Annotated in this window: 647 protein-coding genes, 9 tRNA genes, 1 other RNA gene and 11 pseudogenes (1 of these 668 running past the window's edge); 286 read left to right on the top strand and 382 right to left on the bottom strand. The window is 70.7% G+C overall.

Annotated features, from left to right (window positions below; genetic code table 11):
- Both ACWD3E_RS04755 and ACWD3E_RS04750 read right to left on the bottom strand, forming a co-directional pair.
- Positions 1-2211, bottom strand: a 2211-nt coding sequence (locus ACWD3E_RS04755) for a tetratricopeptide repeat protein (RefSeq protein WP_451386082.1), incomplete at its 3' end; no start/stop codon positions are given.
- 473 nt (positions 2212-2684) lie between these two features.
- Complete coding sequence (locus ACWD3E_RS04750) at positions 2685-2975, bottom strand: hypothetical protein (protein ID WP_451386081.1); 291 nt, start codon at positions 2973-2975, stop codon at positions 2685-2687.
- Between the two features lie 242 nt (positions 2976-3217).
- On the opposite strand from ACWD3E_RS04750, the gene ACWD3E_RS04745 reads away from it, so the two are divergent.
- The 6 genes from ACWD3E_RS04745 to ACWD3E_RS04720 all read left to right on the top strand — a co-directional run bounded on the left by ACWD3E_RS04745 (position 3218) and on the right by ACWD3E_RS04720 (position 8497).
- The gene (locus ACWD3E_RS04745) at positions 3218-3472 is read left to right on the top strand and encodes an SCO2583/SCO2584 N-terminal domain-containing protein (protein WP_451386080.1); all 255 of its coding nucleotides are present in this window, start codon (positions 3218-3220) and stop codon (positions 3470-3472) included.
- Positions 3473-3489: 17 nt separating this feature from the next.
- Positions 3490-4818: a hypothetical protein gene (locus ACWD3E_RS04740; protein WP_451386079.1), complete on the top strand. Its 1329-nt coding sequence runs from the start codon at positions 3490-3492 to the stop codon at positions 4816-4818.
- Between the two features lie 126 nt (positions 4819-4944).
- Positions 4945-5862, top strand: a complete 918-nt coding sequence (htpX, locus tag ACWD3E_RS04735) for a zinc metalloprotease HtpX (RefSeq protein WP_451386078.1) — start codon at positions 4945-4947, stop codon at positions 5860-5862.
- A gap of 2 nt (positions 5863-5864) precedes the next feature.
- Complete coding sequence (pspAB, locus tag ACWD3E_RS04730) at positions 5865-6452, top strand: PspA-associated protein PspAB (RefSeq protein ID WP_451386077.1); 588 nt, start codon at positions 5865-5867, stop codon at positions 6450-6452.
- A 25-nt stretch (positions 6453-6477) separates the two neighbouring features.
- Positions 6478-7230, top strand: coding sequence for an alpha/beta hydrolase (locus ACWD3E_RS04725; protein ID WP_451386076.1), 753 nt, complete (start codon positions 6478-6480; stop codon positions 7228-7230).
- A gap of 82 nt (positions 7231-7312) precedes the next feature.
- A complete protein-coding gene (locus ACWD3E_RS04720) occupies positions 7313-8497 on the top strand; it encodes a winged helix DNA-binding domain-containing protein (protein WP_451386075.1) in 1185 nt (394 codons plus the stop codon).
- A gap of 117 nt (positions 8498-8614) precedes the next feature.
- Here the strand turns inward: ACWD3E_RS04720 and ACWD3E_RS04715 are convergent, their stop codons facing one another.
- Entirely contained in the window at positions 8615-8929 is a 315-nt protein-coding gene (locus tag ACWD3E_RS04715) for a hypothetical protein (RefSeq protein WP_451386074.1), read from the bottom strand.
- Between the two features lie 231 nt (positions 8930-9160).
- Between ACWD3E_RS04715 and ACWD3E_RS04710 the strand changes: the two genes are divergently transcribed.
- The 3 genes from ACWD3E_RS04710 (at position 9161) to glnII (ending at position 11693) form a co-directional block, all read left to right on the top strand.
- Positions 9161-9529 (top strand): arsenate reductase family protein, encoded by a 369-nt coding sequence (locus tag ACWD3E_RS04710; protein WP_451386073.1) that lies wholly within the window; start codon positions 9161-9163, stop codon positions 9527-9529.
- A 97-nt stretch (positions 9530-9626) separates the two neighbouring features.
- Positions 9627-10346 carry a hypothetical protein gene (locus ACWD3E_RS04705; RefSeq protein ID WP_451386072.1) on the top strand — a complete coding sequence of 240 codons (720 nt, stop codon included), beginning with the start codon at positions 9627-9629 and terminating at the stop codon, positions 10344-10346.
- 315 nt (positions 10347-10661) lie between these two features.
- Positions 10662-11693 (top strand): glutamine synthetase, encoded by a 1032-nt coding sequence (gene glnII / locus ACWD3E_RS04700; protein WP_451386071.1) that lies wholly within the window; start codon positions 10662-10664, stop codon positions 11691-11693.
- Between the two features lie 79 nt (positions 11694-11772).
- Here the strand turns inward: glnII and ACWD3E_RS04695 are convergent, their stop codons facing one another.
- Positions 11773-12474 carry a hypothetical protein gene (locus ACWD3E_RS04695; protein ID WP_451386070.1) on the bottom strand — a complete coding sequence of 234 codons (702 nt, stop codon included), beginning with the start codon at positions 12472-12474 and terminating at the stop codon, positions 11773-11775.
- 20 nt (positions 12475-12494) lie between these two features.
- Here ACWD3E_RS04695 and ACWD3E_RS04690 point away from each other — a divergent pair, with 20 nt between their 5' ends.
- The 8 genes and pseudogenes from ACWD3E_RS04690 (at position 12495) to ACWD3E_RS04655 (ending at position 19129) form a co-directional block, all read left to right on the top strand.
- The gene (locus tag ACWD3E_RS04690; RefSeq protein ID WP_451386069.1) at positions 12495-12662 is read left to right on the top strand and encodes a hypothetical protein; all 168 of its coding nucleotides are present in this window, start codon (positions 12495-12497) and stop codon (positions 12660-12662) included.
- Positions 12663-12687: 25 nt separating this feature from the next.
- Positions 12688-13029 (top strand): hypothetical protein, encoded by a 342-nt coding sequence (locus tag ACWD3E_RS04685; RefSeq protein ID WP_451386068.1) that lies wholly within the window; start codon positions 12688-12690, stop codon positions 13027-13029.
- 10 nt (positions 13030-13039) lie between these two features.
- Positions 13040-13431: pseudogene (locus ACWD3E_RS04680) on the top strand (hypothetical protein).
- Between the two features lie 329 nt (positions 13432-13760).
- A complete protein-coding gene (locus ACWD3E_RS04675) occupies positions 13761-14342 on the top strand; it encodes a winged helix-turn-helix domain-containing protein (protein ID WP_451386067.1) in 582 nt (193 codons plus the stop codon).
- Between the two features lie 92 nt (positions 14343-14434).
- Positions 14435-15472, top strand: coding sequence for an NAD-dependent epimerase/dehydratase family protein (locus tag ACWD3E_RS04670; protein WP_451386066.1), 1038 nt, complete (start codon positions 14435-14437; stop codon positions 15470-15472).
- A gap of 51 nt (positions 15473-15523) precedes the next feature.
- Positions 15524-16795: a sensor histidine kinase gene (locus ACWD3E_RS04665; protein WP_451386065.1), complete on the top strand. Its 1272-nt coding sequence runs from the start codon at positions 15524-15526 to the stop codon at positions 16793-16795.
- Positions 16780-17433: a LuxR C-terminal-related transcriptional regulator gene (locus tag ACWD3E_RS04660; protein ID WP_451386064.1), complete on the top strand. Its 654-nt coding sequence runs from the start codon at positions 16780-16782 to the stop codon at positions 17431-17433. The genes ACWD3E_RS04665 and ACWD3E_RS04660 overlap by 16 nt, the downstream gene beginning before the upstream one ends.
- Positions 17434-17569: 136 nt before the next feature.
- Positions 17570-19129 carry a DUF1996 domain-containing protein gene (locus ACWD3E_RS04655; protein ID WP_451386063.1) on the top strand — a complete coding sequence of 520 codons (1560 nt, stop codon included), beginning with the start codon at positions 17570-17572 and terminating at the stop codon, positions 19127-19129.
- A gap of 63 nt (positions 19130-19192) precedes the next feature.
- On the opposite strand, the gene ACWD3E_RS04650 is transcribed toward ACWD3E_RS04655, so the two are convergent.
- Positions 19193-19585, bottom strand: coding sequence for a hypothetical protein (locus ACWD3E_RS04650; protein WP_451386062.1), 393 nt, complete (start codon positions 19583-19585; stop codon positions 19193-19195).
- Positions 19586-19682: 97 nt separating this feature from the next.
- On the opposite strand from ACWD3E_RS04650, the gene ACWD3E_RS04645 reads away from it, so the two are divergent.
- Positions 19683-20210: a tetratricopeptide repeat protein gene (locus ACWD3E_RS04645; protein WP_451386061.1), complete on the top strand. Its 528-nt coding sequence runs from the start codon at positions 19683-19685 to the stop codon at positions 20208-20210.
- A gap of 50 nt (positions 20211-20260) precedes the next feature.
- Positions 20261-22177: a hypothetical protein gene (locus ACWD3E_RS04640; protein ID WP_451386060.1), complete on the top strand. Its 1917-nt coding sequence runs from the start codon at positions 20261-20263 to the stop codon at positions 22175-22177.
- A gap of 25 nt (positions 22178-22202) precedes the next feature.
- On the opposite strand, the gene ACWD3E_RS04635 is transcribed toward ACWD3E_RS04640, so the two are convergent.
- Complete coding sequence (locus tag ACWD3E_RS04635) at positions 22203-23732, bottom strand: FG-GAP and VCBS repeat-containing protein (RefSeq protein ID WP_451386059.1); 1530 nt, start codon at positions 23730-23732, stop codon at positions 22203-22205.
- A 145-nt stretch (positions 23733-23877) separates the two neighbouring features.
- Here ACWD3E_RS04635 and ACWD3E_RS04630 point away from each other — a divergent pair, with 145 nt between their 5' ends.
- The 3 genes from ACWD3E_RS04630 (at position 23878) to ACWD3E_RS04620 (ending at position 26582) form a co-directional block, all read left to right on the top strand.
- Entirely contained in the window at positions 23878-24774 is an 897-nt protein-coding gene (locus ACWD3E_RS04630; RefSeq protein WP_451386058.1) for a metal-dependent hydrolase, read from the top strand.
- Positions 24774-25823, top strand: coding sequence for a PDR/VanB family oxidoreductase (locus tag ACWD3E_RS04625; RefSeq protein WP_451386057.1), 1050 nt, complete (start codon positions 24774-24776; stop codon positions 25821-25823). The genes ACWD3E_RS04630 and ACWD3E_RS04625 overlap by 1 nt, the downstream gene beginning before the upstream one ends.
- A gap of 69 nt (positions 25824-25892) precedes the next feature.
- Positions 25893-26582, top strand: a complete 690-nt coding sequence (locus ACWD3E_RS04620; protein WP_451386056.1) for a TetR/AcrR family transcriptional regulator — start codon at positions 25893-25895, stop codon at positions 26580-26582.
- A 7-nt stretch (positions 26583-26589) separates the two neighbouring features.
- Here the strand turns inward: ACWD3E_RS04620 and ACWD3E_RS04615 are convergent, their stop codons facing one another.
- The 4 genes from ACWD3E_RS04615 to ACWD3E_RS04600 all read right to left on the bottom strand — a co-directional run bounded on the left by ACWD3E_RS04615 (position 26590) and on the right by ACWD3E_RS04600 (position 34386).
- Positions 26590-26955, bottom strand: coding sequence for a 5-carboxymethyl-2-hydroxymuconate Delta-isomerase (locus ACWD3E_RS04615; RefSeq protein ID WP_451386055.1), 366 nt, complete (start codon positions 26953-26955; stop codon positions 26590-26592).
- A gap of 32 nt (positions 26956-26987) precedes the next feature.
- The gene (pulA, locus tag ACWD3E_RS04610) at positions 26988-32393 is read right to left on the bottom strand and encodes a pullulanase-type alpha-1,6-glucosidase (RefSeq protein ID WP_451386054.1); all 5406 of its coding nucleotides are present in this window, start codon (positions 32391-32393) and stop codon (positions 26988-26990) included.
- Between the two features lie 195 nt (positions 32394-32588).
- Positions 32589-33971 (bottom strand): alpha-amylase, encoded by a 1383-nt coding sequence (locus ACWD3E_RS04605; protein ID WP_451386053.1) that lies wholly within the window; start codon positions 33969-33971, stop codon positions 32589-32591.
- A gap of 163 nt (positions 33972-34134) precedes the next feature.
- On the bottom strand, positions 34135-34386 hold the full coding sequence (locus tag ACWD3E_RS04600; protein WP_451386492.1) for a HEAT repeat domain-containing protein: 252 nt from the start codon (positions 34384-34386) through the stop codon (positions 34135-34137).
- A gap of 603 nt (positions 34387-34989) precedes the next feature.
- On the opposite strand from ACWD3E_RS04600, the gene ACWD3E_RS04595 reads away from it, so the two are divergent.
- The 6 genes from ACWD3E_RS04595 to ACWD3E_RS04570 all read left to right on the top strand — a co-directional run bounded on the left by ACWD3E_RS04595 (position 34990) and on the right by ACWD3E_RS04570 (position 42071).
- The gene (locus ACWD3E_RS04595; RefSeq protein WP_451386052.1) at positions 34990-36279 is read left to right on the top strand and encodes an extracellular solute-binding protein; all 1290 of its coding nucleotides are present in this window, start codon (positions 34990-34992) and stop codon (positions 36277-36279) included.
- A gap of 147 nt (positions 36280-36426) precedes the next feature.
- On the top strand, positions 36427-37425 hold the full coding sequence (locus ACWD3E_RS04590; RefSeq protein ID WP_451386051.1) for a carbohydrate ABC transporter permease: 999 nt from the start codon (positions 36427-36429) through the stop codon (positions 37423-37425).
- 12 nt (positions 37426-37437) lie between these two features.
- Positions 37438-38349 (top strand): sugar ABC transporter permease, encoded by a 912-nt coding sequence (locus tag ACWD3E_RS04585; protein ID WP_451386050.1) that lies wholly within the window; start codon positions 37438-37440, stop codon positions 38347-38349.
- A gap of 65 nt (positions 38350-38414) precedes the next feature.
- A complete protein-coding gene (locus ACWD3E_RS04580) occupies positions 38415-40064 on the top strand; it encodes a glycoside hydrolase family 13 protein (RefSeq protein WP_451386049.1) in 1650 nt (549 codons plus the stop codon).
- 25 nt (positions 40065-40089) lie between these two features.
- A complete protein-coding gene (locus ACWD3E_RS04575; protein WP_451386048.1) occupies positions 40090-41124 on the top strand; it encodes a LacI family DNA-binding transcriptional regulator in 1035 nt (344 codons plus the stop codon).
- 68 nt (positions 41125-41192) lie between these two features.
- The gene (locus ACWD3E_RS04570; RefSeq protein ID WP_451386047.1) at positions 41193-42071 is read left to right on the top strand and encodes a phosphatase PAP2 family protein; all 879 of its coding nucleotides are present in this window, start codon (positions 41193-41195) and stop codon (positions 42069-42071) included.
- Here the strand turns inward: ACWD3E_RS04570 and ACWD3E_RS04565 are convergent.
- On the bottom strand, positions 42053-45067 hold the full coding sequence (locus tag ACWD3E_RS04565; RefSeq protein WP_451386046.1) for a bifunctional [glutamine synthetase] adenylyltransferase/[glutamine synthetase]-adenylyl-L-tyrosine phosphorylase: 3015 nt from the start codon (positions 45065-45067) through the stop codon (positions 42053-42055). The two genes, ACWD3E_RS04570 and ACWD3E_RS04565, sit on opposite strands and share 19 nt — an antisense overlap.
- Positions 45068-45331: 264 nt before the next feature.
- On the opposite strand from ACWD3E_RS04565, the gene ACWD3E_RS04560 reads away from it, so the two are divergent.
- The 3 genes from ACWD3E_RS04560 to ACWD3E_RS04550 are packed head-to-tail and all read left to right on the top strand — an operon-like array spanning position 45332 to position 48532.
- Positions 45332-46219 (top strand): alkaline phosphatase family protein, encoded by an 888-nt coding sequence (locus ACWD3E_RS04560; protein WP_451386045.1) that lies wholly within the window; start codon positions 45332-45334, stop codon positions 46217-46219.
- Position 46220: 1 nt separating this feature from the next.
- A complete protein-coding gene (locus ACWD3E_RS04555) occupies positions 46221-47498 on the top strand; it encodes an MFS transporter (protein ID WP_451386044.1) in 1278 nt (425 codons plus the stop codon).
- Positions 47495-48532 (top strand): TolB family protein, encoded by a 1038-nt coding sequence (locus tag ACWD3E_RS04550; RefSeq protein ID WP_451386043.1) that lies wholly within the window; start codon positions 47495-47497, stop codon positions 48530-48532. The genes ACWD3E_RS04555 and ACWD3E_RS04550 overlap by 4 nt, the downstream gene beginning before the upstream one ends.
- A 3-nt stretch (positions 48533-48535) precedes the next feature.
- Here ACWD3E_RS04550 and ACWD3E_RS04545 read toward each other — a convergent pair whose 3' ends face one another.
- Complete coding sequence (locus ACWD3E_RS04545; protein WP_451386042.1) at positions 48536-49219, bottom strand: DUF899 family protein; 684 nt, start codon at positions 49217-49219, stop codon at positions 48536-48538.
- 165 nt (positions 49220-49384) lie between these two features.
- On the opposite strand from ACWD3E_RS04545, the gene ACWD3E_RS04540 reads away from it, so the two are divergent.
- Positions 49385-50044, top strand: coding sequence for an NADPH-dependent FMN reductase (locus tag ACWD3E_RS04540; protein ID WP_451386041.1), 660 nt, complete (start codon positions 49385-49387; stop codon positions 50042-50044).
- Between the two features lie 10 nt (positions 50045-50054).
- Here the strand turns inward: ACWD3E_RS04540 and ACWD3E_RS04535 are convergent, their stop codons facing one another.
- Positions 50055-51164 (bottom strand): PP2C family protein-serine/threonine phosphatase, encoded by a 1110-nt coding sequence (locus ACWD3E_RS04535; RefSeq protein ID WP_451386040.1) that lies wholly within the window; start codon positions 51162-51164, stop codon positions 50055-50057.
- Positions 51165-51341: 177 nt separating this feature from the next.
- On the bottom strand, positions 51342-52703 hold the full coding sequence (glnA, locus tag ACWD3E_RS04530) for a type I glutamate--ammonia ligase (protein ID WP_451386039.1): 1362 nt from the start codon (positions 52701-52703) through the stop codon (positions 51342-51344).
- A gap of 380 nt (positions 52704-53083) precedes the next feature.
- On the opposite strand from glnA, the gene ACWD3E_RS04525 reads away from it, so the two are divergent.
- On the top strand, positions 53084-54268 hold the full coding sequence (locus ACWD3E_RS04525; RefSeq protein WP_451386038.1) for a globin domain-containing protein: 1185 nt from the start codon (positions 53084-53086) through the stop codon (positions 54266-54268).
- On the opposite strand, the gene ACWD3E_RS04520 is transcribed toward ACWD3E_RS04525, so the two are convergent.
- Positions 54265-54711 carry an RrF2 family transcriptional regulator gene (locus ACWD3E_RS04520; protein ID WP_451386037.1) on the bottom strand — a complete coding sequence of 149 codons (447 nt, stop codon included), beginning with the start codon at positions 54709-54711 and terminating at the stop codon, positions 54265-54267. The genes ACWD3E_RS04525 and ACWD3E_RS04520 overlap by 4 nt on opposite strands.
- 141 nt (positions 54712-54852) lie before the next feature.
- On the opposite strand from ACWD3E_RS04520, the gene ACWD3E_RS04515 reads away from it, so the two are divergent.
- From ACWD3E_RS04515 to ACWD3E_RS04505, 3 genes are all read left to right on the top strand, one after another.
- A complete protein-coding gene (locus ACWD3E_RS04515; protein WP_451386036.1) occupies positions 54853-55503 on the top strand; it encodes a DUF3105 domain-containing protein in 651 nt (216 codons plus the stop codon).
- Positions 55503-56126 (top strand): DUF305 domain-containing protein, encoded by a 624-nt coding sequence (locus ACWD3E_RS04510; protein ID WP_451386035.1) that lies wholly within the window; start codon positions 55503-55505, stop codon positions 56124-56126. Before ACWD3E_RS04515 ends, ACWD3E_RS04510 begins: the two co-directional genes overlap by 1 nt.
- A gap of 210 nt (positions 56127-56336) precedes the next feature.
- Positions 56337-58280 (top strand): S53 family peptidase, encoded by a 1944-nt coding sequence (locus ACWD3E_RS04505; protein ID WP_451386034.1) that lies wholly within the window; start codon positions 56337-56339, stop codon positions 58278-58280.
- Between the two features lie 264 nt (positions 58281-58544).
- Here the strand turns inward: ACWD3E_RS04505 and ACWD3E_RS04500 are convergent, their stop codons facing one another.
- On the bottom strand, positions 58545-58949 hold the full coding sequence (locus ACWD3E_RS04500) for a cupin domain-containing protein (RefSeq protein ID WP_451386033.1): 405 nt from the start codon (positions 58947-58949) through the stop codon (positions 58545-58547).
- Positions 58946-60394: an MFS transporter gene (locus tag ACWD3E_RS04495; protein WP_451386032.1), complete on the bottom strand. Its 1449-nt coding sequence runs from the start codon at positions 60392-60394 to the stop codon at positions 58946-58948. The genes ACWD3E_RS04500 and ACWD3E_RS04495 overlap by 4 nt, the downstream gene beginning before the upstream one ends.
- Positions 60395-60450: 56 nt before the next feature.
- On the opposite strand from ACWD3E_RS04495, the gene ACWD3E_RS04490 reads away from it, so the two are divergent.
- On the top strand, positions 60451-61116 hold the full coding sequence (locus ACWD3E_RS04490; protein WP_451386031.1) for a TetR/AcrR family transcriptional regulator: 666 nt from the start codon (positions 60451-60453) through the stop codon (positions 61114-61116).
- A 557-nt stretch (positions 61117-61673) separates the two neighbouring features.
- Here ACWD3E_RS04490 and ACWD3E_RS04485 read toward each other — a convergent pair.
- The 4 genes from ACWD3E_RS04485 to ACWD3E_RS04470 all read right to left on the bottom strand — a co-directional run bounded on the left by ACWD3E_RS04485 (position 61674) and on the right by ACWD3E_RS04470 (position 66549).
- A complete protein-coding gene (locus ACWD3E_RS04485; protein ID WP_451386030.1) occupies positions 61674-62894 on the bottom strand; it encodes an MFS transporter in 1221 nt (406 codons plus the stop codon).
- Positions 62895-62996: 102 nt separating this feature from the next.
- Complete coding sequence (locus ACWD3E_RS04480; protein WP_451386029.1) at positions 62997-64046, bottom strand: endonuclease/exonuclease/phosphatase family protein; 1050 nt, start codon at positions 64044-64046, stop codon at positions 62997-62999.
- A 211-nt stretch (positions 64047-64257) separates the two neighbouring features.
- Entirely contained in the window at positions 64258-64887 is a 630-nt protein-coding gene (locus ACWD3E_RS04475; protein ID WP_451386028.1) for a TetR/AcrR family transcriptional regulator, read from the bottom strand.
- Between the two features lie 75 nt (positions 64888-64962).
- Positions 64963-66549 carry an MFS transporter gene (locus ACWD3E_RS04470; protein WP_451386027.1) on the bottom strand — a complete coding sequence of 529 codons (1587 nt, stop codon included), beginning with the start codon at positions 66547-66549 and terminating at the stop codon, positions 64963-64965.
- A 209-nt stretch (positions 66550-66758) separates the two neighbouring features.
- On the opposite strand from ACWD3E_RS04470, the gene panB reads away from it, so the two are divergent.
- From panB to ACWD3E_RS04455, 3 genes are all read left to right on the top strand, one after another.
- The gene (gene panB, locus ACWD3E_RS04465; RefSeq protein ID WP_451351172.1) at positions 66759-67625 is read left to right on the top strand and encodes a 3-methyl-2-oxobutanoate hydroxymethyltransferase; all 867 of its coding nucleotides are present in this window, start codon (positions 66759-66761) and stop codon (positions 67623-67625) included.
- Between the two features lie 205 nt (positions 67626-67830).
- Positions 67831-68856, top strand: a complete 1026-nt coding sequence (locus ACWD3E_RS04460; RefSeq protein ID WP_451386026.1) for an ATP-binding cassette domain-containing protein — start codon at positions 67831-67833, stop codon at positions 68854-68856.
- Positions 68853-69698: an ABC transporter permease gene (locus ACWD3E_RS04455; protein ID WP_451386025.1), complete on the top strand. Its 846-nt coding sequence runs from the start codon at positions 68853-68855 to the stop codon at positions 69696-69698. Before ACWD3E_RS04460 ends, ACWD3E_RS04455 begins: the two co-directional genes overlap by 4 nt.
- 11 nt (positions 69699-69709) lie before the next feature.
- Here ACWD3E_RS04455 and ACWD3E_RS04450 read toward each other — a convergent pair whose 3' ends face one another.
- Entirely contained in the window at positions 69710-72982 is a 3273-nt protein-coding gene (locus ACWD3E_RS04450; protein WP_451386024.1) for a BTAD domain-containing putative transcriptional regulator, read from the bottom strand.
- A gap of 14 nt (positions 72983-72996) precedes the next feature.
- Entirely contained in the window at positions 72997-73485 is a 489-nt protein-coding gene (locus ACWD3E_RS04445; protein ID WP_451386023.1) for a DUF6578 domain-containing protein, read from the bottom strand.
- Between the two features lie 118 nt (positions 73486-73603).
- On the opposite strand from ACWD3E_RS04445, the gene ACWD3E_RS04440 reads away from it, so the two are divergent.
- Positions 73604-74404, top strand: coding sequence for a site-2 protease family protein (locus ACWD3E_RS04440; RefSeq protein ID WP_451386022.1), 801 nt, complete (start codon positions 73604-73606; stop codon positions 74402-74404).
- Here ACWD3E_RS04440 and ACWD3E_RS04435 read toward each other — a convergent pair.
- From ACWD3E_RS04435 to ACWD3E_RS04425, 3 genes are all read right to left on the bottom strand, one after another.
- Positions 74394-74585, bottom strand: coding sequence for a hypothetical protein (locus ACWD3E_RS04435; protein ID WP_451386021.1), 192 nt, complete (start codon positions 74583-74585; stop codon positions 74394-74396). The two genes, ACWD3E_RS04440 and ACWD3E_RS04435, sit on opposite strands and share 11 nt — an antisense overlap.
- A gap of 62 nt (positions 74586-74647) precedes the next feature.
- Complete coding sequence (npdG, locus tag ACWD3E_RS04430; RefSeq protein WP_451386020.1) at positions 74648-75361, bottom strand: NADPH-dependent F420 reductase; 714 nt, start codon at positions 75359-75361, stop codon at positions 74648-74650.
- Positions 75362-75398: 37 nt separating this feature from the next.
- Positions 75399-76478, bottom strand: coding sequence for a sialidase family protein (locus tag ACWD3E_RS04425; protein ID WP_451386019.1), 1080 nt, complete (start codon positions 76476-76478; stop codon positions 75399-75401).
- 155 nt (positions 76479-76633) lie between these two features.
- Between ACWD3E_RS04425 and ACWD3E_RS04420 the strand changes: the two genes are divergently transcribed.
- A complete protein-coding gene (locus ACWD3E_RS04420) occupies positions 76634-77230 on the top strand; it encodes a hypothetical protein (RefSeq protein WP_451386018.1) in 597 nt (198 codons plus the stop codon).
- Positions 77231-77385: 155 nt separating this feature from the next.
- Positions 77386-78654 (top strand): MFS transporter, encoded by a 1269-nt coding sequence (locus tag ACWD3E_RS04415; protein WP_451386017.1) that lies wholly within the window; start codon positions 77386-77388, stop codon positions 78652-78654.
- On the opposite strand, the gene ACWD3E_RS04410 is transcribed toward ACWD3E_RS04415, so the two are convergent.
- Complete coding sequence (locus ACWD3E_RS04410; RefSeq protein ID WP_451386016.1) at positions 78655-78888, bottom strand: hypothetical protein; 234 nt, start codon at positions 78886-78888, stop codon at positions 78655-78657.
- Positions 78889-78946: 58 nt separating this feature from the next.
- Here ACWD3E_RS04410 and map point away from each other — a divergent pair, with 58 nt between their 5' ends.
- Positions 78947-79804, top strand: coding sequence for a type I methionyl aminopeptidase (gene map / locus ACWD3E_RS04405; RefSeq protein ID WP_451386015.1), 858 nt, complete (start codon positions 78947-78949; stop codon positions 79802-79804).
- 128 nt (positions 79805-79932) lie between these two features.
- Positions 79933-80580, top strand: a complete 648-nt coding sequence (locus tag ACWD3E_RS04400; RefSeq protein ID WP_451386014.1) for a biliverdin-producing heme oxygenase — start codon at positions 79933-79935, stop codon at positions 80578-80580.
- Positions 80581-80597: 17 nt separating this feature from the next.
- On the opposite strand, the gene ACWD3E_RS04395 is transcribed toward ACWD3E_RS04400, so the two are convergent.
- The gene (locus ACWD3E_RS04395) at positions 80598-81242 is read right to left on the bottom strand and encodes a PhzF family phenazine biosynthesis protein (protein WP_451386013.1); all 645 of its coding nucleotides are present in this window, start codon (positions 81240-81242) and stop codon (positions 80598-80600) included.
- A gap of 198 nt (positions 81243-81440) precedes the next feature.
- On the opposite strand from ACWD3E_RS04395, the gene efeO reads away from it, so the two are divergent.
- From efeO to ACWD3E_RS04375, 4 genes are read left to right on the top strand one after another with little or no spacing between them, the layout of a single operon-like run.
- Entirely contained in the window at positions 81441-82577 is a 1137-nt protein-coding gene (gene efeO, locus ACWD3E_RS04390) for an iron uptake system protein EfeO (protein WP_451386012.1), read from the top strand.
- A 27-nt stretch (positions 82578-82604) separates the two neighbouring features.
- Positions 82605-83882: an iron uptake transporter deferrochelatase/peroxidase subunit gene (efeB, locus tag ACWD3E_RS04385; RefSeq protein ID WP_451386011.1), complete on the top strand. Its 1278-nt coding sequence runs from the start codon at positions 82605-82607 to the stop codon at positions 83880-83882.
- Between the two features lie 3 nt (positions 83883-83885).
- Positions 83886-84758 (top strand): iron uptake transporter permease EfeU, encoded by an 873-nt coding sequence (gene efeU, locus ACWD3E_RS04380; RefSeq protein WP_451386010.1) that lies wholly within the window; start codon positions 83886-83888, stop codon positions 84756-84758.
- Positions 84718-85722 (top strand): hypothetical protein, encoded by a 1005-nt coding sequence (locus tag ACWD3E_RS04375; RefSeq protein ID WP_451386009.1) that lies wholly within the window; start codon positions 84718-84720, stop codon positions 85720-85722. The genes efeU and ACWD3E_RS04375 overlap by 41 nt, the downstream gene beginning before the upstream one ends.
- Positions 85723-85737: 15 nt before the next feature.
- On the opposite strand, the gene ACWD3E_RS04370 is transcribed toward ACWD3E_RS04375, so the two are convergent.
- The 4 genes from ACWD3E_RS04370 to ACWD3E_RS04355 form a co-directional block, all read right to left on the bottom strand.
- Positions 85738-86481 (bottom strand): bifunctional DNA primase/polymerase, encoded by a 744-nt coding sequence (locus tag ACWD3E_RS04370; protein ID WP_451386491.1) that lies wholly within the window; start codon positions 86479-86481, stop codon positions 85738-85740.
- Positions 86482-86687: 206 nt separating this feature from the next.
- Positions 86688-87671: a small ribosomal subunit Rsm22 family protein gene (locus ACWD3E_RS04365; protein ID WP_451386008.1), complete on the bottom strand. Its 984-nt coding sequence runs from the start codon at positions 87669-87671 to the stop codon at positions 86688-86690.
- Between the two features lie 70 nt (positions 87672-87741).
- The gene (locus tag ACWD3E_RS04360) at positions 87742-88911 is read right to left on the bottom strand and encodes a serine hydrolase domain-containing protein (RefSeq protein WP_451386007.1); all 1170 of its coding nucleotides are present in this window, start codon (positions 88909-88911) and stop codon (positions 87742-87744) included.
- Positions 88863-90161, bottom strand: coding sequence for a multidrug effflux MFS transporter (locus tag ACWD3E_RS04355; protein WP_451386006.1), 1299 nt, complete (start codon positions 90159-90161; stop codon positions 88863-88865). Before ACWD3E_RS04355 ends, ACWD3E_RS04360 begins: the two co-directional genes overlap by 49 nt.
- 192 nt (positions 90162-90353) lie before the next feature.
- Here ACWD3E_RS04355 and ACWD3E_RS04350 point away from each other — a divergent pair, with 192 nt between their 5' ends.
- A complete protein-coding gene (locus ACWD3E_RS04350; RefSeq protein ID WP_451386005.1) occupies positions 90354-91112 on the top strand; it encodes an SDR family oxidoreductase in 759 nt (252 codons plus the stop codon).
- Positions 91113-91444: 332 nt separating this feature from the next.
- On the opposite strand, the gene ACWD3E_RS04345 is transcribed toward ACWD3E_RS04350, so the two are convergent.
- Together ACWD3E_RS04345 and ACWD3E_RS04340 are read right to left on the bottom strand one after the other, a co-directional pair.
- Positions 91445-92629, bottom strand: coding sequence for a D-alanyl-D-alanine carboxypeptidase family protein (locus tag ACWD3E_RS04345; protein ID WP_451386004.1), 1185 nt, complete (start codon positions 92627-92629; stop codon positions 91445-91447).
- 144 nt (positions 92630-92773) lie between these two features.
- On the bottom strand, positions 92774-93100 hold the full coding sequence (locus ACWD3E_RS04340) for a nuclear transport factor 2 family protein (protein ID WP_451351195.1): 327 nt from the start codon (positions 93098-93100) through the stop codon (positions 92774-92776).
- Between the two features lie 144 nt (positions 93101-93244).
- Between ACWD3E_RS04340 and ACWD3E_RS04335 the strand changes: the two genes are divergently transcribed.
- Positions 93245-93790: a DoxX family protein gene (locus ACWD3E_RS04335; protein ID WP_451386003.1), complete on the top strand. Its 546-nt coding sequence runs from the start codon at positions 93245-93247 to the stop codon at positions 93788-93790.
- Positions 93791-93832: 42 nt separating this feature from the next.
- Entirely contained in the window at positions 93833-94183 is a 351-nt protein-coding gene (locus ACWD3E_RS04330) for a MazG-like family protein (protein ID WP_451386002.1), read from the top strand.
- 47 nt (positions 94184-94230) lie between these two features.
- On the opposite strand, the gene ACWD3E_RS04325 is transcribed toward ACWD3E_RS04330, so the two are convergent.
- Positions 94231-95130 (bottom strand): S1 family peptidase, encoded by a 900-nt coding sequence (locus ACWD3E_RS04325; protein ID WP_451386001.1) that lies wholly within the window; start codon positions 95128-95130, stop codon positions 94231-94233.
- A 343-nt stretch (positions 95131-95473) separates the two neighbouring features.
- On the opposite strand from ACWD3E_RS04325, the gene ACWD3E_RS04320 reads away from it, so the two are divergent.
- A complete protein-coding gene (locus ACWD3E_RS04320; RefSeq protein WP_451386000.1) occupies positions 95474-96364 on the top strand; it encodes a lamin tail domain-containing protein in 891 nt (296 codons plus the stop codon).
- Positions 96365-96455: 91 nt separating this feature from the next.
- Here ACWD3E_RS04320 and ACWD3E_RS04315 read toward each other — a convergent pair whose 3' ends face one another.
- The 4 genes and pseudogenes from ACWD3E_RS04315 to ACWD3E_RS04300 all read right to left on the bottom strand — a co-directional run.
- Positions 96456-96809: a hypothetical protein gene (locus ACWD3E_RS04315; protein WP_451351199.1), complete on the bottom strand. Its 354-nt coding sequence runs from the start codon at positions 96807-96809 to the stop codon at positions 96456-96458.
- A 16-nt stretch (positions 96810-96825) separates the two neighbouring features.
- Positions 96826-97413: a hypothetical protein gene (locus ACWD3E_RS04310; protein ID WP_451385999.1), complete on the bottom strand. Its 588-nt coding sequence runs from the start codon at positions 97411-97413 to the stop codon at positions 96826-96828.
- Positions 97414-97470: 57 nt separating this feature from the next.
- Positions 97471-97809 (bottom strand): hypothetical protein, encoded by a 339-nt coding sequence (locus tag ACWD3E_RS04305; RefSeq protein WP_451386515.1) that lies wholly within the window; start codon positions 97807-97809, stop codon positions 97471-97473.
- Positions 97810-97950: 141 nt separating this feature from the next.
- Positions 97951-98079: pseudogene (locus ACWD3E_RS04300) on the bottom strand (helix-turn-helix transcriptional regulator); the annotation flags it as partial.
- A 230-nt stretch (positions 98080-98309) separates the two neighbouring features.
- On the opposite strand from ACWD3E_RS04300, the gene ACWD3E_RS04295 reads away from it, so the two are divergent.
- The 6 genes from ACWD3E_RS04295 (at position 98310) to ACWD3E_RS04270 (ending at position 101537) form a co-directional block, all read left to right on the top strand.
- The gene (locus ACWD3E_RS04295) at positions 98310-98477 is read left to right on the top strand and encodes a hypothetical protein (RefSeq protein ID WP_451385998.1); all 168 of its coding nucleotides are present in this window, start codon (positions 98310-98312) and stop codon (positions 98475-98477) included.
- Complete coding sequence (locus tag ACWD3E_RS04290) at positions 98474-98680, top strand: hypothetical protein (protein ID WP_451385997.1); 207 nt, start codon at positions 98474-98476, stop codon at positions 98678-98680. Before ACWD3E_RS04295 ends, ACWD3E_RS04290 begins: the two co-directional genes overlap by 4 nt.
- Positions 98681-98836: 156 nt before the next feature.
- Positions 98837-99097, top strand: a complete 261-nt coding sequence (gene tgmA / locus ACWD3E_RS04285) for a putative ATP-grasp-modified RiPP (protein WP_451385996.1) — start codon at positions 98837-98839, stop codon at positions 99095-99097.
- Positions 99097-100062: an ATP-grasp ribosomal peptide maturase gene (gene tgmB / locus ACWD3E_RS04280; protein WP_451385995.1), complete on the top strand. Its 966-nt coding sequence runs from the start codon at positions 99097-99099 to the stop codon at positions 100060-100062. Before tgmA ends, tgmB begins: the two co-directional genes overlap by 1 nt.
- Positions 100059-101222: an ATP-grasp peptide maturase system methyltransferase gene (gene tgmC / locus ACWD3E_RS04275; RefSeq protein WP_451385994.1), complete on the top strand. Its 1164-nt coding sequence runs from the start codon at positions 100059-100061 to the stop codon at positions 101220-101222. Before tgmB ends, tgmC begins: the two co-directional genes overlap by 4 nt.
- A gap of 18 nt (positions 101223-101240) precedes the next feature.
- Positions 101241-101537, top strand: coding sequence for a DUF6087 family protein (locus tag ACWD3E_RS04270; RefSeq protein ID WP_451385993.1), 297 nt, complete (start codon positions 101241-101243; stop codon positions 101535-101537).
- A gap of 107 nt (positions 101538-101644) precedes the next feature.
- Here the strand turns inward: ACWD3E_RS04270 and rnpB are convergent.
- From rnpB to ACWD3E_RS04250, 4 genes and pseudogenes are all read right to left on the bottom strand, one after another.
- Positions 101645-102049: RNase P RNA component class A (rnpB, locus tag ACWD3E_RS04265), an RNA gene on the bottom strand.
- A 118-nt stretch (positions 102050-102167) separates the two neighbouring features.
- Positions 102168-102914, bottom strand: a pseudogene (locus ACWD3E_RS04260) (DMT family transporter); the annotation flags it as partial.
- Positions 102915-102966: 52 nt separating this feature from the next.
- Entirely contained in the window at positions 102967-103791 is an 825-nt protein-coding gene (locus tag ACWD3E_RS04255; RefSeq protein WP_451385992.1) for an AraC family transcriptional regulator, read from the bottom strand.
- 81 nt (positions 103792-103872) lie between these two features.
- Entirely contained in the window at positions 103873-105306 is a 1434-nt protein-coding gene (locus ACWD3E_RS04250; RefSeq protein WP_451385991.1) for an RNB domain-containing ribonuclease, read from the bottom strand.
- A 164-nt stretch (positions 105307-105470) separates the two neighbouring features.
- Here ACWD3E_RS04250 and yaaA point away from each other — a divergent pair, with 164 nt between their 5' ends.
- Complete coding sequence (yaaA, locus tag ACWD3E_RS04245; RefSeq protein ID WP_451386490.1) at positions 105471-106253, top strand: peroxide stress protein YaaA; 783 nt, start codon at positions 105471-105473, stop codon at positions 106251-106253.
- Positions 106254-106320: 67 nt separating this feature from the next.
- Here yaaA and ACWD3E_RS04240 read toward each other — a convergent pair whose 3' ends face one another.
- From ACWD3E_RS04240 to ACWD3E_RS04230, 3 genes are read right to left on the bottom strand one after another with little or no spacing between them, the layout of a single operon-like run.
- Positions 106321-107559 carry a bifunctional RNase H/acid phosphatase gene (locus ACWD3E_RS04240; protein ID WP_451385990.1) on the bottom strand — a complete coding sequence of 413 codons (1239 nt, stop codon included), beginning with the start codon at positions 107557-107559 and terminating at the stop codon, positions 106321-106323.
- Positions 107560-107596: 37 nt separating this feature from the next.
- Positions 107597-108340 (bottom strand): zinc ribbon domain-containing protein, encoded by a 744-nt coding sequence (locus ACWD3E_RS04235; protein WP_451386489.1) that lies wholly within the window; start codon positions 108338-108340, stop codon positions 107597-107599.
- Complete coding sequence (locus tag ACWD3E_RS04230) at positions 108337-109200, bottom strand: Nif3-like dinuclear metal center hexameric protein (protein WP_451385989.1); 864 nt, start codon at positions 109198-109200, stop codon at positions 108337-108339. The genes ACWD3E_RS04235 and ACWD3E_RS04230 overlap by 4 nt, the downstream gene beginning before the upstream one ends.
- 187 nt (positions 109201-109387) lie before the next feature.
- On the opposite strand from ACWD3E_RS04230, the gene ACWD3E_RS04225 reads away from it, so the two are divergent.
- On the top strand, positions 109388-110701 hold the full coding sequence (locus tag ACWD3E_RS04225; protein WP_451385988.1) for a hypothetical protein: 1314 nt from the start codon (positions 109388-109390) through the stop codon (positions 110699-110701).
- 96 nt (positions 110702-110797) lie between these two features.
- The gene (locus ACWD3E_RS04220) at positions 110798-110956 is read left to right on the top strand and encodes a hypothetical protein (RefSeq protein WP_451385987.1); all 159 of its coding nucleotides are present in this window, start codon (positions 110798-110800) and stop codon (positions 110954-110956) included.
- Between the two features lie 88 nt (positions 110957-111044).
- Here ACWD3E_RS04220 and ACWD3E_RS04215 read toward each other — a convergent pair whose 3' ends face one another.
- From ACWD3E_RS04215 to ACWD3E_RS04205, 3 genes are all read right to left on the bottom strand, one after another.
- On the bottom strand, positions 111045-111983 hold the full coding sequence (locus tag ACWD3E_RS04215; protein ID WP_451385986.1) for a 3-oxoacyl-ACP reductase: 939 nt from the start codon (positions 111981-111983) through the stop codon (positions 111045-111047).
- A 63-nt stretch (positions 111984-112046) separates the two neighbouring features.
- Positions 112047-113123 (bottom strand): Zn-dependent alcohol dehydrogenase, encoded by a 1077-nt coding sequence (locus ACWD3E_RS04210; protein ID WP_451385985.1) that lies wholly within the window; start codon positions 113121-113123, stop codon positions 112047-112049.
- A gap of 24 nt (positions 113124-113147) precedes the next feature.
- Positions 113148-114005 carry a MaoC/PaaZ C-terminal domain-containing protein gene (locus tag ACWD3E_RS04205; RefSeq protein WP_451385984.1) on the bottom strand — a complete coding sequence of 286 codons (858 nt, stop codon included), beginning with the start codon at positions 114003-114005 and terminating at the stop codon, positions 113148-113150.
- A 242-nt stretch (positions 114006-114247) separates the two neighbouring features.
- Between ACWD3E_RS04205 and ACWD3E_RS04200 the strand changes: the two genes are divergently transcribed.
- Genes ACWD3E_RS04200 through ACWD3E_RS04185 form a run of 4 tightly spaced genes read left to right on the top strand, consistent with a single transcriptional unit; the run spans position 114248 to position 117894 of the window.
- Positions 114248-115153, top strand: coding sequence for an ABC transporter ATP-binding protein (locus ACWD3E_RS04200; protein WP_451385983.1), 906 nt, complete (start codon positions 114248-114250; stop codon positions 115151-115153).
- Positions 115153-115869 (top strand): ABC transporter permease, encoded by a 717-nt coding sequence (locus ACWD3E_RS04195; RefSeq protein WP_451385982.1) that lies wholly within the window; start codon positions 115153-115155, stop codon positions 115867-115869. The genes ACWD3E_RS04200 and ACWD3E_RS04195 overlap by 1 nt, the downstream gene beginning before the upstream one ends.
- Positions 115870-115886: 17 nt before the next feature.
- On the top strand, positions 115887-117194 hold the full coding sequence (locus tag ACWD3E_RS04190; RefSeq protein ID WP_451385981.1) for a sensor histidine kinase: 1308 nt from the start codon (positions 115887-115889) through the stop codon (positions 117192-117194).
- Positions 117195-117252: 58 nt separating this feature from the next.
- The gene (locus ACWD3E_RS04185; RefSeq protein WP_451385980.1) at positions 117253-117894 is read left to right on the top strand and encodes a response regulator; all 642 of its coding nucleotides are present in this window, start codon (positions 117253-117255) and stop codon (positions 117892-117894) included.
- A gap of 24 nt (positions 117895-117918) precedes the next feature.
- Here the strand turns inward: ACWD3E_RS04185 and ACWD3E_RS04180 are convergent, their stop codons facing one another.
- The 3 genes from ACWD3E_RS04180 to ACWD3E_RS04170 all read right to left on the bottom strand — a co-directional run bounded on the left by ACWD3E_RS04180 (position 117919) and on the right by ACWD3E_RS04170 (position 120615).
- On the bottom strand, positions 117919-118713 hold the full coding sequence (locus tag ACWD3E_RS04180) for a hypothetical protein (RefSeq protein WP_451385979.1): 795 nt from the start codon (positions 118711-118713) through the stop codon (positions 117919-117921).
- A 26-nt stretch (positions 118714-118739) separates the two neighbouring features.
- Positions 118740-119279 carry a SigE family RNA polymerase sigma factor gene (locus tag ACWD3E_RS04175; protein WP_451385978.1) on the bottom strand — a complete coding sequence of 180 codons (540 nt, stop codon included), beginning with the start codon at positions 119277-119279 and terminating at the stop codon, positions 118740-118742.
- Between the two features lie 115 nt (positions 119280-119394).
- Complete coding sequence (locus tag ACWD3E_RS04170; RefSeq protein ID WP_451385977.1) at positions 119395-120615, bottom strand: lipid-transfer protein; 1221 nt, start codon at positions 120613-120615, stop codon at positions 119395-119397.
- A gap of 161 nt (positions 120616-120776) precedes the next feature.
- Between ACWD3E_RS04170 and ACWD3E_RS04165 the strand changes: the two genes are divergently transcribed.
- On the top strand, positions 120777-122525 hold the full coding sequence (locus ACWD3E_RS04165; RefSeq protein ID WP_451385976.1) for an MFS transporter: 1749 nt from the start codon (positions 120777-120779) through the stop codon (positions 122523-122525).
- A gap of 178 nt (positions 122526-122703) precedes the next feature.
- The gene (locus ACWD3E_RS04160) at positions 122704-123357 is read left to right on the top strand and encodes a class I SAM-dependent methyltransferase (RefSeq protein ID WP_451385975.1); all 654 of its coding nucleotides are present in this window, start codon (positions 122704-122706) and stop codon (positions 123355-123357) included.
- Between the two features lie 100 nt (positions 123358-123457).
- On the opposite strand, the gene ACWD3E_RS04155 is transcribed toward ACWD3E_RS04160, so the two are convergent.
- Both ACWD3E_RS04155 and ACWD3E_RS04150 read right to left on the bottom strand, forming a co-directional pair.
- The gene (locus ACWD3E_RS04155) at positions 123458-124660 is read right to left on the bottom strand and encodes a site-specific integrase (protein WP_451385974.1); all 1203 of its coding nucleotides are present in this window, start codon (positions 124658-124660) and stop codon (positions 123458-123460) included.
- Positions 124653-125195 (bottom strand): helix-turn-helix domain-containing protein, encoded by a 543-nt coding sequence (locus ACWD3E_RS04150; RefSeq protein ID WP_451385973.1) that lies wholly within the window; start codon positions 125193-125195, stop codon positions 124653-124655. The genes ACWD3E_RS04155 and ACWD3E_RS04150 overlap by 8 nt, the downstream gene beginning before the upstream one ends.
- A 143-nt stretch (positions 125196-125338) precedes the next feature.
- Here ACWD3E_RS04150 and ACWD3E_RS04145 point away from each other — a divergent pair, with 143 nt between their 5' ends.
- From ACWD3E_RS04145 to ACWD3E_RS04080, 14 genes are all read left to right on the top strand, one after another.
- Positions 125339-125536: a helix-turn-helix domain-containing protein gene (locus ACWD3E_RS04145; protein ID WP_451385972.1), complete on the top strand. Its 198-nt coding sequence runs from the start codon at positions 125339-125341 to the stop codon at positions 125534-125536.
- Positions 125533-125787: a DNA-binding protein gene (locus ACWD3E_RS04140; protein ID WP_451385971.1), complete on the top strand. Its 255-nt coding sequence runs from the start codon at positions 125533-125535 to the stop codon at positions 125785-125787. The genes ACWD3E_RS04145 and ACWD3E_RS04140 overlap by 4 nt, the downstream gene beginning before the upstream one ends.
- Positions 125788-125864: 77 nt before the next feature.
- On the top strand, positions 125865-126380 hold the full coding sequence (locus ACWD3E_RS04135; RefSeq protein ID WP_451385970.1) for a hypothetical protein: 516 nt from the start codon (positions 125865-125867) through the stop codon (positions 126378-126380).
- The gene (locus tag ACWD3E_RS04130) at positions 126377-127423 is read left to right on the top strand and encodes an AAA family ATPase (protein ID WP_451385969.1); all 1047 of its coding nucleotides are present in this window, start codon (positions 126377-126379) and stop codon (positions 127421-127423) included. Before ACWD3E_RS04135 ends, ACWD3E_RS04130 begins: the two co-directional genes overlap by 4 nt.
- A gap of 270 nt (positions 127424-127693) precedes the next feature.
- On the top strand, positions 127694-128002 hold the full coding sequence (locus tag ACWD3E_RS04125) for a hypothetical protein (RefSeq protein ID WP_451385968.1): 309 nt from the start codon (positions 127694-127696) through the stop codon (positions 128000-128002).
- A gap of 12 nt (positions 128003-128014) precedes the next feature.
- Entirely contained in the window at positions 128015-128317 is a 303-nt protein-coding gene (locus tag ACWD3E_RS04120; RefSeq protein ID WP_451385967.1) for a hypothetical protein, read from the top strand.
- Complete coding sequence (locus tag ACWD3E_RS04115; RefSeq protein WP_451385966.1) at positions 128314-128481, top strand: hypothetical protein; 168 nt, start codon at positions 128314-128316, stop codon at positions 128479-128481. Before ACWD3E_RS04120 ends, ACWD3E_RS04115 begins: the two co-directional genes overlap by 4 nt.
- Before the next feature lie 330 nt (positions 128482-128811).
- Positions 128812-129285: a hypothetical protein gene (locus ACWD3E_RS04110; RefSeq protein ID WP_451385965.1), complete on the top strand. Its 474-nt coding sequence runs from the start codon at positions 128812-128814 to the stop codon at positions 129283-129285.
- 289 nt (positions 129286-129574) lie between these two features.
- On the top strand, positions 129575-130999 hold the full coding sequence (locus ACWD3E_RS04105) for a phage major capsid protein (protein ID WP_451385964.1): 1425 nt from the start codon (positions 129575-129577) through the stop codon (positions 130997-130999).
- 607 nt (positions 131000-131606) lie between these two features.
- The gene (locus ACWD3E_RS04100) at positions 131607-131819 is read left to right on the top strand and encodes a hypothetical protein (RefSeq protein WP_451385963.1); all 213 of its coding nucleotides are present in this window, start codon (positions 131607-131609) and stop codon (positions 131817-131819) included.
- Positions 131816-132100 carry a hypothetical protein gene (locus ACWD3E_RS04095; RefSeq protein WP_451385962.1) on the top strand — a complete coding sequence of 95 codons (285 nt, stop codon included), beginning with the start codon at positions 131816-131818 and terminating at the stop codon, positions 132098-132100. The genes ACWD3E_RS04100 and ACWD3E_RS04095 overlap by 4 nt, the downstream gene beginning before the upstream one ends.
- The gene (locus ACWD3E_RS04090; RefSeq protein WP_451385961.1) at positions 132097-132396 is read left to right on the top strand and encodes a hypothetical protein; all 300 of its coding nucleotides are present in this window, start codon (positions 132097-132099) and stop codon (positions 132394-132396) included. Before ACWD3E_RS04095 ends, ACWD3E_RS04090 begins: the two co-directional genes overlap by 4 nt.
- A 113-nt stretch (positions 132397-132509) precedes the next feature.
- Positions 132510-132992, top strand: coding sequence for a hypothetical protein (locus ACWD3E_RS04085; RefSeq protein ID WP_451385960.1), 483 nt, complete (start codon positions 132510-132512; stop codon positions 132990-132992).
- Positions 132993-132995: 3 nt separating this feature from the next.
- The gene (locus tag ACWD3E_RS04080; RefSeq protein WP_451385959.1) at positions 132996-137195 is read left to right on the top strand and encodes a phage tail tape measure protein; all 4200 of its coding nucleotides are present in this window, start codon (positions 132996-132998) and stop codon (positions 137193-137195) included.
- Positions 137196-137230: 35 nt separating this feature from the next.
- On the opposite strand, the gene ACWD3E_RS04075 is transcribed toward ACWD3E_RS04080, so the two are convergent.
- Positions 137231-137611, bottom strand: a complete 381-nt coding sequence (locus ACWD3E_RS04075) for a DUF6415 family natural product biosynthesis protein (RefSeq protein ID WP_451385958.1) — start codon at positions 137609-137611, stop codon at positions 137231-137233.
- Between the two features lie 103 nt (positions 137612-137714).
- On the bottom strand, positions 137715-138926 hold the full coding sequence (locus tag ACWD3E_RS04070) for a helix-turn-helix domain-containing protein (protein WP_451386488.1): 1212 nt from the start codon (positions 138924-138926) through the stop codon (positions 137715-137717).
- Positions 138927-139182: 256 nt separating this feature from the next.
- On the opposite strand from ACWD3E_RS04070, the gene ACWD3E_RS04065 reads away from it, so the two are divergent.
- Positions 139183-139626: a hypothetical protein gene (locus tag ACWD3E_RS04065; RefSeq protein ID WP_451385957.1), complete on the top strand. Its 444-nt coding sequence runs from the start codon at positions 139183-139185 to the stop codon at positions 139624-139626.
- 156 nt (positions 139627-139782) lie between these two features.
- Here the strand turns inward: ACWD3E_RS04065 and ACWD3E_RS04060 are convergent, their stop codons facing one another.
- The 10 genes from ACWD3E_RS04060 to ACWD3E_RS04015 form a co-directional block, all read right to left on the bottom strand.
- A complete protein-coding gene (locus ACWD3E_RS04060) occupies positions 139783-141933 on the bottom strand; it encodes a zonular occludens toxin domain-containing protein (protein ID WP_451385956.1) in 2151 nt (716 codons plus the stop codon).
- Positions 141934-142018: 85 nt separating this feature from the next.
- Entirely contained in the window at positions 142019-142195 is a 177-nt protein-coding gene (locus tag ACWD3E_RS04055; protein WP_451385955.1) for a hypothetical protein, read from the bottom strand.
- A gap of 2 nt (positions 142196-142197) precedes the next feature.
- On the bottom strand, positions 142198-142344 hold the full coding sequence (locus ACWD3E_RS04050; protein WP_451385954.1) for a hypothetical protein: 147 nt from the start codon (positions 142342-142344) through the stop codon (positions 142198-142200).
- A 2-nt stretch (positions 142345-142346) separates the two neighbouring features.
- The gene (locus ACWD3E_RS04045) at positions 142347-142655 is read right to left on the bottom strand and encodes a hypothetical protein (RefSeq protein WP_451385953.1); all 309 of its coding nucleotides are present in this window, start codon (positions 142653-142655) and stop codon (positions 142347-142349) included.
- Positions 142652-142825 carry a hypothetical protein gene (locus ACWD3E_RS04040; protein ID WP_451385952.1) on the bottom strand — a complete coding sequence of 58 codons (174 nt, stop codon included), beginning with the start codon at positions 142823-142825 and terminating at the stop codon, positions 142652-142654. The genes ACWD3E_RS04045 and ACWD3E_RS04040 overlap by 4 nt, the downstream gene beginning before the upstream one ends.
- Positions 142822-143778 carry a DUF2637 domain-containing protein gene (locus tag ACWD3E_RS04035; protein WP_451385951.1) on the bottom strand — a complete coding sequence of 319 codons (957 nt, stop codon included), beginning with the start codon at positions 143776-143778 and terminating at the stop codon, positions 142822-142824. The genes ACWD3E_RS04040 and ACWD3E_RS04035 overlap by 4 nt, the downstream gene beginning before the upstream one ends.
- Complete coding sequence (locus tag ACWD3E_RS04030) at positions 143775-143972, bottom strand: hypothetical protein (RefSeq protein ID WP_451385950.1); 198 nt, start codon at positions 143970-143972, stop codon at positions 143775-143777. Before ACWD3E_RS04030 ends, ACWD3E_RS04035 begins: the two co-directional genes overlap by 4 nt.
- Complete coding sequence (locus ACWD3E_RS04025; protein ID WP_451385949.1) at positions 143969-144403, bottom strand: DUF6907 domain-containing protein; 435 nt, start codon at positions 144401-144403, stop codon at positions 143969-143971. Before ACWD3E_RS04025 ends, ACWD3E_RS04030 begins: the two co-directional genes overlap by 4 nt.
- Positions 144404-144405: 2 nt before the next feature.
- On the bottom strand, positions 144406-144552 hold the full coding sequence (locus tag ACWD3E_RS04020) for a hypothetical protein (RefSeq protein ID WP_451385948.1): 147 nt from the start codon (positions 144550-144552) through the stop codon (positions 144406-144408).
- Positions 144552-145061, bottom strand: coding sequence for a DUF6907 domain-containing protein (locus ACWD3E_RS04015; RefSeq protein WP_451385947.1), 510 nt, complete (start codon positions 145059-145061; stop codon positions 144552-144554). Before ACWD3E_RS04015 ends, ACWD3E_RS04020 begins: the two co-directional genes overlap by 1 nt.
- Before the next feature lie 186 nt (positions 145062-145247).
- Between ACWD3E_RS04015 and ACWD3E_RS04010 the strand changes: the two genes are divergently transcribed.
- From ACWD3E_RS04010 to ACWD3E_RS04000, 3 genes are all read left to right on the top strand, one after another.
- Positions 145248-146198, top strand: coding sequence for an N-acetylmuramoyl-L-alanine amidase (locus ACWD3E_RS04010; RefSeq protein ID WP_451385946.1), 951 nt, complete (start codon positions 145248-145250; stop codon positions 146196-146198).
- Between the two features lie 84 nt (positions 146199-146282).
- Positions 146283-147131: a DUF5336 domain-containing protein gene (locus tag ACWD3E_RS04005; RefSeq protein ID WP_451385945.1), complete on the top strand. Its 849-nt coding sequence runs from the start codon at positions 146283-146285 to the stop codon at positions 147129-147131.
- Positions 147132-147234: 103 nt separating this feature from the next.
- On the top strand, positions 147235-148245 hold the full coding sequence (locus tag ACWD3E_RS04000; protein ID WP_451385944.1) for an LLM class F420-dependent oxidoreductase: 1011 nt from the start codon (positions 147235-147237) through the stop codon (positions 148243-148245).
- Positions 148246-148247: 2 nt separating this feature from the next.
- Here the strand turns inward: ACWD3E_RS04000 and ACWD3E_RS03995 are convergent, their stop codons facing one another.
- Positions 148248-148817: a hypothetical protein gene (locus ACWD3E_RS03995; protein WP_451385943.1), complete on the bottom strand. Its 570-nt coding sequence runs from the start codon at positions 148815-148817 to the stop codon at positions 148248-148250.
- 152 nt (positions 148818-148969) lie between these two features.
- Between ACWD3E_RS03995 and ACWD3E_RS03990 the strand changes: the two genes are divergently transcribed.
- Positions 148970-149260, top strand: a complete 291-nt coding sequence (locus ACWD3E_RS03990) for a hypothetical protein (RefSeq protein ID WP_451385942.1) — start codon at positions 148970-148972, stop codon at positions 149258-149260.
- A 1-nt stretch (position 149261) separates the two neighbouring features.
- Here the strand turns inward: ACWD3E_RS03990 and ACWD3E_RS03985 are convergent, their stop codons facing one another.
- From ACWD3E_RS03985 to ACWD3E_RS03975, 3 genes are read right to left on the bottom strand one after another with little or no spacing between them, the layout of a single operon-like run.
- Complete coding sequence (locus tag ACWD3E_RS03985) at positions 149262-150332, bottom strand: prenyltransferase/squalene oxidase repeat-containing protein (protein ID WP_451385941.1); 1071 nt, start codon at positions 150330-150332, stop codon at positions 149262-149264.
- Positions 150329-151099, bottom strand: coding sequence for a class I SAM-dependent methyltransferase (locus ACWD3E_RS03980; RefSeq protein WP_451385940.1), 771 nt, complete (start codon positions 151097-151099; stop codon positions 150329-150331). The genes ACWD3E_RS03985 and ACWD3E_RS03980 overlap by 4 nt, the downstream gene beginning before the upstream one ends.
- On the bottom strand, positions 151093-152484 hold the full coding sequence (locus ACWD3E_RS03975) for a glycosyltransferase family 4 protein (RefSeq protein ID WP_451385939.1): 1392 nt from the start codon (positions 152482-152484) through the stop codon (positions 151093-151095). Before ACWD3E_RS03975 ends, ACWD3E_RS03980 begins: the two co-directional genes overlap by 7 nt.
- 220 nt (positions 152485-152704) lie before the next feature.
- Between ACWD3E_RS03975 and ACWD3E_RS03970 the strand changes: the two genes are divergently transcribed.
- On the top strand, positions 152705-153337 hold the full coding sequence (locus ACWD3E_RS03970; protein WP_451351240.1) for a TetR family transcriptional regulator: 633 nt from the start codon (positions 152705-152707) through the stop codon (positions 153335-153337).
- Between the two features lie 13 nt (positions 153338-153350).
- Here the strand turns inward: ACWD3E_RS03970 and ACWD3E_RS03965 are convergent, their stop codons facing one another.
- The 3 genes from ACWD3E_RS03965 to ACWD3E_RS03955 all read right to left on the bottom strand — a co-directional run bounded on the left by ACWD3E_RS03965 (position 153351) and on the right by ACWD3E_RS03955 (position 155890).
- On the bottom strand, positions 153351-153584 hold the full coding sequence (locus ACWD3E_RS03965; RefSeq protein ID WP_451385938.1) for a ferredoxin: 234 nt from the start codon (positions 153582-153584) through the stop codon (positions 153351-153353).
- Between the two features lie 3 nt (positions 153585-153587).
- Positions 153588-155039, bottom strand: coding sequence for an aldehyde dehydrogenase (locus ACWD3E_RS03960; RefSeq protein ID WP_451385937.1), 1452 nt, complete (start codon positions 155037-155039; stop codon positions 153588-153590).
- A 137-nt stretch (positions 155040-155176) separates the two neighbouring features.
- Entirely contained in the window at positions 155177-155890 is a 714-nt protein-coding gene (locus ACWD3E_RS03955) for a hypothetical protein (RefSeq protein ID WP_451385936.1), read from the bottom strand.
- Between the two features lie 289 nt (positions 155891-156179).
- On the opposite strand from ACWD3E_RS03955, the gene ACWD3E_RS03950 reads away from it, so the two are divergent.
- A complete protein-coding gene (locus ACWD3E_RS03950) occupies positions 156180-157199 on the top strand; it encodes an MBL fold metallo-hydrolase (protein WP_451385935.1) in 1020 nt (339 codons plus the stop codon).
- On the opposite strand, the gene ACWD3E_RS03945 is transcribed toward ACWD3E_RS03950, so the two are convergent.
- On the bottom strand, positions 157184-157822 hold the full coding sequence (locus ACWD3E_RS03945; RefSeq protein ID WP_451385934.1) for an XRE family transcriptional regulator: 639 nt from the start codon (positions 157820-157822) through the stop codon (positions 157184-157186). The two genes, ACWD3E_RS03950 and ACWD3E_RS03945, sit on opposite strands and share 16 nt — an antisense overlap.
- A 263-nt stretch (positions 157823-158085) precedes the next feature.
- Between ACWD3E_RS03945 and ACWD3E_RS03940 the strand changes: the two genes are divergently transcribed.
- Positions 158086-159132 carry a hypothetical protein gene (locus ACWD3E_RS03940; protein WP_451385933.1) on the top strand — a complete coding sequence of 349 codons (1047 nt, stop codon included), beginning with the start codon at positions 158086-158088 and terminating at the stop codon, positions 159130-159132.
- Here ACWD3E_RS03940 and ACWD3E_RS03935 read toward each other — a convergent pair.
- On the bottom strand, positions 159129-159803 hold the full coding sequence (locus ACWD3E_RS03935) for a phosphotransferase (RefSeq protein ID WP_451385932.1): 675 nt from the start codon (positions 159801-159803) through the stop codon (positions 159129-159131). The genes ACWD3E_RS03940 and ACWD3E_RS03935 overlap by 4 nt on opposite strands.
- Positions 159804-160106: 303 nt before the next feature.
- Here ACWD3E_RS03935 and ACWD3E_RS03930 point away from each other — a divergent pair, with 303 nt between their 5' ends.
- The 6 genes from ACWD3E_RS03930 (at position 160107) to ACWD3E_RS03905 (ending at position 166442) form a co-directional block, all read left to right on the top strand.
- Entirely contained in the window at positions 160107-161336 is a 1230-nt protein-coding gene (locus ACWD3E_RS03930) for a prenyltransferase/squalene oxidase repeat-containing protein (protein ID WP_451385931.1), read from the top strand.
- On the top strand, positions 161333-161998 hold the full coding sequence (locus tag ACWD3E_RS03925) for an SCO2322 family protein (protein ID WP_451385930.1): 666 nt from the start codon (positions 161333-161335) through the stop codon (positions 161996-161998). Before ACWD3E_RS03930 ends, ACWD3E_RS03925 begins: the two co-directional genes overlap by 4 nt.
- On the top strand, positions 161991-163079 hold the full coding sequence (locus ACWD3E_RS03920) for an energy-coupling factor transporter transmembrane component T (protein WP_451385929.1): 1089 nt from the start codon (positions 161991-161993) through the stop codon (positions 163077-163079). The genes ACWD3E_RS03925 and ACWD3E_RS03920 overlap by 8 nt, the downstream gene beginning before the upstream one ends.
- Entirely contained in the window at positions 163076-164845 is a 1770-nt protein-coding gene (locus tag ACWD3E_RS03915) for an ABC transporter ATP-binding protein (protein WP_451385928.1), read from the top strand. Before ACWD3E_RS03920 ends, ACWD3E_RS03915 begins: the two co-directional genes overlap by 4 nt.
- Positions 164842-165690: an ECF transporter S component gene (locus tag ACWD3E_RS03910; protein WP_451385927.1), complete on the top strand. Its 849-nt coding sequence runs from the start codon at positions 164842-164844 to the stop codon at positions 165688-165690. Before ACWD3E_RS03915 ends, ACWD3E_RS03910 begins: the two co-directional genes overlap by 4 nt.
- Before the next feature lie 338 nt (positions 165691-166028).
- Positions 166029-166442 carry an aggregation-promoting factor C-terminal-like domain-containing protein gene (locus ACWD3E_RS03905; protein ID WP_451385926.1) on the top strand — a complete coding sequence of 138 codons (414 nt, stop codon included), beginning with the start codon at positions 166029-166031 and terminating at the stop codon, positions 166440-166442.
- Here the strand turns inward: ACWD3E_RS03905 and ACWD3E_RS03900 are convergent.
- Positions 166439-167695: an alpha/beta hydrolase gene (locus ACWD3E_RS03900; protein WP_451385925.1), complete on the bottom strand. Its 1257-nt coding sequence runs from the start codon at positions 167693-167695 to the stop codon at positions 166439-166441. The genes ACWD3E_RS03905 and ACWD3E_RS03900 overlap by 4 nt on opposite strands.
- Positions 167696-167798: 103 nt before the next feature.
- Between ACWD3E_RS03900 and ACWD3E_RS03895 the strand changes: the two genes are divergently transcribed.
- Positions 167799-168488 carry a YoaK family protein gene (locus tag ACWD3E_RS03895; protein ID WP_451385924.1) on the top strand — a complete coding sequence of 230 codons (690 nt, stop codon included), beginning with the start codon at positions 167799-167801 and terminating at the stop codon, positions 168486-168488.
- A gap of 49 nt (positions 168489-168537) precedes the next feature.
- Here the strand turns inward: ACWD3E_RS03895 and ACWD3E_RS03890 are convergent, their stop codons facing one another.
- Entirely contained in the window at positions 168538-169707 is a 1170-nt protein-coding gene (locus ACWD3E_RS03890; protein ID WP_451385923.1) for a steroid 3-ketoacyl-CoA thiolase, read from the bottom strand.
- A gap of 243 nt (positions 169708-169950) precedes the next feature.
- Here ACWD3E_RS03890 and ACWD3E_RS03885 point away from each other — a divergent pair, with 243 nt between their 5' ends.
- Positions 169951-171189 (top strand): cytochrome P450, encoded by a 1239-nt coding sequence (locus ACWD3E_RS03885; RefSeq protein ID WP_451385922.1) that lies wholly within the window; start codon positions 169951-169953, stop codon positions 171187-171189.
- On the opposite strand, the gene ACWD3E_RS03880 is transcribed toward ACWD3E_RS03885, so the two are convergent.
- Together ACWD3E_RS03880 and ACWD3E_RS03875 are read right to left on the bottom strand one after the other, a co-directional pair.
- Positions 171173-172750: a glycosyltransferase family 39 protein gene (locus ACWD3E_RS03880; RefSeq protein WP_451385921.1), complete on the bottom strand. Its 1578-nt coding sequence runs from the start codon at positions 172748-172750 to the stop codon at positions 171173-171175. The genes ACWD3E_RS03885 and ACWD3E_RS03880 overlap by 17 nt on opposite strands.
- 320 nt (positions 172751-173070) lie before the next feature.
- On the bottom strand, positions 173071-175113 hold the full coding sequence (locus tag ACWD3E_RS03875) for a bifunctional glycosyltransferase 87/phosphatase PAP2 family protein (protein ID WP_451385920.1): 2043 nt from the start codon (positions 175111-175113) through the stop codon (positions 173071-173073).
- A 391-nt stretch (positions 175114-175504) separates the two neighbouring features.
- Here ACWD3E_RS03875 and ACWD3E_RS03870 point away from each other — a divergent pair, with 391 nt between their 5' ends.
- On the top strand, positions 175505-176176 hold the full coding sequence (locus tag ACWD3E_RS03870) for an O-methyltransferase (protein ID WP_451385919.1): 672 nt from the start codon (positions 175505-175507) through the stop codon (positions 176174-176176).
- 78 nt (positions 176177-176254) lie between these two features.
- Here the strand turns inward: ACWD3E_RS03870 and ACWD3E_RS03865 are convergent, their stop codons facing one another.
- Entirely contained in the window at positions 176255-176647 is a 393-nt protein-coding gene (locus ACWD3E_RS03865) for a hypothetical protein (RefSeq protein WP_451385918.1), read from the bottom strand.
- A 134-nt stretch (positions 176648-176781) separates the two neighbouring features.
- Between ACWD3E_RS03865 and ACWD3E_RS03860 the strand changes: the two genes are divergently transcribed.
- A complete protein-coding gene (locus tag ACWD3E_RS03860; RefSeq protein WP_451385917.1) occupies positions 176782-177270 on the top strand; it encodes a DnaJ family domain-containing protein in 489 nt (162 codons plus the stop codon).
- Complete coding sequence (locus tag ACWD3E_RS03855; RefSeq protein WP_451385916.1) at positions 177239-177757, top strand: GNAT family N-acetyltransferase; 519 nt, start codon at positions 177239-177241, stop codon at positions 177755-177757. Before ACWD3E_RS03860 ends, ACWD3E_RS03855 begins: the two co-directional genes overlap by 32 nt.
- On the opposite strand, the gene ACWD3E_RS03850 is transcribed toward ACWD3E_RS03855, so the two are convergent.
- Complete coding sequence (locus tag ACWD3E_RS03850) at positions 177750-179789, bottom strand: MDR family MFS transporter (RefSeq protein ID WP_451385915.1); 2040 nt, start codon at positions 179787-179789, stop codon at positions 177750-177752. The genes ACWD3E_RS03855 and ACWD3E_RS03850 overlap by 8 nt on opposite strands.
- A 185-nt stretch (positions 179790-179974) precedes the next feature.
- Between ACWD3E_RS03850 and ACWD3E_RS03845 the strand changes: the two genes are divergently transcribed.
- On the top strand, positions 179975-180874 hold the full coding sequence (locus tag ACWD3E_RS03845) for a peptidoglycan-binding domain-containing protein (protein ID WP_451385914.1): 900 nt from the start codon (positions 179975-179977) through the stop codon (positions 180872-180874).
- A gap of 113 nt (positions 180875-180987) precedes the next feature.
- Here the strand turns inward: ACWD3E_RS03845 and ACWD3E_RS03840 are convergent, their stop codons facing one another.
- Both ACWD3E_RS03840 and ACWD3E_RS03835 read right to left on the bottom strand, forming a co-directional pair.
- On the bottom strand, positions 180988-181644 hold the full coding sequence (locus ACWD3E_RS03840; protein WP_451385913.1) for an HAD-IA family hydrolase: 657 nt from the start codon (positions 181642-181644) through the stop codon (positions 180988-180990).
- Positions 181645-181792: 148 nt separating this feature from the next.
- Positions 181793-182374, bottom strand: coding sequence for a TMEM165/GDT1 family protein (locus ACWD3E_RS03835; protein ID WP_451385912.1), 582 nt, complete (start codon positions 182372-182374; stop codon positions 181793-181795).
- Positions 182375-182751: 377 nt separating this feature from the next.
- Here ACWD3E_RS03835 and ACWD3E_RS03830 point away from each other — a divergent pair, with 377 nt between their 5' ends.
- Positions 182752-183396, top strand: coding sequence for an HNH endonuclease family protein (locus ACWD3E_RS03830; RefSeq protein WP_451351268.1), 645 nt, complete (start codon positions 182752-182754; stop codon positions 183394-183396).
- 73 nt (positions 183397-183469) lie between these two features.
- On the opposite strand, the gene ACWD3E_RS03825 is transcribed toward ACWD3E_RS03830, so the two are convergent.
- Positions 183470-184096, bottom strand: coding sequence for a DedA family protein (locus tag ACWD3E_RS03825; RefSeq protein WP_451385911.1), 627 nt, complete (start codon positions 184094-184096; stop codon positions 183470-183472).
- Between the two features lie 113 nt (positions 184097-184209).
- Positions 184210-184647: a nuclear transport factor 2 family protein gene (locus ACWD3E_RS03820; protein ID WP_451385910.1), complete on the bottom strand. Its 438-nt coding sequence runs from the start codon at positions 184645-184647 to the stop codon at positions 184210-184212.
- A 119-nt stretch (positions 184648-184766) separates the two neighbouring features.
- Between ACWD3E_RS03820 and ACWD3E_RS03815 the strand changes: the two genes are divergently transcribed.
- Positions 184767-185366, top strand: coding sequence for a TetR/AcrR family transcriptional regulator (locus ACWD3E_RS03815; RefSeq protein ID WP_451385909.1), 600 nt, complete (start codon positions 184767-184769; stop codon positions 185364-185366).
- Positions 185367-185383: 17 nt separating this feature from the next.
- Here the strand turns inward: ACWD3E_RS03815 and ACWD3E_RS03810 are convergent, their stop codons facing one another.
- Positions 185384-187288, bottom strand: a complete 1905-nt coding sequence (locus tag ACWD3E_RS03810) for an FAD/NAD(P)-binding protein (RefSeq protein WP_451385908.1) — start codon at positions 187286-187288, stop codon at positions 185384-185386.
- Positions 187289-187449: 161 nt separating this feature from the next.
- A complete protein-coding gene (locus ACWD3E_RS03805) occupies positions 187450-187680 on the bottom strand; it encodes a DUF2277 domain-containing protein (protein ID WP_451385907.1) in 231 nt (76 codons plus the stop codon).
- Between the two features lie 93 nt (positions 187681-187773).
- Between ACWD3E_RS03805 and ACWD3E_RS03800 the strand changes: the two genes are divergently transcribed.
- A complete protein-coding gene (locus tag ACWD3E_RS03800; RefSeq protein ID WP_451385906.1) occupies positions 187774-188673 on the top strand; it encodes a ketopantoate reductase family protein in 900 nt (299 codons plus the stop codon).
- Between the two features lie 387 nt (positions 188674-189060).
- Complete coding sequence (locus ACWD3E_RS03795; RefSeq protein ID WP_451385905.1) at positions 189061-189399, top strand: hypothetical protein; 339 nt, start codon at positions 189061-189063, stop codon at positions 189397-189399.
- 50 nt (positions 189400-189449) lie between these two features.
- Here the strand turns inward: ACWD3E_RS03795 and ACWD3E_RS03790 are convergent.
- Positions 189450-189521 (bottom strand) — tRNA-Val (locus ACWD3E_RS03790).
- A 224-nt stretch (positions 189522-189745) separates the two neighbouring features.
- Here ACWD3E_RS03790 and ACWD3E_RS03785 point away from each other — a divergent pair.
- The 4 genes from ACWD3E_RS03785 (at position 189746) to ACWD3E_RS03770 (ending at position 192874) form a co-directional block, all read left to right on the top strand.
- Positions 189746-190513 carry a DUF4097 family beta strand repeat-containing protein gene (locus ACWD3E_RS03785; RefSeq protein ID WP_451385904.1) on the top strand — a complete coding sequence of 256 codons (768 nt, stop codon included), beginning with the start codon at positions 189746-189748 and terminating at the stop codon, positions 190511-190513.
- A 74-nt stretch (positions 190514-190587) separates the two neighbouring features.
- Positions 190588-191988 carry a hypothetical protein gene (locus tag ACWD3E_RS03780; protein ID WP_451385903.1) on the top strand — a complete coding sequence of 467 codons (1401 nt, stop codon included), beginning with the start codon at positions 190588-190590 and terminating at the stop codon, positions 191986-191988.
- A gap of 109 nt (positions 191989-192097) precedes the next feature.
- Entirely contained in the window at positions 192098-192646 is a 549-nt protein-coding gene (locus ACWD3E_RS03775; protein ID WP_451385902.1) for a DUF4383 domain-containing protein, read from the top strand.
- Positions 192647-192655: 9 nt separating this feature from the next.
- A complete protein-coding gene (locus tag ACWD3E_RS03770; RefSeq protein WP_451385901.1) occupies positions 192656-192874 on the top strand; it encodes an FmdB family zinc ribbon protein in 219 nt (72 codons plus the stop codon).
- A 47-nt stretch (positions 192875-192921) separates the two neighbouring features.
- Here ACWD3E_RS03770 and ACWD3E_RS03765 read toward each other — a convergent pair whose 3' ends face one another.
- The 3 genes from ACWD3E_RS03765 to ACWD3E_RS03755 are packed head-to-tail and all read right to left on the bottom strand — an operon-like array spanning position 192922 to position 197379.
- Entirely contained in the window at positions 192922-193737 is an 816-nt protein-coding gene (locus tag ACWD3E_RS03765; protein WP_451385900.1) for an HAD family hydrolase, read from the bottom strand.
- A complete protein-coding gene (locus ACWD3E_RS03760; RefSeq protein WP_451385899.1) occupies positions 193737-196181 on the bottom strand; it encodes a phosphoribosyltransferase in 2445 nt (814 codons plus the stop codon). Before ACWD3E_RS03760 ends, ACWD3E_RS03765 begins: the two co-directional genes overlap by 1 nt.
- A 13-nt stretch (positions 196182-196194) precedes the next feature.
- On the bottom strand, positions 196195-197379 hold the full coding sequence (locus ACWD3E_RS03755) for an HpcH/HpaI aldolase/citrate lyase family protein (protein WP_451385898.1): 1185 nt from the start codon (positions 197377-197379) through the stop codon (positions 196195-196197).
- Positions 197380-197556: 177 nt separating this feature from the next.
- Between ACWD3E_RS03755 and ACWD3E_RS03750 the strand changes: the two genes are divergently transcribed.
- Positions 197557-198363, top strand: coding sequence for a TerD family protein (locus ACWD3E_RS03750; RefSeq protein ID WP_451385897.1), 807 nt, complete (start codon positions 197557-197559; stop codon positions 198361-198363).
- Here ACWD3E_RS03750 and ACWD3E_RS03745 read toward each other — a convergent pair whose 3' ends face one another.
- The 6 genes from ACWD3E_RS03745 to ACWD3E_RS03720 all read right to left on the bottom strand — a co-directional run bounded on the left by ACWD3E_RS03745 (position 198364) and on the right by ACWD3E_RS03720 (position 202840).
- Positions 198364-199098 (bottom strand): TerD family protein, encoded by a 735-nt coding sequence (locus tag ACWD3E_RS03745; RefSeq protein WP_451385896.1) that lies wholly within the window; start codon positions 199096-199098, stop codon positions 198364-198366.
- A 102-nt stretch (positions 199099-199200) separates the two neighbouring features.
- The gene (locus ACWD3E_RS03740; protein WP_451385895.1) at positions 199201-200340 is read right to left on the bottom strand and encodes a DUF475 domain-containing protein; all 1140 of its coding nucleotides are present in this window, start codon (positions 200338-200340) and stop codon (positions 199201-199203) included.
- 49 nt (positions 200341-200389) lie between these two features.
- On the bottom strand, positions 200390-200968 hold the full coding sequence (locus tag ACWD3E_RS03735; protein ID WP_451351286.1) for a TerD family protein: 579 nt from the start codon (positions 200966-200968) through the stop codon (positions 200390-200392).
- 114 nt (positions 200969-201082) lie between these two features.
- Positions 201083-201658 (bottom strand): calcium homeostasis/redox stress adaptation protein, encoded by a 576-nt coding sequence (locus ACWD3E_RS03730; protein WP_451351287.1) that lies wholly within the window; start codon positions 201656-201658, stop codon positions 201083-201085.
- A gap of 141 nt (positions 201659-201799) precedes the next feature.
- Complete coding sequence (locus ACWD3E_RS03725; RefSeq protein WP_451385894.1) at positions 201800-202258, bottom strand: peroxiredoxin; 459 nt, start codon at positions 202256-202258, stop codon at positions 201800-201802.
- A gap of 144 nt (positions 202259-202402) precedes the next feature.
- Positions 202403-202840, bottom strand: a complete 438-nt coding sequence (locus ACWD3E_RS03720) for a DUF3052 domain-containing protein (protein ID WP_451385893.1) — start codon at positions 202838-202840, stop codon at positions 202403-202405.
- Between the two features lie 431 nt (positions 202841-203271).
- Between ACWD3E_RS03720 and aceE the strand changes: the two genes are divergently transcribed.
- From aceE to ACWD3E_RS03700, 4 genes are all read left to right on the top strand, one after another.
- Positions 203272-206019 (top strand): pyruvate dehydrogenase (acetyl-transferring), homodimeric type, encoded by a 2748-nt coding sequence (gene aceE, locus ACWD3E_RS03715; protein ID WP_451385892.1) that lies wholly within the window; start codon positions 203272-203274, stop codon positions 206017-206019.
- A 213-nt stretch (positions 206020-206232) separates the two neighbouring features.
- A complete protein-coding gene (locus ACWD3E_RS03710) occupies positions 206233-206412 on the top strand; it encodes a hypothetical protein (protein WP_451385891.1) in 180 nt (59 codons plus the stop codon).
- 116 nt (positions 206413-206528) lie between these two features.
- Positions 206529-207746 carry an alpha/beta hydrolase gene (locus ACWD3E_RS03705; RefSeq protein ID WP_451385890.1) on the top strand — a complete coding sequence of 406 codons (1218 nt, stop codon included), beginning with the start codon at positions 206529-206531 and terminating at the stop codon, positions 207744-207746.
- A 66-nt stretch (positions 207747-207812) separates the two neighbouring features.
- Positions 207813-208658 (top strand): DUF4429 domain-containing protein, encoded by an 846-nt coding sequence (locus ACWD3E_RS03700; RefSeq protein ID WP_451385889.1) that lies wholly within the window; start codon positions 207813-207815, stop codon positions 208656-208658.
- A gap of 6 nt (positions 208659-208664) precedes the next feature.
- On the opposite strand, the gene ACWD3E_RS03695 is transcribed toward ACWD3E_RS03700, so the two are convergent.
- Entirely contained in the window at positions 208665-209117 is a 453-nt protein-coding gene (locus tag ACWD3E_RS03695; protein WP_451385888.1) for a MerR family transcriptional regulator, read from the bottom strand.
- A 96-nt stretch (positions 209118-209213) separates the two neighbouring features.
- Between ACWD3E_RS03695 and ACWD3E_RS03690 the strand changes: the two genes are divergently transcribed.
- The 4 genes from ACWD3E_RS03690 (at position 209214) to ACWD3E_RS03675 (ending at position 212679) form a co-directional block, all read left to right on the top strand.
- Positions 209214-209690 (top strand): GNAT family N-acetyltransferase, encoded by a 477-nt coding sequence (locus ACWD3E_RS03690; protein WP_451385887.1) that lies wholly within the window; start codon positions 209214-209216, stop codon positions 209688-209690.
- A gap of 19 nt (positions 209691-209709) precedes the next feature.
- Entirely contained in the window at positions 209710-210531 is an 822-nt protein-coding gene (locus ACWD3E_RS03685; RefSeq protein WP_451385886.1) for a serine hydrolase domain-containing protein, read from the top strand.
- Positions 210532-210721: 190 nt separating this feature from the next.
- Entirely contained in the window at positions 210722-211948 is a 1227-nt protein-coding gene (locus ACWD3E_RS03680; protein ID WP_451385885.1) for a hypothetical protein, read from the top strand.
- Positions 211949-212076: 128 nt separating this feature from the next.
- Positions 212077-212679 carry a hypothetical protein gene (locus ACWD3E_RS03675; RefSeq protein ID WP_451385884.1) on the top strand — a complete coding sequence of 201 codons (603 nt, stop codon included), beginning with the start codon at positions 212077-212079 and terminating at the stop codon, positions 212677-212679.
- Between the two features lie 99 nt (positions 212680-212778).
- On the opposite strand, the gene ACWD3E_RS03670 is transcribed toward ACWD3E_RS03675, so the two are convergent.
- The gene (locus ACWD3E_RS03670; RefSeq protein ID WP_451385883.1) at positions 212779-213753 is read right to left on the bottom strand and encodes an LLM class flavin-dependent oxidoreductase; all 975 of its coding nucleotides are present in this window, start codon (positions 213751-213753) and stop codon (positions 212779-212781) included.
- Between the two features lie 87 nt (positions 213754-213840).
- Here ACWD3E_RS03670 and ACWD3E_RS03665 point away from each other — a divergent pair, with 87 nt between their 5' ends.
- On the top strand, positions 213841-214620 hold the full coding sequence (locus tag ACWD3E_RS03665) for a helix-turn-helix domain-containing protein (RefSeq protein WP_451385882.1): 780 nt from the start codon (positions 213841-213843) through the stop codon (positions 214618-214620).
- A 37-nt stretch (positions 214621-214657) separates the two neighbouring features.
- Here ACWD3E_RS03665 and ACWD3E_RS03660 read toward each other — a convergent pair whose 3' ends face one another.
- Positions 214658-215317: a pirin family protein gene (locus ACWD3E_RS03660; protein WP_451386487.1), complete on the bottom strand. Its 660-nt coding sequence runs from the start codon at positions 215315-215317 to the stop codon at positions 214658-214660.
- A gap of 106 nt (positions 215318-215423) precedes the next feature.
- On the opposite strand from ACWD3E_RS03660, the gene fasR reads away from it, so the two are divergent.
- From fasR to fabF, 5 genes are all read left to right on the top strand, one after another.
- The gene (gene fasR, locus ACWD3E_RS03655) at positions 215424-216632 is read left to right on the top strand and encodes a fatty acid biosynthesis transcriptional regulator FasR (protein ID WP_451385881.1); all 1209 of its coding nucleotides are present in this window, start codon (positions 215424-215426) and stop codon (positions 216630-216632) included.
- An 89-nt stretch (positions 216633-216721) separates the two neighbouring features.
- The gene (locus ACWD3E_RS03650) at positions 216722-217648 is read left to right on the top strand and encodes an ACP S-malonyltransferase (protein ID WP_451385880.1); all 927 of its coding nucleotides are present in this window, start codon (positions 216722-216724) and stop codon (positions 217646-217648) included.
- 10 nt (positions 217649-217658) lie between these two features.
- Positions 217659-218690: a beta-ketoacyl-ACP synthase 3 gene (locus ACWD3E_RS03645; protein WP_451385879.1), complete on the top strand. Its 1032-nt coding sequence runs from the start codon at positions 217659-217661 to the stop codon at positions 218688-218690.
- A gap of 79 nt (positions 218691-218769) precedes the next feature.
- Positions 218770-219018, top strand: coding sequence for an acyl carrier protein (locus ACWD3E_RS03640; RefSeq protein ID WP_393880950.1), 249 nt, complete (start codon positions 218770-218772; stop codon positions 219016-219018).
- 82 nt (positions 219019-219100) lie between these two features.
- The gene (gene fabF, locus ACWD3E_RS03635) at positions 219101-220363 is read left to right on the top strand and encodes a beta-ketoacyl-ACP synthase II (RefSeq protein WP_451385878.1); all 1263 of its coding nucleotides are present in this window, start codon (positions 219101-219103) and stop codon (positions 220361-220363) included.
- Positions 220364-220441: 78 nt separating this feature from the next.
- Here fabF and ACWD3E_RS03630 read toward each other — a convergent pair whose 3' ends face one another.
- Entirely contained in the window at positions 220442-220936 is a 495-nt protein-coding gene (locus ACWD3E_RS03630; RefSeq protein ID WP_451385877.1) for a DUF3145 domain-containing protein, read from the bottom strand.
- A gap of 256 nt (positions 220937-221192) precedes the next feature.
- On the opposite strand from ACWD3E_RS03630, the gene ACWD3E_RS03625 reads away from it, so the two are divergent.
- Positions 221193-222071 carry an SGNH/GDSL hydrolase family protein gene (locus ACWD3E_RS03625; RefSeq protein ID WP_451385876.1) on the top strand — a complete coding sequence of 293 codons (879 nt, stop codon included), beginning with the start codon at positions 221193-221195 and terminating at the stop codon, positions 222069-222071.
- Between the two features lie 22 nt (positions 222072-222093).
- Here the strand turns inward: ACWD3E_RS03625 and ACWD3E_RS03620 are convergent, their stop codons facing one another.
- On the bottom strand, positions 222094-223044 hold the full coding sequence (locus ACWD3E_RS03620) for a hypothetical protein (protein ID WP_451385875.1): 951 nt from the start codon (positions 223042-223044) through the stop codon (positions 222094-222096).
- 207 nt (positions 223045-223251) lie between these two features.
- Positions 223252-223641 carry a RidA family protein gene (locus ACWD3E_RS03615; RefSeq protein WP_451385874.1) on the bottom strand — a complete coding sequence of 130 codons (390 nt, stop codon included), beginning with the start codon at positions 223639-223641 and terminating at the stop codon, positions 223252-223254.
- Between the two features lie 58 nt (positions 223642-223699).
- Here ACWD3E_RS03615 and ACWD3E_RS03610 point away from each other — a divergent pair, with 58 nt between their 5' ends.
- Entirely contained in the window at positions 223700-224665 is a 966-nt protein-coding gene (locus ACWD3E_RS03610; protein ID WP_451385873.1) for a LysR family transcriptional regulator, read from the top strand.
- Here ACWD3E_RS03610 and ACWD3E_RS03605 read toward each other — a convergent pair.
- Entirely contained in the window at positions 224655-225458 is an 804-nt protein-coding gene (locus ACWD3E_RS03605) for an EI24 domain-containing protein (protein ID WP_451385872.1), read from the bottom strand. The two genes, ACWD3E_RS03610 and ACWD3E_RS03605, sit on opposite strands and share 11 nt — an antisense overlap.
- Positions 225459-225478: 20 nt before the next feature.
- Positions 225479-225913, bottom strand: a complete 435-nt coding sequence (locus ACWD3E_RS03600; RefSeq protein ID WP_451351319.1) for a MarR family winged helix-turn-helix transcriptional regulator — start codon at positions 225911-225913, stop codon at positions 225479-225481.
- A gap of 96 nt (positions 225914-226009) precedes the next feature.
- On the opposite strand from ACWD3E_RS03600, the gene ACWD3E_RS03595 reads away from it, so the two are divergent.
- Positions 226010-227008 carry an NADP-dependent oxidoreductase gene (locus ACWD3E_RS03595; RefSeq protein ID WP_451385871.1) on the top strand — a complete coding sequence of 333 codons (999 nt, stop codon included), beginning with the start codon at positions 226010-226012 and terminating at the stop codon, positions 227006-227008.
- A gap of 96 nt (positions 227009-227104) precedes the next feature.
- The gene (locus tag ACWD3E_RS03590; RefSeq protein ID WP_451385870.1) at positions 227105-227524 is read left to right on the top strand and encodes an organic hydroperoxide resistance protein; all 420 of its coding nucleotides are present in this window, start codon (positions 227105-227107) and stop codon (positions 227522-227524) included.
- A gap of 72 nt (positions 227525-227596) precedes the next feature.
- Here ACWD3E_RS03590 and ACWD3E_RS03585 read toward each other — a convergent pair whose 3' ends face one another.
- Together ACWD3E_RS03585 and ACWD3E_RS03580 are read right to left on the bottom strand one after the other, a co-directional pair.
- Entirely contained in the window at positions 227597-228754 is a 1158-nt protein-coding gene (locus tag ACWD3E_RS03585) for a serine hydrolase domain-containing protein (protein WP_451385869.1), read from the bottom strand.
- 185 nt (positions 228755-228939) lie between these two features.
- A complete protein-coding gene (locus ACWD3E_RS03580) occupies positions 228940-229842 on the bottom strand; it encodes an SCO2400 family protein (protein WP_451385868.1) in 903 nt (300 codons plus the stop codon).
- A gap of 202 nt (positions 229843-230044) precedes the next feature.
- On the opposite strand from ACWD3E_RS03580, the gene ACWD3E_RS03575 reads away from it, so the two are divergent.
- The 9 genes from ACWD3E_RS03575 (at position 230045) to ACWD3E_RS03535 (ending at position 242136) form a co-directional block, all read left to right on the top strand.
- Complete coding sequence (locus tag ACWD3E_RS03575; RefSeq protein ID WP_451385867.1) at positions 230045-231202, top strand: mandelate racemase/muconate lactonizing enzyme family protein; 1158 nt, start codon at positions 230045-230047, stop codon at positions 231200-231202.
- Complete coding sequence (locus ACWD3E_RS03570) at positions 231199-232203, top strand: zinc-dependent alcohol dehydrogenase (protein ID WP_451385866.1); 1005 nt, start codon at positions 231199-231201, stop codon at positions 232201-232203. The genes ACWD3E_RS03575 and ACWD3E_RS03570 overlap by 4 nt, the downstream gene beginning before the upstream one ends.
- 126 nt (positions 232204-232329) lie before the next feature.
- The gene (locus ACWD3E_RS03565; RefSeq protein ID WP_451385865.1) at positions 232330-233301 is read left to right on the top strand and encodes a hypothetical protein; all 972 of its coding nucleotides are present in this window, start codon (positions 232330-232332) and stop codon (positions 233299-233301) included.
- Between the two features lie 35 nt (positions 233302-233336).
- On the top strand, positions 233337-234446 hold the full coding sequence (chvE, locus tag ACWD3E_RS03560; protein WP_451385864.1) for a multiple monosaccharide ABC transporter substrate-binding protein: 1110 nt from the start codon (positions 233337-233339) through the stop codon (positions 234444-234446).
- A 48-nt stretch (positions 234447-234494) separates the two neighbouring features.
- The gene (gene mmsA, locus ACWD3E_RS03555) at positions 234495-236054 is read left to right on the top strand and encodes a multiple monosaccharide ABC transporter ATP-binding protein (protein ID WP_451385863.1); all 1560 of its coding nucleotides are present in this window, start codon (positions 234495-234497) and stop codon (positions 236052-236054) included.
- Entirely contained in the window at positions 236051-237295 is a 1245-nt protein-coding gene (mmsB, locus tag ACWD3E_RS03550) for a multiple monosaccharide ABC transporter permease (RefSeq protein WP_451385862.1), read from the top strand. Before mmsA (ACWD3E_RS03555) ends, mmsB begins: the two co-directional genes overlap by 4 nt.
- Before the next feature lie 22 nt (positions 237296-237317).
- Positions 237318-238490 (top strand): aldose epimerase family protein, encoded by a 1173-nt coding sequence (locus tag ACWD3E_RS03545; RefSeq protein WP_451385861.1) that lies wholly within the window; start codon positions 237318-237320, stop codon positions 238488-238490.
- 104 nt (positions 238491-238594) lie between these two features.
- Entirely contained in the window at positions 238595-240157 is a 1563-nt protein-coding gene (locus tag ACWD3E_RS03540) for a pyridoxal phosphate-dependent aminotransferase (RefSeq protein ID WP_451385860.1), read from the top strand.
- A gap of 149 nt (positions 240158-240306) precedes the next feature.
- Entirely contained in the window at positions 240307-242136 is a 1830-nt protein-coding gene (locus ACWD3E_RS03535; RefSeq protein WP_451385859.1) for a pyridoxal-dependent decarboxylase, read from the top strand.
- A gap of 298 nt (positions 242137-242434) precedes the next feature.
- Here the strand turns inward: ACWD3E_RS03535 and ACWD3E_RS03530 are convergent, their stop codons facing one another.
- The 4 genes from ACWD3E_RS03530 to ACWD3E_RS03515 all read right to left on the bottom strand — a co-directional run bounded on the left by ACWD3E_RS03530 (position 242435) and on the right by ACWD3E_RS03515 (position 246641).
- Positions 242435-243085 (bottom strand): DUF4360 domain-containing protein, encoded by a 651-nt coding sequence (locus ACWD3E_RS03530; protein WP_451385858.1) that lies wholly within the window; start codon positions 243083-243085, stop codon positions 242435-242437.
- A gap of 147 nt (positions 243086-243232) precedes the next feature.
- Positions 243233-244018, bottom strand: coding sequence for a 2-keto-4-pentenoate hydratase (locus ACWD3E_RS03525; RefSeq protein WP_451385857.1), 786 nt, complete (start codon positions 244016-244018; stop codon positions 243233-243235).
- Positions 244015-245019, bottom strand: coding sequence for a class I SAM-dependent methyltransferase (locus ACWD3E_RS03520; RefSeq protein WP_451385856.1), 1005 nt, complete (start codon positions 245017-245019; stop codon positions 244015-244017). Before ACWD3E_RS03520 ends, ACWD3E_RS03525 begins: the two co-directional genes overlap by 4 nt.
- Positions 245020-245120: 101 nt before the next feature.
- Positions 245121-246641, bottom strand: coding sequence for a peptide ligase PGM1-related protein (locus ACWD3E_RS03515; protein ID WP_451385855.1), 1521 nt, complete (start codon positions 246639-246641; stop codon positions 245121-245123).
- Positions 246642-247013: 372 nt separating this feature from the next.
- On the opposite strand from ACWD3E_RS03515, the gene ACWD3E_RS03510 reads away from it, so the two are divergent.
- The 5 genes from ACWD3E_RS03510 to ACWD3E_RS03490 are packed head-to-tail and all read left to right on the top strand — an operon-like array spanning position 247014 to position 250603.
- Positions 247014-247907 carry an acetaldehyde dehydrogenase (acetylating) gene (locus ACWD3E_RS03510; RefSeq protein WP_451385854.1) on the top strand — a complete coding sequence of 298 codons (894 nt, stop codon included), beginning with the start codon at positions 247014-247016 and terminating at the stop codon, positions 247905-247907.
- On the top strand, positions 247904-248974 hold the full coding sequence (dmpG, locus tag ACWD3E_RS03505) for a 4-hydroxy-2-oxovalerate aldolase (protein WP_451385853.1): 1071 nt from the start codon (positions 247904-247906) through the stop codon (positions 248972-248974). The genes ACWD3E_RS03510 and dmpG overlap by 4 nt, the downstream gene beginning before the upstream one ends.
- Entirely contained in the window at positions 248967-249209 is a 243-nt protein-coding gene (locus ACWD3E_RS03500; RefSeq protein ID WP_451385852.1) for an acyl carrier protein, read from the top strand. Before dmpG ends, ACWD3E_RS03500 begins: the two co-directional genes overlap by 8 nt.
- A gap of 31 nt (positions 249210-249240) precedes the next feature.
- The gene (locus tag ACWD3E_RS03495) at positions 249241-250206 is read left to right on the top strand and encodes an LnmK family bifunctional acyltransferase/decarboxylase (RefSeq protein WP_451386486.1); all 966 of its coding nucleotides are present in this window, start codon (positions 249241-249243) and stop codon (positions 250204-250206) included.
- Between the two features lie 19 nt (positions 250207-250225).
- Positions 250226-250603, top strand: a complete 378-nt coding sequence (locus ACWD3E_RS03490) for a nuclear transport factor 2 family protein (protein WP_451385851.1) — start codon at positions 250226-250228, stop codon at positions 250601-250603.
- A 64-nt stretch (positions 250604-250667) separates the two neighbouring features.
- Here the strand turns inward: ACWD3E_RS03490 and ACWD3E_RS03485 are convergent.
- Positions 250668-250821: pseudogene (locus tag ACWD3E_RS03485) on the bottom strand (transcriptional regulator); the annotation flags it as partial.
- Between the two features lie 75 nt (positions 250822-250896).
- Here ACWD3E_RS03485 and ACWD3E_RS03480 point away from each other — a divergent pair.
- The 3 genes from ACWD3E_RS03480 to ACWD3E_RS03470 all read left to right on the top strand — a co-directional run bounded on the left by ACWD3E_RS03480 (position 250897) and on the right by ACWD3E_RS03470 (position 255804).
- On the top strand, positions 250897-253851 hold the full coding sequence (locus ACWD3E_RS03480; RefSeq protein ID WP_451385850.1) for a beta-galactosidase: 2955 nt from the start codon (positions 250897-250899) through the stop codon (positions 253849-253851).
- Positions 253852-253978: 127 nt separating this feature from the next.
- Positions 253979-254578 carry a toxin-antitoxin system, toxin component family protein gene (locus ACWD3E_RS03475; protein WP_451385849.1) on the top strand — a complete coding sequence of 200 codons (600 nt, stop codon included), beginning with the start codon at positions 253979-253981 and terminating at the stop codon, positions 254576-254578.
- Positions 254575-255804 (top strand): MAB_1171c family putative transporter, encoded by a 1230-nt coding sequence (locus tag ACWD3E_RS03470; protein ID WP_451385848.1) that lies wholly within the window; start codon positions 254575-254577, stop codon positions 255802-255804. The genes ACWD3E_RS03475 and ACWD3E_RS03470 overlap by 4 nt, the downstream gene beginning before the upstream one ends.
- Here ACWD3E_RS03470 and ACWD3E_RS03465 read toward each other — a convergent pair whose 3' ends face one another.
- Both ACWD3E_RS03465 and ACWD3E_RS03460 read right to left on the bottom strand, forming a co-directional pair.
- The gene (locus tag ACWD3E_RS03465) at positions 255805-256662 is read right to left on the bottom strand and encodes an SMP-30/gluconolactonase/LRE family protein (RefSeq protein ID WP_451385847.1); all 858 of its coding nucleotides are present in this window, start codon (positions 256660-256662) and stop codon (positions 255805-255807) included.
- Complete coding sequence (locus ACWD3E_RS03460) at positions 256659-257432, bottom strand: IclR family transcriptional regulator (RefSeq protein ID WP_451385846.1); 774 nt, start codon at positions 257430-257432, stop codon at positions 256659-256661. Before ACWD3E_RS03460 ends, ACWD3E_RS03465 begins: the two co-directional genes overlap by 4 nt.
- Before the next feature lie 162 nt (positions 257433-257594).
- Between ACWD3E_RS03460 and ACWD3E_RS03455 the strand changes: the two genes are divergently transcribed.
- Positions 257595-258161 carry a hypothetical protein gene (locus ACWD3E_RS03455; RefSeq protein WP_451385845.1) on the top strand — a complete coding sequence of 189 codons (567 nt, stop codon included), beginning with the start codon at positions 257595-257597 and terminating at the stop codon, positions 258159-258161.
- Here the strand turns inward: ACWD3E_RS03455 and ACWD3E_RS03450 are convergent.
- Positions 258158-258997 (bottom strand): oxidoreductase, encoded by an 840-nt coding sequence (locus tag ACWD3E_RS03450; protein ID WP_451385844.1) that lies wholly within the window; start codon positions 258995-258997, stop codon positions 258158-258160. The genes ACWD3E_RS03455 and ACWD3E_RS03450 overlap by 4 nt on opposite strands.
- Positions 258998-259105: 108 nt before the next feature.
- On the opposite strand from ACWD3E_RS03450, the gene ACWD3E_RS03445 reads away from it, so the two are divergent.
- Positions 259106-260008 (top strand): LysR family transcriptional regulator, encoded by a 903-nt coding sequence (locus ACWD3E_RS03445; RefSeq protein ID WP_451385843.1) that lies wholly within the window; start codon positions 259106-259108, stop codon positions 260006-260008.
- Here the strand turns inward: ACWD3E_RS03445 and ACWD3E_RS03440 are convergent.
- Positions 259998-260879, bottom strand: coding sequence for an ATP-grasp domain-containing protein (locus ACWD3E_RS03440; RefSeq protein ID WP_451385842.1), 882 nt, complete (start codon positions 260877-260879; stop codon positions 259998-260000). The two genes, ACWD3E_RS03445 and ACWD3E_RS03440, sit on opposite strands and share 11 nt — an antisense overlap.
- Positions 260880-261110: 231 nt before the next feature.
- Between ACWD3E_RS03440 and ACWD3E_RS03435 the strand changes: the two genes are divergently transcribed.
- Both ACWD3E_RS03435 and ACWD3E_RS03430 read left to right on the top strand, forming a co-directional pair.
- The gene (locus ACWD3E_RS03435) at positions 261111-262559 is read left to right on the top strand and encodes an acyl-CoA synthetase (protein ID WP_451385841.1); all 1449 of its coding nucleotides are present in this window, start codon (positions 261111-261113) and stop codon (positions 262557-262559) included.
- A complete protein-coding gene (locus tag ACWD3E_RS03430) occupies positions 262552-263907 on the top strand; it encodes a carboxyl transferase domain-containing protein (protein ID WP_451385840.1) in 1356 nt (451 codons plus the stop codon). Before ACWD3E_RS03435 ends, ACWD3E_RS03430 begins: the two co-directional genes overlap by 8 nt.
- Position 263908: 1 nt before the next feature.
- Here the strand turns inward: ACWD3E_RS03430 and ACWD3E_RS03425 are convergent, their stop codons facing one another.
- Positions 263909-267547 (bottom strand): S8 family serine peptidase, encoded by a 3639-nt coding sequence (locus tag ACWD3E_RS03425; protein WP_451385839.1) that lies wholly within the window; start codon positions 267545-267547, stop codon positions 263909-263911.
- A 213-nt stretch (positions 267548-267760) separates the two neighbouring features.
- Here ACWD3E_RS03425 and ACWD3E_RS03420 point away from each other — a divergent pair, with 213 nt between their 5' ends.
- Positions 267761-268189 (top strand): CU044_2847 family protein, encoded by a 429-nt coding sequence (locus tag ACWD3E_RS03420; RefSeq protein ID WP_451385838.1) that lies wholly within the window; start codon positions 267761-267763, stop codon positions 268187-268189.
- A 141-nt stretch (positions 268190-268330) separates the two neighbouring features.
- Positions 268331-269368, top strand: coding sequence for a rod shape-determining protein (locus ACWD3E_RS03415; RefSeq protein WP_451385837.1), 1038 nt, complete (start codon positions 268331-268333; stop codon positions 269366-269368).
- 78 nt (positions 269369-269446) lie between these two features.
- Here ACWD3E_RS03415 and ACWD3E_RS03410 read toward each other — a convergent pair whose 3' ends face one another.
- The 50 genes and pseudogenes from ACWD3E_RS03410 to ACWD3E_RS03165 all read right to left on the bottom strand — a co-directional run bounded on the left by ACWD3E_RS03410 (position 269447) and on the right by ACWD3E_RS03165 (position 308517).
- Entirely contained in the window at positions 269447-270682 is a 1236-nt protein-coding gene (locus ACWD3E_RS03410; RefSeq protein WP_451385836.1) for a cytochrome P450 family protein, read from the bottom strand.
- Between the two features lie 121 nt (positions 270683-270803).
- A complete protein-coding gene (locus ACWD3E_RS03405; RefSeq protein ID WP_451385835.1) occupies positions 270804-272021 on the bottom strand; it encodes a cytochrome P450 in 1218 nt (405 codons plus the stop codon).
- A complete protein-coding gene (locus tag ACWD3E_RS03400) occupies positions 272018-272656 on the bottom strand; it encodes a GTP-binding protein (protein WP_451385834.1) in 639 nt (212 codons plus the stop codon). Before ACWD3E_RS03400 ends, ACWD3E_RS03405 begins: the two co-directional genes overlap by 4 nt.
- On the bottom strand, positions 272634-272984 hold the full coding sequence (locus tag ACWD3E_RS03395; RefSeq protein ID WP_451385833.1) for a DUF742 domain-containing protein: 351 nt from the start codon (positions 272982-272984) through the stop codon (positions 272634-272636). The genes ACWD3E_RS03400 and ACWD3E_RS03395 overlap by 23 nt, the downstream gene beginning before the upstream one ends.
- The gene (locus ACWD3E_RS03390) at positions 272981-273403 is read right to left on the bottom strand and encodes a roadblock/LC7 domain-containing protein (RefSeq protein WP_451351353.1); all 423 of its coding nucleotides are present in this window, start codon (positions 273401-273403) and stop codon (positions 272981-272983) included. The genes ACWD3E_RS03395 and ACWD3E_RS03390 overlap by 4 nt, the downstream gene beginning before the upstream one ends.
- Positions 273404-273405: 2 nt before the next feature.
- Positions 273406-274815 carry an ATP-binding protein gene (locus tag ACWD3E_RS03385; protein WP_451385832.1) on the bottom strand — a complete coding sequence of 470 codons (1410 nt, stop codon included), beginning with the start codon at positions 274813-274815 and terminating at the stop codon, positions 273406-273408.
- Positions 274816-275644: 829 nt separating this feature from the next.
- Positions 275645-276178 (bottom strand): DUF6349 family protein, encoded by a 534-nt coding sequence (locus ACWD3E_RS03380; RefSeq protein ID WP_451385831.1) that lies wholly within the window; start codon positions 276176-276178, stop codon positions 275645-275647.
- 52 nt (positions 276179-276230) lie between these two features.
- Positions 276231-277046 (bottom strand): hypothetical protein, encoded by an 816-nt coding sequence (locus tag ACWD3E_RS03375; protein ID WP_451385830.1) that lies wholly within the window; start codon positions 277044-277046, stop codon positions 276231-276233.
- 70 nt (positions 277047-277116) lie between these two features.
- A complete protein-coding gene (locus ACWD3E_RS03370; protein ID WP_128803103.1) occupies positions 277117-277305 on the bottom strand; it encodes a DUF4314 domain-containing protein in 189 nt (62 codons plus the stop codon).
- A gap of 91 nt (positions 277306-277396) precedes the next feature.
- Positions 277397-278452, bottom strand: coding sequence for an N-6 DNA methylase (locus ACWD3E_RS03365; RefSeq protein WP_451385829.1), 1056 nt, complete (start codon positions 278450-278452; stop codon positions 277397-277399).
- Between the two features lie 79 nt (positions 278453-278531).
- A complete protein-coding gene (locus tag ACWD3E_RS03360) occupies positions 278532-279131 on the bottom strand; it encodes a hypothetical protein (protein ID WP_451385828.1) in 600 nt (199 codons plus the stop codon).
- Between the two features lie 17 nt (positions 279132-279148).
- Complete coding sequence (locus ACWD3E_RS03355) at positions 279149-279427, bottom strand: hypothetical protein (RefSeq protein ID WP_451385827.1); 279 nt, start codon at positions 279425-279427, stop codon at positions 279149-279151.
- A gap of 35 nt (positions 279428-279462) precedes the next feature.
- Positions 279463-279810, bottom strand: coding sequence for a hypothetical protein (locus tag ACWD3E_RS03350; protein ID WP_451385826.1), 348 nt, complete (start codon positions 279808-279810; stop codon positions 279463-279465).
- A gap of 97 nt (positions 279811-279907) precedes the next feature.
- Positions 279908-280222: a hypothetical protein gene (locus tag ACWD3E_RS03345; protein WP_451385825.1), complete on the bottom strand. Its 315-nt coding sequence runs from the start codon at positions 280220-280222 to the stop codon at positions 279908-279910.
- Positions 280219-280626, bottom strand: a complete 408-nt coding sequence (locus tag ACWD3E_RS03340; protein WP_451385824.1) for a hypothetical protein — start codon at positions 280624-280626, stop codon at positions 280219-280221. The genes ACWD3E_RS03345 and ACWD3E_RS03340 overlap by 4 nt, the downstream gene beginning before the upstream one ends.
- 159 nt (positions 280627-280785) lie before the next feature.
- Complete coding sequence (locus ACWD3E_RS03335; protein WP_451385823.1) at positions 280786-281472, bottom strand: hypothetical protein; 687 nt, start codon at positions 281470-281472, stop codon at positions 280786-280788.
- Positions 281469-281693, bottom strand: coding sequence for a hypothetical protein (locus ACWD3E_RS03330; protein WP_451385822.1), 225 nt, complete (start codon positions 281691-281693; stop codon positions 281469-281471). Before ACWD3E_RS03330 ends, ACWD3E_RS03335 begins: the two co-directional genes overlap by 4 nt.
- Positions 281690-282034 (bottom strand): hypothetical protein, encoded by a 345-nt coding sequence (locus ACWD3E_RS03325; protein ID WP_451385821.1) that lies wholly within the window; start codon positions 282032-282034, stop codon positions 281690-281692. The genes ACWD3E_RS03330 and ACWD3E_RS03325 overlap by 4 nt, the downstream gene beginning before the upstream one ends.
- The gene (locus ACWD3E_RS03320; RefSeq protein WP_451385820.1) at positions 282031-282465 is read right to left on the bottom strand and encodes a hypothetical protein; all 435 of its coding nucleotides are present in this window, start codon (positions 282463-282465) and stop codon (positions 282031-282033) included. The genes ACWD3E_RS03325 and ACWD3E_RS03320 overlap by 4 nt, the downstream gene beginning before the upstream one ends.
- The gene (locus ACWD3E_RS03315; protein ID WP_451385819.1) at positions 282465-283265 is read right to left on the bottom strand and encodes a hypothetical protein; all 801 of its coding nucleotides are present in this window, start codon (positions 283263-283265) and stop codon (positions 282465-282467) included. The genes ACWD3E_RS03320 and ACWD3E_RS03315 overlap by 1 nt, the downstream gene beginning before the upstream one ends.
- 72 nt (positions 283266-283337) lie before the next feature.
- Positions 283338-283655, bottom strand: a pseudogene (locus tag ACWD3E_RS03310) (HU family DNA-binding protein); the annotation flags it as partial.
- A gap of 39 nt (positions 283656-283694) precedes the next feature.
- Positions 283695-284069, bottom strand: a complete 375-nt coding sequence (locus ACWD3E_RS03305) for a hypothetical protein (RefSeq protein WP_138055410.1) — start codon at positions 284067-284069, stop codon at positions 283695-283697.
- Positions 284070-284090: 21 nt separating this feature from the next.
- Complete coding sequence (locus ACWD3E_RS03300) at positions 284091-284549, bottom strand: hypothetical protein (RefSeq protein ID WP_351867290.1); 459 nt, start codon at positions 284547-284549, stop codon at positions 284091-284093.
- Entirely contained in the window at positions 284546-286042 is a 1497-nt protein-coding gene (locus ACWD3E_RS03295) for a DNA cytosine methyltransferase (RefSeq protein ID WP_451385818.1), read from the bottom strand. The genes ACWD3E_RS03300 and ACWD3E_RS03295 overlap by 4 nt, the downstream gene beginning before the upstream one ends.
- A gap of 70 nt (positions 286043-286112) precedes the next feature.
- Positions 286113-286595: a hypothetical protein gene (locus ACWD3E_RS03290; protein WP_451385817.1), complete on the bottom strand. Its 483-nt coding sequence runs from the start codon at positions 286593-286595 to the stop codon at positions 286113-286115.
- Positions 286596-286655: 60 nt separating this feature from the next.
- Positions 286656-286811, bottom strand: coding sequence for a hypothetical protein (locus tag ACWD3E_RS03285; protein WP_164932258.1), 156 nt, complete (start codon positions 286809-286811; stop codon positions 286656-286658).
- The gene (locus ACWD3E_RS03280; protein ID WP_128803091.1) at positions 286808-287026 is read right to left on the bottom strand and encodes a hypothetical protein; all 219 of its coding nucleotides are present in this window, start codon (positions 287024-287026) and stop codon (positions 286808-286810) included. The genes ACWD3E_RS03285 and ACWD3E_RS03280 overlap by 4 nt, the downstream gene beginning before the upstream one ends.
- The gene (locus ACWD3E_RS03275; RefSeq protein WP_451385816.1) at positions 287026-287679 is read right to left on the bottom strand and encodes a hypothetical protein; all 654 of its coding nucleotides are present in this window, start codon (positions 287677-287679) and stop codon (positions 287026-287028) included. Before ACWD3E_RS03275 ends, ACWD3E_RS03280 begins: the two co-directional genes overlap by 1 nt.
- A gap of 79 nt (positions 287680-287758) precedes the next feature.
- A complete protein-coding gene (locus tag ACWD3E_RS03270; protein WP_356859078.1) occupies positions 287759-288187 on the bottom strand; it encodes a hypothetical protein in 429 nt (142 codons plus the stop codon).
- A gap of 104 nt (positions 288188-288291) precedes the next feature.
- The gene (locus ACWD3E_RS03265; protein WP_451385815.1) at positions 288292-289257 is read right to left on the bottom strand and encodes a helix-turn-helix domain-containing protein; all 966 of its coding nucleotides are present in this window, start codon (positions 289255-289257) and stop codon (positions 288292-288294) included.
- Positions 289258-289360: 103 nt separating this feature from the next.
- Complete coding sequence (locus ACWD3E_RS03260) at positions 289361-290491, bottom strand: PD-(D/E)XK nuclease family protein (protein WP_451385814.1); 1131 nt, start codon at positions 290489-290491, stop codon at positions 289361-289363.
- Between the two features lie 31 nt (positions 290492-290522).
- Positions 290523-291614 (bottom strand): AAA family ATPase, encoded by a 1092-nt coding sequence (locus tag ACWD3E_RS03255; protein WP_171053097.1) that lies wholly within the window; start codon positions 291612-291614, stop codon positions 290523-290525.
- Positions 291615-291637: 23 nt separating this feature from the next.
- Positions 291638-291982, bottom strand: coding sequence for a hypothetical protein (locus ACWD3E_RS03250; RefSeq protein WP_164932256.1), 345 nt, complete (start codon positions 291980-291982; stop codon positions 291638-291640).
- Positions 291983-292200: 218 nt separating this feature from the next.
- Positions 292201-292788: a hypothetical protein gene (locus tag ACWD3E_RS03245; protein ID WP_451385813.1), complete on the bottom strand. Its 588-nt coding sequence runs from the start codon at positions 292786-292788 to the stop codon at positions 292201-292203.
- 180 nt (positions 292789-292968) lie between these two features.
- On the bottom strand, positions 292969-293223 hold the full coding sequence (locus tag ACWD3E_RS03240; RefSeq protein WP_397788274.1) for a hypothetical protein: 255 nt from the start codon (positions 293221-293223) through the stop codon (positions 292969-292971).
- Between the two features lie 28 nt (positions 293224-293251).
- Positions 293252-294100, bottom strand: coding sequence for a peptidoglycan-binding protein (locus ACWD3E_RS03235; protein ID WP_451385812.1), 849 nt, complete (start codon positions 294098-294100; stop codon positions 293252-293254).
- A gap of 60 nt (positions 294101-294160) precedes the next feature.
- Positions 294161-294520, bottom strand: coding sequence for a hypothetical protein (locus tag ACWD3E_RS03230; protein ID WP_451385811.1), 360 nt, complete (start codon positions 294518-294520; stop codon positions 294161-294163).
- Between the two features lie 88 nt (positions 294521-294608).
- Positions 294609-297557 (bottom strand): hypothetical protein, encoded by a 2949-nt coding sequence (locus tag ACWD3E_RS03225; protein WP_451385810.1) that lies wholly within the window; start codon positions 297555-297557, stop codon positions 294609-294611.
- A gap of 2 nt (positions 297558-297559) precedes the next feature.
- Positions 297560-298645 carry a hypothetical protein gene (locus ACWD3E_RS03220; RefSeq protein WP_451385809.1) on the bottom strand — a complete coding sequence of 362 codons (1086 nt, stop codon included), beginning with the start codon at positions 298643-298645 and terminating at the stop codon, positions 297560-297562.
- A gap of 2 nt (positions 298646-298647) precedes the next feature.
- Positions 298648-299577, bottom strand: a complete 930-nt coding sequence (locus ACWD3E_RS03215) for a hypothetical protein (protein WP_128803079.1) — start codon at positions 299575-299577, stop codon at positions 298648-298650.
- 16 nt (positions 299578-299593) lie between these two features.
- On the bottom strand, positions 299594-300490 hold the full coding sequence (locus ACWD3E_RS03210) for a phage distal tail protein (protein WP_205382935.1): 897 nt from the start codon (positions 300488-300490) through the stop codon (positions 299594-299596).
- Positions 300490-304761, bottom strand: coding sequence for a phage tail tape measure protein (locus ACWD3E_RS03205; RefSeq protein WP_451385808.1), 4272 nt, complete (start codon positions 304759-304761; stop codon positions 300490-300492). Before ACWD3E_RS03205 ends, ACWD3E_RS03210 begins: the two co-directional genes overlap by 1 nt.
- Positions 304762-304764: 3 nt before the next feature.
- Positions 304765-305070 (bottom strand): hypothetical protein, encoded by a 306-nt coding sequence (locus ACWD3E_RS03200; protein ID WP_451385807.1) that lies wholly within the window; start codon positions 305068-305070, stop codon positions 304765-304767.
- A 26-nt stretch (positions 305071-305096) separates the two neighbouring features.
- On the bottom strand, positions 305097-305708 hold the full coding sequence (locus ACWD3E_RS03195; protein ID WP_451385806.1) for a hypothetical protein: 612 nt from the start codon (positions 305706-305708) through the stop codon (positions 305097-305099).
- Between the two features lie 13 nt (positions 305709-305721).
- Positions 305722-306216 carry a phage tail tube protein gene (locus ACWD3E_RS03190; protein ID WP_451385805.1) on the bottom strand — a complete coding sequence of 165 codons (495 nt, stop codon included), beginning with the start codon at positions 306214-306216 and terminating at the stop codon, positions 305722-305724.
- A 132-nt stretch (positions 306217-306348) separates the two neighbouring features.
- Positions 306349-306783: a hypothetical protein gene (locus ACWD3E_RS03185; RefSeq protein WP_451385804.1), complete on the bottom strand. Its 435-nt coding sequence runs from the start codon at positions 306781-306783 to the stop codon at positions 306349-306351.
- Positions 306783-307214: an HK97 gp10 family phage protein gene (locus ACWD3E_RS03180; protein WP_451385803.1), complete on the bottom strand. Its 432-nt coding sequence runs from the start codon at positions 307212-307214 to the stop codon at positions 306783-306785. The genes ACWD3E_RS03185 and ACWD3E_RS03180 overlap by 1 nt, the downstream gene beginning before the upstream one ends.
- Entirely contained in the window at positions 307214-307618 is a 405-nt protein-coding gene (locus ACWD3E_RS03175; RefSeq protein ID WP_451385802.1) for a hypothetical protein, read from the bottom strand. Before ACWD3E_RS03175 ends, ACWD3E_RS03180 begins: the two co-directional genes overlap by 1 nt.
- Before the next feature lie 40 nt (positions 307619-307658).
- Positions 307659-308084 (bottom strand): DUF6093 family protein, encoded by a 426-nt coding sequence (locus ACWD3E_RS03170; RefSeq protein ID WP_451385801.1) that lies wholly within the window; start codon positions 308082-308084, stop codon positions 307659-307661.
- Between the two features lies 1 nt (position 308085).
- The gene (locus ACWD3E_RS03165; RefSeq protein ID WP_451385800.1) at positions 308086-308517 is read right to left on the bottom strand and encodes a DUF6093 family protein; all 432 of its coding nucleotides are present in this window, start codon (positions 308515-308517) and stop codon (positions 308086-308088) included.
- Positions 308518-308671: 154 nt separating this feature from the next.
- On the opposite strand from ACWD3E_RS03165, the gene ACWD3E_RS03160 reads away from it, so the two are divergent.
- A complete protein-coding gene (locus ACWD3E_RS03160; RefSeq protein ID WP_451385799.1) occupies positions 308672-309658 on the top strand; it encodes an AlbA family DNA-binding domain-containing protein in 987 nt (328 codons plus the stop codon).
- Positions 309659-309888: 230 nt separating this feature from the next.
- Here the strand turns inward: ACWD3E_RS03160 and ACWD3E_RS03155 are convergent, their stop codons facing one another.
- The 9 genes from ACWD3E_RS03155 to ACWD3E_RS03115 all read right to left on the bottom strand — a co-directional run bounded on the left by ACWD3E_RS03155 (position 309889) and on the right by ACWD3E_RS03115 (position 318540).
- Positions 309889-310737, bottom strand: a complete 849-nt coding sequence (locus ACWD3E_RS03155) for an SDR family oxidoreductase (RefSeq protein ID WP_451385798.1) — start codon at positions 310735-310737, stop codon at positions 309889-309891.
- 159 nt (positions 310738-310896) lie between these two features.
- Complete coding sequence (locus ACWD3E_RS03150) at positions 310897-311829, bottom strand: GNAT family N-acetyltransferase (RefSeq protein ID WP_451385797.1); 933 nt, start codon at positions 311827-311829, stop codon at positions 310897-310899.
- Positions 311830-311898: 69 nt separating this feature from the next.
- Positions 311899-313221, bottom strand: a complete 1323-nt coding sequence (locus ACWD3E_RS03145) for a UDP-glucose dehydrogenase family protein (protein WP_451385796.1) — start codon at positions 313219-313221, stop codon at positions 311899-311901.
- An 82-nt stretch (positions 313222-313303) separates the two neighbouring features.
- On the bottom strand, positions 313304-314548 hold the full coding sequence (locus ACWD3E_RS03140; RefSeq protein ID WP_451385795.1) for a hypothetical protein: 1245 nt from the start codon (positions 314546-314548) through the stop codon (positions 313304-313306).
- A gap of 62 nt (positions 314549-314610) precedes the next feature.
- On the bottom strand, positions 314611-315858 hold the full coding sequence (locus ACWD3E_RS03135) for an aminotransferase class III-fold pyridoxal phosphate-dependent enzyme (RefSeq protein WP_451385794.1): 1248 nt from the start codon (positions 315856-315858) through the stop codon (positions 314611-314613).
- A 245-nt stretch (positions 315859-316103) separates the two neighbouring features.
- The gene (locus ACWD3E_RS03130) at positions 316104-316946 is read right to left on the bottom strand and encodes a phosphotransferase (protein ID WP_451385793.1); all 843 of its coding nucleotides are present in this window, start codon (positions 316944-316946) and stop codon (positions 316104-316106) included.
- Positions 316947-317165: 219 nt separating this feature from the next.
- Positions 317166-317768, bottom strand: coding sequence for a class I SAM-dependent methyltransferase (locus ACWD3E_RS03125; RefSeq protein WP_451385792.1), 603 nt, complete (start codon positions 317766-317768; stop codon positions 317166-317168).
- Entirely contained in the window at positions 317765-317953 is a 189-nt protein-coding gene (locus ACWD3E_RS03120) for a hypothetical protein (protein ID WP_451385791.1), read from the bottom strand. The genes ACWD3E_RS03125 and ACWD3E_RS03120 overlap by 4 nt, the downstream gene beginning before the upstream one ends.
- Before the next feature lie 134 nt (positions 317954-318087).
- On the bottom strand, positions 318088-318540 hold the full coding sequence (locus tag ACWD3E_RS03115) for a hypothetical protein (protein ID WP_451385790.1): 453 nt from the start codon (positions 318538-318540) through the stop codon (positions 318088-318090).
- A 403-nt stretch (positions 318541-318943) separates the two neighbouring features.
- Here ACWD3E_RS03115 and ACWD3E_RS03110 point away from each other — a divergent pair, with 403 nt between their 5' ends.
- The 3 genes from ACWD3E_RS03110 (at position 318944) to ACWD3E_RS03100 (ending at position 321604) form a co-directional block, all read left to right on the top strand.
- Positions 318944-319813: a helix-turn-helix domain-containing protein gene (locus ACWD3E_RS03110; RefSeq protein ID WP_451385789.1), complete on the top strand. Its 870-nt coding sequence runs from the start codon at positions 318944-318946 to the stop codon at positions 319811-319813.
- Entirely contained in the window at positions 319804-320052 is a 249-nt protein-coding gene (locus ACWD3E_RS03105; protein ID WP_451385788.1) for a DUF397 domain-containing protein, read from the top strand. Before ACWD3E_RS03110 ends, ACWD3E_RS03105 begins: the two co-directional genes overlap by 10 nt.
- Positions 320053-320305: 253 nt before the next feature.
- Positions 320306-321604: a helix-turn-helix domain-containing protein gene (locus tag ACWD3E_RS03100; protein ID WP_451385787.1), complete on the top strand. Its 1299-nt coding sequence runs from the start codon at positions 320306-320308 to the stop codon at positions 321602-321604.
- 14 nt (positions 321605-321618) lie between these two features.
- On the opposite strand, the gene ACWD3E_RS03095 is transcribed toward ACWD3E_RS03100, so the two are convergent.
- The 6 genes from ACWD3E_RS03095 to ACWD3E_RS03070 form a co-directional block, all read right to left on the bottom strand.
- Entirely contained in the window at positions 321619-322437 is an 819-nt protein-coding gene (locus ACWD3E_RS03095; protein WP_451385786.1) for a hypothetical protein, read from the bottom strand.
- A 7-nt stretch (positions 322438-322444) separates the two neighbouring features.
- Complete coding sequence (locus tag ACWD3E_RS03090; protein WP_451385785.1) at positions 322445-322771, bottom strand: hypothetical protein; 327 nt, start codon at positions 322769-322771, stop codon at positions 322445-322447.
- A 71-nt stretch (positions 322772-322842) separates the two neighbouring features.
- Positions 322843-323130, bottom strand: a complete 288-nt coding sequence (locus ACWD3E_RS03085) for a hypothetical protein (RefSeq protein WP_451385784.1) — start codon at positions 323128-323130, stop codon at positions 322843-322845.
- On the bottom strand, positions 323130-324185 hold the full coding sequence (locus ACWD3E_RS03080; RefSeq protein ID WP_451385783.1) for a major capsid protein: 1056 nt from the start codon (positions 324183-324185) through the stop codon (positions 323130-323132). The genes ACWD3E_RS03085 and ACWD3E_RS03080 overlap by 1 nt, the downstream gene beginning before the upstream one ends.
- A 13-nt stretch (positions 324186-324198) precedes the next feature.
- A complete protein-coding gene (locus ACWD3E_RS03075) occupies positions 324199-324618 on the bottom strand; it encodes a head decoration protein (protein WP_451385782.1) in 420 nt (139 codons plus the stop codon).
- Between the two features lie 149 nt (positions 324619-324767).
- Entirely contained in the window at positions 324768-325451 is a 684-nt protein-coding gene (locus ACWD3E_RS03070) for a hypothetical protein (protein ID WP_451385781.1), read from the bottom strand.
- 140 nt (positions 325452-325591) lie between these two features.
- Between ACWD3E_RS03070 and ACWD3E_RS03065 the strand changes: the two genes are divergently transcribed.
- Positions 325592-326371, top strand: a complete 780-nt coding sequence (locus ACWD3E_RS03065; protein ID WP_451385780.1) for a hypothetical protein — start codon at positions 325592-325594, stop codon at positions 326369-326371.
- Positions 326372-326472: 101 nt separating this feature from the next.
- Here the strand turns inward: ACWD3E_RS03065 and ACWD3E_RS03060 are convergent, their stop codons facing one another.
- From ACWD3E_RS03060 to ACWD3E_RS02990, 15 genes are all read right to left on the bottom strand, one after another.
- A complete protein-coding gene (locus ACWD3E_RS03060; RefSeq protein WP_451385779.1) occupies positions 326473-328299 on the bottom strand; it encodes a hypothetical protein in 1827 nt (608 codons plus the stop codon).
- A 41-nt stretch (positions 328300-328340) separates the two neighbouring features.
- Positions 328341-328727, bottom strand: coding sequence for a hypothetical protein (locus ACWD3E_RS03055; protein WP_451385778.1), 387 nt, complete (start codon positions 328725-328727; stop codon positions 328341-328343).
- A gap of 88 nt (positions 328728-328815) precedes the next feature.
- A complete protein-coding gene (locus ACWD3E_RS03050) occupies positions 328816-330354 on the bottom strand; it encodes a terminase large subunit domain-containing protein (protein WP_451385777.1) in 1539 nt (512 codons plus the stop codon).
- Complete coding sequence (locus ACWD3E_RS03045; protein WP_143053682.1) at positions 330351-330887, bottom strand: hypothetical protein; 537 nt, start codon at positions 330885-330887, stop codon at positions 330351-330353. The genes ACWD3E_RS03050 and ACWD3E_RS03045 overlap by 4 nt, the downstream gene beginning before the upstream one ends.
- Before the next feature lie 186 nt (positions 330888-331073).
- Positions 331074-331520: a hypothetical protein gene (locus ACWD3E_RS03040; protein ID WP_392212662.1), complete on the bottom strand. Its 447-nt coding sequence runs from the start codon at positions 331518-331520 to the stop codon at positions 331074-331076.
- Between the two features lie 86 nt (positions 331521-331606).
- The gene (locus ACWD3E_RS03035) at positions 331607-333052 is read right to left on the bottom strand and encodes a methyltransferase domain-containing protein (RefSeq protein WP_386306554.1); all 1446 of its coding nucleotides are present in this window, start codon (positions 333050-333052) and stop codon (positions 331607-331609) included.
- Entirely contained in the window at positions 333049-333708 is a 660-nt protein-coding gene (locus ACWD3E_RS03030) for a ParB/RepB/Spo0J family partition protein (RefSeq protein ID WP_451385776.1), read from the bottom strand. The genes ACWD3E_RS03035 and ACWD3E_RS03030 overlap by 4 nt, the downstream gene beginning before the upstream one ends.
- A 55-nt stretch (positions 333709-333763) precedes the next feature.
- Positions 333764-333988, bottom strand: coding sequence for a hypothetical protein (locus ACWD3E_RS03025; RefSeq protein WP_451385775.1), 225 nt, complete (start codon positions 333986-333988; stop codon positions 333764-333766).
- Entirely contained in the window at positions 333985-334680 is a 696-nt protein-coding gene (locus ACWD3E_RS03020; protein WP_451385774.1) for a poly-gamma-glutamate hydrolase family protein, read from the bottom strand. The genes ACWD3E_RS03025 and ACWD3E_RS03020 overlap by 4 nt, the downstream gene beginning before the upstream one ends.
- 183 nt (positions 334681-334863) lie before the next feature.
- The gene (locus ACWD3E_RS03015) at positions 334864-335076 is read right to left on the bottom strand and encodes a hypothetical protein (protein WP_451385773.1); all 213 of its coding nucleotides are present in this window, start codon (positions 335074-335076) and stop codon (positions 334864-334866) included.
- A 228-nt stretch (positions 335077-335304) separates the two neighbouring features.
- On the bottom strand, positions 335305-336240 hold the full coding sequence (locus tag ACWD3E_RS03010) for a hypothetical protein (protein ID WP_451385772.1): 936 nt from the start codon (positions 336238-336240) through the stop codon (positions 335305-335307).
- A 14-nt stretch (positions 336241-336254) separates the two neighbouring features.
- On the bottom strand, positions 336255-336506 hold the full coding sequence (locus ACWD3E_RS03005; RefSeq protein ID WP_451385771.1) for a hypothetical protein: 252 nt from the start codon (positions 336504-336506) through the stop codon (positions 336255-336257).
- Entirely contained in the window at positions 336503-336841 is a 339-nt protein-coding gene (locus ACWD3E_RS03000) for a hypothetical protein (RefSeq protein ID WP_451385770.1), read from the bottom strand. The genes ACWD3E_RS03005 and ACWD3E_RS03000 overlap by 4 nt, the downstream gene beginning before the upstream one ends.
- 121 nt (positions 336842-336962) lie before the next feature.
- A complete protein-coding gene (locus ACWD3E_RS02995) occupies positions 336963-338090 on the bottom strand; it encodes a ParB/RepB/Spo0J family partition protein (RefSeq protein WP_451385769.1) in 1128 nt (375 codons plus the stop codon).
- A 166-nt stretch (positions 338091-338256) separates the two neighbouring features.
- Positions 338257-338427 (bottom strand): hypothetical protein, encoded by a 171-nt coding sequence (locus tag ACWD3E_RS02990; RefSeq protein WP_451385768.1) that lies wholly within the window; start codon positions 338425-338427, stop codon positions 338257-338259.
- A 321-nt stretch (positions 338428-338748) separates the two neighbouring features.
- Here ACWD3E_RS02990 and ACWD3E_RS02985 point away from each other — a divergent pair, with 321 nt between their 5' ends.
- Positions 338749-339276: a hypothetical protein gene (locus ACWD3E_RS02985; RefSeq protein ID WP_451385767.1), complete on the top strand. Its 528-nt coding sequence runs from the start codon at positions 338749-338751 to the stop codon at positions 339274-339276.
- Positions 339277-340053: a hypothetical protein gene (locus tag ACWD3E_RS02980; protein ID WP_451385766.1), complete on the top strand. Its 777-nt coding sequence runs from the start codon at positions 339277-339279 to the stop codon at positions 340051-340053. It abuts the gene before it with no gap.
- On the opposite strand, the gene ACWD3E_RS02975 is transcribed toward ACWD3E_RS02980, so the two are convergent.
- Positions 340039-341004 carry a recombinase family protein gene (locus ACWD3E_RS02975; protein ID WP_451385765.1) on the bottom strand — a complete coding sequence of 322 codons (966 nt, stop codon included), beginning with the start codon at positions 341002-341004 and terminating at the stop codon, positions 340039-340041. The genes ACWD3E_RS02980 and ACWD3E_RS02975 overlap by 15 nt on opposite strands.
- Before the next feature lie 497 nt (positions 341005-341501).
- Here ACWD3E_RS02975 and ACWD3E_RS02970 point away from each other — a divergent pair, with 497 nt between their 5' ends.
- Positions 341502-343091 carry a tyrosine-type recombinase/integrase gene (locus tag ACWD3E_RS02970; RefSeq protein WP_451385764.1) on the top strand — a complete coding sequence of 530 codons (1590 nt, stop codon included), beginning with the start codon at positions 341502-341504 and terminating at the stop codon, positions 343089-343091.
- Positions 343092-343214: 123 nt separating this feature from the next.
- Here ACWD3E_RS02970 and ACWD3E_RS02965 read toward each other — a convergent pair.
- From ACWD3E_RS02965 to ACWD3E_RS02955, 3 genes are all read right to left on the bottom strand, one after another.
- Positions 343215-343291: transfer RNA gene (locus tag ACWD3E_RS02965), tRNA-Ile, on the bottom strand.
- Between the two features lie 188 nt (positions 343292-343479).
- A tRNA-Asn gene (locus ACWD3E_RS02960) sits at positions 343480-343552 on the bottom strand.
- A 6-nt stretch (positions 343553-343558) separates the two neighbouring features.
- Positions 343559-343631: transfer RNA gene (locus ACWD3E_RS02955), tRNA-Asn, on the bottom strand.
- A 158-nt stretch (positions 343632-343789) separates the two neighbouring features.
- Here ACWD3E_RS02955 and ACWD3E_RS02950 point away from each other — a divergent pair.
- The 4 genes from ACWD3E_RS02950 (at position 343790) to ACWD3E_RS02935 (ending at position 349402) form a co-directional block, all read left to right on the top strand.
- Entirely contained in the window at positions 343790-344095 is a 306-nt protein-coding gene (locus ACWD3E_RS02950) for a YtxH domain-containing protein (RefSeq protein ID WP_451385763.1), read from the top strand.
- 61 nt (positions 344096-344156) lie between these two features.
- Positions 344157-345611: an FGGY family carbohydrate kinase gene (locus ACWD3E_RS02945; protein WP_451385762.1), complete on the top strand. Its 1455-nt coding sequence runs from the start codon at positions 344157-344159 to the stop codon at positions 345609-345611.
- 129 nt (positions 345612-345740) lie between these two features.
- Positions 345741-347474 carry an ABC transporter ATP-binding protein gene (locus ACWD3E_RS02940; protein ID WP_451385761.1) on the top strand — a complete coding sequence of 578 codons (1734 nt, stop codon included), beginning with the start codon at positions 345741-345743 and terminating at the stop codon, positions 347472-347474.
- Positions 347474-349402, top strand: a complete 1929-nt coding sequence (locus tag ACWD3E_RS02935; RefSeq protein ID WP_451385760.1) for an ABC transporter ATP-binding protein — start codon at positions 347474-347476, stop codon at positions 349400-349402. The genes ACWD3E_RS02940 and ACWD3E_RS02935 overlap by 1 nt, the downstream gene beginning before the upstream one ends.
- Positions 349403-349465: 63 nt before the next feature.
- Here ACWD3E_RS02935 and ACWD3E_RS02930 read toward each other — a convergent pair.
- From ACWD3E_RS02930 to ACWD3E_RS02910, 5 genes and pseudogenes are all read right to left on the bottom strand, one after another.
- Positions 349466-350684: pseudogene (locus tag ACWD3E_RS02930) on the bottom strand (RNA polymerase sigma factor).
- 142 nt (positions 350685-350826) lie between these two features.
- The gene (gene dnaG / locus ACWD3E_RS02925) at positions 350827-352731 is read right to left on the bottom strand and encodes a DNA primase (RefSeq protein ID WP_451385759.1); all 1905 of its coding nucleotides are present in this window, start codon (positions 352729-352731) and stop codon (positions 350827-350829) included.
- A gap of 119 nt (positions 352732-352850) precedes the next feature.
- On the bottom strand, positions 352851-354113 hold the full coding sequence (locus ACWD3E_RS02920) for an NAD(P)/FAD-dependent oxidoreductase (protein ID WP_451385758.1): 1263 nt from the start codon (positions 354111-354113) through the stop codon (positions 352851-352853).
- 104 nt (positions 354114-354217) lie between these two features.
- Positions 354218-355492 carry a deoxyguanosinetriphosphate triphosphohydrolase gene (locus ACWD3E_RS02915; RefSeq protein WP_451385757.1) on the bottom strand — a complete coding sequence of 425 codons (1275 nt, stop codon included), beginning with the start codon at positions 355490-355492 and terminating at the stop codon, positions 354218-354220.
- Between the two features lie 93 nt (positions 355493-355585).
- A complete protein-coding gene (locus tag ACWD3E_RS02910; RefSeq protein ID WP_451385756.1) occupies positions 355586-356440 on the bottom strand; it encodes a sirohydrochlorin chelatase in 855 nt (284 codons plus the stop codon).
- 176 nt (positions 356441-356616) lie between these two features.
- Here ACWD3E_RS02910 and ACWD3E_RS02905 point away from each other — a divergent pair, with 176 nt between their 5' ends.
- The 7 genes from ACWD3E_RS02905 to ACWD3E_RS02875 all read left to right on the top strand — a co-directional run bounded on the left by ACWD3E_RS02905 (position 356617) and on the right by ACWD3E_RS02875 (position 365599).
- The gene (locus ACWD3E_RS02905) at positions 356617-357297 is read left to right on the top strand and encodes a SanA/YdcF family protein (protein ID WP_451385755.1); all 681 of its coding nucleotides are present in this window, start codon (positions 356617-356619) and stop codon (positions 357295-357297) included.
- A gap of 2 nt (positions 357298-357299) precedes the next feature.
- The gene (locus ACWD3E_RS02900) at positions 357300-358769 is read left to right on the top strand and encodes a membrane-associated oxidoreductase (RefSeq protein WP_451385754.1); all 1470 of its coding nucleotides are present in this window, start codon (positions 357300-357302) and stop codon (positions 358767-358769) included.
- Positions 358770-358879: 110 nt separating this feature from the next.
- A complete protein-coding gene (locus tag ACWD3E_RS02895; protein ID WP_451385753.1) occupies positions 358880-361000 on the top strand; it encodes a molybdopterin oxidoreductase family protein in 2121 nt (706 codons plus the stop codon).
- Positions 361001-361109: 109 nt separating this feature from the next.
- Positions 361110-361562 (top strand): hypothetical protein, encoded by a 453-nt coding sequence (locus ACWD3E_RS02890; protein ID WP_451385752.1) that lies wholly within the window; start codon positions 361110-361112, stop codon positions 361560-361562.
- The gene (locus ACWD3E_RS02885) at positions 361562-363778 is read left to right on the top strand and encodes a DUF6571 family protein (protein WP_451385751.1); all 2217 of its coding nucleotides are present in this window, start codon (positions 361562-361564) and stop codon (positions 363776-363778) included. The genes ACWD3E_RS02890 and ACWD3E_RS02885 overlap by 1 nt, the downstream gene beginning before the upstream one ends.
- Complete coding sequence (locus tag ACWD3E_RS02880) at positions 363778-364740, top strand: hypothetical protein (RefSeq protein ID WP_451385750.1); 963 nt, start codon at positions 363778-363780, stop codon at positions 364738-364740. Before ACWD3E_RS02885 ends, ACWD3E_RS02880 begins: the two co-directional genes overlap by 1 nt.
- 28 nt (positions 364741-364768) lie before the next feature.
- Entirely contained in the window at positions 364769-365599 is an 831-nt protein-coding gene (locus ACWD3E_RS02875; RefSeq protein ID WP_451385749.1) for an arylamine N-acetyltransferase family protein, read from the top strand.
- A 3-nt stretch (positions 365600-365602) separates the two neighbouring features.
- Here ACWD3E_RS02875 and ACWD3E_RS02870 read toward each other — a convergent pair whose 3' ends face one another.
- The gene (locus tag ACWD3E_RS02870) at positions 365603-366037 is read right to left on the bottom strand and encodes a gamma-glutamylcyclotransferase family protein (protein WP_451385748.1); all 435 of its coding nucleotides are present in this window, start codon (positions 366035-366037) and stop codon (positions 365603-365605) included.
- Positions 366038-366177: 140 nt separating this feature from the next.
- On the opposite strand from ACWD3E_RS02870, the gene ACWD3E_RS02865 reads away from it, so the two are divergent.
- Positions 366178-367827 (top strand): M4 family metallopeptidase, encoded by a 1650-nt coding sequence (locus tag ACWD3E_RS02865; protein WP_451385747.1) that lies wholly within the window; start codon positions 366178-366180, stop codon positions 367825-367827.
- A 65-nt stretch (positions 367828-367892) separates the two neighbouring features.
- Here the strand turns inward: ACWD3E_RS02865 and ACWD3E_RS02860 are convergent, their stop codons facing one another.
- Positions 367893-369404 (bottom strand): MFS transporter, encoded by a 1512-nt coding sequence (locus ACWD3E_RS02860; protein WP_451385746.1) that lies wholly within the window; start codon positions 369402-369404, stop codon positions 367893-367895.
- Between the two features lie 151 nt (positions 369405-369555).
- Here ACWD3E_RS02860 and ACWD3E_RS02855 point away from each other — a divergent pair, with 151 nt between their 5' ends.
- The 3 genes from ACWD3E_RS02855 to ACWD3E_RS02845 all read left to right on the top strand — a co-directional run bounded on the left by ACWD3E_RS02855 (position 369556) and on the right by ACWD3E_RS02845 (position 371809).
- Positions 369556-370284: a TetR/AcrR family transcriptional regulator C-terminal domain-containing protein gene (locus ACWD3E_RS02855; protein WP_451385745.1), complete on the top strand. Its 729-nt coding sequence runs from the start codon at positions 369556-369558 to the stop codon at positions 370282-370284.
- 265 nt (positions 370285-370549) lie between these two features.
- Entirely contained in the window at positions 370550-371077 is a 528-nt protein-coding gene (locus tag ACWD3E_RS02850) for a hypothetical protein (RefSeq protein ID WP_451385744.1), read from the top strand.
- A gap of 111 nt (positions 371078-371188) precedes the next feature.
- Positions 371189-371809 carry a class F sortase gene (locus ACWD3E_RS02845; RefSeq protein ID WP_451385743.1) on the top strand — a complete coding sequence of 207 codons (621 nt, stop codon included), beginning with the start codon at positions 371189-371191 and terminating at the stop codon, positions 371807-371809.
- Positions 371810-371812: 3 nt separating this feature from the next.
- Here ACWD3E_RS02845 and ACWD3E_RS02840 read toward each other — a convergent pair whose 3' ends face one another.
- Positions 371813-372157, bottom strand: coding sequence for a winged helix-turn-helix transcriptional regulator (locus ACWD3E_RS02840; protein ID WP_451385742.1), 345 nt, complete (start codon positions 372155-372157; stop codon positions 371813-371815).
- A 98-nt stretch (positions 372158-372255) separates the two neighbouring features.
- Here ACWD3E_RS02840 and ACWD3E_RS02835 point away from each other — a divergent pair, with 98 nt between their 5' ends.
- The 6 genes from ACWD3E_RS02835 (at position 372256) to ACWD3E_RS02810 (ending at position 378937) form a co-directional block, all read left to right on the top strand.
- Positions 372256-373143, top strand: coding sequence for an NAD(P)-dependent oxidoreductase (locus ACWD3E_RS02835; RefSeq protein ID WP_451385741.1), 888 nt, complete (start codon positions 372256-372258; stop codon positions 373141-373143).
- 137 nt (positions 373144-373280) lie between these two features.
- Entirely contained in the window at positions 373281-374495 is a 1215-nt protein-coding gene (locus ACWD3E_RS02830) for an NAD(P)/FAD-dependent oxidoreductase (protein ID WP_451385740.1), read from the top strand.
- On the top strand, positions 374495-377116 hold the full coding sequence (gene nirB, locus ACWD3E_RS02825) for a nitrite reductase large subunit NirB (protein ID WP_451385739.1): 2622 nt from the start codon (positions 374495-374497) through the stop codon (positions 377114-377116). The genes ACWD3E_RS02830 and nirB overlap by 1 nt, the downstream gene beginning before the upstream one ends.
- Positions 377113-377481 (top strand): nitrite reductase small subunit NirD, encoded by a 369-nt coding sequence (nirD, locus tag ACWD3E_RS02820; RefSeq protein ID WP_451385738.1) that lies wholly within the window; start codon positions 377113-377115, stop codon positions 377479-377481. Before nirB ends, nirD begins: the two co-directional genes overlap by 4 nt.
- A 29-nt stretch (positions 377482-377510) precedes the next feature.
- Entirely contained in the window at positions 377511-378095 is a 585-nt protein-coding gene (locus tag ACWD3E_RS02815; protein WP_451385737.1) for a TetR/AcrR family transcriptional regulator, read from the top strand.
- 74 nt (positions 378096-378169) lie between these two features.
- Positions 378170-378937 (top strand): SDR family NAD(P)-dependent oxidoreductase, encoded by a 768-nt coding sequence (locus ACWD3E_RS02810; RefSeq protein ID WP_451385736.1) that lies wholly within the window; start codon positions 378170-378172, stop codon positions 378935-378937.
- 10 nt (positions 378938-378947) lie between these two features.
- Here ACWD3E_RS02810 and ACWD3E_RS02805 read toward each other — a convergent pair whose 3' ends face one another.
- The 5 genes from ACWD3E_RS02805 to ACWD3E_RS02785 form a co-directional block, all read right to left on the bottom strand.
- Positions 378948-379235 (bottom strand): hypothetical protein, encoded by a 288-nt coding sequence (locus ACWD3E_RS02805; protein WP_451385735.1) that lies wholly within the window; start codon positions 379233-379235, stop codon positions 378948-378950.
- Between the two features lie 19 nt (positions 379236-379254).
- On the bottom strand, positions 379255-380088 hold the full coding sequence (locus tag ACWD3E_RS02800) for a carbohydrate ABC transporter permease (RefSeq protein ID WP_451385734.1): 834 nt from the start codon (positions 380086-380088) through the stop codon (positions 379255-379257).
- Complete coding sequence (locus ACWD3E_RS02795; RefSeq protein ID WP_451385733.1) at positions 380081-380986, bottom strand: carbohydrate ABC transporter permease; 906 nt, start codon at positions 380984-380986, stop codon at positions 380081-380083. Before ACWD3E_RS02795 ends, ACWD3E_RS02800 begins: the two co-directional genes overlap by 8 nt.
- Complete coding sequence (locus ACWD3E_RS02790; protein ID WP_451385732.1) at positions 380983-382251, bottom strand: ABC transporter substrate-binding protein; 1269 nt, start codon at positions 382249-382251, stop codon at positions 380983-380985. The genes ACWD3E_RS02795 and ACWD3E_RS02790 overlap by 4 nt, the downstream gene beginning before the upstream one ends.
- 87 nt (positions 382252-382338) lie before the next feature.
- Positions 382339-383265: an oxidoreductase gene (locus ACWD3E_RS02785; protein WP_451385731.1), complete on the bottom strand. Its 927-nt coding sequence runs from the start codon at positions 383263-383265 to the stop codon at positions 382339-382341.
- 118 nt (positions 383266-383383) lie between these two features.
- On the opposite strand from ACWD3E_RS02785, the gene ACWD3E_RS02780 reads away from it, so the two are divergent.
- Positions 383384-383950, top strand: a complete 567-nt coding sequence (locus ACWD3E_RS02780; RefSeq protein WP_451385730.1) for a DUF4232 domain-containing protein — start codon at positions 383384-383386, stop codon at positions 383948-383950.
- A 93-nt stretch (positions 383951-384043) separates the two neighbouring features.
- Here the strand turns inward: ACWD3E_RS02780 and ACWD3E_RS02775 are convergent, their stop codons facing one another.
- The 5 genes from ACWD3E_RS02775 to ACWD3E_RS02755 all read right to left on the bottom strand — a co-directional run bounded on the left by ACWD3E_RS02775 (position 384044) and on the right by ACWD3E_RS02755 (position 390810).
- Positions 384044-384814, bottom strand: coding sequence for a hypothetical protein (locus tag ACWD3E_RS02775; RefSeq protein ID WP_451385729.1), 771 nt, complete (start codon positions 384812-384814; stop codon positions 384044-384046).
- Positions 384811-385368: a SigE family RNA polymerase sigma factor gene (locus ACWD3E_RS02770; RefSeq protein ID WP_451385728.1), complete on the bottom strand. Its 558-nt coding sequence runs from the start codon at positions 385366-385368 to the stop codon at positions 384811-384813. Before ACWD3E_RS02770 ends, ACWD3E_RS02775 begins: the two co-directional genes overlap by 4 nt.
- 31 nt (positions 385369-385399) lie before the next feature.
- Positions 385400-386077, bottom strand: coding sequence for a hypothetical protein (locus tag ACWD3E_RS02765; protein WP_451385727.1), 678 nt, complete (start codon positions 386075-386077; stop codon positions 385400-385402).
- A 350-nt stretch (positions 386078-386427) separates the two neighbouring features.
- On the bottom strand, positions 386428-389148 hold the full coding sequence (gene ppdK, locus ACWD3E_RS02760; RefSeq protein WP_451385726.1) for a pyruvate, phosphate dikinase: 2721 nt from the start codon (positions 389146-389148) through the stop codon (positions 386428-386430).
- A 441-nt stretch (positions 389149-389589) separates the two neighbouring features.
- The gene (locus ACWD3E_RS02755) at positions 389590-390810 is read right to left on the bottom strand and encodes an ROK family protein (protein ID WP_451385725.1); all 1221 of its coding nucleotides are present in this window, start codon (positions 390808-390810) and stop codon (positions 389590-389592) included.
- A 120-nt stretch (positions 390811-390930) separates the two neighbouring features.
- Between ACWD3E_RS02755 and ACWD3E_RS02750 the strand changes: the two genes are divergently transcribed.
- From ACWD3E_RS02750 to ACWD3E_RS02740, 3 genes are all read left to right on the top strand, one after another.
- Positions 390931-392499, top strand: coding sequence for an MGH1-like glycoside hydrolase domain-containing protein (locus ACWD3E_RS02750; RefSeq protein ID WP_451386485.1), 1569 nt, complete (start codon positions 390931-390933; stop codon positions 392497-392499).
- On the top strand, positions 392496-394433 hold the full coding sequence (locus tag ACWD3E_RS02745) for an amylo-alpha-1,6-glucosidase (RefSeq protein WP_451385724.1): 1938 nt from the start codon (positions 392496-392498) through the stop codon (positions 394431-394433). Before ACWD3E_RS02750 ends, ACWD3E_RS02745 begins: the two co-directional genes overlap by 4 nt.
- A 654-nt stretch (positions 394434-395087) precedes the next feature.
- Complete coding sequence (locus tag ACWD3E_RS02740) at positions 395088-396662, top strand: sulfatase-like hydrolase/transferase (RefSeq protein ID WP_451386484.1); 1575 nt, start codon at positions 395088-395090, stop codon at positions 396660-396662.
- A gap of 12 nt (positions 396663-396674) precedes the next feature.
- On the opposite strand, the gene dusB is transcribed toward ACWD3E_RS02740, so the two are convergent.
- Positions 396675-397817 carry a tRNA dihydrouridine synthase DusB gene (gene dusB / locus ACWD3E_RS02735; RefSeq protein ID WP_451385723.1) on the bottom strand — a complete coding sequence of 381 codons (1143 nt, stop codon included), beginning with the start codon at positions 397815-397817 and terminating at the stop codon, positions 396675-396677.
- A 98-nt stretch (positions 397818-397915) separates the two neighbouring features.
- Between dusB and ACWD3E_RS02730 the strand changes: the two genes are divergently transcribed.
- Positions 397916-399364, top strand: a complete 1449-nt coding sequence (locus ACWD3E_RS02730) for an MFS transporter (protein WP_451385722.1) — start codon at positions 397916-397918, stop codon at positions 399362-399364.
- A 22-nt stretch (positions 399365-399386) separates the two neighbouring features.
- Here the strand turns inward: ACWD3E_RS02730 and ACWD3E_RS02725 are convergent, their stop codons facing one another.
- A complete protein-coding gene (locus tag ACWD3E_RS02725; RefSeq protein WP_451385721.1) occupies positions 399387-400283 on the bottom strand; it encodes a helix-turn-helix transcriptional regulator in 897 nt (298 codons plus the stop codon).
- A 101-nt stretch (positions 400284-400384) separates the two neighbouring features.
- Between ACWD3E_RS02725 and ACWD3E_RS02720 the strand changes: the two genes are divergently transcribed.
- The 3 genes from ACWD3E_RS02720 to ACWD3E_RS02710 all read left to right on the top strand — a co-directional run bounded on the left by ACWD3E_RS02720 (position 400385) and on the right by ACWD3E_RS02710 (position 402711).
- Complete coding sequence (locus tag ACWD3E_RS02720; protein WP_451385720.1) at positions 400385-401821, top strand: MFS transporter; 1437 nt, start codon at positions 400385-400387, stop codon at positions 401819-401821.
- Between the two features lie 110 nt (positions 401822-401931).
- Positions 401932-402153, top strand: a complete 222-nt coding sequence (locus tag ACWD3E_RS02715; RefSeq protein ID WP_451385719.1) for a hypothetical protein — start codon at positions 401932-401934, stop codon at positions 402151-402153.
- Between the two features lie 162 nt (positions 402154-402315).
- Positions 402316-402711 carry a hypothetical protein gene (locus tag ACWD3E_RS02710; protein ID WP_451385718.1) on the top strand — a complete coding sequence of 132 codons (396 nt, stop codon included), beginning with the start codon at positions 402316-402318 and terminating at the stop codon, positions 402709-402711.
- On the opposite strand, the gene ACWD3E_RS02705 is transcribed toward ACWD3E_RS02710, so the two are convergent.
- Genes ACWD3E_RS02705 through ACWD3E_RS02695 form a run of 3 tightly spaced genes read right to left on the bottom strand, consistent with a single transcriptional unit; the run spans position 402692 to position 405002 of the window.
- The gene (locus ACWD3E_RS02705; RefSeq protein WP_451385717.1) at positions 402692-403288 is read right to left on the bottom strand and encodes a TetR family transcriptional regulator; all 597 of its coding nucleotides are present in this window, start codon (positions 403286-403288) and stop codon (positions 402692-402694) included. The genes ACWD3E_RS02710 and ACWD3E_RS02705 overlap by 20 nt on opposite strands.
- 26 nt (positions 403289-403314) lie before the next feature.
- Positions 403315-404331, bottom strand: a complete 1017-nt coding sequence (locus ACWD3E_RS02700) for an aldo/keto reductase (RefSeq protein ID WP_451385716.1) — start codon at positions 404329-404331, stop codon at positions 403315-403317.
- A 41-nt stretch (positions 404332-404372) separates the two neighbouring features.
- On the bottom strand, positions 404373-405002 hold the full coding sequence (locus ACWD3E_RS02695) for a TetR/AcrR family transcriptional regulator (RefSeq protein WP_451385715.1): 630 nt from the start codon (positions 405000-405002) through the stop codon (positions 404373-404375).
- A gap of 302 nt (positions 405003-405304) precedes the next feature.
- Between ACWD3E_RS02695 and ACWD3E_RS02690 the strand changes: the two genes are divergently transcribed.
- Both ACWD3E_RS02690 and ACWD3E_RS02685 read left to right on the top strand, forming a co-directional pair.
- A complete protein-coding gene (locus ACWD3E_RS02690) occupies positions 405305-407386 on the top strand; it encodes an MMPL family transporter (RefSeq protein WP_451385714.1) in 2082 nt (693 codons plus the stop codon).
- A gap of 68 nt (positions 407387-407454) precedes the next feature.
- Positions 407455-408186 (top strand): LmeA family phospholipid-binding protein, encoded by a 732-nt coding sequence (locus tag ACWD3E_RS02685; protein WP_451385713.1) that lies wholly within the window; start codon positions 407455-407457, stop codon positions 408184-408186.
- A 133-nt stretch (positions 408187-408319) separates the two neighbouring features.
- Here ACWD3E_RS02685 and ACWD3E_RS02680 read toward each other — a convergent pair whose 3' ends face one another.
- The gene (locus ACWD3E_RS02680; protein WP_451385712.1) at positions 408320-409702 is read right to left on the bottom strand and encodes a glycine--tRNA ligase; all 1383 of its coding nucleotides are present in this window, start codon (positions 409700-409702) and stop codon (positions 408320-408322) included.
- A gap of 172 nt (positions 409703-409874) precedes the next feature.
- Here ACWD3E_RS02680 and ACWD3E_RS02675 point away from each other — a divergent pair, with 172 nt between their 5' ends.
- The 4 genes from ACWD3E_RS02675 to ACWD3E_RS02660 all read left to right on the top strand — a co-directional run bounded on the left by ACWD3E_RS02675 (position 409875) and on the right by ACWD3E_RS02660 (position 413041).
- Positions 409875-410855, top strand: coding sequence for a metal ABC transporter substrate-binding protein (locus ACWD3E_RS02675; RefSeq protein ID WP_451385711.1), 981 nt, complete (start codon positions 409875-409877; stop codon positions 410853-410855).
- 17 nt (positions 410856-410872) lie between these two features.
- Entirely contained in the window at positions 410873-411643 is a 771-nt protein-coding gene (locus ACWD3E_RS02670; RefSeq protein WP_451385710.1) for a metal ABC transporter ATP-binding protein, read from the top strand.
- A 16-nt stretch (positions 411644-411659) separates the two neighbouring features.
- A complete protein-coding gene (locus ACWD3E_RS02665; RefSeq protein WP_451385709.1) occupies positions 411660-412562 on the top strand; it encodes a metal ABC transporter permease in 903 nt (300 codons plus the stop codon).
- A 62-nt stretch (positions 412563-412624) separates the two neighbouring features.
- Positions 412625-413041, top strand: a complete 417-nt coding sequence (locus ACWD3E_RS02660; protein WP_451385708.1) for a Fur family transcriptional regulator — start codon at positions 412625-412627, stop codon at positions 413039-413041.
- A 19-nt stretch (positions 413042-413060) separates the two neighbouring features.
- Here ACWD3E_RS02660 and ACWD3E_RS02655 read toward each other — a convergent pair whose 3' ends face one another.
- The 5 genes from ACWD3E_RS02655 to ACWD3E_RS02635 form a co-directional block, all read right to left on the bottom strand.
- Positions 413061-413564 (bottom strand): YcxB family protein, encoded by a 504-nt coding sequence (locus ACWD3E_RS02655; RefSeq protein WP_451385707.1) that lies wholly within the window; start codon positions 413562-413564, stop codon positions 413061-413063.
- Positions 413565-413630: 66 nt separating this feature from the next.
- A complete protein-coding gene (locus ACWD3E_RS02650) occupies positions 413631-414482 on the bottom strand; it encodes an isoprenyl transferase (protein ID WP_451385706.1) in 852 nt (283 codons plus the stop codon).
- 27 nt (positions 414483-414509) lie between these two features.
- Positions 414510-415256 (bottom strand): DNA repair protein RecO, encoded by a 747-nt coding sequence (gene recO / locus ACWD3E_RS02645; protein ID WP_451351414.1) that lies wholly within the window; start codon positions 415254-415256, stop codon positions 414510-414512.
- A gap of 176 nt (positions 415257-415432) precedes the next feature.
- The gene (locus tag ACWD3E_RS02640) at positions 415433-415648 is read right to left on the bottom strand and encodes a hypothetical protein (protein WP_451385705.1); all 216 of its coding nucleotides are present in this window, start codon (positions 415646-415648) and stop codon (positions 415433-415435) included.
- Entirely contained in the window at positions 415645-415863 is a 219-nt protein-coding gene (locus ACWD3E_RS02635; RefSeq protein WP_451385704.1) for a hypothetical protein, read from the bottom strand. Before ACWD3E_RS02635 ends, ACWD3E_RS02640 begins: the two co-directional genes overlap by 4 nt.
- Before the next feature lie 115 nt (positions 415864-415978).
- On the opposite strand from ACWD3E_RS02635, the gene ACWD3E_RS02630 reads away from it, so the two are divergent.
- Positions 415979-416812, top strand: coding sequence for a helix-turn-helix domain-containing protein (locus ACWD3E_RS02630; RefSeq protein ID WP_451385703.1), 834 nt, complete (start codon positions 415979-415981; stop codon positions 416810-416812).
- Entirely contained in the window at positions 416794-417030 is a 237-nt protein-coding gene (locus ACWD3E_RS02625) for a DUF397 domain-containing protein (RefSeq protein WP_451385702.1), read from the top strand. Before ACWD3E_RS02630 ends, ACWD3E_RS02625 begins: the two co-directional genes overlap by 19 nt.
- A gap of 1850 nt (positions 417031-418880) precedes the next feature.
- Here the strand turns inward: ACWD3E_RS02625 and ACWD3E_RS02620 are convergent.
- Complete coding sequence (locus ACWD3E_RS02620; protein ID WP_451385701.1) at positions 418881-419156, bottom strand: hypothetical protein; 276 nt, start codon at positions 419154-419156, stop codon at positions 418881-418883.
- Positions 419157-419436: 280 nt separating this feature from the next.
- Between ACWD3E_RS02620 and ACWD3E_RS02615 the strand changes: the two genes are divergently transcribed.
- The 5 genes from ACWD3E_RS02615 to ACWD3E_RS02595 are packed head-to-tail and all read left to right on the top strand — an operon-like array spanning position 419437 to position 425935.
- Positions 419437-421068, top strand: a complete 1632-nt coding sequence (locus ACWD3E_RS02615; protein WP_451386483.1) for an ABC transporter substrate-binding protein — start codon at positions 419437-419439, stop codon at positions 421066-421068.
- Positions 421069-421072: 4 nt separating this feature from the next.
- On the top strand, positions 421073-422029 hold the full coding sequence (locus ACWD3E_RS02610) for an ABC transporter permease (RefSeq protein WP_451385700.1): 957 nt from the start codon (positions 421073-421075) through the stop codon (positions 422027-422029).
- Positions 422029-424008: a dipeptide/oligopeptide/nickel ABC transporter permease/ATP-binding protein gene (locus ACWD3E_RS02605; protein WP_451385699.1), complete on the top strand. Its 1980-nt coding sequence runs from the start codon at positions 422029-422031 to the stop codon at positions 424006-424008. Before ACWD3E_RS02610 ends, ACWD3E_RS02605 begins: the two co-directional genes overlap by 1 nt.
- Positions 424005-425012 carry an oligopeptide/dipeptide ABC transporter ATP-binding protein gene (locus ACWD3E_RS02600; RefSeq protein ID WP_451385698.1) on the top strand — a complete coding sequence of 336 codons (1008 nt, stop codon included), beginning with the start codon at positions 424005-424007 and terminating at the stop codon, positions 425010-425012. The genes ACWD3E_RS02605 and ACWD3E_RS02600 overlap by 4 nt, the downstream gene beginning before the upstream one ends.
- Entirely contained in the window at positions 425009-425935 is a 927-nt protein-coding gene (locus ACWD3E_RS02595) for a dihydrodipicolinate synthase family protein (protein WP_451385697.1), read from the top strand. Before ACWD3E_RS02600 ends, ACWD3E_RS02595 begins: the two co-directional genes overlap by 4 nt.
- Before the next feature lie 99 nt (positions 425936-426034).
- Here ACWD3E_RS02595 and ACWD3E_RS02590 read toward each other — a convergent pair whose 3' ends face one another.
- Genes ACWD3E_RS02590 through ACWD3E_RS02565 form a run of 6 tightly spaced genes read right to left on the bottom strand, consistent with a single transcriptional unit; the run spans position 426035 to position 432619 of the window.
- Positions 426035-427024: a hypothetical protein gene (locus tag ACWD3E_RS02590; RefSeq protein ID WP_451385696.1), complete on the bottom strand. Its 990-nt coding sequence runs from the start codon at positions 427022-427024 to the stop codon at positions 426035-426037.
- Positions 427025-427070: 46 nt separating this feature from the next.
- Positions 427071-428051 (bottom strand): SCO2521 family protein, encoded by a 981-nt coding sequence (locus tag ACWD3E_RS02585; protein ID WP_451385695.1) that lies wholly within the window; start codon positions 428049-428051, stop codon positions 427071-427073.
- Position 428052: 1 nt separating this feature from the next.
- Entirely contained in the window at positions 428053-429033 is a 981-nt protein-coding gene (locus ACWD3E_RS02580; RefSeq protein WP_451385694.1) for an SCO2522 family protein, read from the bottom strand.
- Complete coding sequence (locus ACWD3E_RS02575; RefSeq protein ID WP_451385693.1) at positions 429030-429947, bottom strand: SCO2523 family variant P-loop protein; 918 nt, start codon at positions 429945-429947, stop codon at positions 429030-429032. The genes ACWD3E_RS02580 and ACWD3E_RS02575 overlap by 4 nt, the downstream gene beginning before the upstream one ends.
- Positions 429948-429950: 3 nt before the next feature.
- A complete protein-coding gene (locus ACWD3E_RS02570; RefSeq protein ID WP_451354535.1) occupies positions 429951-431792 on the bottom strand; it encodes an SCO2524 family protein in 1842 nt (613 codons plus the stop codon).
- Positions 431793-431848: 56 nt separating this feature from the next.
- Positions 431849-432619: an SCO2525 family SAM-dependent methyltransferase gene (locus ACWD3E_RS02565; protein ID WP_451385692.1), complete on the bottom strand. Its 771-nt coding sequence runs from the start codon at positions 432617-432619 to the stop codon at positions 431849-431851.
- 239 nt (positions 432620-432858) lie between these two features.
- On the opposite strand from ACWD3E_RS02565, the gene ACWD3E_RS02560 reads away from it, so the two are divergent.
- On the top strand, positions 432859-433320 hold the full coding sequence (locus ACWD3E_RS02560) for an N-acetyltransferase family protein (protein ID WP_451354533.1): 462 nt from the start codon (positions 432859-432861) through the stop codon (positions 433318-433320).
- Here ACWD3E_RS02560 and ACWD3E_RS02555 read toward each other — a convergent pair whose 3' ends face one another.
- The 3 genes from ACWD3E_RS02555 to ACWD3E_RS02545 form a co-directional block, all read right to left on the bottom strand.
- On the bottom strand, positions 433321-434532 hold the full coding sequence (locus ACWD3E_RS02555; RefSeq protein WP_451385691.1) for a sialidase family protein: 1212 nt from the start codon (positions 434530-434532) through the stop codon (positions 433321-433323).
- 94 nt (positions 434533-434626) lie between these two features.
- Positions 434627-435310, bottom strand: a complete 684-nt coding sequence (locus ACWD3E_RS02550; RefSeq protein WP_451385690.1) for an ABC transporter ATP-binding protein — start codon at positions 435308-435310, stop codon at positions 434627-434629.
- Positions 435307-436395 (bottom strand): ABC transporter permease, encoded by a 1089-nt coding sequence (locus ACWD3E_RS02545; RefSeq protein ID WP_451385689.1) that lies wholly within the window; start codon positions 436393-436395, stop codon positions 435307-435309. Before ACWD3E_RS02545 ends, ACWD3E_RS02550 begins: the two co-directional genes overlap by 4 nt.
- A 171-nt stretch (positions 436396-436566) precedes the next feature.
- Here ACWD3E_RS02545 and ACWD3E_RS02540 point away from each other — a divergent pair, with 171 nt between their 5' ends.
- Positions 436567-437895, top strand: coding sequence for a sensor histidine kinase (locus ACWD3E_RS02540; RefSeq protein ID WP_451385688.1), 1329 nt, complete (start codon positions 436567-436569; stop codon positions 437893-437895).
- Positions 437892-438527: a response regulator gene (locus tag ACWD3E_RS02535; RefSeq protein ID WP_451385687.1), complete on the top strand. Its 636-nt coding sequence runs from the start codon at positions 437892-437894 to the stop codon at positions 438525-438527. The genes ACWD3E_RS02540 and ACWD3E_RS02535 overlap by 4 nt, the downstream gene beginning before the upstream one ends.
- 27 nt (positions 438528-438554) lie before the next feature.
- On the opposite strand, the gene ACWD3E_RS02530 is transcribed toward ACWD3E_RS02535, so the two are convergent.
- Positions 438555-439250: a TerB family tellurite resistance protein gene (locus ACWD3E_RS02530; protein ID WP_451385686.1), complete on the bottom strand. Its 696-nt coding sequence runs from the start codon at positions 439248-439250 to the stop codon at positions 438555-438557.
- 205 nt (positions 439251-439455) lie between these two features.
- On the bottom strand, positions 439456-441177 hold the full coding sequence (gene leuA, locus ACWD3E_RS02525; RefSeq protein ID WP_451385685.1) for a 2-isopropylmalate synthase: 1722 nt from the start codon (positions 441175-441177) through the stop codon (positions 439456-439458).
- Positions 441178-441538: 361 nt separating this feature from the next.
- Between leuA and ACWD3E_RS02520 the strand changes: the two genes are divergently transcribed.
- The 4 genes from ACWD3E_RS02520 to ACWD3E_RS02505 are packed head-to-tail and all read left to right on the top strand — an operon-like array spanning position 441539 to position 445525.
- Positions 441539-442606, top strand: coding sequence for a M4 family metallopeptidase (locus ACWD3E_RS02520; protein WP_451385684.1), 1068 nt, complete (start codon positions 441539-441541; stop codon positions 442604-442606).
- A gap of 21 nt (positions 442607-442627) precedes the next feature.
- Positions 442628-442894 carry a protealysin inhibitor emfourin gene (locus ACWD3E_RS02515; protein ID WP_451385683.1) on the top strand — a complete coding sequence of 89 codons (267 nt, stop codon included), beginning with the start codon at positions 442628-442630 and terminating at the stop codon, positions 442892-442894.
- Between the two features lie 58 nt (positions 442895-442952).
- Positions 442953-444266, top strand: a complete 1314-nt coding sequence (locus tag ACWD3E_RS02510; RefSeq protein ID WP_451385682.1) for a GH1 family beta-glucosidase — start codon at positions 442953-442955, stop codon at positions 444264-444266.
- Positions 444263-445525 (top strand): MFS transporter, encoded by a 1263-nt coding sequence (locus ACWD3E_RS02505; protein ID WP_451385681.1) that lies wholly within the window; start codon positions 444263-444265, stop codon positions 445523-445525. The genes ACWD3E_RS02510 and ACWD3E_RS02505 overlap by 4 nt, the downstream gene beginning before the upstream one ends.
- 19 nt (positions 445526-445544) lie before the next feature.
- Here the strand turns inward: ACWD3E_RS02505 and ACWD3E_RS02500 are convergent, their stop codons facing one another.
- Positions 445545-446399 carry an NAD-dependent epimerase/dehydratase family protein gene (locus ACWD3E_RS02500; RefSeq protein ID WP_451385680.1) on the bottom strand — a complete coding sequence of 285 codons (855 nt, stop codon included), beginning with the start codon at positions 446397-446399 and terminating at the stop codon, positions 445545-445547.
- A 139-nt stretch (positions 446400-446538) separates the two neighbouring features.
- Here ACWD3E_RS02500 and ACWD3E_RS02495 point away from each other — a divergent pair, with 139 nt between their 5' ends.
- Positions 446539-447387, top strand: a complete 849-nt coding sequence (locus ACWD3E_RS02495; RefSeq protein WP_451385679.1) for a helix-turn-helix transcriptional regulator — start codon at positions 446539-446541, stop codon at positions 447385-447387.
- A 432-nt stretch (positions 447388-447819) separates the two neighbouring features.
- Here ACWD3E_RS02495 and era read toward each other — a convergent pair whose 3' ends face one another.
- Positions 447820-448773, bottom strand: a complete 954-nt coding sequence (gene era, locus ACWD3E_RS02490) for a GTPase Era (RefSeq protein ID WP_451385678.1) — start codon at positions 448771-448773, stop codon at positions 447820-447822.
- Positions 448774-448962: 189 nt separating this feature from the next.
- Here era and ACWD3E_RS02485 point away from each other — a divergent pair.
- Positions 448963-449250: pseudogene (locus ACWD3E_RS02485) on the top strand (ammonium transporter); the annotation flags it as partial.
- Between the two features lie 59 nt (positions 449251-449309).
- On the opposite strand, the gene ACWD3E_RS02480 reads toward ACWD3E_RS02485, so the two are convergent.
- Positions 449310-450503 carry an RNA-guided endonuclease InsQ/TnpB family protein gene (locus ACWD3E_RS02480; protein ID WP_451385677.1) on the bottom strand — a complete coding sequence of 398 codons (1194 nt, stop codon included), beginning with the start codon at positions 450501-450503 and terminating at the stop codon, positions 449310-449312.
- Positions 450504-450655: 152 nt separating this feature from the next.
- Between ACWD3E_RS02480 and ACWD3E_RS02475 the strand changes: the two genes are divergently transcribed.
- Positions 450656-450994, top strand: coding sequence for a P-II family nitrogen regulator (locus ACWD3E_RS02475; RefSeq protein ID WP_225836951.1), 339 nt, complete (start codon positions 450656-450658; stop codon positions 450992-450994).
- On the opposite strand, the gene ACWD3E_RS02470 is transcribed toward ACWD3E_RS02475, so the two are convergent.
- The 5 genes from ACWD3E_RS02470 to ACWD3E_RS02450 all read right to left on the bottom strand — a co-directional run bounded on the left by ACWD3E_RS02470 (position 450888) and on the right by ACWD3E_RS02450 (position 455369).
- Positions 450888-451898, bottom strand: coding sequence for a WxL protein peptidoglycan domain-containing protein (locus ACWD3E_RS02470; RefSeq protein WP_451385676.1), 1011 nt, complete (start codon positions 451896-451898; stop codon positions 450888-450890). The genes ACWD3E_RS02475 and ACWD3E_RS02470 overlap by 107 nt on opposite strands.
- Positions 451899-451957: 59 nt before the next feature.
- Positions 451958-453286, bottom strand: coding sequence for a beta-xylosidase (locus ACWD3E_RS02465; RefSeq protein WP_451385675.1), 1329 nt, complete (start codon positions 453284-453286; stop codon positions 451958-451960).
- Between the two features lie 166 nt (positions 453287-453452).
- On the bottom strand, positions 453453-453929 hold the full coding sequence (locus ACWD3E_RS02460) for a hypothetical protein (protein WP_451385674.1): 477 nt from the start codon (positions 453927-453929) through the stop codon (positions 453453-453455).
- Between the two features lie 188 nt (positions 453930-454117).
- Positions 454118-454480 (bottom strand): cytidine deaminase, encoded by a 363-nt coding sequence (locus tag ACWD3E_RS02455; RefSeq protein ID WP_451385673.1) that lies wholly within the window; start codon positions 454478-454480, stop codon positions 454118-454120.
- 28 nt (positions 454481-454508) lie between these two features.
- Positions 454509-455369 (bottom strand): helix-turn-helix transcriptional regulator, encoded by an 861-nt coding sequence (locus tag ACWD3E_RS02450; RefSeq protein ID WP_451386482.1) that lies wholly within the window; start codon positions 455367-455369, stop codon positions 454509-454511.
- 110 nt (positions 455370-455479) lie between these two features.
- Here ACWD3E_RS02450 and ACWD3E_RS02445 point away from each other — a divergent pair, with 110 nt between their 5' ends.
- On the top strand, positions 455480-456901 hold the full coding sequence (locus ACWD3E_RS02445; RefSeq protein ID WP_451385672.1) for an MFS transporter: 1422 nt from the start codon (positions 455480-455482) through the stop codon (positions 456899-456901).
- Between the two features lie 62 nt (positions 456902-456963).
- Here the strand turns inward: ACWD3E_RS02445 and ACWD3E_RS02440 are convergent, their stop codons facing one another.
- The 10 genes from ACWD3E_RS02440 to ACWD3E_RS02395 form a co-directional block, all read right to left on the bottom strand.
- A complete protein-coding gene (locus ACWD3E_RS02440; protein ID WP_451385671.1) occupies positions 456964-457323 on the bottom strand; it encodes an MmcQ/YjbR family DNA-binding protein in 360 nt (119 codons plus the stop codon).
- Complete coding sequence (locus ACWD3E_RS02435; RefSeq protein WP_451385670.1) at positions 457320-458621, bottom strand: hemolysin family protein; 1302 nt, start codon at positions 458619-458621, stop codon at positions 457320-457322. The genes ACWD3E_RS02440 and ACWD3E_RS02435 overlap by 4 nt, the downstream gene beginning before the upstream one ends.
- A gap of 16 nt (positions 458622-458637) precedes the next feature.
- Positions 458638-459135, bottom strand: coding sequence for an rRNA maturation RNase YbeY (gene ybeY, locus ACWD3E_RS02430; protein WP_451385669.1), 498 nt, complete (start codon positions 459133-459135; stop codon positions 458638-458640).
- A 12-nt stretch (positions 459136-459147) separates the two neighbouring features.
- Positions 459148-460227, bottom strand: coding sequence for a PhoH family protein (locus ACWD3E_RS02425; protein ID WP_451385668.1), 1080 nt, complete (start codon positions 460225-460227; stop codon positions 459148-459150).
- Between the two features lie 235 nt (positions 460228-460462).
- The gene (locus ACWD3E_RS02420; protein ID WP_451385667.1) at positions 460463-461620 is read right to left on the bottom strand and encodes a PfkB family carbohydrate kinase; all 1158 of its coding nucleotides are present in this window, start codon (positions 461618-461620) and stop codon (positions 460463-460465) included.
- Between the two features lie 142 nt (positions 461621-461762).
- Positions 461763-462755, bottom strand: a complete 993-nt coding sequence (locus tag ACWD3E_RS02415; RefSeq protein ID WP_451385666.1) for an adenosine deaminase — start codon at positions 462753-462755, stop codon at positions 461763-461765.
- Positions 462756-462775: 20 nt separating this feature from the next.
- Positions 462776-463681, bottom strand: a complete 906-nt coding sequence (locus ACWD3E_RS02410) for a ribonuclease Z (RefSeq protein ID WP_451385665.1) — start codon at positions 463679-463681, stop codon at positions 462776-462778.
- Positions 463682-463687: 6 nt separating this feature from the next.
- On the bottom strand, positions 463688-464041 hold the full coding sequence (locus ACWD3E_RS02405; RefSeq protein WP_451354554.1) for a histidine triad nucleotide-binding protein: 354 nt from the start codon (positions 464039-464041) through the stop codon (positions 463688-463690).
- A 121-nt stretch (positions 464042-464162) separates the two neighbouring features.
- Positions 464163-467309, bottom strand: coding sequence for a S41 family peptidase (locus ACWD3E_RS02400; protein ID WP_451386481.1), 3147 nt, complete (start codon positions 467307-467309; stop codon positions 464163-464165).
- Between the two features lie 127 nt (positions 467310-467436).
- A complete protein-coding gene (locus tag ACWD3E_RS02395; protein ID WP_451385664.1) occupies positions 467437-468009 on the bottom strand; it encodes a hypothetical protein in 573 nt (190 codons plus the stop codon).
- 113 nt (positions 468010-468122) lie between these two features.
- Between ACWD3E_RS02395 and ACWD3E_RS02390 the strand changes: the two genes are divergently transcribed.
- Positions 468123-468500, top strand: coding sequence for a hypothetical protein (locus ACWD3E_RS02390; protein ID WP_451385663.1), 378 nt, complete (start codon positions 468123-468125; stop codon positions 468498-468500).
- Here the strand turns inward: ACWD3E_RS02390 and ACWD3E_RS02385 are convergent.
- The 5 genes from ACWD3E_RS02385 to hrcA form a co-directional block, all read right to left on the bottom strand.
- Positions 468442-468834, bottom strand: a complete 393-nt coding sequence (locus ACWD3E_RS02385; RefSeq protein WP_451385662.1) for a VOC family protein — start codon at positions 468832-468834, stop codon at positions 468442-468444. The genes ACWD3E_RS02390 and ACWD3E_RS02385 overlap by 59 nt on opposite strands.
- A 19-nt stretch (positions 468835-468853) precedes the next feature.
- Positions 468854-469603, bottom strand: a complete 750-nt coding sequence (locus ACWD3E_RS02380; protein ID WP_451385661.1) for a 16S rRNA (uracil(1498)-N(3))-methyltransferase — start codon at positions 469601-469603, stop codon at positions 468854-468856.
- On the bottom strand, positions 469600-470673 hold the full coding sequence (locus ACWD3E_RS02375; RefSeq protein ID WP_451385660.1) for a nitronate monooxygenase: 1074 nt from the start codon (positions 470671-470673) through the stop codon (positions 469600-469602). The genes ACWD3E_RS02380 and ACWD3E_RS02375 overlap by 4 nt, the downstream gene beginning before the upstream one ends.
- A gap of 144 nt (positions 470674-470817) precedes the next feature.
- The gene (gene dnaJ, locus ACWD3E_RS02370) at positions 470818-471954 is read right to left on the bottom strand and encodes a molecular chaperone DnaJ (RefSeq protein WP_451385659.1); all 1137 of its coding nucleotides are present in this window, start codon (positions 471952-471954) and stop codon (positions 470818-470820) included.
- Complete coding sequence (gene hrcA, locus ACWD3E_RS02365; RefSeq protein WP_451385658.1) at positions 471955-472971, bottom strand: heat-inducible transcriptional repressor HrcA; 1017 nt, start codon at positions 472969-472971, stop codon at positions 471955-471957. It abuts the gene before it with no gap.
- Between the two features lie 184 nt (positions 472972-473155).
- Here hrcA and ACWD3E_RS02360 point away from each other — a divergent pair, with 184 nt between their 5' ends.
- Both ACWD3E_RS02360 and ACWD3E_RS02355 read left to right on the top strand, forming a co-directional pair.
- Positions 473156-473890 (top strand): MBL fold metallo-hydrolase, encoded by a 735-nt coding sequence (locus tag ACWD3E_RS02360; protein ID WP_451385657.1) that lies wholly within the window; start codon positions 473156-473158, stop codon positions 473888-473890.
- A 34-nt stretch (positions 473891-473924) separates the two neighbouring features.
- Positions 473925-474737 carry a DUF3097 domain-containing protein gene (locus tag ACWD3E_RS02355; RefSeq protein ID WP_451385656.1) on the top strand — a complete coding sequence of 271 codons (813 nt, stop codon included), beginning with the start codon at positions 473925-473927 and terminating at the stop codon, positions 474735-474737.
- Here the strand turns inward: ACWD3E_RS02355 and ACWD3E_RS02350 are convergent.
- The 5 genes from ACWD3E_RS02350 to lepA form a co-directional block, all read right to left on the bottom strand.
- Positions 474715-475266 (bottom strand): Uma2 family endonuclease, encoded by a 552-nt coding sequence (locus tag ACWD3E_RS02350; protein WP_451385655.1) that lies wholly within the window; start codon positions 475264-475266, stop codon positions 474715-474717. The two genes, ACWD3E_RS02355 and ACWD3E_RS02350, sit on opposite strands and share 23 nt — an antisense overlap.
- An 82-nt stretch (positions 475267-475348) precedes the next feature.
- Positions 475349-476581 carry a radical SAM family heme chaperone HemW gene (gene hemW / locus ACWD3E_RS02345; RefSeq protein ID WP_451385654.1) on the bottom strand — a complete coding sequence of 411 codons (1233 nt, stop codon included), beginning with the start codon at positions 476579-476581 and terminating at the stop codon, positions 475349-475351.
- Between the two features lie 49 nt (positions 476582-476630).
- The gene (locus tag ACWD3E_RS02340; RefSeq protein ID WP_451386480.1) at positions 476631-478478 is read right to left on the bottom strand and encodes a SpoIIE family protein phosphatase; all 1848 of its coding nucleotides are present in this window, start codon (positions 478476-478478) and stop codon (positions 476631-476633) included.
- A 255-nt stretch (positions 478479-478733) separates the two neighbouring features.
- On the bottom strand, positions 478734-480608 hold the full coding sequence (locus ACWD3E_RS02335; RefSeq protein WP_451385653.1) for an AMP-dependent synthetase/ligase: 1875 nt from the start codon (positions 480606-480608) through the stop codon (positions 478734-478736).
- A 265-nt stretch (positions 480609-480873) separates the two neighbouring features.
- On the bottom strand, positions 480874-482748 hold the full coding sequence (gene lepA / locus ACWD3E_RS02330; protein WP_451385652.1) for a translation elongation factor 4: 1875 nt from the start codon (positions 482746-482748) through the stop codon (positions 480874-480876).
- Between the two features lie 226 nt (positions 482749-482974).
- On the opposite strand from lepA, the gene rpsT reads away from it, so the two are divergent.
- Complete coding sequence (rpsT, locus tag ACWD3E_RS02325) at positions 482975-483241, top strand: 30S ribosomal protein S20 (protein ID WP_360144457.1); 267 nt, start codon at positions 482975-482977, stop codon at positions 483239-483241.
- 462 nt (positions 483242-483703) lie between these two features.
- On the opposite strand, the gene holA is transcribed toward rpsT, so the two are convergent.
- From holA to leuS, 7 genes are all read right to left on the bottom strand, one after another.
- A complete protein-coding gene (holA, locus tag ACWD3E_RS02320) occupies positions 483704-484693 on the bottom strand; it encodes a DNA polymerase III subunit delta (protein ID WP_451385651.1) in 990 nt (329 codons plus the stop codon).
- Positions 484694-484779: 86 nt separating this feature from the next.
- Positions 484780-485025, bottom strand: coding sequence for a hypothetical protein (locus ACWD3E_RS02315; RefSeq protein WP_451385650.1), 246 nt, complete (start codon positions 485023-485025; stop codon positions 484780-484782).
- A 132-nt stretch (positions 485026-485157) separates the two neighbouring features.
- Positions 485158-487860, bottom strand: a complete 2703-nt coding sequence (locus tag ACWD3E_RS02310) for a ComEC/Rec2 family competence protein (RefSeq protein WP_451385649.1) — start codon at positions 487858-487860, stop codon at positions 485158-485160.
- On the bottom strand, positions 487857-488957 hold the full coding sequence (locus ACWD3E_RS02305) for a helix-hairpin-helix domain-containing protein (protein ID WP_451385648.1): 1101 nt from the start codon (positions 488955-488957) through the stop codon (positions 487857-487859). Before ACWD3E_RS02305 ends, ACWD3E_RS02310 begins: the two co-directional genes overlap by 4 nt.
- A 108-nt stretch (positions 488958-489065) precedes the next feature.
- Positions 489066-489911 carry a DegV family protein gene (locus tag ACWD3E_RS02300; protein WP_451385647.1) on the bottom strand — a complete coding sequence of 282 codons (846 nt, stop codon included), beginning with the start codon at positions 489909-489911 and terminating at the stop codon, positions 489066-489068.
- 72 nt (positions 489912-489983) lie between these two features.
- Positions 489984-490673 carry a hypothetical protein gene (locus ACWD3E_RS02295; RefSeq protein ID WP_451385646.1) on the bottom strand — a complete coding sequence of 230 codons (690 nt, stop codon included), beginning with the start codon at positions 490671-490673 and terminating at the stop codon, positions 489984-489986.
- A 146-nt stretch (positions 490674-490819) separates the two neighbouring features.
- Positions 490820-493696: a leucine--tRNA ligase gene (leuS, locus tag ACWD3E_RS02290; RefSeq protein WP_451385645.1), complete on the bottom strand. Its 2877-nt coding sequence runs from the start codon at positions 493694-493696 to the stop codon at positions 490820-490822.
- 401 nt (positions 493697-494097) lie between these two features.
- Here leuS and ACWD3E_RS02285 point away from each other — a divergent pair, with 401 nt between their 5' ends.
- Positions 494098-495336 (top strand): cytochrome b/b6 domain-containing protein, encoded by a 1239-nt coding sequence (locus ACWD3E_RS02285; RefSeq protein ID WP_451385644.1) that lies wholly within the window; start codon positions 494098-494100, stop codon positions 495334-495336.
- Entirely contained in the window at positions 495333-496943 is a 1611-nt protein-coding gene (locus tag ACWD3E_RS02280; RefSeq protein WP_451385643.1) for an NADH-ubiquinone oxidoreductase-F iron-sulfur binding region domain-containing protein, read from the top strand. The genes ACWD3E_RS02285 and ACWD3E_RS02280 overlap by 4 nt, the downstream gene beginning before the upstream one ends.
- A 134-nt stretch (positions 496944-497077) precedes the next feature.
- Here the strand turns inward: ACWD3E_RS02280 and ACWD3E_RS02275 are convergent.
- Positions 497078-497150 (bottom strand) — tRNA-Ala (locus tag ACWD3E_RS02275).
- A gap of 115 nt (positions 497151-497265) precedes the next feature.
- Here ACWD3E_RS02275 and ACWD3E_RS02270 point away from each other — a divergent pair.
- Positions 497266-498477: a glycosyltransferase 87 family protein gene (locus ACWD3E_RS02270; RefSeq protein ID WP_451385642.1), complete on the top strand. Its 1212-nt coding sequence runs from the start codon at positions 497266-497268 to the stop codon at positions 498475-498477.
- Here the strand turns inward: ACWD3E_RS02270 and ACWD3E_RS02265 are convergent.
- Positions 498467-498700, bottom strand: coding sequence for a hypothetical protein (locus ACWD3E_RS02265; RefSeq protein WP_067006897.1), 234 nt, complete (start codon positions 498698-498700; stop codon positions 498467-498469). The genes ACWD3E_RS02270 and ACWD3E_RS02265 overlap by 11 nt on opposite strands.
- A gap of 246 nt (positions 498701-498946) precedes the next feature.
- Positions 498947-500437, bottom strand: coding sequence for an MFS transporter (locus tag ACWD3E_RS02260; RefSeq protein WP_451385641.1), 1491 nt, complete (start codon positions 500435-500437; stop codon positions 498947-498949).
- 129 nt (positions 500438-500566) lie between these two features.
- Between ACWD3E_RS02260 and ACWD3E_RS02255 the strand changes: the two genes are divergently transcribed.
- Positions 500567-501523 (top strand): helix-turn-helix transcriptional regulator, encoded by a 957-nt coding sequence (locus ACWD3E_RS02255; RefSeq protein WP_451385640.1) that lies wholly within the window; start codon positions 500567-500569, stop codon positions 501521-501523.
- 53 nt (positions 501524-501576) lie between these two features.
- On the opposite strand, the gene ACWD3E_RS02250 is transcribed toward ACWD3E_RS02255, so the two are convergent.
- The 7 genes from ACWD3E_RS02250 to ACWD3E_RS02220 all read right to left on the bottom strand — a co-directional run bounded on the left by ACWD3E_RS02250 (position 501577) and on the right by ACWD3E_RS02220 (position 505955).
- Positions 501577-501649 (bottom strand) — tRNA-Ala (locus tag ACWD3E_RS02250).
- Positions 501650-501722: 73 nt separating this feature from the next.
- Positions 501723-502391, bottom strand: a complete 669-nt coding sequence (locus ACWD3E_RS02245) for a histidine phosphatase family protein (RefSeq protein WP_451385639.1) — start codon at positions 502389-502391, stop codon at positions 501723-501725.
- Complete coding sequence (rsfS, locus tag ACWD3E_RS02240; protein WP_451385638.1) at positions 502391-502825, bottom strand: ribosome silencing factor; 435 nt, start codon at positions 502823-502825, stop codon at positions 502391-502393. Before rsfS ends, ACWD3E_RS02245 begins: the two co-directional genes overlap by 1 nt.
- A 152-nt stretch (positions 502826-502977) precedes the next feature.
- The gene (locus tag ACWD3E_RS02235) at positions 502978-504711 is read right to left on the bottom strand and encodes a LytR C-terminal domain-containing protein (protein ID WP_451385637.1); all 1734 of its coding nucleotides are present in this window, start codon (positions 504709-504711) and stop codon (positions 502978-502980) included.
- Between the two features lie 16 nt (positions 504712-504727).
- Complete coding sequence (nadD, locus tag ACWD3E_RS02230) at positions 504728-505414, bottom strand: nicotinate-nucleotide adenylyltransferase (RefSeq protein ID WP_451354478.1); 687 nt, start codon at positions 505412-505414, stop codon at positions 504728-504730.
- Positions 505415-505470: 56 nt separating this feature from the next.
- On the bottom strand, positions 505471-505635 hold the full coding sequence (locus ACWD3E_RS02225) for a hypothetical protein (RefSeq protein ID WP_451385636.1): 165 nt from the start codon (positions 505633-505635) through the stop codon (positions 505471-505473).
- A 152-nt stretch (positions 505636-505787) separates the two neighbouring features.
- Positions 505788-505955 (bottom strand): hypothetical protein, encoded by a 168-nt coding sequence (locus ACWD3E_RS02220; protein WP_451385635.1) that lies wholly within the window; start codon positions 505953-505955, stop codon positions 505788-505790.
- 100 nt (positions 505956-506055) lie between these two features.
- On the opposite strand from ACWD3E_RS02220, the gene ACWD3E_RS02215 reads away from it, so the two are divergent.
- Positions 506056-507162: a M48 family metallopeptidase gene (locus ACWD3E_RS02215; protein WP_451385634.1), complete on the top strand. Its 1107-nt coding sequence runs from the start codon at positions 506056-506058 to the stop codon at positions 507160-507162.
- 114 nt (positions 507163-507276) lie between these two features.
- Here ACWD3E_RS02215 and ACWD3E_RS02210 read toward each other — a convergent pair whose 3' ends face one another.
- The 7 genes from ACWD3E_RS02210 to ACWD3E_RS02180 all read right to left on the bottom strand — a co-directional run bounded on the left by ACWD3E_RS02210 (position 507277) and on the right by ACWD3E_RS02180 (position 519418).
- Entirely contained in the window at positions 507277-508344 is a 1068-nt protein-coding gene (locus ACWD3E_RS02210; protein WP_451385633.1) for an SCO2583 family membrane protein, read from the bottom strand.
- A 134-nt stretch (positions 508345-508478) separates the two neighbouring features.
- Complete coding sequence (locus ACWD3E_RS02205) at positions 508479-509051, bottom strand: SCO2584 family spore wall biosynthesis protein (RefSeq protein WP_451385632.1); 573 nt, start codon at positions 509049-509051, stop codon at positions 508479-508481.
- Between the two features lie 119 nt (positions 509052-509170).
- A complete protein-coding gene (locus ACWD3E_RS02200) occupies positions 509171-510457 on the bottom strand; it encodes a glutamate-5-semialdehyde dehydrogenase (RefSeq protein ID WP_451385631.1) in 1287 nt (428 codons plus the stop codon).
- Between the two features lie 85 nt (positions 510458-510542).
- Positions 510543-510968: a hypothetical protein gene (locus ACWD3E_RS02195; RefSeq protein WP_451385630.1), complete on the bottom strand. Its 426-nt coding sequence runs from the start codon at positions 510966-510968 to the stop codon at positions 510543-510545.
- 121 nt (positions 510969-511089) lie between these two features.
- Positions 511090-512196 (bottom strand): glutamate 5-kinase, encoded by a 1107-nt coding sequence (proB, locus tag ACWD3E_RS02190; protein ID WP_451386479.1) that lies wholly within the window; start codon positions 512194-512196, stop codon positions 511090-511092.
- Positions 512197-512348: 152 nt separating this feature from the next.
- Entirely contained in the window at positions 512349-512675 is a 327-nt protein-coding gene (locus tag ACWD3E_RS02185; protein ID WP_451385629.1) for a hypothetical protein, read from the bottom strand.
- A 278-nt stretch (positions 512676-512953) separates the two neighbouring features.
- Positions 512954-519418, bottom strand: a complete 6465-nt coding sequence (locus ACWD3E_RS02180) for an RHS repeat-associated core domain-containing protein (RefSeq protein ID WP_451385628.1) — start codon at positions 519416-519418, stop codon at positions 512954-512956.
- Between the two features lie 410 nt (positions 519419-519828).
- Between ACWD3E_RS02180 and ACWD3E_RS02175 the strand changes: the two genes are divergently transcribed.
- Complete coding sequence (locus ACWD3E_RS02175; RefSeq protein ID WP_451385627.1) at positions 519829-520929, top strand: phage baseplate protein; 1101 nt, start codon at positions 519829-519831, stop codon at positions 520927-520929.
- A 52-nt stretch (positions 520930-520981) separates the two neighbouring features.
- Positions 520982-521710 (top strand): L,D-transpeptidase family protein, encoded by a 729-nt coding sequence (locus ACWD3E_RS02170; protein WP_451385626.1) that lies wholly within the window; start codon positions 520982-520984, stop codon positions 521708-521710.
- 48 nt (positions 521711-521758) lie between these two features.
- On the opposite strand, the gene galE is transcribed toward ACWD3E_RS02170, so the two are convergent.
- Positions 521759-522730, bottom strand: a complete 972-nt coding sequence (gene galE / locus ACWD3E_RS02165; RefSeq protein ID WP_451386478.1) for a UDP-glucose 4-epimerase GalE — start codon at positions 522728-522730, stop codon at positions 521759-521761.
- Positions 522731-523025: 295 nt separating this feature from the next.
- Here galE and ACWD3E_RS02160 point away from each other — a divergent pair, with 295 nt between their 5' ends.
- A complete protein-coding gene (locus tag ACWD3E_RS02160) occupies positions 523026-525257 on the top strand; it encodes a bifunctional glycosyltransferase/CDP-glycerol:glycerophosphate glycerophosphotransferase (protein WP_451385625.1) in 2232 nt (743 codons plus the stop codon).
- A gap of 34 nt (positions 525258-525291) precedes the next feature.
- Complete coding sequence (locus ACWD3E_RS02155; RefSeq protein WP_451385624.1) at positions 525292-528849, top strand: bifunctional glycosyltransferase/CDP-glycerol:glycerophosphate glycerophosphotransferase; 3558 nt, start codon at positions 525292-525294, stop codon at positions 528847-528849.
- Positions 528850-528947: 98 nt separating this feature from the next.
- On the opposite strand, the gene obgE is transcribed toward ACWD3E_RS02155, so the two are convergent.
- The 9 genes from obgE to ACWD3E_RS02110 all read right to left on the bottom strand — a co-directional run bounded on the left by obgE (position 528948) and on the right by ACWD3E_RS02110 (position 540586).
- Complete coding sequence (gene obgE / locus ACWD3E_RS02150) at positions 528948-530393, bottom strand: GTPase ObgE (protein WP_451385623.1); 1446 nt, start codon at positions 530391-530393, stop codon at positions 528948-528950.
- Positions 530394-530513: 120 nt separating this feature from the next.
- Positions 530514-530768 carry a 50S ribosomal protein L27 gene (gene rpmA / locus ACWD3E_RS02145; RefSeq protein WP_061922958.1) on the bottom strand — a complete coding sequence of 85 codons (255 nt, stop codon included), beginning with the start codon at positions 530766-530768 and terminating at the stop codon, positions 530514-530516.
- A 13-nt stretch (positions 530769-530781) separates the two neighbouring features.
- A complete protein-coding gene (rplU, locus tag ACWD3E_RS02140) occupies positions 530782-531102 on the bottom strand; it encodes a 50S ribosomal protein L21 (protein WP_100826193.1) in 321 nt (106 codons plus the stop codon).
- Positions 531103-531288: 186 nt separating this feature from the next.
- Entirely contained in the window at positions 531289-532359 is a 1071-nt protein-coding gene (locus ACWD3E_RS02135; RefSeq protein ID WP_451385622.1) for an iron-containing alcohol dehydrogenase family protein, read from the bottom strand.
- Positions 532347-533099: a phosphocholine cytidylyltransferase family protein gene (locus ACWD3E_RS02130; protein WP_451385621.1), complete on the bottom strand. Its 753-nt coding sequence runs from the start codon at positions 533097-533099 to the stop codon at positions 532347-532349. Before ACWD3E_RS02130 ends, ACWD3E_RS02135 begins: the two co-directional genes overlap by 13 nt.
- A 108-nt stretch (positions 533100-533207) precedes the next feature.
- Entirely contained in the window at positions 533208-537374 is a 4167-nt protein-coding gene (locus tag ACWD3E_RS02125) for an Rne/Rng family ribonuclease (protein WP_451385620.1), read from the bottom strand.
- Between the two features lie 263 nt (positions 537375-537637).
- Positions 537638-538429, bottom strand: coding sequence for a TIGR03936 family radical SAM-associated protein (locus ACWD3E_RS02120; protein ID WP_451385619.1), 792 nt, complete (start codon positions 538427-538429; stop codon positions 537638-537640).
- A 46-nt stretch (positions 538430-538475) separates the two neighbouring features.
- Positions 538476-539300, bottom strand: coding sequence for a hypothetical protein (locus ACWD3E_RS02115; protein WP_451385618.1), 825 nt, complete (start codon positions 539298-539300; stop codon positions 538476-538478).
- Between the two features lie 74 nt (positions 539301-539374).
- A complete protein-coding gene (locus ACWD3E_RS02110; protein WP_451385617.1) occupies positions 539375-540586 on the bottom strand; it encodes a glycosyltransferase in 1212 nt (403 codons plus the stop codon).
- A gap of 205 nt (positions 540587-540791) precedes the next feature.
- Between ACWD3E_RS02110 and ACWD3E_RS02105 the strand changes: the two genes are divergently transcribed.
- Positions 540792-541541, top strand: a complete 750-nt coding sequence (locus ACWD3E_RS02105; protein ID WP_451385616.1) for a hypothetical protein — start codon at positions 540792-540794, stop codon at positions 541539-541541.
- A 74-nt stretch (positions 541542-541615) separates the two neighbouring features.
- On the opposite strand, the gene ACWD3E_RS02100 is transcribed toward ACWD3E_RS02105, so the two are convergent.
- Positions 541616-542149 (bottom strand): MarR family winged helix-turn-helix transcriptional regulator, encoded by a 534-nt coding sequence (locus tag ACWD3E_RS02100; RefSeq protein ID WP_451385615.1) that lies wholly within the window; start codon positions 542147-542149, stop codon positions 541616-541618.
- A gap of 201 nt (positions 542150-542350) precedes the next feature.
- Between ACWD3E_RS02100 and ACWD3E_RS02095 the strand changes: the two genes are divergently transcribed.
- Together ACWD3E_RS02095 and ACWD3E_RS02090 are read left to right on the top strand one after the other, a co-directional pair.
- Positions 542351-543421, top strand: a complete 1071-nt coding sequence (locus ACWD3E_RS02095; protein WP_451385614.1) for an alkene reductase — start codon at positions 542351-542353, stop codon at positions 543419-543421.
- Between the two features lie 83 nt (positions 543422-543504).
- Complete coding sequence (locus tag ACWD3E_RS02090; RefSeq protein ID WP_451385613.1) at positions 543505-544410, top strand: NADP-dependent oxidoreductase; 906 nt, start codon at positions 543505-543507, stop codon at positions 544408-544410.
- 99 nt (positions 544411-544509) lie between these two features.
- Here the strand turns inward: ACWD3E_RS02090 and ACWD3E_RS02085 are convergent, their stop codons facing one another.
- Positions 544510-545850: a DUF3533 domain-containing protein gene (locus ACWD3E_RS02085; RefSeq protein ID WP_451385612.1), complete on the bottom strand. Its 1341-nt coding sequence runs from the start codon at positions 545848-545850 to the stop codon at positions 544510-544512.
- A 160-nt stretch (positions 545851-546010) separates the two neighbouring features.
- Here ACWD3E_RS02085 and ACWD3E_RS02080 point away from each other — a divergent pair, with 160 nt between their 5' ends.
- Positions 546011-546646 (top strand): MerR family transcriptional regulator, encoded by a 636-nt coding sequence (locus ACWD3E_RS02080; RefSeq protein ID WP_451385611.1) that lies wholly within the window; start codon positions 546011-546013, stop codon positions 546644-546646.
- A gap of 39 nt (positions 546647-546685) precedes the next feature.
- Here the strand turns inward: ACWD3E_RS02080 and ACWD3E_RS02075 are convergent, their stop codons facing one another.
- Together ACWD3E_RS02075 and ACWD3E_RS02070 are read right to left on the bottom strand one after the other, a co-directional pair.
- Positions 546686-547237 (bottom strand): hypothetical protein, encoded by a 552-nt coding sequence (locus ACWD3E_RS02075; RefSeq protein ID WP_451385610.1) that lies wholly within the window; start codon positions 547235-547237, stop codon positions 546686-546688.
- A gap of 87 nt (positions 547238-547324) precedes the next feature.
- Positions 547325-547726: a hypothetical protein gene (locus tag ACWD3E_RS02070; protein ID WP_451385609.1), complete on the bottom strand. Its 402-nt coding sequence runs from the start codon at positions 547724-547726 to the stop codon at positions 547325-547327.
- Positions 547727-547870: 144 nt separating this feature from the next.
- Here ACWD3E_RS02070 and ACWD3E_RS02065 point away from each other — a divergent pair, with 144 nt between their 5' ends.
- The gene (locus ACWD3E_RS02065; RefSeq protein ID WP_451386477.1) at positions 547871-548944 is read left to right on the top strand and encodes a PP2C family protein-serine/threonine phosphatase; all 1074 of its coding nucleotides are present in this window, start codon (positions 547871-547873) and stop codon (positions 548942-548944) included.
- 28 nt (positions 548945-548972) lie between these two features.
- Here ACWD3E_RS02065 and ACWD3E_RS02060 read toward each other — a convergent pair whose 3' ends face one another.
- A complete protein-coding gene (locus ACWD3E_RS02060; RefSeq protein ID WP_451385608.1) occupies positions 548973-549308 on the bottom strand; it encodes a hypothetical protein in 336 nt (111 codons plus the stop codon).
- A 97-nt stretch (positions 549309-549405) separates the two neighbouring features.
- Positions 549406-549528 (bottom strand): annotated as a pseudogene (locus tag ACWD3E_RS02055) (ATP-binding protein); the annotation flags it as partial.
- A gap of 188 nt (positions 549529-549716) precedes the next feature.
- Here ACWD3E_RS02055 and ACWD3E_RS02050 point away from each other — a divergent pair.
- The 3 genes from ACWD3E_RS02050 (at position 549717) to ACWD3E_RS02040 (ending at position 554210) form a co-directional block, all read left to right on the top strand.
- Complete coding sequence (locus tag ACWD3E_RS02050; protein WP_451385607.1) at positions 549717-550943, top strand: PP2C family protein-serine/threonine phosphatase; 1227 nt, start codon at positions 549717-549719, stop codon at positions 550941-550943.
- 422 nt (positions 550944-551365) lie between these two features.
- A complete protein-coding gene (locus tag ACWD3E_RS02045; RefSeq protein WP_451385606.1) occupies positions 551366-553042 on the top strand; it encodes a SpoIIE family protein phosphatase in 1677 nt (558 codons plus the stop codon).
- Positions 553043-553214: 172 nt separating this feature from the next.
- Complete coding sequence (locus tag ACWD3E_RS02040; RefSeq protein WP_451385605.1) at positions 553215-554210, top strand: terpene synthase family protein; 996 nt, start codon at positions 553215-553217, stop codon at positions 554208-554210.
- A 334-nt stretch (positions 554211-554544) separates the two neighbouring features.
- Here ACWD3E_RS02040 and ACWD3E_RS02035 read toward each other — a convergent pair whose 3' ends face one another.
- The 3 genes from ACWD3E_RS02035 to ACWD3E_RS02025 all read right to left on the bottom strand — a co-directional run bounded on the left by ACWD3E_RS02035 (position 554545) and on the right by ACWD3E_RS02025 (position 556373).
- Positions 554545-555381 carry a protein kinase gene (locus tag ACWD3E_RS02035; protein ID WP_451385604.1) on the bottom strand — a complete coding sequence of 279 codons (837 nt, stop codon included), beginning with the start codon at positions 555379-555381 and terminating at the stop codon, positions 554545-554547.
- 69 nt (positions 555382-555450) lie between these two features.
- On the bottom strand, positions 555451-555894 hold the full coding sequence (locus tag ACWD3E_RS02030) for a glycine-rich domain-containing protein (protein ID WP_451385603.1): 444 nt from the start codon (positions 555892-555894) through the stop codon (positions 555451-555453).
- A gap of 248 nt (positions 555895-556142) precedes the next feature.
- Positions 556143-556373, bottom strand: coding sequence for a hypothetical protein (locus tag ACWD3E_RS02025; protein ID WP_451385602.1), 231 nt, complete (start codon positions 556371-556373; stop codon positions 556143-556145).
- A 119-nt stretch (positions 556374-556492) separates the two neighbouring features.
- Here ACWD3E_RS02025 and ACWD3E_RS02020 point away from each other — a divergent pair, with 119 nt between their 5' ends.
- Positions 556493-557236 (top strand): XRE family transcriptional regulator, encoded by a 744-nt coding sequence (locus ACWD3E_RS02020; protein ID WP_451385601.1) that lies wholly within the window; start codon positions 556493-556495, stop codon positions 557234-557236.
- A 2-nt stretch (positions 557237-557238) separates the two neighbouring features.
- Positions 557239-557709, top strand: coding sequence for an NUDIX domain-containing protein (locus ACWD3E_RS02015; protein ID WP_451385600.1), 471 nt, complete (start codon positions 557239-557241; stop codon positions 557707-557709).
- 183 nt (positions 557710-557892) lie between these two features.
- Here ACWD3E_RS02015 and ACWD3E_RS02010 read toward each other — a convergent pair whose 3' ends face one another.
- The 13 genes from ACWD3E_RS02010 to ACWD3E_RS01950 form a co-directional block, all read right to left on the bottom strand.
- On the bottom strand, positions 557893-560529 hold the full coding sequence (locus tag ACWD3E_RS02010; RefSeq protein ID WP_451385599.1) for an NACHT domain-containing protein: 2637 nt from the start codon (positions 560527-560529) through the stop codon (positions 557893-557895).
- 2090 nt (positions 560530-562619) lie between these two features.
- Complete coding sequence (locus ACWD3E_RS02005) at positions 562620-564581, bottom strand: TIGR03960 family B12-binding radical SAM protein (RefSeq protein WP_451385598.1); 1962 nt, start codon at positions 564579-564581, stop codon at positions 562620-562622.
- A gap of 103 nt (positions 564582-564684) precedes the next feature.
- The gene (locus tag ACWD3E_RS02000) at positions 564685-566199 is read right to left on the bottom strand and encodes a CYTH and CHAD domain-containing protein (protein WP_451385597.1); all 1515 of its coding nucleotides are present in this window, start codon (positions 566197-566199) and stop codon (positions 564685-564687) included.
- 103 nt (positions 566200-566302) lie between these two features.
- On the bottom strand, positions 566303-567496 hold the full coding sequence (rodA, locus tag ACWD3E_RS01995; RefSeq protein WP_451385596.1) for a rod shape-determining protein RodA: 1194 nt from the start codon (positions 567494-567496) through the stop codon (positions 566303-566305).
- A complete protein-coding gene (gene mrdA, locus ACWD3E_RS01990) occupies positions 567493-569766 on the bottom strand; it encodes a penicillin-binding protein 2 (RefSeq protein WP_451385595.1) in 2274 nt (757 codons plus the stop codon). The genes rodA and mrdA overlap by 4 nt, the downstream gene beginning before the upstream one ends.
- Before the next feature lie 131 nt (positions 569767-569897).
- A complete protein-coding gene (gene mreD / locus ACWD3E_RS01985) occupies positions 569898-570575 on the bottom strand; it encodes a rod shape-determining protein MreD (protein WP_451385594.1) in 678 nt (225 codons plus the stop codon).
- A gap of 14 nt (positions 570576-570589) precedes the next feature.
- A complete protein-coding gene (gene mreC / locus ACWD3E_RS01980; RefSeq protein ID WP_451385593.1) occupies positions 570590-571528 on the bottom strand; it encodes a rod shape-determining protein MreC in 939 nt (312 codons plus the stop codon).
- Between the two features lie 175 nt (positions 571529-571703).
- Positions 571704-572723 (bottom strand): rod shape-determining protein, encoded by a 1020-nt coding sequence (locus tag ACWD3E_RS01975; protein ID WP_451354548.1) that lies wholly within the window; start codon positions 572721-572723, stop codon positions 571704-571706.
- Positions 572724-573051: 328 nt separating this feature from the next.
- Positions 573052-573465: a nucleoside-diphosphate kinase gene (ndk, locus tag ACWD3E_RS01970; protein WP_451385592.1), complete on the bottom strand. Its 414-nt coding sequence runs from the start codon at positions 573463-573465 to the stop codon at positions 573052-573054.
- A gap of 65 nt (positions 573466-573530) precedes the next feature.
- Positions 573531-573902 (bottom strand): DUF4233 domain-containing protein, encoded by a 372-nt coding sequence (locus tag ACWD3E_RS01965; protein ID WP_451385591.1) that lies wholly within the window; start codon positions 573900-573902, stop codon positions 573531-573533.
- An 11-nt stretch (positions 573903-573913) separates the two neighbouring features.
- Positions 573914-575371 (bottom strand): bifunctional tetrahydrofolate synthase/dihydrofolate synthase, encoded by a 1458-nt coding sequence (gene folC / locus ACWD3E_RS01960; protein WP_451386476.1) that lies wholly within the window; start codon positions 575369-575371, stop codon positions 573914-573916.
- Positions 575372-575546: 175 nt separating this feature from the next.
- Positions 575547-578171, bottom strand: a complete 2625-nt coding sequence (locus ACWD3E_RS01955; RefSeq protein ID WP_451385590.1) for a valine--tRNA ligase — start codon at positions 578169-578171, stop codon at positions 575547-575549.
- On the bottom strand, positions 578168-579598 hold the full coding sequence (locus ACWD3E_RS01950) for an RNA-guided endonuclease InsQ/TnpB family protein (RefSeq protein WP_451385589.1): 1431 nt from the start codon (positions 579596-579598) through the stop codon (positions 578168-578170). Before ACWD3E_RS01950 ends, ACWD3E_RS01955 begins: the two co-directional genes overlap by 4 nt.
- Positions 579599-579713: 115 nt before the next feature.
- On the opposite strand from ACWD3E_RS01950, the gene tnpA reads away from it, so the two are divergent.
- Both tnpA and ACWD3E_RS01940 read left to right on the top strand, forming a co-directional pair.
- Positions 579714-580325 carry an IS200/IS605 family transposase gene (tnpA, locus tag ACWD3E_RS01945; protein ID WP_451385588.1) on the top strand — a complete coding sequence of 204 codons (612 nt, stop codon included), beginning with the start codon at positions 579714-579716 and terminating at the stop codon, positions 580323-580325.
- 88 nt (positions 580326-580413) lie between these two features.
- Positions 580414-581388 carry a hypothetical protein gene (locus tag ACWD3E_RS01940; RefSeq protein WP_451385587.1) on the top strand — a complete coding sequence of 325 codons (975 nt, stop codon included), beginning with the start codon at positions 580414-580416 and terminating at the stop codon, positions 581386-581388.
- A gap of 89 nt (positions 581389-581477) precedes the next feature.
- Here ACWD3E_RS01940 and ACWD3E_RS01935 read toward each other — a convergent pair whose 3' ends face one another.
- The 6 genes from ACWD3E_RS01935 to ACWD3E_RS01910 all read right to left on the bottom strand — a co-directional run bounded on the left by ACWD3E_RS01935 (position 581478) and on the right by ACWD3E_RS01910 (position 586674).
- Positions 581478-581762 (bottom strand): hypothetical protein, encoded by a 285-nt coding sequence (locus tag ACWD3E_RS01935; protein WP_451385586.1) that lies wholly within the window; start codon positions 581760-581762, stop codon positions 581478-581480.
- A gap of 186 nt (positions 581763-581948) precedes the next feature.
- Positions 581949-583235 (bottom strand): ATP-dependent Clp protease ATP-binding subunit ClpX, encoded by a 1287-nt coding sequence (gene clpX / locus ACWD3E_RS01930; RefSeq protein WP_451385585.1) that lies wholly within the window; start codon positions 583233-583235, stop codon positions 581949-581951.
- A 171-nt stretch (positions 583236-583406) separates the two neighbouring features.
- Entirely contained in the window at positions 583407-584072 is a 666-nt protein-coding gene (locus ACWD3E_RS01925; RefSeq protein ID WP_451354431.1) for an ATP-dependent Clp protease proteolytic subunit, read from the bottom strand.
- 69 nt (positions 584073-584141) lie between these two features.
- Positions 584142-584747: an ATP-dependent Clp protease proteolytic subunit gene (locus tag ACWD3E_RS01920; protein ID WP_030648616.1), complete on the bottom strand. Its 606-nt coding sequence runs from the start codon at positions 584745-584747 to the stop codon at positions 584142-584144.
- Between the two features lie 283 nt (positions 584748-585030).
- On the bottom strand, positions 585031-586419 hold the full coding sequence (gene tig / locus ACWD3E_RS01915; protein WP_451385584.1) for a trigger factor: 1389 nt from the start codon (positions 586417-586419) through the stop codon (positions 585031-585033).
- Between the two features lie 178 nt (positions 586420-586597).
- Positions 586598-586674 (bottom strand) — tRNA-Pro (locus tag ACWD3E_RS01910).
- Positions 586675-586837: 163 nt separating this feature from the next.
- On the opposite strand from ACWD3E_RS01910, the gene ACWD3E_RS01905 reads away from it, so the two are divergent.
- A tRNA-Gly gene (locus tag ACWD3E_RS01905) sits at positions 586838-586908 on the top strand.
- A 134-nt stretch (positions 586909-587042) separates the two neighbouring features.
- Here the strand turns inward: ACWD3E_RS01905 and ACWD3E_RS01900 are convergent.
- Entirely contained in the window at positions 587043-587237 is a 195-nt protein-coding gene (locus ACWD3E_RS01900; protein WP_451356628.1) for a hypothetical protein, read from the bottom strand.
- A gap of 440 nt (positions 587238-587677) precedes the next feature.
- On the opposite strand from ACWD3E_RS01900, the gene ACWD3E_RS01895 reads away from it, so the two are divergent.
- Complete coding sequence (locus ACWD3E_RS01895; RefSeq protein WP_451385583.1) at positions 587678-588853, top strand: acyltransferase family protein; 1176 nt, start codon at positions 587678-587680, stop codon at positions 588851-588853.
- Between the two features lies 1 nt (position 588854).
- Here ACWD3E_RS01895 and ACWD3E_RS01890 read toward each other — a convergent pair whose 3' ends face one another.
- Together ACWD3E_RS01890 and ACWD3E_RS01885 are read right to left on the bottom strand one after the other, a co-directional pair.
- Entirely contained in the window at positions 588855-589301 is a 447-nt protein-coding gene (locus ACWD3E_RS01890; protein ID WP_451385582.1) for an HD domain-containing protein, read from the bottom strand.
- The gene (locus tag ACWD3E_RS01885) at positions 589298-590464 is read right to left on the bottom strand and encodes a PP2C family protein-serine/threonine phosphatase (protein ID WP_451385581.1); all 1167 of its coding nucleotides are present in this window, start codon (positions 590462-590464) and stop codon (positions 589298-589300) included. Before ACWD3E_RS01885 ends, ACWD3E_RS01890 begins: the two co-directional genes overlap by 4 nt.
- A 186-nt stretch (positions 590465-590650) precedes the next feature.
- Here ACWD3E_RS01885 and ACWD3E_RS01880 point away from each other — a divergent pair, with 186 nt between their 5' ends.
- Positions 590651-591892: a GNAT family N-acetyltransferase gene (locus ACWD3E_RS01880; protein ID WP_451385580.1), complete on the top strand. Its 1242-nt coding sequence runs from the start codon at positions 590651-590653 to the stop codon at positions 591890-591892.
- 85 nt (positions 591893-591977) lie between these two features.
- Here the strand turns inward: ACWD3E_RS01880 and ACWD3E_RS01875 are convergent, their stop codons facing one another.
- Both ACWD3E_RS01875 and ACWD3E_RS01870 read right to left on the bottom strand, forming a co-directional pair.
- Positions 591978-592787: an Fpg/Nei family DNA glycosylase gene (locus tag ACWD3E_RS01875; RefSeq protein ID WP_451385579.1), complete on the bottom strand. Its 810-nt coding sequence runs from the start codon at positions 592785-592787 to the stop codon at positions 591978-591980.
- Between the two features lie 34 nt (positions 592788-592821).
- Positions 592822-593310 carry a ribose-5-phosphate isomerase gene (locus ACWD3E_RS01870; protein WP_451385578.1) on the bottom strand — a complete coding sequence of 163 codons (489 nt, stop codon included), beginning with the start codon at positions 593308-593310 and terminating at the stop codon, positions 592822-592824.
- Between the two features lie 247 nt (positions 593311-593557).
- Here ACWD3E_RS01870 and ACWD3E_RS01865 point away from each other — a divergent pair, with 247 nt between their 5' ends.
- Together ACWD3E_RS01865 and ACWD3E_RS01860 are read left to right on the top strand one after the other, a co-directional pair.
- On the top strand, positions 593558-594988 hold the full coding sequence (locus ACWD3E_RS01865) for an amino acid permease (RefSeq protein ID WP_451385577.1): 1431 nt from the start codon (positions 593558-593560) through the stop codon (positions 594986-594988).
- A gap of 78 nt (positions 594989-595066) precedes the next feature.
- Positions 595067-596386 (top strand): FAD-binding oxidoreductase, encoded by a 1320-nt coding sequence (locus ACWD3E_RS01860; protein ID WP_451386475.1) that lies wholly within the window; start codon positions 595067-595069, stop codon positions 596384-596386.
- Between the two features lie 9 nt (positions 596387-596395).
- On the opposite strand, the gene ACWD3E_RS01855 is transcribed toward ACWD3E_RS01860, so the two are convergent.
- Positions 596396-596977 (bottom strand): biotin transporter BioY, encoded by a 582-nt coding sequence (locus ACWD3E_RS01855; RefSeq protein ID WP_451385576.1) that lies wholly within the window; start codon positions 596975-596977, stop codon positions 596396-596398.
- A 374-nt stretch (positions 596978-597351) separates the two neighbouring features.
- Between ACWD3E_RS01855 and ACWD3E_RS01850 the strand changes: the two genes are divergently transcribed.
- Positions 597352-598734 (top strand): amino acid permease, encoded by a 1383-nt coding sequence (locus ACWD3E_RS01850; RefSeq protein WP_451385575.1) that lies wholly within the window; start codon positions 597352-597354, stop codon positions 598732-598734.
- 87 nt (positions 598735-598821) lie between these two features.
- On the opposite strand, the gene ACWD3E_RS01845 is transcribed toward ACWD3E_RS01850, so the two are convergent.
- Positions 598822-599484, bottom strand: coding sequence for a mycothiol-dependent nitroreductase Rv2466c family protein (locus tag ACWD3E_RS01845; RefSeq protein WP_451385574.1), 663 nt, complete (start codon positions 599482-599484; stop codon positions 598822-598824).
- Between the two features lie 150 nt (positions 599485-599634).
- Between ACWD3E_RS01845 and pepN (ACWD3E_RS01840) the strand changes: the two genes are divergently transcribed.
- The gene (gene pepN / locus ACWD3E_RS01840) at positions 599635-602226 is read left to right on the top strand and encodes an aminopeptidase N (RefSeq protein WP_451385573.1); all 2592 of its coding nucleotides are present in this window, start codon (positions 599635-599637) and stop codon (positions 602224-602226) included.
- Between the two features lie 219 nt (positions 602227-602445).
- Positions 602446-603501 carry a hypothetical protein gene (locus tag ACWD3E_RS01835; protein WP_451385572.1) on the top strand — a complete coding sequence of 352 codons (1056 nt, stop codon included), beginning with the start codon at positions 602446-602448 and terminating at the stop codon, positions 603499-603501.
- Between the two features lie 75 nt (positions 603502-603576).
- Here the strand turns inward: ACWD3E_RS01835 and ACWD3E_RS01830 are convergent, their stop codons facing one another.
- Complete coding sequence (locus tag ACWD3E_RS01830; RefSeq protein WP_451385571.1) at positions 603577-604389, bottom strand: hypothetical protein; 813 nt, start codon at positions 604387-604389, stop codon at positions 603577-603579.
- Between the two features lie 203 nt (positions 604390-604592).
- On the opposite strand from ACWD3E_RS01830, the pseudogene ACWD3E_RS01825 reads away from it, so the two are divergent.
- Positions 604593-604961, top strand: a pseudogene (locus ACWD3E_RS01825) (GNAT family N-acetyltransferase); the annotation flags it as partial.
- Here the strand turns inward: ACWD3E_RS01825 and ACWD3E_RS01820 are convergent.
- Together ACWD3E_RS01820 and ACWD3E_RS01815 are read right to left on the bottom strand one after the other, a co-directional pair.
- On the bottom strand, positions 604911-606302 hold the full coding sequence (locus ACWD3E_RS01820) for a glycosyltransferase (RefSeq protein ID WP_451385570.1): 1392 nt from the start codon (positions 606300-606302) through the stop codon (positions 604911-604913). The pseudogene ACWD3E_RS01825 and the gene ACWD3E_RS01820 overlap by 51 nt on opposite strands.
- Before the next feature lie 149 nt (positions 606303-606451).
- Complete coding sequence (locus ACWD3E_RS01815) at positions 606452-608200, bottom strand: TIGR03767 family metallophosphoesterase (RefSeq protein WP_451385569.1); 1749 nt, start codon at positions 608198-608200, stop codon at positions 606452-606454.
- A 324-nt stretch (positions 608201-608524) separates the two neighbouring features.
- Here ACWD3E_RS01815 and ACWD3E_RS01810 point away from each other — a divergent pair, with 324 nt between their 5' ends.
- Positions 608525-611836 (top strand): S8 family serine peptidase, encoded by a 3312-nt coding sequence (locus tag ACWD3E_RS01810; RefSeq protein ID WP_451385568.1) that lies wholly within the window; start codon positions 608525-608527, stop codon positions 611834-611836.
- A 50-nt stretch (positions 611837-611886) separates the two neighbouring features.
- On the opposite strand, the gene ACWD3E_RS01805 is transcribed toward ACWD3E_RS01810, so the two are convergent.
- Positions 611887-612669 (bottom strand): hypothetical protein, encoded by a 783-nt coding sequence (locus ACWD3E_RS01805; RefSeq protein ID WP_451385567.1) that lies wholly within the window; start codon positions 612667-612669, stop codon positions 611887-611889.
- Between the two features lies 1 nt (position 612670).
- Complete coding sequence (locus tag ACWD3E_RS01800; RefSeq protein ID WP_451386474.1) at positions 612671-613222, bottom strand: RNA polymerase sigma factor; 552 nt, start codon at positions 613220-613222, stop codon at positions 612671-612673.
- 329 nt (positions 613223-613551) lie between these two features.
- On the opposite strand from ACWD3E_RS01800, the gene ACWD3E_RS01795 reads away from it, so the two are divergent.
- Both ACWD3E_RS01795 and pepN (ACWD3E_RS01790) read left to right on the top strand, forming a co-directional pair.
- Positions 613552-614571 (top strand): aspartate-semialdehyde dehydrogenase, encoded by a 1020-nt coding sequence (locus tag ACWD3E_RS01795; protein ID WP_451385566.1) that lies wholly within the window; start codon positions 613552-613554, stop codon positions 614569-614571.
- Positions 614572-614696: 125 nt separating this feature from the next.
- The gene (gene pepN / locus ACWD3E_RS01790) at positions 614697-617270 is read left to right on the top strand and encodes an aminopeptidase N (protein WP_451385565.1); all 2574 of its coding nucleotides are present in this window, start codon (positions 614697-614699) and stop codon (positions 617268-617270) included.
- 74 nt (positions 617271-617344) lie between these two features.
- On the opposite strand, the gene ACWD3E_RS01785 is transcribed toward pepN (ACWD3E_RS01790), so the two are convergent.
- Positions 617345-618106: an SDR family NAD(P)-dependent oxidoreductase gene (locus tag ACWD3E_RS01785; protein WP_451385564.1), complete on the bottom strand. Its 762-nt coding sequence runs from the start codon at positions 618104-618106 to the stop codon at positions 617345-617347.
- A gap of 92 nt (positions 618107-618198) precedes the next feature.
- On the bottom strand, positions 618199-619521 hold the full coding sequence (locus ACWD3E_RS01780) for an RNA polymerase subunit sigma-70 (RefSeq protein WP_451385563.1): 1323 nt from the start codon (positions 619519-619521) through the stop codon (positions 618199-618201).
- Between the two features lie 144 nt (positions 619522-619665).
- Here ACWD3E_RS01780 and ACWD3E_RS01775 point away from each other — a divergent pair, with 144 nt between their 5' ends.
- Positions 619666-620142, top strand: coding sequence for a DUF1203 domain-containing protein (locus tag ACWD3E_RS01775; protein ID WP_451385562.1), 477 nt, complete (start codon positions 619666-619668; stop codon positions 620140-620142).
- A 165-nt stretch (positions 620143-620307) separates the two neighbouring features.
- On the opposite strand, the gene ACWD3E_RS01770 is transcribed toward ACWD3E_RS01775, so the two are convergent.
- On the bottom strand, positions 620308-621279 hold the full coding sequence (locus ACWD3E_RS01770; RefSeq protein ID WP_451385561.1) for an EamA family transporter: 972 nt from the start codon (positions 621277-621279) through the stop codon (positions 620308-620310).
- A 131-nt stretch (positions 621280-621410) separates the two neighbouring features.
- Here ACWD3E_RS01770 and ACWD3E_RS01765 point away from each other — a divergent pair, with 131 nt between their 5' ends.
- Positions 621411-621908, top strand: a complete 498-nt coding sequence (locus ACWD3E_RS01765) for a MarR family winged helix-turn-helix transcriptional regulator (RefSeq protein WP_451385560.1) — start codon at positions 621411-621413, stop codon at positions 621906-621908.
- 24 nt (positions 621909-621932) lie between these two features.
- On the opposite strand, the gene ACWD3E_RS01760 is transcribed toward ACWD3E_RS01765, so the two are convergent.
- Entirely contained in the window at positions 621933-623387 is a 1455-nt protein-coding gene (locus ACWD3E_RS01760; RefSeq protein ID WP_451385559.1) for an FAD-dependent monooxygenase, read from the bottom strand.
- A 129-nt stretch (positions 623388-623516) separates the two neighbouring features.
- Between ACWD3E_RS01760 and ACWD3E_RS01755 the strand changes: the two genes are divergently transcribed.
- Positions 623517-624101, top strand: a complete 585-nt coding sequence (locus tag ACWD3E_RS01755) for a TetR/AcrR family transcriptional regulator (RefSeq protein ID WP_451385558.1) — start codon at positions 623517-623519, stop codon at positions 624099-624101.
- A 123-nt stretch (positions 624102-624224) separates the two neighbouring features.
- Here the strand turns inward: ACWD3E_RS01755 and ACWD3E_RS01750 are convergent, their stop codons facing one another.
- The 3 genes from ACWD3E_RS01750 to ACWD3E_RS01740 are packed head-to-tail and all read right to left on the bottom strand — an operon-like array spanning position 624225 to position 626904.
- The gene (locus ACWD3E_RS01750) at positions 624225-624485 is read right to left on the bottom strand and encodes a hypothetical protein (RefSeq protein ID WP_451350106.1); all 261 of its coding nucleotides are present in this window, start codon (positions 624483-624485) and stop codon (positions 624225-624227) included.
- 4 nt (positions 624486-624489) lie between these two features.
- A complete protein-coding gene (gene malQ / locus ACWD3E_RS01745; protein ID WP_451385557.1) occupies positions 624490-626649 on the bottom strand; it encodes a 4-alpha-glucanotransferase in 2160 nt (719 codons plus the stop codon).
- Entirely contained in the window at positions 626650-626904 is a 255-nt protein-coding gene (locus ACWD3E_RS01740) for a hypothetical protein (RefSeq protein WP_451385556.1), read from the bottom strand. It lies immediately after the preceding gene.
- A 207-nt stretch (positions 626905-627111) separates the two neighbouring features.
- On the opposite strand from ACWD3E_RS01740, the gene ACWD3E_RS01735 reads away from it, so the two are divergent.
- From ACWD3E_RS01735 to ACWD3E_RS01725, 3 genes are read left to right on the top strand one after another with little or no spacing between them, the layout of a single operon-like run.
- A complete protein-coding gene (locus ACWD3E_RS01735) occupies positions 627112-627645 on the top strand; it encodes a PadR family transcriptional regulator (RefSeq protein WP_451385555.1) in 534 nt (177 codons plus the stop codon).
- Between the two features lie 16 nt (positions 627646-627661).
- On the top strand, positions 627662-628360 hold the full coding sequence (locus tag ACWD3E_RS01730) for an ABC transporter ATP-binding protein (protein ID WP_451385554.1): 699 nt from the start codon (positions 627662-627664) through the stop codon (positions 628358-628360).
- Entirely contained in the window at positions 628357-629769 is a 1413-nt protein-coding gene (locus tag ACWD3E_RS01725; RefSeq protein WP_451385553.1) for an FtsX-like permease family protein, read from the top strand. Before ACWD3E_RS01730 ends, ACWD3E_RS01725 begins: the two co-directional genes overlap by 4 nt.
- Before the next feature lie 76 nt (positions 629770-629845).
- Here the strand turns inward: ACWD3E_RS01725 and ACWD3E_RS01720 are convergent, their stop codons facing one another.
- Complete coding sequence (locus tag ACWD3E_RS01720) at positions 629846-630382, bottom strand: HNH endonuclease (RefSeq protein WP_451350112.1); 537 nt, start codon at positions 630380-630382, stop codon at positions 629846-629848.
- A 251-nt stretch (positions 630383-630633) separates the two neighbouring features.
- Between ACWD3E_RS01720 and ACWD3E_RS01715 the strand changes: the two genes are divergently transcribed.
- The 15 genes from ACWD3E_RS01715 (at position 630634) to ACWD3E_RS01645 (ending at position 650204) form a co-directional block, all read left to right on the top strand.
- Complete coding sequence (locus tag ACWD3E_RS01715) at positions 630634-631791, top strand: mechanosensitive ion channel family protein (RefSeq protein WP_451385552.1); 1158 nt, start codon at positions 630634-630636, stop codon at positions 631789-631791.
- Positions 631792-631931: 140 nt separating this feature from the next.
- Positions 631932-632552 (top strand): Uma2 family endonuclease, encoded by a 621-nt coding sequence (locus tag ACWD3E_RS01710; protein ID WP_451385551.1) that lies wholly within the window; start codon positions 631932-631934, stop codon positions 632550-632552.
- 214 nt (positions 632553-632766) lie between these two features.
- A complete protein-coding gene (locus tag ACWD3E_RS01705) occupies positions 632767-633978 on the top strand; it encodes an ROK family transcriptional regulator (RefSeq protein ID WP_451385550.1) in 1212 nt (403 codons plus the stop codon).
- 55 nt (positions 633979-634033) lie between these two features.
- Positions 634034-635389 (top strand): ABC transporter substrate-binding protein, encoded by a 1356-nt coding sequence (locus tag ACWD3E_RS01700; RefSeq protein WP_451385549.1) that lies wholly within the window; start codon positions 634034-634036, stop codon positions 635387-635389.
- Between the two features lie 3 nt (positions 635390-635392).
- The gene (locus ACWD3E_RS01695) at positions 635393-636334 is read left to right on the top strand and encodes a carbohydrate ABC transporter permease (protein ID WP_451385548.1); all 942 of its coding nucleotides are present in this window, start codon (positions 635393-635395) and stop codon (positions 636332-636334) included.
- Between the two features lie 2 nt (positions 636335-636336).
- Complete coding sequence (locus tag ACWD3E_RS01690) at positions 636337-637230, top strand: carbohydrate ABC transporter permease (RefSeq protein ID WP_451385547.1); 894 nt, start codon at positions 636337-636339, stop codon at positions 637228-637230.
- Positions 637231-637236: 6 nt separating this feature from the next.
- Entirely contained in the window at positions 637237-638502 is a 1266-nt protein-coding gene (locus ACWD3E_RS01685; protein WP_451385546.1) for a 6-phospho-beta-glucosidase, read from the top strand.
- Positions 638493-639464 (top strand): N-acetylglucosamine kinase, encoded by a 972-nt coding sequence (locus ACWD3E_RS01680; RefSeq protein ID WP_451385545.1) that lies wholly within the window; start codon positions 638493-638495, stop codon positions 639462-639464. The genes ACWD3E_RS01685 and ACWD3E_RS01680 overlap by 10 nt, the downstream gene beginning before the upstream one ends.
- A 235-nt stretch (positions 639465-639699) precedes the next feature.
- Complete coding sequence (locus tag ACWD3E_RS01675) at positions 639700-641088, top strand: hypothetical protein (protein ID WP_451385544.1); 1389 nt, start codon at positions 639700-639702, stop codon at positions 641086-641088.
- Positions 641089-641102: 14 nt separating this feature from the next.
- Positions 641103-642137 carry a glutamate ABC transporter substrate-binding protein gene (locus tag ACWD3E_RS01670; protein WP_451385543.1) on the top strand — a complete coding sequence of 345 codons (1035 nt, stop codon included), beginning with the start codon at positions 641103-641105 and terminating at the stop codon, positions 642135-642137.
- A 55-nt stretch (positions 642138-642192) separates the two neighbouring features.
- Positions 642193-643482 carry a hypothetical protein gene (locus tag ACWD3E_RS01665; RefSeq protein ID WP_451385542.1) on the top strand — a complete coding sequence of 430 codons (1290 nt, stop codon included), beginning with the start codon at positions 642193-642195 and terminating at the stop codon, positions 643480-643482.
- Complete coding sequence (locus ACWD3E_RS01660) at positions 643479-645965, top strand: tetratricopeptide repeat protein (protein ID WP_451385541.1); 2487 nt, start codon at positions 643479-643481, stop codon at positions 645963-645965. Before ACWD3E_RS01665 ends, ACWD3E_RS01660 begins: the two co-directional genes overlap by 4 nt.
- Before the next feature lie 3 nt (positions 645966-645968).
- The gene (locus ACWD3E_RS01655) at positions 645969-647276 is read left to right on the top strand and encodes a PP2C family serine/threonine-protein phosphatase (RefSeq protein WP_451385540.1); all 1308 of its coding nucleotides are present in this window, start codon (positions 645969-645971) and stop codon (positions 647274-647276) included.
- A gap of 99 nt (positions 647277-647375) precedes the next feature.
- A complete protein-coding gene (locus ACWD3E_RS01650; protein ID WP_451385539.1) occupies positions 647376-648719 on the top strand; it encodes a vWA domain-containing protein in 1344 nt (447 codons plus the stop codon).
- A gap of 72 nt (positions 648720-648791) precedes the next feature.
- A complete protein-coding gene (locus tag ACWD3E_RS01645; protein WP_451385538.1) occupies positions 648792-650204 on the top strand; it encodes an FHA domain-containing protein in 1413 nt (470 codons plus the stop codon).
- A 22-nt stretch (positions 650205-650226) separates the two neighbouring features.
- Here ACWD3E_RS01645 and ACWD3E_RS01640 read toward each other — a convergent pair whose 3' ends face one another.
- On the bottom strand, positions 650227-651207 hold the full coding sequence (locus ACWD3E_RS01640; RefSeq protein WP_451385537.1) for a methyltransferase domain-containing protein: 981 nt from the start codon (positions 651205-651207) through the stop codon (positions 650227-650229).
- Positions 651208-651286: 79 nt separating this feature from the next.
- Here ACWD3E_RS01640 and ACWD3E_RS01635 point away from each other — a divergent pair, with 79 nt between their 5' ends.
- The 4 genes from ACWD3E_RS01635 to ACWD3E_RS01620 all read left to right on the top strand — a co-directional run bounded on the left by ACWD3E_RS01635 (position 651287) and on the right by ACWD3E_RS01620 (position 658933).
- Positions 651287-651691 carry a globin gene (locus ACWD3E_RS01635; protein WP_451385536.1) on the top strand — a complete coding sequence of 135 codons (405 nt, stop codon included), beginning with the start codon at positions 651287-651289 and terminating at the stop codon, positions 651689-651691.
- Positions 651692-651855: 164 nt separating this feature from the next.
- Positions 651856-655188 (top strand): FtsX-like permease family protein, encoded by a 3333-nt coding sequence (locus ACWD3E_RS01630; protein ID WP_451385535.1) that lies wholly within the window; start codon positions 651856-651858, stop codon positions 655186-655188.
- A 1-nt stretch (position 655189) separates the two neighbouring features.
- Positions 655190-657922: an ABC transporter permease gene (locus ACWD3E_RS01625; RefSeq protein WP_451385534.1), complete on the top strand. Its 2733-nt coding sequence runs from the start codon at positions 655190-655192 to the stop codon at positions 657920-657922.
- Between the two features lie 54 nt (positions 657923-657976).
- On the top strand, positions 657977-658933 hold the full coding sequence (locus ACWD3E_RS01620; RefSeq protein WP_451386473.1) for an ABC transporter ATP-binding protein: 957 nt from the start codon (positions 657977-657979) through the stop codon (positions 658931-658933).
- A gap of 35 nt (positions 658934-658968) precedes the next feature.
- On the opposite strand, the gene ACWD3E_RS01615 is transcribed toward ACWD3E_RS01620, so the two are convergent.
- The 5 genes and pseudogenes from ACWD3E_RS01615 to ACWD3E_RS01595 all read right to left on the bottom strand — a co-directional run bounded on the left by ACWD3E_RS01615 (position 658969) and on the right by ACWD3E_RS01595 (position 663841).
- Positions 658969-659661 carry a hypothetical protein gene (locus ACWD3E_RS01615; RefSeq protein WP_451385533.1) on the bottom strand — a complete coding sequence of 231 codons (693 nt, stop codon included), beginning with the start codon at positions 659659-659661 and terminating at the stop codon, positions 658969-658971.
- Positions 659658-660092: an acyl-CoA thioesterase gene (locus tag ACWD3E_RS01610; protein WP_451385532.1), complete on the bottom strand. Its 435-nt coding sequence runs from the start codon at positions 660090-660092 to the stop codon at positions 659658-659660. Before ACWD3E_RS01610 ends, ACWD3E_RS01615 begins: the two co-directional genes overlap by 4 nt.
- Positions 660093-660098: 6 nt before the next feature.
- A complete protein-coding gene (gene ettA, locus ACWD3E_RS01605) occupies positions 660099-661763 on the bottom strand; it encodes an energy-dependent translational throttle protein EttA (protein WP_451385531.1) in 1665 nt (554 codons plus the stop codon).
- 548 nt (positions 661764-662311) lie between these two features.
- Positions 662312-662458 (bottom strand): annotated as a pseudogene (locus ACWD3E_RS01600) (GntR family transcriptional regulator); the annotation flags it as partial.
- A gap of 78 nt (positions 662459-662536) precedes the next feature.
- On the bottom strand, positions 662537-663841 hold the full coding sequence (locus tag ACWD3E_RS01595; protein ID WP_451385530.1) for an alpha/beta hydrolase family protein: 1305 nt from the start codon (positions 663839-663841) through the stop codon (positions 662537-662539).
- Between the two features lie 286 nt (positions 663842-664127).
- Here ACWD3E_RS01595 and ACWD3E_RS01590 point away from each other — a divergent pair.
- Together ACWD3E_RS01590 and ACWD3E_RS01585 are read left to right on the top strand one after the other, a co-directional pair.
- Positions 664128-664366, top strand: a pseudogene (locus ACWD3E_RS01590) (tyrosine-type recombinase/integrase); the annotation flags it as partial.
- A 220-nt stretch (positions 664367-664586) separates the two neighbouring features.
- Positions 664587-665579, top strand: a complete 993-nt coding sequence (locus ACWD3E_RS01585; protein ID WP_451385529.1) for a DNA-methyltransferase — start codon at positions 664587-664589, stop codon at positions 665577-665579.
- Between the two features lie 25 nt (positions 665580-665604).
- Here ACWD3E_RS01585 and ACWD3E_RS01580 read toward each other — a convergent pair whose 3' ends face one another.
- From ACWD3E_RS01580 to ACWD3E_RS01560, 5 genes are all read right to left on the bottom strand, one after another.
- Positions 665605-666534: a hypothetical protein gene (locus tag ACWD3E_RS01580; protein WP_451385528.1), complete on the bottom strand. Its 930-nt coding sequence runs from the start codon at positions 666532-666534 to the stop codon at positions 665605-665607.
- Between the two features lie 26 nt (positions 666535-666560).
- Positions 666561-668000, bottom strand: coding sequence for a Cys-Gln thioester bond-forming surface protein (locus ACWD3E_RS01575; RefSeq protein WP_451385527.1), 1440 nt, complete (start codon positions 667998-668000; stop codon positions 666561-666563).
- 265 nt (positions 668001-668265) lie between these two features.
- Positions 668266-668751 (bottom strand): single-stranded DNA-binding protein, encoded by a 486-nt coding sequence (locus tag ACWD3E_RS01570; protein ID WP_451385526.1) that lies wholly within the window; start codon positions 668749-668751, stop codon positions 668266-668268.
- A 243-nt stretch (positions 668752-668994) separates the two neighbouring features.
- Complete coding sequence (locus tag ACWD3E_RS01565) at positions 668995-671244, bottom strand: YfjP family GTPase (protein ID WP_451385525.1); 2250 nt, start codon at positions 671242-671244, stop codon at positions 668995-668997.
- A gap of 3 nt (positions 671245-671247) precedes the next feature.
- The gene (locus ACWD3E_RS01560; protein WP_451385524.1) at positions 671248-672855 is read right to left on the bottom strand and encodes a dynamin family protein; all 1608 of its coding nucleotides are present in this window, start codon (positions 672853-672855) and stop codon (positions 671248-671250) included.
- Between the two features lie 273 nt (positions 672856-673128).
- Here ACWD3E_RS01560 and ACWD3E_RS01555 point away from each other — a divergent pair.
- A tRNA-Arg gene (locus ACWD3E_RS01555) sits at positions 673129-673201 on the top strand.
- A gap of 277 nt (positions 673202-673478) precedes the next feature.
- Here the strand turns inward: ACWD3E_RS01555 and ACWD3E_RS01550 are convergent.
- Entirely contained in the window at positions 673479-674276 is a 798-nt protein-coding gene (locus ACWD3E_RS01550; protein WP_451385523.1) for a bestrophin-like domain, read from the bottom strand.
- Between the two features lie 498 nt (positions 674277-674774).
- Entirely contained in the window at positions 674775-675248 is a 474-nt protein-coding gene (locus tag ACWD3E_RS01545; RefSeq protein WP_451385522.1) for a hypothetical protein, read from the bottom strand.
- Between the two features lie 202 nt (positions 675249-675450).
- Here ACWD3E_RS01545 and ACWD3E_RS01540 point away from each other — a divergent pair, with 202 nt between their 5' ends.
- Positions 675451-675804 carry a hypothetical protein gene (locus tag ACWD3E_RS01540; RefSeq protein WP_451385521.1) on the top strand — a complete coding sequence of 118 codons (354 nt, stop codon included), beginning with the start codon at positions 675451-675453 and terminating at the stop codon, positions 675802-675804.
- Between the two features lie 1140 nt (positions 675805-676944).
- Here the strand turns inward: ACWD3E_RS01540 and ACWD3E_RS01535 are convergent.
- From ACWD3E_RS01535 to ACWD3E_RS01510, 6 genes are all read right to left on the bottom strand, one after another.
- A complete protein-coding gene (locus ACWD3E_RS01535) occupies positions 676945-677529 on the bottom strand; it encodes a vitamin K epoxide reductase family protein (protein WP_451385520.1) in 585 nt (194 codons plus the stop codon).
- Entirely contained in the window at positions 677529-678029 is a 501-nt protein-coding gene (locus ACWD3E_RS01530) for a DUF5949 family protein (protein ID WP_451385519.1), read from the bottom strand. Before ACWD3E_RS01530 ends, ACWD3E_RS01535 begins: the two co-directional genes overlap by 1 nt.
- A gap of 164 nt (positions 678030-678193) precedes the next feature.
- Positions 678194-678484, bottom strand: a complete 291-nt coding sequence (locus ACWD3E_RS01525; protein ID WP_451385518.1) for a hypothetical protein — start codon at positions 678482-678484, stop codon at positions 678194-678196.
- A gap of 209 nt (positions 678485-678693) precedes the next feature.
- Positions 678694-678933 (bottom strand): chaplin, encoded by a 240-nt coding sequence (locus ACWD3E_RS01520; RefSeq protein ID WP_451385517.1) that lies wholly within the window; start codon positions 678931-678933, stop codon positions 678694-678696.
- A 421-nt stretch (positions 678934-679354) separates the two neighbouring features.
- Positions 679355-680047, bottom strand: coding sequence for a chaplin (locus ACWD3E_RS01515; protein WP_451385516.1), 693 nt, complete (start codon positions 680045-680047; stop codon positions 679355-679357).
- Positions 680048-680161: 114 nt separating this feature from the next.
- A complete protein-coding gene (locus tag ACWD3E_RS01510) occupies positions 680162-680389 on the bottom strand; it encodes a chaplin (protein WP_451386472.1) in 228 nt (75 codons plus the stop codon).
- 486 nt (positions 680390-680875) lie between these two features.
- Between ACWD3E_RS01510 and ACWD3E_RS01505 the strand changes: the two genes are divergently transcribed.
- Positions 680876-681286 carry a rodlin gene (locus ACWD3E_RS01505; protein WP_451385515.1) on the top strand — a complete coding sequence of 137 codons (411 nt, stop codon included), beginning with the start codon at positions 680876-680878 and terminating at the stop codon, positions 681284-681286.
- 224 nt (positions 681287-681510) lie between these two features.
- Positions 681511-681918, top strand: coding sequence for a rodlin (locus ACWD3E_RS01500; protein ID WP_451385514.1), 408 nt, complete (start codon positions 681511-681513; stop codon positions 681916-681918).
- A 74-nt stretch (positions 681919-681992) separates the two neighbouring features.
- On the opposite strand, the gene ACWD3E_RS01495 is transcribed toward ACWD3E_RS01500, so the two are convergent.
- From ACWD3E_RS01495 to ACWD3E_RS01475, 5 genes are all read right to left on the bottom strand, one after another.
- Entirely contained in the window at positions 681993-683915 is a 1923-nt protein-coding gene (locus ACWD3E_RS01495; protein WP_451385513.1) for an AMP-dependent synthetase/ligase, read from the bottom strand.
- 70 nt (positions 683916-683985) lie between these two features.
- Entirely contained in the window at positions 683986-684507 is a 522-nt protein-coding gene (locus tag ACWD3E_RS01490) for a hypothetical protein (RefSeq protein ID WP_451385512.1), read from the bottom strand.
- Between the two features lie 11 nt (positions 684508-684518).
- Positions 684519-685382, bottom strand: a complete 864-nt coding sequence (locus tag ACWD3E_RS01485; protein ID WP_451385511.1) for an ABC transporter permease — start codon at positions 685380-685382, stop codon at positions 684519-684521.
- The gene (locus tag ACWD3E_RS01480; RefSeq protein WP_451385510.1) at positions 685379-688048 is read right to left on the bottom strand and encodes a CocE/NonD family hydrolase; all 2670 of its coding nucleotides are present in this window, start codon (positions 688046-688048) and stop codon (positions 685379-685381) included. The genes ACWD3E_RS01485 and ACWD3E_RS01480 overlap by 4 nt, the downstream gene beginning before the upstream one ends.
- Before the next feature lie 150 nt (positions 688049-688198).
- Positions 688199-689605, bottom strand: coding sequence for an APC family permease (locus ACWD3E_RS01475; RefSeq protein ID WP_451385509.1), 1407 nt, complete (start codon positions 689603-689605; stop codon positions 688199-688201).
- A gap of 401 nt (positions 689606-690006) precedes the next feature.
- Between ACWD3E_RS01475 and ACWD3E_RS01470 the strand changes: the two genes are divergently transcribed.
- Complete coding sequence (locus ACWD3E_RS01470) at positions 690007-690831, top strand: hypothetical protein (RefSeq protein WP_451385508.1); 825 nt, start codon at positions 690007-690009, stop codon at positions 690829-690831.
- A gap of 66 nt (positions 690832-690897) precedes the next feature.
- On the opposite strand, the gene mmsA (ACWD3E_RS01465) is transcribed toward ACWD3E_RS01470, so the two are convergent.
- Genes mmsA (ACWD3E_RS01465) through iolC form a run of 5 tightly spaced genes read right to left on the bottom strand, consistent with a single transcriptional unit; the run spans position 690898 to position 697058 of the window.
- Positions 690898-692400 carry a CoA-acylating methylmalonate-semialdehyde dehydrogenase gene (mmsA, locus tag ACWD3E_RS01465; protein ID WP_451385507.1) on the bottom strand — a complete coding sequence of 501 codons (1503 nt, stop codon included), beginning with the start codon at positions 692398-692400 and terminating at the stop codon, positions 690898-690900.
- Between the two features lie 16 nt (positions 692401-692416).
- Entirely contained in the window at positions 692417-694294 is a 1878-nt protein-coding gene (iolD, locus tag ACWD3E_RS01460) for a 3D-(3,5/4)-trihydroxycyclohexane-1,2-dione acylhydrolase (decyclizing) (protein WP_451385506.1), read from the bottom strand.
- Positions 694291-695139 carry a 5-deoxy-glucuronate isomerase gene (iolB, locus tag ACWD3E_RS01455; RefSeq protein WP_451385505.1) on the bottom strand — a complete coding sequence of 283 codons (849 nt, stop codon included), beginning with the start codon at positions 695137-695139 and terminating at the stop codon, positions 694291-694293. Before iolB ends, iolD begins: the two co-directional genes overlap by 4 nt.
- 9 nt (positions 695140-695148) lie before the next feature.
- Complete coding sequence (locus ACWD3E_RS01450; RefSeq protein WP_451386471.1) at positions 695149-696033, bottom strand: Cgl0159 family (beta/alpha)8-fold protein; 885 nt, start codon at positions 696031-696033, stop codon at positions 695149-695151.
- 59 nt (positions 696034-696092) lie between these two features.
- Positions 696093-697058: a 5-dehydro-2-deoxygluconokinase gene (gene iolC, locus ACWD3E_RS01445; protein WP_451385504.1), complete on the bottom strand. Its 966-nt coding sequence runs from the start codon at positions 697056-697058 to the stop codon at positions 696093-696095.
- Between the two features lie 349 nt (positions 697059-697407).
- Between iolC and ACWD3E_RS01440 the strand changes: the two genes are divergently transcribed.
- A complete protein-coding gene (locus ACWD3E_RS01440; protein ID WP_451385503.1) occupies positions 697408-697608 on the top strand; it encodes a helix-turn-helix transcriptional regulator in 201 nt (66 codons plus the stop codon).
- A gap of 30 nt (positions 697609-697638) precedes the next feature.
- Here the strand turns inward: ACWD3E_RS01440 and ACWD3E_RS01435 are convergent, their stop codons facing one another.
- Positions 697639-698682, bottom strand: a complete 1044-nt coding sequence (locus ACWD3E_RS01435; RefSeq protein WP_451385502.1) for a zinc-dependent alcohol dehydrogenase family protein — start codon at positions 698680-698682, stop codon at positions 697639-697641.
- A gap of 119 nt (positions 698683-698801) precedes the next feature.
- On the opposite strand from ACWD3E_RS01435, the gene ACWD3E_RS01430 reads away from it, so the two are divergent.
- The 3 genes from ACWD3E_RS01430 to ACWD3E_RS01420 form a co-directional block, all read left to right on the top strand.
- Positions 698802-699758 (top strand): PrsW family intramembrane metalloprotease, encoded by a 957-nt coding sequence (locus tag ACWD3E_RS01430; protein ID WP_451385501.1) that lies wholly within the window; start codon positions 698802-698804, stop codon positions 699756-699758.
- A gap of 87 nt (positions 699759-699845) precedes the next feature.
- Positions 699846-700085 (top strand): heavy-metal-associated domain-containing protein, encoded by a 240-nt coding sequence (locus ACWD3E_RS01425; RefSeq protein ID WP_451385500.1) that lies wholly within the window; start codon positions 699846-699848, stop codon positions 700083-700085.
- A 98-nt stretch (positions 700086-700183) separates the two neighbouring features.
- A protein-coding gene (locus ACWD3E_RS01420) for a heavy metal translocating P-type ATPase (RefSeq protein WP_451385499.1) crosses the window boundary here: on the top strand, positions 700184-700244 show its beginning. It continues 2183 nt past the right edge of the window; 61 of the gene's 2244 nt are visible here — the first part of the coding sequence; it begins with the start codon at positions 700184-700186; the stop codon falls past the right edge of the window.

Raw genomic sequence — 700244 nt, 5'->3', positions numbered from 1 at the left:
GGCGGTCAGGGTGTGGGGGTGGTCCTCACCCTGCACCCGCAGCCGGTCTGCCAGCAGCTGCTCGAACGCGGCTGCGGCACCAGCCGCGTCTCCCGTCTCCCCCCGCCACAGGGCGAGGTTGCTGCGGGCGGTCAGGGTGTGGGGGTGGTCCTCACCCTGCACCCGCAGCCGGTCTGCCAGCAGCTGCTCGAACGCGGCTGCGGCACCAGCCGCGTCTCCCGCCTCCCCCCGCCACAGGGCGAGGTTGTGGCGGGTGCCGAGCGTGTCGGGGTGGTCCTCACCCTGCACCCGAACTCGGTCGGTCAGCAGCTGCTCGTACGCGGCTGCGGCGCCAGCCGCGTCTCCCGCCATCCCCCGCCAGTAGGCGAGGTGGCTGCGGGTGGTCAGGGTGTGGGGGTGGTCCTCACCCAGCACCCGCAGCCGGTCTGCCAGCAACTGCTCGAACGCGGCTGCGGCGCCAGCCGCGTCTCCCGCCATCCCCCGCCACAGGGCGAGGTTGCTGCGGGCGGTCAGGGTGTGGGGGTGGTCCTCACCCTGCACCCGCAGCCGGTCTGCCAGGACCTGCTCGAACGCGGCTGCGGCACCAGCCGCGTCTCCCGCCTCTCCTCGCCACCGGGCGAGGTTGTGGCGGGCGGTCAGGGTGTCGGGGTGGTCGGAGCCGAGGCGGCGGCTGGTCGTCTCGGTAAGGCGATGGAAGTGGGCTCTGGCGGCGGCGACCTGGCCGGCTTCGCCGAGGCTTCGTCCAGCCCGGTACAGCACCGTATGCGCGGTGGGCTGGTACAGGGCATTTTCGGCGGTGCGGGTGAGGGTGGTGGCATTGGCGCGCAGGGCCTGGGCGAGTTCGGTGTCGCGTTCGATGGCAGGCCAGGCGGTGGTGAGGGCGTCGGCGGTGGTGCGGGCGAGTTGGTCGTGCTGGTCGGGGGTGAGCGTGTCACGGGTTGCGCGCTGGATGAGCTGGTGGACGCGAATGGCTTGGTGGGGGGTGGCGGGGGTGTGGTCGATGAGGCTGAGCCGAGCCAGCGCCCGCAGAGCACCGACCGCCTCGTCCTCAGTTACGGACACGGGAGTCCTGTCCTGCTCTTCCGGCCAGGGTGCGCCCTGGGGCGTTGCCGGCGAGCCGTCTTCGGCGCGATGCCGGGTCAGGTGGGCGAGGGCGGGAGCGCTGGTCAGAACGGTTTCGGGGATGCCGTTGGGGCTGAGGAACCCGGCGAGTTGGAGCATCGGACGGGCCAGGCCCACCGGGCGCAGGGTGTCGGCGCGGTCGACGGACAGCGACCAGGCTGCCGCTGCGGTCTGGGTCTGGCCGTCGGGCAGGACCTCGGGCGCGGCATCAGTGAGAGAGGCGCTACGGTCGGCCAGCAGCCCCCGGTAGGCGGCGGCGCTGATGCCGGCGTCGATGAGGTAGGCAGCGGCTTGCGATATCGCGAGCGGCAGGTGATCTAAGTCCTGGGCAAGCGCTGTGAGCTGTTCTTCGGGCTCGTGGCGCTCACGGGCGCCAAGTGCGGCGGTGAGGTAGGCGAGGGACTCGGCCTCGGTGAACAGCCCGACCTTGATCAGACGGCCGACCAGGGCGGCATCCTGGCGGCGTGTGGTGACCAGGGTCCGGCCCTGCGGGCCAGCTGGCGGCCACAGACCGTTCAGGTCGGCCGGGTCGGTGACGTCGTCGAGTACGACCAGCCACCGGCATGGCGCGGCGTTCGCCTTGGGTTCCAGCCAGGCCAAGAACGCGCGGGCGGCCGTTTCCCGGTCCGCGGGGTCGGCGCCCAGGATCTCCACGGCGGCCTGCGCATACCCGGAGGCGGCTGCGGTGGCGTTGCTCGCGGTGATCCACACCAGCACGTCCAGCTCACCGGCCTGCAAGGCTGTGCGGGCGTAGTCGGCGGCCAACTGGGTCTTGCCCACCCCGCCCATCCCGGCCAGAACCTGACCGTGAACCGTGTCCTGCCCCACCAGGACCGCGGCCTGTCCACCCGTGAGCGCTTCACGCAGCCGCCCCACCTCGGCGCGGGTCTGGAAACAGCCCGCCCGCGGCGGGATCACCCCCACCTGATGCGGCCACTCGGCCATGGGCCGCCGGGCCCCGTAGTAGTGATGGTGGTCGCTCTTGCCCGTGACCGGGCCAGTGAACAAACCATCACGGAAGTCGACGTGGTCCCCGCCGTCAGCGCCGTACTGCGCATCCCCGCCCGCCACCAAAGCCCCTTCGAACACTGTCGGATCCTGGATCCCGACCGTACCCGTGCACACACCCAGATCTCCCGCGATTCGCGACGAAGAACAGACTTGTGTGGACGACACGCCTCGGGCAGGGACTCAAGTCTGTGACCGCACTCGTGCAGGTCAGGACGCCAGTAACTGGGGCGGCAAAGGGAGACTGTAGATCCGCTGGCTCCGCCCTGCCAGCTTGAAGGTCTCGCCCAGAGGCCAGGCCCTCGGCTGTTGGAGCGGGGCCGTCTGTGGGCCGTCCCGGGGAGGCCAACAACGACCAACGACGACAGACAACGACGACGTCCGTGCTGGTCAGACCAACGGTGCCTTTGATCCGCCGAGGTGACCGAGCCAGGTCATCACTTCTTCGACGTGTGACAGGTCCGCCCCGCGCGGTCCGACGCCACTGAGGGCCGCCACCCGGAATTCGCTCCGGGTGGCGGCCCTCGGCCGTGCTCCGGCACGTGGCCGTCAGGTCACCTCACCACGACCACGACGACGGCACCGTTGTTGTAGCCGTAGTTGAAGCCGGTGTTGTAGCCGTTGTTGAAACCGCCGCGGCCGAAGCCGTTGTCGAAGCAGCCGTTCCGGCCGAAACCGTTGCCGAAGCCGTTGCCGAAGCGGTTGAAGCCACAGCCGTAGTTGGTGGTGACGTGGCTCGGGGTGGCTGCCGATGCGGTACCTGCGGCGCCGATCGCGGCTCCGCCGGCCATCAGCACGCCGACGGCGGACATTGCGGCGAGACGCCTCGCGCGATGTGCGTTCATGGATCCACCTTCCTTCCCCCCGGGCGGCTTTCCAGGCACGAAACGCGGTCGTAGGGGGTGCCGCACGTGGACCAGAAAGCAGGGCGGACGAGGTCGGACACCCCGCGGTGCGGCTCTTCAGATCGATGCTAGCCGCACTGCAACCAGGCAGCATCCTGGGCAACCTTTCTCGCTTCCCAGGCTTCCTACTGTCGAGGAATCATCGTTCCGGACTCTGCCGAACGTGGAAGGTTTGCACGGGGATGACTGAACAGGACGACTGGGAGCGGGAGTTCGACCACAAGTGGGCGAACTCGGCCGAGCACAAGGAGCCCTCGGCGCGCGCCCGGATGCTCGCCGCCCGCTGGAAGGAGAACCCGCCGGACGCGGCACCGTTCCGCCCCGATCCGGAACCGGTCAGGCGGCACCGGTCCCCGTGGTGGTCCACGGCCCTCGTGTTCGGCTGTGTCGCCGCGGTGATCGTCCTGCTCGGGTACGCACAACTGCGCTCCGCCTAAGAGGAGTTGTCAGGAGAGTGGGAGTACCGGAGAGGATCAGCGCGCAGCGGTGGCTCGCGGAGGGCGGCGCGCTGGAGGACGTCGTCGGCACCGGTCATCCGGACGCCTGGCTGAGGCTCGACGAGGAGGCGCGGGAGGACCAGTGGTACCTCCCGCCGGACGTCGTCCCGGTCTGGGAGGCGACCGACGGTGGCCGCGCGCTGCTCGCCGCCGTGCGCGACGGCGGCCCGCTCACCGACGCCCGGCTCGCCCTCGCCCTGTGCCACCGCGACGGCCGGATCCGGCACCGGGCGCTGGGACGGGCCGCCGGGCGCCCGGAGCTGCTGCCGCTGGTCGTGATCCGCTGCGCGGACTGGGCCCCGCCCGTGCGGGAGCGGGCTCGCGAGCTGCTGGCGAAGGAGCTGGACGAGGAGAGGGCCGTACGGCTGGCCCCGCTGGTGCTGCGGATCGGGTGGCGGGGACGCGGGGACCACGCGGCCGGGCTGGTGGGGGAACTGCTGGCACGGGCCGACAAGGAACGGTTCGCACCGCTGCTGAGCTGTGCCGACCGGGCCGTACGACGGTTCGCGTACGGGCTCGCCGTCGAGCGGGGGCTCCTCTCCCCCGCCGAGCTGGCCCGTGCCGCCGCCCGGGACGAGGACACCGTCGTCAAGAGCCTGTGTGCGCAGGCCGCGCTCGCCGGTGTCGGTGAGGAGGACGCCGAGGAGGTGCTCGGCACGCTGCTCGCTGCCCGCAGTCCCCAGGCCCGCTCCGCCGGGGTCACCGCGTTGCGGCGGCTGGGCCGGCATGAGCGCGCGACGGGGTTCCTGGCGGACCGCTCGGCGCTGGTGCGGGCCTGCGCGCGGTATGTCGTACGGCAGCAGGGGACCGACCCGCTGCCCTGGTACCGGGAGCGGTGCTCCGGCCCGGCCGGCCCGGAGCTGCCGCCCGGTGCCGTCATCGGGCTCGCGGAGTGCGGGCAGCGCGCGGACGCCGGGCTGCTGTGGCCGCTCCTGGACCATCCCGCGCCGGGCGTGCGGGCCAGGGCGCTGGCCGGGCTGCGCACGCTCGACGTGACGGACGTACCGCGGCTGCGGCGCATGCTGGACGATCCCGCGCCCGCGGTGGTCCGTGAGGCGACCCTCGCGCTGCTGCCCTCGGCCGGGCTGCTGCCGGAGGAGTGGCTGACCGAGCGGCTCGCCCCCGGGCGGCCGAGATGGGTGCGGATGTCGGCGTACCGGCTGCTGGACGCCCACGGCGGAGACGTGCGGCTGCGGGCGGCCGTCGCGCTGCTCGGCGATCCGCAGGAGCGGCTGCGGGCACGGGCGGAGCAGACCGTGCGGCGCCTGCGGGGGCACCTCGGCTGACCCACCGCGAAGCCGAAAAGCCTTTGCTGGCCCTAGAGGCGAATGCGACCACGCCATGGGCCCCGTAAGGGGCGAGCAGGTGCACACTGGACAGCGGGACGAGTGCCTGACTGCGGGGTGATGCAGATGCAGAGCCGCTTCCGGAGCGATCGGCGGTTGACCGCGCGCATGGGAGTCACACTGTTCCTGCTCGGGTTGCTGTACGTGGGATTCGTCGCCGCACTGATCGTGCTGCTGAAGTCCTGGGTGCTGGTCGTCGTGGTCGCGGCGGCGCTGCTCGGTGCCCAGTACTGGTTCTCCGACCGGGTCGCGCTGTACGCCATGCACGGCCGGGTCGTGGAGCGGGAGGAGTATCCCGAGCTGCACGGGGTGATCGACCGGCTGTGCGCCCAGGCGGACATGCCGAAGCCGGTCGTCGCCGTCTCCGACATGGATATGCCGAACGCGTTCGCCACCGGCCGCAACCCCGATCACGCGGTGGTCTGCGTGACCACCGGGCTGCTGCGCCGGCTGGAGCCCGCCGAGCTGGAGGGCGTGCTCGCGCACGAACTGTCGCACGTGGCGCACAAGGACGTCGCCGTCATCACGGTCGCGTCCTTCCTCGGGGTGATCGCGGGCCTGATGGTGCGGTTCGCCTTCTACTCGCAGCTCTTCCGGGGCCGTAAAGACCAGAACACGCTGGCGGTGTTCGCCGCCGTGATGGGTGTCTCGGCCGCCGTGTACGCGATCAGCTTCCTGCTCATCCGGGCACTGTCCCGGTACCGGGAGCTGGCCGCTGACCGGGCCGCCGCCCATCTGACCGGCCGGCCCTCGGCGCTCGCATCGGCGCTCACCAAGGTCTCCGGGGACATCGCGCGGATCCCGATGAAGGACCTGCGCACGGCACAGGCGTTCAACGCCTTCTACTTCACCCCGGCCCTGGGCTCCGGGGCCGACTTCTCCCGGCTGTTCTCCACCCACCCGAGCCTGGAGCAACGGCTCGACCAGCTGGGCCGCATCTCCGCCGAGCTGGGCGAGGCGGCGGCTCCGGGGAAGGCGGGCTGAGCATGGGGCTGCTGGACATCCTGCTGGGCCGTACGAAACCCGTCGCCCCCGACCTCGACCAGCTGTTCGCGCTGCCGTCCGCGGCCTTGACCCTTGAGGCGGCGGCCGGGTTCACCCCGACCGGCGGCGGGGCGGTGTGCTTCGCGACGGTCGAGGGGGCGGCCTTCGAGCAGACCCACCGGGAGGTCGAGGCCCTCCTCGACGCGGACGCCGAGCGCACGGGACCCCCGGTGGAGCTCCGGCAGGACGAGTACGGGTACTCCTGGCTGGTCTCCCAGCGCGGCCCCGACCAGCTGCCCCAGCTGGTCAACGATCTGCACGCGGTGAACAGTTCCCTGGAGGCCAACGGCTTCGGCCCGCAGCTGCTGTGCTCGCTGGCGGTGTTCACGGACGACGCCGGCCGCCGGAAGCTGGCCCTGGTCTATCTCTACAAGCGGGGTACGTTCTACCCCTTCGCCCCGCTGCCCGGCGGCGGAGAACGCCGGGACAACGCACTGGAACTCCAGATCAAGGCGACACTCGCGAACGACCTGCGCATCGAGCCGGACCTGAGCCGCTGGTTCCCGGTGTGGGGCGCCCCCGGTCTGTGAGCCCCGCTGTGAGTGAATGGCCCTCATGGGCGAACTCACTGGTCTCTCAAGCGAACTCACCGACCCCTCGAGCGAACTCACCGGTTTCTCGTATGCGTACGACGGCGAATGCCTCAGCGGAGTGGCCGCCGGGCCGCACGGCAGGGCCACGGCGATCCTCCTGCACGGCGCCGGCAACGGCAGCAAGGAGCGGCTCCTGCCGCTGCTCGCGGAGTTCGCCGCGCAGGGCTGCCACGCGCTGGCGTTCGACTTCTCGGGGCACGGCGAAAGCACCGGCGCCCTCGCGGAGCTGAGCCTGCGGAGCAGGTTCGAGCAGGCGGTGGCGGTGCTCGACGCGCACGCCCCGGCGGACCACCCGCTGATCCTGGTCGGCTTCAGCATGAGCGGCCAGACGGTCGCGGACCTCATGCGGCACTACGGCCGCCGGGTCGCGGCGGTGGGCCTGTGCGCACCCGCCGTCTACGCGCCCGAGGCCTGGGAGGTCCCGTTCGGGAACGGCGAGGGCCGGTTCAGCGAGATCATCCGCACCCCGGACGCCTGGCGCACCTCCGCCGCCCTGGAGACGCTGCGGGCCTACGAGGGCCGGGCGGTGCTGGCGGTGCCCGGCACCGACACGATCATCCCGCCGGCCGTGACGGAGGCCGTCCAGGACGCGCTGTCGACACGGGCGCGCTTCACGCGGCTCGAACTGCCCGACGCCGAGCACATGTTGGGGCTGTGGTACCGCGACCACGCCGAGGACCGGACGGAGCTGGTGAGCCTTCTGCTGGGCACCTGATCGCGGCGGAGGGGTGATTGTCAGTGGCATCGGCGACCATGCGGGCAGGAGGTTGTCACCCATGGTCCACGGGGAGGCCGGTATGACTGATGCACGGCGGCGGCACATCGGCACGGCCGAGCGGCGGGCCAGACTCGCCCTGCGGCACCGGCTGGCGGGTGCGGCGCGGGCGGCGAGCCCCGAGGAGGTCGCCGCCTCCCTGGTGGCCCTGCACGGCACGGACCCGGCGACGGTGTACCTGGCGGTGGCCGCACGCCTCGCCGACCCGGTGAAGGCGGTGCCGGAGACCGAACGCGCGCTGTACGAGGACCGCACGCTGGTCCGCATGCACGGCATGCGACACACGGTGTTCGTGTTCCCGACCGACCTGACGGCCGTCGTCCACGCCTCGACGGGCCTGACGGTGGCCACCCGCGAACGCGCGAGCCTCCTCAAGGACATGGCGAAGGCGGGCGCCCCGGACGCGGCCTGGCTGGCGGAGGTGGAGGCGTCCGCGCTGGCCGCGCTGGCCCGGCGCGGCCAGGCCACGGCGGCGGAGCTGAACGCGGACGAGCCGCGCCTGCGCGAGCAGTTCGCGTACGCCGCCGGGAAGAGCTACGAGGGCGTCCACACCGTCTCCTCCCGCCTGCTGCGGGTGCTCGGCGTCGAGGGCAAGGTGGTCCGCGGCCGGCCGCTCGGCTCCTGGACGTCCGGCCAGTTCCGGTGGGCGGTCGCACCGGAGCACCCGGAACTGGATCCGGCGCAGGCGCAGGCGGTCCTGATGGAGCGCTGGCTGCGGGCCTGCGGCCCGGCCACGGAGGCCGACCTGAAGTGGTGGACGGGCTGGCGGGTCACGGAGGTCCGCCGCGCCCTGTCCGCGATCGGCGCGCAGGAGGTGTCCCTGGACGAGGGCAGGGGTTACGTCGCGGCCGACGACACGGACCCGGTTGAGGCCCCCGGGGAACCCTGGGCGGCGCTCCTCCCGGGTCTCGACCCGACGGCCATGGCCTGGCAGCAGCGCGACTGGTACCTGGAGCCGGCGCTGCGCCCCCTGCTCTTCGACGGCAGCGGCAACGTGGGCCCGACGGTGTGGTGGAACGGCCGGGTGGTGGGCGGCTGGGCGCAGCGCCCGGACGGCCGGATCGCCTGGCGGATCCCCGACGAGGGCGTCCGCCGGGAGGCCGAGGCGGCGGTGGAGGCCGAGGCGGAGAGACTGCGGGGGTGGATCGGCACGACAAAGGTCACCCCACGCTTCCGGACGCCGCTGGAGCGGGAGTTGTCGGAGTGACGGACCCGGGGGAAACGGATCGAACCGGGTCGGACCGAGACGGACCGAGACGGACCGGGTCGGAGCAGGTTACGGACCGGGTGCCCCGCACAGCGGCAGGGCACCCGGCGACGCGGCTCAGCGCGAGTAACGCATGAACGCCCGCACCATGTGGCACGTCGTGTCGGACGGCGGGTGGATGCCGATCCGCTCCGCCGTGCTGCGTATCGTCTCGTTGCGGGCCTGGTTCGGCAGGTGGACCCCGGAGTCGAGCAGCGCGATGGCCAGGCGCATGGCCTTGAGCCGGCGGTTGTGGGTGACGTACCACTCGCGCGGTCGCCCGGCCGGCAGGGGCGGCTTCGTCACGGGCTGGTAGGGCGAGTCGAACAGCACCGGATGCTTGGCGGTGGACTGGGTCGGCAACGGCTTCGGCTTCAGTGCGGCAGCGGGCACGGGCATCCTCCTGTCGCGGTCAGGGCACTCCCCCGGGGTTCCGGCGGCTCCCTCGAACACTGCTTCCAGTTTACTGGCCACCACTGACAATCGGAGGTCCGCGAGGGAGGGCAAATGCCCAGGTGAACAAGGAACTTGTCATCCTGTCACGGCAGGTTGAGGAGTTGCGGCTGAGGCGGCAGAAATTCGAACAGAGCCGGGGCGGCAGTGGACGGGCGTACCGTTCTCCCCATGGAAATCTGGATCAACCCGGCCTGCTCCAAGTGCCGTAACGCCCTCAGCCTGCTCGACGCCGAGGGGGCCGAGTACACCGTCCGCCGGTACCTGGAGGACGTGCCCAGCGAGGACGAGATCAGGGCCGTACTGGAGCGGCTGGGGCTCGAACCGTGGGACATCACCCGCACCCAGGAGGCGGACGCCAAGGAGCTGGGGCTGAAGGAGTGGGCGCGGGACGCGGCGTCCCGGGACCGGTGGATCCGTGCTCTCGCCGAGCACCCCAAGCTGATCCAGCGCCCGATCATCACCGCCGAGGACGGAACCGCCCTGGTCGCCCGCAGCGAGGAGGCCGTGCAGGAGGCGCTGTCCCGCGGCAAGTTGTGACGCAGGTTACTTCGACGGCTCCTGTGACCGCTGAGTAACCCCGTTCGGCATCTCGTACATAGCGGCGTACGCTCCCCTACCTCTTCAGGAGGCGCGCATGTCGCGCAGGAGAACTGCCAGTACGAAGAAGAAGCTCGCGCTGCTCGTCAGCGCCGCGGCGGTGGCGGGCGGCGGGGCCTTCGCGCTCGCATCCACGTCGAATGCGGCACAGAGCCCGCACAACGCAAAGACGCTGTCCGCCTCGGACTCGACCGTCTGTCAGGGGCTGGCCACGGCCCACGGCAACAACGACAAGTTCATCGCGGACCAGAAGGCCAACCCGGACGCCCAGTCGGCGGCCCGGATCGCCAACCGGCAGGCGGTCATCGCGCAGATCGAGGTCCAGCAGAAGGCTGCCGGATGCACCGTTGGGGAGTCGGCTCAGGGCTCCCAGGCGGCGCAGGGCGGCAACGCGCAGCAGACCGGCAACGGCAGCAACGCCCAGCAGGGCGGCAGCGGACAGCAAGGCAACAACGGACAGCAGGGCAGCAACGCCCAACAGGGCAACTCCGGACAAAACGCCGCCAGTGGGCAGCAGGTCTGCCAGGGCTCCACCGTCACGCTCTCCGGCGAGGGCGGCGCCCCGGCCGCGTCCAGCAACCAGTTCCCGGCCGGCACGACCCTGAAGGTCACCAACCTGGACAACAAGAAGTCCACGACGGTGAAGGTCACATCCACCTCCGGCAGCTGCGTGCTGCTCAACAACGCGGCCTTCGAACAGGTCCGGGAGCCCGGCAAGTTCCTGATCCGCCACGCGGTGATCGAGAAGGTGGGGTGACGGCGGCGGGGTGAGACGTGAAGGCCGGCGACCGTTACGGGGGTGGCGGTCGCCGGCCGTCACATCCGCTTCCACCGGCGTCCTGTCGTACGCAACCCGGGGCACATGCGTACCCGTCGTCGTCCCTTGCCTCCTGGCGCCTCGCCTCACCGTGTGAGTCGCGGCACAGAACCACCACGTAACACGGGGTTCACATTCGAGCAATGGACGGGAAATCGCCTGTTGACAGGCTGCCGAGCAGTTCGAGCGGCGCCTGAGTGCCGCAGCGCCGCGGCGACCGAGTGCGCCCGACCCACCCCCGAAGGATGTGGCCCCGTGACCTTCAAGGCTGAGTACATCTGGATCGACGGCACCCAGCCGACGGCCAAGCTTCGTTCCAAGACGAAGATCATCACGGGTACTCCGGCCGGTCTCGACGCGCTGCCGATCTGGGGCTTCGACGGCTCCTCCACCAACCAGGCCGAGGGCCACTCCTCGGACCGTGTGCTCAAGCCGGTCTTCACCTGCCCGGACCCGATCCGCGGCGGCGACGACATCCTGGTGCTGTGCGAGGTCCTCGACATCGACATGACCCCGCACTCGTCGAACACGCGTGCCGCGCTGGCCGAGGTCGCCGAGCGGTTCGCCGCGCAGGAGCCGATCTTCGGCATCGAGCAGGAGTACACCTTCTTCGACGGCGCCCGCCCGCTCGGCTTCCCCGAGGGCGGCTTCCCGGCCCCGCAGGGCGGCTACTACTGCGGTGTCGGCGCCGACGAGATCTTCGGCCGTGACATCGTCGAGGCCCACCTGGACAACTGCCTGAAGGCGGGTCTCGCGATCTCCGGCATCAACGCCGAGGTCATGCCCGGCCAGTGGGAGTTCCAGGTCGGCCCGGTCTCCCCGCTGGAGGTCTCCGACCACCTGTGGGTGGCCCGCTGGCTGCTCTACCGCACCGCCGAGGACTTCGGCGTCTCCGCGACCCTCGACCCCAAGCCGGTCAAGGGCGACTGGAACGGCGCGGGCGCGCACACCAACTTCTCCACCAAGGCGATGCGCGAGGGCTACGACGCCATCATCACCGCCTGCGAATCCCTCGGTGAGGGCTCCAAGCCGCTGGACCACGTCAAGAACTACGGCGCCGGCATCGACGACCGCCTGACCGGTCTGCACGAGACCGCCCCGTGGGACCAGTACTCCTACGGCGTCTCCAACCGCGGCGCCTCGGTCCGTATCCCGTGGCAGGTCGAGAAGGACGGCAAGGGCTACATCGAGGACCGCCGCCCCAACGCCAACGTCGACCCGTACGTGGTGACCCGCCTGCTGGTGGACACCTGCTGCTCCGCCCTGGAGAAGGCCGGCCAGGTCTGATCCGTCCCGCTTCCGACAGGGGCGCCCGCCGTCATGGTGGGCGCCCCTGCGTCGTATCGTGCGTCGGCGTGGTGGATGGTCAGCCGACAAGGGGCGCCAGGTGGTCAGGCCCATCGAGCCATACCCGCTGGCCGTTGCGGTCGACGGTCAGTCCGAACCGCTCCCGGCCGGGCCTGCCTCGGTCCTCCCACCAGCGGTAGGCGGCCTCCGTCTCGTCCCACAGCCGTCGCGGCCCGTACTGCTCGACCTCGAACTCCTTCCGGCCGGGTACGTACTCCACCGTCGCCCATGACTTCCGGTCGTCGGCGAGAACCCAGTAGGTGGCCTCGTCGGAACCGTCGTCGGCATGGTGAAGCTGCGGGTAGGCGTCAGTGAGCTGGGCGCCGACGGCGAACATGGCGTCGGCGTCGCGGTCGATGTCGCGGGGGTCGACGGCGGTGCTGGACCTCTCGCCTTTCTCCTGGTGGTAGACCTCAGAGATGCCCCATCGGCGGCCCCGCTGGTCGCGGGCCCACATGAAGGCCGGGTTCCCTGAGAACCGGCCCTGTGCCACGCCGTCGGCCACATCCAGCGTGGCGAACGAGTAGGAATGGAACGAGCCGCCCCACGGCGTGACAATCCTGCCGCCCGGCGTCTGCTCGATCCACGCGTACGGAATGGTGCGCACCGTGCACGTACAGATGAGCCGGTCCAGCGGAGCGTACGCCGGAATGCCGGTCATGCCGTCCCCGGTGAGGACGGTCACCGGCAGCCCGGAGGCGGTCAGGTTCCTGCGGGCCACTGCTCGGCAATCCTCGGGTCATGAACCTCGCCCGGCGCGCCCGCCGGGTTCTCGGCGACCAGCGACCGACCGTCGCCGACGCGTGGCTGTCCAGCGTCGAAGCGCTCGGGCACGCGGCAGCCGGAGACCGGAGCGGAGCCGACCGGGCGCTGCGCATCGCGGGCGGCGGCGGAGGCCCTGACGGCTGACCACGAGCCGCCGCCGTGGCCGTGGGTGTTCTCCTTCACCCTGGACAAGGTGGCCGCCTGTCGCGTCACCTGCGGCGCGCGCCTCGGGCTGCCGGAATGGGTGCTCGCTGAGGACGTAGAGGCCTTGGCAACCGGCCACGCGAAACAGCGAGCGCTGATCGTGCTGGACATCGCCGCCGGTCATCTCGCCGGCGGCCGGGTGGAAGCGGCATTCGCTCTCGCATCGCGCGCCCTCGATACAGGCCTGACGTACTGGTCGGGGCGGATCGTGGAGCGGGCCCGTGCGGTGCGCCGTACCCTCACCACCACCACGCCGCCCAAGGTGGTGCGGGACTTCGACGAACGCCTGCACGGCGTCTACCTGTAGGAGGACAGGCATGCGAGTGGGGATCACCGGTCACCGGGGGCTCAGCGCGAAGGTCGAGGAGCGCGTACGGGCCATGCTGGACGAGGTCGTGAGCGGCTACGCAGCGGCCGAACTGGTCGGCGTCTCTTGCATCGCGGACGGCCCCGACTCCTGGTTCGCCGAAGCCGTGTTGACGCGTTGCTGCCCCGCGCGGCCGACGTTCACGAGACCGGCATGACCGAGTCGACCTCTGAGGCCCACCAGGCAGGCAGTGAAATCCTCGTCGGCCTGGTGGATGAGCTGATCGCGGTGTGGGACGGGAAGCCGGCGCGGGGGTTCGGCGGCACGGCGGACGTCGTGGCGTACGCGGAACGGACGGGCGTTCCGGTGCGGGTGCTGTGGCCGGAGGGCGCCTCCCGATGACACATGCCAACTCAACTTCAGTCCACGGAAGCGTCCAAGCAGTGAGAGGAGACTCCTGCCCGGCGACCTCGTCTGGTTCAATGGGCCCATGGCCAGCTTCCAGAAGTGCACCGCGACGGGTCGTCATGACCTCGAGCCCTTCTGGCCGTCCCGTCAGCACCACGACTTCGACCGGGTGTGTTGCCGCGCGATGAACGCGCGGGCCCTCTAAAGCCGTACACCCCGGCCTTCGGCCAGCGCGAACGACGTACGTCCTGCGGCGCGCCCGACCACGAATCGTGGCCGTCGCCCTTCCCGACGAACCCCTCGCGCGAAAGAGCTGACCTCTCATGGCGACTACTCGTTCTCTCTCCACCGCCACCCGCACCGCCGCCCCCTCCCAGAACGGCCCCCGGCACCGACTGCGCGCCGTCGACCCCGACGAGGTGGTGCGCGTCGCGGACTTCCTGCCGCCGGGCGCAACTTGGCTGCCCGCGCCGCAGCACGCCCTGCCCGCCCTCCCCGGCCGACCGCCGATGGTCGGCTACCTGGTGCTGGTCCCCGCGGACCAGGAACCGCCGTTCCTGCCGGTCGCGGTGCCCGACCAGGCGGACGAGCAGGAGGCCACGGCCGGTGCCGAGCCGCTGGTGCGCATCGACTCCGTACAGCGCACCGCCAGCGTCGACGGCCGCGAACTCGACCTCACCTACCTGGAGTTCGAGCTGCTCGCGCATCTGGTGGCGCATCCGCACCGGGTGCACACCCGCGACCAGCTGGTCACCACGGTGTGGGGGTACGGCCACGTCGGCGACGGCCGCACCGTGGACGTGCACATCGCGCGGCTGCGCCGCAAGCTGGGCGCACCGCACCGCGGCACGATCCAGACGGTGCGCCGGGTCGGCTACAAGTACGCACCGCCGACCGGACGTTGACCCAATCAGCCCGGTCAGCCCCGTTGGTTCATCCGCTCTGCCCTCGGCAGACGCCTGTTCCTCCCGCCTCCCCCGGCGGGCATGATCCCGGCATGAGACTTCTTGTGCTGGGTGGTACGGAGTTCGTGGGACGGGCCGTGACGACGGCGGCGCTCGGGCGCGGCTGGGAGGTCACCGTCTTCCACCGCGGTCGCAGCGAAACTCCGGCCGGGGTACGGGCGTTGCACGGCGACCGTACCGCCCCGGACGGGCTCGCCGCCCTCGCCGCGGACGGCGGCGGCTGGGACGCCGTGGTCGACACCTGGTCGGCCGCGCCGCGCGCGGTGCTGAGCGCGGCCCGGCTGCTGCGGGGCCGGGTCGGCCAGTACGTGTACGTCTCCAGTCGGTCCGTGTACGCCTGGCCCTGGCCCTCGGTGGGAAGGGACACCGAGAACGGGCCGCTGGTCGAGGGCGCCGCCGCCGACGCGGAGCAGACCGAGTACGCGCAGGACAAGCGGGGCGGCGAGCTGGCTGCGGTCGAGACCTTCGGCGCGGACGGCTCGCTGCTGGTGCGGGCCGGGCTGATCCTCGGCCCGCACGAGAACGTCGGCCGGCTGCCGTGGTGGCTGACCCGGATCGCCCGCGGCGGACCGGTCCTGGCCCCCGGGCCGCGTGACCTGCCCTTGCAGTACATCGACGCGCGCGACCTCGCCGAGTGGATCCTCGGTGCCGTGGAGCAGCGGCTGAGCGGGCCGTACGACCTGGTCAGCCCGTCCGGGCACACCACCATGGGCGAGTTGCTCGATGAATGCGTCCGGGCCACCGGCGCTGACGCCGAACTGCGCTGGACCGACCCGCAGGTGATCCTGGACGCCGGGATCGAACCCTGGACCCAGCTGCCGGTGTGGACACCGCCGGGCACCGACCTGCACGAGGGGGCACACCGCTCGGACGTGTCCCGGGCGCTGGCGGCCGGCCTGAGGTGCCGCCCGGTCCGGGAGACCGTCGCGGACACCTGGCGCTGGCTGACCGACATCGGGGGCATCGCGCCCCAGCGGCCGGACCGGCCCCCGGTGGGGCTCGACCCGGAGGTGGAGGCGAAGGTACTGGGGGTCCCCGGACCCGATGGTGTACCTGGCAACACCCCCTGACGTGGGTCTTCGCCCAGTGACCGGGGCCGCCGGGTCGGAGAGACTTGCGGCATGAACACGATCACGAAGAGCGGCCGGGCCCGTACGCGGGCCCGGGAGGTACTGCTGGCCGCCGTACAGGGACTCGCACTGGCGGTGGCCGTACTGCCCCTCTCGGTGCTGTTCCTCGTCCTGACCCTCGTCTCCGTCGCGCTCATCCCGATCGGCGTCGGCCTTGTCACGACCCCGGCGATCCTGACCGGGGTGCGGGCCCTCGCGGACAAGCGCCGGGAACTCGCGGCGGAGTGGTGCGAGGTGCGGATCCCGACGGCCTACCAGCCCATCCCCGCGGGCGCCAACCCCTGGACGCGCACCTTCACCCTGCTGCGCGACCCGCAGGTCCGGCGGGACGTGCGGTGGCTGCCGGTGGACATGACGGCGGGGTTTCTCACGGCTCTGCTGCCTGCCGCACTGGTGTTCAAAGCCTTCGAGGGCTTCGCGGTGGCGGCCGGACTGTGGCGGGTACTCGCGGACGACGGGACCTACTGGTACGTCTTCGTGCCGGTCTCCGGCTGGGCGACGGCCTTCGGCGCGGCGGTACTGGCCGCCGCGCTGCTCGTCGTGGCCTGGAGGTCCGCCCCGCGCCTGTTCAAGGCCCACTTCCAGCTAACCCGGGCCGTCCTCGGCGCGGACCACGGAGAACTCGCCGAGCGTGTGCGCGTGTTGACCGAGACCCGGCGGGACGCCGTCGACACCTCCGCCGCCGAGCTGCGTCGCATCGAGCGCGATCTGCACGACGGCGCGCAGGCCCGGCTCGTCGCCATGGGCATGGACCTCGGCACCATCGAGATGCTGCTCGACAAGGACCCGGAACAGGCGAAGCGGCTGCTCGCACAGGCCCGGCAGCACTCCGCCGAGGCCCTGGAGGAACTCCGCGACCTGGTCCGCGGCATCCACCCGCCGGTCCTGGCCGAGCGCGGACTGGGCGATGCCGTACGGGCGTTGGCGCTGCGGCTGCCGCTGCCCGTCGAGGTGGGCGTGGAGCTGTCCGGCCGGGCGGACGCGCCGGTGGAGTCGGCGGCGTACTTCGCGGTCAGCGAGGTGCTCACCAACGCCGTCAAGCACTCCGGCGCCGACCGGGTCTGGGTGGATCTGCACCACAGTGACAGCAGGCTGCGGATCACCGTCACCGACGACGGTCGCGGCGGCGCCGTGATCGGCGCCGGCTCGGGGCTCACCGGGGTCGAGCGGCGACTGGGTACATTCGACGGCGTCCTGGCCGTCAGCAGCCCCGCGGGCGGCCCCACCATGGTCATCATGGAGATTCCGTGCGCGTTGTCCTAGCCGAAGACCTCTTCCTGCTGCGCGACGGGCTGGTCCGGCTGTTGGAGGCCTACGGCTTCGAGATCGCCGCCGCCGTCGAGTCCGGGCCCGAACTCACCCGTGCGTTCGCCGAGTCCGCGCCCGACGTGGCCGTGGTCGACGTACGGCTGCCGCCCACGCACACCGACGAGGGCCTGCAGTGCGCGCTCCAGGCCCGGCGGGAGCGGCCCGGCCTGCCGGTGCTGGTCCTGTCCCAGCACGTGGAGCAGCTGTACGCGCGCGAGTTGCTCGCCGACGGCAACGGCGGGGTCGGCTATCTCCTCAAGGACCGGGTGTTCGACGCGGAACAGTTCGTGGACGCCGTACGCCGGGTCGCCGCGGGCGGTACGGCGATGGACCCGCAGGTGATCCAGCAGCTGCTGTCCCGGCGGTCCGCCGACGACCGCCCGCTCGGCAAGCTCACCCCGCGCGAGCGGGAGGTGCTGGAGCTGATGGCGCAGGGTCGCTCGAACGCCGGCATCGCCGCGCAGCTCGTCGTCACGGAACGGGCCGTCGCCAAGCACACCTCCAACATCTTCGGCAAGCTCGGACTCGAGGTCTCGGACGACGACAACCGGCGTGTGCTGGCGGTCCTCGCCTATCTGGACCAGGACCGCTGACCTGCCAACTCCCCTGTTTCGGTAAGGAATTTGTGGGATCCGTGAACACCTCTGGGGCGGCGCCCGTATGGAAGGGCGCCGCTTCACTCCTGTCGGGCGCCTCGATGCTGCCCCGCAAGGAAGTCAGAGGAGTTCCATGGGACGCAATACACGAAAACGCCGTACGCCACTGGCCACCAAGGCCATAGCCGCAGCGGCGGCCCTTGCGCTCGGCGGGGGCGGACTGATCTGGGCGAACTTCTACGCCTCCGCCCACGAGTCCAACAACCAGGCGTGGGGAGGGGATCAGACGAAGGCCGCGAGCGCGCAGGTCGCGACCATCTCCTGTCCGGACGTCGGGCAGAAGCTCACCAACGTGCCGTGGCGGGCCCGGACCGAGGTCAACGGTGAACTGGCCAACCTGGACCAGCAGATCACCGACGCCTACCAGCGTCTGGCGACCACGCGGGACGCGCAGGCCCAGGATGCGAGCTTCGTGCAGAACTCGATCCTCCAGCCGCTCCAGGACCGGCGGAAGGCGATCATCGACCGGATCAAGCTGGAGATCAGCCGCGTCGGCGGCACCGCGCCCGACAGCCTCGACGCCCTCGCCACCTGCACCGGCACGCCGGCCAACCAGACGACGGCCGGCGGGTGGGGGAACACCTCCGGCCAGAACACCGGCGGGCAGCAGAACGGCAACGGTGGCACCGCCAGTCCGAGCGCCGACCCCGGCGGGCAGCAGCAGGGTGGCCAGCCGGGCGGGAACGGGCAGCAGCAGGGCACCGGCGGGCAGGCCGGGAACGGCCCGGCCGCGGCCGACTTCGTCGACATCACCACGGTCCAGCCGAACGTCCAGGCCAAGCCGAGCCGGACCGGCAACGCCTCCACCGGCATGTTCATCACCCGCTGCGGGGTGAACGCCAACAAGAACCACAACACCGACAACGTGATCGTCGCGCCCGGCGTGACCAACGGCGCGCACCACCTGCACGACTACGTCGGCAACCAGAAGGTCAACGCCTTCTCCAGCAACCAGACGTTCCTGCAGGGCGGCACCAGCTGCCAGAACCGCAACGACCTGTCGGCGTACTACTGGCCGGTGGTCCGGGTCCAGGACGGCACCCAGGACTTCGACCAGAACGCCGACGGCGGTGGCAAGGAAGGCAACGTCGGCAAGATCCTGACGCCGGTCTCGGCGCAGATCAGGTACGTGGGCAGCCCGACCAGCAAGGTCGTCGCGATGCCGCAGTTCCTGCGGATCATCACCGGTGACGCCAAGACCACCACCAACGGCCTGGCCAACGCCAACGCGCACTGGAGCTGCACCGGCTTCGAGAACAAGGTCCAGCTGACCACGCAGTACCCGATCTGTCCGCAGGGCAGCAACGTGGTCCGCACCTTCGCCTTCCAGAGCTGCTGGGACGGGCAGAACATCGACAGTGCCAACCACCGCACCCATGTGGCCTTCGCCGACGCCAATGGCAACTGCCAGAACGGCTTCAAGGCCATCCCGCAGCTGAAGATGCGGCTGGTGTACCAGATCACGCCGCCGACCATCGAGAACGGCGTGGTGAAGAACGCCTACGCGGTGGACGGCTTCCCGGAGCAGCTGCACAAACCGGCCACCGACCACGACGACTTCATCAGCGTCACGACGAACGGCCTGGCCAACAGGATCGCCAACTGCATCAACAACGGTCAGCGCTGCGCGTAACCCCCTGCCGGAAACGGGCGGCGGCTCCCCTCCCGCCGCCCGTTTTCCTGTCCGCGGCTGCTGTCAGCCGCCGTGCGCGTGATGGTCGGCGCCCCTCTCCACGTCCCCGCCGAGCGTGCCGCGCAGCGCCCTGACCACCCCGTCGTCGCCGACGGCGACCCACTTGCGGCCGACGAGGTAGTAACCGCCGTAGTCCTTGGCGTCGTTTATCCACTCGCGCTGCCCGCGGTCGGTGGCGAAGGTGGCGAGGACGAACCTGCCGTCGGAGTTGCGGCAGATGGCCTGGCGGAGCTCGTCGGCGTCGGTCTGGATGTCCGGCGTGCACTTCACTTCGGCGGCCAGGCTCTCCAGACTGCCGGTGGCGGTGGCCGGTACGGCCTTCGTGTCCCCGCCCGGAGCGCAGCCCGCCAGCGCCAGCACCGCCGCGGTGCCGATCATCAGTCGCGTCAACCTCATCCGAACCTCCGGTCCCGGTGGGCCAGGCAGGCCCCAGTCCTCTCGGATACGGCTCCGGCGGGCGCCTCGCTCAAATCCGGTGTCGCGATGGGCACGGATGTGCGAGGGTGCCCCGGTGAACCAAGACTGGGAAGACCGTGTGGCCGCCGCCTGGGCCACCTTCGACGACTATCCGGAAGAGCGGGCGGACGAGTTCCGCGCGGTGATCGACAAGCTCGTCGCCGAGCTGCCCGGCGACAGCCCGCTCGGCCCCTTCGAGCAGGCCTGTGCCTGGGACTCGACGGGGCACTCGGACAAGGCGGCGCCGCTGTACCGGGAGGCGCTGGCGCGCGGGCTCACGGGCTACAAGGGGCGGCGGGCCAAGATCCAGCTGTCCAGCTCGCTGCGCAACCTCGGGCGGGCGGAGGAGGGCGTCCAGCTGCTCACGCCCGAACTGGACGGGCCCTCCGACGAGTTGGACGACGCGGTGCGGGCCTGCCTGGCCCTGTGCCTGTCCAGCCTCGGCCGCGACCGCGAGGGTCTGTCCCTCGTACTCGGCGCCCTCGCCCCTCATCTGCCGCGCTACCAGCGGTCGATGGCCAACTACGCACGCCTGCTGGTCGAACCGGAAGAACCGCAAGACTGAAGTCACCCGTCCGGCGGTGACCAACCAACGGCTCGCTCGTTCTTCATGACGTGCAGTCACAGGATGTAGCCCAGCGTCACGCAGCCGCCTCCGCCGCCGGCCCGGTCGGCGTCGAGCAGGCCGAGGCCGCGCTCGTCGAGCACTATCCACGGCTGGTCCGGCTCGCCTACCTGGTACTGCCACCGACCCTCGGCCGGGGCCGCCGGGTGCTGACCGCGCACGCGCTGGCCCAGCGGGCCCTGCCCCGGGGCCGTAAGCAGACGTCCCTGATCCCGGCCCAGCTCTCCGGCCGGGACGGCGACCCCCGGTACGCGTACCTGCGCGGCCGGGTGCTGCGGGCGGCTCTGGACGCCTCGCGCCCGCGCAAGGGCCTGTCCCGGCTGTCCCGACTTCCGCCGCTGCTGCTGCCCCAGGTGTGGGGCCTGCGCCTGTTCCCGCGCTCCGGCGGCGCCGACGAACTCGCCCTGGACCAGCGGCTGTCCGCGCTGTCGGCCACGGCCCGGGCCGCATACGCGCTGCGCGGCCTGGACAACCTGCCCGACCCGGAGGTCCGCAACGCCCTGAAGGCCGCCGGGATCAGGTACCCCGAACAGGCGCTCGCGGAGGCGAACGGCGTACCCGCGGAGTACCACCTGCTCTCCTCCCCCGAGTTCGACGCCTGCACCCTCCAGGCCCGGCCCACCGACCTGATGCGGCGCCGCCAGCACACCAAGGCCGCGCTCGCCGCGGCGGCGGCGCTCGCGGTGTGCGGCGCGCTGGTCGCGATGCCGGGCGGCGGCTGGGGCCCCGACGGCGCCGCGGCACCCGCCTACGCGGCGAACCCGGCCGCCGAGGCAGCCCTCGACCCCGGCAAGCTGACCCTCGTCTCCCCCACCAGGTGGGAGTCCGCGAGCCGCACCGGCTTCTCGGTGTGGCCGGCCCGCGGCCCGCTCACCGGCGACACCGGCCTGCTGCGCCGCGCCCTCGCCGTCTGGGCCCGCCCCGGGGCCACGGTCCGCGTCTCGGCGACCCCCGGCACCCAGACCGGCGGCCCTGCCGGCCCGCCCCAGCTGCTGTACGCGGGCCTGGTGGACAACGCGCGCGTGGTCCTCCTCTACGACGGCCTGCGCATCGCCCGCTACGCCGAGCCGAAGGACAGCACCGCGGGTGCCGCGCTCGACCTCGCCCGCGCCGACGGCGCCTCCGGGGTCGAGGCGAGCGCGCTCGTGCTGGGCCGCTCCGACGGCAACGTGCGCTATCTGACGGCCCCTTGGGTGCGCAAGGCGGCCGTACGGGACCTGATGAAACCGGATACGGCGCCCACGGACCTCTCCGTCACCGACGGCGTCACCGCGCCGGTCGCCAGCCCCGCCCTGCGGCCCGGCAGCTGCACCTCCTGGGAGGTCCTCCAGCTCGCCGACGCCTCCGGCACCCACCTTTCGACCGACCTCGGCGAGCTGGTCCCGACCCACCTGACCGCCGGGCACCCCGGCGAGACCGGCGAAGCGGCCGATGCCGAGGGGCTGCGTACCTGGGCGCCGTTCGCCTGCTCGCTGGCCGCGGAGCGCTCCGCGGGGCTCCGCAGTGTCAACGCGTGGGGCTTCGCCGACCAGCCGCTGCCCGACGGGAGCGGGGCGGGTCAGTGGGTGTGCACCCGGACCGAGACCTGGCGCGGCGACGGGACGACGACGCTGGCCCAGTTCCGCACACCGGGCAGCGCGGTCGGAGCGGCGGTGGCCAAGGGCACCGACGTGCCGGCCTGCGGGCCGCGCGATCCCCATGTGCTGGCCGGGGTGCTGTGGAAGTCCAGGGCGGGGAACTGGTTCCTGCTGGCCGCGGGCAGCAAGGACACGGAGTCGATCCAGACCAGCGGCGGGATCACCGCGGCGGGACAGGGGCCGCTGCTGACCGTACGGGTCAAGCAGGGAACACAGGCGGGCCTGAAGGGGACGCTCGAGGACGGCACGTCGATCGACGGGCTGCACTGAGGTCCCCTCCGGGCTCCGCCCGCGGTCAGCGGTTGAAGGACTGGCCTATGTTGAGGAAGCCGTCAGCCGGGAGATTGAGGCTGGTCGGGGTGAACTCCTTGGAGCCGGTGGCCGTGATGCCCGAGGCGCTGCCCGGGAGCATGTACAGACCGCCGGTGTGATGGCCCACCCCCATCGCATCGACGGCGAAGACGCCGATCATCGCGTCGGAGCGGCCGTCGCCGTTGACGTCGGTCGTCTTGACGCCCGCGCCGAACTGGCCCTCGGCGATCGGGGCGCCCGGCACGCCCGCCGTGTTCTGGGTGAACGCGACGGAGCCCTGTCCCGTCACCCCATTCGGGCCGCCCGGCAGGACGGTGACCTTGCCCGGGTTGTTCAGGGAGCTGTGGTTCTCGTCGGGGCTGGTGGCGATCACGTCGAGGTAGCCGTCGCCGTTGACGTCACCGACGGCGACCTGCTTGCCGAAGTGGTCGGAGCCGGCGTCGGAGTTCGAGTCGGGCACGCCGGGCGTGTCCTGGTTGAAGTGCACCGGCTTGCGGGTGGCGTCCTGGCCGTTGGCGCCGCCGTAGACGACAAGGAACTCGCCCTTGTGGTTCAGCGCGAACGGCTGCGGGACGATCACGTCGTCGTGCCCGTCGTGGTCGAGGTCGCCGGTGACCAGGCGCTCGCCCTCCCGGTGGTACAGGTTGTTGCCGACCTCGTTCTTCAGGTAGCCGACGTCCGTGAACCCGTCGGTGCCCCCGCGCAGGACGTGGATCTTCTCCGTCTGGCCCAGGGCCATGGTGTCCCAGGACACCAGCAGGTCGGTCTTGCCGTCGCCGGTCAGGTCGCCGGTGGCGAGCATGACGTCGGCGTAGGCGGGGTGGCCGGTGTCGACGCCGAGCGGCTTCATGGACGCGGCCCAACCGGTGTGGGAGATGGGACCGAAGAGCACCGTCCCGGCTTCGCCGCCACGGCCGTTGGCGACCACCAGGTCCCGCTTGCCGTCGCCGTTGAAGTCGCCGGACGCGAGGTCGGTGCCGGTCAGGAGGCCCTGGCCGGAGGGGGTGCCCATCTTGAGGTTCATACTGCCGTAGTTCGTCAGCCCGTTCGGGCCACCCCAGATGATCTTCACCTGGCCGACGTCCTTCCAGGACCCGGCGCGGGTGGTGTAGTCCTCTCCGGGACCGGAGACCGCCAGGTCGGCGTAGCCGTCGCCGTCGAAGTCGCCGGTGGTGGTGGCATGGCCGTACCAGTCGCCGGACTCGGCGACGCCCTCCGAGCCGTAGGTGCCCTCGGTGATCAGCTTGCGGTGGCTGCTGCTCAGGCCGCTCGCCGAGCCGTACATCACCATCACCGCGCCGCTCTTGTCGAGCGTCGGGGTGGAGCGGAACGGCAGGTTGAGGACGACGTCGCTGTAGCCGTCGCCGTTGAAGTCGTCCGCGATCTGCTTGGCCGGGGCCGGGGCCGGGGCCGGGGCCGCGGTGGCGGCGGGCGCCGAGGCCAGGGTGAGGCCACCGGCGGCCAGCGCGGCCGTGGCGGCGCAGGCGAGGACGCGTTTGAGGGGCAGGTGCACTGCGGGTCTCCTGTGAGCAATATGCGGTTGGCGCGTAAGTGACTTCCACACATGGCGCTTGGTTGCACGGAATCGACGGATCCGTCTACGAAGACGTCGCCGCACGAGGGTTCCCCTCGGACTTACTCCTCAGTACATTGACGGCATGTCTAACAAGCAGGCCCGGCCGGTGGAGTCCGAGCACATCGCACTCAAGGCCCGCAACGTGTCCTTCTCGTGGAAGGACACGCCGCTGCACTGGGTCCCCGGCGACCCCATCACCACGCACACCATCAACGTGCTGCATCTGCTGCTGCCCGCGGGCGAGCGGTGGTTCGTGCACGTGTACAAGCAGGTGCTGCCGCTCATCCGGGACGAGCAGCTCCGCGAGGACGTCGTCGGGTTCATCGGGCAGGAGGCCATGCACTCCCAGGCCCATGACGAGGTGCTGCCGCACCTGCGGGAGCAGGGGCTCGACCCGACGCCGTACACCGCGCAGGTCGACTGGTTCTTCGAGAAGCTGCTCGGCGACCGCACGCTGCCGCCCGGCCGGGCGCGCCGCTGGTGGCTGCTGGAGCGGGTCGCGCTGATCGCCGCGATCGAGCACTACACGGCCTTCCTCGGCGACTGGGTGCTCAACGCGGCCGAGCTGGACCGGCGCGGCGCCGACCCGACCATGCTGGACCTGCTGCGCTGGCACGGCGCCGAGGAGGTCGAGCACCGCTCGGTCGCCTTCGACCTGTTCATGCACGTCGACGGCAGCTACCGGCGCCGGGCGCGCACCTGGGCGACGGCGTTCAGCGCGCTGGTGTTCATGTGGCAGCGCGGGACCCGTTTCTTCATGGAGAACGACCCGACCCTGGTGAACGGCAAGGCCGGCTTCAAGGAGTTCTACCTGAGCGGCCGGGCCGGGACCCTGCCCAGCACCGGCGCCATGCTGAAGTCGATCCCGCGCTACCTGAGCCGGACCTACCACCCCTCCCAGGAGGGCTCCACCGCACAGGCCGTCGCCTACCTGGCCTCCTCCCCCGCCGCGCTCGCCGCCGAAAAGGCGGTCTCGTGATGCCGAAGCTGCGTACCGTCGCGCTCGTCGCGGGCGCCGCCGTACTGACCCGGCGGGCCCTGCGCCGCCGCGTCCAGGCCTCGCCGCTGTGGCCGCTGCCCGCCCTGGACCCGCCGATCTCCGGCCGGCCGCGCTCGCGCGCCATGCGGCTGCTGCTCACCGCGCACGAGTCGATCGCCGACGGGGTCGTACAACTGCGCCTGGAGGGCACTCAGTTGCCGCGCTGGGAGCCCGGCGCGCACCTCGACGTGGTGCTGCCGTCGGGGCTGGTACGGCAGTACTCGCTGTGCGGCGACCCGGAGGACCCCTCGTCGTACACGGTCGCCACCCGGCTCGTCGAGGACGGGCGCGGCGGCTCCCGCGAGGTGCACGAGCAGCTCGCCGAGGGCATGGAGCTTGAGGTGCGCGGCCCCCGGAACCGCTTCCCGCTGGTGGAGGTGGAGTCGTACGTCTTCGTCGCCGGCGGTATCGGCATCACCCCGATCCTGGCGATGCTGCGTTCCCTGCCGGACGGAACCGACTGGCGGCTGCTGTACTGCGGGCGGACGCGGGCCTCGATGCCCTTCCTGGAAGAGGTGGGCAAGCTCGCCGGGGACCGGCTGACGGTCGCTGCCGAGGACGAGGTCGGGCGGCCCGACCTGGACGCGCTGCTCGCGGAGGTGTCCCCCGGGACGGCCGTGTACTGCTGCGGCCCGGAGGGCCTGATGGAGGCGGTCGAGGCCAGGCTGCCCGAGGGCGCCACGCTGCACCTGGAGCGGTTCGTGCCGCGCCTGTCCACCGAGGGCAACCAGGCCTTCGAGGTCGAACTCCGGCGCAGCGGGCGGACGTTGACCGTCGAGGCCGACACCACCGTGCTGGCCGCCGTACGCCGGGAACTGCCCGACACCGCCTACTCCTGCCGGCAGGGCTTCTGCGGCACCTGCCGGCAGCGGGTCCTGGCGGGCGAGGTGGAGCACCGGGACGAGCTGCTCACGGATGCGGAGCGTGCCGACTCGATGCTGATCTGTGTATCGAGAGCCAGAAGTGAACGTCTTGTGCTCGACATGTGACGCTTCTCTGTGAACGCCGAGGTCGGTCCGGCCCATTGGGGGGCCGGCTCCGATCGGTAAGGTGTTCGCATGAGTACCGGGGTTCGCCGCAGGATGGGCGTCGAGGAGCGGCGACAGCAGCTGATCGGTGTCGCCCTCGACCTGTTCAGCCGACGCTCGCCCGACGAGGTCTCCATCGACGAGATCGCGACCGCGGCGGGTATCTCGCGGCCCCTCGTGTACCACTACTTCCCCGGCAAGCACAGCCTGTACGAGGCCGCGTTGAGGCGTGCAGCGGACGATCTGGCGGCCCGGTTCGAGGAGCCGCGCGAGGGCTCGCTCGGGGCCCGGCTGCTGCGTGTGATGCGCCGCTTCTTCGACTTCGTGGACGAGCACGGCCCCGGCTTCTCCGCGCTGATGCGCGGCGGCCCGGCTGTCGGCTCGACGGCGACCAACGCGCTCATCGACTCCGTACGGCAGGCCGCGTACGTCCAGATCCTTGCGCACCTGGACGTGACGGACGCCTCCCCGCGCCTCGAAATGGTCGTCCGCTCGTGGATCTCGCTCGCCGAGTCGACGGCGCTGCTCTGGCTGGACGGCCGGCGCATCCCCCGCGCCGAGCTGGAGCTCCAGCTCGTGCACGACTTCGCCGCGCTGGCGGCGGTGAGCGCGGCCTACGACGAGGACATGGCCACGCTGCTGAAGCGGATGGTGGAGAACGAGCCGGCCGACGGCCCCTTCGCGGAGCTCGCCGGCCGGCTGCTGTCCCTGGCGCCCTGAGGGCCCGCTACCGGTCGAACTTCCGGTACGAGGGATCCAGGTCGCGGACCTCGGCGGAGGCGTGCAGGGTGACGCCGTCCGCCGGTGTGATGTGCTTGCGGAGCAGTCCCAGCGTGGCCTCCGTCAGCCTCGCCTTGGTCTCCTCGCTGCGGCCGGCGAGGAGACCGATGGTCACGTGGACGATGGCGGGCTGCCGGTCCATGGGTTCGTATCCGTAGGCGGAGAGCCCGTCCCGGAACAGCGTCTTGCAGGACTCCGGCTTGGCCGCCGCGATCTCGACGGCCGTTTCGTGCAGGGCCCGTGCGAAGCCGTCCATGTCGAAGGCGTCCGAGTCCTCCAGCACGGCGGTGTAGTCGACGGTGATCTGCGGCATGGGCACTCCTGTTCTACGGCGACGAGCCGACCCTACTGCCCGGCCCGCGTGAACACCGCCACCGTCCGCGCCGGGACGGTGAACGTGCCCGAGTCGGCCGCGTAGGAGGAGGTCTTCACCACCTCGTCCGCACCGTCCGCCTGCACCGGGTGCAGCTTGTACGGCGTCCCGGCCAGGGCACCGATCCGCTGCTCCTGCGCCTGCGGGGTGGCGTTGAAGACGACGACCAGGTCACCGAGCTGCATGGTGATGACGCCCGGCATCTCCTCCTTGCCCGACAGCGGGAAGGACAGCTGGTCCTGCACCTGCCCGGCCGTGCCGAGGGAGAAGGCCTGCTCCGTGGTACGGATCTTCAGCAGGTCCCGGTAGGCGGCCGAGGCGCCGTCGATCTGCGGGCAGCCCACCTTGACCGTGCCGAGCAGCGGCCTGGCGTAGTCCCACTTGGACTGGTTGCCGGCCGCCATCGGCAGCCCCCGCCCGAAGCCGTTGCCGTCGGCGCAGTTCCAGTGGATGGCGTTGAACCAGTCCCCGCTGTCGAAGGAGTTGCGGTCCAGGGACTTCGAGCGCAGCAGGTCGCTGCCCGCCTGGGAGAGGGCCGGGCCCTGCGAGAGGGCGGCGGTGGCCATCGCCAGGACCTGCATGCGGGCCCGGTCGGACGCGGAGGTGTCCTTCGGGAGCTTGTAGGTCAGCGCGTCGAACAGGGACTCGTTGTCGTGCGCGTCCACGTAGGCGAGGGCGTCGCCGGGCGCGTCCGCGTAACCGGCGGGAGCGCCGTTGTAGTCGACCTCGGCGCCGGTGACCTCCTTGCCGTCGTCGTCGGTGAAGTGGTACTTCGCGAGGTTGCCGGTGAGCCCGATCTTGATCAGGTCCTGGTAGTGCAGCAGCCGGGCCTTCTGCTCGGCCGGAGTGCCGTTCGCCGTCGAGGAGTTGGGGTCGGTGTACAGCCCGGACGCGAAGCCCTGGATGCCGGGGTCCGAGTCGAAGGGGCCGCCGCCGCGCACCGCGTCACGGGCGCGGTCGGAGAAGGTGGCGATGCCGGTGCCGGCCATGTTCTGCTGCGTGGCCTGCACGAACCGGGCGTCGTTCGCGACCTCCCCGAAGTTCCAGCCCTCGCCGTACAGGATGATCTTCTTCCCGTCGACGCCGTCCTTGTCCAGGGTCAGCGCGTCCAGGGCCTTCCTGACCGCCAGGATGTTGGCCTTCGGGTGGTGGCCCATGAGGTCGAAGCGGAACCCGTCGACCTTGTACTGCTTGGCCCAGGTCACGATCGAGTCCACGACCAGCTTGCCCATCATCGCGTTCTCGGGCGCGGTGTTGGCACAGCAGGTGCTGTTGGCCACGCTGCCGTCGGCGAGGAGCCGCTGGTAGTAGCCGGGCACGATCTTGTCGAGGACGGAGGTGTCGGCCTGGCCGGCCGCCGCCGTGTGGTTGTAGACGACGTCCATGACGACCCTGAGGCCGTCCTGGTTGAGCGACTGCACCATCTGCCGGAACTGCACCGTACGGGCAGTGCCGTCGGGGTCGGTGGCGTACGAGCCCTCGGGGACCGTGTAGTGGTACGGGTCGTAGCCCCAGTTGTAGGCGTCCTTGGCGGCGGTCTTCGCCACGCACTCCTGCTGCTTCTCGGAGTCGGCGGCGTAGGAGGCGAGGTCGCAGTCGGGGGTGGCCTGGTCGGCCTTCTTCTCCGGGATGGTGGCGATGTCGAAGGCGGGCAGGAGGTGGACGTACGACGTACCGGCCTCGGCGAGCTGCCGCAGGTGTCTGGAGCCGTCGCTGTCCTTGTCCGTGAAGGCCAGGTAGGTGCCCTGGTCCTTCGCCGGGACGGAGTTGTCCGCGACCGAGAAGTCCCGGATGTGCAGCTCCTGGATCTGCGCGTCCTTCAGCGGTACGGCCTTGGGCTTGCGCAGGGCCGACCAGCCGTGCGGCGCAAGGGACTTGTCGTTCAGGTCCACGACGAGGCTGCGCTCGGAGTCGGCGGTCAGCGCGACCGAGTAGGGGTCGGTGACCGTGTTGGTGACGAGCTTTTGGACGCTGGGCGCCCAGACCTTCACGACGTACCGGTACGGCTTGCCCTTCCAGTCCGCCGGACCGGTCACGGACCAGACGCCGGTGGCCGCGTCCCGGTGCATCGGCACCGTACGGCCGTCCAGCTCCAGCTGCACGGACTGCGCCGTCGGCGCCCACACGGACAGGGTCGGCTTCCCGTCGTGGAACACCGGACCGAGCCGGGCCTTGGTCGCGCCCGGGTAGAGGTCGTCCAGCACCCCGGCGATCTGCACGCCGGTCGCGGCCGGCACGGCACCGTTGGCGGACAGCTGGGAGGCCACGAGCTGGCCCTTGACCGCCTCGCGCACCCGGTCCCGGTCGCGCGGGTCCACCGACCAGGCGGTGTAGTCCTTCAGGTGCGGGAACTTCGCCTTCTGGGCGTCGGTGAGCGTGGTCTTCGTCAGCCGCAGCCAGCGCTCGTCGTCGCTGGTCAGCGCCCCGTCCTTGACGGCGATCGACCCGTCGTGGGAGTAACGCAGCTGGGTGGAGGCGGCGCCGTCGACGCCGTTCCAGGCGAGGGTGTTCCGGTCGATCCAGATCGCCTTGGAGGTGGTCAGGTCGAGCGCGGCCGAGCTGCCCGAGGGCTGCGGCAGCAGGTACTTCTCCTGCCCGTTCAAGAGCCACACCTCGTGGCCGTTGCTCTTGAGGTCGAGCGACTGGTCGGAGGCGAGGTCCTTCTCGTCGCCCTTGTGGATGATGTAGCTGAGGCTGGTGGCACCCTCGGTGAGCGGTACCTCGAAGACCGCGCCATAGGCATCAGTCTTCACCGGCTGCAGCGGGTTCGACCAGTCGGTGGGGTGCGCGGCACCCGTCCAGACGTGCAGGCCCCAGCCGTCGTAGTCGCCGTCGGCGCGGTGGTAGTGGAGGACGGCCTTGGACGTGTCCTGCGCGGGATGGTCCGGCCGCTGGGTGAGCACGTCGGCCTTGCCCTGCTCGATCCACACTTCACCGGTCTTGGTGACGTCGATGCTGCGGTCGGCGGAGACGTCCTTGGTGCCGTTCTTGTCGATGACGAGGAAGCCGACGTTGGAGGCGCCGGGCTTCAGCTTGACGTAGGCGAAGGCGCCGTACGCGTCGCGGCCGGTGAAGGGGTGGCTGGCGGGCCAGTTCGTGGCCTCGCCGTCGGCGATGTCGCCCCAGGCGTACAGGCCCCAGTCGGCGTAGTCGCCGTCGGTGCGCTTGTAGTGGACGATCGCGTAGTCCCGCGAGGAGGCCGTGGGGACCTGGGGCGCGGGCGGGGTGCCGGTGGTGCTCTCCGCCATCGCACCGGCGGTGTGCCCGGCGGAGTCGATCACGACCGCCTTGTAGCGCAGGGCGGTGCCGGCCGGTACGTCCTTGCCGATGACCTGGGTGACCTTGTAGGGGGCGTGGTCGGCGGAGCCGAGCGTCCGCCACTGGCCGCCTCCGACCTGGGCGGCGAAGACGACCCGGTTGAGCTGACCGCCGTCGACATCGGCGCTGACGTCCACGGTCCCGGTGGCTCCGGCGGCCGGGGCCTTCAGGGTGAGGGTCGGCTTGGCGGCGGGCTGGTCGAGGGTGCCGGTGGCCTTGTAGACGACGGCGGAACCGGCCGGGACGGTGACGGTGACCTTGCGGTCGGAGTCGGACTTCAGCGCATCGGAGGTCCCGTAGATGCCCTGGTACGACATGCCCGCCGAGCCGGTCGTGAAGGTGGCGGACCTCTCGTCGTCGGCATTGTTGAGGGCGACGACGTACTCGGCGCCGGTCGTGGCGTCCGTACGGGTGAAGGCGTAGATCCCGGCGCCGTCGGCCGCGTACCGCTCGGTCTGGACGCCGTCCGTCAGGGCCGGGTTGTCCTTGCGGAGCGTGGCGAGGTCGGCGATCTCCTTGTACAGCGGTGCGCTCGTGTCGTAGGAGTCGCTCGCGTGGGTGCGGTCGGTGCCGATCTCGTCGTCGTCGAGGTAGTCGGCGACCTTGGAGGCGAACATCGTCTGGCGGGCGTCCTTGTCGCCGCCGGAGCCGGTGAAGCCCTGCTCGTCGCCGTAGTAGACGACGGGGTTGCCGCGGCTGAGGAACATCAGCTCGTTGGCGAGCTTGTCCTTGCGCAGGATCTCGGCGTCCGTGGCCTTCGGGTTGTCCTGCTTGAGGAAGTACCCGATGCGGCCCATGTCGTGGTTGCCGAGGAAGGTGACCTGCTCGTACGCGTTGGCCTTGTCGGTCGTGTACTTGTAGTCGTCACCGAAGACGGAGGCGAGCCTGCGCGCGCTGCCGCCCTGGGAGGCGTAGCCGCGGGCCGCGTCCTGGAAGGGGAAGTCGAGGGTGGCGTCGAGGCGGCCCTGGGTGACGTACGGGGAGGTGATGGACGCGTCTGCCGAGTACACCTCGCCGAACATGAAGAAGTTCTTCCGTCCGTGCGCGGCGGCGTACTTGTCCAGCGCCGTGGCCCACTGGGTCCAGAAGTCCGTGTTCACGTGCTTGACGGTGTCGATCCGGAACCCGTCGACGCCGAAGTCGCGGACCCACCGCTCGTAGATCTTCTCCATGCCCTGGACGACCTCGGGACGCTCGGTCCACAGGTCGTCCAGGCCGGCGAAGTCGCCGTAGGTGGCGGACTCTCCGGCGTAGGTCGAGTCGCCCCGGTTGTGGTACATCGTCGGGTCGTTGAGCCAGGCCGGGACCTTGCTCTCGCTGGTGACCTTCGGCGTGCGCGGGAAGGAGTCGGCGTCGACGGCGGGGAACCTGCGCGTGCCGTCGGCGTAGTCGGAGTCGTCGAAGGGCCGCCCGTCCTTGGTCAGGTAGGGGAAAGCGCCCTTGGACAGGTAGTCGTAGGACTTCTCCTCGTAGTCGACGACGTCGGCGGTGTGGTTGGTGATGACGTCGAAGAAGACCTTCATGCCCTTGGCGTGGGCCTTGGAGATGAGGGTCTGGAGGTCCTTGTTCGTCCCGAAGTGCGGGTCGACCTGGGTGAAGTCGGTGATCCAGTAGCCGTGGTAGCCGGCTGAGGCGTTGCTGCCCGTGCCCTGTACCGGGCGGTTCTTGAAGATCGGGGCCATCCAGATGGCGGTGGTGCCGAGGCCCTTGATGTAGTCGAGCCGCTTGGTCAGGCCCTTGAGGTCGCCGCCCTGGTAGAAGCCCTTGTCGGTGGGGTCGTACCCGGTGCTCGTCCGCGAACCGGTCAGGCCGCCCTTGTCGTTGGCGGTGTCCCCGTTGGCGAAACGGTCCGGCATGACGAAGTAGAACTGCTCGCGCGTGTCGTCGTGCCGGGCGGGCTGGGCGGCGAGCGTGGCGTCCGAGGGGGGCGCGGGCGGGGTGGCCGCGTGCGCGGCGAGCGGGGGGACGAGCGCTGCGGCGAGGGCGACCGCGGTGGCTGCCGCTGCCCGTCTGACGTGTGGGGTTCGGCGCGTGCGGGGCGCCGGCCATCTCGGTATCACAGGCGAGAACTCCTAGCGATTACGGCTCTGTTGGGTCCGACCCAAGGCCGCGGCACGGCTTCGATGCCGGACGCCGGCGCGACCGTATCGCCAACGAAAGGTTTACAGCAAGAGGCTTGAAACCCATCGCAATATCTTTCAAGCGACGCCGGGACGAACCGCTCGTGCACGACGGGCAGTTCGTCCCGACCGGGCTCAGCAGCTCGACTTGCCGGCGTAGATCGCCAGCGCCGTGTTGCTGCCCAAGGTGGCGGTGAACTGCCCAGTGGAGTTCACCGTCACCGTCGTGTTGTTCTGGACATTGCAGTAAGTGCCCGCGGGCAGTGACGTCTGGTAGGTGCGGGTCAGGGACGACGACTCGTGGTTGATCGCCACGTACCCCTTGCTCCCTCGCCCGAAGGCGATGGCGTTGTTGCCGTTGTCCCACCAGTTGGTCACCGACTCGCCGTGGGTGGCGTTGCGGAAGGCGACCATGCGGATGATCTCCGGCCAGGCGTGCTGGCACTTCCAGCCGTCCTGCCAGCAGGCGTTGACCGTACCGCCGCTCGGCGGGCCCGCGTCCACGTCCGTCCATTCGTAGCCGGAGTTGATGTCGGGGGCGCCGTAGGGGTAGGCGAGCATGAAGACGTTGGCCAGGGTGTAGTTGGCGCCGTCCTTGTAGTTCAGGGTGCTGCCGTTGCGTTCCGTGTCGTGGTTGTCGACGAAGACGCCCGCCACCGAGCTGCTCAGGTAGCCCCAGCCCTCGCCGAAGTTCGTCAGGTAGGCGAGCTTCTCGTTGTTGAAGACCCGCTTGAGGTCGTAGGCGTAGCGGAACTCCTGGACGTCGCCGTTGCCGGTGTACTCCGACGGCTGGACGGCCTCGTTGGCACCGTAGATGACCTCCTGCTTCCAGTAGACGGAAGGATTCGTCAGGCGGCTCTTGATGTTGGCGAGGTCGGCTGCCGGGATGTGCTTGGCCGCGTCGATGCGGAAGCCGTCGACGCCCAGGGTCAACAGGTCGTTCATGTAGCCCGCGATCGTCTTGCGGACGTACTCCTCGCCGGTGTCCAGGTCGGCGAGGCCCACCAGTTCGCAGTGCTGGACGTTCCAGCGGTCGGCGTAGTTGGTGACCTGGGACATGCAGTCGTCGAAGTCGTAGACCGAGTACAGGCCGGGGTAGTCGTACTTCGTGTACGACGAGCCTCCCGTGCCGGTGCCCGAGCCTGCCGACATGTGGTTGACCACCGTGTCGACGACGACCTTCAGGCCCGCCGCGTGGCAGGTGTTCACCATGTTCTGGAATGAGGTGCGGTCGCCGAGGCGGCCCGCGATCTTGTACGACACCGGCTGGTACGAGGTCCACCACTGCGAGCCCTGTATGTGCTCAGCGGGTGGGGAGACTTGGACGTAGCCGTAGCCGGCGGGGCCGAGAGTGTTGGTGCATTCCTTGGCGACCGAGTCGTATTTCCACTCGAAGAGGACGGCGGTGACGTCCTTGGTGCCGGGCGGGGCCGCCTCGGCGATGCCCGCGGGGAGGGTCAGTGAGACCGCCATGACGGCCGCGAGTGCGGTCGTGGCGGCCAGAGTTCTCCTGGCCATGTGCGCTCCTGCACGTCTTCGTGCGCATGGGGATGTGGGGTGTGGGGGTGAGGTGTGGGGTGGGGTGGGGCGGACCGTATCCCTTGCCGTCAGGTTTCAGCAAGATGTGGAAAGGGTTGCGGGCAGCCGGCCAACTCACCTGCGGTGTATACCAGCCCGCCTCTTACGGATCGTCATGGTCGCCGGCCAGGTGCCGTGGCGCGGGTTCGAGGGCCTGGCCCGCGCCGGGTGCGCAGGTGTCGCCCTTGCAGCGGTCGCAGGCGAGGGTGTGGAAGGCGGCGGTCCTGACGCGGGCGTCGGGGTCGTCGGCCATGACGATGAGCAGGCTCATGGACTCGGTGTCGACCAGGTGGTCGAGGAGGCGGCAGCAGCCCTCGCGGACGGCGGGGTCCGCGTAGCGCAGGCCGGCACGGATGGCGGGCAGGGCTTCGGCGCCGCGCCGCAGCAGTGCGCTCTAGGTCCTGTATTCCCGTCGCCCGCCGGAAGGGCGGGCCCCGCGGCGGCGATGGGGGTGCCCCCGCGCGAGCGTGTTCGAGCGTGGGGGAGCGCGCGATCGCAAGGCGCCGGCAACGCGGCGAGCGGGCGTGCCAGGCGTCGCGGGGCAGGCGGAATCTGACGACAGGGCCTAGGCCACGGTGGCGCTGCGGGTCGCCCAGGCAGGAGACGAGAGCTTCGTTGCCGGTGCCGGCGAATCCGAGCATGGGGCGAGTGTCCGGGCGCGCGCCGAGCGGCCCGGCAACGGGATATCCCTCTGCGGTGCCCCTGGGTGACCGGTTGCATACCCGTGGAAACGAGCGGCCGGTGGCGGCCCGCGTACCCGTCGCCCCAGCCCAGACGACACATGCCGGTAACGGAAGCGTCACGCTTGCGGGATCTGCCAGAAAGTTTCTTGCAACGTCTTTCGCAAGGACTTGCAGGCCTGTTAATTTCCATCCGCGCCCGGCGGCCGTCGATGGGACAGACGGCACCCGCGGTCTTCCCAAGGGATGATCCGGGCACCTCTCTTCTAGGAGCTCATATGCGACGTGGCATATCGATCGCCGCCGCGGTCAGTGTGATCGCCCTCGCCGCCACCGCCTGCGGCAGCTCGGACGACAACTCGTCCAGCACCCCGAAGGACCCCAAGGCCGTCTCCGGCACGATCACGTACTGGGACACTTCGGACGCGGCGACCGAGGCCCCGGCGTACAAGGCCCTGATCAAGCAGTTCGAGGCCAAGTACCCGAAGATCCACGTGAACTACCAGAGCGTCCCGTTCACGGACGTGGAGCAGAAGTTCAAGTCGGCCGCGAAGAGCGGGAAGGGTGCCCCGGACGTCGTCCGCACCGACGTCGGCCTCATGGCGGAGTACGCCTCGCTCGGCTACATCGCCCCGCTGGACGGCACGCCCGCGCTGAAGAACACCTCGGACTTCAACGACGGTCCGATGAACACCGCCAAGTACAACGGCAAGACCTACGGCGTCCCGTCGGTCACCGACACCCTGGGCCTGCTGTACAACAAGGCCCTGTTCAAGAAGGCCGGCATCGCGAAGGCGCCGACCACCTGGGACGAGTTCATCGCCGACTCGAAGACCATCAAGAAGAAGACCGGGGCCTACGGCACCTACGTCAACCCGGACTCGTACTTCCTGCTCCCGCTGCTCTACAGCAACGGCGCGGACATGGCCGACCCGGCCGCGAAGAAGATCACGATCAGTGACGCCAACGCCGTCACCGCGCTGACCACCGCGAAGAAGATCTACGACGAGGCCTCGATGAAGGTCGACTTCGCGAACGCCTACCAGAACATGCAGACGGCGTTCAAGACCGGCAAGATCGCCATGCTGGTCCAGGGCCCGTGGTCCGTCAGCGACGACCTGAGCGGCTCGGCGTTCAAGGGCAAGGAGTCGGACCTCGGCTACGCGCCCGTCCCGGCCGGTGCCGGCGGCAAGGCGCAGGCCCCGACCGGCGGCCACAACCTCGCGGTCTACCAGGGTTCGAAGAACCTGGCGGCGAGCTACCTGTTCACCGAGTTCATGACCTCGACGCAGAGCCAGGTCACGATCGCGGAGAAGACCGGCACGCTGCCCACGCGCAAGTCGGCCTACACCTCCGAGGTCACCGCCAACGGCAAGATCGCCGGCTTCAAGCCGATCCTTGAGCAGACCGCCCGCCCGCGGGTCGCGCTGGCGCAGGTCGGTTCGCTCTTCACGCCGCTCCAGCAGAACTACGCGAAGATCCTGCAGGGCGACGCGTCGGTGAAGTCCGGCCTGGACGCCACGGCCAAGGAGTTCAAGGCGCTCCTGCCCGGCTACTCGATCGGCTGACCACACCGGCCGTAGACGGTAGGCCGTAGCCGAACGGCAACCGAAGACCACGCAGCCCCGGGGACAACTTTCCCCGCTGCCGCCCCGAACGGGGCTCCCCGGGGCTGCGGGTATCCCCAGACTTCCGCCGCGAAAGAGCCGATGAGGATGACGACCGCAGCGAGCACCGGACAGACCGAGAAGACAGCGCGAGACGATACGTCCTCGCGCCCCGCGCGCGTTTCGGCGCTCAGGCGGTCCTGGGACAAGTACTGGTACGCCTGGGCGATGGTGACTCCGGTCGCCATCGTGATCGGCGTGCTGGTGCTGTATCCCCTCGGGTACGGCTTCTACCAGTCGCTGACCGACGCGAACGAGGCGAACGTCGCCACCACGATCGGCGCCTTCCACCGCCCGGCGACGTACAAGTTCGTCGGCTTCGACAACTACTGGCACATCCTGTCGGGCGCGGACGGCGACTTCTATCCGCGGCTGGTGTGGACGATCGTGTGGACGGTGTCCTGCGTCGCCCTCCAGGTCGGCCTCGGCATGGGGCTCGCGGTGCTCCTCAACCGCAAGATGCGGCTGCGCGGCTTCTACCGCGCGATGCTGATCCTGCCCTGGGCGGTGCCGTCGTTCATCGGCGTCTTCGCCTGGCGGCTCATGCTCAACTCCCAGTACGGCGTCTTCAACGACATCCTCACCTCCGTCGGCCTGCCGGCCCAGGACTGGCTGGGTACCTCGCTCGCCCAGAAGGTCGCCGTCATCATGGTGAACGTCTGGATCGGCATCCCGTTCAACATGGTCGCCGTGCTCGGCGGCCTGCAGTCGATCCCCAAGGAGCTGTACGAGGCCGCCGAGATGGACGGCGCCTCGCCCTGGCAGCGGTTCGTCAACGTCACGCTGCCCGGACTGCGTCCCGTGACGAACACGGTGATCCTGCTGGGCTGCATCTGGACGTTCAACATGTTCAACGTCATCTATCTGCTGCTGGGCAACAACACCACCGGCGACACCGACATCCTCGTCACCTTCGCCTTCCGCAAGGCCTTCACCGGGATCTCGGACTACGCGGGAGCGGCCACGTACGGGATCATCATCCTCGCGCTGCTGATGGCCTTCTCGACCTTCTACCGCCGCAACACCCTGAAGTCCGAGCAGGCGTAAGGAGCCATCGTCATGACCGCAGCAACGCACGAGTCCGCCGCGCCGGCTCCCTCCGCCACGCAGTCCGCCTCCGCCGCCCGCCCGCGCAAGGTGCGCGGCCGTGAGGAGCGCGGCCTCGCGGCGTCGATCGCCCTGCACGGCACGCTGGTCCTGGCCACGGTGATCGCGGCCTTCCCCGTGGTGTGGATCCTGTTCATCTCGCTCGGCCCGAAGAACGCCTGGCAGCAGCCGAGCCAGGTGCTGAAGGACCTCAGCTTCCACAACTACAGCGACGTGCTGGCCCATTCGGACCTGCCGAAGTGGTTCCTGAACACGGTCGTCGTCGCGGGCGGCACCACGCTGCTCGGCGTGTTCCTCGCGGCGACGGCCGGGTACGCGGTGTCCCGGATGAAGTTCCCGGGCAGCCGACAGCTGATGTGGACCTTCCTGGTCACCCAGATGTTTCCCAGTATCGTGCTGATCGTGCCGCTGTACCTGCTGATGTCCGAGTTGAACCTGCTGGACAACTACCTCGGGCTGATCCTGGCGTACGCGACGACGGCGGTGCCGTTCTGCGCCTGGATGATGAAGGGCTACTTCGACACCATCCCGAAGGAGATAGACGAGGCGGGCCGGGTGGACGGACTGACCCCGTTCGGCACCTTCTGGCGGCTGATCGTGCCGCTGGCCCGGCCGGGTCTCGCGGTGACCGCGTTCTACAGCTTCCTCACCGCCTGGGGCGAGGTCGCGTACGCCACGCAGTTCATGCAGTCCGACCACTACACGCTCGCCGTCGGCATCCGCACCTTCGCCCAGGACCAGCGTCCCGACTGGGCGTGGACCTCGGCCACCGCGATCATCATCACCGTTCCGGCCGCCATCGTGTTCCTGCTGGTGCAGCGCAGCCTGGTCTCCGGTCTGACCGCCGGCGGCACGAAGTCCTGACCGCCCGGCCCGGCCCCCCTTCGCAAGCTTCTCTGTCGTTCCCCTCGCACCCCTAAGGGAATCCCATGACCCAGCACGTCACCGACACAGTCCCCACCGACACCTCCTCCGCCGCCTCCGGGCGCCGGGAGTGGTGGCGCGACGCGGTCATCTACCAGGTCTACCCGCGCAGCTTCGCCGACGCCGACGGCGACGGCATGGGCGACCTGCCCGGCATCCGCTCCCGGCTGCCGTACCTGAAGAAGCTCGGGGTGGACGCGGTGTGGCTGTCGCCGTTCTACGCCTCCCCGCAGGCGGACGCGGGCTACGACGTCGCCGACTACCGGGCCGTCGACCCGATGTTCGGTACGCTCACCGACGCCGACGACCTGGTGCGCGACGCGCACGCGCTGGGTCTGAAGGTCATCGTGGACGTCGTCCCCAACCACTGCTCCGACCAGCACGAGTGGTTCAAGCAGGCGCTGCGCGAGGGCCCCGGCTCGCCGCTCAGGGACCGCTTCCACTTCCGGCCGGGCAAGGGCGCGGACGGTGAACTGCCGCCCAACGACTGGGAGTCCATCTTCGGCGGCCCGGCCTGGACGCGGGTCGCGGACGGCGAGTGGTACCTGCACCTGTTCGCGCCGGAGCAGCCCGACTTCAACTGGGAACACCCGGCGGTGCACGACGAGTTCCGCTCCATCCTGCGGTTCTGGCTCGACCTGGGCATCGACGGCTTCCGCATCGACGTGGCCCACGGTCTGGTCAAGGCCGCCGGGCTGCCGGACATCGGCCACGACGAGCAGGTCAAGCTGCTCGGCACCGAGGCCGTGCCGTACTTCGACCAGGACGGGGTGCACGAGATCTACCGCGGCTGGCGGCGGATCCTCGACGAGTACCAGGGTGAGCGGATCGCGGTGGCCGAGGCGTGGACGCCGACCGTGGAGCGCAGCGCGCTGTACATCCGCCCGGACGAGCTGCACCAGGCCTTCAACTTCACCTATCTGACCACCGGTTGGGACGCGGCCGAGCTGCGTGACGTCATCGACCGTTCGCTCGGCGCGATGAACGCCGTGCACGCGCCCGCGACCTGGGTGCTGTCCAACCACGACGTGGTCCGGCACGCCACGCGCCTCGCGGAAGGGGACGAGGCGCGCGGCCTGCGCCGGGCCCGGGCGGCGACCCTGCTGATGCTGGCGCTGCCCGGCTCGGCGTACCTCTACCAGGGCGAGGAGCTGGGCCTGCCGGAGGTCGTGGACCTGCCCGACGAGGTGCGCCAGGACCCGGCGTTCTTCCGCAGCTCCGGCCAGGACGGCACCCGGGACGGCTGCCGGGTGCCGCTGCCGTGGTCGGGCACGAAGGCGCCGTTCGGCTTCGGTCCCGTCGAGGGCGGCCCGAGCTGGCTGCCGCAGCCGGCGGACTGGAAGCACCTGACGGTGGAGGCGCAGGAGGGCGACCCGACCTCGACGCTGGAGTTCTACCGCAGCGCCCTCGTGGTGCGCCGCGAGCACCCGGCGCTCGGCGCGGGCCGCCAGGTGACCTGGCTGGACAGCCCGGAGGGCGTGCTGGCCTTCCGCCGTGACACGGCCGAGGGCTCCTTCGTGTGCACCGTGAACCTCACCGCCGGCCCGGCCTCCGTGCCGACCCCGGGCACCGTGCTGCTGGCGAGCGCCGACGTGTCCGCGGGGGCCGAAATCACCGAGCTGCCCGCTGATTCCACCACGTGGTGGGCAGTCTGAGATGCGACCGGTACAGTCCAATCCTGTGACCACACGGCTAGCCGACATCGCTGCTCAGGCGGGGGTCAGCGAGGCGACCGTCAGCCGCGTCCTGAACGGCAAGGCGGGCGTCGCCGCGACCACCCGTCAGTCCGTGCTGGCCGCGCTGGACGTCCTGGGCTACGAGCGGCCCGTCCGGCTGCGGCAGCGCAGCGAGGGCCTGGTCGGCCTGATCACCCCGGAGCTGGAGAACCCGATCTTCCCGGCGCTGGCCCAGGTCATCGGGCAGGCGCTGACCCGCCAGGGCTACACCCCGGTGCTCGCCACGCAGACCCCCGGCGGGTCGACGGAGGACGAGCTGACCGAGATGCTGGTGGACCGCGGGGTCGCTGGGATCATCTACGTCTCCGGGCTGCACGCGGACACCACCGCCGACATGCAGCGCTACGAGCGGCTGCGCGCGCAGGGTGTGCCGTTCGTGCTGGTGGACGGGTTCTCGCCGAAGGTGCAGGCGCCGTTCATCTCCCCCGACGACCGGGCCGCGATGACGCTGGCGGTGACGCATCTGGTGTCGCTGGGCCACACCCGGATCGGGCTGGCGCTCGGGCCGAAGCGGTTCGTGCCGGTGCAGCGCAAGATAGAGGGCTTCGTCCGCGCGATGCAGGACCAGTTGGGTCTGGACGCTCACACCGTCGAGACGGAGCTGGTGCAGCACTCGCTGTACACCCTTGAGGGTGGTCAGGCGGCGGCGACCGCGCTGATCGACCGGGACTGCACCGCGGTGGTGTGCGCCAGCGACATGATGGCGCTCGGCGCGATACGCGCGGCCCGGCAGCTGGGGCTGGAGGTGCCCCGGGACGTGTCCGTGGTGGGCTTCGACGACTCCACGCTCATAGCCTTCACCGACCCGCCGCTGACCACGGTGCGCAAGCCGGTCCCGGCGATGGGGCAGGCGGCGGTGCGCACGTTGCTGGAGGAGATCGGCGGGACGCCCGCGCCGCACAGTGAATTCGTGTTCATGCCGGAGCTGGTGGTGCGTGGTTCGACCGCTTCGGCGCCGAATGTCCTCCGTACGTCGTAGGAGTCGCGGCACGTACCCAACCTTGGGATGATCGGCCGGAGAAGTCTTTTCTGGCAGACTCTGTGCCTATGAGTGACTCGACGGTGACAGATCCGGACGGTCGCGAGGATGTGACCGCTCCGCGGTCCGTCACGGATGAGTACGGGCATGGGCTCGGGCAGAGGTTGCGGGGCCGGCTGCGCACGCCGCGGCGGCCCCGGCTGTGGTTCGAGATCCTGCTGATCGCGGTGAGTTACTGGACGTACTCACTGATCCGCAACGCGGTCCCGGAACAGCGGGGCGAGGCGCTGCGCAACGCCGACTGGATCTGGCGCCAGGAGCACCATCTGGGCATCGCCGTCGAGGAGTCGGTCAATCACGCCGTGAACTCGGCGACTTGGCTGATCATCGGCATGAACTACTACTACGCCACCCTGCACTTCGTGATCACGCTGGGTGTGCTGGTGTGGCTGTACCGGTGGCATCCCGGCCGGTACGCGGCGGCCCGGCTGGTGCTGTTCGCGACCACCGGTGTGGCCCTGGTCGGTTACTACCTGTTCCCACTCGCTCCCCCTCGGTTGATGCACGGCGGCGACTTCGTGGACACGGTCATGGCGCACCACACCTGGGGCTCGATGGCCTCCGGCGATCTGAAGGACATGTCGAACCAGTACGCGGCGATGCCGTCGATGCACATCGGCTGGTCGCTGTGGTGCGGGCTGACGATCTTCGCGCTGGCCTCGGTGCCGTGGGTGCGGGTGCTGGGGCTGCTGTATCCGCTGACCACCCTGACGGTGATCGTTGCCACGGCCAACCACTTCTGGCTGGACGCGGTGGGGGGTGTGCTGTGCCTGGGCTTCGGGTTCTCGGTGGCGCGGGTGTGGTTCGGCGCGCTGCCTCATAACCTGCCCCGGCTGGTACCGGTGCCCGCAGCCGAGCCCGAGCCTGCTCAGGCCGTGTCGCCGTAGAACAGTTCCGCCACCACCGCGCGCGCCCTGCGGGTCGTACGGCGGTACGCGTCCAGCATGTCCCCGGCGTGCCCGGCGCCGTAGCCCAGGTAGCGGCCGACGGCGGACAGCTCGCGGGGCGCGGTGGGGAAGGTGTCCCCGGCCCGGCCGCGGACCAGCATCACGGCGTTGCGCACCCGGCCGGCCAGCACCCAGGCCTCGTCCAGTACGGCCGCGTCCTCCGTGGAGATCAGCCCGGCCTCGTGGGCGGCGGCCAGGGCCTCGCGGGTGCGGGTGGTGCGCAGGCCCGGCTCGTGCCAGCCGTGCCGCAGCTGGAGCAGCTGGACGGTCCACTCGACGTCGGACAGGCCGCCGGGGCCGAGCTTGGTGTGCAGCTTGGGGTCGGTGCCGCGCGGCAGCCGCTCGGACTCCATGCGGGCCTTCAGCCGGCGGATCTCGCGGGCGGCGTCGTCGCCGAGCCCCTGGACCGGGTAGCGCAGCGGGTCGATCAGCTCGATGAACCGGCGGCCCAGGTCCTCGTCCCCGGCGACCGGCTCGGCGCGCAGCAGCGCCTGTGACTCCCAGACGAGGGACCAGCGGCGGTAGTACGCCTCGTACGACTTCAGGGTGCGCACCAGCGGGCCCGACTTGCCCTCCGGGCGCAGGTCGGCGTCGATGAGCAGCGGCGGGTCGGCGCTGGGCAGTTGCAGCAGGCGGCGCATCTCGGCGACGACCTTGTTGGCCGCGGCGGCGGCCTCCTGCTCGTCGACGCCCTCGCGCGGCTCGTGCACGAACAGCACGTCGGCGTCGGAGCCGTAGCCCAGCTCGTGTCCGCCGAAGCGGCCCATCCCTATGACCGCGAAACGGGTGGGCAGCGTGTCGCCCCAGCCGTCCCGGACCACCGCGCGCAGGGTGCCCGCGAGGGTGGCGGCGGTGAGGTCGGAGACGGCGGCGCCGACCCGGTCCATCAGGGCGCCCTGGTCGGCCTCGGCGGCGCTGGCCTCGGTGCCGTAGGAGCGGACGATGTCGGCGGCGGCGGTGCGGAACAGCTCGCGCCGGCGCACGCCACGGGCCGCGGTGACGCCCTGCTCGGCGTTCTCGGCGCGGCCCACCGCGGCGAGGATCTCCTGCTCCAGCTGGGCGCGGTCGCGCGGCTCCAGGCCGCCGCCGCCCGGGCCCGCGCCGTCGGACTCGCCGAGCAGCGCCACCGCCTCGGGGGCGCGCATGAGCAGGTCGGGGGCGAGCCGGCCGGCCGACAGGACGCGGGCGAGGTTCTCCGCCGCCGCGCCCTCGTCCCTGAGCAGACGCAGGTACCAGGGGGTCTTGCCGAGGGCGTCGGAGACCTTGCGGAAGTTGAGCAGGCCCGCGTCGGGGTCGGCGGAGTCGGCGAACCAGCCGAGCAGGACGGGCAGCAGGGTGCGCTGGATGGCCGCCTTGCGGGTCACGCCGGAGGCGAGCGCCTCGAGGTGGCGCAGCGCTGCGGCGGGGTCGTGGTACCCGAGGGCGACGAGGCGTTCGCGCGCCGCCTCTGCGCTCAGCCGGGCCTCGCCGGGGGCGAGTTGGGCGACCGCATCGAGCAGCGGGCGGTAGAAGAGCTTCTCGTGCAGGCGGCGGACGACGGTCGTGTGCCGCCGCCACTCGCGGTTCAGCTCGGCCACCGGGTCGGCGCGCAGGCCCAGGGAGCGGCCGAGGCGGCGCAGGTCCGGCTCGGCCACCGGGACGAGGTGGGTGCGGCGCAGCCGGTAGAGCTGGATGTGGTGCTCCATGGAGCGCAGGAAGCGGTAGGCGTCGTCCAGCTGGAGGGCGTCGGCGCGGCCCACGTAGCCGCCGGCGGCGAGGGCCTGGAGGGCGTCGAGGGTGGTGCCGCTGCGCAGGGACTGGTCGGCGCGGCCGTGCACCAGCTGGAGGAGCTGCACGGCGAACTCGACGTCCCTGAGGCCGCCGGGGCCGAGCTTGAGCTCGCGCTCGATCTCCGCGGCGGGGATGTTCTCCACGACCCTGCGGCGCATCTTCTGGACGTCGGCGACGAAGTTCTCGCGCTCCGCCGCCTTCCAGACGAGGGGTTCGAGCGCGTCGATGTAGGCCCGGCCGAGGTCCGCGTCGCCGGCCACCGGGCGGGCCTTGAGCAGGGCCTGGAACTCCCAGGTCTTGGCCCAGCGTTGGTAGTAGGCGAGGTGGCTGCTGAGGGTGCGGACGAGGGGGCCGTTGCGGCCCTCGGGGCGGAGGTTGGCGTCGACCGGCCAGATCGAGCCCTCGACCGTCGTCTCGGAGCAGATCCGCATCATGTGCGAGGCCAGTCTGGTCGCGGAGCGCAGGGCCTTGGCCTCGTCGCAGCCCTCGGCCGCCTCTCCTACGAAGATCACGTCGACGTCGGAGACGTAGTTCAGCTCGTGTCCGCCGCACTTGCCCATCGCGATCACCGCGAGGCGGCAGACGGCGGCGTCCTCGGGGGCGTCGGCCTCGGCGAGTGTCAGGGCCGCGCGGAGGGTGGCCGTGGCGAGGTCGGCGAGTTCCGCGGCCGTCTCGGCCACGTCCGTGGTGCCGCAGACGTCCCGGGCGGCTATGGAGAGCAGGCAGCGGCGGTAGGCCACGCGCAGGGAGACGGGGTCGGTGGCCTCGGCCAGGCCGCGCTCGAACTCCTCCACGCCGGGGTGGAGGTCGCGGGGCTCGTACGTGACCAGGGCCTCCCAGTCGCGTGGGTGGCGGGCGAGGTGGTCGGCCAGGGCGGCGGAGGCGCCGAGGACGCCGAGGAGGCGGTCGCGCAGCGGCTTGGCCGCGATGAGGGTGTCCAGCAGTTCGCGGTGGGCCGTGGGGGTGGGCTGGGCCTCCAGGAGGCGGACCAGTCCGTGCAGGGCCAGGTCGGGGTCGGGGGTGGCGCCCAGGGCTTCCAGGAGGACCGGGTCGTTGCGGACGGGGGTCAGCTCGGGGCCGTCGAGGAGGCGTTCGGCGGCGGACGGGTCGGTGAAGCCGTGCCGCAGCAGACGCGTGAAGGTACTGCTCCTGCGCCCCGGCGTCATCCGCGGCCTCCCCTCGGATCAAGGTCGTCCTGGGCCGAGCCTAACCGGAATGGGCGGGGGTGGCGCTGGGGTGAGAGGGGGTTCACGTGGCTCGTTGCCTGCGGGTGAGTCGTCCCCTGCTCGCCGTACGCGACCGGAATCCGACCAGCCGGTAGTTCATCTGCTCTTCATCCGTCCGGTTGAGCCGCTTGACCCCCGGGCATGTTGGCGTGTGCATGCTCAGTCCGCACCACCAGCCCCCTCTCCCCTCACCCGGAGGTTGATGTGTCCGGCAGTTCCGTGTACCGCCGCGCCCGTACGGTCGTGGCCTCCGCAGCGGCCTTCGCCGCCGCCGCGGTCGGTCTGTGGACCGGCATCGGCAGCGAGTCCGCGCACGCCGCGGGCGCCGTGCCCAGCCCGGACCACGTCGTCGTCGTGGTCCTCGAGAACCACGCCTACAGCCAGATCATCGGCTCTTCCAGCGCCCCGTACATCAACTCGCTCAAGTCCGGCGGCGGTCTCCTCACGCAGTCCTACGGCATCACCCACCCCAGCCAGCCCAACTACCTCCAGCTGTTCTCCGGCTCCAACCAGGGCGTCACGGACGACAGCTGCTACACCCCCGGCTTCTCCTCCGCCGCGAACCTGGCCTCCGAGCAGCTCGCCGGGGGCCGGACCTGGGCCAGCTACAACGAGACCCTGCCCAGCCAGGGCTCGACCGTGTGCAGCAGCGGCAACTACGCCCGCAAGCACAACCCCTGGTTCGCCTTCAGCAACGTGCCGACGTCGAGCGCCAAGACGTTCACCCAGTTCCCGACCGACTACACGACGCTGCCCCAGATGTCGTTCGTGGTCCCCAACCTGTGCAGCGACATGCACGACTGCTCGGTGTCCACCGGTGACACCTGGCTGAAGAACAACCTCGGCGCCTACGCCACATGGGCCAAGACCCACAACAGCCTCCTGGTCGTCACCTTCGACGAGGACAACCGGCTCAGCGGCAACCGGATCGCGACCGTGTTCTACGGCCAGCCGGTGACCGCCGGGTCCAGCACCGCGACCACCTACAACCACTACGACGTGCTGCGCACCCTGGAGGACACCCAGGGTCTGACCACGCACGCGGGCAACGCGGCCACCGCCAAGGACATCACCGGCATCTGGGCGCCGTGACGTGTACGTAGCGGACAGTCGCGCGAGCACGCCGGCGTCCGCGGACGGCGCCGCCCGGCCCCTCGCCGGGCGGCGCCGTGCCGCGCTCGCCCCGACGGTGCTCGCCCTCGGAACGGTCAGCCTGGTCACCGACGTCTCGTCCGAGATGGTCACCGCGGTGCTGCCGCTGTACCTGGTGACCAGCCTCGGATTGTCCCCGCTGGGCTTCGGTCTCCTTGACGGTGTCTACAACGGGTTCTCGGCGCTGGTCCGGCTGGTGGGCGGACATCTGGCGGACCGGGGCGGCGGGCGGCACAAGTGGGTGGCCGGGTTCGGTTACGGGATCTCGGCCGTGTGCAAGCCGTTGCTGCTCGTCGCGCACTCGCTCACGCCCATCGGCCTCATTCTGGCCGCAGACCGCACCGGGAAGGGGCTGCGTACCGCCCCGCGAGATGCCCTCATCTCGCTGTCCAGTGCGCCGGAGGAGCGCGGGCGCGCATTCGGGGTGCACCGGGCCATGGACACGGCCGGGGCGCTGCTCGGGCCGTTGGTGGCCTTCCTGATCCTGCGGGCCACCGTGGACGGCTACGACGCCGTCTTCACGGTCAGCTTCTGCGTCGCGGTGCTGGGAGTGCTGGTCCTGGTGCTCTTCGTGCCGGGTGGGGCCAGGGGGAAGCAGGAGACACCGGCCGAGCGTCCCACCCTGCGGGCCGCCGTGGGGCTGCTCCGGCAGCGCGATCTGCGGCGGATCACCGTGTGCGCGTTGCTGCTGGGCCTCGCCACGGTCAGCGACTCGTTCGTGTACCTGCTGCTGCAGCGCCGGCTCGGGGTCCCGGACCGCTGGTTCGCTCTGCTGCCGCTCGGCACGGCCGCCGCGTTCCTGCTGCTCGCGGTGCCGCTCGGGCGGCTCGCGGACCGGGTGGGCCGGTGGACGGTGTTCCTGGCCGGTCATGGCGCGCTGCTGCTGGCGTACGCGCTGCTGCTCACCTCCTGGCACGGGAGCGGTCTGCCCTACGTCGTGCTCGCCCTGCACGGCGGCTTCTACGCGGCCACCGACGGCGTGCTGATGGCGGCGGCCTCGGCGAGCGTGCCGCAGGCACTGCGCTCCTCCGGGCTGGCGCTCGTACAGACCGGGCAGGCGATGACCCGGTTCGCCTGCTCGCTGCTGTTCGGCGCGGCCTGGACGGCGTGGGGCGACCGTACGGCGCTGGCCGGGGCAGCGGTGGCGCTGGCGGCGTGTGCCGCGTACTCCCTCACCCTGCGACCGCGAAACGAACGGGAAGGCACCTCGACCGCATGACCGTACGCACCCGCATCCTCGTCCTGCTCTCGGCCGTCGTCGCCCTGGCGGCGGTCGGGGTGGCGTCCGTGCTGCACGCCTCGGCGCGGGCGGACCGCCGCAACCACACCCAGGCGGGCGGCCCGCAGATCACCCCCGGCACGGTGACCCTGACAGAGCACGGGCGGATGGTCTTCCGGAACATGGCGTGGGGGCCCCATCGCGACGAACTGGTGTCGGTCCCGGCGAACGACCCGGCCGGTCCGCGCACCGCCTCCGGGGTCAAGTGCCTGCGGTTCTACGCCGCTTCGGGCACCGGAGTCTGCCTTCAGGCGGTGCACGGGCCGGTCTCCGACACCTACCGTGCACTGATCCTGGACGCCCACCTGAAGGAGCGCGACCGCTACGACGTGCCCGGCATCCCCTCCCGCGCCCGGGTCTCCCCCACCGGGCACTACGCCGCGTGGACGGCGTTCGTGGGCGGTGACTCCTACGCCGGTACGAACTTCTCCACGCGCGCCGCGATCGTGGACACCCGCACAGGCGAGCTGATCTCGTCCCTGGAGGCCTTCCGGATCATCAAGGACGGGCACTCGTACCGGTCTGCGGACGCGAACTTCTGGGGGGTGACGTTCGCGCCGGACGACCGCACCTTCTACGCCACGATGGCGACCAAGGGGAAGACGTACCTGATCCGCGGGGATCTGCGCGCCCGTACGGTCACCACCGTGCACACCAACGTCGAGTGTCCTTCGCTGTCGCCCGACGGCACCCGCATCGCGTTCAAGAAGCGCGTCAAGGGCCTGTCCAAGGATGCTCCCTGGCGTCTTTACGTGCTCGATCTGCGGACGATGAGGCAGACCCCGCTCGCGGTGTCCCGCAGCGTGGACGACCAGGCCGTGTGGGAGGACGACCGGACGATCGTCTACGCCCTGCCCGGGGACTTCGGCGCCGATCTGTACCAGGTTCCGGCGGACGGGTCGGGGCAGCCGCGGCGGATCACCCGCTCGGCCGTGTCCCCGGCCTTCCTCGGGGACACGGGGGCGGTGTCCTGACCGTCAGTAGTCCAGGCCGGCGTACCAGTCGCCGCGCCCGCCCGGGGTCAGGTCCAGGAGGTGCCAGACGGGGTTGAGCAGGTCGATGCCGCGCTGGTCGATGTCCTCGGCCATGCGCGGGTGTGCGGAGTAGAAGTGGCGGACCGTGCCGTCGGCGTCCCGGGTGAAGACCGAGACGGTGGAGTCCTGTGCGCCGTCCTTGTCCTCGCTGCCGAGGTCGTACTTGAAGGTGCTGTCACCGCAGCTGAGCAACCGGAGCCGGGACCAGCCCCGGTTGCGGGCGTGCCGGCGCAGGGTGGGCGGGTCGGCCGCGGCGGCGACGGCGAAGTCGGCGTTCTGCGCGATGTGGTGGGCGACGCCGTTGAAGCCGTCGATCCACAGGGTGCACATCGGGCAGGGGTTGGTCTGCAGCTTGCCGTACATGAAGTGGTAGACGATCAGCGGCCGGTCCGGCGCGGTGAACAGCTCGCTCAGGGCGACCTCGCGGACGGGGGTGTCGCCCAAGTCGAGGGCGGCCGGGCCTTCGAGGAAGCGGTAGTCGTCGACGGCGGGGCCCAGGGGCAGCGACCGGCGCAGGGCCGCGACGTTCTCCCGGTGCCGCATGAGCTCGATCTCGGCGAGCCGGAGTTCCTCGCGGGCGACGAGCTGCTCCTCGGTCTCACCGGGCAGTCGGGTCTGCCGCAACATCACGTCCTCCTGGGTGGAAAGCCTCCTCCGCTTCCACGGTGTGCCTGCGAGCGAGCGGGCGCCACCGCGCGGCCCCGCTGTCGGTCGCGCGTCGGCCCCCTCGGAACCACACTGGTCGTCGGGGCGCCTCGCCAAAGGCGCGGCCCACGACACAAGGACGGACCCATGCCCACAGACACGCATCCCGGCCCCCTGCGATTCCTGGTCTTCGGTGCGGCGCTGCGGGCCGATTCGGCCAACGCCCGCCTCGCCTCCCTCGTGGCCCGGCTCATCTCCGACACCGGTGCCACCGTCGACCTCGCCCACATGCGCGACTTCGACATGCCCTTGTACGACGGCGACAGGGAGGCCGACGAAGGGCTGCCGCCCGGCGCCCTCGCCCTGCGCGACCGGCTCGAGCAGAGCCACGCCTTCGTCATTTCCTCGCCGGAGTACAACGCCTCCGTGCCGGGAGTACTGAAGAACGCGATCGACTGGGTCTCCCGTGTCCGGCCGCAGCCGTTCAAGACCAAGCACGCGATGCTCGTGTCCGCCTCGCCGTCCCTGGTCGGCGGCAACCGCGGGCTGTGGGCCCTGAGGATTCCCCTGGAACACCTGGGCACCCGCGTCTACCCGGACATGTTCAGCGTGGCCGACAGCTACCAGGCCTTCACGGAGGACGGAGCACTGGCCGACCCCGGGCTGCAGCAACGTCTCACCGAGACCGTGACGGGCTTCCTCAGCCTCGTCGAGGCGGACGTGCGCTACGTCTGTCTGGAACGCCGGTGGTACGAGTTCCTGGGAGACCGCACCGAGGCAGCCATCACCCAACGGGCCGAGGCGTAGCGGGCCGGGTTCACAGGCGCACGATGACCAGGGCGGTGTCGTCGGTGGCGCCACCGGGTGGGAGCAGGTCGTCGAGCACGGCGTCGGCGAGGGCTTCGGGGTCCTCCGCCCGGTGGCGGGCCAGGGAGTCGGCGAGCCGGGCGAGGCCGGTGTCGATGTCTTCGCGGCGGCGTTCGATCAGGCCGTCGGTGTAGAGCACGAGAACGGCGCCCTCGCCGAAGGCCGCGACACCCTGGATCCGGGAGGCGTGTTGAGGGCAGGCGGCCAGTGGCGGGTCGGTGGCCCGGTCCAGGAACTCGACGGACCCGTCCCTCTGCAGGAGCCCGGGTGGGGGGTGGCCGGCGCTGCTGTAGGTGATGGTGCGGGTCTCCCAGTCGATGAATGCGGTGGCCACGGTGGTGTTCTCGGCGCCGTCGACGGTGCGCGCGTACAGCCCGAGGGCTTCCAGCGCGCGGGCGGGGCCTTCGGCGACGAGGGAGGCGGCGGTGAGGGCGCTGCGCAGTTGTCCCATGACGCCGGCGGCGGGCAGGCCGTGGCCGACGACGTCGCCGACGGCGACGGCGATGCGACCACCGGGCAGGTCGACCAGGTCGTACCAGTCGCCGGCCACGTTCAGCGCTTCGGCGGCGGGCCGGTAGCGTACGGCCGCCGGATGCCGACCGACCGGGCGCGGAGCGGGCAGCATGGCTTCCTGCAGGGTCAGCGCGACTTCACGGGCGCGGATGAGGTCGGTGACGTCCTCCACCCGGTGCAGCAGCAGCGTCACCCGCCCATCAGGTCCGAATACGGGAACGTTGGTCAGGTTGAAATACCGCTCGTGCCACACCCCGGGCTGGTCGGGGTCCTCCATGTCGTAGCGCTGCAGCGCCACGATGCTGCGCTCACCGGTGCCCGCCGTCCGGCGCAGTGACGCCAGAACTCTGAGCAGGAGAGGCTCGGCGGGGGCCTTGTCGGGATGGTCCTCGGGCAGGAAGTGACCGACCACTTGCTCGCGGGGGAGGCCCCGCAGGCGCAGGAACGCCGGGTTGGCGTCGGCGTAGATCAGCTCCGGGGTCACCAGCGCCACCGCCCCGGGAAGGGCCTGGAACACCGCCGCGTAGTCGACCGCCGGTACCTTCATGACTTCCCTGCCTTGCTACAGCAGCTGCGCCTCCTTTCACGATACGAGCGGGGAGTCACAGCTCGCCCCATGAGCGCCGGACCACATCCGGCACAGGTGCAGGACACCTTGGGGCCGGCGGTCCGTGACCGCCGGCCCCAAGAGGTCGTTTCGCCGAAAACCGGCCCTGACCTGCGCCTACAGCACCGGAAGGTTCTTGCGCAGCTCGAACGCCGTGACCTCCGAGCGGTACTCCTCCCACTCCTGGCGCTTGTTGCGCAGGAAGAAGTCGAAGACGTGCTCGCCGAGGGTGTCTGCGACCAGGTCGCTGCGCTCCATGAGGGAGAGGGCCTCGCCCAGGTTCTGCGGGAGGGGCTCGATGCCCATCGCGCGGCGCTCGGCGTTGGAGAGGGCCCAGACGTCGTCCTCGGCGCCCGGCGGCAGCTCGTAGCCCTCCTCGACACCCTTCAGGCCGGCGGCGAGGAGGACGGCGTAGGCCAGGTACGGGTTGGCGCCCGAGTCGAGGGAGCGGACCTCGATGCGCGCGGAGCCGGTCTTGCCGGGCTTGTACATCGGGACGCGGACGAGGGCCGAACGGTTGTTGTGGCCCCAGCAGATGTACGACGGGGCCTCGCCGCCGGCGCCGGCGGTGCGCTCGGCGCCGCCCCAGATGCGCTTGTAGGAGTTCACCCACTGGTTGGTGACCGCGGAGGTCTCCGCCGCGTGCTTGAGCAGGCCCGCGATGAAGGAGCGGCCGACCTTGGAGAGCTGGTACTCGGAGCCGGACTCGTAGAACGCGTTCCGGTCGCCCTCGAAGAGGGAGAGGTGCGTGTGCATGCCGCTGCCGGGGTGCTCGGAGAACGGCTTCGGCATGAAGGTGGCGTGGACGCCCTGCTCCAGCGCGACCTGCTTCATGACCAGGCGGAACGTCATGATGTTGTCGGCGGTGGAGAGCGCGTCGGCGTAGCGCAGGTCGATCTCCTGCTGGCCGGGGGCGCCCTCGTGGTGGGAGAACTCGACCGAGATGCCCATCGACTCCAGCATGGTGATCGCCTGGCGGCGGAAGTCCATGCCGACGTTGGTCGGGGTGTGGTCGAAGTAGCCCGAGTTGTCGGCCGGGGTGGGGCGGGAGCCGTCGAGGGGGCGGTCCTTCAGCAGGAAGAACTCGATCTCCGGGTGGGTGTAGAAGGTGAAGCCCAGGTCGGAGGTGCGGGCGAGGGCGCGCTTGAGTACGTAGCGCGGGTCGGCGAAGGACGGGGAGCCGTCGGGCATGAGGATGTCGCAGAACATGCGGGCGGTGCCGGGGGCCTCGGCACGCCAGGGCAGGATCTGGAAGGTGGAGGGGTCCGGCTTGGCGATCATGTCGGACTCGTAGACGCGGGCGAAGCCCTCGATGGCGGAGCCGTCGAAGCCGATGCCCTCGTCGAAGGCCTGCTCCAGCTCGGCGGGGGCCACGGCGACCGACTTGAGGAAGCCCAGCACGTCCGTGAACCACAGGCGTACGAACCGGATGTCGCGCTCCTCCAAGGTCCGGAGCACGAACTCCTGCTGCTTGTCCATCTTCCGCTTCCCCATCCTTGCTGGTCAGGCCGCCTGTCCGCCGTAGCACGGGAGGCGGTCGGGCACCTGAGCATCCCACCACAACACCATTTCATGCGCGTTGCAGACCTTGATCGCACGAGCGTCTTCGGGCTGAACGCCTGTCGTCCGGCAGGTGTACTGCTCTGTCGCCCATCTTGCCTGCTCGGACCGGTATCCGTAATGGCCGATCCGGCTTCCGCGATGGCCGGTCCGGTTTCCGCGCAAGGGCCGACCGGCCCAACCGCCGCGTGAGGGACCCCACCTCGATTTAAGTTGCATCTCAGATGCAACTTTATTAATTTGCATCGCAGATGCAAGTTTTCATCCCGTCCTGATCAGCCCAGATCAGAGGAGTCCCGATGCTGACCGAGCCGTCCGCCGCCACCGTTCGCGCCACCCTGCCCGCCGTCGCCGGAGCCATCGGCGAGATCACCGAGCGCTTCTACGCCCGCCTCTTCGCCGCCCACCCCGAGCTGCTGCGGAACCTGTTCAACCGGGGCAACCAGGCCTCCGGCGCCCAGAAGCAGGCCCTCGCCGGCTCCATCGCCGCCTTCGCCGTGCATCTGCTGGACCACCCGGACCAGCGGCCCGACGCCCTGCTGAGCCGCATCGCGCACAAGCACGCCTCCCTGGGCGTCAGGCCCGAGCAGTACGAGGTCGTCCACGAGCACCTCTTCGCCGCCATCGCCGAGATCCTCGGCGAGGCCGTCACGCCCGAGGTGGCGGCGGCCTGGGACGAGGTCTACTGGCTGATGGCGAACGCGCTCATCGCGATCGAGCGGCGGCTGTACGAGGAGAGCGGCGGGCCCGAATGGCGTAAGTGGGAGGTCGTGACGCGGGTCGCCGAGACCGCGGACGTCGCCACCTTCCGGCTGCGGCCGGTGGACGGGGGTCCGGTGGCCGGCTTCCGCGCCGGGCAGTACGTCTCCGTCAGCGTCGCCCTTCCGGACGGCGCCCGGCAGATACGCCAGTACAGCCTCTCCGGGGCCCCGGGCGAGACGGTCCGGCAGATCAGCGTCAAGCGCGTGCACGACGGTGCGGCGCCCGACGGCGAGGTCTCCAACCACCTCCACGCGCACGTGCGCGAGGGCGACGTCGTCGAACTCTCCGAGCCGTACGGCGACCTCGTGCTCGGCGACACCGGCGACCGTCCCCTGCTGCTCGCCTCCGCGGGCATCGGCGTGACCCCGATGGTGGCGATGCTCGCCGCGCTCGCGGCCGACGGCCACCGCGCCCCGGTCACCGTCGTGCACGGCGACCGCTCCCCCGCCGACCACGCCCTGCGCACCGACCACGTGGCGTACGCCGGGAAGCTGCCCGAGGCCTCCGTGCACCTCTTCTACGAGCGCGACGCCGAGCCCGGCGCCCGTACCGGACTGGTCGACCTGGCCGGCATCGACGTACCGGCGGGCACGCGCGCGTACCTGTGCGGCCCGCTGCCCTTCATGCGCGCGGTCCGCGCCCAGCTGATCGAGCAGGGCGTGGCCCCGGCCGACATCCACTACGAGGTGTTCGGCCCGGACCTGTGGCTGGCCCAGGACTAACCGCCGGCCGGCGGCCTGCTGGAGATGCCCAGGAGCAGCGGGCCCGTCGGCTCGGCGACGATCTCCTCGATCGTCACCGGGTCCAGCGTGGCGAAGAACGCCTCCTGGGCCCGGCGGAGCGCGCCCCTCAGACGGCAGCCGGTGTTCAGGGGGCAGGGGTGCTCACCCTCGCACTCGACCACCTCGCCGTCGCCCTCGAAGGTGCGCACGACCTTGCCGACGGACACCACACGGCCCCGCTCGGTGAGGCTCAGGCCGCCGCCCCGGCCCCGGCGGGCGTCGACCAGGCCCAGGTGCTGGAGCTCGGCGACGACCTTCGCGGCGTGCGTGTAGGGCACGCCCACGTCCTGCGCCACCTGGCGGGTCGTGGGCATGGTGTCGCCGGCCGTGGCAAGGCGCATGAGGAAGCGCAGGGCCAGATCGGTGGAGCGGAGCAGCCGCATACCGCGAGGGTAGGTAATGGGCATCCGGGGTTCAAATTTATCCGGTGGATATCCTGCCCTTGCCTACGGTGGGACTCGCCTGGCGCATTACGATCGGTGCGCCCCACCGTCCACGCCCCTTTCCCCCAGAAGGAAACTCTCATGGGTTCCGCCAAGAACAAGAGCAGCGCGGCGCGCAAGGCGCGAATAGAGGAGATGCGGCGCGCCGAGCGCGCCCGCGAGCGCCGCGGCCGGGCGCTCACCATCGGCGCGTCCGTGGTGATCGTCGCCGGTCTGGTGGTCGGCGGCGTGGTCCTCGTGAACTCGCAGTCCGACGACAGCAAGAACGAAGCCTCCGGGCACTGGGTCACCGCCGCGGACGGCGTGAAGACCTGGTCCGGCAAGCTGGGCCGGACGCACGTCACGGGCAAGGTGTCGTACCCGATGCACCCGCCGGTCGGCGGCAACCACAACCCGGTCTGGCTGAACTGCAACGGCGACGTCTACACCAAGCCGGTGCAGGACGAGAACGCGGTGCACGCCCTGGAGCACGGCGCGGTCTGGGTGACGTACACCAGCAAGGCGAACAAGGCCGACGTCGACGCGCTCGCCGCCAAGGTCAAGAAGACGCCGTACTCGCTGATGAGCCCGTACGAGAACCAGGCCGCCCCGCTGACCCTGTCGGCCTGGGGCCACCAGGTGAACGTGAAGAGCGCGAGCGACCCCGAGGTGAACAAGTTCTTCGCCACCTACGTGCAGGGCAAGCAGACACCCGAGCCGGGCGCCTCCTGCACCGGCGGAGCCATGAAGTGATGCGGCGGCACGTCGGCTGGATCGCGGGAGCCGCGGCGGCAGTGCTCGTCGCGGCCGGCGCGGTCACCTACTCGCTCGCCGAGGGCGGCGGCGGAGAGGACACGCCGGGTGCGGAGTCGGCCGACGCCGGGTTCGCACGGGACATGGCCGTGCACCATCAGCAGGCCGTGGAGATGTCGTACATCATCCGCGACCGCACGACCGACGCGGATGTGCGACGCCTCGCCTACGACATCGCGCAGACGCAGTCCAACCAGCGCGGGATGATGCTGGGCTGGCTGGATCTGTGGGGGCTGCCGAAGGTGTCCGCCGAGCCGCCGATGACCTGGATGGGCATGGGCGACATGGCCGACGGCAAGGACGGCGCGCTGATGCCGGGCATGGCGACCAACACCGACCTGAAGAAGCTCCAGTCGCTGAAGGGCAAGCAGGCGGAGATCCTCTACCTCCAGCTGATGACGAACCATCACAAGGGCGGCATCCACATGGCCGAGGGGTGTGTCGTCAAGTGCAAGGTCGGCGTGGAGAAGCGGCTCGCGCAGGGCATGGTCGACGCGCAGCAGTCGGAACTCCAGGTGATGGCCGGCATGCTCAAGGAACGGGGCGCACAACCCCGTTCGTAACACCGCCGTAAGGATAAAAGGCTCAAATCGCCCCGGTTGACGATTACTTGAGCTTCTCTTGACTTTCACGTTCCCCTGACATGAACGGTTCATCGACAGAGTGGCCACCATCGTGTGATCCATTCGCCGGCCGACGCCGCCGCGGGCCGGTGCCCGGAACCACGACGTACCGACCACTACATGCATGCGAACCGCATCGCAGGGGGTTCTATGAGATCCAACCGCGCCAAGGTGCGCGCCAGCGTGAGCATGGCAGCGACACTGCCCATGATCGCCGGCGCGCTGGCGCTGGGTATACCCGCGGCGCACGCCGCGGACAGCCCGGCCCGTAACGCGCTGGCGGGCACCAAGCCCACGTGGGCCACCGCCACGGCGGACAAGGGCGCCGCAGCCGACAACGCCCAGGTCCACGCCCGGGTCTACCTGGCCGGGCGGGACGCGGCCGGACTCGCCGCCTACGCCAAGGCCGTGTCCGACCCCAGCTCTCCGCTGTACGGCAAGTACCTGAACGCCAAGAAGACGCAGGCCCGCTTCGGGGCCACCAAGGCCCAGGTGGCCGCCGTCAAGTCCTGGCTGAAGTCGGCCGGACTGACCGTCACCGGCGTCACCGCGCACTACGTCTCCGTCTCCGGTGACGTGGCCGCGGCCGAGAAGGCCTTCGGCACCCAGCTGCACAACTACGCCAAGGGCTCGAAGGTTTACCGCGCCCCGGCGAAGACCGCCTCCGTCCCGGCCGGCCTGAAGGGCGCCGTCCTGACCGTCACCGGTCTGGACACCGCCCCGCACAAGTCGACCCACGACGACCAGCTGCCGCCGCCGGACGCCGTGTTCAAGAACTCCGGGCCGTTCTCCTCGTACTACGGCTCGAACATCGCGAGCACGCTGCCGGACGCGTACGGCCAGAAGATCCCGTACGCCATCAAGGGCTACACCGGCAAGCAGCTGCGCGCCGCCTACGGCGCGGGCACCTACACCGGCAAGAACGTGCGCATCGCCATCACGGACGCGTACGCCTCGCCGACCATCGCCTTCGACGCGGGCACCTACGCGATGAAGAACGGTGACGCGGCCTGGAAGACCGGTCAGCTGCACCAGTCGCTGCCGAAGAACTACACCAAGACCAAGGAGTGCGGCGCGGCCGGCTGGTACGGCGAGGAGACCCTCGACGTCGAAGCCGTGCACGCGGTCGCGCCGGCCGCCGACGTCACCTACGTCGGTGCGGCGTCCTGCTACGACGACGACCTGCTCGACTCGCTCAGCAAGGTCGTCGACAACCACCTGGCCGACATCGTCTCCAACTCCTGGGGCGACGTCGAGGGCAACCAGACGCCGGACCTGGCCGCCGCGTACGACCAGGTCTTCCAGCTGGGCGCGGTGCAGGGCATCGGCTTCTACTTCTCCTCCGGTGACGACGGCGACCAGGTCGCCAACACCGGTACGAAGCAGGTCGACACCCCGGCCAACTCCGCCTGGGTGACCGCGGTCGGCGGTACCTCGCTGGCTGTCGGCAAGGACAACACGTACCAGTGGGAGACCGGCTGGGGCACCGAGAAGGCGGTCCTCTCTGCCGACGGCAAGAGCTGGACCAACTTCCCCGGCGCGTTCAACTCGGGCGCGGGCGGCGGCACCAGCAAGACCGTGGCGCAGCCGTACTACCAGAAGGGCGTCGTCCCGGACTCGCTCGCCAAGGCCAACAGCGCCGACGGCAACCGTGTCGTCCCGGACATCGCGGCCATCGCCGACCCGAACACCGGCTTCCTGGTGGGTCAGACCCAGACCTTCCCGGACGGCACCGAGCAGTACAGCGAGTACCGCATCGGCGGCACCTCGCTGGCCGCGCCGGTGATCGCGGCGGTCCAGGCCCTGGCTCAGGAGGCGAAGGGCGGCAAGGCCCTCGGCTTCGCCAACCCGTCCATCTACGCCAAGTACGGCAAGAAGGGCGTCTTCCACGACGTCACGGACAACCCGACAGGCTCCGACCTGGCGGTCGCCCGCATCGACTTCGTGAACCGCTACGACGCCACCGGCGGCCTCGCGACCTCGGTCCGCAGCCTCGGCAAGGACAGCTCGCTGAAGGCCGTGAAGGGCTACGACGACGTGACCGGCGTGGGTACGCCTGCGGGTGGGTACGTGCAGTCGTTCCGCCGCCACTGAGTTTCGGTGACGCGCTGATCCGCTGAAGCGGAGGGGGCGTGGGGTCCTGGTGACCTCACGCCCCTTTGCGTTACGCCGACTTGAGCGAGGCCGCCCGCTCCTTGACCAGTGTCGTACTTCCGCGAGGCGAGTAAAGGCGCGTGACCTGCAGGCATTCCCCCTTGCTCTCCTGGGAGGAATTCACCAATCACAGCCCGTCGCGGCCCAACACTCCCCATCACGGTTGTGGTGGCCCGGCAGCGCATCTGCCGGGCCATATTCCGCTCAGCGAGTGCCGGTGCGCTTTTCGAGGCGGGTGCCGTGGCGAAGGGTGATCGACATGAGGTTGCTGGGGGCGTCCAGCTCCAGGCGGTGCCAGCGACCGCGGGGGACGATCACGGCGGTGCCTGCCTGCAACTGCACCATGTGCTCGGCTCCGTCGGGCCTGGCGGGGCGGAAGTAGAGGCGGATTCCGCCGCTCAGGCAACACACCGCCTCCTCGGCCTCCGGGTGCATCTCCCAGTGGTCGGCGTGAACGTCGGCGTCGGTCTCCACGTGGAACGTCGCCATCTGCCAGGCGCCCAAGTCGCCGCTCGCCATCCGCCGTTCGGCAGCTTGGACGCCGCCGTCGGGGTGGAGGTGCAGCGCCGAGGTGAACAGGTCGACGGGTGAGATGGGTGTCGTCGTCATGACGGAGTTCCTTCCAGTCGGTTCTCTGCCGGGGTGGCGGGCTGCGGCGCAGGTGTCTCGGTCCGGCGGCGGGGCAGCACGCCGATCGCCACGACCGTCGCGATCACGAAGAGGGTGGCGGCGATGGCCAGGCCCAGGGCGTAGCCGTCGTTGAGCGCGGCAGGGTTGGTGGCCGTGCCGGTGCGGTGTGCGGCGATGGTGGCCAGCACGGCCAGGCCGATGCAGCCGCCGAGTTGGCGGGAGCTGTTGAAAAGGCCGGAGGCCATGCCGGCCTCGTGGGAGGCGACGCCGGTGGTCGCGGCGGCGGCGACCGGGGCCAGGACCAGTCCGACGCCGACGCCGGTGATGACGCAGGGGCCGAGCACGTCGGTGAGGAAGCCGCCGCTGGGGCTGATGAAGGCAAACCAGGCCAGGCCCGCAGCGGCCAGCAGAGCGCCGGGTACCAGGGCAGCTCGAGGGGTGCGTGCCGTGGTGACGCGGGTCGCGATGATGGTGCCCGTGACCAGGCTCGCGGAGAACGGCAGGAACGCGGCGCCGGTCGCTGCGGCCCCCATGCCCAGGACCTGCTGCATGTACAGGGACACGAAGTAAAACGCCGTGAACTGCCCGGCCGCGGCCAAGAACACCAGCACGTTGGCGCCGGCGACCCAGCGACTGCGCAGCAGGCCGAGGCGCAACAGCGGTGCGGGAGCCCGGGATTCGGCGACGACGAAGGCGGCCAGGAGCGCGGCCGCAGCGGCGAGGGTCGCCAGGGTGGCCAGGGATCCCCATCCTCGGGTGTCGGTGCGGACGACGCCGAACACCAGCAGCCCGACTCCGCCGGTCGCCAGGACGGCGCCGAGCACGTCCAGCCTCTCGCGCCGGTCGGGCTGCGCTCCGGCGGGCACGCCTGCGAGAACCAGCGCGAGGGCCGCTGCCACGATGGGCAGGTTGACCAGCATCACCCAGCGCCACCCCGCGTACTCGGTCAGCAGACCACCTGCCAGTACCCCCAGCGCTCCCCCTGCGGCGTTCACCGCGCTCCACACCCCGAGGGCCCGGACACGCTGAGGGCCCTCAGGGAAGGTGGTGGTGAGCATCCCCAGCGCGGCTGGGGCGGCTGCGGCAGCACCGAGCCCCTGACCGGCTCGGGCGGCGATCAGTTGCCAGGGTGCCTGGGCCAGCCCCCCCGCCAGCGAGCACAGCCCGAAGACGGCCAGTCCCACCACGAACAGCCGACGGTGGCCGTACAGGTCACAAGCGCGGCCCCCCAGTAACAGGAGTCCGCCGAATGCGAGCGCGTAGACGTGCACGATCCACGACAGGTCGAGCGGCGCGAATCCCAACGCGGTGCGGATCGCGGGCAGTGCGACGTTGACCACCGACATGTCCAGGGCGAAGACGAACTGGGCGACGGCCGCCGCCGCCAGCACTAGTCGGGGTCGCCCCCGCGAATTTTTATACACGTAAGGAAAGTAGCCCAGGAGATCACCGCTGTCGACACCTGGGGGATGATGAGGGCATGCCGCACCCGTCCGCACCGCGCAAATCCCTTGGCCGGCCTCCCCGTATCTCCCGCGAGGAGGTCATCGCTACGGCCCGCCGGATCGTGGACGCGGAAGGCGTGGACCGGCTGACCATGCGTCGCCTGGCCACGGAGATCGGCAGCACGCCGATGGCGCTCTACCACCACGTCCGCAACAAGGAAGAACTGCTCGTCCTGCTGCTGGACGACTACGCCGCGCGGGCGCTGCACCGACCCGAACTGCCCGCCCAGCCTCGCGAGCGGGTCGTCGTCGCCGCTGCCGCGATCCACGAGGCGCTCGCCGCCTGCGCGTGGATCGCGGAGGTGCTGACCGCGGACGACCTGATGTCCACATCCGCCTTGTGGTTCGTCGAGCAGATCATCGACGGTCTGATCGAATGCGGAGTGACCCCCGAGCGGGCCGTACACGGATACCGCGCGATCTGGTACTACACCGCCGGAGAGATCGTGGTCCGGACGGCGGCGGCCCGGCGACGAACAGACGACCGCCCCACCTACCGGGAGCGCGTCTTCGCCGATCTCGACCCGAGCGAGCTACCTCGCTTGGCGCAGGTCGCCGACCGTTGGGCACCACTGACCGCCGAGAACACCTACCTCGATGGACTCCGAGCCCTGGTGGACGGCCTCCTGGCTGCCCGCTGACGACCCTCCCCGAGAAAATGCACCTGGCGGGAAACGTCACATCCGCCTCTCCCGTCACCTGCGGGCGGCAATTGGCAGCCATGGGCCATGAGTGGTGGATCTGTTCCGCTCTTCCAACCTGCGGCACTCCCCTGACCTGCGGACTTCCACCCTGGGCCTGTGGGACAGATCCACCAATCACTCCGCACCGCCGCCCATCGCTGCCGATTGCTGCCCGGGTGGGGCGGGTGAGTCACCTGTGACGCGCGAGGTCGCCGCCCCGCCCCCCCACAGCCAACGGCACCTGAACAACCGACGGACGGACCCAACAAGCCTCGGCCCCCGCTGCTCCCCCGGCCGCTCGCTCGCTTCTTCCCCGTGCTGGAGCGGGCCGGGTCAAGGGGCGGCCGTAGGCCGATCGCCGTAGGCGACGCGGGAGTGGAGCGCAGCGGAACGGGAGCGCCCTTGACGCGGCCCGCGGAAGCACGACACTGGCCAAGAAGCGAGTGGCCCAACGGCAACCGACCCGGCACCGGCCCGCCCTCACCCCCTGGGTCAGCCGCCCCTCACCCCCTGGGTCAGCCGTGCAGCGCCCCCTGCTGCTCAGGTACGTGCGCCGCAACCACCCGTTCCCGCCCTGCCGTCGGAGTCTCCCGGCGCCGGTCCACCGTGTACGCCACGCCCGCCACGCCCAGGCCGAGGACAGCGAGGGCCGCGCCCGCCGGAGCCGGGGACGTAACCCCGAAGCCCGCAGCCAGCGCCAGGCCGCCGATCCAGGCGCCGCCGGCGTTGGCCAGGTTGAAGGCCGCCTGGTTGGCGGAGGACGCCAGGGACGGGGCCGCCGACGCCTTCTCCATGACCATCAGTTGCAGCGGGGAGCCGGTGACGAACGCCGCCATACCCAGCAGGGTCACCGCAACGGCCGCGCTCCACTCGGCGCGCATGAGGAGGGGGAAGAGCAGGAGTACCGCCGCCAGCGCGGCCAGGCCGCCGAAGAGGGTGCCGCGCAGGGAGTGGTCCGCCAGACGGCCGCCCAGGAGGTTGCCCGCCGTCGCGCCCACGCCGAACAGGGCCAGGAGCAGGGTCACGCTGCCCTCGGCGTAGCCCGCCGCCTGCGTCAGCATCGGCGTGACGTAGCTGTACGCCGCGAAGAGCGCGCCGAAGCCCGCCACCGTGGTACCCAGCGCCAGCCACACCGGCACCGATCGCAGCGCTGCCAGTTCGCCGCGCAGGCCCGTCGCGGGGGCCGCGATCCGGTCCCGCGGGATCAGGAGGGCCAGCGACGCTATCGCCGCTGTGCCGATCGCGCTGACGCCGAGGAACGTCACCCGCCAGCCCAGGTGCTGGCCCATGAGGGTCGCCACCGGCACGCCCGCGATGTTGGCGACGGTCAGGCCGAGGAACATCAGGGACACCGAGCGGGCCTTGCGCTCCGGCGGGACCATCGCCGTAGCGACGACGGCGCCGACGCCGAAGAAGGCCCCGTGCGGCAGGCCGCTGAGGAAGCGGGCGGCCAGGAGCGAGTCGTAGCCGGGGGCGAGTGCCGAGAAGGCGTTGCCCACCACGAACAGGCCCATCAGGCCCATCAGGACCGCGCGGCGGGACATCCGCGCGGTCAGGGCGGCCAGCAGCGGGGCGCCGATCACCACGCCCAGGGCGTACGCCGAGACCAGGTGCCCGGCGGTGGGGATCGAGATGTGCAGGTTGTCCGCGACGTCGGGCAGCAGGCCCATCATCACGAACTCGGTCGTGCCGATACCGAAAGCGCCGACGGCCAGTGCGAGCAGGGCCAGGGGCATGAAGGGCCTGTGCCTTTCAAACGAGAAGCGGGAGAGCGGAGTTCCGCACCCTATTATGTTCAGGTACGGAACAAAGACTCTCAGGCCCAGTATTCCGGCTGGTTACGAGGAAGTGTCCAGCTTCACTCGGGCCGCCACCGGGAGGTGGTCGCTGCCCGTCCGGGCCAGGGTCCAGGAGCTCTCCGGCTCGACGCCCTTGACCATGATCTGGTCGATCCGGGCCATCGGGAACGACGCCGGCCAGCTGAACCCGAAGCCGCTGCCCGCCGCGCCCTGCGTGGAGCGCAGCTGCGAGGTGACGGCCTTCAGCGCGCGGTCGTTCATCGTGCCGTTGAGGTCGCCCATCAGGACCACCCGCTTCAGCGGCTCGTCGGCGATGGCCTCGCCCAGCGCGTCCGCGCTCTTGTCGCGCTGGCGGGCGGTGAACCCGGCCTCCATCTTCACGCGCACCGAGGGGAGATGGGCGACGTAGACCGCGATCGGACCCTTCGGGGTCGTCACGGTCGCGCGCATCGCGCGCTTCCAGCCGAGCTTGATGTCGACGGCCTCGACGCCGGTCATCGGGTACTTGCTCCACAGGCCGACGGTGCCGACGACCGCGTGGTACTTGTACGTCGCCGCCAGCGCCTTCTCGTACACCGGGGCGGCGGACGCGGGCACTTCCTCCAGTGCCAGCAGGTCCGCGCCGGAGCCCGCCACGTCACGGGCGGTGCCGGCCGGGTCGGGGTTCTCGGCGTTGACGTTGTGCGTGGCCACCATGAGGTCGCCGCCGGCGCCTGTCTTGTCGGTGAGCAGCCCGCCGAAGACGTTCAGCCAGACGATCGCCGGGAGGACCACGGCGATCAGCGCGGTCGCCGACCTGCGGAGCAGGCCGAGGATCACCAGCACCGGGATGAGCAGGCCCAGCCAGGGCAGGAAAGTCTCGGTGAGGGAGCCGAGGTTGCCCACGGCGTTGGGGATGTGCGCGTGCAGCAGCATCACCAGGGCGAGGAGCAGGGCGATCGCCGCGAGGACGAGGCCGCGGCGCCAGATGTTGGCCTCGCCGCGCCAGCCCACGAACAGGCGGTGCAACAGGCGCCGGATCCGGGTCCACGGTCGCTCGGGCCCCGAGCCGCCGTTGTCCGTCTCCGTCATGTACGCCTGCTGCGCCATACCGTCTGCCTCACTGCCTGCCGTGCACACCGTCGCCCCTGTGTTCTTCCGACCCTAGGGGATGTTCGGCTCCGCTCCTGCCGTCCCATGACGGCCGTACGGAAGACGAGGACGAACAGGGCGACGCCCGGAGTTCCGGTTACCGCCGTGAGCGGCGAGGACTGTGACGAAACGCGCACATTGGCGGCCGCCCCGATTCAGGCGATCGGCGCTACGCCCCGAGCGAGCTGACGGGCCGTAGGCCGGCCAGGACCGTGTCGACGATCTGCTCCGACAGACCCTCGGGCAGGTCGGCGTCGGGGCGCATGAGGGTGCGCACCAGCATGGGGCCGACGATCATGTCGTTGGCCAGGTCCAGGTCGACGTCCGTGCGCAGTTCGCCGTTGCGCCGGCCGCGTTGCAGCAGTTCGAGGCAGAGGGCGCGCCGGGGCGCGACGACCGCGGCGTGGTACGCCGTCCAGATCTTGGGGCTGGACTTCATCTGGGCGTACGCGTTGTGCAGGATCGCCGAGGAACGGCTGACCAGCCCGCGCAGCCGCAGGTGTTCCAGCACCACGACGAGGTCGTCCCGCATGGAGGTGCCGGGCAGCACCGGGTCGGGCGGTTCGGCGGCGCGCATGACGTCGACGAACAGCTCCTCCTTGCCGCTCCACCGGCGGTAGATGGTGGCCTTGCCGACCCCGGCCGTGCGCGCGACGCGCTCGATGGAGATCTCGGCGAGGGGCAGGCCCTCCTCCAGGAGCTTCATCACGCCTTCCAGGATGGCCCGTTCCACGGCCTCGCTGCGGGGGCGGCCCCGTGCGGGCCCGTCCGGGCGAGGTCGGCTGCTGACAAGGCTCACGTCGCTCCGTCCTTTCGATGTGCTCGGGCAATCCTCTCGCAACCACCTCCTTCTTCCGTGGAGTCCTGCTCGATCTCAGTCCTTGGCGTTCACCAAGTCCGGTTCCGGCCTGCTCTGCTGACCGGCCGGCGGCTTGCCCGGCAGGAACAGGGCGACCACCACGGCGCCGAACAGCGCGACGCCCATGCCGCACAGGGCGGTGACGTGCATGGCGTGCAGGAAGGCGTCGTCGGCGGGTGTGACCAGCGCCTTGCCCTGGGGGCCGAGCTTCTGGGCGATGCCCAGCGTGGCCTCGATGGACTCGCCGGCGCTGTCGCGCAGGCCCGGTGGCAGCAGGCCGAGCCTGCCCTCGATGCCGTGGCGGTAGGCGGCGGAGAGCACCGAGCCGAGGACGGCGATGCCGAGGGCGCCGCCGACCTGGCGGAAGGTGTTGCTGAGCGCGGAGGCCGAGCCGGCCTTCTCGCGCGGCAGCGTCTGCATGATGACGACGGACATCGGCGTCATGATGTGCGCCATGCCGGCGCCCATGAGGAAGAAGACGACCTCCAGCAGCCAGATCGGCGTGTCGGCCTCGAACGTCGCGAACGCGGCGAGCGTCGCGGCGACCAGCACGAGGCCGGCGGTGGTCGTGGCCTTGTTGCCGAACCGCTGGACGACCAGCCGCGCGCGCGGCGCGAAGGTCATCTGCGCGGCAGCCAGCGGCAGCATCAGCATGCCTGACTGGAGCGGCGAGTAGCCGCGCACGCTCTGGGTGTAGAAGACGCCGAAGAACGTGACGCCCATCAGCGCGAAGAACACCAGCGCGATGGCGCTCATGGCGGCCGAGAAGACCTTGTTCTTGAAGTAGGTGACATCCAGGGACGGGTGGTCGCTGCGCTTCTCGAAGACGACGAAGGCAGCGAGGACGGCGAGACCGGCACCGATGGTGGACAGCACGGTGGTGTCGGTGAAGTCGGCCAGCTCACCGCCCTTGATGATGCCGTAGACCAGCAGGACCAGGCCCACGACGGACAGCGCCACGCCCACGGGGTCGAGACGGCCCGGGTTGGGATCGCGGGAGTCGGGGACCAGCCACAGCATCAGGGCGAGCGCGACGATCACGATCGGCACGTTGACGAAGAAGACCGATCCCCACCAGAAGTGGTCGAGCAGGAAGCCGCCCGTGATCGGCCCGATCGCGATGGCGAGGCCGACACCGCCCGCCCAGATGCCGATGGCCTTGGGCTGCTCGTCGCGCTCGAAGACGTGCATGAGCACCGCGAGGGTCGCGGGCATGACGAACGCGGCGCCGAGGGCCATCAGGGCGCGGAAGGCGATCAGCTGACCCGGGGAGCCGGACTCGGCGGCCAGGGCCGAGCCGATGCCGAACACGAGCAGCCCGCCGAGCAGGACCTTCTTGCGGCCCAGGCGGTCGCCGACCAGGCCCGCGGTGAACAGCAGGCCCGCGAAGGCCAGGGTGTAGGCGTTGATCGCCCACTCGATCTCGCTCTGCGTGGCGCCGAGGCCGGTCGGCGCGGGGCTCGCGATGGTCTTCACGGCGACGTTCAGGATCGAGTTGTCGAGCACGACGATGAGCAGGCTCAGCATCAGCACGCCGAGGATCGCCCAACGGCGCCGGTGCACGGCTTCCGGTATCCGGGAGGCAGGGGCGGGCGTTGTCATACGTCCGAGCGTACGCTCATTTCGATACGACACCGTCTCGTATCTAAATTCCTTTGCCGAGGTATTGCGCGGCGGGGCTTCGGTCGCGGTCGACACGGCTGAAGGGATCACAGGGCCTCCCCCTGGCTCTCCTTGGCACGAAGTGCCACCATGGAGTCGATCCGGGGACGCCGTCAGGGCGCCTCGAGATGACTGAAGGAGCCGTTGCCATGACGCAGCTTTCGGCTGCCCAGAACAAGCCTTCCGACGGCAGCAAGGCGCTGTACGGAGGGAAGGGCACCCGCCGCATCACCGTGCGCGACCTCGCCCTCGCCAAGGAGCGGGGCGAGAAGTGGCCCATGCTCACCGCCTACGACGCGATGACCGCGTCCGTCTTCGACGAGGCCGGGATCCCGGTGATCCTGGTCGGCGACTCGGCGGGCAACTGCCACCTCGGGTACGAGACGACCGTGCCCGTCACACTGGACGAAATGACGATGCTGTCCGCCGCCGTCGTACGCGGCACGCAGCGCGCCCTGATCGTGGGCGACCTGCCCTTCGGGTCCTACCAGGAGGGTCCGGTGCAGGCGCTGCGCTCGGCGACCCGGCTGGTCAAGGACGCCGGGGTCGGCGCGGTCAAGCTGGAGGGCGGCGAGCGCTCGCACGAGCAGATCCGGCTGCTGGTCGAGGCCGGGATCCCGGTGATGGCCCACATCGGCCTGACCCCGCAGTCCGTCAACGCGATGGGCTACCGCGTGCAGGGGCGCGGCGAGGAGGCGGCACAGCAGCTGCTGCGCGACGCGAAGGCCGTGCAGGACGCGGGCGCGTTCGCGGTGGTACTGGAGCTGGTTCCGGCGGAGCTGGCGGCCGAGGTGACGCGGGTACTGCACATCCCGACGGTCGGTATCGGCGCCGGCCCTGAGACGGATGCGCAGGTGCTGGTGTGGACCGACATGCTCGGGCTGACGAGCGGGCGGGTCCCGAAGTTCGTCAAGAAGTACGCGAACCTGCGTGAGGTCATGGGCAACGCGGTGAAGGAGTTCGCGGAGGACGTCGTCGGCGGGGCGTTCCCGCTGGAGGAGCACTCCGTCCACTAGGCCATTGCGGCACAGAGGCAGCCCGCCGATCTTCCCCCGTCGGCGGGCTGCCGTGCTTTGCGCCTGAACCGGCGCCGCTCTCGCGGAGGTGGTCGCTCGCCGTCGTGGTGGCTCAATTGATGGTTGCGGTGGTCGTCGGGGAGTTGTCGGTGGCTGTCGGTCACCTGTCGGCGGTTTGTCGGTCGGCGCTGACAACGTGTTCCACATGACGCGAATCGACGACAGCCCCGCCGGCGGGCGTTCCGCCGTGACCGTACGGGGACTGGTCAAGCACTACGGCGAGACCAAGGCACTGAACGGTGTCGACCTGGACGTCCGCGAGGGCACCGTGATGGGTGTCCTCGGGCCGAACGGCGCCGGCAAGACCACCCTCGTACGCATCCTGTCCACCCTCCTCACCCCCGACGCCGGGACGGCCACCGTGGCCGGCTACGACGTCGTACGCCAGCCCCGCCAGCTGCGCCGGGTCATCGGCCTCACCGGGCAGTACGCCTCGGTGGACGAGAAGCTCCCGGGCTGGGAGAACCTGTACATGATCGGGCGGCTGCTGGACCTGCCCCGCAAGGAGGCCCGCGCCCGCGCCGACGAGCTGCTGGAGCGGTTCTCCCTCACCGAGGCCGCCAAGCGCCCGGCGAGCACGTACTCCGGCGGTATGCGCAGGCGGCTGGACCTGGCCGCCTCGATGATCGGCCGCCCGGCCGTGCTGTACCTGGACGAGCCGACGACCGGTCTCGACCCCCGCACCCGCAACGAGGTGTGGGACGAGGTCAAGGCGATGGTCGGCGACGGCGTCACCGTGCTGCTCACCACCCAGTACATGGAGGAGGCCGAGCAGCTCGCCTCCGAGCTGACCGTGGTGGACCGCGGCCAGGTCATCGCGAAGGGCGGCATCGAGGAGCTGAAGGCCAAGGTCGGCGGGCGCACCCTGCGCATCCGGCCGCTCGACCCGCTGGAGCTGAGCCCGCTCGCCACGATGCTGGACGAGCTGGGCGTCACCGGGCTCGCGAGCACCGCCGTGGACAACGAGACCGGGTCCCTGCTGGTGCCGGTCCTCAGCGACGAGCAGCTGACCGCGGTGGTCGGCGCGGTCATCGCCCGCGGGATCACCCTCTCCTCCGTCACCACCGAACTCCCCAGCCTGGACGAGGTGTTCCTGTCCCTCACCGGCCACCGTGCCGGTGATGCGCAGGACGCCGTCGCCGCCGACTCCCGCGAGGAGGTCGCCGCATGAGCGCCGCCACCACCACCGTCACCGCGACCGACGTCGCCGCCCCCGCCCACAACCTGAGCGACATGCGGATTCCGCTGCGCGGGCATCTGCGCCACACCAGCGCGCTGATCCGCCGCAATCTGCTGTGGATCCGCCAGGACCCCGAGTCGATGTTCGACGCGCTGTTCATGCCGATCGTCTTCACGCTGCTCTTCGTGTACGTCTTCGGCGGCTCGATCGGGATGGCGCTGGGCGGCGGTCAGGACCGGTACGTGCAGTACGTCATCCCCGGCATGCTGGCGATGATGAGCATGACGATGTCGCAGGGCGTCGGCACCGGCTTCAGCCAGGACTTCAACAGCGGTGTCATGGACCGCTTCCGGTCGATGCCGATCGGGCGCGGCTCGGTGCTGTTCGCGAAGATCGCGGTGGAGCTGGGGCGGATGCTGTTCGCGACCGCCATCCTGATGGTCGTCGCCGTCCTGGTCGGCTTCCACATCCACCACTGGGCGGGCCTGTTCGCGACCGTCGGTCTGGCCGCGCTGTTCGCCTCCTCGATCATGTGGGTGTTCCTCACCCTCGGTGTCGTCCTGAAGAACGCGCAGTCCGTGCAGGCGATGGGCTTCCTGGTGCTGTTCCCGCTCCAGTTCGGCTCGTCCATCTTCGCCCCGACCAAGTCGATGCCGGGCTGGCTCCAGCACTTCACCGACTACAACCCGCTGTCCACGCTCGCGGACTCGGCGCGCGGTCTCATGCTGGGCGGTCCGGTCGCGCACGACGTGTGGGTCACGCTGATCTGGTCGGTGGGCATCACCGCGGTGATGGCACCGATCGCCATCCACAAGTTCCGTACCAAGCTCTGACCCCCGCCGGGTCAGACCAGGGCGGTGGCCTCCGCGAGGGAGAGGCCACCGCCCTCGGCGTACGCCGCCGTGTACGACTCCTCGTCCAGCGCGGCCCGGATGGACTCCTCGGTGAGGTCGTGCACCCGCTTCTCCACACCGGTGGACACATGGCCGGACGGCAGCAGCGCGTCGGCGGCGGCCAGGATGCGGGCGGCGTCGGCGGCGCGGCTGCCGCCGTCGACGCCGGCGAGGGCCGCCGCCGCGACCGTGAGGCAGACGGAGTGCATGTGCGGGACGACGGCCTCGGACAGCGGGTCCACGGCGAGGCCCAAGGCGCCGCGGACCCGGGTCAGGGCGTCCTCGAACCGGCCGTCGAGGGTGTCCAGCCAGGCCTCCTGGACGAGGATCATGGCGTCGAACACGATGAAGTGCGACATCCTGAACTCTTCGCGCAACAGCCGGAGTTGCTCGCGCGCCTCGGCCGTCCGGTCGGTCAGGCCGAGCCAGCAGGCAAGGAAGAGCCGGGCGGCGGGCATGGCCTCGTTGTGGGCGCCGTCGTGGCTCGCGACGACGTCCCAGAGCATCCGCTCGCCGCGTTCGGTCTCGCCCGCATCCATGAGCACGTTGCCGAGACGGGAGCGCAGCATGCCCAGCTGGGCGCGGGCGCCGAGGCGTTCGGCGTGCTCGATGGCCTCCGAGTAGTCGGCGGCGGCCTGCTCGTAGGCGCCCTTGCGCTCGTGGGACTCGCCGCGGGCGGACAGCGCCTCGGCGGCGCCCCAGCCGTCGCCGAGGCGGCGGCAGATCTCCAGGGCCTCGTCGGCGTCGCGGGTGGCGTCCCCCGCCCACGCGGTGCGGTTGGCGAGGATGTTGGCGCGCAGGTACAGGGCTCCGGCCAGCTCCCACTCGAAGCCCGGGGTGTCCCGGCAGGTCTGCACGACCGCATCGGTGATCGTCCGCAGCCGTTCGGCGCCGCCGGTCAGCATCTCGGCGAAGATCCACATCATGCCCGGGGCGCGACAGGTCTGCGGCAGGCCGGGCTCGTAGACCTGGGTGACGACGCGCAGCTTGGCCTGCGCCTCGGGGGTCTGCCAGGCCTCCATCTCGATGTCCATGCAGGCGAGATGGGCGAGGTGGACACCGCGCCGGGCCTCGGCGAGGACCTCGCCGGTGTACGGCGGCGGGGCGTCGGTGCAGCGCTGCCACACGGGCTGGGCGTGGCGCACCGGTTCGGCGAACGGGTCGGGGCCGAGCGCCATGACCTCCCGGCTCCAGGCGCGGGTCTCGTGGCGCTGGTCGCGCATCTGCCAGAACCAGTGCAGGGACAGCACCAGGCACAGGCCCTCCTGCTCGTCGCCGAGCGCGACGGCGTGCCGCAGGGCGGTGCGCAGGTTCTCGTACTCCAGCTGGAACCGGGCGATGGCGGCGCTCTGTTCGGGGCCGCGCAGCAACGGGTCGGTGGTGCGGGCGAGTTCGCGGTAGTACGTCAGATGCGCGCGCTCGGCCTCGGCGCGGCGCCCGGTCTCGGCCAGCCGTTCGGCGGCGTACTCTGCGACGGTCTCCAGCAGCCGGTAGCGCATCGCGCCGTCCGCCGAAGGGGCGGCCACCACCAGGGACTTGTCAACCAGGGAGCCGAGCGCGTCCAGGGCGACCGGGCCGCACACGGCCTCGGCGGCGGCCAGGTCGCAGCCGCCCGCGAAGACGGACAGCCGGGACAGGACGTCGCGTTCGTCCGCGTCCAGCAGCTCCCAGGACCAGTCGACGACGGCGCGCAGGGTCTGCTGGCGGGGCAGCACGGTGCGGCTGCCGGAGGTGAGCAGCCGGAAGCGGTCGTCCAGCCGGTCGGCTATCTGGCGGGGCGTCAGCATGCGCAGGCGGGCCGCCGCCAGCTCGATCGCGAGGGGCAGGCCGTCGAGCCGCCGGCAGATCTCGGCGCAGGCCGCCGGGTCGCCCTCGGCGCTGAATCCGGGGCGGGCCGCGGCGCCCCGCTCGGTGAGCAGGCGCAGCGCGACCGGCTCCGGCAGCGGCTCCACGGGCCGCAGCAACTCCCCTGGCACACCTAGGGGTTCGCGGCTGGTGGCCAGTACGGTCAGCTGGGGGCAGCGGGCCAGCAGATGCTCCACGAGCCGGGCGGCGGCCTCCACGACGTGCTCGCAGTTGTCGAGGATGAGCAGCATCCGGCGCCGGGCGCAGTGCTCCACGAGCCGGTCGACGGGGTCGTCCCAGTCGCCCACCGCGCGCATGGTCTCGACACCGGCGCCGTACAGCACGGTCTCGCGGGCGCCGATCGCGGTGAGCACGGCCTGCGGGACGGCGTCCGGTTCGTCCACGGGTGCCAGTTCGGCCAGCCACACCCCGTCCCGGGCAGTGTGCCGTACGGCCTCGGCGGCCTCCTGCGACAACCGGGTCTTCCCGGCGCCGCCGGGGCCGAGCAGGGTGACCAGCCGGGCCGCCCGGAGGTCGGCGCCGATGACCTCGATGTCGGCCTCACGGCCGACGAAGGAGGTGAGCCGGGCGGGCAGGTTGCCGAGCGCCTCCGGAGCCGGAGGGTGCGCGGGGGGCTCGGGTTCCGCGGCGGGCCCGGCCAGCAACTCGGCGTGTAGCGCGCGCATTTCGGGCCCCGGGTCGGAGCCGAGCCGGTCCGCGAGGAGTCGTCGTACGTCCTCGTAGGCGGCGAGCGCCTGGGCCGGGCGGCCCGCGTCGCGCAGCGCGCGCAGGCGCAGCGCCTGGAGCGGCTCGTCCAGGGGGTGGCTGTCGCACAGGGCGGTCAGCTCGGGCAGGGACTGCTCGCCGTGCCCGAGGGCGAGGGCGGCGGTGTGCCGGGCGCGCAGGGCGTCGAGCCGGCGGGTGTCCCAGCGGGCCGCCTCGGCGGTGTGGTCGGGCAGGTCGGCAAGGGCGGGGCCGCGCCACAGGGCGAGGGCGTCGTCCAGGACGACCGCGGCCTTGGCCGGGTCGCCGTCGGCCAGGGCGCGCAGCCCCTCGCCGGTCAGCCGGTCGAACCGGCCGAGGTCGATGTCGTCGGGCGTGGCGTTGAGCCGGTAGCCGCCGTCGACGGAGGCGACGGCGTCCGCGCCGAGCGCCCGGCGCAGCCGTCCGACCAGCGCCTGGAGGGCACCGGCGGCGTCGGCGGGCGGGTCGGCGCCCCACACCTCGTCCACCAGCACGCCTGCCGGCACGGTACGGCCGGCCCGCAGGGCGAGCACGGAGAGCAGGGCACGCAGCCGCGTCCCGCCGACCGGGAGCTGCGTGCCGTCGGGACGGAGTGCCTGGGTGGAGCCGAGGAGGCGATAGCGCACGGGGTCCATTGTCTCCGGTGCCGTCAGAAACGGTCACCGGGCTGCGGCGGTGTGGCGTCCGGGACTTCCAGGGTGACCAGGACACCGACGGCACGGCGGACACGGTACGGCACCCGCCGCGGTGGCGGTTCCTCGTCCTCGAACTCGTCGAACCACTTCGGGCAGGCGTCGAGGGGCTCCTGGGTCCGTCCGCCGGGCACCGGTTCCAGCTTGCGCCCGGTCCCGCGGATGACCAGCGTCCCGGGTTCCGGGTCGGGAAGCTCGACGGCGCGGGGGTCGTGGTGGGCCAGGTACTCCTGCCGCACCAGGTCGACAGAGCGCACGCGCCCGGCGGTCGGCCGGTCGGGGCCGCCGTGGTTCTCCACCCACGCCTGTGCGCCGTACCCGACGCCGTCCCGCGGGGCCTTCGCGTCGTAGGCGACGAGCTTCCAGGCCACCGTGTCCCCCACCGCGAAGGGCGTGCCGCAGCACTCCATCTGCCAGTCCTCGTAGAACACCCTCATCAGTGCCATTCCTTCACCCTCCAGGAACCGGACGGCAACCGCGAGACGTTTTCCCGGCGAGCCCCGGCCGGGTACGGTCGGCCTCTTGGCCCGATCCCCGCCGACCGCACCCTCCAGGAGCCTGCCGATGACCACCGCCACCACCCGCCCCGGAGAGCGCCGGATCAGTCCGGTGTTCCTCGGGATCCTGGCCGTCACGGCGGTGACCGGCTGGGCCACCTGGACGGGGTTCGCCGCGAAGCCGGGCGTCGCGGTGTTCCTGTTCGTGACGGCGGCCTGGATCGTCTCCCTGTGCCTGCACGAGTACGCGCACGCGCGCACCGCCCTGCACAGTGGCGACATCACGGTCGGCGCGAAGGGCTACCTCACGCTGAACCCGCTGAGATACACGCACGCGGCGCTGAGCATCGTGCTCCCGGTGCTGTTCGTGATCATGGGCGGGATCGGTCTGCCGGGCGGGGCGGTGTTCATCGAGCGGGGCCGCATCCGGGGCCGCTGGCGGCACAGCCTGATCTCGGCGGCGGGCCCGCTGACGAACGTGCTGTTCGCGGCGGTGTGCACCGCGCCCTTCTGGCTGCACGCCCTTGACGGGGTGCCCCGCGGCTTCCGGTACGCGCTGGCGTTCCTCGCCCTGCTCCAGGTGACGGCGGCGATCCTGAACTTCCTGCCGGTGCCGGGCCTGGACGGCTACGGCGTCCTCGAACCCTGGCTGTCGTACGGCATCAAGCGCCAGCTGGCGCCCTTCGCGCCGTTCGGGCTGCTGTTCGTGTTCGCGCTGCTGTGGCTGCCGTCGCTCAACCACGCGTTCTTCGACCTGATCCACTCGCTCCTGCGTGACCTGGGCGTCGGCGAGGACGAGACGTACTGCGGATACGACCTGTTCCGCTTCTGGCGGGAGAGCGACCCCTACTGCGCGGTCAGCCCGTGACCGACTTGTTCCCCTGACCGGTGGCCCGGCCGCGCTTGTAGTAGTACCAGCTCATGTTGGAGGACACGCCCGCCATCATCACCCAGAAGATCCCCAGCCAGCTGCCCTGGGCGAAGGAGACGACGGCCGCGGCCACGGCGAGCACGCAGACGGCGAGGGTGCAGAGGGCGATGCGGGGCATGACGGGGGGCTCCGGCTCCTGTCGGGGGGACACTGCTACGACCACCAGTGTCCCCCATGGGCTCAGACGTCCGTGACGCGGAGCCCGGCGTGTGCCTTGTAACGGCGGTTGACGGAGATCAGGTTCGCGACCAGCGCCTCGACCTGGTGGGCGCCCCGCAGCCGGCCCGCGAACACGCCGCGCATGCCCGGGATGCGCCCGGCCAGCGCCTGAACGAGCTCGACGTCGGCGCGCTGCTCACCGAGCACCATCACGTCGGTGTCGATCTGCTCGATCTCCGGGTCCTCGAGCAGCACGGCCGACAGGTGGTGGAAGGCAGCGGTGACCCGGGAGTCCGGCAGCAGGGCGGCGGCCTGCTGCGCCGCGCTGCCCTCCTCCGGCTTCAGGGCGTAGGCGCCCTGCTTGTCGAAGCCGAGCGGGTTGACGCAGTCGACGACGAGCTTGCCGGCCAGTTCCTCGCGCAGCGACTCCAGCGTCTTGGCGTGGCCGTCCCACGGCACGGCGACGATCACGATGTCGCTGCGGCGCGCGGTCTCGGCGTTGTCGGCGCCCTCGATGCCGTACCCCAGTTCCGCGGCGGCGGCCTGGGCGCGCTCGGTGGCCCGGGAGCCGATGATCACCTTCTGGCCGGCCCTGGCGAGCCGGTAGGCCAGGCCCTTGCCCTGCGGGCCGGTGCCGCCGAGCACGCCGACGACGAGTCCGGAGACGTCGGGCAGGTCCCAGGGGTCCTTCGCCGGGGCCTTGGCGGGGGTCTGTGCGCTGTCGGTAGAGGTCATGGGCCGACTCTACGTCCGTGGCGCGGACGGCACCGGGTCAGGTGAGCCGCGTCACGGGCACCCGGCGGAAGGTGATCGTCTCGTAGGGATCGAAGTCCCCTGTCTCGTACAGGAGTCCGACGGTGTCCCGGTCGATCCGGACGAGGTCGGAGTAGGCGGCGGGCAGCCCGTCGAGGGTGACCGCCGTGCGCCAGGTGGTGCCGCCGTCGACGGAGGCGCGGATGGTCATCAGGGCGCGGGCGGCGGGGTCCGCGGGGGCGGAGAAGAGGAGCAGGTCGGGGTCGCGGAGCTGGAGGACGGAGGCCTCGCAGACGGGCGCGGTGAGCCCGGCCTGCGGGCGGAAGGGCTCGACCAGGGTCTTCCCGCCGTCCCTGGAGTGGGCGTCGGCGCGGTTGCCGGGTGAGGGCGAGTCGTTACGGGTGTTGAAGTAGACGCGGCCGTCGGGGAGTTCGGCGGCGGTGGTCTCGTTGACGTTGAGGTGTCCGCCGGTGTTCTCGTCCACGTAGCCGAGGCGCCAGCTCTCGCCGCGGTCGTCGCTGAGCAGGCAGTGGCCGCAGTTGTACCGGGCCTCTGAGCCGGTGTCGGTGCCGGTGGGCGGGACGGTGTGGTTGGCGGGGACGACGACGCGGCCGGTGCGCAGTTGCAGGGCGTGTCCGGGGGTGGTGGCGTACCAGCGCCAGCCGGGCTTCTTCACCTGCGCGGTGATCTCCCGCGGCGCGGACCAGGTCATACCGTCGTCGTCGCTGTGCTGCACCCAGACGCGCCGTCCGTCGGCGTCACTGACCTGGCCGAGCAGGATGGCGGGCTCGGTGGCGGTGGCGGCGGCCCGGATGTGCACGAGCAGGATGCGGCCGGTGTCGAGGACGACGGGGGCGGGGTTGCCGGCGAGGTTCTTGCCGTTGCGCGCGGCGACCGTCAACGGCCCCCAGGTACGGCCGCCGTCCGTGGACCTCTTGAGCACGATGTCGATGTGCCCGTGGTCGGAGGCCGAGCCGACGCGGCCCTCACAGAAGGCGAGCAGCGTGCCGGCCCGGGTGGCGACGACGGCCGGGATACGGAAACTCGCGTAGCCCTCGTGGCCGGCGCGGAAGGGGACGGTGACATCGGCATCGGTCATCGGGCGGCTCCTCGGTGCGAACGGGAGTGAACGGAGGTGAACGGGGGTGAACGCGAGTGGACGGGCGTTCGAGGCCGGGGGGCCCTTCCCCGGGGCGGGCGAATTCCCGGTGAACTTCCCGTCACGGGTGATGGGTTGCGGCAGGATGCCGTCGCATGGACGCCGTACGGGTCGCGCTGCTGCGGGAAGTGCTTGCCGGGACCGAGTGGTTGGGGGCCACCCGGAGATTCGCGGGGGTGCTGCGCGGCTCGGTGGTGGCGCACGGGGGCGGGCTGCTGCTCGTGGGCACGCCCGAGTACGAGCCCTGGCACCTGGCCGCGCACCTGGTCGACGAGGCGGCCTGGTCGGGCACACCGGAACTGGCACCCACACTGGTACGGCACCACGCGCGCCCTTCCGACCCCGCGCACCTGGCCGTCGGCCCGGGCCGGATCGAGGCGGCGCGCCGCGGCGAGACCCTGCTGGTCGTGGCCCCCGACGAGCCCGCGCCCCTCCTGGAACGGGTCCACGCGGCCCGCCGGGCCGGGGTGACGGTACTGACCCTCGGCATGGGCGACGGCGAGCTGGCGGCAATGGCCCACGACACGCTGCCCGTACCGGAGGGCGCGGAGCTGGACCTGGACAGCGTGCAGCACCTGGTGGGGGCGGCGGCGGGCGAGAACCGCGGCTCTCCGAGGGTTCGGCGGGGCTTCCGCGACCGCCTGTCGAGGCTGGCGGAAGCCATAACGGCACCGCCACCTGCCCCTTGGTGACTTCCCGGCCCACCCACCCACCCGGCGTACCGCCGTCGTGCCCTCCCAGCCGACCGAGACGGGTGGGCGGGTGGGAAGCGGGGTCTGGGGCGGAGCCCCAGTGGGTGCCTCGAAAAGCAGTTGCCCGGTGGTCGCGTCCGGCCGAGCATGCCTCAGTGACCCGCGCTCTCCTCCCCGACCTCGCCCCCTGGCGGGCCTCCGCAGACTTCCGTCGGCTCTGGTTCTCCGGCCTGATCAGCAACTTCGGCAGCTTCCTGACCTTCGTCGCCGTGCCGGTCCAGCTGAAGGACCTCACCGGCTCCGCGGCAGCGGTCGGCGCGATCGGCGCCGTAGAGCTGCTGCCCCTCATCGTCTGCGGACTGTACGGCGGCGCCCTCGCCGACGCCCTGGACAAGCGCGGGCTCATCGTCTGGACCGAGGCCGGCCAGGGCCTGCTCAGCGCGGCCCTCCTGCTCAACGCACTGCTGCCGCACCCGGCGGTGTGGCCGCTGTACGCCGTCGCCGCGCTCTCCTCCGCCCTGGGCTCCGTACAGCGACCCGCCCTGGACTCCCTGTGGCCCCGGATCGTGGCCCACGACCACATGCCCGCCGCGGCCTCCCTGAACTCCCTGCGCTGGACCGTCGGCGGGGTCGCCGGACCGGCGGTCGCGGGCGTGGTCGTCGCCTACGCGGGCCTCGGCTGGGCGTACACCGCCGACCTGCTCACCTTCGCCGTCTCGCTGGCGTTCATCCTGCGCATCGCCCCCTCCCCCGCCTCCCACGAGGCCGCGAAGCCCTCGCTGCGGGCCATAGCCGAGGGCGCCCGGTACGCGTGGAACCGCAAGGAACTCCTGGGCACCTACGTCGTCGACCTCGCGGCGATGTTCCTGGCCATGCCACTGGCCGTACTCCCGTTCCTCGCCGACGAACTGCACGCCGAGTGGGCCCTCGGGCTGATGTACGCGTCCGTTCCGGCGGGGGCGCTGGTGGTGAGCCTGACCAGCGGCTGGACCTCCCGGATCCACCGGCACGGGCTGATGGTGCTGGTGTCGGCCACCGGCTGGGGCCTGGCCGTCGCGGCGGCCGGCGTCTGCGGGAACGTCTGGCTCGTCCTGCTCTTCCTGACCCTCGGCGGCGGCTTCGACATGGTCAGCGGGATCTTCCGGTCCGCCATGTGGAACCAGACGATCCCGGACGAGCTGCGCGGCCGGCTCGCCGGGATCGAACTGCTCTCGTACTCGGTGGGCCCGCAGCTCGGCCAGGTCCGGGCGGGTGGGCTCGCCGCCTGGGCGGGCGTGCGGACGTCCGTCGTCTCCGGCGGCCTGGCCTGCGCGGGCGCGATGGGCCTGCTCGCCCTGTGCCTGCCGGGGCTCATGACGTACGACGCCCGGACGAACGAACACGCGGTACGGATGCGCGAGCGGCGCGCAGCCGTACAGGCGTGATCATTCGTCGTCGGCGTCCTCGCGGGCCGGCGCATCATGCCAGCGCGGGTCGGTCTCCCACTCCAGGTTGCGCTCGCGGGCGGTCTCCATCGCCTGCTCGGCCTCCGTCCGGGTGGCGTACGGCCCGAAGCGGTCCTTGGCCGGGCACTCCGGGCCCTCCTCGACCTTCTTGTGCTCCAGGCAGTAGTACCACTCGCCCGGCTTGCCGACGGTGCGCTTCTTGAACAGGGCCATGGACAGCTCCTCTCGCCAGGGACATGTTCCCCCATGTCCGCTGGTTAGACTCGCTGGCATGTCTGGCCAGTCGCTGCTCGTACCAGGGGAGCTGTCCCCCATCCGTTCGGTACCCGGAAACATCCGCCGCCCCGAGTACGTCGGCAAGCCCGCGCCGACGCCGTACACCGGTCCGGAGGTGCAGACCCCGGAGACCATCGAGGCGATGCGCGTCGCGGGCCGTATCGCCGCGCAGGCGATGGCCGAGGCCGCGAAGATCATCGCGCCCGGCGTCACCACCGACGAACTGGACAAGGTCGCGCACGACTACATGTGCGACCACGGCGCCTACCCGTCCACGCTCGGCTACCGCGGCTTCCCGAAGTCCCTGTGCACCTCGGTCAACGAGGTCATCTGCCACGGCATCCCGGACTCGACGGTCCTCAGGGACGGCGACATCGTCAACCTGGACGTGACGGCGTACATCGGCGGGGTGCACGGCGACAACAACGCCACCTACCTGGTCGGGGACGTGGACGAGGAGTCGCGGCTGCTGGTGGAGCGGACCCGCGAGTCCCTCGACCGCGCGATCAAGGCGGTCAAGCCCGGCCGGCAGATCAACATCATCGGCCGGGTCATCGAGTCGTACGCCAAGCGCTTCGGGTACGGGGTGGTCCGTGACTTCACCGGGCACGGCATCAACACGTCGTTCCACTCCGGCCTGATCATCCCGCACTACGACAGCCCGCACGCGACGACGGTCATGCAGCCCGGCATGACCTTCACGATCGAGCCGATGCTGACGCTGGGCACCCACGAGTACGACATGTGGGACGACGGCTGGACGGTCGTGACGAAGGACCGCAAGCGGACGGCCCAGTTCGAGCACACGCTGGTGGTGACGGACACGGGCGCGGAGATCCTGACCCTGCCGTGACACCGCCCCCGGTTTCGGCCCGCTCTCTTCGGAGGGCGGGCCTTTTTCATGCTCCCCGGCTGCTGATGTTTTTCCGACACCCTGTCGGTAAACTTGCCGACAGAAGGCCGGCAAACCGGGGAGTGCCCATGGAGTCGTTCTCGGCCCTCATCCGCACCACGTCCCACGAGCAGCACGGGAAGGTGAAGACGTCGACGTTCATGACCGACCTGCTCGGCGGCCGGCTGGGCGTGCCCGCGTACGCGCGCTACACCGAGCAACTGTGGTTCGTCTATGAGGCGTTGGAGAGCGCCACCGAGCAGCTTTCGGCGGACCCGGTGGCCGGCCCCTTCATCCGCCCTGAACTCTTCCGGCTGCCCGCGCTGGAGCGGGACCTGGCGCATCTGCGCGGGCCGGGGTGGCGGGCGGACCTGTCCGCTCTGCCCGCCACGCGTGCGTACGCGGACCGGATCCGGGAGTGCGCCGAGCGCTGGCCCGGCGGCTATGTGGCCCACCACTACACCCGCTACCTCGGCGACCTGTCCGGCGGCCAGATCCTCCGCGACAAGGCGGAGAAGACGTGGGGCTTCGCGAAGAAGGGCGACGGCGTCCGCTTCTACGTCTTCGAGGGGATCGCCAACCCCGCCGCGTTCAAGCGGAGTTACCGCGCCCTGCTGGACGCGGTCCGGGCGGACGACCTGGAGCAGCAGCGGATCGTAGCCGAGTGCAAGCGGGCGTACGCGCTGAACACCGGGGTCTTCCGGGCCCTGGGCGAGGAGTTCCCGCTGAGCGCCTAGCGCTCGGCGCTCAGCGCTCAGCGCTCCAGGAACACCCGGCCGCCGACCTCCACCCAGCCGTGCGGCTGCGGAGCCGTCAGGATCTGGGAGCCCCTCCCCTGCGTGATGTTCAGCGCCCGGCCCAGCTGGTCGGTGAGGAGCAGGGCCGCCGCGCCCGTCGCCTCGTCCTCCTCGATGCCGTCGTCGCGGCCGGGGAAGGCGCGGGCGCGGACGCGGCCGGCCGCCTCGTCCTCCCAGGCCCAGGCGTAGATCCACTCGCCCGGCGGGGGGACGTCGAGGGCGTCGACCTCGGCGGCGGTGGCGTACTGGCGCAGGGTGCGCGGCGGGGCCCACTCCGCCCGTGCCTCGATCCAGCTGAACTCGCCGTCCAGCCGGGTCCCGACGACCCCGGCGGGCGTGACCAGTTCGGGTACGTCCAGCAACCAGGCCGTGCCGACGCAGGGGTGACCGGCGAAGGGCAGGCGCAGGGTGGGGGTGTAGATGTCGATGACCCCGCGCTCGGGGTCGTCCACGAACACGGTCTCGCTGAAGCCGAGTTTGGCCGCCAGCTCCTGCCGGTCGCTGCGCTCGGGCATCACCGAGCCGTCGCGGACGACGCCGAGTTCGTTGCCGTAGCCGCCGTTCGGTCCGCAGAAGACGCGGAGCACGTCGTAGTCAGTCACTCGGAAATTGATACCCCCACCCCCCTACCCCTTGACTCTCCCTTTACTATTTGATGGCGTCGCTTTTGAGCCGTCGAGATCAAGCCGTGCCTGTGATCGTTCCGTGAGAGCTGAATCACGACACCGAGGGGTATAGGTAAGGCAAGCCTCATGTAAGTTAGGCCAGCCTCACCAGACCAGATTCGCCTTGGAGCCTGCATGCGAGCCGTCCGACTGACCGTCACCGCCGCCGCCACCGCGGCCGCTCTGACCGCCCTCTCGGCCTGCACCGCAAAAAGCGATGCCAAGGACGGCGATGCCATTCAGGTCACGGCCGCCGACTCCAAGTGTGAGACGTCCGCCAAGTCGGTCCCGGCCGGGCACGTCATGCTGAAGATCGAGAACAAGGGCTCCAAGGCCACCGAGGTCGAGATCGTGTTCCCGGACGACCGGATCGTCTCCGAGAAGGAGAACATCGGGCCGGGTACGAAGTACACGCTCACCGCCGAGGTGAAGGCCGGGTCGTACGAGATCGCCTGCCGCCCCGGCATGAAGGGCCACGGCGTCCGGCAGAAGCTCACCGTCACCGGCTCCGGCACGAGCGCCCAGCACGACCCGAAGCTGGACAAGGCCGTCGCCGGCTACCGCCAGTACGCGCAGGACCAGGCCGACCAGACCCTGCCTCTCGTCGAGACCTTCGTGAAGGCCGTCAAGGCCGGTGACCTGGACGCCGCCAAGAAGGCCTACGCCCCCTCCCGCCTCGGCTGGGAGCGGACCGAGCCGATCGCCGAGTCCTTCGGTGACATCGACCCCAAGACCGACACCCGCGCCGACGGCCTGGAGGCCGGCCAGAAGTGGACCGGCTGGCACCGGCTGGAGAAGTCCCTCTGGCAGGACAAGAAGATCGGCGGCGAGGAGAAGGCCCTCGCCGACCAGCTGCTCACCGATCTGAAGGACTGGCAGGGGCGGGTCGGCAAGGCCGTGATCACCCCGACCTCCATGGCCAACGGCGCCAAGGAACTGCTGGACGAGGTCGCCACCGGCAAGGTCACCGGTGAGGAGGACCGTTACTCGCACACCGACCTCGTCGACTTCAAGGGCAACGTCGAGGGCGCGCAGCAGGCGTACGAGCTGCTGAAGCCGGTCGCCGCCAAGAACGACCCCGCGCTGACCAAGGAGCTGGACAAGCAGTTCACCGCCCTCAACGCGCTGCTGGACAAGTACCGCTCGGGCAAGACCTCCTACGAGTTCGTCTCGTACGACAAGGTCACCAAGAGCCAGCGCAAGGAGCTGTCGGACGCGGTGAACGCCCTCGCGGAGCCGCTGTCCAAGCTCGCCGCCGCGGTCGTGAAGTAAGCAGAGGAAGGCAGAGGGGCAAGGGCGATGACCGAGACCGAGAAGACCGGGCAGGCCGGCGCGAGGAAGCCGTCGCGGCGCTCGCTGATCGGCTGGGGCGGGGCCGGGCTGGCCTTCGGTGCCGCCGCGGCCGGTGGCGCGGTGGCGATGAGCAGGGCCGGCCACGACGCCGACCCGGCCGCCGCCGACGCGGGCGGTGCGGTGGAGTTCCACGGCGCCCACCAGTCCGGCATCGCCACCCCGGTGCAGGACAGGCTGCACTTCGCCGCGTTCGACGTGAAGACCGAGGACCGCGACGAGTTCGTGCAGATGCTGAAGGACTGGACGGCGGCGGCCCGGCGGATGACCGCCGGCCACCCGGTCGGCGAGGGCGCCTACGACGGGCTCCCCGAGGCCCCGCCGGACGACACCGGTGAGGCGCTCGGCCTGAAGCCGTCCCGGCTGACGCTGACGATCGGCTTCGGCCCCTCGCTCTTCGACAAGTTCGGCCTCGCGGACCGGCGGCCCGAGGCGCTGGTCGACCTGCCCCAGTTCCCGGGCGACAACCTCGACAAGACGCGCACCGGCGGCGACCTGTGCGTCCAGGCCTGCGCGGACGACCCGCAGGTCGCCGTGCACGCGATCCGCAACCTGGCCCGCATCGGCTTCGGCAAGGTCGCCATCCGCTGGTCCCAGCTGGGCTTCGGCAAGACGTCCTCGACCACCCCGGACGCGCAGACCCCGCGCAACCTCATGGGCTTCAAGGACGGCACCCGCAACATCGCGGGCACCGAGACGGACCGCCTGAAGCAGCACGTGTGGGTCGGCGACCGCGACGAGGGCGCCAAGTCGTCCTGGATGACCGGTGGTTCGTACCTCGTCGCCCGGCGCATCCGCATGCACATCGAGACCTGGGACCGGACCCCGCTCCAGGAGCAGGAGGACATCTTCGGCCGGGACAAGAAGGAAGGTGCCCCGGTCGGCAAGGCCAAGGAGCACGACAAGCCGTTCCTGAAGGCGATGAAGCCGGACGCGCACGTGCGCCTCGCGCACCCCGACTCCAACAACGGAATCACGATCCTGCGCCGGGGCTACTCCTTCACCGACGGCACCGACGGCATGGGCCGCCTGGAGGCCGGACTGTTCTTCCTCGCCTACCAGCGGGACGTGCGCAAGGGCTTCATCCCGCTGCAGCGCAACCTGTCGGCACACGACGCGCTCAACGAGTACATCCAGCACGTGGGTTCGGCAGTCTTCGCCATTCCGCCCGGCGTCAAGGACTCCGGCGACTGGTGGGGCCGCACGCTGTTCTCGAAGGAGGCGTAGCCGGTGTTCTCCAACTACCTGATCGGCCTGCGTGAGGGTCTTGAGGCCTCGCTCGTCGTCTGCATCCTCATCGCCTACCTGGTCAAGACCGGTCGCCGGGACGCCATCAAGCCGATCTGGATCGGCATCGGCATCGCGGTCGCCATCGCGATGGGCTTCGGCAGCGCCCTCGAATTCGGCTCCGAGGAGCTGACGTTCGAGGCGCAGGAGGCGCTCGGCGGTTCGCTGTCGATCGTCGCCGTGGGCCTGGTGACCTGGATGGTGTTCTGGATGCGGCGCACCGCCCGGCACCTGAAGTCGGAGCTGCACGGCAAGCTCGACGCGGCCCTCTCGATGGGCACGGGCGCGCTGGTCGCCACCGCCTTCCTGGCCGTCGGCCGGGAGGGCCTGGAGACCGCGCTGTTCGTGTGGGCCTCGGTGCACGCGGCCTCCGACGGCACCCCGCGCCCGCTGGTCGGTGTGGCCCTGGGCCTCGCCACGGCGGTGTTCCTCGGCTGGCTGTTCTACCGGGGCGCCCTGAAGATCAACCTGGCCAAGTTCTTCACCTGGACCGGCGGCATGCTGGTCGTGGTCGCGGCGGGCGTGCTGGCGTACGGCTTCCACGACCTGCAGGAGGCCAACTGGGTCCCGGGCCTGACGAATCTGGCCTTCGACATCAGCGACACCATCGCGCCGGACAGCTGGTACGGCACGCTGCTGAAGGGCGTGTTCAACTTCCAGCCCGACCCGACGGTCCTCCAGGTCACGATGTGGGCGCTGTACCTGATCCCGACGCTCGCGCTGTTCCTCGCCCCGGTAGGGTTCGCCTCCGGGAAGGGGAAGGTGAAGGCACCTGATGAGCAGGGATCGCGGCCCTCGAAGGCTCCGCAGGCTTGACCGGCGCGTACTGACAGCGGCCTCGCTGACCGCGCTGTCGTCCGCACTGTCGTTGACGGCGAGCGGTTGCGTGGTGGTGCACGGGGAGCGCGAGATGCTCCCCTCCGCCACCCGCGCCGAGGCCGCCAAGGCGCTCGCCGCGTTCACGGACGCGTACAACAAGGCCGACGAGGCCTACGACAGCTCCCTGGACGCCGGCCAAGTCACCGGCGCCGTCCAGGACATCGACGGTGCCCGGCTCAAGGCCGGGCACGTCAACAGCCCGTCGGGGAACCCGAACCACACCCCGCTGAAGCTGACGGACGCGAAGTTCACGATCCCGAAGAAGGCCGGCTGGCCCCGCTGGTTCGTCGCCGACGCCCAGGGCAACAAGGGCGGAAACGCCCGTTGGCTGCTGGTGTTCACGCGGGGCGACCTCGGCGATCCCTGGCAGGTGGCGTATCTGACGCTGTTCGCGCCCGGATCCGTACCGGAGTTCAAGAAGGACAAGGACGGCTGGGCCGAGGCCGTACCGGCCGACTCCGCCCAACTGGCCGTCAAGCCCAATGACTTGAGCCAGGACTACGCCACCTATCTGCAGAGCGGCGGGAAGACCTTCGCGGACGGGCCCGAGACCAGCGGCCTGCGCACGGCCCGCCAGAAGGCGGCACAGAAACCGGGCCTGGTCCGGCAGTTCATCGACGAGCCGCTGACCCACGGGGACTACGCGCCGCTCGCGCTGCGCACGGCGGACGGTGGGGCGCTGGTGTTCTTCACCACGCACCACTACCAGAAGCAGACCGCCGCCGCGGGCACCTCCGTGCCCCAGCAGAACAAGGACGTGCAGGCCCTGACCAAGGGCGAGGTGAAGCAGTCGCTGACGCTGGAGTTCATCTCCAACGAGGCCGCTCTGGACCCGGCCGGAAGCGGCCCGGTGAAGCTGGTCTCGCAGCTCCAGGGCCTGACGGCCGCGCAGGGCGAATAGGCGGACAGCCCGGGCTCAGTGGCGCAGGGGCCAGGATCCGCGCGGGTGGTCGGCCTCCGCGTCGGCGTACCGGGCGCAGGCGTCGGTGAGCCCCTCCAGGAGGGTCAGCGGGTCGGGCAGCGCGTGCTCGGGGCCGCGCACCCAGCGCACCTGCTGGTCGTCGTCGCCGGGCAGCCGGGCGGGCGGTACGAGGACGTAGGAGCCCCGGCAGTGCCAGCGCAGGCCGGGGTGCTCGTCCATGGTCTCGGGGCGGCAGTCCAGCTCGCACGGCCACCACTCGTCCTCGTCCTCGGGGGTGCCGCGGGTGAGGGTGAAGAAGAACATGCGCCCGTCGTCGCCCTCGGCGACCGGCCCGACGTCGACCCCGGAGTCGAGCAGCCGCTCCAGCGCCTCCCGGCCGGCCTCCAGCGGCACGTCGAGGACGTCGTGGGTCATGCCGGTCGCGGTGATGAAGTTCGCCTGCGGCTGGTGGCGGGCCCAGCGCTCGATCTGGGCACGGTCGGTGGTGGACTGCGTCTGCCAGGCGAACGACACCGGGTGCCGGGCCGGGGTGGGACAGCCGACGCGGACGCATGAGCACCGGTAGCCGTCGGCGGGGTGCGCGGCGGGCGCGAGAGGCAGTCCCGCTGCGGCAGCGGCGAGCAGCAGGGCCTCACGGCCGCCGTCGTCGTCGGCGGCTGCCTCCTTCGGGCGGCGTCCGCGCAGCCACTGGGAGAGTTTGCCCTGCCGGCCGCTCCGGCCGCCGAACGTCGCGCTCATCAATCCCCTCGCCTCGCTGGGTGTGCGGACAGCATGCCTCATGGTCCCACCTTCATATGCCTCGGGGGGCCGAAGAGCGGATCCGGGGGCAGGGGACGAGACGCGGCTCACAGCGCCTCAGCGGGGGGCCAGGCCTTGGAACCGCTGCGGCGGCCGGCGTCGGGGGCGGGCTCGGTGACCATGGGGCCGACGCCGACAAGCCGCCCCTACGCGGGCGGCCAGGCATCGCCCCAGTCGGCGTCCCGGGCCTCCTTGTACAGGTCGCCGTGGCGCTTGGTGACCGTCGTGCGGCGCAGCTGCCCCTCGGCCTCGCACAGGTCGAGGAGCACCTGGCCCTTGCGGATCTGCGGGCGCCGGACCACGCGGGCGGGGGCCGGGTCGACGGGCAGGCGGGTGGCGGCGACATAGCTGAACTTCTCGTCCTCGTACGCCAGCGATCCGCCCTTGACCTGGCGGTGCAGCGAGGAGCGGCTGACCCGGGCGGAGAAGTGGCACCAGTCCTTGCCGGGCTCGATGGGGCAGGCGGCGCTGTGCGGGCAGGGGGCGGCGACGCGGAACCCGGCCCGGATCAGCCGGTCGCGGGCCTCGATGATCCGGTCGTAGCCGGCCGGGGTGCCCGCCTCCACGATCACCACGGTCTGCGCGGCGGAGGCGGCGGCGTCGACGAGCGCGGCGCGATCCGCCTCGGCGAGTTCGTTGAGGACGTACGACACCGTGACGAGGTCGGTGTCCTCGATGGTGAGCGCCGAGCCGATCCGGGCGCGCTGCCAGCGGGCGTCGCTCAGCGCGGGGTTGGCGGCGGCGATCTCCCGGCCGAGGGCGAGGGCGGGTTCGGCCCAGTCCAGCACGGTGACGCTGCGCTCACCCGGCCAGGTCGCCGTGACGGCCCAGGTGGCGGCGCCGGTGCCACCGCCGACGTCGACGTGGCTGGCGGGCGTCCAGTCGGGCACGGCTTCCGCGAACGCCTCCAGCGCGGAGTGGACCGCTTCGAAGGTGGCGGGCATGCGGTAGGCGGCGTACGCGGCCACGTCGGCGCGGTCGCGCAGGATCGGGGCGTTGGTCGGGGTGTCGCCCCGGTAGTTGGCGATCAGCCTCTCCACGGCTCCGGCGGCCTGGGACGGCGGCAGTCCCGCGAGCAGATCGGAGAGGGCGGCGCGGAGTTCTTCGGCCGGGGAGGCGGGGGCGTTCACCTGCCGATTGTATGGCTGGGCGGCACTGGTCCCGGCCTTCCGCCCGACTTGGCCGGCCGGGAAGCGGGGGTCAGATCACCGCCCTCGCCAAGTGTGTCCCCAGCCTCGCTCTCGGTGTGCTGTCCGGGTGGCGGCGTCCTGGGTGGACGGTGTTGGCCAGGAGGACGAGGAACGTGTCCGTGGCCGGGTCCAGGACCAGGGAGGTTCCTGTGAAGCCCGTGTGGCCCGCCGCTCCGTGGCCCGCCAGTTCGCCCATGAACCAGGGCTGGTCCACGGTGAAGCCGAGGCCCGGTGGGGTCAGGAGGAGTCCGACGTAGTCGGGGGCGAGGATGCGTGCGGGGCCGTAGGAGCCGCCCGCCAGCAGGGTCCGGCAGAAGACCGCCAGGTCGGGCGCGGTGGAGAAGAGGCCCGCGTGGCCCGCCACCCCGCCGAGCGCCCAGGCGTTCTCGTCGTGGACGACGCCCCGCAGCATCCCCCGGTCCGCCTTGGCCCACGGCCGCCGCTGGTCCTCGGTGGCCGCCGCCCCGCGGCAGGGCCCGAAGCGGGTCCGCGTCATGCCGAGCGGGCGGGTGATGCCGTCCTCGATCAGGATGTCGAGGGTCCGGCCGGTGACGCGCTCCAGCACGGACTGGACCAGGAGCATGTTCAGGTCGGAGTAGACGTAGGTGCCCGGGGCGGTCGTCGGGGGTTCTGCTCGCAGCAGTGCCAGGCGCGCCCTGTCGTCCGGGCAGTCGTACAGCGGGAGTTCGGGGCGCAGCCCGGAGGTGTGGGTGAGCAGCTGCCGTACGGTGATGCCGTGTCGCGCGGCGGCGTGGAAGTCGGGCAGGTAGTCGCCGACCCGGGCGTCTATGCCGAGGGTGCCGCGCTCGATCTGCTGGACGGCGGTGACGGACGTGAAGAGCTTGGTCAGGGAGGCCAGGTCGAAGGGGGTGTCCACGGTCATCGGGACCCGGGCGGAGGCCGGGAGTTCGACGCCCGTGCCGGTCTCGGGGTCGTAGGCCGCGTAACGCACCGCCCAGCCCGCGGCCTCGGCCACGGCGATCACGGGTCCGCGTCCGGCCACGACGACGGCACCGGCCGCCCAGGGGCGCTCTCCGCGGGTGAGGGCGTGCACCTCGCCGACCAGGTGCCCGAGTTCCGCCGGGTCCAGTCCGGCCCGCTCCGCTGTGTCGGCGCGCAGTCTCGGTGCGCTCAGTGCTCGACTCCCTCCGGCCCTGTGCGTGAATTCCAGGGACGGCACATTCCCACGAAGCAGGCCGCGGCGACCAGAGCTCCGGCCAGTTGGACCACGGCCATGGGCACGGCGGTGTGCTCCCCGGCGATGCCGACGAGCGGGGAGGCGACCGCGCCGACGAGGAAGGAGGAGGTGCCGAGCAGGGCGGAGGCGGAGCCGGCGGCCTGGCGCGTGCGCAGCAGGGCCAGGGACTGGGCGTTGGGCAGGGTGAGGCCCATCGCGGACACGAGGACGAAGAGCGCGGCGGCCACGGGGGCGAGGCCGACCTCGCCGAAGGCGCCGGCGGACATCAGCAGCAGCGCGGTCGCGGCGAGCGCGATCACGGTCAGGCCGGTGGCCAGCACCTTGTCCAGGCGGACCCGGCCGACCAGCACCTTGCCGTTGAGCTGCCCGGCCGCCACCAGGCCGACCGAGTTGAGGCCGAAGAGCAGGCTGAAGGTCTGCGGGGAGGCGCCGTAGATCTCCTGGATGACGTACGGCGAGGCGGATATGTAGGCGAACAGCGCGGCGAAGGCGAAGCCGCCGGCGAGCAGGTAGCCGGTGAAGGGCGGGTCGGCGAGCAGGCCGCGCATGGTGCGCAGGGCCGCCGCGACTCCCCCGCCGTGCCGGTCGGCGGGCGGGAGGGTCTCCGGCAGCCGCAGCCAGGCGGTGGCGGCGAGGGCGGCGCCGATCAGGGTGAGGACCACGAAGACACCCCGCCAGTCCGTCACCCTGAGGATCTGCCCGCCGATCAGCGGCGCCACGATCGGGGCGGCCCCGGAGACCAGCATCAGGGTGGAGAAGAAGCGGGCCATGGCGAGGCCGTCGTACAGGTCGCGTACGACGGCCCGTGCGATCACTATCCCGGACGCGCCCGTGAGGCCCTGGGCCAGCCGGAAGGCGATCAGGGTCTGGATGTCCGGGGCGAGGGCGCACAGGACCGTGGCGACCAGGTAGCCGGCGAGGCCCGCCAGGAGCGGGCGGCGGCGGCCCCAGCGGTCGCTCATCGGGCCCACGACCAGCTGCCCGAGCGCCATGCCGGTCAGGCAGGCGGTGAGGGTGAGCTGGGCGGTGGCGGCGGGAGCGTGCAAGGAGCGGGTGACCTCCGGCAGGGACGGGAGGTACATGTCCAGCGCGAGCGGGAGGGAGGCGGTGAGTCCGCCGAGGAGGAGGGTGAGGAGCAGGCCGGTGGCGGGCGCGGCGGCGGTGGCCGGGGGCGGTGCCGGGGTCGATGGCTGTTCCGCGTCCGGTGTCGGCGCAGCCGCGTGCTCGGCCATGTGCCCCTCCCTCTGGCGTCCCTGTCGCGTCCCCGCGTGCCCGCGTGTCCCCGCGGTCCCTCGCCCGCTGAACGGGCCCCATGATCTCAGCTCACACCCGCTGCCGGGGCGCACACGGGCGAGGGTGCCACCTGTGCCGTATGGCGGACAGGCGATTCCGCATGGCGGACTGTCGACCTACGCTGCTGAGCCATGACTGACAGACGATCGAAGATCGCGGTGGTGACCGGCGCCGGTTCCGGTATCGGGCGGGCCGTCGCCGTGGAGCTGCTGCGCGCGGGGTGGTCGGTGACGCTGGCCGGGCGGCGCATCGAGACGCTGGAGGCGACGGCGGCGCTGGCGCCGGAGGGCCCCTGGCTCGCCGTGCGCACGGACGTGTCCCGGCCCGAGGACGTGGACGCCCTGTTCGCGGCGACGGTCGAGCGCTACGGACGCGTCGACCTGCTGTTCAACAACGCGGGCACCTTCGGGCCGGGCGGGGTCGCCGTCGAGGACCTGTCCTACGACGCCTGGCGGCACGTGGTCGACACCAACCTCAACGGGGCGTTCCTGTGCGCGCAGGCGGCGTACCGGCAGATGAAGGAGCAGGACCCGCAGGGCGGCCGGATCATCAACAACGGCTCCATCTCGGCGCACACGCCGCGTCCGAACTCGGTCGCCTACACCGCGACCAAGCACGCGCTGACCGGCCTGACCAAGTCGCTCTCCCTGGACGGGCGGCCGTACGACATCGCGGTCGGGCAGATCGACATCGGCAACGCGGCCACCGACATGACGGCCCGGATGGAGAAGGGCGTGCAGCAGGCGAACGGGCAGATCGTGCCGGAACCCGTCATGGACGTGGCCGACGTGGCACGCACCGTGCGGCACATGGCCGAGCTGCCGCTCTCGGCGAACGTGCAGTTCGCGACGGTGCTGGCGACGGCGATGCCGTACATCGGACGGGGCTGAGGGCGGGACCGAGGGCGGGGCCGAGGGCACGCTCGAGGCGCGATCGAGGCGTGGTTCAGGTGTGATTCAGGCGCGGTTGAGGGGATGCCTGGACAGCCCCCACAAGCGGAATTGGAACATCCGCGCTATTGCGGCCCGTCGGCGACATATGCTCAACTTTCCTCCACGAGAGCTTCACAGTTGAAGCACGAAGCCTCCGCAGCCACCTTGAGGGGGGAGGCGGCAGCCGTTCCACGCACCGGAGTTGGGGGTGGACCTCGCGTGGGACCGCGGGGTACGCACCGGTGGGTGGAACGGCTGCCGCGCAGTTTCGGCGCGGGTCCGGCACGGGTTCAGCGCCGGTGCCTGCCCGCTGACTCGGAATCCGTCGCACCCCTCGCCGCCGTCAGGCGCCGCCGCAGCGCCCAGGCCCCCGCGCCCAGCAGGGCGACCGTGCCCGCGGCGCCCTCCAGCAGGTGCCAGGGCGAGAAGCGGCCGTTCGCCGAGCCGGCCGCGCCGACCGCCGCGTGGACCGCCTTCTTCGCGGGCGCCGCACTCGCCTTCGCCCCGCCCTCGCTGAGCGGCTCGACCAGCGTGCCCACGGCCTGCGCCGAACGCCCCTGCCTGAAGCCCCAGTCGAGCAGCGCGGCGGTCTGCTCGTAGACGGCGTTGGCGCCTTCGGCCGGGTGCATCACGGTGACCAGCAGCGTGCGCCCGCCGCGCGTCGCCGCGCCGGTGAAGGTGTTGCCCGCGTGGCTGGTGTAGCCGTTCTTGACACCGATCAGGCCCTCGTACGTGCCCAGGCCCCACGCCCCGGTCAGCAGGCGGTCGGTGTTCTGGATCTGGAAGGTCTTCTTGCCGCCCGCCGGGAAGTCGGCGGTCCGCGTGCCGCAGTAGCCGCGGAAGTCGTCGTTGCGCAGGCCGTGGCGGGCGAAGAGCGTGAGGTCGTACGCCGAGGAGAGCTGGCCCGGGTGGTCGAAGCCGTCGGGGCTGACGACGTGGGTGTCCAGGGCCTGCAGGTCCTCGGCCTTGGCCTGCATCTCCGCGACCGTCTTGGCGACCCCGCCGTTCATGTGCGCGAGCACGTGCACCGCGTCGTTGCCGGAGCGCAGGAACACGCCCTGCCACAGCTGCTCGACGGTGTAGGTGATGCCGGGCTTGATACCGACGAGGCTGGAGCCGAACGGGATGTCGGACAGGTCGGCGTCGGTGACCTTGTGCCGCTCGGTGCGGTCGAACTTCTCCAGCACGGTGTCCGCGAACAGCATCTTCAGCGTGGACGCGGGCGCGAGCCGCCGGTGCGCGCCGAACGAGGCCAGTACCTCTCCGCTCGCGAAGTCGGCGATCAGCCAGGAGCGGGCGGAGAGCTTCGTGGGCAGTCCACTGGCGCCGCTCACCTGGATCCCGGTACGGGCCAGTCGCTCTCCGCCGATGACGTTCGCCTCGGCCGCGGCGGCAAGGGTGGTCGCGGACAGGGGCAGGGCGGCGGCCGAGAGTCCGAGGAGGGCACGCCGGCTGAGCGGAGAACTATCGCGCATCCCGGGACCGTACACCGAATCGATTACGTCCTTCTTTCGGGCCCGACCCGCGTCTTACTCAGTAGCCCTACCTGGTCCTCCTACCCGGTCCTCCTACCCGGCCTCCTACCCGATCCTCCTACCCCGCCTCGTCATCCGCCGGGTTCAGGCCTGCTCGGTCTCGAAGCGGGAGATCCGCCCGTCGTCCTCGACGGTGAAGCTCCACCGGGTGCGCATCTCGCCCCAGGCGTCGTTGCGGTAGTGGGCCACGAGGGCACGGCCGCCCTTGAGCTCCTTGTCGACCTCCATGTGGCCGTTGGAGGCGAAGATCTCCCGGTCGATCCACTCGTCGAGGTCGCGGTCGGCGCCGTCGTCGGCCATGGTCGCGTCGGCCGTGAGGAGGGCCTTGAAGCGCGCGCGGTCATGGTCGTTGACGGCGCTGACGAAGGCCCGGACGGCCGGATCGCTGAGCTTGGCTGGCTGAATCGTCATGGCGCCAGGCTCACACCGCTCCCGGGGCCCCGCCACCCGAACGCCCGCCAGGACGGGCCCGGTGGTGTGCTGGGTGCGACGGTGGAGACACGGATGCGGAGGGGGGTCGTCCGCTCGTCCTGCCGCCTCTCCCTGGGAGCCACCGTGACCTGCTTCGACCGACGTGATCTGGGCCTGCTGCTGCTCCGGCTGGGGACCGGCGGGGTGCTCGCCGCGCATGGCACGCAGAAGCTGTTCGGCTGGTTCGGCGGGCACGGCCTGGAGGGCACCGGCCAGTTCATGGAGTCCGTCGGCTACACACCCGGCAAGGCGAGCGCGACCGCGGCGGGCCTGGCGGAGGCGGGCGGCGGCGCGCTGCTGGCGCTGGGCCTCGCGACCCCGGCGGCGGGCGCGGCGGCGGCAGGCGCGATGGCCGGCGCCTCCGCGGTGCACGTGCCCAACGGCTTCTTCGCCCAGTCGGGTGGCTACGAGTACGCGGCGACGCTGGGCCTGGCCGCGACGGGCCTCGCGATCACCGGCCCCGGCCGGCTCTCCCTCGACCACGCCCTCGGCCATGTCTTCGACCGCGGCTGGATGGTCCCGCTGGCCCTCGGCGCGACGGCGGCGGGAACGGCCCTGATCGTCGGCGCCCGCAACCGGCGGGTCCGGGCGAAGAAGGAGGGCGAGCAGGAGGTGCTGTTCGAGGAGTAGGGCCTGTTTCCAGGCGGACGGCGCCTGGGCAGGCTGCGGAGTATGAGCCATCCGGACAGCACCGCCGCCGGGCCCGCCGACCTGTGGCCCGTCATCGACGAACTCTGGGCCCGTCTGGAGGCGTCCCGTGCCCACGCCGGCCCGCAGGGCGTACTGCTCCGCATCCTCAAGCTCTCCGAGGAGGTCGGCGAGGTGGCGGAGGCAGTCATCGGGGCGACCGGACAGAATCCGCGCAAGGGGGTCAGCCACACCTGGGAGGACGTCCAGGCCGAACTCTGCGACGTGGCGATCACGGCCCTGGTGGCCCTGCGCACGCTCACCCCGGACGCGCGGGAGGCCTTCGAGGCGCACCTGAAAGGGGTACGGGAGCGTCCGACGACTCCCCCGGCCTGAGCAGCCCCCCGAAGGGATGCCGCTCAGGCCAGGCCGCGAGGAAGGGCCTAGTACACGCTGACGCCGTACGCGCTCAGCGCTTCGGTCACCGGCTGGAAGAAGGTCGTACCGCCGGAGGTGCAGTCGCCGCTGCCGCCGGAGGTCAGGCCGATGGCCTTGGTGCCGTCGAACAGCGAACCGCCGGAGTCGCCCGGCTCGGCGCAGACGTTGGTCTGGATGAGGCCGTAGACGATGTCGCCGCCGCCGTAGTTCACGGTGGCGTTGAGGGCCTGGACGGTGCCGCTGTGGACGCCGGTGGTGGAGCCGCTGCGCTTGACGGACTCGCCGACGAACGCGTTGGCGGCGGAGGTGATGTCCTGGCTGGTGCCGTTGTACAGGTTGACGGTGCCGGGGTGGGTGACGCCGGTGTTGTCGTAGCGGACGATGCCGTAGTCGTTGGTCGGGAAGCTGGACCCCACGGTGGGGCCGATGTAGGTGCTGAAGCTGGAGCTGGTGTACCAGTTCGGGAGGCCGTCGGTGCAGTGGCCGGCGGTCAGGAAGTAGTAGGTGCCGCTGCTGCTACGGACGTTGAAGCCGACGGAGCAGCGCCAGCCGGCGTCGGCGTAGATCGCGGTGCCGCCGTTGAGCAGCTTCTTGAAGGTGCCGCTGACGCGCTTGACGGTGACTGCGTCACCGTAGGAGGCCGTGGCGGACCGGAGCTTGGCCAGCTCGGCGCCCGAGACGCGGCTGTCGGCGCTCACTACGAGGGTGTTGCTCTTGGGGTCGACGGCCCAGGCGGTGCCGGGGATGTCGGCGGCCTTGACGGCAGCACCGGCCCTGGCGAGCTGGGCGGAGCTGTGGGTGGGGGCGGCGTGGGCGGCGGGCGTCGCGAGCGCCGCGGCGAGGAGTCCTGACGCCACGGCGATCAGCCCGGAGCGTCTGACGATGCGAGGGGTCTTGACCTTCACTCGTTCCTCCTGGGTGGTGGGGAGGCCGGCCAGGTGGCACGCGATGATCCCGGGTTTTCGGCGTGCTCCTGACAAGCGCGCACGGAATGGAGTATTCAGCTCCCCGCAGGTGGAGGACAAGCGGTCGACAGCAGAAATTACGCGCGTAACATATTGGCCTGGACCTGCCGCCGAATCCCCCAAGTCCACTGCGGTCCAATCGGACTGATGATCAGTCGGACACGGCGCGACGGGACCAGCTCTTCACGGAAACCACGGCCAAGCCCCCGCTCGGCGCGAACCGGACCCGGCGGGGGCTTCGTCGTACCCAGCATCCGGAGGCGGACACCGACAGGGAGAGACCATGAAGAGCCGCACGGCCATGACCGCGCTCACCGCCATGACTGCCGTCCTCGGCGTCGCCATGCCCGCACACGCCACGGGTACCACCACTACCACCACCGACGACGTCGCCGCGATCCGGTTCGTGTCGGTCCACTGGTGGGATCCGTCGTCGAACGGCATCAACACGTACGTGCAGTTCAAGAACACGGGCACCGAGACGGTCGACCTGAGCGGTGCCACGCTGGAGACGGTCGACCAGGACAACGGCGCCGGATACGGCATGGACTTCGATCCGGGCACCAGACTGGCGCCCGGGAAGACGATGGTCGTCACCATCGGAGGCCGGCCCGGACTGGCGAACTACTACGCGTGGACCTCCGAGTTCGGGGTCTTCTACAAGCAGCTCTCTCTCAGGCCCGCGAACCACGAGCTGTACGGCATCGGCTGCATGCTCAACCCGGTCCCCGACTATGGCTACGACGTCCACACGGGACCCAAGTCGGCCGACAGCCTCTGCTCCGGCTACAGCCGCTCGCCGGTCCGCATGGCCAAGGTGTACTCCGACTCGCCGGGCTCCGACACCGGGACCGACTCCAGCCTGAACGCCGAGTACGTGCAGCTGAAGAACTACGGCACCAAGGACGTGAAGATCGGCGGGGACACGATCTACAACGGCGTCGACAGCCTGTACAAGCTGCCCGCGTTCACGCTGAAGGCCGGGAGGACGGTCACCGTACGCACCGGAAAGGGCACGAACACGACGAGCACCCTGTACATGAACCGCACGTCGTACTTCTGGCCGAACCGGAAGTCGTCCGGGTTCCTGTCCGACAGCAGCAACCGACGCCTGTCGAACTGCTCCTACGACGACTCCGAGCACCAGGGCTGGCAGTACTGCACCCACAACTGAACAGGGCGCTTGCACGGCTACCTTGACGGCTACGTAAGGAGACGCCCCCGCCCCGGAGCGGTCCGGACGGGGGCTTCGCCGTTCTCGCAGTTCAGACAGCCTGTTCGATGCGCTCGAAGATGTCCGAGTCCGTCTCCTGCTGCCAGGTCGGCAGGTCGGCCCAGTCGGCGACGTATCCGGGCTTCGGGTCCTTGAAGTGCTTGAACATCTGGGCGGTCCAGCAGATCGCGACGAAGCGGCCCTTCTGCTCGCGGGTGAGCCTCGTGGCATGCCCTTCGCTGATCCTGATGAAGTCGCGCACCTGTCCGTACACGGCGGCGGCAGCCTCGCGCTCCCACTCGGGTGTCTCGTCCCACGGCGTGACATAGCCAGGCTTCGGCTCACCGGGGTAGTGCTTGGTCACACCGGCGATCCACGCCTCGCGGAAGATCCGACCGTCACTCATGCACGTGTCCCTCTCGTCATGCGGTACGCGAAAGCGCCGCGATTCGGTGATCCAGATCCGAGACTCGGCCATCGGACATCAGCGGGGCAAGGCGCCCTCGGAGTCCGTCCAGCTTCTTGCCGATGAATCCCGAGTTCGACCGGTCGGCCAGACCGAGCACTGCCTCCGCGTACTGCACGACCTGATCGATATCGCCCCGGTGGACCCCGAGGACGGCAAGGTCGCTCAGCACAGCGGCGCGGCGGCGCAGCGACAAGGGTTGGGCGAAGGCTGCGGAGAGGGCGTCTTCCGCGAGGTCGGGACGGCCGAGCTGGAGGTAGCAGGCTCCTCGCTCCTCGGAGAGGCGGGAACCGTCGAAGCGAAGCCAGCCACCATTGTGGGAGTGGCCGTCGAGGAAGTGCACCTTCTCAGCCTCGTCGAGGGCCCTGGTGCATCCGTCGATGTCGCCCATGGCCGCGCACGCCTGAGCCTGGACGGAGGCGACCCAGTGGCGGGTGGACAGTGCGCTGTCGCCCCGCCGGGCGATCCGCGAGGCCACCGCCAGCAGGGGTTGGGCAGCGGGCGCGCGTCGCGCGTACAACTCGACGTAGGCGTGGCGGGTCATGGCACAGGCCCAGAGGTCGTGGTCACCACCGGCATGGGCGGCGTTGGCGGCCAGCGTCTAGCACTGGGCAGCGTCGGTGTACCGGTTGGCGTCGAAGAAGAGTTCGCCGGCGAGTTGGTAGAGGTCGGCCGTCATCGTGCACAGCCGGGCCCGGTCCGCTGGGGTACGCGCCTCGGCCAGGCCCTTCGTCAGGGCGTCGAGTTGCTTGCGGACCGCCGGAAAGACGGTCGGCTTGGAATCCGAGAGGGTGAAGACCTGCCACAGACTGCGGTGCAGCTCCTCCCCTGTCTCCAGGAGCGCCACCACTGTGTGTCCTCGCGGGGCCTCGTCCGAACCGGGCAGGGTGACCAGTGCGCCCGTGACGGCGAGCAGGCCCAGGACATCGCGGCGCTTCATATCGTCATCATCACCATGGAGGAGGGGTGGGGTGCCAGGAAGCACGGCGGTTTCGGCCGGCTGTTCTTCGAAGAGAAGCCCTTCCAGCTCGGAGAGGGTGACTCCTAACAGGCTGGCGATCTTGGGCCGTTGGTGCGGCTGTGGGGTGGCACGGCCACTTTCCCAACGGACCACGGTGGACGCGGCCACCGTAAGAGCCTCTGCGAATGCCTCCTGAGAGTAGCCCTTTGCCACCCTCCGTTCGGCAAAGCACCTACGCCTTAAGGTCATTGGCCTCCCCTCACGAAGAGCACCTTCCTCACGCGCAACACCCGATGCCCGGAAAACGCCTGAGCAATGCGCGAGGTCCGCTCTGGGAGACGGTAACGGATCGTCGTTCACTGGTCACACGCCGCTCGGAGGTTGAAGGACCATCGGGCGGCTCCCCGAGGCAGCAGGCCGCGCGCCGCGTTCCGTCCAGGCTGCGGCCAGTTGCTGCCCCATCAGAGAGGAGCGACCACGTGACAACCTCCGAACTGCCCCGCAGGAACCTCGGCGCCGACGGCCGTGCGTGCACGCCGCCGGAGTCCCAGCCGGGTGCGCCGAGCCGGGCTCTGCGGGTACGGGCGGCCGACGGCTGGGAAAGGTTCATGCGCCGCGTCGAGGCCCGGCAGGAGGCGGAGACGTGAACCCGGTCGGGCCCGACGGCTACGAGCAGCACCCGCTCCTGAACACGAACGTCCGCGACATCGCCTCACGCGGCGAGGGTGTGCTCGTCGCCGTCACGCACGAGCTCCACAGCCACGGCACGGTCCGGGTCGCGCGCATCCGGCCCGAGAGTGGCGCCGAGTGGACGACCGCGGCCGACAACATCCAGGCAGCTCGCCTCTGAGGCGGTGGCCACGGTTCTCCGTCCGCACCGTACCGGCGCGGACGGAGAACAGACGTTCAAGCCCCGCTCACCCCTATCAGGCCCTTGCCTGGGAGGACGTCCCTCATCCGGGTGAGCGGATTCCTGCACCACTCCGCTTTCAACCCAAGGAGTCCCATGACCGCCTCCGTCGCATTCCCCGCCCCCACGCGGCCGTGGGGTGTGGGCCGACTCGCGCCCTACCCGACGACCATCCGCCGACCCCACGCCACGGTCGCCATCGACCCCACGACGCAGCTCGGGGTGTTCCGCGACCGCGCCGGGCAGGTGGTCGAGATGGGCAAGCACGGCACCAGCTCCGGTACCGAGACCTCCACGACGACGAACTCGGACTCCCGGAACGACCAGGGTCACGACCAGGACAGCAACCAGGACTGATGACCACGACCGAGAAGGGACCTGTTCTGGTGGCCACCGAGGCGGACGACATCACCGCCGACATGGTGATCACCGAACTCAACCGGCGCGATGTGCCGGTGGTCCGGTTCAACCCCGCCGACATCGGAGAGGACCTCACGGTCTCGGCTCGGTTCGGCACCTGCCTGGCCCGTGTGGTCGGGCAGGTGCGCACCCCGTCGAGAACCGCCGACCTGCCACGCGTCCGATCGGTGTACTGGCGCCGCCCGGAGTGGCCGTCATTCCCCAACCTGTCCCCGGACGACTCCCGTTTCGCGGCGGCGCAGGTCCGCTACGGGCTTGGGGGCACGCTCTACGCTGTGGACGGCCCGCTCTGGGTCAACCACCCATTGCGCATGGCAGCGGCCGACTACAAACCCGCCCAGCTCGCTCTCGCCCAGCAGCTCGGCTTCACCGTCCCACCCACCCTCGTCACCAACAACCCGTCCGAGGCGCGGGAGTTCATCCGCATCCAAGGAGACGCGATCTTCAAGACGCTGCGGTGGACTCCCTATACGCGTGATGGCGTGCCCGTGACCGGATGGGCTGACCCCGTCACCGCCGACGAGATCGACGACAGCGTTCGCGTCGCGCCCCACATGTTCCAGGCCCGCGTGGACAAGGTCGCCGACCTCCGCGTCCTGATCGTGGGGCGACGCACGTTCGCCGTGCGCATCGACTCCGAACTTCTGGACTGGCGCAAGGACTACAGCGCCCTGACCTACACCGTGGAGCACCTTCCCGACCGGGTGGACAAGGCACTGCACGCCTACCTGGACCGACTGGAGCTGGTATCAGGGAGCTTCGACCTCGCGGTCGGCCGGGCAGGGGACTACTGGTGGCTGGAGCTGAATCCCAATGGGCAGTGGGGGTGGCTGGAGACGGGGACCGGCCTCCCGATGTCCGCCGCCTTCGCCGACCTGCTCATGCAAGGAGACCGCCGATGACCGACCCGGCATCCGAGCGGCGCCGCATGGCGGCCGTTCTCGCGAGCAAGGGCGTACTGAAATCCCCCTGGCTGCGCGAAGCCGTCGAAACCGTCCCCCGCGAGCAGTTCCTCCATCCCGGAGTCTTCCTCGACGAGGGACGGACCTGGCGGCCCGTCACCGCCGTCGGTACGGACCCGGACGAGTGGCTGAAGATCGCGTACAGCCTCGACACCGTCACCACCCAGCTCGACGGCCACCTCACCTCCGACCAGACCGGCGAACCCGTCGCGGGCGTGCCCACGTCGTCCTCGACCGACCCGACCACGGTCGTCGGCATGATCGAGGCCCTGGACCTCAAGGCGGAACACCACGTCCTGGAGATCGGCACGGGCACCGGCTACTCCACGGCCCTGATGTGCCACTACCTCGGCGAGGACAACGTCACCACGATCGAGGTCGACCCTCAGGTGGCAGCACGCGCAGATGCCGCCCTGGAAACCGTGGGCTACTCGACGTGGACGGTGACGGGCGACGGGCTTCTCGGTCATCCGCACCGGGCGCCGTACGACCGGGTCATCGCCACCTGCGCGGTCCGCCGCATCCCGTACACGTGGATCAGGCAGACGAAGCCCGGTGGCATCGTCCTCGGCACGGTCGGCTCCTGGCCTTGGGGTACCGGCCTCGCGAAGGTCACCGTCGGCGAGGACGGTACCGCCGAGGGCGCGTTCATCGGACGCTCCTCCTTCATGCAGGCACGGGCCCAGGCGGTGACGCCGTTGGCCGGCGACCTCTCCGCCCGGGCCGCCTACTCAGACAGTGAGCGGGTCACCCGGGTGTCTCCTCTCGTCCTGGAGGAGTGGATGCCCGCCTTCCTCGCACAGCTCGCGGCGCCCGGTGCACAGTTCGTCCGCGCCGCCCGCGCCGACGGCTCACCCTTGCGGTACCTGTTCGATCCGGAGCGGGAGTCGTTCGCCGAGTTCATCGCCGACGGCGAGAACTGGACCGTCCGCCAGGGCGGCCCCGTGGCTCTGTGGCACGACATCGAACGCTCCCTTGTCGCCTGGCAGGACGCCGGAACGCCGGACATCGAGGCCATTCGACTCCGCGTGACGACCAACTCCCACCTGTACTGGATCGACCGGAGCCCCTCGCTGCGCTGGGAACACCGGCACGCCTGAGCCACTACCCTCCTGGGAATGGACGATGAGTCGCTGTCCCAGTGGGCCGAGCGCCGTGACGCGAGGATCGGACAGCTCCGCGCCATACCTCTCGTGAGCGGCGACGGCCCGCGTGGGTCGCACCTGAACCCTGACACGCCCCGGGCAATCCAGCGGTGGAACGGCCACCTGTGGGAGCCCCACTGCTTCGCGGCGAATCTCGCGGAGGCGAGGCGTGTTCTGTTCCCCGCCACCGAGGTCGCCCCTTCCTCGGAGCCAGCGCCGAAGCTCGGCCCCGGGACCGGCAAACACCGGAAGCCCCGGGCGCCGCGATAGTCCACGCGGTCCCGTTCGAACCGGTGCGAGCCGGGGTCCAGCGAGACCTGCCCATACACGGAGAAGGGCCTCTGACCGGTGTTTCTACTGGTCAGAAGCCCTGAGGGCAGACGAGTCGGGCTGTACGCCGGGTTCTGTTCCCCGGTGTCCTCGCGGACGCCGGGGCGACGGCCATCCATCTAGGGCCGACGTTGCCGCCGGCCTCGTGCGGTCTACCCGCGGACTCGGGCGGGCAGCCCTCGAACGTCCGCGCAGAGCGCGTTTTACGGCGCTCCTTTTGACCTTGCTCCGGGTGGGGTTTACCGAGCTGCCCAGGTCACCCTGGGCACTGGTGGTCTCTTACACCACCGTTTCACCCTTACCGAGGACCGAGGTCCCCGGCGGTCTGCTTTCTGTGGCACTGTCCCGCGGGTCACCCCGGGTGGCCGTTAGCCACCACCCTGCCCTGTGGAGCCCGGACGTTCCTCGGGAAGCCCCCTAGGGGGACTCCACGCGGCCGTCCGCCCGGCTCGTCTGCCGTGTCGACCATGGTACCCGGCGCGTGGTCCGGCGCGGACCGGCGGAGGCCGTCGCCAGGACCGAGCCGGCCAGGATGAGGGTGAACGCCAGCAGGATGCCGGTGGTCAGCGGCTCGTCCAGGAACAGGGCGCCCGCCGCCACCGCCACGGCCGGGTTGACGTACGTGATCACGGTCGCCCGGGTCGGGCCCGCCTCCTTGATCAGTTCCAGGAAGGCCACGAACGCCACCGCCGTGCACAGCACGCCCAGCGCGGCGAGGGCCGCCAGGACGGAGGCGGAGGGGAGCGCGGACGGGCGGGTGAGCGCGGCGGCGGGGGCGTAGGCCAGGGCCGCCAGGGTCAGGCAGGCGGTCGTCAGGTGCAGGGACGGTACGTCCTTCATGCGGCGCGCGGCTATGAGGGGCGCGGTCGCGTAGCCCAGGACCGTGAGCAGCACCTCGGCCAGCGAGCGCGCGTCGCCGCCGGTGAGGTGCGGGAGGGTCAGGACGGTGACGCCGGCCAGGCCCAGGGCCAGGCCCGCGAGGCGCCGGGCGCCGAGGTGTTCCGCCCCGCCGAAGAAGCGGGACAGGAGTACGCCCGCTATCGGGACGCCCGCGATCAGCAGGCCGGCCGTCGAGCTGGACAGGTGCCGTTCGGCGTCGGTGAGGGTGAACCAGGGTCCCATGATCTCCAGGCACGCGAAGGCCAGCAGGGGGCGCCAGTGGGCTCGTACGGTGTCGGCCAGGCCGCCCTGGCGCAGGGCGAACGGGAGCAGCAGGACCGCGCCGAGCGCGCAGCGCGTGAAGACCACGACCGGCGGGGACACAGAGTCCACCGCCACCTTGATCAGCAGATAGGGGATGCCCCAGACCACTCCCATCAGGGAGAACAGAAGCCAGCCGCGTGCAGTCATGCGCCGAGTTTCGGCCACTTCACCCGCGGGGGTCTTGAACGCTGTTGCGGTACGCCGCCGGGGTCACCCCGAGCACCCGGCGGAACCAGCGGGTCAGGTGCGCCTGGTCGGCGAAGCCGACGAGGGTGGCCACCTCGGCGGGGCGCAGGCCCGCCTCCAGCAGGCCGCGGGCGCGGGCGACCCGGTGCTGGGCGAGCCAGGCGTACGGCGGTATGCCGAGCGTCGTACGGAAGGCCCGCAGGAGCTGGTAGCGGGACAGGCCCAGGTCGGCGGCGAGCAGGGCGAGGGAGGGCGGGGCGGTGAGCTCGTCGGCCAGGCGGTCGCGGACGGTGAGGGCGATGGCCTGGGCGCCGGGGATCCGGTCGGCGGCGGGCCGGGCCGTGGAGTGGCGGCGGGCCAGCGCGGTCAGCAGCCAGGGGACACGGGACTCGGCCTCCAACGGGTCGGGGCAGACGCTGAGCTCCGTGTGCGCGGCGCGCAGTGCGGCGGCGAGCTCCGGGTCGTCGAGGACGGGCTCGCGGAAGTGCGGGAGGCCGCCGAGGGTGCCTTCGGTCAGCAGGGCGGGGTCGGCGTACAGGGCGCGGTAGGCGTAGCCGTCGCCGGCGCTGCCGGGGCCGCCGGTGTGCATCTCGCCGGGGTCGAGGACGACGATCGAGCCGGGGCCGGTGCGGATGTGGCCGCCCCGGTAGTCGATCACCTCGGAGCCGCCGACGCAGACCCCGATCGTGAACTCCTCGTGGGCGTGCGGGGCGTAGACGTGCTTGTCGAAGGAGGCGGTCAGCAGGTCGAGCGGAGGTCCGCAGCGGCCCAGTCGCGCCCGTGTCCACAGCGCCCGTTCCGCCATGGCGCACCCCCCTTGTCGTACTGCCTGCTGCTTCCTCGGGGTGCAACGTCGTGAGGCCCCGCTTCCATGCCGGGCAAAGCTTCACGCGGGGGTGAAAAGGATCTTCGTCGTACCCGGATCGGCCTGGGTGAGGCGGACGGGCAGGCGTTCGCCGAGGGGCAGTCCCTCGCCCTCGATGCGGCCGACGACCGCCGGGGACTCCAGATGCACGGTGCCGGCGGTCGGCCGGTGCTCGTCCAGGTCCACCACGCAGCCGTCGAAGACCTCCCCGATCCGGTCCTTGAGCAGGGCCGCCTCCACGATGTCGACGCACTCCCGCTCGACCGTGTCCGCGAGCCGGGCGGCTTCGGCCATCTGCCGCGGCAGCTCGTCCAGCGCGGCGAGCACCCAGTCGGGCGGGGCCTGCCCGGCGACGGCCGCGAGACAGAGCTCGGCGGCGTAGCGGTCGGCGAGGCGGCGCAGCGGGGCGGTGCAGTGGGTGTAGGGGGCGGCGACGGCGGCGTGCGTGGTGATCGCGGGCAGGTCGCCGTCGCGGAACACGGTGTATCCGGCGCCGCGCAGCAGGGTCGTGCATTCCTGGAGGAAGGCCGCGTGGCGGGGCTCGTGCGGGTCGAGCGTGCGGATCAGGGCCGCGTACGACACATGGTGCGGCCAGTCGATGCGCAGGGCGACGGCGGTGCGGCGCAGCCGGGCCACGGCGCCGTCCGGTGCGGCGGGCAGGGTGCGCAGGACGCCGGTGCCGTGCGCGAGCATCAGGTCGGCCGCGGCCATGCCGGTGAGCAGGGTGAGCTGGGCGTTCCAGCGCTCGGCGGGGAGGGGGGCGCGGTACCCGAGGACGTAGGTGTGGTCCCGCGCCGTGATCTCCTGCTCGGGCACGTTGAGGGAGATGCCGCCGCGCTCGGCCTCCAGCCGCTCCCGGGCCTCGCCGATCTCCTTCAGCAGCGCGACCGGCTCCTCGGCCGTCCCGGTGTCGAGCTGCTCCTGTACGCCGGCGTAGTCCAGCTTGGCGCGGCTGCGGACCAGGGCCCGGCGCACGTCGACGGCGGTGGTGCGGCCCTCCGCGTCGAGGTCGAGCGTCCACAGCACGGCCGGCCGCGTCCGGTCCGGCAGCAGGCCGGCCGCGCCCTCGCTGAGCACGGCGGGGTGCAGGGGCACCTTCTCGTCGGGGAAGTACAGGGTGTTCACCCGCCGATGCGTCTCCGCGTCCAGCGGCCCGCCGGGTACGACGAAGGCGGCGACGTCGGCGATGGCGCACCGGACCCGGTATCCGGTGCCCTGCCGGGACAGGTGGGCCGCCTGGTCGAGGTCGGTGGAGGTGGGAGGGCCGAGGGTGAAGAAGGGGATGTCCGTGGCGTCGTTCGCGGGGAGCGTGGGCGCCTCGGCCGAGCGTTCGGCCTCCTCCTGCACCTCGGCCGGGAAGCCCTCCGGGATGCCGAGTTCGGCCCGGAGCGCGGTGAGGGCGGCCCGGAGAGGCCCCTCGGGAGCGCCGGTCACGCGGATGTGGCGGCGGGGCATACAGCGAGCGTAGGGCCTGCCTGCCGGATCAGCTCGGCGGAGAAGGACGGCTCCTTCTCGGTCACCCCGCGACGCCGGGAGGATCCGGCGGGCAGGCCCTGCGGACTGAGGCACGGGTGCGGCACGCCGTACGCTGTCGCGGAGGTCTACGTAAGGAGTACGTGTTGCTGGTCCTGCTGCCGCCCTCCGAAGGCAAGGCGAGCCCGGGCAAGGGTGCCCCGGTGAAGCTGGAGTCGCTGTCCCTGCCGGGGCTGACCGGTGCGCGGGAAGCCGTGCTCGGGGAGCTGGTCGAGCTGTGCGCCGGGGACGAGGAGAAGGCGCGCGAGGTGCTCGGGCTGAGCGAGGGGCTGCGCGGCGAGGTCGCGAAGAACGCGGGGCTGCGCACGGCCGCGACCCGTCCGGCCGGGGAGATCTACACCGGTGTGCTCTACGACGCCCTCGGCCTGGCCTCGCTGGACACGGCGGCGAAGAGGCGGGCGGCGCGCTCGCTGCTGGTCTTCTCGGGGCTGTGGGGCGCGGTACGCGTGACGGACCGCATCCCCTCCTACCGCTGCTCGATGGGCGTGAAGCTGCCGGGTCTCGGCGCGCTGTCCGGGCACTGGCGCGCACCGATGGCGCAGGCGCTGCCGGAGGCGGCCGGGGACGGGCTCGTGCTGGACCTGCGGTCCTCCGCGTACGCGGCGGCCTGGAAGCCGAAGGGCGAGACCGCCGGGCGGACCGCCACCGTACGGGTGCTGCACGCGCCGACGCGGAAGGTCGTCAGCCACTTCAACAAGGCGACCAAGGGCCGGATCGTACGGAGCCTGCTGACCGCCGGGACCGCGCCGAAGAACCCCGCCGAACTGATCGACGCGCTGCGGGAGCTGGGCTACGTCGTGGAGGCGGAGGAGCCGGACAGGGCCGGGAAGGCGTGGTCGCTGGACGTGCTGGTGGACGAGATCCACTGACGTCGATCGGGGCCCAGCAGGGCTTCCGCCCCTGGCGCGGGTCCGGGGTGCCGTTGCTGCCCGGGGCTCAGGGCCGCAGGTGGGACGTGTCGTTGAACAGCCGCACGCTCGCGTTGCCGTCGGCGTAGTACGCCACCGCCGACAGGGAGGCGGCGGAGAGCTCCATCCGGAACAGCGACTCGGGCGGAGCGCCGAGGGCGAGCCGGACGAGGGTCTTGATGGGCGTGACGTGCGTGACCAGCAGGACTGTACGGCCCCGGTGGGCCGCGACCAGCCTGTCGCGGGCGGCGGCCATCCTGGTGGCGGTCTCCGCGAAGCTCTCGCCGCCGCCGGTGGGGTGGGCCTCGGGGTCGGCGAGCCAGGCGTTCAGGTCGTCCGGGTAGCGCTCGCGGACCTCGCCGAAGGTCAGGCCCTCCCAGGCGCCGAAGTCCGTCTCGCGCAGGCCGTCCTCGACGGTCACGTCCAGGCCGAGGCGGGCGGCGACGACGGCGGCGGTTTCGCGGGTGCGGGCGAGGGGGGAGGCGAGGATGGCCTGGATCGTGCCGCGCCGTGCGAGGGCCTCCGCGGCTCTGTGGGCCTGCTCCCGTCCTGCGTCCGAGAGGGCGGGGTCGGTGCCGCCGCTGCCGGAGAAGCGTTTCTGGGGGGTGAGGGGGGTCTCGCCGTGGCGGAGGAGGACGAAGGTGGCGGGGGCGCCCAGGTCGGGGGCGGCGCTCCAGCCGGGGGCTGAGGTCGCGGGGGCCGGGATCGTGGTCGGGCGCGGCTCGGTGGGGGTAGTAGGGAGCTGCTCGCTTCGAGGCGCCGCTTTCTGCGGGACGGGCGCCGCCCCAACGGCACGACTGCCCGCGGCTGCGGCGGCTTCCAAGCCGGCCCGCGAGTCCGACGGCAACCAGTCTTCGCCCCTTGCGCCCGCGTCCATCGCCTCGTTGGCCAAGCGGTCCGCGTGCTTGTTCTGCTCACGGGGAATCCACTCGTACGTGACCTGGCCGGGGGCGAAGACGCGGCTGGACTCGGCGGCCAGGGGCTTCAGATCGGGGTGTTTGATCTTCCAGCGGCCCGACATCTGCTCGACGACGAGCTTGGAGTCCATCCGGACGTGGACCGTGGCGGCCGGGTCGAGGGCGTGGGCGGCGCGCAGGCCGGCCAGCAGGCCCCGGTACTCGGCCACGTTGTTCGTGGCGACGCCGATGTACTCCGCGGCCTCGGCCAGGGTCTCCCCGGTCGCGGCGTCGCTCACCACGGCGCCGTAGCCCGCGGGCCCCGGGTTGCCCCGCGACCCGCCGTCCGCCTCGACGATGAACTCCCCCACGCCCAAAGCTCCTTACCGGTACCGGTGCCTACAGTCCCTACAGACCCGACTCGGCCGTGCGCACCAGGATGCGGCGGCAGTTCTCGCAGCGGACCACCACGTCCGGCGCCGCCGCGCGGATCTCGTTCAGCTCGGTGATGGCCAGCTCCTGGCGGCAGCCCTGGCAGGTGCGGGCGTACAGCTTGGCCGCGCCGATGCCGCCCTGCTGCCCGCGCAGCTTGTCGTACAGCTTGAGCAGGTCCGCCGGGACGGACGCGGCGACGACCTCGCGCTCCTTGGTCACCGTGGCGGCCTCGCCGTCGATCTCCTCGAAGGCCGCGTCCCGGCGCCCGGTGGCGTCGTCGATCTTCGACTGCACCGACGCGACCCGCGCGGTCAGCTCGGCCACCCGCTCCTGGGCGGCCTCGCGGCGCTCCATGACCTCCAGGACGACCTCCTCCAGGTCGCCCTGCCGCTTGGCGAGGGAGGTGATCTCGTGCTGGAGGTTGGACAGGTCCTTCGGCGAGGTGACGGCGCCGGAGTCCAGGCGCTGCTGGTCGCGGGTGGCGCGCTGGCGCACCTGGTCCACGTCCTGCTCGGCCTTGGTCTGCTCGCGGGCGCAGTCGCTCTCCTCGGTCTGCGCGGCCACCAGCAGGTCGCGCAGCTGGGTGAGGTCCTTGTTCAGCGACTCGATCTCCGCGTGCTCGGGCAGCGACTTCCGCTTGTGCGCGAGCTGCTGGAGGCGCACGTCCAGGGCCTGGACGTCGAGGAGTCGGATCTGGTCGGCGGGCGCGGCGTTCAGTTGGGGGCTCCAGGTGTTTCAGTGGTGGAGGACGCCGCGTGGGCGGTCCAGGGGTCGGTGACCGTCTTCGACACATGGACGCGCAGGTCCCAGCCGTGGCGGTCGGAGAGCTCGTCGAGCTGGCTCGCAGCCAGCTCGCACCAGGGCCACTCGGTGGCCCAGTGTGCCGCGTCGAGCAGTGCGAGGGGGCTTTGCCCGCCGGCCGCCATGAATTCCGCGGCGGGGTGGTGGCGCAGGTCGGCGGTGAGGAAGGCGTCGACGCCGGCCGCGCGGACCTGGTCGAAGAGGCTGTCGCCGGAGCCGCCGCTGACGGCGATCGTGCGGACCGTGGCTTCGGGGTCGCCGGCCACCCGGATGCCCTGCGCGGTGGCGGGCAGCCGCTCGGCGGCGCGGGCGGCCAGCTCGCGGACGGTGAGGGGGTGGTCCAGCTCGCAGATCCGGCCCAGGCCCCGGCGGCCCGCCGGGTCGCCCGGGTCCGGCACGAGGGGGCGTACGACCCGCAGGTCGAGCGCCCCGGCGAGCGCGTCGCTCACGCCCGGGTCGGCCGTGTCGGCGTTGGTGTGGGCGACGTGCAGCGCGATGTCGTTCTTGATCAGCGTGTGCACGACCCGGCCCTTGAAGTGCGTGGCCGCGACCGTGGTCGTTCCGCGCAGGTAGAGCGGGTGGTGGGTGACCAGCAGGTCGGCGCCGAGCTCGACCGCCTCGTCGACGATCTCCTGGACGGGGTCGACGGCGAACAGGACCCGGGTGACCTCCTGGTCGGGGTCGCCCACGACCGTGCCGACCGCGTCCCAGGACTCGGCCCGCTCGGCGGGCCACAGGTTCTCCAGCGCGGCGATGACTTCAGACAGACGGGGCACGGGAAAAGGCTACCTGGATGATCTGCCGGGCTGTACCGCCTCCGCTCCCCGGAGTCCCGTTCAGCACACATGCCCCGGTTCCCACGGGCGAATCGGTTCTGCGCCACACGTATGTGTGAAGCGGCCATCGGCCCGTCCCGCGGCCGTGCGTACGAAAACTAGCTTCGTCGCCGGAGGTGACCGAACGATGACGGCCTGTGCGATCGAATCCCCTTCGACGGAATCCCCTTCGACCGGCGAGTCCGGCGAGTCCGGGCAATCCCGGGAATCCGGCGAGTCCTGGGAGTCCGGCGAGGACGACGGTGTGCCGGAGACGGGGTGCACCCTCACGACGGACGGCGCGTACGGCGCCCGGCTCGCGCTCTGCGGTGAGTCCTGGTTCCCGGAGCGCTGGACGCTGGACGGCCCCGAGCCGTACGCCGTCCCGCTGCCCGGCAACCAGCCGGAGGAGCCCGGCACCGAGGTGCAGCCGATGGCGGACGGACGGGTGCTGATCCACCGGCTGGTGGATCAGCGGCACGCCTTCTCGCTGCTGTACCCGACCGGACCCGGCACCGGCGAGCTGCCGCTGGGCACGGTGGAGTGCCCCGAGCCCGACGCCCGGCTCTCGCTGCTGCCGCCCGCGCCGGGGGGCGTGCGGGCGTACGCCCTCACCGTCGGCGCGAACTCCACGGCGGTGTGGCTGGTGGCGGGCAGCGCCCTGGGGCCGCAGCGGCTCGCGGTGATCCCGGGGCGCTGTTCGGGCGGGGTCTGGCTGGATCATGCCGGGCGGTTGCTCGCACTGGACCAGGAGCTGGCCGGGCGCACCAAGACGGTCGTGGTGGACCTGGAGCGCGGCGGCGAGATCTCACCTCTGCTCCAGATCACGGACTACAGCGACGACCGGCTGCTGCTCGCCGACCCCGACAGCGGGCTGCTGCTGATCTCCTCCGACGCGCCCTCCCCCGGGCAGGAACGATTGGGCTGGGGGGTCCTGGGCAGCACGCTGCCGGTCCGCTTCCCGGAGTGCCTGCGGGTTGCGGACTGTGCGGTCACGCCGTTCGCGATCCAGCCGGGTCAGGTGCTGATGCCGGAGAGCTGCGCGGTGGCGCTGCGCATCGACGGGCGGTTCGGCAGCTGGGTGGGGACGTGGCGGCCGGCCGAGCGGCAGGTACGGCAACTCCCGGCGCCCGAGGGGTGGTTGACGGGGGCCGGGCTGTGGACGCGCGACGGGGTGCTGCGGCTGCCGTACGCCACGGAGGAAGTCCCGTGCGGCGTGGCGGAGCTGACGGCACCCAGGGGGGAGCCGGCCCGGAACAGGGCCGGGGTGGGAATGGGGGGACCGAAGCCGGGGGAATCGGGGGATACGGGCCCGGAGGATCCGGTCCGGGACGGCACCGCTCGCGAGACGCCACCCGTGGCGGCGCCTCGGGGCGCGGCGGAACCGGATCCTCCGGTGCCCTCGGCGGTACGTCCCGTGCCGCTCGGGAAAGCACCCCTGGGACGTCTTGTAACGAACTAGTGCCGGTTGGCGTGTGCGCCTGGATTCGACCCGTGGTGTGCCGGTTACACTCGCCCGGCTGTACGAAAGATCATGTCTACGGGGTGAAATCGTCCGATGAGCGACACCAGCACTACTCAGCAGCTGTCTGCCGACTCGCAGAAGACCGCCGGCCACGGCCGGCACCGGGGCCCGGTCGCGGCCCACGACTCCGACGCGACTCCGCGAGGCCGGCACCGTAAGCCGTCCGCGGAGAAGGTCGAAGCGGCTGCCTGACGCAAAAAGAGGTTACAAGGCGTCATAAGGGGAGAGGGGCTTTCCGTCACCGGACGGGAAGCCCCTCTCTCGTTCCACCCGTTTCACTTCACCCGCGTTTGAGTCCCAGCACCTCCGCCGCCGCGAACGTCTCCCCCGGCGGCCGGTCCGCGTAGTGCGGGGTGAGCAGCGCGTCCAGCTCGTCGTACGTGAACGTGTCCTGCTTGCTGTCGAACTGCGCCCGGACCCTGGGCCGGTCGACGACGGCGACCATGCCGCCGTGCACGACGAGCAGTTGGCCGTTGACCCGGGCGGCGGCGGGCGAAGCCAGGTAGCCGACGAGCGGGGCGACATGCTCGGGGTCGAGCGGGTCGAGGCCCTCCTCGGGTCTGGCCAGGCCCGCGAAGACGTCCTGCGTCATGCGGGTGCGGGCACGCGGGCAGATCGCGTTGGCGGTCACGCCGTACTTGGCGAGGGCGAGGGCGGTGGAGGTGGTGAGGCCGACGATTCCGCCCTTCGCCGCCGCGTAGTTGGGCTGCCCGGCGGATCCGGCGAGGAACGCCTCGGAGGAGGTGTTCACGATCCGCCCGTACACCGCTCCCCCGGCCGCCTTGGACCGCTGCCGCCAGTGCGCGGCGGCGAAGTGGGTGGTGTTGAAGTGGCCCTTGAGGTGGACGCGGATCACCGAGTCCCACTCGTCCTCGGTCATGGAGAAGACCATGCGGTCGCGCAGGATGCCCGCGTTGTTGACGAGGATGTCGAGCTTTCCGAACTCGGCGATAGCCAAGTCGACCAGTTCCCGCGCCTGTTGGAAGTCGGACACATCTCCTGTGTGGGCGGTTGCCCGGCCGCCGTCGGCTCGGATCGCGGCGGCGACCTTCTCGGCGGGTCCGGCCGAGGCCTCGCCGGAGCCGTCGCGGCCCGGCCGGCCGTAGTCGTTGACGACGACGGCCGCGCCGAGCCGGGCGAGTTCCAGGGCCTCGGCCCGGCCGAGCCCGCGTCCGGCGCCGGTGACGACGGCGGACAGACCTTCAAGTGGCAGTGACATTCCAGGAGTCCTCACAGCCGCGTTGGATCTCTCCGATGTTGGGTCTCTCAGATGTTGGGTCTCTCAGATCTCGATGCACGTACGCAGGGCCGTCCCGCTCCGCATCTGGTCCAGTGCCTCGTTGATCTCCACCAGGGGCACCCGGTGGGTGATCAGGCCCGCGAGGTCGACGCGGCCCGCGCGCCACAGGGCGATCGTGCGCTCGTAGGAGCGCATCACGTCGCCGCCGCCGTACATGGACGGCAGGATGCGCTTCTCGTCGAAGAACAGCTCGAACATGTTGAGCTGGAGGAAGTCGTCCATGGCACCCGCGCCGACCACGACGAGGGTGCCGCCGCGCCGGGTGTTCTCATAGGCGGTGCGGGCGGTGGCGGAGCGGCCGACGACCTCGAAGACGTAGTCGAAGCCCTCGCCGCCGGTGACCTGTTGCTTGGCGTCGGCCAGCTGCTCCGGCGAAACCGCCCTCGTGGCACCGAACTTGAGCGCCGACTCACGCCGGGAGGCGACCGGGTCCACGGCGACGATCTCGGCGGCGCCCTTGAGCCGCGCCCCCTGCACCGCCGAGATGCCGACGCCTCCGCACCCGATGACGGCGACCGACGAACCCGCCTGCACATCAGCGGTGTTGAGGGCAGCTCCGAGGCCGGTCGTCACCCCGCAGCCGATCAGCGCGGCGATGTCGTAGGGCACGTCGTCCGGGATCGGCACGGCGCAGCCCGCGTCCACGACGACCTCCTCGGCGAAGGTGCCGGTGCCCGCGAAGCCGAAGACGTCCCCGCCGGAGCGCCTGAAGTTGGGGGTGCCCGCGTTCATGAACCCGGCCAGGCACAGCTGGGTCTGGCCGCGCTTGCAGGCGGGGCAGGCGCCGCAGGCGGGCAGCCAGCAGATGACGACCCGGTCGCCGGGCTTCAGACCCCGTACTCCGTCACCGACTTCGAGGATCTCGCCCGCGCCCTCATGACCGGGCACGAACGGCGCCGGCTGCGGCAGCACGCCGCTCATCGCGGACAGGTCCGAGTGGCACAGCCCGGTGGCCCGCACCCGGACCCGCACCTTGCCGGGCCCGAATCCCGTCGCCTCGACGTCGTCGAGGACCTCCAGTTTCTCCTGGCCGATCTCGTGCAGTACCGCTGCGCGCATGGTGCGGCTCCCCTCGGAGGCTCTTCAGGAGTGCTGAACGATGGTGTCGGCCAGGACGGGCGCGTCGTCCCGCTCCACGGCGCTCACGGCGACCCGGACCTCGCCGTCCCGCCGCCACATGCGGATCCGCAGGGTCTCCCCCGGGTACACCACTCCGGCGAACCGGGTGGAGTAGGAGCGGACCCGGGTGACGTCCCCGCCGAGCAGCGTGTCCACGACCGCCTTGAGCGTGATGCCGTAGGTGCACAGCCCGTGCAGGATCGGCTTCTCGAAGCCGGCGAGCTTGGCGAACTCGGGGTCGGCGTGCAGCGGGTTCCAGTCCCCGGAGAGGCGATACAGGAGGGCCTGGTCCTCGCGGACACGGCGTTCGACGGTCCTGTCGGGTTCACCGACGGGCGGTTCGAGGCGGGCGACCGGGCCCCGGTCGCCGCCCCACCCGCCCTCTCCCCGTACGAAGATCTGGGCGTCGTTGGTCCACAGCGGGCCGTCGGCGTCGGCGACCTCGGTGCGCAAGACCAGGATGGCGGCCTTGCCCTTGTCGTAGACGGCGGCGAGCCGGTTGGTCGCGGTCGCCGTGCCCTCGGGCGGGATGGGTCGGTGGATCTGCAGCGTCTGCCCGCCGTGCAGGACCTTGGCCAGCTCGACCTCCACACCGGGCATGGACAGCCCGCTGATCACACCGGGCGCACCGGAGCCCGCGACAGTGGCGAAGCTCGGCAGGACGTGCAGCCGGGACTCCAGGGTGTAGCGCAGTTCGTCGGGGTCGGTGGCGGGGATGCCGGCGCCGATGCCGAGGTGGTAGAGCTGGACGTCCTTGGTGGTCCAGGAGATCTCACCGGTCCGGGGTTCGGCCGCGAGGGCCTTCGCTGCGTCGATGGGCATACGACTCCTGACACTGGCGGTTCAAGACCCCGGCGCGGACGTCCGCACCGTCGGCCGCACCGAGGTCGCTACGGGCCGATCTAGAACGCGTTCCAGTCCGGCGACCCCTGTATAGCCCAGCGCTCCACAGTTGTGAAGGCTCCTGACACTGCGTCAGGTTCGGTCGGCAGTGACATTTGTACTGCCCGAATCCATACATGCGCATCTGCCGGAGCGGGGCCGCATTTTCTAGCGTCGTAGGCATGACACAGACGGAGAGTGCCGCCGTGTCCTTCACGGGGGCGGTCAAGACCTACGGCGCCGTACGCGCTGTCGACGGCATCGATCTGGAGATCGGGCGCGGCGAGACCGTGGCCCTGCTCGGCCGCAACGGCGCCGGCAAGTCCACCACGATCGCGCTGCTGATCGGCCTGACCGAGCCGGACGCCGGGCGGGTGGAGCTGTTCGGCGCCGGGCCGGAGCGGGCCGTACGCGCCGGGCGGGTGGGCGCCATGCTCCAGGAGGGGCGGCCGGTGCCGCGGGTCAGGGTCGGCGAGCTGGTCGGCTTCGTGGCCGGCCGCTATCCGGCACCCATGCCGGTGGCGCGGGCCCTGGAGCTGGCCGGGATCGCGGACCTGGCCGGGCGGCGGGTGGACCGGCTGTCCGGCGGCCAGGTGCAGCGGGTGCGGTTCGCGGTCGCGCTGGCCGGTGATCCCGCTTTGCTGGTGCTGGACGAGCCGACGGCGGCGCTCGACGTGGAGGCGCGGCACGCCTTCTGGGAGTCGATGCGCGCCTACGCCCGGCGCGGCCACACCGTGCTGTTCTCCACGCACTACCTGGAGGAGGCGGACGCGTACGCCGACCGGATCGTGATCCTCGACCACGGACGGATCGTCGCCGACGGCACCGGCGAGGAGCTGCGCCGGGCGGCGGGCGGCAACCTGGTCTCCGTCGAGCCGGCCGGGCGCGACCCCGAGGCGCTGGCCCTGCTGCCCGGGGTCCGTTCGGTGGAGGTGCGCGGCACCCGGGCGCGGCTGCGCACCGACGACTCGGACGCGACCGTGATCGCCCTCGCCGCCCTCGGCGCGATCCGGGGCCTGGAGGTCGCCCCGGCCTCCCTGGACGACGCGTTCCTCGCTCTCACCTCCCGCACCCTGGAGGCGGTGTGATGCTCGACTACATACGCCTGGAGGTCCGCCGTACGCTGCGGGACACGGGTTTCGTGATCGGCGGGATCGCGGTGCCGGTGATGATGTATCTGCTGTTCACCAACCTCGGCGAGAACGACGGGGACTGGCGCACGGCCTCGATGGTCGGCATGGCCGCCTACGGCGCGGTCGGCTCGGCGCTGAACACCGGCGGCGCGGTCGCCGAGGACCGGGGCACCGGCTGGCTGCGGCAGCTGCGGGTGACGCCGCTGACCCCGCGCCAGGCGGTGACGGGGCGGGCGCTGACCGGCGCGGTGACGGTGCTGCCCGCGATCCTCGCGGTGCTCGCGGCGGGCGGTCTGCTCAACGGGGTGCGGCTGGCGCTCTGGCAGTGGGCGGCGATCGCGCTGCTGCTGTGGCTGGGTTCGATCCCTTTCACGCTGCTCGGCCTCGGCAACGGCTACCGGCTGACGGGCCCGGCGACGGGCGTGGCGAACCTGCTGTGCAACCTGGGGCTCTCGGTGGTGGGCGGACTCTGGTTCCCCATCAGCCTGTTCCCGCGCTGGCTGCGCGCCCTGTCGGCGTACACCCCCACCCACCGTTTCGCCCAGCTCGGCACCACGGTCGCGGACGGGCATGCTCCGAGCGCTGGTGCGATCATCGTGCTGACGGCATGGCTGGGACTTTTCGGTTCGTACGCTGTGCTCTCGTACCGCCGTAGTGCGGAGACCATCTGATCGGGGGATACAGAGACATGACGACTTGGTGGCGGAGAACGCGGGTACAGGCGCGGGCCTGGCAGGCGGCACGGCTCCAGTGGCGGGCGGACCATCGGCGCTTCCAGGCCGCTCAACGCGAGGCCCGGAAGAAGGGGGCAGCCCCGGCCGACGACCACCCGGGCCCGCCGGCCAACGGCTTCTCCCTGCTGCCCTGGCTGCTGATGGGCCTCGGGTCCTTCTCCAACCTGCTGGAGGGCAGGGCCTCGAACCCGTGGGTCGGCGGCCTGGGCCTGCTCGCCTTCAACTCCCTCTACATCTACGTCACTTTCCGCTCCTTCGTACGCGAGAAGCGCGAGGCGGTCTCCACCCGGGTCGCGCTGGTGCTCATGGGCCTGCTGACCACGGGCCTGGCGCTCGGATACGGCGGCAACTGGCTGATGTTCTTCCCGCTGCTCGGCCTCGCCACGGGGGCGTCCCTGCGCGGCCCGTGGCTGGGACGCGCCGGCCTGCTGCTGGCCGGGTACGCGGGTGCCGTGTCCGCCGTCCGGGACGGCTGGGACGCGGTGAACATCGCCTACGGCACCTTCCTGTCGACCATGGTGACCGCCGCGATCCTCAGCCTGTCCGAGGCCGTACGGGAACTGCGGGCCGCCCGGGAGGAGCTGGCCCGGCGCGCGGTGGAGAAGGAGCGGCTGCGCTTCTCCCGCGATCTGCACGACCTGCTCGGCCACACGCTGTCGGTGATCGTGGTGAAGTCGGAGGCGGCCCGGCGGCTGGCGCCGCGCGACATGGACGCGGCGCTCGGGCAGATCACCGACATCGAGTCCGTGGGCCGGCAGGCGCTGACCGAGATCCGCGAGGCGGTCACCGGCTACCGCGAGGGCAGCCTGGCCACCGAGCTGACCCGGGCCCGCTCGGCGCTGTCCGCGGCGAGCGTGCGGCCGGTGGTCCGCCAGTCCGGGACGCCGCTGGCCCCGCAGACCGAGGCATTGCTCGGCTGGGTGGTCCGCGAGGCCGTCACCAACGTGGTCCGGCACAGCGACGCCACCTGCTGCGAGATCACCATCGAGGGCGCCGCCGCGCGGGTACGGCTCACCGTGTGCGACGACGGCACCGGCAAGGCCGTGGCCCGGCCCGGGGCCGCGGAGGGCATCGGCGGCACCGGCCTCATCGGGCTGACCGAGCGCCTCGCGGCGGCGGGCGGCTCCCTCACGGCCGGCCCGTCACCGCGCGGCGGCTTCACAGTCACCGCGGAACTCCCGGTGGAGGAGGCGGAGTTCGTGGTGGCCGGAGCGGGTGCGGGTGTGGGTGCGGGCCTGGCTACGGCGCCCAGGGGGTGCTGACCGCCCAGCTGGGGTTGCCGTTCCCTCCGAGCCGGACCGTCCGCCGTACTCTGAGCGCATGAACGAGATGCCCCGGGACCACCGGACCGCCAAGTCCATCCGGGTTCTGCTCGCCGAGGACCAGGGCATGATGCGTGGCGCGCTCGCACTGCTGCTCGGCTTGGAGGAGGACATCGAGGTCGTCTCCCAGGTGTCGTCCGGGGACGCCATCGTGGACGCCGCGCTGATCCACCGGCCGGACGTGGCTCTGCTGGACATCGAACTGCCGGGCATCAGCGGGCTCGACGCGGCGGCCGAGCTGCGCGAGCAGGCGCCCGACTGCCGGGTGCTGATCCTCACCACCTTCGGCCGGCCCGGTTATCTGCGCCGGGCGATGGAGGCCGGGGCTGCCGGGTTCCTCGTGAAGGACGGTCCCGTGGAGGAACTGGCCGCGGCCATCCGGCGCGTGCTCACCGGGGAGACCGTGGTCGATCCGGCGCTGGCCGCCGCCGCGCTCAGCGCAGGGCCCAATCCGCTGACCGCCCGGGAGTGCGAGGTGCTGAAGGCGTCCGTGGACGGGGCGACCGTCGCCGACATCGCGGCCCGGCTTCATCTGTCCGAGTCCACCGTGCGCAACTACCTGTCCTCCGCCATCGGCAAGACGGGGACGCGGAACCGGGCCGAGGCCGTGCGGGAGGCCCGGCAGCAGGGGTGGCTCTGAAGTCCCGGCGGCCTCCCGGCCCTACTACTTCGTCACCTCCGCCGACTCGTACGACGTGTGTTCCGGCGCCACGCACACGAACCAGTTCGCTGCCGGGTACCCGGCGGCCGGCACGATGGCCGCGTCCGGGGTGTTGTGCCGGTAGTTCACGGTGCCGCTCCTGGCGACGGTCTTGGTGCCGTCCTTCCAGGTGCACGTGACCTCCCGGGCGGTCTTGGCCACATCGCCGACCACCAGGCGGCCGGAGCTTTCCGGAGTGATGCCCAGCCGGGTCGCCATCGACTCCATGTCCGTGCCCGACAGGCGGTCCAGCTTCGTGACCGTGTTGAACATGATCTGCCGTGGGCGGTCGACACCGTACTTCCGGGTCACGAAGTACGAGACCTTGCCGATCAGGTCGGCGGGCTTGTGGACGTCGGCGGGCTCCAGTCTGCGCTCGTCCATGGCGTCGAACTGCCGGGCCGCCTCGTCCTCGTTCCGTGGTGCTCCCCACACCTGGATGGCGATGTACCAGGGGTGCCCTCTGTACATGCCCGACGACAGCTCGGTCTCCTGCGGGTCGTAGACGTGCCGTGCCTCCGCCGAGGCCGGCGGCTTCGCCACGTTCGCCTCCCCGTCCGCGGGCCCGCCTCCCGGCAGCCCGGTCACCGCCAGGGCACCCGTCGTCCCGGCCAGCACCAGTGCCGTCGTCGCCGTCACCGCCCAGCGCCGCGCCCTGCGACGCCGGCCGCCCCGCATGACCGCCTGGACGGGGGCTATGCCGATCTCGACCTCGTCCGCGGCGTCCGCGAGAAGGAGGGCGATGTCGGTCTGTGTCATGTCGTGCTGCTCCCGGTCCGCGCTCATCACTTCCGCCCTCCGTACGTCACCGTCTCGGCCAGTCCCGGTATGGCACGCAGCTTCGCGATCCCCTTGGCCGCGTTGCTCTTGACCGTGCCTACCGAACAGCCCATCGCCTCCGCCGCCTGCGTCTCCGTCAGGTCCTCCCAGTAGCGCAGGACCACCGCCTCCCGCTGCCGCACGGGCAGTTGGGCGAGCGCCTTGAGCAGGGCGCTGCGGTCGTCGGCCTGGGCGATCCGGTCGCCGGTGTCGGCCACCTCGTGCAGCAGGCCGGAGTCGTCCTTCGGGGCGAGGAACTCCTTGAGTTTCCTTCTGTGTTTGCGCGCATGCATGTTGATCATCACGCGCCGCACGTACGCCTCCGGGTCGTCGGCCGAGCCGACTTTGCGCCAGGCCGCGAAGACCCGTTCGAGCGTCGACTGGACCAGGTCCTCGGCGGCGTGCTGCTCCCCCGTGAGGAGAAATGCCGTACGCATCAGCCGCGGCCAGCGGCCGACCATGAAGCTCTGGAACTCCTCGTTCCGAGCCTCCTTCCGATCCCCCATGGGCACCTCCTAGATATCAAAAGGAGTCCATGAGGCATGTGGTTCGTTGCCTCCTCCTCCGCACAACTCGCGGAAATCTTCCCGGCGAAGGAGGAGGCAGGAGACCGGTGGTGAGTCACACCGCCCTCAGCAGCGTCACCACCGCCGCCCCGCCCAGTCCGATGTTGTGCGCGAGCCCCACCCGGGCCCCGGGTACCTGCCGCTCGCCCGCCTCGCCACGCAGCTGCCAGACCAGTTCGGCCGTCTGCGCCAGGCCGGTCGCGCCCAGCGGGTGGCCCTTGGAGATCAGTCCGCCCGACGGGTTCACCACCCACCGGCCGCCGTACGTCGTCGCCCCCGACTCCACGAGCTTGCCCGACTCCCCCGGCGCGCACATGCCGAGTGCCTCGTACGTCAGGAGTTCGTTGACCGAGAAGCAGTCGTGCAGTTCGACCACGTCCACGTCCTCGATGCCGAGCCCGGCCCGTTCGTACGCCTGCCGGGCCGCCGCCCGCGACATCGGCTGCCCGACCACGTCGATGCAGGAACCGGACGCGAAGGACTCCTCGGTGTCCGTGGTCATCGCCTGCCCGGCGATCTCGACCAGGCCGGTCAGGGAGCGCAGGGGGCGCTCCTCGGCGAAGCGTTCCGAGACGACCACGGCCGCCGCCGCGCCGTCCGAGGTGGGCGAGCACTGGAGCTTGGTCAGCGGCCGGTGCACCATGCGCGCGGCGAGGATGTCGGCCACCTCGTACACGTCCCGGAACTGGGCGTAGGGGTTGTGCGCGGAGTGCCGGTGGTTCTTGGCGGCGACCGCCGCGAGCTGGGCCTCGGTGGTGCCGTACTTCTCCATGTGCTCGCGGGCCGCGGCGCCGAAGATCTGCGCGGTGGGCGGGTTCGCCTCGAAGCCGTGCCGGGCGGCCATGATCCCGTAGTGCCGGGCGACCGGGGAAGTGGAGCTCCAATCATCAGCGGCTCCGCCGCGGGCGCCTCCGTCGGCCCCTCCCCCCAACGCGCCCTTCTTCATCTTCTCGAAGCCCAGCGCGAGCACGCAGTCGCAGACGCCGCCCTCGACGAGCTGGCGGGCCAGCATGAGCGCGGTCGCGCCGGTCGCGCAGTTGTTGTTGACGTTGTAGACGGGGACGCCGGTCAGGCCGAGCTCGTAGGCGGCGCGCTGCCCCGCGGTCGAGGGCTGGAAGCAGTAGCCGACGGGAACCTGTTCCACATCGCCGTAGAAGATCCCGGCGTCCGCCAGCGCCGCACTTCCGGCCTCCCGCACCATGTCCCAGTACTGCCAGGAGCGACTCTCGGGCTTCTCGAATCGGGTCATTCCGACCCCGGCGACATAGGCCTTCATGGCGGGCCAGGTTAGAACGTGTTCCAGCAACTCACCATCCCCTGACGGAAGTTCAGATACCCATGAGCGGGTCAAAAATCCATTAGGGGCCCGAAGCAACGGAATAGTTGCCTGTGCATACGAGGTTTACCGAGCACTTATCTAACGGGAGGCCTCACTCAATGACCCACACGTCGACCGAACAGCCCGGCAGGAAGGTCAGCGGGGCCGTGGTCCCGGTGCTCGCCTTCGCGGGCATCACGGTCGCGGTGATGCAGACCCTGCTCGTGCCGGTCATCAAGGACCTGCCGCAGCTGCTGCACAGCGCGCCCAGCAACGCCACCTGGGTCCTGACCTCGACCCTCCTGTCCGGTGCCGTCGCGACCCCGATCATGGGCCGGCTCGGCGACCTGTACGGAAAGCGGCGCATGCTGATCCTCAGCCTCGCCGTGATGGTGGTCGGCGCCCTGGTCAGCGCGGTCACCAGCCAGCTGCTCACGATGATCGTGGGCCGTACCCTCCAGGGCTTCGCCATGGGCGCGATCCCGCTCGGCATCGGCCTCATGCGGGACATGCTGCCGCGCGAGAAGCTCGGCTCGGCCATGGCCCTGATGAGTTCCTCGATCGGCGTCGGCGGCGGCCTCGCCCTGCCCGCCGCGGCCCTGGTCGCCCAGCACACGAACTGGCACGCCCTGTTCTACGGCGCCGCCGGTCTCGGCGCGCTCTCCATCGCCCTGACCCTCCTCGTCGTCCCCGAGTCCCCGATGCGGGCGGAGGGCACCTTCGACCTGCTCGGCGCGCTCGGCCTGTCCACCGGTCTGGTGCTGCTCCTGCTGCCGATCACCAAGGGCAGCGACTGGGGCTGGTCCTCCGGCACCACGCTCGGCATGTTCGCCGCGTCCGTCGTCGTGCTCGTCCTGTGGGGCATGTACGAGCTGCGCGTCGACGCCCCGCTGGTCGACCTGCGCACCACCGCCCGCCGTGAGGTGCTGCTCACCAACCTCGCCTCGATCATGGTCGGCGTCAGCTTCTACGTCGTCTCGCTGGTCCTGCCCCAGCTGCTGCAGCTGCCCACCGCCACCGGCTACGGCCTCGGCCAGTCCATGGTCGTCGCGGGCCTGTGCGTGGCCCCGCTCGGCCTGACGATGATGTTCACCGCACCGGTCTACGCCCGCCTGTCCGCCCGCTACGGCCCGAAGTTCACCCTGATCACCGGCCTGCTGATCATCGCCCTCGGCTACGCCGGCGGCCTCGGCCTGATGGACGCGGCCTGGCAGACCATCGTCACGTCCGTGGTCCTCGGCGCGGGCATCGGCCTCGCCTACTCCTCGCTGCCCGCGCTGATCGTCGGCGCGGTCCCGGCCTCGGAGACCGGCGCGGCCAACGGCCTGAACACGCTGATGCGCTCCATCGGTACGTCCGTCTCCAGCGCCGTCATCGGCATGGTGCTGGCCAACACGGCGAACAACGTGGGCGGGATGGAGATCCCGACCATGCACGGCTTCCGCGTCTCCTTCCTGATCGCCACGGCGGCCGTCGCGGTGGGCCTGCTGCTCGCGGTGTTCCTTCCGAAGGCCGCCCGGCCGGCTCAGCAGCAGCACACGCAGCTGCGGGCCAGCAGCGAGGAGGACGCGAACCTGGAGCACGCCGAGGAGGTGCTGCGTGGCTTCCGCGGGCGGGTTCTTGACGCCGATGGTGTTCCGGTCGGCCGGGCCAAGGTCACGTTGATCGACCATCGGGGGCGGCAGGCGGGGGCCACGGTGTCCGCGGAGGACGGCAGCTATGCGGTGGCCGTGCCCGCGCAGGGTGCGTATGTGCTGGCCGCGAAGGCCGACGGGCACGGGCCGCTTGCCTCTTCTGCGACGCATTCCGGGGAGGAGCAGGCTGTCGATCTGGATCTCGCTCTGCCCGGGGAGACTGTCAGCGCGTAGAGCTCGGCCGGTTCTGCCGTCTGGCGGCGGACGCGCCGTCGTGGCTGGTCGCGCCCACGCGGCGGAGACGCATATCGATACAGTCCCGCGCCCCTCCAGCCCGCACCCCCTGTCGCCCAAGCGACCGGGGGTGCGGCAGCATGGGCGACCAGACAGCCGTACGACTGAAAGGCCCCCCATGGCGCCCACCGCCCCCAAGCCCGAGATCCTGGCCGCGTTCGAGGCGGCGAAGGGGTTCATGCCCGTGGACGAGGGGCTGGCGCTGTACGCGGCGGCGGTGGAGGCCGGGCGGCTCGGACTGCCGCTGCTGGAGGTGGGCACCTACTGCGGGCGGTCCACCGTCCTGCTCGCCGGCGCGGCCCGGGAGGCCGGGGTCACGGCGCTCACCGTCGACCACCACCGGGGCAGCGAGGAGCAGCAGCCGGGCTGGGACTACCACGACCCGGAGACGGTCGACCCCGAGCTCGGGCTGATGGACACGCTGCCGACGTTCCGCCGGACGCTGCACCGGGCAGGCCTGGAGGAGCACGTGGTGGCACTCGTCGGCCGCTCCCCGCAGATCGCGGCGCTGTGGAACACGCCCCTCGGTCTCGTCTTCATCGACGGCGGCCACACCGACGAGCACGCGAGCGCCGACTACGCGGGCTGGGCGCCGCACGTCGCCGAGGGCGGCCTCCTCGTCATCCACGACGTCTTCCCGGAGCCGGAGGACGAGTTCACCGGGCAGGCGCCGTACCGGGTCTATCTGCGGGCGCTGGAGTCCGGCGCTTTCACGGAGGTCTCGGTGGCCGGGTCGCTCCGCGTCCTGCGGCGAACCGGAGCGGGAATCTGAGGCCGAGGTTAGAGTCGCTGACGTGCTGTAAGGATCCGGAAGTCTTCCCAGCTCAGCGGCTATTCAGTTGGTGATGTGAGAGACCGAATCTCACGATTTCTCACACAGGGGTCTCGGACGGGCCGTCGGCGACGCCGAGAAGTTCGTTCAGGTGGACCACCGCGGCGCCCATGTCGGCCGCCGTCGGATGGACGTACCGCTTCTTGGTGAAGCTGGCGTTAGTGTGGCCGGCCCACGCGGCGAGGATGACGTCCGGGACGCCGTTCACCGCGAGGAACGTCAGACAGCTGTGGCGGGCGTCGTACAGGCGCACCCGCCGCAGCTCCAGACTGGCCATCAGCCGGTAGGCGTGCTCTCGCAGATGCCGGGGCGTGAGGGCCTGGCCCAACTCGTCGACGAACACGTAGCCCGAGCCGACGTAGTACTCGCCGACCGTGGCCCGCTCCGCCTCCTGCAGCACCTTGAAGTTCATCAGGGCCAGCCGGACCGGCTCGGGCAGCGGCAGCGTGCGTTCGCCGGCCTCGCTCTTGGTGTCCTTCTCCAGGATGCGAGCGTTGCGGATCATCGTGCGGGTGTTGGCCACCTCAAGGACGCCCGTCTCCAGGTCGATGTCCTGCTGCCACCGCAGGCCGGCGACCTCGGCGGGCCGCAGGCCCATGCATGACAGCAGCAACGGGGCGAACAGGCGGTCCTCGCGGATGCCGACGACGAACGCCTTCACCTCGTCGACACCCCATGGCGCGGGCCGCTGGTTGTCCCGGCGGTCCTGCTTGCGGGCCTTGCGCGGCACGGTCACGTACTCGGCGACGTTCCGGGCGACGACCCGCTTGCGCACCGCGTACCGGAGGGCCGCACGGAGCCGGCCGAGGACGCCGTCGACAGTCGACGGCCGCAGCCCGGTGCCCTTCGGACCGCCGCGGCGCCGGGCCTCGGTGAGCAGCCACGTCACGAACTCTTCGATGTGCTCCTCGGTGAGTTCCTGGACCCGCAGCGACCCGAGGCGGGCTCGAATGTGCGTCAGCCTGTTTTCGTAGCCGTCGACGGTCGACTCTTCCAGGTCGCCGTCCTTCGCCTCCATGTAGGCGTCAAGCAGCTGGTCGACGGTCATCTTGGTCGGCACGATCAGCTGGCCGGTGCGCCGCTCGTTGAGGATGCGGGCCCGCTCGTCGCGACACTCCGTCTTGGTGTCTCGGGTGATGGTCAGCTGCTTGCGTTTACCGTCCGCGTCCTTGCCGACGTCGATGACCGTGCGCCAGCGCACATCACCGTTCTGCAGGACGACCCGCTTGATCGGGTCAGCCATCACCGCCCCCTTCGTCAAAGCCCTGGAAGCGCTCTTCGAATGCCTTGCGCTGCTGCTCGCGGCCACGGTTCAGGCCGACACTCCGCGTGGAGTTCCAGCCGGCAGGGCGCGAGTTGAGCGCGTAGTCCAGCCACTTCGTACCGTCCGGGTCACTCTCGGGGTCGACCAGCGGACAGACACCGTCAGCCCATCCCCATGCCAGCCATCCCGGGACCTTGCCCGCCCCGGTGACTTCCGCTTCGGGGGCGATGCGGCGAGCGTCGTCGTGCTGCAGGAGAAGCGAAGACGGGTTCACGTTCAGGACCACTGCAAGCGCCGTCAGGTCGTCGACGTCGACGCGCCTGATCTGCTTCTTCGTGTCCTCCTCGGCGCCATTCTCGATCTTGTTGATGGCGTCCTGGCTGAGAGGGCGACCGACGGCCGCCAGCGCTTCGGACAAAGCCCGAAGGCTCATCCCGCGCTCTTTGCGTAGCCGCTTGAGGTTCGCGGCTACGGCTCTTCCTGTGGCACCCAACTCGATACGTCCTGTCGTCATGATCTCGATGCTATCTATCGAGATCTTCTCGAAGTTCGTCTAGATCTTGCGGATGGGTTCCGCTCTGCCTTACAGTCGTCATCATCACGCAGCATCACGAGATGATGCAACCCCTTGTCGAGAAAATCTCGAAAGGAGCGACGATGGAGATCGAGTGGCTCACCCCTCGCGAGGTGGCCGCAAGGCTTCGGGTTCACGTCGGAACCCTCGCCAACTGGCGCTATCAGGGCGTCGGACCCAAGTACACGAAGCTCACCGACGCGCCCAGCTCGCCCGTCCGGTACAGGAAGACGGACGTCGACGAGTACATGCGCCTCATGGAGCGAGGTGCGGCTGCATGACGAAGCCCGCCCACCTCGCGGCACAGACCGAAACTCGGCCGACCCTCGCTGAGGTCACGCAGTGGCCAGCCACTTGCAGCGTGCGCCAGGCGGCTCTCGCCATTGGCTGCAGCCCTACGCATCTCGCCGCCCTGATCCGGCGCGGCGAATCCCCCGTCAAGACCGTGCCGCTCGGCAGCAGTAAGCGCCAGATCGTCATCACGGCAGACCTGGTGCGCCTGCTCTCCGGGGAGGACCGAGGAGCCGCATGACTGGACGCGAAGAGACCCGCCAGGGGCAAACTGGCGGGTCTCAGGAAAACCTCGCGGCGGGCGAAGCTGACGCCATCGTGGCACAGGTTCGCCGTCGCCGCGAAGCCGCCGGACGGTGCGAACCGCTCGACTGCGGTCACCAGGACCCCCACGACTGCGACGCCGCACGCTGCGGCCAACAGGGGGCCCAGCAGGACCCCAGTCCCGACCCGGAACCGCCAGACGTCGACCCGGACGCCATCACCGAACTCTGGGCCAACGCCAAAGCAGCCTGGTGCGCCCGCGACTTCCCCAAGTACGGGTCACGCGACTGGATCGCCCTCGACCCCGAAGACCCCCGCCGACTCGCAGGCGCCCTTGAAGCCTCAGAGCTGTGGCGGAAGTACGGCGATGAAGAAGAGCTCATCGCCTGGCTGAAGAACCTCGGCCGGCCGGTCAATCTCGTCGACACGCGCAGCCGAGCCGAACTCGACGCCCTCGCCAAGCCCAAGCCGCCCCACCAGCTGCGCGCTACCCCCGGCTGGCCACCCATCCGCGTACCGGGCAAGCCCGGCCGGTACCTCACGTACACCGAAGCGAGGTCCGCAGCGTGACCGACGCGACCGTTGCCCGCATGGCGGACCACCCGCCGCCGCTCTCGCTTGCACCAGAGCCGGAGCAGGCGGAGGTCGGTCCGTTCAAGATGGGCGGCGCGTTCTTCCAGAACGTCCCCGCGACCCCGCCAGCTGTGTGGGGAAGCGGCAGCGAAGTCCTGTGGGCGGAGGGCGAGGCTCTCCTCGTCGCCGCCCCGCAGGGCGTAGGAAAGACCACGCTCGCCCATCAGATCATCCGAGCCCGTATCGGGCTGCAGGAGAACGTCCTCGGCTATCCGGTCACCCCCGGCCGCCGCGTGCTCCTGCTGGCCATGGACAGGCCCTCGCAAACTCGCAGAGCGGGCCACCGGCTCTTCGCCTACGACGACCCCGCCGTACTCAATGAGCGGCTGGTCGTCTGGGAGGGGCCGCCACCGTTCGACCTGGCCCAACGCACCGACATCCTCGCCGCCATGGCTGAGAGGGCACAGGCCGACACCGTCGTGATCGACTCGCTGAAGGACGCCGCAGTCGGGCTGTCCGACGACCAGGTCGGCGCTGGGTACAACCGGGCCCGGCAGAAGGCGCTCGCCGAAGGCGTCCAGGTGCTGGAGCTGCACCACCTCGTCAAGCGGGGCGCCAACGGCAGCGAGCCGAACACCATGGCCGACATCTACGGCTCCGTATGGATCACGTCCGGCGCAGGCTCCATCGTCCTGCTGTGGGGCGAGGCTGGCGACCCGGTCATCTCGTTCCGGCACCTCAAGCAGCCTATGGACGAGGTAGGTCCGTTCCATCTGGCCCACGACCATGCCTCCGGCCGGACCACGGTCATGCAGTCCACAGACCTGCTGGAGATGGCTCGCGTAGCGGGACCCGAGGGACTGACCGCCCTAGCCGCAGCGGAGGCGCTCTTCGAGTCGAAGAAGGTCTCTAAGGCGCAGAAGGAGAAGGCTCGCCGGCGCCTGGAGAAGCTCACCGAGGGCGGGAAGCTGTGCAGGGTCGAGCCCGCCTACCCGGGCGGATCCGCCACGTACTACCCCGCGACTGAAGGTGTCGCATGAGTGCCCGCAGAGGTGCACGCATGGGTGCACGCACGCACTTCGGCGTGCACCCCGCACGCAGCGCACGACGGGTGCACGACTCCGAGAAACCCGCAGGTCACAGGTGCACGCAGAGGTGCATGCAGTGCACGCGGCCTAGGTACACGTTTTCACTCCCCCCTTTAGGGGGGTGAAACGTGCACCCCCCTCGCGACACAAGATCACCAAAGCCCCCCACTTCCTCCCGTTGCTGCCATCTCTGGCGGCCACCACAGACCAGGAGTTACTGACATGACCGAGCAGACCGTCATCGAGCTGGGCGACACCCGCAGCACCACGTACACCGTGCAGACCATCGCCGTCAGCACCGGCCGGTGCTGCGCCGAACACGGCAGCTGCGGCAAGCCCGGCGTCATCGCCGTCCGCAACACCATCGACCAGCAGCGCCCCGCCGAGTCCAGCACCCACCGGATCACGCTGTGCGCCGACCACCAGGACGGCGCCGCCCACATGCACAGCGTCTGGGTCGCCTCCGCCCGCGAGATGCAGGACCCCGCCAAGCGGGCCGCGTTCCTCGCCAGCGCCGGCATCACCGACTGACCAGGAAGCGCCATGGCCAGTCACGTTGAGCAGCAGATACAGGCCCGCATCGCGCGGGTGAAGCACGAGCAGGCAGCGAGGCGGCAGCAGCGGGCCGAGCTGGACGAAGCCAGGCAGGCCGGCCTCAAGGCCAGGCGCACGGCCAAGCTCAAGCGCCGCTGCGCGGTGTGCGACCGCCCGCTGACGAAGGGCCGCGGCCGGCCGTGCGTGCGTGGCTGCGGCGTCTACCTCTGCCGTGCACCACACCGACCGCAGTGCACCGACGTGCACGGCGGCCAGTGCTCCCACCTCAACCCACCGGAGGACGCAGCATGACCAACCAGCAGAGGATGCGTGCCCTGCTCGACCAGCGTGCCCAGCAGGCCAGGCGCAGGGACGAACAGCGCACGAGCAGGCAGACCAACGCCCTCGCCCGCGGGATGTGGTGGGCGACCAGGCGCAGCAGCAAGATGCGCAGCAGGCAGCGGAGGTGCTCGTGAGCCGGCGGAGAGTCGAAGTCGAGATGGGCGGGGCGGAGATCCTGGCGACCGTCGCAGCGTTCGCCCTGGATCCGAGGTGTCCGGGCTGCGGAGGGCCGGCGAACCTGCAGACCGACCGCGGGCGGCTACAGGTGGCCATCGACCACGCCAGGGACTGCCCGCACGCCCGGGATGGGCAAAACCGCAGGTCAGAGGCTTGAGCGCCAGCAAGATCGGTTTCTTTCCTTGATCGTCTGGCGGCCCCGCCCACAGTCGTTTCGTTTCTCCCCGCGAAGAAAAATCCCCAGGGAAATGATCATGAAGCCCTGGAAGCTACCAAGGAGTACCTGAATGCCATCCAATGCCCGCTCGCGCGGCCGAGGCGCTCTGTCGACCACGCAGCGCGGCTATGACGGCGAGCACCGTAAGGCTCGGGCGAAGGCGCTGAAGCAGCTGCAGGACGGGGAGCCGTGCCCGTTCTGCGGGCGGCCGATGTACCCGGAGCAGGATCTCGACTACGACCACGCGGTGCCGTTGGCCGTGGGCGGCGGAGGCGGTGAGCGGCGGCTGAGCCACGCCTCCTGCAACCGGGCGGCCGGCGCGCGGCTGGGGAACCGGATGCGGGCCAAGGGGCAGCGCTCTGTGCAGCCTCCGGCCCCTCCGTCGCCGCCTCCGCCGGATGGGGCACTGTGCTCCCGGTGCGGATGTCCGATGGAGGGCGGCCAGGCCCGCCAGTCCGATGCCTCCGCGTTCGGCGGCAACACGATGTGGCGGCACGCGAGTTGCCCCATCCGGTACCTGTCGGTACCTGCCGACCGGCTCTAGCGGCGAATTCTGGAACCCGTACACGTTGCGAGAAGCATGGGTGCGGGGTCCGGGCGCGGACGGCCCAAAAGGACCGATGTTGCTAGCACTTTCGCGCTAGCACGTTTCGGCGTACCGTGATCTCAGCTCCATTCGAGCAAGTCCCCTGGCACTGGGGGTTGCTGGCAGGCCTGGCACTGGCCGCGCGGATGTTGAGCGAGTCCTGGCACTGGACGACGAACCGTCAATCCAGCACCGCCGAAGCCCTGGCACTGGGAAACGCGATGCGTACACCCACCAGGGGCTACCTGTGTCCGTACAGTCCAATCCGCACACGTCCGCGATGTTCCAGCGGCTGATCGCGAAGCGCGAGCAGACGGCGAAGAACCGTGAGACTGCCGTCGCCAAGCGCGCGGCCATCGTGTCTCTCGCTGATGAAGAGGCCCGCGAATACCTGCATCCCGAAGAGGACACGGAGTTCCGCGAGTACACCGCTCATATCAAGAGGCTCGACGAGGAACTGCGGCATCTGGATGAGCGCATCACCGAGCTGTCGGAAGAGGCCCAGCGCTCTGCGACGCTCACGGAGGGCGCCGCCGCGGTGAAGCGGGCCGCTGCCCGTGTCGAGTCGGTTCGTGAGGGCCGCACCTACGATCAGGGCAACGGCCATTCGTACCTGCAGGATCTGATGCGGGTCCAGCTGAACATGGACGCCACCGGGGAGGCTCGGGAGCGTCTGGCACGGCATGCGCAGGACGTGGCCGAGGCTGCCGCAAGCCCCGAGTACCGCGACCTGAGCCGTACCGATGGGTCCGGGGGTTTCGCGGTCCCGCCGCTGTGGCTCATGTCGCAGTACATCGACCTGGCCCGCGCCGGCCGCGCCTACGCCAACCTGTGCAACGGGCAGCCGCTGCCTCCCGGCACCGACAGCATCAACATCCCGAAGATGTCGACGGGTACGGCGACGGCCATCCAGACCGCGGACAATGCGGCCGTGCAGGAGACCGACCTCGCCGACACGTCGGTGCAGGCCCCGGTGCGCACGATCGCCGGCCAGCAGGATGTTGCCATCCAGCTGCTCGACCAGTCGCCGATCAGCTTCGATCAGGTCATTTTCCGTGACCTGGTGGCGGACTACGCGACGAAGCTGGACGTGCAGGTGATTTCCGGGTCCGGCTCGTCGGGTCAGGTCACGGGTATCCGCTCGACCTCGGGCATCACCACCATCACCTACACGTCGGGGTCGCCGACGGTGGCGGGCGTCTACTCGAAGATCGCGGATGCGGTGCAGCGAGTGCACACGCAGCGGTTCATGCCGCCGACGGCCATCGTCATGCACCCGCGGCGTTGGGCGTGGTTCCTCGCTGCGTCGGACAGTGCCGGCCGTCCGCTGGTGGTGCCGGACGCTGGTAACCCGATGAACGCCGTGGCGACGCTGGGCGCGGTCGCGGCCGAGCAGGTCGTCGGCCAGATGCACGGTCTGCCGGTCGTCACCGATCCGTCGATGCCGACCACGCTCGGCGCGGGCACGAACGAGGACGTCATCCACATCGTCCGTGCGAGCGACCTGCTGCTGTTCGAGTCCGGCATCCGTTCCCGCGTGCTGCCCGACGTCGGCTCCGGCAACCTCACTGTGCGGCTTCAGGTATACGGCTACCTCAGCTTCACAGCGGCGCGCTATCCCGCAAGTGTGGTCGAAATCGGCGGCAGTGGTCTCGTCAGTCCCAGCTTCTAGCCTCTGACCTGCGGGTTTGGATGTCGGAGGCTGGGCACCTTCGGGCCGCTGGAGTGCCACCCGTCTGTACCGGGTCCAGTGGCAGCACCCGTTCCCGCTGGCCGCGACTCTGCCGCGCGGCCCAGCCAGCCGGGGATCCCCATTCCTCCTGGGCGGGATCCCCGGCCGGCCCTCCGGCTGCGCCGGCCGCTTGAGCGAGCCAGCCGGCGCTCTGGGCGGGTGTCAATCGCGCTCAACCATGCGCGCAAGGGCCGCCATGACCTCGCTGCGACCAGCGGGCGAGCGGATTCCTGCACCCGCCCTCAACTAACTGAATTTGCGCATGTTGTCGCCGTGACGTTGCGTGCTACCGTCAACATCAGGTAGGCGTATTCGACCTTGGACCGCGTAACCGCGTCGCCACGGCATCGACTTGGGGGCACCCGGTCGGTGACCGCTCTGGACGCGGCGAAGCACACAACGGGTTGGGGCGTAACGCGGAAGTTGGCATTGCTCGGCCGCCGGTTGCATACAGGCGCCGGCCGTAGGCACCTTCGGGTGTGGTGGCGAGCGGGCTCCCGTCGAGACAGCAGCGCGAATGCGCGGTCTTCGATGAGGAGCCTTTCTCATGTCCGAGCAGTCCCGTACCGCGGCGGCAGTGGCCGCCAATCAGCGCTACGCGGCCGAACGCAACGCCTCAGACCCGACGAAGCTCGGGCGGGCTGTGCGCGTCGTACAGGCCGCCCTGGAGCGCCGCACGCTCACCCTGTCCGATCTCCTGCCGACGGGGCTCGCAGCCCCTGTCGAGGTGCGTTCCGTCAGCGGCGGTGAGAGCCGATGACGTGGAACGAGTTCCTGGAGGCCTGCCAGGAGTGGCTGGACGGCCGCGACGAAGCCACGCGGGCGGCGTACTGGGAGGTCCGCCGTAAGGCAGGCAACGACTACCACGTGCTGGAGTACGAGGATCTTGCCCGGCGGGCGCGGCACGACGCAGGTGTCCAATACGAGCTGACGGTGCCGCGTCCGGAGTGGAACGGGGAGCCCGGTGGCGGCAACAACGCCCGTCTGCGGTACGTGACCGAGGCCGATGTGGCCGCCGCACAGTCGGAGGTTGCCGCATGAATCCGGTGGAGTACGCGGCCGGCGACGACCCGCTGTACGGGGCCAACCCGCTGCGGATGCGCGGCATGTTCCCGCCGCACTGGGGCGACGTGCCCGCCGGCCCGTCGGCCCTGCGTTGCTGGATCGAGAGCAACGCGCTGCGGGACGGCGCGGCCAAGGGTGACCCGCCGACGATTCGCGCCGTGCTGGAAAGGCGCCGTGAGGACCCGTCGATAGTCCGTGAAGAAGCCCGTGTTGCTGCCGCCAATCGGCTGCGCCTCGAACGCCTGGCGCTGCTGCGCCGCGACTGCCCCTGATCCAGGGGCGGGTGTAGCGCGCCTGGCTGCGCGTAAGGACCGCCATGACCCAGCCTCCCAGGCGAGCGGATTCCTGCACCCGCCCCTCACCACTTCCGTGAGAGGCCCCAAGCATGGTCGCCGATTTCGAGGTCCGCACCTCGAGCGAGCTGAAGCGGCTCGCCAAGAAGCTGCGGCAGCTGGACGAGAAGGAACTGAAGAAGCGGCTCACGAAGGAGCTGCGGGCCGCGGGCAAGCCGCTGGTACCTCGGGTTCGGTCGGCCGCGCGTGCCACCCCGTCCAAGCGGCCGTACCGGCCTGACGGCCTGCGCGGAACGCTGTCGAAGGCGGTCAAGCTGCAGGTGCGCACGTCCGGCCGGGATGCGGGCGTCACGTTGCGGGTCGATGGCCGCAAGATGCCCGCCCACATGAAGGCCCTGCCGAAGTACATGGAGGGCAAGAAGAAGCCCTGGCGGCACCGGGTCTACGGCCGGGACGTGTGGGTGACGCAGGAGCCGCACCCGTTCTTCTACAAGAGCTTGCAGGCGTCCGGCCCGTTGGCACGGGCCGCGGTGAACCGGGTCGTCGACGGCATCAAGCGCGATCTGGAGAGGTGACCGATGGCTACTTCGGTGCGCTTCGACCTGATCGGGCGGGACCGCGCGTCCGGCGCCTTCGACAGGGTCGGCAGGAAGATGACCGCTCTGGAGAAGCTGAGCGGCAAGGTCGGTACGGCCATGAAGGTCGGGCTCATGGCCGGTGCGACCGCCGTGGCCGGCATCGGCGCGGTCTCCGTGAAGTCGGCCGTGGACTTCCAGTCGTCCATGATGAAGATTTCGACGCAGGCGGGCGCCACCCGTCAGGACGTCAAGACGCTCAGTGAGCAGGTGCTCAAGCTTGGCGGGACCGTGCAGCAGGGCCCCCAGCAGCTGTCAGAGGCCCTGTACCACCTCAAGAGCGTCGGCATGGACAACGTCGACGCGATGAAGGCCCTGAAGACCGCGAGCGACCTGGCTGCGGTCGGTCACGCCGATTTGGAGGCCACCACCAACGCCTTGGCGGGCGCCTGGCGTACCGGCATCAAGGGCGCCACCAGCTTCGGTAAGGCCGCGGCGACCGTGAACAGCATCATCGGCGCGGGCAACATGACCATGGAGCAGTTCACCGAGGCCCTGGCATCTGGCATCCTGCCCACGGCCAAGACGTTCGGGCTCAGTCTCACCCAGGTCGGTGCCGCGTTGGCGTTGTTCACCGACGAGGGCGTGCCGGCGGCCGACGCTGCGACCCGTCTGCGCATGTCCATCTCCCTGCTCGGCGCCCCGTCGGGTGCCGCCGAGAAGCAGCTGCACAAGATTCACCTCACCGGCCTGCAGCTGGCGAACGCCATGCGCTCGAAGGACGGTCTCATCGGGGCCATTCAGCTGCTGAAGGACCACCTCGACGCCTCCGGGCTGTCGGCCGCGCAGCAGTCACAGATCCTGTCCCGCGCGTTCGGCGGCGGCCGGTCGTCGGCGGGCATCCTGTCGATGATCTCCAACCTCGACGTGATGAAGAAGAAGCAGGACCAGGTCAACGGCTCGACGGGGAAGTACGCGGACGCGGTCAAGGCGCAACGCAGGACCGCGGAAGCGCAGTGGAAGCGCTTGAAGTCCGCCCTCGAAACCGGGTCGGTGCGCCTGGGCACGGCACTGCTGCCGCCGTTGACGAATTTCGTCGGCTACATCAACAACAAGGTCGTCCCGGCCGCCGAGAAGATCGGCTCCCATCTCGGTGACTTCATCCCCATGGGCAAGCTGAAGGCCGAGTTCAGCAGCGCTGAGAGCGTCGTGGGGGACTTCCTGAAGGGCCTCACGGGCATCAGCGACATGCCGTCGGTGAAGGTGCCCACCCCGGTGCTCAAGGGGCCGGAGATCCCGAAGGGGATGATGCCGGGCGAGTCGGATGCGCGGAAGTTCGGCGAGACGATCCGCAAGGTCGGTACGCACCTCGCGCAGGAGCTGAAGCCGCTCGCCACGGCCGCGCTCGGCATCTCGAAGGCATTCGGCACGATCGTCATGAAGACCCCGGCGCCCGTCTTCCAGACCATCGTCGACGTGATGATTGCTACGGCCATCACGCAGAAGATCATCGGTCTGGGTACCGCCTTCAAGGGCCTGGCCGTGGCCATGAGTGAGAGCTGGGTGGCAGCCACCGGGCCCATCGGCCTGATGGTCGGGGGCGCAATCGCGATCGCTACCGCGTTCGGCACCCTGTCAGGCAAGACGAAGGGTGTCACCGACTCGATCGTCTACTTCGGTCAGGCGGTCGGGTACGCGGTCGGCGGCATCTGGGACGCCCTGAAGTGGGTGTTCTCCCCCTCCGGGGGCCTGGCAGACGCCATCAAATCCTTCAACGGCTGGATAGCCGGCATCGGCGGGGACATCGTCCACGGCATCGCGCAGGGCGCCAAGAGTGCCTGGCATGCCACCGCCCACTGGTTCACTTCGACGCTGCCGCACCAGATGCTGAACTGGCTGGAGCAGGGCTTTGGGATCGCTTCCCCGTCGAAGCTGATGATGCCGGTCGGCTCGAACATCATCCGCGGCATTCTCGTGGGCGCCCTGAACGTGGCCAAGGGCATTGGCGGCTGGCTCATGAACCATGTGAAGTCGCCGGTGCTGAAGTTCTTCTCCGGTGCGGGCGGCTGGCTGTACGGCAAGGGCTCCAGCGTGGTCTCCGGTTTCCTATCCGGCCTGTGGTCGGTCGCCAAGGGCATCGGCGGCTGGTTCAGCAAGCATGTCCACTCGCCGATCTCCGGGTCCTTCTCCGGGGCCGGCCGCTGGTTGTACGGCGCGGGCGGATCGCTCATCTCCGGCCTGGTCGCGGGCACCTGGTCCTGGCTGGCCAAGAAGGGCCACGACTTCACATCGTGGGCAGGCCGGATCAAGAAGAGCATCGTTTCGGCCGTCGTGGACGTCTTCAAGATCGGGTCGCCGTCCAAGGTGATGATGGAGTACGGCGGCTGGATCATGGCGGGCCTGCAGCACGGCATGCTGCAAGGCCATGACGCGTTGAAGACGGTCGCAAAGTCCGTGTTCAAGAGCCCTCTGGACGCTGCCGAAGCCGTGCTCAAGAACGGTGGCAAGGTCGGCGAGAAGTGGCTGGCGAAGCTTGGTGGTGCGCTCGGCCTCGGTGACAGCAGCGCCGTCGGTTCGGCCCAGCAGTTCGCGCAGCTGGCGATGAAGTCTTACGGCTGGGGGCCTGCTGAGTGGCCGGCGCTGAAGGCTCTGTGGCAGCGGGAATCTGGCTGGCGGTGGTGGGCGCGGAACCCCAGCAGCGGCGCCTACGGCATCGTGCAGGCGCTCCCGCCGGAGAAGATGGCGTCGGCAGGGCCGGACTGGCGGACGAACCCAAATACCCAGATTCGCTGGGGTCTGTCGTACATCAAGTCCCGGTACGGCTCGCCGACTGCGGCGTGGGCGCACGAGACGAACATCGGCTGGTACGCCAAGGGTTCGGGCGGCGCCGCACCGGGCTGGGCGTGGGTCGGTGAGCGGGGACCGGAACTCATCAACCTGCGTGGCGGCGAGACGATCCTCTCCAACCCGCAGTCGATGAAGGTTGCGCAGGCTGCGGGCATCAAGCTGCCCGGCTACGCGTCCGGCACCATCATGAACGCGGCCGACCGGGTGAGCCGGGACAAGAAGAAGGTGGAGGACGCCAAGGACGCGCTCGCCGACGCCAAGCGGCGGAAGAAGGGTGTAGCGGCGGCGGAGAAGAAGCTTGAGGCTGCCAAAAAGGAACTGAAAGCGGCGGAGATCTCCCTGGCCAACGCCAAGCGGTCGGCGAAGACTTCGATCGCCAACACGATCGCCACGGGGCTTGTGAAGACGCTGTCGACCGGCACGAGCAGCGCCATCGCCTCGGCCATCAAGAGCCTGGCGACGAAGCTGCTGAATGCGGGCTACACCGGGACCGCCCACGGCGTCATGCAGAAGGGTGTCCAGCTGGAGAGGCTCGCCGACCGTCGTGATTCGATCCAGAAGAGGATCGCGGAAGCCAGCCAGTACGCGGCCGACCAGGCCGGGAACGTCAAGGATTTCCTGTCCATCAGCGGCACGAGCGCACTGAGTGTCGGTGGCCTCATTGCCCAGATGACGCATCAGCAGAAGACGGCTTCCAGCTTCGTGGGGCTCACCAAGTCCCTGAAGAAGCAGGGAGCGTCCAAGGAGCTGCTTGCCCAGCTTGCAGAGGCCGGCCCCGGCAGTCAGCTCGCCGCGATTCTGAGCCAGAAGGGCCTCACCGCTGCCGACATCAAGAAGCTGAATCAGCTGACGGCATCAGGCAGCAAGCTCGCCACCAACTTCGGCAAAGACATGGCCGACATGATGTTCGACTCCGGGAAGGACGCCGGAAAGGGGTTCCTCAGCGGGCTCAAGAGCCAGGAGAAGGCGCTCGCCAAGCAGATGGCCAAGCTGGCCACGGACTTGGTAGCGCAGATCAAAAAGGCGCTGAAGATCAAGAGTCCGTCGCTGGTCTTCCGCGATGAGGTCGGTAAGAACGTCGTCCTCGGCATGGTCCATGGCATCGACATGCACAGCCACCTCGTCGGCGCCGCAGCCCAGCGGCTTGGTGACATCACCGCGTCGGCCGGGCGGCGGGCAGCTATCCGGGCAGCAGTCCGGGCCCGGCCGACGGCAGCCCTCGCATTCGGTGGCGGCGATGGCACCCCGCAGGTCACCAACGTCACGAAGAACGTGACGATCAACCTGCACGGCGCCAAGCAAAGCTCCGCTGAGCAGGCGATGGACGTCGCCCGGCACCTCGCGCACGTCGGCTGACGAGCCACCAGGGGCGGGTCGGGTTGCCGAAGCGGCTAGGCGCCCCGACCGCCGAGGTTCTCGTAGTGGTCGCACAGGGCGTTGACCGAGCGGGCCAGCTTCATCGCGACGGACATGCGCACGGGCCCGTTGTCGCCGACGCCCAGTCGCAGCCGCATACGGGCCTCACCTACACCGGCCAGGGCGCATGCCTGCGGTACGTCGCCCTTCGGCAGGGTGAGGGTCATCGCCTCGATGACGGGGATGAGCAACTGAAGGTGGCCGCGCAGGGTCAGCTGCAGCGTCTCCAGCTCACCGGGGCCGATCGGCTTCGCGTCCTCGGCGAGCAGCCGGCGGGCCGTGGCGCGCATGGTGGCGATGTCCGGCGGGGGCTCCACAACTACGGTCGCCTCCTGTGCGGTCTCATTGCTGGCCATGCTGCACTCCCCGGCATCAGTGATCGCTTCGTCACTGACCGTAGAAGCGCCGGAAACGGAGAAGGGGCAGGATTCCTGCCCCTCGCTCACGTGTGCGAACTGGTCAGGCGGCTAGCAGGCCGAGCTTCACCGCGAGTTCCGAGGCCCGGCGTCGGCGCTCCGGCTGCTTCGCCTCCGTCTCCTCCAGCACGATCCTGCGGGCGTACCCGTTGTACTTGATGGTCTCCGGTGCGGCCTCGTGCGCCTTGGCGAGCGTCGCAAGGGCCACGTCCGGCTGTCCGTCCAGCTGGTAGCCGCGGGCCTCCTCGATGCGGTGCCGCGCCCGCCGCGGCCTCGAAGGGATGGTGACGGCGTCCGCTTTCGCGGCCTGCCGTACCGACTCGCCGCCGGCCCGCAGTTCCACGGCCACGGTCACGGCGTGCGCGCCCATGATGGCCCGAGAGAACGACGTCACCGGGTGGTAGTAGTCGGTGGGCAGCTTCTTCGCGGTCTTCTCCGCCTTGTCCCACCACGCCCATGCGGTACCGGTCTCGCCGCGGCGTGCCGCCGTGTACCCCGCCTCGAACTGCAGGGCTCCGGCAATGGCGTGTACCGGGTCGCTGGCATCGGGCAGGCGCGGCTCCAGGTAGCGCAGCGCCTCCATCGTGACCGCGTCCGCCGCCTCGAAGTGCCCGGGACCGCCGTCCCGATGGGCCTGCGCGGTCAGCCATGCGGCGACCCCGATGGCGTGCGGATCCTCGGACTCCTGAGCGGCGACCATGCCGCGTTCGGCGACCCGCCAGAGCAGGGCCGAGTCGGGTTGGTAGGCGACGAAGAACTGGCACAGGCTGTACACCTCGGACAGCACCGCCTGAGCGGCGCGCCGGTCGGCGGCCGTCTCCGTCTGGCGGACGGCGAGTTGAGCGTCCCGGATCAGGTCCGGTAGCAGCTGGCCCACGACTTCCCGATGGTTGGGTGCCTGGTGGCGGGCGGTCCAGGCGCGGGCGAGCCGGTGCTGCAGGTGTGCGGCGGTGGGCGCCTGCCGGTCGGCGGTGAGCGGGAAAGCGTCGACGGCCGCGCGCACGGCAGGCAGGCAGGGATGCCCAGGGCCGATGAACAGGTCGACGTGCAGGGACTGGTCGCCGGTGAGGTCGGCGAGATCGCGGACGCGGAGAACCTCCGCAATGCGTAGGATCATGGGAAGTTTCGGTACCTGAATCTGTCCGGCCTCGACCTGCTTGACCCATGACGGGGACTTGTCGAGGAAGCCGGCGAGGACGGTGCGGCTCATGCCGCGTCGCTGGCGCAGAATCTGCATGCGTTGACCGAACGCCATCGGTTCGGCGAACGGGTCCGGGGTAGCATCTGAAGACGTCACGGCCTTGCCCCTCTCCTGTACAGCTCACCACTGCCAGGGTATGGGGCGAGGCCACTCTCATGTGATGGCCTGTGAAACGCGAAATGCCCCTGCGCCCAGGGCCTGCTGCTCGGCGCCGCCTCAACGGGTCACAGTCAGGCAACACGCCCCCGCTGCTCGCGTGCAGGTGCCACTGTGTTGCCGCACTTCGCACAGCCGAGAACGAGGGGGGCCCGTGCGCCGCATCATCCTGCCCATCGCCGCCATCCTGCTCACCGCCGCATGCGGCTCCGGAGGATCGGACACCGCGTCGAAGCCGGCGCACGCGCCGACCCCGCGGGCCACACGGAGCAGCCATTCCGTCACCGCGCCCACGCCCAGCCCGTCCCATACGGCCAAGCCGAAGCCGAAGCCGTCTCACTCGAAGGAGTGCTCGCCGACGCGGGACGTCATCGTCTGGTACAAGGTGCCGGGCATGCCCGACAGCGCACAGGTTCTCGGCAACTACTACCTGGGGACCTGCGAGACGACGTTCCAGTGGCTGCCGAAGGCGTCACCGACGACGCCCGGCACCTGCACACAGGCGGCGTGGGCGAGCGACAACCCGGGCTACAACGCCGACGCCACGCCCGCCAAGCGGCTGAAGAACGTGCAGGTGTCCGTCGGCCCTGCCTGCTGACGTCTTCGAGGGAGGGACGCAAAAAGGGGCGCCCAGAAGCCCGTTTCCGGGCCTCCGGACGCCCCTTCGGCGTTGCCTCCCTTGCCTCCCTGGAAGGCTGTTTGTGCAGGTCACTCCGAGGGAGGCTGTACAGGGATGCGGTGAGGGAGAACTCCCTCAGATCTCGTCGGCTCCCTCGTCTTCTTCGTCCTCGGCGAGCCGCTCGAGGATGGCGTCCTGGACGCGGTCGCGGGCCACCATCGACTTGCCGCCGGACTTGTACTGCTCGGCCCCGTAGGGCTCCAGGGCACTCTTCAGATCGGCGAACCCCCACCCGCGGTAGGCGTCCGGGTTCCGCTCGGCGAGCCGCTGCAGAACCTCCTGGGTGAGCATGCGCGGCTCGTCGCCAATGACGGCCGCGACGTCGGCGAGCGGGTCGGCTGGCTCGAACGTCGGCTCCACCGCGGGCCCGGTGCCGTCGTACAGGCCCATCGCCCGCTCGACCACCGGCGTCACCTCGTCGATGCCCTTCTCCTCGTCACGCGCGACGTAGTACGCGCGGATCACCTCGAACGGCTTGCTGGTGAAGCCGTAGGTGACCGCGGTGCCGATGTCCTGGCCGGGAACCAGCTCGGTCGCCCGGATGCCGGCCTTGTACTTGCCGGAGCCGAGCAGGCCGTCGTTGGCGACCTGGTCGCCGACCGCGAACGCCACACGATGCGACGTGTTGCGGGTGACGTCCCGCGGGATGCTGTCCGCCGTCGGCGACACGGTCACCCAGATCAGGGTGATACCGACCTTGCGGGCCTTCTTCATCACGCGAATGGCCAGCTCAGCGGCCTCTTTGCCGTAGTCCTTGTCCATGAACAGTTCGTGGCACTCGTCGAAGACGACGACCCGGGGCCGCATCCGCGTGTCCTTCAGGGCCATCTCGCGGGTGAGCTTCGGCGACTTGCCGCCGAGTTCCTCCAGCAGCTTGCCGCGCTCGGTGACCTCGGTGGTCAGGGAGCGCAGCCGGTCCAGGGCGGCCTTCAACTGCTCCTTGTCGTCGCCCTTGACCAGCGTCTTCAGGCGCGGCTTGAGCGGGTCGTAGTCGATGTTCGTGGCCATGACGTACACCTCGGCCTCAACGAGCGGGTCGAGGATCGCGCCGAGCAGCAGGGACACGACGATGGACGTCTTCCCGGAGCCCATGATGCCGCCGACGATCCAGTTCTTGGCCATGAGCTGGCCGATGATGGGCTCGCCGCGCTGGGAGACGGCGACAGGCACGCCCTTGAAGTAGTCGGTGGTTCCCTCCTTGAGCAGCGGCCACGGCGGCACCGGGCCGGACAGGGAGCCCTGGTCGGCCACCCACAGGTCGAGGATGCCGGGTTGGGTGGGCGGCTCGGTCGGCCACACCTCGACCGGCTTGCGCATCAGGTTGTGGGCCAGCACCTTCTTCTTGCCGTTGACCATCTCGACGGGTACGCCCTCGGGCAGCTGCAGCTGGGTGTGCCAGCCGTTCCCGGACCGGGTTGTCGGCTGCACCCAACGGGGCCGCCAGCCAGCCTTTATGGCCTTGTTCAGCGGGGCGATGCCCAGGTTGCCGAGCGCGCGCATGATGGCGTTCTCGTCGGGGACGACGTCCCGCTCGTCGCCGCCGTCGACCGGCAGCGCCCAGCTCGGGGCGGAACGCTGGTTGCGGCCGACCGCCCACACTCCGCCCAGGGCCAGCCAGGGCAGCGCGAACAGCAGCGGATCCCAGATCACGGACACGATCCACGCGACCATGCCGATGAACCCGATCACAGCATTCAGCGGGGCCAGGACGTCATGCACGTCGTGGTTCGCCCAGGCCAGCAGGATGCCGATGAACAGCAGCAGCCCCGTGCCGGCGACGGCCGCGGAGAGCAGCGCCTTCGGTGCGTTCAGGGCCAGCTGCAGGAGCTCCATGCGCCGCTTCTGCCGGGCTGCCCGGTAGCTGCTGATGCGCTGCTCCCACTCGCGGACGAGTTCCTCGTTGCCGCCGGCCTCGGCGATGCGCATCATCCGCTCATATCGGGCCGCGGTCCGGCCGTCCCAGGTCCGACGTGCCAGGATCCGGGTACCGCCCCATAGGTAGGAGCCGTGGCGGACGGTGAACCGGTAGGCGGGGTTCGTGCGGGTCTCGACGACGACACGGCGCAGCGAGTCGATACGGACCCGACGCCGCGGCGCGGCCGTCTCCTTGCTCGGCTCCACCGCGGCCGGAGCCAGCGCTTCAGCGGTCGTCTCAGGGGCGAACTTGAGCAGGGACACTTGCGGCTTGACGTGCCCGTTTACCCGCTCCGGGACGGTCTGGGTCATGCTGGCGGTTCCTTCTCTCTGCGGAGGGATGGGAGACACGGGGCGGCCGGCTGCTTGCCGGCTGGACGGCCGCCCCGTGGCGTAGCTACTTCTTGCCGCGCTGGTCCTCGCGCTCCTGCGCCTTCTCGCGGATCCGGTCGACGCGGTTCTCCAGGGCCTTCGTGGACTTGCCCTTCTCCTGCCGACGGGCGATGCGATAGCCAAGGACCACCGTCGCGGCCAGCTCACGCATGTTGTGCGGATCGTGCTGGGTGGCAGCCACAATCAGCCCCTCGCCTTCTTCTCGTGCTGCTGGCCCATCTGCTGCGCACGGTAGGAACTTTCGGTTTCCCAGCCGCGGGCGCCGCAGGTGCACACGTACTGGTACTTACGTCCGCCCCGGGCGGGCACGACGTGGATTCGGTGGCTCATGGTCACTTGCCTTTCTGGTAGTCGCGGTACAGAGAACGGAGGATGAGCAGGCAGGCCGTGGCGCAGGTCGCTCCGATGGCGATGGCCACGGCGAACAGGGCGCCGGCCAGGCCGACCGAGACGACGACCCCGCCGATGACGAGCCACTTCTTCGCGTCGAACGGCTGCGCCTGGTGGTGCTGGCAGGTAGCCGGCGGCTGCTGGTTGAGCAACTGCTGGGCGGCCAGGACGGCAGCGATCTGCTTGACCAGCTCGGTGTTGTCGGCGGCCTCGACCGCATCCCGGGCGGCCTTCTCGATGGCGTCGCTCATCGGGCCCACCTCCGCAGCCGGGGCAGGTGCGGGCGGACGGCGAGACCGAGACCGAACGCCAGCAGCAGGGGCTGGCCGACCAGCCAGGCGAGGCCGGCGCCGAGCAGCGTGGCGGTGGACGGGACGGCGATCAGCAGCCCGAGCAGGGCGCCAAGGATGACCCACTTCACGACTGGGCCTCCCCGGTGACGAGTGCGGCCATGACCACTTCGCGGCGCAGATCGGCCGCGTCCCGGCGGGAGAGACCGAGTCCGTCCTGCAGCGCCTTGATGGTCACCGAGCGTCCAGTCGACTTGACCGCTTCCTTATTGAGGCTGCGGGCTTTCCTGCGCAGCTCAGCCGGGCTGAGAGTGATCACCTCGGTGACCACCTCGCGGGGCTGCTCGGCAGCCACCGCAGCGGTCATCTTCTTGGGGAGGTCCACGGCCTTGTACACGTCCCACGTGGACGTGAATGAGGGCGAAGGGGTGACCACCTTCGGGGCGTCCTCGACGGGCACGTAGCGTTCGGCGAAGTGGTCGAGCCGGTACTGCGGCTTGGTCACCTCGGTGGTCGCCTCGACCAGCTGAGGCCGGGCCACGATCGGCAGCAGCCGGGCCCCAGCCGGTACAACCTCGGGCAGCGGGCGCGGCGTCTCCACCGGCTCTGGTAGCTGCTCGACGTCCACCTCGGCTACCGGAACCTCATGGACAACATCCACGAAGTTCGGCTCGGTGTGATCGGTCAGGGCCTGGTGAATCTGCTTCATCAGGGCACCGAACGCCAGCAGCGCGGCCGTGGGCGGCACAGCAGCCACCACATAGTTCAGCGGGTCCGCGTGAGAACCGACACCCGCCACGTTCAAGGCGATCGAACCGCCCGAACCGGCGACCGTCAGACCCACAGCCCACCAGTCGACCCCGCGGCGGCCAACCGCCGCCCGCAGCATCAGCAGCTCACCCGCCACGATGAACAGGTCCAGGGTCGCCGGCCACGCCCACGCCCTCACCGGGGCGCCGCTGAGCCCGTGCCTACGCGCCACCTCCGCGAGATGCGCGTAGGACAGCCAGAACGCGGCAGCGGTCAGAGCCACAATCACCAGCCCGGCCGCAATGGCCAGGGCCCGGGTCGGGTTGCGCTTCATTCGCCCACCTCCGGGGCAGCAGCGCGCACCACACGATGCGCGGCCAGGCAGAAGCCCTCACGGTCACGGCGCTCGCTCGCTTCCAGCAGCGCCGCCATCAGGGCAGGGACAGGGGGGAGGGGCCGGGCCGACCGGCACACCGCACGCAGGGCGGCATGCTCGGTCGGCCGGCGCACCGGCCACTTGGCCTTCACGCGCTCTCACCCCGCAGGCGGATCGCCTCCGCAGCCAGGGCCTCGACACGGCACGCGGCCACGCGCAGGCCCTCGGCGATGTGGCGGCCATCCTCGGCGGCGAAGTCGCCCTCCGCGTCCAGCACCAGCGAGATCACCGGCACCAGCTCCCGGAACGGAGCCCACGAGACGCTGGCCGTCAGCATCGGCAGCCACCGGTCGTCGTCCATGGCCGTGCCGGCCTTCACCCGCACCGACCGGTGCGTGATGTCGTTCCGGCCGATACCAGCGCCCACCTGCCAGCCATGGCCGATGCACCAGGTGGGGCACTCGACCTCAACCGGGCCGTGGTCGATCGTGTCCAGGGTGACCGTGCGGGCCGCCAGGAAGCGGGCAACCGCCGGGTAGTGGCGCTCGACAAACTGCTGCGCCCTCTCCTCCTCGCTGCTCACCCTCACCACCCCCGGACGCGCAGGGCGCGGCGGCGGTCGGCCGGGTTCTTGGGCAGCGGCGGCAGCTCCGGGGTCGGCTCGACGCGGGACAGGTCGACGGACTCGACCTGGTAGCGGGACCGGTTCACGTTGCGGTTACGGCGCGGCATCAGACGTCGCCCCCGCGGTTCGCCAGGCGGGCGGTGCGGGCCAGGTGCCGCAGCTCCGAGGCGAAGCCGATCAGGTCGTCGGCCAGCTTCTCCGCCATCTCCGGCGTGATGTGCGCACCCTCGTCACCGGTGACGTCCGAGACAGCGATGTGCGCGGCCTTGAAGCTCGGATCCTTGGCGACCGGGTCGCTCTCGATCCAGGCGTGCAGCTGCACCGGGTAGGCGCCATATCCGAAGGTCGGAACGTACACGTTGACCCCGCCGGTCCGGTGCATGACGTCCTCGACGGCGCGCACAGACTCGACGACGTGGTCCTCGTCGCACCACGTCGGGCACTCGATGTACACGATGGTCGAGGTGCCGCTGGTGTGCTCCACCTTCACCGGCGCCAGCCGGTACCCCGGCGCGATCGCCGGGAACGGGTGCACGTTGTTCAGCGACTGGTCGGCGGCCGTCGGCTGCTGCGGAATCGCGGGGAGGGCAGCGACGGGCTGTACCTTGGTACCCATGGTCTGACTCCTTGGTGAAGAAGGGTCGGATCTAGGCGCTGCCGGTGTTCCCGCACCGGCAGTACGCCGTCTCACGCGTGTCTCACAGACTGTGTGCGCGTGAGCACTTTCGGGGCCTCTGACCTGGGGTTTCGACTTCCTCGTTAACCCCTATGCACGCCATGGATGCCAGGTATGGTGGCTGACGTGTCGTACGTAGGCCCCGAGTTCGATTACCCGCAGCCGCGCCGCCCCCGGCGTGGCCCGCTGACCGTGACGCTCGCCGTGCTGGTGCCGGGCGCGCTGCTCGGATGGGTGGTGTACGGGCAGGTGGGCGGCGGCGGTTCGGGGCACCCGGACCGCACGGCCGCCCCCGCGTCCGCCTCCCCGTCGGCGACGTCGGCCCCGTCGGCCGCCCCGAGCGACGACGCCAAGGGCCCGAACCAGTCGCCCCCCGCCCCCGTGCCCGCCGGAGCCAAGCCGCTCAAGGGCAAGGTCGTCGTCATCGACCCGGGGCACAACCCGGGCAACTCCCAGCATGCGACCGAGATCAACCGCAAGGTGAACATCGGGACGAACTGGAAGGAATGCGACACGACCGGGACATCCACCAACTCCGGTTATTCCGAGGCCCGGTTCAGCATGGACGTCGCGCACCGGCTGCGCACGCTGCTGGAGAAGCTGGGTGCCACGGTGAAGCTGACCCACGACGGCACGAGTCCCGCCTGGGGGCCGTGCGTCGACGAGCGGGCGCGGATCGGGAACACCGCGCGCGCGGACGCGGCCATCTCCATCCACGCCGACGGCTCGGCACAGGGCAACCGCGGCTTCCATGTGATCCTGCCGGGCGCCGTGCACGCGGGCGCCGCCGACACCCGCCCGATCGTGGGCCCTTCGCGCGATCTCGGTGAGCGCGTGGCGGGCAACTTCCTCCGCGTCACGAGCGAGCCGCCCTCCAACTACCTTGGCGGCGGTACCGGTCTTGTCACACGTAAGGACCTGGGTGGTCTCAATCTGTCAACAGTGCCCAAGGTGTTCATCGAGTGCGGCAACATGCGGGATAGCAAGGACGCGGCACTGTTGACCAGCGGCGCCTGGCGGCAGCTCGCGGCGCGAGGGATCTCTGACGGAATCGTGAGTTTCCTGCGCGAGTCGTGACCGCGGGCGGATCCGGCCCTGCACCGTGATCACGCGGACGATAGTGTCTACCGACGACGAGACGACCTACGAAGGACCTTTGAAGTGAATATCCGCTCCCTCACTAGAGGCGACGGCGTGGTGATCGGGGCAGCGGTATTGCTGTTCATCGCGTCGTTCCTCGACAACTACTCGTACGACGGCATCCCTGACGACGTCGACCTGCCGAACCTCTGGGAGAGCGGCCCGGTCCTGATGGGCGTCGTCCTGGCGGGGATCATCGGCGCCGCGCTCGTCGTGCTCTCCCGCGCGCTGCCGCAGCCGCCGAAGGTCGCGGGTCTCGAACTCGGCGCATTCGGTGCCGCGTTCACGGTGTTCGCCGCATGGAGCGCGCTGGGCAACGTCATCGACCCGGTCGGCGGTCTGAACAACGTCGGAGGCGGCTCGGACAGTCACGCGCCCGACGCCGGCACGGGCCTGATCCTCGCCCTCGTCGCCACGCTCATCATGGCTGCCGCCGCCGTCGCCACGCCCCTCGTCCCGGCCCTCAAGGCCGGGCTGGTCCCGGCCACAAAGCCGCAGGCCCCGCAGCCGTACAGCGCCCAGCCGCCCGGCGGTTACGGCTACCCCGGCGCCCCGGCCGCCCCGCAGCAGCCGTACGGCGCCCAGCCGCAGCCGGGTCAGCCGTTCGGGCAGCCCGGCCCGCAGGCCGGTCCTCAGCCCGCCGTTCCGGCGCAGCCGCAGCCGGCCGCCGCGGACTTCTCGCCGTTCTGGTTCGCCGTCCCGGCGGCCCGCCCGCTGTTCGCGGAGGACGGCTCGCCCAACACGATCGCCGAACTGGCGCCCGGCACCTGGTACTTGGCGGTCGAGCAGCGCGGTGCCGCGCTGGTCGCACAGACCCAGGACGGCCGCCGTGGCGTGCTCCAGGACACCTCCGGGATACAGCGCGGCTGACACGAGCAGCCAACTGCGACACGGCCCCTCGCCCTTCCGGGTGGGGGGCCGTTGTCGTACAGTCGGCAGCCCTGAACTGACACTTCGTCAGGAGGCGTGGCGCATGCGGCTCGGTCTGGCACTCGGTTACTGGGGACGCGGTCCGGGCGCGGACCATGTGGCGCTCGCGCAGGAAGCGGAGCGGCTCGGGTACGACTCCGTGTGGACGGCGGAGTCCTGGGGCTCGGACGCCTTCACCCCGCTCACCTGGATCGCCGCGCAGACCTCAAGGATCAGGCTGGGTACGGCGGTTGCGCAGATGGCGGCGCGCTCCCCGACCACCACCGCGATGCACGCGCTCACCCTGGACCATCTCTCGGGCGGGCGGATGCTGCTCGGCCTCGGCCTGTCGGGGCCGCAGGTGGTGGAGGGCTGGTACGGCCGCCCGTTCCCGAAGTCGCCGCTGACCGCGACCAGGGAGTACGTGGACGTCGTACGGCAGGTGCTGCGGCGGGAGGCGCCGGTGACGTCGGACGGGCGGTTCCATCCGCTGCCGTACCGGGGGCCGGACGGCACGGGGCTCGGCAAGCCGCTGAAGCCGATCACGCACCCGCTGCGCCGCGACCTGCCGGTGCTGCTGGGCGCGGAGGGGCCGAAGAACGTGGCGCAGACGGCCCGGATCGCCGACGGCTGGCTGCCGCTGTACTGGGCGCCGAGCCGGCCCGAGGTGTACGGAGAGGCGGTGCGGGAGCTGCCCGAGGGGTTCCTGGTGGCGCCACTGGCCCAGGTGCGGGTCTGCGACGACGTGGCCGAGGGGCTGCTGCCGGTGAAGGCCATGCTCGGCTTCTACATCGGCGGTATGGGCCACGCGGCCCGCAACTTCCACGCCGACCTGATGGCGCGCATGGGGTACGAGCGGGAGGCGCGGCGGATCCAGGAGCTGTTCCTCGCCGGTCGGCGCGAGGAGGCCGTACTGGCCGTGCCGGACGCCTTCGCCGACGAGATCTCCCTGGTGGGCCCGTGCGGGCGCATCGCCGAACGGCTGGAGTTGTGGCGCAAGGGCCCGGTGACGGACCTGCTGGCCCTGGCACCGGACCCCCATACCCTGCGGGTGCTGGCGGAGCTGAACTCCTAGGCCTACCCCTTGGTCAGCTGGGAGGCGGACGGCACCTGGTCCTTGACCGGGGCGCCGGCGCTCGCGCCCGCGTCCTTCACCTTGCCGATGACGTCGCTGAAGGAGTTGACCGCGCCGGCGTCGCCCGCGCGGAGCTTGGACGGCAGGCCCTTCAGGGCCTCGATGCCGGCGCTGAGCGGGGCGAGCGCCTTGGAGAGGGCCGGGTCACCCTTGGCGTTGCGGACGGCGGCCTTGAGCCGGTTGTAGGTGAAGGCGCCGGCGAGACCGGCCTTGACCAGGGTCGTCTTGCGGCCGTGGGCGCCCTTCTTGAACTTGCCCGCCTTCCAGGGTTTCACGATCCACTGGTAGGTCGCGCCGGCCGCCAGGGCCGCGTTCGCCACGAACCGGGTCTTGGCGAACTTCTGGCGCTCGGCGGACGTCGTCGGGCTGGGGGTGACGGCGGCCGGCACGGCGGTCACCGCCGTCGTGTCCCGCCCACTGCTCTTCTCGCTGCTTCCGCAGGCCGTGGAACCGGCCAGCAGGGCGCAGCACAGGGTGAGCGCCACGGCAAGACGTCGTATCGGTACGGGCACGGGGTCCTCCCGACGTGTCCTCCCCGAGCGATTGCTTCCTCCGGCAGGCTCCCCCGGCCGGCCGGTGTGCGCGACTCAGGGGAGCCCGTTCGGGTCTGCCCGGAGGAAACCGTTGATGGTTTAATCATCCGTTTCGCGGTAATCAGGCAGGTATGACCCCTCGATATCGCTACCGCGGCGGGAATCCGGCCGGGCGGGTCATCGCAGGCGTCGCCGACGTCGTGGCGCTGATCCTCGGTCTGTGGATCCTGCTGTACCTGGTGCACGCGAACCGGTCCAACGGTGTGGTCCGGTTCATCCACGACGTGGCCGTGCAGCTGGCGGGCTGGACCCAGGACATCTTCACCTTCGACCAGGAATGGGCTCGGGTGGTCGTCGGCTACGGCCTCGCCGCCGTGCTCTACCTGTTCGTGGGCCATGCCATCGCCAACCGGCTGCGCTGAACTATGTGCAGCAGTCGGGGTCCAGGCCCGTCGGCAGGTGGTCGCCGCCGAACACCGCGCACGTGGCGTCGTGGCCGCCGAGGGCGGCGACGGCCAGCAGGAGGGAGCCGGCCGTCCACGTGGTGAGTTCGAGGGGCCAGATCGCGTCGTCGTCGAAGACGTACCCGGTCCAGTACAGGCCGCTGTCCGGATCGCGCAGGTGCTGGATGGACTGGAGGATGTCCAGGGCCCGGTCGGACTCGCCCATCGCCCACAGCGCCAGGGCGAGTTCGCTGGACTCGCCGCCGGTCACCCACGGGTTGGGCACCACGCAGCGCACGCCGTAGCCGGGGACGACGAAGCGCTCCCAGTCGGCCTCGATGCGGGCCTTGGCCTCCGCGCCGGTCAGCACGCCGCCGAGGACGGGGTAGTACCAGTCCATCGAGTAGCGGTCCTTGTCGAGGAACCGCTCCGGGTGCCGGCGGATCGCGTGCCGCAGCGCACCAAGGGCCAACTCCCAGTCGGGCTGCGGCTCTTCACGCTGCTCGGCGATGGCCAGGGCGCAGCGCAGGGCGTGGTGGACGGAGGAGCTGCCGGTGAGCAGGGCGTCCGCGGTGGGTGTGCCGTCGTCCTCGCGCCGCCAGCCGATCTGGCCGCCCGGCTGCTGGAGCGCGAGCACCCACTCCACGGCCGCGTAGACGGTGGGCCACATGCGGTCGAGGAACGTGTCGTCCCCGGTGGCGAGATAGTGGTGCCACACGCCGACGGCTATGTAGGCGACGAAGTTCGACTCGCGGGCGCGGTCGGTGACGTCGTCGTGGGCGCCGTCCGCGTAGGCGGCGTACCAGGAGCCGTCCTCGTTCTGGTGGCGCGCGAGCCAGCTGTACGCCCGCTCGGCCGCCTCGTGCTCGCCGGCCGCGTCCAGGGCCATGGCGGCCTCGGTGTGGTCCCACGGGTCGAGGTGGTGGCCGCGGAACCACGGGATCGCGCCGTCCTCCCGCTGTACGGCGAGGATGCCACGGACGGTCGCGGCGGCCTGCTCGGCGGTGAGGACCCCGGGCAGGACCAGGTGTTCTGTCCGGGGGGTGGTCACTTGGCGACCGCCTCGGAGGTCGCGGCGGCCTCGGCGCTCTCGTCGACCCGGGGCAGGTGCGGCTTGGTCGCGTAGACCACGAAGCTCTTGCCCATGACCGGGTTCAGCGCCTGCTCGGCGATCCGGGTGGCCAGCGGCTTCTTCATGATGTCCCAGACCAGCAGCTTGTGGTACGCCCGCACGGGCAGCGCCTTGTCGTTGTCGACGCCGAACGCGCACTTCAGCCACCAGTACGGCGAGTGCAGGGCGTGCGCGTGGTGGCTGCCGTACGGCTTCAGGCCCGCCTCGCGGATCTTCGCCACCAGCTCGTCGGCCTTGTAGATGCGGATGTGGCCGCCCTCGACCTCGTGGTAGGCGTCGGACAGCGCCCAGCAGACCTTCTCGGGGCCGTAGCGGGGCACAGTGACGGCTATGCGCCCGCCCGGCTTGAGCACGCGCACCATCTCGGCGAGGACGCCCTTGTCGTCGGGGATGTGCTCCATCACCTCGGAGATGATGACGACGTCGAAGGACTCGTCCGGGAAGGGCAGCGCGAGCGCGTCGCCCTCCATGGCCGTGGCGGTGGCGCCCTCGGGGGCCTCTCCGGCCTCCTTCATCGCCGCGAACCACTTGGCGACCTCGCGGATCTCCTCGGCGTTCTGGTCGAGGGCCACGACCTGCGCGCCGCGCCGGTAGCACTCGAAGGCGTGCCGGCCGGCCCCGCAGCCGAGGTCCAGGACACGGTCGCCCGGGGCGAGCGGGAACCGGGAGAAGTCGACGGTCAGCACGTGGCCCTGCTTTCGGTGTAGACGCCTGTGGTGGCCGCGGGGCGGCCCTCGGTGTGCGGCTCGGGGCGCGGGCCGCCTGAGCCGGCGATGGCCTCGCGGTAGCGGGCCACGGTGCCCTCGGCGGCCCGGGCCCAGGTGAAGCGGTCGAGGACGCGCTGCCGGCCGGCCCGGCCGAGCCGTGTCCGCAGCTCCGGGTCGCCGAGCAGCCAGGTCAGCCCGGCGGCCAGGGCGTCCGCGTCACCGGGCGGGACGGCCAGGCAGGTCTCGCCGTCGCGGCCCGCGACCTCGGGGATCGCGCCGCCGGTGGTGGCGACCAGCGGGGTCCCGGTGGCCATGGCCTCGGCGGCGGGCAGCGAGAAGCCCTCGTACAGGGAGGGCACGCAGGCGACCTCGGCCGAGCGGATCAGGTCGACCAGTTCGGCGTCGGAGATGCCCTTGACGAACTCGACGGCGCCTTCGAGGCCGTAGCGCTCCATGGCCTGGGCGACGGGGCCCTCGGTGGGGCGCTTGCCGACGACGACGAGGTGGGCGGCCGGGTGCTCGGTGCGCACCTTGGCGAGCGCCTCCACGAGGAAGACCAGGCCCTTGAGCGGCACGTCGGCGCTGGAGGTGGTGACGATCCGTCCGGGCACCTGGGGGACGGCCGGATTCGGCGCGAACAGGTCGGTGTCGGCGCCGATGTGGACGACGTGGATGCGGTCGTCGCGGACGCCGAGATGGTCGACGATCTCCTGGCGGGAGGTGCCGGAGACGGTGAGCACGGAGGGCAGGCGGCGGGCCACGCGCTTCTGCATCCGGGTGAAGGCGTACCAGCGGCGCACGGACAGGCGGCGCTTGCGGTCCTCGGCCGCGTCCAGCTCCAACTGCCGGTCCACGGTGATGGGGTGATGGATGGTGGTGACCAGGGGCGCGCCGACGTCACCCAACAGCCCGTATCCGAGCGTCTGGTTGTCGTGGACGACGTCGAACTCGCCGGCGCGGGAGCGCAGATGGCGGCGGGCACGCAGCGAGAAGGTGAGCGGCTCGGGGAAGCCGCCGGTCCACATGGTGGCGACCTCCAGGGCGTCGATCCAGTCCCGGTACTCGCCCCGCTTCGGGGTGCGGAAGGGGTCGGGCTGGCGGTAGAGGTCGAGGCTCGGCAGCTCGGTCAGGCTGAGCCGGCCGGCGTAGGCGTCGCTCTCGTCCAGTACGGGGTACGGCTGGGAGCCGATGACCTCGACGCGGTGACCGAGGCGGGCCAGCTCACGCGACAGGTGCCGTACGTAGACACCCTGGCCGCCGCAGAACGGGTTCCCTTTGTAGGTGAGGAGCGCGATGTCGAGCGGTCGCTCGCCGTCGGCCGCGGGATCCCTGTGGGCGCCCGCAGCCCGGGCCTCAGCGGTCACTCTGTGCCCCCTTCTGCCTGCACTGTCCCGCGAGACTATGACGGGACGCTAATCTAGAACAAGTTTCAGACTTGATCGTTCAAGAGGCTCTGAATCTACCGGCAGGTAGGAGCACTGTGAGCAGTGGATCAGGTGATTCACGCCACGGCCGGAAGCCCCGCCCTGCTGTCTGATCACGTGCCCTGTAGACGCCCTCACCGACTGTCACGGAACGGGACCCATGCCTGCGGAATCCAAGGGGGAAGCCAGTACGGTCCGGCCCGCCTCGCCGCCGCTCACCGCGCGGCAGGAGGCCCGCCGCCGCCGGATCCTGCACGCGTGCGCCCAGCTGGCCAGCCGGGGCGGTTTCGACGCGGTGCAGATGCGGGAGGTCGCGGAGTCCTCCCAGGTGGCCCTGGGCACGCTCTACCGCTACTTCCCCTCCAAGGTGCATCTGCTGGTCGCCACCATGCAGGACCAGCTGGAGCACATGCACGGCACCCTGCGGAAGAAGCCGCCGGCGGGCGACACGGCCGCCGAGCGGGTCGCGGAGACCCTGATGCGGGCCTTCCGCGCCCTGCAGCGCGAACCGCACCTGGCCGACGCCATGGTCCGCGCCCTCACCTTCGCCGACCGCAGCGTGAGCCCCGAGGTGGACCAGGTCTCCCGCCAGACGACCCTGATCATCCTGGACGCGATGGGCCTGGAACACCCCACCCCGGAACAGCTCTCGGCGGTCCGCGTCATCGAACACACCTGGCACTCGGCCCTCATCACCTGGCTCTCGGGCCGCGCCTCGATCGCCCAGGTGAAGATCGACATCGAGACGGTGTGCCGCCTGATCGACCTGACGGAGCCGGGAACGGCGCCCTGAAGCGCCGACTCCGCTACTCCTCCGGCGGGTAGACCGGTTCGCCGCTGCCCAGCAGCGTGATCATGATCGCCTCCACCGGGCAGCTCTCGGCCGCCGCGAGGACCTGTTCGCTCGCGTCGGTGTCCGGCTCGGCGGGGTGGGACTGGCGGGCGGAGTCGAGGCGGAAGCCGCCCGGGGCGTGGTGGACGCACTGCGCCGAGCCGATGCAGACGGAACGGTCGATCTCCACGTGCCAGCGGTCGCCCATCCCCTACGCCCCCGCCGGCAGGTGGATCATCTTGTGTTCCAGGTACGCGCCGTACCCCTCGGGCCCGAACTCCCGCCCCAGGCCGGAGTTCTTGTAGCCGCCGAACGGGCCCAGCATGTCCAGGCTGAAGGTGTTGACGGAGTAGGTGCCGGTGCGGACCTGCCGGGCCACCTCGATGCCGCGCTCGACGTCCGAGGTCCACACGCTGCCGGACAGGCCGTAGTCGGAGTCGTTCGCGATGCTCACGGCCTCGGCCTCGTCGCCGTACGGCAGCAGGCAGATCACCGGTCCGAAGATCTCCTCGCGGGCGATGCGCATGCTGTTGTCCACGTCGCCGAAGAGGGTCGGTTCGACGTACCAGCCGCGCTCCAGGCCCGCCGGACGGCCGCCGCCGGCGAGGATCTTGGCGCCCTCCTCCTGGCCGATGCGGATGTAGTCGAGGCTGCGCCGCTGCTGCCGCTCGGCGACCAGCGGGCCGACCTGGGTCGCGGGGTCCAGCGGGTCGCCGACCTTCAGCGCGTTCGCCGCCTGCGCGAAGGCGTCGGCGAACTCGTCGTAGCGGGAGCGCGGGACGAGGATGCGGGTCTGGGCGACGCAGGCCTGCCCGTTGTTCATCCAGGCCGCCGGGACGATGCCCGACACGGCCGCCGTCAGGTCCGCGTCCGGCAGCACAACCGCCGCCGACTTGCCGCCCAACTCCAGCGTCACGCGGGTGAGGTGGCGGGCGGCGACCTCCATCACGCGCTTGCCGGCCGCGACCGAGCCGGTGAAGGAGACCTTGTCGACGCCGGGATGCCCGACCAGGTACTCGCTGACCTCACGGTCGGCGGGGAGGATCGACAGCACACCCTCCGGCAGGCCGGCCTCCCGGGCGATCTCGCCCAGCAGGTACGCGTCCAGCGGGGACTCCGGGGACGGCTTCAGTACGACCGTGCAGCCGCTCAGCAGCGCGGGCGCGAGCTTGGCGGCGGCCACGAACTGCGGGACGTTCCAGGGGACGACCGCCGCGACCACGCCGACCGGCTCGCGCCGGACCAGGATCGGGCCGAGGACCCCGTCCCGGCGCTCCTCGTGCGTGAACTCCCCCGCGACCCGGATCGCCGCGTCCCACACCATCATCGCGCCGAGCGCCTGGGCGAGGACGCTCCAGGAGTACGGGGAGCCGTTCTCGGCGGAGATCACCCGGGCGAGCTCCTCGTGCCGGGCGAGGATGCCGTCCTTGATGCGCGTGACGACCTCGATCCGCTCCGCCGGCGAGGCGCGCGGCCAGGGGCCTTCGTCGAAGGCCCGGCGCGCCACGGCCATGGCCCGGTCCACGTCCGCACGCGCGGCGTGCGGCACCCGGCCGATGACCTCCTCGGTGTGCGGGGAGACCACCTCGATGACGTCCCCGCCCAGGGGATCGGTCAACTCCCCACCGATGAACAGCTGTCCGTGCTCCACGAACTCGGTCATGGCCGACACCCTTTCTGACGCTGTTTCAGAACTGATACCAGTTCTAGTCAAACTAGGCCAGACCTAGGGCCAGATGGGCCCTGACCAGCGGCTGGACCACTGGTCAGGGCCGGGTCCGGCAGTGCCGGAGCATCGCGTCAGTTGGTGCAGCCCGGCTTCGGGAAGTCCGTCGTGCTCGCGGGGTGACCTCCGCCCTCCATGTTGGTGAGGAGCTTGGGAGCCGGGCCGTACGAGTTCACGATGCGGGCTTCGAAGCCGGCGCTCTTCGGCAGCGCGGGGTGCGCGCGGTTGACGACCCCTCCGAAGCGCGTGCCGTCACCGGCGTCCTTGAAGAACGCCGACGGCCCGTCGAGGCCGTTGCTCAGCACGGCGACGGTGCCGGCTCCGATGAACTGATCCGTGATGATGGTGCAGCCCCGTGCGTCGGGGGTGCCGACCTTGGGCAGAGCGTTGGCGTGCGTGCTGCCGTCGGCCGTCACGCGGAGTGTGGGGGCCGAGCCGTTGACACCCACGAGGCGCAGGGACAGGCCGCTCTGTTCGGCCGTGGTGTGGTTGCGGTCGAGCTTGGCCAGGACGCGGTACATGTAGGGGTCACCCTGGCGCCAGTGCGCCGGTACCGCGCGGATCCAGGCCTCGGGACCGCCGGCGTGGGGGTCGTTGCGCAGGACGGCCACCATGTGCTGGCCGAGGGGGACGGCCTTGCCCGCGTAGCGGGCGGCCGGGTTGGTGGTGGACGTGACGGTGGTAGCGGCGGAGGCGGTCGCCGCGGGCAGCACGGCGGTGGCGCCCAGAGCGCTCACGAGCACCGAGGCGGCGAGGAGCGAGCGGCGGCGGGCGGATGCGTTCAGCATGAGGAATCTCCTTGGAACGGTGACCGGAATACCGGAATGAATGGGTCCGCGTGCCACTACTCGCCGGTCCGGCGCTGGCGCATCCGTGTGACGCTGATGCGCTTCCGTGTTCGGCGGGGTGGGGGGTGGCGACGAAAATGATCCTATTGGGTGGAACTTCATATTCAGATCGGTGAATTGTCACCGAATATCAACAGGAAGCGGAATCGGCGGATCGTCTTTCTCGTGGACAACCTGACGCCGCATCAGTTCTGGTTATAGTGAGCAACGGCCGTGGGGCGGAGGACAGATGACGACGACGTTCGATCACGGCGGAGGCGTGCGGTCCGTGGCGGTGCCCATCCCGGACAACCCCCTCGGCCACACGCTGGTGTACGTCGTGGCGACCGACCGCGGCCCGGTGCTGGTCGACACCGGGTGGGACGATCCCGCGTCCTGGAACACGCTCACGGCGGGGCTGACTGCCTGCGGTACGACGGTGTCAGAGGTGTACGGCGTCGTCATCACGCATCACCACCCGGACCACCACGGCCTGTCGGCCAGGGTGCGCGAGGCATCCAGCGCGTGGGTGGCGATGCACGCCGCCGACACCGCGGTCGTGCGGCGCACCCGGGAGGCCCGGCCGGAACGCTGGTTCACTTACATGAGCACCAAACTCGAGGCTGCCGGCGCCCCAGAGGCACACCTGGCGCCGCTCCGCACCCCCCGCCCCCTGCCCGGCCTCTCCCCCGCCCTCCCGGACCGGGAGATCGTCCCCGGCGAACTCCTCGACCTGCCCGGCCGCAGACTGCGCGCGATCTGGACCCCGGGCCACACGCCCGGCCATGTCTGCCTGCACCTGGAGGAGGAGCACCCGGCCCAACTCCCGGGCCATGGACGCCTGTTCAGCGGGGACCACGTCCTGCCGGAGATCAGCCCGCACATCGGCCTGTACGAGGACCCCGACGACGCGACCGAGACCGATCCCCTCGGGGACTACCTCGACTCCCTGGAACGGGTGGGCCGCCTGATGCCGGCCGAAGTCCTCCCGGCCCACCAGTACGCCTTCACCGATGCCCCGGGCCGGGTGCGGGAGTTGCTGGCCCACCACGCGGACCGCCTGGACGGCCTGCTGGCGCTGCTCTCCGAGCCGCTCACCCCCTGGCAGCTGGCCGAGCGCATGGACTGGAACCGGCCCTGGCCCGAAATCCCGTACGGCTCACGGAACATCGCGGTTTCGGAGGCCGAGGCGCATCTGCGGCGCCTGGTGAAGCTGGGGAGGGCGGAGGCCGTGGCGGGGAGTGAGCCGGTGGCCTACCGGGCGGTGTAGTTCCGCCGCACGGGGTCCGCGTGCTCAGGCGCAGGGCCTCCGGCGTCCCCCGCTCGCTCCGCGGAGATGATCATCTCGGCGAGGTCGGCGAGGGCCGTCAGCTGGCGGGCGTTCATCTGCGGGGCGCGTGCGGCGAGCCGCACCAGGCCGCACTCGCGCAGCCGCACCAGCGGGTCCGCATCGGCCCCCAGGCCCTGCAGCACCGGCTTCAGGGCCTCGCACAGCGCCTCCGGCTCGTCGGCGGTGAAGAAGCCCGCCGGCAGGCCGAAGTACCGGCGCAGCCGGTCGGTGTGTTCCAGGCCGGGCATGCCGCTCTTGCGCCACTCGCTCAGCCACTGCCGGCTGGTCCCGGCGATCCTGGCCAGCTCGTCCAGCGAGTACCGCTTGCCGTCGGGACGGCGCCGGGTCTCGCGGATGAAGTCCAGCCGCTGCCGCACCCGTTCGGCCAGACCGGCCTCGGGTGCCCGGCCGCCGGAGAGCAACTCCACGACGACGCCGACCGGGATGCCGGTGCGATAGGAGAGGTCGGCGACATCGAGCACCTCGGGCAGCCGGCCGGGGCGGCCGGTCAACTCCCCCAGCAGCTCGAGTGCTTCGGCCAGCGGGGCATGGGCGTCACTCACCGAGGTCCCCCCTGGGTAGCGTCGTCGTCGGTTCGGTGGCTGGGCTCACGCGAGGCTACCCGGTCGCCCGTCCGGCTACCAGGCGCGGCAGGGTTTCCTGCCCAAAGAGGCAGCAATTGTTGACAGTTGAGGGTGGGACGGGTGAGGATCAAGACACACAGAGCAAGAACAGAGCGTGATCTGGCCCGCCTCGGGTGCCGCCTATGGGGGAGCGGCATCCGGGGCGTCACTCTGTCCGCCTTCTCCCATGAAGGTGAGCACCGATGGCGCAGCCTGTCCTTCTCCTCGGTGCGGAACAACGGGCCGAGTACGGCGAGTTCACCCTGTCACGGATCGCAGCGGCGCATCCGGTGGTGCTGGTCGGCACGGCCCCGCCGCCCTGGGCGCGGCCCTTTCTGTCCGGGCACATCGCGGCCGACCCGCGCCACGAGACCCAGACGACCAACGCGGTCACCCGGTACGCGGCCCGGCATCCGGTGCGCGGCCTGCTGACCTGGGGCAGGGAGCATCTGGCCACGGCGGCACGGATCGCCGAGCGGCTGGGGCTGCCCGGACTGCCGTCCGAGACGGCCGTGGCCTGCGCCGACCGGGCGTCGTTGTCCGCACTGCTGACCCGGCTCAACGGGCCGCCGGCCGGGGCCAAGGACATGACGGGGCCGCTGGTCTTCGCCGAGACCGTGGTCCTGGACGACGAGGTCCGCATCGCCGCGCTCACCCGTACGGCACTGGGCCCGCCGCCCGCCCGGCTGCCGCTGCGGCACCAAGTGCACGCCCACGACGGGCTGTTGCACAACCGGTTCTGCCGCCAGGCCGTCGAGCGGACCGTTCGCGCCCTCGGCCTCTCCCACACCGTCGCACGCGTCGGCCTGCGGCTGACCGAACGCGGCCCGCGTGTCGCCGACGTCGTCCCGCACCTCCCCGGCGATCTGGTCCCGCTGCTGGTCGAGCTGGCCACCGGCGTGGACCTCGTGCGGGCCGCCGCGACCCTGGCCACCGGCCGCCACCCGGACCTGACCCCCACCCGGCAGCGGGCCGCCGCGATCCAGTTCGCCTACCCGGCCGCAACCGGCCGGCTGACCCGACTGGACCTGGACCCCGCCGTCGCGCACGAGCCGTCCGCCGAGCGCATGCTCCTCACCAAGCGGGCCGGCGACGCGGTGACGGCGGCCCCGCACGCGAACGTCACCGACCGGCTCGCCCACTGGGTGGTGAGCGGCGACGACACCGACGAATGCGCGCAGGCCCTGCGCCGCATGGCCGTCCATCTGACCGCCGCGATCCTCCCGACGTCCGACCTGTTCGCAGCCTAGTCCTTCCGAAAGGCCAGCGAGCGAATCAACTCCACGGCGTCTGCAAGGAGTTCGACCTCTCGGCGGGTCATGGTCGGGTTGCCGGCCCGACGTCGGCGGGCCTCGGCCAGGCCCGTCTCGGTGAGGTCGGACGGGTCGGCGAGCAGCGCGGTGAGCAGCGCGCGGGCGGCGTCGGCCAGGGGCTCGTCGCCGACGGCGACCTGGGCGAGGATCACCGCGGACATCCCCCAGTCCAGGCCCGGATGCCCGTCCTCGGTGTTGGACCAGTCGATGACCCGCGGCCCGTCCGCAGTCATCATCACGTTGTCGGGGTGCAGGTCCAGATGCAGAACACGGGCCTCCGGGTCGGCCGCGTCCCTCCCCGGTACGGCGTGCAGCCGGCGCAGCAACCGGGCGAGCAGCGCGCCCGCCTCCGCCGCGCCCACCCGGCCCTCCACGAGCGCGCCCAGCAGGGTCGGCCCGGACAGCCGCTCCAGCACCAGGTCGGTGCGCGACCCGTCGGTCCGTACTCTCGGCACCGGATACCCGTGCTGTCGCACGTACGCCATCACGTCAGCCTCGGCCGCCGCGTTGCCCCAGCCCTCCCGGTCCCGGCGCAGCACCCACGCGTCGTCGATCTCGTACACATCGGCCGAACGGCCCGATCCGATCAGTTTCCCCGTCACCGTCATGAGCGTGACCGTACTGCCCCGGCCCGGTGTGGCCACAGCCACTCCGAGCTGCCGCGGAGCTGCCGGTAAAGTGGCGGGGTCGTCATCACACCCGTACAGGGGGAAGCCGGTGTAATTCCGGCGCTGACCCGCAACCCTGAACCGTCGAAGAACGGTCAGCCGGACTGCCTCGCACGGGACGTTGACCGGCTCACGTGCGTCGGCGGCCCGCCGCGCACGGCACCGTCGAGGTTTACGGAGCCGAGCCGCCCGGGGTGTTCCCGTGCGCTGCCGGCTCCCCCCAGGGAGAGGCAGTCGCCGACCATGAACGTATGCCGCAGTGCCGCGGCTCTCGCCGCCGTAGGCGTGTTGGCCGCCGCCGCGCCCGCCACGGCCGCCGGGGCGTCCCCGTCCCCGGCCCCGAAGGTCACCGTCCCCGCCGGGCTGTTCGGCAAGGCTGACCCGACCTACGACGGCGTGTGGCGCCAGTCGCTGGCCCTGCTCGCCCAGCGGACGCTCGGCGAACGGCCTGCCGCGTCGGCCATCAACTGGCTGGTCGAGCAGCAGTGCCCCGACGGGGGGTTCGCCGCCTTCCGTGCCGACCCGGCCAAGCCCTGCGGGGGCAAGGGCGCCTCGGCCGACACGAACAGCACGGCCGCCGCCGTCCAGGCCCTGAACGCGCTCGGCGAGCACGACGGTGAGGTCGAGAAGGCGGTGTACTGGCTGAAGGGGATGCAGAACAAGGACGGCGGCTGGGCCTACTCGCCGGGCGCCCCCAGCGACACGAACTCCACCTCCCTCGTCATCGGCGCGCTCACCGTGGCCGGTCAGGACACGGCCCGGCTGCACGCCGACGGCGGGACGCCGTACGCGGCGCTGGCGCAGCTGTCCATCCCCTGCGACCAGGACGGCGGTGGCGCGTTCGCGTACCAGCCGGGCAAGAAGGGCAAGCTGGTCGCCAACGCGGACGCCACGGCCGCCGGTGTGCTCGGCGCGCTCGGCAAGGGCTTCGTGACGACGGCCGGGAAGGCGCCCGCGAAAACCGCCTGCGCCACCGCCAAGAAGCAGACCCCGGCGCAGCTCGCGCAGAACGCCGCCACGTACCTGGCCGGCACGGTCGCCAAGACCGGCTACCTGAAGTCCGCCCTGCCCGGCGCCACCGACCAGCCCGACTACGGCAACACCGCGGACACGGTCGTCGCGCTCGCCGCGGCAGGCCGGACCGAGCAGGCGAAGAAGTCGTACGCCTGGCTGGAGAGGAACGCCACGAAGTGGGCGCAGCAGAGCGGCCCGGCCGCGTACGCCCAGCTGATCCTCGCCGCGCACGCGACCGGCGCCGAGCCGCGCGACTTCGGCGGCACCGACCTGGTCCGCGCGCTCGACGCGACGGGCCCCGCGCCTCAGCAGGCGAAGGCCACGGCCAAGCCCGCGAAGGAGAAGCGGAACGAGGACAGCTCGAAGACGAGCGTCTGGTGGATCGTCGGCGTGGGCCTCGTCGCGGGCATCGGCGTCGGCTTCCTGCTCAGCGGGCGCCGGAAGAAGCAGCAGCCGTGACCGTCGTCCGCCGTGCCGCGACCCTGCTCGTCGCCGCCGTTCTCCTGCTCGCCGGTGCCGTACAGGCGCAGGCCACCGGGTATCGCTACTGGTCGTTCTGGGAGCGCTCGGGCGGCCACTGGACGTACGCCACGCAGGGGCCGTCGACCGCCCGCCCCGACGACGGCGCCGTCGAGGGCTTCCGGTTCGCGGTGAGCGAGGACTCGGCCGACGCCAGCCGGCCGCGCGGTACGGCGGACTTCACCACCATCTGCGCCCACACCCCGGCCGAGCCGGGCACCAAACGGGTCGCCCTGGTCATCGACTTCGGCACACCCGAGGACGCCCCGTCCGGCGAGACCCCGCCCGCCGGACGCACGGCCTGCGCGCGCGTCTCCCCCGACGCGACGACGGCCGAGGCCCTCGCCCAGGCCGCCAAGCCCCTGCGCTACGACACGAACGCCCTGCTGTGTGCGATCGCCGGGTATCCGCTGAAGGGGTGCGGGGAGCAGGTGTCCTCGGGAGAGACGGGGAAGAAGGGGACCACCGCCGCAAAGCAGACCCCGGAGTCGTCCCCGAAGAAGGACAGCGGCCCTTCCCTGGGCCTGCCGATCGGAGCGGGCGTGGTGGCCGTGCTGGCAGGAGCGGCGATATGGCAGGCCCGACGGTCCCGCCGTGGCTGACCCGCGCACGCGCGCCGTAACCGTGCATCCCGGCGCCTGGTGGCTCTGGGCCCTCTCGCTCGGTACCGCGGCCACCCGCACCACCAACCCCCTCCTCCTCGGCCTCCTCGTCGCCGCATCCGGCTACGTCGTGGCCACGCACCGCTCCAGCGCCCCCTGGTCCCGCTCCTACACGGCGTTCGCCAAGCTCGGCGCCGCCGTTCTGCTCATCCGCCTCGTCTTCGCGGTCGTCCTCGGCTCCCCCATCCCCGGCTCGCACATCCTCCTCACGCTCCCCGAAGTCCCGCTCCCGCACTGGGCGCAGGGCATCCGCCTGGGCGGAGAGGTCACCGTGGAGGCGCTCGTCTTCGCCTGCTACGACGGTCTGAAACTGGCCACCCTCCTGATCTGCGTGGGCGCCGCGAACGCCCTCGCGAGCCCCACCCGGCTGCTGAAGTCCCTGCCCGGCGCGCTGTACGAGACGGGCGTGGCCGTGGTCGTCGCGCTCACCTTCGCCCCGCATCTCGTCGCCGACGTCCAGCGGTTGCGCGCCGCGCGCCGGCTGCGCGGCCGGCCGGACCGGGGCGTGCGCGGTCTGCTCCAGGTCGGACTGCCGGTCCTGGAGGGCGCGTTGGAGCGCTCGGTCGCGCTCGCCGCCGCGATGGAGGCCCGCGGCTACGGCCGCAGTGCCGACGTCCCCGCCGCCGTACGCCGTACGACGGCCGCGCTCACCCTCGGCGGACTGCTCGGCGTGTGCGCGGGCACGTACGGGCTGCTCACCGCGGAGGGCGGCACGTACGGGCTGCCGGTGCTGCTCGCCGGGGTCGCCGCCGCGCTGGCGGGGCTGCGGCTGGGCGGTCGCCGCTCGCTGCGCACCCGGTACCGGCCCGACCCGTGGGGCGGGCGCGCCTGGCTGGTGGCGGGCTCGGGGGCCGCGGTCGCCGCGCTGCTCACGCTGGCCTCCGCCCAGGATCCTGACGCGCTGCATCCCGGGGTCGTACCCCTGGTCGCGCCCGCCCTGCCCGTGTGGCCCGCCGCGGCGGTACTGCTCGCCCTGCTGCCCGCCTTCATCGTCCCCCAGGGCCCCAAGGAGCTGTCGTGATCCGCTTCGAGGATGTCAGCGTGACGTACGAGGGCGCGGCCGAACCCACCGTGCGCGGAGTGGACTTCGAGGTGCCCGAGGGTGAACTCGTGCTGCTCGTCGGCCCGTCCGGGGTCGGGAAGTCGACCGTGCTGGGCGCGGTCAGCGGGCTGGTGCCGCACTTCACCGGCGGGACCCTGAGCGGCCGGGTCACCGTGGCGGGGCGGGACACCCGTACGCACAAGCCGCGCGAACTGGCCGATGTCGTCGGCACGGTGGGGCAGGATCCGCTCGCGCACTTCGTGACCGACACCGTGGAGGACGAACTCGCCTACGGCATGGAGTCGTTGGGCCTCGCCCCGAAGGTGATGCGGCGCCGGGTGGAGGAGACCCTCGACCTGCTGGGCCTGGCCGGGCTGCGCGACCGTCCGATCGCCACGCTGTCCGGCGGGCAGCGGCAGCGGGTCGCGATCGGCTCGGTCCTCACCCCGCACCCCCGGGTGCTGGTCCTCGACGAGCCGACCTCGGCACTCGACCCGGCCGCGGCCGAGGAGGTACTGGCGGTGCTGCAGCGCCTGGTCCACGACCTCGGTACGACGGTCCTGCTGGCCGAGCACCGTCTGGAGCGGGTCGTCCACTACGCCGACCGTGTCGTCCTGCTGCCCGCCCCCGGCGCGGCCCTGGTCCTCGGCACCCCGTCCGAGGTGATGGCCGTCTCCCCGGTCTGCCCACCGGTGGTGGACCTGGGCCGCCTCGCGGGCTGGGACCCCCTGCCCCTGACCGTCCGAGACGCCCGCCGCCGCGCGGGTGCCCTGCGGGCACGCCTCACGGACCGGGCGCGCGTGCCGGGGACGCGGCCCACCGGCCGAACGCCGTCCGGCACTCCCTCGCGGGGCACGCCCGCACCCGCGTCCGCCTCACAGGCCCCGGCCGCTGCCTCGCAGACGCCCGCACCCGCCCAGCCCACGCCCACCCTGCGACAGCCCCGCCGACGCCTGTTCCGCCGCTCCACCCCGGCTGTTCCGCTTCCCGAGCAGCGGACCGCCGAGGTCCGCGCCCTCGCCGTCCGCCGGGGCGGGGTCGACGCCCTGCGGCGGGTCGATCTGGCCGTGGCCCCGGGGGAGACGGTCGCGCTGATGGGTCGTAACGGGGCCGGGAAGTCCACGCTGCTCGGTTCCCTGGTCGGGCTGGTGGAGCCGACCTCGGGCACGGTCCGCGTCGGCGGAGCCGTACCGCACCGCACCGCGCCGCGCGAACTCGTGCGCCGGGTCGGTCTCGTCCCGCAGGAGCCGCGCGACCTGCTGTACGCCGACACGGTGGGCGCCGAGTGCGAGGCCGCCGACCGGGACGCGGAGGCCGAGCCGGGCACCTGCCGCACCCTGGTGTCCGAGCTGCTGCCGGGCATCACGGACGACACGCATCCGCGTGACCTCTCCGAGGGGCAGCGCCTGACGCTCGCCCTGGCCGTCGTCCTGACCGCGCGCCCGCCCCTGCTCCTGCTGGACGAGCCGACACGCGGCCTGGACTACGCGGCGAAGGCCCGCCTGGTCGCCGTACTGCGCGAGCTGGCTGCCGCGGGGCACGCGATCGTGCTGGCCACCCATGACGTGGAACTGGCGGCCGAGCTCGCCCACCGGGTGGTGCTGCTCGCCGAGGGCGAGGTGATCGCCGACGGGCCGACCGCGGAGATAGTCGTGTCCTCCCCGTCCTTCGCCCCGCAGGTGACGAAGATCCTGGCCCCGCAGGAGTGGCTGACGGTCGCCGAGGTGCGGGAGGCGCTGGCGTGAGCACCGAGCGAGCCCGCGGCACCGAGCCGGCCCGCGCCGCCCGCCCCGTCCGCCTCGGCCCCCGCTCCGTCGCGGCCCTGGTCCTGACCGGCGCCGTCGGGGTCGTCGCCTTCGGCTGGCCGTTTCTCGCCCCGCCCAGCTCGCAGCTGAGCGCGCACGCCCAGGACGCGCCCTGGCTGTTCGCGGGTCTGCTGGCGCTGCTGGTCGCGGTCGTGGCGGCGACCATCTCCGAGTCGGACCTCGGCCCGAAGGCCGTCGCCATGCTGGGCGTCCTGGCCGCGACCGGGGCCGCGCTGCGCCCGGTCGGCGCGGGCACGGCGGGGATCGAGCCGATGTTCTTCCTGATGGTGCTCAGCGGACGGGTCCTGGGCCCGGGCTTCGGCTTCGCGCTGGGCTCGGTGACGATGTTCGCCTCCGCGCTGCTCACGGGCGGGGTGGGCCCGTGGCTGCCGTTCCAGATGCTGGCGATGGGCTGGTTCACCATGGGCGCCGGGCTGCTCCCGGCCCCGTACCGCCTGCGCGGCCGTGCCGAACTGTTCCTGCTCGCCGGGTACGGCGCTGTCGCCGCCCTCGCCTACGGCACGGTCATGAACCTGGCCGGCTGGCCCTTCATGGGCGCCCTGGCCTCGGACATCGCCTTCGACCCGCACGCCGCGGTCCCCGCCAACCTGGCCCGTTTCCTCGCGTACTGCCTGGCCACGTCCCTCGGCTGGGACCTGGGCCGGGCCGTGTGCACCGTGGTTCTCACGCTCACGCTCGGCCCTGCGCTGCTGCGCGCGCTGCGCCGGGCCACGCGCCGGGCCGCTTTCGAGACCGCGGTCACATTCGACGCTCCCGGTGCGTGAGGGTCCGTATCCGGACGGTCGGCGCACCGGTGAAGCAGCCCACATGACGCAGGTCACCTACGACCCGGGATCGTAGTCCCATTTGTCCGATACATCCGTTCTGGCACCCCATCTGACCTGCAGATTGAGACCCACGCCACACAACGGACGAGGCGGGCCGATCCGGCCACAACTAGTAAAAGGGGTCATTGCGGACCGGCCGCGAGCCTGTTTCTCTTGAGCTCGTCGCCAGGCGCCACGAGCCCACACGGGCCGCGGCGCCGACGTATGGGACCACGGCACAACACCTGGTTCACGGCATACGGGCGATCCCCTGTCCCCGACGCAAGAGGTTCTCCGTGTCCGTCTCCTTCATCCGTCGCATCGCTTCCCCGAAGAAGGCCCTCACCACCGCCGCCGTGGCCGCCGCCACCGCCGGCCTGGCTCTGACCGCGGCGCCCGCCCAGGCCGCCACGACGTCGGCCTCCTCCGCCCAGGCGATCGCGCACAAGATGATCCCGGACGCCGCGCAGTACAACGCGTTCAGCAAGATCGTGGAGCACGAGAGTGGCTGGAACCCCTCCGCCACCAACAGCTCCTCCGGCGCCTACGGCCTGGTCCAGGCCCTGCCGGGCTCCAAGATGTCCTCCGCCGGTTCCGACTGGAAGACCAACCCGGCCACCCAGATCAAGTGGGGCCTGGACTACATGAACTCCCGCTACGGCAGCCCGGCCCAGGCCTGGTCCTTCTGGCAGGCGAACGGCTGGTACTAAGCCGTTCCGCCGGCGAACCACCGAGCGATCTTCGGCAGCGCCGCGACGTACGACCCCACGTGGTCGACGTCCCCCTGATTCAGCACCCGCACCCTCGCACCCTCCTGGGCGAGGGTGCGCGCGCATGTCCGGGCGTTGCCGATCGGCACGTCCGTGTCCTTGTCACCCGCGTACAACCGCACCGGCACATCCGGCTTCCAGTCACAGGTGTGGTCATTGACGCGCAGAGCCTCGCGGAAGGCTCCCGTCGGCCGGCTCAGCTGCCGGTAGAAGCTGTCCGTCAGCAGCTCCTTCACATCGGGGGCGAGCTGCCGGGTGATGTCCTCCTCCTCGTGCCGCCCGTCGAAGAGCCGCTCGACGCGCCCGGCGTACGGCTCCTGGAACACCTCGGCCGGGTCCTTGTAGATGTGATGCAGCCGGTTCTGGGCGACGAGGAAGTAGGAGATGTAGAACACCCCGCTGATGTCATTGACCCGCCCGTCGGCGAGCGCGGGCACCTCGGTGCCCTCCAGGTCGTACGGTCCCGCAGCCGGGGCGACGGCCTTCAGCCGGAACCCGGGGGCGTCCCCCTCCTGTACGGCGCGTGCCACCGCCATCGCGACCTGCCCACCCTGGGAGAACCCGGTGGCGTACACGTCCCCGTTCACCGTGCGCCCGAGTCTGCCCGCAGCCGTCCGGGCGGCCCGCAGCATGTCCACGGACGCGGTCACGGCCGACCGCGTGTCCATGTAGGGGTGGAGCCCCGGCCCCTTCCCGAGCCCGAGGTAGTCGGGTGCGGCGACGGCGCGTCCGGTGGAGGCGAAGAGGTACGACTGCGTCCCCGCGTCCTCGGAGACGGAGGGGGCGTAGCCGCGGTTCACCATGGTCCCGTGCGTGTCGGAGACGAGGCCGAGCCGCTGCCCGCCGCCGTCCGGGAGGGTGAGCAGCCCGGTCGCCGTGGTGGGCCGCCCGTACGGGTCCACCGTCCGGTACGTCACGCGGTAGGCGTGGACGTCGTAGCGCAACGAGTCGGTGCCGACGTGCAGTTGGTCGAGGGCGTGGGCGATCTCCGCGCGGCTGTGCGCGGCGACCGGCACGACGGACACCACGTCCCCCCGGCCGGCGTGCCGCTGCCCGTCGGCGGCAACGGCGACGGGAGCCGGCCCACCACCGACGACACCCAGCGCGGCCAGCACGGCGGCGGCCCTCTTCCAGGTCGCCCAACTGGGCTGCTTTTCCCCCGAAAGACGCTCTGTACGCGTGTCCTGTGTCATGCCCTGAACGCTACGGACGCACGCTGCGCCGGGACATCCGATGATCCCCCGCGTCAGTGATGGAGTTGTCCCCACCCTGTACGTCCGGCGAACCGGAGGAACGATGCCGACACCGACGACTCCAGCACCGGCGGACCCGGACGCACGCGGGGTCCGCCTGGTGGCCGTACTCCTCGTACTGACCGTGGTGAGCGGCCTGATCGACGCGGTGAGCTATCTGGGCCTGGGCCACGTCTTCACGGCGAACATGACGGGCAACGTGGTGGTCCTGGGCTTCGCGGCGGCCGGCGCCCCCGACTTCTCGGTCCCCCACACGGCAACCTCTCTTTCCTGCTTTCTCCTCGGCGCGGTGACCGGCGGCCGGGTGGCGGCCCGCTACGGCAAGGGCCCGCGCCGCACCTGGGCCCGCGTGACGCTGGCGGTGGAGGCGCTCCTGGTGGGCGCGTCGGCGGCGGTGGCCTTCACCTGGCCGTCCGCCCCGGCCACCCGCTACGCCCTGATCGCCCTCACGGCCTTCGCGATGGGCCTGCGCAACGCGACGGTCCGCAAACTGGGCGTCCCCGACCTCACCACCACGGTCCTCACGATGACCCTGACCGGCCTGGCCTCCGACTCCCGTCTGGGCGACGGAACCGGCCGCCGCTCCCCCCGCCGCACGGCCGCGGTACTCGCGATGGCGGCCGGCGCCTGCCTGGGCGCGTGGCTGGTCCTCCACCACGGCCTGGGCATCCCCCTGCTGCTCGCGGCTGCACTGTCGGGGGTGCTGGCGGTGGTGGCTTCGGGACGGGAGTGAGTACGGCAGATTCCGCCGGTGCGAGGCAAGTTGAAGCAGCCCGCCGCCGTCAGAGCCGCTGGATGATCGTCCCGGTGGCCAGTGCGCCGCCCGCGCACATCGTGATCAGTGCGAACTCCTTGTTCGTGCGCTCCAGTTCGTGCAGGGCGGTGGTGATGAGTCGGGCGCCCGTCGCGCCGACCGGGTGGCCGAGGGCGATGGCGCCGCCGTTCACGTTGACCTTCTCCAGGTCCTGCTCGAAGACCCGGGTCCAGCTCAACACCACGGACGCGAAAGCCTCGTTGATCTCCACGAGGTCGATGTCCCTGAGGGACATGCCCGCCTTGCCCAGCACCGCGCGGGTCGCGTCGATGGGGCCGTCCAGGTGGAAGTGCGGGTCGGCGCCCACCAGGGCCTGGGCGACGATCCGTGCCCTCGGCTTCAGCTTCAGGGCGCGAGCCATCCGCTTCGACGCCCACATGATCGCCGCGGCCCCGTCCGAGATCTGCGACGCGTTGCCCGCCGTGTGAATCGCCGTCGGCATGACCGGCTTCAGGCCCGCCAGCGCCTCCATCGACGTGTCCCGCAGCCCCTCGTCCTTGTCGACGAGGCGCCACATGCCCTGACCGGCGTGCTGCTCCTCCTCCGTCGTGGGCACCTGCACCGCGAAGGTCTCCCGCTTGAAACGTTCCTCCGCCCATGCGTTGGCCGCCCGTTCCTGTGACAACAACCCCAGCGCGTCCACGTCCTCCCGCGTCAGGCCCCGGCGGCGGGCGATGCGTTCGGCCGCCTCGAACTGGTTGGGGAGGTCGACGTTCCACTCGTCGGGGAAGGGCTTGCCGGGGCCGTGCTTCGAGCCGGAGCCCAGCGGCACCCGCGACATCGCCTCGACCCCGCAGCTGATCCCCACGTCGATCACGCCCGCCGCGACCATGTTGGCCACCATGTGTGAGGCCTGCTGGGAGGAACCGCACTGGCAGTCGACCGTCGTCGCCGCCGTCTCGTAGGGCAGGCCCATCGCCAGCCAGCCGGTGCGCGCGGGGTTCATGGACTGTTCGCCGGCGTGGGTCACGGTGCCGCCGACGATCTGCTCGACGGCGTCGGCGGGCATGCCGGTGCGGCCGAGGAGTTCACGGTAGGTCTCGCCCAGGAGGTAGGCGGGGTGCAGATTGGCGAGCGCGCCGCCGCGCTTGCCGATGGGGGTGCGTACGGCTTCGACGATCACGGGTTCGGCGGCCATGGGTGCGGGTCCTCTCCGAGAGGGCTCTCCTCCAGAACTGAAGAACTGGTACGTGTTCTAGTTCTTTAGTGCAGTCTGCTGACGTGATGTCCATCACCGCAAGGGTCTTGCAGGTGTCGAAGCCGCAATCTGCACGAATTCCGCACCGATTGGGGGTGCCGTACCTCTTGCCAGTTATAGAACCCGTTACTACCTTCACGGCACCCGCTGATGGGCCGTCAGAACGGACGACGGGAGCCGCCGATGCACTGCCCCGCGCTGCCCGACGGGTTCGACCTCACCGACCCCGATCTGCTCCACCACCGCGTGCCCCTGCCGGAGTTCGCCGAACTGCGCCGCACCGAACCGGTCCGCTGGATCCCGCAACCGCACGGCATCGCCGGTTTCGCCGACACCGGTTACTGGGCGGTGACCCGGCACGCGGACGTCAAGTACGTCTCCACGCACCCGGAACTCTTCTCCTCCTCCCTCAACACCGCGATCATCCGGTTCAACGAGCACATCGAACGGGACGCGATCGACGCGCAGCGGCTGATTCTGCTCAACATGGACCCACCGGAACATACGCGCGTGCGGCAGATCGTGCAGCGCGGCTTCACGCCACGCTCGATACGGGCCCTGGAGGAGCGCCTGCGCGCCCGCGCCGAGGCGATCGTCGCCGCCGCCCGCGCCCGCTCCGGCCCCTTCGACTTCGTCACGGAAGTCGCCTGCGAACTCCCGCTCCAGGCCATCGCCGAGCTGATCGGCGTCCCGCAGGAGGACCGGTCCAAGATCTTCGACTGGTCCAACCGGATGATCGCCTACGACGACCCCGAGTACGCCATCACCGAGGAGGTCGGCGCCGAGTCGGCCACCGAGATCATCGCCTACGCGATGAACATGGCCGCCGAGCGCAAGCGGTGCCCGGCGCACGACATCGTCAGCACGCTGGTGGCGGCGGAGGACGAAGGGAACCTGAACTCCGACGAGTTCGGCTTCTTCGTGCTGATGCTCGCGGTGGCCGGCAACGAGACGACGCGGAACGCCATCACGCACGGCATGCACGCCCTCCTCACCCACCCCGGCCAGTGGGACCTCTTCAAGCGCGAGCGCCCCGCGACGACCGCCGAGGAGATCGTCCGCTGGGCGACCCCGGTCAACGCCTTCCAGCGGACGGCGACCCAGGACACCGAACTGGGCGGAGTGGAGATCAGGAAGGGCGACCGCGTCGGCCTCTTCTACGCCTCCGCCAACCACGACCCGGAGGTCTTCGCCGACCCCGACGCCTTCGACATCACCCGCGACCCCAACCCCCACCTCGGCTTCGGTGGCGGCGGCCCGCACTTCTGCCTGGGCAAGTCCCTCGCGGTGCTGGAGATCGACCTGATCTTCAACGCGATCGCCGACGCCATGCCCACCCTCCGCCTGGCCGGCGACCCCCGCCGGCTGCGCTCGGCCTGGATCAACGGCGTCAAGGAACTCCAGGTCACGACGGCCGCCTGACACAGTGCCCCACCCGGGTGTAGACGAGCACCTGTGCTCCGTGCACCCGGGTGCGCTCGCAGACCTCGAAGTGCCGCCGTAGCTCCTGCCGTTTGACCACTTCCTGCGGGTAGGGGTCGAGCGGCTGGCCGGGCGGGTCGGCCAGCGCGACGATGCGGTGCGCCGCCCGGATGCGCCGCCCGATGGTGTCCGCGGGCAGCTCGGTGCCCTCCAGGGTGCCCGAGGCCACCGGGGACTCGGCCAGGGCCAGATCGTGCAGGCCGGCGTAGAGGGAGGGGCTGGACAACAGCCACTCGCGGCGCCGGGCGGGCAGGAACAGCACGTCGTCCCCGGGGCGCGTGAAGCCCGCGACGGCTTTGGCCACGGCGACGGCGTCGTCCTTGCGGCTTTCCGGGGAGCGCACCCGCAGCGACCACGGCAGCAGGACCGCGACCGCCGCCACGGCGGCCAGGCAGGCCGTCAGGATCCGGGCGGCAGGCGGGAGCCGGTGTCGCAGCAGCCCGACCGCCCGGTCCAGCGCGGCTCCGACGAGCAGCGCCAGTCCGGTCATGCCGTAGAGCACGTACCGGTCGACGTACCAGGGCTTGACCAGGGACACCGTCATCAGCAGCCCTGAGGGGGCCATCAGCATCGGCAGGGCGAGCCGCACCAGAGCAGACCGGCCGGTGCCGGTCCCGCGCAGCACGAGACAGGCCGACAGGGCGCCCGCCGCCACCAGTCCCGCGAACTGCAGCCACATCGACAGGCCGGGGCGGCGGAGCCAGCCCAGCTGCCGGTCCGCCTGCCCCGCGCTCACCAGTGCCAGCGGGGCCAGAGCCGCCAGCACCGCAGCCGCCGCCGCTCCCCAGCCCGACCACACCCGGCGCGGAACACGCAGCCGCCACAGGGTCAGTGCATGGGCCGCCGGCACCAGGGCGGCGAACTCGTGCAGCCAGCACGTCAGGGCAAGGGTCACCGCGTACGCGGTCCACCACCGGCGGCGCGCCGACTCGATGCCGCGCAGGAAGAGGTACGTGGCCCAGGTGACGCCGGCCGTGACCAGCGCGTAGGACCGGCCCTCCTGCGCGTACTGCTGCGTGACCGGCAGCACCGCGAAGACGAGCCCGGCGAGGACACCGGCCCGGCGCCCCGCCAGCCGTGCGCCGATCGTCCCGACCCCCGCTGCCGCCAGGGCCATGGCCAGCGTCGAGGGCAGGCGCAGGGCCACCAGGCCGCCGTCCCACAGCGCGAACACCGCGTGCATGAGCAGGTAGTACAGGCCGTGCACGGCGTCGATGTGGCCGAGCAGGTGCCACAGCTGCCCGACGGAGCGATGGGCCACCTGATCGGTGACCGACTCGTCGCGCCACATGCTGTCGTGCCGGTCGATCCCCCACAGGCCGAGCGCCAGCGCCGCCACGGCCGGAAGGAGCGCCGGCAGCGCCCCTCCGGTGGCGCGGCCGTGCCGGTACGCCGGATGAACGGTGATCCGCGAGCTCGCGTCCCCGCGGCGTGAGCGCGTCGGATCGAGGTGCAGCGTGCTGATGGTGCCCTCCCGGAAGCCAGGGCGCGGCTCGTACACGTCGACCCGTGTCGTGCCGTCTGCCGGCCCGCCGCACCGTGTGAAGTGCGCGCGCGGCACCGGCTCCCTGGCCTCGTCGCGCCGTCGCGCTCTGACCAGCAGTCAAGGGGGCGGAGGATTGTTGGTCAGGCCGCTCACGGGCCGCCTATCAATCCCGGTTCAAGACGGCGCCGTGGCGCACACCGCCGAGGAGGTGTTCCGGAGGTTCACCGAGGCACAGGCCGAGCCGGCCCGGGAGTGGGAACAGCTGCACCGCGACCACCGTGACCGGATGCGGCCGGGTGTGGCCGGGTGTGGCCGGGTGTCATGGACAAGGCCCGTCAGCCGGTCTCCCCCACCAGCTCCGGTTCCCTCTCCGCCGCCACCGCCGTGACCATCCGCGCCCGCGGCCCCTGGAACAGGTACGACAGCCCGAACCCCGCCGTCACCACCACCGCGCCGCCGACCGCGTCCAGCACCCAGTGGTTGCCGGTGGCGACGATGGCCGAGACGGTGAAGAAGGGGTGGAGCAGACCGAGGGCCTTCATCCACCACCTCGGGGCGATGATCGCGATGACGACGCCGCACCACAGGGACCAGCCGAAGTGCAGGGACGGCATCGCCGCGTACTGGTTGGTCAGAGCCGTCAGCGTGCCGTAGTCCGGCTTGGAGAAGTCCTGGACGCCGTGGACGGTGTCGATCATGCCGAGGGACGGCATCAGGCGCGGCGGGGCCAGCGGGAAGAGCCAGAAGCCGACCAGGGCGAGCAGAGTGGCGAAGCCGAGGGAGGCACGGGCCCAGCGGTAGTCGACCGGGCGGCGCCAGTAGAGGACGCCGAGGATCGTGAGAGGCACTACGAAGTGGAAGGACTCGTAGTAGAAGTCGAAGAAGCTCCGCAGCCAGTCGATCTTCACCACGGCGTGGTTGACCGCGCGCTCGATGTCGATGTGCAGGAAACGTTCGAGGTCGAGTATGAGGTGGCCGTGGTGTTCGGCCGTCGCCCGGCCCTCGGAGTTGCTGCCGCCGGTCGCCGCCAGGCGGACCTGCTGGTAGGCCGCGTACGTGACGCGGATGAGGAGCAGCTCCAGCAGGAGGTTGGGGCGGGTGAGAACCCGGCGGAGGAAGGGCAGGAGGGGGACGCGGCGGAAGCGGGCCGGGACCTGCGGCGCGTACTGCGTGGGTATCGGCGTCTGGTAGTACGGCGACGTGCGCGACAGGAACGGTACGGCCGTGGCGGCGGCGACGGCCGCGAGCACCACGATGTTGTCCCGAAGCGGATACAGCACCGACATGTTCGGCAGCATCATCTTCGCCGGGAGGCTCGTCACCAGGATCACCGCCACCGGCCAGACGTAGCGGTCCGAGGCCCGCTTGCCGACCCGGCCGACCACCGCGAGCAGCACCCACAGCAGCTGGTGCTGCCAGGTGGTCGGGGACACGGCGACGGCCGCGCAGCCGGTGATGGCGACGGCGAGCAGGAGCTGCCCGTCGTGGGCGTAGCGGACGGCGCGGCGCAGGGCGAGGGCGGCGACGGCGGCGCTCAGGAGAAGGAAGAGCGTGATCTCCAGGGGGCCGCTCAGGTGCAGGCGGAGCAGGGCGCCGTGCAGGGACTGGTTGCCGAGGGCGTCGGCCTTGCCGCCGAGGCCGACACCGGCCATGTGGTGGACCCAGTACGTGTACGAGTCGTGCGGCATCGCGGCCCAGGCGAGCGCGGTGCACGCGGCGAAGGCGGCGGCCGTGCCGAGGGTGGCCTTGCGGCGGCCGGTGAACCACAGCAGCGGGGCGAAGAGCAGGACGGTCGGCTGGAGCGCGGCGGCCACGCCTATGCACAGGCCGCTCGCGCGCTCGCCGCGCACGGTGAAGCAGCCGAGCAGCACCAGCAGCACCGGGATGATGCTGGTCTGGCCGAGCCAGAGGGCGTTGCGGACCGGCAGGGACAGCATGAGCAGGCTGACGGCGACCGGCGCGGCCAGCAGCGAGGTGCGGCGGCCGACGGGCTGGGGCAGCGCGCGGGCGGCGACCAGGCCGAGGGCCACGACCAGCAGCAACGAGCCGAAGGTCCAGCCCCAGCCGAGGGCGGCTTCGGCCGATCGGGTGAGCGGTTTGAGCACCCACCCGCCGAAGGGGGTGCCGGTGAACCGCGTCGAGTCGTACAGCGAGCCCTTCACGTGCAGCACGCCGTGCGGGCCGACCCAGGTCTCCAGGTCGGTGAGCCGTTGGCCGCGCGGGGTGGTGAGGACGACGGCCACCTGCCGTACCGCGAGGATCGCCGCCACCGCCCACAGCGCGAGCCGGGCGGCGCGCAGGCGGGCTCCGACCGCCGCAGCCCCGAAGGAATCCGTCAAGGCATCCGTCGCTCGACCGCTGTGCTCCACGTTCGCCACGCCTCGTCGGCCTCCCGCCCCGTACGTCCCGGCACGCCGGATGCGGCCGGATTTCCTCCGCGGACCCAAAAGGCTCGCAGACCCCCCGGAGGTGGACGCAGGCAACCCCTGCTTCACCTGACAGCCGTCCTCCTTTTGTCCGGATGACGATAGTCCGAGGGGGTCGGGGTTGCCCCTCCGGGGCGCGAGAAGGATCACAGGCGAGGGAGGGAACGGCTCCGCGTGGGCGGGTGAGCACCGCGCCCCCCCCCGGGCGCCTCAGCCGATATCCGCGCCGTTCCGGCCGATCTTCACGCCGGTTCCGGCCGATCTCCGCGCCGTCAGAGCCGATCCCCGCGCCGATCGGCTGGGATAATGAGCCCGGACAGACACTCCGAAAGGCGGCAGGGGCATGACCGGGTCGCAGATCTGGGACGACGTCGACTTCTACTTTTCCAGCCATCTCTCACCCGATGACGAGGTGCTCCACGCCGCCCTGCGCGACAGTGAGGCGGCGGGGCTGCCGAACATCAGCGTGACGGCCACGCAGGGCAAGTTCCTGCAACTGCTCGCCCAGGTGCAGGGCGCCCGCACCATCCTGGAGATCGGCACCCTCGCCGGCTACAGCACGATCTGGCTGGCCCGCGCTCTCCCGGAGGACGGCAGGCTGATCTCGCTGGAGTACAGCGCCAAGAACGCAGACGTCGCCATGCGCAACATCGCCCGCGCGGGCCTGGAGCGGATCGTGGAGGTGCGGGTGGGCCCGGCCCTGGAGTCGCTGCCCAAGCTCGCCGACGAGAACCCCGCCCCCTTCGACGTCGTCTTCATCGACGCCGACAAGGCGAACAACGCCCACTACGTGGAGTGGGCGCTCAAGCTCACCCGGGCGGGCAGCCTGATCATCCTGGACAACGTGGTGCGCGGCGGCGAGATCGTCGACGGCGAGAGCACCGAGCCGGACATCATCGGCACCCGCGACGCGATCGAGCTGATCGCCCTGCACCCGAGACTGAGCGGCACGGCGGTGCAGACCGTGGGCAGCAAGGGCTACGACGGCTTCGCGCTGGCCCGGGTGCTCGCCTGAGCCCGGCCCGCCACGGGACCCGGGTCCGGCACGGGACCGGGGTCCGCCACGGGGCCTGGGCCGCCGGCGCCTGAAGGCTCACATGTCGTGGTAGAAGCCGACGTTGACGCTGCGCGGCTCCACGCGGTCCTGGATCACCAGCTCGCCGGAGCCGCCGCGCGGCAGCCGCACGGAGCCGCCGTAGGCGACGAGCTGGGCGTACTCCCCGACGGTCAGCCGCACCTCGGAGGCCGGTTCGGCCTGCGAGCCGCGCAGCCAGGACACCTGCCAGACACCGTCGGGGCCGCACAGGAACTCCAGGTGGACGCGGGAGACGAACAGCCAGTCCTCGGGCGTGACCAGCCGGCACACGGCCGCGTCCCGGCCCACCCGCAGCACGGCACCCGGCTCGGTGGGCGCGTCGGCCATCGACATGCCGGCCGTGGCGCCCGCTTCCGCCCCGGAGACGGTGGCCATGGTGAGTTCGAGCACGCGTGTTCCCCTTGAAACGACCGGAACCTCTGCGAGGCCGGTGACCTTGTGACGCCCCTGCGCGGCGGCCGGGTGGCCATTCCGCCGCCGCATGATAAAACGCCCGGCCGGGCCCCGTCCGGCACAATGGGTTCATGACCGAGCGAAAGCCACCGGGCGTCCCGTTCGAGTCCTGGGCCGACAAGCAGATCCGCGATGCTCAGCGGCGCGGCGAGTTCGACCGGCTGCCGGGTGCGGGCGAGCCGCTGCCCGACGGCATCGACTCCGCCTACGACGAACTGTGGTGGGTCAAGCGGAAGTTGGTCCGCGAGGGCCTGGCCGTGCTGCCCCCGGCCCTGGCCCTGCGCAAGGAGGCCGAGGACGCGCTCGAGGCGGCCTGCGCGGCGCCCTCCGAGCGCATGGCACGGAAGATCATCGAGGACGTCAACGTCAAGATCCGCGACATGATGTTCAAGCCCCCGCCCGGCCCGCCGCTGGGCAAGAAGCCGTACGACGTCGAAGAGGTCGTACGCGAGTGGCGGCGGCGCAGGGCCGGCGCCGGCGCCCGTGCCACCGGAAAACCGCACGCGGAAGACGCGCCCATGCGGGATCATGCGCGGCATGACGTGGACGATCGCCACTGAGCCGTACGACTCCCCGGCCGCCGCCGCGCTGTGGCGGGCGTACTACACGGAGGTCAGCGACCGCTGGTACCTGCTGCACGAGAACCGGCGCACCGACCCGGACGAGCTGGAGCGGGAGATCGCGGCCCGGACCGGCGCGGAACTCGCCCCGCCCGCCGGACAGTTGCTGATCGCGCGGTACGACGGCGAGCCGGCCGGTTCGGCGGGCGTACGGCTCCTGGATTCGGACACGGCGGAACTGACCAGGGTCTTCCTGTACGAGCGGATGCGCGGCCGGGGCGGTGCCGCGCCGCTCGTCGCCGCCGCCGAGGAAGCCGCCCGCGCCCTCGGTGCCAAGTGCCTCGTCCTCGACACCCGGTCGGACCTGGTGGAGGCCCGCGCCCTGTACGCCCGGCTCGGCTACACCGAGACCGGCCCGCACAACGACGACCAGTACGCCGAACACTGGTTCCGCAAGGACCTGTTGCCGCACAGCGCCGTCAACTGAGCCTGGCCGCAGGCCCGTCGTAGGGCTCTTCGCGCTCCGAGCCGCACATCTCGTCGCTGAGCTCCTTGACCAGCTTGACCAGGTCGGTCGGATGGCGCGGCTCCCACCAGTCGCCGAGCAGTTCGGCCAGGGACTCCTCGCGGGCCGTGGCGAGCCGTTCGGCGGCCTCGCGGCCGGACTCGGTCAACACGAGGTCCAGGCCCTGGCGTTCTGCCAGCCGCCGCTCCTCGACCTGGCGGGCGGCGGCGATGACCCGGTGGAACGGGACGGGTCCGCGCTCGGCGAGCACCCCCGGCTCCACCGAGCCGAACTTGCGCATGCGCAGCAGCAGCCAGCTGGCGGCGGGCAGCAGGTCGTACCCGGCCCGCGCGGTGATCTTCCGGTACACCTCGCGGCGCCCCTCTTCGGTGCCGAGCACGGACAGGGACCGGCAGCACTCGTCGTAGGAGGACCGCTCGACCGGGTTCGGCGCGATGGTCTCGGAGACGTCCGGCACGGTGACCGAGGCGCGCAGCCGGTCCTCCTTGAGGAACCAAGCGAGCAGGAAGCCGAGGGCGGCGACGGGCGCGGCGTACAGGAACACGTCCGTGATGGCGGACGCGTAGGCGTGCAGGGCCGCCGGGCGCAGGCCGGGCGGCAGGGCCGCGATCCCGCGCGGGTCGGCCTTGAGGGCGGCGGGGGTGGCGCCGGGCGGCAGGCGCACGCCCCGGAAGGCGGCGGCGAGCTTGTCGCCGAGGCGGCTCGCGAAGACGGTGCCGAAGACGGCCACGCCGAAGGAGGCGCCGATGGAGCGGAAGAAGGTGGCGCCGGAGGTGGCGACGCCCAGGTCCTCGTAGGCGACCGCGTTCTGCACGATGAGGATGAGGACCTGCATGACCAGGCCGAGGCCGAGGCCGAAGACGAAGAAGTAGACGCTCATCTCGGCGGTCGGGCTGTGCTCGTCGAGCCGGTGCAGGAGGAGCAGGCCGATGGTGGTCACGGCGGTGCCGGCGATGGGGAACACCTTCCAGCGGCCGGTGCGGCTGACGATCTGCCCGGAGATCGTGGAGGAGAGCAGCAGCCCGACGACCATCGGCAGCATGTACACGCCCGACACGGTCGGGGAGATGCCGTGCACGACCTGGAGGAAGGTCGGCAGATAGGTCAACGCGCCGAACATGGCGAAGCCGATGATGAAGCTGATGACGGCGACCAGGCTGAAGGTGCGCATGCGGAACAGCTTGAGCGGCAGGACGGGTTCGGCGGCCCGGCGTTCGACGCCGACGAAGACGACGGCGAGGGCGACGCCCAGCATGCCGATCCCGATGATCTGCGCCGAGCCCCAGGCCCAGGTCGTACCGCCGAGCGAGGCGACCAGCACCAGGCAGGTGGCGACGGAGGCGATCAGGAAGGTGCCGAGGTAGTCGATGACGTGGGGGGAGGTGCGGCGCGGGATGTGCAGGGCGGCGGCGATGACGGCGAGCGCGACGACACCTACGGGCAGGTTGACGTAGAAGACCCAGCGCCAGCTCAGGTGCTCCGTGAACACCCCGCCGAGCAGCGGCCCGAGCACGCTGGTGGCGCCGAACACGGCCCCGAACAGCCCCTGGTACCGGCCGCGGTCGCGCGGCGGTACGACATCGCCGACAATCGCCATGGACAGCACCATCAGCCCGCCGCCGCCCAGCCCCTGGAGCGCGCGGAAGCCGATGAGCTGGGACATGTTCTGCGCGGCCCCGCACAGCGCGGAGCCGACCAGGAAGATGACGATCGCGGTCTGGAACAGCCGCTTGCGCCCGTACTGGTCGCCGAGCTTGCCCCACAGCGGGGTCGCGGCGGTCGAGGCGAGCAGATAGGCGGTGACCACCCAGGACAGGTGCTCCAGTCCGCCGAGGTCGCTGACGATCGTCGGCAGCGCGGTCGACACGATGGTCTGGTCGAGGGCGGCGAGCAGCAGACCGAGCATCAGAGCACCGATCGAGACGAGCACATTGCCCGGAACGTGTTCGCTGTCCCTCGCGTCCCTCGCCGTGCCGTGCGTGTCCAGGGCCATGGAGACCTCCCGGGGCTCGGGTGCACGGGTGCACGGGCTCAGGGTGCACCTCTTCCATCCTGGGTGGTGTCACCGCTTATGGCCTGTTGAGTTCACTGAGTGGCCGATTTGCCGCGTGTTCCGGTTCGGCAAATGTGGAGGAGGTCTGCCTAAACTCGGGAGTTCCCGAGGGGAGGGGCGAACGCGTGACGGAACCGACGGGCCACAGCTGCCCGGAATGCGGGGCACCGAGGGGGCCGGACAACACCCCGTCCTGCGACTGCACCCAGCGGGCCTCGGACGCTCTTCGCGAGGCCCGCATGGCTCAGGCGGCAGCGGCGGAGGACTTCGACCCGCTGCGCATACGCCCCTACATCGAGGTCCCGGAGCCGTCCGGGCCCGAACCGGACCCCTCCGGCCTGCGGCTTTTCGAGGAGGATCCGGCGCTCTCCGGGGACGGCCCCGGCATGGCGGAGACGACGGTTGCGGCAGAGGCAGCGGCCGAGGAGGGGCGGCCCCGGCGCCGTACCCGTCGCACGGCCGTGCTGGCGGTCGCGGGCGCGGGGGTCGCGGTCGTGGCGGGGGCCGGTTTCGCGAGCGGGCTGTTCGGCTACCAGGCGCCGTCCCGGGACCGGGCGGCCCAGGAGGTTCGGCAGAGCGTCCCGGAGGTGACGGCATCGGACACCCCGGCGTCGCCGTCGTCCGCGTCCTCCCCGCCCTCCACCGCGGCCTGGCAGCCCACGCCGCCCCCGTCCCCGTCGGCCACCCCGAGCCGGTCGGCCACCCCGTCGCCGTCGGCGCTCACCCCGACGGTGTCCCGCTCGGCCTCCCCGGCCGCGTCGGAGACGGCCTCCGGCAGCCCGGACATGGCGCCGGCTCCCGGTCTGGTGCTGCGGCGCGGCGACAAGGGTCCGGAGGTCACCGAACTCCAGCTGCGGCTGCGCCAGTTGAACCTCTACAGCGACGAGGTCAACGGCGTCTTCACCCGCCCGGTGGAGAACTCGGTGCGCAACTACCAGCTGGCCCGGGGCATCCGGGGCGACGACCTCGGGACGTACGGCCCGGCGACGCGGACGAGCCTGGAGTCGGAGACGTCACGGTCCTGAGCGTCTCTGATCGGCTCAGTGATCCCCGGTGTTGCTCAGGGATGTGAGCCGATCGGGCGTGCGCGTGACGGTCTGCCGCAGACCACGGAACGCCGATCGGCGTGTACGAGGGCTCAGCCGATGTGAAGGCGGATCGTTCCGTCCGCCGAGGCCTCGACGCGCACCTCGGTGAGGTCGCGTACGACGACACCGGGGCCGTGGACCGCGGCCCGCGGCCCGACCCCCACGACCGTCATGCCCGCGGCGCGCCCCGCCGCGATGCCCGCGCCGGAGTCCTCGAAGACGATGCAGTCCGCCGGCTCGACGCCCAGTTCGGCGGCGCCCTTCAGGAAGCCCTCGGGGTCGGGCTTGCTCGCGCCGACCGACTCGGCGGTGATGCGCACCTCGGGCAGCGGGAGGCCGGCGGCGGCCATGCGGGCCGTGGAGAGGGCGACGTCGGCGGAGGTCACCAGGGCGTGCGGGAGGCCGCGCAGGGCGGCGAGGAACGCGCTCGCGCCGGGGACCTCGACCACGCCGTCCATGTCGGCGGTCTCCTCCGCGAGCAGGCGGGCGTTGTCGGCGAAGTTCTGCTCCCTGGGCCGGTCGGGCAGCAGGACGGCCATCGAGGCGTGGCCCTGGCGGCCGTGGACGACCCGCATCACCTCGTCGCCGTCCAGCCCGTGTCCCGCCGCCCAGCGCCGCCAGACGCGCTCGACCACGGTGTCCGAGTTGACGAGGGTGCCGTCCATGTCGAGCAGGAGGGCACGGGCGGTGAGGACGGTGGCCGGCATCGGCAGCTCCAAGAAGGGGTGCAAGGGGACAAGGCGGCCCCGCCCGCCGGTCAGGGAAAACGAGCGGGAGCCACTTTGTTTCTCTACGGTACAAAATCCGGGGCGGATCGCGCCACCGCCTCCCACGAGGGTTCACCGTCCGTTCAGCTCAGCCCGCGATGGCCTCGTAGAGGCTCCACACGCCGAGGCCCAGCATCAGCAGCGCCGCGATCTGCGTGATCAGCCGCAGCGGAACCCGCCTCATCAGGGCCTTTCCGCCGACGATGCCGAGACCGGCGACGGCCCACAGACCGAGCACCGCACCCAGGCCGACGGAGATCGGGGCGTCGTAGCGGGCGGCGAGGTTGGCGGTCATGATCTGGGTGAGATCGCCGAACTCGGCGACCAGGATGAGCATGAAGCCCGTACCCGCCACCTTCCAGAAGGACTGGTCGGCGGGCTTCTTGATCTCCTCCTCGTCCTCGTCCTTCTTCATCAGCAGCACGGCGGCGCCGCCGAGGAAGAGGACGCCGGTGATCGCGTGCACGATCTGCTGCGGCAGCAGGGTCAGGACGCTGCCGGCCGCGACGGCGAGCACGACGTGCAGCAGGAAGGCGGCGGCGACGCCCGCGAAGACGTACGAGGCACGGTAGCGGGTGCCGAGGACGAGACCGGCGAGCGCGGTCTTGTCCGGCAGTTCGGCAAGGAAGATGACGCCGAAGACGAGCGCCGTCACGGTGATGCTGATCAAGGGTCCTCAATCGGTCGGGGGCTGCCCCACCGAGAGTGCTGCACTTCACATGAGACACCTCGGCACGGCAGCACACTCGGTACCCGCGCCACGGGGCACGGGTGTGTACTGCTGGCCGAAGGTCTCGCTGGGCGGTCCGCACGGGATCCGCCTCCGGGCGCCGGCTCAGGCTGGCTGAGCAGTATGTCGACGGTCCGGCGAAGAGCTACTCCCCTTCTGCGCCGTCCATGGTACGCGATGCGAAAGCTGCGCCGGCAAGACTTGTAATGTCATGGACACGTCATTAGCTTCTTACCGAGCGCTCATCTTGCAGCTGCACCGCAACGCGAGCATTCCCTGGCTCGCGCCCAATACCCCCACACCACAAGGGAGTTCGCATGTCGAAATTCTACGCGCGTCGACGAGTGGGCATACTCACGGCCCTCACGGGCCTGCTCGCCTCCGTCGCCCTGTTCAACTCCCCGAGCGCCTCCGCGGCCCTCCCGACGCCGGTCAGCGCCGCCACCGCGCGCAGCTACCTCTCCCAGCTCACCGTGGCCACCGAGAACCGCACCGGCTACAGCCGCTCGCTGTTCCCGACCTGGATCACCATCTCCGGCACCTGCAACACCCGCGAGTGGATCCTCAAGCGGGACGGCTCGAACGTCGTCACCGACTCCGCCTGCGTCGCCCGGAGCGGCAGCTGGTACTCCCCGTACGACGGCGCCACCTGGACCGCCGCGTCCGACCTCGACATCGACCACCTCGTCCCGCTCGCCGAGGCCTGGGACTCCGGCGCGAGCAGGTGGACCACCGCCCAGCGGCAGTCCTTCGCCAACGACGTCACCCGCCCGCAGCTCCTCGCGGTCACCGACAACGTCAACCAGGCCAAGGGCGACCAGGACCCGGCCACGTGGGTGCCGTCGCGCTCCGCGTACGTCTGCACGTACGTGCGGGCCTGGGTGCAGGTGAAGTACTACTACAACCTGTCGGTCGACTCGGCCGAGAAGAGCGCGCTGACGAACTACCTGGCGAGCTGCTGAGCCACCTGGCGAGCCGCCGGTAAGCGCCGTAGGGCCTACCGGCGGTATGCCCCCGGGTGCGGGCCCGGTCGCGTCAGGAAGCCGGCCGGCGGCGCATCACGTAGGCCGCCGCCGCGCCCGCCCCGAACAGGGCCGCCAGCGACACCCCCGTGGCCAGCCAGGTCGCGCCCAGCCACCGGGCGCCGAAGTAGCCGAGGGCCACGCTGTAGGCGGCCCAGGAGAGTCCGGCCAGGGCGGACCACGGCACGAAGTCGCGGGCGCGGCGGTGGGCGGCGCCCGCGCAGAAGGAGACGACCGAGCGCCCGGCCGGGGCGAAACGGGCCAGCACGACCAGGGCGCCGCCGCCCCGGGACAGGGCCTCGCCGAGACGTTCCTGCGCGGTGGTGAGCCGCCGCGAGCGGGCTATCGCACGGTCCAGCCGCTCCCCGCCGCGCCAGGCCAGCCTGTAGGCGACCAGGTCACCGAGGACCGAGGCTGTGGCCGCGGACAGGATCAGGGCGGCGATGTCCGGCACCCCGTGCGAGACCCCGCCCGCCGCCGCGTCCGAACCCGCCGCCGCGGCGGTGCCCGCGGTGATGACGAGGACTCCGCTCGGCAGTACCGGCACGAACACGTCCAGCAGGACGGACAGCGCCACCATGGCGTAGATCCAGGGTCCGGCCACCAGTGACGCGGCTAGTGACCCCACGCTCTCCAACACGACAACTCCCCCGTTGCTCCCCCGACGACAGCCATACAGCGTACGCCGGGGGTGTGACAGGAGGTGCGTCGGGGGCGTTCAGCCAGGCGGCGGGCCCCCGGCCCGCACGGCACTCACTTGTTTTCCAGCGCCTTCACCAGCATCGGCAGGGCGCCGCCGGCCACGATGAGGGCAAGGTGGTCGGTGTAGCCCCGGCTGTGGACGATCAGGCCGTCGCGGACCCGCAGCACCTGGATGGCGGAGACCTCGAAGGTCCGCTCGGTCACCCGGTGGTACACCTTGTAGTCGAACTCGGCGACGACCACCTCCGCGTCGTCGGTTTCCCGTATGACCACGTTCATGGGGGTCAGCTCCATGGGCGCGCCGGCGGCCTGGGCGAACCGCTCATTGATTGCGGCCCGCCCCTCGAACCGGCGCGGACCGACCGGCTCGAAGGCACTCTCCATCACCCCGTCCTCGGCATAAAGATCAGCCAGCTCCGTGTACCTTCCCGCACCGGTGCCCTCGATCAGCTTCTCGACGACCTCGCGGGGTGAAAGCGTTTCGGACATGATCAACCTCCAGTGTTATCTGCGACCAGAATCGGACTAGAGACTCCGGTTCTGAGGATACGGACTGAAGACTCCGGTTGTCCAGGATGGTTGACTGTCGACCGAGAGAGGTGAGAGGGATGAGCGACGCTCGTGAGCGCCCGCTGCGGGCGGATGCGGCCCGCAACCGGGCCAGGCTGCTGGACGTCGCCACTGAGGTGTTCGTCACCCGCGGCATCGGGGTGCCGACCGAGGAGATCGCCCGGAGCGCCGGTGTCGGAGTCGGCACGCTCTTCCGGCACTTCCCGACCAAGGAGGCGCTGCTGGAGGCGGTCATGGCGCGAAGGGTGGAGGCCATGGCGGCCCGGACCGCACAGCTGACCGCCGAGGCCGGGCCCGCCGAGGCGTTTTTCGCCTGCTTCCGCCTGATGGTGGAACAGGCCGCGGGCAAGGACGAGTTCACCCAGGCTCTCGCCGCGGCCGGGGTCGACGTCCACACGTCTCTGCGGGAGCCGATCATGGAGATCCAGGCCCGGCTGGCCGAGCTGCTGACCGGGGCGCAAGAGGCCGGGGCGGTCCGCCGGGAACTGGGCCTGCCGGAGCTCACCGCCCTGCTGGCCGGCACCAGCAGGGCGATGGAACAACTGAAACAACTGGAAGAACTGGAACAGCGGGGAGCGGACCCGGCACCCCGGGAGCGGATCTTCGAGGTGGTGTTCGACGGGCTGCGGCCACGTTGAACCAGGTCCCGCATCACCTAATCAATGCTTGCAAGTTCAGCATCAGGCTGCGACGCCTGCCCCACCCGCGGTTCCGCTTGCGGTTCCGCTTCAGCCATGGCCGCACGCAGCACGGCCCGCGCCACCGCGTCGGCGTCCGAGAGCGTGACCGAGTCCACCCCCGGCCGGGCACCCGCGGCCGTCACCCAGTGCACCCCCTCCGTCGGCACACCGAAGGCGAACCTCCGGGCCTGCACACGGCCTTGACGGTCGATCAGGTGATAGGGGCGCCGCGACACGTCCAGCCCCCCGGTCTCGTAACCGTCCACCCTGTGCGGCCGGCAGCCGCCGTCGGCGAGCAGCCGGGCGAGCAGTTCGTCGGCGGTGCGCCGCAGATCGGGTTCCGGAAGACGCGCCTCTATGAGGGTGGTCACACGGACGTCCGAGCCCGGCACCTCCGGCGAGGACGCCACCCACGCACCGCCCCCGGCACGCACATCGAGACCCGGGCCCAGCACCTCCACCACGCCCGCCTCCAGCAGAGCGGCCAGTTCCTCGATCCGGCGCCGGGGCGGGCCGATGGACAGGAAGGCGTTGAGCGGGGTGTACCAGCGGTCCAGGTGCGCACGGCGGGAGGCACCGGTCAGCCCGCCGTGGTCGACCACCAGCCGTATCTCGTTGCGCAGATCGCGCAGCACGTCGAGGGCCGCCTTGAGCGGGCCGCGCACATTGCCCAGGGCAGCCTGCGCGGCATCCTCGCGCAGATACCCCAGCAGCCAGGCCCGCCACTGGCCCGGATCGGTGAACTCCCGCTCCCCGTACGGCCGGGAGATCCGCTCCCAGCACCAGCGGTCGCCGTCGCTCACCCCGAACTCGTCCAGGAGCAAAGCCTCTTTCGGATCCCCATGGGGTACGGCGAGGAAGCGGCCCGCGAAGTCCGACCGCCCGGTCAGCGCGCTGTAGTAGACCGTCTCCACCTCCTTCGCCACCAACGGCCATATCTCCGCGAGGAAATCGGGCGCATCACCTGAGTCGGCGCGCTCACGGAAGCCCGCTGTCACCTCCGGGGTGAGCACCAGCGGGGTGTGCCGGCCGTACGGGCCCTTGGCGTTGTCGCCGCGGGCCTGGTACGGCACCCCGCGCCGCGACCCGGCGTACAGGCGTGGCTCCCGGCCCGAGGGCGCGTAGCGCAGCGTGCCGTCCGCCGCCCGGCTGAAGCGACCGCCCCTGCCCGTGGTCAACAGGGCCATGTGATCGAAGAAGTTGAGGCCGAGGCCGCGCAGCAGTACCGGTTCACCGGGCGCGAGCGCCGAGAGGTCGACATCGGCCGGATTGGAGGGCGGGACGTGGCGCAGCCCGTGCCGGGCCGCGTGACCGGCCGTACGGCGCCCCTCCTCGTCCGCCGCCGCGGGCAGATGCCCCTGGGCCAGCACCACTGCCGCCAGACCGGACAGCACCCGGCCGTCGTCCAGGGTGAGCACCTGGCGGCCGTCGGCGGTCTCGTCGAGCCGTACGGCACGGGCCCGGTACGTCCGCACGCGCACCGCCGGGGGCGCCTCCCGGACGGTCTTGGCGAACACCCACTCCAGGTAGCGGCCGTAGTGGGCGCGAGTCGGGTAGTCGTCGGGGCCGAGGGTGCCGCCCGCCCACTCGTACAGGCTGGGGCCCGGCCGGATCGGGCCCGCGCAGGTCACGCCGGGGTCCGTGAACAGCGTCACCTGGCTCGCCACGGTGTTCATCAGCAGCTCGGCCGGCTGCGCGGTGCGCCACACCAGCCCGGGTCCGGGCGGCGCCGGGTCGATCACATGGACCGTCAGCCGGACACCGGGCGGGAGCAGCTCCGGCACGGAGGCGCAGAGACGTTCCAGCACGCTGGTGCCGCGCGGTCCGGCCCCGACCAGGGCGACGGAGACCGCGGGGAATTCCTGAGTCGGTGCAGACAAGGGCGCGCTCCCGGTCGATCGGCGTCCGCCGGCTCAAGCGGACGGGGCGCCTCATCTTGCCCTGTGCGGCTTAACGGCCTTGCCTATTGCCCGAGTTGTCTCTCTTGCCGGGGTGATTGGCGGATAATGCGAGGTTTCCCGCGCCTCTTCGGGGTGCGCGCCTACCCCCCGCTCCGCACCGACTGCCCTCGCACCTCCAGCTCCCCGAGCAGTTGCGCCGTCGCCTCGGCCACCGCCGCCACCGCCCGGTCGAACACCTCGCGGTTGTGGGCGGCGGGGGCGCGGAAGCCCGAGACCTTCCGTACGTACTGCAGCGCGGCGGCGTGAATGTCCTCGTCCGTCGCCTCACCGGGCAGCACGGGCGGACGCAGCGTCTTGATACTCCGGCACATGTCCCCAGTCTGGCCCAGCGGGCCCGACCCTGCGAAGATCATGGCCAAGGCGGCCACCGATCCCCGGGGCCGACCGACGAGAGGAACAGCCTCATGGCTCTCCAGAACACCGTGGCCATTCTGGGCCCCGGCGGCACGGGCGGCCTCCTCGCCGCCCTCCTGTCCCGCTCCGGCCATCGCGTCATCTGCCTGGCCCGCAAGGAGACGGCCGACACCCTGCGCGAGACCGGAATCCACGTCCGCAGCAGCCAGTTCGGCGACTTCACCGCCGCCGTCGAGGCGGACACCGAGCTGCGCGAGCCGGTGGACGCCTGCGTGATCGCCGTCAAGCACACGGCACTCGACGCCGCCCTGACCCGTGTCCCGCCGGCCGCCCTGGGCGACGCCCTGCTCGTACCGCTCCTGAACGGCGTCGAACACCCCGCGACACTGCGCGCCCGCTACCGCCCCGACCGCGTGGCCCCCGCCGTGATCCGCGTGGAGTCCACCCGGCTGGCCCCCGGAGTGATCGAACACGGCAGCCCGTTCACGGAGCTCGACCTGGCCGGGGAGGCCGTACCGCGCGCCCGCCTCGAATCCCTTGCGGCCCTGCTGACCGCCGCCGGGACGACCGCCCGCGTGGTCGAGGACGAGACGGCCACCCTGTGGGCCAAGATGGCCTTCCTCGCCCCGTTCGCCCTGCTCACCACGCGGTACGGCGTCCCCCTCGGCGAGGTCCGCACCCGCCACCGCGAGGAGCTGGAAACCCTGGTCGCCGAGACCGCCGCGGTCAGCCGCGCCTGCGGCGCCCCCGCCGACCCGGCCCAGGCCCTGGCCCGCTACGACGCCTTCCCGCCCGCCGCCAAGTCCTCCATGCAACGCGACGCCGAGGCAGGCCGCCCGCTCGAACTGGACGCGATCGGCGGCGCCCTGCTCCGCGCGGCGGACCGCCATGGCGTCCCGGTGCCGCTGACGACCCGCCTGGTACGGGACCTGCACGAGGCCGGCCACTAGGTCCTGTCGTCAAATTCCCCGTCGTCCGCCCGAAGGGCGGGCCCGGCGGCGGCGATGGGGGTGCCCCCGCGCGAGCGCGTTCGAGCGTGGGGGAGCGTGCGACCGCAAGGCGCCGGAGCGGCCTCGATGGAGGTCCCCCCGCGCGAGCGTGTTCGAGCGTGGGGGAGGAGTCACGTGGGCGCTCCGGCAACGATGCGAGCGGGCGTGCCAGGCGTCGCCGGGCAGGCGGGAATTTGACGACAGGGCCTGGGCCACGGCAGGCGGCTGAAGCACAGACGCCCCCTGGTCCGCGGCCACTCGGCCGCGGACCACTCCATCGACTGAACCTCACGACCAACCCCCCGAGCGAACTCGCCTCGCAAAATCGAACAGGCGTAGCATTAGCGCGTGGCTACGACCTATGAATTCCCCAGTGACCTCCGCGCCGGTCAGGAGGAGCTGCATCAGGTCCGGGCCGAGCTGTCGGCCCTGCTCAAGCGGCTGCCGTGGTCGGTCGCGCCGATGGACGCGTTCACCGACGACACCGGCTGGCGCAGGCTCGAGCGGCCCGCCTCCCCCGGCTGGACGGAGGACGAGCAGGCCGAGGTGGAGAAGCTGCGACAGCGGGAGCACGAACTCGCGGTGTTCGTCAGCTGCCACCGCTACTGGGCCGAGGTCGCGGCAGCGGACCGCGTGGAGGCCCGCATGCGGCTCAAGCACGCCCACGAGGACCCGCCGGAAGAGTAAGGAGCAACGCAAAAAGCCCCCGGCCGCGATCGGCCGGGGGCTCCCGTCGGTGGGCGCGGACGGTTTCGAACCGCCGACATCCTGCTTGTAAGGCAGGCGCTCTACCCCTGAGCTACGCACCCGCACCCCGGGCAATGCGCCCAGGACGATTCGACAGCCTACCTTGCCCGGGGCGGTGCACCGCAAACCCGTAACGTGTCCGTCCAGGCCCGACCGGGGGTTATCCCCACCCCCGATACGGAAGCCCGCCGGATCGCGCTCGCCGTCGTAGATCATTTAGCTTCATCCCTGTAAGAACGCACGCCGGCCGCGTGCCGTCGCAGGCCGGTTCAGGGGGAGATGTCGTATGAGTCGTTCCGTTCCCGTTCGTCTGGCTGCTGCCGCCGTGCTGGTGGGGGGTGTGGTCGCGGGGGCCGGTGGGTGTGCTTCCGCCGGTGATGATCAGCATCCTGAGCAGCGGTCCTTCGCGCTGCATGGCCGTACGCTCACCGTCGACTCCGACGACTCGGCGCTGGAGGTCGTCTCCGCCGCGTCGAACCGGGCCGGTACGGTCCGGGTCACCCGGTGGTTCGACGGGTCGGTGCTGGTCGGGAGTGGGCCGAAGGTCAGCTGGGCGATGAAGGATGACCGGCTGGTGCTGCGCGTGAAGTGCTCCGGCGTGCTGGCCGACTGCTCCGCCAAGCACCGTATCGAGGTGCCGCGCGGGATCGCCGTCAAGGTGGAGGACGGGAACGGCAGCGTCAGCGCGCGGGGCTTCGCGGATGCGCTCAGCGTGAGTACGGCCGACGGGTCCGTTCATGTCACCGACTCCACCGGGGCCCTCCGGCTGAACTCCGACGACGGTTCCCTGCGTGCGGAGGTCTCCTCCCGCCAGGTACGGGCCACCACCGCCGACGGCTCGATGGACCTGGAACTCTCCGCCGTGCCGGACCTGGTGGACGCCCGCGCCGCCGACGGCTCGGTCACCGTGGTCGTTCCGCGGGCCCCGTACCGGGTGTCGACGGAGACCGGTGACGGCGCCACCCATGTGTCCGTCCCCCGCGACGACAGCAGCAGCCATGTGGTGTCCGCCCATACCGCCGACGGAAGCATCACCGTGCGCACGGCGAACTGACCGGCCCGTGTGTTCGTCCTCTACGGGTGGGAGAATGACACCCGGCCAGAGCGAACCACAGCACGGGAGGGGAAGTGACGGCGACACCGGGCACGCCAGCCACGCAGCCGTACCCGCAGCCGCCGACCGACCGGCCCCGGCGCGGGCCCACCCCGCTGCGCGACGCCCTCACCCTCATGAGCCTGCCGGTGCTGGCCGCGCTCGCGCTGCCCGCCGCGTTCGCCGGTGGTGGCACCCGGCGCTGGTTCGGGGGGCGGGCGGAGAGCCAGCGGGCCGAGGCGCAGGCCGCGAAGGACGCCGCCGCGGCGGCGTTCTACGAACTCGACACCGCGCAGCGGGATCTGAGGATCTCCATCGAGACCATCACGGCGGTGGACGACTCCCCCGCCGCCCGGCGCGCCGTCTCCGACTTCGCCGCGCTCGGGCAGCGCATCGACGAGGTCAGCCACCGTTACATCGAGGCCGTCGACGCCCATGACCTCGATCGGGACGACCTGGAGGCCTCGACCGCGGTACGGGCGCGCGGCGAGCTGACCGCGGCCAAGGACGAGCTGGTCCGGGTCAAGCAGGAGCTGGACCGGTTCGGCAGCTCGCTCGGGCAGCTGCTCGGCAAGGCCGAGACCCAGCTGGCCCGGCTGGCCCCCGCCGTGGAGCGGGCCCGGCAGGCGCTGCTGGCCGCCAGCAACGCCCTGGACGCCGTAAGGGAGAAGCGGCTGCGGGCCGACGACCTCGCCGGGCGGCTCGCCGCGCTCTCCCCCGAGCTGACGAAGCTGAACCAGGGCGCCGGACAGCACGGCGTGGCCCAGACCCTGGAGCGGGCCGAGCGAGTGCAGCGGGAGGCCGGGGCCATCCGGGCCGAGGCCGAGCGGCTGCCCGAGAAGGCCGCCGAGATCGACCACCGGCTGGTCTCCCTGCGCACCCGCGCCCAGGCGCTGACCACCCGCGCCGGGCAGGTCGACCCGGTCCTCAGCGAGCTGCGCCGGCGGTTCGCGGCGGCCTGCTGGCAGGACCTCCAGCACGTGCCCGAGCAGGCCGCACAGAACGTGCAGCAGGCCGAGCTGAAGCTGCGCGAGGCGCAGGCCGCCCGGGACGCCCAGCGCTGGCCGGACGCCACCTCGCTGCTGTCGACCGTACGGGCCCTGCTGAACACCACCGACGAGGCCGTCTCGGCCGCCCGCGACCGGCTGGAGCGGCTGAACGCCGTGCAGAAGGATCCGCAGCAGGAGATCGAGCGGACCCGGTTCACGATCCGGGACGCCCAGCGGCTGGCCATGACCGGGCGTACGTCCCCGGATCCGCGGCACGCCCGGCCGCTGGACGACGCGGTGGCCCGGCTGGAGCGGGCGGTCGGCACGCTGGAGGGACGGCACCCGGACTACTGGCACTTCCTGACCGAGACGGACGCCGTACGGCAGACGGCGGCGCGGGTGGTGGCACAGATCCGCGAGGAGCGCGGGGGCGGCCCCGCGCACTGAGCCAGGGGCGCCCACGGGGGCTCGGGGGCTCGCGTGTTGCCGGATGGTGCGGGGCGGGCGGATATTGGGAGGGATGCATGGCCTCCGGCAGCGCCCGAGGGAGGCGGACATGGCCACACACGCAGTGCACCCGAAGCACACGAGGCAGCGGTCCCGGATCCGGTTCGACCAGCACCTGCCTGTCGATCACCGGCTGAGCACGATCTACCGGATCGGCGCGGGGCTGATCGGAGCGTTCCTCGTCGTCTTCGGCATCCTCGGTGTGATCGACCACATCGGGTTCTTCAACACCGGCGGCCACACTGTGGCGGGCCTGAACAGCAACGGCGCGCTCAGCGTGCTGTCGATCTGCGTCGGCGCGGTGCTCCTCCTGGGCATGGTGATCGGCGGGAACGTCGCCTCCACGCTGAACATGGTCTTCGGGGTGCTGTTCATGCTGAACGGCTTCCTGTTCCTGGGCCTGCTGGACACGTCCCAGAACTTCCTCGCGTTCAAGATCCAGAACGTGCTGTTCAGCTTCGTCGTCGGCATCCTGCTGATGGCCTTCGGCATGTACGGCCGGGTCAGCTCGACCCTGCCGCACGACAACCCGTACTGGCGGGCCCGGCACCCCGAAGCGAGCGGACAGGAGCAGACGCGGTCCGACCGCCCCGGCTAACCTGTGCTCATGCCTCGCTACGAGTACCGCTGCCGGACCTGCGGCGACACGTTCGAACTGAGCCGTCCCATGGCGGAGTCCGCCGCCCCTGCGGCCTGCCCTGCGGGGCATGACGACACGGTGAAGCTGCTGTCGGCGGTGGCTGTGGGCGGTACGGCAGCGGCGCCCGCCTCGGCGCCCCGGGCGGGCGGAGGAGGCGGCTGCTGCGGCGGGGGCTGCTGCGGGTAGCTCGCGCCCACGCGGCGGAGCCGCATATCGATACAGCCCCGCGCCCCTCAGGGCGTTGCGCTGCGCGTCGCTTTCAAGAACTCCCGGAGGATCCGCTCCCCCGCCAGGACCCCCCGCTCCTGCAGCGCAGCGATCTCCGGTGCCGTCCAGCCCTGGTCCGCCAGTTCGCCGTGGCCCGGGCGCCAGCCCCGGTCGGCGGCCAGGAGGAGGTCGGCGTCGAGGAGTGAGTCGCCGGCGGCCAGGGTCAGCTGCGCGCCGGTGCGGCGGGCCAGCTCGCGTACCGCCGCGCTCTTGGTGAGCGGCTGCGGGACGGCGTAGATCTTCCGGCCCTGGAGCGAGACCGTCCAGCCCCGGTGCTCCGCCCACACGGACAGTTCCTTGACCCATTCCTCGGGCAGCAGCTCGCGCTCCACAACGAGGTAGGCGAACAGGTCCTCGGCGACCCGGTGCTTGCGCACCCATGCGGGGTCGGCGGACGTCATCAGGTGCTCTCGCACCTCCGCCAGCGGCGCGCACTCCTCGGCGAGGCGGGCCTGCACCGCGGCGTGCCAGTCCGCGTCCGTCACCCCGTCGACCAGCAGGTGGCCGCCGTTGGCGCAGATCGCGTACTTCGGGGGCGGGCCGGGCAGGTTGATGCGCTGGTACTGCTTGCGGGTGCGGGTCGTGGTCGGCACGAAGACGGACGTGTCGCCGAGGTCGGTCAGCAGCTGGGCCGCGGTCTCGGTCATGTAGGAGAGCGGCTTGCTCTCGTGCACCTCGACGCAGAGCAGCCGGGGGGCGCGCGCGTCGGGCATGGTCAGCGCCAGGGCCGCCGAGGAGTAGATGAGCGTACGGTCGAGATCGCTCGCCACCAGCACCGCCATCAGACACCCACCGCCTTGCCGTCGGCGCCGGTCGCCCCGCGCGTGTACTTCGGATGGATCAGGCCGACGCAGGTGTACGGCAGTTCGCCGACCTCCTCGACGGGGACGCCCCGCTGTTCGGCGAGCAGGCGTACGTGGTCCAGGTCGGCGCCGGCCCCGGCGCGCGCGAGGATCTTCCAGGGCACCCGGCGCAGCAGCACCCGGGTGGTCTCGCCGACGCCCGGCTTGACGAGGTTGACGTCGTGGATGCCGTACTCCTCGCTGATCCGCTCGACCGCCTGCCAGCCGGCCCAGGTCGGGGTGCGGTCCTCGGCCATCAGTTCCTTGGCGGCCGTGGCGACGGTGTCGGCGACCTCCGGGAAGCGTGCGCAGACGGCGTCGAGGAAGGCCACGGAGGCGTCGGCGCCAGCGAGTTCGCGGTAGAACTTGGCGCCGTGGAAGTCGTCCGGGCCGACCAGGTCGGCGCGCAGGACCGTACGCGAGATCAGGCCGGACACCGTGGAGTTGAGGCAGGCGGAGGGGATGAGGAAGTCCTCGCGGGTGCCGTAGGTGCGGACGCAGGAGCCGGGGTCGGCGAGGACGGCGATCTCCGGGTCGAAGCCGGTGATGCCCTCCTTCGCCTCGAACTCCTCGACGGCCTGGGCGAGTTCGCGGGTGATGGCGCCCTTGCCGGTCCAGCCGTCGACGAAGACGACGTCCCGGGGGTCGTGGTGCGCGGCGAGCCAGCGCAGCGCGTTGGCGTCGATGCCCCGGCCGCGGACGATCGAGACGGCGTAGTGCGGCAGGTCCAGCCCGTGGCGGTATTGGGCCCAGCGGCGCATGAGGATGCCGACCGGGGTGCCCGCGCGGGCCAGGGAGACCAGCACCGGGCGGGGGGAGCGCTCGGCGATGACGGTCTCGGTCACGACGCCGACCGCCTGGGCGAGCCGCGCGGCCGAGGCGTCCAGGGCGGTGTGGAACAGCTCCTGGTACTGCCGGCTGGGCTGGTACTCCACCGGCAGCGACTCGGCGTAGTGCGCGCCGCCGCTCTGGATGGCCTCCTCGCGCTCCTCGGTCGGCGCCTCCAGTGTGACGTCCGAGAGGTCCTGGAGCAGCCAGCCGACCTCGTCGGGTGCGTACGAGGAGAAGGCGGGACCGCGGAGGGGCTCGGACAGCATGACCGGCCTTTCGGAGGACGAGCGTGCGGGGACGTAGGACGGGACGACCGCGAGCAGGACGTGCGGGGTGTGTGCGGCAAGCCGGGCCAGCAGGCCGTCGGGGGCGTGCAGTTCGGGGGTGTCGGCGGCCGAGTCGAGCACGGCGACGACGGCGTCGAAGCCGGCGCCCGCGACGTTGTAGGCGTAGCGCTCGCCGGGGCCGTCGGCGGGGTCGTCGTGGGCGGGGAAGGCCAGGCGGGTGCGGATCGCGTAGCCGGGGTCGTCCACCGCGAGGACGGGCGAGCGGGTGGTGGTGGAGAAGCGCACCTCGGCCGGTACGACCTGCTCCAGCTCGCGGGCGAGCCGCAGCGGCGCGTACATCAGCTCTTCGAAGCCGAGGACGAGGACGCGGCCTGCGTCGGCCGGGAGCGCGTCGGCGATCCGGGCGGCCATGGCGGGCAGCGCGGCCTCCAGGCGGGCCCGGTGGACGGGCGTGAAGCCGTGCCGGCCGCCGTCGGGCAGCCGGTGGGGCCAGCGCAGGTCGACGCGGGTGATCCGGCCGTACGACGGCTCGGGCGCCTGCTGGGTGGCCTCGTGCTGGGCGACCAGCTCCTGCCCCTTCTCCAGGACGCCCTCGGGCAGCCGTACGGTCCCGGACGCGGCGGCGATCAGATCGACGCGGGCGCCGATCTCGGCGGCGAACCGCTCCATGCGGGCGCAGTCCTGCGGCGAGCGCATGTCGACCAGGGCGACCACGACGTACCGCCTGCGCGGATAGCGCTCGTGCAGGTCGCGGATGGTGTTCAGGACCGTGTTGCCGGTGGAGAACTCGTCGTCGACCAGGACCAGGGGCCCGTCGCCGGCCAGCAGAGCGGGGTCTTCCGGCAGCAGCAGATGAGACGTGGCGTGGGAGTGCGACTCCTCGAAGCCGCCCGCCCTGGCCACCCCGGCCACCGGCCGGCGCGTGGAGTGCAGATACGGCACCGCGCCGAGTCCGTCGGCGACGGCGTGGCCGAGCCCGGTCGCGGTCTCCGCGTAGCCGAGGACCACAGCGGTGGCCGCCTCGGCCTCCCCGAGCAGCGCGGCGGCCTGGTGGCCGAGGGCGACTCCGTGGCCGTACACCACGGCCGGGGACTGCGGTACGTGCTTGCCGAGCACGTGGGAGACCAGCAGATGCGCCCGCTTGGGGTTGCGGCGCAGCGCCAGCCCCAGCAGGCCGGTCAGCTCCTGGTCGCCGACGAGCTCGACGCCGAGCCGCCGGGCGACCCAGCTGCCGGACCAGACCTGGTTGTTCACTGCCTTGTTCATCCGTCCCATGGGTTCAGCCGGGTATGCCGGCGGCGAGCAGTTCCACGAAGCCGACGTCCTCGTTGGCCACGCCGAACACCTCGGCGCGCAGCAGGGTGCGCTCGGCCCAGGCGCGGTGGGGCTTCACTTCGTTCATCTTGTTCGTGTAGGCGGACCGCAGAACGCCCCCGCCGTCGCGTTCCGGCCGCAGGATGTCCTGGGCGTCGCTGTACTCCTCGTGGCTGACGACGGACAGCGCGTGCACGGGCAGGACGTGGGAGGGGTGGATGCAGGTCTTGCCGAGCAGGCCGTTGGCGTGGTCCAGGGAGATCTCGCGCAGCAGTCCGTCCATGGCGTGCTCGATGAGCTTCTCGCGCAGTTCGACGGCCTGCATCTGGAGGAAGGGGCTCTGCCTGAGCTGCGGCTTGAACATGCGCTCGGAGGCGCGGAAGTACTCCCACACGGGCCCGGTCACGGTGAATCCGGTGCCGTCGGCCCGGCCGAGCATGTTGACGACGTCGGCGATCACGGAGGCGACGATCTGGACGTCGTACGCGGTCATGTCGGGGGCGCGGCGCAGCCCGTAGGAGGAGCAGAAGTCGGTGACGCCCAGGCGCAGGGCGAGGACCCGGTCGCGGTACTTGTCGACCGCGCGGGATATGCCCTCCAGGGTGTCCACGCGGGACTCGCGGTAGAGCAGCTCGGGCGACTCCAGGACCGGCATGGCGAAGAGGCGGTGTCCGCTCTCGGCCTCGGCGTCGGCGAGGGCCTCCAGGAAGGGGATGCCGCGTTCCTCGGTGAACTTGGGCAGCACGAAGCCGGAGAGCAGCCGGGCGGCCGGGCCGAGCCGCCGCACGAGGTCGGGGATCTGCTCGGGGGTGCGGACGCGGATGAAGAGCAGGGGCGGCTCGGCCCCGGCGCAGGAGTCGTGATCGGCGCGGGCTGCGAGGTGGGCGAACTGCCGGACGAGGTTGTCCTCGCCGTCGGCGACGTCCGCGTCGTCTATGGAGTCCTCCAGGCACAGCACCATCGAGACCACGCCGTTGCCGGCCTGCTTGACGATGTCGTCGGCAAGTCTGGGCCGGGTGGCGGGGCTGTAGAGCGTGGCGCCCAGGGCCGTGGCGAGCACCCTGGCCGGGGAGTCGGCAAAGAACGCGCACGGCTCCCGGTGGAAGAGGCGCTGTCGCACCTCGGGGGCGATGTGCCCGAAATGACGCATAGGACTCCCTCGGTGGCGCGGGCCGAACCTCTGGATTGGGTAAAGGGTGGCCGGTAATAGTACGTAGAGATCCATGTCGGGAGTTCCCGTCGGGCATGAATTTCCGGTAACTCGCCTGTGTAGGCCGGAAACACCCCCGCATTGTCGTGACCAGGACCGAGAAGGCAGGATGACCGCATGACGCACGCGATGCTGAAGGGGTCGAACGTCCCGCTCGAGGCCACCACGGTGCGCGCCGTGCTGCGCTGGACCTCCGGGCCGGGGGTTCCGGACGTGGACGCCTCGGCGCTGCTGCTCGGTTCCGACGGCCGTGTGCGTTCCGACGAGGACTTCGTCTTCTACAACCAGCCCCGGCACCCCTCCGGGAAGGTCTGGCGGCTGGGCAAGAAGCGGCTGGCCGAGGAACTGACGGACACGATCCAGACAGATCTGACCGGTGTCGAGCCCGGCATCAGCAGGATTCTGCTGGTCGCGTCTGCGGACGAGGTCTCCTTCGACCGGGTGCCCGGGCTGGGGATCGTGCTGTACGACGCGGCGGTCGCCGACGGGGAGCCGCTGGCCCGGTTCGACATCACGCCGGAGACCGGCGCGGAGACGGCGCTCGTCTGCGGTGAGCTGTACCGGCGCGGGGAGGGCTGGAAGTTCCGTGCGCTGGGCGAGGGGTATTCGAACGGCCTGAAGGGCCTGGCCACGGACTACGGCATCTCGGTGGACGAGTCGGTGCCGGAGGAGGAGCCGTCCCAGCCCCGCCCGGAGCCGGTCACCTCCCAGCCGCTCCCCCCGGAACAGCCGACGGCAGCACTCCCGCACCAGCCGGCCTACGGCTACCCACAGCCGGCGTACGGCTATCCCCAGCCGCCGACGTCCGCACCACCGGCGACGGCGCAGCCGGGGTACGGCTACCCGCAGCCCCAGCCGGTCCTGGCGGCCCCCGACCCGAACTTCCGCCTGCCGCCGCAGGGGCCGCAGTTCATCGGGCGGTAGCTACCGGTCCGCCTTGGTCTTGTAGCCCCGCCCCCACTGCAGCCCCCACCCGTAGAGCCGGTCCAGCTCGCCCTGGAAGCCGTACACGAACTTCACCTCGCGGCGGACGACCAGTTCGCCCTTCACGTTCTCGATCATCACCACCGCGCAGGAGCGGGCCTGCGGGTGCCGTTCGTCGAGGCCTATCTCGATACGGGGGCCGTTGCTCGGGTAGAGCGTGACGATCGCGTGCGTGCGGTCGAAGGCCGGTGTCTGGTCGTAGATGTAGACGAACACCAGCAGGCGCTTGATGGCGTCCCGGTGGTCGAGGTTGACGTACATCGTCTCGCCGGACCCCGAGCCGAACCGGTCGTCGCCGCTGAGTTTGATGTACGGCGGTGCGTTGACGTCGCCGAGGTAGCCGCCGAGCGGCTGGACGACCCCCTTGGTGCCGTCGGCCAGCTCGTACAGGCAGCCCAGGTCGAGGTCGACGTTGACCATGCTCTGCCCGTGCCCGAGCACCTGCGCCGGCTTGAACGCCCGGAAGGGGTGCCGGAAGAGACTCGTGCGCTGGATGGTGTCGAAGTCGGACGTACGCATCCGCCAGGCCAGGTTGACGCGCAGATGGCCGGTGGCCGCGTCCTGTTTGGTGAGGGACACCTGCTGGTGCCGCCTGGTCAGTTCGATCGCGTTGGTCGCGGCGCTGCCGGAGTCGAACTCGGCGCGTCCGCCCCGCAGCCCGTCGAAGAAACCCATTCCCGCCCCCAGGTACTCGTCATCGCACAGTCGTCGAACGCCGTCGGGGCGGCCGACCCGTGTCAGCCGCCCCGAACAGAGCGTTCCTCATCGCGCGGGGTGTCACACCCCGGAGGAGATCTCGGCCTTCTCGTCGGAGCCGGACTCCTCGGCCCCGAGCGCGCGGTTGCGGCGCACGGAGGACCAGAAGGACCCGGCGATCATGACGACGCCGACGAGGCCGGTGATGACCTCGTTGATCTCGTGCTGAATGGTGACCATGAGGATCAGGGCCAGGGCGCCGATCGCGTAGTGGGCGCCGTGCTCCAGGAAGACGTACTCGTCGAGGGTGCCCTGGCGGACCAGGTAGACCGTGAGCGAGCGGACGTACATCGCGCCGATGCCGAGGCCGAGGGCCATCAGGACGATGTCGTTGGTGATGGCGAAGGCGCCGATCACGCCGTCGAAGGAGAAGGACGCGTCCAGGACCTCCAGGTAGAGGAACATGAAGAACGCGGCCTGGCCGGCCAGCAGCACCGCCGACTTCGGCTTGCCGGTGCGGGCGGCCTCTTCCTCCTCCTCGTGCTCGCGCTCCTCCTCTTCCTCCAGCCGGTCCTCGAAGTAGCCGGAGAGGCCGCCGACGACCATGTAGGTGATCAGGCCGGCGATGCCGGCGATCAGGACCGTCTGCGCCTTGTCGACGTGGATGCCGCCGTGCTGGTGGGCGTGGGTGGCGAAGGTGAAGGAGGTGATCAGCAGGACGATCAGCGAGATGCAGACCGACAGCATGTCGACCTTGCCGAGCTTGGCGAGCGGGCGCTCGATCCAGCGCAGCCACTGGATGTCCCGGTCCTCGAAGATGAAGTCGAGGAAGATCATCAGCAGGAACATGCCACCGAAGGCGGCGATCGCCGGGTGCGCGTCGGTGACCAGCTGCTCGTAGCGGTCCTTGTTGTTGAACGCGAGGTTGACGGCCTCGATCGGGCCCATCTTGGCGGTGATCGCGACGATGACGACGGGGAAGACCAGCCTCATGCCGAAGACCGCGATGAGCACGCCGACCGTGAGGAAGATCTTCTGCCAGAAGGCGTTCATCTTCTTCAGGATTCCGGCGTTGACGACCGCGTTGTCGAACGACAACGAGATCTCCAGGATGGAGAGGATCGCCACGACGCCGAAGGCCTCCCACCCCCCGTAGAGGACGGCTGCGACCAGACCGACCGCGGTGACCGCGAACGACCAGCCGAAGGTTTTCAGAAGCACTGGCTACCCAATCGTGTTAGTACGGGTCTCCCCCGAGCCGTACCCGGCTTTACGAAACGTTGACTCCAAAGTCTAGAGCGATGCCGCGCAGACCCGACGCGTACCCCTGACCGACCGCCCGGAACTTCCATTCGCCCTGGTAGCGGTAGAGCTCGCCGAAGATCATGGCCGTTTCGGTGGAGGCGTCCTCGCTGAGGTCGTAGCGGGCCAGCTCCTGACCGTCGGCCTGGTTGACGACGCGGATGAACGCGTTCGAGACCTGGCCGAAGGTCTGGCCGCGCTCGTCCGCCATGTGGATGGAGACCGGGAAGATGACCTTCTCGCACTGGGTCGGCACCTTGGTGAGGTCCACCAGGATCGACTCGTCGTCGCCCTCGCCCTCACCGGTGAGGTTGTCGCCGGTGTGCTCCACCGAGCCGTCGGGGCTCTTGAGCTGGTTGTAGAACACGAACCACTCGTCGCCCAGCACCCGGTTGCCGGCGTCGCACAGCAGCGCGCTGGCGTCGAGGTCGAAGGGGGCGCCGGTGGTCGAGCGCGCGTCCCAGCCGAGCCCGATCATGACGTTGGTGAGGTTCGGTGCGGCTTTGGAGAGGGAGACGTTGCCTCCCTTGGCGAGCGTGACGCCCATGATGCTGGTCCTCCCCTAGTGGTGCTTCCCTGTTGTCCTGCGCGTCCGGCGCCGCCCCCAAACGGGTGCGGCGCCGGACGTCGGCACAGCTGCCGGGTGTCGTAGCTCGATGTGTCAGACGTTGACGCCGAAGTCCTGCGCGATGCCGCGCAGACCCGAGGCGTAGCCCTGGCCGATGGCGCGGAACTTCCACTCCGCGCCGTGCCGGTACAGCTCACCGAAGACCATGGCGGTCTCGGTGGAGGCGTCCTCGCTGAGGTCGTAGCGGGCGATCTCCGCCTCGTTGGCCTGGTTCACGACGCGGATGAACGCGTTGCGGACCTGGCCGAAGGACTGCTGGCGGTTCTCGGCGTCGTAGATCGACACCGGGAACACGATCTTCTCCACGTCGGCCGGGACGCCGGCGAGGTTGACCTTGATCTGCTCGTCGTCGCCCTCGCCCTCACCGGTGATGTTGTCGCCGGTGTGCTCGACCGAGCCGTCGGGGCTCTTGAGGTTGTTGAAGAAGACGAAGTGCTGGTCGCTCGCGACCTTGCCGGAGTTGTTCAGCAGCAGCGCGCTGGCGTCGAGGTCGAAGTCCGTGCCGGTCGTGGTGCGCACGTCCCACCCCAGACCGACGATGACCGCGGTCAGGCCCGGGGCCTCCTTCGTCAGCGATACGTTGCCGCCCTTGCTGAGGCTGACTCCCACGGGTCCTCCATGTGGTGTTCTGGGGCGGGGAGCCCCGTCGTGCTTCGGATATGGGATCAACGTGCCGATCCTAGTGACGGGTTCCCGCCCCCCGCAGACCCTGGACCCGAAGATTCACAGGTGTCGGGCCTGCGGGCCGGATCAGAGGGTGTCGAGCGCCTTCACGTACTCGTTCAGGTCGCGGGCGTCCGGCAGGCCGTTCATGACGGTCCAGCGCACGACGCCCTCCTTGTCGATGATGAAGGTGCCGCGGACGGCACAGCCCTTGCCCTCGTCGAAGACGCCGTAGGCGCGCGAGACGTTGCCATGCGGCCAGAAGTCGCTCAGCAGCGGGTACTCCAGGCCCTCCTGGTCGGCGAAGACGCGCAGGGTGTGCATGGAGTCGTTGGAGACGGCGAGCACCTGGGTCTCGCGGTCGGAGAACTTCGGCAGGTTGTCGCGCAGTTCGCACAGCTCGCCGGTGCACACACCGGTGAAGGCGAAGGGGTAGAAGAGCAGCACCACGTTCTTGTCGCCGCGGAAGTCCGAGAGCTTCACGCTGCGGCCGTGGTTGTCCTTGAGCTCGAAGTCGGGCGCCTTGTCGCCGACCTGGATCGCCATGGTCGTGCTTCCCTTCGGTGGGCTGTCGGGGTGAGAGCAGAGCACACGCTCGGAACCACCCTACGCAGCGATCACCAGGGCCCGTACGGCAGCCGGGCTGGGCCGTACGGCCCAGCCCGGCGACACATCAATCGTGACCCACGGTCACTTCTTCGACTTGGCCGCCTTCGGCGTCGCCAGACGCGAGCCGCTCCAGTCCTTGCCGACGCTGACGCTCTTGGCCGCCGTCAGGCCCGCCGTCGTCGCGGCTTCCGAGATGTCGCTCGGCTCCACGTAGCCCGAACGGCCGGTCTTCGGCGTGAGGAGGAGGATGGCGCCGCCCTCTTCGATGTACGTGGTGGCATCCACCAGCGCATCCGTGAGGTCGCCGTCGTCGTCACGGAACCACAGCACGACGGCGTCGGCCACGTCGTCGTATTCCTCGTCCATGAGGTCGGCCTCGATGACTTCCTCAATGGCCTCGCGGAGCTCCTGATCGACGTCGTCGTCGTAGCCGATCTCCTGGACCACCTGCCCGGGCTGGAACCCCAGCCTGGCGGCAGGGTTCGTCCGCTCCTCCGCGTGGTCCGCGGTCGCGCTCACGGGTTGCCTCCTGATCATGTCTTGGTGAATATCTCAGCCACGCGCGTGCGCGAAGCATTGGCCGTAGTCCACACGGGCGGAACGGATCGCGCAAGTACCCGGCCCTCGGGACCGCCGAAACGGTGACGATCCCGGCCGTGTCGCCGTAGCTTCTGGCACCGTATCCCGATTCTTCGCCGCCCACATCACACGGGAGTGCCCGCTTTGCGCGGTTCGGAATCATCCGGCGATACACGGCTCGAACAACTTTGCCATGCCCGTCACACCCCGGGGCGTATCGTTGCGTTTTGACCGGTAGAGATGACGTACACCGCCCCTAGGTACACGATGGGGAGCGGTGCAGGCACGTACAGGCACGAGCGCGGCCCGGGCGCAGGTACGAGCGCAGGCAACACGAGCAAAGAACCGGCCCTCGACAGGTAAGGAACAGCGTGGCTTCCGGATCCGATCGCAATCCGATCATCATTGGCGGCCTTCCGAGTCAGGTTCCTGACTTCGATCCCGAAGAAACCCAGGAGTGGCTCGACTCCCTCGACGCCGCCGTGGACGAGCGCGGCCGGGAGCGGGCCCGCTACCTCATGCTGCGCCTGATCGAGCGGGCGCGCGAGAAGCGCGTGGCCGTGCCCGAGATGCGCAGCACGGACTACGTGAACACGATCCCCACCCGGGCGGAGCCGTTCTTCCCGGGCAACGAGGAGATCGAGCGCAAGGTCCTGAACGCGACCCGCTGGAACGCCGCCGTGATGGTCTCGCGCGCGCAGCGCCCCGGTATCGGCGTCGGCGGCCACATCGCCACGTTCGCCTCCTCCGCGTCGCTCTACGACGTCGGCTTCAACCACTTCTTCCGCGGCAAGGACGAGGGCGACGGCGGTGACCAGGTCTTCTTCCAGGGCCACGCCTCCCCCGGCATCTACGCGCGCGCGTACCTGCTCGACCGCCTCACCGAGGACCAGCTGGACGGCTTCCGCCAGGAGAAGTCGAAGTACCCGAACGGCCTGTCCAGCTACCCGCACCCGCGCTCCATGCCGGACTTCTGGGAGTTCCCGACGGTCTCCATGGGCCTCGGCCCGCTCGCCGCGATCTACCAGGCGCGGATGAACCGCTACATGGAGGCGCGCGGCATCGCGGACACCTCCAGGTCGCACGTGTGGGCGTTCCTCGGCGACGGCGAGATGGACGAGCCGGAGTCGCTCGGCCAGCTGTCCATCGCCGCGCGCGAGGGCCTGGACAACCTGACCTTCGTGGTCAACTGCAACCTGCAGCGCCTGGACGGCCCGGTACGCGGCAACGGCAAGATCATCCAGGAGCTGGAGTCGATCTTCCGGGGCGCCGGCTGGAACGTGATCAAGCTGATCTGGGACCGCACCTGGGACCCGCTGCTCGCGCAGGACCGGGACGGCATCCTCGTCAACAAGATGAACAGGACCCCGGACGGCCAGTTCCAGACGTACGCCACCGAGTCGGGTGCGTACATCCGGGAACACTTCTTCGGCGACGACCAGCGGCTGCGCGCGATGGTCGCGAACATGACCGACGACCAGATCCTGCACCTGGGCCGCGGCGGTCACGACCACCGCAAGATCTACGCGGCCTTCAAGGCGGCCCAGGAGCACAAGGGCCAGCCGACGGTCATCCTGGCCAAGACGGTCAAGGGCTGGACGCTGGGCCCGAACTTCGAGGGCCGCAACGCCACGCACCAGATGAAGAAGCTGACGGTCGACGACCTCAAGCGCTTCCGCGACCGGCTGCACCTGCCGATCTCCGACAAGGAGCTGGAGTCCGGCCCGCCGCCGTACTACCACCCGGGCCGGAACTCGGAGGAGATCCAGTACATGCACGACCGGCGCAAGTCGCACGGCGGGTACGTCCCGACGCGCGTCGTGCGCTCCGAGCCGCTCGCGCTGCCGGACGACAAGACGTACGCGACCGTGAAGAAGGGCACCGGTCAGCAGTCCATCGCGACGACCATGGCCTTCGTACGTCTCCTCAAGGACCTCATGCGGGACAAGGAGATCGGCAAGCGGTTCGTGCTGATCGCGCCCGACGAGTACCGCACGTTCGGCATGGACTCCTTCTTCCCGAGCGCGAAGATCTACAACCCGCTGGGACAGCAGTACGAGTCGGTCGACCGGGACCTGCTCCTGGCCTACAAGGAGTCGCCGACCGGCCAGATGCTGCACGACGGCATCTCGGAGGCGGGCTGCACGGCGTCGTTGATCGCGGCGGGCTCGGCGTACGCGACGCACGGCGAGCCGCTCATCCCGGTCTACGTCTTCTACTCGATGTTCGGTTTCCAGCGCACGGGTGACCAGTTCTGGCAGATGGCCGACCAGCTGGCGCGCGGATTCGTCCTGGGTGCGACCGCCGGTCGTACGACCCTGACCGGTGAGGGTCTCCAGCATGCGGACGGCCACTCGCAGCTGCTCGCCTCCACCAACCCGGCGTGCGTGGCCTACGACCCGGCGTACGCCTACGAGATCGCGCACATCGTGCAGGACGGCCTGCGCCGTATGTACGGCGGCGACGCCGAGCACCCGCACGGCGAGGACGTCTTCTACTACCTGACCGTCTACAACGAGCCGATCCAGCACCCGGCCGAGCCGGCGGGCGTGGACGTCGAGGGCATCATCAAGGGCATCCACCGGATCGGCGTGGGCACGTCCGGCTCGATTCCGGCGCAGATCATGGCGTCGGGCGTGGCGGTCCCGTGGGCGCTTCAGGCGCAGCGGATCCTCGGCGAGGAGTGGAACGTCCGGGCGGACGTCTGGTCGGCGACCTCCTGGAACGAGCTGCGCCGCGAGGCCGTGCAGTGCGAGGAGCACAACCTGCTGCACCCGGACGAGGAGCAGCGGGTGCCGTACGTGACGCGGAAACTCGGCGGCTCCGAGGGGCCGTTCGTGGCCGTGTCCGACTGGATGCGGTCGGTTCCGGACCAGATCGCGCGGTGGGTGCCGGGCACGTACCAGTCGCTGGGCGCGGACGGCTTCGGCTTCGCCGACACCCGGGGCGCGGCGCGGCGCTACTTCCACATCGACGCCCAGTCGATCGTGGTCGCGGTCCTGACCGAACTGGCCCGCGAGGGCAAGGTCGACCGCTCCGTGCTGAAGCAGGCCATCGACCGCTACCAGCTCCTGGACGTCACGGCGGCGCATCCGGGAGCGGCGGGCGGCGACGCGTAGCGCCGCGCTGGGCTTGAGCAGTACGACTGCCCGCAACTACGCAGGTACGACAGCCGAGCTGCGCGCGCTGCCCCCCTCCGGCAGCGCGCGCCTCGGTCTGTCCGTCCTCCCATGTCCTGCGGAGGACCTCACCCACTGTGACCTGCGGTGCGGGCCGGGGTCGAGGGATCTTCAGGGGCGTCACCCTGATAGGCGAAATGGGCTGACGCGGACGTGGCCCACGCCCGGCCGGCCGTGGCGGTCTTCGGCGAGGTGATAAGGGTCACCGACCGGCAGTGGAGCGCGGGCGACGACGTCAGCCCGGAAGCGATCCGCGCGCCGACCGAGTCGTACCTCGGCCAGGCGGGTCCTGCGCTCACCGGGAACCGGCGCAGCACCGGAGATCACCCTTGAGATCACTGCGGGTTGGCCGAGTGAGATCACTACGGGACGTTCGAGGCCTTCACGAAACGTGAGACCGATCACTCTGTTACCGCGAGACCCTCCCGTTCTCCTAGTGTGTCCTCCCAGTGACTTCCTTCGACACCTCCCCGCAACTGAACGCCTGGCGCATGACGCTCGCGCTGGCCGTGGTGTTCGTGATGCTCGCGACCACCGGCTGGACCGCCCTGCGTACCCACCGGGAGTCGGCCGCACTGCAGGCCTCGCTCACCGCGTGGAAGCACGGCCACCTCCACGGCCACAAGCTGCCGGACCCGGAGTCCTCCCCGGCGCGGCTCGCCCGCTTCTTCGACTCGCTCACCCCGCACGAGCAGAGCCGCCTCGCCCACCGCTACGCGCTGGCGGTCGGCAACATGAACGGCGCCCCCGTCGACCTGCGCTACCGGGCCAACCACATCGCGCTGGACAAGGCCCGCAGGGTCGAGAAGAAGCGCATGCACGACAACCGGCTCAGCGCGGCCGGCCAGCAGGACGCGGGCCGCCGTATGCACCGCTACGAGGCGCTGCTGACCCCTGACCGGCAGATCCTCGCGTTCGACCCCGAAGGCTCGGGCCGGGTCGCCGAGGTGTTCGGGAACCTCGACAAGGCCGAGCGGATCTCCGTCGTCGTCCCCGGCGTCGACACCGACCTGCTCACCTTCCAGAGGACGAACCGCGAGTACAGCGCCCCGGTCGGCATGGCCAAGGCGCTGTACGCGACCGAGCGCACTGAGCGCCCCACGACCCGTACGGCCGTGATCGCCTGGGCCGACTACACCGCCCCCGCCGGGCTCGGCGTGGACGCGGCCACGGGGCTGCGCGCCGCGGAGGGCTCCCTCCGGCTGAACGCGCTGCTGCGCGCCCTGCCGGGCCACGCCCCGGTCGCGATGGTCTGCCACAGCTACGGCTCGGTGCTCTGCGGGGTCGCCGCGCACGACATGCCGCGCCGCGTGTCCGACATAGCCGTGGCCGCGAGCCCGGGCATGCGGGTCTCCAAGGCCTCCCATCTGGGCACCTCCGCCCGGGTGTGGGCGATGCGGGACGCCAGCGACTGGGTGCGGGACGTGCCGTACCTGGAGCTGGGCGGCCTCGGGCACGGCGCCGACCCGGTGTCCTCCGGCTTCGGGGCGCGGGTGCTGTCCGCCCGGGACGCGAAGGGTCACAGCGGCTATTTCCAGCCGGGCACGGACAGCCTGCGCAACCTCGCCGACGTCGCGGTGGGGGCGTACGACGACGTGACGTGCGCGCGAGAGAACGACGCGTGCCATGCCGGTCTGCCCGGCACCCCGGCGACCGAACGCGCGTAGAAACAGCAGGAAGTGCGGTCTGCGCGGGTGGCGACGGAGAAGCACGTGCCGCATACGATGAGCCGCATGGGTGACGTACTGGCGGGTTTTCATGCCGTCTGGGAGTTCGAGTCCGACTCCGTGCTCATCCGCTACGAACGGGGGATTCGAACACCTAGGCTCTTCCAGGCGCTGGGCGAACGCCGGATCCCGCTGTGCGCGATCGAGGGCGTGACCCTCACACCGGGCAGGCGCGGCAGCGTCGTTCTGCGGATCCAGCCACGGGCCGGCGCCGATCCGCTGATGGAGGCCGCGGCCGGGCAGCTGCGGGAGGGCACCGACCCCTACCGGCTGGTCCTGCCGGCGGAACGGGAGACCCTCGCCGAGTACTACGCCGACGAGCTCTCGGCCCTCCTCGACGAGTCCGGGGCGGCCGACCGCTACCTGGTGGCCGCGCCCAAGGCGCCGCTGCACTTCAAGGCGTACGACGGCAAGGCGTCCTTCGACGGGACGTCCGTGCAGTTCCGCTGGTCGTGGACGGGCGCGTCCTCCGCGAAGTGGAAGGCGGGCGACCAGAGCTTTCCGGTGGCCGACCTCGCCGGGGTGGAGTGGCGCTCGCCGGAGGTCTTCGAGGGGCATCTGCGGCTGCTGACACGCTCCACCGACTCGTCGGAGAACATGCAGCCGGACCAGGATCCGGCTGCCGTCGTCTTCGGGCTCGGCTACGGACCCGTGCACGAGTCGCTGCCGTTCGCCGCGGCGGTGCTGGCGGCGGTCCGGACCCGGCCGACGTCCGCGGTGCCGGTGCCGGCGCGGCGGGACCCGGCCGACATCGCGGAACGGATCCGGCACCTCGGGGAGTTGCACCAGGCCGGGCTGGTCACGGACGAGGAGTTCTCGTCGAAGAAGGCGGAGCTGCTGGCCGAGCTGTAGCGAGCGCTATTTCTGCTCTGCGTAGAAGCTGATCTTCCGGTCCAGCACCGCCAGGGTGTCGTGCAGTTCGGCGATCCGGCTCAGCACGTCCCGGCGCGTCGCCTCCAGCAGCTCCTGCCGTTCCCCGTACGTCTCCTCGCCCTCCCGCACCAGCTCCGCGTACCGCACCATGTCGGCCACCGGCATGCCGGTCAGCCGCAGCTTGGTCACCAGGTCCAGCCAGTCCAGGTCACGGTTGGTGTAGCGGCGCTGGCCGGTGTGGGAGCGGTCGACGTGCGGCATCAGACCGATCCGCTCGTACCAGCGCAGCGTGTGCGCGGTCAGGCCGGTGCACGCGACGACCTCGCTGATCGTGTAGCGGTCCTGGCCGTCGGGGCGGGGATGGCGGGGTGGGGCGGAGCAGAGGTCGGCGGGGGTGTCGTGCTCGGTGTCCGCTGGCGTCGTCTGCATCACCGTCATGACCACACGCTATGGCCTTGGAGTGCACTCCATGCAAGCGGTTCCGGTAAGAAAACCACAGGACGGGTTCCGGGTGCGGCCGTTAGCGTCCGCGCCATGAGTCTCGTACGCCGGGCCCTGCCCGAGGATGCCGCGGAAGTGCTGCGCCTGCGCCAGGTCATGATCGACTCCGTGTTCGAGGGAGGGGCCGGGGGCTCCACCGACTGGCACGCCGAGTCCCTGCCGACCCTGCGGGACCGACTCGCCACCGAGGACGGAAACTTCGTGGCGTTCGTCATAGATCACCCCGACCGGCCCGGGGCGCTGGCCGCGCTGGCCGCCGGGGCCCTGGAGTACCGCATCGGCCGCGCCGGGAATCCGCACGGTCGGGTCGGCTGCGTCTTCAGCGTCGCCACCGACCCGGAAGCGCGGCGGCGCGGATACGCGCGCGCATGCATGGAGGAGCTGCTGGCCTGGTTCCGCGAGCGGGGTGCCGAGCAGGTCGACCTGAACGCGTCCGCCGAGGCCGAGCCGCTGTACGCCTCGCTCGGCTTCGTCCGCAAGCCCGACCCCTCGATGCGGCTCCAGCTCTGAGCCGCATAGGCTCATTGCCATGTCGTTGCAGAGCTTGGCGCTGATAGAGAGCTGGCCCGTGCCCACCGCCGCGGCGGGCGTCGTACGGGCCGACGGAACCGTCCTCGGCACCCACGGGCCCGTCGGGCACCGCTTCCCGCTGGCCTCGGTGACCAAGCCGCTGACGGCCTACGCGGCGCTCGTCGCGTACGAGGAGGGTGCGATCGAGCTGGACGAGCCGGCCGGTCCCCCTGGATCCACGGTCCGCCACCTCCTCGCACACACCTCGGGCCTCGCCTTCGACGAGCACCGGGTCATGGCCCCCGCCGGGGACCGCCGGCTGTACTCCAACGCCGGGTTCGAGCAGCTCGGCGACCACATCGCCAAGGCGACGGACATCCCGTTCGCCGAGTACCTGCGGCAGGCCGTGCTGGAGCCGCTGGGCATGACCTCGACCTCGCTGGAGGGCTCCCCCGCGGCGGCCGGCGTGTCGACGGTCGAGGACCTGCTGCGGTTCGCGGCGGAGGTCCAGGCACCGCGGCTGCTGGACCCGCGTACGGTCGCCGACGCGATGACCGTCCAGTACCCGGGCACGAAGGGCGTCCTGCCCGGCTACGGCCACCAGAACCCGAACGACTGGGGCCTCGGCTTCGAGATCCGGGACGGCAAGTCCCCGCACTGGACGGGTTCTTCGTCCTCGCCGCGTACGTTCGGGCATTTCGGCCAGTCCGGTACGTTCCTATGGATCGACCCCGACGCGGGCGTGGCCACCGTCGCCCTGACCGACCGCGCGTTCGGCCCCTGGGCGATCGAGGCGTGGCCGCCGTTCACCGACGCGGTGCTGGCGGAGCTGCGGGGCTGAGCCCACACCTCCTGTCCAGTGCCGTCGCTGTTGATCCACTCCACGCCGCGCGGGCTCTCGTAGACGATCTGCTCGCCGTCCGGGGACCAGTCGGGGTGCCCGACATGGGGGGCCTCGTTGGTTTCGGGCGCGATACCCCGGACCAGGAAACCGGGAACCGGCGTTCCCGGCCCCCAGCACATGAGCGCACATGGATCAAGAAACGTCACAGGGCGGGGTTGTGAAGGAGCTGGTGGACTTCATGGTGATCGCGTCGGCCGCGTCGGCCCTCGCGATCGCCCTGCGGGGCCACGGCCGCCGCCCCGGGGCTTCCAGTACGACGGGCCGCGCCGTGTCTCCGCTCGTTGCGCTGATGGTCACCACCGCGCTCATCTACGTCAACCAGGTGCTGTTCACGGTGTACGTGCTGCGCGTTCATGGCGGCGACGCGTCGTTCATCGCGCGCTACCTGCCGACCGGGTGGTTCGAGCTGGCCGCACACAACCCCGTGCTGCAATCGCTCGGTCGTGTCCTTCCCGCGCCGGGGCTCCTCGCTCCGTCCGTGCTGCGCGTGCAGGCCTTCCTGGAACTGCCCTTCGTGCTCACCGCGTTCGCGACAGTTGCGCGTTGGTTCGACGCCGACCTGTATCGGCGGATCGCCTGTTCCGCGCTGCTTCCCTTGGCGTCCGTGTCGTACACCGTCGTGTTCTGTCTGGTCGAGTGGGATCTGCGGAATCCCTATACGAACGACGACCTGGTCATACGGGCCTTGTCCGGCGTGATCACGCCCCTCCTCCTGGCCCGTTGGGCGGTACGGGACGAGGGGGTGTCCCGGGCGGCTGCCTCCGTGCGGGGGCTTTTGGTGTTCATCGGGTCGCTCGGCGCCCTGGGCGTGCTCGTTCTCGTCGTGTACGACACCGCCCTGCTCTACAACCTGGGGCGCCTGGACGACCGTCTTCCCGTCGCGCTGGTGGCCGGTGCCGCGCTGATCGGGTTGCGCCGGGCCGCGGCCCGCCCGCCGGGTCCGTCCGCTCCCGGTCTGTCCTCGGCCTTCGTGTGGCAGGTGCTCCGCCACTGGCTGGCGCTCTTCTTCGTGCCCGCACTGGCGTTGCGTTACGCGGTCATGTTCGGGACCCCTCAATTGGCCATAGCAGCTGGGGCATTGACAGCTGCCGCTGCCGTTGTACTGGCCGGGCGGGACGTGATGGAGACCTCGGGCGGAGGCTGGCGGCTCGCGCTGGTGCTGGCCGGCCGGGTCGGGGGTGCGGTCCTGGCCGGATCGGTCGCCGCCTACGGGGTCGCCGCGCTGACTCCCCGGTCGTACTACGAGGTCACGCTGCTGACGTCGGCGGCTGCGTTCTTGGTGACGGGCGTTGTGGTGTGCGGGCTCTTGGATTCCGGAGACCACGTTCCCGCAGGCGACGGTCGCTGCAAGTGACACCACCGGCGACACAGCCGACACCACTCGGCAACGAGCCCGGCCGGTTGAGCTGTTGGCAACGTTCGGCTTTTCCTTCAACTGCGCGCATCTAGTCGACGGACCGTCGCCGGCGGGACACTGTGTGCATGGACGGAGCGGGCCAGTCGGGTGGGGCGGACCAGGCAGAGTGGGAGTTGCCGCCTGGCGTGGCGCTGTCGCTGCCCGCGACGCGCAGGGCGTTGCGTCGTTACGCGGTCCGGTCCGCGGGGATGGCTCTCACCGGGCTTGTGCCTGTCGTGGCGGGTGTGCTGGCCATGGCCTTGTCCGGACGAGCGGCGCAGTCGGGTCTGGTCGGCAACGTGCTGATCCTGCTCGTCGGCCTGGGCTTCGTACCGGCCGTCGGCGGACTGGCGGGCCTGGTCAACATCCCGCGCATGCGCCGCCTGGCGGCTCGGCATCCCTGGCGCGTGTGGGACGGTACGTATCAGGTACTGCCCCTGGGGGTCGGTCAGCCGGCTCTCCTGCCCGCACGGGAAGGCGGGCGGATGATGTCGGTGGTCGCCTGGCGCTGGAACTGGAGCGTGCTCGGTCCGGAGCGGGGGCCGCTCTGGTACGTCGGCGATCCCCTGCGCGGTCCTGCCCTGGCCGCGCCGCCGGGCGGGGCCGTCCTCCTGTGGGTGCGGCCCGTGCGGATGTTGCGGCGCCGGATGCAGCGCCTGGCCGACGGGCAGCCGCCCTCGGCGCCCTGACCGGCTCTCCACCTCGGAGCGTGTCCAAGAGGGAGCTACGGGGGTGATTTTCCGTAGTGGTCGGGCGCCTTGGCGGATGGCGGGTCGACTCGGCCGGGCTCAGGAGCCTTCCGAGGTGGGGGTGTGAGCCGCTGCCGCCTGGACGGCGGGGATCAGCTCCGCCACCCGTTCGAGCTGGTCGCGCTGGGAGCGCAGGTCCAGGGCGCCGAGGCGTACGACCATGTGCCGGACGCCTGCGGCGACGTACCGTCCCAGCTGCTCGGCCACCTCGCCGGCGGAGCCGCCGACGACGGCCTGGATCTTCTCCAACTCCTCCAGCGGCATGCCGTAGTTGGCCCGCGCGTAGTCGTCCAGTGGCCGACGGCTGCTGTCGATGCCCTCGTCGATCCGTACCGAGACGAACAGCGCGGGCGTGATGTCCTCGGCCGCGCGTCCGGCGTCGGCCGCCGCCCTGCGGACCTCGCGGAGGCCGGACGCGTAGTCGGCGGGGTCGGGCGGGTAGGGCAGCCATCCGTCGTACATCCGGCCGGTGCGGGCCACCGCCGCGGGGGTCGCGCCGCCGAGCCAGATCGGCGGGCCGCCGGCCCGGAACGGCCTGGTCATGGGCGGGATGCCGGTGAACCGGAGGATCTCGCCCTGGAAGGAGTCGGCGCCCGCCCACAGCGCCCGCCACAGCGCGACCGTCTCGTCCAGGCGGGCGAAGCGCCGTTCCCATGGCAGCTCGGACAGCGTGTAGAGGGGCTTCCCGAAGCGGCCGGGGAAGCCCGCGCCGACGGTCACGGCGAGCCGGCCGCCGGACAGCAGGTCGATCGACGCGAGTGACTGCGCGGTCTGGATCGGGCGGCGCAGGAACGGCAGCAGCGCGGCCGTGCCCAGCGTCACGGTCTCGGTCGCCGGGGCGAGCGCGGCCAGCATCGTGAGCGCCTCGATGCGCGGGCTGAGCAGGGAGTCGTTGACGAACAGCGAGGAGAAACCCGCGCGTTCGGCGTGGCGGCCGAAGGCGACCAGCTCACGGGGGTCGTCTGCCGGGCCCCACTGGGCGGTTCCGGTCGGAAGCAGTACACCGATGTCCATGTCGGCAATGCTCACGGCCAGTTGCGGGTGGCGACAATTCCCTGCGAGGAATGGCCCGCATCCCTCCGCGGCGGTTAGAACAGGGCGGTGGACTTCCCTCGTGCGCTCCGTGAACGCCGTACCCGCCGTCATCTCAGCCAGCTCGACCTGGCGCTGCGGGCGGGCACCACCCAGCGGCACCTCAGCTTCATCGAGTCCGGCCGGTCCGTCCCCGGCCGGAACATGGTCGTGCGCCTGGCCGAGTCGCTGGAACTGCCGCTGCGGGAGCGCAACGAGCTGCTGCTGGCCGCCGGGTACGCGCCCGCCTACTCCGAGAGCTCACTCGACGACCCGGCGCTGGCCCCCGTGCGCACGGCGATCGACCACATCCTCCGCGGGCACCTGCCGTATCCGGCGCTGGTGGTGGACCGGGGCGGTGACCTGGTCGCCGCGAACTCCGCGTTCGATCTGATCACCGAGGGTGCGGCGCCCGAGCTGACCGGCCCGGGCACGAACGTCTACCGTCTCGCGCTGCACCCCGACGGCCTGGCTCCCCGCATCCTCAACCTCGCGGAATGGGCGCGCCACATCCTGGCCCGCCTCGGCCCCCTGGAGGAGCTGCGCGCCGAACTCACCGGGTACGTGCCCGAGCTGGAGCCGTCCGCCGGGCTCCTCGGTTTCGCGGTTCCGCTCCGCCTGCGGTCCTCGTACGGCGAGCTGCGCCTGATGACGACGGTGACGACCTTCGCCACCGCCGTCGACGTGACCCTCGCCGAGCTGAAGCTGGAGGCGTTCCTGCCGGCCGACCCGGCGACAGCCGAGGCTCTCTCGGCCGCCGCCAGGCCAACGGCCTCTGCTGCTACGGGTGAGGCCCCCGGGAACACGTAGCCGGCCTTGATCCGGCTGTGATGCGAGGGACGGAGGTTCAGCGTGCTGCCATCTCCCAGACCAGCAGTTCCGCCTCCGTCGTCGCCCCCACCGCCTCCAGCCCCTCCGCGTCCGTGATCCGCGCCGAGTCGCCCGCCCCCAGGGTCTCCCCCGCCAGCCGCACCTCCCCCCGCACCACGTGCACGTATACGTACGCCGCGTCCGGTACCGCCGTCCGCTCCCCCACCCCCAGGCGCCGTACGTGCAGCATCGCGCCCGCCGCCGGCAGCGCGTACGGCGTGGCGTCGGCGATGCCCGGGACGAGGGCGTACGACGGGTCGCCGCCCGGCTCCGTGGGGGCCAGCCACATCTGGACGAAGGTCAGGGGGGCCTCACCGTCGTTGCGTTCCACGTGGCGGACGCCCGCCGCCGCGCTCAGGTGCTGGACGTCTCCCGGGCGGACCCGCCTCTCGTGGCCCGTGGAGTCGCGGTGGGTCAGTTCGCCCTCGACCACCCAGGTCACGATCTCGGTGTGGCTGTGCGGGTGCTCGTCGAAGCCGGCGCCGGGGGCGAGGCGCTCCTCGTTGCAGGCGAGCAGCGCGCCGAAGCGCAGGTTGTCGGGATCGTAGTGCGGGCCGAAGGAGAAGGCGTGGAGGGAGTCGATCCCGGCCTCCGGGTCGCCTCCGCGGTAGCGCTCAGCGGCGCGCCGTACGTCGATCACGGGCACCACCGTAGACCTCGCAGGACCTCAACCGCAGGCCTCACCAGACCTCACCCGTGACCCGGCGACGCACGCTCCCGTCCCGATAAGGCAGTCTTGTCCCGTGCCCGAACCCGAATCCCACCCGACCGGACCCGCAGGCCACCACCTCGTCCATCCGCACTCCGCGACCCTGAAGCGGCTGGAGAAGTCCTCCGGGCGGCTCGCCGCGCAGGCGATCACGCGCATGGACGAGACGCTGACGTGGTACCGGGCCATGCCCCCGGAGAACCGTTCCTGGATCGGGCTCGTGGCCCAGGCGGGTATCGCCGCCTTCACCGAGTGGTTCCGGCACCCGGACACGCCGCAGGCGATCTCCACCGATGTCTTCGGGACCGCGCCGCGTGAACTGACCCGGGCCATCACGCTGCGGCAGACCGTGGAGATGGTGCGCACCACCATCGAGGTCATGGAGTCCGCCATCGACGAGGTGGCCGCACCGGGGGACGAGCGCGTGCTGCGCGAGGCGCTGCTCGTGTACGCCCGCGAGATCGCCTTCGCCACCGCCCAGGTGTACGCCCAGGCCGCCGAGGCACGGGGTGCCTGGGACGCGCGGCTGGAGTCGCTGGTCGTCAACGCGGTGCTCAGCGGGGAGGCCGACGAGGGGGCCGTCAGCCGGGCCGCCGCCCTCGGGTGGAACTCGCCCGAGCACGTGTGTGTCGTGCTCGGGACCGCCCCGGACGGGGACAGCGAGCTGACCGTCGAGGCCATCCGGCGGGCCGCACGGCATGCCAAGCTCCAGGTGCTCACCGGCGTCCTCGGGGACCGGCTGGTCGTGATCGCCGGCGGGAGCACCAATCCGCTCGCCGTCGCCAAGTCGCTGATCGGGCCCTTCGCCGCCGGGCCGGTCGTCGCCGGGCCCGTCGTACCCGATCTGCTCGCCGCCACGCGGTCCGCGCAGGCCGCCGCCGCGGGGCTGAAGGCGTGCACCGCCTGGCAGGACGCGCCGCGGCCCGTGCTGGCGGACGATCTGCTTCCGGAGCGCGCCATCGCAGGTGATCCGAGCGCTCGCGAGCAGTTGGTGGAGGAGATCTACAGACCGCTGGAGGAAGCCGGCTCGGCGTTGCTGGAGACGCTCAGCGTCTACTTGGAGCAGGCGAGCAGCCTCGAAGGCGCGGCCCGGATGCTCTTCGTTCACCCGAACACCGTGCGCTACCGGCTCCGACGTGTGACTGACGTCACTGGTTGGTCGCCTTCGGATGTAAGATCCGCGTTCACGCTGCGGATCGCGTTGATCCTGGGGCGTCTGGCCGATGGAGACCCTCAAGCCTAGGTTTTTGTCGGGGGCCCACAAAAGCCCCTCGTGTTCTTCGTCCTTGTCCCCACGGGCGGCCGTGCCCGTCCACAAGAGAGAGTGTGAGAGTGCTCGTACTCGTCGCTCCCGGCCAGGGCGCCCAAACGCCCGGCTTCCTGACTCCTTGGCTCGAACTGCCCGGTGCCCGCGACCGCGTCGCCGCGTGGTCGGACGCCATCGGCCTGGACCTGGTCCACTACGGCACCGAGGCCGACGCCGACGCCATCCGTGACACCGCCGTGGCCCAGCCGCTGCTGGTCGCCGCCGGGCTCCTGTCCGCCGCGGCACTCGGTGACATGTCCGGGCTCGCCCCGGGCGCCGTCGCCGGCCACAGCGTCGGTGAGATCACCGCCGCCGCCCTCGCGGGTGTCCTCGACGACACCGCCGCGCTGGGTCTGGTCCGCAAGCGGGGCCTGGCCATGGCCGACGCCGCCGCCATCACCGAGACCGGGATGGCGGCGCTGCTCGGCGGCGACCCCGAGGTCTCCGTCGCGCACCTGGAGAAGCTGGGCCTGACCCCGGCGAACATCAACGGCGCGGGCCAGATCGTCGCGGCCGGCACGCTGGAGCAGCTCGCCGCGCTGAACGAGGACAAGCCCGAGGGCGTCCGCAAGGTCGTCCCGCTGAAGGTCGCCGGTGCCTTCCACACCCGCCACATGGCGCCCGCCGTCGAGGCGCTGGCCGTGGCCGCGGCGGAGCTGGCGCCCGGCGACCCGAAGGTCGCCTACGTCTCCAACAAGGACGGCCAGACCGTCGCCACCGGCACCGAGGTGCTGGAGCGGCTGGTCGGCCAGGTCGCCAACCCCGTGCGCTGGGACCTGTGCATGGAGACGTTCAAGGCGCTGGGCGTCACCGCGCTCGTCGAGCTGTGCCCGGGCGGCACGCTGACCGGCCTGGCCAAGCGCGCCCTGCCCGGTGTGACGACGCTCGCCCTGAAGACCCCCGACGACCTCGACGCGGCCCGCGAGCTCATCTCCGAGCACGCAGGTGCCTAAGGAGCCGTAGATGGCGAATATCAAGGCCAGCAAGGGTGCCCCGTACGCGCGCATCCTCGGCGTCGGCGGCTACCGGCCGACCCGGGTCGTGCCCAACGAGGTGATCCTGGAGAAGATCGACTCGTCCGACGAGTGGATCCGTTCGCGCTCCGGCATCGAGACCCGGCACTGGGCGGGCCCGGAGGAGACGGTCGCCGCTATGGCGATCGAGGCCTCCGGCAAGGCGATCGCCGATGCGGGCGTCACCGCCGAGCAGATCGGCGCGGTGGTCGTCTCGACGGTCTCGCACTTCAGCCAGACCCCGGCCGTCGCCACCGAGATCGCCGACAAGCTGGGCACGAACAAGGCCGCCGCCTTCGACATCTCGGCAGGCTGCGCGGGCTTCGGCTACGGCCTCACGCTCGCCAAGGGCATGGTGCTGGAAGGCTCCGCCGAGTACGTGCTCGTCATCGGCGTGGAGCGGCTGAGCGACCTGACCGACCTGGAGGACCGGGCCACGGCCTTCCTGTTCGGTGACGGCGCCGGCGCGGTCGTGGTCGGCCCCTCCAAGGAGCCGGCGATCGGCCCGACCGTGTGGGGCTCGGAGGGCGACAAGTCCGAGACCATCAAGCAGACCGTCCCGTGGGACCGCTTCAGGATCGGCGACGTCGCCGAGCTGCCCGTCGACAGCGAGGGCAACGTCAAGTTCCCTGCGATCACGCAGGAGGGCCAGGCGGTCTTCCGCTGGGCCGTGTTCGAGATGGCGAAGGTCGCCCAGCAGGCGCTGGACGCGGCCGGGATCACCGCGGACGACCTGGACGTCTTCATCCCGCACCAGGCCAATGTGCGGATCATCGACTCGATGGTGAAGACTCTCAAGCTGCCGGAGCACGTCACGGTCGCCCGTGACGTCCGCACCACCGGCAACACCTCGGCCGCCTCGATCCCGCTCGCGATGGAGCGGCTCCTGGCGACCGGGGAGGCGAAGAGCGGCGACACCGCGCTCGTCATCGGATTCGGGGCGGGTCTCGTCTACGCCGCCACGGTCGTTACCCTCCCCTAGGCACTCCGTGCCGGAACTCGTGTCCGGTATGGGCCAAACTGCCATAAACCATCTGGAATATGAAGAAGGAGCGCCTGACATGGCCGCCACTCAGGAAGAGATCGTCGCCGGTCTCGCCGAAATCGTGAACGAGATCGCCGGCATCCCGGTTGAGGACGTCCAGCTGGACAAGTCCTTCACCGACGACCTGGACGTCGACTCGCTGTCCATGGTCGAGGTCGTCGTCGCCGCCGAAGAGCGCTTCGACGTGAAGATCCCGGACGAGGACGTCAAGAACCTCAAGACCGTTGGTGACGCCACCAACTACATCCTCACGCACCAGGCCTGAGCCACCCCTTAGGCCAGCTGCAAGGCCCCGCCACCCGGCGGTGGCGCCGTAGATTCCCGCATCCGTTGGAGAAAGAATTCCCGTGAGCCCGACCAATCGCACCGTGGTCGTCACCGGTATCGGCGCAACCACACCGCTGGGTGGCGACGCAGCTTCGTTCTGGGAGGCCCTGGTCGCCGGCAAGTCCGGCGTCAGCCTGCTGGAGCAGGAGTGGGCGGCGGAGATGCCGGTCCGCATCGCCGCGCAGATCGCCGTCGAGCCGGGCGAGATCATCCCCCGGCCGCAGGCCCGCAAGCTGGACCGGTCCGCGCAGTTCGCGCTGATCGCCGCTCAGGAGGCCTGGAAGGACGCCGGTTTCACCGCCAAGGCCGGTGAGGACGCGTCCATCAACCCCGACCGTCTCGGTGCGGTCATCGCCTCCGGCATCGGCGGCGTGACGACGCTCCTGGACCAGTACGACGTGATGAAGGAGAAGGGCGTCCGCCGCGTCTCCCCGCACACCGTGCCGATGCTGATGCCCAACTCCCCGGCGGCCAACGTCGGTATCGAGCTGGGTGCCCGCGCCGGTGTGCACACCCCGGTCTCGGCCTGCGCCTCGGGCGCGGAGGCCATCGGGTACGCCATCGAGATGATCCGCACGGGCCGCGCCGACGTCGTCGTCGCCGGTGGCACCGAAGCGGCCGTCCACCCGCTGCCGATCGCCGCGTTCGGCAACATGATGGCGATGTCCAAGAACAACGACGACCCGCAGGGCGCCTCGCGTCCCTACGACGCCGGCCGTGACGGCTTCGTGCTCGGCGAGGGCGCCGGTGTGATCGTCCTGGAGTCCGAGGAGCACGCCAAGGCCCGCGGCGCCCGGATCTACGTGGAGGCGGTCGGCCAGGGCATCTCCGCCGACGCCCACCACATCACGCAGCCCGAGCCCTCCGGCAACGGCATCGCGCACGCGCTGCAGAACCTGCTGGACAGCACGGACCTGAAGCCGGCCGAGATCATGCACGTCAACGCGCACGCCACCTCCACCCCGCAGGGTGATGTGGCCGAGATCAAGGCGCTGCGGAAGGTCTTCGGCGACGACGTCGACCACATGGCGATCTCCGCGACCAAGTCGATGACGGGTCATCTGCTCGGTGGCGCCGGTGGTATCGAGACCGTCGCGTCGATTCTCGCGCTCGTGCACCGGACGGCTCCGCCGACCATCAACATCGACAACCTCGACCCCGACGTCAACGCGGACATCGTGTGCGGTGAGGCGCGGGAGCTGCCCGAGGGCCGGATCGCCGTGCTGAACGACTCGTTCGGGTTCGGCGGGCACAACGTGGTGCTGGCGTTCCGCACCGTCTGAGAACGTGAATGAAGGGCCTCCACCAGCCGGTGGGGGCCCTTCTTCGTGCAGCTTCCTACAGGTCCGTACAGGCTCTGCTCAGACCACCTGGTGCAGCCAGCGCACCGGGGCGCCCTCTCCGGCGTAGCGGAAGGGCTCCAGTTCGTCGTCCCACGGCTTGCCCAGGAGCTTGGCGAGTTCCGCTTCCAGGTCCGTCTCGCCCCGCTGAGAGCGCGTCAGCGCCGCGCGGAGACGGTCCTCGGGGATGAGGATGTCGCCGTGGATGCCGGTGACGGCGTGGAAGATGCCCAGGTCGGGAGTGCAGCTGTAGCGTTCGCCCTCGGCGGTGGCGCAGGGCTCTGCGGTGACCTCGAAACGGAGCAGATGCCAGCCGCGCAGCGCGGAGGCGAGCTTGGAGGCCGTACCGGCCTCGGCCTGCCAGGAGAACTCCGAGCGCCACGTGCCGGGGGCCGCGGGCTGCCGGATCCAGTCGAGGCTGACGCGTGTGCCGAGCACCCCGGCGACGGCCCACTCGACGTGCGGGCACAGCGCGCGCGGCGCGGAGTGCACGTACAGAACTCCACGTGTCGTCACCGGAACCTCCGGACAGAGCGGGACATCTTGCGGACTGGCTGGGCGGCAGTGGGGCGACGGCCGCGTTGATGGCGAGGCTACCTTGCGACAGTGCAAGGAGTGTGACGTACCGTCGGTCCCACGGCCAGGAAACCGCTGCCATTCACCCAGGGGGACGCTTGTACGGGGGTGTGCCGTTCCAGTGCGCGTCGCCGGGAACCCTCGCGCGTTGTTATGGAGGGGAGCACTCAACCGTCGGGCGAGAGGAACAGCAGGGATGCGGAAGCGAAGCCACCGTGCGCGGGCCGTCCTCGCGGTCGTGACGGCCGCGCTGCTGGGCGCCGCCGGCTGCGATGTCGTGGGCGGCAGTGCCGCGCCCGAGGGGACCAGGGCGGACGCGGCCAGACCGGCCCCCGTGTGGAACCGCAGCCCGCACTCGATCGCAGCGGTCGGCGACTCCATCACGCGCGGCTTCGACGCGTGCATGGTGCTCTCCGACTGCCCCCAGGTCTCCTGGGCGACGGGCAGCGACGCCAAGATCAACAGCCTGGCGGTACGGCTGCTGGGCGTGGCGGGGGCGGCGGAGCGCAGCTGGAACTACGCGGTGACCGGCTCCCGGATGTCCGACCTGCCGGAGCAGATGGCCCAGGCGGTGTCCCGCAGCCCGGAGCTGGTGACGGTGATGGCCGGCGCGAACGACGCCTGCCGGTCCTCGGCGCGGGTGATGACCTCGGTGGCCGACTTCCGCGCGGACTTCGAGGAGGCCCTCGCCACCCTGCGCGAGGCACTGCCGAAGACGCAGGTGTACGTGGCGAGCGTGCCGAACCTGAAGCGGCTGTGGTCCGAGGGCCGGTCGAATCCGCTGGGCAAGCAGGTGTGGAAGCTCGGCATCTGCCCGTCGATGCTTGAGGACGCGGACAACCTGACGAGCGCGGCCACCCTGCGCCGGGACCAGGTGCAGCAGCGGGTGGTGGCGTACAACAAGGTGCTCAAGGAGGTCTGCGCCAAGGACCGCCGCTGCCGCTTCGACGGCGACGCGGTCTACGACTACCGCTTCGGCACAGGCCAGCTCAGCCACTGGGACTGGTTCCACCCCAGCAAGGACGGCCAGGCCCGGCTGGCGGCGATCGCCTACCGGACGATCACCGCACCCTAGGCCTTGTCCATCGGCCCAGCGGCTAGCCGGCCTCGCCGCGCATGCGCTTGGCCGCCTTGCCCAGCAGGGCCATCGCGCCGCCGCAGATCAGCAGGGCCGTGCCGCCGGCCGCGATCGGGCCGGGGGCGCCGCCCTTGATGCCCTCGCCGGTGACCGTGGTCGCCAGCGCGAAGAGGATCGAGTACAGGCTCCGGCCGACCTTCGCGCCGGCCGGGATCACCTGGAGCAGCTGCGGGATGGTGGAGGCGGCGGCCAGGGCCAGGCCGAAGGGCAGGGCCGCGCCGAGCATCAGCGCGCCGAAGCCGAGAGAGTTGCCGTACGCGCCCCAGCCGGCGCCCTTGTAGAGCAGATAGCCGGTCGCGGCGAGGGACAGCAGGACGAGCAGGCCGTTGAGGTAGGCGGCCTGCGTGGCCGCCTTGCGGGCGCCGGGCAGATGGGCGGCGGGCGAGCGCCAGGCGTCCTGGGTGATGAGCCGGAGCTGCCGCTTGAGGGCCTGCATCTGGGTCAGCGAGTACACGCCGAAGGCCACCAGGGCCAGTCCGGCGACGGCTGCCGCGAAGCCGAGGGGTGCGCGGGTGATGCCGTAGTGGACGCCGCCGAAGGTGAGCGGGATGCCGAGCACGAGGCCGTAGGCCATGGGCTTGGCCTTCGCCTGGATCTTCAGCACCAACTCGCGCTGGGCGGGCGTGAGATTGGGGTCCAGCCGCATCTCGTGCTCGCCGAGGTGCTGGGCCGGCGCGGGAGGCTGGGGCGCCGGGGGCTGGTACGGCTGGTACGGCTGCTGATGGCCGCCCGTGTGGTACGGCTGCTGGGGCGGATAGGGCTGGTGCGGCTGCTGGGGTGGATACGGCTGCTGCTGCGGAGGGTACGGCTGCTGCGGGTACGGCTGTTGGCCGTAGGGGCCGTACGGTCCCGCCGGTGGCTGCTGGCCGTAAGGCCCCGGCTGCTGGTGCTGCTGCTGTCCTGGATACATGCCGTCTCTCCCCCGTGTCGTGCCCGGCGTGTCCGGTGTGCGCGGGGCGGGAGTCTGCCACATCCGGCCGCCACGATGAGCCCCGGTCCGGAGTCAGGGTACGGACCGGGGCTGATCATGGGGGACTTGTCCCGGATCAGACGTTAATCGGGGCCGTCGGCCGACGGTTGCCGATCAGGCGGCTCGCCGTGATCTCGTACGAACCCTTCACATCCGGACGGGCACGGCCGCCACGACCTCGATCTCCACCTGGCAGTCCGGCGGGACCAGCCGGGGCACTTCGGTGGTCATGCTGGTCGGCGGGGTGCCGGTGAAGAACTCACGGCGTACGTCGGCGTATTCGGCGATCTTGGTGACATCGGTGAGGTAGGTGCGGATGTTGATGACGTCCGCGAGGGTCGCGCCGTGCGCCTTGAGCAGGGCGGTGATGTTCTCCAGGATGCCTCGGGTCTGCTCGGCCAGGGTGGCGCCCTCGGCGGTCTGCCCGGAGAGGAACAACAGGGCGCTGCCGTCGGCGTGTTCGACGCGCGCGACCTGGGAGTAGAAGTCGTTGTGGGGCTGGGGCGCGGAGGCGGGGTTGCCGATGGTGATCTGCATGCGGTCGACGCTAGAACCAGCCGACGGATGCGGCAAGCGGATGTCTAGCATGGCTGTCATGCGCGTATCGCACCATGAAAGCCCTTACGACATACCGCAGTTGTCCACGGTGTGGCTGCGGGCGTTCCTGGAGGTCACGCGCACCGGATCGTTCACGGTGGCCGCGCGGGTGCTGGGCTGGACGCAGTCGGCGGTGTCCCGGCAGGTGGCGTCGCTGGAGTCGGCGCTGGGCGGCGGCCCGCTGTTCGACCGGCTGCCGCGCGGGGTGCGGCTGACGGAGGCGGGCCGGGCGCTGGTGCCGCATGCGGAGGCGGTCGCCCAGTCGCTGCGGGGCGCGGGGCGCGAGCTGGCGGTGCTGCGCGAAGCGGCAGGCCGGCGGCTGCGGTTCGGGGCGTTCGCCACGGCGGACGCGGCGCTCGTCCCACATGCCCTGGCCGCCTTCCGGGCCCGGTATCCGGCCGTCCGGATCGAGCGTGAGGAAGGGCTCACGCCCGCGCTGCTGGACCGGCTGACCGCCGGCGCGCTGGACCTGGCGGTCGTCTCCACGACGGGCCGGGCCGCACTCGCCGGCCACGATCTGCACCACCTGCTGGACGAGCCCCTGTACGTCGCCGTCCCGGCCGGTCATCCACTGGCCCGTGCGGGCGGGGTGCGGCTGGCCCAACTCGCCGACGCCGACTGGATCTCCGGCAGCGACCGACCCGAGGGCACCCTGCTGGAGGCGGCCGTACGGCAGGGCTTCCGGCCGCGGGTGGCGCATGTGGTCGGCGAGTGGACGGCCAAGCAGGGCTACGTCGCGGCCGGGCTCGGGGTGACCCTGGTACCGGGGCTGGCCGCCGCCTCCGTACGCCCGGACGTGGTGCTGCTTCCGGTGCGGGACGAGGAGGCGCCGGCCCGGGCGGTCTACGCGGCGACCGCGCGGGGGCGCTCGGCGTCGCCGGCGGCGCGGGCGTTCCTGGCGGTACTGCGGGAGGAGGTGGCGCGGTTCGCGCCGGACCGTTCCGCACAGCAGCTCACGGAGTGACGCCCTCCGCGTCGGGCTCCCCGTCGGGAGCGGACTCGTCCTCGGCGCTCTCCTCGCCCAGCAGGTCGCGGGCCAGCAGCGTGGCGCCCGCGACCGCGCCCGGCATCAGGAACACCGCGACGAACGGAACCAGGAAGGCCAGGCCGAGGGGCGTACCGAAGCCCCAGGCCAGGGTCTTGCGGGAGCGGAGCAGGGTGAGGCGGGCGCGGAGTTCGACCCCGCGGCGCTGGAGGGCGACGGAAGTGAGTTCCTCCGTGAGGAAGAAGCCGGTGACGAAGAAGCCGAGCACCGGGACGACGGTCTGCCCGACGAAGGGCAGGAAGCCGAGGGCGAAGAGCAGGACGCCCCAGAGTGCGGCGCGCAGGAGGACGCGGACGCTGTCGCGGGCCGAGATCCACAGCTCGCGCCAGAGCGGAAGGCCCGACCGTGGTGCGGTGCCGTCGGGCGAGGCGTCCGCGTCGACCTGCTCCGAGAGGCTCTCGTAGAAGGGCTGGCCGACCAGCAGGGTGACGGCGGTGAAGGTGAGGACGGCCAGCAGGAGGCCGAGCGCGAAGAGGACCGCGGTGAGGAAGCCGCGGAACAGGCCCTGCCAGGGGCTGGACCAGTCATCGGCGAACGGCGTCGCCCAGGCGACCGCGTCCTCGCCCCAGACGGCGAGCACGACCAGCGCCGCCGCGTAGAGCACGAGGGTGATCAGACCGGGCAGCAGACCGAAACCGTACTGCCGCCCGTGCCTGGCCACCCACCGCTGGCCCTTCAGCAGATATCCGAACCCCACCCCGAGATCGCGCATGGGGGGGACTCTACTTCGGCTCAGGCGTCGATCATCCGGCGCAGCAGGTCCCTCAGGGTGCGGCGTTCCTCGTCGGAGAGGCCGGCCAGGGGGGCGCGGGCGAAGCGGAGGCCCTCGCGCAGTTCGCGGGCGGTGCGCAGGCCCTCCTCGGTGGCGACGGCCAGCTTCACGCGACGGTCGGCGGGGTCGGGGCGGCGCTCCACCAGGCCCCGGGCCTCCAGGCGGTCCACGATGCCGGTCACATTCGACGGCTCGCACTTCAGCTTCTGCGCGAGCTTGCGCATGGGCAGCGGGTCGAGCGAGAGCAGGCTGAGCAGCTTGGCCTGGGCGCCGGTCAGTGCGTGTCCGGCGGCGGCCTCTTCGTAGTCGGCGTGGTAGCGGCCGACCACCTCGGCGATCAGCTCGACGACCTCGACGGTCAGTGCGTCCGGACGGGTGCTGTGCGGAGTGGCCATGCACTCAGGGTACCCCATTTACTTGACAAGTGAAATATTCAGGGGCACCGTTGTTTCAGGTACTGAAGTAACTGAAGTAACCGGAAAGGTCCTGTCATGATCAACCGCGAGTGGCACCTGCTGAGCCGTCCCGTCGGCTGGCCGAAGTCCGAGGACTTCGCGCTGGTCGAGACCCCGATGCCGACCCCGGGCGAGGGCCAGGTGCTGGTGCGGAACAAGTACCTCTCCGTGGACCCGTACATGCGCGGCAGGATGTCGGCCGCCCAGTCGTACGTCGCCCCGTTCGAGCTGGGCAAGGTCATGCAGGGCGGCGCGGTCGGCGAGGTGATCGAGTCCAACGCCGAGGGCATCTCCGTCGGCGACCACCTCCTGCACTTCTTCGGCTGGCGCGAGTACGCGGCCGTGGACCCGAGGCAGGCCGTCAAGGTGGACCCCGAGGCCGCGCCCCTGTCGGCGTACCTCGGCGTGCTCGGCATGACCGGCCTCACCGCCTACGCCGGCCTGCTGCGCACCGCCGCCTTCAAGGAGGGCGACGTCGTGTTCGTGTCCGGTGCCGCGGGCGCCGTGGGCAGCCAGGTGGGCCAGATCGCCAAGCTCAAGGGCGCCTCGCGGGTCATCGGCTCCGCCGGGTCCGACGAGAAGGTCAGGCTGCTGGTGGAGGAGTACGGCTTCGACGCCGCCTTCAACTACAAGAACGGCTCCGTCGCCGAGCAGCTGCGCGAGGCCGCGCCCGACGGCATCGACGTCTACTTCGACAACGTCGGCGGGGACCATCTGGAGGCGGCCATCGGGTCGCTGAACGAGCGCGGCCGGATCGTCATCTGCGGCATGATCTCCGTCTACAACAACACCGAGCCCGCCCCCGGCCCGAAGAACCTCGCGCGGCTGATCCAGACCCGCGGCCGGATGGAGGGCTTCCTGGTCGGCGACCACTACGACATGCAGCAGCAGTTCGTCCAGGAGGTCGCCCCCTGGATCGCCTCGGGCGCGCTGAAGTACCGCGAGACCGTGGTCGAGGGCATCGAGAACAACCTGGAGGCGTTCCTCGGGGTCCTGCGCGGCGACAACACAGGAAAGATGATCGTCAAGCTCTGACCCTGGCTGAGCTTTCCGGTATGCGGTAACTTCTTTCCGAATTCCGTCGTCGATCGTGGGCGCGAGTCGCGGCGGACCTAGGAGGAAGACAACCGCATGCCCATCACGCAGTCCGAGGTCCTGTACACCGCCGTCGCCACCGCCGAGAACGGCCGCGACGGCCGGGTCGCCACCGACGACGGCAAGCTCGACGTCGTCGTGAACCCGCCCAAGGAGCTGGGCGGCAGCGGCGCCGGCACCAACCCGGAGCAGCTGTTCGCCGCCGGGTACAGCGCCTGCTTCCAGGGCGCGCTCGGCGTCGTCGCCCGGCAGGAGGGCGTCGACGTCTCCGGCTCGACCGTCACCGCGAAGGTCGGCATCGGCAAGAACGACGACGGCTTCGGGATCATCGTGGAGCTCTCCGCGAACATCCCGGGCATCGACACGATCACCGCGCGCGACCTGATCGAGAAGGCGCACCAGGTGTGCCCGTACTCGAAGGCGACGCGCGGGAACATCACCGTGACGCTGGCCTGACCTCGCTCGTTGCGCACGGCGGAGGCCGCACCCTTGGACGTGGGGTGCGGCCTTCCGTGTGTGCGACCTGGGTCAGGCTTTCAGCACCGCCGTCTGTACCGCCGCCGCGAGCCTGTTGTTCTCCGGGGCCGCGCCGCCGGGGAAGGGGAAGCGGCGGCGGAGGTAGGCGTAGGCGACGCCGCTGCGCGGGTCCGCGTAGGACTGGGTGCCGTTCGCGCCGCTGTGGCCGATCGTGCCGGCGCCGAGGAAGGGGTGCCAGGTGTCGGCGGTGATCTGGAAGCCGATGCCGTACGCCTTGTGGCCGCGGGCCACCAGGTCGTAGCCCACGGAGTGGAACTGGCCGAACTCCGCGACCGTGTCCTCCTTCAGCAGCGGCGCCTTGCCGTCCCGCTCGCTGATCATCGCCGCGTACATGCCCGCGAGGCCGCGCGCGGAGCCGACCCCGCCGACCGAGGCGGGGCCCTGCGCGCGCACCAGCGGCTCGTTGACCAGGGCCGCCAGGTCGGTCGGCTCCGCTCCGTGCCGGTTGAAGGCGATCGCGGCCAGGGAGTTCGGGGCAGCCGGCATCTCGTCGAGCATCGCCCGCTGCTCGGGGCTCGGCACCGCCCGAAGCGCCGGGCGGAAGCGGGGCTCGTGCGAGGCCGCCAGGCCCAGGTGGAAATCCAGGCCGTAGGGGGCGCGGACTCTCTCCTCGTACAGCTCCTGGAGCGTGCGGCCCGTCGCCCGGCGGGCGACCTCGCCGGTCAGCGCGCCGACGACCAGCGCGTGGTTGCCGAAGGCCGTGCCCGGCCTCCAGAACGGCCGCTGGTCGGCAAGGCGTTCGGCGATCGCCCGGTCGTCCGCCAGCTCCGCCAGGGTGAACCCGGTGTCGGCGCCGACGAGTCCGGCCCGGTGCGCGAGCAGCTCCCGCAGGGTCAGCTCGCCCTTGCCCTCGGAACCGAACTCCGGCCAGTAGTAGGTGACTTTACGGTCCACGTCCAGCGTGCCGTCCTGCACCAGCAGGGCCACGACCAGGTGCGCCGCTCCCTTGGTGGCCGAGTACACGCCGTAGAGCGAATCCCCGTCCACGCCGTCCCCGGCCCACAGGTCGACGACCCGGCGGCCGTGGACGTAGGCGCACAACTGGCCCTCGTAGTCGTCCTGTTCCTCCGCCACGAAAGCGGCGAACTCCTCACGCACCGCCTCGAAGCCCTCGGCGACCATGCCGTGGACAGTGATCCCCTGTGTCATCCGCTCTCCTCAACTGTGCAGCTGGTCGGCGCTTTCCCCGCGCGCAACGCCCGTTCCGCCGCCGGACGTTCCCCGGATCGGTACGGCGAGGGGTATCCGTTCGACTCAACAGTCCGACCGCCCGGTTGGTGTCATATATGCCCCGGATGGCCGATGACCCTGCCCGAAGGGGAGGCCTCAGGGCCTCAGGTGCACCACCACAGGAAGCGGGTGCAGGTCTGTGTGGGCGACGGGGCCGGCGGCGGGACCGAGGCCGTGGGCTGCGCGGTCGGCCCGGTCGTCGGACGGGCCGTCGGCTTGGCGGTCGGCGCCGCGGTGGCCCCGCCGGAGCCCGTGCCGGTCGACTGCCCCGCGCTGTGCGTCGCCTTCGCGGACGGGGACGCGGAGTCCTTGCCCTTCGCGGACTTGCCGGCGGACGGGGAGGCCGACACACTCGCGGAGGCCGTGGCGCCCGCGCCGGGCGCGCCGCCGGGGGTGTCGCCGAGCGGGTCGGCGGAGCTCTCCGGGGACGCGGAGGACGTGCCACCGTCCGCCGAGGTGTCCCGGGACGACGCCGGCTTGTCGCCGGAGAAGGGGGCGTCCGTGCCGAGTTCGGCAATGCTGAGGCCGCCCGCCGCCAGCACGAAGCCCGCGGCGATCAGCACGGTACGGCGACGGCGGCGCCGGTGCGCGGCGGCCTTGCGGTCACGCCGGCTGGCGTCGGCACCGGCGCGACCGGCACTGGCACCACCCTGCCCCCGGCGCCGGGCGGCCCGGCCCCCGGGCTCGGGGTCGTCGCGCCGATCCCGCTGCTCTGCTTCCTCCGGCTGTTCCGCTTCTTCCGGCGCACCCGGCTCTTCCTGCCACTCCAAAACCCCGTGTCCGGCCGCTTCGGCAGGGCTCGCCTGGCCGTCGTAGCTGACGTATCCCGCGTGGCCGCCCTGCGCCGCAGGACCGCCGCGCCCCGGCACCTCGCCGGCGAGCGCGTACGCGCGCACGGCGGCGGCAGGTGCGTCCGCAGCTGCGGCGAGGGCGTGCGCCGGCGTGCCGCACCCTGGGCAGGCCAGGGCGCCGTTGAGGTGCCTGCGGCACGGGTGGCAGAAGTCCATGACGCCGGAAGACTAGATTCCTGATGGGTTACGTTCCTAGGTGCGCTTGTGAATGTTTCGTGCGAGGGCGAAAGAAGTTCTCGAAAGCCTTGCCGAAACCGTTACCCGTTCGCCCCATTGACACCCCCGCCGCCTCGTCCTTACTGTCACGCCAGCATTTCGAACGGGTGACGAAATCTCGAACAGCTGAGAGGCAACTGCCGTGCGCATCACCGGAATCAGCACACACGTGGTCGGTACGCCGTGGCGCAATCTGACCTACGTCCAGGTGCACACCGACGAGGGGATCACGGGAGTCGGCGAGACCCGGATGCTCGGCCGCACCGACGCGCTGCTCGGCTACCTGCGGGAGGCCGAGGCCAACCACGTGCTCGGCTCGGACCCGTTCGCGATCGAGGACCTGGTCCGCCGGATGAAGTACGGCGACTACGGCCGCGCCGGCGAGATCGTCATGTCGGGCATCGCGGTCGTGGAGATGGCGTGCTGGGACATCAAGGGCAAGGCCCTCGGCGTACCGGTGTGGCAGCTGCTCGGCGGGAAGGTGACCGACAGGGTCAAGGCGTACGCCAACGGCTGGTACACCACCGAGCGGACTCCGGAGGCCTACCACAAGGCCGCCCAGCAGGTCGTGGAGCGCGGGTACAGGGCGCTGAAGATCGACCCGTTCGGCACCGGGCACTTCGAGCTGGACCATGAGCAGAGCCTGTACGCCGTCTCGCTCATCGAGGCCGTACGGGACGCCGTCGGGCCGGACACCGAGCTGATGCTGGAGATGCACGGCCGCTTCTCTCCCGCCACCGCCGTACGGCTGGCGAAGGAACTCGCGCCCTTCAAGCCCGCCTGGCTGGAGGAGCCCGTGCCGCCGGAGAACCTCAAGGCGCTGGAGAAGGTCGCCGCCAAGACCGACATCCCGGTCGCCACCGGTGAACGCATCCACGACCGGATCGAGTTCCGCGAGCTGTTCGAGAGCCAGGCGGCGGACATCATCCAGCCCGACGTCGGCCACATCGGCGGCATCTGGGAGACCCGGAAGCTGGCCGCCACCGCCGAGACCCACTACGTGCTGGTCGCCCCGCACAACGTGGGCGGTTCGGTGCTGACCGCCGCCTCCCTCCAAGTCGGTTTCACCTCCCCGAACTTCAAGATCCTGGAGCACTTCAACGACTTCGCCGACGCGGAGATCAAGAAGGTGGTCAAGGGGGCGCCGGAGGTGGTCGACGGCTACTTCCACCTCTCCGACGCACCCGGGCTCGGGGTCGAGCTGGACGTCGCCGCGGCGGCCGAATTCCCGCAGCAGCAGGCCCGGTTCGACCTGTGGGCCGAGGGCTGGGAGCAGCGCAGGCCGAAGGGGACGAAGTGAGCAGCGCCGTCGTCATCGAGGCGCCTGGCGTCCACCGCGTCGAGGAGCACACGCCCCGGGACCCCGGACCCGGCGAGGCGCTGGTCCGCGTGCACGCCGTCGGCATCTGCGGCAGCGACCGCGAGGTCCACCAGGGCAACCGGCCCGAGGGTTACGTCCGTTACCCGCTCACCCCGGGCCACGAGTGGTCCGGCACGGTGCAGTCGGTCGGCGCCGGGGTGCCCGCGGATCTGGTCGGCCGCAAGGTGGTCGGCGAGGGCTTCCGTAACTGCCAGGTCTGCGAACGGTGTCACGCCGGTGAGACCACGCTGTGCACGGCCGGGTACGAGGAGACCGGCTTCACCCGGCCCGGCGCGATGGCGGCCACGCTCACCCTGCCCGCCCGCCTGCTGCACCCGCTGCCGGACGACGCCGACCTCACCGCCGCCGCCCTGCTGGAGCCGGCCGCCTGCGTCGCCGCCGCCGCGCTCAAGGCCGACGCCCGGCCGGGCGAGCGCGTCGCGGTCGTCGGCACCGGCACCCTCGGGATGTTCGCGGTGCAGTTCCTGAAGGCGGTCTCGCCGGCGGAGCTGCTGGTCGTGGGCGCCGGGCGGGAACGGGAGGCGCTGTCCCGGCAGTTCGGGGCGACCGACTTCCGGCTCAAGGACCAGGAACTCCCGGCCGACTTCGACGTCGTCGTCGAGGCCGCCGGGTCCGCGGCCGCCGCGCGCACCGCCGCCTCCCTGCTCAGGCGCGGCGGACGCCTGGTCCTGACCGGCATCCCGGCGCCGGGCGCGGACGGGCTCGACCCGACCGATCTGGTCGTACGGCAGCTGGAGGTGCACACGGTCTTCGGGGCGCCGCCCGCCGCCTGGGCGCACGCCGTGCGGGTGTTCGGCGCCGGGCTGCTGGACCCGCTGCCGCTGGTCACGCACGAGCTGCCGCTGACGGAGTTCTCCCAGGCCATCGACCTCGTGGGCGCCGGGGATCCCAAGGTGGGCAAGGTGCTGCTCCGTCCGTAGCCGTACGCCGGCCGGGGCGTGACCTGACGGCGTTCCGGCCGGCGTACCACCACGGCCTTTCCGCACCCAATGACCCGAACCTTGTCCGAAATCTCGAACACGGGTCTCGAACACAAAGGACAGCTTGTGACCGACGCTTCCGCCCCGGCAGCCCGCAGGCCCGGCGAGCAGGTGCTCGCCGCACTCGGCCTGGGCGCGCCCGCGCTCGACCCCGCCGACGCCTCCGCTCACAGTTTCCCGGGCGGTGGCCGCTGGCGCACCGAGATCCCCTCGTGCGAGGGTCCCGAGGCGCTGGCGGTCGTCCTCAAGGAGGCCTCGCGCCTCGATGTGCCGATCCACCGGATCAGCCAGGGCAGCGGGGTGTGGATGCTCACCGACGCCGAGATCACCGAGATGGTCGAGGCGACGGCCGAACGCGACATCGAACTCTGCCTGTTCACCGGCCCGCGCGGCACCTGGGACATCGGCGGCTCGGTGCGCTCCGACTCGCGGGGGGCCGGACTGCGCGCCCGGGGCCACGACGCCGTGGCCGGCTGCGTCGAAGACGCCGTCCGCGCAACCGAGTTGGGCGTCAAGTGCCTGCTGGTCGCCGACGAGGGCGTGCTGTGGACCCTGCACCGGGCGCGCGAGGCGGGGCTGATCCCGGCCGACACCACGCTGAAGGTCTCGGCACTGATCGGGCCCGTCAACCCGGCCTCGTACGCCCTCTACGAACGGCTCGGCGCCGACTCGGTCAACGTACCGAGCGATCTGACGCTCGATCACCTCACCGAGATCCGCCGGGTGTCCGGCGCGCCCATGGACATGTACATCGAGGCTCCCGACGACCTCGGCGGCTATGTGCGGATGTACGAGGTCGCCGAGCTGATCCGGCGTGGCGCACCGCTCTACCTGAAGTTCGGTCTGTCCAGGGCTCCCGGCATCTACCCGTGGGGCACCCATCTGCGGGGCGTGACCCTGGCCACCGCCCGGGAGCGGGTGCGGCGCGGCCGGCTCGCCCTGGACCTGCTCGCCCGGCACGGCGCCGGCGGCGACATGGCGCCGCTCGGCTCCCGGCTGCCGGGCCCGCTCCACCGCTTCCCCGCCACCACCGCGTGACCTCTCAACGACGAGACCGACAAGGACTGATCACCATGCGCAACCGCAGAGCCGCCATCGCCGCGATAGCCGGAGCCGCCTCGCTCGCCCTCACCCTGACCGCCTGCGGCCAGGACAGCTCGGGCGGCAGCAAGGAGAAGACGGGCAGCGCGAAGGGGGGCACCATCGGCATCGCGATGCCGACCAAGTCCTCCGAGCGCTGGATCGCCGACGGCAAGAACGTCGTCAAGGAACTCCAGGCCAAGGGCTACAAGACCAAGCTGGTCTACGGCGAGGACGACCCGGAGACCCAGGTCTCGCAGATCGAGAACCTGATCACGCAGGGCGTCAAGGGCCTGATCGTCGCGGCCATCGACAACAAGTCCCTGAACAGCGTGCTCCAGGAGGCCGCGGACGCGAACATCCCGGTCATCTCCTACGACCGCCTGATCCTCGGCACCAAGAACGTCGACTACTACGCGTCCTTCGACAACGAGAAGGTCGGCAGGCTCCAGGGCACGTACATCGTGCACAAGCTGGGCCTGGACAGCGGCAAGAAGGGCCCGTTCAACATCGAGCTGTTCGCCGGCTCCAACGACGACAACAACACCCAGTACTTCTTCAACGGCGCGATGAGCGTCCTGAAGCCGTACATGGACAAGAAGCAGCTGGTGGTCCGCTCCGGCCAGACCGCCCTGAACAAGATCACCACCCTGCGCTGGGACGGCGCGACCGCGCAGCGGCGCATGGACGACATCCTCACCGCGTCCTACAAGTCGCAGCACGTCGACGCGGTCCTCTCCCCGTACGACGGCATCTCCATCGGCATCCTGTCCTCGCTCAAGTCGGACGGCTACGGCTCGGGCAGCAAGCCGCTGCCGGTCATCACCGGCCAGGACGCCGAGCTGGCCTCGGTGAAGTCGATCATCGCCGGTGAGCAGACGCAGACGGTCTACAAGGACATCCGCAAGCTGGCCAAGGTCGCCGCGACCATGGTCGACGACGTGCTCAAGGGCAAGAAGCCCGAGGTCAACGACACCAAGTCGTACAACAACGGGACCAAGGTCGTGCCCGCCTACCTGCTCCAGCCGGTGAGCGTCGACAAGAGCAACTACGAGGACGCGCTGGTCAAGACCGGCTACTACACCGACTCCCAGCTCAAGTAGTCCCCGCCCACACCCCACTGTTGGCCCCACTGACTGGAAGGCACGACCATGGCGGGACCCGTCCTGGAAATGCGCTCGATCGTCAAGACCTTTCCCGGTGTCAAGGCGCTGTCGGACGTCACCCTGACCGTCCGGCAGGGCGAGGTCCACGCCATCTGCGGCGAGAACGGCGCCGGGAAGTCCACCTTGATGAAGGTGCTCTCCGGCGTCCACCCGTACGGCAGTTACGAGGGGGACATCCTCTTCGAGGGAGAGGTGTCCCAGTTCAAGGACATCCGGGCGAGCGAGCAGCACGGCATCGTCATCATCCACCAGGAGCTGGCGCTGGTGCCGTATCTCTCCATCGCGGAGAACATCTTCCTCGGCAACGAGCACGCCCGGCGCGGGTTCATCAACTGGCACGACACCCTCAGACACGCCACCGAACTGCTGCGCCGGGTCGGTCTGGACGAGCACCCGGAGACCCGCGTCGCCGACATCGGCGTGGGCAAGCAGCAGCTCGTGGAGATCGCCAAGGCGCTGTCCAAGCAGGTGAAACTGCTGATCCTGGACGAGCCGACGGCGGCCCTGAACGACGAGGACAGCGGCAAACTCCTCGACCTCATCCTGGACTTGAAGGACCAGGGCATCACCTCGATCATCATCTCCCACAAACTGAACGAGATCCGCAAGGCCGCCGACTCGGTGACGATCATCCGGGACGGCCGGTCCATCGAGACGCTGGACGTGAAGGCGCCGGAGACGACCGAGGAGCGGATCATCGCCGGCATGGTCGGCCGGGACCTCGACCACCGCTTCCCGGAACGCACTCCGCACCAGCCGGAGGCGGGCGCGGCCCCGGCGCTGGAGATCCGCAACTGGACCGTGCACCACCCGATCGACCAGCAGCGCAAGGTCGTGGACGACGTGTCCCTCCAGGTGCGCCGCGGGGAGATCGTCGGAATCGCGGGCCTGATGGGCGCCGGCCGCACCGAACTCGCCATGAGCGTCTTCGGACGGACGTACGGCCGCTACGCGGGCGGCACGGTCCTCAAGGACGGCCAGGAGATCCGGACGAAGACCGTCGCCGAGGCGGTCGGGCACGGCATCGCCTATGTCACCGAGGACCGCAAGCACTACGGCCTCAACCTCATCGACACCATCCACCGCAACATCTCGCTGACCGCGCTGCGCAAGGTCGCCCAGCGGGGCATCGTCGACGAGCACGAGGAGCGGCAGGTCGCCGAGGGCTTCCGCACGACCATGAACATCAAGGCGCCGACCGTCTTCGAGCCGGTGGGCAAGCTGTCGGGCGGCAACCAGCAGAAGGTCGTCCTCAGCAAGTGGATCTTCGCGGGTCCCGACGTGCTGATCCTGGACGAGCCCACGCGCGGCATCGACGTGGGCGCCAAGTACGAGATCTACACGGTCATCGACCAACTCGCCGCACAGGGCAAGGCGGTCGTCTTCATCTCCTCCGAGCTGCCCGAACTGCTCGGCATGTGCGACCGCATCTACACGATGGCCGCCGGGCGGCTGACCGGTGAGGTGCCGCGGGCCGAGGCCACGCAGGAAGTGCTGATGCGCCGGATGACGAAGGACACACAGGACAAAGAGGTAATGCGATGAGTACGGATGTGACCGCCAAGAGCCCGGCCCCCGCGCCGCCGGGCAGGAGCGGGCCGACCGCCGAAGCGGGTCTGCTCCAGCTGATGCTGGACGGCCTGCGCCGCAACATGCGCCAGTACGGCATGCTGATCGCGCTCGGCCTGATCGTCGTACTGTTCGCGATCTGGACGGACGGGGACCTGCTGCTGCCGCACAACGTCTCCAACCTGGTGCTGCAGAACGCCTACGTCCTGATCCTCGCGATCGGCATGATGCTGGTGATCATCGCGGGCCACATCGACCTGTCGGTCGGCTCGCTGACCGCGTTCGTGGGCGCGTTCGCGGCCCTGCTGACGGTGGAGCACGGTGTGCCCTGGCCGGTCGCCGTGGTGCTGTGCCTGCTGGCCGGCGCGGCAGCGGGCGCGGCGCAGGGGTTCTTCATCGCGTATCTCGGCATACCGTCGTTCATCGTCACCCTCGCCGGCATGCTGATCTTCCGCGGATTCACGGAGATCCTGCTCAAGGGGCAGACCCTCGGCCCCTTCCCCGACGGCCTGCAGAAGATGGGCAACGGCTTCCTGCCCGAGGTCGGCCCGAACACCAATTACCACAACCTCACCCTGCTGATGGGGCTCGTCCTGATCGCGGCCGTGGTCTGGCAGGAGTTCCGCGACCGGCGCCGCCAGCAGGAGTTCGCCCTGGACGTGGTGCCGACCCGGCTCTTCCTGCTCAAGCAGGTCGCCCTGGTCGCCGCGGTCCTCGTCGTGACCCTGCTGCTCGCCAGCTACAAGGGCGCCCCGATCGTGCTGATCATCCTCGGCGCGCTCGTCGTCGGCTACGGCTACGTCATGCGCAACGCGGTGTTCGGGCGGCACATCTACGCGATCGGCGGCAACCTGCCGGCGGCCAGGCTGTCCGGCATCAAGGACAAGAAGGTCACCTTCTACGTCTTCCTGAACATGGGCGCGCTCGCGGCCCTGGCGGGTCTGGCGATCGCCGCCCGCCTCAACGCGGCCTCGCCGAAGGCGGGCCTGAACTACGAACTCGAGGCCATCGCCTCGTCGTTCATCGGTGGCGCGTCCATGAGCGGCGGTGTCGGTACCGTTCTCGGCGCGATCATCGGCGGTCTCGTCCTCGGCGTGCTGAACAACGGTATGAACCTCCTCAGCGTCGGCACCGACTGGCAGCAGGTCATCAAGGGCTTCGCCCTGCTGGTGGCGGTCGGCTTCGACGTGTGGAACAAGCGCAAGTCCGGTTCGTAGGCGCTCGAAGGGAGCCGCACACATGGAACTGAACAGACGCACGGTCATCGCGGGAGCCGCGGCGGCGGGCCTCGCCGCGTCCACCATCAGCACGGGCCCGGCCCAGGCCGCCACCGGTTCGCCGGGAGGCAGAAAGCCGGTGAAGGAACTCTTCGGCAAGCTCGCCGACGGCACGAAGGTCCACCGCTGGTCGCTGGAGAATGGCGGCACCCGCCTGAAGGTCCTCTCCTACGGCGGCATCGTCCAGGCCCTGGAGCTCCCCGACCGGCACGGCCGGTACGCCAACGTGTCCGCGGGCTTCGACAACCTCGACGACTACGTGGCGAAGAGCCCGTACTTCGGCGCCCTGATCGGCCGCTACGGCAACCGCATAGGCAAGGGGCGGTTCACCCTCGACGGCACGGCCTATCAGCTCTCCGTCAACGACGGCGTGAACAGCCTGCACGGCGGCAAGCAGGGCTTCGACAAGCACGTGTGGGACGTGGAGCCGTTCACCGAGGGCTCGGACGTCGGCCTGCGCCTGTACTACACGAGCGTCGACGGGGAGATGGGCTACCCGGGCACGCTCAGGGCGAGGGTGACGTACACGCTGACCCGGCACGGCGCGTGGCGCATCGACTACGAGGCCACCACCGACAAGGCGACCATCGTCAACCTCACCAGCCATGTCTACTGGAACCTGACCGGCGAGGGCAGCGGCACGATCGAGGACCACGAACTCACGATCGCCGCCTCCCGCTATACCCCCACCGACTCCGGCCTGATCCCCACCGGCGAGCTGGCCGAAGTCGCGGGCACCCCCTTCGACTTCCGCCGGGCCAAGCCCATCGGCCGGGACATCCGCGCGGGCCATGAGCAGCAGGTGCAGGCCAAGGGCTACGACCACAACTGGGCGCTGGACAAGGGCCTCACGGCGAAGCCCGAGCATGCGGCGACCCTGCGCGACCCGTGCTCCGGCCGCACCCTGAAGATCGCCACCGACCAGCCGGGGCTCCAGTTCTACTCCGGCAACTTCCTCGACGGCACCCTGACCGGCACCGGCGGCCACACCTACCGCCAGGGCGACGCGCTGTGCCTGGAGACCCAGCACTTTCCGGACTCGCCGAACCATGCCGACTTCCCGTCGACGGTGCTGCGGCCGGGGCAGACGTACCGGACGACGACGATCCACACGTTCGGGACACAGGGCGGGTGACGCGGCCCACACGACAGGCGAGTTGAACGCCACTGCCGCCCCCTCCGTATCCAAGGGTGGCCCGTGCCTCCCCCGCACGGGCCATCCAGCCGACGGAGGTTCCCTTGCCTGACAACGTCACCTCGCTGTTCCAGGACAGTGGAGACGCAGCGGGCCCGGTGGACTTCTGTGTCCCGTGCAACCCGTACTTCCCCACGCCGGCCATGCTCGACGAGCTGGCGGCCCGGTTGCCCGAGCTCATCACGTGCTACCCGAGCAGAGCCGACACCATCACGGCCGAACTGTGCGATCTGCTCCAACTGCCCCCGCAGTGTGTGGCGATGGGCAACGGCTCGACCGAACTGATCACCTGGCTGGACCACTTGCTGGTCCGCGAGTCCCTGGCCGTCCCGGTCCCCACCTTCGGCCGCTGGACGGACCAGCCGGTGGAGACGGGCAAGCGGGTCGACATGTTCCCGCTCCAGGAGGTGAACGGCTTCGCCCTGGACCTTGGCCGGTACGCCGAGTTCATCCGTGCCCGCGGCAGCCGGGCGGCGGTGATCTGCAACCCCAACAACCCTGACGGCGGCTACCTGCCCAAGCAGTCCGTGATCGCGTTCATGGACGCGCTGGCGGACCTGGACCTGATCGTCGTGGACGAGTCGTTCCTGGAGTTCGCGGACGCGGAGGCGGACCCGAGTGTCGTCCAGGAGGCGATCCTGCGCCCCAACGTGGTCGTGCTGCGCAGCCTGGGCCAGAACTTCGGCCTGCACGGCATCCGCTGCGGCTACCTGGTGGCGAACCCGGCCCTGGCGGGCCGCGTCCGCGCGACGCTCCCGAAGTGGAACGTCAACTCCTTTGCCGAGCATGTGGTGTTCATGCTCCGCGACCACGGCCCGGAGTACGCCCAGAGCCTCGCGCAGATACGCCGGGACCGCCTGGAGATGGCGAGTGCGCTGTCGGCGCTGCCCGGCCTGACGGTCTACCCCTCCCAGGGGAACTTCCTCTTCGTGCGCCTGCCCGTAGGCGCGGAAGGCACGGCGGTCCGGGACCGGCTGCTCACCGAGCACCGGATCCTGGTCCGCGAGTGCGGCAACAAGATCGGTTCGTCCAGCCGCTTCCTGCGGCTCGTGGTGCGCCCCCAGGCCGACGTGCGTCGCCTGGTGTCCGGCCTGGAGTCGGTGCTCTACGGGTCCAGGAGGGGAGCCGCCGTACCCGAGCTGAGCAACGGGACCAGCTACAGCTCGGGTACGGCGGCGGTGGACCGGCTGATGACCGTGACCAACGGGTCCGGTGTGCCCGGTCTGGCCGCACAGGCTCGCGCCGTGGCCGCCGCTCCCGCCCCGGCCGCCGGCATGCCGCTCCCCGCCGCCACGCCGATGGGCGACGGGATGCCGCTGCCGGCGGCAGCCCAGGCGGTCCCGGAACAACAACCGGCGCCAGCCCGGGCGGTCCCGGAACAACAGCCGACGCCCCCGGCACCCGCACCCGCGGCCCCCGTACCTGCTTCCGTCCCCACCCCGCCGGGCATCACCCCGCCGGGCGTCCCGGCCCGCGGGGGCCTCACGGCCGCCCAGGTGCGCGGTACGACGGCCCGGGGCACCCCGGCCCTCGCCACCGGCCTGGCGCCCGCTCCGGCAACGGGCTGGCCCAACGCCCGGAGCTGGCCGAGCGCGGCCGGGGAGTGATGATCGAACAACACATACATACATACGACCGTACGGGGGAATACGGCCCTGTTTGGAGGTGTCTGCGTCATATGCGGGGTGGCTGAACGGCCACTGTGGCTGCCAGGTGCGAAAGATCGCACCGCGAGCCGAATGGGAGAGAGCCCCGCATGACGGTCGATCAGTCCAGCCCCCGGAGCACCGCCGAATTTCCGTTCGGTCCCACTCATGAGACCTGGGAGGAGATCCTGCAGAGCCAGGGACTCCACGACGGCCAGGCCGGGCTGGTCAGCGGACCGCTCAACGACCCCGCCCATGTGTACCCGGAGGAGCCGGGTATCGACTCGCGTCAGTTCCAGATCTCGGGTCAGGCCCTCACCGACGCGCAGCGCAACAAGGCGCTGGACGCCATGCTGAAGTACCTGGCCCACAAACGCGAACACATGCTGGGCTACCAGTTCAGCCAGGACACCGACGGCAGCAAACGGGACCTCTCCCGGTTCCTGGACTTCCACGTCAACAACATGGGCGACCCGTTCGACCGCGGCGGCTACAAGCCCAACACCCGGGTCGCGGAGCGGGCCGTACTCGACTACTACGCGTCCTTGTGGCACGCGAAGTGGCCGCACAACCCCAAGGACGGCGAATCGTACTGGGGTTACATGACCTCGATGGGCTCCACCGAGGCCAACCTCTACGCCCTGTGGAACGCGCGCGACTACCTCTCGGGCAAGGCGCTCCTCAAGACCACGTCCGACGGCAGGACGACGCTCACCCATGTGGAGCCCGAGATCTCGGCGAAGAACGAGAAGTTCTTCACCCCGGTCGCGTTCTACTCGCAGGACACCCACTACTCCTTCGGCAAGGGGATGCGGGTGCTGGGCATGTACAACGTCTACGGCGCGGCTCAGAAGTTCAAGTACATCAAGAACAAGAAGTGCCCCATCGCGGGCGGTTGGGAGAGCGTCAGGGAAGGGGTTCCCTCCAACGCCGACGGTGAGGTCGACATCGACAAGCTCATCAAGCTCGTCGACTTCTTCGTGACGGAGGGGCACCCGATCCTGGTGAGCCTCAACTACGGCAGCACCTTCAAGGGTTCCCACGACCACGTCGAGGAGATCTGCGGCAAGCTGCTGCCGCTCTTCGAGCCGAAGCACCTCGAGCACGAACTGAACTACGGCGCCAAGAAGAAGGTGAAGCGCCGCCGTTTCTGGATTCACGTCGACGGAGCCCTCGGCGCGGGGTACGGCCCCTTCATGCGCATGGCCGCGGCGGAACCGCACGTCTTCCAGTGGACCCCCGAGGTCACGCTGCCCGAGTTCGACTTCGGCCTGAGGGCGAAGACGAAGAAGGGCAAGAGCGTGGACATGGTCTCGTCCATCTCGATGAGCGGCCACAAGTGGCCCGGCGTCCCCTGGCCGTGCAGCCTGTACATGACCAAGGTCAAGTACCAGATGGCGCCGCCCGCCGAGGTGCAGGTGATCGGCTCCAAGGACACCACCTTCGCCGGCTCGCGCAACGGGTTCTCCCCGCTGGTGATGTGGAACGCGCTCGCCCAGTTCTCGTACGGCGACCAGGTCGAGCGCTGCCGCATCGCGATGGAACTGGCGGAATACATGGAGCGGCGGCTCAAGGAAATCAAGATCACGCCGTCTCTTGACGTCGCGCGGACACCTGGATCGTTCAGCGTCCGCTTCCGGCGCCCCAACGCGCGCCTGCTCGCCAAGTGGTCGATGTCCGAGGTCGGCGAGCACGTGCACGCGTTCGTGATGCCGTCGACGACGCGGGAGGAGGTCGACGAGCTGGTCTACGACCTCCAGACGAGCGACGCCTTCATCGAGCCGACTCCGCCGGTCGAGAGGGAGGAGGCGGAGCTCAGGAAGGCCCTGGAGGCCCTGGAGTCCTTGGAGGCCCAGCTGGCCGCCCTCCCCGCGGTGGACCTCGCCGAGGAGTTCATCTCCCTGGGCGGCGTGCCCTTCATCGGACGCGGCATGGAGTAGGCGCGAACCGCAGCGGCCGGGTTCTCCCCGAGTTCCGACCGGGGAGAACCCGGCCCCCGTGTGTTCGGGGCCCACTCGGACAGCACGCACTCGGCCGCCGCGAGCAGCCGGTCTTCACGAAGGTCACGCGGCCGTCGCCCACGGTGTACGACAGGCGGCGGTTGACCCGGTACGTCGCGCCGGGCACGTTCACCCAGGGGAGCATGCGGGTCGCCCAGCGTCGAGTGATGGAAGCGGGCGGCGCGCGAGGGCAGGACCATGGGGAGGCATGCGCCCCCGCGCGCCGGCGGTCGCATGGTTATGTGCTCGGGCACTCCTTCCACGCCAGGTGGTACACCGTGCTGATGTCTCCGTCGGTCGAGTCCATCGTCATGAAGCTGACCTTGCCCGGAGCCTGCGTCCCCGCGTTCACTCTCAACTCGGTGTTGATGTTGAAGTTGCGGAGGACCCCACAGGGGGCCCAGACCAGTTGGGCCCAGTCGGTGCTGTCGGTGGCCTGCCAGTCATCGTTGTAGGGGCCGCTGAACGGGTGGGTTCGCGCCGCGGTGTTCGGGGAGCCCTGGAAGTAGTACGAGGCCTTCTGCGTGCCTCTCGCGCCGGGCTGGAGCGAGAGAAAGCCCCGGTAGTCGGCGCTGGCGATGGCGTAGGTGAAGCCCTGCGGGACGTGCACGACCAGGTTGAGCTGGCAGTTCTTGCGGTAGGCCGTGGGATCGGAGGTGCCGCCGGCCTGGGCGAGGTAGTCGCTGTAGGTCACCGTGAAGGCGGTGTTGTCCGGGGAGACGGCCACGGCGGCCGTGCCCGCGGGGCAGCCCGAGCCGTTCACCGTGGCGACGTCGATGACGATCTTGTCCGGGGGCGGGTCGTCCACGACGGGAGAGGCGGTCTGGGCGGGTAACGCGGCGGTGAGCAGAGCGGCTATGGCACCGCTCAGCAGAACTCCACCAGCCATGGTTTCTCCAGGTTGTCGAGTGGGGGGTGAGACCTCCGACCCATCCGTTCAACTTTGAAGAAACTGTGTGGAACCTGTGAAGGAAGGGGGAGGCGTTGAGCATCGTAGAAAGTCCCGCTCCGCCCCGGGAGAGTGAACTCAGGCCATTCACAGCGGGCTGTTCACAGTGAGGGACACCGAGCCCAGTCGGCCGAAGGAGGCCTTCACCAGGGTGCCGGGCAGCAGGTCGACGGCGCCGGCCCAGGAGCCCGCGAGCACGACCTGGCCGGAGCTGATGCCGGTGCCGTACGCGGCCAGGATGCGCACCAGGCAGGCCACGGCCTGCGCCGGGTGGCCCAGCACCGCGGAGCCGTACGCCGCCTGCACCTGCTCGCCCGCCTGGAAGACCATCTGTTCCGCCGCGAGATCCGTGCCGTCCAGCGGGACGGGCGGACCGAGCACCGCCATGCCCGACGACGCGTTGTCGGCCACGGTGTCCACCAGGCCGATGTCCCAGTGCTCGATCCGGCTGTCACAGATCTCCAGCGCCGGCATGACTTCGGACGTGGCGTCCAGTACGTCCTGCGCCGTCACGGAGTCACCGGCGAGGTTCTCGCCCAGCCGGAAGGCGAGTTCTCCCTCGATCTTCGGAGCGATGAACCGCTCCGCGTCCACGGAGCAGCCGTCGGACAGCATCATCCGGTCCGTGAGGTAGCCGAAGTCAGGCTGATCGATCCCGAACATCCGCTGGATGGCCTCGCTGGTGGCGCCGATCTTGTACCCGACCACCACCGCTCCGTCCGCCGACTCCAGCGCGCGCAGCTCGGCCTGGACGGCGTAGGCGTCCCGCAGGGTGAGTTCCGGGTGGCGTGTGGAGATCCGCGGCACCGGGCGGCGCTTTCTCCTTGCCGTCAGGAGTTCGTCCGCGAGCTGCCGGTGAAGACGGGCGTTCACTTCGTCGCCACGAAGAGCCGGCCGCCCGGGAACACCTGTGGCTCGCACTCCACCTTCGAGAAGCCGGCCGCCCGGAACTTGTCCTCCCACTCCCGCTCGCTCGGCAGACGTACGCCCATGAAGTCCGCGTGCAGGTAGGTGAAGAGCGCGCTGAACCTGCGTTCCCGGGGGTGGGGCGCGTAGGAGACCGCGTCGACCACGGCCATGAACCCGTTGTCCGCGAGCGCTTCCCGGCAACGGCCCAGTACGGCGTCGAGGACGGCCGGGTCCTGGTTGACGTCGTGCATCACGAAGCAGGCCTGGATGACGTCGGCGCCCTCGATCGGGGCGGGGTCGTCCACCAGGGACTCGACCGAGCGCTCGACGACCTGGAGCCGGTCGCCCACCCCGGCCTCCTCGGCGGCCTCCCGCGCCGCCACGCACGCAGCCGCGCTGATGTCGACCGCCACGCCCGTGCGGGTGGCGTCCCGTTGGAGCTGCTGGATCAGCAGCCGGCCGGCGCCCGCGCCGAGGTCCACCACCCGCTGTGCACCGGCCGCCTCCACCCGGTCAAGTACCGGGGGATAGAAAGCCTGTTCACCGATCCAGCGCGAACTGACCGCGACCCGGCGGCCGTCACGGCGGTGGTGCCGCGCGGCGGTCTCGCCGTCGGTGAAGAACCCCCGCGCGTTCATGATGAACGGGCCGTTCGCGCTCATCGCCCAGGACACATAGCCCGTTTGGTATCTGAGCGCCGGGTAGTCGTCCGAGACCCGGTGACGGCCGCCGGTTCCGGTGTCGACGAGCAGTCCGGCGGCGGCCAGGGCGCGCAGGTAGCCGGCGGCCCTGTCCTGTGGCACGCCCGCGTACCGGGCCAGTTCGGCGGCGGTGAAGTCCTCACCCGAGTCCAGCAGTTGGTCCACTCCGAGTTCGGCGCCGATCTGCAGGAGGGCCGCGACCGCGGCGAGGTCGGCCGCGTACTCGAGCGAGGATTCCGCCGCCCTGGGCGTGACGGTGCTCATGACGTGTCTCCTTCGTGGGTGGGACCCGGCACAGCAGCCGTTCCACGCGTGGCACCGTCCGTCACACTCCGAACCCGAATGGCTGCCGCGCGACCCACCGCTCAGCGCAACGCCGGATCCACCAAGCCGTCCACCAGTTCCCGCAGCCCTCGCAGCAGCGCCGTGGCCTCGGCCCGGTCCGCCCCGATGCACACGGCGCCGAACTTCCCGTGGTACGTGGCGGCGCTGAGCGTGTGCAGCACCACGCCCGTCGCGCGCTCGGGGTCGTAACCGAGGGGGGACTCGGTGACCGCGCGGATCAGGCGGGCCGGCCGCAGCCCCGCGTAGCGCGGGTCGATGATGGAGTCCGAGCACTCGTAGACGCGCTCGAAGCCCTCGGGCCCGCCGACGAGCAGCCGGCCGTCGGGCGTGGCGCGCGTACCCAGCACCGCGGAGGCGATGCCGAAGGCATGCCTGGTCCCCGTGCCCCGCAGATTGATCTCGCAGCCCAGGAGTTGCCAGCCGTCGGCGGTGCGCCGGGCGAGGAAGTCCACCCCGTAGTCGCCCCCGCCCACCCCTCGCTCCCGCAACGCCCGGCCGATGCGCAGCCCGTAGTCGATGAGCGTCTGCCGGTACTCGGCGCTCGCCGGGAACCGGCAGCCGGTGTAGCTCTGGTCGTGGCCGCCGAGCACCTGGTCATGGGTGGAGACCGCCTCCACCGTGCCGGCGTCGGTGATCCTGCCCTGGAAGCTGGGGCTGCACAGGGTGTCGTCCCTGATCCACTCCTCCACGACGGCACCGGTCTTCTCGACCATCCGGACGTAGTCGTCCCAGGTGATCGTGGGGTCCACGAGGGTGGCCCGGGGCAGGGCGGTGAGAACGCGTTCGGCCGGCGCCTTGTCGTCGCTCGCTCCATAGGCCCCGTTCTTCCCCGGCGAGAGCCCCAGGTCGTCGAGGTCCAGCAGCGCGTTGCCCAGACCGGCTCCGTTGGCGGCGTCGTCCAGCTTGATCATCACCGCGCGGTGCCCCGAGCGCGCCAACCGCGCCACCTCCACGGCGATGTCGGCCAGGGTGTGGCGCAGCTCGTCGGAGCCCACGGGGACCGGGATGCCGGCCTCGGCGAAGAGGCGGCGGCCGGACTGCTTGGTGCCCAGCGGAATGCAGGACGAGTGCGGCTGGTTGCCCGGCACCCCCAGCTCCCGGGCGAAGCGCTCCAGCGGTGCGGACGGTTCGAAGTACTTCAGCCGGACGTCGCCGCCGTCGCGCCGATGACTGTCCAGGAACTCCCGGATGGCCTCGCGGACCACGGCGGCCTGCGGGTTGTCCGGATCGAGGACCTTCTCGCTCAGCCAGCGGGGGCTGAGGTCGTCCACGCCCACCAGGCGAACCCGGGTGCGCGCGTCGCCGTGGCCGGGGCCCAGCAGCCCGAGGTAGTAGTCGACCTGCTCGTCGGCGTCCAGCACCGGCGGCGCGGTGACGTACAGGAGAGTGCCGTCGCCCCGGCACACCGTGTCGATGATCGCCCAGCCGAGCAGCCGCTCCGGGAAGAAGGACGCGCCGGTGAAGCGCCCCAGGATCTGCGGATCGCACTCCCGGCTCTGGATGTGGACCTGGGCCGGGCCGCGGCGAAGCTGGGTTTCCACGGTTACCTCCTCAAGCGCGTTTCGACCGTAGCCGCTGCCGCCCGGCCCGGCCACCGACGCGCTTGGAAGGGCGAGGTCAGAGACGGCGTGCTACGTTGTGGAAGCAGTGCGTGAGCGCCCCTGTGCGCCTCATGACTGGCCTACCGGCAAGTGCGGTCCCTGATGACCGCCGGAGCGGGCGGTGCGGGCTCGGACCCGCCTCACATGAGCCCGCCGTATCGGGCCGGACGGTGAGACCTTCGATCCCCCTTCTCTCCCTTCTCCCCCTTTTTTCTCTCCCTTCTTTCCCCTCTCCTCTCTTTCCCCTTTTTCGCAGGCCGTGCGAAGCCCCTTTTGCCTGCCCTGACCTGCCCAGGGAAGGACGGTACAGACATGGAACGGAACGGACGGCTGTCCGCCGCGGTGCTCGGTGCGGGCCTCATCGGGGTCGACCTGATGACGAAGGTCATGCGGTCGGACGTCCTCGACCTCCGGCTCGTCGTCGGACGGGACGGCGACACGCCGGGCCTGCGGCAGGCGGACCGACTCGGCCTGCCGACGGCCACGGACGGCATCCGGTCCCTGACCGACGCCGATGACGTGTTCGACGTGGCGTTCGACGCGACCAACGCGCTGTCGCACGCCGAGCACGCCGAACAGCTGGCGCCGCTCGGGACCATGCTCATCGACCTGACGCCGAGCAAGGTCGGCCGGATGGTGGTGCCGACGGTCAACGGGCCGGACGCCCTCGCCCACCGGGACGTGAACATGGTCAGCTGCGGCGGCCAGGCGTCGATACCGATCCTGCACGCCATCACCCGGCAGCACCGTGTCGCGTACATCGAAGTGGTCACCACGGCCGCCAGCCTGAGCGTCGGCCCCTCCACGCGGCTGAACCTCGACGAGTACATAGGGACCACCCAGGACGCCGTCCGGGCCCTCACCGGGGTCGACCGGGTCAAGGCGATCCTCAACCTGAGCCCCGCGAAGCCCCCGGCGACGTTCCGGGTCGCCATGTCTCTGCTCGGCGAGGACCTCACCGAGGCGTCCGTGCGTCCGCTGGTCCAGGAGGCCGCCCGCGGCATCCGGGACTTCGCCGGCGGTTACGAGGTCACGGCCTGCACGGCCGACGGCGAGAAGGCCTTCGTCGCCGTCGAGGTCACCGCCTGCGGCGAACGCATTCCGGAGTACGCCGGAAACATCGACATCATCAACGCCGCCGCGCTCCACGTCGCGGAGCAGTACGCGGCCGACCACCTTGCGACCGCCGGGGCGGTGACGTCATGAGTCAGAACACAGGCACGAACTCCACCGCCGCACAGCACATTCAGATCCACGACCCGACTCTGCGCGACGGTCACCACGCCGTCCGCCACCAGCTCAGCCGTGAGCAGCTGCGCGCGTACGCGGCGGCGGCCGACGCCGCGGGCATCCCCGTGGTCGAGGTGGGGCACGGCAACGGCCTGGGCGCCTCCTCCCTCCAGGTGGGGCAGGCCCGGTGCAGCGACGACGACATGCTGTCGGTGGTCAGGGAGGCCCTGCAGCACAGCAAGATGGGCGTGTTCATGCTGCCCGGCTGGGGCACCGTGGAGGACCTCAAGAGGGCCATGGCCCACCAGGTCGACCGTGTGCGCATCGGCACCCACTGCACCGAGGGGAACCTCGCCGAGCGGCACCTCGGGCTCCTGCGCGAGGCGGGCGTGGACGCGCACGCCGTCCTGCTGATGAGCCACATGGCGAGCGCCGAGCGGCTGGCCGAGGAGTGCGCCCTCCTCGTCGGCTACGGCGCGACCGGCGTGGGCATCCTCGACTCCTCGGGCCACTACCTGCCGGCCGACGTCACCGAGCGCATCGGCGCCATCCGTGCGGCCGTCTCGGTGCCCGTGCTGTTCCACGGGCACAACAACCTGGGCATGGCCGTGGCGAACTCGGTCGCCGCGGTCGAGGCCGGGGCCGACATCGTGGACGCCTGCGCCCGCGGCTTCGGCGCCGGGGCGGGCAACACCCAACTGGAGGTCGTGGTACCGGTCCTGGAACGGCTGGGCTACTCGACCGGCATCGACCTGTACCGGCTCCTCGACGCGGCGGACATCGCCGAACAGGAGCTGATGGACTCCCCGCCGACCATCGACTCCGTCGGCATCGTCAGCGGCCTGTCCGGGGTGTTCTCCGGGTTCAAGACCCGGGTGCTCGACATCGCGCAGCGCGAAGGGGTCGATCCGCGCGACGTCTTCTTCGAACTGGGCCGGCTCCAGGCGGTGGCCGGTCAGGAGGACCTCATCGTGGACGTGGCGCTCAACCTGCGCGACGCGAAGCACCAGGAGACGGACGAAAGGACGGCGAGCCATGTTTGAGGTTCTGCGCGGCATCCTGGTCGACGAGCTCCAGATGAGAGCGGACGACATCGTGCCGACGGCCACCCGGACCGAGGTGGGGCTGGACTCCGTCGCCCTGGTGGAGCTGGCGGAGCTGCTGAGGACCAGGCTCGGCATCGAGATCCAGGACTACGAACTGGCGGAAGCCCCCACCCTCGCGGATCTCGCCCGCCTCGTGGCGGAGCGCCGCCGGACTCCGGCGACAGGCCACTGACGGAGGCGAAGCCATGCTGTCGAGCAGCACGATCGTAAGCGAGCGCACAATCGGGCGGACAAGCGAACGGACGGGGCGGGCAGCGGACCACGCGTCCCTGTCGCGCCGGGTGACCGTGTCCCCGGGGATGTGCAGCGGCGGATCGCTGATCTTCGGGCGCATCGGGGACTGGACCTGGGAGGCCGTCGCGGCGGCGTCCGGGACGAACGTGCACGCGGCCCGCACCGCCGAAGGACAGCCTGTCTACCTGTCCTTCTACTACTACCGGGTGCGCGGCGGACGCACCGTCCACCCGCACGGCCTCGCCTTCGGCGACGAACTCCAGGTGGACTCCCGGGTCTTCCAGTTCGGCAGCCAGTCCGCGCTGACCCTTCACCGGCTCGCGCCCGCCGAACTCGGCCTGACCGACGGCCCGTTGAAGCCGAGCGAGGTGTACGACGAGCCGCACCCGGACTGTCTGTACGTCGAGAACGTCAACCGCTGGGTGGCCCGCAGCCGACCCGGCAGCAACCAGGGCCTCGCCGAGGTGGCGCCCCCGGACTTCGCCTACGCCGACCTGCCGCGGCTGCCCAGCGACTACTCGCCCCGCACGTTCGTGGGCCGCGCCCGCGAGGCCGGCAGTTTCCACTCCGAGGACCCACGGGGACTCGTTCCGGCCGGCCCGGTCCACACCTTCGAGTACGCGCTCGACGTCACCCGGGACCTCAACGGCGCGGGCCTGGTGTACTTCGCGGCGTACTTCTCCATCTTCGACACGGCCCTGCTGAGCCTGTGGCGCTCGCTGGGGCGCAGCGACCAGGGGTTCCTGCGGCGCAAGGTGGTCGACCAGAAGCTCGGCTACTTCGGCAACGCGGACCCCGGTGCCGTGTTCACCATCTCCGTCCGCAGGTGGCACAGCGAAGCCGACCCGCGCACCGAGATCGCCGACATGGCGATGCGCGACGCGGCCACCGGCCGTCTGCTCGCCGTCGCGAGCATCGAACTCGAACTCACCTGAGCAGCCGAGGAGGCAGGCCATGGAGAGGCAGGCCGTGGAGAGGGAAGAACGCATACGCCACTGCCACGAGCTGTACGAGCTGGTGGACGCGGGCGACGTGTCCGGGCTCGTCGCGCTCTTCGACCCGGAGGCGGTCTACCGCCGGCCCGGCTACGACCCGCTCGTCGGCCGGAAGGCCCTGGAGCACTTCTACCGGGAGCAGCGGGTCATCAAGGACGGCCGTCACACCCTCGCCACCGTGCTGATGGAGAAGGACAGCGCGGCGGTACAGGGTTCGTTCGCCGGAACGCTGCACGACGGGAGCAGGGTGTCGCTGCGCTTCGCGGACTTCTTCACCTTCACCGCGAGCGGTGCCTTCCGCACCCGCGACTCCTTCTTCTTCACCCCCCTGGTCTGACGCCCACCGGCTACGGGTTCTCCCAGGCCGCGGATGACGTCCGCCACACTGACCGCCGCCGCGTCCCGCGGCGCGGATCGCCGAGGATCCCCTCCAGGAACTTGTGCGGAATGGCCTGTACGGCGGCGATTTCCTCCGCCTTCACCGGGCCGTCACCCTGCCTACGGCCAGCTCAGCACCGCCCGTACCGCGTAATCCTCCCGCGCCGAGATCCTCATGGGTCCATCGCGGGGCGTTCCGCCATGGAGAATGGCCGGACCCGCGCCCCGTAAGATCGCCCGGGAGGATCCACCTTGGCGCTCAGCAGACGTACCTTCAGTTCCCTCGCCGGCTCGGCCGCGCTCGGTCTCGCCCTGGGCGGCAGCAACGGCTCCGGGGCCACTTCGGCGTACGCGGCGCACAGCGTGCCGACCGGTCCGGCGCCCGCCCCGCCGAGCGCCGACGGCGAGCGGCACACCATCGGCTACGACCGCTACTCCCTGCTGGTCGACGGCAAGCGGCTGGTGGTGTGGTCCGGCGAGCTGCATCCCTTCCGGCTGCCCAGCCCCTCCCTGTGGCGGGACGTCCTGCAGAAGATGCGCGCGCACGGCTACAACGCCGTCAGCATCTACGTGGCCTGGAACTACCACTCCCCCGCGCCGGGCCAATACGACTTCACGGGCGTCCGCGACCTCGACCTGTTCCTGCGCATGGCCGCCGAGACCGGGCTGTACGTCATCCTGCGGCCCGGCCCGTACATCAACGCCGAGGTCGACGGCGGCGGCTTCCCCGGCTGGCTGACGGCGACGAAGGGCTCGGCACGCACCGCCGACCCGGCCTATCTGTCGTACGCCGACGAGTGGCTCACGCAGGTGAACCGGATCGCCCGCAGGCACCTGTACACGCGGGGCACCGGCACGGTCCTGCTGTACCAGATCGAGAACGAGTACGACGCCCACGTCACCGAGGCGACCGGCCGCGAGTACATGTCCCACCTGTACCGCAAGGTGCGGGCGGACGGCATCGACGTTCCCCTCTTCCACAACGACAAGGGCAGGAACGGGTACTGGACTCCCGGGTCCTTCGACACCGGCGGGGACAGGGGCAGTTGGCTGTACGGGTTCGACGGGTACCCCTCGCCCACGCAAGTTCCGCCCGACTGGGGACACTTCGGGACCGGAGGGGCCACCGGCGGGGCCACGGCCTCGCCGCGCACGCCCGGGTTCGTGCCGGAGTTCGGGGGCGGCTGGTTCGACCCGTGGGGCGGGGCCTGGTTCGACGGCAAGGGGTACGCCGAGTCACGGCGCACCCGGGATGCCGCGTACGAGCGCCGCTTCTGTCTGACCAACCTCGCCAACGGCATCACCCTGCACAACGTCTACATGACCTTCGGCGGGACGTCCTGGGGCTGGCTGCCGGCGCCCGTCGTCTACACCTCGTACGACTACGGCGCCGCGATCGACGAGGCACGGAACGTCACCGAGAAGATCGCGCCGATGCACCAGCTCGGCCATATGCTGCAGCGCGTCCCCGACTTCGCCAAGCTGGACCGGGCGGCGGACGTGAAGGCCGAGGGGCTGAAGGTCTACCACCTCACCAACCCGGACACCGGCGCCCATGTGTACGTCGCCCGCAACGACGGCACCGAGCCAGTCACCGCCGGGCTGCCGACCGAGGCCGGCAACCTGCGGGTCACCGTGCCCGCCAAGGACGCCAAGCTGCTCACCACCGGGCTGGCCCTCGGCGACCGGAAGCTGAAGTGGTCCACCGCGCAGCCCATGCTGTGCCTGACCGCCGGACGGCAGGACATCGCTGTGTTCACCGGCCGCCGGGACGAGATGGTCCAACTGGTGCTGGACTGCCCCACCGAGCCGAACGTCATGCGGCTGGACCCGGAGGCCGCCTGGGTCTACGACCGCGGGGAACTGCACGTCAGCGTGCCCCTCGGGCAGGGCGGCCTGACCCGGGTGCTGGTGCAGAAGGGCGACAGCGACACCCCCCTGCTGCTGCTCTTCGCCGACGACGCGACGGCCGCGCTGATGTTCCCGTACGACACCCCGTCCGGCACCCTGCTGGTGTACGGCCCGGCACTGCTGCGCCATGTCGAACTGCGCGGCTCGGAGGTCCGCTTGACGGGTGACATCACCGTCGAGACGACCGTGGAGGTGTGGGGGCCGCGCGGCATCGGGAGCGTGGTGTGGAACGGGCGGACCCTGCCCACCCGGGTCACCGGCTCCAGCAGCCTGATGACCACCGGCATGGTGCCCGCCGTGCCCGAGGTGCGGCTGCCCGCGCTGGGCGGCTGGCGGATGCGCACGGAGAACCCGGAGGCGGGCCCGGGCTTCGACGACTCGGGCTGGAAGCGCGCCGACAAGACCTCGTCCTTCAGCACCACGCCCGTCCCCGACGGGCAGCCGGTGCTGTTCGCCGACGACTACGGCTTCCACTACGGGGACGTCTGGTACCGGGGCACCTTCGACGACTCCTCCGGCATCGAGGAGGTCTCGCTCGCCTACAGCAGCGGCACCCAGGGCCTGTTGATGGCCTGGCTGGACGGCGAGCCGCTGGGCACGCACCGGTTGCCCGTGCCGGACAAGAACGCCACGATCCGCAAGGGCAGTTGGACCGACACGGCGGTCTTCCCGGTGCGCGGGGCGCTCCGCTCCCCCGGCCGGCACGTGCTGTCGGTGCTGGTGCGGCGGATGCAGCACGACCAGGACGGCAAGGCGCTCGACACCCACAAGGCGGCCCGCGGGCTGACCGCCGCCACCTTCAAGGGAGCCTCGCCCGACGTGAGGTGGCGGATCCAGGGCGAGGCCGCCCCGGACCCGGTGCGCGGCCCGCTGAACAACGGCGGCCTGTACGGGGAACGGGAGGGCTGGCACCTGCCCGGCTTCAAGGACCACGACTGGGAGGCGGTGACCTTCCCGCGGGCCGAGCGCAGGCAGGGCGTGACCTGGTACCGCACGACGTTCCGGCTGTCGGTCCCGGCCGACATCGACGCGTCCGTCGGCCTGACCCTGGAGGACGATCCCTACCGCGCCTACCGGGCGCAGATCTTCCTCAACGGCTGGAACCTGGGCCAGTACATCAACAACGTGGGCCCGCAGCACACCTTCGTCCTGCCGAACGGCATCCTGCGCACCCGGGGCACCAACACCCTGGCGCTGGCGGTCCTTTCGGAGTTCACCACGCTGTCGGGTCCCGGTTCGGCACGTCTGACCCTGCTCGGCAGCGCGAGCGGCGGGGTCCCGGTCACGCCCGTCTGACCGCGTTCCAGGACAGTTCGGCGTCGCGGTCCCCTGTTGAACAAGCGCTCGCCGGATCGCATGACGCGGGCACATCACGGCGCGTAGGCTCGGACGAGCCGCACCTCGGCGGCGCGAAGGGGGACCGATGGGCTTCGGGGGAGCGCGCGAGCGGGCGGTGCGGCTGACCGCGCGGATGCTGTGCCCCCAGCGCCGGGCCATGCGCGCGCTGGCCGCCGACCTCGCCGCCGCGATCCGCGCCCGCCCCGATACGCCGGTCGGTGTACGGGAGTTGTGCCGCGCGTTGTGCGAGGAGATGAGCGCGGTGCGGGCCGGGCGGCCGGTGAAGCTGCGGTTCGAGAGCTTCCCGGACGAGATCGAGGTCACCGGGCTGTGGGTCGAGTTCGCCGACTTCGACCTGGTCATCGTGGAGGAGCGGGCGGAGGCAGTGCAGCAACTGGTCATCCTCGGGCACGAGTTGTGGCATCTGCACGCCCGGCACCAGCACCACCACCTGACCGGGGAGACCGCGGCCCGCGCCCTCGCCGACGCGCCCGGCTGGCGGGACATGGCGCTGACGGTGGCCGCCCGCAACGGCTCCCGCGAGAGCGACGAGGCCGAGGCCGACGACTTCGGCCACCGCCTGGCCACGCTGTTCCGGTCGCACCTCGCCGGGGCCGCCGGCACCCCCCTGAACCCCATACAGCGCTCCCTCGGCTACCGAGGACGATGGGGAGCCGTGCGGTGACCCGGCTGGCACTCGACGTCCCGAAGCTCCTCAATCACTGCTACATCTCCTTCTGGATCCCCACGACGGTCCTCACCGCCGCCCTGCTGATCAAGCTGCCCACGATCATCCGGCTGTGGCGGGACCCGCTGCTGCGCGCCGTCGGCGGTCTGCTGGTGCTCGCCTGCGCGGTCTTCGTGTTCTGCACGCCGTCCACGATCGCCGCGGTCAACCGGCTGACCGGGGTGCCCAACATCTCCGCGCCCTGGTGCTATTCGCTCGTCACCGCGATGTCCGGCTCCTGCCTGTGGCTGATCATCGCCTGGCGCAACGGCCTGACCGACGGCTCGGCGGCCACGCGGCGGGCGATGCGCATGGTCGTCACGGCGTACACCGGGGTGATCGCCGCCCTGTGGGCGCTGTTCCTGCTCGCCGACGTGCCCGTGGAGCGGTTGCGGGACCTGGACACCTACTACGCCACCACGCCGGGCATGCGCGAGGAGATCCTGCTCTACCTCGTCGCGCACACCCTGGCCTGCGTGACCAGCTCCCGTCTCGTCTGGAACTGGGTGCGCACCGAGGGCCTCGACGCCTGGCTGCGGTGGGGGCTGAAGCTGCTGGGTGCCGGGTTCGTGCTGAACCTGATCTTCGACGCGGCCAAGCTGACCGCCGTCTTCGCGCGCTGGTGCGGGCGGGATCTGGACTGGCTGAGCACCGATCTCGCGCCGCCGGTCGCCGCACTGTGCGCCATCCTGGTCGCGGTCGGCTTCATCCTGCCGCACATGGGCCAGTACCTGCACGACCGCTGGCGGGTCCGCCTCGCGTACTGCGAACTGCGGCCCCTGTACCGGCTGGTGCGGACGGTGAGCGGAGAGGGCCTGCCCTTCGTGCTGCGCTCCACTCCCGAACTCCGGCTGACCCGGCGCGAGACGTTCATCCGTGACGTGCTGCTGCAAATGGCCCGGCACATCGACGCCGACCTCGGCCTCCGCTCGTACGAGGCCGCGCTCGGGCTCGGGTATCCGCGGGAGCGGGCACGGGAGCTGTCCACTGCGGTGGCCGTTGTGGACGCCGTCCGGACCAGGGCCCTGGACCCGGACGCGCCCGAGCCGGCGGCCGGGGCCGACACGCTGGGCCTGCTCCAGGCGATCGGAGCGATCTCCCGGGCCCTGCGCAGCCCCGAGGACATGGAGAGGATCCGCGCTCACATGGCGACCATGCCGGAGCCCGTGGCGGTACCCGAGTGACTACGGCTGGGCCTGCCCCGCGAACGCCGGTTGGGGCAGGCCCTGACCCGCGTCCGGGATCGCCAGGAGCGAGCCCGAGAGCGGGTGCGGGGACGGCAGGCCCACGCGGGCCGTCGTGATGTACAGGTCCGTCAAGTCCGGGCCGCCGAAGGCGCAGGCCGTCGTGCGCGGGGTGGGCAGCTCGATCACCCGGTCCAGGGCGCCGTCCGGCGTGTACCGGCGTACCGCTCCGCCGTCCCACAAGGCCACCCACACACAGCCCTCCGCGTCGACCGTGAGGCCGTCCGGGAAGCCGGCGCCCTCCTCGATCTCCGCCAGGGTGCGGCGGTTGCGGATGCCCTCGGCGTCGTGGTCGAAGACGTCCACGCGGCGGGTCGGGCTGTCGGCGTAGTACATCAGGCGGCCGTCCGGGCTCCAGCCGGTGCCGTTGCTCACCGTGGCGTCGGGGAGGACCGTGTGCGCCGTACCGTCCCCGGTCAGGCGGGTCAGCGTGCCGCCGCCCGGCGCCTCGTCGTAGCGCATGGTGCCCGCCCAGAGGGAGCCGTCGGGGGCCACGGCGGCGTCGTTGCCGCGGCGGCCCGGCACCGGCTCGTGGTGCAGCCAGTGGAAGGTGCCGTCGGGGTCCAGCAGGCCCACGCCGTCCCGGAGGTTGAGCACCAGGCCACCGCCCGCCCGGGGCTTCGCCGCGCCCACGTGCTGCTCCGTCGTACGCACCGAACGGCGCCCGGACGAGGGGTCGTACGTGTGGACGCGCATGCCCAGGATGTCCACCCAGAGCAGGCGGCCCGCCGCCGGGTCCCAGGTCGGGCCCTCGCCGAGCAGCGCCTGCGCCCGCACGGCGACGTCGTACGCCGTCACCCCGCGCTCCGGTGGCCCAGCCGCTCCGACAGCTCGGCCGCGCCCTTGAGCGCGAGCTGCTCCAGGTCGCCCCGGCGTTCGTCGCTCCAGCGGATCATGGGCACCGAGATGGACAGCGCGGCGACCACCTGGCCGCTGCGGTCGCGCACCGGGGCGGCCACGCAGGACACGTCCGGGTTGGACTCGCGGCTCTCCACCGCGATGCCCCGCTGCCGGATCTCCGCCAGGGCCTCGCGCAGTGCGGCGGGATCGGTGATGCTGTTCGGGGTCATCGCGGTCAGCTCGGCACCGTCCGGGATCCGCGCGGCCAGCTCCTGCTCCGGCAGCGCGGCCAGCAGCATCTTGCCGACCGAGGTGCAGTGGGCGGGCAGCCGGCGTCCGGCGGCGGACACCATGCGCACCGCGTGCGTGGAGTCGACCTTGGCGATGTAGATGACGTCGGTGCCCTCCAGGATGGCCACGTGCACCGTCTCGTCGCAGGTCTCGGCGACCGAGCGGGCCACCTGCTGGCCCTCGGCGGCGAGGTCGAGCTGCTCGGCGTAGCGGCTGCCGAGCTGGTACGGGCGTACGCCGAGCCGGTAGCGTCCGGGCTGTCCGGGCACCTGCACGATGTACGAGCGTGCGGCGAGCGTGGTGACCAGCTCATGCACGGTGGTGCGCGGCAGCTGCAGCTTGCGCACGATGTCGGGGGCGGAGAGCGTCCCGTCCCCGTCGAGGAACAGCTCCAGAATGTCGAGAGCCCGGGTCACGGCAGGCACGAGGCGTCCCACGTCCGGCCCCCTCCCTTGGGTCTAAGCGCCTGTGTCCGGGATATCTGTTGTTCGAGATATCAACAGGCGATCGTCATGACGAACACACAGGCTAGCCAGAGGGACTTCCGCGGGCAATGGCCGGGATTGAGCCAGGCACCGTGGGGCGCGGGGCCGGGCACGATGGGTCTCATGCAACTCGACTTCCAGCTGGTGCTGCTGCGCCGCATGGCCGACCACAATCCCGGCCTGGTCGAGGACGCGCGCCGGAGGCTGGGCGCGTCCATCGCCGACATGCGGGAGGCCAACAAGCGTTGGCAGGCGATGGTCCGCTCCCCCAGATCCCGGTCCGCCGCCGCCCGGTACCGCTCCGTCCTCGGCGAGCCCGAGTCCGTCGTCCCGCGCCGCCTCGGCGACGTCGACTGCGAGGCCCGGCGCTGGGCCCTGCCCCTCTGGCCCGACCTGCGCTTCGAGGTGCTCGTCTCCCCCGACGGCGCGGTCTGGAACGAGTGGCTGGTACGCGCCCCGGGCGCCCCGGCCCCCCGGCTGGAGACCCTGGACGACCTCACCCCCTGGTCCTGCACGATCGACGAGGCCGCCCGCGCCTTCGCCCCCGCCCGCCCGCTGGAGGGCACCGCCCCCACCCGGTGGGGGCTGGCGTTCACCGCCCCCGACCGGGAGGGCGTACGGCACGAGGTGGCCGCGGAGTTCACCTGGGGGCTGCTCCAGCGGACGGCCGTCAAGGCCTAGGAGACCTGGGCGTCGAAGGACGTCGCCCGGCTCTGCTTCTCCCACGCGGTGACGTCCTCGCGGACCTGGTCGAGGTGGGCCAGGACCGCGCTCACCCCGTCGTCGCCGAGCGGCAGCCGCAGCGGGGTGTGCTCCGCCTCCAGCGCGGCCAGGATGACGGCCGCCGCCTTGGCCGGGTCGCCGGGCTGGGTGCCGTCGCCGCCGGCCACGAAGCCGCGCGTCTCGCCGACCTTCGCGTACGCCCCGCTGTCCGCGCTGGCCCCGGCCCGGCCGGTGTCGAACAGCGAGGTCCGGAACGCGCCCGGCTCCACGATCAGCACCTTGATGCCGTGCTCCGCGACCTCGTCCGCGAGCGCCTCGGACAGGCCCTCCAGCGCGAACTTCGTCCCGCTGTAGGCCCCGAAGCCCGCGAAGGACATCTGCCCGCCCATGCTGCTCATCTGCACGATCGCGCCCGAGCGCCGCTCCCGCATGTGCGGCAGCACCGCCCGCACCAGCGCCGCCGGACCGAAGAAGTGCAGCTCGAACAGGTCGCGCAGCTCCTGGTCGCTGGTCTCCTCGACGGCGCCGACGTGCGTGCGGCCCGCGTTGTTGACCAGTACGTCGATCCGCCCGTGCCGGGCCACGACGTCCCGCACGGCCGCGTCGATCCCGGCCAGGTCGGTGACGTCCAGCTGCAGCGCCTCCACCTGGTCGGGATGCGCGGCCACCAGGTCGTCCAGCGCCTCGGGGCGCCGGGCCGCGCCGATCACCACGTCACCGGCGGCCACCGCGGCCTCCGTGATCGCCCGCCCGAAGCCGCTGCTCGCACCGGTCACCAGCCATACCTTGTTCACGACAACTCCCCGTAAGTTCCTGGCTTCTCGCCCAGGTCTTCCTGACACGCACCAGCCTGCTGCCGAATGCCGTTGCCCGTCCAAGACCCGTGGTGATAACCAACAGCTATGACCACCGACGTCCATGCCCGGGACCTGCGCTACTTCCTCGCGGTAGCGGAGGAGTTGCACTTCACGCGCGCCGCCGAGCGGCTGTACGTGTCACAGCCCGCGCTGAGCAAGCAGATCCGGGCGCTGGAGCGGCAGTTGGGGGCGGAGCTGTTCCGCCGGGACCGGCACGAGGTGGCGCTGACACCCGTGGGCGAGGCGCTGCTGCCGCATGCCCGGCAGGTGCTCGACGCGTGGGAGGCCGGGGCGGCGGCGGTGGAGGCGGCCAAGGCGGCCCAGCGCAGCACGCTCGTGGTGGGCATGAGCACCAGTCCGGGCCGGGGCGGGCTGCTGCCCGCGATCCGCTCCCGCTTCACCGCCGCACAACCGGAAACCACGGTCCGGCTGCGCCAGGTGAGCTGGGACGATCCGACGGCCGGCCTGGCGGACGGCGGCGCGGACGTCGCCTTCGTCTGGCTGCCGCTGCCCGAGGAGGAGCGCTACGACTGGACAGTGGTCGTCGCGGAACCACGCCTGGTCGCCCTACCCGACACGCACCCGCTCGCCGCCCGCGCCGAGATCGACTTCGCCGACCTGCTCGACGAGCCGTTCCTCGCGCTGCCGAAGAGCGCGGGCCCGCTGCGCGACCACTGGCTCGCCCTGGACGCACGCGCGGGCCGCCCACCGCGCATCGGCGCGGAGATCGCCGGGGCGGAGGAGACGTACGAGGCGCTGGTCGCGGGCCTCGGGGTGTGCCTGGTGGCCGAGGGCAACGCCCCGTTGATCACCCTGGGCGGGGTCACCACCCGCCCGGTCCGGGGCCTCGGCCCCGGCCGGTACGCGCTGGCGTGGCGGCGCGAGGACGGAGGGCGCCCGCTGGTCCGGGCGTACGCCCAAGCCTGCCGCGACACGGTCAGCCGGTGATGTCCCCGGCCGCCTCCACAATCGCCTCGGTGACGCGGGACAGCGAGCCCGGGTGCAGCCACAGGAACAGGTTCGGCTCCACCAGCTCCAGCTCCATCAGCCGGGGCTCGCCGTCCTCGCCGTCCACCAGGTCGACGCGTGCGTACAGCAGGCCGGGCGCGCCGGGTACGGCAGCCAACGCCTTCTCGGCGACGGCGAGTTCGGCGTCCGTGGGCTGCCAGGGCACCAGGTCCGGGTGGGCCACCTTGTCGGCGTCGTACGGGGTGCCCGGGGCGAGGACGGCGCCCTTGCGGCTGGCATGCAGCAGCCGCCCGCCGAAGAACTGCAGCGCCCGCTCCCCGCTGACGTCTATTCCGCGTACGTACGGCTGCACCATCGCGGTGAAACCCTCCGCGTGCATCCGCGCGAGCTGCCGTACGGCCGTGTCGTGCTCGGCGGGCGTGTAGCGGGCGGCGAACCGGGCGCCGGCCCCGGAGGTCGGCTTGACCACGTACTCGTGGTCGTCGGGCAGGTCGGCGGGCTCGCCCGGGGCTATGTACCGCGTGGGCACGGTGGGCACACCGGCCGCCGCCAGCTCCCCGAGGTAACGCTTGTCGGTGTTCCAGCGCACCACGGCAGCGGGGTTGGCCAGCCGGGTCGCACCCCCGACCCGCTCCACCCAGTCCGCGAACTGCGCGGCCCGCCAGCTGTAGTCCCAGGTGGAACGGATGACGACGAGGTCGTAACCACCCCAGTCCACCGCCGGGTCGTCCCAGTACCGCACCTCGGCCTCGGCACCGGCATCCGTCAGCGCCCGCGCCAGCACGGGCAGATCGGCGTCCGCGTGCGGCTCGGCTCCGGGGTCGTAGGTGGCGAGTGCGATGCGGGGCACGGCGGGGCTCCCTGTCGTACGGCGGTTCGATCACGGTGAGGCTAACAACCGCCGCGGGAACCGGGACAGGGCATTTGACCTTCACCCTTGCTCGCCCGGCGGTCCGGACAACGTGAGCTGTGTCGTCGCCGACGTGGTTTCGCCCACATGCCCATCCGCCTCCGTCGGATGGAAAATGGAAAGGTGCTGTCGTCCCCGACGGCATACCCCGACAGGCAAGGAGTGCGCCCCGTGTCCTCCCTCTTTCCCGCTCTGACGGACGGGCCCGGTGACCGGGTCGCCCTGCGGTTCGGTGAGCGGTCGTTGACGTACGGCGGGCTCGCCCGGGCGGCGGGTGCCGTCGCCGCGCGGGTGCGGGGCGCGGGCCGGGTCGCCGTGTGGGCCACCCCGGAGCTGGAGACCGCCGTCGCCGTGACGGGCGTGCTGCTCGCCGGGGTGGCCGCGGTGCCGCTGAACCCGAAGTCGGGCGAGAAGGAGCTGGCGCACATCGTCGGCGACAGCGCTCCGGAGCTGATCCTCACCGCGCCCGGCACGGAACTCCCGTCCGTCCTGGGCGACTTGCCCCGGCTCGACGTGGACGCGTCCGCCACCGGTGCCGTTGCGGACGAGCACGCCGTCGACGGCGACCCCGCGCTGATCGTCTACACCTCCGGCACCACCGGCCCGCCCAAGGGCGCCGTCATCCCGCGCCGGGCCCTCGCCTCGACCCTGGACGCGCTCGCCGGCGCCTGGCAGTGGACGGCGCAGGACGTGCTGGTGCACGGGCTGCCGCTGTTCCATGTGCACGGGCTCGTGCTGGGCATCCTCGGTCCGCTGCGGCGGGGAGGTTCCGTACGGCATCTGGGGCGGTTCGGCACCGAGGGTGTCGCGCGCGAGCTGAACGACGGCGCGACCATGCTGTTCGGGGTGCCGACCATGTACCACCGCATCGCCGAGGCCCTGCCCGGTGACCCGGAGCTGGCCAAGGCCCTGGCCGGGGCCCGGCTGCTGGTCTCCGGCTCGGCCGCGCTGCCCGTCCACGACCACGAGCGGATCGCCGCCGCGACCGGACGCCGGGTGATCGAGCGGTACGGCATGACCGAGACCCTGATGAACACCAGCGTGCGGGCCGACGGGGAGGCCCGCGCGGGCACCGTGGGTGTGCCGCTGCCCGGTGTCGAGCTGCGGCTCGTGGAGGAGGACGGGACCGAGATCACTGAGTTCGACGGGGAGAGCGTCGGGGAGATCCAGGTGCGCGGGCCGAACCTGTTCACCGAGTATCTGAACCGGCCCGACGCCACCGCCGCCGCGTTCACCGCCGACGGGTACTTCCGCACCGGGGACATGGCCGTGCGCGAGCCCGACGGGTACGTCCGGATCGTCGGGCGCAAGGCCACCGATCTCATCAAGAGCGGTGGTTACAAGATCGGGGCCGGTGAGATCGAGAACGCCCTGCTGGAGCATCCGGGGGTGCGGGAGGCCGCGGTCACCGGCGAGCCGGATGCCGACCTGGGCGAGCGGATCGTGGCCTGGATCGTGCCCGCCGATCCGCAATCGCCGCCTGCCGACGACGAGTTGGCCGATCATGTCGCCCGGCGGCTCGCCCCGCACAAGCGTCCCCGAGTCGTCCGCCACCTCGACGCCCTGCCCCGCAACGACATGGGGAAGATCATGAAGCGGGCGCTGGTGGCCGATGCCTGAGCGGCTGTCCGCGCGGGAGTTCCTGGGCCTCGTCACCGATCCCGGCTCCTTCGGCGAACTCCCGGTCGCGGAAAGGGTCCCGGCTCCCGACGGGCCGCTGGGCTGGCAGGGGTACGACGCCTCTCGCGCCCGTGCCGCCCGACGCACCGGCGAGGAGGAGTCCGTCGTCTGCGGCACCGCGCGCGTCGAGGGCACCCCGGCCGTGCTGATGGCGTTCGAGTTCGGCTTCCTCGGCGGCTCCCTGGGCGAGCGCACCGGCGACCGGCTGGAGGCGGCGTACACATACGCCCGTGAACACCGGCTGCCCGTCGTGCCGTTGGTCGCCACGGGCGGCAGCCGGATGCAGGAGGGGATGCTCGCGCTGACCCAGCTCCAGCGGGTGGCCCGCCAGTCGGTGCTCACCCGGGAGGCGGGGCTGGCGCAGGTCGCGGTCCTGCGGGATCCCACGACGGGCGGCGGCTGGGCCACCCTGGGCGCGGGCGCGGACGTCGTCCTCGCCCTCCCCGGCGTCCAGGTGGGCTTCGCCGGCTCCCGCGTCCGGCCGCCGGACGCCGACCCGGCCGCATACACGGCGCAGGCGCAGCTCGCGGCGGGCTCGGTGGACGCGGTCGTGCCGGCGGAGGACCTGAAGCGGACCCTGGGCCTGTGGCTGCGGCTGCTCACCACGCCCGCAAGCGAGGCGGCGGCCCCGCCCCGAGCGCTGGGCGACAGTGAGCTGCCCGGCACCGGGTGGGATGCCGTCCGGCGTGCCCGCTCCCCCGAACGACCGCGCGCCCACACCTACTTGGACGCATACTTCGCCGACCGCCTGGCCCTCTCCGGCGACCGCTGCGGCGGGACCGACACCGACGGGATGCTGTGCGGGTTCGGGCTGCGTGACGGCCGTACCGTGGCGTACGCGGCGCAGACCGGGACGGCGACGCGGCCCGCCGGGTACCGCACCGCGGCCCGGCTGATCCGGCTCGCGGACCGGCTCGGGATCCCGGTGCTGACCCTGGTGGACACCCCGGGCGCGGCCAATGACGCGGAGGCCGAACGGCAGGGGGCCGGGGCGGCGATCGCGGAGGTGTTCGCCGCCGTGGCCGGTGCCCGCACCCCCGTCACCACGCTCGTCATCGGCGAGGGCGGATCGGGCGGGGCGCTCGCGCTGGCCGCGCCCGGCAACACCTGGGCGACGCCGGACAGTTACTTCTCGGTGATCGCCCCCGAGCTGGCGGCGGCCATCCTCAAGCGCCCGCCGGAAGAGGTCGAGGCGACCGCGGGGCAGTTGCGCATCCGGCCGCAGGACCTGGTGGAGCTGGGGGTGGTGCGCGGCATCGTCGGCGCCGCGGACCACCCCCGCCCCTGAGCTACTTCACGGACACCGCGCGGACCAGCTCCTGGGTGACCGAGCCGCCCTTGTCGTCGCGGGCCGAGGCCCGCAGGGAGACGTGGGCGGCGCCGCCGGGCACGGTCAGCGTGCCGTGCCAGGAGGCTCCGCCGGCGGCCGTGAGCGGGACGGGCCGCCAGGTCGTGCCGTCGTCGTACGACACCTCCAGCCTTCCGCCGCCGAGGGTGCCGGTGCCGGACGCCTTCGCCACGTACGAGGCGCTGAGCCCGACCGGGATCCGCTGTCCGGCGCGCACGTTCCCGGCGAGGTCGGTGCCGAGGTCGTAGGCGAGGTTGATCAGCGGGAGGTAGGTCCAGCGGTCCTCCGGCGTGGCGGCCGAACGGAAGGTCCACTCGGTGTGGCCGCGCGTCGCGAGCTTCCAGTGCCCGGCGTCGAGGGCGGTGTCGGTGACCACCTTGTAGGTGTGCTCGCCGGCGGGCGCGTCCCAGACGTAGGCGGCGGAGCCGGTGCGCACCCGGTCGACCAGGGTGCCGTCCAGGTAGACGCCGGTGGTCTGCTGCATCCCGCTGTCCTCGCTCCACACGTCGCCGAAGCCGGTGTGGTCGGGCCCGGAGTCACCCCAGCCTGGGGTGTTCAACTCGATCTGGTTTCCGGCGCGTTGCTGGCCCCAGCCGAGGCCGGTGCCGAGCCACGGGTGCCACACCGGGCGGAACCAGTTCAGCTCGGGCCGGGTTGCGCCGGTGTAGCGCACCAGTCCGCTGCGTTCCTCCAGCGTGCCGTCGCCGATCGCGACCGACTCGTGCCAGCGCTGGCCGCGGCCGGTGGACACGTAGTCGGTGCGCTCGGCGGGCAGGTCGACGCGCTCCTGGAAGCCGAGGCCGATCGGGAAGGTGCCGGTGATGGAGTAGCGGAACTCGCCGCCGCTCGTCGCCTCGGGGGCGTGGAACTTGACGTGGACGGCGGCCAGTTCGTCGTCGTCCGGCACGTAGGTGAGGTCGCGGTCGGGGATCGCGCCCCGGTGGCCCTCGGACAGGTCGTACACATACGGGGAGTTGCGGGTGCCGGTCATCTCGACCGTCCGCCGCGCCCGCAGCCGGGCCGCGTCCGCCGCGTTCACCGTGGCGATCTGCAGCGGCCGGTCGGCGTCGTCGGCCGTGCCCCACCAGGCCATCAGCCGGCCGGGCGCGTCGTCGGTCACGAACAGCGCCTTGGCGCCCGCGTCCTGGGCGGCCCGGGCGAGCGCGGCCGGGTCGGCGCCGTCGGCGAGACGGGCCAGTACGGCCTTGCCGGACACGCCGGTGAAGGGGCCTTCACCCACGTCCACCAGCGGCAGCCGGGCCCGGCCCTCGATCAGCGTGCCGCCCGGCTGGACGGTCGCCTCGCGGACGCCCTCGACCTCCAGCATCGGCTTGGCCAGCCGCCACACGGTCCGGTACTCGAAGCTGCCCTGCGTGACCTTCTCGGTCGGCGCGGCGAAGACGCTGTCGTAGGTGAGCGGCACCTGGACCGCACCGAACAGGTCGGCGCCGTCCGCCTTCCGGTCGTACTCCATGAGGAGCTGGTGGGTCTCGGTGCGCCGGTCCACCGCGGTCTTGACCTCCCGCAACGTCCGCCCGTCCAGGGTGACTTCGCGGTCCCGGTCGAGGGTGATCTGGGGCGCCGCGAGGAAGCCGAGGCCGAGGGAGTCGGCGCCGTGGCTGCCGCGCACGTCCAGGAAGGAGGCCACGGTGTACGTGCCGGGGCTGAGGCGGAGCTTCAGGGTGCCGGAGTCGTCGACGTGCGCGGGCTGGGCGTCCTCGCCCTCGGTGAGCCGCTGCACGGTGAGATCGGCGGCGGTGGGGGCGCCCGCACGGTCCAGGACGCGGACGGTGAGCGTGTACCGCTCCTCCTCCTTGACCAGCCCGAACGCGGTGTGCGCGACGGTGTTCCCGGCCGGGTCGGCCGCCACGATCTGCCCGCTGCTCTCGCCGACCGGCGCCTTGGACACGTTCCCGGTGACGGTGGTGGAGGCGGTGCCGTGCGCGGGGACGGTGAGCGTGGAGTCGGCGAGGGTGGCTTCGCCGTCGGGGGCGCCCTGCACGGAGAGCGCCAACTGCACAGGCGCGTCGGACGAGTTGCTGTAGGTGAGGGTCCGGGTGACCGGCTTGTCGGCGGCGTACGGCCAGGCGTAGAAGCCGAGGTCCGCGCTGCCGGTGGCGGTGATCTGGGCCTTCACGGCGTCCGGGACGCTCACCCGTCCGGCGCCCAGCACATAGGCGGAGGCGTCCAGTTGCTTCGAGCTGGACATCAACGCGTCCTTGAGTCGCGCGCCGCTCCAGTCGGGGTGCTCCTCGGCGAGCAGGGCGGCCACTCCGGCGACGTGCGGGGTCGCCATGCTCGTACCGCTCAGGGTGGTGTAGTAGCCGCTGCCGTCGACGAGTTGGGAGCGGGCGGCGAGGATGTCGACGCCGGGGGCGGAGATGTCGGGCTTCAGCGCGTTGTCGCCGTAGCGGGGTCCGGCGCTGGTGAAGTAGGCCGCCTGGTCGGCGGAGTCCACCGCGCCGACGGTGAGGGCCGCGTCGGCGGCTCCGGGCGAGCCGATGGAGGACGGGGCGCCGGTATTGCCGGCGGCGACGACGAAGAGCGCGCCGGTCTCCCGGGAGAGCGTGTTCACGGCCTGGGCCATGGGATCGGTGCCGTCGCTGGGCTCGGTCGACCCGAGGCTCATGGAGACGATCCTGGCGTGCACGTCCCGTGCCGCCCACTCCATGCCCGCGATGATCTGGGACTCGCTGCCCGAGCCCTGGTCGCTGAGCACCTTGCCGACGGCGAGGGTGGCGCCGGGCGCGACGCCCTTCTCCGTGCCGCCGGAGGCGGCGCCGCTGCCGCCGACCGTGGAGGTGACGTGGGTGCCGTGCCCGTTGCGGTCGGCGACCTCCTGCCCGTCGATGAAACTCCTGGTGGCGGTGGTGCGGTCGGTCAGGTCGGGGTGGGTCAGGTCGACCCCGGTGTCGAGGACCGCGACGGTCACCCCCTTGCCGGTGAGTCCGGCGTCCCAGCCGGCCTGGGTGCCGATCTGGGCGTTGCTCTCGGCCATGTCGGCCTTGACGCGCCCGTCGAGCCAGACCTTGTCGAGGCCGCCGCGGTGGGTGAAGGAGTGCCAGAAGGTCCGCCCCCGGTCCGCCTCGACGGCGGCCCCGTGAAGGCTGGCGAGCGACCGGGTCTTCTCGGCCCCGGCGGGCGTGGCGGCGCGGGCGCCCTTTGCGTAGGTCACGATCAGCGGCAGCGCGTCGGCCCTGGCGTCGGTGAGCCCCTGCCGGATCAGCCCGCTGACGTCGAACAGCCGCCGGTCGAGGGCGCCGGACCGCAGATACGGCAGCGCCTCGTCAGGTACGACGGTGATGTCGCCGTTGCCGGTCCGGGTCCGTACGGCGCCGGTGGCCCCGCGGGGCCGCTGCACGGTGACCGTCTTCCTGCCGTGCCCGAGGTCGGTGACGGTCACCTTGTCGCCGGTGACGAGGGTGACGGCGGTGGTGGCGGTGGCGGCGGTGGCCGTGCCGGGGGTGCGCGGCACCGCGGTGGCGGCTTTCTGCGCGACCGCCGCCCCGCCCGGCGACAGGGCGATCACCAGCCCCGCCGACAGCAGCGCCGCCCCACGTCTGACTGGTCCTCTGGTCATCCACGCCTCTTCTCGTGTCGAGTGCGTCGAGTACGTCGAGTACGTCGAGTACGTCGAGTACGTCGAGTGCTGAGACGAGTGTCATGTGCCCAGAGGCGCAGGGGTGTTGACCGGTGCTGGCGGGAAGGTGTCCTGGCATGTTTCCGCCAACCGTGAGGAAAAAACACGCAGTTGTAGCAGACGTGATCAAGTGCCTTCCGTGACAATGGAGTCATGAGCAGGCTGGTGGAGTTCGAGACCGAGGACGGCGCGTTCGTCGTCGTGGAGACGGCGGAGCCCGCGACCGGCACCCGGCTCGTCGCGCGCGGCGAGGGCGGCGAGGGCCCGGCCGCGCAGACCGCCCGCACCTTCGAGGGCGCCCTGGCCGGGGTGCGCTCCGCCGCCCAGTCCGCGCTGCGGGTCTTCCGGGACGGCGCCCTGCGCCCGGACTCCGTGGAGCTGGAGTTCGGCGTGAAGCTGACCGCGGAGGCGGGCGCGATCATCGCCAAGGGCGCGGCGGAGGGGCAGCTGGTGGTCCGGCTCGGCTGGTCCGCGCAGCGGGCGGCGGAGCAGCAGAGAACCGCGGAACAGCCGTCGTCGACAGGGCAGCAGCCGACGGTTCCGGAACCGGTCACGGCCCCGGAGTCCACCACCGAGGCGTGAGCCGCGCCGGAAACCGCCCATTCAGCCGCACCCCGCCCGGCCCCCTCCAGAAGGCGCCCGCCCCTCTGCGCCGCGCAGGATGCCAGTGAGCCCGCCGAAAAGGGCGGTCGCTCAAGGCCTGCGCACTCGGGAGGATCTGCCGTGACCGTCAGCCTGGAGCAGTTGCGCCGCTGCCACTTCGCCGTCGACCTGGGCGCGGCCCGTACCCGGGTGTATGTGAAGGGCGCCGGTCTCGTCGTCGACCAGCCCTCGGCCGCGGCGGTGAACACGCGCACCGGCGCGCTCATCGCGGTGGGCGAGTTCGCGGAGAGGATGACGGGGCGGACGCCGAGCTACATCCGGGTCGTACGGCCCGTGTCCGGCGGCACGGTGGTCGACATCGAGATGGCCCAGCGGATGCTGCGGCATCTGCTCGGCGACAAGATACGCCGAACGCTGCGCCGCAAGCCCCGGCTGCGCGCGGCGGCCTGCACCCCGCACGACGCCGATCCGCTCGCACAGCGCGCGACGATCGAGACGCTGGTGGGGCTGGGGGCGCGCCGGGTGGAGCTGGTGGACACGCTGATCGCCGCCGCCGTGGGATGCGGGCTGCCCGTCGAGCGGCCCGAGGGCACCATGATCATGGTGTGCGGGGCGGCGGCCACGCAGGTCGCGGTGCTGTCCCTGGGGTCGATCGTCACCGCCGAGCGGATCCCGGTGGGCGGTGAGGCCGTCGACCACGCGATCGTGCAGCACCTGCGGCACGAGCACGAGCTGATGCTGCCCAGCCAGTCCGTACGGCCGCTGCAGCTCGCCCTGTCCGGGAACGGGCTCACCCCGCACGGGCCGAGCTCGACCGAGATCCACGGGCGGGATGTGGCCACCGGGCTCGCCCGCAGCGTGCGGGTCGACACGGCCGCCGTGCGCGACGCCATCCAGACCCCGCTGACGGCCGTCCTCGACGGCATCGGCAAGGTGCTGCGCGTCTGCCCGCCCGACCTGGTGGCCGACCTCACCGACCGCGGGATCATGATGGTCGGCGGCTCCGCGCTGCTGCCCGGCTTCGACCAGATGCTCCGGCAGGCCACCGGGATGCCGGTGCACATCGCCGAGCGGCCCGACATCTGCGCCGCGCAGGGCATCGGCGCCATGCTGGAGGGCAAGATCGAGCCCCTGGTGCTGGACCCGCTGGCCGCCTGAGACCACCGGACCCGGCACACTGGGAGACCGTGCCGGAAGGCGGGCCGCGCCATGTGCGCGGCCCGCCTCTTGTGCTGCCTAACCCGCGGCCACGGGGCCCAGGCGGACCGGGAGTTGCTGGTGGCCGTTGCTGATGAGGGACGGCACCGGGCGCAGTTCACCGGCCGGTACCGCGAGGGACAGGTCGGGGAAGCGGGCGAAGAGCTGGCGGAGGGCTTCCACGACCTCCAGGCGGGCCAGGGGGGCGCCGAGGCAGAAGTGCACCCCGTGGCCGAAGGCCAGGTGGTCCTTGACGGTGCGGGTGACGTCGAAGGTGTCGGCGTCGTCGCCGTGCCACTGCGGGTGGCGGTTGGCGGCGGCGTAGGAGGCGAGGATGGCCTCGCCCGCCGTGATGGTCTGCCCGTCGGGCAGCTCGATGTCGGTGACGGCGTAGCGCAGCGGCAGGTGCTTGACGGCCGGCTCGTGCCGCAGGGTCTCCTCCACGACGTCGTCCCAGCCGGCCTTGCCGGTGCGGACGAGGTCGAGCTGGCCGGGGAGGGTCAGCATGGCGACGACGGCCTGGTCGATGAGGTTGACCGTGGTCTCGTACCCGGCGCTGATCATCAGCAGGAGCGTGTCGCGGAGCTCCTCGGTGGTGAAGCCGGTGCCGTCCGACTCCTCGTCGCGGGCCGCGATGAGCAGGGAGGTCATGTCGTCGCCGGGAGCGCTGCTCTTCGCGGCGATCAGCTCGTCGAGGATGCCGTACAGGCGGACGGTGTTGGCCTGCGACTCCTCCTGGGTGAGCGTGGTGTCGAAGACGCCGTCCACGACCTGCCGGAAGCCTGGCCGCCGGTCCTCCGGTACGCCCATCAGGTGGCCGATCACGGTGATGGGCAGCGGGAAGGCCAGCCGCTCGCGCAGGTCCACGACCTCCCCCTCGGGCAGCACGGCGAGGCCGTCCATCAGCTCGGTGACCATGGCCTCGACGGCCGGGCGCAGCTCGGCGATGCGGCGGGCGGTGAAGGCGGGGGCGACCATGCGCCGCAGCTTGCGGTGGTCGGCGCCGTAGGCGGTGAACATGTTCTTCACCGCGATCCACAGGGCGAGCGGCCAGGTCGCGACCGTCTCCTCGAAGGCGGGCCAGTGCGCGCGAGCGTCCTTGGACACGTCGGGGCTGGTCAGCAGTTGCTTGAGCAGGGCGGGGTCGGTGACCGCCCAGGCCTGGACACCGAGGACGTCCACACGCGTGGCGGGGCCCCGGGCGCGCAGGGTCTCGTGCTCCTGGTGCCGGGCGGACCCGGCGGGGTCGAGGACGAGCGGAGGGTGCTGGGACAAGGCCGGTTCTCCTTCGGACAGCTGCGGGGGGAAGCTACGGACGAGGGTTCGGACCGTTGTGGAAGGCCAAGGACGGCGGAGGGATGCGGACGACGCCGCGGAAACGGACGGCCTTGGGCAGTCAGACGACCGCGGGGAAGCGCACGGGCAGGGCTTCCAGGGCGCGGTGGAACGGGCCGGGCCGCCACACCAGGTCGGACTCGGGACAGGCGAGGTCGAGCTCGGGAAGCGCGTCGAGCAGGCAGGCGACGGCCGTCTCGGCGATGAGGTACGCGTGGGTGCGGGCCGGGCAGGTGTGCGGGCCGATGCTCCAGGACAGGTGCGCACGGTTGCCGGCGAGCTCACCGGCGCCGAGGCCGCCGGTGATGGCCGGGTCGTTGTTGCAGGCGGCCATGGAGATGACGACGGGCTGGTGGGCGGGGAGCAGCACGCCCTCGACGTCGATCGGGTACGGCGGGTAGCTGATGCAGTAGTTGGCCATCGGCGGGTCGGTGTACAGGACCGTGTCGAGGGCGTCCCGGACGGGCAGCCCGGCGTGCAGGCCGGCCGAGAACTGCTCGTCGGTGAGGATCCTGAGCACGGTGTTGCTGATCAGGTTGGTCAGCGGTTCGATGCCCGCGCCGTACAGCGTGACGAGCTGGTGGAGCATCTCCATGTCGTCCAGGCGCGCGCTGTGCGCGATCAGCCGGGAGGTGATGTCGTCCCCGGGGTACTGCCGCCGCAGCGCGACGAGTTCGGCCAGGGCCTGGCCGAGGATCTGGTTGCCGAGGGCGGCCGTCTCCGCCTCGGACTCGAAGATCTTGGCCATGCCGTCGGCGATGCGCACGCCGATCTCGTCCGGGCAGCCGAGCAGCGCGCTCAGGACGTGGAAGGCGATGGGGAACGAGTACTGGGTGAGCAGGTCGGCCCGGCCGAGGCCACGGAAGGCGTCGATGGCGCCGGAGGCGACCTTCTCCACCAGGGCCCGCAGCTCGTGCTGGTCGACCCCCTGGATGGCCTCGGTGTTCGCCGCCCGGTAGCGGGTGTGCTCGGCGCCGGACGCGCGCAGCGCGTTGGGGCGCCACTCCATCATCGGCCGGACCGGGCAGGTCTGGGGTACGGCCTGCTCCCAGATCCGCGGGTCGGCGGGAAAGTGCAGCGGGTCGTTGAGGATGCGCCGGGCCTGGTGGAAGCCGATGACCAGGGTCGCCGGGATGCCGGGGGCGAGGTCCACGGGGACCAGCGGGCCGTGGACGCGGCGCATGCGCTCGTACGCGGCATGCGGGTCCTCGGCGAACGCGGCGTCGTAGAGCGCGACCCGCGCCGGTTGGCTCGCGGTGCCGGAGGCGGGGGTGGTCATGGGCGGGGCTCCACAAGAGAGGCGGGAACATGACGGGTGGTCAGGTACTCGACAAGGGTGATCAGCGCGTACACGCAGGAGGTGCGGTCACGCGCGTCGCACTCGGTCAGCGGCGTGTCCGGATCCAGCGCGAGCGCCTGCCGGAGCTCGTCCAGGGGGTAGCGGGGCGCGTCGGGGAAGACGTTGATGACGACGGCGTACGGCGTCTGCTGCTCCTCCAGCAAGGTCAGCACCTCGTGGCAGCCGTCGAGGTTCCGGGTGTCGGCCAGGACGACGGCGCCCAGCGCGCCTTCGGTCAGCCCTTCCCAGAGGGGGCGGAAACGGGTCTGGCCCGGAGTGCCGAACAGATAGAGCACCAGCCGGTCGCCCAGCAGGTGGATGCGCCCGAAGTCCATGGCGACCGTCGTGGTCGTCTTGTGCGGCGTGCCGCGCAGATCGTCCACGCCGACGCTCGCCTCGGTGATCGGCTCCTCCATGCGCAGCGGTGTCACCTCGGAGACACTGCCGACGAAGGTGGTCTTGCCGACGCCGAACGCCCCGGCGACGACGATCTTCGCCGACCGGGCCACGGCGGGGGCCACGTAGTGGACGGCAGGCTGGTGGGACGACTGGTCAGACCAGTTCGCGTAGTCCACGCAGCACCTCCTGTAGCAGGTCGAGTCCGGGCCGGCCCTCGGCGGGGGCCGGGCTGGCCAGATGGCCGCTGTCCATCAGCTCGGAGACGAGGATCCGCACGGTGGACGGCGGCAGTTCCAGCGCGGCGGCGATGTCCGCCACGGCCAGGCCGCCCCGCCCGCCGGCGAACAGGCGCAGCACCCTGCGGGTGTCCGGCCCGAGCGTGTCGGTCGGGCCGGACGCGGCGATGACCACCGTCTCCAGGTGCACATCCGGCCTGGACCGGTTCCGTCCGCCGGTGCGGACGTAGGGCCTGATCAGGTCCGGGTCGTGCCGCGGACCGCTCACGTCGCTGTGCCGTCGTCCGAGACGTGGCGCCGGTCCCCGACCTCCAGCTCGTGGCCGAGTCGCGTCGCCAGCCGCACCATGTGATGGGTGATCAGGCCGACATCGGCCTCCGGACCCGTCGTGACCACCGAGACCATCGAGTTCCTCGCCGCCGCGGTGGTCAGCCCGATACGGCCCTGCGACTCGATGAGCAGCTGGCACATCCCCTTGCCGCCGACGTGCTCGTCCCACGCCTTGCCGGCGGCGCGCAGCGAGGCGGTGACGGCGGCGAGTTTCTCCGCGTCCTCCTGGCCGATCGTCTGCGTGCGGGCCTGCAGGAGTCCGTCGCTGCTCATCAGCACGGCGTATTCGACGCCCTCGACGGAGCCGAGCTCCTGGTCGAGCAGCCATCCCAGGCTGTTGCTGTGCGTGTCGCGCATGGTCAGTTTCCTTCGGTGGGTCCGGTGTTTTCCTCGGGCTGGCGTCCTCGGCGGGTGCCCTCCGCCCAGGCGGCGGCGACGCTCGGCCGCCCCGGCACGACCGGCGCCTCGGGCGCCGCGGGGGCGGAGCTGCGCACCCTGGACGGGCGTTGACGGACGGTCAGTCCGCTCGCGGTGATCGCGGTGGGCGCCGGCGCAGGCGCAGGCGCAGGCTCAGGCTCCGGGGCGACGGAATCCTGTGCGGCCGACGCGGCGGCCGGCTGGGACTCCTCGGCGGTCCGGGGCGCGATGACGGGCCGGGCCGCGGTGGGCTGGGGCGTGGCGGAGAAGACCAGGAGGTTCTTCGGCAGTACCAGCATGGCCCGCGTGCCCTGGTAGATGTTCGGTGCGGTCAACTCGACCCGGAAGCCGTAGTTCTCGGCGAGCAGCGAGGCGACCCGCAGACCGGTCTGGGGATGCGCGCCGAGCTGTGTGATCTCGTCGCGCTGCTTGCCGGACATGATGTCCTTGGCCCACATCAGCCGCTCGTCGTCCATCCGCAGACCTGCGTCGTCGACGATCAGGAAGCAGGCGTGATGGCCTTCCTCCACCGAGACGTGCACCCGGGCGGCCGGCGGGGAGTAGCGCAGGGCGTTGTCCAGCACCAGTGCCAGGGTGTGCACGACGGCCTCGACCGCGCGGCTCTCCACGGAGATGGTGTCCGACTCGTGGTGCTCCACCCGCTGGTAGCCCTCGATGCGGCCCATCGCGGCACGGATCACATCGGTCAGGGAGGTCTTCGGCCAGCGCCTGGAGAGCTTGTCGCCGGCCAGCACCGCGTAGCCCTGGGCGGTCAGCAGCATCTGCTGCGCGATGTGGTCGATGTGCACCAGCGTTGCGTACGCCTCGTCGTCCTGGTGGGAGCGGACACCCTTGCTGATCTCCCGGCTCAGCCGGGAGGCCCGGGCCACCACGTTCGACGCGAAGCTGCGCACGGCCGCGCGCGTGGCCTGCTGCGACTCCCGGCGCGCCTTGGCGACCTCCTGGTCCGCGGCGGTCCGGATCTCGGCGATGCGCTGCTCGGCGGACGCGTGGGTGGCCTCCCGCACCCGCGTCACGGTGGCGACCGCCTGACCGACGACGTCGCGGAGCCGCGCGGCGAGGGGCGTGTGCGCCAGCGCCACGGGCAGCGCGAGGTCGGCACCTCGCTGCTGGTCGGGCAGGGCGGCGGCGCCCGCCGCCGGCAGCACCTCGGCGGCCAGCTGCCCGAGGGCGTACTCCACGGCACGCAGCTCCTGGGTGAGCTGGTCCGTACGGCCCTGGAGCCGGTCGGCCCTGCCGCGCTCGCGCCGGTACGCCCGCTGGAAGCGCCACGTGGTCCCTCCGGCCGCCAGAGCGACCGCGGCGCTCACGGCCGGTATCAGATCGGTCATCAAGTCCTCTCCAGGGTGTCCGAGTCACGACCGAGCGAGGTGATGCCACCGGTACTGCACGTCCCGCCCGCCGCGGGGACATTTCTCTGGATGCGGGCATGACAGGTCAGAGGTGGACGGAGGGGCCCCAGACCTGTGAATAAGAAACGTGCCTCCACCGCGAGACTGCGGGAGGTACGGCCGAGGCGAACGGGCCTGCCGACTAAGGCTGAAGGAGCGGCGGGCACAGTGTCCTCCGGGTACGCGGTCATGTCGTCCTGCGTCACGTCAGCAACGCCCGGTGGCCTTTTCCGGTCTGCCCAGAGCTTATCCACAAACCAGCAGAGTGTTCGACGGCTCCTGACCGGATGGCTGTGAAAGATCGATGACGGCAGGCCCCACCAACGACAGAAGCCCCTCCAACAGGGAGGGGCTTCCTTGTCACCGCAGGTGAAAACGTTCCTGCACGGAGCTGCTGTGGTGGGGCGGGTGGGACTCGAACCCACGGCCGACGGATTATGAGTCCTTTGAGGATCTTGGCGGCCCTTGCTTCTCTGCGCTGGTTTTGGGCGTTTTCCCAGCTCAGACCGCATGACGTGTGCTGGGGCTCTGGAACCTTTGTCAGTCTGTTCCTGTCCTTGTGTCCCCAACGCGTCCTCAACGAGTCCCCACGGGGACGTGGGGACGTGCTCCGGGAACGATCGCAACAGCTCGGGGCCGGTGGTCGAACTACTCCGCAGCGGATTCCCCTTCCAATGCGAAGAGGCCCTGCCCCAGAACCGGGGCAGAGCCTCTGTGGCCGTTCATACAGGCCAGACGTCGTGCCCTGACTCTACCCGGCCGATCCGGCCTATTCCAGGGTGAGCTGTATGGCGCTGGACGGCTTCGGCTTACGACGTGTCGTGTGGAGGATGAATCCGCCACCGGGCGCGGCCCCGGCCTCATGCCGGTCGAAGGGCGGTTCAGCGTAGAGCCGAAGCGGTCCGCCGGCGTCGAACCAACCCTGCGGGTACCTCGCCCTGACGTGCTGCCACCAGATCCTTGACCCGCTGCCGCTCGCCCGGTCCATGATCGGGAGAGTGCGCCATTCGGGATGGGTGTGATCGTGGGCGTCTTCGATCGCTGCGTCTCGGCGTCGCCGGTCTGGCCCCTCCCAGGGACAGGCAAGGCAGGCACCGCGATGCAGCCATAGGGCGTCGGTGACGATCTTGTGTATGGATGTGGCCGAGTGATGGTCGCTGGGTTCCGGCGGTGTGCCGAACTGCGTGGTGAAGCCGGGGTCGCCGTATCCGATGGACCAGGTCCCACGGAGGACTTCCCTGTCGGCGTTCCGGAGACTGGTGTAGTGGCGCTGACGGGCTATGGCTCCGGTGTCGTTGCTCATGGCACTCCGGGAGGGGCGCGGCGTTGCCGCGCCCCTTGTCGAGTCGTACGGGTCAGTTGGTGTTGGCCTTGGGGCGCCGCCTGGGCGTGCGCTTGCGCGGACGCCGAGCCGCGGCGGCTCCCGGCTGCTCGTCGGCCGGGAGGCTGGCCGTTTCGGCTGGGGCGGGTTCGGATTTGCCGTCCGCCTCGGGCTCCGGCTGGGGCTCGGCCTGCGGATCGGCCTCCGGCTCCGCCTCGGGCTCGGGCGCGGCCTCGGGCTCGGGGTCGGCTTCCGGCTGCGGCTCGACCTCCGGCTCCGCCTCGGGCTCTGCCTCCGGCTCGGGCTCTGCCTCCGGCTCGGGCTCTGCCTCCGGCTCGGGCTCTGCCTCCGGCTCGGGGTCCGGGTCTTCCGCGCTGGTGGCGGCGGCTGGCGAGGGGGTGCGCTCGGCGGTGACGGCCGCGAGGGCGTTGTCGAAGAGGTCTATCCACGGCTTGTGGCCGACGTAGCGGGGTTTGTGCTCGAAGGCCGGGAGGAGGTCTTCGAGAGTGCGCAGGATGATGACCGCCGGTTCCTCCTCTTCGTCTGTGACGAGCGTGGTCGCCTTGTTGTAGCGGTGGCCTTCGGGAAGGCGCACGGCGACGTGGGCCTCGTGGGCGGCGCGTTCAGCCGGGCTGGCGTCGGCGGGGAGGGTGGGCGCGGCGTTGCCGGTGATCCAGAGCTGGACGGTTGCTCCGCCGAAGATGGGGCGGAAGCTGATGGCTCGTCCGTCGCTGTAGATCAGGTGGGCCGCGCCGTCGGCGGGCGCTTCGGGGTCGAGAGCCCAGTCTCCTCCGAGGCTCTGGGCAAGTGTGGCCGCCGTTTCTCGGACTGCGGCGTCGGTGATGAGCATGGGGCGTGTCTCCAAGAGGTCTGCTGATGAGGTGTCGGGCCCGTCCCGGTGCGGGACGGGCCCGACGGGGTTACGCGGGACGCACCTCGTCGCCGTCGTCCAGGAGCATCGAGAGCGTGGAGCCGCTGTCCCAGTCGACGGAGAGCTGGGCGAGGTTGGCGTCGTACCGGCGGACGGTTCCCTCGTCTCCCTCGGTGAGGTCGGTGTGCGGATCGGTGGTGTGGACGAGCGCGATGCGGTCGCCTCGCTTGTAGGTCATCGGAACCCCTTCCCTTCGCTGGTTCTATTCTATATGCATTCAGGGCAAGGTCAAGATCTCCTACAAGAGATTTCGGGGGCGTCTGCCCTGGTCAGGCAGCCACTCCGCGCACCAGCGCCTCGACCTTCTGGATCGCCGCGAGGATGGCGGCCTGCGCACGCAGGTCATCGCGGCGTTCGATGACGGCGCGCGCCTGGTCGGCGGCCTTCGCGTACAGGTTGCCCTCGTGCAGGGTGTCGCCACAGGCGATCAGAACGTGCGGGCCGAGGTCCCAGATGATCGCGTTGACGGCGGCTCCGGCCGCCGCGAGTTCATCGATGTCGGTCAGAGCCCATCCGAACTCGTGGGGGTCGATGTCCTTCTCCCGCATGACCTGAACGGCCGCGCGGTACATCTGACCGGTTCCGCCGGTCGGCTCATCGAACTTCATCCCCGGTTTGAGGCGCATGTCATCGAGCAGCATCCGGGCCATCAGTTCGGCGACTTCCGGCGGCGTGTGAACCTCCGCGAGAGCGTCGTGAGCCCCCTTAGAGCGCATGATGGCCAGCACCGCCCCCATCACGTCGGAGGTCGAACGGTAGTAGGCGTCGTCGCTGCTGGTCAGGTGGAGTAGCCCGCGGGTGAGGGCGGCCTCGACCACCGCCCTGACGGCGCGGGCCCGCGTCGGTCCGGGCTTCTCGTCCTCGATCCACTTGTGCAGCGGCGTGGCGCGGTCGATCAGGTCCGGCCGCATGATCCACCAGCGTGCCCAGCACTCGCGGAACGCCGTGAGGAGCTGGGTGTCGTCAAGGCTGAGCCACCAGTCGGCGGCGAGGTAGGCGTCCGGGCCGCGCAGGGGCCAGAGAGCGAGCGTGGCCACCACACCCATCGGAATCTCGATCGCGGCCCCGCCCTGGGCGTTGTGCCAGGCATGGCTGACGGCTTCGGCTATGTCGAAGGCCGTCTGGTGCGGGTTGCTCAGCGAGGGGCGGTAGTGCTCCAGCTTGGGCTTGACCGTGGCCAGCTTGGGGCGGGCCGATGCAGAGACGGTGACGGGCGCAGGTGCCGGCGGGAGGTCGGCGAGGTACCTGCGGGTCACGGCGGGGATGGGCGGGGGTGGCGGCTCGTCGGGAACGTCGGCGTCACCGAACAGGTCGAGCTGGCTCATGCTGTTCTCCTGGGTCAAGAGCGTCGGGCGCTGGTCGGCGCGGCGGCCCGCCTGCTACGCGGGCCGCCGGAGAGAGGGGTCAGCGCGCTCCGCGCTGCATGCGGCGGGCCGCGGCGGCGGCTTCCCTGGCGTGGCCCGCTGCGGAAAGGGCGGCGTGCCGGAGGAATTCGGTCAGGTCCTCGGTGGTGACCTGGGCGAGGATGTCGGCCAGGCTCAGGTGGCGCTGCTCGGGCGCGCGGTACGGGTAGCCCTGCGCGAGGGTGAGCACGATGCCGGGGACGAACTGGTCGGTCTGCTCGTCGCTGAGGCCGAGCCGCCGTCCGACGCGGTGCACGGCGTCGAGGTCACCGAGAAGGGCCGTAGGCGGTACGGCGTGGTGGGCGCATTCGGCAGCGGCGATCTCCCGCTGGACGAACGACTCCCAGCTCAGCCGGGAGTCGGTCTCCCGGCCGTCGGCCATGAGGGCGCCGGCGGTGAGGGTGGCCTTGAAGCGGGGTGTCCGCACGGCGATCAGCAGGTACTCGTCGGGGGTGAACCCTGCGCGGGCGATGGCGGGGTCGTGGGATTGCGCGTGGAAGTGTTCGAGGGTTGCGAGCAGGGCGCTCTCGGCGGCGTCGAGGCTCACGCGCAGGCGGGCCACCAGACTGGCGCACAGGATCTGTGACTCGATGGTGTGCATCATGTTCTCCAAGGGGTCTATTCGGTACGGGCGTTGGCGGCGAGGTAGGCGTCTGCTGCGGCCAGCCGCGAGGGCGTCGTGACGAGTTCCTTCGCCCAGACCCGCCCGGCGATCTCACTCGCGGCGTCCGGGTCGGTCGCGGTGATGACGTAGGCGCGCTGCCCGGCTTGGGTGAACTCGGCGCACCGGGCGTCCTGGTGGTCGGGGTCGGTGGGTGCGGGCTCGACGGCGACGATGTCCATCTGGGCCGGGTTGGGCTCGTGGAAGATCACCCACCACGTGGGGATGTCGCTCATCTCGTTTCTCTCCTTCGGTGGCTGCGTGGACGGCATCAGTTCTGGGCGCGCGGAGGCTGGTGGTGGATGAGCAGTTCGGCGATCTCGCGGCCGATGTGGTCCATGAGGGTGCGGATCTGCTTCCGGTCGCCCCCGAGGTAGAGGGCCAGGTCGAGGACCTGCGGGGCGGCGGCGTAGTCGAGGAGCTGGCGGTACTGCTGCTGCGTGAGCGGCGCGAGGTCGTCCGGTCGTAGCGCCCAGCACGCGGTCGCGGCGCTGTCGATGAGGTTGGCGGCGGCGCGCAGCGCCGCGTCGTCGGGCTGGCGGGTGGCGATCACGAGGAACATGGCGCCGAAGTGGTGTTCCGGCGTGTTGATCACGGGCGGGGTAGGGCGGGCGGGCATGGGGTCTCCAGTTCGGGGGCACACCGCCTTGATGCTTCTTTTCTATAGGCATTCAGGGCGTGGTGTGCCGGTGGTCACGGCGGGAAGCGGGTCGGTTCTAGGGGAGGTCCACCACGAGGGCCGTTGCGTTGTCGGCCAGCTCGTTCGGCCCGGCGGCGGCCAGCGCGTCGGCGACCAGCGTGGTGCCCGCATCCTTGGCGTCAGCGGCAAGGTCGAGGACGCCTCCGACGCCGCCCATCTGCCGCCCCAGTGGGGTGTAAACGCCGTTGGTGCACAGCAGGAGCCTGCGGGAGTAGTGCCGCTCGACCGCCCCCATCGAGCACCGCAGTTGGTCGGGCCGATGGGAGTCGAGGACGATCTCGTCAACCTGGCCGTCGGGCTGGACGAGCAGGGCGGGGGTTGTGGCGATCACTGAAGCGGTCCAATCGTGCGCGGGGCGAGGCCCCGGGGGTTGGAGGGCAGGGGGATAGCGATGTCGCGGGGGTCCGGTAGCGGGTGGACGTAGAAGTAGCCGGGCGGGTGGGTGCGGAGGTCGGCCAGCCGGGCGAGGAAGGACACGTCGCCGGTGAGGCTGGCCCACGCGGTACCCGGCTCCTTGAGCAGGTCGAACTGGAGGAGGAGTCGCCCGTCGTCGCCGTGCAGGCGCCACAGGGCGTAGCTTCCGGGGCCGTCGGCCTGGGTGGCGACGATCGTCTTGATGCGCGGCTCGATCCCGGCTGCGGTGACCGTCAGGCGTCGCAGCACGGCGCGTGAGAGATCGCGGGTGGCCAGGCAGACCTGACGATCCGCGATCCGACAGGGGTCGACCGGTGTCACGCGTGTCCTCCTTGGTGTAGGTCCGCCCGGCAGCCGGGTTGCATGTCACCGGCCGCCGGGCGGAGTTCGGGCGGGGCTTCCCCCTTCGTCTGGTTCTATTCTATATGCATTAGGGGGGTTTGCAAGATTTTGGTGCGATTTTCTTTGCGGGGGGCTGAGCTATTTCCGCAGCTCAGCGGGGATTTCCGCCGTATCCAGCTCTCTGATGTGGAGGACGAGGCGGGACCCGGTGACCACGTGCCCGATCCTCATGTCCGGGCCGATGACACGCGTGTGGTCGTCGTCGTCCAGGACTCCTTGGTCCACGAGTCCGTCCACGCACGCCTTGAAGCTGGGATACCAGTTGGCCGGGTCGCGTCGCTGCCGGTCCTCGGGATGCAGCACGCCGACGATGTGGGCCCTCTCCAGATGCGGCACTGCCCGCGAAGCCGCCCAGGCGGCGCGCCGCAGAACTCTGGTGATGTCGGCGCGACGGTGATGGTGGAGCCGCTGGTTGGAGTTGAGGAGCAGCAGCCGCGGGGGCAGTGCCACGCGGAAGCGGCGCCCAGGCATCCCGGCGAACCAGTCCGTCGTCTCGGCAGCGACTTCTCCGCGTTCGGGCGGCGCCGGCGGCTTGGTCACCGCGGGCGCGTCCTCGGGCGCGTATCCGCTCCTGCGTCTGCTTCCCGTTCCGGTGACCGCCGTGGGGTGCAGGCTCGACGCGAGGATGAGGCGCTGGCGAAGGCCGGTGGCCGCGTCGGCGACCAGGGCGCGCATGTCCCCCTCCTCGTACCGCACGATGCGGATGCGAGCGGTGTCCTGCGGGTGGCAGGCCGCGAAGATGCGGCCGGTTCGTATGTGGGTCATGGGCGGTCCCGGTTCACCAGTGCGTCGACGGCCCTCTCGGCGACGGCCGCAGGCCAGAAGACGATGACGACAGCGAGGTACAGCGCCACGGCGACGGGCATCAGTCGCGCGGCCAGGCGCAGCAGCGGTTCGTCGGCGAGCAGCACGGTGACGGCGGCAGCCAGGATGACGGCCCCGGCCAGCCAGCCGAGGAGGACGAGCGCGCAGAGCAGTCCGGTCACGACCCGCTCTCCTGGTCCGGCTGCACGGGGACGATCCTCAGCACGCCTGCTCGGGCGAGTCGAAGCGTGAACGAGGCCACCCGCCCTCTGGGGTGGTTGGCGAACCCCTGGCAGATGGCGGGCGTGTCCGTGCCGAGCGTCTTGTGGCAGACGATGTGCCCTTCGTTCGCCACAGCCTTCTTGACCATGCCCGCCACCCGGCCCGGCTCCAGGTTCATGAGGTTGCCCGACCGGAAGATGCACGTCGAGCAGCGGTGTGCGCACACCCGGACGCTCCAGGTCGCCGGGTCGGCGACATCATCGCGCAGCCCGTCCGCTGAGTACGTGATGGCGTTGCTCACCGGTCAGCCCCCGGCGTGGCCGCGATCACGGCTTCCCCGGTCGCGGCGAGAAGCGTGTGCATGCACGCGGGCCACAGGTCCGGGTCATCGGCCCTGTAGGCGGCGTCGTAGAGAGCCAGCGTGGTGTCCGTGTCGTCGTTGAGGTAGGCGGCGATGAAGCGCGCGGCGAACAGGTGATGCGGGGGGACGGTGTCCTCCGGCCGCGATCCGTCAGCGGTCCTGATCCCCCAGAAGCAGGCGTGGCCATGACTTCCGTGCATCTTCGTCAGCGCGGCCTTGGCGACATTGGCGATGCCCAGGGCCACCCCGTACATCATCGACGGCGTCTGCGTCTCCGCCAGCGTGGCGAGGATCTGCACGGACTCCTCGCGCCGCCCCTCCACCCAGCGTCCGACCGCTTCCCAGACGCGCTCGGCTATGTCCTCGTGCATCAGCACACCTCTTCGTTCATCAGCTCGTCGCGGTGGACGGTGGTCGCTTCTCGTTCGTCAGGCAGCATGGGCGCCGCCTGATGCGCCCGCCGGAGCTCGGCCAGGGGCAGAGGGCGGGCGACGCCCTTGCGTCGTTGCCGGAGGATCGTGACGGGCCCCAACAGCCGGCGCAGGTCCTCTTCCTGCGCCTCGGCGTAGGCGTACCGGTCGGGCATGACGTCGAGGAGGTGCCTCCACTGACGCATCCCCGCCCGGACGCATGTCCCCCCGCAGTTGTTGTGGGAGAAGCCCAGCTCGTACAGGCGCGGCGGAGCGACGCCCAGTGCGCGCGCCTCCTGGAGCAGTTCACTCTTGGTGCGCGGCGGTTCCCACTTCGAGCACAGGGGGAAACGGGTGCGCCAGGGCTTCCAGGCGCGGGCGATGGCGGGTATGCGGGCCCTGTCGCGCACCGTGGGTTCGATGCCGACGTACACGAGCGTCTGGGCGGGGTCCCTGTGCGCCTCCATCCACGCGCGGCACGGGATTTGCTTCAACGCCCGTGTGCATGGAGCAAGTCGGTCGTTCCCCAGGAACTTCTTGTCTCGGAACACCTGCCAGGGCGTGCGCCCGTCCGTCACCTTGGTCAGCGGCACCCCCAGCAGACGGCTGGTGTCGTCAGCGAATCTCCACAGGTCGTCGTCCTCAATGCCCGTGTCGGCGATGAGGAGGGTGAGGTCGTCGGTTCCGTGCTTCTCGGCGACGCGGACGGCGGCTGCGAAGCTGCCGATGCCGCCGCTGAACTGCACGACGTGAGCGGTCACTGTTCGCTCCGGGTTCGGGCCGCCCCGGGTCCTCCCGGGGCGGCAACGGCGTGCAGGTCAGGGGCGAGGCGTCTTCGGGGCCTTCTTGATGGCGCTGCCCTCTTCCGGGAGCGGCTTGGTGCCGTCGACCAGGGCCTTGAAGGACGCTCCGGGGCGAAAGCGGACCGCCCGGGTGGCCTCCACCTTCACCCGCTCTCCGGTCTGCGGGTTGTGCGCGAGTCGCGCCGGACGCTCCACGGGTGCGATCGAGCCAAAGCCGGTCACGCTGACCCGCTTCCCCTCGGCCACCGCGCGGACGATCGAGTCGAAGACGGCCTCCACCGCCTCTGCGGCGACGGTCCGGGAGCCGATCTTGGCGGCGACGTCCTCGATGAGGAGCTTCTTGTTCATGGCTGTCCTTCTGTGGGTTGGGGTGGGAAGCGGCCGAGATCAGGCGGCGGGCTCGCCGAGTGCCAACGCCCAGTGGTTGGCGGCTCGGGGCGCGGCCTGCGGCACGTAGGCGACGGCCTCGACGGGGATGTCCGCGTAGCTGCCGTAGGTGCGGCGGCACAGGTTGCCCTGGGCCGTCGTGGCCGGATTGGTGTGCGAGTCCGGGTCGTTGCTGCCGATCAGGTGCGCCCACCGCTCGTAGACGCCCTCCTGGGGCCGGTGCATGTGCAGCCGGACGCCCATGCCGTACTCCACGCCGTCGTAGAAGATGGCGGCGAACTCGATGCCGGGCGCGGGCAGGTCTGGGTTCAGCTGAGCGATGAGCGCCACGGCCGCGACGGGGCCGAGGAGTTCGCGCATCGATCGGTTGTTCATCTGTCCTACTCCTTCGGTGGATCAGGCGACGTCGGGGAGTTCGAGCTGCTGCGCGTCCGGCTCGTCCTCGGCGTCGAGTGGGTTAGGGCCGGGCTGGTAGAAGGGCTGGCAGTCGGGGCACTGCTGCTCGACGGCGCGGCGGTGGGCGCGGGACCCGGCGGCGGTGCCGCACGACTTGCGGATGACCGCCGTCGGCAGCTCCGAGGGGTCGGCATCCGGCAGGGCGTGAACGATCACGCCGTTGAGCCAGATCCGGCCGCCGCAGACGCCGTCGAAGTCGTTCTTGGCGGGCAGGACCTGCCGGATGCAGGCGGCTCGGTAGGGGCAGCCGCCGCAGACGTAGAGGACGGGTTCGCAGATGGCGACCAGGTCCTTACCGGTCTTCCACCGGTTGTCGGCCACGGCGAAGTCGGGATCGCCCCAGCAGGGGGCGTGGTCGGTGACGTGTGTGCCGGGGAGGGCACTGCGAGATCCGGTCACAGGACGGGCTCCAATCGCTGGCCTATCCACCGCGCGACGTTGACGGAGACCGCGTTGCCTGCCTGCATGGTCTGTTCGGCCTGGTTGCCGTAGACGACGTACTTCGCCGGGAACCGCTGTCCTTCGAGCTGTTCGCGGGGCTTGAGCATCCGGAAGTAGCAGTCGTTGATGTCCGGCGCGGAGCGGACCAGGGCGGCCGAGTCGCGAGTGGAGAGGGTGTGGACGGGTTCGGCGGCCGTCTTCACTGCGGCCTTGCGGTACGGCACGACGAGGGTGTTCCTCGCCCACTCCGGCACACGGCCGGCGTGGGTGACCAGGCCGTGATGGTTGCCCTGTGCGGTGACTCCGCTCAGCGGATTGGCCGCAGGGCTGGCGGTGGCGTGGTTGCGGAACTCGACGATGAACGGGTCCACCGTCAGGAGTGCTTCGCTCTCCCGGGTGGTGCGAGTGCGAAGCGGCACGTCGACGGGAACGGCGTCGGTGTTCCACGAGCCGCCGGTCGGCACCAGGAGGGCGTCACCCTGCTTGGCCGTGCGTGTCGGCAGGGGCCGGTCCTCGACGGCGTACGCCCGGTCGCCGCCCTCCTTGCCGTGCGTGAGGGTGATCGAGCTGGGCCGGTAGGGGAACTTGAGGAGGCCCGCGCGGATGCGGTCCATCGTGGTGTCCACGAGGGGCTTCTTGCGGTCGCCGATGCGTGTGCCGAGATCGTCCCAGTTGATGATGTCGCTGGCCGGTCGGACATACGGCTCGACCATGGCGTGGCGGCAACGGCTCTTGGGGCAGCGGTAGATGTAGTCGCGCCGGTACTTCCCGATCCGTACGCCCGCCACGTTCCACGACTGGACGGCGTGCACGTCCTCGCCGCAGTCCACGCACGGCGCGAGGGGCCTGGGCTCCAGGTCAGGCTTCCGCATGGTCTTGAGGGTGAAGACCACGTACATCCGGTCGCGCCACTGCGGGGCGCGCAGGTTGACGTCGTCGCCGATGTGGGCGCTGCTGACGCAGACGATCTGGTACTGGTAGCCGAGCAGTTCCATCGCTTCAAGCCACTTCGGGAACAAGATCCAGTCGAGACCGAACTCGACGACGTTCTCCACGACGATGGCCTTGAACCGCTTGGCCTCGGCTGCCCGGACGACGCACCAGCCTGTGACCCGGGTCCGCTCGAAGGCGTCCTTGGTCAGAGCCTCCCAGTCGTCGCCCTCCTCGATGAGGTCGAGCAGATCCATCTGGTGGGTCTCGCGCCGCCGCCCGCCCGCGGGGCTGATCTCCGTGCAGATGACCGACGCCCACAGGACGTCGGCGTTGGGCAGATAGCGCATCGGGAATCCGGAGATGTCGATGCAGGCGTGGTCCGCGTTGCGGTGGTTGGCGGCGTGCGTGTCGATCGCGAGTTGCCAGTGGTTGATCCCGAGGATCAGTTCGTACCCGGCTTCGACAAGCCCTGTGCTGCTGCCTCCTGCGCCGCACAGCAGGTCGATGACTTTGGCCATGGTGGTGGTTCGTTCTCCAAGAGGTCTACGGAGCCCGGCCCCGCAGCGCGGGGCCGGGCAGCGGCCGGGATCAGTAGGTGCGCAGGCCGCCGTGCGTCCGGGCGCGGCGCAGAAATGCCGTCCACGCGCGCCATGTCGAGTCGCCCATGGGCATCTCGGCGATGTCCACGTGAGGGTGAGCCTCGTAGGTGGTCAGGGCGGCGCTGATCTCGGCGACGGTGACGAGGAAACCGCCGTTGACCTGGAGCTTGTAGGACGGGATGCCGGTCGGCTTCGGCTCGGCGGCGTCCAGGGCGGCCTGGTACGCGGCGCGGAACTCGGCGATACGGTTGGCCGTCGCCTGGTCCGGCTGGGTGCCAGGCTGGAAGTCCTCGATGGCCAGTCCGTACGCGGACAGGGTCGGGACGGAGGGAACGGGCAGCTCGGTGAGCATCCCGAAGTTGGCCATCGCGTCGAGCGTTCGCGGCATCGCCGTCCAGGCGAAGCGGAAGTAGTTCTCGTCGCCTTCGGCCAGCGTGCCGTCAGCGGTCTGGATGTAGATGTCGTATCCCACGGGGGTGTTTCTCCAAGAGGTCTGCGGCTGTCCGGCCCGGGTGAGCGGGCCGGACAGCGTTCAGCGGTGGGCGGCGTGTCGGGGGTGCTGCTCGCCGCAGGTGGTGCACCTCGGGACCCGGTTGCGGGCCTCCCAGCGCAGTTCCTCGACGACGAGCACGGCCAGGCCGGCGGCGACGCCGAGAGCGAGCGCGAGCAGCGCGAGCGAGACGGTCATCGCGCCACCGGCTCGTCGCGGGCCGGGCAGGGCTGCATGAGCTGCATGCAGGCGACCAGAACGGCCTGGGCGTCGTTCGTCCTCAGCGCGTTGTCCAGCGCGGCTTGCACGCGGGCTCGCTCCTCGTCGTTCTGCACGTGGGCGATCACGCAGGTGCACGGGCGCTTGGTGGTCTCTTCGACCGCGCTGGGCCGGTCCGCTTCCGCGCCGGGCATCAGGCGCTCACCAGGCCGACGTGGGCGAGGTAGATGGTGACGATCTCGCCCTTCAACTCCCAGATGGTCAGGGGCCAGTCCGTGCCGCCCTGTTCGTGGATGCACCGCCAGCCGCGCTCCATCAGCTCGTGGGTGGCGTAGCCGTACTCCTTGACCGCCGCGTTGCGGTCATCGAAGGGTCCCTGGACGAGCTTGCTGATGCGCCTGTGGTCTTTCGTCACGCCGTCGAGCTGGACGGACATGAGGTCGATCAGCTTGGGCGCGAGGCCCCGCTCGGCGACGAAGGCGGCGATGGCTTGGACGAGGGGGACGACGTTGTTGGCGTTCTGCGAGTGCTCGCCGTCCTCGGTGGAGTTGTAGACCAGCTCGTCAACGGTCGGGTTGTCCTCATGGGCCCGCCTGACGTGCCAGCCCTCGACCTCCGTGGGGTCCAGGGGCAGTTCCTCGACCGAGGAGATCCACAGGTGCGATCCGTCGGTGAGCTGCGCGGTGATGCCGAACATGCCGCCGCAGATCTCGACGTCGGCGACGAGCGGGATGCGCCGCAGCGCGGTGATGACCGGCTCGTAGGCGTTCCACAGCTTGCGCCACAGCGGGTCGTCGGTGTTGCCGTGCACGGGCATCGGGGCCATCTGCGCGAGGTGGTTGCTCACGGGTTTCTCTCCAAGAGGTCTTGTGCCGCCCAACAGTACAGAGTTGGGATCTATTTCGGAATCGATTGAAACGCCTGCCCTAGCAGACGGGGGGCCTCCTGCGCTCCTCGCGCGCACCTCGGGCGACGGCGGTCAGGACCGCCAGCTCGTCGGCGCGCTGCTGGGCCGCGTCAGCGATGCGCCGGGCCTGGTGGGCGAGGCTGCGCGCCTGCATGAGGGCGTGGTGGTTGTCGCGGGGGTCGAGGTAGATCTCCGCGCCACCGATCTCATTGAGCAGTTCGGTCACGATGTCGTCCCGCACGTGCTCGGCGTGACCGAGGCCGTCGAGGTCGCGTTCACGTTCGGCCTGGTCCTTGAGGTCGGCGATCTGGATGAGCATGTCGCCGACGCCCTCAGGGTCTTCGCGGTAGAGGTCGGCAAGGGTGCGGATCTGCTCATGGGCGGCGGCGCTGCCGTCGAGCACGATCGCGCCCTTGTGCGCGCGGCGAAGGGTGGGCAGGTAGCTCATGTTGTCCTTCCGGGTTCGAGGGGGCCTTCCCCCCTCTTTCTGGTTCTATTCTATATGCAATACCAGGGATGTCCAGATTCCTGGCGAAAAATTCCTTTGGGGGCCTAAGTTTTTTGCTGTCTGCGCGCCTTGGATTCGCGCAGTGCCTCACGCACGGCCCGGCGGGCGGACTCCACCGACTCCGGCCGCTCCTCGACCTGCTGGCGGCGGCTGGCCGCCTCCTCGTGCCACTCGTCCCAGAAGCGCCCGTGCTCCTGATGCTCCGCCGCCTTCGCCTCCTCCCGCTCCCTCTCGCGCCCTGCGCGCGGGTTGGTGCCGCACCCACGGCAGGAGGCAGCAGGACGGCCCTGGTGCCGCGCACAGCCCTTCTGCGGCACCTCGCGGTCCGGCGTCGGGGTCTCTGTCGGAGCGGGCTCAGGCTCCCCTACGGCGTCAGCCGTGGGGGTAGGGGGGAAAGGAAGGACAGAGGAAGAACCAGGAAAGGAAGGGGTTTCACCGCTGGAACCCAGTGGGTTCCCCCCGTGAAACTCATCGGGTTCCACCGGTGGAACCCGGCCCTCTGTCCCCTCCGGGTTCCCCCCGTGGAACCCTGCCTCTCCTTCTGGGTTCCCCTGGTGGAACCCTGCCTCCACCTGCGGCTTCTCAGCCCGCTGTTGCCGTTCGGCCTCGCGGGCTTCGACGTCCTGATAGGTCATCGCGGGCTTGGCCGGAGCCGAGCGCACCACCCCCGAGCGGGCCTTGCGGGGGTTCTTCGGGGCGGCCTTGCGGGCCTCCGCAGCCTCCTTGAGCTCCGGCGTGGTCGGCGTGGGAGGTACGCCGAGCGGGAAGACCCGGTAGACGGCGGATCGACCCGCCTTGCCGGTCTCGACCCGTTCGACGAGGCCCTTGGCTATCAGCTCCGTGACGATGGTGATGGCGCGTTTGTCGGTCACGCCGACCCAGGCAGCGAGGCGGGTCAGGCCGGGCCGCGCGAGACGCGTCTCGTCGTCGGCGCTATCCGCGATCTTCATGAGGGCGAGCTTCTGGCTCTGGCTGAGCACATCAGGCGGCAGATACGCCGCGGCGATCATCAGTTGGATGGACACGGTTCCCCTTGGGCGGTGCAGGTGTGGCGGCAGGACGGGCGCCCCGCCCGTGGCTCACGGGCGGGGCTGAGGAGTTCGGGGTTCCGGGTCAGGCCGGCGCGACGTTGATGACCGGAGCCGTCTTCTTGCCGGTCTTTCGCCGCGGGACGGGCAGCCCGGCCGCCTTGAGGTTCTTCACCATGCGATCCGCGTCCGGCTTCATCGGTACGGGGATGCCAGCGACCTCGTGGAGGTCGACCATCGCCTCCACGTCGTCCTTCTCCTCGTCGTTCCCGCCGCGCCAGGAGAGCTTGTTGGGCCCGTAGATGCCGGCCGGGGACTGGTCCAGCTTCTTGCGCGCGAACGTCTTGATCCGGTTGCCTTCGCTAGCGAGTTCGTGTCCCTTCACGTAGTCGATGAGCGCCTGTTCGCGGTCGGCGTCGTTGTGGATGAGGGCCGTCTGCTCCGGGACCCCCGGGGCTGTCCCCGGCCAGCACAGGGAGCGGAAGGGGCAGTAGTCGCAGATGGCGTCGAGACCCGGTCCGTTGAAGTCACGCGGCATCTCTTCGGGGTCGCTGGTCTCGCGCACGCGCTCCACCCACCACTGGGCCTCGGCGGCCCGCTGCGGGTCGAAGTCGATCTCCTGGATGTGCTCGGCGCCGCTGTCGCGGTTGATGAACCGGAAGCGGATGCGGCCGATGTCCAGCGGTCCAAGTCGAGACAGGTACCGCTGGCCCGGTACGTCTTCGAACCCGACCTCGTGCAGTGCGCCCGCGTACAGGTGGACCTGGCGCAGCTCGGCCTCCGTAGCCCCGTACCGAAGGACGCGGTCCCACATGTAGGTGGACTTCGTCTTCACGTCCTCCACGGTGAGCACGTCAGCGGGTATCACCGGTCTGTGCCGGGCGGGCAGGCGGGCGGCGGTCGGCGCATCGAGCTGGACGACGTCGACGTGACCCCGGATCAGGTCATCCTGGACGCTGCGCTCCACCAGCCATCCGTACTCCGTGCGCGCCGACTCCAGCAGGCCGAAGTGGATGAACGTGCCGAGGATCGCCGCGCGCTTGTCGGCGTGGTCGGTCGGGGTGACGCCGTGCAGGATGTAGGCGGCGCGTCGGCCGCACACGGTGTCGGAGGCCCCGAGCTGGGTCTGTCGGGAGCGGGGGCGGCGGGCGTCGACGTAGTGGGCGGCGTCCCAGATGGAAGGGGCGACGCCGTCAACGATGGTGGCTACGGACATGGGAGTTCTCCAAGAGGTGCGTGCGGGCCGGTCACTGCTCGGCGTCCTCGTCCTGCTCGGCGGCCTTCCGCTTGGCGGCGGCGCGAAGCTTGTCGGCGTCGGTCAGTGGGCCCTCGCCCATCTCCGAGCGCGGGTTGTCCAGCTCGGCCGCCCTCTGCTCGGCGGCGGCCCGGACGGTGGCGATCTCGTCCCGGCTAAGGCGATTGGCCGGGTCGGGGACGGAGCGCCACAGCGCGCCGAGGGCTTCCTTGTCCTTCAGCTCGGCGATGCGGGTCAGCCACGGCTGCACCAGGTCACCGGCGAGCGCGGGCATCACGCGCGGCTGGGATTCGATGGAGCAGCCGAGCCCGTTGAAGACCAGGTCCTCGATGCTGAAGTCCCGCAGCGTCAGGGGCTTCCTCTGCTCCACGCGCATGCGCAGGGACCGCACCTTGATGATCTGGGGGTCGGCGTCACGCTTCATCCGCACCCAGCAGGTCGAGTCGAAGCCAAGGTCCTTCTGGGCCGAGACCTTCCACTCTGTCTGGTTCTGGATCGGCTGGCCGTTGTCGTCCGTGGCACTGACCTGCTTGCCGCGGGCCAGGACGATGGCAATGCCGGGGAGGGTGCGCAGCAGGTAGATGATCCTGTTCCACCGCTCCAGCGCGTCGTTCCACAGGTTCCGGCCGATGTCGTAGGCGGCATCGGGGTCCTCCTGGAGCAGCTTGCGGTTCTTCCGCGTCCTGCGGCCCCGCTCGTACGTCCAGTTGGTCAGCATCCGCCACAGGGCCGAGCCCGAGTCGATGGTCAGGACGACCGGCGGCTCCCCGGCCGCTGCGGCACGCCGAGCTTCGGCGTGCACGGCCTCGACCTGCTCAAGGATGTCCCTGTAGGTGCCGTCGTGCTCGATGATCAGGTAGTTCGCGCCCTCGATCGCCGCGTACTCGTCGGCCGATCCCTCATCGAGGTCGATCCAGTACATCTGGCCGATGCGCTCAGAGGCGGAGAACTGGGCGGCCGAGTAGGTCTTGCCGGCGCCCTCCTCCCCCTCGATGAGGATCAGCGGCCACGGCACGATGCCGGTCGGCTTGCGGGTCTTGAGCTTGATGGCGGGCGGCTTGGCGGCGCCCGCTGGTGCGTTCACGATCTGGCTCCAAGAGGTCGTGGTCAGTCCGTGCGCAGGGCTCGGACTTCGAATAGCGGGGACCACTCCGGGTGTTCGGCCAGCAGGAGCCGGACGTACCGGGAGCGGTAGTCGTTGTTCAGCGCGAACTCGTCGCCGCGGGTGGCCGCGCCGTACTGGTAGCGCAGGAGCTCGAAGAGCATCCCGATGCCGATGCGGCCGAACCCCTTCTCCGCGCAGTCGGCGGTCATCCGGGCCAGCGCCCTGAGGACCCAGGGGTTGAGCGCGTGGAATGCCTCGAACCGCTGCTGGATGGTCAGGTTGCCGACGTCGGCGGGGTGGCGAACGGGCTGGATGGTGCCGAACAACGGCGGCTGTTCGATCAGCAAGGCTCTCCCCCTCAGAGATAGTACGAACACCCTGGAGTGTTGGAATCTATCTTCGGGCAGGAGGAATGTCGATCGACAACATCATCGACCCACACCTGGCGGCCCTCTCGGACTGGACACTCAACCCCCCACCGAATGAAGCGCACCCCCGACCGGGTACGCTTCTATTCTATATGCAAATAGGGGTTGGATCAAGAACAAGTGGCCTTCTTTGCAGGCTAGTTGGGGTTCTTGCTGGCCGCCTTGCCTCGCGGCACGATCCTGGCGCCGGGACCGTCATACGTACCGTCGCGCAGCGCGGCCAGGACGCGTTCGTCGACCGCCCAGTCCACACCGCGGGCCCCGGCCTGGAGCGCGGGAACGTCCTCCACGACCGGCTCCAGGAGCCAGATCGGTGAGCCGGACAGGGTGTAGTCGGCAGCACGGAAGCGGCCCGTGCTGACCGCCTTCCTCAGCAGAGCCCCGGAGGGCAACTGGAACAGCGCCACCAGCTCGGCTTGTCCGACCAGAGGCGGAAGCTGGTCCACCTCGCCGACCCAGTATCCCGGGTCCTGCTCCTTGACCAGCCGCGCAAGCTCGACCTCGTTGACGTACTTCGTACGCGGAGTGGTCTGCCCGAAGCCCTTCACGAACTGGAGAAGCCAGTAGGGCGAGCCGCTGATGATCTTGGCGTACCGGTAGTCGAGCGTGTGGTCACGGCTGATCCACTGACTCACCTGGAGCCGCTTCACGTCGTACAGCGCGGCGAACTCCGCCCCGCCGGCCAGGTACGGCTTCCTCGCCGATGGCCTCTGGTCCTCTGGCACTCCATCGCCTCCCGCTCGCGGTACGTCTGCATATAGATTGTAACCAGTGCGGGAGCGGAGTCCGTGTCCCCCCGAAACCCGGGTAGTGTGGGGGCTTCCAAGAGGTCGAAGGCCCCCGTCGCGAGACGGGGGCCTTCTTCCTTGCTTACTCGAGCGGCGCTCGGCGTCACGCCGACCGGGTCAGGTCCTCGGCAGCGAGAGCTGCGGGTCCTCGTACTTCGGCGGCCGGGCGTAGCCCAGCAGCCAGCCGAATCGGGGCGACACGTGCTCCTCGGCGAAACGGAAGACTCCGTAGTAGACGAAGATCACGGCGGGAGTGAGGACACCGGACACGGCGGTCGCGTCCAGGTCGAGGCCGTGCCGCAGGGCCACCGCGACGAGCCAGCCGACCGCGGCAGGCACCCCGGTGCGCAGAAGAGATGCGTACAGGTTCATGGATTGTGCTCCTTGATGGGATCGAGGGTCAGCCGAAGAGGCGAGCCCAGGTCTGGGGGCCGGGGAAGCCGTCGGCGTCGGAACCGCTCCACTTCTGCGCGAGCTGGAAGTCCCTGACGTTCAGACGGTCGGCCTCGCCCCAGTCGCGGGTCGGGCCCACGCGGTAGTGCTTGCCGAAACCGCGCCGGACGAGCTGCTGGCCCAGGAGGAGGATCGAGGCGTTCGACTTGCCGGGGCCGAAGGCGCTACGGCCGGGGAACGGCGGCGGTCCCGGCTTGGGCGCCGGACTCGCCCCAGTGGGCCACTTCGGCATCGGGCCCGGGTCGGTGTGCTGGTTCTCGGGCACCTGGCCATGCCCGTAGTGCCCGCCCTTCGTCTCCCACGTGTGCTCGCTGCGGTTCGCGTTCCAAGTGGGCGTGCCCATCGGCCAGACGTCGGGCACGCCCCAGCTCCTGGCCCAGGTCAGGATCTTGTCGAGACCCTTGGCCGGGGTGTCCCGGACGGTCGCGTACGCCTTCCCGCCCACACGGCAGTAGGGGAAGAACAGCGTCTCGACCTGGAGGCACACCTTCCCCGTGCGGTTCGTCCGCGTGCCGCCGGCGGCGTCGACGACCGACTTGGAACGGCTGTTGGCCGGGTAGAACTGGGCGGTCCGTCCCGTGAACGGGTCCCACAGGAGGTGCGGAGCGGCCCCGCTGCCTCCGCCCGTGAAGTACCGGACGAGCTGGTCGAAGGGCACGAGGTCGGCGGGCTTGGCCGCCGTGCCGTTCTTGTCCCAGGTGATGTGCCAGATCACGCGCGGGGCGTACTTGGTGTCGGTGGGTGCCGTGTCACTGAGCGGGTGCCGCTCGGCTCCGGGCAGCCAGAGATCGGGCATGAGGCGCGTCCTGCTTCTCCCCCGCGCCATGAGCGATCTTGAGGGGCGTTCCTTCGTGCGCTACGGGCTGCCGCGGGCGGCGAGCAGCAGTTGCAGCACCGTGAGGAGTACCGGGGCGATGAACGCGGAGATGATCAGACGCCGGTTGGTGCTCGCCTGCTCGCGGTCCTGGTCCCGCTCGACCTTCACGGTCTCCAGTTCGCGTTCGAGGGTGTCGATGCGCAGAGCTAGGTTGCGCTGGTCGGCGCGGTAGACGTCCACGGTGACCACCTGGTTGAGACGGTTCGCCAGAGCAGCGATGTCGCTGCGCAGATCGTCGCGGAGCTGTGCGAGATCGTCGCGCTGGTCCTCGCGCAACTGAACGACGGCGCGGTGCAGTTCCCACAGCGTGGGTTCCGCGCCCGGCGGCGGGATGCTCACCGCGTGCTCCTTCGGCGATCGGTGGCCCCGCGCCACGCCTTGATCATACGGCCGCACGGGACGCCACCAGATCTCGAAGGCACACCCCCTACTTCGTGTAGGTCACGCGTAGCTGAGGAGGGTAGGTCTGCCCGACTCCCTGAGCGCGCCCGTAGTAGTTGAGGTCGGAGTTGTTCGGGTCCAGCGCGATTCCACGCCAACTTGTGCTGTCGAACACCGCAGTGATGTCGACCCATTTTCCGACGTTCTTTCCCCAACTGATTGTCTGCGACTCACTGTCGGAGCTGAACGTCGACGGCCGCGAGGTGAATTTGTGCGCCTTGATGACCGCCTTGCCGCCGCTGTTGTAATACCAGTGATCGAAGTAGAGGAATACTTCCGCTTTCTGAATGGCGGCACCGGACAGGTCGGTTCCGAGCGATGCGGGGAATCCGATCAGACTCGCCTGCATTCCATTGGTCGAGCTGTAATAGCCCTGGAGACACTGATTTCCGTAGTACGAGTTGTAGGCGCCACGATTCGCATAGCTGCCGGACCAGGAGGCCGCGTAGGTCTTGGTGTAGGTCTTCTTCGGCGGAGTCGTCGTTCCTCCGCCCACGTTGTATACGCCGGTCTCGGGGACGTACGGCCCCACATCCTCGACGTACATCACGCCCTGGTAGGTGGTGCCGCCGAAGAGGCGCACGGTCTGACCGCTGGGGCCGCTCTGGCATCGGAAGGTCGTCAGCAGGCGGTGCAGGCCCGTCTTGAACGCTGCGCCGGACCGGATGGTCTCCAAGTGAATGCGCTGGTACCCGGCCGTGGGCATGGGGTAGGTCACGGACTGAATCTGAGGCGAAGAGATCGACGGGGTCTGCGCGCCGCCGTCCCGAAGGGTCACAACGAGTTCGCCGCCGGCTGCGGACGGATCGGCGTAGCAGTCCAGGACTATGCGATACATACGGCTGGCATCGGCGTCAAAGGACAGCTCGACAAATCCGTATTCACTGCTCCCCGCCGTGACGGAGCTTGCCTGATAATCGACGGCCACGAGACCGCGGGCGAAGCTGGCCAAGTACGTCTCGAACGGGTCGCCGCCGATGGTGAGAGTGCCAGCTACGGCCAGGTCCGCAACACCGGTATTGCCGTCCTGGTCGATGGTGGCAACCGCAGTGCCATCGTTCGTCAGCGTCACATAGTTCGGTGTGCCGGTGGTCAGCGAGACGGCCTCTCCCCCGGACTCGTCGTACAGGCGCAGTCCCTCCGGAGAGAGCTCGGCGCGGGCACCGCTCCCCGGGGTGGAGAGAACGGCGCGGCATTCGAGGTTGTCGAAGTAGGCGCTGCCGACGGTGGTCGTGCTGCCGGTGCCGTCGACCCCGATCCGCATGTTGGCCTGGGTGGAGTTGGCCGGGACGGTGACGACCTTGGAGATACGCTGCCACGTGCCGTCGGTGACTGGGGCAGTGACGACAATTCCGTCCGAGCCGAGGCGCGTACCGGCCTCGTCGTAGAAGCCGAGGAACAGCTTCACGCTGGCCCCGGTGAAGTCCGCAGTGGTCTTGTAGTCGGCGGCGATCCAGTAGCGGTCTCCGGGCAGGACCGGGGACGTGGCGTGCTGGACCCAGCGGTACGCCCCAGCAGCCGAGGTGATGCGCAGCCGCTTGGCGGAGTTGTTGCCCCCGTCTTCGACGGCGAAGACCGCCGGGTCCTGACCGGCCAGACCAGCCGCGACGACGCCGGTCTCGTAGGAGGGGTCTCCGACCAGGTTGCCGTTGGTGCCGATCGCCAGCCGAGACGCTGAGAGCGAGCCCGCGGCGATGTTGCGGGCGGTCAGCGTGTTGGTGGCGATCTCGTCGCCGGTGAGGGACAGCGCCTTGACCTCGCGGGCGGTAAGGGTCTTGGCGACGACCTTCTCGCCGGTAACGGACTGTGCGGCCAGTTCCAGCGTCCCGATGGACTCGGCCAGGACCATGCCCGCGCCGATGACGGTTCGGATCTCGGCATTGTCGAAGTCGGCCGTGCCGACGGTGGCCTGGAAGTCTTGCAGCCAGACGGTGGCGGTTACGGTCCCGGCGGGGGCTTGCACCTGCTGACTCACGCGCGCCCATACGGCGCCGGGGGTGGGTGTCGCGATGGCGGTGCCGTAGCCGAGTACTGCGCCTGTGGCGTCCTGCCAGCGCAGGTAGAACCGGACGGAGTTCCCCGCCCAGTCGGCGGAGACCCGGTAGTCGAAGGCGAGGAAGAAGCGGTTGCCGGGCGAGACGGGCAACTCGGTGATGCGGAGACTGGGAGAAGCGGCCGTGGCGCTGGTGCCGTTGACCCGCAGGGCCTTCGGCGAGCCGTTGCCGTCGACAAGCGCCCACTGGCTGTTCGCGGCGACGAGCTGTTCGGTGAACGCTCCCTCGAACGACGGGTCCGGCATCAGGTTGCCTGTGCCGATGGCGAGCTGGTTGTGACCGACTGCACCGATTTGCAGCTTGGCGCGGGACACGGCGCCCTCGGCGAGCGCGGTCTCGCCAACGATGCCGTCCAGGACCTCTTGGGCGACGACCGGCCCCGGGGTGACCGGGCCGCTCTGGACTGACGGGGGCGACGCGACGCCCGAAGAACTGCGCGTCAGCAGGCGGACGTACAGCGCCTGCTCGGCGGGGATGGTCAGCGTGCCGCCGCGCGGGGATTCGAGTGTGCCGCGCAGGGTGGCGGCGCCGGGTGTGAAGTTGTCGAGGCCGGCCGCGTGGACCTCGACGCGGGCGAAGTCCAGCGGCGCGGCGACGGCGTCGGCGAAGGTTCCCTCCCAGGTGGCGGCCACGCCGCCCGGTATCGCTGTGACGGTGGGCTGGCTCGGGGTCGGAGGCGTCGGGCCGTTGACGACGTTGACTCCGGTGGTGCCGTCGGGTTGCTGGCCTATGACCGCGCGCAGGGACCCGTCGTCGTCGAAGACGTTGATCGCGCCGTCCTCGATGGAGGAGTACGCGAGCTGGGCCGTGCGGCTGGTGCTTTCGAGGCGCCGTTCGACGGCGGCCAGGCGGGCGGCGAGGCTGGCGATCTGGTTGGTCATGCTCAGGCTCCGTAGGTGTAGCGGTCCGCCCGCGCCAGTTGGACTGTGACCTGCTCCGGCTCGTCGTCGGCCGGTGGCTTGAGGGTCCAGCCGGTGATGCGCGACCAGCCGTCGTACTGGGTCCACTCGTCGTTCAGGCGTACGCGTACGTCGTCGCCGATCTGGAAGGCTCCGATGCGGGCCGCCGGGTGGTCGCGGAGCACTACTTCGGTGACCTCGCCGATGACCGACTGGTTGACGCGCTCGGTGCGGGTGCGGGCGGCGAGCCGGTCGTTGGCCTTCTCGGTAGGAACTTCGAGGACCTGCTCCAGGCGCAGGCGCCCGTTGCGGGCTGCGTCCACGACGCGGCGCCGGGAGCGGCCTTCGCCTGCGCCGAGGCCGATGACGACCTGGGCGTAGCTGTCGGCGTCGTACTCCACGGGAACGGTGGAGGTGACGTTGATGCCCGACGTGAAGCTGATGTCCTGCCGCCGCGTGCCCAGGCGGGGCCATCCGATCCGGATGCGCTGCGTCGGCGTGTCACCCGACCAAGCGACGGTCTCGGTCCACTCGGGTCCGCCGGCCACGGCCACCATGTCGTCCACGACCGTGTTGAGCGTCGGCGCCTCCCACCAGGACGTGGAGTAGGGCTCGGCAGGAGTGCCGACCTTGGCGTTGGATGTCGTCCCGTCGACCGCGACACGGAGGTTCCCATCCGGCTGGGCCTGGCAGTACGCCCAGGCGTCGCGGATCACGCGGCAGGGGTCGGCGTTCACCCACGGCCCGCGCCCGTCGAGGTTGCCGTGGAGGTCGGTGCGCTTGGTGAGGTACGAGCCGAATCCGCTGGCCTCGATCCGCAGCTTCTGTCCTTCGGGCTCCGCGCGCCAGATGATGCCGCCCCACAGCAGGGTGCGGTCGCGCTCGGCGAAGATCAACGTGGTACCCGGGTCGACCTGGGCAGGGGTGAGGTTGGCCAACCTCGGCTCGATGACGCCGGTGAAGTTGCCTGGCCCGCACAGTTCCGGGCCGAACTCGACGCCGGTCAGCGGAAGGTCCCAGGCTAGGGTGTCACCGGTGAGGGCGTGCGTGGTCAGGTAGCGGTACGACATCGTCAGATGACGCCCTCGTTGAACTCCACGTCACAGACGATCGAGGTGGAGCCGTCCACGCCGAGGTTGCCGGTCTCGCTCTTGGACATGTAGGTCTGCACGTACAGCGTCTGGTTGGTGCCGCGCATGGCCGCCGTGATGCCGATGTTGTCGGCCAGGACGATGGTGGATCGGCGGACGTTCTTGCCCTGGTCATCGTCGATGACCGTGTTCTGGCCCTGCACGGTGCCGATGACCTGCTGCATGGAAGCGAAGACGTCCGCGTCGGACATGCGCAGGCCCGCGAAGGTCGTGACGGCCTTGAGGTTCACGGCCCAGTCCGGCACCGGGATGGTCCAGCGCGCGGCGGCGGGCCACGTGTGCCACTTGTTGTCCTGGTAGACGAGGGTGGACAGGCTTCCTGGGAAGGACGTGTAGAGGCGGCGTTCCCGCCGCGGGTTGGCGATCTTCCGCAGGTCCTTGATCATCGCGTCGGTGATGGTCGCGGTGTTCGACGGGATGTCGAGGCGGGCCAGGGGAATGGCCGTCATCCCCGCCGGCACCGCCGTGGCGGTGGCCGACACGTTGGGGATCACCTGGAAGTAGCCGATGTCGTCCTTGGCCGGGTCGCGGTTTCCCTCGTACTCGGGGTCCTCGATGCGCTGGACCAGCAGGTCGGATCGGCCGGAGGCACCGGTGGGCGCTACTGGCACGATGGCGTCGCCGACGTTGTACTGCGTGTACGACCCCTGCCCCCATGCAGCACCACGTATGACGGAGGAACCGTCTCCGACTCGTACGCCGGCGCCGGGCGTAGAGAGCTGCCGGACCTTGAGGTCGTTGGCCTCGGTCACGCCCTGGTTGCCGCGGGCGAGGTCTCTGACCATCATCCGGAAGGCGCGGGCGGGGTGAGTGCCGCCGTGGGTGAGCATGGGCGGCTGGACGAGCGTCACAGCAGGGTCCTCCTTCTTACAGGGCGGTCCACGCCGACCGCCACGAGACGGTCAGGCGGGTGGTGTTGGTGTAGTCGGCGGCCGTCCAGCGGATCTCGCTGCGGCCCGGCGGGATCTGGAAGAGGTCCAGGCGTGATGCGCCGGACAGCGCCGAGGCGGCGTTCCCGCTGCCGTTGCGCAGGACCCACCGCGTGCCGGGCCGGGTCTCGATGTCGATGCGCTCGCCGACCCCGAGAGTGATGTCGAGGTCCAGGACGCGCCCGGAGTCGACGTGCAGGATGCGGGGGTTGGCCACCGGCCCGGTGATCCGGATGGTCGGCCACGCGCCGGTGTTGCCGTCGTTGATCACCCAGCCCGGTCTGGTCTCCGGGGTGGCGATGCCGGTGGTGATGGGGGCGACGAGCGGTGCCGTGAAGCCCTCGGAGCTGTTGGAGATGTCCAGGGGCAGAGTGACGCTGGATATCTCGTCATCGTGCAGACGAGGGTCGAGGGCGGTGAACTCCAGGTCCAGGGGTATCCAGCCGTGGATGGCCTGCGCGGTGGAGACCGCTTCGGCGCGTCGGATGCGGCCGAAGAGGACCCTGGTGCCGCGTCCGGGCCAGCGCAGTCGTAGCTGTGCGAGCGCGCCCGCGGTGCGACGGATCGCCGCGTTCGCGGCGACAGCCTCTATCTCGGCGAGCTTGTCCAGGGCAGCGGCCGGATCGCCCGCGGTCCGGATTCCCGCTTCGATCCGCACCGTGCGCGGCGCGTAGAGATCGACTCCGGGGAACGCCCCGTCGTCGGCGGGGTTCAGCACGTCCTGTGTGCGCAGCTCGGCAGCCCCGAGTCCTTCGACGTCGGAGATGGACACGGCCGTCTTGTGGCCGATGAGGACCCCGCCGAAGTCGATCTGCCATTCGCTGAGGGAGAGCATCAGATCCGCCCCCCGCGCTGGGCGTTCCGCAGACGGCGCATGATCTCCCCGGACAGCTCCTGCGGCGAGCTGTCGCGGCCTTGGACGGTGATCGGCATGTTCTCCACGAGGGCCTTCGGCTGCTGCTGGACGACGGTGACCTTGATGGCGGTCGGCGGCCGGGCGTCAACGAGCCGCATGGCAGGTGGGGCGGCGCCGCTGGCCAGGCGCATCCCGAAGCGCGTGGCGACGTCGTTCAGGACGGACAGGGCGCTGCTGCGCTTGGCGGCGCCGAGCGGGATGAACGCCTCGCCCCCGGTGCTCGGTTCGGCGAACTTGATCAGGCCGCCGGAGGTGGCGTAGAGACCGGGCGTGAGGATGCCGCCGTTCGCGTACGACAAGCCCTTGTTCGCGCGGCTGAGGTCGGAGAAGAACTTGGCGCCCTTCGAGCCCAGCGCGCTCTTGAGCCGGGACAGGCCGAGGTTGGCGATCTCGATGATGTGGTCCTCGTCGAGCCCGGTGGCGTCGGCCACCGCGTGCAGGCCGGTCGTCTTGCTCTTGATCGCGCCGATGATCGCGACCAGGTCCGGCAGGTCGTCACTGGGCACGGTCTTGTCGGCGCTGCGGGCAGCGTCGTTCGCCGCCTTCGCCTTCTTCTTGTCCTTCACGGCCTGGGCGGCGAGGTCGGCCGCGTCCTGGTCTCCCTGTTCGGCCAGGCGCTTGGCCAAGTCGCCGAAGCCGCTGGCCGCGAGCTTCGCCAAGTTCTTCTCGAAGCCGGTCTGGTCTTTCACCGCCTGGCGTAGCTGCCCGGTGTACTCGCCGAGGCTCGCCTTGGAAGCTTCGGCCAGTTCCCGCAGGTCCTTTGCCATCGACTTGACGTAGCGTGAGCTGCCGGTCGCCATCTTGCGGGTGAGCGAAACTCCCTCCTCACCCATCTCCGCCAGAGCGTCGGCCACGTCCTGGCCGGCGCGGCGCGCAACCGTGTCGAGGTCGTGTCGCCACCGCTTGGCCGTCGCCACCGAGGAGTGCAGCTTCTTCGCGAACAGGGCGAGGCTGAAGTTCCCCTTCTTGTCCTGCGAATCGCTGGCGATTCCGGAGAGGGAGTACAGCGTCTGCGGCTGGTAGGTGAAGCCCGACAGGCCCCCGTCGGCGTGATAGCTGACCTCTCCCCCGAAGCGGCGGGCTACCTCATCCAAGATCCGCTTGGATCGGGCCCGCTTGGCTCCGGCCAGCGGGATGTATGCCTCCCCCTGTGTCTCCGGCTCAGCCCAAACCCGCCACGCGCCGGCCGGGGCGATCTGGGCCGTGTGCTCCTCGCGGCGGGAGCGCACGCCACCGTCAGCGTAGAAGTCGATCAGACCGCCGTTCGCCTGCTTCTTCGGCGCCTGGATCGAGTCGGGGACGCCGTTGCCGTCCCTGTCCCACGAGCTGGGCTGCACCTTGGCAAAGAACGGGATGGTCACCGCGGCGGGCTTGTTGACGGTGACGGTGATGGTCTTGGTCCCGGGGATGCGTCCCACGGACGCGCCGATGCCGTCGAGCTGGGTCTGCACCGCCGCCATGTCACCCGAGAGGAGCGCGGTGGTCAGGGCCGAAGCTGCTGCCGTTCCCTTCTTCTGGGCCACGGCGACGATGAGGCTGAGCATCCCGGACCACTCGGAGTTCGACTGGACCCCGGCCGCCTTGAAGGCTCCTACGACCCCCGTCAGGTCGGGTGCCTTGATCGGCAGGTCCGCGCCGTACAGGGCGTTGAGCTGCGAGCGGATCTCCGTGATATCGCCCTTGAGGAAGGACTGCGCCAGCGAAGTGGACGCCTCCTTGCCGAACTTGGCAGATACATCCGCCAGGAGCCCCATGCCCTGTTGGAGCTGTGCGGCTGCTGCTTTGGGCAGCTTCTTCGCAGCCTTCTCCATGTCGGCCACGGTCATGTCCTGCATGACGCGGGCGAGCTTGCTGGGGTCGTTGGTGGCTGCCGCGTCCGCCCAGGCTTCGGCTACTTTCTTGCCGTACTTCGCCGAAATCGCGGGCAACTGCTCCAGGCCAGCGCGGAAAGCGGGGGTCGAGCGGGCGGACGACTCCTGGATGATCGATTCCAGCTCGTCGGCGACCTTGCCCTTGCCCTTCTTGAGCTGGTTGACCAGCTCGTCGAGGATCGGCGCGGAGTCAGGGCCGAGGTCGGAAAAGTGGTCCGCCAGGTCGAGGCGACCGGCGGCGGCCAGCTCGCCCAGGTTCTTCTGGAACTCGCGCTGCGCCTTGAGCTGCTTACGCAGCTCCGCGACGTAGTCCGACAGGGATGCCTTCGACGCATCGGCCGACCGGCCCGCTTTGCGGTTCGCCTCGGCCACCTTGTCCTGAGCGGCCTTCCACGCCTTCGCCGGATCGACGATCGAGCCGAGAGACTTGGCCATCGCCTCCATCTGATCGGTGAACTGCGGCGCCCCGTTCTTGTCCGTCGGCAGGGACTGCGTGAGGTCCCAGGCCCCGAGCATCTCGCGCCGGTTGTTCTTGATCTTGTTGTTGACGATCGCCATGTTCGCGGCAAGCTGGCTCTCCTGCTTGACCGCGTTGCTCCAGATCTTGTGCTGCTTGTCCAAGACCTTCTTGGCGGCGTCCCACTCCGGCTCCGGCGCATACGAGCCGATCTTCCAGGTCGACGCCTTCTGCAAGTCCAGCTCGTCCTTGAGCTTCTTGAGCTTCGCGCCGCCGGAGGTGATCGCGTCGATGGCGGTCGCGACGTCGATCCCGGCGTCCTTCAGCTTCTTGACGTCGTCGCTGTTCGTGAGCTGTTCCGTCAGGGTCCGCAGTCCGGCCCCCTGCTCGCCCTCCTCCCGCTCCTTGCGGAGGGCGTCGACCAGCTCCTCGGTCGCGGCCTTGGCCTTCTGCTTGCTGGCGGAGTAGGCGGCGTATACGCCGATACCGATCGTCATCAGCGCCGTCAGGCCGGCCACCGCGATGCCCGCTCCACTGAGGACGGCGGGGAGGGCGGAGCCTCCTGCGCGGGCCGCCGCGAGTTCGGTCCGGAACACGGTGAGCTGGGCGCCGAACCGCAGGAAGGCAGCCTTGGCGAGCAGTGCCGCGGCCGAGAGCGCCAGCACGACGCCCATGACCGACTTCACCGGACCCGGCAGATCGTTGATGGCCCCGGCCAGCACGTTCAGGTACTCCCCGACCCCTTGCAGGGCGGGCAGCAGCACGCGCGCCATGTCGATGCCGAGGGCCTGGGCCTGGTTCTGGAACAGACTCCATTGGCCCGCAGTCGTGTCCATCTGGATCGCGTACGCCTTCTGCGTCGCGCCGGCGCGCTCGACCTCCTGGCTGATGCCCTGGTACGTCGCGGCGTAGTTCTCGCCGTCGGCGGCCGACAGGGCCAGGGCGGCGCGGACCGCCCGGATGTCGCGCAGCAGGGGAACCAACTGGTCGGCGCTGCCGCCGGTGGCGTTGCGCACCTTCTGCATGACGACATACAGGCCGTCCTGCTGGAGGGCGGCGGCGGCCGACTCGTAGCCGAAGCCCTTGATCATGTTGGACAGCTCTTGGGTGGGCTTCATCATGCGCGTCAGCAGCATGTTGAGCGCCGTGACACCCTCGGCGGCCGGGATGCCCGAGAGCGTGACGGCTGCGAGCGCCGAGCTGATGTCCTCGAACTTCACGCCCGCTGCGGCGGCCATCGGGACGACGTCGCCGAGCTGCTGCGCCAGCTCGGCGAACGACACGACGCCGTAGTTGACGGTCTGGAACATGACGTCCATGACGTCGCTGGCCTGTGAGGCGTCCATCCCGTACGCCTTGAGGACGCCGAGCAGGGCTCGGGCGGACGTCTCGGTCGTCGTGAGGCCAGCGGCGGCACCGCGGGCTGCCACCCGGAGGATCGTCATCGCGTCGGCGCCGTCGAAGCCCGTCGAGACGACCTGGTACAGGCCCTCGGCAAGCTGGTCGGCGGACTGCGGGAGCTGCGTGCTCAGCTCAACGATCTGGTCCGTGAAATGGCTGATGTTGGTGGCGTTGATCTCCTTTGAGATCGTCATGACGTTCGCCATGTGCTTCTCAAGCTCGATGGCGCTGCGCACGCCCATGACGAACGCGCCGCCGAGCGCGACACCCATCACGGTGAACCCGGTGGCCATCGCCCGGCGGGTCCGATCCGACCGTGCCGCGAGAGCGTTGAGGTCGCCGTCGAGGCGGCGTATCTGACCGCCGAATGCGGTGACTTGGCCTGCCGCTGTGCGCAGACCGCCGACCAGGCCGGACACGCCGGCCTGGACTTGGACGTACAGGGTGTAGGCCCCAGCCACTGGCTACGCCTTCTTCCTGGGCCAAAGCCCGACCTTCACCCCACGCCCCTCCGGACCCTCCGGGACCTGCTCCTGCTCCATGGCGATCAGCTCGCAGCCGATGCACCGGTGCGTCTCGGTGACGTACGCGAAGCGGTCACCGCCCGCCTGCTCGTCCCACTCCTCCGGCCTGGTCCCGCACGACTCGCACACGGTTCGCGAGTAGGCGAGGTAGGCGATGGCCTTCGCGCGGTCGAGTGCCGACCACCGGCCGTCCCCTGCACCGGTGAACTGTGAGTGCGGGATCCCGTACGAGGCGCAGACCTCCATCTCCGCGCGGAAGCCCGGGTCGGAGGTCAGCCTTTTCCCAGGTCAGCCCTCAGCGTCTGGTTGACCAGGAGGGCGCATGTGAACAACGCCTTGGCCTCGCTGTCCGGCCAGGCGTCCAGGAGTTCCTGCGCCTCCTGCTCGCTCATACCGGGGACTTCAACGCCCGACTCGTCACGCTCGATGTGGCAGGCGGCGATGAGCGCGGCGGGGTAGGTCTCGACGTTGTACTCCATGCCCTGATCGGCCTGGGCCTCCGTCGGCGGGTGGTCGCGCAGGAGCTGTTCCCACGCGGGCCGCGGCAGGGCGCGGAAGGTAAGGACGATCGTCGCGTTCTCCAGGGCGCGTTCGGCGTCGTCGAGTCGGAGCTGCGCGGCGACTACGTCCGGCCGCGCGAGCATCCACTCTTCGCGGTCGGCCTCGGCGATGCCCTGCTCGACGGATTCGGCTCGGGCGGTAGTACGGGCCTTGGCCAGTTCCAGGGCGGCGTCGGTGGCGTTCTTCTTCGCCTCGTCGTCATCGCACACCCGCAGGCTGCGTTCTGGGAGGGTGCGGGCCTTGAGCCTGGCCATCTTGGCGGCCCAGTGGGCGTCCCGGGCGACCGCGGCGGCGGGCGGTTCGGTGATCGCGGCGGTGGTCATGCGGCACCCCCAGTCAGACCGTCTTCGCCGGTACGGCGGCGTCGAGGGTCGGTTCGTCGGTGATGCCGAAGGTGACCTTGAACTTGGCGGGCTCGCTGGCGGTGCTGTATGACGGGCTGCGACTGCCGACTCGGACGGGGAAGACGTCCATCGCCTTGGACTGAGGCACATCGCCCTTGCGCAGGATGACGATGAAGCCGATGACACCCTTCGAGAGCAGGGTCTCGATGGTGTCGCTGACCTTGTCCTCGTAGAACGTCAGCGAGCTGTTGTCGGCCTTGTCCTCACCGGGAATGGTGGTGGCGAACGTCGACCCCATGTCCGGGGTGTCGATGGGGGTGTTCTCCAGCGACCATCCTTCGACGTCGGAGATGGTGTCCGACAGGTTGGTGGCGTTGGCGGGCGCCAGCTCGGCGCGCGTGGGAATGTTGTCGTCAGAGGCGATCTTCTGCAGGAAGTAGAAGAGGGTGGTGCCTCGGCGCATGAAACGCTGCTGCGTGGTGGACACGCGACTCTCACTCTCCGGGGACGCTGACGGCCCCGGAATGCGGCAGGCCCGTCCCCAACAGATCAAGCTGGGAGTCGGCCCGTACCGAGTGGCCGGGCGTCCGCGATGGGCCTCCGCGGTGAGGTGAGGCGGTCAGCTACCGAGGGTGGTGACCTCGATCGCGAACCGCTGAACGTAACTGTATACGCCGCTGGCGACAGTCACGCCTTCTTCCTTGTCCAGCTCACGGGACATGACCACGTAGCCGGCGGCGGCGATGGGGTAGGTGTAGCCGAGTGTCGTGCGGGCCAGCATGCCTGCCCGGACCTTGTCCGCCATCCACTCGGCCTGCTCGGCCGTCGTGGCAACTGACGTGATCTGGTAGACGATCCGCGCGTCTGCGCTCGCATCGCCGAAGGGTGGCCCGTCGCTGGTGGAGCCGACCGGATAGAGCACGCTGTACGGCGTCGCGGCTCCGGTCGGCAAGCTGCTGGCGGTTGGCGCCGTGCCGTACCCACAGGATCGGCCCGTCGCCGTACCGAGCATCGTCTGAACGGCAAGGCTGAGCACTCGTCCCGATACGGCCATCAGTCACCCACCGCCGCTCCGACGGCCGCCAGGAATGCAGGGCGGATCTGCTCAACGGCTGGGCCGACGTGGGGAAACGGCGGCTGGTTGTAGATCCGCTCGAGGCTGTCGGCTCCGACGAAGCCGTACTCAAGACGTCTGCTCTGCGGCTTGTTCGTCCCGACGACCGCCTCGACGTTCATGCCGCTGGTGCTGAACTCGTGTGTCCAGGAACGGCGGTAGTCGCCCGTTGGCGCGTTTGGGCCCGGCCTGCCGCTGGCGTTGGCCTTGATCGCGGTCTCCAGCAGCATGGCGTAGTGCTGCACGACGGTGGCAACCGCGGGCAGCGCCGCTGCCGCGCGGGCGTTCAATCGCGCTGCGATCTGGGTAGCGTTGCTGTACGCCCCGGCCATTGGGTGCGCGTTCGGGTGCGGGTTCTGCGGGGATGCCATCAGTTCACCTCCGGGTTCGGGTCGAACTCTCCCCGCGCCCACTGCTGGAGCTGTGCGAGCACCGCCTTGGTGAATCCGTACTGGCCGCCTTCGAGGTCAGGGCGGGCCAGAGCCGCCTTCTCCAGAAGTCCTGCGTCCATGGCCGACAGGAATGCAGCTGCCGCAGGTCCCGGTTCGTAGGGGACGCCGACGGCGACTCGGGCGAAGCCGTCGAAGTCGGAGCCGGACCTGCCCCTTGCAAGCTGGATCACCAAGTCCACTGGTTGCCCGGCTTGTTGATGGATGGTGTAACCGGAGACGACACGCGAGTAGTCGACTCCGCCTATCTGTATCGATGCCTTGGTTCCGTACGCCGTGACCCTCACCTGCTGAAGGTCGGCGGCCGGAGTGTCCGTGATCTCCATACGTCGAGCGTAGGACGGTTCTCGAACACTCCGATTCGCCTTACGACGGCGGCGTGATCTCGTCCAGCCGCGTCACGCGGACCAGTTCGACGGTTGACGCTTCGGCCGGGTCGAGAACCTGCCAAACACGGCCGTCCGTCGCCGCACTGCCCGAATGCGCGACGGTCACCTCAACTCGGTCGTACCGGGCTGGCACCGGTGCACCGAGAGGGGTCAACAGCCGGTACCAGGACACCGTGTCGTCGAGCCACTGCTTCCCAATGATCCCCTCGGCGGTGACCTGCCCGTGCCCGGAGAGCATGGCGCCCGGCCCTTCATAGACCAGGTCGGCAGGCACCTCCCCGAGAAGCCCCGTCTCCGGGTCGAGTGCCGGCGTACCCGTCGGCCTGGTAACGCGCACTGTGTCCAGAAGGAGCTTGGCTTCCAGCTCCTTGCGAACTTCCTCCGGGTCGATGGCGGTGGCCACGTCACGTTCCCGTCTTCTGCGTGTTCTGGTCCACCCACGTCGTGCGAACGACGCTCAGGGTGGAGGTCTCCCCGATGTCGATCACTCGCCACGTTCGCCCAACGGCCGATGCGTCGTCAGCCTCCACGACAGTCACGGTGTCCTCGCGGGAAGCCACGGGCGCCGACAGCGGAGTCAGGAGGCGGTACCGGGACGGGGTGTCGTCCACGTACGCCTGCCCGGCGAGGTGCAGCACGACCGATGGCCCGCTCGCGGGGAAGATCGCCCCCGGGCCTTCGTAGACGGTGACGGGCGGGCCGGGTTCGTACTGGCCCGTGTCCGGGTTGAACACCGGCTCGCCAGGCCGATAGATCCGGATCTTGTTGGTGAGAATCTTCTTCTCGACGATCGCGCTGACGGCCCCCAGAGTCAGCCCTTCAGTAGGCACGCTCATGTGTTCGAGCGTAGCCGCGTCGGCTGACAGCCCGGATTCTCTCGGGCGCCTGGGGTGCCGCTCAGCTGCTCAGCGCGGCGCCCATCGAATGGACCGTGACCGTCTTCGAGCCGAGTCGTTTACGGCGCCTGACGGGTCGTACATGCTGAGCCGGGTGAAGAACATTGACGAGGCGCGCCAGGCGCTGTGCGAGGGAAGGCCCGAGGCGCTGCTGGGGTTGGAAGAATCTGGCTGGCTGGACGTGAAGAGCGGCCCTTACCAGCTCGACAAACCGTCGGGGAAAGAGGAACTCGCCAAGGACGTGGCGGGTTTCGCCAACACCTCGACTGGTGGTCTTGTGCTCATCGGCTTTGGGACGAAGCAGGCGGACAGCGTGGAGACGGTCTCGACGCTGGTTCCCGTACCTCGCAACCAGGTAGACGTGGACCGGTACCGGAAGGTTATCGACGAGCGCGTCGTGCCAGTAGTGCGGGACCTGTCGGTGCATTGGCTCGACTGCGGCGGCGGGAAGGGCATTCTGGTCATCGACATCCCAAAGCAGCCAGCGAACTCGCTGCCGTTCGTGATTCCCGGGCCGACCAGCCCGGACAGTAGGTTGAAGAAGACTGTTGCTGTTCCCATGCGGCGGGGCGACCGCATTCCGCAGCTACCGATCGAGGAACTGCAGCGCCTGCTTGCAGCCGGGTGGGCGGCCACCGGCGGGCCAGCAGAGGAATTCCGGTCAGACCGGGTCAAGGCGGGGCGTGTCCTCACGGCCGTGCCCTCCGATGCCCCCTGGATCAGAGTCCTGGCGCAGCAGGCGCCGATGCGGCGCGTTTCGGTCGAGGTCGTGCACGCTGTTGGCGAGGCCTTGGACGAGATCAAGAGCGACAGCATTGACTTCCTAGACGACGAGTTGGTGACCGCGTACTCGCGTTTCCTAGGGGCACTCAATGACCTGCACGACGAGCTTGAGGGAATGTTCGAGTCCGAGGGGAGTGCCGACGCCCCCGCCTACTTCGAGGTACCGCCGGAGTGGAAGAGGACCGAGCCTGAACAATACAGAGCAACGCTTGAGCGTCTGTCGAGGACCCGGGACGCGTTCCTTGAAGAGCGCACGAAGCTGCTTAACGCCATGAACCGCAAGGGCCTGCTGGCCTGAGCATGTCGTTCCTCGACTGCGCCGGCGTTCCGCCAAGCCAGTCGTGGGGCCGCTCAGCCTTCGACGGCACGTGCTCAAGGATCGCTGTCACAGGACAGCAAGGCCCGGCTGGACGGCAGAGAGCAGTTCAGCCGAGCTTGACGAACACGGTCAACGTCAGTTCGGTCTCCGCGCACCGCCTCTGCGTGAACGGCCGAGCCGCCGGGTCCTCGTTGGACTCGGCCGTTCGCTCATGAGCCCACGAGCTGGGCAGCCGGGAGGAGACAGAACTGCCGAGCCCCGCGCAGTGTGGTGCGCAGTTTCCGCTGGGTCGCCCGGCTGTCGAGGCGCACGTCGAGGGCGCCGGGAAATGGGCTGTCGGCACGCAGGCCCGTGGGCAGCCGGGAGGCGTCGAGACCGTCACGCCTGGCGATGAGGATGCCGAGCTCGTGACGGCTCAGAGCGTCGGGCCCTGCAAGATGGTGGATGCCAGCTGCGTCGCTCGACGCCAGTTCCAAAAGGGCGGCGGCCAGGTCGGCGACGTGCACAGGACAGCGGATGTCGTCGGTGAACAGGACGCCGTCGCGGGTGCCGGCGGCGAGTTCGTGCACGAGGTGCTCGTGTACGGAACGCGCGTGGCCGATGATCAGCGACGTGCGGGCGACAACGGCCTCCGGATGCACGGCGAGGACTGCGGTCTCCGCCGCCGCCTTTGCTGCTCCGTACGGGGTCACGGGGTCAGGGAGGCACGACTCGTCGTAGTGCGCTCGGAGAATCCCGGAGAACACCGCGTCGCTGGACACGTGGACCAGGCGGCTTCCGTATTTCGCCGCGGCCATCGCGAGCCGGGCTGGACCCTCCGCTGTAACCGCCCAGTCGGCGCCGCCGCTCGATGCGTTGACGACGAGATGCGGGCGAACCTCGGCCATGATGGCGTCTACTCGTCCCGCATCCCGCAGATCAAGGGGGTACCAGGCGACCTGGGAGGGATCGCGGGGCTTGGTCGCGTACGTCGCGGCCGTTGTGTGCCCGGCCGCTGTCGCCTGTCGGATTAGCTCGGCCCCCAGGAAGCCGCTGCCGCCGATGATCAGAGCTGTCATGGGCGACACGGTAGACCGGACCCGGTGGGCGCTTGCGAAGGTCCCGCTGTACTCGCCGCGAGGATGGCACTCCGAACACCATTCGGCGGCTGACCCATTGTCTCTTCGGCCGAGTGGCTATGGGCTCCGAAGTCCTCTCAAAACGACCGGAAGCGTACCTCAGCCGTGTCGGCGCGGAGCTTGATCATCGGCGCCCGCAGTGGCAGGTGAGAAGTCGTACAGGGCGAAAGCGGCGACGGGACGGTAGCCGATCCGTTGGACGAGGGCGTTGCTGGTGGGGTTGGCCTGGTTCGTGAAGAGGAGTACCTCCTGCGGGCTGGCGGCCAGTGCGCCCCGTGTCACCTCGGTGATCGCCGCTCCGGCGTAGCCGCGGCCTCGGAGGTGTTTCGGGGTGTAGGCGATGGACAAGCGGATCTGGGCAGCGACCATCGGGTTCGTACCGGCCATGGCGACGGGGGTGCCGTCCGGGGCTTCCCACAGCGTGATTCCTCCGAAGGCGATGCGCGTGTCCGCCCATGCTTTGGGATCCCTGGAGGGGGGTTCTCCGATGGAAGCGGCGAAGTCCCGATACAGGCGTGCGACTTCCTCGCGGTCACGCTTGCTCGCGACGCGGGCGCGGCCTTCCGGGAGCTGCCGTGGTGGGTTGAAGGTGTCCAAGCGGTACAGGCACTGCCGCTCGTGGAGCGTCGGTAGCGCGCCTGTGTGGCGATGCCAGGCCGCGGCGAAGGTCGCGGCGGTGTCCTGGTCTGCGTAGACGCCGGGGAGCTGGTGGTCGAGGCCAGCCAGGTGGACGGCGAGGGCTTCCGCTTCCTCGACGGTGAGGGAAGTGAGGTTGAGACGGTGAGGGCGGGCATGGAAGAGGGTGGCGCGAATCTCGCCTGCCCGCTCCAGCAACCCCAGGACGGGGGTCTCGGGTCCGTACGCGTGCGGCCCGCAGGTCCGCACTGTCTCAGTCAGCGTCAGCGGGAGGGTGTGCAGCACAGGCCGCGAGTGCAGGAAGGATCCGGCCCGGGTGAGGAAGTGGTTCAGATCGTCGGTGAGATGCCAACCAGCCGGGTCGCTGGGGCCGTGGCCCGGGTTGCTGGTGGTCATGGTCGACTCCGTTCGAGGTCGCGTTTGGGTGGGACACCCGCAGTGGTGTCCCACCCACACGGTGTTCGGCTACTTCCCGGGCCGTCCGAGCTGGTGGACGGTCCAGCCCGCTGTGCGCCAGGGCTCGGGGTCGAGGGTGGTGCGGCAGTCGACCAGCAGGGGGGTGGCGGGCCGGTCCACGAAGGCGTGGGGGGCGACCTGCTGGTACTCGGGCCACTCGGTGGCCAGGACCACGATGTCGGCGCCGTCGAGGGAAGCGGACAGGTCGTCCGTGTAGTGGAGTTCGGGGTTGCGCGTCATTGCCGTGGCCACGGCCTGCGGGTCGTGAACGGTGACGGTGGCACCGGCCTGCTGGAGGGCGCGGGCCAGAGCAAGGGCCGGGGATTCGCGGACGTCGTTGGTGCCCGGCTTGAACGCGGCACCCCACACGGTGACCCGGGCGCCCTCGACGGGGCGGTTGCCCAGGGCGCGGGCGATGAGAGTCAAAGCAACGTCGGTGCGGGTCTCGTTGATCTTTTCGGCAGCGCGCAGGAGGGTGGCGGCCTGTTCGGCGCCGAGCTGCCGGGCGGAGGCGGTGAAGGCGCGGACGTCCTTGGGGAGGCAGCCGCCGCCGTAGCCGATGCCGGGCCTCATGCCGCCGCTGCCGATGCGGGGGTCGACACCGAGGATCTCCACGATCTGGGAGATGTCGGCGCCGGCAGCCTCACACATGTCGGCGACCGCGTTGATGAAGCTGATCTTCAGGCCGAGGAAGGTGTTCGCTGCACCTTTGGCGAGTTCAGCGGTTTGCGGGTCGGTGACGAAGATCGGGACGCCGGCGTCCAGGATGGGGGCGTAGACGGCGCGGATGGCCTTCTCGCCCTCGGCGGTGGTGACACCAGCGATGATGCGATCCGGGCGCAAGGTGTCCTCCACCGCGTGCCCCTCGCGGAGGAACTCCGGGTTCCACACGACTTCAACGCCTTCACCGGCGGGGGCCAGGCGCTGAGCGAGAGCGGCGACTTGACGCGTCGTGCCGGTGGTGACGGTGCTCTTGCCGACGATCGTGCACGGTCGGTCGAGGTGGGGCGCGAGCTGCCGGATGGCGCCGTAGACCTGTCCGGTGTCGTAGGAGCGGCCGTCGGCGTCGATGGGGGTGCCGACGCCGATGAAGTGCAGCTCGGCGAAGTCGGCGGCCTCGCGGAGGTCGGTGGTGAACCGCAGGCGCCCGCTCTCGGTGTGGCGGGCGAGCAGCTCGGGAAGCCCGATCTCGAAGATGGGGCACTCGCCCGCGTTGAGCCGGTCGACCTTGGCCTGATCGACGTCCACGCCGATGACCTCGTGGCCCAGTTCGGCCATCGCCGCCGCGTGCGGGATGCCGAGGTGGCCACAGCCGATTACTGAAATACGCATCCGTCACTCTCACTCTTGGGAGGGGCCCGCGTGCGGGGCCGAGGACAAGCTCAGAGGCTACTGCCGTCCCCGGCCCCGCAGTTCAGCTGTTGTCGGTGCCGAGGTTCAGCATCCGTTCGAGGTCACCGATCGCTTCGGCGGCCGTCTTCCGTACAACGACATCGCCGGTCTGCGGTGCTTCCAGCGGGTAGTCGAACCAGGACCCGTCCGGGCGCGGAAATCCCTCCGGGTCGACGTGGAACACCTTGAGCCCGGCCTCACGGGCCCGCTTAGCCACCCACCGCCGGTCGGCGTGCAGCCCGATCACGACCAGGGCCTTCGCGTCGGGGTTGAAGGTGACCGGAGGAATCCGCTGGTCGTAGCGGCGCATGAACACCTCCTCGAACCCGGCGCGGGCGCCGAGCGCGTCGAAGTTGTTGGTGATGAACGGTCCGACCATGTGCCCGGCCGTCTCCATGCGCTTGAGCGCGTGCAGGGCCGGGGTGACCTCGGCGTTGAAGCACGCCCGGTACATCTCCGACAGCTCGCCGACCTTGTCCTCAGTGTTGAGGAGCATCTCCGCGAGCAGCGGGTCCCGGCCTGGCGCCAGGACGAACGTGAAGCCCTTGCGGAGCTGCTCGTCCTCGATCTCGTTGACGTGGTACATCTCGTGGAGCCGGTGCAGCGGCGGAATCCCGGCCTCGTAGGAGACGCCGCAGCCGACTTCGACCTGGAACGGCAGGAAGTCTGTGAGCTGTGCAAGGTCGTCGGCGTAGATCGGTTCCCCAGGGGTGTCCTTGACTCGGACCCCGTGGGTCAGGACCTCCCACGGCCTGCGCCGGATGGCCCTCGGCGGGAACGTGTTGACGGAGGTGAACGTGGTGTCGATGACCTCGTAGTCCTTCGGAAGTCGGCGGCCCGCCCGCAGATCCTCCGGGTGCTCCTCGACGCGCATCACGTGGACGCGCAGGTCGCCCAGCTCGAACCTGCCCGGCCCGACCTGCTTCCAGCCGCCTTCGGTCAGCATGGCGTGGTTCTGCTCCCACGCCACGTCGATCTCGGCCTGCGGCGCCGCCACCGAGTGGTACAGGTACATCTGCTGCATGGCCAGCGATGGCGCCGCGGTGGTGTCCACCAGCCCGTACTGGTGCCAGTAGTGGACGATGCGGCGGCGCGCGTCGCTCTCGCCCGTCCAGCCGGAGTTGGCGGCGGTCTCCTCCTGCTGGGTGCGCCGCCAGATGCCCTCCTCCTCGAAGCGGGGCCGGTCCGCGTTCACCCCGTAATAGTCGTGCCACTTGCGGAGCTGCGCCTCGTCGAGCTGGTCGATGACCGTGACAGGAAACTGCATGTCGTGTCCTCGCTCTCTGGTTCGAAACGGTCCGCCCCTTTGGAGGAGGAGCGGCGGGTGGGCTAGCTGACGGCGGCCACCGCGTCGATGAGCGCGGAGGTCAGGAAGTCGATGTCCTCGTCGCTGGAGTTCAGCGGGGGCGCGACGACCAAGCCCTCGCTGCGCGGGTCACCGGCTCCTGTGAACGGGTAGAAGAAGACGCCTCGCCGCTCGCACTCCTCCATCAGGGGCCAGAGCAGGCCAGGCGTGACCTCCACCCCGTAGAGGTGGCCGACGCCACGGACATCCCGCACCGGCGCCCAGCCGGTCAGGGACCGCAGAGACGTTCCGAGGAGCTCTCCGCGAGCCGTGAAGGCGCGGAAGTCCAGGGACTCCAGCTCGTCCAGGACCCCGAGGCAGGCCGCCGCCATGAGGGGGTGGGTGGCCATGGTGCCCATCGCGGGCAGCGGGTCCACGTCCTTGTGCTGCAGCATCGGCGCGATCTCCGGCGACACCAGCACCGCGCCCACACCGACGTAGCCGGCGCCCAAGCCCTTGGACAGGATGACCAGGTCGGGCTCGCACCCGTCCCAGTGATGACTCGCCAGAGGCGTGCCGGTGCGCCACAGCCCGGTCAAGACCTCGTCGTGGATGACCAGGACGTTCCGCTCCCGGCAGATCTCCGACACTCGCCGTAGGTAGCCACTCGGGGGCACGAAGGCGCCGCCCGTGGTCCCGTTGACGGGCTCGATCAGGACCGCGGCGATGTTGTCCGCGCCCCTGTTGTCGATCGCCCGCGCCACCTCGTTGGCACATGAGGCATCGCACCCGTGCCCTTCATGGGCGTGGCCGTGCGTCGGAGGGTAGGGCGCCGGAAAGGCGGGGCCGAGGTCGAACCGGTCTTCCGGACGGGGGTTCCGGATCTGGTTGCCTGCGATCCCAAGGGTGAACACGCTGTTGCCGTGGTAGCTCAGGTTGGACGTCAGGATGTCCCCGCGCCGCTTTCCGTTGCGGACCCGCGTTATGTTCCGCGCCAGTCCCACCGCGACCTCCACGCCGAGCGTCCCGCACGTGGTCAGCGCGACGGAGTCCTCCGGGCGGCCCACGATGCGGCACAGGCGGTCCATCAGCTCCATCTGGATATGGGGCTGGACTACGGCCGCGCCCCCGAACGAGTAGCGGGGGAACTGCTGCTCGATACGGGCGAAGACCTTGGGACTGCTCTGCCCCACGTTCGCGCATAGGAGCCCGCTCGATCCGTCGAAGATCCGTCGGCCGTCAGCTCGGTGTAGCCAAGGCCCGCTCGCAGCCACGACTTCGAAGTCCGGCATGGGCCTGGATGACGTCAGCAGCCGTTTGCGACGGGGTAAGTATCGATCCACAAAGAGTCCCTTCTTGGGTGTGCTCACTGGGCGCACGAGAGCACGACGGCATGTCCCTACTTGGTCACGTCCGGGTTGGTACGAGACCACCACCGGTGCGCTGTAGCTGGTGATCGACGGTCAGGTCGCGCATGCGATGTGCAGGTTCTGCACGCGCGGTTTGGTGGCTCTGCGGTGGGACTTTGGGACGGCCGTCACGGGGTGATTCCCCGCAGGTACTGGGCGAGTTCCAGTGGGTCTGGCCGGTTCGCAGCGGGGGATTCGAGCACCGCCCGCAGCACTTCCTCCAGTTGAGGCCAGCGATCGATGTGGCCGAGCGGGGCGCGATTGCGCAAGATCACCTTGCTCAGCTCGATCGGGGTGAAAGCGGCCGGGTCTATGGCCAACGCGCGGTAATCGCGAGGCCATTGGCCCGTTGCCGCCCACCAGATCGACGCGGCCAACGTCCAGACCTCGTCGGGTTGGGAGGTATGCACGGGCCGCTGCCCGGATTGAGCGCGGGCGATCAGTTCGTAGCTGGCCAGGTGCACGAGACAGCCGTTGTAGGCATTCGAGGCAGGGAGGTCGCTGCCCGGGGACCACCCCCATGCCCAATCGATGAGCCGCGCCCCGCCCGGCATGAGGATGATGTGGTGCGGCTGGAGGTCTCCATGGACCCATTGCGCCTGGTGGACGGCGGCGATCGCCATGCACGCTTCGATAGCGCCGGCCAGGGCCTCTGCGTGTTCGCCCGTGCGCTCCCTGACCGGGTAGAAGACCTCCCACAGTGACTTGCCGCGCAGCCATGGAGTGGCCAGCCAGGCAGAGCCCTCGCCACGGCCGTGCTGAGCGCGTTTGCCGTACGAAGTGGCGGGGACCATCCCGGCGATTCGCAACCACACGGCGGCCTCCCTGGCGACCTCCGCCGCGCCCTCGCTCCGGCCGACCTTCAGCGCCCACTCGCCGTGCGGGCCGGACACCTTCCATACCTCGACGCCGTACCGGCCAACAACGGGCTTCCACTGGGTCGGGCTGCCGGCCAGCTCCTCCATTTCCATGCGGCCTTCCACCGGCCGCCGATCGACGGTCTCGGGTCGAGGTGCTGCCTGGGTCACTTCATTGCCCTCACGATCATCATGTTCGGTCCAAGCCGGGGAGTGGGAGACACGGCTGCGCAGGCATCTGTCCGGCGGCCAGTCGCATACCGGCATCGGGGAGTTTGTTCTGGCCACCCTGACCGTGTGCTTCCCGATCGGTTTGCCAGGGGACGGGAGTTATCAGCGCGGGCCGCGCAGCACGATCCCGATGAGGCTGTCGCCTGCGTCCAAGCCGTACGTCGTCATGTACCGCCAGCCCTTGCGCAGGCCCTCGATCTCCTCGTCGCGCAGGCCCTGGTGCGCGGCCGTCGGCGGCATCCGCCTCGCCCGGTGCGTCGTGATCTGCAGTACGCCCGAGCGAGTGAGCCAGCGCCGCGCGTCAGTGATGAACCGGGCCTGGTCCAGGAACTCGAAGCTGTGCCGACACGAGATGATGTCCACCGTGCCAGGCACCAGCTCGGGCGGGATCGCATCACCGTCGAAGTCGTGCCGAACGAAAGACAACTGGTCGCCGAAGTCCTCGTGGCTGGCGCGTGCGTCCTCGATCGCCACGACGCTGAAGTCGTAGGCAAGGACCATCAAACCCCACTTGGCCATGTGCGCGGACATCTGGCCCCGGCCGCAGCCCACGTCGACCGCCAGCATCCCGGACTTCACCATCGCGTAGTTCCGGAACATCTCCCGCTCGAACGCCTCGGGCTCCTTCACCCGATACCCGGCCTTGTAGAGCCGGTTCCAGTACTCCGGAGTCTGCCGCTCATGCACCACATTCAGCGCCTTCATGCCGCCGGCTCCGGGTCATTCGCGCCGCCGTGCACCGGGCGGAGGTAGGCGAGCCGGAGCGGGTCAGAGGCCCGGACCTCACCGGCCGGGACGCCGAACAGGTTCACGCCACCAGACGGAACGGGCTTGGCCTCGTGTATGGCGCGCAGCGCCGCTCCCGGTTCGCGGTCCGGCAGCTCGGTCATCGTGCTTCCTCTCAGTGGTCGGCGTACAGCAGGGCGGAGACGACTCCGGCGGCGACGGATATGACGAACAGGACCTGGGCGAGGATCTGCCGCCATCCGATCTGCCGCTCATCGAGCCAGCGGCCTAACTCCCTTCAAGGGGCGGCCTCGTGAATGACGAGCAGCAGCAGCGCCGGACGCTCGCCAAGCCAGCGGAGTTCTTCCTCGTACTCGTTGTCGTCGACGCTGATGGCCTCCCGGTTCAGGACCGCGATGCCGTCGGCGAATCCGGTGCTGACGAGCCGCCGGGCCTTCTCCCAGCCGCGCCGGGTGAGCGGCGCGTGGGGGGCGTGTACGTCGGTCAGCTCGTGCACCACGTCGTAGCCCTGCTCCTCGATGAGGCGCCGTACAGAGGCCAACGTGTGGTCGATCTGGCCGCCGGCACTCCGCAGTCCGTAGGCGATGATCCGACGCTTCCGCGGGACCGGGGTCTCCAGGGCGGATTCGTTGCCCTGCTCCCGCTGCTTCTTCAGGTACAGGCCGCGGTTGTCCAGCGGGCGCATCGTGATGCCGCGCACCCACGGCTGCTGCTCTTTGTCCCTGTCCATCCTCGCCGCTTCAGGGCGGGTTTGTGCCATCTTCGGTGACATGGGGGTGCCTCCGTCCGGTCCTGCTCAGGGTTCCGTTCTCGGGCCCGTAGCTCGGGGCTCGTTCCGTACGGCCGTGGCCATCAGTCGCCGGGGCCGTACGGAGCAAGGCGCAGAAGGGGGGCCTGCGCCCACGCGTCTTCCTGGAAAGAGGTGCCTCGGTCGGCGCGCTCAACTACCGTGCTGCATGTGCGATTTACTGTGCAAGGGCAATCGCGAGAGCACTCAAATTGGCAAATGCCCGAACACAGGCAAGGGGTTGTTCAACGGGGCACAGGGGGTGGCACACTCAGGGACACGACCCGCTACGACACCGGACACAGGGCACGCTGAGCACCAACAGGGCTGGGGAAAGGGTTACGCAGTGGCAGCAAAGCGCGGGGCGACCTTCCGACGTAGGGAGCTGGGCAAGGAGCTGCGGAAGCTCCGGGAAAAGAAGGGCGAGACGCTTCAGGAGGTGGCGAAGGCTCTGCGCTTCTCCCACACGAAGCTCGCGCGTGTGGAGATCGGCGAGAACGACTTGCCGCGCGTAGGCGACCTCGAGAAGCTGATTGACCATCTCGACGGGAACCTTCCGAAGGAAGATCTGGAGACCCTGCTCCAGCTTCACCGAGAGTCCCTGAGCAAGGAGCCGTGGACGCCGTACAAGGCGTACATGCCGTCGAAGATGCCAACGTTCCGCGGCTTGGAAGAGGATGCCGCGGCTATGCGCGCCTGGCAGCCCGCCTTCGTGTACGGCCTGTTGCAGACGGAGGGCTATGCGAGAGCTCTGTACCAGATCGCTAAGCCGGTGGACGAGACGACGACCGAGTACACCGAGCAGAACGTCAGGCTGCGGCTGGAGCGAAAGGAACTGATCACCCGTTCGGAAGATCCGCTGGAGCTGCGCGTGATCATGGACGAGGCAGCTGTCCGACGGATGGTCGGCGGCCCCGAGGTGATGCGCGCCCAGTACGAGGAGATCGTGCAGCTGGGCGAACTGGAAAACGTGACCATCCAGATCCTGCCGCACGATGTCGTGACGTATCGCTCGGAAAGCAACTTCACGGTCCTCGTCTTCTCCGAAACCCTGGACCCTGTCGTGCAGGTCGACATGCCCAACACGATCAGCGTCACCGACGAGCGGCAGGAGGTCCAACGGAATGTCCGCCGCTTCGACGCCATGCGCGACAGTGCCCTGCCCCCGGCTCGAACGGCCGGGTTCCTGCAACAACTAGCACGGGAGTGGAAGTAGCCATCAATACCAAGATCACGGCCCCTGATGTGGCCTCCGAGTCCGCCTGGTTCAAGTCCTCGTACAGCAACGACACAGGCGGTAACTGCGTTGAGGTCGCTGATCTGACCCCCCAGGTCGGCATCCGCGACTCGAAGAAGAAGAGCGGCCCCGCGCTCGTCGTGCCGGCCGCTGCCTGGTGCTCGTTCATCGGCCTGGTGCGCTCCGGCGACGTCGACTTCGGCGTAGTCGACCAGTAGCTTCACGAGCTTGCCCGGAAACATGGCGGCCCCCCTCAAACGCGGTGAGGGGGGCCTCCATCGTCTTTCTACCCATCACCCCGTTCAACGGGTGACAGCACGTTGCACAGTGTAGAGCCAGCGCAACTCAGATGTTCGAGGCTCGCGCGGTTCCGACCCCGCGTATGCAGATCCTGCACACGCCCTCGACGCGGGCGGCAGGTCTCCGTACGGTTGAGGGCCCCCGGTTCTCTGACCGCGCGGGAGGGCGCTCATGCTCGCCACCCAGTTAGGTATCTGGACCTCTGTTGAGGCACGCGACCTGGTTGAGCGCCGCAACCCAGGGGGGCTGATCCGTCTTGGCCGCCGCTACCTGGGGTGGAGGCAGGGGGATTTGGGAGCGCGGATCGGGTGTTCGGCATCGACCGTGTCACGGCTCGAAGCGAGCAAGCGGATTACAGACGTGGCGCTGTTACGAGCGGCGGCTGCCGCAGTCGGGCTTCCGTCACCCGTCCTTGCGGCAGCCTGCGGTTTCACCGCCACCGCGACGGCTGCCCCCACTAGAGTGGCGCCGGACGCTTCGCGTGACGCCGAGGAGGACCCGATGCGCCGCCGTACTCTGCTCGCCGCCGCGGGGACGGCCGTGCCCGCCTCCCTGCTCCTGGGTGTCGATGATGCACTCGCCGGCACGCCTGTCCCCTCAGGGAACCCCGCCCAGCCCGACGCGCGGCTCGCCCGCGCCCGCCGCATGTTCGACGCCGGGCAGCACGCGGCCTTGCTCCGTGACCTTCCCGGCCTCCTTGGGGATGCCCACCACGCCGCGCGATCTCGCTCCGACCTCGATTACGCGCGTCTCTCCGCCTGTTACACCCTGGCAACCCAGGTATTGGTGAAGATCGGCCGGTATGACCGCGCTCGGATCACCGCTGACCGAGCCACGACGTACGCCTCCTTGTCCGGCTCACCGCTGGCAGCGGCAGCAGCCGCTCGCGAACTCTCCATCGTCCTCCGCCACCAGGACCAAGCCCCCACCGCGCAGCGCCTCATCCTGAACGCCGCCGCCGAGGTGGAGGCCACCGGCCTGCACACCGATGCGCAGGCCGCGGCGTACGCCCAGATGCTGTGCACCACCTCGTACACCGCAGCGCGCGCGGGCGACCGCGGACAGGCTCTCGCGATGATCGAGGAGGCGCGGCGAGCCGCCCGGCGCCTGCCCCCCTTCCCGCCCGACGGCCGCCTGTTCCGTATCTCCCCGGCCGCGGTTGATCTCTACGCGGTGGGCGTGCACTGGGCCCTGGGAGACGCCGGGGCGGCGCTGGAAGCCGGACGTGATCTGCGTGCTGAGCTGTTCCCCACAGCCGAGCGGAAGAGCCGGATGCACACGGACCTCGCCCGTGCATGGTGGCAGTGGGGGAAGCCCGAGCAGACTGCCCAGGAACTGCTCGCCGCGATGCGTGTCAGCCCCGGGGAGGTCCGTGACCGACCAGCGATTCGAGAGATGGTCGGCTCTCTTCGCTCACGCCACCCGCGTGCGGCGGGTGTCCGGGAACTGGCTATTGCAGTTGGCTCCTGAGGCGGTTGACCACCTCAGACCGGCTCCCTGACATCCGGGCGTGGCCCGAACGCACGGCGGCAGCGCGGGTGGGAGATTGGCCAGTCAGCGGCGTCGTCGACAGTACGCACTGTGCGGTTGGCCTTGTCTGGGTCTTGGTGTGTGGTCCAGCCGCAGTCGGCTCCATCGAAGACCTCCACCCTGGTCACGCCAGCCTGGCGGGTTCGGTTGAGAGTTCCCGCGTTGTAGGCGACCGCCGACTTCGCGAGCGTGGCGGCCTCGGCCCACGCGCGCACCGGTACTCGCGCTCCGTTTCGGTAGACGACGTGTGTCAGCTTGTGCTGGGCGGCCAGCCGTCTGGCGAGATTCTTCGCTGCCTGCATCGCAGTCATGTTGCCCGCGGCCAGCAGCGGCACTTCGCGGCGCGCAGCTTCTCGCACGGCGCGGTAGAACTGGCTGGCCATCCGCTCGGCTTCCTCGGAGCGGCGTAGAAAGTCGGCGTAGGAGTCTGCTGCGAGCGACTGGAGCGCGTCGCGGTGGAATGTGGTCCAGGTGAAGGTCACGCCCAGGGCCTCGGCGGCCGTCCGCCCGCCGTCTTCGTACAGGTGAGGGAGCTGCCGCTGTACGAATTGCTGAGCCTCCTGGTCCACGCGCTGACGGAACTCGCCGATGGCCTGCTTGAACTCCTCCAGCGTGGCGAGCGTGTACGGCGTACGTGGATTGTCGGCGAACCTGGCGAGCACTTCCTGCTGTTTGCTCGCCAGGCGTTGCCAGGCTTCCTCGAGTACGGCCGCAACACGGCGCGCGATCTCGTCAGGATCTCCCGGCACCAGCGGCGGCCACTCGTACGGCATGGCCGCTCTACCTCGTGCGCCGGGACGGCACGAGCGCCGCAGTCACCAGGTCGACGCTCGCCTCCCCCGCCACCGGGTCATCTGGGGCCACGAGTTCGGCAAGTCCCGCAATCTGGCGTTCCAGTCCGGCGAGGTTGTTGCTCTGGTCGACGGTGACCACGCCGTCGACCGTCATACGCAGTGGCTCGGCGAGGAGCTTGGCGCGGCGTTCAGCCAGGACTTCGGCAGCGACTGCGCGGGCCCGGCCGAGGCGGGCGTAGCGTGCGGTGAGGTCCTGTTCGTCCGTGGCGGTGCCGAGCTGCGCCCGCAGCCAGGCGAGGAGGATCGGGTCCATCATTGCTCCTGGATGGCCATCGCCCGCCCCCACCCGGACGGGGCGGGGACGGGCTGACGTATCTCGTGTGCTTACTCGTCGGTGTCGGTGGTCTTCCGGCGCCGCCGCGGCGCCGGCTGCGCGGGCTCGGCCTCGGCCTCGGGCTGCCCGGCGAAGCCGAAGGGCGGCGACTCCTCCTGCTTGGGCCCGTCGGGCTCGGGCTCGTCCTGGTCGGCCGTCGGCTCGTCGTCCTCCCACGCATGCGGGTTCGTGATCTCAGCGGCCAGTTCGTCGTCGGGTTCGTCGCCGGGCTCCAGCACCACCCACTCGCGGGTCGTCGGGTGCTCGACATGCACGGCGGTTGCGAGGCGGCGGCCCATCAGATCACCTTCGCCACGATGTGAGCGTCCGGGGTGTGCAGCACCGGCATGCCGACCGCTGCGCCCTTAGTCCAGATCTGAACGGGGTCGTCCTGGGCACCACGGGTGATGATGATGCCCGGCCGGTCCTCCTTGGTGATCTCCGGGTTCGTGCCGCGCGACAGCGCCAGTCCCTCGGCCGTCACGCCGAAGATCGTCTGCCCCCACTTCGCACGGTCCGGCGGCAGCATGATCCACCGGTCCTCCGGAAGCACCTTGGTCTGGACGCCGTCGACGCGCACCTGCCCCTTGTAGAAGGTGATCGGGGGCAGGCCGTAGTTGTCTCGCACGACGTTGATCTGCTGCGGAGTGAGCGTGGCCGTCGGGGTGTTGGAGGGGTTCACCGAGCCGTAGTACGCCGCCCTGTAGGCGTTGTTGGCTGCCAGGAACGAGAACGCCTTGCGGCTGGTGACCACCAGCTCCGGGAAGGGAGCGCCCCGGTCGTCGAGGTACTGAATCCAGCCCAGCTCGTCCTTGATCGGGTCGGAGGTGGGGTCCGACCACAGCTTCGGCACGGTCGGCAGGTTGCCCGCCGGCACGCCCCAGTCGACCTCCGTGGTCAGACCGTTCTCCGCGACGAGCGAGAACTTGCCGTCGACCAGGACGTCACCCCAAGCCAGCTCGACTCGGGAACGGATCGCCTCGACGTGCCGCTCGGTGTCGTCGTACAGCAGCTCGATCAGCCGGTCCTCGTCCGCGCCTCGGGACGCCTCCAGCAGGATCTGCTCCTGCTCACCCACGAGGAGCTTCTGACCCAGCGGCGGCAGCATGCCCTCACGGGTGGTCTGCCACGCCTCGCGGGACGCGAACGGCACGCTCGCGTCGAAGGCCCGGTACTTCGCGACGTTGACGTACCGGCCGTTGTCCTTGACCCGCCACTTCACCTCGTCCTGCTCGAAGGTCGGGATGATCCCGCCGTCCTTGGTGAACAGGTGATCCGCAGGCGAGGGGATCGCGCGGGCGAAGGTCGTGAGGTCGCGTGCGGCGACGTTCTTGATCAGGTCCTGAATGGTCATCGTCGGCCGCCTCTCACACGTACCGGATCTGCGGACCGGTCACCGAGGGGGTGACCTTGGTGGGGTCGATGCCGCCGGGGACCTTCGCGGCGACGACGACGCCGTGCCAGAGCAGGGCGGCGGGCACCTTCGTGGCGGTCGGCGCGAACAGCGCCTCGGCGAAGACGTGACCGGCGAGGTTCTGGCGGCCGTCGGTCGCCGTCGGGTCGAACGCCCCGTACAGACCGCTCGCGGTGATCTTGCCGACGGGTACGCCGGACAGGACCCGGCTGTAGGGCTGGGCGGTGTCGGTCGACGCGGCGGTATGCGTGCCCGCGGTCAGCTTCGACAGGTCGAGCGTGATGGTCTCGGTGGAGTCGGTGCCGTGCAGCGACGCGAGCCAGGCCCGGTCGGCGGTGTACGACGTCGACGTGGTGATGGGCTGAAGTGTCACAGCCGTCCTCCCGTGGACGTGAAGCGAATCGGATTCGCGCACTCACCTGGTGGTGGTGCCGTCCACGGGAGGTGTGAGGGGCGTGGTCCCCATGTCCGGCTGTCCCGCCGGTGGGGTCATGGTGTGCGCCATGACGTCGCTGGGCTTGGTCAGCCGGAGATGAATCCCCGGCGCCGCGCCATCTCCAGTCCGGCCGCACCCGGCTTGGGCGGTACGCCGCCACGCGACGGCGGTCCGCCTGCGGGGGAACCGCCGGGGGCGGGCGGTGTGGCCTCGCGGGTTTGGCCGAACAGCTCCGGCCGCCGCTCCTTCAACTGCTCGGCGGCCGTGGCGACCGCCTCCTCGTCGGCGTCGGGCTGATCGGCCAGGGCTCGGTCGATGAGGAGTACCGCGTCGTTGAGGTCGTCCCCGGCCGCGCCAAGTCCGGCGAGGGCGGAGCGCCGGACGGCCGCTCGCTCCTTGGCGGCGGCCTGCGCTTCTCGCGCCTCGGCGGCCCTCAGCTTCTCCTCGGCAGCCTGCTCCCGGCGTTCGACCTCGGACAGGGCGGCCTGCTCGGCTTCGCGCTTGGTGGTGATGAACTCGGTCAGGGCCTCGGAGTTGTCGAAGCCGAGATCGCCGAGCAGCTTCTTCACGGCCGCGCGTCCGCCTTGCGTCTTCTCGCGGGCCAGCAGCCGCGACAGGTCCTCCTGCGTGACCGTGCCGCCGGCCGCGCCGCCGTCGCCTTCGGGCTTGGAGTCGTCCTCGGGAGACGCACCGAGGATCGGGTAGATCGGCCGCCCGTCACGGCGGTGCCCGACCGGTTCGAGCGGGTTGGGGAGCGAGGGGCGCGTCATGCGTGAACCATCCACAGGTCTCCAGCGCCCCCGCGCCGATGATCAGTGTAGCTGCGGCGTGGATCGGTCCGCCCGTCCCTCTGCCCCGGATGGACGTCTCCAGGTCGCCCATCCCTCCTCAACGATGCAGCGTATCGGATATGGCGGAGCTGTACGCATTGACCTTCGAAGTTGGCAGAAGGACTCCTGTGGGCGTCCTTACCGGCCTCCTCGACGATATCGAAATTGTGACGCAAAGCTCGCTCGAATTGGCGACTCACGTGGCACAAGGCGAAGCTGACAACTGGCTTGTTACCACACTCCGAAAAGGAGGAGTCCGTGGGCTTGTACAAGAGGCTCGCCGACGGGAACTCCCGGGGGTTTTCGAGCGTGAAGGTCGAGAATTGGAGGAGATTGAGCGATACCTGGAAGAGTGGATGCACTTCCCCCTGGGGCGCCGCGCCGAAGGGTTCCTCCTAACCCTGATGGCCCCGGGTAGGGGCTATCTCCCCTGGTCAAGGCTCCTAGACCAGCTTCGCGCTGACGAGACGTCGAGGCGCCTACCTACGGGGCCCTACCGCTTCCGGTCGATCAATTATCGAAATCCCCTAATTGTAGAAATTCTGGCCGAAATTGGCGCAACCGGGGTCGCCCTGGGAACACTGCTGAAGATCCTTCGGGGCTGGGGGCCCTACAGGCGGCAGCAAAACGCAATCGCCAGTGATCTTGAAGATCAGGTCCAATGCCGTATCAAGCTACGACAAATGCTCCTCGCCAAGGTTGGGGCAGAGGGACTGTCAATCTCTCCAGATGCTATCAATGAACTGGTATCTGGCAGCCTCCCTGGCGCTATTAGCCGACTCGCGGAGAATCAGCCCGAGATTCATGAATCCGATGAAACAGACGAGGACGAAGACGCCGAAGAAGGATCCGACGAGTAGCCGCGCATGTCGTTACACAGGTTCCGGCGCGGCCGTCGCAGCACCGTATCGCCGGGCCTCCAGCCCCGCCAGCGGACCTACAGCTAGATATGTCATTGGGCTTATCCACGACGATCTTCGGGGAGTGGGATGGAGCCAATTTCGGGGTCGGCTGCGGGCAGCCCGAGGTATTGCCGCACAGCCGCATTGTCGCCAGTGGCGTCGGCGAGACGAGCTGCGGCCTCGAAGGCGCGGGACTGGATGCGCTCGACCTCCGCCTGTGCGTCGTCAATGGGGTATCCGGCATCGATCAGCATCCGTATACCGGTCTCCACCGACAGGACCCCGGCGCCGACGGCCTTGACCACCTCGTCCAGGACGGCGGCGCGGTCGGTCGGAGTGTGCGGCCCCCACATGAGGCGGGCAGGAAGGGACTCACCCGCGGGCCAGCCCTCCGCCTGCCCCGCCTGGTGGAGGCGTTGCACCATGCGCAGCAGGACGGCGTACTTGTGCGTCCGGGCCAGGCGCATGGCGGCGACGAGCGAGTCCAGCGGGCCGAGCGCGAGTTGCAGGGCGTAGCCGGACGGTAGGGCGGTCGGGTCCAGCGTGCCCAGGCCGGCGGCGGTGAGGCGGCTGTTCGCGGCGATGCGGTCGAGGATGTGGTCCACGCGGGCGCGCAGTTCAGCGAGCTGGGCGGAGGTGTCGAGGACGTCCATGCGTCCGTTGTCGTTGAGCTGCCATACCGTCCCGGCCCGGACCTTGACGGGGAGGGGCTGTCCGGTGGCGCGGTCGATGGGTAGTCGTGCCCCGGCAAGGCCGATGATCGGTGAACCGGTGGTGGCTGAGGCGCCGGAGCTGTCGGTGTCGGTGGCAGACAGCTCGTCCAGGGCCTGGAGGACGGTGGCCACGGTGGGCTTGCCCCAGTGCTCGCCGCTGGCCGGGATGGAGTTGGTGACCTGTACGAGGGGGATGAAGTCCACCATCAAGTCGAGGCGGTCGAGGACTTCGCCGTCTGACCGGACTCGGTAGGTGGCCTTGTCCATGGGCAGGTCGTAGAGGAAGTCGGCGTACTTGAGGTCGTCCAGCTCCCATTCGGCGTCGGTGAGGTAGCACGTCCACGGGGTCGGCCGTCCTGGCGCCCAGGGGTAGGTTCGCGTGATCGCGCCGGTCTCGCTGTTGAGGGAGTCGCCTGTGCTCAGGACCGGTGCGCCGTCGTCGGCGTAGATGTACTCGCGTACCGCGTTGCCGTTCTTCGCGGTGCCGCGTCGGCTGGCGGGAGCGATCGGCCCGAGTTCGTAGGTGATGCGGCGGAGCCTGGCCTTCAGGCCGCGCCGCTTGTCCTCGGGCAGCTCCCAAGCCAGGTGCACCCGCATGGGGAACTCGGCGCCGTCCTGCTCCCCGTCCTCCGGCCACTCCGGGAAGTACAGGCCCGGGTCCCAGGTGCGCAGCAGAACGCGGCCCTTGGCCGGTTCCCAGGCGAGGCTGTAGACCGCGTCGCCCAGCAGGATCGCCGTCCGCTCCGCCTGCTGGATGCGCAGCGGCAGCAGCTCTTTCTCCGCCCAGGCCCGCAGCTTGTCCTGAACGGCCAGCGCCATGGCGGCCTCGCTCGTCGGCTCGTCGTCGGCGTGCTCCGCGCCCGCGACCGTGATGGTCTGCTCGGAGCCGAGGAGGTAGCCGAGTGCGGTGTCGACGAGTTTCGAGGCGTCACCGAGTTCACGCCGCTCGGCCCCCGCTTCGTCGTCACCGGTGATCGCGGCGACCTGGCCGGCCTGGTTGGAGTCGTACGCCGCGAGCAGACGGTAGGCAGCCAGACGGCGCAGGTCCTCGTCAGGAACCCAGGACGAGGTCAGCTCTGCCCAGGCGTTCCGGCCCGGACGGCGTGGGTCCGCCATGACCGGCTTGTAGTCCAGCCAGCTCCAGACGTCGGTGATCAGCTCGCGCAGGCCCACAGTGCCCCTCCAGGCAGTCGGCCCCGCGCCGCAAGATCAGGTTACGGCCTTGGCTCGGGGGCGCTGACCTCTGCCACCGCCTCGTCGTATCCGGGCATCCCCGGCGCGGGGAAGGAGGAGCACGCGGCGAGGAAGCCGCCGCGGTCGCCCGCGCTCTGCTGGCGCTCGCCGAGCTGGTCCCACCGGTCCTTGCACTCCTGTTCGCTCGGACTGGAGTAGGCGGGTGGTGCGCCGCTGGCGATCTTCTGCCGCTGCAGAGCCAGCCCTTCGCTGCGCCCGAGCCGGTACGTCTCGCGTACACGGTCGAGGTGCGCGGCGCGCTGCTCCTCAGCCGTCGGCTTCTCCGCTCCGGACGAACAGCCCGTGAGGCACGCGACCGCGAGCGCGGCGGTGCACAGGGCTGTGGTCCAACTCCCCCTGCTCCCCATGATCGTGAGGCTAGCAGCGGTCCGAGGCTCCCGAGCGGGCTGGGCCGTTTCCTCTTGGGGCCGTTTCCGGTGCTGGCGGAGCTGGGTGTCAGCGGCGACCGTCGAAGCGGTCGTCGTCAATGTCTGTTGGCAGCGTGTCGAGTTGGTCCGGGTCGGCGAGTTCGGTCAGCCCGTGCACGGCGGCGTCCATACGGTCCGGGCTGTCCATTCCTTCGACCCAGGTGACCATCTGGTCCTCCAGCTCGGTGTACTCGCCGACGTGGTGAACGAGCTGCTGCTCGTAGAGCTGGGCCACGGGCGCGGCGCGGAGGCGCTTGCCTACCTTGGCGGTGACCTCCAGGATCATCGGCATGAGCAGGCCCTTGGTGACGCCTTCACGGCGTAGCTGCTCCCATGCCTGCGTGACGATCTGCCTTGCCATGTCGCCGCCGTAGTTCTTCTCCACCACGATGGCGTCGGCCTTGAGTTCGAGGGCGAGTCGGCAGGCGGCAAGGCCCCAGTCGTTGGCGCCCATGGAGCCTGACCGGTCGGCGAGGACGTAGAGCTGCCGGTCGAAGTCCCGGCCCACGCCGATGACGCCGGTCTCGTCGCCGACGGTGGACTCTCCGCCGGCGGGGTCGACGGCCACGACGATGCGCGCCATGTCGATGCCGGAGAACTGGACGGCGTTGATCCTGGCGGTGTCGATCCACTCGCGCTTCCAGACGCCTCCCTCCGGCGGACGCGGCTTCTGCATGTAGAGGGCGCCCCAGACCCGTTCGCCGACACGCTTGCGGGTTCGGGCGTGGTGGGCTGCGTCGAACCGCTGAGGCCACAACGGCTCGCCGGGTTCCCGGCCGAGCGGGTCGTCGGGGCTGTCGGCGAGAGCTGGTAGGTCGATGACGCGCCACGCGTCGCGCTCGGTGGCGAGGATGCGTCCGGCGAGGTCGTCTTCGTGCCAGCGGGTCTGGATCAGGCAGATGGCGCCGGTCGGTTCGAGTCGGGTCTGTATGACGGAGGTCCACCAGTCCCAGGCGCGCTTGCGCATGGTCGGAGAGTCCGCGTCGGCCATGTCCTTGACCGGGTCGTCCACGATGGCGATGTGGGCGCCGCGTCCGGTGAGGCCACCTCCGATGCCCGCAGCGAGGAGCCCGCCTTCGCCGCCGACGATGTCGAAGCGGTTGGCGGCCTTGCTGCCGGGCGCGAGCTGGATGCCGAGGTCGTCGCCCCAGGTGTAGATGGCGTCCCTGATCCAGCGGCCGTGGTCGTCGGCCAGGTCGGCGGAGTAGCTGGCGATCATCATGCGGTGGCCGGGGTTGCGCCGGAGGTACCAGAGCGGTGCCCAGCGAGAGGCGCGTCGGCTCTTGCCGTGCCGCGGGGGCATGGTGAGCATGACGCGGTCGCACCGGCCCTCGGCCATGTCGATGAAGGCGCGGTCGATCAGGTCCAGGTGCGGCGCCTGCATCTCCCGCCCGCCGGTGAGGACGGCGGCGAGGGCTCCCGGCGATCGGTCCATGGCCAACTGCCGTTCCGCGCGTGCCAGCTCGGCCCGCAGCGTCGGGGAGGCGGACCGAGCGATGGCGCGGCGCTGGGCTGGGGGGAGCGTCTTGTAGTGGGCGATGACGCTCTCGTTGTCGCGGGGCCTCATTCGGCGTCCGGGTCGGTGAGGGCGATCAGGGCGTCGAGTTCGTCGGCGGTGACGTTCTCGATCTGCACCGGTCCGCCGTCGGGGCCGGACAGCTCCGTTCGGACGGGCATGTCGAGGCCGAGTAGCCGGGCGCGCCGCTCCATGATCCGCAGGGTTCGGTCGATGGCTGCGAGGTCTTGGTCGCGGACCGCCTTCTTGTACGCCACGAAGAACAGCCGGTCGAGACGGTCGGCCTCCAGTGCGCGCAGCTCGTCGACGTCGTCGTTCAGCTCGGCACGGCGGTCGGCGAGGGCAGTGCGGACATCGCGGCAGGCAGCGTGGATCAGGGCCTCGTCAGTGGGCGGGTCCTGGTTCTTGCGGTACCGCTCGATGCCGTAGCCCTGGGGGTAGGCGATGCCGTCGGAGTTGGCGGTCGGATCTGCGGCGAGCTTGCGAGCGATCGTGAGCCAGTCCACGCCGGCGAGTCGTAGGTCGATGGCGTCCGAGCGGCGGCGCGCGATGGCCGCACGCGCGGCTTTGTCGGGGCGTCCCACGGCGGGGGTCCTCCACAGCTCGGGTGCGCCCCCGCGCCCAGGTCCATGATCCCATTTCCTTGCCGAGAGCCGCCCTCTGCACCGCCTCGGTGACGTTCTCGCCGAACTCCTCATTTGATAGAGGGGAGTTGCGGACAAGACGGAGCGGGACCGGACGGTGATCGTCCGGCCCCGCTCCGGGGGGAATCACATCAGCGACATCTGTTCACCCTCGCCTGGCCTCTTCGGCGGGATGAACTCGGGCGGTGCGTCCGGCGCGTTCCGCTGGGTGCGGAGCCACCAGGCGAACTGGTAGTTGCGGCAGGTGCGGTAGCGGACGGAGTTCCGGCGTGGTTCGTCAGCGGGAATGCTGTGCTCGCCCCATCCGGTGATCGGGCGGGCGTTGTCGAGGTGTACGTACAGCCCTGGCACGAGGGCGGGGCCATCCCACTGTTCTCCCGGCGCACCCTCGAAGGCCAGGTGGGCGTTCTGACTCCAGTTCCATGGGTTGGGCAGAGCGCACAGGTACCAGGCCAGCGGCGGATTGTCCTGCGGGAGTTCGAGGGTCTGGTGCCGCCGGCGGACGTCCACTCGGGGGCGGTCGGGCTGGCCGAAGCTGCGCAGGCAGTGCTGGTCGAGGGCGACGTGCCGCACGCCAGCCAGCCACATGATGTAGTACCGACTTCGCGATTCAATCTGTATCTGTATTCGCTGCGACATGCGCTCCCCAATTGTGTTTCCTAATTGGCGAGAGATTCATTTCTCTCTACTACCAATTTTATCAAATTTCCCACCAATTCCAGATGCCTGTCATGACGGAAGCCATTCGGGTAAGGCATGTTGAATTCCTCTTCGAATGCCTTCTCGTATTCCTCTTTGGGGAGCGGGATGGGACGACGGCATGTCGCCTTGAGGTTGGACCCGCTGAGGTCAGTGACTTTCACGTCCTTGAAGTAGCGCCGGAGCATGGGCTCCAGCGTCTCGGGCGTGTGGAAACGGAGCTTCTGCCACTTCCCCTTGACGAAGTTCATCTCCACGTTGTCGTCGTCGAGGAAGCTCATCTTCGTGGTCGCGGTCTGCGAGGTGACCCGCTTGGCCTGCTCGTCGCGCAGTTCGCGTGCAAGGCTCCGCGTGCCGAGGCACACCACCCCGTCAGCAGCGCACAGGGCGTTGACGGTGGTCATCACCCAATGCTGGTAGTCGAGCGAGGTGGTGGCGTTGATGACGGAGTCCAGGACAACGACGTCGTACAGGCCGTTGGCCCGGATGTCCTTGTCGATGTCGCGGATCATGCCGACGACGGCCCGGATGTCGACGGCGTAAGAGCCGTCCCGGCACCGGTAGGGCTCGTAGTCGTGGATGTTGAAGCCCTTGGCCCTCAGATGCTTGGCGTAGTCGCCGTATCCGGCGCCGAAGTCCACGACGCGCTGAGTGGGCTTGAGCCAGGGCGTGACGAGCTGGTCCCATGTCTCGGAGCCGTATGCGAGCTTCCCCGCCTTGGCTTTGGAGGAGAACTGTCGCAGCCGCTTGGGCTGGACGATGTGCTGGTTCCAGACCGGGGCCTTGTCTTCGATCGCGCTCCAGTCGTAGACGCCGTACTCGCCGGTGAGATCGGCGTGGAGCTGGGCGGCGTCGGCCGAGGCCACGGTCCAGGCCAGGAGGTCGAAGCGCGAGAAGGAGGCGACGACGGCGTACTCGGCGTTGAGGACGATGCGGCCCTGGTCGTCGATGACGACGCTGCCCCAGGGGCCGTGGCCGGCGGTCATGTGGCCGATGGCGTTGACGAAGGAGAGGTTCTTCCGCTCGGCGACGCGGATGGACTGCCACGGAATCCAGGACCAGGCGCCGATCTCGCCGGGCTCGGCGTAGACGACGCTGGCCTCGGTCTCCACACGGTTGTGCAGCAGGTTGAACTGGATCTCGTCCTGGAGGCGGACCTTCGTGCCGAGCATGACCGCGGGGGTGTGGGTCATGCCGATGGCCTTGAGACCCTTCGTCCTCTGGTGGCCTGCGACCAGCGTGCCGTCCGCGTTGAGGATCACCGGCTTGACGACTCCGTGGCGGCGCAGCGATGCCTGGAGCCGGACGAAGGCCGTCTCGCTGAGGCGGCGCGGGTTGTAGTCGGCGGGGCGCAGTTGATCGAGCGGGTACGACTCGTAGAACGTCGTCGTGGGTGCCTTGCTCATGCGGCGTCGCCCTCCTGGTGGGCTTCCTGGAGGACGTGCCAGCCGAAGCCGAGGTCGCTGTTGGTGTCGTCGACGAACTTCGTGTAGATGGCGTTGAGGGCTTCAACCTCTTCGGAGGTGATCCGAACCCGCTTGGACTCCCACTGGAGGTAGCCCCACTGGAGGTAGTCCACTGTGGCAGCGGCTCCGGTGCCCGCGCCGTCGGAGGTCAGCTCCAGCGTCTCGGGGAGCGAGGTGTCGTCAAGGAGCCGGTCGACGCTTTCGCGGTCGTATCCGGTACCGGCGAGGTCGGGGATCTCGGAGAGGACTTCGGCCAGCAGGGCGGTGTCGTATCCCGCGAGGTCGTTGGTCCGGTTGTCGACGATGACGATGCGTGCTGCGGCTTCGTCATCGACGTCGATCCAGGTGGCCGCGATGCGCTCCCAGCCGAGCTGCTGGGCGGCAGCCACGGTGTGGTTGCCTGCCAGGATCTCGTTGGGCCGTCCGGTGTGGGTGCCCTTGTTGACCACGACGGGCCGGTATTGGCCGTTGACCGTCAGCGACTCGGCGATGGCCGGGAGGTCGCCGGTGCGGGGGTTGCGGTGGTACGGGGCCAGGTCGCCGATCGGAACGGCGAGCGGCAGGAGCTGTTCGGGGATGTTGGCGAGCGTGGTCACGGGCGTCCCTTGTGTAGGCCGTTCCCCGCGCCCTACGCACGCCAACACTAGACGATCAGCCGAGCTGTCGGCTCGGTTCAGCCGGGAGGCTGGCGGCCGGCGCGGCCCGCCCGTTTGCTGGCGGAGTGCCGTCAGTGGTCGCGGCGTTGGCCCTCTCGTCTCTGTCCCGGTAGTGCCGGAGTTCGGCGCGGATGGCGTCGAGGTGGTTGTCGGTGATGGTGCTGGCGGTGAGCGGGTCGAGGTCGATGCGCTCACCGGTGTACTGGCGCGACGTCGTCATGCGCCCGACGCTACTGAGTCGACCGTCTCTCGGCCCGGCTGGGTGACGACTACCGGCTGGCCCTTGCCTGCGGCGACAAGGGCCTGCGTGATGGCGCCGGTGACCGCCGTGACGTAGGACGTGAAGACGTCCGTCACGTTCCCGCGGTTGGCGCGGGACAGGTCGCCGTTGAGGAAGAACGCCTTCCGCTGGGCGGTGCTGATCTCCAGTTGCACGCCCATGCCGCGTACGCCGCGGTTGCAGATGTTCCTGACGTCGTTGCCGTTGACCTCCTCGTTGGCGACCTGAACGGCGAACCCTGCCTGCGCCAGGGACTGTCCGATGCGGTCACGCAAGGGGTAGTCGAGCCCGCCGAGGTTCGTCATGGGCGTCGCGCCGGCGGCTCCGTGCCAGGAGACGATGTGGGTGGCGCCCTGGGCGAGTGCCAGCGCCTGGGGGTCATCGAAGCTGGTCGAGGTGATGTGCAGGTCACCGTTGTCGGCCTGCTTGATCCCGTCGAACGTGTAGAAGTCGTGCACGTCGCCTGCGGCTGCACTGGCGAGTTCACTCGTCCCCTGCTCGATCCCCCCGCCGTGGATGGCCAGGTGGAGCAGCGTGGAGATCGGGGAGGAGCGCCAGGAGCGTTGGTAGTCGATGCCTTCGATCTGGGCGCTGGCGAGTGCGGAGAAGGAATTGTAGAGACCGGTGGTCATAAAGCACTTCCTTGAGTCGGGATGACCGCTGGGGCGGTGACCACGGCCACCGCCCCAGCGTCTAGCGGTTGTTGCAGCGGCAGATGCCTGGCGGCAGGCACCACGACTCGCAGGAGTTGCACCACTCCGCGCCGGGAACGGGGGGTTCGCCGTGCCCGTTCCGCCCCGGTGTCTGGTCCTCGGTCATGCCGCTGTTCTCCTGGGTGGTCGTCTGGTCGAAATGGCTGCTTCGAGTTCCGCGCTGCGCCGTTCGACGTCCCGGTCGGGGGCCTTGTGGATGCGTCGGCCCGGGTCCCGCTCGTCGGCGGCCTTGTCCGGGGGCCCGTCTCGTTCGATGAGGAGACGTAGGTACAGCTCACGGTCCTCGGGATTTCCGTTGAAGTCCTCTGCGCTCATGTCGCTCCGGAGTGCACGGGACCCGCCCCCGGCGTGGCGGGGGCGGGTCCGGTCGTGTTCGTGGCGTCGCGGTCCCGGCGGCTTCGCTTCGGCGCGGAGCCGGTGCCTGGCGGGTAGGGCGCGGGGGATTGGCCACCCGCCAGGCACCGAAGGGGATGCCGCATGCCACGGCGTGCTGGTGGGCCGGTTCCTCGGCTGTGGCCGTTCCCACCAACGAGATAGACCGTATCACCCTTGAGTGTTGGGATCTATTTCGCGCGCGTGATCCCACCGGTCAGGCGGAGCCCCGTAGCCGAACCCCTCGAAGGGCGCCGTTCCGTGCTCGGTCGGTCCGTCCGTGAAGAACAGGTCCTGCTGCACGGCCCGGGGCCGAGCGGTGAAGTCCTCGGGCCTGAGCGTGATCTGCTTGAGGCTCGCGGGAGGCGCCACGTCGCGAACCGGGATGACAGCGATCACCGTCGCCACGCCCACCGCCGGAAAGGCGTCGGCGGGCAGCTCCCAGAGGGTTCCCCGCGCCTCCCATATCCGAGCGAGGAAGTCCTTCGTCCTTCTGTCGTCCCGGTAGGTGAGGCTCCCGTACATGATCGCGACGAGAAGGCCACCGGGCTGGATGAAGCGCAACGCCCGCTCCACGTGCCGGATGTCCTGCCGCCCCGCGAACGGGGGGTTCATGATGACCCGTTGGTAGCGGCGCTCCACCTTGACCGTGAAGAAGTCGGCGGTGGTGACCTGCCGGGCGTACCCGCCGGCGCGGATGTGCTCCGCGCGAGCGGCGTCGAGTTCGACACAGTCCACGACGGCCCCGCGGGCGGCGACGGCTTCGGCGATGGCGCCGCGCCCCGCAGAGGGCTCCAGCACCTCGCATCCGGGTTCGAGCTCGGCGAGGTCCAGGAGGCGTTCGACCGTGGGCTTGGGCGTCGCGTAGAACCCTCGGTCGGCGTCGGTGAGCACCTCGCCGGTAGCGAGCAGTCCGGCTACGGCGTCGGCGGCATCGACGGTGAAGACGTGGGCCTTCCTGTAGCGGTGCCACCGGCCGCCGACTGCGTGCAGGGCGAGGTTGACGCGCTCGTACAGCTTGCGGTCGAGCTGGCCGTTCAGCCGGAGCTCCGGGCCGTCGACCGAGGCCACACGGAGCACTTCAAGAACGTCGGGATCTATCTTCATGGTGAACTCCAAGGTCAGGCGTACTCGGTGCAGTTGACGGCGAGCGGGTGGCCCTTGTGGTCGGCGCAGACGGCGTCGCCCGTGGCGGGGTCCGTGCCGCCGTCGCACAGCTCGCAGATCCAGTAGCCGCAGACGACACAGATCGCGGAGGCAACCTGGTTGCAGGTGTCCGCCAGGTCGGCGTCACAGAGACGGCAGACTTCGGGCGGCAGCGTGCCGTCGTCGGGCCAGGTCTTGAGGCCGTCGATGCGTGCGGGCCGCTTCACGCCGTCCGCTCCTCCGCCCCGCCGTCGCTCTGGGCGTTGGCGGTGAGGAGCGCCGCTTCGAGTTCGACCAGGCGCGCCGCGACCATGATGGGGAACCGGACGTAGACGGAGCGCCCTGCCTGGTTGAGGAGTTCGGCGGCAGCGAGGAAGGTCGCGTTGCTGGCTTCGTTCAGAGCCTCCGTGTTGTTGTCGCGGCGGGCCTTGACCAGGTGCTGGGCGGCCTCGCGGACGAGCCGGGCCGCGTCGGAGTCGTACTCCTCAAGGGCGTTGGCCGTGGCCGGCACTCCCTCGAACAGGTTGCGGTTGATGTTGCGCATGGCGCGGATGTCGTTCATCACTGGGGGCTCCCAAGGGAAGAGAGGGGGCGGCCCGCTGGGGGCCGCCCGCGGTGGATGGTCAGGCGGTGACTGGGGGAACCGGCCTCGTCGCCGAGGCCGGTGCCGCCCGGGTGGATGGTCAGGCTGCGATGGCGACGGGCTGCGCGTCGGCGTCGGCGTCCTTCTCCTCCGAGTCCGGGGCGGGCTGGTGCCCCGGCTCGTCGGCGGCCTCGGTCTGCGGGGTGGCGGCAGGCTCCGCCTCCGTCTCCGAGCTGTCGTCGGCGGCGGGCTCCAGGCGGGCCAGCGCGGCGTCGGCCTCCGCGACCAGGTCGGGGGCAGCCGCCGCGGGGTTGACCATGATCTCGCTGGCGTCGGCGTGCGCCTTGGCCTGGCGGAGGTTGAAGCGGGCCTTCTGCACGAAGGCGGCGACCCTGTCCATCTGCTCCAGCCGCTTGCCCACCTGCCCCTCCAGTGCGCGGGCCAGCTCCATCGGGTCGGCCTTGCCGACGCTGTCCAGCAGCTCGCACATGCGCTCGATCTCGTCGAGGTCGCTCTTGGTCTTGGCCTGGGCGCGGGTGCGCTGGGCCTTCTCCTCGGGCGTCATCTCCTCGACGTCGACCATGGAGTCCTGCTGAGCCGCCTTCTCCTGCTTGCGCATGGCGTAGGCGATGTGAACGAGCTGGTTGTCGCTCTTGTCGCCCTTCTTCCAGTCCTCGAAGACGGCCTTCTGGTTGTCCCGCGAGAGGGCGGCGATCTGGACGGCGGCCTGGGTGCCGATGTGCCCGAGGTCGACGGCCGTCTGGATCTCCGGGCGGAGGGCGAGCAGGGCCAGGCGCTGGTTGACGTACTGGACCGACTTGGAGAAGGTCTTCGCGACGCTGGCGGGGTCGGCACCCTCCTCCTCGTCAAGGACCTTCTTGAAGCCGCGCGCCTCCTCCAGCGGGAGCATGTCCTCGCGGTTCAGGTTCTCGGCCATGGCCTTCTTGAAGGAGTCCATGTCGCTGATCTCGGCGTCACCCTCGGTCAGGAGGATCTTCGTCTCGATGGTGATGTTGCCCGCCAGCTCGTTGGCGCGGAAGCGGCGCTCGCCGGCGACCAGCTCGTAGCCGCCCTCGGCGATCTTGCGGACGACGATCGGCTGGAGGAGACCGTGCTCCTTGATGGAGTTGGCCAGCTCGGTCAGCGCCTCCTCGTTGAAGGTCTCGCGGGGCTGGTTCGGGTTGCGGCGGATCTGGCGCATCTTCAGGGTGGCGAACTTGTGCGGCATTTCGGACTCCAAGAGGTCGGCGGGGGCTTCTCTTTCCCCCTTCCTTCTGGTTCTATTCTATATGCATTGCGGGGAGGGGTCCACATTTTTCGAGAAGTTTTTGCAGGTCAAACGCGTGGACGCGGGCCCCGAGCGGGGTCCCGCGTCCCGTAACCATCTCAGTGCATCAGCTTGCGACGGCGCCGCTAAGACACTCCACCCCGCGCTCGACACGCTTCGGGTCGACGATCGACAGGGCCCCCAGCACCTCGTGAGCCGACTCGTCATCCAGGGCGACGTTCTCCACACCTTCGGACTCCTCCAACCGGGCCAGCACTCGTCCCAGTTCGATCCCCACCCGTTCCTCCCCGCGTTGCAGCGTTCCGCCTCCTCAACGAGCGGCGACCGCTTAGATCCCCACACAGCAAATCTCGCGGCACACATCGAGCGGTTGGGGGGCGCCGGTCACAATCTCGCAGCCTGGAGAGCGGAAGAAGCGTGGGGGCCCGCATGCTGTGTAACGCGATGTACTGATGGTCTAACAGATCTTGCTTCGCAGCTCAGCCTAATGTCAACCAACATAGACATTAAGCTGTACTGAGAGTCTCGCTCGTCACACCGCCCGACCTGCCCGCCCCCCTTCCGGGCCTCCCGCACCGCCGAAGGAGCACCCAGCACCATGCCATCCGGCCCGGATGTCCCCCTCGCCAGCAAGCTCGCCCTGCTGCTGCGCCGCAAGGCCGAGGCGGAGGGCAAGACCCCGAGCACCCGCGCGCTGGCCGCCGCGACAGCTGAGGGGCCCGGAGAGCGGCCTGCGATGACCCACCAGGTTGTGAACGACCTACTGAACGGCGTCAAGTCGAACCCTTCACTCTCGCAACTGCGGGGACTCGCACGAGCATTCGACTGTCCGGTAGCTTTCCTACTGCCCGGTTACAACGGTTTGACCTCTCTGTCGGTCTATGAGGAGCAACAAGACGTCCGTGAGGCGCTTCGGCTGGTCCACGACCTGGGCGAGGCTGGGGCCGCTGAACTCCTTGAGGCCGCTCGTGAGATTCGACTACGTCACGGACGTACCGATCTCACCGTCCCCGAGGTTCCCGAACCGATGCCGCCTGCCGCTGAACCACCGCGGCCAGGCCGGCGACGGCGGCTCAGCTTCACCGAAGCGGCAGAACGGGCGGTCTCTGATCTGGAAGGAACGTGAATGGACGGCATCGTCTTCGGCTTGTGCGCGCTCTTTGGCATAGCGGGCACAGTGCTCTCCGCCAGGGAAGCCTGGCGCCAGCGCAGCCGGAACGACTACCGCATCGCCCGCTTCGCCCGCACCGTGGCATTCGGCGTCTGCACAGTCGGGGTCATCTTCGCCATACCCCCGGTCGAAGATCTCGTCGAGTCCATGACCGGCATGAACAACGCTGCCAAGCTCGGAGCACATTTCTGCGCCGTGCTCTGGTGCGGCAGCCTTCAGCTCATGCTCGTCGACTGGTCGTACAACCACGAGGTGCTGAAAGCCAGCCTGTACGCACGCATCGCGTTCGCTGTCTGCGTACTCACCGCGATGCTGCCGCTGTTCGTCGAGACCACGGGCGAGAGCATTGAGTTCACGACGGAGTACGCCACAGTTCCAGGCGTCACCGTCTACCTCATGGTCTACCTCGCCTACGTGGCGATCACGTGCGGCGAGATCGCGTTCCTCTGCTCCGGTATGGCTCTGTCCGCGAGACGGAGCGGACACGTCTGGTCGGCGCGTGGCCTGGGCATGTCGGCCGCAGCAGCCATCCTGGGTGTCGCGTACGCGGCCAGCAAGGGCTCATACCTGGTGACCCACTACCTCGGCCACCCGTGGTCGCTGGGCGCAGAGGAGATCGTCTCGCCCGCCCTCGCCGGTCTCGCCACCATCGCGCTCATCTCGGGCCTGACCATGGCGATGGTCGGTAGGCGCATCGCACTGCGCAAGGCGTCCGTTTCAGCGGGCGTCTGACAGGCCAGGCAGCTTGCGCCAGTGCAGGACCACCCTGCCAGGCTCAACGGTGCGCACTCCTCGGGCCCTCGCGGGGAACACTTCGATGTTCTCCAGGAACAACCTCACGATGGCTCTCTTGGACGCGGACGGCGCCGTGTTCCACCACCGCACCAGGTCCTTGGCGTTGCCGAGGGAGAAGTCCGCCATCTGCTCGGCGTACCGCAGGCGCGATCGGGTGTCCTTGAGGTTGGCCGTGATCTCGCGATCGGCGGCCACGAACGCATCGCTGCTGATCTGCCGCTGACCGTAGAGGGTCGCCGCTTCACCGCGGCGGCCCTCCAAGTCTTCGATGGTTGCCTTCATCTTCTCGATCTGGGCGCGGACGGCAGCCTGAGCCTTGAGGATCTGGTCGCGGATGCCGGGCTTGAGAAGCTCGGCCACGACGTACTCGCCGACGTAGTTCTCCAGGAGTTCGCCATCGATGCGGACTTCACCGCAGCCACCGCGGCCATCCTTGTCCTTTGGACGGCAGCGGTACCCGGGCGTCCCGGCGTTCGTGCGTGCCCCCTGAAGCGCCCAGGTGCACTTGCCGCACGTGCTGGCGCCATCCACCAGGAGGTAGTCGTAGGGCGGGGCAGCGTCACCCGTCTTGCGGCGCTGGTCCCGCTCTTGGAGGGCCTTGAACTCTTCCGGAGTGATGGCGCCTGGGTGGCCGGCGTCGACGAGTTCACCATCGTCGTCATAGCGCAGTCCGGCAATCGCCGGGTTCCGGAAGAGGCGTCCGACCGACGCGTCCTTCCACTCTCCCCCGAGCGTGCCCCTGTAGCCCTCACCATTCGCCCACACGGCGACGTCCGCGTTGGACTGGCCGCCCTGCAACGCTCGGCTCACCATCTGGCGAAGCGGGCCCACCTCGTCATCACGCAGCCGACGACGCGACGCGTCGTCGAAACCGTAGAGCCGTGGCATGCGGTCGTCCGTTCTTCTCTCATGCGCCTCCTGCGACCGCCTGATCCTAGGTCACGGCCCTGTGAGTAGGGCCGTGACCAAGGAATCGATATGTGAAAGCTACGGATGATCACTGCGCGGCGGCGTCACTCCGAGCACTCGCCAGAGCGCAGCCGTAGGGACCCTCACCGTGCTGCCCAGAGTGAGCGTCTGCACGGGGAAAGATCCCTCCTTGATCAAGTTGTAAGCCTTGTGCACACCGATACCCAGGACCCGAGCAGCCGTCGTGACGTTCACAGTCGGCGGCAGCGCGAGCAGTTCCTCCAGGGTCATTGGGCTGGTCCCGGAGGCCGTACCTACGGAGGCGTCCTTCGTTGTCATTCCCGTTGTCGCGTTCTCCCCCGCGCCAACGTCACTTAAGGATACGCCAACACTGGAGTGTTGGGGCAAGATAGAGCATCGGTTCGACAAGGACCGGCACAGAAGATCCACAACCGAAAGCCACGAAGGGGATGTTCGTGTTCGATCCCAGCTACTACCGGCGCTGCGCGTGCAAGGCACCGGCCGTCGACGAGGACGGCGCTCCCATACTCAACGCCAACGGGCAGCCCAAAATGCGCATGCTTGACGCAAACTGCCCGAAGCTCCCGCAGAAGGGGCACGGCACCTGGTACTTCTACTTCGAGCTGGAAGCCGGGGAGGGCGGCAAGCGTCGGCGCGTACGGCGAGGGGGATTCGCCACCAAGAACGACGCGAAGGCCAAGGCAGAGGAGATCTACCGCGACGCCATCGGAGGCGCTGACGTGCTCAGCGACGCCACCGTGGGCGAGGACCTGAATAGCTGGCTCAAGAGGAAGAGGGGCCTGGCCCGCACCACCCGGCACGGGTATGAGGAGCACATCACCCTCTACCTCGAACCGCACCTCGGGCACATCAAGCGGCGGGACCTCAAGCTGCGCCACGTCGAGGCGATGTACGACGCGATCGAGCGAGAGAACTCCGAGCGGCTGCTTCACCACGCCAGGGTGGTGGAGTTGGAGGAGGCGCGCGACGCCGCCCACACGGCGTGGGTTCGCGCCGCGGGCAAGAAGGAGGAGCGCCGCGCCACGCGCCGGGCCTACCTGGCTGCCAACGCCGCTCTCCGTGAGGGACGCAAGGGCAAGCGGAAGATCACCAGCGCCGCGACGATGCACCGCATCAACGCCACCCTCAGCTCGTTCCTGGGCAGCGGCATCAAGCGCGGCGAGTACGCGACCAACTGGGCGGCCATGGTCGAGCTGCCGGCGGTCAGGCGCCCCAAGGCTCTGGTCTGGACGCCCGAACGGGTCGAAGAGTGGAAGCGGACCGGCCAGAAGCCCAGCCCCGTCATGGTCTGGACCCCGGAGCAGACCGGCCAGTTCCTCGACTTCATCTCCGACGACCGACTCTGCGGCATGTGGCACGGGTTCATCTTCCGTGGCCCGCGACGCGGCGAGATGTGCGCGCTGCCCTGGACGGAGGTCAGCCTCTCCGGTTCGTGGTTCCGGATCTCCGCCCAGATCGTGGAGATCGCGTACCGGCAGTACGACGAGGCGCCGAAGCAGGACAGCGTCCGCACCGTCACCCTCGACTCCCAGACGCGCGGGAAGTGGGAGGAGTGGCAGGTCACCCAGGACAAGGAGCGTGAGCAGTGGTCCGGCGAAGCCGCCTGGGTTGAGAGCAACCGGGTCTGGACGCACGAGAACGGCGAGCCCCTGCACCCCGACTGGATCAGCCGACGCTTCAACCGGCTCGTGGAGCTGTCGGGACTCCCGCCGATCCGCCTGCACGACACGCGGCACCTGTCGGCCACGCTCGCGCTTCTCGGCAAGGCCGACATCAAGGTGGTCCAGGAGCGGCTTGGCCACAGCTCCCGCCAGATCACCTCGGACACGTACACGAGCGTCCTGCCTCAGCTTCTGACCGCCGAGGCGGAGTCGACGAGCGCAGTCGTGCCCCGGTCCCCGCAGAAGAAGACCCCTCCGAAAGAGGAGCAGGACGAGCCCCAGAGCCAGGCCGAGGAGGGCGCCGACGAGGCTCCCGAGGCCGACGAGGATGGGCCGGACGAGGGATTGCGTCCCGCCGCGTGACCTGCGTCCTCAATTTGTCCTCACGATCATGAAACCATGATCGAGAAGGGCCGCCAAGATCCTTCCGTACTCGCTCCCGACCAGCGAAGACGCTGGTCAGAACGATTTTTCGAACCACGTGAGTGGTGGGGCGGGTGGGACTCGAACCCACGGCCGACGGATTATGAGTCCGCTGCTCTAACCGGCTGAGCTACCGCCCCATAGCGGCGTGTCGCGTACAAGTGTGCGCGCCGTCTGCCGCAGCATAGCCGCTCATACGATCTCCTGCTTCGGATGGTCGGCTTCTGTGCTGCTTCATGACCTTGAGGACATCGCCGCAGGCGCGGCGGTTCCGGCGGGCATGAAACGGACATGAAAAAGGACCCCCAAGGGGCCCTCGTTCAATGCGCTCCCCCGACTGGACTCGAACCAGTAACCTGCCGGTTAACAGCCGGCTGCTCTGCCAATTGAGCTACGGAGGACCGAAGCTCCCCCGACTGGACTCGAACCAGTAACCTGCCGGTTAACAGCCGGCTGCTCTGCCAATTGAGCTACGGAGGATCGCCTCGTTTGCATCGAACGCACCTACCTGGGTATTCGCCAGGGGGCGTGCGCTCGCTGCGACACATACATTAGCGCAAGCAGGGGGGTGCTCCGCCAATCGGTTCCCCTCGGCTCGACGCCGCACCAGAGACCTACACAAGGGAAGGGTGGCCGCCATGCGCTACCGGCTCACGTTCGTCGCCGGACTCGCCCTCGGTTACGTGCTCGGCACGCGGGCCGGACGCGAGCGCTACGAGCAGCTGAAGAAGTGCGCTCACCAGATCGCGCAGAACCCCGCCGTCCGCAACACCGCCGAGACCGCCGCCCAGCAGGGCCGCGTCTACGCCGGCAAGGCCTTCCACACGGTCAGCCACAAGGTCGGCGACCGAGTCCCCGCATCGGTGACCCAGCGTGTCCGCTCCCTGCGCGAGCGCAACCTCGACGGCACCCCCGAGGACGACTGGGGCACGAGCAACACCTGACACCGGACCCACACCCGCCCAACGGCAGGAAACCCCACGACGATGCTGCAAAATTCTCGTTATGGGGATAGTCGCCGGGTTGGACAGCTCGCCCGATTTCACTCGCATCGTGGTCTGTGACACGGACACCGGTGCCGTCATACGGCAGGGATACGCGCCGCATCCGATCGAGGCGCCGGACGGCGAGAAGCGTCCCAGCGACGTGGACCCGCAGGCCTGGCTGCTGTCCCTGGGCGAGGCCGCCGGGGGCGGACTGCTGGAGGGTGTGCAGGCCATCGGCGTCTCCGCGCAGCAGAACGCACTGATCCCGCTCGACGCCCAGGGCGCCACTGTGCGCCCGGCGCTCGTCGGCGGTGACAAGCGGGCGCAGGTCGCCGCGGCCGACCTGGTCGAGGCGCTCGGCGGGCGGGAGGCCTGGGCGCAGGCCGTGGGCTGTGTGCCGCAGGCCGCGCAGCCCGTGACCAAGCTGCGCTGGCTCGCCAAGAACGAGCCCGAGAACGCGCTGCGCACCGCGACCCTGCTACAGGCCCACGACTGGCTGGTCTGGCAGCTGCTGGGCCGGCCCGTGCGCCGGACCACCGACCGCGGCGGCGCCTCCGGCACCGGGTACTGGTCCGCGGCCACCGGCTCCTACCGGCCCGACCTGGTCGAGCTGGCGCTCGGGCACCAGTCGCTGCTGCCGGAGGTGATCGGCCCGTCGGAGGCGGCCGGTACGACCCCGGAGGGGCTGCTGATCTCGGCCGGGACCGGGGAGACCATGGCCGCAGCCTTCGGGCTCGGGCTCGGGCTGGGCGACGCGGTCGTGTCCCTCGGCGCCTCGGGCTCCGTGATGGCCGTCCACCCGGAGGCGCTGGCCGACCAGTCCGGGATGATCACGTCCCTCGCCGACGCCACCGGCATGCACCTGCCGGTCGTGACGACCCTCAACGCCGTACGGACCCTGCGCGGCACCGCCGAACTGCTCGGGCTGCCCGATCTGGAGAGCCTGTCCGAGCTGGCGATGAAGTCCACGCCGGGCGCCCACGGGCTCGTCCTCCTCCCCTATCTGGAGGGTGAGCGCACGCCGAATCTGCCGCACACCGCCGGGACGATCGCGGGGCTGCGGCGGGAGTCGATGAAGCCGGAGCATCTGGCGCGGGCCGCGTTCGAGGGCATGCTGTGCGGGCTCGCGGACGCGCTGGACGTGCTGCGCGGGCGGGGTGTGGAGGTACGGCGGATCTTCCTGCTGGGCCCGGCCGCCGAGCTGTCCGCCGTGCAGGCCGCGGCGCCCTCGCTGTTCGGCGCCCAGGTCGTCGTACCGCAGCCCGCGGACTACGCGGCGATCGGCGCGGCCCGGCAGGCGGCGTGGGCGCTCGGGGTGTCGCAGGGCGCCCTCGACCCGCGTACCCCGCCGGCCTGGCAGGGCGCGGCGGCGCAGGTCCTGGATCCGGGCGACGACCTGCCCGTCGGGCAGGCGGTGCGGCAGCAGTTCGTCTCGGTGCGCGAGCAGACCCATCCGGGGGCGTTCCGTCTCTGAAACCCCTGATCACCCGGGGGTTGGGTACACCGATTGGGTTAATCGGTTGAGGTAACGCCGGTGGAGTGTTCGACGATAGGGGCCAGGGGCAGTCGACCAGCCCCTACCGCCGACTCCGAGAGACGTAGCGTGCTCATACGACTTCTGCGGACCTATCTCAGGCCCTACAAGAAACCTATAGCCGTCCTGGTGGCGCTGCAGTTCCTGCAGACCTGCGCCACCCTCTACCTGCCCACCCTCAATGCCGACATCATCGACAACGGTGTCGTGAAGGGCGACACGGGTTACATCCTGTCCTTGGGCGCCTTGATGATCGGCATCTCGCTGGCCCAGGTTGTGTGCAACATCGGCGCCGTCTACTACGGCGCCCGGACCGCCTCGGCGCTCGGCCGGGACGTGCGCGGGGCCGTCTTCGACCGGGTCCAGTCCTTCTCCGCACGTGAGATCGGTCACTTCGGGGCGCCCTCCCTCATCACCCGTACGACCAACGACGTACAGCAGGTCCAGATGCTGGCCCTGATGACGTTCACGCTGATGGTGTCGGCGCCCATCATGTGTGTGGGCGGCATCGTGCTGGCCCTCGGCCTGGACGTGCCGCTGTCGGCGGTGCTCGTCGCCGTCGTCCCCGTGCTCGGCATCTCGGTGACGCTGATCGTGCGCCGGCTGCGCCCGCTGTTCCGGTCCATGCAGGTCCGCCTGGACACCGTGAACCGGGTGCTGCGCGAGCAGATCACCGGCAACCGGGTGATCCGCGCCTTCGTCCGGGACGAGTACGAGCAGAGGCGGTTCGGGAAGGCCAACGCCGACCTGACCGAGATGCAGCTGGCCACCGGCCGGATGCTCGCGCTGATGTTCCCGATCGTGATGACGGTGGTGAACCTGTCGTCCGTCGCGGTGGTGTGGTTCGGCGCGCACCGCATCGACAGCGGCGGGATGCAGATCGGTGACCTGACCGCGTTCCTCGCCTATCTGATGCAGATCGTCATGTCCGTGATGATGGCCACCTTCATGTTCATGATGGTGCCGCGCGCCGAGGTGTGCGCCGAGCGCATCCAGGAGGTCCTGGGGACCGATTCGAGCGTCGTACCGCCGCTCGCGCCCGTCACCGAGCTGCGCGGGCACGGGCACCTGGAGATCCGGGGCGCGGGCTTCCGCTATCCGGGCGCCGAGGAGCCGGTGCTGAAGTCCATCGACCTGGCCGCCCGGCCGGGCGAGACGACCGCCGTGATCGGCTCCACGGGCAGCGGCAAGTCGACGCTGCTGGGCCTCGTCCCGCGGCTGTTCGACGCCACCGAGGGCCAGGTGCTGGTGGACGGCGTCGACGTCTCGGAGGTCGACCCGAAGCTGCTGGCCAAAACCGTCGGGATGGTGCCGCAGAAGCCGTACCTGTTCGCGGGCACGGTGGCCACCAACCTGCGCTACGGCAACCCGGACGCCACCGACGAGGAGCTGTGGCACGCGCTGGAGGTGGCGCAGGCCAAGGACTTCGTGAGCAAGCTGGAGGGCGGGCTGAACGCGCCCATCGCGCAGGGCGGCACCAACGTCTCCGGCGGCCAGCGCCAGCGGCTCGCCATCGCCCGCACACTGGTGCAGCGCCCGGAGATCTACCTCTTCGACGACTCCTTCTCCGCCCTCGACTACGCGACGGACGCGGCACTGCGTGCGGCCCTCGCCGAGGAGACCGCCGAGGCGACCGTCGTCATCGTCGCGCAGCGCGTGGCGACCATCCGGGACGCCGACCGGATCATCGTGCTGGACGAGGGCCTCGTGGTCGGCTCCGGCCGGCACCACGAGCTGATGACGACGAACGAGACCTACCGGGAGATCGTGCTCTCCCAGCTGACGGAAGCGGAGGCCGCCTGATGGCCGGGCCCATGGGACGCATGATGGCCGGAGGCGGCCCGGACCAGCGCTCGATGGACTTCAAGGGGTCGGGCAAGCGGCTCCTCTCCCACTTCAAGCCCGAACGGCTCACCCTGTACACGCTGCTGCTGTGCCTGGTGGTCAGCGTGGCGCTGAGCGTGGTCGGCCCGAAGATCCTCGGCAGGGCGACCGACCTGGTCTTCGCCGGCATCATCGGCCGGCAGATGCCCGCCGGCTCCAGCAAGGAGCAGGTGCTCGACTCCATGCGGGCACATGGCCGCGGCTCGATCGCGGACATGCTGCAGAGCACGGACTTCACGCCCGGCAAGGGCATCGACTTCGGTGCCGTCGGCAGCGTGCTGCTGCTCGCCACGGGAACGTTCCTGCTGGCCGGTCTGCTGACGGCGATCGCGACCCGGCTGGTCAACCGGACCGTCAACCGCACGATGTTCCGGATGCGGGAGGACGTGCAGACGAAGCTGTCCCGGCTGCCGCTGTCGTACTTCGACAAGCGCCAGCGCGGCGAGGTGCTCTCCCGCGCGACCAACGACATCGACAACATCGGGCAGACGCTCCAGCAGTCGATGGGACAGCTGATCAACGCGGTGCTCACCATCATCGGCGTGCTCGCGATGATGTTCTGGGTCTCCTGGATCCTCGCGCTGGTCGCGCTGGTGACCGTGCCGCTGTCGGTCTTCGTGGCCGCCCGCGTCGGCAAGCGGTCGCAGCCGCACTTCGTGCAGCAGTGGCGCACCACCGGCAAGCTGAACGCGCACGTCGAGGAGATGTACACCGGGCACACCCTGGTGAAGGTGTTCGGGCGCCAGGAGGAGTCGGCGCAGCAGTTCGCCGAGCAGAACGAGGCGCTGTACCAGGCCGCGTTCAAGGCGCAGTTCAACAGCGGCATCATGCAGCCGCTGATGATGTTCGTGTCGAACCTGAACTACATCCTGGTGGCGGTCGTCGGCGGCCTGCGGGTGGCCTCGGGCTCGCTCTCCATCGGTGACGTGCAGGCCTTCATCCAGTACTCGCGGCAGTTCTCGATGCCGCTGACGCAGGTCGCGTCGATGGCGAACCTGGTGCAGTCGGGTGTGGCGTCGGCGGAGCGGATCTTCGAACTCCTGGACGCGGAGGAGCAGGAGGCGGACCCGGTGCCGGGCGAGCGGCCGGCCGAGCTGCGCGGGCTGGTGGACCTGGAGCAGGTGGCGTTCCGCTACGACCCCGACAAGCCGCTGATCGAGGACCTGTCGCTGACGGTGCGGCCGGGCCAGACGGTGGCCATCGTCGGCCCGACCGGCGCGGGCAAGACCACGCTGGTCAACCTGCTGATGCGGTTCTACGACGTGTCGGGCGGCCGGATCACTCTCGACGGGGTGGACATCCGGAAGATGTCCCGCGACGAACTGCGGTCCGGCATCGGCATGGTGCTCCAGGACACCTGGCTGTTCGGCGGCACCATCGCGGAGAACATCGCGTACGGCGCCTCGCGGGAGGTCACCCGGGGCGAGATCGAGGAGGCGGCACGGGCGGCGCACGCCGACCGGTTCATCCGCACCCTCCCCGACGGCTACGACACCGTGATCGACGACGAGGGCACCGGGGTCAGCGCCGGTGAGAAGCAGCTCATCACGATCGCGCGGGCGTTCCTGTCCGACCCCGTGATCCTGGTGCTGGACGAGGCGACCAGCTCCGTCGACACCCGTACCGAGGTGCTGATCCAGAAGGCGATGGCCAAACTCGCGCACGGCCGTACGTCGTTCGTGATCGCGCACCGGCTCTCCACCATCCGGGACGCCGACACGATCCTGGTGATGGAGAACGGCTCGATCGTGGAACAGGGCGCGCACACGGACCTGTTGGAGGCGGACGGGGCGTACGCGCGGCTGTACAAGGCCCAGTTCGCGCAGGCGCTGGCGGAAGTCGACTAGGCCCAGAGAAGCCGACCAGCAGGCAGGGGCCGCCACGCGACTGTGGCGGCCCCTGCCTGCTTTTCAGTCCAGGTAACCCCGCAACTGGTCCGCGAAGGCGTGGTCCCGGAGCTTGTTGAGGGTCTTGGACTCGATCTGGCGTATGCGCTCCCGGGTCACGCCGAACAGCCGGCCGATCTCCTCCAGGGTGCGGGGGCGGCCGTCGATCAGTCCGTAGCGGAGCTGGACGACCTTGCGCTCGCGCTCGCCGAGCGTGGACAGCACCGCTTCCAGGTGCTCGCGCAGCAGCAGGAACGCGGCGGACTCCACGGGGCTGGCCGCGTCGCCGTCCTCGATGAGGTCGCCGAGGGCCACGTCGTCCTCCTCCCCCACGGGCGCGTGCAGGGAGACCGGTTCCTGGGCGAGCCGCAGGACCTCGCCGACCCGCTCGGGCGCAAGGTCGAGGTGGGCGGCGACCTCGTCCGGGGTGGGCTCGTAGCCGCGTTCCTGGAGCATCCGCCGCTGCACCCGTACGACGCGGTTGATCAGCTCGACGACGTGCACGGGGACGCGGATGGTGCGGGCCTGGTCGGCGAGGGCGCGGGACATGGCCTGCCGGATCCACCAGGTGGCGTACGTGGAGAACTTGTAGCCGCGGGCGTAGTCGAACTTCTCCACGGCCCGGATGAGCCCGAGGTTGCCCTCCTGGACGAGGTCGAGCATGGTCAGCCCGCGGCCGACGTACCGCTTGGCGACCGAGACCACGAGCCGCAGGTTGGCCTCGATGAGCCGCCGCTTGGCCATCCGGCCCAGCACGACGAGCCGGTCCAGGTCCATGGCGAGCTGGGTGTCCAGGTCGGGGGTGCTGCTCAGCTTCTCCTCGGCGAACAGGCCGGCCTCCACCCGGCGGGCGAGTTCGACCTCCTCGGCGGCGGTGAGCAGCGGGATACGGCCGATCTCGCGCAGGTACTGGCGGAACAGGTCGGCGGAGGGACCCCCGCTCTCGGCCCGGGCGGCGACCGGCGCCTCGGCAGGCTCCTCGGCGGGCTCCTCCGCGGGCTCCTCCGCGGGCTCCTCGGCGTCCTCCGCGAGCGCGTCGGCGGGCGGCTCCGTCGGCTCCGCGGCCGTCTCGGCGGTCTCCGGGTGATGCGCGCCACGGCTCTGTGGCGGCACGGCCGCGACGACGCCGGTCTCCTCGTCCGGCTCGCCGGGGGTGGCACCGGTGCTGCTGTCGGTCTGAGTGAGGGTCTGGGTCTGCACGGGGGCGACCTCCAGGATGTTCGCTGCTCAAGGAGTACGGCAGCGGTACTTCGGGAGCAGAGTCGACGGCCTGCGCTCCGAGGACTCGGACACCGCCCCCAGTGTGGAGTACGACACATCCCCGCTACGAGGGGCGTGCGGTGACTTTTTGCGTCCGGTCCGTGACCCGTTGGTGACCCTGGTGCTCAGAGAGCCGAGGGACCCTCGTCCTGCAGCGCCCTGTCGTACCTGGTGAGGACCATCATCTCGTTCTGGACGGCGGCCGACTGCGCCGGATCCGAGTGCCCGAGCCGGGTCAAGGTGCCCTGGAGATCGGTGAGTCGACGGGTCACGGCCCGGCGCCGGACCGTGACGAGCTGTTCGCCGGCGTAGGCCTCGTCGACCGTGCGGCGCAGGATCGCCTCCACCGCCAGCTCCGTCACCATCGCCCGGACCGTGTCGTCGGGGGCCGCGTCCCGGACGCGGACCAGGTACTCCTGCGGGTCCTGGCCGCCGTACTCGGCGCCGCCCGCCTCCGCGATCGCCTGGCGTACGGCCGCGTAGGGAGGGGCGGTGAACTCGTCGACGCCGTACGCGTCGAACGCGGGCGACACCAGCTCGGGCCGCTGCAGGGCGAGTTTGAGCAGTTCGCGCTCGGTGGCGTAGACGGGGTTGCGCAGGGTGAGAGCCGGGCCGGAGTTCGCCGGGCGGGATGCTCCCTCCCACTGCTGCTGCGGGGCGCGGGGCTGCTGCTGCGGGCCGCCCTTGCCGCCGCGTTCGCGGGCCCAGCGGGCCAGCTGGGCCACTCGCTTGACCACGAACTGGGTGTCGAGGATGCCGAGCATGCCGGCCAGTTCGACGGCGACCTCGTGCTGGGCGCCGCTGTTCTTGATGCGGGCGACGATCGGGGCGGCCTCGTCCAGGGCTGCGGCGCGGCCGGCCGGGGTGTCGAGGTCGTAGCGGGCCACGATCTGGCGGAGCGCGAACTCGAAGAGCGGGGTGCGGGGCTCGACCAGGTCGGCGACCGCCTCGTCGCCCTTGGCCAGGCGCAGCTCGCAGGGGTCCATGCCGTCCGGGGCGACGGCGATGTATGTCTCGGCGGCGAACTTCTGGTCGTCCTCGAAGGCGCGCAGGGCCGCCTTCTGGCCGGCCGCGTCGCCGTCGAAGGTGAAGATCACGCGGGCCGAGCCGTTGTCCATCAGCAGCCGGCGGAGGATCTTGATGTGGTCGCCGCCGAAGGCGGTACCGCAGGTGGCGATCGCGGTCGTGACGCCGGCGAGGTGGCAGGCCATGACGTCCGTGTAGCCCTCGACGACGACGGCCCGGCTGGCCTTGGCGATGTTCTGCTTCGCAAGGTCGATGCCGTACAGGACCTGGGACTTCTTGTAGATCGCCGTCTCGGGCGTGTTCAGGTACTTCGGGCCGTTGTCCGCCTCGTACAGCTTGCGGGCGCCGAAGCCGACGACCTCGCCGCCGATGTCCCGGATGGGCCACATCAGGCGGCCCCGGAAGCGGTCGATGGGGCCGCGGCGGCCCTCCTGGGAGAGGCCGGAGAGGATCAGTTCCTTGTCGGTGAAGCCCTTCCCGCGCAGGTAGCGGGTGAGGTGGTCCCAGCCCTGGGGGCTGTAGCCGACGCTGAAGTGGACGGCGGCGGCCTGGTCGAAGCCGCGCTCGGCGAGGAAGAGCCGGCCGGTCTCGGCCTCGGGGCTGGTGGCGAGCTGCTCGGCGTACCACTGGGCGGCGACCTTGTGCGCCTCGACCAGCCGGATGCGCTCGCCGCGCTGGTGGGCGGGGTTGTACCCGCCCTCCTCGTAACGCAGCGTGATGCCGGCCTGGGCGGCCAGCCGCTCGACCGCCTCCGAGAAGGAGAGGTGGTCCACCTTCATGACGAAGGTGATGGTGTCGCCACCCTCCTGGCAGCCGAAGCAGTGGAAGAGTCCCTTGCTCGGGCTGACCTGGAAGGACGGCGACTTCTCGTCGTGGAAGGGGCACAGGCCCTTGAGGTTGCCGCCGCCCGCGTTGCGCAGCTGGAGGTACTCGGAGACCACGGCGTCGATCGGGACCGCGTCCCGTACCGCCTTCACGTCCTCGTCGTTGATCCGTCCTGCCACGTGTGAATTCTACGGGGCTGAACTGACACTCCTGGGGCGCGCTTGCCGACCTCCGGCCGGGGGTCCGGGGGATGCCCCCCGGGAATTGCAGCACGGGGCCGGACCGACACCCCCGGTGTTCAGGAGGCCAGGCTGCCGAGCGGCACGTGCGGGTCCGCCAGGGCCTCCGTGTCCACCTGGGCCCTGGAGCGGATCAGCTTCTGGATCGGCTCTGTGACATCCCACACGTTCACGTTCATCCCGGCCAGGACGCGCCCCTCCTTGATCCAGAACGCGATGAACTCCCGCTTGCCCGCGTCGCCCCGGATCACCACCTCGTCGTACGACCCGGGCGGCGCCCAGCCGCTGTACTCCATCCCCAGGTCGTACTGGTCGGTGAAGAAGTAGGGCACCCGGTCGTGGACGACGTCCTGGCCCAGCATCGAGCGCGCCGCCGCCGGTCCGCCGTTCAGGGCGTTGGCCCAGTGCTCCACGCGGATCCTGGTGCCGAAGAGGTCGAGCGGGAAGGCCGCGACGTCACCGGCCGCGTAGATGTCGGGGTCGGTGGTGCGCAGGCGTTCGTCGACCGCGACGCCGCCGCCGTGCGCCCGGTCGGCCAGCTCAAGGCCCGCCGCCTCGGCCAGGCCGGTGCGCGGTGCCGCGCCGATCGCCGCGAGGACCTCGTGCGCCGGGTGCTCCTCGCCGTCGTCGGTGCGGACCGCGAAGACCATGCCGTCCTGGCCGACGATCTCGGTGAGCCGCACGCCGAAGTGGAAGCGCACGCCGTGCTCGCGGTGCAGCTGCGCGAAGACGTTGCCCAGCTCGGGGCCGAGGACGCTGTGCAGCGGGGTGGGCAGCGGCTCGATCACCGTCACCTCGGCGCCGTACTCGCGGGCCGCCGCCGCGACCTCCAGGCCGATCCAGCCGGCGCCCGCGATCACGAGGTGCCCGTTGTCCCGGCCGAGGGAGGCGAGGACGTGTTTGAGCCGCTCGGCGTGGGCGAGGCGGCGCAGATGGTGGACGCCCACCAGGTCGGTGCCGGGGATGTCCAGGCGGCGCGGCTCGGCGCCGGTCGCGAGGAGCAGCTTGTCGTAGCGGATGACGGTGCCGTCGCCCAGGCGGACGGTCTTCGCGGAGCGGTCGATCGCGACGACGGTCTGGCCGAGGTGCAGTTCGACGTCGTGCTGCGCGTACCAGCCGGGCTCGTGCACGAAGACGCTGTCCCGCTCCTCCTTGCCGAGCAGGAAGCCCTTGGACAGCGGCGGCCGTTCGTAGGGGTGGTCGCGTTCGTCGCTGATCAGTATCACCCGGCCGGTGAAGCCCTCCGCACGGAGCGTCTCGGCCGCCTTCGCTCCGGCGAGGCCGCCTCCGACGATGACGAATGTCTGATCCGCGTCGACCACTTGATGCCTCCTCTTAAGGGTGCCGCCACATGCGAGCGTCCCGCACGCAGCGTGCTGCGGGAAGAGGGAGTGACCCGATCAGGCCACGGTGGGTCACTTTCCTCTCACATATGCCCCGTAAGTCTCGCGTGCAGCGAGCGGGCCGAGGCGTCGGTGAGAGATGCGATCTGGTCGACGATCACCCGCTTGCGCGCGTGGTCGTCGCCTGCCCCGTCGAACAGCGCCCGAAACTGCGGATCCAGACCGTCGGGAGCGCGGGCCGTGAGCGCCTCCGCCAGCTCCGCCACGACCACCCGCTGATCGGCGCGCAGCCGCTCCTGCTCGGCGCGCTGCATCACATACCGGTCCGCGACCGCCTTGAGCACCGCGCACTCCATCCGCGTCTCGCGGGGTACGACGAGTTCGGCGTCGTAGCGGGTGAGCCGGCCGCTGCCGTACGCGGCGCGTGTGGCGCCCTCGGCGGCCAGGCAGAACCGGCCGATGAGCTGGCTGGTGGCGTCCTTCAGGCGGGCCTGGGCGACCGCCGTGCCGTCGTAGCCGTGCGGCCACCACTCCTGGTCCTGGAGGCGGTCGAGGGCAGCGGCGAGTTCCTCGGGGTCCGTGTCCGCGGGGACGTAGCGGCCGATGGCGACCTCGAACACCGCCTGCCGTTCGGGCTCGGCGTGCAGGCAGTTGGGGTCGATGTGGCCGGCGTGCAGGCCGTCCTCGACGTCGTGCACCGAGTAGGCCACGTCGTCCGCCCAGTCCATGACCTGTGCCTCGAAGCAGGTGCGGGTGCCGGGGGCGGTCTTGCGGACCCAGTCGAACACCGGGCGGTCGTCCTCGTACACGCCGAACTTCTTCGACGCCGGGTCGGTGGGGTGCGCGCCGCGCTGCCAGGGGTACTTGGTGGCGGCGTCCAGGGCGGCGCGGGTGAGGTTGAGGCCGACGGAGCCCTCCGGGGTGAACCGCTTGGGCTCGATCCGGGTGAGGAGTCTGAGGGACTGGGCGTTGCCCTCGAAACCGCCGCAGTCGTCGGCGAACTCGTTCAGCGCCTGTTCGCCGTTGTGGCCGAAGGGCGGGTGGCCGAGGTCGTGGGAGAGGCAGGCGGCTTCGACCAGGTCGGGGTCACAGCCGAGGGCTGCGCCCAGCTCGCGGCCGACCTGGGCGCACTCCAGGGAGTGGGTGAGGCGGGTGCGGGGGCTCGCGTCCCAGGCGAGGCTGCGTGTACCGGGCGTGACCACTTGGGTCTTGCCGGCCAGGCGGCGGAGCGCTGCGCTGTGCAGGATGCGGGCGCGGTCGCGCTGGAAGGCGGTGCGGCCTGGGCGCTTGTCGGGTTCGGGGGCCCAGCGTTCGACTGACGTCGGGTCGTAAGCGTTCTCGGGTGCGGTGCCTTCCATGCTTTGACAGTAAGCGGCGGCAGTGACAATTGGGGGGTGCCGGGCGCCCGGTGATCTGCCGGGTGCGGAATTCGGGCGGCTGCGGATGGTCCCTCAGGCAGCTGCGATCGACCGTGCTGCCAAGGCCTCCTCGTATCGGTGCACCACCAAGCGGGCCATCGCCTCGTGCGCCCCCAATGGAGCCGCCGCTATCCATGGCGCCTGGTCCGCGCACTGTGTCGCGAAGCGGCCCGGGGCCGTGAAGTACGACGCGATCGCCACCCGGTGGCGGCCCCGGGCCGTCAGGGCGCGCACCGCTGACTGCACCGTGGGGGTCGCGGCCGAGGCGTACGCCGGGACGACCGGGACTCCGAGGCGGTCGGCGAGGAGGCGGGCCGTGCGGCGGGTGTCCGTCGCGGAGTCGGGGTCGCGGGAGCCTGCCGCGGCGAGGACCACCGCGGTCGAGCGGCGGGCGACGTCGCCCTCGGGCGTGTGCCAGCCGGCCTCGGTCAGGCGGTCGTAGAGGGTCTCCACGAGGAGCGGGTGCGGGCCGAGCGGGGCGGCCAGGCTGGCCCGGGCGGACGCGGCGGCGGCCATCTCGGGGATGTCCTGCTTGACGTGGTAGCCGCGGCCGAGCAGGAGCGGTACGAGGACGGCGGGGGCGCTGCCGAGGGCTGCGAGGGTGTCGGGCAGCAGCGGCTCGTTCAGCTCGATGTGGCCCAGCCGGACGGGCAGCGCGGGGCGCAGCTCGCGTACCCGCTCCATGAGCGTGCGTACGGTGTCCAGCGCGCGCGGGTCCCGGCTGCCGTGGGCCACCAGTACGAGGGCGGGCGCGGCGCGGCGGGGCCCGCCGCTCGGCGAGACGAGCCTGAGCCGGTCGGCGAGCCGACTGCTGATGGCGCTCATGAGGTCCGCCGTGCTGTCCAGGTGGACGCTGGGCCCGTCGGGGAGAGGATGCGACGCCGTCATACGGAGATCCTGACGGCCGGAGGTTGCGTCGCCGTTGCACGGTCGTCACGAGTGTTTTCCATGGGTTCACGGCGCACGGCGGCGGGATGTGAGGCGAACCGGAGCGCCGTCCCGCGCGTCCTCCATGGTCGGAACCGATCAACCGTTCACATGGGACCGGGTCAATGGGGGGACGCATGAAGATCCGTCGATCGCGGCTGCCGCGCACCCGCCGAGGGCAGCGGCGGCTGGTGCAGGCCGTGATGGCCGTGTGCGTGCTGGCGCTGCTGCCGGCGGCCTGGCTGTTCGTGTCGACGGCGGACCGGCTGCGGACGACCGCGGACGCGCCGCGCGCCGAGGTCGCCATGGTCTTCGGGGCCGGTCTGTGGAACGGCGAACCCTCGCCGTACCTGGCGCACCGGCTGGACGCGGCGGCGCAGCTGTACCGGGCGGGCCGGGTCGAGGTGGTGCTGGTCACCGGGGACAACAGCCGCAAGGACTACGACGAGCCGGACGCCATGCGCGCGTACCTGAAGAAGCACGGCGTGCCGGACCGGCGGATCGTCAGCGACTACGCCGGTTTCGACACCTGGGACTCGTGCGTGCGGGCCAAGAAGATCTTCGGGGTGGACCGGGCGGTGCTCATCAGCCAGGGCTTCCACATCCGGCGGGCGGTCGCGCTGTGCGAGGCGGCGGGGGTCGACTCGTACGGCGTCGGGGTCCAGGACAAGCACGACGCGACCTGGTACTACGGCGGCACCCGGGAGATCTTCGCGGCGGGCAAGGCGGCGCTGGACGCGGTGTTCCATCCGGATCCGACCTTCCTGGGGCCGCGGGAGCAGGGGATCACGAAGGCGCTGGCGGGGGCGCGGGGCTGAGCATGGAGATCACGGACCTGACGCCGGCCGAGCGCCGCGTCCGGGACGCCTTCCCGCTCGGCGAGGGTGTCGACTTCCGGGAGGGCGACGACGAGGACCCCGGGCAGGGCGGCTCGTGGGGTCCCGAGCGCACCCTGCGGGCGGAGGTGCTGCGGGAGCTGCTGCTGGACGGGCCGGTGCGGGAGGGCCGGATAGCCGGGCTGAGGGTGACGGGCGCGCGGATCACCGGGAAGCTGAACCTCATGTACGGCACGGTCGGCCATTCCGTCCGCCTGCGCTCCTGCCACTTCGAGGAGGAGCCCAATCTGTACGGGGCTCAGGTCGTCGCCCTGATTCTGAGCGACTCGGTGCTGCCGGGGCTGATGGCCGGAAATCTGCGCGCCGAGGGGGTCGTACGGATCACCCGCTGCCGGGTCACGGGGCCGGTGCGGTTCCAGGGGGCGAAGCTGTCCGGAGCGCTGTTCGCCGACGGGGCGCGGCTCGGCAGGCCCGGCGAGGTCCCCGAGGAGCCCGTGCTCCAGCTCAACCACGCCGAGGTGGGCACGGACGTGTGGGCCCCGGATCTGGTCGTGCACGGCAAGGTCCACTTGAACGGGGCGGTCGTCCGCAATCAGGTGAACCTCAACGACGCGGAGCTGAACGCCCCCGGAGAGACCGCGTTGCACGCCGAGGTGCTGACGGTCGGCACCGACCTGAACGCCATGCGGCTGCGGGCCCGTGGCCGGGTCAATCTGGGCGGTGCCCGGATTCCCCGTCAGCTCAATCTCGCCTACGCCCGGCTGTCCAACCCGGACGGCCAGGCCCTGCGCGCCAGCAGCTGTGTCGTCGGCGAGCTGTGGCTGCGGGAGGCCGCGCCCATCGAGGGAGCCGTCAATCTGCGCCGTGCCCAGCTCGACCTGTTGCACGTGCCGCCCGAGGTGTGGCCCCGGCAGGTGCAGACCGACGGGCTCAGCTACCGCGTCCTGACCCCGCACCTCCCGGCCGAGCAGCGTCTTCCGCTGCTGGAAGGCGAGCCGGCCGGGTACCTTCCCCACCCGTACGAGCAGCTGACCACGGCGTACCGCACGGTGGGCGACGACGCCGCCGCGCGCACCGTCCAGCTGGCCAAGCTCCGTCGCCACCGCCGCACCCTGCCGCCGTACGCCCGGCTGTGGGGCTACCTCCAGGACGCGGCCGTCGGCTACGGCTTCCGCCCGATGCGGGCCGCGGGCTGGCTGCTGTTGCTGCTGTGCACCGGCACGCTCACCTTCGCCCTGCACCATCCGCCCGCGCTCAAGCCGGCCGAGGCGCCCGCGTTCAACCCGCTCTTCTACACGCTGGACCTGCTGCTGCCGATCATCGACTTCGGCCAGGAGGCGGCGTTCGCGCCGCGCGCCGGGTACCAGTGGCTGTCGTATCTGCTGATCGCCACCGGCTGGGTGCTGGCGACGACGATCGCGGCGGGCGTCACCCGCTCCCTGAACCGGCAGTAGACACGGAACCGCGACCTCACGCCCCGCCCGGCCCGGCGGGGAGGTCGCCGTCCCGGCGGCGTAACAGGAGCAGCCCGGGGCCGTAACACGCCCGACGCACGCTGGGCTGCATGGACTCCACCTCGACGCCCACCCACTGCCCGTACTGCGCTCTGCAATGCGGGATGAACATCCTGTCCCTGCCACAGGGGGGCGTCGAGGTGGCCGAGCGTGCGGACTTCCCGGTGAACCGGGGCGCGCTGTGCGGCAAGGGCCGTACGGCCGCCGAGGTGCTGGCGCCGGGGGCGCGGCTGACCTCGCCGCTCGTGCGGTCCGGGGGCCGGCTGGTGCCGGTGTCCTGGACACAGGCGCTGGACCTGGTCGCCGAGCGGCTCGGGGCGACGCGGGAGCGGTACGGGGCCGACGCGCTCGGGGTGTTCGGCGGGGGCGGGCTGACGAACGAGAAGGCGTACGCGCTCGGCAAGTTCGCGCGGGTGGTGCTGGGCACCTCGCAGATCGACTACAACGGCCGCTTCTGCATGTCGTCGGCCGCCGCCGCCGGGACGAAGGCGTTCGGGCTGGACCGGGGGCTGCCGTTCCCGCTGGAGGACATCCCGAGGACCGGGTGCGTGATCCTGGTCGGCTCGAACCTCGCCGAGACGATGCCGCCGTCGCTGCGCTACTTCCGTGAACTACGGGAGAACGGCGGCACGTTGATCGTGGTCGATCCGCGCCGGACGAAGACCGCCGAGCAGGCCGACCTGCACCTTTCGCCCCGCCCCGGCACCGATCTCGCCCTGGCGCTCGGCCTGTTGCACCTGGTGGTGGCCGAGGGGCGGACGGACGAGGAGTACATCCGGGAGCGGACGACCGGCTGGGAGGAGGCGCGCGCGGCGGCGATGGCGCACTGGCCGGAGTACGTGGAACGGATCACAGGGGTGTCCGTTCCCCAACTGCGCGAAGTGGTAAGGCTGTTCTGCGAGCCGGAGGCCGCGATGGTGCTGACGGCCCGCGGGCCGGAGCAGCAGTCCAAGGGCACGGACACGGTGGGCGCGTGGATCAACCTGTGCCTGGCGACGGGCCGGGCGGGCCGCCCGCTGTCCGGGTACGGCTGTCTGACCGGGCAGGGCAACGGCCAGGGCGGACGCGAACACGGCCAGAAGGCCGACCAGTTGCCCGGCTACCGCAAGCTGGACGACCCGGCGGCCCGCCGCCATGTGGCCGAGGTGTGGGGCGTCAACCCGGACAGCCTGCCCGGCCCCGGGCGCAGCGCCTACGAGCTGCTGGACGCGCTCGGCACGGACATCCGGGCGCTGCTGCTGATGGGCTCCAACCCGGTGGTGTCGGCGCCGCGGGCCGCGCATGTGGAGGAGCGCGTCAAGGCGCTGGACTTCCTGGCCGTCTGCGATGTCGTCCTGTCGGAGACGGCGGAGCTCGCGGACGTCGTCCTGCCGGTGACGCAGTGGGCCGAGGAGTCGGGTACGACGACGAACCTGGAGGGCAGGGTGCTGCTGCGCCGCCGGGCGGTCCCCCCGCCCTCCGGCGTCCGCAGCGACCTGGACGTCCTGCACGGTCTGGCCGCCCGCCTGGGCGTGGAGAAGGGCTTCCCGACCGACCCCGAGGAGGTCTTCGGCGAACTCCGCCGGGCCAGCGCCGGCGGCCCTGCGGACTACTCCGGCATCACCTACCGGCGGCTGGCGGAGGAGAACGGCGTGTTCTGGCCGTGCCCGCAGACCGCGGAGGAGACGGCACAGGGCGGCGACGAGGCGGTCCACCCGGGCACGCCCCGCCTCTTCCTGGACCGGTTCGCCACCGAGGACGGGCGGGCCCGGTTCGCGGTCGTGACGCACCGGCCCACGGCGGAGGAGCCGGACGAGGAGTACCCGCTGCTGCTGACCACCGGCCGGGTGGTGTCGCAGTACCAGTCGGGCGCGCAGACCCGGCGGGTCGCCGAGCTGAACGCCGCCGCGCCCGGCCCGTTCGTGGAGCTGCACCCGCGGCTCGCGGCCCGTATCGGCGCGGGCGAGGGGGATCCGGTGACGGTGGTCTCCCGGCGCGGCCGGGCCGTGGCGCCCGCCCGCATCACCGACGGCATCCGCCCGGACACGGTCTTCATGCCCTTCCACTGGCCGGGCGAGGGCCGCGCCAACAACCTCACCAACCCGGCCCTCGACCCGACCTCCCGGATGCCGGAGTTCAAGTCGTGCGCGGTGCGGGTGGAGGTGGTGAAGTCCGTAGCGGTTCCGTCATGAGTTGGGTTCAACTCCTGGACACCGTCCCCACCGTTGACCGTAGTCTCGCTAGTCTCGCTAAGGTCGCCGGATCACGAGTGACGGTGACATTCGTACGGGGGAGATCCACATGGCATGGGACGAATGGGAGCAGCTCAAGGCTCAGGCGCAGCAACGCGGCGCGGCCAGTATGCAGCTCAACCACGTCGACGACCCGGGAGGCGGCGGGGGTGACGTCCCGCACGGCGACCTGACGGTCGACCACCAGGACCTGAAGGCCGTGGGCGATGCCGCGAACTCGCTGTACAAGGACTTCAGCCAGGCCGGCGACCTCGCGCGTATGTCGTCGCTGAAGGCCGCCGGCGGGCTCACGGACCAGGGTTTCCTCCTCGGCGAGGCCCTCGACCACGTGGCCGTGCGGTGGGTGGACCAGCAGCAGAACCTGCTCGACGCGTGTGTGCACATCTACACGCACCTCGACTTCACGCAGGCCGTCCACAAGGGCGACGACGCCAGGGTCTACGCCACGCTCAGCAGCATCTCCATGCTGGACGAGGGCTTCGACCAGCACCGGGGGTACTGATGGACCTGAACGTGCTGCTGAAGGGCGACTTCTCGCAACTCGGCCAGGCGATCACCGACTGGGAGACCATGACGAAGCGCCTGGAGACGCTCGAACGGGATGCGCGGGACAACCTCAAGGCCAAGGCCATGCAGGCGCGCTGGACGGGCATCAACGCGACCGTCACCCGGGAGTTCGTGTCGAAGACGGCCGACGAGTTCACGGACGCCCACACCCAGGCGCAGAGCATCACCAACATCCTGCGCGACACCCGCGAGGAACTGATCTCCTACCGCCAGCACCTCCAGGAGACCATCGACGACGCGCGGAAGAAGAACCTGACGGTCGTGGACGACGGCTGCGGGCAGTTCCACGTGCAGATGATCATCCACCCCGACCGGGCCGCGAAGGGCACGACGGTGCCCGAGCACACCGACACCGACGAGGAGTTGCTCCGCGACGAGGTGCAGCGGACCCTCAGCAAGGCGACGGAGAGCGACAGCTCCGCGGCCCGGGTGCTCAAGTCCCTCGTGGACAGTGTCAAGGAGGGCTTCGCGGACTCCGCCTACGGTGACCGCGACCAGGCCGTCGACGCGGAGAAGAAGGCCGCCCAGGACACGAAGGACGCCAAGGAGGCCGCGGGGCTGTACTCCCGGCTCGACGGGCTCAGCGACAAGGAGATGAAGCGTCTCCTGGAGCTGACCCAGAACGGGAAGAACTCCCCGGTCTTCTCCAGCGAGCTGATGAAGGACCTGGACTTCCGCGGCCGGGACGGGCAGGAGGGCCTGCTGCTGCTCGCCGAGAACCTGCAGGGCGGCGGCCGGGACGGGCAGGTGTCGGACACCGAGCGCAAGCTGCGCGACGCCCTGTCCGCCAACCTCGCCACCGCGACCCGCCCCGGCTCGCCCCTCGGCCCGAGCGGCGGCGACCCCTCGGACTGGACCAAGCAGCTCCTCAAGGTCGCCCGCGAGGGCAACGGCCTGCCTCAGCAGCATCCGGGCACCCTGCCGGGCGGCGGCACGGGCCTGAGCATGCTCACCAAGCTCATGGCGGACGGGGACGCGGTCTACGACGGCAGCGTCCTGTCGGCCACCGGCGACACGATCCGCGACTACGAGACGCACACCAAGCATCCGTACGAGGGGATCTCCGACAACTGGCAGGGCACCCAGGAAGACCCCATGGGCGGCCTGATGAAGGCCATGAGCCGCAATCCGCAGGCGGCGGAGTCCTACTTCGACCCGCACCAGAACGACAACCTCCACTACTTCCTCAAGGACCGGCACTGGCCGGGAGGCGACGTCGAGAACAAGATGCCGCAGGACCTGATCGACTCCTCCGCGCGGCACTACTTCGGCGATGCTCTGGAGGCGGCCAGCACCGGGCATCCGCCGGGTGTCCCGACCCCGGTGATCCCGGCCCACCATGACCCGGCACAGGCGGCGATCTTCTCCGACGTGGTCAAGGCGTACGGCCGGGACATCGCGGGCGACCCGGTGGGCGGCATGCCGGCGGGGCTGCGGCACTCGATGGGCGGCATGATGTCCGACTACATCGGTGACGTCCACCAGATCCTCGGCCAGGAACGCGACACGCCCACGGACTACAGCGGCCTGAGCATCGAGAACAAGGACCTGGTTCCCGTCATGCGGGCGATGGCGGAGGACGGGCACGCCTTCGCGCAGGTGCACGACGCCGAGACGTCGTACGTCGCCCAGGAGATCAACAAGTACGACGGCCGGGCCTTCGTGGACGCGCACGCGCCGGGCGCCGACAAACTCCAGGCGTTCGTGGGGCAGTCCAACATGGCGCTCGGCCAGATGGACTCGGTGCGCGCGGACGTCATCTACCAGATGGGCGAGGACAAGAAGAGCATCAACAACTGGAACAAGATGATGCAGTACCACCTCATCGGCGCCCCGATCACCGGCATACCGCTGGCGGGCGACACCCTTCAGCGCATAGTCGACGTGGGTACCAGCGAGTACCTGAACAACCTCAACTCCCAGGTCGACCAGGAGACCCGGCAGCATCTCGCCGACCACTTCTCAGCCGGTCACCAGCAGATGGACAAGATGCTGGAGCAGGCGGTGAAGAGCAAACTTCCGCAGGATCAGTGGAGCTTGATGGACCAGGACCCGGGTCAGTTCGAGAGCAACCTCCAGAACGGGGGTCTGACCCGCTACCAGAACGGCCTGACCAACGGCGTCGGCTACATGGGGAAGCCTGCGGGCTGATGAACGGGCGCAAGGCAGGAATTGTGGTGGCCGTGGCGGCGGCGGTGGCTGTGGTGGCCGTGGCGGCCGTCACCGTACTGTGGCCGGACGGGAACGGGAACGGCTCGAAGGCACAGCAGAGCGCCTTCTGCTGGGGCACGCTGAAGCGCGACGACGTCGCCGCGCTGAGCGTGCGCCCGCTTTCGCGGTACGCCTCCGACGAGGGTGACCTCCACGGGAGTACACGGGCGGACTGCCAGGTGGGGGCGGGACTCGACGCCCACGGCGTGATGAAGCGGCTCCAGTTCCGGCTGACCGTGGGCGGTTCGCCCGAGAACGGTGTCTGGGCCACGGCGGACGACGTGGCCGGGGTCTCCCCCTTCCGGGCGCCGATCGCGGGGGTGCCCGGCTGGGTGAACCGGAGCATGGCGGGGGTGCTGCTGCCCGCGTCGTGCTCCGACCGACTTCGGTTCGGCGGCGCAGCCTACGTGCAGGTGAAGGCGGAGGGCGACCAGGACGCGACATGGCGCGACGGCGCGCTCCAGAAGCGGATGACGGACGTACTGATGACGGCCGCGACCGGACTCGCACGTCAACTCGGCTGCTCGGAGCCGTCGTTCAAGGCACCGGCCGCGGCTCCGCGGCTGCTCGCCCGGCACTCCCCGGCCGCCGGGAAGGCGTGCGGTCTGCCGGGCTTCCGCGCGCCCGCGAAGTACACCGAGGAGTACGTGACCGAGGACGGCTTCCGGCTGTGGAGCTGCTCCCTCGGCACCGGCACCAGCACCGGCACCGGTGGCGACGAGGTGCACTTCACCGTCACGCAGGATCCGCACCTGGTCCGGCTGAACGACTCGGGGGCCGGCCCCTGGTCGACGACCCTGAAGTGCGCGGGCAAGCAGACCCTCGTGCAGGCCGGGACGGACGACAAGGCCCTCGCCCAGGAGTTCCGTACGGCCGTGGCCCGCAAGGGGAGTTGCCCGTGACGGCGTTCCGCTGACGTAGCTTTGCCGCATGGCTGATATCGAACAGTTCGACCTCGACTCCTACCTGCGGCGGATCAGGTGGGAGGGCGGCCGGCGGGCCGACCTCGCGACGCTGCGGGGTGTGCATCTGGCGCACGCCCGGAGCATCCCCTTCGAGAACCTGGACGCCCTGCGCGGCACGGTCCCGTCGCTGGCTCCGGGCGACCTTTCGGCCAAGCTCGTCCACGGTGGCAGGGGCGGCTACTGCTACGAGCAGAACACGCTCATATGGCTCGCCCTGGAGGCGCTCGGGTTCCGGGTGAGCGGGCTGGCCGCGCGGGTGGTGATCGGGGCCGAGACGCCGATGAGCCGGCCGCGCACGCACATGCTGCTTCGGGTCGAGGTGCCGGGCGAACCGCAGCCGTACCTGGTGGATGTGGGCTTCGGTGCCGCCGGTGCGCTGCTGGCTCCGATGCCGTTGGTGACCGGAGCCGAGTCCGAGGGCGGCGGGCGACGGCACCGGCTGGTGTCCGTACCGCACGACGGGCCGCTGGAGCTGCGGGTCCTGGAGCTGTACGACCGGGCGGCAAACGCGTGGGTCGGGCAGTACGCGTTCACGCTGGAGCCGTTCACCGCGGGCGACTACGCGGTCTACAACTGGCACATGGCGACCAACCCCCGGTCCCCCTTCTCCCGGCGGCTCTACGTCCAGCTGACCGTCGGCGAGCGTCATCTCTCCCTGGACGGCGACCGGTTGACTCGGACCCTGGCCGACGGCACCGCCACCGAGCGCAAGCTCACGGACGAGGCGGAGGCGCGGCGCGTGGTCGAGGAGGAGTTCGGCATCAGCCTGCCCGACGGGGTCACGCTGCTGGGCTGAGCGTCAACGCCGGCCGCGGGTCCGCCAGTCGCCGCTCTCGATGCGCGTGCCGCGGACCCGCAGCCGGGCGGCGACGGCGGGGGCGGCCAGGTACACCCAGGCGCGGACCGGGGTGCCGTCGGCGGTCAGGACGTCCAGGGCTTGCCGTTCGTAGAGGTTGCGGGGGTCGCCCGGCGCGTACTCCTCCAGGCGGTCCAGCTCGGCCAGCAGCCGCTCGTACTCCGCGGGGAGCGGGGTGATCAGGTCTCCGGCGACGGCACCGCCGGGTTCCGGCACGGCGTAGGGATAGCCGGGGCCGTCGTAGAGCACGGCGTCCGGGAGGCGGCCGGGCCGCTCCGACTCGGTCCGGCCGCGCAGGAACGCGTCGTGGTTGGGTTCGCCGGGGCGGAGGGTGCCATAGACGAAGAAGGGGAGGCGCTGCGGGTCCGGAGTGATCACAGAAACGATTCTGTACCTGCCACGGCTCGTCACACATCTCCATGAAGCGGCTATGGACATGACATGTCAGGGCCTTTTAAATCTCTGTCAACAGCCGCGCCACCCCCACGCCTCGCAGGCGTCTCCCTCAAGGAGAGCAGATGAGTCGGATACGGCCGCACGTCCGAGGTTCCCGTCGCCTCGCCACCGCCGGCATCGCCGTCACCACCGCGACCCTGATGGCCGCCGCCCTCTCCCCCGCCGCGCACGCCGACGCCAGACCGACCCGGGCCACCGCGATCCAGAACGCGGCGTCCGCGCTCCTGGCGCACGCCGCGAACCTGGGCCTGACCTCCGCGCAGGACACCAGCGTCCGGGACGTCATCGTCGACAAGGACGGCACCCAGCACGTCCGTTACGACCGCACCTACCACCAACTCCCGGTGCTAGGTGGTGACTTCGTCGTCCACCTGGCCAAGAACGGCAGCTACCGCAGCGCCGACCGGGCAACCCGGCAGGCGATCTCGCTCACCTCGATCGTGCCGAAGCTGTCGGCCCCCAAGGCCGCCGGCCTCGCGGTGAACGCGCTGCGCGCCGCCAACCTCGGCGACAGGCTGAGCCAGGTCAAGGCCAGGCCGGAGCTGGTCGTCGACGCCCTGCACGGCACCCCCAGGCTGGCCTGGCGGACCAACGCCGTCGGCCGGGACTCGCTCGGCAACCCGGTCGCCCGCACGGTGCTGACCGACGCCCGCACCGGTGCGCAGATCGACGCCTGGGACAGCATCGAGACGGCCACCGGCGACGGCAAGTCGCTGTACGGCGGGACCGTGCCGCTGGAGACGACCCTGTCCGGCTCGTCGTACCAGCTCAAGGACCCGACCCGCGGCAACACCTACACCGGTGACGCGCAGAACAAGACCGACCTGTGCTTCTTCGGCATCTGCTTCAGCCGGGCCCCCGCAGTGCTGTTCACCGACGCCGACAACCACTGGGGCACGGGCAGCAACAGCGACCGCTCCTCGGCCGCCGTGGACGCCCAGTACGGCACGAACGAGACCTGGGACTACTACAAGAACGTCCAGGGCCGCAACGGCATCGCGGGCGACGGCAAGGGCTCGTACAACCGCGTCCACTACGGCAGCAGCTACAACAACGCCTTCTGGGACGACAGTTGCTTCTGCATGACGTACGGCGACGGTGACGGCAGCACCTTCGGGCCGCTGGTGGCGCTCGACGTCGCGGGGCACGAGATGACCCACGGCGTCACCTCCAAGACCGCCGCGCTGACCTACTCGGGCGAGTCCGGCGGCCTGAACGAGGCCACCTCCGACATCCTCGGCACGATGGTCGAGTGGTACGCCAACAACCCCTCCGACCCCGGTGACTACCTCATCGGCGAGAAGATCGTGAAGTCCGGCTTCGGCAAGCCCGCCCTGCGCTTCATGGACAAGCCGTCCAAGGACGGCAACTCGGCGGACTACTGGAGCAGTTCGGTCGGCAACCTCGACGTCCACTACTCCTCGGGCGTCGCCAACCACTTCGCGTACCTCCTCGCCGAGGGCAGCGGCGCGAAGACCATCAACGGCGTCAGCTACAACTCGCCCACGTCCAACGGCTCGACGGTCACCGGTATCGGCCGGGACAAGGTCGGCAAGATCTGGTACCGCGCGCTGACGGTCTACATGACGTCCTCCACGAACTACAAGGGCGCCCGCACGGCCACCCTCAACGCGGCCAAGGACCTCTACGGCGCGGGGAGCACGGAGTACAACGCGGTGGCGGCGGCCTGGAGCGCAGTGAACGTCAACTGACGTTCCCGGAAGGCCGGAAGGCCGGTGCCCGTCTGTCGGGCACCGGCCTTCTGCGTCTGCTCCGGTCAGGCGGTCAGCTCGGCCTCCTGCTCCTGGGCCGGGGCCTCGGCCGGCTGCTCCGGCTGGGCCGGCTTCGTGTCCCGCATGACCGCCGTCGCGACGACCGCCGCGGCCAGGACGCCGAGGGCGCTGAGCGTGAACGTCGTCGCCATCGAGGAGGTGAAGGCCTCGCGGGCCGTGTGCAGCAGGCCCGGCCGGCCGGCGAGGAAGGCTCCGGCGATGGAGTGGCGGGCCTCGGCGGGGGCGTGGGCCGGCATCTTGTCGGTGTAGCCGCTGGAGAGCAGGGAGCCGAGGATCGCGATGCCGAGGGCGGTGCCCGCCTGCTGGATGGTGTCGTTCAGGGCCGAGCCGACGCCCGCCTTGTCCGCCGGGATGGTGGCCATCAGGGCGCCCACCGCGGCCGGCATGGCCAGACCCGCGCCGAGGCCGAGCAGGCCGAGGGCGATGGCCGGGACGGTGAAGCCGGAGCCGGCGTCGACCGTGGTGAGCAGGGCGAAGCAGGCGACCATGACCAGCATCCCGGAGAGGATCACGAAGCGGTTGCCGATCTTCGCGACCAGCTTCACACCCGCCGTGTTGCCGATCAGCGCGGTGACGGCCAGCGGCAGGAAGGCCAGGCCCGCCTTGATGGGCGAGTAGCCGAGGACGAACTGCAGGTACTGGGTGAGGACCAGCAGCAGACCGCCGTTGCCGATCTGGACCAGCGCCAGGGAGAGCGAACCGCCGCTGAAGTTGCGGTGCTTGAACAGCATCAGCGGGACCATCGGGGACTCGGTGGCGTTCTCCCAGACCACGAACCCGGCGAGGGTGAGCACCGCGGCGGCGAGCACGACCAGCTGGCGGCCCGCAAAGGCGCCGTGCTGCGGGATCTCGATGATCCACCAGATCAGCGCGGTCATCCCGGCCGCCGACAGCACCGCGCCGAGCGGGTCGGCCTTCTGCCAGGGGGCCTTGGACTCCGGCATCAGGGTCAGGCCCGCGACGACGGCCAGCGCGACCACGGGGACGTTGAGGAAGAAGATCGAGTGCCAGGAGAAGTGGTCGATCAGCAGACCGCCCAGAACCGGGCTGCCCACCAGGCCGAGCATCGACACCGAGCCCCAGGCCGCCATCGCCTTGCCGCGCTCCTCCTCGTCGAAGACGGTGATGAGGATGGAGAGGGTGGAGGGCATGATCAGCGCTCCGCCGACACCCATCGCGATCCGCAGAGCGATGACCTCGCCCGGGTTGCCGGCGTACGTCCCCGCCAGTGACGCGACTCCGAAGAGCAGCAGGCCGACCAGCATCACCTTCCGGCGGCCGAAGCGGTCACCGAGACTGCCGGAGGTGAGCAGCAGGCCGGCGAAGACCAGGACGTAGGAGTCGAGGATCCACTGGACGTCCTGGGCGCTCGCACCGAGGTCCTCGGTCATCGAGGGCACCGCCACGGTGAGCGCCATGCTGTCGATCACCAGGACCAGCGTGCTCAGGCAGAGCACGACGAGGATCCACCAGCGTCGGGGATTGCGGCTTTCCATGGGGTTCCCTCCCTGTTGCGCACAGCGTTCCGACTGTGCGTACACCGTTCCGGTGCGATGCGAACACTGTACGCAGCCCGGAACAGTGTGCGCAAGCCTTTAACGCTGTACGCTGGCCGCGAACGATGTACGCCCACACCAGGAGCCCGCCATGGCAGCCAGGACCGAGCAGAACCGGATCCCCTCCGTCTGGGCCCGGCAGCGCAGCGAACCCGACCAGCCCGCGCTCAGCCGGGAGGCGATCGTGCGCGAGGCCATCGCCATGCTGGACGCGGACGGCGTCGAGGCGCTCAGCATGCGCAAGCTGGGCGCCCGTCTGAACGCCGGTGCGACCTCCCTGTACCGGCACGTCGCCACCAAGGACGAGCTGATGGAACTGGCCGTGGACGAGGTCGCCGCCGAGATCCACGTGCCGCCGTCCGACAGCCCGGACTGGCGCGCCGCCGTCACCGAGGCCGCGCACTCCTTCCGCGCGACGGCCCTGCGGCACCCCTGGCTGTCGGCCGTCCTCGGGCAGGCCGGCCTCGCCTATCTCGGCCCCAACCTCATGGCCTTCTCCGAGCGGCTCGCCGCGCTGTTCACCGCCATCGGCTTCCCCGACCCCAGGGGCGCGATCGACGCGGTGCTGTCGTTCACTATCGGCACGAGCACCACGGAGACCGCCTGGCTCACCACGGTCGCCCGCTCCGGCGAGAGCGAGGCCGAGTTCATCACCCGTCTGCTGCCCGCCGCCCAGCAGGCCGCGTCCGGCCACGCCCACCTCGCCGACTCCTACGCGGAGGCCGTCGCGACGACAGAGGATCCCGCCAAGATCCGCGACGACAGATTCGCGTACGCCCTGGAAATTGTCCTGGACGGCCTGGCCGGACGACTGGCGTGACGACCGGCAGGAGGCCGTAGCACCGCCTCACCCGTTCACAGGTGCCGACCGCTCCATTCGTGTGCTCTTCCCCTCGCGTTCTCGCGCGCCCGCACGCACGCCCACGACCTGCCGAAACCTCCCGCCCTCTAGCCCGTGCGGGGGTCGCGGACGACACCCGTTCACCGCATTCCTGACAGATCTTCAGGAAGCGGTCCGGGCCCGGAGCCACTTACCTCGGTAGAGCACGAGTCGGACAGGCTTCGGACCAGCTCTGGGGAGCACCATGCGACGCACCACCCGTCTGCTGACCGGTACCGCGCTCGCCATGGCGGCGGCAGGTCTCACCGCCGCGCCGGCGTACGGCGACGGCAGCGACGCGGGCAGCCTGCAGGTGTACCCCTCCACCGTGGTGCCGGGCAGCCAGGTCACCGTGAACACCGCCGCGTGCGGGGACAGGGGCACGGCGGCCGGGGACGCGGGCGCGGTCGGCGCCGGGACCTTCACGCTGGCGCCCAGCACCCACGAGGGCGAGGCGATCGGGCAGTTCCGGGTGCCGCCGAGCGCGCAGCCGGGGACGTACGAGATCGTCGCGAAGTGCGCGGCAGGCGACCGGCAGGTGAAGGGCGACCTGGTGGTGGCCCTGAGCGTGGCGCACGAACAGGTGCAGCCGCGAGGAAGTGTGAAGACGGGGGTCGGTGGCGCACTCGGCACCGACCCCGTGCAGACCACGGTTGGCGTGGCGGCTCTGGCCGTCGCCGCCGTGGGCGGTACCTGGCTCCTGCATCGCCGGGCGAGAGGCGACGGGATCTGACGGACGCCCTCCGCTGTCCGTCCGCCGGTACCGCAAGTCCCGCCCCCTCCGGGTCCGATGCCCCTCGTGGCCCGGAGGGGGCAGGGGGTCCACCTCGACGAGGGGGTACGCATGCGTAGCATCGGGGACACCGCCATAACCGCCGTCACCGTCGTCGCCCTCGGTTCGGGGGTGTGGCTGCTCGCCAGCACCGCGGAGACGCACGCGCCACCGCAGCCGCCGGCCGCCGAGGGCCGGTTCGAACCGGGCGGGCAGAAGCTCTCGGCCCCCGCGCTGCCGCCCTCCCCGCCCACCCGCATACGCATACCCACGATCCGGGTGAACGCTCCCCTGATGGGCCTGGCCCTCACCCGCACCGGCAGCCTGGACGCGCCGCCGGCCGGCAACAAGAACCTCGCCGGCTGGTACGAGGCCGGCACCACCCCCGGCGAGACGGGCACCGCGATCGTCGCGGGCCACGTCGACAACACGGACGGCCCCGCCGTCTTCTACGACCTGGGCGCGCTGAAGCGGGGCGCCGTCATCGAGGTGGACCGCCGGGACCGCTCGGTGGCCTACTTCACCGTGGACGCCGTCGAGGTCTACGCGGCCCGGAACTTCCCCGACGAGAAGGTCTACGGCGCCGCCTCCCGCCCCGAACTCCGGGTCATCACCTGCGGCGGCGGCTACTCGCGCTCCACCGGCTACCAGGGCAACGTGGTCGTCTTCGCCCACCTGACGGGCAGCCGCTGAGGCTCAGTGCGCCGGCACCTCGCCGCCCAGCACGTGCTCCCTCCCCCACGCGCCCAGCGGTGCCAGCGCCTCGTTCAGCAGCGCGCCCCGCTCGGTGAGCGAGTACTCGACGCGGGGCGGCACCTCGTCGTACTCCTCGCGGTGCACGATGCCGTCGGTCTCCAGTTCCCGCAGCTGCGCGGCGAGCACCTTCTCGGTGACGCCCGGCAGTTGCCGGCGCAGTTCGCCGAAGCGGTGCGGGCGCATGTGCAGCGCCCACAGGATCAGCACCTTCCATTTGCCGCCGATCACGTCCATCGCGGCGTCGATCCCGCAGACGTACGCCCCCGGCCGTCGTCCGATCGGCATGTCCTCCCCCTTCGCCACCTGGACCCTTCCCTGCGGGTAACCACCCACTTCGAAGTAGGTACTTACGCCGGGCGGCTCCCCGGGCGAGCCTAGTCGCCATGACCGACAACTCCCTTTCCCGCAGCCCCCGTACGTCTCTCACTCTCCTCGGCACCGGTGCCATGGGCACCGCGCTCGGCCGGGCCTGGCTCGCCGCCGGGCATCCGCTGACCGTCTGGAACCGCACGCCCGAGCGGACGCGGGCGCTGGCCGCCGAGGGTGCGGTGGTCGCCGGGAGCGCGGCGGAGGCGGTGGCGGCGAACCGGCTGGCCGTGGCGTGCCTGCTGGACGACGCCTCGGTGGGCGAAGCGCTGGCGGAGGCCGAGCTCAGCGGCCGGGATCTCGTGAACCTCACCACCGGCACCCCGGCCGAGGCCCGGGCGCGGGCCGCCTGGGCCGAGGAGCGCGGCGCCCGTTTCCTGGACGGGGGGATCATGGCTGTACCGCCGATGATCGGCGCACCCGGCGCGTATGTGTTCTACAGCGGCGACCGCGGCCTGTTCGAGGAGCACCGGGAGACGCTCGCCGTCCCGGCCGGCACGGAGTACGTCGGCGCCGACGCGGGGCTGGCCGCGCTGCACGACGTGGCCCTGCTGAGCGGGATGTACGGCATGTTCGCCGGGATCACGCACGCCTTCGCGCTGGTGCGCGGGGAGGACGTGGCACTCAAGGAGTTCGCCGCGCTGCTCGTGCCCTGGCTGAACGCGATGGCCGGTATGGCACACGACACGGCCGAGCGGCTGGAGTCCGGCGACTACACCACCGGGGTGGTCTCCAACCTGGCGATGCAGGCGGGCAACGACACCCTGCTGCGCACCGCCGCGGAACAGGGCGTGAGCAGCGAGCTGCTCGCCCCTTTCGTGGAGCTGATGCGCCGCCGCCTGGCCGAGGGCCACGGCGATGAGGACACCACCGGTCTGGTCGACCTGCTGCGGGCGCGCCCTTGAGCCACCGCACCTCACAGCGACCTCTCGCGCCCGTTCGGGACCCTCACACCCGGGTTGTGCTCCCGCTGAGGGCAGCGTTCCTCGTGGGAAACAGAGGTGATGCGGCCGGGTAACCTCGGCGAAGCACGCTGAGTTGCATGACCTCGAATACGCGTGTGGTGGTGATCGGCGCCGGCCTCGCGGGCGTGCGGCTCGCCCGGCGGCTCGGCGAGCTGGGCACGCCCGCGCTGCTCGTCGGCGAGGAGGAGCACCCGCCGTACAACCGGGTGCTGCTCGCCGAGGTGCTGGCCGGGCGGTACGCCCCGGAGGTGATCGCCCTTCCGGCGCCCGCCGGGCTCGTACGCGCCCGGGTCACCGGCATCGACCGGGCCGCGCGGACGATCGGCTGTGCCGACGGCTCGTCGATCGCATACGACAGACTGGTCCTGGCCACCGGCTCCAACCCCGTGCTCCCGCCGCTGCGCGGCCTGTTCCCCCGCGGGTGCGAACTCCCCGAGGGCGTCCACGCGTTCCGCACCATGGACGACTGCCTGGGCCTGGCCAAGGCGGTACGACCGGGGGTGCGGGCGGTGGTCGTCGGCGGCGGGCTGCTCGGCGTGTCCGCGGCCCGCGCGCTCGCCGTGCGCGGGGCGCAGGTGGTGCTGGCCCAGCAGTCCGAGCGGCTCATGGAGCGCCAGCTCGACCCGGACGCCTCCGGGCTGGTGCTGCGGCACCTGCGGGACCTGGGCGTCGAGGTGCACACCGAGTGCCATGTGCGGGACGTGCGCTGTGTCGGCGGTGCGGTGCGCTCGGTGGAGATGGCCGACGGCTACGCCCTCGACGCCGACCTCGTGGTCATCGCCTGCGGGGTGCGCCCGCGCGCGGGACTCGCCGAGGAGGCGGGGCTCGCCGTCCGCAAGGGCATCCTCGTCGACGACGAGCTGCGCACCTCCGACCCGTACATCCACGCCATCGGCGACTGCGCCCAGCACGACGGCACGGTGTACGGCCTCGCCGCACCGGCCCTCGAACAGGCCGACGTACTGGCCGAGTTGCTGGCCGGGCGGGCGGACGCCCGCTACACCGGAACCCGTTCCCTGACCCGGCTGACGCTCACCGGTCCGCAGTCCCCCTTCGACCTCGCCGCGTTCGGCGAGCCGGAGGCCCGGCCCGGTGACGACGTCGTGCGGATCGCCGACGCCACCCGGGGCACCTATCGCAAGGTCGTCGTGCGCGGCGACCGCCTCGTCGGCGGGGTCCTCGTCGGCGAACTCGGCACCGTCGGCGCCCTCGCCCGCGCCTGGGAGGGAGCAGAGCCGCTCCTCGACGACGGTCCGCTGCTTCACCTGCTCACCACTGACGGAGGCTCCTGATGTCCACGACCGCCCTCACCGGGGACAGCCCCCGCCCCACGATCGTGCTCGTCGGCCACGGCATGATCGGCCAGCGCTTCCTCGAAGCGCTCGCCGAACGCGGCCTGACCGGCACGCACCGCGTGGTCGTGCTGTGCGAGGAGCCCCGCCCGGCCTACGACCGGATGCACCTCACCTCGTACTTCTCGGGCACCTCGCCCGAGGAACTCTCCATGACCGACATGGAGTTCATCGAGCAGCACGGCATCGAGCTGCACACCGGCGACCCGGCGCAGAGCGTCGACCGCGAGGCGCGCACGGTGACGGCCCGCTCCGGTCTGACCGTCGGCTACGACATCCTCGTCCTCGCCACCGGCTCCTACCCGTTCGTGCCGCCGGTGCCCGGCAAGGACGCCGAGGGCTGCTTCGTGTACCGCACCATCGATGACGTCCTCGCCATCGAGGCGTACGCGAAGAGTGGGGCGACCACGGGCGCCGTGGTCGGCGGCGGTCTGCTCGGCCTGGAGGCGGCGGGCGCCCTGCAGGGGCTCGGACTGACCACGCACATCGTGGAGTTCGCGCCGCGCCTGATGCCGGTGCAGGTGGACGACGGCGGTGGCGCGGCCCTGCTGCGCACCATCACGGGCATGGGCATGTCCGTGCACACGGGCACCGGCACCCAGGAGATCCTCGCCGGTTCCGAGGGTTTTGTGACCGGCATGAAGCTGTCCGACGGCTCCGAACTCTCCGTCGACCTGGTCGTGTTCAGCGCCGGTGTCCGCCCCCGCGACCAGCTGGCCCGCGACTGCGGTCTGGCGGTCGGCGAGCGCGGCGGCATCACCGTGGACGAGCAGTGCCGTTCGGTCACCGACCCGCACGTCTTCGCGATCGGCGAGTGCGCGCTGGCGGCGGACGGCCGGGTGTACGGCCTGGTGGCCCCCGGCAACGAGCAGGCGGTGACGGCCGCCGCGACCATCGCCGCGGACGAGGCCGCCTTCACGGGCGCCGACCTGTCCACCAAGCTCAAGCTGCTCGGCGTGGACGTGGCCTCCTTCGGCGACGCCCACGGCACCGCCGAGGACTGCCTCGACGTGGTCTACTCGGACTCCCGCTCCGGCCTGTACAAGAAGCTGGTCATCGGCCGGGACGGCACGCTGCTCGGCGGCATCCTGGTCGGCGACGCGGAGGAGTACGGCACGCTGCGCGCGCTGACCGGCTCGGTGCCGCCCGTCGCGCCGGAGTCGCTGGTGCTGCCCGCCGGGGTCGGCGGCCCGACCCAGCTCGGCCCGGGGGCGCTGCCGGACGACGCGATCATCTGCTCCTGCAACAACGTCACCAAGGCCACCATCCGGGGCGCCGTCACCGAGCACAGCTGCACCAGCGTGCCCGAGGTGAAGAAGTGCACCAAGGCCGGTACGAGCTGCGGCAGTTGCGAGAAGGTGCTGGGCCAGCTGCTCAAGCTCGAACTGGAGGCGAGCGGCGTCGAGGTCGACAAGGGGATGTGCGGCTGCTTCGCACAGACCCGCGAGGAGCTGTACGAGATCATCTCCGCGCTGCGCATCACGTCGTACCAGGAGCTGCTGGACCGCCACGGCCGTGAGGCGGCGCGGGGCGGCGAGGGCTGCGAGACCTGCAAGCCGGCGGTGGCCTCGATCTTCGCCTCCCTCGCCCCGACGATCGGCGCGAGCGGCTACGTCCTCGACGGCGAGCAGGCGGCCCTGCAGGACACCAACGACCACTTCCTCGCCAACCTCCAGAAGAACGGCTCGTACTCGGTGGTGCCGCGCATCCCCGGCGGCGAGATCTCGCCCGAGAAGCTGATCGTGATCGGCGAGATCGCCCGCGACTTCGGCCTCTACACGAAGATCACCGGCGGCCAGCGGATCGACCTCTTCGGCGCCCGCGTCGAACAACTCCCCATGATCTGGACTCGGTTGGTGGACGCCGGCTTCGAGTCCGGGCACGCCTACGGCAAGTCACTGCGCACGGTGAAGTCCTGCGTCGGGCAGACCTGGTGCCGCTACGGCGTCCAGGACTCCGTCCGGATGGCGATCGACCTGGAGCTGCGCTACCGGGGGCTGCGCTCGCCGCACAAGCTCAAGGCCGCCGTCTCCGGCTGCGCGCGCGAGTGCGCGGAGGCCCAGTCGAAGGACTTCGGGGTGATCGCCACCTCGAACGGCTGGAACCTGTACGTCGGCGGCAACGGCGGCGCCACCCCGCGCCACGCGGACCTGCTGGCGCAGGACCTGTCCGACGCCGAACTGGTCCGCCTGATCGACCGGTTCCTGATGTTCTACATCCGTACGGCCGACCGCCTGGAGCGTACGAGCGTCTGGCTGGACCGGATCCCGGGCGGCCTGGGGCACGTCCAGGACGTCGTGGTGCACGACTCGCTCGGCATCTGCGACGAACTGGAGGCGCTGATGGCGGCCCACGTCTCGAACTACCGGGACGAGTGGGCGGAGACCGTCAACGACCCCGAGAAGCTGGCCCGGTTCGTGTCCTTCGTGAACGCGCCGGACACCCCGGACCCGGTCGTCGCCTTCGTCCCCGAGCGGGACCAGATGAAGCCCGACCTGCCCCTGCTCGACATCGGCCCCCGTCCCCTGGAAGACGCACTGGAAGGAAGCGCGCAGCGATGACCCTGGCACCCGAGACGACCGACCTGAAGGTCCAGGTCCAGCTGGACCCGGACACCTGGTTCACGGTCTGTGACCTGCACCGGCTGGTACCCGGCCGCGGGGTCGCGGCCCTGCTGCCGGACGGCCGCCAGGTGGCCCTGTTCCGGGACCGGGCGGGCCGGCTCTACGCCATCGACAACCGCGACCCGTTCGCCGGCGCGGCCGTCCTCTCCCGCGGCCTGACCGGCACCCACCAGGGCCGCCCCTTCGTCTCCTCTCCGCTGCTCAAGCAGCGCTTCGACCTCGCCACCGGGGAGTGCCTGGACGACGAGACGGTGCGGGTGGCGACGTATGTGGTGAGGACCGCCCAGGCCATTCTTGACTGATCGTTCCGGAAACTTCTAGGCTGCACCACGTGGCCAGAACCAAGGAATTCGACCCGGAAGCCGCGCTGCAGGCAGCCATGGAGCTGTTCTGGCGGCGCGGCTACGAGGCCACGTCGATGGCCGACCTGGTCGAACACCTGGGGATCGGCCGGGCGAGCCTGTACGCGACGTTCGGCAGCAAGCATGAGCTGTATCTGCGGGCCATGGACCGGTACGGCCGGACGCAGCACCCCCGGATCACCCGGGAGCTGTCCGCACCGGGGCCGGTCCTGCCCGCCGTACGGGCTCTGGTCCGGCGGTTCGCCACGGAGGCCACGGGGGCGGAGACCCGCGAGTACGGCTGCCTGGTGACCAACACGGCGGTCGAACTGGCCCCGCACGACACGTCGGCGGCCCGCCGGGTCGAGCACAGCTGGGACAACCTGGAGACTCTGCTGCACTCCGCGCTGGTCCGCGCACAGGCACAGGGCGAGCTGGCCGGGAACCGGGATCCACAGGCCCTCGCGCGCATGCTGCTCGTCCTGCTCCAGGGCGTGCGGGTGGTGGGCAAGGCGTCCCCGGACCCGGTCCGGGTCCGGGACGCGACGGAGCAGGCACTGGCACTTCTGGACTGACAACGCGCACCTCTGCGGAGGTGTGCTTTACACACCCTCATACTGAACCGATTGGTCAAGAAAAAGGGGAGATCATGACCAGCACTCGTTTCACCGGAAGGACCGCCCTCGTCACCGGCGCCGGCTCCGGCATCGGACGCGCCATCGCGCTCGCCTTCGCGGTGGAAGGCGCCCAGGTGGTCGTGGCCGGGCGCCGGGCGGAGCCGCTGGACGAGACGGTCCGGCTGATCGAGGAGCGGGGCGGCAAGGGCCTCGCGGTGACCGCCGACGTCTCACGGGCCGCCGACGCCGAAGCGCTGGTCCGGGCCGCCGTCGAAGGCTTCGGCTCGCTCGACGTGGCCGTCAACAACGCCGGTGTCTTCCGTGGCGGGCAGCCGCTCGCGGAGCTGTCGGAGGACGACTGGCACACCCAGCTCGCCATCAACGTCACCGGCGTACACCTGGCCCTCCAGGCCCAGATCCGCCAGATGCGCACCCAGCCCGCGGGCGGCGCGATCGTCAACGTGTCCTCCACGTTCGGCCGGCACACCACCTCCGCCGGAGCCGCCGCCTACTCCGCCACCAAGGCGGCCGTGACCGCGCTCAGCCGGGGCGCCGCCCTGGACCACATCGCCGACGGCGTCCGTATCAACGTGGTCAGCCCCGGCGCCACCGCGACCTCGATGTCGCTCCGGCCGGGCGAGTCGGAGAACGACCGGACGGCACGCGCGAAGACCACGCTCCCGCTCGGCCGGATCTCCGCCACCGAGGAGGTCGCCGCCGCCGTCCTCTACCTGGCCTCCGACGACGCGGCCTCGCTCGTCGGCACCGACCTGGTGGTGGACAGCGGCGGCTCCCTGTGAGCACGCGGGTTCACGGGCCGGAGCTGTCGGACACCCCGTAGTGGTGCGACTGGGCTCCTTCGACATCGGCCAGGTCATCGGCCACCGCGTCCAGCTGCTGCCGGTCGTACTCGTCGAGGAACGGAAACAGGGCTCCGCAGTCCCGGCAGGCCCGTGCGAGTCCGGCGTCGAACACCGGCCGGGGTTTCAGGATTCCCGGGCGGCGGAACTTGAGCTGAAGGCGTTCGCCCCATCGCTCACCCGAGGTGAGCTCCCCGACCGGACTCAGCCGATCCGAGCCGCATATCCAGCAACGCATGCCGGGAACCATACTGGTTCTAGTCGATCCCCGACCGCTCCGCGCCCGCCACGATCCACCGCTGGAAGCACAGGAAGACCAGCAGCAGCGGCAGGACCGAGAACGCGGCGGCCACGAACAGCTCGTGCAGCCGCACGACCTGGGACGTGGTGAACGAGGACAGCGCCACCTGCACGGTCCAGGCGCTGCGGTCCTGCCCGATCACCAGCGGCCACAGGAAGGAGTTCCACGCGCCGAGGAACACGATCGTCCCGACGGCCGCGAACACCGGCCGGGCGTTCGGCACGACCACCAGCCAGTACGTGCGCCCGTACCCGAGCCCGTCGACCTGGGCCGCATCCTCCAGCTCCCTCGGGAGACCGAGGAAGTACTGCCGGAAGACGAAGCAGGCGAAGGCCGGGAAGAGCGTCGGGACGATCAGCCCCCGGAGCGTGGAGATCCAGCCCAGCGACGACACGAGCACGAAGCTCGGCACGAAGGTGACGGCGGCCGGGACCAGCAGGGTGCCGAGAATGCCGTAGAAGACCTTGTCCGCGTGCCGGTAGGGGATGCGGGCGAGGCCGTAGCCCGCGAGGGAGGCGAGCAGGAGCGTGCCGAGCGTCGTCGCGACGGCGATCAGCGCCGAGTTGAGGAGGGAGCGCGCGAAGGGGACGGAGGAGTCGTCGAACAGCTCCCGGACATTGCCCCACCTCAACTCCCCTGGCAGGAAGGTCCATTCGGGCGAGGTCAGCTCCTGCTCGCTCGACAGCCCGTTGCGGACCAGCAGATAGAAGGGGATCAGGAACAGCAGGGCGAGCGCGATCAGCAGCACCAGCCGGAGCGCCCGCCCGGCCCGCACCAGGGCGTCATCCACCGGCGACCGCCTTCCCCAGCCGCAGCCACCGCGTCTGCGCGACGGTGACGACGGCGATGACCAGCGCGAGGATCACGGCGCCCGCGCTGCCCAGCCCGAGGTTCTGCCCCTGCCCGAGGGCGGTGTAGTAGAGGTAGACGAGCGGCGGGCGGGCGTAGGGCGGGTATCCCCTGGCGTCGGACAGCAGGTTGTAGAACTCGTCGAAGGCCTGGAAGGCGCCCACGACGAGCAGCAGCACCACCGCGACCGAGGTGGCCCGCAGCTGGGGCAGGGTGATGTGCCGCAGCACGGTCCAGCCGGGCCGGGCCCCGTCCACGGCCGCCGCCTCGTACAGCACCGGGTCGATCCGCTGGAGCCCGGCGAGGAAAAGGATCATGTAGAAACCGGCCTGGAGCCACAGCCGTACGGTGCCGACGACCAGCCAGTACCAGGGCGGGTCGGTGGTGGCCAGCCAGGCGACGGAGTCCCCGCCGAACCACCCCAGCACGGTGTTGGCCAGCCCGAACCGCACCCCGTTGAAGAGGGACATCTTCCAGATCAGGGCGGCTACGACGTAACTGCACGCCGCGGGCAGGAAGAACACGGACCGGAAGAAGGCCCGGGCGCGTCCGAGGCGGTTGACCATCAGGGCGAGGGAGAGGGAGAGGACGTAGGTGGCGGGGACGATGAACGCGGTGAAGACGAGAAAGGTCCGCAGGCTGCCGGTGAACGCGCCGTCCTCCAGCATCGCCGTGTAGTTGTCGAGGCCGACGAAGCGCGTGGGCGTGACGGTGTTGTGCGCGTCGAAGAAGCTCAGGCCGAGGCTCCACAGCAGCGGGACGTACGTGAACAGGGCGAGGCCGAGGGCGAAGGGCCCGACGAAGCCCCAGAACCAGAGGGCTGTTCGTCTGCGCCTCACGACTTCACCCTCACGCGCTTCACGCGCTTCACGCGGTCGAGTTCGGCCGACACCTTTCGTACGACCGCCCGCAGCTCGCTCTCCGGAGGGGCACCGTCCTTGATGATCCGGCTGAGCGCGTCCTGGTAGGCGGTCCGGCTCGCGGGGGTCCACAGCAGGGGCTGGGCATGGCCGTGATCGGTGGCGAGGCGGACGGCCTCGGCGGCGGGACCCGACCCGAGCCGGCCCGCCTTCTGGACGAGGGACTTCCGGGCGGGGAGGTGGAAGCCGTAGGAGAGGGCGAAGTCCTGCTGATAGTCGGTGCGTTGGACCCAGAGCCACTTCACGTACTCCTTGGCGGCGTCCTTGTTCCGGCTGCGTGCGCTGACGGCGGCGCCGAACGCACCCACGGGGACGCAGGGTTGGCCGTGCGCACCGTCCTTCGGGAAGGGAAGGACCCCGAAGTCGTCCCCGAGTTCGCTGCGCACCTGGGGCAGCGCCCACAGCCCGGACCACTGCATGGCGGTCAGCCCCTGGAGGAAGGCGGACGGGGCGGACCAGTCGGCCGGGGCGCCGAGCAGGAGGGAGTCATCGGCGTACAGCCGGTGCAGCTTGCCGAGGGTACGGGCGGCGGCGGGGTCGTCGAAGCCGACCTTGCCGTCATCCGTGACGAGCTGAAGTCCGGCCGCATGGAGTGGAGTTCCACCGAGGACACCGGCACCCCCGTCGTTTCCGAGGAAGAGGCCTTTGACGTCGCCGCTGGTGAGCTTCCGGGCAGCGTCGACCAGGGCGTCGAGGGTGCCGGGCGGCTCGACGCCGGCGTCTTCCAGCAAGCTCTTCCGGTAGTAGAGGAGCTGCGTGTCGACGACCTGCGGGATGCCCCAGACCCTTCCGTCGTACGTCTTCGACCTGAGGACGGCGGAATGGAAATCGTCCGTCACCCCGTCGAGCAGCTCGGTGAGGTCGACGACCTGACCGCCCTGGATCTGGTCGAGGGTAGGCCCGTCGACCTCGAAGACGTCCGGTCCGGAGTCGGTGAGCAGGGCGGCGGCGGTCTGCTGGTCGTAGTTCCCGGGCCGCCACTGCACGCTGACGTCGGCCTTGCCGTACGCGGCGGCATACCGCTCGACGGCCTGCTCGGCACCGGCCTCGCCGTACTGGTGGTACCACTGCGACAGCGCGAGCCGGGAAGAGCCTCCGCCGCGTCCGGTGTTGTTCCCGCACGCCGTGAGCAGACCGGCGCCCGCGCCCGCCGCCAGCACAGTCCTACGGTTGATGCTCCTCATGGTGTGCCCCTTGACGTTGGTCATCGACGCACGGCCCAACGATCAACAACGCGTCGGGATTACGAAGGGGGCCGCTGTGACGGCGTGTCACACCTTGAGCCCGCCGTATTCCACGCCGCTGAGCTGCACGGAGGCATCCCAGAGCCGCTCGGCCACCGCGTCGTCGACGGCCCAGGGGGCCCGCCAGGACGGCGCCGGCGCACCTCGCCACATCGCGAACGACGGCCCGAAGAAGGAGTCGGGGCGCACGCCGTGCGCGGTGGCGGCGTACAACGAGGGCAGCGCGCCCGCCTCGGCGCTCTGCGCGAAGAGCCGGTTGGCGGCCTCCATCAGCCGCTCGGCACCCCGCCGCCCCTCGGCACGCGGACCGGCGGTCTGGAGGTTGGTCGCGGCGTACCCGGGATGCGCGGCGGCAGCGACGACGTCGGAGCCGTGCGCGCCCAGCCGGCGGGCCAGCTCGTGGGTGAAGAGCAGATTGGCGGTCTTTGACCGGGAGTAGGCGATCCAACGCCGGTACTTCTGCTGGCTGTCGAGGTCCCGGAGATCGATGTTGGCCAGGGCGTGCATCAGGCTGGAGACGGTGACGATCCGGGCGCCCGGGGTCGCGAGCAGCCTGGGCAGCAGCAGCCCGGTGAGCGCGAAGTGCCCGAGGTGATTGACGCCGAACTGCGTCTCGAACCCGTCGGCGGTGACCCCGTACGGCAAGGCCATCACGCCGGCGTTGTTCACGAGCAGGTCGAGCCGGTCGTACGACAGCCCGTCCGCGAACTCCCGCACGGACGCCAGGTCCCCGAGATCCAGCCGCCCGAACTCGACCGCCGCCTGCGCCACCTCCTCCCGCAGCCGCCGGACAGCCTCGCTCCCCCGCGTCTCACTGCGGCACGCGAGCACCACCCGTGCCCCCTTCCGGGCGAGCTCCCGCGCGGTGACGTACCCGAGCCCGCTGTTCGCACCGGTGACGACGGCGGTGCGGCCGGTGAGGTCGGGCATGTCGGCGGTGTTCCAGCCGGGCATGGGAACGCTCCCTTTCTTGGCGGGTCTTTCCTGAAGCAGAGCGCAACTTTTCCGGTCCGGGAGGCATCCAACCATGTGACTTTGATTTACCCATTCGTCCTATGGAGGGGGATGCACCATGTCCTTGCACACTCGATTCTTCTCCCGGCGCGGCGCGGCTGCCGCGCTGACCGCCTGCGCGGCGGCGCTCGCGACGGCGGGGGTCGCCTGGAGCGCCACCAACCCGACGACGGCCACCGCGACGGCATCGGCCACGAAGGTGACCCGGGCGTCGGCCGCCCCGCGCACCTGTGGCGTGCACGACCTGTATCTGTCCCTGGGGCACAAGGGCGTTGCGGCGGGGTCGGCATACTGGGAGATCCGGTTCACGAACACCAGCACGACCAGCTGTGTCCTGCGCGGCTACCCGGGCGTCAGCGCGCTGGACACCGCGCACCACCAGATCGGCCCGGCCGCCAAACACAGCGGACGGTCGTACTCCACGGTCACGCTCACCCCGGCCCACTCGGCCTCCGCGGTGATCCGTACGACGAACGGCCCGCTCGGCGGCCCTTGCCTGCGCACCAGCTCCTACCTGCGCGTGTACCCGCCGGCCTCGTACGACGCCGTGCTCGTCCCGGCTTCCTGGAAGATCTGCTCCAGCCAGTTCGACGTCGGCCCGGTCAACACCGAGGGCGCCTTCTGAGAACAGCGCGAGAGGGCGGCAGGCTCGGGGACGGCGTCGGATCCCGCCGGCCTTCAGACACCTGCCGCGTCTCCCGCCGCACCGTAGCGGTGGTCAGTGCCAGTTGGTGTCGTGGGTGAGTCGGTTGTCGTGGGTGTCGTACTGGTCGACCGCTGTGATGGTCTGTCCGTTGGGGATGGGTGCGGCCCAGGCGCGGTACGTGGTGCCGGGGACGGCGACCGTGGTGGCCTTGACCTGGGTTCCGTCGGAGAGGGAAATCACGCCGTAGGCGACGCCGGCTTCCGGGTTGGAGACCATGAGCCGGCTGCCGCTCAGACCCTTGTCATGCAGGCCCCACAGTCCCATTTCGCCTGAGGCGTGGGGGTCCTGCGTGCCGGTGACGGGCTGGCAGTCGGCCCAAGGGCCGCCTTGGTGGTCGATACGGACGCCACCGATGTACATGCGCTGGCACAGCAGCGATGTGCCCGGTGCCATGGTTCCGCCGGAGGGCGTGGGCAGGGTGTAGCCCTTGGGCAGTGTCCGGTGGAACTCCAGCGCCACCGACCAACTGTGCCCGTCTGTCGTCCCCTCGGCCACCCGGACACTGACCGTGCCGGGAGTCGGGGTGACGGGTGAGCTTGCGACGGGTGAGGACCGGTGCGCAGGGTCGACGGCACCAGTCGGTGGCTTCAGGAACGCAACCGTCAGGCCGAGGCCGAGGACGCAGGCGGCACTCGCCACGGCAGCCGCGGCACGGCGGCGCTTCCTGCGGGCGCGCGCGGCGGTCAGGATCCGGTCGACGGGGGCCGGGGACGAGGGGTAGGCCTCGCGTGACCGGGCGAAGGCGGCGCGCGCCCAGTCTTCTTGGCCGTGGTCTGGAGTCATAGTGCCTCTGCAGGGCGGCTGTGCGGGTAGGTGGAGGCGAGGGCCGACCGGCTGCGCAGTTTGGCCAGGGCCCGGGACGCCTGGCTCTTCACGGTGCCGACCGAACAGCCGAGGACGTCCGCCACTTCCTCGACGGACAGATCGTCGCAGTAGCGCAGCACCACGACTGCCCGCTGCCGCTCGGGCAGGGCCGCGAGCTCGCGAGCCAGGGCGTCGTACACGTCCACGCCTCCGAAACCGGCCCCGTCGTCGTGGACGGAGCCGGTTTCGGGCAGCGACGGGAGAAGGAGGTGGGTGATCCTGCGGCGGCGGTACCGGCTGCGGTTGGTGTTGACCAGTGCGCGGCGAACGTAGTGTTCGGCGCGCTCCGGATCCAGCCGCTGCCAGTGCGGGTACACCTTCGTCAGCGTCGTCTGGACCAGGTCTTCCGCTTCGTGGAAGTCGCCGGTGAGCAGATACGCGGTGTGGGTCAGGGCCCGCCAACGGGCGGCGACGAACCGGGTGAACTCCGAGTCCGGTCCGCTGTCCGCGGCCTTGCGGTCACTTGGCTGCACAGCAGGAGGTGCCCGTCCTTCGTCTGACTGGTCAGCGCCAGTTGGTGTCGTGGGTGAGCCGGTTGTGGTGGGTGTCGTACTGGTCGACCGCGGTGATGGTGCGTCCGTTGGGGATGGGTGCGGCCCAGGCGCGGTAGGTGGTGCCGGGGACGGTGACGGTGGTGGCTTTGACCTGGGTGCCGTCGGAGAGGGAGAGGACGCCGTAGGCGACGTCGGCTTCGGGGTTGGAGACCATGAGCCGGCTGCCGCTCAGGCCCTTGTCGTGCAGGCCCCACAGTCCCATTTCGCCTGAGGCGTGGGGGTCCTGCGTGCCGGTGACGGGCTGGCAGTCGGCCCAGGGACCGCCTTGGTGGTCGATACGGACGCCGCCGATGTACATGCGCTGGCACAGCAGCGATGTGCCCGGTGCCGTGGTTCCGCCGGGGAATTTGGGCAGGGTGTAGCCCTTGGGCAGTGTCCGGTGGAACTCCAGCGCCACCGACCAACTGTGCCCGTCCACTCGGCCCTTGCCGATCACCTGCGTGACCACCTGCGGCACCTGCCGGTGAGCCGAAGCAGACCGCTTGGCGACGACGGAGGCGGGTGCGGACGCCGGGTGGACGGCCGGGCCCGACGCCGCCTCGCTCGCGGAGGCGGCGAACGAGACCCCTCCGAGCGCGGCGACCGCGACGGCCGCCATGGCTGCCTTCCTGGCAAAACTGAGAGCCACGGAGCATTTCTCCTTCAAAGCTGCCGCCCGACACCACGCCGGGCGGTCCTCGACGGCCGGCGCGCTGGGCCCGCGTGCCGACCTGCAGCGACCACCAGGAGCGGTGGCCGCGGCTTGGACGTCCGCCCGTAGGTACTCTCAAACACCCACGGCGGGTTGCACGCCGCGCGACATCGATTCGCAGCATCACAAAACGCAGATGATGCGCAGAGGGGCGGCACCCCCGCACAGGGTGCCGCCCTCTCTTTCGTGGGCCGGGGCCGTCGCCGATCGGTCTTGAGGGTCGGGGACCGACGACGGCTCCGGGGTCGGGGGAGGCCAGGCTTCACCGGCCAGGGCCTCCGCGGGGATCAGCGGTGGTCGCTGCCCTCCGACTGGGTGGCCGCGCGGCCGGCCTCGAGGCGGGCGACCGGGATGCGGAACGGGGAGCAGGAGACGTAGTCCAGGCCGACCTCGTGGAAGAAGTGCACGGACTCCGGGTCGCCGCCGTGCTCGCCGCAGACGCCGAGCTTGAGGTCGGGACGGGTCTCGCGGCCCGCCTTCGCCGCCGCCTTCACCAGGGAGCCGACGCCGTCCTTGTCGATCGTCTCGAACGGGGAGACTCCGAAGATGCCCTTCTCCAGGTAGGCCGTGAAGAACGAGGCCTCGACGTCGTCGCGGGAGAAGCCCCACACCGTCTGGGTCAGGTCGTTGGTGCCGAAGGAGAAGAACTCCGCGGCCTCGGCGATCTGGCCGGCCGTGAGGGCGGCGCGCGGCAGCTCGATCATCGTGCCGATCGCCAGCTTCAGCTGGGTGCCGGTGGCCGCCTGGACCTCCGCGATGACCTGGTCGGCCTCCTCGCGGACGATCTCCAGCTCCTGGACGGTGCCGACGAGCGGGATCATGATCTCGGCGCGCGGGTCGCCCTTGGCGTTCTTGCGCTCGGCCGCGGCCTCGGCGATCGCCCGGACCTGCATGGTGAACAGGCCGGGGATGACCAGGCCGAGGCGGACGCCGCGCAGACCCAGCATCGGGTTCTGCTCGTGCAGGCGGTGGACCGCCTGGAGCAGGCGCAGGTCGTTCTCGTGCGGCTCCTGGCGGGACTCCGCCAGGGCCACGCGGACCGACAGCTCCGTGATGTCGGGCAGGAACTCGTGCAGCGGCGGGTCGAGGAGGCGGATCGTGACCGGCAGGCCGTCCATCGCCTCGAACAGCTCGACGAAGTCCTTCTTCTGCAGCGGCAGCAGCTCGCGCAGGGCGGCCTCGCGCTCCTCCTCGGTGTCCGCGAGGATCAGCTTCTCGACCATCTCACGGCGCTCGCCGAGGAACATGTGCTCCGTGCGGCACAGGCCGATGCCCTGGGCGCCGAAGCGGCGGGCGCGCAGCGCGTCCTCGGCGTTGTCGGCGTTGGCGCGCACCCGCAGGCGGCGCTTGCGGTCGGCGAAGGCCATCATGCGGTGCACGGCCTCGACCAGCTCGTCGGCGTCGTCCGCACCCGGGTGCATCCGGCCCTCGAAGTACTCCACGACGGGGGACGGGACGACCGGGACCTCACCGAGGTACACCTTGCCGCTCGAACCGTCGATGGAGATCAGGTCGCCCTCTTCGACGACGTGGCCGCCGGGGACCGTCATACGGCGGCGCTTGGTGTCGACCTCCAGCTCCTCGGCACCGCAGACACAGGTCTTGCCCATGCCGCGCGCGACCACGGCCGCGTGGGAGGTCTTGCCGCCGCGCGAGGTCAGGATGCCCTCGGCCGCGATCATGCCGTCGAGGTCGTCGGGGTTGGTCTCACGGCGGACGAGGATGACCTTCTCGCCCGAGCGGGACCACTTCACGGCGGTGTACGAGTCGAAGACGGCCTTGCCGACGGCCGCGCCCGGCGAGGCGGCGATGCCCCGGCCGACCTGCTCGACCTTCGCGCTGTCGTCGAAGCGCGGGAACATCAGCTGCGCGAGCTGGGCGCCGGAGACGCGCTGGAGCGCCTCGGTCTCGTCGATCAGGCCCTGGTCCACCAGCTGGGTCGCGATGCGGAAGGCCGCGCCCGCCGTGCGCTTGCCGACACGCGTCTGGAGCATCCAGAGCTGGCCGCGCTCGATGGTGAACTCGATGTCACAGAGATCCTTGTAGTGGTTCTCCAGGGTCTCCATGATCTGCATGAGCTGGTCGTACGACTTCTTGTCGATCGACTCCAGCTCCGCGAGCGGGACCGTGTTGCGGATACCCGCGACGACGTCCTCGCCCTGCGCGTTCTGCAGGTAGTCGCCGTAGACGCCCTGGTGGCCGGAGGCGGGGTCACGGGTGAAGGCGACGCCGGTGCCGGAGTCCGGGCCCAGGTTGCCGAAGACCATCGAGCAGACGTTGACGGCGGTGCCGAGGTCGTGCGGGATGCGCTCCTGGCGGCGGTACAGCTTGGCGCGGTCGCCGTTCCACGAGTCGAAGACCGCCTTGATGGCGAGGTCCATCTGCTCGCGCGGGTCCTGCGGGAAGTCCCGGCCGGCCTCCGCCTTGACGATCTTCTTGAACTTGGTGACCAGCTTCTTCAGGTCGGCCGCTTCGAGGTCCGTGTCGACGGTGACCTTCTTGGCCTCCTTGGCGGCCTCGAGGGCCTCCTCGAAGAGGTCGCCCTCGACGCCGAGGACGGTCTTGCCGAACATCTGGATCAGACGGCGGTAGGAGTCCCAGGCGAACCGGTCGTCGCCGGCCTGCTTGGCCAGGCCCTGCACCGACTTGTCGGAGAGGCCGATGTTCAGGACGGTGTCCATCATGCCGGGCATCGAGAACTTGGCACCGGAACGGACCGACACGAGGAGGGGGTTGTCGGCCTGGCCGAGCTTCTTGCCCATCCGCTGCTCGAGGGCGTCGAGGTGCGCACTCACCTCGTCACGCAGTGCCACCGGCTCCTCGCCGCTCTCCAGGTAGACCTTGCAGGCCTCCGTGGTGATGGTGAAGCCCGGAGGGACCGGGAGACCCAGGTTGGTCATCTCGGCGAGGTTGGCACCCTTGCCGCCGAGGAGGTCCTTGAGGTCCTTGTTGCCCTCGGTGAAGTCGTAAACGAACTTCGCTACGTGGGGTTCTTTGTTTTCCGACACGGGTCTCGACTCCTTGAGGCCGCGGTGGCTGCCCTGACGGCCAGGAACATACCCAGATCGAAGGCCAATGGGTACGTCCACTTGTGCGTCATGAGCCTGTAACCGGTCGTCTGCCAGCAGATCGAAAGTCAAAGCTTGGCAAGCCGCGACCGCCAAATGTGTTCACTTCTTGAACGCACACCGGTCCGTAGGGGCTGATTTTCGCTCAGATGAGCGGCCAGTAAGCACATCTGAGTTCGATCGATGAACGATCAAGGGGTGGCACCCAGTGCCACCCCTTGGAGAAGTGCAGCCGCGCCCGAACTGCTCATCTGAGCGCAGCCCCTATCAAGGGTGGCGAGAATCACGCTGCCACAGGGCACCGGATTTCACCATGCGGACGTCCCTTCGGGACAGAAACGGCACAGAAACGCCGATGTCACACCCGCATCAACAGCGACCTCACACGCCCAGCGCGAGCAGCCGCTCCTCCACCCGCTCCGGCGCGTACAGGTGCTCCACCACCAGCGCCGCCGCCCCCAGCAGCCCCGCCCGCTCGCCGAGCCGCGAGGTGACGACGTCCAGGTGGGCCGTGGAGCGGGGCAGTGCCCGCTGGTAGAGCAGCTCGCGCACGCCGGTCAAGAAGGGAGTTCCGGCCAGATCCCCGGCGATCATCAGCACGCCCGGATTGAGCAGGGTCACCACCGTCGCCAGTACGTCCCCGACCCGGCGCCCGGCCTCCCGGGCCAGCGCGGCGGCCTCCGGGTGCCCGGCGGCCAGCAGGTCCCGCACGTCCGAGCCGGAGGCGGCCGGCACCCCGGACTCGGCCAGCCGCCGGGCCACGGCGCCGCCGCTGGCGACGGCGGCGAGACAGCCGTAGGAGCCACACCGGCACAGCGCGTCCGCGCCCACCCGGATGTGCCCGATGTCGCCCGCGCCGCCGTCGACGCCCCGGTAGATCGAGCCGCCGACCACGACCCCGGCGCCGATGCCCGTGGACACCTTGACCAGGACGAAGGCCGCGCAGTCGGGATGGCCGGTGCGCTGCTCGCCATAGGCCATCAGGTTGGCGTCGTTGTCGACCAGGACCGGGACCGCCGGGGCACCGGTGTGCTCGGTGAAGGCACGGGCGAGGCGGCCGGTTATGTCGTAGCCGTCCCAGCCCGGCATGATCGGCGGCTGCACCACCCGGCCGGTCGCGCTGTCCACCGGGCCCGGCACGGCGAGCCCGATCCCGCAGACCTCCTCGGCCCGGTGCCCGGCCTTGGTCAGCAACTCCGCGAACCAGCGGCCGAGTTCGCCGAGCACGGCCTCGGGTCCGTCCTCCACGACCAGCGTGCCGGCGTGCTCCGCGAGGAGGTCGCCGGTCAGGGTGAGGACGGCCGCCCGGGCGTGCCGGGTGTCGAGGTCGGCGGCGAGGACCACCGCATGGGAGTCGTCGAATTCCAGGGTGATGGAGGGGCGTCCGCCGAGCGGCGAGTCGACCGGGCCGCCGGCGCCCTCGCGCAGCCAGCCGGCCCGGAACAGCCGGTCGAGGCGCTGGCCGACGGTGGCCCGGGACAGACCGGTGGCCTGCTGAAGCGCGCCGCGCGTCACGGCCCGCCCGCTGCGCACCAGTTCGAGCAGTTCGCCGGCGCTCGCCTGGCTCGTGCCCCTTCCCGTCCTGACGGGCCGTCCGGTCATGCGCACCCCCTTGTGTTTCTCAAGCTTGCCTTACATATTGGGTTTTGCGTGTTAAATAGACGTAACCTCATGGACGTCACAACCAAACCCGGTCGGCCGTACGTCTTCTGGGAGCCCCGAGTGGACCGCACCGCCCAGCTCACCGCCCGTCTCGCGGAGCGCGAGATCGCATACGATCCGCCTGCCCCGGAGACGCTCCGGGACGCGCCCCTGCACGTCAGAGCGGCCCAGGTGCTGGACGCCAACTGGACGGGCGCCTCGACGGTCCCCTCCCGCAGCCTGTATCCCCACCAGTGGTCCTGGGACTCGGCGTTCATCGCGATCGGCCTGCGGCACCTCTCGCCGCTGCGGGCGCAGACGGAGCTGGAGACCCTGTTCGGCGCCCAGTGGGCCGACGGGCGCGTCCCGCACATCGTCTTCAACCCCTCCGTACCGCTCGACGCGTACTTCCCGAGCCCCGACTTCTGGCGCTCCTCGACCGCCGGGCGCGCCGCGGGCGCCCCGCGCACCGTACAGACCTCCGGCATCGTGCAGCCACCGGTGCACGCGCTCGCGGCCTGGCTCGTGCACCGCGCCGACCCGGGCCTTTCGCTGGCGCGCGGCTTCCTGGCCCGGATGTACCCGCGGCTGGCCGCCTGGCACCGGTATCTGCTGCACCGGCGGGACCTGGGCGGGGGCGGTCTGGTGTCCGTCGTGCACCCCTGGGAACAGGGTATGGACAACAGCCCCTGCTGGGACGCCCCGCTCGCCCGGATCACGCCGGCCCCGGCCCGCTCCTTCCGCCGCGCCGACCTCGACCACGGCGCGGCGGAGGACCGCCCGACGGATCTGGACTACGGGCGGTACGTGCGGCTGGCCGCCGACTACCGCGACTTGGGGTACGCCGACGGAGAATACAAAGGGGCGGCCCGCAGGGCCTCGGTTGAGGGCGGTGGTGGGAGACGGGCGGGCGCGTTCGCCGTCGAGGACCCGGCGTTCAACGCCCTGCTGATCGCCTCCGAGCACGCGCTGGCCCGGATCGCCGGGGAGCTGGGCGCGCCCGGCACCGCTCGGCACGCGCGCGCCGAGCGGCTGACGGCCGCCCTGGTGGAGCGGCTGTGGGACCCGGCGAGCGGGATGTTCCTCTGCCGGGACCTGCGCGGCGGCGGGCACGGCGCGCCGATCGAGGAGCGCGGCGTCTCCGGCCTGGTCCCGCTGCTGCTGCCGGACCTGCCCCGGGAGACCGCCGCCGCCCTCGTGCGCACGCTGTGCGGCCCGCACTTCGGCCTCGGGGACAGCACGGCGCTGGTGCCGAGCTACGACCTGCTCGGCGAGGCCTTCGACCCGCACCGGTACTGGCGCGGCCCGGCCTGGTTCAACACGAACTGGCTGCTGGAGCGGGGGCTGCGCACGCACGGCGAGCCGGCGCTGGCCGACGCGCTGCGGGAGGCGGTCCTGCGCACCGCCGACACCTCCGGCTTCGCCGAGTACGTCGACCCGTACACCGGCGAGGCCTGCGGTGCGACCGGCTTCGGCTGGACCGCCGCGCTCGCGCTGGACCTGCTCCATGAACGCCCCGCGGCCACCGTGTCCCGCACGGCCACCGGCGCGTTCGACACGAGAGACAGCGAAACCAAGGGCATACAGGACACGAAGAACAAGAGCACCAACGACATGGGCACGAGTGACACGGGAGGGGACCGGGCATGACGGACCGGCATCATCTGCTCGTGCACGGGGCGACGTTCGCCGCCGTGGGCGACCGGGGCGACATCAGCGGGGTGCGGGGCGGCAGTTCCCCGGACGGTTTATTCGTACGGGACGCCCGGCACCTGAGCCGCTGGCAGCTCACCGTCGACGGTGCGCTGCCCGAGGTGCTCACCCCGGTCGCGGACGGGGACGCGGCGCGCTGCGTGCTCGTGCCGCGCGGCGGCCGGCAGGAGCCGCCCGCGCACACGCTCTTCCGTGAACAGGCCGTCGGCGACAGCTCGTTCGTGGAGTCGCTGCGCATCACCAGCAACCGCCCAGTACCCACCACGGTCCGGCTCGCCATCACCGCCGACGCCGACTTCACCGACCAGTTCGAACTCCGCTCCGACCACCGCACCTACGGCAAGCCCGGCGCCGTACGCACCCGCCAAGTCCTGGACCACGGCATCGAGTTCACCTACCAGCGGGCCGACTGGCGGTCCCGTACGACCATCACGGCCGACCCCGCTCCGGACGGCGTCGAGGAGACCGGCACCGGCGCCCGCCGCCTGGTCTGGAAGCTGGAGCTGGACCCGCACGGCACGACCGAGCTGGTGCTGCGGGTGATCGCCCGCCCGCACGGCGAGAAGCGCGCCCTGCGCGTGCCCCGTGACCCGGCCGCCGTGCACGAACAACTCCTCTCGCTGGAAGGACGGTTCGTGGAGGGCGTGGCCTTCCCGACCGGCTGGCCGGAGCTGGCGGCGGCCTGTGCCCGGGGGCTCGCGGACCTCGCCTCGTTCCAGGTCCCGGCGAACGGGCCGGACGGCGAGGAACTGCGCGTCCCGGCGGGGGGCGCCCCCTGGTTCCTCACCCTGCTCGGCCGGGACGCCCTGCTCACATCCCTGTTCGCGCTGCCGTACCGCCCGCAGCTGGCCGCCGCCACGCTCCCCGCGCTCGCCGCCACCCAGGCCACGGACACCGGCGTCTCCCCGGCCGCCCAGCCCGGCAAGATCGTGCACGAGGTACGGCACGGAGAGCTGGCGCACTTCGGGCAGGTGCCGTTCGCCCGCTACTACGGCTCGGTCGACGCCACCCCGCTGTTCCTGATCCTGCTCGGCGCGTACGTCGAGCAGACCGGGGACACCGGCCTGGCCCGCCGCCTGGAGCCGCACGCCCGCGCGGCGATCCGCTGGATGCTCGACCACGGCGGGCTCACCTCCCGCGGCTACCTCGTCTACCGCGCCGACGAGGGAGGCCTCGCCAACCAGAACTGGAAGGACTCCCCCGGCGCGATCTGCGGCGCCGACGGCACCCGGCCCACCGGCGCGGTGATGGCGGCGGGCGCCCAGGGCTACGCCTACGACGCGCTGCGCCGCACGGCATCGGTGGCGCGCACGGCATGGGCCGACGACACCTACGCCGCCCTGCTGGAACAGGCGGCGGCCGACCTCCGCGACCGCTTCCAGCGGGACTTCTGGATGCGCGAGCACTCCTTCCCGGCGCTCGCGCTGGACGGGGAGGGCCGCCAGGTCGACGCGCTGGCGTCGGACGCCGGGCACCTGCTCTGGTCCGGCCTGCTGGACAAGGAGTACGGGGAGGTCGTCGGCCGGCGGCTGCTGGAACCGGACTTCTTCTCGGGCTGGGGCGTACGCACACTGGCGTCGGGCCAGCCGGCCTACCACCCGCTCTCCTACCACCGGGGCTCGGTCTGGCCGCACGACAACGCGCTGATCACGCTGGGCCTGGCCCGCTACGGCCTGCACGACGAGGCCCGTACGGTCGCCCACGCCCTGGTCGACGCGGCGCGGGCCACCGGGCACCGGCTCCCGGAGGTGCTGGCGGGCTACGGCCGCGACACCCACCCCGAGCCGGTCCCCTACCCGCACGCGTGCGTGCGCGAGTCCCGCTCGGCGGCGGCCCCGCTCGCGCTGCTCACGGCGGTCGGGGGCGCCTGACGGGAGCCGTGACAAGGGGTTTGCCCGGTGTTTGCCGACGGCCGTGAACAGTGGCCGTCGGCGAGCCGTACGTGATGAAGGCGGGCCAGGCGGATCGCAGTTCGGGTCCGTCCAGCCACCCCCGCACGGCCCGCCGCTCCCGTCACGGGTCTCGTACGGAACGGAAGGACCTCCGGCTTGCCTCAGCACACGAGCACACGCCCGTCACCGGACACGGGCGAGGAGACAGTGGCGACAGCCACGGAGGCCGAGGTCCCTGAGGTTGCGGAAGCCGCGGTCCCTGAGACCGCGGAGGCCAAGGTCCCTGAGACCGCGGAGGCCAAGGTCCTTGAGGCCGGGGAGGCCAAGGTCCTTGAGGCCGGGGTAGCCGAAGCCCCCGAGACCACGGAGGCCACGGAGGCCACGGAGGCCCCGGAGGCCCCGGAGGCCCCGGAGGTCGAGGCCGGGATACCTGAGCCCCGTACGCCCGAGGCGGAAGTCCCCGACGCCGAAGCCCCCGACGCTGAAGTCCCCGAGCCTCGCGTCCCCGCCGCCCTGCGCCCCTTGCTCTCGCTCCGGGCCCTCGTCCGGCGCCGGCGGGAGGCGCACCCCGGCGCCGCTCAGGCCCTGTCCTGGACCGTGACCGCTCTCGCCACCGCCCTCGTCGTCGGCGCGATGGTGCTGCCCAACACGGTCGTCGGGCTCGGCCCCGCGCAGTTCCTGCGCATACCGGCGGAGGCCGTCGTCGGGGCCGCGGTGCTGCTCGCGCTGCCGCGCCGGCCGCGGGTGGCGCTGGCGGCCGTGTTCGGGGTCGTCCTCGCCGCGATGACCGTGCTGAACCTGCTCGACATGGGCTTCAAGCAGTACCTCGGCCGCGGCTTCAACCCCGTCCTCGACTGGATGCTGCTCAGCGACGCCCAGTCGTACCTGGAGGACTCGCTGGGCCGGACGACCACCCTCGTCGCCACGGCCGCGGTCATCGTCCTCGTCCTGCTGCTGTTCGTGCTGCTGGCCCTGTCCACGGTCCGGCTGGGCAACCTGCTCGCCCGGCACAAGGGCCCGGCGACCCGGGGCACGCTGGTCGCCGGGGTCGTGTGGATCACCTGCTCCGCCCTCGGCCTCCAGGTCTCCGGCGCGCCGCTCGCCTCCACCCGCACCACCGACGCGCTGAAGTTGCAGGTCCAGCAGGTGCGGAACACCCTGCGGGACGAGGCGGAGTTCGCGAAGGTGGCCAAGGTGGACGCCTTCGGGAACACCCCGGGCAGCGAGCTGGTCCCCGACCTGCGCGGCAAGGACATGATCTTCACGTTCATCGAGAGCTACGGCCGCAGCGCCGTCGAGGACCCGATCGAGGCGCCCGGCGTGGACAGCACGCTGGCCGCGCGCACCAAGGCCCTCGCGAAGGCGGGCTACCACGCCAAGAGCGGCTGGCTGACGTCCGCGACCTACGGCGGCGGCAGCTGGCTCGGCCACTCCACCACCATGTCGGGCCTGTGGATCAGCAACCAGCAGCGCTACCGCACCGTCATGGCCAGCGACCACCTCAGCCTGACCGAGGCGTTCAAGAAGACCGGCGCCTGGGACACGGTCGGTGTGATGCCGGGCGTGCAGAAGGGCTGGCCGGAGCAGAAGTACTACGGCCTCGACAAGGTCTACAACGCCTTCCAGGTCGGCTACAAGGGCCCGAAGTTCAGCTGGTCGACCATGCCGGACCAGTACGCCCTCGAACAGTTCCAGCAGCGGGTGCACAGCAAGAAGCGCGCCGATGGCAAGGATCTGATGTCGTTCGTGATCCTGACCTCGAGTCACCAGCCGTGGGCGCCCATCCCGAAGATGGTCGACTGGGACCGGCTCGGCGACGGGTCGGGCTTCAAGAGCATGGAGGAGGCGGGCAACAAGCCGGCGGACGTCATCGCCGACACCACCAAGTCCCGTCAGGAGTACGGCAAGTCGATCCAGTACTCGGTGACGGCCCTCACCGAGTGGCTGACGCGCTACGGCAAGGACAACACCGTGCTCGTCTTCCTCGGCGACCACCAGCCCAACGCCCGGGTCAGCGGCAACCACGCGAGCCGTGACGTACCGATCTCGATCGTCGCCAAGGACCCGAAGGTCCTGGACAGGATCGCCGGCTGGGGCTGGAGCGACGGTCTGCGCCCGGCCCACGACGCCCCGGTGTGGAAGATGAGCTGGTTCCGCGACCGCTTCCTGCGGGCGTACGGCTCGACACCGCACCCGAAGAAGGGCTGACACGGCCGGAGTTCAGCCGCCCGAGGTATCGAGCTCCGCGTCCTCGCTCACGCCCGCGCAGTCGTACGGGTCCTTCAGCCAGCCGTCCGGCAGCACCACCCGGTTGTTGCCGGACGTACGGCCACGGGGGCCGTCGGCGCCCGCCGGCCACGGCTGGTCGAGCTCCAACTCGTCCAGCCCGGCCCGGAGTTCCTCCAGCGAGGACGTGATCGCGAGCCGCCCCCGCATCTCGGAGCCGACCGCGAAGCCCTTCAGGTACCAGGCCACATGCTTGCGGAAGTCGACCACGCCCTTGGACTCGTCGCCGATCCACTCGCCGAGGAGGCGGGCGTGGCGGACCATGATCTCGGCCACTTCGCGGAGGGTGGGCCGCGCGACGTCGACCGTACGCCCCTCGAACGCCGCCACCAGGTCCGCGAACAGCCACGGCCGTCCCAGGCAGCCGCGTCCCACGACCACCCCGTCGCAGCCGGTCTCGCGCACCATCCGCAGCGCGTCCTCGGCCGACCAGATGTCGCCGTTGCCGAGCACGGGGATCTCCGGGACGTGCTCCTTCAGCCGGGCGATGGCGTCCCAGTCGGCGGTGCCGCCGTAGTGCTGGGCGGCCGTGCGGCCGTGCAGCGCGATCGCGGTGACGCCCTCCTCGACGGCGATGCGGCCGGCGTCGAGGTAGGTGATGTGGTCGTCGTCGATGCCCTTGCGCATCTTCATCGTCACCGGGAGATCACCGGCGCCGGTGACCGCCTCCCGCAGGATGGCCCGCAGCAGGTTGCGCTTGTACGGCAGCGCGGAGCCGCCGCCCTTCCTGGTCACCTTCGGGACCGGGCAGCCGAAGTTCAGGTCGATGTGGTCGGCCAGGTCCTCCTCCGCGATCATGCGGACGGCCTTGCCGACGGTGGCCGGGTCGACGCCGTACAGCTGGATCGAGCGCGGCTGCTCGCTCGCGTCGAACTTGATGAGCTGCATGGTCTTCTCGTTGCGCTCGACCAACGCCCGGGTCGTGATCATCTCGCTCACGAAGAGCCCCTTGCCCCCGCTGAACTCCCGGCACAGGGTGCGGAAGGGCGCGTTGGTGATCCCTGCCATGGGTGCGAGCACGACGGGCGGCGTCACGGCGTGCGAGCCGATCTGGAGGGGGTTCTCGGGCATGGGCATTGCCCCATTGTCACCCATGGACAATGATCATGTACCACTCATTAGTTAGACGCACTTTTAGTTAGACGCACTATAGAAACCGCCGTACGATGGGCCGCATGCCTGAGCTGAGTCACCGTCGACGCCTGCTCGTGCTCGCGATCTGCTGCCTGAGCCTGCTGATCGTGGGTCTGGACGTCACCATCCTGAACGTCGCCCTGCCGTCGGTCCGGCGGGAGTTCCACGCCGACACCTCCGGCATGCAGTGGACGATCGACGCCTACACCCTCGTCCTCGCCTCGCTGCTGATGCTCTCGGGCTCGACGGCCGACCGGATCGGCCGCAAGAAGGTCTTCATGGCGGGCCTGACCGCCTTCAGCCTCGGCTCGCTGCTGTGCTCCCTCGCGCCGAGCCTGGAGCTGCTCGTCGCGTTCCGGATGGTGCAGGCGGTCGGCGGCTCCATGCTCAACCCGGTCGCCATGTCGATCATCACCAACACCTTCACCGACCCCCGCGAGCGGGCCCGGGCGATCGGCGTCTGGGGCGCGGTCGTCGGCATATCCATGGCCGCCGGCCCCCTGGTCGGCGGTCTGCTGGTGGAGTCGGTCGGCTGGCGCTCGATCTTCTGGATCAACCTTCCCGTCGGCCTCGCGGCCCTGCTCCTCACCCTGCGCTTCGTCCCCGAGTCCCGCGCGCCCAGGGGCCGCCGCTTCGACCCGGTCGGCCAGTTGCTGGTGATGACCCTGTTCGGCTCGCTGACGTACGCGATCATCGAGGCGCCGGACTCCGGCTTCGCGGCGGTGGCCCCCTTCGCCGCGCTCGCGCTCGCGGCCCTGCTCGCCCTGCTCCGCTACGAGCCCCGGCGCCCCGAACCCCTCGTCGACCTGCGGTTCTTCCGGTCGGCGCCGTTCAGCGGGGCGACGGTGATCGCGGTCTGCGCGTTCGCCGCGCTGGGCGGCTTCCTGTTCCTGTCGACGCTGTACCTGCAGAACGTACGGGGGCTGGACGCGCTGCACGCGGGCCTGTGGATGCTGCCGATGGCCGGGTCCATGTTCGTGTGCGCCCCGCTGTCCGGCCGACTGATCGCCAGTCGGGGCCCGCGCCTGCCGCTCCTCGTGGCCGGGGCCGGGATGGCCGCGAGCGGGCTGCTGTTCGCGGCCTTCGAGGCGGAGACGTCGAACGCCACGCTGCTCCTCGGGTACGTCCTCTTCGGCATCGGCTTCGGCTTCGTCAACACGCCGATCACGAACACGGCGGTCTCGGGCATGCCGAGGGCCCAGGCCGGTGTCGCGGCGGCCGTGGCCTCCACGAGCAGGCAGGTGGGCCAGACCCTGGGGGTGGCGGTGATCGGTGCGGTGCTGTCCTCGGGGATCGGCTCGTCGTCGTACCGGCAGGCGTTCGTGTCGGCGGCCCGCCCCGGCTGGTGGATCATCGCCGCCTGCGGCCTGGCCGTGCTCGTCCTCGGGACGGTGACCAGCGGGCGATGGGCTCGCGGGACCGCCGAACGCACGGCCGAGCAGCTGGCACCGGCCGAGGCGCGGGAGGCCGTGAAGGCGGGACGCACCTGAGGCCTGTCCGGGACGCCCTCGGTCATACGCCGGCCGGGGCCGGCGCGCCGCCCAGCGCGAGCTCGTACAGCTGCTGCAGCCGCTCCCGCGTCTCCTCGTTCTTCGGGGTGTACGTCACCATCCGCGGACCCGCCTGCGGGCCCAGCCACAGATCGTTGTGCTCCAGGGTCAGGTGGCCCACGTACGGGTTGAGGAACTCCTTGGTCTTGGAGCGGTTGCCGACCACCTCGTAGCGCTCCCAGTTCTCCCGGAACTCGGGGGACTCCGACTCCAGGCGCCTGAGCAGCAGCTTCCAGGCGGGTTCGCCGAGATGGCCGGCGAGGGAGGCGCGCAGGCGGGCGGCCATCAGGCGCTGGGTCTCCTCCAGGTGCACGATCGCCGCCTGCCACTCCTCGTTGGTGTGCACGAGGAGCATGCAGTTGCGGTCCTCCGGCGGGACCGCGTCCAGGTCGCCCAGGAGGCGGGCGTAGGTGCGGTTGTAGGCGAGGATGTCGTAGCGGCTGTTCTGGATGCAGGCCGGGATCGGCTCCAGCTGACGGAGCATCTCGCGCAGGCCCGCGGTGACGCTGGGGCAGTTCGCGGCGGGGGTCGGGTCGGTGGCGCCGGCCAGCTGGAAGAGGTGGGCGCGCTCGCCGGCGTCCAGCATCAGGGTGCGGGCGAGGGCGTCCAGGACCTGGACGGAGACCTGGATGTCGCGGGCCTGTTCGAGCCACGTGTACCAGGTGACGCCGACCGCGGAGAGGTGCGCGACCTCCTCCCGGCGCAGGCCGGGGGTGCGGCGGCGGCTGCCGCGGGGCAGACCCACCTGCTCGGGGGCGATGCGTTCGCGCCGGCTGCGCAGGAACGCGGCCAGCTCGTGCCGCCGGATCTCCGAGCCCCGGGTCGGCTGCGGCGCGGTCTCCTGGGCCATGGTCGTCATGCCTCCAGGGTGCCGCGGGACGGAGCCTGTTTCCAGGTAGTTCTTCTACCAGGATGAGGACACTCTGGTACCCGTCTGAGCTTGGCGGCAGGCTCGATGGCATGACCGACACCGTCACGAGAGGTACGAGTCCGGTTGTCCGTTCGGCGGGGTCGCCGAGCGGGCTGGGCGGGCTGGGTTTGTTCACCGTTCTGCTGGCCGCGGCGCTGCCGCTGGTCGACTTCTTCATCGTCAATGTGGCCCTGCCGGCCATCGGCTCCGATCTCGCCGCGGGCGAGGCCGTGCTGGAGCTGGTCGTGGCGGGGTACGGCGTCGCGTACGCCGTGCTGCTCGTGCTCGGCGGACGGCTCGGGGACCTGTTCGGGCGGCGCAGGCTGTTCCTCGGCGGGATGGCCGCGTTCGGGCTCACCTCGCTGGCCTGCGGGCTCGCCCCGGGCGCCTGGAGTCTCGTCGCGGCGCGGGTCGCGCAGGGCGCCTCGGCCGCCGCGATGCTGCCGCAGGTGCTCGCCACCATCCAGGCCGCCACCAGCGGAGCGCGCCGGGCGAAGGCCATGAGCCTGTACGGCGCCACGGCCGGGCTGGCCATGGTCGCGGGGCAGATCCTGGGCGGGGTGCTGGTCGCGGCGGACATCGCCGGGACCGGCTGGCGGGCGATCTTCCTGGTCAACGTGCCGGTCGTGGTGCTCGGGCTGGTGCTGGCCGTGCGGTTCGTACCGGAGACCCGGTCGCAGCACCCCGAACCCGTCGACGGCCCCGGCACGGCCCTGCTCGCGCTGTCGCTGCTGACGCTGCTCGCTCCGCTGACCGAGGGCCGGGCGGCGGGCTGGCCGCTGTGGACCTGGCTGTCGCTGGCCGCGTTCCCGTTCGTCGCGGGCGCGTTCTACGCCGTGGAGCGGCGGGCCGACCGGGCGGGGCGCACCCCGCTGGTGCCGCCGAGCCTGCTGGGGCTGGCGTCGCTGCGGCGGGGGCTGGCGCTGATCGTGCCGTTCGGCATCGGCTTCAGCGGGTTCATGTTCGTGATCGCGCTGGCCTTGCAGCGGGGGGCGGGGCTCGGCCCGGTCCGGGCGGGGCTCGCGCTCGTGCCGATGGCCCTGACGTACCTGGGCGTCTCCCTCGCCGGGCCGCGTCTGATCGCCCGCTACGGCACCCGCGTGGTCACCGTCGGAGCCGTCCTGCAGGGACTGGGTGTGGCCCTGATCCTCCTGGCCGCCTGGCGGGACTGGCCGCACCTGGGCTTCGCCGCGCTGCTGCCGGGCGCCGCCGTCGCCGGTGCCGGTCAGGCCCTCCAACTGCCCATCGTGATGCGGCTCGTGCTCTCCGAGGTGCCGCCCGCCCGGGCCGGCGTGGGCAGCGGTGTGATGGTCACCACGCAGCAGTCCTCGCTCGCGCTGGGCGTGGCCACCCTCGGCACCCTCTTCCTCACGCTGATCCCGCACCTGGGCATGCGGGACGCGCTGGTCACCACGCTGCTGGTGCAGCTGGCCGGGATCGTCCTGACCGGTCTGCTGAGCCTGCGTCTGCCCCGCACGGTGCACTGAGCCGAAGCGACGCCTTGGCCAACTCGGTGCGAAAGCACCCCCTGTTGATGTTGGTCTTGCTGCACACTCCTTGCGATCGAGGTTGCCGGAACGCGGGGAGGGGTGGCGTCATGCCGCAGAGCAGCACGAGCAAGGTCAGCCGCTGGGACCAGCACGGCCGGGAGCATGTCGTGCGGGTGCAGCGCACGGGCATACAGCGCACGATCCGGTGCGACACCTGCGGCTGGCGGCGCAGCGCCCAGTTCCTGCCGTGGCTGAAGGCGCAGGAGCATCTGGCCGAGGCCCACCAGGCCACGGTCGATCCGGCGGCGGACCGCCAGCCGTCGCGCTGAGGCCCGCCTCCGGTCAGGGGGCGGGTAAGAAACCCGGCTGCCGACCGGCGCCTTGGCCTGTGCTCTTACCCGAATCCAGGGCTGTTCTGTCCTGCCCCGAGTGGCCGCTCGCACGGACCGGCGCAAGCCTGGAGAAGGTCAACAGAGCGACGGGAGACGACCATGACCTTCGTACTCCGCCACCCCTACGGCCGTACGCTCGGCGCCGCCGCGCTCTCCGTGGCGCTGGTCTCCGGCGGGACAGCCGGGGCCTACGCCGCCCAGGGCAAGCCGACCCCGACCACCATGGCCTCGATCACCGTGAAGGCCGACAAGACCAAGGTGAAGGTCGGCGACACGGTGACGTTGAGCGGACGCACCAAGGGGCTGAAGATCGGCACCAAGCTGGTGCTCCAGCACCAGAAGTCCGGCAAGTGGACGGCGCTGAGGGCGACCACCAAGGTCAGGAACGGCAGCACCTACTCGCTGTCGGCCAAGTTCCGCACCAAGGGCATGGAGATGCTGCGGGTCTCGGCCGGCAAGGTCTACTCGCCCACCGTCATGGTGACGGTGAGCTGAGCCCGCGGATCAGCAGGTCCACGACCGCGGTGAACTCCTCCTCGACGCCCGGCCGTTGCCACTCCCGGGCGTAACAGGGGTCGTGGAAGCGGCCGGTGGCCTGGAAGACGGCTCGGGCCGCGGCGGCCGGGTCGGGGGCGGTGAAGGCACCCGACTCGGCCCCGGCCGCGATGATGGTGGCCAGCTGTGCGGTGAGGTCGGCCACGTGCTCGGAGACCGCGCCGACGACTTCCTCGGTGAGCACGGTGTAGGTGGCGAACAGCTCCGGGTCGTCACCCGCCTTGTGCCGCTTGGCCTCGAACAGGGCCGCCAGCCACGCGCGCAGCCGGTCCTCCGGGGCGCTGTCCTCGGCGACGACTGCGGCCAGTTGCTCCGAGGTCCGGTCCAGCCACCGCTTGGTCACGGCCTCCCGCAGCACCGCCTTGGTGCGGAAGTGCCGGTAGACGCTGCCGTGGCTCACGCCGAGCGCGCGGGCCACGTCGACCACGGTGGCCTTGGCCGGGCCGTGACGGCGCAGCACCTCCTCGGTCGCTTCGAGGATGCGCTCGGCGGTCAGGGTCTCGGAGGTCGGTGCCATGACCTAGACCGTACCTCGCACGCCGGTCAGTGCTCGCTGTCGAGGTGTGCCATCTGTGCGCTCGGGTAGCGCTCGCCGGCCGCGGCGTCCGCCGGGACCGCCTCCTCGATCGCGGTCAGGTCGGCCTCGTCCAGGGTGACGTCCAGGGCGCCGAGCGATTCGGCCAGCCGCTCGCGGGTGCGGGCGCCGACGAGCGGGACGATGTCCTCGCCGCGGGAGAGCACCCAGGCGATGGCGATCTGCGCGACGCTGACGCCCTTCTGCTCGGCGATCTTGCGCAGGGCCTCGACGAGGTCCAGGTTGTGCTGGAGGTTCTCGCCCTGGAAGCGGGGCGAGAAGGCGCGGAAGTCGCCCGCTCCGAGCTGCCGGTCCCGGCTGAAGTGGCCGGAGATCAGCCCGCGGGACAGCACGCCGTACGCGGTGATGCCGATGCCCAGCTCGCGGGTGGTCGGCAGGATCTCCTCCTCGATGCCGCGGGAGATGAGGGAGTACTCGATCTGGAGGTCCGCGACGGGTGCCGTGGCGGCGGCCCGGCGGATGGTCTCGGCGCCGACCTCGCTCAGTCCGACGTGCCGGACGTACCCCTTCTCGATCAGTTCCGCGATCGCGCCGACGGTCTCCTCGATCGGCACATCGGGGTCGAGGCGGGCGATCCGGTAGACGTCGATGTGGTCGACGCCGAGGCGCTGGAGGGAGTAGGCGGCGAAGTTCTTCACGGCGGCGGGGCGGCCGTCGTAGCCGCTCCACTCGCCGTCCGGTCCGCGCAGGGCGCCGAACTTCACGCTGACCAGCGCCTTCTCCCGGTGTGCGGCGGGCGCGGCGCGCAGGGCCTCGCCGATCAGCAGCTCGTTGTGGCCCATGCCGTAGAAGTCGCCGGTGTCCAGCAGGGTCACGCCCGCGTCCAGCGCGGCGTGGATGGTGGCGATGGACTCCGCGCGGTCGGCGTCGCCGTACAGCGCGGACATGCCCATGCAGCCGAGACCGAGGGGCGAGACCTGGGGGCCGGTGGTTCCGAGGGTTCGGGTGTGGGTTCGCGTCGTCATGGCTCCACATTGGCATGACAGCTGACAGATTTCAATATCTGTCATTCCAACCGCTGAGTGGTGGTGCCCATCTCGCGCAGGATGTCGAACGCGCGCAGTAGCGGCGCCGGGCCCGAGTCCTCGATGCCCGACGCGCGGCGTGCCCGGCGCGTCCGCAGTACCGCCCGCACCGCCGACAGGGCCCCGCAGGCGATCACGGCCGCCCTGAGGTCGGCGTCGGGCGTGTCCGGCGGCAGGCGGCGCAGCACCAGGGCGATCAGGCGCTCTTCGAAGTCCGAGAAGGCCTGCACGAGCCGTGTCGTGACGACGTTCTCGATGTCCTCCAGCGGATGACTGAGGGCGGTCAGCGTGGACGCGGCGAACGGCTCCGCGGCCGCCAGCAGGGCGTTGCACACCGCGTCCAGCGGATCCTCGTCGGCGGGCCGCTCGGCCAGGGCGCTCTCGACGTAGGCGAACAGTTCGACGCCATCCGGCAGCAGCAGCGCTTCCTTGCTGTCGAAGTAGCGGAAGAACGTCCGCACGGAGACGTTCGCGTATGCGGCGATGTCCGCGACGGTGGTGCCTTCGAAGCCGCGCTCCCTGAACAGGCGCGCACCGCCTTCGAGCAGCAGGCGCCGCGTCTCCTCCTTCTTGCGTTCGCGCAGTCCCGTGGGGGCGATCTCACTCGGCATGCCAGGAAGCCTCCGACACCGTGTCCCGGCTGTCAATTGACACTCGTGCCACGAACGGCCGATGGAGTGCGTACGGGTCACCGGCTCAGATATGTCCATGATGCCAATTGTCATGCGTGCCACTTTGTCTCTACAGTTCGTGTCACTCGTGACACTTTTCTTGGGAGAGCATCGTGCCCCGACCCCAGCAACCATCCCTGGAAGCGGCTGAACCGGGCGCCGACCGGCATCGGCAGACCACCGCGCCTCCCGCTGCCCGATCCGGGCTCGGTCGCCTCGGGGCTCTCTGCGCCCGGCGCCCGGTGACGGTGATCGTCCTCTGGCTGCTGGTCCTGGCCGCCGCCCTCGCCGGACGCCACATCGCCTCGCCCACCTTCAGTGACCAGGTCAGCCTGCCCGGCACCGCCTCCCACACCGGCGCCGACCTGCTCGCCACCTCGATGCCCGGAGCCGGCCGGCCAGGCGGCAAGGTCGTCTTCCACACCGGCTCCGGCACCGTGGCCGGACAGCAGTCCGCACTGGACCGGACGCTGGCGGACCTGCGCGACCTCCCGCACGTCACCTCGGTCTCGGCACCGGCGACCAGCAGCGACGGACGCACGGCCTACACCACCGTCTCCTTCGACCAGCCGCTGAAGGACCTCGGCCACGCCTACACCGCCCAGCTGGACACCGCCACCGAGCCGGCCCGGGCGGCGGGGCTCGGTGTCGCATACGGTGGCGACCTCGAACAGGTCGTCCGCACACCCGCCAACGACAAGCTGAGCGAGATCGTCGGCATAGTCACCGCCCTCGCGATCCTGCTGCTCGCCTTCGGCAGCGTCCTCGCCGCCCTGCTGCCACTGGTGACCGCGCTGATCAGCGTGGGTGTGGGTCTGGGCATCGTCGGTATCGTCGCCGCCGCCATGTCCTTCGCGACGTCCGCCACCACACTGGCCACGATGATCGGACTGGGCGTGGGCATCGACTACGCCCTGTTCCTGACCACCCGCTTCCGACAGGACCTCATCGACGGCCACGGTCCGGTCGAGGCCGCCGCCCGCACCGCACGCACCAGCGGACGCGCCGTCCTCGTGGCGGCCGTGACCGTCGCCGTCGCGATGCTCAGTCTCTACGCGTGCGGACTGAGCTTCATCGGCAAGCTCGGCCTGGCGGCCACCGTCGCCGTAGTCGTCACCGCTGCCGCCGCCCTCACCCTGGTGCCGGCGGCACTGGGCCTGGTCGGCCGGCGCATCGACCGGGTGCGCCTGCGCCGCCGCCCGGTAGCGGAGAGCGCGGGCGAACACGATGGCTGGCACCGCTACGCGGAACTGGTCGCCCGGCGGCCCTGGACGTTCCTCGCTGCCGGCCTTGCCGTGCTCACCGTTTGCGCGGCGCCGCTGGTGTCGATGCGCCTCGGACACGTCGACGCCGGCGCGGACCGGCCGGGCAGCAGCACCCGTACCGCGTACGACTGGATCGCGCATGCGCCGGGTCGGGGCTTCGGACCGGGTGCGAACGGCCAGGTCGTCACCGTCGTCGACCTCCGCCACGCGGGTACGTCGGCCGACCGAATCGCCGACGACGTCACGCGGGCCTTGAAAGACACGCAGGCAGTGGCGTCGTTCACCTCCGTCCAGCCGAGCAGCGACGGCAGGATCCTCGTCACCACCCTGACACCGACCACGGGTCCGCAGGACGCCGCCACCGGCGCCCTGCTCGAGACCCTCTCCGGAAAGACACTGCCGAAAGCCCTCGCCGGTACCGGCGCCCAGGCCTACCTGACCGGCACCGTGGCGGGCCAGGCCGACTTCCGCAGCACCGTCAGCGAGCGGCTGCCGATCATCATCGGCATCGTTCTGGTCCTCGCCTTCCTCCTGCTCATGGCGGTCTTCCGCAGCGTGGTGATTCCGCTCAAGGCCGTCGTCCTGAACCTGTTCACGACCGCCGCGTCCTACGGCGTCCTGGTCGCCGTCTTCCAGTGGGGCTGGGGAGACTCCCTGCTGGGCCTGTCCGAGTCGGTGCCCATCGAGTCGTACGTACCGATGATGATGTTCGCGATCGTCTTCGGGCTCTCCATGGACTACGAGATCTTCCTGCTCTCCCGGATCGCCGAGACCTGGCAGCGCACGGAGGACAACCGGATCGCGGTCGGCGAGGGGCTGTCCGCGACGGCGCGCGTGATCTCCGGCGCGGCCTTCATCATGACGGCGGTGTTCCTGTCCTTCACCGCCTCACCGACCGTGGTCGTGAAGATGCTCGCCCTGGGGCTGGCGATCAGCGTGATCCTGGATGCCACCGTGGTCCGACTGATCCTGGTCCCGTCCGCCATGTTCCTGATGGGGCGGGCCAATTGGTGGATGCCCCGCCGCCTCGACCGCGTCCTCCCGCGCCTGCACGCCTGACCTTGCGGCCTGTCGCCGCGTCACTGCCCGACTGCCGTTGCGGCCCGACCGATCCGGAGTACGTGACCTTGAACCGTCGTAGGAAGACCATCATCGCTGTCGCGGGCGCCGTGGCCGTGGCCGTCGCCGTCTGCGCCACCGATCTCGTGGTCGAGCACCGGGCCGAACAGCGGGTCGCCGAGGTGGCGTCATGCCGTCTGAAGCCGCGGGGGCCGGTACACGCCGACCTCACCACCCCCCTGGCCGGTCTTCGCGCACTCGGCGGTGACATCGGCGACGTCGACGTCCGTGCCGAAGGGGTCCGGCGCCAGGACGTCGTGATGGACGTCGCCGTCTCCCTGAAGGACGTCACGACGGACGGGGCCAGCGACGGCGGCACCGCCGACGCCACCATCGGCTACGACCAACTCGACCGGCGCATGGGTTCGCTGGGCGACGGGCTGACACCGGGCGGCCGGGACGGCGACCTCACCCTCAGTGGAAGCGTCGGCAGCCTGGGCCTGCCCGTCACCGTCGTGGCGAAGCTGTCGACACGGACGAACGCGGTCACCATCACCCCGACGACCGTGACGGTCCTCGGGCGCAGTGTCCCGGTCGGCGATCTGACCGGCCTGCCGACCGCCGCCCGACTGAAGGACAAGCTGAAGCCACGCACCGTCGCGGTGACCGGGCTGCCCCGGGGGGTCGCCCTGACGTCGGCGCACGCCGGGGACGACGGCCTGGTCCTGGATTTCTCGATAGCGCGCCAGACCGCTCTGGGCACGGGCAACCGCTCCGGCACCGGCTGCGCGCCGGCGTGACCCACCCGGCTGGGCGCCGGACGGTGGGCGCGCTGTCGGGAGTGCTCGGCTGGGTGGCGCAAAAAAAGCCCACCCACCCGGCCGACAGTGTCGCGCGGGTGGGTGGGCAGAAACGGCTTGAGCGCCGCAGGCGTCAGCAGCCGAGCAGGCGACCGGCGAGGTAGCCCTCGATCTGGTCGAGGGACACCCGCTCCTGCTTCATCGAGTCACGCTCGCGGACGGTCACCGCGTTGTCCTCGAGCGTGTCGAAGTCGACGGTCACGCAGTACGGCGTACCGATCTCGTCCTGGCGGCGGTAGCGGCGGCCGATCGCGCCGGCGTCGTCGAACTCGATGTTCCAGTGCTGGCGCAGCGCCTGCGCGAGGCCCTTCGCCTTCGGGGACAGCTCGGGGTTGCGGGACAGCGGCAGGACCGCCACCTTCACCGGAGCCAGGCGGTGGTCGAGGCGCAGCACCGTGCGCTTCTCCATCTTGCCCTTGGCGTTCGGCGCCTCGTCCTCGATGTACGCGTCGAGCAGGAAGGCGAGCATCGTACGGCCGACACCGGCCGCCGGCTCGATGACGTACGGCGTCCAGCGCTCGCCGGCCTCCTGGTCGAAGTACGACAGGTCCTGGCCGGAAGCCTTGCCGTGCGCGCCGAGGTCGTAGTCGGTGCGGTTGGCGACACCCTCCAGCTCGCCCCACTCGCTGCCGCCGAACTGGAAGCGGTACTCGATGTCGGCGGTGCGCTTGGAGTAGTGGGAGAGCTTCTCCTTCGGGTGCTCGTACCAGCGCATGTTCTCCTCGCGGAGACCCAGGCCGGTGTACCAGTTCCAGCGCTGCTGCATCCAGTACTCCTGCCACTGCTCGTCCTCGCCCGGCTTGACGAAGAACTCCATCTCCATCTGCTCGAACTCGCGCGTGCGGAAGATGAAGTTGCCCGGCGTGATCTCGTTGCGGAACGACTTGCCCATCTGGGCGATGCCGAACGGCGGCTTGCGGCGCGAGGTGGTCTGCACCTGGGCGAAGTTGGTGAAGATGCCCTGGGCGGTCTCGGGGCGCAGGTACGCGACGGAGCCGGAGTCCTGGGTGGGGCCGAGGTGGGTGGAGAGGAGACCCGAGAACTGCTTGGGCTCGGTGAACTGGCCCTTGTTGCCGCAGTTCGGGCAGTTGATGTCGGCCAGGCCGTTCGCCGGGGCGTGGCCCTTCTTCTCCTCGTACGCCTCTTCCAGGTGGTCGGCGCGGAACCGCTTGTGGCACGAGGTGCACTCGGTCAGCGGGTCCGTGAAGGTGGCGACGTGACCGGAGGCGACCCAGACCTCGGGGGCCAGGATGACGGACGAGTCGATACCGACGACGTCCTCGCGCGACGTCACCATGTAGCGCCACCACTGGCGCTTGATGTTCTCCTTGAGCTCGACACCCAGCGGTCCGTAGTCCCAGGCGGCACGCTGTCCGCCGTAGATCTCACTGCAGGGGAAAACGAAGCCACGGCGCTTGCTCAGGCTGACGATGGTGTCGATCTTGTCGGCGGCCACGGTGCTCTCTTCATTACGACGACGGGCGTTGAAGCGAGATGCTTCCAGCGAATGATTCAGGTTACCGGCGCAGGCTCCCCCTCGGCCAAATCGGCCCCCTGCCAAGGGCCTCCCCCGGCCCCTCACGAGGGCTTGTTGACAACGGTTTCCATGTTTGTTGAAAATGACTGTCATGAACGTACGACGACGCCTCATACCGGCCGCCGCGATCACCGCGGCCGGCGCCCTCGGGATCGGCACGCTCTCCGCCTGCTCCACCAGCGCCGCAGCCGGGAACACCAGCAAGTTCGACGTCGTCACGTCCTTCTACCCGATGGCCTTCCTCGCCGAGCGCATCGGCGGCAGCCACGCGCACGTCACCACACTCACCTCCCCCGGCCAGGAGCCGCACGACCTGGAGCTCAGCCCCCGGCAGATCGGCGGGATCGAGGACTCCGACGCCGTCCTGTACCTGAAGCACCTCCAGCCCTCCGTCGACGACGCGGTGGCCCAGTCCCCGGTGAAGACGAAGATCGACGCGGCCTCCCTGACCACGCTGGAGGAGCACGGCAACGAGGTCGGCGGCCACGCGGCGGCGCACGACACGGGGGACGGCGAGCAGCCCGGCGAGGAGTCGGGGCAGGACTCCGGCGCCAAGGACCCGCACATCTGGCTCGACCCCGTGCGCTACGCCCAGGTCGCCGAGGGCGTGGGCAAGGCCTTCGAGAAGGCCGACCCCAAGAACGCCGCCGACTACAAGAAGAACACCGCCGCCCTGGTCAAGCAGCTGAACGACCTGGACACCCGGTTCCGGGACGGCCTCGCGCACACCAAGACCAAGGTCTTCGTCACCACGCACGCCGCCTTCGGCTACCTCGCCGAGCGCTACGGCCTCACCGAGGAGGCCATCAGCGGCCTCGACCCCGAGTCGGAGCCGAGCGCCATGCGCGTGAAGGACCTGGAGAAGCTGGCCAAGGCGGACGGCGTCAGCACCGTCTTCTACGAAACGCTGGTCAGCGACAAGACCGCGAAGACCGTCGCGGGCGACGCGGGCCTGAGGACGGACGTCCTCGACCCGATCGAGGGCATCACGAAGAAGTCCCGCGGCACCGACTACTTCTCCGTCCAGGCAGCCAACATCAAGGCGCTCCAGCAGGCTCTGGGCGCCAAGTGACGGGAATGGGAGACACGATGGCCGGCGAATCCGTCATAGCCATGCGCGGGGTGACCGCCGAACTCGGCGCGCGCCCCGTCCTGCGCGGCATCGACGTCACCGTCAACCGCGGCGAGGTCGTCGCCCTGCTCGGCGCGAACGGCTCCGGCAAGTCGACGGCCGTGCGCAGCGTCATCGGTCAGGTGCCGATCAGCGGCGGCACGATCGAGCTGTTCGGCACCCCGCGCCGGTCCTTCCGGAACTGGGCGCGCGTGGGCTACGTACCGCAGCGCACCACCGCCGCGGGCGGCGTCCCCGCCACGGTGACGGAGATCGTCTCCTCGGGCCGGCTCTCCCGCACCCGCTTCGGCGTCTTCCGCAAGGCGGACCGCGAGGCCGTGCGCCGGGCCCTGGAGCTGGTCGGCATGGCGGACCGCGCCAAGGACTCGGTGACCGCCCTCTCCGGCGGCCAGCACCAGCGCGTCCTGATCGCCCGCGCGCTCGTCGCCGAGCCCGAACTGCTGATCATGGACGAGCCGATGGCCGGCGTGGACCTGGCCAGCCAGGAGGTGCTCGCCCACACCCTGCGCGAGCAGGTCGCCGCCGGTGCGACGGTCCTGCTGGTCCTGCACGAACTCGGGCCCCTGGAGCCGCTGATCGACCGAGCGGTCGTCCTGCGCGACGGCTGCGTGCTGCACGACGGCCCGCCCCCGCGGGCGCTCGGCCAGCACGCGCTGCCCGGCCACGACCACGTACACCCGCACGCACCCGCGGGCACCGAACCCACCCGCACGGGACTGCTGAGCTGACGGGACGCTTGAGCTGATGGAAATCCTGAACTACGCCTTCATGCAGCGGGCGCTCATCGCGGCCGTCCTGGTCGGCATCACCGCACCGGCGATCGGCATCTACCTCGTCCAGCGCCGCCAGCCCCTGATGGGCGACGGCATCGGGCACGTGGCGATGACCGGCGTCGGCCTCGGCTTCCTGCTGCACACCTCACCGGTGTGGATGGCCACCGCCGTCTCCGCGCTCGGCGCCGTACTGATGGAGCTGATCCGCTGGTACGGCAAGACGCGCGGCGACATCGCCCTCGCGATGCTCTTCTACGGCGGCATGGCCGGCGGCGTGATGCTCGTGAGCATCACGCCGGGCGGCTCCACCGCCAACCTGACCTCATACCTGTTCGGCTCGCTGTCGACGGTCTCCCCGTCCGACGTGAACGCCATCATGATGCTGGCCGCGTTCGTGGCCCTCGTGACCCTCGGGCTGCGCCGCCAGCTGTTCGCGGTCAGCCAGGACGAGGAGTTCGCGCGGGTCACCGGGCTGCCCGTGCGCGCCCTCAACCTGCTCACGGCCGTCACCGCGGCGGTCACCGTCACCGTCGCCATGCGGGTGGTCGGCCTGATCCTCGTCTCGGCGCTCATGGTGGTGCCGGTCGCCGCCGCCCAGCAGCTCACCCGCAGCTTCGCCGCGACCTTCGCGATCGCCGTCGCCATCGGCGTGACCGTGGCGATCAGCGGCACGGTCACCTCGTACTACCAGAACGTCCCGCCCGGCGCGACGATCGTGCTGCTGACCATCGCCGCGTTCGTCGCGCTCACCGCCCTGGCCACTCCCCTGGCCCGGCGACGCGCCCGCGCGGCGGCCTCGGCACAGCCTCCGGGCGACCCCGCCGAGTGCTCGATCCCGGCCACGCGGAAGGCCGCGGACGAGGTCGGCGTCTGACCGCGGACAGCCCGGGCTGGCACAATGGCCCGGGCAGAGGCGAGACGTGTGAGGAGACAACGGTGACGACCGCTGGACCGCCCGTGAAGGGGCGCGCAACCCGCCAGCGTGCCGCTGTGGCTGCGGCCCTCGACGAGGTCGACGAGTTCCGCAGCGCGCAGGAACTGCACGACATGCTCAGGCACAAGGGCGACTCGGTCGGCCTGACCACGGTCTACCGCACCCTCCAGTCCCTCGCCGACGCCGGCGAGGTCGACGTCCTGCGCACCTCCGACGGCGAGTCCGTCTACCGCCGCTGCTCCTCCGGCGAACACCACCACCACCTGGTCTGCCGCGTCTGCGGCAAGGCGGTCGAGGTCGAGGGCCCGGCCGTGGAGAAGTGGGCCGAGGCGATCGCCGAGGAACACGGGTACGTCAACGTGGCGCACACAGTGGAGATCTTCGGTACGTGCGCGGAGTGCGCGGCGGCGAACGACTGATCTGCGGCGAACGACTGATCTAGAGGCGGGTGATATGCCCGTCGAGCAGAGCCCGGAGGGCGTCCACGCCCCCGGGCTCTCGTATGCCCCGCTTGGGCAGCACCGTGAGGCAGGAGGCGTCCTTGTCGCCGCTGAGCAACACGAAGAGATCGGGCGTCTCCGCGTAGCGGGGCGCGGCGGTCCAGTTGAGGTGGCTGGAGCCGCCCGTGTTGGTGACGGTCACACCGTCGTCCCCGGCCACGGCACGGTACTCGCCGTGCCGGGCGGCCAGTTTGTGGAACTGGCGGGCCATGAGCACCGGCCGGAGCACGAACAGCATGGCGACGACGAAGACGCCGGGCACCAACGACCCCATGTCGACGCCGTCTCCCTTGGCCAGCGGCACCACGGAGGCACCGACCAGCGCGGCCACGCTGATCAGCGCCAGGCGCTGCATCCGGCGGGCCGCGGTCGACGCCTTGGCCCGCGCGGCCAGCGCCTGTCTCATGTCCTGCCGGGTCGGCTGGTACACCAGCTCGACCACATCCCGATCCTGATCCTGCGTCGTATCCCGCCCCATGTCCATGAGGCGGGATAGTAGCGCCCGCGATCAGCCGCCCTCGGGCTCGCCCCGCATCGCCGCCTCCATCGCCAGCAGCTCCTCGTTCGGGACGGCCCCGCCGAAGCGCCGGTCGCGGGAAGCGAATTCGACACAGGCCCGCCACAGGTCACGGCGGTCGAAGTCGGGCCACAGCACGTCCTGGAAGACCATCTCGGCGTACGCGCTCTGCCACAGCAGGTAGTTGGAGGTGCGCTGCTCGCCGCTGGGGCGCAGGAACAGGTCGACGTCCGGCATGTCCGGGTAGTACAGGTACTTCGCGAAGGTCTTCTCGTTGACCTTCGACGGGTCCAGGCGCCCCGCCTTCACGTCCTCGGCGAGGGCCTGCGCCGCGTCGGCGATCTCGGCGCGCCCGCCGTAGTTCATGCAGAAGTACAGGGTCAGCAGGTCGTTCCCCTTGGTCTGCTCCTGCGCGATCTGGAGTTCCTTGGCGACCGACCGCCACAGCTTGGGCATACGGCCCGCCCAGCGCACCCGGATGCCGAGTTCGTCGAGCTGGTCGCGGGTCTTGCGGATGAAGTCACGGTTGAAGTTCATCAGGAAGCGGACCTCGTCGGGCGAGCGCTTCCAGTTCTCGGTGGAGAAGGCGTAGAGGGAGATGTTGCGGACGCCGACCTCGATCGCGCCCTGGAGCACGTCCAGCACCTTCTCGGCGCCGACCTTGTGTCCCTCCGTACGCGGCAGCCCGCGGTCCTTGGCCCACCGCCCGTTGCCGTCCATCACGATCGCGACGTGCTCCGGGACCAGCTCGCCGGGGAGCTTCGGCGCGCGGGCACCGGACGGGTGCGGCTCCGGCGCCTTGTACTCGCGCCGCTGGCGCCCCAGGATCCCGCGTACGACCATGGTTCGGTTCTCGCTTCCGTTACTTGCTTACTTTTCCACGTACCGGAGTGAGCGCAGCCCGCGCTCCAGATGCCAGTGCAGGTAGGCGGACACCAGCCCGCTGCCCTCCCGGACGTACCGAGCCTCACACGCGTCCGCCGTCTCCCAGTCTCCCGTAAGCAGCGCACCGAGCAGGACCAGGGTCTGCGGGGACGGTACGACACTGCCCGGCACCCGGCAGTCGACGCAAACCGAGCCCCCGGAGGCGACGGAGAAGAACCGGTTCGGCCCGGGCATCCCGCACTTCGCGCAGTCGGTGAAGCTGGGGGCGTAGCCGTTGACGGCGAGGGAGCGCAGCAGGAAGGCGTCGAGGACGAGGTGGGGCGCGTGCTCGCCACGCGCGAGGGTCCGCAACGCGCCGACGAGCAGCAGATACTGCTGTACGGCCGGCTCGCCCTCATGATCCGTGAACCGCTCGGCGGTCTCCAGCATGGCCGTCCCGGCGGTGTAGCGGGCGTAGTCGGTCACGATCCCGCCACCGTACGGCGCGATGGTCTCACTCTGCGTGCAGAGCGGCAGCCCGCGCCCGACCAGCTCACTTCCCCGCGCGAAGAACTGCACGTCCACGTGGGAGAAGGGTTCGAGGCGGGCGCCGAATTTGGATTTCGTACGCCGGACGCCGCGGGCCACGGCCCGCACCCTCCCGTGCCCCCGGGTGAGCAGCGTGATGATCCGGTCCGCCTCACCCAGCTTCTGGGTGCGCAGCACGATGCCGTCGTCGCGGAACAGACTCATGGGACCATTCTCGCGCACCGGGGACCCTCAGCCGCTCGTCCGGGGTGAAAGCGGCCGATACGCCTGGCCCGGGCCCGCCAGGTCCGTAGCACTCGCATCCAGCACCTCCTCGATCAGCTTGGCCCTGTCGGCAAGCATGCGGAGGTGAATCCACTGCGCTGACGCCTGCACAGCCGTCACGGCACTTCGCCGCGGCTGCGCGCGTTCTCGTACGCCGTGGCCGCGCGCAGCCGCTCGGCCGGGGTGGCGGGACGTGCGGCTTCCGGGGCGCAGTCCCACTCCCGGCCGCCGCCGTACGGCCTCAGCTGTACGTACGGCCCCTCGTACCCCATGACGACCCCGACCCGCCCACTGCGCGTGTCCACGACATGGCTACCGACGGAAGGCTTCACGGCGCGATCACCACCAGGGCCGCCGCGAGCCGGCGCGCGGTCTCCACGGAACACCGGCCCAATTCGACCAGCGGACAGGGCGCCTCCCGCGCGAGACTCACCGGGTCGAGCCCGAGGGAGGGCAGGGTAATCCCGGCCTTTTCCAGTGCCGCCCGCAATTCCGTCAAAGTCTCCTCCGCCTCTTCGACGCAGAGCGCTGAGTGTCGTGCAGCCATGCGGCTTCCCTTTCTTCTTTGATTTCACGCTTCGTGTCTCCAGGGTGACGCTCCGCCAGTAGGCTCGGCAGCAATCTGCGCCCTACAAGTACGAGGCAGGTCAAGGGGGTTGGCTATGGCCAACGGTTCGCGGCAGGCGGCGTGGGAGTTCTTCGGAGCGGAACTGAAGCGGCGCCGGGAGGACGCGGGGATCACCCAGGTGGAGCTGGGGGCACGCGTTTTCGTTTCCGGCGGGTATATCGGGCAGTTCGAGCAGGCCATCAGGAAGCCGCAGTTGGACGTGGCCCAGCGGCTCGACGAGGTTCTACAAACCGACGGCTTTTTCGAGCGGCTTTGGCGAAAGCTCATCAAGGATCAGCCGTATACGGAGTACTTCGCGCATGCAGCTGATCTGGAGCGGCTGGCGACGGAGATCTGCGAGTTCGCGCCAGCGGTGGTCCCCGGGCTCCTCCAGACGCGGGAGTACGCGCGGGCGGTGTTCCTGGCGAGCAACCCACTCGCCGCCGACGAGTACATCGAGGAGTTGCTCAGGGGTCGCATGGACCGCACGCGGCTCATCAAGGACGCTACACGGCCCAAGTATTGGCTGGTCCTCCACGAGACGGTGCTGCGCATCCCTGTCGGCGGCCCGGCTGTCATGGCACAGCAGCTGGAGTACATCGCGACGCTGATGCGGGAGCGCAAGGTGGTGGTGCAAGTGCTGCCGTTCACGCAGGGAGCACACCCGTCCATGGGCAAGCTGATGTGGCTCCTGGAGTTCGAGGACGCCCCACCGACTGTCTATACAGAGGGCGTGTTTTCGGGGAGCCTCCTGGACGAACCGGCGGTGGTGAAGCGCACTCGGGCGTCCTACGATCACATCAGGGCCGCCGCACTGTCGCCGCAGGCGTCCCTGGCCCTGATCGAGTCGGCGTCGGAGGACTACAGACGATGCGCGAGTACGACCTGAGCAACGCCCGCTGGCGCAAGAGCACGTACAGCGGCGGCGATGGCGGCGAAGCCTGCATCGAGGTGGCCGACGGAGTCCCCGGTGTCGTACCCGTCCGGGACAGCAAGGTGCCCGGGGGTGCGGTGCTGGTGATCAGGTCGGCTGCATGGACGGAGTTCATCGGTGCTGTTGGGGCCACTCGCTTCTTGGCCAGTGTCGTGCTTCCGCGAGGCGAGTAAAGGGCGCTCCCGTTCCGCTGCGCTCCACTCCCGCGTCGCCTGCGGCGATGGCCCTTCGGGCCACCCTTGACTCGCCTCGCTCCAGCACGGGTGAGAAGCGAGCGAGCGGCCCGGGGGAGCAGTGGGGGCCCGAGCCATGTTCGCCCTTGAGTCGGCCGCGATCGTGCCGTCGACGGAGGGGACGCGGCCGCGAGTCCGGGCACGCCGGGTGGGTTCAGCGGCTCACGCCGAGTGGGTGGCGAGGGCCGACGGGGCGGGGCGGGGCCTGGTGAGGTGGGCTGACTTCGTGCCGTTGGGGGGAAGGACGCGGGGGCGAGTCCGGGCACGGCGGATGGGTTTGGCGACTTGCGGGCGGTGGGGCTTGGGGGCGGTCGGGGGCTTGCGGACGGTGGGTGGCGGAGCCGTTCGGAGGCGGGAGCCCGTGGGAAGCGGAGGCGTTCGGAGGCGGGAGCCCATGGGAAGCGGAGGCGGGAGCCCGTGGGAAGCGGAGGCGCTCGAAGGCAGGAGCCCGAGGGGGCTGTCGAGGACGGTGGTGGCCCTTGGGGGCGTCACATCCGCCTCTCCCGTCACCGGTTGGGCGGTAATTGGAGGCAATGGGCCGTGATTGGTGGATCTGTTCCACCCTCGCGGCCTGTGGCGGGCCTATGACCTGCGTGTTTCCCCTCGGCTCATGGCCCAAATCCACCAATTACAGCCCATGGCTGCCTGGGTGGGGGCAGGTGAGGCACCTGTGACACACGAGGCCGCCGCCCCAGTTTCGTAGCCCCCGCCCCACTCCTCTTACCGACCGCACGCCGCCAAACCGGCCCGGCGTGCCCCCGACCGCCTGCCCGCGCCCCCACAGCCAACAGCGCCTGGACAACAGGCAGACGGGCCCAACCCCGCCAGGCCCCCCGCTCCTCCCCCGGCCGCTCGCTCGCTTCTTCCCCGTGCTGGAGCGAGGCGTGTCAAGGGTGGCCCGCAGGGCCATCGCCGCAGGCGACGCGGGAGTGGAGCGCAGCGGAACGGGAGCGCCCTTGACTCGCCTCGCGGAAGCACGACACTGCCGAGAAGCGAGTGGCCCAACAGCAACCGATCCAGCACCGGCCCACCCTCACCGCCCTCACCACCCTCAAGGGCCCGACAAGGCTCGCGCCCCCGATGTTCCAGGACCGCACCCGACCTGTGGGATCGGCGGCGAACTCCACGACACCGGCGTCCTGGTCGTCGGCGTTGCTGGGGATCGCCTCAGCTGAGGTCCATCAGGCGGCGACGCGCTGGCCATGTGCCCGGGCCACCGGTGAACTCGGCCCTGTCGCACCGCCCTTGAAGGCCGCCGTTCCTGAAGGGCGGCCTTCAAGGGCCTCAGCCCATGGGGCGGCAGATGACCTCTGCGAGGATGTGCTGCGGGATGTCACTGCCGTTGCAGGCCCGGGCTTCCCAGCCGAAGGGCGAAGCGCAGTTGATTCCCTCGGCCGCCCAGTCATTCCCGTTCGTGATCGAGTCGGTCGCCAAGAACTGGGCGCGGTCGCCGGACAGGAAGTAGCCAAGCCGGTGGGGCTGCTGGTCCCGCTGGCGCTGTCGGACCGGGGAGTGCCGACCGAAATGGACAGGAAGGGGCCGGGCACACCACCGCCGCTGGTGTCGGCGCCGCCTCCGGTCGCGTAGTAGCCCGCGGGGCACTGCACCCATGCCGTCTGTACCTCGCTCGGGCCCATGCCTCTGGTGCGCCAGTGACCATCACGGGCTGGGACAGAGCCGCAGCACGTGCCCGCCCTGGGGCCGGGTGGGGCCGAGTAGCGCCTGCCTCCGAATCAACCAACAGCGTCTTCCAGTGCCGGGGGCGCCTGGCGTTGCCGGCAGGGCTGCCGTTACCCCTCGGACGCGAGTCGGCAGGCTGCCAAGGCCTCCGTTGCGGGGACATAGACCGCCCGCAGTTCGAAGTAGCAGACCTGAATGCTCACCGGGGTGCCTTCGGCTGCGGTGACACAGGCGTTTTCGACGACCTCAAGATTCGCGCCGGGGTGCTTCTCCAGCACCTGGTAGAAGCAGGCCTGCGGGGTCGCGTGGGCCGCCGGGGCCATAGCCACGGTGCCCCCGAGGGCGAGGGCGAGGCCGCCGAGGGCGGCAGCGAGGCGCTTGAGCATCACGGTTCCTTCCGAACGACAGCGTGATTGTGGTGGCTCATTGCAGCCGATTCGTCACGGAGAGTACACGACCTCTGGCGCAGGATGCCTCCGCAACTCACTGAACACGCGCCGCCATTGGCTCGACCTCTGGCGGCTACGCCATTCGCGCGCGGTGCCTTGACCGCCCCCGAGGCCGCTCCTATGGTCGCGCTACCGACCTAGGACGTAGGACGTCGTACCTCCCCTCCTTCCTCCCCCCTCCCCTCCCGACCTCGCTGGAGGAACCGTGCGCGACGACGTGACCGACGTGACCCACGACGTGCCGGCACCGCGCCGCCGGTCGTTCCTGAAGTTCACGGGGATGCTCGGCGTCGCAGCCGCACTGCCCCCCGCCCTGGCCGCCTGCTCCTCCGGGCCGGAGTCCACGAACGACACCGGCGGCGGAGGCAGCGGCAAGGACCGCACGCTGACCGCGGTGATCGGTTACGGCAACGACGGCAGCTGGGATCCGACGCAGACCGCGTCCGCGTTCGGTATGGCCGCCAACAACCACATCTACGAGGGGCTCCTCGACACCGACCCGATCTCCCGGGCGCCGTACCCGGCCCTGGCCACCGCGATCCCGAGCGACGCGAACGCCACCACCTGGCGGTTCACCCTGCGCTCCGGCGCGACCTTCCACGACGGCAAGCCCGTCACCGCCGACGACGTCGCGTTCGTCTTCGACCGGATCCTCGACCCGAACACCCAGACCCTCGCCAAGGGGTTCTTCGCCGGCTGGCTGAAGGAAGCCAACAAGGTCGACTCCCGCACCGTCGAACTCATCCTCAAGTTCCCCTTCCCCGACGGGCTTTCCCGGCTCACGCTCGCCAAGATCATGCCGAAGCACGTCTTCTCGCAGCCCGGTGCCTGGGACGAGGCGATCAAGGGGAAGGCGATCGGCTCGGGGCCGTACCGGCAGACCGCGCACCACCCGAAGTCGAACACCACCTTCGAGGCGTACGCCGCCTACAACGGCCCCCGCCCGCCCGCCTTCAAGCGCATGAACTGGCTGACGATAGTGGACGCCGCTCCCCGCGTGGCCAAGATCTCCGGCAGCGACGCCGGTGCACAGATCGCCGACAACATCCCCTACGCCAATATCCCGCGGCTGGAAAAGGGCGGGCTCACGGTCGCCGGCGGTGCCGGGATGAACAACCTCTTCATGATGTTCAACACCCAGCACAAGCCCTTCGACGACGTACGCGTCCGGCAGGCTCTCCACTACGCCATCGACACCGACAAGATGGTTCAGGTCGCCCTGAAGGGGAACGGCAAGCCCGCGTCCTCGTTCCTCAACGAAGGCAATCCCGGCTACCGGCGGGCCAAGACCGTCTACGACTACGACCCCGAGAAGGCGAAGGCGCTGCTCAAGGCCGCCGGGGTCAGCGAGCTCAAGGTCAACATCCTGTCCAACAACCTCAGTTGGATCGTCGACTGCCTGCCCACCATCAAGTCCTCCTGGGACGCCATCGGTGTCGAGACCACCCTCTCGCCGCAGGAGACCACGGCCGTCTTCACCAAGATGGACCAGAAGCAGGACTACCAAGTCGTCGTCGCCGCATCCAATCCCAACCAGTTCGGGCTCGACGCCGACCTGATCATGCACTACAACTACGGGCCCGAGAACGTCTGGATGCAGTACACCCGCTGGGCCGGCAACCCCGTCGCCAAGCAGCTCTTCAGGGACATGGACCGCGCCACCCAGGAGCCGGACCCGGCGAAGAAGGCCGCGATGATCCAGGACTACATCGACGTCGTTGCCGAGCAGGCCGTGCTCTACCCCGTCGTGCACAACGAGCTGATGACCGCCTGGGACCCGCGCAAGCTCACCGGGATAAGGGCACAGCCGTACCCGGGCATCAACCTCCTCCAGGCCAAGTGGGTCTGATGGCATGACGGCCGTCGTACGGATCCTGCTGCGCCGTATCGCCCTGCTCGTGCCGCTGCTGCTCGGGATCGTGCTGTTCGTCTTCCTGGTGATGCGGTTCTCGGACGTCGACCCGGCGTCCGCGTTCTTCCAGGGAGCCAACCCGACCCCGCAGCAGCTGCACGACTTCCGGGAGCGCAACGGGCTGCTGGACCCGTTGCCCGTGCGGTACGTCCACTTCGTCGGCGATCTGCTCCACGGCGACCTCGGCACCAGCGCCCTGACCCGGGCGCCGGTCGTCGACCAGGTCACCACCGCGCTGCCGCTCACCCTCCAGCTGACCTTCCTGGGTCTCGCCCTCGCGGTCGTACTGGCGCTGGCGGGCGGGGTCACGGCCGCCGTCTACCGGGACCGGCTGCCGGACCAGGTCATCCGGGTCGTCTCGCTCGTCGGAGTCGCCGCTCCCGGGTTCTGGCTGGCGCTGCTGATGATCCAGTACCTGGCGGTGGACCGGGGCTGGTTCCCGACCGGCGGGTACATCAACCCCGCCGACTCCTTCACCGGCTGGCTGAAGACCATGGCCCTGCCCGCGTTCGCCCTCTCCCTGCCGGTGGCCGCCCAGCTCACCCGGGTCGTCCGGACCTCTGTCGTGGAGGAGCTGGACAAGGACTACGTGCGGACCGCGATCGGCAGCGGGCTGCCGCCACGGGTCGTCGTGGGGCGGAACGTCCTCAGAAACGCCCTGATCAACCCGCTGACCGTGCTCGGACTCCGCGTCGGCCATCTCCTCGGCGGTGCCGTCGTCATCGAGACGATCTTCTCGCTGCCCGGCATGGGCAAGCTGATGATCGACGCCGTGAAGAACGGGGATCCGGCGGTGGTGCAGGGGGTCGTGCTCACCACGGCCGCCGGGTTCGTCGTCGTCAATCTCGTCATCGACATCCTGTATCTGCTCGTCAACCCACGTCTCAGGGCGGCCTGATGAGTACACGCGCGAGCCTCACCGAGCGGCTGTCGCGGCCCGGCGGCGTCCGGCTGCGCGGCTGGCGTCGGCTGCCCCCGCTGTCGAAGGCCGCCGTCTGCTTTCTGGCGGTCGTGGTCCTCGTCGCCGTACTTGCCCCACTGCTCGCCCCGGACGACCCGCTCGACCAGCAGGATCCGGTCGACGGCAGCGGGCACCCGTCCTCCGCGCACTGGATGGGGCAGGACAGCCTGGGCCGGGACCTGCTCAGCCGGCTGATGTACGGCGCCCGCTGGTCGCTCGCGATCGGGCTCGGTGCCACCGCGCTCGCCCTGGTCGTGGGCGCGGTCCTCGGCGCGCTCGCCGCCACCTCCCGCAAGGCGGTCGACGAGACGCTGATGCGCTGCCTGGACGTGGTGATGGCCTTCCCGGGGATCGCCCTGGCCGCCGTGCTGGTCGCGGTCTTCGGTGGCGGGATCACCGTCCTGATCTGCGCGATCGCCTTCCTGTTCACCGCGCCCGTGGCGCGGGTGGTGCGGGCCAACGTGCTCGACCAGTACGGGGAGGACTACGTCACCGCGGAACGGGTGATCGGCGCCCGCACCCCGCACATCGTGCTGCGGCATGTCGCCGTCAACTGTGCCGCGCCGGTGCTGGTGTTCTGCACGGTCCAGGTCGCCGAGGCCATCGTGTTCGAGGCTTCGCTGTCCTTCATCGGCGCCGGGGTCCGGCCCCCGGACCCGTCCTGGGGCAGTGTCATCGCCGACGGCAAGAACATGGTGCTGACCGGCGGCTGGTGGGCGACCGTCTTCCCCGGGCTGCTGATCCTGATCACCGTGCTGTCCCTCAATATCCTCTCCGAGGGTGTCTCGGACGCCTGGGCCGCCCCGGCGCCCCGGGAGACGGAAGCTCCCGAGGACCGCCTGGAGACCCCGCAACCCGGCACCGGGCAGGTGGTCAGGCTCCCGGGGCTGACCGAGGCCGCCCGGCGGCTGCGCTCCCGGGCCCGGCCCCGCCCGGCGCCCGGCGGGCAGCCGGTGCTCGCGGTCGAGAACCTCGCCATCGGCTTCCCGGGCCGGCACCGGGGCGTGGACATCGTGGCCGGGGTCGGCTTCGAGGTGCACCCCGGTGAAGTGCTGGGCCTGGTCGGCGAGTCGGGCTGCGGCAAGTCACTGACCGCGCTCACCGTCATGGGGCTCCAGCCGAAGGGGGCCCGGGTGAGCGGCCAGGTGCGCTTCCAGCAGCGGGACCTGCTCGCCGAGCCCATGCGGGTGCGGCGGCGGCTGCTCGGGCACGAGATGGCGATGGTCTACCAGGACGCCCTGTCCTCGCTGAACCCGGCGATGACCATCCGCGCCCAGCTGAAGCAGCTCGTACGGCGCGGTGGCCGCCGCAGCCCGCAGGAGCTGCTGTCGCTGGTCGGCCTCGACCCGGAGCGCACCCTGCGCAGCTATCCGCACGAACTGTCCGGCGGCCAGCGCCAGCGCGTCCTCATCGCCATGGCCCTGTCCCGGGACCCGCGGCTGATCGTCGCCGACGAGCCGACCACCGCCCTGGACGTCACCGTGCAGGCCCAGGTCATGGAGCTGCTGCTGCGGCTGCGCGAGGAACTGGGGTTCGCGCTGATCCTGGTCTCGCACGACCTGGCGCTGATCGCCGACGTCACCGACCGGGTGGCGGTGATGTACGGCGGGCAGATCGTGGAGACCGGGGTGACCGCCGACCTGATCGAGGCACCGGCCCACCACTACACGCGCGGGCTGCTCGGCAGCGTGCTCTCGCTGGAGTCGGCCGAGGAACGGATGACACAGATCAAGGGGGTCGTACCGTCCCCGGCCGACTTCCCGGCGGGCTGCCGGTTCGCCGGCCGCTGCCCGCTCTCGACCGAGGTCTGCCACACGAACGTGCCCGTCCTCGCGGGCACCCCCACGCACACCGCCGCCTGCCACCACCCGGCCGTCGAGCTGACCTCCACGGAGAGCGAGGAGGCCCTTCAGTGACCGCTGTGGTGGAAGTCCGGGACGCCCACGTCGTCCACAAGGCCCGCAGCGGCGGCCTGTTCACGCGGGACCGGGTGTACGCGCTGACCGGCGCCGCGCTCTCGGTCGCACCCGGTGAGACGGTCGGCGTGGTCGGCGAGTCGGGGTGCGGGAAGTCGACGCTGGCGCAGGTGCTGGTGGGCATCCAGCGGCCGACCTCCGGGTCGGTGTCCTTCCACGGGCGCGATCTGTGGGCCATGTCGCCCGCCGAACGCCGGGCCACGGTCGGCGCGGGCACCGGCATGATCTTCCAGGACCCCGCCACCGCCCTGAACCGCCGGCTGACCGTACACCGTGTCCTGCGCGACCCGCTGGACGTCCACCGGCGCGGCACCAAGGCTGAACGGGAGGAGCGGGTGAGGGAGTTGATGGGGCTCGTCGGGCTCCCCGGGGCCCTCGCCGACGCCCTGCCCGGGCAGCTCTCGGGCGGGCAGCGGCAGCGGGTCGCCATCGCCCGCGCGCTCGCCCTGGACCCCGGACTCGTCGTCGCCGACGAGCCGACCAGCGCCCTGGACGTGTCGGTCCGCGCGCAGATCCTCAATCTGCTGCTCGACCTGAAGGAACGCCTCGGTCTCGCACTGGTGTTCGTCTCGCACGACATCCAGACGGTACGGCGGATGAGTGACCGCGTGATCACCATGTACCTGGGCCGGATCGTGGAGGAGACCCCGGCCGACCGGGTGACCGACGGCGCCCGGCACCCGTACACCCGCGCCCTGTTCTCGGCCACGCCCGGCCTGCTGGACCCCATCGAGCCGATCCCGCTGACCGGCCCGGTGCCCTCGGCGACCCGCCCCCCGAGCGGCTGCCCCTTCCGCACCCGCTGCTGGAAGGCGGACGAGTTGTGCGCCGCCGCGATGCCGGACTTCTCGGCCGCGTCACGGCCCGGACACCGCTACCGCTGTCACCATCCTGTGAGGGAGGACCAGTCGACCCGAGATCTAGCCGCCAGGAGTCCTGAATGACCTTCCCCACCCCGCTCACCGGTGTCGTACCGCCCGTCTGCACGCCCCTGACACCGGACCGCGAGGTGGACGTGCCCTCGCTGCTCAGGCTCGTCGACTATCTGCTGGAGGGCGGGGTGCACGGGCTGTTCCTGCTGGGCTCGACCTCGGAGGCGGCCTTTCTGACGGACCGGCAGCGCAAGCGGGTCGTGGAGACCGTCGTGGGCCATGTGGGCCGGCAGCTGCCGGTGCTGGCCGGGGCCATCGACATGACTACCCCGCGCGTCCTCGACCACGTCCGCGCCGTGACGAAGGCGGGCGCGCAGGCCGTCGTCGTCACCGCCCCCTTCTACGCCCGCACCCACCCCTCCGAGATCGTCCACCACTACCGCCGGATCGCCGCCGCCAGCCCGGTCCCGGTCATCGCCTACGACATCCCGGCCGCCGTGCACAGCAAGCTCCCCACCGACGTGGTGCTGGGGCTGGCGGCCGACCGGGTGCTGGCCGGGATCAAGGACTCCAGCGGGGACCTGGGCGCCTTCCGGGGGCTGGTCGCCGGGGCTCGCGCGCTCGCCGGGTTCAGCGTCCTGACCGGCTCCGAGGTGGTCGCGGACGCCGCGCTGGCGCTGGGCGCCGACGGGGCGGTGCCGGGCCTGGCCAACGTCGACCCGCACGGCTACGTCCGCCTCTACCGGCTGAGCCGGGCGGGTGACTGGGCGGGGGCGCGGGCCGAACAGGAGCGGCTGTGCGCGCTGTTCGGGCTGGTCGGCGTCGGGGATCCGGCGCGGATGGGCGGCAGCTCCTCGGCGCTGGGCGCGTTCAAGGCGGCGCTGCACTTGCGCGGGATCATCGACTGCCCGGTGACGGCCGAGCCGCAGGTCCCGCTGTCCGGCGAGGAGGTCGAGAAGGTCGGCAAGTTCCTCGCGGCGGCCGGACTGCTGTGAGCCGCCAGGCCCTGGTCGCCACTGCGCCCGCCGCTCGCCCCGGACCCCCGCGCGCGGGTTCGGGTCGAGGTACGGCGGACGCGGTTCGGGACCTTCGGTTCAGGTGCCGGTCGGCTCAGGGCCGCCGCGCAGCGTCCGGGTGCTGTCCGGGACGCCGTTGGGGCTGCCGCTCGGGCTGGCGTTCCACAGCTCGCCGAAGCGCCTGATCCGCTGCTGCACGTCGTCCTCGCGGGCGTTCACCGTCGTCCAGGAGTTCACGCTCAGCTGGTCGACGCCGATCTCGTAGGACAGCGCCCCGTCGAAGACGATGAAGTCGATCATCTTGCCGCGCTGGACGTACAGCGGGAGCTGGGACAGGGCCACCACCCGCACCTCGATGCGCACGTCCCGCTGTTCCTTGCAGATGTCCGCCAGCTGGGGGATGTCCGCGGGATCCCTGACGATGAACAGGCGCCTGACCTTCACACCTCGCTCGTCGATCGCTTTGCGCTGGGCCTCCAGATAGCGGCCGGCCGGTTCGGTGCTCCAGAAGTTCTGGTCGACGGAGGTGCTGATGGCGTCGATGCTCTTCCTGGCGCACTTGGTCAGGCCCAGCAGCCAGTCGTGGTTCTCCCCGGGGCATTCGGCGCTGAGGTTGGTCAGGTCGTCCATCTGGAGGGCGAGCCGGTTGATCTCCTCGCGTGCGAAGTCGTGCAGGATCTGCGGGCCGATGGAGACCACGTGTGTGGCGCTCTCGGCGAGCCGGGGCACGCCGTCGTCACGGAGCTTCTCCACCTCGTTGAAGAGTTTGGTGGCCCGGCCGATGTCGACGAAGCGTTTCTCGACGGAGCTCTTCAGATCGCCCAGCTGGTGCGCGAAGGTCACCATGAACTGGACGATCAGCACCGCGCCGCCGCACAGCACGGACAGGACCAGCTGCCACATGTCGTCGGCCGTCGGGGCCAGTACCGTGCTCAGCACGTACACCACGCCGCCCGCCACCGCTGTGACGAGCAGCTTCTGTATCAGCTTCCACGCGACATCCTCCCTGCCGCGGTCGTCCCTGTCGTCGTACGCGGTGTGGCCGCGTGGTGTGATCGTTCCGGTCATCTCGCTTTCTCCCCCCGTCGGGACCGTGTGGGTGAGGGTTGTTCGGTCAGCGGGCCGCCAGCGCCTCGTCGCTGCGGGGCAGCAGCGCTCTCAGGGCCATCTGGTCGCGGACGCGCTGCACCAGGTTCTGCCACTGGCGGGTGAAGCCGGGGCGCTGCTCCAGCGTCTGCCACAGCGGTGCGAGCGCCGGGTCGACGCGGGCCCTGGGCATCCAGACGTGCAGCAGGTGTTCGACGAGGGGGCGCAGCACCTTCAGGGCGGCGGCCCCGTCCGCCGTTGCGAGCGGCAGGCCGTCGAGCTTGTGTCCGACGGTCGTGAGCAGCCAGTCGTGCAGGGCCAGGTCCTCGCAGAGTGCGGCGACGGTGTCGGGCGTGATGTCCTCGGGTACGCGCAGTTCGGCGGTGCGCAGGCTGTCCTCGTCGTCGACGGTGAAACTCACCAGGCGGGCCGGTGTCCCGGCGGGTGCGGGCAGGGCGGCCCAGCGCAGCCGGGTGCCGGAGGTCCGCAGCGGGGGGTTGTGGTCGAGCAGCCGGTGCTGCCGGGAGATCCGGGCCAGCAGACCCTCGGCGATGGAGCCGATGTCGAGCAGCTCCGGGGCGTGGGGGTCGTCCAGGAAGCCTTGGGCGACCGCCTCGCGCGGCAGGCGGCCCACGGGGACCAGCACGCCGGGGCGGACCAGGTAGTACCCCCACGGGCGGCGCCGGTCGGGTCCGGTGGCCGGAGCGGAGAAGTACGCCGTGGCCTGGAGCACCCGGCCCTCGGTGAGGGCGGCGCGGGCCGCCACGGTGCCGATCGCGCGGACCTTGGCGCCGCTCGCGGTGGGCAGCCGGCAGTCCACGCCGGTGAGGAGGTCCGGGGAGAGCGCGTGCAGGTTGGGGCGCCGGGAGAGGCGGACTCGTTCGTCGGGGCGCAGTTGCAGCAGCCGTTCCGCGGCGCGGGCGCCGACGGCGTCGCGGGTGGGCAGCAGGCAGGTGCGGACCTCGCCGCACATCAGGGCCGGCCCCGCCGACCGCGCCTGGGCTCCCATGTCACAGCCCCGGCGGGAAGAGGTAGGAGGTGCGCGCCGCGACGTCCTCCGGCACCGTGAGCTCTTCCCGCTCGGCGCGCTCGACGACCTGGCCGACGGCGCGCGCGTCGACGTGCACCTGTTCCAGCACGACCCGCACGGCGTGCTCCACGGGCAGGAAGCGGGTGGGCAGGACGCTGCACGTGTAGTAGGCGGTGAAGGACGGCGCGGAGGGGTTGAGCCGCAGCAGGGGCGGCAGTGCGTCCCAGTCGTCGGGGAAGGCCTTCTGCTCCCACGGGGTGGGGGTCATCACGGGCCGGCCGTCGTCGCGCAGCAGTCCGAGGCGGGCCAGTTGCCAGACGGCGGCGAGGAACGCGCAGGACCAGGTGCGGTGTTGGCCGGCGTCGTCCCACAGCTCGACGTCGACGAAGACGGAGTGGCCGCGGGCCCCGGTCTCGCTGGGGGGCTGCCAGGCGCCGTCGGCGTCCAGCGCCGAGGAGGTGCGCCGGGTCGGTGCGCGTCTGCCGTTGGTGAGCCATCCGGTGCGGCTGACGGGCGGACGGAAGCCGTTGCTGCCGGGCGGCGGGGACTCCACCAGCCGGTGCATCACGGAGTCGGCGAGGCCGGGCCGGTCCGGGCGGGCGGGGTCGGTCAGGGCGCATCCCGACTCGCGGGCCAGGTAGTCGATGGTCAGCCCGGCCCGCTCGGCCGCTCCCAGCAGGATCGGTAACAGCTCGGCGGGGGTGGACAGCCGGCTGAAGTAGTCGTCGATCAGGAAGCAGGTGCTGATCCGGGGCCGGTTGCCCGTCGGCAGAGCGGCGGTCCAGGCGCGGGCGGTCTCGGCCCAGGGGCGTACGGCGGTGAAGTGGCGCACCAGCCGTTCGGTGCCCTCGGCGAAGTCCTCCATGTACAGGTGGCCCAGTTCCAGGGAGAGATGGGAGAAGGGGAGGGACGCGGTGACCGGGTCGGCGCTGGTCTCCCGGAAGGCGGCGGCTTCCGTCACAGTTGCCCCCAGTACTTGTCGTCGGTCAGCCGCTCCGCCAGTTCCACCAGCGCCTGCCGGGTCTTGAAGTTGGCGATCTTGCTGTCGAGCACGTCGTCGTCGGTGATGAGCTGTTCGCGCATCTGGAGCACGGGTTCCAGGGGGACCGATCCGAGGACGCGGGACTTGCCGATGTCCAGGGTGGCCGCCAGTTCCTCCAGCTTCTTGGTGCACTGGCGCATCCAGGCGTACTGGGCCGCCGGCATCTGCGCCCACTGCGGTGACTCCAGATCGGGCACGGCGGCCCGGACGAAGCGGACGGCGCCGAGAAGTGCCGTCCGGTCGTGCCCCATGGCCATGCCGTGGGACACGATGCCCTGCCGGCCGAAGACCAGTTCGGCGGCGGCCATGACGTGCTGCCGGGTCCAGCGGTGGTAGAGGAGCCAGCGGGCGGGGATGCGGCGCAGTTCGTCGCGGGCGGTGGCGGCCAGTGCCAGGTCCATGGCGTAGCTGCGTCCGGCGCTCAGGTCCACCACGATCAGGTCGAACTCGCGGTGCAGGCGCAGGAAGAGGTCGACGCAGCGGTGCAGGTTCTCCTCGTCGGTGACGAACTCCCCGCCGCCACGGTCGCCGGGCAGCAGGACCAGGCGTCCGGAGCCGCTGGGGCGGTCGCTGAGGACGGGGTGCTCGGTACGGCTCCACACGTCGACGCGCAGCGGTTCGCCGGTCTTGCCCTTCAGGTAGGAGTGCAGGCCCCGGCTCTCGGCCTCCGCCTTGACGTTCGGGGTGTCGAAGACGGCGGTGGCGGTGGGTGAGCCGAAGTCGAAGTCCAGGTAGCAGACGTCGTCGCCGTCGAGGGCACGGCGGTAGGCGAGATTGGCGCTGGTGACCGAACGGCCGGTGCCTCCCTTGTCGGAGGCGGCGAAGACGAGCACGGCTCACACTCCCTGGCGCCCGGCGGCCCTGGCGCGGGCCAGGGCGTCGAGCCTGCCGAGCACGCTCAGGGCGAGTGCGCAGGACGTACCGGGCTGGGTGTCGAGCAGGGCGCGGGCGCGGCGCAGGTCGGCCTCGATGCCCTTGAGTTCCGCGCCCTCCTGGCTCTTGGCGATGGGGGCGGGCTGTTCCATCTGCTCGGTGCCGAGGAGGTGGGTCGCCTCGCTGAGCAGGGAGCGGGCCAGCGCCGCCGGTTCGGGGCTGCGGATCGGTGCCTGGGTGTAGAGCTGCTGGGCGGCGACCATGCACTCGGTGACGCGTTCGGTGATGCTCCAGGACAGCGATCCCGGGCGGGCCGGTGAGTCCGGGTAGGCCGCGTGCACGTTGTCCCACAGGCCGACGCCCTCGCCGTCGGGGATGCGCCGTGCCCACAGGTGGTCGAGGGTCTGTTCGGCGAGCCGGAGCAGCCGGTCGTGCGCGGCGATGTTCCGGGACAGGGCGCACAACTGGATCACCCGCTTGAGCAGTTGGGCCGAGAAGTCGGTCATCGTCCACCGCATGGGCGGGCCGAGGGGGTCGTCGGACTGGAGGGGCAGCGCGACGCCCGGGTTGTGCAGCAGGACCGCCGGGTCCTGGCGGGTGGTGCTGGAGGTGATCCGGCCGCGTTCGGCGAGGCGTTGCATGACGCCGACGGTTCGGGTGAGGTCGTCGTCGGTGGCGCGGCGCCGTACCAGGTCGTGGACGAGGATGGAGGCTACGGAGAGGGAGAAGTACTCCGATTCCAGTTGCTGGCCCGTGGTCCGCCAGGGGATGTCCTCCAGCGGCCATCTGTCGTCGTCGAAACGCGCGATGCCCGACCAGTACTGCTGGGTGATGGTCCAGCGCAGGCGCAGCGCGTCGGCGAGCTTCTGCTGCTCGGGGTTGAGCAGGCCGAGGACGAGGGTGCGGTCGGAGAACAGGTCCTGGATGCCGTCGAGGGCGACCACGGTGAAGTACAGGTACGGCACCCCGCGGGCCACGCCGTCGGGCTGGTCCCCGATCGTCTCGGCGGTCTCCACCTGGGGTGCGCCCTTGACCAGGCTCCAGGCCCAGCCGCATTCGAAGAGCCGGTTCTCGTTGCCGAGTTGCTCCTCCACGTCGACGCCGAGGACGACGCTCTCGCGGATGACGGCGCGCAGCGCCCGGAAGCGTTCCTGGAACTGCTGGAGGACCATCCGGTCCGGTGTGCGGCCCTGGCCGATGAGTCGGCACAGCGCCTGGCCCTGCGGTGACTCGACCTCGTAGACGTCGACGGTGAAGGATCTCAGCAGGCTGACCATGGCCGCGGTGAGGCGGTCGCTGGTCGCGCTGCGCAGTCTCTCGATGAGCTGGAGCGTGCCGGACCGCTCGGTCTTGGTCTGGTAGACCTTGAGGAATCCGAGGGTGGCCAGGCACAGGGTGACGGACAGGCTGAAGGAGTCGACGACGCCGAGGGCCCGCTGTTCTTTGGTCAGTTCCTGATCGGGGTCTTCGGCGGTGAAATAGTGTCCGCCGGAGAAGGTGGGGGTGTCGCCGGACCGGTGTTTCTCCATGAACTCGGTGAGCGCCCGGACCAGGCTCTCCGGGATCTCCGTGGCGTCGCCGACAGCCTTCAGGGATTTCTCGACGTCCGGCTGTGTGGTGTCGGGCGCGTCCAGCCGGAACGCGGGAACCTCGGTCGCGGGGTACAGCAGGCACAGCAGCCGTTCGGCGTCGGCCACGCTGCTGAGGCCACCCCATTCCCCCCAGTCCCATACGCCGTCCGGATACAAGTGACGAGCGATCGACTGCCAAATGGACAGAAGATTCTGTCTGGGTTTGATCTGCATCCCCATGCCCCTCACACAGGTATGTCACCCGGACGGCGAATTGGTATGAACATTTCTCAGGCGCCCCGGTGGCCACAGGCGACGATCATTCCCGTGTACCCCTCGCGCAGCAGGCCCCCGGGCTTGCCGAGACGATGGATCTCGATTTTCGACGCGTATTTGCCGAGAGTGTCCCGGACTTCCTGCTCGTCGATGTCGAGCGCGGGGAAATTGCTCTCCCCCACCCAGTAGCCCCGGGAGTGCTCCATGAAGGCGGCGGCGAACGGAGCCTCCCGCTCCAGGGCGTTCATGAAACAGCCGATGCCGCGCCGGAACTCCTCCAGCGAGGTGGTGATCGACTCGGCGACGAAGAACATGGTGCCCATCGCCCAGCGCTCGTCGCTCCCAGAGAGGTCGAAGAGGTTGCCGGGCCGGGGGCGGACCCTCTGCGCGAAGCATGCCCGGGGGTCCGCGCAGCGCCGACCGTAGGCCTCGTCCCGGCGCAGGACGCCCCAGAACTTGTCCCACTGACGCGCGTAGGAATCGCGCTGACCGTTGAGGTACGCCACGTTCGCCGGCGAGCGCTCCAGGAGCGTGATCTTGTCGCACCAGGGGAGCATGCTGAGGGCGGGGTAGAGGTTGGGCCCTGCTCCGACGTCGATACCGGAAGCCACACCACCGGAAGCGCCGAAATGGCCGCTGAAATGATCGCGAACGATGCCGATGATCGCCTCGTCATCGGGATGCAGGACGAGGTAATTGTGCTTGATGTACTCCTGGGGATCGAAATCCTCCCAGGCGACATCATCGTTCAGCTTCTCCGCGCCGATCGGCGATCCCGAGGTCATTAACGCAGGGTAGCAGAGCAGTCGCACAGTGAACCCGCGCCACGCAGGATTCACCGGAGATGATCATTGAATTACGCCGCACGAACGTACACTTTCGGCCGCCCGACACACTTAACCACAATTGGCCCGAATCTCTCCTTGAACGGCCAGAATCAGTGGATCACGATGGGCGGAGCCGCGCCGATCGCGGGTTGAGCGATCAAATGCATACCGTCACATCAATATGCGTGGGGGACGGAATGATTCCTCTTCCCGGGGACCAGCGGATCAGAAAGATCGTGGAGTCCGACCTGCCCGAGGTGCTGCGCCTCGATCAGGAGGCGTTCCCGGAGGGGCCGTATCCGTACTTCGCCCTGCGCCAGTTCCATGACGCCCTCGGGGACCATCTGCTCGTCGTGGACGGCGGCGACGGGCTGCGCGGCTATGTACTCGCCACCCCGCCGCACCGCGCCCGCAGCTGGATACTGAGCCTGATCGTCGGCCACGAACTGCGCCGCAACGGCGTGGGCCGCGCGCTCATGACCGAGATGCTCCAGCAGCTGCGCAAGGAGGGCGCGAGCGAGGTCCTGCTCACCGTGGACCCAGCCAACGAATCCGCCGTGACGCTCTACCGCCACCTGGGTTTCGCGCCCTGGGGCCTCCCCCAGGAGGACTACTTCGGCCCAGGAGAACCGCGGCTGCGCATGCGCCTGGCATGGTGATCAGGTCCGGGGCAGGCGCACCCGGCGGAACGCGATCGTCTCGTACGGCCCCGCCGTCCCCGTCTCGTAGAGGAGCCCGACCGTGGTGGGGCCCAGCTGGACCAGGTCGGAGTAGGCGGCCCGCCGGTCCGACACGGTGAGCAGCCTGGTGAAGGTGTGGCCCGCGTCCGAGCTGGACCACAGGGCCATGGCGCGGCGCGCCGTCGGCACGGAGGGGGCCGAGAACAGCAGCGGGGCCACGGGGCCCCGCAGTTGCAGCACGCTGCCCTCGACCACCGGGACGTCGTTCAGCGTGGGCTGGACGGCGTAGGGCCGGTCGAGGGTCGTGCCGCCGTCGCTGCTGTAGGTGTCCAGGCGGTTGCCGCGGGCCGTGCCCCCCTGGTCGCGGGCGTTGAAGTACAGGCGGCCGTCGGGTAGTTGGGCGGCGCTGGTCTCGTTGACGTTGGTCACGCCGTCGTGGGTGTCGGTCACGCAGCCGAGCCGCCAGGTGCGGCCGCTGTCGTCGCTGTACAGGGCCTGGCCGCCGTGGTGGCCGGGCTCGTGGCCGGTGTCCGGGGAGCCCGGGGGCGGGGCGGTGGAGTGGTCGGCGGGGACCAGGAGGCGGCTGGGGGTCCCCCCTCTGGGGGAGTGCGGGCCCCGGGTCAGGGCGACGGCGTGGCCGGGGCCGGTGGCGTACCAGCGCCAGCCGGGGCGCTTCACCTCGGCCGTGATCTCCCTCGGGGGTGTGAAGCGGCGGCCGTCGTCACCGCTGCGCTGCACGAACACCCGGCGGCTCTGCCCGGGACCGACCTCGCCACGCATGATCTGCGCCTCCGTGACGGTCCCGCCGTTGTACGAGGTGACGAGGACGACGTCGCCGGTGCGCGGGTCGACGACGGGCGCCGGGTTGCCCCGGGTGTCCCCCTTCCCCGCGGCCACCACCCCGAGCGGGCCCCAGGTGCAGCCGCCGTCGGTGGAGCGGCGCAGGACGACGTCGATGTCACCGCTGTCGCCCCAGCCGTCGCGCCGGCCTTCGGCGAAGGCGAGGACCGTGCCGCGCCGGGTGACGACGGTGGCGGGGATGCGGTAGGCGGTGTAGCCGCCCGCGCCCGACACGTACGGCACCGAGGCCGTGCAGTCGCCGGTCGCGTGGACCGGCCGGCCGGCCGTGAGTGAGGCGAGCGGGGTGAGCAGGGCGAGGCCGGTGAGGAGAGCACGGCTGGGCGGGGTCATCCGCTCATGTTCTCCGCAACCGTCCGCCCCGACGCGCAGCCCACGCCCGAGCCGGTACTGCGGCCCGCTTCCCGGGGCCGGTCAGCGGGGCCGGTCAGCGGGCCGTCGCGGAGAGGCGCAGGCGTCCGTCATGGACTTCGGCGATCCGGTCGACGGCAGTCAGATGGGTGCGGTCGTGGGTGACCAGCACGGTGGCGGTGGCCCGCTCGTGGGTGAGGCGGGTGATCAGGTCGACGACGGCGGCACCGCGTTCGTGGTCGAGGGCGCTGGTGGGTTCGTCGACCAGGAGGAGGGTGGGGTCGTTCATCAGGGCCCGGGCGATGCCGACCCGCTGGCGCTGGCCGCCGGAGAGCTGGTGGGGACGCCGTCCGGCCTGGGCCGCGAGGCCCACGGCGTCGAGCAGTTCCAGGGCCCGGCCACGGGCCTTGGCCGGTGAGCGCCCGTCGATCGAGGCCATCAGCTGGAGCTGCTCGGCCGCGGTGAGGGAGGGCAGCAGATGGGGCTGCTGGAAGACGATGCCGATCTTGTGGCGGCGCAGTTCGGTCAGTTCCCCGCGGCTCATGCCGGCCGTGGTGACGCCGTCGACGGTGACGGTGCCGGCGTCGGGGGTGACGAGGGTGGCGGCGACGGCGAGGAGGCTGGACTTGCCGGAGCCGGAGGGGCCGGCCACGGCGGTCAGCGTGCCCTTGGGCACCTCCAGGGTGACCTGGTCGAGGGCGGTCAGGCGGCCTTCGCCGTCGGGGTAGGTGAGGGTGATGTCGGACAGGTGCAGGCTCATCGGGCGCTCCCCAGAGCGGTCAGCGGGTCCACGGAGGTGATGCGGCGGACGGACAGGGCGGCCCCGAGCGTGCCGAGCAGGATCATCACGGCGGCGGGGACGAGGACGGTGGTGGGGGTGAGGAGGAACGGCACCGCGTCCGACACGACGGTGGCGCCGAGAACGGCGGCGATGCCGGTGCCGAGGAGGGTGCCGGCGGCGAGCAGGACGGCGGCCTGGCCGAGGGCGTCCCTGAGCAGGTGCGCGGTGGAGGCGCCGAGCGCCTTGAGGACGGCGATGTCACCGCCGCGCTGGATGGTCCAGACGGTGAAGAAGGCGCCGACGACGAGGGCGGAGATGGCGAACAGGAAGCCGCGCATCAGCTGGAGGGAGCCGTTCTCGGAGGTGTAGGAGCCGATCGCGGACAGCGATTCGGCCTTGGTGACGGTCTTCGTGCCGATGCTCCGGTCGGCGGCCGTGACATCGGCGCCGGCGGTGGTGTCCAGGGCGATCACGGTCGCGGTCGGACCGTCGCCGGTCCCACTGGGCGGTGCCGCCTGCCGCCAGGCGGTGAGGCTGGTCCAGATCACGGGGGTGTGGCTGAAGGAGGCGTCCCCCTGTACGGCTGCCACCGTCAGTTTCCGGCCGCCCAGGGTGAAGGTGTCGCCCGGCTTGACGCCCAGGTCCTCGGCGGCCGTGGTGGACAGCACCGCCGTACGCCCGTGGATCGTGCCGCCGTCGGGGGCCAGGCGGGAGCCGGGCTGGACGCCGAAGGCGGAGACCGCGGTGGACCGGGCGCCCGCGGTGGCCTTGGTGGTGGTGATCCCGAGCGGTTCGGCGCGGGTGACTCCGGGCACCCTGGCCCACTGTTCCCACTGCCTGGCGGCGACGGTGGAGTTGGAGTACGACAGGCTCTGCTGCCCGTCGGGCGCGGCGAAGGCGATCCTGTCGACGGGCAGGCCGGTGATCGCGGAGATGTTCTGCCGGCCCAGACCGGCGGTCAGTCCGGACAGCAGCCCGACCAGCAGGGTGATCAGTGTGATGACGGTTCCCATCAGGGCGAACCGGCCCTTGGCGAAGCTCAGATCTCTCCAGGCGACAAACACGGCTTCGGCTGCTCTCTGCGGTGGTGGATGCGGTGTGCCTCCACCGTCGCCGCCCGCACCCCGCCCGGGCATCTGGCGGCGGAGGGCACTTCGCGGATCGAACGGCGGCGCCCGGATTGCAACTTTCGGCAGAGGCCGGGGCGCGGACCGTTTCCTTACCCTGGAAGGACCGTGAACACCGCCGCTCCCACCCTGACCCCGACCACGCGGGCCCTGTCCTGGTGCCTGCACCTGCTGGTCGTCGGCCTCCTCGCGCTGGCCGCCGTACGGGCCGTGACCGGCCCTGGGCCGCATTCCGCGCCGACCGTCGCCGTGGCCGCGGTGTGCGGGCTCGTGTACGCGGCAGGCCCGCTCGTGCCCCGGATCCGGGGCGACCGGCGGAACGCCGCCTGGTGGCTGGCTGCCGTCGGCGCGGTGTGGCTGGTGCTGCTGGCGCTGTCCGCCGACGGGGTGTGGGTCGCCTTCCCGCTGTACTTCCTCCAGCTCCATCTGCTGCCGCGCCGGGCCGGACTGGCCGCCGTGGCCGCGACCGCGCTCGCGGCGATCACGGCATACGCCGCCCATCAGGGCTCCTTCAGCGCGGCGATGGCGATCGGCCCGGCGCTCGGAGCCGCCGTCGCGGTCGCGGTGGTGTGGGGCTACCAGGCGCTGTACCGGGAGAGCGAACAGCGCCGGCGCCTGATCGAGGAACTCACCGCCACCCGCGCGGACCTGGTCGAGGCCCAGCACACCGCGGGTGTGCTGGCCGAACGCGAGCGCCTGGCCCGCGAGATCCACGACACGCTCGCCCAGGGTCTGTCCAGCATCCAGCTGCTGCTGCGCGCCGCCGAACGGACCCTGCCCGCCGCCCCGGAGAACGCCGCACGCTACGTCGGCCAGGCCCGCCAGGCCGCGGTCGACAATCTCGCCGAGGCTCGCCGCTTCGTCGCCGCCCTCTCCCCGCCCGCCCTGGAAGGCAGCACCCTGGTGGACGCGCTGGAGCGCCTGTGCGCCACCACGGGCACCCGGCACCGGCTCACCGCCCGCTTCCGTCTCAGCGGTGATCCGGTTCCCCTGCCGACCGCCCACGAGGTCGCCCTGCTGCGCATCGCCCAGTCCGCACTGGCCAACACCGTCCGCCACGCGCGGGCCGGCGCCGTGGAAGTCACGCTCGGCCATCTCCGCGACCAGGTCACCCTTGCCGTCGTCGACGACGGCGTCGGGTTCGACCCCGGCCGTCTGCCCGCGCCGGACCCCGAGACGGGCGGCTTCGGCCTGGCCGCCATGCACGCCCGCATCCGGGCCCTCGGCGGCACGCTGACCATCGAGTCCGCCCCCGGCCACGGCACCGCCCTGACCGCCCGGCTCCCGCTGACCCCGGCCACCGGGACCGGGACCCGGCCCACCGGGACCGGGATCCGGCCGGCCGAGGGCGAGACCGAGCCCGCCGAGAGCCGGACCCCGCCGACCCCGCATGCCAAGACCGCGCCCCCGCCCGCCGAGACCGAGGCCCGCCCGTGACCGACAACCCCGTCCGCCTCCTTCTCGCCGACGACCACCCCGTGGTGCGGGCCGGGCTGCGAGCCGTTCTGGAGACCGAACCCGGGCTCGTCGTGGTGGCCGAGGCCGCCACCGCCGAGGACGCCGTCGCCCGCGCCGCCGCGGGCGACATCGACGTCGTGCTGATGGACCTGCAGTTCGGCAAGGGGATGGGCGGCGCCGAGGCCACCGCCGCGATCACCGCCCGGCCGGGCGCCCCCCGGGTCGTGATCGTCACCACCTACGACTCCGACGCCGACACCCTCCCGGCCATCGAAGCCGGCGCCACCGGCTATCTCCTCAAGGACGCCCCTCCGGAGGAACTGGCCGCCGCCGTGCGCACGGCGGCCACCGGGCGCACCACCCTGGCGCCCGCGGTCGCGGACCGGCTCATGAACCGGCTGCGCGCTCCCGGCACCTCACTGACCCGGCGGGAGACCGAAGTCCTCGCCCTGGTCGCCGAGGGTCTGTCCAACCAGGCCGTCGCCCGGCGGCTCCACCTCACCGAAGGCACCGTCAAGTCCCATCTGGCCCGCGTCTACGCCAAGCTCGGCGTCGACTCACGCACCGCCGCCGTCGCCGCCGCCACCGACCTCGGTCTCATCCGCCGCTGACGGCCCCCGATCGCCGCGGCCCCCCGGTCAGGAGGGCGTACGGGCGGCGGCGAGCAGCCGGCTGACGTCGTCGGAGCAGATGGTGAGCGCCGCGCCGATGGTGGTGAGGACTTCGCGTTCGGCGGGCGTGTAGGGGCCGTCGGCCAGCGCGATCCGGGCGGCCTGGAGCAGCAGGGACTCGCGTCCGGGGGTGGCCAGGTGCGGGGCGAGCGGGTCCAGGGCCTCGTGCAGCTCTATGGCGAGGCTGGAGCCGCAGGGCCCGCCGAGGACCCGTCCGGTGTCGGCGGCCACGGCCTCGACCAGGGCGGCCAGCTGTTCCTCGGTGCACCCGTCGAAGCCGGCCGCGCGGACCGCTCCGGCGGCGGTCTCCAGGGCCGTACGGGAGCAGGTGCCGCCCGCGGCGAGCACGGCGAGGGCGACGGTGTGCACGGCGTCGCGGAGCATCGCGGCGAAGCGGCGGGTGGTGGGGTGGTCGAGGACGTCGGTGCCGAAGTGGTGGCGGCAGGCCGCGCACTCCACGACCGGTCCGGTCGTCCCGCGCGGCAGCACGGGCATCCCGAAGAGGGTGACGCGGCGGCGGCCGGTGAGCCGCTGGTAGTTGCGGTCCCCGCCGCAGCCGGGGCAGAAGAACTCGCCGTCCCCGACCGGTGTCCACGCGGTGCCGATGCCCAGGATGCGCACAGCCCTGGCGGCGCGGTCTTCTCGTCCCCGTACTGGCAGCACGTCGCACCTCCGTAACCGCGCGGCAACATCGCAGCGCTTGCGTGATGTTAGCCACATCACGGAGGTTCAGTCAGTACCCCGTAAGAGACCTTTCCGTGACCTGCTGGGCGCGCTGGCCGAGAAGCGACGAGCAGCGAACGGGCCCCGGCCGCCGCAAGCAGCGGCCGGGGCCCCGAAATGCCCGGTCAGGAGCGGGTCACCGCCGTCAGCGGGCCGCGCGGTTCACCGCGGAGACGACCGCCTTCAGCGACGCACGCGTCGTGTTCGCGTCGATGCCGATCCCCCACAGAACCTTGCCGTCGATCGCGCATTCGATGTAGGAGGCGGCCTGCGCGGAGGCGCCCTCGCTCATCGTGTGCTCCTGGTAGTCCAGCAGGCGTACGTCCAGGCCAATGGACTCCAGGGCGTCGAAGAACGCCGAGATCGGACCGTTGCCGGAGCCGGACAGGACGGTGTCCTCGCCGTCGACCGTGGCCTCGACGGTCAGCGTGTCGACGCCGTCCGTGTCGGTGGTCGACTGGCCGGTCTTCACCTGGATACGGCCCCAGGGGTTGTCCGGGTTCGGCAGGTACTCGTCCTGGAAGACCGCCCAGATCTCCTTCGGCGTGATCTCGCCGCCATCGGCGTCCGTCTTCGCCTGGATGAGCTTCGAGAACTCGATCTGCATGCGGCGCGGCAGGTCCAGCTTGTGGTCGTTCTTCAGGACGTAGGAGATACCGCCCTTGCCGGACTGCGAGTTGACGCGGATGACGGCCTCGTAGGAGCGGCCGACGTCCTTCGGGTCGATCGGCAGGTACGGGACCGCCCACTCGATGTCGTCGACGGTGACGCCCTTGGCCTTCGCCTCGGCCTCCATGGCGTCGAAGCCCTTCTTGATGGCGTCCTGGTGGGAGCCGGAGAAGGACGTGTAGACCAGGTCGCCCACGTACGGGTGGCGCGGGTGGACCTCCATCTGGTTGCAGTACTCCCACGTACGGCGGATCTCGTCGATGTCGGAGAAGTCGATCTGCGGGTCGACGCCCTGGGAGAACAGGTTCATGCCCAGGGTGACCAGGTCGACGTTGCCGGTGCGCTCGCCCTGCCCGAACAGGCAGCCCTCGACGCGGTCGGCGCCGGCCATCACGGCCAGCTCGGCCGCGGCCACGGCCGTACCGCGGTCGTTGTGCGGGTGGACGGACAGGCAGACGTACTCGCGGCGGGAGAGGTTGCGGTGCATCCACTCGAAGCGGTCCGCGTGCGTGGACGGGGTCGAACGCTCCACGGTGGCGGGCAGGTTGAGGATGATCTCGCGGCCCGGGCCCGGCTGGTAGACGTCCATGACCGCCTCGCAGACCTCCAGTGCGAAGTCCAGCTCGGTGTCGGTGAAGATCTCCGGGCTGTACTGGTAGCCGAAGTCGGTCTCGGGGCCCAGCAGCTTCTCGGCGTACTCCATCACCAGGCGGGTGCCGTCGACGGCGATCTGCTTGATGTCGTCCTTGGAGCCGCGGAAGACGACCCGGCGGAAGACCGGGGCGGTGGCGTTGTACAGGTGGACGGTGGCCCGGCGGGCGCCCTTCAGGGACTCCACCGTCCGCTCGATCAGGTCCTCGCGGGCCTGGGTCAGCACGGAGATGGTCACGTCCTCGGGGATCGCGCCCTCTTCCTCGATGATCGAGCGCACGAAGTCGAAGTCGGTCTGGCCGGAGGCGGGGAAGCCGACCTCGATCTCCTTGTAGCCCATCTTGACCAGCTGGTCGAACATCCGGCGCTTGCGCTCGGGCGACATCGGGTCGATCAGGGCCTGGTTGCCGTCACGCAGGTCGGTGGAGAGCCAGCGGGGGGCGACGGTGACGCGTTGCTCCGGCCAGGTGCGGTCCGGGATGTCGACCTGCTCGTAGCGGCCGTACTTGTGGATCGGCATGGAACTGGGCTGCTGGCGGTTCGCCATGATTGCGTGGGCTCCTCGAGAAGACCGCGGGTCCGCGGGTCCGGTGGACGGCCGACGACGCAACGCCAGAGCTCCGCGGGGAGGGAGTCGGCCTTTGACTACAGGCCCTCGCCGCGGCAGCTAAGAAGAAGCAGCCCGAAACGCATGATGCTGCGCAGCCTAGCCGAGCCGCGCCGGGTGCGCGGGCCTGTATCAGTATGCGGAACCGGGTCGGAAAATAGGACAAAAAGTGCGCCATGCCACTCGCCGGTCGCCGCCCACTACCACTCCGCGACACAGAGTGATGACGAATGTCCGTGTATTTCACCAATCAAGGTCGCTAGTAGTGACATCGACATCACTCAGTGCAAGGGTTCCGGGCATGACGACCAACGGGGGCTTCGAGCCCGTCTTCTGCACGATCGTCCCACCGCACATCCTCGACCACCTCGCGCGGCACGACGACGTCTCCCTCGCCCAGCGCGCGCTCCAGACCCTGGAGCACGACTCCGCACAGCGCACCCGCCGCCGCGTGACCGCGGTCCGCACCGCGGCCACCCTCGCCGCCGCGGCGCCCGACACCAGCAGCCCGAACCGCACGATCTACGACGCCCACCACCGGACCACCCTGCCCGGCAAGAAGGTCCGCGCGGAGGGCCACGACCCGGTCCAGGACGGCTCCGTCAACCGCGCCTACGCGGGCCTGGGCGCCACCTTCGAGCTGTACCTGAAGGCCTACCAGCGCGACTCCATCGACGGCAGCGGACTGCCGCTGAACGCGAGCGTGCACTACGGCGAGAACTACGACAACGCCTTCTGGGACGGCCGGCAGATGGTCTTCGGGGACGGCGACGGCGAGATCTTCGTCGACTTCACCACCTCCGTCGACGTCATCGGCCACGAGCTCACCCACGGGGTCACGCAGTACACCGCGAACCTGGAGTACTACGGCCAGTCCGGCGCCCTGAACGAGTCGGTCTCCGACGTCTTCGGCTCCCTGATCAAGCAGTACTCGCTCGGCCAGACGGCCGACCAGGCCGACTGGCTGATCGGCGAGGGCCTGCTCGCCCCGGCCGTCCACGGCACCGCGCTGCGCTCGATGAAGGCCCCGGGCACGGCGTACGACGACCCCAACCTCGGCAAGGACCCGCAGCCCGCGAGGATGGACGACTACGTCCACACCAGCCGCGACAACGGCGGCGTGCACATCAACTCCGGCATCCCGAACCACGCCTTCTACCTGACCGCCACGGCCCTCGCCGGGCACGCCTGGGAGAAGGCCGGGCAGATCTGGTACGACGTCCTCACCGGCGGCGAGCTGGGATCGGACGCGGACTTCGCGGCCTTCGCCACGCTGACGGTGAAGGCGGCCCGGGAGCGGTACGGCGCCGGGGACGAGCTGCAGGCCGTGCAGAAGGCCTGGGAGCAGGTCGGGGTGCCGTCGGCGTAGTTCCGTACTAGACATGGACCCATGCGGATTCAGGTGAGGCGCACGGGTGGTTTCGCGGGCATCGAACGCTTTGCCGAGGTGGACACCTCGGGGCGCGCCGATGCGGACGAGTGGCAGGCCCTGGCCGGGCAGGCGGTCGCCGACGGCCGGGGCACGCCGCCCGTGGGAGTACCGGACGGCTTCAACTACGAGATCACCGTGGACGGGCACACGGTGTACTGCGCGGACCCGCGGCTGACCGACGAGCAGCGCAAGCTGATCTCGCGGGTGCTGAAGGAAGGCGCGTAACCACCTTTTCCTGCGCGGGCGTTGACTTCCGTTACCGCCGGTAAGGATGATCCCGCGCATGGCGACTGATGCAGGCAATCCGATCCCCCGCTTCCCGGCCGGCTTCCTGTGGGGCGTCTCGACCTCGGCGCACCAGATCGAGGGCGCCGTCGGCGAACGTGAGGCGTCCGTGTGGGACGCGTTCACGGCCGGGCCGGGGCGGGTGAAGGACGGCTCGACGGCGGCGGTGACCTGCGACCACTACCACCGCTACCCGCAGGACGTGGCCCTCCTCGCCGACCTCGGCGTGGACGCCTACCGCTTCTCGATCTCCTGGCCCCGGGTGAACTCCCCCGGCGGCCTCGACTTCTACGACCGCCTGGTGGACGAGCTGTGCGCGGCGGGCGTACGGCCTGTGCCCACCCTCTACCACTGGGACCTGCCGGCCGCGCTGGACTGGCTGGACCGGGACACCGCGGCCCGGTTCGCCGCGTACGTGTCGGTGGTGGCCGAGCGGCTGGGCGACCGCGTACACAAGTGGATCACGCTCAACGAACCCGCCGAACACACCCTGCTGGGGCACGCGCTGGGCGTCCACGCGCCCGGCAAACAGCTCCTGTTCGACGCCCTCCCCGTCGCCCACCACCAGCTCCTCGCCCACGGTCTGGCCGTACGGGCCCTGCGCGCGGCCGGGGCGACGGACATCGGCGTCGCCAACTCGCACGGCCCGACCTGGGCCGCCTCGAAGGAACAGGCCGACGTGGAGGCGGCGGACTTCTACGACGTCCTGCTGAACCGGATGTTCGCCGAGCCGATCCTCCTGGGCGCGTACCCGGAGGGCATCGGGGAGCTGATGCCGGGCGATGTGGCCGCGGATCTGCTGGTCATCGCCGAGCCGGTCGACTTCTACGGCGTCAACTACTACGCACCGACCAGGGTGGGCGCCCCGCAGGGTACGGAGACCGAGTTCGGCGGGATCACCATGCCGGCCGAACTCCCCTTCTCCGTCCAGGAGATCGAGGGGCGCCCGGTCACCGACTTCGGCTGGCCCATCGTCCCGGAGGGGCTGACCGAGCTGCTGACCGGCTTCCGCGACCGCTACGGCGACCGGCTCCCGCCGATCGTCATCACCGAGAACGGCTGCTCGTACGAGGGCATCGACGACCAGGACCGCATCGCCTACCTGGACGCCCACATCCGCGCCCTGCACGCGGCCTCGCAGGCGGGTGTGGACGTGCGCGGCTACTTCGTCTGGTCCCTGATGGACAACTGGGAGTGGGCGGAGGGCTACGCCCGCCGCTTCGGCCTCGTGCACGTCGACTACGCGACCCAGCAGCGCACCCCGAAGGCCTCCTACCACTGGTTCCGGGACGTGCTGCGGGCGCAGAGATGACCACGACCCGCCCGCCGGACCCGGCCCTCGCCCTCGCCGAGCCCGTCGAACCGGTCGGCCGGGGCTGGACGGCGGCCCTGTCGCTGGCCAACGGGGCGATATGGGTGGGCTGGTTCGGGCCGCTGCAGATCCTGCTCGCCTCGCAGGCCAAGGACTTCGCGCCCGGCTCCGGGATGTCGAAGGAGACGATGCTGGCCTGGGTGACGGGGGTCGGCGCGGTGGTGTCGCTGGTGGCGAACCCGGTCTTCGGCGCGCTGTCCGACCGCACGACCTCCCGCCGGGGCCGCCGTACGCCGTGGATCGTGGCCGGCACGGCGGGCGGCGCGCTGTCGCTGCTGCTGCTCGCGGGCGCGGGCGGGGTGTGGACGATGGCGGCGGGCTGGTGCCTGGTCCAGCTGACGCTGAACGCGGCCTTCGCGGCGGTGACGGCGGCGGTGCCGGACCGCGTGCCGCGGCTCCAACGGGGCGCGGTGGGCGGCTGGCTGGGGGCGGCACAGATCCTCGGGGTGGTCGGCGGGACGGGGCTTGCGACCGCGGCGGGCGGGGTCGGGGCCGGGTACGTCGCGTGCGCGGTGTTCACGGCGGTGGGCGTGCTGCCGTACGTCCTGCGCCACGAGGACCTGCGGCTGCCGCCCGAGGCACGTGCGCCCTGGTCCTGGCGGGGCTTTCTCGCGGGCTTCTGGCTGAGCCCGCGCCGCTACCCGGACCTGGGCTGGGCGTGGCTGACCCGGTTCCTGATCAACCTGAGCAACTCGCTCGTCCTGCTGTACCTCCTCTACTACCTGCGGGACCGCGTCCACTACCACGACCCCGACCAGGGTGTGCTGATCCTGACGGCGGTGAACGGGCTGACGCTGCTCGCGACGGTCGTCGTCGGGGGCGTCTGGTCGGACCGGGTGGGCCGGCGCAAGCCGTTCGTGCTGTGGTCGGGTGCGCTGATGGCGGTGGCGACGGCGGCTCTGTCGGGGTGGCAGACCTGGCCGGGCGCGATCGTGGCGGCGGCGGTCCTCGGCATCGGCTTCGGCGTGTTCACGTCGGTCGACTTCGCGCTGATGACGGACGTCCTGCCGAAGGCCGGGGACCGGGGCAAGGACCTCGGCGTCATCAACGTGGCCAACGCCCTGCCCCAGGTCGCGGCACCCGCCCTGGCCGCACCGATCGTCACCTACCTGGGCGGCTACCGGGTGCTGTACCTGGTGGCTGCGGTGATCGGGCTGGCGGGGGCGGGGCTGGTGGGCCGGATCCGGGGAGTGGACTGAGGCGTGGCCGCAGGTGGGGTCAGAGGGCTCCGGCGTCCCGGGCGGTCCAGATCGTGGGGTACTGCGGGTGGAAGCCCAGCTCGCGCCGGATGCGGTCGGTGGAGACGACGCCGTGCCAGGGGTCCTCGTCCACGCGGGTGTGGGCCTCCGCCGGGAGGTCGGCGCCGAGAAGTCGGTGGACGTCCAGGGCGGTGACGGGGGCGTCGTCGGCGATGTTGTAGACGCGGCCGTCGGCACCGGGGGCGTACAGCAGACGCATGAGTCCCTGGGCGACGTCGGCCACGTGGACCAGGTGGAAGCGCTTGGCGGCGGGCCAGTGTGCGAGCCAGCGCAGGGACTGGGCGAGGTGCGGGTCGCCCTCGCCGTAGACGAAGGCGAGGCGGCCGACGCGCACGTCGAGGCCGTCGAGCGCCAGCAACTGCCGCTCGGCCTCGGCCTTCGACTCCGGGTAGGCGCCCCACAGCGGCCCGCCCGGGACGCTCGCGTCGTCCTCCTCGTGCGGGCGGGCACGCCCCTCGCCGTAGACGAGGTTGGTGCTGACCTGCACGAAACGCCGCACACCGGAGGCCACGGCGGCTCGCCCCAGCTCCACGGCGGCGTCACGGTTCACGGCCCGCATCTCCTCGTCCGGCACGCCCCGGAAGGCGGCGGCGATGTTGACCACGGCGTCGGCTCCGGCGAGCGCCTTGCCGAGGGCCTCGCTGTCGCGGAGGTCACCGACGACGACCTGTGCGCCGAGGTCGGCGAGGGCGGCCCCGCGGCTCTCGTCCCGCACCAGGATGCGCACCTGCTCTCCGGGGCGGGCCTGCGCCAGCAGGCGGGTGACGAACGCGCGGCCGACCTGGCCGGTGGTGCCGGTGACGAGTGTCAGCATGATCTGCTCCTCGGGGTGATCTGCTCTGCCGGGTGGATGCATTCAGCTTCGGCGCGAACCGGGCCTGGCGGGAGAGACCTCCCGATCAGGGGATTGGCACTCCCTGGATAAGCCGGACGGGCTCCTTCACTCTTGAGGCGTGAACCGAGCCGAACTCGCCGACTTCCTGCGCCGTGGCCGCGCCCGCCTGGAACCCTCCGACGTGGGCCTCACGGCGGGCGCCCGCCGCCGTACGCCCGGGCTGCGCCGGGAGGAGGTGGCGTCCCTGGCCGGCATGTCCGCCGACTACTACACACGCCTGGAGCAGTCCCGGGGCCCCCGCCCCTCCCGCCAGATGCTGACGGCCCTGGCGCGGGCGCTGCGCCTGACCGACGACCAGCGCGACCACCTGTTCCACCTGGCGGGCGAGGAGCCACCGCGCCGTACGGCGGCGTCGGGGCATGTCGGCCCCGGGCTGCTCCTGGTCCTGGACCGGCTGCACGACACTCCCGCACAGGTGGTGACGGACTGCGGGGACGTGCTGGCCCAGAACGCGCTGGCGAGGGCGCTGACGGGCGACGCGTCCGCCCGCCCGCCGCGGGACCGCAACCTGGTCCGCCGCTACTTCCTGGACCCGACCGCCCGCGAGCTGTTCCCGCCGGAGGACCGGGCGGAGCACGCCCGGCAGCACGTGGCGAACCTGCGGGCGGTGGCGGCGGCCCGCCCCACGGACCCGGAACCGGCGGCGCTGGTGGCCGAACTGCGGGCAGCGAGCGAGGAGTTCACCCGCCTCTGGGACGAGCACGAGGTGGCGGTGCGCCGCGCGTCGACGAAACGCTTCCAGCACCCGCTGGTCGGTCTCCTGGAGCTGGACTGCGAGGTCCTCCTCAACGACGCCCAGCACCACCTGCTCATCATCCACACGGCCCGCCCGGGCACGGAGTCCCACGAACGGCTCCAACTGCTGCGCGTGGTGGGCCTCCAGGACCTGTCACCGAGCCGGCCCTGACCGCACGGACTCCTCCGCCGGCTCCGGGGTGTCCCCGCCTGGCGGCGGCTGATGGTCCCAGCCGACCGAGACCGGCGGGCGGGCATTACCAGCCAACCGAGTCGGGTCGGCGGGTGGGAAACGGGGTCCGGGGGCGGAGCCCCTGGCGGGGTCCGGGGCAGAGCCCCAGTGCCTCAGAAGCCCAGCCTGCGCAGCTGCTTCGGGTCTCGCTGCCAGTCCTTCGCGACCTTGACGTGGAGGTCCAGGCTGCATCGATGTGCGGCTACCGCCGCGCGGCCGGCGTCCCCAGCAGCGCCTCGATGTGCCCGCTGGACCAGATCCCGCCCGCTCCCCCGACCGAGACCCGAAACACACGCCATGGGTCCCGCGGCGAAACCCCGCGTCGGCAAGTCTCCAGCGGACCGAGACGGGCCGGCCGGTGGGAAAGAGGACTCAGAAGCCCAGCCTGCGCAGCTGCTTCGGGTCCCGCTGCCAGTCCTTCGCGACCTTGACGTGGAGGTCCAGGAACACCGGCGTACCCAGCAGCGCTTCGATGTGCTTGCGGGACTTGATGCCGACCTCCTTCAGCCGCTTGCCCTTGGGGCCGATGATGATGCCCTTCTGGCTGGGCCGTTCGATGTAGACGTTGGCATGGATGTCCAGCAACGGCCGGTCCGCCGGACGGTCCTCGCGCGGGAGCATCTCCTCCACGACCACCGCGATGGAGTGCGGCAGCTCGTCGCGCACACCCTCCAGCGCCGCCTCGCGGATGAGTTCCGCGATCATGACCTGCTCGGGCTCGTCCGTGAGGTCACCCTCGGGGTAGAGGGCCGGGCCCTCCGGCAGCAGCGGGACGATCAGGTCGGCCAGCAGGCCCACCTGCTTGTCGCCGACCGCCGACACCGGCACGATCTGAGCCCACTCGAAGCCCAGCTCCTTGCCCAGCTGGTCGATCGCGATCAGCTGCTCGGCGAGGGTCTTGGAGTCGACCAGGTCGGTCTTGGTGACGATGGCGACCTTCGGGGTCTTCCGGATCCCGGCCAGCTCCTTGGCGATGAAGCGGTCGCCGGGGCCGAGCTTCTCGTTCGCGGGAAGGCAGAAGCCGATCACGTCGACCTCGGCCCACGTCGTCCGTACGACGTCGTTGAGCCGCTCGCCGAGCAGGGTGCGCGGCTTGTGGAGCCCCGGGGTGTCCACCAGGATCAGCTGGGCGTCGGACCGGTGCACGATGCCGCGCACCGTGTGCCGCGTCGTCTGCGGCTGGTTCGCGGTGATCGCCACCTTCTGCCCGACCAGAGCGTTCGTGAGGGTGGACTTGCCCGCGTTGGGACGGCCCACGAAGCAGGCGAAGCCGGCGCGGTGGGCGGTCTCGGCCGGCTGCTCGGATGACTGGGTGCGAACGCTCATGCCGTTCATTGTCCCTGATCCACGAGGCCCGGCCGCACCGTGAGGATTTGTAACCCTCAGGCAATGAAACGTCACGGAAATATACCCGTATACACACTGCGGCCACCCGGCCACCCCGCGTCGCCGCACTCCAACCACCAGCTTCGTAGTCACCGAACGTAACAGAGCACCACAACCCCGTCATCGGCATTGCCGATCGGCCTGCTCGCCGAGAAGGCGATGACCGGCGGCACGGAGGACCTCTTCTACGGCGGCGGACTCGCCCCGCTCGGCAAGCAGCTGGTCGCCGTGGTGGTCGTGGCCGCGTACGCCTTCGCGGTGACGTACGGCCTCGGCAAGCTGCTCGACAAGGCGCTGGGCTTCCGGGCGAGCGAGGAGCAGGAGCACACCGGCCTGGACCTTACGGTGCGCACCGAGGCGGCATACGATCACGGCGTCCTGGGCCGCGGCGCCCCGGTCTCCCACTCCGTCCCCAGCGCGCGCCCAGAAGGTCACCCAGGCTTGGCTTCCTCCCCCCTCGTGAACGAGGGGGATTCCTACGGCTCGCGCCGTGGGGGTTCCTGCTTCATCACCGACTGCCCGCCCGGAGTGCTCCGTTGAGGTCTTACACCGGCTCCACAGGCCGACACCGCCAGCCCGGCGGCCTTGAGGTTGCGTGCCGCGTTCACGTCGCGGTCGTGCGTGGTGCCGCAGTCGCACGTCCACGCGCGCACGTTCAGCGGCATCTTCTCTTGCATGGTGCCGCAGTGGGAGCACAGCCTGGAGGAAGGGAAGAAGCGGTCGACCGCGATCACTTCCCGCCCGTACCAGGCGGCCTTGTACTCCAGCATGCTGCGGAACTCGCTCCATGCCGCGTCCGAGATGGCGCGGGCCAGGCTCCGGTTCCTGACCATGTTCCGCACGGTCAGGTCCTCGATCACGATCGTTTGGTTTTCACGAACGAGACGAGTGGTCAGCTTGTGCAGGCCGTCGCGACGCCGGTCGGTGATCCGGGCATGGATCTTCGCGACCCTGCGCCGGGCCCTGGCCCGGTTGGTGCCGTCGCCCTTGGCCTTGCGGGCAAGCTCCCGCTGGGCCTTGGCGAGGCGGGCGCGGTCGCGGCGCTCGTGCCTCGGGTTGGCGATCTTCTCGCCGGTGGAGAGGGTCAGCAGGTGGTGCAGTCCGACATCGACGCCGATCGCCGCGTCCGTGGCCGGGAGCGGCATGACGGACGGGTCCTCGCACAGCAGGGACACGAACCAGCGCCCCGCACTGTCCTGGGACACGGTCACCGTCGACGGGACCGCGCCCTTTGGCAGGGGACGCGACCACACGATGTCCAGCGGCTCGCTCATCTTCGCCAGCGTCAGCCTGCCGTCCCGGAAACGGAAACCGCTGGTGGTGTACTCGGCGGACCTCCGCGACCTCTTCCGGGACTTGAACCGCGGATACTTCGCCCGCTTCTCCCAGAAAGCGACGAAAGCCCCTTGCAGATGCCGAAGGCACTGCTGGAGCGGGACCGACGACACCTCGCCCAGGAACGCGAGTTCCTCGGTCTTCTTCCACGCGGTCAGCATCGCCGAGGTGGCGTTGTAGTTGATCCGCTCCTGACGCGCCCACGCCTCGGTACGGGCCGCGAGCGCCATGTTGTAGACCTTGCGCACGCATCCGAACGTGCGCGACAGCTCCGCTGCCTGCGCATCGGTCGGATAGAAGCGGTACTTGAACGCCCGCTTCACGCGAGTGGGCATGCTCACAAACTAGGCCAGCAATCGGTAAAGACCAAACCTGCGGGTCAGAGCACTGCGATCCGCCCTGACCGCGAATCGCAGTCCTTTGCCCTGCTCCGCAGGAGTCCGTTTCCCCTCCGCCCTGAAGGGCGGAGTATCCACGGAGGAATCAGATGAAGCTCATCACCGCGATCGTCAAGCCGTACCGCCTCGATGCGGTCAAGACCGCCCTGCAGGAGCTGGGTGTGCACGGGCTGACCGTGACCGAGGCGAGCGGCTACGGCCGTCAGCGCGGCCACACGGAGGTGTACCGGGGGGCCGAGTACCGGGTCGACCTGGTGCCGAAGGCGCGGATCGAGGTCGTGGTCGAGGACGCGGTCGCCGACGACGTGATCGACGCGGTGGTCAGGGCCGCGCAGACGGGGAAGATCGGGGACGGGAAGGTGTGGTCCGTCCCCGTCGAGACGGTCGTACGGGTACGGACCGGCGAGCGCGGCCCCGACGCGCTCTGACCAGCAGCACCCCGCCCACCGCGCCCGCGCCCAGGACCAGCGAGGCCGGCAGCCAGGGCAGGGCGAGGAAGGACGCGCCCGCGCAGTCGCGGGTGCCCTGGGCGCTCGCGGTCAGCGTGATGCGGCCCCGGTCCAGCTGGGGTGCCCCGGACCAGCGTTCGGTGAGCCGGACCCGCTGGCCGGGCAGCAGCTCGGAGGGGACGCGGGTGAGGTCCCGGTCGAGCAGCGTACGGCCGAACAGCCCGCGCGCCTTCAGCTCCACCTTCGGGTCGAGGGTGACGTTCCCGGTGTTGTGCAGGGTGTAGGAGACGGTCGCCGTACTGTCGCCGAGGCCCGGCACGAGCGGCTGGTGGTGGCTGATGCGCACCTGCCCGACGGAGAGCGCGGGGAGTGCGGGTCCGCTGACCCGGAGGTAGATACGGGCGCCGACGGCCCGCTGGACACCGAGCGCCAGTGAACCGCTGCCGGGGTCGATCCGCTCGTCGAGGGCGACGATCGCGCCCGGGTGGTCGCCGGGTTCGGCGCCCTGGGGCACGCGCAGGGTGAAGGGCACGGTGACGGTCCTGTGCCCGGGCACGGTGACCCGCGTCCTCGCGATCCGCGCCCACGCGCCCACCCCCAGCATCCGCTCCTTCAGGGTGCGTACCGCGAACCCGCCGTCGCGGGCGGTGTTGTAGGCGTCGGCCGCGTAGAGCCGGAAGGTGAGCGGACGCCCGGTCTTGTTCTGGACGGCGACCTTGTCGGTGAGGGTCTGGCCGGGGTCGGCGGAGAGGTAGAAGTACGGCCGCGCGGCGACCTTCGAGGCGAGCGGGTACACGGACCAGCTGCCGTTGTCGGCGGCGTGCGCGGGCGTGGCCTGCCATGCCAGCAGGAGGCCCAGGAGGACGACGTACAGCTTGCGCATGAGTGCGGACCCCCAGGGACGGAAGACAGGGGAACGGGCGGGTGCGGACGCCCGCACGCTCAGGTGAGCGTCAGCGTGAGCACGCCGGAGTACGAGCCCGGAGGCGTGAACGCCGGTACGTCCAGGGAGAGTCCGGCATCGACGGTGAACTCACCGCCGGTGACCGTGGCGTCGGAGGTCGACGCGAGGGTCGCTCCCGAGGTGCCCACCGTGCCCGCCGAACCGGCCTTGCAGGTGCTGGGGCTGCCCGGCTTGGTCGCGCAGGCCGGGGTCCAGCTCAGCTTCCCGGCATCGACCTTGGCGCCGGGGCCGGTGAAGTCGGTGACCTTGCCGGTCAGCGACCAGCCCGCGGGCCCGCCGCGGAAGTCCTTGACGGTCACCGTCTGCAGGGACCCGGTCGAGGCCCCGCCCTTGCCGAAGTCGACCGCCGACAGCGCGACGGCGTCCCCGGCCTGGGACATGGACAGGGTGCCCGCCTTGACCGTGGTGGTCAGCTTCTGGCTGCCGGGCGGGACGGGCGTGTTGTCGTTGACGACGTAGGCCGCGGGGCCCGCGCCCTTGTCCGCGTTCCAGGAGGCGCCCTCGTACGCCACGATCCCGGTCGTCGTCTTGTCGTTGACGACCAGCGAACCACTGAAGGAGCCCTGGGCGTTCGCGGTCACGGTGGCGGTGTCCGCGGTCTGGTTGCCCCCGGACCGCCCGGCCAGGGTGACGGTGGCGCCCGGCGTGAAGTTGCTGCCGCTGACGGTGACACTGGCACCCGGGTCACCGGAGGCCGAACCGAGCGAGATGGCACGGGTGTTGGCCGGTGTGCCGTCGCTCGCCGTGATGGTCTGCGACACCGGTGCGGGCGGGTTGATGACCGTGCACGGGGTGTCCAGCTCCATGATGTAGCTGGTGTGGATGTTGTAGTCGCCCGGCGAGAGGGTGATCTGGCCGGGCTTGGTGACGGTGAACGACCCGGTCATGGAGAAGGACGGGAAGGCCGCCTTCCCCGGCACCGGGGGGTTCTTCTTCGGTCCGGCGACGGTGACGCCGCCGGTCTGGGCGCCACCGAGGGTGACCTTGCCGGTCGGGGTCATGATGTCGGCCGGCAGGGCCAGCTCGGTGGGGTTGCTGGCGGCGGCCGTGACGACCGTGTAGGTCACGTTGACCGTGTCGCCGACCTTCGGACTGGTCTTGTCCACCGACACACTGGCGGTGGTGGTGCCGTCGATCGGCGGGATGCCGGCGACGGCGGGCGGGATGCAGTGTGTGGCGAAGTCCACGTTCGCGCCGGCGGCGCCGGCCGGATAGGCCAGCGCGCCGCCCGCGGTGACCGCGAGCGCGGTCGCCCCGAACAGTGACGCCCAGCGCCACCGTCGGGATCTGTGGGGTGTCGGACCCATGGGCCCCCTCCTGAGGGTTGCGGGCGCAGCGGCTCGTCTGCGCCGACAGGGGGCATTGATGTGGAGCCGGGGTGAGAAGTCAATGGAGATGCCGCAGAAATCTGACGGATCATCAGTTTCTGCGGCATCCGGAACAGATCGCTCAGTTCACCGGGTCGGTCATGACTCAGCTGAAGACGAACGGGCCGGGCGACTGCTTGGCGGTCGCCGTGCAGGTGATGGTGATCCCGAAGACGGTCATCTTCAGCGAGCCGCCGTACGCCTCCAGGCTGTCACCGGAGGCCACGGTGCCGCTGAGCGGACCGACGGTGACGTGGGCACCCGCGGCCATGGCCGGGTTCTTCCTGCCGCTGAAGACGCTCGTGCCGCCGCTCCCCTTCACGAGGGTGAGGGCGGACGAGACCGAGTCCTGCGACACCGCGATCGGCACGGTGATGGCGGAGGACGTGATGGTGATGGTGGCCGAGGTGCCGCTCTGGGTGGCGGTGAGCGTGGCCGCTCCGCCGCCGTAGATACCGCAGTTCGCGTTGATGGTCGCCGACTGTGGGGTGACGGCGACCGCGGTGGGCGCGAAGGCGAGCCCGAGAGCCGCGAGGGCCCCGGCCGCCAACGCCGCACTTGTTGCCGTGCGCTTGCCTCTCATGGTGATCCGCTTCCCTTCCCTGGTGGGGAATGCCATGTGGGGATGGACTGGGAGGTACGCCGACGAGCGGCAGGCCGGCACAGGCGGATGCGGGCACGCTGCGGCGGCGGTGCGGATCTGACGGGTCGTCGGAACTTACGGCTCCATTGATGCGCGAGAGGCAGGCGACGGCAAGGATGAAATCCGGACTACTCTGCGGCGCCCGCCGGGACCGTCAGCTTCACGGCTCCGTCGGGCCCGGCGAGCAGCACCGGCGTCCCGGCGCCACCGAGGTCGGCCACAGCGGCCCGGTCCCCGGCAGCGACCTCCGCCGCCTCACTCACCACGGCCGCCGCCTCCAGCGACTGCGCCCCCGACGCCACCGCCATGGCCACGGCGGTCTGCAGCGCGGTCAGCTGAAGATGCTCGAGCTGCACCGACCCGGCGACATACGTACGCCCGGTCTCGTCCCGTACGGCCGCCCCCTCGGGCACGCCGTTGCGGGCCCGCGCCGAGCGGGCCAGGGTCACGATCTTGCGGTCCTCGGGGTCAAGCGCGTTGCTCTCGGTCATGCCCCGAGCATACGGAGCCACGGGCCGCTCACCCCGCCACGGGGTACATCGTTCCGCGCCTGCCCTCCGGGGAGGCCAGCCACTCCAGCTTCGCGGCGGTGTTCGCCTCGGCCAGCGGGGTGTGCAGCACGATCGACAGATCGGGCCGGGCGGGCACCGTCAGCACCGTCGCCTCCACCGCCAGCAGCCCGACCACAGGATGGTGCAGCTCCTTGCGGACCTGTCCGGCGTCCTCGATGCCCTGCTCGGCCCACAGCTCCAGGAACTCCGGGCTCGCCTCGCTCACCTCGGCGAGCACCGCCCGGTACCCCTCGTCGTCCGGCCGGGCGGCACAGGCGGCCCGGAACTGAGCGACGACCGTACGCGCGTTCCGCTCCCAGCTCCTGCTCCGCGACCGGTACAGCGGATCGGTGAAGAAGTCGACGAGACAGTTCTGGGTGATGCCGGGCCGCATGCCGAGCACCAGCGCGGCGGATTCGTTGTACATCACGCAGTTGTAGTACCGGTCCATGATGTGCGCCGGATACGGCATCCAGGTGTCGATCAGCCGCCGCAGCCCGTCGCACATGTCCCGCTTCTCGGGCGCCACTTCGGGCGCGGGCGGGTTCAGCCCGGCGAGCAGGTACAGGTGCCGCCGCTCGGCGTTGCTCAGCCGCAGCACCCGGGCCACCGAGTCGAGGACCTGCGGGGAGACGGAGATGTCCCGCCCCTGCTCCAGCCACTGGTACCAGGAGGCGCCCACGCCGGCGAGCACGGCGACCTCCTCGCGGCGCAGGCCGGGCGTACGGCGCCGGCCGCCGCCGACCGGCAGTCCGGCATCCTCGGGACTGACCCGGGCCCGCCGGCTCATCAGGAACTCGCGCAGCTCGTTCCGCCGGTGGTTCTTCATCGCCTCCGCAGCAGGCACGTACCCGCTCCTCCCCCGTCGCGTCTGGTGGTGCCACCACCACCATAAGTTCCGACTCCCCACCCGTATTCCGCGGGCCCGAAGCTCGTGACATGGCGATCGACACCACCACCCAACCCACCACCTCCGTAGGCGAACCGCTCGGCGCCCCCCGGCTGTCGACGCGCGACAAACTCGTCCTCTTCGTCCTGTGCGCGGCCCAGTTCATGGTCGCCCTGGACTTCTCCGTCCTGAACGTGGCGCTGCCCGACCTCGGCACCGACCTCGGCATGAGCCGCTCCGCCCTGCAGTGGGCGGTCACGGCGTTCGCGCTCCCGTCCGGCGGCTTCCTGCTCCTGTTCGGCCGGATCGGCGACCTGTACGGCCGCCGCAGGCTGTTCCTCGCCGGCCTGGGCCTGTTCGGCGCGGCCTCGCTGCTGGCGACCCTGGCCTGGGACCCGGCGGTGTTCCTCGCCGGGCGTGCCCTGCAGGGCCTCGCGGCGGCGGCGATCGTCCCGACGGGCATGTCCCTGCTGACCACCACGTTCCCGGAGGGGCCGGCCCGCGACCGCGCCCTCGGCATCTCGGGCACGCTGCTGTCGCTGGGCTTCACCGTCGGGATGGTCGCGGGCGGGGTCCTGACCGACGCGCTCGGCTGGCGCTCCACGATGGCCCTGCTCGCCGTGTTCGCGCTGATCGTGCTGCCGCTGGCGCCGGGCCTGCTGCCGGAGTCCCGCACCCCGGACCGCCCGCGCCTGGACGTGCCCGGCGCGATCACCGTCACCACCGGCCTGCTGTCGCTGATCTACGCCCTGTCCACGGCCGCCGACCACGGCTTCGGCCGCCCCGACGTCATCACGGCCCTGATCGCCGGCCTCGCCCTGCTGACCGCGTTCACGGTGATCGAATCCCGCTCGCAGGCCCCCCTGGTCTCGCTGCCCATGCTGCGCCGCCGCACGGTGGCGTGGGGCAACCTGGGCGGCCTGGTCACCTTCTCGATGATGTCGACGGTGGTCTTCGTGCTGACCCTGTACCTCCAGGACATCCTGCACCTGTCGGCGTTCCAGACGGGTCTGGTCTTCGGCGTCCAGGGCGCGCTGTCGGCGGTCGCGGGCACGCTCGCCCCGAAGGTCATCGGCCGCTTCGGCGCCCGCCGCACCCTGGTGGGCTCGCTGGCCGGACAGGGCGTGCTGGTGGGGGCGCTGCTGCCGCTGAACACCCACAACTGGTCGGTCTGGCTCGCCACGGCTGCCGTGTCCCTGGCCAGCATGTGCCACCTGGGCGCGATCATCTCGTACGGCCTGACCGTCACCTCCGGCGTCCCGGACGAGGAACAGGGCCTGGCCACGGGCCTGGTGACCTCCACCCAGCAGGTCGGCCTCACGGTCGGCATCCCGCTGCTGGGCGTGCTGGCCACCACCTCCGGTGACCTGCTGACCGGCGTCCACACGGTCCTCGCCCTGGACGCGGCGCTCGTCCTCGCCGCCGCGGTCCTGGTCGCCCTGGGCCTGCGCCGAGCCGACTCCAGGGCCTGAACGACCCGCTGCGCGCGGCCGTGTGCACAACACGGCCGCGCGCAGCGTCGTTCACCAACGGCCTAGGGCCGGTCCAGCCGCAGCCGTTCGGCCCTCGGCAGACCGGCGACGACGAGGTCGTACGAGTCCTCGATCAGCTCCTTCACGAGCCGGTCGGGGAGTCCGCCGTCCACGGTCACGGTGTTCCAGTGCCGTTTGTTCATGTGGTACCCGGGGATGATCAGCCCCTCGTGCTCGTCCCGCAGCCGGACCGCGTCCTCCGGGTCGCACTTCAGGTTGACCGTCAGGGGCCGCGCGTCCAGCCGGCTCAGGGCGAACATCTTGCCCAGCACCTTGAAGACCGAGACCTCCGGGCTGAACGGGAAGTCCTCCACGGCCGCGTTGAAGGACAGGCAGAAGGCGCGCAGTCGCTCGGGGGTCACTCCGGCTTCGTCTCCTCCGCGGCGAGCGCGGGCACCGGCTCCACCAGCACGGTCACGATCTTGTTCCGGCGGCCGGACGCGGCCTCCGCCGTCAGCTTCAGCCTGCGGCCGTCGGGCAGTTCGACCTCGGCCGACGCGCCGGCGATCGGCACCCGGCCGAGGGCCTTGGCGAGGAGTCCGCCGACGGTCTCCACGTCCTCGTCGTCGAACTCGTCCAGGCCGTACAGCTCGCCGAGGTCGGTGATGTCCAGGCGGGCGGTGACCCGGCAGCGGTCGTCGCCGAGACGCTGGACGGGCGGGAGTTCCCGGTCGTACTCGTCGGTGATCTCGCCGACGATCTCCTCCAGGATGTCCTCGATGGTGACGATCCCGGCGGTGCCGCCGTACTCGTCGATGACGACGGCGACGTGGTTGCGTTCCTTCTGCATCTCGCGCAGCAGGTCGCCGGCGTTCTTGGTGTCGGGCACGAACACGGCGGGGCGCATGGCCGTGGAGACCAGGTCGCCCTCCGCGTCACGGTTGATGTGCGTCTTGCGGACCAGGTCCTTCAGATACACGATCCCGACGATGTCGTCCTCGCTCTCCCCGGTCACCGGTATGCGGGAGAACCCGGAGCGCAGGGCGAGGGTGAGGGCCTGGCGGATGGTCTTGAAGCGCTCGATGGTGACGAGGTCGGTGCGCGGCACCATGACCTCGCGGACGAGGGTGTCGCCCAGCTCGAAGACCGAGTGCACCATGCGGCGCTCCTCGTCCTCGATCAGCGACTCCTTCTCGGCGAGGTCCACCAGCGCGCGCAGCTCCGCCTCGGAGGCGAACGGCCCGCGCCTAAAGCCCTTGCCCGGCGTCAGCGCGTTGCCGATGAGGATCAGCAGCGACGGGATCGGGCCCATCACCCGGGCGAGCGGCAGCAGCACGTACGCCGCCACCGTCGCGGTGTTGAGCGGGTGCTGGCGGCCGATGGTGCGCGGGGAGACACCGACGGCGACGTACGACACCAGCACCATGACGCCGATGGCGACCAGCAGCGCCTGCCAGGTGGCCGCGAACTCCTGCAGGCAGGCGTAGGTGACCAGGGCCGCCGCGGCCATCTCGCAGGCCACGCGGACCAGCAGGGCCACGTTGAGATAGCGCGTGGGGTCGGCCGCGACCTGGGCGAGCTTGGCGCTGCCCCGGCGGGCGGACTTCACGGCCTCCTCGGCGCGGAAGCTGGACACGCGCGCGAGGCCCGCCTCCGCGCAGGCGGCGAGCCAGGCGACGACGACGAGCGCGATCGCGCCGAGGACGATCTGCGGACTCATGGGAGGACCGTTTCGCTTACGAGACGGTCGGCGCCGGCGACGGCCCGGTCAGCCCGCGCTCGGCCCGCCACCCGTCCACGATGGCGGCCTGGAGCCCGAACATCTCCGCCTTCTCGTCGGGCTCCTCGTGGTCGTACCCCAGCAGGTGCAGCACTCCATGGACGGTGAGCAGCTGGAGCTCCTCGTCCATGGAGTGCTGCGTCGGCGCCTCGGCGCCCTGCTTGGCGGCGACCTCCGGGCACAGCACGATGTCGCCGAGGAGCCCCTGCGGGGGCTCGTCGTCGTCCTTCGTGGGCGGGCGCAGCTCGTCCATCGGGAAGGACATGACATCGGTGGGACCCGGAAGGTCCATCCACTGGATGTGCAGCTGCTCCATGGCGTCGGCGTCCACGACGATCACCGACAGTTCGGAGAGCGGGTGGATGCGCATCCGCGCGAGCGCGTAGCGGGCGATGTCCAGGACCGCCTGCTCGTCTACCTCGGTGCCGGACTCGTTGTTGACGTCGATCGACATGGCCGTACTGGTCTACTTCCCCTTGGTGCCCTTGGCACCGGTCTTTCCATGGCCGCCCTTGTGGGTGCCGTTCTCGGTGCCGTGCTTGCTGTCGTACAACTCGTACGCGTCGACGATACGGCCCACCAGCTTGTGCCGGACGACATCGTGGGAAGACAACCGGGAGAAGTGGACGTCCTCGACGCCCTCCAGGATCTCCTGCACCTGCCGCAGACCGGACTTGGTGCCGTTCGGCAGGTCGACCTGGGTCACGTCACCGGTGATCACGATCTTCGAGTCGAAGCCGAGGCGGGTGAGGAACATCTTCATCTGCTCGGGGCTCGTGTTCTGGGCCTCGTCCAGGATGATGAAGGCGTCGTTGAGCGTGCGTCCGCGCATGTAGGCGAGCGGCGCGACCTCGATGGTCCCGGCGGCCATCAGCCGCGGAATGGAATCCGGGTCGAGCATGTCGTGCAGCGCGTCGTACAGCGGGCGCAGGTAGGGGTCGATCTTCTCGTACAGCGTGCCGGGCAGGAAGCCGAGCCGCTCGCCCGCCTCCACCGCCGGGCGGGTCAGGATGATCCGGTTGACCTGCTTGGACTGCAGGGCCTGCACGGCCTTGGCCATGGCCAGGTAGGTCTTGCCGGTACCGGCGGGCCCGATGCCGAAGACGATCGTGTGCTTGTCGATCGCGTCGACGTAGCGCTTCTGGTTGAGGGTCTTGGGGCGGATCGTACGGCCGCGAGAGGACAGGATGTTCTGCGTCAGCACCTGCGCCGGGGTCTCCGCCCCGTCGCTCGTCCCGTTCTCGCTCGCCTTGAGCATGGCGATCGAGCGTTCCACTGCGTCCTCCGTCATCGGCTGCCCGGTGCGGAGCACCAGCATCATCTCGTCGAACACGCGCGAGATCAGGGCGACATCGGCGGGATCGCCGACCGCGCTGATCTCGTTGCCCCGGACGTGTATGTCGGCCCCCGGGAAGGCCTTCTCGATCACGCGCAGCAGGGAGTCGCCGGATCCCAGCACGGTGACCATCGGGTGCTGGGCGGGGACGGTGAACTGTGCTCTCGCCCGCTCCTGCGCGGAGGTGTGAGCTGTGGGTGTCTGAGTCATGGGCCGGCGCTGTAGGCCTGCGGTTCCTCCTCGTCACGGCCGCACGGCTGAGGGCGGCCTCGCGATTCCAGGGTACGACGGTGGACTGACAAGCCCGAAGGGCTTTTCGACGGGGGCCGCTTTCCCTCTCTGAGCCGACAGTTTCGGGATGGGGGTCCCCCCGCGCGAGCGCAGCCGAGCGCGGGGGAGGGTGGGCATAGGCCGGGGGTCCAGGGGGCGGGAGCCCCCTGGTACGTCAGCCCGCCCGCCGGAACCCAATGGTCGGCACGGCCCGCCGCAACGGCCAAGGGCGGTCCAGCTCCGCAGGCACAAGTCCCTCAAGGAACGCGTACCTCTGCAGAGCAGCCGGGTCCTGCCCCGGAAGGGACTGCACCCGCCGCCACCACGCCCCGATCTCCGACCACCCCGGCGCCGACAGGGACCCCCCGAACTCCTGCACCGACAAGGCGGCCGTGAGCCCGGCGAACGCCAGCCGGTCCGCCAGCGGCCACCCCGCCAGGGACCCGGTCACGAACCCGGCGACGAACACATCCCCCGCCCCCGTCGGATCCAGCGCCTCCACGGCGATCGCGGGCACCTCGGCGGCCTCCCCGGTCCGCCGGTCCACCGCGTACGCCCCCTCCGGCCCCAGCGTCACCACGGCCACCGGCACGTGCTCGGTCAGGGCATGCGCGGCGAGCCGCGGGCAGTCGGCGCCCGTGTACCGCTTCGCCTCCTCCGCGTTGGGCAGGAACGCCTCGCAGTGCTCCAGGTCGGCGAGCCCGCCCAGATCCCACGCGCCGGTGTCGTCCCAGCCGACGTCCGCGAAGATCCGGGTGCCCTCGCGGGCGGCCCGGGCGATCCAGGGGGCCCGGCTGCCAGGGGTGAGGGAGGCGACGGCGGCCCGCGCGGGGGGCGGGCAGTCGGGGGCGCCCTCTTGGATGAGCGCGGCCTCCGGGGGCGGCTCGTGACCGTGGGAGATCATGGTGCGCTCGCCCTCGTAGGCCATCGACACGGTCACCGGGGAGTGCCAGCCGGGCACGGTCCGCGAGGCGGTGAGGTCGATGCCCTCGCCCTGTTCGAGCGCGTCCCAGCAGTAGTCGCCGTAGTGGTCGTCGCCGAAGGCCGCGGCCAGGGAGGTCTTCAGGCCGAGGCGGGCCAGCGCGGTGGCCATGTTGGCGACCCCGCCGGGGCTGGAGCCCATGCCCCGGGCCCAGGACTCGGTGCCGCGCACGGGCGCGGAGTCCAGGCCGGTGAAGATGATGTCCAGGAAGACCGTGCCGGTGAGGTAGACGTCCCAGGGCGGGTCGCCCGGTGTGCGCAGGGCGGCGAGCGGATCGACCTGGGCCTGACAGCGCGCTGCCCGGGTGAGGTGCTCGGGTTCCTCTCCGGCGATCGTGTGGGACGGGCTCACGGTGCGCTCCCTGCGGTGGTGCGGACGTGGCCAGTGTGCACCACACCGCACCCCGGCACGGCCGATCACACAGAAGGCGGCCGCACCAGCCCGGCGCCCACCAGCGGGGCGTCCTGCCCTGGACCACCCGCCCAGGCCGTCGTCATCCGAACTCGTACGCCTCCACCTCGGCCAGGTATCGGGCCCGCCGCTCCTCGTCGTCCTCCAGGAAGGAGGCGAGGAAGGAGTTGCGGGCCAGTTCGCGCATCCGGTCCTCGGTCAGGCCCAGGGTCGCGCGCACGGCGTGGAAGTTGTCGCCCACGTAGCCGCCGAAGTAGGCCGGGTCGTCGGAGTTGACCGTGCACAGCAGCCCGGCGTCGAGCATGGCCGGGAGGGGGTGGTCGGCGAGCGTGTCCACGGTGCGCAGGCGGACGTTCGACAGCGGGCACAAGGTCAGCGGGACTCGCTCGCGCACCAGCCGCTCGACCAGCGCCGGGTCCTCCATGCAGCGCAGCCCGTGGTCGACGCGCTCCACGCCGAGCACGTCCAGAGCCTCGGTGATGTACTCCGGCGGCCCCTCCTCACCGGCGTGCGCCACGCGCCGCAGCCCGAGGGCGGCGGCGGCCTCGTACACCTTGCGGAACTTCACCGGCGGGTGTCCGACCTCGGCGGAGTCGAGCCCGATGCCGGTGATCCGGTCCAGGTACGGCTTGGCCGCCTCCAGGGTCGCCATGGCGGACTCGGCGGACTCGTCGCGCAGGAAGCACAGGATCAGCCGGGTGGAGATCCCGTGGTTCTCCTCGCTGCGGCCGAGCGCCCGCCACAGCCCCTCCACGACCGTGCCCATGGCCACGCCCCGGGCGAGGTGGGCCTGCGGGTCGAAGAAGATCTCCGCGTGCCGCACACCCTGCGCGGCCGCGCGGGCGAGGTAGGCGTTCGCGAGGTCCGCGAAGTCCTGCTCGGTGCGCAGGACGGCCATCAGCTCGTAGTAGAGGTTCAGGAAGGACTGGAGGTCCTCGAAGTCGTACGCCTTGCGAAGCTCGCCCGTGTCCGCGTACGGAAGGGTCACGCCGTTGCGGGCGGCCAGCTCGAACGCCAGCTCGGGCTCCAGGGTGCCTTCGATGTGGAGGTGCAGTTCTGCTTTCGGGAGGGCCATCAAAGCATCGTACGGGCGTTTTATCGCCGTTTCGGAACCGCCACCCGATCCAGGTCCTGCGCCACGGTCAGCTCCCCGGCGAAGCCGGCCGCCCGCGCCTGCCGCTCGAACTCCTCCGGATCGGAGTAGCGCTGGCTGAAGTGGGTGAGGACCAGGTGGCGCACACCGGCGTCCCGCGCCACGCCCGCCGCCTGCCCTGCGGTCAAGTGCCCGAAGTCGACGGCCATTTCGGCGTCCTCGTCGAGGAAGGTCGACTCGATGACGAGCATGTCGCAGCCCTCGGCGAGCGCGTACACCCCGTCGCACAGCCGGGTGTCCATGACGAACGCGAACCGCTGCCCGCGCCGCACCTCGCTGACCTCGTCCAGGGTCACGTCCCCGAGCCTGCCCTCGCGCTGGAGCAGGCCCACGTCCGGGCCCTTGATCCCGCGCTCGGCGAGCCGCTCGGGCAGCATGCGGCGCCCGTCGGGCTCGGTCAGCCGGTAGCCGTAGGAGTCGACGGGGTGGGACAGCTTGCGGGCTTCCAGGGTGTACGAGGGGGTGACCGCGAGGTCGCCGTCGGCGTCCACGGGTGCCTCGGTCAGCTCGACGGTCTCCCGGTATGCGGTCGCGTACCGCAGCCGGTTGAAGAAGCGCTGTCCGGAACGCGGGTAGTGGGCGGTGATCTCGTGCGGAACCTTGTCGAGGTTGATCCGCTGGATGACGCCCGCGAGGCCCAGCGAATGGTCCCCGTGGAAGTGCGTGACGCAGATCCGGTTCAGGTCGTGGGCGGCGACCCCGGCGCGCAGCATCTGCCGCTGTGTGCCCTCGCCGGGGTCGAACAGGATGCCCTCGCCGTCCCAGCGCAGCAGGTAGCCGTTGTGGTTGCGGTGCCGGGTCGGGACCTGGCTGGCGGTGCCGAGGACCACCAATTCACGGACCGACATGGCGACTTATCCGGGGGGCCACTGCATGCCACGGCCGCCGAGGACGTGCGCGTGGGTGTGCCAGACGGTCTGGCCCGCCCCGCTGCCGGTGTTGAAGACGATGCGGTAGCTCTCCAGCTTGTCCTCGTCGGCGACGGCCTGCGCCTCGCGCAGTATGTCGGCGGCGACGGCCGGTTCCGCGACGGCGAGTTCGGCCGCGTTCTTGTAGTGCACCTTGGGGATCACCAGGACGTGTGTGGGCGCCTGGGGGTTTATGTCCCGGAAGGCAACGGTGGTTTCCGTCTCGCGGACGATCGTCGCCGGGATGTGTCCCTCGACGATCTTGCAGAACAGGCAGTCGTCCTGCGGTTCTCCCGCCATGCGCTCCGCTTCCTTTCGCCGGATGATCCAGTGGGGGGCATCGTAGTCGTTCGGGTGCGCGTCGTATGTGGCTGGGCGCGCCCACGCGGCGGAGCCGCATGTCGATACAGTCCCGCGCCCCTTAGGCGGGCATTGTCGGCGGTGTCTTCGCAGGCGCCGTTTCCAGCGCCTCCAAAGCAAGCCTCACTGCCTCGTCCAGCTGAGCGTCCCGCCCCTCCGCCCAGTCCTGTGGGCGCTGTACGACCTCCACGTCCGGGTCGACGCCGTGGTTCTCGACGTCCCAGCCGTAACCCTCCAGCCAGATCGCGTACTTCGGCTGGGTGATCAGTGTGCCGTCGACGAGTTGGTAGCGGCTGTCGATGCCGACGACTCCGCCCCAGGTGCGGGTGCCGACGACCGGGCCGATGCCGAGGGCCTTGATCGCCGCGTTCACGATGTCGCCGTCGGAGCCGGAGAACTCGTCGGCGACGGCGACGACCGGTCCCCGGGGCGCGTCCAGCGGGTAGCTGGTGGGCCGCATGCCGCGCGGCATGTCCCAGCCGATGATGCGCCGGGCGAGTTTCTCCACGACGAGCTGGGAGGTGTGCCCGCCCCGGTTCTCCCGGACGTCGACCACGAGCCCCTCGCGGGCGACCTCCACGCGCAGGTCGCGGTGGATCTGCGCCCAGCCGGGGGCCTGCATGTCGGGGACGTGGAGGTAGCCGAGCCGGCCGTCGGAGGCCGCATGGACGTGGGCGCGGCGGCCGGCGACCCAGGCGTGGTAGCGCAGGGGCTCCTCGTCGGCGACGGGCACGACGACGGTGTGCCGCAGCTCGCCCCCGCCCGCCGGGGAGACGGTCAGCTCCACCGGGTGTCCGGCCGTGCCGACGAGCAGCGGGCCGGGGCCGGTGACCGGGTCGACGGGGTGTCCGGCGACGGCGACGATCGCGTCTCCGGGGCGTACGGCGACGCCGGGTGCGGCGAGCGGGGAGCGGGCGTCGGGGTCGGAGGTCTCCGAGGGCAGGATGCGGTCGATGCGCCAACTGCCGTCCGGGTGACGGGAGATGTCGGCGCCGAGCAGGCCCTGCCGGGGGCCGCCGCGGTACCGGCCGGGCGGGCTGACGTAGGCGTGCGAGGTGCCGAGTTCGCCGTGCACCTCCCACAGCAGGTCGACCAGGTCGTCGTGGGTGGCGAGGCGGTGCAGCAGGGGGCGGTAGCGGTCGAGGACGGCGGTCCAGTCGACGCCGCCGAGGTCGGGCCGCCAGAAGTGGTCGCGCATGAGCCGGCCGGTCTCGTCGTACATCTGCCGCCACTCGGCGGCCGGGTCGACGGTCTGCCGGACCCGGGCGAGGTCGACGCCGACGCTGTTGTCGCCGTCGTCGTCGGTGCCGGTACGGCGGTCGCTGGGGACGACCCGGAGGCGGCTGTCGGTCCACAGCAGGACGCGTTTGCCGTCGCCGCTGACCTCGAAGTGGCCGGCGTCGGAGGCCAGGTGCTCCAGGCGCCGCTGGGCGAGGTCGTAGCGCTCCAGCTCGGTGTGCGGGTCGGGGTCCTCGGGGTGGGCGCGGGAGGCGCCGAGGACGCCGTGGACGGGGTGGCGCAGCCAGAGCACGCCGTCCTTGGCGGCACGGAGCGTGGAGTACCGGCCGGCTTCCACCGGGAAGGGGACGATGCGGTCGGCGAGGCCGTCGAGGTCGATCCGGGTGGCGGGGGTGCCCTCGCTGTCGGGGGTCTCGTCCTTGTCGGGGGTCTCGAAGGGGCGGCCGTGCCGCTGCGGGCCGAACGGGGACGGGGTGGTGGCGGCCAGGGTGATCAGGTGCGGGCGGGCGCCGACCACGAACGCGAGGTCGAAGACGTGCTCGTCGTAGACCGGGTCGAAGGCGCGGTTGGAGAGGAAGGCGAGGTGCTTGCCGTCGAGGGTGAAGGCGGGCGCGTAGTCCTGGAAGCGCAGCGGGGTCGCCTCGGTGACCGACAGGTCGGTGGTGTGGGCGATGCGCAGCTGGGACAGCGGGCGCGGGCCGGGGTGGGCCCAGGCGAGCCAGGCGGAGTCGGGCGAGAAGGCCAGCCCGCAGACCTCGCCGTCGTCGCAGCGGTCGACCTCGCGGACCTCGCCGGTCTCCCGCTCGACGAGCAGAAGCCGCCCGTCGTGCGCGGCGACGGCGGCCCGGCTGCCGTCGGGCGCCATGGCCAGCTCCAGGACCCTGCCGAGCTGTCCGGCGGCGAGCCGGCGCGGGGTGGCGCCGGGTACGGTCCCGGTCGCGGGGGCGAACTCCAGGGCGTCGTCGCCCTCGGCGTCGGTCACCCACACCACCCACTCCTCGCCGTCGGCGCGGAAGGTGCGCGGCAGCCGGGCGCGGACGCCGGGGGTGGCGGCCAGCGCGCGGGCGGGCCCGGAGCGGTGGGTGACCCAGTGGACGCCGCCGCGCACGCACACGGCGCTGCCGCGCGCGGTGTGGTCGGGGGAGGCGGCCCCGAACCAGCGGGCGGCGTTCACCGGGTACGGCCGCAGGTCCAGCCGGGGCCCGCCGAGCCGGACGTCGAGCCGGCGCGGCTCGGCGCCCTCCAGATCCTCCAGCAGCCATAGTTCGCCGCCGGAGGCGTACACGACCCGGCTGCCGTCACCGGCCGCGTGCCGGGCGTAGAAGCCTCCCTCATGCGGGGTGTGCCGGCGCAGGTCGGAGCCGTCGGCGAGGGAGGAGTACAGGGCGCCGGTGCCCTCGTGGTCGGAGAGGAACGCGAGGCGCTCGCCCACCCACACCGGGCACTCGAGGTTGCCGTCCAGTTCGGCGTGCAGTCGTACGAACGCGCCGGTGCCGTCGGGGTCGATCCACAGCTTGCCCGCCGTACCGCCCCGGTACCGCTTCCAGTGGGCGGCCTCGCGGCCCATGGTCGCGGACTGGAGCACGGTGGCCGGGCCGAACGCCACGTCGCCGACGGGCCCGTGGGGCAGGGTCTCGGCCGGTCCGCCGTCCAGCGGCACGGCGTGCGCCCAGGGGCGGCTGCTGGGCCGGCCCTGCGCGCCGAGCGCGAGCACCCGCCCGTCCGGGGTCCAGCCGCGTACGGCGGTGCGCCGGCTGCCCCAGTGGGTGAGGCGGGTGGCGGAACCGCCGACGACCGGGGCGACGTGCACCTCGGGCGCGCCGTCCCGGGTGGAGGTCCAGGCGATGGAGGTTCCGTCGGGGGATATCCGGGGGTGGGTCACCGGCCTGTTGTCGGCGCTGACCCTCCAGGCCCGGCCGCCGTCGAGGGGCGCCAGCCAGACGTCGTCCTCGGCGACGAAGGTCACCAAGTCGCCGCGCAGGTGGGGGAACCGGAGGTAGGCCGAGGATGCCGGGGATGCCGAGGAGTCCGTCGTAGCGCCCTGAGTCACCTGGTCAGCCTACGCAGCGCCCGGCGGTTCCCGCCCCGGTTTCCGATCACTTGCCCTGCGCCGGCCAGCAGGTCGGGTCGCCCTTGCACCAGAGGGTGCGAGTGACGGTGACCGTCACCGTGGGCCGGGACCCGCCGGGCAGCCGGTAGGACGGCTTGTACGAAGGTCTGTACGAGGGCCGGTACGAAGGGCCGGGCTTGGAGCTGCAGTCGCCGAGCCCGCTCACGTGGAACACCTGCCTGCCGCCGACCCTGGCCGTCAGATCGCCGCGCACACAGGCGCCGTCGACGGCCTTGGTCACCTTCCCGGTGACGGTGATCTTCCGCCCGTCGCCGGTACGGCCCTGGCAGTCGACCGAGACGACGGTTTTCCGCGTCGGCGAGTGCGACCTGCCGGGCGTGTCACCGCCCCGGCCGGTGCAGTTGAGCCAACTGACGTCCACGTGCTGCCGTTTCAGCTCGGCCCTCGCGGTCGTACTGGTGGTGTACGCGGCCGACGCGGAACTCAGCCCGCCCGGATCACACGCCACCAGCGCGCCCCCGGCGAGCACCGCGAGCCCCGCAATGGCCACGACCCGCCCGGTCCCCGTCCGCTGTCCGTTCCGTCTCAATGCCCCCATGAAGTGCAGCGTGCCACCGGCCCGGCCGGGGCGGTAGGCCACTTGCGGCCACTCACACGTTCGGGAACATCACCTTCGGGTGACGCCCGTCCGGTCCCGTCTACGCTGGCGCGATGCGCAGCGAACGCAGGCTCAGGCGGCTGGTCGTCGAGGACGGGACGGAGTACCGGTGGACCGTCCGGCACCGCCACGACGACGCGGGGACCTGCCAGGAGATCCTGTCGCTCCACCGGGACGGGGCCGCCACCCGGATCGTGTTCCACGGGGTCGCCGCCGGGGCGTACACGCACTCCGGGCTCGTGTTCGACGACCGCGGGCACACGGTCAATCTGCACGAGCCGGGAGTCGTGCGGGCCTTCGCCGACGCCGTGCGGCGGCTCGGCCTGGAGGCCGGTGAGGTGGACGGATGGGCCCTGCTGCCCGGTGTCGCCGTCAGCCGCGCAGGAGGAGCCACTCCTGGAGTTCCACCAGGTTGCCCTCCGGGTCCTTGAGGTGGGCGACGCGCATGCGGTCGGTCATGGGGGCCGGGCCGTGGATCAGGGTCGCGCCCCGGGTGGTGATCTCGTCGCAGTAGGTGTCGAGGTTGTCCACGCGCAGCACCACCAGGGAGCGGTGGCCGGTGGCGGTGTCGCCGAGTTCGTTCAGGACCTCGGCCATCATCGAGCGGTCCTGCAGGGCTATTCCTGCGGAGCCGGCGTGCGGGCTGAACTTCTCGTACGGCCCCTCGGTCGCCCCCGACTGCGGCTTGAGGCCGAGGGTGTCGGCGTAGAAGCGGTAGGAGGCGGCGAAGTCGGTGACGAGGAGCCGGACTTGGGCGAGTTCCATGGAGTTCCCCCGTTGTCGGTCAGGACCAGCGGCCGGTGCGTCCCAGGAGGAGGGCCGTCGCGGCGGTGCCGGCAGTGGACGTACGCAATACGGTAGGACCGAGCACGCAGGCCTGCGCGCCCGCCCCCTCGAAAAGCGCCAACTCGTCGCGGGACACGCCTCCTTCGGGCCCGACGACCAGCACGATCTCGCCCTGGTCGGGGAGTTCGGCGGTGGCGAGCGGCGCACTGTCGTGCTCGAAGTCGGAGTGGAGCACGGCGGCGAAATCGGCTTTGGCGAGAAGTGCGGCAACCTGCTTGGTCGTTGCCGCGTCCGCGACCTCCGGGAAGCGGACCCGGCGGGACTGCTTGCCGGCCTCGCGGGCGGTGGCCCGCCACTTGCCGAGGGCCTTCAGACCGCGGTCGCCCTTCCACTGGGTGATGCAGCGGGCGGCCTGCCAGGGCACGATCGCGTCGACGCCGACCTCGGTCATGGTCTCCACGGCGACTTCACCCCGGTCGCCCTTGGGCAGGGCCTGGACGACGGTGATCCGGGGCGAGGGCTCGGGCTCCTCCTCCACCGTGCTCATGCGGACGATCAGCCGGTCCTTGCCCTCGGTGCCGATCACGTCGCACACCGCGAAGCGCCCGTTGCCGTCGGTGAGGACGACCTCCTCGCCGGCCTGGAGCCGCTTCACGGAGACCGCGTGCCGCCCCTCGGGGCCGTCCAGGACGTAGTGGCCGCTGCCTTCGGCTCGGAAGTGCTCGACGACGAAGACGGGGGCCGTCATCGCGCGCCTCCGTGGGACAACGCCGCCCGGGCGTCGGCGAGTTCGGCGGCCAGCAGCTCCACCAGCTGCCCGGCGGGCAGTTCGCGGGCCATGCGGTGCCCCTGGCCCGCCCACAGCGCCATGCCCTGCGGGTCACCGGCCTTGGCGGCGGCCTTGCGCAGCGGCGAGGTCAGGTGGTGGATCTCGGGGTAGGCGGCGGGGGCGTAGCGGCCGTGCTCGCGCATGAACCGGTTGACCAGTCCGCGCGCCGGGCGGCCGGAGAACGCACGGGTCAACTCGGTGCGCGCGAACAGGGGGTTGGTGAGCGCCTGCTTGTGCAGGGGGCTGGCGCCGGACTCGGTGGTGGCGAGGAAGGCGGTGCCCAGCTGGGCCGCGCTCGCGCCCCCCGCGAGGGCCGCGGCGATCTGGCTGCCGCGCATGATGCCGCCGGCGGCGACGACCGGGATGCTCACGGCATCACGGACCTGGGCGATCAGGGACAAAAGTCCGAGGCCGGAGCCGTCGTTCTCCGGGATGTCCCGGTGGGTGCCCTGGTGGCCGCCGGCCTCCACGCCCTGCGCGATCACCCCGTCCGCACCGGCCCGCTCCACCGCGAGGGCCTCCTCGGCGGTGGTGGCGGTGACCAGGGTGAGGGTCCCGGCGCGGCGGAGGGAGTCGAGGGCGTCCCGGCTCGGGATGCCGAAGTGGAAGGAGACGACCGGCACCGGATTGTCGAGCAGGACGGCGAGCTTGGCGTCGTAGCCGTCGTCCCGTCCGCTGTCCGGGTCGCCCAGCTCGGTCTCGTACCAGGCGGCCTCACCGGCCAGCTGGTGGGCGTAGACCTCGACGGCGCCGGACTCGGCATACTCGGGCTGCGGCATGAACACGTTCACGCCGAAGGGGCGGCTCGTGAGCGCCCGCAGCTGCTTGATGTCCTGGTACATGCCGTCGGCGGTCTTGTACCCGGCGGCAAGGAACCCGAGACCACCGGCCTCGGAGACGGCTGCGGCGAGCTGCGGGACGGAGACACCGCCCGCCATGGGGGCCTGCACGATCGGGTGGGGGAAGAGATCGGTCAGTGCGGAGGACATGACCGCATGTTGTCACGTCCTTCGAACAAGTCCGAATCCACCCTTCCCCCTGGCACATGCCACTTCTTCTCGGCCGACCGAGTCGGGGGGCGGGTGGCGGGGTCCAAGGGGCGGAGCCCCTTGGACCCTAGGCCTCGCCAACGGTCAGCGACCGTTGAACGCGTCCTTCAGCCGCGAGAACAGCCCCTGCTGCCCCGGCTGGAACTGCCCCTGCGGACGCTCCTCACCGCGCAGCTTCGCCAGCTCGCGCAGCAGCCGCTCCTGCTCCGGATCCAGCTTGGTCGGCGTCTGCACCTCGACGTGCACGATCAGGTCACCCCGCCCGCCACCCCGCAGATGCGTGACACCACGGTTGTGCAGCGGAATCGACTGCCCGGACTGCGTACCGGGCCGGATGTCGACCTCCTCCAGCCCGTCCAGCGTCTCCAGCGGCACCTTCGTGCCGAGGGCCGCCGCCGTCATCGGGATGGTGACCGTGCAGTGCAGGTCGTCGCCGCGCCGCTGGAACATCGGGTGCGGCAGCTCGTGGATCTCGACGTAGAGGTCACCGGCGGGACCGCCGCCCGGCCCGACCTCACCCTCACCGGCGAGCTGGATCCGCGTGCCGTTGTCGACACCGGCCGGGATCTTCACCGTAAGAGTGCGGCGGGAGCGGACACGCCCGTCGCCTGCGCACTCCGGGCAAGGGTTCGGCACGACCGTGCCGAAGCCCTGGCACTGGGGGCAGGGCCGCGAGGTCATGACCTGGCCCAGGAAGGAGCGGGTGACCTGCGAGACCTCACCGCGGCCCCGGCACATGTCACACGTCTGGGCGGAGGTGCCCGGCGCCGCGCCCTCACCGCTGCAGGTGTTGCAGACGACCGCCGTGTCGACCTGGATCTCCTTGGTCGTCCCGAAGGCCGCCTCGTCCAGCTCGACGTCGATGCGGATCATCGCGTCCTGGCCGCGCCGGGTGCGCGAGCGCGGGCCGCGCTGCGACGCCGTGCCGAAGAACGCGTCCATGATGTCGGAGAAGTTGCCGAAGCCACCGGCCCCGAAGCCGCCCGCACCGGCCCCGCCCGACTGCGAGAGCGGGTCGCCGCCGAGGTCGTAGACCTGCTTCTTCTGCGGGTCCGACAACACCTCGTAAGCGGCGTTGATCTCCTTGAACCGCTCCTGGGTCTTCGGATCGGGGTTGACGTCCGGATGCAGCTCGCGCGCGAGCCTGCGGAACGCCTTCTTGATCTCATCCTGCGACGCGTCGCGGCGCACGCCGAGAACGGCGTAGTAGTCCGTGGCCACTTACGACTCCGCCAGGATCTGTCCGACGTACCGTGCCACTGCGCGTACCGCTCCCATCGTTCCCGGGTAGTCCATGCGGGTCGGTCCGACCACGCCGAGCTTGGCGACTGCCTCGCCGCCCGAACCGTAGCCGACCGACACGACGGAGGTGGAGTTGAGTCCCTCATGGGCGTTCTCGTGCCCGATGCGCACGGTCACGCCCGGATCCTTCGCCTCGCCCAGGAGCTTGAGGAGCACGACCTGCTCCTCCAGCGCCTCGAGCACCGGCCGGATCGTGAGGGGAAAGTCATGTCCGAAGCGGGTCAGATTGGCGGTTCCGCCGATCATCAGCCGCTCCTCGTTCTCCTCGACGAGCGTCTCCAGCAGTGTGGAGAGCACCATCGAGACCGTGCCGCGGTCCTCGGCCTCGAAGGCCTCGGGCAGGTCCTCGACCAGCCGCGGCACGTCCGTGAACCGGCGCCCCGCGACCCGGCTGTTCAGCCGCGCCCGCAGATCCGCCAGCGAGGACTCGCCGAACGGCGCCGGGCAGTCGACCATCCGCTGCTCGACCCGGCCGGTGTCCGTGATCAGCACGAGCATCACGCGCGCGGGAGCGAGCGAGAGCAGTTCCACGTGCCGCACGGTGGACCGGGTCAGCGACGGGTACTGCACGACGGCGACCTGCCGTGTGAGCTGCGCGAGCAGCCGCACGGTCCGCGCCACGACGTCGTCGAGATCGACGGCGCCGTCCAGGAAGTTCTGGATCGCCCGCCGCTCCGGCGCGGTCATCGGCTTGACGCCGGCGAGCTTGTCGACGAACAGCCGGTAACCCTTGTCGGTGGGGATCCGCCCCGCACTGGTGTGCGGCTGCGCGATGAACCCCTCGTCCTCCAGGGCCGCCATGTCGTTGCGCACGGTTGCCGGGGAGACGCCGAGGTTGTGCCGCTCGGTGAGCGCCTTCGAGCCCACTGGCTCCTCGGTGCCCACGTAGTCCTGGACGATGGCGCGCAGCACCTGAAGCCTGCGTTCACTCAGCATTCGCGCGCACCTCCAGCACGTCGTCCCTGGGCCCTTCGGGTCGTCCGCCTGGCACTCTTCGCACGCGAGTGCCAGCCTTCCCCGGCCCAGTGTACGGCTGTGGGGTACGCCCCGGGCAAGGCCGGTCCCCGCGCCACCGTGCCCGGTCCGTGTTCAGGATGACCGTTGTCGCTAGCGTCGCGGTATGACGGTGACTTGGGAAGAGGTGGAGTGGGAGCGGCTCGCCGCGGGGGTCGGACGGTGCCGGCTGCCCGGCTGGGACTGCACCGTGGGGCTGGTTCTGGGGGAGGGTACGGCGCTCTTGGTGGACGCCGGGTCGAGCCTGGCCGAGGGCGCGCGGGTGCGGGCGCGGGCGCAGGCGCTCGCGGGTCGCCGTGTGACCCATCTCGCTCTCACGCATCCGCACTTCGACCACGTCTTCGGCGCCGCCGCGTTCGCCGGCGGGTTCGCCGGGGCGGAGGTGTACGGGGCGGTGGGCCTGGACGCGGTGTTCACGTACGAGCGCGAGGAGCTGCGCCAGGACGCGATCCGCCACGGCCTGCCGCCGGCCGACGCGGACGAGGCCGTGGAAGCCCTGGCCCCTCCCCACCATCTGGTCTCGGGCGAGTGGACGCTGGCCCTGGGCGGCGGCAGGCAGGTACTGCTGGCCAACGTGGGCCCGGGCCATACGGCGTACGACCTGGCGGTCCTCGTACCGGGTGACCCGGAGGTGGTCTTCTGCGGCGACCTGGTCGAGGAGTCCGGTGAGCCCCAGGCGGGCCCGGACGCGATCCCGTCCCGCTGGCCCGACGCACTGGACCGCCTGCTGGCGCTGGGCGGCGAGGACGCGCTGTACGTGCCCGGTCACGGAGCGGTGGTGGACGCGGCCTTCGTACGACGGCAACGCGACGAGCTGGCGGCACGTTTCGGCGTGTCGTGAACGGGGGTCCGCTGCTTCTCCTATCGTCATCCGAATGCGCCAGTACTCCCCCGATCTCACCCCTCCGTGGAAGAAGCAGCAGCCCGCACCAGAGGTCCCGGCGGAGCCCGGCCTTGTGGTGGAGGAGCCCGGCACCGGCTTCTGCGGCGCGGTGATCCGCTGCGAGGCGGGCACAGTGACCCTGGAGGACCGCTTCGGCAAGCACCGGGTGTTCCCGCTGGAGCCGCGGGGCTTCCTGCTGGAGGGGCGGGTGGTGACGCTCGTACGGCCGTCTTCAGGTCCGGTGAGGCCCACCCGCACGGCCTCCGGCTCGGTAGCCGTCCCCGGTGCCAGGGCTCGCGTGGCCCGCGCCGGCCGCATCTATGTCGAGGGCCGGCACGACGCCGAGCTGGTCGAGAAGGTGTGGGGCGACGACCTGCGCATCGAGGGCGTGGTCGTGGAGTACCTGGAGGGCGTGGACGACCTGCCGTCGATCGTCGCCGAGTTCGCGCCGGGCCCGGATGCGCGCCTGGGCGTCCTGGTGGACCACTTGGTCCCCGGCACGAAGGAATGGCGCATCGCGGAGTCGGTGACGAGTGAGCACGCGCTGGTGGTGGGCCACCCGTACATCGACATCTGGGAGGCGGTGAAGCCGGCCTCACTGGGGATCGCCGAGTGGCCTCGCGTGCCGCGCGGGGAGGACTGGAAGACGGGGGTGTGCCGGGCGCTGGGGTGGCCGTCGGAGAACACCGGGGCGGTGTGGCAGGCGATTCTGAAGCGGGTGGGTTCCTACAGGGACCTGGAGCCGGAGTTGCTGGGACGGGTGGAGGAGTTGATCGATTTCGTCACGGGTAGCGGTGGGGCCTGACCTTCTCGTAGGTGGCGAATTCGCTGGTGTCCAGTTCGATGCCGATGGGCTCCAACCGCGTGAGGTCGCCGAACTTGGTGATCCGCTGACGCCGGTAGTCCGCGTCCTCTCCGGTGCCCACCGGCTCAGTGAGCAGTACGCACTGCGCCATGACGGGGTCGGTGATCAGGTAGGCGGGGAGCTTTGCCGCCGCATAGATCGAGCGCTTGACGCGGTAGTCCCGGTGGGCACTGGAGCCGGACACGACCTCGAGCAACATGCTGACCGCTCCGGCGGGCATCACCCCGTGATCCGGCCCGCTTCCACGCTCGGTCACCACAAGATCGGGCACGACCAGGCCGCCCGCAGGGATCATGTCGACGTATTGGTTCTGGAGCCGTCTCCACCGCTCTCGCGGAATCTGGTCCTGCACCTCCGTGACGATCAGGTTGTGCACCAGACCAGCGTTCGGCGTCATCCAGATCTCCCCCCTGAGGAACTCGGTCCTGACGCCTTCGGGAGGCTCGAACTCCTCCAGGAACTTGAGCATCCGCTGATCATTCACAGCACCACCATAGGAAGCGGTACAGGCACCGAAGTCGGGTTCACCACCGATTCACCCGCTGGAGTGATCAGTCCACCAGGTCCCGCACCACCGCATCCGCCAGCAGCCGCCCCCGCAGTGTCAGCACGGCCCGCCCCTCCTCGTACGGCCCTTCCTGGAGGAGCCTCTCCGCCAGCGCGCGCCGGGATGCCGCAAGCCCCGCCTCCTTCAGCAAGGACAGCGGCGCCCCTTCCCGCAGCCGCAGCTCCAGCAGGATCCGCTCCACCCGGCGGTCCTCGTCCGACAGCAGCTCACGCCCGGCCCCCGGCGACCGCCCCGACGCCAGCGCCGCCGCATACGCCCCCGGATGCTTGACGTTCCACCAGCGCACCCCGCCCACGTGCGAGTGCGCCCCGGGACCGGCCCCCCACCAGTCGGCCCCCCGCCAGTACAGCTCGTTGTGCAGGCAGCGGGCGGATTCGGAGGTGGCCCAGTTGGAGACCTCGTACCAGTCGAAGCCCGCCGCCGAGAGCACCTCGTCCGCGATCAGGTAGCGGTCGGCGTGGACGTCGTCGTCGGTCATCGGGACCTCGCCCCGGCGGATGCGGCGCGCCAGCTGCGTGCCCTCCTCGACGATCAGCGCGTAGGCCGAGATGTGGTCGGGGCCCGCGCCGAGGGCCGCCTCCAGCGAGGCCCGCCAGTCGTCGTCCGACTCCCCCGGCGTGCCGTAGATCAGGTCCAGGTTGACGTGCTCGAAGCCGGCCGCCCGCGCCTCCGCCACGCACGCCTCGGGGCGGCCCGGGGTGTGGGTCCGGTCGAGGATCTTCAGCACGTGCTGCTTGGCGCTCTGCATGCCGAAGGAGATGCGGTTGAAGCCGCCCTCCCGCAGGGCCGAGAGGTAGGCCGGGTCGACCGACTCCGGGTTCGCCTCCGTGGTGATCTCGGCGTCCTCCGCCAGGCCGAACTCCTCGCGGATCGCGCCCAGCATGCGTACGAGATCGTCCGCCGCCAGCAGCGTCGGTGTGCCGCCGCCGACGAACACCGTGCGGACCTGGCGGGGGTCGTCGCCGAGCACCTTGCGGGCCAGGCGGATCTCGTCGGTCAGGGTGTCCGCGTAGTTGTCGCGGGAGGCCAGCACTCCGCCCGTGCCGCGCAGCTCGGTGGCGGTGTAGGTGTTGAAGTCGCAGTAGCCGCAGCGGGTCGCGCAGTACGGGACGTGGAGGTAGAACCCGAGGGGTCGATGGGGCGCCCCGGCGAGCGCGGAGGCGGGCAGCGCGCCGTCGTCGGGGACGGGCTCGCCGTCGGGGAGTGCGGAAGGCATGTCCTCCATTGTCCCGCACCGCGACCGTTGCCCGGCTACGCCTGCTCCGCTACTCCGCCTGGAGCACCAGCAGCGCCAGGTCGTCCTCCGGCAGGCCCCCGCCGAAGTCGTGCACCAGGGTCCTGATGCGTTCCGCGATCAGGTCGGCGCTCAGGCCCGCGCAGCCGGACAGGGCGCGTGCGAGCCCGTCGCCGTCGTCGAACTGGCGGGGCCCGGAGCGGCGCTCGGTGACCCCGTCGGTGACGCACAGCAGGCTGTCGCCGGGCCGCAGTTCGAGGGTCTCGCTGGTGTAGGTCTCGTCCTCGACCACACCGAGCAGCGTCTGCGGCCGGGCGGCGGTGCGCACCGTCCCGTCGGGGCTCAGCACCAGCGGCAGCGGGTGGCCGGCGGAGGCGAGGGTGCAGCGGACCCCGCCGTCGTCCAGGGGGGCCAGCTCGCCGTAGAGGAGGGACAGGAAGCGGGTCTGCGGGCCGTCCCCGGGGGGCACCGCCCGGCCGCCGGCGGCGACGAGGGCGCGCGCGGCGGCGTCGGCGGCCTCGGTGGCGTCGTCCAGGAGGAGCTGGTTCAGCCGGTCGAGCACGTCGGCGACCCCGTAGCCCTCGCGGGCCAGCAACCGCAGCCAGGGCCGGGCCAGCCCGATGACGACGGCGGCCTCGGGGCCCTTGCCCTGTACGTCGCCGACGGCGAAGCACCAGCGGCCGTCGCCCGCCGGGAACAGGTCGTAGAAGTCGCCGCTGGGGCCGCCCTTGTCGCAGGGCTCGTAGACGAGCGCGCTGCGCACCCCGGGGATCTCGGCGACCGCGCCGGGCAGCAGGCCGCGCTGCAGGACGGCGCTGATGGTGGCCTGGCGGGCGTACTGGCGGGCCGCGCCGATGGCGAGCGCGACCCGGCGGCTGAGGTCCTCCACCAGCCCGGTGATCTCGTCGGGGAAGCGCAGCAGCCCGCACCGGCCGATGACCAGCGTGCCCAGCGGCCGGCCGCCGGCGATCAGCCGGTACGCGAGCGCGCTGCCGTCGGCGCCCTGCGGGCCGAGCGCGTCGCCGGGCCAGGGGTACGGCTCCGGGCCCGAGCGCAGCCCGTCGCGCGGGCACGGCGGCTCCTTCTCCAGGGCGCGGCGCAGCTCCTCGATGCGGGACTCGCTGGCGTGCCAGACCCGGGCGGGGCCGTCCGGGCCGGCGACGCCGCGCACGGACGCCTCGTCCTCCAGCCACACCGCGCACCAGTCGGCGAGCCGGGGCACGAGCAGCTGGCCGGTGAGGGCCGCGACCAGGTTCTCGTCCAGCTGTCCGGCGAGCAGGTCGGAGGCCTCGGCGAGGAAGGACAGCGCGCCGCGGCCGAGCCAGTCCCGGTCGCTGCCGGGGCGCTGCGGCTGCGGGGCGAGGTCCTCGGCGACCGCCAGGCTCTGCTCCGGGGCGGGGCCGTCCGGGCCGGCGACGCCGCCCGGGGGCAGCCGGGCCCACACCGTCTTCGCGCCGGTGCGGTAGGTGACGCCCCAGGACTCGGCGAGGGTGGCGACCAGGCGCAGGCCGCGCCCGAACTCGGGGGTGTCGCAGGGCACCTCGCCGCCGGCCGGGTCGCGCGGGGCGCGGGAGGGGTGCAGGTCGCCGACCTCGACGACGAACGCGCCGGTGTCCTCCAGGCTCCAGGCGACCTCCACCTCGGTGCCGGCGTGGACGACGGCGTTGGTGACGAGTTCGCTGACGACGGCCATGGCGTCGTCGACGAGCCGGGTCCCGCCCTCGGCGCCGAGGAGCCCGCGGTCGGCCCACTCGGCGAAGGCGGCACGCACGAGCGCACGGGCGGCACCCGGCGCGAGGGGGCTTCCGGGCAGGCCGGCACGCCCGCTCCCCCCACTGGCGCGGTCCTCGGTCTCCCGCTGCGTCGGTATGGCCGCCATGTCCATGCGGCCAGCGTGACAGACAGGGGGCGCGTATAAGCGGGGAGTTACCAAACCGGCCAGCGAAGGACGAGAACTGTGCTACGGGAGTGATCCCAGACGGACACTTTCGAGCGAGGTTGGACCGAAGCCAGCCAAAGGGGCGCGGAACTGTGCCTGATATGCGGCTCCGCCGCGTGGGGCGCGAGCAGCCGCCGACAGCCCGCAGCCGCCGACGGCCCCCGCGCCTCCTGTGAGACCGCGCTACGACAGGGTCTAGGACTCCCTCGTCCCCGCGTACATCTCGTCGATCAGATCCTTGTACTCCCGCTCCACCACCGGCCGCTTCAGCTTCAGGCTCGGCGTGATCTCGCCGTGCTCGACGTCGAGGTCCCGCGGCAGCAGCCGGAACTTCTTGATCGTCTGCCAGCGCTGCAGCCCCTCGTTGAGCTGCTTGACGTATCCGTCGACCATCTCGACCGTCTGCTGAGCGGCCACGACCTCGGCGTACGGCTTGCCGTCCAGGCCGTTCTCCTTGGCCCACTGGAGGATGGCGATCTCGTCGAGGGCGACGAGCGCGGTGCAGTAGTTCCGGTCGGCGCCGTGCACCAGGATGTTGGAGACGTACGGGCACACCGCCTTGAACTGGCCCTCGACCTCGGCGGGGGCGACGTACTTGCCGCCGGAGGTCTTGATGAGGTCCTTCTTGCGGTCGGTGATGCGCAGGTAGCCGTCGGGCGAGAGTTCGCCGATGTCGCCGGTGTGGAACCAGCCGTCGGACTCCAGCACCTCGGCGGTCTTCTCGGGCTGCTGGTGGTAGCCCTCCATGATGCCGGGGCCGCGCAGCAGGATCTCGCCGTCGTCGGCGATGCGGACCTCGGTGCCGGGCAGCGGCTTGCCGACCGTGCCGGTGCGGTAGGCCTCGCCGGGGTTGACGAAGGAGGCCGCGGAGGTCTCGGTGAGGCCGTAGCCCTCCAGGATGTGGATGCCGGCGCCGGCGAAGAAGTAGCCGATCTCCGGGGAGAGCGCTGAGGCGCCGGAGACGCAGGCGCGCAGCCGGCCACCGAAGGCCTCCCGGAGCTTGGAGTAGACGAGGGCGTCGGCGACCTTGTGCTTGGCGCCGAGGCCGAACGGCACGGAGGAGGTGCCGGTGCGCCGGAAGTTGTCCTGGCTCACCTTGGCGTACTCGCGGGCGACCTCGGCGGCCCACTGGAAGATCTTGAACTTGGCCCCGCCGCCCGCACGGGCCTTGGCGGCGACACCGTTGTAGACCTTCTCGAAGATGCGCGGCACGGCCGCCATGTACGTCGGCTGGACCACCGGAAGGTTCTCGATGATCTTGTCGGCGCGGCCGTCGACGGCGGTGACGTGCCCGACCTCGATCTGCCCGGAGGTGAGCACCTTGCCGAAGACGTGCGCGAGCGGCAGCCACAGGTACTGCACGTCCTCGCCGCTGATCAGCCCGGTCGCGGCGATCGCCTTCGCCATGTACGCCCAGTTGTCGTGCGGCAGGCGCACGCCCTTGGGGCGGCCGGTGGTGCCGGAGGTGTAGATGAGGGTGGCGAGCTGCTCGCGGGTGAGCGCGCCGACCCGTTCCTTGATCAGCTCCGGGTGCTTCTCCAGGTAGGCGGCGCCGCTCTGCTCCAGCTCGGCGAGGGTCGTCACCCAGTCGTTCGTCTCGACGCCGGCCGGGTCGACGACGACGACCTTGGTGAGGTTCGGCAGCTCGGCGCGCGTCTGAAGGGCCTTGGCGAGCTGGGCCGCGTCCTCGGCGATCAGCACCCGGCTCTCGGAGTCGGAGAGGATGAACGCCGACTCGTCGGCGTTGGTCTGCGGGTAGACGGTCGTGGTGGCACCGCCCGCGCACATGATGCCGAGGTCGGCGAGGATCCACTCGACGCGGGTCGAGGAGGAGAGCGCCACCCGCTGCTCCGGCTGGATGCCCAGTTCGATGAGCCCGGCCGCGATCGCGTACACCCGCTCGGCTGCCTGGGACCAGCTCAGCGACTTCCAGTCGTCGGGGCCCTGCCCGGAGGCAGGCGGTACGGGGTAGCGGTATGCCTCGGCGTCCGGTGTGGCCGCCACGCGCTCCAGGAAGAGGGCCGCCACGGACGGCGGACGGTTCTCGATCAGGGTCTGTGTGTCGCTCACGACATCCTCCGGGGGCCCGCGACGGTGCGGCTGGCTCAAGTGCGGCTGGGTTGACTCACGGGTGTGGGGGTGGGACAGCTTGTTTAACTCGCGAGTAACTATCGAGCAGGGATCAGGGTAAGCGTCGACCGGCCGCTGCGTAAGGGGCATCGGCCTGTCACTTTCGACGGAGCGCGAAGCTACGTATGCGTAGAGGCCCGCCGCGCTTTCGCACGACGGGCCCCTGTCTGCCCGGTTTGCGGGCGTCACCAGTTGTTACCTCTGGTTACTTCTTGCCCTTGGCCGAACTCGCGCTGTCATCGCTGGAGAGGACGGCGATGAAGGCCTCCTGCGGAACCTCCACCGAACCCACCATCTTCATGCGCTTCTTGCCTTCCTTCTGCTTCTCCAGCAGCTTCCGCTTACGGGAGATGTCACCGCCGTAGCACTTGGCGAGGACGTCCTTGCGGATGGCACGGATGGTCTCGCGGGCGATGACCCGGGAGCCGATGGCGGCTTGGATCGGCACCTCGAAGGCCTGCCGCGGGATGAGCTCGCGCAGCTTGGCGACGAGCCGCACCCCGTACGCGTACGCGGCGTCCTTGTGGGTGATCGCCGAGAAGGCGTCCACCTTGTCGCCGTGCAGCAGGATGTCGACCTTGACCAGGCTGGAGGTCTGCTCGCCGGTGGGCTCGTAGTCGAGGGAGGCGTAGCCGCGGGTCTTGGACTTCAGCTGGTCGAAGAAGTCGAAGACGATCTCCGCGAGGGGCAGCGTGTAGCGGATCTCGACGCGGTCCTCGGAGAGGTAGTCCATGCCTAGCAGGGTGCCGCGCCGGGTCTGGCACAGCTCCATGATCGAACCGATGAACTCGGTGGGCGCCAGGATGGTGGCGCGCACGACCGGCTCGTACACCTCACCGATCTTCCCCTCGGGGAACTCGCTCGGGTTGGTGACGATGTGCTCGCTACGGTCCTCCATGACCACGCGGTAGACCACGTTGGGGGCGGTGGCGATCAGGTCGAGCCCGAACTCGCGCTCCAGCCGCTCCCGGATCACGTCCAGGTGCAGCAGGCCGAGGAAGCCGACGCGGAAACCGAAGCCGAGGGCGGCGGAGGTCTCCGGCTCGTAGACGAGCGCGGCGTCGTTGAGCTGGAGCTTGTCCAGGGCCTCGCGCAGCTCCGGGTAGTCGGAGCCGTCGAGCGGATACAGACCGGAGAAGACCATCGGCTTCGGGTCCTTGTACCCGCCGAGCGCTTCGGTCGCCCCCTTCGCCTGGCTGGTGACGGTGTCACCGACCTTCGACTGGCGGACGTCCTTCACACCCGTGATCAGGTAGCCCACCTCGCCGACGCCGAGGCCGTCGGCCGGGAGCATCTCGGGTGAGTTGACGCCGATCTCCAGCAGCTCGTGGGTGGCGCCGGTCGACATCATCCTGATGCGCTCGCGCTTGTTGAGCTGGCCGTCGATGACACGGACGTACGTCACGACACCGCGGTAGGAGTCGTAGACCGAGTCGAAGATCATCGCGCGGGCGGGCGCGTCGGCGACGCCGACCGGGGCCGGGATCTCCTTGACGACCTTGTTCAGCAGCGCGTCGACACCGAGGCCGGTCTTGGCGGAGACCTTCAGCACGTCGGAGGGGTCGCAGCCGACGAGGTTCGCCAGCTCCTCGGCGAACTTCTCGGGCTGGGCGGCCGGCAGGTCGATCTTGTTCAGCACGGGGATGATCGTGAGGTCGTTCTCCATCGCCAGGTAGAGGTTGGCGAGGGTCTGCGCCTCGATTCCCTGGGCGGCGTCGACGAGGAGGATGGTGCCCTCGCACGCGGCCAGCGACCGCGAGACCTCATAGGTGAAGTCGACGTGCCCCGGGGTGTCGATCATGTTCAGGATGTGCGTCGCGCCCTGGTCGGGCCCCTCCGTCGGGGCCCAGGGCAGACGCACCGCCTGGGACTTGATCGTGATACCGCGCTCGCGCTCGATGTCCATCCGGTCGAGGTACTGAGCACGCATCTGCCGCTGCTCGACCACACCGGTCAGCTGGAGCATCCGGTCGGCGAGCGTGGACTTGCCGTGGTCGATGTGCGCGATGATGCAGAAATTGCGGATCAGAGCCGGGGCGGTACGGCTCGGCTCGGGCACATGGTTAGGGGTCGCGGGCACGCAGGGTCCTGTCTCTTGAGGCGCCTTATGCCTCGGGTCGGATCTATACGTTGTCTCCATGGTCCCACGGAGAGCGAGCGGGGACCGTTTTGGGCTGCCCCCGGGGCCACTGGTAATGTAGAGCGCTGTGTCTCATGCCCTCTCAGCAAGAGGCACAACTGGAAATTTTTGAACCAGCGGTACGGGACCCGAGCGGCCCCGCACCAGAACCTGAAAAGGCTCATTCGTGGCGAACATCAAGTCCCAGATCAAGCGGATCAAGACCAACGAGAAGGCTCGGCTGCGCAACAAGGCCGTCAAGTCCTCCCTGAAGACCGCGATCCGCAAGGCCCGTGAGGCTGCTGCCGCGGGTGACGTCGAGAAGGCCACCGAGCTGCAGCGCGCTGCCGCGCGTGCGCTCGACAAGGCCGTCTCGAAGGGCGTCATCCACAAGAACCAGGCCGCCAACAAGAAGTCGGCGCTGGCTTCCAAGGTCGTTTCCCTCAAGGGCTGAACCTCCTTCTGATCTGACCGCCGGAAGGACCCAGAGCGGGCCCTCTCTCATCCGCTCCCGTCCGGCACCCCAGAGCCTGTTCGCGGCCTGCGTTCGCCACGCGGGAACGGGCTCGCCAGCTTGATCCGAAGGCCCTGCCTCCACCCTTCCCCAGGGCGGGCGGCGGGGCCTTCGGCATGCACGGAGTCCGTCCGACGCCGACCGCCCGCCCGCGCCCTCCGCCGTGCGGCGGTGCACGGTCACCACGTGCCCGAGGTACGGCCGGTACGGCTGTACGGCTGCACGGCTGTACGGAATTGCGGCCGGTACCGGTGTTCGGCTGGTGCCGGTGTTCGGCACGTACCGAAGTACGGCCGGTACCGAAGGCCGGTACCGAAGTACGGCCGGTACCGATGTATCGCCGGTACCCGTGTTCGGCCGGTGCCTACGATTCCCCGCGCCCGCGGTTCCCCAGCGGCCGGATCAGCCCCGACCCCTGGAACGCGCGGCCCGGGCGATCGTCACGACCGCCTTCTCCAGGGCGTACTCGGGGTCGTCGCCGCCGCCCTTCACGCCCGCGTCGGCCTCGGCGACCGCCCGCAGGGCCATCGCGACCCCGTCCGGGGTCCAGCCACGCATCTGCTGCCGCACCCGGTCGATCTTCCACGGCGGCATGCCCAGCTCCCGCGCGAGATCGGCGGGACGGCCGCCGCGCGCCGAGGACAGCTTGCCGATCGCCCGGACGCCCTGTGCCAGCGCGCTGGTGATCATCACCGGTGCGACCCCGGTCGCCAGCGACCAGCGCAGTGCCTCCAGCGCCTCCGCCGTACGCCCCTCGACCGCCCGGTCGGCGACCGTGAAGCTCGACGCCTCGGCCCGCCCCTTGTAGTACCGGCCGACGACGGCCTCGTCGATCGTCCCCTCCACGTCGGCGACGAGCTGCGACACCGCGGAGGCCAGCTCCCGCAGATCGCTGCCGATCGCGTCGACCAGCGCCTGGCACGCCTCGGGCGTGGCCGATCGCCCGAACCCGCGGAACTCCCCTCTCACGAACGCCAGCCGGTCCGCCGGCTTGGTCATCTTCGGACAGGCCACCTCCCGCGCACCCGCCTTGCGCGCGGCGTCCAGCAGTGCCTTGCCCTTGGCGCCACCCGCGTGCAGCAGCACCAGGGTGATCTCCTCGGCGGGCGACCCGAGGTACGCCTTCACGTCCTTGACCGTGTCGGCCGAGAGATCCTGCGCGTTGCGTACGACCACGACCTTGCGCTCGGCGAAGAGCGACGGGCTGGTCAGCTCGGCGAGCGTGCCGGGCTGCACCTGGTCCGGGGTCAGGTCCCGTACGTCCGTGTCGGCGTCGGCGGCCTTGGCGGCGGCCACCACCTCCTGCACGGCACGGTCGAGCAGGAGGTCCTCCTGGCCCACGGCGAGCGTCACGGGGGCGAGAGGGTCGTCATTCGCAGTCTTTCTGGCCATCGCTCAAAGCATCCCACGCGGCACTGACAACGAACCGGCCGCGGACCCTGACCGGTCCCCGAGCGTCCCCGGAGTCCGTCTCGGGGTCACGGCTCCTCGCGCCAGCCGTCCCACTCCCCCGCGAACTCGTCCAGCTCCGCCGGGTCCAGCAATTCGTTCTCGTCCCGCAGGACGACGAGCCACTGGGCGTCCTCGGCGTCGTCCTCGCCGGCCAGGGCGTCGCGGACGATCCGGGGCTCCTCGTTGACGCCGAACCGCTCCCCGAGCGCCTCGGCGGCCTCCTCGGCGGCCTCGCGGTCGGGCAGCACCAGCACGTGTCTCACATCGCTCACGGGCCCATTCTCCGGCACCGCACGAGCGCCGAACGGACAGGTCAGCCCTTGGTACGCTCTGCCGGCTGACGGTGAGGCCGGCACCGTCGCCATGAACGGCCCGTAGCTCACAGGCGCCGGAACGGCTCCGAATCAGTCCTCCCAGTGCGGCTTTCGCGCAACCGTCAGCCTTTCGTCGTCCGCTCCCCCGCCCCCGCCGACCGCGAGCGGCCCGTCCCGGTCCGTGCGCAGCACCACCGCCCCGCCGGTCCGCAGCGCGGCCACGGTCGCCGGTGCCGGGTGCCCATAGGGGTTGTCGGCGCCCACGGAGATCAACGCCACCCGTGGGGCCACCAGCCGTATGAGGTCCGGGTCCTGGTGGACCGAGCCATGATGGGCCACCTTCAGTACGTCCACCGCCGCCAGTCCGGCCGCGTCCGGCGAGTGCAACAGCGCCTGCTGGGCCGGGGGTTCGAGGTCCCCGAGCAGCAACATCCGCAGCCGGCCCGTCCGGACGAGCAGCGCGACACTCGCGTCGTTCGGGCCGTCCGGCTCCGGTGCCGGGCCCGGCGGGGGCCACACCACCCGCCAGGCCAGCGGTCCGGTGCGCCGCTGCTCCCCCGCCACGGCCCGGCTGAGCGGGATGTGCCGTTCGACCGCCTCCCTTCGCACGAACTCGGCTTCGTCCGCGGGTTCTTCGAAGCCCGTGGTCTCGATCTCGGCCACCGTGCGACCGCGCAGCACTCCAGGCAGTCCCGCCACGTGGTCGGCGTGGAAGTGGGTGAGGACGAGGAGAGGGATGCGCGTGACGCCCAGCTCCCGCAGGCAGTGGTCGACCAGCTCGGGGTCGGGCCCCGCGTCCACGACGACGCCGGCTCCCTCACCCGCCGCCAACACGGTCGCGTCGCCTTGTCCGACATCGCACATCGCGAACCGCCAGCCCGGCGGCGGCCAGCCCGTGATCACCCTGGTCAGCGGCGCCGGCCGCACCACCGCCAGCAGGAGCAGCAGGCCGAGCGCCCCGCACCACCACGGGTGCCGCAGCAGTCGCCGCCCGGCGAGGACGACGGCCACGGTGACCGCCGCCAGCAGCAGCGCTCCCGGCAGGCTCGCGGGCCAGTCCACTCCCGCACCGGGCAGGGCGGCCCCGGTGCGGGCGACCCCGGCGATCCAGCGTGCCGGCCAACTCGCGCACCATGCCAGCGCCTTGGCCACCGGCATCGCCACCGGCGCCACCGCGAGCGCCGCGAACCCCAGCACCGTGGCCGGTGCCACCGCCACCTCCGCCAACAGGTTGCAGGGCACCGCCACCAGGCTCACCCGGGCCGACAGCAGCGCCACAACCGGCGCGCACACGGCCTGCGCGGCTGCGGCGGCGGCCAGCGCCTCGGCAAGCCGCGCGGGCACCCGGCGCCGCCGCAGCCCCTCGCTCCAGGCGGGCGCCAGCACAAGCAGGGCGCCGGTGGCCAGCACGGAGAGCAGGAAGCCGTAACTGCGGGCCAGCCACGGGTCGTACAGGACCAGCAGCAGGGCGGCCGTGGCCAGCGCCGGGATCAGGGACCTGCGGCGCCCGGTGGCCAGGGCCAGCAGGGCGACCGCACCGCAGGCCGCGGCCCGCAGCACGCTGGGATCGGGCCGGCACACGACCACGAACCCCACCGTGACCACCCCGGCGAGCAGGGCGGTCGCCCGCAGCGAGAGCCCCAGGCGCGGGGCCAGTCCGCGGCGCTCGGTCCGCTGGGCCAGGCCGGGCGGTCCGATGAGCAGGGCGAGCAGGACCGTGAGGTTGCTGCCGGAGACGGCGAGCGTGTGCGCCAGGTCCGTCTCTTGGAAGGCTTCGTCCAGCTCGGGTGTGATCCGCGAGGTGTCGCCGACGACCAGGCCGGGAAGCAGCGCCCGCGCGTCCGCAGGCAGCCCGTCGGTCGCCTCCCGCAGCCCGGCCCTGAGCCGCCCCGCCAGCCGCTGCGGCCCGCTCGGCCCCGCCACGACGTCCGGCCCCCGCCCGCCCCGCACCCGCAGCACGGCTGAGGTCCGGTCACCGCCCGACCTGGCCGGCGCCAGCCGCCCGCTCACCCGCAGCCGCGTGGACGGCAACAGCCCTGCCCAGGCCGAGCGCCCGCCCTGCACGCCCCGAGCACCGGTGCCCGCAGACGGCGCGGAACTCCCGCCCGCAGCGCCCTTCTCGGCGCCGCTCTCCGCTGCCGAGGCGTCCGCGTCGACTATCAGCAGCACCGGGCTACGCGTCCGCACCCGCGTCCCGTCGCTCATCTCGACACGCCGCACCTCCGCCCGGGCCAGCACCGCCGCCGGCGTCGCATGATCGCCCCGCACCCGCGGCCTGCTCAGCCAGGGGTCTCCGGTCAGCTCGACCTCGGCGGTCACAGTCGCGAACCGCCGGGCCAGGTCCGGCACCGGCCCGCGCCGTACATCCGCCCCGTGCAGCCCGGCCGAGGCGGAGGCCGCGGCTACGCAGAGCAGCACCGCGGCCACCGGCACCCGAGCCCAGGCGAACCGTCCTCGCTCCCCCTCGACAGGTCCCGCGCGCAACCGCCGCCCGGGAGCTACAGGACGACGCCGGTCGGCGCCCTCGGGCCGCCGTACCACCAGCAGGGCACCCCCGACGACCAGACAGACCACCGCGATCCCCACACTCCAGCCCGTCGGGAGGTCCAGCGCCAGCGCCGCCGTGGCCCAGACCGCGAGCGCGGGCGGAACGAGCCGCAGATCCGCCGCATCCGCAGGCCGGGACTCAGCGGCTTCGCCCGCCTCCGGCCCCGAGAGCCGTTGCTCCGGAGCGCGACCGGTGACAGCCCCGGATGCCCTGTGCCTGCGGTCATCGTCACGTGTGGGGCTCATGGCCGTACCAGACTTCGCAGGTCGGCGAAGCGGCGGTCGCCGATGCCGTTGACCTGGTGCAGTTCGTCCACCGAGCGGAAACCGCCGTGCCGGGTGCGGTAGTCGATGATGTGCTGGGCCAGCACGGGACCGACTCCGGGCAGGGTGTCGAGCTGGTCAGCGGTCGCCGTGTTGAGGGAGACAGGCGCCGTGGAGCCTGCGTCGGCCGGTCCTTGTCCGCCCCCGCCGACCGGGCCGGGCGGTGCCGGTGCCCCCGGCGGCGCCCCGACGACGACCTGTTCGCCGTCCACCAGGAAGCGGGCCCGGTTGAGCCCCTCGGTGCTCACGCCCGGGCGGACCCCGCCGGCCGCCCGCAACGCGTCGGTCACCCGCGAACCGGCCGGCAAGCGCCGGACACCCGGATGCCTGACCTTGCCGCCGACATCCACGACGATCTCTCCGCCCGGTGCCCCCGAGGCCCCCACGGACGCACCGGCCGGACGGTCACCGGCCGCCCCTCCTTCGCCCTTCCCCTCACCCGTGTGCCTGCCGAACGGGGCTTCCGCGCGCACCACCTGAGGAGCACTCACGGACTGGGTCCGGCCGGCCCAGAAGTGCTGTACGGCGAGGACGGCGGCAACCAGCAGCACCAAAGAGAGCGCGATCACTCCCCGACGCTCCACCCCGTACCGCGTCTGCAACCACACCGGTGCCCGCTCCCGCAGGGCCAGCCCGGCTCGCTCCCGCCAGCCGGGCACGACGGGCTCCGCCACCTCCAAGGGACTTGCCGCCTCTGGTGGTTCGATCTCCGGTGGTTCGGTCTCCGGTGGTTCGGTCCCGGGTGGTTCGGCCTCGGATGCCGTGACCGTCGACATGCCCGTGACCGACGACGCACTCGTGAACGCCTCGCCGCCCGGCGGGGCGTTGCCCGACTCCCGCCATTCCACGGCTCGTTCGCCGAAGAGGAGTTCCGCTCGGCGGCGCAGTTCCTCCGTCGGGGCGGGTGGGCGTCGGCGGTGGTCGGCGTGGCGGCGGTGGCGGACCCGGCCGTCGGAGGCGGGTCCGCGGCCGGGGCCGCTGGTCGCTGTGGCGGTGCGTGAACGTGATCGAAGTGCCATGCGACGAGGGTCGGGCATCTCGCCACTTCGCGATGATCTTGGTCAATTCCCGGGGATTACCGCCCGGTTGTGGAAAACTCCGCCACCCACAAGGGTGAGGCAGCCCGGTCAGCGCGGCGAGACCACCGCTCCCAGCAGCCCAGGACCGGTGTGCGCCCCGATCACCGCCCCGACCTCGCTGACGTGCAGGTCGGCCAGGCCGGGCACCCGTTCCCGCAGCCGGTCGGCGAGCGCGGCGGCGCGGTCGGGGGCGGCGAGGTGGTGGACGGCGATGTCGACATCGGCGCTGCCCGCCCGTTCGGCGACGATCTCCTCCAGACGCGCGATCGCCTTGGACGCCGTGCGGACCTTTTCGAGGAGTTCGATACGGCCGCCGTCGAGTTGGAGCAGCGGTTTGACGGCGAGCGCGGAACCGAGCAGGGCCTGCGCGGCGCCGATGCGGCCACCGCGGCGCAGATAGTCGAGGGTGTCCACATAGAAGTAGGCGGAGGTGCCCGCGGCCCGCTTCTCGGCGGCCGTCACGGCCTCGTCCACGGTGCCGCCGGCCTCCGCGGCCTCGGCCGCGGCGAGCGCGCAGAAGCCCAGGGCCATCGCGACCATCCCGGTGTCCACCACCCGCACGGGCACCCGCGCCTCGCACGCCGCGAGCACCGCCGCGTCGTACGTACCCGACAGCTCGGCGGAGAGGTGGAGCGAGACGATGCCGCTCGCGCCGGACTCGGCGACCCTGCGGTAGGTCTCCGCGAACAGCTCGGGGCTGGGGCGGGAGGTGGTGACCGGCCTCCGCTTCTGCAGGGCCTGCGCGAGGGAGCGGGTCGAGATCTCGGTGCCCTCTTCGAGCGCCCGGTCACCGAGGACCACGGTCAGGGGTACCGCGGTGATGCCGTGGCGCTCCATCGTCCGGGGCGGCAGGTAGGCCGTTGAATCGGTGACGATAGCGACATGGCGGGACATGAGCTGGAGGTTACCTGCCGTAGCGCTCGCGCGGCAGCCCGGCCCCTGCCGTGCGCTCCGGAAGCGACCCTGTCAGGTGGTGTTCTCGGGACGGGGCTTCTTCTCCCAAGGGTAGGCGGGGCGCCAGGACGGCGGGGTGATCGCGGGGGCCGTCGGCTCCTCGGCGCGGCCGGAGCCGGGTGCCTCCGGCCAGGGCGGCGGAGCCGGCGTGGTATCGGTGCGCGTCCAGTGGCGCAGGGCGCCCGCCTCGACGTCTATCTGGGCACTGAGCGCGTCCAGGTCGTCGTCGGCGAAGCGGCGGGCCCGGTCGCGGGTCGCCCAGCGCAGCGAGTCCGCGGACTTGGTGATGCGCTCGGTGCGGTGGCGCAGTTCCGGCAGCCGGGCAGTGAGTGTCGCCCGGTCCGGTTCGGACTCCAGGCGCCTGAGTTCGGCGTCCAGTTCGTGTCCGTGCGCGCTGAGCCGCTCGAAGAGGCCGAGAGATTCCTTGAGTGACTCGTCCTCGGCCACGCCCGCGCGCAGGGCGTCCTGGGTGGCGCGCATCGAGGTGCGCAGCGTGAGCCGCAGCTGGGCGACCTCGGCGGCCGGGCCGGTCTGGACGAAGGACTTGGCACGCAGGGTGTGGTCCTCGACCGTACGGCGGGCCTGCTCGATCGTACGGTCCACCCCGCGCTTGGCGGCGCTGACCGCCTTGACCGTGGCGTACACACCGAACCCGACGAACAGCAGGAAGAGCAGGGCGAACACGGTGATCACTGCTTCCATGACGCTCCTCCTCCGACCGGTACGGCGCAAGCCGCTGCGCTCTCCACGGTAAACGCAGCGGGCAGGCCCGGGGTTCCGGAAAAACCCCGAACCTGCCCGTAGGGGACTACCCCTAGCCGGTCCAGCCGCTCGGCCGCTGCCGGTGCTTACGCCGGAACGATGTTCACCAGCTTCGGCGCGCGCACGATCACCTTGCGGATGCCGGCGCCGTCCAGCGCGGCCACGACCTTCTCGTCGGACAGCGCCACCTTCTCCAGCTCCTCGTCGGAGATCGTCGGCGGCACCTCCAGGCGGGCCTTGACCTTGCCCTTGATCTGCACGACGCAGGTCACGGTCTCGTCCACCACGTACTGCGGGTCGGCGACCGGGAAGTCCTGGTGGACGACCGAGTCGGTGTGGCCCAGCCGGCGCCACAGCTCCTCGGCGATGTGCGGGGCCAGCGGCGCGACCATCTGCACCAGCGGCTCGGCGACCGCGCGCTGAATCGCGCCACCGGCCTTGGTCAGGTGGTTGTTCAGCTCGGTGACCTTGGCGATGGCGGTGTTGAACCGCAGGCCCTCCAGGTCCTGGCGCACGCCGTCGATCGCCTTGTGCAGGGCGCGCAGCGTCTCCTCGTCGGGCTCGGCGCCGGTGACGGTGACCTCGCCGGTGTTCTCGTCGACGATGTTGCGCCACAGCCGCTGCAGCAGCCGGAACTGGCCGACCACCGCGCGCGTGTCCCACGGGCGGGAGACGTCCAGCGGGCCCATCGCCATCTCGTACAGGCGCAGCGTGTCGGCACCGTACTCGGCGGCGATCTCGTCCGGAGTCACCGCGTTCTTCAGGGACTTGCCCATCTTGCCCAGCAGACGGGAGACCTTCTCGCCCTGGTAGTAGTAGGCGCCGTCGCGCTCCTCCACCTCGGCGGCCGGCACCGCGATGCCCCGGCTGTCGCGGTAGACGTAGGCCTGGATCATGCCCTGGTTGAACAGCTTGTGGAACGGCTCCGGGGAGGAGACGTGCCCCAGGTCGTACAGGACCTTGGACCAGAAGCGGGCGTACAGCAGGTGCAGTACGGCGTGCTCGGCGCCGCCGACGTACAGGTCGACACCGCCGTGCGGCTGGCCCTCGCGCGGGCCCATCCAGTACTGCTCGATCTCCGGGTCGACCAGCTTCTGGTCGTTGTGCGGGTCCAGGTAGCGGAACTCGTACCAGCAGGAACCGGCCCAGTTGGGCATGGTGTTGGTCTCGCGGCGGTACTTCTTCGGCCCGTCGCCCAGGTCCAGGGTGACGTTGACCCATTCCTCGTTGCGCGACAGCGGCGTCTCGGGCTGGGTGTCGGCGTCGTCCGGGTCGAAGGTGCGCGGGCTGTAGTCCTCGACCTCCGGCAGCTCCAGCGGCAGCATCGACTCGGGCAGGGCGTGCGCGACGCCGTCCTCGTCGTAGACGATCGGGAAGGGCTCGCCCCAGTAGCGCTGGCGGCTGAACAGCCAGTCACGCAGGCGGAAGTTGACGGTGCCCTTGCCGATGCCCTTGCGCTCCAGCCACTCGGTGATGCGCGCCTTGGCCTCGACGACGCCCAGGCCGTCCAGCTTCACGTCGTCAGCGGAGGAGTTGACGATCTTCGCGTCGTAGGAGGAGAAGGCGTCGTCCCACGTCGACGTGTCGGTGCCGCGGCCGTCGGTCGGCTCGACGACGCAGCGGATCGGCAGTTCGAAGGCGCGCGCGAAGGCGAAGTCGCGCGTGTCGTGCGCCGGGACGGCCATGATCGCGCCGGTGCCGTAGCCCATCAGGACGTAGTCGGCGATGAAGACGGGGACCTTCTCGCCGTTGACCGGGTTGGTCGCGAACGCGCCGGTGAAGACACCGGTCTTGTCCTTGGCCTCGGCCTGGCGCTCCACGTCGGACTTCGAGGCGGCCTGGGCACGGTAGGCGGCGACGGCCTCGGCGGGGGTGGCGTGACCGCCGGTCCACACCTCGTGCGTGCCCTCCGGCCAGGCGGCCGGGGTGAACTTCTCGACCAGCGGGTGCTCGGGGGCCAGCACCATGTAGGTCGCGCCGAACAGGGTGTCGGGGCGCGTGGTGAAGACCGTGATGCGCTCGCCGTCGATCGGGAAGTCGACGCGGGCGCCCTCGGAGCGGCCGATCCAGTTGCGCTGCTGCAGCTTGATGGCCTCGGGCCAGTCCAGCGCCTCCAGGTCCTCCAGCAGCCGGTCGGCGTAGGCGGTGATACGCATGTTCCACTGGCGCAGCTTCGCCTTGAAGACGGGGAAGTTGCCGCGCTCGGAGCGGCCGTCCGCCGTGACCTCCTCGTTGGCCAGCACCGTGCCCAGACCGGGGGACCAGTTGACGGGCGCGTCGGAGGCGTAGGCCAGGCGGTACTCGCTCAGGACCTCGGCGCGCTCCACGGCCGTCAGTTCGTTCCACGCGCGCCCGTGGTCACCGGGTACGGCGCGCTCACCGGACTCGAACTGGGCGACCAGCTCGGAGATCGGGCGGGCCTTCCTGGCTTCGTCGTCGTACCAGGAGTTGAAGATCTGCAGGAAGATCCACTGGGTCCACTTGTAGTAGTCCGGGTCGATCGTGGCGAAGGACCGGCGCTTGTCGTGGCCCAGACCCAGCCGGCGCAGCTGGGCCTTCATGTTCTCGATGTTGGCTTCGGTGGACACGCGCGGGTGCGTGCCGGTCTGCACGGCGTACTGCTCGGCGGGCAGGCCGAAGGCGTCGAAGCCCAGGGTGTGCAGGACGTTGTGGCCGGTCATGCGCTGGAACCGGGCGTAGACGTCGGTGGCGATGTAGCCCAGCGGGTGGCCGACGTGCAGGCCCGCACCCGAGGGGTACGGGAACATGTCCATGATGAACTTCTTGGGCTTCGCGACCAGCTCGGGGTCGCCGGCCAGGTCACCCTTCGGGTTCGGGGCCGCGTAGGTGCCGTCCGCGTCCCAGAAGTCCTGCCAGCGTGCCTCGATCTCGGCCGCCAGGGCGGCCGTGTAGCGGTGCGGCGCGGCCACCTCGGCAGTGGCAGCGGGGTTCGTCTCGCTCATGATCCTCAAAGCTCCATCGATCGTCTCTGCCTGCGGAAATGAAAAAGCCCCTCGCACAGGAGGGGACGCCGCGCCGATGCCGACCGCGGTTGTAACCGCCGGTCGGTACTGATCAGCGCGGCCCGCTAAGCAGAAGGCGTACGGCACGCATGGCGACAGGGTACCGCACCCCTTGAGCAAGCCGCGACGCGCTTCCGTATGCCTTGTGGACATGCCAGAACCCCGGGACGGAACTGAACCAAGGTCAAGGATTACTTCGCGTAACACCCACTAAGGGACATCGTCCAGTCATATTGTCCGTCAATAACAACCCAATAACTCAAACCCCGTACTGATCGGTATGGCGCCACTTAGAGTTCGGCAGCGGGACCGCTTTCCCGAAACTGCTCGGAGTTGCCCCCATGAACCTTCGTCGTAGTACCAGCTCGCTCCCCAAACCTGGCCGGTCGGCCTATGGAGTGGCGACCGCCGTCGCCTTGCTGCTCATCCCCCTGGCCGTTCTGGTCGGAGGCAGCCGGTTCCGCGATTTCCTGAACTTCGGCGCGGGCGTGCTGTCTCTCGTCTCGCTCAGCTGCTCGGTGATCTGGGGCCTGTTCGCGCAGGACCGCATCTTCCTGAACACCCGGCAGCGCATCGTCGGCCAGGCGGTGCACCGGACGACCGGAATCGCCTCGATCGCGTTCCTGTTGCTGCACATCACCGTCAAGCTCGCGCTCGGCCACACACAACTGATCGCCGCGATCATCCCCTTCTCGCTCGGCGTCACCGGAATCGCCGGTCTGGTCGGACTGGGTTCGCTCGCCGGCCTGCTGATGATCTTCGTGGGCTTCACCGGCGCCCTGCGCAGCAACTTCGCCACGCCGGCGCCCATCGCTGCCCGCTGGCGTGCCATGCACATGCTGGCCTACCCCGCGTGGTGCGCGGCACTGGTGCACGGCCTGTACGCGGGCCGCCAGGCCAAGCCGATCTTCGTGATCCTCTACATCCTGTCCCTGCTGGCCGTGATGGGCGCCCTCGCGCTGCGCTCCGCCCCGCGCCAGGTCAAGCGCAGGATCGCCGACCGGCTCATGGCGCTGTTCGGCAGCCCGGAGCGGCCGGCGCTCGACGATCTGGACGCCGGCCGCGCGCGGGTGGCCGAGTCCGCACTGCCGGGCTACGAGCGCCGGCCCGCGCAGGAGCCGTCACCTGCCGACTCGACGGCCCCCCTCTCCGCCTCGCCGTACCCGTCCCCCGCCCCGGAGCCCGTCTCCGGCTTCGCCGCCGCCTACCGCGCGGTGTCCACCGCGGGCCGCCCCCGGCAGCCGTTCACGACCGGACGGACCACGCGCGTGGACGGCCCCTCCAGCAGCTCGGGCAGCTGGCCGGTCCCGTCCCCGCCTCCGGTCGGCGAGGCCCCGCCGTCCGCCTACGACCCGCTGAGCGACACCGGCTACACCATGCCCGTCTACGACAATCCGGGCACCGCCGGATACGGCGGAAGTGACCTGTACGACACCGGTGAGACAAACGGCCGCTATGCCGCGTACAACCCGGGTGACACGTTCAACAGCGGTCCCGCCACCGAAACACTCCCCGGAGCGTCCTTCGACGCCCCGGGATCGGGCGAACCGTGGAACACGCCTTCCGGAGGCTTTAAGTGAACGAGGCCCTGCCCGACGTTCCCGAAGTCCGCGTGGTCGGGCTTCCCCAGCTCACGTCGGGCTTCGACCTTGTGGAACGACTCGACCTGCCCATGCACCTGAAGGTGCACGGGCCGCTCGACCCCCTGGGCGGCGAAAAGCTCGCGCAGCTCGCCGAACGGATCAACCTCAAGGGCCGCGGCGGCGCGGGCTTTCCCTTCCACAAGAAGCTGCGCTCGGTCGCCGAGTCCGCGATCAGGCGCGGTGTACGGCCGGTCGTCGTCGTCAACGGCAGCGAGGACGAGCCGGCCTGCCGCAAGGACACGGTGCTCATCAACCGAGCCCCGCACCTCATCCTGGACGGCGCGCTGCTGTGCGCCGAGGCCCTGGGTGCCCGCACGCTCGTGGTGGGGGTCACCCGGGAGTCCACCCAGCGCTCCATGGAGGCCGCGCTCGCCGAACGCGGCCTGAGCAACAGCCGCAGATCGGCCCTCCGCGCGTGGGTGCAGCGCAACCCTGTGCGCATGGTCACCGGCGCCGCCGCGTCTCTCATCCGGTCGATCGACGGCGGTCCGGCGATCCCGCCCGGCCGCAAGATCAGCGCCTCGCAGAGCGGCGTCGGCGGGGCGCCCACGCTGCTGTCGAACGCCGAGACGTTCGCACAGCTGGCCGTCGCCGCGCGCATCGGCCCGGACCGCTATGGCAACACCGGCCTGTACGACGAGCCGGGCACCGTCATGCTCACGGTCTCGGGCGCGGTCGCCCGCCCGATGGTGATCGAGGTCCCCACGGGTGTGCCGCTGCGCTACGTGCTGCAACTGGCCGGCGCTCCGCCGGTGCCGCAGGGCGTGCTGACCGGCGGCTACCACGGCAGGTGGATCGACGCGGCGACCGTCGACGAGGCGATCGTCTCCCGCAACTCCCTGGACGCGGTGGGCGGTTCGCTGGGCGCGGGCGCGATCCTTCCGATCGGCCAGGAGACCTGCCCGCTGGGCGAGTCGCTGCGGGTGGCGCAGTGGCTGGCCGACGAGAGCGCGGGCCAGTGCGGCCCCTGCTACCTCGGACTGCCCGCCGCCGCGCGCGGGATGGAGGAGATCCTGGGCGGCGGCGGCCCGGCCGCCCTGGAGGCGCTGAAGCAGGTCGCGCGGAACGTGAAGCGGCGCGGGGCGTGTTCGCATCCGGACGGCTCCGCGATGTTCCTGGAGTCGACCATCAAGGCGTTCACCGACGACCTGGCCGCCCATGTCCTCGGAAATGGCTGCGGACGGCCCGTGGAGGGCGTTCTGCCGCTCTTCGAGGGCGGCAAGGTCCCTGCGGGCATCCCGGGCGGCGCAGAGCCCGCGGAGACCGGCGCGAGCCGCCAGAAGATCTACGTCGACTGGACGCTGTGCCGGGGGCACGGGCTGTGCGCGGACATCCTCCCGGAGGTCTTCGAGCTGGGCGCCGACGGCTTCCCGACCGTCGCGCAGGCGCAGGTCCCGCGCTACGCGGAGGCGAAGGCGCTGCGGGCGGTGCGCCGCTGCCCGGCGCTCGCCCTGCGCCTCGAGGAGGACACGCGCGCGCAGGCGCCGACGCGCAACCTGCCGGTCCTCTCCCAGGGACGGGGCCGGCGGGCGCTCGGCCGCTGAGCGCACAGGAAGGGGACAGGAAGGGCGGGTCGCCCGGTTCGGGGGACCCGCCCTTCGCTCTCGGCGCTCAGCCGCCGTGTTTCGCAACACGCCGAAGGCGGACCATCCTTCGGATGATCCGCCTTCGATTTCTGTGGAGCTAAGGAGAATTGAACTCCTGACCTCCTGCATGCCATGCAGGCGCTCTACCAACTGAGCTATAGCCCCTTGTTTTGTTGTTTCGCCCGGTTCCCCCGGCGACGACGTAAACATTACAGGTACGGGGGCGCAGCACCAAATCGGTTTCCGGTCAGCACCGATACGGGCGCTAATGTCGGCTTTCGTGACCGTGATCGCGCCCTCCGCAGCCCACCGCCGGGTGCCGGTCGCCCTGGGCACGTGCCTGGTGTCGTTCACGGCGTTCTGGGCCGCGCAGCGGGCCGCACACGTGTCGATGATCGACCTGATGGTCTACCGGACCGAGGGGGCCACCGTCCGCGCGGGAGGCGACCTGTACGCGCTGCGGGCGACCGCCGCGCACCTGCCGACCACCTATCCGCCGTTCGCGGCCCTGCTGTTCACGCCGCTCACCCTGCTGGACACCGCACCGATGCGCACGCTGGCGACCGCAGGCAACCTCGCGCTCCTGGTGGTGTTCGTACGGCTGTCGCTCAAACTCGTCGGCCACGCGCGCGTGGAGAGCCTCTGGTGGGTCGCGGCACTGGCGGTGTGGTGCGAGCCGGTGTGGACAACCCTGCGCTACGGCCAGGTCAACCTGCTGCTGGCCGTCGTAGTACTGGGAGACCTGTCCCGCCGTCCGGCGGGCGGACGGGACCGCTGGGCCGGGACGGGCCTCGGGCTCGCGGCAGCGGTCAAGCTGACGCCGGCACTGTTCGCACTGTTCCTGCTCGTCACGGGTGTCGTGGCCCGCGCACGGGGCGGGGACGGGGGGCCGTGGCTGCGGCACGCGCGCGGGGCGGCCGTCGCGTTCGCCGGGGCGACGCTGGGCGCGGCGGCCGTCCTGCCGTACGACTCGTGGCGGTTCTGGACCGGCGCGGTGTTCCACGCGGGCCGGGTGGGGCACGCCGAGGACACCGCGAACCAGGCCCTGCGGGGCATGCTGGCCCGCCTGCTGCACACTCCGGACCCGGGAGCCCTCTGGATGGCTGCCGCGGCCGTGACGGCGTGCCTGGGCCTCGCGGTGGCCGTGGCGGCGGAGTTGCGCGGCCGGCGTCCCTGGGCGGTGTGCGCCTGCGCGGTCACCGCGCTGCTGATCAGTCCGGTGTCGTGGACGCACCACTGGGTGTGGTGCGTGCCCCTGGTGCTGCTGCTGTGGACGCGCGGACAGCGCGCCGCCGCCCTGGCCACGCTGCTCGTCTTCTGCTCTTACGCCCCCTGGTGGGTGCCGCACGGCACCGGGAGACCCGAACTGCACCAGGGAGGAGCCCACTTGACGCTCTCCGCCCTCTACGGAGGGGCCGGTGTGCTGTTCCTCACGCTGACCTGGACATCGTTGCCGGAGCCAGGATCGCGCTCAGGCCCCGTCAAGCCGTGACGAAGGAATAGAACCGCTTGAGCGTGCAGTGTTCTTCCAGGAGTCGGCCGTAGATCGGCTCGCCCTCGAGTTCGCGGTAGGTCTCGATCGGGTCGCCTTTTATGATCAGCGCCCGCGCGCATTCCTCGCACCAGTACTGGTAATCGGCATTGATCGGTTCCATGTCACGGACAATCGGCGTTCCGCTGCCGCACCAGTCGCACTTTCGCCTGTGTGCACCCATCGATCAGCTCCAGCTGTGGCCGCAGGCCGTGCACACGTAGGAGATTCCGCCGTTGTCGCCGAGAACTTGGGCCACATGCGCGGAACCGCAGGAAGGGCAGCTGAGCCGGGTGGTTGTATCCCGTATCAACGCCTCATTGAGGAGGTGGCCGCCCTCCTCGAGGATGCTCGCAGGCATCGCTACTCCCTCCCGTCGGGCCGCGCCCCCTTCCGGCCGTTTGATTCTGCCACGGCCGGGCCAATACGGTCAGCGACGCCTCAGTACCAGTCCGGACACGGCACCCACCGCGGCCAGTGCGGCCAGCACCCACGCGCAGTCCGACAGCGCCTGCGCAGAGGTATACGCCCGCGGAGCCCCGAGCGACTCAAGCCGGTTCAGGAACAGTGTGCCGAAACCCGAGACGCCGAGCAGCTGACCGAGCTGATTGACCGTCGCCAGCAGACCGCTGGCGTCCGCCGCGTCCTCGGGCCGCACCGTGGCCAGCGCCCGGGTGAGCGTCGGGCTGAAGGCGAGCGCGAGTCCCACGCCCATGCCGATGTACGCGGCGTAGAGCGCCACTCCCCCGTCGCCGCCGCCGTGGAACGCCAGCCCGATCCCCGCCACGGACACCGCGGCGAGCGCGAACCCCGCCGGGGTGAGCGCCCGCTGCCAGGCTGCGGGCCACCTCCGCCAGGTCAGGCTGACCATGCCGAAGACGGCCGCGGTCGGGGCGAAGCTCAGCCCGGCCCGCAGGGCGCTGTAGCCGAGGCCGCCCTGGACGTGGAGCGTCAACGCGAAGAGGAAACCGGCGTTGACCGCCATGACGGCGAGGACGCGGAAGACGGCCAGGCCCATGCCGGAGTGGCGCAGCACCCGCGGCGCGATCAGCGGGGCGCCGCCGCGCCGGGCCAGCCGGGACTCGTAGCCGCAGAACAGCGCGAACAGCAGCACGGCGCCGCCCAGCGACAGCCAGGACCACAATGGCCAGTCCTCCTCCTGCCCGAGCACCAGCGGCACCGTCAGCAGCGACACGGCGGCGGCGAGCAGCACCAGGCCCGGCAGGTCGAGGGCGCGGGCCCGCTCCCGCTCGTCCGCTGCTCCGACGGGCAGGACGCGCCGACCCAGCACCAGCAGGACGGCGCCGACGGGCACGTTGACCAGGAACACCGGCCGCCAGCCGGTGCCGAACAGGTCGGCGCTGATCAGCACGCCGCCGACGACCTGACCGGCCGCCGCACCCACGGCGAGGACCGCGGAGTAGACGCTGAGCGCCCTGGCCCGGGCCTCGCCGGTGAAGGTCCGCTGGATCAGGCTGAGCACCTGCGGGACCATCAGGGCCGCGCCGACGCCCTGCACCAGCCGGAACACGATCAGCTCGGTCGATCCCTGCGCCAGGCCGCAGGCCAGCGAGGCGGCCGTGAACAGGGCGAGTCCGGCGACGTGGACCCGGCCGTGGCCGAGCCGGTCGCCGAGCCGGGCACCGGTGATCAGCAGCACGGAGTAGCTGATGGTGTAGCCAGCGATGACCAGCTGGAGGTCGGCGCCCGAGGCGTCGAGGTCGGAACCGATGGTGGGGGCCGCGACGTTCACGATGAAGACGTCGAGGACGGCCATGAACATGGCGGTGAGCAGGGCCGCGAGCAGGAGCCGGGACCGTTTGTCAGTGCCGGGTGCTTCACTGTCAGTGGTCGGTGCTTCACTGATCGCAGGGCTCGCACCGGGCGCGGAACCCGGCACGGTTCGGGGTGTCGTCGTCATGGCATCGAGCCTCGCGACTCACCGGTAAGGGTGCCGAGTGCCCGCCGATGCTGGTACTGCCAGCACCTGGCAGGGGACGGCCCGGGTGCCGACGATGGGGACGGACGACGGGGGAACGGGGGAAAGACGATGGCGACGAGGACACAACGCCGCAGGCCGGAGCTGGCCGCCTTCCTGCGCAGCAGGCGGGCGCGGGTGACACCGGCCGACGTGGGCATGCCGCCGGGGCTGCGGCGGCGCACACCCGGGCTACGCCGGGAGGAGGTCGCCCAGCTGTCCGGCGTGGGCGTGACCTGGTACACGTGGCTGGAGCAGGGCCGCGCGATCAACGCCTCGGCGCAGGTGCTGGACGCGGTCGCGCGCACCCTGCGACTGGACCCGCCGGAGCGGGAGCATCTGTACCGGCTCGCGGAGGTGCCCTTCGACCCGGCTCCGCAGGGCATGACCCGGCGGGTCGGTCCGGAGGTGCAGGGGGTCATCGATGCTCTCGACCCGCTGGTCGCGGTGGTCTACAACTCGCGGTACGACATCCTCGCCACGAACCCGGTGTACCGCGCCCTGTTCGCGGTGCCGGAGACGCTGCGGATCGGCGTGCCGAACGTGCTGTGGACGCTGTGCACGGTGTCGGAGGAGGCCTGCCCGGTGGTGCACCTGGAGCAGGAGCTGCCGTTGATGGTGGCGACGCTGCGGTCCGCCTACGGCAGACATGTGGGCGAGCCGGCCTGGGAGGACTACATACGCGCACTGTCGGCGGCGAGCCCCTCCTTCGCGCAGCTGTGGGCGAGCGGGGTGGTGACGCCTCCGGGGCCGCGGGTGAAGGTCTTCCGGCACGAGGCGGTGGGCGAGATGCGGATGACCTCGCAGTCGCTGTCGATCGACGGAATGCCCGAGTGCCGGATCGTGGTCTACACGCCGGAGGACGAGGAGACCCACGAGAAGGTGACGTTCCTGCGGGAGCGCCGGGAGCACCTGTGGCCCCCGGCACAGGACGGCACGGAGGCCGGCGGGGAGGCCGAGGAGGCCGAGGAGGCCGAGGAGGCCGAGGAGATCATCCGCAGGTGGAATGCAGAAAATCCCGCCCCCTGAGGGGACGGGATCCTCATCACCGATCCTTGACAACTCAACAGAGTGTCGATCAGTGGAGCTAAGGAGAATTGAACTCCTGACCTCCTGCATGCCATGCAGGCGCTCTACCAACTGAGCTATAGCCCCTTGTGTTCTTCCCGCTCGGCGGGGCGAACAAGAAGAACTTTAGCCTGTGACCTGCCAGAAAGTGAAATCCGGGTCAGGTGTCGTCGCCGAGGACGGGCTCCGGGAGGGTGCCCGCGTTGTGCTCCAGCAGGCGCCAGCCGCGGGCGCCTTCGCCGAGCACGGACCAGCAGCAGTTGGAGAGGCCTCCGAGGCTCTCCCAGTGCCGGGCCTCCAGGCCCAGCAGCCGGCCAATGGTGGTGCGGATGGTGCCGCCGTGGCTGACCACGACGAGGGTGCCGTCCTCGGGCAGCTTCTCGGCGTGCCGCAGCACGACGGGGGCGGCGCGGTCGGCGACCTCGGTCTCCAGTTCGCCGCCGCCGCGGCGGACGCTGTCGCCGCGCTTCCAGGCGGCGTACTCCTCGCCGTAGCGGGCGATGATCTCCTGGTGCGTCAGCCCCTGCCAGACGCCCGCGTAAGTCTCGCGCAGACCCTCCTCGCGGGCGACGTCGAGACCGGTGAGAGCGGCCAGCTCGGCGGCCGTGTTCGCGGCCCGCTGGAGGTCCGAGGAGACGATCGCGTCAGGCCCCAGGGAGGCGAGCAGCCGTGCGGCCCGGCGGGCCTGGCCGATGCCGGTCTCGGTCAGCTCGACGTCGGTGGTGCCCTGGAAACGGCGCTCCACGTTCCACGCGGTCTGGCCGTGCCGCCACAGGATGATGCGGCGACCCGGGGTCCTGCGGTCGGTCACCTCACCGGTGGCGCTCATCACCAGTCCCCGCCCGGCTCCTCGGCGGCCTGCAGCTTGGCGTGCTCCTCGGCCTTGCCGCGGGTGGCCTTGGCGTCGGCGGGCAGCTCCAGCTCGGGGCAGTCCTTCCACAGCCGCTCCAGGGCGTAGAAGACGCGCTCCTCGCTGTGCTGGACGTGGACGACGATGTCGATGTAGTCGAGCAGGACCCAGCGGGCCTCGCGGTCGCCCTCGCGGCGCACCGGCTTGGCGCCGAGTTCCTTCTGCAGACGCTCCTCGATCTCGTCCACGATCGCCTTGACCTGGCGGTCGCTGGGCGCGGAGGCCAGCAGGAATGCGTCCGTGATCGACAGCACGTCGCTGACGTCGTAGGCGATGACGTCGTGGGCGAGCTTGTCGGCCGCCGCCTGGGCGGCGGTGTTGATGAGGTCAAGAGAACGGTCGGTGGCGGTCACTACGTAGCTTTCGGTCGGGGACAGAGATCGGCTGGGGCGTGGGGCGGACCGCAGGGCACGGCCCGTCGGCGGTCACCAGACCTCAAGGGTCTCACGGACCGCCTGGCACACCCCACGTGATTACGGCGGCACGTGGGGTGCCCCGGCCGGGGTCAGGAGGAGCTGGGCCGGTAGTCCGTGCCCAGGACCACCGAGACGTCGGCTCCGGAGGAGACGCTGCCCTTGCTCACGGAGCCGGCGGGCAGGCCGAGGGTCTTGGCGACCTCGGCGGCGTTCTCCTTGTCGCCGGCGTCCGAGTAGGTCACCTTCGACGTGGCCTGGGTGCCGGACGCGCCGCCGCCCTCCAGGAAGGTGAAGCCGCCGTTGAGGAGCACCACGCGGGCCTTCTCGGTGTCGCCCTTCACGCCGGTGGCGTTCCGGACGGAGACCCGGACCGCGGAGCCCGCGTCGGGGCTCTTGGCGGTGCCGCCAAGGATGTCCTTGACCACGCTGTCGCTGGTCTTGGCGGTCAGCGTGCCGTCGGCCTGCACGGGCAGCAGGGCCGTCTTGTAGTCGCCGCCCTTGGCGAGGTCGGCGAGCTTGGCCAGGAACGCGCCGAGGTCCTTGTCGGTGAGCGGCGGGTCGAGGATCTGCGCGAGGGTCTGCACGGTGACCGTGGCCCCCGCCGGGTCGGAGGACAGCTTGCGCAGCACGCCCTGCATGACCTGCCCGAACCGCTCCAGCTGGGCGTTGTCGGACTCGCCGGCGGCGCGGTAGGTGGCGTAGGCGACGGCCATCTTGCCGCTGAGGGTCTGGTCCGTGCCCTTGTGGACGAGCGGCCCGGTGCCCTTCTTCTTGGTATCCGGGTCGGGCACGTCGGCGTTGGTGTCGACCTCGATGTTGCCGACCAGCTCGACGAGGTTCTGGAGGTATGGGGTGTCCAGCCGCCAGGTGCCCTGGATGTTGGTGCCGAGGACGGAGTCGAGCTGGTCGCGGGTGCCGGAGGTGCCGTCGTCGTCGACCGACTTGCCGAGGGTCGTGGTGGAGCCGTCGTCACCGGTCAGCGCGAGGGAGTTCGGCAGCAGGACGGTTGAGCCCCGCTTGGTGGTGGTGTTGTCGACCAGGAGCACCGTGGAGGTGCCGCCCTTGCCGGTGTTGTGGAGGTGGACGACGATCACGTCGCGGTTCTGGGCGCCCACGGCGGTGGTCTGGCCGGTCTTGCCGCCGGAGGAGGACAGGCCGGGGAGTTCTCCGGCGAACCAGAGGTAGCCGACTCCGCCGACGGCGACCAGGGCGAGGACGACGGCGAGGGCGATGACCCGGCTGCGGGCGCGGCGGCGGGCCTCCTCGCGGCGCTCGGTGCGGTTCTCGGTGAACTTCAGCCAGTCGATGACGTCCTCGGAGTCGCCGTCCGGCTCCTCCACGAACGCGAACTGCTCGGTGTGGTAGTCCGGTTCACGCGCGGGCTTCGGCCCCTTGGCCTCCTCCGGGGCGTGGGCCTCCTCGGCCGGGCCGGCCTGCTGCGGGATGTAGGGGGGCTGCTGCGGGATGTGGGGGGGCTGCTCGGGGGCCACCCGGGGCTGCTGCCCGCTGCTCGCCGCCTGCCCGTAGGGGTCGTACGCGGGGGCCTGGCCCGGAGCCGCCGTGCCGTAGGGGTCGTAGGAGCCGTAGCCGTCGTACGACGGGGGCTGTGGCTGCTGCCGGCCGGTGTCGTAGGGGGGTACGGGCTGCTGCTGCCCGGTGGTGTAGGGGTCGTAGCCGTAGCCCGCCTGCTGGCCGTACGGGTCGTAGGTCCGTTGCGGAGCCTGTTGTACCGGGACCTGCCGGTACACGGGCTGTCCGTACTCGTCGTAGCCGACGAGTTCGTACTGGTCGTTCCCGTACCCCGCGTCGTATCGGTCGTTCACCGGTGCCCCTCTCGGCTCACTCGCCGCGGTACAGCTCGCGCTTGTCGATGTAGCGCACGACTCCGTCCGGCACCATGTACCAGATGGGTTCGCCCTTGGCGACTCTCGCACGGCAGTCTGTGGAAGAGATGGCGAGCGCCGGAACCTCGACGAGGGTGACACCGCCTTCGGGCAGGCCCGGGTCGGTCAGATGGTGGCCGGGGCGGGTGACGCCGATGAAGTGCGCGAGGGAGAACAGTTCCTCGCTGTCGCGCCAGGTCAGCAGTTGGGCCAGGGCGTCGGCGCCGGTGATGAAGAACAGGTCCGTGTCGGGATTGAGGACGCGCAGGTCGCGCAGGGTGTCCACGGTGTAGGTGGGACCGCCGCGGTCGATGTCGATGCGGCTGACAGAGAACTGCGGGTTCTCGGCGGTCGCGATGACCGTCATCAGGTAGCGGTCCTCGGCCGGAGAGACCTTGCGGTGGGACTTCTGCCAGGGCTCGCCGGTGGGCACGAACACCACCTCGTCCAGCTGGAACTGCGCGGCGACCTCACTGGCCGCCACGAGGTGTCCGTGGTGGATCGGGTCGAACGTTCCGCCCATGACGCCCAGGCGTCGCTTGCCCGAGTGGGCGGGGCCGTGGCCCGGGCCGTCCTGCGGGTGCTTCGCCCTGGCGCCGGCGGACTCGTACGCCGGACCGGTAGGCATGTCCTGCTCTCCCATGCGTGCAGACCCTACCGGCCCGGTCTCGGCCCCCCTGCCGGGGCGGGGTACCCCGCTCAGCGGTCGCGGTTGAAGCGCGTGGTGATCCACAGCAGAAGCAGGAGGATGATCAGGGCACCGCCGCCGGTGACGGCCGGGTTCAGGCTGTTGTGGTGGCCGCCGTGCTCCTCGCCCTCGGCGGCAAGGGTGACCAACTGGGCTGCGGCGCTGTGGAAGCTCATCTTCGGCAGAACCTATCGCGTGTGGGCGGGATAAAGATGTCGGCTCATCGTAAGCGGGCGGCCCCGCGCCGCTCACGCCGACTCCGCCGTTGGGGGCGGACGGCGGCGGGAGGGGCCGGGAAAGGGCCACTGCGGGGAACTTCCGCGGCCGGTCAGTCGTCCTTCCGTTTGTAGCCGCGCAGCAGGAGCCAGGCGGTCAGCACGCAGCCCAGCACCATCACGATCAGGACGATCCGGAGCAGGCTCCCCGTCCCGTGCTGCTGGACGGCGCTGGTGGCGGCCTCGGTCAGCCAGGCGGCTGCGGGGTGATGCTCCGTCACGTGGACTCCTTCGGCTGTACTGCCTGTCCACGGTATCTCCGCCTAGGCTGGGCCCTGTCTCGGGGGCACAGTGGACACCTACACGTACATGGGGGATGACATGTCCGACGACGTCCGGCACGGGACCGGGCACGAGCGAGTGCCGAGCAGGCAGCGCAAGCGCTTCCCCGGGATCTCCTCGCGTGCCTACGAGCATCCGGCCGACCGTTCGGCTCTGGTGGCGCTGCGCAGGCTGAGCGGCTTCGACACGGTGTTCAAGGCGCTGAGCGGACTGCTGCCGGAGCGGAGCCTGCGACTGCTGTTCCTGTCCGACTCGGTGCGGGTCTCGGAGCGGCAGTTCTCGCACCTGAACGACATGCTGCTGGACGCCTGTTACATCCTGGACCTGGAGAAGGTCCCGCCGATGTACGTCACGCAGGATCCGCAGCCGAACGCCATGTGCATCGGGCTGGACGAGCCGATCATCGTCCTGACCACCGGGCTCGTCGAGCTGCTCGACGAGGAGGAGATGCGGGCGGTCGTCGGCCACGAGGTGGGCCACGCGCTGTCGGGGCACTCGGTGTACCGCACGATCCTGCTGTTCCTGACGAGCCTGGCGCTGAAGGTGGCCTGGATCCCGCTGGGCAACCTCGCGATCATGGCGATCGTGACGGCCCTGAGGGAGTGGTTCCGCAAGTCGGAGCTGTCCGCGGACCGGGCGGGCCTGCTAGTGGGGCAGGATGTGCGGGCTTCGATGCGGGGTCTGATGAAGATCGCGGGCGGCAACCATCTGCACGAGATGAACGTGGACGCGTTCCTGGAGCAGGCCGAGGAGTACGACGCCGGGGGCGATCTGCGCGACTCCGTGCTGAAGATCCTCAACGTGCTGCCCCGCTCGCACCCCTTCGCCACCATCCGGGCGTCCGAGCTGAAGAAGTGGGCGGAGTCCCGGGACTACCAGCGGATCATGGACGGGCACTACCCGCGGCGCACCGAGGACAAGGACACCTCGGTCAGCGGCTCGTTCCGGGAGTCCGCGGCCAGCTACGCCAGCGATGTGAAGTCCTCCAAGGACCCGCTGATGAAGCTGGTCACGGACCTGGCGGGCGGCGCGGGCGGCCTGGGCGGCCGGGTGCGGCGCGGCTTCGACGGCTTCACGAGCCCGCCCCAGTCGAAGGAGGGCCCGACGGACACCCCGCCCCGGGACGACGAGGACGGCGACCAGTAGCGAGACACCGAGGCGTGCCCGGCACCACCGACCGCCGGGCACGGCACCCTTGAAACGGGCTCCGGCTGAGCAACCGACCCAGTCTGACCAGTCGCGGCCGGACCCCGCCCCACCTCACATCTTCGGCTGAGCCCCAGTGGCCAGCGTCCCGCACAGGGCCGTTGCGCTGTCCGTCTCGTAGGGGTTGGTGCCCGCGGGGCCGCCTGTCCTGGCCGTCTGGCCGGCCAGGAGGGGGCGGAGGTAGGAGAGGGAGTCCTCGGCGCAGGCCAGGGGGCCGGCCTGGACGTAGGACGTGACCAGTTGGACCTGGTGGGTGCGCAGGTCGTCGCGGTCGAAGCGGAAGGTCAGCTCGCGGCGGACGGTGAACAGGGAGACGGGCGCCTGGGCGACCCCGGTCGGGCGCAGCGCGTAGACGAAGGTGTGGTCGGCGGTGATCTCCAGCGTGGCCGAGTCGGCCTCGGCGGCGTGGAAGCTGCCCTGGACGCGGATCTTGTCGTCGGCCAGCTGTGCCCGGGAGGGGTCGAGGCGGACCACCCAGCCGGTGGGCGCATGGCGGCCGTCCGCCGCCGGGTGGTCGAAGCTCTGGTCGAACTGGGCGAGTTGGTCGGAGTCGAGGAGGGCGCGGGCCGGGCGGATCTGCCGGCCGGTCAGCACCTCGGGGTCGAGCGAGGAACGGACGATGTAGTCCTTGGTGGTGGTCAGGGCGGCCACGACCTGGCTCTCGGAGAAGTGCACGGTGGCCCGCGAGGCGGGCAGCGGTATTCCCTCGGCGCCGACCTCGAACTGGGCGGCGGGGCTGTGCGCGTACAGCGTCTCGGCGTCGGCGGCGCCGGGCACCTTGCCCTGTGGGGCGAGCGGGATGACGGTCATCCGCAGGGACTCGACGGGCCGCCGGCTCTGCGGGTCGTCGTAGGGGTGGCGGATGCCCATGTAGATCGCTGTGCTCAAGGCGACGGCGATCAGCAGGAGGAGGATCACGGCCTGCCGGGCCAGTCCGCGGTGCAGGGTCGGGCGCCGGCGCACGGCGGGCGCGTGGTCGGCAATGCGCTCCTCGGCGGAGTACTCCTGGAGGCGGGCAGCACGGACGAACGATTCGTCGAAGACGACGGATCGGTACTCGTCCTCCGCACCACCGGGGCCGCCCTCGGGTGTCCCCTCCGGTGGGTCTACAGGCCCGCCCATACCTTCAGAGTAGGTCTCGCGGGCCTCGGGTAAACGCCCGTCTGCACGACAACTTCTGACAGGTTCTCACCAGCTGCCTGACAGATTCTCACCCCGCGCATGACAGGCGCTCACCCCCGGCGCACGCGGGGCGCTCAGGGCGAGCGCGGAATGGCCGAGACGGCCGGCCGGGAGTGGTCGTCGGCGGAGGGGGGAGGCGATGTGGCGCCCTGTTCGAGGCCGGTGGAGGCGGGGGGCGGCACCCGGTCGCGGGTGCCGGAGGAGGCGCTCCGGTAGACCGCAGCGAAGGCCAGCGCGACCATGCCGATGCCCATGACGAGGGCGAGCAGCCAGGCGACGGGGCGGTGCCAGCGGACCTTGTTGCCGTAGGAGCCGAAGGGGCCGTGGTAATCGGAGAGGACGTAGGTGTCGTCCAGTTCGTCCTCGTCCCGATCATGACCGAGATCGGTCCCCTCGGGGCTGTACTTCTCCTCGTAGCGCTCGCGTCTGGCGCGGGCGCGGCGGGCCTCCGCCTCGGAGGCCTCGGCTCTGGCCTCTGCGGCGGCCAGGAGACGTTCGACGGCGGTCGGCTCGTGGACCGTGGCCGCCTTGACGAAGGCCTCGTCGAAGACCACGGAGGCGAACTCTTCGTCCGACACCCCATGGTCGCGGTCGTCGTCGGGCTCCCCGCCGTCAGGGAACGGCGTGCCCCCCACGTCCTCCGGCACGGGTCCAGAGTAGACCTGGGGGGTCAATTTGGGCAGACGGTATGGAAATTCGTCTGCCTGCTGAGACGGCTCTGCGACGGCTTTCGGCCGCCGTCAGGCCGCCGCCGAACGGGGGATCCTCAGCGGCGGACGTGCCCGTCGCCGGTGACGATGTACTTCGTGCTGGTCAGCTCCGGCAGGCCCATCGGGCCGCGGGCGTGCAGCTTCTGGGTGGAGATGCCGATCTCGGCGCCGAAGCCGAACTGGCCGCCGTCGGTGAAACGGGTGGAGGCGTTCACGGCGACGGTGGTGGAGTCGACCAGCTGGGTGAACCGGCGGGCGGCCTGCTGCGAGGTGGTGACGATCGCCTCCGTGTGGCCGGAGGTCCACAGCCGGATGTGCTCGACGGCCTTGTCCAGCGAGTCGACCACGGCGGCGGCGATGTCGTAGGAGAGGTACTCGGTCTCCCAGTCCTCGGGGGTCGCCTCGACGACGGTGGCCTCGGAGTCCTTGGCATAGGCCAGCACCCGCTCGTCGGCGTGGACGGTGACCCCGGCCTCGGCGAGGGCGTGGAGGGCGCGCGGCAGGAACTCGGGGGCGATGTCCTGGTGGACGAGGAGGGTCTCGGCGGCGTTGCAGACGCTGACCCGCTGGGCCTTGGAGTTGATCAGGATGTCGATCGCCATGTCGATGTCGGCCTGGGCATCGACGTAGACGTGGCAGTTGCCGGTGCCGGTCTCGATGACGGGGACGGTGGACTCGTTGACCACGGTCCGGATCAGGGAGGCGCCGCCGCGCGGGATGAGGACGTCGACCAGGCCGCGGGCGCGCATCAGCTCGCGCACGCTCTCACGGCTCTCGCCGGGCACGAGCTGGACGGCGTCGGCGGGCAGCCCGGCGCCGCCGACGGCGTCCCGGATCACCCGGACGAGGGCGCTGTTGGAGGCGTAGGCGGAGGCGGAGCCGCGCAGCAGGACGGCGTTGCCGGACTTCAGGCAGAGCGCGGCGGCGTCCACGGTGACGTTCGGGCGGGCCTCGTAGATGATGCCGACGACGCCGAGCGGGACGCGGACCTGGCGCAGGTCGATGCCGTTGGGGAGGGTGGAGCCCCGGACGACCTCGCCGACCGGGTCGGGCAGCTTCGCCACGTCGCGGACGTCGGAGGCGATGGCGCGGATCCGCTCGGGGGTGAGGGTGAGCCGGTCGACGATCGCCTCGCTGGTGCCGTTCTCCCGGGCCTTGGCCACGTCCTTGGCGTTGGCCTCGACGATCTCGGCGGTGCGGACCTCCAGGGCGTCGGCGATGGCGAGCAGCGCGTCGTCCTTCACGGAGCGCGGGAGCGGCGCGAGGTCGGCGGCGGCGGACTTGGCGCGGTAGGCGGCCTGGGTGACCGGGGACATCGAGTCGTACGGGGAGAGCGTGGTCATGAGGGAAGGGTAGTGCGCGGCAGGGGCCCCTTCAGCGGCCGTTTCACACCCCGAGACGGCCCAAAAGGGATGAAGCCCGCCCGCACTAGAACGGGTGTACGCCGACGGGCGTGGCGGGTGCCGGGCCGTACCCCTCGGCGATGCGCTGGTGGTAGGTCTCGCGGTCGATGACCTCCAGGCCGACGATCTCCCAGGGCGGCAGCCCGGCGCTCTGCCGGTGCTCGCCCCACAGGCGCAGCGCGACGGCCGCCGCGTCGTGCAGGTCGCGGGCCTCCTCCCAATATCGGATCTCCGCGTGGTCGCCGGCGTATCTGCTGGTCAGCAGGAAAGGGTGGTCGTGGGCGAGCTGTTCCAGGGCCCGCCGCAGTTCCTGCACGGGCACCTTCTCCCCGCGGACGCTGAGGGTGACATGCCACAGCCGGGGCAGGTCCTTGGGCTCCTCGTAGGTGCCCCCGGCCGCGACGCTCGTCAGAGCACCGCGGGATGCCACCCCAGGGCGCGCTCGTCTCACGACGGCCTCCTTCACGCAGCGCTCGGAAACATGCCTCCGACACAAAGTTGAGCAGGCCGTATCGCTCTGCGGGGCGGTTTTACGGAACGTCCCCCACCGGAGGCGTTCACGGCACCCCGGTTTACGCGTGCAGGAGCACCAGGTCGTCCCTGTGTACGACCTCGCGCTCGTACGCCGGCCCCAGCTCGCGGGCCAGCTCACGGGTCGAACGCCCGAGCAGCCTGGGAATCTCCTTGGCGTCGAAGTTGACGAGCCCGCGGCCCACCGCGCGCCCCGAGGGGTCGCGCAGCTCGACCGGGTCCCCGGCGCTGAACTCGCCCTCGACGGCGGCGATTCCGGCGGGCAGCAGCGAGGTGCGGCGCTTCACGACGGCGTCGACCGCCCCCTCGTCCAGGATCAGCGCCCCCTGCGGGGTGGACGCGTGCTGGAGCCAGAGCAGCCGGTCGGCGGAGCGCTTGCCGGTGGGGTGGAAGTAGGTGCCGGTGTCGCCGCCGCCGAGCGCCTCGGCCGCGTGGACGGCGCTGGTCAGCACCACCGGGATGCCCGCGGCGGCGGCGATGCGGGCCGCCTCGACCTTGGTGACCATGCCGCCGGTCCCGACGCCGGCCTTGCCCGCGCTGCCGATCTCGACGTCCGCGAGATCCTCCGGGCCCCGCACCTCCGCTATCCGCGAGGTGCCCGGCCTGCCCGGGTCGCCGTCGTAGACGCCGTCGATGTCGGAGAGGAGCACCAGCAGGTCGGCGCGGACGAGGTGGGCGACGAGGGCGGCGAGGCGGTCGTTGTCGCCGAAGCGGATCTCGTCGGTGGCAACGGTGTCGTTCTCGTTGACGATCGGGAAGGCGCCCATGGCGAGCAGCTTGTCGAGGGTGGTGGAGGCGTTGCGGTGGTGGGCGCGGCGGCTCATGTCGTCGCTGGTGAGCAGCACCTGCCCGACGCGGACGCCGTAGCGGGCGAAGGAGGCGGTGTAGCGGGCGACGAGCAGGCCCTGGCCGACGCTGGCGGCGGCCTGCTGTCGGGCGAGGTCCTTGGGCCGGCGGCGCAGGCCCAGCGGGGCGAGGCCGGCGGCGATGGCGCCGGAGGAGACGAGGACGATCTCCCGCTCTCCCCCGCTGCGGCTCTTGGCGAGGACGTCGACCAGCGCGTCGACGCGGTCGGCGTCCAGGCCGCCCGCGGCGGTGGTCAGCGACGAGGAGCCCACCTTGACGACGATCCTGCGGGCCTCGCCCACGGCCTGCCTTGCCCTTGCCACCTGCGGTCCGTCTCCTTCACGTGCACGTCTCCTGCGCCGCGCTCCTCGGCCTCCACAATCTACGGGAAGCGGAGCGCGGCGTGCCCGCGCATTTCAGTCCATGGACCGTTCCGGGCCGGAGCGCAGCGGCGTCACCCCGACGAAACGACCTCCACATACACAGCAGCCGACCCCGGGGCGTCCTCGTCGACGAACACGTTGTAGCTGAATCCATCACGGGATACCGAGCCGGCCTCGTATCGCTTCACCTTGGAGACATCACGTCCGGCCAGTCGTGCAACATCCTCGAAGCCCTTGCGGGTGTCGTAGCCGGGCACCGGCTTGATACCGGTCGACTGGAAATAGGAATCGACACGGCGCCCGGGAATGACAAAGAGGAAGTGCGCTATACCTGCGCCCCCTCCGCCTGACCCGTCCGCGCAGTGATACACCTCGTCCGCTTCCGCGGGCAGCGTCACCCGCCATGACCGGGCAACCCCGGCTGCGCCACTGCGGCTAGCCTTCCCGCACCCCTCCTCGGCTCCACCCCAAGACGGCAGATGAGGGCCGAAGACCAGTACGTAGCCCAAGGCCAGGAAGATCGCGCCACACAAAATGGCGAGGTGAGCTCTACCCCGAGCCGCAGATTGCACCGCAAATTGCCCTTTCTCATACGATTCCTAGCCCTGTGGCCGCGCGAGCGGCCACAGGGCTAGAAGATCACCGATCACACGAGCTCAATCGGAGCACCGAAAGGTCAGTCCTTCGATATGTAACTCATGGCGAAATCGGTTGTTCCCCTGACTACAAACTCGCGGGACAGCCCGACATCGTGAAGCCGGGCAAAGTCACCCAGATTGGTGGCGCCTCCGAAGATTTTCTCGCCGTAGTCGAAGTTGTAGTCCTTCCTGAACTCGACCGAGTAATCGATGGTAGTAGTCGATTTTCCGCCCCGGCCGACCGTGCGCTGGCCCGTACCAGTGATCCTGAACTGATAACCGCGCAATGCCAGATAAAGGTCCATACTATCCGACTTCGGAACGACAGAGTCCTTCCATTTGCTGTCCACGCGGTATTCCCTACCGGCAGGCAGTTCGGAGATCTTACCCACCAGCTCATCGAGGGCCTTGTTGACGATCTTCCCTGAGGTTGTCTCGCTCCTCAGCAGGAACCTCATGGTTTCGTCGTTCAGCTCATAGTCCTTGCCCGAGCCCTTGACATAGTGCTTGGTCAGGTCCGCCGCCACATTCCATCCCATGCCGTAGAGCGTGGGGATGACGAAATATTTGAGCCGACCGAGGTTCAGATAGTCGTTGAACCCTCTGGAGTCCTTCAGCGAGCCGTAGGCCCCCGTGTTCTTGTGGTCGCTCGTGGTGTCGGATCCGCTTCCGGTGACAGTCGGCGTGCTCGGACCCGGGCCGCACTCCTGCCACCCGCCGCGGCACTGGGTTCCGTCCTCATTCACCCTGATCAACCCGGAAGGGTCCGTGAAGTTGACGGGGTCGTTCCCTGAATAGCTGTAGGAATTCAGGATCTGCGGCTTGTACGGCTGTGTCAGCTCATCGGGGCTGGCGAATCGGCCGAGTGACGGGTCGTACATGCGCGCCCCGAGGATGGACAGAGACGTGCTGTCGTCCTCCGGCTTGCCGAGGAAGCCCCGGTCGAGGCCGGCCGGCAGGTTGCCGCCGACGTTGCGCTGCTTGCCGAACGGGGTGTAGCGGCGACGGATGATCGCTCCGCCCATGCCGATCATCAGTGCCGTGGACGCCTGCGTGTCGTCCATGAGCCAGGTCAGCTTGCCGTTCGTCGAGGTGTCACCCTGGCGCATGGCGACGGTGGTGCCGGCGACGCTGTACAGGCGCGTCGCCTTGACCCCCTCGCCGGTGCCGTTGCCCTTGTGCAGTTCCTGACCCTCGAGGTAGAGCACGTTTTCGCTCTTGGAGGTCCGCAGGAGGACGTTGCCGTCGGTGTCGTACACATAAGTCGACACCTCATCGCCCCCGGACTTGTGCTGCGTGATCTTGTTGACGCGGTCCTGTGGGTTCCACTCGATCGAGGACGTCACGTTGCCGACGGTGCGGGTGTTCATCTGACCGGCGCAGTTGTAACCGAACGAGTCGGCGCCGGCCTGGATGACCGCGTGCGGGTGCAGATGCGTCGACGGGCACGACGTCGGGTCCGTGCTGGTGACGGGATAGTGGTAGTCCTTGGTCGTGGTTCCGGTGGCGGTGCTGTCCTTGACGGACTGGATGTTGCCGAGGTCGTCGTAGGTGTACGACTGGTCGTACGGGTCGAGGCTGCTGCTCAGGTCCGGCGTGGCCGCGCCCGAACAACCGCCAGTGGCTTCGGTGGTCCACGCACGGGTGAGCCGGTTCAGCTCGTCGTATGTGAAGCACTCGCTCTGCTTGGCCACGGCGTCCGTGACCCCGGTGATCTGGCCGCCGAGATCGCGCATGTAGGTGTCGTCCTGCGCGGTCGTGGTGGTGCCCGCGGTCACCGTGGTCGTGATGTTGGACAGTGCGCCGCTGCCGTTGCCGTCGTCGTAGGTGTAGGCGCGGTTCGCCGTGGCGTCCGTACCACCGCTCGTGCCGTACACGCGGGCGTTGAGGCGGCCTTGGCGGTCGAAGCCGATGTTCGACTGGTAGGTGGCCAGCGACGAGGAGACCTGGGACGGCAGGCCCTGGTCGGTGTAGGCGGTGGTGACCGTCTCCGCGGGCAGCTGGCCGACCGCGAGATCACCGACCTTGGGGTAGCTGACCGACGTCATGTGGTCGGCGAGGTCGTAGCCGTAACCGTACTTGTAGGTGCCGGCGAGGCCGGAGCCGTCGTCCGGGATGGTGTACGTCTTGCTCGTCACGCGACCGCGTTCGTCGTAACTGTCGATCGCCGCGGTGTACGCCTTGCTGTTCACGTACGTCGTCGAGGCGGCCACCTGGCCCGCACCGCCGGTGGCGGTGTCGTAGTCCCACTGCGACAGGAGGGTGCTGCCCTGCGAGACCGTCTTCTGACGCTGGAGGTTGTCGTACGTGTACGTCAGCGTCGTGCCGTTGTCGACGGTGGTGCTCGGCTTGCCGTTCACGTCGTACTGGGTCGAGGACGATCCGGTGTCGGGGTCGTTTGTCGAGGTCCGGTCACCGGCCCAGTTGTAGCCGTAGGTGGTGACGTTGCCCTTGGTGTCCGTGATCGTCTTCAGCTTGCCGCTGCGCGTGTACGTGTACGACGTGGTGATCGCTCCACTCGGGCCGTACTGGACGATCTTCGTGGTCTGTCCGAAGACGTCCGTGTAGGTGTCGGTGCGCTCACCGGTGGCGGGGACCGTGGTGGTGTAGTCGCCGTAGTAGTAGGTGCGGGTGTTGCTGTTCGGCTGCAGCTTCCCGGTCGCGAGGACCTGCGATCCCGTTGTGCGGTTCGCCCAGTCGATCAGCAGGTCGGTGTAGGAGGGCAGGTCCGCAACCGTCGGCAGCACCATGCCCGTGCCCGCCCCGGTGGAGTTGTAGAACGCCGCGGAGGTGCCCGTCACGTTGCCCGACGTGTCGTACCGGGTGGAGACCACGTCACGGCCGGTGCGGTCCGGCGCCGGCGACTGGGTCTCGCGGGCGCGGCCCAAGCCGTCGAGGAACTCGTAGGAACTGACGTACGTGGTGCCCGATTGCAGCACTCCGGTGGTCACCTCGGACGGACCGTTCACCGTGTCGGGCACGCCGTCACTGTTGGTCGTGGTCGGCGTGACGTAGGCGAACTGCATGGACGGGTCGCCGGTGGGGTAGTTGCTGATCTCGGTCGGCTTGAAGATCTGGACGTAGCGGCCCACCGAGTCGTGCACGAGCCGCGTGGTGTGGCCGTTGGCATCGAGGATCCGGTACGGCGTACCCCACAGCCGCGAGTACCAGGTCGTGGTCGACATCGCGGTGCCCGGCTTGTCCGGGCCGTCCGGGTCGGGGGTGGTCACCGTGACGCCGTTCGTGGGCCAGGTCGTGACCGGGGAGTAGTCCGTCGTGGTCTTCTGCCGCTTGCCGTCGTAGACCGCGATGGCACGGCCCGCGCCGTCGTAGTCGGTCCAGGCCGTGCGCGCGTTCGCCGGATCGGCGTCGGTGTACTGGATCTTCTCCGTCGCGTTGCCGTCCACCAGCTTGGTGTCGTTCTCCGCGAGCGACGTGGCCCCGTCGTACAGGGTCACCGTGTAGGCGTCCTGGTCGGCATCGGTCTTGGTCGCGCAGTCGGCGCCGTAGTGCCTTCTTTCGTCCTCGAAGACCATCCAGCGCTTGACGTCGGAGTTCGGGAAGTTCGACGTGTTGTACGCGCGGCCGTAGGTGGTGCAGCGGTTGTCGCCGGTCTTGACCAGGCCCCAGTCGTTGGTACGCAGGGGCAGGCCGTAGGTGGTGCTGGTGGCCACGTTGTCGTCGTACTCGTCCTTGACCACGTGCTCGCGCCAGGCCCCGCCTGAGATCAGGTCGTCGGTCGTGGTCTGGCTGTCGCGGACGAAGCGGGCGTCGGGCAGGCCGTCGTAGTGGGCGGTGACGTGGACCCAGTAGTCCTTGCTGACGCGCTGGTGCGAGTTGCCGTCGCCGTCGCGCTTGGAGTACTCCAGGGTCTTGCCGGCCAGCCACGGAGAGTCGGGCGAGGGATGGCCGAAGCCGTCGGTGACCGAGACACTGCGGGTGAGGGAGGAGTCCGTCTTGGAGGTGCGGTCGCCGTCCAGGCCCCGGTAGAGCCAGTAGTAGGTGGAGGCCGCGTTGCTCTTGGTGCCGGTGAAGACCTCGACCTGCTGGTAGCCGCGCCAGTCGGACCAGGTCTCGTCGGAGTCCGGGGTCAGCGGGTCGTTGGTGAACCGCCAGCCCGCGCCGCCGTGGTACTCGTACCGCGTCGTCATGACCGGGTCGCCGTCACTGTTGGCGCCCTTGCCCACACCCGGGTCCTCGTCGACCTGGGTGACGAGGTACTTCTTGAACCAGCCCGTGTGCGCGGTCGTCTCGCCCTCGGGCGTCCACTTCTGCCAGAAACAGTCCTGGGTGTTGGAGGACTCGGTGGGCGGGTTGTTGATGTCGCAGGCGTCCGGCTGGCCGTAGCTGACGCTGGTCACCGCGCCGAGGTCGCCGTAGATCTTCGTGACCCGGCGGAAGTTGAGGAGGGCCGAGCCGACCTGGTTGTCCAGCCAGTCACCGTTGAAGTTGATGACCGGCAGGCGCAGGTCGGGGCCGTCGCCGTAGCCCTGGCGCTGCACGTAGTCGAGCCAGAGCGTCTTGCCGACGCCGCCGCTGGGGTCCGGCAGGCCGTACTTCATCTGGTACTGCATGGCCTTGTCCCACGTCGTACCGCCGTCGTTGCTGACGTAGGTCTTGATGTCCCACAGCATGTCGGTGCTGAAGAACGTGGGGTAGTACGTCTTGCCCTCGCAGTAGTTGTCCGCGGAGGTGCCGTCGCACATCAGGTCGGTCGGCACGTCGGGGTAGGAGCTGGGGTTGGAGGAGATGCCCGGGCAGTCCGGGATGTCCTTGTCCTTGCCCAGCGGATCGGCGTAACTCATCCGCTCCACGCAGCGGCCGACATGCCGCAGTTCAACCTTGGCAGGGAGCAGCGCACCGGGGATCTGGGCGGCCCAGCCGTACTCGATCTTCGTCAGGTAGGCGGCCCGGTCGTACACCCGTGCCTTGTCGGCGTTGATGACCGAGCGGTAGTAGTTCGTGTCCTTCTCGTAGAAGTACGCGTTCTCCACCTCGTTGGGGTCCACGACACGGTCCAGGTTCCAGCGCCAGGCCTGGGTGCAGGGCTCCGGGAACTGGTCGTGGCACGGCTCGCCGACGTCGTCACCGGCCACCGGGACGGTCTCGACGGAGTGGGTGATCGAGCCGTCGCGCTCGCTGCGGCCCCAGCCGAAGTAGTAGCGCATGCCGTCCTGGGTGGAGATCACCCAGTACTCGTCGTCGGCGCCGTGGCCGTTCCACAGGTGCTGCACGCGCCAGCCCGGGTCGTCCTGGACGTGGTACGAACCGGTGCCGTTGCCGTCCTGGACGAGTGCCGAGTCGACGCCGTTGAGGCTGATGGTGTACTCGGCGCCGTCCTTCTCGTTGGTGTAGTTCGGCGACTGCCAGCACAGGTCGCCCACCGTGTTGTTGACGTCCGTCGAGCAGTTCTTGTACTTCCGCTCGATGTAGCCGACGTTCAGGTCCCAGCCCATACCGGCCCAGGAGGCCTGGTTGTTCGACGCCGAGGTACGGCCGTCGACGGACTGGGAGTTGTACGACAGCGACAGTTCGGGCGTCGTGCCGAAGGGGGCCTTGGGCAGGGTGATCGGCAGGTTGTAGGTGAACGCGCCGGAGCCGGTCGACACGTCCCACTTGCCGGTCGGGCTGAGCGTCGACGCGCGGTAGTCACCGGCGTTCGAGGAGGAACTGGTCGTCACCGCCGTCACCGTGGAGGTGGTGGCCGCGGACATCATGGCGGTGCCCGGCTTCGGGGTGGCCGTGGCGGGGTCCGCGTCGGCGTAGACCGTGGCCGTCAGCCTGCCCGTCTTCACGTCGTTGTGGACCGGCAGGTAGCGACGGCTGTCCGGCGAGCAGCCGCGCTTGTGCGGCGTGGTGAGCGCGCACGCGGGCATCTGCACGAGGCGCAGCCGGGAGGCGAAGTCGCCGCCGTAGGCGTACTTGAAGGCGTTGTAGTCGATGGTGACGCCGACCGGTCCGGGGACGGGCTTGTCGTCCTTGCGGGTCAGGCGCAGCGCCATGCCGACGCCGCCGATCGACTTGATCTTCGAGCGGTCGAGAACCTGGACGTCGACGTCGTCGGGAGTGCCGGCGGACGGGGCCAGACCGAGGTCCTTGCCCCCGGTGATGGCGTCCTCGGCGGTCTTCTGGCCGAGCGCGAACGCGGACTGCGGGGGCAGTCCCGCGGCCCGGATCTGCGCGGCCGACGGCGTACGGACCGACACCACGGCGGACTTGGCCGCGGCGCTGCCGGAGCCGGCATCGACGACCGTGCCCGACGGGGACACGGCCAGGGCGTGTCCGGGCCCGGCGGTCGAAAGGTCGACCCTGGCCCGCACCCCCTTCGGCCAGGTCACCCGTGGCGCTCTGGTCATCGTCGGCTCCGCCTGTTGCCTGGGCACCTTGTCGCCCTTGCGCGCCGGAACGTTGACGGTCGTGTCCTTCGGCTTGGCCACGGCAACAGCCGCGGCGAACGCCGGTGCGGACACCAGACCGGACAACAACGCACTGGAGACAGCCACGACGAAGCCGCGTCTCAACGACGCACGCATCACGACCCCCACCCCTCTGGCCGAATATCGACCACAAACGGTCAAAAAGAGCGGGCTCACGGCGCGCGAGGCAACACAAAGCCAACACACGGCGAACACGCAGGGCGGAAACTAACCACATTCTTGATCACGCCATTTGCGGAAAATCGGGCCCCGATGGCTCAAATTCGACCGACGCCTTGGCGAAGATTTTGCGTCTGCGTGGCCAACGGAATGCTTTGTTCCGGCGTCTCTACCGTGATCGTTTGGCAGGTGCTTTAATGACCGGCCAACGGCTCAGCCAGCTCCCCTTGGCACCCGCATGTCCTCATGTGCGATGTGCGCGCCATAGGCACAGACGTTGGCGCTTTTTTCTTTTTCTCAAGGGGGCTTCGATCACCATGCTCGATCGCAGACGCATGCTGCGCATGGCGGGAGCAGTCATCGGCGCGGCGGCGGTTCCGGCGGTCGCTGTCGGCGCAAGTGCAGCGATCGCCCGCTCCCGTGGCGCCGCACGGAACGACGCCACTCCCGGCTCGATAGCGGCGAGCAAGCGGTTCGACCTGACCGCCGGCTCCACCGCGCTGCTGCGCGAGTTCCAGCTGAGCGGCACGCGCGTGCTGCAGTCCTTCGCCTTCGACAACACGCGCGGGCACCTGTTCACCGTGCAACTCGTCGACGACGGGCTGCAGTTGCCGGGCGAGACCCAGACGTACTCCGGCGACGACCGCGAAGCCAACGGCGACCTGTGCCTGACCCGCCTGGACACCTCCGGGCGCATTCTCGGCACCATGTATCTGCGCGGATTCGGGCACGGTGTGCAGATCGGCGTCGAAACCACCAGTTCCGGCAGCTATCTGTGGACCGAGACGCACAACATCCGCACCCTCAACCCGGACGGCGTCACCTACACCGGATGGGGAGACCGGCTCGCCCGGTTCAAGTTCGCCAACGGCACCGTCCTCACCGCGGACTCGCCGGCGCTCACCCAGTACACGCTCGAAAGCGGCGTCGACCGCACCACCTGCACCATCGACCCGGTCAACAACCGTCTCGCGGTCCGCTGCCGGGTCAGCGGCGCGTTCCGGTACCGCCTGTACGACCTCGCCGCCTTCAAGTCGGGGGGCCGCACCCCGCTCGCCGACGTGGCCCAGCCCGCCGACCTCCAGCCCGGCTACACCGACGTCTTCCAGGGCTTCGCGAGCTACGGCAGCTACCTCTACCTGCTGGCCGGCTCCGCGTACGGCTCGAACGGCTCGACGTCGCCGGACGGCAACACCTTCATCACCACGGTGGACTGGAACACCGGCGCCCTCGTGGAGCAGAAGCTCACCAAGGCCGGACAGAGCCTGCTCTACCGCGAACCCGAGGGCATGGCGATCCAGATCCCCGACCCGGCCAACCCCCAGGCGGTGCGCCTGTGCAGCGGCTGGGCCTCCTACGTCTCCAGCACGGACAAGAGCAAGCTGGCCAGCATCTATTACAAGGACGTACTGGTCTGAGGGCGCCGGGGCACCAGCCGCCTGTGCGGCGCCGTCTGCGACCATGGAGCCCATGCGAAAAGGCGGTTCGACACGGGCGGCCCTGGCTGCGGCCTGCGGCGCGTTGTTGGTGATGTCCCTTGCGGCGTGCGGTGGTTCGGGCCACAAGAGGCACGCCGCGCACGGCCGGGGGGATGACGCGCGGCCACGGAACGCGGCCCTGAAGCGCATACCCGGCGTCGGGAACCGGCTGTGGCAGCAGATACCGGCCGACTCCCGCCAGGTGGTCACCGTGTACGGCGCCGGCCGGAACTCCCCCGACTCCACGGTGGTGCTCTTCACCAAGCAGGGCTCCCTCTGGAAGCGGGAGCGGTCCTGGACGGCGCACAACGGGCGCAAGGGCTGGACGACGGACCATCACGAAGGGGACCGGCGCAGCCCGGTGGGGGTCTTCACGCTGAGCGACGCGGGCGGTGTGCTCGACGCGCCGGGCACCAAGCTGCCGTACACCCGGTCGCAGGCCTTCCAGACCCCGAGCTACTGGAAGGAGCCGTACCGGCACGACTTCGACTACGTCATCGCCATCGACTACAACCGGGTCAAGGGCACCTCGCCCAGTGACCCGACCCGGCCGCAGGGGCAGTCCAAGGGCGGCAGCATCTGGCTGCACATGGACCACGGCAGCGGCACGTCGGCGTGCGTGAGCCAGTCCAAGGCGGCGATGCGGTACCTGCTGCGGACGCTCGATCCCGCACAGCACCCGGTCGTGGTGATGGGCGACAGGGCGGAACTGAAGGCCTGATCAGCAGGTTCCGGGCCGACGGGCGGCCGGCCCGGAATCTCGGGGTGCTCAGGCGCGCTGGTGGCGCCAGCCCTGCCAGGCGGACTCGATCATCTCGTCCAGGCCGTGACGGGCCGTCCAGCCCAGTTCCTCGCGGATGCGGCCCGCCGACGCGACCACGCGGGCCGGGTCGCCGGGGCGCCGGGCGGTCACCTCGGGCGTCACGTGCTCGTTGCCCGTGACCTTGAGGATCCGCTCCACCATCTCCTGGACCGAACTGCCCTCGCCGCGCCCGATGTTGAGGGTCAGCGAGGTCCCGGCCTCGGCCTGCTGGAGGCGCTGCGCGGCGGCCACGTGCGCGGAGGCGATGTCCTGGACGTGAATGTAGTCACGGATGCAGGTGCCGTCCGGGGTGGCGTAGTCGTCACCGAAGACCCGCGGGGCCTCCCCCGCCTCCAGCCGCTCGAACACCATGGGGATGAGATTGAAGACACCCGTGTCGGCCAGCTCGGGAGCGGCGGCTCCGGCCACGTTGAAGTAGCGCAGGGACGCGGCACGCAGGCCGTGGGCGCGGGCAGCCGCGCTGATCAGCCACTCCCCGATCAGCTTGGTCTCGCCGTAGGGGCTCATGGGCGCGCAGGGGGTGTCCTCCGTGACAAGAGCCACATCGGGCATGCCGTAGACGGCGGCGGAGGACGAGAAGACGAGGTCGGTGACGCCGGTGGCCGCCATCGCCTCCAGGAGGGTCTGCAGGCCGGTGACGTTCTCCCGGTAGTAGTGGAGCGGCTGCTCGACCGACTCCCCCACCTGCTTCTTGGCTGCGATGTGCACCACACCGGTCACATCATGGTCACGAAGCGTCTGCTCCAGCAGAGGCCTGTCCAGCACGCTGCCGACGACCAGGGGCACACCGGCGGGCACCTTCTCGGCGTTGCCCGTGGAGAGGTCGTCGTACACGACCACGTGCTCGCCGCCCTCGGTCATGGCGCGCACCACGTGCGCCCCGATGTACCCGGCTCCGCCCGTGACCAGCCAGCTCATCCTCATGCCTCCAAGGTCATCGTCTTCCGGAAGACTCAGGAAGACTCCGGAAGAGCAGACTCATCCATGAGCCGAGGAAAATCGAGTCGGACATTTCGGACCCTGCTGCGCATCAGGGTAGAGGACACCCGAGTTGAGCTGCGGTCCTGTAACCGTCTCTCTACCTGTCTCGCGGAAACTTCAAGTGAATCCCTTACGCTAAGGCGGCGGCGTGCTCGGGGTCCATTGGCGGACGACGCAGGTCTGCTCCCAGCTCACGCCCCCGCGATCAGCTCTTGGAACAGGTTTGTTAAGGATGCCTCGACTCTCTCTCGTCATACCGGCCTACAAGGTGCAGGGCTACCTCGCCGAGTGCCTGGACTCGGTGCTGGGGCAGGACTTCACCGACTTCGAGGTGATCGCGGTCGACGACTGCTCGCCGGACGCTTCGGGGGCGATCTTCGACGAGTACGCGGAGCGCGACGAACGCGTTCACGTGATACACCTCACGGAGAACGTGGGCCTGGGCCGCGCACGCAACGCCGGCCTCGAGAAGGCGACGGGCGACTACGTACTGTTCCTGGACAGTGACGACACCCTGTCCGACGGTGCGCTCAAGGCGATAGCCGACCGCCTCGACGCCACCGGCGACCCGGAGATCCTCGTCTACGACTACGCCCGTACCTACTGGGACGGGCGCGTACGGCCCAACCAGCGGGCGGACCTGCTGCGCGGCGAGGGCCCGGACGTCTTCTCGCTCGCGGACCGGCCGCAGCTGCTGGAGCTGCTGCAGATCGTCTGGAACAAGGCCTACCGCCGCGACTTCGTCGCCCGCCAGGGCCTGACCTTCCCTCCGGGGTACTACGAGGACGCCCCCTGGACGTTCTGCTCACTGATCAGCGCCGAGCGAATAGCGCTGCTGGACCGCGTCTGCGTGCTGTACCGCCAGCGCCGCGAGGGCGGGAACATCCTCAAGACGGTCAGCCGCAAGCACTTCGACGTCTTCGACCAGTACCGCCGCGTCTTCGACTTCGTCGACGCCCACCCCGGACTCGACATCTGGCGCGGACCGCTGTTCCGGAAGATGGTCGACCACTACCTGACCGTCCTGGACCGCCCCGACCGCCTGCCGCAGAACGCGCGCGCCGAGTTCTTCCACAAGGCCTCCGCCGACTACCGCGCCCGCCTGCCCGAGGGCTTCCAGCGCCCCGCGGGGGGCCGTGGCCACAAGTACGCCATGCTGGAGCGGGACGCGTACACGACGATGGCCAGCGCCACCACCGCGGTCAAGCTCCGCAAGGCGGTCAAGAGCCGCACCCGCACCGCGATCAACAAGTCCAAGCGCAGCGCGATGGGCGTCTTCTACCAGTCCCAGCTGCGGCTGCCGCTCGACGAGAACCTGGCGCTGTTCTCCGCCTACTGGAGCCGCAGCGTCTCCTGCAACCCCGCGGCCATCGACGCCGAGCTGGCCCGGCTCGCCCCGCACGTCCGCCGCGTGTGGGCCGTGCGCCCCGACGCGGTGGACCAGGTGCCCAAGGGCGTGGAGTACGTCCGTGTGGGCTCGCGCGAGTACTGGGCGGCCCTCGCCCGCGCCAAGTACCTCGTCAACAACGTCAACTTCGCCGACGCCGTGGTCAAGCGCGAGGGCCAGATCCATCTGCAGACCCACCACGGCACGCCGCTCAAGACCATGGGCCTCGACCAGCGCAAGTACCCCGCGTCGACGGACATGGACTTCGAGAAGCTGCTCGAGCGCTGCGACCGCTGGGACTTCAGCCTCAGCTCCAACCGGTTCTCGACGACCGTGTGGGAGCGGGTCTACCCGTGCTCGTACGTCTCCCTGGAGACCGGCTACCCGCGCAACGACGTCCTCGTGAACGCCACCTCCGAGGACGTGCGCCGGGCCCGCGCCGCGCTCGGTCTGGCGGACGGCACCAAGGCCTTCCTGTACATGCCGACCCACCGCGAGTACCAGCCCGGCTTCCGGCCGAGCCTCGACCTCGCGCGCCTCGCGGACGAACTCGGCCCCGACGTCACGCTGCTGGTCCGCGGCCACTACTTCTACGGCAGCTCCGCGCACACCGCGGAGCTGCGCCGCAGCGGCCGTATCGTCGACGTCTCGGGCCACGCGCGGGTCGAGGAGCTGTACCTGGCCGCGGACGCGCTGATCACGGACTACTCGTCCGCGATGTTCGACTACGCCGTCCTGGACCGGCCCATCATCATCTACGCCCCCGACTGGGACATCTACTCGGCGGTGCGGGGCACCTACTTCAACCTGCTCCAGGAGCCGCCGGGTTCGGTGGCCACCTCGCAGGCCGCGCTGATCGGTCTGCTCGGCTCCGGCGAGTACAGCGGCAGCGAGGCGGCCGAACGCCGCGCCGCCTTCCGGCTCCGCTTCTGCGAGTTCGACGACGGGCGGGCCGCCGAGCGCGTGGTCCGGCGCGTCTTCCTCGGCGAGGAGACCCCGCTGCCGTTCGTGCCGTTCGCCGAACGCCCCCACGCACCGACCCCCGCCCAGGCGCTCGAACTGGTCGAGCGGGCCTGACCCCGGAAAACCGGAAATGGAGATCCCTCACGTTATGGCCCCTCGGCTCAGTGTCATCGTCCCCATGTACGACGTCGAGTTCTATCTGCCGGCGTGCCTCGACTCCCTGGCGGCGCAGACGTACCAGGACTTCGAGGTCATCATGGTGGACGACGGTTCGCCGGACGGCTCGGCCGCGATAGCGGAGACCTACGCGCAGCGCGATCCGCGGTTCCGGCTGATACGCAAGGAGAACGGAGGCCTGGGGGCCGCCCGCAACACCGGTATCGCCCACATGGCGCCGGAGTCCGAGTTCGTCACGTTCGTCGACAGCGACGACCTCATACCCCCGGACGCCTACCAGCTGATGGTGGGCAGCCTGGACGAGACGGGCTCCGACTTCGCCACCGGCAACGTCTGGCACCTCAGGGGCGAGAAGTCCTGGCAGGTGCCGCTGATGAAGATGCTGGCCGGCGAGGCCCGCCAGCGCACCCACATATCCCAGTACGCCAAGCTCGTCGCGGACCGGATCGCCTGCAACAAGGTGTTCCGCCGCACCTTCTGGGAGAAGCACGGCTTCGCCTTCCCCGAGGGCCGGCTGTACGAGGACACGCCCGTCACGATGCGGGCGCACTACCTCGCCGACGCCGTCGACGTCATCTCCGAGCCCTGCTACTACTGGCGGCTGCGCGAGGGCGAGTCCGCCCCCTCCATCACGCAGCGCCGCACCGACCCGGCCGGCGTGCGCGACCGTGTCACCTCCGTCCTGGAGATCAGCGACTTCCTGGGCAAGCAGAGCGGCGAGACCTTCGCCCGGCTGAAGCAGGAGTACGACACCCGCGTCCTCCTGGACGACCTGCGGCTGTTCCTCAACGTGGTGCCCGACGGCGACGAGGAGTACCGCGCCGAGTTCCTGCGGTCCGCCAACCGCTTCATGGACCACATCGACCCCAAGGTCGTCATGGCGCTGCCCACCCATCTGCGGGTGCAGTGGCTGCTCGTGCGCAAGCACCAGCTCGAAGAGCTGATCACCCTGCTCGCCGGGCAGCGGCGCAAGGAGGCCATCGAGGTCAGCGGCCTGGTCCGCAAGTACGCCTCCTTCCCCTCCCTGGCCGACGCCGACCTGGACTTCCCGCGCAAGGCGCTGCGCATCGACCAGGACCTGCGCATGCGCGCCCCGCTGGTGGACATCAGCTGGTCCGAGGGCAAGCTGGTGCTGTCCGGCAACGCCTGGATCGACAAGATCGACCTGCCCTCCAAGCGCTCCTCGGTGAAGGTCCTGCAGCTGCGCAAGGACAAGTCCCGCCGCCGCATGGTGCTGCCCGCCCGCAACGTGGAGCGCCCCGAGCGCACCACCGAGTCCGGGCAGGACCGCTACAACTACGACTGGTCGGGCTGGGAGGTCACCTTCGACCCGGCCAAGCTGCGCAAGGGCGGCGAGTGGCAGGAGGGCATGTGGCACGTGGGCCTCGGCCTGTACGCCTCCGGCCTGGTGCGCCGTGCCGCCGTGCAGTCCAGCGGCGGCGCCGCCTGCAACTTCCCGCCCTACCACTGGCTGAGCCCCGACTTCCGGCTGCTGCCGTCCGTCGAGGGCGGCGCGCTCAAGCTCCGCGTCGAGAAGGTGCGGGCGCTGATCACCGGCTGGACGCTGGACGGCGACCGGCTGCGGGTCACGGGCGAGATCCGGGTTCCCCTGGCCGCCGGTGAGAGCGTGGCGCTGCGGGTGAAGAACCAGAAGGGCGCCCAGGTCCACGAGTACCCGGTCGAGGTGACCGAGGAGGGCGGCAAGCGCCGGTTCTCGGTCGAGGTACCGGTCGCCGACGTGGCGCTGGTGTTCCACGAGGGCGTCGACGCCCTGGCCCAGCCGGAGAAGCGCGTCTGGTCCACCGTCCTGATCGCCACGGACCCGCAGGGCAACACCCGCCAGTTCAGCACCGTGCTGCAGGAGGGCCTGCCCGACGGGCGGTACGACCTGCCCGCCTCGCTGGGCGAGCAGGCCGAGCTGTGCGAACTGGCCGTGGTCGGCGGCCACAACGGCTACCTGAAGCTGTCCGGCCGCACCCGGCGTGCCGTGATCGACGAGGTCGCCGTGCGGGACGGCCGTATCACCATCTCCGCCCGCACCGACGCCCGGCTCACCGGCGCCCGGCTGCTGCTCAAGCCCCGCGCACGCTTCGAGGAGCGCTTCGTGGAGCCGCGCTGGTTCGCCGACGGCCGCTTCGAGGTCGCCTTCGACCCGTCCACGCTGGGCGGCAACGGCAACGTGCCGCTGCGCGCCGGCCGTTGGAACCTCTTCCTGCGCCCGGCCGACGGCCCCGACGTCCCCTTCGTCACCGACCGCCTCGCCGCCGCGCAGTTCCCGCTCCAGGCCGACCTGGGCGGGCGCCGCTACTGGCTGGAGAACCGCTGGGCCGACTTCCCGCAGCTGAACTGCCGTTCGGAGCTGGACGACCTGGAGCGCGGCCCGTACCGGCAGAAGCAGCTGCGCCAGGAGCTGTACCAGCCCCTGCTCCAGAAGCCGCTGAAGGAGCAGGTCTTCTACCTCAGCTACAACGGCAAGCAGTTCTCCGACAGCCCGAAGGCGATGTACGAGGAGCTGGTGAGCCGTGGCACGGACCTGAAGCAGCTGTGGGCCGTGCGTGACGGCCAGGTCCTGCTGCCCGAGGGCGTGGAGCGGGTCCGCATGTGGGGCCGCGAGTGGTACGAGGCCCTCGCCTCCAGCCGCTACATCGTCACCAACGGCCACCTGCCGGACTGGATCGAGCGCCGCCCCGGCCAGGTCATCGTCCAGACCTGGCACGGCACGATGCTGAAGAAGATCGGCCACGACATCGACACGCTGCACTTCGACCGCCGCTACCAGGAGAAGCTGGCGCTGGAGGCCAAGCAGTGGAGCCTGGTCGTGTCCTCGAACCGGTTCAGCACGCCGATCCTGAAGCGGGCCTTCTCCTACGACGGTGAGATCCAGGAGGCGGGCTACCCCCGCAACGACTACCTGTACTCCCCGGACAAGGACGCCATCGCGGAGCGGGTGAAGAAGCAGCTCGGCCTGCCGAAGGGCAAGAAGGTCGTCCTGTACGCGCCGACCTGGCGCGACGACCTGGCGCACAGCGCCGGGCAGTACCGCTTCGACCTGCGGATCGACCTGGAGGACGCACAGCGCCGGCTGGGCGAGGACCACGTCCTGCTGATCCGCCGCCACTCCAACGTCGTGGACGCGGTGCCCGGCGCCGGCAACGGCTTCGTGTGGGACGTGTCCGAGTACCCGGACATCGCCGACCTGTACGTGGCGGCCGACATCATGATCACGGACTACTCGTCGGTCATGTTCGACTACGCCCACCTGAAGCGGCCGATGCTGTTCTTCACCTACGACCTGGAGCACTACCGCGACACCCTGCGCGGCTTCTACTTCGACTTCGAGCAGGACTCCCCCGGCCCGCTGGTCTTCACCTCCAAGGAGCTGATCGACTCGATCCGGGACATCGACCGGGTCTCCGACGAGTACCAGGACCGCTTCGACCGCTTCCACCACCTGTTCTGCGACCTGGACGACGGCCACGCCTCGAAGCGGGTCGTGGACCGGATGCTGGAGCAGGCCAAGGAGCTGTGAGCGAGCGCTGAAAGGGCGGGGCCCGGAGGATGTGTCCTCCGGGCCCCGCCCTTTTACGTCGACTTCCGTGCTGCCGAGGTACGGCGGCAGCCGAGGCTCTAGAAGGCCTCGAAGTCGTCGAACTCCTGCTGCGCCTCGTCCCGTTCGGCCTGCTTGTCGCGGCGGCGCTGCGTCGCGGGCCGGGGCGCCTCGAAGCGGTGGTCCTCGCCGCGGCGGCCCAGCATCTCCGCACCGGCCGTCATGGTCGGCTCCCAGTCGAAGACGACCGCGTTCTCCTCGGGGCCGATGGCGACGCCGTCGCCGGAGCGGGCGCCCGCCTTCATCAGCCGCTCTTCCACGCCGAGGCGGTTGAGCCGGTCGGCGAGGTAGCCGACGGCTTCATCGTTGTTGAAGTCGGTCTGCCGCACCCAGCGCTCCGGCTTCTCACCGCGCACCCGGAACAGCGGCTCGCCGTCGACCTCCTCGCGGATGACGGTGAAGCCCGCGTCGTCCACGGCCTTGGGCCGGATGACGATCCGCGTGGCCTCTTCCTTCGGCTTCGCGGCGCGGGCCTTGCCGACCAGCTCACCGAGCGCGTACGACAGCTCCTTCAGCCCGGTGCGGGCCACCGCCGACACCTCGAAGACGCGGTAGCCGCGCGCCTCCAGGTCGGGGCGGACCAGCTCGGCGAGGTCCTTGCCGTCCGGCACGTCGATCTTGTTGAGGACGACGATCCGGGGCCGGTTGTCGAGGCCGCCGTACTGCTTCAGCTCCTCCTCGATGATGTCGAGGTCGGAGACGGGGTCGCGGTCGGACTCCAGGGTCGCGGTGTCCAGCACGTGCACGAGCACGCTGCACCGCTCCACGTGCCGCAGGAACTCCAGGCCGAGGCCCTTGCCCTGGCTGGCGCCCGGGATCAGACCGGGCACGTCGGCGATGGTGTAGACGGTCGAGCCGGCCGTGACGACACCCAGGTTGGGCACGAGGGTGGTGAAGGGGTAGTCGGCGATCTTCGGCTTGGCCGCGCTGAGCACGGAGATCAGCGAGGACTTGCCGGCGCTCGGGTAACCGACGAGCGCCACGTCGGCGACGGTCTTCAGCTCCAGGACGATGTCCTGGAGGTCTCCCGGCACACCGAGCAGCGCGAAGCCGGGCGCCTTGCGCCGGGCCGAGGCCAGCGCCGCGTTGCCGAGGCCGCCCCGGCCGCCCTGCGCGGCGACGTAGGAGGTGCCGTGGCCGACCAGGTCGGCGAGCACGTTGCCCGCCTTGTCCAGCACGACCGTGCCGTCCGGCACCGGCAGGACCAGGTCCTGGCCGTCCTTGCCGGAGCGGTTGCCGCCCTCGCCGGGCTTGCCGTTGGTGGCCTTGCGGTGCGGGGAGTGGTGGTACTCGAGCAGTGTGGTGATCGACTGGTCGACCGTGAGGATGACGTCGCCGCCCCGGCCGCCGTTGCCGCCGTCGGGCCCGCCGAGGGGCTTGAACTTCTCACGGTGGACGGAGGCACAGCCGTGGCCTCCGTTACCCGCGGCGACATGCAGTTCGACGCGGTCCACGAAGGTGGTCATGGTTCAGTGCCTCCAGAAAAGTACGGGTGTTTCTTGCTTAACACGCGAAAGGCGGACCATCCTTCCCGACCGGGAAGTGAGGTCCGCCTCGCGAAAGCGTTCGGTGCTGAATCAGATGATTCAGGCGACCGGAACGATGTTCACGACCTTGCGGCCACGGTGGGAACCGAACTCCACCGCACCGGCCTGCAGCGCGAACAGCGTGTCGTCGCCGCCACGGCCGACGCCGGCGCCCGGGTGGAAGTGGGTGCCGCGCTGACGGACCAGGATCTCACCAGCGTTGACGACCTGACCGCCGAAGCGCTTCACGCCGAGCCGCTGGGCATTGGAGTCGCGACCGTTCCGGGTGGACGATGCGCCCTTCTTGTGTGCCATGTCTCCTCAGTCCTTACTTCGCAGCCGCGGGGATCGCGGTGACCTTGATCGCCGTGTACTGCTGGCGGTGGCCCTGGCGACGGCGGTAGCCGGTCTTGTTCTTGTAGCGCAGAATGTCGATCTTCTGGCCCTTGTGGTGGTCCACGACCTCGGCCTGGACCTTGATGCCGGCCAGCACCCACGGGTCGCTGGTCACAGCGTCGCCGTCGACAACGAGCAGGGTCGAGAGCTCGACCGTGTCGCCCACCTTGGCAGTGGAAATCTTGTCAACCTCAACGATGTCGCCGACAGCAACCTTGTGCTGGCGACCACCGCTGCGCACGATGGCGTACACGCGGATCTCTCTTTCGCTCGAAGAAACGGCACCCCCGCAGGCCAGCCGCCCAGAAACGACATGGACGACCTCTCCCGGCCAACCCTGCGCCCGGGAGGAAGAGGTTTACGGGGATGTGGCGTACTCAGTGACACGCCGACGGTCAAGGTTACGGGGCTGAACCGTGAGGGTCAAACCGGGCCTGACTCAGCCGGAAACGGCTGCGACGGCGGCCACGTACTCCGCGTAGGCCTTCCGGATGCCCTCCGGCGACAGCTCCAGGTGCTCCAGGATCGTGTACCGGCCGGGGCGGGTCTCCGGGGCGAACTCCACGGCCCGGACGAACTCCTCGTCGCTGAAGCCGATCTCCTCCGCCACCACCGGCAGCCCGTGCCGGCGCAGCGCCCCGGCCATCAGGAGCGAACCCTCGTGGTCGCCGCGCAGGTGCATGGCGAAGGCGGCGCCGAGCCCCACCTGCTCGCCGTGGCTCGCCGCCCGCCTGGGGTACAGCAGGTCGAGGGCGTGGCTGATCTCGTGGCAGGCGCCCGAGGAGGGGCGGGTGTGCCCGGCGATCGACATGGCGATGCCCGACAGGACGAGCCCCTCGGACAGCACGGTCAGGAAGCCGTCGTCGCCACAGCCTCCCGGGTGCCGGAGCACGGCCTCGCCGGCCTGGCGGGCCATGGCCGCGGCCAGGCCGTCGAGCGGCTCGTCGTTGACGCGGTGGGAGAGCTCCCAGTCCGCCACGGCGGAGATGTTGGACAGCGCGTCCCCGATGCCCGAGCGCACGAAACGCACCGGCGCCTCCCGGATGACGTCCAGGTCGACGAGGAGGGCGATGGGGGTCGGCACGCCGTAGGAACCGCGGCCGGCGTCGTTGTCCAGGATGGACACCGGCGAGCAGATGCCGTCGTGGGAGAGGTTGGTGGCGACGGCGACCATGGGCAGGCCGATGCGTGCCGCCGAGTACTTCGCGCAGTCGATGACCTTGCCGCCGCCCAGGCCGACCACGGCGTCGTACTGGCCCGACTTCATCTCGTCGGCCAGCCGCACCGCGTCGTCCAGGGCGCCGCCGCCGACCTCGAACCAGGAGGCCCCGGGCAGCGAGGGGGCGAGGCGCTCGCGCAGCCTCGCCCCGGAGCCGCCGCTGACGGCGACCGCGAGCCGCCCGGACTGCGAGATCCGCTGGTCGGCGAGGATGGCCGCCAGGTCCTCCAGGGCACCCGGGCGGACGTCCACGACGACCGGCGAGGGAATCAGCCGGGTCAGTACTGGCACGCGATCTCCCGTCCCCGGGCGAGGTCGTCGTGGTTGTCGATCTCGACCCACCGGACGTCACCGATCGGCGCCACGTCGATCTGGAAGCCCCGGTTCACCAGCTCCTGGTAGCCGTCCTCGTAGTACAGCTGCGGGTCGCGCTCGAAGGTCGCCCGCAGCGCGTCGGCGAGGTCGGGGGCGGCGTCGCCCTCGATCAGGGTGACACCGATGTACTCGCCCGTCGCCTCGGCGGGGTCCATCAGCTTGGTGATCCTCTGGACGCCCTTGGCGGGGTCCACGACGACCTTCATCTCCTCGTCCGCGAGGGACTTCACGGTGTCCAGCGCGAGGATGATCCGCTTGCCCTCGCCGCGGGCGGCGAGCAGCGTCTTCTCGACGGAGACCGGGTGGACGGTGTCGCCGTTGGCGAGGATCACGCCGTCCTTGAGGGCGTCCCGGCCGCACCACAGGGAGTAGGCGTTGTTCCACTCCTCGGCCTTGTCGTTGTCGATGAGGGTGAGCTTGAGGCCGTACTTCCGCTCCAGGGCCTCCTTGCGCTCGTACACGGCCTCCTTGCGGTAGCCGACGATGATCGCGACCTCGGTCAGCCCCACCTCGGCGAAGTTGCCGAGGGTGAGGTCGAGCACCGTGAGCGAGTCCTCAGCGCCGTCGGGGCCCACCGGCACCAGGGCCTTGGGCAGGGTGTCGGTGTAGGGGCGCAGACGCCGTCCGGCGCCGGCCGCCAGCACGAGGCCGATCATCGTGGTTCTCTCCTTTGTTTCACATTTGCTCGGGCCTGGTTCCCCCCCGAAAACCGTGTGGTCCTGCCGGTCGGTTCCGGCAGGACCACACGGGTGTTACGCGGGGGGTCAGCCCTCGTCGGTGGCGGAGACCGTGGTGGTCTTCTTCGCCGTCGACTTCGCGGCGGCCGTCTTGACGGTCTTCGCCGCCTTCTTGGCCGTCGTCTTCTTCGCGGCCGTCTTCTTGGCCGCGGTCTTCTTGGTGGCGGCCTTCTTCGCCGTGGCCTTCTTGGCGGTCTTACGGGCCGCCTTCTTGGCCGGCGCAGCGGCCTCCTCGACGGTCTCCTCGACGACCGGGGCCTCGGCCTCGGCGGGAGCCTCCTCCGGCGCGGCCGACGCGACGACCACGACGGCCGTCTCCTCGGTCGCGGTCGGCGCGGTGGCCTTGCGCACGGCACGGCGGCGCGGACGGGCCGGAGCGGCGCTCTCGACGGGCGCCTCCTCGGCCACGGCCGGAGCCGGGACCTCGGCCACCGGCTGCTCCACCGGAGCCTCGGCCACCGGGGCTTCGGCCACCGTCACCACGGCCGCCTCGGCCCCTGCGGGGGCACCGGCCGGCGCGGACACCTTGCGGGTGGCGCGACGGCGCGTACGGCCCTTGGGCGCGGCCTCCTCGACGGCGATCGCCTCGGCCTGCGGCTCGGCGGCCACCTGCGCCTCGACGGCCATCGGCTCTGCGCCCATGGGCTCGACAAGGGCCTCGGCGGCCTCGACGACCTCTGCCTCAGGGGCCTTCTCCGCCTTCGGAGCCCGCTCCGCCCTCGGCGCTCCCGCCGGAGCGGCGGCCCGGCGGCTCGCCCGACGGCGACCGCGACCACGGGTGGCCGCCGCCTCCGCCTCGGCGATGCTGCTGTACAGCTCCTCGTCCGGCGCGAACTCGGGGGCCGGGAGCGCGACGGGCTCGGCGACCTCGGCGGCCACCTCGGCGACCGTCTCCAGCTCCGGCTCGACGGCCTCGCCGGTCTCCACGGCCTCGACAGCGGCCTCGTGGACGTGACCGTCGCCGCCGCGCCCGCGCTTCTTGCGCTTGCCGCCGCCGCCGACGGCGGTCGGCTGCTCCATGTGCACGATGACGCCACGGCCGTTGCAGTGCACACAGGTCTCGGAGAAGGACTCCAGCAGGCCCTGGCCGACGCGCTTACGCGTCATCTGCACGAGCCCCAGCGAGGTGACCTCGGCCACCTGGTGCTTCGTACGGTCGCGGCCCAGGCACTCCAGCAGACGGCGCAGCACCAGGTCGCGGTTGGACTCCAGGACCATGTCGATGAAGTCGATGACGACGATGCCGCCCAGGTCGCGCAGCCGCAGCTGGCGCACGATCTCCTCGGCCGCCTCCAGGTTGTTCCTGGTCACGGTCTCTTCGAGGTTGCCGCCCTGACCGGTGAACTTGCCGGTGTTGACGTCGACGACGACCATCGCCTCGGTCTTGTCGATCACCAGCGAACCGCCGCTGGGCAGCCAGACCTTGCGGTCCAGCGCCTTGGCGAGCTGCTCGTCGATCCGGTACGTGGCGAAGACGTCGACCTCGCTGGTCCAGCGGGACAGCCGGTCGGCCAGGTCGGGCGCGACGTGCGAGACGTACCCGTGGATCGTCTCCCAGGCGTCGTCACCGCTGACGACGACCTTGGAGAAGTCCTCGTTGAAGATGTCGCGCACGACCCGGACGGTCATGTCCGGCTCGCCGTAGAGCAGCGTCGGCGCGTTGCCGCTCTTGGCCTTCTTCTGGATCTCCTCCCACTGCGCCTGCAGCCGCTCGACGTCCCGGCGCAGCTCGTCCTCGCTCGCGCCCTCGGCGGCGGTGCGCACGATGACGCCCGCGTCCTCGGGGACGATCTTCTTGAGGATGGTCTTCAGCCGGGCCCGCTCGGTGTCGGGCAGCTTGCGGCTGATGCCGGTCATGGAGCCCTCGGGGACGTACACGAGGTAGCGGCCCGGGAGGGAGACCTGGCTGGTCAGGCGGGCGCCCTTGTGACCGATGGGGTCCTTCGTCACCTGGACGAGCACGGACTGGCCGGACTTCAGGGCGGACTCGATGCGCCGCGGGCCGTTGGCCATCCCCAGCGCCTCGAAGTTGACCTCACCGGCGTACAGGACGGCGTTGCGGCCCTTGCCGATGTCGATGAAGGCGGCCTCCATCGACGGCAGCACGTTCTGGACCTTGCCCAGGTAGACGTTGCCGACGTACGAGGTCGACTGCTCCTTGTTGACGTAGTGCTCGACGAGCACGCCGTCCTCCAGGACGCCGATCTGCGTACGGTCGCCGTACTGGCGGACCACCATCACGCGCTCGACGGCCTCGCGCCGGGCCAGGAACTCGGCCTCGGTGATGATCGGCACACGCCGGCGACCCTGCTCGCGGCCCTCGCGGCGACGCTGCTTCTTGGCCTCCAGACGGGTCGAGCCCTTGATGGACTGCACCTCGTCGGACGGCTCGGCGGGCTTGCGGGGCTCGCGGACCTTGACGACCGTGCGCTCCGGGTCGCCCTCGTCGGGCTCGGTGTCGACGGCGGTGTCACCGGCACGGCGGCGACGGCGACGGCGGCGACGGCTGCCGGCGCTGGACGCGGCGCCCTCCTCGCGGGCCTCCTCCTCGTCCTCTTCCTCCTGCTCGGCGGTGTCCTCGGCGTCCTGCGCGGCCTGCTCGGCGGCCAGTTCCTCGGCCTCCGCGCCCTCGCCCTCGGCGGCCTCACCGCGACGGCGACGACGGCCACCGCGACGGCGACGGCGACGCGCACCGGCCTCCTCGAAGCCTTCGGCCTCGCCCTCGGCTTCCTCGGCCTCCTCGGCCTCGGCGAGTTCCTCGGCCTCCACCGTTTCCTCGTCCGCGGCGGCGGCCTCGAAGACCCGGGTCTCCTCGGCGGCGCCCCGGCGGCGGCGACGGCGGCGCGTACCGGCCTCGGCCCGCTCCTCCGCGTACTCCTCGGTCTCTTCCGCCTCGGCGGGCTCAGCGGCCTCGGCAGCCACGGCGGCGGCCTCGGCAGCGGCCCGCTGCGGGGTCTGGAACTTCGGCTCGGCGAACACGGGCGCCTGGAAGACGGCCACGGCAGGGCGCGCCGGCCGGCGCGGGGCCTCGGCCTCGGCCTCCTCGGCGGCGGGCTGCGCGGGCTGCTTGGCGGACTTCTGCGCGGGCTCGGAGAACCCGGTCGCGGCCTGCCGCACGACCCGGCGACGACGGCGCGGTGCGGCCGGCTCGGCGGGGGCCTCGGCAGCGGGGGCCTGCGGCGCCTCGGCGGGCTCGGCGACCTCCGGGGCGGCCCCGGCGGCCGGCTCGGCAGCCTCGGGAGCACCGGCGGGCGCGGCGACCCGGCGGGTGGCGCGACGGCGGGTACGACGCGGCGCCGCCTCTTCAGCGGCCTCGGCGGCCGGGGCGGGCTCGACGGACGCGGGCGCCTCCTCGGCAACTACCGTCACGACGGTCTGGGCGGCCTCAGCGGCCTCGGTGGCCTGCGGAGCCCCGGCGGGCGCGGACGCACGACGCGCGACACGGCGACGGGTACGGGGGGCAGACGCGGCCTCAGCCTCGGCAGCGGGGGTCTCCACGGCCGGGACGGCCTCCGGAGCCGGGGCGGCCTCGACGACCTCGGCGGCGACGGCGGCCTCGGCCACCTGCGGGGCACCGGCGGGCGCCGACGCACGACGCGCGACACGACGACGGGTACGCGGGGCAGACGCGGCCTCAGCCTCGACAGCGGGGGTCTCCACGGCCGGGACGGCCTCCGGAGCCTCCGCGGCCGGGGCGGCCACGACGGTCTCGGTGGCCTCGGCCACCTGCGGGGCACCGGCGGGCGCCGACGCACGGCGCGCGGCGCGACGACGGGGGCGGGCGACAGGCGCGGCCTCTACGGCAGCCTCGGTCTCGGCCTCGACGACCGCGGGCGCGGTCTCGGCGGCCGGAACGACAGTCTCCACGGCCTCGGCCGAGGCCGGAGCCCCGGCAGGCGCGGACGCGCGGCGCGTGGCACGGCGGCGGGGACGCGGGGCGGCCTCGGCCACGACGGCGGCAGCCGCCACAGCCTCGGTCACTGCCTCCTCGGCGATCTCGCCCTGCTCAGCGACCTCGTCGCTGTCGGCGAGCTCCGCGGCCGGCATGGCCGGCGCGGTGGTCTCGGTGGCTGCCTCGGCCGCGGCGGGCGAGCCCGCCGGGCGTGAGGCGGCACGGCGACGCCTGCGCGGCGGCAGGGTGTCGCTGGGAGTGTTCAGTTCGGAACCCTCGTTGGGTTCGGTCGGTTCCAGCATGCGGGCGTTTCTCCCGTCAGGCTCCCGGGCGCCGCGCCTGGTCCGGCGGCGGTCGCGATGGACCGCCCGCCGTTGACGTCCGCGGCCCGCGCGATGCGCGATGGCCGCCGTCCGGGGCGCGGGCGCCGCACGGGAGCTCTCTGTGTCTTGTCTCGCCGGTTCCGTACGCCTTGTTGTGCACGGCCTGGCGAAAGTCTTCTGGTCGGTGCGCTGCCCGACCCAGGTGGCTCCCGAGTACGAGGGCGGCGCTACGACGTCCGTCCCTACGCGGGACCTTCCGGCGTCGGCGCCGCCGCGGCGGCTGCCGGTACGGCCGTCAGGGCCTCGGCTGCCTCGCGGTCGGGCGCGAGCGGGTCGGTCACCGTGCCGGTCTCTTCATCGAACAGCCCCTGCGCCAGCCTGGTCACCGCTGCGGGGACCGGCGGCGCCAGGTCGGCCACGGCGCGGAGACCGGACAGGACGTCGTCGGGTCGTACGGCAGGCGTCACGTGCCGAACAACCAGCCGCAGTATCGCACAGGGCTGGTCGGTAGGCCTATCAGCCGGCGAACTGTGCCTTTCTGTGCTCACGACCTCCAGGCTGACGACCGCGGGGCGGGCGTCGAAGGTGCGGACGCCGTTCTTGGTCATGCGCTGCACTTCCACGGTGTCGGCCTCGGTGAAGGCCTCGACCGCGCGTTCGGCGCCGGCCGGGTCGACGCCGTCCAGCCGCAGCTCCCAGACGGAGGCCGTCAGCCGGTCGGCGAGACCGGAGGTCCGCGCCTCGACCGCGTCGACGACGTCGAGCCCGGCGGGCAGCGACTCGTCGAGGAGGACGCGCAGCTTCTCAGGGTCGCGCTGATCGGTGAGCGCGATCTCCAGGTACTCCGCCTCACTGCCCGTGCCGGTGGGTGCGGCATTGGCGTACGACACCTTCGGGTGCGGTGTGAACCCCGCCGAGTACGCCATGGGCACCTCGGCGCGGCGCAGCGCACGCTCGAAGGCGCGCTGGAAGTCACGGTGGCTGGTGAACCGGAGGCGGCCTCGCTTGGTGTAGCGCAGTCGGATGCGCTGCACCGCGGGTGCGGGCGGCGGGCCTTCGGGCTGTCGCTTGCCCAGTGTCCTAGTCCTTCGTGAGAGCGGTCGTACTCCTATCAAGAGTACGTGCCGCACGGCTCCCGGGTTCCCGCCGGTCTGCGCGCACGGCTTCCCGCGGGTCCACGCGCACCGGCTGCCGGGGCTCGCCGAACAGCATCCGCCTCAGGTCCGCGCGGGCCTCCCGCACGGCCCGCCCCACCGCACGGGCCACCTGGGCGACGGGCCGCAGCACGAGGTCCCGTACGACGTGCCCGACCGGGGTGAGGACGGTCCGGTACACCCAGCGCAGCGGATCCAGGAAGATCCACCGGGCGAGGGTCCCGAGCACCCGGCCGACGGCGCGCGAGACATGTCCGGCGACCCGCCAGGCGTGCCCGAGGGCCGTACCGATCCCCCGCCCGATCACGGCGAGGAACCGGCCGACGGGCGCGAGGATCCAGCGCCACAGGGCGAGGGCGGGCAGCACGAAGAGGATGCGGGTGATCCAGTACAGGACCCAGGCCAGGGCGCGGCCGACGGGCGCGAGGACCCACATGATCCCGTGCCCGATCGGGGTGAGCACGTGCACGTACACCCATGCGAGGGCGCGCCCCAGGGGCGTGAGCAGGAACCGGTACAGCCACTTCAGGGGTACGACGAAGAGGGCGTACAGGACCCAGCCGATCGCGCGGCCGACGGGGGCGAGCAGGTACCGCCACAGGAACCGCGCGACCGCGACCACCGCGTCCCAGAGCAGCCGCACCGGCAGCACCAGCACGAACATGAGGATCCGCAGCGGGATCCTGAGCGCGACGACGAGACACCCCTCGGGCGGCTGCTGCGGCTGGGAGGACGGCTTCTGGAGTTCCATACCGGCGTAGACGCGCGGGGCCGCGGGTCCGGATTCCCGCCCTTGGTTGCGATGCCGTCACGTCTTGGGGCCGTTCACCGCTTCCGGGCCTTGGACCTGGGCAGACGCCGCCCGGGTGCGGGGGACGACGGCGCCGGGACGGTGGTCGATGTCGTCGAGACGTACGGGGTGGAGAACTGCCGGTTGGCGCGGACCTGTTGACGGATCGCGTCGGGCAGGTCGGGCAGGGCGAGCAGGCGGTCGCAGGCGCGCACGGCGGCCGTGTGATCGCCCACCCAATATGCGGCGATGGAGAACTCGAAGAGCAGGCCCCAGCGGTAGACCCAGGACCGGGTGAAGAGGAGGTCGTCGGGTTCGGGCCGGCCGACGACGTCGGCGAGGATCGCGTGCGCGGTCCGGTAGCGGCCCATCACCCGCAGCCGGGAGGCCAGTTCGTAGCACGCCTCCAGGCGCTCGGGCCGCGCCTCCCAGGCCCTGCTCAGCGCGTCCATGGCGCCGGGCCAGTCGTCGGCGTGCTCAGCCCGCAGGATCCCGGACTCCAGCAGCGAGCAGTAGACCTCCTCGGGCCAGCCGCCCATCGCCGCGCGCCGCTCGTACAGCTCGATCGCCTCCCGGGCGTGCCCCCGGTCGCGTTCGGTGTTGGCGAGATAGAAGACGGTGCGCGGATTGTCGGGATCGCGCTTCATCTCGCGGCGGAGCAGACGGGCGTCGCGATCGAACTTCTCGGCACGGCAGCCGCCGTCGGCGTGGTCCTCGATGACGAGCGCGTCCAGGTTCTCCTGGTCGTCGGGCGCGTCGGTGCACGGGTACTCGTGGGTGACGCCCTCGTAGCGCCACTCCAGGTCGCCCCGCATGAGGTGCTTGAAGCGGTGCTGGGTGCCAGGGGTGTCGTAGCGGAGCATGTACGACGCCGCGGTGAGCCGGGGCAGCGGCGCGTCCTGGCGCAGCACGTGGTCGGCGTCGAGGGTGAGCAGGTAGTCGGCCCGGCCGCGGGCCCGGCGGATGTTGCTGGTGCGGTTGTGCCCGAAGTCGACCCACTTCTCCTCGTGGAGCTCGCCCGGGATGCCGTCCAGCACCTTGCGGACGAGGTCCTGGGTGCCGTCGGTGGAGCCCGTGTCGGAGATCACCCAGGTGTCGACGAGGGGTCGTACGGACTCGAGGCAGCGCTCGATCACGCCCGCCTCGTTCTTGACGATCATGCAGAGGCACAGGGTCTGTGGCCTGGTCCGCGACTGGGTCTGTGACGTGGTCGACTGCTTGGCCTGCGGCAGGGTCTGCGGCTTCACGGCGGTGAATGTGACACACGCCCGCGCCCGGCCCGTCGATCCACGCCAGGGGGTAACCCGATCTGAAGACATCGACTAGCCCGATCTAAGGACAAACGGCGCGTTGCGCGCACTCCTGACGGCTCATCCAGGTGCGAACAGGTCACTCTCACACCGGAGTCCGGGAACGCACCCGGACTGCTTCGAGCGAAGGAGAAGTGCGTCGATGAGTCCTGAGTGCAGGACGTCCTCCCTGCTCGGGCCGGTGGCCCGGGACAGGTTCAAGAAGGCCGGAATGCTGACCTCGCTGGCCCTGGTCCTCGCGGCCGGTGTGGCCAGCCCCGCGGCGGCGGCTGCTCGCAGCATGCCCGAGCACAGACCGACGGTCACGCAGTACGGCGGTGGCGGCGACGAATGCAAGCCCGACCACAAGAAGCAGAAGTCCGCCGCGACGCCCTCCGGCGGGAACAACAACTGCAAGGGTCCCACGGGCCCGAGGGGCCCGAGGGGCGCCACCGGCCCCACCGGGCCCACCGGCCCCCAGGGCCCGACCGGCCCGACCGGCCCGACCGGCGCGACCGGCGCGACCGGCGCGACCGGCGCGACCGGACCCTGTGCCGACATCGACGCCACGCAGCGATCGGGCGAGTACGAACTGCGCGCGGCGGTGAGCGGCACCCTGACCTACGGCGGCATCAGGGACCTGCGCGCCAGCCGTGACCATACGCTGAGATGGACCGACCTCAGCACCCGCACGAACTACCCCAACGGCGGCGCCCCCGGCTTCGCCTGCGGGGTCTCCATCAATGAGTTCGACGCTCAGGGCATCAAGATCGACGTCCTGACGACCACCGGGCGGGTCTTCGAGATCATCTGCGTCGAGGACAACAACACCGACAACAACCCGGCCATCCTCGTCTGCCCAGCCGCCTGGGCAGAACTGCACCCCCCGACACCGGGCGCGAACAACTCCTAGCACCCGACGAGAACACGCAGCGAGCCCCCTCCCGGCCGGGAGGGGGCTCGTCCGCATCGGGGCAGTGGTCGATGTCAGCGTTCCGTGCTCGCGCCCGCCTGATCGGCGGCGGCCTGCGCGAGGTTGTGCTCCAGGCGTTCCAAGGTGCGCAGGGCCTCGGCCTGTTCGTCGGCGGAGAGGTCTGCCGCCACGAGGTCTTCGAGCTGGGCCCAGACCTGCTCGACCTCACGGCGCAAGGCATGACTGGCTGCCGTGGGTTCGATGAGCGAGGCACGTTTGTCGGTGGGTGAGGGCCGACGGCGGACGAAGCCTGCCTGTTCCAGGCGCCGGACGGTGCGGGTCATGGTGGCGGCGTCGGAGTCCAGCAGGCGTACCAGGTCGGCCTGGCGCTGAGGGCCGAGTTCCCACAGGTGCATCATCACCAGCTCCTGGCCCGGATGCAGGCCGATGCGGCGCAGCAGCTGTCCCGCGAACATGCGATGCAGGCGGGCCAGGCGGAAGATCGCGTGGCTGATCGGACCACTGCCGGCCGCGGCAGGCACCGGGACGGTGGCCTCATACCCCGTCCCCGCGGGGCTCCATCCGGCTTCCGGTGTGGACTGCGCCATCTCTCCCTCATTTCCCTGCCCGAGCAACATAACCGTACCTCCAAGTAGGCCGCTCAACATGGCATCCGGACTTCCTCGGGGGGATTGCCAGGTCGAGGCATGTGACGCGCATCACATTCAAACCCGGGAATGATCGGGCGGGATTTACCTGTTCGGACAGGTGATTTAGTTGTTCGGACAGGCAATCCCGAGGAAGAGGCCATGACCACTGCTTTCGAACCGATCGACCTGGGCGGCAAGCGCCTGACCAACCGCGTCGTGATGGCGCCCATGACCCGCAGCCGTGCCTTCGGGCCCGGTGCGGAGCCGACCGAGCTGATGGCGACGTACTACGCGCAGCGCGCCAGTGCGGGGCTGATCGTCACCGAGGGCATCCAGCCCTCGACGGTCGGCCAGGGCTACCCCGACACCCCTGGCCTGCACACGTCCGGGCAGGTGGAGGCATGGCGGACGGTGACCGACGCCGTGCACCGCGAGGGCGGCGTGATCTTCGCCCAGCTGATGCACACCGGGCGCATCGGCCACCCCAGCCTGCTGCCCGACGGCCTGGTGCCGGTGGGCCCGTCCGCGGTGGCCGCGGGCGGCCAGGTCTTCACCCACGAGGGGCCGAAGGAGTTCGTGACCCCGAAGGAACTGAGCGAAGCGGAGATCCGGCAGACGATCGCCGACTTCGCGGACGCGGCCCGCAACGCCATCGAGGCCGGGTTCGACGGCGTGGAGATCCACGGCGCCAACGGCTACCTGATCCACCAGTTCCTCGCGCCCAACACCAATCGGCGCACCGACGCGTGGGGCGGTACCACCGAGGGCCGGATCCGCTTCGCGGTGGAGGTCGTCACGGCCGTGGCCGAGGCGATCGGCAGCCACCGGGTCGGCCTGCGGATCTCGCCCGGAAACCCGTTCAACGACATCTCCGAGGACGACCCGGGCGAGGTCTACGGGGCGCTGCTGGACCAGCTCGCCCGCCTGGAACCGGCCTACCTGCACCTGATGGAGGGCCCGGACCGCGACCTGACCGCGCGGCTGCGCAAGGCCTGGCCCGGCACGTTCGTCCTCAACCCGTTCACCCACCCCGATGTCACCGGTCCCGACGCGCTGAAGCTGATCGACGACGTCGGCGCGGACATGATCGCCTACGGGGCGCTGTTCCTGGCCAACCCCGACCTTCCGGCCCGCCTGGCCGTCGGCGGACCGTTCAACACCCCGGACCAGTCCACCTTCTACGGCGGCGACCACCGCGGCTACACCGACTACCCCACCCTCACCGCCTGAGCGGCGACCGGGCCGAGACGGCCGCACAGTGGGTCAGAGCACGTGCGGCCGTCTCCCCACCTGCTTCTACCAGGGAGTTCCTGATGTCCAAAGCGATCACATTCTCCGAGTACGGCGGGCCCGAGGTGCTGCAGCTGTCGGAGGTCACAGCGCCGGAGCCCGGCCCGGGCCAGGTCCGGATCAGGGTGCGGGCCGCCTCCGTGAACCCTCTCGACCTGAAGATCCGGTCCGGTCTGATGGCCGGCACCTTCCCGGTCCGCTTCCCCGTGACCCCCGGCCTGGACGCGGCCGGTGTCGTCGATGCCGTCGGCGAAGGAGCCGGTGCGGCCGTGGGGGACGAGGTCGTCGGTTCCGCCACGGCCGGCAGCTACAGCGAGTACACCCTGCTCGACCGGCCGGTGGCCAAACCCGAGGCCTTGTCGTGGGAGGCCGCCGCCTCGCTGGTCACGGTCGGCCGGACCGCCTTCCGTGTCCTTGGTCAGCTGGGTGTGCACGCGGGTCAGACCCTGCTCGTCCATGGCGCCGGTGGCGCCGTGGGCACCATCGCGGTGCAGCTGGCCGTCGCTCGCGGCATCACCGTCATCGGAACAGCCGGCGAGCACGACATCGAGCGCCTCACCGCACTCGGGGCCACTGCGGTCCGCTACGGCGACGGCTGGGCTGAGCGGGTGAAGGCGGCGGCCCCCCAAGGAGTCGACTTCGTCCTCGACGCCTCCGGTGCCGGCGTGCTCGCCGACTCCGTCGCTCTGGCCGGGGACGGCGCACACGTGATCACCATCGCCGACATGACCGCCGCGCAGCACGGCGTCCGCTTCAGTACCGCCGACGCCGGCCAGGCCGGGGAATCCCTGCCGGAGCTGGTGCAGCTGGCCGCCGCCGGGAAGCTCACCGTGCCGATCTGGCGCACCTATCCCCTGGCCCAGGCGGCACAGGCACACACCGACCTGGAAGCCCACCGCAACCGCGGCAAGGCCGTCCTGCTGCCCTGACCCCACTCAGAAATCGAGCGGGGCTCCCTGAGGAAATCCGTTGCGGGGGAAAACCGGGGCGGGCGGGACATGAGAGACCGGCGCCCGCCCGGGGGCGGATCAGGCAGCCGTAGGGAGCGCGACCGGTTCGAGCTGCGCGGTGCGGTGCAGGCCCCTGCGGTCGTAGAGATGGGTCAGGCCCAGTCCGAGGAGCAGTGAGAGCGCGAGCCCTACGCCGGTCATGGTCCAGCCTCGGGCGAGTCCGGCGTCGAGCTGGGCGCCGAAGTAGAGGATCGACCGGACCCCGTCGAGGACCTGGCGGAACGGTTCGAACTCGGCGAGGAAGCGGTAGAAGGACGGCAGCGCCTGGAGCGGGATGGTGGCACCCGCCGACGGGATGGCGAGGCCGATCAGCACGAGCATCGAGACGAGCGGCCCAGGGGTGCCCAGGACCGCCAGCAGCGCGAGCGCCGTGCAGCCCATCGCCATCGTCGCGCAGGCCCCGAAGATCCAGAGCAGCAGCAGATGCGAGGCGTCGATGCCGATGATCCCGACGGCGGCGGCCATCGCCAGTGCCGAGGTGACCAGGGAGACTCCGGCCATGAGTGCGCAGCCGACCAGGAAGTGGCGGGTGCGGCTCAGATGCCGGACGGGCTCGGCCGTGCGGAAGGGGCCGAGGTCCTTGGCGGCGTAGCCGAGGGCGGTGTCGACCTGCATGTGGATCACGTTGGCGCCGAGCATGCCGCCGAGCACCAGCACCAGGGTGTAGAAGAAGGAGGTCAGGCCGAATCCGCTGTGGCTGCCCAGGTGGTGGCCCTGGGCCACGACGACCTTGACCGGGTCCGCGAGCAGCAGCCGTTCGGGGGCGCTCGGTGCGGTGACGTGCTTACCGGCCGCTTCGGCCTGGGCGGCCTGGTGGGCCAGCCGGTGCCCCAGCTTCTTGCCCAGCGCGACCGAGGCGTTGTGCGCGGCCTCGCGGTTGACCTGCTCGGCCATGTTCGAGCCGAAGCTGCCGGCCGCGGGGTTGGTGAGGATCTGCAGCGTCGGCTGTGACGGGGAAGCGTTGCCAGGGGCCGCGAGCCCCAGCACGGAGGCGGAGAAGTTCTCTGGGACGACCAGCGCCCCGAACGCCTTGTTGTGGCTCATGAGCCGCCGTGCCTCGGCACGGTCCACCTGCTTCCAGGCGACCTTGCCCTTGAGCTGCGGGGCGCCGGCGACCCGCTCGGTGATCTGCGCACCCAGGTTCATCCGCTTGCCCGCGTGCTCGACCCCCCGGTCGGCGTTGACGACAGCGATCGGCAGGTCGTGCATCGCCCCGACGGGGTTGCTGTTCGCTCCGAGGTAGAGCAGCGAGAGCAGGAAGGACAGCAAGCCGATCACCGCTGCGGATGCGATCCACAGGCGGCTCCCCCGGAGCAGGTGCCGTGCGCTGGTGCGGGCGTGTGTGGGTGAACTGGCCATGCGCTTCTCCTCTGTGTGCGTGGTGTTCGCGCCGGCCGCCGGGAGGGGCGACAAACTGGAAACCTGTACTTTCCAGTACTGGAAAGTAGCACTTTCCAATATGGGGGTCCAGCCTCCAGGCACCTGGGACACTGGCACCAGCAGAAAGTCGAGGGAGCGCATGAAGATCTCGGAGCTGAGCCGCCGATCCGGGACTCCGGTGGGGAGAATCAAGTTCTATCTGCGCGAGGGCCTGCTGCCGCCCGGACGTTCGATGGGGGCCACGATCGCCGAGTACGACGAAGAGCACGTCCAGCGACTGCGTCTGATCCGGGCACTGACCGCCCGCGGGGGCCTGTCCATCGCGGCCACCCGAGACGTGCTGTCGGCGGTCGACCACCCGGAGGAGTCCCGGCCCACCCTCGGCGTACTGCACCACGCGCTGCCGATCCCGGCGGAGTCGGGCGAGGCGGAGGCCGACCCTGCGCAACTCCAGCAGGTGAAGGAACTGCTCGACGCCATGGAGTGGGACATCTCGGACGACTCACCCCACCCGCAGGCCCTGGCGGCGAGTCTGCAGGAACTCAGTCGTCTCGGCGTCCCCTTCAGCAACGACGACCTGCTCCCCTACGCAAGGCTTGCCGCATCGGTCGCCCGCCTCGACCTCGAACAGCTCGACGGGATCGACACACCGGAACAGCTGGCCGAACGAGCGGCCATCGTGATCCTGCTGCTCGAACCGGTCCTGGCGCTGCTGCGCCGCCTCGCCCAGGAGGGCGCGGTGCGCCACAGGCGCGCACAGCCGCACCCGGCCTGAGGTCTTCTCCGAGCACCCCTGGCCTCCGCCCCCAGAGCCTCACCGGGAGTGCGTGCGGCGGGCCGACGCCTCTGCCCGGCCGGCTCGGGCCAGAAGGCGGGCCCGACTGCGAGGCCACCACATCAGGTCGGCCAGGAGGAGCACGACCACCAGCCACGAGGCGATGGTCTCGCCGGTGGAGCCCATCACGGTGTCGTACACGGCGAGAGCGACCGCGAGCGCGGTGACGAGCAGGACGACCCAGCGGCGCAGCCGGTCGTCCTCGGCGGCCCGGCGCAGGGCGCCGGCGTACTCGACGACCGAGGGCGCCAGCCGGGGATCGTCGATGGCCTCGCCTCGCCGGGTGGCGCGTACCACGGCCGCGCGGTCGGCACGGTTCATGCCCTTGGCCGCAGGCCAGATCCTGTTCATCCGGCGCGCCACTCGAGTCCCGTAGAACAGGCTCAGCACCACAAAGACCACTACGGCGGCCACCCATGACTTCGCCTCGAGGAGAACGAAAGCCCCGAAGAAGACGCCGGCGGCGAGGCCGGCCCCCACAGCCCGGCTCACCGACCCCCGCTGCCACATCCGGCCCGGAACGAGAATCACCCGTTCACGGTGGCCACCATCCGTCGAGGACGCAACCACCGCTCCGGCACGTCGCCCCCGGCCACACGCGCGGCGCACCGCATACGACTACAGGTCTTCGAAGGCGTCTTCGCCGGGCCGCCAGACCGTCCAGGAGTTGTCGACGAAACCGTTGAGCATCGCGATCTCCGGACCGACGAGTTCACTCTCGGTGGGGTGCAACTGGATGGAGCCGGTCGACAAGTCGACCTTGACCCCGATGCCGGTCTCCTCGTGCGTGGCGGTCACATGCTGGGAGATGAGTCCACGCAGCGCGTCGGTCCAGCCGGCCTCCGCCGGCGAGAACCGCTGTCCGGACAGCGTGACGATCGGCAGCACGTCACACGTGAGCACGGGCCTGTCGTCGGCCGGGCCGTCGAACCGCAGTTGGACATAGTCCAGGACAAACTGCACCGAAAACAGCCGGAAGCCGACAAGACGACCGAGTAGGGAGTTCCGCTCATATGCCACGGTGGAGAGTCTAGGAGCAGGGCAGCGGTCGGCAGCAGAGTGGAGCCGTGGGCTTCAGCGAGGCAGGCTTGGTTCATGACGTCGCTCTGGCGCTCGGCCCCTCGGCCAGGAGCAGGCGGCCGTGGCCGGGTCCTCTTCACGCTGATGAAGTGTGTGCCCTTCTTGATCGCGCTGGCCGTTCTGGTCATCGAGCTCACGCCTGCACACTTCATCTACACCGGCCCCCTCCTCACTGCGGTCCCGGCGCTGGCGGCAGTGACGATGGGACCCAAGGGAACCACCGCGGCGGCGGCTCTCACGCTGGCGATCAGCGTGACCACCGCGACCTATAACCAGGCTTGGGGCACACTACAGGTCTACACCAATTTCCTGGCTCTGGCACTGGTCTCCGTGGCCGGCTTCATCACCAGCAGCGCCGTGCAGGCACGCAGGCAGAGAGAGCTTGACCAGGTCCGCCGGATCGCCGTGGCGGCTCAGGAGGTCGTGCTGCGGCCCGTGGCCGCGCGGCTGGGCTCAGTGGTGGCGGGCAGCATGTGCCTGGCGGCCGGGACGGGGGCACGGGTGGGCGGCGATCTGTACGAGGCCGTGCAGACCCGGTACGGCGTCCGGATGATCGTGGGGGACGTTCGAGGCAAGGGGCTGTCCGCGATCCGAGCCGTTGCGGTGGCGTTGGGCGCGTTCCGGGAAGCCGTGCACTACGAGGACGAGCTCGCGGAGGTCATGAACCGCTGCGCGGCTGCGCTGCGACGTGAAGCCGCCGTACCGGGTACGTACGAGCAGGAAGCTCTTCTGGAAGGGTTCACCACGGCACTCATCGCGCAGGTGCCGGACGAGCCTGTGGTGCAGCTGATCAACCGTGGGCATCCGCCGCCGCTGCTGCTGCACCAGGGCAGGGCTACGCCGCTGATGCCGCCCTCGCCGTTGCCGCCTCTCGGCCTCGAAGACCTCGCCAGCGACCTCCCCGGCAAGCCTGAGAGCTATCCGTACGCCCCCGGTGACCGTCTGCTGCTGTACACCGACGGCGTGACCGAGGCCCGCGACCGTGACGGCGACTTCTTCGCCCTGCCGGAGATCATGGAAGAGATAGGCGCCGACACCACCCCAGCGGAATTCCTGGAGCAACTGCACCGGGCGTTGATCCGCCACACCGTGGGCGACTTGGCGGACGACGTGGCGATGATCCTCGCCGACCGGCTGGGACCGTCCGGTCCCGGCTGAACGCCGCCGAGCAGCTTGGGCCCGCACGTCAACCGGGGGCGAAGCGGAAGCTCTGCCACGGTCCTGTGGACCTGACCACCTCGTCCGACGACTGCATGGTCAGGTAGACGCTCTGCCCTCCCCGCGGCACAGTGCAGTCGGGTGTCGTGTACAGGATGATGGCACTCTGCGTGTAGTTGTCGACGTGGGTCACGCCCTCGCGGAAACGGTGGCACCCGTGGGTGGACGGATCCGAGACGGCCTGCACAAGGTTGGCATCCTTGCGCGCCACGATCATGCCGGACGCCTGATCCTGGCAGGCGGTCAGCACGATGCCGAACAACGCGATGCCGGTGAGTGCGGCCAGCGGCCGTGAAGCACGCATCGGTCCTCCTGCCGGTACGGGGAGCTGACGGAGACCTCGTCCCCCACCACCATCCGCCACATCGGGCGGCCACGCCTGGCGGATACGACCGTTGCGGTCAGGCTGCGGCCGTGGGGAGAGGCTGTTCGGTCCAGATGGACTTGCCGGTTCGGGTGTGACGGGTGCCCCAGCGCCGGCAGAGCGCGGAGATCAGCTGCAGGCCTCGGCCACCCTCGTCGGAAGGGGCTCTCACCAGCCAGACAGCCACGCCCGACTCGCAGCTCCGCCTCGCACCCCTCTCCTGCGCTTCAGCAGCTGCGGCCGACATGCCGCGCATGGCGTAATGAACCGCTCCGGCGGCTTCCCAGGTCACGTTGTGCGGAGGCGATGACCAGCGTGGACGCGGGAAGGCGGGTGACAAACCGGGCCATGGGCGCGGAAAGCATCGACCGATCGGAGGGTTTCGGCGAGCGGCTGCTCGGCCTGCTGCTGGACAGAGCGCGGCTGCTGCCGCCCCAGATGATCGCCCCGCTGATCGCGGAGGGGGTGGCCAGGATCGGCGGTCGTGACGTCTCCATCCTGCTCCAGGACTACGCGCAGGAGTTGCTGGTGCCGCTGCCGGGCAGGAAACTGCACGTGGCGCAGCCAGAGCCGGTGTCCGACTCCCCCGCCGGGCGGGCCTTCCTGCGCGGGGACATTGTCGAGGTACCGCAGCCCCGCGGCGGCGTCCGGGTCTATGTGCCGCTGCTGGACGGCAGTGACCAGGTGGGCGTAATGGCCCTCACCCTGGACGCGGTCGGCGACAACGACCGGCGACTGCTCCGCAGGCTCGCCAGCCTGGTCGCCGACATGCTGGTCACCAAGAACGCCTATACCGACCAGTTCTTCCAGGCCCGGCGTCGGGAGCCGATGAGCGTGTCCGCGGAGATCCAGTGGAGCCTGCTGCCGCCGCTGGCGATGTCCGTGCCCCAGATCGACGTGGCCGGCGCCCTGGAGCCCGCCTACCGCGTCGCCGGCGACAGCTTCGATTACGCCCTCAACGGCAACATCCTGCACATGGCCGTCATCGACGCCATGGGCCACGGCCTGGACGCCGCCACGATGGCGACCGTGGCCATCGGCGCCTACCGGCATGCCCGGCGCGTGTTCATCAGCCTGGACGAAAAGTACGCGTTCATGGACGATGCCATTTCCCGGCAGTTCGGGCCCGACCACTTCGTCACGGCGCAACTGATGCACCTGAACATCGCCACCGGTGATTTGGAGCTGGTCAACGCGGGCCATCCCGCGCCGCTGCTGATCCGCGACGGCCAGGTGGTGCAGCAGCTGGAGAGCGCGACGACGCTGCCCGTCGGCTTCGGTGGTGACCTGCCCCGAGTCGTCGAGCACGTGCTCCAGCAAGGCGACCGGGTGCTCTGCTACACCGATGGCATCATCGAGGAGCATGTCGCCGGCGGCGAGGCGTTCGGCGAGGAACGCCTCATCCGCTGCGTCAACCGCCTGGGTGAAGAGCCGTCAGAGGGTGTACGGGCGGATCTGCGCCGGCTCTCCCACACGCTGAAGAGCGAACGAGGCGGGCGCACCACCGACGACGCCACCCTTTTCATGATCGAGTGGCACGGGGGCACCGCCGACCACCTCGCGACCCTCGACTGAACGTCTCGACGCCGACCGAGTCCGCCCCCGAAACCGCCGCCCACGCCTGGCGCCGTGTTCTTGACCGTCAGAGGCAGCAACTTCTTGCCGGTCGGGCCGATTTGCTCCGCCACGGAACGCCTTCGCATGCCCGGCCGACGCGGTCTGCCGGGTGTCTAGCGCAAGATCCAGAAAGCCACTACCATGCGCACGATCCGGCCACAGTCGGGTCGGTCAGGCGATCTTCCCTGGAAGAGCGGGAGCACCCTCCGCTGCGAGAGTCCCGTTCGCCTCTAGGAGGGAATGGTGTCGCAGTCCCGTAGACTCTCGAGTCGCCTCACTGGCCGGTTTCCATCGGCCCCCCACTATGGTGCGTGGCCCATCCGGTTGAGCGCCGTTGATCCCTCGGAGGGAAGTAGTTCACGCCACGGCAGGGAGATCCAGTGAAAGACGTCGGGCCTGTGCGTACTGCCGTACGGGAGGATGAGTCCCATCCCGGCGCCTTCCAGGCCAGCGCGAGCATCGTGCAGGCGGGCTTCTTCTGCTGGGAGATCGCCACGGGCGAGGTGAGCTGCGATCCGCTCACCCTCGCGCTGCACGGCATGCCCGAGAACGGACCGTCGGACATCTCGAGCTTCCTGGCCGCAGTACACGAGTCGGATCTGGCCGATGTGCGCGACGCCTTGGGCCTGATAGCGGAATCCTGCGGCAACTACCAGATCGAGTACCGGGTCGCTTCCGACGGCGACCGGCACCGGTCCCTGGAAGCCCGGGGCCGCGTCCTGCCCGGCGCCGACGGGCTGCCGGCCCGCATGGTCGGAGTGGTCATGGACACAACGGCCGTCCATGAACGCCACGAGGCGGAGAAGCGGCGGTTGTACGAGCGCGCCACCCGTGACCGCTGGATGCGGGAGCTGACCGCGGCTCTGGCCGCCGCGGTGACGGTCAAGGACATCATGGCCGCCGCACAGGCAGGACTGCGTACCTTCGGAGCGGACGCGCTGGCGGTGATCGCCCCGGAGGGAAACCGGTTGACCGTCGTCGCCTCGTGCGCCGACGACGAGCAGGGCGAGAACTCCCTGCGAGTCCTCGACGCCACGGCCCGCACGCTCGCGCAGGAGTCACTCGACCGCAGGGCGCCCGTTCTCATCGGCTCCGCGGACGCGCTGATCACCGGTTATCCGCACCTGGCACCGCCCGCACAGTCGGCCCTGCAGGCGTGGGCGGTACTGCCGCTCACGGACTCGCGCGGCCACGTCAGTTGCTGCCTCGTCAGTTTCCACGAGCCGCAGGAATTTCTGCCCGAGGAACGGGCCCTCCTGATCGCCGCCATGGGACTGCTCGCCCAGTCACTGGAGCGAGCCGGCATGTACGAGTCGGAACACGCACTCGCCACCGAGCTCCAGCGCGGCATGCTGCCGCGCGGGCCGCTCACGGTGCCGGGTGTGACCATCGCCGCCCGCTACCAGGCCGCCACCTCCGGCATGTGGATCGGTGGCGACTGGTACGACGCCATCAGCCTGCCCGACGGCGGCGTGGCTCTGGTCATAGGAGATGTGCAGGGACACAGCGTTCACGCCGCGTCCCTCATGGGGCGACTGCGTACCGCCGTACACGCCTATGCGAACGAAGGACACCCGCCCTCGGCCGTCCTGGAACGCACCAACCGCCTGCTGGCCGAACTGAACACCGACCCGGACAGGGCCCTGTTCGCCACATGCTGCTACATCGCACTCAACCCCTCCGACGGAACGCTCCGGGTGTGCCGGGCGGGCCATCCGGCCCCAGCGTTGGTCACGCCCCGCAAGCCGCCGCGCCTCCTGGAGGTCCCCGGCGGGCTCCCTCTGGGGATCGACCGGGAGCAGCGGTACCCGACCACCCGCCTGCGCATCGCTCCGGGCAGCGTGCTCGCACTGACCACCGACGGCCTGCTCGAGGCCGTGAACAAGGACATCGACCAGGGCATCGAGAGGTTTCTCCAGGGTCTGCGAGGGGCTCCCACGGCGGACCTGGAGACCGTTGTCGACGACCTCCTTGCCGCTACGCAGAAGACTCACGGCCTGGGCGACGACGTCGCTCTGCTCCTGGCTCGTCTGAACAGGCCCGGCCACCGCAGCTGACCCGGGCCTGACCCGGTCTGTGATCCTCGGTCGAACGCCATCGACAGGCAGGGTAATTTACGTCGGTGGCTGGGACGGTGTGGTGATGCTCCATGCGGGCTTTGGCATGCCGCATCGGCAATGCCGCCGGATGCCGCGAATGGCAGAGGATTACCGAGAAGCGAGCTGACGTATGGACAATTTCCGGATTCCGGACCTCTGCATACCCGTACCCGCAGCGCTCAATCCGGAACTCCAGGAGGCTGCCGCGGCTGCTGAGGCATGGCTGGACGAGTTCGGCCTGGTGCCCACCGAGGAGGCGCGTCGGCATGTGCAGCGCACTCGTGTGGACCGGCTCACCGCGTGGCTGTGCCCGAACGCCTCACAGGAGGCGCTGACGCTGATCACCCAGTGGAACGCGTGGCTCTTCCAGTTGGACGACCAGTTCGACGACGACCCGGTGCGCGGCTACCGGCCCGAGCAGTGGCGGGAGGCGTTCGGGCCACTGTTCGCCGTATTCGACGGAAATGTTACGGCTGGGCGGCTGACGCGCTCCTTGGCCGATCTGTGGCGCCGCACGACGGAAGTCCGCTCTTCCACATGGCAACGCCGATTTGTCCCGCACCTGTTGTGGTATTTCGACAGCTACCGTGCCGACATGATCCACCGGGAACAAGGGCGTGTGCCCGGCCTGCAGCAATACCTCGCGCACCGCCGCGCCTCGTTCGCATTCGATGCCGTCCTTGACCTGATGGAAATCGGAACCGGTGTGGATCTGCCCGACCAACTGCATGCCAACCCCGCCTTCACTGACATGCGAGAAGCAGTGATCTATGCGAATGCCTGCATCAACGACCTCTACTCACTGCCCAAAGAACTCGCCCATGACTATGCGTTCAACGCCGTCACGGTGATCTGCCATCATCACCGGTGCAGCCTCCAGGAGGCGGCGGAACGAGTGGCCGTGATGCAGGCCGGATACGTCCAGCGCATCCTTGATCTCGAACAGGTCCTGCCCGGGCGGCTGACACGTTCCGGCCTCGCCGACGACGTCGTCGACGACGCGCTGCGCTGCGTCAGGGACTTCAACGCGCTCACCGCTGGGAACGTCGCTTGGTCGAAGGAGACCGGGCGCTATGCGGAGATAGAGGCCAAACCGACCTATCTGGCGAACCTGTTCATTCCGTAGGACCCTCGACCATCACCCAAGTGCGCCGCAGCCCACAAATGGGGTACTCAGCCGGCGAACACTCGACACGTCCCGCGCGAAAGGCTGCCGCCGCCTGGTCGGTACTCCTACCGTCTCCAGCGCGGCGACAACCTCATCCCCACTCACCCCCGCAGCGCCTCAACCACCCGGTCGAGTGCCTCGTTCGCGTCAGTGCGTGTCACCGCTCGAAGCTGGCGTCGGACCTGCGTTCTTGACCACCCGGAATGCTGTCCAGGCTGAGGGTGGTCCGGTCTTTGCGTGGTTGGTCTTCGATGTGCGAAGCGTCGTCGGAGTGAATCGGCGCTTCGGGGGTTCAGCTCAGAGCCTTGCCGACCTCGTAGATCGTGGGCCTGTCTTCGGGCGCAGGACTGAGCATGGAGTCGATCAGCTCGCCCAGCTCGCCGCGTACTTTCACGGGACGACGCTTGCCGTCGGCCACGGCTTGCCTCTGCTCGGCGCGCGGCGCGTCGTCCGGGTACTCGACAGCCCGCCATCCCGTGGCGGAGATGAGCAGTGACGCGCCGAGCGCGTAAATGTCGGCCTCCTGCGTGGGATCTGCCTCCCCGGTGGCGAGGACACTGCGCGCGATCTCCGGTGCCTCGTAGTGGACAAGGCAGCCGCGGAATGGGAAGTCGTACCCCCCGGGCACGTGGCCGCCACGAGCCAGGGCCAAGTCGATGACGTGAGTCCGTTCCGGCCCGATGATGAAGTGGGCGGGCTGCACATCGCCGTGGGCCCAGCCCTTGGAGTGCAGTTCGGCCAGCACTTCCACGCAGCCCAGGGCCACGCTGGTGTGCGGTTCGATGCGCGAGTCCGGCTCACGGCAGGGCGCCCACAGCTGGTAGAGGTCCGGTCCTTCGCGCCACGGCTGGAAGTTCCAAGTGCCCCGTTCCCATTCGCCGTACGCGAAGTCACGGAAGCCCAGGCGGTGCAGCACGGCGCCTTCGCGTGCTGGTGCGAGCGCCGTCCACGGCTGGGCTGGCCAGTCGGCCGTAGCCTCGATCGGATAGCCGACCTTCACGGCGTACTGCCCCCGATCGCTCTCGACCTCCCAGACCATCGAGCCGCGGCGATTGACGACCAGGCGCTGAGCTGTGGGCATGAGTGCGTCGAGCACCACGATCGGCAGTTCAGGGGGTGTCCCGGACAACGTCAGTTCTCCTTCCGGGCAACGCGGCCGACCACGCATCAAGGTCGGCCGCGCGCTGGTGTCGTGTAGCTACGCCTGACCGTACGGGCGGCCGCAGTCCGAGTCGCACTGCGCGAGGTTCGTGCCGTCCACGGTCCAGAGGCCGTCGAAGACCATGAACCCGGCCGCCTTCATCGCGTGTGCCGAGGTAGCAACCTTCTCCGGGTCACGGGCCCCTCCGCCCGGCATCGGGTTGTGGTGCAAGAAGCGGCCCGCGTACCGCTCGCACAGTGCTGCGTACTCCTTCGTGTGCAGGATGAGTGCGTGCAAACCGAGGTCCACGTCGTCCGACGGGACCATGGGGACGGTGGCGGTTGCTGCGGTAACCAGGAAGGCCACCGCCTGGTCCGCGATCCGCTCGGCCCGCTCGCGCGTCTGCCCGTTGTGGACGACCACGAAGTGCGTGAGGCTGTCGAACAGGTCCTCACCAGCCACCGCGCGACCAGTCCTCTGATCGTTGGCCGTTGCCGTCATGCGAATACTCCTTGAGTGTCGCTGTGCTCTGGCACTTGCTCCCGCGTCGGCCGCCAAGGCATCGCCCAGGACAACCGGGGGTATGGAAGGCCGGCCCCGAACGGGGAAGGGGGGAGCCAAGGAACTGGCACCCCGTCCGGGGCGGCCGGTCTACTGGCTGATACCGAGGGCCATGCCGATCACCAGGCCACACGAGCCGCTGATCATGATGATGAACAGGACCCCCGCATACCGGCCGATGGCGCGCATCACAGGCCGTCCCGGCTGTTGCCGTTCTTGATGGCCAGGCGGGCGGTCAGTTCCTCCCGCGCAGTCGACGCCACCACGTTGTCCGGCTTGGCGTCCCACTCGACGCCGCCACCGATGGGCCTTATCTGCACCCGGGCGCCGACCTCACCCATGACGACGCCGATACGTCCGCTGGCTGTGTCCTTCGCCAGTTCACCGATGCCTGGTCTGGTCTGCTGGTTGCTCGCCATGGGCACGAGCATCCTGCCGTCCAACAGGACGTCGGAACCTCCGACAAACCCCACTTCGGGACGTCCCGCGTCTTGTAGAACGTCCCTAGTGCCGTCCCCGGGTATTAGGAGAGATTGGGATGCCGAACGAGAGGTTACGTGCTGCCATGGCGGCCGGCGGCTGGACGTACACCGCCCTCGCGGACAGGGTCGAAGTCGATCCCAAGTCCGTCGAACGATGGGTCAATCTGGGGCGTACACCACGCCGTGCCACGGCCATGTTGACAGCGGAAACGCTAGGAGAAGACGTGCACGCTCTATGGCCATCGCTCCGCCAGGCACGCCCCGCCCGCGCCGTCAGTCCGGAGCTTGTGGCTCTCTACGACCAGCGCGCGGACATCCCCGTGTCCACCTTCGTGGACATGCTGACCCAGGCTCGCGAGCAGATCGACGTGCTGGTGTACGCCGCCATCTTCTTGCACGAGGCGTACCCGAGACTCAACGAGCTCTTGAAGGAGCGAGCGGCCGAGGGCTGCGCAGTCCGTATTGCACTCGGCGACGCGGACAGCCCAAACGTCCAGCAGCGCGGCGAAGAAGAGAAGTTCGGCCACGGGATCCAGTCCCGTTGCCGTCTCGCGCTGATGCACTATCGCCCCCTTGTCGGGCTACCTGGCATCGAGCTGCGGACCCATGGCACCACGCTCTACAACTCGATCTACCGGGCCGATGATCAGGCACTGGTCAACGCTCATGTCTGGGGAGTGAACGCCTACGGTGCCCCCGTCTGGCACCTGCGCCGTAGTGGGGAAGGCGGCATGTTCGACACGTACGCTGACAGCTTCGCTGCGGTGTGGGCGACCGCGACGCCAGTCCGGGAAGGGTGAGCATGGCACGGACCGAGTACTACGACGACCCGGCGGCACCTGAGCCGAACAGTTTGGTGGTCGCCGCGTCCGCCGTGGTTACCGATGACGAAGGGCGCATCCTCCTTCAGCGCCGACGGGATAACGATCTCTGGGCGCTCCCTGGCGGCGGTATGGACATGACCGACTCACTTCCGGGAACGGCCGTCCGCGAGGTGAAGGAGGAAACGGGTCTGGACGTAGAGATCACTGGGCTCGTGGGCACGTACACCGACCCTCGGCACGTCATCGCCTACTCGGACGGTGAGGTGCGCAGACAGTTCAACGTCTGCTTCACCGCCCGCATGGTCGGCGGCCGACTCGCGATCTCGGACGAGTCCACGGAGCTGCGATTCGTCCAGCCAGAGGAGATTGATCAACTGCCGATGCACCACACGCAGCGGCTCCGGATCCGTCACTTCCTGGAGCACCGTGAGCGGCCCTATCTCGGCTGATCTCCTAGATCGCGGTGACGGCAACCCCGCTGGCAACGACGGCACACAGAAGCCGTTGAACACGACCATCAGTCCGGAGGAGGGCCGAGCGCCCGCACAACACGCTGCCCGATCGCAAGGATCAGCCAACTGCGCCACGGCACGGATCGCTGCTGCCTCCTCTGAATGGGCTCCTGACAGCCCTTAGGTGCCCGACCCATACAGCGCCTCCACTTGGAAGGCTTCGGCAATTACCTTCAGGCGCTCACACAAGGCGGGGTGCTGGGGATGATTCATACCGAGCTTGCGCAGGTGCGCAGCCCTCTGCTGGCTGTCCATCTGGCCGCTGCTTAGGCACGACAAGAGCACCATCGCCAGCAGGACCGCAGCGCGCCCTGCTTCAGGGACCCGGGTCTCGCTAGTAAAGGCCGCTACTGTGTCCACCAACGCGTTGGCGTTCGTCGCATCAGACCCCAACAGGCCAATCCGCTCACCCCAGGCGCGAAGGCCGCCACGCCGGCCTGGCCAGATCGTAGCGTGCCAATCCCACGCCTGGAACGAAAAGTTTTCCCACGAATCGTCGTGCCTGTTACGACGCGGCGGCAGAAGCATCTCTTCCATGTCGGCGAGCAGGAACCGCGCTGCTTCAAAGCCGCCCGACCGGTCCCAAGGCTCATTCCAGTCATTGGCGGCCATCAACTCCCACCCGGCGACCATGAGTCCCACCAATGCGCCTCGATGGTCCGGTACGTATCGCCCAAAGGAACAGACGTTTTCATGGGCTAGAGCTAGCAGGTCCGGACTCACGTCCTCGTGCAACTGCCCCATGAGCATGCTGAATGAGCGAGCAAGGACGAATACCTCCCGATCGTCACAGATCTCGTACGGCGGCGACTGGGAAGCCGCTCCCAGCATGGCGCTCAAGATCTCCTCTTGGTCCAACCCAGCCGTAATCCCCTTGCACGCAAGGCGCAGCAGCTGCCGAAGGGTCAGTGTTGCTGAGGTGAGCAGGTCGAGGAGTGCTGCTGCCCCTACCGATCCGGGCAATTCCAAAAGGGTCTCAACCGCGTGGTCGGCTACGGACTCAGTGACGGTCGAACCGATCAGCGAGACCAGACGGTCTCTGACATCCTCAGCGTCCTCATCACTGACGGCCGCCAGTACTAACAGCGCGACGAAGTCAACTGCCTCGTCCAAGCGGGCCACCCGATCGCGTAAGAAGCTTTCTAGCTCACCGGTGGTGTAGACCTCCTTGAGGGCGGAAACCGCCGACTCGCGGTTGAAGCGGTCGCGCGGCCTCTCAAGCAGTTGCTCCCGCAGGGCCTGGGCGGCCTGGCGCGATCGTCGGTCCCCAAGTCGGGCCAGAGTGCGCACAGCGTCGCATCGGGTCGCCCACAGTTCCCCGGCTGCCAGGACCAAATTTAGGAGCTCGGCGCCCGCAGCCGCTGGCCGGTGTGCGGCAAGCGCAGCCGCCGCAGCGTAGCGCCGTTCGCCAGGTCGGCAGGCTAGTTCCGTCAACAGGTCCGTGACGTCTGGGTGGCCGATTCTGGCTGCGAGCCGCCACCAGTCAGGGTCGAGGTCGGGGTCGGTCCCGTCGAGCTGGGCGAGGAACCACTGGGCATGTGCGTCGTCGAGGATCGGACCTTCTGCAAGCAGATGAGCGGCGACCAGCCGGTCCGCGCTCGTACCGGCTTGCAGCTTCGTCAACAACGCTTTGGCAAGGGTCGTGGAGCGATGGGCGGCGTGGATGAGTGTGGCAAGAGATGCTTGGTCATGGGCGCGAGCGCGGTCGACGACTGGTCCCCAGGCGGGGTCGGTGAGGGCAGGAACGTCAGGGAGCTGCTTGGACTGGAACTCGGCGGCCAGGTGTTCAGCAAAACTAGTGTGCAGGAACTGCACATCCGCTGGCGTGCGCACCATCATGCCTGTAGCGGCGAGGAGCCCTCTGACGTGGTCGGGCCAGCCAAGCATGAGGCGGCTGGCCGGTATATCCAATTGCTCGTCCAACCACCGCAGGGCAGTTTGGGTCAGGTTCTCGATACCGCGTGTGGTCTGCTCGACAGCGAGGTGGTGCAGCAATGCCTCACCGCGTTGTGCCGCCAGTTCTCGGACGGCTGCCGCCGAACCCGGCGCTTCGTCCCGTACCGCAGCCTCCAGTCGCTGCCACTGCTCACTAAGCTGCTTTTCCTTGCTCCGGGCCAGGTGCCTCCGGTACTGCTCGTACAGCAGGTACTGGTTGCCTGGTAGTGGGCTGTTGGGGTACGCCTCATATACGACGGCCGTGATGGTGGCGAGCAGCGGCACGCGCACCAGTGACCCCAGGCAGGCAAGGTCGACATGGCGCACATAGTCCGCGGCTGTCTCCTCGTCGCCGAACCATCGTTCCGCGAAATCAATCAGGCGCGGGCGGTCGAAGGGTTCGAGGACGTAGGGGGGCAGGCTCGCCGCCCGCAAGGTTCGTACCTCTTCACCAGGCAACGGCCTAGTGGTGACGAGCAGTTGGTGTGTGTTCTGGTGTTGTTCGGCGAAGCGCGCCAACCGGATCACGAACGCCCGGCGGGTGCCGCCTTCGACGATCTCGTCGACCCCGTCCACGAGAGCCAGCCAACGCAACCCTTGGGGGAGTACGGCTGGCACCAATGCAGCTTCGAGCGATTCAGGCCGGCGCGCGAGTTCGGTGGCCGTCACCCAGAGAGGAACTACTGAGAACGGTCCACTGTCTTTCAGCCAGTAGTCGGCGAAGCTCCCCGCTAGTTGACGGACTAGGGTGGACTTGCCGCCGCCAGGCCCCGCGACAACCAGAAGGTGCCCAGGCCCATCGTTGAGGACGTCGTGCACCAAGCGGGCAGCCGGTCCTTCGCCGCTCTCTGAGTCGAGAAGTTGCCGCACGTACACCTCTGAAAGGCGGGGTAATCTCCCCTCCGGGAGTACGTAGGGCGCGCTGTCGCTGTCCTCTCGCTGCCGGGCTAGCAGTGCCGTGACCGTGTCGGGCAAGGATGGGCGGGGCCCGGTCCACTCCGCTTCGGGTGGGAGGGGTGGCATAGGTGGCGTCCCTTGCATGCCCCGCCTGACCCAAGCCCCGAGCTCATCGTGGAATCGCTCCCAGCGTTCGAGGTCAGACTGCTTCGCTCCACACGCCTTGAGGATCTTGAGCGCCCGGGCTAGCAAGGCTTCATTGAGCGCACTGTAACGAATACCGGACAGTGTGTGACCGATGGTCGCTTCAGAGAAGCCTGTGGCCTCCGCAAGGCGTGCGTTCGTCCTACCTGCCGACGCTTTCCAAGCACGCAGCCCCATCGCGTATGAACGAGTCGGCTCGACCGTCGGCACAGGTCCAGGCGGGCGCCCAGGCGACCGCCCCGCAGTGCCAGCGTGTTCGCTCAATGCCTTCTCCCTATGCCGTCCTACCTCCCACAGAATGCCGCCGATTCCATGTCGCATGCCAGTGAAAGCAGCTCAGAGCGCCGGGGTTTCCTCCTGGGTGCCACAGAATTGATCACGGGTGTGTCCTGGGCTTCCAGTCGGAACTTCCAACCCCTGGAGCTGCACATGGTCAAGGACCCCACACCCTCCGCCCGCTCCCGGGCGAGGAGCGCCGCTGTCATCGGCGGTTCTGCTGCTCCTACGATCGCCCTGTCGGCCGCGGCGGTCTGGAGCGAAAATTACTTCCCGGCTATCATCGGCGCCCTGCTACCCGTGTTCGTCTTCGTCTGTGTGGTCTGTCCGGCTGTGTGGAGCCGTAACCCAGCCCGGCGGCGGGCCGCATTGGCAGTGCTAGACCGCCTGTTGGGGTGCGACGAAGCCAGGAGCCCGGGCCGTCGTGGCGAGCATTGAAGGGCTGGCCGATCGGGGCACTCACGCGACCCGAAACGGGAGTAACCCCGCCTCGAGTTTCGACCTCCTGCACACCAAGCAGACCTCATTCCTGCCCCGTCCAGCTTGCTCTACATGATCTACTTACCGCTCATTCCCGAGACGGCCCAGGAGACGAGAATCGAGCTTGGCCTCCTGTGATGCGCGAACCAGGTCTGACCTCAGGCGGCGGTATAAGAGGCCTCCAAGCCCTGTCTACCCGCTGAGGACTCAGCCCCGCTTCCTGGAGGGGGTTAGAGCACCCAGGAGGCGGCAGCTACGTTCTGTGCACCGACTGCCCCCGAGCATCGAGCGCGTTGAGCACGGCGAAAACCCCGACCTCAAGGCGCGTCCGCCGGCGCGTCCACGACCCGCGGCAGTGCCCCATTCGCGATCAGCACCCGTTTTAGAGGGCGTGAACCGCCGTACAGAAAACCACTCATGCAGCGAGATCTCTAACGGGCTCAGACACTAGCCACCACTGCGTGGACGCCCGAGGCTCATCCACCGTCTGCTCGGCTCTGCCTGCGCGGCGGTGTACGAGGTGGGAGGGAACTCAGCGCCACAACGGCACCCCCTCCATCCCCCTGCCGCCTGATCCTCCACCGGAAGCTGCGTTCTGACCGTGGCCACACTGTGCGGTGGTCAACTCATGCCCACCGGCCCTGCCCACACCTGGGTGCAGGTTGGCGCAGCGTGCCTAAGGTGGAGCGCGGCGCGGAACACAGCCGGGCCCTTGGACGGCGCGGACTAGGTTGCAAATCAGCTGCGTTGGAGAACTCCATAGCGCCAAGGACACGGACTTTCGCACCACCGAATACCAACGAGCCCCCCTCCCAGTCATGGAAGGGGGCTCGCGGAGCCACGAGGTCACGCACAAGCTGGAACGGCCCTCAGACCCACTCCACCTCGGAGACGATTTGCGAGCCGCCTCCAGGCGCTGGCAGTGGCGTCCAAGAGAAGGCCGACGGCGCCAGTTGGCGAGGCCGTGAAGCGCCGACCGCAGCCAACGCCGCAGCCACCTCCTCCTCACTCACCCCCGCCAGCGCCTCAATCACCCGATCAAGGCCTCGCTCACCTCAGTGCCCGTGACCACTCGAAGCGGGCGCCTGACCTGCGTTCTTGACCGTCAGCGGCAGCAACTTCTTGCCGGTCGGGCCGATTTGTATGGCCGTGTCCATCTGCGGGCACACGCCGCAGTCGAAGCACGGAGTCCAGCGGCAGTCCTCGACCTCCGTTTCGTCCAGGGCGTCCTGCCAGTCCTCCCAGAGCCAGTCCTTGTCGAGGCCGGAGTCCAGGTGGTCCCAGGGGAGGACTTCCTCGTAGGCGCGCTCGCGGGTGGTGTACCAGTCGACGTCCACGCCGAAGGGGGCCAGTGCCTTGTCGGCGCACTGCATCCAGCGGTCGTAGGAGAAGTGCTCGCGCCAGCCGTCGAAACGGCCGCCGTCGTCGTACACCGCGCGGATGACCGCGCCGATGCGGCGGTCGCCCCTCGACAGCAGGCCTTCCACGATGCCGGGCTTGCCGTCGTGGTAGCGGAAGCCGATCGAGCGGCCGTACTTCTTGTCGCCGCGGATCTTGTCTCGGAGCTTCTCCAGGCGCGCGTCCGTCTCCTCCGCCGAGAGCTGCGGGGCCCACTGGAAGGGGGTGTGGGGCTTGGGGACGAAGCCGCCGATGGAGACCGTGCAGCGGATGTCGTTCGACTTCGACACCTCGCGGCCCTTCTGGATCACGCGGGTCGCCATGTCGGCGATCTGGAGGACGTCCTCGTCCGTCTCCGTCGGCAGGCCGCACATGAAGTACAGCTTCACCTGGCGCCAGCCGTTGCCGTAGGCGGTGGAGACCGTCCGGATGAGGTCCTCCTCCGAGACCATCTTGTTGATGACCTTGCGCATGCGCTCGGAGCCGCCCTCGGGGGCGAAGGTCAGGCCGGAGCGGCGGCCGTTGCGGGTCAGCTCGTTGGCCAGGTCGACGTTGAAGGCGTCGACGCGGGTGGAGGGGAGAGACAGGCCGATCTTGTCTTCCTCGTACCTGTCCGCCAGGCCCTTGGCGATGTCGCCGATCTCCGAGTGGTCCGCGGAGGACAGGGAGAGGAGGCCCACCTCTTCGAAGCCCGTCGCCTTCAGGCCCTTGTCGACCATCTCGCCGATGCCGGTGATGGAGCGCTCGCGGACCGGGCGGGTGATCATGCCGGCCTGGCAGAAGCGGCAGCCGCGCGTGCAGCCGCGGAAGATCTCCACCGACATGCGCTCGTGGACCGTCTCGGCCAGCGGGACGAGGGGCTGCTTGGGGTACGGCCACTCGTCCAGGTCCATGACCGTGTGCTTGGACACGCGCCACGGGACGCCCGAGCGGTTCGGGACCACGCGGGCGATACGGCCGTCCGGGAGGTACTCGACGTCGTAGAACGCCGGGATGTACACCCCGCCCGTCTTGGCCAGGCGGAGGAGGACCTCCTCGCGGCCGCCGGGGCGGCCCTCCGCCTTCCACTCGCGGATGATCTTCGTCATGTCCAGCACGGCCTGCTCGCCGTCGCCGATGATCGCCGCGTCGATGAAGTCCGCGATCGGCTCCGGGTTGAAGGCGGCGTGGCCGCCGGCCAGCACGATCGGGTCGTCGATGCCCCTGTCCCTGGACTCCAGCGGGATGCCCGCCAGGTCCAGCGCCGTCAGCATGTTCGTGTAGCCCAGCTCCGTGGAGAAGGACAGGCCGAACACGTCGAAGGCCTTCACCGGGCGGTGCGTGTCCACGGTGAACTGCGGGACGTCGTGCTCACGCATCAGCGCCTCGAGGTCCGGCCACACGCTGTAGGTGCGCTCGGCGAGGACGCCTTCCTGCTCGTTGAGGACCTCGTAGAGGATCATGACGCCCTGGTTGGGCAGACCGACCTCGTACGCGTCCGGGTACATGAGCGCCCAGCGGACGTCGCACTCGTCCCAGTTCTTGACGGTGGAGTTGAGCTCTCCGCCGACGTACTGGATCGGCTTCTGCACGTGCGGCAGCAGGGCTTCGAGCTGCGGGAACACCGACTCGACAGACATCGGGGGAACCTTCGTGAGCTGACAGGGGTGACCATCAAGCCTAACGCGCCCGGCGGACTCCCCCGTACGGCCGACGACCGGACCCCCGGGCTTGCCCCCTCGCTCAGCCGGACGCCCCCTTCTTGCCCTTCTGCCACTCGACCTCCGCCCACAGGCCCGGCAGGTCCGTCTCGGCCTGGGCCGCTCGCTGCTCCTCCCTGCCGTAGAGCACGCCGTAGGTGAACGCGCTCTCGCCCGCCGCGTGGGCCACCGCGGACAGTTCGCGCAGGGTGTGGCGGGCCATGACGCTGTCCTGGTGGTCACCGAGGAGGGTGGTCAGGGACTTCGTGGACTTGGTGAGGGAGCGGGCCGGGGAGCCCAGGGCCGGGGTGGCGGCCTCGGCGGCGTAGCGGGTGCGCTTGGCCTTCTTGCGGGCCTCGTGCAGGGCGAGGTCGCGGTCCTCGCCGGGGGGCAGCTCCAGGGCCTGGCCGACCAGGCCGGACAGCTTCGCCAGGTCCTTGCTGATGGCCTTGGCCAGCACCTTCTCCGGTTTTCCCGCGGCGGCCTTGCGCAGGGGTGGGTCGGCGATCAGCGTGTCGAGGGTGTCGAGCAGGGCGAGGTGGCGGCGGGAGTCGAGGACGCCGGTGACGTGGCCGCGGGCGCTGCCGTGCCGGGCGCTCGCCCAGGCGGCCAGGCGGTCGTGGACGGGGCCGCTGACGAGGGTGGGCGGGAGGTCGTCCAGGGCGGTGGTGAGGCGTTCGGTGAGGACCTCGCGGTCGCGGTCCACTCCCAGCTCCCGGGCCAGCCACTTCAGCTCGGCGCCGATGGGGTCGGTGACGGTGCGGTCGAGGACCTTGCCGAAGGTGCGCAGGGTGCTGCGGGCCCGGCGGGTGGCGACGCGCATCTGGTGCACGGAGTCGGGTACGTCCCGGCGGGCGGCGGGGTCGAGGGCGACCAGCGCGTCCCGCTGGACGCGGAGGTAGGCGAGGACGTGGTCGCCGGCGGTCTTCGGCTCGGGGGGTCCGGAGGTCTTCGGGCGGCCGGGGGCGGTCTGTTCCAGGGCCCGGGCCAGTTTCGACGGTGCCTTGGAGGGGCGTACGCCCGCCTTGCGCAAGCGTTTCTCCACCTTGTCGAGGAAGGCCGGGTCGCCCTCGTCGGCCAGTTCCACCTCGATCTCGGTCCACTGGGCGGCCCCGCCGCCTGCGGTGAGCCGCTCGGCGGTCACGGTGTCGACGCTCGCCTCGGCCAGCAGGGTGCCGTGGGCGTCGAGGAGGTGGCGCACGTCGCGGGCGGAGCGCAGCCGGACCACGGGGATCAGCTCGGCGTCGCGGACCCGGGAGCGCACGAGGGCGGCCAGTTCGTCGGGGACGGTGTCGGAGAGCGGCGCCCGGATCTCGTCGCGGACTCCGGGGGCGACCGGGATCTTCAGATGCCAGCCGGCGTCGGAGCCTCCGGTGCGGCGGCGCAGGGTGAGGGAGGCGGCGGCCAGGCGCAGGTCGGCGGTGTCGTAGTAGGTGGCGTCCAGTTCGACCAGGCCCTTGTCGAGCACGGCCGTGACTCCGCCGACGCCGGTCAGGTCGGGCAGCCCACTGTCGTCGGATTCGTACTTGCGCTCGATCTCGCGTGTCGCATCCGCCATGGATTGAATCTAGTGGCTGTCGAGCCGGGAAGGCAGGGGTCGCCCCGGGTGAATGGCGGGAAAACTCCCCCCAATCACCCGGTTAACGACCTCGCGAACCGCCTCAGGCCGACATCGGTCTCTGCACCTTGATCGACTGCAGCAGCCCTACCGCCACCCATACCGCGAACATGGACGAGCCGCCGTAGGACACGAACGGCAGGGGCAGGCCGGTGACCGGCATGATGCCGAGGGTCATGCCGATGTTCTCGAAGGCCTGGAAGGCGAACCAGGCCACGATCCCGGCGGCGACGATCGTGCCGTAGAGCTCGGTCGAGTCACGGGCGATGCGGCAGGCGCGCCACAGGATGACGCCGATCAGGAAGATGATCAGGCCCGCGCCGAGGAAGCCCAGCTCCTCCCCCGCGACCGTGAAGACGAAGTCCGTCTGCTGCTCGGGGACGAACTGGCCGGTGGTCTGCGAGCCGTGGAAGAGGCCGGCTCCGGTCAGTCCGCCGGAGCCGATGGCGATGCGGGCCTGGTTGGTGTTGTAGCCGACGCCGGCCGGGTCGAGGTCCGGGTTGGCGAAGGCCGCGAAGCGGTTGATCTGGTACTCGTCCAGGATGTGCAGCTGCCAGATGGCGACGCAGCCGATCACGCCGGCGGTGAGCAGGCCGAAGACCCAGCGGTTGGAGGAGCCGGAGGCGAGCAGCACGCCCAGGATGATGGCCACCATGGCGAGCACCGAGCCGAGGTCGGGCATGAGCAGCAGGATCAGGATCGGTACGGCCGCGAGGCCGAGGGACTGCGCCACCGTCCGGTGATCCGGGTACGGCTTGTCTCCCGCGTCCACCCGCGTGGCGAGCATCATCGCCATGCCCAGGATGATCGTGACCTTGAGGAACTCGGCGGGCTGGATCGAGAAGCCGCCGATGACGATCCAGTTCCGCTGGCCGTTGATGGTGGCGCCGAGCGGGGTGAGGACCACCAGGGACAGCAGGACCGACAGGCCGTAGAGGATCGGCACGGCGTTGCGCAGGGCGCGGTGCCCGAGCCAGATCGTGCCGATCATCAGGGCGGCCCCGATGCCGAGGTTCATCAGGTGCCGGACGAGGAAGAAGTACGGGTCGCCCTGGTTGATCTCGGTGCGGTTGCGGGTCGCCGAGTACACCAGCAGGGAGCCGATCAGCGACAGCGCGACGGCCGCGAGCAGTATCGGCCAGTCGAGGCGGCGGGTCAGCGAGTCACGGGCGAAGATCCTGGTCCACCCGGCCCGCTCGGGCCCGTACCCGGAGACGGAGAAGCTGTTGCCGGTCATGCGAGCGTCCTCCGGCCACCTCGGCCGCCCCGGCCGCGAGGCCGTCTGCGGGTGTCGCGGTTGCCGCCCGTGCCGGGCGAGGGCGTGGTGGCCGGGGTCTGCTGGTCGTCGGCCGCGTTGGTGTCGTCCGTCCCGGTCGCCTGGGCCTTCTCGTTGTCCTTCCCCGGGTCGCCGGTGATCTTCGGGGCGGCGATGGTGCCGTCCGTGCGGACCTTCGGCAGGCCCTTCTGCGGTTCGGGCAGCAGGGCCTTCTTGTTGTCGATGGAGCCGTCGCCCTGGACGCCGTAGAGCGCGCTGTAGATGTTGCGCACGGCCTCACCGGAGGCACCGGAACCCGTACCGGCCTGGGCGATCGTCATGATCACCGTGTAGTCCTTGGAGTAGGTGGCCAGCCAGGAGGTGGTCTGCTTGCCGTAGACCTCGGCGGTACCGGTCTTGGCGTGCAGCGGGATCTTGTCCTGCGGCCAGCCGCCGAACTTCCAGGCGGCCGTACCGCGGGTGATGACGCCCGCGAAGGCGTCGTTCATGCCGTGGAGGGTGGCCTGGCTGACCGGCAGCCTGCCGCGCACCTTCGGCTTGATGGGCGTCACGGTCTTGCCGTCGGGGCTGATGATCGCCTTGCCGATGGTGGGCGCGTACATGGTGCCGCCGTTGGAGACGGCGCCGTAGATCACTGCCTCCTGGATCGGCGTGACGAGGGTGTCGCCCTGGCCGATGGAGTAGTTGATCTCGTCACCCTCGCGCATCCTGTTGCCTTCGAGGCAGTTCTCGTAGGCGATCCTCTCGACGTAGGAGCCGTCCTTCTTGCCGGACTTGCACCAGGCGTCCTTGTTGGCCTTCCAGTAGTCGAGCTTCCACTGGCGGTCGGGGACGCGGCCGGTGACCTCGTTGGGCAGGTCGACGCCGGTCTCCTTGCCGAGGCCGAACTGGTGGGCGGTCTTGAAGAACCAGTCCTTCGGCTGGCCCTTCTTCGGGTGGATGCCGCCGTCCCTCTTCCACTCCCGGTCCGCAAGACCGTAGAAGACGGTGTCGCAGGAGACCTCCAGGGCGCGGCCGAGGGAGATCGGGCCGAAGTTCTCGCCCTCGAAGTTCTTGAAGACCTGGCCGCCCACCGAGTAGGAGCTGGTGCACGGGTAGCCGCCGTCCCACACATAGCCGGCCTGGACCGCGGCGGCCGTGGAGACCACCTTGAAGGTCGAGCCGGGCGCGGCCTGACCCTGTATGGCCCGGTTGAGCAGCGGGTAGTCGGAGTTCTTGCCGGTGAGGGCCTTGTAGTCCTTGGCGGAGATGCCGCCCACCCACACGTTCGGGTCGTAGGTCGGGGCCGAGGCCATGGCGACGATCCGGCCGGTCTTGGCCTCCATCACGACGACGGCGCCGGAGTCGGCCTTGTATTTCTCGCCGGTGACCTTGTCGAACTGCTGGCGGGCGACCTTCATCGCCTTGTCCAGTTCGTACTCTGCGACCCGCTGGACGCGGGAGTCGATGCTGGTGACCAGCTTGGAGCCGGCCTCGGCCGGGTCCGCCTTGGCCTTGCCGATGACCCGGCCGAGGTTGTCGACCTCGTAGCGGGTGACGCCGGCCTTGCCGCGCAGCTGCTTGTCGTACTCCCGCTCCAGGCCGGAGCGGCCGACCATGTCGGAGCGCAGGAACGGCGAGTCGGTGTCCTTGGCCTTCTGGATTTCGTCGTCGGTGACGGGCGAGAGGTAGCCGAGCACCTGGGCGGTGTTGGATTTTCCGGGGCCCGCGTAGCGTCGCACGGCCTCGGGCTCGGCGGTGATGCCGGGGAAGTCCTCGGAGCGCTCGCGGATCTGCAGGGCCTGCTTGGCGGTTGCCTTGTCGGTGATCGGGATCGGCTGGTACGGCGAGCCGTTCCAGCAGGGCTGGGGGGTCTTGGCGTCGCACAGCCGGACCTTCTGCCTGACCTCCTCGGTCTTCATGCCGAGGACGCCGGCCAGCTTGGCGAGGACGGCCTTGCCGCCGTCCCGCTGCTTGAGCAGGTCGGTGCGGGAGGCGGAGACCACCAGCCGGGTCTCGTTGTCGGCGAGGGGCACGCCGCGGGCGTCCAGGATGTCGCCGCGGACGGCGGGCTGGACGACCTGCTGGACGTGGTTGCCGGAGGCCTCCTTCTGATACTCGGCGCCCTCCCGGATCTGCAGGTACCACAGCCGGCCGCCGAGCGTGCCGAGGAGGGAGAGGACGAGGATCTGGATCACGACGAGGCGCGTCTGGACCCGTGGGGTCCTTCCGGTCTCGGGAATGTTGGTCACTGTGGCTGTCTCCCCCTCTCAGTACGCGAACGTGAGTACGCGAACCGTGTGTGTGCGTACGCGTGATGAACGACCGGCCTGTGAGCCCGCGTTCCGCGAAAGCTGCCCCGTTCGGGTGAACTCTGCGCTGTTCACAGCCGCTTGACCCCCTTGATGCGGCCGACCCGGGCCGAGCGGGTGCGGGCCTTGGCCTTCAGCGCGCCGAGGCCACCGCGCTGGGAGCCGATGCGCAGGCCGGTGCCGGAGGACTGCCAGCCCGAGGAGATGTCACCGGCCTTGGCGGCCGGGCCGCTTTCGGCCAGCGGGTTGTTGTCGGCGCGGCGGGCCAGCCACATGATCCCGGGGACCACGAACGGGGCGAGCAGCAGGTCGTACAGGGCGGCAGAGAACAGCAGGCCGGTCAGGCCGACATGGCGGGCCGCGGTGTCGCCGACGAGGGTGCCGACGCCCAGGTAGAGCAGGGTGGAGCCGATCGCGGCGGCGACCACGACGGCCATCGGGCCGGTCGCCGACTTCAGGCGGCCGTTCTCCGGTCTGATGAGCCCGGCGCCGTAGCCGATGACGCACAGCACGAGCGCGTAGCGGCCGGCCGCGTGGTCGGCGGGCGGGGCGAGGTCGGCGAGGAGGCCCGCGCCGAAGCCGACGAGGGCGCCGCCGACGTGGCCGTACACCATGGCGAGGCCGAGGACGGTGAGCAGCAGCAGGTCGGGCACGGCGCCCGGCAGATGCAGCCGGGCAAGGACGCTGACCTGCACCACGAGGGCGACGACGACCAGCGCGGAGGAGAGCAGGATCCGGTTGAGGCGCATGAGGTGAAGAGCTCCTACTGCTGCTGTCCGTCGGCGGGTGCGTCGGCCGAAGGGGTGACCGTGACGGTCACCGTCGGCGTCGGGATCGGCTTGGGCTGGGCCGGGAGCACGGTGTCCCGCGGGTCCTTCTTCGGCGCCTCGACGACCACGCCGACGATGTCGAGCTTGGTGAAGGCGACGTACGGCGTGACGTAGAGGGTGCGGGTGAGGCCGCCGCCGGAGGGGTCGACTCGGGAGACCACGCCGACCGGGACGCCGGGCACGAAGGGCTTGTCCGCCTCGGAGCCGAAGGTGACGAGCCGGTCGCCCTTCTTCACCTCGGCCTTGGCGTTGAGGAGTTCGACGCGCAGCGGTCGGTCGCCCTGCCCGGAGGCGAAGCCGAGTTCGTCGCCGCTCTCCATGCGAGTACCGACGGTGAAGTCGGGGTCGTTGGCGAGGAGCACGGTGGAGGTGTTCGGGCCGACGGTGGTGACGCGGCCGACCAGCCCGTCGCCGTTGAGTACGGTCATGTCGCGCTTGATGCCGTCGTCGGCGCCGGCGTCGATGGTGATGGTCCAGGAGAAGCCCTGCGCCGACCCTATGGCGATGACCTGGGCGCCCTTGATGCCGTACTGGCCCTCGCCCGAGATCTTCAGCATCTTGTCGAGCTGTTTGAGGCGGCTGCGGTTGCGGTCGTCGCTGCCGAGCTTCGCCTTGAGGGCCGCGTTCTCCTTCTCCAGCGCGGCGAGCCGGTTGTGGCGGCTGCCGGAGTCACGGATGGCGGAGACGGCGTTGCCGACCGGCTCGACCGCCGAGGACAGCCCGTTCTCGATCGGGCCGAACACCGCGGCGGCGGCCTGCCGGGCACCGTCGACAGGCGAGTTCCGGCCCCCTCGGATGTCCACCGTGATCAGCGCGAACGCGATGGCGATCAGCAGGACCAGGAGCAGCCGGCTCTCTTTCGTGTCCCTCACGTGCGGCGGCCGTGCCCTTCCTCAAGTAGGAATTCGGGGACCCCCAGACGGTGCCGTCGGTGAAGCACCGACCCAAGGGGCCCATTTGTGGGAGCTTATGCCTCTATATCAACGTCTACGTCAACGATCCGCCGCACGAGAGGAGAACGTCTCGTACGGCGGAATCGACGTCACGTCACCGGCGCGGCTGGGCGTCCAGGACCTGCTGGAGCGCCTCGAACTCCTCGACGCACTTTCCGGAGCCGAGCGCCACGCTGTCCAGCGGGTCCTCGGCGATGTGGATCGGCATGCCGGTCTCCCGCCGCAGGCGCTCGTCCAGGCCGCGCAGCAGCGCCCCGCCGCCGGTCAGAACGATTCCTCTGTCCATGATGTCGCCGGACAGCTCCGGCGGGCACTTGTCGAGCGTCGTCTTCACGGCGTCGACGATCGCGTTGACCGGCTCCTCGATCGCCTTGCGGACTTCGGCGGCCGAGATGACGACGGTCTTCGGCAGTCCGGACACCAGGTCCCGGCCACGGATTTCGGTGTGCTCGTCGGAGTCGAGGTCGTACGCCGAACCGATCGTGATCTTGATCTGCTCGGCCGTCCGCTCACCCAGCAGAAGGCTGTACTCCTTCTTGATGTGCTGGATGATCGCGTTGTCCAGTTCGTCGCCCGCGACACGGATGGACTGGGCGGTGACGATGCCGCCGAGCGAGATGACCGCGACCTCCGTGGTGCCGCCGCCGATGTCCACCACCATGTTGCCCGTGGCCTCGTGGACCGGCAGCCCGGAGCCGATGGCGGCGGCCATGGGCTCCTCGATGATGTGCACCTGGCGGGCGCCGGCCTGGGTGGACGCCTCGATGACGGCGCGGCGCTCGACGCCCGTGATGCCCGAGGGCACACAGACGACCACGCGCGGCCGGGCGAGGTAGCGCCGCTTGTGGATCTTCAGGATGAAGTAGCGGAGCATCCGCTCGGTGATCTCGAAGTCGGCGATCACGCCGTCCTTCAGTGGACGCACGGCGACGATGTTGCCCGGCGTCCGGCCGATCATCTTCTTCGCTTCGGCACCGACCGCGAGGATGCCACCAGTGTTGGTGTTGATCGCGACCACGGACGGCTCGTTGAGTACGATCCCGCGACCCCTGACGTACACCAGCGTGTTGGCGGTCCCGAGGTCGACAGCCATGTCACGGCCGATGAACGACATTGAGTTCCCCATCAGGATTCGTCTGGCCTTCCCACGAGCTTTTGAGGGCTTTTCAGGTTGGCGAGGTGGGTGCTGTGACGTGAAGGCTTCCATGGTAGACGCGCCTGCACGGACACTGCGCGAGGGTCTTCGCCATTGTCAGCAGATGACGAGCCGCCTCGCTTGTGGAGACGGTCCATCGGTGGCACGCGTTCCCCCGATCGGCAACGCATATGCCAAAGGACGGCCGAAAATGTACGGCCGTCCCAGGCGACGGTCCCCCGAGGACCCCTGACGGAGCTGACTCTCCGTCAGAAAATTTATCCGAATATCAGCCCGACGTCGCCGTTCAGGCACGGCCCGGGAAGAAGATCTTCACCTCGCGCTCGGCGGACTCCTCGGAGTCGGAGGCGTGGATCAGGTTCTCCCGGACGATGACGCCGAAGTCACCGCGGATGGAGCCGGGGGCGGCGGCGATCGGGTCGGTGGGGCCGGCCAGCTGGCGCACGCCCTCGATGACCCGCTCGCCCTCCACGATCAGCGCGACGACCGGGCCCGAGGCCATGAACTCGACCAGCGGCTCGTAGAAGGGCTTGCCGACGTGCTCGCCGTAGTGCTGCTCCAGCGTGCCCTGGTCCAGGGTGCGCAGCTCCAGCGCGGTGATCTGCCAGCCGGCCTTGCGCTCGATACGGCTGATGATCTCGCCGGTCAGGCCGCGACGGACGGCGTCGGGCTTGAGCAGGACGAGGGTGCGCTGGCTCATCGGGGTGACTCCTTCTGACTGATATGTGCGGTGGGACGAGGTTACAGGGCGTGTCCGGGAGCCCGTTACGCAGCGTCAGGTGCGGAGGAGCCCGCGGCCTCGGCCTCGGCCTCGGCGGCGAACCGGGCCTTGGCCTCGTCCACCTTCCTGCCGAAGTGCACCGACGCCCACCACAGCCCCGCGAACACCACGCCGAGGAAGAACATGGTCGGGACGGCGAAACCGGAGGCGATCAGGCCGAGTTGCAGCACCCAGCCGAGGGCGACGCCGCCCGGCCGGGTCACCATGCCGCACAGCAGCAGGCACAGCACCATGGCGAGACCGCTGACCAGCCACACCATGGACACCGACAGGTCCGGGTCCTTCATGGCCACCAGACCGGCGAAGCCGATGACGAAGAACTCGCCGATCAGAGTCGATGAGCAGAGCACACGCACGACGGAACCCCTCAGCCCTTTCCCAGAAGCAGGCGGGCTTCGCCCACCGTGATGACCGATCCGGTGACCAGCACCCCGCCGCCCGCGAACTCGCCCTCCTCCTCGGCCAGCGTGATCGCGGCCTCCAGGGCGTCCGGCAGCCGCGGCTCGACCTGGACCCGCTCGTCGCCGAACACCTCGACGGCGATCGCGGCCAGCTCGTCCGCGTCCATGGCGCGGTCGCTGGAGTTCCGGGTGACGACGACCTCGGCGAAGATCGGCTCGAAGGCCTCCAGCACCTCCCGGACGTTCTTGTCGCCGCTCGCGCCGACCACGCCGATCAGCCGGCTGAAGTCGAACGCCTCCTGCACCGCCTCCGCGGTCACCCGCGCGCCCGCCGGGTTGTGCGCGGCGTCCAGGATCACCGTGGGAGAGTGCCGTACGACCTCCATCCGGCCCGGCGAGGAGACGGCCGCGAAGGCCCTGCGGACGACGTCGATGTCCAGCGGCTCCGCGCGCTGCGCGCCGACACCGAAGAACGCCTCGACTGCGGCGAGCGCCACGGCCGCGTTGTGCGCCTGGTGGGCGCCGTGCAGCGGCAGGTACACCTCGGGGTACTCGCCGCCGAGACCGCGCAGCGTGATCAGCTGCCCGCCGACGGCCACCTGCCGGGCGACGACCCCGAACTCCAGGCCCTCCCGGGCCACGGTCGCGTCGACCTCGACCGCCTTCTTCAGCAGCACCTGCGCGGCTTCCACCGGCTGCTGCGCCAGGATGACGGTCGCACCCTGCTTGATGATCCCGGCCTTCTCGGCGGCGATCTCCGCGTGCGTCTCACCGAGCCGGTCGGTGTGGTCCAGGTCGATGGGCGTCACCACGGCGACGTCGGCGTCGATCACGTTGGTGGCGTCCCAGGCGCCGCCCATGCCCACCTCGACGACGGCGACGTCCACCGGCGCGTCCGCGAAGGCGGCGTACGCCATGGCGGTGAGCACCTCGAAGAAGGAGAGCCGGTATTCCTGGGCGGCGTCGACCATCTCGACGTACGGCTTGATGTCGCTGTACGTCTCGATGAAGCGCTCGGCGGACATCGGGGCGCCGTCCAGGCTGATCCGCTCGGTGACCAACTGCACGTGCGGGCTGGTGTAGCGGCCGGTGCGCAGCTCGAAGGAACCGAGCAGGGCCTCGATCATGCGGGCGGTGGAGGTCTTGCCGTTGGTGCCGGTGATGTGGACGGAGGGGTACGAGCGCTGCGGCTCGCCCAGCACGTCCATCAGCGCGGCGATACGGCTGACCGAGGGCTCCAGCTTGGTCTCGCCCCAGCGGGTCGCCAGCTCCGCCTCGACCTCGCGCAGGGCCTTGTCGACCTCGGGGTCCTCGGGGCGCGCGGGTACGTCGGCCTGCGGCGGGCCGCCCTGGGTGCGCAGGGTGCGGCTGCCGGCCTCGATCACCGCGAGGTCGGGGTCGCGGGTGGTTTCGGCTTCGATCATCTCGTCGAAGCTGTCGAGGGGGTCTCGCTGGTCGTCGGTGCCGTGGTCGCTCACAGGGTCAGTCTACGGAGCGCGCGGGGGCTTGGCGGCGTCGGTCCGGGGTGGCTTCCGCACGGGCAGGCGAAAGGCCCCCGGTGCCTGACAGCTCCGGGGGCCTTCAGCAGGGTCGAACGACTTACGCCTGCGGCAGTCGGTCCAGCTGGGACTGGATACGGGCGATGTCCTCGTCCGCCTTGGCCAGGCGCGTGCGGATCTTGTCGACCACCTGGTCCGGGGCCTTCGCGAGGAACGCCTCGTTGCCGAGCTTGGCCGTGGCCTGGGCCTTCTCCTTCTCGGCCGCCGCGAGGTCCTTCGCGAGGCGCTTGCGCTCCGCCGCGACGTCGATCGTGCCGGAGAGGTCCAGCGCCACCTCGGCGCCCGCGACCGGGAGGGTCGCCGTCGCCGTGAAGGACTCGCCCTCCGGCTGGAGGCGCAGCAGCTGGCGGATGGCCGCCTCGTGCGGCGCCAGCGCCGTACCGTCCAGCGTCAGGCGGGCCGGGACACGCTGGCCGGGCTGCAGACCCTGGTCGGCGCGGAAGCGGCGGACCTCGGTGATGACCGACTGGAGCGACTCGATCTCCCGCTCGGCGTCGGCGTCACGGAAGCCGCTGTCCTTGGGCCAGTTGGCGATGACGACCGACTCGCCGCCCGTCAGCGTGGTCCACAGGGTCTCCGTCACGAACGGGACGACCGGGTGGAGGAGCTTCAGGGTGACGTCGAGGACCTCGCCGAGGACGCGCTTGCTGACCTCGGCCGGCTCGCCGCCCGCCTGGAACGTCGTCTTGGACAGCTCGACGTACCAGTCGAAGACCTCGTCCCACGCGAAGTGGAACAGGGCGTCGGAGAGCTTGGCGAACTGGAAGTCGTCGTAGAGCGCGTCGACTTCGGCGACGACGGAGTTGAGCCGGGAGAGGATCCAGCGGTCCGTCGCCGACATCTTCGACGCGTCCGGCAGCGGGCCCTCGACCGTCGCGCCGTTCATCAGCGCGAAGCGGGTCGCGTTCCAGATCTTGTTGGCGAAGTTGCGGGAGCCCTGGACCCAGTCCTCGCCGATCGGGACGTCGACGCCGGGGTTGGCGCCGCGGGCGAGGGTGAAGCGGAGGGCGTCGGAGCCGTACTTGTCCATCCAGTCCAGCGGGTTGACCGCGTTGCCGAAGGACTTCGACATCTTCTTGCCGAACTGGTCGCGGACCATGCCGTGCAGGGCGATGGTGTGGAACGGCGGGGTGCCGTCCATCGCGTACAGGCCGAACATCATCATCCGGGCGACCCAGAAGAAGAGGATGTCGTAGCCGGTGACCAGGACGGAGTTCGGGTAGAACTTCGCGAGCGAGTCGGTCTGCTCGGGCCAGCCCAGGGTGGAGAAGGGCCACAGGCCGGAGGAGAACCAGGTGTCGAGGACGTCGGTGTCCTGGTGCCAGCCCTCGCCGGTCGGGGCCTCGTCGTCCGGGCCGACGCAGACGACCTCGCCGTTCGGGCCGTACCAGACCGGGATGCGGTGGCCCCACCACAACTGCCGCGAGATGCACCAGTCGTGGAGGTTGTCGACCCAGTCGAAGTACCGCTTCTCCATCTCCTGCGGATGGATCTTGACCTTGCCGTCACGGACGGCGTCACCGGCGGCCTTGGCCAGCGGGCCGACCTTGACCCACCACTGCATGGACAGGCGCGGCTCGATGGTGGTCTTGCAGCGCGAGCAGTGGCCGACGGAGTGGATGTACGGCCGCTTCTCGGCGACGATCCGGCCCTCGGCGCGCAGCGCGGCGACGATGGCGGAGCGGGCCTCCAGGCGGTCCAGGCCCTGGAAGGGGCCGTGGGCCGTGATGACCGCGTGCTCGTCCATGATCGTGATGGCCGGCAGGTTGTGACGCTGGCCGATCTCGAAGTCGTTCGGGTCGTGGGCCGGGGTCACCTTGACGGCGCCGGTGCCGAACTCGGGGTCGACGTGGGTGTCGGCGACGACCGGGATGGAGCGGTCGGTCAGCGGGAGCCTGATGAGCTTGCCGACGAGGTGCTTGTAGCGCTCGTCGTCCGGGTGGACGGCGACGGCGGTGTCGCCGAGCATCGTCTCGGCACGGGTGGTGGCGACGACGATGGTGTCGTCCCCCTCGCCGTACTTCATGGAGACCAGCTCGCCGTCGTCGTCCTGGTACTCGACCTCGATGTCCGAGATCGCCGTCAGACAGCGGGGGCACCAGTTGATGATGCGCTCGGCGCGGTAGATCAGCTCGTCGTCGTAGAGCCGCTTGAAGATGGTCTGGACGGCCTGGGAGAGGCCCTCGTCCATCGTGAAGCGCTCGCGCGACCAGGCGACGCCGTCACCCAGACGGCGCATCTGCCCGCTGATCTGGCCGCCGGACTCGGCCTTCCACTGCCAGACACGCTCGACGAAGGCCTCGCGGCCCAGGTCGTGCCGGGACTTGCCTTCCTTGCCCAGCTCACGCTCGACGACGTTCTGGGTGGCGATGCCGGCGTGGTCCATGCCGGGCTGCCACAGGGTCTCGTAGCCCTGCATGCGCTTACGGCGGGTCAGGGCGTCGATGAGCGTGTGCTCGAAGGCGTGGCCCAGGTGGAGGCTGCCGGTGACGTTGGGCGGCGGGATGACGACGGTGTACGGCGGCTTGTCGCTCTTCGCGTCCGCCTCGAAGTAACCGCGCTCTACCCAGCGCTCGTACAGCGGCCCCTCTACATCGGCCGGCGCGTACTGGGTCGGCAGTTCGTTGTCGGGCGCGGGTGGCTGCTGCTGAGCGTTCTCGGTCACGGGCACAGTTTAGAGGCGTCAGGGAGCGGCGCCGAAACGCGTTTGTTGTTTGACATCCTCCCCGCAGCGACCCGCTGCGGGGATTTCTGATGATCTTCGCTGCCCGCCACGGCCTGTACCGTCAAGGACTGAAGCATCAGAGGTTCACGCGTGCCCCGCACAGGTGCGAGGCTCGACCGGTCCACGAGGGTTGGCCGCTGCGTGCTGTTCACCGCAATGTCCTGCGGCAATGTATTGGTGTGCAGTGCGCGATCGAGGATCACGACCGAGGCGTTGTGATCCGCATCGTCGGTATGTCCGCAAGCGGTGCAGACAAAAGCATCACGACTGACCCGTGATGCCGGGTCCCGGACTCGGCAGATGCCGCACGTCTGTGAGGTCCCGGCAGGCGGGACCGTGACAAGAACGGATCCGTAATCGGGACACTTGTAGGCGAGCTGGCGATGTCGCTCGCCCGGCATATTGTCAAGGATGCCCCGATTCAGCCCGGACTTCTGCGAGACACACACTCCAGGTGCGCTCCGTGTGCCTTTTGCGCTCTTTGTCATCTGCTTCACGCGAAGATCCTCGATGGCGACCAGACCGTGGCTCTTGGCAAGGTCGGTGGTGAGCTTGTGCGTGAAGTCCAGTCGGCGGCGAGCTTGCCGAGCCTTCAGCTCCGCGATGGCGCGGAGCGTCCTCTTCAGCCGGTTGCTGTATCTCCCTCCCTGGCGTTGTCTGGCCTGCTTGATCTGACGGTCTCTACGGCGTTCCAACCCCGCCAGTCGGCGCTTCTCGCCCTCGGTCAGCGTCCCGCTCATGAGTCGGGGAGCCGGTTCATCCGACAGGTACGCCGACTGCTTCACACCGAAGTCCACTCCCACGGGTGGCTGACCGTTGGGCGGGGCTGCTCGTCTTCCGGCGCGGACACCGAAGGCGATGAACCACCGGCCGGCCCCGTCGACGCGAATCGAGGCGTTCTTGATCTGCCCCCCGAGGGAGCGCGTCAGCCTGAATCGGACCTCGCCGAGCTTAGGGATCCTGACACAGGCCCACTTGCGATTCAGCCGGGTCACACGAACAGCCTGTCCTGGGAGCGGGATCGCCACACAAACAGTCCGCTTCTTGAAGCGGGGGAAGTCGGCCGGGTGTTCCGGGTTCCAGAAGTTGTCGTAGGCCCGATCAAGGTGGCGAAGGACTTGCTGTGGCGCCTGAGACGGGAGATCCCCGATCCACTCGAGATCATGTCGCGCCTGTGTCAGGAAGCGGCACTGCTCGTCGGCGCGCAGAGTCCTACCGCGCTGGCGATACACGTAGATCCGCTGCTCCAAGGCGACGTTCCAGACGGCGCGGCAGGTGTGGCCCCACTCGCGGAGTCGCTCCGCCTGACAAGGCGTGGGGTACAACCGGTACTTACGTCCAGAATCCGCGATTCGCTCCCGCTGCACACGTCCGCTTCGCCCTGGCACTGACACCCCCTCTCCCCGCTCCTGCGTCGTTCTGCCTTCGCCGCACCAACCGTATGACAGACAAGTTCAACTTGCCTGTCATACGGTGAAATCCATGACGGACATCCGGCTCACTCCAGCTCAGGCGGCCGACTACCTGGGCATCTCCCTCCAGGCGATCTACGTGCTCAACTCACGGCCGAACGACTTCCCGGTCCCCACCTACACAGGACGTACCCCCACTTGGACCCGCTCGGCGCTGGCCATGTGGAGGACCGCTCATCCTTCAAAACAGCGCAGGCAGGCAGCATCAAGCCCCGGGCCGATGGAGGAACGCCCCACCACGCGGTTTCACAGCCTCCAGGCACGGCTGGCATTCGCAACGGACGGCTGTCGCACAGTGCTCACCGAAACCCTGCTCCGGGCCAGCGAGCAGGCGGTCCGCACAGCGGCCTCTGAGGCGGGCGCGGAGGTGACGGAGTTCGCTGGTGCGGCGGACCACATTCACTTGGTTGTCACCTATCCGGCAGACCAGTCGATCGCACAGTTGGCCAAGCGGTTCAGACACGCGGCAGCCCGTGCGGTGCGCCAGCAAACCAGCCCAACACCGGCGGCCGAACGGATCCGTGTCTGGTCGTCGTCGTATTACGCCTCGTCAGCAGTTCTCAGGTCCGTCGCCGCTGTCGCCGAGTACGTCCGCCAACAGGCACAGGACGTCAACAACTAAGCATCAATCGGCCCCCGCCTTCCTACATCGCGGCGCGGCACGCCAAGATGTGAAGAACGCATAAGCAACGGAGGGGACTGAGAAGTTCATGAGCTACAACCAGCCGGGCCCGTACGGCGGGCCGCCCCAGCAGCCGGGTCCCTATGGCCAGCCGGGGCAGCCGGGTCCGTACGGCCAGCCGGGCCCCTACGGCCAGCCGCCGCAGGCACCCCAGCCCGGCTACGGCTACCCCCAGCAGGCCCCTCCGGCCCAGCAGCCCGGCTACGGCTACCCGCAGCAGGGCGGCATGCCCCCGCAGCCGAACCCCTACGGCCAGCAGGCCCCTTACGGCCAGCAGCCCTACGGCATGGCGCAGCCGCCGGCCCCGGCCGGGGGCAAGAAGAAGACGGGCCTGATCATCGGCGCGGTGGCCGTGGTGGCCGCCGTGGCGGTGGGCGCGGCCTTCGCGCTCAACGGTGGCAGCGGCAGCAGCGACGTGGCGGACGACGGGCCGCACAAGCTGACGACTCCGGAGACGGTGATCAACGGCACCTACACGAAGTCCGGCAACTCGGACTCCTCGGACGACATCAGCGACTCCGACAAGTCGGACTTCGAGAAGTGGGGGGTCAAGAACCCCACGGAGGTCGGCGCCAAGTACGAGAGCGGCAAGGGCCTGACCAAGAAGGGTCTCGGCTTCAACGGCGTGTACGGGACGATCGACAACCCCGAGGCAGTCGTCGACGCCATGTTCGCCAAGGCGAAGACGGAGTCCGAGAAGGACCAGAGCGACTCCGAGACCAAGGGCAAGCTGATCGGCACCCCCGAGACCGTCCACCCCGCGAACTTCAACGGCATCATGAAGTGCCAGGTGGCCCAGATCGACACCAGCGACTCGTCGTCCTCGGAGGCGGGGGTGCCGAAGACCCTGAAGTTTCCGATCTGCATCTGGGGCGACCACAGCACCGTCGCCATCGTCTCGTCGTACAGCGTCGCCAGCATCGCCTCGGGCCAGGGCGGCTCGATCTCCGACGCCGCGGAACTCGCGGCCAAGCTCCGCAACGACGTGCGAGTGAAGATCTAGTCAGGTCACGACATCTCCGTCGTGTCCCCCTGCGGAGGGGTGTCCGTCAGCGTATGGCGGGCACCCCTCTTGCACGTCGCCTGCGCCTGTTAGGCACGTCGGCAGGCGGCAGACGCAACTTCGTCCTTGACGTGGATTTTCACCAGACCCACTTCACAAATGGGGTTCGGCATGCGGCCGATACCCGTGTCTAGGGCACTGTGGCTGCACGCTGCCGTCACCTTGGGACCGACCCTGTAGCCATGGCTGGCGATGTAGCTCGCGCAGTCGTCCCAGGCGGCGCTCGCCGGCGTGGCCGAAATGAGCGGCAGAGCCCCGGCAGCGACCACCACACTCGCCGCAGCCGCCATGCGCTTCACGCTCTGGAAATTCATCAAGAGTCCTCCCGTTTTACACAGCCGGACAGTCGAACATGCGTCCAGCTCGGTCGGACTCATTGGATCAAGAAAGCCGGAACGGGCTCCAGCTGCCGGCGGAACGATGGCGTGATTCGGGCGTCCATTGTCTGACACGCCAGTGGGCAGGCACCCCAACAGGGTGCCTGCCCGCCGCCGAGATGCTCAGGCCGTCTTCTGCTCGCCCGTCCCCCGCCCCCGCGCGTCCCTCGGGATCAGGGTCGGGTTCACGTTCGAGTGGACGACGTCTGCCGTGATGACGACTCGGGCCACGTCCTTGCGGGACGGGACCTCGTACATCACGGACATGAGGACTTCCTCCATGATGGCGCGCAGGCCGCGGGCGCCGGTCTGGCGGAGGATGGCCTGGTCGGCGATGGCCTCCAGGGCCTCGCGCTCGAAGTCCAGTTCCACGCCGTCGAGTTCGAAGAGGCGCTGGTACTGCTTGACGAGCGCGTTGCGGGGCTCGACCAGGATCTGGAGGAGGGCCTCGCGGTCGAGGTTGTGGACCGAGGTGATGACCGGCAGACGGCCGATGAACTCGGGGATCATGCCGAACTTGACCAGGTCCTCCGGCATGATGTCCTCGAAGACGTCCTTGGACGCCAGCTCGCGCTTGGAGCGGATCGTGGCGCCGAAGCCGATGCCCTTCGCACCCGCGCGCGCCTCGATGATCTTCTCCAGGCCGGCGAAGGCACCGCCCACGATGAACAGCACGTTCGTCGTGTCGATCTGGATGAACTCCTGGTGCGGGTGCTTACGGCCGCCCTGCGGCGGGACCGAGGCCGTCGTCCCTTCGAGGATCTTCAGCAGCGCCTGCTGGACGCCCTCGCCGGAGACGTCCCGGGTGATCGACGGGTTCTCGCTCTTGCGGGCCACCTTGTCGATCTCGTCGATGTAGATGATGCCCGTCTCGGCCTTCTTGACGTCGTAGTCCGCCGCCTGGATGAGCTTCAGGAGGATGTTCTCGACGTCCTCGCCGACATAGCCCGCCTCCGTGAGAGCGGTCGCGTCGGCGATGGCGAAGGGCACGTTCAGCATGCGCGCCAGGGTCTGCGCGAGGAGGGTCTTGCCGGAGCCCGTCGGGCCGAGCAGGAGGATGTTGGACTTCGCCAACTCGATCCCGTCGTCACGGCCGTTGGCGCCGCCGTTCTCGCCCGCCTGGACCCGCTTGTAGTGGTTGTAGACGGCGACGGAGAGCGCCTTCTTGGCCGCTTCCTGGCCGACGACGTACCCCTCCAGGAACTCGTAGATCTCGCGGGGCTTGGGGAGTTCCTCCCAGCGCACCTCGCTCGTCTCCGCGAGTTCCTCCTCGATGATCTCGTTGCAGAGGTCGATGCACTCGTCGCAGATGTACACACCGGGCCCTGCGATGAGCTTCTTGACCTGCTTCTGGCTCTTGCCGCAGAACGAGCACTTGAGCAGATCGCCGCCGTCACCGATGCGTGCCACGGTGTGCTTCCCCTTCGCCTGGGAGACGCCCGGACGCTTTCGAGTCCAGCGGCTCCTGGTGCTGCCTTATGTCCGACGGTACCTTGCCGGGCCCCGTGTTCGGGCCCCCCTTGGCACGGTTCACTTTGACGTGCGCCACGCCGAGGGGGGCACAGAATATGCCGTTCCGGGTCAGCGGACCGATGCGTTGTTCATCTTGCGGGTGGAAATGATCTGGTCGACGATGCCGTACTCCAGCGCCTCCTCGGCCGTGAGGATCTTGTCGCGCTCGATGTCCTCGCGGACCTTCTCGATCGGCCGGCCGGTGTGCTTGGACAGCATGTCCTCCAGCTGCGTCCGCATCCGGGTGAACTCGTTGGCGATGATCTCCAGGTCGGAGAGCTGGCCGCGGCCGGTGGAGCCGGCCGGCTGGTGGATCAGCACGCGGGAGTTCGGCAGCGCCATGCGCTTGCCGGGCGTACCGGCGGCGAGCAGGATGGCCGCGGCGGAGGCCGCCTGGCCCATGCACACCGTCTGGATGTCGGGCTTCACGAACTGCATCGTGTCGTAGATCGCCGTCAGGGCGGTCATGTCGCCGCCCGGGCTGTTGATGTAGATCGAGATGTCCCGGTCGGGGTCCATCGACTCCAGGCACAGCAGCTGCGCCATGACGTCGTTGGCGGAGGCGTCGTCGATCTGGACGCCGAGGAAGATCACGCGCTCCTCGAAGAGCTTCGCGTACGGGTCGTACTCGCGGATGCCCTGGGAGGTGCGCTCGACGAAGCGCGGGATGACGTAGCGGCTCTCGGGGCGGGGCCCTTCGTACATGCCGCTGGCGGCGCCGGGGAAGTTGCTCATGGGGTGTTCACCGTCCTGGTGGCGTTCTGGGAGCTGGGGTCGTGGCGGTGCCTGGCGCGGCCGGGCCGGTCAGGCACCGGTGCCGCCGCCTCCCGGAACACCCGAGGCGTGCGTGATGATCTCGTCAATGAGACCGTACTCCTTGGCCTCTTCCGGGGTGAACCAGCGGTCGCGGTCACCGTCGCGGATGATCGTCTCGACGGTCTGGCCGGAGTGCTGCGCGGTCAGCTCGGACATGCGCTTCTTGGTGCGCATCAGGTACTCGGCCTGGATCTTGATGTCCGAGACTGTGCCGCCGAGGCCCGCGGAGCCCTGGTGCATCATGATGTCGGCGTGCGGCAGCGCGAAGCGCTTGCCCGCGGCACCGCCGGTGAGCAGGAACTGGCCCATCGAGGCCGCCATGCCCATGGCGATCGTGACCACGTCGTTCGGGATGTACTGCATGGTGTCGTAGATCGCCATGCCGGCCGTCACCGAGCCGCCGGGGCTGTTGATGTAGAGGTAGATGTCCTTGTCGGGGTCGGCGGCAAGGAGGAGCAGCTGCGCGGTGATCTTGTTCGCGATGTCGTCGTCGACCTGCTGACCGAGGAAGATGATCCGCTCGTTGAGCAGCCGGTTGTAGACCTGGTCGCCGAGGCCACCACCGATGGAGGGCTCGCCGGCGGCGGAGGGCATCAGATTCGTCACGTATCCACCTGCTCGTCTTACGACGGCGCCGGGCCGTCTCACGTGTTCCCTGCGGGGTCCTGCCGGGGGCTTCAGGAGACTCCCCTGCCCCCGTATTCATGGACCCTAACGCGCAGGTCCCTTCGGGGAATCCCGGAGATGGGGGTGTTCGCCGGGGGCGTAGAGGCTCTGCCTGCGGCATAACGGCTGCGCCGGGGCCGGATGTGGCGAACGGGCCCCTGGGAAAGTCCCCAGGGGCCCGTGTACGTCGTCAGAGGTACCGTACGGCCGCTCAGGCCTCCGGCTGCTCCTCGGCGCCCTCGGCGCCCTCGGCGACCTCGACCGTCTCGATGGCGGCCTCGGCCTCGTCCTCGTCGTCCAGGTCGACGACCTCGCCGTTGGTGTCCTTCACCGTGGCGGCCTCGACCACGACGGCCAGGGCCTTGCCGCGGGCGACCTCGCCGACGAGGAGCGGCACCTGGCCACCCTCGACGACGGCCTGGGCGAACTGGTCGGGGGACATGCCGGAGGAGGCCGCACGCCGCATGAGGTGCTCGGTGAGCTCCTCCTGGTTGACGTTGAGCTGCTCCTTCTTGACCAGCTCGTCCAGGACGAACTGGGTCTTGATGCCCTTGACCGCGGCCTCACGGGTCTCGGTGTCGAACTCCTCGGCGGTCTTGCCCTGGATCTCCAGGTACTTGTCGAGGGTGAGGCCCATCTGGCCGAGCTGGTGGTGCTCCAGGTTGTGCTTGCGGGTGTTGATCTCGTCCTCGAGCAGCTTCTCGGGGACCGGGACCTCGACCAGCTCGAGGAGCTTCTCCAGGACGCGCTCCTGGGCCTGCGTGGCCTGGTCGAACTGCTTCATGTTGGCCAGGCGCTTGCGGCTGTCGGCCTTCAGCTCGTCCAGGGTGTCGAACTCGGAGGCGAGCTGCGCGAACTCGTCGTCCAGCTCCGGCAGCTCACGCGCGGCGACCTGGGTGACCTTGACGGTGACCTCGGCCTCCTTGCCCGCGGCGGAGCCGCCCTTCAGCTCGGAGGTGAAGGTGGCCTCGCCACCGGCCTCCAGGCCCTTCACGGCGTCGTCGATGCCGTCCAGCAGCTCACCGGAGCCGATGGTGTAGGAGACACCGTTGGCGACGCCGTCCTCGAGGACCTCGCCGTCGACCTTGGCCTCCAGGTCGATGGTGACGACGTCGCCGTCCTCGGCGGCACGCTCGACCGGGGAGGTGGAGGCGAAGCGCTCACGCAGCTGCTCGACCGACTTCTCGACGTCCTCGTCGGTGACCTCGACGGCGTCGACCTCGACCTCGATGCCGGAGTAGTCCGGGATCTCGATGGCCGGGCGGACGTCGACCTCGGCGGTGAAGTTCAGCGTCTCGCCGTCCTTCAGCTCGGTGATGTCGACCTCGGGCTGGCCCAGCGGGCTCAGCTCGGCCTCGTTGACCGCTTCGGTGTAGAACTTCGGGAGCGCGTCGTTGACGGCCTCTTCGAGGACCGCACCGCGGCCGAACCGCTGGTCGATGACGCGGGCCGGGATCTTGCCCTTACGGAAGCCCTTCACCGTGACCTGCTGGTTGATCTTCTGGTACGCCGCGTCGAGGCTGTCCTTGAGCTCCTCGAAGGGCACCTCGACAGTGAGCCGAACCCGGGTCGGGTTCAGGGTCTCCACGGCGCTCTTCACGGTTCGGTCTCCTTGTGGCTGACTTCTCGGGTTCTGCCGGGACCTGACAGGCCCGGCCGATTTAGCCGCCCGGAGGAGTTCGTAGGCCCTGGGGCCGGGACACACGGGCGCGCAGTCTGCATAGTAACCGCAGCCGCGGGACGCCCCAAAAGGCGATCATCACAGCGACGTGAGCCGGTGGTCGGGGTGGCGGGATTTGAACCCACGGCCTTCCGCTCCCAAAGCGGACGCGCTACCAAGCTGCGCCACACCCCGTCTGGTGCGAGACGTAGGGTACATGGCCCGGCCGGGTACGTCGGCCGCTTTATCCGGTGCATGTGCGCAGGGCGTCGCCGCAGAACAACACGTTGGCCTCCACGGCGGGCGACCCGCTACGATGCACTCCAGTGCCGCAGTCACCGACCTGCGGCTCACTGCTGCGGGCGTAGCTCAATGGTAGAGCACTAGTCTTCCAAACTAGCTACGCGGGTTCGATTCCCGTCGCCCGCTCTGTACGGCCCAGGGGCCCGGCTTCCGCTTCGGCGGAGCCGGGCCCCTGGCGTGTTCCGGGACCGGTGGGTTTCGGGTTTCGCCTGTGTTCCCACGCTTTGATTGTCCGATTTCGCCCCGGACATCCCGGCAAGTCAGAATTTGATCGAGTCGATGCTCTCGGCTATCGAGTTCAGGAACCGGTTGATGGACGGCGCCATGCCCGTCGAGGCGAGGAAGAAGCCGAAGAGCACCGCGACGATGGCGGGGCCGGTCTTCATGCTCCCCCCTCGGATCAGCACCACCAGGATGATCGCCAACAACAGCACCACGGACAGTGAAATGACCACAACTGATCACACCCTCGGTCGATCCGCGCTCCCGGCCGGAGGTACGACCCCGCGCGCCCCCGCCAGAACCATCGTGCCACCAACCCGGCCGCGGTATGCGGCTCGTGACGGAACGTCGGACGCGGGTCCGGTTCGGGCGACGCCCCGCACGGTAATTCCAGACTTCGGCAGTGCGCGGCCACACGGGTAATTACGCGACTTCGTTTCAGCACCCACACAACGCGTTCGCAGGTAATTCGAATTGATGCCACCGATGGACCGTATGCACCATTTAGTCGGGATGAATCGGGACATCAGGGGTAAATGAACGACCCTTCGGTGCACACCATCACATCGACAGCCGAGACAACTTCTGCAATTCACGGGGCATCCGAGGGCGATAGCCAGGAAAACACAGCGGGCGTTTTACGAATTCCACGGACGACGCTAGGGTGCCTCAGATGTTTGACGCCGCCTCGCTCCCCGGCCAGACCCGCACGCCACTCCCCCCGGCGCAGTCGCCGGCGGACGGAGTGCGCAGACAGCGCGACGCGTTCTTCGACAACGCCAAGTACCTGGCGATCGTGCTCGTCGCGATGGGGCACTTCTGGTCGCCGATGATGTACGACAGCCGCGTCATGGAGGCCGTGTACCGGGTCGTGTACACCTTCCACATGCCGGCGTTCATCATCATCTCCGGCTTCTTCTCGCGCAGCTTCGACATGCGGCCGGACCGGCTGAAGCGCCTGGTCACCGGTGTCGCCGTGCCGTACGTCGTCTTCGAGACCGCGTACCAGCTCTTCAAGAACGCCGTCGGCCACACCCACGACGACATCAGCCTCCTCGACCCCTGGTACCTGACCTGGTTCCTGGCTGCCCTGTTCGTGTGGCGGATCACGGCTCCCATCTGGAAGGTGGTGCGCTGGCCGCTGCCTCTGGCGATCGGCGTCGCCATGCTGGCGAGCGTCACGCCGAGCATCGGCAAGGACCTCGACTTCCAGCGTGTCCTGCAGTTCCTGCCGTACTTCGTGCTCGGCCTGTGCATGAAGTCCGAGCACTTCCAGCTGGTGCGCCGCCCCTGGGTGCGGATCGCCGCGGTCCCGGTCGTCGCGGTCGCCCTCGTGTTCGCCTGGTGGTCGGTGCCGCGCATGAACAGCGGCTGGTTCTACCGCCAGGCCTCCGCGCAGGAGCTGGGCGCGCCATGGTGGTGCGGACCGGTGATGGTGCTCGCGATGATGGCCTGCACGCTGGTGCTGACCGTCTGCTTCTTCGCCTGGGTGCCGCGCCGGAAGATGTGGTTCACGGCGCTCGGCGCGGGCACCCTGTACGGCTATCTGCTGCACGGCTTCCTGGTGAAGTACGCCGACCTCCACAACTGGTTCGACCGCCCCGCACTGCACCGCCCGCTCGGCGAGATCGCGGTGACCGTCTTCGCCGTGACCGTCATGACGCTGCTGTGTACCAAGCCCGTGCAGCGCGTCTTCCGGTTCGTGATGGAGCCGAAGATGGAGTGGGCGTTCAAGCAGGACGCGACGGAGCTCGCCCTCGAACGGCAGAAGGACCAGAAGGACCAGAAGGACCAGATGGGCCGGAAGGACCGGCAGAACGGGCGTGAGCGCGAGAAGGTGCGCGCGTAGCTCAGCCGGACAGACCGAGAAGTGCGCGCATCCGGGCGTACTTCTCGGTCAGCCGTTTCCGGGTGGGTTCGCCCAGGACGGCGAGCCGGTCCGGGTCGGCGTTGTGCGCCAGGTCGGCCTCCTTCACCAGGCGCGCGCCGGGCGTGTCCAGGATGCGGCGCGCGTACGCCTCCGGCTCCTCTCCCGGCCGCTTGGTGAGGGCGCGCACGACCGCCTTGGTGCGCGCGGACAGCGCGGCGGCCTCCAGCCACTCCTCGCTCAGGGCGTCGTCCTCGACCGAGTCGTGCAGCCAGGCCGCCGCGATCTGCTCGGCGTCCCCGCCGCGGGCCCGTACGCCCTCGGCGACGGCCGCGAGGTGTTCGGCGTACGGCCGTCCCGCCTTGTCGGTCTGGCCCTCGTGGGCGGCGCGCGCGAGGGCCTCGACCTCGGCCAGGGTCAGATACGTCATGCCGCCGCCGTCTCCCGGCAGATCAGCAGGAGCGCGCGGTCGTCGTTGACGTCCTTCGCGACCGCCTCGATGAGGTGCCAGGCGGCGCCGTGGAAGCCGCCGGCGACATAGCGGTCGGCCTCGCCCGTGAGCCGGTCCATGCCCTCGACCAGGTCGCGCTCGGAGGTCTCCACCAATCCGTCTGTGAACAGCATCAACACGTCCCCGGGCCGCAGCGAGCCCTTCACGGAGTCGAACTGGGCGCCGTCGTACACACCCAGCAGCGGGCCCTCGGCCGCCTTCTCCTCCCAGCGTCCGCTGCCCGCGCTGAGCTGGAGTCCCGGCGGATGGCCGGCGGAGTACAGCTCGTAGTCCCCGGAGTCGAGGTCCAGGACCAGGTGGATGGAGGTGGCGAAGCCCTCGTCCCAGTCCTGGCGCAGCAGATAGCCGTTGGCGGCCGTCAGGAAGGCGTGCGGGGGCAGCGAGCCGAGCAGGCCGCCGAAGGCGCCCGACAGCAGCAGTGCCCGCGAGCCGGCGTCCATGCCCTTGCCGGACACGTCCGTGAGCACGACCTCCAGCGTCCGGCCGCCGTTCGTGCGGCCCGCGACGACGAAGTCGCCGGAGAAGGACTGGCCGCCCGCCGGGCGCAGCGCCATCTCGTGGTGCCAGCCCTTCGGCAGCTTCGGCAGCTTGCTCTGCACCCGGATCCGCTCGCGCAGGTCGAAGAGCATGGTGCCGCCACGCCGCCAGGGCACGCCGACCCGGCTGCGGAACTGCGCGGTCAGCAGCCCGAAGAAGCCGCACGCGGCGACCACCAGGACCACGCCCGGGGTGACCCGCGAGGGGCCGTCGGTGTACGGGCCGAGCCGCACCGACTCCACGATCAGCGCGGTCGCCGCCGTCGCGTACAGGCCGAGCAGGCTCGCCGGGCGCAGCAGCAGGCCGCCGGCGACGATCGGCAGGACCAGGGCGGACGGGGAGAACCACACCGAGTTGGCGAGCGTCATGGCCGCGAGCGCCGGGACGGTCAGCAGCAGGCCGGCCAGCGCGACCCAGTCGGAGCCGTCACCGCGGAAGTAGTCCACGGCGCTTCTGCGCAGCCCTACGCGGACCCGGTGCCACTGCATCCTCCACCGGGCCGTGAACGTCTCGGCCTTCGCGCGCCGCTCTCGTCCTGCTGCCATTAGTTCGGGACCCTATCCATCGGACCGGCCGCCTGGCACGGGAGGTCCTACTTGTCCCCCGTGCGAGGCCAGATTTCCGGCTCTGCTTCGGGCTCAGGTTCACAGTGAACGGCATGCGGGGCCGGTGCGCCGCCGCCCGGGAGAAATTCGCTGGCTCGTCCTGCAATGCCCTGATAGGCATGACTCATGGGTAGTGACCGTGCTGCTGATCTGAAGGTATTGCGCCCGGACGAGTGGGACGGCTGGTTCGACCACCTGATCCGCGCCTTCGGCGGCGGCCCCGCATCGGCCGAAGAGCGCGAACTGGACCGGTCCGTCACCGAGTTCGACCGCTCCCTGGCCGCCTGGGACGGGGACGAGTGCGTGGGCACGGCGGGGGCGTTCAGCTTCCGGCTGACCGTGCCGGGCGGCGCCGCGGTGCCCGCGGCCGGGGTCACCATGGTCAGCGTGTCCGCCACTCACCGGCGGCGCGGGGTGCTGACCTCGATGATGCGCCGTCAGCTGGACGACGTACGCGCGCTCGGCGAGCCGCTGGCGATCCTGACCGCCTCCGAGCCCGTCATCTACGGCCGCTTCGGCTACGGCGCGGCGACCTTCGAGATGCACGCCGAGATCGACACGAGCCGGGTGGCGCTCGCACTGCCGGCCGGCACGGAGGACGTACGGCTGCGGTACGCGGCGCCCGCCGACGTCCTCACCGAGTGCGAGGCGGTGTACGCGGCCCTGGTACCGCGGCGGCCCGGCATGCTGGCCCGGCTGCCCGGCTGGGAGCGGTTGGGCCTGCTCGACCCGGAGAGCGAGCGCGAGGGCGGGTCGGCGCTGCAGTGCGTGGTCGCCGAGCGGGCGGGAGTAGTGACCGGATACGCCCGGTTCCGGACCAAGACGGGCTGGAACGAGGGCGTGCCCGGCGGCACGGTGACCGTCAACGAACTGCATGCGCTCGACCCGGCGAGCGAGGCGGCGCTGTGGCGCTTCCTGTTCGGTATGGACCTGATGACGACCGTGGTCGCGCGGGGGCGGCCGGTCGACGACGCCTGGCAGTACCAGGTCTCCGACATCCGCCGCTGCCGGCCGCGGGTGCGCGACGACTGCTACGTCCGCCTGGTCGACGTCGGCAGGGCCCTGTCGGCGCGCACCTATCAGGCGCCGGTGGATGTCGTGTTCGACGTCGAGGACACCTTCTGCCCCTGGAACACGGGGCGTTGGCGACTGAGCGGTGACGCCAAGGGCGCCTCCTGCGAGCGCACCTCTGACGCGGCCGATCTCAGCCTCTGTGTACGGGAGTTGGGGGCGGCCTACCTCGGCGGTGTGCCGCTGCTGTCGCTGGCGCGGGCCGGGCGGGTGCGGGAGCTGCGGACGGGGGCGCTGGCGGAGGCGTCGGTGGCGATGGGCTCACCGGTACCGCCGTGGCTGCCGCACGGCTTCTGACTCACGCCTTCTGACTCACGGCTTGCAGCTCACGGCCGGGGGCTCACGGCCGGGGGCTCACGGCCGGGGGCTCACGGCCGGGGGCTCACGGTTTCTGACAGCCGGGGCACCAGAAGAGATTGCGGGCGGCGAGATCGGCGGTGCGGATCTCGCCGCCGCAGATGTGGCAGGGCTGGGTGGCCCGACGGTAGACGTACACCTCGCCGCCGTGGTCGTCCACACGGGGCGGACGCCCCATGGCCTCCGGGGTGTGCTCGGGCCGCACGGTGTCGATGCGGTTGTTCCGTACGCCCTCGCGCATCAGCGCCACGAGGTCGGCCCACACGGCGTCCCACTCGGCCGGGGTCAGGTCCTTGCCGGCGCGGTACGGGTCGATGCCGTGCCGGAAGAGGACCTCGGCGCGGTAGACGTTGCCGACGCCCGCGATGACCTTCTGGTCCATGAGGAGCGCGGCGATGGTGGTACGGCTGCGGGAGACCCTCCGGTACGCGGCGTCCGGGTCGGCGTCCGCGCGCAGCGGGTCGGGGCCGAGGCGGTCGTGTATCGCGCGCTTCTCGGTGCCGGTGATCAGCGCGCAGGTGGTGGGGCCGCGCAGGTCGACGTACGCGGTGTCGGTGGCGAGCCGCAGCCGGACGGTGTCGGTCGGCGGGGGCGCCGGGGCGTCACCGAAGTCGACCTTGCCGAAGAGCCCGAGGTGGATGTGCACCCAGTCGCTGCCGCGGAAGCCGAGGAAGAGGTGCTTGCCGTGCGCTTCCGTACGGGTCAGCTCCGCTCGGTCCAGCAGGGCCGCGGCGTCGGAGAACTTCCCCTGGGGGCTGGTGACCCGGGGAGTCGTGCCAGAGAAGCGGGCGGCGTAGTCGTGAGCCAGCCGGTGGATCGTGTGCCCCTCTGGCACGGGTCCTGTTCCTTCCAGCCCCCCAGGGGGGACGTCAGTCCTGCTGCGGGTGGTGGGCCGGGATCGGGGGGAGGTCGCCCGTCGTCTCGTACGCCGTCAGCATGTCGATGCGGCGGATGTGACGCTCGTCACCGGAGAACGGGGTGTTGAGGAAGATCTCGACGAACTTCGTCGCCTCCTCGGTGGTGTGCATCCGCGCCCCCACGGCCACCACGTTGGCGTTGTTGTGCTCACGCCCCAGCGCCGCCGTCTGCTCGCTCCAGGCGAGAGCCGCGCGGACCCCCTTCACCTTGTTCGCGGCGATCTGCTCCCCGTTGCCGGAGCCGCCGATCACGATGCCGAGAGCCTCGGAGTCCGCGGCCGTCCTCTCCGCGGCGCGGAGGCAGAAGGGCGGGTAGTCGTCCTGGGCGTCGTAGATGTGGGGCCCGCAGTCGACGGGCTCGTGCCCCGCCGCCTTGAGCCACTCGACGAGGTGGTTCTTGAGTTCGTAGCCCGCATGGTCGGAGCCGAGATACACGCGCATGGGACGAGTGTGACACGCCGGTTCCCGGACGACGGTCTCGGGTTCTCCATTGGAGAAATGTGAGCCCGACCATAGAACCTCAAGGAAACCTCAAGTAACAATCCGGATTCAGAGGTTCCCGAATCCATTCCCCTCAGATTCACTGGACCGTCTCGTACACCGCTCGTGCGAGGCCCCGTACCCCCGCCCCACAAGGGCACCCCCGCACGTACGGGAACCGCTCCACCGGCGCAAAGGAATTCCGTACATGACCCCTGGTTCCGGACTTCAAGCAGGCCTCAAGAACCGCCATCTCTCGATGATCGCCATCGGCGGTGTGATCGGTGCCGGACTCTTCGTCGGCTCCAGCTCCGGTATCGCCAAGGCAGGACCCGGCATCCTGCTGTCGTACGCCCTCGTCGGCACCCTGGTCGTCCTCGTGATGCGGATGCTCGGCGAGATGTCCGCCGCGAACCCCACCTCCGGCTCCTTCTCCGCGCACGCCGACCGTGCCCTCGGCCGCTGGGCCGGGTTCTCCATCGGCTGGCTGTACTGGTTCTTCTGGGTCGTCGTGCTCGCCGTCGAGGCGACCGCCGGCGCGAAGATCCTGGAGGGCTGGATACCGGCCGTCCCGCAGTGGGGCTGGGCGCTCATCGTGATGGCCGTCCTGACCGCGACCAACCTGGTCTCCGTCGGCTCCTACGGCGAGTTCGAGTTCTGGTTCGCCGGCATCAAGGTCGTGGCGATCGGCGCGTTCATCGTCGTGGGTCTGCTGGCCATCTTCGGTGTCCTGCCGGGCGTGCACGCCGACCAGGCGAGCTTCGGCAACCTCGCGAACCACGGCGGCTTCCTGCCGCACGGCCCCGGCTCGATCCTCACCGGTGTGCTGCTGGTCGTCTTCTCCTTCATGGGCAGCGAGATCGCGACCCTGGCGGCCGGCGAGTCGGAGAACCCGCAGCAGGCGGTGACCAAGTCCACCAACAGCATCATCTGGCGTATCGGCGTCTTCTACCTGGGCTCGATCCTGGTCGTGGTCTCGCTGGTGCCGTGGAACGACCCGTCGATCGCGAAGGACGGCTCGTACGTCGCCGCCCTGAACTCGCTCGGCATCCCGCACGCCGGCGAGATCATGAACTTCATCGTGCTGACCTCGGTGCTGTCCTGCCTCAACTCCGGCCTGTACACGGCCTCCCGGATGGCCTTCTCGCTCGGCCACCGCGGTGACGCCCCGAAGGCGTTCGCCAGGACCACGTCCCGTGGTGTGCCGACGGCGGCGATCATGGCGTCGGTCGTCTTCGGCTTCGTGGCGGTCTTCTTCAACTACGCCTACCCGGACACCGTCTTCCTCTTCCTGGTCAACTCCAGCGGCGCGGTGGCCCTGTTCGTGTGGCTGGCCATCTGCTTCTCGCAGCTGCGGATGCGGAAGATCCTCCAGCGCGAGGCGCCGGAGAAGCTCGTCGTGAAGATGTGGCTCTACCCCTACCTGACCTGGGCGACGGCCTTCTTCATCATCGGCGTCCTCGGCTACATGCTGACCGACACCGAGGGCGAGAGCAGCGGCCGTACGACCGTGCTGCTGTCGGTGGGCGTGGCGGCGGTCGTGCTGCTGATCGCCGTGGTGAAGCAGAAGCTCGACTCGCGCCGCGCGATCGGCGACGCTCCCGCCGTCGAGACGGCCGAGAAGGTCACCACCGGCTGACCTCCCTCTCACCGAAGTGGCCGCATGACCTGACGGAAACTGTCAGGTCATGCGGCCACTCTGTGCGTCATGAAGGTCATGGACGACAGCGACGCAGACCTGCTTCTCATCCGCCCCGGCGACTTCGCCTACGAGGACGAACTCGCCGGATTCCAGCTCGGTTTCACCCAGCGGCCCGACGTGATCGTGGCCGCCCGCTCCGCCGCGGAGGTGGCCGCCGCCGTGCGGTACGCCGCCGCCGCGGACCTGCCCGTCCGCGTCCAGGCCACCGGGCACGGGCTGCCCGGCGCCGCCGAGGGCGGGATGCTGGTCACCACCCGTCGGCTGGACGGCATCACCGTCGACCCCGAGGCCCGTACCGTCCGGGTGCAGGCCGGGGTGCGCTGGGGCCAGGTGGCCGCGGCGGCCGAGCCGTACGGGCTGGCGCCGCTCAACGGCTCGGCGCCGAGCGTGGGCGCGGTGTCGTACACGCTGGGGGGCGGACTAGGCATCCTGGGCCGGGAGTTCGGGTACGCGGCCGACCATGTCCGGTGGCTGGAGGTCGTCACCGCCGACGGCGAACTGCGCCGCGTCACGCGGGAGTCGGACCCCGACCTGTACTGGGCGCTGCTCGGCGCCGGGCAGAACTTCGGCATCGTGACCGAGCTGGAGATCGCCCTCGTGCCGGTGCGGACGCTGTACGGCGGCTCGCTGGCCTTCGACGGGCGCGTGGTGGACCCCGCCGCCGTGCTGCGCGCCTACGAGGCCTGGACGCGGACCGTGCCGGACGGGCTGACCTCGTCCTTCGCCGCCGTGTCGTACCCGGACGGGCCCGGGCTGCCGCCGCACCTGCGCGGACGCTACGTCGTGTCGATCCGGGTCGCCTACACGGGCACGGACGGCGAGGAACTCGTCGCCCCGCTGCGGGAGCTCGGGCCGGTGCTCACGGACTCGCTGCGCGAGATGCCGTACGCCGAGAGCCCCACCATCCACAGCGACCCGGAGTTCGCGCACGCCTACTACGGGGACAGTGCGGTGCTGCGGGAGCTGGACCTGGAGCGGGCCGCCGAGCTGCTGAAGCTGACCGGGCCGGAGGCGGGGCAGATGTGCGTCGTCCAGGTCAACCACCTGGGCGGGGCGCTCGGCCGGCCCGCGCCGAACGCGGTGCCGTTCCGCGAAGGGCGGTTCCTGCTGCGGGTGCTGGGCGTCGGGGAGCGGGAGCAGGCACGGACCCTGCTCGACCCGGCGTTCGCGCTGCTCGCCGACGACACCCTCGGGCGCTGCCTCAACTTCGCCTTCGGCGCCGGGGACCGGAGCGCGGGCCTGTACGACCCGGAGACGCGAAAGAGGCTCGCCGGGCTCAAGGAGCAGTACGACCCGGCGAACCTCTTTTGCGGAAACTACGGCGTCAGCGCATGACGCACGGCATCAGCGCTTGCTGACGAGCTTCCAGGCGGTGGGCAGCGCGCCCATCGCCAGGGCGGCCTTCAGGGCGTCGCCGAGGAGGAACGGGGTGAGGCCGAGCGAGATCGCCTGGGACGCGGACAGGTGGGCGGCCAGCGCCAGGTAGGGCACGCCGACGGCGTAGATGACGGCCTCGCCGAGGATCATCGCGCCCGCCATGCGCAGCGGGGAGCGGTCGGCACCGCGGCGGGCCAGGGCGCCCACGGCGGCGGAGGCGAGCAGCATGCCGAGGATGTAGCCGAAGGAGACCGCGCCGGTGCCGGAGGTGCCGCCCGCGAACCACGGCAGGCCGGCGACGCCCGCGAGCGCGTACACGGCGAGGGAGAGGAAGCCGCGGCGGGCGCCGAGCGCGGTGCCGACGAGCAGCGCGGCGAAGGTCTGGCCGGTCACCGGCACCGGAGAGCCGGGCACCGGCACCGACAGCTGGGCCGCGAGGCCGGTGAGCGCCGCGCCGCCGAGCACGAGGGCGGCGTCGCGGACGCGGGACGCCGGGAGGAGGTCGGCGAGGACGGCGCCGGGGCGCGTGAGGGCGGTGGCGGTGCTCATGGGGACTCCGCAGCTGGTGAGGGCATGTGGGACACCGCGACGCTATCCCGGCAGCCACGCGGTGATCACCGTCAGTGCTCGACAAAGGCGGGAACGGGCAGTTGGTGGACTCCGGACAAAGGATGCGGGTTACACCGGGTACGGCGTGACAACGGTCACTGAGGTGAAGTGACCCGAGGCAAAAGGAGGGCTGACGGGGCGTCTGTAGGGTTTCGCCAAAGAGTCGGTGGCCGCCACTCCGTCTGCCAGGTGAGCGGACGCACACACTCCGTAAAGCCGTTGTCCGGATAGTGAGCGCCCCCTGCTCGTGAGCGGACACGCTGTCCAGACTGTGGGCGATTTTGCCCATCTATTGCACTGGACGAGCCGCGCCCATGCCCAGCACCACAGTCGAGACGCCGCCACAGCAACACGACGACGCCTCCCTCTCCCACGGCCTCAAGCAGCGCCACCTGTCGATGATCGCCCTCGGCGGGGTGATCGGTGCGGGCCTGTTCGTCGGGTCCGGCGCGGGCATCGCCGCCGCCGGCCCGTCCATCGTGATCGCCTACGCCCTCTCCGGCCTCCTGGTGATGCTGGTGATGCGGATGCTCGGCGAGATGTCGGCCGCCTACCCCTCCTCCGGCTCCTTCTCCGCGCACGCCGAGCGGGCCATCGGCCCCTGGGCGGGCTTCGCGGCCGGCTGGTCCTTCTGGGTGCTGCTGTGCACGGCCGTCGGCCTGGAGGGCATCGGCGCCGCGCACATCGTCACCGGCTGGCTGCCGGGCACGCCCGAGTGGGCCTGGGTGGCGCTGTTCATGGTGGCCTTCTGCGGCGCGAACCTGGCCGCCGTGAAGAACTTCGGCGAGTTCGAGTTCTGGTTCGCCGCGCTGAAGGTCGGCGCGATCAGCCTGTTCCTGGTCCTCGGCGTGCTGGCCATCGCCGGCGTGCTGCCGGGCACAAACTCGCCGGGCACCTCGAACCTGACGGACTTCATGCCGCACGGCAGCGACGGCCTGCTCGTCGGCCTGCTCGCCTCGGTCTTCGCCTACGGCGGCATGGAGACGGTCACCATCGCCGCCGCCGAGTCGACCGACCCGGTGCGGGGCGTGGCGAGCGCCGTCCGCACGGCCATGTGGCGGATCGCCCTGTTCTACATCGGCTCGATGGCGGTCGTGGTCACCCTCGTCCCGTGGAACTCCAAGGAGGTCGTGGAGAAGGGCCCGTACGTCGCCGCGCTCGACCACCTCGGCATCCCCGGCGCCGGCCAGCTGATGAAGGTGGTCGTGCTGGTGGCGCTGCTGTCCGCGATGAACGCCAACATCTACGGCTCCTCGCGCATCGCCTACTCGCTGGTCCAGCGCGGCCAGGGCCCGAAGGCGCTGGCGAAGGTCTCCGGCGGGGTGCCGCGGATCGCCGTACTGACCTCCTGCGTCTTCGGGTTCGTGTGCGTGGTGCTCAGCTACTGGCGGCCGAACGACGTCTTCCCCTGGCTGCTGAACATGATCGGCGCGGTCATCCTGGTCGTCTGGATCTTCATCGCCGTCTCCCAGCTGCTGCTGCGCCGCCGGGTGGAGCGTGAGGCCCCCGAGAAGCTGGTCATCCGCATGTGGGCGTTCCCGTGGCTGACCTGGGTCGCACTGGCCGGCATGGCGGCGATCTTCGTCCTGATGGCACGCGAGCCCGGCACCCGGGTCCAGCTGTACTCGACCGGCGGGATGACGCTGCTCCTGGCCGTCGTGGGCTACGTCCGGCAGCGGGTGCGCGCCAGGAGCTGACCCGTCCCCCGGTTCCGGAAGACCCCCCGCGAGGACGTGACTCGCGGGGGGTCTTCCGTCGGCCCCGAGGCTGACCGGCAGGCCGGCCTACAGGTTGCTGAAGTCCGGGCCCTTGGTGCGGGTCCGCTTCAACTCGTAGAAGCCCGGCACCGAAGCGACCGCGACGACGCCGTCCCACAGGCGGGCCGCCTCCTCGCCCTTGGGGGCGGGGGTGACGACCGGGCCGAAGAAGGCGATCTGCTCGCCGTCGGCGCCCGGGAGCGCGATGACCGGGGTGCCGACGTCCTGGCCGACCTTTTCGATGCCCTCCTTGTGGGAGGCGCGCAGCTCGGCTTCGAACTCGAAGTCCTTCTGCTCGGCGTAGTCGATCAGGTCGGCGGGCAGGCCGGCATCGGCGAGCGCACCGGCGATGGCCTCGAGCGTCGGGCCCTCGCCGTTGTTGTGGATGCGGGTGCCGAGCGCGGTGTAGAGCGGGCCGAGGATGTCGTCGCCGTGCTTCTGCCAGGCCGCGGTGACCACGCGGACCGGCTGCCAGGCCTTGGTCGCGAGCATCTCCCGGTACTCCTCGGGCAGCTCGTCCACCTTGTCCTCGTTGAGCACGGCGAGGCTCATGATGTGCCAGCGGACCTCGATGTCGCGGACCTTCTCCACCTCCAGCACCCAGCGGGAGGTCATCCAGGCCCAGGGGCACAGGGGATCGAACCAGAAGTCGACGGGGGTCTTGCCGGGCGAGGTCACGGACTCGGACATGGTTCTCCTCAGCGAAACGTTCGTTTGAAACGTCAACGACGTCGAGGCCGAGGGCATTCCCTACTGCCCGGCGTCAGGAGCACATGGCAGGATCGGTCCTGTTCAGCCGTAGTTCAGCCGTATTCACGCGATCACAAGGGAGTGCCGTCCGTGCCCGGTGAGAATCTGACCCGCGACGAGGCCCGGGAGCGGGCGGCCCTGCTGTCCGTCGACGGGTACGAGGTGTCCCTGGATCTGCGGTCCGCGGTCGGCGGCGCGGACGGCGAGAGCGAGGGCGAGCCGCGCACCTTCCGCTCGGTGTCCGTGATCCGCTTCCGGTGCAACGAGCCGGGCGCCTCCAGCTTCGCGGACCTGATCGCGCCGAGCGTGACGTCCGTGTCGCTCAACGGGCGCGATCTGGACCCGAGCGAGGTGTTCGACGGCTCGCGGATCCTGCTGGAGGACCTGGCCGCCGAGAACGAGCTGGTGGTCTACGCCGAGTGCGCCTACTCCCGCACCGGCGAGGGCATGCACCGCTTCGTCGACCCCGAGGACGGCGAGGTGTACCTGTACACCCAGTACGAGCCGGCCGACTCCCGCCGGGTGTTCGCGAACTTCGAGCAGCCCGACCTCAAGGCCCCGTTCCGCTTCGAGGTGCGCACGCCCGAGGGCTGGACCGCTTGGAGCAACGGCGCCGGTGAACTCGTGGACGGCGTCTGGCGGTTCGCCGAGACGAAGCCGATCTCGACGTACATCACGTGCGTGGTGGCGGGCCCGTACCACTACGTCACCGACTCCTACACCCGCACCTTCGAGGACGGGAGCAAGCTGGAGATCCCGCTCGGCGCGATGTGCCGCAAGGGTCTCGCCCCCTACTTCGACGCCGACGACGTCTTCCTGGTCACCAAGCAGGGCCTGGACTTCTTCCACGACCACTTCGACTACCCGTACCCGTTCGGGAAGTACGACCAGGCGTTCGTGCCCGAGTACAACCTGGGCGCGATGGAGAACCCGGGGATGGTGACCTTCCGCGAGGAGTACATCTTCCGCGGCAAGGTGACGCAGGCGTCGTACGAGGGCCGGGCCAACGTCATCCTGCACGAGATGGCGCACATGTGGTTCGGCGACCTGGTCACCATGGAGTGGTGGGACGACCTGTGGCTCAAGGAGTCCTTCGCGGACTTCATGGGCACGTTCGCGAATGTCGGCGCGACCCGCTTCACGGACGCCTGGATCACCTTCGCCAACCGGCGCAAGGCCTGGGCGTACCGCGCGGACCAGCTGCCCTCGACGCACCCGATCACGGCGGACATCCGCGATCTGGAGGACGCGAAGCTGAACTTCGACGGCATCACCTACGCCAAGGGCGCGAGCGTCCTGAAGCAGCTGGTGGCGTACGTCGGGCAGGACGCGTTCCTGGAGGCCGCCCGCCGCTACTTCAAGCGGCACGCGTACGGCAACACGCGCCTCGACGACCTGCTGTCGGTGCTGGCGGAGACCAGCGGCCGGGACATGTCGGCCTGGGCGCAGTCCTGGCTGCAGACCGCCGGGCTGAACTCGCTGACGCCGCAGGTGCTGCTGGACCCCGAGGGCCGGGTCGCCGAGCTGGCGGTGCTCCAGGAGGCGCCGGAGGCGCACCCCGAGCTGCGCCCGCACCGGATCGCGGTGGGCCTGTACCGGCGTACGCCCGAGGGCGCGCTGGAGCGGTACGCGCGCGTGGAGACGGACGTGGAAGGGCCGCGTACGGTCGTGGCGGACCTGGCGGGCGCCGAGGCGCCGGAGCTGGTGCTGGTCAACGACGACGACCTCACGTACTGCAAGATCCGCTTCGACGAGACGTCGGTGGAGACCCTGCGCGAGCACCTGAGCGCGCTCACCGACCCGCTGGCGCGCGCCCTGTGCTGGACGGCGCTGTGGAACCTGACCCGGGACGGGCTGCTGCCCGCGCGGGACTTCGCGCAGCTGGTGCTGCGGCACGCGGGCCGCGAGTCGGACATCGGCGTGCTGCAGATCCTGCACTCCTGGGCGCAGTCGGCGCTGGTGCACTACGCGGCGCCCGAGTGGCGGGAGACGGGCGAGGTGCTGCTCGCCGAGGGCGCGCTGCGGGAGCTGCGGGAGGCCGAACCGGGCAGTGAGCAGCAGCTGGCGTGGGCGCGGTTCTTCGCGAACCTGGCCTCCGGCGAGACGGATCTGGCGCTGCTGAAGGGCCTGTTGGACGGCACCGAGGTGCTGGACGGCCTGGACGTGGACCAGGAGCTGCGCTGGGCGTTCCTGGAGCCGCTGGCGGCGCACGGGGTGGCCGACGAGTCGGTGCTGGCGGCCGAACTGGCCCGGGACGACACGGCCTCCGGCAAGCGGCACCAGGTGCGCTGTCTGGCCGCCCGTCCGTCGGCGGCGGTCAAGGCGCAGGCGTGGGCGCAGGTGGTGGAGTCCGAGGCGCTGTCGAACGCGCTGACGGAGGCGACGATCGCGGGCTTCGACCAGCCCTCGCAGCGGGAGCTGACGGCGCCGTACGCGGCGCTGTACTTCGCGGCGATCGAGCGGGTGTGGCGGGAGCGGTCGATCCAGATCGGCATGAGCGTCGTACGGGGTCTGTTCCCGCTGCTCCAGGACCGGCAGGAGACGCTGGACGCGGCGGACGCGTGGCTGGAGGCCCACCGGGAGTCGGCACCGGCGCTGCGTCGCCTGGTGCTGGAGTCGCGGGACGAGCTGGCGCGGGCGCTGCGCGCGCAGGCGTGCGACGCGGCGGCGGCCGGCCGCTGAGCCGTGACTCGATCTTTGGCCTGAGCTTCCCCGGTCGGTGACCGTTACGAAATTCAGGCAAAAGGAACCGTGACCCCTGGTCCGCACCCGATCGGACCAGGGGTTTTCCGCGCCTACTCGGCACCCGAACACCCGTCCTTTAGTTCCATCTTGTCCGCATTGATCGACGACCGTGTAACAGCGGTTAAAGGTGGGACCAGGCGCGGGAATCCCGTGGCCATGACGCACAACACCCCGCTCTCCCCCCGCCCCCTCCGCCACCTCGCCGAGGTCCACCGCCGCGTGCTGACGGCGGCTCAGCTCCGCTCCCACGGCGTCACCACGGCCGAGCTGAACGAGCAGTGCCGCCCCGGCGGCCCCTGGCAGCAGCTGCTGCCGGGCGTGGTGCTGCTGCACCCCGGCCCGCCGACGAGCGAGGAGCGTCTGCACGGAGCCCTGCTGTACGCGGCCCGCGAGTCCTCCGCGCGGGGCGTCCCGGCGCAGCCGACCGCAGCGGACCCCTACCGCCCGGTCTACGCGGACGCGGTGATCACGGGCCTGGCCGCGCTCACCCTGCACGGCTTCTCGGCGACCCCGCCGCTGCTGTCCCTGGACCACATCGACGTCCTGGTCCCGCGGCTGCGCCGGCTGCGCTCGGCGGGCTACGTCCGCGTCCTGCGCACCGCCGCCCTGCCCGTGCCTCGCACGGTGACGGGCCTGCCGGTGGCCCCCGTACCCCGGGCACTGGCGGACGCGGTGGCGGAACTGACGGACGCGGAGGCGGTACGACGCCTGCTGACCGAGGCGGTGCGCGGCGGCCACTGCGAACCGGCCACGGTGGTGAGGGAGTTGACCCAGGCCAAGCTGCTGAACCGCCCCCACGTGGTGGACGCGGTGGACTCCCTCCTGGCGGAGAGCCGGGCGATCGCCGAGGACCGCCTGTACCGGATGGTCCGCGAGTACCGCCTGCCCGACCCGGTGTGGAACGTGGACCTGCGCCTGCCCGGCGGCCCCCACCTGGGCGGCCTGGACGCGTACTGGCCGGACCAGGCGGTCGCGGTCGAGCTGGACACCTGCGCACCGCGTCAAGGCCATCGGCAGGACGACGACGCGCTGTGGTCGCAGTACGCGCGCAAGCGGGAGCACCTGGAACGGCTCGGCATCACCGTCGTGTACATCACCCCCAGGAAGCTCCGGGAGTCCCTGGAGCAACAGGCCACCGTGGTCCGCACGGCCCTGATGGCCTCCGGCGACCGCGATCCGGCCGCGTATGTCGTGGTGCTGCCCCATCAGTGACGGCCGGGGAGAGCACCAGGAGGGGAGAGGAGGGGCCACCGGGACCGCACACCCGGTGGCCCCTCCTCGTGCGGGTCAGGAACTCGGATGCAGCGAGGAGGGCAGCGGAGCCAGCGACCTGCACAGGGCGGTCGGGAACCTCGGCTCCCTGCGCTGCACGTCCCGGCAGCCTCCGGTCACGCTTGCGAGGATGGGTACCCAGCCGGACTTCCCCGCCCGGAAGAACCAGCGGTCCCCCAGACTCGACGAACAGGCGGGATCCGACGCGTCGTCGCAGGCCGGCCCCGTGCGCCAGGAGAAGTCCAGCACCAGCCACTTCCCGTCGCACTCCTGCGAGTCCCGGTACGAGTGCATGGGCGCGTTGACCGCGTACAACGCCTGGTCGTAGGAGTCGGCCGTGCATCCGGTCGCCGGGGGCCGGCAGCCGAGCGGCCCGCACAGCCGCAGGGCGGGCGGCTTCGCGCCGTCGCGCGTGAAGGTCAGGTTGCGGTCGACGATCAGCTTCAGCTTGCCGAGCGGCCGGGGCAGCCGCACCCGCGCGGTGGCCGGCTTCTCCTTGCCGCACGGGGAACCCTTGTCCATGGACCGCGAGGAGAAGGTGATCTGCACCCACACCGCGCCGTTCACCTGGTCGGTGACCAGGGCCTTGAGGTCCCGCACGCACTGGCTCCCGCCACTCGGTACCTGCGTGTCGAGGCTCAGCGCGCGGCCGTCGGCTCCGAGGCGGGCCCCGGTGACGCCGGAGGGCTCCATCGTGACCCACGACGGCGGCGAGGCCCCGCCACCGGCCGCACCGGCCGTCTCCTTGCCGCATCCCCCGAGCAGCATCACGGCGACCACCGACAGCAGCGCTGCCGCGCCGCGTATTCTCCTTGATTGCAGGAGCACTTGTTCTCCCCCATGTATAGACGTGACCCCGGGGGTCAGTCCGGGGCGGGGGCCACCGTACCGAGCCGCGCCACTGCTTCCGGAGGACACTCCCGACTTCGTGCAACGACTAGAACGAGAGATGTAGGCCATGCGCTCACGCTTCACTGCACCCGAACTCGCCCTCCTCGTCCCCGCCCAGGCCTGGACGGCGTTCCTCGCTCATGTCGGCTGAACCCATAGCCCTCCGCCCCGTCGGTGAGGACGATCTCCCCCTGCTGGAGCGCTTCCTCACCGACCCGGCCGCGGCAGGGCCCTTCCAGTGGTACGGGTACGCCGACCCCAGCCGTTTCCGCCGCCGGTGGGCGGAGAACGGGCTGCTCGGTGAGGACGGCGGGCAACTGGTCGTCACCGCCGGGGCGGAACCGCTCGGGTTCGTCGCCTGGCGGAAGGTCGTCGTCTCGCCGTCCACCTACTGCTGGAACATCGGTGCCCAACTGCTGCCCGAGGCCCGCGGGCGGGGCATCGGCAGCCGGGCCCAGCTACAGCTCGTCCGCTACCTCTTCACCCACTCCCCCGTGATGCGGATCGAGGCCGACACCGAGGCCGAGAACCTCGCCGAGCAACGGGCCCTGGAGAAGGCCGGGTTCACCCGCGAGGGCGTACTGCGCGGCATCGTCTTCCGGGACGGGAAGTGGCGTGACGGCGTCGCCTACAGCGTGCTGCGTGACGATCCCCTGCCCGGCGACGTATGAGGCGTACACCTCGTCCAGCAGCGCCGCGTACGCCGCGATCATCCTCGTACGGCTGAAGCGTTCCCGGCTCAGTTCCAGGGCCGAACCCAGCTGCGCGCGGCCGGTGATCGCGGCGGACCAGGCCAGGGCGATGGCTCCCGGGTCCGGCGGCGTGACGAAGCCGAGGCCCGCCACGATCGAGGCGCTGTCGCCGACGTCCGTGGTCACCGGGATCGCGCCGCACATCATGCCCTCGATCAGGCACAGCGGTGCCGCCTCCCCGGAGACGGAGGTCAGGGCGACGACGTCGGAGCCGGCGTAGACCGCCTCCATGTCGTGCCGTACGCCGAGGCGGTGCACACGGTCCGTGAGGGACCGGTCACCGGCGAAGGCCTCGTCGATGTCGGCCTCCAGGGCGGGGTTGGCGTCGGTCATCCCGGCGCCGCACATCACCACGTGGCCACCGCCCTCCTGGGCCAGCCAGGCCCGCGCGGCGCGGAGGAAGAGCGGGACGTTCTTCATCTCGGCGTACCGGGCCGCGAAGACGACCACCGGGGCCGACAGCGGAATTCCCAGCGAGGCACGGAAGGCCTGACGGGCGACCGCGTCCGGGCGGTAGCGGAGCAGGTCCACCCCGTTGGGGATCACGTGCAGCGCCTCGCCGGGGATGCCGGCCGCCTCGTACGCCTGCCGGGTCGACTCGGCGCAGCACACGGCCGCCGCCACCTTGCCGTCGGCGATCGCGGTCTTCAGCTCGTCCAGGGCGGGGCCCTGGTTCTCGGGGTCGGAGCGGTGCAGGCCGACCACGACCGGGCGGCGGGGCAGTCCGCCCTGGTTGAGGAGGGCCAGCGGCTGCTCCTTCAGGGAGAGGATCACGTCCGCCCCGGCCATGGCCCGAGCGGTTTCGGCCAGCTCCGGTCCGCTGAAAACGGACGCCGCGACCGAGCCGTCGACCAGGCCCGCGCTGCGGCCCAGTGACGTGACCCCGACGCCACCGGCGGTGAGCGCCCGGTAACAGGGGTCGTCCTCCATCCGCTGCCGGGTGGCCTCGCGGTGGACCTCTCCGTGGATGCTGAGTACCTGGTGGGACTGGCCGCCCTCGGCCAGTCCCAGTACGACGTCGGTGTGTACGATCCTTGCTCCTCCGGAGAAGAAGCCCTCGTAGACCGACAGAACACGCAGTCCGCGCCTCGTGCGCACACGACCACCCGCCTTGCATAAATGATCGAGAAGATCGAGCCATCCCCGTCCATAGCGGGTTAGCCGATATGAGGCGGTACGGACATTACGGGCGCGTTAACACAAAGCGTCGCGCGTGAAACGATGGCCAATGGATTTTCCGTCGATCTTCAGCCCTTCTTGAGCACCAGCTCCGTGTTCCGGTCGGACGGGTTGCCCGCGAAGGTCTTGCTGGCGCCGGGGGAGTTGAAGGACAGCTCGCGGTAGAGGGCGGCGAGGCCCGTCTGGGAGAGGTCGGCGAAGTCGGTGCGGTGCGGGGCGGCGGACTCGATGAGGGTGGTGAAGATCGAGAGCGTGCCGTCCTTGTTGTCGACCAGCTCGACGACGCGGGCGAGCTGCGGGTAGTCGACGTGCGAGGCGGTGGAGATCTCCCAGAAGGAGCGGCCGTCGGAGGCCGCGTGCGGCGTGATGATGTTCTTGTGGACGTGGCCGTTCACCCAGGCCACGACGTTGGTGTGCGAGGCGAGGGCGGCGACCAGCTCGTCACCGGTGTGCCGGCGCTCGCCGGGCCGGGCCGGGTCGGGGCGGGTGTTGGTCATCGTCTTGCTGGTGTGGTGGCTGAAGACGATGGCGTGGGCGTCCCGGTTGTTCCGCAGCGTCCTGTGCAGCCAGTTCAGCTGGGCGGTGCCGATGGAGCCCTCGAAGTGGCCGCCGGCGTCGGTGGTGTCGAGGCTGATGCCGATGACGTCGTCGGAGATGCGGAAGGAGTAGTACTGGGTGCCGGCGTCCAGGTTCGCCGAGCTGTAGCCGTGGCCGACGGGGCCGACGCCCTGGTAGGCGGGGTCCAGGTGGGCCTTCAGGTAGTCGGCCGGGGTGTACGGCACCCGCTGCTCGTCCGGAGTGACCGAGCGCATGGCGCGGGCGTGCGCCTTGAGGAACTCGCGGTAGCCGGAGCCCGTGGGGTCGAGGCCGTTCTTGTTGGTGTCCGCGAACTTCTGGGCCTCCGCGGCGGTGACGAGCATCAGCTTCTTGCCGCCGATGGCCGCTTCGGCGAGGTAGGGGTCGGCGTGGGAGCCGTAGACGCCGAGCTGGAGGCTGTCGTGGTTGCCGACGGTGGAGTACCAGGGCAGGTGGAGGCCGGGGCTCGTCGTCTCGCGGATCGCGGCGGCCAGGAAGCCCTTCAGATAGGGGAAGCCGAGCGCCTTGTCGCCGTCGCGGGCGGTGGAGTCGGGCTGCCAGTACAGCTTCAGGTCGCTGTTCTGGACGCCCTCGTAGTGCCGGGGGTCACCGGAGTTGGGGGTGATGCGGCCACCGCTCATCACCTTCATGTACCACTGGAGTTCGCACAGGGCGTTGTTGTCGGTGTTGTCGCCGGTGGCCATGACGAAGCCGAGCGGGGCGCCGGTGACGGGGGCGCCGCGCAGCGCGTTGACGCGCTCGACGAGCGAGATGGCGCCCTGCACGGTCAGCGCCTCCTGCGGGCGCCAGGCGTGCGGATCGGCGGCCCGGATGTACTCCGCGCGCAGCGGGTGCTGGACGTCCTGCAGGTGCATGTCCGTGAACTGCACGAACGCGGCGAGCGCCGTACGGCGGTCCGCGCGGCCGGACTTGGGCGCGGCCAGCTCGGTGCGCACGACCTGCGCCCAGCCGGGCCCGTCGCCCAGCCGCCGGTAACCGGAGGGGTTCTGCGGGGCGGCGACGGAGGCGAGGGTGGTGCCCTTGGTGTAGGGCGCGAGGGGGGCCGGGGCACCGGCCCTGCCGGTGGCGGCGGGCGCCTCGTCGACGGTGGCGGCCTGGCTGTCGGTGGGGCGCAGGGCGTATCCGACGCCCGCGGAGAGCGTGACCGCTCCGGCGGCGGCGAGGACAGTGCGGCGGTTGGCCCCCAGTGCGGAGGTGACTACAGAGCGTATGCGCGACATGGCGCGGTCTCCCCGAGTGCGAACGCGTCGGACGTGGTCGCGGGCCGTCGCTCACGCGAACACCCCGCTCACTTGGGATGCTTGGCACCGGGGATGACCTGCGCGTGAACGGGGCGGCAACGTGCAGCGCCGAACTGCGTACGTGGATCTGAGCCGGCCGACAAGTCGCCTGAACACCCTGTCAACAGGGGATTTCCGCCCACATCGCATCGCGGGTTTTCCCCATACATGGATCTCGATTCGGTCAACGGTCCCCAAAGCCCCAGGCCTTGGGTAAAGCTGAGCGCTCGCATTCGCTCGCTCCTTTACCTACAAGGGATGCCGATGACTCTCACCCCCGAGCGTGATCCCATACCCGGCCCGAGACGCCTGGCCCGCATAGCCGTGGCCGTGGGCGTGGTGGCCGCTCTCTCCGCGACCGGGCCGATACCCCTGGCCCTCGCCGCGGACGCGCCGCACGCCACGGCCGCCGACCCCGGCACCAAGTCCGCCGGCGAGAAGCTGGGTTCGGACGACGCCGACCTGCTCGCCGAGGCCAAGGCCGACGGCGACAAGAACGTCACGATGATGATCGCGACGGCCCCGGGCCAGACCGACCAGGTCACCGAGGAGCTGGATGCGGTCAAGGGCGGCTCGGTGGGCCGTACCTACGACAAGCTCGGCTACGTCCGCGCCACCGTCCCCACCGCCCAGGCCGACTCGGTCATCAAGGCGGCGGCCAAGCTGTCCTCGGTGCACGCCATCGACCTGCGCCAGGAGATCCAGCTCGACGACCCGGCGCCGAGCGCGGACACCGCGAAGGACGCGAACAGCACGGGGACGGCGGCCACTTACTCGGGTCCGGGCAAGGACACCCCGGCGGAGAACCCGTACAACCCGTCCTTCGAGACCGGTGCCGTCGACTTCGTGGACGAGCACCCGAAGGCCGACGGCCGGGGTGTCACCATCGGCATCCTCGACTCCGGCGTCGACCTCGGCCACCCGGCGCTGCAGAAGACCACCACCGGCGAGCGGAAGATCGTCGACTGGGTGACGGCGACGGACCCGATCCTGGACAGCGACGCGACCTGGCGTCCGATGGTCACCTCCGTCTCCGGCCCGAGCTTCACCTACGCGGGCCAGTCCTGGACGGCGCCCGCGGGCGCGTACGGGATCAGCACCTTCAAGGAGTCCGCCACCACGGGCGGCGACGAGAAGGGCGACCTGAACCGGGACGGCGACACCACCGACAGCTGGGGCGTGCTGTACGACGCCGCGGCCGGCACGGTCACGCTCGACCTGAACAACAACCACGACTTCACCGACGACACGCCGATGAAGCCGTACAAGGACGGCTACCAGGTCGGCTACTTCGGCACCGACAACCCGGCGACCGACGTGGTCGAGCGGGTGCCGTTCGTCGTGCAGATCCGCAAGGACGTGGCGATGGACCCCTACGGCGGGTCCTGGGTCGGCAAGAAGGCCGACTTCGTCAACATCGGTGTCATCGAGTCCGAGCACGGCACCCACGTGGCGGGCATCACCGCCGCCAACGGCCTGTTCGGCGGGAAGATGAACGGCGCGGCCCCCGGCGCGAAGCTCGTCTCCTCGCGGGCCTGCACCTGGACCGGCGGCTGCACCAACGTCGCCCTCACCGAGGGCATGATCGACCTGGTCACCAACCGGCACGTCGACATCGTCAACATGTCGATCGGCGGCCTGCCCGCGCTGAACGACGGCAACAACGCGCGCGCCGAGCTGTACACGCGGCTCATCGACACCTACGGCGTCCAGCTCGTGATCTCCGCGGGCAACTCCGGCCCGGGTGCGAACACCATCGGCGACCCGGGTCTGGCCGACAAGGTGATCTCGGTCGGCGCCGCCATCTCCAAGGAGACGTGGGCGTCCAACTACGGCTCGGCCGTGGAGAAGAAGTACGCGATGATGCCCTTCTCCTCGCGCGGTCCGCGTGAGGACGGCGGCTTCACGCCGACCCTGGTCGCCCCCGGCGCCGCGATCAACACCACCCAGACCTGGCTGCCGGGCTCCCCGGTCGCCGAGTCGGGCTACTCGCTGCCGGCCGGCTACTCGATGCTCCAGGGCACCTCGATGGCCTCCCCGCAGGCCACCGGCGCCTCCGCGCTGCTGCTGTCCGCCGCCAAGCAGAAGGGCATCGACCTGACGCCCGCGAAGCTGCGCACGGCACTGACCTCGACGGCCGACCACATCAAGGGTGTCCAGGCCTACGAGGAGGGCGCGGGCCGCATCAACATCGTGGACGCGTGGGACGCCATCCGCGACGACGCCGAGTCCCACGACTACACCGTCAAGGCCCCGGTCGACACCGCGCTCGACTCCGCGCTGAAGACCCCGGGCTTCGGCACCGGCCTGTACGACCGTGAGGGCGGCCTCCAGGCCGGCCAGAAGAAGACGTACGACATCACCATCACCCGTACGTCCGGCCCGGACCGTCCGGTCTGGCACGAGCTGGACTTCGCGAACAACGCGGGCGGCACCTTCCGGCTCGTCGGCGACGACATGGTCCGGCTGCCGCTGAACCAGCCGGTGACCGTCAAGGTCCAGGCGGCCCCGGCGTCGGCCGGCATCAAGAGCGCGATCCTTGAGGTCGACGACCCGTTCACGGAGGGGGTCGACAAGCAGATCCTCACCACCGTCGTGGTCGCCGCCCCGGTGAACTACACCTACTCCGCCTCGGGTTCGGTGCAGCGCAACAGCACGCAGTCGTACTTCCTGAACGTGCCCGCGGGCGCGAAGTCCCTCGAGGTCGCGATGAGCGGGCTCGCGGACAAGAGCCAGACCCGGTTCATCGCGATCCACCCGTACGGCACTCCGGTCGACAGCACCGGCACCCCGTACTGCTACAACAACTACCTCAACGGCAACGGCTGCAAGCCCGACGTGCGCTCCTACGCCGACCCGCAGCCCGGTGTCTGGGAGGTGGAGGTCGAGTCGCGCCGCACCTCGCCGCTGCTCGACAACCCGTACAAGCTGGACGTCACCGTGCTCGGCGCGGCCTTCGACCCGGAGACCGTGACCGTGCCCGAGGCCAAGGTCGGCACCCCGGCCACCGCCACCTGGACGGTGACCGACAAGTACGCGGCCCTGGACGGCAAGCTCGTCGGCGGCCCGCTCGGCTCCTCGAAGACGGCCCGCCCGTCGATCAAGGAAGGCGAGACGCAGACCAGCACCGTGGACGTCCCGGCCGGCGCCACGTCCCTCGACGTCGCCATCGGCAACGTCTCCGACGCGTCCGCCGACCTGGACCTGACCGTGTACGACGCGAACGGCAAGCAAGTCGCGCAGTCCGCGGACGGCGACTCGGAGGAGGCCGTCTCCATCCCGAACCCGGCCGCCGGCACGTACACCATCAAGGTCGTCGGCTACTCGGTCCCGGCCGGCTCGACGGACTACGACTACCGGGACGTGTTCTTCTCCTCCGCGCTCGGCACCGTCTCCGTCGACGGCTCGACGCCGGTCAAGCTCGGCACGGGCGACTCGGCCACGGTGAGCGGCCAGGTCACGGCCGCCGCCGAGGCTCCGGCCGGCCGCGAGTTCTTCGGCCGGGTCCAGCTGGTGAACGCGCACGGCACGGTCGCGGGCACCGGCAGCGTGAAGATCGAGAAGGTCACGCCGTAACGGTGTGAGTTTCCCACTGAGGGGCGGGCGTCCGGGGGGACGCCCGCCCCTCACTGTTCTCCGCACAGGTGGTGGCGGGACCCGGGCAGCGCCTCGGTGATCCAGGCCCGGTTGACGTCCACACGGTCGTCGCCGGCGGCCCACAGACTGGCGTTCTCCGCGTCCTGGTGGACCCCGATGAGCACGTGCTGCCCCACGCGGGGCGCCGGCCGGGCACCGCGGTCGAGGCGGAAGGAGACCTGGGCCGGGGTGTGCGCGGGCTTGTAGGCGTGGGACACGGTGAGCACGATCCAGGACCACGGCGACAGGTGCTCCGGCTGGATCTTCGCCACGGTGCCCTCCACGACCAGCCGGAAGCAGGCCAGCGTCAGCTCGGGGTCGTCTGGCCGGCCCCCGTCCCAGGAGTACTTGGCCGGCGCGTGGGCGTCGCTCTTCGCGCCGGCGCTCGCGCCCTGGCGGGACGCGCTGTCCCCCTGCGAGGCGACCCAGCCGAGCCCGACGGCCATCGTCAGGGCGGCGGCACCGGCGAGCGAGGCGAAGGCGATCCGCAGGGCCCGGCGGGGACCGGAGGGCCGGCCCGGGCGCGCGGGGCGGGCGGGGCTGACGGGGTGTGTGCTGCTCCGGGGGCGTCTGCCCGGCTTGACGCCGCGAGCCGGGGCGGTGGGCTCCGTGGACTCGGGCTCCTCGGGCGCGGACTCCTCGGGCGCGGGTTCCTGCGCCACCACGGGTTCCTGCAGCTCCCCCGTGAGCGCCTCCGCGAGCCAGGTCAGCTCTTCCTTCAGCAGGGCGTCCATACCGCCGTACTCCCCGCTGCCCTCGTGTTCGGCAGGCACGTCACACCACCTCGTCCTCGTGCAGGCGCTCGCGCAGCGCGCGGACCGCCGTGTGCAGCCTGCTCTTGACCGTGCCCTCGGGAATGCCCAGCTCGTCCGCGATGGCGCGCACCGGCAGGTCGGCGAAGAAGCGCAGGATCACCACCTGCCGCTGGGTGTCGGGCAGTTCGTCCAGGCCCCGGGCGACGGCGAGGGAGAGCAGGCTGGTCTCCTCGCCGGAGGGGTGCGCGGGCTCACGCAGCGAGGCCAGCCGCTCCCCCAGCCGCTCTTGGCGCCGCTTGGCGCGGTGCCAGTCCATGGCGAGGTTGGAGGCGACCACCGCCGCCCACGCCGACACGTCGCGCGGCGCCTCGCGCCCGCTCGCGGCCCGCTCCAGCAGCCGCAGCCGGACCTGCTGCACCCCGTCCGGCAGGTCCGACTGCGGTACCCCGCCGAGCGCGAGCACCGCCCGCACCCGGCGTTCCTGAGCCGCGTCCAGCGGGTCGCCGCCGGTACGTCCGTCCGTACCGGCGGTGTACGCCCCCTGATCGCGGCGCGCCCCTCCGCGCAGCACACGCCACCCCCTCACACGTATGCACCTACGACGCGGCGGGCGGCCGAAACGTTCGGCCGTTGCTGCCGGTCCGCAGAGGCGTACGTCACACCCTCGTGTGGCCGGGGGCCGGGCGGGCAGGGGCGGGACAGCACAGCTTGCGGCGCGGAGCCCTCGGCGAGGGAATTTCTGCAGCTCAGCGAGGGGTTCGGCGGAGGTGTGGAACCGTCGGCCGGGTGATCGTGTCCCATTCCTCGGGCACACCCCGCAAAGAATTGGACAGGTGGACCGGGGTCGACCGCATGATGGACAGGCCCCGGTCATCCAAGAGACACGCAGAGGGAGTCACCGTGAGGGTCGGAATCGTCGGAGCCACCGGTCAGGTCGGCACGGTCATGCGCAGGATCCTCACGGAGCGTAACTTCCCGGTCACGCAGCTGCGCCTGTTCGCCTCGGCTCGCTCGGCCGGGACCGTGCTGGACGGCGTGACGGTGGAGGACGCGGCGACCGCCGACTACACCGGCCTGGACATCGTGATCTTCTCCGCGGGCGGCGCGACGTCGAAGGCGCTGGCCGAGAAGGTCGCCTCCCAGGGCGCCGTCGTGATCGACAACTCCTCCGCCTGGCGCAAGGACCCGGAGGTGCCCCTGGTGGTCTCCGAGGTGAACCCGCACGCGATCGCCGACCGGCCCAAGGGCATCATCGCCAACCCGAACTGCACCACGATGGCCGCGATGCCGGTGCTGAAGCCGCTGCACGAGGAGGCCGGCCTGGAGGCGCTGGTCGTCGCCACCTACCAGGCGGTGTCCGGCTCCGGCCTCGCGGGCGTCGCGGAGCTGCACGGCCAGGCGCAGAAGGTGGTCGCCGACGCCGACAAGCTCACGCACGACGGCGAGGCGGTCGACTTCCCCGAGCCGCAGGTCTACAAGCGCCCGATCGCCTTCAACGTGCTCCCCCTCGCGGGCTCGATCGTCGACGACGGTCTGAACGAGACCGACGAGGAGCAGAAGCTGCGCAACGAGTCCCGCAAGATCCTGGAGATCCCGGACCTGTTGGTCTCCGGCACCTGCGTGCGCGTGCCGGTCTTCTCCGGCCACTCCCTCCAGGTCAACGCCCGTTTCGCCCGCCCGATCTCCCCGGAGCGCGCGACCGAGCTGCTCGCGGGCGCCCCCGGCGTCGTCCTCTCCGAGATCCCGACCCCGCTCCAGGCGGCCGGCAAGGACCCGTCGTACGTCGGCCGCATCCGCCGCGACGAGACGTCCGAGCACGGTCTGGCGCTGTTCATCTCCAACGACAACCTCCGCAAGGGCGCCGCGCTGAACGCCGTCCAGATCGCGGAGCTGGTGGCGGCCGAACTGTCCGAGAAGTAGGGCGCCCTGCCGGCGAACGGCGGTCACCTCGGGTGACCGCCGCTTTCGCATGCCCGGGCTCATCGCGCTCCACGTGACCCGCATGGAAAGATGGCGCAATCCACACATCACGAGGAGATGACCGCGTGCCTGGCACAAACCTGACTCGCGAAGAGGCTCAGCAGCGGGCGGAGCTGCTCAGTGTTGACTCGTACGAGATCGATCTCGACCTCTCCGGCGCGCAGGAGGGCGGCACCTACCGGTCCGTGACCACGGTGCGCTTCGACGTCGCGGAAAACGGCGCGGCGTCCTTCATCGACCTGGTCGCGCCGACGGTCCACGAGGTGACCCTGAACGGCGACGCGCTCGACCCGGCCGAGGTCTTCAAGGACTCCCGAATCGCGCTGCCGGGGCTGCTGGAGGGCCGTAACGTCCTCCGTGTCGTCGCCGACTGCGCCTACACCAACACCGGTGAGGGCCTGCACCGCTTCGTCGACCCGGTCGACGAGCAGGCGTACCTGTACACCCAGTTCGAGGTCCCGGACGCCCGCCGGGTGTTCGCGTCCTTCGAGCAGCCGGACCTGAAGGCCACCTTCCAGTTCACCGTGAAGGCGCCCGAGGGCTGGACGGTCATCTCGAACTCGCCGACGCCCGAGCCGGCCGACAACGTCTGGACGTTCGCGCCGACCCCGCGCATCTCGACGTACATCACCGCGCTGATCGTCGGCCCGTACCACTCCGTGCACAGCGTGTACGAGAAGGACGGGCAGTCCGTGCCGCTCGGCATCTACTGCCGTCCCTCGCTCGCCGAGTTCCTCGACTCGGACGCGATCTTCGAGGTGACCCGGCAGGGCTTCGACTGGTTCCAGGAGAAGTTCGACTACCAGTACCCGTTCGAGAAGTACGACCAGCTGTTCGTGCCCGAGTTCAACGCGGGCGCGATGGAGAACGCGGGTGCGGTGACCATCCGCGACCAGTACGTCTTCCGGTCCAAGGTGACCGACGCGGCGTACGAGGTGCGTGCGGAGACGATCCTGCACGAGCTGGCCCACATGTGGTTCGGCGACCTGGTCACCATGGAGTGGTGGAACGACCTGTGGCTGAACGAGTCGTTCGCCACCTTCACCTCCATCGCCTGCCAGGCCGCCGCGCCCGGCTCGAAGTGGCCGCACTCGTGGACCACGTTCGCGAACTCCATGAAGACCTGGGCGTACCGGCAGGACCAGCTGCCGTCCACGCACCCGATCATGGCGGACATCCGCGACCTGGACGACGTGCTCGTCAACTTCGACGGCATCACGTACGCCAAGGGCGCGAGCGTGCTGAAGCAGCTCGTCGCGTACGTCGGCGAGGACGAGTTCTTCAAGGGCGTGCAGGCCTATTTCAAGGCGCACGCGTTCGGCAACACGCGCCTGTCCGACCTGCTGGGCGCCCTGGAGAAGACCTCCGGCCGCGACCTGAAGACCTGGTCGGGGAAGTGGCTGGAGACGGCCGGCATCAACGTCCTGCGCCCCGAGGTGGCGACGGACGCGGACGGTGTCATCACCTCCTTCGCCGTCCGCCAGGAGGCCCCCGCGCTGCCCGCCGGCGCCAAGGGCCATGCGGTGCTGCGCCCGCACCGCATCGCGATCGGCCTGTACGACCTCGACGAGGCGAGCGGCAAGCTGGTGCGCAGCGAGCGGATCGAGCTGGACGTCGACGGTGAGCTGACCGCCGTACCGCAGCTGACGGGCACCCGCCGCCCGGCGGTCGTCCTCCTCAACGACGACGACCTGTCGTACGCCAAGGTCCGCCTGGACGAGCAGTCGCTGGCGTTCGTCACCGAGCACCTGGGCGACTTCGACGCCTCGCTGCCGCGCGCCCTGTGCTGGGCCTCGGCCTGGGACATGACCCGGGACGCGGAGCTGGCGACCCGCGACTACCTGTCCCTGGTGCTGTCCGGCATCGGCAAGGAGTCGGACATCGGCGTCGTGCAGTCGCTGCACCGCCAGGTCAAGCTGGCGATCGACCTGTACGCCGACCCGACCGCCCGCGAGGCGCTGCTGACCCGCTGGACCGACGCCACGCTGGCGCACCTGCGTGCGGCGGAGCCGGGCGGCGACCACCAGCTGGCCTGGGCGCGGGCGTTCGCGGCGACCGCCCGCACGCCGGAGCAGCTGGACCTGCTGGAGGGCCTGCTGGACGGTACGCAGACGATCGAGGGCCTGGCCGTGGACACGGAGCTGCGCTGGGCGTTCGTGGAGCGGCTCGCGGCGGTCGGCCGCTTCGACGAGGCGGAGATCGCGGGCGAGTACGAGCGGGACAAGACGGCCGCCGGTGAGCGCCACGCGGCGACCGCCCGCGCGGCGCGCCCGACGCCGGAGGCCAAGGCGGAGGCATGGGCGTCGGTCATCGAATCCGACAAGCTGCCGAACGCCGTGCAGGAGGCCGTGATCGGCGGCTTCGTCCAGACCGACCAGCGTGAGCTGCTGGCGGCGTACACGGACCGGTACTTCGAGGTCGTGAAGGACATCTGGGACGCCCGTTCGCACGAGATCGCCCAGCAGGTCGCGGTCGGCCTGTACCCGGCGGTCCAGGTCTCCGAGGAGACCCTGGCCAAGACGGACACGTGGCTGGCCGCGGCCGAGCCGAACGCGGCCCTGCGCCGCCTGGTCTCGGAGTCCCGCTCGGGTATCGAACGCGCGCTGAAGGCACAGGCGGCGGACGCGGCGGCTTCGTAGCCGACCGTACGGTCGTAGTGGTCCGTACGATCGCGGGGGCGCCCGGTGCTGCACCGGGCGCCCTTTTCGTGCGCTCAGCCGGCGAACATGCCCCCGGTGACGTTGACGAAGGTGCCGGTGATGCCGGCCGCGTGGTCGGAGGCGAGGAAGACGGCGGTGGCGGTGACCTCGGCGAGGGTGGGGTTGCGGCGGGTCATGCGCATCCCGGCCAGGTGGTCGAGGAGGCCGTCGAGGCGCATGTCGGGGTTGACGGCCTTCAGCCCCTCCTCCGAGAAGGTCTCGGGCACCCCGGCCGCCCACAGCCCCACCGCCCGGACCCCGCGCGGCCCCAGCTCCATGGCGAGGTTCCGCACGAGCGTGTCGGTGGCCCCGTCGGCGGGTCCCGTGCCGCCCATCATCGGACTGCCCTGCGCGGAGCCGCTGTTGAGGGTGAGGATGACACCGGATCCGCGCTCGGCCATGCGGCGGGCGGCGGCGCGGGCGGTGAGGAAGTTGGCGCGGATGCCGTTGAGGACGGGCCGCAGGAAGTCGTCCACGGGCATGTCGGTGAGCGGCAGTCCCTGGACGTCGCCCCGGGTGACCAGGTTGAACGAGATGTCGACGGTGCCGACGCGCTCGACGTGCGCCTCCACGGCGGTCTCGTCCAGCGCGTCGACGACGGCGGTCTCGGCGTGCCCGCCGGCCGCGGTGATGTCCTTGGCCACGGCGTCCAGGGTGTCCTGGGTACGGCCGACGAGGTGGACGCGGGCGCCCTCGCGGGCGAAGGCGCGGGCGACGGAACCGCCGATCGAGCCGCCGCCTCCGTAGATGATCGCGGTCTTGTCGGTGAGCAGCATGGTGAACTCCTTCGTGAGGGCCGGTGTCGTACGTGTCGCGGATATTCGCCGGTACAGACGTACGCACGCCCTGCCGCTCATCGCCAAGGGGATCACAGCCGCAGCGGCAGCCCGAACGCGGGGAAGAGGTGCGGTTCGAAGGAGGTGATCTCGACGATCCGGTCGCCATCGCCATCGTGGTCGAACCGGAGCACGTCGAGCACCTGGGCACGGTAGACGTTCGTACCGGGCCGGCGGACGTAACCTCCTGCGGCGAGCTGCCCGTTGGCGCGGGCGGGCAGATGCCGCCAGTGCCCGAAGAACATCGGGGAGCCGGGGTCGAGGCTGCCGCGCACGAACCCGAGGAGGGCGTCCCGGCCGGTGAACCAGAAAGGGTTGGGCGGCATGGTGAGCGTGACGTCCTCGGTGAGCAGCCCGGCCATGGCGGCGAAGTCGAGCCGCTCGGCGGCGTCCATGTACCGCTGGAGAGCCTGGCGTTGGCCCTCGGTGGGCGGGGGGGCCGCCGTCCAGTCGGTACGGCTCGCGGGCAGGTGCTCGCGCAGGGCGGGCCGGGCACGTTGCAGCGCGCTGTTGACCGAGGCCACGGAGGTGTCGAGGGCCCCGGCGGTCTCGGCGGCGGTGAGCCCGAGCAGGTCCCGCAGGACGAACGCGGCCCGCTGGCGGGCGGGCAGGTGCTGGAGCGCGGCCAGCAGCACCAGTTCGACGGTCTCGCGGGACTCGGCGGTGGTCTCCGGCAGTTCGTCGTCGGGGTAGGGCTGGAGCCACGTGACCCGGGCGGGCGGCTCCCCGCCGCCGTGCTCCATCCCGGGCAGTGGCTCGTACCGCTCCGGACGCCGGGCACAACGCCGCTGGAAGTCCAGGCAGGCGTTGGTCGCGATGCGGTACAGCCAGGTCCGCACCCCGGCCCGCCTTTCATACCCGTCCCGCGCCCGCCAGGCCCGCAGGAAGGTCTCCTGCACGAGGTCCTCGGCGTCGTCGTACGAGCCGGTCATGCGGTAGCAGTGGGCACGGATCTCACGGCGGTGGGCTTCGGTGAGGGCGGCGAAGTCGGTTTCGCTGAAGGAGTCCGTACCGGCGACGGGGTCGGGACCGGGACCGGAGTTTTCCGTAACGGACTCCGGCGTGACGGATTGCTCGGCCGTGTCCCGGGCGACACGCGCGATGCGCCGCAGCCGGGCGACGGACGACGACAGCTCGCTCACGCCGTCGTACAGCGCGGAGGCGGGCCGCGGCACCAGCTCCCGCGCCTGCCGCCCGACGGCCTCGATCAGCTCGTCCAGCCCACTGCCACCGCCCTGCCGCTCCCGGTAGGCCTTCTGCCGACAGGCGGCGGAGCAGTACACGGAGGCCCGCCCCCGGCGACCGCCGCGCCCGGGGAGCGGCCCGCCGCAGCTTGCACAGGTGTCGGCGGTCATGGGCGCCTCCTCGCACGGTCGGGGTTTCACGGTCGGGGCGCCGGCGATCCTTCCGTACCGTCTCCGCCATGGCCAGTGCGCCGTGACGAGTACGAGGTCCGAATCCCGCCGGTCGGCGGGGCCGTGGCGAGCCAGCCTGGCTCCATGACGACGTACACCGCACGGCCGCTGACCCCCTCGGCCCTCAAGGAACTCCGCGACCTCGACGACGCCGGCCGCCCCCTGTCCCCCTTCGCCGACGACGAGGGCGGCGCCCCGCTGCGCTGTTGTCTGCGCCGCAGCAAGCAGGGCGAGCGCATCGCCCTGGTCTCGTACGCGCCCCTGCGCCGCTGGGCGGCCGGGACGGGCGCCGAGCCGGGGGCGTACGACGAGCAGGGGCCCGTCTTCGTCCACGCCGACGACTGCACGGGGCCGCGCGACGGCGCCCTGCCCTTCACCAACGCCCACCGCACGGTGCGCCGTTACTCGGCCGACGGCCGCATCCTCGGCGGACGCCTGGTGACGGACCCCGACGGCTTCGAAGCGGCCTTCGCGGAGGCTTTCGCCGACCCGGAGGTGGCGCTCGTGCACGTGCGGGCGGTCGAGTACGGCTGCTTCCTGTACGAGGTGCGCAGGCCGTAGCTCACCCGCGCACCGGCGGGCTACGCCGAACGCGGCGCCGCCCGCCTCCCGGGTGCGGGGGGCGGGCGTGGGGGCAGAGGCAGAGTCAGTGGTCGAGGTTCGGGTGGTCTGGGGCAGGAGTGCTGCCACTTAGGTCCCTTCGCCGGGTCGTGGAGTGGTGTGCACCTAACGTCGCAGCGCCGGAACCGTAAGGTCCATCGAATCCTTCTGAGCCTTCTTTTCAGCAGAACTGAACGATGCGACGCGGCCCGCACGCCGGCTCTCCCGCTTGCCGGTGCCGCCCAGCTGGCCCGCCACCGTTGCCCCGAACGCCACCGCCATGCCCGCCACCTGAACCGGCGTCAGCGCCTGGCCGAGGGCGGCCCAGCCGACGACGGCCGCGGTCAGCGGGGAGAGCGGGCCGAGGAAGCTGACCTGGGTGGCGGTGAGCCGGCCGATGCCGCGGAACCACAGGAAGTAGCCGATGGCCGTGTTGCCCAGCATGAGGTAGAGGTAGCCGCCGACGGCCGCGCCGTCGAGCGCGGGCGGGGCACCCTCGACCAGGAAGGCGACGGGCGCGATGAGCAGACCGCCCGCGGTGAGCTGCCAGCCGGTGAGCGCGAGCGGGCCGACCCCCTCCGGCCGGCCCCACCGCTTGGTCAGCACGGTCCCGGCCGACATGGAGGCCGTCGAGGCGACGGACGCGAGCACGCCCACCACGTCGAGGGCACCGGCCCCCTTGAGGACAACGAGGCTGACACCGAACGCGGCGGCGGCCCCGGTCAGGAGGGTGCGCGCGGTCGGCCGCTGCTTGAGCAGCAGTGCCGAGAGGCCGACGACGAACAGCGGTCCGACCGAGCCGACGACCGCGGCCATGCCACCGGGCAGCCGGTACGCCGCCACGAACAACAGCGGGAAGAAGGCCCCGATGTTCAGCGCGCCGAGCACCGCCGCCTTGAGCCACCAACCGCCGCGCGGCAGCACCCGGGTGAGCGAGAGCAGCAACAGCCCGGCGGGCAGGGCGCGCACGAGGGCCGTGAAAAGGGGACGGTCCGGCGGCAGGAACTGGGTGGTGACCGCGTAGGTCGTGCCCCAGGAGACGGGGGCGAGGGCGGTGGCTGCGATGAGGGTGGTTCTGGTCGCGCGGCTGGTGGCCATGGGAGGCACCCTTCGGGAGAGACCAAGAGATCGACTGACCAAGTAGGTCAACGCTGATTAGCTTAGCGCTAAGCTACTTACTGTCAAGCCACTTACTTGCAGGCGACCGGAACCGGATGGATACTCGCCGCATGCAGCAGCACAGAGACCCCGTCGACGCGATCATCGACCAGTGGGCGCAGGTACGGCCCGACCTCGACACCACGGCGATGGAGGTCTTCGGCCGCATCACCCGGCTCTCGCGCACGATGGCCGACAGGATCGAGAAGGCGTACCAGCCCTACGGCATCTCGCGCGGCGAGTTCGATGTCCTGGCCACCCTGCGCCGCTCCGGCGAGCCCTACACCCTCTCGCCCCGTCAGCTGTCGGCGACGCTCATGCTGACCACCGGCGGGATGACCGGCCGCCTCGACAAGCTGGAGCGCGCGGGGCTGCTGCGCCGCTCCCCCGACCCGAACGACCGGCGCGGCCTCCAGGTGACGCTCACCGAGGAAGGCCTGCGGCTGATCGACGAGGCGGTCGGCGTCGGCCTCGCGGAGCAGACCGACGCCCTGTCCGGCCTGACCGCGGAACAGGCCGGCCAACTGGCCGACCTGTTGCGGGAACTGCTGCGCTCTGCCGTCAAGTAGCCCTCCGGGCCGAACCGTTCGCGTTCAGGCCTTCGTGCCGACGTACCGGGTGAGGGCCGCCTCGATCGCCGCCAGGTCGGCGGTGTCTGCCGCCCAGGCCACGTATCCGTCGGGGCGGACCAGCACGGTCGTGCGGCGGTCGCTCGCCCAGCGCGCCAGGGCCAGCCGGCCCGCGCGCCCGGCCTCGTACGACGCCTGCTCCTGCTCCGGGGTGATCAGCACGAACCGGCCGCCGCGCAGGGCCTCGTGGAGCCGGCCGCCGTCGGCCAGGGCGATGTCCGGGACGCGGGTGCCGGTGAGGCGGTGGGCGCCCCGGGGGGCGGGGTAGCGGTAGCCGATCCCGGTGACCTGGCCGGTGACCTTGCGGCGGGCGGGGCCGACGGCGTTGAGGAACGCGAGGAGCAGGGCGCGGCCCGTCAGCTGCCAGGGGCCCTTGGCCATGGCGAGGCGCACCAGGCCGCCGCTGCTGCGCAGCACCGACTTGCCGATGGGGTGCCGCTCGGCCTGGTAGGTGTCGAGCAGCCCGGGGTCGGCGTGCCCGGCGACGACCGCGGCCAGCTTCCAGCTCAGGTTGGCCGCGTCCTGCAGGCCGACGTTCATGCCCTGCCCGCCGGCCGGGGTGTGCACATGGGCGGCGTCTCCGGCGAGGAAGACCCGGCCGACCCGGTAGGCGGGTGCCTGGCGCTCGTCGCTGTGGAAGCGGGACATCCAGCGGGCGTCGTGCATCCCGTAGTCCCGGCCGAGCGCGAGGCGCGTGATCTCCTTGACCTCCTCCAGGTCCAGCGGCTCCTTGTCGGGGACGTTGCGGCCCCGGTGCCAGCCGATGACCCGGTAGTAGCCGTCACCGAAGGGCGCGAGGAAGGCGAAGGCGTCGCCGACGGCGTCGGCGGTGAGCAGCGTCGCGGGCTTCTCGGTGAGCAGGACGTCGGCGAGGACGACGGACCGGATCACCGACTTGCCGGGGAACGGCAGCCTGATCGCGTCCCGTACGGCACTGCGCATGCCGTCGGCGCCGACGACGTACGCGGCCCGCAGGCTCTCCGCGCGCCCCTCGGGACCGCGGACCTCCACCGTCACGCCGTCCGCGTCCTGGGTCAGGCCGGTCAGCTCGGTTTCGTGACGGAAGTCGACCCCCGCCTCCGCCGCCCGCTGCTCCAGCACCTTCTCGACCTCGTACTGCGGGATCAGCAGGACGTGGTTGAAGCGGGAGGGGAGGGTGTCGAGGTCGAGGGTGAGCCGGGAGAACAGGCGCAGCCGGTCCAGGGGCTGCCCGACGGCCTCCAGGTCGTCCACGACTCCCCGGGCGTCGAGCTGCTCCAGGCTGCGGGCGTGCAGGACGAAGGCGCGGGAGAGGTTGTTGATCTTGTGGGGCCGCTTCTCGATGAGGGTCACCGGGACGCCGGCGGTGGCGAGGTCACCGGCGAGGAGGAGGCCGGTGGGGCCGGAACCGACGACGATCACGCGAGAGGTGCTGGTCATGGTGGCCTCCCAGGTTGCCAACGCTCGTTTGCCAACAGATGTTGGCCAACACTTGTTGGCAACCGTAGAACCGGGCGAGAGGGAAGTCAACAGTTGTTGGCCTACGCGTGTTGGCCTACGCTCGTTGGCATGAATGGCAATGGCAGCACGCACACAGGCGGGGGGCGGCGCTCCGACGCCACCCGGAGCGCCATCCTCGACGCGGCCCGCGAGCGCTTCGCCTTCGACGGGTACGACCGGGCCACGATTCGCGCGATCGCCAAGGACGCGCGTATCGATCCGTCGATGGTGATGCGCTACTTCGGCAGCAAGGAGGGGCTGTTCGCGGCGGCCGTGACCGTCGATCTGCGGCTGCCCGACATGCGGGAGGTGCCGCGGGAGGAGGTCGGGCAGGCGCTGGTGCGCCACTTCCTCGCGCAGTGGGAGGAGAACGAGGAGCTGACGGCCGTGCTCCGGGTCGGCGCGACCAACCAGGCCGGGGCCGAGCGCATGCAGAGCATCTTCCGGGAGCAGCTGTTCCCGATGGCCGAACGGTTGTGCCCCGACCCCGAGCAGGCCCCGGCACGGGCCGCGCTGTGCGCCGCGCAGCTGCTCGGGCTCGCCCTCACCCGCTATGTGCTGCGGCTGCCGCCGACGGTGGCGCTGTCGCGCGAGGAACTGGTGGCGTGGCTGGGCCCGACCGTGCAGCGGTATCTGACGGCACCGAGCCCCTGACCCCACGGGGCAGGCCGGGCGCACGCGGAAACGCCGAGGGCGCCGGCCTCACCCGGGTACGGCGGCTTCACGCACGTACGGACGGGAGGACGGGCGCCCTCGGCGAGAAAAGTTGTGGTGTGGTCAGGCGGCCTTGGACGAGGTGCCGGGCTTGCGGTGCCTGATCTTGGACTTGTCCAGGACCATGACCAGGCCGGCAATGACCCCGAAGATCACCAGCGGGGCCAGCACGTACAGACCCAGCGTCTGGGCGACGTTCAGGCCCTTGCCGGGGTCGTCGCCGTCGTCGCGGGTCAGCGCGAGCGCGGGGGACGACATGAGCAGCATCATCAGCGTCGTACCGGCGGCCAGGGCGCCGGCGCGCAGGGCGTTCTTCTTGTCCACGGTCTCAAGTTAGCGAACCCTCCTGAGGGCCGCGCGTCCGGGGTGCCATATGAACTCCCCCGGGGGCGGCGCCCCTGGTCGGGCTGCTCGTGCGCAGCACCTCCAGCAGCGCCCGCACCCTCCTCGACGCCGTCAGCTCCTCCAGCGCCACCGGCCGCCGCTCCCGGTCCGCGACCGGCAGCCGCCAGTTCGGGTACTCGTCCCAGGTGCCGGGGAGGTTCTGCGGACGGCGGTCGCCGACGGCGTCCGGGAGCCAGACGCCGATCAGCCGGGCCGGGGTGCGCAGCAGGAAGCGGTGGACGGCACGGATCTCCGCCTCCTCGTCAAAGCCGGGCGGGCCCACCGCGATGCTGTCCAGCAGGCCGAGACTGCCGAACAGGGCGAGCCACTCCGCGGCGTCCGCGGTCGCCTCCGCACGCTCCACGGCGGCCGGGCGGGTGAGCAGGCCCAGGCGGTCGCGCAGGTCGACGTGTTCGCCGGTGAGCCGGGCGGCGGTGGGAGGCAGGTCGTGGGTGGTGGCCGTGGCCAGGCAGTCGGCGCGCCAGCGGTCGGGCGGCAGGGGGCGGCCGTCGCCGGCCCAGTCCCGTTCGAACCACAGCACCGAGGTGCCGAGGACCCCGTGCCGCTGCAGGGTCTCGCGTACGCCGGGCTCGACGGTGCCGAGGTCCTCGCCGATCACCACCGCCCCGGCGCGCGAGGCCTCCAGAGCGAGCAGGGCGAGCATGGCGTCGGCGTCGTAGCGGACGTAGGTGCCCTCGGTGGGCGCGCTGCCCCTGGGCACCCACCAGAGCCGGAACAGGCCCATGACGTGGTCGATGCGCAGGGCGCCCGCGTAGCGGAAGAGGGCGCGCAGGAGGTGGCGGTAGGGGGCGTGGCCGGAGGCGGCGAGGCGGTCGGGGCGCCACGGGGGCAGGCCCCAGTCCTGGCCGCGGGCGTTGAAGGCGTCCGGCGGAGCGCCGACCGACATGCCGGCGGCGAACACGTCCTGCTGCGCCCAGGCGTCGGCGCCGCCGGGGTGCACGCCGACGGCGAGGTCGTGCACGATCCCGACCGGCATCCCGGCTTCCTTCGCGGTGCGCTGGGCGGCGCGCAGCTGGCCGTCGGTGAGCCAGGCGAGGCGGGCGTGGAACTCGATGCGGCCGGCCAGTTCGGTGCGGGCGCGGGCGGTCGCGGCGGAGTGGGGGTCGCGCAGGCCGTCCGGCCAGCTCTGCCAGTCGGGGCCGTGGGTCTCGGCGAGGGCGTACCAGGTGGCGTGGTCCTCCAGCGCCTGCCCCTCCTCGGCACGAAAGGCGTCGTACGCGGCCCGCCGGCCCGGCCCGAGCGGCACCCGCAGGACCAGCTCCAGGGCCTCCCGCTTCAGCTCCCACACCGCGTCCCGGTCGATGAGGGCGCCCTTGTCGAGCACGGCGGCGCGCAGCCGCCCGGCGCGTTCCAGCAGCACGCGGACGCGGGCCCGGTCCTCGACGTACGCGAACTCGGGGATCTCCTCGATCCGCAGGTGCACGGGGTCGGGGAAGCGGCGGGAGGAGGGCCGGTACGGGGAGGGGTCGGTGGGGGCGCCGGGTACGGCCGCGTGCAGCGGGTTGACCTGCACGAATCCGGCGCCTGCGGTGCGCCCGGCCCAGCCGGCCAGCTCGGCGAGGTCGGCGAGGTCGCCCATGCCCCAGGAGCGGCGGGAGAGCAGGGAGTACAGCTGGACGAGGAGGCCGTAGGAGCGGCCGGCCGGGGTGGGCAGCCGGTCCGGGGCGACGATGAGGTGGGCGTGGCCGGTACGGCCGTCGGGGGCGGCGGCGCTCACCCGGTGGACGCCGGCGGGCAGGCCGTCGGCTGTGTCCCGGGTCTCCCCCTGCTCGGTCTCGACGCGCAGACGGGTGCCGGGCGGCAGCGCGGCGAAGGCGGGCGGCGGCTCCTCGGCGCCGGCCCACTGGACCACCGTCGGCGGCAGCAGCCGTTCCCGCAGCTCGCGTTCGCGCGCGGCGAGCGCGGTGCGGACGGCGTCCGGGGTGCCCGCGTCGACGCCGAGGGCGGCCAGGGCGGCGACCACGGCGGAGGCGGGGACGGCGACCGTGCGGTCCGGGGCGGGGCTGTAGGAGGTGGCGACCCCGTGCAGCCCGGCGAGCCGGGCCAGCTGCTCGTCCTCGTGGTCCTCGCGCGCCGCGGGCATCTACAGTCCCGCGCCGAAGGAGTCCGGCACCGGGTCGGACTCGCTGGTCAGCGGGGCGGCGTCGGCGAGCGGCGGCTCGCTGGTCAGGGGCTCGGCGTCGGGCAGCGGCGGCTCACTGGTCAGCGGCGCCTCGGCGCACGCATGCTCCGCGCTGAAGACGCACGCCTGCGCCGCACGGGTCTCGGCGGACGACTCCGCCACGGGTTTCCACTGGGCGGGGACCGGGCGACGGGAGAGATGAGCCGGTGCGGCCACGGGGGCCTCCTTGTCGGTGCGTCGGACGGATATCGGCAGGCCTACCCCGTGGGCGCGACGCCAGACGTATTCGGACGAAGAACGTGCTTCTTCCGACATACCGGCCACCCTGCCCGAGGTTCCCCGCCACCGTTCCCCACCACCGTGCCCCGCCACCATTCCCACCACTATTCACTCAGTACATGTACTCAGTGCATACTGATCTCCATGAGCACCCGGCACATCCTCCTGGGGCTGCTCGAGGCGGGGCCGAGTCATGGCTACGACCTCAAGCGACGCCATGACGAACGCTTTCCGCAGGCCCGGCCGCTGGCCTACGGGCAGGTCTACACGACCCTGCAACGCCTGGTCCGGGACGGTCTCGCCGAGGTCGACGGGACAGACGCCGACGGGGGGCCGGAGCGGACGCTGTACCGGTCGACCGGGGACGGGGCGCGCGAACTGGCCCGGTGGGCCGGGGAGATCGCCCCGCCCGCGCCCTTCGTGGCCAACGAGATCTTCGCCAAGGTCGTCGTCTCGATCCTGGCCGGCGGCGATCCGGCTGCCTATCTGCGCGCCCAGCGTGCCGCGCACATGGACCGGATGCGGGAACTCACGGCCGTGAAGACGGCACGGGGCGCCGGTCTGGCGACCGTGCTCTCGGCCGACTACGCCCTCAACCACCTCGACGCCGACCTCCGCTGGATGAACACCACGGCGGCCCGGCTGACCACTCTGACCGCAGAGGTCGACACAGCATGAACAGCAAGGGGGACTCGTGATCAGCAAAGGGGAATCCTCGGTGCCGCTTCTGGCGGGCCGGGACCTCGCCAAGGCGCACGGCAGGACGCAGGCGCTGCGCGGCGCCTCGGTCGAGCTTGGCGCCGGTGAGATCGTCGCCGTGACCGGGGCCAGCGGCAGCGGCAAGTCCACGCTCCTGCACTGCCTGGCCGGGATCGTCCGCCCGGACGCGGGCTCGGTGACGTACGCCGGTGAGCGGCTCGACCAGCTGCCGGAGCAGCGACTGAGCGAGCTGCGGCGGACCGACTTCGGGGTGGTGTTCCAGTTCGGGCAGCTGATTCCGGAGCTGACGGCGCTGGACAACGTGGCGCTGCCGCTGATGCTCGCAGGGGCGGCGCGTACGGACGCCCGGGCGCGGGCCGCGGAATGGCTGGAGCGGTTCGGGGTGCGCGGGCAGGAGGAGCTGCGGCCGGGTGAGCTGAGCGGTGGGCAGGCGCAGCGGACCGCGCTGGCCCGTGCGCTGGTCACGGGCCCGAGGATCGTCTTCGCGGACGAGCCGACCGGGGCGCTGGACTCCCTGGCGAGCGAGCAGGTGATGACGGCCCTGGTGCACACGACCCGCGAGACGGGCACCGCCGTCCTGCTGATCACGCACGACGCCCAGGCGGCGGCGTACGCGGACCGCGAGGTGCGGCTGAGCGACGGGGCCGTGCTGCCGGCGGAGGTGCCGGCATGACGGCCATGGGGGCCATGGGGGTCAAGGGGGCCATGACGTCCGATCTGCGGCTGGCCTGGCTGCTGACCCGGGGGTCGGACCGGCAGGAGTGGTGGCGGGTCGCGCTCACGGGGATCGGCGCCGCCCTCGCGACCGGGCTCGGGCTGGTGATCGCGGTCATCGCCCCGATGGACGGGCAGTACAGCGTGGGGGTCGGGGGCGGGCTCCTGGACCAGCCCGGCACCCGCGACGGAGTGGTCATCGCGCTGTTGCTGCTGCTCGTCCCGGTGTTCGGCTTCCTCGGCCAGTGCGCGCGGATCGGCGCGGTGCACCGGGACCGGCGGCTGGCCGCGCTGCGGCTGGCGGGGGCCACGCCGGCCCAGGTACGGCGGATCGCGGCGTTGGAGTCGGGGCTGGCCTGCCTGACCGGCTCGGCGGTGGCCACGGTGTTCTCCGTACTGTCCCTGCTGCGGCTGTGGCAGCATCCCGCTCCCCTGGCCTGGGCCGGTATCGCCCTGGTGGCGGTCCTGGTACCGGTGCTGGGCGCGGCCGTGAGCGCCCTGTCGCTGCGCCGGGTGGTCTCCTCGCCGCTGGGGTGGATACGGCGGGTGCGTCCGACCGAGGGGCCGGGGCGGGTGTTCCTGGTGGCGACCGGGCTGCTGGCGGTGCCCGCGGTGTGCGTCGCGCTGGCCCCGCTCACCGGCGACCCCTTCGCCTTCCCCTTCTTCGGCATCGCGGTCGGCCCGCTCACCGTCTTCGCCCTCTGCCTGCTGGTCGGCGCCGCGGCGGTGTGGCTGACGGGCTGGTCCGCCCGGTGGCTCGGCGCGCGGTTCGCCGCCCGGACCGAGAGCCCGGCCGTACTGATCGCGGCGGAACGGCTGCGCGACGACCCGTGGGCGGCGGCCCGTACGCACGCGGCCGTGCTGCTGGTCACCGTCGTGGGCACCGGGTTCATGGGGGTGCGGGAGGTGCTGCTCGCGGAGCTGCACGCCTCGCAGCGCGAGGGCCGGCTCGGGGAGAGCCTCTCCTACTACACCAACGGGCTCGATCTGACGGCCGCCGCGATCCTCGTCGCCCTGGCGATCGTGCTGTCCGCGCTCGCCGTGGGCACCGCCGAGTCCCTCGCCACCCGGCGCCGGGGCCTGGCGGCCCAGACCGCCGCCGGGGTGCCGCACGGGGTGCTGGCCCGGGCGCTGCTCCTGGAGACGGCGCTGCCGCTGGCGCCGGCGGTCACGGTGGCGGGCGCGGGCGGCATGGGGATCGGCGTCTGGTACGCCTCGGTCACGTCGGAGCAACACACGGTCCCGGCCGTGCCGTACGTCGCCCTGCTGGTCCCGCTCGCGGTGTACGCCTGCTGTCTGCTCGCGGCGGCCACCTCGCTGCCGCTGCTGCGCCGCTCCGTCCACCCGGGCGAGCTGCGCTACGCATGACGGTCCGGCCCCGGGAGTACGGGGGTCTCCCAGGGCCGGACCCCTGTGACCAGGGGGTACGCGAAGGCCCGGATCGTCAGGCGGAGATGCCGTCGATCCGGGCCATGGCGTCGTCCGCGCCGTACGGCTGCAAGTAGGGCAGCCAGCGCGGGTCCCTATGGCCGGTGCCGATGATGCGCCAGGCCAGACCGGTGGGCGGGGCGGGTTTGTGCCGCAGTCGCCAGCCCAGTTCGACGAGATGGCGGTCGGCCTTGACGTGGTTGCAGCGGCGGCAGGAGGCCACCACGTTGTCCCAGACGTGCTTGCCCCCGCGACTGCGCGGGATGACGTGGTCGACGCTGGTTGCGACGCCACCGCAGTACATGCACCGGCCCCCGTCGCGGGCGAACAGGGCCCTACGGGTCAGAGGAACGGGCCCCCGGTAAGGAACCCGTACGAATCGCTTGAGCCGGACCACGCTGGGTGCGGGGACTGTGACGGTTGCGCTGTGCATAAAGGCGCCGGATTCCTCGAGACAGACTGCCTTGTTCTCAAGGACGAGGACGAGCGCGCGGCGGAGCGGTACGACGCCGAGGGGCTCGTACGACGCGTTGAGGACCAGGACATGCGGCACGGGTGCCTCCTTGGGCGTCGGCGGCGCGTGGCTCGCGCCGGGACGATCTGCAGTCAGTCTCCCCTCATGCCTGGTGGAAGCGCCACCATGTCCCGGTAACGGGCTGAGAGTGTTTTCGACCACACCGCATTCATCCCCCGGATCATGGCCTGTTCAAGCCCGGGTGAGAACGGTCTCTCCTATGCGGATCGGCGCGGAGCACAGACAATGCCCCGTTAGTGTGTTGGTTCTGTCCGCCCGGTGGCCTTTTCGTGACCTTGACCGCCCCGCCGGAACGGATCGCGCAGCACCTGGAGGTACCTGCCGTGTCGTCCTTGCCCGTCGCCCTGTCGGCCGCCGGCGCCACGCCCACACCGTCCCCCTCGGGGTCGGCGCCGGCCGTGCCGACGCTCCAGGACGCGCAGGAGAGCGCGACGAACGCAGCGAGCTGGGTCGAGCAGAACTGGTCGACCTGGCTGGCGATGGGTCTGCAGATCCTGCTGATCGTGGTGGTCTCCTTCGTGCTCAGAGGGGTGGTGCGGCGGGCGATCACCAAGCTGATCGACCGGATGAACCGCACCGCCCACGCCGTGGACGGCACCGCGCTGGGCGGGCTGCTGGTCAACGCCGAGCGGCGGCGGCAGCGCTCGCACGCGATCGGCTCGGTGCTGCGCTCGGTGGCCAGCTTCCTGATCCTCGGCACGGCCGCGCTGATGGTGCTGTCCACGTTCAAGATCAACCTGGCTCCGCTGCTGGCGTCCGCCGGTGTGGCGGGCGTGGCGATCGGTTTCGGCGCGCGCAACCTCGTGACGGACTTCCTCTCCGGCGTGTTCATGATCCTGGAGGACCAGTACGGCGTCGGCGACACGATCGACGCGGGGGTGGCCTCCGGCGAGGTGATCGAGGTCGGGCTGCGGGTGACCAAGCTGCGCGGCGACAACGGTGAGATCTGGTACGTCCGCAACGGCGAGGTCAAGCGCATCGGCAACCTCTCCCAGGGCTGGGCGACGGCCGGCGTCGACGTGACCGTCCGGGCCTCTGAGGATCTGGACAAGGTGAAGTCCACGCTGGACGAGGTCGCCGAGAAGATGAGCAAGGAAGAGCCCTGGAACGAGCTGCTATGGGGCCCGATCGAGGTACTGGGCCTGGACAGCGTGCTCATCGACTCGATGGTGGTCCGTGTCTCGGCGAGGACCATGCCGGGCAAGTCGGTAGGGGTCGAGCGAGAACTCCGCTGGCGCATCAAGCGGGCCTTCAACGCGGCGAACATCCGGATCGTCGGCGGGGTGACGGCGGCGGAGGATGTGCAGGACACCCCGGACCCGACGGCGGCGGTGGCCGCGCCGTCGGCGTACTCCAACGCCGACTCCCCGCAGTCGGTGGCGGCGGCACCGATTGCTCCACAGCGGCCGACGCCTCCGGGCAAGTAGCGAGCGGAACGGTTCAGCACACTCGTTCGAGTGAACACGTGGGGCATTCCGGCGCCGAGAGCGCGCGGGATGCCCCATCGTTCTGCCGGGGCGCCCGAGGCGGGCTTAGCCTGGCATCAGCGTGACGAGGAGAACCAGGGATGAGCGCCGAACCGATCATGGAGACGGTCATGACGGAGCAGGACCCCATCGATCTGTTGATCGCGTTCGAGGAGGCGTCCGTGGCGCCGATTCGGCCCGAGTACGTCGAGGGGACGGTCATCGTGCCGCCGCAACCGAATCACGAGCACAACGACGGCGCCTTCAAACTCACCGTCCAGTTCTTCACGGCAGGGCTCGACCTGGCGGGTATGGGCAACGGCTACCGGGGTGCATACAAAGACGGCAGCACCATGGCTCTCGTCATCCCGGACTTCTACGTCCTGCGCCGCCCACCGACAGACCTCGACGAGGCCTACCGGAAAGCCCACAAGGGCTGGTATCCCGTCGACATGGTCACTCTGGTCGGCGAGGTCACGTCGACCAATCACGCGGTTGACACCGGCCCCAAGCTGGCCACTTATGCCGCCGTCGGCATCCCCGTCTACGTCCTGATCAACCGCGATGCGAAGACAGCCCATTGCTACACGGATCCCGTCCTCCCCGGTGACGACCCCACCGAGGCGTACTACAAGACCGACACCAAAGTCGCCCTCGGCGACCCCCTCCCCCTCCCGGCGCCGTACCCCACCCTCGACACCACCCCCTTCCTCGGCGACTGAGCCCCAGGCCGTCCCGCCCCCGAGGTAACGACTCTGTTGCCCCGGGGGCGTTGTCTATTGACGCCCCCTTCGTGCCGGGCTTACCTTCCTCCCACCCCAATAGGAAAGTTTCCTAACAGTGATCTGCGTTCCACCGGCCGCCGGTGATCACCGCTGGACTGCATGGCCAGGTCACTGGAAAGCTGGGCGGCTGGAAAGGCAGGTGTCGACCCCCATGGCAGGAACCGCCGGTACGCCGGGCACTCCACGCGTGCTGCGCGCCATGAACGACCGCGCCGCCCTGGACCTGCTGCTGGAGCACGGGCCGCTGTCGCGGACCCGGATCGGCAAGCTCACCGGCCTGTCCAAGCCGACCGCCTCCCAACTGCTGGCCCGCCTGGAGGCCGCCGGGCTGGTCCGGGTCACCGGCACCAGCGAGGGGCGGCCGGGGCCCAACGCCCAGTTGTACGCCGTCAACCCCGGTGCCGCGTACGCCGCCGGGCTCGATGTCACGCCGGAGCGGATCCGTGCCGCCGTCGCCGACATCACCGGCCGCACGGTCGGGGAGTACGAACTGGCCACGCCGGGGCGGCGGCCCGCGCAGCCCGTCGTACGGCAGGTGGCCGACGCGCTCGACGGGGCCGTCAAGGCCGCCGGGCTCTCGCGGGGCGACGTGCATCGGGTGGTCATCGCGACCCCCGGCGCCTTCGACCCCAACACCGGGCGGCTGCGCTACGCCTCCCATCTGCCCGGCTGGCACTCCCCCAGCCTGCTCGAAGAACTCGCCGCGGCGCTGCCGATGCCGGTCGAGTACGAGAACGACGTCAACCTCGTCGCCATCGCCGAACAGCGGCTCGGGGCCGCCAGGGGCCACGGGGACTTCGTGCTCCTGTGGAACGAGGAGGGCCTCGGCGCCGCCCTGGTCCTCGGCGGCCGGCTGCACCGCGGCTGGACCGGCGGTGCCGGCGAGGTCGGCTTCCTGCCGGTGCCCGGCACCCCCCTGGTCCGCCAGGTGACCAAGGCCAACAGCGGCGGCTACCAGGAGCTGGCCGGCGCCCAGGCCGTACCGAAGCTCGCCCGCGAACTCGGCATCACCGAGGTGCGCCCGGGGCCGTACACCGAGGCCGCCGCGGACCTCGTGGCCCGCGCCGCCGATCACGCGAGCGGGCCGTACCGGGAACTGCTCCAGACCTACGCGACCCGGCTGGCCACCGGTCTCGCCTCGCTCGTGTCCGTCCTCGACCCCGAACTCGTCGTCCTCAGCGGCTCCGCCCTGACGGCCGGCGGCGAGGTGCTGCGCGCCCTCGTCCAGGCCGAGCTGGAGGAGCTGGCGGCGGCCCGCCCCCGGCTGGTCGTCGGCGACGTCCGTGAACACCCCGTGCTGCGCGGCGCGTTGGAGAGCGCGCTCGCGGCCACCCGTGACGAGGTCTTCGACACCTCGCGCTGAGCCCGCCCCCGCAGTCCCGCTCCTCTCACCCACCCCTGCCCCGGGAGACCTCGCCATGCCCGAAGTCATACCCTCAGCTGCCCGAAAGGCGGCTTTTGCCCTGACCGCCGCCTCCCTCGTCCTCCTCTCCACCGCCTGTACCGGCCAGTCGGACAACTCGGCCTCTGGCGCCACCGACGACGCCTCCAAGGACACGACGATCAACTTCTGGCACGCGTGGAGCGCGCCGGGCGAGGTGAAGGCGGTCAAGTCCCTGGTCGCGGGCTTCGAGAAGGCCCACCCCAACATCCACGTGAACATCGTCGGCAACGTGACCGACGACAAGATCAACCAGGCGCTGCGCACCGGCGGCGACCGGGCCCCGGACGTGATCTCCTCCTTCACCACCAACAACGTGGGCAAGTTCTGCTCCTCGGGCGCGCTGGTGGACCTCAACCCCTTCTTCAAGAAGTCGGACATCGCCCCGGAGAAGACGTTCCCGAAGGCGATGAACGAGTACACCCAGTTCGACGGCAACCGCTGCTCGGTACCGCTGCTGGGAGACGCGTACGGCCTCTACTACAACAAGACGGCGTTCAGGAAGGCGGGCATCACGGCCCCGCCGAAGACCTGGTCGGAGTTCGAGGCCGACGCCAAGAAGCTGACGATCCCGCAGGGCGAGGGCTACAAGCAGCTGGGCTTCATGCCGGACTACCACGGCTGGGAGTCCACGACCGAACACTACTTCGGGCAGTTCTCGCCGACGTACTTCGACAAGACCGGCAAGTCCGACGTGGCCGAGGACCCGGCGTTCGAGAAGGGCTTCACCCTCCAGAAGAAGCTCGTCGACGAACTCGGCGGCTTCCAGAAGCTGGAGAAGTTCCGGGCCACGCTGGGCGACGAGTGGGGCCCCAAGCACCCCTTCCACACCGGCCAGGTGGCCATGCAGCTGGACGGCGAGTGGCGGCTCGGGATGGCGCTCGACGCCAAACCGAAGTTCGAGATCGGCGTCGCTCCGCTGCCCGTACCGGACGACCAGGCCGACCAGTACGGCAAGGGCTACATCACCGGCACCGTCGCGGGCATCGCGGCCACCAGCCACAAGCAGAACGCGGCCTGGGAGCTGGTGAAGTACATGACCACGAACACGGACGCGGTGGTCGGCTTCGCCAACGACATCCACAACGTGCCCTCCACGCTGGCCGCGCTGAAGTCCCCGAAGCTGAAGTACGACCCCCGGTTCAAGACCTTCCTGGACATCGCCGCGAACCCGAACTCGACCACGAGTCCCGCCTCGATCAACGGCGGCCAGTACCTGGTGACGATCCAGCAGTTCGGCTACGACTACGAGAGCGGCAAGGTCACCGATCTGAAGGCCGGTCTGAAGAAGACGGCCGCGCAGATCGACACGGACATCGCGCAGGCGAAGTAGCCGATGGGTACGGTCACTCCGGCGTCCAAGCGCCGCCGGTCGGCGCTCAGGACCCTCGCCTTCATGTCGCCCTGGCTGATCGGCTTCGCGGTCTTCTTCGCGTACCCGCTGATCTCCACGGTCTACTTCTCGTTCATGCACTACGACGGCTTCCGGCCGCCGACGTGGAGCGGCGGGAAGAACTGGACGTACGTCTTCGAGCACTATCCGCTCTTCTGGCCCGCCCTGCGCAACACCCTGTGGCTGGTGCTGGTGATGGTGACGCTCCGGGTCGTCTTCGGGCTCGGCGTCGGCCTGCTCATCACGAAGATCAAGACGGGCACGGGCGTCTTCCGCACCCTCTTCTACCTGCCGTACCTGGCCCCGCCGGTGGCGGCGACGATGGCCTTCGCCTTCCTCCTCAACCCCGGTACGGGACCGGTCAACTCGATCCTGGAGAAGCTCGGCATCCCGGCGCCGGGCTGGTTCAACGACCCCGCCTGGTCCAAGCCGGCGCTGACCCTGCTGGCCCTGTGGGGCGTCGGCGACCTGATGGTCATCTTCATGGCCGCGCTGCTCGACGTGCCGATGGAGCAGTACGAGGCGGCCGAGCTGGACGGGGCCTCGGCATGGCAGCGGTTCCGGTACGTGACGCTGCCGAACATCTCCCCCATCGTGATGTTCGCCGTCGTCACCGGGGTCATCCAGACCATGCAGTACTACACGCAGCCGCTGATCGCCGGGAAGGTCGCCTCCGGGGTGATCCAGGGCGCGGGCACCCAGTTCGAGCCCGGCTACCCGGACAAGTCCACGCTCACCCTCCCCCAGCTCGTCTACAACCTCGGCTTCCAGCGCTTCGACTACGGCTCGGCCTGCGTGGTGGCCCTCGTGCTGTTCGCCCTGTCGATGGTGTTCACCGCGTTCCTGATGCGGCGCCGGGGCGGTCTCATCCAGGCAGGTGACTGACCATGACCCGAGTACTGGACCAGACGGTGGAGCTGACGGCCCCTGCCCCGGCCGCCGAGCGGACCGCCCGGCGCAGGGCACTGCTCGAATGGGTCGCCGTGCACTCCCTCGGCGTCGCCGCCGCGCTCTTCTTCACGCTCCCCTTCGTGTTCGTGTTCCTCACCTCGCTGATGAGCGACAGCCAGGCCCTCAGCCGGGATCTGATCCCGCACACCTGGGAGTGGGGCAACTACAGGAAGGTGTTCGACACGCCCGGCTTCCTGACCTGGTGGAAGAACACCCTGATCTACGCCGGCCTCGGCACCGTGCTGACCGTGGTGTCGTCCATCCCGGTGGCGTACGCGCTCGCCAAGTTCCGCTTCCCGGGGCGCAATCTGGCGCTCATGCTGGTCATCTCGATGATGATGCTGCCCCCGCAGGTGGTCGTCATCCCGATGTACCTGTTCTGGGCGAAGCAGCTGGACCTGTCCGGCACTCTGTGGCCGCTGATCATCCCGATGGCGTTCGGCGACGCGTTCTCCATCTTCCTGCTGCGCCAGTTCCTGACGACCATCCCGAACGAGTACCTGGACGCGGCCCGCGTGGACGGCTGCGGCGACCTCAGGACCCTGCTGCGCGTCGTCCTGCCGATGGCGAAGCCCGGGATCGCGGCCGTGGCCCTCTTCCAGTTCTTCTATGCCTGGAACGACTACTTCGGCCCCCAGATCTACGCCTCGGAGAACCCGGGCGCCTGGACCCTGTCGTACGGCCTGGAGTCCTTCAAGGGCGCCCACCACACGGACTGGAACCTCACCATGGCCGCCACCGTGCTGGTCATGGCCCCCGTCATCGTCGTCTTCTTCTTCGCCCAGAAGGCGTTCGTCGAGGGCGTCACGCTCACCGGAGTGAAGGGTTAAGCACGTATGAAACTCACCGTGGTCGGCGGCGGCTCGACCTACACCCCCGAACTCGTCGACGGCTTCGCCCGGCTCAGGGACACCCTGCCCATCGAGGAACTGGTGCTGGTCGACCCGGCCGCCGAGCGCCTGGAACTGGTCGGCGGGCTGGCCCGGCGCATCTTCGCCAGGCAGGGCCACCCCGGCCGGATCGTCACCACCTCCGACCTGGACGCGGGCGTCGACGGCGCCGAGGCCGTCCTGCTCCAGCTGCGCGTCGGCGGGCAGGCGGCCCGCGAGCAGGACGAGACCTGGCCGCTGGAGTGCGGCTGCGTCGGCCAGGAGACGACCGGCGCGGGCGGGCTCGCCAAGGCGCTGCGCACGGTTCCGGTGGTGCTCGACATCGCCGAACGGGTCCGCCGTACGAACCCGCGCGCCTGGATCATCGACTTCACCAACCCGGTCGGCATCGTCACCCGCGCCCTGCTCCAGGCGGGGCACCGGGCGGTCGGGCTGTGCAACGTGGCGATCGGCCTCCAGCGGAAGTTCGCGGCCCTGCTGGGCACCGAGCCGAGGGAGATCCACCTCGACCACGTCGGCCTCAACCACCTCACCTGGGAAACAGGTGTGCGACTCGGCGGGCCGGAGGGCGAGAACGTCCTGCCGAAGCTGCTCGCCGAGCACGGCACGGCGGTCGCCGAGGACCTGCGCCTGCCCCGCCCGCTCCTGGACCGCCTGGGCGTGGTCCCCTCCTACTACCTGCGCTACTACTACGCGCACGACGAGGTCGTACGAGAGCTGCGCACGAAGCCCTCGCGGGCGGCCGAAGTGGCCGCGATGGAACGCAAGTTGCTGGCGATGTACGCCGACCCGGCCCTGGACGAGAAGCCGGAGCTGCTCGCGAAGCGCGGCGGCGCCTACTACTCGGAGGCGGCGGTGGACCTCGCCGCGAGCCTGCTGGGCGGCACGGGCAGCACGTACCAGGTGGTGAACACCTACAACAAGGGCACGCTGCCCTTCCTCCCCGACGACGCCGTGATCGAGGTGCAGGCGGCCGTGGGCACGAAGGGGCCCGTGCCACTGCCGGTGCCGGAACTGGACCCGCTGTACGCGGGCCTGGTGGCGAGCGTGACGACGTACGAGGACCTGGCCCTGGAGGCGGCCCTGCGCGGCGGCCGGGACCGCGTCTTCCGCGCGCTGCTCGCCCACCCCCTGATCGGCCAGTACGCATACGCGGACCGCCTCGCCGACCAGCTGATCGCGCACAACCGGGAGCACCTCGCGTGGGCCTGACCTCGACCGTTCTTGCCATCGACGCGGGCAACAGCAAGACCGACGTGGCCGTGCTCACCGTCGCCGGGGAGGTCCTGGCAACAGCCCGCGGCGGCGGTTTCCGGCCGCCGGCGGTGGGTGTGGCGCGGGCGCTGGACGCGCTCGCCGAGCCGGTCGCGCGGGCGTTCGCGGAGGCCGGGGTGACGTCCGTGGCGCACCTGTCGGCCTGCCTGGCCAACGCCGATCTGCCGGTGGAGGAGGAGCAGCTGGCGACCGCGCTGCACGCGCGCGCGTGGGCCGCGTCGGTGGAGGTGCGCAACGACACCTTCGCGATCCTGCGTGCGGGTGTCGCCGAACCCCGGGGCGTGGCCGTGGTCTGCGGCGCGGGCATCAACTGCGTGGGCATGCGCCCCGACGGCCGTACCGCGCGCTTCCCGGCGCTCGGCCGGATCTCCGGCGACTGGGGCGGCGGCTGGGGCCTGGCGGAGGAGGCGCTGTGGCACGCGGCGCGCGCGGCGGACGGGCGCGGCGGGCCGACGACGCTGTCCCGGACGCTGCCCGCGCACTTCGGGCTGCCGTCCATGTACGCGCTGATCGAGGCCCTGCACCTGGAACAGGTCGACCCGGGCCGCCGGCACGAGCTGACGCCGGTGCTGTTCGCGACGGCCGCCGAGGGGGACCCGGTGGCCCGCTCGATCGTCGCCCGGCTCGCGGAGGAGGTGGCGACCATGGCGACGGTGGCGCTGACCCGGCTGGACCTCCTCGCCGAGGAGACCCCGGTGCTGCTCGGCGGCAGCGTCCTGACGGCCGGGCATCCCCTCCTCAACGACGGCGTCCGCGAACTGCTGTCCACCCGCACCCCCAAGGCGGACGTCCGGTTGGTCACCGCGAATCCGGTCCTGGGAGCGGCCCTGTTGGGCCTGGACCACCTCGGCGCGGGAAAGCAGGCCCAGGAGCAGACAAGGGCGTTCTGGGAGGGGTAGGCGGCAGGCGGACATCAGGAGACAGCGGCGGCGGAACCGAACATGCGCGCGCGGCGTATACATGTGCGGCAGATACATGTGCGGCGGACACTGCGATCCGATCAAGATCCAGTGAAGGCCCGTGCGCACGGCGGCCCGGTACGGCGATACTTGGCGGCGACCCGAAGACCATGGGGGAGGTCGAGTGACACACCCGCCGCAGAGCAGCACGACGCCGCCGACGGTGGGCTCCGTCATGCCCACGATCCCGGCGCAGCCCGGCCGGCCGCCCGCGGCACCGCCCGCCGCGCCTCCCACCGCGCCGCCCGCGCGGCGTTCCGCCTTCGCCGAGGGCGTCGACAAGGTGCGGGCCGCGGCGACCACCGAGCCGGGGCGGCTGCGGATCATCGGTGCCGTACTCGCCCTGCTGGTCGTCGCGTTCGGCGCGGTCACCGCCTATCAGACCAGCGAGCGCGCGGCAGCCGCCGACGACGTGCTGCACCGCAGCCAGCCGCTCAGCTCCGGCGCCGCCGACATCTACCGTTCGCTGGCGGACGCCAACACTGCGGCCTCCAGCGGGTTCCTGGCCGGCGGGCAGGAGACGGCCGGCTCCCGCGACCGGTACGAGAAGGACATCCGCACCGCCGCCGCGGGGCTCGTCACGGCCGCCGCCAACGCCGAGCCCGGCTCCGCCTCCGAGTCGACGGTCGCCAAGCTCAACACGCTGCTGCCCGAGTACAAGGGCCTGATCGAGCGGGCCCGGACCTACAACCGGCAGGGGTATCCCGTCGGCGGGGCGTATCTGCGCTACGCCAACGAGAAGATGCAGAAGGAGATGCTCCCGGCGGCCGAGGATCTCTACACCAAGGAGAACCAGCGGCTGCGCGCCGACTACGACGACGCGACGCCCTACCCGTGGGCGGCGATCGCGCTCGGCCTGATCGCCCTGGCCGCGCTCGGCTGGGCCCAGCACCGCACGTACCGCCGCACCAATCGCGTCCTGAACCAGGGCCTGGTCGCCGCCACCGCCGCCACCACCGTGGTGCTGCTGTGGCTGGTCGTCGGCCACACGGTGGCGCGCTCGGGGCTCAACGAGTCGTACGACAACGGCATCCGCTCGCTGAACGTCCTGCACGAGGCCCGGATCGCCTCGCTGAAGGCGCGCGGCAGCGAGAACCTGAGCCTGGTGGCGCGCGGCGCCGAGACCGTGACGGTCGACGGGCAGACGTACGACGCGTACTACTACGACTTCGACCAGGACATGACCGTGCTCGGCAAGGGGCTGAGCGAGGCCGAGAAGCTCGCCGACGACGACGCGGGCACGAAGCCGGTCAAGGCGGCCGAGGGCAACATGGCGGTGTGGAAGCAGCGCCACGGCGCGGCCCGCACCGAGGACGAGAACGGCAATTTCCAGCAGGCGCTGGACAAGGTGATCGGTGCGAAGGGCGCGACCGGCCAGTGCTTCGACGGCGTCGACAGCAACCTCGCCCAGGCCATCGACCACGAACAGCACGAGTTCCGGCAGTCCGCCGGTGACGGGCGGGACGCGCTGACCGGGCTGGCCGTCGGCGCCGCCGTCCTCGCCCTGCTCGGCGCGGCGGGCGCGGTGGCCGGCATCGGCCGCAGGCTTTCGGAGTACCGGTGACAGGGGGCAAGGCAATGTACGCAGCACGTGCCCGGGCCGCCCTGCGGGGCTGGGGCGGGGTCGGTGCCATGGCGGTCCTGTGCGCCCTGGCGCTGGCCTTCGTCCTGCTGCTGCCGCGCACCCAGGCCTCCCACGGGGGCGGCGGCACGACGTCCGGTCCGGGCGTGGCCGAGGGCAGCCAGGCCCGCGCGGACAACTGCACGGACGCGAACGCGCAGAAGCAGACGCTGTCGCCGTCCGGCGCGGACGGCCCGACGATCGACGCCATCAAGTCCCGTACGGGCGCCAAGCGCAAGCTGATCGTCGGCGTCGACCAGAACAGCTACCACTGGGGCTACCGCAACCCGAACACCTTGGGCGCGGAGCTGGAGGGCTTCGACATCGACCTCGTGCACAAGATCGCCGCGGACATCCTCGGCGATCCGGACGCGGTCCAGTTCAAGGCGATCCCCACCAGCCAGCGCATTCCGGCGATCCAGGACGGCCGGGTCGACATGGTCGTCCGCACGATGACGATCACCTGCGACCGGCTGCAGCAAGTGGCGTTCTCCGCGCCCTACTTCAAGACCGGCCAGCAGGTGCTCGCGCCCAAGTCGTCGTCGATCACCGGTTACGACGGCTCGCTCGCGCACAAGAGGATCTGCACGGCGACCGGTTCGACGGCGTACACCAAGCTGGACGCCGACAAGAAGCTGGGCAAGCTGCCCGCCTCCGCCGACATCTCCGGGACCGTCCCCAACCAGCTCGACTGCCTGGTGCGGCTGCAGCTCGGCGAGGCGGACGCGGTCGTCACCGACGGCGCGCTCGCCGCGAGCCAGGCCGCCCAGGACCCGACCGTCGAGCTGAAGGGCGAGGCGTTCACCACCGAGTACTACGGCGTGGCGATGAAGAAGGACGCCACCGATCTGGTACGCCGGGTCAATCGCATTCTGGTGGACTACCGCGGCGGCGGCTGGCAGGCGTCGTACGACAAGTGGCTGGCGGCGACGCTGGGTTCGGACCCGGCGGCGTCCAAGCCGCCCGCGCCGCAGTATCTGGGCACGAACTGACCCCTTGACCGCAAGGTTTCCCACCAGGGCCGACACAGGAAGCGAGAGGTGATCGATGGGCGTCACGGACCCCGCCGGGCCGGTGATGGACCGGGACGAGGTGGACCGTGCGCTGGCGCGGCTCGGCGCAGAGCACGAGGCGATCGAGACCTCGCTGTTCGCCCTGCAGGACCACGCGGGCCGCAGGCTCCTCGAAGGCGCCCGGCTGACCGGCGTCACCCAGGAGCGCTGGTCGGCGACGGAGGCGTCGATCACGCTGCTGTGGGCCTACTTCGAGGCGTACGCGGCGGCGCTGCGCGGCGCCCGGGAGATCCGCGCCCGGCGCCGCTGGTCCAGCCGCGAGGACCTGGTGGAGCTGACCGAGCTGCTGCGCGGCGAGTCCGTCACCGTGCCCGGTGCAGGCCGGCTCAGCGAGCGTTTCTCACTGTCCGCCCTGGTGGACCGGATGAACGAGCTGTACGCGACGAGCCTCGACATGGTCGTCACCGCCGACGCCGTCTGGTCGGCGCTGCCCGCCCGGATCGATTTACTCGCCGCGGAACTCCAGCGCACCCGCAAGCTCGCGCACTCCGTCGGCGTGCGCCCCGGCGAGCACCCCTCCGGCGACGACCTGGAGCGCATCACCCGGATACTGACCAGGCTGCGGGAGGACGTCGTCTCCGACCCGCTCGCCTTCTGGGTGCCCGCCGAGGGCAGTTCGGCGCCCGGCGGCGGCCGGCCGGACACCACGGTGTACGACCGTGAGGCGCGCGCCCTGGAGGAGGTGCGGCGGGAGATCGACGCCGTGCTGACCGTCCGGCAGGACGCGGAGGCGCGGCTGATCCGGCTGCGGGACGTGCTCTCCCGCGCGGACCGCACCCTCGCCGAGGCGCGCACCGCGCGCGGGGAGGTACTGGCGAAGATCGCCGCGACGGAGGTGCCGGTGGTCAGCGGGCCGCCGACCGTGCTCCAGGAGCAGCTGGCGACGGCGGCCGAGTACCGCCGGCAGGCGCAGTGGCACCGGCTCTCCCCGCTCCTGGAGTCCCTGGAGGAGAAGGCGGAGGACGAACTGCTGCGCGCCCGCGAGTCGTTGACGGCGGTCACCGCGCCGCTCGCGGTCCGCGCCGAGCTGCGCGGTCGCCTGGACGCGTACAAGGCGAAGGTCGCCCGGCACGGGCTCGCCGAGGACCCGCTGCTGGTGGAGCGGTACGACGCGGCCCGGCGCATGCTGTGGAGCGCGCCGTGCGACCTGCGCGTCGCCGAACAGGCCGTCCTGCGCTACCAGCAGGCGGCGGCCGAGACGCTCGGCACACCGAGGATCCCCGAACAGGGCGGACCTCAGGATCGTAGGAGTGAGTCGTCATGAGTCAGGCACAGCAGACGTGCCAGCGGCCGGGCTGCGGCGGTGCGTACGAGGACGTGGGCGGCGGTGAGCTGTACTGCGACACCTGCGGTCTGGCCCCGGTCGTGTCCGCGAACGGCATGGTCGGCTCGCCGCCCACCGGTCTGACCAAGGGCTCGTCGCAGAGCGGCGGTTCGCACTCCAGCTCCCGCAGCAGTTCGCGCACGTCCTCGCAGTCGTCGAAGTCGCGGCGCTCGGTGTCGGGACGGCTGTCCCGCTCGCTGTCCGGCGCGTCCACCGGCCGCTCGGTGTCGGTGCGCAGCTCCGGCTCCTCCTCGGGCTCCTCCTCCCGGGGGCGGCTCGGCGCCGGTCTGGTCTCGGTGCCTCAGGTGCCGCGGCCCGATCCGCGCGCGATGGTGCTGGAGAACCCCGAGGTACCCGAGCGGAAGCGATTCTGCTCGCGCTCGGACTGCGGTGCGCCGGTGGGGCGTTCGCGCGGTGAGCGGCCGGGGCGCACGGAGGGCTTCTGCACCAAGTGCGGGCACCCGTACTCGTTCGTGCCCAAGCTGCGGGCCGGGGACGTGGTGCACGGCCAGTACGAGGTCGTGGGCTGTCTCGCGCACGGCGGGCTCGGCTGGATCTACCTCGCCGTGGACCGGGCCGTGTCCGACCGCTGGGTGGTGCTCAAGGGCCTGCTGGACACCGGCGACCAGGACGCGATGGCCGCCGCGATCTCCGAGCGGCGCTTCCTCGCGGAGATCGAGCACGCCAACATCGTGCGGATCTACAACTTCGTGGAGCACCTCGACCAGCGCACCGGCTCCCTCGACGGCTACATAGTGATGGAGTACGTCGGCGGCAAGTCGCTGAAGGAGATCGCCAACGCCCGGCGCACCCCGGACGGCCGCCGGGATCCGCTGCCGGTGGAGCAGGCGTGCGCGTACGGCATCGAGGCCCTGGAGGCACTCGGCCATCTGCACAGCCGCAACCTGCTGTACTGCGACTTCAAGGTCGACAACGCCATCCAGAGCGAGGACCAGCTCAAGCTGATCGACATGGGCGCGGTCCGCCGGATGGACGACGACGAGTCGGCCATCTACGGCACGGTCGGCTACCAGGCGCCCGAGGTCGCCGAGGTCGGCCCGTCCGTGGCGAGCGACCTGTTCACGGTGGCCCGCACCCTGGCCGTGCTCACCTTCGACTTCCAGGGCTACACGAACGTCTTCGCGGACTCCCTGCCCGACCCGGACAACATCGAGGTCTTCCGCCGCTACGAGTCCTTCTACCGGCTCCTGGTCCGCGCCACCGACCCCGACCCGGCCCGCCGGTTCGCCTCCGCGCAGGAGATGGCCGAGCAGCTGACCGGTGTGCTGCGCGAGGTCGTCTCGCTGCAGACCGGGCACGCGCGGCCCGCGCTGTCGACCCTGTTCGGACCCGAAGTCAAGGTCACGGACACGGAGCTGTTCCCCAGAATGGACGGGGACGTGTCGCGGCTGGGCGCGCGGGCGGTGCGCAGGAACGGCACGACGAGCCCGCTGCCCGCGCTGCCCCCGGCCTCCCTCGTCCGGCCCGTCGTCACCCCGGCCGCCGCGCTGGCGCTGCCGGTTCCGCTGGTCGACCCGGGCGATGCCAACGCCGGTTTCCTGGCGGGTCTTTCGGCCTCCGCGCCGGCCGAGCTGATCTCCGCGCTGGACGCGGCGCCGATGCAGACCGTGGAGACCCGGCTGCGGCAGGTCCGCGCCCGGCTGGAGAGCGGCGACCACCAGGCCGCGCTGATGTCCCTGGCCAAGCTGGAGGACGAACGGCCCGACGACTGGCGGGTGGTGTGGTACCGGGGCGTGGCCGCCCTGGTCACCGGCGACTTCGAGGGCGCCGCGCTCTCCTTCGACGCGATCTACGACGCCTTCCCCGGCGAGGCCGCGCCGAAGCTGGCGCTGGGCCTGTGCGCCGAGGTGCTGGGCCAGCTGGACAACGCCGCCGAGTACTACCACCTGGTGTGGGCGACCGACCCGAGCTATGTGAGCGCCGCGTTCGGCCTGGCCCGGGTGCAGCTCGCGGCCGGGGACCGGCGCAGCGCCGTACGGACGCTGGAGTCGGTGCCGGAGTCCTCCATCCACTACACGGCAGCGCGGGTGGCCGCCGTACGCGGGCGGCTGCGGCAGCGTACGGCGACCGCGGGTGACGTACCGTTCGTGGAGGACCTGACGGCCGCCGCCGGGCAGGTGGAGGCGCTGGACGCGTACGGTCTGGACCCGGCCCGGCGCGAGCAGTTGTCGGTGGAAGTCCTCGGCTGCGCACTGGACTGGATACTCTCCGAAGGCCAGGGCACCGCCCCGACCGCCATCGCCGGCGGACGGGTGCTGCTGGGCAGCGGCCTGGACGAGCGGGGCCTGCGCTTCGGACTGGAGCGCTCCTACCGCACGCTCGCCCGGCTGGCGACCGGCGGCGAGGAGAGGATCGAACTGGTGGAACGGGCCAACCGTTACCGCCCCCGGACGTGGGTGTAGTTGATGTCGCAGATGCCCCAGCAGGCCGCACTGTCCGAGTGCCCGAGCTGCGCGGAGCCGATCGAGTCGGGTGACCTGTTCTGCGGCGCGTGCGGACACGACCTCTCGGTGGTGCCCGCCTCGTCGCCGGACCACCCGACGCTCACCCTGTCCGGCCCGGCCGCCGCCGGGGACGGCGTGGACTGGCCCGCCCCCGAGCCGGCCGGCTCCGGCGCGCCGCCCGCGGCGCATCTGCCGGCCGACCTGCCCGGCGCGGAGGAGCCCCCGGCCTCCGGGGTGCGCTTCGACCGGGTGCCGGAGGAGGAGCCTGACGAGTACGCGTTGCAGGCGCCGGACCCGCGCCAGGCGCCCGACCCGCGCGTGGCGGATCCCGCTGCCGCCGCCCCCGCCGAGGCGGCGCGGGTGTGTGTGGCCTGCCGGGCGGGCCGGGTGGACGACGACGGCTACTGCGAGAACTGCGGGCACGCCCAGCCGCGCGAACGCGACCACGTGGAGCGGGAGTCGGGCCCGGTGGCCGCCGTCAGCGACCGCGGTCTGCGCCACCACCGCAACGAGGACGCCTTCTCCGTCGGCCACACCGCGCTGCCCGACGGCACCCCGGCGGCCCTCGCGATCGTCTGCGACGGCGTGTCCTCGGCGACCCGCCCCGACGAGGCGTCGACGGCCGCCTCGCAGACGGCCGGTGACCTCCTGCTGGCCGCCCTGCCGCGCGGCACGCACCCGCAGACGGCGATGCACGAGGCGATCGTCGCCGCCGCGCAGGCCGTCAACGCGCTGGCCGAGGAGCCCGCTTCGGCCCGCGAGCACAGCCCGCACACCAACGCCCCGGCCTGCACCATCGTCGGCGCGGTGGTCACCGCCGGGCTGCTGGTGGTCGGCTGGGTCGGCGACAGCCGCGCCTACTGGGTGCCCGCGGACCGCTCCGCGCCCCCGGCCCGGCTCACCGAGGACGACTCCTGGGCCGCGCAGATGGTCGCCGCCGGGCTGATGAGCGAGGCCGAGGCCTACGCCGACGAGCGCGCCCACGCGATCACCGGCTGGCTCGGCGCGGACGCCTACGAACTGGAGCCGCACACCGCTTCCTTCAAGCCGGACCGGCCTGGTGTCGTGGTGGTGTGCACCGACGGGCTGTGGAACTACGCGGAGACGGCCGAGGAGATGTCCGAGGTCGTGCCCGCGGACGCCGCCGCGCGCCCGCTGCACAGCGCCCGCGTCCTCGTCGGCCACGCCCTGGACGGCGGGGGCCACGACAACGTAACAGTGGCCGTCCTGCCGTTCCCGGCACCGTCTCAGGGGGCAGGATCGGCCTGAGGCCGGTACGACGGGGAGCCTCACAGGACCGGAGGGGACCGGTCCGCATACAGTCGTCACCCACAAGACCCGTGGGTTCAGAGGGGGATCAGAGTCAGCATGGCCAATTTCTCCAAGTCGAGCGTGCCCGCTTTCTCCATGGACGTGTACCAGAACGAGTACCTGCCGGAGGGCGGTCGCGAGGTCAACGCGATCGTCACGGTGACGTCGACCGGCGGCGGCACGATCGGGAGCGCGGCCGGCGCGGCCGGGTACGCGGCCGGGCACGGCCCGTCCGCAGCGGTGGCGCTCATGGTCGACTGCTCGGGTTCGATGGACTACCCGCCGGTCAAGATGCGCAACGCCCGTGACGCCACGGCCGCCGCGATCGACACGCTGCGCGACGGCGTCCACTTCGCGGTGATCGGCGGCACCCACGTCGCCACGGAGGTGTACCCGGGCGGCGGGCGGCTGGCCGTCGCCGACGCCACGACGCGCCGGCAGGCCAAGGACGCGCTGCGCAGGCTCAGCGCGGGCGGCGGTACGGCCATCGGCACCTGGCTGCGGCTCGCCGACCGGCTGCTGTCCTCGGCGGACGTCACCATCCGGCACGGCATCCTGCTCACCGACGGCCGCAACGAGCACGAGTCCCCGGAGGACCTGCGCGCGGCGCTCGACGCCTGCGCCGGACGGTTCACCTGTGACGCGCGCGGTGTGGGCACCGACTGGGAAGTGAAAGAAGTCACAGGGATCGCCTCGGCCCTGCTCGGCAGTGCCGACATCGTCGCCGACCCGGCCGGACTCGCCGCCGACTTCACCCGGATGATGGAGACGGCGATGGGCAAGGAGGTCGCGGACGTCGCCCTGCGCGTGTGGACCCCGGTCGGCACGACGATCCGGTTCGTCAAGCAAGTGGCGCCTACGGTCGAGGATTTGACCGACCGCCGCACCGAAGCCGGCCCGCGCGCCGGGGACTACCCCACCGGGTCCTGGGGAGACGAGTCCCGGGACTACCACATCTGCGTCGAGGTGGCCGCGGCCGGACTCGGCCAGGAGATGCTGGCCGCCCGGGTCTCCCTGGTCGTGCCGCAACCGGACGGCAACGTCCAGAACTTGGGCGCCCAGGGCCTCGTACGGGCCGTGTGGACCGACGACATGGTGGCCTCGACCGCGATCAGCCCCCAGGTCGCCCACTACACCGGGCAGGCCGAACTGGCGCAAGCCATCCGGCAAGGGCTCGATCTGCGCAAAGCGGGCGATTTCGATGGGGCAACGGCCAAACTGGGGCGTGCCGTTCAGCTCGCGAGCGCCTCGGGGAACGCGGATACTGCGAAACTGCTTGCGAAGGTGGTGGACGTTGTCGACGCCGCGACAGGTACTGTGCGGTTGAAGACGAAGGTTGCCGAGGCCGACGAAATGACCCTCGACACCCGGTCCACAAAGACTGTTCGTGTAAAGAAGTAAGCCCGTAGGGCTCAGCAGGACCAGCACGACACCGAGAAGGACATCCGGAGAAGGAGAAGGGGAAGCGCCGACATGCCGACCTGCCCGAACGGACACCAGTCGGGTTCCGACGACTGGTGCGAGGTCTGCGGTCACCGCATGGCCGGTGCCGTACCTCCGCCCCCTCCGCCGCCGCCCCCGGCCGCCGGCGGCTACGGCTTCCCGCCGCCGCAGGGCGGCCGGCCCGGCGGACGCCCGCCGGGTGGCGGGCCCGCGCACGAGCCGGAGCTGTGCCCGCAGTGCCGTACGCCCCGCGAGGGCGGCGCGCCCTTCTGCGAGGAGTGCCGGTGGAACTTCCTCACCAACACGGCCACCTCGTACACCCCGGCCGCACCGCGCCCGCCGCAGCCCCGCTTCGAGCCGCCGAGCGCGACCTACGGCGGCGGTGACGGGTATGAGTACCAGGGCTCGCGGCCCTCGCAGGTGAACCGGCCCGCCGAGCCGATCCCGTCCTTCGGCAGCGAGCCCTCGGGCCCGATGCCGTTCGGCGGCCCGCGCCCGGCCGGCCCGCCGCCCACCTCGGCCGGCCCCTCGGGCCCGTCCGCCTTCGGCGCCCGGCCGCCGGCCGGTCCGCCCGGCGGTCCGGCCTCCGGCTTCCCCGGTGCGCCGGGGCAGGGTCCCGGCGCGCCCGGGGGTCCTGGTGTGCCCGGGGGTCCTGGTGTGCCCGGCCCGTCCACGCCTCCCGGCCCTCCCGGCCCCTCCGCCTTCGGCGGCGACCCCTCGCGGCCGGTTCCGCCGCCGCCCGGGCCGACTCCGCCTCCGCCGCCCGGCGGCGGCGCGCAGGCGTTCCGGCCGTCCGGACCGCCCGCGCCGCCCGCATTCCCGCAGGAGACCGGCCGTCCGCCGGCCGGCGGTCCGTCCTTCGGCGGCGCTGACGACGACTGGGTGATCTCCCCGCCGTCGTCGGCCGGTCCTGGCGGCCCCGGCGGTCCTGGCATGCCCGGTGGTCCCGGTGCGCCCGGCGGTGGCTACGGCTACCCGCCGCCCGGCGGCACGCAGGCCCCGCCCGCCCCCGGCTTCCCGCAGGCTCCGCAGGGCCCGGCCACCTGGATCGCGACGATCGGCCCGGACCGCGACTACTTCATGGCGATGATGCAGCGCTCGGGTCCCGAGGCCGCGGGCCTCAACCTGCCCGCGTACTCGCCCGAGCAGCAGCGCACGCTCAGCGGGAACCAGGTCACCATCGGCCGCCGCCGGCACTCCACCGGCGACACCCCGGACATCGACCTGTCGGTGCCGCCGGAGGACCCGGGCGTCTCGCACCAGCACGCGGTGCTGGTCCAGCAGCCCGACGGCGGCTGGGCGGTCGTCGACCAGAACTCGACCAACGGCACCACGGTCAACGGCTCGGACGAGCCGATCCAGCCGTTCGTGCCGGTGCCGCTGCAGGACGGCGACCGGGTGCACGTGGGCGCCTGGACGACGATCACGATCCGCCGCGGCTGAGCAGGCGGTTCCGTGAGGACGGTCACGGAAGGGGCCAGGCGTACGGCCCCTCCGGATCGTCCAGCCAGGCCCACGCGCGTTCGCCGTCGACCGTGACGCCGTAGCGCTCACGGTCCGGTCTGCCCTCGTGCTCCCACAGCGCGAGGGCTTCCCGCGGTTCGAGGGCGCCCCGGGCCAGCGCCAGCAGGAAGCGCAACGGCTCCTGCCCGCACGCCCGGCGGGGCAGCCCGCGCAGGGACACCGCGCCGTGGTCCGCCCGGCCCGCGCCGCGCAGCGGCACGAAATGGGCGGGCAGGTCCAGGAAACGGCCCTCGGCGTGCCCGGGGTCCGGGACGGTCAGGACGACCAGGCCCGTGGCGAGCGGGGTCAGGACGCGGGCGCCGGGGCGGCACTGGGCGAGCCAGGCGCGCGGCACCGTGCGCAGCTCGCAGGTCGCGATGATCCGGTCGAAGGGGGCGCGTTCGGGCACCCCGCGCGCCCCGTCGCCGGTGACCACGAGCGGGCGGTGTCCGGCCTCGGCCAGGTGCCGGCGGGCCGACTCGGTGAACTCCGGCTCCAGGTCGACCGTGGTGACCAGGCCGTCGTCGCCGAGGCGGTGGCAGAGCAGGGCCGCGTTGTACCCGGTGCCGGCGCCCACCTCCAGCACCCGGTGGCCGTCCTCGACCCGCAGCTCGGCCAGTATCCGCGCCATCAGCGAGGGCCGGCTGCTGGAGGAGAGCAGCTCGCCGTCGCGCAGCCGGGTGGCCAGCGGGACGTCGGCATAGGCGCCGCGCACCCAGCGCTCCCTGGCCGCCCGCTCCGGACTCTCGCCCCAACGGCGCTCGTGACCGCCCCCGGCCCCCACGTCGTAGTAGTACGGCACGAACAGATGCCGGGGCACCGCCGCGAAGACCTCCCGCCACACCGGGTCGGCGGCCCAGGCCCCCTCGGCGTCGATCTCCCGCACCAGCGCGGCCCGGGCCTCGGCGGCGAGACGGTCGATCCCGGTGTCGTAGGCACGCATATGCCCACAGTAGGGGCGCTTCGGTACCAGTGGTCCTCGGCCTTGAGTCCTAGGTCACTCCGTCTGAGACGATGGAGCCGTGAATGAGATTCGGCGCGGCACGCTTCAGGAGCAGACCTTCTACGAGCAGGTCGGCGGGGAGGAGACCTTCCGCCGCCTCGTCCACCGTTTCTACGAGGGCGTCGCCGAGGACCCGCTCCTGCGGCCGATGTACCCGGAGGAGGACCTGGGCCCGGCCGAGGAGCGGATGGCCCTGTTCCTGATGCAGTACTGGGGCGGCCCCACGACGTACAGCGAGCACCGCGGCCACCCGAGGCTGCGCATGCGGCACGCCCCGTTCACCGTGGACCGGGCCGCGCACGACGCGTGGCTGAAGCACATGCGGGTGGCCGTCGAGGAGCTCGGGCTGTCCGAGGAGCACGAGCACACGCTGTGGAACTACCTGTCGTACGCCGCCGCTTCGATGGTGAACACCCCCGAGTGAGCCGCACCCGCTGAAGGGCCCGCTGAACGTCGGATTCCGGTCGCGGCTCGCCGAAATCCGGTCACGATCCGGTATAGACCTGCTGACAACCGCTTACCCGTGGGCGGACTCCTCTGCCACCATCGCCCGAAACTCCGGAAGTACCGGACGAACACGGGGGCAGCGTGACGGGGTTCGTCGTCTTACGCGCACGGGCGCACCGCCCGCTGCTCGCTGCCGCACTGCTCACGGTGCTGCTCACCGCCGTGGTGCTGGCGACGCTCACGGCGTACTCGGACGCTCTCGGTGACGCGGCGCTGCGCCATGTGCTGCGGGACCAGCGCAACGCGGCCGACACCGCGCTGATCGTCAAGGCGGACGTGCCGCCCCAGGAGCGTGCCGCCGCCGACAAGGCCGTACACGAGGGCAGCCGCAAGGTCTTCGACGGGCTGCCGGTGACCGTGCGCACCCTGCGCCGTTCGGGCCCGTACGCCCTGCCCCGCTCCCTGCAGCCGCCGGCGGCCCGCGGGGGCGACCCCGATCTCACCTACTTCGCCGCCCTGGACCCCACCCAGATACGGCCCTGTGCCGGCCGGCTCCCGGGCCACACCGCCTCCGGCGCGATCGAGGTGGCGCTCCCACAGGCCGCCGCCCGACAGCTGGGCCTCGCGCCCGGCGACCGGCTCACCCTGGCCGACCGCCTGGACGGCCCGCCCGTGCACGTACGGATCACCGGCCTGTACCGCCCCGTCTCCGTCTCGGCCCCCTACTGGCGGCTCGACGACCTGCTCGGCCGCGGGGCGAAGAAGTCCGGCTTCACGACGTACGGCCCTCTGCTCGCCGACCCGTCCGTGCTCGGCGGCGGGCGGGTGAGCGTGGGTCCTGTGGCCTGGCTCGCGTCGGCCGGCTTCGGGACGACGACCACAGGACGGATCGGCGAACTGCGCACGGCGGCACGGAAGGCCGGACCGGTGCTGCGCGCGCACCAGGCCCTGCGCGGCACGACCGTGGCGACGACCGGGCTCCCGGACGTCCTGGACCGGATCGACCGCGCGCTGCTCGTCTCACGCGCCACGCTGCTGATCGTCGCGCTGCAGCTCGTACTGCTGGCCGGGTACGCGCTGCTGCTGGTGGCCCGGCTGCTGGGTGCCGAACGCGCGGGCGAGACCCGGCTGTTGCGGGCCCGGGGCGCCTCCCGCGCCCGGATCGCGGCCCTCGCCGCGGCCGAGGCCCTGCTCCTCGCGCTCCCGGCCGCCGTGTGCGCCCCGCTCCTGTCCGGCCCGCTCACCACCCTGCTGGCCGGACACGGCCCGCTCGGCCGGCTCGGCCTCCACCTGAACACCCCCGCCGTGGCCCGGCCCACGGTCTGGCTGGTGTCCGCCGCGGTGGCCCTGGGCTGCGCGCTGGCGGTGACGGCACCGGCGGTGACGAGCGCGGACGGGGGGCGGCCGGGCCCCGCCCGGGGCAACGGCGCCCGGCGGACCCTCCGGCTGCCCGTACGCCGTTCCGCCGGCTCCCGGCGCCCCCGTCCCGCCGGCCGTCGCCCCGCACCCGTGCGCGCCGGGGCCGACGTCGGGCTGCTGGTGATCGCCGCGGTGGCCTACTGGCAGCTGGGACGGCAGAAGTCGGGGGGCGTGACCGCCGACCGGACGGGAACCCTCGGGGTCGATCCGCTGCTGGTGGCCGCGCCCGCGCTGGCGCTGCTCGCCGGGACGGTGCTGACCCTGCGGCTGCTGCCGCCCGTGGCGCGGCTCGCGGAGCGCTGGGCGGCGGCCGGGCGCGGACTGCCGGTGGCGCTGGCCGGCTGGCAGTTCAGCCGCCGTACCGCGCGGGGCGCGGGCCCGGTGCTGCTGCTCGTGCTCGCCGTCGCGCTCGGCATGCTCGCGATCGGGCAGGCCGCCTCCTGGGACCGCTCGCAGGACGACCAGGCCGACTTCCGCGCCGGGATGCCGGTGCGGGTGCCGGCCGCCGGGGAGGGCGGGCTCGGCCGTACGGACGAGTTCGCCTCCCTGCCGCACGTGCGCGCCGCCGCCCCCGCCGTCCGGACCGCGCAGCCCCTGTCCGGCGACCGCACCGCGACCGTGCTGGCCCTGGACACCGCTCGCGCGGCGGACGGGGTGCTGATGCGCCCGGACCTGGCGGACGTCCCGGTACGGCCGCTGCTGTCCGGGCTGGCGGCCAAGGGCACCCCGGCGGGCGCCCGGGTGCCCGCGGGCACGACGCGGCTGCGGCTGGCGGCAAACCTGCACAGCTCCACCGGCCCGGGGACCACCGTCGACGTGACGGCCACGCTGACCGACCACTACGGGGTGCCGTACGACGTGCCCTTCGGGCTGCTCCCCGCCGACGGCCACCGGCACACCCTCGACGTCACCCTCCCGGACTCCCTCGGCTCGCTCACCCTCACCGGGCTCCGGCTGGACATGTCCCAGCCCGCCATGCGTTCCGAACAACACCGGCTCACCCTCGACGAGTTGACGGCCGTCTCCGCCGACGGGACGCGGCACCGGGTCGCGCTCCCGGCCGACTGGACCACCGCCGTGCACGCGGGCGGCGCGGCCGTCCCGAACTCCACCACCAGTCCCACCCGCCCCCGGCTCACCGCGCACCGGCCGCTGACCTTCACCTACGGCACCGGCTGGCTGCCGGACGCGAGCATCTGGACGGTCGCCTCCGTCACCGTCCAGCTCACGGCGACGCAACCCGCGCCGCCCGAGCTGACGGCCGTCGTGACCGACCGCTTCCTGTCCTCGGCGAGCGCCCGCACCGGGCAGCGGGTGGACCTGACGATCGCCGGCCAGAACCTGCCGGTGCGGATCGTCCGCTCGGTACGGGCCCTGCCCGCGACCGCCGACCTGGCCGACCCCGGCGCCGGCGACGGCGGTGCCGTCCTGGTCGATCTGCGCGCCGTGAACCGGGTGTTGCAGGCCCGGTACGGGACCGGCGCCACGCCCACCGAGTGGTGGCTGCGCACCGCGCCGGGCGCCGCGACGGAGGTGGCCGCGGCGGTGCGGGCACTGCCGGACGTGGACCCGGGGCAGGTCGTCGTACGCGACGAGATCGCCGCCGGGCTGCGCGACGACCCGTTCGGTGCCGGCCCCGAGGCCGCGTTCGCGGCGGCGGCCGTGGTGGCGGCGGCGCTCGCCGCGGTCGGCTTCGCCGTGGGCACCGCCGGGTCGCTGCGGGCGCGCTCCGCGGAGTTCGCGGTCCTGCGCGCGCTCGGGGTCCCGCGCCGCCGGCTGGCCCGGACGGTCGCCGCCGAACAGGGCGTGCTGGTGGGGCTGGCGCTGGCGGTGGGCCTCGGCCTGGGCGCCGTACTGGCCCGCGCCGTGCTCCCGCTGATCGTCCTGACCGCCGAGGCCGACCGGCCGGTGCCGGACCTGCTGGTCCAGCTCCCCGCCGGGCAGGTGGTGTTGCTGCTCGCGGCCGTCGCCGCGACCCCGCTGGCCGTCACGGCCCTGCTGTCCGTACGCCGCGCGGACCCGGTACGGGCGCTGCGGGAACAGGGAGGTGAGTGACGTGAACCGCCATCCGGCGTCTGCGGTCGCGCCCTGGGTGCGGACCCGGCTGCGGGCCGCGCCCGGCGCCGCCGTCGCGCTCGCGCTGCTCGTCGCGCTGGTCGCCGCGCTGGCCGGTGCCTTCCCGCGCGCGGTCGACCGGTACGAGGACGCCGGGCTGCTGCGCGCCCTCCACCAGGCCCGCCCCGACCGCACCACCGTGCGGGTGACGGCACCCCAGCCCGACTACACCCTGCCGGAGGACCGGCGGGGCGCGGCCCTGCTGCCCCGCGCGATGCGACCGCAGTTCGACCAGGTGCTCGGCCTGGCCGGCGGTGCGCTGTCGGTGGACCGGGACCAGTCGTCGTACGGCGTCGGCACCAACAACAGCCTGGCGGCGCCCGACCCGTGGCTGCCGCGCCCGAGCGGCCTGCCCGCCCGCTTCCACCTGGTCGCGCAGAGCGGACTGGCCGCACACGCGCACGTCCGCGAGGGCCGGCTGCCACGCGCCTCGGGCCGGGTCGACGCATGGGTCCCGGGAGTGGAGGCCGCCGTGAGCGCCGACACCGCCGAACACCTGCACATCAAGGTGGGTTCGGTCATCCACGTGCCCGGGATCTCCCGCCCGCCGATCGCCGTCCACGTCACCGGCATCCTCGCGCCGCGCGATCCGGCCGGCGCCTACTGGTCGACCGTCCCGCTGCTGCGCACCGCGACCCTGGTGACCCTGCCCACGCCGGGCCCGGACCCGGTGCGGTACTGGCTCGGCGCGCTCCTGCTGCCGCAGGACGCAGCCCCCGTCCTGCTGGGGACGGCCGGCGACCCGGGCCGCTACTGGTTCCTCGCCCCGCACCTCGCCGACCTGCGCGCGCACGACCTGGACCGGCTTGACTCCGCCATCGCCGCGCTGGCGTCCGGCCCGGGGCTCCAGCGCGCCCGCGCCGCCATCGACCCCGGTGTCGGCGTCGACAGCGGCCTGGACGACGCCCTCGGCTCCTTCTCCCGGCTGCGCTCCGGCATCTCCCCGCTGGTCGCCGTGGCCGCCGCCGGCACCGCGACCGTGCTCGGCGTGGTGCTGTTCATGGCGGCCGGCCTCGCCGCGGACCGGCGTCGGACCGAACTCGCCCTGCTGCGCGCCCGGGGCGCCTCCCTGCCCGCTCTCGCCGGACGGCTGCTGGCCGAGACCGCCGTGGTCGCCGTACCGGCGGGCGCGCTCGGCCTGGCGGGCGCGCTGCTCACGGTCCCCGCCGGCCGCGCCCGGTACGCCGTCGCCGCCGCCGTGGCCGTCACCCTCACCGCCTGCGCCGCCCTGCCGCTGCGCGCCGCCCTCGCCCATCGCCCGGTCCGGGTGACCGGGCCGCGCGAGGACGTGACGGCCCGGCGGCCCTCCCGGCGCCGCACGGTCGCCGAGCTGACGCTGCTGGTCCTGGCGGCGGGCGCGGTGGCGGCGCTGCGCCGCCAGGGCACCTCGGGCGGTCAACTGGTGGCGCTGGCCCCGGTGTTGTCCGGGGTTGTGGCGGCCCTGGTGCTGCTCCGGCTCTACCCGCTGCTGCTGCGCCGGCTGGCCCGCCCGGCAGGGCGGCTGCGCGGGGCGGTGGGCCAGCTGTCGCTGGCCCGCGCGGCGCGTACCCAGGTCTCCGCGGTGCTGCCGCTGCTGGCCCTGCTGACCGCGCTGACCACGTCCGCGTTCGGCGGCTCGGTGCTGGCGGGCGTGGCCCAGGCCCGGGACCGGGCAGCCCTGCTCACCGTCGGCGCCGACGCCCGCGTGGACAACGACGGCCCGCTCCCGGCCGCCGCCCCGGGCCGGGTGCGGGCCGTGCCGGGGGTGCACGGGGTGGCGGCGGTGAGCATCGCGTACCAGGCGAAACCGGCGGACGGGCAGGACTCGGTGCCGCTGGTCGGGGTGGACCCGGACCCGTACGCGCGGCTGTCGGCCCGCACGGGCCTCGGCGCTTTCGACGCGGGCGAGTTGCGGGGCCGTAAGGACTCTGCCGCCCCGCTGCCCGCCCTCGCCTCCCCGTCCGTCGCGGCCTCGTACGGCACCAGGCGGCCGTTCCTGGTCCGGCTGGAGGACGGCAGCGCGGTCACCGTCCGCATCACGGCCGTCCGGGAGCGCACCCCCGCCCTGCCGAGCTCCGACTTCCTCGTCGTGGACCGCGGCCGGCTCGGGGTCGATGCCGCCCGGCCTACGGCGCTGCTGCTGACCGGCGGCCGGGTGGACGCGGCCGGGCTGCGCCGCGCGGCGGGCGGCGCGGGCACCGTCCGGGTCCGCGCCGAGGAGCGGAGCCGGTACGCCGACTCGCCCCTCCAGTCCGGCGCCGAGCACGTGTACACCGCGGCAGTGGCGGCGGGCGCCGGTTTCGCCGTGCTCGCCCTGCTGCTGGCCCTGCTGCGGGCGGCGCCCGAACGGGCCGCGCTGCTCGCCCGACTCCGCACGATGGGCCTCACACGGGCGCAGGGCCGCCGCCTGCTCGTCCTGGAGTCCCTCCCGCAGGCCCTGCTCGCCGCGCTCGGCGGCACCCTGACCGGCTGGGCCGCCATCCGGCTCCTCTCCCCCGGCATCGACCTGACGACGATCGCCCTGCCCACGGCACGCGCCCCGGTGACCGAGGCCGAACTGCGCCCCGACACCTGGTCACTGACGGTCCCGGCGGTGACGGTCGTGGTGGTGGCGGTGGGCATCGCGGGGGTGCAGGCGTGGTGGACGGGGAGACGGGGGGCCGTACGGGAGCTGAGGGCGGGGGATGTCCGATGAACCAGGGGGATGTCCGATGAACCACTGGAGGCGTTTGAACCACTGGAGGCGTTCATGACCACCAACCCGAGCCTCACCGACCTCGCCGACAAGGTCGCCGAGTCCCGCAACCGCCCCGCCTACGGCCACGACGCCCTCATCACCTGCGACCGTCTCGTCCGGGTCTTCTCCACGGACGGCGTCGAGGTCCAGGCGCTACAGGGCCTCGACCTCCTCGTCCGCGAGGGCGAGCTGATGGCCCTGGTGGGTGCGTCCGGCAGCGGAAAGTCCACGCTGATGAACATCCTCGCCGGCCTGGACACCCCCACCGCGGGCGCGGCCCGGGTCGCCGGCCGCGATCTGCTCACCATGACCGCCGCCGACCGGCTGGCCTACCGCCGCGAGGTCGTCGGCTTCGTCTGGCAGCAGACCTCCCGCAACCTGCTGCCGTACCTGACCGCCGCCCAGAACGTCGCGCTGCCCCTCCAGCTGTCCGGCACCCGCATGCGCCGCCGCGCCCGCGCCGAACGCGCCCTGGAACTGCTGGAGTTGCTGGAGGTCGCGGACTGCCGCGACCGGCGCCCGCACGAGATGTCCGGCGGCCAGCAGCAGCGCGTCGCGATCGCGGTGGCCCTCGCCAACAGCCCCTCGGTGCTGCTCGCCGACGAACCCACCGGCGAACTCGACTCCCACACGGCCGCGCAGATCTTCGACGCGTTCCGCACGGCGAACGAGACCCTGGGCACCACCATCGTCATCGTCACCCACGACCAGGCGGTGGCCGGCGAGGTGCGCCGCACGGTCGCCATCCGCGACGGCCGCACCTCCACCGAGGTGCTGCGCCGCAGCGAGGTCGACGCTGCCACCGGCCACGAGACGGTGGTCGCCCGCGAGTACGCCATGCTCGACCGCGTGGGCCGCCTCCAGCTGCCCGCCGACTACCTCCGGGCCCTCGGGATGCGCGACCGTGTCGCCCTGGAACTGGAGCCGGACCACATCGGGGTGTGGCCGGACGACAGCGAAGAGAAGTAGCGAAGAGGGTAAGGCAGGGAGCAGGAGGCAGGGGCTCAGCGGACGCTGACGCCGAGCGCGCCCAGACCGGGTGCGCCGAGACCGGCGCGTCGTACGGCGACGGACCCGTACGGCGTACGCAGCCTGAGCCACGCTCCCGAGGAGTAGAGCCCGGTGTCCTCCCGGCCGACGCCCGGCCGCAGGAAGCCCAGGGACTGGGCCGCGTGCACGGCCCGTACCGGAAGCCGGGTCTCGCCGATCTCCCGGGACCAGATGTCCCGCCCGATCCGGTCCAGTTCCGCGCGGGTACGGCCCTCCGGCGCCAGCTCCTCCGTACGGGAGCGGAACTCGGAGACCGCCGCGGCGACCAGCGCCCGCAGCGCGTCCGGCGCGGGCAGCCCCGGCTCGGGCTGCCAGCCGCCGCGCGGCGGCAGCACGCCCGCCCATGGCGGCCCGGTGACCGCGCCCGGGACGGCGGCGGTGGCCGCGCGCTCGTCCACGGACTCCAGGAACTCACCGGCGGAGACGGTCACGTCCAGCGTGACGTCCAGCCCGTTCTCGTACGGCTTCGCCAGCCGGACCGCGCGGACCGCCAGCACCTCGAAGGACGGCGGGCGTCCGAAGACGGCGAGCGCCGTGCCGGCCGCCTGGAGGCGCACCGCCGCTCCACGGTCGTAGCGGAGCAGCCGGGAGAGGAAGGCGACGAGGTCCGCCGCCTCCGTCTCGTCGGCGAGGTGCAGCACGGTCATGCCGCGACGGCCTCCTCGTCGGCCTTGTCGTCGGCCTTGCCGGCACCGTCCATGTACTCCTGGAGGAACTCGCGCTCCTCCGCGGTGATCCGGCGGGGCCGCTCGGCCTCGAAGTCGAACGGCACGACGACCGTCGAGGCCCGGACATAGACCAGGTCGTCGTCCTTCACCTCGTAGGTGATGGTGAAGGACGCGGCCCTGATCTCGCTGACCCACAGCTCGATGTCCACCGGGTGGTGCCGGTGCACGAGCTGCCGCTTGTAGTCGATCTCATGGCGCGCCACCACGGACCCCTGCTTGAACTCCTTGTCCGGGCGGAACAGGAAGTCGATACGGGCTTCCTCCAGGTAGCGGATGAAGACCGCGTTGTTGACATGGCCGTACGCGTCCATGTCCGACCAGCGCAGCGGACAGCGGTAGATGTGGCGCAAGACCGATCAGCCCCGGGTCAGCTTCTTGTAGGTGGCGCGGTGCGGACGCGCGGCGTCCGGGCCGAGCCGCTCGATCTTGTTCTTCTCGTACGACTCGAAGTTGCCCTCGAACCAGAACCACTTGGACTCACCCTCGTAGGCGAGGATGTGCGTGGCGACACGGTCGAGGAACCACCGGTCGTGGGAGACGACGACGGCGCAGCCGGGGAACTCCAGCAGCGCGTTCTCCAGGCTGGAGAGCGTCTCGACGTCGAGGTCGTTGGTGGGCTCGTCGAGGAGCAGCAGGTTGCCGCCCTGCTTCAGGGTCAGCGCCAGGTTCAGGCGGTTGCGCTCACCACCGGAGAGCACACCGGCCGGCTTCTGCTGGTCCGGGCCCTTGAAGCCGAACGCGGAGACGTACGCCCGGGACGGCATCTCGACCTGGCCGACGTTGATGTAGTCGAGCCCGTCGGACACGACCTCCCACAGCGTCTTCTTCGGGTCGATGTTGGCGCGGGACTGGTCGACGTACGAGATCTTGACGGTCTCGCCGACCTTGATGTCACCGGAGTCCGGGTTCTCCAGGCCCTGGATCATCTTGAACAGGGTGGTCTTGCCGGCGCCGTTCGGGCCGATGACGCCGACGATGCCGTTGCGCGGCAGGGTGAAGGACAGCCCGTCCACGAGGAGCTTCTCGCCGAAGCCCTTCTGCAGGTCGTTGACCTCGACCACGATGTTGCCCAGACGCGGGCCCGGCGGGATCTGGATCTCCTCGAAGTCCAGCTTCCGCATCTTGTCGGCCTCGGCGGCCATCTCCTCGTAGCGGGCGAGGCGTGCCTTGGACTTGGCCTGACGCCCCTTGGCATTCGACCGCACCCACTCCAGCTCTTCCTTGAGCCGCTTCTGCCGCTTGGCGTCCTTCTGGCCCTCGACCTTGAGACGGGTGGCCTTGGTCTCCAGGTAGGTGGAGTAGTTGCCCTCGTACGGGTAGGCGCGCCCGCGGTCCAGCTCGAGGATCCACTCGGCGACGTTGTCCAGGAAGTACCGGTCGTGGGTGATCGCGACCACGGTGCCCGGGTACTTGGCCAGGTGCTGCTCCAGCCAGTTCACCGACTCGGCGTCGAGGTGGTTGGTGGGCTCGTCGAGGAGCAGCAGGTCGGGCTGCTCCAGCAGGAGCTTGCAGAGCGCGACGCGGCGCTTCTCACCACCGGAGAGGTTGGTGACGGCCCAGTCGCCGGGCGGGCAGCCCAGGGCGTCCATGGCCTGCTCCAGCTGGGCGTCGAGGTCCCAGGCGTTGGCGTGGTCCAGATCCTCCTGGAGCTTGCCCATCTCCTCCATCAGGGCGTCGGTGTACTCGGTCGCCATCTGCTCGGCGATCTCGTTGAACCGGTCGAGCTTGCCCTTGATTACGGCGACACCCTCCTCGACGTTCTCGAGGACCGTCTTCTCCTCGTTCAGCGGGGGCTCCTGGAGCAGGATGCCGACGCTGTAGCCGGGAGAGATGAAGGCGTCACCGTTCGACGGCTGCTGCAGTCCCGCCATGATCTGCAGGACGGTCGACTTACCGGCGCCGTTCGGGCCGACGACACCGATCTTCGCCCCCGGCAGGAAGTTCAGGGTGACGTCGTCGAGGATCACCTTGTCGCCGTGCGCTTTGCGCGCCTTGCGCATGGTGTAAATGAACTCAGCCAAGAGAAACCGTCCGGCAGCTTGAAATCTGGCAGTGGGCAGATACACCCCATCTTGCCTGACGGCTACCCCTGGACGGAAACGCGTGTGTCCGGGGGGCTCTGACCTGGGGTTTCACTGCTGGCGGCTGCGGCTCGCCTGTCGCCGTCGGTCGCCGTTGGGTGGCCTCGGGGGCCTCGGACGGCCCAGGGATGGCCCAGGGACAGCCCAGGGATGGCCCGAAGCGGGGCACCGATCGGGGGCTGAACGGGCACGCCTGGGGCACGACTCCCCCTTTTGTCCCGGCGATCATGTACGGATGGAGGCAGAACGGCACGAGGAACGGGACGGGATGTCGGACGACGAGCCCGATACGTGGTTCGTATGGGGTGAGGGCACCGTGTTCCGCCGGCCTGGCGGCAAAGGCATGTTGCTCGCGGGCCATGGGTGATCTTCACCGCTGGCACCGAACGGGAGGTCCGAGCGTTCGTGGACCGCTATGAGGACGTGCGCGGGATGCTGCGTGCATCCAGCGTGCGGTCATCTGGCTCCGCACATGATCGGCCGGGCGGTTCGTACGGCTCCCAGCTCGTGGACAGCTGCACCGGCCTGCCGTCGCCCAGGAACTCGTACGTCGTCCGGACGCACAGCTCACCCTCGGCGATACAGAGCCGTACGGCGATGTCCGCCGGAGCCGGCACCTTGACGTCGCTCCGACTCGCCGACACGCCGAAGGGCGGGCCCGCGAACACGACCCACCCTTCGGATGACCGGTCAGCTGTACGGTCGACATCCGGTCAGCGGACGAAGGAGATCTCCGGATAGCTCCTGGACGGTCCGTCCAGGAGGGTGCGGTGCTTGCCGCGCAGCTCTTGGTCGAAGAAGGCGGCGAGGTAGTCGGTCTGGACCTTGACCGCTCGGTCGGGATCGATCGTGCCGAACTGCTGCTCCAGCTGAGCCTGGGAGAGCCAGAGCAGGCCCGCCTCCTGCGGCACCATCCACTCGTTGTCGCTGAACGACAGGTGCGCCGCGCCATGGAGCTGGATGTCGACCCGATATCCCTTCAGATGCGACCACAGCGTGCGCCACGACCCGTCGTTGTTGCGGTTGTGGGTGCCGGAGCTGAAGAGCATGAAGGGGCGGTCCAGGTCCTTGCTCGGCGCCGTCCCGAAGAACTGGCCGTCCAGGTCGGCGCCGGCGTCGATGCGGTGGTCGAGCTGCATGGAGGTGTCGACCGCGGCGCCGCCCAGCGACCAGCCGAACATCCCGATGCGGGACATGTCCACGGCCTTCGACAGCCCGGTGGGGAGCGTGGGGTGGCTGGGGTCCGGGTTGCCGCCCCTGCTGATCGTGCCGAGCTGGTTGATGACGAACCGGATGTCGGCCGCGCGCACCTTGAGCGTGTCGGAGGAGTGGGCGCCCGCCGGCATCGTGTTGACCTCGAGCCGGTTCCCGGGGAACTGCACCTCGTTGGCGTCGTGGGTGTGGTCGACGGTGACGACGAGGTAGCCGCGGCTGGCGAGATCCTGGGCGAGCGCGGTGCCCATGGCGCGGTCCGAGTGCAGCCCGGTCGAGTACAGCAGAACGGGCAGCTTGCCAAGCCTGGTGTTCACCGGGGCGAGGACATGGCCCGCGGTCCTCGGCAGGGTCACCTGCTGCGGCGACAGTCCTCGCGTGGCGAGGAAGTGGGCGCCGGAGATCGACGGCATCCACGGCGCCTGGTAGTGCCCGGACGTGGCGGTGGCCGGATACCAGAGCGACACCATCACCTCGCGAGGCGTGCTGCCGGGGACGTACGGATCCGTACGGGACCTGTCGACGAGGTGCAGGCCGACCATGCCCACGCTGTACTGCCCGCTCGGCGCGGGCATGTTGAGCTGCAGACCGGATGTGCCCGTGAGGGCATCAGGGCGGACCGGCTTGTGGTGCAGCGGCGCCTCGTCGTTCTCGGGCGCCCAGGGCGTCTTCGGGGCGGGCTGGTCGGGTGAGAACCCGGTGGCCGCAGGCTTGTCGGACGTCTTCCCGGCGGCCATCGCCGGCGTCATCCCTGCACCCAGAGCGACGGCCAGCGCACCCGCCGTACCGACCGCTCTGGCGAGCACTCTGCGACGGTGGCGCGGGCGGCGGTGTTTCATGGAACCCCCTTGTTGGTTCAACGATCGCAGAACGGGCGATCGAAATGCCGCACACCGTACCGCTGCGGCGGCCGATGGTCTGCGCGGAGATCCATGCCGCCGGCAGCGCCTCCCAGCCGTTTTGCGAATGCGACTTCCCAAGCGCCCCAGCGGACAGTGGTGCACTGACACATACGCATCCCGTCGAGTCTCTGCTCAGCGAGGAACAGTTGCTCTCGCCGTGCAATCGTGCGGGTCATCTCAGCCACAGGAACTGGCCGTGGACGAGATCACCGCTCCCGCGTCCGTGGACGGCAGGCCGAACGGCTGCGCACCACCAAAGCCAAGGCCACCGTCGCCAAGGCGTACCACTTGCTCAAAGGCACCCTTGAGACGGCTGTCGATGACGACTTGACCAGCCGCAACCCGTGCCGGATCAAGGGGGCGGGCAAGGAGTCCGCCGCCGAAAGACGTATCGCCACCGTCGCCCAGGTCGATGCCTTTGCCGATGCGACCTACAAGGTGACAGACGAGACCCCGCTACGAGGTCCCCGCCGATGGCTCGTCCGCCACTGCCGGGCGTGGTCGGCCGGCAGCGGCCGGTCAGGGGCGACCTCGGACGACCGGGCGGGGTGACCCGGAGGCGGCCCGGGGGCGATCATCCGGCCCTGTGGGAGAATCACCCCGCTCACAGGTGAAGCTGCAACGATGGTGACGACATGGAGTCGTAGGTATGGAAAGCCCCCCGGCAATCTCGATTCCTCGCCAGCAGAGCGGGGCTGAAGTGCACGAAGGGGACGCCTACGACCTCCTGGAAAAGCTCCCGCCCGAATCCGTCGACCTCATCATCACCTCACCCCCTTATTGGGGGCTTCGGACCTACGGCCTGAGCCACAACGAGGACATCCTCCAGGAATGGCTGGCCGAAGGGGGAACCAAGGAGCAGGCGCCCTCCTACGACTGGTACCGGCTGCACGGCGGCTGCCTGGGAATGGAGCCCCTGCCCGAGTGGTACGTGTCCAACCTCGCCGATTTCTTCCAGCGGGGTGCAGCCGCGCTCAAGCCGGGCGGAAGTCTCTGGGTGAACATCGGTGACACCTATTTCGCGCGCTGGTCCAGTATCCGGATGGATGGCAGGCAGGGCCTGGGAGACAATCCACGCATGCGGCGGAAGACTCCTATGGGCGGATTCCGGCAGGAGAAGCAGCTTCTGCTCATTCCGGCACGTTTCGCGATCGCCATGCAGGAGAACCGGTGGATCCTGCGGAACGATCTCATCTGGGAGAAGCGCAACGTTCCGCCCAGGCCGGAGAAGGACCGGCTCCGCCTGGCGCACGAGCACTTCTACCACTTCGTGAAGCGTCCCAAGGAGGGGCGGGCCAAGTACTACTACGACATGTCGGCGGTGGAGGAAGGCGCCCGCGACGTCGTGACCGTCAACGCGGCCCCCGGCTCCGACGGGCACTCGGCCACGTTCCCCGTCAAGCTGATCGAACCCCGGATTCTCAGCTCCTGCCCGCCCGGCGGCCTCGTCCTGGACCCCTTCTGCGGTACGGGTCGCGCCCTGTCTGTCGCCACGCAGCACGGCAGGCGGGGCATCGGCTTCGAAATCACCCCCCATTTCGCCGCGTCCACGCGCAGAAACATTTCGACCGGGCTCGTGGCGGCTGACGAGGAACCGGACACCACGGCGGTCGTCGAGCAGGACGAGGACGCGCTCTTCTAGAAGGTTCCTGGAAGACGGAAAGCTCTCAGAAGAGCCGAGGGCTGTCGTTGCGCTGCCGCACCTGCGCGGCAGCCTTACGCTTCACCTTCGCCACGAAGTCGCCGCGGGTGAGGGACGAGTTCCCGCCCGAGAACATGGCCCGGGTGTATTCCTCGACGCTGGTCCGGACGGTCTCCACGTGCGGCATCGCGAGCCGTCCGTCGTCCAGAAGCGTTCCGTCGTAATCGAAGCCCATGAAAGTGATGTTCCAGGGGTCGGAATCACTCAGCGGCGTGAAATCGACGCGCGCTCTGAGCTGCTCCAGGATCTTCTGCTGCATCAGTACGTAGAGAGGGACGGATATCCGTTCCAGATGAGTCCCCTTCTCCGCGACCTGCGTGCCGAGCCTTTTGTGGACATTGCTGGTGTTCACGCCGTAGTCGACGGTGTCCCGCCGTTTCTTCTCGGCGGCTTCCCTGGTGAAGTACTCCCGCCACTTCTCCGGCTCCCCGGCCTCCCAGGCGTCGAAGGCAGGGCCCACTCCCCCGCCCCGCAGATCGATGGACTGGGTCTCGATGGCGATCGCCCTGATGTCACCGGGCCGGCCGGCGTCGTTGGCGTAGGCGACGTAGTCGAGGTTCAGCTTCGGCCGCTGCGTCACCGTGACCTCCGGCACCAGGTGGGCGTGCTGGTCACCGAAGTAGTCGCGCACCGCCGACAGGATCGGACTGCCGTCCAGCCGGTGGTCGCACACGGCATAGGTGTGCTGCCGCTCGTCCCAGTTGGCCTGGTACGTCACGGAGCAGTAGGCGAATCCGTACTGCTTCCTCTTCTCGCAGGAACCACCGGAGAACGGGCAGTCTTCTGCTTCCTGCGCCGCCCGGGCTTCGGGTGTCTCCGAGTCGTGCGGATACCCGTACACCTCCACCAGCGGAAAGATCCGCCCCCGCTGCCGCGCGACCGCCATGCCGGACACGCCCCCGTTCTGTTCGTCTCTGTTCGTCAGTCGCCCGGCTGTTCCCGCTTGCGCAGCAGGACGAGCACCGCTCCGCCGATCACCACCAGGGCGATGGCCGTGCCCGCGATCAGGGGAGTTGTCGCGGAGCCGCCGGTGGCGGCCAGGTCGGTGCTGTCCGCGGTGCTGCCACCCACCGTGGCCGGGCTCGGCTCGTTGCGGAACTGGGTGGTGGTCTGCGTCGTGATCGCACCAAGCGTCTTGCAGTCGAGGAGACCGGTGAAGCGGCGGCTGAAGCCGTTCGGGCCGGTGACCGTGAAGTCGTAGGCCTGGTCCTCCTGGAGCGGGAGGGTCACCGTGCGGGTGGCGCCCGCGGGGACGGTGTGCTCGGCGCCCATCAGCTGGAAGGTGAAGGGCCGGTCGCCCGTGTTGGACACGGTGACGTCCACCCCGCCCTTGGCGCAGTCCTTCCGGGCCGACACGGCGGGTATGGCACCCTCGGCCGTCCAGTCGGCGTTCGCGCTCGCGGAGACCGTGGACTCGCTGGACCCGGCCAGGATCTGGGTCTGGCTGCGGCTCTCGGAGGTGAAGGCGCGGCCCACGGGGACCGTGGTGGAGGCCTGCACGGTCAGCTGCGCCGAACCTCCCCCACTGCCGAAAGCCTGGGAGGTGCCGTCAACCGTGTCCTCGGGGATGTCGAAGTACAGTCGGCTGCCGTCCTTCGCCGAGGTGATCGCCTTGCCGCTCTTGTCGATGATCCGCACCCCGCTGGTGGCCGCGTCGGCCGGCGGGACCACCGTCACGGAGCCCGCGTTGGTGTGCACGGTCACCGGTCCGAGCAGGTCCCCGGGGCGACCGGAGACCGCGGGCGGGTCCAGGGTCAGCGAGGCCTGGGGCTCGCCCGTGCCGCGGGCGCTCTTCTCCAGGTAGTCGGCGAGCTTCTCCGCCCTCGGGTCCACCGCGTCGACCTTCGCGTGGTCCGAGTAGCGCCAGATGGCCACCTGGGTGCCGGCCGCCGCGTCCTGCTCGGTGAGGGCGCTCACGCCGGCCCGCCGGGCGAGCGCGGCGAGGTTGTTGACCTGGGGGTAGGAGTTCTGCAGGATCCAGTGGATCCGGCCCGCGTCCTTGTTGGCGCCCAGCGAGGTGCCGCTCCAGGAGGTCTCCTGGTATCTGGCGTCACGCTGTGTGGGGCTGTGGAGGTCCACGCAGTACGTCTGCAGGGTGCCGCCGCCGTCCACGGACATCTCGAACAGGCCCGCGGCCACCCGCTGATCGCCGCCGGCCTCGTGGATCACGGCCTCGCCGTAGGTCTTCAGCCCGTTGATCGTGGCCGTCGCCCCGCCCTCGGGCTGCGGTTCCCCGGCGGCCACGGCCGTACCGGCGCCGGACAGCACGCCGGCTGCCGCGAGGCCGGACACCAGCGTGACAGCGGCCAGGCGGGCCACTCCGGCGGACCGGGCGGAGCCAGAGAACGCAGCAACAAGCACAGAATTCCCTTTCGAGCAGGACCCGTTGGACGTGGGGGACGGTCCCACCAGCAGAAAGTGGCAGCCTCTCGGGCCACGTCCGGCATCCTATGGATCAAGCGGACCGCCCTTGCCCGGTCAGATCATCCGATGGGTGATCCGATCCGTAATCGTTATCGCTGGCACCGCACTTGAGCTGCGCTTATCGACAAATCAACCGGTTGGTACGGGGGCGTTCGGAGCGCTTGCGCCGATAAGCCGCAGTTCGGTCAGTGTATGACTGACGTCATGTCACCACTGCTGGTTCCAGGGGAGGTTGAGACTCCTGTTGAATCTCCGGCCGGTCCCGGGAGTCCACCACGGGTGTCTCCCAGCTCGGCTCCGGACGCGCCTCCGGCTGTGCCGCTTCGGGCCGGGCCGCGCGGCGGAAGAGCGCCGTACCGCGCGACAGGTCGTGGCCGATCGCTACCGCGTCGATGTCGGCCGACGCCCACTGCTGCTGCCCCTCGCGCACCTCCGTGCGCACCTTGAGCCTGCCCTGGACGACGACGGGCTGCCCCACCTCCACCGACGTGGCCACGTTGGTGGCGAGCTGCCGCCTGGCCCACACCGTGAAGAAGTTGGTGTGTCCGTCCGTCCAGGCGCTCTTCTCCCGGTCCCAGTAGCGCGCGGTCACCGCCAGCCGGAACCGCGCTGACGGACCCGTCGACGGCTCCCTGTACACCGGCGTCGTCGCCACGTTCCCGACCACACAGACCACGGTCTCGTTCATGCTGCGCACCCCTCCCTCGCCCGGCCCCTTCCGGCCGTGCGGACATGCGTACGGGCCCGTCCCGTACGGCGGCGTCTGCCTGCGGCACGATCGCCGTGGCATCAGACTGCCTCCGCCGGGCCGGGCCCGCTGAGCGCTGTGGACCGCTCCCCGCCTGTGGAAAACTCCGTCACCCACACGAGTGAGCCGGGTCCCCGCCTCCCTCACCCCCACGAGCCAGACCACACCCCCGCCGGTGCCCCGTCACCCCACCCCGGCCTGCACCACCCTCCCGTACTGCTCCCGCACCTCCTGGTACCGCAGCAGCTCCGCCGCCACCGGATCGAGCACCCGGGCCCGGCCGCAGCTCGCCGCGGCCTCCCGCAATCGGCGTTCCGCGTCCTGGCCGTACCGCCGCGCCGGTCCCCGGGCCGCCATCCGGCAACTCCACTCCACCAGCGGCCCGCCGACGATCCCGCACAGCATCAGCAGCACCGGCACACCCAGGTTGGGCGCCATGACGCCCACGATCTGGCCCACCAGCCACAGCCCGCCCACGATCTGCAGCAGGGTCATCGCCGCCTGCACGATCACCGCCGCCGGCCACCAGCCCGGCCGCGGCGGCCTGCCCGGCGGCAGCCCGGCCCGCGTCGCCAGCTCGTCCAGCGCCTCGGGCAGCCCCTGGGAGCCGCGTACGGCCGCCTCGCGGACCGCCTGCGCCCAGGGCGTGGGCAGCCCGGCCGAGGCCCGCTCGGACACCGTACGGACCGCCTGTTCCACGCGCTGCCGCGCCGTGACCTCCTCGTCGGCCGAGGTGCGCTGCGGGATGCGTCCCGTCGGCGTGTCCCCGCGGCCCTGGTACCAGCGCCACAGCCGCAGCCAGGGGGTGCCACAGGCGCGGTTGGCATTGCGCAGCCAGGCGCGTTCGGCCGCCTCGCCCGCCGCGGTGGCCCCCACCGCGTCCGCGAGCCGCACGGAGAAGTCCTCCCGGGACTCCTCGCTGAGGCCGGAGCGCCGCCCGGTGGCGTACACGGGCCGCAGCCGGGCCGCGGCGGCGTCCACATCGGCCGCCACCCGGCGGGCCGCGGCGCCGCGCTCGGCCACGAACTGACCGAGCAGCTCGCGCAGTTCGCCGACGCCGTCGCCGGTGAGTGCCGACACCGCGAGCACGGTGGCGCCCGGCTCGCCGTACTCGCCGAGCGCGATGCCGTCCTCGTCCAGCAGCCGGCGCAGATCGTCCAGGACCAGGTCGGCGGCCTCCCCGGGCAGCCGGTCGACCTGGTTGAGGACGACGAACATGACCTCTGCGTGACCGGCCAGGGGTCGCAGATAGCGCTCGTGGAGCCCTGCGTCGGCGTACTTCTCCGGGTCGACCACCCAGATGACCGCGTCGACCAGCTTCAGGACCCGGTCGACCTGCTCGCGGTGCGCCACGGCGGCGGAGTCGTGGTCGGGCAGGTCCACCAGGACCAGCCCCCGCAGCTGCGCCTCGGCCTCCGGGCTCTGCAGCGGGCGGCGGCGCAGCCGGCCCGGGATGCCGAGCCGGTCGATGAGGGGGGCCGCGCCATCGCTCCAGCTGCACGCGATGGGGGCGGCGGTGGTCGGACGCCGTACCCCGGTCTCCGAAATGGCCACTCCGGCCAGGGCGTTGAACAGCTGCGACTTGCCGCTGCCGGTCGCGCCCGCGATGGCGACGACGGTGTGCTGCCCGGAGAGTTTGCGCCGCGCCGCCGCCTCGTCCAGGACCCGGCCCGCCTCGGCGAGGGTCCGGCTGTCCAGGCGGGTGCGGGAGAGCCCGACGAGCTCGCGCAGGGCGTCGAGCCGGGAGCGCAGCGGACCGTCGTACGCCAGCGGGGCGGGGACGCGGCTGCCCGGTCCGCGGGCCGGGACCTCCAGGACGGCGGCGCGCTCGGCGGCGAGGGCTGCGGCGGTACCCTCCGTGACCCGCCGCGCGATGAGGCCGTCGTCCCAGGCGTCCGCGGGCTCCGGGGCGGCGTCGGCCTCCCGTGCGGTCTCTCTCGCGGTCTCCTTCGCGGCCTCGGTCGCGGTCTCCTTCGGCGTCTCCTTCACGCGCGCGTGTGGTTCGCCGTCCGGCTCCTCGTCGGGCACGCGCGCGTGCGGGGCGTCTACGACGCCGGAGGGGCCGTCGGAGGGGCCGTCGGACGGACTGTCGGAGGACTCGTCCGCGGAGCACGGATCCTCGGACCGGTGCTCGGAGCGTTTCTCGGAGCCGTTCCCGGACTGGTCCTCCTCCTCGGCACCATCGGCGCGTTCGCCACCCTCCAAGTTCCTGGTGCGGTCACCGTCGTCACCGTTCCGTTGAAGCTCCACGCGGTTGCTGTGATCCAAGTGATCCGAGTTGTCCATGTGATCGGCGTGGTCGATGTGGTCGACGTGATTGACGTGGTCGACGCGATTGACGTGGTCGCGGTGATTGACGTGGTTGACGTGGTGGTCGATGTGATCGGTGTGGTCCGTGTGCTCCGTGTGGTCCTGGTCAGTGACGGCGGTCACCGGTCACCTCTCCTTCTGCAGTACGGACAGCGCGGCGATGAGTTCGGCCTGGGGCTCGGCATGGACCTCAAGGGCGTCGAGCGGGGCGAGGCGCCGTTCGCGTTCGGCGTTGAGGACGCGGTCCACGTGCTCGTTGAGCAGCCGCCCGGCCCGGTCACGCAGCCGCATCGCGCCATGGGCGCCGAGTCGCTCGGCGAGCCCCTCGCCGGCCGTACGGGCCCGGCGCCCGCTCAGCAGCGTGGTGGCGACCAGGGCGGCGACGACCTCCGGGTCGGGCGCGGTAGCGCGGTCGAGTTCCCGGATCTCCTCCTCGGTGTACTCCTCCAGCTCGCGGCGCCAGCGCCGTACCGCGAGGCCGATACGGTGCTCGGCACTCGCCAGGGACGGGTCCCGGTCGGCGAGCTCCGGGGCGCCCGCGGCGGGCTCCCGGCGCCAGGCCTCGTCCACGCGCTCGTCGGCGGCGGTGACGGAACACAGCAGCAGGGCGCCCAGGCTCCCCACGAGGGCGTCGAGCAGCTCGCCGGCCGTGCAGTCCAGTGGGAAGGCCCGCCAGCGTTTGAGGGCGTCCCCGGCGAGTACGGCACCGGAGTGCAGGCGCTCGCGCACGCGCGCGTGCTCGCTGTCGTAGGCGTTGTCGACGGCGGAGGTGAGCCGGAGGACCGCCGCGTACTGGGCGGCGGCGGCGCTGGCCAGCTCGGGCATGCGCGCCTTGAGGGAGTCGAGGACGCCGTACGCGGTACGGGCGATGACGTGCTGCCGGGCGCCGGGATCCTGGGCGTGCTGGACGAGCCAGTTCCGCAGGGGCGCGACGGCGGTCGCGGGCAGCAGTCCGCCGCCCCAGGCCGACTCGGGCAGCTCGGGCACGGTGAAGCGGGGTACGTGGCCGAGTCCGGCCTTGGTGAGCAGCGCGCCGTACTGCCGCGAGACCTCGGAGACAACCTGGTGGGGCACCCGGTCCAGGACGGTCACGAGGGCCGCGTCGTACTCCTTGGCGGTGCGCAGCAGGTGCCAGGGCACGGCGTCGGCGTAGCGGGCGGCCGTGGTGACCATGACCCAGACGTCGGCGGCGCAGATCAGCTGGGCGGCGAGGACGCGGTTCTCGGCGACCAGGGAGTCGACGTCGGGGGGGTCGAGGAGGGCGAGGCCGCGCGGGAGGGTGTCGGCGGTCTCGATGCGCAGCGCGCGCACGGGGTTCTCCCCGGAGAGCAGGAACTCGTCCGCGGGGTCCTGGTGGGGCACCCACACGCGCGTGAGGTCGGGCAGCACCCGCATGCCGCTGAACCAGTGATGATCCTCCGGATGGCAGACGAGCACCGGGGTGCGGGTGGTCGGCCGCAACACGCCCGCCTCGCTGACCCGGCGGCCCACGAGGGAGTTGACGAGCGTCGACTTGCCGGCTCCGGTGGACCCACCGATGACTGCCAGCAGCGGCGCCTCGGGATTCCGCAGCCGGGGTACGAGGTAGTCGTCGAGCTGCGCGAGGAGCTCGTCGCGGTTGGCACGCGCGCGTGGGGCTCCGTCGAGGGGCAGCGGAAAGCGTGCGGCGGCGACACGGTCGCGCAGCGCGGAGAGTGTGTCGAGCAGCTGAGGCCGTACGTCCAAGGTCACCACATGCGAAGAATGCCCAATTTTAGGGGAATTCTGAAGCATATGGACGTGTCTGCGCGCCGACCGGACGGATCGGACAGACGGGATGACTGGGGCGCGGCCACAGCCGAGGCATAACGAGTGCACAACACCCGGTGCGTCGAGCGCCAAAAGCGGTGCACGATTCGTACCTGCCTGCGATTATCAGGACCGCTTCACCGAACCTCCACATCGAGCCACGGAGGCGAAGCGACAGGGTCGAGGAACAGGGAGCTTTATCCTTGGTCCCGCCACCAGGCCCCCGTAGCTCAGTGGATAGAGCAGGCGCCTTCTAAGCGCTTGGCCGCAGGTTCGAGTCCTGCCGGGGGCGCAAGTCTCCGCCCTCCCGCTTGGGAGGGCTTTTTGCTGGTCAGGGTGGGTCTCACTGATCACGACGAAGCCCCGGACGCCCTCTTGATGATCAAGGGCAGACTCCGGGGCTGTCCGGCTGTCACCGGGTTTTCGCGGGTGGCCGTGTCGAATACGTGTCGAAGTTCTCGACCGGGGGAAGATCAGCCAGCGCCCGGCACCTCCGGCTCCGGGAGGTCACCAGGCGTCGTCCGGGCCGCGAACGAGCTTCGGCGCGGCGCGCTGATCACGCCCGCTGCCTAGGACCCGACGCCGAAGAAGCCGGACTTCAGGTCCCCGATGATGACGTCGAGCGGATGCCCGCTCACAGTCAGCGGTCCGCTCCAGGGCGCGCTGAGTGCGAAGAGCAACGCCAAGCTCAGCCCGACCACACTCGCAACGCCCAGGACGAGCAGTGACGTTCGCAGGCTGCTGCGGAAGATGAGTGCGCCGGCGTTCACGATCAAGGCCAGTCCGGCGGCCACAAGCGTGACGACGTAGAGGGCGGGTACCTCGCGCGAGGCAGCCGCGACGCGTGCGCGACGACTACTGGTGACGCTGTCCAGGGAGACCAGTAGCTCCGTGCTCGCCGGGTTTCCCAGCTCGGGCCGGGCCGCCTCGGCACGCACGGTCCGCTCCAGCCGTGCGACCGCGCGAGCGGTGGCCGGGTCGTCACCGGACGCCGCTGCCGCCCCCTCCCATTCCCTGGCACGCGTGGTCTGCAGGTAGTCCAGCAGTGCCGAATGGATCGGCTCCGACTGGACTTGCGGACTTGTCGCCGCCCACGCCAGGCGGGAGGCCGCGGCCGCCTCGTCACTCACCAATCCCTCTGCTGCGCGCAGGTAGCCGGACTCGCTGGCCAGTGAGAGTGCCGCGAAGATCGCGAAGGCGGCGCCGAGTGTGGGCATCAGGGGCATGGCGATCTGGTGCACCCGATCCTGTTCCCCCACCGGTACGAGCACCCGGACGCCGACCCGCGCCACGGCCGCGACCAGGAGGGCAAGGCAGAGCCAGCCCACAACCAAGACCACCGTCGGCAGCGAGGCCAACCAGTTCACGACATCACCTACAGCGCGTTCTCACGAGCGTCGCGCGGCGGCGCTACCTCGCCCGACGACCTGGAGCTCCTCGTCGATCACCTTCAACGAACGCTTCATGATCACAGGTCGAAGACCTCCGAAACTCGCGACGCCCGGTGCGGCGCCTCGCTTCGTTGACCGATCAGCCGAGTACGGGTGCGACATCCGACCCACCAAACGCCGCCTTCCAAGTGCTTGGCCGCAGGTTCGAGTCCTGCCGGGGGCGCACCGTCTCCGCCCTCCTCCGGGAGGGCGTTTTTGCTCCTCGGGTCGGGGGACGCTGGACACAGGTCAGCCTCGGACGTCACCACGGCGCCGCTGTTCCCGGCCTGCGCCCTGTAACGGCAGATCACCTGGCTGGAGCTGTTCGTCCGCGATGTGTTGCCGCAGGATGCGCGTCAGGGCCGGATGCCCTGGCACAGTGCGCCTCGCCCTCGGCGCGGCCACAACAACTGGTGAGACTCATCCGCCATCGGACTACCACCCAAACTCGGGCGGCCCGACGACTCGGGCGTCGGCCTGTGCCGCCAACCAAGCAGCCCGCTCATCATCCCCAGGGCGTGCATGGATGAAGACGGTGTGCTCGGCTGCCCACTCCTCGCAGTGGATGTCGTGGCTGTTGCACGCGATCTGCAACTCGGCGTACTTGTACTCCTCGTCCAGCCCGAGCTCCGGCACAGACGGCCACTTCAGGTTGTGCCAGAGGACGTAGCATCGCGTGATGTCCGCCCAGGTCCGCAGGGCCCCGCGCGCTTGCGCGAAGGTGCCGACGCCCAGGGCCAAGCTCGCCGGCAAGCCAATACCGCCCGTTCTGTACGACGTGACCTGCGCCCCCGGAAGAGCGTCAGTCAAACGCCGCAGGTCATCATCGTTGCGCGCCCAGGCATCCAGGTAGCAGCTGCTCGGCTCGTACCAAGCCGCAACCGACAGCAACCTCTCTGCGAGGCTCAATGCCGCAGCCAAGTCCGTAGTCCGCAACACGGGCCACGCACGTGTGTTCCCCATGCCGGCATCCTGCCAGAGCGATCTTCCTTGTTCGCTGAGGACGCAACCAAACCCGGCCCTTCACTTCAAGTAGTCCGCGGCAGGAACGAAAACGCCCCCGACCAGCGGTTTCCCGTTGGTCGGGGGCTGCGCGGAGCAGCAGGCCGTCATGGGGCCGTACGGTCACCACGAGCCGCAGTCGGGAAGCCCTGTCCGTGCGCCGGGGGACGCCGGGTGGGCTGCCTATCGCGATTACGGTGGGGGCTTCGACGTCGTCCCAGTCGTCGTAACAGTCGGTGACGGCTTCTTCGTCTCAGTCGTCGTAGTAGTCGGCGACGGCTTCTTCGTCTCAGTCGTCGTAGTAGTCGGCGACGGCTTCTTCGTCCCAGTCGTCGTAGTAGTCGGCGACGGCTTCTTCGTCGGCTTGGCCGTTCCTACCGACTTGCAGACCTTGTGGCCAGGGACCCAGACGCGCTTTTTGTGCTCGCCCTTTCCCTGGTATTTCCAGTGCCCCTGCTCGTAGTGGCACTTGGTATTGGTCGGGGTGGCCTGCGTGCTCACATCAGCGGAGTGTTGCGCGGTGGCGATTCCGGCCGCTCCGCCGAGCAGTAGGACGGGCACCGCTGCTGCCGCAACTACAGCCCCTCTCATATGAGTTCGCATGGCGGCTCCTTCTCGCTGTTGGATTTCCAGTCCATGCCCACCCCTCATCTCAAGGCTGACACGACGCTACATAGCTGGCAAATTCAGACAAACACGACCGTATCCCCAAGGTGTCAACGCGCTTGAGGAGGCATTGAAACCAGCCTCGACGAGGCCAGGCCTAGAACCACGCCCCCACCAACGCGCTTACCGCCGGTGGGGGTTGACTTCACGCCCCGTGAGCAGCCTGTGGGCCGTCGTTGCCTGTTGAAGTTCTGGCGCACCGAGGGCAGCAGGGACTCAGGCGCATGAATCACCAGGCGAGCGTCATGGGACTGAGGCGTCCGGGCAGCCGGTCACGGCTCAGACCCAGGCCGTCTGTGGGCCGACCGAGCCTGGCCGACAACGCCGGACAAAAACAGGTAACCATTGCCACCCCGCAGGTCGGCCCGCGGCCGACATGACACCCGTGCAGCTCCGTCTGACGTGTAATCAGTTCCTCGATTACCGGGCTCGGGCCCGAGGTCCGTCCATGGACTGAGCCGACAGCCGGTACAGGCGCCGGCGCAGCTCGGTACGGCCGGGCCGCTCGGCGAGCTGCCGGTGGGTGGCACTCCACTGGTAGCCGCCGATAACCCTGCTCTGTTTTGGATACTTCGACGCAAGGCTCTTCACGTAGCGTGACGATGAAATGGGGAAGGGGTGTACCCACAGGCATCCATCAGGGGATTCGGATGCTGGCGAGGAGCTAACGCCCTGGCGCAGCCGCCGAGTTCACGGTTGTTGGCGCCGACCAGCCGCCATCCGGCGGGTCTGAGCCCTCCGTCCGATCTCGACTTCCCTTGCTGCTGGGGAAGTGGACCCAACGCGATGACGATCAAGGTCGCAGTCACACTGCGTCCCGACAGCGCCTGGACAGCCCGCGCACAGCAACGGCCCGGACACAAAGCAGACGCCCTCCCGGCCGGGAGGGCGTCTGGTGGAGCAGCAGCAGTCGGCTCTTCACCCGGCTCGTCGTTCGTCAGCTCGTCCAGAAGTCCCACCAGCGCGTCAGCACGAGCATGCCGACCACCCCGGTGTGCAGCACGGGGAGCACCCAGGTGAACTCGACGAAGAAGCGGCGCAGCCGGCCGGGCGCGGGCAGGAAGCCCTCTCTGACGATCAGCGAGGTGACGTACCAGAACAGCACGATCGTCGCGACCCAGGCCAGGCAGCACCACAGGCACAGCGCGTTGATCCGGTACAGCGACTGGAACTGCAGCCAGGAGACGAACCCGACCCCGAACAGGCACCCGGCCCAGAACAGCAGCCAGTACCAGCCGGGGAAGCGGGCCTCGGCCAGCAGGCTCATGCCGACGCAGACGACGATGCCGTACGCCACCAGGCCCAGCATCGGGTTGGGGAACCCGAAGGCCGAGGCCTGGGCGCTCTTCATCACGCTGCCGCAGGACACCACCGGGTTCAGGCTGCACCCGGGCACGAAGTTCGGGTTCTCGAGCAGCTTGAACTTGTCGAGGGTGATCACCCAGGAGGCGAGCAGCCCGGCCGCCCCGCTGAGCACCAGCAGCAGACCGAGGCCCCGGCCGCCGGCGGTGGCCTTGGTCATCAGCTGCGCAGGCTGCGGGCGGGCAGGATGACGTGCGCGGCGGCGTTCAGGGTGTCCTCGGCGCCCGCGAATGCGGCCAGCGCGGCCGGGTCGACGGTCTTGCCGGGCTCGCCCTCGGGCCAGGCCCGCTTGGTGAACACGAGGTAGGCGTACCCGCGTTCGGCGACGGCGGCGAGCCACTCCTTCGGTGCGTCGGCCTGGGCGACCAGCTGCGGCATGTTGACGACGGCCTGACCGGCCTCGACCAGCAGGGTGACGGGCAGGCTGGGCTTGGTGGTGCCGTCGACGAGTTCGCCGCCGACCGGCAGGCCGTTGCTCACCAGCAGGTGCTCGACCGCCGCCGCAGTGGCCTCCGGGCCGCCCTCGGCGTCCCCGAGGGAGTAGGCCAGCAGGTAGGGCATGTCGGTGCCGTCCGGGGCCTCGCCGCTCCAGGCCAGGACGACGAGCGTGCCGAGTTCGGCGGCGCGGAAGGCACGGGATTCGCTTGAGGTTGAGGTCACCGCGCGACCTTATCGACGCGGCCTCGCGCCGCCGGGCGGCTTCTCACCCTTCCGGACCAGTGCCCGCCGCTGCGCCACACGAATGAGGGACGCGGTCCCGGGAACGGGCCCGGACACACCGAGGGCCGGTCCGCGGCTGCGGTACCGGCCCTGCGGGGAGGGTGTCAGCTCTGCAGGGGCAGGCCGCCGAGCAGCGGGGTGTGCTGGTTCAGCGCGCCGGTCGCACCCTTGACCGTGTTGAGCACGGAGTCCTTGTTCTCGGTGTTCAGCGCGTCCGACTGGTGCTGGAGCGGCATCGCGTCGTTCAGGGTGAGGGGGCCCTTCGTGAGCGTGTTCACGGCGCCGTTGAGGCTGGTGGGCGTCAGGTCGGCGGTGCTGTGGGCGAACGCGGGCGCGGCGACGCCGACAAGGGCCACGGAACCGGCAACGACGGCGGCAGCCTTCAGGGACTTCATCGTGTTCCTCTCTTCGGCAACTCAAGTCGCCCCAGGGATTCTGACGTCGTGCCTAACGAGTCCCCGTCAGGCCGGAAACCCCGTACGCACAAGACATATGAAATCCCTGAGCCCGAAACGCCCCCATTCGGGTGGAACGCACAAACCGGCCGTCCACCCCGCAACGGATGAGCGGGGCGGACGGCCGGCCGAAGGGGTGCGTCCCGACGTCAGCCGTTGGCGCAGGTGTTGCCGAACGCCGGGTTCAGCAGCGCGACGACGTTCACCGTGTTGCCGCAGACGTTGACCGGCACGTGGACCGGGGCCTGGACGACGTTGCCCGACAGCACGCCCGGCGACGTGGCGGCGCCGCCCTGCGCGCCGGAGTCGGCGACAGCCATACCGGCACCGCCGGCGACGGCCGCGACGGCGGCGGAAGTAAGGACCAGGCCCTTCGCGATACGCGACATGGAGAGGTGCTCCTTGAAATCGACACAAACATCCGGGCGGGATACCCGGCGCTGTGTCAACGCGCGGCACCCCTGAGGGTTGTGCCGCCAATGGGGTGAAGTCCGAATGGGCTTCTCTTCATGGTTCCAGCACACTTGGGAGCTTTCTTCGGCCCGAACCGGTGCACGCGCACAGCGCGAAGACCGCCCTGGCCGCGAGGCTCGGCGGGCGGAGCGGGCGGCGTGGGCGGAGCGGGCGGAGCGGGCGGCGTGGCGGTTCGTGCACGGCGTGACCCGGCCGGCCGACGCGGCGAGGGGCCGCAGACGGCGCGGCACTCAAGGATGCGGTGACGGCGCCGCTGGACGGCGCCCTCTGCCGCGCGGGAATAAGGGTGCGGTGAGCGAACCGGGTGCCGGGCACGGGGGTCCGGCACCCGGCGCGCTACAGACCGACGCCGGCCCGTCCTCGCCGGTACATGACCGCCCCGGCCGCGATCAGCACGGCACTGGCCGCCGAGCTCGCAAGCAGGGTCCCGGCCTCGCCACCGGTGTGCGCAAGCTGGGGCAGCTGCTGGTATCCGCCGCCACCGATGGGCGCAGTGGTGCGACTGTCGCCGTAGGGAGGCGTGGTGTGACTGGGGGGCGTGGTGTGACCGGGCGGCATGGTGTGACTGCCTCCGTAGGGAGGCAGAGTGTGCCTGGGAGGCGTGGCGCGACTGCCGCCGGGAGAAGTCGGAGAACTCGGATGAGTCGTGTGGTCGCCTCCGCCGGAAGAGGGCGGGGTCCGGTCGCCACCGCCGCCGCGCGGTGGCGCGGTGGTCTTGCCGCTCGTGCCGGAAGTCGAGCTGTCACCTGAGTCGCCGGGACTCTTCGAGCCGGTGCTCTTCGAATCGCCGTGGCTCGCACAGGAGTTGCCGAAAGCCGGGTTCAACGCGGCCGCGACGTCAACGGTGTTGCCGCAGACGTTGACCGGGACGTCCACCGGGGCGTTGACCGTGTTGCCGGAGAGCACGCCGGGCGAGCCCTGAGTGGCGCCGTGCGCGTTCGAGTCGGCGAGCGCGGGGCTGCCGTACAAGGACAGGATGCCGGTGGCGGCGGCTGCCGCGACCATGCCCTTGCTGAGGGTCTGTCGCAATCTAGGGGTCTTCCTGCTCGAAGAGGTGGGAAGGCCGGCCTCGGAACGGAGAAGATCGACGCTCCGGGGCCGGCCAGAACGCAGCAGCTGGGCTGGTGCGTTGCGTGCCGTACGTCAGCCGTTGGCGCAGGTGTTGCCGAACGCCGGGTTCAGCAGACCGATGACGTTCACCGTGTTGCCGCAGACGTTGATCGGGATGTGAACCGGGATCTGGACCACGTTCCCGGAGGCGACGCCCGGGGAGTCGACAGCGGAGCCCGAGGCCCCGGCGTCGGCGAAGGCGGGGGCGGCCCCACCCAGCGCCAGGATCGCGCCGGCGACGACAGCAGCGCTCTTCTTCATGAACTTTCCCTTCTCTACGGTCATGCCCCAATTGACGGCCGAAACCGAGCGAGCGAAGCTTGAACGACTCGCACCATGACCGGCAAGCTGTAAACGAGGACAGGCAGCCGAAGAAACTACGGAACGCGCGTCGTTCCTGAATTCACTCGAACGCCTTCACAGAATTGACAACTTGGCGGAACCGGCAGAGAAACGCGGAGTCAGCGTGACCTGCGGGCTCAGCATTCCGCTTTCCTTCCTGGCTCCTCGCCAAGACGCACGTTCCTGCGCTCGCATCAACCCGGCCCGCACGCATTGGTTGCGGAGCCTCACTCGATCGGATCGTTCGGCGCGACGGAATGCAGGGAATGCACCGGGGCGACGCCCTGAGCTTGTTCCGCGCCCCCTTATGGGCCATCGGAGTGAACCGGAGCAACCCATTGGTGCGATGGGCAGTTGAACCAGCGTGCTCCGGTGGACGGGGTTTCTTCAGAAGGGAATCAGCAAGTGATCAAGAAGGTTCTGGCCGTCGCCGCGGTTGCCGCCTCCGTCGTCGGCGCCTCTGCCGTCGCCGCTTCGCCGGCTCTGGCCACCGGCAACGACAATGGCACCACCTCCTTCAGCGGCAACGGCGCCTCGCAGGCGTTCGGCAACTCGGCCACCTACGGCAACTTCAGCCCCCAGATGGCGCTCGTCCAGGGCTCGCTGAACAAGCCCTGCATCGGCCTGCCGGCCAAGCTCAACGCGCAGTCGCTGGTCGGCCTCGCCAACGTCGGCGTGCAGGACATCCCGGTCCTGTCCTCGCCGCAGAACCAGCAGTGCACCGAGAACTCCACCCAGGCCAAGGGCGACGAGCCGCTCTCGCACATCCTGGACGACATCTCCGCGCTGTCCAGCAACGGCACCGGCAACAGCTGAGCGCGCAACTCCCGGGCTCCTCGCGGGCCCTCCTCCGACGGGTCGCCGGTTCTCCGGCGGCCCGTCGGGCTGTTCACGCGCCCGCGCCTGCCGCAGGGAGCGCTTGTGAACTCATCCGACTGCGCTGCTCCGATCGGGGCAAAGGGCGCAACCGCCGCAGGCCCGGGGCAGTTGACGATCACGCAGCTCCCTCCCCGGAGTCCGCCTTTCGAAAGGGAACGAACATGAAGAAGCTGTGGGCAACCGCGGCTGTTGCCGCCTCCGTCGCCGGTCTCGCCGGTGTGGCGGCCCCCCAAGCGCTTGCCACCGGCAACGACACGGGCACCACGTCGTTCAGCGGCAACGACTCGAGCCAGTCGTTCGGCAACTCGGCCACGTACGGCGACATGAGCCCGCAGCTCTCGCTGGTCCAGGGCTCGCTGAACAAGCCCTGCATCGGCCTGCCGGCGAAGGCCAACGCCCAGTCGATCCTGGCTCTGGCCAACGTCGGCGTCCAGGACATCCCGGTCCTGTCCTCGCCGCAGAACCAGCAGTGCACCGAGAACTCCACCCAGGCCAAGGGCGACGAGGCGCTCTCGCACATCCTGGACGACATCTCCGCGCTGTCCAGCAACGGCACCGGCAACAGCTGAGCAAGCGCTTCGCCGAGCGGCGGGTCACCGGGTTCCTCCGGTGGCCCGTCGCTCCGCTGTCAGCCCGCAGCCGCTCACGCCTTGCGGTACAGCGCCTCGATCCGCTCCGCGTAGGCGGTCGTCACGGCGTGCCGTCTGACCTTCAGCGAGGGGGTCAGCAGCCCGTTCTCCTCGGTGAACTCCCCCTCCACGAGCGCGAAGGCGCGGATGGACTCGGCGCGGGAGACGGCCTCGTTGGCATAGTCGACCGCCTTCTGCACCTCGGCGCGCAGCCGTTCGTCGCGGACCAGCTCGGACAGCGGGGTGCCGGCGGGCAGTTGGCGTACGGACAGCCAGTGGGCGACCGCCTCCGGGTCGAGGGTGATCAGGGCGGCGACGAAGGGCCGGTTGTCGCCGACGACCACGCACTGGCCGACCGGTGAGCGGCTGCGCAGCCGGTCCTCCAGGACGGCCGGGGAGACGTTCTTGCCGCCGGAGGTGACGAGGATGTCCTTCTTGCGGCCGGTGATGGTGAGATAGCCGTCCTCGTCGAGGGCGCCGAGGTCGCCGGTGGCGAACCAGTCGCCGGCCAGCACGGCATCCGTGGCCGCCGGGTTGTTCCAGTACGACCCGAAGACGATCCCGCCCTTGATCAGCACCTCGCCGTCGTCGGCGATGCGCACGGACACGCCCGGGACGGGCAGGCCGACCGTGCCGGGGCGGGGCCCGAGCGGGGGCACGATGGTGGCGGCGGCGCTGGTCTCGGTCAGGCCGTAGCCCTCGTAGACGATGATCCCGGCGGCGTAGAAGAACAGGTTGAGGTTGCGGTCCAGCGGGGAGCCGCCGCTGATGGCGTACCGCATCCGGCCGCCCAGCTCCTTGCGGATGCGCCGGTACACCAGCAGGTCGTACAGCGCCCAGGCGACGTACAGGCCGGGGCCCGGACCCTTGCCGGTGCCGAGGAACCTGCGCAGGTGGGCCTCGCCGAAGCGGACGCCGATCCGCTCGGCGCGGTCGAAGGAGGCGCCGCGGCCCAGCTTCTCGGCGGTGGCGCGCCCGGTGTCGCGCATCTTCTCGAAGAGGTACGGCACCCCGACCAGGAAGGTGGGCCGGAACTCCCGGAGCGCGGGCCGCAGTTCGTCGGGTTTCACGCTCGGGAAGTGGCCGGTCTCGATGCGGGCCAGCAGGCAGGCCAGCTGGAGGGTACGGCCGAGGACGTGGGCGAGCGGCATGAAGAGCAGGGTGGAGGCCTGCTGTCCGGTGACGGCCTGGAAGACCGGGTGCAGCAGCTCGACGGTGTTGGCGGCCTCGGCGTGCAGGTTGGCGTGGGTGAGGACGCAGCCCTTGGGCCGGCCGGTGGTGCCGGAGGTGTAGCAGACGGTGGCGATGGTGTCGGGGGTCAACGACGCGCGACGCTTGGCGAGTTCGTCGTCGGGGACGTTGTGGCCGAGGGCGGTGAGGTCGGCGATCGCACCCCCGTCGAGCTGCCACAGGCGCGGGGGCCGGGGGTGGTCCGCGGTGCCGGTGGTGACGGTCGCGGTGTTCTCGGCGGTCTCGGTGACGACGTACCGAACACCGGAGTCGCGGACGATCCAGTCGACCTGTTCGGCGGAGGAGGTCGGGTAGAGGGGCACGGACTGGCCGCCGGCCGCCCAGATCGCGAAGTCCAGGACGGTCCACTCGTAGCGGGTGCGGGACATCACCGCGACCCGGCCGCCCGGTTCGAGCCCGGCGGCGACCAACCCCTTGGCCACGGCGGCGACTTCGGCGGCGAGGACGGCCGCCGTCACCGGGCGCCAGGCCCCTTCCGCGCGGCGGCGCAGCAGTACGGCGTCCGGGCTCCCGGCCGCGTGCGTGAACGGCAGATCGGCCAGGGAGCCGCTGGTGAGCGGGGGCGCGAGGGGGGCCGCGCGGACCTCGCGCACGACGCCCGCCGCGTCCTTGACGATCTCCACCGCGCTCCTGCCCGCCAGGTCGGTGCGTTGCCGTGCCCGCTTCAGATCCTTGCGTACGCCCATGGCGGCTCCCTGTCGCGGCTGATGCGAAGGCTCTTGCTGCCGCGCCAACTTACTCAGAGGTAAGGAAAGGTCAATGGGTCGTGCACGCGCCGTCGGTCACCGTGATGGTGAGGGAGTCGTAGCCCATCTGCGCCTTGCGTTTCATGCCCTGGACGTCGAGGCAGAACGCGGTGTCCGTGCCGTGGGCGGTGACGGAGTACCGGGCCTGCTCCGGGCCGCCGGTGAACATCATCGACTCGGGCTCCGGGGAGGCGAGCGTGACGGAGAGCGCGTCCTCGGGGCCGTTGCCGTCCCGCGCGATCCGCTCGCGCAGGATCGCGTCGTAGTCGCCGGAGCCGGGCCCGAGCAGCGCCTCCTTCGACAGCTCGCCTGTCGCCGTGGTGACCGCGCTGCGCAGGTCGTCCCCGCCCCAGGAGCCGGGCCCGCCCGAGTGGTACAGCAGCCACATGCCTCCGGCGGCGAACAGCAGCGAGCCGACGATGAGGGCCCTGCCGACGGGGTTGTCCGGGTTGTAGACGTAGCGGTTGGTGCCCCATTTGCTGCGGATGAACACGCGGTCCGCGTCGGCTCGTTCGTCTCGGTCACTGGTCATGGGGAGATTCTCTAGGAGACCACGTCCTTGCGGGCGAACCCCCGGAAGGCCAGGGCGAACAGGACCAGGGCGTACGTGACGGAGATCGCGGCGCCCTGGATCATGCCGGACCACTCGGGGTGCGGCTGGATGATGTCGGCCCAGGAGAACTGCCAGTGCGGGGGCAGGAAGTCGCGCCAGTGGCCGAGGGCGGTGACGGCGTCCAGGACGTTGCCCACGATGGTCAGGCCGACGGCGCCGCCGACCGCGCCGAGCGGGGCGTCGGTCTTGGTCGAGAGCCAGAACGCGAGCCCGGCGGTGACCAGTTGGGACACGAAGACGTAACCCACGGTGACCGCGAGACGCTGTGCCGCGATGCCCGGGTCGAGCGCGCCGCCCGTGGGTATCTGCAGCGGGCCCCAGCCGTAGGCCGCCGTGCCGACGGCGAGCGCCACCACCGGCAGCAGGACCATCGCGGCGAGGCTGAGCCCCAGTCCCACGACGAGCTTGGACCACAGCAGCCGGGCTCGGGGCACGGGCGCGGCGAGCAGATAGCGCAGGGAGGACCAGCCGGCCTCCGAGGCGACCGTGTCCCCGCAGAACAGGGCGACCGGGATGACCAGCAGGAAGCCCGCCGAGACGAACAGGTTCACCGCGGCGAAGTTGGCGCCGGACGCGGTGGCCGTGTTCATCAGCGTGATCTGGCCGTCGCGGCCCGACGGGTTGCCGCCGATCGCGAAGGCGATCAGCAGCACGAACGGCAGCGCGGTGAGGATCCCGCCCATGACCAGCGTGCGCCGCCGCTTGAGCTGGCGGACCAGCTCGACCCGCAGCGGCAGCGTGCGGCCCGCACGGTAGCCGGAGGCCACCTCGACGGACTCGGTGACCGCGCTCATGCGGAACCTCCGATCAGGGTCAGGAAGGCGTCTTCCAGGCGCCGGTGGGGGCCGACGGAGGCGACGGGCACCTCCAGGCGCACCAGCTCCACGACCAGTTGCTCGGCCGTGCCGCCGGACCGGAGGCGGACCAGCAGGCCGTCGTCGCTGCGCTCCGCGGAGGCGACGCCGGGCAGTGCGGCCACCTTCTCCACGACCGGCTCCTCCACGGGCGTGCCGGTGCCGACGAGCAGGGTGTCCCCGGAGCCGACGATCTCCCCGACGGGCCCGGCCTGGATCAGCCGGCCGCGGTCCATCACCACCAGGTGGGTGCAGGACTGTTCGACCTCGGCGAGGAGATGGCTGGAGACGATCACCGTACGGCCGCCGGCCGCGTAGCGGATCATCACCTCGCGCATCTCGCGGATCTGGGGCGGGTCGAGGCCGTTGGTGGGCTCGTCCAGGATCAGCAGGTCCGGCAGGCCGAGCATGGCCTGGGCTATGGCGAGGCGCTGGCGCATGCCCTGGGAGTAGGTGCGCACCGCGCGGGCGAGCGCGTCGCCGAGGCCCGCGATCTGAAGCGCCTCGTCCAGGTGGGCGTCCTCGGGCGGGCGGCCGGTGGCCCGCCAGTACAGCTCCAGGTTCTCCCGGCCGGACAGGTGGGGCAGGAAGCCCGCGCCCTCCACGAAGGCGCCGACCCGGGAGAGCACGGGCGCGCCGGGCCGGATCGCGTGCCCGAAGACGCGGATCTCGCCGCCGTCCGGCTTGATCAGGCCCATCAGCATGCGCAGGGTGGTGGTCTTGCCCGCGCCGTTGGGTCCGAGCAGGCCGAGCACCTGGCCCTTCTCCACCCGGAAGGACAGGTCACGGACGGCGTACCGGTCGGCGGACTTGGCGTACCGCTTGCTCAGGTCCGTGATCTGGAGCGGGACTTCGGCGAGTTCCGGATCGGGTGCGGGGGCGGTCGTACGGCGTCTGCCGGTCAGCAGCAGCGCGAGGGCGACCGCCGCGCCGGCCAGGGGCAGCCACCACACCCAGGCGGGCAGGGGCGCCGCGGCGGTGGTGACGGCGGGAGCCGTCGGCACACTGAGGTCTCCCTTCAGGGAGACGGTGTACGTGGCCGGGGCGGCCGGAGAGGCGTAGCCGAGGTCGGTGGAGGCGAGGACCAGGCGGAGCCGGTGACCCTTCTGGACCTCGTGGTCGATCGCCGGGAGGGTGACCGTCACGTCCTTGCCGGACCTGGCGCCGGTCACGCGCAGGGGGGCGACGAGCTGGGCGGGCAGCACCTGCTGGGTCCCGTCGGGGCCGACGTCGTACACCTTGCCGAAGAGGACGGCGTCCTCGCTGGTGGAGGTGACATGCACGGTCGCCGTCGGCGCGCCGGTGATCCTGAGGCCGGTGCGCACGGGTGCCGAGTCGAACCTGGCGTACTGGCCGGGGAAGTCGAGGGAGACGCCGACGCCGAGCGCGGAGAGCTGGGCGAGGCCGCCGCCGGAGCCGCCGAGGCCGGGCAGGGCGGAGACGGCGGGCGGGGCGGCGCCCGCCGGGTTGGCGAAGCGCTGCTCGCCGCCGGTCAGGGCGATGGCGCGCCGGTGGTCGTGCAGACCGGGGTAGGCGTCGGCGCTCGCGCCGCGCAGCAGGGCCCTGCCGTTGGTGGAGTCGACACCTCCGGTGCGGGTGATGCGGAAGGCCGGGCCGATGGCGGTGCCCTTGTCGCCCTTCAGGTACCGGTCGAACCAGGCGTTCACGCGCGCCTCGACGCGGCTGTTCTCCGTGTCGCCGCCGTCGTGGCCGCCCGCGATCCAGTCGACGTCCACGGGCGCGCCGCCCGCCCTGATCGTCCGTTCGGCCGCGTCGGACTGGGCGAGCGTGAAGAGGGAGTCGGTCTGGCCCTGCACCAGCAGCGTGGGCACCTTGATGCGGTCGCCGACGGCGGACGGCGAGCGCTGCTCCAGCAGCCTGCGGGCGGCCTCGTCCGGCGTGCCCGACTCGGCGACCCGGTCGTACATCCGGCACAGCGCGGGCTCGAACCGGGCGCAGCCGCCGCCGTTGTTGAAGAAGATGCCGGCCCACAGCTTCTTGAACACGCCGTTCGGGAACAGGGCGTCGGCCAGGTTCCAGTAGGTGACGGCCGGGGCGATGGCGTCGACCCGGTGGTCGTACGCGGCGGCGAGCAGGGAGACCGCTCCGCCATAGGAGGCGCCGGCCACGCCCACGCGCGGGTCGCCGGGTTGGTCGAGCCGCACCTGGGGCTGCCCGGCCAGCCAGTCGATGAGCCGGGAGACGTCGGCGACCTCGTGCCCCGGGTCGTTGAGCCCGATCTTCCCGGTGGACTTCCCGAAGCCGCGCGCGGACCAGGTCAGCACCGCGTACCCGTCGCGCGCGAGGTCCTCGGCCTGCCCGCGCACGTCGTCCTTGCTGCCGCCGAAGCCGTGCGCCAGGAGGACGGCGGGGCGGCGGCCGGCGGAGTCGGTGGTGAAGTACGAGGTGTCCAGGCGCGTGCCGTCGGCCATGGTCATGACCCGGTCGGCCCGGTGCACCGAGGGCTCCCCGCCGGAGGCGGCGGCCGTCCAGGTGCCGACGCCGGCGAGCACCGCGACGACGGCCGCGCCGGCCAGAAGCCGGCGCGGTCCCTTCAGCAGCCCTCGCAGCCCGGGCACACCCCGTCTCACGCGCCGAAGATCCATGCCCCCCACCGTACGGGCCGCCACCGACAACGGCTGCGCCCGCCGGGCTGAACCCCGGCCCCTCCTTGGGGAGTACAGACCTGTCCCCGCGTACTTCGGTCGCGGTACGCGGGGACGGGCGGGGACGGGGCGGACGGGTGGGGGACGCCGTCAGGCCTGCGCGTCCTCCGGGATGGAGACCAGCCAGCGGGTCTCGCGGCGCGGGCGGAGGTAGAAGGCCCAGTAGAGGGTGGCGACGGCGGTGATGCCGCCGGTCCACAGCAGGTAGGTCGGGTCCTGCTCCACGAGGATGTAGACGAGGACGGCGATCAGCAGGACCGGCATCGCGGGCCACAGCGGCATCCGCCAGGCCGGGATGTCCTTGTGGGAGCCGCGCCGGGCCAGCAGGGCGGCGACCGCGACCAGCAGGTACATGCCGGTCACCGAGACGCCCGTGACGCCGTACAGCGTGTCCAGGTTGACGAAGCAGAGCAGCGCGCCGGGGACGCCGACCGCGAGCGTGGCGACCCAGGGGGAGCCGAAGCGGCCGAGGCGGGACAGGGCGTTGTTGACGGGCTGGGGCCAGGCCTTGTCGCGGGCGGAGGCGAACAGGACGCGGGAGTTCTGGATGACCATGACGATGCCCGCGTTGATGATCGCGAGGGCCACGCAGAGGCTGACGAAGGTGCCGACCGCGGAGTTGGACCAGGCGGTGACCATGGAGCTGATGTCGCCGCCGGTCAGCTCCTTGAGGTCGGAGGCGCCCATGGTGATCGCGGCGACCGGGACCAGGATGACGACGGTGGAGATGGCGAGGGTGGCGAGCACGGTGCGGGCGACGTTGCGGCGCGGGTGCTCCAGCTCCTCGGAGAGGTAGACGGCGGTCGAGAAGCCCTGGGTGACGAAGAGGGCGATGGCGAGGCCGGAGACGACGAGCATGGCGGTCACGGTGTCGGCGTGGCCGTGCTCTCCGGCGACCTTCATGGAGACGAGGCTGCCGACCCCGCGGTGGCTGTGGCTGAAGCCGAGCAGCGCGACGACTCCGGCGGCGACGACCTCCAGGACCAGGAAGATGCCGGTGATCCAGGCGTTGGCGCGCAGGTCGAGCAGGCCGGCGAGGGTGGCGAGCAGCATCACGCCGGCGCCGGTCATCGAGGGGTCGAGGTGCACGATCGGCGCCAGATAGTCGGCGGTGCCCATCGCGATCACCGGCGGGACGATCATCACCACCAGCAGGGACAGCACGAAGACGAGCCAGCCCGCGAGCCGCCCGGCCATCGTCGACACCATGGCGTACTCGCCGCCCGCGCTGGGGATGAGGGTGCCCAGCTCGGAGTAGCAGAACGCCACGGCGATACAGAGGAGGGAGCCGATGGCGATCGTCAGGGCGGTGGCGGTGCCGAGGGAGCCGAAGAGGTCGGGGACGACCACGAAGAGCGTGGAGGCGGGCGTGACGCACGACAGCGTCAGCAGGGTGCCGCCGACGACGCCGATGGAACGCTTGAGCTTCTGGGGGCTGTCAGGGGCCCCGGAACCGTCTATGACGGCTGTCTCGACAGGGCGGAGCGTGTCGGTCATGCGGCGGTTCCGATCGACTCGTGTGACTGAGGGTGGGGGTCGGGAGCGCTATCGCCTCCGGCGGCTCGTCGTACGTTCGTCTCGTCCGCTCCCGGCGGTGCATAGAGAACCCCGACGAAAACCACCACGTCAATGGCGGTTTACCTTCGGAATCCGTACCTCCGGTAAGACCCACGTCACATCGATTTCCCAGGCCGTGAAGCCCTATTGGTGCATCCATCAAGCCCTGATCAGAAATGACCTTGCTTTCAAAGGTCATCCCTTGGAAACCCCTTCGTCACCCGTTTCATCCCACCTAAACGGGAACCGCAGCCGAGGCGTCAAAAAAATGTCAGAGCGTCCGGTATCCGGACGCGCAAAGCAGTCGCGTGCATGTCATCGCGGGGCGCTAGAGTCACCGCATGAATTTGCGGCACACCACCGCCTGGGTGGGACTCACCGCGGCGGCGCTGGTGGCGGCCTCCGGGTGCGGCACGCAGAGCGTCAGGACGGCAGACAGGACGACGGCGGTCAGGACGACGGCGGCGCTCGCGCGGGCCGCGGACCGGACCGAGGCCGCGGGCTCCGCCCGGGTCAGGATGACCGTCGACTACGGCACCGGCACCGCCGTCCCCATGGAGGGCACGTACTCCTGGGGCGGCGGATACGCCTACGACGTCGAGATGGACACGCGAGCCGCGCGCCTGCAGGCACTGCAGGACTCCCCCACGATCCGCTGTCTGCTCGTGCACGGCGTCTACTACTACGGCATCGACCCGCAGCCCTCGGGGCCGCTCAAGGGCAAGGAGTGGATGCGGGTCGACGCGTCGGCGGCGTACGGCGACAAGGGCGCCCGGGCCGTCTCCGCGAACGCCACCAGCCCGGCAGCGGTCATACGGCGCCTGAAGTACGCGCACGACGTCAAGGACCTCGGCACCCTGACGGTGGACGGACGGCCCGCGAGGCACTACCGCGGCGTCGTCGACCGGGCGCACCTGGGCCCGGTCAAGGACGTCTACGGCGACAAGGACAGCCCCATGGGCGCGCTGACCGGCGGGGCGGCCACGGTCGCCATGGACGTCTGGATCGGCGCCGACGGTCTTCCGGTGCGGCTGAAGGAGAGGATCGGCGCCCTGAAGCTGACCATGGACTTCGAGAGCTTCGGGCGGACCGCTCGGGTGAAGGCACCACCCGCCGCGCGGACCGGCGACGTCACCGCCCTGGTCGAGCAGCAGCAGCGGCGCTGAGCACGGCTGGACACACCGGTGCCCCGCCCTCGCGCACGCGGAGGACGGGGCACCGTACGTACGGCGTCAGTGGTTGCGCGGGAAGCCCAGGTCCACACCGGCGGGCGCCTCGGACGGGTCGGGCCAGCGGGTGGTCACGACCTTGCCGCGGGTGTAGAAGTGCGTGCCGTCGTTGCCGTAGATGTGGTGGTCGCCGAAGAGCGAGTCCTTCCAGCCACCGAAGGAGTGGTAGCCGACGGGCACCGGGATCGGCACGTTCACGCCGACCATGCCCGCCTCGATCTCCAGCTGGAAGCGGCGGGCGGCGCCGCCGTCCCGGGTGAAGATCGCGGTGCCGTTGCCGAACGGCGAGGCGTTGATGAGGGCCACGCCCTCCTCGTACGTGTCCACGCGCAGCACGCACAGCACCGGGCCGAAGATCTCGTCCTGGTACGCCTTCGCGGTGGTCGGCACCCGGTCGAGCAGCGAGATGCCGATCCAGTGGCCGTCCTCGAAGCCCTCGACGGTGTAACCCGTGCCGTCCAGGACCACCTCGGAGCCCTCGGCGGCGGCACCGGAGACGTACGAGGCCACCTTGTCGCGGTGGGCGGCAGTGATCAGCGGGCCCATCTCGGAGGCCGGGTCGTTGCCGGGACCGATCTTGATCTTCTCGGCGCGCTCGCGGATCTTCTCCACCAGCTCGTCGCCGATGGAGCCGACCGCGACCACGGCCGAGATCGCCATGCAGCGCTCGCCCGCGGAGCCGTACGCCGCCGAGACCGCCGCGTCCGCCGCCGCGTCCAGGTCGGCGTCCGGCAGGACCAGCATGTGGTTCTTGGCGCCGCCCAGCGCCTGGACGCGCTTGCCGTTGGCGGAGGCAGTGGTGTGGATGTAGCGGGCGATCGGGGTCGAGCCGACGAAGGAGACGGCCTTGACGTCCGGGTGCTCCAGCAGGCGGTCGACGGCCACCTTGTCGCCGTGCACGACGTTGAAGACGCCGTCCGGCAGACCGGCCTCGGACAGCAGCTCGGCGATGCGGACGGAGGCCGACGGGTCCTTCTCGGACGGCTTCAGCACGAAGGTGTTGCCGCACGCGATGGCGAGCGGGAACATCCACATCGGGACCATCGCCGGGAAGTTGAACGGCGTGATGCCCGCGACGACACCGAGCGGCTGGCGGATCGCGGCCACGTCGACACGGTTCGCGACCTGCGTGGACAGCTCGCCCTTCAGCTGGACGTTGATGCCGCAGGCCAGGTCCACGATCTCCAGGCCGCGCGCGACCTCGCCGAGCGCGTCGGAGTGCACCTTGCCGTGCTCGGCAGTGATCAGCTCGGCGATCTCGTCGCGGTGGGCGTCCAGCAGCGCGCGGAACTTGAAGAGGATGCTGGTGCGCTGGGCGAGAGAGGACTGGCCCCAGGTCGCGAAGGCGTCCTTCGCGGCGGCGACGGCCGCGTCCACCTCCTCGACCGACGCGAACGCGACCTTGGTGGTGACCGCGCCGGTCGCCGGGTCCGTGACCGGCCCGTACGTACCCGACGCGCCTTCGGCGGTCTTCCCGCCGATCCAGTGGTTGACGATCTTCGTCATGCCCAGAGACTCCTTATTACAGATGGCGGCGTCGGGTCGAGACGTGCCGTTCGTACAGCTCACGTGCCTTGACCGCGGACGATCGGGTCGCGGTCTCGGCCACAGGAACATCCCACCAGGCCTGCGCGGGAGGCGCGCCCGACACAGTGTCGGACGTTTCGGTCTCCACATAGACACATGTGGCGGTGTCGGCGGCCCGTGCCTCGGCGAGCGCCGCGCGCAGGTCGCTCACGCTCTTCGCGCGCAGCACCCGCATGCCGAGGCTGGCCGCGTTGGCGGCGAGGTCCACGGGCAGCGGGGCGCCCGTGTACGTCCCGTCCGCCGCCGGGTAGCGGTAGGCGGTGCCGAACCGCTCGCCGCCCACCGACTCCGACAGGCCCCCGATGGACGCGTACCCGTGGTTCTGCACGAGCAGCATCTTGATCGCGACGCCCTCCTGGACGGCGGTCACGAGCTCCGTCGGCATCATCAGATACGTGCCGTCGCCGACCAGCGCCCACACGTTCCGCTCCGGCGCGGCCAGCTTCACGCCGATCGCGGCCGGGATCTCGTAGCCCATGCAGGAGTAGCCGTACTCCAGGTGGTACTGGTCGTACGACCGCGCCCGCCACAGCTTGTGCAGATCGCCGGGGAGCGAGCCGGCCGCGCCCACGACGATGTCCGACTCGTCCACCAGGGCGTCGAGGGCGCCGATGACCTGCGGCTGGGTCGGCCGTACGTCCGGTTCGGCGGCCTCGAAGCAGGCGTCCACGCGCTGCTCCCAGCGCTCCCTGCCCTCGGTGTACTCGGTGACGTAGGAGTCGGCGACCGTGTGCCCGTGCAGCACCAGCGCCTCGGTCAGCTCGCCCAGGCCGCTGCGGGCGTCCGCCACCAGCGGGAGCCCGCCCAGCTTGTGGCCGTCGAAGGAGGCGATGTTGAGGTTGAGGAAGCGGACGTCCGGGTTCTCGAAGAGGGTGCCGGAGGCGGTGGTGAAGTCGGTGTAGCGGGTGCCCACCCCGATCACCAGGTCGGCGGTGCGGGCGAGTTCGTCGGCGGCTGCGGTGCCGGTGTGGCCGATGCCGCCGACGTCCTGCGGGTGGTCCCAGCGCAGGGAGCCCTTGCCGCCCTGGGTGGAGGCGACCGGGATCCGGGTGACCTCGGCGAACTCGGCGAGGGCCTCCTCGGCGCGGCTGTGGTGGACTCCGCCGCCCGCGACGACGAGGGGCCTGCGCGCCGCCCGGACCACCCGGACCGCCTCGGCCAGCTCGGTGGGGTCCGCGCCCGGCCGCCGTACGGTCCACACCCGCTCGGTGAAGAACTCCTCCGGCCACTCGAAGCCCTCCGCCTGCACGTCCTGCGGCAGCGCGAGGGTGACCGCGCCGGTCTCCACCGGGTCGGTCAGGACCCGCATGGCCTGCAGGGCGCTCGGGATCAGGGCCTCGGGCCGGGTGATCCGGTCGAAGTACTTCGACACCGGGCGCAGGGTGTCGTTGACCGACACATCGCCCGCGTACGGCACCTCGAGCTGCTGGAGCACCGGGTCGGCGGGGCGGGTGGCGAAGACGTCGCCCGGCAGGAGGAGGACCGGGAGGTGGTTGATCGTGGCGAGGGCGGCGCCGGTGACCAGGTTGGTGGCGCCCGGGCCGATGGACGTCGTCACCGCGTGCGTGGACAGGCGGTTCGACTGGCGGGCGTAGCCGACGGCCGCGTGCACCATGGACTGCTCGTTGCGGCCCTGGTGGTACGGCATCAGGTCCCTGTACTCGACGAGGGCCTGGCCGATCCCGGCCACGTTGCCGTGCCCGAAGATGCCCCAGGTGGCGCCGATCAGCCGCCGCCGCTCGTCGTCGCGCTCGGTGTACTGGGCGGCGAGGAAGCGGACGAGTGCCTGCGCGACGGTCAGCCGGATCGTCATCGGTATCCCCCAGTGCTCTCGACGTGATCGGGGTGGAAGCAGATCCGCCACTCCCGGGTCGCGCCCGGGCCCGCCATGACGTTCAGGTAGTACATGTCGTGCCCGGGCTGGGCGATGGACGGGCCGTGCCAGCCGTCGGGGACGAGCACGGCGTCGCCGGAGCGGACCTCGGCGAGGACGTCGGCGCCGCCCGGCCGCGAGGGGAACACCCGCTGGTAGCCGAGCCCGTTCGGGCCCTCGATCTCGAAGTAGTAGATCTCCTCCAGCTCGGACTCCACGCCCGGCCGGTGCTCGTCGTGCTTGTGCGGCGGGTACGAGGACCAGTTCCCGCCGGGGGTGATCACTTCCACGGCGATCAGCTTGTCGCAGTCGAAGCCTTGTCCATCAGCGCCTTTGGCGCGGGCGTCCGAGGCGAAGTTGCGTACCTGGCGGGCGCAGTTGCCGCTGCCGCGGTGCTCGACGGGGACCTCCGGCGCGGGGCCGTAGCGGGCGGGGAGTCGTCGCTCGCACTTCGCTCCTGCCAGGGCGAAGCGGCCTCCCGCGCCGGAGGCGATCAGGACCCGGGTGTCCCGGGGTGCGTACGCGAAGTCGGAGACCGCTGCGAACACACTTTCCCGGCCCAGGAGTTGGAACTCGTCTTCCTCAATTTGCACGGTACATCCGCCTTGCAGCGGAAGCACGATCCATTCACTGTCCCCGGTGGTGAACGTATGGGTGCCGCCCGGTGTCAACTCCACGACGCGCAGACTGCTGTGTGTCCAGCCGGCCCGTTTGGGGTCGATGTCGACGGCGTACTGGGCGTTCGCGGTCGCGCCCTTGGGCAGATGCAGGTCGGTGCTGGTCATACGGCCCCCTCACAGCAGTCCTACGGCGGTGTCCACGGCGGCGGCCACATCACCGTCCGCCGGGTACAGCAGCGAGCGGCCGGCCACCAGGCCTCGCACGGTGGGCAGTTGGAGCGCTCCGCGCCATTTCTCGAAGGCGGCGACCTGGCCCTCGGGCGAGTCGCCGATGTCTCCGCCGAGCAGGACGGCGGGCAGGGTCGAGGTCTCCATGACCTGGGCCATGTCGTCGGGGTTGTCGGTGACCGGCACCTTCAGCCAGGTGTAGGCGGAGGTGCCGCCGAGGCCGGAGGCGATGGCGATGGCCTTGGTGACCGCCTCGGCGGACAGGTCGTTCCTCAGCTTCCCCTTGGGGGTGCGGTGGCTGAGGAACGGCTCCACGAAGACCGGCAGCCGGCGCGCGGCCATGTCGTCGACGGCGCGGGCGGCGGACTCCAGGGTGGTCAGCGAGCCCGGGTCGTCGTAGTCGATGCGCAGCAGCAGCTTGCCGGCGTCGAAGCCGAGGCGCTCGATGTCCTCGGGGCGGTGGCCGGTGAACCGGTCGTCCAGCTCGAAGCCGGCGCCCTGGAGGCCGCCGCGGTTCATGGAGCCCATGACGACCTTGTGGTCGAGGGCGCCGAGCAGCAGCAGGTCGTCGAGGATGTCGGCGGTGGCGAGGACGCCGTCGACGCCGGGCCGGGCCAGCGCGATGCAGAGGCGTTCGAGGAGGTCGGCGCGGTTGGCCATGGCGAGCCCCCGGTCGCCCACGCCGAGGGCGCCGCGGGCGGGGTGGTCGGCGGCGACGATCATCAGCCGGCCGTTCTCGTGCAGCAGCGGGCGCCGGGCCCGGCGGGTGGCGGCCTCGGCGATGGCCTCGGGGTGGTGGGTGCGGGTGTGGACCAGCGCGGAGACGTCCACGCGGGCCTGCCGACCGCCGTCCCCGCCCTCGCGGTGGGTGCCCGCCACCCTGCCCGCCCTCACAGCACCGCTCCGGCGTCGAGCGCGGCGGCCACCTCGTCGGGGGTGGGCATCGCGGAGGAGCACTCCAGGCGGGAGGCGACGATGGCGCCGGCCGCGTTCGCGTGCCGCATGGTCGTCTCCAGGTCCCAGCCCGCGAGGAGGCCGTGGCACAGGGAGCCGCCGAAGGCGTCTCCGGCGCCGAGTCCGTTGAGGACGGTGACGGGCAGCGGCGGGACCTCGGCAGACTCGCCCGCCCGGTTCACGGCGAGCACGCCCTTCGCTCCCTGCTTGACGACGGCGGTCTCGGCCCCGGCGTCCAGGAGCGCGCGGGCGGCGGCGTGCGGCTCGCGCAGCCCGGTGGCGACCTCCACCTCGTCCAGGTTTCCGACGGCGACCGTGGCGTGGCGCAGGGCCTCGGCGTAGAGGGGGCGGGCGGCGTCCGGGTCCCTCCAGGCCGGGTTGTTCCAGAGAGCGGGCCGCCAGTCGAGGTCGAAGACGGTGATGCCGGACCTGGCCCGGTGGGCGAGGGCCGTGAGGGTCGCCGTACGGCTGGGCTCCTCGCTCAGGCCGGTGCCGGTGACCCAGAAGACGCGGGCCTCGCGGATGGCGTCCAGGTCCAGCTCGTGGGCCTCGATCTCCAGGTCGGGCGCCTTGGGCTGCCGGTAGAAGTAGAGCGGGAAGTCGTCCGGCGGGAACACCTCGCAGAACGTGACCGGGGTGGGCAGTCCGGGCACCGGCGTGACCCAGCGGTCGTCCACGCCGAAGCCGCGCAGGGCCTCGTGGAGGTAGGCGCCGAACGGGTCGTCGCCGGTGCGGGTGATCACGGCGGTGTGCCGGCCGAGCCGGGCCGCGGCGACCGCGACGTTCGTCGCCGACCCGCCGAGGAACTTGCCGAAGGACGACACCTGGGCGAGCGGGACGCCGGTCTGCAGGGGGTAGAGGTCCACTCCGATCCGCCCCATGGTGATCAGGTCGTAGGCCATCGGCTTCCCTTCGTCATGGCTCTCCCCATGGCTCTCCCCGGCTTTGTAGTCCCGTACGCGGAAGCCTGTCAATGTTTTGTCCAGACATTCGGACCAGACGGCCGTGCGATTCCCGGGTGACCCGGGCATATAAACGGCTACTTTGCGGCAGGCGTGTCACAAACGCCCCGTTCGTGTCACACATGTCGCGTCTATGCGGGTTATCCGTCACACCCGGTCGACAGCTGCTTCCCATCGGTCACCGTGCGCCGTTCACCGGGCACAGGCTTGGTGATCGCCGGCGCAGCGCCCGGCTCCCCCGACGGCCGCCCCCGGCCGCCGCCGCGGCGCGCGCAGGGAGGTACGACTCATGACCGACCGCAGGCTCTGGTCCTACAAAGAGATCGCGGCGCACATCAGGGTGCAGCCGGACACCGTACGGTCCTACCGCAAGCACGGGCTGCTGCCTCCGCCCGACCACGTGGAGGGCGGCAAGCCCTACTGGTACGCCGACACCGTGCGCGCCTGGGTCGCCTCCCGGCCCGGCAACCGCGGGCGCAGACACGGCTGACGGGCGCCGCGGGAGCGAGGGTCGGGGGCGTCAGCTCCAGGGCTCGATGACCGTGACGCCGGCCCCCGGTGCCGTACCCATCGCGGCGAGGGCCGCCGGGGCCGCGTCGAGGGATATGGACGACGTCACCAGCAGGTCGGGGCGCACGGCGCCGGAGCGGACCAGCCGGAGCATGCCGGGATACGCGTGCGCGGCCATGCCGTGGCTGCCGAGGAGTTCGAGCTCCAGGGCGATGGCGCGGGCCATGGGGACGGGGGTCCTGCCGTCCGGTGAGGGCAGCAGGCCGACCTGGACGTGCCGGCCGCGCGGGCGCAGGGAGTTGACCGAGGCCGCGCAGGTGGCGGGCGAGCCGAGGGCGTCCAGGGAGAGGTGGGCGCCGCCGCCGGTCAGCTCGCGCACGGCCTCGGCGGTGTCGGTGACGTGGGCCGCGTCCACGCACTCGGCGGCGCCGAACTCCCGTGCCAGCTCCAGGGCTCGGGGCGCGAGGTCGACGGCGACCACCCGGGCGCCGGAGGCCGCCGCGATCATCACCGCAGACAGTCCGACCCCGCCGCACCCGTGCACCGCGACCCACTCCCCGGCAGCCACCCGGCCCTGCTGCACCACCGCGCGGAAGGCGGTGGCGAACCGGCAGCCGAGAGCCGCCGCCGTGGCGTAGGCCATCCCGTCCGGTACGGCCACCAGGTTGACGTCGGCGTGGTCGAGCGCCACGTACTGGGCGAAGGAGCCCCAGTGGTGGAAGCCGGGCTGGGTCTGCCGCTCGCACACCTGCTGGTCGCCGGCCGCGCAGGACGGGCAGGTCCCGCAGGCGCAGACGAACGGCACGGTGACCCGGTCGCCGGGCCGCCGGCCGGTGACCCGGGCGCCCACCGCCTCCACCACTCCGGCGAGTTCATGGCCGGGCACGTGCGGCAGGACGATGTCCGGGTCGTGGCCCATCCAGCCGTGCCAGTCGCTGCGGCACAGCCCGGTCGCCTCGACCCGCACCACGACCCCGTGCTCCGCGGGCTCCGGGTCCGGCACCTCCCGCACCTGGGCCGGCTTCCCGTACTCCTCGAACACCACGGCTCTCATGCGGCTCACCCTTTCACTCCGCCCGCACCACCGGAACGGGTGCGGGCGCCTGCGACATGGAGCGCGTCTGCTTAGGGTGCGGACAAGAGGTGCAAGCAGGAGCACAAGGGGACCCCGCCGTGACCCACTCTCCGCCGCCCGGCACACCCCGGGCCCGTATTCCCGGCCCGCAGCAGCCCCCGCCGCCGTACCCGCGCATCGGCGCGGGCCTGTGGCGGCGCTGCCTGGGCGGCGGGCTCGCGCTGTGGGCGCTGACCGCGGTGGTGGCGTACACGGCCCGGAACACCGCGGTGCTGCCCACCCTGATCCTGCTCGGCAGCTTCCTGGTGCCCGTCGTCTTCGTGCTGTGGGCGTACGAGCGGCACGGCCGGGACCTGGGTGTCAGCGCGGTCCTCGGCTGTTTCCTGGCCGGTGGCGTGCTCGGGGTGCTGGGCGCCTCGATGATGGAGTCGTATCTGCTGCGCCCCTCTCTCTTGATGTTCGCCGGGGTCGGGCCCACCGAGGAGGCGGCGAAGCTCGGCGCGCTGGTGTTCGTGCTGCGCCGGCAGCCGGGGATCCGCGGGACGCGGGCCGGGCTGGTGCTCGGCGCCGTCGTCGGCCTCGGCTACGCGGCCCTGGAGAGCGCCGGGTACGCCTTCGACGCGGCCGTGTCCCCGGTCGGCGTCGACCTGCGGACACTGCTCGAGACAGAGCTCCTGCGCGGGGTGCTCGCACCTTTCGGGCACGGCCTGTGGACGGCGATCACGGGCGGGGTCCTGCTCTCCTTCCGCCGCGCGAACGGGCAGTTCCGGCTCACCGGCCCGGTCGTCGGCGCCTGCCTCGGGGTCTCCGTGCTGCACGCCCTGTGGGACTCCACGCACGGCCTCGCGATCTGGCTGGCGGCCCGGCTGGCCGGCGCCGGACTGGACCGGCAGCTGTTCGCGCAGGGGTACATCCCCCGGCCGGGCGCCACGCAGGAGCACCTGTTCACGCTGTTCTCGGTGGGGCTCGCGGCCCTGGTCACGCTGGCCGGCATCGCGTGGCTGCGCTCAATGGGCCCACGGAACCCCGGCCCCCCTTGGAGAAATACCCCCTAGGGGTATAGAGTCATGGCCATGGGGTTCACCCGCGAACCCCATTGGCACCCTATGTGTCCGCATATGTCTCCACGAGGAGTTAACGACATGAGCGCCCAGACCGAAACCCAGGGCCCCGTCACCACCGTCTACAAGGTGACCGGCATGAGCTGTGGCCACTGCGAGGGCTCCGTCTCCGGCGAGATCTCCCAGATCCCCGGCGTCAGCTCGGTCAAGGCCGTCGCGGCCAGTGGCGAGGTGACCGTCGTCTCCGCCGCCCCGCTGGACGAGGAAGCCGTCCGCGCCGCGGTCGACGAGGCCGGTTACGAGCTGGCCGGCAAGGCCTGACAGCACGCCCCTTCCGCGACCGGGCCGTACGGACCAGCAGCAGCCGACCAGCTGATACTGGAGCCTTACGGTCCGGTCCGACGCATGGAGTCCGGTACATGACCACCGCCAGCACACAGGCCCCCATAGCCCCCGACAGCTCCGAGGTGGAGCTGCTCA

The sequence above is a fragment of the Streptomyces sp. NPDC002676 genome (assembly GCF_053592455.1).
Note: the sequence above shows the minus strand (reverse complement) of the source record. Positions and strands in the feature narration are given on the sequence as shown.

Coding starts and splice junctions, on each gene's coding strand:
- ACWD3E_RS04750 (WP_451386081.1), bottom strand. CDS start 2,975: ATGAACGCACATCGCGCGAGGCGTCTCGCCGCAATGTCCGCCGTCGGC.
- ACWD3E_RS04745 (WP_451386080.1), top strand. CDS start 3,218: ATGACTGAACAGGACGACTGGGAGCGGGAGTTCGACCACAAGTGGGCG.
- htpX (WP_451386078.1), top strand. CDS start 4,945: ATGCAGAGCCGCTTCCGGAGCGATCGGCGGTTGACCGCGCGCATGGGA.
- pspAB (WP_451386077.1), top strand. CDS start 5,865: ATGGGGCTGCTGGACATCCTGCTGGGCCGTACGAAACCCGTCGCCCCC.
- ACWD3E_RS04725 (WP_451386076.1), top strand. CDS start 6,478: ATGGGCGAACTCACTGGTCTCTCAAGCGAACTCACCGACCCCTCGAGC.
- ACWD3E_RS04720 (WP_451386075.1), top strand. CDS start 7,313: ATGACTGATGCACGGCGGCGGCACATCGGCACGGCCGAGCGGCGGGCC.
- ACWD3E_RS04710 (WP_451386073.1), top strand. CDS start 9,161: ATGGAAATCTGGATCAACCCGGCCTGCTCCAAGTGCCGTAACGCCCTC.
- ACWD3E_RS04705 (WP_451386072.1), top strand. CDS start 9,627: ATGTCGCGCAGGAGAACTGCCAGTACGAAGAAGAAGCTCGCGCTGCTC.
- ACWD3E_RS04690 (WP_451386069.1), top strand. CDS start 12,495: ATGAACCTCGCCCGGCGCGCCCGCCGGGTTCTCGGCGACCAGCGACCG.
- ACWD3E_RS04675 (WP_451386067.1), top strand. CDS start 13,761: ATGGCGACTACTCGTTCTCTCTCCACCGCCACCCGCACCGCCGCCCCC.
- ACWD3E_RS04670 (WP_451386066.1), top strand. CDS start 14,435: ATGAGACTTCTTGTGCTGGGTGGTACGGAGTTCGTGGGACGGGCCGTG.
- ACWD3E_RS04665 (WP_451386065.1), top strand. CDS start 15,524: ATGAACACGATCACGAAGAGCGGCCGGGCCCGTACGCGGGCCCGGGAG.
- ACWD3E_RS04655 (WP_451386063.1), top strand. CDS start 17,570: ATGGGACGCAATACACGAAAACGCCGTACGCCACTGGCCACCAAGGCC.
- ACWD3E_RS04650 (WP_451386062.1), bottom strand. CDS start 19,585: ATGAGGTTGACGCGACTGATGATCGGCACCGCGGCGGTGCTGGCGCTG.
- ACWD3E_RS04645 (WP_451386061.1), top strand. CDS start 19,683: ATGTGCGAGGGTGCCCCGGTGAACCAAGACTGGGAAGACCGTGTGGCC.
- ACWD3E_RS04630 (WP_451386058.1), top strand. CDS start 23,878: ATGTCTAACAAGCAGGCCCGGCCGGTGGAGTCCGAGCACATCGCACTC.
- ACWD3E_RS04625 (WP_451386057.1), top strand. CDS start 24,774: ATGCCGAAGCTGCGTACCGTCGCGCTCGTCGCGGGCGCCGCCGTACTG.
- ACWD3E_RS04620 (WP_451386056.1), top strand. CDS start 25,893: ATGAGTACCGGGGTTCGCCGCAGGATGGGCGTCGAGGAGCGGCGACAG.
- ACWD3E_RS04615 (WP_451386055.1), bottom strand. CDS start 26,955: ATGCCGCAGATCACCGTCGACTACACCGCCGTGCTGGAGGACTCGGAC.
- ACWD3E_RS04605 (WP_451386053.1), bottom strand. CDS start 33,971: ATGGCCAGGAGAACTCTGGCCGCCACGACCGCACTCGCGGCCGTCATG.
- ACWD3E_RS04595 (WP_451386052.1), top strand. CDS start 34,990: ATGCGACGTGGCATATCGATCGCCGCCGCGGTCAGTGTGATCGCCCTC.
- ACWD3E_RS04590 (WP_451386051.1), top strand. CDS start 36,427: ATGACGACCGCAGCGAGCACCGGACAGACCGAGAAGACAGCGCGAGAC.
- ACWD3E_RS04585 (WP_451386050.1), top strand. CDS start 37,438: ATGACCGCAGCAACGCACGAGTCCGCCGCGCCGGCTCCCTCCGCCACG.
- ACWD3E_RS04580 (WP_451386049.1), top strand. CDS start 38,415: ATGACCCAGCACGTCACCGACACAGTCCCCACCGACACCTCCTCCGCC.
- ACWD3E_RS04570 (WP_451386047.1), top strand. CDS start 41,193: ATGAGTGACTCGACGGTGACAGATCCGGACGGTCGCGAGGATGTGACC.
- ACWD3E_RS04565 (WP_451386046.1), bottom strand. CDS start 45,067: ATGACGCCGGGGCGCAGGAGCAGTACCTTCACGCGTCTGCTGCGGCAC.
- ACWD3E_RS04550 (WP_451386043.1), top strand. CDS start 47,495: ATGACCGTACGCACCCGCATCCTCGTCCTGCTCTCGGCCGTCGTCGCC.
- ACWD3E_RS04545 (WP_451386042.1), bottom strand. CDS start 49,219: ATGTTGCGGCAGACCCGACTGCCCGGTGAGACCGAGGAGCAGCTCGTC.
- ACWD3E_RS04540 (WP_451386041.1), top strand. CDS start 49,385: ATGCCCACAGACACGCATCCCGGCCCCCTGCGATTCCTGGTCTTCGGT.
- ACWD3E_RS04535 (WP_451386040.1), bottom strand. CDS start 51,164: ATGAAGGTACCGGCGGTCGACTACGCGGCGGTGTTCCAGGCCCTTCCC.
- glnA (WP_451386039.1), bottom strand. CDS start 52,703: ATGGACAAGCAGCAGGAGTTCGTGCTCCGGACCTTGGAGGAGCGCGAC.
- ACWD3E_RS04525 (WP_451386038.1), top strand. CDS start 53,084: ATGCTGACCGAGCCGTCCGCCGCCACCGTTCGCGCCACCCTGCCCGCC.
- ACWD3E_RS04520 (WP_451386037.1), bottom strand. CDS start 54,711: ATGCGGCTGCTCCGCTCCACCGATCTGGCCCTGCGCTTCCTCATGCGC.
- ACWD3E_RS04515 (WP_451386036.1), top strand. CDS start 54,853: ATGGGTTCCGCCAAGAACAAGAGCAGCGCGGCGCGCAAGGCGCGAATA.
- ACWD3E_RS04510 (WP_451386035.1), top strand. CDS start 55,503: ATGCGGCGGCACGTCGGCTGGATCGCGGGAGCCGCGGCGGCAGTGCTC.
- ACWD3E_RS04505 (WP_451386034.1), top strand. CDS start 56,337: ATGAGATCCAACCGCGCCAAGGTGCGCGCCAGCGTGAGCATGGCAGCG.
- ACWD3E_RS04500 (WP_451386033.1), bottom strand. CDS start 58,949: ATGACGACGACACCCATCTCACCCGTCGACCTGTTCACCTCGGCGCTG.
- ACWD3E_RS04490 (WP_451386031.1), top strand. CDS start 60,451: ATGCCGCACCCGTCCGCACCGCGCAAATCCCTTGGCCGGCCTCCCCGT.
- ACWD3E_RS04485 (WP_451386030.1), bottom strand. CDS start 62,894: ATGCCCCTGGCCCTGCTCGCACTGGCCGTCGGCGCTTTCGGTATCGGC.
- ACWD3E_RS04480 (WP_451386029.1), bottom strand. CDS start 64,046: ATGGCGCAGCAGGCGTACATGACGGAGACGGACAACGGCGGCTCGGGG.
- ACWD3E_RS04470 (WP_451386027.1), bottom strand. CDS start 66,549: ATGACAACGCCCGCCCCTGCCTCCCGGATACCGGAAGCCGTGCACCGG.
- panB (WP_451351172.1), top strand. CDS start 66,759: ATGACGCAGCTTTCGGCTGCCCAGAACAAGCCTTCCGACGGCAGCAAG.
- ACWD3E_RS04460 (WP_451386026.1), top strand. CDS start 67,831: ATGACGCGAATCGACGACAGCCCCGCCGGCGGGCGTTCCGCCGTGACC.
- ACWD3E_RS04455 (WP_451386025.1), top strand. CDS start 68,853: ATGAGCGCCGCCACCACCACCGTCACCGCGACCGACGTCGCCGCCCCC.
- ACWD3E_RS04450 (WP_451386024.1), bottom strand. CDS start 72,982: ATGGACCCCGTGCGCTATCGCCTCCTCGGCTCCACCCAGGCACTCCGT.
- ACWD3E_RS04445 (WP_451386023.1), bottom strand. CDS start 73,485: ATGGCACTGATGAGGGTGTTCTACGAGGACTGGCAGATGGAGTGCTGC.
- ACWD3E_RS04440 (WP_451386022.1), top strand. CDS start 73,604: ATGACCACCGCCACCACCCGCCCCGGAGAGCGCCGGATCAGTCCGGTG.
- ACWD3E_RS04435 (WP_451386021.1), bottom strand. CDS start 74,585: ATGCCCCGCATCGCCCTCTGCACCCTCGCCGTCTGCGTGCTCGCCGTG.
- npdG (WP_451386020.1), bottom strand. CDS start 75,361: ATGACCTCTACCGACAGCGCACAGACCCCCGCCAAGGCCCCGGCGAAG.
- ACWD3E_RS04425 (WP_451386019.1), bottom strand. CDS start 76,478: ATGACCGATGCCGATGTCACCGTCCCCTTCCGCGCCGGCCACGAGGGC.
- ACWD3E_RS04420 (WP_451386018.1), top strand. CDS start 76,634: ATGGACGCCGTACGGGTCGCGCTGCTGCGGGAAGTGCTTGCCGGGACC.
- ACWD3E_RS04410 (WP_451386016.1), bottom strand. CDS start 78,888: ATGGCCCTGTTCAAGAAGCGCACCGTCGGCAAGCCGGGCGAGTGGTAC.
- map (WP_451386015.1), top strand. CDS start 78,947: ATGTCTGGCCAGTCGCTGCTCGTACCAGGGGAGCTGTCCCCCATCCGT.
- ACWD3E_RS04400 (WP_451386014.1), top strand. CDS start 79,933: ATGGAGTCGTTCTCGGCCCTCATCCGCACCACGTCCCACGAGCAGCAC.
- efeO (WP_451386012.1), top strand. CDS start 81,441: ATGCGAGCCGTCCGACTGACCGTCACCGCCGCCGCCACCGCGGCCGCT.
- efeB (WP_451386011.1), top strand. CDS start 82,605: ATGACCGAGACCGAGAAGACCGGGCAGGCCGGCGCGAGGAAGCCGTCG.
- ACWD3E_RS04375 (WP_451386009.1), top strand. CDS start 84,718: ATGAGCAGGGATCGCGGCCCTCGAAGGCTCCGCAGGCTTGACCGGCGC.
- ACWD3E_RS04370 (WP_451386491.1), bottom strand. CDS start 86,481: ATGAGCGCGACGTTCGGCGGCCGGAGCGGCCGGCAGGGCAAACTCTCC.
- ACWD3E_RS04355 (WP_451386006.1), bottom strand. CDS start 90,161: ATGGCCGAGCACGCGGCTGCGCCGACACCGGACGCGGAACAGCCATCG.
- ACWD3E_RS04350 (WP_451386005.1), top strand. CDS start 90,354: ATGACTGACAGACGATCGAAGATCGCGGTGGTGACCGGCGCCGGTTCC.
- ACWD3E_RS04345 (WP_451386004.1), bottom strand. CDS start 92,629: ATGCGCGATAGTTCTCCGCTCAGCCGGCGTGCCCTCCTCGGACTCTCG.
- ACWD3E_RS04340 (WP_451351195.1), bottom strand. CDS start 93,100: ATGACGATTCAGCCAGCCAAGCTCAGCGATCCGGCCGTCCGGGCCTTC.
- ACWD3E_RS04330 (WP_451386002.1), top strand. CDS start 93,833: ATGAGCCATCCGGACAGCACCGCCGCCGGGCCCGCCGACCTGTGGCCC.
- ACWD3E_RS04320 (WP_451386000.1), top strand. CDS start 95,474: ATGAAGAGCCGCACGGCCATGACCGCGCTCACCGCCATGACTGCCGTC.
- ACWD3E_RS04315 (WP_451351199.1), bottom strand. CDS start 96,809: ATGAGTGACGGTCGGATCTTCCGCGAGGCGTGGATCGCCGGTGTGACC.
- ACWD3E_RS04310 (WP_451385999.1), bottom strand. CDS start 97,413: ATGACCCGCCACGCCTACGTCGAGTTGTACGCGCGACGCGCGCCCGCT.
- ACWD3E_RS04305 (WP_451386515.1), bottom strand. CDS start 97,809: ATGAAGCGCCGCGATGTCCTGGGCCTGCTCGCCGTCACGGGCGCACTG.
- tgmA (WP_451385996.1), top strand. CDS start 98,837: ATGACCGCCTCCGTCGCATTCCCCGCCCCCACGCGGCCGTGGGGTGTG.
- tgmB (WP_451385995.1), top strand. CDS start 99,097: ATGACCACGACCGAGAAGGGACCTGTTCTGGTGGCCACCGAGGCGGAC.
- tgmC (WP_451385994.1), top strand. CDS start 100,059: ATGACCGACCCGGCATCCGAGCGGCGCCGCATGGCGGCCGTTCTCGCG.
- ACWD3E_RS04270 (WP_451385993.1), top strand. CDS start 101,241: ATGGACGATGAGTCGCTGTCCCAGTGGGCCGAGCGCCGTGACGCGAGG.
- ACWD3E_RS04255 (WP_451385992.1), bottom strand. CDS start 103,791: ATGGCGGAACGGGCGCTGTGGACACGGGCGCGACTGGGCCGCTGCGGA.
- ACWD3E_RS04250 (WP_451385991.1), bottom strand. CDS start 105,306: ATGCCCCGCCGCCACATCCGCGTGACCGGCGCTCCCGAGGGGCCTCTC.
- ACWD3E_RS04225 (WP_451385988.1), top strand. CDS start 109,388: ATGACGGCCTGTGCGATCGAATCCCCTTCGACGGAATCCCCTTCGACC.
- ACWD3E_RS04220 (WP_451385987.1), top strand. CDS start 110,798: ATGAGCGACACCAGCACTACTCAGCAGCTGTCTGCCGACTCGCAGAAG.
- ACWD3E_RS04215 (WP_451385986.1), bottom strand. CDS start 111,983: ATGTCACTGCCACTTGAAGGTCTGTCCGCCGTCGTCACCGGCGCCGGA.
- ACWD3E_RS04210 (WP_451385985.1), bottom strand. CDS start 113,123: ATGCGCGCAGCGGTACTGCACGAGATCGGCCAGGAGAAACTGGAGGTC.
- ACWD3E_RS04205 (WP_451385984.1), bottom strand. CDS start 114,005: ATGCCCATCGACGCAGCGAAGGCCCTCGCGGCCGAACCCCGGACCGGT.
- ACWD3E_RS04200 (WP_451385983.1), top strand. CDS start 114,248: ATGACACAGACGGAGAGTGCCGCCGTGTCCTTCACGGGGGCGGTCAAG.
- ACWD3E_RS04195 (WP_451385982.1), top strand. CDS start 115,153: ATGCTCGACTACATACGCCTGGAGGTCCGCCGTACGCTGCGGGACACG.
- ACWD3E_RS04190 (WP_451385981.1), top strand. CDS start 115,887: ATGACGACTTGGTGGCGGAGAACGCGGGTACAGGCGCGGGCCTGGCAG.
- ACWD3E_RS04185 (WP_451385980.1), top strand. CDS start 117,253: ATGAACGAGATGCCCCGGGACCACCGGACCGCCAAGTCCATCCGGGTT.
- ACWD3E_RS04180 (WP_451385979.1), bottom strand. CDS start 118,713: ATGACACAGACCGACATCGCCCTCCTTCTCGCGGACGCCGCGGACGAG.
- ACWD3E_RS04175 (WP_451385978.1), bottom strand. CDS start 119,279: ATGGGGGATCGGAAGGAGGCTCGGAACGAGGAGTTCCAGAGCTTCATG.
- ACWD3E_RS04170 (WP_451385977.1), bottom strand. CDS start 120,615: ATGAAGGCCTATGTCGCCGGGGTCGGAATGACCCGATTCGAGAAGCCC.
- ACWD3E_RS04165 (WP_451385976.1), top strand. CDS start 120,777: ATGACCCACACGTCGACCGAACAGCCCGGCAGGAAGGTCAGCGGGGCC.
- ACWD3E_RS04160 (WP_451385975.1), top strand. CDS start 122,704: ATGGCGCCCACCGCCCCCAAGCCCGAGATCCTGGCCGCGTTCGAGGCG.
- ACWD3E_RS04155 (WP_451385974.1), bottom strand. CDS start 124,660: ATGGCTGACCCGATCAAGCGGGTCGTCCTGCAGAACGGTGATGTGCGC.
- ACWD3E_RS04150 (WP_451385973.1), bottom strand. CDS start 125,195: ATGACGACAGGACGTATCGAGTTGGGTGCCACAGGAAGAGCCGTAGCC.
- ACWD3E_RS04145 (WP_451385972.1), top strand. CDS start 125,339: ATGGAGATCGAGTGGCTCACCCCTCGCGAGGTGGCCGCAAGGCTTCGG.
- ACWD3E_RS04140 (WP_451385971.1), top strand. CDS start 125,533: ATGACGAAGCCCGCCCACCTCGCGGCACAGACCGAAACTCGGCCGACC.
- ACWD3E_RS04125 (WP_451385968.1), top strand. CDS start 127,694: ATGACCGAGCAGACCGTCATCGAGCTGGGCGACACCCGCAGCACCACG.
- ACWD3E_RS04120 (WP_451385967.1), top strand. CDS start 128,015: ATGGCCAGTCACGTTGAGCAGCAGATACAGGCCCGCATCGCGCGGGTG.
- ACWD3E_RS04115 (WP_451385966.1), top strand. CDS start 128,314: ATGACCAACCAGCAGAGGATGCGTGCCCTGCTCGACCAGCGTGCCCAG.
- ACWD3E_RS04110 (WP_451385965.1), top strand. CDS start 128,812: ATGCCATCCAATGCCCGCTCGCGCGGCCGAGGCGCTCTGTCGACCACG.
- ACWD3E_RS04100 (WP_451385963.1), top strand. CDS start 131,607: ATGTCCGAGCAGTCCCGTACCGCGGCGGCAGTGGCCGCCAATCAGCGC.
- ACWD3E_RS04095 (WP_451385962.1), top strand. CDS start 131,816: ATGACGTGGAACGAGTTCCTGGAGGCCTGCCAGGAGTGGCTGGACGGC.
- ACWD3E_RS04090 (WP_451385961.1), top strand. CDS start 132,097: ATGAATCCGGTGGAGTACGCGGCCGGCGACGACCCGCTGTACGGGGCC.
- ACWD3E_RS04085 (WP_451385960.1), top strand. CDS start 132,510: ATGGTCGCCGATTTCGAGGTCCGCACCTCGAGCGAGCTGAAGCGGCTC.
- ACWD3E_RS04080 (WP_451385959.1), top strand. CDS start 132,996: ATGGCTACTTCGGTGCGCTTCGACCTGATCGGGCGGGACCGCGCGTCC.
- ACWD3E_RS04075 (WP_451385958.1), bottom strand. CDS start 137,611: ATGGCCAGCAATGAGACCGCACAGGAGGCGACCGTAGTTGTGGAGCCC.
- ACWD3E_RS04070 (WP_451386488.1), bottom strand. CDS start 138,926: ATGGCGTTCGGTCAACGCATGCAGATTCTGCGCCAGCGACGCGGCATG.
- ACWD3E_RS04060 (WP_451385956.1), bottom strand. CDS start 141,933: ATGACCCAGACCGTCCCGGAGCGGGTAAACGGGCACGTCAAGCCGCAA.
- ACWD3E_RS04050 (WP_451385954.1), bottom strand. CDS start 142,344: ATGAGCCACCGAATCCACGTCGTGCCCGCCCGGGGCGGACGTAAGTAC.
- ACWD3E_RS04045 (WP_451385953.1), bottom strand. CDS start 142,655: ATGAGCGACGCCATCGAGAAGGCCGCCCGGGATGCGGTCGAGGCCGCC.
- ACWD3E_RS04035 (WP_451385951.1), bottom strand. CDS start 143,778: ATGAAGCGCAACCCGACCCGGGCCCTGGCCATTGCGGCCGGGCTGGTG.
- ACWD3E_RS04020 (WP_451385948.1), bottom strand. CDS start 144,552: ATGCCGCGCCGTAACCGCAACGTGAACCGGTCCCGCTACCAGGTCGAG.
- ACWD3E_RS04015 (WP_451385947.1), bottom strand. CDS start 145,061: ATGGGTACCAAGGTACAGCCCGTCGCTGCCCTCCCCGCGATTCCGCAG.
- ACWD3E_RS04000 (WP_451385944.1), top strand. CDS start 147,235: ATGCGGCTCGGTCTGGCACTCGGTTACTGGGGACGCGGTCCGGGCGCG.
- ACWD3E_RS03990 (WP_451385942.1), top strand. CDS start 148,970: ATGACCCCTCGATATCGCTACCGCGGCGGGAATCCGGCCGGGCGGGTC.
- ACWD3E_RS03970 (WP_451351240.1), top strand. CDS start 152,705: ATGCCTGCGGAATCCAAGGGGGAAGCCAGTACGGTCCGGCCCGCCTCG.
- ACWD3E_RS03965 (WP_451385938.1), bottom strand. CDS start 153,584: ATGGGCGACCGCTGGCACGTGGAGATCGACCGTTCCGTCTGCATCGGC.
- ACWD3E_RS03960 (WP_451385937.1), bottom strand. CDS start 155,039: ATGACCGAGTTCGTGGAGCACGGACAGCTGTTCATCGGTGGGGAGTTG.
- ACWD3E_RS03955 (WP_451385936.1), bottom strand. CDS start 155,890: ATGCTGAACGCATCCGCCCGCCGCCGCTCGCTCCTCGCCGCCTCGGTG.
- ACWD3E_RS03950 (WP_451385935.1), top strand. CDS start 156,180: ATGACGACGACGTTCGATCACGGCGGAGGCGTGCGGTCCGTGGCGGTG.
- ACWD3E_RS03940 (WP_451385933.1), top strand. CDS start 158,086: ATGGCGCAGCCTGTCCTTCTCCTCGGTGCGGAACAACGGGCCGAGTAC.
- ACWD3E_RS03935 (WP_451385932.1), bottom strand. CDS start 159,803: ATGACGGTGACGGGGAAACTGATCGGATCGGGCCGTTCGGCCGATGTG.
- ACWD3E_RS03930 (WP_451385931.1), top strand. CDS start 160,107: ATGAACGTATGCCGCAGTGCCGCGGCTCTCGCCGCCGTAGGCGTGTTG.
- ACWD3E_RS03900 (WP_451385925.1), bottom strand. CDS start 167,695: ATGACACAGGACACGCGTACAGAGCGTCTTTCGGGGGAAAAGCAGCCC.
- ACWD3E_RS03895 (WP_451385924.1), top strand. CDS start 167,799: ATGCCGACACCGACGACTCCAGCACCGGCGGACCCGGACGCACGCGGG.
- ACWD3E_RS03890 (WP_451385923.1), bottom strand. CDS start 169,707: ATGGCCGCCGAACCCGTGATCGTCGAAGCCGTACGCACCCCCATCGGC.
- ACWD3E_RS03885 (WP_451385922.1), top strand. CDS start 169,951: ATGCACTGCCCCGCGCTGCCCGACGGGTTCGACCTCACCGACCCCGAT.
- ACWD3E_RS03870 (WP_451385919.1), top strand. CDS start 175,505: ATGACCGGGTCGCAGATCTGGGACGACGTCGACTTCTACTTTTCCAGC.
- ACWD3E_RS03860 (WP_451385917.1), top strand. CDS start 176,782: ATGACCGAGCGAAAGCCACCGGGCGTCCCGTTCGAGTCCTGGGCCGAC.
- ACWD3E_RS03855 (WP_451385916.1), top strand. CDS start 177,239: ATGCGCGGCATGACGTGGACGATCGCCACTGAGCCGTACGACTCCCCG.
- ACWD3E_RS03850 (WP_451385915.1), bottom strand. CDS start 179,789: ATGGCCCTGGACACGCACGGCACGGCGAGGGACGCGAGGGACAGCGAA.
- ACWD3E_RS03840 (WP_451385913.1), bottom strand. CDS start 181,644: ATGCCGGCCACCGTCCTCACCGCCCGTGCCCTCCTGCTCGACATGGAC.
- ACWD3E_RS03830 (WP_451351268.1), top strand. CDS start 182,752: ATGTCGAAATTCTACGCGCGTCGACGAGTGGGCATACTCACGGCCCTC.
- ACWD3E_RS03820 (WP_451385910.1), bottom strand. CDS start 184,647: ATGTCCGAAACGCTTTCACCCCGCGAGGTCGTCGAGAAGCTGATCGAG.
- ACWD3E_RS03815 (WP_451385909.1), top strand. CDS start 184,767: ATGAGCGACGCTCGTGAGCGCCCGCTGCGGGCGGATGCGGCCCGCAAC.
- ACWD3E_RS03805 (WP_451385907.1), bottom strand. CDS start 187,680: ATGTGCCGGAGTATCAAGACGCTGCGTCCGCCCGTGCTGCCCGGTGAG.
- ACWD3E_RS03800 (WP_451385906.1), top strand. CDS start 187,774: ATGGCTCTCCAGAACACCGTGGCCATTCTGGGCCCCGGCGGCACGGGC.
- ACWD3E_RS03785 (WP_451385904.1), top strand. CDS start 189,746: ATGAGTCGTTCCGTTCCCGTTCGTCTGGCTGCTGCCGCCGTGCTGGTG.
- ACWD3E_RS03775 (WP_451385902.1), top strand. CDS start 192,098: ATGGCCACACACGCAGTGCACCCGAAGCACACGAGGCAGCGGTCCCGG.
- ACWD3E_RS03770 (WP_451385901.1), top strand. CDS start 192,656: ATGCCTCGCTACGAGTACCGCTGCCGGACCTGCGGCGACACGTTCGAA.
- ACWD3E_RS03765 (WP_451385900.1), bottom strand. CDS start 193,737: ATGGCGGTGCTGGTGGCGAGCGATCTCGACCGTACGCTCATCTACTCC.
- ACWD3E_RS03760 (WP_451385899.1), bottom strand. CDS start 196,181: ATGAACAAGGCAGTGAACAACCAGGTCTGGTCCGGCAGCTGGGTCGCC.
- ACWD3E_RS03755 (WP_451385898.1), bottom strand. CDS start 197,379: ATGCGTCATTTCGGGCACATCGCCCCCGAGGTGCGACAGCGCCTCTTC.
- ACWD3E_RS03750 (WP_451385897.1), top strand. CDS start 197,557: ATGACGCACGCGATGCTGAAGGGGTCGAACGTCCCGCTCGAGGCCACC.
- ACWD3E_RS03745 (WP_451385896.1), bottom strand. CDS start 199,098: ATGGGTTTCTTCGACGGGCTGCGGGGCGGACGCGCCGAGTTCGACTCC.
- ACWD3E_RS03735 (WP_451351286.1), bottom strand. CDS start 200,968: ATGGGCGTCACGCTCGCCAAGGGAGGCAACGTCTCCCTCTCCAAAGCC.
- ACWD3E_RS03725 (WP_451385894.1), bottom strand. CDS start 202,258: ATGGCGATCCAGGTCGGCGACAAGGCGCCCGACTTCGAGCTCAAGGAC.
- ACWD3E_RS03700 (WP_451385889.1), top strand. CDS start 207,813: ATGGGTGACGTACTGGCGGGTTTTCATGCCGTCTGGGAGTTCGAGTCC.
- ACWD3E_RS03695 (WP_451385888.1), bottom strand. CDS start 209,117: ATGACGGTGATGCAGACGACGCCAGCGGACACCGAGCACGACACCCCC.
- ACWD3E_RS03690 (WP_451385887.1), top strand. CDS start 209,214: ATGAGTCTCGTACGCCGGGCCCTGCCCGAGGATGCCGCGGAAGTGCTG.
- ACWD3E_RS03685 (WP_451385886.1), top strand. CDS start 209,710: ATGTCGTTGCAGAGCTTGGCGCTGATAGAGAGCTGGCCCGTGCCCACC.
- ACWD3E_RS03680 (WP_451385885.1), top strand. CDS start 210,722: ATGGATCAAGAAACGTCACAGGGCGGGGTTGTGAAGGAGCTGGTGGAC.
- ACWD3E_RS03675 (WP_451385884.1), top strand. CDS start 212,077: ATGGACGGAGCGGGCCAGTCGGGTGGGGCGGACCAGGCAGAGTGGGAG.
- ACWD3E_RS03670 (WP_451385883.1), bottom strand. CDS start 213,753: ATGGACATCGGTGTACTGCTTCCGACCGGAACCGCCCAGTGGGGCCCG.
- ACWD3E_RS03645 (WP_451385879.1), top strand. CDS start 217,659: ATGGCGAATATCAAGGCCAGCAAGGGTGCCCCGTACGCGCGCATCCTC.
- ACWD3E_RS03640 (WP_393880950.1), top strand. CDS start 218,770: ATGGCCGCCACTCAGGAAGAGATCGTCGCCGGTCTCGCCGAAATCGTG.
- ACWD3E_RS03625 (WP_451385876.1), top strand. CDS start 221,193: ATGCGGAAGCGAAGCCACCGTGCGCGGGCCGTCCTCGCGGTCGTGACG.
- ACWD3E_RS03620 (WP_451385875.1), bottom strand. CDS start 223,044: ATGTATCCAGGACAGCAGCAGCACCAGCAGCCGGGGCCTTACGGCCAG.
- ACWD3E_RS03615 (WP_451385874.1), bottom strand. CDS start 223,641: ATGCAGATCACCATCGGCAACCCCGCCTCCGCGCCCCAGCCCCACAAC.
- ACWD3E_RS03610 (WP_451385873.1), top strand. CDS start 223,700: ATGCGCGTATCGCACCATGAAAGCCCTTACGACATACCGCAGTTGTCC.
- ACWD3E_RS03605 (WP_451385872.1), bottom strand. CDS start 225,458: ATGCGCGATCTCGGGGTGGGGTTCGGATATCTGCTGAAGGGCCAGCGG.
- ACWD3E_RS03600 (WP_451351319.1), bottom strand. CDS start 225,913: ATGGCCACTCCGCACAGCACCCGTCCGGACGCACTGACCGTCGAGGTC.
- ACWD3E_RS03595 (WP_451385871.1), top strand. CDS start 226,010: ATGATCAACCGCGAGTGGCACCTGCTGAGCCGTCCCGTCGGCTGGCCG.
- ACWD3E_RS03590 (WP_451385870.1), top strand. CDS start 227,105: ATGCCCATCACGCAGTCCGAGGTCCTGTACACCGCCGTCGCCACCGCC.
- ACWD3E_RS03585 (WP_451385869.1), bottom strand. CDS start 228,754: ATGACACAGGGGATCACTGTCCACGGCATGGTCGCCGAGGGCTTCGAG.
- ACWD3E_RS03580 (WP_451385868.1), bottom strand. CDS start 229,842: ATGGACTTCTGCCACCCGTGCCGCAGGCACCTCAACGGCGCCCTGGCC.
- chvE (WP_451385864.1), top strand. CDS start 233,337: ATGCGCAACCGCAGAGCCGCCATCGCCGCGATAGCCGGAGCCGCCTCG.
- mmsA (WP_451385863.1), top strand. CDS start 234,495: ATGGCGGGACCCGTCCTGGAAATGCGCTCGATCGTCAAGACCTTTCCC.
- mmsB (WP_451385862.1), top strand. CDS start 236,051: ATGAGTACGGATGTGACCGCCAAGAGCCCGGCCCCCGCGCCGCCGGGC.
- ACWD3E_RS03545 (WP_451385861.1), top strand. CDS start 237,318: ATGGAACTGAACAGACGCACGGTCATCGCGGGAGCCGCGGCGGCGGGC.
- ACWD3E_RS03535 (WP_451385859.1), top strand. CDS start 240,307: ATGACGGTCGATCAGTCCAGCCCCCGGAGCACCGCCGAATTTCCGTTC.
- ACWD3E_RS03530 (WP_451385858.1), bottom strand. CDS start 243,085: ATGGCTGGTGGAGTTCTGCTGAGCGGTGCCATAGCCGCTCTGCTCACC.
- ACWD3E_RS03520 (WP_451385856.1), bottom strand. CDS start 245,019: ATGAGCACCGTCACGCCCAGGGCGGCGGAATCCTCGCTCGAGTACGCG.
- ACWD3E_RS03510 (WP_451385854.1), top strand. CDS start 247,014: ATGGAACGGAACGGACGGCTGTCCGCCGCGGTGCTCGGTGCGGGCCTC.
- dmpG (WP_451385853.1), top strand. CDS start 247,904: ATGAGTCAGAACACAGGCACGAACTCCACCGCCGCACAGCACATTCAG.
- ACWD3E_RS03500 (WP_451385852.1), top strand. CDS start 248,967: ATGTTTGAGGTTCTGCGCGGCATCCTGGTCGACGAGCTCCAGATGAGA.
- ACWD3E_RS03490 (WP_451385851.1), top strand. CDS start 250,226: ATGGAGAGGCAGGCCGTGGAGAGGGAAGAACGCATACGCCACTGCCAC.
- ACWD3E_RS03475 (WP_451385849.1), top strand. CDS start 253,979: ATGGGCTTCGGGGGAGCGCGCGAGCGGGCGGTGCGGCTGACCGCGCGG.
- ACWD3E_RS03455 (WP_451385845.1), top strand. CDS start 257,595: ATGGGTCTCATGCAACTCGACTTCCAGCTGGTGCTGCTGCGCCGCATG.
- ACWD3E_RS03445 (WP_451385843.1), top strand. CDS start 259,106: ATGACCACCGACGTCCATGCCCGGGACCTGCGCTACTTCCTCGCGGTA.
- ACWD3E_RS03430 (WP_451385840.1), top strand. CDS start 262,552: ATGCCTGAGCGGCTGTCCGCGCGGGAGTTCCTGGGCCTCGTCACCGAT.
- ACWD3E_RS03425 (WP_451385839.1), bottom strand. CDS start 267,547: ATGACCAGAGGACCAGTCAGACGTGGGGCGGCGCTGCTGTCGGCGGGG.
- ACWD3E_RS03420 (WP_451385838.1), top strand. CDS start 267,761: ATGAGCAGGCTGGTGGAGTTCGAGACCGAGGACGGCGCGTTCGTCGTC.
- ACWD3E_RS03405 (WP_451385835.1), bottom strand. CDS start 272,021: ATGACCACCCCCGCCTCCGGCACCGCGAGCCAACCGGCGCGGGTCGCG.
- ACWD3E_RS03390 (WP_451351353.1), bottom strand. CDS start 273,403: ATGCGCGACACGCACAGCAACAGCCTGGGATGGCTGCTCGACCAGGAG.
- ACWD3E_RS03385 (WP_451385832.1), bottom strand. CDS start 274,815: ATGACCGATCTGATACCGGCCGTGAGCGCCGCGGTCGCTCTGGCGGCC.
- ACWD3E_RS03380 (WP_451385831.1), bottom strand. CDS start 276,178: ATGAGCAACGACACCGGAGCCATAGCCCGTCAGCGCCACTACACCAGT.
- ACWD3E_RS03375 (WP_451385830.1), bottom strand. CDS start 277,046: ATGCTCATCACCGACGCCGCAGTCCGAGAAACGGCGGCCACACTTGCC.
- ACWD3E_RS03370 (WP_128803103.1), bottom strand. CDS start 277,305: ATGACCTACAAGCGAGGCGACCGCATCGCGCTCGTCCACACCACCGAT.
- ACWD3E_RS03365 (WP_451385829.1), bottom strand. CDS start 278,452: ATGAGCCAGCTCGACCTGTTCGGTGACGCCGACGTTCCCGACGAGCCG.
- ACWD3E_RS03360 (WP_451385828.1), bottom strand. CDS start 279,131: ATGCACACCATCGAGTCACAGATCCTGTGCGCCAGTCTGGTGGCCCGC.
- ACWD3E_RS03355 (WP_451385827.1), bottom strand. CDS start 279,427: ATGAGCGACATCCCCACGTGGTGGGTGATCTTCCACGAGCCCAACCCG.
- ACWD3E_RS03350 (WP_451385826.1), bottom strand. CDS start 279,810: ATGCCCGCCCGCCCTACCCCGCCCGTGATCAACACGCCGGAACACCAC.
- ACWD3E_RS03335 (WP_451385823.1), bottom strand. CDS start 281,472: ATGACCCACATACGAACCGGCCGCATCTTCGCGGCCTGCCACCCGCAG.
- ACWD3E_RS03320 (WP_451385820.1), bottom strand. CDS start 282,465: ATGCACGAGGACATAGCCGAGCGCGTCTGGGAAGCGGTCGGACGCTGG.
- ACWD3E_RS03305 (WP_138055410.1), bottom strand. CDS start 284,069: ATGAACAACCGATCGATGCGCGAACTCCTCGGCCCCGTCGCGGCCGTG.
- ACWD3E_RS03295 (WP_451385818.1), bottom strand. CDS start 286,042: ATGGCCAAAGTCATCGACCTGCTGTGCGGCGCAGGAGGCAGCAGCACA.
- ACWD3E_RS03285 (WP_164932258.1), bottom strand. CDS start 286,811: ATGACCGTCTCGCTCGCGCTGCTCGCGCTCGCTCTCGGCGTCGCCGCC.
- ACWD3E_RS03280 (WP_128803091.1), bottom strand. CDS start 287,026: ATGCCCGGCGCGGAAGCGGACCGGCCCAGCGCGGTCGAAGAGACCACC.
- ACWD3E_RS03270 (WP_356859078.1), bottom strand. CDS start 288,187: ATGAGCTACCTGCCCACCCTTCGCCGCGCGCACAAGGGCGCGATCGTG.
- ACWD3E_RS03265 (WP_451385815.1), bottom strand. CDS start 289,257: ATGATCGCCGCGGCGTATCTGCCGCCTGATGTGCTCAGCCAGAGCCAG.
- ACWD3E_RS03260 (WP_451385814.1), bottom strand. CDS start 290,491: ATGTCCGTAGCCACCATCGTTGACGGCGTCGCCCCTTCCATCTGGGAC.
- ACWD3E_RS03240 (WP_397788274.1), bottom strand. CDS start 293,223: ATGAACCTGTACGCATCTCTTCTGCGCACCGGGGTGCCTGCCGCGGTC.
- ACWD3E_RS03235 (WP_451385812.1), bottom strand. CDS start 294,100: ATGCCCGATCTCTGGCTGCCCGGAGCCGAGCGGCACCCGCTCAGTGAC.
- ACWD3E_RS03225 (WP_451385810.1), bottom strand. CDS start 297,557: ATGACCAACCAGATCGCCAGCCTCGCCGCCCGCCTGGCCGCCGTCGAA.
- ACWD3E_RS03220 (WP_451385809.1), bottom strand. CDS start 298,645: ATGTCGTACCGCTACCTGACCACGCACGCCCTCACCGGTGACACCCTA.
- ACWD3E_RS03210 (WP_205382935.1), bottom strand. CDS start 300,490: ATGCTCTCCCTCAGCGAATGGCAGATCGACTTCGGCGGGGTCCTCATC.
- ACWD3E_RS03200 (WP_451385807.1), bottom strand. CDS start 305,070: ATGGAGGTCTGCGCCTCGTACGGGATCCCGCACTCACAGTTCACCGGT.
- ACWD3E_RS03195 (WP_451385806.1), bottom strand. CDS start 305,708: ATGACCACCGCCGCGATCACCGAACCGCCCGCCGCCGCGGTCGCCCGG.
- ACWD3E_RS03185 (WP_451385804.1), bottom strand. CDS start 306,783: ATGGCCGTATCGGGACGAGTGCTCAGCCTTGCCGTTCAGACGATGCTC.
- ACWD3E_RS03180 (WP_451385803.1), bottom strand. CDS start 307,214: ATGGCATCCCCGCAGAACCCGCACCCGAACGCGCACCCAATGGCCGGG.
- ACWD3E_RS03175 (WP_451385802.1), bottom strand. CDS start 307,618: ATGGAGATCACGGACACTCCGGCCGCCGACCTTCAGCAGGTGAGGGTC.
- ACWD3E_RS03165 (WP_451385800.1), bottom strand. CDS start 308,517: ATGAGCGTGCCTACTGAAGGGCTGACTCTGGGGGCCGTCAGCGCGATC.
- ACWD3E_RS03155 (WP_451385798.1), bottom strand. CDS start 310,737: ATGACAGCTCTGATCATCGGCGGCAGCGGCTTCCTGGGGGCCGAGCTA.
- ACWD3E_RS03150 (WP_451385797.1), bottom strand. CDS start 311,829: ATGACCACCAGCAACCCGGGCCACGGCCCCAGCGACCCGGCTGGTTGG.
- ACWD3E_RS03145 (WP_451385796.1), bottom strand. CDS start 313,221: ATGCGTATTTCAGTAATCGGCTGTGGCCACCTCGGCATCCCGCACGCG.
- ACWD3E_RS03140 (WP_451385795.1), bottom strand. CDS start 314,548: ATGCAGTTTCCTGTCACGGTCATCGACCAGCTCGACGAGGCGCAGCTC.
- ACWD3E_RS03135 (WP_451385794.1), bottom strand. CDS start 315,858: ATGCCGGACTTCGAAGTCGTGGCTGCGAGCGGGCCTTGGCTACACCGA.
- ACWD3E_RS03130 (WP_451385793.1), bottom strand. CDS start 316,946: ATGGAAATGGAGGAGCTGGCCGGCAGCCCGACCCAGTGGAAGCCCGTT.
- ACWD3E_RS03125 (WP_451385792.1), bottom strand. CDS start 317,768: ATGAAGGCGCTGAATGTGGTGCATGAGCGGCAGACTCCGGAGTACTGG.
- ACWD3E_RS03120 (WP_451385791.1), bottom strand. CDS start 317,953: ATGACCGAGCTGCCGGACCGCGAACCGGGAGCGGCGCTGCGCGCCATA.
- ACWD3E_RS03115 (WP_451385790.1), bottom strand. CDS start 318,540: ATGGACAGGGACAAAGAGCAGCAGCCGTGGGTGCGCGGCATCACGATG.
- ACWD3E_RS03100 (WP_451385787.1), top strand. CDS start 320,306: ATGCTCGCCACCCAGTTAGGTATCTGGACCTCTGTTGAGGCACGCGAC.
- ACWD3E_RS03095 (WP_451385786.1), bottom strand. CDS start 322,437: ATGCCGTACGAGTGGCCGCCGCTGGTGCCGGGAGATCCTGACGAGATC.
- ACWD3E_RS03090 (WP_451385785.1), bottom strand. CDS start 322,771: ATGGACCCGATCCTCCTCGCCTGGCTGCGGGCGCAGCTCGGCACCGCC.
- ACWD3E_RS03085 (WP_451385784.1), bottom strand. CDS start 323,130: ATGGGCCGCCGCCTCGCAACCGCCGTGCATGTCGAGCACCCGACGACC.
- ACWD3E_RS03080 (WP_451385783.1), bottom strand. CDS start 324,185: ATGACCATTCAGGACCTGATCAAGAACGTCGCCGCACGCGACCTCACG.
- ACWD3E_RS03070 (WP_451385781.1), bottom strand. CDS start 325,451: ATGACGCGCCCCTCGCTCCCCAACCCGCTCGAACCGGTCGGGCACCGC.
- ACWD3E_RS03065 (WP_451385780.1), top strand. CDS start 325,592: ATGGCGGAGCTGTACGCATTGACCTTCGAAGTTGGCAGAAGGACTCCT.
- ACWD3E_RS03055 (WP_451385778.1), bottom strand. CDS start 328,727: ATGGGGAGCAGGGGGAGTTGGACCACAGCCCTGTGCACCGCCGCGCTC.
- ACWD3E_RS03050 (WP_451385777.1), bottom strand. CDS start 330,354: ATGAGGCCCCGCGACAACGAGAGCGTCATCGCCCACTACAAGACGCTC.
- ACWD3E_RS03035 (WP_386306554.1), bottom strand. CDS start 333,052: ATGAGCAAGGCACCCACGACGACGTTCTACGAGTCGTACCCGCTCGAT.
- ACWD3E_RS03025 (WP_451385775.1), bottom strand. CDS start 333,988: ATGACGACGTCGCGCCAGTACACCGGTGAGCGCATCGACCTCGACCCG.
- ACWD3E_RS03020 (WP_451385774.1), bottom strand. CDS start 334,680: ATGACCACCGGTCTCTACAATTCCTTCTCCGCACTCGCCAGCGCCCAG.
- ACWD3E_RS03015 (WP_451385773.1), bottom strand. CDS start 335,076: ATGAGCGCAGAGGACTTCAACGGAAATCCCGAGGACCGTGAGCTGTAC.
- ACWD3E_RS03010 (WP_451385772.1), bottom strand. CDS start 336,240: ATGAAGATAGATCCCGACGTTCTTGAAGTGCTCCGTGTGGCCTCGGTC.
- ACWD3E_RS03000 (WP_451385770.1), bottom strand. CDS start 336,841: ATGAACGACATCCGCGCCATGCGCAACATCAACCGCAACCTGTTCGAG.
- ACWD3E_RS02995 (WP_451385769.1), bottom strand. CDS start 338,090: ATGCCGCACAAGTTCGCCACCCTGAAGATGCGCCAGATCCGCCGCAAC.
- ACWD3E_RS02985 (WP_451385767.1), top strand. CDS start 338,749: ATGCCATCCGGCCCGGATGTCCCCCTCGCCAGCAAGCTCGCCCTGCTG.
- ACWD3E_RS02980 (WP_451385766.1), top strand. CDS start 339,277: ATGGACGGCATCGTCTTCGGCTTGTGCGCGCTCTTTGGCATAGCGGGC.
- ACWD3E_RS02975 (WP_451385765.1), bottom strand. CDS start 341,004: ATGCCACGGCTCTACGGTTTCGACGACGCGTCGCGTCGTCGGCTGCGT.
- ACWD3E_RS02950 (WP_451385763.1), top strand. CDS start 343,790: ATGCGCTACCGGCTCACGTTCGTCGCCGGACTCGCCCTCGGTTACGTG.
- ACWD3E_RS02945 (WP_451385762.1), top strand. CDS start 344,157: ATGGGGATAGTCGCCGGGTTGGACAGCTCGCCCGATTTCACTCGCATC.
- ACWD3E_RS02935 (WP_451385760.1), top strand. CDS start 347,474: ATGGCCGGGCCCATGGGACGCATGATGGCCGGAGGCGGCCCGGACCAG.
- ACWD3E_RS02915 (WP_451385757.1), bottom strand. CDS start 355,492: ATGGAAGGCACCGCACCCGAGAACGCTTACGACCCGACGTCAGTCGAA.
- ACWD3E_RS02910 (WP_451385756.1), bottom strand. CDS start 356,440: ATGACGGCGTCGCATCCTCTCCCCGACGGGCCCAGCGTCCACCTGGAC.
- ACWD3E_RS02905 (WP_451385755.1), top strand. CDS start 356,617: ATGAAGATCCGTCGATCGCGGCTGCCGCGCACCCGCCGAGGGCAGCGG.
- ACWD3E_RS02900 (WP_451385754.1), top strand. CDS start 357,300: ATGGAGATCACGGACCTGACGCCGGCCGAGCGCCGCGTCCGGGACGCC.
- ACWD3E_RS02895 (WP_451385753.1), top strand. CDS start 358,880: ATGGACTCCACCTCGACGCCCACCCACTGCCCGTACTGCGCTCTGCAA.
- ACWD3E_RS02890 (WP_451385752.1), top strand. CDS start 361,110: ATGGCATGGGACGAATGGGAGCAGCTCAAGGCTCAGGCGCAGCAACGC.
- ACWD3E_RS02885 (WP_451385751.1), top strand. CDS start 361,562: ATGGACCTGAACGTGCTGCTGAAGGGCGACTTCTCGCAACTCGGCCAG.
- ACWD3E_RS02880 (WP_451385750.1), top strand. CDS start 363,778: ATGAACGGGCGCAAGGCAGGAATTGTGGTGGCCGTGGCGGCGGCGGTG.
- ACWD3E_RS02875 (WP_451385749.1), top strand. CDS start 364,769: ATGGCTGATATCGAACAGTTCGACCTCGACTCCTACCTGCGGCGGATC.
- ACWD3E_RS02865 (WP_451385747.1), top strand. CDS start 366,178: ATGAGTCGGATACGGCCGCACGTCCGAGGTTCCCGTCGCCTCGCCACC.
- ACWD3E_RS02860 (WP_451385746.1), bottom strand. CDS start 369,404: ATGGAAAGCCGCAATCCCCGACGCTGGTGGATCCTCGTCGTGCTCTGC.
- ACWD3E_RS02855 (WP_451385745.1), top strand. CDS start 369,556: ATGGCAGCCAGGACCGAGCAGAACCGGATCCCCTCCGTCTGGGCCCGG.
- ACWD3E_RS02850 (WP_451385744.1), top strand. CDS start 370,550: ATGCGACGCACCACCCGTCTGCTGACCGGTACCGCGCTCGCCATGGCG.
- ACWD3E_RS02845 (WP_451385743.1), top strand. CDS start 371,189: ATGCGTAGCATCGGGGACACCGCCATAACCGCCGTCACCGTCGTCGCC.
- ACWD3E_RS02840 (WP_451385742.1), bottom strand. CDS start 372,157: ATGCCGATCGGACGACGGCCGGGGGCGTACGTCTGCGGGATCGACGCC.
- ACWD3E_RS02835 (WP_451385741.1), top strand. CDS start 372,256: ATGACCGACAACTCCCTTTCCCGCAGCCCCCGTACGTCTCTCACTCTC.
- ACWD3E_RS02830 (WP_451385740.1), top strand. CDS start 373,281: ATGACCTCGAATACGCGTGTGGTGGTGATCGGCGCCGGCCTCGCGGGC.
- nirB (WP_451385739.1), top strand. CDS start 374,495: ATGTCCACGACCGCCCTCACCGGGGACAGCCCCCGCCCCACGATCGTG.
- nirD (WP_451385738.1), top strand. CDS start 377,113: ATGACCCTGGCACCCGAGACGACCGACCTGAAGGTCCAGGTCCAGCTG.
- ACWD3E_RS02810 (WP_451385736.1), top strand. CDS start 378,170: ATGACCAGCACTCGTTTCACCGGAAGGACCGCCCTCGTCACCGGCGCC.
- ACWD3E_RS02805 (WP_451385735.1), bottom strand. CDS start 379,235: ATGCGTTGCTGGATATGCGGCTCGGATCGGCTGAGTCCGGTCGGGGAG.
- ACWD3E_RS02790 (WP_451385732.1), bottom strand. CDS start 382,251: ATGAGGAGCATCAACCGTAGGACTGTGCTGGCGGCGGGCGCGGGCGCC.
- ACWD3E_RS02785 (WP_451385731.1), bottom strand. CDS start 383,265: ATGCCCGGCTGGAACACCGCCGACATGCCCGACCTCACCGGCCGCACC.
- ACWD3E_RS02780 (WP_451385730.1), top strand. CDS start 383,384: ATGTCCTTGCACACTCGATTCTTCTCCCGGCGCGGCGCGGCTGCCGCG.
- ACWD3E_RS02775 (WP_451385729.1), bottom strand. CDS start 384,814: ATGACTCCAGACCACGGCCAAGAAGACTGGGCGCGCGCCGCCTTCGCC.
- ACWD3E_RS02755 (WP_451385725.1), bottom strand. CDS start 390,810: ATGACCGGACGGCCCGTCAGGACGGGAAGGGGCACGAGCCAGGCGAGC.
- ACWD3E_RS02745 (WP_451385724.1), top strand. CDS start 392,496: ATGACGGACCGGCATCATCTGCTCGTGCACGGGGCGACGTTCGCCGCC.
- ACWD3E_RS02740 (WP_451386484.1), top strand. CDS start 395,088: ATGGTGCTGCCCAACACGGTCGTCGGGCTCGGCCCCGCGCAGTTCCTG.
- dusB (WP_451385723.1), bottom strand. CDS start 397,817: ATGCCCATGCCCGAGAACCCCCTCCAGATCGGCTCGCACGCCGTGACG.
- ACWD3E_RS02730 (WP_451385722.1), top strand. CDS start 397,916: ATGCCTGAGCTGAGTCACCGTCGACGCCTGCTCGTGCTCGCGATCTGC.
- ACWD3E_RS02725 (WP_451385721.1), bottom strand. CDS start 400,283: ATGACGACCATGGCCCAGGAGACCGCGCCGCAGCCGACCCGGGGCTCG.
- ACWD3E_RS02720 (WP_451385720.1), top strand. CDS start 400,385: ATGACCGACACCGTCACGAGAGGTACGAGTCCGGTTGTCCGTTCGGCG.
- ACWD3E_RS02715 (WP_451385719.1), top strand. CDS start 401,932: ATGCCGCAGAGCAGCACGAGCAAGGTCAGCCGCTGGGACCAGCACGGC.
- ACWD3E_RS02710 (WP_451385718.1), top strand. CDS start 402,316: ATGACCTTCGTACTCCGCCACCCCTACGGCCGTACGCTCGGCGCCGCC.
- ACWD3E_RS02705 (WP_451385717.1), bottom strand. CDS start 403,288: ATGGCACCGACCTCCGAGACCCTGACCGCCGAGCGCATCCTCGAAGCG.
- ACWD3E_RS02700 (WP_451385716.1), bottom strand. CDS start 404,331: ATGACGACGCGAACCCACACCCGAACCCTCGGAACCACCGGCCCCCAG.
- ACWD3E_RS02695 (WP_451385715.1), bottom strand. CDS start 405,002: ATGCCGAGTGAGATCGCCCCCACGGGACTGCGCGAACGCAAGAAGGAG.
- ACWD3E_RS02675 (WP_451385711.1), top strand. CDS start 409,875: ATGAACGTACGACGACGCCTCATACCGGCCGCCGCGATCACCGCGGCC.
- ACWD3E_RS02670 (WP_451385710.1), top strand. CDS start 410,873: ATGGCCGGCGAATCCGTCATAGCCATGCGCGGGGTGACCGCCGAACTC.
- ACWD3E_RS02665 (WP_451385709.1), top strand. CDS start 411,660: ATGGAAATCCTGAACTACGCCTTCATGCAGCGGGCGCTCATCGCGGCC.
- ACWD3E_RS02650 (WP_451385706.1), bottom strand. CDS start 414,482: ATGGTCGTACGCGGGATCCTGGGGCGCCAGCGGCGCGAGTACAAGGCG.
- recO (WP_451351414.1), bottom strand. CDS start 415,256: ATGAGTCTGTTCCGCGACGACGGCATCGTGCTGCGCACCCAGAAGCTG.
- ACWD3E_RS02635 (WP_451385704.1), bottom strand. CDS start 415,863: ATGGCTGCACGACACTCAGCGCTCTGCGTCGAAGAGGCGGAGGAGACT.
- ACWD3E_RS02630 (WP_451385703.1), top strand. CDS start 415,979: ATGGCCAACGGTTCGCGGCAGGCGGCGTGGGAGTTCTTCGGAGCGGAA.
- ACWD3E_RS02625 (WP_451385702.1), top strand. CDS start 416,794: ATGCGCGAGTACGACCTGAGCAACGCCCGCTGGCGCAAGAGCACGTAC.
- ACWD3E_RS02620 (WP_451385701.1), bottom strand. CDS start 419,156: ATGCTCAAGCGCCTCGCTGCCGCCCTCGGCGGCCTCGCCCTCGCCCTC.
- ACWD3E_RS02610 (WP_451385700.1), top strand. CDS start 421,073: ATGACGGCCGTCGTACGGATCCTGCTGCGCCGTATCGCCCTGCTCGTG.
- ACWD3E_RS02605 (WP_451385699.1), top strand. CDS start 422,029: ATGAGTACACGCGCGAGCCTCACCGAGCGGCTGTCGCGGCCCGGCGGC.
- ACWD3E_RS02595 (WP_451385697.1), top strand. CDS start 425,009: ATGACCTTCCCCACCCCGCTCACCGGTGTCGTACCGCCCGTCTGCACG.
- ACWD3E_RS02590 (WP_451385696.1), bottom strand. CDS start 427,024: ATGACCGGAACGATCACACCACGCGGCCACACCGCGTACGACGACAGG.
- ACWD3E_RS02585 (WP_451385695.1), bottom strand. CDS start 428,051: ATGGGAGCCCAGGCGCGGTCGGCGGGGCCGGCCCTGATGTGCGGCGAG.
- ACWD3E_RS02570 (WP_451354535.1), bottom strand. CDS start 431,792: ATGCAGATCAAACCCAGACAGAATCTTCTGTCCATTTGGCAGTCGATC.
- ACWD3E_RS02565 (WP_451385692.1), bottom strand. CDS start 432,619: ATGACCTCGGGATCGCCGATCGGCGCGGAGAAGCTGAACGATGATGTC.
- ACWD3E_RS02560 (WP_451354533.1), top strand. CDS start 432,859: ATGATTCCTCTTCCCGGGGACCAGCGGATCAGAAAGATCGTGGAGTCC.
- ACWD3E_RS02555 (WP_451385691.1), bottom strand. CDS start 434,532: ATGACCCCGCCCAGCCGTGCTCTCCTCACCGGCCTCGCCCTGCTCACC.
- ACWD3E_RS02550 (WP_451385690.1), bottom strand. CDS start 435,310: ATGAGCCTGCACCTGTCCGACATCACCCTCACCTACCCCGACGGCGAA.
- leuA (WP_451385685.1), bottom strand. CDS start 441,177: ATGGCGAACCGCCAGCAGCCCAGTTCCATGCCGATCCACAAGTACGGC.
- ACWD3E_RS02520 (WP_451385684.1), top strand. CDS start 441,539: ATGACGACCAACGGGGGCTTCGAGCCCGTCTTCTGCACGATCGTCCCA.
- ACWD3E_RS02515 (WP_451385683.1), top strand. CDS start 442,628: ATGCGGATTCAGGTGAGGCGCACGGGTGGTTTCGCGGGCATCGAACGC.
- ACWD3E_RS02510 (WP_451385682.1), top strand. CDS start 442,953: ATGGCGACTGATGCAGGCAATCCGATCCCCCGCTTCCCGGCCGGCTTC.
- ACWD3E_RS02505 (WP_451385681.1), top strand. CDS start 444,263: ATGACCACGACCCGCCCGCCGGACCCGGCCCTCGCCCTCGCCGAGCCC.
- ACWD3E_RS02500 (WP_451385680.1), bottom strand. CDS start 446,399: ATGCTGACACTCGTCACCGGCACCACCGGCCAGGTCGGCCGCGCGTTC.
- era (WP_451385678.1), bottom strand. CDS start 448,773: ATGAGCGTTCGCACCCAGTCATCCGAGCAGCCGGCCGAGACCGCCCAC.
- ACWD3E_RS02480 (WP_451385677.1), bottom strand. CDS start 450,503: ATGCCCACTCGCGTGAAGCGGGCGTTCAAGTACCGCTTCTATCCGACC.
- ACWD3E_RS02475 (WP_225836951.1), top strand. CDS start 450,656: ATGAAGCTCATCACCGCGATCGTCAAGCCGTACCGCCTCGATGCGGTC.
- ACWD3E_RS02470 (WP_451385676.1), bottom strand. CDS start 451,898: ATGCGCAAGCTGTACGTCGTCCTCCTGGGCCTCCTGCTGGCATGGCAG.
- ACWD3E_RS02465 (WP_451385675.1), bottom strand. CDS start 453,286: ATGGGTCCGACACCCCACAGATCCCGACGGTGGCGCTGGGCGTCACTG.
- ACWD3E_RS02460 (WP_451385674.1), bottom strand. CDS start 453,929: ATGAGAGGCAAGCGCACGGCAACAAGTGCGGCGTTGGCGGCCGGGGCC.
- ACWD3E_RS02455 (WP_451385673.1), bottom strand. CDS start 454,480: ATGACCGAGAGCAACGCGCTTGACCCCGAGGACCGCAAGATCGTGACC.
- ACWD3E_RS02450 (WP_451386482.1), bottom strand. CDS start 455,369: ATGAAGAACCACCGGCGGAACGAGCTGCGCGAGTTCCTGATGAGCCGG.
- ACWD3E_RS02445 (WP_451385672.1), top strand. CDS start 455,480: ATGGCGATCGACACCACCACCCAACCCACCACCTCCGTAGGCGAACCG.
- ACWD3E_RS02435 (WP_451385670.1), bottom strand. CDS start 458,621: ATGAGTCCGCAGATCGTCCTCGGCGCGATCGCGCTCGTCGTCGTCGCC.
- ybeY (WP_451385669.1), bottom strand. CDS start 459,135: ATGTCGATCGACGTCAACAACGAGTCCGGCACCGAGGTAGACGAGCAG.
- ACWD3E_RS02425 (WP_451385668.1), bottom strand. CDS start 460,227: ATGACTCAGACACCCACAGCTCACACCTCCGCGCAGGAGCGGGCGAGA.
- ACWD3E_RS02415 (WP_451385666.1), bottom strand. CDS start 462,755: ATGGCCCTCCCGAAAGCAGAACTGCACCTCCACATCGAAGGCACCCTG.
- ACWD3E_RS02410 (WP_451385665.1), bottom strand. CDS start 463,681: ATGTCGGTCCGTGAATTGGTGGTCCTCGGCACCGCCAGCCAGGTCCCG.
- ACWD3E_RS02405 (WP_451354554.1), bottom strand. CDS start 464,041: ATGGCGGGAGAACCGCAGGACGACTGCCTGTTCTGCAAGATCGTCGAG.
- ACWD3E_RS02395 (WP_451385664.1), bottom strand. CDS start 468,009: ATGGGGGCATTGAGACGGAACGGACAGCGGACGGGGACCGGGCGGGTC.
- ACWD3E_RS02390 (WP_451385663.1), top strand. CDS start 468,123: ATGCGCAGCGAACGCAGGCTCAGGCGGCTGGTCGTCGAGGACGGGACG.
- ACWD3E_RS02385 (WP_451385662.1), bottom strand. CDS start 468,834: ATGGAACTCGCCCAAGTCCGGCTCCTCGTCACCGACTTCGCCGCCTCC.
- ACWD3E_RS02380 (WP_451385661.1), bottom strand. CDS start 469,603: ATGACGGCCCCCGTCTTCGTCGTCGAGCACTTCCGAGCCGAAGGCAGC.
- ACWD3E_RS02375 (WP_451385660.1), bottom strand. CDS start 470,673: ATGTCCTCCGCACTGACCGATCTCTTCCCCCACCCGATCGTGCAGGCC.
- hrcA (WP_451385658.1), bottom strand. CDS start 472,971: ATGCTGAGTGAACGCAGGCTTCAGGTGCTGCGCGCCATCGTCCAGGAC.
- ACWD3E_RS02360 (WP_451385657.1), top strand. CDS start 473,156: ATGACGGTGACTTGGGAAGAGGTGGAGTGGGAGCGGCTCGCCGCGGGG.
- ACWD3E_RS02355 (WP_451385656.1), top strand. CDS start 473,925: ATGCGCCAGTACTCCCCCGATCTCACCCCTCCGTGGAAGAAGCAGCAG.
- ACWD3E_RS02350 (WP_451385655.1), bottom strand. CDS start 475,266: ATGCTCAAGTTCCTGGAGGAGTTCGAGCCTCCCGAAGGCGTCAGGACC.
- hemW (WP_451385654.1), bottom strand. CDS start 476,581: ATGCCTTCCGCACTCCCCGACGGCGAGCCCGTCCCCGACGACGGCGCG.
- ACWD3E_RS02340 (WP_451386480.1), bottom strand. CDS start 478,478: ATGGCGGCCATACCGACGCAGCGGGAGACCGAGGACCGCGCCAGTGGG.
- holA (WP_451385651.1), bottom strand. CDS start 484,693: ATGGCCAGAAAGACTGCGAATGACGACCCTCTCGCCCCCGTGACGCTC.
- ACWD3E_RS02310 (WP_451385649.1), bottom strand. CDS start 487,860: ATGAGCCCCACACGTGACGATGACCGCAGGCACAGGGCATCCGGGGCT.
- ACWD3E_RS02305 (WP_451385648.1), bottom strand. CDS start 488,957: ATGGCACTTCGATCACGTTCACGCACCGCCACAGCGACCAGCGGCCCC.
- ACWD3E_RS02300 (WP_451385647.1), bottom strand. CDS start 489,911: ATGTCCCGCCATGTCGCTATCGTCACCGATTCAACGGCCTACCTGCCG.
- ACWD3E_RS02295 (WP_451385646.1), bottom strand. CDS start 490,673: ATGGAAGCAGTGATCACCGTGTTCGCCCTGCTCTTCCTGCTGTTCGTC.
- leuS (WP_451385645.1), bottom strand. CDS start 493,696: ATGAGCGAGACGAACCCCGCTGCCACTGCCGAGGTGGCCGCGCCGCAC.
- ACWD3E_RS02285 (WP_451385644.1), top strand. CDS start 494,098: ATGAACCTTCGTCGTAGTACCAGCTCGCTCCCCAAACCTGGCCGGTCG.
- ACWD3E_RS02265 (WP_067006897.1), bottom strand. CDS start 498,700: ATGGGTGCACACAGGCGAAAGTGCGACTGGTGCGGCAGCGGAACGCCG.
- ACWD3E_RS02260 (WP_451385641.1), bottom strand. CDS start 500,437: ATGACGACGACACCCCGAACCGTGCCGGGTTCCGCGCCCGGTGCGAGC.
- ACWD3E_RS02255 (WP_451385640.1), top strand. CDS start 500,567: ATGGCGACGAGGACACAACGCCGCAGGCCGGAGCTGGCCGCCTTCCTG.
- ACWD3E_RS02245 (WP_451385639.1), bottom strand. CDS start 502,391: ATGAGCGCCACCGGTGAGGTGACCGACCGCAGGACCCCGGGTCGCCGC.
- nadD (WP_451354478.1), bottom strand. CDS start 505,414: ATGGGAGAGCAGGACATGCCTACCGGTCCGGCGTACGAGTCCGCCGGC.
- ACWD3E_RS02225 (WP_451385636.1), bottom strand. CDS start 505,635: ATGAGCTTCCACAGCGCCGCAGCCCAGTTGGTCACCCTTGCCGCCGAG.
- ACWD3E_RS02215 (WP_451385634.1), top strand. CDS start 506,056: ATGTCCGACGACGTCCGGCACGGGACCGGGCACGAGCGAGTGCCGAGC.
- ACWD3E_RS02210 (WP_451385633.1), bottom strand. CDS start 508,344: ATGGGCGGGCCTGTAGACCCACCGGAGGGGACACCCGAGGGCGGCCCC.
- ACWD3E_RS02200 (WP_451385631.1), bottom strand. CDS start 510,457: ATGACCACGCTCTCCCCGTACGACTCGATGTCCCCGGTCACCCAGGCC.
- ACWD3E_RS02175 (WP_451385627.1), top strand. CDS start 519,829: ATGCTCGATCGCAGACGCATGCTGCGCATGGCGGGAGCAGTCATCGGC.
- ACWD3E_RS02170 (WP_451385626.1), top strand. CDS start 520,982: ATGCGAAAAGGCGGTTCGACACGGGCGGCCCTGGCTGCGGCCTGCGGC.
- galE (WP_451386478.1), bottom strand. CDS start 522,730: ATGAGCTGGCTGGTCACGGGCGGAGCCGGGTACATCGGGGCGCACGTG.
- ACWD3E_RS02160 (WP_451385625.1), top strand. CDS start 523,026: ATGCCTCGACTCTCTCTCGTCATACCGGCCTACAAGGTGCAGGGCTAC.
- ACWD3E_RS02155 (WP_451385624.1), top strand. CDS start 525,292: ATGGCCCCTCGGCTCAGTGTCATCGTCCCCATGTACGACGTCGAGTTC.
- obgE (WP_451385623.1), bottom strand. CDS start 530,393: ATGACCACCTTCGTGGACCGCGTCGAACTGCATGTCGCCGCGGGTAAC.
- rpmA (WP_061922958.1), bottom strand. CDS start 530,768: ATGGCACACAAGAAGGGCGCATCGTCCACCCGGAACGGTCGCGACTCC.
- ACWD3E_RS02130 (WP_451385621.1), bottom strand. CDS start 533,099: ATGATCGGCCTCGTGCTGGCGGCCGGCGCCGGACGGCGTCTGCGCCCC.
- ACWD3E_RS02125 (WP_451385620.1), bottom strand. CDS start 537,374: ATGCTGGAACCGACCGAACCCAACGAGGGTTCCGAACTGAACACTCCC.
- ACWD3E_RS02115 (WP_451385618.1), bottom strand. CDS start 539,300: ATGGAACTCCAGAAGCCGTCCTCCCAGCCGCAGCAGCCGCCCGAGGGG.
- ACWD3E_RS02105 (WP_451385616.1), top strand. CDS start 540,792: ATGAGTCCTGAGTGCAGGACGTCCTCCCTGCTCGGGCCGGTGGCCCGG.
- ACWD3E_RS02100 (WP_451385615.1), bottom strand. CDS start 542,149: ATGGCGCAGTCCACACCGGAAGCCGGATGGAGCCCCGCGGGGACGGGG.
- ACWD3E_RS02095 (WP_451385614.1), top strand. CDS start 542,351: ATGACCACTGCTTTCGAACCGATCGACCTGGGCGGCAAGCGCCTGACC.
- ACWD3E_RS02090 (WP_451385613.1), top strand. CDS start 543,505: ATGTCCAAAGCGATCACATTCTCCGAGTACGGCGGGCCCGAGGTGCTG.
- ACWD3E_RS02085 (WP_451385612.1), bottom strand. CDS start 545,850: ATGGCCAGTTCACCCACACACGCCCGCACCAGCGCACGGCACCTGCTC.
- ACWD3E_RS02080 (WP_451385611.1), top strand. CDS start 546,011: ATGAAGATCTCGGAGCTGAGCCGCCGATCCGGGACTCCGGTGGGGAGA.
- ACWD3E_RS02065 (WP_451386477.1), top strand. CDS start 547,871: ATGAAGTGTGTGCCCTTCTTGATCGCGCTGGCCGTTCTGGTCATCGAG.
- ACWD3E_RS02060 (WP_451385608.1), bottom strand. CDS start 549,308: ATGCGTGCTTCACGGCCGCTGGCCGCACTCACCGGCATCGCGTTGTTC.
- ACWD3E_RS02050 (WP_451385607.1), top strand. CDS start 549,717: ATGGGCGCGGAAAGCATCGACCGATCGGAGGGTTTCGGCGAGCGGCTG.
- ACWD3E_RS02040 (WP_451385605.1), top strand. CDS start 553,215: ATGGACAATTTCCGGATTCCGGACCTCTGCATACCCGTACCCGCAGCG.
- ACWD3E_RS02030 (WP_451385603.1), bottom strand. CDS start 555,894: ATGACGGCAACGGCCAACGATCAGAGGACTGGTCGCGCGGTGGCTGGT.
- ACWD3E_RS02025 (WP_451385602.1), bottom strand. CDS start 556,373: ATGGCGAGCAACCAGCAGACCAGACCAGGCATCGGTGAACTGGCGAAG.
- ACWD3E_RS02020 (WP_451385601.1), top strand. CDS start 556,493: ATGCCGAACGAGAGGTTACGTGCTGCCATGGCGGCCGGCGGCTGGACG.
- ACWD3E_RS02015 (WP_451385600.1), top strand. CDS start 557,239: ATGGCACGGACCGAGTACTACGACGACCCGGCGGCACCTGAGCCGAAC.
- ACWD3E_RS02005 (WP_451385598.1), bottom strand. CDS start 564,581: ATGTCTGTCGAGTCGGTGTTCCCGCAGCTCGAAGCCCTGCTGCCGCAC.
- ACWD3E_RS02000 (WP_451385597.1), bottom strand. CDS start 566,199: ATGGCGGATGCGACACGCGAGATCGAGCGCAAGTACGAATCCGACGAC.
- rodA (WP_451385596.1), bottom strand. CDS start 567,496: ATGACCGGCAACAGCTTCTCCGTCTCCGGGTACGGGCCCGAGCGGGCC.
- mreD (WP_451385594.1), bottom strand. CDS start 570,575: ATGCGCCTCAACCGGATCCTGCTCTCCTCCGCGCTGGTCGTCGTCGCC.
- ACWD3E_RS01975 (WP_451354548.1), bottom strand. CDS start 572,723: ATGTCGTTCATCGGCCGTGACATGGCTGTCGACCTCGGGACCGCCAAC.
- ndk (WP_451385592.1), bottom strand. CDS start 573,465: ATGAGCCAGCGCACCCTCGTCCTGCTCAAGCCCGACGCCGTCCGTCGC.
- folC (WP_451386476.1), bottom strand. CDS start 575,371: ATGATCGAAGCCGAAACCACCCGCGACCCCGACCTCGCGGTGATCGAG.
- tnpA (WP_451385588.1), top strand. CDS start 579,714: ATGACGGACATCCGGCTCACTCCAGCTCAGGCGGCCGACTACCTGGGC.
- ACWD3E_RS01940 (WP_451385587.1), top strand. CDS start 580,414: ATGAGCTACAACCAGCCGGGCCCGTACGGCGGGCCGCCCCAGCAGCCG.
- ACWD3E_RS01935 (WP_451385586.1), bottom strand. CDS start 581,762: ATGAATTTCCAGAGCGTGAAGCGCATGGCGGCTGCGGCGAGTGTGGTG.
- ACWD3E_RS01925 (WP_451354431.1), bottom strand. CDS start 584,072: ATGAGCAACTTCCCCGGCGCCGCCAGCGGCATGTACGAAGGGCCCCGC.
- ACWD3E_RS01920 (WP_030648616.1), bottom strand. CDS start 584,747: ATGCCCTCCGCCGCCGGCGAGCCCTCCATCGGTGGTGGCCTCGGCGAC.
- ACWD3E_RS01895 (WP_451385583.1), top strand. CDS start 587,678: ATGTTTGACGCCGCCTCGCTCCCCGGCCAGACCCGCACGCCACTCCCC.
- ACWD3E_RS01890 (WP_451385582.1), bottom strand. CDS start 589,301: ATGACGTATCTGACCCTGGCCGAGGTCGAGGCCCTCGCGCGCGCCGCC.
- ACWD3E_RS01885 (WP_451385581.1), bottom strand. CDS start 590,464: ATGGCAGCAGGACGAGAGCGGCGCGCGAAGGCCGAGACGTTCACGGCC.
- ACWD3E_RS01880 (WP_451385580.1), top strand. CDS start 590,651: ATGGGTAGTGACCGTGCTGCTGATCTGAAGGTATTGCGCCCGGACGAG.
- ACWD3E_RS01870 (WP_451385578.1), bottom strand. CDS start 593,310: ATGCGCGTGTATCTCGGCTCCGACCATGCGGGCTACGAACTCAAGAAC.
- ACWD3E_RS01865 (WP_451385577.1), top strand. CDS start 593,558: ATGACCCCTGGTTCCGGACTTCAAGCAGGCCTCAAGAACCGCCATCTC.
- ACWD3E_RS01860 (WP_451386475.1), top strand. CDS start 595,067: ATGGACGACAGCGACGCAGACCTGCTTCTCATCCGCCCCGGCGACTTC.
- ACWD3E_RS01855 (WP_451385576.1), bottom strand. CDS start 596,977: ATGAGCACCGCCACCGCCCTCACGCGCCCCGGCGCCGTCCTCGCCGAC.
- ACWD3E_RS01850 (WP_451385575.1), top strand. CDS start 597,352: ATGCCCAGCACCACAGTCGAGACGCCGCCACAGCAACACGACGACGCC.
- ACWD3E_RS01845 (WP_451385574.1), bottom strand. CDS start 599,484: ATGTCCGAGTCCGTGACCTCGCCCGGCAAGACCCCCGTCGACTTCTGG.
- ACWD3E_RS01835 (WP_451385572.1), top strand. CDS start 602,446: ATGACGCACAACACCCCGCTCTCCCCCCGCCCCCTCCGCCACCTCGCC.
- ACWD3E_RS01815 (WP_451385569.1), bottom strand. CDS start 608,200: ATGTCGCGCATACGCTCTGTAGTCACCTCCGCACTGGGGGCCAACCGC.
- ACWD3E_RS01810 (WP_451385568.1), top strand. CDS start 608,525: ATGACTCTCACCCCCGAGCGTGATCCCATACCCGGCCCGAGACGCCTG.
- ACWD3E_RS01785 (WP_451385564.1), bottom strand. CDS start 618,106: ATGCTGCTCACCGACAAGACCGCGATCATCTACGGAGGCGGCGGCTCG.
- ACWD3E_RS01780 (WP_451385563.1), bottom strand. CDS start 619,521: ATGACCGCCGACACCTGTGCAAGCTGCGGCGGGCCGCTCCCCGGGCGC.
- ACWD3E_RS01775 (WP_451385562.1), top strand. CDS start 619,666: ATGACGACGTACACCGCACGGCCGCTGACCCCCTCGGCCCTCAAGGAA.
- ACWD3E_RS01770 (WP_451385561.1), bottom strand. CDS start 621,279: ATGGCCACCAGCCGCGCGACCAGAACCACCCTCATCGCAGCCACCGCC.
- ACWD3E_RS01765 (WP_451385560.1), top strand. CDS start 621,411: ATGCAGCAGCACAGAGACCCCGTCGACGCGATCATCGACCAGTGGGCG.
- ACWD3E_RS01760 (WP_451385559.1), bottom strand. CDS start 623,387: ATGACCAGCACCTCTCGCGTGATCGTCGTCGGTTCCGGCCCCACCGGC.
- ACWD3E_RS01755 (WP_451385558.1), top strand. CDS start 623,517: ATGAATGGCAATGGCAGCACGCACACAGGCGGGGGGCGGCGCTCCGAC.
- malQ (WP_451385557.1), bottom strand. CDS start 626,649: ATGCCCGCGGCGCGCGAGGACCACGAGGACGAGCAGCTGGCCCGGCTC.
- ACWD3E_RS01735 (WP_451385555.1), top strand. CDS start 627,112: ATGAGCACCCGGCACATCCTCCTGGGGCTGCTCGAGGCGGGGCCGAGT.
- ACWD3E_RS01725 (WP_451385553.1), top strand. CDS start 628,357: ATGACGGCCATGGGGGCCATGGGGGTCAAGGGGGCCATGACGTCCGAT.
- ACWD3E_RS01710 (WP_451385551.1), top strand. CDS start 631,932: ATGAGCGCCGAACCGATCATGGAGACGGTCATGACGGAGCAGGACCCC.
- ACWD3E_RS01705 (WP_451385550.1), top strand. CDS start 632,767: ATGGCAGGAACCGCCGGTACGCCGGGCACTCCACGCGTGCTGCGCGCC.
- ACWD3E_RS01700 (WP_451385549.1), top strand. CDS start 634,034: ATGCCCGAAGTCATACCCTCAGCTGCCCGAAAGGCGGCTTTTGCCCTG.
- ACWD3E_RS01695 (WP_451385548.1), top strand. CDS start 635,393: ATGGGTACGGTCACTCCGGCGTCCAAGCGCCGCCGGTCGGCGCTCAGG.
- ACWD3E_RS01690 (WP_451385547.1), top strand. CDS start 636,337: ATGACCCGAGTACTGGACCAGACGGTGGAGCTGACGGCCCCTGCCCCG.
- ACWD3E_RS01685 (WP_451385546.1), top strand. CDS start 637,237: ATGAAACTCACCGTGGTCGGCGGCGGCTCGACCTACACCCCCGAACTC.
- ACWD3E_RS01675 (WP_451385544.1), top strand. CDS start 639,700: ATGCCCACGATCCCGGCGCAGCCCGGCCGGCCGCCCGCGGCACCGCCC.
- ACWD3E_RS01670 (WP_451385543.1), top strand. CDS start 641,103: ATGTACGCAGCACGTGCCCGGGCCGCCCTGCGGGGCTGGGGCGGGGTC.
- ACWD3E_RS01665 (WP_451385542.1), top strand. CDS start 642,193: ATGGGCGTCACGGACCCCGCCGGGCCGGTGATGGACCGGGACGAGGTG.
- ACWD3E_RS01660 (WP_451385541.1), top strand. CDS start 643,479: ATGAGTCAGGCACAGCAGACGTGCCAGCGGCCGGGCTGCGGCGGTGCG.
- ACWD3E_RS01655 (WP_451385540.1), top strand. CDS start 645,969: ATGTCGCAGATGCCCCAGCAGGCCGCACTGTCCGAGTGCCCGAGCTGC.
- ACWD3E_RS01650 (WP_451385539.1), top strand. CDS start 647,376: ATGGCCAATTTCTCCAAGTCGAGCGTGCCCGCTTTCTCCATGGACGTG.
- ACWD3E_RS01645 (WP_451385538.1), top strand. CDS start 648,792: ATGCCGACCTGCCCGAACGGACACCAGTCGGGTTCCGACGACTGGTGC.
- ACWD3E_RS01640 (WP_451385537.1), bottom strand. CDS start 651,207: ATGCGTGCCTACGACACCGGGATCGACCGTCTCGCCGCCGAGGCCCGG.
- ACWD3E_RS01620 (WP_451386473.1), top strand. CDS start 657,977: ATGACCACCAACCCGAGCCTCACCGACCTCGCCGACAAGGTCGCCGAG.
- ACWD3E_RS01615 (WP_451385533.1), bottom strand. CDS start 659,661: ATGACCGTGCTGCACCTCGCCGACGAGACGGAGGCGGCGGACCTCGTC.
- ACWD3E_RS01585 (WP_451385529.1), top strand. CDS start 664,587: ATGGAAAGCCCCCCGGCAATCTCGATTCCTCGCCAGCAGAGCGGGGCT.
- ACWD3E_RS01570 (WP_451385526.1), bottom strand. CDS start 668,751: ATGAACGAGACCGTGGTCTGTGTGGTCGGGAACGTGGCGACGACGCCG.
- ACWD3E_RS01540 (WP_451385521.1), top strand. CDS start 675,451: ATGGGGCCGTACGGTCACCACGAGCCGCAGTCGGGAAGCCCTGTCCGT.
- ACWD3E_RS01535 (WP_451385520.1), bottom strand. CDS start 677,529: ATGACCAAGGCCACCGCCGGCGGCCGGGGCCTCGGTCTGCTGCTGGTG.
- ACWD3E_RS01525 (WP_451385518.1), bottom strand. CDS start 678,484: ATGAAGTCCCTGAAGGCTGCCGCCGTCGTTGCCGGTTCCGTGGCCCTT.
- ACWD3E_RS01520 (WP_451385517.1), bottom strand. CDS start 678,933: ATGTCGCGTATCGCGAAGGGCCTGGTCCTTACTTCCGCCGCCGTCGCG.
- ACWD3E_RS01510 (WP_451386472.1), bottom strand. CDS start 680,389: ATGAAGAAGAGCGCTGCTGTCGTCGCCGGCGCGATCCTGGCGCTGGGT.
- ACWD3E_RS01500 (WP_451385514.1), top strand. CDS start 681,511: ATGAAGAAGCTGTGGGCAACCGCGGCTGTTGCCGCCTCCGTCGCCGGT.
- ACWD3E_RS01495 (WP_451385513.1), bottom strand. CDS start 683,915: ATGGGCGTACGCAAGGATCTGAAGCGGGCACGGCAACGCACCGACCTG.
- ACWD3E_RS01490 (WP_451385512.1), bottom strand. CDS start 684,507: ATGACCAGTGACCGAGACGAACGAGCCGACGCGGACCGCGTGTTCATC.
- ACWD3E_RS01485 (WP_451385511.1), bottom strand. CDS start 685,382: ATGAGCGCGGTCACCGAGTCCGTCGAGGTGGCCTCCGGCTACCGTGCG.
- ACWD3E_RS01480 (WP_451385510.1), bottom strand. CDS start 688,048: ATGGATCTTCGGCGCGTGAGACGGGGTGTGCCCGGGCTGCGAGGGCTG.
- ACWD3E_RS01475 (WP_451385509.1), bottom strand. CDS start 689,605: ATGACCGACACGCTCCGCCCTGTCGAGACAGCCGTCATAGACGGTTCC.
- ACWD3E_RS01470 (WP_451385508.1), top strand. CDS start 690,007: ATGAATTTGCGGCACACCACCGCCTGGGTGGGACTCACCGCGGCGGCG.
- mmsA (WP_451385507.1), bottom strand. CDS start 692,400: ATGACGAAGATCGTCAACCACTGGATCGGCGGGAAGACCGCCGAAGGC.
- iolD (WP_451385506.1), bottom strand. CDS start 694,294: ATGACGATCCGGCTGACCGTCGCGCAGGCACTCGTCCGCTTCCTCGCC.
- iolB (WP_451385505.1), bottom strand. CDS start 695,139: ATGACCAGCACCGACCTGCATCTGCCCAAGGGCGCGACCGCGAACGCC.
- iolC (WP_451385504.1), bottom strand. CDS start 697,058: ATGGCCTACGACCTGATCACCATGGGGCGGATCGGAGTGGACCTCTAC.
- ACWD3E_RS01440 (WP_451385503.1), top strand. CDS start 697,408: ATGACCGACCGCAGGCTCTGGTCCTACAAAGAGATCGCGGCGCACATC.
- ACWD3E_RS01435 (WP_451385502.1), bottom strand. CDS start 698,682: ATGAGAGCCGTGGTGTTCGAGGAGTACGGGAAGCCGGCCCAGGTGCGG.
- ACWD3E_RS01425 (WP_451385500.1), top strand. CDS start 699,846: ATGAGCGCCCAGACCGAAACCCAGGGCCCCGTCACCACCGTCTACAAG.